This window comes from Thermococcus sp. 21S9 (genome assembly GCF_012027635.1).
Taxonomy (GTDB): Archaea; Methanobacteriota_B; Thermococci; order Thermococcales; family Thermococcaceae; genus Thermococcus.
This window is the reverse complement of sequence record NZ_SNUS01000001.1, coordinates 1-870,132: the sequence shown is the minus strand read 5'-3', so window position 1 is coordinate 870,132 and position 870,132 is coordinate 1. Positions and strand designations below refer to the sequence as shown.

Genomic DNA, 870,132 nt, shown 5'->3' with positions numbered 1-870,132 from the left:
TGGTATGCTCACGTAAGCCTCACAGTCGAGGAAAAACTTGAGGGCGGGGAGTGGATTAAACTCCCAAGAACTCCAAGAGGGAACCTCTTTGCAGGAATTGACTTGGGAGTGAACAATCTCATAGCCGTTTATGTGGAGAATGGAGAAAGCTTCCTCGTGAATGGGAGACCGTTAAAGAGCATTGACTTTTACTGGAGGAAGAAGATTGCCGAGTATCAATCCAAACTCAATAAATCAGGGGCTAAAACGAGTAGGAAGCTCAAGAAAATGCATGAGAAGGCCAAACTTCAGGCTAAACACTATATTAACACGGCGGTAAGGCAAACCGTGAGGAAACTCTACGAGCTTGGTGTTTCTAAGATTATCGTCGGTTATCCAAAGGGCATAGCTCGAAACTCCGATAAAGGCAAGAGGCAGAATTTTCTCCTCTCTCACGTCTGGCGGTTTAATTACGTTATCAAACGCTTAACGGAAGTTGCTGAAGAGTATGGTATCCCTGTCGAAGTCGTGAATGAGGCTTTTACTTCTAAGCTTTGCCTCGTTTGCGGGAAGCCCCACGAGGGGGCTCGTTTTGTTCGTGGGTTATTTAAGTGTCCCACAACGGGGCTCGTCTTTAACGCGGATTTAGTTGGAGCGTTTAACATTTTGAAGAAGGTTGTCAAAACCATAACCCCGAATCTGAGCGGTCTTTACGCTCAGAGGAGGGGTAACTGGCCGAAGGCCCGGCCAGAGGGGTTCGAAGAACCCGTTGTAATGGGTTCTCTGATGAGGACCCCTCGAACCTCCCCGTCATTGGCGAGGGGTTAAGCCGAACCCTCGCCTTGGCAGGGGAGGAGGTCAGTCAGAACGCCTATCGCACCGACCTTCCTCTTGAGTTCGGGGTCTTTGACGAGCTCGCCCATCGCCACACCGGCCTCAACGCCCTCCTTGAGGATTTTCTCTATGACGACTGGTGGATACTCGAAGCCGGGGCTGTGGCCGATTGTTACCAGCCCATCGGGACTCGCCACCGCGCAGACCTGGACGTCGAGGTAGCCGGTCAGCGTTCCGGGGAAGGGGTAGATTCCCGCTTCTATTCCGACGCCGAGGTCGGCGTTGGTCTTCTCCAGTGCCCTCTTCGCCCTGTTTATAGCACCCCTCGCTATCTCCCCGATTCCAATCGGCTGGTCTGGGACGCCACTGTCAACCTCAACCCCTATGACATCAACGTCGCCGTAAATCCTTCTCATAACCCTCTCAACGGCCTTAACCTTCGTCGGATTGGTAGAGCCAACCGCGATTCTCATGCCACCACCGAAAAAACTCGGCAGAAAACCTTATAAGCTAACTTCCCAATTCTGGCCCGATACCCATGAGGGGGGAGTGTTTTATCCTTCGCTCCGCCCGTTTCGAGGCTTGAGCCCTCTTCTGGGTTAGCATTAACTATCACTTCTGGAGGGTTCTGGGATGATTAAGGAGCCGGAGTTTAGGGAATACAACCCAGGCAAGCTGGAGGAGAAGATAGAGGCCTTTTGGAAGGAGAACGACACCTACGAGAAGGTCAAGGCCAGCAGGGCAAACGGCCCGAAGTACTACTTCCTCGACGGACCGCCGTACGTGAGCGGTGCGATACACCTTGGAACGGCCTGGAACAAGATAATCAAGGACATGATAATCCGTTTTAGGACTATGCAGGGCTACAACGTTCGCAGACAGCCGGGCTTCGACATGCACGGCCTGCCGATAGAGGTCAAGGTCGAGCAGGCCCTCGGGCTCAAAACCAAGAAGGACATCGAGACCGAGATAGGCGTTGACAACTTCATCAAGAAGTGTAAGGAGTTCGCCCTCAACAACCTCAAGGTCATGACCGAACAGTTCAAGATGCTCGGAATCTGGATGGACTGGGACAACCCCTACATGACGATAAAGAACGAGTACATCGAATCGGGCTGGTTTACCCTCAAGAAAGCCTGGGAGAAGGGGCTTTTGGAGAAGGACAAGCGCGTTCTCCACTGGTGCCCGCGCTGTGAGACCGCTCTGGCCGAGCACGAGGTTCGCGGTGAGTACAAGGTCAGGAAGGACCCGAGCATCTACGTCAAGTTCCCGGTCGAGGGTAAGGAGAACGAGTACCTCCTCATCTGGACGACAACGCCCTGGACGCTTCCCGCCAACTTAGCCGTTACCGTTCACCCCGAGTACGACTACGCGAAGGTCAGGGTCGAGACAGAGAACGGCGAGGAGTACTGGATAATCGCGAAGGCCCTCGTCGAGCGCGTTCTGAGCGAGGTCGGGGTCAAGGGCGAGGTAGTCGAGGAGTTCAAGGGCGAGGAGCTTGAGGGAGTAAGATACGTTCACGTCCTCATGGACGAGTATCCGAGGCAAAAGGAGTTCCGCGAGAGGTACGAGTGGGCTCACCGCGTAATCCTCGGCGAGCACGTCACGCTTGAGGACGGTACCGGACTGGTTCACACCGCGCCGGGCCACGGTGAGGAGGACTTCGAGGTCGGGCAGAAGTACGGTCTGCCCGTTTACAGCCCGGTGGACGACCAGGGTCGCTACACCGAGGGCAGGTGGAAGGGCGTCTATGTAAAGGACGCTGACCCAGAGATAATAGAGCACCTCAAGGAGAAGGGCTACCTCGTGAAGGCCGGAACAATAGAGCACAAGTATCCGCACTGCTGGCGCTGTAAGACCCCACTCATATTCCGCGCCACAGACCAGTGGTTCCTCAAGGTCAGCAAGGTGAAGGACAAGATAATCAAGGAGAACGACGAGAAGGTCACCTGGTATCCAGACTGGGTGAAGGTGCGCTACGACAACGGCGTTATGAACTCGGGCGACTGGGTCATAAGCAGACAGCGCTACTGGGGAATACCGCTCCCGATATGGCAGAGCGAGGACAGCGAGATATACGTCGTTGGAAGCTTTGAGGAGCTTGTCAAGCTCGCCGTTGCGATAGAGGTTAACGGCGAGAGAATAGAGCTTCCGGAAAACTACGAGGAGAAGCTCAAAGTCATAGAGGAGAAGCTTGGCCCAGAAGATTTGCACAGGCCCTACGTCGATGCCTTCATCATAAAGGTCAACGGCAAGGAGATGCGCCGTGTCAAGGACGTCGTTGACGTCTGGTTTGACAGCGGAATAGCGAGCTGGGCTTCCCTTGATTACCCGCGCAACAAGGAGCTCTTCGAGAAGCTCTGGCCGGCTGACTTCATAGTCGAGGGCGAAGACCAGGTTACGAAGTGGTTCTACTCCCAGCAGGCCGCCAGCGTTATAGCCTTCGACACCGTCCCCTACAGAAAGGTGGCCATGCACGGCTACGTTTTGGATGAGAAGGGCGACAAGATGAGCAAGAGCCTCGGCAACATCATAAGGCCCGAGGAAGTCGTCCAGAGGGAAGGCAGAGACCCCTTCAGGTTCTACATGCTCTGGGCCACCAACCCCTGGGAGAACCTCCGCTTCAGCTGGAAGGGCCTGGCTCAGGTCAAGAGGATGCTCAACATACTCTGGAACGTTTACGTGCTCAGCGCCACCTACATGAGCCTTGACAACTTCGACCCGACGAAGCTCAAGCCCGAGGAGCTTCCGTTCCGCGAAGAGGACAGGTGGATACTCAGCAGGGTGAACGGGCTCATAAAGGACGTGGAGGAGGGAATAGAGACCTTCAGGCTGACGAAAGCGACGAGAGCGATATACAACTTCGTCGTCGAGGACCTGAGCAGGTGGTACGTTCGCCTAATCAGGAAGCGCATGTGGGTTGAAGGCGACGACCCGGACAAGCTGGCCTCGTACTACACCGTCTGGAAGGTCTTCGACGTCCTTCTCAGGTTAATGGCCCCGTTTACCCCGTACATAGCCGAGGAGATATACCAGAACATGCTCAGGCCGTTCCTCGGCGTGGAGAGCGTCCACATGCTCGACTGGCCGAAGCCCGACGAGAATGCCATAGACGAGGAGCTCGAGCGCGAGATGGAGGCTGTTAGGAAGATAGTCGAGGCCGGCTCCTCAGCGAGGCAGAGGGCCAGGATAAAGCTCCGCTACCCGGTCAGGAGGATAATCGTCGAGACCGAGGACGAGACGGTAAAGAAAGCCGTTGAGAGGCTTAACAGAATCCTGCGCGACCAGCTCAACGCCAAAGAAGTGGTCGTCGGGAAGGTCGAGCGCGAGCTCGTCATCAAGCCCAACTTCGCGAAAGTTGGCCCGGAGTTCAAGGGCGACGCAAAGCTCGTGATAGCCTGGATAAACGAGCACGGAAGGGAGCTCTACGAGGCCGGCGAGATGGACGTGGAAATCGATGGCAAGACCTTCCACCTCACGAGGGAGCACCTGACCATCGAGGAGAAACTGCCTGACTTCTTTGTCAGCGAAGAGTTCGAGGGAGGAAGGGTTTTCGTGGACAAGACCCTCACCAGAGAGCTCCTCGCCGAGGGCCTCGCCAGGGAGTTCGTCAGGAGGATACAGGAGATGCGCAAGCGCCTTGACCTCGACGTGAACGACAGAATCGTCGTCACCATAGAGACCACCGACGAGAACCGCGAACTGCTCGAAGAGAACCTCGACTACATAAAGAAGGAAACCAGGGCGACCGAGGTGGTCTTCGGCGAGGCGAAGGGCTACGTCGTCGAGTGGTCAGAGGTTCAGGCGAAGATAGGGATTGAGAAGGTGGAGTGAGAAAGTTTACCTTTTTTTCCAAACTCTTTTTTCAAGTCTAACCGAAAACAATTCTCCATGCAATCCAAAGCTGAAGGACCACGATGACTGTCAGCGCCAGAGCGGTCAGTTTCCGAGATTTCCTCGGAAGATAGAGGCCGGTTATACTGAACAGAAAGTTTAGGCCTGAAAGCTCAAGGAGCAAGCTTACCAGCTCCGTTTTTCTTCCAAAGGCAATCATCTTCCCAATGAAATCATCACCCGCCGGATAGTTTGAATGGAGCGCTATGAGCCTGACAGCGACGAGGATTGCCGTGTAGATGAGGTTCTGCTTTATGGGAATCTCAATCAAAAATCCCCTGTCCGGTTCCCTCCCGGTAAAGAGCCTGTAAAGGGAGTAGGGGAAGATAATAACCCAGATAAACATCGAGATGAGAAAAACGAAGAAGGCGAAGATTACAGCAAACATCGCTATTCCGCTGAGAAGTCCCATTATCGGGTCTCCAGTCGCCAGAAGGGCCCAGGAAAAGATACCCCAGAATATAAGGGCGTCGCCGACGATATTGAAAACCTCCTTCGGAAGGTAGAGCCTGCCGTGGGTTTTCTCGATTATCTCGGGCAATCTTCTGATGTCTTCACGCGAGTAGCCGTAGCGTTCGAGTGCCTTACCGACGAAGTGAAGCGCCACGAGGAGGAAGGGAATGAGAAGGAGGAAAACCGCGAAGAGGTTCACGGCGTTTAGGCCTTCCCTCAGTGGGGGAATGATAAGCCAGAGGGCAACCCAAAAGACGACGATGAACGCCCATGGGAGGAGGTAGTCTCTAACAAAGACCCGCATGGCCGTTAATATTCCCGGGGGTAAATAACCTTTTCGAAGCCCTTACAACCTATGCCCCCGTAAGTCACTTACGCCCCCATAAGTAACAACTCAAAAGAGTAACGAAGGAGAAATTCAGAGCAACGGAATCCTCTCGACCTCAATCCGGTCGAAGGTTGGGTACTCCTCCACGATGAAGAACCTCACGTCGCCTTCGATGGCCTCGGCCAGCTCTAAAGCCACCTCCTCGGGCATCTCAATTCTGCCCCTCTCGCGGTTGATGTGGAGCCACTCCTCCGGAACCTCTGCCTCGCTGACGAGGAACTCGTAAAGCTCGTCGAGGTCGTCGTATTCGGCAATTCCGAAGCGGAGCGTTCCGTCCTCGGTGATTTCCATGTATGGCTTTGCAACGTTCCTCGCCATTCTCCGCAACCGGTTCCTGAGCTGGATGGCGTCCTTGAGCTTCGCGGTGCAGAGGTGGTAGCTCAGCGAAGTATTTTCTTCACCCCACTCGAGGAGTTTGAGTCCAAGTTCGAGCGAACCCTTTATAGCCGAGCTCTCGTCGCTTATTGGCCTGTAACCTCTGTCGAGGAGGTTTCTGAGGTTCGTCTCGCTGAACTCCAGCTCGTTCACGTTGAGGAACTTCGCGCCGAGGTTGTCGAGGAATTCGGCGTACCACTTCATTCTCTCGAACTGACCCGGGACGGAGGGAATCTCCCCGCCGACGTCCCAGTCAAAGTCGAAGGCGTTCTTTATGTTCTCGATTTCTACTTTGAAGAGCTTCGAGTTCGGGTTGAAGATGTCCGGATGAAAGCGTATCTCATCTAAGCCCGCATCGTAGAGCTTCTCAAGGTTCTTCTTGGTCGCTAAAGCACCTGTCGTGTAGAGGTGAACGTGAAAGTCCTCGCCAAAGTTCTCCTTGAGGGCGCGTATGTATTGAACCGTTCTGTCGAGCCTCGCGAGGGGGTCCCCGCCGGTGACGCCCGCGCCTTTTGCCTCCTGAATCATCGCTTCCTCGATGACGTCATCAACGCTCTTAACGGGTCTCTCGTTGGCGTAAACGACATCTTCCCTCCTCCAGGGGCTCAGCGGGCAGTAGAAGCAATCCCTCGGGCACTTCCCAGTGGTGAAGAGGACGAGCTTCTCACCTCTAACGCAGAGCTGACAGCCCTTCGGAAGTTCCCTCACGGCGTACGAGAAGTAAGGGGTCTCCCATACCATAGCCCTCGCCAACCCTAACCTGAGGGCAGGCCTTAAAAACGTTGGCGGGCAAAGTTGTCCGATGCCTATGAGGGAGAAGCCGAAGTACCTGCCCCCGACGCTCCGCGAGAAGCACCGCTACATAGCATTCCAGCTGATTGGGGAGAGGCCCTTCCGGAAGGACGAAGTCAAGAGGGCGATATGGGAGGCGAGCCTCTCAACGCTCGGAGTCCTCGGCTCGGCCAAAGCAAAGCCCTGGTTCATACGCTTCGATGAGAAAAGCCAAACCGGAATCGTTCGGGCTGATAGAAAGCACGTTGAGGAATTGCGCTTTGCTCTAACCCTCGTGACGGAGATAAACGGCTCAAGGGCAATCTTCCGGACGCTCGGAGTTTCAGGGACGATAAAAAGGTTGAAGAGGAAGTTTTTAGCCGAATTCGGCTGGCGTTAGAGCAGGAAGGGCATCGCCTTGTCCACTGCTCCTTTGTAAACGAGCAGGTAGCGCCTGCAGGCCTTCTCCCAGGTGAAGTCCCTTCTCGCGCGCCTTTTGGCGTTCTCGCGGAGCCTCGCGAGGGTTCCCTCGTCGAGCTCTTTAGCCGAAACCATGGCCCTCGCGAGGGCAAAGGCGTCTCTCGGCGGGACGAGGATTCCGGTGGCGTTCTCAGGGTCGGTGTTGATGTCTATTATCGTGTCCTTGAGTCCCCCGACGGCGCTCGCTATTGGAATCGCCCCAAGGCACATCGCCTCAAGCTGAACCAATCCAAAGGGCTCGAAGTAAGAGGGAATCACCACGAAATCAACGGAGCCGTAGAGTTCTCTAACGGTTACCCTCGGCAGGACGTCGGTGATTACCCTGACGTTCTCCGGGAAGCGGTTCTCAACGGCCCTGGCCCAGGCCTCCAATCCCGGGTCGCCCTTGCCGACGATGATGAAGCGCATCTCCTTAAAGGAGGGGTCGCCGGAGAGTATCTCTATCGCCCTGAGGAGCGTGTCAACGCCCTTCTGGGCCCTGTCGAAGCGACCGATGAACATGAAGGCCTTTCCGTCGCTCAAACCAAAGCGCTCAAGGATTAGCCTTCTCCGCTCCTCCCGGGGTTTATCGGCGTTCTCAAGGAGTTCCTCGCTCCAGAAGGAGCAGTCTATGCCGTTGAAGACGTGCGTCACCTTGCCGTCGAAGTTCCTGAAGAAGTCCCATTCCTCGAGGAGGTAGCTTTTGCTAACGGTCGTTACCGCGTCGGCTACGTAGCAGGCGGTGTGCTCGGGGTCTATCTCGGGGTAAGGCGCGAGCTCGCCCAGGTTGGCCTCGTGGAAGTAGCCCGCAGGAATCCTGGCCTTGTTGAGCCTGTGAACTGTGAAAACGGTCCTAAACTCGAAGTACTTCTTCAAAAGCCCGAGGGCAAAGACGGTGTGCCAGTCGTGGGCGTGGATGACGTCGGGCTTGAAACCCTCGATGATGTGGTTAAGCAGACCTGCCGAAGCTTTTCCGAAGAGGACTGCCTTCCTAAGGAGGGTCTCCCAGTCCGGGTAGACGTCGGTGTTGAGAACGTCGCCGGAGAGCGTGTAAACCGTGACCCCGTTCTGCTCCCGCTTTCTGGCGGTTATCTCGACGGTTCTGCCCTCGAAGGAGAGCCTGAATGTGAGAAACGGCTCGCCGAGGGTCCGTCCGTGGTCGGGGGTGAAGACGATTACCTCGTTGCCGAGCTCGACTAGACCTTCAGCTATGCTCGTAACGGCCTCCGCCAGACCGCCAACCTTAACGGGCAGGTACTCGAAGGAGAGTATGAGGACGCGCATAGGCATCACTCAAGGAGTATGAACTTCTCGCCCTCGACGTCCTCGACGTAACTGCTTATTCCGCCGACCTTCCAGCGGTTGCCACCGGCCTCGATTGTGACGTTTGCAACCAGCGGGGTGTACTCGTAGTCAACAATCTTCCCGTGGAGCTCCACCGGCTCCCTCGTATCGACGAGCTTTCCAACGATTTCGGCCTCCCTCGGAAGGCCAACGTGCCTGAGTATCGTGATGAGGGTCCTGACGTTCACGAGCGTCAGGGGCTTTGAGAGGGCCTCGTAGTTGATGGGCTTAACAACCTCGCTGTTGTCGAAGTAAATCGTGTAGAACCAGTGCATGTACTGGAAGACGGCCCTCGGGCTCTTGGCCCAGAAGGAGTAGAACTTCTCCCGCCTCTTGTCCTTGGGAATCGCGCCGAAGAATATCGAGTAGTCCGCGTCGCCGATTATCCAGCTCGCCATGAGCCAGGGGGCACCGCCGGTTCTCGCAAGGAGTATGTTGTCCGCCTTGAGCCAGTTGGGGATTTCATCGGGCAGGTTGGTGATTATCACGAAGATTACGTCCTTTCTGGCCTTTATGTCCCGTCTGAGAAGCTCAAGGAACTCGTAGGGCGTGTTGATTAGAACCTCGTAGCGGGCGGTCCTTATTATGTGCTGAACCCTCTCGAGGGTGTTGTCGAAGCCGAGAATCGTCCATATCTCGGGCAACTCCTGGCCGTGGGTCTGTTTGTAGAGCTCGACGAACGCCTCCTTGAGCTTCTCGATGTCCTCGATGAACTCCTCCTTTATGCGCTCGAGGACGACCTCAGGATTAACCGGACGGTAGAGCCTCGGAGTCCCGTGCATAACGTCAACGAAGCCCTTCCTGTGGAGCGAGCTGAGGACGTCGTAGACCCTCGTGTGTGGAATTCCGCTCTCCTTGGTTATGTCGGTGGCCTTGCTCGGGCCGAGCTTGAGAAGGGTTATGTACGCTAAGCTCTCGTACTTCGTGAGTCCGAGCTTCTGGAGCTTCTCAATGATTTCCTCCTCCCTCATTTTACTTCCCCCTGTCTTTCACTAACGATAGTTTATTCATCTTTAGTGGTATATGGTCACGGTAGGTGTATAAAACTTTTGGCTTCAAACCTTTTTTAAGGAACGTGCAGGAGGTGGAAACGGTGCTAAAACATGCTCGAAACCCTCGCCGATTTCATAGCACAGAACTTCCCGCAGGGAAAGGCGGTTGAGCTTGGCATAGGCTTCCAGACGAAGGTAGCCTTGAGGCTGAGCGAGCTCGGTTACGACGTTCTGGCGATAGACTGGAACGAAAAGGTAGTTGAGAACGCGAGGAGAGCCGGCATAAAAGCGGTCCGCGACGACCTCTTTGAGCCAAGGCTCGAACTTTACAGGGACGCGGTCGTTCTCTACTCCGTGAGGCCAACGCCCGAGATAATGAAGCCAATAGTCGAGCTAAGCAAAAAGACAGGCGTTCCCCTCGTGATTCTGCCCCTGAGCGGTGACTCCGTGCCCAAACAGATGAGGCTCGTGAACTACAAAGGACTGGCGATATACGTTTATAAGCCGTGAGCGAACTAAAGCCGGTGGTGGTATGAGACTCTTCGGCACCGCGGGGATTCGGGGAAGGCTCTGGGAGAAGGTAACTCCCGAGCTCGCATTGAAGGTCGGAATGGCCGTTGGAACCTACAGGAGCGGAAAAGCGGTCGTCGCGAGGGACGGGAGGACCTCAAGCATCATGCTCAAGAACGCTCTGATAAGCGGTCTGCTCGCGAGCGGAATGGAGGTTTTAGATGCCGATTTGATTCCGACTCCGGCTCTGGCGTGGGCAACGAGGGAGCACGGCGACGCGGGAGTTATGATTACCGCGAGCCACAATCCTCCGACCGACAACGGGATAAAGGTCTTCAACGGCGACGGGACCGAGTTCTACGTGGAACAGGAGAGGGAGCTTGAGGAGATAATCTTCTCAGGGAACTTCAAAAAAGCGGAGTGGAACGAGATTAAAACGGTTAAACCCCTTGACGTTATAGACGACTACATTGGAGCTGTTCTCGACTTCGTAAACCACGAGACGGGCCTTAAAGTCCTCTACGACGGGGCCAACGGCTCTGGGAGCGTTTTAGCGCCTTACCTGCTCCGCGAGATGGGGGCGAGAGTGATAAGCGTGAACGCCCACGTCGACGGCCACTTCCCCGGAAGAAAACCGGAGCCTCGCTATGAAAACATCGCCTACCTCGGGGAGCTGGTTAGAGAACTCGGCGTTGATTTGGCAATAGCACAGGACGGCGACGCCGACAGGATAGCGGTCTTCGACGAGAAAGGTAATTACGTTGACGAGGACACGGTAATAGCGCTCTTCGCCAGGCACTACGTCGAAGAAAACGGCGGGGGAACGGTTGTTACGTCGATAAACACCGGGTCAAGAATAGACGAGGTGGTTGAAAAGGCCGGGGGAAAGGTCGTTAGAGTCCCACTCGGCCAGCCCCACGACGGCATAAAGAAATATGGAGCCATCTTCGCCGGCGAACCCTGGAAGCTTGTGCACCCGAGGTTCGGCAACTGGATTGACAGCTTCGTGACGATGGCGCTCCTGATTAAGATGATTGACGAAGCTGGAAGTCTCTCAAAGCTCGTCTCGGAGATTCCGGTCTATTACCTGAGGAAGGAAAACGTCCCGTGCCCGGACGAACTCAAGGGGAAGGTCATCGAGAAGGCCAGAGAAGGGCTTGAGAAGGCCTTAGGGGAGGAAATCAAGGAAATCCTTACGATTTCGGGCTACCGCTTCCAGCTGAGGGACGGCTCGTGGGTTCTTGTCAGGCCGAGCGGGACGGAGCCGAAGATTCGCGTCGTCGTCGAGGGGCCGAGCGAGAAGAGAAGGGACGAGCTCTTCGAGCTGGCCTACAGAACGGTTGCAAAAGAAGTGGAAAAGTTCAAACAAAGCGTGCGGGCCTCAAAGTCCTGACTGCTATTTCCCTTTTGTCTATCATGACCTTGAAGCCCTCCTTGGCGACGTAGGTCTTGACGCCCGTTACCGTTTCGATGTATTTTGCCTCCTTATAGGGGTTGGCGAAGTGCATCTTCATGCCGATGTGGCTCATTACCAGTACTTCGGGCTTTTTCTCCATGCTCTTGAGCATCTCAACGGCATCGTCGGTGCTGAGGTGGTAAGGAATTCCCATGTCCCTCGGTCTCGTTATTGCCGCTATGAGAACCCTCGCCCCGTCGTGCCACTCTATCAGGCCGTCGAAGTAGGCCGTGTCCGGGATGTAGGAGATGTCGCCGTAGGCGGTCTTCATGCGGAAGCCGATGGTTGTGGGGTCCGAGTGCTGGCTCGGGGTTATGAGGAACTCCTCCTCGCCTATCGCTATCTTGTTGCCCGGCTCTGGCGTGTGGACGCTCTCAAGGACCTCAATGTGGTACTTGCTTATCGCGGGTGTATGAGTCTCGTCGCCGTAGACGACGCTCTTCGAAGCTATGAGCACTCCCCTCTTCTTGAGCGCACCGCCGGTCATGGCCTCGACCATAACCTCGAGGTCGTTGCAGTGGTCAACGTGCCTGTGGGAGACGAAGATTGCATCTAATCTTCTCGGGTCGAGCTTGTAGCGCCAGCTCCTGACGAGCGCTCCCGGTCCCGGGTCGACGTAAACGTTCCTGCTCGCCCTTATGTGGAATCCCCCCGTGGAGCGGAACTGGGTTATTGTGATGAACCTCCCGCCCCCGCTCCCGAGGAAGGTTATCTCTATCACTCACTCACCTCCGTATCCTCTGCGGACGGTAGGGTTTGGACGGTGGGGTATATAAGCGCTCCGAAACCGGTTTAAGCTCCGGGGAGAAGTAGTGGCGGTGGTTCTAATGGAATTCGAAGGGGTTCTGAAGGAAGTAGAGAACCTTAGGGACGAGATGGTAGAGACGCTCGTCGAGCTGATTAAGATTCCGGCCATAAGCCCCGACTACGGCTACGAGGGGGAGTACGACAAGGCGCAGAAGCTACTTGAGATAATCAAAGACTGGTCCTTCGATAAGGTCGAGGTCTACAACGCCCCGGACGAGAGGGCCAAGAACAGGGTCAGGCCGAACATATTGGCCTATTACTACGGCGAGAAAGGCGAGGAGAGCGAAAGGCTTTGGATTCTCACGCACATCGACGTCGTTCCGCCTGGAGACCTGAGCAAGTGGACCGTTACAGAGCCCTTCAAACCGGTCGTCAAGGACGGCAAGGTCTACGGGCGCGGAAGCGAGGACAACGGGCAGAGTTTGGTTGCTTCGCTCTACGCGGTGAAGGCCATGATGAACCTCGGAATAAGGCCGAAGAGAACCGTCATTCTGGCCTTCGTCAGCGACGAGGAAACAGGGAGCAAGTACGGAATCGGGTGGCTGATGAAGGAGCACCCAGAGCTGTTCAGAGAAGACGACCTCGTTCTCGTCCCGGACGGCGGAAACGAGGACGGAACGTTCATAGAGGTTGCCGAAAAGGGAATCCTCTGGTTCAAGCTCAGGGTCAAGGGTCAGCAGGTGCACGCGAGCATGCCGGACAAAGGTTTAAACGCGCACCGCGTTGCACTCGATTTGGCCTACAACCTCGACAAAAGGCTTCACGAGAAGTACAGCGAGAGGGACGAACTCTTTGACCCGCCGGAGAGTACCTTCGAGCCCACGAGGGGAGGGAACCCGGTCGACAGCCCCAACATAATTCCCGGCGAGCACGAGGTCGTTTTCGACTGCAGGGTTCTGCCAAGGTACAGCCTCGACGATATCCTCAGGGACGTCGAAGATGTCGCGGAGGAAGTTAAGAAGAGGCACAGGAAGGAGCTTGACGGAAAGGTTCTCCCCGAAATCGAGGTGGAGGTCCTCCAGAGGGGCGACCCGGCACCGCCGACGGACCCAAACAGTGAGATAGTGAAGCTCCTGAAGGAGGCGATAAAGGAGCTACGCGGAAAGGAAGCAAGGGTTGGTGGCATAGGCGGTGGAACCTTCGCGGCGTTCTTCAGGAGAAAGGGAATTCCGGCCGTCGTCTGGGCGACGCTCGACGAAACTGCCCACCAGCCGAATGAATACGCGAAGATTGACAACATGGTCGAGGACGCCAAGGTCATGGCCTACCTCGCCCTGCGCTGAGCGAAAGCCTTTTCTTTTCGGTTTCCACCTCTTTCCATGCCCCTCTGGAAGGACGGAAAACTCGGACTGCCTGTGAGGGAAGCGGTAAAGCTCTTTCCGGAGCTGGAAAACTACGTGGACGAGCGCGGGAGGCTCGACTTCTCGAACAGAAAAGCCAGAATACTCTACAACAGAGCCATAGCAAAGGCCCTCTTCGGGCTGGAGATAGAATACCACCCGCGCGGTCTCGTAACGCCCCCGATATCGCGCTACCTCTTCCTGAAGACGTTTTTGAGGGGCGGAGAAAAGGTTCTGGAGATTGGAACCGGGCACACCGCCATGATGGCGCTTATGGCTGAGAGGCTCTTCAACTGCGAGGTAACGGCCACAGAGCTGGACGATGAGTTCTTCGAGTACGCGGGGAGGAACGTCGAGCGTAACGGCACAAAGGTCAGGCTAATCAAGAGCGACGGGGGAATAATCAGGGGAGTAATTCCCGAGGGAGAGCGCTTCGACGTCATCTTCTCGGCTCCCCCATACTACGAGAGGCCGACGAGGGGCGTTTTAACGGAGAGGGAAGGCGTTGGCGGTGGGAAGTACGGCGAGGCCTTCTCGGTGAAACTTATTGAGGAAGCGAGGGACTACCTACGGCCCGGCGGAAGGGTGGCCCTTTTCCTGCCCGACAAGGAGGAGCTGATAAGGGTTATAGCCGAGAAGGGAGAAAAGCTGGGCTACTCGGTGAGAGACGTCCGCTTTAAAGCTGGGACGCGGTGGAGGCATAGTTTGATACTCGGGCTGTGAAGAAGAAAAGCGAAGGGACTCGGACCGTGGGCGTCTCAGCACTCACGCCGGTCTCAGTGGAGGTGCTTTCTCGTCATCGTCCCCGAGTTTCAGCGCATATCCTCAACGTAGAGGAAGAGACACTTAAGGTATTCGGTGTCCTTCGAGGCCATGAGTATCGGGTGGTCCGGGGCCTGGGTTCTGTAGGGCTCGAGCATCTTGAGGAACTTGCCGGCTTTTGCCCCAGCGGCGATGACCATGTCCTTGAACGTCTGCATGTCAACGTGCTGGGAGCAGGAGCAGGTGACGAGGATTCCGCCTTCCTTAACGAGCTTCAAGCCGGCGTAGTTCACGTTGAAGTACGCTCTAAGCCCGCGCTGGAGGTCCTTTTCGTGCTGGACGAAGGCAGGGGGGTCGAGGATAACTATGTCGAACTTCTCGCCCTTCCTGAGCATCTCCTCCATAACGGGGAATGCGGAACCGGCGATGAACTTCATTTTATCTTCAACACCGTTGAGCCTGGCGTTCTCCTTGGCGGTTTCAATTGCCCGTGGGGACTTGTCAACGGCAACCACTTCCTCGGCCCCGGCAACCGCCGCGTGTATCGCGAAGCCACCGGTGTAGGTGAAGACGTCGAGAACCCTCATTCCCGGCTTGACGTACTTCTCCAGAGCTATCCTGTTCTCGCGCTGGTCGAGGAAGAAGCCCGTCTTCTGACCGCGCATGTCGACGATGAACTTGGCCTTTCCCTCCTCTATTATCGTCCTGTACTTCTCCTTACCGAGGAGAACGCGCTCTATCTCGGGCAGTCCTTCCCTTCTCCTCGAGCGCCCAGTGTTCTTCTCGAAGACGGTCTCTATCTCAGGCTCGACCTCCATTATCACCTCGGCCAAATCGAGCTTAAACTTCTCCATGCCAACGCTCGAAATCTGAAGCGAGGCTATCTCGTTGAAGCGGTCGACTATTAAGCCCGGTAGATAGTCTGCCTCGCCGTAGACCATTCTGTAAGCCTTGTCGTAGCCGAGAACCTTCTTCCTGTACTCGTTAGCCTTCCTAATCCTCTCCTTGAAGAGCTCCTTCGTTATCGGGGTGTCTTTATCTTTGATGAGCAGGCGAACCATTATGTTCGAGTTGGGGTTGACGAAGCCCCTGCCGAGGAACTTCCCTCCCCTTGTGTAGACCTCGACTATGTCTCCGGGCTCGAAGTCACCCTCGGTTCTCACGACACCTTTCTTGAAGACTATCATCGCGCCCTTCCCTATGGCCCTCGCCGCCTGGGCGTCAACGATTACCCTCGCCATTCTCACCACCGGAGGGGTTAGAGAAGGGGGTTTAAAAACCTGCCCGGCGATAGGTATTTAACCCCCGGAGCCCTATATTAGAGCGGTGGTTTCTATGCACTTCGACGTTGTAAAGGAGTTCTTGGAAGAGATTGGCGCCGACTGGATTGAGCTCGACGGCGAAATCCACCTCGAGCCCGAGGTCTTCTACGAGGTTTGGAAATACATCGGCCAGCCCGAGCTGAAGACCTACGTCGTTGAGGACGAGGTCGTCGAGCCAGGCTCCTACGACCCGCCCGAGATGAAGTACACCGACGTCAAGAAGATTAAGGTCAAGAAGGTGTACTTCGAGACCCTCGACGGCAAGAGAATCGTGACGGATTACTCCGAGTTCCAGAGGATTATGAAGGAGAAGTCCGCCTGACGTTTCATCTTAGCAGGACCGGGAGCATCAGGGAGCCCATGCAGTTGGTCCTCTTCACCCCGAGGATAACGGCCAGATAGCCAACAATCGATGAAGCCGTCAGCGCGAGCAGGCCCGGAAGGCCGTCGAAGATGAAGGCCAGGAGAATCAGAAACGCCAGAACGGCGAGGTTGATAAACCGGTACGGGAGCCTCGAAAGGGCCCCCGCCAGAAGCTCAGCAAGGGGCTCGCCGTAAATGAGAACTGCAAGGCCCACAAAGAGCGCAACGATGAAGAACGCCGGGAGGGCTTTGACACCCAAGGGCTCCATCAGCGTCACCACTCCGTTTCTTTCCCTTCCCGTTGTGAGGAAGTTGATGAAGGCGAAGAGGAAGTTGGCGGTGTTAACGGAGTAGACGATTGCCAGGAACGAGCGCTCGTCCCGAGAGATAAACGAGCCAAGCAGAGCCGCCTGCGATGCCGTGAAGGCAGGGAGGAGGGAAGCCAGCATACCGAAGAGCGTCCCCATGAAAGAGAACAGGGCGAGCCTTTTGGGAGTAATCTCAAGCTCAGGACTGCCGGGCTCTACTCTCCTGGTCCCAGCCAGGAGGGAGGAGACTATGACAGGAACGCCGAAGAGTCCTGTGAAGAGCGCATAGAAAGGCTCATTCAGCGGGAGTGAGAGAATAAAAAGGCCAAGAAGCCCGGAGAGGAGAATTATGAAGAGCGCATAAATCTTTTTCACGCCCCTCTCGGTAAAGACGAGGAGAAGGATTAGGAGCAGGACGGTGAGCTTTCCAAAGGCCGGCCTGTAGCGGGGAGCGAGGCGGATGTAGAGGGGAACCAGGGGGAGGAAGAAGAGAACCGCCAGAAAGCTCGCGATGAGCGCTATCCTGACGACTTCAAGGCCCTTACCTCTGAGCACGAGCCTGTGAGCCGGCAAAACGCCGAGGGCCGTTCCTTCGTCTGGAACGCCGAGAAAGGTTGAAGGGATTACATCGAGGAACGTATGCGTTAGTCCCATCGCAAAGAGAGCTACCGCGCTCAGGCCGAAACCGCGGAGCATTGAAGCCAAAGTGTTCACGTGGATTCCGGGAGTTATTCCCGTGAAAGTGCCGAGCAGGAGGCCTAACAGTGCTTCCCGGAGCAAAGGTCCTCACCCGATTGAACTTCAAACGCCGGCTTTCCCCTGTAGGTCGTGAAGAAGCCGTAGGCGGTTACGCTCTCGTTTTCCATCAGGGAAACACCGAGCCTCGATGGGAGCTTAAGGAGAACGGAACAGGTGCCGTTGGTGATGTTGGCTATTCCAAAGCCGTTCCTGTAAACCTTTACCCAGGTGACTTTTCCAGAGATTCTCGCGAAGGAGCCATCTTCAAAGGAGCAGATGCCGTTGGGCAACTCTTCCCGGGGTTTCGTGACGGAACAGTCCAGGCAGAACAGGCTGGATTTTCTTCTCAGGGCCTCGAAACGAACCGTATCGCCGGTTCTCGCGCTGAAGCCGTAGAGCCTTAAGCCCGTGCAGTTGAGCTTCAGGTAGCGGGAGGTACTTTTGATAACGAGACACTCACCGGTGGCTATCTCCCCAGTTTCCGCCAGATTGATGGATTTTTTCTCTGCAGGCCCAAGGACCTTAACGTCGTTGACGGAACCGACGTAGAGGGTAATCGTCGAGTAAAGTCTCGCAACGCCGAGGACTCTGACGCGAAGGCTCGGTCTGAGGGAAAGGTCGTGGGGGAGGTAAACCCTGAACTCCTCGCTCCCGTTCCAGACCGTTGCGGGGTTTCCGCCGTAGATGACAACGCCCTCGAGGGGGTAGGGCATGCCGTTTTTGGGTTCCTTCAAATAGCCGAGCTCTTCAACATTGAGGGGATAGAACTTCGAGCCGTAGGTCAGGCCCTCAAGCCTCACGAGGCTTCCCTTGGAGGCGTTGATTGGATAGGCGAGGCGGACCCTCGAAGGAGTGAGCAGAATCGGACCGTTGGAGTACCGGTAGGCCCCTTCAATAATTTCTAAGGGAAACGTCACGTTTGCAGGGACTACCGTGGAGACGTCCATCCAGAGACCGCGGTTGGTTGTCCTGAGCCTGCCCTCGACGGTGTAGGCCTTTCCAAGTTCGAGGGGCCTTCCGAGTGCTACCGTGACCGTGCCGTTGTAGAGGACGGAGAGGGAGCCGGAAGAATAAACGCAAAGGCCCGTGAAGGAGTCTTTTTCCGGGGAGTAACGGCTAAGCGCAAGGGAAACGAACAGGAGTGATGACAACAAAACAATTATCAATAATCGTTTTTGAACCATCGAAAATAGTAAAAGCGGAGGGCCTTAAAAAATTTTGGGTGTCAGTAGATTTCCCCGCTCGGGTAAACGACTATGCCCTCTTCGGTTATCTCGAAGGGGTACTTTTTCATCGAGTGCCTGGTCTCACGCATCTTCCTGATTAAGAGATAGCGCTTGAGTTCAACCTCCCTCTCGATGAAGTCGAGCAGAATGACGCCCCTGGAGATGTACTCCTCGACGCCGTACCTGCTGATTTTGCCCCTGCTCGGGTCGGGGGCCTCGGTCGTGAGGATTGACGTGACGCCCATCTCAAGGAGTATCGTGTTGAGCTGGAGGAGCATCTCCCGGATTTCCTCTTCCTTCTTGAGGCGGAAGGCTATGGATGGAATCGAGTCTATGACAAGCCTCTTGGCGTTGATTGCCTTAACAACGCGGTAGACGTACCTCAAGAAGTCCTCGGCGTTAAGGTTTCCCTCAAGAACGTACTGCTCCTCCGAGGGAAGCCCCACGACGGCACTGACGCCGTCCACAATGGCTATCTTGCCCTCACGCTCGTACTGCTCTATGTCCCATCCAAAGGTCCTCATCTCCCTCCTGAGGTCCTGCGCTCTCTCCTCGAGGGTGACTATTACTCCGGGTTCATCGTAGAGCTCAACACCCTTGTAAACGAACTGAACCGCGAACGTTGTCTTACCGCTTCCGGTGGGACCGGTTACAAGGACCGTGGTTCCCTCGGGGAATCCTCCCTCAACGAGGTCGTCAAAACCGGGAATCCCGGTCTTGACCCTGCGAACTTGCCACACCTCTCTGGTCATACGAATCACCGTGATGGCTGTTGGGGATAGCCCTTAGTTTACCCGCTATAGCTAATTGATGGTTTGTGGATATAAAACTTTTGGAAGATAACGGAACTAAAGTCCCCTTTGATGGAAGATTTACAACGGTTTACTTATTAAACCTCTAAGGAACACCCCGGGGCGGAAACGTTTTATTGAAAACGGTGAAGTGGGAACAAGGTGAAACCATGCCAGACCCCTTTGGAAGGGAGGCGCAGGAACTAATAAGGCGTGAATTTGGCGATGTTTTAACGCTCCTCGAGAGAATTCCATCAAGCATAGGCCCAGATGAAGCCCTCTCACTTGTCAGGTGGATGCTCAAATCAAAGGAACCCCCCGAGGAACTCCTAACCGTTGACACACTCGAAGAACTCAGAGACCTTTTCAGATTCTACGCCCTCCTCGGGGCGCTGGCTTTCTCTCCCTATGGCATCGAGGCCGAGTTCGTGAAGAAAGCAGCTGCGAAGCTCTACCGCGCGAGAATAGAGAGGAAAGGCTCGCTGGAGGGGAGCCTTCTGAAGATTGAACCGGCCGAGGGAATACCCGACAGGGACAGAAAGATACTGGAAAGGGCGATGGACAAAAGCCTGCCAGAGGAGGAGAGAGAAAAGCTCAAGCTGAAGTACAGAATGCACCTGAGCGAGTTCCTCGAGCTCTGGGAGGGGTCGCTGAAAGAGGTTTACGTAAGGAAAGGATACGCCTACCTCCGCTGGGACGAGGCGTTAAAGCTCTGGGAGATGGCCTTTGAGAGGCGCTTCGATAAAGCCGTCAGCCTTCTTGCTGACGTCAGGGAGGAACTTCCCGAATTCTACGAGGAGCTTAAGGAGAAGCTCGAGGAGCTGGCGAACGAGTACTTTAAGGAGAGGCTCGAGAAACTCGGAAAGGTTGGCGCGAAGCCACTCCGCTTCGACCTCTTCCCACCGTGCGTTAAGGAAGCCCTCAAGGGTGTCCCGGCCGGAATGAGGAACTACGCGATTACAGTTCTCCTAACGAGCTTCCTGAGCTACGCGCGCATCTGTCCAAATCCACCGAGGAAGGACGTCCGCGTTAAGGACTGCGTAAGTGACTTAAGGGTCATCGAGGAGGAGATTCTGCCGGTTATAATCGAGGCAGGCAACCGCTGTAAGCCACCGCTCTTCGAAGACCAGCCCCACGAGATTAAGAACATCTGGTACCACCTTGGCTTCGGCTTAACCGATAAGCCAGCGCTCGAGGACAGTGGGAACTCGACGTGGTACTTCCCGCCGAACTGCGACAAGATAAGGGCCAACGCTCCCCAGTTATGCAAGCCGGACAGGTACTGCAGGGGAGTCAAGAACCCGCTGACGTACTATCTGAGAAGGCTCGCGGGGGAGGAGCGGAGCGAAACCGGTGAAAGGGGTGAGGAAAGTGGCTGAACTGCTCAGAGAGGTCAGCCGGGAGGAGCGGGAGCTCTACTATAAAGGCGAGTGGAAGGCCGAGAGGATTCCGAAGTTCATCATTGATAGCCTCGAAAAGCGCGAGTTCGGCTTTGACCACACCGGAGAGGGGCCGAGCGACAGGAAGAACGTATTCGCCGACGTTAGAGATTTGGAGGACTACGTTAAGGCCACCTCCCCCTACGCAATCTACACCTCCGTTGCTCTCTACCACGAACCGGCCCAGATGGAGGGATGGCTTGGAGCGGAGCTCGTCTTCGACATAGACGCGAAAGATTTGCCTCTCAGGAGGTGCATGGACAGGCACCCGAGCGGGCAGGTGTGTCCAATCTGTCTGGAGGACGCGAAGGAACTCGCGAGGGACACGCTGGTGGTTCTCAAGGAGGACTTCGGCTTCGAGAACGTCCACGTGGTTTACTCTGGCAGGGGCTACCACATAAGGGTTCTCGACGAATGGGCGTTGAGGCTCGACGCCAAGGCCAGGGAGAAAATTTTAGCCTACATCAGCGCCTCGGAGGAAGTAACCTACGAGGACGTGATGAGCAGGAGGATTATGCTGTCGAGTGGCTACTTCAGGGTGTTTAGGCTTCGCTTCGGCTACTTCATAAAGAGGGCCAACGAGAACCACCTGATAAGCGCCGGGATAAAGAAGGGACTGGCTAGGAGAATTCTGAGCGATGAAAACCGGGAGAGAATCGTCAGGAGCTTCGTCGAGAGGGGTTTACTCGCCTCTTTCCCGAGCGGAGTCGGTTACAAAACGCTGATAAGGCTCTTCTCGATATCGAGCACCTTCTCCAAGGCCTACTTCGACGGGCGCGTTACGGTCGATGTAAAGAGAATCCTCCGCCTGCCGTCGAGCCTGCACTCCAAGGTCGGGCTGATAACGACCTACATCGGCCCCGATGAGGGGAAACTTGAAAAGTTCAACCCCTTCAGGGACGCCGTCCCGGAGTTCAGGAAGGAGGAAGTCGAGGAAGCGTACGAGGAGTGGGAGAGCTCGCTATGAACAGGGGAAAGGTCCAGATAGCGCTCGCGATGCTTATATGGGGGAGCGTCGGAATATTCGGCAGGCTCTCGGGGCTTTCGGGTCTAGGGGTAGCCTTCGCGAGGGTCTCGCTTGGAGCCCTCGTCCTCCTCCCAATCCTCAACTTCAGGGGAAAGCTCGGAAACGCTTTGAGAGAGCTTAGAGAGAGGCCATATCACCTGCTCGCGCTCGGGACTGCGTTAGCCTTAAACTGGGTCTTCCTCTTCACGGCCTTCAACTACACCACCATAGCGAACGCGGTTCTCGTTTACTACACCGCCCCTGTTCTGGCGACGCTGATTTCGTGGCGCTTCCTCAACGAAAGGCTCGACGCGGGAAAGGTTCTGAGCCTTGCGATAGCCTTCACAGGACTGCTCCTCATAGCGTCTTCCCAGAGAATCAGCCTCTCCGACAGGGACTTCACAGGAATCGTATTCGCGTTCTTAGGGGCGCTCTTCTACGCCCTGATTCCAAACCTCGGCAGGTTCCTGAGGGGCGTTGACGGCGAAAGCTTGACCTTCCTCCAGCTGGCGATAGCTTCCGTCGTTTTAATCCCTTTTGTGGCCGTTGAAAACGTTGGGAGCCCGGTCTGGTGGGCGATAGCGGTTCTCGTTTTAGTCCACACGGTTTTAGCTCTCTACCTCTACATGGACGGGCTGAAGAAGGTTGAAGTCAAGGACGCCTCTTTGTTGAGCTACCTCGACCCGCTGAGCGCGATAGTCTACGCGTTCCTGGTCTTTGGAGAGGTGCCGGGAGTTAGAACCGTTATAGGTGGCGCCCTAATTCTGCTCGCTTCAGCTATTGATTTGGCGAGGGGGTCGTAGCCCGCCTTCTGTGTCAAGGGGGGCATTCGACTGAGCGGCCTACCACGGGGCTCGCACCGGGAACTCATCGCCCCAGCGTCGGCCTTGCACCCCGCGGGACGGCCGTTTCACCGCATCCCCCGGGATTGTCTGCGGGTTAGCTCGGTGCCCGTCGCCGAGCCCTTCGCGCGCGTCATTCACATCTCCCGGGGGCCGTGTCGTTTCTGCGCCGTTGCCCTCCCTCTCGGGAGGTGCCTTACGGCACCGCGGCCCCGGTGCGGTGGGCGGAACTTCCTCGGGAGTGCCCCGAGAGCCCCCGACCCCCTCGCCGTAAGGAAGTAGAAAAGGGAGAATAAAAAGGTTTGGTCACTTCTTTTTGGGCAGGGAGTCCCTTTCATGGAACTTCGGCGGTTTCGGCCTCTTGAACCTCCCGAGGGGTGAGCGACGCTTCGGAGCTTTCCGGGTTCTCCTCTTCTTGGGCTGGTTCTGATAGTAGAACACCAACGCAACGGCCACTATGATGAGTATCACAACAACGGGCCACCAGGGGAAGCCCCCATTGCCGGTTCCGCCTGTTGTGGATGTGGTGTTCGATTCAGGAACCGTTGTTGCGGATGATGTAGCGGATGGGGACGGCTTAGGCTTTGGCGCCGGAACCCAGAGGCTACCTTCCTTGACGCTGACCCTTCCAAGGGCGTTGAGCTTGAAGGAGTATGTAACGTTTACGCCCTTTGGAACGTTAAACTTGAAGGAGAGCTCCTTTTTACCAGGGGGTATCGTCACATCGAGTACGTCGGAATAGAGAGAAGTCCCGTTGGCGAGAACCCTGTATTCAAGCGTCCCACTAACAGTCTCGGGAGTCGGGTTCAGGAGCAGTGCATTAACCTCAAGCGTCGAGTTCAGTAGCTTTGCACTCAGGGAGCCTATTGAAGGGGGAGCGTAAACGGTGTAGTGAACGGTATCGTTTCCTCCGGAGCGACCGTGAACAGATAGACCAATGACTGCAGATACATTTCCTGGCTCGGAGGTAGGAAGGGATAGCTGAACCACACTTGTGCCAGGGGAGAGTGCTACCTCCTTGGTTTTTGTGGCGAAGGGTTTTGTGCCGTTGACCACCGCAACGCAGGAAATCGTGGCGTTGATTTTCCTTTCAGAAATGAGGGTAACGTACGCCTTCAGGGTATCGTTGAGCAGGACGCTTTCCTTCTCAACCGAGACTCCAACGAGCCTGACGCCAAGGGAAACCGTGAGTTTCTTGGTGTAGGTATACTCCTGGTTGCCGTATGAAACGCGGTATATGAGGGTATAGTTCCCCTCCGGATAGTCCCATCCGACGGGCAGGGAGAGCCTTATCAGGGTGTCCCCCGGGGAAATGGTCACGTTTTTGGAAACAACGGAATAGTCCCTGTCCCCACTGCGAAGGGCTGAGAAAACATTAACAGTAACGTTGAAGTGGCCAATGTTAATCACGTGAGAGTAAACGGTAACGCTCTCCCCGAGGAAGACGTAGGGGACATCCCCTCGGCCGGGAACGTAGGAGTATGCACTCGTAAAGGTCAGGGGAGACGCGAGAACCTCAACGGGAACCTTGGCCTTCAGTATGTAAACGTCTCCGGAGTAGGTCGCTATGAATCGAAGGTAGAGGGTGTAGTTGCCAGGAAGGACGTCGTCTGACACCGTCAGGTTGTATTTTACCGTCTTGTTCTGTCCCCTGCCCCAGTTGGGAAAGACCCTCGGGAACATCGTGAAGTTGAATCCCTCGACGCGGTTTCCATTGGAGTCCTCGACCCAGAAGCTTTGATAACTAACAACGGAATAAACGACGCCGGCGTTGTTCGTTAGCAGAAGGGTACCACTGCTGTAATCGCCTTTCACGACGGTTATCGAGCCCGTCACTGAGATTGTCCCGAACTGGGCGCTGGTAAACGGAAGGAACATCGAAACGAGTATGAGCGCAATGAGCAGGAGTGCCCGTCTCACAATCACCACCCCAGATAATAAGGCGCCCTCGAATTTAAACTTACCCATCAGACGTCAGCTGTGCACGAGGGCGCGATATAACAGAAATAGGCCCGTAACCAGGAGAAACACGGAGAACGCCAAGTAAAGGTGATAGAGTCCCAGGCCGGAGAAGTGCTCCCTAGCGACGAGGGCTATGGCCAGGAGCATCACCCCGTAGAGGAGGGCGAAGACTCCGAGGGCGAGCGACGTCTTTATGCCGAGGAGCACGAGGATTCCAAAGACCGCCCCGGCGAAAACCGTGACGTGGGGAACGGTAAAGGCGAGATAGTTAAGGAAAACCTTCCTGTCGTCGTCCATACCCATCACTCCGCTATGAATGCGTAGGTTGTGGTCGTCGGCAACTCTCTCCTCACCCTGGGGAGCAGGTACCTTGGGTAAAGCCTCTCCTCGGGCTCGTCAAGGGGGTCGTAGGAGCCGAGGAGCCTGTCTATCACCTTGACCGCGACCTTTCCCCTGACTCTGAAGTAGCCCCTGAAGTCGCTCACTATCTCAAGGACTATCGGGAGGAGCAGTTTCTCCTCGTCGCCGGGGTCAAGAAGACCCTTAATCCTCTCGAGCTCTGTTTTTCGGAAGGAGTGCACGCTTCCGTCCCGTAGCTTAACAGACGGCTCGCTGTCAGATATGAGCTGGGCGAGGGTTGGCCTCTTCGCAGGAAGGTGGCTGTTTATGCGATAGATTTCCCTTAGGAGGGCGTTTTCAGGGTTCATACGGGTGTCAATTCGAGCCGGGGCAGATAAACGTTGTTTGGCATTTTAATGTCAAAAGTTCAATTCACCAACCCAAAAATGTCCATTATTATGTCAAGACGATGAAACTCTCCGGCCCGTTTTCGTCAGGCATTCAAAAATTCAAGAGAAAGGGTTAATTAGGTGTATTCGTTCAGTAGTAGCCGGAAATAATTGAACGTTTAAACAATGAGGTGAGGAAAAAATGAACGAAAGTGCAAAGCTCCTCGGCGTCAGCGCAAAGGGCCCGAGGTTCCTCCAGCTCATATTCGTTGACATAAACGGCGTTCCAAAGGGAATGGAAGTCCCGATAGCGAGGTACGAGGAGGCAGTCGAGGAGGGCATAGCCTTCGACGGCTCCTCGATTCCCGGGTTCCAGGGCATAGAGGACAGCGACCTCATATTCAAGGCTGACCCGAGCACCTACGCCGAGGTTCCCTGGGAGGGCATAGCGAGGGTCTACGGCTACATATACAAGGACGGGAAGCCCTACAAGGCCGACCCAAGGGGAGTTCTCAGGAGGGCCCTTGAAAAGCTTGAGAAAGCCGGCTTCAAGGCATACATCGGGCCGGAGCCGGAGTTCTACCTCTTCAAGAAGAACGGAACCTGGGAGCTCCACATACCCGACAGCGGGGGCTACTTCGACCTCGTAACCCTCGACAAGGCCAGAGAGCTGAGGAGGGAGATAGCCCTCTACATGCCGGCCTTTGGCCTCGTTCCGGAGGTGCTCCACCACGAGGTCGGAAAGGCCCAGCACGAGATTGACTTCCGCTACGACGAGGCCCTCAAGACCGCCGACAACATCGTGAGCTTCAAGTACGTCGTCAAGGCCATCGCCGAGATGCGCGGTTTATACGCCACCTTCATGCCGAAGCCCCTCTACGGCTACCCCGGCAACGGAATGCACCTCCACATAAGCCTCTGGAAGGACGGAGAAAATGCCTTCATCGGCGAGGACGGGCTGAGCGAGACCGCTTTGCACTTCATAGCCGGAATACTGGAACACGCGAAGGCACTAACGGCCCTGACCAACCCGACCGTGAACAGCTACAAGCGTCTCGTTCCGGGCTATGAGGCTCCGGTCTACATCAGCTGGGGCTACAGGAACAGGAGCGCGCTAATCCGTGTCCCGGCCTTCTGGGGCAACGGGGCGAGGATAGAGTACCGCTGTCCGGACCCGAGCGCCAACCCGTACCTGGCTTTCTCGGCGATACTCCTGGCTGGACTCGACGGAATCAAGAGGAAACTCGAGCCAGAGGCCTATGTCGAGACCAACGTCTACGAGATGAGCGATGAGGAGAGGACCAAAGCGGGAATCGAGACCCTTCCTGGAAGCCTCGGAGAGGCGCTGGAGGAGCTGAAGAAGGACAGGGTTGTCAGGGAGGCGCTCGGAGAGGCCTACGATAACTTCATCGCCTACAAGGAAAGGGAGTGGAGCGAGTACGTTGCCTACCTCGAAAGCAGGGAACTCCCGCTTGAAACCAAGAAGGTTACCGAGTGGGAGCTCGAGAGGTACTTCTACGTTTGAGCCCTTCTCAGTTCTTTCCCTCCCTCATGTGCACGAGGATTGATGCCCCTATTATGAGCGCCCCACCGAGGAGCTGGAGTGGCGTTAGGGCCTCGCCGAACAGAATGTACGCGAGAACTATCGCCACCACCGGCTCAACGGTCGCAACTATGCTGGCCCTGCTGACCTCGACCTCCTTAAGGGCGTGGTTGTAGAGGGTGTAGCCGAGGAACGTCGGGAAGAAAGCCAGGCCGAGGAGGTAGGGAATCGCCCCCCTCGGAACGGAGAACTTAGAGAAGGGGGCGAGGAAGAACAGGCCGAAGAGCAGGGTCATGAAGAGAACCCTCTCGGGCCTCTCGTTCCTGACGCCGAACTTGGCGAGGACTCCGTAGAGGGCGTAGGTGAAGCCGGTCGCTATGCCGGTCAGCAAGGCCAAGTGGCTCACGTTGAAGTCAACGTTGCCGGCGACGAGGAGAACTCCAGCAAGGACCATCGCCAGGGCTATCGCCTTCTCGGTTATCACCGGCTCCTTGAAGATTAACCTGCCGAGGATTACCGAGAAAGCTGGGGCTGTGTAGACGAGCAGAACCGCGAAGCCAACTGATGAGATTTTAACGGTGTAGAAGTAGAGGGTGTAGAAGGCGAAAACTCCAACGAGACCGTAAACCGCGTAGAACCACAGCTTCTCGCGCGTGAAGGGGTTCTCGCGCAGGAAGAGCGAGATGTAGGTTCCGAGAATTATCAGAGCGAAGAGAACGCGCCAGAAGACCATCGTGAAGGAATCGACGCCGTAGCGGTAGATGTAGGTGGCGAAGATTCCCAGGGTTCCCCACATTGAAGCGGAAAGAAAAACGAGAAGGTAACCGCGCCTCATCGGCTCACCTCAGAAGCTCGGACCCAGTGGCAAACGGCGCTTGTGCTCGCTCCTCTTAACGAGGTTCTCAACGTATTCGACCCGCTCGATTGGTATGCCAAGTTCTTCGGCTATTTCTTCCTTGTCCTTCAGCAGGTCAACGAGGCGCCAGAGGATTTCGTCGAGGAGGCGGTAGCTTATGCCAAGCTCGTCTTCGTCGGTCTGGCCCTCCCAGAGGCCGGCGGTGGGTTTCTTCTCGATTATCCTCTCGGGAACGCCGACGAGCTTCGCTATTTCCCAGACCTCGGTCTTGTAGAGGTTTATGAGGGGTGCGTAGTCGCTCGCCCCGTCGCCCCACTTGGTGAAGTAGCCGGTGAGGAACTCGCTCCTGTTGCTGGTTCCGAGGACGAGGAGGTTCCTCTCGTTGGCGTGGGCGTACAGGAGAACCATCCTCGTTCTCGCCATGATGTTGCCGAGGCTCCTCTTGTCGGGCTGGAAGCCGAGCTGAGAAACGAACGAGTCAACGATGGGCCTTATGTTTATCTCCCTGCACTCGATTCCAAGGGAGGAGCAAACCAGTTTAGCGTCTTCAACGTCCCGGTTCTGGTAGTAGGGCATTATTAGACCGAGAACTTTTTCCTTCCCGAGGGCCCTAACCGCGAGGTAAGCCGTTGTTGCGCTGTCTATGCCCCCGCTTATCCCTATCACGACGCCCTCCGCTCTCGCCTCGTCCACTTTCTCCCGGATAAAGGCCGTGATTATCTCGACGACGGAGTTGTAGTCAAGCTCCCTCATTTCCTCTTCCCCCTGAGGGCGTGGGTGTATCCAACCCACAGGACAACGGTGCCGGCGAAGGCAAGGATTGCCGCGGGTATTGCGAGGTCGGAGTAGGGGTAGCTTATCGCCTTCGCCCTGTATGTGTAGGTGACGGTGCCGTTAATAACCCTTACTTCGGGCCTGTCGGTCGGGACGAAGGTGGCGTTTCCGGTTATGTTATACACGGCCGTGAAGTTGCCCCACGAAACCTGGACTGTTGCGTTCTTCGAGCTGAGGGACAGGCTCCTGTTGTAGTAGAAGTAGTGGCCTTCAAAGGTATCGTTGCCGAGCGTGTGATTACCTGGACCGAGGGTTCCGCTTGAGGAGTAAGAAGGATGTCCGGTCTGGAAGACGGCTATTGCAGACAGAACCATGGCGAGCAGTATCATTATGAAGCCTGCCATAACAAGCCTTGAGTTCAGAAACACTTTGAGGGCTTCGTTCATGGGCATCACCGAGAAAAAAGAAAGGGGTCAGAACTTGCCAACGAGGTGGCACTCTGCCCAGTGGTTGTGCTCGTACTCGATAAGCTTCGGGTGTTCAACGTCACAGAGGCCCTTCTTGGCGTAGATACACCTCGGGTGGAACCTGCATCCCGGCGGAATGTTGACGGCGCTCGGGACCTCACCCTTAATCGGGAGCTCCTTGATGACGTTTCTCCTCTCGGGCTTCGGCTCGGGAACCGCCGCCAGCAACGCCCTGGTGTACGGGTGGAGCGGGTTGTCAATGACCTTCTCAGCAGGGCCCATTTCGACGATTCTACCGAGGTACATGACCGCCATCCAGTCAGCGAAGTACCTTGCCGTTGACATGTCGTGGGTAATGTAGAGGTAGGTAACGCCCATCTTGTCCTTGAGGTTCTTCATGAGCTCGAGAATCTCCGCACGAATCGACACGTCAAGCATCGACACAGGCTCATCCGCAACGATGAACGTCGGGTTCAGGATGAGGGCCCTTGCAATAGCGACACGCTGTCTCTGTCCACCGGAGAGCATGTGCGGGAACCTGCCGACGTACTCTTCCGGAGGCGTTATTTTGACCATCTCAAGGGCCTTGTAGATGAGCTCCTCACGCTCGGCCCTGGTCTCACCGATGCCGTGAATGAGGAGGGGCTCTTCAAGGACGTCGAAAATCCTGAAACGCGGGTTGAGTGAGGCGAACGGGTCCTGGAATATCATCTGAACCTTCCTTCTGTAGGCAAGGATTTCCTCCTTGGTCTTAATCTCGGTGACGTCCTCGCCCTCCAGGTAAATCTTACCGTCGGTCGGTTCGAGGAGCTTGACTATGAGCCTTCCTGTGGTGGACTTACCACAGCCACTCTCACCGACGAGTGCAAAGACCTGCTGTTTGTAGATTTCAAAGCTGACTCCGTCAACCGCGTGAACGAAGCGCTGAGGCTCACCGCGCAGACCGGCGAGGAAGCCCCTCTTGAGCGGGAAGTACTTCTTGAGGTTTTCAACCTTGAGTATCGGCTCGGCCATTCTCAACACCTCACAGCAACCAGCATGCCGCGTAGTGGTCCTTATCAATCTCCTTCAGCTCGGGCTCCTGCTCCTTACAAACGTCCATCGCGTAGGGGCACCTCGGGTGGAAGCGACAGCCCTTCGGCGGGTTGATGAGGTTGGGTGGCTGTCCTGGGATGAATTCGAGCCTCTCAACGTCCTCGTGAAGCCTCGGTATTGCCGCGAGGAGCTTCTGGGTGTACGGGTGGGCCGGCTCGTAGTAAATCTTCTCGCTGTCTCCAATCTCGATTATCTTACCCGCGTACATGATGGCGACCTTGTCGCTAATCTCTGCAAGGATACTGAGGTCGTGGGTGATGAATATCATCGAGAGGTTGAGTTCCTTCTTGAGCCTCTTCATGAGGTTGATAATCTGCGCCTGGACGATAACGTCAAGGGCCGTCGTCGGCTCGTCCGCTATGACGACGCTCGGTTCCATGAGGAGGGCCATGGCAATGACGACACGCTGTTTCATACCACCCGAGAGCTCGTGGGGGTAGCGGTAGACTATCTCCGGGTCAAGACCGACGAGCTCAAGGTACTTCTGGGCCCTGTCAAGGGCCTCCTCCTGCTTCATGCCCTTGTGGTATATGAGGGGCTCGGTCATCTGGAAGCCGATGGTGTAAACCGGGTTGAGGGCGTTCATTGCTCCCTGGAATATCATCGAAATCTTCTGCCAGCGGATTTCCCTTCTGAGGACGTCCTCGGGGAGACCGACTATCTCCCTGCCGTCAATCTTGATGCTTCCGTCGACTATCTTTCCTGGCGGGGTGGGCATACCCAAAAGGGTAAAACCAAGGGAGGACTTGCCACATCCACTTTCTCCGGCAAGTCCAAGCACTTCTCCCTTCTTGAGGTCGAAGCTGATGTTGTCAACGGCCTTGACGACACCCTTGCTGGTGAAGTAATACATCTTGAGGTTCCTAACTTCAAGGACGTTCTTAGTCATCTAAACCACCTCACGCGCGCTTGAGCCTCGGGTTGAGCACGGTGTCGAGCGAGACACCAATCAGGACGAATATCAGTCCGACGAAGGCTATTGCCAGTCCGGGCGGAATGACCTGCCACCAGTAGCCGTTGAGTGTAGCACCGTTGGCGTTGGCGTTGTTGAGCATCTGACCCCAGGTAATCATGTTGTTGCTCGTAAGGCCAAGGAAACTCAGACCGGCCTCACTGAGGATAGCTCCCGGAACGCTGAGGGCTATGCTTGCGAACGCGTACGGGAGGAGCTGTGGAACTATGTGCTTGAAGACTATCCTTCCGGTGCTCGCACCGAGGGCCCTCGCCGCCTCAACGTAGGTCTGCTCCTTAATCTGGAGCGCCATACTCCTCGCGACCTTGGTGGTTCCCATCCATCCGAAGAGCACCAGGATGAAGACAAGCTGTTTGAGCGAAATCCTGCCTCCGAAGTACAGCGAAAGCAGGATGAGCATCGGAAGCACCGGCAGGGTCATCATGAACTCGGTGAACCTCTGTATTGCCTCGTCCGCCCATCCTCCAAGGTATGCGCTCGTAACTCCAACGAGGATTCCGATGAGGACGGTACTGACTGAAACCGATATACCAATCGCAAGGGCAACGCGGATACCCCAGAGGAGGCCTATGGCTATGGGCCTTCCATACTGGTCGGTTCCAAGGAGACCATAAGTTCTACCGACCATTGCAACCTTGAAGTTGCTGAAGTCAACCTTAACGTAACTCGGGGCGGTGATAACTATGGTGAACTTGTAGGTTCCCTTGAGGGGCTCGGGTGAGTTTATTATCTGGTCGAGCGGGCGGAGCTTTCCGTTGTCGGTCATCTTACCGAAGATGACCCTCATCGGGTCCATCGACTGGAAGTAACCGTAGAGGGTGGAGTTCATCTGAATCTGCTGGGTGAGGTACATGAGCTTCATGTCCATCGGGAGGCTGTCCGGGAGTTGCATCGGAATCTTGAAGACACCGTTCTCGTAGAGCCAGTAGAATATGAGGCTCTTAACCTGCTGGGTGTAGGCGAGCTGGATGACACCGCTTGACGGAAGCTGGGTGTTGTGGAGGAGCATCATGGTGTTGTACTTGAGGCCGTCCTCTTTGGGTCTCTCAACGTACATCGTAACGACAGGGTTGTCCTGGGGCTTGGTGGCGGTGGAGTTGAGTCCGGTAATGACTATGTCCTTGGGCGGTACATCATAGTTCATATCGTACGTGAACGTCATCTTGTAAACCGTGTAACTGCCGTTCTCGGTCTTCACTATGTGCAGGTTCTTCTCGGTGTACTCAACCTGAGTGGCCCTCTTCTCGCTTGTGAAGTAGTTCTCCCAGGAGGGAGGCGCGTTCTTTGGGTTGGTAATCCACGCGGTTCCGGTCTGCCACTCCTTGGGTATGTTTGGACTTGTAATGTAAGGAGCGGCGATTGCAAGGACTATGAGGACTATGAGGAAAAATAATCCGAACATTCCACTCTTCTGGTGCTTGAAATCGCTCCAAAACCTCTTGACGCTGTCCTTGAAATCAACCCATCTCATTTACACCACCTCACGAGCGGGCAGCGGCACCAATCCTGACCCTCGGGTCGAGGTACGCGTACAGTATGTCCGCAAGCACCATCGAGAAGACGGTCATCATTGCGAACATGTAGTTCAGTGCCATCATGGTCTTAACTGCGTTGAGCTGGAGTGCTTCGTAGTAGAGACGTCCCATTCCCGGCCAGTTGAAGACTATCTCCGTGATTATAGCACCACCAAGGGAGCCTATGAGACCGAAGATGACCATGGTGATAATCGGCGGAGCGGCTGCCTTGAGGGCGTGGCCGTAGATAATCTTCCTCTCCGGAACACCCTTGGCCCTCGCAACCATGATGAAGTCTTCCTGCATGGTTCCAATCATGATGTTTCTTGTGGTCCAGGCCCAGCCACCGAAGAGGTTTATGACTATGGTGAGAACCGGGAGGCTCATCTTCTTGAGTATGTTGGTCCAGCCTGAGACTTCAACCTGCGAGTACAGGGTTATTGGTAGCCAGCCGAGGTAGACGACGAAGATAAGTATCATGAGCATTCCAAGCCACCACATCGGAAGGCTCGTGGTGACCATTGCCAGGATGGATATCGTTCTGTCGAGCAGGCTTCCTGGACTGCGGGCGCTCTTGATACCGAGTGCAAGACCGATTATGATAACCAGGATTTCAGCCGTCGTGAACAGGAGTATTGTCCTTGCGAGGGCGGTCTTAATCTGGTCAACTATGACCGTCGTTCCAAACACCTTCTGGAACGATTGACCCCAATGGAACGTGAACGTATTTATCGCGTATTCCCACGTCCGCTTCCAGTACGGCTGGTCAAGGTGGTAGTAGTGAATCCTGGACTGCTTGTACTGTTCAATCATCTGTTCGGTGGGCTTCTCGTGGTGGGTCTGGGTGTAGCTTCTAACCCACTGCTGAACCTCGGAGTTTACCTGGTCAGTCAACTGGATTGTCGCGAGTTTCGTGAAGAGGGCGGACATCAGTAGAACCGCCAGGAAGAGGATTATCACAGCGTTTACCAGACGGTACGCCACGTACTTTCCAAAGCTCATCCCCATTCTATCCCCTCCAGCAACGATACTACTGGCTCTCCATGAAGTCAACTTTTACGTGCCAGTTAAAGTTTAAATAGTTTTCCCCAAAACGAGCACAAATGTACACATTTTGAACACGAGAACAGGGGTGTTCATCAAAGGGAACAAGAAAAAGAGGGGAAGGAAATCACTTCCTCCTCCTGAGGAGGAGTGGCAGGACGGCGAGTCCGACTATGAAGGCCGGACCACAGATTCCGCCACCGCTTGAAGTGCTCGAGGTGCTTGAGGTGGGCTGGCTGGTGCTGGTGGTCGGCTGGCTGGTGGTAGTGGTCTGCTGCTGGCTGCTGCTGGTAGTGGTGGTCTGCTGGGTGCTTGAGGTGGTAGTGGTCTGGGTCTGGGCCGGCTCGATTGACCTGGCGGCGATGAAGCTACCGACACCGCTTATCGGGTCAACGAACTCGACCTTTATCTTCTTGCTGGTGAGGAAGAAGTTCCAGGTCTCAGCGGTGTAGACACGCGGAGCGTTGTAGGCGTGGACAGCGTAGGCGAGGGTGTAGAGGTCCCAGAACTGGTTGAGGTCCTGGAGCCTGATGGTGTCGTTGTTCGGTCCGGTCCACTTGGCGTAGGCGAGGAGGCTGGCGAGGTCGTAGCCGGTCCAGTCAAGGAGTGGCTTGAGCTTGTCCGGGGTGTTGTAGTACTTGAGGTTGAGCTCCTGGATGAACTTGTTGAGGTCGCCACCGGCGATGACCTTGACCATGTCACCGACGGTTATCGGGTTGTGGTAGTCGGTACCCCAGTTCGGGTCGACGTAGATGTCGAAGAACCAGTAGTCCCAAGCGAGGCTGGCAACGTCCTGGATTCCACTGCTGACCCAACCCTCAGTGTAGACGCTCCACTGGAGGGTGGCCGGGTCGCTGAGGTAGACGGTCTTGCTGGCCTGGCTCCTCTGCCACTGGAGGAGGTCAACCTTGAAACCAGCCTTCTGAAGAACCTGAGCAACGTACTTACCCTCATCAAGCCTCTCGTCCTCAACACGGGCGATTACCTTGACGGTAACAGGCTCGCCGTTGAAGTACCAGATGCCGTCCTTCTTCTCAAGGGTGTATCCCTTGGCCTTGAGGTTCTGGGCGGCCTTGTTCATGGCGTCGTCAATCATCTTGATTGCGTAGGCCTCGTCACCCTGCGGGGTGAAGCCGAGAGCCTTGGCAACGGTCATTATCCTGGCGTAGGCGTCGACCTGACCGCTGACCTCAGGACCGAACATCGGAGCACCGCTTCCCTGGAGTATCTGGCTGACGATGTACTGCCTGTTGATGAGCCAGTTCATGGCGTACCTAACCTCACGGAGCGCAAACGGGTTGAACTTCTCGGTTCCACTTGAGTTGACGAGACCGGTCTGCGGGTCACCGACGAGGTTGAGGTCAAGGGCCCACCAAACGGCTATGGTCTTAATCGGGTTGAGGTTGTTACCGTACTCCTGGAGGGCCTTGGCGAGCTTGTTGTACGGCCTGGCGTACCAGTAGAGGTCGTACTCGCCCTTGGCAACGGCGAGGATGGCGGTGTCGTCGTTAAGGCTTCCGTAGATGTCGATTTCCTTCCAGTACGGGTCCCACGGAAGCTTCTTACCGTTAACCTCACCCGGATAACCAATCCTCTTGTTGTCGGCGACCTTAAGAACAACGGTCATGGCCTTCGGGTCGTACTTCTCAACGTAGTACGGACCGTCGCCGATTATGGCGTTGTTGTACTTGTCAATCCAGCTGATAACGGCCTCATAACCCTTCTTGGCCATGTCGGTGGTGAGTCCAGCCTGGTCCTCGGTGATGCCCCACTTCTGGAGAACCGGCTTAACGGTCTCGAGCCAGACGGGGATGAGCTTTCCGCTGTTGAGGATGGCCTGAGCCTCGGCCTTGAAGTACTTCATCTGGTCCGGGTCAATCATATCAATCTGGTAACCGTTCTGCGGCTGCTCGCTCCAGGAGAAGGCCTTGTCCTCAACACCGTTGGCAACCATCTCGCTCATAACGTTGTAGAGCTCCCACGGAACGCTCGGCTTGACACCGAAGTTAAGGGCGGTGGCCCACTTGCTGTACGGGACGACGTAGTCCTGGTAGACGGTGTACTCGATGTAGTCGTCGGTGACCTTGTCAACCTTGAGACCCATTATGTTCTTAAGGGTTCCCTGGAGGTTGTTGCCCCACTGCTCGTCGTAGTACTTGTCGTCCTTGCCGTTCTGATAGGCCCACTCCCAGGTCATGGCGTAGTCGAAGAGGTAGTCGGCGAGGGTTATCTTCTGGCCGTCAACCCAGGTTCCGAGACCGCACTTCCAGGTTATGGCACTCTTGGCGGTCTCGCCAGCGTAGGGGCTAACCCACTGCTTCTGGGTTCCGTTCCAGATAACTGCGTCCTCAGGAACCTGAACGTTGTACTTGACGTCAACGAGCTGGCACCTGTAGTCGTGCCTCTGGGCGTCCGGACCCATTACAACCATCGGGTCGTTGAGGAAGTACCAGATGCGGTTGGTGTAGACGTCGGTCATTCCGCTCGGGGACGGGTTGAAGACACCCATGAAGAGACTGCCCTGAGCGGCAAGGTACACGATTTTAAGCTTGTCTCCCTGGACGCTCTGGGCGCTCGCTGGCTTGGCAACCAAGAAAACGCTAAACAACATCAAGCCCATAACGAACAGGCTTAGGGCTTTCCTATTCATACTCCACTGCCTCCTTCACTTTTTGGCAACGTTGCCACATACGGCGTATAATGGCATGAAGCTATACATTCGAGCCCTATTTAAGGGTTACGTTATTGTAAAAGGAACGAGAATGCAACTCAGAGGACAATGGAGCTATCCAAAATCAACCGAAATCTCAGGCACGAACTAAACTATGCGATACAGAACACCCAAGTTTACAGGATTAGGGGATTAATTACGAGCAAATAAAAGTTTGGCCAATTATCAGGACTATAGAAACCCGGAAAAAGTATCTGCACCCGATTTCAGAATCAAAAATCTTAAAACCCCGGTCAGAAAAACCCCGTGCGGGCTTCAATGCACGAGCTCGTTTTGGTCGGCAAGTTAGTAGTGGGTGGAAAGGTCATCACCGGCAGTGTGGGAATCGATGAGGGGCGGATATCCGCCATAAAAACCGGTGAAATCCCCGGTGAAAGGCGAATCAACCTGTCCCAGTACCTCATTCTACCAGGTTTAATAGACACTCACGTTCATCTCAGGGACTTCGAGCAGGGGAACAAAGAAACAATTGAAAGCGGAACGAAATCGGCCATACACGGGGGAATCACGGCCGTTTTTGACATGCCCAACACGAAGCCACCCGTTATGGACTCCAAGACCTTCGAGAAGCGCCTTGAGCTCTTCAGAAGGAAGGCCTACGCCGACTACGCCCTCGGCTTTCTGATAAGGAACAACTGTGAAGAGGCCGAAAAAGCCCGGGCAGACTTCTACAAGGCCTTCATGGGAGCATCGACGGGTGGAATTTACTCGGAGAACTTTGAGAGGGATTATTCCTGCTCACCAGGCATTCTGAGCGTCCACGCGGAAGATGCTGGGCTAATTCAGGAGAAGCCCGAGAGGCCACCCGAGGTCGAAGAAGTTGCCGTAAAGCGGGCCCTTGAAAGCGCCGAGAGACTCAAAAAGCCCCTCAACATCTGCCACGTCTCAACGAAAGGGGGAATTGAAGCCATACTCCGGAAAAACCTCCCCTGGGTGAGCTTCGAGGTCACTCCTCACCACCTGTTCCTAACGAAAAAGGATTACGAGAGGAACCCGCTCCTCAAGGTCTACCCCCCGCTGAGGACGGAGGAGCACGTTAAAGCGCTCTGGGAGAACTTCTCGCGGATTCCGATAATAGCGAGCGACCACGCACCCCACACGCTCGAGGACAAGAGAAACGGCTCGGCAGGAATCCCGGGGCTCGAGACAGAGGTTGCGCTCCTCCTCGATGCGGTGAACAGGGGGATGATTAGCATCTTTGACATCGTGGAGAAGATGCACAACAACCCGGTTAAGGTCTTCGGAATCCTGGGCAGGGACCTCGCCGTCGGAAATGATGCGACCTTTACGGTCGTTGACCTTAAGCGGGAGTGGACGGTCAAACCGGGGGAGTTCTACACCAAAGCTAAATGGAGCCCATGGGAGGGAAAAAAGCTGAAGGGGAAGGTTGTAATGACGATTCTCCGCGGAAGGGTCGTTATGGAGGAAGATGAAATCGTAGGAAAGCCGGAGGGGGTTCGTTTGGATGTACAGCGTGGTTGAGCTGAGGGAAACCTGGGAGGTTGCGAAGGACGTCAGGGCCTTCAGGCTCTCGAAGGGGTTCGACTTCACGCCGGGGCAGTTCGTCATGGTCTGGCTTCCCGGAGTCGGCGAGAAGCCCTTCAGTCTGGCGTGGAAGGACCTGCTCGTCGTCAAGCGCGTCGGGCCCTTCACCTCAAAGCTCTTCGAGCTGGAGGAAGGCCAAAGGCTCTGGGTTCGCGGGCCCTACGGGAGGGGCTTCGAGAGGAAGTGGAGAAGGGTAGCGCTCGTCGCTGGAGGAATCGGGATTCCACCGCTCTACGCACTTGCAAAGGCCTGGAGAAATGAGTTCGAGAGGATAACCCTAATCTACGGCGCCCGCTCGAAGGAAGAGTTGGCGCTACTCGACATTGAAAACTACGTGGACGAAGTTGTAATCACCACAGACGATGGCTCTGCAGGTAGAAAGGGCTTCCCAACGGACGTCTTAGCGGAGAGAAAGGAAGAGTTCGACGGCGTTTACGCCTGCGGTCCGGAGCCGATGCTGAAAGCTGTGCTCAAGGTCATGGACTACGAAAACGTCCAGGTCTCGGCGGAACGCTACATGAAGTGCGGAATCGGCGTCTGCGGTTCCTGCAACCTCGGAAAATACCTGGTGTGCAGGGACGGCCCGGTCTTCGAGGGGGTTCAGCTCAGGGGACTTCTCTGACCAATCACCTTTTTAAGCCCCTTTTCTCCGCTCCGGCCGGTGAGAGGATGAGGTACAGCTGGGAGGAGTTCGCGAGGAAGATGGGCGTCGAGCCCCAGGTTTTGGAGAACGAAGAGGCGAGGCTTCTAAAGAAGTTCGTTGACGATATGCTCCACCCGAGTCACTGTCAATACTGCCAGGGCCTCGATTTGAGCAATCCGAACCCCGTTCACCACCCGAGCTACGAGCTTACTCCAGCGTGCAATCACGACTGCATCTTCTGCTACTCGAACGTCGCGGTGAAGCTCGGAAAGGCGCCAAAACCGGGCTACTATGGCTGGGAGAACCCGAAGGCGATAACCGTTTCGCAGTACGGGGAACCACTGCTGAGCAAACGGATAGTGGAGGTCAACAGAATGCTCCGCGAGAGGTTTCCGGAGGCGAGGCTCGACCTGCAGACGAACGGCTCGCTCCTCACCGAGGAACTGTGGAGCAAGCTGGACTTCGATATGGTGATGATAAGCCTCGACGCCTCGACGCGCGAAAAGCACCTCAAAATTACGAACGCCGACACCTTCGATGCCGTCGTCAACGCGCTGAGGATAGTCGGGAGCGATAAGAGCGTCCGCTCGGTTGTGAGAACAATATTCATGCCCGGGATAAACGACGAGGACATACCGAGGATAGCCGAGCTGGCATCTTCGCTTGGAATAGACGAGATGCACCTACAGCCGTTGACGGTTCACGAGCTCAACGTGGAAAGACTAAAGAAAGCGGGTCTCGACTTCGAGAGGGCGGAGAGCATGCGGGAGCTCCTCAAAACCGCGATGGAGGCGAAGAAGTACATAGACGTCAGAATAAGCGGTTGCCTTTTAGCCCAGCTCAAGAGGATGGACGCGCTCACGCTCTTCAGCGTCAAGAGGGTCGCGAGAGAGGTAGCACCGGTTGTGAAGAGGGAGCGGAAGGATTAAAACCGCAACTTTTTTATTAACTACATTTGTAATTTTGGTGATGAGCCCAAAAATAATCAAGGTTATCCTTCAAGAGTTGGCGATATTCACAACTGTTATTGTGATACTCTCCATCCTCACAGCCTCAGCGGAGGTATCCTGTGGCAACGCGTCCGTGAGCAATGAAATGAACCTCCTCAAGTTCCCAGAGTTGCTAAAGAGTCAGCTGAAGTACTCGCTCGACATCTTCAAGAACGAGGGGAACAGGGTAATCACGATACAGCACGGCAACACTACAAGCACTATAATAATTCCATCTCCCCACGAAACATTCGTATCGGTCGTGGGAACAACGCCCGGTAGGGCCATACTCCTGACCCTGACAATCCTATCGATTTCGCTCCTGCTTATCTTTATCATCGGTGTCGTATGGGGCCTTAGGGCAGGTTACAGGGGAGGGCGCTCCGATAGAATCCTTCAGTTCCTCGGACCCGCGTTCTCCGCAATCCCCGGCTGGTTCTGGGCAGTTGCACTCCTCTGGGTCTTCTGGTGGAAACTCAGCGTTTTTCCCCTGAGCTACATCGACTACATCCACAGGGCAAGTGTCGAGGGCAACGTAACGGTTCTCACCCATCTAAAGGGTCTCGCCCTGCCGATTATCACCTTAACCCTGGTAAACGTCCCGGTTTACGCTATGAACGTCAGGAACCTCGTGGTGAGGGCAAAGAACGAGGACTACATTCTGACAGACGTGCTGAAGGGCCTTCCAGACGACAGGATAGAACGCAAGCTCCTTCGGGTTGTCCTTCCAAGCTTTCTAACCTTCACAAGCTACAGCTTCCTGAATCTGCTCATGAACGACATGGCCGTTGAGGTGCTCTTCAATGTCCCGGGAATCGGAATGACGTTTCTGATTGGCGTTGGCATGCTGATTCATAGTGGATTTGGGGACATGTTCTTCTTCGCGAGTCTCGTCATGTCAGCCATGTACTTCATGAACGCCTCGATATTCGAGAGCCTGTATCTAAAGCTCGACCCGAGGGTGAGGCGGGATGCGTAAGCTCTCAATCGCTATAATCGTTTTCTTCGTGGGTTTCGCTCTGGTGGGGCCCCACATGGTCGTGAGGGAGGGCATCCAGAACTGGAACAACATCACGTATTGGAAATACAACCCAACAGGTGTCCCGCCGGAGTGGTACGGGGAACTAACGGGGCTCCCCAGGACGGAATGGCTCCACGGGACTTACATCAACGGGAGTTTTGTGTATCGCTACGAGTTCCATTACAAGGAAGTACCCCAGGGCATCCTCGTTATCCCCAACCTCACGCGGGACCTCAGGGTAACCATCATTGACCCCAGAGGAAAGGAGTACCCGCTCTGGAACGGGATAATCCCAAATTCACTCAACCTCGGCACCCTCAGCTCATCTATAATGAATATCGCGGAGGAGAAGTGCAATCCGAAGCCCACCTGGTCCCAGCTCCTCTTCCACAACCCGCTCAGGGCCATTTTTGCAGAACCCGGAACCGACTGCGTGTTTCACTTCAAGCCCATGAAGGGCACCTACACGATAGTTATAACAGGAACCTTTGGAAAGCTCGAACCCGGCGATGAGCCGAGGGTCAGAATTCTCGGGATGAGCTACGGCAGGATGGGAACGGACTTCTACGGAAGGGACATCTGGACTGGCTATGCCTACGGTGCACGGGAGACGATAACGATTTCCATAATCGGGGCGAGTATCTTGGCGGTTCTGGCCCTTGCTGTAGGTTCACTAAGCGTCCTCTCCACCCGTTTTGGGTCTGTTATCAACGCCTTCTCAAAGGTTCTGACGTCAGTTCCGTCCCTCTCCCTCGCGGTTCTCCTTGTGGCGATTCTTGGCCGGGTTAAATCCGGTCCAAACCCAATGACCATCATCATACAGGTCAACCCGTACCTGATGGCCCTGATAGTGGCGCTGATATTCATAGGAACGTCCTCAAGGGAAATCCGCTCGATAGTCGAGGAAGAGCTGAGGAAAGACTACATAGAGTCGAGCAGGGCAATGGGGGCAAGCGCCCTCCAAATACTGAGGCTTCACGTTCTTCCGGTTCTGCTTCCCTATGTGATTTACCTGTTCGCAATTTCCGTGCCAGGGATAATAGCCTTCATCACCCTCCTCGGGTTCTTTAACGTCATTCCCGGGTTCAACTGGGGCACCATTATGAGCACGCCCCTGATGGGAGGAATAACGAAGTACGTTCCCTACTGGTGGGAGATAGTCCCTCTCGGCCTGTCCCTCGGATTAATAGCCTACGCCTTCATAGACCTTGGCAGGTTCGTCGAGGCAAGGTTCCTCGAAAGGCCTAAAACCTGAACTGGACAAAATATACAGGGTGGAAACCGTGGAAGCTCAAAGCATAGTATCCTTATTTCTCCTGCTGGCGTTCCTGGGTGTAAACCTATGGCTCTCTTTCACGAGGTTAATGAAAAGGGTAACCGGAAAGCTGTTCCGAAGGGCCCTTCGAGTTGACCTTCCCGAAAACGAAAAGAAAACACTCGAACGGCTCTTCACGCCGATTTGGATTGCGGTTGGACTCTACGGCGCTTGGAAGGTCAGATGGGACTATCTGGCAATGCTCTTCGCGTTTCTGGCGTTCAGGAGCGGAGCCGGAGTTGCGAAGCTTCTCGTTTACAGCCACCACGACGGAAAGCTCCTTGAGGACACTGAGGGCAGGGTGCTGAGAAGCATCGCCAAGGTTACGAGACTCGGTCTGCTCCTCGAGGGGACGTTCATACTCGCCTTTGCACTCGCATACAAGGCACTTTCAGCGGTGTCAACTTCGAAGGGCCCCGCCGGAGCGTTCATACTCAAGCTGTGGTTCCTCGGCCTTGTCTTCGGGTTCGCGTTCTCCTGGTTAATTGCAAGGAACAACAGGGGAATCCTCCTCAGGGACCAGGTTGCCCTCGTGCTGTTCTTCGCTGGCAAGAAGACCGCCAAGAAGACCGGAGAAACGGTGGAACTCGTAAAGTCCAAGAAGGACTCGCTGGCATCGCGCTTCAAAAAATGATTTAAAGGGCCCTTCGTTTCTTTTGCCATGCTGAAGTGCTCACTATGCGTCAACGATGAGAGAACGTCGAGGATAGACATAATCGATGGAAAACCGATATGCCGTGAATGCCAGGTTTATCTAAGGCATCCAGTTGACAGGGAGAAAGTCAGGAAGGAACTTGAGGAGCTCATGAAGGACGTGGACAGGGCGATAGTTGCCTACTCCGGCGGAAAGGACAGCGTGGTGGCGCTCTACTTAGCAAAGGAGGTCTACAAAATCCCGGAACTTGAGGCTGTGATGATAGACCACGGGCTAATGGCGGAAGAGGCCATAGAGAACGCGAAGCGAATAGCCGAGCACCTCGGGGCCCCCTTCAGGGTTCTGCGCTACGATTACTCCGATATATTCAGAAACGCCCTGCTGAAGGGCCAGAGTCCGTGCAGGGCCTGCTCGAAGAGGACTATGGAGAAGCTGAGGAAATACGCGATTAAAAACGGCTATCGATACATCATCACGGGCCATGAACTGCCCTTTGGCCACCACCCGTACAGGCTCATGAGCGGTGGGGTCGTTCAGATAAGGCTACTCTCGATGATGACCGAGGAGGAGCGCTTTGAGATACTGAAAAAGCTCCCCTTCGAGTTTCCAGAGTTGCCCGGTTACACAACCAACTGCCTCGTTCTCGGGCCGGCTTTGGAACTCTACTGGGAGAAGCACGGACACAGCTTCGAGCACAGAAGGATATCTGCCCTCGTCCGCTACGGCCTCATGAGCAGGGAGAGAGCCGAGAGGGAACTCCAAAAGCCAGCTGTACCGAAGGAGCAGTGGGAACTCGTACTGCGGAAACTCGGACTTAAGAAAGACGAGTTCAACTTATAACACAGAAAATTTTTAATCTTTTAGTGGTAGAGGATACGGTGCAAATTATGGGAAGAAAAGGGCAGGCGTGGCGAGTTATACTCAGAAACACAGGTCTGTTCGTCATTGCAACAATCATTTTTCTAACGCTTGTCACCACCGCCCAGTGGAGCGTCACGAAGTACCAGATGAAGGATAGGTTCGTCAGCAACCTCAGATTCATCCAAGAGGAGAAGGCGAGGTTCGAAGCGGAGATGCAGAAGCTTGGGATGAACGAGACGGAGTACGCCTGGTATCTGACCTACAAGCAACTCAATATCAAACCGACATTCACGGGGACCCTTGAGTACTACGCGAGGACGGCCTTCTCGATTTTCGGAAAAAGCGGACGGGGACTGCTTGGAGGCGGTTTCAGCCACTCGATATGGTACTACCTCAGGAACACCGTGGTAATCCTTCTCATCGTCGAGCTCACCGTCATCGGGCTCGGCACCTACCTCGGTCTAAAGGCCGGCTACAACGGGGGAAAGCTTGATACACTCGTTTCCACGCTTGCCCAGCTCTTCTCCGCCGTGCCGGTGTGGTTCATTGGGGCTCTCGTCTTCCTCCTTGCATGGAGGTTCTCAATCGTTCCTGATTTCACGATGAGGGTTCAGCTCGCGGTAACGGACACCATGGGAAAGGCAAGCGCGTACATCGTCGGGTTTCTCCTGCCGGCGATAACGATGGTCCTTGCCTCGATATGGGAGTACGCATACACCCTCAGGAACATCGTCGTTGGTGAGAGGAAGAGCGATTACATAACTTACGACAGGGCGAGGGGCCTTCCAGAAGGCAGAATCCGGAAAAAGCTCCTGCGCGTGGTCTTTCCGAGCTTCCTGACCTACACCACCTACAACTTCATGGACATCCTGATGAGCGTCCTCGTCGTCGAGGTGGTCTTCGACGTCCCCGGCCTCGGCTACGTCCTCCTGAACTCCTTCAAGGCCATTAACAAGCCACCCCATGGCGTCGATTATTACTACTATCCTCAGGCGATATTCGCGGTCGGCTTCTTCATGATACTGCTCTACTACATCAACTCCCTGCTCGCCGACCTGCTCTACGTCTACCTTGACCCGAGGGTGAGAACATGAGCTGGAAGCTAAAAGCGGGGGGCGTAATACTGGTCGCGTACCTGCTCTTGGCAGGGATTTCTCCATTCCTGGTAAACCCGAGAGACATTGAGAACTGGTACTACGCAACGTACTGGGACGGAAACCCGAAGTTCGCCCCGCCCGCGTGGGTTAACCTCTTTGGAAAGAACCTGCCCCCCACTGGAGATATGCCGGGAGATGGCAACAGTTACCATTACTACTTCCACTACTCGCTTCCTCCAAGGGACATCCTAATAGTCCCTCCCGCCAACTGGAGCGGTGATGTGAGCGTTTGGGTAAGAACACCCGACGGAAGGAACCTTCTGCTCTACTCCGGGCTTGTTTCGGGGCCAACATCAATAGGAAGGTCGTCCTACACGATGCTCCAGGTGGCCAGGGAAGTTGGCGTTTCAGAGGGCACGGCGATGAACCTAATAGTGAGAGGGGACAGTTTAAAGCTCGTCTTCGGAAGGTGGGAAAACGGCGAGTGGGTTCCCGTTCACGGGGTCTACACGTTTACCGTGAACTCAAGCGCACGTGTCAAGCTTCGCCTCGTTGGAAGGGTTTACGGCCTCCTCGGAACCGACTCGTACGGGAGAGACCTCAGCGTCGTCTTCTTCGGAGGGCTTCCTGAAACACTCGCCATAGTCTTTGCAACGGCCCTCCTCACGGCCTTCCTTGGCACGGTAACTGGGCTCTTCGGGGCCCTATCGGGAAAGGTGGGCCGGCTCGTGGAGGGGTTCGGTAAAATCTCATCCATGCTCCCCCTCGTTCCGGTGATGATTCTTCTCGTCCCGATACTCGGAGGGGTGAGCTACTACGGAACCCTCGAGGTATCCCTCTGGCCCGTTGTCTTCGCACTCTCATTACTCCTCTTCGGCAAGGTCAGCCAGAACGTCAGGACGCTAACCATAACGGAACTTTCCAAGGAGCATGTACGGGCCTCAAAGGCGCTCGGAGCGAGCGACGCATGGGTTCTCAGGAAACACGTGTTAAGGGCGGTTTTGCCATACGTGAGCTCCCAGTTCGTCCTGACGAGCGCCAAGGTGATAGCGCTAATCTCTATACTGGGCTTCTTCGGCGTAAGCTTCGGCTTCAACTGGGGGGAGCTTTTCACGATGGTGGTAACGCAGAGGGCCATCTACAACGGCGCATGGTGGATGATTCTTCCCGTTGGAGTCGCCATAACCCTGCTCGCGGTCGGCCTGCTACTGATAAAAAGTGAGATTGAGGAGAAGTTCATCAATCCCTGGGAGAACCTATGAGCTCCCCCAGCTTTTCCTTTGCAACGTCGAGGATGTCCTCCGGCTCCGCCTCTATCCTGCCCCTCGCCAGGTTGTCGGTGCCTCCGCCCTTCCCCCCAAGTTCCTCGATGACCTTCGCAAGGAGTTCCTTCATCGAGACCTCAACTTCCTCGTTCCTTGCAAAGAGGACGTATTCCTCGCTCGCCAGGAGGAGTATTGAGCCGGGGTTCTCCTTGACGAAGTTGACGGCGAAGGCTTGGGCGTCCTTCATGGGCCACTTCTCGACGAGGGAGACAACGTTGTAATCCCCTATCTCCTCGGCCTTGTCAATCAAGGCCAGACCCTTCCAGCGCCAGAGCTCGTGTCTGAGCTCATCGAGCTTTTCCTCAAGGGAGTCAATCTCCGCCTTCAGCTCCCTGGCCCTATCAACGAGGGGCCTGTTCTTGTTGGGCATCTCATCGAGGGTCTTCCAGTAGTCCTCAAGGAGCTCGTTGAGCGTCCTTAGAGCCCTGTTTCCCGCAACGAACTCTATCCTCCAGAGGTTCTTGGATTTCTTATAGAAGCGGAGGACCTTGATGAACCCTACCTCGGAGGTGTTCTTAACGTGGGTTCCACCGCAGGGAGTCCTGTCAACGTCACCGATGCTCACTATCCTGACCCTGTCAGTTACCTTGCTCACGTGCTTCCGGAGAGTCTTGACGATGTCGTCTGGGAGGTACTTGAACTCCTCGACCGTTACCGGAATTCCCTCCGACACTATCCTGTTGGCCTCGATTTCGGCCTCGGTAATCATCTCCCAGTCGAGCGGGCCGTTGACCTCAATCTTGTTGTAGTGCTCGAAAATCTGGAAGCCCGTCGTGTCGAGGTCGTAGAGCTTCTTTAGAACGGCCGAGAGGATGTGCTGGCCGGTGTGGTTCTTCATGTTCTCGTATCTCCAGTCCCAGTCAAGCTTCAGCTTAACTTCCTCGCCCTTCTCAGGAAGCCTGCCCTCAATAACGCCCTCGTGCCAGATTTCCTCCCTCTCCTTCACCTTGGTGACCTCTATCGTGAACCCGTCGCCCTCTATAAGACCCCTGTCGGAGGGCTGACCACCGCCTTCGGGATAGAATACCGTCCTGTCGAGGAGAACCTCAACCAGACCGTTTCCCAGGTCTTTAACCTCAAGGACCTTCGCGGTCGCCTCTTTGAGGTAGGGGTCCGAGTAGTAAAGCTTCTCGGTCATTCCCAACACCTCACAACTCACCTTTCTGCTCCTTCGCGTACTCGCTGACCATCATCCTGAGGAGGGAAGCCAGCTCCTTGTTGTACCTGTCCTGCATCTCGGCAAACTTCCTCAAAGCTAAGGCTATTCCCTTGAGCCTCTTGATATCGTTAACTATCTCCTCCTGCTCGCGCGAAATCTCGTCGAGAACGGAGCTAATCTCAACCATCGCCTCGATGTCCCTGCCGAGTATCTCCGTGCCCTCCTTAATTCTGTCCATGACGGCCAAAGCGTCGCGGAGCGTCTCGAGCTGGCCCATGACGCGGGTGTTGAAGTCCTTTATCTCCTTGGCAAGGTTCATCGTTTGAACGGCCATCTTTCGAATCTCATCGGCAACCACTGCGAAACCCCTTCCAGCTTCCCCGGCGCGGGCGGCTTCAATGGAAGCGTTCAGGGCAACGAGGTTCGTCTGCTTTGCCACACTCGCTATCGAGTCGCTTATCCTCGAGACGTACTCAAGGTTCTCGACGAGTGTGTTGAACTCCTGGGCAAAGACCTCAAAGCGCTGGAAGAAGGGTAGAAACTCCTGCTGGAACCTTTCAAGCTCCCTCATGACCTGGGAGAGTTTCTCAATGTTCTCAATAATCACCATGTTGTTCTCAAGAAACTGTCCGCTAATCTGCTCGGCCAGCTCGTCTATGATTTTGCTGGACTCCTTGCTGGACGTCTTTATACGAACCGATTGGGCCAGGGCGTTCGATGCCTTCTCGATGCTCCTGACGTTCATGGTATCACCTCAGCGGTAGAGGTCAATGCCACACTTCAGGTTCTCGAGGAAGTCGTAGAACCTCGGTATAAACTTCTTCGGTATTATCGCCCCGTGCTGGGGCAGTATCGCCTCGACGTCGAGGAACTTCACCCTGTCGAGCCAGGCCTTTATGGCCCTGTTCGTCGGCATGAGCCTCTCGTGAACGGGTCTCATCGCCTGAATGTGCCTCTCAATGTTTTCAACGACGATGTAGGGCTCGTCAAGTAGGGCTATACCTATGTCTCCGGTGAAGAGGAACTTGCTCCTGTGGTCGTAGATGCTGAAGTGTCCCGGGCTGTGGAGGAAATGTGCCGGTATGAACTCGAGCGTAGTGGCACCGAAGGGCATCGTCTCGCCCTCGTCCGGCAACTCGTGGGTCACTGCCTTGGCATCCTCAAAGCCGAAGTGCGGTAAAAACCTCGTCCAGAGCCAGTGGACTATGATTTTCGCGTTGCTCACCTCTCTCCACAGGGGCAAGCTACCTGCAACGTCGGGGTCCTGGTGGCATATGTAGATGTACTCAATATCCCTGGGGTCGATGTACTTTGACGCATTTGCAAGAACCTTCGAGAAAATTTTGTATCCTCCCGGGTCTATGAGGATGCCCTTCCCCCTGCTGACTATGAGGTAGCTGTTGACGTCAACGTCCTCTCCTCCCTCCTGCGTCCCAAGGTAGACAACAAGGTGCTCGTCATCGCGGTAGAGAACGTGGTCTTTTCTCGGGTCGAGTCCGGGCTCAATAAAGTACTCTCCCATCGCTCACCCCCAGCTTAATTACGAGAAGGGTATATTTAAGCGATTTGCCTACACAAACACCTACATAAACGCCGGGCAGAAAAAAGAGAGCTCAGTGGGCTCAGGAACCGCTCCTGGCCTCGATTAACGCCTTAACCCTCTTGAGCCTGAAGAAGTTCTCGCGCTCCATCTCGTCGAGCCTCTGCTTGATGAACTTAACGGTAGCCTCCATGCGCGGGATTATGATGTACTCGAGCGCGTTGACGCGCCTCTTGGTGACCTCGATTTCCCTCGCGAGCCTCTTGAGGGTCTCCTCTACCTCTGCAAGGCGGACCGCCAAATCGAGGACCTCCTCGAACTTCTCGGCCACGAGGTCAACCTTGGCGGAGCTCGAAACGAAGGCGTAACCCCTCTCCCCCGCGTTCCTCTTGAAGCTCTCGGCCTCGATGAGGGGAACCGGAACGCCCATGACGTTCCTTTTCCTAATCTCGACCTCCCTGTTGGGCTTCACGGAAAGGCTTATCTCCTTGAGGCGGAGCGTTCCAACGTCAATCTCGGCCATCTGAAGGGCCTCGAAGGCCTCCTTCATCTTGAGATTGAGCTCGCGCCTCAGCTGGAGCGCCTCGTCGTAGATTGTGAAGAACTCCATGACTAAAGCATCTTGCTTGTCCTTGAGGAGCTTGTGACCCTTCTTGGCCAGCTGGATGCGCCTCTTCAGGTTGAGGAGCTCCATTCGCGTCGGCTTCACGTTGAGCAGTTCTGCCATCTCGACCACCTAAAAAGTTGGTAGGGGCTCACTCGCCCCTCTTCCTGTACTTGGGGTGGTACTTGAGGATGTACTCCTTCCTGACACGCTTGAGCTCGCTCTCTGGCAACTCTGCAAGGAGCTCCCAGCCAAGGTCGAGGGTCTCAAAGATGCTCCTGTCCTCGTCGTAGCGCTGGGCGATGAACTCGCGCTCGAACCTGTCCGCGAACTTGAGGTACTTCCTGTCGGTCTCGCTCAAAGCCTCTTCACCGACAACCGCCACGAGGTCTCTAAGGGAGCGTCCCTCGGCGTAGGCCGCGTAGAGCTGCTGGGCCAGCTGTGGGTGGTCCTCCCTGGTTCTTCCCTTACCGATACCGTCCTTCATCAGACGGCTGAGGCTCGGGAGGACGTCGATTGGCGGGTAAATTCCTTTCCTGTGGAGTTCCCTGCTGAGGACTATCTGACCCTCGGTGATGTAACCGGTCAAATCTGGAATCGGGTGGGTGATGTCATCGTCGGGCATCGTAAGGATTGGCATCTGGGTTATGCTTCCCTTCTTGCCCCTGACACGACCTGCCCTCTCGTAGATGGTGGCGAGGTCAGTGTACATGTAACCCGGATAACCGCGCCTTCCGGGAACCTCTTCTCTCGCTGCCGAAATCTCACGCAGAGCCTCGGCGTAGTTGGTCATGTCCGTGAGGATAACGAGCACCTGCATGTCGTAGTCGAAGGCAAGGTACTCTGCAACGGTCAGGGCCATACGCGGGGTGATGATACGCTCGATTGCCGGGTCGTCGGCGAGGTTGAGGAAGAGCACGGCCCTCTCTATTGCTCCTGTCTCCTCGAAGCTCTTCTTGAAGAAATTAGCTTCTTCGTAGGTGATACCCATAGCCGCGAAGACGACGGCGAACTGCTCCTCCTCACCGAGGACCTTCGCCTGCCTCGCTATCTGGGCCGCGAGCATGTTGTGAGGCAGACCTGAACCGCTGAATATCGGAAGCTTCTGACCGCGAACGAGGGTGTTCATACCGTCTATGGCCGAGATACCGGTCTGGATGAAGTCCCTCGGATAGGCACGGGCAACGGGGTTGAGGGGTGCACCGTGAACGTCTCTCCTGTCCTCGGGTATGATTTCCGGTCCGCCGTCGATGGGCTTACCGATACCGTTGAAGATTCTTCCCAGCATGTCCATCGAAACGGGAACCTTAAGGGTCTCGCCGGTGAAGCGGACGCTGGTGGTCTTGACGTCCAAGTCGCGCGTTCCCTCAAAGACCTGGACTATCGCGAGGTTCTCCCTGGCCTCGAGCACCTGTCCCTTCCTCTTCTCCCCGCTCTCGGTCTCTATCTCGACGACCTCACCGTAGGCGACTCCCTTGACGCCCTCGACAATCATCAGCGGGCCGTAAATCTTGCTAACGGTGGAGTACTCCATTCCCGGCATGAGCATCACGCCCCGTACTTCTTGAAGAGCTCTTCAAACTGCTCGTTCGTCTCATCGATGAGCGCCCTAATCTTCTCAACGTCGGGCTCGAACTTCATACGGCCAATCTTCTCCCTGACCGGGAGCTTGGCTATCTCGTCAACCGGAACTCCCCTGCTGACGGCCTCCATGGTCTTGTTGTAGAAGTTCAGGATAACGCGCATCATTGTGACCTGCTTCTTCGGCGGGCAGTAGGTGTCGACCTCGTCGAAAGCGTCCTGCTGGAGGTAGTCCTCACGGAGCATCCTCGTGACGATGAGTATGGCCTTCTCCCTGTCCGGCAGTGCATCTGGACCGACGATTCTGACAATCTCCTGGAGTTCAGCCTCTTTCTGGAGGAGGGCCATAGCTGTATCGCGCATCTTCCTCCACTCTGGGTCAACGTTCTTGTGCCACCAGTCCTGTATCGAGTCAAGGTAGAGCGAGTAGCTCCTCAGCCAGTTGATTGCCGGGAAGTGCCTCCTTCTCGCGAGGTCGGCATCGAGCGCCCAGAAGACCTTGACGACACGCAGGGTGTTCTGAACGACGGGCTCGCTGAAGTCACCACCCGGCGGTGAAACGGCACCGATGACGGAAACGCTACCGACCCTCGGCTCCTGACCGAGCGTGACGACGCGACCGGCACGCTCGTAGAACTCCGCTATCTTACTCGCGAGGTAAGCGGGGTAACCTTCCTCACCGGGCATCTCCTCGAGACGGCCGGAAATTTCACGGAGCGCCTCGGCCCATCTTGAGGTGGAGTCGGCCATAAGAGCGACGTCGTAGCCCTGGTCGCGGAAGTACTCGGCGATGGTGATTCCGGTGTAGATTGAAGCCTCACGAGCCGCGACCGGCATGTTTGAGGTGTTGGCTATCAAAACCGTTCTCTCCATGAGCGGTTTACCGGTCTTCGGGTCCTTGAGCTTGGGGAACTCCTCAAGAACGTCGGTCATCTCGTTTCCGCGCTCACCGCAACCGATGTAGACGACGACCTGCGCGTCACTCCACTTGGCAAGCTGGTGCTGGGTGACGGTCTTTCCTGAACCGAACGGACCCGGAATGGCAGCGGTTCCACCCTTGGCTATCGAGAAGAAAGTGTCGATGGTCCTCTGTCCGGTGATGAGCGGGACCTCGGGCGGGAGCTTGTTCTTGTAGGGCCTCTTGACACGGACAGGCCACTTGTGGTACATCTTGAGCTCCTCTATGCTCCCGTCGGGCTTCTTGACCTTGGCGATAACTTCCTCAACGGTGTAGTCGCCTTCCTCGGCTATCTCGACTATCTCACCCTCGACCCAAGGCGGAACGAGGATTTTGTGCTCGATGATGCTGGTTTCCGGAACGGTACCGAGGACGTCTCCACCAACCACCTTGTCGCCGACCTTAACGGTTGGCGTGAAGTGCCACTTCTTGTCCCTTGGCAGGGCCGGAGCGGTAAGACCCCTCGCTATGAAGTCACCACTGAGCTCGCGGAGCTTTTCAAGCGGTCTCTGAATTCCGTCGTACATCGAGGTGAGCAGACCGGGACCGAGCTCGACGCTGAGCGACGAACCGGTTCCCTCGACCGGCTCACCGGGCCTTATACCAGCGGTTTCCTCGTAGACCTGAATGACTGCCTTGTCGCCTTCGAGACGGATGATTTCTCCGATGAGACCCATCTCACCGACGCGAACGACCTCGTACATCTTGCTTCCTCTCATGCCGTCCGCAACGACGAGTGGTCCCGTAACACGAATTATCCTTCCCATTTCCCTTCACCTCTTGAGCTCAACACCGATAGCCCTCCTGACTATCTCGCGGAGGGCCTCTTCACCGAACTTAGAGCCGGACCTGTCCGGCACCTGAAGGATGATTGGAATCGTAACGTCCGGAATTTCAATCCTCTGGGCGAACCTCTCGGTTATGAGTATGATTCCCACGTCGCCCCTCTCAATGAGCTCCTTAAGCTTGTTCCTAAGCCTCTCCATCTCAAGGGGGCTATCCTCAAAGGCGTAAACCTCGTGGGCCCCAGCCAACTTGAAGCCCAGAGCGGTGTCCCTGTCGCCGAGCACGGCTATCTTCATGCCACCTCACCCGCGAGCTCCTTTATCCTCTCGGGCTCAACGCCGTTCTCTATCAGCTTGGCTATTGCCCTCAGCTTCCTGATTTCCCTCTCCTTCCTGAGGACGTAGCTCAGTGGCGTTGCTATGCTGAGCGGGTAGAAGCGTTCGAGCTCCGAAATCCTCTCGATTATGTGGTCGTTGAGTGCCTTCTCAAGGACGCTAAGGTCGTTCTCGATTTCCTCCCTGACGTCCCTGATTACCGGGCCGTACTTGGTCGAGTCGAGCTCGGCTAAGGCCATGTCGAAGGAGTCAACGTGCAGGAGCGGGTCGAGCTTGACGGTTCCGCCCGGAATCAGCATCGGCTTTATCTCTTCCGCCGAGAGACCGGCCTTCTTTGCCCTGAGCGCGGTAAGGATGTTGAGCTTGTCTATTGAGAGCCTCACGAACTCCTCTAAGATAACCCTCTCGTCGTCCTTCCTCGAGAGGGCATAGCTCAGGAGTTTTCCGTAGTGCATCTTGTAGAGCTCGGTCTCGAAGCAGGTAACGTCTATCTCGCCGAGCAGGAGCTTCTGATAAACCTCCTCGTATGGGGTTCCCTCGAGGATTACGAGGATTTCTTCGAGGGTCTTCGCCTCGGCCATGGCCTTGACCTTAGGGAGCATCGTTCCGAGCTCTACCATATAGTCGCTCGCTGGCTCGTTGGCGAGCTTGGCCTTGACGACGTTGGCTATGTTCCTGACGTCCCAGCCCTCGAGGAGGAGCTCGAAGAAGCCCCTTGAGCGCTTGGGGAGTATCTTGAACATGAGTCCGTAGGTTCCAGCCAGGGCCTTCTCGAGAGCCTTCTCAACCTCCTCAACGGTGTAGCTTGAAACGTCTCCGAAATAGTCCTTGTAGTCCGTATCCTCAAGGTTCACGACGAAGTTCTGGAGGGTTCTGCTTTCAGCTAACTCGTTGAACTTCTGCTCTGTGAGGAGCTTCGCGTCCATCGCCTTGATTCTGGCGTTTGGATAGGAGTAAGGCGTGTACTTCCAGATTATCTTGGCGGTCTTGTAGCCCACCCAGGTGAAAACCACTGCAATCGTGGTGTTGAGGATTCCCGTTACTGCCTCCATCTCAATCACCCGAAGAGGGCCTTGGCGATGGTAGCCCTCAACTCGCTCTCAAAGCGCTCTATCCTGGCCTCGAAGGTGTTGTCAACCCTAACCGTTCCGTCGGAGCTCTCCACGAGGATTCCGCCGATGGTCTGAATCGGCTCACCGACGGTGACCTCGACGTCCTTCCCAAGGGCTTCCTTGAGCTTCTCCCTGAACTCGGCCAGTCTCTCAACGATGAGCTTGAGGGTCCTCTCGTTGGAGCGGACGACGACCTTATCGGTTCCGAGCTCCTCAACGGCCTTGACGGTGAGTTCAACGAGCATCGGGAAGTACTCGTCCTCGGGGAGGTTCGCGAGCCTCTCCTTGAGGGACTCGATGACCTGCCTTATGAGCTCCTCCTGAACGGCGAGCTTCTTCTTCCTGACCTCGAGCTTGGCGTTGGCTATTATCCTCTGCCTCTCTATCTCGGCCTGGGTCTTGGCCTTTCGGAGTATCCACTCGGCCTTGGCCTCCGCCCTCTTCCTGGCCTCTTCCTTGAGCTTCTCCGCTTCCTTCTGGGCCTCGCTGAGTATGTACTGTATCTTCTGCTCGGCCTCCCTGTTTATCTCCTGAATTATCAGTTCAGCCCCTTCCATCTTCAATCCTCCTCAAGCTGTAAAAAGGAGAGGGTTCAGAGACCGACGCCGGTGGCAATCATGATGAGCGCACCGACGAGACCGAAGATGGCCATGGTCTCGGCCATAGCGGCGAAGATGATGCCCTGGGTGAAGGTCTTCGGGTTCTTGGCAACGGCACCGATTCCAGCGCTCGCGATGATACCCTGCGGTATGGCGGAGAGGCCGGTGAGGCCGACGGTAAGGCCGGCACCGAAGAGTATGGCACTCTTAACTATGTTGTCAGTGGTGGCCTGGGCGAACTTGAAGCCGCCGCCTATGATTCCCGCGCTGAGCAGGATGAGGAACAGGGTAATGAGACCGTAGATACTCTGGGTCATGGGCAGACCTTCGAGTATCAGCGCGTTCTTGAAGTTCTTCTCGTCCTCTGCAACGACTCCTGCAGCTGCGGCACCTGCTATACCAACACCGAAGGCCGAGGCGGCACCCGCTATTCCGCTCGCGAGCGCCGCGCCGAGGGCAACGTAAACTATCGGGTCCATCCTTCATGCACCTCCATCAGCTTTCAACTCGAGTTTCGAAACCTCCCTCTTGGACTTGAACGGGGTGAAGGGTTTTCCATCGCCCGAGTAAAAGGTTCCGAAGAACTCAACGTACTGGAGACGGAGCGAGTGAACGAACGCTCCGAGGGCGTTTATGGCGGTCGAAAACAGCTGACCGCCGACGAAGATAATCAAACCGATGATGATTCCGAGCGGAACGACGCTTATCTTGATTCCCCAGACCATCGCGGCGAGGACGTTGACGACCATCGCTATTCCGCTGGTTGCCAGTGCAAGGGCCATAAGCCTTGCGTAGCTGAGCCAAGTTCCCACGAAGCCGAAGAAGTCCGATATTATCATCAGTGCCGCGAGACCGCCGTTGGACACTATCTCGCCGATTGCAAAGAGGACTATGCCGATTCCGAAGAGTGCCTTGGCCGGGAGCATCAGCGAGGCGTTCTTGGTCGCGAAGAAGACTATGCTGAGTATTATGAGCATCCAGGGGAGCTGTTCCAGCAGAGCACCCTTCTTGTCACCGTTCTTCCACTTGACGATGAAGCCTATGGTGTAGCCGGTGAAGAGGTGCGCGAGACCTATGGCGAGTGCGAGCATTAGGACGAACATCGGGTCCTTCAAGGCGTCCGCTATGCGTGGGAACTGGGCGTTCGGGTTGCCGGTGATGTGCTGGAGGACTATGTCGCCGGCGTTGCCGAAGTAACTGCCGAAGAGGATTCCCATGAGCATCGTGAAGAACGAGCTGACGAGCAGGGTGTAGGCAAACTTGTAGGTTCCGTCGTTGAACTTCTTGTGGCCCTTGACGAGCAGTGCCGCGACGATGCCGACGATGAGACCGTACATGAAGTCGGTGAGCATGAAGCCGAAGAAGAACGAGTACGTGAAGGCTATTATCGGCGTCGGGTCTATCTCGTCATATCTCGGAACGCCGTACATCTCGGTGAGCATCTCGAAGGGTCTCGCCCAGCCGGGGTTCTTGAGCTTAATCGGAATCTCCTCGATTTCATCCTTGCTCGGCTCGCGGACGTTTATGTAGGCCTTTCCTTGGGTGACCTTCTTTATGCCCTCGAGGACCTTCGGAACGTCGACCCTCGGGAGCCAGCCCGTTAAAGCGAACGTCATGTTCGTCCTTGCGAGCATCGGGAGAACGTTGGCCTTGTCGCGCTCGTTCTCCATCAGCTCCTGATAGAAAACGACGTCGTCGTAGTACTTCTCGGCGAGCTTCTCGGCTTCCTTCTTCGTCTCCTTGAGTTCCTCAAGCTTGGCGTCGAGCTTCTTCCTGTACTCCTTGACGAGCTCGTCGGGCGTTCCCTCACCCTCTGGAACCTCAATCCTCTCGAAGGAGTGCTTGGCAAGGACGGAGTTGACCTTGTCGTGGTCCTTCGAGAGGTTGGCTATCGCCAGGAGAACCTTGTCGCCGAGCTCTTTGGTCACGACGGCGACCTTGCCCTCGGTGATTTTCTTGAGGTCCTCAAGGAGGGCCCCGAGCTTGGCCCTATCGACGGAACCGACGGAAACCTCGACGAGACCGCTGTGCCTGAGGTACTGAACGGGGAGCTTGAAGACCGACAGGAGTTCGAGGGTGGCTATGGCCTCTTTAATCCTCTCAATCTCGGTCTGGAGCGAGCTAAGCTTACCCTCAACGGCCTTTATCTCGGGCTCGACCTTCGAGAGGAACTCCTCAACGTCCTTGATGAGCTTCTCAATGCCCTCGTAGCGGTAGGTTCTCTTTGGTTTCTCCTTCGGGAAGAAGAACTCCTTTATTCCTCCACCCTGAGCCTTTTTGTGGGCCTTGAGAAAGTCGGCGAGCCTCGAGATAGTTATGCTGTAGGAAGCGGCCTTTCGATGGTACTCGTTTGGAGTGTCCTTTTGGGCAACCTTAACGTCGAGCTCGCGAATCTCCACGAGCCCGGCCTCGTGAAGGTACGTCAACAGCTCGTCCTTGTAGCGGTTGAGCGTTATGACGTCGAGCTTGACCATCTCCTCGGGCCTGAACATCTCAGCCCCCTCTCACGAGCTCTATTGCCTGGGTTATGGCGCTCTCAAAGTTGGCCTCGGCCTTCGCGCGGAGGGCCTCGATTTCCTTCTCACCCTCCTGGAGGATTTTCTTGGCCTCGGCCTCCCCCGCTTCCCTCGCCTTCTGGACGAGGGAATCGGCCTCAACCTGGGCTTTGGAAAGGATTTCCTCCTCTATGGCCTTGGCCTCTTCCTTGGCCTTGAGGACGATGGCCTTTGCGTCCTCTTTGGCGCGCTCAATACGTTCCTCTGCTTCTTTTTCTGCATCAACAATCCGCTTGATGACGTCCTCCATGAGCCGTCCCTCCGATGACCCTGAAAACAGTTGAGCTTTTCGCCACCTTTGGCTTCCCTAACTGGTTTAAATAGTTTATGGTTTGATGGGACAGAAATGAAAAAATGATTAAAGGTGTGCATTCATTTTCGTCGGATTTTAGGTCTACTCCCCGCCCTCCAAAAGTTCCTTCACTTCCTTGAGGACGGAGTTCTTGGCGAAGACGATGACCTGACCCCTCTCTGGCAACCTTGTATCGCCGGACGGGATGATTAAGTTGCCTTTCTCATCGTAAACCGCTATGATAAGCGCGTCCTTGGGGAGCTTGAGCTCCTTAACGAGTTTTCCGGCAATCTTGCTGTTCTCGTCTATGTTGAAGCGCACTATCTCCGCACCCTCCTTGGGGAAGAGCACCCTATCGAATCCCGGCGTGACTATGTTCCTGCTGATGTACTCCGCCGCTATCTCCTCCGGTGAAATCACGAAGTCGAAGTACTTCTTCAGGTCGCCGACCTCCTCGAAGATTCTCCTGTTCTTGGGGTTGCTTATCCTAAGTGAGGTCTTGACGTTCGGGTTGAGGTTCTTCGCCAGGATGCAGGCCAGTAAATTCGCGTCGTCCTTGCCAGTTAAAGCCGCGAAGGCGTCGGCCTGCTTTATGTTTGCTTCTTCCAGCGTCTTCGGGTCCGTTGCGTCGCCCTCTATCACAAGGCCGTTTATCTGCATTGAGAGCTCCTTTGCCCTGTCCCTGTTCATCTCGATTATCGTAACGTCGTGGCCGTCCTCCTCGAGCATCTTGGCGACGAGGTAACCAACCCTGCCGGCTCCCATTATTATGACGTACATCAGTCCTCACCGACGAGGTACTTGGCTATCTCGGCGTAGGCAGGCCTCGTGACGAAGATTCCGATGAGGACACCGATGATGGTCGTCACTGCGAATCCCTTTAGGGTTCCGACGAAGTAGACCAGTAGGAAGCTCATGGCAGCTATCGTCGTCGCGGCCGAGGCGAATATAATGAAGAACGCCCTTCCAATCCTCTTGAGACTGCTGGCACGCCTCGTTATCTTCGTTGACCTCTCGCCTCCGAGGAGCTCATCGGTGATGACTATCTGCTGGTCAACTCCCGTACCTATTGCCGCGATGATACCTGCAATACTCGGCAGGTCAAGGTTCCACTTGATTAACGCTGCGATGCCGAGGATTATCGTGACCTCGAAGAGGCTCGTGCTGGCAACGGGTATGGCTATCTTCCACCTCCTGTAGTGGAAGTAGACTATCAGCAGGACGGCTATCAACGCCGCTATTCCCGCGTAGAGGGCCTGGGTCTTGAAGCTCTCTCCCAGCTTGGGCGAGATGAACTGCATTCCGATAACCTTGAGCTTGACCGGGAGCGAACCGCTCTTGAGGACGGTGTAGACGGTCTTGGCTTCCTGCTCCGCCTGAAGCCTGTTTGCCGCGTGGCCGGTTATCTGGACATCCGTCTGGGGTTCGCCGTTGGCAAGGCCCTCACCGAGGGAGTACGGGCCGTAGAGACCGAGGACGCTCTTGATGAAGTCGGTGTCGGTAACTCCACTCTGCCTCGGTATGTAGCGGACGCTCACGTTCATTGACTTAAGCGGGTCAACGAGGTTCTCGCCGACGTCAACGAGGACTATCGGCTTACCATCGGCGAGCTTCTTGAGTTCCTCGGCGCTCTGGTTGGCGTAAGCTATCGTGGTTATGTTAAAGGCCTTGTGAATTCTCTCTATCAGGTAAGGAGCCTGGGGTGCCTGGGCGTTGAAGGCAGTGCTGTTCATGAGGTCGTAGAGGCTCTTGGGAACGACGAGGAGCGAGTTGACAGGAGGGTCAAGGAACATGTCAACGGGCCAGCCGGCTTTGCCCTTGGCCAGCTCGGCGAACTTCTCTGCGGCGGCCTTGGAAATCCTGAAAGGAACCGCCCAGCTGTTGTCGGGCTTAATCTGGTAAACACCAACGTAGGTTATGTCCTTACCCGTTCCAAATATCACGCCGTCGAACTCCATGTAGAAGACACCCTGGCTCTCAATGACCTTTTTGAGGGCGTTTGCCTCTTCTGCACTCGTCACGTTCGCGACCTTGACTACAACTATGTCGTTACCCTGTCCCTGAACCTGGACGTCGCGGAGACCGTAGGTGTTCAAACGCTTCTGGAGGGAATCCACGACGAGTTCCATCGTCTTGGAGTCAACGGGGTGCTCGGTCTGCGCTATGAGCGCAACTCCACCCGAGATGTCTATTCCAAAGGTAAGGGGCCGGGTGGCGAGGGTCGCTATGGAACCCGAGAGGAATATGATGAGAAGGATTATCCTCCAGTTGAAGAGCAACTTCTTAAGCTTCCTGTTCATGCCTTAACCCCCCTTGTGGAGAGATACCACCTGAGAACGCCGGCGTTGAAAATCCAGGTGTTCATGAAGTCTGCAAGGAGACCGAAGATGAGGACTATTGCTATGTTGTCTATCGTCGGCGACGTTGAGATGAGCCAGAGCATGAAGAGGGCTCCAAGCGTCGTGGTGCTCATGGTAAAGCCCGTCGATACCGCGCTCAGGTAGGCCTCCTCTATGGTGTCCTCCTTCCTGCGCGTGAGCTTGGTGGTCAGGAGAATGTTACTGTCAACGGTGTAACCTATGAGCATCAGCAACGCGGCTATCGTCGCTGTCGTCAGCTGGATTCCGAAGACGCCCATCATGGCAACCGCTATCGTCATGTCGGAGAGGGCCGAGAATATTATTGCCAGCGATGAGACAGGGTTCCTGAAGAACAGGAAGACCACCACCGCCATCGCGAGGAATGCGAATGCTATTGCTTTGATTCCCTGCTTTTTGGCGAGCTCTCCAAACGTCGGCAGAACCTCACTGTGGGTGTACTCGGCGTTGGGGTACTTCTGCTTGAGGAGGTTGATAATCTTAACCGGGTCAACTCCGGCGGGAGCGTAAACGCGGATTCCCTTCGTTCCCTCAACGCTGGTGAAGCTTTCAACGTTGACGTTGACGCCGAGCTCACTGCTGAGCCACTTCTCCACCTGGTCGGGGTTTGCGTTTATCCCGTAACCGGTAACCACGACACCGCCCTTGAGGTCAATGCCGAGTGGAGGGAAGTGCACCGCCAGCAGGAGCAGTGCGATTATGAAAACCGCGAGCGGGTAGATTATCATCTTCCTTGGTTCCATCTCGGCCAAAAACCTGAGCTTTTCGCGCTTTTTCGCCCGGAACTCGTTGGGTTCTCCGGGCTTTTTAGCCTTCTTCCTGGCCATACGTTCACCCCTGAGAGTTTGTAATCTCGACTTGTGGTTAATTTGAAGGGCGAGTTTTAAAATTAGTGGTTCGCTGGTTTAAGTTGAGCACCGCTCACCATGAAAGTTTAAACGGCTTCGGACGCCTTAAAACCAGTTTTGGCAGAGAATAACAGAATTTTCCAAAAACTACCAGAAACTTTCAGTTTAAATCCATAAAACTCCGTTCCGGTTAGTTCAGAACTGAAACGGCCCGCTTATTCCCGTTCACTTTCGGGATTAACTTTAAAAAGGGAGCGCACTACCCACCCCTCAGGTGAGAAGCCATGAGCGAGATAGAGACCATTGGCTTTCACTACGTTGTGGAAGCGGCCGGGTGCGACCCAGAGATACTCGGTAACGCTGACAAGATAAGACAGATATTCCTTGAGGCGGCTAAGGTCGGCAACATGGAGGTCAAGTCAAGCTACTTCTTCAAGTTCTCACCAACTGGGGTCAGCGGAGTCGTCATCGTTGCGGAGAGCCACATCTCGATTCACACGTGGCCCGAAAAAGGTTATGCGGCTTTGGACGTTTACACCTGCGGAACCAAGGCCGAGCCCGAGAAGGCCGTTGACTACATCCTCGACAAGCTCAAGGCCAAGTACGCCCACGTCTCCGAGATAAAGAGGGGCATCGAGGAGGACGATGAAACGTTCACCCACATGATAATGACCTGGGAAGAGAGCCTCAGGAAAAACGGAAACGGAAGTTAAAGTAGCTTCTCTATTTCCCTTATCCTCTCGAGTGCGTCGTTGAGAACCTTTCTGACGTTCTCAAGCTTCGCCTGGAGCTCGCGGTTCTGAGCTTCAAGCTCCTTGAGTCTCTCCCTGAGTTCGTTGAGCTTCGCCTCAAGCTCCTCCTTCTCACGCTTGAGCTTCTCGTACTCCTCGAGCGCGACGAGCTGACCGCCCTTGGCGAGGACTTCAACGTTCCTGACGAGCTCGTCGAGCTTGCCCTGCTTTATGAGCTCGTAGGTTTCCCTGACGAGCTGACCTGCTTTCGTCTCGCCCTTGAGGTGCTTCCTTATGGTAGCCTCCGTCCTGCCGAGCTCTTCAGCGATTTCCCTGACGGTCATGCCAGCCTTCTCCCTCGCTATCGCTCCAGCCGCTACCGCGAGGCTGTCGACCCAGGTGAGCCTCTCGGCCGGGTCCTTGATGAGCTCTATGACCTCGGGCCTGAAGAGCGTCGCGAAGAGCAGTATGCTCTCGAGCCTGTGTATCTCCTCCCTTCCAATCGGGTTCAACGGGACCTCCATACCTCTCACCCCCTTTCAGTTTTTCACTCAATCTCAACGATGGCCTTTCTCTTCAGCACCTTGTCAGGATAGACCACGATTCCCTTGTCGGTTATCTCGAACGGGTGCCTCCTCATGGAGTGACTGGTTCCGCGCATCTTCCAGACTATCAGCGAGCGCTTGAGCTCGCCGTCAATCTCGTCAAGGTCGAGCCTTATTATGCCGTCAACGCCGTGCTCAACGCCGGGTCCGCCGAATCCGCGCTCGCCGACGCTTATCTGGCTAACGAGTATGCTCGTAACCCCGAGACCCGCTAAAACGCGCTTGAGCTGCATGACGATGCTCCTCGCCATCGCCGGCTTGTTGATGTAGAGCGTCGTAACCGAGTCGATAACGACGCGCTTGGCCCCGAGGTCCTTCACGGCCGTCCTGAGGACGTCTATGAACTCCCTGATGTCGGTCAGGTCGTGGACGATGTACTTCTCGTACTCCTTGCTCTTGCCGATTCCAGCGGTGAAGGCGTCCACCATCGCGAAGAGGCCCTCTTCCTCGTACTTTCTGACGTCCCAGCCGAACTGGGCCATGTTCTGCCTCACCTGAACCGGGTGCTCCTCGAGGGCAACGTAAATGCCAGGCTCACCCATCTGGAGTCCGTTCCATATGAACTGCTGGCTGAATATCGTCTTCCCCGTTCCCGGCCCACCGCTGAGCAGGACGACGTTCCTCTCGGGGATTCCACCGTGAAGGATTTCGTCCATGCCGGGAATGCCGGTCTTGACCTTCTTAATCATGAGCGTCACCCCCTTTAGTAACCTTTAGTTACCATTAGGCTCTACGCAAAAGGTCTTAAAAAGGTTACGTGCGGTTAGAAAATTCAGCGCTTCCGTCTCAGGAACTCCCCGATGTCGGTGACGTTCAGGATAAACTTCCTCCTGCTTTCGGGGTTTATCCTGCCAATGCCGAGGATAATCCCGTTCTCGTCGTAGATTACGAGCTTCTTCGTCCCCTGCCAGACGTATTTCCTCACACCACTCCTCGGGACGTCCTTGCCCGTGGTGAAGAGGAAGCCGGCCTTTGGACTCAGCACCGCGTAGTTCTTCTCGACCTCAACAAAGTAGAAGAACTCGACGTTGGGGTAGAACTTTTCAACGAGGTTGTCAACCTTAATCGTGCCGACGAAGGTTCCGTAGGCGTAGGGTTTGACGGCCAGGCCTTCAAGCTCCCTCCAGACCCTCTCGTTGACGGCGTAAACGTCCCTGAACTTACCCTCGACGACGGCGAAGAAATGGTGCTTCAACTCGCCGTACTTCTCGGCCTCGCGAAGGATTAAGTCGTACTCCCATGCGGAGGCACGGCGGTAGCGGAGTTCCTGGCTCATGTCACTACCCTTGGCACGGAACTTAAAAGCTTAGCCCGTTCCGTTGGGAGGGCTGACGTTTTCTGGGTGGGCAACAATAACGGTCGCGTTCTCGGGAACGCTTTCGTTCATATGAATGTGTGCGTAGTAATCCTCAACAATCCACTGGGCGGTCAGGAAGCTCACCGCGCCCGAGAACAGCAGAATCAGGAGCGCCGAAACGATGAGCAGGGGCGAAACGTCCTCAAGGTTTTCCGTGCGGAGCAGGAGGAACAGGCCGAGGAGCGAGAGGAGTGCCCAGGCAACGAAGAGAACCCGTAGGAGGGGAGTCTCGTCGGTAAACTCAGGGAAAACGGCCAGAGAGCCAATAAGACCAACGGAGAAGTAAACTACCCCAATGAGCCTCCCCCTGCCCGGCTTTGGGGTGAAGCCCATTGAATAGAGGGAGAACGCCCCGAGGGCGAAATACAGGAGAACCAGGAACGGAATGAGCCACGCAACTTCACGAAACACCCGCTGGGGAAGGAGAACGGAGAACATTATCGAAGGAATCCCGTAGAAGACGATGTTGAGAACGCCCTGAACGAGATAAATGCAAGTCAGCAGGAGGCCCTTCATAAGAGATGTTAGGGAGAAGTTGTATATTTACTTTTCGAGCTCGTCGAGTAGCCTTGCAAAGCCGTCCATATCTGTCTTCTCGAACTCCCTCTCGAACTCAAGCCCGAGCTCCGCTATCTCCTCGGGCGTTATCGTCGTTTCCGGGTTTTCGGAGTTTATTCCGGGACAGCTCTCATCGAAGTAGAGCCACAGGGTTTCTCCTTTGTACCGGAAGGGCATCTCCCCCTCGACGCCGAGCGGTTTCTTAGAGACCATGAATGGGTAAATACGGCAGATAATCGGCCTGACCTCGTGAATCCGGCACTTACCGGTTTCAGGGTCGTGGAAGACGCAACCCAAATCCCACTCGCGGACGGCGAGAACGAAGCGTATCTTATCCCCTTCAACCGAGAAAGTCACGAAGTCCTGGGGGTCGTTTCCGGCTTTGGCTATTCGCTCGACGTCCTTCAGAGTCAGGTAGACGTGCCTTCCCCTGCAACAGTCGAGGCAGTAGAGACAGCGGAAGCCAACTGGCTCTGTGAAGGGTTTCGGTTTGAAGCGCATGGGCGGGTGTTGGGTTATCCCTTTATAAAGCTCTCGATATTTTAGTAACTAAATTACAGAAAACTTTTTAAGCGGTTAAAGTTACTTTTCGTGAAAAAATACGGAGGTGGTAGAATGGAGTACGGTGAGCTCAAGAAGAACTGGGCCTGGTTGTTGGGCCTTGGAATAATCTTCGTGACCCTCGGATTCGCTGGGTTGCTCCTCCTGCCACTGGTGACGATAACGAGCGTTGCCATCTTCGGAGCCTTCATGCTCGTCGCCGGAGCGCTTCAGATTGCGCAGGGAATAGCGAAGGCCAGGGACTGGAAGAGCAGGGGCCTGCACATACTCATGGGTGTCATCTACGTCATAGGCGGTATAGCGACCCTTGAGAACCCCGTTCTCGCGACGACCGTACTGACGCTCGTCCTCGGGTTCTCGCTGATTGCAATAGGTGCGATAAGGATTGGAGTTGCCTTCCAGAACAGAGATGTGAGCCAGTGGGCGCTGATGACCCTGTCGGGAGTCCTGACGATATTCCTTGGCGTCCTGATAGTGCTCCAGTGGCCCTGGTCGAGCCTCTGGGCGATTGGACTGTTCGTGTCAGTTGACCTCATAATGAGCGGTGCCAACTTCATCGCGATAGCGCTGGCGGCGAAGGCAGAGGGCGAAAGGACTCCTGCAAGGGGGTGAACAGGGCTGATAGCCCTTGTTTCCCTCATTTTGGTCATAACGCTCTCGCTCATAATCGTCAGGATAGGCGCCACCGCCCTTGAGATGACGGGCCTCTCCAAAGAGGTAGCCTCGTTTCAGGCCCAGTCAGCCTTCTCGGGAACGGGTTTTACCACGAGCGAGAGCGAGTACGTCGTGTCCCACCCCGCGCGGAGGAAGATAATAAGGACCCTCATATTCCTTGGAAGCGCCGGAATAGCCTCCGCGATGGCCACCCTCGTGCTGACATTCGTCGGAAAGAGCAGGGCGGAGGCGACGAGCTACCTGATAATCCTCGCGCTCAGCCTCGGGACCCTCTACGTAATCTTCACCTCCCGGCGGGTGGAGCGGTGGATGAAAAAGTGGATTCGGCGCTTCCTGAACAGGGCATTCCCCCAGCTCAGGGTTTACGACTACACCCAGCTCCTCGGCATAACCCACGGGTACTCAATATCCCAGATTAAGGTAAAACGGAACAGCTGGCTGGCCAACAGGACGTTGAGGGAGCTTGAACTCGACAAGGAAGGAATTCTTGTCCTTGGAATTTACAGGAAAACCGAAAAGGGCGAAATCTACATCGGTGCCCCAAGGGGAGACACGCTGATAAAGCCAGGCGACGTTCTGATATGCTACGGCCCGGAGAACGTCCTCATGAACCTCTCAAAGAGACTTAAGGGCGCGAAGGGAGACAGGGAACACGAAAAGGCGGTTAAAGAGGCAGAACTAAGAAAGATTGAAGAGGAACTCCAGGCCTAAGTGTTCAGGTGCGCGTCGAACTCTTTACTCTTTTTGTAGTCCGCATAGCCCCTATCGAGCCTCTTCGCGACGTAGGGCCCGTTCTTCCGGTAGCCGAACTTCCGGTAGTAGTTCCTGACGCCGACACCGCTGATAACGAGCATCTTCTTGACGTCGAACTCCTCGCGGGCGATTCTTTCAGCCTCGGCCAGAAGCTCCCTTCCGTAACCCCTGTGTTGCCACTCATAGCGTGGCTTTCCTCCAATCGGCACGAGCGGGCCGTAAACGTGGAGCTCCCGGACTATCGCCGAGGGACAGCAGTTTATCTCCTTCCTGTGGGCTTTTTCGCTCGGAATCCTGAGGCGGAGGAAGCCTATCAGTATGTCGTTCTTGGTATCTTCAAAGCTCAGGAAAATTTCCCTTCCGCCAGCTGCCTCGTAGTCCTCGCGGAGGAGCTTTATATGCTCCACCTCCGGCTGGATTCCGAACTTCTCCATCATGTGGCCGACTTCCCTGAAGCGAATCTCCCTCGGCCTTATGCCCCTCTTGATTAGCTCGTTGAAGACGAGCTGGCCGAGGTTTGAGTGCTTGACACCGTCAACGATGAGCTGAACCGGAATGTCGCGCTGGATTCTCATAACGCGAACCCACTTCGGGAAGAGCTTGTAGGCCTCGACGAGGAGCTCTACCGCTTCTTCCGTGCGGTAGGGACGGTATTTACCTTCCCTCCACCAGCGGTAGAGGGGGGCGTCCTTGGTTACGAGCGTCGGGTAAACCTTTAGCATGTCGGGCCTGAAGCGGGAATCCTCGAAAATCGTCCTGAAGGTGTAGAGGTCGCGTTCGAAGTTGCTTCCCGGAAGGCCGGGCATTATGTGGTAGTTGATTTTCAAGCCGGCATCACGGAGAAGCTGTGTGGCCTTAACAATCTCCTCGACGCCGTGACCGCGCTTGGTCCTCTCGTGGATGAAGTTAAAGACCGTCTGAACACCCAGCTCAACGCGCGTCGTTCCGAGCTTGAGCATCCTGTCAATCTGCCTCTCGAAGGCCCAATCCGGGCGGGTCTCTATCGTAAGGCCGACCATCCTGACCTTAGCTTTCTCGTTCTTCCTCTGCTCGTCTTCAAGGTAGTAGTAGGGCTTTGAGTGAGTTTTGAGCCATGCCTCGCGGAACTTCGGGTCTTCCTCAAAAACGGACTCGTCCTTCTTCACTATCAGCCTAATCAGCTTCTCCTCGAGGTTCTCTACGTCTTTAAAGTGCGGGAAGTCGTTCATAGCCTTAAAGGCCTCTTTTATGAACCACTCCTGGTAGTCCAGGTCAACCGCCGGGAAGGTTCCGCCCTGGATTATGACCTCGACCTTGTCAACGTCGTGGCCTATGTCGGTGAGCTGTTTGAGGCGACGCATCATGATGATGTAAGGGTGATAAGCGCTCTGGATTGCCCTCAAAGCTGACGGCTCCCTTCCCGTGTAGCTCTGGGGTGAACCAACGCTCGGCCCGCCGGGACAGTAGATACACCTGCCATGAGGGCAGGGAAACGGCTTCGTCATCATAGCGACAACAGCCACCCCGCTTATCGTCCTCGTCGGCTTTCTCTTCAACAAGTCCCGGAACTCCTCGCGCCTCTCTTCAGGAATGGTCTTCAGGATATCGGAATTGCCCGGAATCTTTGAGAGATGGTACTTTCTCGCCACCTTAATCTTCCAGCGGTTGAGCTCGTCTCGGCTCTTAATCTCGCCATCCATCACGAGTCTCGCCAGCTCTCTAACTGCCCTCTCAAACTCGTCCATGGCAACACCTCTCGCTCGATGTAGGGCGGGGTTTTAAAAGGGTTTGCGGGGCATATTCAGTTAATGAATAATTCACCAGGTGAATAGGTGATAACCATGAACCGCGACGAGCTGGTCGCTTTCCTCGACGAATACCTTCAGGTTTCGGCTTACCCCGACAAGTCGAGCAACGGCCTCCAGGTGGAGGGAAAGGAAGAGGTCGAGAGGGTAGCGTTTGCCGTGGACACGACGCTCAGAACAATCGAGAGGGCCGTTAATGGAAAGGCCGACATGCTGATAGTGCATCACGGGATGATTTGGGGAGGTCTTAACTATATAACAGGTATCCATTACAAGCGGTTGAAGGCGCTAATCGAGAACGGCCTGAACCTCTACGTGGCACATCTACCCCTCGATGCGCACCCTGAAGTCGGAAACAACGTCGGCCTGCTCAGACTTCTCGGTCTGGAGCCCAGGGGGCCCTTCGGCGAGTACAGGGGGCTGAGCATAGGCTTCTACGGCGAGTTCGAGGAGCCACAGCCGATTGAGAAGGTAGCCCAAATAGTGGCGGAGAAGCTCGACACGACCGTTAAGACCTACGAGTTCGGGAAGAGGGAAGTTAAAACCGTCGGCGCGATAAGCGGGGCAGGCGCTTTTGCACTGGAAGAAGCTTACAGAAAGGGAATAGACCTCCTCATCACCGGCGAATTCGGCCACGCCGACTATCTGACGGCCCTCGACCTGCCCCAGAGTGTCTTAGTTGCGGGACACTACAAGACGGAAACGCTCGGGGTTAAAGCACTGATGGAGCTTATCAGGGAGAGGTTCGGGCTGAGCGTCTTCTTCATAGACGAGCCAACCGACCTCTAATTTCGTTTTCCCCGCGTAATCACCTACACAAAAGCGTTAATAACCAGCTGGAACAAAGTTTCTTGGGTGACAGGGATGAACAAGGCCCTCGCTATCATGGCGATTATCACCGTTGCACTCGTCGCGTACGCATTCAAGACAGCCCAGCTACCGCCCGCGACCATCGACTACAAGGAGGTATTCTACATAGACAACCAGAGCGTCACATTCGTGACAAAGGACGGCTACGGACTCTTCACAATGGAAATAAAGCCGAAGATAAGCTCCTTCGAACTGACGATACAGTTCCCAGAGGGGACGAGTTACCTCATCCGCTACGGCGACCGGGAATACCGGGGAAAGGACACCTTCAAGATTACCGTGGAGAAGGACAGCGTGCCCAGTGAAGTCTACGTCCAGTTCCAGCTCTCGCCGGAGCTAACCAAGAAGGTGGTTTACGAAGGGGAGAGCCCGCAGATAAAGATTACCGGTGAAAAGGCCCCGTTCTGGCATGCCGAGGACGTCATTTACATCAAGTACAGGAAGACAGAAAAGTCCTGAGCTCCGGAATAACCTTTTCTTCTCCCATTATCCTGAGCGGAAGGCCGAGTTCTTCCGCGTATTTGAGAACCCAGCCGGGGCTTCCTTTGAAGGGCGTGATTATCCAGAGCTCCGGGAAGCCGGCTCTGTGGGCCTTGACAACGTCGTAGAGGACCCTCTGCGGAAACCACTTGAAAGATGCTTCAAGCTCTATCGCCAAAAGCTTTTTCTCGCCGTCGAGTATCGCCACGTCTATCCTCGTGCCGTCAGGCGTCCGGTATTCTGGAACGGCCTTAAGGCCGAGCTCATCGGCGAGCGCGATTATCTGGCGCGTTAGGGTTTTGACCTTGATTGGGGACACCTCAATCATTATTTGTTAAACTCGCTCTTACTGCGATATTAAACATCACATCGCAAACATGACTATGGTGAGGAATATCACAATTGGTCCTTTCATATTGCCAGTTTTATATGCGTAATAGTACGTTATCCCAGCTTCCATTGATGTGAGAACCGCAACTGCAATTGCCACATAAAGAGGCCTGTTTAGAGCTTGGAGAACATGCATCGCGCCCCAAAAGACTACGGGAATTACTATCGCATTCCTTCTACCTATAAACTTGACACTGCCAAGGTATAGCATGTTGACGGATAATGCTTCTATGAAGTAGTAAACGTACTGAGAAAAGAGAGTGAACAGGGCCAGGGTTCTATCCCCAGCGAGTTTGAGAAAGTACCTATACTCTCCGAGTATCTGGGGGTGATAGGTCTTCATGATAAGCGCTGGAACATCTATTGGAAGCAACAGGAGAGATGCACAAAGAAGGGCTAACCCCAAGTCCCTGAACGACAGCTCTCCCCTCCACAGGTCAGCCCAATCAATGTTTAACCATCTAAGGAAGGTTAGCATGAGGAAAAATCTAAGAATGGTCGTCCCCCATAGGCTTGTAACTTCATACGTTATCCCTGAGCCGAAGAGAACCATGAATATTTTGTCGACGCTTAGTTCAAGACCCCAGCTGATTACGACTGCATAACCAAAGCCGAGGAGAATTGCACTCTTCCAGCCATTCATTCTAAGTCCCCCTCAAGTGGACCCACTTTCGTTACCCGTTTCGGTTCCGATAGTTTGCGAGGCTTTCAAAAGAAAAATGAAAGTCTCCAATGAAGGACGTTAACCGAGCCTCTTCTTGACCTCCCCTATCGCCTCCTCAGCCTTCAGCGGGTTCTTTATCCTGCCCTGGGCGAGTTCTTTCCTTCCGCCACCGCCACCGCCGGCGATGCTCGTTATTATTTTCGCCAGCTCGCCGGCCTTGAGGTCGAGACCGTCTCCGACCGCAACGACGAAGTGGCCCTCCCTGCTGATGAGGACAACGACGCGCTTCTCCTTCCTGAGCCTGTTCGCCGCTTCACGGAGGTCCTCCATCGTGCCCTCAACGACCGCGCCGATGTACTCTACCTCACCGATTTTCTCGACTTTGTTCTCAAGCTCGTAGACGAGGAGCTTTGCCAGCTCTTTCCTGAGCTTCTCGACCTCTTTCCTCGCTTCCTTCCACTCGTTGAAGAAGCGCTCAGCAGTTTCAGGCACCTTCTCCGGCGGGACGCGGAAGATTTCAGCGGTCTTCTTAAGCAGTCTCTCCGTTTCCTGCATCCAGTCGATTGCCGCTTCTCCCGCCGCGAAGATTATCCTCTCAACGCCGTCCTGGATTCTCTCGGTTCTCAGAATCTTAATCGGACCTATAAGCCCGGTGTTCGGCAGGTGAGTTCCACCGCAGGCCTGGACGTCCCAACCCTCTATCTTGAGCACCCTGATGACCCTTCCCGGGACGACTCCACCCTGGTAGAGCCTGAACCCATACTTCATCTCTGCCTCGGTCCTCGGGAGCCACTCCCAGGTCACCTTCCTGTTCTCCATGACGACGCGGTTGGCGAGGCGCTCTATCTCCCTGAGCTCCTCCTCGGTTATGCGCTTGTAGTGGGAGATGTCCAGCCTCGCCCAGTCCTTGTGGAGCTGTGAACCGGCCTGCCAGACATGCTTTCCTAAGACCCTGACGAGCGCGCCCATGAGGACGTGTGTCCCCGTGTGGTGGCGCATGTGCTGGATTCTCCTGTCCCAGTCAAGCTTTCCGTGAACCTTAACGCCCGGCTTGAAGAGCTCCGGTTTATCAACGCGGTGGAGGATTACCTTCCCGACCTTCTGGACGTTGGTGACCTTGACCTCCTCGCCGTTAACCTCGAGCGTTCCGGTGTCGTAGGGCTGACCGCCACCCTCCGGATAGAAGGCCGTCTGGTTGAGCACGACCCAGTCGTCTATGACCTTAACGACTTCCGCATCGAACTCCTTCATGAAGGGGTCCTCGTAGTAGAGCGTCCTCGTGTCGGGCAGGTCTTTAACGAGCTCGAAGTCCACCACGTACTCAGCGGCGGTCTTCTTCTCGGTCTTCTCGGCCTGCTTGGCAACGAGCGTGTAGAAGTTGTCCGGAATCTCGACCTTTATGCCCTCCCTCTGGGCAATCTCGGCCACTATCTCTGGCGTTAGACCGTGGCTCTCGTAGAAGAGAATGAGCTTTTCGAGCGGGAGCTCGTTGATGCCCTTCTTCTTGAGCTTGGCTATCTCGCGCTTCACCAGGTCGCTTCCGCGCCTGAGGGTCTCGTGGTAGCGCTTCTCCTCAACGTTGATTATGTCGAGTATAACGTCCTCCATCTCCTTGAACTCGGGGAACGTCGGCGAGAGTTCCTTTATGTGCATGGCGACGATTTCAGCGAGCGGAATCTCCAGACCGAGCTCGCGGAGGTGCCTTATGCTCTTCCTTATGAGGAGCCTCGCGAGGTAGCCGGCCTTGACGTTGGACGGGATTACGCCGTCGGCGAGCATGAAAGTTAAGGCCTTAGTGTGGTCGGCTATCGCGTAGATTAGCTCATAGGGCCTAACGGCCTTCTCCAGCTCCTCGACGGTTATGCCAACGCGCTTCGCCACCTGCTCGCGGAGATACCTTAAGTCGCCCATGTCCTCGATGTCGAACATTCCGGCGAGGCGGGAGTTCTCCATGAGAATTCTCTCGTCTATCTTTTCAACGCCGGCCATCTTCTTGAGCGGTTCGATTACGTAGCCGAGAACGGCGTCGTAAGCCGTTGGAGTGCCGTGGCTCATCCAGACGAGCCTCTCAAGGCCGTAGCCGGTATCAACGACCCTCGTCTCCATCGGGACGTAGTAGTCGCCCTTTATCTCGACGACCTGGCTCGGGTCGGCGTTTTCGGGGGCTTTCTTGTACTGCATGAAGACGAGCGTTGCCACTTCCAGACCGCGGTAGAGCACCTCGAACGCCGGTCCGGCGTTTCCTCCGCCTGCCCAGGGGTTCTCCTTGAAGGTTATGTCTTCCGGTTTCATATTCAGCTCCTTGGTGAAGAACTCGAAGGCGAGCTCAACCGTCTCGTCCATCCAGTAAATCGGCTTGCCCGGGTAGTTGAAGGCATGGTGGGCCATCATCTCGAAAATCGTGAAGTGCCTGCCGGTTATTCCAACGTTGTCAATGTCAGTGAAGCGAATCGAGGGCTGGCTTATCGTGAGCGGGTTCGCCGGCGGGTCGGCCTCACCGCTGATGACCCAGGGCTGGAAGTCCATGATTGAAGCGCCGACGAGAAGAACGTCGTCCCTCCAGCGCGGAAGAACCGGGTAGCGCTTGACCCTTCCGTGGCCGTGCTTTTCGAAGAAGCTCAGGAACTTCTCGCGCATCTCGTCGAGGGTGTACTTCTTCGGTATGCCGGGCTTTCCTATGAACTGGTACTCGTCACACGGCGGGTCTCCACAGGTTTCCCTGTCAGGGTCGAGCGTCCAGAAGTATTTACCACACTTGGGGCACCGCTTCCTTATCCAGCCTTCCTCTTTAAACATTCTCGTGGTCATGTCCATGCTCATAATTCTCACCTGGGGGTAACTGAAAGGGGATGTAAAAAAGGCTTTCGTTAGGATTTCGGAGAGAAGATGTAGAGAACTCCCCCGTCCACGAAGAAGTAAAGTCCCCTTTCGGAGTCATGGATTACCCTCTTCCCGTGGTCAATGGCAGTTTCAACGAGGTCGCCAAGGCTCGGGAACTCCACCTTGGGCGGTGAGTGGACGTAGCTTTCAGGGAGCTTTCCAGTGCTTATCCACTTGCCGTACCGTCTAAGCTCCGCCATGGCTTTCATCCTCTCCACCTCATCGGGGGAGGGGTTGAAGCGGAACCTCAACACAAGCGCCACAATGGCCAGGACGAGGGCCAAGACAGAGCCCCCGAGGAGCAGTGTGCGCTTTACGCGGTTGACCGGCCTCGTGAAGGTTACGGTTTCAGTGTACGTGCCCGTGCCGTTGACGGCGTCACCGGTGAAGGTGTAGACCGAGCCGTAGGACACCTTAACGTTTCCGTTCAGGGAGCCGCTTCCCGAAACGGGCCTTCCTTCGACGGTTCCAGAGTAGGAGAAGTCCCCCTTCACCTCGATACCGCTCTCAAAGCGGGGCAACTTCAGAAAGGCCACATCGGATTCAATCCTCGAAACGACATCGGAGACGTTGACCGGGATTGAGAGAACGACTCTGTTCCTGCCCGATGCCGAAGAGGCGTTGTAAACCCTCTCAAACAGCCTTTCGCCGTTGTAGGAGACGTAATAGAGAACCTTCATATGGGCGGTGACGTTGACGTTGGCTGATTTGGCGTAAATCTCCCAGGTCAGCGTCGGCTCAAGGACGGGGGTGACGTCGAGGGGGTAAATGGGAAGGCTAACCCTCTCCCCCAAAGACCAGATGGGGTTCTCTTTTGCAACGACGGCGGACGCGTTGAGGACACCACCCCAGCGGTAGAGGGGCTTGGAGACCTTTGAGGTTTCACGGACGACGGAAGGGGTTACAGTGTAGGCGTACGCCAGCGCCCCGGAGAGTAGCAGGGAAACGAGAAGAACGGCCAGCCAGTTCCGCCTAATTTTAAGGAGGGCCTCAAATAAAGCGGGTTCCATGCCTTTTCACCTCCACGTTCGGGAACTTCGACGTCCAGAGGGGATACAGTGTGAGCGTTAAGAGCATGGCCAGAAGAAGGACGAGCGACCAGGGAAAAAGGGGCATCCCGGAGAGAAGGACAAGCCACTGAACCGGGAGGACGGCGTTTACTGCGTGGGTGTAGTTGCAGGCGCAGGAGTCACCGGGATGAAGGTAGACGTATCCGGGAACCCCACCGGAGATTAAGAGCACCGGCAGTTTTCCATTGTTGGAAACCCAGCCGTCATCTGAGCTAAGTTGGGGTGCCATGAGAACCGCAAGGGAGATGAAAGAAACTGCAAAGACTCCAAGGGCTTTCTTTAGCGAGACTGAACGGGTGAACCTTGAGGAAATCAGCCGAAAGCGCTCCTTTCTCCTGGAGACAATAGGGCGCTCAAAGAAATCTCTAACGAGCGAAACAAGCAGGTAAACTCCCGGAAGCAGAATGAAGAATACGTAAACCACAAACAGCGCCCGCCGGTCGGGGTTGTGCCTTGTCATATAACCGAGATAAGGAAGGACGATGGTGACCTTCCCGACGACGCTCTGGGCGGGGACCGGCTGGGGGTCATCTTCTTTGTTGTTGTCTCCCTTCGTAACGAAGTACAGACCGGTCGAGTTTCGAATTACACCGACGACCCGGTGGGTGTACAGTGTATTGCCCGCCTCTTTCCCCTTAGCCCACGTCGGGTGGAAGGCCACCACGTCCCCGATTTGAACACCGGAGGCGTTCACCGGCTCGATTAAGACCATGTCACCGGGATTGAAGTAAGGCTCCATGCTCCCACTCAGAACAACGAGTGGCGTCAGCGTCCTGAGCCTTGAAAAGGCCAAGAGAAGCACGAGGATGACCGCAAAGGAGATAAGCCTTCTCATCTGTGACACCATCCCGGAACTATGGACAAGGGATACTCCTCTCCGTTGATGTAGAGCACGATATACATAACTCCCTCACGGTGATGGCCTGTTTTGTAAAGGATTAAGGAAACGTTGTGGAGCCCGGGGGTAAGGCTGATGTTCAGGGGGATGTAGAAGGTGTTCTCAGCGGAGATTTCAGTATTATCAACGATAAGCCCTCTCAGGACCCAGCCATCACTCTTGAAGTATATCCCTTCGAACGTGACGTTGTCGGTGGCGTTGAGGACCAGGCCGGAGAGGAGGTAGTAACGGCAGTGACAGTGAAGGAGCGTGACGTTGCCACAGCTGATTTGAACCGGGTTCGGCTCGATTTCAAGGGACATGCTTATTGAAGAGGAATCTGAGAAGTAAGCGAGTGAGCCGAAATACGAATAGGCGAAAATTGAAACGATTGCAAGCCAGACCACGAGCGACCTCATCATTTCATCACCAGCTCCGAGATTACGTAGACGGCCATACTGAGGAACACCACGGCGAGACCAACCCTCGCAAGGAACGAAATCGTTCCCAGTGCCATCGTCATCTCCCTGGGGGAAGTTGTCACGTTCTGCGTCATGTTCTCAAGTACCGTGGATGCGTGGGGACTTGTGTTGCCCACCATGTACATCGCCGACAGGTAGAGGGCGAAGGTAACCGCCACAAAGAAAAAGATAGCGTAGAGGACCCGCATGGGGCTCACGGCTCCGACTGCACTAACCTCACATGGACGGTCATTATACAGACGTCACCCTGCCAGTAGTCCTGGCTAACGTTGAGCATCTTTGCCCCGAATCCGTCCATGGACAGCTGGGTATTGGGCTCGTTTAGATACTGGCTATCGTGTATATCGAGGGTACCGTAGAGAGGCTGTGGACCAGGCAGACCCACGAACTTTATCCTAGACAGGTCGTCGAGGGTAATCTCCTGTCCCGGGCTGAACTGGCTTTTCAGCTCGGGTGCGAGATGCTCGTATCCTGTATCGGTCAACTTTGTGTCATAGATTAAGCGAAGGGTGTGGCTGTTCGTGTACTCCATGGTGTTCACGGTTATCTCCTTCAGCATCATATAGGCGCTCTCATTAGTCTGGAGTGTATCCGACTCTGGCCCCGGGTGAAGACCATCGGTGTAGTTACCATCATCGTCCTCGTAGCACTTGAACGTAAACCATACCTCAACCGTCGTGTTTGGATAAGTGCCGTTATTGTAGATGTGTATTCCCCTATCTCCCTCCACGTAGCCACCGTTAACACCGGGAACCCTTCCAGGGGCAATGTAGAAGTATCCCCACTGGGCATTCGCACTGTTGGTATGGTCTGTAAGCACGAGGTCGAGGGTATCCGCAGTTACGTAGTTCCCCGCACTGACCTCAACGTCGCTGAAATAGGCCCAGGTGCCGTAACCGACGGCTACTACAACGAGCCCCGCCAGGAAGAGGGCAAAGAAGGCACTGCGCATCCCTGTCACCCCAATAAAAAGTTAGGGGGAATCACCCCTGCACCTGCTGGAGGTAGAGGTGAACGTCGAAGGTGAGCTTATCACCCTGGATGTCGTTCCCGGCGTTGTTGTAGTCAATTGAAGCCTCGACAGTTATCTTTCCAGTCTTTCCGCCGTCGAGTGGGCCAAGGTCAAGCTTGTTTCCGGAGTTGTCATAATTCCAGTCCTTGAGGTAGCCCTCCCAGACGAGGTTATCGTTGTAGTAAATCTTGACGTAGATAACATCCGCAAGGGTCTGCCCGTTGTCGGTCTCGGATTCGGGGTGTATGTTATCGGCCATTGAGTAGTTCATGTAGAGGTAGAGCTCACCCGGAAGACCGCCTTCGTTCATAACGTAAACGTCATCGCTACCGCTCCAACCGGGGTAAACCTTTCCAAAATCAATGTTCGAGGGAACGTTGGTTCCATCATACCAGGTGCTGTTATCCGGACTGACTTTAAGATTCAGGATGTCAGCCGTTATGTAGTTCCCAGTGCTGGACTCTGTGTCGCTGAAGTAGGCCCAGGTTCCTGCCCCGAGTCCAAACAGTACAACACCAACAACCAACAAAGCCAAGATTCCGCTCTTCATTCCATGCACCTCCGGGCAATATGCCCGTACTATATGTTATCATTTGAGCTTATAATATCCCGAGAAATCGCGTTTAGAACGTAACATTCTGAGATATACTTCGTAACTTTGTTACGGAAAGAAACGACGGGGGCAGGCCCCGGAGGTTTGAAAGAGAAAAAATCAAAAACCATCGAAGGAATCAAAATCACCGAGCTCACGATAAATCGTTGAAAGGCTTCGTAGGAAAGTCCTACCTTTGTCGGTAACGCGATATATACGTCTGTTCCCCTCAATGGCCTCAACGAGGTAACCTTTTCTCAGGAGGTACTTTATGTAGTTCGTGGCGAGCTTAAAGTTCAGGTTCGCCCTGTAAACAATCTGGGTTTTCGTCGCACCTGTGCCATTGGCTGACTCAAGGATGTCCGCAATAATTTCAACCCTTGAACGCCTCATGCCCCAACCCCCAACAGGAAAGATTGCAAAGTCCTATTTTAAAGAACAGATTGTAGCACAACTCGGTTATATCCAACAAGGTAACGTAAAGGTTCTATTTAAACTTTGCGGGTTATATAACTTCCAAAATTTTTGATAGTAATTTGGATAATCTTCAAAAGTCGGAGGCAATAAGCCGAGCTAATGAGGATTACATTGAGAATAAATCAAAAGGATACTAACCAGTATGGCAAAGTTCCAAGAATGCCACAACACACGGGGGTACACTGCCACGTCCGAATCACTCGTCCTCAGGGAGAAAAATTATGGGGAACTTCATCTTCTTCAGCAGTTCGACCATACGCTGGTAGGTCTTCCTCTGCATCTCAAGCTTGTGCCTCAGGCTCGCGTTCTCGATGGCAAGCCTGTTGGCTTCATCAACCTTGAGCTTCAACTGCATCCTCAGCTCTATTATCTCCTCCTCAAGCTCGCGAATCGAGCGCTCGAGCCTCTCAATCTCCTCGATGTACTCACGGCAGAGGCGCCTCTTCATGCCGGTCAGCCCCGCGAAACGTCGTCACCAATCAGGGGGCTCCAGACTCATCATCCCTACGGCACAAAGGGTTTTAACGGTTGCCTCTTATAAACTCTGGTGGTCGAGATGTGCGGGTTCCTGAGGAGGGCATTCCAGAGGTGGCGCGCCCGCTGTCCCTTCGTCCGAAGGCTTGAGGAGTGGAGGATGAAGAGGAAGGCCCGGGAGTTCAGGCTCGAGTGAGGGCACCTGCGCAATCCTTTTAACTTTGATGAGCATTTGCGTGCGGTGGTGTCGTTGCGGAAGCTGGCGGTTTTAATCGCGACGGTTCTTCTGGCCGTCATGGCCCTTCCGGCACAGGCGACGAGCATCTCCACCGACCACCAGGAATTCACCTACGCGGCGACATATTACTTCAACGTTGACTTCTACGGTTACCCCGTCTACTTCCCGAGCTGGGCGCAGGAGCACGTCTGGGACAGGCACGTCCTCGGCTACGAGAGGGACTACAAGGAGAAAACGACCTTCTACCCGCTCGGCCAGTACGTGGCGGGCAGGAAGCTTCCCGAAACCATGGACGGCTATGACGTTGTTTACCTAATCGAGGAGACGATAGAGTACGGCAACCCCGAGTTCGACGGGAACAGGGTGGTGCTCACCTACGACCTGCCGGGTTACGAGGCGTCCTACTATGGAATAGACGAGATGAAGGCGGTAATCCAGGAAGAGGAGTACGATGGATACGTTTACTTCGAGGTCGTGACTGCCTACCCGGTCTACGGCCCGGACGTTGCCGTCTACGAGGACCACCACTGGGTTGATTAAAATCAGAGGCCGAGGAGCCCGAGTAGCTCCTCGACAAGGCCTTCTTTTTTCACAACCCTCTGCTCGCCCGTTTCCATGTCCCTTATCGTGACGTTGCCGTTCTCGAGGTCCCTCTTCCCGATGAGAACCACGTACGGCACGTTGAGCCTGCCCGCGTAGTCGAGGGCCTTTCTCAGCTTCCTTCCGGTCAGCTCGACGTCGGCCCTAACGCCCGCCCTCCTGAGGGAAGATACCACCTCGACGGCCGTCTTCCTGAGCTCGACTTCCTTGCCAATGGGAATCACGTAAACGTCGGGCCTGAGCTTGATTTCCGGAATCAGGCCTTTCCACTCAAGTATTGGAATGAGCCTCTCGACACCGATGGCGAAGCCCGTCGCCGGGGTCGGCTTTCCGCCAAAGACCTCGATGAGGTTGTCGTAACGACCGCCACCGCCAATCGAGCCGATTCCGAGGTCGTTCGGCGCTATCGCCTCAAAGACGACGCTCGTGTAGTAGTCGAAGCCCCTCGCTATTCCGAGGTCAATCCTAATCCATTTCGAGACACCGTAGGCGTCGAGCAAATCAACGAGCTCGTAGAGGCGCTTTATCTCGGCTTTAGCTTCCTCGCTCGTGAACAGCTCCTCCGCCTTCGGGAGAACCTCGTTCGGCTCGCCCTTGATTTCAACCAGCGAGAGAACCTTCTCGACCCCTTCATCGCTCAGCCCGAAGTCCTTCAAAGCATTTACGAACTCCTCCCTGGTAAGCTTGTCCTTCTTGTCTATGAGCCTCATGAGCCCGATGTCGTCTTTGACGCCGAGCATTCTGGCGAACTCGTCGAGCAGAACCCTGTCGCCGATGTTGACGGTGAAGTCCTCCAAACCGGTCGCGAGGTAGCTCTCGGTGAAGAGCGCTATGACTTCGGCATCGGCCTCAACCTTATCGCTCCCGATGAGCTCAACGCCGGCCTGCCAGAACTCGCGGTAGCGACCGCTCTGAGGTTCCTCATAGCGGAACATGTTAGCCATGTAGTACCACTTGATTGGCTTCGGGGCCGTCTGGAAGGCTGAAACGTAGAGCCTCGCGACGCTCGACGTCATGTCCGGGCGGAGCGAGATGTCCCTCCCGCCCTTGTCGAGGAAGGCGTAGAGCTGTTTTACAACCTCCTCACCGCTCCTGAGCTTGAAGAGTTCGGTGTACTCAAAGGTTGGAGTTAGAACCTCGTGGAAGTTGTAGCGCTCAAAGGTTTCGCGAATTCTCTCGAAGACCCATCTCCTCTTCGCCATCTCCTCGGGCAGGAAATCCCTCGTTCCCTTAACGCGCTCAACCTTCATTCCTCTCACCTTTTCGGAAGAGAGGAGGGAGAAGTTAAAAGGTTATCCCGGCAGGTTTTGACGTTTATCCAGCCGAGGTCATGAGGAGGTATATCCCGACGACGCCCTCGACCATCATCTGGGCTCCGATGGCCATTATGAAGAGACCGATTATCCTGATTGTGACGCTCAGCAAAGTTTTGTTCACGGACTTCATCATGTAGAGCGCCACGAACATCGAGAGCGCAACGATTGCTATCGCTATGGCCGTCGCTGAAAGGGAGACGAGGTAGCCGTATTCCGCCGTGAGGGTTATTACAGCGGTTATTGCCGCGGGACCGGCTATAAGAGGCATCGCGACCGGGACTGCCGCTAAAGCGAGAATGTCGCGCTCCCTCTTGAGGGTGAACATTCCACCGCCTTCCAGAGCTTCGAGACCGATTTTGAAGAGAACGAAGCCACCTGCAACCTTCAGAGCGTTTATGTTGATGTGAAAAATCTCCTGGAGGATTATCTGGCCCGCTATCGCGAAAGTCGCCAAGAGAAGGAAGCCTATCAGGTTGGCCCTCACGATAAGGGCTTTGATGTCCTCTATGTGAAAGTCCTCGCGCAGGAAGCTGACAAGGAGTATCTTGTCGCTCGGGTCAATCATGATGAGCATCAGCAACGCTGAACTCAGTATCGTTGATAGCTCGCTCATGGCGAAAGCTGGGGAAAGCGATTTAAAAAGCTACCCCAACCAAGAACGAGCGATGACGAAACCGGCACTGGCTGAGTCGTGATGAGCACTCGGTTGGCCGAGCTACCCCTTTGAGAAAACCACCTTAAGCAATGGAGGCGTCACAAGGGTCGTCACGAGGACCATCGCTATCGCTATTGAGAAACTTTCGGGAGTTAAAACGCCCTCGGCAAGGCCTATGTTGGCCATTATGAGGCCCACCTCCATCCTCGGAATCATCCCAACGCCTATCTGGAGTGCCTCGAGCTTTCTAAAGCCTGTCAGGAGTGCGCCGGCCCCACAGCCGAGAACCTTTCCGATTACCGCAAGGAAGGAGTAGATGAGCGTGAAGGAGCCGGCGACGAGTAGAACACTAACATCGGTCTCGGCCCCAACGCCGACGAGGAACACGGGTATGAAGAGAGAGTAGCCAAGGGTCACAATCTTGTCGGTTATCTTCTTCGCGTCCTCGCTTCCGGCGACGAGAACGCCGGCCAGGTAAGCCCCGGTTATGGCCGCTATCTCGAAGCGCTCCGCTAGGTAGGCGAAGAGAAGCATTATGACGAGGGCGACGCTCGTCACCGTCTCGGGGAGGTTTATCCTGTGGGATGAGCGTAGGACCCGCTTGATAACGCCCCTACCGAGGAGGTAGCTGAGAAGGAAGAACGCCGAGACCTCTGCGAGGATTATTCCGACATCAAAGAATGAGACGCTCCCCTTCGTGCTCATGGCAACGAGAATCGTCAGGATTATTATGCCGAGGACGTCGTCGACGACGGCGGCCGCCAAAATCGTCGAGCCGACCTTCGAGCGGAGGCGCTTCATCTCAAGAAGCACGTTGGCGGTTAAGCTGACGCTCGTGGCCGTCATCACACCGCCGAGGAACAGTGCCTCCATGTTGGGGTAGCCCCACCTCAGGGCGAGAACGTAACCGAAAACGAAGGGCAGGGCAACGCCAAGGCTCGCTATCACGAAGGAGGGAAGTCCAACGCGCTTGAACTCCTCGATGTCCGTTTCAAGACCCGCCAGAAACAGCAACATAACGACACCTATGTCGGATATCAGCCGGACGCCCTCGTCGTAGGCCACGATATCGAGAAAGCTGACACCTATCACTATTCCGCCGAGTATCTGGCCCATCGCCGCCGGGAGGCCGACCTTTGAGCTCAGGTAGCCGGAGAGCTTGGCAGTTATCAGTATCACGGCCAGTTCAAGGAACGGGTCCATCCGAACACCTCACAGGGAGACGAGCCTTATGAGCCGTATGATGTCCTTGACCTCAAGTAATCCGACGACGCGGTTCTCGTCGTCAACGACGGGGAGGTGGTGCTTTCCGCTCTCAAGCATGACACCTATAGCGTGGCCGAGCGTGTCGCTTGCCCTGACCGTTATCGGCCTCGTCACCATCACGTCCTCGACGAGCGTGGCGCGGTTCCTCGCGTAGCGCTTGAGGAGCGAGAGGCCGACGACGGAGTGATGCCTCGGCGGGGCGAAGAGGTGAAGTATGTCCTTCATCGTCACGAAGCCGACGAGCTTTCCGTATTCGTCCACGACGACGGCGGAGCTTTCATCGTCCCGGAAGAGGGCGATGAGGGTCGCGAGGGAATCCGTCGGTCTGACCCGGACGAAATCGCGGTCCATCACTATCTCGACGGGAACCTTCCCGATGTAGCGAACGTTGTGGCTCAGCTCCTCCTTGCGCTTGAGCTTCAGGAGCTTCTTCTTCGTATGAAGGACCCTCGCCTTCTTGGCCCTAACCTTCAGGGGGCGCTCCATAGTATCACATCCCCGTTAGTTCTCCCCAAGGGTATTAAACGCTTCGGTTCCTTGTTGGACTTGAACATGTCAAAATCATCCCAAAACAATCCAAAAATTAACCAAAAACTTGCCAAAAGATTTTTAAGGGAAAAGCCATAGAACTCGGTAAGGGAAATATGGTCTCCGAAAACGGAAGCGGAAGGTTCTACGACGTTGTTATTATCGGAGCAGGCCCGGCTGGACTTTTCTCGGCCTACGAGCTGGCTGAGAAGAGCGACCTGAGCGTTCTCGTCATCGACGAAGGTGGCGACGTCAAGCAGAGGGTCTGTCCGATGTTCGAGCTCGGCTACTGCATAGAGTGCAAGCCCTGCCACATAATGAGCGGTGTTGGAGGAGCCGGCGGATTAAGCGACGGCACGATAAACCTCCGCCCGGACATAGGAGGCGACCTGAGTGAACTGACCAACGATGAGAACTACGCCTGGCAACTCGTCTGGGAGGTCGACCAGATTTTCCTGAGGCACAAGGCACCGAGGAACCTCTACAAGGGCGACCCCGAGCAGGTCAGATACTGGGAGCAGAGGGCGGCGCAGGCCGGCGTCAAGTTCATCCCGATAATCCAGAGGCACATCGGTTCGGACAGGACGCCCGACGTCATAGACGACATCAAGAGACACCTTGAGGACAAAGGTGTGAAGTTCCTCCTCTGGACTAAAGCTCTGGAGTTCGGAAAGGGCTGGGTGAGGGTAAAACGAGGAAAGGACGTCTTCGAGATTAAGGCGAAGTACATAATCGTCGCCCCGGGCAGGGGTGGTGCGGACTGGTTCCACGAGGTGGCTCAGAAGATAGGGCTCAAGGCCCGTCACGGCCCGATTGACGTTGGCGTCCGCGTCGAGGTTCCCGCGATAGTGATGGAGCCCATAACGAGCATAAACCACGACCCCAAGTTCCACATCTACACCGACACCTATGACGACTTCGTGAGGACATTCTGCACCAACCCGAACGGCTTCGTCGTCGAGGAGCGCTACGACGGCTACGTCGGCGTAAACGGCCACTCGATGCACGAGAAGAAGAGCAACAACACCAACTTCGCCTTCCTGAGCAGGATAGAGCTCACCGAGCCGGTGGAGGACACAACGGCCTACGGCAAGAGCATAGCGCAGTTAGCTACCACGATAGGCGGTGGAAAGCCCCTGATTCAGCGCCTCGGGGATTTAAGGAGGGGAAGGAGAAGCACGTGGGCTAGGATAAGGAGGAGCGACGTCGAGCCGACGCTGAAGAACGTAACTCCCGGCGACATAGCGATGGCCTTACCGCACCGCGTCGTGACGAACATCATAGAGGGCCTCGAGAAGCTCGATAAGGTCCTGCCCGGCGTTGCCAGCGACCACACGCTCCTCTATGCTCCCGAAATTAAGTACTACGCCATGAAGGTCGAGGTCGACGAGAACCTCGAAACGAGCATCGAGGGAATCTTTGCCGCCGGCGACGGAGCCGGTTTGAGCAGGGACATCGTCAACGCGGCCGCTACCGGACTTCTGGCGGCGAGGGGGATACTCAAAAAAGAAGGATTATACACGGAGAAGGACTTCAGGAAGCCCGGCAACTGGAAGGAGAGAATCGAGTCCCTTGACTAACCTCCATCTTTTCTCCTTGTGAAAAAGGTATTTATGTGATAACGCACACATCTAAAACGGTGAATGTCATGACTAACGTTGTTGAGTCCCTTCTCAGGGTCACCGACGGCATACTCCTCGTCGAGTACTCCTCGACGGACCATCCAGAGCGGACGTTCTTTAAGATCCTGGACGGCTGGAGAGGGCAGGGAATCACTCCCCTCATAGTGGACATCGGCGACACGCTCCACATCTTCCTCCAGAACCTGAAGTTCGCGGGAATCAGCCCGAACATTGACGATGTTCCCGTAATAAAGGAGAGGGGAATGGTAAAGGTGGGAAAAGTCGTTGGTTCGGTCGAGGTTGTGGAGGACTTCGAGTACCACCTGGCCACGTACAGCCAGCTGGCCAGAAAGGTTCCCAGCGAGGTGAGGAACCACACGATAGTGCTCGGGATGGAGAAGTTTTCCTTCACTTTCATAGACAACCCGCGGAAGCTTGAGATGTACTTCGAGACCGTGACGAGGAGGTATCTGCCCGTTGAAGGCAAAACAACGTTTCTATTCCTCAACACGGACATAGCCTCGGACTACCTGGCAAAGGGGCTTGAACAGGACTCCGACTACGTTCTGCGGGTCAGGGGCAGTGACGTGCGCGTACTGAAGTCACCGGGGGTGGGTAATCATGAACTTTGATGAGTACCTCTCGAAGGTTTCCCCCGGGGAAAGCGTCCTCATCGAGCACACCTCGCTGTCAACGTACGCCCTGGCATTTTATGCTATAGGCGAGCGGTACGGCTGGAACAGGGTTCTCCTCGTGGACGTGATTGATTCAAGCCTACCCGTGATTAGGTGGCTCCGGCTATCAGGGCTGAGCGTTCCCGCGGACGTCATGAGGATTAAGGCAGGTGGCGTCTCAAACTGGGGCAGGGTTCTCCTCGAGGTTGACCCCCACAAGGACCCTGGAATATTCCTCAGCAAGTTCAGCAGAAAGATAAGAGAGGTCTACGCCCAAAACGAATACACCGTTACCGTCATAATGAACCCCGAAAGGCTAATCCCGCTCCAGAACGGCAACAGGTCGTTTATGCTGACCCTGGCCAACATGGCCTCAGCCTTCATAGGGAACCCCAACAGGGTAACCTTTTACTTCGTCAATAGAGACATGGCGGAGGACAGGTACAGGGCGCTTCTGGAGGAGGCCTTTACTCGCGTTCTAACGTTCACTGGACCGGAGGAACTGAGAATTCTCAAGTCCCCCAATACAGAGGAAGAGGGCACCGTACTGAAGTTGGGGAAACGTTAAAAGCCACCCCTCTCTTCTATTTCCGGTGGAAAGAATGCCAATGAGATGCAAGTTCTGTGAGAAACCGGCCTTCATCAAGCTCCATTACCCAAAAATGTACCTCTGTCCGGAGCACTTCAAAGAATACTTCGAGAGAAAGGTCAAGCGGACGATAGAGCGCTACAAGATGCTCAAGCCTGACGAGAGGGTTTTAGTTGTCGTCAGCGGTGGAAAGGACTCGGCCGTTACCGCTTACATCCTCAAGAAGCTCGGCTACAACATAGAGTGCCTCCACATAAACCTCGGCATCGGCGAGTACAGCGAGAAAAGCGAGGGCTACGCCAAAAAGCAGTGCGAAGAGCTCGGAGTTCCGCTTCATATCGTCCGCGTTAAGGAGCTCCTCAGGAAGGGAATCGGCGAGGTTAGGACGAGACGGCCCACGTGCTCCTACTGCGGTCTGACGAAGAGGTACATATTCAACAAGTTCGCCTACGACAACGGCTTCGATGCCGTCGCTACCGGCCACAACCTCGACGACGAGGCGAGCTTCATCTTCTCGAACATGATGCACTGGAACACGCAGTACCTGGCGAAGCAGGGGCCGGTGACGCCGAGTCAGTTCAACGGAAAGCTCGTGAAGAAGGTCAAACCGCTCTACGAGGTCACCGAGAGGGAGGTTGTTGCATACGCCCTCGCCAACGGCATCGACTACATGATGGAGGAGTGCCCGCACGCGGTCGGGGCGACGACGATTGAGTACAAGGAGATACTCAACGAGATGGAGGAGAAGAGGCCCGGAACGAAAATCAACTTCGTCAAGGGCTTCCTGCGGAAGAAGCACCTCTTCGAGGCAGAGCTCCAGGAGGCCGAGCTGAGAGAGTGTAAAGTTTGCGGAATGCCGTCGAGCGGTGAGGTCTGCTCGTTCTGCAGGTTCTGGAGGCTTGAGAAGCCGATAGACTTCAGGCTGAACCGATGAGGAGACTTTCGGGCACTGAGACGTGATGAGGGCCACCCTACCCGAGGTTCACGCAAGGGTTGGGGGCGTGGACCGTTAGAGGGGAGTAACGGCTTGCAAACGGGCTTTCTTTTTCATTTAGCCCCTTGCGGTGGTATTTCGAATCGTTTATATACCTCCAGCAGTATAAAATAACCCAAAGTTATCAAAGGGGTGGTCGCATGCTCGGCGACATCATCACCGGACTCTGGAACTCCCTTAAACCCGGGGAAATAGTTCTGATAGAGAGAACGGACGTTAAAGACCAGTATTTTGGCATGCACCAGCTCATAACGTGGGGCCTCTCCAAGGGATACACAATCCTCGTTGTTGATGTTGTCGATTCCCTCCACCTCCTCAAGGCCAAGGCCAAGCTGGCCGGCTTCGACGGCGAGACGTTTGAGAACGTCAACGTCATTAAGATAGGCGGGAAGATAAAGACAGGCAGGGTAATCGCCTGGATAAGCGACCTCAGCGAGCCGGTTATACTCGTGGGGAAGTTCAGAGAGGCGTATGAGAAGTTTCTGGACGAGCACGCCCCCGTTCTAACGATAGCACTCGGCGTTGAGAAGCTCTTCGTGACGTCCGAGATAATGCCCAAGAACGTCCACATAATCCTCAGTCTCGTGTCCCAGTACGTTGGAAACGAGAAGAGACTCGCGGTCCACTTCATCAAGGCGTCCCTCCTCGACGAGAACAGGAAATTCCTCCTCGGACTGCTGGAGGACATTGCGACCACCGTCATCAGGGTGGAGTCTGACGGAAGAATGACGAGGTTCGACGTCGTCAAGTCAATAAAGAAGGAGATGCAGGGAGTCTCGATACGGGTTTAGGGCTCCACGAAACGGAGTCCGAACCTCAGCTCCCCGCCGAGCGGGAACAGAAAGGTGTAGCTGACGCCCTGCTGGATGAAGTCCCACCCGCTTTCGCTCTTGCTCAGCGTTTTTACCGGGAACTTCCATATCCTTGCTTTTCTATCGAGTTCAAGGGAGAACCTCCCAACGGCGTAGCGGTCGTTCACCTCAATCCTCGAGCCTTCCAGCTCCCCCGGCGTCTCCATCACGCTGTGGACTGCAACGTTAAGCTCGACCGCGAAGGTTCCCCTTCCCGAGACGGCGTAGTCAACGGTGAAGCCCTTCTCATCCGGCCTGAAGACCTTGACGACCGAGAAGTCACCTTCATTCCTCCAGAGCCTCAGCTCGTTTCCGTTGAGCGAATACCCGTAGGGCTTTCCTGAGAAGTCCGCGAGGGGTTCGTAGCGGTTCAGCCTGAAGTCGTCGAGGGTCGTTTCTGGCCTTAAAAACCTGTCCTGGAGGAGCGCCCTCCTGACGGAATCGTAGGCAACCTCTTTCCTAATCTCCTCGGGAACCTCGCCCGAAAGCTCGTGAATGCTCTCGACACCGTCGCCCTCTTCCTCGGGAACCGCACTTCCTGTGGAGTGATAGTGCTCGTAGCGCCTTGTCAAGACGTCGGCGTAGTTAACTGCCCGTTCTTTCGAGCTCAGCTCGACGAGGGAACCGCCAAGGCCGGGCTTGAAGGAGTAGTAGAAGTTCTCTCCCTCGATGAAGACCTCATCCCTTCCGTCGAAGTCGAGGTCGCGGACGAACGTTCCAGTGGAAACGTAGCTGTTCGCCCTTATGATGTTCTCCCAGACGGCCCTGCGGAGATGGGGAAGGTAGATTCCGCCGAAGACACCGTGCCAGTAGGCATCGTTGCACTGGGCCTTGAGAATAAAGCGCCTCGCCTCGGGGTTGTCCCTCACGAGTTTACTGACCATCAGCATCCTCTTGTGGGTGTAGTTACCCTCGGGATACTTGAAGAAGAAGTTCTTCCAGATTCCGCCCCTTACGAAGACGCGGTAGCGGTCAAAGACCCGTTTTTCCTTCAACCACTCAACGAATTCCACAAAAAGCCTCGCCTGCTCCGCTGGAAGGCTCCACTCGCTCATCTCGAAGTAGGAAGCTATCGGCAGGTAGACGAGGCCCCTCGGCCTGAACCGCTCAAGGTACTCGGAGTAGAGAAGGACCTCTATCCTCTCATCGCTTGAAATCCTGTCAAAGAACTCCCCGAGCCAGCCCTTCTCATGAACCCACTCGTAGGTTCCGGGCCAGACGCCGAACTTCTCGCCGTCGTCGTGGAAGACAGCAACCTTGCTCTCGTCGCCGTCGTCGAGGGAGTGGAGGTAGGAAAGCGTTTTCTCAACGGGGCGGAAGGGAATCAGGTAGCGGAGTCTCTCGTCAATCGGGAAGACTACGACCGCTTCACCGTTGTCTTCGGTGTAGTAGGGCCAGTAGAGGCTTTCCTTCGGCAGGCCGGCGCTCATGAAGTGGTAGTCGTCAACGACGACGTACTCTATTCCCGCCCTCCTCAGGGTTCTCACGAGTTCGGGCTCCCAGACCCTCTCTGTCAGCCAGAGACCCCGAGCATCGTAGCCGAGCTTTCTCGCAAAGTCCTTCAGGAGGTTAATCTGCTCGACCCGGTCTTCCTCCGGAATTGACGCCAGAACCGGCTCGTAGAAGCCGGCAACGATAATCTCAACCTGGCCCCTCCTGACGAGGCTTTTGAGGAGGTCAAGGTGCTCCGGCCTGTTGCTGGCTATCCACTCAAGGAGCGGGCCGGAGTAGTGGACGGCGACCTTCATGTTTGGGTACTCTTCCAACGTCTCGAGAAACGGCCCGTAGGCCCTCTCGTAGGCGCTCTCAAACACCCAGCCGAAGTTCCCGAGGGGCTGGTGGTTGTGGATTCCGAATATCAACTTCATACTCCCACCACAAATGATATCACTTCAAGTGATATAATCTTTTCCATCAGAGGGAAAGGACAAGGTAAACCGCAACGGCAACGGCGAGCTGGTTGGAGAAGTTGTCGTCGGGCGGGAGGTTGTAGAACTCCGCTATCGTTCCCGCGAATGAACCAACGAAAGCTGGAATTAGGCCCACAAGAGGAGTGAGTATCGCCATGCCCGTCAGGAAGTATGCAAGGCTTCCCTCAACGCTCTTGCCGTTGGAAAACCTGTGCCTGCCGAAGGTCTTCCCGATTATTGCCGCGAGCGCGTCGCCGAGGGTGGCGAGTGCTATCGCACCTATTGCAACCCCCTCTGGAAAGAAGTACACCACAATGAAGGACGCGGCGGCGAAGTAGATGTGGGCCGCGACCCGATTCCTCTCGTGCTCGCGCGTTATGTCATTGATGTGATTTTCAAGGAGTTCTATCTTCTCCACGACCTCCGGAGAAACGTAGAGGTTCAGCTTCTCCTTTATCCTGTCCCTCCACTCCTCGATTACCCTGAAAGGCTCCAGGACAACGAAGAGGATAAACGCAACTCCAACAAAGGTGAGCGTGTAGGTCTTCCCGAGGAGCAGGTAAACTGCCGGAACCGTCAGGCCGGTGAGGTGGAGGGCCTTACGCTTCAGCTCTCTTTTGATGCTCACGTTTAATCACCTCCAGGGCATCACCAAGGTTTTTAACTACGTAGTCGGCATTTCTGACCTTCCTTCCGCTGAAGTAGCCCCTCCTCACCAGTATCCCGACGGCACCGAGGGCCCTCGCACCGGCCATGTCCGTCTCGTCGCGGTCGCCGACGACGTAGACCTCCCTGTCAGGGAACCTCTCGAGGGCGAGGCGGAAGTTGTAGTCCTCAAACTTGCTGTGGCCGGTTTCACCGCTTATGATTACATCGTCAAAGTAAGCCCCTATCCCAAGCACATCAAGCTTCTTCCTCTGCCAGTTTGTGGAGGAGTCAGTGACGAGAACGACCCTCGCCCCGAGCTCCCTAAGGCCCCGAAGGAACGGTAGGGCATCATCGTAAAGCCTGAGATACCTGAAGAAGTGCCTCTCAACGAAGGATGAAAGCTCCGCGAGCTCGTCACGGGTTATGCTCGGGTATATCCTCCCAAAGAGCTCCTCAACGAGCTCGTGAAGGTCGAGGGTGTGGAGCCTCTCGGAGTCCTCCAAGCCCCTGTACTTGGCTGTCAGGAGGTAGAGAAGGGCCCTGGGCTTGCCCCTGCGCAGGAGGAAGGGAATCGCGTGGAGCATCGTCCTCTTTCCGGCTTCCCACGTGTTGCAGAGGGTATCGTCAAGGTCAACGAGCACGAGCATGTTAGGAGTTGGAGGGAACTCTTTAAATCCTTCCGGTGGGCGGGAAAGTTTAAAAACCGGAACCTCAACTTCACGCCGATGAAGGGAGAAGTTCTCATCGGAGCGGGAATAGTGCTGATATTCATCGGCTTTCTGTTAGTGTTTCTGGGGACGCTGATTTCGGCCCTTGGCGGAGGAAACGTCGAGGGCGGAGGAGTGATAATGATTGGCCCAATCCCGATAGTCTTCGGTACGAGCAGAAGCGCGGTAACCGTTGCCTCAGTAATCGCGCTCGTCCTCATGCTCCTCTGGATAATAGGTGTTCTCCTGGCGAGGAGGGGATGAAGTGTACCTTGGCTACCTCGCCCTTCTCCTGGTCGTTGCAAAGAGCCTCGAGTGGGCCTTCGAGAGGATTGAGATACACCCCATAATAGCCCACGTGGTTACCGGAATACTCCTCGGACCATTCATCCTCGGAATCGTTGAGCCGGGGGAAGAGCTCAGGGTTCTGGCGGAGTTCGGACTCATAATGATGATGCTTTACATGGGCCTGACGAGCAACTTCTCGGCGATAGCCCAGAACACCGGCAAGGCCGTTCTGGTGGCAATCCTCGGCGTTGCGTTTTCCTTCCTCTTCGGCTTCCTCACGGTGTACGCCTTCGGAAAGGGAATAGCCGCGGCCATATTCATAGGCGCGACCCTCGGAAACACCGCGATAGAGGTCACGAGCGGTGTCCTCGTCAAGGAGAGGGTGAAGAGGGAAGTTTCCTCGATTCTCATGGGCGCGGCCTTCGTTGACGACATCGTCGCGGTTTACCTCATCGGTATAATAACCGGCATGACGAAAGGAGGCCTCGACGCCGTATCCTTTGGAATCTTGACGGTCAAGATATTCGCCTTCATAGCCTTCACACTCCTCGTCTCGGAGCTCGTCTTCAAGCGGGCCAGGTGGTTTTACTCCATAGTCAGGAACCTCAACGTCTTCTTCACCTTCACGCTCATCCTCACGTTCACCCTGGCCATAATAGCGGAGTGGGTCGGCCTCAACCAGATAATCGGAGCTTACTTAGCGGGACTCACCATAAGCAGGCTTCGCGAGAGAAAAGACCCGCTCGTCGTCACGAGGATTAAGCTCAACGAGCTGATTGAAGACCTCCAGGTCGTCCTCACCGAGTTCTTCATACCGCTGTTCTTCATCTACGTCGGTCTTGTCTTCAACCCGCCCGTGAAAGCCCTCGACCCGACCCTCATAGGCCTCCTCTACCTCTCGGCAGTCCTCGGAAAGCTCCTCGGGTGCGGTCTCGGCGCGAAGCTCTCGGGTCTCAGCTGGGATGATTCCATCACCGTTGGCATAGGAATGGGAGGAAGGGGAAGCCTTGAGCTCGCGATACTCACCTTCGGGCTCAGCAGTGGGATAATAGACCAGGCCCTCTTTGCAAGCGTTGTAACGGTCTCGATGCTGACGGCGCTGACGACGCCGATATTCTTTAAGAAGTACATCGAAAGGAGGAAAGCTTAAATTCAACGAACCCTACCGCCCCCAGGTGAGAGCATGTTTCCAGAGAGGGGAGCGGACGAGGATGAAGTGCTTGAGGAGCTACGGCGGAAGACTGCCGAAGACCTGACCTTCGACTCCGGAAAGATTCTCGGCTCGATGTGCACGTATCCACATCCCTTCGCTGTTAGAATCATCACGGAGTTCATAGACAGGAACCTTGGCGACCCCGGCCTGCACACGGGGAGCCGTAAAGTCGAGGAAGAGGCCGTCGAGATGCTCTCAAACCTCCTCGGTCTCAAAAGGGGCTACGGACACATAGTCTCGGGCGGAACCGAGGCGAACATCCTGGCTGTGAGGGCCTTCCGCAACCTGGCGGATGTGGAAAAGCCGGAACTGATTCTTCCGAAAAGCGCCCACTTCTCCTTCATCAAGGCCGGCGAGATGCTTGGAGTTAAGCTCGTCTGGGCGGAGCTGAATAAGGACTATTCGGTCAACGTGAGGGACGTTGAGGAGAAGATTACGGACAACACGATTGGAATCGTGGGAATAGCTGGAACGACGGGCCTCGGGGTGGTTGACGACATTCCGGCTTTGAGCGATTTGGCCCTCGACTACGGGCTTCCGCTCCACGTCGATGCAGCGTTTGGCGGTTTCGTCATTCCCTTTGCCAAGGCTTTAGGCTACGATATCCCGGACTTCGACTTCCGGCTTAAAGGCGTGAAGAGCGTAACCATAGACCCCCACAAGATGGGCATGGTACCGATTCCCGCCGGGGGAATAATCTTCCGCGAGAAGAAGTACATCGATGCGATAAGCGTTCTGGCCCCTTACTTAGCCGGAGGGAGGATATGGCAGGCGACGATAACGGGAACGAGGCCCGGGGCAAACGCTCTCGCCGTGTGGGCGATGATTAAGCACCTCGGCTTCGAGGGCTACAAGGAAATCGTGAGAAAGGCGATGGAGCTGAGCCGGTGGTTCGCCTCGGAGCTGAAGAAGATACCGGGCGTTTATCTCATCCGCGAGCCGGTTCTCAACATCGTCTCCTTCGGCACTGAGAACCTTGAAGCGGTGGAAGGGGAGCTGAAGAGGAGGGGCTGGGGAATCAGCGCGCACCGCGGTTACATTAGAATTGTTCTCATGCCCCATGTGAGGAGGGAGCATCTGGAGGAGTTTTTGAGGGATTTGGGGGAGATTGTGCGAAAGGCTTAAATTAATAACGCGATATTAAATATCATGATATTAAAATTCATCGACCGCGAGGATGAACTGAATGCATTGGATGAACTCTACCGGCAGGACAGAGCGCACTTCGTCCTCATCTATGGCAGGAGGAGAATAGGAAAAACAGAGCTCGTCAAACAGTTCATAAAGAATAAGAAAGCCTTCTACTTCCTCGCAAGGAAAGAACCGATGGAGCTCGAACTTGAGAGGCTCGTGAGAAACTTCAACAGGAAGTTTAACGTCTTCATTGAAGCAAAAACTCTTGAGGAGTTTTTTGAGAAGGTTACAACCTTCGGAAGGCTTGTTTTTGTTATAGACGAGTTCCCGTACTGGGTCGAGGAAGACAAGTCCATACCCTCAACCTTTCAGTACATCTGGGATGAGGTTCTCAAGGATTCGAGGATAATGCTGATTCTCCTTGGCTCGTCAATCTCAACGATGGAGAGCCTGATGAGCTACAAAAACCCGCTCTACGGAAGGAGAACCGCCCAGATTAAGCTCTCGACGCTGGGGTTCTTCCACCTGAGGGAGGCGTTTCCCCGCTACTCATGGGAGGAGATGGTCAAGGTCTACGGCACGATAGACGGAATCCCCGCATACCTGCACTACTTCGACGATTCTCTGAGCGTCGAGGAGAACGTGGAGCGCAACTTCTATAGGAGAGTCAGCGTTCTCTACGAGGACGCGGAGAGACTTCTGAAAGACGAGCTGAGGGAGCCAACCGTCTACCTCAACATTCTCAAGGCGATAAACGACGGGAAGACCAAGCTGACTGAAATCGCGAACGAGACCAAGGTTGCCGTTACGAACCTTCCGAAGTATCTGAAGACCCTTGAAACCCTCGATTTGGTTTACAAGGAGTTCCCGGTAACTGTGAGGGAAAGGAAGCGGTTCGGTGTCTACCGGGTCAAGGACTTCTACTACCGCTTCTGGCTCCGGTTTGTTTACCCCTACCGCGACGACATTGAGATTGGGGCGATAAGCTTCGAGGAGTTTAGGGAGGATTTCAATAGATATCTGGGAGAGGTCTTTGAGCGCGTTGGGAAGGAGTTTCTGATAAGACTGAATCAAAAGGGAGTTCTACCATTCAGGTTCACGAAAATCGGAAGGTGGTGGGATAAGGGAGAAGAGATTGACCTAGTAGCATTGAACAGCCTGAGCAGTGATGCAGGTTTCTTCGAAGTCAAATGGAAGGATATGAACGCGAGAGACGCTGAGAATGTTCTCAGACGGCTTGAGAAAAAATCAGCCAACCTTGGCCTAAGGGGAGAAAATCACTACGGCATCATCGCGAAGAGCATCGAGGGAAAAGAGAGACTCAAAGAAAAGGGATATTTGGCCTTTGATTTAAGAGATTTTGAAAAAGCTACTCAGTAACCCCCTTTATATCCACGTGAACGAAGACCCTCTCGACCTCGGGGATTTCCTCTATCCTCTTCTTCACCTCCTCGCTGACGTCGTGGGCTTCTTTCAGGGACAGGTTTGGAGGAACCTCGATGTGGAGCTCGACGTGGAGCCTGTTTCCGACGTAGTGGGCCCTCAAATCGTGGATTCCAAGGACGTTGGGGACGCTCAGAGCGCGCCTCTTGATTTCCTCGCAGATTTCGAAGGACGGGGCCCGTCCGGTCAGGTAACCGACGTTCTCGAGGATTATCTCGAAGGACACCTTCACGAGGAAGACCGCGACGACGAGGCCGGCCAAAGCGTCTCCGTACTGGAAGCCGAACTTCTGGAGGCCGAGGCCGATTAAAACCGCGACACTGCTCAAAACGTCGCTCCTGTGGTGGTAGGCGTCGGCGATAAGGATTTGACTGTTGAGCTTTCTGCCCACGTAAACCGAGTAGCGGAACATCAGCTCCTTCGCGAGGATTGACACTATCGTAACTCCCAGCATTATCGAGTTCACCGTTATGTGCTCCCCGTGGAGGAGCCTCTCGACCGAGTCCCTGCCGATTTCATAGGCAACAACGAGCAGGGCCTCACCGATTAGAAAGGCCACGAGTGGCTCAAAGCGGGAGTGGCCGAAGGGGTGGTCCTTATCGGGGGGTTTTGACGCCACCTTTATGCCGAAGTAGCCGGCGACGCTCGTAACGACGTCGCTGAGGGAGTGAACGCCGTCGGAGATGAGGGCTATACTTGAATAGAGAAAACCGACGATGAGCTTTATGACCGCGAGGAGGACGTTGCCGATTATGCTGACCCATATGGGCTTGTAAATCTCCTCCATGCTACCACCATTTTTGTGCATATGCACACAATATTTAAACCTTTCTAATTCCCTTCAGCTCCCTAAGGTTATTAGGTTTTCGAATTTGATTAGCTTAATTTAAAAAAGGGACGGTCAGTCCGTCACTCCCTCGTCACGGCTCGGACAAGGCTGAACTCATCATCCCGAAAAAAGTTGGAACGGGCGCTTAAAAGGGTTGCTCAGCGATCACCTTTCCTTCCTCACCCTTCGGTTCGCCCATCACTCATCATCGCGGAAAACAGTAGGGAAGGGACTTTAAAAAGGTTTCAAGCCAAAAAGTGAAGGAGGCAGTGACTAAAGGCCGAGCTCGAACTCTTTATCGTGCTCAACGACGACCCTCAGGATTCCGTTCTCAAAGCTCTCGTCCACGATTCTGCCCTCAATCGCCTTCACCTCCTCAACGCCCCTTAACGCGACCTCGCTGGAACCGCTCAGGTGGTTCCTGAAGCGGAGCGTTTTTCCATCCCCGCCGAGGAGTGTGGCCGTTGCGTAGACCACCTCAACGTCTCCGACCCTAACTCCAAAGGGCAGGAAGAGGGCACCGCGCTTCCCCATCTCAATGCCTTCGAGGAGCTGGGGAACCTCTATCCCCCTGTACCGCACTTTTCCGAAGACCCTGTGGCCTCTGGGGTTGAGCAGGACGAGGTAGTTACCGCGCGGAATCGCTATCATGTCCCTGTCCGTGACCTCGAAGTTCCTCTTCACATTCTGCATCTCAAGCAGTTTGTCAACGAACTTCCTGTGGAGGTCGTGGTAGCTGTTGTAGTACTGGAGCCTGAAGCCGAGCACAATTGCGCTTCCCTTCCCCTTCCTGACGAGCGTTCCGACCGGTTTGCCGTAGTGGAAGACGAAAGGCTCACCGCCTTTAACCTCTCTGACGGTGTTCCTGACGAGCATTCTGTCTATTCCCTCGCTCTCGACGCTCGTGAACTGAATCAGCCTTGGGTTGTCCCTCGCCTCGGCCCTCTCAACCTCGACGCCAAGGAACTCGGCGAGGGCGGAGTAGGGCTTCAGGTTCTCGTCGAGATATGGAAGCATCGGGAGAATTACGAGGTTTCCACCCCTCTCAACGAACTCAACTAACTTGTCCTGGACCTCCCTTGAGAGAAAGTCGAGGCTGTAAACCCAGAGCTGGCCATAGCCCAGCATCTCCTCCAGGGAAGCTTCCTCGAGGTCGAGGACGTCGAAGGGGACGTTGCTCATCGCTAAAAGCGTTAATAGGCCCCTCTCGCCGAGGAGGTACTCGTAAATATTTACGCTCTCGGTCAGGCCCTTCCTCAGGCCGAAGGTGGCTATAGCCTCGTAGGGTTCGTAGGTTCCGAAGGCCACCCTCGGCCTCAGCTCCGCCTCCGCAAAGTCCGGGTTGTTGAGCAGGAACTCGCCGAGCCACTTTATCGGCTCAACGTGGGGCCTCTCGCTCCCGTCGAGGCCTATCGGCGAGTAGACGTCCCAGGTCACGCCGTTGTGGGACTCGTATCCCCTCGGATTTTCACCGCCGACGTAGAGGTAGTAGTTGATGTTGTGGATTCCGAGAGAGGCTATCAGCGAGTAGAGGTGCTCGGCCTCGTCCGGCTCAATTGTATGAGCTAAAGAAACCTGAGTCTCTATGCTGAGCGGGGGAGTTCCGAGTCTCCCCTGGTAGAAGCGGTAGACCCCGGTCTTGTAGTAGATGTGGCCGAGTTTATCCTCCTTCAGGTCGAAGGAGCGGTAGAAGGAGTACCAGAACTCGGTCCAGAGGTGAACGTCGAGATTTCTCTCCTTAACGTAGCGGTAGAAGTGCCTCCATGCAGAGAGGAGCAGGTAGGGGTCGAGGATGCTTATCGGGACGTCGATGTAGCGCTTTAGATGCCAGTAGAGGATTTCCACGTAGCGGTTGATGGTCCAGATTTTGAAATGGTGCCAGTCGAGTATCTTCGGCAACGGCTCGTCCTCGCTCGCCGGCGGACGAACCTCGGAGTAGTCGCCTATCCCCGCCCCATAGCGCTTGCCCAGCTCGTCGAGGGAGTAGTTGGAGCGAAGCCACTCCTCCCACAGGCCGCCTGGACGGGTGATGACCTCGTTGTAGTCCGTGAGGAAGGGCTGGAAGATGGTCTCCCAGTAGGACGGCTCGTCGTCTATGGAGACGCTTATTATCGGCCCGCCGTTGGTGTAGAGGTAGTCCCTGATTATCGGGAGAACTTCATCATACCATTCCGAGACGGCCTCAAGGTAAGTGGGATGGAGATATGTAATCGGCGGGTAGTAGATGTCCCTCGGCAGGGGTCCGTTGGGGCCTTTCGCCAGTATTTCCGGGTGTTCCCTTATAAGCCATCCGGGTATTCCACCGTTCCTCCACTCACCGCAGATGTAGGGGCCGGGCCTTACGATGACCTTCAGGCCGACTTCCTCCGCCAGCTCGAGGAAGCCCACCAAGTCCCTCTGGGGGTGCGTCTCGCCGGTGAAGTCGAACTTCCCTTTCTCGGGCTCGTGCCAGTTCCAGGCGACGTAAGTGTCTACCGTGTTGAGGCCGTGCCTCTTCATCTTCTCAAGCCTGTCGCGCCAGCTCCCCCTTGGGACCCTGAAGAACTGGAGCGTTCCACCGTATACCTGAAAGCGCTCCCCGTCGAGGTAATAGACCTTACCGTCGTGACCGACCTTCATCGCAATCACCACGTGACGACCTTGCTGAGGAACCTCGGGTTGTCCGGATTCAAACCGCGCGAGACGGCCTTGTAGTAGGCGAGGAGCTGGATTACCGGGAGGTAGAGAACTGGAACGGCAAGTTCGTCCGGCTCGGGAACCCGGATGAAGTAGTCGGCCCCGGTGTCGCGCTTTCCGACGGTGAGAACCCTCGCCCCCTGGCCCTGGAACTCCCTCGTCAGCTTCTCGTGCCAGTCGAAGGGCTCGCTCACCAGCAGGACGACGAGCGTTCCCTCGTCAGCGATGGACTTGAAGCCGTGCCTGACCTCGAACGTTGGATAAGCCTCGCTCCAGAAGAGGGCCATCTCCTTCATCTTGAGCATTCCCTCGAGGGCTATCGGGTAGAGTATCCCAGAGCCGAGGAAGATGACGTTCCGGAAGTCGAAGCCCTCCACTATCTCCCTCACGTAGTTCTCGTTCTTGAGCACCTCGCCCGCAAGGAAGGAGACGAGCCCGGCATCGAGGGTTTCCCTTCCGTAGGAGTGGAGGAGCAACTGAAGGTAGGCGAAGTAGAAGGCCGGAAAAGAGTGTGTCATTACGACGCTCTCCTCGTGGGCCGGAACTATTAGAGTGTAGTCCGCTTCCCTTGAGAGTGTGCTCTCGTAGGCAGTGAGGGCGAACTTTGGTGTTTTGAGGGAGTTCAGGGCTTTGATTGCCTCCGTCGTTTCCCCGGAGCGCGAGATTGCCACCAGAAGCTCGGGGTTCCCTATGCTGTACCACTCGCGCGAATACAGAAGTTCGGAGCAGGGGAGGGCCACTCCCCTGCCCCCGAGGCGGGTGGTTGCCATGGCCAGCGACTTTGAAAGGAAGTGTGAACTGCCACAGCCAGTGTAAACTATCCCTCTCGGTAACCGGAAGTCGTGAGAGGTTATGAAATCCTCAAAGGCCTTCTGAGCCTTTATTATGCCCTCGGGGGTCTTTCTAATCTCCCTAATCGTCGAGTGCATCTCATTCACCTCCGTAAAGATGGCAGGCAACCCAGTGGTTCTTCTCAACCTCGTGGAGCTCGGGACGGGCTCTGAAGCAGAGTTCCTTGGCCTTCGGGCATCTCGGCGCATAGCGACAGCCCTGAAGAGAATAGACGGTTCCCTCTTCCTTTTCTGGCTCGATTCCCTTGAACTCCCACTTGACGTTCAAATCGGGAACGCTCTCAAGGAGCATCTGGGTGTATGGGTGGAGCGGGTTGTGGAAGACCTTCTCGGTGTCCCCCATCTCCACAATCGTCCCGCGGTACATGATGATGGTCGTGTCGCTGATGTAGTAGCCGAGCGCCAGGTCGTGGGTGACGAAGAGAACGGACGTTCCGTACCTGTCCCTGAAGTCGCCGAGTAGGTTTAGGACGTCAATCCTCGTCGAGGCGTCGAGCATCGACACCGCCTCGTCCGCTATGAGGAGCTTCGGCTTCAGCAGTAAGGCCCTCGCAATGAGAATCCTCTGGAGCTGACCGCCACTGAGCTGATGCGGGAACTTTCCGCGAATCTGGTCCGGATTGAGGCCAACCTGAATGAGGGCCCTGTCAATCATTTCGTCGCGCTCACCCTTGCTGACATCGGAGAGGTAGGAGTCGAATATCAGGTCGAAGGCCCTGTCCACGGGGTGGAGCGGGTTGAAGCTCGCGAATGGGTCCTGAAAAACCGCCTGAACCTGGCGGTAGTAGTTCTTCTTGAGCTCGTTCTTGCTCATCTGGAGGATGTCCTTACCCTCAAAGAGTATCCTTCCGGAGGTAGGCTGGATGAGGCGGAGGATGAGCTTTCCGGTGGTGGTCTTCCCGCTCCCGCTCTCGCCGACGAGGGAAACTATCTCGCCCTTCCGTATAGTGAAGCTGACATCATCAACGGCCCTAATCTCAAAGCCACCTATGAAACCAGAGGTGAAGATTTTGGTCAGATGCTCGACCCTCAAAAGTTCGCTCATTGGCTTTCACCCCCGAGGAGGTGGCAGGCCACATAGTGCTCCTCACCAACCTTCACGGGCTTCGGCTCCTCGTGCGGGCACTTGTCAAGGGCGTAGGGACAGCGCGTGTAGAAGCGACAACCCTTCGGCGGGTTGAGAAGGCTTATCGGATAACCGGGGATTCCCTTGAGCTTCTGCCTCTTGTACTGCACCCCCATTCTCGGCAGGGAGTTGAGGAGAAGCTGGGTGTAGGGATGGCTCGGCTCGTTGATGACTTCGTCGGTCGGGCCAATCTCCGCGACCTTGCCCGCGTACATTATCATTATCCTGTCGGCTATCTTGTCAAGTAGTGCCAAATCATGCGTGACGAAGATGATGGACTTGACAATTCCCTCTTTCATGAAGTGGTGGAGGAGCTCAATGACGACGCGCTGGGTCGTGACGTCGAGGGCAGAGGTGACCTCATCCGCGATGAGAAGGTCGGGGTTGAGAAGGGTCGAGACAACCATCGTCGCCCTCTGTCTCATTCCACCGCTCAGCTCGACGGGGTACATCTCGGCGACCTTGGGGGAGAGCTTGACCATCTCAAGCCTCTCGCGGAGGAGCTTCTCTATCTCGTTTTTATCGGTGTAGCCGTGTTCCATGGCCAAGTCCCACACGATGTCCTTGATTTTCTTCGTTGGATTAAGGGCGTTCATCGCGTACTGGGGGATTATCGAGAGCTCCGTATAGCGGATTTTTCTGGACTCCTTTGGGCTCATCGTCATGAGGTCTTTGCCCTTGAAGATGGCCTTACCTCCCATATGAACCATAGGGGGCTTCCTGAGGATTAGGGAGTGAACGAGCGTTGACTTTCCGCAACCGCTCTCGCCGGCTATTCCAAAGACTTCCCCTTCCCTAACCTCAAAGGAAACCCCATCAACGGCCTTAACGTGGCCGAGGGGCGTTGCGTAGTAGATTCTAAGGTCTTCAACGGTGAGCATTGCCATTTCACTCCCTCCTGAGGCGCGGGTTGAACACTTCCTCAAGGCCGATGTTCACGAAGAACAACGCCGTGATGATGAGGGTTATGATGAGTCCCGGCGGAATGAACCACCACCAGTAACCGAACTGGAGGGCGTTGTAGGCTATGGCCCTCTGGAGGATGTTTCCGAGCGAAACCATTGTGGTTGGTCCAAGGCCGATGAAGTCGAGGGTCGCGCTCGCGAGGATTGCACCGCTGAACTGCAGGATTCCGGCCATGAAGATGTAGGAAATCATGTTGGGCATTACCTCGGTGAAGATAATCCTGAAGTCGCTCAGCCCCGCGAGCTTGGCCAAGTGCACAAACTCCCTGTTCTTGAGCGATAAAGTCTGGCTCCTCACGGCCCTCGCGACCCAGGGCCAGCCGGTGAGTCCTATGATGACCGCCTGAATGCCAGGGGTTCTCGCCGAGAGGTAAGCGGCGACCAGGATGAGGAGCACTATCGAGGGGATGACGAGCATTATGTTGGTGAACATCATGAGAAGCTCGTCGACCCAGCCTCCCTTGTAGCCGGCTACGAGGCCTATCGTTATTCCCAGCGTAGTTCCGATGAGCGCCGCGAGGAAAGCTATCCAAAGGCTCGTTCTCAGACCGTAGACGAGCCTCGCGTAGAGGTCCTGACCGTTTATGTTCGTTCCAAGGATGTGGAGGACTTCAACCTGCTTACCGGAGTACGTGGTTATGACCTCGTGGCTCATTGGAGGCAGGTTTTTCTCGCCGTAGGAGGCTATCTTGATTCCACCGACGTTCTCGTAGTAGAGGCCGTCCCACGCGAAGGGTGTGAAGAGCGGGCCGATTAGGGCGAATATCACGAAAAATGTCAGAAGGCCAAAGCCAAACTGGAACTTCCTGTTTTTAAAGGCGATTCTAACCATCTCAAGCCTGCCACGTCTCGCCATCTTCAACCCTCCGTGTAGCTCGCCCTGACGCGCGGGTCTATGAATGCGTAGACTATGTCAATCAGGAAGTTTGCCGCGAGAACCGAGATTACGACGATGAGAAACGCCCCCTGGAGGAGGAAGTAGTCCTGGTTGAGTGCCGCGTTCATTATGAGCACGCCGATTCCAGGGTAGTTGAAGACTATCTCCGTCGCAATCGCTCCAGCCACCATCATTCCGAGCTGAAGGGCCAGACCGGTCACCTGGGGCAGTATGGCGTTCCTGTAGGCGTGCTTTGTCATGAGCTTCTCGCTCGCGCCGAGGGCCTCAAGGTAGCGGACGTAATCTGCCTCAAGCTCGTAGATTATCATGTTGCGCATTCCAATTGCCCAGCTACCAATCATAACGATGAACAGGCTCAGGAAGGGAAGAATCCAGTGGGAGAGGAAGCTCTTGATGAACGTCCAGGAGAGGCTCGGCACCAAATCCGGGGCGTAGGCACCAGAATAGGGGAGCCAGCCGAGCTTAACGCCGACAACGTAGACGAGAATCATCGCGAACCAGAAGTAGGGCATGCTCGCGAGGAAGTAGAAGAGGGGCATCGTGTACTTATCATACTTCTTGTTCTTACCCGCGAGTGCACCGAGCCAGTTGCCAACGAGCCAGCTGAGGACTATCGCGGGAAGGAGAATCGCTATGTCGTAGGGCAGGGCGTGTTTGATTATACTCGAAACGGGGGCGTTGTAGAGTATGCTGTAGCCCAAATCTCCGTGGAAGAGGCTGACCCAGAAGTTGACGAACTGCTTCCAGAGGGGCTGGTTTAAGCCGTAGAGCTCCTCGTAGAACTTAACAAGGGCGTCGTTGACGGCCCCGCTCTTGGACATCATGGCCTCAATCGGGTTCCCGGGCATAAGCCTCGGGAGCAACCAGTTGAGGGTCACGGCAAATATGAAAGTAATTCCATACACGAAGGTCTTGCGCGCGAGGTACTTCTTGAACCCCATTGCCTACCCTCCAAGCGTTCAATTGGGATTGAAAGGGAAAGGAAAAAGGTATCACCTTCTGCGCCTCAACAGCAACGGCAAAACGGCGAGTCCGACTATGAAGGCCGGACCGCAGATTCCGCCACCGCTTGAAGTGCTCGAAGTCGATGGAGTGTTCGTGGTTGGCTGGCTGGTGCTGGTGGAGGGCTGGCTTGATGTCGTCTGGGTAGCACTGGCCGGCTTAACCCCAAGCAACGCTAAGGCCGTTCCCCAGGTTCCGTACTTGGCCCAGAAAATCGGCACGCCGTAGGGGTTCTTCTCGTTGGGCCAGTTGGTCCAGTACTTGGTGTTGGCCTCGTAGAAGAGCGTTGCCATGTAAACCGGAACTGCCGGGACGTCCTTGAGCCATATCTCACTGAGCTGTTTTATGTACTGGGCTTCCTTGTTCGGGTCGGTGGTCTTGGCGAACTCGTCGAGAATCTGCTGGGCCTGCGGGTTGTAGTAGCCACCGAAGTTCGCGCTACCGTCCTTGCTCATGAGGGCGTTGTAGACCGCGTAGGCCGTTGGCTGGAAGGTTCCGGCCCAGTGGAGGCCAAGGTCGAAGTCACCCTTCTTGTACTTCTCCATCATCGCTCCCCAGTCGTACTTGTCTATGACGACCTTGATTCCAAGCGCTCTAAGCTGGTTCTGGATTATCTCGGCGGTTGAAATCCAGTCAGAACAGCCGGCACAGGTGACGAGGTGGAGCTCTATGACCTTGCCATTGTAGGTTCTCCAGCCGTCGGCGTTCTTCTTCATGCCGAGCTCGTCGAGTATCTTGTTGGCCTCTGCAATGTTGCCGTACTGCCAGCCGTACTCCTTGACGAGGTCGTCAAGTCCTATCTTACCGGCCCACTTCTGGAGGAGACCGGTTCCAAAGGGAATCTCGGCAGGCTTTCCGCTTATCGGACCGTTCTTGGTTATCTGCTCGGGGTTTATTGCCATCGCTATGGCGCGCCTGAACTGCGGGTTGTCCATCGGGGGCTTCTTGGTGTTGAAGTAGAGCAGAACAGGGGCCACCGGCGGGAAGTAGGGTGGCTCCTCAAGCCAGCTGACGAGGTTCGGGTTCTGCTTCTTGGCCTGGACGATGTCTATGTAGTAGGTTCCGACGTCAAGGTCGCCCTTGATGAACATGTTCGCGGCCTGGGAGTTGTCCTTAACGTAGAGCTGGATTATGTACTTCGGGGCGGGCTCGCCAAAGACCTTGTTGCCCCACCAGTTGTCGTTTCTGACAAGGATTGCCTTCTGTTGCTGAACGACCTCCTTGAGCTTGTAGGGGCCAGAACCAACGAGGTACTTCTGCTCGTCACCGAGGAAGGTCATTTTCGGTATCTGCTTGGGGTCGATGTTTTTGAATATGTGCTCCGGGATTATTAAGGCCCCCTGTCCCCATCCATAGAAGAGCTGGAGTTGCCAGAGCTGGTAGTTGGGGGTGCCGTTGAAGATGAAGTCAACGGTTCTGTCGTCAACGACCTTTATCTCCTTGAGGCCAAGCTTGGTCCAGTTTCTCAAACCAATCTCCTGGTAGTACTCGTAGGAGAACTTAACGTCTTCGGCCGTGAGGGGCTGGCCGTCCTGCCACTTGAGCCCGGGCCTGAGTTTAACCTCGAAAACGTTTGGTTTGACCCACTTCCAGCTCTCGGCGAGCCAGGGCTTAAGCTCACCGGTCATGAAGTTCAGCATTGCAAGGGGCTCAAAGATAAGACCGTCGAGACCGATGATGTTACCGCCCTGGAAGGGATTCGCGTTGGTTGGAGGGGCGCTGTTAGCGGTGTAAAGCGTCTCGTTCCTCGGGTACTCCGAAGTGGCGCTAACGGAAGCAAAACCAAAAACGCTTCCGAGCATCAGGGCCATAACGGCCAAGGCCAAGTACCGTTTCATATTTCGTCACCTCATTATAAAGGATGTCAATTTTATAACATTCGAGGATTCTATATAAGCTTTTTGGTGGACGTAGTTGTTCCCGGATGTATAAATTGTGCTCAAATTACAAGAACGGGCCGATGGTCGCCAAGGGCCACTCAAAAACTATAAAAACCATGAAAACCACAAATTAATACAAAGTTATAAAGCAGGGGAGCGGTGAACAGGCATGTCCAATTTCATCTGGGGAGTTGTGCAGTCCGCCTTTCAGTTCGAGATGGGGGACTCTCTCAGGCGAAACATTGACTCGAGGAGCGACTGGTGGCACTGGGTTCGCGACCCCTTCAACATCAAGAACGACCTCGTGAGCGGGGATTTGCCCGAGGAGGGCATAAACAACTACGAGCTCTACGAGATAGACCACCGCCTTGCGAAAGACCTCGGGCTGAACGCCTACCAGCTCACCATCGAGTGGAGCAGAATCTTTCCCTGCCCGACCTGGGGCGTCGAGGTGAAGGTTGAGAGGGACTCCTACGGACTGATAAAGCGCGTGAAGGTTCCGAAGGAGGCGCTTGAGGAACTCGATGGCCTGGCGAACAGGAGGGAGGTTTTCCACTACCTGGCCGTCCTTAAAAACCTGAAGAAGCTCGGCTTCACGACCTTCGTCACGCTGAACCATCAGACGTTGCCGGTATGGGTCCACGACCCGCTCTGGACGAGAAGCGACTTCGAGGGGAGCAGGGCGAGGGGCTGGGTTGACGAGGGGAACATAATCGAGTTCGTCAAGTTTTCAGCCTACTCCGCCTGGAAGTTCGGCGAGCTGGTTGATTTCTGGGCCACCTTCGACGAGCCGATGGTTACGGTCGAGCTCGGTTATCTGGCTCCCTACGTCGGCTGGCCCCCGGGAATCCTTAACCCGAAGGCGGCCAAAAAAGTTATCATCAACCAGATGGTGGCCCACGCGAGGGCCTACGACGCCATAAAGGAGCACACAAAGGCCCCGGTGGGAATAATCCTCAACATAATCCCCGCCTATCCGCTCAACCCCCACGACGCGAGGGACGTTAAAGCTGCCGAGAACTACGACTACTTCCACAACAGGCTCTTCTTAGAGGCCCTCAACAGGGGAAGGGTCGATTTGGAGCTCGACTGGAATCCTGTGAAGATTCCCCACCTCGAGAGGAACGACTGGGTCGGCAACAACTACTACACGAGGGAAGTTGTGAAGTGGACCGAGCCACGCTTCGAGGAGCTTCCGATGGTTACCTTCATCGGCGTCGAGGGCTACGGCTACTCCGGGAACCCGAACAGCGTTTCCCCTGACAACAACCCGACGAGCGACTTCGGCTGGGAGGTCTATCCGAAAGGTTTATACGACTCCACCGCCGAGGGGGCGGAATACGGAAGGCCGGTTTACATAACCGAGAACGGCGTGGCCGATTCCAAGGACGTACTCCGCCCGAGGTACATAATCGAGCACGTTGAGGAAGTGAAGAGACTGCTTGAAAACGGTATAGACGTCAGGGGCTACTTCCACTGGGCTCTAACGGACAACTACGAGTGGGCGATGGGCTTCAAGATTCGCTTCGGCCTTTACGAGGTCGATATGATAACCAAGGAGCGCATACCGAGGAGGAACAGCGTTGAAACCTACCGTAAGGTCGTGAGGGAGGGAGTGGAATGAAGACGATAGCCGTTGACGAGACCACCTGGAAGAAGATTAAGATGCTCAAGGACAAGCTGGAAGCGAGGTCCTACGACGAAGTCCTCCAGAAGCTCATAGAAACCTGGCACCTGGTCGAGCTCGACAAGAAGGTCGACAACGTTGTCGTTGACGAGGAAGAGGCCGAGACTCTGATTAGCATACTCGAAAAGAAGAAGGGGAGTTAGCCATGCCACTGCCACCGGACATAACCTTCGACAGCATAACGCTCCTCAAGATGCATACCGCCAGGAGGAAGAGACAGCTTGAGATAACCCTCGCCAAGTTCAACGTCTCCCTGTCAATCATCACCGTCTACCGCTACCTCTCGGCCAAGGCCTACCTCAAGAGGAACGTCGAGAGGGAACTCGAAATCCTCAAGGATATCTACAACATAGTCCCCCTCGACGACAGGATAATAGCAAAGGGGGCCCAGATTGAGGGCCAGCTCCTCCAGAGGGGCGTCATGCTCGACCTTGAGGACGTGCTGACGGCCTCGACGGCGATAGTGACGAACAGCCTCCTCGTAACGGACAACCCGAAGCGCTACGAGCCGATGAGGCAGTTCGGCCTCGACACGATGCCCCTTGAGAAGTTCCTCGGCGAGCTCGAAAGGATAGTGAAGAAGGAGCTCAAATGAGCTCTGCGAAGGGAGTTATGTGCAGGAACAGGCCGGGCATGAAGCGCAGACCTTCCGCGTACTTCGTTCCCGCTTTTTTCCCGTAATAAAGTGCTATCGTTCTCAAAAACGGTTCCCACTGCTCCCACACATCGTCGGTGAACTGGCTCTTATGAGCCCTAACTGCTTTCAGCTTCAACTCCATGACGTCCGTGATGTCGACGAAGTAGTTGGGCTTGGAGGTGTAGTAGAAGCCGAAGACCTCGACCTGATGTGGTTTTATGCCGAGCTGGACGTCGCTCGGAACTATGTTGGGCAACGGAGAGAAAGATACAGCCTCGAGGGCGAGCCTTCCAGCGACCACGTGGTCCGGATGGGCCTCGTAGGGCAACCAGGGGTCCGGAGCCAGAACGGCCTCTGGTTTCTCCCGCCTGAGAACCTTGATTATCTGGTTCCTCGCCTCGACGGTGTAGGGGAGCTCCGTGTCCTTGTAGTCAAGCCAGATTATCCTGTTCACGCCGAGCATCTTAGCGCTCTCTTCCTCCTCGCGCTTCCTGATTAACGCCAGCTCGTGGGCGCTGACGTTCTCGTCGGTCGTTCCCATCGAGCCGTCCGTGAGGCAGAGGTAGACCACTTCCTTACCAGCCTCAGTCAGCTTCCTTATCGTTCCTCCCAGGCCGATTACGCAGTCGTCGGGATGAGGCTCAATGCAGAGGATTTTATCCACCTCATCGAAGGGGTTGCTCAGGTCGAACTCGAGGACCTCGTCGAGAAGCCTCTTGAACGCCGTCTCAAAGTCGTTAACGTCCTCGAACATTCCACTCACCTCGAATTATAAAGACAGCTGAATTTATAATCAACAGCAGGAATATAAAAAGGTTTCAGTGTGCGGGACAAACCTTTAAAATTAACGCCCGTAGTGGTAACGGTGATGGAAATGGAGGAGTTCGTCGAGGTCAAGATTCCGAAGAGCCTCTACGACAGGATAAAGGAGCGCGTCGAGGAAGCTGGATTCGACAGCGTTGACGAGTACGTTACCTACGTCCTCAGGGAGGTCCTGGCAAGCCTCGAGGAGGAAGAGGAGGAAGTCTTCAGCGAGGAGGAGGAAGAGAAGGTCAAGGAGCGCCTTAGGGCCCTCGGCTACCTTGACTGATTCTCACCATTTTTCAACCCGCAGATGAGGTGGTAGAATGGTTTCAAAGCCCCACGGCGGAAAGCTCGTCAGGCGTATCGTCGCCGAGAGAACCCGCGAGAGGATTTTGAGCGAGCAGAGTGAATACCCCCGCGTTCAGATTGAACACGGTCGCGCTATAGACATCGAGAACATCGCCCACGGCGTTTACTCTCCGCTCAAAGGCTTCCTCACGAGCGACGACTTCGGGAGCGTCCTCGACAACATGCGCCTGAGCAACGATTTGCCCTGGACGATTCCGATTGTCCTCGACGTTGAAAAGCCAAACTTCGACGAGGGGGATGCAATCCTTCTCTACTACGAGGACCTCCCGGTAGCGAGGATGCACGTCGAGGAAATCTACACCTACGACAAGAAGGAGTTCTCCGTGAAGGTCTTCAAGACCGACGACCCGGCTCATCCCGGCGTGGCAAGGGTCATGAACATGGGCGATTACCTGGTCGGCGGTGAGATTGAGCTCCTCAACGAGCTACCAAATCCGTTTGCGAAGTACACCCTGAGGCCAGTTGAAACAAGGGTTCTCTTCAAGGAGCTCGGCTGGAAAACGATAGTGGCCTTCCAGACGAGGAACGTCCCGCACCTCGGCCACGAGTACGTGCAGAAAGCGGCGTTAACCTTCGTGGACGGCCTGTTCATCAACCCCGTCCTCGGGAGGAAGAAGAAAGGTGATTACAAGGACGAGGTCATAATAAAGGCCTACGAGGCCCTGTTCAAGCACTACTACCCGAAGGACAGCGCGACCCTCGCGACGGTTCGCTACGAGATGAGGTATGCAGGCCCAAGGGAAGCCATACACCACGCCATAATGAGGAAGAACATGGGCGCTACGCACTTCATCGTCGGTCGCGACCACGCGGGCGTTGGCGACTACTACGGCCCCTACGAGGCTTGGGACCTCTTTGATGAGTTCCCCGACCTCGGAATAACCCCGATGTTCATCAGGGAGGCCTTCTACTGCAGGAAGTGTGGCGGAATGGTCAACGCGAAGATATGCCCGCACGGCGAGGAATTCCACGTCCACATAAGCGGAACCAAGCTCAGGAAGATGATAATGGCCGGCGAGCAACCGCCGGAGTACATGATGCGCCCGGAAGTTTACGAGGTCGTCAGGAGCTTCGAGAACCCCTTTGTGGAATGACTTTCCATTATTTTTGCGGGGTGAGTTAGGTGAACCTAATCGTCCACCACTGGGACACGGACGGGATAACCTCGACGGCACTTCTCGTGAAGGCGCTTAACCTCGATGACTTTACCAACATGACCTCTGAGATAGGCGAGTTCCGCTTCGACGAGAGAATCTGGGGGGCAATCGAGAGGGCCGAGAGGCTCTACGTTCTGGACTTCAACGTTCCGGGCGAGGTCGAGAGGGTTAAAGTCCCCACGCTCTTCATCGACCACCACAGCCAGCCGAGAATCGAAAACCCGCTCGTGGAGCAGGTGAACCCGTCGCTCGAAGGGAGCTATTATCCTTCGTGCTCCCTCGTGGTTTCCGAGAGATTCAACCTCTTCAACGCGTGGACCGCCCTCGGGGCAATCGGCGACATCGGCGAGAGGGCGTTCGGGCTTGAGTGGGTCAAGAGGCTTTTGGAGGGGGAAGGACTCTCAAAGGAAGAATCACTCAGACTCGTTGAGCTCATGGATTCAAACTACATAGCCATGGACAGGGAGGGCGTTGAGGAAGCCGTGAAGGTTCTCCTGAGCAATCCGCTCAAAGAACTCCTCGACTACGAGCCGTGGGTTAGAAAGGCGGAGGCGATAAGGGAGTCAATCGAGGAAGCCATTTCCGGCGTTGAGGAGAGAAACGGCTTCGCCTTCGTCCGCTTTGAGAGCTCCTACAACATAATCTCCAAAGTCGCCAGAAAACTCGTGTGGGAGATGAACTATAGTGGAGCGGTTGTTATCAACCGGAACTTCCACGGAAAGGCCCAGCTCTACTTCCGCATCTCGCCCGAAACGGTCGAAAAGATTGACATGAAGGCCCTGATAGAGAGGGTTAAGAAAACAGGCGCGAACGCGGGAGGAAAGCGGGAAGTTCTCGGTTGCGTCTGCGAGAGGGGAAAGGTTGATGAGGTTTTGAAGCTGATAGAGGAGCAACTGGGGTGGTGAGATGTTCGAGGAGAAGGTTAAGGAGGGTATGGAAAGGACCAAGAAGCTCTTCGTCATCGGTCTCGACTCGGCTCCGCCTGAGCTACTCTTCGGGAAGTTCTACGACGAACTGCCGAACCTGAGGAAGCTCATAGAGCGCTCGATTCACGGGCCGATGAAGACGGGCATTCCGGCGATAACGATTCCTATGTGGATGGTCATGGTAACGGGCAAAACGCCGGGCGAACTCGGCCTCTACGGCTTCAGGCACAGAAAGGGCCACAGCTACACCGAGTACTGGATTGCCCACAGCAAGAAGGTGAAAGAGCCAACCCTCTGGGACCACCTCGGGGCGAGGGGAAAGAAGTCGATAATCGTCGGAGTCCCGCCAACTTACCCACCGAAGCCGATAAACGGCCACCTCGTCAGCTGTTTCATAACCCCCGATGCGAGCGTGGACTACACCTACCCGAAGGAGCTCAAGGGCGAGATTGAGCGCCTCGTCGGCGAGTACATCTTCGACGTCCCCTTCAGGAAGGAGGCCAAAGACGAAGTCAAGGAAGGCCTCTGGGAGATGACCGAAAAGAGGTTCGAGGTAATCCGCTACCTCCTTCAGGAGAAGGAGTGGGACTACTTCCACTTCGTCGAGATTGGCCTGGACAGGGTTCACCACGCCTTCTGGCGCTACTTCGACCCCAACCACCACCTCTACCCCGGAAAGGGCAACGAGTACGAGAACGTCATCCCCGACTACTGGAAGCTCCTCGATAAGGAAATCGGGAAGACGCTCGAGCTCATAGACCTCGACGAAACCGCTGTAATGATAGTTTCCGACCACGGCATAAAGGCGATGCACGGCAACTTCGCGGTCAACCAGTGGCTGGCTGAAGAGGGCCTCCTCAAGGTCAGAAACCCGAAGGTCCTCCACGACGGGAAAATCAAACGCTTCGAGCAAATTAAGGTTGACTGGAAGGAAACGGTAGCGTGGGGCTGGGGAGGCTACTACTCGCGCGTTTTCCTCAACGTGAAGGGCAGAGAACTTTTCGGCAAGGTTCCAAAGAGCAGGTTCGACGAGGTTAGAGAAGAAGTGGCCGAGCTTATACGCTCCATTAGAGGGCCTAACGGCGAGAAGTGGGACAACCGCGTCTACTTCCCCGAGGACATCTACCCGGTCGCGAGGGGCAACAATCCGGACATAATGGTCTACTTCGACAACCTCAACTGGCGCGCCGCCGGAACAGTTGGACACCCGAGTAACTACCTGCCCGAGAACGACACCGGACCTGACGACGCGAATCACTCGGAAATCGGCGTGTTCTCGCTCTACCTTCCGGGCTTCGACGAGGCAAAGCAGACCCAGCTGACAATCTACGACGTGGCCCCAACGGTGCTTACACTCTTCGGCCTGAGGGAGGAAGCCGAGAAGCTCAGGGGAGAGAGCATTCTCCCGTGAGTCCCTTAATTTTTTAAGTCTCAACGAGGCTTAACACTGGGGGTAAAAATGAAGAACCTCGAGAAGGGCTTTACAATCTGGCTCACCGGGCCGAGCGGTGCCGGGAAGACGACTTTAGCGGTGAAGCTCGCGAGGAAGCTCAGGGAGATGGGCTACCGCGTTGAGATACTCGACGGAGATACCATAAGGAAAACGCTCTATCCTGAGCTGGGGTTCTCGAAGGAAGCGAGGGAGATGCACAACAGGGTTGTAATCCACATGGCGAAGCTACTCAGCAGGAACGGGGTCATTGCAATTGTCTCGCTCATCTCGCCGTACAGAGCCGTCAGGGAGTACGCGAGGAAGGAGATTGGCAATTTTATCGAGGTCTACGTCTACGCTCCCCTTGAGGTCAGGATTCAGCGTGACCCGAAGGGTCTCTACGCCAAAGCCTTGAGGGGCGAGATAAAGGGCCTCACCGGCTACGACGGCGTCTACGAGGAGCCGGAAAATCCCGAGGTGAAGGTGGACAGCTCCAAGATGACGCCGGAGGAAGAGGTGGAAGTGGTAATAGAGAAGGCCAGGGAGCTGGGCTACCTTCCGTGAGGTGATTCCATGAACCCCGCCTTCGTCGGCCTCGGATTCGTTGTGGGGTTTCTCATAGGGCTGACCGGCGTGGGCGGGGGCTCGCTCATGACTCCCTCCCTGATTTTCCTTGGTGTCGAGCCTTTAACGGCAGTAGGAACCGATTTGCTCTACGCAACTGTTACGAGGGTCTTCGGCGTTCTCTTCCACGGAAAGAAGGGCCACGTGAGGAAGGACATAGCGCTCCGCCTTTTGGCTGGAAGCGTTCCAGCGGTTTTGATTGGCGGTTACGCCGTGAGGCACATCCCCAAGGACGTCCTGAACCGGTATTTAACCCTCATTCTCGGCATCATTCTGGTCGTTACGGCCGTTCTGAGCCTGCTCAAAGGGGAGATTAGGCTTTCCCTAAGGCCGAGGTGGGCCTACGTCTACCTGCTCGGCTTCATTGTTGGACTGACGGTTCAGTTCACCTCGGTTGGAGCGGGCGTTATAATCAGCTTCACGCTCATGAACGTTGCCCGGATTAACCCGCGCGAAGTTGTAGGAACGACGATACTCTACGGGCTGGTCCTTTCGGCGATGAGCTTCCTGAGCTACGCCGAGATGGGGAGCGTCGATTACGCCCTAGCCGGGACGCTCATAGCGGGAACCATTCCCGGCGTTTACCTCGGCACTCACGTGAACGCTAAAGTTGATAAGGAGAGGCTTAAGAGGGTCATTAACGTCATAATCCTTATAATAGGGCTTGTTATACTGACACATTCAGGGTGATATCATGCCCATAACCGAGATGGTCTCCAGGATTAAACCACTAAAGCGGATGCTATATCCTCTGTATCGGCTAAAGAAGGAACACCAACACCGACGTGAGTTCGAGCAGAGACTTAGAAAGATTCAAAACATCAACGTGGAGATAAATGACCCCCTTAACGTTATCCTAGTAACTGCAGACTGTCTTCGATTTAAAAACACAAGTCTAAAAGGATACAAAAGAGACACAACACCGTTTTTATCTTCATTAAGGAACTCCGGAAAAGCCATTGCAGGTGCCCCATGGACACATCCCTCAGTGGCATCGATAATGACTGGGATGTACCCTCACAATCACGGAGCATACATCCACTCAAAGGTGAGAAACTTCGACAACCCTCGTGCTATCAAAGGGATACGGAAGCGATTCATCACCCTGACTGAGATAGCCGGGTTGAACGACTATGAAGTTTACTTCGCGACATCGATAGCTGTGGCCACATTCCCAATGAAAGGACGGGCGCCGGTTCGGCTGTATCCCGGAGAGACCATAGGGGAGGTCATTGTATCCGATTTTTTCAAATGGCTCGATAAAATAGGAAACAAGAACTTTTTTGCATACATTCATCTTGGGGATACTCATCAACCATTAAACCCTCCCAGAAGGTTCAGGAACTACTTTGGAAAGGTTGAAAACCTGAAAAATATTGAAATCTGGGCATTCCAAAAACCGCATGAACAGCGTGGAAAAGCATTTGAGAGGTTCAAAGAAAATAAAATTCTACTGTATGACAACACAATTAGATACGTCGACTATCTCTTCGAGAAAATCTACAGGGAGCTTGAGAGAAGGGGTCTCCTCGACAATACAATAATAGTGTTTACTGCAGACCATGGCGAAGAGTTCTGGGAGCATGCGGAACTTGAAGCCAAGAACTTCTACGACCCCAGGGGCGTGTATGGTGTCGGTCACGGCCATAATGTGTTCAATGAAATCATTGAGGTACCCCTAGCAGTGGATGGGGCAGTAAAGGGTAGCTTAAAGCTAAACAACAGGCCCCTAATCGACTTGTTCCCAACAATACTTAAATTATGGAAGACAGAGGTACCATACAAACTCGATGGACATCCTCTTGATGAAAAACCCAGACAATTTATAATAAGCGAAGCCACAGGATATGGATATGAGAAAAAGGCCTTCATAGTAAAAGGATTAAAATTTCTTTATGCTCCAGATGACAGTGTCGAGTGGGTGTTTATCACGAATAAAGACCCCCAGGAAAGCAATCCTTTAAAAGACACAGATATCACTGAGAGCATGCGCAAAAAACTTCTCTCAATACTCGCGAGGGATGAGGTTAGAAACAAACTGGGGCGCTGAGGATATGCCAGACGAGGTAGCAGGGGAACTGGGGAGGGCCGCAAGGGGGGGAGCAATAGCCCTCATCGGGCTCATAGCCTCGGCGATATTTGGTTTTCTGACCAGGGCTATAGTGGGGAGGGTTTACGGGCCCGAACAGTACGGAGTCTATAACCTTGCCTTCACGGTGTTCACCATAACTCTGATTGTCGTCATGATGGGCTTTCCGATGGGAATGCAGAGGCAGGTTTCATATTTCTTGTCAAAAAAACCAGAGAAAGTCAAGGAATTAATCGGAACAGCCTTAACGCTGATTCTCATAACATCAACACTTGGAATGGTTGTGCTTGAGGTTCTTAGGGGGGCATTACCCAAGTACATTGGGGGAGATGGATTATTAAAGGAACTGCTTGAAATCCTCGCCATTTCGCTTCCAATCTCGGCAACACTAAGCGTGCTGATTTCAATAAGTCAGGGGTTCAAGAGGGTCAGGGAGTACACTATTTATGGAAAAATCATCGCACCCCTCCTGTACACGTTACTTATTGCACTAACCGGAGTCATTCTCAACATGCCCATTCACTATATCGTTGGTGCCTACGTTATATCTCAGGGCATAACATTAACACTTGTGATACGCGACCTAAAAGTTGCAGGAATACTCCCTGGAAAGCCATATTTCTCAGGGAGAATGGCAAGGGCAATCGTGCTGTTTTCGATTCCATTAATGATGTCGGGGATAATAAACCTTGTAATGACCTGGACGGACACCTTGATGTTGGGGCATTATCTCAGTAGTGATATAGTTGGAATATACAACGCCGCCGCCCCCCTGGCCAGGTTCATCCCGGTGTTTCTCTCGGCAATGACTGTAATATACAATCCCATCGTTACCCGGTTCTATACTGAAGGCAGGGTACAAGAAATCAGTGAATTTTATAGTGCCATAACAAAATGGATATTGCTCCTAACTTTCCCCCTCTTCCTTCTCTTATTCACATATCCAAAGGCCGTAATAACAGCACTGTTTGGAGTTAAGTACGTTGAGGCCTGGAAACCGTTGATGGTGCTATCTGCAGGGTTCTTAGTGCATTCCATAGTTGGCCCGAATGGGTTAACGTTAATATCCATCGGAAAACCCTCAAAGGAGATGACAGGGAATCTACTTGGAGCTATAATTAACGTTGTTTTAAACACGACATTAATTCCTTTGTATGGCATGATGGGTGCCTCCATAGCAACTGCCTCTGCATACGTTGTTGCGAACGTTTACAAACTGAGTGTGCTGAGAAGGTATGGAATCTCCCCATTTAGCGCCAGTTACACAAAAACACTCATTCTGGGCACGGTCATAACTGCAGTGGCTTTAACAACATCAACTAGCAACATATTCATAGCCTTGGGCTTGACAGGAGTATTTACAATTGGATTCTATGCTCTATGTCTTATTACCGGGACTTTCGAGCAGAGGGATATAGAGATAATTAGAATAGCGTCCGAGAGATTTAATCTTAACCTCGAAAGAGTAATAACTTTAATGGAGAAGTTAGAGAGGAAGTAATGACACGATAGGAGGGATAAATATGAAGGCGCTAATCCTATCCGGAGGCCATGGAACCCGACTTAGACCCTTAACCTACTCCCAGCAAAAGCAACTAATCCCAGTTGCAAACAAACCCGTCTTATTCTACGCAATAGAGGATGTTATCGAGGCGGGCATACACGAAATTGGAATAATAGTCGGTCCAAATGCCGAGCAGGTAAAAGAGACCGTCATGAGCAGGGATTGGGACGCGGAGATAGAGTTCATCTATCAGGGTGACCCGAAGGGTCTGGCCCACGCAATCCTCGTTGCAAGGGACTTTCTGGGCGACGATGACTTTGTCATGTATCTTGGCGACAACATCTTGAGGGAGGGCATAGTCAGACATAGGGAACACTTCGAGAAGGGAAACTACGACGCGAGCATACTCCTAACTGAGGTCCCAGACCCAAGGCAGTTTGGCGTCGCCGAGCTGAGTGAGGATGGAAAAACTATTAAGAGGCTCGTTGAGAAGCCAAAGAACCCGCCGAGCAACCTCGCACTGGTCGGGATATACTTCTTCAAGCCCGTAATCCACGAGGCGGTGAGGAACATAAAGCCCTCATGGAGAAACGAGCTTGAGATTACCGACGCCATCCAGTGGCTCATCGACCACGGCTACAGGGTAGGATGGACCAAGGTCACGGGTTGGTGGAAGGACACGGGGAAGCCAGAGGATTTGCTTGACGCCAACCGGCTCATACTCGACGACTTGAAACCAGACGTGAGAGTCCAAACCAAGGCAAGGATTCATGGAAGGGTCGTCATCGGGGAGGGAAGCGAGATAGACGAGAACACGGTCATAAAGGGTCCCGTAATAATCGGTAGAAACGTCAGAATCAGGAACTCATACATAGGGCCGTACACCAGCATCGGTGACAACGTCATCATCGAGAACACAGAGATAGAAGACTCAATAGTCCTCCCGGACAGTGAAATCCGGAACGCAGGCAGAATCGTCGAAAGCGTCATCGGCAGGGGTGTTAAGATTCTAAAGGGCAACACACACCCCCTTGGAAAGAAACTCGTCGTTGGTGACAATTCAAGGATAATACTGTGAGGTGGAAGGATGAAACTCCTTGTAACCGGCGGAATGGGCTTCATAGGAAGCAACTTCATCCGCTACGTCCTTAAAGAGCATTCTGACTGGGAGATAATCAACCTTGACAAACTCGGCTATGGTTCGAACCCAGCCAACCTAAGAGACCTTGAAGACGACCCTCGCTACACCTTTGTGAAGGGTGATATAGCGGACTTCGAACTCATGAAAGGGCTCGTAAAGCAGGTTGACGCTGTCGTAAACTTTGCCGCTGAAAGCCACGTGGACAGGAGCATCTCAAGTCCCGACCACTTCCTCAGAAGCAATGTGATTGGGGTTTATACAATCCTTGAGGCAATACGAAAGGAGAACCCAGAGGTGAGACTCGTCCATATAAGCACAGATGAGGTCTACGGAGACATACTGAAGGGTTCATTTAGAGAAGAGGACGCGCTGAAGCCCTCATCCCCATACTCAGCGACGAAGGCGGCGGCCGATTCCTTAGTCCTTGGGTGGGCGAGAACTTACAATCTGAACGCATCAATAACCCGCTGTACCAACAACTACGGCCCATACCAGTTTCCAGAGAAGCTCATACCAAAGACGATAATAAGGGCGAGCATGGGGCTCAAAGTTCCAATCTATGGAACTGGCCAGAATGTGAGGGACTGGATTTACGTGGAGGACCATGTGAGAGCCGTCGAGAGAGTTCTACTGAAGGGCGAACCAAGGGAAATCTACAACGTTTCTGCCGGAGAGGAGAAAACGAACCTTGAAGTCGTCAAGACAATTCTCAGGCTTCTCGGCAAGGATGAATCACTCATAGAGTTCGTTGAAGACAGGCCCGGACACGATTTGAGGTACTCCCTTGATTCATGGAAAATAACGAGGGACTTAAAGTGGCGTCCAAAAGTGAGCTTCGAGGAGGGCATACATCTGACGGTTGAGTGGTACTTGAAAAACGAGGAATGGTGGAGACCGCTGGTCAATGAGAGGGTCCTCCACCCGACGCCCTGGAAGCTGGGGTGGTGAGGATGCCCTTCGAGTTCGAGAGGCTTGAAATCCAAGACGTTATACTAATCAAACCGAAAGTCTTTGGTGATGAAAGGGGCTTTTTCATGGAGACATACAAAAAGCCGGACTTTGAGCGGGCAGGTATTCATGAAGAGTTCGTTCAAGATAACCAGTCCCACTCTCGTTACGGCGTGTTAAGAGGTCTCCACTTCCAGCGCGAACCCTACGCTCAAGCGAAAATAGTGCGGGTCGTTAGGGGAGTAATCTACGATGTGGTCGTTGACTTACGAAAGAACTCACCAACGTTTGGAAAGTGGGTGGGAGTTATCTTATCAGAGTTCAACAAATGGCAACTCTATATTCCCCGGGGCTTCGCCCACGGTTTTGTCGTGCTAAGCGATGTTGCAGATGTTGTTTACAAGGTGGACAACGTTTACGCTCCCGACCACGAGGGAGGTATTATCTGGAACGACCCCGAACTTGGCATAGACTGGCCAGTAGATGAACCAATAGTCTCAGAGAAGGACAAAAAATGGCCGACGCTGAAAGAGGCCATCAAGAAGGGCTGGGTGTTCTGAGGTGATGCTATGAGGGTTGCAATCATAGGGGCAAACGGCCAGCTTGGAAGTGACCTTGCAGAAGTTTTCAAGAAGAAAGGCTTTGATGTTATTCCTTTAACCCATAAAGACCTTGATGTTGCCGTTGCTGAGAGCCTGCGAATTTTAAAGGAGGTTAAACCTGACATAATTGTAAACACCGCCGCCTATGTTCGAGTGGACGATGCCGAGGTCTACCCAGAGAAAGCTTTCGCCGTCAACGCGATAGGCGCGCTGAACGTTGCAAGGATTGCGGATGAGATAAACGCAGTAAATGTTTACATTAGCACAGACTATGTCTTCGACGGGAAAAAAGGAAGCCCCTACATCGAAAAAGATGCCCCAAACCCCATAAATGTCTACGGAACGAGTAAGCTTGCAGGCGAAGTTTTCACACGGAACTACTCACACAGACACTACATCATAAGGGTGGCAAGCCTCTATGGTAAAGCGGGGGCAAGAGGAAAAGGCGGGAACTTCGTAAACTGGGTCATCGAAAAGGCAAAGCACGGGGAGAATCTTAGGGTAGTAGTAGACCAGGTTATGAGCCCCACCCATACCCGAGATGTTGCAGAGACCCTTGCGAAACTTTTGGGGCGTGAACCTCCGTATGGAATCTATCACATGGTGAACGAGGGATATTGCTCATGGTATGAGTTCACCAAAACAATATTTGATATTCTCGGCTGGGATGTTGAGATAGAGCCGATAAAGTCGAGCGAGCTGAATAGACTCGCGAAGAGACCAAGGTTCTCAGCACTGGAAAACAGAAGACTCCATGAGCTCGGCCTAAGGATGCCGGACTGGAGGCAGGGATTAATCAGATATCTAAAAACGATAGGCCTACCCTAGCTTCCGTAAACGTTTCACTAACAATTGACGTTTTAAAAATTGAACAACAGCTTTTTTCATTTCGCTCACAATATTGGGAGTTATAGAGATTGAGGGGTCATACGAGATTATGTCTTCAAATTTCCAATTAGTCACATTGAATATTCCTTTAAAAGTCCGATAGTATACCGCAATCCTGTACTTCTCAAGGTGCATGATATTTTTGAGTTCAGTGGTGTTATTGGGGATTACTTTCCCAGCTATTCCATAGGACTCAGAGAATACTACATCAGAAAAGAGGACCTCATCAGATACTCCCTTCTTGTTCATAGCAATATTCACTGTGAGAGATTTTAAAGAATTTAAACTTATCCACTTCCATTCATCATCGATACAGTTGGAGGTGTGGACATCCATAAAGGAAGGATATTTTATGAGTAGAGGAACCCTTAGCAACTCATCATACAGAAAATTACCATGGCCAATCCTACCATGTTCCCCCAATAGTTGTCCGTGGTCACTGGTCACCACTATAAGTGAGTTGTCAAAAATGTCATGACTCTCGAGAACGTGCAATAAAGATGATAACTTGTGAACTAAATATTTGGCTTGAGTATCATATCGAATCCGCCATTTAGTTGCAAATCCTTGGTCGAGGTTACCGGTTTTTAGGTGCTCTGATAGAACACTTAAATTGTCGTTCACGAGATACGGTTCGTGCATCTCAATTGTGTTTATAAAGACGAAGTTGTTATAGTATTTTGAATGCCCCAACCTGTCCAGATAACTATCCAAGTTCTTCGTTATAGAGGTTATTCCTTTTTCAATGGGCCAATGTTTTATCAATGCCATAATATAGGGATAGCTACGATTTAGGGAATATTGAAGGGCGCTTTTAAGGAGCAATTTGTACTTCCTACGTGAAAACAGATACATTGCCACTGAATGAATATCCTGGTACACACTAAACAAATCGGATATAACTTTTCGTTCAGATTGGGAGAGAATCGATGGGACCGTCATTGGAGGAGAATAATACACATAGTCAAATCCTTTAAACCCAAATTCAGGATGTACAAAAAAATTAGCCGTTAAAAGGGCTGTAGTATACCCAGCTCTTCTCAGTTTGAATGTTAAAAGGGAATCACCCTGTACCAACTTAACATGTGGTATCTTCTTGGTGCGAGTTTCATGAGCCCTATGAAATGAGGGATATAAACCTGTCAGCATAGAGGCATGACTTGGAATCGTCCAAGGGGATGGAGCTATAGCATGAGTGTAATTCACAAAACCCATTTTCTCAAGTGTCCGTTCAATATTTTCCGAGTAATCCTTCCGGAGGGTATCCAAAACTATTATGAAAATATTGGGGCGTTTCTTCAAAGTCACGTCCCCCTTTTAAGTTGTCAATTCTCATGAGTGGATTCAAAAAGTTCTTCTCTAACAACATACGTCCATTTACCCCAGAGAGGTCTAATCAGCTCTGGTAGAGGTGGCTGTCCTATATATTTTTCAATCTTGCGATTACCATACCAAGACCAGGTGGTATCAACAATTTCTTTTGCGACAATCTCCCAAAAAGCACTCCAATCTTTAACGAACTTAAGCTTTGAAAGGACCTTGTCATATGGGCTCCAATCGTAGTTCCGGTAGAATTTTTTATGCTCCTCAATACGAGTTATATAGTTACCAGGGAATATAGCATAGTAATGATACACCGGAACGGGGACATAGGCGTAATGTATTGAATTCAAAACACCGTAGGGGTGTCTTAAATTCCTAAGAACCAATTTTGCTATCCCCTTAAATGTAAATTTAAAGCCAGAACTATCACCTCCAAGGAAAACATCTCCTGTGTTTCTCGCAAATGTAGGTGCCCACAATTCTGGTTTTACTATCCAATCACCAACAAAGTACAAGTAGGGAATGAAAAATATATCGACCTGGGGTTTTGCTTTAGCCAGGAACAGTAAAGTTTCAATGGTCGATTTATCAAAAACATGATCGGGGTCAAGTTTTAAGATATAATCCCCCGAACTTTCCTGGATAGCTTCATTAAGAAGCCTCGCAAATAGTTCTCCCATACTACTTTTGGTCGTCCACCTTGTGCGTTTTATTATAAGCTTGTCATTATAATGCTCTTCCAATCTCTTTAAAATTTGGTACGTGCCATCCGTGCTATATCCCTCGCAAACAATGAATTCATCACAATACTCTATTACCGAAAGAATAGCTTCAACAAATGGGTACCCCTGTGAAATCAAATTTCTTGCAAGCATGATACAAGAAAGTTTTAGATTGCCTGTAGCTCCAGTCATTGTTCCTCACCGACCAATGAACTCAAGGACGGTATTGGCAATGGACTCAACTTCTCCATTACTTAGCCAGGGATACATCGGCAAAGAGAGGACTTCTGAACTGATACGCTCTGTAATGGGAAGCCTGACCCTATACCCCAACTCCAAGTACGCTTTTTGGAGGTGAACCGGAACGGGGTAGTGTATTTGAGTTTTTATTCCTTTTTCCGAGAGGTATTGCTGAAGTTTATCCCTGTTCTTATGTCGGATGACGTAGAGATGGTAAACATGCTTTGCCCATTCTTTTTCGGAAGGGGTGATAACATCAGAATTGTCTAAAAGTTCACTATATAACTTTGCAATTTTTCTCCTTTTTTCGTTCCATTGGTCAAGGTACTTCAGTTTTATCCGAAGAACTGCGGCTTGGATTTCATCAAGTCTACTATTAACACCAACGAAATCGTGGTAATACTTTTTAGGGGAACCATAATTTCTCATCATCCTTAACTTATCAGCAAGTTCTGCATCATTCGTCACTATAGCACCTGCATCACCATATGCCCCAAGATTTTTTGTTGGGTAAAAACTAAAGCAAGCCAAGTGCCCAAAGGTACCAACTTTTTTACCCTTATATTCAGCCCCATGAGCCTGACTTGCATCCTCAATAACATACAACCCATACTCTTCAGCGAGTTCCATTATAGGTTCCATATCGGCAGGATGACCATACAGATGAACTGGAATTATAGCTTTTGTCTTAGGAGTTATGGATTTTTCAAGTTGGTCAACATCAATCGTGTACGTCTCAGGGTCGATATCAACAAAAACTACCCGTGCACCGTTTCGAACTATGGCATCAACGGTGGAAATGAAAGTATGAGAAACTGTAATTACTTCATCACCTGAGTGTATACCCAGAGCCTTAACAGCAAGATAAAGTGCATCAGACCCAGAGTTAACACCGATAGCATATTTAACCCCAAGATAATCCGCAAATTCTTTTTCAAATTGGTTGAGTTCATTCCCCAAGATAAACCATCCACTTTCAATGACCCTTTGAATAGCACGTAGTATCTCGTCACCAATCTCTTGGTATTCCCTCTTGAGGTCCACAAAGGGTATCATCTGAGTCTCACCACAATCTCGTTACCATCAGTGTCTTTAATCTTTTTGTATTCTTTACCACAACTACACTTTGCTATGCCGTTCTCATCGAAGTTAAGGTCCTTCCCACATTCACAAACCCATCCTTTAATCCTAGCTGGCACTCCATAAACCAGTGCATAATCTGGGACATCTTTTGTAACAACGGAACCCGCCCCCACCATAGCCCACTTACCGATAGTTACCCCACATATTATAGTGGCGTTAGCCCCGATACTAGCCCCCTCTTTAATGTACGTTTTAGTAAATTCTGGTGGATACTGTTTACTCCTTGGGCGGGGGTCATTAGTAAACGTTGCATTTGGGCCAATGAAAACATTATTATCAATTCTAACTCCATCCCATAACTGAACGCCATTTTTTATGGTAACATTATCCCCAACTACGACATCATTCTCGATGAAAACATTATCGCATATATTACAATTTTTCCCGATTCTTGCGCCAGGGAGAATATGAACAAATGCCCAAACTCGAGTTCCACTTCCAATATTTTCAGTTTCAACCAAAGCATTAGGGTGTATAAACACTCCACGGGATTCAAGAGTCCTATGAATCTGCTTTATTTTTTCCGTATAATCTTGATATTTTTTCTTCAACTCTTCTATCTGACTCATTCCAAAATCCCTCCCTTACCTTCTTTTGAAACTCTTCAAAATCCCGGATATAATCAGATTCATTATAAAACTCAGACGCGAGAACCAAAGCAACAGCATTCGAAGAAAAATCAACAAGCTCCCTCCACATCCCAGGGGGAATATACAAACCATAGTGGGGACGGTTCAAAAAGAAGTCCTTTTGGGAGTATCCATCATGGATAATGACGCGAAAGCTCCCACTCATAGAGATTATTACCTGCTCAAGTGCGATATGAGCATGTCCCCCTCTTATAGCGCCGGTAGGAACATCATAGAGGTAATAAATTCTTTTTATCTCAAAGGGGACATGCCTCATTTGTTCAATGAATGTTAAATTCCCCCTATAATCATGCACAATGGGAAACTCTATAATCCTACATAAATCCAACCGAGACATGGGATTCACCCTAAAATCCTTCTTATTAACATTGGGATTCTAATACAAAAGTCTCTTATAAAAACTACGGTTTAAATTCTAACTTAGCCTATGCAAATGCAATGTTAAATATAACGGAATACAAACATTTTTAACTTGAGTATACGGCAGATAAAACAATGGGAAGACACAGGGTCTCTGTGATAATCCTCAATTGGAACAGCTGGAAGACCACTATTGAAGCCGTTGAGTCAGTTTATACCTCCCATTTCCGTAGCTATGACGTCATAGTAGTAGACAACGCATCCACTGATAATTCAGTCAATAGGATTGAGAAATACGCCCAAGAAAGGAAACCCCCAATTAGCGTCTTTAAGCTCTCAGAGGAGGACGCCAAAAAAGGTAAGTTCAACAAGCATAGATACGAAAAATTAGACCCCAACAGAAGACTTATCCTGATAAAAAACAGAGAAAATTATGGATTTGGCGGAGGAAACAATGTCGGAATAAAGTTTGCTCTAAGTGTTCTGAATGCAGACTACATACTTCTCCTCAATGATGACGCACTCATAACACCTGAAACAATTACGAAGTTGGTCCAAACATCAGAACGCACACACGCAGGTGCAGTTGCCCCCAAAATCCTCTGGGCAAGGAATCCCGAGTTGATTGACAGTGCAGGGGGAGAATATTCAAAGAACGGATACAGCTTTGATAGGGGAAAATTCAGACCCAAAACAGAATTTTCAACAAAAGAAGAAGTCCCAACATTATGTGCGGCCTGCGCCTTGTACTCTTCTAAGGCATTACTTGAAGCAGGGCTGTTCAATGATAGGTTATTCTTCCTATACTACGAAGACACAGACCTTGCATCAAGAATAAGATGGGCGGGATTCCCATTAATCTACGAACCCTCTGCAATAGCTTACCACTATGGAGGAAAAAGCACGGGGGGACTTGAAGTAAGCGACCTTGCCGTTTCCCATTCTCTCAAGGGGCATCTTATTTGCGCATTTCTGAATCTTCCCAGGAGGTATGCCCCCCTATATATCCTCGGTAACGTGCTCTATGCAGTATACAACGTAGTTCTAAGAGGAAAAGTTAAAGCAGTAGTGAAGGGATACACAATGCTATTCCGCATCCTTCCAGAGATGTTCCGAGAAAAAAAGCGAATACAAAAACGCATCACTGAAGAAGAGTTTTCAAAGCTTCTAACTTTGAAATGGAGAGTTTCTTAAGGAATTTTTTATCAAGACACATTTTATCAAGAATATTCGCGAAATTAGCATGTGACACTACCACGCACCGCCCCTTAACTTCCCCCGGTATCTCTGCATCCTCAAAAACGATAACGGGCTTTTCCCTGGCGAGGGCCTCAACAATCGGCAGGCCCCAGCCCTCGTATTTTGACGCATGAACGTAGACATCGAGCGAGTCATAGAACTCAACCAGCTCCTCATCGGGTATGAAACCGAGGAGTTTTATCCGCTCATCGCCTTCGGCCAGCTTTTTAACGCGCTCGAACTCTTCCCCGGTTCCGGCCAAGAGAAGTCTGGCGTTCGGATTGTCCCACTGCTTGAACAGTTCAACTAGAAGGGCGTGCCTCTTGTGGTAGTCCATCCTCGAGATGTATCCCACCATGAACTTCCCCTTCTCCCTGAACTTCCCGGCATGGGGTGGTTCAATGAGAAAGCGCTCGTCTATCGGCTGGTGAACGACCTTTATCTTATCCTCTGAAATACCCGCGAAGCGGACCAAATCGACCTTCGTCAGGTGGGAGACTGCGTAAACCACGTCGCATTTCCTCGCCGAGATAAGACCGAGGCGAATGAAGAGGCGCTCGAAGAGGCCTTTGAATCCCTTCCTCGGGTGCTTCAGGGGGATTAAATCGTGTATCGTGACCCGCTTTTCCGCCTTCGGCTTGAAGAACGGGAGCGTTATACCCTCTATAACGCCGACGGCATGGTAGGCATCGCATTTCGAACGGACGAGCCAGAGGGGAACCCTGAAGAACTGCCAGAGGAAGTACGAAAACCTCTCGCCGGGCGACAGCTCGACCTCGTGCCCCTCCCGCTCGAGGGTCCTGATTAAGTTCCTTGTGTAGACGGCGATTCCTCCAGCTTTGGTGCTCAAGCGCCGGACTATCAGGCAGACCTTCATTCAACCACCCCGTAGACCGTGAGAAGCTCCCTAACAATCTCGTCCCAGTCATAGTGTTCGGCATTCCCCTTCGCGATTCTCCCCAGCCTTGAAGAGTTCTCATGAGCGAGCATCAGCGCCCGGGAGAAGGATTCCTCCTCCAGAGGAACGACGAAGCCCGTTTTGCCGTCCTCAACAAGGTGCATCGAGGCGTTCATAGGGTGCTCAACGGTTACCACAGGGAGACCAGAGGCCATCGCCTCGAGGACGACCATGCCGAAGCCCTCCCTCCGCGAGGGAAACGCGAAGACCTTTGAGGCCTTCATGAGGGCAATAACGTCTTCGTAATCCTTCAAAAAGCCCGTGAAGGTGACGTTATCATCGATTCCAAGTTCCCGGGCGAGGAGTTCAAGCTTTCCCCGTTCGGGGCCGTCACCGGCTATGATTGCCCTGAAGTCTGGGAACTCATTTTTAAGCAGAGCCAGAGAGCGTAGGAGGAAGTCAACGCCCTTCTCGGGTATTAATCTGCCAACGAAGAGGAAATCCGACTCCAGATTCGAGTGCTTTACCGAACGAATAAGATTGAGGTCTATGCCGTTGGGAACGAGGTAAACCGGCTTCCTGAGACCGGCGTTTAAGAGGTCGAGCCTCGTCTTCTGGGAGACGGAAACGTGCCTTTCAAAGGAGAAAAGGCCCCTCTCGAGGGTTTTCCCGAGGAGACCGGCCCGGCCGAGGTAGTCGAGCCAATAATCACCCCAGAACTCGTGCCAGGTTATGAGGACGTTCTCCATGCCAAGGAGCCCGAGGGAGTACGCGGGGAGATAAGGACTCGCCTGGCAGTCAACGACATCAAAGCGCTCGCCCTTGAGCCGGGAGACGAGTGAGAGCGAGTGGAGCAGTGGAGGGAGAATTGAACGTCTTCCACCTGAGTACAGGTTGTCGACACGAACGGTACCGTGGTAGTGAATCCCCTCGCGCTCGATATCATTCGCCCCATCCCAGTGTTTGTAGCCGTAGACGTGGACCTCATGAGAACTGGCCAACCGCCTAGCCAGCTCATAAATCCGCTTCTCAACACCCCCTTTAACCCAGGGGTAGACCACGTCATAGACGAAGGCTATTCTGAGGCTCTCCATCGCCACATGGTTGTCCGCTAACGTTTATAAGACCATCTAATGAAGTTAGCCCAGCGGAAAAAGGGTGTTGAACCATGGTGAGCACCGCGGTCATAGTAGTAGTCGCACTCACGGCATTCTGGCTGGTTCTGTACTCCCTGTTTGGAAAGAAGGAGATAGACCCCGAAACAGGGGAACCGATAGAGAAGGAAGAAGGGCTGAGCGTTGACTTTCTCGTGGCGATGTGGAGGACCAAAAGGCTCCTTGGATTCATAGACAGGATTTCCAGAATAAACCCCCGGTTCTGGAAGGTCTACGGCGACATAGGGGTAGCCCTCGGCTACATGGGCATGGCCTTCGTCTTCTACGCACTTCTCAAGACCGCGGTTGAGACCCTCAAGACCAAAACAAGCCCCTCCGGAGTTCAGCTCGTGATTCCAGGCGTTACAATTCCCCTCTGGTACGGCCTTATCGGCCTCGCGGTCGTTATGGTCGTGCACGAGCTCAGCCACGGCGTCGTCGCGAGGGCAGAGAAGCTCCCGTTAAAGTCCGTCGGTCTGGTTCTCCTCGCTGTGATTCCCGGTGCCTTCGTCGAGCCCGACGAGGAAAAACTATCGAAGGCACCCCTCCGCTCTAGGCTCCGCGTCTACGGTGCCGGTTCAATGGCCAACGTCGTGACGGCAATCATTACGGCACTCATTCTGAGCTACGCAATAACCCCCATCCTCGTGCCAAACGGAATCCAAGTAAGTGATGTGATAAAGGGGGCCCCCGCCGACGGGGTTCTCCACAAGGGAGACGTAATAATCGCGATAAACGGGCAGAGCGTAAAGACCATGGACGAGTTCATATCCCTTATGAACAAGACGAAGCCAGGAGAAACGATAACGCTCACGGTTCTGCGAGACGGGAAGGAGTTGAACCTTAAACTGACCCTCGCCGAAAACCCTGATAACCCCGGTAAGGGATTCATAGGAATACGTCCAACCCAGTACGTGACCTCGAAGGTCGGGCACGACAACATAATCCTGCCACTGTTCTTCTCGCTCTACTGGATTTACATGCTCAACATAGGTATAGGCCTCATGAACCTCTTCCCACTGGTTCCCCTCGACGGTGGAAGGATGCTCGACGACGTGATAAAGGAGTACCTGCCCGAGAAGGTCGCGAGGCCAATAAGATACGCGACGATAGGAATCGGACTGTTCCTCCTGGCCCTGAACGTCCTGCCCGCGATACTCAATCTCGCAAGGTAGGCAGGATTTCCACCCTTCCCTTTTTGAACCTGAAGATTCCAGTTGATGGCTCGAAATCGGGGAGCAGGGACTTGACAACGTGGATGTTCTCGACGCCGGGCCTCTCCGTTGGCCGAAGTTCCACTATGTGTTCGGAGTACTGGGAGAGCCACGAGAGGAACCTTGGCGAAACCCGGTCCCTGTTTATGAGGAATATGTTGAGAACCTCCTCTCCCCCCGCACGCGGATAGCTCTCCTTTATTGCCATGTTCTTCTTTAGAATCCTCATCCCGGTGTCCTCGCCAAAGACCTCAACGAAACCGTCCATAGTCACAGTCAGACCGATTCTCTTGGGCCGGTTCGAAATTAGGGTCTTGTAGAGGGCCAGCATCTTGGGGAGGAACGTGCTACCGTCAACCTGTCCCACAGAGTACACGAAGGGTTCCCTCAGCTGAATCCCGTTGACGGAGCCGAAGACATCAACCACCGCCAGGCGGTCTTCCCTGCCGAGAGTCTGGAAACCGAAGCGAACCGCCATCGCATACTTCCTCAAAAGGCTGTATGGGAGGGAATAGTTTGTCACGACCCCATACCAGCCCCGTGCGAGAAACGCCTTGAACACCTCGACTCCGAGCGCCCATCCATAGGAACCCGTGTTGTAGACGATGAGAAGGATTCCGTCCTCGATTATGCCACCACCGAGCATCTCATCAAGGGCACCGAAACCCGTTCTAAAAACCTTGTATCCCATAACCTTCTCCCAATTGAAGGGGCACCCAACCTTTTTAAAAGCCTTTTCTTAGGGCAACCCATGCCAGCGGTCTGCTCCAAGTGCGGTCGTCCAGCGGTCTACCACGCGCGCTACACTGGTAGATACTACTGCCACAAGCACTTCAACGAGATGGTGGAGAAGAAGTTCAAGGAGACCGTCAAGAAGTACCGCCTCATAGAAAAGGGCGAGAGAATAGCGGTTGGAGTCAGCGGGGGAAAAGACAGCGTCGTTCTTATGCACCTTCTGGCGAAACTCCGCGAGAAGTTTCCGTTTGAACTCGTCGCGATAACCATAGACGAGGGAATAGCCGGTTACAGGCCCCCAAGCGTTGAGATAGCGAAGAGGAACGCGAAGAAGCTCGGAATAGAGCACCGCGTTTATTCCTTCAAGGAGTACATCGGATTCACCCTTGACGAGACGGTTGAGATAATGGGGAGCTTCGAGAAGAAGGAAAGGGTAGGTGCCTGCTCCTACTGCGGTGTCTGGAGGCGCTGGCTCCTCAACTACGCTTCCAAAGACGTCGGCGCCGACAAGCTGGCCGTGGGCCACAACCTCGACGACGAGGTTCAGATGTTCATAATGAACATCCTCAGGGGAGATATAGCAAGACTGGGGAGAACTGGCCCCTACTACGAGGAAATCCATCCAGAGCTCGTCCCGAGGATAAAGCCTCTCCGTGAGATTCCCGAGAAGGAGATTGTCCTCTACGCCGTTCTGAACAACATAGAAGTCGACCTGAGCGAGTGCCCCTACGCGGTCGAGGCTTTCAGAGCGGAAATACGCGACTGGCTCAACGAGATGGAGGAGAAACACCCTGGAACGAAGTACCAGATACTCAGGAGCTACGACAAGCTCTTCCCGCTGATAGCGAAGACCTACACAAAGAGGACGAGCGAGCTGAACCGCTGTAAGATATGTGGCCAGCCGACGACGGGCGAGATATGCAAGGCCTGCCAGTTCCGCCTTCAGGTCGAGAGGAAGGCGAGGGAAAAGGGGCTGACGTTCAGGGTTGAGTAGCAAGGGTTAAATACAATTGTAGTCAGTTTGTATTGGTGATTGCATGGCTGAGAGGGTGGAGTACCCGATTTCCGTCAGACTACCGGGCTACGTTGTCCGGAAGATAGACGAACTCGTCGAGAAAAGGGAATTCCGAAGTCGTTCTGACTTCATAAAGTTCGCCGTCACGTTCACACTCGGCCAGATGATGCTCGAAGAAGCGAAAGAACTGGCAAGGAGTCTCAGGGAAGAAGAAATCGGGGAGGAGAGTGAGGAGGCACGGGAGAGACTGAGAAGGGGAGAATTCAAGGATGAGGAGGAAGAAGTGAAAGAGATTCTCAGGGAGGTCGAGAGGGAGTACAAGAAGCTAATGGGTGCCGAGTAATGAAAGTCGTCATGGACACCAACGTCGTCCTTGGCGCAATGATAAAGTCAGATGGCCTCTCAGCGCTTCTCATAAAGGCACTCGATGGACGTTTCCTCGTGAATTACACGAGCGAAGAAGCCCTAACCGAGCTCAGCCTGAAGATGGGGATTCTGGCCGAGAAGGGAAAGCTATCAAGCGAATGGAAGCGAATTCTCGCCCGGTATCTGAAGGGCTCTGTAATTGTAGCGCCCTCGGTGAGGGTAAACCTCTCCAGAGACCCGGACGATAACAAGTGGCTTGAGATAGCGTACGAAGGAAAGGCCGAGTATATTTTGACATGGGACGACGACCTTCTGGCCCTGAGGGACGAGAACAAGGAATTAACGCTTCAAGACCACAAAATAAAAGTTCTCAAGCCGATAGAGTTCTACCATGAGATTCTAAAGAGATTCTGTTGAGAGGGGTACTATGATTATCGAGACGGCCGTTCCCTTTGATGAGCTTGAGGAGATAAGGGGAAAGAGCGGGGCGGGTGTCAGCTTGACACTCCTCGAAACCATCGAGAGGAACGGAATAACCCTTAGCCGGGTTCTCGTGGAAGGTCCTCCCACGGAAATCGAGCGCTTCATGGAGAAGCTCCGCCTGGCGAGGGCCGGCGGTTAGTTTGGGCCCCAAACTTCCGGGCGGGTATTTAAGGAGTTCATAGAACTTTTCTCGGGTGGGAACATGGAGGGGATAAGTGAAGCGCTAAGAGCCGTTGAGCGGGAGCTGAACCTCGCGAAGAAGGCCTACAACTCGATAGTCTACCTCTACTGGGCGGTAGCGTTCCCGGCCATCTACATTACCTCGGTGATTCTCTCAGCGTACGCCGGGATTTCAATCGAATCCACAACGGTTCTCCTCTCGGCCCTCGCGATACTGCTCTTTGCCGTGGAGGAGGGACGGGCCATAGGCAAGGTGCAGGAGATAGAGAAGGTTCTCGGGAGAAAAACGCCACTCAACCTGAGGTACCTCCTCGCCCAGCTCATCGTCTGGCCCGTAGTCATCGTGGCCGTGGGGTTGAAGGTTAATGAGGCCTGGCTTTCACCACTCCTCGCGATAGGCTCCGGAATGCTCGCCCTCGCAGTTATAGATTACGTTTTCCTCCGAAGGGGCTGGGATAAGGCCGTCATCGGGGCAACGATTCTGCTCCTCAGCGTTCCTTACGGAAGGGTATCCATCGCCAAGGGCGCGTACGCAACGCTCGTACTGTCTCTGGCCTTCGCGCTCGGCGCTTACCTGGTGCTCATGAAGGCTATGAGGGAGTGATATGCTCGAAAAGCTCGCGGGGCTCTCGAAGTCACCCCTCGGCAACCCCACGAGGTTAGCGATAGCCCTCTACCTGCTGTCAAGGGAGAGGGCAACGTTCTCGAGCCTGAGAAAAGCTTTGAACCTCACCGCGGGAAACCTTGAGTTCCACCTGAAGGCGCTTGAAGAGGCCGGAATCGTGAGGACCTACTACGGCTTTGGAAGGCGACCGAGGAAGTTCGTCGAGCTGACTGAGGAGGGGGTAGAAGAGCTGGGCGAGGCCCTCAGGGTCCTGAGGGAGGCAGTTAGGGACTAACCCCGCCTTTATCCTTCACGCTCCAGCCAATCTATCGGGCTTTACTGTTCTGCGCTTCAGAGAAACTTCACGTTATAAATAGACCGAACGCCAAGAAACAATGGGTGAGAAAAATGGAAGAGTTTAGGGAACTCAGAAACGTTCTGGAGAGGGTGGAAAGCAAGCTCCTCGCGAGCAGAAAAATCTACGGGGCGCTGAACTTCGCGGTGTGGCTCGCTGTGATGACGGGCTACTACGTTCTCGTAGTCCCGATGGAGGGAGGTTACGTCGAGTCCCTGCTCTACTGGCTCGTCGGGGCCATTGTAGCCATCTACGTCACGAAACGGGTGTGGGAGAGATACATTGCAGTTCTCGTCTCAGAAACCGGGGAAAAAAGCGGGATTGGTCTTAAAATCCTGCTCTCGTGGGCCGTTGGGAGCACGATTGGCTGGGGAATAATCCCCCGCCTCGGACTGACCACAAACACCAACGAGACCGTTGCCATCTCAATCCTGAGTTTCCTTGCCATCTCCCTCGCGGGTCAGACGCTGGCAACGGGTGACAGGGAGGAGATACCCGCGTTTCTCGTGCCGGCCCTGGGAACAATCCCGGCGGTGAAAATGGGCAACACGGCCCCCCTATGGGCCGGTTTCGTGGTGGCCCTCGGGTTCAGCCTCACGATAATCCTTTACCTCCACTCCGCCTTCAAAGCCATCGAGCGGTGATAGAATGGAATCCCCCAGGGAGCTGACGAAGAACCACGTTCTCGGAAATCCGATAAGGTTAGGAATAATGCTTTACCTACTCCCCCGGCGCAGGGTCCTCTTCAAGGAACTCCTCGAAATACTTGAGGTAACGCCAGGGAACCTTGACTCCCACCTGAGAGCGCTTGAGAAAGCCGGTTACGTAGAGCTCTACAAGGTCTTCGCGGACAGGCCGAGAACGGCCGTGAAACTCACGGAGAAAGGGGCCGAAGAAACGGGAAAGTACTTAAAGGCCCTTAAGGAGGTACTCAGCTCCGTTTAGTCTCCTCCTCGGCCTTCCTCTTGAGCTCTCTGATGCGCTCAATCCTGTACTCCTCCACCAGCTTGAGGAACTTCTCGGTTTCTCTCTCCTCGTCTTCCTTCCTCCAGCGCTCCAGTAGCTCATCGATAGCCCTCTCAAGGGTTTCGCGCTCAACAACCGCGAACTCGTCAACGCGCTTTACGTCAAGTTCTTCACTCGTGAAGAATGGCACGTGGGCCTCGCGGAGAACCTCCCTCACCGGCCCGGGAAGAGGCTTCTCGGTTATCAAAGCTTTAATTCCCTTCTCGACCAGCTCCTCGGCGATGGCCTTTCCGGCCCCGGCTGGATTGATTACAAAGAGAACGTCGCCCCTCCTCAGTCCGACCTCGCGCTCAATCCTCTCAAGTTCCCGCCAGCTGAGGACCCTTAGCACTTTCAGCGGAACCGCGCTACCGCGGATTTCGACCACGTTCATCCTCTTGACCTTGACCAAATCCCTGCTCAGCCTCTCGATTAGGACCTTCGCTTCCCTCAGCTGTTTCTCAAGGACCTCTATGCGCTTAACCTTCGCCTCAAGCTCCCTTTCGCGGAGAACTTTTCTCCTGACCTCCTCGTCGTAGTCCGCTATCCTGCGCTCAAGCCTCTCGATGGTTCTCCTCTGCTCGCGGATAATGCCCCTGAGCTCCTCGTTCTCCCTCTCAAGGAGCGCTATCCTCTCCTCAAGCTCGCGGATTTTCCTCACGTAGGGCCTGACGTCAACGCTCGGTTGCTCCTCGGGTTCTTCCTCTTCCCTCGGCCTCTCGCGCCTCGCAACCTTCTGCATGGCCTCGCCGAGGTTGTAGCCCTGAATCACTAAGGCTTTCACCTCGTCGGCCCTCTTGCTTAGACCAGCATCGCGGAGCTTTGCCTCGACGTGCTCAAGCTTGGGCTTTAGGCGGAGGTATGCCTTGTAGGCGGCTGCTAAGGCGTCGCGCTGGTGGTCGTCGTCAACCTTGATGCCGAGGCTCCTCAACAGCTCGTTCTTCTCCTCAACCCTTAAGCTCTCCCTCGGGACGAAGAGCTGGGCCTTGAAGGAGCGGGCTATCTTTTCGACGAAGCCCGGGGCCGGGGAAACGTCGGTCGCCACGATGACGGGGTGTCCTATCTCGCTTATGAACCTGAAGACCTCGCCGACAGGCATGTTCCTCTCGCTGTAAAGAGCCACCACGTTGCCGTTGAGGTCTATGACCGCTATTCCAACCGTTATGCCCGGGTCTATGCCAACGATGACGCTCCGCCTCTCCCTTACGGCCTCCTCACCCCTAAGCGGGGCGAAGCCAAGCTCTGCTCTCTCGACCGGGTAAATCCTGACCTCGACGTCGCCACCCCGCATAGGCCTCACGATTCCCGCCAGCTCCTCCCTGCTCGCGTAGATTCTGAACTCGCCCCTCGCCAGACCGTAGTCCTTCTCCTCGGTCTCGAGGTCAAAGGGAATGTCCGCTCTCTTCAACCTGTCCTCGATTTCCCTCACCTTGTCGCGGACGAGGTTGTGAACGCGCTTTCTATACCTGTCCTGGCTCCAGCCACCTTTCCCGTGGCTCCTACCCCTGGTTACCTTGACTATGACCTCATCCTCAAAGGCCAGAATCTCGTAGCCGACCCCTTTACTCGCGAGCAGGGCGGAGAGCTTGGCCTCTTCGTAGGGGTCGAACCTGTCGGTTGTTCTTATCCCGTGCTCCCTCGCGAGGCTCTGTAAGCTCCTCTGCTCGCCGGGTCTTCCCGTTACCTGGACAAGCTTCGTGCCCGGCGGGAGGGCGCGGAGAAACTTCCTCAAGTCCTCTCCGAGTTCGGTGACGCTGTCTATTGCAACAATATCAGGCCTCTTCGCCTGGATGAAGCGGATTAGCCTGTAGAGTGTGAACTCACCCTTTCGCTCAAGTTTCCCGTTGTACCAGCTCACGACCGCGAAGCGCTTCGGGTTCTCGCCGATGACGTCAAGGCCGATGATGAGAATGAGCACCACCCTCCACCGGAAGTGACGCGGGGGGCTTTTTAATGGTTTGGCCGACGGAGCTTGAGGTTTCACCAAAACCGTTATTTAGCCCTTGGGTTATATTCAACCCCGGGGTGATAGGGTGAAGATGCGCCTCGTCTTTGACAAAAAGTACGACATCGTGAGCGGGGAGTACATCGTCAGGGTCAGGGAACTCGACCTGGACGATGAGCTAAAGGCCATAGTCGACGGCTTCGACCCCAAGGTCAGGATTAGGGGCGAGGAGCTCGGCCTCAACGAGCTGACCGAGAAGGTCTTCAAGGCAGGCACGAGAGAGGACGCGGAGAAAATAATGAGTGAGATAAGGGGAGCCCTCGTCGAGACCTTCAGCTCACTCATAGCGAGGTTCAAGGAGGCCCAGAGCTTCAACGGCTCCGTCGTCTACGAGATTGACTTCAACGAGCTGTTCAAGGAGTAACGAGCATCTCCAGCGCTTTCCTTATCGCCTCGTTTATCGTCTCCTGCGCCATCGACGGCCTCGGCTTCTCGAGGGCCTGTGCGTGGCTGAAGGGCACGTGGATGAAGCCTGCTTTCGTTTCCATTCCAGCGACCGCTATCGTGTGTAGAGCGGTAAACATCGCGGTGTTGCAGACGTAGGTGCCAGCGGTATTAGAAACCCCCGCTGGAATTCCGGCCTTTCTCAGGGCTTTCACGACCTCTTTTATCGGTATAGTGGCGAAGTAAGCATCGGGAGCGCCCTCGAAGACCGGCTCGTCCTCCGGCTTAAACCCGTCGTTGTCCGGCATCGTCGAGTCCATCACGTTTATCGCGACCCTCTCCACCGTTACGTTCGGTCTTCCACCGGCCTGACCAGTCAGGAGAACAATGTCAGGCCTCTCCTTAGTGATTAGTCTCGGCAGAATCTCCCTGACGCGGTTAAAGGAAACCGGTAGCTGAACCTTCAGGAGCGTTGCACCGTTGAGTTCCTCGGGGAGTGCCTTAACGGCCTCCCACGATGGGTTTATCTCCTCACCACCGAAGGGCTCGAAGCCGGTAACCAGAACCTTCATGGGACCACCGGAAAGGGTAGGTTTTTAGGGTTTAAAAGCTACTCCGGACGAGGGGTGAGGATGAGGTACGACGTCCTAATCATCGGTGCCGGGCCCGTTGGCAATTATCTCGCTAACCTTCTCGCGAGGGACTACAGCGTCGCTGTCGTCGAGAGAAAGAACTCCTTCGGGGGAAAGGCCTGCACCGGCATAATCGGAGCCGAGAACTACGAGAAGCTCGGACTGCCGAAAAAAGCCATCCTGAACGAGCTCTATGGGGCAACTTTCTACTCGCGAATCCAGAGCTTCTCGATTGGGAGGAAGAGTCCTCAAGCGTATCTCGTTGACAGAAAGACGCTTGAGCGGGAGCTCGCGAAGAGGGCTATGAAGAGGGGCGCCGATTACCTGATGAGCACGACCTTTAAGGGCTTCAAAAACGGGAAGGCTGTTCTCCAGCACCTCGGGGAGACGCTCGAGGTAAAGGCTGACTGTTACGTCGGGGCCGACGGCGTGAACAGCACGGTGGCGAAGGCGATGAGAGCGAAGACGAAGGCCGAGTTCCTCAGCGGTTACGAGGTTGAAGTTCTTGGCGAGTTTGAAAGGAAAAACGTCGAGGTCTGGGTGAACAAGGAGATAACGCCCGACTTCTTCGCGTGGGTCGCTCCAATAGACGGCGAAACGGCCAGAGTTGGAACCTTCGGGAGCATAGAGGCCCTGAACAGGTTTCTACGACTCAGAAGGTTAGAACCCACGAGGATTCTCGAGTTTAAGGCCGGAACCGTTGGCTTCGGCTGGAGGAAGCCCTGGGTGAGGGGCAACGTGGCACTCGTCGGTGATTCCGCCCTTCAGATAAAACCGACCACCGCTGGAGGGATAGTCTACGGGATGCTCTGCGCCGAGAGCCTGCGGAAGGCCTTACTCGAGGGCAGGCCCGAGAACTACTGGAGCCACTGCTCGTGGGTGAGGAGGCAGATAAGCTTCGGCCTCAGGTTCAGAAAACTCTTCCTCGGCCTCGACCAAGAGGCGATAGAGAGAATCTTCGAGGTCCTGGGGAGTGAAGAGGCGAGGGAGGTAATAGAAACCCAGGCGGACTTCGACGACCACCTGAGAACGGCCAAGGCTATACTCAAGAGGCCCAAGCTCCTCGCAAAGCTCATAAAGGTCAGCCCGAGCCTGATTAAAGCCCTGCTGTGAGGTGGGAGCATGAGGTGGAAGATGGGCCTTCAGGAGGAGTACTTAAAGGCGATAGCCGAGGGGAAGAAGCGGATTGAAGGCAGATTGTACGACGAGAAGAGGCAGGCCATAAAGCCGGGCGACGAGATAGTCTTCGAGAACAAGCTCGTCTGCGTCGTGAAGGACCTGAGAGTCTACTCATCCTTCAGGGAAATGCTGGAGAAAGAAGGATTGGAGAACGTCCTGCCGGGAGTGAAGAGCATTGAAGAGGGCGTCAAGGTCTACAGGCGCTTTTATTCCGAGGAGAAGGAGAAGAAGTACGGTGTGGTTGCGATAGAGGTCGAGCCAGTAGCGTGGATTGGTGAGCCGTTGGGATAGTAGCACAGTTTTTGATTTTTGAATTACGGGCAAAAAGAGGAAGTTGAGGAAAGACTCAAAGATACCTCTCCTTCACCCAGCGAATGAAGTAGTCCGGGTTCAGCTCCTCGCCGATGGCTTTCCTGAGGAGCTCCTTCGGCGGGTAAATGCTTCCCCAGCGGTGTATCTTCTCCCTCAGCCATGCCTTTATCGGCTCGAACTCCGCTTTAGCCACCTTGTCTTCGAAGTCCGGGATGTCCTTCTTCATGTGGTAGTAGAGCTGGCTCGCGAGGAGCGTTCCGATGCTGTAGGTCGGGAAGTAGCCTATCGTTCCGTGCGCCCAGTGGATGTCCTGGAGGATTCCCTCCGCATAGCTCTTAGGCCTTATTCCAAGGAGCTTCTCCATCTCCTCGTTCCAGAGCTCCGGTAAATCCTTCGCCTTAACGCCCTCGTTGAGCATCATTCTTTCAAGCTTGAAGCGTAGGAGTATGTGGAAGTTGTAGGTGACGACATCTGCTTCAGTCCTGATGAAGTCCGGGCGAACGATGTTGAAGTAGAGGTAGACGTCCTCCGGAGTGTAGCTGGCCATGAAGGGCAGGTTCTCCTTCAGGACGGGGTAGATTAGCCCCGCGAACTCTCTGCTCCTACCGATGATGTTCTCCCAGAACCTACTCTGGCTCTCGTGGATTCCAAGGGAGACGCCACCGGCTATGGGGCTGAACATGAAGCGCTCGTCCTGCTGGAGCTCGTAGAGGGCGTGACCGAACTCGTGGACCGTGCTAAGTATCGTCCTCCTGAAGTCGTAGCCCTCGTATCTGGTGGTTATCCTCACGTCTCTGATTCCGAACTCGGTCGTGAACGGGTGGGCGGAGACGTCCAGGCGGGAGCGGACGCCGAGCGGGAAGCCGAACTTCTGGAGAATCCAGAGGTTGACCTTCTCCATCTGCTCCCTCTCATACTTCTCCTTCTCAAGCGGGTGCTCCCTCGGGACCTTACCTTCTTCCATTATCTTCTCAAGGAGGGGCTTTAGCTCCTTCTCGAGCTTGTCGAACATCCTCTCGACTTCCTTGGTGGTGAGGCCCTCCTCGAACATGTCCAGAAGAGCGTCGTAGGGCTCGTCCTCGTAGCCGAGATAGTCAGCGGCGCGCTTCGCCAAATCGATTATCCTGTCGAGCCAAGGCTCGAACTTGGAGTAGTCGTTGGTCCCCTTAGCCTCCTCCCAGGCCTTCGTTGCCTGGCTCGTGACCTCGCTCATCTCCCTGAGGAACTCTGGCGGGAAGGCCTTGCTGATTCTTATCGAGCGGTCGAGAACCCTGACGACACCGCGCTCATACTCGTTGAGGCCCTCTATGCCCTTGGCCTTCTCGACGAGCTCGACGAAGTCCGGCTTGAGGAGGAACTCCTGGCTGAGAACCGAAAGCTCGCCCTGCGCAACGCTCCTCTCAAGGATTCCCTCTCTGGGCATGTTGACCTCCATGTCCCAGCCGAGCACGCTCTGCGCGTGGCCTATCGCCCAGATTCTCCTGTACTTGGCCAGAATCTCTTTAATCGTCTCGTTCTGGAAGACACTCTCCATAAACATCACCTGAGGATTTTGGAAGCCGAACTTTTTAACCTTTTTCGATGGACATCTAAACGGAGGTTGGAAGGGACTTACTCACCCCATTTCCGCAGTCGTTTGAGGACAACCGCGGTAACGGCGAGGATAACCATAAACCCGGGTCCGCAGATGGTTTTGGCCGTCGTTTTTCCAGGGGTTGTGCTCGTCGCAGTGGTGAAGTTCAAGTCAACCTTTGGAGGAACCGGCTGGGAAGTCACCTTAGCAGGTTTGAACAGAGGGTAGAACTTTCCGTTCACTCCTACAGAGAAGGGGACGTACGGGAGAACCCTTAGAATCTTTCTATTTTGAATCTCCAGGGTGCAGTTACAGCCCCAAGAGTAACCCAGGAATCCCGCTGGATAGCTCACCGTGAGGTTTCCGACTTTCACAGAAGTCCAGTTAATGGATACGTTCGGCACTTCAACGGGACTCACGTTCGGCCTGTTAAGAGACGCAGGGTTAAAGGTCGCGTTCTCAACGCTACCGTTCCAGAGGTGGAGCTTAAACCTCCAGAAGCCGTCTTCGAACTTCACCACTGGCTCTTCGGGATAGTCACCGAGGAAGTAAGGGCCGTCCTTAGAGACGTAGAAGAGGTAGTAGGAAACCAAGTTCGGGACGAGGGTGTTGTTAAGGGGCTTCCACGGGCGCGTTTTCGGACTGAGGACCTCGTAGTTAACAACGAGGATAACACCCCGCCGTCCCCGGTAAACACCGTCCACACGAAGCGCCGTGATGGGAAATTCAACGTTGGCGCTTCTGCAGACCGTCACGTTTGCAATTTCAACGTTCTTTGGGAACCAGTAGGCTTTTGCAGGGCCCGTAAAATCCTCCCGAGTTGTGTTCAAGTTCAGGTAGAGGAGCGTGATGTTCCTGACCTCGTCCCCCTTCCTAAGGGCAAAGTAAATCGGGAAGAGGCTTGAATTGACGACCTCTGTTGGACCCGGCGACCATTTCAGCGCGTCCCTGCTCATCGTTACCCAGACGTCGCTCACGTTAGCGAGGCCCCACTTCTCAAAGCTCGGAGACTGAAGTTCAATCCTCCAGCCGTCTATCTCATCGCTGAGCTTGCCCTCAGGAAGTTCGGACCATGTGATATTCGCGGGCTCCATGCAGAACCTGCGGGGGTCAAAGCGGTAAACGCCCGAAACCTCCTCCATGGGTGGATAGAAGGTTACGTTAAGGTACCAGCTTCCGTTTATGAAGCGTGCATCGTGAAGCGAAAGGTCCAGCAGTGAGCTGTACCTCCAGTAAATCTTAGTGAAGGCAGGCGTGAAGTTGAGAAGGTAAAGCTTAGAGCCGTCGAAGTAGAGGATGTACTCGCTTCCCCCGATGACCTCTCCCATCGTTGCGTTGGCACAGTCTATTCCGGAGAGTGGAGGACAGTAGGGCCAGTAAGAGAGAAACAGTAGGGGTATGAGGGCATCACTTCCATTGGACATCACGGCGTACTTAACCTCATCAACCTCCTGGCCCGAAACGAGTCCAGGGACGACGAGTAACAGCAAAGTGACGACGGCGATATATACTCCCCATCGGGACACTCTACCACCCCCTCAAGATCCTCACCGTTAACAAACCAAGAACTGCCAAGAGGGCTACAAATCCAGGCCCGCAGATGCTCTTTTTGCTCATATTCTCAACCACGGAGTTAGCAGTTGAGCTGGTAGTATTCGCACCACCTTTAGCGCAGACGAACTTTTCCAAATCCACAAATTTAGGTGAGCGGACGGTTTTGTTATCTGCAACAAAAAGTACGGGAATGTCCTCAACACCTTCCCCCGCGGGAACTTTGATTGCTCCCCTGTTAACCAGAACGAGTCCATGTTCTGCCTTAAACGCTTCCAGCTTCAGAACCGAAGCATTGACCCCACCCGGTAGCACGAGGGAGTAACTCCCTCCCAACCTGAAGTGAACCGTTCCGTTCTCAATCCTCACGGGAACGCCGGTTAAAGAACCGCCGGGGATTTTGTAGTCGGAGACGTTCCAGATGAACATATTGCAGGTGTTTATCTTTGTCCCGTTGGGATACGAAACGATTCTACACGTTGAAACGTTTTCAAAACAGGCCCCATTGAACCGGTAGAGCGCCTTCACGGTCACGTTCTTGAGGAGCGTAAAGTTGTGGGGCACGCCTTCAATCGTGATTGTCACATTTTTGTACGGGACGTGGGTTCTTTTGACGGTTAGAACGTAGAGTGTCCCGTTCACGAAACCAGGGAAGGTTTCCCGGCCGATGTCAATGCCCCCAAGAAAGACGGCCTTGTCCCCATCGGTAAGGATGTAATATTCACTCGGCACCCCTATCATCACGGGCGTCCACTCCCCCGCTATCATCTCGCAGGTGTACGTGTTCTCTCCGATTCCAAGGAGAAGCCAGCCGTCGATAATGCTGATTGAATCCACGGAATAAATTTTGTACGGCGAGCAATCGGCTGAGACGGCCGGGAGAAAAAGCAGTGAGAACACAAGGATTACCAAGACCACGTTGGAAATGACTTTTGACATGCCTCCCACCAAATCTCACATGGCTTCCAGGGTTTCACACGAACCATTGACAAGATAATCAAAGCTCCTAAAAAGCTTTTGGTTACACTAAATCCCAACAGACAACTCAATACGTTTTATATTTTGTCCATTTAATTGTGTAGTAACCACTTACCACTGCCAAAACTCCACCGTTTGGCTTAAAACCCAAGGCGACATAACCCTTTCAATCGAATGAAGGTGGTGGTAGAATGGTCGAGCTCGTTGTCCTCGGTCACGTTTCGATAGACACGATAGTCTTCCCGGGCGGAGGGAGAATCGAGATGCCCGGCGGGGCCGCGGCGGCCGTTGCTACCTCAGCCTCTCTCGCCGGCGCTAAAGTTGGCCTCGTCACGAAAGTCGGCGAGGATTTTCCGCGGGAGTGGCTTGAAAAACTGGCTCAATACGTTGACATCAGAGGAGTTCAAATCCTGCCCGGAAAGACCATTCACATCTGGGTTATCTACAAACCCGACGGAAGCGTCGAGTCGCCGGTCGAGATGGGCGTTGCGGAGAGAATGGGTGAGACGCCAATTCCTGGGGACTACCTTAAGGCAAAAATCTTCCACGTGGCCCCGATTCCGCCCGAGGAGCAGTTGAAGGTCCTTGAGAGGCTGGAAGGAAAGAAGGTGAGCCTTGACTTCAACCCGACCTACTACGAGGACTACCGGAGAAAGCCCGGCCTCGTGAGGGAGCTCGTCTCGAGGAGCTACATGGTTTCGCCCAACGAGAAGGAGGCGAAGCTAATCACAGGACTCGATGACGTCAGGAAATCCGCCGAGGAGCTGTACTCCTGGGGGGCGGAGCTGGTTGTGATAACGAGAGGAGAGAAAGGAGTCCTGATTTACGACGGAGATTTCCACGAGTTTCCGGCACTTCCCGTTGAGGGGGAAATTGACCCCACCGGCGCCGGCGATGCCTTCGCAGGGGGCTTTCTGGCAGGGCTCGTAAAGGGGAGGGCCCTGGACGAGTGTGCGCGAATGGGCCTTGAGCGGGCGCGGGAGGTTTTGAAGAAGAGGGGAAGCTGGAGCATCAGCGTCTGACGACTATGTAGAAGAGAACGTAGAGTAGAACCATAAAGATTGCCGCAAGGGTTGTGTTCACAAAGCTCGGTGTGTAGATGGACAGCAGGTAGGCGAAGTAATAAATCGGCACCGCGAGGAGCGTTCCCCCCAGGAGAACCAGGTAATGACTTATGGGCGCGTTCCTCCTGGCAAGGTAGAGGGATTCAACGTACTGGATGGCAAAGATTATGGTCAACAGTCCGATAAAACCACCCAGAGAGCGATAAACCAGGAGAACGCCCAGAGAGGCGAGCGCAAAGTAACCGGCCGGTTCCCAAAGGGGTGCCACCAGGGAAAGGCCGAGTACCAGGAGGAACTCAAAGCCCGGACCGAAGTCCAAGTAGACGAAGAACGCGAACAGTGAAAGTACGCCGGCTGAAAGGAGTTTCCTAATCATTTGCCGAGCACCTCCGCGATTGCAGCTTTGAGTGGCTTTCTCAGGTCCCAGTCAATGATAATCCCGTATCCCGCGAGGCTCCTGAGAATGGCCTTCCTCTTGAGCTGAACGAGTTCCATCGCAAACTTCTCCTCTTCACTTTTTGGCTCGTACAGGGTGTTGGGATTGGGGCTTATCACGACAACGTTGTAGCCGTAGCGGGCGAGGATTTTCAAGGCTTCCCTGCTCTCCTCGGTCAGGAGGGGCGAGAAGTAAACTATCTGGGCCCTCGGCGGGAGGGAGGTCTTCACGAGGTGCTCAACCTGGTAGGCGATGTAGTTGTTCTCGTCCGGCTGGGCGGTGCTGAGAAAATCTATGCACTTGAAGAAGTGCCTCTTGCCGTAGTCAACGCGAACCCACAGGGGAATCCTCTCGGCGAGGAGAAGGCCGAAACTCGTGCCGTCGTTCAGGGCGTTGAGCATGAGCGAAGCGGCCGCCCGGACCATATGGTCAAAGACGGGCTTGTTGAGCTTTGAGCCATCGACGACGAAGACGACATCAACCTTTCTCTCGCTCTCAAACTCGTTCACCATTATCTTGCCGGTTCTCGCGGTGGCTTTCCAGTTGATGACCTTGAGCGGGTCGCCGGGCTGGTATTCTCTAATCGCGTGGAACTCGAGACCACCCCCGATGAGGGGAGACGGGAGCGGTCCTATCGTTATTTTAGTTCCCTTGGTAGAGTAGGGCGTCTGGACATCGTAAAGGATTGGAACTCCGACTATCTCCGTGAAGTGGTCAACGAACCTGTCGGATGAGAAGAAGCCAAAGGGGTCGCGGTACGACACGTGAAAGCCCTCAAACCTGTGGATTCCCCTTTTAATCTTGACCCGATACTTCAGAACCCCCTCCTCACCCGGCTCCAGGGAGAACACCTTTTCTGGCTTTCCAATCACCTCAAGGTCTGGGACGAGGTCACGAACGTAGAGGTAGTCCACCTTGAAGTCGGTCTTCACGTGAACCTCTACCTCAACTTCCTGGCCCTCAAGAAAGCGGTTGTGGGGGACGACACGCCACAGTTCCACGGTTCCAGTCGGCTTGAAGAACAGGTATGAAACAGACAGGAGTGTGAGGTAGGGGAGCACGAGGTAAACGAGGCTCCAGCGGAGGAGAAGGAACGAAACGATTGGGATAACCCAGAGGGCAATCAGGTAAAAGGCGAGCTTTGGAGTGGGGGAAACCTCAGGCTTCTCATCTTCCTCCCCGACGGGAACCACTGACGGCCAATACGGAAATCCCCCGAAGCCTACCATGCCTACCCCTCACTCGAACTTGGGAACCGGAACCTTCTCAAGGAGCTTTTCCATTACCTGCTCCTGCGACACCTTCGTGTACCAGAGCTCGCGCTTGAGAATGAGCCTGTGACTCAAAGCCGGGACGGCGACGGCTTTCACGTCGTCGGGAATCACGTAATCCCTGCCCTCAATCGCGGCGTAGGCTCTGGAAAGCTTCATTAAGGCAAGGCTTCCCCTCGGGGAGGCTCCAATCTCGATGCTCCTCTTGTCTCTCCTCGTCATCTCAACGATGTTGACTATGTACTCGAGTATGGGCTCGCTGACGTAGACGTCCTCGATGGCCCTCTGCATTTCAATGACTTCCTCAGGTGTAACAACCGGCTTTATGTCCACGTCCTCCTTCTTGCGCTCTATTCTCCTCTTGAGGATTTCCTTCTCCTCGTTCTTCGTTGGATAGCCGACGCGGAGGCGAACGAGGAAACGGTCGAGCTGGGCTTCCGGGAGAGGATACGTTCCCTCCTGTTCAATCGGGTTCTGGGTGGCTATGACGACGAAGGGCCTGGGAAGCTCGTAGGTGTTGCCCTCTATTGTCACCTGCCTCTCCTGCATTGCCTCAAGCAGGGCCGACTGCGTCTTCGGTGGGGAACGGTTTATCTCGTCCGCGAGCAGAATGTTGGTGAATACCGGGCCCTTCCTGAACTCGAACTCGAGGGTCTTCTGGTTGAAGACCGAAACTCCGAGTATGTCGCTCGGAAGGAGGTCAGAGGTGAACTGGACGCGCTTGAACTGCAGGCCGAGAGCACTTGCAAAGCTCTTAGCCATCAGTGTTTTCGCGAGTCCCGGGAGGTCCTCCAGGAGAATGTGGCCATCGGCCAAAATCGTCGTGAGTATCATCTTCAGCACGTTTTTCTTTCCGACTATGGCCTTGCCCACCTCAGCCAGGATGAGGTTGGACCTTTCGTGAACCTCTTCAATCTTCATTCAGCTCAGCCTCCAGAATTTTTATGGCCTTTTTAAGGCCCTCATATGGGTTAGGGGATGAGTAAAACGCCTTCAACGCGGGGGGCGGATTGGAGCGGAGCTCCTGGTAGTTGAACTTTCCATCGTAGAGGATGTACAGTATCTCAAGGAGCTCCTCCTCCGCAAGCTTTCCCTTACCGGCTTTGGCCCTGTCCACAATCGTGAGTGCCCTCTCAAACTCGGGCTTGAGCGGACGGGTGTAATCCTCCTCCCGCCGGGAGGAATATTGAATCTTGACGTCGTATTGGAGGAGAATAATCCCGAGGAGCACTGCAAGGGCCAGCACCGCTATCCAGCGGACGTAGTACTCCCCCGGCACTACCGAGAGAAAAACGAGGAGACCCATGAGGATGATTCTGCCCTTGAAACTCTCAATCAATTTCCGCAAGCTCACGGGCCTTCCCCCTTAGCTTGTTGTAAACCTCAAGAGCCCTCTCAGCGTCGTTCCAGCTTAGCCTTTCTGGGGCGTACTTCGCCTTCTCGAAGAGCTTTGTGAGCTCGACGAAGGCCTCGTGCATGTATTTAACGTGCTCGGCGTGCTCCCAGTGGGTCCAGCTCTCCTTGTAGGGTATGCCAAGGCCCTCAAGCCACAGCACGGCGTTCTTGTAAATTTCCACGATTGCCTCCCTGGGGTCGGAGAATTTCTCAAGACCAAGCTCGTCAAGGTTCCTGTCAAACTCGATGGCCTTCTCGATTTTCCTTTTCTTCTCAACTCTCTCCCTTGCCAGTTCCACGTAGTAACCCGCCAGGTAGATGAGCCCGAAAAGGAACGGAAGAAGGAATACTAACCAGAGGTGTGTGGCAACGGGGTTGTGGGCGAACTTCGTTGTATAGTTGCCGTTTCCACTGATGAGTGGGTTGACATCGGGGACGAGGGTACAGTTTGTGAGGTTGGAGGTCACGTTGGTGGAAGCGTTGTTGACAGAAGCGTTAAAGAAAAGCGTGGTATTACTGACAGTAGCGTTCGTAACGTTAGCATTCGTAACGTTCGTAACGTTTGGAACGCATATCCAAGTTGACTTGCCCGACTCACTACTCCACTTGGCTATTGTCCAGAACACCAGCATCGAGAGAATGCTCGCCACGGTGGATGCAATGGCAGTCGATATTGGTGAACTTCCCTTCTCATTTGTCCATCTCGTCCCGGCTCCGGGTAAATCCCTTATGTAGAGAGCAAACACTACGAGAATCAAAAGCCCGACGAAAACTCCAAGGAAAATGAGAAACGTCAGGAAATCGGCCGCTTCGGGGTTCTTCTTGTGCGGTGCCGAAAAAGAATAGCTGTCCATTAACAGCGACATTAGAATTACCGTTATTGTCAGCAACGCAATGAACTTGACTTTAGTGGACATTTTGAGCCACTGGGAATGGTAACGGGGGAGAAGTTTAAAAGGTTTACGGGCCAGTAAAATTTAGGTGAGAGTATGGAGAGGGTTCCAAAACTCTACGTGGAAGGCAGAAAGGAGGAGTGCGTTGAAAACGGACGGGTTACGAGGGACTGCGTGATAATTGACGGCAACATTGAGGTGTGGCTCAGGAAAGAAGACCCAGTTCCAGAATTCATCGGCGAAAAGGCGAAGTTCTTAATCAAGGAGGTCTACGACCGCTTTTACCTCTACGTGGACAGGACGACCAACAGGATGACCGCCGATGCTGTCCTCGTTCTCACGGACGGCAGGACAAGGATTTACCTGAAAAAAGGCGACGAGCTAATGCTTCTCCCCGTTGAGGGCTTCACCAAAACCCTGATAGCGAACGTTGGAAACAGGGTTAGAACCGGAGACGCCTTCGCTGCGGTAACGACGAGAAAGGGGGAAGTCCACTACCTCAAACCGCCGAGAAACGGCACGGTGGTTTTCATAGACGAGATAACGAACAGGCCCCACTACATCTACTACATCCTCCCAGAGGAGTAGTCACTCACCTTTTATTCCCTTTATCATCGCATCAACGCTTGACCTCAGGGCAAGTTTTATGCCGTCGAGGTCATCCATGCCCTTTATCGTGCGCGTATTGTGGGCACTCGTTATGATTAACGACCACTTGTAGATTCCCTCCTTCATGGGAATACTCTGGAACATGGCTATGAACTTCTCGGCCCCGGAACTCACTTCCACTATCTCAACCTCGGTGTCCCCAAGCCTGGAGGAGTATACTTCACGAACCTCCAGGTTACCGTATTCATCCTTAAGGATGTCAGAAAGATATCCCATACCATCCACCAGTATAACATTGGGTAAAGGAGCTTATATACCTACCGCACGAGAAAAACACTCACCAAAAGAGTTATAAAGGGACGAAGTAAGTCCTCAACTGAGGCAATTTTTGGAGTTGAAGGAAATGAAGGTTGAAGCTGGCGATTACGTTCTGTTCAACTACGTTGGAAGGTTTGAGAACGGTGAAGTTTTTGACACGAGCATAGAAGAACTCGCAAAGAAGCACGGAGTTTACGTTGAGGACAGGGAGTACGGTCCCATGTGGGCCAGAATTGGCGTTGGCGAGATTATCCCTGGACTTGACGAGGCCATAATAGGTATGGAGCCGGGGGAGAAGAAAACCGTCACTATTCCGCCGGAGAAGGCGTACGGCATGCCCAACCCGGAGCTCATCATCAAGGTTCCCGTTGAAGAGTTCACGAAGGCCGGCCTCGAGCCCCAGGAAGGGCTCTACGTCATGACCGACTCAGGGATAGCCAAGATACTCAAGGTCGAGGATGGTATGGTTTCACTCGACTTCAACCATCCGCTTGCAGGAAAGACGCTGATTTTTGAGGTCGAGGTAATAGAGGTAAAGAAGTCAGAACCCGATGTTGATGAGGGTAGCGCCCTTGAAGATAACTGAACTCATGGCAACGAGCAACGCCGCGTACTTTAGTCCGGCGTTGTAGCTCCCTTCTCTTATTACTCCTATTCCCAGTCCCGAAACGAGGGCCTGGATTATCACGAAGATGAACAGTATGTTCGTCATCGAAGCAACGGGCAGGTTAACACCTGTTCCCGGACCGCTCATTGACTCCATAACCTTCGTGACTATACCGAGAATCATCGGGCCCACGAAACCACTCGTCACTATGAAGAACATCGCCTGCATTCCCGTTGAGGCTTTCCTCTCCTGCTTTATCCTAAGGATTTCACGAACGTCGTTTCCGACGAAGACCAAGACGTCGCTCATTGGTGCTCCCCTTTCGAGGGCTTCAATGATAATCATCATCGAGCGGTAGATAACCTGCGACTTCCTGTTCCTTATTGCGAAGGCCCTGAGGGCGTCCACCGTTGAACGGCCCTTCTTTATCTCGGCCACGGTCTTCTTGAACTCCTCTGTGAGGGCGCCGAACTTGGCAGTCGTCAGCTCTTCAAGGGCCTCGGAGAAGGAGATACCCGCCCTAAGGGAGCTGGCAAGGTAGAAGAACGCATCCGGAAGGTTCCTCTCCATGTCTTCTATTCTCTTGGAGGTTCTCCAGTAGGGGTATACAAAGGCCATCCCCAGGAAGCCCACAAGGAAGGCCAAGAGACCATAGAGTCCGTTGGTCAGGAGAGAAACAGCGAGTCCCGCTATGACACCAAGGAGGAATGACACCACAAGGTACTCAGTGGCAAGGAAGTTAATACCGGCTGAGTATATATATAGTTCGTAACGCTTCAGGTACCTCTCGGGGATTATTCTCTCGAAGAGTGCAACGAGGAGCGATGATATTCCCTTTCTGGCCAACACTCTCACCTCGGTTCAGCCTTCTTAATCATGTTGATGATAATCAGGGACATCGCCGGGAAGGCGAAGATTAGGATAATCGCGAGGGTCTGGATGTCAAATATCAGTTGCTGGGCCATCACCGAACCGGCCAGAACACCCACGACGAACATCGTCGGCATAACTATGGTCATGAACATGTAGATGAACGCTATACCGTTGACCTTTTGCACGTACTCAACGAGCTTCATCCTGTACTCGAACGAGAAGTCCTCTGCGAGCTTGTAGAGTATCTCCGCAAGGTTTCCACCGAACTTAACGGCCCTCAAAATCTGCTTAACGACCCTGCTTATGTTCTCCGAGGCCATCTTCTCCTCGAACTTGGTGAGGGCGTCTTCGAAGGAGGAACCTGTCCTCATGTCCCTCAAGATTAGCTCGAACTCCTCCGAGAGAACTCCGTAATCCGCCTTCGCGACCGACAGTATTGCCTCGGCTATACCAACGCCGGCGCTGAGGAGGGACGCCATGTGCCTCAGAGCGTAGGGCATCGTCCTCTCAACTTCGGTTACGCGCTTCTTCCACACCATCTTGGGATACTGCCTCATGTAAAAGAACCCGCCTATGAATCCAAGGAGCCCGATGAGGATTGAAGTGTCTATGGGCATGTAGAGGAGGTACGCGAACACGAAGCCAAAGAACCCGGATATCATTGCAACGCCGAGCATGTAGGCTACGTACTTCTCCTTGGGCATGAAAATGCTCGCCCGGTACAGGTCCTGGTCGAGCCCCTTGATGGAGTTCGTGAGTGACTCAACTGGACCCCTGAAGTACTTGAGTATAGTCTCGGCAAGCCTCTCCGAGAAGGGCTTACTTATCTCCTCCTTGCGCCACTCAATCAGCTCTTCGACGAGCTTTTCCTGTTCCGTTTGAACTTTTTCCTGCTCTACCTCCTTCTGGAGTTCCTTGAGGGCGCGGAGTCTTTCCTGAATAGACTTACCCTGTGGAACGCGACGAAGGGGCTTTTCGGTAATCTCTATCGTCTTGCCACCCAACTTCTCAAGGAATTCGATGAGCCCCATGATAACACCTCACATCATCCGTTGAATCTGTTTACTGGTCTCAATACTGCTCGAGGCCTCTATTTTCTTCATGAGCCCCTCTTCGTCGATGTAGAACTGCCTGATGTAGTATCCAACCTTGTCTATGCTCCTGATACCGTTCTCAATCATCCATTCGAGGACTATCTTGCGCTTTTCAATCTCAAGCTCTATCTCCTTTATACTCATTCCGGTATGGTGGGCAAGTGTGTTAAGGGTTCTGCTCGGAACTCCAGTGGGAACGAGTTCATCCTTGGCCGGGTCGTACTTGTAGAGCTTGTTGAGCTGTATGCTCTCACCCTCTATTCCCGAAACCTCCGCTATCTCCGTAACGCGCCTTATGGTTCCCTTCTTCCTGCTGTGGAAGCGAACCTGCATGATGATTATATCAAGGGCAGGAATCATAATCCTCGGGACGTTCATCGGCGGACTTTCAAGCCTGACTATCGTCTCACGGGCGCTGTTTGCGTGGATTGTTCCCATACAGCCATCGTGACCGGTGTTCATAGCTGTGAACATCGTCCTTGCCTCGGGACCACGAACCTCACCGACGATGATTCTGTCGGGACGCATACGGAGGGTGTTCTTGACGAGGTCGTCCATAGTGACCTCTCCCTTGCCCTCGAGGTTCGGTGGCCTCGTCTCAAGCCTTATCCAGTGCTCCACCGGGAGCTGGAGCTCGGCGGTATCCTCTATACTTATAACACGCTCGCTCGGTGGGATGAACATTCCAAGGGAGTTCAGCATTGTGGTCTTTCCGGAACCGGTTCCTCCAGCGACGAGAACGTTGGCCGGTTTAACGCCGAGACCGTCAACGAAAACCCAGAACAAAGCCGCTATCTCCGAATTTATGGTTCCATACTTGATGAGGTCGATTATGGTGAGTGGGTCCTTCTTGAACTTACGGATGGTTATCGTCGGGCCGTCGAGGCTTATCGGCGGAATCGTCGCGTTAACACGGCTTCCATCCGGGAGACGGGCGTCGAGGAGTGGACTCTGCTGGTCAATCCTCCTGCCGACTTCCCTCGCTATCCTCTCGATGATGTTGAGTATCTCCTTCTCCTCGGGAAACGTTATGTTGGTCTTACACATGTTGAAACGCCTGTGCCAGACGTAAACCGGTCTTCCGGTTCCTATGACCATAATTTCCTCAAGGTTGTCGTCCCTGACGAGCGGGTCGAGCTTGCCGTAGCCTATCATCTGCTGGACTATCATGTCGGCCAAGACCTCAATTCTTCCTTCGGAGTAGTGAGGTGCCTCCTCCTTAATCATCTTCTTTACCGCGTTGAGGAAGACCTTCCTGCGCTCCTCCGGGTTTGGTATCGCCGTTGGGTCTATCTGAATTTCGGTGATGGCCCTCTCCTTAATGCGCTTGAAGAGCTGTTGCTCCTCCCGGCTGAGTTTGGGGAAGCGAACCTCGTAAATGGGAACCGGCTCGCCCTTGACCTTGAGGATACGGACGTTTCCATAGGCGTCAAGAACCTCTCCCCTGCCGGCAAAGGATGGCTCCTCAGGCGTTGACGAGCCCAGGATGTCCTGTATGTTGGCCGACGGTTTTCTCCTGGGCCTTGGGAGCGTCTCAGCAGGAACTGGAGCAGGCTCGGGTTTTGAAAGAATCTCGCTCAGGAAATCGGCACCGGTCTCGCTACCCTTCGTTGTGGGGACGGGAGGTGAACGTGAGGCCTTTGATTCAACCGGCTTGGGCTTTGGTTTCGGCTGGGGGGTCGAGGAGCCCCCAAGGAGGGAACTCAACAGGTCAGCGCCGGTCTCGGCACCGGTAACAGGTTCCGGCTTGACCTTGGCCGAATCAGCGGACTGACCACCGAGGATTGAGCTAAGCAGGTCGGCACCGGTTGCGGTCGGAGTCTCGGGAGTTTTCTTTGGAGGTTTGGTGGTGTCCTCTGAAACGCCACCGAGTATCTCCTCAAGGCTTCCACCGGAAGACGAAAACGGGAGGGGAGGTTCCTCTTCCTTCTCCTGCTTCTTGAGGACCTTCTCAAGCGGGTCCTCGTTACCGGAAAGTATTTCATCTATCCAGGAGAACCCCTCCCCCTTCTTCTTTTTCTCGCCGAACACGAACTCTCACCGTCCGGAGTTGTTATTCCAGCTCACGCGGTAGGTTATATCAATTCTGTCACCCATGAAGACTACCCACACCGGGAAGTTCGGGCCGTTATAAGGCTTCCTCTCAACCTTAACGGGGGAGCCAACCTTAACGCCGGAGATGAGGGTGTTGGTTAGTTTAAACAGGCTGTTTTCGGGCATCGTTACGTTAACAGCCTTCCTCTCGGGCCCGCTATTGCCCGAATATTCCAGGACGAACTTATGAAGGTACTCCTGGTAGGTCATGGTGTAGTTGGGCGTGTAACCGTAGGTTCTGCCGTCGAGGAATATGATGGGCTGTGCAACCGCGAAGAAGACGTGGAACAGCTTGTCATCGTTCTCGTAGTTTGGAACGTTGGTAATCCTGAAGTCAACTAAACCCTCGTACTTAAGCACCTTTATGTTCCTGTCGAGGAGCGGGAACATTGAGCGAACGCTCAGGAAGGTGGGCTTGTTTATGAGCTGTGGATACACCGAACCACAGACGAGCTTGTCCAGGCCACCGTTGTCGTTAAGGACAGCGCTCACGAGCGTGCCATTGGAGTATGTGAGCTTGGTCAGCCTACCAACGTCGCCACAGGGCGAGTTGTAGTCGAGGAGTGGAACAGTGTAGGAGGCGTTTTCGGTTATCCTGAAGTTGACCACGACGGTCTCGTAGGGTGCGAGCCAGAAACCGACGAGGTAGTTAACGGACTTGGAGAGAAGCCCCCTCGAAACAACACCCCTAATTTCTCCGTCAGGGGCCCTGTAGTTGTAGAGGTACTCACTACCGTTCCCACGGAGGACCCTGAAGTCATACCTGGGGTTCACGAGAACGTACTTGGGGTAGGGGGCAGTATTAACGAGCGTGACGTTGAAATCTACCATTATTTCACCAAGGAGGCCTATGTTATTGTAACTCATCCCACCCGGAAGCGTGCCGGGAAGGGTGTAATCCTGGGCCAGAGAGAAGGCTGGAAACGAGAGTAACAGGGTGAAAAGCAAAAGAATTGAAAGGAGTCTCCTCATGGGCACCACCTCACGTTGAAACCTTTGCCACGTAGAGGTACTGCTGGTTCTGGAGTATGTCCGGGACGAAGATTGACGGAACCTTAACGATTACGAGGAACTCGGTGTTGGGTGGAAGCACCAGCATGTCCGAGGACTGTTCGAGGTCTATGACCTTCCATCCGTAGCTCTGAAGGGCCTCCTTCGCCTGGTCGCTGGCCTGTATCTTTCCGGCGGCTATTGCCTTCAGTATCTCGGCGAGGTTAACGTTGTATGAGTAGCTGGCAGAGGAGCTCTGGCTGGCGCTCTGGGAGTTGGAGTAGGTGTCTGAGACGGTGGTGCCGTTGGAGTACTGGAAGTCGCCCGGATTGTAGGTCGATGCGTGGTTCTCGTTGTAGGTGGTCGAGGTAGAGGAGCTGGTGGAACTGCTCTGGCTCTGGGATTCACTGACCGAAATCTGGCCGGCGTTGGTCGGGAGGAGGACGAGTTCAACGTAGCCCTGGTTGACTATCTCGCGGTAGGAGCCCTTGGTGCCGTTCTTGGCAAAGAACATCACGGCGTCGCCCGGCTTGAGGAAGCCACCGGTAATCCTGTCCCTTGGCAGGACGAGGGCAATCTCAACGTACTGAACCTTGTAAACCTTGTACTGGAGCAACTCCCGGTAGTCAGTTATAGCGCTGAGGATGGACTTGGCTTCCGCCTTTGAAAGGAGCTCCTTGTTGCCACCCTTCTCAAGGATAACATCGTTGCCGGGTATGTTGTCAATCTTCCAGAAGTAGTAGTCCCTCCAGAGCGAGAGCAGGTATGAGTCGGGGTTTATTGCCTTAACCTGCTCAATGGTCTTGGCACTCATAACCTGGTTCTCAAGGGTCTTCATGGCGGAGACGACCTTGGTTCTCAGGCTGTCTGGCAGGGGCATCGCGAGGAGTGGCTGGAACGCGGTCTGGATTTCCTGAATCTTCTCCTGCTTTGTCTGGTTCAACTGCTTTTCGTAGGCTATCTGCTCCTGCTCTTTGACACACTCCTGATAGGCCTGAACGGCCTTGTCAAAGTACACCTTAACGTTTATCGCCTTTAACTCCTCAACGCTGTTGGCCGTCTGGATTTTCTCAAGGACGGAGTTCCTTATCTGAATTGCCTTTTGGGCACAGTCCTTGTTGGAGAAGTTGTAGTGGGAGAAGTAATAGTTGACTTCATTTACTTTTTGTGTGCGTAAATTCTTGAGCTCATTAGTAGTTCTACTCTGCATATAGGAGTAAACGCCGATTGAGATAATCAGGATGATAATGATTAGAATGGACGCACCAATAAGAATCCTCTTGCGCCTCTCCCTCTCGCGGATGCTACTGATGGAGCGCGGTCTGCGCGGTGGCTTCTTCGCCGAAGCCGTCGGTGGTTTAACCGGGGGAGTCTCGGGCTCGGCCGTTACCTTCCCGAGCTCCCTCAGACGACGTATTTTCGCTTCAATATCCTCTGCCACTTTGAGCACCACCATCATAGTTATCGCTAAGCCATTAAGGTCTCGAATAGTTTTTGAGCATTAATCCTTATTTAAGTTTCGGTGAGAACGTGGAACGGTTGGAAATAGTTGCCAAAGAAGTGAGAGGAAGGTGCCCTGTATTCAAAGAAGGTGACAGAATCGTTGTAGAAGGCCCAACGGTAAAACTGGACGAGACCGACGCGATATGCACCCACGCCTTCGCGTCGCTTCTACCCTACATAGTGGCCCTGCGAAAGGGTATTAAACCGAGCGAGCTAGGCCTCGGAAGGGGAGAGAAAGCCTACGTCCAGTGCCTCGACCCAGGACCGCCTTATACCGACGGGGGAACTGTAATATTCGAGATAACGGTGGTTAGAGATGAAGCAGAGGAAGGCCTGGAAGGTCGTTAGGGAGGTCATAGACGAAGCCGACGTGATAGTCGAGGTAGTCGATGCAAGGGACCCGATAGGGACGCGCAACAGAAAGCTCGAGAAACTCGTTCAGGAAGAGGGCAAACCGCTCCTCATCGTCATGAACAAGGCCGATTTGGTGCCGAAGGAGTGGGCCGAGGAGTACAAGCGGAAGAGCGAAATACCGGTGGTCTTCATATCCGCGAGGGAGAGAAAAGGAACTGGAATCCTGAGGAGGGAACTCAAAAAGCTCGCAAAGCCCCTCCTGGACGAGAAGGAGAAAGTTAAGGTCGCTCTGATAGGCTACCCCAACGTCGGCAAGAGCACGATAATCAACACTTTGAAGGGAAAAAGAGCCGTTGGAACCGCCCCAATACCGGGCTACACGAAAGGGAAACAACTGATAAGGCTCAGCAAGAAGCTCTGGCTCCTCGACAGCCCCGGAGTCGTTCCGATAGACGACTTCGACGAGCTGGTCATTAAAGGAGGCTTCCCGGCGGATAAGATTGAAGAGCCAGTTAAGCCAGCCTTAAAGCTAATCTCCAGAATCCTTGAGACGAGGAGGGAAGCCATAACCGAGAAGTTCGGCATCGAAGCCGAAAACGAGGAGGAAATCCTAAGGCAGATAGGCGAAAAGCGGGGCCTGATAAAGGCCGGCGGAGAGGTCGATTTGGAAGAAACGGCGAGGTGGCTTTTGAGAGAGTGGCAGACAGGTCGCTTCACGCTGTTCGCGAGCGAGGAGGAAAAGAGCCGGGACTTCGTTTGGGACTTCAAAGATGTCCTCGAGGGCGTTGAGAAAGACCTTCTCCTCGACCCAAGGAGAATCCTCTGGAAGTATGGAGACCAGCTAAAGGAGAAACTCGACAACCAGAAGAGGGCAGGAGTAAGGGAGATAGAGGGGGTAACAGTGGGCATAGCGACGGGCTTCAAGAAGTGCGACTCGGCTTTGAAGTTCCTCGAGGAGCTGACCGGAAAGAGCGCAATCGCGAGCGAGTGCTTCGGGAAGAAGTGGAAAGGGGTTGTAGCGATACTGGAGTGATGGGTATGAGGCTAATCCTGACGACATCGCGGGGAATAGAGGACTTCGCGAGGGCCGAGGTTGAGAAGCTCCTCTCCGACCTTGGAGTTTCGTTTCGGGTGGAAGAGAAGCCCCTCGGCGTCGAGGGAAGGGTCTTGGTAGAGGTTGATAAAGCGTTTTACACCGACGAGAAAGGACGGAAGAGGGAGCTGAGCGTTTCGACATACCTGAACGAGCGTTCGAGGCTTCTCCACAGGGTCATAGTCGAGGTAGCGAGCGAGCGCTTCGAGGGGATAACCGAGGAGGAGCCGGAGAGGGCTTTGAAGAGAATTGAGGAGTTCGTGGCTTCGCTTCCGGTGGAGCGCTTTGTTAAGGTAAGCGAGAGCTTCGCGGTGAGGAGTTTCCGCAAGGGCGAGCACAGGATTACGAGCGTAGATATCGCGAAAACCGTTGGAAAGGCCATATTCGAGCGTTTAGAGCGCTTCGGAAGTCCGAAGGTGAACCTCGACCACCCGGCGGTAATCTTCAGGGCCGAGCTGATTGGCGAGGCTTTCTTCCTCGGGATTGACACGACCGGCGACAGCTCTCTTCACAAGAGGCCCTGGCGCGTCTACGACCACCCGGCCCACTTAAAGGCCAGCATAGCGAACGCGCTGATTGAGCTGGCCGAACCGGACGGCGGGTCATTCATAGACCCCTTCTGCGGTAGCGGAACGATTCCGATAGAGCTGGCCCTAAGGGGTTACGAAGGACGGATAATCGGCCTCGAGAAGTTCAGGAAGCACCTGCGTGGGGCCGAGATGAACGCCCTCTCCGCGGGAGTGCTGGATATGATAGAGTTCGTTCTCGGCGATGCGACGAGGCTAAGTGAATACGTCGAGAGCGTGGACTTCGCGGTCAGCAACCTTCCATACGGGCTAAAGATAGGGAGGAAGAGCGCCATTCCGAAGCTCTACATGGACTTTTTCGGGGAGCTTGCGAAGGTTCTGGAGAAGAGGGGGGTCTTCATAACGACGGAGAAGAGGGCGATAGAGAAGGCCATTGAAGAGAACGGCTTCCAAATCAAGCATCACCGCCTCATAGGACACGGCGGGCTGATGGTCCATACCTACGTGATTGAATAAAAGTGATGAACGGAGAAATCAGCACAGAATCGAGTCCTCGCTCAGGACGTCGAACTCGACTCTTCCGATGCCCTCAATCCAGGCATCAACCCTATCGCCGTGCCTCAGCGGGCCTATTCCTGCCGGCGTTCCTGTCGCTATTATGTCCCCGGGCTCGAGCGTCATGACGGAGCTTATGTACTCTATCAGCTCGGGAACCTTGAAGACCATCTCACTGGTTCTTCCAAGCTGTCTGAGTTCGCCGTTCACCTTCAGGCCGATTTCGAGGTCGTCTATTTTCAGCTCGCGCTTATCCACGACCCTCGGGCCGACGGGGGCGAACGTGTCGAAGCCCTTCGCAATCGTCCAGGGAAGGCCCTTTTCCCTCGCCTCGGCCTGGAGGTCTCTCGCTGTAATGTCGAGCAATATCGTGTAGCCAAGGACATAATCCATGGCTTTCTCAGCGGGAACTCTCTTCGCGCGCTTCCCGATTATCACGGCCAGCTCAACCTCGTGGTCAACGCGCCTGCTCATCCTCGGCAGAATTATCGGCTCGCCGGGGCCGATGAGTGCACTCGGAGGCTTGAGGAAGAAGACCGGCTTCTCCGGAACGTCGCTCTCCATCTCCCTCGCGTGCTCGGCGTAGTTTTTGGCGAGGGCCACTATTTTGCTCGGGCGTAGCTCATAGAAGCCGTCCATGTAAGGCAACCGAACCATACCATCACCGTTCGGAGTTCCCGGGAGGCGAATTAAACCTTGCCATACGAGGGACAAAAGTAATAAGGGGAACCGCCAAGGATTGAGCGGTGGTGGGGTTGCAAAAGGTCCTCGTGAAGGAGAGCGGAACGCTCGCGGTCTTCGCGGTTGTGGTGTTTGCGGTCGTTTTCATCTGGATTGCCATCGGAATGCTGAGCTTCGCCCCGACGTGGTTCGCCCTCCTCTTTCTGGCCATGCCTGTTCTGTTCATACTCCTCGCCCTCGCGAAGGGAACGAGCGTCTTCACCGGCAACAAAAGGGCCTCGGCACTCTTTGAGAGTTCCTCCATAGCGGAAAGCGGAGTTACGTTTCCGGAGGAGCTCGAATACGAGACCGGTAGAGTAACCCTCGACGGCTACTGGACGAGCACCGGGCGGAGCAGGAGCTACCACGTCAGGAGGAGCTTTGAGGCCCGGGAGAGAAAAACTGGAATGTTCGTGGAGTTCCTAAACGAACCTTTCAGAGTCCAAGTGCTCCGCGACGGGACGGGTAGAGTTGAGGCCCCGGCTGTTAGAGTCCTCAGCGGGCCCTACAGGGACGCCCTCTTGATTTTCTTCACGGACGAAGGGGAGGTTACAGGCTCGGGAAGCCTTACCCTGAGTAAGGGGAGCGACGTCGCGACGGTGACGTTCCGGGGAGAGGGAAGGGAGCTGAGGGGGAGCGTGCAGGCCGAGCTGTCGAAGGCGAAGAAGGTGAGAATCGAAGTCGGCTCGGGAAAGGTCTGGAAGAGGATAGCCGAAGGGCAGAGCTTCGACTTCACGTTTTCGCCCCTCCCCGGGGAGAAAACTGTAGTCTTCGCCAACTATAAAACGGTAAGTCCCATGTCGCTCGTCAAAACCCTCTGGAAAAACACCACCGTGCTCGGCCACGGAGCGTTTGAGCTCAAGGCGGTGCTGGACGTTCCGCTCGCGAGGGACGTCGTTGAGAAGGCTGAATTTAGGGTTGAACTGAAGAAGGAGGGGAAAGTGGAAAAGAGGGAAAGGAGCGAGTTCGAGGAGGAGTGGGGGTTCTGGGATTAGCGGAGTGGCTCAGGGATAGCCTTCTCCCACTGCTCCCTTGCCAGCTCGCCGGTGTACTTGAACTTCTCCACCTTCTTCTCGGCTTCTTTCCTCTTCTTCTGGTGCTCCTTCAGGAACTCCTGAACCTTCTTGATGAGGTAGCGCTTGCACTCTCCACAGGTCAGTTCGCCGGCTTTACACGCGTGGTATCGCTCCATGAGCTTCTTGTCGTCCTCCTCGAAGAAAATCTCCAGCCACTTGAAGACGACGCACTTCTCAGGGTTTCCGCCCTTCTCCCTCTGCTCTTTGAGCGTCGGCTGACCGCCTGTCAGGGCGAACTTCCAGATTTTCTTTCCAGCTTCCTCCGGGTCATCGGTGAGATAGACGGCGGTTTCAGGCTTGCTGGCGCTCATCTTCCCTTCGAGGCCCGTCAGCGGTGGAACGAACTTCGAGTGCAAAGCGGCGGTCTTGTAGTAGCCGAGGCTCTCGGCGAAGTCCCTCTGGAGCCTCCAGTAGGGGTCCTGGTCAATTGCCGCTGGAATTAGACAGCGCTTCTTCTCGAAGAAGGTCGGTGCGGCCTGTATGGCAGGGTAGAAAATCATTCCAATCTTGCTCTGCTCGTTGAAGCCAAAGACCGCTTTGGCCATCGAGTAGTTTATCTTCTTCGCTATCGGAAGGGCCATCTCGTAAATCTTCGTGAACTCGCTGTCCTGGAAGATGAAGGTCTTGTCGGGGTCGAAGCCGACCGCGATTATATCCAAAATGTTCTCGTAGGCCCAGCGCTTGGTTTCTTCTAAGGTGAGGTTCTTGAAGAGGAACTTCTCGTCGTCGGTTATCTGTATGTAGAGGTTGACGCCGAACTTCTCCTGAAGCCACTTGGTGGCGTAGAAAGGAATTATGTGGCCGATGTGCATCGGCCCGCTCGGGCCCCTGCCGGTGTACAGGAAGAAGCCCTTTCCGCTCTCGTAGTCGGCAAGGATTTTGTCGTAGTCCCTGTGGGAGAAGAAGAAGCGCCTGCGGAAGTAAATCGGCAGTTCGCTCTTCGTAAGCCTTGCCGTCTTCTCAAGCAACTCGTCCGTCAGCGGGCTGGTTCCGAACTGCTCTATCAGCTTGTCGTAGTCGACGAGACCTTCAACGTCCCAGGGGGTAACCTTAAACTCGTCCATTTAAAGCACCTCCATTTCCAGTGGAAACGAAGCTCGTGGCTAAGGCGGTGCAGAAGAGAAGGACCTCACCAAAGCCAAAAGCGACCACCGAGCATGGGAAGAGAAAGGGGAGAGGAGAATTTAAAGTTTTTGGAAAAGAAAAGGTTAAAGTCAAAATGATTGAACTCTGTATGGTGAGAGAATGGAAGTTGTTGAAGCCGTCTATGAGAACGGCGTCCTGAAGCCCAAGAAAAAGCTCAACCTCCCCGAGGGGAGTGAGGTCAGAATTAAGATAGTCCCGACAAGAGTTTCCGAGAGGACCTTTGGGATAGCGAAGATGAGCAAGAGGGAAATCGACGAGATAATCGAGGAGATTGAGCGCGGTGGGTAGAGAAGCCCATAAAAACCCCACCCTCTAACTCCACCCATGGACCGCGAAACCGAGGGGACGCTGTTAGCGTTTGTTGTGCTGGTCCTGCTCGGCCTCGAGCCGGCCGTAATCAAGGCCAATCCAGTTAATCCCTTCGCATTCGCCTCGCTGTCGGCTCTAATAGCTTCGCTAATCCTCTGGTCCCTCCTACTGCTCGGCGGTCGGGCGAGAGAAATCCGGGATAGACCGGCCGAGCTGAGGAAGGCCTTTCTAACGGGCCTTTTCGCGACGGCAATAGCTTATTCTCTCTTCTCCTACGGGACGAGGCTGAGCACTGCTGTAAACTCGGCGATACTCACGCGCTTCGAAGTCTTCTACTCCTTCCTCATCTCGTGGCTCCTCCTGAGGGAGAGGATAACCGGAAGGGCGGTAGTTTCGGCCCTAGCTCTAATCGCGGGCGTCTTCCTCGTGGTCGCGCAGGGAAAGAGACCTGAACTTTTGAAGGGCGACGTTCTACTACTCCTAACTCCCCTCTTCTGGCAGCTCGGGCACGCAATAGCCAAGAGAACCGATTACAGCCCGGTGACGATAGCAACGCTGAGGAACACCTTCGGCGGGCTTCTCCTCCTCGTTCCTGCCTTTATTACCGGCTTCGCCTTCACGAAGCTGGCTCTTGCTGAGGGGCTGATAATAGCGCTCACACAGAGCCTCTGGTATTTGGCGATAGCGCGGATTAACCTCTCGAAGGCGACGGCCATTTTAACGCCCGCGCCCGCTCTGACGGTGCTCGTCTCGATTGCGCTCCTCGGCGAGAGTGTAACACCCTACCACCTCGCGGGCTTAGCCTTAATAACCCTCGGAACCCTAACGGTGAGCAGAGAGGAGAGCGGGGTGAGGGAATGAAGGTCGTGATTCTCGGCTCGGGTTCATACAGCGGGACGCCGAAGCCCCTCTGCACATGCGAGAACTGCTCGCGGGCGAGGATTAATCCGGCCTTAAGGAGAACGCGGTTTTCGCTCTATTTCGAGGAGACGCTCGTTGACCCGAGTCCAGACCTGCACTACCACCTGGAGAGGCTGAACAGGGAGGTGGAGCGGATTCTCATCACCCACGGCCACTTCGACCACGTCTTCGGCTTACCGGACCTTCAGGTCTTCAGACGCGTTGAGTTCTACTCCCACAGGAAAGCACTGGAAGTCGCGAAAAGCTTGGCGAAGCTTGCATTCGGCTCAGAAAGTCCAGAGGGACACGAGTGGAGCTACGACGAGCTTGAGTTCTGGGAGGAGACGAGAATCGGAAAGATGAGGGTAGTTCATTTCCCCGTAACCCACACGGTAACTGCCGGTGGCTTCGTCATCGAGGTGAAGGGGAAGAGGATAGCGATAACCGGTGACACCGGGCCGGAGATTCTGAAGGATGAAAGAGCAATAAAGCTCATGGAAGGGGCCGACCTGCTTATAGCCGAGATGACCCACAGGGAAGCCATTCCCTGCTCGCATCTTGGAGTCCGGGAGGCGATAGAACTGGCGAAGAGGGTCGGGGCAGGCTACACCGTCTTCGCGCACATAAGTCACAGCAACTACCCCCATGAAGTTCTGGAGAAGAAGGTCAGGGAAGCAGGGATTCCGGGCGAGGTCGCGAGGGACTTCACGTGGGTTGAGATTTGAGTTTTAGGTTTCAGGTTGTCCTGTCCGTGGCCTGCTCTTCTTTCAATTCTCCTGGAGGCTTATTGCAACCGTGTAGCCAAAGAGGCCACACCCCCCCGAAAACCCCACTTTCAATTCTCCTAGAGTCTTATTGCAACAAATCATCCCTCCAAAACCTTCTTCAGATTGTCCTCACTTTCAATTCTCCTAGAGTCTTATTGCAACAGCTCGCTTGAGCCGGTCTCTGGGCTCAGGAGATAGAACTTTCAATTCTCCTAGAGTCTTATTGCAACCCAATCCTGCCCTTCTCATCGCTGTTCCCCCCTTCACCTTTCAATTCTCCTAGAGTCTTATTGCAACACTATCTAAAGGGGCTGATGAGCTGGTTTGACGCGACTTTCAATTCTCCTAGAGTCTTATTGCAACACTTATCACTAAGCTACAGCAGTACACTGTAGCGGTCTTTCAATTCTCCTAGAGTCTTATTGCAACCTGAGCCCGCCTCCTCGGGTTTTCTCGCGCGTTTCTTGCTTTCAATTCTCCTAGAGTCTTATTGCAACCCAGAGCCTTTCGCGATGTCGAAGAGGCGTCAGCTCTCTTTCAATTCTCCTAGAGTCTTATTGCAACTGGTTTCCGCTCTTCAAAAGCTATCGCTAAGCTTCTCTTTCAATTCTCCTAGAGTCTTATTGCAACCCATTTTGGTCCTGGGAGGCCTGGGCATGATTTACCTCTTTCAATTCTCCTAGAGTCTTATTGCAACGCGGGAGACCTTGAGCAGTTCGTCGAGGGCCTCAAACTTTCAATTCTCCTAGAGTCTTATTGCAACCCAGGTCGCGGATTGCGAGCTTGTATTTTTTTTCGTTCTTTCAATTCTCCTAGAGTCTTATTGCAACCGGTGGCTACTCGCTCAGATGGGTAGAGAGGGGCTTCAACTTTCAATTCTCCTAGAGTCTTATTGCAACATTTCCGTCGCGCGCTCTTCCGAGAGACCCCAGATGTCTTTCAATTCTCCTAGAGTCTTATTGCAACGTGAAAACTATCGTGTATAGGCCGTCCGATTTAGAAGCTTTCAATTCTCCTAGAGTCTTATTGCAACTGAAGTCCTCTGCAGTTATGTAGAAAGCGAGGTAGTTTCCCTTTCAATTCTCCTAGAGTCTTATTGCAACCGAGATTCACAGAGACGACAACAAGGACCCTCGTGAACACTTTCAATTCTCCTAGAGTCTTATTGCAACTAGAGGAAGAATGCCACGAGCCAACCCCAGATGAGACCTTTCAATTCTCCTAGAGTCTTATTGCAACAGGGCGCGAAATTCATTCTTCCGCCCAACAAAGGAAGAATGGCCCCCAATATTTAAGCCTTTCTGGAAATCCCCTGAAAAGAACGTCTGTAATGCCTTGGAATTGGAGAAGGGAGCCACCCCAAACAGGGCAGTACAAATCAAAAACCTTCCGAAGAACAGAATAGACAACAATGCACGTGAGATTTCCAGGAGTTAATTAGACGAGTGTTTCAAAAATCTAATGTTGAAAAAGCTTTAACGAAAAAACAAAGTGTTTTTAACAGGTTGTAGAGAAATTCGGGATTAAGGAAGTCCCTGTCCAGAATCGCAAGATAAATCCGTTACATTAGTTATCAAAAATAAAACAAAACGTCACGATTTTGAAAAAGCGAAAATCAATTTCCAACGACATAAGAACGCCGTTCCAAGCAAAATCCCCTACAAAAAGCCATTTTCCAAGGAATACAGAAACCTGAAAGTGAGAGAGAAAGAAAAAGGGCTCAGAGCTTTCCGTTCTCCCTGAGCCACTCGCCGTACTTGACGAGGGCATAGACGGCATCGACCGCGTCCTCGGTGGTCTCGTAGACCGGAATGCCCTTCTGCTCGATGTTCCTCGCCATCTTGTGCGGGAAGTCTCCACCGGGGGCGACGAAGACAATCGGCTTGCCGTAGGCCTTCATTCTCTCGACCGCGTCAATGATTCCCTCGTCGAGGGCCGGGCTCTGGAAGAGCGCGATGACGACGAGAACGTCAACGTTCGGGTCTTCGAGGGCGTAGCGCATGGCTATCTCGTACCTGCTCGACGGGGCGTCGCCTATAACGTCAATCGGGTTCTTGTATGACATGTGAGCCGGGAGCTTTCCGGCCTTGACGTCCTCCTCGAACTTCTTAAGCGTCTCCTCGCTAAGCTCCGCCATCTTCAAACCGCGCTCGAGCAGGCCGTCGCTCATCATAACTCCTGCTCCACCGCCGTTGGTGACTATCGCGACGCGGTCGCCTTTGGCCGGCTTCTGCATTGCCAGGACCTTCGCGTAGTTGAAGAGCTGTCTCATCGTGGTCGCTTCCAGAACACCGCTCTGCTCAAAGGCGGCCCTGTAAATCGCGTAGGAACCCGCGAGTGAGCCTGTGTGGCTTGCGGCCGCTTTGGCACCGGCCTCGGTCCTTCCGCTCTTGAGAATCACGACGGGCTTCTTGAGCGTAACGCGCTTTGCCGTCTCGAGGAACTTCCTTCCGTCCTTAACACCCTCAAGGTAGCCGGTTATAACGCCCGTCTTCTCGTCGTCGCCGAGGTAGTCCATGAAGTCGCTCTCGTCGAGGTCCGCCATGTTGCCGAGGCTGATGAACTTGCTCATTCCGATTTTCTCCCTCGCGGCCCAGTCGAGGATTGCCGCTCCGAAGGCTCCGCTCTGACTCATGAAGGCGACCTTTCCGAAGGGCGGTCTGGCCTGCCTCTCTGGCGGGTTGAAGTTACAGTCGAAGCCGTTCTCGAGGTTCGTGACGCCGAGACAGTTCGGACCGACGAGCCTTATTCCCCACTTCCTGGCGCGCTTAACGAGTTCTTCCTCAAGGTCGGCCCTTCCGGCCTCTTTGAAGCCGGCGGAGATAACTATCGCGCCCTTGACGCCCTTCTCACCGCACTCGTCTATAACGTCGGGCACAAACTTGGCAGGAACCGCGATGACCGCGACGTCAATCTCATCGGGAATCTCCTTGATGCTTCTGTAGACCTTGAACTTCTTCCCGTTGACTTCGATTTCACCGCCCTTGACGTTGACGGCATAAACCTTGCCGCTGAAGCGAAGTGTCATCGAGCGCATTATGGCGTTTCCAACCTTCCCGGGCACGTGGGAGGCACCTATGACAGCGACGCTCTTGGGGTAAAACAGGAAGTCGAGGCTCCCCATGCAACCACCTCCGAAGTTTTTTCGGTCGATGTTATTTAAGGCTTCCGAGGGTGGACGTTTTATCCAGGAGACTTTTTAAAGGCGGTTCCCCTTTACATATATAAAGCTACCGGCGGGGAAAAGGTTAAAACACCTGAGCGTTTAAAGAAACGTTGGAGCGTTAAGATTGGGTGGTCATAATGTCTAAGGTGAAGGTGATAACAGATCCAGAAGTCATAAAGCTGATGCTTGAGGACACGAGGAGAAAAATATTAGCCCTACTGCGGAACAGGGAGATGACTATTTCACAGCTCAGCGAAATTCTCGGAAAAACTCCACAGACGGTTTACCACCACATCGAGAAGCTCAAGGAAGCGGGCCTCGTCGAGGTCAAGAGGACCGAGATGAAGGGCAACTTGGTTGAAAAGTACTACGGAAGGACCGCCGACGCGTTCTACATCAACCTCTATCTCGGCGACGAGGAGTTAAGGTACTTCGCCCGCTCGAAGCTCAAGACGAAGCTTGACATCTTCAGGGCCCTCGGCTACGAGTTTGACGAGGGCGAGCTCCTCAACGTTATGGACGAGCTCCTCAAGAAGGAGCACGAGTTCAAGACCGAGATTTCAGAGGAGATTGAGGCCAACGAGGAGAGGCTCAAGGAGTTCTCCAACGAGGACATAATCCACGCCATAGACTGGCTCGCGATGGCCAGGATGGGACGCGACGAGGAGAGCCTCGAACTCCTCAAGAAGCTCGGTGAACTGCTCAAGAAGTGATTGATATGGCGAGGGGAATAAGGCTTCTCGTGCTGGACGTGCTCAAGCCCCACCAGCCGATAGTCACGGAGCTGGCCCTCGGACTGAGCGAGCTCGAGGGAGTCGAGGGAGTCAACATCACGCTCGTCGAGATTGACAAGGAGACGGAGAACGTCAAGATAACGATAATGGGCGACGACCTCGACTACGACGAGATAGTCAGGACGATAGAGGAGTTCGGCGGTGTGGTGCACAGCATCGATATGGTTGCCGCGGGGAGGAGAATCGTCGAGGAGGAGGAAACCCCGCAGGACAAGCTGGAGGAGTACTGAGTGAGGGAAGTTCTAATCATAACCCAGCCCGAGAAGGTTAAGGTCCTGTCGGAGGAGACTAGGTTCAAGATACTCCAGCTCCTCAGGCAGAGGCCGATGACGATATGGGAGCTCAGCATGGCGATAGGCAGGGACAGAACAACCATTTACCGCCACATAAAGGCCCTTGAGAAGGCCGGCTTCGTTGAGGAACTCGGGACTGAGGGCAACGAGAAGCTCTACGGCAGAACCGCGAGGCTCTTCCTCATAAAAGCCGAACCGCACGAGAGCATCGAGAACTTCCGTCAGGCCTACCTTCAGGTAGAGGCGGACAGGCTCGTGAACATACTCGAGAAAGCCGGGATTCACGTGAAGGACAGGGAAAAGCTCAGGATGCTCGTAAAGGAAATTCTGGATGAGATTGAGCTCAACTCACAGCATATAATCCGGAGGATATCCGAGGCCAACGTGGAGATGAGCGAGATAGAGCTCTTCCACTTTCTCAACATGCTCGTCTTCCTCCAGAGTTGCGAACTCTGCGAAATGGCCAAGAAGGTCAAGAAGCTGATAGAGATATAGTCCGGACTCAAAAGCTAAAAACAGGACAGAGGAGGACAAAGTCAAAACTCCTCCACCCATTTTACGGCCTTTGGAATCCGTTTCGCGAGCTCAAGGGCAGTGAAGTTTTCTCCAAGCTCTTCTTTCACCACGTCGCCGGCGAGGCCGTTGAGGAAGGCACCAACCGAGGCCGACCGCAGAGGAGAGTTTCCGAGAGCGAGCAGGGCCCCGACGAGGCCGGCCAAAACGTCACCCGTTCCACCGGTCGTCATTCCCCGGTTGCCTGTTCTGTTGTACTTCCAGGTTTCTCCGTCGCTTATGATATCGTATGCCCCCTTGAGGAGGATTACTCCACCGATTTCCCGGGCCTTCTCCTTGACAAGCCTGGCGCGCTCAATCAGCTCCTCTGGGGGCTTGACGCCGAAGAGGGCTTTGAACTCACCTGCGTGGGGCGTGAGGACGAAGGTCTTACCCTTGAGAACGCTCAAATCCTCGGCTATCGCCTTCAGTCCGTCAGCATCGATTACAATAGGCTTCTCACAGCGCCTCACGAACTCTCTAACGAACTCCTTTGTTTCGTCAGCGAGACCGAGCCCTGGACCGAGAACAACCGCATCTACTTTCTCGGTCAGCTTGAGAAGGTCATCAAGGCGCTCTTTCGAGAAGTCCCCGCCCGGGAAGGGCCTCAGAATCAGGTCCGGGTCGCTTATCCTCTTCGCAGGTTCGGCCGGCATCGCGAGGTAAACGAGGTCGACGAGGTAGCTCGCCCCCCTGGAGGCAAGGTACGGTGCGCCGTAATAGCTTGAACTGCCACCGATGACCAGAAGCCTGCCGTTCTGCCCCTTGTGCTGGCCCCTCTTCCTGAGCGCGAACTTTGCATCCCCCGGCCCGACGAGGTGGTAGAGCTCCCTGGGATAGCCTATCTTAACTACGACCCTCTCAAAGCCCTCGTACTCCTCCTTGTCCCACTGGAAAGTCACTGCGAAGTCAGCTTTAACGCGGACGTCGCTCGGGTAACCGCTCGGCAGGTCGACGCTGACGATTTTTGCCTTCCCACTATATTCGTTGATTTTCTCGATTGCCGAGCGTACCGGCTCTCTCGGCTCGCCCCTCGTGCCCGCTCCGAGGAGGGCATCGACGATGACGTCGTAACCGCTCAGGTCGAGGGACCTTATGTAGGTGGAATCCTTGAGAACTTTGATTTTCACGAAGTCAAGACCCTTCAGGATTTCCCAGTTGTGCCTGGCTTCCTCGCTCCTTATCTTCGCCTCGTCTCCAACCAGAAAAACCGTGACGTCGTTCTCGAAGCTCAAATGCCTCGCAACGACGAAGCCGTCCCCGCCGTTATTCCCGGTTCCCGAGAAGACCGCAATCCTGAGGCCCTTTCCAAAGCGCTCCTCTATCGTCCTCGCTACTCCCGCTCCCGCGTTCTCCATGAGCTGGTGAGGGGTTATGCCGAGCCACTTGGCGTTGATGTCCCAGACGTAAACGTCCTCGATTCTCATGGTATCACCGTTGATTGTTGGGTTCAACGTATTAAATCGTTTTCAGTCGTCGGGAAGGTCAAAATACCGCCAAGGAAACGCCCAAGAAAAAGAGTAACCTCACAACAGAATGGGAAAATGGGATTATGAGAGTTAACGAGTCGTTTAAGATTCCTCCTTCCCCTTTTCGCTCGCCGTGGGAAGGGCGTTGTAGTAGAGCACGGCAGTCAGGAACAGTGTTCCAACGATGAAGACCATCACAAAAAAGTCGAGACCGTAGACCGGGCTCTCAGATGCGTAGGGACCCCAGTACTGACTGCAATCGACGGAGAGGCATATCATCTTCCGTATGGCATCGTAGAGGATTAAAAAGCCCGTCAGGTAGAGAACGACGAGGGCAACACCCACCCTAAGGACGGTTTCCCTACACGATGATGCCATTGTTACCACCAATGAATAGAAAAAGGCCGAGGACTTAATAACGTTTTTGGTGAAGAACCTCGAGCGCCGTCCGGTAGGCATCGTCAGAGTACAGAACGAGATAAACCTTCTCCACGCTCTTAGCTTCCCTCAAGAACTCCTCAACGGTTTCCTTGAAGGCCCTCACAACTTCTTCAAGCGGACAGCCGTAGATTCCGGCGCTTATGGCGGGGAATGCCACGCTCTTAACGCCCAGCTCGTCGGCCTTTCTTAAGGCCCCGAGGATTGCCCTCCTGAGCTTCTCCCGCTTATCCGCATCCCACACTCCCCCGCAGTACGGGCCAACAGTGTGAATGACGTACTTAACCCCGTGACGCTCAAGCCTCATCGGGGGCGTTACAACGACCTCACCGTGCTCTATTGAGCCCTTCCCAAGCTGTTCCAGCATAGCTTCTTTGCTTACCCTGATGTACTCGCGGACGTCTCCAGCGGCGGCTTTGGCTATGGCGTAAGCAACGCCACCACCGTGCTCGAGGTAGCGGTTCGCGGCGTTCACGATGGCCTCGGCCGGAAAGCGGGTAATGTCGCCCTTGACGACCTCAAGCATTGCCCTCACCCAGTATGTTTCTCAGGAGCTTTCTCTCCCTTTCAGAGAGGAAGTTATCGCTTCCAACTATGAAAACCGTCGCGCCGTGGATGAGGGCATAGTCTCTGAGCGCGGAGAGGAACTTTAGCACGCTGGAAAAGCCGTTCTCAAGAACGAGATAGTCAAGGCCGTCAATAACGATGATTGGCTTTTTACCGGCTTCCTCCGCTTCCTTCATGAACTTGACAGCCATATCAAGGATTTTGGGAAGGTTCGTAGGAGAAATTGCCCGCTCATCGTGAACGGTCGTTATCCAGAACCAGTTGGGGACGTCCCGCGGAACCCGCGAGAAAACGAGGGCCGACGAGAGCACGTCCTCGGGGAGAGACTGAACCATGAACAAACCGGGCTTTTCATCGAGGCTCACGTCCTTGATGGAGCATATGGAGAAGTCCCCCACAAAAGACGTTCTCAGGAAGGTTCTAATTGACTCAAAGGCCAGGACAACACCGATGAAAGCTGGAACCAGGCGGAGCCGGAAGAACGGAATCAGACCCGAAAGAGCCACGACGACACCGAGGAACCCCTGAAGGACGGCCATCGGAGTCAATACCCTTCCCCCATACATGGCCAGGAGAACCGCCGAGAGCACAATCCAAAGACCGAGTAGAACAGAGGTTGACGTCTCATGCTCCGGATAGAAGAGGAAAACCATGAGCACCGGGAGTATCGAAAGGTAGAGAAGGCTCCTCGCGGTTTCATCGTTCAGGGTCAGCTCGTCTATCGCCTCAACGTTACCTGCCCACAAGAATGCCGAGAAAAAGGCCAAGCCGACGATGTAAACCCCCCTATCGGCGGAGAAAACGGGAACGGCCAGGCTCAGCCAGGCCAGAGAGTAGTAGAGGAGCGCCTTCCGGCCAGTAAGGTGGTAGTTGTAAAACAGGAGAACGTAGGAGACGAGCAGTGCAATGCCGAGGAACAGGTCAAGATAGTTCACGCGCCACCTCCTCCGCCCTGTTCAGTATTTTCTCCTCATCCAGCGTAAGAACTTCGCGGTCGAGCATTAAAACCTTTCCGTCAACTATCGTCGTCTCAACGTCGTTGCCGTTGGCGGAGTAAACGATGTGGCTCACTATGTCGTGAACCGGCCTCAGGTGGGGCCTGTTGAAGTCGAAGATAACCACATCGGCCAAGTAGCCGGGCTTTATGACGCCGGCGTTGAGGCGCAGAGCTTTTGCGCCGTTCACCGTTGCCATCTTGAAAACCGTCCTTGCATCGGCAACCGTCGGGTCGAGGTTGTGGACCTTGTGGAGTAAAGCGGCAAGCTTCATCTCCTCGACCATGTCGAGGTTGTTGTTGCTGGCACTTCCATCGGTTCCGAGGCCGACGTTGACACCAGCATTGAGGAGTCTCTGGAGGGGCATCACACCGCTGGCGAGCTTCATGTTGGAGCCGGGGTTGTGGGCAACCGTGACGCCGTTCCTCGCGAGGATTGAAACGTCCCTGCTGTCGAGCCAGACGCCGTGAGCTATTATAACATCACTCCCGAAGAAGCCGATTTCGTCGAGGAGCACAACGGGGCTCTTTCCATAGCGCTCCTGAATCTTTCCGAGCTCTGCCATCGTCTCTGCCACGTGAATGGTTATGAGCTTCCCGTGCTCGTCCGCGAGCTTCCTAACTTCTTTCAGCAGTGCCAGGGAGCAGGTGTAGGGCGCGTGGGGCCCGAAGACGAAGTGGACCCTCTCCGAGTTGAGGCTCTCGATGGCATTCATCTCGCGGAGGGCCTCTTTAATCTCCTTCTCTGTCCTCTCGGGGTCACCGAGGTCTATCATGCCATAGGAGAGATACCCGCGAAGGCCCGCCTCAAGGGTTGCCTCGGCCACCGCGTCCATCTGGAAGTACATGTCAAGGAAAGTTGTCGTGCCGGTCTTAATCATCTCGAGTGCTCCAAGGTAAGCTCCCACCTTGATGTGCTCGCGCGTCAGTTTGGCTTCCCTCGGCCAGATGTGCTTCTCCAGCCACTCCATCAGCGGTAAATCATCTGCAAGACCGCGAAGGAGACCCATCGGCGAGTGGGTGTGGAGGTTAACGAAACCGGGCGAAACGACCTTTCCGGTCGCGTCTATGACTGTATCCGCGCTCTCGTTGATTCCCTTCTTAACCTCGACGATTCTGTTGCCCTCGATTAGAACGTCAGCCTTCACAATTTCAGGGTTTTCACCGTAAACAACGTAACCGTTCCTGATGAGAATGCTCACACCAACCACCCCCTTTTAAAGGGGTGTGTTTCCGCTGGAAGTTAAAAAGGTTTCACCCATTAGAACCCCGTTCTTGGACAAGGCGAGAGGAAAGAGAAAGGATAACCGGCTTCACACGAACATCGTCTTCAGCACATCGGCGCAACCGCACTTCCTCTCTTCCGGAATCCTCGGGATGGCCCTCTTGAGAAGCTCCTGAACCTTGTAGTTGTTCTCGGCCATGACCTTGAGGACCTCCTGGGCATCCACAGGCTTGTCGGCCCAGACGTCGTAGTCGGTGACCGTTGCGATGTTGGCGTAGCACATTCCGAGCTCCCTGGCCAGGTTTATCTCGGGAACGAGCGTCATTCCGATGATGTGGGCGTACTGCCTGAACATGAAGCTCTCAGCGCGCGTTGAGAACCTCGGCCCTTCAATGCAGACGTAGGTGCCCTTCTCGTGGACCGGAAAGCCGAGCTCTTTTGCTGTCTCGTAGAAGATTCTCCTCATCTCGGGGCAGAAGGGGTCGGCCATCGAGACGTGGGCCACGCGCGGGCCGTTGTAGAAGGTGTAGTCGCGCTTCTTCGTGAAGTCAATGAACTGGTCGGTTATCACTATGTCGCCGGGCTTATACTCCTCGCGGAGCGAGCCAACTGCCGTAACGCCGATTACGCGCTCGACACCGAGCTCCTTGAGCGCCCAGATGTTCGCACGGTAGGGAACTTCGTGGGGCGGGAACTCGTGGTGCTTGCCGTGCCTGGGTATGAAGGCCACCTCAACGCCCTCGATTTCGCCGATTTCCACCGGAGCAGAGGGCCTGCCGTAGGGCGTGTGAACCTTGAGAGTTTCCTTCGGCTCGAAAACGCCGTAAACCCCGGAACCACCTATGATGCCTATCCTCGGCATGGTCATCACCGTGTTAAATGCTCGCTCCACTCATATAAGGGTTGCCTTTCCAGTGGAAACGAAGGGCGGAAACTTTAATAACCTTTGGGAACTAAATATTCCGGGGGGTGGTGAGATGGAGGAGAAACCCGTCAAGCTCGTCCTGCCGGAGGTAAAGAACCCGATATTCATCGAGGGTTACCCCGGGATAGGATTAGTAGGCCACATAGCGGGCAACTTTTTGGCCAAAGAACTCGGAATGGAGATGATAGGCTACGTCGAGAGTCCGTTCATTCCGCCGATGAGCATAGTCCTCGAGGGGAAGCCCAACCCACCGCTCCGCTTCTACGGCAAGGACAACCTGATAGTGGCCATCGCAGACGTCTACGTCCCCCCGACGCTCGTTAACGAGATAGCGCGGGAACTGGCAAGCTACCTCAGCGAGATGAAGGCCGAGAAGGTAATCTCCATCGGCGGAATCGGCATAGGCTTCTTCAAGGAGAAGATGGAAGTGTGGGGCGTTGGAGCTAGGGAGGAACTCAACAGGGAGCTCGAAGAGGCAGGGGCGAAGATACTCCAGTACGGCTCGATTATGGGGATGAGCGGAAAGCTCCTCTGGGAGGCCGGGAAGAGAGGGTTGAACGCCTACGTGCTCCTCGGCGAGACGTTTGGAGACAGACCCGACCCGAGGGCCGCTGCCAACGTCATCGAGGTCCTCAAGAAGCTCACGCCGATTGACGTCTCGACGGAACCGCTCATCAAGGAGGCCGAAATGATTGAGGAACAGCTCAGGAAGATGCACGAGCAGATGGAGCAGGCGAGGAAGAAGGAGATGAAGCAGTACGAGAGCATTTACCTGTGAGGTGGTAGCATGGAGGCGGTAATTCTAGCCGGAATCGCGAGACGGGTTTTGGACGAGCTCTTGAGGAACCCATACCGAACGATAGAGCTCAGGAGCGCGAGGAACGTTTTGGCCATCGAGGAGGCGATAGACGAGGCCCTCAGGCTGTTCCTCACCTACGACCCCTTTGACGACGTCTCCACTGGAACCGAAGGTCTCCTCGCGGAGCTGATAGAGGCCAAAGAGCTTGAGACGAGGGTCCCCTGGGAGGAGAGCGACGAGAGGGAAATAACGGTCTGCAGGGCAAAGGTTAAGCTGGTCGGCCTCGGGCGGGTTGTGGAGGTCGAGAGAAGGGACGGAATCCTCGTGGCGAGGGTTAGGGAGCTCTTCCCGCACGAGATGAGCATGGGTTAAAACAGCTTGAGCTGTCTTCCCTTCGATTTCCTGCCCCTCTTTGGCGGTTCGAGCTTCCTGAACTCAAGGCCCTCCTTTTCGAGAAGTTTTTTGGCACCGGAGGTGAGCGAAGGGGCAACTAAAATACCCCGGACGTTCTCGTGCTCCTCGCGGAGGGTTTCGACGTAGCGCTTGAGCTGGCTGACCGCGTGCAAATCCGCCCTCCTGCGCTTCAACTCGAGAACGACGAGGTTTCCGTCTTTGTCAACGCCGAGCACGTCAACGATGCCGTGCTTGATGGGCTTTTCGCGGTAGAGGGGCCTAAAGCCGGGCTCTATGACCTCCGGCTTCTCGAAGATGAGCTCGGCCATTTCCGCCTCGCTACCCGTCAAAGCGAGCTCCTCGTAGTCTTCAGCGTGGAAGACCGTGATTAAGTAGACCTCCTCAAGCTCGACCTCCAGCGTTTCCCTCGGCTTCCTCCTGACCGAGACGAGAACCGGCTTTTCGCGGAGCTCCAGCCTAACCACACTCCCCGGCGGCTGCCAGTTAACGGGTTCGCGCTTCTCCTTCTGGTGTATCAGGAAAGAGCCGTCGGGCTTGACGATTATCACCCTGTCTCCGGGGCCGAGTTCGCTTTTGGCCCTGCCATCGTAGTGGACCCGACAGCGGGCGAATATGGTAAGCACTCCTTCGGAGGAAACGGCCGAATCGACGAGGAGTTTTATTTCCTCTGGAGACGGATTCTCCCTGAGCTCGACCTTGGGCATGGAGAAAGGTGGATGGAGGTTATTTATAAAGCTTACAAGAGATAGCACCATCTTTCAGCATCAGAAGATAAGTCCGCAGAGGAACGTCCCCAAAATGGAGAACCAAAGACGGACGGAGTGCAGAAACGACAGAACTATAGCGAGTGCAGTTGGATAAAAACCTTTACAAGCAGGGGGGCGATGGCAAGAGCAATAATCAGGAGCAGTAAGAGGCCAAGTTTTCTCCTCCTGGGTAGGATTAGAATTCCGACAAGGCCGTACAGAGAGTTTAAAGCAGAGAGCAACAGGAGGTTCTTGCACAGATAATTATCCGTACAAACCTTCAAAAGTGGCCGTACTACTGTGATGTTAAAGGCCCAGGGATACCCTGACATTAAACGAACAAGGACAAGAAAAGCGCCGGAGAGTAGCGAGAGCAGTAGGGCCTTCTCAAAGGAATGGGAAAGCCGTCTTCCGGTAAGGAGCTCGTAGAGTATCAAAGCCGTCCCCAAAACAGATATCAGCATGGAAATCATTAGCAAAAGTCCAATAGAGGAAAGTACAAGATAAACAGCAACGGTAAAAATAGTCCCTTTCTTAACCCCGAATGCAAGGACTGCAGTGCTGAAAACGCCCCACATTGCAACGATGTTAAAGATGTCCCTCGTTGAATCACCGATGATTTTAGGGTCGACTTCATTTAAAACCCTTGGTAGCTCTCTGAACTCAAACCGGTATCCAGCTTTTTTCAGCAGTCTTCCAACAAAGAGAGCAACAATAACCAGAGTTATAAAATAGGAAACCACAGTAATCAGCAACCAGGAGGTGTTGAAATTCTCCCGACTAATATCGTGAGGAGGATTAATGTAAAACCACGCCCATATGAAGGCCCATATTACCAAAGGAGCCGTTACAGCCTCCAGCACAAGTCTTTTCCCGATTTTAATTTCATTTTAAATCCCCCTTTACTTATAGATTCAAAAATTGAAATTTAAAAAGTTAAGAAATATCACGAAAATAAAGCCTTAATGATGTAGGGTAAAGCATCACAGAATTGGGGACAAAATATAGGGGCCAAAACCGCCCCACAAGCGTCTGCACAAACGCTTCCCAGTATTCCACAGGGGCTCTTACAGGCCAGTACTAGTCCTTTTGAACATGCAATAGAGCAAGATGCCCCTCCAATTATGCTACTAATGCCTTGTCCACACATATGGCCACAAAAAGCCGAGCATACAATTCCCCCTGCAAAGCAAATCCATGAGAGCACTCCCCCACTACTTCCTGCCGCGGCTATACAGGCAAGGGTAAAAAGCCCAGTACATGACAAGTCGCAGAGATGAACACACGCTGAATAGTCATCAATAACCATAGCATATCCCAAGTTTGCTTTTTCATTGTACTCCGGTAGTTTAAGCTTCACCAAGTGTGAGAGGTGTCTTAACTCGTAAGCACTCCTGTCCCAAATCCAGCTCGTCTCGTCACCCCTGCGAAGCTTCATAAGAACTTTGTTCAGAGTCCAATAGTAATCAGAAAGCGTAAGGTTACCGAGCACCAGTACGGTATCCCCAACAGGAACTGCCCTGTTCTTATCATCAGGAGCAATGTTCATTCCAGTAACAAAAGCCGTGTACTTTCCAGTTTTCGGGTCAGTTAGGATTTTAGTTATCAACGTAAAATTATACTGACTCCTCTCGGCCCTATAAACAAGGTTATATATGGTGTAGTTAAAGGTGGCATTGTAAACAGTAACCTTGATGAACAACAACTGTTCATGCTTCCTTGTCATGTTGTACAGGGCAGTTATTGAAACATTGAGGTGAGCGCTCACGTTGAAAGCACCGCAGGAACTGGCGTTCTGGCAAGCACAGGGAGAATGAGTCAAATTAGTGAGGTTTAATGTTGCATTCACCCACGTGACGTTCATCTGAAGCTTGCCCTTGTCATCGTACCAAGCAACCACAGCCCTCCTGAAGGTCACGCTGGCATTGTTAGTGCTCATGGCCATGGCCTGCGGAGCCGCAATCAACTGCAGGCTCAATACCATGAAGACCAGAACGACTCCAAACGTCGTCTTCCTCCAGTTCATGGCCACCAACCGACCAGTTAGTCAAGGAGAGCCGACAATCGCCATATATAAATTTTTCTTTTTACAAGTTAGATTCAATAACGTTTTTTTCGTAGGATTTTCAATTTTTAACAGTATCAAAACGACGAGAATGAAACGAAAGAAGCCAGAGTAAAAGAGCGAACAAGAGAACACAGAAGTTCATTTCTTCAGATGCGCCTCTGAGTTTTACCACTCGATTACCACCAAGACTCCAAGAAGACGAACGTCAACGAAAACACTCACGATTCCAATGACAAGCAACGCGAGGAGCGACAGATTACCATACCGTGTACCGAGGTAACCCGAGATTCCGGATAGAACACCGAGAGTGGAAAGGAGGAACAAGCCCCTGAAAATAGGGTAATCCTCTACGAGCAGGAGCGGACCGCGAAAAGTACCAAAATCAGAGTATCCCCGAGGAACCGAGGCGTGGAGAGCAACGAACCGCAGGATTCCAAGTAGAACAAGAGAAGCAAGAGAAACCCAGAATATCCACGCGAAAAGACCCATAACTTTGTTCAGTTCGCCCTTAGAGGCAAAATAAAGGAATGCAGGAATACCAACAACTAAAACGAAGAAAGGAAGCATGAGCGGAGATAAAAGAATAACCTTAGCGACAATTGAGATAACAAAAAGTGCTGATTTAACCGGACCGTAAACCGGCGAAACGGTAACGTAGACACCCCAGAAGGTAAAATGGTAATGGACACTCTCTCGAACTGCCTTCAGGAAGTTTACATTTTCAGAGTTCTCGTCAAGGATTTCGGGGAGATGCACAATGTCCTTCTTCGAGTAGCCCCACCGCTCAAGGAGCCTTGCGAGGTTGAAAGCCAGAATGGCCGAGACTATTAGGAAAGAGGCCAGAGCTGACAACAGCCACGTGAAGTTAAAGCTTCTGGAAATCTCAGTATTATCCCCACCGAAATAAGAGAACGAAATCAACCACAGGATGGGCCAGGGGAGGAGAGAAATCAAAAGACTGTTCAGCAGGTAGCGAAAGCCCCGGCGCATAAGACTCCCCAAAAGATTGGAAGTCAGAAAACCTCAGTCCTCAACTCCCTTCTCGGTAATCCTGAAGACGGCCTCGCCCTCGGGCAGGTGCGGGCTGTCTATGAGCCTTGCGACGCGCTTTCCGGCCTTGCCCTTCCTGAGGTAGATTCTGAGCGTCGCGCTGTGGGCCAAGATGTGACCGCCGACGGGCCTCGTGGGGTCGCCGAAGAAGGCATCCGGTTTCGCCTGCACCTGGTTCGTCACGAAGACCGCTATGTCGTAGAGGTCGGCAAGACGGTGTAAGTCGGAGAGGTGCTTCGCCAGCTTCTGCTGTCTCTCGGCTAGAGTTCCCCTGCCGACGTACTCGCTCCTGAAGTGGGCCATGAGGGAATCAACGACGAGCAACTTAACTGGCCTATCGGTTGAGGCCTTCTCCTTGATTATTTCCTCGGCTTTCTCGACGAGAAGCATCTGGTGGTTGCTGTTGAAGGCGCGCGCAACGTAGATGTTCTTGAGCGTCTCGTCGGGGTCCAAACCGCGAGCCTCGGCTATCTGCCTTATCCTCTCGGGCCTGAAGGTGTTCTCGGTGTCAATCCATATCACCGAACCGCCGAGGCCACCTTCCTCAGGTGGCTTCTGGACCATGACGGCGAGGGTGTGCGCGAGCTGGGTCTTTCCGCTTCCGAACTCACCGAAGACCTCGGTTATGGCCTGCGTCTCTATTCCGCCCCCGAGGAGCTTGTCGAGGCTCTTGCTTCCAGTGGAAATTTTGCCGATGGTCTGTCTCTTTTCCATATACTCGTCGGCGCGCATGAAGGTTCCGATGTTTGCCGCTTCCCTCGCGGCCTGGATTATCTTGAGCGCGGCGCCTTCGCTTATGCCCGCTATCTCTTTGAGCTCGAGCGGTGAAGCAACTGCTATGGCCTCAATACTGTCGTAGCCGGCCTCGCGAAGCTTCTCAGCAGTAGCCGGACCAACACCCGGCAAATCCTCAAGGGTTCTGATTTCTTTTTCCTTTTTCTTCTTTGAGGGCGATGACGGTGAGCTTTCGGCTATTTCAAGCTCCTCGAATTCCTCAAGCTCTTTAACCTCTTCAACCTTCTTCTTCGCCATGAGACTCACCCGGGAAATACCCTTAGTAGAGGTAAAGTTCAGGGGTTAAATAACTTTTCCTGGGAAAATCGGAAGGGCAATCTTTTAAGACTTTCGCCAGTTTCGAAAAACGAACCTTAAAAACGCCCAAATTTTACTGAAAAGCCCAGAAAAAAGAGAACTACCGAAGATGGGCCCCCTGCTCAAGATTTTCCAGTGGAAATGGAGCCCCTCAGAACTATCAGTCTGGCACCCTCAGGAATCGGCTCGTCGAGCGGAGGATTGAGAACAGGGCCATCCTTGTAGTAACCCAGGAGAAACAGGTCCTTTGTCTCCTTGAGCTCGCGGAGGGCTTCTATGTACGGCCTGCCCCAGAAGTCCCGCCCGTCCATCACGGTGACGTCGTAGCCCTTGACCGAACTCGTTATGTCGTCTATAACATCAACCACCTCAGGCTCGAAGACGGAACTCGCGAGAAGCCTTCCCGCCAGGCTTCTGCTCACGATGACCCTATCCGCACCGGCACCCCTAAGGAGCTCAACACTCTCCTCGCTCAGAACCTCGACGAGAACCTTTGCACTGGACATTCTCTTCACCATGAGGGTCACAAAAACGGCCTTCGAGTCGTCCTCAAGGGCCAAGATTACGTGGGAAGCCTTTTCAACACGGGCCCGTTCGAGTGTCTCCCTGTTGGTGGGGTCACCTATGAGGACCTCTATTTCCTCTGGAAGCTCAACCTTCTTGCGCTCCTCCTCGCTGGGAAAGACCACGACAATCGGGGCCAGCCGTAGCTCACCGCGCTCGATTGCCCCGATAAGTTCGTTAACGCAGGTTGAAACGCTACTCCCCTGCCCGATTACAAGGTAGTGGTTGGAGTAGTTAACCCGGTGCATGCCCATCATCCTCCTCAGAGACGAAGAGATAAAGTTCTCGGCCAGAAGGGAAACGAGGGCCGTGAAAGTCGAGATTCCGGCAACAGAAGCAATCATCGCAACGATTCTCCCCGCCTCGGTCTTCGGCGTAACGTCGCCGTAGCCTATGGTCGCCATCGTTATGACGGCCCAGTAGAAGGCTGTAAAGAAGTCAACGCCCTCAAAGTAAGCAAAAGCAGTTGCAAACGCGATTGCCAGTAGAAGAACCGCGAGGGCTATCTGGACTAACCGGTTTCTGCTCACCTTGACCCTCACGCGGAGCAGTCGCCTCACAACGGTTACCGGTAGCATGGGCGTCGTTTCCACTCGAACCTTAAAAACATGCCCCATAATCAGAACAATTCAACAATGGTCATCAAGATACCACGAGGTACAGTTTTTCCAGTGGAAACAAAGGTCTTTTTCGATGCTCATCGAAAAGACCCCCCAGAGTTTCATTTCCACTGGAACCCACTTTCGGAAAACGGACGGTTTTGACAGTGTGGTTGAAGGTAAAAGGGAGTCAGCGAAATTGTTTAAGTACGTAGCTGTTAAATCGTTCAATGAATTGCCGAAGATTTTTATTAGATGGTCTAAAATCTCCATGTTTCATTCCCATTGATTTGGTCATTCGTTCATAGAAAGATATAAAAACCGGCACCGATAAGAGAAATGGGAGCTTTTTGTCAACACTAAACCGGTCTTCTATGGGAAGCTCCAAAAGCCCGCTCCACTGGAAACAAAACTCTGGGGGGGATACGTTCTATTTAATTTAGCGGGTTTTGAAAATATGTCCGTTTAACTATCGTGGACTACTATGTTCATCAATGTCCCTGTTTTGGTGTGCACTTTTGGTCATTTCTCTTTCAGTGGAAATCGTAAGACCTAATTAATTTAGTCTTTCCAAATGCAAAATTTTATGTACATTCCTGTGCATTTAGCTTTCCCGTTTCCTTTGGAAGGGCAAACCATTAATTCACCAACGCCGTATTTCAGTTGGTGGTTCCAGTGGAGATTAGGGATGTTGTTCTCGACTGGTTGCGCTCAGGCAAGGACGATGCCAACGACATCGTGGACCTGCCCTGGGAAGTTAAGCAACTTGAACCGGACCTCTACGTTGCGGAGCACCCCAAGATGCCCTTCACCCTGCTTCTCTCGTTCGGGGACGGCTTCATACGGCTGTTGGCCCCGATGGGCCTTGAAACGTTTTCCATGACCAAGGACGAGAAACTTAAAGTCTACCATGCACTCCTCAAGCTGAACGCAGATGTTAACCTTATGAAGTTCATCCTTATGGGCATGAACGACGACGTTTACCTGGCTGTTGACCTCGACACTTCAAATCTCGGCAAGGCCGAGTTCAACGACGCGCTCTCGGCCCTTCTCGTTGGTCTGCTCTCAGCCGTTTCGGCGCTCCACCTTGAGGAAGAGTTCGAGGCCCTGCTCAAGGAGCGTGTGCTCGCGATGGTCTATGAGAGGCTCCGCAAGGGTGCGAGCAGGGAAGAGCTTCTCAACTTTCTCATCTCCCGGGTGGGAATGCCCAAGAACGAGGCTTTGGCCCTTCTCGCCGAGGTTCTCCCCGAAGAGCCGGATAGGGGTTACCTCTAAGGGTAACTCCCTTCTTTATTCTGTATCCCTTTTACATCCACCTGTTCAACAAGGCATATAAACCCAGACCCCACACTTGCTATGCTTTCCACTGTATCCGGTGCTTCCAGTGGAGATTTGGGAATATGTGCAAAGATTGATTGAGATGTTTGAACAAAATGCGAATTCCTATCACACATCTTGCCAAAATGGTGTATCCTATCCGCATGTTTGTGGCGGTAATACGGCGTGAGAGTATGATTTCCGGTGGAGATGGGAGCCATGGGGGACAAGGACGACTACCTGACGTCGATATTCGAGAAGTACCTCCACGCCAAGAAGATTTTCAAGAACAAGGAAGTCCTGAGGCACAGCTACACGCCAAAGGAACTCCCTCACAGGCATGAGCAGATTGACGAGCTGGCACATATTCTCGTTCCGGTTTTAAGGGGTGAAACGCCCTCGAACGTCTTCGTCTACGGCAAGACTGGAACGGGTAAAACCGTGACGGTGAAGTTTGTAACCGAGGAACTCAAGAAGATATCCGAGAAGTACAACATTCCCGTCGAGGTCATCTACATCAACTGCGAGATAGTCGACACCCACTACCGCGTTCTCGCGAGGATAGTCAACCACTTCAAGGCTGAAAGTGGTGTGGAGGTTCCCCTCGTCGGCTGGCCGACCGATGAGGTCTACGCCAAGCTGAAAGAGGTTATAGACGCGAAGGAGCGCTTTGTAATCATCGTTCTGGACGAGATAGACAAGCTCATCAAGAAGAGCGGGGATGACATACTCTACTCCCTCACGAGGATAAACACGGAACTCTCAAAAGCGAAGGTCAGCATAATCGGCATCTCAAACGACCTCAAGTTCAAAGAGTATCTCGACGCCCGCGTTCTGTCAAGTTTGAGTGAGGAGGAAGTCGTTTTCCCGCCCTACGACGCCAACCAGCTTCGGGACATTCTCATGCAACGCGCAAAGGAGGCCTTCTACGAGGGCGTTCTCGACGATGCGGTAGTGCCACTCTGTGCCGCTTTGGCCGCTCGCGAGCACGGCGACGCGAGGAGGGCCCTGGATTTGCTCCGCGTCGCTGGTGAAATAGCGGAGCGCGAGGGGGCGAGCAAAGTAACCGAAAGGCACGTCTGGAAGGCACAGGAGAAGATTGAGCAGGACACGATGGAGGAAGTCATAAAGACCCTCCCGCTCCACTCGAAGGTCCTCCTCTACGCGATAGTCATGCTCGACGAGAACGGTGAGCTACCGGCCAACACCGGCGACGTTTACTCCGTTTACAAGTCCCTCTGCGACCATCTCGACGTCGAGCCGTTAACCCAGAGGCGCGTGAGCGATTTAATCAACGAGCTCGACATGCTCGGCATAATCAACGCCAAGGTCGTGAGCAAGGGGCGCTACGGCAGGACCAAGGAGATAAGGCTAAACGTCACCCCCTACATGGTGAAGAACATTTACCGCCACGACGAGCAGGTTAGGAGCCTGCTCACCCTCACCCTCTCCAAGCAGAGGAGGTTGTTCTGATGCTGATTGAGGATTTAATCAAGAACAACTACCTGATAACTCCTTCTGCCTACTACCTCCTCGAACCCCACTACAAGAGGGACTTCACTCTGGCGGAGCTGATAAAGTTCGCCAAAGCTCGGGGGACCTTCGTCATAGACTCCTCCATAGCCGAGGCCTTTCTCGCTGAGAAGGGTCTCTTTTCCACTGGAGAGCTCACTGAGCAGACCCCCCTTGAGGTCTCTGAGGAAGAGTCTCTTGAGGCTTCTCGTGAGGAAATATTGGAAGAAATCGCCGAATCTGCTAAAACCAAAGTTTCTGAAACTTTTATGGCCTCTCAGCCTGAAGAAATTCCTTCTTCTGAAGACGTTGAATCAGAGGACGCATCGGGTTCTATTTCCACTGGAGATGTTGTGGAAAGCGAAGTTTCTACGACTCCTTCTGAGGAAGAGAGTGTTAAACCTGCCGAAATTGTTGGCGAGACATCGATTTCCACTGGAACTGCCCTCGAATTGGAGCAATCTCCTACCCCCAATTCTGTCGAAGAATCAGTTTCCGGCGAGCTTTCAGAGGAAGAGAGTTTTGTTTCCACTGGAACATCTGAACCTGCGGAACCCGAGGATGGTGCCATCGGCTCTCCAGATGAGTCGCTAACCGGGGTCGTCGAGGACTCACTTCCACTGGAAACCGAGCCCCTGAACGGCAACGGCTACGGAAACTACGCCGATAGCGAGGAGTATTACGAGAACGGCGAGAATGGAAACGGGGTGAAGCCCAAAATCGTTTACGGCGACTACGGGATTCCAATAGCGTACGTCGGAGAAGACGTTGAGGGTGAGAAGAGCTACTCCACCTACAAAGACGTCGTGATAAAGCCCAGGGAGGGCTTCCACTACCGCGCGAAGGAGATTCCGGATGAGTGGGAGCTTACCTTCGACGTCAAGAACGTGAAGTTCGAGGCCCCGAAGGTCAAGAATGCTTCAAGTAAAGAGGGCGAGATAATAATCCAGGCCTATTCGAGCTACTTCAAGTCGAGGCTCAGGAAGATGCGGAGAATCTTCCGCGAGAACCCCGAAATCGGGACGGTCATAGACATCGCGAAGCTGAGCTACGTCCGGGACGACGAGGTCACGATAATCGGCCTCGTCAACGACAAGCGCGAAACGGCGAAGGGCTACATGTTCGAGGTGGAAGATGCAACCGGGCGGGTTAAGGTCTTCCTTGGCAGAGACAGGGAGAACGCTTCACAGGCCTACAACGCGATAATGCCCGATTCGGTCGTTGCCTTCCGCGGTCAGCCGGGTAGGGGAATCTTCTTCGCCAACCGCGTTTTCCTCCCGGATGTGCCAAAGTTCAGGAAGCAGAAGCCTCCACTGGAAGAGAAGGTCTACGCGATTCTGCTGAGCGACATTCACGTCGGCTCGAACAAGTTCTGCGAGAAGGCCTTCGAGAAGTTCCTCGAGTGGCTCAACGGTGAGGTCAACAGCAGGGCCGAGGAGGAGCTCGTGAGCAGGATTAAATACATGATAATCGGCGGTGACGTCGTTGACGGCGTCGGTATCTACCCAGGCCAGTACAACGAGCTGGCCATTCCAGACATCTTCGACCAGTACGAGGCGTTGGCCAATCTCCTCCGCAACGTTCCTGACCATATCACCATGTTCATCGGCCCGGGCAACCACGACGCCGCGAGGACCGCTCTGCCACAGCCGGGCTTCTACGAGGAGTACGCCAAGCCGATATACAAGCTCAAGAACGTCGTCATCATCAGCAATCCCGCGGTGATAAACCTTCACGGCAGAGAGTTCCTCATCGCCCACGGAAGGGGCATAGAGGACGTCGTTGACTTCATCCCCGGGAGAACGCACCACAAACCCGCTGAGGCGATGGTTGACCTCCTCAAGCTCCGCCACCTCGCGCCGACCTTTGGAAACAAGGTTCCCATAGCTCCCGACCCTGAGGACACGCTCGTCATCGAGAGCGTTCCGGACCTCTTCCAGGCCGGCCACGTCCACGTTATGGAGCACAGGGTTTACAACGGAGTCTTCGTCATCAACAGCGGAACCTGGCAGGCCCAGACTGAGTTCCAGAAGATGGTGAACATCATTCCCACTCCAGCGCGTGTGCCGATAATAGACGTTGAGACGGCCCGCTTGAGGGCCGTTGTGAGCTTTGACCAGTTCTGCGAGGGGGTTTGAATGGGAGAGGAGCTCTACTCACCCGAGATGAAGGCTTACTTCGAATCACTTCAGCGAGAAATTGACAGGGCCTATGAGATAGCAAGGAAAGCCCGCTCTCAGGGGAAGGACCCCAGTCTCGACGTTGAGGTTCCCCAGGCAACCGACATGGCCGGCCGTGTTGAGAGCCTCGTAGGCCCGCCGGGCGTTGCCGAGAGGATTAGGGTTCTCGTCAAGGAATACGGAAAGGAGCTCGCCGCGCTGAAGGTCGTTGACGAAATCATCGAGGGCAAGTTTGGTGATTTGGGAAGTAAAGAAAAGTACGCGGAGCAGGCCGTCAGAACCGCCCTCGCGATACTCACGGAGGGTATCGTTTCCGCCCCGCTTGAGGGAATCGCTGACGTCAAAATCAAGCGCAACACCTGGGCCGACAATTCTGAATACCTGGCCCTCTACTACGCCGGCCCGATAAGGAGCTCCGGCGGAACGGCGCAGGCGTTGAGCGTCCTCGTTGGAGACTACGTGAGGAAAAAGCTCGGCCTCGACCGCTTCAAGCCGAGCGAGGAGCACATTGAGAGGATGGTCGAGGAGATAGACCTCTACCACAGGGCCGTTACGAGACTGCAGTATCATCCGGAAGCCGATGAGGTGAGGCTCGCGATGAGGAACATCCCCATCGAGATAACCGGCGAAGAGACAGATAAAGTCGAGGTCTCCCACAGGAACGTTCCCGGCGTTGAGACCAACCACCTGCGCGGTGGAGCGATTCTCGTTTTGGCTGAAGGTGTCCTCCAGAAGGCCAAGAAGCTCGTCAAGTACATAGACAAGATGGGCGTGGAAGGTTGGGACTGGATAAAGGAGTTCGTTGAGGCCAAGGAGAAGGGCAAGAGCTCCGAGGAGTCCAAGGCCGACGAATCCAAGGCCGAGGATTCCGGGGCGAGGGAGGAAGTGGCAGAAAAAGTCGAGAAGGGCTTCTACTACGAGCTCTACGAGAGGTTTAGGGCCAACATCGCCCCGAACAAGAAGTACACGAAGGAGATAATAGGTGGCAGGCCCCTCTTTGCCGAGCCTTCAGAGAACGGTGGCTTCCGCCTGCGCTATGGGAGGAGTCGCGTCAGTGGCTTCGCGACGTGGAGCGTCAATCCAGCGACGATGCTAATCCTCGACGAGTTCATAGCTATCGGCACGCAGATGAAAACCGAGAGGCCCGGAAAGGGTTGTATCGTTACCCCCGCGACCACCGTTGAGGGGCCGATAGTCAAGCTCAAGGACGGAAGTGTTATACGGGTTGATGACTACGAGACGGCTCTAAAGGTCAGAAACGACCTCGATGAGATTCTCTACGTTGGCGACGCGCTCATCAACTTCGGAGACTTCGTTGAGAACAACCAGACGCTTTTGCCGGCCAACTACGCCGAGGAATGGTGGATTCAGGAGCTTGCTAAGGCAATCGAGGAGCTCTACGAGGTCGAGCTCAAGCCGTTCTCCGACAACCCGCGCGAGGCCGTTGAGGAGGTCGCCGAATACCTTGAGATAGACCCCGATTTCCTTGAGGGCCTTTTGATGGACCCGCTCAGGGTTAGGCCGAGCGTTGAGCTGGCGATACACCTTTCAAAGGTTCTGGACATACCCTTCCACCCCTACTACACCCTCTACTGGAACACTCTCAACCCCGAGGAAGTTGAAGAACTCCAGAGGGCCCTTCTCAACGCCCAAATCGAGTGGGGCGAGTTCAGGAAGCTGAAGTTCGCGAGGAGGATAATCCTCGAAAACGGCCCAAAGATTAAGCGCTACCTTGAGCTCCTTGGCCTGCCCCACAGGCTCGAAAGAACTGAGGACAGAAGAAAGGTCATCGTCGTGGACTACCCCTGGAGCTCGGCCCTGCTAACGCCCCTCGGCAACCTTGAGTGGGAGTTCAAGGCCAAGCCCTTCTTCACGGTCATCGACATAATCAACGAGAACAACCCGATAAAGCTTCGTGACAGGGGAATAAGCTGGATTGGCGCGAGAATGGGCAGGCCCGAGAAGGCCAAGGAGAGGAAGATGAAGCCCCCTGTCCAGGTGCTCTTTCCGATTGGCCTGGCTGGAGGCCAGAGCAGGGACATTAAGAAGGCCGCGGAGGAAGGAAAAACCGCCAGAGTCGAGATAGCTTTCTTCAAGTGCCCGAAGTGCGGTCATACCGGCCCGGAGCACCTCTGTCCTGTCTGCGGGACGAGGAAGGAACTCCTCTGGCACTGCCCCAAGTGCAATGTTGACTATCCCGAGAGCGAGGCGAAGGAGTTCGGCTTCCGCTGTCCGCGCTGTGATGTAGAGCTGAAACCATACGCCCAGCGGGAGATAAAGCCCTCCGAACTGCTGAGGCGGGCCATGGACAACGTCAAGGTCTACGGCATCGACAGGCTCAAGGGCGTTAAGGGTATGACCTCCGGCTACAAAATGGCCGAACCCCTCGAAAAGGGCCTCCTGCGGGTTAAGAACGACGTCTACGTTTTCAAGGACGGTACAATCCGTTTCGACGCGACAGATGCTCCAATAACCCACTTCAAGCCGAAGGAAATCGGTGTAAGTGTCGAGAAGCTTCGCGAGCTCGGCTATACGCACGACTTCGAGGGCAAGTCCCTTGAGCGGGACGACCAGATAGTCGAGCTGAAGGTCCAAGACATAATCCTCTCCTACGAGGCAGGAAAATACCTCCTCAAGGTCGCGCGCTTCGTTGACGACCTGCTTGAGAAGTTCTACGGCCTGCCGAGGTTCTACAACGCCGAGAAGATGGAGGATTTGATAGGCCACCTTGTCATCGGTCTTGCCCCCCACACCTCGGCCGGAATCATCGGCAGGATAATCGGCTTCTCCGACGTTCTGGTCGGCTACGCGCACCCGTATTATCACGCGGCCAAAAGACGCAACTGCGACGGCGACGAGGACGCTGTTATGCTTCTCCTCGACGCTCTCTTGAACTTCAGCAAGTACTATCTCCCAGAGAAGCGCGGTGGCAAGATGGACGCACCGCTGGTCGTTACGACGAGGCTCGACCCGCGTGAGGTGGACAGCGAGGTCCACAACATGGACGTCGTCCGCTATTATCCCCTTGAGTTCTACAAGGCCACCTACGAGATGAAATCGCCGAAGGAAATCAAGTTCATCGAGCGCGTTGAAGATAGACTTGGAAAACCTGAGATGTACGAGGGCATAAAGTTCACCCATGACACCGACGACATCGGCCTCGGCCCGAAGATGAGCCTGTACAAACAGCTCGGCGACATGGTCGAGAAGGTCGAGAGACAGCTCGCTTTGGCGGAGCGCATTCGCGCGGTCGATGAGCATCACGTTGCTGAGACAATACTCAACTCCCACCTGATTCCCGATTTGAGAGGTAATTTGAGAAGCTTCACGAGGCAGGAGTTCCGCTGTGTGAAGTGCAACACGAAATATCGGAGGCCCCCGCTCATCGGACGCTGTCCCAAGTGCGGTGGAAAAATCGTCCTGACAGTGAGCAAAGGCGCGGTTGAGAAATACCTGCCGACGGCGAAGATGCTGGTTACCCGCTATAAAGTCAAGGACTACACGAGGCAGAGGATTTGCCTGACGGAGAAGGACATAAAGACGCTCTTCGAGACCGTTTTGCCCGAAAAGCAGAGGACCTTGCTCGGCTTCTCGGCAGACGTGTGCGAGAAGATGATTAAGGAGCGCACCGGCTCTTCGAACGGAAAGAACGGCTACCTCGACGGTTTCAACGGGAAGAACGGGAAGGCGAAGAAAGCGAAGGTAGAGAACGAGGTCAGGAGGGAGAAGAAGCCCAAGACCGAGAAGGCCAAGGACCTCAAGAAGGAAGTCAAGAGGGAGAAGGCGAAGGCAAAGCGGAAGAAGCGCATAAGCCTCGACGAGTTCTTTGGGAGTTAGCTATTTATACTCCCTCCGCCTATTTCTTCCGATGCTCGACCAGTTCAAGCTCCTTCCCAGCGTTGCCTACCTGCGCGTCGAGAGGCAGGCTTTCATCGGCTACTCCATGCCCTTAGCCGGATGGATAGGAGAGTATCTGATTAACTACCAGAAGCTCCCCCGACCGAACTTCCTTGGAAGGGCCATGAGGAAGCTGGGCTTTTCTTTCGCTGGAGAGGAGCGGGACGGGCGCTCAATAACCCAGTTCTTCGTGAAGGGGAGCGTTTCAATAAGCGCGAGCTGGGACGTCGAGCGGGAAAGCCTGTTTCTCCAGATAATTCCGCTTCGTTCAAGGCTGTCGAGGGGTTTAACCGTTAGGACCGAGAACATAGAGTTCTACGACCAGTTCGTCGTTTCCATCGAGCCGGCCGAGAGGCTTCCACCGGGCGTGAGGGGGATAGGGATTAAGGCCCTAATCCTCGAGGACTTCTACCCCATCGAGACTCCCTATTGGGGAATGCTCCACGAGGACTGGGAGAGCGAGCTCAACCTGCTCGTCATGAGGGACGAGGTTTATGACTCTTTGAAGCGAGAGGAGTATCGCTGTCCAGTTTGCTTCTCCCCGCTCGCGGAGGAGAACGGCGTTTTGAAGTGCACCCGCTGTGGCTTCGTCTACGCGCCGGAGAGCGACTTTGAGAGGGTCGTCGAGCAGTTCAGCGTCGAGGAGTTTGCGTTTTGATGTGGTCTCGTGATTCTATGAATACTATCTATAAATCGGCGTAAGATACCGCAAAAAATTTAAATTAAATTCCTTATTTTTATTCGGTGATGGTGTGGGTCAAGAAAATGCAAAAGAGAATATCAATAGAACTCCCCAAGAGGAAAATAGAGACATAACCCTTTTCGGCCTTTTTGCGACAGCAGTCACGTTAATAGCAACTTTGGTTTATCAATATTCAAAAGATGTTTTGACAGCTAAACTACAAATATGTGTGGATATAACCATGTGTGAATCTCTAAGTGTTACTATAATTCAAGAATATAATATGGTTGTACATAAATTCTTATCAGAATATGTGCTTATTGCAGTATTCTCCTTCTTTATGATGGTATCTTTTATGTGGGCATATGTGTATTCAAATTCAAATGAAAATAAATCAAATAATGAAAATGGAATTAAAATAAATAGAGAATTCTTTAGAAATACTGCCGGAGAATTTTTGGACTCGTTTATAATTTTATCAATATCTGTTGTTATCAGTTTGTCTCAAGTTTCAAAAAACAATATAAGCAACATAATGGGTACTATTACAACTATTACTATTACAGTCACTATATGGTTTGTTATCTTTATTACGTTAATATATTGGGCTATGGGAAAGTTTGATCAAATGTCTTCTAATAAAATGGTTATTATAGGACTGGTTATCGGGCTGTTTATTATAGAACTATTCCCATATTTGAGACCTCACTCTTTGCTTTATATTATTTGTATTATTATATTGGGTATTGTTATTTACAAACAAAATGTCAAATTATCGTTAATAATATTCAGTTTAATATCTCTATGCATTGCTAATAAGATCATCGTTACTGGCCCTAGAAATCTACCTAAATTTGTCAGTTTGAACCTATCAGAACTTTATATCCTAGTATTTGTTATAAAGTTTATTGTTGATAATTTTGAAGAAATTAAAAAAATATTTAAAAAATTAAAACCACCCAAGTCGTCTAATTCTGACGATTCTTCCAACAACTCTGCTAGAGGTAGCAAGCCCAACAATAATAACCAACGCAAGCCAGATAATGATAACAAACCAGATAATGGTTGGACATGCTTTGAAATATGTATTCGGCCGAAAGACCCCTAATTATGGTAGATAGGAGAGTGTTTTAGGAAATTGCAGGGCTGTATGGTAGCCCCGCCGGGATTCGAACCCGGGTCGCGGGATCCAAAGTCCCGCATGCTTGGCCGCTACACCACGGGGCTGCCCGATAAAAAAGCAGAGTCTGGGCTTATAAATCTTAAGTCTGACAAAAGTTAGAAAGGCTCAGAGAATCAGCGACACCAGGTCCCTTATCGCCTTCTCCGGGTCCTTGGCTTTGGTAACGCCGCTCGCGAGGAGGACTCCAACGCTTCCAAGCTCCAGAGCCTTCTTCACGTCCTCGCCCGTGCTGATTCCTGCCCCTGTGAGAACCTTAACATCCGGGTTGACCTTCTTGACCAGCTCAACGGTGTTGGTTATGACCTCGGGCTTGGCCTTGCTGACTGGGATTCCCGTTCCTATGAGCTCCGGTGGCTCGACTGCAACGTAGTCCGGGCCTAAAGCTGCCACCGCCGCGGAAACGGCCGGGTTGTTGGAACAGACCATCGTCATGAGTCCAACTTCTTCCGCCCTTCTAATGCTCGCCTCAAGGTCGGCCAGAATCATCCTATTCTCGGAGTGGTTGAGGAGCGTTCCCACCGCGCCAGCCTCCTTCACTGCCTCGGGAAGGACGTGGCCGGTGTGGCTTCCGGGCTTAATCGGGTCGATGTGCTGGGCAAAAACTGGAATCTCAACGCTCTCCGCTACCATTCTCAGGTCCGCAAGCTGGGGCGCGACGACTATGGTTATCCCGGTCTCCTTGTAAACCTTCTCAGCGGCCTTCGCTATTGCTAAAGCCCTCTTTCCGGTCGCCTCTATGTAGGTCTTGAAGTTAATCGCTATAATCGGCTCCTTCAGCTTCGCCATGGGTATCACCGTTGGTGTTAAGTTCTTTCCCCTTAAACGTCTTTCGGGGAGTTTTGTTTCCACTGGAGCGGTCTCCCGAAGGGGTCTATCAAACCGGCCCTTATCAGAGAGGAGCTTATCTTCGGCCCGAGGGAGCTCCTTATTATCGGAATCACGACTATCTCGAGCGGTTTAAGCCCGCGCTCCTCCCGGGCTCTGTTCACTATTAAAGCTCCTTTGTAGGTCTCCTCGCTTACGACGATTGCCTCCAAGCTCTTCATCTCTCCTGCGAAGCCTATCGCGTTGTGGATTTTGATGACGCGGTAGTTCGTGTAGCCGTTGACGTCGAAGAACTTGAGCAAATCTCTTAAGCGGAGCTCGTAGGGCAGTATTTTTTCGGCGTAGGGCTTGTCCCTAATCATCTCGTCTGAAGTTAGGCCGACGTAAACCACCTTCCCGACCTCGAAGGCCTTCCTCAGCAGGGCCTTGTGGCCGAGGTGTAGCCTGTCGAAGGTCCCACCGACGACGACTTTCCTGAACTTGCTCATGGTTTCCATTAGGCTTGGGAACCAATAAGCTTTTTTATCAGCTTCCGGAGTCCCCTTAGGTGGTGACATGAAGGGAAAGCTCTCCGTTCTGCTGGCGGTCATGATTCTTCTCTCGACGATTCCCCTGGGAGCTTCAGCGGGTGAGGATAAATCCATCAACCTCTTCGACGTTAGCATCTTCCTCAGGGTTTCCCAGATGAACATCAACGGCTCCCTCGTCTGGGCTGGCTCCTTCACGATTGAGGCGACCCTCGTGAACCAGACGTTCGTTGACTACCTCAACTCCCTTGCAAAGGTTAACGAGACCAACGCCACCAGGGAGTTCGCGAACCTCGTCTACGGCGTCGTCTACCAGAGCTTCAAGGACTTCATAAACAGTCGCCTCGAGGGGTCCAACCTGAGCGCCGTTATATACGTGCCCCCCGGCGGGCCCGTGCAAGTTACCGGCAAGTGGAGGGCAGTGATACGGTTTACCCTCACACCGTTCTTCGTGAACGAGGACGGCAAGTACCTGACCTGTCCGTACTACGGCTCTATGAGGATGAAGTTCCTGGGCGTCTCGTATCCGTTCAAGTGGCGCAGGTTCACGCTCGTCCTTCCCAAGAACTACGACATATACACGCTCGTTCCTGTTCCAAAGGAGCTCGTTGACAACGTCGCAGTCTGGGAGGACGGGGATTACTTCCCGATGATTAAGCTTTACAACCCCGTCTATCGTCTGGTTCAGTTCCTCAACTCAACAAAGAGATACCTCAGCGTTTCGTTCGACCCCACGGAGGGCCTGGTGTACTTCAACGCGACTTTCGTGGGCGCAAACGCTACGCCCTCCGTTGAGAGCACCCTCCTGGCTTCCTTCCGTGAGACGATGCATCCGCTCAGCATCTCTGCGAAGAAGATACCAAACGGCCTCAAGGTGATAGGCGTCGTTAAGCCTCAGGTTTCCGTCAAGAAGAACTGGCGCTCTGTTCAGTGGCTCGTCGTCGTGAAACTGCCCGGACGCTTCGATAACATAACGGTAATCGGTGGGAAGTACCAGCTTGGCCCGGACAACACCCTGATAATGGAGTTCAAGCAGGAGAGGAACACGTACCTTTACGCAATCGCGGGCGCGGGGGTTATACTCATCGCCGGTATTGTCCTGTTCCTGAGGAGACGCTCCCGGGCCTCTGAAGGGCTGGAAAGTGAGAATGGGGAAAACAGAACAGAGTCTGCAGGAGAAACTCAGAACGACGGGGCTCCAGAGGAGGAAAACCCGGGGGAGGGTGAGGGCGATGAGTCTTGACTTCTTTTTCTATCCCAAGAGTGTAGCCGTCTTCGGCTCCTTCAAGAAAGGCGCGATAGCCTACGAAATCCTCAGGAACATCGTCGAGGGTGGCTTTGAGGGAAAAATAGTTCCGGTCAATCCCAAGGGCGGAACCGTCGAGGTCGCTGGAAGGACCTTCCGAATCCACGAGAGGCTTGAGGAGCCAGTGGATACTGCTATAATAGCGATTCCCGCCAGGTTCGTTCCTGCTCTAATCGACGAAATCGGTTCGCTGGTCAAGGGTGCCGTCGTTATAAGCGCGGGCTTCTCTGAGGTCGGGAACGATGAACTCGAGCGCGAACTCATTGAGAAAGCCAAGAAGCACGGCGTTAGAATCATCGGCCCCAACTGCGCCGGAATCTTCGGCGTCCACGGGAAGTTCTTCGGCTCCTTCGAGGTTCGCGTAAAGCCCGGTGGACTGGCCTTAATCAGTCAGAGCGGGGCCTTCGGCGGTGCGGCGTTGGCTATGGGCAACGACGAGGGAATAGGATTTTCGGCTTTCGTCTCCTACGGAAACGCCTCAGATTTAAACGAGAGCGACTTTTTGGAGTATTTTGCGGACGACGAGAACACCAAGGCGATAGCGCTCTACATCGAGGGCGTTAAGGACGGCAGGCGCTTCCTGAAGGCCCTCCGCTACGCGAGCGAGAGGAAGCCGGTTATAGTCCTCAAGGCCGGAAAGAGCGCGAGTGGAGCTAAAGCCGCCGCTTCCCACACGGGCTCGCTGGCCGGAAGCTATGAAATCTACCGCGCCGCTTTCAAGCAGGCCGGGGCAATAGAGGTTGAGGAGATGGAGGAGCTCTTTGACGCCGCGAAGGCCTTCGAGATGTATCCCAGAGCTGGAAAGAGAATTGCCGTAATCACCAACTCCGGAGGACCGGGTGTTTTGGCCACCGACAAACTGGAAAAGCTCGGCCTTGAGATAGCCAAACTGAGCGATGAGACCGTTGGGGAGCTCCGCTCCTTCCTTCCGCCCCAGTGCTCCACCAGAAACCCGATTGACCTGATAGCGGATGCGGACTACGAGCGCTATAGGAGGACGATTGAGACCGTTTGTAAGGACGAGAACGTTGATGCCCTCTTGGTAATCTGCGTCCCGCCGATTTTCATTCCGAGCGAGGAGATAGCCAAAGCCGTAATCGATGCCGACTGCGACAAGCCGGTTGTGGTTAACTTCATGGCCGGCGAGCTGGTTCGCGGTGGTGTTAGGCTCTTGGAAGAGAACGGAATCAAGAACTTTCCGACGCCTGAGCGCGCTGCGAGGGCTTTGCACTGGCTCTCGCTTCGCTAACCTTTTAAATTTGAAGTTCTCTTCAATTTTTGGTGGTTCTATGGACGTCTACAGGCTCCTATACCCGATGAGGACGTACCTCGTTGTCGCGGGCAGAGGGGACGAGACCAACGTGATGACTGCCGACTGGGTTACGGTTCTCTCCCACGAGCCCACCATGATAGGGGTCGCAATCTCGCCCAAGCGGTTTACATGGAAACTCATCAAGAAGTACCGTGAGTTCGTGGTCAGCGTTCCGAGCGTTGAGATGCTCGACGACGTCTGGGTGGCTGGCACAAAGCACGGGCCTGGGAAGTTGCGCGAGACTTCCTTTGAGCTGGTGCCATCGAAGAGCGTTGAGACCCCGAGCATCGGGAACGCGCTGGCCAACCTCGAGTGCAGGGTCGTTGACGAGAGGGACTACGGCGACCACACGTTTTTTGTGGGAAAGGTCGTCGGGTTCTCGTATTCAAAGGAGGCTTTCCCCGCAGGGAAGCCCAACGTCAAGGCTGGGTTCCTCGCCCATTTGTCGTGGACCGATTTTGTAACTTTTAGTAGTAAAATTTATCGTCCCTCAAGGAGCCGGTAGCCTTTTATATCCCACACTTTCATCTTTGACCGTCATGATAGCTCTCGGTATAGAGGGAACCGCACACACCCTGGGTGTAGGCATCGTAACCGAGAATAAAGTCCTCGCCAACGTATTCGACACGCTCACAACCGAAAAGGGCGGAATCCACCCGAAGGAGGCCGCCGAGCATCACGCGCGCCTTCTCAAGCCCCTTCTTAGAAAGGCCCTTCAGACGGCTGGAATAACGATGGAAGACGTTGACGTCATAGCCTTCTCCCAGGGGCCCGGCCTCGGGCCGGCTCTGAGGGTCGTGGCTACCGCGGCGAGGGCCTTGGCGATAAGGTACGGCAAGCCAATCGTTGGAGTGAACCACTGCATAGCCCACGTCGAGATAACCAAGATGTTTGGGGTTAAGGACCCCGTTGGTTTATACGTGAGCGGTGGAAACACCCAGGTTTTAGCTTTGGAAGGGGGTCGCTACCGCGTCTTCGGCGAGACCCTCGACATCGGAATAGGTAACGCGATAGACACATTCGCCAGGGAGCTCGGCATCGGCTTTCCAGGCGGTCCGAAGATTGAGAAGCTCGCACTTAAAGGTGAGCGCTACATCGAGCTCCCCTACGCGGTTAAGGGAATGGATTTGAGCTTCTCCGGGGTTCTGACCGAGGCGGTGAGGAAGTACCGCACCGGCAAGTACCGCGTCGAGGATTTGGCTTACTCCTTCCAGGAGACGGCCTTCTCTGCCCTCGTTGAAGTCACCGAGAGGGCAGTTGCCCACACTGGAAAAGATGAGGTCGTTCTCGTCGGTGGAGTCGCCGCCAACAACCGTCTCCGCGAGATGCTTAAAATCATGGCCGAGGACAGGGGCGTTGAGTTCTTCGTTCCGCCCTACGACCTCTGCAGGGACAACGGGGCGATGATAGCTTACACCGGCCTGAGGATGTTTAAAGCCGGAATAAGATTCTCGCTCGATGAAACCGTCGTCAAGCAGAAGTTCAGAACGGACGAGGTTGAGGTGACATGGGACTGATAGTTCCCGTCTATATCTTGGTCATAGACATCCTGCTTGCCGTTGCTATCGGTTATGCGTTTCTCTTTATGCTTAGGCGCCTCAACCGCTACGACCCCGAGCTTAACGCGATGGTGAAATACTCCGTTATTTTCCTTGGGATTGCTGAAATCGGTAGAATCGTGGACATAATCGATGACTTTTGCTGTCGGCCTTCTGCCCGCTATTTTGAGATAGTTGCTTACCTCATCTCAATACTTGGAGTCATTTACACGGTTGTTTACTACATCAAGCTTGTTGAAAACCGTTACATCCCAACGCCCCCGAAGGCCGACAGGAAGTCCTCCCTCGGGGCGCATATTGTCTTCTCTAAGAACCGTCTTCTGGATGTTATTGAACTCCTGAAGAACGCGGACTTCCCGGTTCTGGCCGTCACCAGGTCCCCTGGGATGTACGAGGGCTTCGACAACGTCTCAACCGTCTGGGTGACGCAGGTTTCCGGTGGCGTGAACCCAACGGCCCTCCACGTCCTTCACGACGTCATCCTGCGCTTCGTTCAGGAAAATCCCGGTTCGGCGGTTCTAATAGACTGCGTGGAGTACCTGCTCCTCTACAATGACTTCAGAACGGTTTTCAAGTTCCTCACGAACCTCAAGGACCACGTCGTTCTCCAGCACGGCTCGGGTCTCGTAATCTTCGTTGACGACTCCGTTCTGAGCGAGCAGGAGAAAGCCCTCCTCCTGAAGGAGTTCGAGCCCCTTTAAAACCTCTTCTTCAGCCTCAGCGTGTACTTCGGGTAGATTTCCTTCGTAAAGCGCACGAACTTTGCCTTCCTCGGCGAGAGCTTTATGGTTATTTCGGTTTCGGGGGGCAGGTAGGTGTAGAACTGGCCGTCTACGGCGAGCACTATCTCCCTCTTCAGGGCCATGTTGCGAACGTCTATCCTGCTCTCAGCCGGCACTACCATTGGCCTCGAGCTCAGTGCTATCGGCGCGAGGGGGGCTATAACCGTAACGCTGAGCCTCGGGTCTACAAAGGGCCCTCCAGCGCTCATCGCGTAGCCGGTTGAGCCCGTGGGCGTCGAGATTATGAGGCCATCTGCCCGAATCTCGTCGGCGAGTCCACCGTCGATATAGTAGCGGAGGTGGATTATCTTGCCCGGGATTCCCGTGAGTATTGCCACCTCGTTGAGGGCATCGGGGACGCTGGCCTTGCCGTCAAGGTAAGTTCTCAGCTTTATGCGCTCGTCTATGTAGTACTCGCCCTCAATCAGCTTGCTTATCGCGAAGAACGTCTCGTGGGGCTCGACCTCCGTGAGGAAGCCGAGGGTGCCCATGTTGACGCCAAGGATTGGTATGTCCCTCTTCGTCTTGTGCTCGACCCTGAGAATTGTTCCGTCACCGCCTATGACGATTATGAAGTCCACGTCAAAATCTTCAAGCGGGAGAACGTCCGCCTCCTCAAACTCCTTCAGGTGCCTGTATGTGTCCTCGTCAACCACAACATCGTAACCGCTGACCTTGAGAAAATCGTAGACGCGGTAGGCCAGCTTCAGGGCCTCTGGCCGGTCCCTTCGAGCCACGACGCCGAACCTCATGGTAATCCCCCTTACCTACGGCCCCTACCAATTAAACCTTTTCTCCTCAGCTTTGCCCCGAAGTGTGTCGTCACGAGGGCTCCCAGGGCCGTTGGAATCCAGTATGAGATGAGCCTGTCGAGGAGCGTCGCGGTGACGGCTATCTCCTTGTTTATACCCAGGAGGACGTAGATTCCAGAGTTCACGGTCTCGATTATGCCCGCCCCACCGGGGATGACGCTCAGCATTCCAACCACTATTCCGACCATCTGAACGACCATAACGTCCACGAGGGAAACCGGGTAGTTGATGGCCCTGAAAGCGTAGTAAGTCCGTAAAACCGTGAAGAGCCACGAGGCTGTCGAGTAAACCAGCGCGAGCAGGAAAACTCCCTTGTGTCTAATCAGAAACCTGAAGTCGCTCTGGAACCTTGGAACGTCAACTTCAACCGCCTTTTCAAACCTGTCGCGGTACTTCTCGGCCTTTCCAGGCGCGAGCCTTTCGAAGAGCCTGAAAAACCAGTAGAGGGCCCCCTTTGTTTTCCTCTCGCTCAGCAGGATTCCAAGGGTGAACAGGATGAGTCCCGCGAAGACCAAGTCGAGCAGTACAAGGACTGCCGTGAGCGAAAGCGAACCGAGCCTGTAAACGTAGGCGGTGGAAAAGGCCAGCATAACCACGACCGGAATCAGGTCGAGGATTCTGTCCATCATAACCGTCGCGAACACTTGGCCGTAGGGCTTCTCCGTTTCCTTCGCCAGGAAGTACATCCTGACAGGTTCCCCACCGCCCCTCGCTCCAGGGGTGACGTTGTTGACGAATATCCCCGCGAGCAAAGCCAGGAGTATCTTCGTGAAGCTCGCCCGCACTCCAAGGGCGTTGAGGAGAACGCGCCAGCGCAGACCCCACGACAGGAGCCCGAGGACGTACATGAGAACCGCGAGCAGGAAGTAGTCAAGCCTTGCCCCCCTTAGAATTTCCACTACGTCCCTTATCCCGGCCCACCAGAGGAGGAGCGCAATTATCGCTATTCCCACGGCCAGGAGGGAGTACTTCTTCATGCTCACACCTTCCTGAGCTTTGCTATGAAGAAGCCCTGGGTTAAGTGCCTGTTTGGATAGAAGCGCTGAACTCTATCAAGTCCGATTCCTTCGGAGCCTATGAAGACGGCCTGCTCCTCCAGCTTTAAGCCCTTCTCCAGCATGAACTTGACGTTTGCCTCGTTCTCCTCGTAGCTCAGCGTGCAGGTCGAGTAAACCAGAACTCCACCCGGGCGGAGGGACTTTATCGCGGCCCAGATGAAGGCCCGCTGGTATCGAGCCGTCGCGATTATGTCCTTCGGCGTTCTGCTCTCCCAGAGCTTCGGCCTTATTCCCAAAGCCGTGCACGGGGCATCCAAAAGTATCTTATCGGCCTGAAGCCCGAGCTCCGGCAGTTTCCTCGCGTCCATTCTGATGAGCTTGACGTTCTTGACGCCGAGCCTTTGGAGTTCCTCCTCCATTTTCCTAAGTCTGTTTCTGGATTTGTCAATCGCGATGATTTCGCCCCTGTTCTGGAGGAGCTGGGCTATATGGCTCGTCTTTCCGCCGGGAGCGGCCGCCATGTCGATTATTAATTCTTCCTCGCTCGGCTCGAGGACGTGGGCGACCACCATGGACGGCAAGCTCTGGGCGTAGAAGAGGCCCTCCTTAAAGCTCTCCAGCTCGCTCAAACTGGGAAGTTTGAACTTTGGAGTCGTAACCTCAACGGCCAAACCCCTCGTCGAAACTATCATCTCCTTGGCGCTCATTTTGGCAATTCCAATCCCGACGAGAAGTCCCTTAGGGTCCCTAATCTCGACCTCGTCGCCGGGCTTTATGCTCTTGTCCGCCTGAAGAACGCCGGGAGCGTAGAGGTTTGCCCCCTGGTAGACGCTCTCGCTCGCGAACTTGTTGGCCCTGACGACCTTCAGCCCGGGCTCGTAGTCGTCCGGAAAGTTGGGGCCTTCCCTCTCGAAGTAGATGCCCTCCCTGAGGTAGGGGCTTCTTTTCGGCTTCAGTCCCTCCCGCCTGAGGATTCTCATGAGCTTGTCCCTGCTCGTTTTTAGGGTGTTCACGCGGATGTAGTACTTCTCGACCGGCGTTCTGAGCGATGCCATTATCTCCTCTGCCTCTCTACCGAAGAGCTTACGGTAGTACTCTTGAAGCTCCGCCGGAAATGCCTCAAAGGTCGAAGATTTCCCACTCCCTTCCAACGTCAATCAGCCTCTCAAGGCCTTTTTTGAGCGCCTCAACGCTCCCGAAGTTCGCCTCGAACTGGAAGACCTTCTCATCACTCCCCTCAATCCTCTCAAGGACATCCCTTGGCGAGACCCTTCCGTCGCGCCTCCAGTTGTAGACGTCGCTCAGGAAGTTCTCGCTCCCGTAGATGAAGCTCCTCGGGAAGAGTTCAAGGAACAGGCTCAAAAAGCCCTCGCTTATCCTCTCCTTTGGAACGGCAACGACGAAGTAGTAGCTCTCGGGCGTCACGCCTACCTCAATCTGGGGCTTTATTTCGAAGGCCGGGTGCGGATAGTCCATTCTGACCCACTCGCCGTCGAGGAATATGTAGGCCCCGAAGACCTCCTCCACATCCTCCACCTTGAAGCCCTTCTCCGGAAGTTCGGCCTTGAGTTCTTCGTTGAGCGTGAATATGTCGTCCCACAGCCTGTTGAGAAACTCGTGGATTTCCTTAACGTTCATCCCCCTCACCGTAAAGAGAAAGGAGAAGCGAGCCTTTAAAAGCTCATCCCCGCGTGAGCTGGGAGAGCGCTTCGTTGATACCCTCCATTATGTTGGTCCTTACGACCTTCTTCTCGGTTTTGAGCGGTATCTGGACCGTGTTGCCGAGGATTGTCGTCGAAAGCGTTATCTGGACTTCAACGGTGCTCTCCTCGCCGTTCTTCACGTGGAGGGCCCAGACCTTTGGCAGGACGTTCTCGTCGAGCTCTATGACGGCCGTGACGGTCGCGTATCCCTTTGCGGGAATGACCGTGGACTTCGGCAGGTAGCCGGTTCCAATCTTGATTCCGTTCGCGTAGAGGTCAAACGTCAGGTTTGCCACCGGAATCGGGAACGAGTTGGGGTTGTAGAACTCCATATCGGCGATGAGTATTCCCCTGTTTCCCTTCTCCCCACCCCAGCGGACTTTGGTGCTCAGCAGGGCTGGAGTGTACGCGAGGCCTCCAAGGATTGGCTTGCTCTCCGCAGTGAAGTTGAGCTTCCCAAGCAGGTCCATGTGGACGTTGCGCTTCACGCTGAACTTCAGTGGAATCACCTTCAGGAGCCTGCCGTTGAAGGAAATCTTCGCCGTTCCGTTCTGTCCGTTGTTGAGGTAGTCGAAGAGCGCCCTCACGAGGTTGCGGTTGTCTATGCCAAGGACGATGAGCGCGTTTTTCTCTGACAGTTTCACCCTGTCGGTCCATGCAACAGTAAGCCCCATGAAGTTCATCGTGACGTTGTTCATTGAAACCGGGAGGATGATGGGCTTGCTCCACTCGCCCTGGATGATGACCTCTGTGGTCGCCTCGGTTACGTTGCCCCAGCGGGCCGTGAACTTTGGAGGTGAGCTAAGGAGCGCGTAGGCGATGTAGGCCCCCCACAGGAGCAGTGCCAGGAGCACGATTGCAACAAGTTTCTTTATCATGCCGACCACCTTTTTCCACTCTTATCCCTCAATCCTTATAAAAGGTTCCCAGCTTATTCCCTTGGTGGTAGAATGGGGCTGGAGTCCATCTTTTGGGCGTTCTGGTACATCCTTCCCGCTTACGTGGCCAACGCTTCCCCGGTACTCGTTGGAGGGGGAAGGCCGATAGACGGTGGACGGAAATGGCGGGATGGAAAACGGCTTCTCGGTGACGGAAAGACCTGGAGGGGCTTCATCGGTGGCGTCGCTATAGGAACGCTCGTTGGGGTAATCCAGTACTTCCTAACGCCGGACTTCTACGGCTCACTCGGAACCGCGGTCAAGCTGGCATTCCTTCTCTCCTTCGGCGCACTCGTCGGAGACCTCGTGGGTAGCTTCTTCAAGAGGCGCGCAAACCTCCCGCGCGGTGCCCCGGCGATAGGCCTCGACCAGCTCGGCTTCCTGATAAGCGCCCTGGCCTTTGCTTACCCTGTTAAAACTCTCTCCAGCGGGCAGATTATATTCCTCCTCGTCGTCTCGCCCTTTATTCACTGGGGGGCAAACTATTTCGCCTACAAGATGGGCTGGAAGAGCGTCCCCTGGTGACTTACTTTTTGTCAGTTTTTCAAGTATGTTTGCTGTTATGATACGAGTAATCAAAATTTTGGGAGAAAACTTTTTTAGAGATACTTTTTTCCGATGCTTGGTGGTCATATGAAACGAGGGCTTGGAGTGTTGATTATCGGAATAATGTTGGGTGCTCTGGTTTATGGGGCAATGGTATCGACATCGATGGTTCTGGCGAGTGAAGTCAACGAAGACAAAGCGTACGAGGACTTCTGGAGAATCCTCAACGATGAGGCTTACCTTGTCGTCGCCTTCAACGAGAGCCTCTCCAGCGGTAATCCCAACGCAACCCTTGCCCAAAAGCTAATAGACAACTCCCGCCAGGGCGAGCTTAACTCAGCCAACATCTCCGCCCAAATCTGGCTTGCCCTTGAGGAACTTAAGAAATCGGGAGTTAAGCTCTACTATTCGGCCGACGAGCTTAAACAGATGGCCCAGCAAATAAAGAGCAACGGTCTTCCAGCCGAGACGGTAAACGAACTGAAAGCCCAGGGCTGGACAGATGATGAAATCAAGGCGCTTGAGGAGTACATTGCCAAGAACGCAGATAACATAACCTCGGGCTTTGACATGGGAAGTTTCCTCACCAACTTTTCACAGGCCTTCGTGATGGTCGGCTTCAAGTACGCCGACTACGAAACCTGGGCATTGGAGAAATGGAAGTGGTCTACTCCTGCAAAGTCCAAAGCTGATGCTATGAAAACCTACGGAAATGCTCCAAAGAAAATCGTTCCTGACCTTGCAGACCAGTGGTCTAAGTTTTACCACGCCTACCTCTCGGACGATGTGAACGGAATGTCTTCGGCCCTTAGTTCTATGGAGAAGACTATGGACTCACTCCTCCTCAACTCCCGCTGGACGACCGTTGGTGACGGTGGCATTATCATCCAGAATGTTGCTGAAGACGGGATTGTGAACAACCACATTACCCTCTATGGTACAAACTACTACTGGCCCACCGCCGTTGAGGCATACAAGCAACTTCGCAGGGTTTATGTACTCGTCAACGTCATGAAACTCGGAAACGGCAACCCAGAGGTTAAGGCGATGCTCAACAGGGAAGTTGCCGAGCTTAAGGATTCTCTGGTTGCTTACGTCAGGCAGAGCACTTCACCGACTCCTTCCCCGAGTCCATCTCCAACGCCGATTATCTGCCTGCCCGGGAAGTGTGATACAATTACCCCATTAACTTCCGGGGAGCCCCTTCTCTCGTCCCCTCTGACGTCTACTAAAACCAGCACCTCACAGCCAACCGACTTAGCGCTTGATGTTAACAGCAACTACGGCTATATCTACATAGAGAACGTGAGCGTCGTCGTTGATGACGTTACCTCAACAAAGGCCACGTACCATATCGAGGTCTCTTTCAGGGCCGAGCACAACGCCGTTTCCGATGTGAACGTAACGCTCACGGATTCCAGCGGAAGCGACTCCGGCCACTACTCGATGGTTCACCCCTATGATGGCATTAAAGTGTGGAAGAGTAAGGAGTTCACGGTCAACTTCAACGGAAAAACACAGGTTACCGTAAGCGGAACCGTCAAAATCAGCTACCTTTCAACTCCCACACCGACTCCGATGTCAAATCCCTCACAGCCGACCGTTTCGTCAAGCTCGAATTCCGATGTTCAGGTTGCCGTGGAAAGTTACTCAAAAACCATAACCGCAAACCTTGAAATTGACCCCTCTAAGGTGTTCTTTGCGATAGTCCCGTCCAAAACAAGGACAACCGAGGGTTCCTCAGTGTCCTTCACAATCAAAATCAGGAACGAGAACGATGCACCTGTTTCGGGCCAGTGGAGCTTCCACGCCGTCTACAAGGACAGCGGTTACAACACCCACTCCTTTGACAGGAGTGACTCCGTTACAGTTCAGCCCCACGACACAATGCTTATCTCAGTTGGTCCCGTGCCGTATCCTGTCCCCGGAACCTACGGCTATTCAGGAAGCTTTAAGTTTGGGCCCAATCAGATGTATTCAGGGGACGATGGCGGGGATGTAGTGGTTATATCGGGTTCAACCTCCGGCCCGGCTCTGAGAATTCAGAGTGTAACTTTTGACCCTGATTATCCTAAGGAGGGTGATACAATTAAGTTTAACGTTAAGATAGATAGTACTTATCTGAGCACCCAGAGAGCTCTGGTTAAGCTGTACATTGATGATGAGCTTAAGGACTCGAAGAAGGTTAACGTTAGTACCTCTGGCGCTTCAGTGACTCTTCACTGGACTGCACAGGCGGGGGAGCATGATTACACTGTCAAGGTTTACAGGCTCGTTGATGAGCAGGAGCTGTGGGAGGACTCAAAAGGGAGGAACATAAATGTTATCCAAGATGGGATTGAGATTGTAAAGACAGAATGCCCGGAGAGGGCAGGACTTGGGGAAACTGTTACTTGTAAAATATACCTTAAGAACAACCTTGCAGAGAGGGTTAATATTAACACGAAGGATGTATTCCTGTATGGCCATCCTTATGATGAATATCTCCAGCAGTCAAAAACAGTGAAAATTGAGTATCCAATCCAGAATTCAATTAATATTGACCCTAATCAAACGGAGGTTTTACTCGTGGCTCCCATTCACATTCCAGAAAAGAAGAGCATGCTCGATTATAGATACATATACGATTCTGCCCTGGGAGGTTGGGAGTTTGCTTGGATAGAGACAAATTATACACTAGAAATCCAACTTGATATGCCATATCCCCAAAATGACACGAAACTATTAATACCAATAAAACTGTATTATTTTGGTAGTAAGCTAATGCAAGAAAACTCAAGCACTCTTGCAAATGAACTCCTTGGGTCAGTGGTAGCTTCGGGCATAGGGGCTGGAGTTGCATTACTCTTGGGCTTAGGTCCTGTGGGGGGAGCTATTGTTACCGGGATTGTTGTATTCATGGTAGCCTATGCACAAATAGAAGCAAGGGGGTGAAAATTGATGTTTAATGGTCTTTTGTATTATTTTGATTTTTATATAATGCCTGGGATTGTTGTCTTAGGGGTAGTGATGATATACTTACACTTAAAGAGGGGCAATGTTAATTTAGCAAGAAGATCAACATTAGTCCTTCCAATGCTTCTATCTTACTGGGCTTGGATTAAGTTTTTAATACCTTACTCTTTGCAGAATCCCTGGCATTTCTTTGTTATTTTCATTGTTACTGGAGCACTTATTTTTTACTTCCAACTTCTATTTAAATTATATCCAAATGATTTGTAGAATTTTTTATTTTTATTGATGTAATTGATTAATAGTTTGTAGTTTTGCCATTAAGCTGGAGGCTTTCCCGACGGAGCTGGAGGGTGGTGGAACGGTGTTCTTCACAGTGAAGGCGTGGAACTTTGCAAGTGATGCTCTGAACGTTCAGTTCCATGTTGTCAATGAGAGTGGAAAGGTTGTCTATCCAAAGGATGGGGGTGGGTGTCCAAGTATATCCCCAAAGATGCCGAGAATTACACTCTCGCATCTTTTGACAGGGATGTCTTTGGGATTGGAGACCACACTTACACTGTAGTAGCTAAAATCTCTGGAGAAGAAGAGAACGACAGCGTAACGATTAAAGTGACTCCCTCAAACGGGACGCTAAAACAGGTGGGCTTTGAGTGCAGTGATTTATACTTTAAATATGACATGGGTAATTACAAAGCAGCCTTGACCTGCAGGTTATCTATATTTAACGGATATCCTTATCCTGTTTTCATAAATAACTCTGTTGTATCTACTATTAGCATATCCCCTAAAACTTTAGCGAAGTATCTGAGATCTAGAATTTTAATAGATACAGTCTCTAACAGAACTATCCTCCCTAAAAGATACCTAACTATAACATCTACCGCATATTTCTTTGTACCTAAACCAGATTTGCCTCTATTATTATCCAAAATATTTCCTCAGTTGGCAGATGCAGGAGCAGATGTGAAAGTTGAGAACATTGTTATTCATACAACCACTGCAACTGTCAACATGACATATAACCTGACCCTGGATATTCAGGGAGAGCTTAAGATAAAAAGGTATCGTGTAACCTCGATTATCCATGTAAAAGTTGATCAGGTAGCGGTTGTGGCTGATATTCTTGCAGATGTTGGATTAACTTATGGGGCATTTAGGGGAGTAAATGCTGTGGCAGATGTTAGTTTGTTCAAGAAATTCATAACGAAAGTGCCTCCTAAATATAGATACGCTCTTGGATTTTTAGGCCAAATAAGCCTGAATGATATTAAAGAACAGATTATAACTACTGTCTCGGGGTGATAGGCCATGAGTAAAGTCCGTGAAAAACCATGTTTGCGTTCTTTTTTCTTATTTTTAGCCTCCTTCGTTCCTTATACGCTACTGTTGGTAAATACAACTAAGCCTTTGAGCTGGGTTACCACTATGTTCTTTATTCCCGTCCTATTGGCTATATTGTTTTTCTTTATCTTTAGAAAAAAGAATTTGAGATTGGTTTTGTTCTTCTATTATGTTTTGTTGGGAGTTCCTATATTAAGATTTCATAGTTCTTCGTTTTATCTTACTGTCGTTACCTTTTTGATAGCGCCTCCACTGTGGTTGTTTGCTTATAAATACCTATGCAGTTGCCTTGAGTATTATCTTGGAAAATTTGAAATTAAAGCCAGGAAAAACCAACTGATAGGTTTTATTTCGATTGTTGTTTTTCTTGTTGCTATGAACTTTCTAGTATTTCATTCCGACATAGCAGACGCGATAATGTATTCTCTTGCAATGTTCGTCCCAATTCCGATAGGGCTCCTTGCAGGTAATGCCCTATGGGGGCGAAATTTTGTGTATGATGATAATAAATGTAGTAAAATAGCCACTAGCTTGTTTCTTTTTTATGTTGTTCTATCTTTGAGTATATATCATATCAACATGAGAAACCTTCTATCTCCATTGGCCCTGTTTCTTTCTCCAATTCTCTGGCCGACAGCGTTCATATACCTATGTGAATGGTTAAGGGAGTTTAGGAAAAAATAACGATGGGCTTCAACATGAAGGTTAAAGTGACGCCTTCAAACGGAACGCTAAAACAGGTGAGCTTTGAGTGCGGTGATCTGTATTCACCAAGCCAGACATTGCCGTTACGTTGATATTCCTGAAGGGATCAAACAAGGTGATAGTATGGACAAGAAATGCAATTGAATACTCGCGGAAGGTATTTGGTTACCTTGACTATTTCAAGGAGGAGTGAAAAATGGAGCCGGTGTGTATAGTCTCTCTCCTTCCTCTTTTGGGGCTTGTAGCGTATCCTAACTGGAAGAGGGTGCTCCAGCTTTCTTTTGCCTTTTCACTGCTATCTTTGGAATTGCTGACACTTAGCAAGGCCTTTGAGAATCCTGTCATCGGCCTGGGATTTGGATTTCTTTCGTTTGGGATACCATACTCTCTAATCACAAACCGGGCCAAAAAGGATAAAGAGTTTTCAAGTGGGAACAGTATTGTTCTTGTCATATGGGTTGCTGTAGTGGCTTATTTGGTAGTCAACAAAGGTATCCAGAACTCCGTCACCTTCCTTAAAATGGCCTCGATAAGCCTGCTAGATGGGATTGGAATACTCTCATTGAGTCAAAAGCTTGGAAAAACTTATGTGGCGCTAACATTGTTGGCACTTTGGGCATTAATCTGGATAGTCAAAGATTACATAATTGTACTTTTGGGTGTAATAGCTGTAGCGTTATACGTTGCCCAATTATATATTGGGGAGTTGATATGAAACGTCACGCCGTAGTAGATCCGCATAGAAAAACAATAATGATGTCTCTCGGGTGATATCATGAATGAATTCCGGATCCATAACCTACTGACGTTTTATCTTCCCTTTTTGATTTTAATTGTTTTTGTTTATGAATTTTTCAGCCAAAATTCCAAGGCACTGATTTATGTTATAGGAAACTTGATAGCTTATTTGGCAATTAGGCTTGAACTCCACCATTATACTCACAAATGGGGTTTTCACAGAAATAAAAAATTTGTCAAAATCCTTGTAGTCTATGACTTGTTTGCGATGGGGTTTCTATTGCCAACTATTCTTGTATATTCAACAAGAGCAACTCTTGTCAAGAATATTTTGATTTATGTTGTCGTTGTGTTCCTAATTTATGTTCCGATTTCCAAAATGATTGATAAATTAATGGGAATGGGACTGTTAATATTCTCTGGTGGATTTTCGCTTATAATCTTCTTGACTGCACGGACAGTTTTAGTGCCATTAATCTTTATGCTTCTCAGCTTGTGGACATGGTTGCTACTGAAACACAACTTGGTAAGTTACACCCAATATATCACAGTGAATGCTCTCAATACTGGGCATAAAGGCGATGAGAATAAAAACATACAACTTTAGGCAGGGGTGATTAAAATTAGGAAGAGCGTCTATTTTTTAATTTTCCTTTCAGTATTCTTTATTGAGGGTATTCTCTGGAGAAACGTAGTTGATGGTTTAATCCCGGCGTTTTTAAGTATTCTTGTTATTTACTTCCTTGATTCCAAGGGGAAGATTAAACGTCCATTATTGCGGTTTAAGGAACCCTACATCATTGGGAACTCAACTGAAATCGAATATCTGACCTCGGAAGAATTGGGAAGGAGACTACAGAACAGAAAATGGAACAAAAACCATAAGCCGTAGCGGAGACTCTAAATCTAAAGTGGTTACTTAATGTGCACTGCTCAAACTGGGGAGCATTCCTACACCGTCAAGGTTTACAGGCTCATTGATGGTCAGGAGCTGTGGGAGGACTCGTGGAGCGGGAAGATTAGTGTTGATTCTACCGATTTGATGAATAGATGCTCAGATGGGGAATACTGGACTTCATGGCTGGAGGTTACTCCCACGGAAATGGTCGGGGAAGGAAAGGTACATGTTAAAGTCATTGCATCTTATTGTAAGGCTCTTCCGGATGTTGCAGGAGGGGAGATATATCTATTAGAACTTGATGGAAGTGTGTATTTAGATAGAAAAGAAATAAACCATTTTGAGTATTCTAATGGAAAAACTATATCGGTCGGAAAAACCGAAGTTGTAACTGAGTTTGACTGGCCCCTTGATGTTGGACTGCATAATATTACACTCAAAGTCAAGAATGGCAGTGGTCTTCTAGGTTATATCAAAACTAAAACTGACAGCGTTATTGTTAAGATCCTGCCCTTGGAATATCCTCTAAAACTCACCGAAATATCATGTGACAATCTAAACTTTAACTTTGAGACTATGGACATGTACAGCCAAGAGTACTATGCGTCATCACTTAAATGTGCCCTAACGTTCAGAAATGTTGATAATACCCAGATATACATTAAAGAGTTGAATGCTGACATTTCGGTTATTCCCAGGGATTTAGACGAGGCAATTCCCAACCATACAACTATTTCAGTGAACGAGAACGTACAGCCGGGTGAGACTATCACGATTCAAATTCAGGACAAGGTCGTTACGACGGATGGAATAATGCTCCTTAGAGTTGATGGATCAACGGCGACACTGTACATTGATTACACTGTAGAAGGAATGAGCGGTAATACCTTTGAGATAGTGGGGAGGGGAGTTGGTAATGTAGATGTGAAAGTGAGTGTTTATCAGGGAACCGTGTATGCAGATATGACAGGAGATATGATATTGTTCTTATTCGGACCAAAGCTCGAAGAAAAAATTGGGGCAAAGCTTGCTGAAAAGTTTCCAGTGCTTACTGAACTCTCAAACAATCCTAAGGCCAAGACCATATTCGGCTTCTTAACTCTTAAACCCGTTAAGAACTTTATAGTCTCTATTATAGACAAATGGGGGAGGTGAGGTGACATGGGAGTACTGAAACAAGTGTTACAAGCTCTCGTTCAGCGGATAAGCCTGAACCATTTGGTAGTCTTATGGGCTGTGACGTTACTTTCTACTTTTCTCTTTTCCCTTTATACTCTTGCTGATCCCTCGGAGGCAATTTTGACTGCCGTTAAATTTTCTTTTGCTTATTTCCTCCTTTTGGCAATTTATAATCCGTACTCTATCGAAGCAAGTATCAAAAGTTGCATGCTGGGATACAAGTTGTCTGACCAAGAGGTTCAGAAAATCCTTGATGCTATTGATTGGGCTGTTACTCCGAAAAATTTCTACGTGTTGATTTTATTTTACACGTTTTTTGGCGTGTTTATAGCATATAAGAGGCCTTTATTTTGGATGGTTCTAATTTTGTGGAGTGTTTCCGCCTATTTTACCCAGCATGCAGTTAGAAACTGTCTAAATGAGAAACACTCTTGAGAGTGGGAAAGGCGATTAATGTGAGAATTATTTGGAAGTGTTCATGTTGCACTGGTTTGCTCAGGTGGGAGCATTCCTACACCGTCAATATTTACAGGCTCGTGAATGAGCGGGAGCTGTTCGAAGACTCACGGGGCGGGAGTATAAATGTTAACTCAACAACTGATTTACATACTGGAGTTGAAATTACAAAGACAGAGTGTCCAGAGAGGATAGGGCTTGGGGGAACTGCCACTTGTAAAATATATCTCAAGAACAATCTTGCAGAGAGAGTTAATGTTAACACAAAGATTGTACTCCTATACGGCCATCCATACAATGAGTACCTCAAGCAGTCAAAGACCATAAAAATTGAGTACCCAATTCAGAATTCGATTAACATCGACCCTAACCAGACGGAGGTTTTACTCGTGGCTCCCATCCGCATTCCAGAAAACAAGAGCATTCTTGATTACAGATACATATACGATCCTGCTATAGGGGATTGGGGATTTGATTGGACAGAGACAAATTACACACTAGAAATTCAACTTGACATGCCTTATCCTCAAAACGATACTACATTGTCAATTCCAATAAAACTTTATTATTTCGGAAGTCAGTTGATGCAAGAGGAATCTAGGAAGTTGCCCGTGCTTTTGTAGAGGGATTTGGAGCACAGACTGTAAGTGCTTTAGTAGCGCTTTCCTTGGGGTTGGGTCCCCTTGGAACGGCTATTGTAGGTGGATTTGTTTTTGTTGGAGTAGTTTATATAGAATTAAGGAGGTGATAGATATGTCAGGAAGTCTCCTTTATTATCTTGACCTCTATATAGCCCCAGCGGTTTTCGTGTTGGGGGTGTTCATGATGTATTTCCATCTCCGGAGGGTAGGGTAAACTTGGCGAAGAGAATAACCCTGTCCCTCCCAATGTTCTTGGCTTACTGGGCATGGTTCAGGCTTTTGGTACCTCATGCTCTCTATTATGACACTACCTATGTTGTTGTCCTCTTTCTCGTTACTGGAGCTTTTATGTTATATCTCATGTCTTTATTTAAGATATATCCAGAAGACAAATAATTTTTCTTTTTTATAGTTGTCGAAACAACGAAGAAAAGCAATGGGATGAAAAGGCGGTGAGGATGAAACCCGTGGGCAACATAATTGCAAGCATGAATTGTACCCCTGCAGTTGTTCCCTTGGATGGTCGACTACTTGTACTGTGCGTCTTAAATTGGAAGACCCGGAAACAGTTACCCTCAACTTTATAAGAAGTTGATTTCGGGGGTAAGAAAGTGTGGCCCAATGGACCTAATAGTGTTAGGGTTGAAGCTCAGAGAATTACGCTAAGCCCAACCAACATGCAGGGCAACAATGTTATTGGGGGATGAAAGATGAATGTGAGAAAGAAATTCTTCCTCGTTTTAATTTTTATCAATGCTGTGATCCTGATATACACCGCATATTGTGCTCGGGTATTTGATTACGAGTGGTGTGGATACACTTTTGTTGGTGTCTTTCTGTGGACTGTAGGAATTATCATGGTAACACCTCCAGACAGGCCCATAAAATGGTACACCACTGAGAAACTACTGAGCTACCCGCTTCTCTCGTTGATAGTCTTTGTAGTTATCTTCTATACTTCAGGCCTGTTTGACTTCCTTCTCAAGGCCATAGTATTGTTTGTATTGGGGGAGTTGCTGGTGTATGCACTCCAGAAGAAACTCAGCAAAGAAATTGCCTTAGTGTATTACTCAATACTGATGATACTTGCATGGGTACTCCTGTACAAATACCCCCTTATTGCATTATCCTACTCTCTTTTTGCTGTCTACTGTGCTATGAATCTTCTACAGTTAACTAACGGGAACGATGGTGAGAGTATTGAAAGAGCTAGCTAAAACTGCGGAAAGTGCCAAGGCTGTAGTCTCCGAGTTAATAAGGACTAAAAAAGCTCCTAAGGATATACGAGAAGTACTCACTCTCCTTAAAACTCCAGCAAAGATTACAACTAAGACAGGTGCAAAAACCGTTGGGAAAGCGATATGGGGTCCAATAAATCTCATTTTAGGCATTACAGATTTTCATGACCAGTTTTTGGTTCAAGACCTGACACAGATGATGGAAATAACATTGTTGGAGAGTAAGAGCAATGACACGATGTAACAATGTAAGAGCTATAAGAAACTGTTTTATATTCCTATCTATGTTCTTCTCCTTTATCTCCATTTACGAGGGATTTACAAACAACGATAAAACCTTAGCTGGTCTGGGATTGTTTGCTCTTTCATTTTGGGTATCTTGGTTTGATCCAATAACTAGAGATATCTCTGAAAAAACAGGGAACGTTTCAAACACCTTTGAAGAGGTTTTTGTTGATATCTCAGCGACGGCTTTACTGGTTGTTGTTATTTTGTATACTTTCTTTTTCAGTTCTTCAGAAAAAGCATTCTTAGGTGGACTTGTTGTCCTTGTCTTTCTCATAACAACAATTGGCCGTTTTCATGATAAACTTGTTCAACAAGTGAGGAGTGGGCCAAATGAGAAACGGCGTACATTGATTGTATTGCCTGCGCTGGCTGGAAGTGTAGCCTTTCTAATTTTCCGAAACCTTGGAGGAATGGCAGTATTGCTGGGATTCTTGGCTTCTACAGCATTGCTCTTTGAGTTTGAGTGTTCAGAGCAAAAAGACTGGGACTAGTTCGGTGACAAGGGGGGTAACAATATTAAAGACAGCTTAACTTGAGAATTAAACAACAGATGTTGTTAAGGTGATAGTATGAGAGTCAGCATGCGCGTTTCCCTTCCCCTCGTTTTCCCTGCGCTTTTGGTTATCTCAACGTTTCAGATAATAATTGAGGTCTCTGGTAGCGAAGATGGAATAGCCGCGGGAGCACTGTTTTCGGTGGTAATCCTACCCTTCCTATTTGCTGGCTATTACTTGGCAAGGGATGCGGAAGAAATTAAATTGGTGCGTAGTGTGTTGCCCGTTTTAGGGTTCTACCCTTTTATCTATGCCATTAAGAGCCCCTTTTCATGGATTTTGGCCGGTCTGGTCATTTTGATTCCAGTGCTCTCAATGAGATACACAGGATTTGGAGGCGACCGTACCGAGTTCATCGTCTTTGCCCTTTCGGTGCTGGCGTGTTTGGGTATGCCGGATAGGGACTTATCGGCAGTTGGCATAATCTTAGTATCGTTGGTGTTTTATGCCTCTAGAAAACGGCTGGAACTTCAGTATATAGTCTCGTATGGGATTCTCTGGGTGCTTGTAAGCTCGACTCATAAAATCGACCCCTTTGTTTTCGGCATGGGCATCATATTTGGCCTCGCCGTGTTTGTGATTTTTCACTATTCCCTTAGAAAGGCTTTGGAGAGAACTTCGGCGTCACAGCAGAACCCTGCCGGGAGTGATAGGTGATATGCTTGGTGCTCTCGCCTTCATCTTACTGGCCTTTATCTTTGGGGGTTGGTTTCATGGCCAGTGGTTTCCTTGGGGGCATCTCCGGTTTAGTCGCATGGCTCTCTTTCATGGTGTCTCTAAAGTATGGAACCTATTCAGATGTTCGGAGTTGCATATATGTCGATTATCCTCTGGTTGATGGCGTTGGGACTGGCCCTGTGGTACAGACTGTTCCCCGAGAAAAGGATTAACGCTTTAAGCGCACTCCTGCTTTCGTATCTTCCTCCTGTGGGCGTGTTCCTTTTAATGAGTGTCAGTAAGCCCGCCCAGTACCTTGGCCTTCTATACATTTTGGTGATTTTAGCTCTTCCTTACGGGAGGATTTCCCGGAGATTTCCCCTGAACGACTGGAATAAGGCCTTTATGTTGGCGATGGGACTTCAAATTGTGATTGTTGGTGTTGTAGCTCGGTCTCTATACGTGCTCCCCTACGCCCTGGTGCTCTGGTGGTGGTACACTCTAACGATACGGAGCGGGTGAAAGCATGGGAGTAACATACAGGCTAATTTCCTTGGTTTCCTTCCTGGTCTCTCTTTATTTTTTCGTTTACGGGATTAAACGTGGCCAGAGGAGTCTTCAAACGCCCCTGTACATCTTTCCAGCATACTTTTGGATTGCCTACTATTGGATATTCCGGAGGGAGTTTATGAATAAGGCTCTCACAAAAGGGTTCCGGGAAGAGGACATCGTGAGCTTGCACGTGTGGTTTGTCCTGTTGCTGTTCTCGGTGGGATACGCTCTGCTAGTTGTTTCAACGTGGAGAGAATTCATTTTAGCCTTATCTATCCTTGTTTCTTCGTTTCTCGTCTACAAACCGGTTTCGCGGGTATACACTATCTTCTCGCAAAACCAGTTGCTGGAATATTTGATTGGTTTTGGGTTGGGCGCTCTCGTGTTGGTGTTGCTTGGGCTGTCTTTGGGCTTTAACTATCTGTTGTTTATGGTTGGAGTTTGGTCCGCGATAAAAACAGAGTTAAATAATTTGGAGAGAGAACAACTTTAACAACTTAAAATGAAACCCTATAAGGGAGTGTATTATCTATAAACTGCTATAAAGGTGATAAAATGGCTCTCAAAAACCTTGTGAACCACTTAAAATCTCCTTTCATTTCTCTTTCCTTGATACTTCTTGGCTTTATCTTGGTTTATGAATCCTCTGTGGGTAGTGAAGGAGTTTTGTTTTTATTGATTTATGAATCAATGATGCTCTCAATGTTTCTACTGGTCATCATGGGGAAGGAAGGCCTGCCTGGCGATATCGATTTTGTTGCCCTCCTAATCGTTGCAATGCCGACCGTTGTTTTACGTTTAGCGGTACGTTTCTTGGAGTGATTGCTGGTGTCCTCTTAATTGGGGGATTCTTTGGTGTATACCTCGCTCTTAAGAATAGTGTCGTGAAAGGACACCCGAAGGTGAAGAAACTCGTATTGGCTATATTTTTGCTTAGCTTTAGATGTTCCCTCCTGCAGGGAGGCCTTGACTCTTTCCTCCATAGTGTACTCCCGGGACTCTTCATGGTAGGCCTGATACTCCTGCTCGCAATCCTCTGGAAAAGCCTGAAATAGCCCTCCTTTCCAAAACGTTTAAAAGATGCAAAAGTTACGAGTTTATGATGTAATCAAGGGGCGTTGATGGACATGGTCTGGGCGTACCTCCTGCTTTACATTTTCCTTTTCATCTCGCTGGTCAATCTGGTGATGACCAAGTCAATACCGGAGATACTATTACCTACTTAAACTCCATATCCGTTGCTTGCTCCTCTCGCCCTGATGGAGCAGTTTGGTCTCGTGGTGTATCTGGTGCCCCTCATCGTGTTGCATTACCTTATAACTATCCTCTGGTTGAAAATTGAGTTGCCTCAGATGATAAAACCTCCAAGAATAACATGAGGTGGGTGCGAGCATGGGAATCGATACAATCTCATATCTCATCCTTTATTCTTCCCTCTTAGCTGGTATTGTAACAGCTTGGAAAACGAGATTTTACCAAACAGCCCTTTCACTGTTGGTGTTCTCCTCGATTTTTGCCGTGTTCCTCCGCTATGCCGGTGGCCTTTTCGGCACTCTTGTGTACGGTTCGCCTTTGGCGTTTCTTCCCGCTTACCTGTTCTACATGCAGTACGAACGTTCGCCCAGAAAATCTTCCGACGATGACAGAAGCGTCGGCGATGTGATTATTGGTTATCTCTTGGTTTTGTTTATCGTGTTCCTCTTCAAAAGGGCCGGCGCTGGCTGGTTCCTCTCGCTCCTGATGGGCTACTGGGTGCTATACGTCCTCATTATTATAAGCTACAGAGACAGCAGAAGAGTGTTTTATTACGCCAAAGTTCCGTTCGTGCTTCTTTCCACTGGGGCGCTGGTTAAGGAGTTCGGGCTTCAAAGGGGACTTATTCCGTTCGTTATGGCCTATCTGGTTCTTTTTGTCCTGTGGTTGAAGTTTGACCTGCCTGAGCTGACAAAGGAGCCGAGGTTAACTTAGGAGGCGTTGAAGATGAACGGGGTTTATCTCCTCTCCCTGGTGTTGTTAATCCTGCTCGCGGTGGCCTCGGTAAAATCCAGAGGGCTGAGACCGCTGGTCTCCCTCATAACTGTGGTTGTTGTGATGTATGCGGGATTAAAACTGGACTTAAGGAACGTGCTTTTCGTTTGGATAGCGGACGCTAATTTGTTCCTCGCGGCCTCTCTGCTCAACGTTCACAGGAATGTTTTTGGGCTGTCTGAGAGGGACCTCAAGAGCAGGGGAGCCCTTATCTCCCTTCCTTACCTTGTTGTGATAGTCACAGTTTCATTTTTCCAGTGTGCCGTTTGCTATTCGTTGCTTCTCCCCTGGTTGTTCCTCTGGTATTATCTCAAGAACAAATGCCGGAATCTAAATCAGAGGTGCGTAATGCTTCTGTACGTTCCCACCGTGATTCTCGCCGTGGTGTACAGGACACCTCTGGCGTTAAGCTACGCCATAATCACGCACTGGCTTCAGGGCGAGATTGAGGCCATCACCGGAGAGAACATGAGACGGCCTTCAGATGATGAGGATTCCGTTCACGGGGGCTCTGGGTAATTTCCCTCAGGATGCCTGGGGCTGGAAAAGGAATGACTGATTGAGAGGTGTTAAGATGCTTGGTGTAACCTGGTCGCTCGCCATAGTTTATGTCTCCGCAATCTTTTCCATTATCTTTCTCCAGTGCCTCCCAAAATCCCGCCACCTTGCCCTGGCTTTCTTGATTGGGGGTGAGCTACTCGCGGTCACCTTAACAGAGGCTCCCGCTCTGGTTCTGGCGGTGGTTATGGTTGCGTATCAGTTTTTAAGCGACGTAAAAGTGAACCCTGAAGTTTACGAAAGCGCGCTCAAAAATCACCTTTACGTTCTTGGAATCTTGGCACTGGCGGTCCTGATAACTTTTGCGGGCCCGCCTCTTCTCGGCATTGGATACGGCCTTTCTCTGGTCTACGGCCTCGCGGTCGGCTACTACGCGTTGCCTTTCCTCCCGCCGGGATTTGTGGAGAGGGCAATTCCTCTCTGGAAAGCTCTGATTACGGTTGTAGTGCCCCTTGCATTACTGGAATCCTTTGGACTTAGTCTGTGGGTTATCCCGATTGTAACGCTCCACTACCTTATAACTGCGCTGTGGTTGAAGTCCGACCTTTGGAAGATGATTAAAGAGCTGGATGCTGGAGATGACTCACATAATGTCTTACCCAAGCGGATAAAATAGACTTTAGTATTTTCGTTTGAGGTGATGTCCAATGATAATGTCTAAAGGGAAAATTTTCAAACTTATCATAGCCGTATTTTTTGTTTACTTTTTCCCACTGTTTTATATAACGGAGTCTATAATCTGGGCCAGCATTCTGGCAACTATTGCTACATCACCCATAGTAATACTTTGGGGTTTTTTTAACTGGCTGAGAAAAATAAAACAAGGTAATAATCATCGGAGGGAACCATACATCATCGGAAACTCAACCGAAATCGAATACCTGACTCCAGAAGACTTAGAGAGAAAACTACAGAGCAGAAAAAAGATGTAAGAATCATAAGCCGTGATGAGGTTGAATTAGTTACCTCCTGTTGACGATAAAAACGGAAGCACAAATCTTCGAATAGAGGAATTCGTAAGGTTAGAGAAGATTGTCGTCGTTTGCCGGGATTGGGCTTAACTGGGGCTATTTTTTAGTTGTGCTATATGTTGGAGCATAGCTCTGCTTACTTACAAGTCTTTTACCGTTGAGTTTATGAAGTTGGAATATAGTAATCCACACAATTTAGGGGAATAATTTATTAATTGCCATGTGTTAAACTCGCGGGGTGGCGTTGAATGGGCAACATCACGTTCAAGGTACTCCTCGTGCTTCCCCTTTACCTATTATCGATGGAGGCCCTTATTCACATCTATGCCCAAAGCTTTGATTTTTCGTTTGTTGTCATACTCTTGATGCTCCTGCTCTGGAGCGTTGAAGTCTGGTGGATATTTAAGAACGGAAGTAAGGCCATGCCCCTTCCTGTGTTGTTAGTGAGCGCCTTCTCTGTTATATACATCTCATTTGTGGTCGATGAGCCCCTTAAACTCAGTGTTTACGGAAAAAATGCCCTGTGGGCCTTTCTCTATGCCTACACAATCAGGAATGGTTACCTGAGGTCATTGAAAGAATCTGATGAGAACACTTCGATGGCTAAACATGGAGGTGGTATTTCATGAGCAAACACCTTAAGAGGTTTCTTTTCGCGTATATTATTGTGTTTATTCCTCTCCTTTTTGTGACTGAGTCTATAGCATGGAGCGCAGTTTTAGCCCTCCTGCCCTCGTGGCCCTTACTCTTAGTGTGGATTCTATGCGACATTAAACACTTTGAAAACTGTAAAAAGTTCCCAAAAGAGCCGTACATAATCGGGGACTCCACCAAGGTTGAATATCTGTCCCTAGAGGAGCTTGAGAAAAGGTTTGAGCCGGGGACAAACTCTCTGGAGGTTAAGGAATGAGGCGTGTGAGAATTGGTTATGTCTTATCCCTCTATTTTTTGATGCTATTTTTGAAACTGGTGATTGGGTATATTTAGCCCCGCCAAAGGACTGAATGAGAAACTCTAAGGAAATAGACTGTGGGACTGGCGAAAATGAACCTGTGTAATATAACTCCGTGGCTTTGTGAGGTGGTATCATGAATGAATTCCGAGTTCATAATTTCCTGACGTTTTATCTTCCACCTTTGATTTTGGTTTGTCTTAGCTATGCGTTTCTTAATAAGGACTCTAGGGCATTCATTTACCTTTCAGGGTATTTAGTAACGTATTTAGCGATTAGGCTTGAAATCCATCACTATTCCAACAGATGGGGTTATCATAGAGACCCAAAGTTCGTCAAAACCCTCGTGGTTTCTGAATTGGTTGTACTGGGTTTCCTGTTGCCAACTATTTTTACATATTCAACAAGAGCAACTCTTGTCAGGAATATTTTGATTTACTTGATTTTATCCGTTGGTGTGTTTGAACTGATTTCACTGGAATACGCAAGATTAAACTGGCAGGGCTGTTTGATGCTGTCGATTAGCCTTTCTATCGTAATCTTTGCATTGACATACAGTATGCTGATACCATCGATGTTTGTTCCGCTTGCATTGTGGGCTTGTCTGGTTGTAAGGCATGATTTAAAGCTATACGTATGAGAAGGATTAGTAGAGCTGACTCCTTCAGGTTTGGAGGTGGGTTAATGTTGGGGAGTTTCCTCTACTATCTTGACCTTTACCGTAATACCTGGAATTGTTATGTTGGGAGTGGTAACTATGTATCTGCACTTGAAGAGGGGTAATATCAATTTAGCAAGACGCTCTGCCCTGATTCTTCCAATGCTCTTAGCTTACTGGGCCTGGATTAGGTTTTTAGTACCCTACTCTGCGCGTAATCTCCGGTTTTTCGTTATTATTTTTGTTGTATCTGGGGCTCTGGTGTTTTACTTCCAACTGCTATCAAAGCTGTATCCAGATGGATAACTACGCGTAGCATGGGTGCGGGTAATATTATACGGCTTCCAGCAACCCTTTTTAACTCCCCCTCCAACTTTCCCCGGTGGTCGAGATGAGGGTTACCGTTCGTTACTTCGCCCGCTACCGCTCCCTCGTCGGCAAGAGCGAGGAGGAACTCGAGGTCCCCGACGGGATAACGGTGCGGGAGCTTATAGAAATCCTCAAGGAGAGGCACCCTGTTTTGAAGAACGAGGTCTTCGCAGAGGACGACGACTTGGCCGACGTCAACGTCTCGCGGAACGGAAGGTACGTTCGCTTTGATGAGGTCCTGAGGGACGGGGATATAGTTGCGATATTCCCTCCGGTGAGCGGTGGTTGAGATGCTGAGCGAGAGGGAACTGGAAAGGTACGACAGGCAGATAATGATTTTTGGAAAGGAAGGACAGGAGAAGCTGAAGAGAGCCAAGGTGGCGGTTGTAGGCGTCGGCGGTCTTGGAAGTCCGGTAGCTTATTACCTCGCCTCGGCCGGAATCGGGACGCTCCTCCTCATAGACGAGCAGAAGCCCGAGTTAAGCAACCTCAACAGGCAGATACTTCACTGGGAGGAGGATTTAAACAAGAACCCCAAACCCCTCTCGGCAAAGTGGAAGCTGGAGAGGTTTAACTCCGACATAAGGATAGAGACCTTCGTCGGGAAGCTCACGGCGGAGAACATCGAGGAAGTTCTCCAAGGCGTTGACGTTATAGTTGACTGCCTCGACAACTTCGAGACGAGGTTTTTACTCGACGACTACTCGCAGAAAAAGGGGGTTCCTCTCGTCCACGGCGCCGTCGAGGGAACGTTCGGCCAGGTGACGACGATAGTTCCCGGAAAGACGAAGAGCCTGCGCGAGATTTTTCCGAATGTCAGGGAAAAGAAGGGAAAGTTCCCCATAATCGGGGCAACGGCAGGCGTTATCGGCTCAATCCAGGCGATGGAGGCCATAAAGCTCCTCACGGGTCTCGGCGAGCCCTTACTGAACAAGCTCCTCCTCGTGGATCTGGCCTACAACACCTTTGACGTCGTCGAGCTCAGGTAGACGGGGCTTTCACTTCCTCCTTTTTGTTGACCGAGGTTATTCTTATGGTTCCCTTCCAGAGGCCCCTCTCCGTAACCTTGATTTCCCCACCGATGCCGTTCGTGGTCGTCGTCGCGAGGATTCCGTAGGTCAGCTTCATTCCTGTGAAGCCATCCTCCGTGAAGTACAGCTCGGCCGTTGCATCGGTCACCGTGGTGTTCATCTCAGGCGTTGTGAAGTAGAGCTCCGCCAGCGGGAGCACGAGCTCCTCCGGAACGGAATACACCAGGACGAGGGTGCCGTTTTCCGTGTAGTTGCCCACCGGCTTGAGCTTCAGCAGTTCCCTCGCCAGGGAAACCGGATTAATCCTCCAGAAGGCGGTGTTGTTCTCAACCGTCACGTTTCCGAAGTTCTCAACGTAAACCTTCCTTCCGATTACAATCCAGGTCGTGTTAATGGTCACGTTGTCAGGCAACGTGGTCGTTCTCGTCTGAATTCTTGCCTTCATCCCGTCGAGGTCAACGTAACCGCTCTCCACTATGACGAGACTGACGTTGGTCTGCTGGGTTATGTTGCCCGCCGTCATGTTTATCCTGAGCTCAACGCTCGCGTTCTCGGTGTACGTGTACTGTTTTATTGCCTGAAGTTCCTTGAGCGGGTTAATCGATGTTTTCTCGGCAGGTGTGGCCGTTGTGGCCGTCGACGTAACGCTTGAGGTGCTTTGGGTTGCGCCGGTCTGGGATGCGGTTGGGGACTGGGTTTGGGAAGTGTTTCCTCCAATACATCCCGCGGAGATTACGATGAGTACCAGCAGTAGCACGGTGAGTTTCCTCATGCTCTCACCCCTCCCCGCTCAGAGATGAAAACTTTAAACCTTCCGGAGGTACTCCCTAAGGTGGTCGTCGTGAAGGTTAGGCTGACGAAGGAACCCTTCAGTGTTGATGAGGCGATAAAGCTTCTCCGCGTCCCGGAGAGCGGGGCCTACGTTGTCTTCCTTGGCCAGGTCAGGAACGAGAGTCACGAGAAGAAGGTTCACAAGCTCATTTACGAAGCCTACCCCGAGATGGCCGAGGCAGAGATGGCCAGGATAAGGGAGGAGGCACTGTCGCGCTTTCCGATTCTTGACATGCTCATCTGGCACCGCTACGGCGAGTTACCCGTTGGTGAGGACACGATTCTCATAGTGGCCAGCGCGAAGCACCGGAAAGAGGCCTTTGAGGCCTGTTCGTGGGCGATAGACGAGGTCAAGAAACGCGTCCCCGTGTGGAAAAGGGAAGTTACTGACGAGGGAACGTTCTGGATTGAGGGGGATAAGCAGGTTCCCGAATGACCTCTCCGTTTTTTGCATACTCTCTTGAATGGTTAGCAAAATCCGAATAGAAAAAGTATAAATATGGTTTTTCCTACCGTTATATGGTGAGCGGTAATGGAGAGGGCTGTTCATGCAGGTTCGGTGTTTCAGACCGTTCCGGCTCAGTCGGTGGTTAGTGTCGCCAAGCCTCCGTGGTCAAGTAAGAACCACAACGGTAAGCTTGAGAGGCTCATCCTCCAGATTGGCGCCGGTAAGGGGAAGTTCTCAGAGGTTGGAGGAATCCCCAGGTCCATCGGTTGCATTGGTAACAACAGGTTCATCCTCCGCAGGGAGCCGATGAGCCTTGAGAGAATGAAGGAGCTAATCCTTGAGTTCAGAAAACTCGGTGGAAAGGAACTCTGGCTGACCAACTACGACAACGTCGAGACACTTCTGGCCCTTGCGGTGTTTGCGAGTGAGCTTGAGTTCCCGGAGGTCTACGCCGTCGTCCTCATAGACGACCTCGACAAGGTTACTCCGGTTGAAGGCGTCAACTTCATTGCGGAACTCAGCTATCCGGAGCACACCCTCGACGAGCTCTCTGCGTACCCCTGGCTTCACGGTGCCCTTGTCATCGTTCCTCCTGAAGAGCTCCGCGCTGGTTCGTTCCTCGGTAACTTCAACGGTGAGGTCTACCTGGACGTTCTCTTCCCGGGTTCGGCCAGGGGGCTCAACTTCAACGTCATCGAGCTTCGCAGAATCTACAACCCCAGTGCAGAGCGCTACCACGACTGCCTTGCCGGAACCGTCGCCGTCACTGCCGAGGGCTACGTTCTGCCCTGCCCGCTCCTTAGGAACTACGTGGTGGGTGACCTTACCAGGATGACCCTCAAAGAGGCCGTCAGGAAAAAGAGGCTGAGGGCGTTCTGGAAGATGACCAAGGATAAGATAGGCGCCTGCTCCACCTGTCCCTTCAAGTACCTCTGCCACGACTGCAGGGCACTCGAGTACCAGGCAACAGGTGAAATAGACGGCATGGAGTATTGCCCGATGCTCCTCTAAAACTCGAGGATTGAGCGGTACCCGCTTCCGTCCTTCTTTACCATCCTCTGGAACGCGGTTTTCTTATTGTTGTCGTTAAGCTCCTTGAATGACTGTTCAAAGTACTCTATCAGGAGCTGTTCAACGTAGGCGCTGAACTCGAGCACCTTTCCGCCCATGTCCTCCTTCGAGGAGAAGAACCACTCGAGAAGGTAGCCCCTGCCCGGAAGGTAGCCGACCGAAATCTCGTAGTCCTTGAACTTTTCGAGGACTTCCTCCTTGAACTCGCTGGTTATTCCAATCACGCCCCTGTCGTGGACGTTCATGTCCACCATTGGAAAGAACCCTATCAGGAGCTTTTTCTCAAGGAGTCTGTTTATCATGTACCTTATGGTCGGTCTCGTCTTTCCGAGGCGTTCGGCTATCTTCTTCATTGGCGTTCGCGCATCCCACTTCAGGATATCCATCAGGATTGCGTAGTCGTAGCTTAACTCCCAGTCGCCCCACGCCTTGGGCTTCTCTGGTGGAGGGTAGGCCCAGACCTCGTAGTACTCGAAGTCGTCAGAGTACTTGGCGAGCATCTCGTCTATGTCCTTCACCTGGTCCTTCGGGACGTAGAATATTACGGAGAGCCCGTTCTTGAAGCCGAAGGCGGGATTAACGTAACCGATGAAGGGGTTCTGGGTCATTCTGAGGGCGACTTCAACCAGCCTATCCGCTGGAACGCTCAGAAATCCCACGAAGCTCTTCAGGCCGAGGAGCCTTATGTTGTAGGTTGCGCTCACAACCAAATATTTGCCGTAGTACCTGTCGTAAATCCTTTTCAACTTGTAATAATCCAACCCCTCAGCCGACGCTATCTTCCTGAGGCTTTCGAGGGGATACTTGCTCAGAAGCTCAACGAGGAACTCTATTTCATCCTCCTTTACACCGCCCATTATCGGCACCACCGGGGCGGAAAAAGTTATATCATTGGAGTATTAAATTCTTCCGGTGGTGCCCATGGTGAAGATTGAAGTGGTTGACATCGAAAAACCCGAGGGGGTTGAGGTCATAATCGGGCAGGGTAACTTCTCGATATTCACCGTTGACGACCTCGCGAGGGCCCTTCTCACGGCCGTCCCGGGAATAAAGTTCGGCATAGCCATGAACGAGGCGAAACCACAGCTTACCAGATACACCGGAAACGACAAGGAGCTTGAGGAGTTAGCGGCGAAGAACGCCGTGAAAATCGGTGCGGGCCACGTCTTCGTAATCCTCATGAGGAACGCCTTCCCGATAAACGTCCTCAACACCGTCAAGAACCACCCGGCGGTGGCGATGGTTTACGGTGCCAGCGAGAACCCCTTCCAGGTTATCGTTGCCGAGACCGACCTCGGACGGAGCGTCCTTGGAGTGGTTGACGGCAAGGCCGCGAACAAAATAGAGACCGAGGAGCAGAGGAAGGAGCGCAGGGAGCTCGTTCAGAAAATCGGCTACACCATCGACTAAACCTTTTAACCCCTCTTTTCTTCTCTTCTCCGGTGGTCTTATGAGGCTGGCGTTCATAACCTCCAACCCCAGCAAGGTTGAGGAAGCCAGAAAGTACTTCGAGCCCCTTGGAGTTGCGGTCTACCAGCTCCACTTTGAGTATCCGGAGATACAGGCCGACACCCTTGAGGAGGTTGCAGAATACGGCGCGAAATGGCTGGCTGAGAGAATTGAGGGACCCTTCTTCCTTGACGATTCGGGCCTCTTCGTAGAGGCGCTCAAGGGCTTCCCCGGGGTCTACTCGGCCTACGTTTACAAGACCCTTGGCTACAACGGAATCCTCAAGCTCCTTGAGGGGGAAACCAACAGAAAAGCTTACTTCAAGAGCGTCATAGCCTACTGGGACGGCGAGCTTCACATCTTCACAGGTAGGGTTGACGGCGAGATAACGACCGAGCCGAGGGGCAGTGGCGGTTTCGGTTTCGACCCGGTGTTCAAACCCGATGGATTCGATAAGACCTTTGCCGAAATGACAACCGAGGAGAAGAACGAAATCTCCCACAGGGGACGGGCGCTGAAGGCCTTTGCCCAATGGCTAAGGGAAAATCTTTAAATAAGCCTTCTCATCAACCTCATGCGATTGGAGTTGAATAGGTGACGAAGGGGGTCGCGATGACGGGCAACCTTGATGCCATCGACCTTAGGCTTTTGAAGGAACTGCGCGAGAACGCGAGGGAGAACATAGCGAGCCTCAGCAAGAAGCTCGGAATCCCGAGGACGACGGTCCACTACAGGATTAAGCGCCTCCTCGACGAGGGGATAATAGAGAAGTTCACGGTGAAGCCCAACTACAAGAAGCTCAACCTCGGAACCACTGCCTTCATACTCGCCAGATACGACCCCGACTCCGGCCTGACCCAGAGGCAGGTGGCCGAGAGGATAGCTTCCCTTGAAGGGGTCTACGAGGTGCACATCATAGCCGGTGAGTGGGACCTTCTCATAAAGGTCCGCGCCCCCAGCTCGGAGGAAGTCGGTAAAATAGTCGTTGACAAGCTCAGAGAGATTAAGGGAATCGAGCAGACCGTTACGATGGTGTCATTCGTTACGGTTAAGGAGGAACTCTGAGGCTTCTGAGGATTTGGGGCGATGATTGGCGTTCTCCTTTCTGATTTTGTGATGATGCGAGGTTTGATGAGCCCTACATAACACAGCACTCGTAGATTATCTCGACTTCTCTAACAGTTTTTGCCCACTCGATGACCTTCCTCGGTGGATTTGTCAGCCTGTCGACACCAGCCAAAACGGCCCCTCTGTCGAATTCCACGCGCCATCTTCCCATTGGGCGCATGCAACCTATGCTCAGCTCTCCATCAAAGCGGTCGCGCGCGTATTTAACCACCTTCAGGCTCTCCTTAACGCCCGGTTTCGGGACGTTCTCCATCTCCGTCCCCTTCGTCGGGATGAGAACATCCAGCACGAGGACGTCTATCGGGTACTGGGCGAGGAGGTCAATAGCGCGATACTCCCAGTGGATTCTTCCGAAGTCGAGGCCTATCGTTATGTGTGGCGCCACGCGAATTCCGTTTTCGGTGAGAAGTTCAACTATGCGGAGGTAATCCTCGACGGTTTTGTCTATCCTGTAAACGCGCTTTATGACATCGTCATCGCCGACGAAGTCGAGGGAAACCACGTCCACAAACTTGAGCCACTCCAAATCGCTCTCGTCTATGAAGCCGACGTGGGCGTTGAGCTTCAGGCTGGTTTTCCTCTTAATCTCCCTCAGCTCGTCCGCATATTTATCAATCGGCACCTTCAGGTGTGAATCCATTCCACCGCTGAGCAAACAGCCCAGACCGCCGGAGCGCTCGAGGTCGAGGCAGAAGTTCAGTAAATCCCTTCGCGTCGGCTTTTTCATGCCCTCAAGGTAGTGCCTCCCGCAGTGGGCGCAGTTGAGGGCGCAGTAGTTTCCGGTGAGCGAGATTGAGGGGAATTTGATTCCGGGAATGTAGATTTTTAGTTTCTTCATTTAACCCACCCCTGGGGGTTGTAGGGGGCGGAGCCCCCTCCGGTGTTTAAGATAGAAGGAAGGGTTTGGGAAACGTAGTTTCCCGATTTATGTGGGGCGAAGCCCCACCTTCGGGGGGAGGGGGTTAGCAAGGACGTGGGGGGTGAAACCTCCCGGTCCTGCGAGGGGAATTTGATGCCCGGGATGTAGATTTTGAGCTTCCTTTCTCTCTTCATCAAAGCACCCAAACGAAATGAGAAGAGAAGGGTTAAAACTCTAACTGGGCACTTCAGAGGAACGGGTTGTGGAACTTCTTGCCCGGGTAGTAGGCGATTCCCTCGAGCTCCTCCTCTATGCGGATGAGCTGGTTGTACTTGGCGTTTCTATCGCTCCTCGCCGGGGCGCCGGTCTTTATCTGGCCGGCGTTGATGGCAACGGCTATGTCCGCTATCGTTGAGTCCTCCGTTTCTCCGGAGCGGTGTGACACCACAACGCCGTAGCCGGCGCGGTAGGCGGTGTAGGCGGCGTCGATAGCTTCGCTGAGCGTTCCAATCTGGTTGACCTTGAGGAGGAGCGCGTTTGCCGCGCCAAGCTCGATGGCCTTCCTAATTCTCTTGGGATTGGTGACGAAGATGTCGTCGCCGACTATCTGTATCTTTCTTCCGAGCTCCTTCGTTATCTCGACGAAGCCCTCCCAGTCCTCCTCGTGGAACGGGTCCTCTATTGAGACTATCGGGTACTTGCTCACGAGTTCCTTGTAGAGCTCAAGGAGCTCTCCGCGGTCGTACTCCTTTCCACCAACGACGTACTTGCCGAGCTTCTCGTCGTAGAACTCGCTCGATGCGGGGTCAAGGGCGAAGGCTATCTCGTCGCCGACCTTGTAGCCGGTCTCCTCGATGGCCTCGGTGAGGAGGTCGAGGGCTTCGCTTGGCTCCTTGAGGGGCGGGGCGAATCCACCCTCGTCGCCGACGTTGACAGCGTTCTTGCCGTACTTCTCGGCTATGACCTTCTTGAGGGTGTGGTAGGTCTCGGAAACCCACCTTATGCCTTCCCTGAAGGAGTCGGCCCCAACGGGCATTATCATGAACTCCTGAAAGTCCAGCTCGTTGCCGGCATGTACACCTCCGTTGATGACGTTGCTCATCGGAACCGGCATGACGTAGGCGTTGGTTCCGCCGATGTACTGGTAGAGCGGAAGGCCGAGCGCGTTGGCGGCGGCCTTGGCAACGGCCAGAGAAACGCCCAAAATGGCGTTGGCGCCGAGGTTGCTCTTGTTCTCGGTACCGTCGAGCTCAATCATAAGCATGTCGATGTCCCTCTGCCAGGTGACGTCCATTCCGATGATTTCGGGAGCAATTATCTTGTTGACGTTCTCAACAGCCCTCCTGACGCCCTTTCCATGGAAGCGCTTTCCACCGTCGCGGAGCTCGACCGCCTCGTGGGTTCCGGTTGAGGCACCGCTGGGCACCGCGGCACGCCCAACGCTCACCGGGGTGTAGACCTCGACCTCAACCGTCGGGTTTCCCCTGCTGTCGAGGATTTCCCTCGCTATAACCGCCGTAATCTCGAACGGGTTCTCCATGCTAATCACCTCGGGTGATATTTTTCCTTCCCAAATATAAAGTTGGCGATGGGCTTTTAAACTGTCCAGCCGAGACGGGGGCATGGACTGGAAGAGGAAGCTCCGAGAGGATGGTTACATCGAGTTTGACGGCCTCAGAATCGAGCTGAGCCTCGACAACACCTTCATGGACATTGACTACATTCCAAGGGTTCTCGTCTACTCCGAGAAAACCGGGCGCTGGCACGTCCTCAGGAACCCCATCCCTAAGGGTAGAACGCTGGAGGAGGGCTGGGATAACGCGGTTAAGGTTCTTGATGCCATTGCCAAGGGAGAGCTCAAACCTGACCTTGGGGAGCCCGCAGTTGAAGAACTTCTCGTTCGGCTTTTAAAAGCCCTGGAAAGCCGTTAATGGGAGTTTTCCTCCGGGTTTTCTTTTGGGACAAGAGAAAACGCTAAATAGTCCTTTAAATCTACCCGCTTTAGGTGGTTGTTATGAACGCACGTGAGATTGCACGCTACATAGACCACACCAACCTCAAGCCCTACGCGACAAGGGAGGACATCATCAAGCTCTGCGATGAGGCGATTCAGTACGGCTTCTACGCCGTCTGTGTGAACCCTTACCGCGTCAAGCTCGCCAAGGACTACCTGCGCGAGAAGCAGGCAGACGTCAAGGTCGCGAGCGTCATAGGCTTCCCCCTCGGCGCGACGCCGACCGAGGTTAAGGTCTTTGAAGCTAAGAGAGCCCTTGAGGACGGTGCCGATGAGCTGGACATGGTCATCAACATAGGCGCGCTCAAGGATGGGGACTACGACTACGTGAAGCGGGACATAGAGGAGGTCGTCAAGGTCGCCCACGAGAAAGGTGCCAAAGTCAAGGTCATAATCGAGACCTGCTACCTCACCGAGGAGGAGAAGGTGAAGGCCTGCGAGCTGGCCAAGGAGGCCGGGGCCGACTTCGTGAAAACTTCCACGGGCTTCGGAACCGGGGGAGCGACGGTTGAGGACGTCAGGCTGATGAGGAAGGTCGTCGGCCCAGACATGGGCGTTAAAGCGGCCGGCGGAATCAGGACCTACGAGAAGGCCGTTGAGATGATTGAGGCTGGGGCCAACAGGATTGGCACGTCGAGCGGTGTAAAAATCGTCGAGGGTGCCCCGAAATGAGGCGGGCTGAAGAGGTTCGGGAAGTCGTTTTAAGGGCGATTGAAGAGCTCAAAAACGAGGGAATGAACCCCGACCTGATGCTCGCGGGTCCCGGGTTCATAGAGCATTCCCGGGATTTTCTCACCGGCCTCGGGCTCAAGATTTACCGCATAGAAGAGCTTGGCTACGATGCGGTCATAGCCGACTCGGCCTATCTCGGCCAGATAAAGAAGGCCTCCCGCAGGATTTCTGTTGAGCCGTTCCTTGAGGAGACGAGGGTTTGGGAAGAAATAGAGAAGCTCGACGTTTAGAGCAGGTCCATGACCTCTGGATACCTTTTCTTTATTGCGTTGGCCAACCCCGTGCCGACGATTATTCCCGTAACCGCCTGTACCAGGTTGCCCGGGAGCTCCGAATACGCCGCTGTGAAACCGAAGGCGTAGTACTCGAACAGGAAGTATCCCGAGACCATAAGGATTCCGCCTATCGTTCCTGCAACGACGAGACCGGCCGTTCCTTCAAGCTTCTGGGCGATGTAGCCGACTGCAAGACCCTCAATGCCCTTGATAATCAGTGTTATCGGTGCCCATCCGGGGTAGCCGGATATGACGTCCCCAAGCGCCGAGCCGACGCCTCCGGCAAATGCCCCTATAACTGGCCCGAAGAGCATTGCCACGAACATGACCATAGTATCGCCAAAGTTTATGTAGCCGTTAGTTGCCGGCACGGGTATGTTTACCACCTTCGTGGCGACGGCGACAAGGGCCGTTGAAATCCCCGCAACGGCAACGACGTTGACGCTCCTGAACTTCTCACGATTGAGCCAGATGTACAGTCCAAACAGGGCTATCGCCACCGCGAAGGCGTAGGGCGCGTACCTTGAGAGTTCAACGAGTGCCTCGTCCATTCAACCACCGGAATAGAAAAGGGGAAAGGGGTTAAAAACTTCACTTGAGGGCGGCCTTGAGGGCGTCCTCGAATATCTCCATCGCGACGTCGATTTCCTCCTTGGTGACGATGAGTGGCGGGATGAAGCGGATGCTGTTGTCGCCACAGCCGAGGAGAACGAGACCGCGCTTCGCGGCTTCTCCGACGATTCTGTCCCTGAGCTCGGGGTACTTCTCCTTGGTGTCCTTGCTCTTGACAATCTCAACGGCCTGGGCCAGACCGAGACCGCGAGCGTCTCCGATGACCTCGTAGTTCTCCTTGAGCTCCTCGAGTATCTTGTGGAGGTAGTCGCCGACCTCCTGGACGTGCGGTAGGAGCTCCTTGACAATCTCGACGACCTCTATTCCGGCGGCAATGGCAACGGGGTTGCCACCGAAGGTAGTTGCGTGCCTTCCGGGCTTGTCAAAGCTTATATCCTTCCTGTGGACGACACCGGCGAGCGGAAGTCCACCGCCGATGGCCTTACCGAACTGAATGAGGTCGGGCTCGACTCCGAAGTGCTCGATGGCCCAGAACTTTCCGGTCCTGCCTATGCCCATCTGAACCTCGTCGTCGGCGAGGAGGATTCCGTACTCGTCGGCGAACTTCTTGAGCTCCTTGAAGAAGTTCTTCGGCGGGACGACGTAGCCACCTTCACCCTGTATCGGCTCGAAGAATATCGCGCCAACCTCGTGGGGCGGGACGTGCCTGAAGACGTACTCCTCGATGAAGTCGAGAACGCGGTTTATGAGCTCGTCAGGCTCGTCGTAACCGTCGATTCCCCAGGTGTTCCTGTAGGGGTTCGGGTAGGGTATGTGGGTAACGCCCGGCATGGTCGGGAAGAAGCCGTCCTGCTGGACCCACTTGCTGGCGGTAAGGCTCAGAACGGCCTGGGTCCTCCCGTGGAAGGCGTGGTAAAACGCCAGGAACTGCTTCCTTCCGGTTCCGTACTTGACGAGCTTCATAGCGGCCTCGTTGGCCTCGGCACCGCTGTTGCTGTAGACAACTTTCTTCTCAAAGTCGCCCGGGGCGAGGCTCGTGAGCTTCTCGGCCAAAACAACGGCGTTTTCGTAGAAGAAGTCGGTGAGCGAGTAGTGGGTGAACTTCTCGGCCTGCTTCTTTATCGCCTCGACGACGCGCGGGTGGGCGTGGCCGACGTTTATGACTCCAACACCGCTCGCGAAGTCGTAGAAGACGTTTCCGTCAACGTCGTAAACCCTTATGCCCTCACCGCGCTCGATGACTATCGGAAGGTTTTCGGGGTCCTGGGTTGTAGTGGCGAGGTACTTGAAGTTCCTCTCGATTATCTCCTTGGCCTTCGGCCCGGGGAGTTCCTTAACGTTCGGTCTAACCACCATGTTAATCACCGGCCGAAGCTCAACGTTCGGCTATATAACTCTATGCTCAATGATGAACATCTTTGACCGAAAGTTTTTCGGGAACTTCATGGGAAGGCTGAACTCCGGAAGTCCTGGATGGCAGAAAACGGCAAACTTAATAAACTCGGAGAAGTGTGTCATTTCGGTGACTGCGTAGTGAGTTTGGAAGGGCAGAAACGCTTCGATGGCAGGGAGTTTGGCAGGATGTTTCTGGTCCTACTGTTCGTGAACCTTTTCATGTTCACCGTCGTTGAGTCCCTCCTTAAGGGAGAGGGTCTGGTTGAGGGTCTCTGGCTGTTTTTGAAGGTTCTACCCTGGGGAATTTTGATGGTCTTCCTCGTTGCCCTGACACTGGATAAGAGCCTCCTCTTCGAGGACGATGCGGAAAACTCTGAAATGGAGGTGTGGGAATGAGGAAGTGCCTTCTCCTTTTAATTCTGGTTCTGGCAATCACAATCATGGTTGGGGACGTCTCTATCCTGGATTTAATCCTGCTGGCTTTTCTGGGGTACGCATGTGGAGTGAGCGATTCGGTTCAAAACAAGGTTCGCGAGCCCTACATCATCGGCGATTCCAACGAAATCGTTTACCTGACGAAGGAAGAGCTAAAGAAGAAACTGGAGAGCTAATCACTCCCCGTTCTTCTCCCCCCACTTCTCGAGGAACTCCTTGGCGGAGTTCGCCGCAATGGCTCCTTGGCCGACCGCGACCGCTATCTGCTTGAAGACGTTGGTTATGTCGCCGGCCGCGAAGATGCCGGGAACCTTGGTGCGCATGTGCATGTCAACCGGAATGTAGCCGTAGTCGTCGGTTATGCCAAGGTGCTTGACGAAATCCGTTTTAGGCTCGTAGCCGATGAAGATGAAGACTCCATCGACCTTCATCTCCTTCTCCTCGCCGGTCTTGACGTTTTTGAGTTTCACGGCCTCGACCTTGTCCTTTCCGATTATCTCGGTGACGACGGTGTCGAGTATCGCCGGAATCCCACTCTCCTTGAAGCGGTCCTGCAGTATCTTGTCGGCCCTGAACTTGTCGCGCCTGTGGACGAGCGTTACGTCAACGCCGATGCTCTTGAGGTAGAGGGCCTCCTGAAGGGCCGTGTTTCCACCGCCGACGACGATGACCTTCTTGCCCTTGAAGAGCGGGCCGTCGCAGGTGGCACAGTAGGAAACTCCCCTTCCGGTTAGTTCCTCCTCGCCCGGAACCTTGAGCTTCCTTGGCGAGGCTCCGACCGCTATGATTATCGTCTTCCCGCGGTACTCCTTGCCGTTCTTGGTCTTCACGGTGAACTTGCACGGGCCCTCGTAGTAGGCGCATTCAGCGGGGTCAATCCTCTCGACCTCATCGAAGACTATATCGACGCCGAGCCTCTTGACGTGCTCGTGCATTCTGTTGGTCAGCTCCGAACCGCTGATTCCCTCAGGGAAGCCCGGGTAGTTCTCGATGAGGTCGGTCAACGCCATGTTTCCGCCCAGGTCCTTGCTGATAATCAGCGTGTCGAGGCCGAAGCGCTTGGCGTATATCGCCGCCGTAAAGCCCGCTGGCCCCGCTCCGATGATGAGGACGTCCCAGAGCTTCTTCTCATAATCACTACCGCGTGAGAATCCCCCAAGGCTGAACATCTCTCTCACCTCCGCGCTTTCCTAACGTGGGTTATTTAAAAGGATTGTTGCCCAAAAATGGGTAAAATTAAACCAGCTTGACCGAGCGGTCAAGGAGCAGGTGGAGCGTGTAGCCGAGGAAAGCACTTAAACCGACGAAGATTCCCTCGCCGGTTGACATGTTCAGGCCGTAATCGACCAAAAGGAACGCGAGAAGTCCGTAGATTCCCGCGAAGAGTAGCGAGTGGACGATTCCCCTGTGCTTGGGCATGAGCCACGTGAAGGCGTACCACGCGACGAGCCCCCCTATGGCACCCGCGACCCATGAGACAACTGGATTAATCCACGCCGGGTTCATGTGCACAAAACCCCTGGCCCAGAGGAAAACCGCGCTACCAACCGCGACCCCCACTATGGGCTTTGTCCCCCGGTGTATCAGCGCGTCCGGGTGGTCCATGTCGGGTAAATCGCTTCCCAGGACGTAGAACGCGTATCCAAGGATTAGCGCCGTTGAGGTTAACTCAATCGGTAGCTTGGCGTAAACCTTCAGGAGCTCGCCGATGAGCACCGCTATTGGGTAGGTCACTATTCCGCTGAGCACGTGGGTATCGTAGTTCGGCAACTCACTCACCCTTCAGCTTCTCCGCCTGCCCCTCCTCTAAAAACTTTCTGACGTAGTCTGGAACCTTGTAGTTGCCCTTCGGGTCGCCGACGAGGAAGCCCAGCCGTATGAGCTCGTTCAGCTTGTCGTAGACCTGCATTCCCGGCCTTTTGACGACCTTGGCGACCTGTATGTAGCTCACCGGCCCGCCGTTGAACTCAAACACTATCGCCTCAACCAGGTCCTTGTACTCCTTCGGAATCCTCGTCAGGTACTCCTCAAGGCTCTTGGGCTCCTCAAGAATCGTTGTGACCACGTAATCGTCAATCGGGTCGAATTTGTGCTTTGCGGACTCGCTGAGGACGTAGTGGAGGAGCCTTAAAATCTGCCTCGGGTTGCCCTTCCCGAGCTGGTGGATTAGCCTTATCGCCTCCTCCGTAAAGGGATACAGCGGGTCGTCGGTGTCCCTTATGCGAACGCGGTTGAGCCTCTTCTTCACGAGCTCAAACGTCTCGTCGAGGCTCATCGGGCGGAGCTTGAACTCGTAGTGGAGGCGCATGAAGAAGGCCGGGAATATCTTCGTGTACTCCTCGTAGGCCTCTGGGACGCAGGCGAAGGCAACGATACAGCCCTTCGGCATCGTGCTTATGAAGTGCCTCAGCATCTCGAAGAACTGAATCTTCTCGTGCTCCCTCGCGCTCTGCATGTTCTCCAGCTCGTCCAGGAGGAGCGCGCAGTAGGGATACTTGCTCATCTGCTCGACGAGGAGCTCGGCGATGTCCCTGCTCTTGTACTCCTTAGAGTCGCTGAGCATCTTCTCAAGCCTGTCGATGAAGCCGAGCTTTCTCGAAAGGTTCTCAAGGAATATGTTAGTCCTGCTCTTAGGTGGCTTTAGCGCGTAGAAGATGTCGCGCGTGAGCTTGAGGATGTCGTTGGTATCGACTTTGACGTATATCGCCTTGCCTTTGTTCTCCTCTATGGCCTTCGCGAGCGTTTTGAGCCTCTGCGTTTTACCCATTCCAAGAGGCCCAACGATGCTGAGCGCTATCGAGCTTTTGTTGCCGATTACCTCCGAAACAATCATCTGGAGGCGCATGTCTATCTCCTGATAAACGTGAATGCTCTCGACGTCGGCTATTCCCTCGCTGGCGAGCTGTTCAAAGGGGTTGGCCGAGAGGCCGTAAACCTCGTATGACTGGTAAAGCTTAAGACCCTCCATTTCACCCACCGAAGTGTTTAAGGCCTTTCAATATAAAAACCTGTTCATCGGTGAGCGGAAATGATTCTCCTCGTAACGGCACCGCCCGGCAGGGAAGGCGATGCGATACTCGAACTGGAGTGGGCACTCGGAAAGGTGAAGGTTAAAGGAACTGACTGGTGGGGCGTCCTCCTCGCTGAAACTCCCCTACCAAAGGAAGAGGCCCTTGAGAGGCTCAAAAACTTCGAGACGCAGGCGATACAGAGGGTGGTTCCACTCGAAAGGCTCGTTCCGGCCAGGTGGGAGGAGATAGAGACGGCCGTCCTCGAGCTGGGGAAAGCGATAGACGGAACCTTCGCCGTCCGCGCCAGGGTTCGCGGGAACAAACGGCTCTCCCAGAGGGAGCTCGAAGTCAAACTTGGCTCTCTCCTCGTCGAGCGCTATAATCTAAAGGTCAACCTGAGCGAGCCCGATTACACGGTTCTCGTCGAAGTCCTTGGCAAAAGGGCCGGAATCGGCCTCGTCCGGAAGGGCGAGGTTCTCCGCTTCGAGGTGAAGGAATAAATAGTTTGGGCGCCAACTATTCACATGCTCCGGAAGGTTGCCTACCTGACCCTGGCGCTGGCCCTCGTTCTCCCTTTACTGCTAATCTTCAAGCCGGGCCCGAGGTTTGAGACCATTGAGACGGCCTCGGGCGAGGTTGTGCTCCTTCCAGAGCCCTGTTTAAGGGGCGAGATGAGCGTTGAGGAGGCGATAGCGAAGAGGCGGAGCGTCCGCTCCTACCGTGACGAGCCCCTAACCCTTGAAGAGCTCTCCCAGCTCCTCTGGTCGGCTCAGGGAATAACGAGTTCAAAGGGCTACCGCTCGGCTCCCAGTGCGGGCGCTACTTACCCCTTTGAGGTCTACGTCGTCGTTGGTAAGGTTGAGGGCCTTAAACCAGGAATTTACCGCTACATCCCCGGGAAACACGCCCTTGAGCTGGTGAAGCCCGGCGACTACAGAATGGAGCTCCAGAGGGCTTGCCTCGACCAGGAATGGGTCGGTAGCGCCCCCGTTGACATCGTTCTCGTCGCCTTCTACGAAAGAACAACGGACGTCTACGGCGAGAGGGGAATCAGATATGTTCACATGGAGGCCGGCCACATCGGCCAGAACATCTACCTTCAGGCAACTGCTTTAGGCCTCGGAACCGTTGCGGTTGGGGCTTTCAACGACGGGGAAGTAGCCTCGCTCCTCGGAACCGATGGCGCTCCGCTCTACGTCTTTCCGGTGGGGAGGCATGGTTGACCACAACACTCTCGGCTACCTCAGCTTCGCCCTCATGACTCTGACCCTCGTCACCGGCGCCCTCTACTTTCTCTCGCCGAGGTGGAAGCGGGTCTTCCTCTACGTTCACGTTATCCTGGGCCTTCTCGCCTACATCGCGATGTTCCTGGCGATATGGCTCGTTCGCTGAGGAACAAAAGCTTATTAGGCCCGCCGACAAATTATTCCGGGGGTTGGAATGCTGGACGTCGATGATGTCATCGAGAGACTCCAGAAGCTGAGCTATGAGGAGGCCTTGGCCTACTGGATAGCCAGCGAGCTGGAGGAGGCCGAGTTTTATCGCAAGCTGGCCGAGAGAGTTAAGAACCTTGGGCTTCCGGAGAGTCTCGTGGAGACTTTTCTCAAGCTGAGCAGGGACTCCGAGAGACACGCCCTTGAGCTCAGGAAGGAGTTTAAGGCATCCTTTGGCAGGGAACCGTCAACGGAAATCCCTCCTCTTGAGGTTCTTCCCGTTCTCGACCGCTTCGAGAGGGCCGACCAGGTTAAGGAGGTCCTTGAGACCGCGATGGAGAGCGAGCTCATAGCGATGAACGCCTACAAGGCTCTCGCGGAGAAGGTTGAAGACGAGCGTTTGAGGGAACTCTACCTCAGGCTCGCCGATGTTGAGAGGGGCCACTACGAGGCCCTGAAAAGGGAATACGAACGGTTGGGTGGTGGACATGATTGAGGTTCTGGAGGAGATTAAGAAGCTCAACGAGCGCGAACTGCTCAGCTACTGGATTAGGGGCGAATACGAGGAGGCCGAGACCTACCTAAAGCTGGCCGAGAGGGCGAAGGAACTCGGTCTTCCGAAGGAAGTCTACGAGACCTTTGAAAGGCTCGGCAAGGAGTCCAAGGGCCATGGCGACGAGCTCTACAAGATTTACCGCCAGAAGTACGGGGAGGAGCTCGCCGAGGTCAACGTTGCGAGCATTGAGGGAACGCACCTCCTCGGCAAGTTCTACAAGATAGAGGACCTCGAAGACGTCCTCCAGAGTGCAATGGAAGCTGAGAAGCTCGCTGAAACCGTCTACCGGAAGCTTGCTGAGGAAACCGATAACGAGGAGCTCAAAAAGGTCTACCTCTACCTTGCGGACGTTGAGAAGGGCCATTACTCGGCATTAAAGGCCCTCTACGAGTGGAGAAAAAAGAAGGGGTTACTTTGACCCCTTTTTCTCGGTCTTGGCTTTCTCGGCTTTGGCCTTTTCCTTGGCCTTCTTCTGCTCCTCAAGTTTCTTCCGTATCTCCTCGATTTTCTCCTCCTTTAGCGGGATGAATTTCTCGTCGTAGTTGTCGTAGCTCGCCAGGAGGAACTCGTCGCTCATCTGGAGCGCTCCGGTCGGGCAGACGTCGACGCACTGGGCGCAGTAAACGCACCTTCCAGTCCACAGCGCCACCTTTCTGATGTCCGCCAAGTAGACGAAGACCCCCGCCGGACAGACGGTGACGCACATCCTACAGCCAACGCACTTGTCGACGTTGTACTTAAGCTGGCCCCTGAAGTTCTCGGGCACGGGCACGGGTTCGGTCTTCGGAAAGAGGTTGGTCGCTGGCTTCCTGACAAGGTTCCTGAGCACCGTTGGAACTAAGATAGGCGCCCTCACATTATCACCTCCATCGCGAGGAGGAGGGAGCCGACGAGCGAAGCCAGGAAGACGTTCCTCCAGAGGAAGTCCACCGCCTGGGTTATCTTCAGCCTTCCGGTTACGGCCCTGAAGACGCTTCCGACGACGAAGAGCAGGATGAAGACCTTCAGCGTGTGGAAGAGCAGGTTAACGACGTCCGCTGAAAGGCCCGTCAGTCCGAAGTAGCCCGCTATTCCCCAGGGGAAGAATATTGCGACCACCAGGGAAGCCGCTATGTAGGCTTTGAGCGCTTTCGTCAGCTTGAGCAGTGCCAGATACCTTCCGCTGTACTCGACGAGCAGTCCCTCGGCTATCTCCTCCTCGGCGTCGGGTATGTTGAAGAACCCGACCTCTATCTCGCTCGCCAGCCAGACGCAGAAGACGTAGAGGAGTATTATCGCTCCCACGAAGCTCATCGGCGTCCCTATCTCCCAGATGTTGTGCTGGTAGAAGATTCCCATGCTGAAGGGCTTGTCAACGCCGAGCTTTCCGAGGCGCCACATTATGGCGAATATCGCCAGCATCATTGCCGGCTCCCTGGACACCATTATCGTCGCTTCCCTCGCCGCTCCGATTTTCGCGTAGGGACTGCCGGAGCTTATCGCTCCAACTATCTTGAAGAAGCTGATGAGTGCCAATAGGTAGATGAAGACGATGACGTCACCCTTTGAAGCCAGCACTGGAGTGAAGCCCATCGGCGTGTAAGCCAGGAGCGCTATCGCCGTTGCCAGAGCTAAGACCGGGGCCGCTCTGAACATGTAGTTTGCCGTGTTCGGGACTATCGTTTCCTTGCTCATCAGCTTGAGGAAGTCGTAGAACGGCTGTATCAGCGGTGGCCCAACGCGCCTCTGCATTCTAGCAACCAGCTTCCTGTCTATTCCCTCCCAGAGGAGAGAGGCCAGTGAGACGAAGCCGTAGAGCCCGAGCAGGCCCGCAATCGGGTAAACGATGTTTCCCATCACGTCCATGAGCATCACCTCGAACAGCCGAACCCCACCGGGGTCGGGTCTCCCTTTATTTCCGGATTAATCTCGCGCGTCTTCTTTATCGAGGCCTTCAGGAGGTCCTTTTCGGTCAGGATTCTCTTCTTTCCGTCTTCAACGACCGCAACCCTGTCCGTACAGCTCAGGCACGGGTCTATCGAGGCAACGGCAACGACGAAGTCCGCCACCTGGTCTCCCTTGACGCCCTCGGCGACCGCGAACAGGTTCGGGAACGTCGGTTCCCTCGGCTTCCAGCGGAGGGGCTTGTCGCTTCCCTTCTTTCCGCGGACGTAGTGAATCAGCTCACCCCTCGGGGCCTCGTACCTTCCGATTCCCTCTCCGTCCACCATTATCCTGAGCTTGGCGACGAGAACGTTGTCCTTCGGGAAGGTCTTGATTTTTCCGTCCGGCATCTGGTCAAGGGCGTGCTCGATGAGCTCCAAACTCTGCCACAGCTCTCCTATTCTCACCGCCATCCTGTCGAATACATCGCCCCTGGGCCTCTCTCCAGTTACATCCTGGGGCATGACGGGCTTTATTCCCAAATCCGGATAAACGCCGAGCCTCTCGCTCCAGCGCGCGTCGTCGCGGATTCCGCTTCCCCTTCCCGTCGGACCAACCGCTCCCTGCTCCAGCGCCACGCGCTTGCTTATTATTGCCGTGTCCCTGAAACGGGCCTCTATCGTCGGGTCGTGGAGGAAGATGTCCTCAATCTGCGGGAAGACCTCTTTGTAGTACTTTATCATATCGAGAATTATCCGCCTCCTCTTCTCGTCGATGTCCCTCCTGACGCCTCCGATGGTTACCATCGAGTAGTTGACGCGGTTTCCGGCAACCGCCTCAAGTGTGTCCATGACTTTCTCACGGGCGAGCCAGGTGAGGTGGAGCACTGTATCGTAGCCTATGTCGTGAGCTAAAACGCCGAGGTTGAGCAGGTGGCTGTGAATCCTCTCGAGCTCGCCGACGATTACGCGGATGTATTCAGCTCTCTCGGGCACCTCTATTCCGGCCGCCTCTTCAACGGCCCTCGTGTAGGTGTGGTTGTGGGAGAAACTGCATATCCCGCACATTCTCTCGGCTAAGTACATTATCTGGACGTAGTTTCTCCTGAGGGCTATCCACTGGATTCCGCGCAGGTTGTAACCGAGCTTGACGTCAACGTCAACTATCCTCTCGCCGTCGAGGGTGAGTATGAACTTCTCGGGCTCCTCCAGACCGGGGTGAATCGGACCGAAGGGTATCTTGACCCAGTATTCAACCTTTGTCATTTCTTAGCACCTCCCTTGAGGTAATAGGGGTGGCCCGCGTTGTGCACCATCTCCTCGGGAACGCCCTTGTCGTCGAGGCGGAGCGGATAGATGCCCTCGGGGAAGTCCTCCGGCAGGAAGAGCCTCCTCTTGTCCGGTGCATTTTCAAAGTCTATTCCGACCATCTCCATTCCTTCCCTCTCGAACTGGAGCGCTATCGGGAAGATATCGCTTATATCCGGAAGCGTTGGGTCGTCCTTGGGGCAGTGGACGTCTATGAGCAGTGAAACGGCCGGCGAATCTCTGTAGTAAATCACGAGGTGACTGAGGAAGCCCAGGTCGTCTCCCCAGTCCTGCTCGATGCCTATCGAGTAGTGGGCCTCGCCGTCGAGTTCCTTTATGAACTTCATCAGCTCGCGGTAGCTTTCCCGGTCGATTCTCACCCAGACCCTCTCGCGCCCCCACTTGTTGGTCTTGACCTCAACCTGGGCGTTTGGAAAGCGCTCCGCTATCGCTTTGGCGACCTTCTCGGCTTTGGTTGGTTCTTTAACCTCCTCCTGAGCTTTCTCAACGTTAGCATTATCGTTAACCTCGCTCATTCTTTCACCTCCGGAACCTCACCCTTCAGCATCTTGGCCAGCTTCTCAAGCGCGAGAACGACGCCGTGAAGTATGGCTTCTGGCCTCGGCGGACAGCCCGGAACGTAAACATCCACCGGAATCACGTTGCTCAGCGGTGCGTTGGTGAAGGGGCTCTCGTAGAACACGCTTCCGCCCGTTGGGCACGAGCCGACGGCTATTACTATCTTCGGCTCTGGGGTCTGCTCGTAGACGAGCTTGACCCTCTCAAGGCTTTGATTGGTTACGGGCCCGGTTACAAGGAGTATGTCCGCATGTCTCGGACTGCCGACGAGCTTGACTCCGAAGCGCTCCGCGTCGTAGCGTGGCGTTAGAGCGGCTATGATTTCGATGTCGCAGCCGTTGCACGAGCCCGTGTTCACGTGGAAGACCCAGGGGGATTTTCCGATGTAACGGCACAGCTGGGCGATTCTTTTCTCGAGCCTCTCGCGCTCCGATGAGTTTGAACCGCCGTTAGCGGGAACTTTAATGCTCACTTTCTCACCTCCTCAACCCCAAATCAGTATCACGCCCATCACGAAGGCCGTAACGATGACGAGGTAGCCCACGTAATCCGTCAGCAGTCCAGTGTGGTCGGCCTTGAGGACGGTGAAGAAGCGCTTGAGGGCATAGGTCAGCCCCCACATAACGTTTCTTCCCGTGTAGTGGCCCTCCAGGTGCTCGAAGCCCGGAATAACCTTCTCTGGGTCCTCACCGCTGATGAATATCTTCGTCCCGTCGCCGACTTCCTTCGTTCCCATTCCGCTCCTCTTCGCCCACTGGTCGAGGAGGTAAGCCAAGATGAGCCCGACGATGAAGACGAGGACGAAGTAGAGGGCATCCCAGTAGCCGAACATCTTCACGCACCTCCCAGAACCGCGCTTATGTACGCCAGCTGGTTCTCAAGGGATTTAACTGCCGGAATCATGACCTTGTCGCTTATCTGCCAGGGGAAGAGTCCCATGACGACTATCGCGACCGCGAGGATTATTATCGGCCAGAGCATGCTTCCCTCGGGGTCTCTGGCCTTCATGACCCTCTCGTTCGGCCTGCCGAAGAAGGTGTAGAGCACCTTGACGTATGCTGCCGTACAGAATGCCGTTCCGATTATCGCTATCGCACCGAGTATCGGGTTGAATATGGCTGAACTCTCGTAGATGAGCCACTTGCTCGCGAAGCCGTTGAGGGGAGGCATTCCTATTATCGCGGCCGCCCCAATGAGGAAGGCGAAGGTTGTTTTCGGCATGGTCTTAGCTAAGCCGCTCAGCTCGTTGAGGTCCCTCGTGCCGAGCTGGTGAATCACCACACCTGCAATCAGGAAGAGGAGGGCCTTCATGAGTGCGTGGTTGAAGGTGTGGTAAATCGCTCCCGCCATCGCTATCTCGCCGGTCTGGCTTCCATAAGCGGCTAAGCCTATTCCGAGGCCCAGCAGAATGTAGCCTATCTGGCCGACCGAGGAGTAGGCTAAGAGACGCTTCATGTCGTTCTGGACTACCGCCATCGCGTTGCCGACTATGAGGGTTATGCAGGCGAAGATTATGATGACCCAGCCAACGGTTTTCATGCTGACGCTGTGTCCGTAGATGCTGAAGAGTATCCTGGTTAAAGCGTAGATTCCGCCTACCTTTATGACGAGACCCGAGAGCATCGCGCTTATTGAACTCGGCGCGGCCGGGTGCGCGTCTGCCAGCCACATGTGGACCGGAGAGGCACCGCTCTTGAAGAGGAGTCCCGCGATGAAGAGAGCTAACGCGACCTTCGCTGTAACAGTTGGGTTCTGGGCGAGCTTAACTGCCAGATAGCTCATCGTCAGCGTTCCGTACTGGCCGTAGAGGAGTGCTATGCCGAGTAAGATTAACGAACTCGCTATCGAGCCGACGAACATGTACTTTATGCCGGCCTCGATGCCCTCCCAGGTGTCGTTTCTAAAGGCCACCAGCGCGTAGCTGGCGATGCTCATGATTTCGAGGAAGACGTAGAAGTTGAAGAGGTCGCCGGTTATCGCTATGCCCAGCATTCCGAGCTCGAGGATTATGATGAGGGTGTAGTATTTGTCGAGGCCGGTGTCGTGCTTCATGTAGCCGATGGAGTAGACAACCGCGAGGAAGCCCACGAGCGTTACCATGAGCACCATTATCGCGCCGAAGAGGTCGACCTCCCAGACTATCCTTATCGGGAAGTTGACGCCCTGGCCGAGCGGGCTCTTGGCTCCTAGTGTGTAGACTATTATGCTCTTGTTCTCCCAGACGGAGTAGAAGAGCGCCGAGCCCACCGCTAAGGTGGCGCCGGTGATTATGACTGCCCACGCCTCCCTCGCCTTCCTGCCGAGGAGGTTCACTATCGGCATCGAGAACGCTCCGAAGAGCGGGATGATTATGAGGTAGGGTAAGATTGCTTCCCCGTTCATCCCCTCAACCTCCTTAGAGCTCTCACATCAAGGGTTCCGTAGTGGCGGTAGGCGTTTATCGTGAGTGCGACCGCGAGTGAGAGGACACAGACGCCGATGACTATGCTCGTAAGCACTAAGGCCTGTGGAAGCGGGCCGACCATCGGGCTCTTCAGAGTCTCGTAGCCTGTGTAAATCGGCGCGGTCGGGATTTCGTTGAGCTCTATGCGGTAGCCGAGGCTTATGAGGAGCAGGTGTATTCCGGAGTCTATGATGTCCAAGGCAAGAATCAGCTTGATGAGGTTCCTCTTCGCGAGGAAGGCATAAATTCCGAGGACTATGAGCAGGAATGCCGTGATGAACTGGAACTGAATCATGACTTCCACCTCCTGTACATGGCTATGGCCGTAAGCGCGCTGACGAGGCCGGTGAAGACCTTAAGGCCAACCGCCAGGTTCATTATCGGCAGGAATCCGGCGGAGAGAAGCGTTCCGGGCTTTCCGTTGAAGAAGGGGCCGTTGTGCCAGAGCGTGTTGTAGAAGAACGCCACGCTCATGCCGAGCATCGCGACGCCGAGGAAGACGAGACCGCCGATGCCTTCAAGGGCTGAGTACAGGCTCTTGTTGTAGTGCTTCTTCATCTCGTCGAGGCCGAAGGAGACGAGGAACAGTATTCCCGCTCCGGCTATCGTCGCTCCTCCCTGGAAGCCACCTCCCGGTGTCAGGTGACCGTGCATGACGATGTAGGCTCCGAAGATTCCTATGAGAGGGATTATGGCCCTCGCCGAGGTCTTGACGATGAGCCCCATATCGCTACCGCACCTCGGCCTCATTTCTCATCCCTCCTCCAGGGCCTCAGAAGAGCAATCGCGCCGGCTATGGCCGTGAACAGGACGGTGGCCTCTCCAATAGTATCGTAACCACGGTAGTCGAACACTATGTCGGTGACTATGTTCATACCGCCGACTTCCTGAACACCGTGCTGGATGTAGTAGTTGTCCGTGTACCTCAGGGTCAGCCACTCCTTTCCCCCCGGCCCGAAGACGAGGCCGTAGTTGGGGTTGGCTATGTAGAGCAGAACCCCGAGGATGAAGAGCAGTGACAGGTAAGCGATGGTTCTCTTCACGGTTCCACCTCCCATCTCTCTGTCTTGGCTATGCCGTAAACCACAACCGCCGTAACAACTCCCGCTCCAACCGCTGCCTCGGCTATGGCAACGTCAGGGGCGTGAAGCATGTAGAACTCAAGGCTGAGGAGCAGGCTCATCGCCGCGGACATGAGTGCAGCGGCGAGCAAGTCTCTGAAGCGAATCGTAAGGTAAGCCGTGATGAGGACGCCGATGAGTATTATCGCCTGAATCGTCATGTCAATGGTGATGGGCTTCATTCCTCCTCACCCCCGAGCTTCTCCTCGTAGGCGTCAACGACCGCTTTGGCCGGCTTGTAACCGCTCAGGTGCGCGGCTTTCGCTATTGCATGCGCTCCGACGGGGTTCGTGAGAAGGAGCGCCACGAGGGCAACGAGGCTGTGGAGGGCCATCTGGAGGTACTTGGGGTCGCCTGTGACGTGGAGCCTGTAGAGGGCGTGGGTTACAACGGCCAGAACGGCAAATATCGTTCCGAAGGTCGTGCACTTGGTAGCTCCATGAAGTCTGGTATAAACGTCCGGGAAGCGGTGGAGGGCTATGCTCCCGAGCATGTTGAAGGTGACGTTTATCGCGAGGAAGGCGTAAATCAGGTATTCAACCGGGCTCATTCCAATCCCCCCTGCAGGTATCTCGCGATTATGAGCGTTCCGATGTAGCTGAGGAGCGCGTATACTATCGCGATGTCGATGTAAATCGTCCTGTCGTAGGCCGCTCCGAGGAGAACCATACCGGCAACCACGAGCGTGTTCAGTGTATCAACTCCGACGACCCGGTCTGGAACGCTGGGACCGAGGAGAACCCTGAGTATCGCCAGGAACGCTCCAATCGAGATTATCAGCGCCGAGTAGAAGAACACGGGCTCAATCATTTCCCTAACCTCCTGGCCCACTTCTCAAAGGGCCCCGCGACGGGTTCAGAGCTCTCGGGCCTCTCGAGCCCCTCGGGGATGTCAATCCAGTGGACGTAGAGGGCCTTCTCCTTCGGGCAGGCGTCTATGGTAAGGGTTCCCGGGGTGAGGGTTATCGAGTTGGCCAGAATGGTGTACTGGGCGTCCTTTTCGAGCTCAACCGGGACCTTGACGATTCCGGGCCTTATCTTTCCGGTTATGACGAGATAAGCTACGTGGAAGTTGGCCTTGACCATTCCCCAGAACAGGACCGGGACGTAGGCAATCCACTCGAGCCACCTTATCGGGTTCAGGAAGCGGGTTGATTCCTCCCCAACGATGTCCTTCGTCGCGTACGCTACTATTCCCGCGAATATTAAACCGGCTATCAGTTCCTGCGTGCTCCAGAGGAGCCCGTTCGTTCCCGCCGTTAAAACCAGCCAGGTGATGTAGGCGAAGACGAACGCGACTATGAAGGGCAAGCTACCACCTCCGCATTAACGCTTTTGTTTACTCTCGATTGGGACTTCTCTTTCCGGCTTAAAACGGTTTTCCAAAGCTCAGTTTGGCAAAAAAAGGTAGGAAACGCCTTGTTGTAAACCAAAGGTTTAGGAGCCTTCATGTTCTAACCTATGCAACGAAGAACTTTAACGGTTTTCGGTGAATAAAAATTGAGAATTAGAGGTTGCGGGAAATTACCTCCGCCACCTTTGCCCTCTTCCCCTCCCCGCCGTCGGGGCCGTAGTAGATGGCATTGGCGGGACACATCTCGTGGCAGGCCGGCTTCAAGCCCTCGGCCCTTCTCTCGGCGCACATGTCGCACTTGTAAACAACTTTAACGACCGGCTCGTAGCTTATAGCTCCGAACGGGCAGACCGAGAGGCACATCAGGCAACCTATGCATTTCTCCTCGTTGATTATCACGGCCCCGTCTTTATCGCGGGTGATGGCGTTTACGGGACATACCGCCATACAGGGCGCGTCGTCGCAGTGCCGGCAATTAATCGGGACGCCGACGCCGTTGCTCGCGAAAACCACCCTTATGTTGGGTCTTCCGTCGTGAATGAAGTCGCACACTCCTTCACAGGTCTCGCAACCTATGCAGGCGTTAAAGTCCACGAGGAGCTTCATGCTCTCACCTCCATCAGCCAGAGGTGCATGTCTCTTCCGGCGTAGAGGCCGTCTTTCGTTGCCCTGCCGACGAGTGAGGGACCTAAAACAACGTCCCCGGCCGCGAAGATTCCCTCCCTGCTCGTCATGTGCCTCGAATCCACGACGATTCTGCCCTTTCTATCGGTCGCTATTCCGCAGTTCTCGCCGAAGGGTGGCGTCGGCGTCTGCCCTATCGCGAAGACCACGTACTCCACGTCGACCGTGAACTCGCTTCCCTCTATTGGGACGGGTCTTCTCCTTCCGCTCTCGTCCGGCTCGCTGAGCTTTGTTCTAATGAGCTCCACGGCTTTGACCTTTCCGTTCTCGCCGATGATTCTCTTCGGCATCGTTAGTTCAAGCCACTCAACGCCCTTCTCGCGGAGGAGGTTTATCTCGTAGCTTCCCGCCGGGGCTTCCCTTATTGTCCTGCGGTAGCTCATGTAGACCTTCTCTGCCCCCATCAGGAGGCTCTCCAAAGCGGCGTCGCAGGCAGTATGGCCGGCTCCGACGACCATCACTCTCTTCCCCTCTATCTCCGGCACCTCGCTCCAGTCCATGTGGCCGAGCTTGGCGCTCTTTATCCTGAAGAGGTACTCGAGGGCCTTGAAGACGCCTTCAAGCTCTATCCCCGGAATGTCTGCGAGCCAGGAGCGCCACGTTCCCGTTGCTATCAAAACGGCGTCGAAGTTCCTCACAAGCTCCTCAAAGTCAACGGTCTTCTCGACGAACTCGTCGCCCTCGTCCTTCCTCCCACCGGAGACGACCTTGACTCCCGTGTGGAAAACGACGCCCATGCGCTCTGCAAGGTCCCTGTATCCGAGCCTGACCCTGTCCACGGGAATCCTGAACTCGGGAATCCCGAAGAGCATCAAGCCACCCGGCTCGGGCAGTTTGTCGTAGACGTGAACCTCGTGGCCCTTACAGGAGAGGTAGCCGGCCGCCGCCAAACCTGCGGGGCCGGCGCCTATTATCGCCACCCTCTTTCCGGTCGGCTCGGGCCTTTTGAGGCAGTGGAAGGCGAAGTTCATGCCGTTCATTTTTCCACCCCCGGCTTCGCGATTCTCGCCAGGGCGAAGGTTCCGGCTATGTAGTAGATGCTCAGCACGAGCGGGGAGGCGTAGAGGTCGTTCTTAAGGGCGAGCGCTATTCCTGCCGGAATCAGGGTTGCGAGGACCCAGAAGGCCACGAAGACCACGGTGAAGTCCACTATCTCCTTCGCAAGCCTCCTGGCGGTCAGCTCGGGGTGGCTGAGGTACCAGTAGTAGAAGCTGACGAACAGGAAGCCTCCGATGGCGTTTCCAAGCGTAACGGGAATCAGGTTGTGGAAGAAGTTGGCCCAGTTTATAGCCCCGTTGCTGAGGAAGACTCCCATCGGTATGGCCCACATGTTGGCTATGGCGTGCTCGAAGCCTATGGCAACGAAGGCGAATATCGGGAACCATATCGCGAGTATCTTGCCTGCCCCGTCCTGAACCCTCGCCGACTGCCATATCGCGACGTTCACGAGCCAGTTACAGCCGATTCCGAGGAAGAGCAGGGCAATGAAGTCCTTGGAGACCTTGCCGTGCGCTATGGCAACTATCGTCTTTCCGAAGGCGTTGGGGTCTCCGACGTGGCCGAAGAGTCCCGTGAGCTGGACGGCTAAGAGCGCTATAAAGACCGAGCCTATGAAGTTGCCACCATAGCTCCCGAACCAGTTGTAGAGGACGCACCTGAAGTCCGCGTAGCCTTTGGCCTTTGCAGAGCTGAGGAACTGCACGTTGCCGGTCCACAGGTCGGCCCCAGCCAGGATTACCGCGATTAAGCCGACCGGGAAGACCGCTCCGAGGAGGAGTTTGAAGGCTGATGGGTTGTCGTGGAAGCCCGTGGCGGCTATAACAGCTAAAACGAAACCAAAGGCTATGTAAGCTCCGGCCATGAAGCCCGCGAAGAGCAACCTTCCAGGAGTTGTTTTGAACTTCGGGGTTGCCTTCTTCGCAATCCCCTCAAAGGTGGAGTCAACCCCGTACAGGATTTCGCTCATTCCAATCCCTCCCCGATTTTTCTTGCCGATTCAATCCTCCTGCAGGTTGAACAGAGGAAAACGGTGAAATGGTCCATCTTCCGGGCCCATTCAACCTCCTTAACAGTGAAATCCGTCAGCCTCCCGCAGTTCTCACAGCGCGCCAGCTCGAAGGTGGCCGAGCTCTCCCCGCTCTCGTGGTTGGGGAAGCCCTTCACCGCGTTTACCGGGCACACCTCAACGCAGAGCAGGTCACCGTCGCAGAGCCTTGGCTCAAAGGTTATCCTCCTCACTCCATTTTCGTCGCTGTAGCTCAGGGCGCCGGTTTTGCAGGCCCTCACGCAGGCGAGACAGCCTATGCACCTCTCCCAGTCAAAGACCGGGCGCATTCTCAGCCCTCCTGAGGGCGAGCCTCTCGGCGTAGGCCTTCCTTCTTCCCGCGGAGAATTCGTTGGGCTCGACGTAGCTCAAAGCCCCCGTCGGACAGGTCTGGACACAGAGCGGGAGCTTCCCCTCGGCCCTTCTTTCGGGACAGAGGTCGCACTTCACCATGACCTTCCCGGCAATCTCCGGAATACCGAAGGGACAGGCTAAGAGGCACATATCGCAACCTATGCACTTCTTAACGTCCACCATAACGGCCCCATCCTTGTCCCTGAAGAGCGCCCCGGTCGGACAGGCGTCTATGCACGGCGCCTTCTCGCAGTGGCGACAGTTCAGCGGAACGGCCGAGCTTTCAAACTCGAAGACCGTTATGAAGCTCCTCCCGTGCTCCCTCTCGCAGGCAACCTCACAGGCCCGGCAGGCTATGCACTTGCCGGGGTCGATTAGAATCCCGCTCAAGCTACCACCCCCTCGGCCCTCAGCTCCTCCAGAATCCGCCTCGCCTCGGCCTCCCCAACGGGCTTAACGCGGCAGGCGCAGGCTTTCGTATCTGGAATCTTCGAGACCGGGTCGAGGGCGTCGTTGGTCAGGACGTTGGCCCCCCAGTGCCAGGGAATCGCAACAACTCCGGGCTTCACAGCTTTAGTAACCTTCACCCTCGCGACGTATCTCCCGCGCCTCGTCTCTATGAGCACCCAGCCGTTGTCTTCAAGCCCGAAACGTCTTGCATCGCTCGGGTTGACCTCAAGGAACGGCTCCCTCCAGCGCTTCCTCAGGAGCTCGCTCCTCCCCGTCATCGTCAGCGTGTGGAAGTGACCCACGTAGCGCGTCGTCGTTAAGATGAGCGGGTATTCATCGTCGGGCGTTTCGGCCGGGGGTCTGTGCTCGACGCTCGCCAGGTGGGCCCTTCCGTCCGGCGTTAGGAAGCTCTCGGTGTAGAGCAGGGACGTTCCCGGGTGTTCTTCGCTCGGGCACGGCCAGTGGATTCCGGCAAGGTTGCTCTTTAGTCTCTCGGGCGTTATGCCCCTGTACTGGGGCGTGCAGGCGTTTATCTCCCTCAGAACGTCCTCCGCCGAGCGGTAGCCGAAGCCCTTTGGTCCATTCCCGGTGAAACCGAGGGCTTTTCCGACCTCGCTCACTATCCACCAGTCGGGCCTCGCCTCCCCGGGCGGTTTGAGTGCCTTGAAGCTCCACTGCACGCGCCTCTCTGTGTTGGTGAGCGAACCATCGTTTTCGAGCATTGAAGTTGCCGGCAGAAAGATGTCCGCCAACCTCACCGTCTCGGTCGGGAATATGTCCTGAACGACGAGGAACTCGAGCTTTCTAAGGGCCTTTACGACGTTGCGCGAGTTGGCCTCGCTTATCACTGGGTTCTCGCCGACGATGTAGTAGGCCTTCAGCCTGCCCTTCAGGGCCTCGTGCGTCGCCTCGACCGTCGTAAGGCCGACCTCACCGCTCAGCTCAACGCCCCAGAACTCCTCGAAGAACCTCCTCTTTTCCTCGTCCGTAACTGCCTGATAGCCGGGGAAGACGTTCGGGAGAACGCCGAGGTCGCAGGCTCCCTGGACGTTGTTCTGCCCGCGCATTGGAGAGGCTCCGTTTCCGGGCTTCCCTATGTGGCCGGTGATTGCTATGAGAGTTGCAACTGCCCTGACGTTGTCGTAGCCGTGAACCGACTGCGTCAGCCCCATCGCCCAGGTAACCACCGCGTTCTCGGCTTTCGCAAAGGTAACCGCCGCCTCCTCTATCAGCTCCGCGGGGACACCGGTTATCTCCTCCACCCTCTCGGGCGTGTACTTCTCGACGGTCTTCTTGAGCTCCTGGAATCCGACGGTTCTTCTCTCCACGAACTCCTCATCGTAGAGGCCGTGCTTTATGATGACGTGCATAAGGCCGTTGGCGAGCGCTATGTCCGTTCCGGGGTAGGGCTGGAGGAAGATGTCCGAGAACCACGCGGTCCTCGTGTAGCGCGGGTCAACGACGATGACCTTTGCGCCCCTCTCCTTCGCCTTGATGACGTAGCGGAAGCCGACGGGGTGGGTTTCGGCGTAGTTGTGGCCCCAAATCATTATCACGTCCGCCCTCTCGATGTCGCGGTAGGTGTTCGTCATCGCCCCCGCTCCGAAGACGGCCTTCAGGCCTGCGACCGTTGAGGAGTGGCAGAGCCTCGCGCAGTGGTCGATGTTGTTGGTCCCGAGCATTCTGGCCAGCTTTTGAACGAGGTAGTTCGGCTCGTTGTAGGTCTTTGCCGAGCCGAAGAACATAAGCCCGTTGGGGTCGTCTTTAGCTATCTCCCTCAGCCTCTCGGTGACCTCCCGGATGGCTTCATCCCAGCTCACCTCGACGAACTTACCTTCTTCCTTCGCCTTGAGGGGCTTCCTGAGCCTGTCCTTCGAGAGCAAATCGAGGACGGCGTTGCCCTTTGGACAGAGGCTTCCGTTCTCGTTGGGGATGCCCGGTACGTCGTCAGCGTAATCCAGCCTGTAACCGCTCGGCGTCCGCTCGATGTAGAGCCGACAGCCGACGCCACAGTATGGGCACACGACGGGGACCTTCAAGCTCCCACCTCCATGAACATATATGTCCACGTGCACATTTTTGTTCCCTCATTCCGAAGTTCACTGAAGAATTTAAAACGCTTTTCCAAATTCCCGGTTCCAAACAAAAGGTGTTATACGGCCTTCTTTCGCCGAAAAAAGCCCGTAAAAAGCTTTTTTGTATTCCCTTTCCGGGATGGAAAACAAAAGTGTTTAACTATCCTGCCAAAAAATAAAGGCTCAAAAGGTTCAGAGAAGCTGGGCCATGTTCTTCTGAGCCCTCGCGAGCTTTTCGCGGGCACCCTTGAGCACGTCGCCGAGCACGTGGGAGCCGTCGCGGAGTTCAAGGTAGCCCTCCCTCTCGGCTCCCCTGACGAGCTCTTCACCGCGCTGGTTCCTCGTTATCAGCACAGTCCACCCGGGCTCGCTCTCGACGAAGCCCGCCGAAACGTCGCTCCACACTCCGGTGTAGTCAGAGCACACCAGACAGCCGGTCTGGAGGTATGAAAACGCCTCCTTCAGCGGTATCGCGAGAACGCCTGTCTCCCTGTGGATTTCGAGGAAATCACCGGAGAGCTTTATGTCCTCTATCTCCTCTGCCCTGACGCCGTACTTGACGCGCAGGTAGTTCAGGAACGCCTCGAAGGCGAACGTTCCCATGCAGAAAAGGCTGACGATGTACTTAATCCTGTTGCCGAAGTCCGTTTCAAGTATTGGAAAGTCCCTCATCTGGCCGAAGAACTGCGCCTGGCAGGGGAGACAGACAACCGCGACCCTTTTCAGGTCTTCCTCCTCTATCTTCGCCTTAATCCTCGCCGCGAAGGGAACTATGCTCCAGCGGTTTCCTGCCGTCTCGAGGAGCTCCTCCTTCGTCCTTGCAACGACGGCCTCACCTTCAAGGCCCTTCGTCCTCTTCGCGGTAACGACGCCGTCTATTATGTCCTTTTCGAGGGCGTAGGTGAGCATGGCAGTAACAGCGCCGCCGCTCGCGACCTTCCGCTTCAGTATCTCCTCGTCGGTTGCCCTTCCGAGGTAAACGGCCCTAATCTGGCCGAGAAGGGTTTCTCCAACGGGCATCATGTCTTAACACCCCCGAGGCATATAATCTGGCTCGCGCGCGGACAGCGGATGTAGCAGGTTCCACAGCGTATGCACCTCTCCTGGGCCAGGGTCGGCCTCTTGTCTATGAGCTTGATGGCCCCGGTCGGGCAGGAGAGCTCGCAGGCTCCACAGCCTATGCAGAGGCCCGTTAGGACGACGTCGTCGATGAGGTCGAACCCGCTGAGCTTCTTCACTCCCGCGGTGACCTTAAACAGCTTGAGCCTCGTCTCGTTTCCGGCCATGAAGTACTTGAAGAAGGACTGGAGCATCTGGGGCGTCGGTGGACAGCCTGGTATCGAGTAGTCCACCTCTATGACGCTGTTTATCGGCTGGAAGTTCCTGTGGTCCGGCCTCGGCGCCTGACCGCCACGACAGAAGCGCAGTATTCCGCCCAGCGAGGCGCACGAGCCGAATGCAACGACGACCTTGGCCTTCTCCCTTATCTCCTTCAGCTCCTCTCCGATTCTCGGCTCGTTCATACAGACGCCACCGGTTATCAGGGCCACATCGTACTCGTCGTACTTGCATTCCCCGTCGCGGAGGTAGGAGATATCGAGCTCTACGCTATCCATGAGCTTTGGGTAGGCCCTGATGATGCTCACGTTACAGCCCTCACAACCGCCTATGTCAACGTGAAGGACCTTCAGTTTCTCCATAACCATCACCTCATCCTCACGACGTGGGTCGTGCAGGGGATGCACGGGTCGTAGAGCCTCATAACGGCCTCCGCCGTCTTAACGTTCAGGCCCTTCGCCATCTCCTCCATGACCGGGATGTTGAACATCGTCGGGACGACTATTTTCGAGCTGACCACGCGCCCCTCCTCGCCGAGTTCGAGGTAGTGTATCAGCGTCCCCCTCGGCGCCTCGTAAACGCCAACGCCCCTTCCCGGCCCGAAGTTCATGTTCTTGACCCTGAATGCCTCGTTCATGTTAATCTCGTCGAGAATCTCTCCCAGACGGAGTATTGCGAGTTCAACGTCCAGAACCCTCGCGAGGTGGATTCCGTAGAGGGAGTCATCCCTGAACTCGCGATAGGTCTTCATCCTCGCCCTCGGACCGGCCTCGACCTTCTTCCCGTCGTAGAAAGCGACGAGCGTCGTTGATTCCCTCGCGGGTTCCTCCTTCCTGAACTCATAGTAGGGCATCGTCTCCACTTTGTCGGTCCTTATGTTGTAGCGGTCGCCGTAGAAGAAACTGCTCGCGAGGTATGGCATCTCCCTCCTCGCTTCCCTAAGCTCCCCCGCTATCTCTGTCTGGACGTCCTCGTCGAGGAGAACCTCTTTCAGCTCCTCCCAGCTCTTCATGAGGTCCGGAAACCTCGCCTTCAGGTTGTTGAAAACGCTCCACTTTGGGACGCGGAGCATTCCGCCGATTGTCAGGTTCGGCGGGTGCGTTGCCGCGCCACCGAGCTTGAGCAGGTAGTCGCTTACCTTTGCGTGGAAGTCCATGAGCCTGAAGAGCACCTCGTTTCTCTTTTCCTCCTTTATCAGGTCTCCCGCCATCATGAGGAACTGGAGTGTGTGGCTCTGGGCCCTGTTTATCAGCCCCAACGCTTCCCTCATGAGAAGGCCGTTCCTCGGCGGTGCTATTCCTATCGCGTGCTCGACGGCCTCCACCGCCGCTATGCCGTGGGACGCGTGGCAGAGGCCACATATCCTCATGACAGCCTCGACTGCGAAGAGCGGGTTCTTTCCGATAACCATCTTCTCGAAGCCCCTGACCGGTGCGGTTGCGATGAAGAGTGCATCCTGAACGGTTCCGTCCTCCTCGTAGAGTACGAGCTTCGCCTCGCCAGCGACGCGACAGACCCTATCGAGCTTAATCTCGCCCAAAGTACCACCCCCAAATTTGAATTTTATCTCACCCATTATCTGGTAATCGGCTTTTGATAAAAGGGTTTCCTGAACCGAAGGTTTGGAACCGTGGATTTCCCCTAAAACACCACCATATGGCCCCGTTTTGAAAAACAGTTTTGTTTTCCTTTTCAGGAACGGCAAACGAGCGCACCCAAAGCTTTATATACCCTCCGGGCTACTCCCCAACGGGACTCTTCTCGGAGTCTTTCGGGAAGGTTCCAGAAATGTGTAGGTTGTGTTGTGTATGTACGGAGACAGATATGGTGGATATGGAAGGGACTACGGAAGCGAGGCCCCCGTTAAGGTTGGAGAGCGCTACAAGGTCAAGATTGAGAGCCTTGGAAAGGGTGGCGATGGAATCGCCAAGATTCAGGGCTTCGTGATATTCGTCCCGAACACCCAGGTTGGAGACGAGGTTGAGATTGTGATTAACTCCGTCAAGAGGAAGTTCGCCTTCGCCTCGGTCATCGAGTGATTCTTTTCCCTTTCCTACTCTTATTCCCAATTCTGAACCATACATTTTTTAAGGCCGTTCTTAGAGCGCCCACCGATGGTTAAAGTTCACGTCGAGAGCTACGGTTGCTCAAGGAACAAGGCAGACGGCGAGATAATGGAGGCCCTTCTTCTGAAAGCGGGCCACGAGTTAGTTGAGACTCCGGAGCGGGCCGACTACGTCGTCGTCAACACCTGCGCGGTTAAGGACCCCACTGAGTTCAAGATGGCGAAAAGGATTAGGGAGCTCCTCGATTCCGGGAAGAGGGTAATCGTTACCGGCTGTCTCGTCCACGTCAACCCCGATGTGATAGACCCGCGCGTCTCGGGGATTCTGGGAGTTAAGAGCATAGACAGAATCGCCGAGGCGATTGACGTTGCCGAGCGCGGTGGAAAGCTCGTCAGCGTGGAAGGCTGGCGCGAGAGGAACCCTGACAAGCTCGAACTCCCGCGCCTCTGGAAGCCCGGCGTCGCCTTCGTGGTTCCCATAAGCGAGGGTTGCCTCAACGCCTGCACCTACTGCGCGACGCGCTTTGCTCGAGGAGTTCTCAAGAGTTACAAGCCGGAACTCGTCGTCAAATGGGTGAAGGAAGCCCTGGCGAGAGGATACAAGGAGATTATCCTGTCGAGCGAGGACACCGGTTGCTACGGTTTTGATATCGGGACGAACTTGGCTGAGCTTCTCGATGAGATAACGGCCATTGAAGGGGAGTTCAGGATAAGGGTCGGCATGATGAACCCCAACCACGTCCTCAAGTTCCTCGACGAGCTGATTGAGGCCTATCTGGACGAGAAGGTTTACCGCTTCCTCCATCTGCCGGTTCAGAGTGGTGACAACGAGGTTCTCAGGAGAATGGGGAGAACCTACACCGTTGAGGAGTTCGAGGAGATAGTTTATGCCTTCCGGAGGAAGATTCCGGACCTGAACCTCAACACCGACATCATAGTTGGCTTTCCCGGGGAAACTGATGAGGCCTTCAGGAACACGGTCGAGCTTGTTAAGCGGATTAAGCCGGACAAGATTAACGTCTCCCGTTACTCCGCCCGGCCGGGAACGATAGCTTCCCGCTGGAAGCAGTTACCTGGCTGGCTCGTCAAGGAGCGCTCGAGGCTTTTGCACCGCCTGAGGCTTCAGATAGCCTACGAGATAAACAGGGTTTATCTCGGAAGAACCGTCGAGGTTCTCGTCCACGGGCCGGGTAAGAAGGGTGGAGTCGAGGGGAGAACCTTCAACTACAAGGATATAATCCTTGACTCTGGCGAGGCCGGTGAACTCCTCAAGGCAAGGGTTACCTGGGTCGGGTCTACCTACCTGCGGGGTGTCCCTGTGGAGGATTGAGTTTACGGGCCTTCTCTTTGGAGATTCCTCAAGTACTTCCGGTTTTAATTGTGTTCAATCTAATGCAGAAATCGAACCATTAGGGTTCATTTTAGAAAACTATTTATACCACCGCTTCCAGCTTTGTTGAGAGTTTAAACGGAGGTGGCTTGAATGAGGAGGAACGCCAGGAAGAGGTTGCTTCCGCTTGTTTTCGCGCTCGTGCTTACCGTCGTAGGTGCGGCTCTGGCCGTTCCGCAGATTACCGTCAAGCTCCAGCCCCTCGGCCAGGGTCAGGCCTCGTATCCCAGCCAGTACAACATCACCGCTGCCGTTAACTTCCAGCTCAGCAGTAACGGTTCCGTCGTGACCGGGGTTAAGGTCTACCTTGACGACACCAACAACGCGTTCCAGGTCCAGGCTGGCGACACCGTTTATGTCCAGCTCCTTGACTACAATGACCAGGTCATTGCCTACGGTAGCGGAACCGTCCAGCAGGACACCACCACTGGAGCCCTTTACGTCTCTGTGACTACATTCACCTACGAGAACGGCTACAGTTCGATTCCGATTGACCAGCTCAGCTCGGTTAAGGTCATCTACCAGGGTCAGGAGATAACCAGCTGATTTACCAGCCCCAACCCCCTTCTTTTTTCCAGGTTTCGGAATTCGAACTGCGTTCGGGGACGGTTTTGAGCGGAAGAGTTATAGGGCGTTGCGGTCAAATTATACACCGTTACCCGCCGGGGATTAAATAGGGTGGTAAAATGGGGAGGCGCGTTGACTGGTTTTCAGTGCTCTCGTATGCGGTCGTGATATTCGTCGCGGTCGTGTTAGTCCTCCACTTCGTCTTCGGCTTCCAGTACGTCGTTATCTTGACGGACTCAATGAAGCCCCACATAAACCCCGGCGACCTCGTCGTCACCAAGCCGGTTCCTCCCTCCGAGCTTCACGTCGGCGACGTAATACTCTATGAGATTCACCTTGGAAACGCCACTTACCGGATAACCCACAGGATAGTGGCAATCAAACGGGACGATTCTGGTCGAATCTACTTCGTGACGAAGGGCGACAACCGAAAGTACACCGACCCCTGGCGCGTTTATCCGGACCAGGTTATCGGGAAGGTAATCCTCGTGATTCCAAAGGTTGGCCTGGTCTGGTACTACACTCCTCTGATAGTCCTCCTGATTTTCCTGTTCATAATCGGTAGTCTGGCCTATGAGATTGCCCTCATACTCCTCGAAGAAGAACCACCGAGGCCCAAGTGGGCCAAACCTTCACTGCTCGCAATCAAAAGGAAAAAGCTGAAGAGGTACTACCGCCGTTAAGCCCACTCCTCCTTGGGAATGGCCTCTTTCTTCGCTGGAATGAGGCAGAGGAACTCGAAGGTGTCGCTCAGGGCCTTGTAGCCGTGGGGCTCGTTGGGCGGGACGTAGAGGAAGTTTCCAGCTTTAACGTGGTGCTCCTCCTTTCCGTTGGTTATTATCCCTTCTCCCTTCATGATGAAAATCTCGTGCTCCCAGTCGTGCTGGTGTATCGGAATCTCGGCGCCCTTCTTCATGACGAAGTAGCGCATGGCGAAATTCTTGGCGCCAAGCTTCGGAGAAACGAGCCACCTTATGGTCACGCCCTCAAAACCGGTGTCCTTCTCCGGGACATCTTGGTAGTGCCCGACGAACATGGTATCACCGGATACCCTTAGAGGGATTCATATTTAAACCTTCACGCTTTTAAGGTTAACACAGACTTTCCACGGGTGGTTGCATGAGGCGTTTGATTGCACTTGTTTTGGTTCTGGTCGTTCTGGCCGGTGGATGCATAGGTTCAACCCAGACGCAGAGCTCAACAACATCAACCCCCCAGCCCACTGGAATTAACTTCGCCAAGTATCCCACAGGAAAGGTCATCGGAAGCTGGTGGGAGCTCTTCAACGAGACGTTCTACGTCAGCGACGGCTACGAGGGTCTGGTTAAGCACTACTTCCCGAACGCAAAGGTCGAGCCCTTCTCCCAGTTCAAGGGAAGCGGTATAGTCGTTCTCTCGCCGGGAGACGAGGTCAGTTCAAGGATACTCTTCGGAAAACCGGTTCAGGTTCAGAAACTTGAACCCTTCGGTTACATCGCCTACAAGTATGGAACCCACCTTCCGGGCCCCTGGCTTGGCGCCATAGCGATTCTCAACTCCGATAAGGGTCCCCTCATGGTCGTCACTGGAACGAGCAAGGCCGGCGTCGGTGCTTCGCTCTACTTCCTCAAGGAGCTCAAGGACAGGAAGATTTCGGTCGACCCCAACGCTGTCGTTCGCTCCGGTTCCTTTGAGGGAATCCTCCTCAAGGAGTTCGGTGACGTTAACTTCAACGGAATCCCAGATAGCGATGAGCACTACGAGCTCTACCAGCTCCTCTACGACGAGCCCTTCAACTACTACTGGAGGGTTGTGAAAGGCGAAAACGTCACCGTCAGCGGTGGCTTCATAAGGCTCGTCAACGGCACGACGGTCTACATACGGGCCCTCGGCTTCAACGTCACCGTGAAGGTTGAGAACCCGAAGAACGTCCAGCTGACCTACGTCATCGAGAACGTCAACCCAGAACTCATGGTTCTTCCGGAGGGAACCAAAATCCTCGACAACACCACGATAGAGTTCACCACGAGTGAGCCGAGCTTTTCAATAGTTGCCAAGAACGTTAGCGAATACCGCGTCCTCGCTTTCGGCGACCACAGGCCGGCAAGCGGTGACAAGCCCCCAGAGGTCTTCCTCAAGATAATGGCGGACGTCAACAACGAGAGCGGGGCCTTCGTCATAGACGGTGGCGACCTCGTTTACTCCGGCACAATCTACCAGTGGGCCAACCTCATGAAGGTCTGGCACTGGAACAAGCCGGTCTTCATAGCGGTCGGAAACCACGAGTACCAGGGCGAGGGAGTGAGCATCTTCCACTACTACTTCGGCCCGACTGATTACGCCTTCAGCCTCGGAAACTACCGCTACATCTTCGCCAACGACATAAGCAACGACTACAGTCTGACCGACGAGCAGTTCGCCTGGCTCAAGAAGCAGTTTGAAATAGCCAAGGAGCGCGGTGAGAGGCCTGTCGTCGTTATGCACGCACCGCCCTACGACCCGAGGCCCGGCGGAGACGACCACGCTATGAGCGAGGAGAGCGCGAAGGAACTCCTAAAGCTCATGAAGGAGTACAACGCCTTCGGAATCTTCAGCCACATTCACATATACTGGAACGGAACCTACGACGGCGTTCACTTCATCATAACCGGCGGAGGAGGTGCGCCCCTCTACGCGAAGCCCGACGAGGGTGGCTTCTATCACTACACCATCTTGACGATGGAACCCGATGGAAAGGTTGACATAAAGGTGGTCAAGGTCTCCACCTGAGCTTTTCTCTTTATTCTATTTGTGTCTATATAGAGACCTTTAGCGAGCTATATTTTATTGCGACAAGATATTTATTTGGGTCCATTTAGTTCCGCCCGGTGGTGTGGATGGACCCGTGGCTAATAGCTACGATACTCCTTGGTTTCTGGATGGCGTGGAACATCGGTGCAAACGACGTGGCCAACTCGATGGGAACTGCAGTCGGTGCGAAGGCCATAACGCCGAAGCAGGCCGCGGTCATAGCCGGAGTTATGAACTTCACGGGCGCTTATTTCTTCGGTAAGAGCGTGACCGAGACGATAAGGAAGGGAATCCTTGACCCCAGCAAGATTACAGACCCGTGGGTAATCGTTTACGGCTCCCTTGCGGCCCTTCTCGCGGCGAGCATCTGGCTCATCTTCGCCACGTACAACGGCCTGCCCGTCTCGACAACCCACTCAATCATCGGCGGTGTCGTTGGCTACGGACTCGTATACGCGGGAACCGGAATAGTGGACTGGGGCAAGCTTGCCCAGGTCGTCCTGAGCTGGATTCTCTCGCCGATATTCGGCGCGATAGTTGCGTTCTTCGTGTTCAAGGCCGTTAGGAGGAGCATCCTTGTGAGGGCCGACCCTGTCAAAAGTGCACGCCACTGGGCTCCTTTCTGGATTGGCCTCGCCTTCGTGGTCATCGGGACGATGTTCTACATAAAGGTCATCCACGGGAAAAACCTCGTCCACGGTGTCCTGTTCTACGGAATCCCCGCGGGCATCGTCGTGTTTGTCCTCAGTTACCTTCTTATTAGAGTCCACTTCAAGCCCAGCGACCCCTACATAGGAGTCGAGAGCATATTCCGAAAGGTTCAGGTGGTTACTTCAGCTTACGTGGCCCTTGCTCATGGCTCAAACGATGTTGCCAACGCCGTCGGCCCAATAGCGGCCGCTTATGCTGTCATAACGATGGGTCTCGCGGGTATGAAGGTTCCCGTTCCCAGATGGATTCTTGCGATGGGCGGTCTGGGAATAGCTGTCGGCATATTCATGTACGGCTACAAGGTCATGGAGACCGTCGGGAAGAAGATTACCGAGCTCACGAACACAAGGGGCTTCTCCATCGACTTCTCCGCCGCCACCGTCATACTCGTGGCCAGCTGGCTGGGAATGCCAATCTCGACGACTCACACGGTCGTTGGGGCCGTCGTCGGCGTTGGCCTCGCCAGGGGAATCAAGGCGATAAACACTTCAATCCTGAAGGACATAGTGATTTCATGGTTCGTGACGGTTCCGGTTGCGGCCGCGATAAGCGCCGTCATATTCAAGGTCTTAATGCTCGTGGGGTGATACCATGCAGGTTTGGACCAAGCTCTTCGCGAAGAGCCCCTTCAAACCCCTGATAAAGCACGCGGAAGTGGTCATCCAGACGGTTGAAACCCTTGAGAAGGCCCTCCAGGCCTGGCACGAGGGAAACGTTGAGGAGATGGAGAGGCTCGCCATCGAGGTTGACAGGCTTGAGGACGTTGCCGACAGGATAAAGGAAGAAATCCGCGATTCGCTCAGCTCTAAGCTCATGATGGCGGTCTCGCGCGAGGACGTACTCATATACCTCCACATGCAGGACAAGGTCGCCGACTCCGCCGAGGACACCGCCAAGTGGTTGCTTGTGAAGAGTCCCTGCGACATTCCCGAGGAGATAAAGGACGTAATCCTCCAGATGGGAACCGAGAGCATAAAAGCTGCAAAGCTCGTTTACGAGGCGATAGTGCAAATGGACAGGGTTATAGAGAGTGGCTTCGCTGAGAACGAGATAGCAAGGGAATACGAACTGATTCGGACCATAGAGGAAGTGGAGAGCAAGATTGACGGCCTCGACACCAGGCTGATGAAGCTCGTCTTCGAGAACGCCGATAAGCTCGACTGGGGAACAGGCTTCTGCATCCTGAACATAGCGAGGACAATCAGCAACATCTCGGACAAGGCCAAGGACGCCGCCGAGAGGATAAGGCTGATGATGAACAAGTAAAATTCCCACTGTTTCCTCTTTTCATTCTAAGAATGCTTTGCGGAGAATAATGCGAGAGAAGAACGAGAAAATCAGATGGCTATCATCGTCGAGGTCATCTGGATTTCCGGCATGCGCCTTATCTTCTCCGTTATGAACTGGTCGAGGTCCTTGAGCGTGTCTGTCTCAACCTTAACGACAAGGTCGTACTCGCCGTAAACGACGTAGGCCTCCTTAACTTCTGGCATGGCGAGAAGCTTCTCCATAACTTCCCTTTCCTTTCCAGCGGCCGTAACCATCAAAATAAAAGCCGTCACCATGGGCTATCACCAAAAATATTTAACCCGCGACCTATTTAAGCTTATCGAGATGACGTTTGAAAACATCATCGGTCGTAAGAAACTGGGGCGGTTTCTGAACCATCTTGAAGGTCTTGGTTTAGCTGAGGTCAGGCCGTTCTCCAAAGGAACCACGAGCCTCGTCTTCCTCGGCGAGTTGAACGGAAAAAAGGTCGTCGTGAAGCTTCAGAGGCCGGATTCGCCGAGGAACAACTTTGAAAGGGAGGCTAGGATACTAAAAACTATAGAGCCCTTTGGAATAACTCCTCCGCTCCTCTTCACTGGGGTCTTTGAGGGTCTTCCGTATCTCGTCAGGGAGTTCGCCGAGGGTGAGCCCGTTCTCTACGCCGATATTGAAAAGCGCCACCTCTTCGGGATAGCCGAGAAAACGGCCCTGCTCGACAGGCTCTACCTCGACCACGGCCAGATTCAGGGTGGCAAGCACATCATCGTCGGCGAGGACGTTTACATCATAGACTTCGAGAAAGCCGGCTGGAGGAAGCCGAACAACCTAACCTCGGCCTTTTCGATGCTCTTCGTCGGCAGAAACGCGATTTCCGAAAGACTTTACCTGAAGTTCGGTCTCGACGAGGGTTTCAGGGAGGAGGTAAAAGAAGCGCTGAGGGAGTACAAGAGAACCGGAAAGCTTTCACGCCTTCTGGGCCTTCTTTCCGGCCTTTAGCCTGTCGGCGTAGAGGGCCAGGAGCGGAACGACGATTGCGAGGGCTATGAGTCCAATCCTCGGGTCAAGGAAGTAGTTGAAGACGAGGATTACCACTACCGCGACCCCAATCATGAGGAACAGGTCCCTGTCGTAGAGCCTCGACTTCGCGAGTATGTTCTGTTCGCGGGCGGTGTAGGCGAGGTACGCCGGTATTCCGAAGGCCGCTATGGCTATCCCGATGTAGTTCTTCAGGAGCAATGAAACGCCTATTCCCACGGCGAGGATTATCGCTATGGCGCTCGTTTCCTTCATTCTCCCACCTGTCCCGGCACTATCGGCGGGCTCCTTTTAAAGGTTCCCGTGTTCATTACTGGCCATCGGAGTTAAGCTTATATACCTCGACGCTTATCATAACTCGGTGATAGCGTTATGAGCGGTATCGAATGGAACGAGAAGACCTTTTCTCGGTTCGCCTACGTGAACGACCCGCGGATTGAAGGGAGCAGAATAGCGTACACCCTGACCAAGGTCAACATGAAGGACAACAGGTACGAGAGCACGATAGTCGTTGAGGACCTCGAGACCGGTTCAAGGCGCTTCATTGAAAACGCCTCCATGCCGAGACTCTCGCCGGACGGGAGTAAACTTGCCTTCGCGAGGCCCAACGAGGAGAAGAAGGAAACCGAGGTCTGGGTTGCCGAGCTTGAGACGATGAGCGCCAAGAAGGTTCTCTCGGCCAAGAACATTCGCTCCCTCCAGTGGAACGACGACTCAAGGAGGCTTTTGGTGGTCGGCTTCAAGAGGCACGACGATGACGACTTCGTCTTTGACGACGACGTTCCCTTCTGGTTCGACAGTATGGGCTTCCTTGATGGGGAGAAGACAACCTTCTGGGTCCTCGACACCGAGGCGGAGGAAATCATAGAGGAGTTCGAGAAGCCCCGCTTCAGTTCAGGCCTATGGCACGGGGATGGAATACTCATCAACGTCCCGCACCGCGAGGACGGCAAGCCGGCCCTCTTCAAGTTCTACGACGTAATCCTCTGGAAGGACGGAAACGAGGAGAAGCTCTTCGAGCGCGTTTCCTTCGAGGCGGTTGACTCCGACGGGAAGGCGATTCTCCTTAGGGGCAAGAAGGAAAAGCGGTTCATCAGCGAGCACGACTGGCTCTACCTCTACGACGGCGAGCTTAAGCCTATCTATGAGGGTCCGCTCGACGTCTGGGGTGCGAAGCTCACCGAGGGCAAGGTCTACTTCCTAACGCCAGATGCGGGCAGTGTTCACCTCTGGCTCTGGGACGGTAAAGCCGAGAGGGTCGTCGTTGGAAACCACTGGATTTACGGCTTGGATGCCAGCAACGGAAAGGCCCTGCTCCTCATAATGACGGCAACGAGGATAGGCGAGCTCTACCTCTACGACGGCGAGCTCAAGCAGGTAACCGACTACAACGGGCCAATCTTCAAGAAATTGAAAACCTTCGAGCCGAGGCACTTCCGCTTCAAGAGCAAGGATTTGGAGATAGACGGCTGGTACCTCAAACCGGAGCTCAAGGAGGACGAGAAGGCCCCGGTGATAGTCTTCGTTCACGGCGGGCCGAAGGGAATGTACGGCCACCGCTTCGTCTACGAGATGCAGTTGATGGCGAACAAGGGCTACTATGTTGTCTACGTCAACCCGCGCGGTAGCGACGGTTACGACGAGGACTTCGCGCTCCGCGTTCTTGAGAGGACCGGCCTGGAGGACTTCGAGGACATAATGACCGGAATAGAGGAGTTCTTCAAGCTCGAGCCCCAGGCCGACAGGGAGAGGGTTGGCATAACGGGCATAAGCTACGGTGGCTTCATGACCAACTGGGCGTTAACGCAGAGCGACCTCTTCAAGGCCGGAATCAGCGAGAACGGCATAAGCTACTGGCTGACGAGTTACGCTTTCTCGGACATAGGCCTCTGGTTCGACGTCGAGGTCATCGGCCCGAATCCGCTCGAAAACGAGAACTACAGGAAATTAAGCCCGCTGTTCTACGCGAAGAACGTGAAGGCCCCGATACTGCTCATACACTCGCTCGAGGACTACCGCTGTCCGCTCGACCAGAGCCTGATGTTCTACAACGTTCTGAAGGACCTCGGTAAGGAGGCCTACATAGCCGTCTTCAAGAGGGGCCCGCACGGCCACAGCATCCGCGGAAGCCCGAAGCACCGCTCGAAGCGCTACAAGCTCTTCGTGGAGTTCTTCGAGAGGAAGCTTAGGAAGTACGAGGAGGGCTTCGACGTTGAGAAGATACTGAAGGAGAAACCTTAATATACACCTCTGGACATCCCCCTTTTCGGGGGGTGTCCTTAAATGTTGTTTGATGTTCGTCCCAAGACATCAATCCGCGAGCTCTTCGGCAGGAAGGCGGAGTATTTGATTTTTAGAGACGCCGTGAGAAAGGGTAGGAACTTCATTCTAATTACCGGACCGAGGAGGATAGGCAAGACCAGCTTCCTCTACGCTTCCCTCAACGAATTCGCCGATGATGGAATTCCACACATAGTAATAGATACCCGTGCGGCAACTTCTCTGAACTCAAGGTACCCTCAGAAGGTCATAGCCGAGCAGGTCTACAGGGCCCTCCTCGGACGCAACGTCATAGGTAGCGTGCTCTCAAAGGTAAGGGGCGTTAAGCTCGGTCCCGTTGAGTTCGACATTGGCGATAAGCCGGACCTCGTTGAGGTTTTCTCCCTCCTGAACAGGGTGGGAAATCCTGTTATAGTCGCCTTCGACGAGGCCCAGTACCTCAGGTTTTCAAACGAAGACATGACTCGGTTCTTTGCATGGGTTCTCGATGCCCTTCAGAACATTGTCCTCGTCTTCACGGGCTCGCAGGTTGGCGTTCTTGAGAACTTTTTGAAGCTCTACGACGGCTCTTCACCGTTGTTCGGAAGGTATGAGGTCAGGATTCGTCTTCCCCGTTTTAACCCCTCGGAAAGCCTTGAGTTCCTTGAACGGGGCTTTGAGGAGGTTAGTAAGCCCGTTGATGACGAGGAATTGCTCTCCGCTATTCAAACCCTCGACGGGGTTCCCGGTTGGCTCGTTCACTACGGGGCTTCAAGGGTTGATGGCCTGACACACGATGAGGCCGTTGAGAGGGTTCTTGAGAAGGCGATGGCATACGTGACCTCTGAGTTTAGAGAACTCACCAAGCTGTCCCCGAGGTACGAGCTCGTAATGAAAGCAGTCGCGGAGCTTAGCGAGGGGTTTGGCTATGCAAGGTTCGAAGAGATTAAAAGAAAAGTTGGCGTTGACGACAAATCCCTAAGGAACTACATCAACCGGCTGATTGACTACGGTTTCCTTGAGTCTGTTGGGCATGGGAAGTACAGGATTCCCGACCCCGTAATGTACCGCGTTTTCCAAAGGCTATGACTTCTCCTTCTTTTCCGGTTTTCTCGCCACGACTCCAAGTGCCTCTTCAACGCGCTTAACGCCGACGAAGCCCGCCCTCCTCAACCGTTCCATCACGCCCTTCTGGAGGTCCTTTCTGCGGTATCTCTTCCCCGGATTTCCAACGTAGTGGAAGAGCCTTCCGCCGGGCTTCAAAACCCTGAAAAGCTCGCGGTAGAACTCCTCCGAGTAGAGCTGGCCGGCTAAGGAAAAGCGCGGTGGGTCGTGGATGACTACATCGAAGCTCTCGTCCTTGAACTTCTTCACGACTTCAAAGGCGTCGCCGTGAATCACCTGGATTTTACCGCCCGTGAAGAGCTCCCTGCTCCAGGGGTTTATCTTCGCGAGCTCGATGACGTTCTTATCCTTCTCGATTGTTATGACGTAGGCTCCGCGCTTTGAGGCCTCTATGGCGGTGTAGCCGAGCCCCATGCAGGTATCTAAGACCGTCTCGCCTTCCTTTGGCCTAACCGTGTTCACCTTGTTCCTCGTGTCCTGAAGCGGGTTTATCTCCTTCGTCCTGTGCATCCTGATGCCGTTTATCTCAATCGTCGGCGGAATCGTCGGGACGAGCTTGTAGAAGCCCTCTCCGGCTATAGCTGCCTTATAAACTCCTCCGTCCTTAACGAAGTAAACGCTACCCTCGTCCCTCGCTATCCTCTCGATGACGTCCTTCGAGACGCGCGTTCCATCGGGGAAGATGAACTCATCGCCCTCTCGCGTTATCTCCCAAGTTCTGTTGGTCCTCCTTAGGTCGAGGTTGAGCCTGACGGTTTCCCTTGAAAGGAGCATTCTCCTCGCGTCCCGAGCCGTTAAAAAGTAAGCGTTCATGGCCTTTCCCTCTTCCAGGATGGGACACCTTTTTATATAGTTTTACCTCATTTATTAATAACCTGGAGGCTGATATGATGAGGGCCGGCGAGCGGGTTCGCACCGGAATCCCTGGCTTTGATGAACTTATCGAGGGTGGCTTCGTTCCTGGAAAGGCTTACCTCGTCACAGGTCCTCCCGGGAGCGGGAAGACCACATTCGCCATGCAGTTCCTCGTTGAAGGGGCCAAGAACGGTGAGAGGGTCGCGTACATTTCTCTCGTCCACAACCCCGAGGAAGTTTTGAAGGACTTCGAGCGCTTTGACCCCGACGTCAGGGACCACATCGCCCACGGAAACCTAATCCTCTACGATTTGGGGCGGGAACTCTGGGGTTCCACCGCCAAACCGCCCCAGTGGAGTAGCGTTATGTTCCGTATCAAAGACCTCGCGAGGGAAGCGAAGATTTCACGCCTTGCCATAGACCCACTGACCGCCATAGACTTCCCAACAACAGACCCCGCCGAGAAGAGGGCCGAGCTGGCGACGTTCCTCCGAACCATTGAGGACCTCGGCATAACGAGCGTTCTCGTTGCCGAACTGACTGAGCTCGACCGCTACACCGAGGAGCACTACCTCGTCGATGGTGTCATAATGCTTCACTACTACCTTGACGGGGTTAAGATGGTCCGCGCCATTCAGGTTCTCAAGATGCGCAGGACGAACCACGAGACGAGGATGTACCGCGTCGAGTTCGGTCCTCGCGGGCTCTCGGTGAGGGGGCCACTCATATGAAGCGTTTTCGTGGAAAGCCGGTGACCATGGCGGAGATACTCGCTGAGGAGAACCCCGTTAGAAGGGCTTACCTCCTCGGTTACTACCTTGGCTACTCCGGCCACCTCGCCTGGAGTGGATGGGCGCGTGACCTCAAAGAAAGGACTTTCAGGGAGGCCGAGGCGAGGGACGCCCTGGGCTCTGCGGTGAACGCCTTCAAAAGGGGAAGGAGGGAGGGTATCTCGGACAGGGAACTTGACACGGCCTTTGGCATGTATCGCCCGCCCGTCTTTGAGACCGAGCTCGGCAAGGAGTCCGTTCGCTCCGCTGTGGAGCGGTCGCGGATTCTTGGCATGCTCTCATTGAAGGTGACTGGGGAAGCCAGGTTCCTCGGGTTCGTGCGCTTTTCCAGCACCAGAGAGCACCTAGGCATACCGTCTTTTCTCAGGAGGCCTTAGGTTACCCTCTCAAACACCCTCTCAAAGTTCCTGAAAGCTATCGCTTCCACCTCTTTCTCGCTGAAGTTCTCCCTCAGCTTTTCAATGAGCGCGGGAATCTTCGACTCGTTCTCAAATCCCTCAACGCTCTTTCCGCTCCATCCGCTAAGGTAGTAGACGAAGTCAAAGCCGAGTCCCACGTGTTTGTATCCGATGAGGTCGGCCATGTAAGCTATGTGCTCGACGTACTTTTCCAGCGTCGGCTTCTCCCTATCCACGAAGCCCGGTATGGCGACGGCACCAACAACGCCGTCCCTCTCGGCTATCGCCTTCAACTGCTCATCGGTTAGGTTCCTCGGGTGGTCGCAGAGCTTTTTCGCGTTGGAGTGCGACGCTATGACCGGGAACGAGGTAACGCTCAGCGCGTCCCAGAATCCGGCCTCGTTTATGTGGCTGAGGTCTATGACTATTCCAAGCTCCTCGGCCTTGCCGACGACTTCAACACCGAAGTTGGTGAGGCCTCCGTTCGTTCTCTCAAAGACGCCGTCGCCTATCGCGTTTCTGAGGCTCCAGGTAAGCGTCAGAACGCGGAGCCCTAGGCGGTGGAAGACCTCCAGCAGGTCGAGGCTCTCGCCTATCGGCTCTCCCCCTTCGAGGCCGAGCCAGAGGGCGACCCTTCCGTCCTCTATGGTTTTTCTCATCTCCTCAACGTTCCTCACGAGCTCGAAGCGCTCGCTCTCCTCGACATCCTTGAGAAAAGCGTTCAGGACCTCGAAACCGTAAGTGGTCGCGTCCTTTCGCCTGTCGGGCCTCGTCCATATGGCCATAACCCTGGAACTAATCCATCCGTTGAAGAAGTGCCAGTTCTCCTCGAGGACGCGCGTTTTCCCGGCCTTTCTCTCGTCGTAAACGTAGGTTGGCAAATCCGAGTGTGCATCGAAAATCATGGGCTCACCCAAGGGACATCGTCTCGACGTCCCTTAAGGTTTCCGCCCTGACATCGGGCAGGGGTATTGACTCGGCAACCTTTCTCGCCTCGTCGTACTCCTCCCTTTCCGCGAGGGCAATCGCTATTCCCCTGAGGGCACTACTCCTCCGTCCGGGGTCGTCTATCATCTCCGCAAAGGTCAGTGCATCCCTGAGGCTTCCGAGCTGGGTCAGGAGCATTGCAACGCGCTGGGCGCTCGCTGGGGAGAGCTCGACGCTTCCGGCCTCTCTCAGGGCCTCGTCTATGACATCCACGTACGTCGGTTCGTTTACACGCTTCATCCAGAGGGCCGACTCCAGTTCACCTATGAGCCTTGACGCGCCCTTGAACTTCCGCCTTATCAAGGCTAACGCGTAGTGGTAGCGTCCCTCGAGGAGGGCGCGCCTTATCTCCGGCAGGCCGGTTTCGCTCATTATCTCCGCGAGCTGGAGCTTCTTCTCGGTTACGCCCGCCCTCTGGTTCACGTGGAGCTTGTCAAATATATCGAAGGCAGTCCGGTAGAACTCTACGGCGCTCTTGGAGAACAGCTCGTCGCCTGCGTTCTCCATGAGTTCGGCTATCTTGAGGAGACCGTCCACCTTCGACCGGTACTCCACCTCTGCCCGTGCTATCACGTCGAAAGCAACGTCGAAGAGCCTCATGGCGGTCTCGGCGTCGCCGGTTGTGGCAACGTAGTAGGCTATGGTCGCTATGGCAACGCCCTTCAGGAGGGGGTCCTTAATCTTGCCCGCCTCTTCAATGGCGGTCTCAAAGGTCTCGGATGCCTCCCGGTAGTAGCCGAGGGCGTGGAAGGCAAAGGCTATCATGCCGTATCCTATCGCCCTCACGTAGGGGTCCTTGGAGTGCTCGGCTATGTACTCTGCATCCTCGAGGATTCCCGGAATCCAGTCCTCGGGCCCACCCTTTCGCCTTATGGCGAGGGCAACGTTGACGAGAGCCTCTATCTGGTCGAGCCCATCCTTCAGGTCCCAAACCCGCTCGAGCGCGTCCTCAAACTGCCCCCTCTCAGCCAGAGCCCTAATCTCGTCGATGTCGGTCATGGCAACTTTTAATTAACGTCCAAATCCTTATAAACCTTCTCGGGCCTCATACAACCATGCCGATGCTGACTCTGGCCCTTTACAACACCTATGACGTTAGAAAGCTCCACGAAGCTCACCTGCGCGCAATAGCCCGTTCAGCTCCGATAGCGTACGCCTACGGCTTTCATCTGGCCCTAATCGGATTCCCTCTCGATGGAAAGCCCCTCGACGTTGCCGGGGAGGTCAGCGAGCACACGACGATAGGGGAGGGGGGCAGGTACCTCATCGAACTCGCCAGGGGGAACCGCTTCCACCTCCTTGACTTTCCGAAGAAAGGCTTTCCCCCGCAGTTCGGTGTTCCAGTTGCCACGACGAGAAAGCCCTCGGAGGAAAAAGAAATCACGCCCCTTGAACTTGCTGAACGGGCCCTCAACGGCGAACGTTTTCTTCTCCTTATAGGACTCGGCCGGCACGGACTGCCGAAGGAAACCTTTAAGTTGGCCCGACATCATATGGACGTCACGGGAAAGAGGGTCAGCCTCGAAACCTGTACCGCTATAGGTGCGATAGCCGTTAGAGTTGCCACCTACATGGAGGCCTTGAAATGGAGGAGTGGAAGAAGGAAGTAGCGTGGTTTTTGGTGGCAATCGTCGTCGTCTTTGGAATACAGGCAGGTCTCAAAGTGGCCCTTCACACGAGTTCCCCGCTCGTCATCGTCGTCAGCGGTTCGATGGAGCCCGTCTTTTACAGGGGAGACGTAGTTCTCCTCAAGGGGGTTACCAACCCCGACCAGATAAAGGTCGGCGACGTGATAGTCTACAAGCGTCCCGGCTACGAGTACCCGATAATTCACCGCGTCCGCTACATATACACCGTTAAAATCGATGGGAAGCAGGAGAAATGCTTCGTGACCTGGGGGGACAACAATCCCGTTCCGGACCCACCTTACCCAACCCCCGACGGCCTGCTCGAGGTTCAGCTTCCTGACGGTTACGTGGCCGGCTGTGCTCCGGCTTATGCTGTCGAGGCCAAAGCCGAGCTCGTCATCCCCAAGATTGGCCTAATCCCTCTCTGGATTCGCGACGCAATCGGTCTGGGGGGATGATGTGAGGGTAGGTGGCTGAGCCGTGATGAGCTAATCGGCCCCTGACCTCTTTTTGTAAATTTTCTTTTCTGACGAAAGGACTTTTAACTTCCTCCTGCTAATCTCTCTGGTGGTCGAATGGACGCGAATGATTTTCACAGGGGCAACTTCATCGGCAATGGCAAAATAGAGGTAATCCCGAAGGTTCCGCTCACGAGGGAAACCCTTCCCTTAGCCTACACCCCTGGCGTCGCCGAGGTCTCGCGCGAGATATCTGAGAAGCCCGGGAAAGTCTTTGAATACACCAACAGGGGCAACACGATAGCGGTCGTAAGCGACGGAACGAGGGTTTTAGGTCTCGGAGACATCGGGCCCCTTAGTGCGCTTCCTGTGATGGAGGGCAAGGCCCTGCTCTTCAAGGCCTTCGGTGGCGTTGACGCCTTTCCGCTCGTTTTAGCAGAGAAGGACCCTGAAAGGTTCATCGATGTCGTTAAAGCCGTCTCCCCGTCCTTCGGTGGGATAAACCTTGAGGACATAGCCTCGCCGAAGTGCTTCTACATCCTCGACAGGCTGAGGAAGGAACTCGATATCCCGGTCTTCCACGACGACCAGCAGGGAACCGCGAGCGTCGTTCTGGCGGGCTTAATCAACGCCCTCAAGGTAGTCGGCAAGAAGCTTGACGAGATAAGCGTTGCGCTCTTTGGGGCCGGTTCTGCCGGCTTCGCGACGCTCAGATTAATCGTCAAAGCCGGCGTCAAGCCTGAAAACGTCCGCGTCGTCGAGCTGATTGACGGGGAGCCGAGGATTCTAACACAGGATTTGCCCCTTGAGGAGCTGTTCCCGTACAGGGGCGAACTCCTCGCGAAGACCAACGGCGATGGGATTGAGGGAGGCCCGGCAGAGGCGCTCAGGGGAGCTGACGTTTTAATCTCATTCACGAGGCCGGGGCCGGGCGTCATAAAGCCCGAGTGGATAAGGCTGATGGCCGACGACGCGATAGTCTTTCCCCTCGCCAATCCCGTTCCGGAGATACTGCCGGAAGATGCTAAAAAGGCCGGCGCGAGGATTGTGGCAACGGGGAGGAGCGACTATCCCAACCAGATAAACAACCTCCTCGGCTTTCCGGCGATTTTCAGGGGTGCTTTGGACGTCAGGGCCAGGACGATAACGGACGGCATGATAATAGAGGCCTCAAAGGCCATGGCCTCGGTTATAGAGCCGAGCGAGGAGGAGATAATCCCGTCACCCTTCCACCCTGACGTTCACCCCGCTGTGGCTAAGGCTGTGGCGGAAGAAGCGATGAAAGAGGGCGTTGCGAGGGTTCACGTTAATCCGGAGGAGGTCGCGGAGAGGCTAAGGAAGTGGCGGGAGTTCTACTCCCGGTTCGTAGTCCCAATGAACGAGGAACGGAGGGCCTACCGGTAGAGCGAGTTCCCGTGCGCATCTATGGCAACAATCAAAGGGAAATCCTCCACCTCAAGGACCCAGAGGGCCTCTGGCGTTCCAAGGTCGAGCCAGTGGACGGCCTTAACGTGCTTTACGCTCTTTGCCCCGAGCGAGCCAGCTCCCCCTGTGAAGGCGAAGTAAACCCCTCTGCCCCTGAACGGTTCAGCTTTCATTCCTCCCTTCCCGATTATCCCCCTGATGCCCAGGTCAAGAACCCCGTCGAGGTAGGGGTTCATTCTCGCGCTTGTCGTCGGCCCGGCCGAGACTACCTCGTAGCCCTCCCCGGTTTTTCTCACAACGGGCCCGCAGTGGTAGATTACGGCCCCCTCGGGCTCGAAGGGCAGTTCCTCCCTCTGCAGGCTCAGAATCCGCCTGTGGGCCGAGTCCCTCGCGGTTATGATTTCCCCTGACAGGTAAACGACGTCTCCGGCCTTTAGTCTAAGGACGTCCTCCATGCTCAGCGGGGTCCTCAGCTTCACTGCCACACCTCGACCCTCCCGTCGGGCTTTATCCTCACGAAGGCCCGCCTGTCCGCCCAGCACTGGACGACTAAACCGACGGGAAAGCTCGCCGGGTGCCTGTGAGCGACCTCTATCTTTACGTCCAGAGCGGTCGTTCTCCCGCCCATTCCCATCGGGCCGATTCCGAGGGCGTTAACTTCCTCCAAAAGCTCCCCCTCGATTTCCGCAATCCTTTCATCGGGGTTCCTCTCGCCGACCCTCATGAGGAGTGCTTTCTTCGCCAGCAGGAGGGAGTAATCGGCGCCACCGCCGACGCCTATGCCAAGAATTACGGGCGGACAGGGCTTTCCACCGCAGGCCTTGACCCTCTCGACCACGAAGCGCTTAACGCCCTCCCAGCCCTCGCCCGGGGTGAGCATCGCCAGGGCGGAGCAGTTCTCGCTTCCTCCGCCCTTTGGAAGAACCGCCATCTCGATTTCATCGCCCTCAACAAGCTCCCAGTGGATTACAGGGACGCCCCTGCCCGTGTTGTCGCCCGAGTTCTTTCCCGTGAGAACGTTCACCGCGTTGGGCCTGAGCGGGACCTCCTTCGTCGCGAGCCTCGTGGCTTCCACTATTGCACCCTCGATTTCTCCCAGAAACGGGCTGTTCAGGCCGGCTTTCACGAAGAAGGTGAGCGTTCCCGTGTCCTGACAGACTGGTATTGCTTCTGCCTTTCCAATCTCTATCGCCCTCAGGATGTTCTCAAGGTTGAAGCGCGCCACCCCGTTTTCCTCGCGCTCGTAGGCTTTCTTCAGAGCGGAAACGACGTCATCTGGAATTCTCGTCACAGCGAGCCTTATCGCCTCGACGATTGCCTCTATCAATAGGCACTCACCTGTCTAAGACTGGGTGTGAGAGTTAAAAAGATTGACGCGAGAATGACCTGCGAACTCCCAATGTTTACCACCATACCGGTAAACTTTTCCCAAAACTCTACCACCATACTGGTAAACATTTCACTCGAACGCACACACCATACCGGTAGTTTCCGCTCCCAAGAACCTGCTTCAGCGGGCGTTAGGAGTAAGAAGGGAAAGGGAGCCTCAGCCCTTCAGAATCTCGACTATCTGCTCCGCGACCTGGACTCCAGCGCGCATCTGGGCCTCCTCGGTGGAGGCACCGATGTGTGGGGTTAGAACGACGTTGTCGAGCTTGGTGAGCGGATGGTCCTTCGGAAGGGGCTCCTCTTCGAAGACGTCCAGACCGGCTCCGTAAATCCAGCCCTCCTGAAGGGCCTTTGCGAGGGCGCTGTTGTCAACGACAGCACCCCTTGCCGCGTTGATGAGTATCGCGGTCGGCTTCATGAGCTTAAGGCGCTCCTCGTTTATGAGGTGGTAGGTGGCGTCGATGAGCGGGACGTGGAGCGTTACCACGTCGCTCTCCTTCAGAAGGGTCTCAAGGTCGACGAACTTTCCTCCGACCTCCTTTGCGCGCTCCTCGTTCGGTCTCGGGTCGTAGAGGAGAACGTTCATTCCGAAGGCCTTCGCTATCTTGGCCACCTCGTAGCCTATCCTTCCGAAGCCGATTATACCCATCGTCTTGCCCTCGAGCTCGATTCCAAGGCACTGCTTCTTGGCCCAGACGCCTTCCCTCATCTTCCTGTCAGCGAAGGCTATCTTCCTCGCGACGGCGAAGAGAAGTCCGAAGACGAGCTCGGCGACGCTCCTTGAGCTCGCTCCGGGGCTGTTGACGACCTTAATGCCCCTCTCCTTCGCGGCCTCAAGGTCTATGTTGTCCAGGCCGACGCCGGCCCTTCCGATGACCTTGAGCTTGGGAGCGTTTTCGATGACCTTTCTCGTCACCTTCGGCTTGCTCCTAACGATAATCGCGTCAACATCGCGGACGAGCTCTACCAGCCTCTCCTCGTCCGGATACTCCTCGTAAAGAACCTCAAAACCGGCGTTCTTCAAAACATCCAAGGCTTTCTCGTGCAGTGGCGCCGCAACGAGAACCTTCATGCTTTCACCCCCTCCGTTTTATTGCCATCAGCATTACCTGGTCGGAAGCGTCTTCCGCGCGGTCGGCTATGTCGCCAACCTTCGTGATTGCCTGGTTCCATATTAGTTTTGCGTATGTTGTTATCGTCTCGCTGTCAAACACCATCGCCTTGAGCTTGTACTCAACCTTGTCAGCGTTCTCCTCAAGGTCTTCCGTCTCCTTTGCGAGCTCTAAAGCCCTGTCAACGTCCTCGTTGAGAGCCTTTACCGCCTCCATGAGCTTCTCGTAGGTTTTTACCGCCTCCCTCACGAGGGCCATTATCTCGTCTTTGAGCTCCTCAGGGACCCTTGGCTTGGCGAGAATCAACGTGTGGGCCGCGCTCTCGGCCGCGTCTGCCACCTGGTCTATTAACTCGCTCAGCCTCACGTAGTCACCCCTGCTCGCCGGCAGAAAGGCCCCCTCGTAGAGCATGAGTTCGATGCTTCTCCTGAGCTTGTCGGCCTCACTCTCGAGCAGGGTTACCCTCTCCTCGAGTTCCTTCGCGCCCTCAAAATCACCGTTCAGGTACGCCTCGATGAGATTCTCAAAGGCCTTGACGGTTTCGTAAACGATGTTTAGGTGCCTGTCTATGGCGTCAAAAACGTTGCTTTCCTTACCGCCGAAGATGGCCATCTTTACACCTCCGCTTCAAACTTTGCCACTACCCCTATTTAGGTTTTCCTTCCCCTTGATGAGTGCCCACAGGAGTTCGTTCCTCGGGGCTTCGAGGCCAACGGAATGAGCATATTCCACGATTTTGCCGTGAATGTAGTCCACCTCCGTCCTTCTTCCGCGCATTATGTCCTGGAGCGTTGAGTTGTAGTTCTCCCGCGTTCTCTCTATCGTGTCCCAGAGCAGTTCGAGGGGGTGAATTTCGAACTCAATTCCGAGTTGCTGTGCAACCATACACCCTTCCCGCGCTATCTCTATCGAGATTCCCTCCAGCTCTGGGACGTCGCGCAGGGCCCCGTTCTTAACCTCCAGAACCGTCCCGAGTCCGTTTATGACGGAATTTACTATCGCCTTCGCCCACTTCCAGCCGATTGCGTTCTCGGTTACGCTCGTCTCTATCCCTGCCTCGTTGAAGACCTTCGCGACCTCCTCGACGAACTCCGCCTTCCCAGTCGGATACTTCCCGATGACGGTTATCCCTTTCCCCGTCCACCTGACGACGCCCCAGTCAACGAGCATCGCGCCGTTGGTCGTTATTCCCCCGATGACGTTGGGCGTCAGCTTTAAGGCTAACTCCTCGTTTCCGAGACCGTTCTGGACGCTCAGAACCCACGTTTCCGGCCCTATGCAGTTTCTCGCGCACTCCAAGGCGGTCTTCGTTGAGTAGGACTTGGTAGTGAGGAGGAGCAGGTCTGGCGGTTCTTTAGGTGCGTACAGCGAGGCGTTAACCTTAACCTCGAACTCTTCTATCCCGGTAACCTTCAGTCCGTTCTCGTTTACGGCTTTAACCTGCTCCTCTCGCCCTATGAGCAGGACGTCGTTTCCGGCCCTCGCCAGGAGCGCGCCGAGAAGTGAACCTATGCTTCCAGCTCCGAGCACGTAAATCCTCATCCTCTCACCTCAGGAGCTTTCTCAGGTGGTTGAGCGAGTAAACGTAAACCAGCGCGAAGAGGGCCAGCTTAACCCTCTCAGGAACCTGGTAATCCCCGATTAGGTAGAGCGCCGACGCCGGGAGGAGTCCGAAGGAAGATAGAACCCTGTTCCTCAGGAGGAGGAACGGAACGGCAACCCCGAGAACCGCCCCTGTGCTCCCGAGGTTGTAGAGGCCGAGCGCTATGGCGAGACCAGTTCCCCCGATTACCGCGTTGACGAAGCGCTCCCAGAACTTCACCGGCTGTTTCTCGTAGGGATAGCCAAGGGCCAGAAGGATGACCGAGAGAGCTATTAGCGCGTACCTCTCCTCTTCCCCGAGCGGGTAGGTCAGCGCGAAGGCGAGAAGTGCGCCGGCCGAGAAGGGTCTGGCCTTTTTCTTCACCGCCGGACCGATGAGCGGAAGGTACAGGTAAGGAATCCACTCCATGCTCCCACCGCAAGCGTTTAAAGAGTCCCCCTTAAATGCATACCGATGCTCTCGGTCGTTCTCGTCGAACCTGAGGGGCCGGCGAACATAGGCATGGTAGCGCGGACGATGAAGAACTTCGGCTTCTCGCGGTTAGTCCTCGTGAACCCGAACCTGACGGAGGAGAGCTACAGCTACGCGGTCCACGCTACCGACGTCCTTGAAAACGCGGTCATAGCGGATACCTTTGAGGAGGCCCTGGAGCTATTCGATTTGACCGTCGGAACCACTGGAAAGCCAGGAAAGAAGTTCATACCCTACCGCGCACCGCTCTACCCCTGGGAGCTGAGGGAAACCTTGAAGGGCTACACCGGCGAGGTCGGTCTCTTCTTTGGCAGGGAGAGCATCGGTTTGAAGAACGAGGAGCTTGAGAGGCTCGACATAATTGTCACGATTCCGACGAGCGAGGATTATCCCGTTATGAACTTAGCTCAGGCGGTCGCGGTTATCCTCTACGAGCTCTCGAAGGCTAAACCGGAACCTTCGGTCGAAGCCTTGAAACCTGCGACGAGAGAGGAGAAGGAGGCGCTCGTTAGGGTGTGGGCTGAGCTTTTAAATGTTCTCAACTATCCGAAGGATGGGGAGAGGCGAGCTGTCTTCGTTAAGGTCTTTAGGAAAGCTATTGGCAAGGCTTTCCTCTACGGGAGAGAGGTGCACACCCTCATAGGCCCGCTGAGAAGGGCCGTTAAGAGGCTGGAGGAATGCTGAATGCTCGCGGTGGAGAGGTTCAGGGTCAACGGCCGGGACGTCTGGATTGGGGTAATCTTTCACGGTAGGATTCAGGGAATAAGCTTCGCCTTCACGAGGGGCGAGCTCTTGGAGAGAATCAGAAACCTCGCCGAGTTCCTCCGGAAACGAGGTGTTGGAGTTTCCCTCGACGTTCAGCCGAGCAATTACACAGAGCTCGTTTATCGCGTCATGGTCGGGGAGCTCGACAACGAGAAAGCCCTTTCCGAGCTCTCCTTAGAGGGCGTAACGCCCTTTGAGAGGCGCGTTTACGAATGGCTCACGAAAAACGTTAAAAGAGGCACCGTTATAACCTACGGTAGCCTTGCGAAGGCCCTCGAAACGTCGCCGAGAGCCATCGGCGGGGCGATGAAGAGGAACCCGTATCCGATAATCGTTCCCTGTCATCGGGTGGTGGCGAGCGACGGCATCGGCTACTACAGCTCTGGGATTGAAGAGAAGAGGTTCCTGCTTGAACTTGAGGGGGTGAAGGAATGGACAAGCTGAAGGCCTATATAATCGGCTTCCTCGTTGCTGTCCTTGCGGTGGCCGGTTTCATAGTTTACAACTGGGGCTTCTGGAAGCTGGTCCAGGTAATCCTCGCGATAGGCTTCGTCGGGTTCACGCTCGCACTGCTGTTCTTCACGGCGCTGACCCTCTACGCCGAGAGCTGGAAGTACGGGGCAGTTCTGGCCGTTTTGACGGCAATAGCGGGCTACGGCTCCTACCTCGTGCTCACCTGGCAGAAGCTCGAAATCGTCGGGGGAATCATAGCGTTCTTCATCCTGCTCTTCGCCTTCGGAATATGGTACATAAGCGAGCCCGATTTGAGCATAGCGGACCGCTTCCGCTCTGCTGAAAAGCTCGAGAGGATGGGACGCTACAAGCAGGCCGCGAGGAAGTACGAGAAGGCCGGAAACTACGAGAAGGCGGCTGAGATGTACCTCAAGCTCGGCTGGCTTGAGAGCGCGGCGTGGGCCTACGAGAAGGCCGGGAAGTACGAGAAGGCCGCCGAGCTCTACGAGAAGCTCTACGAGAAGGAGAAGGACACCTACTACCTGAAGGAGGCCCACGAGTACTGGAAGAAAGCTGGAAACATGGAGAGGGCCGTTAAGGCGCTGGAGAAGTACGCCGAGGAGGAACCCTGGTTCTGGGAGGACGTTGCCAAGCTCTACGAGGAACTCGGAAACGAGGAGAAAGCCAGGGAAGCCTGGGAGAAGGCCCTTGAGTATTACACCAAGGAGGCTCAGGAGGAGGGCGTCTTCTGGGAGGACGTCGGCAACATAGCGAGGAAGCTCGGCAAGGAGGAGCTGGCCCGTGAGGCCTACCAGAAGTTCCTCGAGTACTGCCTCAAGGAAGCTGAAAAGGACCCGATGTGGTGGAAGCACGTTGCAGAAGCCTATGAGTACCTCGGCGAGGCGGAGAATGCCGAAGAAGCCAGGAAGAAGTACGAGGAGTACCGGCAGAGAATCCTCAAGGCCAACGAAGAAACCTCTCACTTCCCCGGGAATTAACCTTTTAAGCTCTCCCTCCCTACCTTTTCTTCGGGGATTGCCTTGGACGAGGAAAAGCCGAAGCTGAACATAGCGAAGCTCTCCAAGATGCCGATAAGGCTCGCGATGGAGGAGAAGTTCCTTCGCCTGAGCCCGGACGACAGGGTCGAGGACCTAATCAAGGGGCTCGAGCACAGAACCTGTGCTGTAGTGACCGACGAATCCGGAAAACTGCTCGGCTTCATCTCAGTTGACGAGATAATAAACCTCCTCCTTCCGCCGTCCGATTACGTTCTCGTTGGCCTCGACGCCCTCAGGGAGGCCCACTTCGACTGGGACAGGCCCGTGAAGGAGATAATGAATACCCGGCCCATAACGCTCTCCCCGAACGATACGCTCGGCTACGCCCTGAGTATGATGATGGAAACCGGCGTGAGGCAGTTCCCGGTTGTCGAGAAGAAGAAAGTCGTCGGAACCTTCTCGGCTCAGAGCGTTATACGCTTGCTCAGGGTCTTCGCGCGGTGAGGGAAGTTGATTGAGCTAATCCTCTACCTCGCGCTCATGCTTTTAACGGCGGAAACCTTTGGCTGGCTGTTCTCAAGGATTGGACAGCCCGTGGTTCTCGGCCAGATAGTGGGTGGAATCCTCCTCGGGTTGGCGTTCCCGCCGACGGAGGAAGTGAAGGACATCTCCATAATAGGCGTCCTGATGCTCCTCTTCTTGGCCGGCCTTGAGAGTAGCGTCGAAGAGCTCAAGAGCGCCGGCAAGAGCGGTTTTTCCGTCGCTTTCGTCGGGGTTGTTGTGGCCTTCGCAATGGGCTTTGGTATCGCTTATCCCTTCAAGGGCTTTGACCAGGCCCTCCTCTACGGCGCTCTGACCACTCCAACGAGCGTTAGCCTTACCGTCAGGGTTCTGATGGAGATGGACCGGCTGAAGAGCCGTGAGGGAACCACAATCCTCACCGCGGCGATAGTCGACGACATACTCGGCATAATCGTTCTGACGGTCGTTATTTCCTCCCTCGTCTCCGGGGGCGTCAGCGTCGTCAGTCTCGTTGAAATCCTCGCCAAGGTTGGCGTTTTCATAGCCCTGATGGTCTTCGCGATGCCGAGGGTTCTCGACTACGCCCTCAGGAAGGTCGTGAGGATAGGCTTCGCGGATTCGACGGTTACCCTCTCGATGGCCGCCCTCTTCGCCTTCGCCTACCTTGCGGAGCACATGAACCTTGCATCTATCCTGGGTGCCTATCTGCTCGGCCTCGCGCTGAGCGAAACCGAGTTCAGGAAGCCGATTTTCGAGCACTCGAGGATAATAGCCCACTCCGTCTTCGTCCCGCTGTTCTTCGTCGACGTGGGAATGAACATACCTGTTAAAGACCTCAAGAGCGCCGGGCTCTTTGCCATTCTCTTCAGCCTCGTGGCGATAGTGAGCAAGGTAATCGGCTGTGGAATCGGGGCGCTAATCGGCGGTATGAGCCCGAGGGAAGCCCTGCGCGTCGGCGTTGGAATGATTCCGAGAATGGGCGTCGAGCTCGCGATGCTGGCGATAGCGATGAAGGCCGGCATAGTCGGGAGCGATGCCTACCTCGTGATAGTCCTGATGATATTCCTGAGCACCCTCGTTACACCACCGCTCCTCAAGCTTGCCTTCAGGGGTCAGTAAACGTCTCCGGAGTCTTCGAGCTCCTTCAGTTCCTCTTCAATTTCCTTTTCTTTCCGCTGGGCGTAGCGCTCCATCAGGTCGCCCGCGAAGTATATCAGAACCCCCGAAATCACCGCGACCACGAACATCAGAACGACCTTTGTCCAGCTCAGGTCTGACTGTGGTGAGGAACCATCGGGAAGTGGGGCGGGAGCCACTTTAACTCGCCGGCGTTTCCTTGGTGGAACCCTAATTAAACGTTGCCCTGCCAACCTTTTTAAGAGTCGCAACGAACCTTAGCCGGTGGTTGAGATGATGGGAATGAACCCCAGGCAGATGAAGAAGCTCATGCGCCAGTTCGGAATAAAGATGGAGGAGATGGAGGGCGTTAAGGAGGTCGTTCTTAAGCTTGAGGGCAAGGAAATCGTCCTTAAGGACCCCGTCGTCACGGTCATGGTCGTTCAGGGCGAGAAGACCTACCAGATTGTCCCCGGGAGCGAGGAGGTAAGGGAGGTCATTGAGATTCCAGAGGAGGACATCGAGCTCGTCATGGAGCAGGCCGGCGTTGACAGGGAAACCGCGCTCAAAGCGCTGAAAGAAACGAAAGGGGACATAGCGGAGGCAATCCTCAAGCTGAGCGGGGAGTAATCACTCCTTCTTGAACTTCTCTATTGCCTTCATGAGCGGTATGAGGTGCATCAGAGCCGGGCCTCCGGCCATAAGAACCGCGACCAAACCGGCCTCTATGAGCTCCTCCGGCTTCGCTCCGGCATCCAAAGCCTTCTGGGTGTGGAGGTAGATGCACCACTCACAGCCCTGGGCGATGCCGAGGGCGAGCGCTATGAGCTCCTTCTCCCTGGTTGTAAGGGCCTTGTTGTCGAGGGTCTCGCGGAGGAACCTTGAGAAGGCCGAAATCTCCTTCGGGTGCTCCTTCCCGAGCCTGTCGAGGAGCTCCTCAATCTCCTTAAGTTTGACTTCAACTTCCCCGTTCTCCATGGGAACCACCGATATTTGTTGGAAGGAAGAATCTTAAAGGCTTTCCTGAACGAAACGTTCCCAACTACTCGTTGACCATGATTCCCTGCCTGCGCATCTTCAGGATGTCGTCTATAACGTCTATGAGCCCTGCGATTATGTGGTCGTACTTTCCGTTGTCCTTTCCGTAGATTTCCTTCAGCTTGTCCTTCATTGCGAAGAGGTCTTCCGTGTCGAGGTCAAGGAGTTTCTGGGCTTCCCTTGCAATCACGCGGAGCGTGACTCCCCTGGTTCTGTCGTCGTCGAGCAGTTTCAGAACGAGTTTGAGCATACCCGAGAGCATCTCCCTTGAGGGAAGCCTGTCCGAGAGCCGGGCCATGAGCTCGAGTGCCCCCTCGACGTCCCTCTCCTTGCCCGATTTGAGGAGCGTGTCAAGTAAACTGCTGAAGAACTTGGCCGTTCCAGGGTAGAGGGCGTATATGTCTGCGAGAACCCTCGACGCGGTTTCCCTCGCCCAGGGGTTCTTGCTCTTAAGGAAGTCCCCGAGGACCGGGAGAATCCTGTAGGCGTCGCTCGGGGTTAGATGACTCGTCAGCCTCGCCACAATCCAGAGCGCGTCCATTCTCCTGCTGTAGTCGTCGCTCTCCAGCATGCTGAGAATCCTGTCCATCACATCGGGGTCGAGCTTCGCCATCTCGGCCACTATCTCGGTTTTCCCGGCATCCAAGAGCCTCTCTATGTCGTCTATGCTGTACTGACTTATTTCGAGCCTCTTCTTGGCTTCGGTCTCGCTTATCAGGTCTTCGCTCGTCACGCTGATTTTTTCGAGCTTCTCGAGAACCTGCGACGCTTTAATCCCAAGTTTGACGTCGCCCTTGAGCTCTTTTATCCTCGTTATTGCCTTCAGCTTGTTCCTCGTGCTTATATCTTTCTCGCGGGAGAGCATCCTCTCAATGGAGTACAGTGCCCTCTCAACGACGTATGGGTCGGGATGGGCAAGTAAATCGGCTATCCCGTCGAAAACTTCGTTCAGGACCTTTCTATCGTCGGTCTTCATCGCCATCTCTGTAAGGGCCGTTATAGCCGCGCTCTGAACTTCCCTCTTCTTACTTGACCCTATGAGCGAGAACAGCCAGCGGATAATCTTGTAGGCTATCTTCGCCACCTTTGCGCCGAGTTTTCCAAGTCCCTCCGCCGCGTACTCGCCGAGGACAGGCATTCCGGACTTCACCACGTCCTTTAGGGCCTCGGTGACCTTCTCGTACTCCTCTTCGCTGAGCTCGCCGGTTTCGAGGAGTGCGTTTATGAACTCCAGCGCCTTCAACGCCACCCGCTCATCATCGTTCTTCACGAGCTCAAGAACCGCGTCCAGGGCGAGTCTCTTCCTCTCACCTTCGAGCTTTCCTTCGGCGAGCATATCTATGAGCACCTGAACCACGTTGGCACGCACGTGGGGGTTCTCGTCGTTCAACAGCTCGAGCAGAACCTTGAAGACCTTGTCGTATTCCTCGGCCAGCGTTCGAACCTCCTTCAGGCGCCATGCGAGTAAATCCTTTCTCATGCCCTCCTTGTCAACTATGATATCGCCACCTTTTAGCACGGCAAGAAGCGCCAAACCCAGCATAGTCTCCCCCCTCTCTATTACGGTGCGTTAGGATTTAAGCTTAGCCCAAAGGTTATTAAGGGCCCATCCGATGGGTGGACGATGAGGGCAGTAGGCGTCATAAGGTACTCGCGAAAGGAGAGGCTCAGCAGGGAGGAGTTCGAGGAGCTCTTGAGAAGCGCCGGTTACGAGGTTCTGGCGGTTCTCGAGCAGAACAGGGAGGAGCACCCGCGCTACAACATCGGAAAGGGGAAGCTGGAGGAGCTTAAGGAGCTCGTCAGAGAGCTCAAACCGGACAAGGTGGTTTTTGCGAACCGCTTAACGCCTTCTCAGGCCTACAACCTCTGGAAAGAACTTAAAGTTGAGGTCATCGACCGCTGGCAACTCGTCCTTGAGATTTTTGAAAAGCGGGCCCACTCAAAGGAGGCCAAACTTCAGGTGGAACTCGCGAGCCTCCAGTACGAGGTTCCGCTCGTGAAGGAAGCGATAAGGCGGATAAAGCTCGGCGACAGGGCCGGTTTCAAGGGAATGGGTGAGTATCAAACCCAGCAGTACCTCAAGCACATCAGATACAGAATGGGCAAGATAAGGAAGGAACTTGAGCGGGTCAAGGCCGAGCGGGAAATCAGGAGGAAGAAGCGCGAGGAGGTCGGATTTATCCTCGTCTCCCTTGCTGGATACACGAACGCCGGCAAGTCAACGCTCCTCAACGCCTTGGCCGGGGAGAGCGTGGAAGCGAGGAACCAGATGTTCACGACCCTCGACACGACGACGAGGCGCTTCAAGCTCGGGAGCAAGAGGGTTCTCGTCACTGACACGGTCGGCTTCATAGACGGACTGCCACCTTTCATAGTCGAAGCCTTCCACTCGACGCTGGAGGAGATTGTCAAGGCTGACATAGTTCTCCTCGTCCTCGATTCGAGCGAGCCCTGGCGCGAGATAGCGAGGAAGTTCCGGGCGTCGATAAACGTTCTCCGCGAGCTCAAGGCCCTTGACAAGCCCCTGGTCGTTGTCCTCAACAAGGTTGACCTGATTGAGCGGGAAGATGCCGAGGAGAAGGCGAGGCTCCTGACTGAGCTGAGCGAGAACCTCGGGGTCTCGATTGAGGGAGTGGCGAAAGTTTCGGCCAAGGAGAGGCAACTTGACGAGCTTTACTCTCTCCTCGAACGGGTTCTCCTCAAGCTCCCCAAGTACGGGGCCTTTGAGTTAGTGGTTGAAGACCCCTCAAGGGTTCCGGCGGTGATGGCCTTCCTGAGCTCGGTTGGTGAGGTCCTGTCGGTTGAGTACGGCGACGTAACGAGGATTAGGGCCTACGTCCAGACCGGCATGCTGAAGGAGCTCACGAGAATGGGGGTAAAAATAGAGCGGTTAAAGCATCCCGGCGAAGCTGAAGAGCTTGACGAGGACGAAGGAAATCACGATGGCCGTTAAAGGCGTCGCGACCCAGCCGAAGAGTATGTCCCTGATTACCCTTCTGTCAACGCCCTGACCGACGACGAGGCCGACTCCGACAACGCCACCGACTATTGACTGACTTGAGCTGACCGGCAGTCCGAGGAAGTTGGCGAGGCTAACTGATATCGCCGAGCCGAACTGGGCCGCGAAGGCTGAAATCGGACCGAGGGCCGTTATCTTCTTTCCAACGGTGTGCATCACCGCGTAGCTGAAGGTCAGGGAACCGATGGCCAGGCTTATAGCGACGAGAACGCCCGCCGTCTTGGGCTCCATGAAGCCTGCCCCGACTATCGGACCCGAGGCGTTGGCAACTTCGTTGGTTCCGAAGTTGAAGGCCATGTAAGAACCGCCTAAAATCGCGAGGGCCTTGTAGAGGGCTTCAATTGTCGAGACGCTCTTGATTTCCGAAATCACCTTCGAATAGAACTTGTAGAGAACCATCGCAAGGATTCCCGAGAGTATCGGTGAGATAACCCAAGCGGCCGCTATCTTCCCGAGGGTGAACCAGTTCACCGGGGCCTTCATCGCGAGACCGACGCCTATAACGCCACCGACTATCGACTGGGTCGTGGAGACCGGAAGGCCCCTCACGGTTGCTATCGTGACCCAGATTCCGGCGGCGAGGAGCGCTATCAATGCCATCTCCATCGTGAGAAAACCCTCGGGAACTATGCCCTCTCCGACCGTCTTCATGACCTTGTAGCCCTTCAGGTATGCCCCGAGGACCACGAATATCGCTATCGTGAGCGTCGCCTGGCGAAAGCTCAGTATTCCCGAACCGACGGCGGTTCCCATAGCGTTCGCCGAATCATTTGAGCCTATGTTCCAGGCTATATAGAAAGCCACTGCGATTATAGCTACCGCGAGCCCCTCCATACCCATCACTGGCTATATAGTCTATATAGTGAATTAAAAAAGTTTTCGAGAAACGATGAGCGGAAAAAACCATCGGAGGAATTCAAAGTTCACCCTTACCCAGAAAATCCCGTTTAGGGTTCCTTAACACGATACCGAAACCTAAATAAATGTTTCGGACTAACTACCGGTGAAAAACCCACAGGAGGCAGGGAAGATGATTGAGATACGTTTTCACGGTAGGGGTGGACAGGGTGCCGTTACGGCCGCCAACATCTTAGCCTCTGCAGCGTTCAAGCAGGGCAAATACGTCCAGGCGTTCCCCTTCTTCGGTGTTGAGAGGCGTGGAGCCCCTGTTACGGCCTTCACCAGAATTGACGACAAGCCGATAAGGATTAAGACCCAGATTTACGAACCTGATATAGTCGTCGTCCTTGACCCGAGCCTTCTCGACACCGTTGACGTTACCGCCGGTCTCAAGGACGGTGGAACCGTCATCGTCAACACCGAGAAGAGCAAGGACGAGGTTCTCGCCAAGCTCAAGAAGAAGCCGGCCAAGCTTGCCCTCGTCGACGCCACCACGATAGCTCTTGACATACTCGGTCTCCCGATTACCAACACGGCCATACTCGGTGCCGTCGCCAAAGCCACCGGCGTCGTCGAGCTCAAGTACGTCCAGGAGGCCATTAAGGAGACCTTCTCAGGAACCCTCGGTGAGAAGAACGCCAAGGCCGCCGAAGAGGCCTTCAACAAGACCGTTGTCTACGAGCTCTAATCTTCTCTTCCCTTCCTTAACCGAGGCGGGTGGTGGTAAAGTTGAACACCTTGTTTGGAGAAAAGAAAGCCCAGGCTGAGAAGCTCACCTTCACCTCAGTGGAGCAGTACCCCGAGGCCCCGGTGAGCCTTGGCACAACGCTCAGCAACTTCACCGGCGACTGGAGAACCTTCATTCCCGTTGTGGATGACAACAAGTGCGTCAAGTGCTACATCTGCTGGAAGTTCTGCCCCGAGCCTGCAATCTACATCCGCGAGGACGGCTACGTCGGGATAGACTACGACTACTGTAAGGGATGCGGTATTTGTGCGAACGAGTGCCCGACGAACGCGATAACGATGGAGAAGGAGGAGAAGTGATATGGCGGAGTACAAGCCGATTAGGAAGGTTGTGAGCGGTAACTACGCGGCCGCTTACGCCGTTAAGCACGCCCGCGTCCAGGTCGTTGCCGCTTACCCAATCACCCCCCAGACGAGCATCATCGAGAAGATAGCCGAGTTCATAGCCAACGGAGAGGCCGACATCCAGTACGTCCCCGTCGAGAGCGAGCACTCCGCCATGGCCGCGAGCATTGGCGCTTCCGCCGCTGGGGCGAGAGCTTTCACCGCAACCTCTGCCCAGGGTCTGGCTTTGATGCACGAGATGCTCCACTGGGCGAGCGGTGCGAGGCTTCCGGTTGTGATGGTCGACGTTAACAGGGCCATGGCTCCCCCGTGGAGCGTCTGGGACGACCAGACCGACAGCCTGTCCCAGAGGGACACCGGCTGGATGCAGTTCTACGCCGAGAACAACCAGGAGGTTTACGACGGCGTTCTGATGGCCTTCAAGATAGCCGAGACCGTCAACCTTCCGGCAATGGTCATCGAGAGCGCCTTCATACTGAGCCACACCTACGACGTCGTCGAAATGATTCCGCAGGAGCTCGTTGACGAGTTCCTTCCGCCGAGGAAGCCCCTCTATGACCTCGCCGATTTCAGCCAGCCGTTCTCGGTTGGTGCCCTCGGTGGGCCGAACGACTACTACGAGTTCAGGTACAAGATAGCCAAGGCCATGGAGGACGCAGTCAAGGTCATCAAGGACGTTGGCAAGGAGTTCGGCGAGAGGTTTGGCAGGGACTACAGCGAGATGATTGAGAAGGGCTACGTTGACGATGCCGACTTCGTCTTCATGGGCATGGGTTCTCTCATGGGAACCGTTAAGGAGGCCGTCGAGCTCCTCAGGAAGGAGGGCTACAAGGTCGGCTACGCGAAAGTTAGATGGTTCCGCCCGTTCCCGAAGGAAGAACTGAGGGAGATAGCCGAGAGCGTCAAGGGCATAGCTGTCCTCGACAGGAACTACTCCTTCGGCCAGGAGGGCATACTCTTCAACGAGTCCAAGGGCGTTCTCTACAACACCGATGCCAGGCCGATAATCAAGAACTACATCGTCGGACTCGGTGGCAGGGACTTCACCGTTCCCGATGTAAAGGCCATAGCGGAGAACATGAAGAAGGTTATCGAGGCAGGAAAGCTCGATAGAGAGGTTGAGTGGTACCACCTCAAGAGGTGAGAACGATGGAGATTCCCGAGAACGTTAGGAAAAGGCTGAGCATTCCCGCCGAGGAGCACTTCTTTGCCGGTCACACGGCCTGTCAGGGCTGTGGCGCCTCGCTCGGAATAAGGTACGTCCTCAAGGCCTACGGCAGGAAGACCATCTTCGTCATCCCGGCGTGCTGTTCGACCATCATAGCCGGTCCCTGGCCCTACACCGCGCTTGACGCTAACCTCTTCCACACAGCTTTCGAGACCACAGGTGCTGTCATAAGCGGTATTGAAGCTGCCTTAAAGGCGAGGGGAATAAAGGTCAAGGGCGACGACGGGGTTATGGTCGTCGGCTGGGCCGGCGACGGTGGTACAGCGGACATAGGCCTTCAGGCTTTGAGTGGCTTCCTCGAGAGGGGCCACGACGCGGTCTACATAATGTACGACAACGAGGCTTACATGAACACCGGAATTCAGAGGTCGAGCTCAACTCCCTACGGAGCTTGGACCACTAACACTCCAGGAGGAAAGAGGCACTTCCTTGAGAAGAGGCACAAGAAGAAGGTCATCGACATCGTCATCGCCCACGAGGTTCCCTACGCCGCGACCGCGAGCGTCGCCTTCCCGGAGGACTTCATAAGGAAGCTCAAGAAGGCCAGGAAGGTTGAGGGTCCGGCCTTCATACAGCTCTTCGCTCCCTGTCCGACCGGCTGGCGCTCACCGACCGACAAGAGCATCGAGATAGCCCGCCTGGCAGTTCAGACCGCATACTTCCCGCTCTTCGAGTACGAGAACGGCAAGTACAAGATAAACATGCCATCGCCCAAGAAGGAGCCGAAGCCGATTGAGGAGTTCCTCAAGCTCCAGGGCAGGTTCAAGTACATGACCAAGGAGGACATCGAGAACCTCCAGAGCTGGGTGCTTCGCGAGTGGGAGAAGCTCAAGAAGCTCGCCGAGGTCTTCGGCTGACCTTTCCTTTTCCACAAGGTTTAAGTTTCCCTCTGATAACTCACCAGGGGTGATATAAATGGCTGAGAGCCCGTTTAAGGCCGACATAGAGAGGGTTCAGAAGGAGTATAGCGAAAAGATGACGCCGGGAGCGATTGCCTACATCCCGGGGAGTAGCGTAATCAACAAGACCGGTTCCTGGCGTGTCTTCATGCCGGAGTTCAACAGGGACAAGTGCGTTAGGTGCTACCTCTGCTACATCTACTGCCCGGAGCCGGCCATCTACCTCGACGAGGAGAACTACCCGGTCTTCGACTACGACTACTGTAAGGGTTGTGGAATCTGCGCGAACGAGTGCCCGACCGACGCGATAATAATGGTTAGGGAGACCAAGTGAGGTGGTGAAAGATGCCGATTAGGACGGTTATGAAAGCCAACGAGGCGGCCGCCTGGGCCGCGAAGCTTGCCAAGCCGAAGGTCATAGCGGCCTTCCCGATTACTCCCTCGACGCTCGTCCCCGAGAAAATCAGCGAGTTCGTCGCCAACGGCGAGCTCGATGCGGAGTTCATCAAGGTCGAGAGCGAGCACTCGGCCATCTCGGCCTGTGTCGGTGCCTCAGCGGCCGGTGTTAGGACATTCACCGCGACAGCTTCCCAGGGTCTTGCCTTGATGCACGAGATACTCTTCATAGCAGCAGGAATGCGCCTTCCGATAGTCATAGCCGTTGGAAACAGGGCTCTCTCAGCTCCGATTAACATCTGGAACGACTGGCAGGACACCATCAGCGAGCGCGACACCGGATGGCTCCAGTTCTACGCCGAGAACAACCAGGAAGCTTTGGACCTCATCCTGATAGCCTACAAGGTCGCCGAGGACGAGAGGGTCCTTCTCCCGGCGATGGTCGGCTTCGACGCGTTCATCCTCACCCACACCGTCGAGCCCGTCGAGATTCCGGACCAGGAGCTCGTTGACGAGTTCCTCGGTGAGTACGAGCCGAAGCACGCTTACCTTGACCCGAAGAGGCCGATAACTCAGGGTACCCTTGCCTTCCCGGCCCACTACATGGAGGCCCGCTACAAGGTCTGGGAGGCCAACGAGAACGCGAGGAAGGTCATCGACGAGGTCTTTGCCGAGTTCGAGAAGAAGTTCGGCAGGAAGTACCAGAAGATTGAGGAGTACAGGACTGACGACGCCGAGATAATCTTCGTCACCATGGGCTCACTCGCCGGAACCGTCAAGGAGTACGTCGACCACCTCCGCGAGAAGGGGGTAAAGGCCGGAGCCGCGAAGATGACCGTTTACAGGCCGTTCCCGATTGAAGAGGTTCGCGAGCTGGCCAAGAAGGCTAAGGTTCTCGCTCTCCTCGAGAAGAACGTCACCTTCAGCGTCGGTGGAGCCCTCTTCCAGGACTTCAGCAGGACCCTCGTGAACGAGAAGGAGAAGCCGGTCATAGTGGACTTCATCCTTGGACTCGGTGGCAGGGACGTCACCTTCAAGGACCTTGACGAGGCCCTCGCGATTGCGCAGAAGGCCCTCAACGGAGAGGAGTTTGACGAGGTCAACTGGATAGGCCTTAGGAAGGAGATTCTGTGAGGTGATGAAGATGGCCGTTAGGAAGCCCCCCGTTACCACTCGCGAGTACTGGGCACCGGGCCACGCCGCCTGTGCCGGCTGTGGCTGTGCCACCGCTCTCAGGCTTGCCACCAAGGCCTTTAGCGAGGCTATGGAGGAGAAGTACGGCGACCCCGATGCCTTCGCCATAGCCCAGGCCACCGGATGTATGGAAGTTGTTAGCGCCGTCTTCCCGTACACCGCCTGGAAGGCCCCGTGGGTTCACGTCGCCTTCGAGAACGCCGCGGCAGTGGCGAGCGGTGTTGAAGCAGCTTGGAAGAAGAAGGGACTCAAGGGCAAGATACTTGCCATAGGCGGTGACGGTGGAACCGCTGACATCGGTATGCAAGCTTTGAGCGGTATGCTCGAGCGCTGGCACAACGTCGTTTACCTGATGTACGATAACGAGGCTTACATGAACACCGGAATCCAGAGGAGTTCCTCAACCCCCTACGGAGCCTGGACCACCACCTCACCGCCCGGCAAGTACTCCATCGGTGAGGACAAGCCCAAGAAGTGGGTCGCCCTTATAGCTGCAGCCCACCAGATACCCTACGTCGCCACCGCGAGCATAGGCAACCCCTTCGACTTCGTCAGGAAGATGAAGAAGGCAGCAAAGGTCGACGGCCCGGCCTTCGTCCAGGTTCACTGTACCTGCCCGACCGGCTGGAAGAGCCCGCTCGAGAAGGGAGTTGAGATAGCTCGTCTCGCCATCGAGACCGGTGTCTGGCCACTCTTCGAGATTGAGAACGGCGACTTCCACAACATCAAGATACAGAGCCCCGGAGGAGGCGCGAAGGTCAAGCGCGAGGGAGGCAAAATCGTTGCCATCGAGTTCAAGAAGCCCATCGAGGAGTACCTCAAGCTCCAGGGCAGGTTCAAGCACCTCTTCAAGCAGCCAGAGGCAATCGACCAGCTCCGCGAGCAGATAAAGGCCATGTGGAAGGTCCTCGGCGTCGAGGTCACCCTCCCGAAGCCGGAGGAGTGATTGGCCTCTTTCTTTTCTCACATTTGCATTTGGCCTTTAGATTCCCAACTCGTTTCTCTTCCGGTCTATATGGTCCGTTATTGCCCTTGCAGCTTTCCTCATGTCACTCTCGATTATGAAAGACGCCCTCACTATTTCCTGGAGCTTCTGCGTGAGGATTTTCACGACTTCCCGTCCTCCAAGAACGGGAGGGGTTAGTCCAAGGTGAGTTGTTATTCCACTGGAAACGAAGTACATACCTATCGAGAGCGACTTTTCAGCCATCGGCTCCGGTGCTGATGCCACTATGGGGAGCGAGGCTATGGGAACGTCGAAATCCTCAGCTAAACGGCTTGCAGTGACGAGTATTCTTGTACTGTCAACGCAGGAGCCCATAAGGAGTGCCGGGGGAATATTCCATTCTTTTACGAACTTCCTCAGGCCGGGGCCAACGTTGTCCGTGTCAGCGTACTCCGGTAAGAATATGCCGTGTTTAATTGCCGCCGTTGCCCAGCAACCGGTTCCAAGTAGGAGAATGTCCCTTTTCATCAGCTCGTTGGCGAGGGTGATGTGGTTCATATCATGTGCAACCTTGGGGTTGTTGCATCCCACCATCGCCGTTATGCCCCTTAATTTTCCCTCCACGATTGCTTCCTTCAGGGGTTCAAGCGAGCCTCCGAAGCGTTCAATCAGTGTCTCAACACTGAATCCAACTATTCCGGCTTGTTTGACCTTGGGTATCCTGACCCTGTGGGCGGAGCGGTTCCGGAAGTTCTCCACGGCCATCCTGACTATCTTCCGGGCTATCTCGTCGGCTTTTTCGGGGTTGAACTTCACATGAATGGCGCCTGGGAAAGTCGCGATTGGACTCGTGTCTATCACAAGAGTATGGAAGCACCTGGCGACGTCCACGGTTCCGGGCATTATGCACTGAACGTCAACTACCATTGCCTCAACTGCTCCGGTTATGATGGCCGCCTCCTGCTGAAGGAAGTTGCCTGCGATTGGGATGCCCCTTCTCATGAGGACTTCCAGACCGGTACAGCACATCCCGACTATGTTTATGCCCTTTGCCCCGTACTTCTCCGCGAGTTCTATCAGTTCTGGGTCGCCCGCGGCCTCGACGATTTTCTCGGATAAAACCGGTTCATGGCCGTGAACTATTATGTTGACGTATTCTTCCCTGAGTGTTCCCAAGTTCGCCTCCGTTCTTGTGATTTCGGGTGTTCCAAACAGTACGTCCTGAAGTTCTGTGGCTATTAGCGAACCTCCCCACGCATCCGCAAGTGACGTCCTTATCGAGTGGAGGATTAGGCTCATAGGGTCATGGTCTGTTCCAACGTGGGTTCTATGGAGGGCCTCCGTGATTTCCCGGTCTATTCCCCTGGGCAGAACACCAGCCTCCCAGCCCGGGACTTTGGCAAGGAGTCCGGCCTTTTCAAGATGTTCAAGTGTCTTGGTGTTGAGGTAGGCCCGGAGAAACCTTAGTGGGTTACTGTCCTGTTTCCCGAAGTCTTCCAGGGCAATTTTGGCCACTGCCCGGGCTATTTCTGCCTCAGATTTGCCTTCTGTGGGAATCCCGAGGCGTTGGGCAATTGCTTTAAGCTTTTTGGTGTCTCTGATTTGATACGGTGAACTTTGGACGACCAGGCCATCCGCTCCCAGGAACATTTTCCTGCCCTCGGGGGAGTCCGTGCCTCCGTTTTCTTTAACTGCGAGTAGAAGGGTAAGCGCAACGTGCCTGCCGTGGTCACTGTGCGCTGCGGCACCCGCCGCTACCATCCTGAGGAAGTTTCTCGCGACTATTGTATCAGCGGTCGCACCGCAGACACCTTTTTTCGGTTCTCCACCAAAGGGATTAATCCTGCACGGCCCCATCATACAATTCTGACAGCAGAGTCCGAGAAGACCATACCCGCACTGGGGTTGTTGCTTTTCAAGTCTATCCCACACCGTCTCGATGCGGAGTTCCCTCGCCCTGCGAAACATCTCTTCAGTGGCTTTGTCCATTGAAATCTTCTCACGCCCGCTCATCGCCCACACCATCACGTGCCCTACTCCAGCCGGTGCTTGTTAGCAACTCCTCGATACTGCCAAACTGCAGTGCACCTGTTTTACACGCCTCAACACATGCGGGAAGTTTTCCCTCTGCCCTCCTATCGGGACACAAGTCGCATTTAACCATTACCCCCCTGAGAACATCGAACTCGGGTATGCCGAAGGGGCATGCCGTGGCGCAGGCCATACACCCTGTGCACTCATTGGAATCAACGAGAACCGCTCCGTCCCGGTCCCGGAAGAGGGCCCCCGCTAAGCAGGCCTCCATACAGAGGGCTTCCTCACAGTGGTAACAGTGAACGGGGAGGTTTTGTGTGCCCACTGAGATTATTCTTATCCTTGGCAGTGGGATTGGGTCCTCCGTTATTGCGGACAGTATGCTACCGCTTTTGGAATGCTCCACTGCGCAGGCTATCTCGCAGTGATGGCAACCGATACAGCGTGACGGGTTGATGAAGATAGTTAACCTTGAACCCTCTGACAAGGCATATCCCCCGTTGGGTATTTGGGTTTCGCTTTGTGATTCTTTTAGCCTTTCCCTCCGGGGGATAATTTAAGATTTGCCGTAATGCGGGGGCTCAATGCTCCCTCCCAAAAACTTATATCTGGCTATTGATGTGGGTACTGTTATGAATGTGGACTACAACCCCGGTGTGAAAACACAAGAGCGGAGAAAAAGGTTGTTCACGGTGGCGGAGGAGCTGAACAGACGCGCTTCCAGGAGAACCGGTGAGGACGGCTTTCGAGTTGTCGTGACAGGGAAGGGCGGGGTTGGAAAAACAACGATAACAGCTCTGCTCGCCAGGCTTCTTGCACGGGACGGTTATCGGGTTTTGGCGGTTGACGAAGACCCCCAGATGAACCTGGCCCACGCTCTCGGGATTCCAAAGGAGGTCAGGGCCAAGATAGTGCCCCTCAACAGGAACCTTGACTACATCGAAGAGAAGACGGGAGCACGGCCCGGAACCGGATGGGGCCTCTACTTCTCGCTAACTCCAGACGTTAGGGATGTCGTCGAGCGCTTCGGGGTTATTGGCCCTGATGGGGTCATGCTCATAGTGATGGGGAGTGTCGTTCAAGCCGCTGCTGGATGCCTCTGTCCGGAAAACGCGCTTCTAAGTGCTGTTGTGAGGTACATAACCGTTCGGAAAGGTGAGGTAATCTTAATGGACACCCAGGCCGGTCTGGAGCACTTTGGACGGGCACTCGCCAGGGGTTTCAAGCAGGCAGTTGTGCTTACTGAGCCGACATACAACTCCGTTCAGGTCGCTGTCAGTGCCACCCGGCTCGCAAGACAGCTTGGCATTAAGCACGTCCACCTCGTGATAAACAAAGTGAAGAGGGAAAGCCAGGTTGAGAAAGTCGAGAGGATACTCAATGAACTTGGCTTTAACGATTTCACGACCAAGACGGTAATCCCTTATGACGAACTCGTGGAGGAGTACGACCCCGAAATCGAGGCCATCTTGGGAAATCCGGAATCACCCACTTACAGAAAGGTCCTGGAACTGAAGGATATACTGTTGAAGTACGCCGAGTGAATATTGCACAATTCTGACCAATCTTACCCTTTTTGGGACAAAGGTTTTTAAGTTCACCGAACTATTCTCGTCGGTGGTGTACGATGACGATTAAGGCTCCGACCCTCAACATAGGCGGTCTGGGCGCTGACCCGCTCACGGAGAGGATAAAGGAGAAGCAGAAGAAGTGGAAGTACAAGATAGCGGTTCTCAGCGGTAAGGGTGGCGTTGGAAAGAGCACCGTCGCGGTGAACCTCGCGACCGCGCTTGCTAAGAAGGGCTACTACGTCGGCCTGCTCGACGCGGACATACATGGGCCGAACGTTGCAAAGATGCTCGGCGTGGACAAGGCCGACGTTCTGGCGGAGAGGCTGGAAGACGGTCGCTTTGAGATGCTCCCGCCGATGGCCGACTTCATGGGCCAGATAACGCCCATCAAGGTCATGAGCATGGGCTTCCTCGTTCCGGAGGACCAGCCGATAATCTGGCGCGGTGCCCTCGTCACCAAGGCCATCAAACAGCTCCTCGGCGACGTCAAGTGGGGCGAGCTTGACTTCATGATAATCGACTTCCCGCCCGGAACCGGTGACGAAATCCTCACCGTCGTCCAGAACGTCCAGCTCGACGCCGCTGTCATCGTCACGACCCCCCAGGAGGTTGCTTTACTTGACACCGGCAAGGCAGTGAACATGATGAAGAAGATGGAGGTTCCCTACATAGCCGTCGTCGAGAACATGAGCTACCTCATCTGCCCGCACTGTGGCAACGAGATTGACCTCTTCGGAAAGGGCGGAGGCAAGAAGCTGGCCGAGAAGGAGGGCGTTGACTTCCTCGGTGAGGTTCCGATAGACCTCAAGGCGAGGGAGGCAAGTGACGCCGGAATCCCGATAGTCCTCTACGACGACACCCCCGCCGCGAGAGCCTTCATGGAGCTCGCCGACAGGCTCGTGAAGAAGCTTGAAGAGCTGAAGGGCGAGGGTGAAGAAGGGAAGCAGGAGAAGACCGAGTGATTTTTAACTTCTTTTTGCCAATTCTTCTCCGGGCGCGACTCAGGCCGGCGGGAGCCGTTGCGATGGGGTCGCGCTGGACCAGGCTACGTTAAGCTTTTTAACCCCTGCCCCTACCTATCCCGGGGAGAGGATGAGAAGGGCTTTGGCTGTGCTTTTGCTCCTCCTGCTCGTTTCACCGCTCGTTTCGGCCGGTGGGGTTAGCTATTATCCCGATAAGGCCAGTTTTACACGCTTCATACACTCCAACGCAACCTACCGTGTCGTTCCGGGCAGGGATTACTGGGCAAAGGGCTGGGCACGCTACGTTGACGCCAAACTCGGTGAAGTCCTTGAGCACGGGAACGGCACGCTCGTTCTCGTCGGAAACGTCTACGAGAACCCCGAGATGAAGAGGCTCTGGAACCTGACGGGCCTTCCTGAGAGCGCCTCGCTTTCCCCCATGGTAATCGTCGTCAATAACACCCTTTTCGTCACCGGAAGCGAGGACAACATTTACCTCACCCACGACGCCTTCTCGGAGATTTGGGTTCCGCCAAAGACTTCCCTGGCCCTGTTTGCCCTTCTTGCGTTTGCTATCGTCCTGCTCTTTGGCCTTAGCCTCCGGGCGGACAGGAGCTACTCCGCGAGGTTCTTCCTTCTCGGTGCGTCCCTCATTTTCGTCTGGTTCACCCTCTCGGAAACGCCCGTTCTGCCGAGCAACTTCCTTGAGTTCTTCTCACGGGCCCTGTCCGTTTCCGCGGGTGCAGTTCCATCCTCCCCGCTACTGGCCCTCATCGGTCACATACTCTCCGCTGTTCCCCCAACTGACGAGACCCTCTGGTTGGCCCACTGGCTTTTCCTTTTAACCCTCACCGGGCTCTTCTTCTACGTCGCCCCCAAGCGTGAGAGGGCGCTCGGCTTTATAGCCTTCGGGCTCGTTTTCTCGGCACCGCTCTTCCGCTCACAGGTTGCCACCGTTGGCATCGCCCTTCCCGGTCTCGTGCTTATGCTCCTCGCGATAGCCGTGGCAACGAACTCTTCCTTTGTTCCAGGTTCGAGGAGAACCCTGGAGATACTGGCCCTGGCAGGTGCCACGCTCCTTGCGTCCATTTTCAACCCGTACCTTCTGCTCTTTCCACTGTTCTTTGCCCTAACGTACCCTGGAAGGAAGCTCAGGAACTCCTCCTACCTCGTCCTCGTGTGGGCCGGCTTCTGGGCCCTGTGCAGGGTTTACGGCTTCGACTGGCTGTCGAAGTGGACGAGCTTTCAGCCCCATCCTGGCTTCGTCGAGAACCTCATCCTCCAGTCTCTCCTGGGACTCGTCATAGTGGTCTATGCCCTGTTAACAGGGCTGAGAAGAATAAGGTGGAGGGGCCCGACGGCCTTCATAACCCTGTCAACGCTGGCGTTCCTTCTGATTGCTCCTTTCGTGGGCGGTTTCTTCCCCTACGCGCTGACACTCGTTTCGATACTCGCCGTCAGGCTCGTTCACTCTGTCATTCAAACTTGATTGCGCCGAAGACGGCCCCCTTAAGGTGCGGGCCGATTGCCTTGATGATTCCCGGGGCCTGGGTTCCCTTCTTGAGGACGAGTAGAGTTTCCATTAAACCGAGCTCCTCCATTCTCCTGACGTCCCTGCCGTGGCCGGTTTTGATGAGCGCCTCCTCAACCTTCTCGCTTATCGTCCCCGTTATGAAGAGCTTGTCGTAACCGTCGCTCAGCCATTCCTTAATCCTCTTCAGCTGGGCGTCGCTGAAGGCCAGCTCGACTTCCCTGGCGCCGAACTCGACGTTCGTCACCTCGACCTCGACGGGCAGGTTGTCCACCCATCCGAACTCGCGAATCATCTGCCTTACCGGCATGTCCCCGAAGGTTTTCTTGAGGTAGTATAGCGGAATCAGCGCGTCCTTGGGCTTTGGCTTGAAGATTCCAATGTCAACGTAGGCGCCGTAGCCGACTTTGCCGAGGTCTATAAAGCGTCCCCTGTAGGTCTTTCCGGTTTCGACGTTCTTGAGGCTGTAGGGAACCTCGCCGAACTCGTCCCTAACGAGGTTCGCGCTTATCTCTTCGTCCTCACCGCTGAGGCTGACCTTGACCCAGTTCTTGGTCGTTGCCGATAGCTTCCACTCGACTTCCAAATCCCCCAGAAGGGAGCGGAGCTTCCTGTGGAGCTTGTCAAAACCGCTCCTGTCCCCGTAAACCTTCTCAAGAATAACCACTTCTTCCATCTTCACCATCCCCGAAGTTCATTAAGAGTCCATTCCGCTTATTTAACCGCTCTTTTTCTTCCTTGGCTTCTTCCTCAGGCCGAGCTCGATTTCGAGTTCCTCTATGCGCTTCTTGAGCTCCTCGACAATTCGACTGTTGTCGTACTGCATGAGCATCTTACCGCATATCGGGCACTGGAACTCGTACTCCATCGCCTCGTCGAAGGTGAGCCTCGGATGACCTTCCTCGCCACACCAGTAGTAAATCTCGCTGGTTTCCTCCTCGAGCATCTCCTTGAGCCTCTTCAGCTCGGCCATCTTTCGGGCCTTTATTATCTCGGGCAGTCTCTTGGTCTCAAGGCGCCAGTAGTAGTAATACCACCCGGTCTCGGGGTCGCGGATTCTCTTGAAGTCCGCCAGACCCTGGTCGTTGAGCTGGTAGAGAATCCTCCTGACGGTATTAACCCTGATTCCAGTCTTCTCAGCAAGCTCTTCATCGGTCGCCTCTTTCATCTTTTCGAGGGCTTTGACTACCTCAACGGCCTCCTCACCGCCTATGTCCATTGCGATTTCGATGAGCTCCTTGTTCTTCCGTCTTGCCACTGGGACGACCTCCACACGATTTGATTAACGGTCACCTAAACGGATAGACCCCAATAGAAATATTGGGCGCGGGGATATATATAAGTTTCCTGTCAAAATGACAACCATAATGAACAGAAAAGGACGTCAGTCGTTGAAGTACTCGTTGAGGAGTTCCTTCGCGGACGGCTTGTAGAGCTCGAGAACCTCGATATCCTCGATGACGTTTCCCTCACGGAGCTTGAGCTTCACCTTGCCCCCGTAAACCTGAAGGTCGTCGAGCATGCCGTAAATCGCGTCTTCCGCCTCGAGGGGGCTCTTGAACTTCATTATGTACTCCTCTCCCTCGGGGAGGATGAGCTTGACCCAGTACTCGTTCTTCCTCTTGAAGGGCCTTGTTATCTTTGGCTTAAAGTTGTCAATCACTATTTCCAAAGGGCTCACCTCCGCTCTTCCGGCTCCCTAACCTTTTTTGAAACCCGAATTTTTAAGGTTTTCCAACTCGAAAACTTTCGTTACCACGGCAAATCGAGGTTCAGCTCCTTTGACAGTTTGACCACCTCATCGAGCGGAACTATCGCACTCCTCGCGCCCACCTTCTGGACGGTGAGATACGCTAGGAGCATGCCGAGTTTCGCCGAATCCCTGAGCGACCAGCCGTTGAGAATCCCGTAGATTACGCCTGCATCGAAGGAATCGCCGGCACCGGTGCTGTCAACAACTTTCGCGCTCAGCCCGCGAACCTCGAATGTTTCATCCCCCTCGCGGACGATTGCACCGCCTCCGTTGAGCGTTATTATCAGGTTCTTGGCGTTGCTGAGGGAGGTGTCGAGCGAGCCGTACTTCCTCCTGTACTCGTCCTCGTTCATGAGGAGGTAGTCAATCATGCCCTCCACTTCCCTGGGTAGCGTTGCCTCTCCGATATCGACTGAAATCGGAATCCCACTGGCGTTGGCGAAGCGAACGGCTTCCTCGATGAGCTCCGGTGGGTTGGACGAGAGGTGCAGGAACCTGGCTTTCCTCGCGTAGTCCGGCTTAAACTTTCTGAGGGAGTTGGCTCCAAGGTGCTTGACTATCCTCTTGTCGTCCCCGTGAACCATCGAGACGGCCACTCCTGAAGGCAAATCAACGACGTCTATTCCCGATGTGTCGACGCCGAGCCTCTCGAAGTATCTCAGATGAGCCTCGCCCATCTCGTCCCTTCCAACCGCTCCGATGAAGCCTGCCTTCAGTCCAAAGGTTGCGAGCCAGCTTATCGTGTTTCCAGCCGCACCGCCGAGGCCGAAGTGGGCCTCCCTGGAAACTACCTTCTCGTGGAACTCGGGAAAGCGGTCGAGCAGGAAGATTATGTCGTAGTTGAGGTTTCCCATGCCTATCACGTCGAGCATTCCACCACCTCCGGAATCCCGAATACGGCGTTTGGAGTTATAACCTTTGTCCGGGGAAAGATTTAAATATCCATTTCTACCCATGTATGAGTAAGAGGTGAACAAAGATGATGCTCATACTTGAGGCCTACTTCAAGAACTATCCGGCCAGGAGGAAGGTCGCCGAGTTCCTCTTTGAGAACGGCCTGAGCGTGCGGAACGGTAAAATCTACCTCAAGAACGTTGAGGTGCCGATAAGCGAGCTCGCTCGAGCCATAGGCGTCAACAGGAAGATAATCTACCACACAATCGAGTACATCGAGAAGACCTACCCACTGAAGCTCATTTTCGAGCGTCTCAACCCCCTGCCGAGCTTGATAGACGTCGCCCCGCTGATGGGCTGGGAAGTGCTCGAGATTGACGTTGAAAAGGAGAACTACCAGAGGGCCTTTGCAGAGGTCATGCGGATTCTCGCGGAGAACGAGGTTCCGGTCATGGAGGTCTTTGGCAGGAACCTCAGGGAAGAGACGAGCAAGATATTCATCGTCATAGACGGAACGCTCCCGGTTGAGACCTTCGCGAAGATAAAGGACATCCACGGCTTCCAGAGGCTCATACTCCACACGCCGGAGAAGGAGAAGGAAAAGCTCGTCTGCAACTACTGTGAGGTCAAGTACTGCCCCAAGAGGGTTCTCCTGGAGGCAATCACCCAACGACTTTGAAGCCTTCGAGCCCCTCCGGTTCTTCCCATTTCACCTCGACGCGCGTTACCCTCGCCAGCGGTGGCCCCTGGTGGGCCCAGCCTATCAACGCCTCGACCCTCTCCTCGTCTCCCTCAACGACGGCCTCAACGCTACCATCCGGCAGGTTCCTGACCCAGCCCGCTAATCCGAGTTTTCTGGCTTCCCTCTGCATGCTCCAGCGGAAGCCGACCCCTTGAACGCGCCCGTATATCCTAAGGTGCGCCCTAACCTTTCTCATACACCATCCCGTTTCGATTTCTCCACAAGGGATTTAAGCTTTACTTGCCTACTCTCTCAGGGGTGTCCAATGGAGGCGATATTCGTTTACACGACCTTCCCGGACTGGGAGAGCGCCAGAAAGGTCGTCAGGGAGCTCCTCGAGAGGAAGCTCATAGTCTGCGCCAACATGAGGGAGCACGAGGCGATGTACTGGTGGGAGGGAAAGATAGAGGAGGGCAAAGAAATCGGCGTTCTCCTCAAGACCGAGGTGAGCAGGTGGAAGGCCTTGAGGGATGCGCTGAGGGAGCTCCACCCCTACGAGGTCCCGCTGATAGCGAGGGTTGACCTCGACAAGCTCAACAGGGAGTACTCGGAGTGGATGGCAAGGGTGCTGTTCGGATGATTCGCAAGGTGAAGCCCGAGATAAGGGTTGTCGGCTTTGACGACGGGACGTTCTCCTTTTCTTCCAAGCTCGAAAGGAGAAAGACGGTTCTCTTCGGTGTCGTCATGAAGGGCTCGAAGGAGGTCGTCGGGGCCGTTTCGAGGTGGATAACCGTTGACGGAACCGATGCAACCGAGAAGCTGATTGACGCCGTAAATAACTCCCGCTTCAGGGATTTAAGGGTAATCCTCCTCAAGGGAATAACCTACGGGGGCTTCAACGTCGTTGACCTTGAGAGGCTTCACCGCGAGACCGGCCTCCCGGTAATCGTCGTTGTGAGGAAGAGACCCGATTTAAACGCCATGGAGCTCGCGCTGAGGAAGCACTTCCCGGACTGGGAGGAGAGGGTTGAACTCCTGAGGAAGGCTCCCCCGCTCCTCGAGATGATTCCTGGGAAGCTCTACGTCCAGGCACTCGGCGTTTCTCCTGATGTGGCCTTCGAGGTCGTCAGGGTAACCACGAAGACCGGACTGATTCCTGAACCACTCCGCCTGGCGCACATAATGGCGAGCGCCTTCATGACCGGAGAAAGCACGAAGGAGTAGCTTTATAAGGCCGGAAAAATAGGGAAGGACAGCCGATGATGGCAACAGGGTAGCTACCGAGTTGATGAGGAAGCCGTTCCAGTCTGAGGCTATTCGCACGGGACGAGGAGGACTGGGAGCTTCGAGTCCCGCATGACCCTCTCCGCCGTGCTACCGAGTATCAAATCCTTGAGAACGCTCCTGCCCTTCTTGCCGATGACTATGAGCGTTGCGCCCTTTGCAAGTGCCGTTCCTATTATCGCCTGGCTCGCGGTTCCGACCATGACTTCGAGCTCGAAGTCGGCTTTGACACCCTTCGCCGTCTTCTCGAGGTTCTTCTTGGCTATCTCGATGTTGTGCTCCAGCTCGTCAACTTTGCCGTAGTCGACCGAGTGCAGAAGTATTCCCCGCTCTATGAGCTCCTCGAACTTCCGGACGGTCTTGACTATCCTGATTGAGCACTTCGAGAAGTCCACCGCTACCAGAGGCCTTTTGAAGAGTTCGGAGCAGTCAACGGCCAGTTCGTAGGAGTCGTCTTTTTTGACGTACTTGAGCAGGAGGACCGGCCTCTTGGTGGCCCTCGCGAGGTTCGAGGCGGTGCTCCCCATGAACATCTGTCTCCATATGTTCTCGCCGACGCTCGGCGTCACGACGAGGTCAACCTTTGCCTCTTCGCTCGCCTCCGCTATCTCAAGCGACGGTATTCCCACCCTCACATCGGCCTTGGCGTTGATTCCCTCCTTTCTCAGCTCCTCGGCGAGCTTCTCAAGCTTCTCGCGGTAGATTTCTTCAAGCTCGAACGCCTCAAGCTCCGCAACGGTTATGTCGATGACGTGGAGGAGGTAGAGTTCCTTGGCACCGAGCTCGAAGAGCCTGGGGATACAGTGTTTGAGGGCGTGGAGCGATACGTCGGAGAAGTCTGTCGGGTAGAGGATTCTCTCAAACATGACATCACCTTATATTGTATTGGGCGTCATCGTATTTAGAACTTCCGAGGCTTCGAGGATAAAGTTAATATCCTCCCGGCTGAGTTTCCACCATGGGTGAAAAAATCGTTTTAAAAGCGGTTGAGCTCTACAAGAGCTACCGGCTCGGCAAGGTAACGGTTCCGGCCCTCAGGGGGGCGAGCCTTGAGATTACTGCTGGTGAGTTCGTGGCAATCATCGGGCCGAGCGGTAGCGGTAAGACGACGCTCCTCAACATTCTCGGCCTTCTGGACACGCCCGACTCGGGCGAGCTCTACATAGACGGCAGGTCCGTTATCGGGCTCGACGATGACGAGCTCTCCGAGATGAGGCTCTGGAAAATAGGCTTCGTCTTCCAGCACTACAACCTGATACCAATCCTCACCGCCCTCGAGAACGTCGAGGTCCCGATGATTCTTGCGGGAGTTCCGCCGAAAAAGCGGATTGAGCGCGCAAAACGTCTCCTTGAACTCGTTGGAATTCCCCACATGGCGGAGCACAAGCCGACCGAGATGAGCGGTGGCCAGCAACAGCGCGTCGCCATAGCGAGGGCCCTCGCCAACGAGCCGAGCATAATCCTTGCCGACGAGCCAACGGGAAATCTTGACACGAAGTCCTCGGAGGAGATAGTTTCTCTCATGAAAACCCTCAACCGCGAGAAGGGAACGACCTTCGTCGTCGTCACCCACGACCTCGACGTGGCCAGAAAGGCCGACAGGATTTTGAGGATTAGGGATGGAAAACTCTACGAGGTGGAGAACCTATGAAGAAAGCCCTCACGGGATTTCTGGCCATCATGCTCATCGCGGTTGCCTTTGGACAGGTTGGGCCCGTTTCCTCCGCGACCTTCCAGGAGCCCGCGTATATGCAGGTCTTTTCGGGTTACCTCGGACTCGGTGAGTCCCTTACCTTCGGAAACTACACGCTGACGGTCGTTAACTTCCTCTACGGCACCCAGACTGGTTCAACGCCCCTGGTACTGTTCAAGCTCCGGGACAACCGGAACTTTACGTCTGTTGAGTTTGCCCTCGGCGAGGGCCAGAGCTACACCTACGGGGACGTCAAAGTTTACCTAAACTACGTGAAGAACCCAACGGACAATCCCTCGGCGCTCGTCGCCGTTTTCTCGAAGCCAACAACTGTCTTCTACGGGACGACGAAGGCCAATTCAACCTTTTCCTACGGCCCGGTTCAGCTGTCCCTCATAAACGTGAGCAACAAAACAGTCTTCATGCGCTACTACCGCGATGGCTTCACGGACTACGCCTACTTCGGTATTGGGGGCCACTACTGGCACGGCGTTGACATCGTGATTTACAACATAACGAACGGGAGCGTCACCATGAAGATTCTGGCCCCGAAGTACATTCGCTATTCCATCGTTCAAGGAGCAGTTGTTGTAATCCAAAACGTCAGCTTCACGCCCGTTGAAGTCGGTGGCGTATTCAACCTGAGCGTTACCATAAAGAACGTTGGAGACCAGGTTGCGAGGTTCGTGAGGGTCTACCTCTACTCCCAGCCGGTTGTTCAGGGGAGCGAGGAGAGTCAGAAAACGCTACTCCCAACGGTAACCGTTCCGACTTTTCAGCAGGAGATTCCCTTCGCTGCATATATGGAGGGGCCGATAAAGTACACCGACGAACTCGCGCCCGGCCAGGTGAAAACGCTCCATTTCAGGTTAATCTCTTCCAAGGCCCTCAAACCGGACGTCTATCCCCTCTACATCCAGCTCCAGTACGGCGACCAGAACGGGGTCCTCAAGAGGGAGGAGGTTCAGGTTGGGGTGCCGGTGAACGATGTCACCCGGCCGAAGGTGAGCGTTGAGAGCTTTAAGGTTCAGCCGAACCCCGTTCAGCCGGCTTCAAACTTCACCGTGACCGTAACCCTAAGGAACACTGGAAACGAAGAAGCCTACAACGTCAGGGTCGAGGTCCTGACGACCAAACCGCAGGAGGGAACTCAGACGTACAGCCTCTTTCCAACTGCTCAGGAACAGCCTCAGGAGAGCAGTCTGTACCCTATTGGGAGACAGAGCGTCCTTTACTTCGGCGAGATACCTGCCAATGGGACGGCAAGAGGAAAGCTCTATTTTGCCGTTAAGGATGTCTCCAACGGCATCTATCCCCTCTACGTCGTCATAACATACTACGACAAGAACGGAGTTGAGTACAAGTCCCAGGGGACCTTTGGAGTTCGGGTGGAGGGGCGTCCCAAGCTTAAGGCCTACGTGGGCAACGTCTGGGTGAGCGACGGTAAGTACAACTTCGAGGTTGACATAGCCAACGACGGAAACGCCCCTGCAAGGGGGGTCACGGTCTCGATTAGCTCGCCTGCTCTGAGCCTCTTCCCCCTCGGCGAGCGTTACGTTGGAAGCATCGAGCCCATGGACTACGACAGCGTGAACTTCGTGGTTCTGAACGGCACGCTGAAGGCGGGAAGGTATCCAATTACCGTCAGGGTGACTTACATGCTCCCCAGCGGAGACTTCACGAGCTTCAACGAGACCCTTGAGGTTCAGATACCGGCCAACATAGCCCCGTCGAGGGACAGGCGCTACTATTATCTCGGCGGTGCCGTTCTCGTTCTGGTGGCAATACTGCTCTGGAGGAGGGGCCGTGGATAGGGAGATACTGAAGATAGCCTTCAGGAACCTTCACAGGAGAAAGCTGAGAACTTTCTTCACGATGCTCGGCATAATAATCGCCATAGCCTCGATAACCGCCCTTGTGTCCATCGCGGAGGGCTTTCAGCTATCGATAAGCGAGACCCTCCAGAGCACGAGCAACGTCATAATAGTCCTTCCTGGCATGGGTGCCTCGATATGGACGATAGGAACCAACACCCTCAACCAGAGCGTCGTTGACGACATCTCTCGGATAAACCACGTCGAGGCCGTCAACCCTGTCCTTGTCAAGTTCACGGTGATGGAGTACCGGGGCTGGGAGGTTCCCGTGACGGTCATGGGTGTAATCCCCAGGGACGCCCAGAAGTTCTACGCCCTGACCGGCCCCCAGCTCCAGAGGGGTCAGTTCATCCCCCAGGGCTCGCGCTTCAAAGCTCTGCTCGGCTACTCCATAGCCAACGGGAAGATTCAGAAGCAGGGTGGTGGAACGCTCAACTGGGAGATACTGCCCGGCCAGACGATAAAGCTCTACGACTCCAGCGGTAGGGCTTGGGAGTTTAAGGTTTCCGGAAACTTCCAGGAGAGCGGTCAGAGCTTTATAGGGGGCTTCATAGACACGAGCGTCTTCGTTCCCCTCGGAACGCTCCAGGAGATGTACAACGAGCCGGGAAAGATAAGCTTCATCGAGGTCTGGGTTGATGATGTGAACTTTGTGGACTACGTGAAGGCGAGGATTCAGAAACTGCTCCCGAGTGCAACGGTCATAACCGAGAGGCAGGGTATAGAGGTGGTCGTTCAGATTGAGAACATGCTCAACAACCTCCTCCTTGGAATCGGAAGCATCGCGCTTATCGTTGGTGCACTGGGGGTTGTGAACACTCTCCTTACCTCCGTTATGGAGAGGACGAGGGAGATAGGGACCTACAGGGCCCTTGGCGCCAAGAAGCGCTTCATACTCGAGATGATTCTCATCGAGGGCATAATGCTGACGATAATCGGCGGTGTCATCGGCTTTGGCTCCGGTATAGTCATGGCGAACGTGGTTGTCCAGATTCTCCGCGCCAAAACTCCTGGTCTTCCGAACCCCGTCGTTGACCTTAGGGTCGTCGCGGTGGCCTTCGGCATAACCTTCCTCATCGGCATCGTTGCGAGCGTCTATCCGGCCAAGAAGGCGGCCGAGCTGAACCCGGCGGAGGCGATAAGGCACGTCGAGTGAGAAAGTGTTATAACGCTATGACCATAGTTTGAACGGTGATGGCTATGGTCAAGAGGGTTCACCTTTTCGACTGGCATAAGGAGCACGCCAAGAAGGTTGAAGAATTTGCAGGCTGGGAGATGCCCATCTGGTACTCCAGCATAAAGGAGGAGCATCTGGCTGTTAGAAACGGTGTGGGCATCTTCGACGTATCGCACATGGGCGAGTTCATCTTCCGCGGAAAAGACGCGCTGGAGTTCCTCCAGTACGTAACAACGAACGACATAAGCAAGCCTCCAGCCATAAGTGGAACCTACACGTTGGTTCTCAACGAGCGTGGAGCGGTTAAGGACGAGACCCTCGTCTTCAATATGGGAAACGACACCTACATGATGGTCTGCGATTCAGATGCCTTCGAGAAGCTTGAAGCCTGGTTCAACGCCATAAAGCGTGGAATAGAGAAGTTCGGTGAGCTTGACCTCGAGATTGAGAACAAGACCTATGACATGGTCATGTTCTCCGTTCAGGGGCCGAAGGCAAGGGACTTAGCTAAAGACCTCTTCGGAATAGACATCAACGACCTCTGGTGGTTCCAGGCCAAGGAGGTTGAACTCGACGGAATCAAGATGCTCCTCTCGAGGAGCGGTTACACTGGCGAGAACGGCTGGGAGGTCTACTTCGAGGACGCCAATCCCTACCACCCGAACCCGGAGAAGAGGGGCAAGCCCGAAAAAGCTTTGCACGTCTGGGAGAGAATCCTCGAGGCCGGCGAGAAGTACGGCATAAGGCCCGCTGGTCTCGGTGCTCGCGACACTCTCCGTCTCGAGGCCGGCTACACGCTCTACGGTAACGAGACGAAGGAGTTACAGCTCCTCAGCACCGATATAGACGAGGTCACCCCGCTCCAGGCCAACCTCGACTTCGCGATATTCTGGGACAAGGAGTTCATAGGCAAAGACGCCCTCCTCAAGCAGAAGGAGCGCGGTTTGGGAAGGAAGCTCGTCCACTTCAAGATGGTCGACAAGGGAATCCCGAGGGAAGGTTACAGGGTTCTGGCCAACGGAGAGGTCATCGGCGAGGTGACCAGCGGAACTCTCTCACCGCTCCTTGGCATAGGAATCGGAATAGCCTTCGTCAAGGAGGAGTACGCCAAGCCGGGCGTCGAGCTGGAGGTAGAGATAAGGGGCAAGCCCAAGAAGGCCGTAACGGTCACCCCACCGTTCTACGACCCCAAGAAGTACGGCGCCTTCAGGGAGGAGTGATTTTCCCTTTTCTCTTATCGTTTTCCGAGTATTATGCCCGCAACTATGAGTGCCAGTCCGATGAGTGTCGAGACCTCTATTCTCTCCCCGAGAACCGTTGAGATGAACAGCAGGCTGAGGAAGGGAACGAGGTAGGCTAAGTTCGAGGCGAAGGCAACGTCTCCCTCAATAGCCCTGTACCAGAGCAGGTAGGTAACTCCCATCTCGAACAGTCCGACGTAGACCGCCCCGGCGATACCGACTGGGAGAACTGAGAACCCCGAAGAGAATGCCAGCGGAAATGCGTAGATGAGTGCAAAGGCGAAGTTCCAGAACATCTTCTCCTCAAGCCTCCTGTTGTCTCTAACGTTGAGGAGCCAGTAGGTGGCCCAGATGAAGGCGCTCCCGAGGCCGAGGGCGTCCCCTATGGGATTCGAGAAGTCCAGCGAGAGGACGTTGCCCCTCGTTGCAACTATCAGCGCACCGGAAAATCCGAGAAGAAGGCCCGTGAGGGTCCTTGCGGTGAGCCTTTCATCGAGCAGGGGGACCGAGAGGAGAACCAGAACGAGGGGCCAGGTGTAGTTGAGGGCCTGCGCCTCCTGGGCCGGCAGAAGGTCGTAAGCCGAGAACAGCACGGAGTAGTAGAGCAGGAGGACGAAGCCGAGGTATGCCGAGCGGAGGTTTTCCCTTGAAATCCGGAAATTTTTGCGGTACAAAAAACCGTAGAACAGGAAAGACGTTAGAAACGCCCAGAAGAGGAGCTGAAACGGACTCATGTAGCGGAGGGAGAGCTTGAAGGCAGAGGCCACCGTTGACCATAGCAGAACCGCCCCGACGGCGTGCTTCCGCGACATGATTGGGATAATGGCTGAGACAATAAAGGTTTTTCTAAAGAAACTTTGCCCGGCAAAGTTTCTGTGGTGGGGGCGCGGGGATTTGAACCCCGGTCCGCGGGTTTCTCCGGGTCAGAGCTCCAAAGGCTCATCCCCAATCAGCAAACCCGCAAGTCCTCATACCTCTGGAGCCCGCGATGATGGACCAGGCTACACCACGCCCCCATCCGTCTCAACCTTAACCGCCCCGGGTTTATAAACTTTGCTCCCGGAAGTTTTATTAACTTTGACACACAAAAATACTATGAGGTGGTGGTGATGGAGGAGCCAATCGTTATCGGAAAGGACAAGTTCAAGATTGGGGAGGACGAGACCGCGAGGAGGGAGCTCAGGGTTGTCAAGGTCCATGACGACGTCATACAGCTCCAGGAGGAAGTCCACGGTATCATAGCCCTCGTCGGTGCGAGTTCGAGCGTCAACCTCAAGAAGGACGAGCTCAAGAACCTCATCAAGGTCGTCAAGGAGCAGTTCGGCTGGACCGACATCTGCGAGTGACCTTTCCCCTTTTAGGCCCGCCGTATCATTTATGGTGATATTAACGTTTTATAAGTATAAAACTCCCTATTCTCGTCGGGTGGTTTGCCATGGCCGTTGGAGAAAAGATAACGATTAGCGTAATCAAGGCCGACATAGGTGGCTGGCCGGGGCACTCCAGGGTGCACCCACAGCTGATAGAAACCGCGGAGGAAGTCCTTGCCAAGGCCAAGGAGGAAGGCACGATAATCGACTTCTACGTGGCCTACGCGGGCGACGACCTCCAGCTCATCATGACCCACAAGAAGGGCGTTGACAGCCCCGACGTTCACGGACTCGCCTGGAAGGCCTTCGAGGAGGCAACCAAGGTCGCCAAGGAGCTCGGCCTCTACGGCGCCGGACAGGACCTCCTCAAGGACGCCTTCAGCGGAAACGTCCGCGGAATGGGGCCCGGTGTGGCAGAGATGGAGATTACCCTCAGGAAGAGCGAGCCGATAGTGACCTTCCACATGGACAAGACCGAGCCCGGCGCGTTTAACCTGCCGATATTCAGGATGTTCGCCGACCCGTTCAACACTGCCGGTCTGGTCATTGACCCCAAGATGCACGCCGGCTTCCGCTTCGAGGTCTGGGACATCCTCAAGCACAAGCGCGTCATACTCAACACCCCTGAGGAAGTCTACGACCTTCTCGCACTCATTGGAGCTAAGAGCAGGTACGTCATCAAGCGCGTTTACCCGAAGGAGGGCCACCCGCTCCCGAAGGACGAGCCGGTAGCTGTTGTCAGCACCGAGAAGCTCTACGAGATTGCCGGCGAGTACGTTGGCAAGGACGACCCGGTCGCCATAGTCAGGGCCCAGAGCGGACTTCCGGCCCTTGGTGAGGTCCTCGAGCCCTTCGCGTTCCCGCACCTCGTCAGCGGATGGATGAGGGGCTCCCACAACGGCCCGATAATGCCCGTTCCGATGAACTACGCCAACCCGACCAGGTTCGACGGACCCCCGCGCGTCGTCGCGCTCGGCTGGCAGATAAGCCCCGAAGGAAAGCTCGTCGGCCCGGTTGACCTCTTCGACGACCCGGCCTACGACTACGCCAGGCAGAAGGCCCTCGAGATTACCGAGTACATGCGCAGGCACGGCCCGTTCGAGCCCCACAGGCTCCCGCTCGAGGACATGGAGTACACCACCCTGCCGGGCGTGCTGAAGAGGCTTGAGGAGCGCTTTGAGGACATCGAGTGATTCCCCCGATTCTCTTCCTTCTTCGATTTCCTTTCAATCTCATTCAATGCTCAGTTCTGTTCATCTTCTCCGTGCCCTCAGCGCAACAGGAAAAACTTAAATACGTTCGAACCTTAGCTAACACTTAGAGTGATACAAAGGGGTGGGACCATGAAGTTCACGGTTCTCCGGCTCAAGCTGGACGAGAGAAGGGTTGAAAGCGAGGAATACGAGAAGGATAACGTTTACGGCGTCATAGATTACGGTCTTGAGCTTCACGAGGCACTCGGGACTCATTCCATTGACCCCTATGACCCGAAGAACGTCGTCGTGATGGGAATGGGGCCGTTCTCGGGTTCGGCCCTTCCTGGAGCACACAGGCTCATGTTCTTCTTCCGCTCACCCCTCTACGGCACGCTGTTCCCCTCGGCAATGGGCGGTGCCGCCTACGCCTTCAAGAACGTTGGCGTTGACTTCGTGACCTTCGAGGGCAGGGCCGAGAAGCCAGTTGTTGTTCTCCTCTACAACGACGGCGAGAACATTAAAGTTGAGCTCCACGAGATTGAGCTCGAGAAGGTCATCGAGGTCTGGAGAGACTACAAGGGCGAGGAGGGTGTCTATGCTCTCACCCAGTACCTCATAGAGGCCTTTGGAGGGCGCTTTGACTTCGAGTACCGGATAGCGGTCGTTGGTCCAGCTTCCCTCAACACCAACTACGGTGCGATATTCTCTCAGGCCCTCAGGAAGGGCCAGCGCCTCGTCGGTAGCGAGGACTGGGCCGCAAGGGGTGGCTCTGGAAGCGTTCTGCTGAGGGCTCACAACGTTGTGGGCATAATCTTCGGCGGAAAGCCGAGGAAGAGGGAATTCCCGGGCGAGGACATCTCTAACTTCAGGACGGCGAAAGGCATAGTCGAGGGCGTCCACAAGAAGCCCTACAACGAGGTCGTAAGCGAGAAGACCACCAAGTATCGCTTCAATCCAAAGCTCAACACCGGCGGAACCTTCGGCGGAAACTATCCGGCCGAAGGGGACTTCGTTCCGATACTCAACTGGCAGATGCCCTACATTCCGAAGGAGGAGCGCATAAAAATCCACGAGAACATAATGAAGCACTACTGGGAGCCCTTCAACGAGGAAGCAATAAAGCCCAAGAACTGGACGACCTGTGGCGAACCTTGTCCTGTGGTCTGCAAGAAGTACCGCAACGGCCACCACGTCGAGTACGAGCCCTACGAGGCCAACGGACCGCTCAGCGGAAGCATAAGCCTCCGCGCCAGCGACATAAGCGTCCACGCCGTCGATGCTATGGGTTTCGACGCGATAGAGTTCGGAGGAACCGCCGCGTGGGTTCTTGAGCTTATCCACCGCGGGCTCCTCAAGCCAGAGGAGGTCGGCCTAAGCGGAAATCCGGAGTTCACGAAGGAAGCCCTAATCGAGCGTCCTGTCGAGGCGAGCGAGGTCAACGCCAGGCTCGTGGCTGAACTGGCACACCGCGTAGCCTTCGGCGAGAACGAGATAGCGAGGATAATCGGTCTCGGCAAGAGGAAGGCGAGCGTAATCTTCGACGAGCGCTTCAAGGACAGGCTCAAGTACGGCGAGAGCTTCAAGGACTACGCGGTCTTCACTCCGCTCGGCGAGGACGGCGAGATGACGCCCACGATGTACTGGGCGATAGGCAACTACATACCGCTCCCGATTCAGGGTCGCTACTGGACCTTCTACCAGTTCGGCGTCTTCCTCGAGCCGGAGGAGCTGGCGCAGAGAATAATCGCTTCAGCCCTATGGGAGTTCTGGTACGACAACGTCGGCTGGTGTCGCTTCCACAGGGGCTGGATGAAGCCGGTCTTGAAGGCGCTCTTCATGGACGCCTACGGCCAGAACATCGACATGGAGGAGCACGCGAAGAGACAGCTCAAGAGGCTCATCGAGTACGCGAGGAAGGCCGGCTACACCCCGGTCTTCTGGGACAGCATGCGTGTCATAGACCTCGTTTCGGCCGGCAGTGAGGAGTTCGGAAACGAGAAGTGGGCCGAGAAGTTCAGGCTTGACAAGGTTGGCACGGCAAAGGAGTATTTGAGCAGGGTTTTAGAGACCTACAGCGAGATTCTTGGAGTTGAGTGGAGGCTCTGACGACACCCTTTTATATTTCCCCTCTCTTCTCTTCCCGGTGGTAGAATGAGGGCTGTGGTCATAGGGTCGGGCATCGGCGGGCTCTTAACCGCTTCATTTCTCGCCAAGAACGGCTATGATGTTACCGTTCTCGAAAAGTCACCAAAAATCGGCGGACGCTTCGCGAACCTTCCGTACATGGGCTTTGGTCTCTCCACCGGTGCCTTCCACATGCTCCCCCACGGCGAGGACGGGCCATTAGCTTATCTCCTCAAGCTCCTCAACGCAAACGTTCAAATCGTCAACTCCAACCCGAAGGGCATGATTTTCTATGGGGGCAGAACGTTCCACTACCGCGAGGGCTGGAAGTACTTGAGCTTCACCGAGAAGGCCAAAGCGACGAAGTTGCTCCTCGACGTGAAGAGGAACAAACTCCCAGAGGGAGAAGAGGCCGAGATGAGCGGGCGCGAGTGGATTCGGGAGAAGATAGGCGACAACGAGTTCGTTGACCTCTTCATCAGGAGCTTCCTTGGCTGGGCCGACAGCGTCCTCGACGTCCCGGCCGGAGAGCTGGCGAGGGAAATCAAGGCCGCGCTTAAATGGGGCGGACCGGGACTTATCAGGGGCGGTTGTAGCGCCGTAACTAACGAACTCGCGAGAATCGTCGAGCGGAACGGGGGCAGGGTTCTAACGCGGAAGAGAGTTGTTGAAGTCGATGTTGAGGAGAAGAAGGCAATCACCGCCGAAGGCGAGGAGTTCCCCTATGACGTTCTCGTTTCCAACATTGGGATAAATGAGACCGTCGAGCTGATTGGGAGGGACAACTTCGACAGCGATTACCTGAAGCGCGTTGACTCGCTGAAGCCGAGCGAGGGCATTAAATACAACGTCGCCCTGAAAGGGAAGCCGAGGATAGGTAACACCGTCGTGTTTACCCTCGACACAGAGAGGATAAACGGCTACAACGAGCCCTCCTCGCTCAGTCCCGAGCTTGCCAGGGAAGGTTACACCCTGATAATGCTCCACCACGCCTTGCAGAGTAAAAACGTCAAGGCCGAGCGGAGGAAGGGCATTGAGGACATCTACAGAATCTTCCCGAACCTCGATAGCGAGGGCGAAATCCTTCTCGTTCAGACCTACCTCGACGGAAACCCCGTGAACAGGGTCGCCAGCGGTCAGGTTGTCGAGGACTTTCCGGTAAAGGATGTTTACGTCGTCGGCGATGCCTACAAGCCCCCCGGCGGGATAGAGGTTGAGGGGATAGCGCTGGGCGTGATGAGGACGCTTGAGAGACTCGGTCTCGGAAGCTTTTCGGAATGGTATTTGTGAAGGAAAGCCCTTCCGCTATTTTTCTTTACGTTTGCCAATTAAGTTCACCACTCACCGAACCTTTTTCAAATGAACACCGTTGGGGCCTAACGAACGTTTTTATGCTCGGGCACAGAATCCTTCATCCCAGGAGGTGATGCTCATGAAGAGAGTCGTCATAGCCCTTGGCGGTAATGCAATCCTCCAGCGAGGTCAAAAAGGCACTTACGAGGAGCAGATGGAGAACGTGAGAAAGACGGCCAGACAGATAGCGGATATAATCGAGAAGGGCTACGAGGTCGTTATAACACACGGAAACGGCCCGCAGGTCGGTGCTCTGCTCCTCCACATGGACGCGGGCCAGCAGGTCTACGGCATTCCAGCTCAACCGATGGACGTGGCCGGAGCAATGACGCAGGGGCAGATTGGCTACATGATACAGCAGGCCCTAATCAACGAGCTCCGCGCGCGCGGGATTGAGAGGCCAGTCGCAACGATAGTGACCCAGACGCTGGTGGATAAGAACGACCCTGCCTTCCAGAACCCGAGCAAGCCCGTCGGGCCCTTCTACGACGAGGAGACCGCCAAAAAGCTCGCGAAGGAGAAGGGCTGGGTTGTCGTTGAGGACTCCGGAAGGGGCTGGAGAAGGGTGGTGCCGAGCCCTGACCCCAAGGGGCACGTCGAGGCCCCCGTAATTCAGGACCTGGTGGAGAAGGGCTTCATAGTCATCGCGAGCGGTGGCGGTGGCGTTCCCGTTGTGGAGGAGGACGGAAGGCTGAAGGGCGTCGAGGCTGTCATAGACAAGGATTTGGCCGGGGAGAAGCTGGCGGAGGAAGTCAAGGCCGATATCTTCATGATTCTCACCGACGTCAACGGCGCGGCAATAAACTTCGGTAAGCCGGACGAGAGGTGGCTTGAGAGGGTTACCGTCGGGGAGCTGAGGAAGTACTACGAGGAAGGCCACTTCAAGAAGGGAAGCATGGGGCCGAAGGTTCTGGCGGTGATAAGGTTCGTCGAGTGGGGAGGTGAGAGGGGAATAATAGCCTCGCTCGATAAAGCAGTGGAGGCCCTCGATGGGAAGACGGGAACCCAGGTTGTAAAGGACTGAACCAAAGCCTATAAATACTCCTCCATCTTTTTCTATTAGGTGATAACATGAGCGACGCGGCAAGCGGGTTCTTTGGCTCGCTTATATGGTGGCTTTTCTTCCTGTACCTGCTCCTATGGCCTCAGATGCAGTACAGGAGCCTTCAGATAGCTAGGGCAAGAATCCTCCAACGGCTTTCCCGCAACAGGGGCTCGACGGTAATAACGATGATTCACAGGCAGGAGAGCATAGGACTCTTTGGCATACCCTTCTACCGCTTCATCAGCATGGAAGACAGCGAGGAAATCCTCAGGGCTATCAGAATGGCCCCCAAGGACAAGCCCATTGACCTGATAATCCACACGCCAGGGGGACTCGTCCTCGCGGCGACCCAGATAGCCAAGGCCCTTAAGGACCACCCTGCTGAGACCCGCGTGATAGTCCCGCACTACGCCATGAGCGGTGGAACGCTTATAGCCCTCGCGGCGGACAAGATAATAATGGACCCGCACGCGGTTCTCGGCCCGGTCGACCCACAGCTCGGCCAGTACCCGGGACCGAGCATAGTCAGGGCCGTCGAGAAGAAGGGCGTTGAAAAGGTGGACGACCAGACGCTAATCCTTGCCGACGTGGCTGAGAAGGCCATAAAGCAGGTTCGCGACTTCGTCTACCACCTCCTCAAGGACAGGTACGGCGAGGAGAAAGCGAGAGAGCTGGCACAGATACTCACCGAGGGCAGGTGGACGCACGACTACCCGATTACCTACGAGCACGCCAAAGAGCTCGGCCTCCACGTGAGCACCGACGTTCCCGAGGAAGTTTACGCCCTCATGGAGCTCTACAAGCAACCGATGAGACAGAGGGGAACGGTGGAGTTCATGCCCTACCCCCAGAAGGCCGAGAACTCGAAGTGAGTTACTTTCCTTTTACTCCTTTTCGATTTCGGCCAAAAAGTTTTTATTGGGTCTTGCATTTTTCAGTCCAGATGTTTGGAGTGAACAGAGCTGTTCTAAAAATGGGAGAGGGGTAAGAGAGATGCCAACGGTTAAAGTGGACCCAGAGGAGATTAAGAGAATCAAGAGAGAATTGGAGGCCCTTGAAAAGGAGAGAAACGAGATAAGGGCCAAACTTGATGAGCTCGAGAAGGAGCTCCAGACCTGGATTCAGAAGAGGGACGAGAAGAACAAGGAAGTCCAGCAGTTGAGGCAGAAGGGCAGGGAGTACAAGGCGAAGAGGGACGAGATAAACCAGAAGATAAAGGAGCTCAAGAAGAACAGGGAGGAAATCAACGCCAAGCTCGACCTCCTCTACCAGGAAATCCTTGAGTACAGGACGAAGAGGGACGAGTACAACCAGCTCAGAAGGCTCCGCATGCCTCCGGAGAAGATACAGGAGAGGATAGAGAAGCTCGAGTGGGAGCTCCAGACCAACCCGAACATCACCCCCGAGAGGGAGAAGCAGATAGTCGACCAGATACAGGTTCTCGCGACCGAGCTTGAGATAATCCAGCAGGCCGACAGGTTCCACAAGAAGCTCGTCGAGACGAGGAAGAAGGTTGACCAGCTCAAGAAGGCCAGGAAGGCCATAAGCCTTGAGATACAGAAGCTCGCCAACCAGAGCCAGCAGTACCACGAGCAGATGATTCAGGCCTTCAACAAGGCCGACGAGGTCAAGAAGGAGGCCGACGAGTACCACGCCAAGGTCGTCGAGCTCCGCGAGAAGGTTAGGGAGGTCAGGAGGGAGCTCCGCGCCATCGAGAAGAAGATTCGCGAGTACGACGAGAAGCACAAGGAGCTCATAGCTTACAGGCTCGTCGCAAGGATGCGCTCCAAGAAGGACGCAAGCTTCGAGAGGGCAGTTGAGGCCCTTGAGAAGTTCAAGCGCGGTGAGAAGCTCACCCTCGACGAACTGTTGCTCCTCCAGCGCTACAACCTCGTGTGATGCCCATGGAAGTCATCAAACACGAAGGTCCCGGCAGGCTTGGGTTAGTTCGCTTAGGGGATTACTCCTTCAGGACCCCCGCCTTGGCAGAGGTAGACTTCACGCTCTCCCCCTTCAACTCCTTCTTCCACCCTGACGAGCCCGGCGACTACGACTTCAACCTTGCCCCCTCAATTCCGCTTGGCTTCTACACTCCCGCTGAAGTTATCGAGAAGGCCCTTGGAAGGCTCTGGAGCGTTAATTATGAAGGCTTCAACGCCTTCTATTTGCCAGCCCTGAGGAGAACCGAGTACCTCGAGGAGTTCTTCAAAATAATCGAGCGCCACAACTTCGATGCCGTCTACCTCGGCAACTCCAAAATCCTCGTCAAGGAGTACCGCTACTTCGTTAAAATCCTCCGCGCGCTCCGCGAGAGGTTCCCCAACCTGATGATTATAGCGGATTTGGAGCCGTTCTTCTATCCGTTAGCAGTTTACCTGGGTGTTGACGCCTTTGACACGCGCTCGCTCAAGCTCTACGACTTCGAGGGCAAGGGCTTCACCCAGTACAGCCCGTTCCTCTGGGGCAAGGAACCCAACTCCCTCGACTTCGCGAGAGAGACGATACTCCTTGTGAGAAAGGCCCTTGAGAACGGTAAGCTCCGCTACCTCGTGGAGAACCTGTTCTACACCCAGTACCACGCGGGAATTCTCCGCATAGCGGATTTGGAGCACGCCGATTACCTTGAGAAGTACACGCCGATTCAGAAGGAGACGGTCTATTTCATCAGCGACGCCTCGATTAGGAGGCCCGAGGTCAAGCGCTGGCACTCCCGCGTCCTCGAGCGCTTCACTCCTCCGAAGAACACCGAGCTGGTTCTTCTCTTCCCATGCTCGGCCAAGAAGCCCTACTCCTTCTCCCGCTCGCACACCCTCTACAGGCGCGCCGTGAAGGAAGCTTTAGGCTCAGGAACGGCCAGGGTTCACGAGCTAATCCTCACTTCACCCTTCGGCGTCGTTCCGAGGGAGTGGGAGTGGCTGGCAAAGTACGACATAGTCGTCACCGGCCACTGGAGCGAGGAGGAGATTAAGCCGGCCGCCGAACTCCTCGCGAAGACCCTCGAGAAGTACCCGAAGGACGTTCCGATAGTAGCGCACCTCGACGAGGCCTACGTCGAGATAGCGAGGCTCGCGGGAGAGCTCTCGGGTAGGGAGATAATATTCACCCGTGTCGAGGGTGGAACGACGAGCAGGGAAAGCCTGAAGTCCCTCACCGAGACCCTGAGGGAGTTCCACCTTGAGGGGACGAAGGAGGACAGGACCTACCGCTATTTCGAGAACATAAGGAAGGTCTTCGACTTCTACTTTGGCGCTGGAGCAGGAGAGGCCGTCCTTCCCGATAACGGCCACGTTAAAGGCTCTAAAATGCTCCGCCTCTTCGTTGAGAACCAGCAGACGGGAACCTTTAGAGAAGGTGTCATAAGCGTCACGCCCTTTGGAATGCAGAGGATTTACGACTCCCTCAAAGCCTATTGGGTGAAGATTGACTTCGACCTGCGCGGTGACGTCTTCGCGGTCGGCGTGAACGAGGCCGACGAGAGGATTCGCCCCGACGACATAGTCGGCGTCGTGAGGGACGAGAAGGTCGTCGGCGTCGGCAAGGCCGTTCTCGCTGGAGAGGAGATGATTAGGGCAAAGAAGGGCGTTGCCGTCAAGGTGAGGAAGCGGGCATAACTTCTTCAAGTCTTTTCACGGGAGAGTAGAAGCCTGTTTCAATCATTTTCTCCAGCAACTCATTGCCTTCTTCCAACGTCAGAATGCCTTTCTTGACTCCAAGCACGAGAACTCCTATCGTCCCCGACACTTTGACCCCAAGCAGTCTCGCCTTCTTTCGCGCGTCGTAGTCATCGCTGAGCAAAATTAACCCCCTGTGTTTTGCGACAGCTATGCAAGATGATTCTCCCTTTCCCAGCTTCGCGCGAAGGAGCTGGTATAATCTTTCTTCCTCAGGAGTGAGCTCTGCGATATGTAGGGTGATTTCAACTGGAGGATACCTGCCTCGCTTAACTCCCACCATAAATTCCTCAACAACGTGGGGAGTTGTTAGCGCTGTTTCACTGAGAATTTTCCCAAGAACGTCCATCGAATTCGTCTTTGCAAAATTGGACAACACCGTTGTGTCCACTACAAACACGTTATAACCTCCACCTCTGAGAGAACGTCTTCTCTGTCGGGAGTTCTGATGGGGATTCCCCGTTTTTTAAACTCCTCCATAAGCTCCTCCCTCGTTACCCCGAGGACCTCTGCGGCTTTTCCGAGGCTTATGATTTCATCAAGATACGCTGAGATTACTATTTCCTTTAAGAGGTCGGGGTCCTTCTTTATAAGGCGGAGGGCTTTCTCTGGCATTAACTCCGCCACTTTTTCAAACTCTTTAACAATCCACAGGTCCTCCATTCTCCCACCGATGTAGTTTGACATCGAGGATAACTTAAGCCTTGCGCAAGAGCTAAAAGTCCCGGGTTGAATCTACGTCCATGCCCAAGTACTTCCGCAAAGGCGTCAAGAGGGAGCACCACTTCCTCAAGGGCCTTGAGAAACCGCTCGAGGAGATAGCCTCGATTCCCGGCGTCAAGAAGGTAATCCCGGGCAGGATTTACGCAAGCGATTCCCGGGGATTTGAGATTAAGGTGACGCGGGAAACGCAGACCGGCCTTAAGCTCGTCGCCAAGAGCGATGGAAGTGTTCAGGAGGTGTTTCTCGTCGTTGACAAGGCCGACCGGGCCAGGGTCCGCGAAGAAATAATCCTTCTCTCAGAGGATTGGACGAAATAATTTTAAACCCACACTTTAACTATGTCTGATGGTGAAACTTGAATTTAAAATTCAGTTATCCCCTTACGATATCACCGCGGTTCTCATTGCATCAGTTTATTCGCTCGTTATGGTTCGTTTAAGTTTCCTGAAGTTCGAGTACTTCAAATACACGAGCCTTGACCTCGGAATCTTCACCCAGTCCCTATCGAGTTTCCTCACCGGGAGACCCCTTTTCAACACCGTCGAGTGGCAACTCTACGGTGTCACCAATCACTTTGGCGTTCACTTCCAGCCGATTCTCCTGCTCCTCGTTCCCGTTTTCAAACTCTTTCCGTCCACGAAGACCCTCCTGGCAATTCAGAGCCTTGCCCTTGGTTTTTCAGTCCTAATCGCCTACCTGCTTGCCAAAAAGGTCCTGAATAAGAGAACGGCGATTGCGCTGACGGCGCTCTACGCCTTCAACTCGTCTCTCATTGGAATAAATCTCTTCGAGTTCCACCCCGTATCTCTGGCCGTTCCGCTCTTTCTCCTCGCCGTTTACTTCCTCATCGACGGGAACGTCATCGGCTTCTACGCCACGACGGCTCTGATACTATTGACCAAGGAGGACGCGTTCATCGGTGTTTTATCGCTCTCGCTGTGGTGGGCCCTCCGCCACGGCTTTTCCGTCGAAAACCTCCGGAAAAACCTCCGCTTTGTATTCCTTGCGGGGCTGGCGGTCATCTACGGCCTCATCGTCATCAAACTCGTTATCCCTCACTTCGGAAACGGCTACCTATACGGTCACCTGTACAGGCACTTTCACCTGACCGGAAAGAAGCTCGCCTACTTCCTCCTCTTCAACCTGAGTTTTGGCCTTCTCCCGCTCTTCCTTCCCCGGAACTGGGTTCTCCTGACTCTTCCGTGGCTTGAGAACCTCTTAGCTTCAAGACCGAGCCAGTACACCTTCGGCTTCCATTACCCGTACATGCTCCTTCCACTCTCGTTCGTTGGCGCGGTATTCGCCCTGAAGGAGCTCGAACTGAGAAAGGTCCTTCCCGTTCTGCTCGCCGTTGGTCTTCTAGCTTCCTGGGCTACGATGCCCATTGCAAGGGAAATCCCTGAGGAACCGCTTTCAATCGTCCACTATTCCGTTCTTGAACCCATGCCGGGTTATAAAACCGCCTGGACAGTTGTTGATGCACTCTTGAAGACCAATCTCTCGGTTTACACCCAGCCGGCTTTTTATCCGGCCCTGGCGGTTAAGGAAAACGTCTACGTCTATCCCGCGGGGATTAAGCCGGATTTGGTGTTCGTGGACGTGAGGACGTATCACGGAAGGCTCTACCTGAAGAGACTGAGGGAGATGGTCGGTGGGAGGTACGTGCTCGTTTACTCAAAGAATGGAATTGAGGTTTATGAGATGGCGGGTTTAAAGCTCCCTCTTCCCCTCGAAGAACTTGATTAGTTCCTCGTCGCTTATTTCCCCGTCCGCCTCGATGTAGCCGAGCTCCCTCTTCTGCAACTCAATGAGGCCCGGCGTGAGCAAAAGCCTCCCGTCCAGCTTCGGAACAGCGTAGTGGAGCGTTATCTCGCTGAACTCGTCGAGCCTTATCGTCGGGTTCTCCTCGTACTCAATCTCCTCAAGCCTTTTGCCGTCCGCGATTAGCCTGGCCACTATGCTTGCCCCGTCAATCGAGAACTGGGGCTTTCCGATGTGCCTGACCTTAACGCCTTCCATCTTCGACGTTATGAACTCCCTGGTTCTTCCCCTTGGAACGGCATCGCCGAGGATTCCGCCGACGACTATTATTGTGTCCTCCTCGATGTCTTCTGGCTTCAGCTCTTCCTCCGCCTGAAGGTCGAGGACTATGATTTTTGAGCGGTCAAAGGGGAACTTCGTGACACTTTCACCTATGACGCTCCCGAGCTTCGCGAGTTTCTCCCTCTCCTCGGGCAGAACGTTGGTGAAAATCAGCTTATCCTTCCACCACTTGGCCACGTGCCTGTATTCAAGCCAGAGCCAGTCGCTTATCTCCTCGAGGTGCTCTATGACGAGGTACGGCATGCTCTCTCACCGCCCGGCTTTGAGTTCAACTTTTTAAAAGCTCTTCCCAAGTTAGACCATGTCGTTCAGGGAGAAGTATTCCCGCATAGCGAGACACTACGAGACCCTTGAGAAACCCCTCGACAGGTTTTTCTGTCCGCTAAGGAAGAGGGCGGTTTCCTTTGTGGCGGGGAGAACCCTTGAGGTCGGCGTTGGCGTCGGGAAAACGTTGCGCTATTATCCAAAAGACGTTGAGCTCTGTGGAATAGATGCCGTTCCCGAGGCCCTTGAAATTGCCCGGGAGAAAGCCAGAAAGCTTAACCTGAATGCCTGTTTTGAGGTTGCCGACGTTGAGAAACTTCCCTTCCCGGACAACAGTTTTGACACCGTTCTGAGCTCCTTCGTCTTCTGCACCGTTCCGAGCCCGGAGAAGGGAATGAAGGAAATCCTCCGCGTTTTAAAGCCAGGTGGAAGGGCGGTTTTCCTCGAGCACACGAAGAGCGACTCGGTTCTGCTCAACTACCTGTTTCTCCTTCCCCTGAAGTTGCCGTTGAGGTTACTCCTCGATGACGACCCTCTCAGGGAGACGCATAAACTGGTCTCGAAGCACTTTGAAATCGAGCGCGAGGAGCGCTATTACCGCGGAATCGTCCGTTTAATCGTCGCGCGGAAGCCTGCTGAGAGTAAAACTTTTAAAGCTCCCTCCCCTTAAGAATAACGGGCGTGCGGTGGTAGTCTAGCCTGGTCCAGGACACCGGCCTCCCAAGCCGGTAACCCGGGTTCAAATCCCGGCCACCGCACCACACAAACTTCGCCTGCGCGAAGTTTGACCAAGGTTCGTGATTCTCCTCTAAGAATGCAATTCTAAGGAGTTTGCGCTTTCAAACGGCCATTTTCTTGAGAGAATTCCCTTTAAGAAGGCCCTCATAATGGGAGGTTCTCTAAAAAGCACTCCTCCGGAGCGCGGGAAAATGTAACCCGCGTGAGAAAGCTTCCAAAATCGAGGAATTCGCATTCTACAAGAGCCCATTAAAAGCGCAAACACTCATAATAGAGCACTTGTTAAAAGAACCACAAACTTTTGGTCAAGCTTTTTCCAAAAGCTTGCTTGATGAGTGTTTCGCTCTAAGGAGGCGCCTTTTGGACGCTAGTGTCAAACTCGCACTGAGTTCTTCAATTAGAGAGTGCACGACTGACTTTTTGCTTCTCTGGGGAGAAAGGGCGCTCTTTTTGCCAGCCTTTCTTAAAGGCTGTTGGCCAAGCTTTCTCAAAGCTTGTTTGCCGACCTTGTCAGAGGCCGAGCAAAAAAACTTTTAACCTTCTATGTTCTGTTAAGCTTTGGTGTTTACAATGAAGAGCTTTTTGACCGAACAGCAGATTAAGATTCTCCGTCTCCGCGCGAGAGGCCTTAAACAGAGCGAGATTGCCGAGCTCCTCGGCACGAGCAGGGCCAACGTTAGTATACTGGAGAGAAGGGCCCTGGAAAAGGTTGAAAAGGCTAGGAACACCCTTCTTCTCTGGGAGCAGATTAACTCAAAGGTCAGCGTTGAGGTGAAGCGGGGCGACGACATATTCGAGGTTCCGGACAGGCTCTTCAGGAAGGCCGACGAGCTCGGGGTTAAGGTGCCATACAGCACGGCGGAGATAATAGCATTTCTCGTCGAGCACGCCCCCGTTGAGGACAGGCTGGCGAAGAGGGACTTCACTCTCTTCCTCGACGCCAACGACAGGCTTCGCGTCAGCGAGTGCATCTTAGATGACTTTGATGAGATACGGAAGAAGGATGGCGGTAAAGACCCCGTTCAGGGCCATGGCTAACCCGCTCACGGCTCCGGCCAGTTCATCCTCGGTTATTATCCTCGCCGTTCCAAGGCCGTGTGAGGAAACCCCCGTTGCCAGACCCCTCGCTATTCTGTCCCTAATTCCGAAGAGGTCCAATAACTCTGGCGCGAAAGCGTTGCCGAGCAGTCCGGTCGTTATCACCAGAACCGCCGTCAGCGATGGGATTCCACCTATCTTCGCGCTCACGCCTATGGCTATGGCAGTCGTCACGCTTTTGGGGGCTATGCTCCGAAGGACGGTTTCGCTCGCGCCGAGTACCTGGGCCGTCCAGTAGGCGCTCAGTATTGCGGTGGTGCCACCAATTAGAATTCCCAGCGAGATTTCTTTTGCGTACCTGGCTATAAGCGCCCTGTTCTTGTAGACCGGGATTGCCAGGCTCACGACGGCAGGCCCGAGCAGGAACTTGAGGAAGACCGCGCTTTCCATGTACGATTCGTAGGAAACGTTTCCAAGCTTGAGGATTACTGCGATTGTGATTATCGAGAGCAGGACCGGGTTCGTGTAGAACGCCTTTCTCCTCGCGTGGAGCTCCGAGAAGACGTAGAACACCGCGAGCGTCAGGGCTATTCCGTAGGGGTTCATCTCCGAACGACCTCCACGGTTTTTGCGGTCACGAAGAGCGTAACGATGAAGCTGAGAACCAGAGCGACCGATATCGGAACGAGCTGGGCCTTTATCAGGCCGAGGTAGGTGACTATCCCGACTCCCGGCGGGATGAAGAGGACGCTCATGTTCTTCACGAAGAGCTCGGCCTCGTTTTCAACCCATTCGAGCTTCACGGCACCGCTCAGAAGCGCCGAGAGCAGGAACAGCATCCCGAGAACGCTACCCGGGACAGGAAGGTTAAGGCCAGAACTGACCATCTCGCCGAGCGCGTAGAAACCGAATATTATCGCCAGTCCTCGATATGGCTTCATGGTTTAAGGGTGCGCACTTCCCCAAAAAGACCTTTCGGAAGGGGTCTGGAGAAAGGGAAAATATGGAGAAGCCGTCAGAGTTTAAATTTGCTGATGATGTTTCTGAGCTGTTCAACGATGTTTTTGAGGTCTTTCGCAGCCCTTTCGAGTTCTTCCGTTGCCGCAGTCTGCTCCTCCACGGCAGAACTAACCTCCTCCGCACTGGCGGTCGTTTCCTCAGCACTCGCAGCCAAATTCTCCAAAGCACGCAACGCCTTATCAACCTCCTCCTGCGTCCTGAGGACCTGTTCTTTCACTTCGCCCATTCTGCCACTGGCCTCCTGGAGGAGGTCTGCAATGTTTGTGAGGTAAGTAACGGTCTCCCTGAGGGTCTCGGCACTCTCACCTACAACTCTGACACCTTTCTCGGTTCTCTCCGCAGCGTCCCGAATTTCACTCGTAATCTGGTCGATGATGTTCTTGATGTTGTCAGCGGCCTGCTTGCTCTCTTCAGCAAGCTTCCTAATCTCCTGGGCAACTACCGCAAAGCCCCTGCCTGCCTCTCCAGCCCTTGCCGCCTCAATAGCCGCGTTGAGGGCAAGTAAGTTAGTCTGCTCAGCAATGTTCGTAATCACATCCGTAATCTCCTCAATACTCCTGCTCATCTCCGCTATCTTGCTGACGGCGCCTTCAATGTCGTTCATCATCTCCTGTATGCTCTCTATCTGCTGGGCTGAGATTTCACCCTTCTCCCTGCCCTCCGTGGCGATGTTGACGACTTCGTTAACCGCCCCCTCAAACTCTTCTATGGCCCTGACGCTTTCGGCGCTGGTTTCTGCAACGAAGCGCATTCCCTCGGTTATCTCGTTGATGCTCTCCTGCTGTCTCTGCGCCTCGATGCTGACCTGCTGGACGGCTTCGTTAACCTGATTAATCGCATCGGTAACATCACTCGATATCTGTGCCAGAATGTTTGCCTTCTTTTCGAGTTCGTCGGTGACCGCCACTATTTCCCCTATCAAGCCCTTGAGCTTGTGGGTGGTATCGCGGAGGTCCTCAAGGATTTCCTTGAGTTCACCCTTGGCCTCCATGCTAAGGCCGTTGCTTAAATCACCCTCTGCGAGACGTTCGAGTTTTGTTGCTATTGCGTTCAGCGTTCCCACGAGGTCTTTTCCTACCGCCTCAAAGGCCTTGATAAGCGCGCCAATCTCGTCGTCCTCCAGATAGCGAATCTGCTTGAGCTTCCTGTTTACCTCACTCAGCCGGCCTTCGGCAAGGGCCTGGGCAACGTCCCTGAGCTTCTCGAGCGGTTTGAGGGTGTCGTTGAGAATCTTGTAGGCCACGAGTATCATGACCAATCCCACCGCGGCGGCGAGCAGTGAGCCGAGCATTGAATCCCTGATGGCGTTGTCAAGGGTCGTGGTAATCTGTGCCGTTATCTTCTCGGTGCTCTGCTTGAGAACGGCCTCGATGGAGTTGGTGAGCGGGTCCGTTAGCTCGTGGAGGGGAACAATGGCCAGCACTATCCATCCGGTCGTTTTCATCCTCTGGTAGCCTGCGACCTTGATAACTCCCTGGAACTCGTAGACAACCCACCCGGAGTCGTTTCCGGACTTGAGGATGTTTGCCAGGGGCTTCAGGGAATCAACGTCGTTGATGTTCAACTTCTGGACAAGGCTCTCGTTAGGATGGACTATGACGGTTCCCTGCTGGTTGATTATCGCTATGTAACCGCTCTGGCCAATCTTTATCTCCTTGGCCTGCTCGATGAGCGTGGATACAAAAACGTCAACGCCTATGACTCCTACGAGCTTTCCGTTAACGTAAACGGGCTCGGAATACGTGACAATCCACTTCCCCGTTGAGGCGTCCTTGTAGGGTTCAGTCCAGACGGGACCGTTCTTCGCCACCGCTTCCTGGTACCAGGGCCTCTTCCTCGGGTCGTATCCCTCTGGGAGCTGGACGACTGGATATATGAACATGTCTCCAGTGGCCGAGCCGAAGTAGACGTTGGCGACGTTGGGGTCAAGCTCTTTGATAGCTTTGAACCTGTTCAGCAGGAACTCCCTGAACTCGGGACTGCCGTAAGGGTACTCGGAGTAGGCCACCTGAACCGCCTGGGTGGCAACGGTTCCCATTATCTTCATCTTCTCGAAGTAGTCATCGAAGAGTTTCGCTCCGAGCTTTGCGGCGCCAACTGAGATGGTGCCCGCCTCTTCCTCGATGGGCTTTTGAATGCCCTGGTCCATCATCTTGGGCAATTGGTCGTTGAGCTGGTCGTTCAGGACCGTGTGAATCTGCCCCTTCATCTTCATCGTTGAGTACCCAACAATCGTTGCCCCAAGGAGGAGCGTGACAAGAACCGCTGCTACCATAGTTAGGAGTATCTTTTTGCGGAATTGCATCTCGCCCACCCCCTAACCTCAGCTACAGCTGGGAAAGTTACGGCGTTAAAAGTTAAATCGGTTTTGTGTAGGAGGTTATGTAGGCTATTACGTTTCGGAGAAAATTAAGAATGGAAAAATCGGCCGTTTGGTTCCTGGGAGAAAATGTTACGCGACGATTATCATGGAGTAAAAGAGAACGAATGGAAAAGGCAGTTAGACCCTTCCGAGTATGTTGTTCCAGGAGTAGCTGGACTCTATGAGCTCTTCGACGGTCAGCTTCCTTTCCCCGCGGACCCTGGCGTTGAGGTCCTTAAGTGACTCGAGGATTTCGTCCCGTGAAAGGGCCTCCTCATCGAAGACCACGAAGCCCCTGCCGGTGTAGCTGTTGAGGAAGGCCCGCCATACCTCAGCCTTCGTCAGGAGCTCGTACTGCTTGGCCGTTGCGAGTTCCCAGTTCCCCTTATCGAACTCAAGCTCAAGCCTGGTGAGCTTCTTATCGGGATTGACGACCATTTAATCACCCCCTCAGTTCCTCAGCCCGAAGTAGTCCTCTATGTCGATGTACGTCTTCCTGTAAACCTCGCTCTTCTTCATCTTCTCGACGAACTCCTTGGTTCTCCTATACTTGTCGCTCCAGTAGTCCCAGTCGGGGTGAAGGGCTTTCCACTCGTCCCAGGTGTAGCTGAACTGGGCCTGCACCTTGTCGCGGTAGAGCTCTGGAATCACGTTGAAGGTACAGAAGGGCACGACCCTTCCGTCGGGCAGGGCGTAGTGGATGACACAGCGTTCAACCCTCTCCACGTCGTAGTTGTACTCGTCCATGAAGTGCATCATACCGAGGAACAGGGCGTTTTCGTGGAACTTTCCGAGGGCGTCGTAGTTGCCGTGGACGAAAGCGTTCTTTATGAGGTCGAGCACCTTGAGACCCTTCGGGGCGTACTTGTCGTCGTAGAACGAGCGGAACTTGAGGAATATCTCGGTTCCAAGCTTGAGCTTCTGGAGCTTGCCGAGCTTCTTCCACTTCTCTATCTCCTCCGCCTTCTCCTCGAGGTACTCGACGAAGCCCTCAACGTCGAGGAACTTGCTTATCGGAACGACGCGCTTGTTCTCGCGGTCGAGGAAGATGTACGTCGCGGCACCACAGCAGTAGTGGCTCGTCATGTAGTAGCGCGAACCGGAGAACGCCTCGAAGAACCTCGCTATGTGCCCTGCTATCGGAATCGGGTACCAGTCGTCCATCTCGATTACGCCGTTGGTCTGTTCCTCTATGCGCTTTATCGCTCCCGGAATCGTTATCCTGAACCTCTGGCGCTCCTTCTTGGGAACCCTTCCGACGAGGGAAATCGGCTGGAAGTTAACACCCCTCACTATGTCGAGGTGGTTGAGACCGAAGTTGATTATGGCCCCAAGCTCGTGGTCGTTGACGTTCCTAATCGTTGTCGGCACGAGGACTATTCCCGGCCCTCCAGCCTTCCTCACGTTCTCGAAGATGAGCGGAATCTCCCAATGGTTCTTCCAGTTGGTCTGGGGCGTCATTCCATCGTAGCTCAGGTAGAGGGTGTTGGTTCCCGCCTGGCGTATTTTCTTCACGAGTTCGGGCTCGAAGGCGAGCTTTATTCCGTCGGTGTTGAGCTGGACGTGGTCGTAACCTTCTTCCTTCGCAATCTTGATAATCTCGATGAGGTCGTCGCGGAGGGTCGGCTCACCGCCGGTGAACTGGACGGCGTTCGCTCCAACAGGATACTGCTTCTTGGCGTTGCGGAGCATCATTCTAATCTGCTCGAGAGTCGGCTCGTAAATCGGCTGGCCCTCCTTGGCGTAGAAGAAGCAGTACCAGCACGACAGGTTGCACCGGTTTGTTAGAACGATGTTGAGCAGGTTCGTATGGGAGCGATGCCTGGCGCACATACCACAATCAAAGGGACAGTTAACACCGGAGTTCTCAACGTTGACGCTCTTGAGCTTGAAGTCGTACTTCCAGCGCTGGAAGCGGTAGTACTGCTCAACGCTCTCGTAGTAGAGGTCGGTTATCATTCCCTCGGGACAGCGCTTGGTTATCCACACCCTGCCGTCCTTCTCCCACACAAGGGCTGGAACCACACGTCTCGTCTCAGGGCAGAGAGAATACGTCCTATGGGGCAACGGGCCACCATAAACCCTGCTCGCGGTTTTGAGCATCTCCTCAAACTCTTCCTCGCTTATTTCAGGGAACTCGACTATATCCCTGAGCCTTCTGGTGAGCTGTTCAAACTCTTTTTCACCGCTCGGTACCTCACCGATGTTCTCGGCCATCTTTCATCACCGCTACCCCTAATCCAACGGGGAGGTATAAAAGCTTTTGCGTAAATATGAAGATTTTCCTTCATAGGTATGACCCAGATGTGGGAAATCGGGCTAAGGTTAAAAGCCCTTCCGATGAAGCCAGTGGGGTGGTAGAATGCCGGCTCGAGAGATGAGGATGGAAATGTTCGTGAGGGCCCTCCTCAGAAGGGACTTCAGCAGGGCCAAGGGTCACATGGAGAAGTTAATGAAGATAGCGGGCAACGATGAGTGGGGCAGGGGCTATTCAAAGGCCGTTGAGGGGATAATGAACGCCCTCAAGGACAACGACGCAGATTCGCTCGTTGTTCAGCTGATATCGGCCAACGACAGGGAGAGGGCCGAGGAGTTGCTTGAGAACTACTCGAAGCTTGCAAACCAGGACTTCCGTGACGACTATGAGAGAGGCTTTTACACGGCCTGGAGCGAGTTCCTGAAGGCATTCCTCAGTCAGAAAACGCTGACGTGATGCCTATGGGAAAGGAAGAGCTCATGAGAAAGCTCGAAGAGAAAATCAGGAACTGTCAGAAGTGCCCCCTTGGCCAGCTCAGGACGAACGCCGTTCCCGGCTCTGGAAGCTACGACGCCAAAGTTATGTTCGTCGGTGAGGCGCCGGGCTACTGGGAAGACCAGAAAGGGCTACCTTTCGTGGGCAGGGCAGGAAAGGTCCTTGACGAACTCCTCGCAGGGATAGGCCTGAGCAGGGACGAGGTTTACATCACCAACATTGTCAAATGTCGCCCACCGGAAAACCGCGACCCGACGGAGGAGGAGATTAAAGCCTGTGCCCCTTACCTCGACAGGCAGATTGACATAATAATGCCGAAGGTCATAGTCCCCCTCGGCAGGCACTCGATGCGCTACATACTGGAGAAGTTCGGGTTCAAACCCGAGCCGATAAGCAAAATTCACGGAAAAACCTTCGAAGCGAGGACCATCTTCGGGAAGATAATCATAATGCCCATGTATCATCCGGCCGCGGCACTGTACCGGCCTCCAATCCGGGAGGAGCTTGAGAAGGACTTCGTCAAACTGGCGAAAATACTCGAGGAAATTGTCTGAGGTCCCCTTCACGTTTCTGCAAATTTTACGGTTGCAAATGTTACGATTTTTGGTTTTATCCATATTGCACGTCCCGTGCTGGAACACTTTTGGGAAAGGTTTTTATTGGTTCAATGCTCTATAATATACTTAGGTATCCCTACATGCACGTTAGAGCTTTGGACTGGCTACCAACGTTCGCGGATTTTTGAGGGTACTTCGGTGGAATTCCAACAATTGACAAAAAAGTTCGAGAAAGACTTATATATATCGAAGAAACTTCGGGGTTGAATTTCCGGAGGTGAAAAATCGTGACGGACTTTGGAGTGTTGTCCCTGCTTCCACCGCTGGTTGCGATTGTTCTGGCAATATGGACGAAGAGGGTTATTCTCGCACTGTTCGCAGGTGTATGGATTGGAGGAGTCATGGCCTCGGGATGGAACCCAATAGCGGGAACAACTCAGACCCTGGACTGGATTGTTGGAAACGCCACCGACGATTGGAACGTTAAGATACTGCTATTCGACTTCCTGATTGGTGCGGGCGTTGGGCTGATATACAAGTCCGGCGGTGCTTTTGCCGTTGGACGCGCCCTGGCGAGTAAGGTAAGGACGAGCAGGGGAGCTTCGGTCATGGGCTGGCTCCTTGGCGTGCTGATATTCTTCGACGACTACACCAACACCATCATCGTCGGAAACACCATGAGGCCCATAACCGACAGGACGCGCGTTTCCAGGGAGATGCTGGCGTACATAGACGACTCAACAGCCGCGCCGGTCGCGGGAATAGCGGTCGTCTCAACGTGGATTGGTTACGAGGTCGGCCTCATAGGGGACTCTTTCAACAAGCTCAACGTTGATTTGACCTCGGTCGGAGGAGCTTACGGCGCATGGATGCACAGCGTTCCCTTCAGGTTCTACTCGATTCTGGCGATAATCCTCGTGTTCCTCGTGGCCTTCTTCCACAGGCACTACGGTGCCATGCTCAAGGCCGAAATGCGCGCCAGGACCACCGGGAAGGTTCTCCGCGACGGTGCAAAGCCGTTGATGACAACCGAGGTTGACCTTGGACAGCCCAAGGAGGGCGGAAGCGTACACATTTTCATATGGCCGATACTCACGCTGATATTCGTTACCCTGTACGGAATGTGGTACACCGGAGGAGGAAGCGAGGCCTACACCGAAGGCGGGCTCATGAACGTCCTTGGAAACTCCGATTCAGCCCTCGCACTGCTCTGGGGCAGTTTCTCAATGGTCGTCGTCGCGTTCGCCCTCGTCCTCGCGACTAGGCAGATGACGATTGAAGAAGCTGAGGACGCCATAATCCGCGGTATGAAGCAGATGGTCATAGCCAACACGATACTGCTCCTCGCCTGGAGTATCAAGAGCGCCACCGACGCCGTCGGAACCGCGCCGTACATCGTTGACCTGGCCAAGAGCGCCGGAGTCAGCGGAGGCTGGGTTCCGCTGATAGTGTTCCTCATCTCGATGTTCATTTCCTTCACAACGGGAACCAGCTGGGGAACCTTCAGCATAATGCTCCCGATAGCGATACCCCTCGCCTATGGAGTCACCGGAAACGTCGGTCCGGAGGTCTTCGCCAGCATCGGTGCCGTCTTTGCCGGTGGTATCTTCGGCGACCACTGCTCCCCGATAAGCGATACAACAATCATGAGTTCGATGTTCAGCGGTTCCGACCACATAGACCACGTTACGACCCAGATACCCTACGCCGTAACCGCTTCCAGCGTCGGCCTCGTGCTCTACGTGCTCTTCGGCCTTGGCCTCAGGAACGCCCTCATCCTGCTTGGCATAGGCTTCGTACTGCTCATAATAGCCTGGTACGTCCTCAGCGAGTGGTACGGCAAGAAGTACGGCGTTCCGCACGGCAAAGTCCCAATATACGTGGTCGAAGAGTGACTCTTTCTTTCTTTGCCCCTTCTAAACCCTTTTAAAAGCCCGGCTCAACTCCTTCTGGAGGTGTCGTGATGCTCATCAGGGCATTCGTTCCCGCCCACATAACGGCTTTCTTCGTCCCCGTCTTTCACGAGGACCCGCTCAAGGCTGGCTCCCTCGGCGCTGGAATCAACCTTGACAAGGGAACAAACGTCCTCGCGAGCATAGAGACCGGAACGCTGGAGAGACATATCCACATCGCCTTTAACGGCGAGCCCGTGAAGAGGGAAGATGCGGTAATCAGCTACTCCGTCGCCGAAAGGCTCGTTCCTTCCGATTTCCTCGGCGAGGTCGAGATATGGCAGTACTTCGACTTCCCCAACGGCCACGGCTTCGGCAACAGCGCCGGCGGTGCCCTCGGCACGGCTTTAGCGCTGAGCTACGCCTTCGGGGGAACGTGGCTTAAGGCATCTCAGATAGCGCATGAAGCCGAGGTGACCCACAGGGGAGGTCTCGGCGACGTCATTGCCCAGCTCGCCGGGGGAATTGAAGTCCGCCTTAGAGCCGGCGGGCCGGGAATCGGCGTCGTTGACAACCTCTTCTTCGAGGACTACCGCGTTCTTGTAGTTCCCCTCGGGAAGCTCTCGACTAAAGAGGTTCTCGACGGCGACATGGTGAGGGCGATAGAAATCGAGGGAAGGAAGGCTCTGGAGGAACTCCTGAAGGAGCCAACGCCCGAGAGGCTCATGGTCTTGGCGAGGGCTTTCGCCGAGAGGACGGGTCTGCTCACCGGCGAGCTCCTTGAACTGGCGGGGGAGCTCGACAGGGTCCTGAAGAACCCGAGCTCAATGATAATGCTCGGGAAGGGCCTCTTTGCGCTCGTTCAGGAGAAGGAGCTTGAAAACGCGAAGGCCCTTCTGGCTGACCTTGATGTTCCGTACGACGTTGCCGAAATCCACGAGGGGAAGCCGAAGGTCGGGAGGTGGGTGGGCTAACCTTTTATCCCCCTCGCCGTATTGGTTTCGGTGGTGAGAGTGGGTGACATGAGGTACTCCGAGCTGGCCGAACTCTACCGGAGGCTGGAGAAGACCACGCTCAAAACGCTCAAGACCAAATTCGTCGCGGACTTCCTCAAGAAAACGCCCGATGATTTGCTCGAGATAGTTCCCTACCTGATTCTCGGCAAGGTCTTCCCCGATTGGGACGAACGCGAGCTTGGCGTCGGGGAAAAACTTCTCATAAGGGCCGTTTCGATGGCAACCGGCGTCCCCGAGAAGGAAATCGAGAACTCGATTAAGGACACCGGAGATTTAGGCGAGAGCGTGGCCTTGGCCCTCAAGAAGAGGAAGCAGAAGAGCTTCTTCAGCCAGCCCCTCACGATAAAGCGCGTCTACAGCACCTTTGTCAAGGTCGCCGAGGCGAGCGGAGAGGGAAGCCAGGACAGGAAGATGAAGTACCTGGCCAACCTCTTCATGGACGCGACGCCCGAGGAGGGGAAGTACCTGGCAAGAACCGTCCTCGGGACGATGAGAACCGGCGTCGCCGAGGGAATCCTGCGCGATGCCATAGCAGAAGCTTTCAAGGTGAAGCCAGAGCTCGTCGAGAGGGCCTACATGCTCACGAGCGACTTCGGCTACGTGACTAAAATAGCGAAGCTCGAGGGGAACGAGGGGCTCTCAAAGGTCAGCATACAGATTGGGAAGCCGATAAGGCCGATGCTCGCCCAAAACGCCACCAGCGTCAAGGAAGCCCTGATAGAGATGGGCGGTGAAGCGGCCTTCGAGATTAAGTACGACGGGGCGAGAGTTCAGATCCATCGCGACGGGGATAAGGTGATAATCTACTCGAGGAGGCTTGAGAACGTCACACGCTCGATTCCCGAGATAGTTGAAGCTGTAAAGGCCTCGCTGAAGCCTTCTAAGGTCATAGTCGAGGGCGAGCTTGTTGCGGTCGGAGAGAACGGTAGACCGAGGCCATTCCAGTACGTCCTGAGACGCTTTAGGCGGAAGTACAACATCGAGGAGATGATTGAGAAGATTCCGCTCGAGCTCAACCTCTTCGACATCCTCTACGTTGATGGGGAGAGCCTCATCGACACGAAGTTCGCCGAGAGGAGGAGGAAGCTCGAGGAGAACGTCGAGGAGGGCGATAAGATAAAGCTCGCCGAACAGCTCGTTACGAAGAAGGTCGACGAGGCCGAGGAGTTCTACAAGAGGGCCCTCGAGCTCGGTCACGAAGGTCTGATGGCGAAGAGGCTAGATTCAGTCTACGAGCCAGGAAACCGTGGTAAGAAGTGGCTGAAGATTAAGCCCACGATGGAGAACCTCGACCTCGTCATTATCGGAGCGGAGTGGGGCGAGGGAAGGCGCGCGCACCTGCTCGGCTCGTTCCTCGTGGGGGCGTACGACCCCGAGAGCGGTGAGTTCGTCCCTGTGGGCAAGGTTGGAAGCGGTTTCACCGATGAAGATTTGGTCGAGTTCACCAAGATGCTCAAGCCCCTGATTGTCCGTGAAGAGGGCAAGTTCGTCGAGATTGAGCCCAAGGTCGTCATCGAAGTAACGTATCAGGAGATACAGAAGAGCCCCAAGTACAAGAGCGGTTTCGCGCTTCGCTTCCCACGCTACGTTGCTTTGAGGGAAGATAAAAGCCCGGAGGAGGCCGATACCATAGAGAGGGTTGCCCAGCTCTACGAGCTCCAGGAGAGGTTCAAGGCGAAGAGGTGAGTTCCCAAGAGTCCTCCTCTTCTTTATTTTCCGCCCTCTCACCGTTTTCCATCGGCGTTTCTTCCGAGTACTCCTCGGCGTTATCAACGTCAGACCTCCGAGCAACGGCTTTCCTCGCGTAGCTCACCGCGAATTCGAAGGCACCATCAACGGAGTTGTGGAGGTACACGAGAACAACAACGCTTACGAGGGCAACGACGCCCGCAAGGGCTCCGCTGGTGTACAACAGCAGGAGGGGTGCATCATAGAGGCTGTGGATGATGGACGCCTTGAGGTAGCCCCTCGCGAGGGACCCCCTGAGAGCCTCTTCCAGTGCTATCGCTGTCCAGGCAACGTGGAACATGATGACTATCGTCCTGAAGAGGGCGCCGATTAGGTTCCCCATCGAGACGAGGAGTATGAAGTACATGACCGCCTCTATGAAGCCGAAGGCCAGGGCCGTCTTTATGGTGAGGTGCCACCTGGTCAGTACGCTCTCGTCCTTTTTGGCGATGAATGGAATTAGCTTTGCCCCTTCCTCGATGGGACCCACCACGAGGGCGAGGATTAGGAGGGCCGTGGGAGTACCCCAAAACGGGTATAATGCGAGGCCCTCAAGGGTGAGGGCAACCAAGAACGCCAGAATTCCCCATCCCACGACCGAGCGGAGTGGTAAGGGGAATATTGCCCTGTCCGTCTCCGAGAGCCAGGACAGTGTTTTGAGAAACACGCTAACCCCAACCGCGAGCGCGATGAGTACGTAGCCGACAACGAGCAGTTCACCAATCATTCGACCACCGGCTAACTTTTGATAGTGGTAACTTAAGGTTTTCGGTTGATTGTTTCGTGTCAATTTGGCCTTTAATTCCATCACATTTTTAAGAGACTCTGCCAAAACCCACCGGTGGTTTCAATGGGAAAGAAAGACGAGCTCATCGAGGCCTTCTTCAGGGAGGGGGCGATTCTCTTCGGTCGCTTCGTTCTGACCTCCGGAAAGGAGAGCGACTACTACATCAACGTCAAGAAGCTCATCACGAATCCCCAAGCTCTGAAACTCATCGCCGAACTCATGAAGGAGAAAGCCGAGGAACTTGGAGTTGAATTCGACCGCGTTGCCGGTCCGGAGCTCGGCGCGGTTCCAATAGCAACTGCCCTCTCGCTCGAAACTGGAAAACCCCTCGTGATAGTCAGGAAAAAGCCGAAGGGACACGGCACGGGCAGTCAGATTGAGGGTGAGGTGAAGCCTGGAGAGAGAGTTCTCCTCGTCGAGGACGTGACAACGACGGGAGGAAGCGTCCTCCGCTCGGCGAAGGTTCTTGAGAGCCAGGGGGCGAAAGTATCGGCTATCCTCGTTGTCGTGGACAGGGAGGAAGGTGCTAAGGAAAACCTCAGCGGTTACCTTTTTGAGCCCCTCGTTAACGTCTCAGAACTTTTTGCCAGAAGGAATTCCATGAAAGATTGAGAAGAACGCCTCCTTTATCCTCTCCCAGAAGCCCTTCTTTTCCCTTCTTCCGAAGACCCACTCGTTCAGGACTTTCCCCGCGGTCGTTATATCCTTTGACGCCCTTGCGTGCGGTGAAAACGCTATAACGGGGATTCCCTCGTTCTGGCTCGCGGGAACCGCCGGGTCGTGTGCAACTATACCCACCACAGGGACGTCAAAGCTACCCTCCAGGAAGTTCACTATGCCGTCTATCACGGGCTCGGCCTCGCGAACCTTGTTTATCAGCACGCCGACCTTTAGGCCGTAGGCCTCGCCGAGGGCCTTGAGCTTCTCGACCTCGTTCTCCACCATCCTGTGAAAGGAGTGGATTGGCCCCCTCTCCACCTCGATTATGATTAGCTGATACTGGGCCAGCCTAAAGGTGGAGATTGTGTCGAAGGGAATTCCTACCGGGGAGTCAATGAGGGTGACGTCATACCTCGCCTGCACGTCCATGACTATCTGTCTGAGCCGTCGCTGGTCTATGTCGAGGATGTCGTAGAGCTTTGAGCTCCCCGGGAGAACGTCAACGCCCGTTCTTACATCCCGGTATATGGACTCCTCAAGTTTTGAGTCCTCATTCTTCAGAAGGGTGTGGAGGTTCGTTATCGGGTTGTATATCCCGAAGTGAAAGGCGAGCTTCGGAAGGTAAAGGTCGCCGTCTATCGCGAGGGTTTGAAGCCCCATGCCGGAGAAGTACGTCGATAAGTTCGCCGTCATCGTCGTCTTCCCGGCCCCGCCTCGCCCAGTAACAACTATCGCAACCATAAAGCATTTCTCCAGTCCCGTTGATTCAAAGAAAATGATTGAAGGTCAAATATAGTCCTCAAGCGTCTTGGCTTTCACCATGATGGCCGCCTTATCACGGCCGTAGAAGACCTCAACGAGGCCCTCGGACTCCAGCTCCCGAACGGTCTTGAGCAGGGCCGGAGCGGGCGTTTCAAGCTCCGCGCTGAGGTTCTGCAGGGCAACGGCCCTCTTCTTGGTTGCCAAAACCTTATAGACTATATCCTTACGGCGCCCGAACATGAACCCGGCACCGATAATAGTACGCTCTCGAACTAAATAAACCTTCCGTGGACAGTTTTGGCGAACGTACAAACGGCCATAAATGGGCAGGTTTATAAGCAATCTCGAGCATCGCCGGCCATGAGGGGAGTTATCGAAAGGCTTAGCGACGATGGGCTTGGCGTTCTTCGGGCGGGAAAGCGGGAAATCCTCGTCCCGCACACGGCACCCGGGGACCTCGTGGAAGTCAGGAAGTGGAGGAGAAAAAAGAGAAAGCTCATAGCGACTGAATTTGAGCTAGTCGAGCCATCTGAAATCAGAATCAAACCGAAATGTCCCTACTTCGGGAGATGCGGTGGCTGTCTGCTCCAGCACCTGCCCTATGATGAACAGCTCCGCTTTAAGGCATCAAAACTCTCAAAGTATCTCGGTCTTGACGTCGAGGTTATTCCCTCACCAAAGATATACAGCCATAGAAACAGAATTGATGTTGTCATTTCGACAACTGGGATAGGGTTCAGGCGATACGGGACGTGGTGGGAGGCGGTTGATATAGACGAGTGCCCCGTCTTCGGCGAGGCGAGCGGAAAAGTTTTGAAAGCCCTGCGGGAGTTCATCGAAGACGAGAAGCTTTCGCTCTATGACATACGGAAGAACGAGGGCTTTCTGCGCTACGTCGTCATTCGCGAGGGGAAATTTACCGGCGAGCTCATGGTGAACCTCGTGACGAAGGAGGGAACCCTCCCGGAGTCCTTTCCTGACTACTTCCCCTTCGCCACATCGCTCTACTGGAGCGTCAACAGGAGCGAGAGCGACGTTTCCTACGGCGACGTCGAGCGCTTCTGGGGCGAGCCATTCATGCGGGAAAAACTCGACGACGTGGTTTACCTCATACATCCCAACAGCTTCTTCCAGACCAACAGCTATCAGGCCGTCAACCTCGTCCGGAAAGTGGCGGAGCTTGCAGACGGTGAGAAAGTCCTTGACCTCTACTCGGGCGTCGGCACATTCGGCGTTTACCTCGCCAGAAGGGGCTTTGCCGTTGAGGGAATTGAAGTTAACCCCTTCGCGGTTGAGATGGCCAACAAAAACGCCGAGCTGAACGGGGTAAACGCCCAGTTCAGGGTGGGGAGCGATAGGGACGTGGAGGACCTCTCAAACTACGACACCGTGATAGTCGACCCGCCGAGGGCGGGCCTCCATCCGAAGCTAATCCGGAAAATCTTAAAAGACGAACCTGAGAGGCTAATCTACGTATCCTGCAACCCGAAAACGCTATCCGAAAACCTTTCCGCGCTGGAGGAGAAATACCGCGTCGAAAGCGCCGTCGGTCTCGACATGTTCCCGCACACGCCCCACGTCGAGGCCGTCGTTGAATTAAAGAAGTTCGATAGTTGAACCAAAAAGACCGATACCTTAATAAGGGATGGGTGCGTAATTAGAACTTAGGTGGTGGATTATGCTGGACGAGAGGGATAGGATTATACTTGATATGCTCACCAAGGACGCAAGGACGCCCTTCACCGAGATAGCGAAGGTGCTCGGTATAAGCGAGACCGCTGTTAGGAAACGAGTCAAGGCACTTGAAGAAGCAGGGGTAATCAAGCAGTACACGATAGTGGTTGACCCCTCCAAGCTTGGCTACAACCTCGTGAGCATAACCGGGATAGACACCAAGCCGGAGAAGATTTTTGAGGTCGCGAGCAAGCTCAAGGAGTTCGACTTCGTGAGGCACGTCTACCTCACGAGCGGTGACCACATGATAATGGCCGAGGTCTGGGCCAAGGACGGCGAGGACCTCTCCGACATAATCTCCAACAAAATCGGCAGGATTGAGGGCGTCACCAAGGTCTGCCCCGCGATAATCCTTGAGAGGATGAAGTGAACCGAGGGGATTTTTCTTTCCACTTTTGGACCGTTAGGCAGTTTTTAAACGCCCTTTTATATGTTTCTCAGAGAACGACGAATTAAAACGCCATTCAGCGATTTTTGTTGTTAAGACTTCAAGAAGCGCTTAGAATTCTGGTGGTCCCGCGGCCCGGATTTGAACCGGGGACCTGCGGATCTACAGTCCGCCGCCACTCCCAGGCTAGGCTACCGCGGGACCCTACTGCTTGGCCCGAACCATTATCCCCGGGGCAGGTTTATAAATTTTTCCCCCGAACTTCAGCGGTGGGGGAGATAATGGAGCCGATAACCGTCGCGGTTCCACTCGCGAAGAAGATGATGGACGTCATGGTCACGGAAAAGCGCCTTCCAAGCGGAGACGAGGTCAGGGAATTTCTGAAGGAGCTCGGCCTTGAAGAGCTCTACACTGGAAAGGGCCTGGCACTCTTCAGGAGCAGGGACGTCGTAGTACTGCTCTTCCCGAGGGAAAGTTTGGTCGTTGACGTAATCCCAGCGAGCGGAGAGGTTAGCGACGCGCTTGAGGTCATAGCGTACCACGACAGAAAGCTCAACTCGCTAATCCTTGAGATACTGCCCGCGAACGATTTGGAGTACGAGGGCAACATCGGCCTTGAGCCGGTGATAGTGAACCTTGAGACGGAAGAGCTCGAAAGCAATCCAGTTCTGGGTGACTTCGAGGAGGAAAAGGACGGGGTTTACCTCGTCATTGATAGCGAAACCTTCGAGCGCTGGAAAGATGCCGGAAACCTTGACACGTGCCCCCTCTGTGGCGGTGAGCTCGCGTGGCGCGGTAAGAAGGCTCTCTGTCTGGACTGCGGTTACGGGGTTAAGGTCAAAGATTAAGTACCGTGCCAACGAAAAACAGACGGTGAGAGCATGATAGTCAAGTTCGAGGTATATTTCGACGGTGAGTACTGGTGCGCCAAGGGCATAGACGATGACATCTTCACCCAGGGAAAGACTCTCGATGAACTCATGGAAAACATAAGGGAGGCCGTTGAGGTACACTTCGAAGACGAAATCGAAAGGGGAGAGGAAATCGTTGTTCTAACGCTATCCCAATTCGAGGTGTCCCGCGTTGAGCAGACTGCCAGTAGTTAGTGGGGAAAAGCTGATAAAGCTCCTCGAAAAGCTTGGATATCGCGTTGTGAGACAGCGGGGTAGTCACGTTAGGCTCGAAAAGCAAACCCCAGTGGGGACCCATAAGATAACGGTCCCGTATCACCGAGAAATCGCAAAGGGTACATTGAACGACATTTTAAACAAGGTTGCCCTTTGGAATGGAATACCCAAGGAGGAACTCATTGATATGCTGAAAGAGATATGAGGTGATTCCCATGAGCCGAATAGCAAAACGCCAGCTCGTCCTCTACTCGAGGAAGGCCCACGAGCGCGGTTTAACCGCCGCTTTCGGCGGGAACCTGAGCGTCCGCGTCGGGAATTTGGTGTTCATCAAGGCGACCGGGGCGGTGATGGACGAGATGACGGAGGAGCAGGTGGCCGTGATAGACCTCGGCGGGAACCAGCGCTCTGGCGTTAGGCCCTCCTCCGAGTACAGGCTCCACCTTGCGATTTACAGAATCAGGCCGGACGTTAGGGCAATAGCCCACCTTCACCCGCCTTACTCGATAGTTGCCTCGACCCTCCTCGAAGGCGAACTGCCGATAATAACGCCCGAGGCGGAAATCTACCTCAGGAGAATTCCGATAGCGCCCTTCAGACCCGCTGGAACTGAGGAGCTGGCAGAAGTCACGGCAGAGGCGTTGAAGAAAGCGGACGCGGTGTTAATGGCGAAGCACGGAATCGTGACCGTCGGAAAAAGCCTGAGGGAAGCTTTTTACAAGGCGGAGCTGGTCGAGGAGAGCGCCAAGCTCTGGTACCTGAGCAGGAAATGAGCGGAAAAATCAAAGGCTCACTTAACCTGCTCAAGTGCTCCAAGAACCTCCCAGATTATGGTCCTGGTGTGCATGGGCATGTTTGGGTCCTCACTAATCTCCTCGAGAATGGCTATGGCATCGGCCGCCCTAACCGCGGGCTCCTTGCTCTCGTCGAGGAGAACCTCTATTGCCTGCTCGGCGGCGCGCCTTATGTTCCTGGGAACGACGGTGTCCTGAACGACCTGCTCCTTGAGAACCTGAACAATCTGCTGAATCAGCTCGCTCATTCTATCACCCCCTTTCGATTATCCTAAAAAATTGTTACTAAAATCTCCCCGGCTTATCTTAAGCTTTCCTAACTAAAAAGCTTTTCGGTTCTTGAAGTGGACTTCAGTATTCAACGCCTCTCCTCGCGACGATTCCCTTCTGGTACGGGTGCTTTACATCCCTCATCTCCGTGACGTAGTCGGCCAGCTCGAACAGCTCCTCCGGACAGTAGCGACCAGTTAGGACGAGCTCGGTTTTCGGGGCTTTGCTCTTTATGAGTCCCTTGACTTCCTCCACGTCCAGCATGTTGAAGCCGAGGGCAACGCAGATTTCGTCGAGTATCACCAAATCCCATTCACCGCTTGAAACGAGCTCCTTCGCCCTCGCGAGGGCTCTCTTAACGGCCTCTATGTCCTCTGGCTCCGGCTTCCCGTGAACGAACTTTGGCAGGCCGAAGGACTCTATCAAGGCCCCACACTCCTCAATCTTCTTCTGCTCACCGTAGACCTTCGGGGCCTTCATGAACTGAACTATCGCGACCTTTCCGCCGGAGCCGAGCATTCTAACGGCCAGACCGAACGCGGCGGTTGTCTTACCCTTTCCGTTTCCGGTGTAAATATGGACTAAACCAAGCTTCTCCTTCCATGACATCGGAACCACCATGGATAAATCCTCCAACCCTTTAAAAATCCCACGAAACCGTTAAAAACCTGTGCATCAACGTACATACATGCTTCACGTGCTCTCGCTGGGTTACTTCCTCAGGGACCTCACTGTCTTACTGCTCTCCCTTGCCATAGTCATAATGTTGCTCACCGTCGAGAAGAGCGTCAAACAGAACCTTCGGGTTAAGTACTTCACCCGTGTCTTCAACCTCCTCATCGGTGCCTTCGTTCTCGTCGTCGTTGCCGAGTTTATAGGGGTGCTCCTTCGGACTTCGGTTCTCTACGGCAACGAGACGTACGTAATCGTCAGGTCGATTCTCCTGACCATCGGGGCCCTCCTGCTGTTCCTCTCCTCCGTGATGCTGTACCTGCCATTTGCAAGGGGTCAGTACATCATCGTGCCAATAGCAACGGAGCCGAGCCAGGAGATAGCATACGGGGCCTACTGGGGAAGCAGTGAGAAAGCGGAGCAACTCTTCGTAGAGCTGACCAAGCACAGGCACCTCCCTGGAATAGCGGTCACCCGTGACCCTCCGGAGGTCTTCCGCTCGAGGCTCGGCTTGAAAATAGTCCCTGTTCTATGGGTCTCAAAGGTCAAACACGACGAGGCTGTCGACCCGACGAGGCTTCCCTACCTCCTTGAGAACCTCAAGACGTTCCTCGAATCAACGAACCTGGATAAGGTCATACTCATTGACTGTGTGGAGTACCTTCTCCTTGAGAACAAGCCCGAGAGCGTTTTGAAGTTTATAGCCAGCCTGCGGGACCTTGCGACTCTCAACAGGGGAATCCTGCTCGTCTCAATAGAGAGGGAAGCCCTCGATGAGAAGACGTTCAACATGCTGGTCTCCGAGCTAAAACCCATCGAAGAGCTTGAGAAGATGCTCAGCAAGGGATGAGTGAAACATTATCCGTCAGCTCGAAAATTAGAAGCAAACCCCTTTACGGAGACGAACCCTCTCAGAAAGCATGCCTAATTTTGATGAAACTTTTCACAAGAAAAGTTTCTCCGCCAGCGCTGAAGCTTTTGGAAAAAGCTTCACCAAAAGTTAGTAGCTCTTTACCCAACGGCCCAAGTAGAGCAGATTTTGCCTGTAAAATCGAGCTTTACAATAGAGAACCAACCAAAACAACCCTCTCAAAGGGGTTTACCTTCCCTGACGCCCTCCGGGCGTCGGTTTAAAGTTAAACCAACAACAGAAGAGCAAGTTGATAAAGTTCTCATGCTCCAAACAGCCATTAGATAAGAAAATCTCCCAAAACGTAGCCTCTAAAAAGGAGCTACAAACCTTGGTCAAACTTTGCTAAGTAAAGTTTGTTCGCCTGCGCAAAGTTTGACCAAAGAGTGCCCTTTTCACCAACGAGCAAAAAACCAGTCGTGCACTCTCGAATTGGAGAGTTCAACGCAAGTTTAACATTAAAGGGACCCAGTGAAACAGTTTCAACTCATTTTTGGCGTCCGAAGGACGCCGTTTGGGAAATGAAACACTCTTGAAAAAGCAAGTCAAAAAGAAACTCCTTGCAACCTGTTGAATTTCAAAAAAGCACCCAATTTTCCGCCAGCGCTTTCGTCAGAAAGGGCTGTTATGGGGCCGGGGCCGGGATTTGAACCCGGGCTAGGGGATCCACAGTCCCCTGTGCTGACCAGGCTACACCACCCCGGCCACGTCCAGCTTAAGCTTTTGGGTTAGCTTTATAAAGTTTTCGTCAGATGGCGGGAGCAGAGGTGGCAAATCCCGCCTTCACCCGAGATTAGGGCGCGCGTGCAGTTAAACACCGATTGAAAACCTCACCGGGGGCCGGGGAATGAAGGCAAAGCGGGAAGCGCTGGTCAGCCTCTTCACGGCGATGAGAGAGGGTAAGGTTGACGAGGACATAATAGACCTCCTCCTGCTCATCAACTCCATCAGGGGAATCTACACGACGAGCTCTTGCTCCGGCAGAATAGGAATCATCGAGGAGCCCGCTTTAGGAGCAAAACCCCTGAGCAGGTGGCTGATTAAGGTTCATCGCGAGATGACGTTTCCCGAGGCCAAGAAGGCCCTGGAGAATGCCAAGGAGGGACTGATATTCCTCAAGAGCCAGCCCCCGATTTTCCACGTTGTCGCTGAGGACCTTGAAAAAGCAAAGAGGCTCCACGAGCTGGGCCTTGCCAGCGGTTTCAAGTACACGACCTTCAAGGTAATCTCCAACCGCTACCTCGTCGAGATAAACGCCACCGAGTATCTAACCGCCCCACTCGGCAGGGACGGGAGGGTAATGGCCAGCGACGACTACCTGCGCTTCGCCCTCGAAATCGGCAACTCGATGTTGAGACGCTCGAAGGGCAGGCTTCCGAGGCTTATGAAGAACTTTGAGAAGCTCAGAGAGGAGCTCGGCGAGGACGAACTCTTCTACGAGCTGGCGAGGGAGTTTGGAATAAGTGAGAAATGGGAGCTCCCTTAACGCATCTCGTTCCACTCTGGATTTCCGTAGCGCTTCTCGATGAGTTCTTCCGCCAGCTCAAGCTCGTAATCGGTCAGCTCGCCCTCCTCAAGCTCGAAGGCGTTGAAAAAGCTCTCCCTCAACAGCTCGTAGGCCTCCCAGCGGTTCAGCTTTATTCCCTCGCGCTCCAGGGTTGTAACGCGCTCCCAGATACTCGAAACGCCCTTGTCAGCGAGTTTCGCCTTAGAAACCCTTAACACCTTCCCAAGGATTTCAAGCCTCGTTGCATACATGAACGTCCCGTGCTGAAGGATTACCCCCTTCCTCCTCGTCTGCGCCGAACCGCTTATCTTCTTCCCGTTGGCGACGATGTCGTTCAGCCCGGAGAAGCCCGCTTTAAGGCCAAGGTTCTCTAAAGCGTCCACAAGCGGGCCAGCCAGATAGCGGTAGCTCGTCTCGACGTTCCTCAAAGCCGGGTGAAGGTCTTCACCAACGACGACCGAATAGGTTATCTCGCCGAACTCATCGTGGAAGACGCTTCCTCCGCCGGTTATCCTGCGCACGACGGGAATGCCGAGCTTTCTGGCTTCTTCAAGGTTGACATCATGCCTTACACTCTGGAAGCGACCTATCGTTACGGAGCTCGGCGAGAAGGCGTAGAGCCTTACCGTGTCGGGAACCCTTCCCTCGATTCTGGCAATCATTATCGCCTCGTCTATCGCCATCTGAACCTCCGGCCTTGCGACGATGAGCGGGATGAAGCGCATCTCAACCACCAGGGTTAAAAGGTCCGGCGAGTTTTTAAGCCCAGCGATGATGACGCCCAAGCCCTCCTGAGGGGGTGATGAGAGCGGTCACCCCTGAGCGATGGACATACCAAAACTTTTTAAAACCCCGGGCACTCCACTATAACCGGGAGTGGGCCGGTAGCTCAGCCTGGTACGAGCGCCGCCCTCGCAAGGCGGAGGCCGCGGGTTCAAATCCCGCCCGGTCCACCAACAAAACGTTTTTACGCACCTTCTCCAACTCTCTATGGTGATGCCATGGGCTCCCGTGAGGAGTTTTTTGAGTCCGACGACCCGATGGAGTTGCTGAGGATTGTGTCCCGTCTTCCCCCGGAAGATGTCATGGGTTACCTAATCTCCACATCAAGGCGGGTTCTGGCGGTGTACGCAACGATGCGTGAGTCCCTTCCAAAGGGATACGGGCGTATAAAGTTCTCCCGGTTCGTTGAGACCAAGGGCCGTCAGGTTGAAGAACTCTGCAGGATTGCCCTCAAGCTGTATCCTGAGGCCATATCCTCTGAAACCTCCGGGGAGCCCGTTGACATGCCTCTCGAGACGGTTGAGGATTATATTACAGCGCTCACAGAGGCTATAAAACTGGAGGAGCTTCAGCTAAGGGCCTCAAGGTACCTCGCCCAGAAGGTTGAAGACTCCGATATGCGGGCCCTTCTGGAGGACCTGTCAGCTGAAATCGAAGGCAACCTATCTGTTCTACGCAGTGAGCTGGAAAAAGCCAAGCGTTTTGAGCGAAAGGCAAGGTTTTCAGAGTTTGTTAAGGAACTGGTTGGTGATAGGGATGGACGAGTTTGAACTCCTCAAAAAGCTCGTTGCCATCGAGTCTCCCTTCGGCAGGGAAGGGGAAATCTCGCGTTTCATAGCGTCCCTGCTGGAGGAGCATGGCTTCGATGTTGAAACACTTCCTGTTGAGGGCTTTGGCGACGACGTGCTGGCATATCTCCCCGGCAGGGGCCTAACGGTAGTGCTCAACGGCCACATGGACACAGTGAACCTCTCGCCGGGCTGGACGAGGAACCCGAAGGGCGAGCTTGACGGTGACCGCTTCTACGGCCTTGGAAGCGCGGACATGAAAGCCGGATTGGCTGTTCTGCTGAGCCTCTTCATTGAGATGGGCGAGCTTTCAAAGCGGGAGAGGCCGAACCTAATCTTCACCGCCGTCAGCGACGAGGAAGGTTACTCGCGCGGAACGTGGGGGCTGATAAAGAGCGGAAAGCTTGAGAACGCCGATTTGGTTCTCGTGGCGGAGCCGACACGTGAGAGGCTGATGCTCGGCGCGAGGGGGCGCTTCGTAATCACAGTTAGGGCCAAGGGAAAGAAGGCCCACGCCGCAAGGCCCGGGCTGGGAGTAAACGCCATCGAGGAGCTGGCGAAGCTCGTTTCGAACCTTGGGCGGATAAAAACGAAGAGCCACATAAAGCTCGGCAGGGGCTCGTACTGCACGCTCTACATGAACGGCGAAGCCGACGGACTGAGCGTTCCTGACTATGCGGAGGCGATAATCGACAGGCACACCGTCGTGGGCGAGGACTGGGAGCGCGTTGAGGCCGAGCTGAGAAAGCTTGCGGACAGGGTTGGCGTTAAAGCTGAGCTCGAAATCGAGAAGTTCCCGAGGCCAACGCCGGACATGCTCCCCTACGTGATTAGGGAGAACCTCCACGAGGTTCGACTGTTCAAGAGGGCGTATTTCTCTGTAACGGGCCTCGACCCGGAGGTGACCTACGGCAGGAGCGTCGGCGACTTCAACTACTTCGCGACCTACCTCGGCAAGCCCACTTTCGTCTTCGGGCCGGAAGGGGGCAACTGGCACGCAAGCGACGAGTGGGTGAGCGTTTCGTCGATGAGAAGGGTGAAGGAGGTTTACAGAGCGTTCCTCGCGTCGCTGGTGTAGCCTCGGTAAAGCCGGTCTCATCACGGCTCAGGGCAGGGAGTTTTCCTCATCGGCGCGAAGACTTTTAAGCTTCCCCCTTTTAACCCCTTCCATGTTCGCGCTCATAGCCCGGGCCAGAAAGGACGCGAAGGCTCTAAGCTACATAAACGAGAGAAACTACGGGGGCTTTCTGAGGGTTGAGAGCCTCGGCGGGGGCAGAACCAAGGAGGACGTCATTGAGAACCTTGAGAGGGTTCTTGAAGGGCCTTACATCCCGGTTCTCCTCCTCGGCGAGAAGGAGAAAGACCTCATGGAGGAGCTTTTGCCGGTTCTAAGGGAGTCCGGAAAGCCCTTCTACGCGAGGGTTCTGAGGACGAAGCGCGTTAGGAACATGCGCGTTGACGAGCTTTACTCTCACATCGAGGAGATAAAGGCCCGCTTTCGCCTCGGCATCGAGTGGAATGGCACTTACGCCCTCAACCCCGAGAACCCCTTCGGCATCGAAATTAACCCGGACTACGACATTTACTTAGCCATTGGCGACGGCTTCAGAAAGGCCATGCGCTCTCTCCTCGACGTCGAGCTCGGCGAGAACTCGCTCGTTCTGAGGAAGACTATGAACCAGGAGGTCTATTACTCCGGCCCGAACAAGGTTGCCGAGGTGAGCAAGAAGCTCGGCTTTCCGACGGAGGTCCTCTGGAGGTGTCCCTGCACCGAGGACGTTTCCCTTGACTCGCTCATCTCTGCCAACAGGGAATACATAGAGGCCTTTGCCAGCGCATCGAAGGCTTTCCTCAGGGCTTTTGAGGACTACGACATCGTCGTTCCGTGGAGCGGGGGGAAGGACTCGACGGCCACACTTATTTTAGCGAAGGAAGTTTTCGACGAGGTTACGGCGGTCTACGTCAGAATGGAGTACGAGATGCCCGGGACGGACGAATATGTCGAGGAGCTCGCGAAAAGGCTCGGGATAAACCTTATTCGCGTCGACGTCCCGATGCCCATCGAAAAATACGGCATGCCGACCCATCGGAACCGCTGGTGCACCAAAAAGAAGGTTGAGGCCCTCTATTCGGTCGTTTCGGAGTTTGAAAACCCGGTTCTCCTCGTTGGGGACAGGGACGGGGAGAGCGCGAGGAGACGGCTTAAACCACCGGTTGTTGAAAGGAAGACGGACTTCGGAAGAATCCTTGAGGCCATGCCGATAAAGTTCTGGAGCGGGTTCATGGTTCAGCTCTTCATACTCATGAGGGGCTTTAAGCTTCATCCGCTCTACTACGAGGGTTTCTACCGTCTCGGCTGTACCGTCTGCCCGAGCCTTGCCGAGTGGGAGGTCGAGCTGTTAAAGAAGAGGGGAGTGAAGGCCCTTCCGGGCTAAAGCTTCCTTCCAACCGCCAGACCGACGACGAAGGCAACTATCGCGAAGAGGCCGATGAGCCCGTAGTCTGCCTCGCCCGTTGCAGAGCCGGTGGAACTCTGGGCTGGGGAGCTGGTTGCAGTCGGGACGCTTACCTCAGGAATCGTTGAGTTCCCGGCTGGCACCTTTGGAACCGGATTGAGAGGCGTTGAGAGGAACAGGTTCGCGGTTTCCTTGGCGTACATGTAGAAGGTCATCGCCGTCTGGAGGTCGTCGATGCTCTGGTTCTTTTTCGCGAGCTCCTCAAAGCTCTGGGCGAACTCGTAGTAGGCTATGGCAAGTATCGGAGTTACTCCCTTCTCCTCTGCGATTCCTATCGCGGTCTTGGCATCGCCCTTGACCATGTTGAGCTTGTCCATGAGCACGGTCCAGTTGGTTATCGCGAGTGTGTCAAGGAAGACCTCGCCCTGAACGCGCGCCTGCATGGCCGTGAACAGCGCCGCCGAGTACTTGCCGTCGTCGTAGTACTGCTGGGCCTTCTCTATTGTATCGGTGAGGCTGTTGCCGAGGACGTCGCCGTACATGGACTCGATGTAGGCAACTATCAGGTCGGACTCGTCTATGTAGTCCCTTGCCGTTGTCCGGATGAGGTCCTTTTTGATTGGTTCGCCTTTGGCGAAGCGCTTTCCAAGGTCCGTCCACAGGATTGCGGTTTTTGCCCTTTCGTAGGCGTAGGCCGCCTTTCCTATCGCGTCCCAGTAGTCGCCTGAGTAGTAGGACTTCCACGCTTGGTCGAGACTGCTCTTCGCGTCCTCAACCCTCTGCTCGGCTGCCGCCACTGCCTGGAGCATGGTGATTCCCCGTATGCTCTGGTTCTCGACGTAGGCTTCGGCACTCTTAATTGTCTTGCTCGTGTTCTTCAGGAGCTCTTCAACCTGCTGGGGCGTGTTCGTCTTGAGGTACCAGTCAACGTGCCTTATCACTATCCTCGCCTGGAAGTCCTTGCTCAGGGCGGTGTAGTACATGCCCTCGTTTATGTATTCCTTTGACTGGTTCAGTAGCTGACCCGCGTTGGTGAGGGCCGTCAGGAGCGTCATGTATGTGTCATAGCCGACGTTGCTCTCCTTCAGTTCCTTCATAACCCTCTGGTAGTACTCGGTTGTGTTCTTGTAGTCGCTCAGGGCGTCGTTCTTGAGGAACGAGGTGTCAATCTTAACGTTCTCGGGAGCCTTGGGCCTCGGCAGTTTGTGGCCGGTGAAGTAGTAGACGGCCTGGTATATGTCCTTGACCTCAACGACCTTGAGACCCCAGCGCTCCTCCGCGTACTTGACGACGTCAACCGGCTTGGTCTCGGTGTTTATCTCAATGACACCGCCGACCTCCTTCTTCTGGGTCTCCTGGACGTACTGAATCCTCTGGCCCTCTGGAATCAGGAAGAGCTTGACGCCCGCTTCGTGAGCTGCAGCGGCTTTCTCAAGGATTCCACCAACTGGACCGATACTGCCGTCCGGGTTAATCATTCCCGTCATCATGACATTGGGGTTAATCTTCCATCCCATAAGGGCGGCGATGATGCCGACGGTCATAGTTCCTCCTGCTGAGGGACCGCCGATGATTGATGTGTTCGCGCGAACCTGAATAAAAACGTCGTAGTGGCTCATGTTGACCCCTAGAACCCTTCCCGCGACTTGAGCCGCGAGTCTCGCGCTGGCCTGCATGTCAACCTGTGCCAGTGGCCACGTCTCTATGTACACGTGTCCGTGTCCCGGCGTCACTGTAATCACGAACTCGGTGACAACTCCTGTCAGCTCGCCGGTTGAGGTCTTGGCAACCGCGGGAGCGTGCATTATCACAGTGTGTCCCTCGCTCGGACACTGGGCCATCACTGGCGTTGCTAACGGGAGCAGAAGGAGCACTGCCAGAACTAAAACGACCGCTCTCTTCATCCTTTCACCCGTTTGGAGAATTAGAGAAGCCAAATAAAGCGTTTTTGGTTCAAGGGTTTAACGCCTCCACAGGGCCAGGAAGAACAGCAGGAGGACGAGCACCTCAAGGGAATCGACGATTAAGCCGATATCCCTTCCCAGCGCCTTGCTCTCCGCTGAAATCTCGACGACCTTCTTGAATGCAAAGAGCAGGAAGGCCAGCGTCAGGTACAGGGTGGCCCTTAGGTGGCTCTTGCGGTACGCTAAATAGCTCACCACGACCAGCGCCAGTGCCAGCATGATTGTCGCTATGTCCAGTAGCATCTCCATCATTCACCCTCACCCATTCCAGCGAGGAGGTCTATAAGGCTATCTGCCAGCCTCTCCCACAGTCCCGGCCTGTAGTCCCTAATCAGTCTCACCAGGGTTTCCGGGTCGTAGTTAATCGTGTATATCACGCTCTTTCCGGTCCTTTCGGCCTTCACGACGCCGAGCTTCTCGAGTTCACGCATATGGTAGCTCACCGTTGGCTGGCTGACCCCAATCTTTTCTGCCAGCTCGCCCTGACTCATTGGGCCCTCCATCAGCAGGAGCAGTATCTTCCTCCTCGTCTCCGTTGATATCGCCATCAGCAGTCTCTGAGCCTCTTCCTCGAAGCCGGCCGGAAAGATGTAGCGCCTCCTGCCAACCTTCCGTGAAAACACCTTACCATCTTTTTCGAGCTTTCCGAGGTGGTACTGAAGGTCGCCGATGCCCAGTCCCAGCTCCCTTGCCAGCTCTCTGAACGTCACGCCGGGCCTGTTTCGGATGTAGTTCAGTATCTCGTTTCTCCGCTCCATCTTTCAACCCTTAAACCCTGTGGTTCATCCCTCTATGGCAAGTGATATAAGGCCTTCCCCTTTTATGCCCTGCGGTGAGAGTATGGAGTGGCTGATTAAAAAGGCTGAGGAGCTCGCGAGAAAACACGGCCTCGATTACTATGAAATCAGGCTCGTTAAGGTCACATCAAGGAGGCTCGTCATGAGCAACGGCCAGCTGAGGGAGCTCTCGAGCAATTCCGAGCTCGGCATCGGCGCGAGGGCCTTCAACGGGACGTGGGGCTTTTCGAGCGCCAACGACCGCGAGCGCTTTGAGAAGGCAATAGAAACGGCGATGAAGATAGCCAAGCTCTCCCGGGGGGACGCGAAGATTTACCTCGGCGAGCCCGTGAGAGACAAGGTCGAACTTAAGGTCAAGAAGCCCTTCACGGAAATCGACATCGAGGAGAAGCTCTCGCTCGTCAAGGAAATCGACGGCCTCCTCAGGGGCGAGAAAATCGTCAGCAGGAGCGTTAACTACGGCGACTCAATCGTCGAGACCTTCTACTTCAACTCCCTCGGGAGCGAGATAAGAACCGTCGTGCCCAGGATAAGGCTCGGCTTCTCGGTAACGGCCAGGGAAAACGGCGAGATGCAGGACTTCTGGAAGAGCTTCGGAGGAACCCTTGGCTGGGAGTTAATCGAGGGGATTAATCTTGACCACTGGACGGCCCACGTAAAGGAGAAGGCCCTTGAGCTTCTGAGGGCATCTTCACCACCCTCCGGAGAGATGGACGTCATAGCCGACCCGGAGCTGACGGGGGTTTTCATCCACGAAGCCCTCGGCCACGCCGTCGAGGCGGACTCCGTCAAGAACGGCGACAGCATCTTGGCTGGAAGGCTGGGAGAGAGGATAGCGGTCGAGGGTTTGAACGTCGTTGACGACCCCACTTTACCTGGCAAGTTCGGGAGCTACCCCTACGACGACGAGGGGATTAAAGCCAAACGCGTTGAGATTATCAAGGACGGCGTTCTCGTCAGCTACCTCAACGACAGGGAGACGGCTGAGTATTTCGGCCTCGAACCCAATGGCCACGCGAGGGCCGAAAGCTACTCCCATCAGCCCCTCGTGAGGATGGGCAACACCTATGTTGAGCCCGGCGACTGGTCCTTCGAGGAAATCCTTGAGGAGGTTAAGAACGGCCTCTACATGCTCGGCGACAAGGGTGGTGAAGTTGACACCGCCAACGGGACGTTCACCTTCGGGGCGAAGCTCGGCTACATCGTGGAGAACGGTGAGATTAAGGAACCTGTCCGCGACGTCGCGCTCTCGGGCAAAATCCTCGACGTTTTGAAGAACATAAGGGCCATCGGAAACGACACGCGCGTTGAGTTTCCGGGCTACTGCGGAAAGGGCCAGTGGGTTCCGGTTGACGACGGCGGGCCACATATACTCACGAGGGCCCTCGTGGGGGGATTGAGATGATTGAGGCCGTTGAGAGGCTCGTGAAGCTCCTTGAAAGCGAAAACGTCGAGTGGGAGGTATTTTACCAGTTCGGGCGCTCGGGCTCGTTCAGAATCGAGAGGGAAACCCTTGAGCGCTCCCAGCGGAAGTTCTACTCTGGAATAGGCCTCAGGGTCGGGTTAAAGGGCAGGCTCGGCTTTTCCTATATCACTGGGCTTCATCCAAGCGAGGAGGAGCTTAAGAAGCTGGTTGAGAGGGCGGTAAAGCTGGCGAAGATAAGCGAGGTTCCCTTCAGGGGCTTTCCGGCCAGTGGAAGGGTGAACCGCGTCAGGGGAATCTACGACAGAACAATAGACGAGATTCCCTTTGAGGAGGCTCATAGGCTCGCCCTCGAATACGCTGAGCTGATGCAGGAGAAGAAGGGGGAGGAGACGCTCTCGGGTTCGCTCTCCCTCGCTGTCGGGACGAGCGGGGTCGTCAACTCCAACGGAATCGAGCTTGAGGAGCGTTCGACTTACATGGGCGTTTCTGCCTACGCGGTCATCAGCGAACCGCCCGGAACCGGTTCCTACAGGCAGAGTTTCACCTCACTCCAGCCGGTTGAGGAGCTCGAGCGCGCAGTTGAGAAAGCGGTTGACGAGGCGAGGCTGAGCGCCAGAGCAAAAAAGCTCGAATCCTACTCGGGAGAGCTCGTTCTGGAGCCCAACGCTCTGGCTTCGCTCATAGAGGTCTTCCTGAGCAACCTCTACGGCGACGAGGTTTACCACGGCAGGAGCAGGTTCTCGAAGCCCGGCGACGAGATAGGTTCCTTCACGCTCGTGGACGACTCGACCCTACCGGCTCTCCCTGGGAGCTACTCCTTCGACGGGGAAGGCGTTCCGGGCCAGAGGACGGTTCTCGTCGGGGACGGAATAGTTAGGAACTTCCTCCTCGACCACACCTACGCCTCTTTCCTCGGCATGGAGAGCACGGGAAACGCGCTGAGGACCTTCAGGAGCGTTCCTTACATCGGTACTAGCAACCTGATTCTCGAGCCCGGCGATGAGAGCCTCGAGGACTACGAGGGGGTCATCGTCAGGAAGGTCTTCGGCGAGCACACGGCCAATCCTGTAAGCGGTGACTTCTCGCTGACGGTCGAGCTTGGCTACGTGATTGAGAACGGCGAGTTGAAGCCCTTCAAGGACAACATGCTCGTCGGCAACGTCTTCGAGCTTCTCAGAACGCTGAAACCGGGTAGAAAAGTTGAGAGGATTTCGAGCTTCGTCTCGCCAAGGGGCCTCGTCGAGGGAAGGCTCGTTTGATAATGTTTTTATATTTTCGGGCTAACCTTATCCTTAGGGGATGCCCCATGACCAACAATGAACTCGATGAGATTCTATCCCTTCTCAAGCCCGGTGAAACCGTGCTCATTGAATACACGCAGGATTCTCCCTACGAGCTCCTCCTGTGGTTGCTCGTCAGGTGGGCACTGGACAGGGGACGGGCAGTTCTGGTTGATGACGTTCTCGACACTTTCCCAGAGGTTCTGGCGAGGCTCGACGTTCTTGGCTTTGACCTATCTGGCTTCGAGGACATTCCAGTGGTGAAAATAGGCGGTTCCAGAAGTGCCGGTAGGGTCATAGGCACCATCGACGTTGACAGGCACTCAATCGACTTCCGCTACTACGAGAGGATATACTCCAAGGTTTCCAACGACCTTATGCTGAACCCGGTTCTTGGCTTCCACAAGCTCTTTCTCGTTCTGACCGACAAGGAGCTCCTCAGGTTAATCCGCAACGTCGCGGGCTTCGTTGGGAAGAAGGACAGGATAGCCCTGTACCTCGTCAACTCCGACGTCATGGCATCTAAGTCCGGTGGCTTTGGGGCGCTGTTCAGGGAAATCGCAACGACAGTCTTGGCACTTTACCCCACGGAAAGGGGCTATGTTCTCGGCGTTGTAAAAACATCGAGAAGAGAGCTCCTCGGGAAGGAGGTCGTAATCCTCTAAATCTCTTCCAGCAGTTTCTTCCGCTTTTCCTCGTACTCTTCCTGGCTTATGACGCCCATGTCGTAGAGTTCCTTCAGCTTCTTCAGCCTGTCCATCGGGTCTTCCTTCTTCTCCTGAACCGGTGCAGTGTGAGAGATTGGGGCCGTTCTCGTGACGAGCTCCTTAGGCTTGTTGAGAACCCATTCCTCGCTGGTGAGGCCCTTCTTGACCGATATACTCACGGGCTCGACCGCTATCGCGTTGAGGGCCTCCTTGATGGCGTTTATTGTCTTTCTGGCCTCCTCCTTGTCCATCCAGCCGAGCTTCAGCGTTATGCTCTCCTCGCCCTCTATTATGAACTCTGAGCTCATTATGCCGAGCTTGACCGTGACCCTCTCGAGCTTCTGATAGGGCAACGCCCTGACGTCGTACCTCCCGAGAATCTTCTCATCGAGGTAGATAATCCTCCTGTCCGTAACGAGAAGCCACTTGGGCTTTTCGAGGCTTACCTTCTTCTTGACCGAGTAAAGAACTCGCTCCCCGGGGTCAATAACCTTCCCGAGGGCCTTTGGAAGTTCGGGCTCTCCCATGGATAACACCTAACCTAATTTGGCGGTTGAATATATTAACCTGCCGGAAACCGTTTAAGGAGAAGCCCCCTACGGTTTGGGAGGTGTTGGTATGGACTTCGAGAGGAAACCGCTCATCGGCATGGTTCACCTCAAGCCCCTTCCCGGCTCGTACCTCTACGACGGTAACCTTGAGACCGTCATCGAACTCGCCCTGAGGGACGCCAGGACCCTTGAAGAGGCTGGCTTCGACGCGATAATGATTGAGAACTTCGGCGACGTTCCGTTCCCAAAGACCGTTGACAAGGTGACGGTTGCTTCATTCACAGCTGTGGCCAAGGCCATTCGCGACGAGGTGAGCGTTCCGGTCGGGATTAACGTCCTCAGGAACGACGGGATATCGGCCTATTCAATAGCCTACGCCATTAAAGCGGACTTCATAAGGGTTAACGTGCTGAGTGGCGTCGCCTACACCGACCAGGGAATCATCGAGGGCATTGCCCACGAGCTTGCGAGGCTGAGGAAACTCCTTCCAAGCGGAATCAAGGTTTTCGCAGACGTCCACGTCAAGCACGCGGTCCACTTCTTCGACTTTGAAGACGCGATAAGGGACACCGTCGAGCGCGGTCTGGCCGATGCGGTAGTGGTGAGCGGAAAGGCAACCGGAAAGCCCGTGGATTTGGAAAAGCTCGCCCTCGCGAAGAGAATCTCGCCCATTCCGGTCGTCGTCGGCTCGGGAACGACCTACGACAACCTGCCCGAGCTGTGGAAGCACGCGGATGCCTTCATCGTCGGCACATGGCTCAAGCGCGACGGAAAGGTTGAGAACGAGGTTTCCCTTGAGAGGGCCAGAAAGCTCGTCGAGCTGGCGGAGAAGTTGAGGGCCGGTTCGTAGCTTTCCTTTGGAATTCTTCGAATTTTCTTCTCCGAAAGTCTTATTACGATTGGGCGCGTAACTCTTAGAAACGGCCCTGTCCCGCTTTTCTCTTCCGCGAGATGGGTTGTTTGGGAAGTGGAAAAATGAGAAGGCTTTTCGCGTTGTTCGTTCTCCTAATCAGCACTGGCCTTGTCCTGGCCACCCCGGAGTTTCCCAGTGTAACGCCGGAGGAAGCTTCCTCCCTGGGGCTCAGAATAAGCTACGCAGGGGGTGGTAGCACTACCGACGGGGGCTCCAACTCGTACCAGGACTTTATATGCCTCAACGACCACGAGCCGTACACCGTGATAACGCTGATGGCGACGTATTATCCGGACGGCCGTGCGGGGGAGGAGTTTAAGGCGTATTACCAAGACTTTATGGGGCGCAAGGATAAGGACGTGGAAACCTACCGCCTTCACTACGAGGTTTCGGGTGATGATGACTACTTCGTCGTCCTCCAGGTCGAGGAGTACGACTACGAGGACTCCAATCAAGACCAGACGGTTTACTGGTACTCCTATTATGCCCTTGTTGGAGACTACATCGTCACGCTGAACACCCACTACTCGACCAGATACTACCAGACAAGCTACTCGCCCCCGTGCGATATAAGCTCACTGCTTCCAAGGCTCTTCAATCTCTACCTGAGCAAGTTCGAGGGAAACACCGTCCGCGTTCCCGAGAACGTTTCGAGTGGCCAGGGAAACGTTTCAGAGGGGAGCGGTCACTCGGTTGGGAATCCGGTTGGCGGTCTCAGCCCGGAGGCGCGGGAGAGAATGGACAAGACTACCGCGAGGATAGCTTCGCTCGGGGATTCGATAGAGGTCCAAACCCCCAGCGGAAAACTGGTGAAGCTCGGCTCCGGAAAGGCCAGCACCGCCCTCGGCTGGAAGGCCAAGTACTACGGCAACAAAGCCCTGGATTCCCTAATCGACGGCGCCTCATCGCTCCTGCCCAGCCCGCTCGGCCTCTTCAAGGACTACGTTAAGGGCTACAAGGACTCGCTCGTCTTCAACGAAAGCGAATCGGTCAGGAAGACGGCCAAAGACCTCCACGTGGACGGGAAGAGCGCGTCGCTCTACAACAAGATGAACTCGATTGAGGCGAGGGAAAAGGCCCTCTCACCCTACAAAAACGCGGTTCCGACTTCTGTGGCCACCAAACCAATCGAGACGGTTCTATCGTCGATGGGTCTGGCGATAAAGAAGACCCTCGCGCAGGATTACGAGTGGGAGTTCAGGAAGACCGCGGAAACGGCACTCCGCTACCGGAAGATGGGATTGAAGTACAGCGAGGTCATACGGAACACCGTTGACGAGGTCATGGACACGACGCAGGGCATGAACAGAGTTCATATGCTCAACAGGAACTCCGGTGGGAAGTACTCCGACCAGGAGGCGAGGATAAGGTTCTACATCAACCAGCTCTTCGAGGAGGGGAGGATATGAAGGGAAAGGCCCTCCTCTTAATCCTGCTCCTCCTTGGGGCCTACGCCTACGTCAACGGCTACATCTCCCCGGACGACGTCCGCTCGGCCGTGAATGACCTCACCGGGGAGAAGAGCAACAGGACTTCAACCTCAACGCCCGCCCCAGAGATACCGGGCAACGTCAGCGTTTCGACATTAAATGGGGGCACCTACGTCAGGCTGGACGTTCCGGCCGTCAACGAAAACCTCACGGGTCTGCTTTACAGGGTTGCGGTCGAGAGGAACGCGACGAGGGTGGACGCTTACTACCTCGGGGAGCCGGTTTTGAGGCTCGAAAGGACCAACGGAAGCTACGCCTTCGAGGACATCAGGACGCCGGAGTTCAGGATACGGACAGACCTCGGCGTCTTCGACGTGAACGTGATTGACGTAACGGTAACCAACGAGACCGCCAGCGTTTCGCTCGAATACCTCGCGGACGCGGATTCCTTCTGGAAGGACTACTTCAAGATGGCCTTCGCCGTTCTCGAGGACGCGCCCTGGGTCGAGAGAGTCAGCATCACCTACGTCGGCGAGAGGAATGCCACCTTCTCAATATCGAGCGAGAACCTGCTCCTCGCGTGGGAGGGAAATCTTACCTCAGATGAACTCGCCGGCGCGGTGAGCGAGGAACCGACCGAAAGGGGGTGAGAAAAATGGGAATCCTGAAGAAACTGGTGGTTGGATTTTTCCTGCTCATCTTCCTCGGCGTCGCGGTAATCTTCGGAATGCAGTACTACTACGAAACCGCTTACGACAAGGTCCCGGTCGAGGTCAAGACCGAGACGGTAAGCGGAGACGTCTTTTACCTCAGCCACGTTCTCGAGCCGGGAAAGTACAAGATAACGGCCGAGAGCGAGGGGACTGTCGAGAAGATAACGATACTCGACGAGAACGGCAACGTCCTGACCGAATCTGAGACGGACAGCCTGATATACGGCTCCAGCGTGCCGTTTCAGGTGCGGGTTGACTACAAGGCGCCCGTTAACGTGGAGGGCTACACGGTCTCGGTCGGCATATACCGGCTCGTGAAGAAGTGATTAGCCGGAGTTTTCCTTTTTCCGGCCTTCATTTTCTATCCCCTCATCCTGCGCCAAAGCCCTTACAAGGCGCTCCATTCTCTCCTCTTCAGTTTCCCGTCCGCGGTAGCCGAAGTAGAAGCCTATTATCGTTGAGATGACGCCCAGAAAGTAGTTCCTCAGCTCCGGGGATAAGCTGACGTATCCGCTCCCGAGGACGAGGACTATGAAAGTGGCCACGAGAGTTCCCGCTATCGCCCGCCTCATCTCGCCCCTGTTCAGCTGTTTGTTGGCGCTCCAGCCGAGGTAGACGACGGTGAGGAAGACCAAGAGGGGCAGGGCGATGAGCGTTATCCTGACGTCAAAGTAGAGGCCGACGAACATAAGCACCGCTACGGCAGAGATAGAAAACGCGAGCACGCCCCGAGCGTAGGCAGAGTCCTCCATACTACCACCCAAAAGGGTTATATCGGGCCATCGTATATACGCCTTTGGTCGGGTGATGCTCATGGGCAGGTACTTCGGCACGAGCGGAATCAGGGGACTCTTCAATGAGTGCGTTACCCCCGAGCTGGCCCTGAAGGTCGGAAAGGCCCTTGGAACGTACCTCGAGGGGGGAAAAGTCGTCGTCGGAATGGACACGAGAACGAGCAGTGAGACCCTCAAGTCGGCTCTAATCAGCGGGCTTCTAAGCACGGGCGTCGAGGTGATAGACATAGGTCTGTCCCCAACACCGCTCACTGGCTTTGCAATAAAGCTCTACGAAGCCGATGCGGGCGTTACGATAACCGCCTCACACAATCCTCCGGAATACAACGGGATAAAGGTGTGGCAGTCCAACGGAATGGCCTACACTCCGGACATGGAGGCTGAACTCGAGAGAATCCTCGAATCCGGGAACTTTAGAAAGGTTCCCTGGAACGAGATTGGGACGCTCAGGAGGGCCGACCCCAGAAAGGAGTACATAATGAAGGCCCTCGAAATGGTAAAGCTCAACGATTCCTATACCGTTGTTGTCGATTCCGGCAACGGCGCCGGCTCAATCCTCAGCCCATACCTCCAGCGCGAGCTTGGAAACAGGGTTATTTCGCTCAACTCCCACCCGAGCGGTTTCTTCGTTCGTGAACTTGAGCCGAACGCGAAGAGCCTCTCAGGGCTGGCGAAAACCGTTAGGGTCATGAAAGCGGACGTTGGGATAGCGCACGACGGCGATGCCGACAGAATCGGCGTGGTGGACGACGAGGGTGACTTCGTTGAGTACGAGGTCATGCTCTCGCTTATAGCGGGCTACATGCTCAGGAAGTTCGGGAGGGGCAAAATAGTCACCACCGTCGATGCAGGCTTCGCTCTGGACGACTACGTCAGGCCCCTGGGCGGGGAAGTGATAAGGACGCGCGTTGGCGATGTAGCGGTGGCCGATGAACTGGCTAAACACGGGGGAGTCTTTGGTGGCGAGCCGAGTGGGACGTGGATAATCCCCCAGTGGAACCTGACGCCGGACGGGATATTCGCGGGGGCGCTCGTCCTCGAGATGATTGACAGGCTCGGGCCGATAAGCGAGCTCGCAAAGGAGGTCCCGCGCTACGTAACTCTAAGGGCGAAGATACCCTGCCCCAACGAGAAGAAAGCTAAGGCGATGGAAATCATAGCGAAGGAAGCTTTGAAGAGCTTCGACTACGAGAGGCTGATTGATATTGACGGGGTAAGGATTGAGAACTCCGACTGGTGGATTCTGTTCAGGCCGAGCGGAACCGAGCCGATAATGCGCATAACCCTCGAGGCCCACACGGAGGAGAAGGCGAAGGAGCTGATGGAGAAGGCGGAGAGGCTCGTCAGGAGCGCGGTGGAGCGGGCTTGAGATGAAAACCTACCTCATCTACGCCCTCCTCTCTGCCTTCTTCGCCTCCCTCGTTCCAATCTTCGGAAAAATAGGCCTCAGGGATGTCAACCCAACGCTCGCGACCGCCGTGAGGGCCGTCATAATGGCTGTCTTCCTCGTCGGCGTTGCCCTCGTGAGCGGTGTAACGCGGGAACCGTTGGGGGGAAGGGCGCTATTATTCATAGCGCTTTCAGGGATAGCAGGCGCGCTATCGTGGCTCTTCTACTTCATGGCCGTTAAAGCCGGCCGTGTTCCGGCGGTTGTTGCAATAGACAAGACGAGCGTCGCGCTGGCAATCTTCCTTTCGTGGCTCATCCTCGGGAGCAGGATGGACGTGAAAACAGCGGTCGGCGCGCTCCTCATAGTTCTCGGCGCGATTCTGGTGGCCCTTTAGGACTTCAGGGCCTTTCTGAGCCTTTCAACGCTCTCCTCAACGTCGTCCTTGTCGAACTCTAAAAACTCCGCCTCCGGGAAGCGCTCCATGAGCTCCTCGAAGAGCAGTCCCGGCCCTTCCTTAACCTCGAAGGAAAAGCGCTCGATGATTTTCCTGCTCTCCTCAAGCCTCTTCTCCTTGTCCATGTAGAAGAACGCCGGAATCAAGCCGTAGTCGAAGGAATCAGGGTCGTTCGAAGTTGTGTGGAAGACACCGCAGGTTGGGGAGCCTTTAACGCCGATAAAAATTACCCGCTCCGGCTTCTCTTCAGTCAGAATTCTTCCTATGAAGTCCGCTACGACCTGAACCCTCTCGCGCATGCCGAGTCTCTCAAAGCTCTCCCTTCCCATCGGAGGCCTCGGCCAGCCAATCAGCTCGAACTCGGGGCAGGGGTAGGCAAGAACCTGCCATTCCTCGCCGAGCTCTCCAATCAGCTTTCTCAGCTCTCTTGCCGTGAGGTATTCCTTCTCCTTCGGCCCGCGGTAGACGTAGAAGGGACTCAACAAGCAGGGGGCTACTATTAGGAGGTTCATCTTACTCACCCAGCACGATTTTTTTGGGAGGTATTTGGACATGAGGACTTTAAAGCTAAGAACGGCCTTCATCTAAAACTACCTCACCTACTTTCCAACCGGTTCCCCTTACTCCCAACTCCCTTTAAGCCTTGCTCAGCTCCTCAATAATCCGCTCCACATTCTCCCTCAGCTCCTCAAGGGTTCCCTCGTTGACTATGACGCAGTCAGCCAGGCCCTTCAGTTCGCTCGTGTGGTAGAGCCTCTCCTCGGCGTCGTCCATCTCCTTGAAGTCCTCGAATGTCTTGATTCCCCTGTCTTTGCTGGCTTTGCGTTTCATCAGGCGCTCGAACCTTATCTCCGGCCTTGCCTCGACGTAGATGACCCTTCCGCCGAGCCTCTTTATTGCCTCGATTTCCTCCCGCGAGCGGACGCCATCTATGACGATATTCTGGCAGTTCCTCTTCTTGTCAACGGCGAGGCGAATCAGTATGTCCCCACCGTATTTGTCCTTCAGGTACTTCCCGAACTCTATGAGTTTCTCACGCGTTGGCTCGGCCTTCTCTGGCAGTTCCGGAATCCAGGAGTAGTCGGAAACTTTGTGGGTCAGCAGGTCAATCAGAGGTTCACTGCAGGAAACCCTGCAGAAGCCCTTCTCTTCGAAGAATTTAGCGATTGTCGTTTTTCCGGCGGCAATCTTTCCAACGACCCCGATTATCATCTCCTCCGCCTCCAGTAGCGCCATACAACCTTGGCCCCATCTGTCGACTCCATGAGGCCGTCGTAGGTGAGTTTAGCGACGAACTCAAGGAGGGTCTCCTCATCGACCATCGTGGGGAACTCGAATCCAAAAAGGTATTTCAGCTCGAAGAAGCCGATGTGGAGAAGCCTGAAGGGGTTGAGGAGGTAAACTCCACCCTTCTCGCTCAGCGGGAATGGAAAATCCGCTAAGACAAGCCTTGCGCCCCTTTCCCTGGCAATTCTCGCGAGTTTGTCCTCGTCGGGAAAGAACAGCTCCCTGAGGTCCCCCTCAACGGCCTCGTACTCGAGCCTTGGAAAACTATACTTCAGCCCGATTGCCCCATACGGAAGATAGAGGGCTTTGACAAAGCCGAGGAGCGGTTTAGCGGAGAAGCTCAGGAAGACGAGCGTTTTCAGGTTTCCCCTAACTTCAGGCCACGCCCTGGGCGGGAACTTCCGCTCCGCCTCGATTATCGGCGTTAGGAACTCAAGCTCTTTGGGAAGGAGCCTTTCAGCCTCGTCCAGCTTTCTCCGCTTTATCTCAAGGTCGAGGTTTGAATAGACGGTAACCTGCCTGACCCCGAGCCTCTCGCGGAGCTTCCCGATAACGAGGCTGTTGCCGATGACGACGCTTTTATCGGTTCTGTCGTGGGCTATTATGAAGAGCTTGTCCCCCTTCGGGTCGTAGCGGACCTCGTCTATCCTGAAGGGGCTCTCCGGAAGGCCGTGCTCAAGCCTTATCTCTCGAACGAGCTTAGATATTGCTTCCGGTGTGAACATCGGGCTCCCTTATCCTGGGAGCTTTTAAGAAGATTGTTCCTTTTTTGGAACAAAGATTTTAAAATTGTGGAACAAACTTGGGTCGGTGGTGGGGATGAAAATCGGGCCCAAGGAGATAGCGATTTCAGGTGTGATGCTCGGCCTCGCGCTCCTTCTCGATGTCGCCCCGATAGACTTCCCGACGGTCTGGGGCATGAAGATTGACATCGTCGCCGTGCCGATAGTAATCGTTTACTTCATCCTTGGCTTCTGGGGAAGCCTCTTCGCCCTCGGCCTGCTCTTCATAGGCCTCAGCGTGGTTTCATCTGCGAGCTGGCTCGGGGCGATGATGAAGGTAACGGCAACCTTCGCCGTCATACTCGGCCTTGAGTTCGCGAGGAGAACGGTCGGTCTGGACTTCCGGAACCCGCGCAGGTTGCTCCTCTTCGGTGCCGTCGCGTACATCGTCGGCGTTGCCATACGGGTTCCGCTTATGCTCCTGTTGAACTACTACGTGGCCCTTCCTATATGGCTCGGTCTTCCGAAGGAGCAGGTCGTTCAGGCCGTCGAGAACTGGACTCACGTTCCCTTCTGGGTGGCTATAGGCCTGCCAAACGCGGTTCAGAGTGCCATAGACGTCTTCCTAAGCCTTGCGGTTGCGGTTCCGGTTCTCAAAAGGCTCCCCCACCTCGGCGTTGAGGGCGCGGTTGTGGAGGAGGGGGAAGCCTTCTAAGCTCTCTTCTCTTTATTAGCCTTTCAACCGTCCGCCCTTAACAGCTCTGTAATGTTCTCCGGCTCGAGTCCCCTCTGCTCAAGGTAGCCGTTCCACCTCTCGGCGTACCCCAAGAAAATCCCGTCGCCCGTTCTGACGTATAGCCAGACAAGGAGCCTCACGTGAAGCCTGTGGTAGTCCTCCCTCGCCGGCGGTCCGTTCACCGCGTAGAGGCTCCAGTTATTTGCCTCGCAGTGGGGAAGAGCCCGCTTGACGCTTTCGACACCCCTCTGGAAGAGCTCCACCGCCCTCCCGTCTCCAGTGAAGCGGTAATACAGCCAGAGTCCCTTCATCGTGATGATGTGGCCGTTCAGGACGAGGAAATCCGGCCTGAATGGATACTCCAGGAACCAGAGGCCGTAGCTCGTGTTCTCGACGAAGCCACCTTCCCCGAGCGGTAGGTAGAAGGAGTTGAAGAGCTCCCGCGCGACGGTGAGGTACGTCTCGTTGCCGGTTTCGTTGTAGAGCCACGCGTAGAGGCCCGCGAGCATTCCCTGCGAGAAGGACGAAACCCAGGGTGGCGTTACGTTGGTATCCGGCGGGGCGAAGTAGACGTTGAAGAGCGCGACGGGCCTTCCGTTGAACCTCCGCGTTTCCCTCAGCGGGAGCATGGCGTTCAGTATCGCCTCGGCTTCCCTCACCTTTTCCCCTTTGAGGTAGTGGTAGGCCCAATTTGAGGCGGTGACAGGGTAGTACTGGAAGCCCCTGCCCCGGTAGTAGACGAAGGGGAGCGGGCTCGTGAAATTGGGGCAGTCGAGGTGGGGGACGCCACGAGGGTGGAGGTCTGAGAATGAAACGACGTAGTAGCTCTCCCGTGGCGTTCCGTTCAGGGAGAAGTAGCAGAGGTCGGCATGGAGGGTGAGGTTGAGAATGGAAAGCTCCGCCCCGGTCAGGTTTCTCCTCTCCGCGATGCTCGCGAATACCCTTACCGGATAGTTCACGTCAGGAAACTTCTCGGAGACGTTACGGGCCCTCTCAAGGACGTTCCTGAGGGAAGGATAGCGCTCAATGAGGAGTTCATAGCCGGAGTAATTGTTGGCCATTGTGTTGGTATTGTTTATGCCCTTTCCTTCCTCTGAGGTGTTTGTGTAATGGTTCTCGGCCGTGTGATTGAGACTTCCCGGAACGGCGCTTTCTCCGGGGTTGGTCTGGTTTTCAACGTTGGAGTTTTCGAAGTGGTGAACGCCGTAGGTGGTGATGAGGAGAATGATGATTAACGGAACTATCCAGGCCTGCCAGCGCTTCATAGTGGTGGATTGAAGTGAAAGTTATTAAAAGTTGTGGAAAAAATTTGCAATCAAAGGTTCCCCAGGATTTCATCTCCCTCAATCGTTCTCTCGCAGTAGTGGCAACGGAGCTTGAGCGGGTCCCTGCTCTCGACCTTGAAGCGCGGTTTAACGTACTCGTGGTTGCTGACGCAGTTTGGATTCGGGCAGGTGAGAATTCCGACTATCTCGTCCGGAATCGAGACCTTGAACTTCTCCACTATCTTGTAGTCCCTGACGATGTTGACGGTAGCGTCCGGCGCGATGAGTGCAATCTTGTTCACCTCTTCCTCGCTGAGGTAGCGTCCCTCGACCTTCACGATGTCCTTCCTGCCGAGCTTCCTGCTCGGAACGTTCGAGGCTATGAGGAGGGTCCCCCCGTTCGGCTTCGTCAGGCCGAGGATTTCGATGACCTTGAGCCACTTTCCTGCCGGAATGTGGTCTATTACCGTTCCCTCGGGAATTACCTCAACCTTCAGCTCGGGCATTTAAAATCCCTCCAGAACGCCCAATGTCAGACCAAGGAGCGCCATTCTAACCGGCACGCCGGAGAAGACCTGACGGAAGTAGAGCGCGTGCTCGCTCTTGTCAACCTCTGGGTGAATTTCGTCAACCCTCGGGAGCGGGTGCATGACCTTCAGCGTTTCCTTGGCGTTCTTCAAAAGCTTACAGTTCACCTGGTAGCTACCCTTGACCTTCAGGTACTCCTCCTCGTCCGGGAAGCGCTCGCGCTGGATTCTCGTTACGTAGAGCACATCAAGCTCTGGAATCGCGCCCTCAAGGTCGGTCGTCTCGTAAACCCTAACCCCCCTCTCCTTCAGCTCCTCGACGATGTGCCTCGGCATCCTCAAGAGCTCGGGTGAAATCAAATAGAGCTCGACGTCGTAGAACGCTAAGGCCTCCGCGAGGCTGTGAACGGTTCTCCCGTACTTGAGGTCGCCGAGCAGGCCAATCTTGAGGTCGTCAATCCTTCCGAAGGCGCGCTTTATCGTGTAGAGGTCGAGGAGGGTTTGAGTTGGGTGCTGGTTGCTCCCGTCGCCGGCGTTGATGACCGGAACCTCTGCAACCTCCGCCGCCAGCCGGGCGGCACCTTCCATCGGGTGCCTGATAACTATAACGTCGCTGTACTGCTCGACGGTTCTTATCGTGTCGGCAAGGCTTTCCCCCTTCTTGACGCTCGTGCTCGAGGCCGAGGAGAAGCCTATAACCGAACCGCCGAGCCTGTGCATCGCGCTCTCGAAACTCAAGCGGGTTCTCGTCGAAGGCTCGAAGAACAGAGTCGCCAGAATTTTCCCGCGCGCGTAGTCGAGCGAGCCCTTCTCCTTAAGTTCTCCCTCAAGCCTCTCTGCAACCTTCAAAACGAACTCGATGTCCTCCTTCGAGAAATCCCTAATGCTCACAACGTCCCTTCCTTTCCAGTCCATAAGAGCCCTTCCGGTGTAAAAAACGATGGGTTTTTAAGTCTTTTTTGACATCTATGTGTTGAGTCAATGATTTAAACCCTGGTTAGAACATCCAATAACCTGGTTTTAGGGTGATGGTATGAAGACGCCGAGCGTTTACATTGCCGAAGAGCTTATGCCGTATCTGCGCGCGCGGATAGCGGGAATCCTCTACCGTGAGGGGTTCAGACAGTCGAGGATAGCGAGTTACCTTGGCATAACGCAGGCGATGGTGAGCAAGTACCTTGGGGGCACGTACAAGCGTCCTCCAGAGGAGGTCGCATCGCTTCTCGACGGTATCGCCGAGGAAATCGCGAGTTTAATCCTTTCAGGCGCATCGAAGGATGAAATAATAACTTTCACCTCAAGGAGGCTCTTTGAGCTCTTCTCCTCCGGCGACCTGTGCAGGCACTACGCCCTGTACTCGGGAGTGAGCGAAGAAACCTGCAGGTCCCTGTTCGCTCCCCGGGAGTCGATGGCCCTCGAGGAGATGAGGCTGGCCCTCCGCGAGCTTATCTCCCTGCCGGGACTTTCGAAGCTTATCCCGGAGGTCAGGAGCAACTTGGCCTACGCGCCCCCCGGAGCGAAGAGTCCAGCCGACGTAATCGCGATTCCCGGGAGGATAACCCTCGTCAAGGGCCGGCCTTATGCCCTCCCCCCTGAACCCGGAGCGAGTAAGTTTACCGCTTCCCTAATCCTTTCGGTCTCAGGGAAGGCCCCGGAAGTGCGGAGCGTCATGAACGTCAGGCTTGATGAAAACGTGGCCAAAGCCATTAGGAAACTGCCGTTCCGTTATGCAGAGGTTAGAACCGGTGGTCTGAGCGACGAGGAGGCAATAAAACGAATAGCCGGTCTCTTCGAGAACGATTCCCCCGATTTCGTCCTCGACTGGGGTGGGGAGGGCGTTGAACCACTCGCCTACGTCTTCGGTAGGAATCCCCTCGACGTCGTCGGGAAGGTTAAAGCCCTGTTGGAGGTGATGAAATGATTTACAGCAAGGAGCTCTGGTTTTCAACGAGGGGCGAGATTGACCTCGTGGACATAACTGCCGAGGTTGAGAGGGTTGTCGAAGAGTCCGGAATCCAGAACGGGCACGTTCTGGTCTTCGTGCCTGGGGCAACGGGCGCGATAGTTACGATAGAGCACGAGTCGGGCCTTCTGGAGGACTTTAAGAGGGCGTTGATGGAGCTGATACCAAAAGGCGCCGGCTACCTCCATGACCGGATAGACGACAACGCCCACAGTCACCTGCGCGCGACCCTTCTCGGTGCGAGCGAGTGCTTTTCCGTCATAGACGGCCGGCTCGTTCGCGGAACCTGGCAACAGATTTTCTTCGTCGAGCTTGATGTGAGGCCAAGGCACAGGCGCGTTATAGTGCAGGTCGTTGGAGAGTGAGGACTTCTGGTTCTCACACCTTTATAAATCTTGAAAATTTGCGCTTCTCAGGAATTATAACATCATTACAAAGGTGCCTTTTCTGCCATGCATTGAAACCTCAAACACCGTGAAAAGGGGGTAATAACCCGCCCGAGTTCATTGACTCCGCCTTCGGCGGTGCTCCCCGGGCGATTTAGGTTGGGCCTTTCACCATAAAAGGCTTTCTACCACACTTTGACCTCTTCGTTTTCGTTCTCCTCGAGCTCGACCTCCTCGTACTTCCCGCTCAGCTTAATTGAGATGGCGTAGACGAGGGCGATGAGCGAACCGAACAGAAACGCCATGAAAATCCAGACGAGCCTCTCTGATTCTGGCATAAGTTTCTGATTCTTAACGACGTCGTAGGTAACCCACGCGAAGCCCGCGATGTTGAGAGCCCAAATCACACCCCAGATTCCGATGACCACGTCGAACATGAAGAAAAATTAGGAGTGGAGGTTAAAAACTTCACTCCTTCTTGAGCTTCTCGCAGTTCTTGACCCAGTTCTCGAGGACGTCCTTGAGCTTGGGCTGGCCGATTTCCTCGAGCTCGTACTTGACGCGGACGGCCGGCTTGTTGAGGTTCATGAACCTGCGCAGGTCAACGGGGGTACCCATGATGACCACGTCCGCATCTGCCCTGTTGATGGTCTCCTCGAGCTCCTTAATCTGCTTCTTGCCGTAGCCCATGGCCGGCAGAATGAGGTCGAGGTGCGGGTACTTCTTGTAGGTCTCGACGATTGAGCCGACGGCGTAGGGCCTCGGGTCGATGATTTCCTTCGCTCCGAACTTCTTCGCTGCAACGTAGCCGGCTCCGTACTTCATACCGCCGTGGGTGAGGGTCGGACCGTCCTCGACGACGAGAACGCGCTTGCCCTTGATGAGCTCGGGGTTGTCAACGAATATCGGCGAGGCAGCCTCGATGACGGTGGCGTTCGGGTTAATCTTCTCGATGTTCTCGCGGACGGTCTGGATGTCGTCCCTGTTGGCGGTGTCAATCTTGTTGATGATTATGACGTCAGCGGCCCTGAAGTTGGTCTCACCGGGGTGGTACTTGAGCTCGTGGCCGGGCCTGTGCGGGTCAACGACCGTAATCCAGAGGTCGGGCTCGTAGAACGGGAAGTCGTTGTTTCCGCCGTCCCAGAGGATTATGTCGGCCTCCTTCTCGGCCTCGCGGAGAATCTTCTCGTAGTCAACGCCCGCGTAGACAACCATACCGCGCTCGATGTAGGGCTCGTACTCCTCGCGCTCCTCGATGGTGCACTCGTACTTGTCGAGGTCCTCGAAGGTGGCGAACCTCTGAACGACCTGCTTCCTCAGGTCACCGTATGGCATCGGGTGCCTTATGGCAACGACCTTGTAGCCCATCTCCTGGAGGAGCTGGGCGACCTTTCTGCTGGTCTGGCTCTTTCCACAGCCGGTTCTTATGGCAGTAACGGCAACGACGGGCTTGGTGCTCTTGAGCATGGTACTCTTGGGTCCAAGGAGCCAGAAGTCGGCGCCGGCCGAGTGGGCCCTGCTCGCGAGGTGCATGACGTGCTCGTGCGGAACGTCTGAGTAGGCGAAGACGACGATGTCGATGTCGTGCTCCTTGATTATCTTCTCCATGTCGTCCTCGCTCCATATCGGAATGCCGTTCGGGTAGAGCTCACCGGCGAGCTCGGGCGGGTAAATCCTGCCCTCGATGTCCGGAATCTGGGTTGCGGTGAAGGCCACGACCTCGTAGTCGGGGTTGTCCCTGAAGAACACGTTGAAGTTGTGGAAGTCCCTTCCGGCCGCTCCAAGAATAAGAACTCTCTTCTTTTTCTTCTCGGCCATTTTCGTTCACCTCTAAAACTTTGTCCGCTGGTGTATTGCCCTTTACACTTATAACGGTTTTCGTTTAGTGATGAAAGACTTTTACGTAACTCCTTCGAAATCATCTGACGTTTCCTGAAAAACCTTCAAAAAACGCTGAATCTCCGCCGTTTCCAGATTACCCGATTGGTTAATAAACGATTGCCGAAGACGCTTTCGGGGATTGTCATGGAAGGGAATATTGAGGTTAGAACTCACACGGCACTCCACGTGGTCAAGGGTGCGGTTGTGAAGGTTCTCGGCGAAAAGGCCAAGTGGACGGCCTCGACCTACGTTAAAGGCAACCGCGGGGTTCTGGCAGTTAAGTTCGACCGGAAGCCAACGCCCGAGGAAATCGCTGAAATAGAACGCCTCGCCAACGAGAAAGTTAAGGAGAACGTTCCGGTTAAAGTTTACGAGCTTCCGCGTGAGGAAGCGGAGAAGCGCTTTGGAGAGGACATGTACGACCTGTTTCCGGTTCCCGAGGAAGTTAGAACCCTCAAGGTGGTCGTCATCGAGGGCTGGAACGTCAACGCGTGCAATAAGGAGCACACGAAGACGACGGGCGAAATTGGGAAAATAAGAATCAGGAAGGTCCGCTTCAGGAGGAGCAGGGAGCTTTTGGAGATTAGTTTTGAGGTGCTTTAATCTATGGGGCCATGACGAAGCCGTGAACCGCGAAGTCGCTGTCGAAGGTGAACGCCTTCCTGATTCCAAGCCTCTCCATTATTGCGAAAGCTAAGCTGTCGAATAAGTCTATTCCCTGCTGGTCGCGGTACTTGAAGAAAAGCTCCCAGGCCCGTTCCCAGTCCGCTTCGGTTTCCTTCTCGATGAAGATGAACCTGCTCGCGGTGTAGAGGCGGTACTGCTCCTCGGCAACGTCCTTTCCAACGTGCTTTGCAACGCCGTTCAGGAACTCCATCAGCGTGGGCCTACCGATTACGAAAACCGACCCCTCCCTAACGGCGTCCCTAAAGAAGCTCAAGGCCCGCTCGTGCTCCGGGTCGTCCCTGACGAGGAGAGCTATCATGGCGCTCGTGTCCATGTAGAACAGCTCTGGCCTCAGTGGCTTCGCCATTCGACCACTCCCCAGTCCTCATCGTGGCTCGTCTTCCTGCCCTTAAGCTCCACCGCGCCGAATGCCTTCCAGATTGGGTCTTTTTCCACTTCCTCCTCTGTTATTCCCGCGTTTCTCTTGAGGTACTCCTCTATGGCCTCCCGGAGTATCTCCTTTATGGGCTTCCCCTCCCTGAGTGAGAGAGCCTTGAGCATTGAGTACAGGCTCTCATCAATCTCGGTCTGCACATGTTTTGTAGATGACATGGAATCACCATAAACATGAAGAGAAGTGGAGCATTTAAACCTTCACTTCCGCACCCACAGCGCCCCGGCCATTCCGAAGTAAGTTGGACAGGCGTATGCGCTCGCCTTCAGCTCGAACTCTGCCTTTCTCATGGCTCCAAGCATTATCAGCATCTGCCAGTAGCTGTCCACGAGGGCCTTCCTAACGAGTTCCTCGGGGATGCTGAGAAGCTCTTCAAGGCGGTTCTCGTTAATCAGCTCCATTATCAGCCTATCATAGATTTCGCTCTCCTTCACCTTCCCGTAGGGGCCGTTTTCATCGTGCCCGTGCCCGTGGTCCGCGCTGATTATCAGCGCAACCCTCTTCCCCTCCCGCTCAAGGACCTCGCCGAGGATTTCGCCAAAGCGGACGAGCGTTTCCCTGCCAACTCCCCTCGATGGCGCCATCAGGACGAGCGGTTTCCTTTCGAGGAACTGGAGCGGAATCAGCTCACCCCAGCTCAGGGGCCAGCGCGAGTATTCACCGCGTAGCGATGCAAAGTTCAGGTCAACGACTGGCATTCCCGCCTCCTTCTCGGCTCTGTAAATCTTCTCCGCCAGCTCCCTATCGGTTTTCCACTCGCCGGGCAGTTCCTTCCCCTCAAAGCCGAGCCACGAGACGAGGTTTTCAGCGAGAATGACGCCGAGATGGTCGCTCATTCTGACGTTGTGCGGGCTTATCAGGACGTAGGAGTCCACACCCCTGAACTCCTCTCCGATTCTCCTCAGGACTTCCGCGAGCCTCTCGGTTTTCTCGTCTGGGGGCTCAAGAACGGGGTTTCCGTGGGGCATCAGGCCTATTCCGACGAGCATCTCAATCACCTCAGACAGTTTTCAAGCCCCTCGAGCGGGCACTCCGTTATCTCCCCTGCCGGGGCATCTTTCAGCGTTCTCAATCCAGAACCGGTGAGAATCGAGACGACCTTGGCTCCTTCTGGAAGGTCGAGCTTTTCCAGAGTTGCTATTCCCGTCGCGCTCGCCGGCTGGACGAAGAGGCCTTCGAGGGCGAGCCTTTCCTGGGCTTTTCTGATTTCATCGTCCGAAACTGAAACGCAACCCCAGCCGAACTCCCTCAGGAGTTTCAGAACCGCATTCCCGCTCGGCGGGTAGGGGTTCGCTATTGCCTTCGCTATCGTTCTCGGGTTCTCGAAGCGCTCCACCTTTTCCTTCCCCTCGCGGAAGGCCCGGCATATCGGAGAACAGCCCTCGGCCTGAACCGCTATCAGCTTTGGGAGTTTTTCAATAAGCCCATTCTCGTAAAGCTCGATGAAGCCTTTGGCTATTCCCCTGAAAAGACCGCCCGAGCTGGTTGGAATTAGCACGTAGTCAGGGGTCAGCTCCTCGGCTATCTCAAACGCGATACTCTTGTAACCCTCGATTCTGAAGGGGTTGTCGGAGTTCATGAAGTAGACCCCGAGCCGTTCGCCGAGTTCTAGGCTTTCAAAGTAGAGCCTCCCGTAGTCCCCGAGGACCCTTATCACTTCCCCGCCGTAGACCGAGACGGCCTTTAGTTTCTCGTCGCTTGCGCTCTCGGAGACGAGAATTTTAGCTTTCAACCCGAAGCGTGAAGCGTAAGCCGAGACGCTCGCCGCCATGTTTCCGGTCGAGACAGTCCCAACGGTCTCGTAGCCTGCTTTGAGGGCGTAGCTCATCGCGAGGAAGGTGCCCCTGTCCTTGAAGCTCCAGGTCGGGTTGACGGTCTCGTTCTTGAGGTATAGCTTAACGCCGAACTCCTCGCCGAGCTTCGACTTCACAAGCGGGGTGTCGCCCTCGCCGAGCGAAAGCTCAAGGACCGGCTCAACCGGCCAGAAGTCCCAAAAGCGTTCCCAGACGCTCTTTCCGATGTAGGGTTCTCCCTCAAAGAGCTCGAACTCGACAGGTTCACCGCACTCGCACCTCTGGACGGGCTTCTCATAGGTCTTACCGCAGATTGGACACCTAAGCTTCAACTCTGACCCTCCTCACGGCTTTTAGGGTGACGGTCTTTCCGTCGAGGGTGATTGTGACCTTCGCGTAGGTGTCCTTTTCGGCGAGGCTCTTGAGGGTTTCGGCGAAGGTTTTCGCGGATTTTGCGCTGGAGAACTCAACCTTCCAGAGGAGGACGTAGTCGGTTCCGTTGGTCGCGAGGATTAGGTGGTCGCCGAGCCACGCGCTCGAAACGTTCCACGCGGTCCCGTTGTCGAGCTTGGCAACGTCCCTGAGGAGGACATAGACGTAGAACTCACCCATCCTGTCGTCCCTCATGACGCTCCAGTTGGCCGGAACGCTCAGCGAAACGTTTACCGGAGTCACGTTCTCCAGATAGAGCTCGGGGTGCATTATCTGGGCCGTTGAGACGGGATAGTGCCTGTAGGCCTCGTTTACAAGTTCCCAGCCACCTTTTTCGTAGAGGTAGCGGACGAATGGGTCGCCGAAGACGTAGGGGAAGATGCCGATGTCCGTTAGCGGGTTCCCGCTGAGGGAGCGTATCTTGTATATGGGAATCCCGTTCCGCTCGCAGTAAAGGTCCGCAACCAAATCTGCATCGCCTTCAACCAGTGCCCTCACCGCGAGAGTCCCGTCGAAGGTGCTGGCACCGTACTTTGCGTCGAACCACTGCTTTTGCAACACGTGCGTAAGCTCATGCGCCAAAGCCCTCTTCGCCATCGCTGGGTTTCCCTCGAAGTTCTCCTCGATGACGTAGATTGTGTTTCCAACCGTGAGGGCAATCCAGCCGGCGCTTTGCTCCTCCTTCGCCTTGATGAAAGAGTAGTTCCCCGGCAGAAGGAGGGTCATCTTGTATGTGAGCTCCTGAACCTTCAGCTCCTCCTCGTTCTGGCTTTCGGGCCCGAAGAGCCTTATCGCCTCGGCCCTGCTGATGACGATTACCTTCGGCTTCTCCTTGAAGTGTAATCCCCTGATTTCCTGAACCTGCTCGATGATATCGTTAATCTGGTTGAGAATCGCGTCGGTGGAGTATGCTAGGTCAACCGCCGAGTAGAGCGACAGAACGACCGTCGCGACGAGAAGAACCGCGAGCGCTTTCTCCTTCATTCCCATCGGAGAAGGTTGGAAGGGGAGTTAAAAAGGGATTTGGTGCAAATCTAAAACTCGACGAACTCCTCCTTCATGCCGTCCTTCGTGATGACGACGACCTGAACCTTCCTGTCCCCGGTGTATACGTCGCGCTTTCCGGCGGTTCTGACGGCCCTAACCGCGAGCTCCTTGGCTTCTTCGACGCTCATGTCCTTCCGGAAGCCCTCTTCGAGGACGGCTATCGCGAACGGACTTCCCGAGCCGGTGGCCGTGTAGTCGTCGAAGATGAGACCTCCGAGCGGGTCGAGGTTGGCTAAGGTGGGCTCCTTGACGTAGCCACCTATGATAATCTGCACCATATACGGAAACCACTTGTTCTCGTTGAGGATGTTGCTGAGCAGATGGGCCATCGCCTTGGCCGTCATCGGCCTTCCCCAAGTGAACTGGTAGTAGCGCGCCTCTGCCTCCAGCATTCTCGCCAGAGCCTGGACGTCGCCGACGCTTCCCGCGGTGGTTATGGCTATCCTCTCGGTTATCGGGATTATCTTCCTGATGTTCAGGGTCTCAACCATGTGGTCGAGCGAGGCCTGAGTGTCAGCCGCGAGAACCACCCCGTCCTTGGCCTTTATTCCCACCGTTGTTGTTCCGGTCTTCTTCTCCACCTTCTCTCACCTGAAGTAAGAAACGCGCCGAAGTTTTAAACCTTAGCCCTTCAGCCCCGGCACGAGAAGGCGCTTCCCCTCGGCCTCGATTATCTTCGCCTTTATCCCGTAGGTGGTCTCTATCACCGCTGGCTCCAGCTTCCTCGAAGGCCCTTCCCAGACCTTTTCGCCGTCCTTCAGGACGAGAACCCTGTCTGCGTAGCTTAACGCGAGGTTGAGGTCGTGGAGGACCGCAACGATAATCTTCTCCCCTTTGAGCTTGTTAAGCAACTCCATCACCATGAGTGCGTGGTTCACGTCGAGGTGGCTCGTGGGCTCGTCGAGGAGGATTGATTTACTCCCCTGTGCCAAAGCCCTCGCTATGAGCGCGAGCTGGAATTCCCCACCGCTGAGGCTCGTTACTCTTTCCTTTCTCCTCTCCCAGAGGCCGACCCTCTCGAGCGCTTCCCTGACGCTTCCCCGCGTTATGTAGGCGCCCATCTCGACGAACTCCTCAACTGTGAAAGCGAACTGGGGAAGGGAACTCTGGGGAACGTAGGTTATGAACTTCGCCCTTTCAGCCGGCCTGAGCGATGTCAGCTCAACGCCATCGAGCCTGGCCGTTCCCATCGGCTTTAGAATTCCGACGAGGCACTTGAGGAGCGTGCTCTTCCCGGCCCCGTTGGGCCCGATTACCGCGAGAAGTTCGCCCCTCTCGGCTTTGAGCTCTACGTTTTTCAAAACCTCCCTCTCGCCGTATGCGAAAGAGATTCTCGCCTCAAGCAACGAGCTCACCCCTCTTGTGCCTCATCAGGAGGTAGAGGAAGAAGGGCGCGCCCATGAGGGCCGTTACTATGCCGACCGGGATTACGGTGGGCTTCGCCACTGTTCTCGCGAGCAAATCCGCAACGACGAGCAGAACACCGCCGAAGAGGGCCGTTGCTGGCGTTAACTCCCTGTGGTTCGGCCCGAGGAGGAGGCGCATTATGTGGGGACTTACCAGTCCGATGAAGCCGATTATTCCGGCGGTGTAAACGGCGAAAGCAGTAAGCGTCGCTATGACGCCGAGGAAGATTTTTCTGTACAGGTGAAGGTCGAGGCCGAGGGCTATGCTCTCCTCGCCGAGGAGTATTAGGTTCAGCTCGCGCCAGCGCCAGCTGAGGAAGCCAACGCCGAGAAGCGAAACGATGAGCATTATCCCGACGTCCCGCCAGGTGCTCCCGTTGAAGCTCCCGAGAAGCCACATCCAGCTCAGATGGCTCTCCTGGGGGTGGGTAACGTAGATATACCACGTTATCGCGTTTGCAAGGAAGCCGTAGGCTATTCCCGCCAGGAGGAGGGTGTCAACGGGAACCGCACCGTTCGTTCTCGCTATCGTGTAGACGATGAAGACCGAGAGGAAGGAAAAGAGGAGCGCGAGGGGGGCCATGTAGGCCGGGTTAATCAGCGTTCCGATGGCTGAGCCGAGCGCGGCGCCGGAGCTTATCCCTATTATGTATGGGTCGGCGAGGGGGTTTCGAAAGAGGGCCTGGCTCGCGACTCCGGCACTCGCCAGCGCGAGGCCGACGAAGTAAGCGAGAAGGACCTCAGGTAAGCGGAGTTGCCATACGATGACGAAGTAGTCCGGCGCCTTTCCGGGGTTTACCTCCGTGAAGTGCGAGAGGGTGAGCTTTATTCCATAGGATAAGCTTTGAGTGACATCTGAAACGCTCAAGCTAACCGGGCCGAAGTAAACACCGAGGAAAATCGAGAGGGCTGAAAGGAGGAGCAGGGCGGGGAGCCACTTTCGCATGTGCTGGAGTTTTTGTCCAGCCTTTTAAAGTTGATGCATCAGCCAGGAATCCGGTCATCATCCCGGGGTCAGGTTCGAGAGTGCTCATCACGTCGGGGTGGCCACCCCATAGAGAGTCCCCTCAAGCCTTAAAAGCCTTGGGGGATAGTTACTACCATGAGCGTCTCAGCGAGGGAAGTGAGGGCCAGAATACCGCTGGCACTCGTCACGATACGGCCGGCGAAGCTCTTCGACATAAGCGACGTGATGAGAATCGAGAGGGAGTCCTTCCGCGAGGCCTACCCGAGGGGAATCTTCCTCGTCTTCCTTGAGAACAACCCGGACACTTTTCTCGTTGCCGAGTACAACGGCAGGGTAATCGGCTATGTCATGGCCTACCTCCGCCCGGACCTTGAGGGGCACATAATGAGCATAGCCGTTGAGGAGCGCTACCGTGGAAACGGCATAGGCTCGGCCCTGCTCACAGAGGCGATAGACAGGCTCATTGCGCGGGGAGCTCGTTACATCGGCCTCGAAGTTCGCGTGAGCAACGAAAAGGCCATAAAGCTCTACGAGCGCTTCGGCTTCCGGAAGGTGAAGCGGATTATCGGCTACTACTCGGACGGCGAAGATGCATACTACATGCTCCTGCCTGCAGAGGAATGGAGGGGAAGCTGATGATAGTCTTTTACCTGAGCGGGGATAGAGTATTCTCGACAGACCAGAACGCGATAAACGGCCTTTACAACAAGCGCCACTTCGGAAAGCTGGTGGAGGGCAAGCTCTTCCTCTCGCTACTTGAAGCTACATATCTCGTCGAGAGGGGCAAGATAGAGGTCAGGGACGGGAAGAGAAAACTAACCGTCGAGGAACTCATGAACCTCGGGAGGAAGAGGGACGAGCTGTTCGACGCCAAGTACCTCGTCTACAAGGACCTGCGCGACAGGGGCTACACCGTCAAGTCCGGCCTCAAGTTCGGCTCGCACTTCCGGGTTTACAGGCGTGGAATGGACGAGCACTCCCAGTGGCTCGTGTGGGTCCTGCCCGAGAACTCCCGCCTGAGCCCGAACGACATAACAGCGCGCGTTAGGGTCGCCCACGGCGTCAGGAAGAACATGGTGATGGCGATAGTTGATGAGGACGCGGACGTTACATATTACAAGGTCGAGTGGACGAAGTTCTGATGGTGTATCGCCATGAGAACATTGGCGCTTGTACTTCTTCTGTGGCCCTTTCTCTGGCTCATTATCCGTCTCATGTATCCCCGCTTGTTCTTGAGTTCTTGGCCGGGTAAGGAGCTAATCGCGCGGTTCCTTTTGGTGTCATTACTCTCCGCAGTCCTTGGCACTATCCACTTTTTAACACTCTTCAGCGGTGTTTTGTCCATTGCATTAATCTCGCTGGTGCTCTGGGCGGTTACAATTGGCTGGATTGTGCCGAAATGGGATAACAGACGCATGATTAAAATGGGCTTTTATGATGAAGAGGTATCCTCCGGAAAATTCGAGGAGCTCGCGGGAGTTGGACTGCTTACGCTCTTTATCTCCTACTTCTTGGGGTTTTTGATTTCAGGATTGTTTTTTGCAGGAGTATAAAGAGAGAAGAGGGGGTTCACTTCAAGAACCCTGTCTTCTTTCCAAGGTCCTCGAACGCATCTATGACGTACTGGAGGTCCTCCTTGCTGTGGGCCGCTGAGGGTTCGAGCCTTATCCTCGCAGTTCCAAGCGGGACGGTCGGGTAGACGATGGCCTGGGCGAAGATGTTGTACTCGTCGTATAAGCGTCTGCTGAACTCCTGGGCGAGCTTCTCGTCGTAGAGCATAACTGGAGTAATCGGGTGCTTGGTGTTTCCGAGGTCGTAGCCGAGGTCTCTCAGCCCGTTCTGGAGGAAGTGGGTGTTGTCCCAGAGCTTTCTAACCAGCTCGTCGCTCCTCTGGAGAATCTCGACGGACGCTATGGCCGCCGCGACGTCCGGTGGGTTCGGCGCGCTGGAGAAGAGGAACGGCCTCGCCCTCTGGCGGAGGTACTCGATGGCCTCCTCGGGACCGGCGACGTAACCGCCGATGACACCGAAGGCCTTGCTCAGGGTTCCCATCTCGAAGTCAACCCTGTCGTGGAGCTTGAAGTGGTCAACGATACCCCTTCCGCTGTCTCCTAAAACTCCTTCACCGTGGGCGTCATCTATGTAGAGTATGGCATCGTACTGCTCCGCAAGCTCGGCCATCTCCGGGAGCGGGGCGAGGTCGCCGTCCATCGAGAAGACACCGTCGCTGACGATGATTTTCTTCTTCTTGTCCTTGTTCTCCTTGAGCCTCCTCTCAAGGTCCTCCATGTCGATGTGCTTGTAGATAACCTTCGGCGCACCGCTGAGGCGCATTCCGTCTATTATGCTCGCGTGGTTGAGCTCCTCGCTGATGAAGACTCCGTCTTCCCCTTTCTTGAGGAGGGCGCTTATCGCTCCGAGGTTCGCGTTGTAACCGCTCTGGAAGAGTATGGCCGCTTCGCGCTTCTTGAACTTCGCCAGCTTCTCCTCGAGCTCAACGTGAAGCTCCATCGTTCCAGCTATCGTTCTCACGGCTCCGGCACCAACACCGTAGTCGAGAATGGCCCTAATCGCTGCGTATCTAATTTCCGGGTGCGCGGCGAGACCGAGGTAGTTGTTGGAGCACATGTTGAGAACCTTCTTGCCGTCGACGACGACCCACGGGCCCTGGGCGCTCTCAAGCTTCCTTATGGTCACGTAGAGGCCCTTATCCTTGAGCTCCTGGAGCTCTTCCCTAATCCAGTCAAGCTTCCCCATGAGAACCACCGGTCCTAGTTGAACATCGAGGTATAAAAGTTTTGCACTGAACCGGTTAGTGCAGTCTAATTATTGCCGTGAGGATTGCCAAAAGGGCGAGTGCGAAGCTTCCGCCGATTTCCAGCCTGTAATCGTGCTTTCTGTCCGGATACCTTTCGATTAGTCTGAGCTCAACTCCAAAATTTCTCGGCCCAGTTACTATGATTGACAACCCCCAGCCCCTCCGCGAGAGCGGGTAAGCAACGGGCACGACGCCGGTGAAGAAGTCGAGAAAGAGATGGCTCCCCCAGCCGAGGGCGAAGAGCAGGAACGGACCGCCGAGGTTCAGGCCGAGGAGAAGGGCCGGGAGAAAGGGCAGGAGGGAGTGGAGGTATGAGCGGTGCTCCTCAGCCAAAGCATCGAGGTCGGGGAAGACCGCGCCGAGGACGAGGGCGGTGAGTCCAGCTATCGTCGGCTCGCCGGAGAGTGCGAGATAGACGAGGCTCGGAATCGAGGCGTGCTCAAGCGGGTCCATGGCAAAGCCCTTAAACTCTTGGCTCTCATAAAGGTTTAGGTGGAATACATGACCGAGGAGATTAGAGAGGTTAAGGTTCTCGAGAAGCCCTGGGTTGAAAAGTACCGCCCTCAGAGGCTCGATGACATCGTTGGTCAGGAGCACATAGTCAAGAGGCTCAAACACTACGCTAAAACCGGTTCGATGCCCCACCTGCTCTTCGCTGGACCGCCCGGCGTTGGAAAGACGACCGCCGCTTTAGCCCTTGCCCGCGAGCTGTTCGGCGAGAACTGGAGGCACAACTTTCTCGAGCTCAACGCGAGCGACGAGCGCGGAATAAACGTAATTAGGGAGAAGGTTAAGGAGTTTGCAAGGACGAAGCCGATAGGCGGGGCGAGCTTCAAGATAATCTTCCTTGATGAGGCAGACGCTCTAACGCAGGACGCCCAGCAGGCTTTGAGGAGAACGATGGAGATGTTCTCCAACAACGTTCGCTTTATCCTCAGCTGTAACTACTCCTCAAAGATAATCGAGCCGATACAGTCGAGGTGTGCAATCTTCCGCTTCAGGCCCCTCAACGACGAGGACATAGCGAAGCGCATAAAATACATTGCCGAGCAGGAGGGGCTTGAGCTCACTGAGGAGGGCCTGCAGGCGATTCTCTACGTTGCGGAAGGCGATTTGAGGAGGGCAATTAACGTCCTCCAGGCGGCAGCGGCTCTCGACAAGAAGATAACCGACGAGAACGTCTTCCTCGTTGCCAGCAGGGCCCGCCCCGAGGACGTTCGCGAGATGATGACCCTGGCTCTGGAGGGCAACTTCCTGAAGGCGAGGGAGAAGCTGAGGGAGGTTCTCCTCAAGCAGGGCCTCAGCGGTGAGGACGTGCTGATTCAGATGCACAAGGAGGTCTTCAACCTACCGATTCCCGAGGACAAGAAGGTCGCTCTGGCGGACAAAATAGGCGAGTACAACTTCAGGCTCGTTGAAGGGGCCAACGAGATGATACAGCTCGAGGCGTTGCTCGCTCAGTTCACGATTATGGGCGACAAGAAGGGCAAGTGATTGCTATGACCGTGCCGTGGGTTGAGAAGTACCGGCCGAGGAAACTGAGCGAGATAGTGAACCAGGAGAAGGCAATAGAGCAGGTGAGGGCCTGGGTCGAGGCTTGGCTTCACGGCAACCCACCGAAGAAGAAGGCGCTAATACTCGCCGGACCGCCGGGCGTCGGCAAGACGACGACCGTCTACGCTTTGGCCAACGAGTACGGCTTCGAGGTCATCGAGCTGAACGCGAGCGACGAGAGGACCTACGAGAAGATAGAGCGCTACGTTCAGGCCGCTTATACGATGGACATTTTGGGAAAGAGGCGGAAGCTAATCTTCCTCGACGAGGCGGACAACATAGAACCGAGCGGTGCCCGCGAGATAGCGAAGCTCATCGATAGGGCCAAGAACCCGATAATCATGAGCGCTAACCACTACTGGGAGGTTCCCAAGGAGATTCGCAACAGGGCCCTTATCGTTCAGTACAAGCGGTTAACGCAGAGGGACATCATAAAGGCCCTCGTGAGGATTCTCAAGCGTGAAGGAAAGACCGTTCCGAAGGAGATACTCTACGAGATAGCCAAGCGCGCGAACGGCGATTTGAGAGCGGCGATAAACGACCTCCAGACGGTGGTTACCGGTGGCGTTGAGGACGCTAAGGAGGTTCTCGCTTACCGCGACGTTGAGAAGAGCGTCTTCCAGGCTTTAGCTCAGGTTTTCGCGACCGACAACGCCAAGAAGGCCAAGCTGGCGACGCTCGGAGTGGACATGTTTCCGAACGAGCTCCTCCTCTGGATTGACGAGAACGTGCCCTACGTCTACTACAGGCCCGAGGACATAGCGCGGGCATACGAAGCCCTCAGCCGGGCCGACATATACCTCGCCAGGGCCCAGAGGACGGGCAACTACTCGCTCTGGAAATATGCAACGGACATGATGACCGCTGGAGTGGCCGTTGCAGGAGTCAAGAAGAAGGGCTTCGTGAGGATTTACCCGCCGAAGACCATCAAGCTCCTCACCGAGAGCAAGACCGAGAGAACGCTCAGGGACTCGATAGTCAAGAAGGTCATGAAGGAGATGCACATGGCCAAGCTTGAAGCCCTGGAGACCCTCCACTACCTCCGCGTCATCTTTGAGAACAACCAGGATTTAGCGGCACACTTCACGGTTTTCCTCGACCTCAGCGAGAAGGAGGTTGAATTCCTCGCTGGAGATTCGGAGAAGGCCAAGACCATCTGGGGCAAGGCCATGAACATCGAGAAGAAGCTCAAGGAGCGGGGCAGGCTGGAGACAAGTGTCCGCGAGGGTCTCAGGAAGGCTAAGGAGAAGGAAGAGGCTGGGGAAACCGAAGAATTTGAAGAAACTGAAGAGCCTGAAGGGGAAGGAACCCCCGAAGAAAAGCCCGAGGAAGAAGAGGAGCTCACAGAGGAGGAGCTTGAGGAGGCAGAGAGGGAGATAGAAGCGGTCGGTAAGAAGGAGAAGAAGCCCGAAAAGAAGAAGGGCAAGCAGGCGACGCTGTTTGATTTCCTGAAGAAGTGAATGTGCTAAGTCCTCTTTTCTTCTACTTTGATATCTGCACACACCTTAAACACGTGGGGCTTGAAGTCGCTCACCTTCTTCACTCTCACGGAGCAATTCTTTCCAAGCTTACGGCACTCCTTGAGAATTCTTGCCCTGAAGGTTTCAATCTCGTTTTCGTGAACGAAGTCGTAGTAGTGAAGCCAGCGCTCGGCCTTTAAGAGCGTTAAAGCCAACGCGTCAACGCCCCTCGGCGTCGGGCTTATGACCCGGTCGTAGCTCGGAAGCTCGGGCAGGATTTTGAACGCATCGCCGTGTATGAACTCTATCTCGCCCTTCAGCCTCTTCCTGTTGCGCTCTATGTTCTCCAGTCCGAGCTCGTAGGCTTCCCTGTTCAGCTCGACGGCCGTTATCCTGACCTTTCTATACCTCGCTATCACGAGGGCATACGGTAAAACGCCGGCGAAGGGAATCAAAATCCTCTCACCGTCTTTCACCAGCTGGGCCAGCCGATAGCGTTCTCCCTTCATTCGCGGGTTGAAGAAGGCTTTGCTCAAATCAACCTTAATCTCGACGCCGTTTTCTTTATGGACGGTTTCGAGCCTGTTTTCGCCCCAGATTATCGAGTAGTCCCTGATTCGGAAGGCCCCCTCGTGGAAGCCCTTCCTCGCTATCACCTTCAGAAAGGGGTGAACCTTCCTCAACGCAAAAACGATGTCCTCAACTCGGTGCTCCAGCTCGGGCGGAATCTGGATAACAGCTATGTCGCCGATCACGTCGTAGCGCCTGAGGTATCTCAGCTCCTCCCCGCTCAGTCTCTCCGCCAAAACGCTCTCGAGGTTCTTGTATATCTGCCTCTCGGGTCGAAACGGGAGCTCAACGGGCAGGACCTCGTAGCCGAGAGTATAGATTCTCCCGTCCTCGATGACGGGTAAGAGAACGAATTCACCCTCCCTCTTCGGTCTTCTCTTCCCGTCGTAGAGGCCGAGCTTCTTCAGCCTTCTCTTCACCGGCTCCGCTTCCCTCTTCGGAACTCTCAGCGCTGGCATTGAAATCCCTCCGCTTCCTGCTCGGAATAGCCCCGAACAACGCGGGTCCCATGAGCTTTTCAAGGATTTTCTCGACGTCTATTTCTTCGAACTCCTTTTTCAGTATTGCCATCTGTTCAGGCGTTAGCGTGTCCTCGTTGGCGAGAACGAGCACGTGGGCGCTCTCTATCATCGCCGCGTCCCTTATGGCGAAGAGGAACTTTGCAACGGCCTTGAAATCCGAGTAGAATAGCATATACTCGATTCCCTCGATGTAGACGACCCCTCCCGGGTTGTCTCTAATGAAGCCGATTACCTTTCCGCTGAGAACGTGCAGGCTACTCGGGCTTACCGCTTTCTTGTGTTCGACCCTCGTCAGCCAGATGTAATCATCCGGTTCTATGCCTGTTTTGTTAGTCCATTCGTCCGGGTGCTCCCTGCCTATTACGAGCAGGGGAAGGTCCGCGTAGTTGTCCACCGCCTTAAGCAGGGTTACGGCTTCTTCCCGGGATTTGACGATTCCCGCAACGGGAAGAGCACATTTGACCTTTTTCCTCTCGTGTTTCTTCTCCGGCCTTCTCAGCTTTTCAAGCATACTCAGGGACTCGTGGGCGAGGATTAGGTACCCCGTTGTGACAACTATAGCCTGAAGGGCCCAGAATTCCGGGTCGACCAGTATCGTTAGGAATACTGTTATACCCCCTATGATTCCGAACAGGGCAAAGGAGACCATGAGGGTAAACGCAAGCCTCTTAATAGGTTCGTCGTGGCTCTTCCATTCCCAGTATGATTTGACTATGCCGTAGACGCCTATGATAATCAGCATTACCCCGGAGAAGTAGGGGGCGAAGTTACCGAGTCCCACAGTCCCACCGTTCAAAACTGCGCGCTAATCCACAAAAACCTTTCTACCGCCAGTAGGGCTCGCGTTTTAACACGGCTTTCCTGAAAATATCGACGAGTTCCGCGTCGCTCGCGCCGTTTCTCATGGCCGTCAAAAAGTCTATCAAATCGTCGTTCCTCAGCAGGCAGGTCTTGAACTTCCCGTTCGAGGTGACCCTCAGCCGAGTGCAGTTGGCGCAGAAAACCGTGTTGTGCATCGCCCGTACCACTTCAACCTCGGCTATTCCGTAGTCCGTCGGGATGAAGTACTTCTTCCTTCTGTGCATCCTCCTCTCGCGGATTTCGACGGCTCTCTTTTCGAGCTCCCTCTCCACCGGCCTGAGGGGGTAGAAGTACTTCCTGAAAAAGGCCGTCTCCGTCATCTCCCTCGGCGCTTCGAGCTCTATGAGCTGGAGTATCGCGCCAGTCTTTGCCGAGAAGTCTATCATGTCCCAGATTTCACCATCGTTGAGGCCCTTCATTACCGTCATGTTGAGCTTGACCGGGGAGAGATACTTTACCGCCTCCTCGATGCCTTCAAGAACGGTTTCGAGCATGTCAACGCCCGTGATTTTTTTGTAGACCTCCGGCTTGAGGCTGTGGAGCGAGACGTTCACCCTATCAAGGCCGGCCTTCGCGAGCGGTTCTGCGAGCTCCTTAAGCCTGCTCCCGTTGGTCGTCATGCTCAGGTCTCTAACGTAGGGCTTAATCCTCCGGACGATTTCAATAATGTCCTCCCGAACGGTTGGCTCACCGCCCGTGAGCTTGACCTTCCTTATTCCGAGGCGCGATGCTATTCTAACGAGCCTTTCTATCTCCTCCGGCGTCATCTCGTTTTTGGCCAAAAACCGCTGGCCCTCGCGGTGGCAGAAGAAACAGCGGAAGTTGCACTCCTGCGTGAGCGAAATCCTGAGGTTCGTCACTGGTCTTCCGAAGCGGTCGTAGAGGGTCATGGCAACACCTTAACCCGATACACGAGCTTTTAAAAAAGGCTTTCGGGTAAGCGGTTTCGTTTAACTCCGCCAATCGAAAAGTAAAAGTAGGCCTACGGCCAAGTCCTACCTTAGGGGGTTTCGGGTATGGACGTTGACGAGCTCAGGTCACTTCTCGGGGAGCTTGAGAAGCTTCACTCCCGTTTTGAATCAAGGTTCTCCGAGCTCTACGGTGAGAAGAGCGTTGAGGAACTTGAGGCGGTTCTCAGGTCACTGCACGAGCTCTCGGCCGAGAAGCTTGAGAGGGCCTCGTCGCTCTACCGTGAGCTGGCGAAGTTCGGTGGAAGGCTGGAGGAGCTCTCGAAGGAGCTCTACAAGAACGAGCACCAGATGAAGTTCCGCATTGAGGAGGTCCTCTCGCTCCTCCGCGGTGACGACTTCAACTCCAGGGCGAGGCTGAAGGCTTCCTTCGACAGGCTGGTTCAGTTCCACAGGCTCTACGACTACGCCGTCAGGAAGGCTATAGGCGAGCTCTCGGCCGAGGTTGAGGGGCTGGCCTTCCTGGGCGAAAACCACAAAAAGGTTCCCGTTGGCATACTGGAGGAAATCCACAGAACGAGGTATCTTGAGGAAAGGCTTGACTCACTCGTTCGCTTCGTCTACAGGCTCTACGCTCATCCTTCCGACGTTCACCGCGTCGAGAGGGCCCTGCTCGAGTGGCACTCCAAGGGCCTGCTCTGGGTTGAGGCGAGAAACGTGGAGAAGCTCAGCGGAGTGAGAGACGCTGAGGAAATCCTTGAAGGATTGGCGCTCATTGGAGTGGTGGAGAAGAAGATGAGGGGTGGTGAAGGTGTCTACAGACACAGGGCTTACGGTTAGGATTCGGGGCATCTACTCAACGGCCCTAACGAAGCTCTTCCTCGACAGGGGCTTCGGCATAAGCCAGCCGAGCAACAAAATAGTCGAGCGCTTCGGCCTTGAGAAGACCTACGACGAGTTCGACGTTGACATCTACGACAAGAAGGACAGGCACGGCGTCGTTCTCGTTGGAAACGCCGTTGAAGAGGCCAAAGCCGTTCTCGAAGACGAGCTCATCGACGTGTTCTTCAGGAGGCTCTCCTACCAGCTTTACGGCATCTACAAGGGTCTCGTTGTTAAGGTTGATGACAGGTACGTTTACGTTGACCTCGGGAGCGCGATAGGAACACTTCCCAAGAACGAGCTCCCGGGGGCGAACGAAGGGGATGAAGTTCTCGTTCAGGTGAAGAAGCACAACCTCCTGCCACACCTCAGCACTACCCTCACGATTCCCGGCGACTACGCCGTCTTGATTCCCAAGCCGATAGGAGCGCAGAGGCACGTGAAGATTTCAAGGAAGATACGGGACAACCAGGAGCGCGAGAGGCTCAGAATCCTCGGCCTGAGCATAGACCTCGGCGAGTGGGGAATCCTCTGGAGAACTGCTGCGGCCTACAAGGACTGGAACACCCTGAGGGACGAGATAGTCAGGCTTTCAAAGCTCGCTGACAGGTTAGCCAAGGCTGACACCTACTTCGCGCCGTCTCTCATCATCGAGGGCAGGAACATCTACGAGGTCGAGTTCGGTGGAGGGGCAAAGAAGAAGCTCGACGAGATAAGGAACAAGGTCGTCCCGACGGTTGAGGGCCACCACCAGCTCAAGGCAAAGGACCCGGAGCTCGGCTTCGCGGTTGAGATAGCGGAGGGAATCCTCGCCAAGGTTCCCGGCCAGAGGATGAAGGTGAACCAGGGCTTCTGGGAGGCTCTGATAGAGAACAAGGGGCCGAGGAGGGGCTGGCTCTTCAGCCTCGACCACGTCAAGCCCGACGGCCAGAGGATAAGGATTGGGCCCGGTGAAGTTCTGGAGGTCAGCCACAACCCGCTCAAGGTCACGATAAAGAGGCACCTCAAGCCAGGCAAGTTCTACGACGGCCTCGACCTTCCGATAGAGTTCGGCGACTACGCGATAACTGAAATCGAGGCCGGCAAGTGGTGGTTCGTGCACAGGTATTACGACAAGAACGGCAACCTGAAGGGCGAGTACTACAACATCAACACGCCGGTGGAGATTTACCCCGATGGAGCGCGCTACGTTGACCTTGAGGTTGACATCGTCAGGTGGCCCGACGGAACGAAGGAGATAATCGACAAGGAAAAGCTGGCTGAGCACTACGAGGAAGGGGTAATAAGCGAGAAGCTCTACAAGGCCGTGCTGAGGATTACGCAGGAGGTCTACGAGAGGATTTGAAGCGCGCTTTCTTTCTTGTTTATCCTATGTGCTTTTATTGATATTACGGCTTCAGTAATATACCAAATCGGTAATATCTCACTCGCCCACGTCCTCTATTCCCTTCTCTGTAATCCTAAAGTAGACCATCGTCCCCTCGGGGCGGAAGCGGTGCCTTTCGAGAATGGCCAGCCTTAAGCCCGGCTTCGGAAGCTTGTCGAGCCGGAGTATGTCCTTACAGCGGTAGCCGAGGGTTTGTTCCGCCACCGGCCTCGTCCTTTCGAGCCTGCTGTCGTAGTGCACCTGGTTGATGACAAGAACCGGAATGTTCTGCTTCCTTGCAATCCAGAGGAGGACCTGCAGTTGTCTGCTAAGGTCAGTTAGGAGGCCCATCCTGTTCTCCTCGGCCCTGTAATGGGCGGTTATGGAATCCACCACTACGAGCGAGAACGAGTCATCAACGACCTTCTTGAGCGAGCCTATAATCCTCCTCTGCTCCTTGAAATCAGCGGGAGTGAAGAGGATGAAGCGCGACAAAGCTTCCTCTGGGTCGAGGTTCCTCGCCTCTGCCATCTGCTTCAGTCGTTCGGGAGAAAAACCCCCCTCCGTGTCCACGTAGGCGACCTTCTTACCGCTCAGAATTCCGGTTTGGACCGCTAATGTCGTCTTCCCGGTCGCGTAGGGGCCGTAAATCTGGGTGAGCACGCCCGGGGCGAAGCCTCCCCCGAGCAGTTCGTCGAGCTTCCGCGAGCCTGTTGAGAGCATGCCTTTCCCTCAGAAGGACATCTCCTCGTAGAGCTGGGGTTCTTTGACGAGCGTCCAGATACGTCTCTTCCTGAGCTCCTCGGCCAGCTTCGACGGGTCGGCGTCGTTGTAAACGCCGTAGTGCATCGGGATTACAACCCTCGGTCTCACGTCCTCGACTATCTGAGTTGCTTCCCTCGCGTTCGCGGTTGAGCGACCGCTTATCGGGACGAGCAGGATGTCCACCTTACCGCGAAGCCTCTGGAACACTGGACCGGCGTAGGTGTCTCCGGGATGGAGGAGCCTCTTGTCGCCCTCTATCAGGTAGCCGAGCGGGTACTGGCTCGACGGGTGCTCGACGTAGATGGCCGTAACCTTCACGCCGTTTTCGAGTTCTATCGTCTGTCCCGCCTCGATTTCCCTGACCTTCGTAACGCCATCTGCCACCGCCATCAGGTAGACCTGCTTGGGGCCTATTACCGTGGCGTCGCGGAGCCTCGAGAGGAGCTCGACCTTTCCGTAGTGGTCCGTGTGCTCGTGGGTTATCAGGATGTAGTCAACCTCGCCAATTCGGTCGTCGTCAACCTCCGGGTAGGGGTCTATCAGTATCTTCACCCCGTTCGTCTCAATCCAGAAGCATGCGTGACCGTACCAGATGACCTTCATCGGTTCGACCTCCTCAAGTGCCTTCGATAAAGCGGACTTAAAGTTTTCCCAGCGTTGGTTTTATTAAGCTCGAAACCTACTAAGGGCGATGGCGATGGAGAAGAAAAAGGGCCTCATCGTGAGGGAACCCTACGCGAGCCTAATCGTCGAGGGCAAGAAGGTGTGGGAGATTCGGAAGACGAGAACGAAAATCAGAGGGGAGATTCTGATAATCAGCAACGGGAAGGCCATCGGGAAGGCGGAGCTCGTCGACGTTCTCGGGCCGTTCACGCCGGAGGAGTTAGCCGAGCACGAGGACAAGCACCGCGCGAGCGTTTCTTTCCTGCGCGAGTACTCCAACGGGAAGCCACTCTACGCGTGGGTGCTCAGGAACGCCGAGAAGTTCGACCGCCCCAAGGAGGTGGAGATGGCCAAAGGGGTCCAGATATGGGCCAACGTGGTGGTTAAAGATGAATAAGGTCCGGCGTTTCCTGTTTCCTCCCCTCAACTGGCCGTTTCTGATTCTCATAGCGGTTGCCTTCGTCCTCGTCTTCGTTTTCTTCTCCGGTGCGGTTCTCATGGCCTTCGACAGGCTCGGCCTTCCTCCTGGTGTGGCCGTTACACTCTTCGTCTTCGCGCTCGTCGGGAGCTTCATAAACATACCCATAGCGGAGGAGGTAACCTACGAGCCCGTGATTAGGGTTAGGGAAGTCGGCTTCTTCGGGATTCTCTACCCGATGCCCTACTTCGACTGGGAGGAGCGGAAGACTGTCATAGCGGTCAACGTCGGCGGTGCCCTGGTCCCTCTGAGCATAGTTCTCTACGAGCTCTTCCGCCTCGTCCACCTCGGTGAGTACGGCCTCCTTCTCAACACCCTCCTCGCGGTTTTCATCGCCTCGCTCCTCAGCAACGCCGTTGCGAGACCGGTTCGTGGTCTTGGAATCGCGATGCCGACACTCTTTCCCCCGCTCATAGCGGTTCTCCTTGGCTGGCTCCTCGGGGACGGGAACCCGACGCTGGTTGCCTACGTCAGCGGAACGCTTGGGGTTCTCATAGGGGCCGACCTCATGAACTGGGAGAAAATCAAGCGCCTCGGGGCGCCGATGGTCAGCATAGGTGGCGCCGGAACCTTCGATGGAATCTTCCTCGCGGGGGTTATTGCCGTTCTCTTGGTATGACGGTGGGTTTATAAGGCGGTAATTCAACAGGAAACCGTCAAAGGAGGTGGCGCTCATGTTCGTTATCGGGAGCGGTGGGAAGCACCTTGAGGGGGAGCTCAGGGAACTCGGGGGAGAAATCATCGAGGTCGAGCTGAGGAAGTTCCCCGATGGGGAGAAGTACGTTCGGGTTCTCGGTTCCGGCAACGAGGCAACGGTCGTCAGCTCTACCTTCGCACCTCAGGACGAGAAAATCGTTGAGTTGCTTCTCATCGGGGACGCGCTCAGGGAGAGGGGCTTCAAGAAACTCCGCGCTGTAGTTCCCTACTTCGCCTACAGCAGGCAGGACAGGGTCACGAAGGAGGGTGAGCCGGTAAGCGTGAGAGCGATAATGAAAGCCCTTGGCATCTACTACGATGAACTCTACATCTTCGACCTCCACAACCCCGAGACGCTGAAGTACTTCCCGGGTAAAGGCGTCAATGTCTCCCCTGCGAGGGTCATAGCGGACTACTTCCGCGAGAAGCTCGGCGACGGTATAGTTCTCGCCCCCGATAAAGGCGCCCATGAGAGAGCTAGGGCAGTCGCCCAAGAGCTTGGTCTTGAATACAGCCACTTCGAGAAGAAGCGGGTTTCCCCAACTGAGGTTGAGATGAGGCCGGTTGATATAGATGTCAGGGGCAAGAACGTTCTGATAGTTGATGACATCATAAGCACCGGGGGGACCATGGTCAAGGCGTCCGAGATTCTGAGGAAGCTCGGTGCGGGGAAAATATTCGTTGGGGTCACCCACGGCGTCTTTGCGGAGGGTGCCATCGAGAGGGTTAGTAAGGCTGTTGATGAGCTCGCCGTCACGAACACGATACCCACTCCCGTCTCGAAGATAAGCATTGTGCCGGAAATACTCCGCCTTTGATTGCAAAAATTTTTAACATTTTCATGTCTATTTTTGTGCATTTTTGTTCTCCTTTTTGACGGGTTCTTTTTCAAAAATCTCACCGCTGGTGGGTTTTGCAAAAATTTTTCACTGTGGGGGTTCGTCCCTATTGGGTGGAGCCCCCGAACAGGGGGCGACGAAGACCCGGACGCCAAGACGGCGGCGTCGGGGGGAACGGGTGCAAAGCACCCAACGATGAACCCCGCCCTCCAGTCCGGGTCACACCAGGTGCGCTCCCGAGGAAACGCCGAAAGGCGGACCCCTCGGGGGTAAGGCAGGCCCGGCACCCCGACCAAACCCCCGGACGGGAATCGGTACTCCCCCATTTGAGGGGAGTTCCACCGGCCGTACTCCTTGCTCAATTCCGGTTGATCCTGCCGGAGGCCACTGCTATGGGGGTCCGACTAAGCCATGCGAGTCATGGGGCGCGCTCTGCGCGCACCGGCGGACGGCTCAGTAACACGTCGGTAACCTACCCTCGGGAGGGGGATAACCCCGGGAAACTGGGGCTAATCCCCCATAGGCCTGGGGTACTGGAAGGTCCCCAGGCCGAAAGGGGCTCTGCCCGCCCGAGGATGGGCCGGCGGCCGATTAGGTAGTTGGTGGGGTAACGGCCCACCAAGCCGAAGATCGGTACGGGCCATGAGAGTGGGAGCCCGGAGATGGACACTGAGACACGGGTCCAGGCCCTACGGGGCGCAGCAGGCGCGAAACCTCCGCAATGCGGGCAACCGCGACGGGGGGACCCCCAGTGCCGTGGCACAGCCACGGCTTTTCCGGAGTGTAAAAAGCTCCGGGAATAAGGGCTGGGCAAGGCCGGTGGCAGCCGCCGCGGTAATACCGGCGGCCCAAGTGGTGGCCGCTATTATTGGGCCTAAAGCGTCCGTAGCCGGGCCCGTAAGTCCCTGGCGAAATCCCACGGCTCAACCGTGGGGCTTGCTGGGGATACTGCGGGCCTTGGGACCGGGAGAGGCCGGGGGTACCCCTGGGGTAGGGGTGAAATCCTATAATCCCAGGGGGACCGCCAGTGGCGAAGGCGCCCGGCTGGAACGGGTCCGACGGTGAGGGACGAAGGCCAGGGGAGCGAACCGGATTAGATACCCGGGTAGTCCTGGCTGTAAAGGATGCGGGCTAGGTGTCGGGCGAGCTTCGAGCTCGCCCGGTGCCGGAGGGAAGCCGTTAAGCCCGCCGCCTGGGGAGTACGGCCGCAAGGCTGAAACTTAAAGGAATTGGCGGGGGAGCACTACAAGGGGTGGAGCGTGCGGTTTAATTGGATTCAACGCCGGGAACCTCACCGGGGGCGACGGCAGGATGAAGGCCAGGCTGAAGGTCTTGCCGGACGCGCCGAGAGGAGGTGCATGGCCGCCGTCAGCTCGTACCGTGAGGCGTCCACTTAAGTGTGGTAACGAGCGAGACCCGCGCCCCCAGTTGCCAGTCCTCCCCGCTGGGGAGGAGGCACTCTGGGGGGACCGCCGGCGATAAGCCGGAGGAAGGAGCGGGCGACGGTAGGTCAGTATGCCCCGAAACCCCCGGGCTACACGCGCGCTACAATGGGCGGGACAATGGGAACCGACCCCGAAAGGGGAAGGGAATCCCCTAAACCCGCCCTCAGTTCGGATCGCGGGCTGCAACTCGCCCGCGTGAAGCTGGAATCCCTAGTACCCGCGTGTCATCATCGCGCGGCGAATACGTCCCTGCTCCTTGCACACACCGCCCGTCACTCCACCCGAGCGGGGTCCGGGTGAGGCCTGGTCTCCCTTCGGGGAGGCCGGGTCGAGCCTGGGCTCCGTGAGGGGGGAGAAGTCGTAACAAGGTAGCCGTAGGGGAACCTACGGCTCGATCACCTCCTATCGCCGGAAACCCGTCCGGGGGGGTTTAAGGGGTGCCGGGCCTGCCAACGTGGGCCGGTAGCTCAGCCTGGGAGAGCGCCGGCTTTGCAAGCCGGAGGCCCCGGGTTCGAATCCCGGCCGGTCCACCACGAAGAGGTGCACATCCCGAGCTCGGCTCGGGGTGGAAGGGCCTGAGACCCCGAACAGGGGTCACGATGAGGGCCGTGCATAGGCGAGCTGGTCCAGAAAACGCCCCGCCCGGTGGCAACTAAGCCGCCTGGTGGATGGCTCGGCTCGGGGCGCCGACGAAGGGCGTGGCAAGCTGCGATAAGCCCCGGCGAGGCGCAGGCAGCCGTCGAACCGGGGATGCCCGAATGGGACCTCCCGCGGCTTTGCCGCACTCCCAGTCGGGAGGGGGAACGCGGGGAATTGAAACATCTTAGTACCCGCAGGAAAAGAAAGCAAAAGCGATGCCGTGAGTAGGGGCGACCGAAAGCGGCACAGGGCAAACTGAACCCCGGGCCGAAAGGTTCGGGGGATGTGGTGTTGTAGGGCCCCCGAAGGAGCCCTGGGGGCGAAGCCGAAGTCCGCTGGAACGCGGCGCCGTAGAGGGTGAAAGCCCCGTAGGCGTAAGCCCCCGAGCTCCTGGGGTGTCCCTGAGTACCGTCGGTCGGATATCCGGCGGGAAGCTGGGAGGCATCGGCTCCCAACCCTAAATACGTCCCGAGACCGATAGCGAACTAGTACCGTGAGGGAAAGCTGAAAAGCACCCCTGGCGGGGGGTGAAAAGAGCCTGAAACCAGGCGGCGATAGGAGGGTGCGGCCCGAAAGGGTTGACCCTCCCCGAAGGAAACACGGGCGACCGTGGAGTACGAGGGGAGGTGACCGGGGTTGCACCGTCCGTCTTGGATCACGGGGCAGGGAGTTCACCCGAGCGGCGAGGTTAAGGGGGTCAGCCCCGAAGCCGCAGGGAAACCGACAGGTCCGCAGCCCGTAAGGGCGAGGGACGGGGTGTGAAAGCGCCCGGAGTCGCTCGGGTGAGACCCGAAGCCGGTCGATCTAGCCCGGGGCAGGGTGAAGTCCCTCAACAGAGGGATGGAGGCCCGATAGGGGTGCTGACGTGCAATTCGCTCCCGTGACCCCGGGCTAGGGGTGAAAGGCCAATCGAGGCCGGCGATAGCTGGTTCCCGCCGAATTATCCCCCAGGATAGCCCGGCCGGAGGTAGGCGGTGGGGTAGAGCACTGATTGGGGGTTTAGGGGGAGAAATCCCCCGGCCCCCTGTCAAACTCCGAACCCACCGCCGCCGTAGATGGCCGGAGTAGGGGGGCGGTGTAAGCCGTCACCCGAGAGGGGAACAACCCAGACCGGGGTTAAGGCCCCAAAGTGCCGGCTAAGTGTTACTCCAAAGGGTGTCCCTGGCCTTAGACAGCGGGGAGGTAGGCTTAGAAGCAGCCATCCTTTAAAGAGTGCGTAACAGCTCACCCGTCGAGGTCAGGGGCCCCGAAAATGGACGGGGCTCAAGCCGGCCGCCGAGACCCCGGCGCACGGACCGATTGGTCCGTGATCGGGTAGGCGGGCGTGCCGATGGGGTGGAAGCCGGGCCGTAAGGTCCGGTGGACCCGTCGGTATTGCGGATCCTGCCGGGAGTAGCAGCATAGCCGGGTGAGAATCCCGGCCGCCGTAGGGGCCAGGGTTCCACGGCAATGTTCGTCAGCCGTGGGTTAGTCGGTCCTAACCCGACCCGTAACTCGGCGTCGGGGAAAGGGAAACGGGTTTATATTCCCGTACCGCGGTGGTAGGCGCGGCAACGCAAGCCCGAGGGGTGACGCCTCGGGGTAGGCGGACCGGCCCACAAGGCCGGCTAAGCGTATAAGTCCGGGGAGTGCCGTAATGGCGAGAACCGGATGAAAGCGCGAATGGCCCCCCGTAAGGGGGGTTCCGCCGATCCCTGGGGCCCGTGAAAAGCCCCTCGGGAACGATCCACCGCGACCGTACCGAGAACCGACACTGGTGCCCCTGGGTGAGAAGCCTAAGGCGTGTCGGGGGAAACCCAGCCGAGGGAACTCGGCAAATTGGCCCCGTAACTTCGGGAGAAGGGGTGCCTGCGGGTGCGTAACCCGCAGGTCGCAGTGACTAGGGGGGCCCGACTGTTTAGTAAAAACACAGGTCCCAGCTAGCCCGAAAGGGTTTGTACTGGGGCCGACGCCTGCCCAGTGCCGGTATGTGAAGCCCGGGTACAACCGGGTGAAGCACCGGTAAACGGCGGGGGTAACTATAACCCTCTTAAGGTAGCGAAATTCCTTGTCGGTTAAATGCCGACCTGCATGAATGGCGTAACGAGGTCCCCACTGTCCCCGGCTGGGGCCCGGCGAAACCTCTGCCAGGCGCATATGCCTGGGACCCCCGGTGGGAAGCGAAGACCCCATGGAGCTTTACTGCAGCCTGCCGTTGCCGTACGGCGGGGGGTGCGCAGCGTAGGCGGGAGGCGTCGAAGCCCGCCCTCCGGGGCGGGTGGAGCCGTCCATGAGACACCGCCCACCCTCTGCCGTACGGCTAACCCCCGGAAGGGGGGACAGCGGTAGGTGGGCAGTTTGGCTGGGGCGGCACACCCTCGAAAAGGTATCGAGGGTGCCCTAAGGTCGGCTCAGGCGGGTCAGGAATCCGCCGTAGAGTGCAAGGGCAAAAGCCGGCCTGACTGGACCCGTAACAGAGGCGGGTCCAGCCGCGAAAGCGTGGCCTAGCGAACCCCTGTGCCTCCCCGGTGGGGGCCAGGGATGACAGAAAAGCTACCCTGGGGATAACAGAGTCGTCTCGGGCGAGAGCCCATATCGACCCCGAGGCTTGCTACCTCGCTGTCGGCTCTTCCCATCCTGGCCCTGCAGCAGGGGCCAAGGGTGGGGGTGTTCACCCATTAAAGGGGAACGTGAGCTGGGTTTAGACCGTCGTGAGACAGGTCGGATGCTATCTACCGGGGGTGCTGGCCGCCTGAGGGGAAGGCTCCCCCAGTACGAGAGGAACAGGGAGCCGCGGCCTCTGGTCTACCGGTTGTCCTACAGGGCATAGCCGGGCAGCTACGCCGCGTCCGATAAGGCCTGAAAGCATCTAAGGCCGAAGCGGTCCCCGAAAATAGGCGGCCATTCCTGGGCGTTTGGGCCTGGGCGACCGGTCCGTTGCCCAGGACGAGGGCTCGGGAAGAAGACCCGTTTGATGGGGCGGGGATGTAAGCGGGAAGGGAAACCGACCCGTTCAGTCTGCCGCTCCCAACAGCCCGAGTGCCCCGGGCGGGGCGTCTGAGAGACCAGCTCGCCTATGCACGGCCCTCATCATGACTTAACTCAACTCTTCTGTGAGATCCTATCCGCAAAAATTAAAATTCTCTGTGATACCTTCTCCCGGTGATTCCGATGAGACTGCTCGTTCTTGATTTGGACGGCACCCTCTGGGACCATGAGGACGCTTCTGCTTTGGTTCCGCCTTACGAGTTCAACGGCGATTGTTTAACAGATTCCCTCGGCCAGAAACTCTGCCTCTTTCCAGGCGTTCGTGAGTTCATCGAATGGGCGAGCGAAAGGTTCATTCTAAGCATTGCGAGCTGGAACATTGAGGAGAGGGTAAGGCCGATTCTCGAGGGCTTTGGTCTATGGGACTACGTTATCTTTCCGAAAATCGAGGGCCATCCTGACAAGGGTGATATGATTCGGAGAACCATCGAGGAGCTCCGCTCCATCGGCTACGACATCGATGACGTTATCTACGTTGACGACCGAGTGATTCACATCGATGGTGTCAAAATGGCCGTTCCAGGTGTGGATTTCATCCACATGTGGGTGGACGTAAAGAGTTTTGAGGAGCTTAAACAACTCCTTCAAAAGTTGGGGTGATAGGATGGAGTTGCTCGTCATTAAAGACAAACGCATAGACTACGACGGTTCCGCGATAGGAAGCCACTGGGCCTATAGGAACTTCGGAATCCTCGGAAACTCGCTCGTCGTCTTTCGCGGAAAGTGCGACGTCAAGGTCGAAGAGATGATTGACATAGAGGACCTTCGCGCGAGCAAGGAAATCAAGAGTGATGACATGGTGCACTACATCATCGAGGTCTTTGATTTGGTCAACACTCTCTTCGCCTCGACGCTCCAGAAGCTCTTCATAGCCAAGCTCTGTGAGGTTTTGGCTGAATACGGCGTGAAGACCGAGAGAAAGGGCGACGACATCTACGTTGACGGAAAGAAACTAAGCATCTCGATAGCAACAGTTTCGCCTGTTAGCGTCAAAATCCACATCGGGATAAATGTCGAGGCGAAAGGGATTCCTGAGGGTGTGAATGCAATAGGCCTCAAGGAAGTTGGCATCACCGACGTTGAGGAGTTCATGGAGAGAACCGGAAGGGCCCTCGTTGAGGAGTTCAAAAAGGTGAAGAAGGACAGCCTGAAGGTCAGGTGGGCTCAGTAGAGAAGGAACAGCAAACTTCCCACCAGCGGAACGGCCAAGTTATCGTCAAGCCAGGGCTGGTACTCCGCTAAGGCCAGTATCACTGCCCACATCACTTTTCTTATTGTATCCGCGTCGAGGTAAATGAGTGCTATTACAACGGCCGTTGCTAAGTATGCCACGCTCCCAGTCCAGTGCTTCTTGAGCTTCACGTTGAAGCCGTGCCGTCTGAAGTAGTAGTGCCTTACCACTCCGGTTACCCCATCGCTGATTGCCATCGCGAGCAAAAGGGCAGTCGCGTATTCCCTCGGCAAAACAATAGGTATTACCGATGCTGAAAACGCGAAGAAGACCTCCCCGTAGTTGTGCTCTATCTGGTACCACGAGAACTCCCGCTTTTTGATGTGTGGCCACAGCTGGAACAGGGCAAAGGCGAAAGCAGAAGCACTGAAAACATCCGCGGGAATTTTTCCGTGGTAGAACATCAGAACCGCTGGAACGATGCTGAAGTGAATTATCTTTCTGTTTATCCACGCCCATTCCTCGCCTAACTTCCTCGTGAAGCCGATTGCAAGCAGTATGAGCAGGGCCGCTAAACCCGCGTAGGGCAACCACTCGAACATCCATTCCACCAAAAATGAAAGGGGGTTGGGGCTAATAACTTTATCCGAACGTCCTTCCAACGGTTTCAAGGGCAGTGATGAAGTCGGAAGCGTGAACCACGATGTACCAGTCGTCCGTTCTCGTCAGTTCTCCCCTCGACTTCCCAACCAGCTCGCCGTAGAGGCCCTGAATTCTGACCCTCGGTTCAGTCGTCGAGAGCTTGAGGGTAACCTCGACCGGCTTTCCGTTCTCCCAGACTATTCCGACCCTGAGGCCGGCCTTGGTTTCCTTCCTCTTCCTCAGACCAAGCTTGAGGTAGCGGAGCCTCCCCTCAGGGACGCCGTTTTCTTCGGCCTTTTCCTCCAGATACCCCTCCGCCAGGGTTAGGCCGTGGAGTCCAATGGAGTAGCCGAAAACAGGAATTCCGAGGTCCTTCCTCGTCCTCCCCTTGTAGGCATAGACCTCAATTCTGCCTCTTGAACCCTTTGAAGCGGTATAAAAGCCCCGGTTCTCTCCTCTAAACTCTTCCAGCTCTGAGAGTAGCGTATCGTAAGCTGAGAACGGCAGTGAGAAGCTCGCCCACGTTCTCCAGAGTCTCGGCGGAACCGAGAGAAAGCCAAGCTCCTCCAGGTGGTATTCGATGGGTTTCGGTCTTATCACTAGGAAGCCCTTCTCTGTAACCTCGAACTCGATGAGGGCCCTCTCCTCGGGAATCACCGCGAACTTATCTTTCATTTCAACATCCTTGGCCTTCAGCAGTCTTCCCCGTCTCAGCTTTCGTCCTTCCATTGAGCTTGAAACCACCGGAACCGGAGTTTTCTTCCCTGTTTCCTTGTCGTAGGGCACCTTAAAGCCTGCCTTGAGAAGCTCCTCCTGAATCTCCAGCGACGCCGGGAAGAATACGTTCATTCTCATTAGTTCAAACTCCATGGCGTTCACCTTTTACATTGTTCGGTAGTTTTTACTTTTTGTACTTATAAATGTTTCTTTCTGAAAGTTGTTCAACTGGAGGCTAACCTTAAAAGCCCTTTCGAGGAGCTAAGCGCGGTGGTAAGAATGGTTCACTGGGCTGACTACATGGCCGAAAAGATAATCCGTGAAAGGGGTGACAAGGAAGAGTACGTGGTCGAGAGCGGAATCACGCCGAGCGGTTACGTTCACATAGGCAACTTTAGGGAGTTCTTTACGGCCTACATAGTGGGCCACGCCCTGAGGGACAGGGGAAAGAAGGTCAGGCACATCCACATGTGGGACGACTACGACAGGTTTAGGAAGGTCCCCAAGAACGTCCCGCAGGAGTGGAGGGAGCACCTCACGAAGCCGGTCAGGGAAGTTCCCGACCCGTGGGGCTGTCACAACAGCTACGCGGAGCACTTTATGGAGAAGTTCGAGGAGGAAGTGAGAAAGCTCGGCATCGAGGCCGACTTCCTCTACGCGAGCAAGCTCTACAAGTCCGGCGAGTACGCCGACGAGATAAGACTCGCCCTCGAAAAGCGCGACGAAATCAAAGCGATTCTCGACAAGTACCGCGAGAGGGCCAAGCAACCGCCCCTTGAGGACGACTGGCAACCGGTTATGGTCTACTGTCCGAAGTGCAGGCGTGAGGCAAAGTTCGTCTCGTGGGACGGCGGGTGGAAGGTTAAATACCTCTGTGAGCACTGCGGAAGCGAGGGTGAAACCGACATAAGGGAGGGCAACGTGAAGCTCCGCTGGCGCGTCGACTGGCCGATGCGCTGGGCTCACTTCAGGGTGGACTTCGAGCCTGCAGGCAAAGACCACCTCGCCGCCGGAAGCTCCTACGACACAGGGAAGGAGATTTCCGAGAAGGTCTTCGGCTGGAAGGCGCCGATGACGCTCATGTACGAGTTCGTCGGAATCAAGGGACAGAAGGGCAAGATGAGTGGCTCAAAGGGCAACGTTATCCTGCTTTCAGACCTCTACGAGGTGCTCGAGCCGGGAATAATCCGCTTCATCTACGCCAAAGCCAGACCGAACAAGGAACTCAAGATAGACCTCGGCCTCGGTCTGCTCAACCTCTACGACGAGTTCGACAAGGTTGAGAGGATTTACTTCGGCCTTGAGCACGCAAAGAACCCTGAGGAAGAAGAGGAACTGAAGAGAACCTACGAGCTCTCGATGCCGAAGGTTCCAGAGAGGCTCATCGCCCAGGCACCCTTCAGGTTTTTGGTCACGCTCGTCCAGATGCCCCACCTTGACGAGGAGGGAATAATCAGGGTTCTCCAGGAGCAGGGTCACGTTCCCGAGAACCTGAGCGAAGAGGACCTCGAGAGGATAAGACTCCGCATCAGGCTCGCCAGGAACTGGGTCGAGAAGTACGCTCCTGAGAACGTCAAGTTCAGCCTCCTCGAAGAGCTCCCCGGGCTCGAACTCAGGCCAGAAATCAGGGAGGCGATGAGAGAGCTGGCGGACTGGATTGAGAGCAACGCATTCACGGTGGATGAGCTCAACAACGCAATCTTCGACGTTGCCAAGAAGCACGGAATCCCGAGCAGGGAGTGGTTTAAGGCACTCTACAACCTATTCATAGGAAAGGACCGTGGGCCGAGGCTTGCACCGTTCTTGGCTTCCCTCGACAAGGAGTTCGTGGTCAAAAGGCTTCGCTTAGAGGCCTGATTCATTTTTTCGGTGTGTAAACCTGAAGGTATGTGTGCTCGTTTATCTTTTCTTCCCCGACCTTCCGGAAGTATAGCTTCGCGAGTAGTTCCACTGCCGTCTTTCCCCAGACGTTGAAGCGAACCCTGAAGGACTTCTCCTCGCTCTGGAACTCTATCAGGACGGTTTTCTCGTCCTTATCCGGCAAGACCTTGCTAATCCAGTATTCAGCGCCGATTACCTGCCCGTTCATGAGAACAGGAAGGAGCGCCCTCAGGTCGGTGAACTGGAGGATTAGCTTTCCTCCCGGATTCAGAACCCTCGCCATCTCGCGGAAGGCCTTTCCGAGGTCGAGGGGTTCAAAGTGAACGAGGTTGTCGATGAAGAGAACGTAGTCAAAGGTGCTGTCTTCGAAGGGTAACTCCCTTGCGTCTGCCTTTACAAACTCCACCCTCGAGCCCTTCTCCTTGGCAAAACCCCTCGCGAGGGAGAGCATGTAGTCGCTGTTGTCAACGCCAACGACGGTGAAGCCCAAATCCTCGAGCAGGAATGAGAAGCCACCCGCCCCACAGCCGAGGTCGAGTACTTTCCCCTTTTCCTTCATGAACTTCATCAGGAGCGGTTCAAGGTTCTCAATCCTCTTCCTGTACTCGTCGGAATAGATGTCGCTGTAGGCTTTGAAGGCCGAGTAGTACTCCTCGAACGTCATGTTTTTGAGTCCTCGCGGGTCCTTAAATAGGTATCCGAAGTTTCCGGTGATGGACATGGTGGTGAGGATTAGCGCGCCGGCTCATCTGCACACTGGAAACCCCGACCTGAGCGGGGACATGGGGAGGCTCTACGGAACGGTTGGCTTCGCCATAGAAAAGCCACGCCTCGAAATAGAGGTCAGAGAAGCTGAAAAGGACCGCTCCAACGACGAAGACGCGTTGAAGTTCCTTTCGAGACTCCGCGAGCGCTACGACTTCCCGCCCGTTGAGGTTACGGTGAGGAGCTACATCCCGAAGTGGGTTGGAATCGGCTTCCACACCACCCTCGCCCTGAGCACAGGAATGGCCGTGAGCAAGCTCTATGGCCTTAACCTCTCGCTTGAGGAAGTGGCGTTGGCTGTAAGGCGCGGTCTCATAACGGCCCTCGGCTTCTACGCCCTTAAGGTCGGCGGTTTCATCTACGAGGGTGGCTTCCCTGTGGACAAGCGTGAGAAGGTCGTTCCCCCGCTGATTTTCAGGGGCGACTTTCCGAGTGACTGGCTCTTTGTCGTGGCAATTCCGGAGACCCCGAGGAAGGCCCTCGCCGAAATCAGGAAGCGCGAGGACGAGATACTCGGAAACCTCAAGAAGATGCCGCCCGAGCTGGCCGACAGGCTGTCGAGGATAGTGCTCATGAAAATCCTGCCAGCGTTCGTCGAGCGGGACATAAAGACCTTCGGGGAGGGCCTCTACCAGTTCAACCACCTCCTCGGAGAGTTCTGGAGCGACTACCAGGAGAACGTTTACTGTTGCGACATCGTGAACGAGGGGATAAGGCTGATGCTGAACGAGGCCTACTGCGCCTGCCAGACGAGCTGGGGACCGACCTTCTACGGCCTCGTTAGGGGTCAAGCTCAAGCGGAAAGGCTAAAATCCATCGTGGAGGATTTTCTCCGCGAGAACGGCGACGGCGGAGAGGTCTTCGTTACGGGCGTTGACAACCGAGGGATGGTGGTGGAGCGTGGTTAAGGCGATAGGTATAGACTCCGGGACGAAGAGCATGGATTTGTTCGGCTTCGACGACGAGACCGGGGAGGTAATAGTCGACGTCTCCGTGGACAGGAACAGGGTAACCGAGAACCCGGCTGTAATCGTTGAACTCCTCCGCGAGGTTCAGGATGAGCACGGAAAGATTGACGCCATCGTCGGCCCGTGTGGTTATGGGATACCGCTCAAACCCGCGAGAGAAGCCACCGATGCCGAGATAGCTTTAGCTACGTTCATAACCGAGGCCGATGTGAGGAGAAGGCTCAAGATAGTCGGTTTGAGGGAGCTCATGCTCCTCCTCAGAGAAGCCGAGGATTTGAACGTCTACTTCACCCCCGGCGTCATACACCTCCCGACCGTCCCGGAGTGGCGGAAGGCCAACAGGATAGACCTCGGAACGGCCGACAAGGTCTTCACCGTTGCCCTCGCGATGGTGAGGGAAGCCGAGAGAAAGGGAATCCCCTACTCTGAGACGAACCTCATAGCGGTTGAGGTCGGCTTCGCCTACACCTCCGCGATGGCCGTCAAGAACGGTCAAATCGTTGACGCCATGGCCGGAACGGCCGGCTTCCCGGGCTACCTCGGAATGGGCTTCATGGACGGCGAATTGGCTTACGCCTTAGCTAACGCCCTCGACGACTTCGGAAAGCTCGTCCTCTTCCAGGGTGGCGCGTCCTATGTTGCCGGGATAGACCCGTTCTCGGTTTCGCCCGAGGAGTTCGTAAAGCTCGCGAAGGAGGACGAGATGGTCGCGAAGGGCTACAGTGCGATGATAGAGGCCATCGTCAAGGACGTCTTCTCACTGCTTCCCTCCGTCAGGCCCGAGAGCATCTACATCAGCGGTCGCTTCTCGCGGATTCCGGAGTTCTTCAGCGACGTCAAGGAAGCCCTTGAGGATGCCTTTGGGCGCTACGGCTTCTCGGTCGAGGTTCTCAAGCTCCAGAGCAGGGCGAAGGCCAAGGAGGCGGCCGAGGGAAGCGCGATAATAGCCAACGGCATAGCCGGTGGAATCTACAAAGAACTCGTTGAGAGCCTCAGGCTGAGGGAGAGCGGTGGCTCAATCTTTGACTGGGTAAACCTGAAGGGCCGTGAAAAGCTCAGAATTTTCGAGGAGCTAATCCTCTGAGCGAATTTTTTTGAGCTTAGCTTTTTATTCTCCCCCTCCAACTCCCCAAGGTGGTGCTCATGGAGTTCAACCTCATCATTACCGGAGTCGGCGGTCAGGGCGGTCTTACCCTCTCGAGAATCGTTGGAAACTCTGCTATGGTCGAGGGCTACAACGTCCGCATCGGCGAGACCCTTGGAATGAGCCAGCGATACGGTAGCGTTCTCAGCTACCTCCGCTTTGGGGAGGAAGTTTATTCGCCCCTCATCGAGGAGGGCAAAGCCAACCTCATGCTCGCCCTTGAGCCGGCCGAGGCGTTAAGGAACGCGCGCTTTCTCGGAAAGGATAGCGTTGCCATAGTGAACGCCTATCCCATCCACACGGCGACGACCCTCGTCGGGAAGGAGCGCTATCCTGAGCTCGATGAAATCGAAAAAGCCCTCGGAAGAATCTGTCCCGTCCACATGATGAACTTCCAGCGCGAAGCCGATAAGATAAACCCGAGAACTTTGGGCGTCCTGATGCTCGGCTACGCCTACAGGAAGGGCCTGATACCGCTCAAGCGCGAGAGCCTTCTTGAGGGAATAAGGCTGACCCTCCGCGAGAAGCTCTGGGAGATGAACTTCAGGGCCTTTGAGCGCGGTGAGGAACTCGCGAAGGCCTAATCTCTGTTTTTTCGTCCGGTTTTCTCATTCTTCGTTGTGCTTTATGAAGAAGGCGTAGAACAGACCGGTCGCGAGGGCGTAGAGGAGCGCGGTGGCGTAGAAAGGATAGGCCAATGAAACCGCGAAGAGGGTTCCGCCGATGGAGTTGCCCACTCCTCGCATGAAGGTCGAGAAGGCCTGCTGTATCCCGTTGGCCGTTGCCTTCTCCTCGGTTTTGAAGAAGCCCATCATGAATGAGCTGTATATCGGCCAGATGATGTTCATCAGTATCGCCCTGAGGACGTAAACCGCTCCCGCGAGTGCAAACGTCTCTATCGAGGGGAATATCGCGAAAAGGAACGTTGCCGTCCCCTGGAAGGACGTTATGACCTTTACCGGCCCCCATCTCCTCACGAGTTCCGGCAGGCCAAAGGAGCCGAGGCCCATCGCCAGTTGCTGGAAGAAGAAAATCCAGCTTATCGCCTGGAGCGTTTCCCCGAACTTGAGCTTGAAGTAGATGCTCATGAATGGTATCGTTATCCCCGCGCCGAGGCCTATGAGCGCGCTCGGGAGCGAGAACTTGAGGATTTTGAGGACTAAGCTTCTCTCCCACTTTATCCTCTTCTCCCTGACCTCAACGTCCCTCACGAGGAGCAAAGCCGGAACGACGAAGACGAACTGGAGTATCGAGAGTGAGAATGTTATCCTGTAGGCGGTCTCCTCCGCCAGCGACAGCCCCATGAGGTAGCCCGGCAGAAAGCCCGCCAAGAGAACGCCGAGGGAGTTGAAGAGCGTCCCCAGCCCGAAGCTCTTGGAAAACGCCTCGTGCCTCATCTCGTCAGGAACCAGCTCGCTCAGGTAGGCGTTGTAGTTTGGCTGTCTCAGCCCCATGTTGATTCCCACCAGGACGAAGCCGAGGAAGAGGACCGTTGTGTTTAACGCGAGCACCTGGAGGAGCCTCCCGATGAGTCCGATGAGCGCGCTCAGGAGCAGGGTCTTTCGGTAGCCGAGGCGGAGTGAGATGTGACCGGCTAAGAGAAAGAAGAGACCGCCGACTATCGTCTGGGCCGAGAAAAATGCCCCCATCGCCTTCATGTCGTAGCCGAGGGCCTTGAGGTAGAAGGGCATTATGAAGAACGAGAACCAGAGGAACGTCTGGCCCAGTGCATTGGCGCCTATGAGTATCTTCGCGTCCCTGCCGTACTCCGAGAGCATGATGAAACGTCCCTCATAGCGTTTATAAGTCTATCGAAGTGAAACCTTTAACGCCTACCACTATATAGCGTTCGGTGCGGGCTATGGAGTTCAGAAAGATACAGTTTACCGGGCGAAGCTCATACATAATTTCCCTCCCAAAGAAGTGGGTCACGGAGCACAACCTCAAGCAGGGGGATACTATACCGCTGACTATAAACCCCGACGGCAGTATAACCATCTTCCCCAGCGAGCCGAGGGACGTCAGCGAGAAGAAGATACTGCGACTCTCCAAGGAGTTCTCGCCGGACATGGCCATAAGGCTCGTGATTTCCGCCTACATTCAGGGCTACGACGTCCTTGAGATTCACTTCACTGAGGAGATGCCGATTTACAAGGTCAAGATAAGGAAGGTCCTCCAGAGCCTTCCGGGCGTTGAGATAATCCTCGACGAGCCCAGCAGGATAGTGGCGAAGAGCCTCCTCGACGAGGACGAGGTGAACCTCGTTGAGCTCCTCAGGCGGATTCGCTCCCTCGTGGTCTCGATGCTCGGCGACCTCGAACTGCTCATCCAGGGCGAGGACGGCGAGATAAGGCGCGACATAAACGACCTCGAGAACGAGCTCGACCGCTTTTACTTCCTCATCGTCAGGACCGTTAACAGGCTCCTCAGCAAGCACACGGTTACCGAGGAGAGCGGAATCGTCAAGAGGACCTTTGACCTCATGGGAATCCTCTTCATAGCGAGGGAAATCGAGAGGATAGGCGACCACATCATCAGGATAGCCGAGAATCCCGGCGAGGTTGACGTGCCCTACCTGCGGGAGAAGTTCGAGGCGATGGTGGCCCAGATAGAGAAGCGCGACCTCAAGGCGATAGACAAGCTCATGCTCGAACTCCGCGCCACGATTAAGGCCACCGATTACAGGCAGTCCATAGCAAAGGAGAGCTTCCGGAGAATCCTCGAGTACATCGAGAACATCGGCGAGACGATAATCAACATGGCCCTCAGCTGATTTCTCTTCGTTTCCACAACTCTTTTAACCCTTCGAGGGAACTTTTTCCGGTGGTTTTCATGGTGGCGATAATAGTTCACGGGGGAGCGGGCACGATACGGAAGGAGGAGAGGATTCCAAAGGTCATAGAGGGCGTTAGGGAGGCTGTTTTAGCCGGCTGGCGCGAGCTGAAGAGGGGTTCCGCTCTCGATGCCGTTGAAGAGGCCGTCAAAGTCCTTGAGGACAACCCGATTTTCAACGCCGGAACCGGGAGCGTTTTAACCCTCGACGGCAGGGTCGAGATGGATGCCGCCATAATGCGCGGGAAGACCCTTGAAGCGGGAGCCGTTGCCGGAATCTGGGGCGTTAAGAACCCGATAAGCGTCGCGAGGAAGGTCATGGAGAAGACCGACCACGTCCTTTTAATCGGCGAGGGTGCCGTGAAGTTCGCTCGCCTTCTCGGCTTCGAGGAGTACGACCCGGTAACCGAGGAGAGACTCAAGCAGTGGGAGGAGCTGAGGAAGAAGCTCATCGAGAAGGGCGAAACGAGGCACTGGAAGAAGCTCAACGAGCTCATCAAGGAGTACCCCGAGGTTCTAAGGAGCACCGTTGGAGCGGTCGCCTTCGACGGCGAAGAGGTCGTTGCCGGGACTTCAACCGGTGGGGTCTTCCTCAAGATGTTCGGCAGGGTTGGTGACACACCGATAATCGGTGGCGGGACCTACGCCAACGAGGTTGCCGGCGCTTCCTGCACCGGCCTCGGCGAGGTTGCCATAAAGCTCGCTCTGGCGAAGAGTGCCACCGACCTCGTCAGGCTCGGTCTCGACGCCCAGTCGGCGAGCGACGCCGTGATAAGCCTCGCCACGAAGTACTTTGGCAAAGACACCATGGGCATCATCATGGTTGATGCAAGGGGCAACGTGGGCTTCGCCAAGAACACCAAGCACATGAGCTACGCCTTCATGAAGGACGGCATGGAGAAACCGGAGGCTGGTGTTTAGTGGCCTCGATGAGGAACGTCTGGCTCCTCAACATCTCGACCTTCTTTTTCTTCCTCGGGATAAGCGTTGTAACACCAGTAGTTTCCCCCTTCCTCGTGAGCCTCCACGCCGAGCCCTTTCTCGTTGGCCTCGTCGCTGGCGTCACCTCTTTCCTCGCCCTCGTCTCCAAGCCGATAGGAGGTGCCGTCGGCGATAGGGGTTATCGCTTTCACGCCCTCGTCGGCGGAAATTTACTAGGCCTCCTCGCTGGAATCCTCTACGTGGTCTCGGCGGTAAGCGCCAACGTTTACCTCTTCGCTTTCGCAAGGGCAATCCACGGCTTCTCGATGGGCCTCTTCTTCCCCTCAAGCCTCTCAACGGCCGTTGATTTGGCCCCACCAGGTAGGGTTGGCGAGACCCTCGGCTGGCGTGGCATGATGTTCTCCCTCGGCAACATAATCGGGCCGGCTATCGGTGGCTACGCCTCCGACGTGATAGGTTTCGCCGGAGCCTTCGCTCTAACGGCAATCTTCTCCGGGGTTGGAGCACTCTTCGCGCTTATCGCGTGGCGCGAGGCAGGTGAAGTCGTCAGGCCGAGGGAGCACGAGAAGGCCAGCTACCGGGAGCTGTTGAGGGTAACCTTCGTTTCCGCCTCGCTAACGCTCTTCATGTTCTCCGTTAGTTACGCGGGTGTTACAACGTATCTGCCGGCCCTTTACAAGTCCCTCTCCCTGCCCCAGAGCCTCTTCGGCTACTACATGATGGTCATCGGAATATTCTCCTTCATGACGCGCGTTGTTGGCGGTAAAAGCGCCGACAGGCGCGGACCCCTCCCCGTGATAACCCTCGGCCTCACCCTGCTCCTACTCGGCTATGTCCTGCTCAACCTTTACACCCTCCCGCCCCGCTCCTACGTCAGCGCCGCCCTAATCGGGGCCGGCTTTGGCTTAGCGGTTCCGGCTATGCAGTTGATGGCCCTCGGCAACCTTCCGAGGAGAATCAGGACGATGGGCTCGGGAATCTACACGATGTTCTTCGACCTCGGAACGCTCGCCGGTCAGGTCAGCCTCGGCTACGTCGCCCAGCTCTACGGTTACGCCGGCGTCTTCCCGCTCCTCCCGCTCATCCTGGGGGTCGGGTTTATAACCCTCTACGTGCCCGTCATCTGGGGGAAGGTCAATGCTCGTTAGGGTTTCCTACGGAACGGCGATAGCGATGGGCCTAATCAGGGCGAAGCTCCTGGCCAGGCCTACTACTGCATACCTGATGACATACTGGCCCGGCAAGTGCGCCAACGACTGCGCCTTCTGCGCCCAGGCGCGCTCCAGCAGGGCAAACCTCGACAGGCTCTCCCGCGTCACCTGGCCGGCCTTTGAGCTCGAAAAAGTCATCAAAGCCCTTCCCAACGGCCGTTTCGGGAGGATATGCCTCCAGACGATAGACTACCCCGGAATGCTCGACGACGTTCTGGCACTTCTGAGGGCGTTCAAGCCCCTCGACTTGCCGGTCTCGGTCTCGATAACGCCCGTTTCGAGGGAAACGCTTGGGGAGTTTAAGGAGCTCGGCGTTGACTACGTCGGTGTAGGCCTCGACGTTGCGAGCGAGAGACTCTTTAGCGAGATAAAACCCGACTTTGAGTGGGACGAGATGTGGAACTTTGCAGGGAGGGTAGTTGACGTCCTCGGCCCGGGAAAAGCTTTAATCCACGTCATAGTCGGCCTCGGCGAAACGGACAGGGAGCTTGTGGAGGTCTTCGAGAGAGCCTACGCGATTGGGGCTGATGTTTCGCTCTTCGCCTTCACCCCCCTGAGGGGAACGGGGCTTGAGAACCTCGAACCGCCGAGCATCGAGCGTTACAGGAAGGTCCAGCTGGCGAGGTGGCTAATCGAGCATGGCCTGGGCAACAGGATAATCTTCGACGGGGACTCGATTGATAGTTTTGATTTGGAGGGCATTGAGGTTCCGCCGGCGGTTTTCGCAACGCACGGCTGTCCTGCCTGCAACAGACCCTACTACAACGAGAGACCAAAGAAAGAGCCCTACAACTTCCCGTTTCCGCCGGAAAAAGAGTACGTAAGGGGGTTCCTCACTCGATTAGGCTCTCGAAGACCTCGTTGAACTCGGGCAGGATGAACTTCTCCCTCACCCTTTCTCCCCTCGCGAGCTTTACGAGGGCGAGCGTGAAGCGGTGTAGCTCCTCGTCCTCCTCAATGAGCCTGAGCGTCGCGTCCATGTTCTCGGCGAGCTCGTTTAGACGGTTCTCCTTCTTGATTATCGCGAGTATGTCCCCAAGCCTCTTCACGCCGAGCCTGTAATGGTCTTCGCTCGGTGCCCTCAGGATGGCCCGCAGGGCGCACTTGACCGCTCCCCGGTAGTTGTCCTCCTGGAGGAAGATGTCTGCCAGGCGGAAGCAGGCCTCGAAGTAGAACTCCGGCTCAACGTCGAGGCTCTCGTGGAGTATCTCATCGAGCTTTTTCTTCGCGGTTTCGAGGTCCTTCCTGTTCTCGGCCTCGATTGCCTCGCGGAAGAGCTTAACAATCCTCTCGCGCCTGTTAAGGGGCTCGTACTTAATCGTCATACCCCTCCCCCCTGCTCTCGTGCCAGGCCCTCTCGAAGGCCGGCCAGATTTCATCAAAGCTCCTCTCAACCCGCCACCTCCGCCTGAAGGCGTTGATTATGACCGTTAAATCCCTCTTCAACAGCTCGTAGCTCTCCGGGTGGGCGGTGGTCAGGTGCTGGGCCCAGTCTATTATCAGGATATCATCTTCAGTCAGGACAACGTTGAACTCGCTTAAATCCGAGTGGACTATACCAAAGCGCACTATCTTGAGGTACTCCTCGAGGATTCTGTCGAGGACTTCCGCTGCTTCCTCTCTCGTCAGCTCGTCATCCCTTAGCTCCGCCAGCTCGGTTCCCTCAACGAACTCCATGACGAGGACGTGCCTGTTCCAGGCTATCGGCTTAGGAACCCTCGCAATCGGACTGAGCAGAACCAGCGCGTCGTATTCCTTCTTTGCGATGAGCCTTGAGACGTAGAGCCAGCTCGTGTGGTGTTTATCGGCGAAGACGTGGGAGTGATAGCCTGCCCTCCGTGAAGCCGTTCTGCCCCCTATCCTGTTGAACTTAACGGCAACTTTCTCTCCGGCTGGCGTTATTCCGACGTAAACGTCCGCGTCCTTTCCAACGCCAATCTGCGTCGTGCTTATCGCCTCTACGATTCCCTTCCTCGCGAGGGCCCTTATGGCCAGTACGTCGTAGCCGTGTATTGTGAGCTGGTAGCCGATGTAGCCTATGTCGCTCCTCCGCCTGACGAGGGACATGTCGTCGAGCTTGCCGAGCCTGAACGATGCCGTCTCAACGTCCACCCTGGCGAAGCGCGCTATGTCCTCTAACGGCACCCACTTGTGGTGCCTCATGTTGAGCTCTACTCCCCTGAGGATTCTGAAGTCCAGGTCCCTGAGTGAAGGATAAGCTTCGAGCGCCAACAGCTTGCTGACCATTCGCTCTCTCCTCCCCCGTTACTACCGCCCGGATTCTTATAAACTTTCGTCGGCCACCTCTGTCCAACAAACTTTTAAGCGCTCAATTCCTCATCGAATCCATGCTCGTTTCGCTTATCCTGATAACCCTCGGCTGGATATTCAACTACGCCCACAGGATGGCCGTTTCCCCGCTCCTTCCGATGATAAAGGCAGAGTTCCATCTGAGCAACGCTCAGGCGGGACTTCTCATGACTGCCCTTCTCCTCCCCTACGCGCTCATTCAGGTTCCAGCAGGTTACCTCGGCGACCGCTTCGGGAGGAAGAGGCTCCTCGCGTTGAGCATATTCGGCTACTCCATCTCCTCCGCGATGCTCTTCTTCGCTTCCCAGTATTGGGAAGTTCTGGCCTTCAGAGCGCTCTACGGCTTCTTCTCCGGCCTCTACTATGCCCCTGCGACAGCACTGATAGCGGAAACCTACGGGGCGAGGAAGGGCTCCGCCCTCGGCGTCTTCATGCTCGGCCCTCCCGTCGGTTCCGGGATAGTCCCGCTACTCGTCGTGCCTGTGGCTTTGAACCTCGGCTGGCGCTATGCCTTCCCGATTCTGGCCGTTATGAGCTCGGTCGTTGGAGTCCTGCTCGTTGTCTCCCTCAGAACTCTTAAGGAGAAAAAAAGTAAGGCGAGGCTCTCAATCGAGGTCGGCTCGGTGAACTTAGCGGTGGCGAACTTCCTCGCCCTGATGGCCTTCTTCGGCGTTCTAACCTTTCTCGTCGCCTTCCTGACCTCGACGGGAATGGGTGTTGAAAGGGCCTCCTACCTCTTCTCCCTCCTCTCGCTGGTCGGCATCGCAGGTTCCCTCGCTGGAGGGGTCCTCTACGACCGGCTTGGAAGAAAGGCCCTTGAACTCGCCTTCCTCTCCAACGCGCTCCTAATCGTTCTCCTCGTCGTGAAACCCGGTTTCTTCTCTGCACTCGCCCTCGGCCTGACCTTCTATTCGGTCGGCCCGATGGTTACGGCTTTCACCGCCGAAACCGCCGGAAAGGACAACCTCGGGCCGGTTATGGGCTTCGTGAACATGGTGGGCTTCTTCGGGGCAACCGTCGGGCCCTACTTCACTGGCTGGCTTATAGACAGGCTCGGTTATAGGGAGGCATTCTTCGCCATAGCGGTTCTCTACGCCCTGGCGTGGGCGGTAATAAAGGGGACAAAGGGGGCAGAAAAGGTCAGCCGTACATGACCTCGTGCATCGCTATCGCCTGGGCGAGCCTCTTCTCCGCTCCAAGAACCTTCTCCACGGCCCTGAGGAAGTCGTCCTGAGTGACGTACTCGCGCCTGTCCCTGATGGCGAACATTCCAGCCTCGGTCGCTATGGCCTTCAAGTCCGCTCCGCTCGCGCCCTCGGTGAGTTCCGCTATGATGCGCAGGTCAACGTCCTTGAGGTTCATCTTCCTCGTGTGGACCTTGAGTATCTCGAGCCTTCCGCGGAAGTCGGGGAGCGGGACTTCAATCAGCCTGTCGAATCTCCCTGGCCTTAGCAGGGCTGGGTCGAGTATGTCGGGCCTGTTCGTTGCCGCTATGACCTTGACGTTCCCGCGCGGGTCGAAGCCGTCCATCTCAGCGAGGAGTTGCATCAGGGTCCTGTTGACTTCCCTCTCACCACCGGTCGTCTCGTCCATTCTTTTCGCGCCTATCGCATCAATCTCGTCGATGAAGATTATCGTTGGGGCCTTCTCCTTGGCAAGCTCGAAGAGCTCATGGACCAATCTTGCTCCCTCTCCGATGAACTTCCTGACCAGCTCGCTTCCAACGACGCGAATGAAGGTGGCGTTCACCTCTCTCGCGAGGGCCTTCGCCATGAGGGTTTTTCCACAGCCCGGCGGGCCGTAGAGGAGGACTCCCTTCGGGGGCTCGATTCCAACCTTCTCGAAGAGCTCGGGGTGCTTGAGGGGGAGCTCTATGGCCTCGCGGAGCTCCTGCAACTGCTTGTCGAGACCGCCGATGTCCTTGTACGTGACCCTGGGCCTCTCTATGACCTCGAAGCCGAGGACGCTCGGGTCTTTCTCCGTCGGGAGGAGCTCGACTATCGCCATAGTCCTCTGGTCTAACGCCACCCTTGAGCCGGGCTTCAGTTTGTCCCTCTCTATCCACGGGGCGATTCTAACGACGAAGCGCGGTCCGTTGTAATTCTGGACTATGGCCCTCTCGTCGTCGAGAACCTCGATGACGTTGCCCGCGAAGGCCGGGGGCTGGCGAAGCCTTGACATCTCCATTCTGAGCCTCGAGAGTTCCCTCTCAAGTCTCTCCTTATCTGCCTCGAGCGTCCTCACCTGAAGCTCGAGTTGCCTTATGCGTCTCTTCAAGAAGGTGATGTAATCATCGTAACCTTCGTGTATGTTCGTATCCTCAATGCTCATGCTCTCTCACCTCTCCACTGTGTCATTATCGCCGGAGTCCTTTTTAACCTTGTTGGGTCGCCTATCGTTTCGTGTGGTGTTACCTCCCATCCAACATCCATTGCTGACTCTTCAGAGTTGTAACTATGTCGACGTTTGATATGCGAAATTCTTATTAACCTTGAGTTCCAATTCTTGCTGGTTGAAACCGGGGTGGGGTGGAATGAGAATCGAAATCAAACTGAGACCCGCGGAGGAAGGAACGATACTGCCCTTCAACTACAACTATGAGGTCTACACCCAGATTCTCGAAAAGATATACCTCGTTTCTCCAGAGCTGGCCCATGAGGCGGAGACGAGTCACGCGGACCACTTCACGTTTTCACGTATTATGGTTCGGAAGAGAGAGCTTCTCCCGGAGGCGGGCATTAAGGTTCTCTCGGACGATGTTTCCCTATACGTCTCGTCCCACTCCGGAGAGCTTATCAAAGCCATCGCCGAGGGCTTCCTCGACGACCCTCTCCTTAAGATTGGGGACGCGACGTTCATAGCGGACAACGTTAAGGTCCTCAAGGAGCCCGAGCTCAAGGACGAGGTTCTGTTCTCCACACTCAGCCCGATAATGGTCAGGACTGTCAAGTTCGTCAACGGCAGGATGAAGATATGGGACCTGTATCCCGGAGACGAGATGTTCTTTGACAAGCTCCGCAAGGTAATGCTGATGCGCTACTCGGCCATCTATGGCCACATGCCAGAGGATAAGGAGTTCAAGCTTGAAGTCCTCAAGTTCAAGCCCGTGAGGATTCTCGTGAGGGACACCTACTTCAGGAGCTCCCTCATGGTGTTCCGCTACACCGGCTCGCGGGAGCTCGCGAAGTTCGGCTATGAGACCGGCTTTGGAGAAAAAACGAGGTATGGCTTTGGAATGGTCAAAGTAATTGACTCAGAGCCCAGGCGAGAAGACCGAGTGTGAACTCGATTCCCCACACGATGGCCACGAGCTTTGGCTCCGTCACCCTGACCCTTCTCATTATTGTCCCCAGGAAGCTTGGGTAGGGTGGGGCCTTCAGCGTCCCGTCTGGCATTACCTCCGTTCTCCCGTGCCTTCTCACACCAAAGCGGACGCTCAGAGCCTTTATCGTGAAGTCAAGGAAGTGAGGAATAAGCAGAATTGCAGTGTAGACCTCGACCTTGCCGAGGATTCCGACGAGGCCTATCAAAGCTCCGAGGCTGAGAGTCCCAGTGTCGCCTGGGAAGACCCTGGCTGGATACCTGTTCCACCAGAGGAAGCCGAGGGAAGCTCCGAGACCTATCAACGAGAGCTCCCTCGCCGTTCCGTCCGTCATCAGCGCGAGGAAGCCGAGCGCGATGGCGCTCGTGCCCACCTCAAGTCCGTTGAACCCGGCCAGCATGTTCACGAGGTTCGCCGAGCCGGTAATGAACAGAACCGCGAAAACCGGATATAGGATTCCAAGGTTTATTATGTGGCCGAACAGGTCAACGCTCCTGCCCACGTCCAGGAACGCCACCGGAATCGAGACGAGGAGTGAGAGGATTACCTTGTGGGACTGCTTGAGGGCCGTTAGGTCATCTACGGCGCCGACGAGGCCGAAGAGCAGAAAAACCGGAAGGACCTCGGGCTTAACCAGCGCCCCGAGGATTCCAACGGTCAGGATTATGGCAATTCCCCCCATCTCGGGGACTTCCGGCCTTTCCGGCTTGTGTATGTCCCTGCCAACGATTCCCGCTTTCCCCATGAGCTCCCTGACGTATCCGGTGAGGACGAGCGAAAGGATTAAAGCTATAAGCGCGAGGAACGTTATCATCTCTGACACCGGCTTCCCTACGCGGGAGCGAAAATAAACCCTTCGGTGGTAGCATGGACATCAGGGCGGTCCTTTTCGACCTCGATGGAACCCTCGTTGGTGCGGAAAAACCCTTCAGCGAGATAAAGTCCGAGCTCAGGGAGGGGCCAATCTCCCTCGGAATCCCAGAGGAGCTCATAGGCGACCTTACGCCGATGTACGAGGGCCTTATCGAGCTCTCCAAAAAGACGGGGGGGCCCTTCGAGGAGCTCTACTCGATTCTCGTCGAGCTCGAAACCGAGAGAATGAACGAGAGCTTCGTCTTTGATGGTGCTCTGGAGCTCCTTGACTTCCTCAGGAGCAGGGGAATAAAGCTCGCCCTGATGACGAGAAGTTCCCGGAAGGCCACGATGAAGGCCCTTGAGCTTCACGGCCTCAAAGACTACTTCGACCTAATCTCAACGCGGGACGACGTTCCTCCGGAGGAACTGAAGCCCAACCCCGGCCAGCTTAAGAGACTCCTTAAGGAGCTCAACGTCCCGCCGGAGAAAGCGGTTGTCGTTGGAGACCACGGCTACGACATCATACCTGCCAGGGAGCTCGGCGCACTCAGCGTCCTCGTCACCGGCCACGACGCGGGCAGGATGAGCTTCCAGGTGAAGGCCGAGCCCAACTTCGAGGTTGAGAACCTCCTTCACCTTAAGGAGCTCTTCGAAAGGCTGTTCTCGAGCTACGTCGTCGTTCCGGCCTACAATGAGGAAAAGACAATCGGCGCGGTCATTGAGGATCTCCTCCGCTACTTCAGGCGGGACGAGATAATCGTCGTGAACGACGGCTCCAGGGATAGAACGAAGGAGATAGCACGTTCCTACGGCGTTCACGTTTTAACGCACCTCGTCAACAGGGGACTCGGCGGTGCCCTCGGAACTGGCTTCGCCTACGCCGTCAGGAGGAACGCGAAGCTCGTCCTGACCTTTGACGCCGACGGCCAGCATCTCCTCAGTGACGCGCTCCGCGTAATGAAGCCGGTCGCTGAGGGGAGGGCGGACTTCGCCGTCGGCTCGAGGCTTAAGGGAGACACGAGCGAGATGCCCTTCGTGAAGAAGTTCGGCAACTTCGTCCTCGATGCGGTGACCGCTGTTTTTGCCCGGAAGTACGTCAGCGACAGCCAGAGCGGGCTGAGGTGCCTCAGTGGAGACTGCGTGAAGAAGATAAGGATAACCTGCGACCGCTACGCCGTGTCGAGCGAGATTATAATCGAGGCATCTAAGAACGGATGTAGAATCGTAGAGGTTCCAATTAAGGCCGTCTACACCGAGTACTCGATGAGGAAAGGAACCAACGTTTTGGAGGGCGTTAAGATAGCGCTCAATCTTCTCTTCGACAAGCTGAGGTGATGGGAATGTACGTCGTTCAGATGATTACACTCGCAATCGTGCTTGCCCTCGTGCTCTACGTCATCGGCAAGTACAGGCGTGGGGATTTGGAGTGGGGGGACTTCCTGTTCTGGGAGGTTATCCTCATCGGCCTGCTCCTTGTTGCGATATTCCCGATTAAGGTTGCGAACGAGGTTAAAAACCTGCTCGGCCTCGGCAGGGGACTCGATGCACTCTTCGTCGTGGCCATCGGGGTCGCGTACCTGATAATCTTCAAGGTCTACCTCGCGGTGGACAAGACCGAGCGCGAGATAACCGAGCTGACGAGGAAGGTGGCCATAGAACTTGAGGAAATGAACAGAAGGCTGGAAGAGATTGAGAAAAAGCTCAAATGAACTCCCCAAAGAGCTCCTCGAGGAACGCTCTAACGCGCTCCTTCGGCAGTTTGAACTGCCTTATCTTCACTATCCCCTTCTCCTGCGCCTCCTTTAGCAGTACCTCGGTGGCCTCGTTGGGGTACATCTCCTCGTAGACTATCTCCTTGATTCCCGCGTTTATGACGAGCTTGAAGCAGGTGTCGCAGGGGAAGTGCGTGACGTAAAGCGTTGCCCCTTCGAGGCTTATCCCCTTCCTAGCGGCCATCGCTATGACATTCTGCTCCGCGTGAACCGCCCTGTGGCAGTGGCCGTCAACTATGAGACAGCCAACGTCTATGCAGTGGTCCATTCCCCTCGGCGCGCCGTTGTAGCCGGTGGCAAGGATGTAGCCGTCCTTTACCGCGACGGCTCCAACCCTAAGCCTAGGACAGGTCGCCCTGAGCGAGACGAGCTTCGCTATCAGCATGAAATACTCGTCCTTAGTGGGTCTGATGGCCCGTATCCTCTCGGCTTTCTCCCTGTCAAGGAAAATCTCGACTGTCATATCACTGCACCTGCTTCATTCTCATCAGATTGTTCATCTCAACGGTTATCCTGAATATCCTCTCCTCGTAACTTGGGTGGGTTTCGGTGAAGAACGCGAAGCGCTTTTCCCTCTCTATGCCCGGCTCGATGCTCGGAACCGCGTTGACCTTGACGTTCATTCTCAGGTCCTCGTAGTATTTGAGTTCCTCCAGGGCTTTCTTGAGGCTCATCGGTATCGCGAGCAACCTCAGCGCGGTCTCGTCCGCAAGGAACTCCCTCTTCTTCATGAAGTCGCTTCTTGCGAGCTCGTATGCGACGTAGAGCACTACTGATGCTCCCTTTACTGGAACACTGCCGGCGAGGAGGAGTATGAGGGTTGTCGTTATCATTAGGCACCTGCCGTAGGTTACCAGCGGGAACCATCTGGTGTCGCGGTTCTTTATGTGACCGAGTTCGTGGGCGGCGACGGCGATTATCTCATCCTCGTCGAGGACTTCAAAGAGACCCAGAGAGAGGACTATCGTATTGCCGAAGGAGTATGCGTTGGGTATGTAGTCGTCGAGCAGATAGACCTTGGGCATTGGGACGTTGGCTTTTCTCGCGAGTTCGGCTATGCCGTCGTAGAGCCAGGGCATCTCTTCCCTCTCAAGGGGAATCAGGTTCTCGCCAAACTTGTGTCTCGTTGCCCAGATGTAGAGGGCTCCCAGGAATGCCATTGCTCCGCCGGCCATTGCAACCCCGAGGTCTCCGAAGGCTTCAAGAACGAGGAGAACCTCGAGGGCGATTATAACGTAGAGCATCGCCCATCACTTCTTTATCCTTGACAGGTATGCGTAGGTTGCTTCCCTGAAATTCGTCATCAGAGCGTCGAGGATGCTCTGGACGACCTTCTGCTCGAACTCCTCTCTCGTTGTCGTTATTGAGTAGACGTACCTCATACCACCCCTGCCTTTCTCAACGCTTCTCTGAAGGAGCCCTTTCTCGCAGAGGCGGTTCATCAGGATGCTTATCGTGGAGCGCCTTATCTCGGGGTGTTTCTGTTTCATGTGCTCGTAAACCTGGCCGGCCGTTGCCACGCGAACCTTCCACATGTGTTCCATTATCTCGGCCTCGAGGGGCGGGAGAACGGCCTTGATGCCCTCCTCGGTGAGCTTGAATTCGTGGGGCTCCATGACGTTCACCTATTTTACTCTTCTCATGAACTCTAAAAAGCTTTATCCCGGGTTAAGATTTTTAAGCCCCTGCCGGTATTTACTCCGGGGTGGGCCGGTGGCTTAGCCTGGATAGAGCGTCGGCCTCCGGAGCCGAAGGTCGCGGGTTCAAATCCCGCCCGGCCCGCCATCAGCCCTTGCTTCGCAAGCGCTGGCGGAAGAGGATGTGCCTTTTTGAAATTCAACAATTGTGGGGAGTTTCTTTTGATTTGCTCTTTGGTGAGTGTTTCACTCTGAGAAGGCGTCCGAAGGACGCCAAAAATGAGTTGAAACTAGTTCAAGAGGCTCCTTTAATGCTAAACTCGTGTTGAATTTCCCAATTCGAGAGTGCACGACTGACTTCTTGCTCTTTGGGGGGGAAGGGCACTTGTTTGGTCAAGCTTTCTTAAAGCTTGTTCGCCTGCGCGAAGTTTGACCAAGGTTCGTGATTTTTCTCTAAGAACGCAATCCTAAGAAGTTTGCATCCTCAAAAGGTGGCATTCTAAAAGGAATTCTCTCCAAAAGGAGCCAGCAGAGAGGGTTTCTCTAAGAAGCGCTCCTCTGGAGCGCGAGAAAAAGTAAACCCATGTGAGAGAGCTATCAAAATCCGGAGAATTCACAACCTGCAAAAGCCGTTAAAAGCGCAAACACTCTCAACGGAGCTCCAGCTAAAAGAATCACAAACTTTGATGAAACTTTTGCTTGGCAAAGTTTCTTTGGTGAAGCCTTTCTCAAAAGCTTCCTTCGCAAGCGCTGACGGAAAAGAGGTGCCTTTTTTAAGAGTGCAAGTTTTGAAGGGGGTTTCTACTGGATTTGCTCCATCTTTGAGTGTTTCACTTGGAGAAGGCGCCCGAAGGGCGCCGATAAAAAATGTGAAACTGTGTGAAAATGTCTGTTTAATGTGTTAAACCCCTTCAAAGTTGTACTTGGTTAGTGCACGACTGACTTTTTGCCTAAGTGAGAAGGGTTGCTTTTGGCGAAGCTTTCTCAAAGGCCGTTGTGAGTCTTGCCCGGGGGAAAAGCTTATAAATCGGCCGGGCAACGCTCACCAGAGATTTAAAAACCACCTTTCTTGGAGGTGTTCGCAGTGGAGATGAAGTTCGAGATACCCGTATGCACCTCATGCGGAAAGGAGATAACCCCAAGGGAGCACGCCACTCATTTCGTCTGCCCGAACTGTGGGGAGGCGATAATCTGGCGTTGCGAATCCTGCAGGGTCCTCAGCGTTCCCTACAAGTGCCCCAAGTGCGGATGGGAGGGGCCGTGAATTAGGAGGTGAAGAAGATGAGCGACTACAATATGGTTGCGGTTGTTAAGGTCATGCCGACCGACCCTGAAGTAAACCTCGACGAGCTCGAGGCCAAGCTTAAGGAGGCTCTTCCTGGGAAGTTCGGCCTCGCCAAGGTCGAGCGCGAGCCCATAGCGTTCGGTCTCGTCGCCCTCAAGTTCTACGTCCTCGCTAAGGACGAGGAGGGCTATGACCTCGACCAGGTTCTCGAGGCCTTTAGGAACGTCGAGAACGTCGAGAGTGCCGAGGTCGAGACCGTTTCGAGGATTTGAGGGCTTTGCCCTCTCCATCTGCTTCTTAAACATTCTTGCCCTTCTATTGGTGTACCAAACATAACATCTCAAATCAGATTCTATGGATTCTGAACTCGTATGCAACGGAAGATTTAGAGAAGAACAGGGGGCTCAAAGCCCCAAACTCAAACTCAGCTTCGGCCTCTTCCACTCGTCGAGTATCGAGCGGAGCTCCTCGTTTTCCACCTTCGCGTAAAGCTCGTCGAAGCGCTTCTTTGCTTCCTCGTCCCCGGCGCGCCAGCGCGCCAGCTCTCCAATAGCTCTGAAGAAGTAAGCCGTATCGTCCTCGAAGAGCCCGGCAAAGGCTTCCATGTTCTTCGCTATCGTGTCGTATTCCCCCTCATTGAACAGCCCCTCGATGAAGTCGACCAGTGTGTCGAAGACGACGCCGAATATATCATCGCTCACGTTGATTGCCTTGAGCAGGGCCTCGCGGAGGGCCTTGAAGGCCTTATCGTAGTCTTCTCTACCCGCGTGAATCTCGGCCTCGACAAGCTTGGCGTTTATCTCAATCTCGTCGTCGCGCGGGTTCCTTAAGACTTCCTTAATCAGCGCCTCCGCTGTATCGTAGTCCCCGAGTTCGTAGTGGAAATGGGCCAAGTCGAGCAGGCTTATGAGCCTGTTCTTTTCGTCGTTTATGCGCTCGAATATCTCTCTCGCACGCTCCATGAGCTCTATGGCCTTCTCGGTCTCGCCGAGCTCGTCGTAGTTTACCGCGAGGTTCGCCAATGTCAGCGCTATTTCCTTGTCGTTCTTCAGGACGTTCTCCTCGTGCTCGAGGAGTTTCTGGTAAGTTTCTATCGCCTTCTTTGGCATTCCGAAGTGCTCGTAGGCATCGGCAAGGTAGTAGAGCGCCGTCGCGTACTCCTCCGGGTCGTCCTTCTTCCTCTCAACGACCCGCTTGTAGAGCTCTATCGCGCTCTCGACGTCGTCAAGGTGAGCGTAAACGTGCCCAATCTCGTGGAGCAGGTCGTAGGGGTCGTCGCACTGAACGGCAACTTCTCCAAGCCTCTTGAGCTCTTCCCTGAGCTCCTCCTCGGTCTCTATCGAGTCGATGTAATCGTCAAAGAGCTCGAGCAGTTTCTCGCAGTCCCTCTCGCTCAAAGCCCTTTCCCACTCTTCCTTGATGTTCATTTCACATCACCGCCCTCCGGTTGGCAGAACGGGTTAAAAACGTATGGTATCTCAATACGGGAATCTAGAACTTGGAGGAATTTCGCTAAAATTGTCAATAATCTTTTGAACAAGCGACGATTCGTCGTCGAATTTGTTTAGATAGATAACTGTTTCCGTCATCTTGTTCGTCGTTCTTCTCTGGATTTTTTATCCAGTTGCCGTTTGTCCACAAGTTTCGCAAGTCATCGGTCAATACGTCCACGTATCCAACGGGAACCGTTATAGGGACTTAACGGCTCTCACAGACTTGGACAATTTATCCAGGTGGTCGGTATGGAGACTGTAAAGCGAGACATCATTCAGGAGTACGCTGGCTGGAGCAGTCTGGACGTTCTTGAGAATGCGAACCGCTACCCCGGTCCGACAGGTTTCTTCGCCTACGTGATGGAGGAGGCATTGAAAGAGAGCATCTCGCTCGTCCCGAAGGAGGGTCGGGACGCGCACTTCTCTGGAGACATTTACATCCACAAACTCCCATACAGCCTCTACATCCCCTACTGCACAGGCCACAGCACCGCGAGACTCCTCGAAAAGGGCCTCAAGACGCCTACGATTGTTTCCCGGCCGGCTAGGCACTTCGACACCTACGTCGACCACATAGCGAACTACCTCATAACGATGCAGCACTACTTCAGCGGTGCCCAGGCTTTGAGCTCGGTCGAGTGGTACGCGGGGCCCTTCGTAAGGAAAGAGGACTTGGACAGGCGTAAAATCAGGCAACAGATTCAGAGGCTGGTTTACAACCTCAACTATCCGAGCAGGGTTGGAATGCAGACTCCCTTCACCAACTTCACCGTAACGCTCGACGCTCCCAAAAAGATGCTCGAGGGCGACCACGCGGTTTACGCTGGAGAGAAAGTCGAACCGCTCGGCGAGTACGAGAGGGAAGCCAAAGAGTTCTTCATAGCTCTGACGGAGGTTCTCCGCGAGGGGGACGCGCTCGGCCAGCCCTTCACCTTTCCGATTCCGACGCTGATGGTCACTGCCAAAATGCTCTGGGACGACCCCGAGGTATTTGAGGCGGTCTTTGGAACGGCGTCGAAGCGCGGGAGCTTCTACTGGCTGAACACAAACGTCGTTGACCCGGACGCGAGCTACGCAATGTGCTGCAGGATTGCCATCGACAAGACAGAGATGGCCTTTGCCTTCGGAGTCTCAGGAAAGAGCGCCGAGGAGGAAGCGCTGGAGAGGCTTGAAAGGGGGCGCTTCGGCGGGCTATGGGCGATGCCCGACGTCACCGGCTCGGTTAACGTGACAACGGTAAACCTCCCGAGGCTCGCCCTTAAGGCCGGAGGAGACGACGACAGGTTCTGGGAGGAATACGAGAGGGTTCTCGAGGTCGTGAGGAGAACAACGGACTGGTTCAGGGAGCGCTACGTGAGGCTTATCACGGCCTACCGGCACATGTACAGCATGATTCACCTCTACCTCGAGGAGTTTCCGAGCAGTCACTTCAACACCGTCGGAATCCTCGGTCTTCCGGAAGCGGCCGCGATTTACCTCAACGAGCCGAAGCTCTGGGAGGAGGGAACGAGGAAGGACTGGCTGAGAGCGGCCGAGCTGATGAAGGAGATGGTGGAATTTGCAACTGCAAAGGCGAGGGAGTGGATGAAGGAAACCGGAACACCCTGGAACGTGGAGGAAGTTCCAGGTGAGAGCGCCGCGGCGAAGCTCGCCATAAAGGACCTCCGCGAGTTCCCGGAGCTTAAAGAGTATCTCAGCGACCCTGAGAACCCGATTTACTCGACGAGCATAGCGCCATACTACGGCTCTCTGGAGCTGGCCGACAGAATACGGATTGAGGAGAAGGTTCAGAGAAGCTTCACCGGCGGGGTGATGATGCACATCTTCCTCGGCGAAGAGCCGGACCCCGAAGCCCTGGCAAAGCTCACGAAGAGGCTCATGAGAACGGAACTCGTCTACTGGAGCTACACTCCCGCAATAACCGTCTGCAACGCCTGCGGGTACTCAACTACCGGCCTGCACACCCACTGTCCGCGTTGCGGAAGCGAGAACGTCGAGGTGTGGAGCAGAATAATCGGCTATTACAGGCCCCTCAAGAACTGGAACCCCTTCAGGAAGAAGGAGTTCTGGACGAGGAGGCACTACTCCTCCTGATTCCTTCTTGGAGGTGTTTTCATGCTCACGAGCGGGTGGAAGAGCGTCAGCATGGTCGACGTTCACGGGAAGGTTACCTTCACGCTCTGGCTCTGCGGATGTAACCTGAGGTGCCCCTTCTGCCACAACTGGCGCATAGCGGAGGGCCTCGACTGCTTCTCCCTCGACAGAAAAGCCCTCCTCGACGAGCTTGAGGCGAGCGCGTTTCTCATTGACTACTTCCACGTCACCGGGGGCGAACCGCTGATGCAGTGGAGAGCGCTAAGCTCCCTCTTCGCGGAGGTTAAGCTTCTTGGTGTTCCGATAAGCCTCAACACGAACCTAACCCTCGTCGGACCCCTTGAGAAGCTCCTGAAGGCTGACCTGGTGGACCATATAGCGACCGACCTCAAGGCTCCTCCTGCACTGTACGGTCTCCCCGAAAAGCCCGTGGAAAAGCTTTGGAGGCTCTTTCTGATGGGCCTTGAAGTTGTTTCGGACCACGGAATCCCCCTCGAACTCAGAATTCCCGTGGCAAAGGGCTTTGACGCGTGGCCGTACATAGAGGAGGGTCTGAAGAGAGTTGAAACGGACTTCTACGTCGTCCTGAACCCGCTCGTAGGAAGGCCCTTAACGAACCCCCGGGACGAGAGCTGGTGCTCGGAACACTGCTGGCCAGAGGGTGAGGTTGAAGCACTCAGGGAAAGGCTTGAGGGGCTCGGAATTGAGGTTTACGTCAATCACTTCGCGGAGGGTTTGCCCGAACAGGCCATCAGCAGTTCCGTGTAGCGCTTTAGAACCCGCGCTTTCAGCTTTTCGTAATCTTTTTCTCCCCGATACACGATTTTTATATCAACCCTTACGGTGCCCGCGGTGAGGTTGAAGTAGTCCGGGTACCTTGCGACTATTACCGCCTTCCTTAGCCTGTCGTCTGAGACCGTTAGATTTGCCCTAATCCAGTCGTTTATTGGAATTCTCAGCGTTTGGGGGCCGTATTCGGTGTCGTTTACGGTGACGTTCTCGTAAGGAGGAACTCCGGGTTTTCTGACGAGCGTGACCTCAATAGGGCTCCCACAGGTAACCTTCCTCTCGTAGAGTGGACTTCCGTTGAGAACCGGCAGTAGGTAGTCCATAAAGACAACGGGCCCCGAAATCTCCTGGGTTCCGTTGTTCCCTCCACCCTGCCAGCACGTTTTCCACTCAACCCTCTTTCCGGTACCGTTGAACAGACTCCACGCCCTTAGCTCATTTGACTCCTCGACCACGAGGTAGTGGTCTCCTTCATTGAGAACCAACGTCGTGGAGTTGTCGGCCGTGACGACCGCCACGTAATCGAGGCCTCCGTTTAGGTCTGTGAGGTATCCTCCCAGGTCACAGGTTTGAACTCCCCCGTTCATCACACCTGCCATCAGCAGAACGAGTACCAGAATCGGGGCGAGCCTCCTCATATTTACTCCCTTTAGTGGGGGATTTATAAATGTTGCCGAACATAACCGAAAACTTTATAAATAGGCCAAAGGAATGATAACGCGGAAGCACTTAAGGTTACTAAAAAACCTCATCCCGTAAAAAAAAGAAAAAGGGAGGGGGTGAGGGGAGATGGCCCAGCTCGCTGGACAGCCGGTCGTTATTCTGCCTGAGGGGACCCAGAGGTACGTTGGAAGGGACGCCCAGAGGCTTAACATCCTCGCCGCTAGAATCGTTGCTGAGACCATAAGGACCACCCTCGGTCCGAAGGGCATGGACAAGATGCTCGTTGACAGCCTCGGTGACATCGTCATCACCAACGATGGTGCCACCATACTCGACGAGATGGACATCCAGCACCCCGCTGCCAAGATGATGGTTGAGGTTGCGAAGACCCAGGACAAGGAGGCTGGTGATGGAACCACCACCGCCGTTGTCATCGCTGGCGAGCTCCTTAAGAAGGCTGAGGAGCTCCTTGATCAGAACATTCACCCGAGCATAATCATCAAGGGTTACGCTCTCGCCGCCGAGAAGGCCCAGGAGATTCTTGAGGGCATCGCCAAGGAGGTCAGCCCGGACGACGTTGAGACCCTCAAGAAGGCCGCTGTGACCTCAATCACCGGAAAGGCCGCCGAGGAGGAGCGCGAGTACCTCGCCGAGATTGCCGTTGAGGCCGTCAGGCAGGTCGCCGAGAAAGTCGGCGACAAGTACAAGGTCGACCTCGACAACATCAAGTTCGAGAAGAAGGAGGGAGCGAGCGTTAGGGAGACCCAGCTCATCAAGGGTGTCGTCATCGACAAGGAGGTCGTCCACCCCGGCATGCCGAAGAGAGTTGAGAACGCCAAGATTGCCCTCATCAACGACGCCCTCGAGGTCAAGGAAACCGAGACCGACGCCGAGATAAGGATTACCAGCCCGGAGCAGCTCCAGGCCTTCCTCGAGCAGGAGGAGCGCATGCTCAAGGAGATGGTCGACAAGATTAAGGAGGTCGGCGCTAACGTCGTCTTCGTCCAGAAGGGTATCGACGACCTCGCCCAGCACTACCTCGCCAAGTACGGCATAATGGCCGTCAGGCGCGTCAAGAAGAGCGATATGGAGAAGCTCGCCAAGGCCACCGGTGCCAAGATAGTCACCAACGTCCGCGACCTCACCCCGGAGGACCTCGGTGAGGCTGAGCTTGTCGAGCAGAGGAAGGTCGCCGGCGAGAACATGATATTCGTTGAAGGCTGCAAGAACCCGAAGGCCGTCACCATACTCATTCGCGGTGGAACCGAGCACGTCGTTGACGAGGTCGAGAGAGCTTTGGAGGACGCAGTCAAGGTCGTCAAGGACATCGTCGAGGACGGCAAGATACTCCCGGCCGGCGGTGCCCCGGAGATTGAGCTCGCCATCAAGCTCGACGAGTACGCCAAGGAGGTCGGCGGTAAGGAGCAGCTCGCCATCGAGGCCTTCGCCGAGGCCCTCAAGGTCATCCCGAGGACCCTCGCCGAGAACGCCGGACTCGACCCGGTCGAGACCCTCGTCAAGGTCATCGCCGCCCACAAGGAGAAGGGTCCGACCATCGGTGTCGACGTCTTCGAGGGCGAGCCGGCCGACATGCTCGAGAAGGGCGTCATCGCCCCGCTCAGGGTCACTAGGCAGGCCATCAAGAGCGCCAGCGAAGCCGCCATAATGATACTCAGAATCGACGACGTCATCGCTGCCAGCAAGCTCGAGAAGGACAAGGGTGGCGAGGGCGGAGGCAACGACTTCGGTAGCGACCTCGACTGAAGGCTTTGATTCTTCTTCCCTTTAACTTCCAAAACCCTTTTTAGTTCCGCGGGAACTCTTCTTGTATGTTGGTGTTCTCATCAATTGAGTTTGTTTAGATTTTGCTTACTAATATATGAGAAAAAGTTTTTAATCCAATCGCACTTACTACAGTTCCGGTATCAGGCTCCATTGGTGGTCTCGATGAGGAGGAAAAAAATTATTTTTGAGATTTTCGTTTTTCCTGTAGTGCTCTTCTCGATGCTGTTTGGCTTTGTCTGGGTGAAACTCGGCGTCATAACCCGCGAATGGATTTTTAGTACACTCCTTCTTTTTGTCCTTATGGTAGCTTCAATGGTCTTTTTCCTCGCCCGCATTTTAGAGAAGCATGGATACAGGAAAAGTGACATCAAGAGAATTGACGAGATTCTTGAGGAGCACTGGAAGGAACCGTGGGATTCAGGGTACCTGAAGTACGACGTTCAGGAATGCATAGCCCATCACCTCATTCTCTGGGGAATTTTCAGCACGTTTCTCCTGGGATTTCACGATGTTTTTCTTGCCATCATGGCGTTTGTTGGCCTGGCTTTTCTTATGGTGGTGATATATCCAGTCTTCACCACGATGGTAGTTTGGATTGTAGCCCTCCCGTTGTACTTTCTCAAGAGTATGAGAGCAGAGCACGCCTTTGAGTTCATCGGTAAAACGTCCCTTGCCTCGACCCTTGCGATTCCTGTTATCTGGGCCGTTTCCTCTTACGTTTCAACCAAAAACTACCCAGAAGATGTTCTGAGAATGTTCAATGCCGTGGTTGTGAACTCTGAAAAGTTATCGGTTCTCTCAGTTTTGAATACTATGTTCGGCTTTTTTGGGTTGTACCTCTCGCGCAGGGTTGGAAGAAGAATCCTCACATTTGTTCTGCTTTCACTTGCAGTGGCCATGCTCTTCGTTATCTGGAGCATCTTCAACCTTTAAATTCTGCCGGAGGTGTCTAAGATGAAGCCCGAACGGAAGCTGGTGCTGGAAGCTGTACTGGTCCCGATGGCTATCTGGGTGGCCCTGTGGGGACTGTTTTACTTTCGTCCGCGTGTCCCTTCTCAGAAGATGACTATTACAATCTCCGGACTGATAACGGCGGTCGTTTCCTTCTTCATCGCGCTTGCGATAGCCCTCTTTATACTCAAAAGGCGTCTTGAGAAGGAACACGATTCCAAATTTGGATTTTGGGAGCTTCCCCGGGTTATTGACGAGACGGACATTAGGGTTATACGGGATTCGACAAATGATGTCGCTTTCGTAATTCTACTGTGGGGTCTCCTCGGCACGGCCGTTATGGATATGGGATTTGAGAAGGGCGTTGTTTACGTCATCAATCTCGCTGTTATGTGTGTTATGCTTTGCCTTCCCCTGTTTCTGGCAGTTGGAGTGCTGTTTATAGACTTCCCAATCTTTCTCTACGCGCGTTTCGTTGGAAAAGACTCCTCCCCGGGTTCCCGAGAAGTTCTCATTGGTTCCCTCGTCTCGCTTTCATTTCTGGTCGCGGTGGGTTTGGTTGCGAACTACTCTGATGTTCGCGTTGATATGATACGCCCGATTCTGAACTTCTACAGCAAAGACCCCATCGGGTATCGGTACGTCCTGTTGCTTTCAGGTTCAGAGGCGCTTTACTGCCTTCTGGGAATGCTAATCTATCCAAAGAAGAGAAAACTCGGAATTCTTCTCGTACTGCCCATCGTTCTCCTCATCGCCTATACCCTGCTGAAGACGTTTATATGGATGCATTCCCATTAAGAGCAAGGCGTCCTTATAGCTTTCCAACCTCTTCTTCCAGCCTCTTCAGCTTCCCCTTGAACCTTCTCAGCTGGTCGTTCGCTATGGCAACGATTCTTTCAATGTAGTCCTCGCTCACCCACAACTCGCCGTCCGCGCCGAGTGGGACGTCCATTCTTTCGGTGGAGCGAATCTCGACGAGGAGCTTCCTGTGGCTCACGCTCTTGATGTTGCTATACTTAAAGCCCAGCCCTATCGCGAGGTTGAGCAGCCTAACGGCATCATCAAGCGTTCTCGCTCCGACGTGAAGGATAGGACTCCGAACAAGAAACCAGAGCTGACCGATCGAGTGCCTTCCAACCGCCTCAAGAACTTCCTCGACGGTAACCTCCCTGTGCCACTTGCCGAGCCAGACGGAATTGACCTTGTCGCCGAAGTGGGGCATCTCCATGACCGAAATCCTGCCCGAGCACGAGCTCGTTGTGAAGTAGTTCTCAAGCGCGTTGATTTTCTCGAGCAGGGTTATTATGTCCTCGTCAACCTTGTCCTCTGCCAAGGCCTTGCTCAGACCTTCCATCGCCTTCGCCTTCTGCTCTTCGAAGTTCTTGGTGTAGAGGAACATCTCTCACACCTCCAGTTTTTCGGCATCAACCACCGTCTCCCTCTCACCCACAAACTCCACCAGTCTCTTGTAGGTCGGGTGCGAACTCAGCGTCGAGGAGTCGCCTATCAGAATCAGCTTCCTCTTCGCCCTCGTCAGCGAGACGTTTAAACGCCTCAAATCCTTCAAAAAGCCCAGCTCACCCTTCCTGTTCGAGCGGACGAAAGAGAGGATGATTACCTCCTTCTCCCTTCCCTGATAGCCGTCCACGGTCTTGACCTCCACTTCCTCAGGCAAAAGCGAGCTTATCAAATCGCGCTGGTCATCGTAGGGCGTTATGACACCAATCCATTCAGGCTTAACCCCGAGGCTTAAGAGACCCTCAACGGTTTCCTTCACGAGTCTCGCCTCGAGCGGGTTCTCACGGCTCTCGCTTCCATACCTCTGCCTCTCGAAGCGGTCTTCTCTTCTGGCAGTATCTATGAAGATGAGCACGTTCTCCGGTTTAAGCACTTCGGCCCATGAATCTCCATCTTCCGGCGATTTTACCCCCAAATCTGCCAGCGTTATGTGTCTTACGCTCTCGTCGGCTTTAATTCTACCGTCGTAGAATTCCCTGCTCGGGAACTCCATGAGCCTTTCGTTCATCCTGTACTGAACTGTAAGCATCTCGCTCTTCCCTGGGTAGCGCTCGATTAGGCCCTCAAAGAGGGTCTTGCTCAGCTCTTTCGCCTTCTCGCTCAGTATCGTGGGGGGCAACTGCTTGTGGTCACCTGTCAAAACGAAGCGCCCCGCGCGGTTTATCGGAATGAGTACGCTCGGTATCGTCGCCTGCGTGGCCTCGTCTATTACCGCCACGTCATAGGAGCCGTAATCAACCACCTCCAGCCCGGCCGAGGAGTTCGTCGTCAGAACGACGTCGGCTTCCCGTATTATCTCCCTCGCTATTCTCTCCTCCAACTTCCTCGCGTCGTCGAAGGTCTTCTGCACCTGCTGGTTAATTTTCAGCCACTGGGCCATCTCACGGATTACTCTTGCCGAAACGCCTCTTGCCCCTATACCCTTTTCAGCCAGGCGAAGAATCTGCCTGTCGGTCAGCCCGCGCCTGTACTTCGGAGCGGGTTTGGTAAAGGTGTCGCGCTTCTCCTTCAGGTTCTCTCCGATTACGCGAAGCTCCCTCAGCTCGCCGTAAAGCTCGTGCTGGGTCATGAGGTAGGCTAAAGTCGTCTCGTGCAGGCCTCTTGAGACCCTACTCGGGTGTCCGACGCGGACGACCTTCAGACCGGAATCTACAAGCCTCTCAACGAGGTTGTCAACGGCCACGTTGCTTTCTGCCGTTGCCAGAACCCTGTTGCCCCTCGCCACCTCCTGCCGTATCAGCTCGACGAGTGTCCTCGTCTTTCCAGTTCCAAAAGGTCCGTGAATCAGGAAGAAGTCCGGGCTTCCAAGGGCCTTCGCTATTGCCCTCCTCTGGCTCGCGTTCAAACTCTTGTCAAAGGGAGTGAACTTAACCTCTTCGCCCTCCTCAGGCTCCCGCAGGCCGAGGTAGAACTCTAAAGCCTTCCTCCCGCTTTCCCGGAGGTTTTCAAGGTTCTCGAGCCAGCGCTTGAAGGTTATGTCGTTGGCGTAGAGGTCTATCCTAACGCTCTTCAGCGCCCACTCCGGGACTGTTTCCAGAGCCACCGTTATGAACCGCTTCCCCTTCTCGATGACTGTCCCGACTAAATCGCTCTTCAGGGGGTCCCTCTTGCTAATCACAACCAAATCGCCGACGCTTATCTCCGTCTTGATTTCCCTCTCGCGCCCGTATTTGACGAGAAAGTAGCCGAGCTCCTCGCCGATTACCTTTCCATTGAGGCCAAGAACGGCCCTCCCAACTTTCTCCCTCTCGCGACCGCTGAGCCGTCTCATCTCTGCTCTCATCGCCTCTATCTCGGCCTTCCGCTCCATCTCGATGAGAACCTTAAGCCTGGCGATGAACTTCGAAAGCTTCTCGTTTTCGCTCATTTTTCTTCCCGAAGGGCGAAGAGAAGAGCCGTTTAAAAGGTTGAGGGTGGTCAGCCCATGCGAGTTTCCTCACCGCTCGGACGAAACTTCCCTCATCATCCCGGAAGGGGTAGAGAGAAGGGGTTAAAAAGCTAAGCCCCGTCCGTCTCTATCACCGAGACGATGTCCCTGTGGAAGGACTTAACTGCCCTGACGTGCTTTTCTTCGACCCTGCCACAGCAGGCGACGCGCTTGTAAAATTCCTCGAGCTCGTCGAGGAGCCACTCGAGCTGTCTCTTTGATTTCTCGTTCAGGCCGTTGCCCAGAAGCTTCCCCCTCAGAAACGGCATGACCTCCGAAGGCCGTCCCCAGGCGGCCCAGAAGAGACCTTCCTTCAGGATTTCCTCCAGTATCTCCTCAAAACCAAACGCCAACTCAGCGGAGGGTTTGGCCCTCCCCCCTTACCTTCTCTGAAGCCCTCCTCTGGATTTCGTAACCCTTCTTCATGGCAATCACCATAAACCGGACTGCGATGTCCTATATTGGCTTTTCGGGCATGTTTTTGGACATTGGACGGATTTTCCCGAAAAAACGCGTCCCTCTTTGTTGGAACGTCATATTCTCATTGGGTAATATGACAGATGTACAACTCCAATCCTCCTCGAAATCCTTAAAAACCCTTGACAGGTTCACGTTAAAAAGGACGTGGAGGTCCGAGAAGAATGGGGAAGTTTGAACACAAACTTGTTAATGCCCTTAAGGGCTACACCTTCGACGACGTTCTTCTCATACCCCAGCCAACCGAGGTCGAGCCGAAGGACGTTGACGTCTCGACGAGAATCACGCCGAGGATAAGGCTTAATATTCCAATTCTCAGCGCCGCAATGGACACTGTGACGGAGTGGGAGATGGCCGTCGCGATGGCCCGGGAAGGTGGGCTGGGGGTAATCCACAGGAACATGAGCATAAGCGAACAGGTCGAGCAGGTCAGGAAGGTCAAGAGAGCTGAGCGCTTCATCGTTGAGGACGTCATCTCGATTTCACCCGACGAGACGATTGACTACGCCCTCTTCCTGATGGAGAAGAACGACATCGACGGCCTGCCCGTCGTCGAGGACGGAAGGGTCGTGGGAGTAATCAGCAAGAAGGACATAGCCGTCAAGCCTGGAAAGCTCGTGAAGGATGTTATGACCGATGAGCCGATAACAGTTCCTGAGGATATAACGGCCGAGGAAGCCCTTAACCTTATGTTCGAGCACAGGATTGACAGGCTTCCTGTTGTGAACCCTGAAGGAAAGCTCGTTGGTATAATCACGATGAGCGACTTGGCGAAGAGGAAGAAATGGAAAAACGCCGTCAGGGACGAGAACGGCGATTTGGTGGTTGCCGCGGCCGTTGGTCCATTTGACCTTGAAAGGGCCAAGGCCCTCGACAGGGCTGGGGCTGACGTCATCGTCATCGATACAGCTCACGCTCACAACCTCAAGGCCATCAGGGCCATGAAGGAGATTAGGAAAGCGGTTGATGCAGACCTCATCGTCGGAAACATCGCCAACCCGAAGGCCGTCGATGATTTGACCTTCGCCGACGCTGTCAAGGTTGGAATCGGGCCCGGAAGTATATGCACCACCCGCGTCGTCGCTGGCGTCGGCGTCCCGCAGGTTACAGCGATAGCGCTCGTCGCCGACAAAGCGAGCGAGTACGGGCTTCACGTGATAGCTGACGGCGGAATCCGCTACTCCGGCGACATCGTCAAGGCCATAGCGGCCGGGGCAGACGCGGTCATGCTCGGCTCTCTCCTTGCCGGGACGAAGGAGGCGCCGGGCAAGGAGGTCGTCATTAACGGACGGCGCTACAAGCAGTACCGCGGAATGGGCTCGCTCGGGGCGATGATGAAGGGTGGGGCTGAAAGGTATTACCAGAAGGGCCACATGAAGACGAGGAAGTTCGTTCCGGAGGGTGTTGAGGGCGTCGTTCCCTACAAGGGAAGCGTTAGCGACGTTCTCTACCAGCTCGTGGGTGGCCTGCGCTCGGGAATGGGCTACGTTGGCGCCAAAAACATTGAGGAGCTGAAGGAGAAGGGCGAGTTCGTCATCATAACGCAGGCCGGCGTCAGGGAGAGCCACCCGCACGACATACTCATAACAAACGAGGCCCCGAACTATCCGCTCGGGAAGTGATTTTTGGATTCTGGATTCAGCAACGCGCTGGTGTCCTTTGTTTTTCTACAATTGTTTGATGTTCTGGAATCTATTTCCCTGTTGAGAAATTTTATATATGAATCTGCGTTTATATTAATCTGGATGCAACCATAGTGGATGGGATGGAAAATGAGGCTGTTCAGAGGAATGGCCTTAGTGCTGGTCGTTCTTATCCTCCTTGGAACCTCGCCTCAGGTGTTCTCGGTGAGTGAGAATTCGACCCAAAACAAGTGCGGGATTAAAGTTGAAGTTAACCCCAACCTTGAGCTCTTCGCCGTCCTTTACATTCTCGCCTTCAACGGAAGCGACTACTTCATAACGGCGCCAAAAGGCTACATCAGCGATGTTTTGACGTACTTCGCGCCTTACCGGGACGATCCGGCCGTTAAGTACATCCGCGAAGTCTTCAACAGCTCCTTACCACTCTATGTCAGGGATAATGGAATCATAGGATTCAGTAGCAGGCTGGCCCTGCTGGGTTACCTGCCGAACGAGACCAACCTTGGTGAACTGGAACTGCTGGCTAATTTTGCCCGGAAAAGCGATTTCATGGCCTTTTACAGCGCCCACAGGAGCGAGTATGAGAAAATAACCCGCCCCCTGGTGGGATACCTGGAATGTGTCCCAGAGGAATACGAAAGGCTCTTTGGCCACACCTACGAATCCTTTAGGGTTGAGGCCTCGTACTCGCTTCACATACATCTTCACGTCGTCTTTGAGAACGGGACGGTGTACTACGTTGGATTGCTGTACTACAGGAACAACGTCTCGATGCTTTCGTATGTCATGACGACACTCCACGAGTTCACCCATCCGTTTGTTCGAGAATTTCTCGACCGGAACTTCAGGACCTTTGAGAACATGAGCTACTACCTCCAGGAAGTGAGGAACGAACTCCCGACCACCACGACCTACGACACAGGTCATTACGGTTCCTTCTACACGTACCTCAACGAGCTCTTCACCGAGAGCATTGCGGAGTACGTTGCCCTGAGGTGTGGGGTGCCAAGGGATTACGTTCTTTTTAGAGCTAAGGCAATGTCGGCCATGTTCCTGCCCTTCTGGAACCTGTTTGATGAGTACCGGAAGGCAGAGGAACTCAATGAGACCCTCTACCGGTACGCACCAACTCTGGCCCGGCACATGGGTAAGTGGGCAACTCCCGGGAACGTGAGCGTATTTTACAGGAAGGTTGCTCCCGTTGTGGAGCCCAACGTACTGAACAGGGCAAGTTACCTGGGAAAGCTTGTCATTGTTTACGGGACGCAGAATCCCGACGAGAGCGGGAACGAGTACGACAGGGAGACGGCTTACCTGCTCGCCGACCGCCTTAGGGAGACCTACATGAGGCTCTACGGTGGAGCCCCTTCAATCGTGGTCAAGGCGGACGGGAATTTGACCGATGAGGATTTGAGGGGCAACCTTATACTCATCGGCGGTCCCGTTGCCAACGCCATAACCGCCCGGCTCAACGAAAACCTACCCGTGCGCTTCGCCCTCAACGGCTCCTGGGTGCTGGAGAGGAACCCGAACGCGGTGGAGAACTTCACGGTCTTTCGGGTAACCGAGAACAACATAAGCGTAATCCCGCCCAACTCGCCGGTTCCTTCTGGGGTCTTTGGAGTTGTTGAGACGATTCGGAACCCCTGGAACTCGAAGGAATACGTACTCATTATTGCGGGCCTCGACCGCTATGGAACCAGAGAGATGAGCAAGTGGATACAATGGCAAAGCTATGTGATTAGAGGGGAAACTTATTGGGAAGTTGGGTTCTACTCGATGGGCTGAGTCCTGGCCGTTCCTCCCGAGAATCAGAAAACCGTTTAAGTCCTCCCTCTCTTCTTTTCCCTGGTGGTGGGATGAAAATTGGAATCGTCGGTGATGGAATAGCTGGCTTAACCTCCGCCATAGCGCTCACCAAGAGGGGTTTTGAAGTTACGCTCATCGGCCCCGGAATCAGGAAGAGCAACTCCTACCTCGCTCAGGCTGGGATAGCGTTTCCGGTTCTCGAAGGCGATTCGATTGAGGCTCACGTTCTCGACACTATCAAGGCCGGAAAGTATATCAACGACCGCGAGGTCGTTTGGAACGTAATCTCAAAGGGGAGCGAGGCCTACGACTTCCTGCTCTCCCTCGGCCTGAAGTTCGAGGCGAGCGAGACCGAAGGCGGGCACTCGTTCCACAGGGTTTTCACTATCAAGAACGAGACCGGCAAGCACGTCACGAGGCTCCTCTACCTCCGCGCCAGGGAGCTGGGTGTTCACTTCATCAGGGGAAATGCAGACGAGCTCGCGATAAAGAGGGGGAAGGCCTATGGCGTCTTTGTTAACGGCGAGTTCCTCCGCTTCGACGCGACTGTTATCGCTTCCGGTGGATTCTCGGGACTCTTCAAGTTCACTGCCGGCTCCCCCGAGAACACAGGTCTTCTCATCGGCGACGCGATAATGAAAGGCGCTCCCGCCCGCGATTTGGAGTTCGTCCAGTTCCACCCAACCGGGTACATCGGAAAGAACGGCGTCTTCCTGATAAGCGAGGCCGTTAGGGGAGCAGGTGCTAAGCTCGTAACGGAGGACGGAGAGCGCTTCGTGAACGAATTGGCGACGAGGGACATCGTGGCGAGGGCAATCTACCGCCAGATGCAGGAGGGAAAGAAAGTTTTCCTCGACGCGACGGGAATAGCGAACTTCAAGAAACGCTTCCCGCAGATATACGCCTTCCTGCGGAAGGACGGGATAGACCCCTCTAAGGACCCAATCCCCGTCTCTCCGATAGCCCACTACACTATGGGGGGAATAGCGGTTGACCTCTGGTACAGAACGCCCGTGAGGAACCTCTACGCGATAGGCGAGGCCATGAGCAACGGCTTCCACGGGGCGAACCGGCTGGCGAGCAACTCCCTCCTCGAGTGCCTTGTTTCCGGCCTTGAAGTTGCGAGGACGATAGCGAGGGAAAGGCCGAGGTGCAGGGAGGTTAAGGAGCCTGCTCATCGCTCCTACGGGCAGGGGGACGTTGATGCACTGAGGGAGCTTCTCTGGAATCACGCCGGAATCGTCAGGAGCGCGAAAACCCTCAGGGAGGGCCTCAGGGAGCTTGAGGGAATCGAGGCCGACCCGAGGCTGAAACTGCTCGCGAGGGGTGTTCTCGAGTGCGCACTCGCGAGGGAAGAAAGCAGGGGAAGCCACTACCGCGAGGACTTTCCGGTCATGAGAAAGGCCTTCGAGAGGCCGAGCTTCTTCGATGGGAAGTGCAGGCTCTGACCATTCACCTTTTAAATTCTCAAGTTGAAGTTTCAATGGTGAGAAAATGCCTAAGGTGATTGAGGCCGTTTATGAGAACGGTGTTATAAAGCCCCTCAAACCCCTCTCGCTTCCATCAAAGCGAATAGTGATTTACATCGAGGAGAAAAAGTTCTCTGAGCTCATTGAGGAGCTGAAGCTTGAGGCTAAGGAGAACGTTGATGAAACCCTTGATTCTGTGAGGGGTAGAGATGAGGGTGATTCTTGACACCAGTGTCTTGGCAAAGGCCCTGTTACTCCCTCGGAAGGGTCTGCCTGAGGATATTTATCAAAGAGAGCTGGAAACACACAGAAAGGCAAAACTCGTTGTTAAACTGTGCGATAATCACGAGGTCTCTCTTCCGAGAGCCGGGCTCGTTGAAATTGCCAGCGTGCTCAGGAGAAACGGCCACAGAGACGTCATTCCTCAAGTTGTTGAATCCCTTTCGATTTCCTACTCGATAATTGAAGAAGACGAGATTTTTGAGGAAGCCCTCGATGTTGCGTCCCTCACCGGAGCTTCTGGATTCGATACATATTTCATTGCACTGGCAAAGCTAATGGGTGGCCTTCTGATAACCGATGACGTTAAGATGGCAAGACACGCGGAAAGCATTGGGGTCACCCCACTGCTCCTGAGGGAGACCACAGAAGAACATCTCAGGGATGTCCTGAGTCCCCCATAACCAAAGGTGTCCAAAAACCCTTTTAATTCCCCTCTTCTACCCCCGCTGAGGGGTGTGAAATGGACAAGGAGAGGCTGATTGCCGAGATTGAGAGGCTTAAGGAGGAGCGCAACGCGATAATCATGGCCCACAACTACCAGCTTCCCGAGGTTCAGGATGTAGCCGATTTCCTCGGGGACAGCCTCGAACTCGCGAGAAAAGCTGTGAAAACCGACGCCGACGTCATAGTCTTCGCGGGCGTTGACTTCATGGCCGAGACCGCTAAAATCCTCAACCCCGAAAAGACCGTCCTTCTACCCGAGAGAAGGGCCACCTGCGCGATGGCCAACATGCTCAAAGTTGAGCACATACTTGAAGCTAAGAGGAGGTATCCTAACGCGCCGGTCGTCCTCTACGTGAACACAACCGCCGAGGCGAAGGCCTACGCCGACGTAACCGTTACCTCAGCCAACGCGGTCAAAATCGTCGAAAAGCTCGATTCCGACGTCGTTATCTTCGGCCCGGACAAGAACTTAGGAAGCTACGTGGCGAGGATGACCGGGAAGAAGGTAATCCCAGTGCCTCCCAACGGCCACTGCTACGTCCACAGGAAGTTCACCGTTGAAGACGTCGAGCGCGCGAGGAAGCTTCACCCGGAGGCAAAGCTCATGGTTCACCCCGAGTGCGAGCCGGAAGTTCAGGAGAAGGCCGACATAATCGTCTCCACCGGCGGAATGATACGGCACGCGCCGGAATGGAGTGAGTGGGTCGTCTTCACCGAGAGGGAGATGGTATATCGTTTGAGCAAGCTCTATCCGGACATAAAGTTCTATCCCGCTCGAGAAGATGCAGTCTGCGTTGGAATGAAGGCGATAACGCTCCAGAGCGTCTACGAGTCTCTCCGGGACATGAAATACCGGGTAGAGGTGCCAGATGAGATAGCCGAGAAGGCCAGAAAGGCCATCGAGAGGATGCTGGAGATGAGCTGATATGGTGCCCCTCAACTACCTCCTCCAGTTCATCGAGGAAGATGCCCCCTTTGGAGACGTCACGAGCGAGGCTGTGATTCCTGAGGGAACTAAAGCCAGGGCCGTAATCGTGGCCAAGCAGGATGGGATTATAGCGGGCGTTGAAGAAGCTAAAGCCCTCTTCGAGCACTTTGGCGTCAAGGTTTCTGTCAAAAAGCGCGACGGGGAGGAAGTGAGGAGAGGAGACATAATCCTCGAGCTTGAGGGGGACGCAAGGGCCATTCTGCTCGTCGAGAGAACAGCGTTAAACGTTATGGGCAGGATGAGCGGTATTGCGACCGAGGTTAGAAACCTCGTCGAGAAAGTTAAAGCGGTAAACCCGAAGGTCCGTGTAGCCGGCACGAGGAAGAGCCTCCTCAGGCCGATAGACAAGAAGGCGATACTCATCGGCGGTGGAGAGCCCCATCGCTTCTCCCTCAGCGACGCGATACTTATCAAGGACAACCATCTGGCTTTAGTTCCGCTGGAGGAAGCAATAAGGCGCGCTAAAGCCTTCAGCGTTTACAAGGTCGTCGAGGTTGAAGTGGAGAGCCTTGAGGACGCCCTCAGGGCGGTAAGGGTGGGGGCCGACGTTGTGATGCTCGACAACATGAGTCCGAAAGAGATAGCGGAGACGATTGAGGCTTTAAAGCGCGAGGGTCTGCGCGAGAGGGTGAAAATTGAGGTCTCCGGAGGCATAACGCCGGAGAACATCGAGGAGTATGCAAAGCTCGACATCGACGTCATAAGCCTCGGCTACCTCACCCACTCGGTCAGAAACTTCGACGTGAGCCTTGAGGTTCTGTCAAAACTTGAGTGAACCTTTTCGGCTTTTCGTGCCATTTTTTGAACATTTTTTACGAAAATCCGTCATTGCTGGTGGCAAGGCTTATAATTCACTAAAACGTTCATCTGAATGAGGTGGTGAGGATGGACAAGCTGAAGGTTATCGAAGCCAAGGGAACGGAGAGGCTCAAGAGGGGCTTCGCCAAGATGGTCAAGGGCGGAGTTATCATGGACGTTACCAACGCCGAGCAGGCGAGGATTGCAGAGGAGGCCGGAGCCGTTTCCGTTATGGCCCTCCACCGCGTCCCGGCCGACATTAGAAAGGCCGGCGGAGTCGCGAGGATGGCGCCTATTGAGAAGATTCAGGAGATAATGGACGCGGTTACGATTCCTGTCATGGCAAAGGTCAGAATCGGCCACGTCGCCGAGGCGAAGATACTCGAAGCCCTTGGCGTTGACATGATTGACGAGAGCGAGGTTCTAACGCCATCGGACCCGTTCTTCCACATAGACAAGCGTGAGTTCAAGGTCCCCTTCGTCTGCGGTGCCAGGAACCTTGGCGAGGCCGTGAGGAGGATATGGGAAGGCTCGGCCATGATTAGAACCAAGGGTGAGGCAGGAACCGGCAACATCGTCGAGGCCGTCAGGCACGTCCGCCTCGTCGCCGAGGGAATACGGCAGATTCAGGCCATGACCGACGAGCAGGTCTACGGCGTTGCCGAAAAGTTCGCTGAGCCCTACCTCAGGCTCGCCCTCAACGTCAAGGAGATAGCAGGGCTTCCGGCGAGGGTTCTTGAGAACGAGCCAGTTTACGGCCACTACACCTACCGCGAAATCGTTGACGGCCTCTACAAGGTTCTCCTCGAGATAAAGAAGCTCGGAAGGTTGCCAGTCGTCAACTTCGCGGCCGGCGGAGTTGCAACTCCAGCTGACGCGGCTCTGATGATGCAGATGGGCATGGACGGCGTCTTCGTCGGCTCGGGAATCTTCAAGAGCTCCAACCCGGAGAAGATGGCCAGGGCCATTGTCGAGGCCGTCAACCACTGGGACGAGCCGGACGTTCTCGTCGAGATAAGCAAGGAAATCGGCGAGCCGATGCGCGGTCAGGACATCGAGGAGCTCGAGGTTCGTCTCGAGGAGAGGGGCGTCTGACTCTTCTCTTTTTCACATTGGGGGGATTGAAATGGTCAAGGTAGGCGTTATAGGCCTTCAGGGAGACGTCAGCGAGCACATCGAGGCGAGCAAAAGAGCCCTTGAGAACCTCGGCGTCTCCGGCGAGGTAATCTGGCTCAGGAAGCCGGAACAGCTCGAGGGAATCTCGGCAATCATAATCCCCGGTGGGGAGAGCACGACGATATCGAGGCTCATGGTCAAGACCGGGCTTATTGAGCCCGTTAAAAAGCTCGGCGAAGAAGGTCTGCCTATAATGGGAACGTGCGCCGGTTTGATAATGCTCTCCAAAGACGTCATCGGGGCAACGCCGGAGCAGAGGTTCCTTGAGCTCCTCGACGTTAAGGTGAACAGAAACGCCTACGGCAGGCAGGTGGACAGCTTCGAGGCGCCGATAAAGCTTGCCTTCAGCGACGAGCCGTTTCCGGGAGTTTTCATACGCGCCCCGAGGATAGTGGAGCTCCTAAGCGACAAGGTGAAGCCCATCGCGTGGCTCGGCGACAGGGTTGTTGGCGTCGAGCAGGACAACCTAATCGGCCTCGAGTTCCACCCCGAGCTGACGGACGACACGCGGGTTCACGAGTACTTCCTGCGGAAGGCCCTGTAAGCCGGTATCAGGGTCAGCACCACTAAGCTCGCAGGACCACATATCCCGGAGTTTCCCTTTTCCGGCCTTTTCTCTTCCGGCTTCTCTGAGCAAACGATTCCCGGGGCAAAGCCCGAGCTGTTCTGAAACTTTTCAAGCTTGAAAACCGTGAGCTTCCCGCCGTTGGTTGGATAGTAGAAGAGGCTGAGTTCGTCATCCCTCATGGGGGAACCGTTGACATGATAGTTGTAAGGATAGTACATGATAACCCCGTCCTTCAGAATGGCTGATGCGAAACCTCTGATGTCCTCTTTAGCCTTTAGAGACGATACGATTTCCCTGACGACGTTCAACGGAACGAGAACAACCTTACTCCCGTTGTATGCATAGCCGTTCCCGCTGACGTAGAATCCACCCAAGGGGACGCCCTTTTCCATCGCGTAGTAAACAGGCGTCCCCTCCGGAAAACCGGAGAAGTTAACCGGTGTAAGAGAATTTCGAATCAGGAATTTCCTCGAGATGATTTCGCTCCCGTTTTCAAAATACACCCCAAAGGCCTTCCTCTGATAGTAAACCACAATCCTTGGCTCCGTTTCTGGGGGCAGAACCAAGGAAACCCTCCCGATGAGGGTGCAGTCCTTTCCCTGAACGCGGTAGGCTTCAACAACCCGCGTATCGTTTTTTGGAACGTAGAAGCTCCGCAGGAATATCCACGAACTCCCGTTCGGAATGAGCCGGGCCCAGTCGTTTATAACTTCGTTGCCGTTGCAGAGGAGGCAGGTGCGGTAAAAGGGCTGAATTGTTCCGTTGATGAAGTGGTAAAAGTCCATTCCGAGTTCCCCGTTTTCGCCGGCCCACCAGTGCACGACGAAGGCATCGTCCTTTCCAGGAATCACGACGAGGTTAGCTGAGGAATATGGAACGAACAGAAGGGATAACAGCAAAAGGAATATCATCGTTCTCGCTGTCATTTGGTTGCGCCCCCACAGGTCTCGTGGAGAGGGTAGTTGACACCTAAATTAAAACTTGCACCCTCTAATTATTGACAAAGTCATTTCAAAAATTATGCGCAAAATTTTTTAATTTTAGCTTTTTCTTGCCAAAAGGTGGTAGCGTGAAGACGGTCGTGTGCCCCTTCTGCGGTTTTGGGTGCAGGCTCCTTGTTGACGAGAAGAGCATGAGGGTCAAGCCCTACCCCGGCGAGCCGAACAGGGGAAAGCTCTGCCCCAAGGGTCTCTACTCGCTCGAGTTCGTCCGCTCCCCCGGAAGGCTGAAGAGGCCCCTCAAGAGGGCCGGTTCGGCGATGGTCCCAATCAGCTGGGGGGTCGCGATAGAGGAGATAGCCAACAGACTGCTCGAGATAAGGGAGCTTTACGGCCCCGACGCGGTGGCGTTCCTCTCGTCCTCGAAGGTGAGCAACGAGGAGAACTACCTCCTCCAGAAGATTGCCCGCCTCTTCGGCACGAACAACATAGACAACTGCGCGAGGCTGTGCCACGAGGCGAGCGTTCACGCGCTCAAGCTGACCGTTGGAACCGGGGCGCAGACGAACCCCTACGAGGACATCGAGCGCTTCAACGCCGTCCTGATATGGGGCTACAATCCCGCTGAAACGCACCCCGTCGTCATGGACTACATCCTGAAGGCCAAGAGGAGAGGGGCCAAGGTAATCGTCGTGGACGTCAGGGAAACGCGGACGATGGCCTTTGCGGATTACAGGCTCGTCATAAAGCCTGGGACGGACATAGTTCTGGCCAACGCGATTGCCCACGTTATAATCAAGGAGGGCCTCTACAACGAGGAGTTCATCAGGATGAGGACGAGCGGGTTCTCAGAGGTCAGGATGGGGGTTACGAAGTACACCCCAGAGTACGCGGAGGGCGTGACTGGAGTTCCCGCGGAGACGATAAGGGAAGTTGCGAGGGCCTTCGCACTGGCCGGAAGCGGGGCGATAATGTGGGGGATGGGCCTAACCCAGCACGTCTCTGGCGTTGAGAACGTTCTGGCCGTGATAAACCTCGCACTGCTCCTCGGCTACATCGGCGAGCGCGGTGGCTTCTATCCGATGCGCGGGCAGAACAACGTCCAGGGAGCCGCTTACATGGGCGCGCTGAGCGAGTTCCTGCCGGGCTACGTCCCGCTGACCGACGAGCGCTTCCGGAAGCGCGTTGCCGACGTGTGGGGAGTCGAGGACATACCGACGGACAGGGGACTCTACCTCACCGAGCTGTGGGAGGCAATAGAAGAGGGCGACGTGAAGGCCCTCTACATCGTCGGCGAGAATCCGGCTGTGAGCGAGGCGAACTTTGACCACGTAAGAAAAGCCCTCAGAAAGCTCGACCTACTCGTGGTTCAGGACATCTTCATGACGAGAACGGCGCGCTACGCCCACTACATCCTTCCGGCATCGGCCTTCTGCGAAAAGGCCGGCAGTTACATGAACAGCGAGCGGAGAATCCAGTGGAGCCACAAGGTCTGCGAGCCCTACGCCGACTCAAAGCCTGACTGGGAGATTCTGGCGATGCTCGGCCGGGCGCTCGGGCTTCCGGGCTTCAACTATGCTGGGGTTGAGGAGATAACGGCAGAGTACTTCCGCCTTTTCCCGGAGCTTGAGGAGAGGGACGTTGAGGAACTCAAGAACGGCGATGGAATCTTTCTGCCGAGGAAGAGGCTTCACACCTGGGAGTTCGCAACGCCCGACGGAAAGGCCCGCTTCATGGCCGTCGAGAGAATCTCACCCTGGGAGGAGCCGAACGGGGAGTTCCCGATGGTTCTAACGACCATTCGCTTGATAAGCCACTACAACACCGGTGAGATGACGCGGAGGAGTCCCTCGCTCGTGAAGCTCATGGGCGAGCCGAGGGCGTTGATGAGTAAGCGCGACGCGGAAAGGCTCGGAATCCGCGATAACGATTGGGTGGAGATTGAAACCCGGCGCGGGAGGATAAGGATGCGCGCGAAGGTCGGAAATGTTCAGGAGGGCCTCGTCGTGGTTCCCTTCCACTTCAAGGCGAACAGGCTCACGAGTCCAGCACTCAACAAGGCCGGAACTCCGGCGTTCAAGTTCTCGGCGTGTCGGGTTAAGAGGGTTAAGCCTAACCCTTAAAAGTTCCTTTCCCAATTTTCAATCATGTCCAAGGTGATAGTTGCGGTTTACAGGGGCGACGTTATCGTGCCCCTCGAAAAGCTGAACCTGCCCCCCGGCGCCAAGCTGAGGATAAGGATTGAGGGGATAGAAACGAAGGACGAACTCAAGGAACTCGGTTATCTAAAGCTCCTTCAGGAGGGAGAAGACGCTGAGGAGCTCTTTGAAATTTGAGCAGGGAGACGTTGTTCTCCTTGAACTCCCCTTTACAAACTACATCGGGAGCAAGCTTCGACCCGTTCTGGTAGTCAGTTCCAACGAGCTTAACTCCCTTGGAGATGACTTAATAGTTCTCAAGATAACAAGCAAAACCCACTTCAGGGAGTTTCAGGTCGAGCTGACTCAAGAGGACCTGCTTGAAGGGAAGCTGAAAAAGAAGAGTTACATCGATTGCTCCTCAGTTTTTACGGTTGAGAAGTCCCTTGTAATCAAAAGAATAGCCAAACTAACACCCGAAAAGCTCCAAGAGGTTAAAAGCACCCTCAAGCGAACCTTTGACATCGATTAAAACCTGAACGCCCACTCGGGATACTCGCCGGTTAGACAGGCCGTGCAGAGGTCTTCCCTGCCGACGGCCCTCTTCAGGCCCTCAACGCTGAGGTAAGCCAGGCTGTCGGCCCCTATCGCTTCCCTCACCTTTTCAACTCCCCCGAAGGCCGCTATGAGCTCGTGCCTTGTGGGAATGTCGACACCCATGTAGCAGGGGTACCTTATCGGAGGTGAGGCTATTCTGACATGGACCTCCCTCGCGCCGGCCTTCCTGAGCATTGCGACGATTCTCTTCATCGTCGTGCCCCTGACTATAGAATCGTCCACCAGAACGACACTCTTTCCGGCTATAACTTCTCTAACAGGCGAGAGCTTGAGCTTAACCTTCAGCTCTCTGTTGAACTGGCCCGGGGTTATGAAGGTCCTTCCGATGTAGCGGTTCTTTATCAGCCCCTCCGCATAGGGAATCCCGCTCTCCTGCGAGAAACCTAAGGCGGAAGCCCTTCCGGAGTCGGGAACCGCTATGACGATGTCTCCCTCAGCCGGACTCTCGCGAGCCAGCTCCCGGCCCATCCTGACCCTCGCACCGTAAACGCTCGTCCCGTCCAGAACGCTGTCCGGCCTCGCGAAGTAGATGTACTCGAAAACGCAGTGGTGGTGACTTTCTCTCGCGAGAACCCTGCTCTCAACGCCGTTTTCCGAGAGAAGGAAGACCTCCCCCGGCTTCACGTCCCTCGTTTCCTCCACGAAGAGCTTCAACGCCGAATCCTCGCTCGCGAAGTAGTGGCCATCTCCTGTTCCGTAGCTCAGGGGCCTGAAACCAACGGGGTCCCTTGCCACGAGGATTTTGCCATCGAAGAGAAAGGCAACGGAGTATGCACCTTTTACCTCATTAAAGACGGCCTTCATTGCCTCGAACTCGTCTTCCGTCTCGCGAAGATGCCAGAGGAAGGAAATTCCGAGCAGTTCGGAGTCAACCGAATGGCGGAACCTGACGCCGAGCCCTTCATACCTCTCGCGAAGGGGTCTGAAGTTGGTGAGCGTCCCGTTGTGCGCCACCGCGATTCTCATTCCACAGCACTCCGTCTCAAGGGGCTGGGTCTCGTTGAGCGAGCCTGACGTCGAGTAGCGGACGTGGGCTATGGCGAGGTTCGAGCGGAGCTTTGCAAGTTCTTTTCCCCTGAAAACGTCGGTGACGAGACCGAGACCGGAAACCGTTCTTATCCTGCCCCGCCAGACGCTTATTCCCGCGCTCTCCTGCCCGCGATGCTGTAAAGCTAAAAGGGCGTAGTAGGCCTTCTTTGCTGAGTTCTCTGAGAGCGTTGCGAAGATTCCGCACTTCTCCCGCATCCCCACCACCGGTTGCCATTGAAAAGTTAATGGCCTTCAAGTACTCTGGCCTGGTTTAAATCCTTGTGTTTAAAAACTTTGCCCAGTTTTTGACAATAATAAGGCAAAACAACCCTTAAAAACGAGCAAGTTTTACACAAAAATGGTGATTCCAATGGAGGTTTACGAGGGCAAGGCCAAGAAGATAATCCCGCTTGACGATGGAAAGGTGATAATGGAGTTCAAGGACGATGCAACAGCCTTCGACGGCAAAAAGAGGGCCCAGTTCCGGGGCAAGGGCTGGCTCAACGCCCAGATTAGCGCCCTCCTCTTCAAGGTTCTTGAGGAGAACGGAATCAAGACCCACTTCATAGGCGTTGCCGGCGACAACAGGCTCATCGTTGAGAGGCTCAAGATGTACCCCCTTGAGGTTGTCGTCAGAAACGTCGTTGCAGGAAGTTTGAAGAAGCGCCTCCCTCTCAAGGAAGGAACCGAACTTCCAGAGCCGATAGTTGAGCTCTACTACAAGGACGACAGCCTCGGCGACCCGATGATTAACCGCTACCACGCCAAGGTTCTGGGCATAGGGAAGGACGAGGTTCGGGAGATGGAGAGAATTGCCCTCAAGGTGAACGAGGTTCTCAGGAAGTACTTCGCCGAGCGCGGGATAATTCTCGTGGACTTCAAGCTCGAGTTCGGAAAGAACGAGAGGGGCGAGATAGTCCTTGGGGACGAGATTAGCCCCGACACCTGCCGCTTCTGGGACGCCGAAACGAGGGAGAGCCTCGACAAGGACGTCTTCCGCTTTGACCGAGGCGACCTGATTTCAGCCTATGAGAAGCTCTATGAAAGGCTCACGGGCGAAACTCCGAATCGTAGGTGATTAACACCGTGTAGCAACCTTTCTCGTCTTCCTTTATTTCTACCTTCCTCAACCGGGTTCCGTAGGTTTTAACGACCTCCTCAACGACAGCCGGGAGTTCCTCCAGAAAGGCTTTCCTTCTTACTGTTAGCATCATTTGCCATCACCGACGTTGAGAACCTGCCTGAGGGTTTTTAGCTGTCTCTCTTCGAGACTCTTCTCGTCGAGGGTTAGGAGGAGCATTCCGCTGTAGAGCGCAATGTAATCCGCGAGCGTTGCAAGGAACTTCAGCACCGAGCGGAAGTCGTTGTACATCATCAGGTACTCCAACCCCTCTATAACGACGACTCCGGTCACGTTCTCTCTGTGGGCCTCGGCCAGGTATGAGCGGGTTCTCTCGATTATTCTGTGGAGTTGCGTCGGCCCTATGTTGCCCGGCCCCTCGACTGTTGTAAGCAGGTGAACCTCCCACCTCTCCGGGAAGTCGCTCCTCCTTGCGAAGGCCAGAACCGGGAAGTCAGAGAGGGCCTCCGTGTATGACTTGAACCTTTCGGGGGGTAGAATGTAGACGCCCTTTTTCAGGATTTCGGGACTCGTAGCGCTTTCGATGTTTCTGAACCTTTCAGAGAGTACTATATGGATGAAGGCGATGACCTCCAGGGCGTTTAAAACAGCACCGAGGGTGAATCCTATGGGCGCGAACCACTCAACGGGCCGGAGAAACGGGTAGTCCATCTTATGAAGCCCGTGTATCGTGATGACCGCGCTTAAGAACGTTCCAGACCGGGGATAAAACCTCCGAACTCCCCAAAGAACTACACCGGCGAAGGCGTAGAAAATTCCCGCGACACCGTAGGAGAGGTATATTGGCTTTGGGTTTGGGGCTATCTTGGCGTAGAGAACTATGTACGCGGAGACCAGGGATGGCAACGTCAGCGCGGCTATCCGTAGTGAGTGTATCGGAAAACCAACAGCCTCTTCATCGAGGAGGGACACCACACCGCCGGCCAAGAAAGATACCCCAAGGGCCTGAAAGAGAGGAACGCCGAAGTTGAACCCGGTGAGCTCCGAAACTATTGAGAGAGATGAACTCAGGAAGAAGAACGACCAGAACAGGAGTGAATTTCTTCTGTACCTCCTCCAGCTAACCAGGAGGGCTAACCCTGCCGTTACCTTCAGTGAAAAACTGAACAGCTGGCTCATGAGGAGGTTCATTCGACCACCGCGTCCCTCTATGTCGCTCCCAATTAAAGCCTTACGCCAAAATTCACAACGTGTATTCCCCGCTCCTCCGTAACAACTCCGAGCTCGAAGCTCTCGTAATGCTTGTTGAGGATTTCCAGGGCATCCTCCTTTTCCTCCGGAGGGACAATCGCGACGAAGCCGACACCCATGTTGAAGACCCGGAACATCTCCTCCAACGGAACGCCGTTCTCATGGATTAGCTTGAATATTCCCTCAATCGAGGGCATCTCGATGGAGAAACCGTAATCTGTGAGGCGCTTGAGGTTCGCCAGCCCACCGCCGGTTATGTGGGCCAGGCCGTGAACCTCAACGCCCTCTATAAGCTCAAGAACCGCCCCCACGTAAATTCTCGTTGGTTCCAAAAGCCACTCCCATAGCTTTCTGCCCTCGTACTCGTAGTCGAGACCATACTTCGGAATGAGGAGCTTCCTCGCGAGGGTCATGCCGTTTGAGTGGATTCCCGAGCTTGAAATTCCTATTACGGCATCCCCGGGCTTTATCTTTTCTCCCGTGATTACCTTCCCCTTCTCGACGATTCCGATGGCAGTTCCGGCCAAATCGAAGCCGTTTATCAGGTCGGGCATCACGGCAGTTTCCCCGCCGACTATCGCTATTCCAGCCTGCTCCGCTCCAGCGTAGAGGCCCTTCGCTATCTCCCCAAAGACCCTCTCGTCCGGCTCGCGGACGGCGAGGTAGTCAACTAACGCGACCGGCTTAGCCCCAACGCAGAGCAGGTCGTTCACGTTCATCGCTATCATGTCTATCCCTATCGTGTCGAACTTTCCAACCGCTTCCGCGACGAGAACCTTTGTTCCAACCCCGTCTGTCGTCATGGCGAGGTAAAAGCTCCCAAAGTCGAGCAGAGCGGAGTAGTGGCCGAGGTTTTCCGCGGGCTTCCCCGGCTTTCCCCTCCTGAACCTGAACGTCTCCCTCGCGAGGTTTATTATGCTTCTCAAAGCCCTGGCAGTTTTTTCGTCGTCAACTCCGGCCTGGGCGTAGGTCAGCATGAGCACCACCGGTGGGAGTTCCGTAGGGGGCTTAAAAAGTTTGCCATTTTCTTGCCAAAAAATGCTTAAATATCTGGAATTTTTAACATTAAAACGTCAAAACCTGCCCAGGGGTGGTGGCTGTGATTAAGCCCCGCGATGAACTTGGAACTGCCATGACGGACTCCGCTCAGAAGATACTCCTCCTCGGGAGTGGAGAGCTCGGAAAGGAGATAGCGATTGAGGCTCAGAGGCTCGGTGTGGAGGTTGTAGCCGTTGACCGCTACGCAAGCGCTCCGGCCATGCAGGTCGCCCACCGCTCCTACGTGGGCGACATGAGGAACGCGGACTTCCTCTTCTCGGTCGTAGAGAGGGAAAAGCCAGACGCTATAATCCCCGAGATAGAGGCCATAAACCTCGATGCCCTCTTCGAGCTTGAGAAGGACGGCTACTTCGTGGTTCCTAACGCGAGAGCGACCTGGATTGCCATGCACCGCGAGAGGACGAGGGAAACGCTCGCAAAGGAAGCTAAGGTTCCAACTTCACGCTACGCCTACGCGACTACTCTCGACGAACTCTACGAGGCCTGCGAAAAGATAGGCTACCCCTGCCACACCAAGGCGATAATGAGCTCCTCGGGCAAGGGCTCCTACTTCGTTAGAGGTCCCGAGGACATACCCAAGGCCTGGGAAGTCGCTAAAAATAAAGCCCGCGGTAGCGCCGACAAGATAATCGTTGAGGAGCACATAGACTTCGACGTAGAGATTACCGAGCTCGCGGTGAGGCACTACGACGAGAACGGGGAGATAGTTACCACCTTCCCGAAGCCCGTCGGCCACTACCAGATTGACGGCGACTACCACTCCAGCTGGCAACCGGCTGAAATCTCGGAGAAGGCGGAGCGCGAGGTTTACAGGATAGCGAAGCGCATCACCGACGTCCTCGGCGGTCTCGGACTGTTTGGCGTCGAGATGTTCGTGAAGGGCGATAAGGTCTGGGCCAACGAGGTCTCGCCGAGGCCCCACGACACCGGAATGGTAACTCTGGCTTCCCACCCGACCGGCTTCTCCGAGTTCGGGCTTCACCTGAGGGCCGTCCTTGGCCTTCCGATTCCGGGCGAGTGGGTCGACGGTTATCGTCTGTTCCCGCTCCTGACTCCCGCTGCCACTCACGTCATCAAGGCCAACGTCTCTGGCTACTCGCCAAGGTTCCGCGGGTTAGCTAAGGCCCTAAGCGTCCCGAACGCGACGGTAAGGCTCTTCGGCAAGCCCGAGGCCTATCCGGGAAGGAGGCTTGGAGTGGCTATAGCCTGGGACAAGAACGTTGAGGAGGCCAAGAGGAAGGCCGAGATGGTTGCCCACTCCATAGAACTCAGAACGCGCTCCTCTGAGTGGCACGGACAGGATTACGAGAGAAGAAAGCACCTACTTTAACCCCTGTTTCTATTTGTTTATCGTGTTAAATTCTGTTCATTGGACACATGTACGTAGTTGTTCCAATTGGTTGGATAAAATCCGAAAAATTTAAAATACCTTACGACCATCTATATGTCGTAAGCCCTTGGGGTGAAATCAGGTCTGAGGGTTGAAAATAAGTGAGTTGTAATCGAGCAGACGGCTCGAATAAAAGAAGGGATGAAATTAAGAATCGGGGGTTCCCCTTCATCCCCCCGTTTGAATCAGGACCGTTCGTGAAATCAGAAAAAGGCGATGGAATCAGCCTCTCATTTTATCTCTGTATTCTTCCAGCTTAGTTCTAAGGTTCCCGTCCTTGAGGGCGAGGATTTCCACCGCGAGCAAAGCCGCGTTTTTGCCGTTGTCTATTCCGACCGTTGCAACTGGAACACCCGGTGGGAGCTGGGCTATGCTAAGGAGGGCATCAATTCCTCCGAGCTTCGCTGACACTGGGACACCAATCACGGGCTTAACCGTGTGGGACGCTATAACTCCAGGCAACGCCGCGCTGAGGCCAGCTATTGCTATGAAGACGTCGTAGTCCTTCTTTGCCAGCTCCTCAACCTTCTTGGGGTTTCTGTGGGCAGATGCGACCTCTACATCGTATTCAATTCCAAACTCGTCCAGAACTGCCCTAACTTTCTCCGCTACGTGTTCGTCGCTTTTGCTACCCATTACAACCAGAACCTTCATGACCACCACCCTTAACAAAGAAAAGTCAAAACTTTAAAAATTTTCCTTCAAAATTTCAAAAATCTTGTTAAATCCTTTCGAGGACTGGAACTCTATCGTCGAAGTGGTACCTGAATCTAATCACTTCGTTCCCCATCTCCGGTGCCTTGAGAACCTCGAGATACCTCACAACGTTGCCGTCATTGAACTCACTCTTCACACGCAGAACGTACGATGCCCGCCTGTACACGGATGCCATCACCGCCGGGCTCCCCTTCCGTCCCCAAAGCCAGAAGTTGGTGCCCTTGGGATAATCCCTGTATGCCCGCGCGTTGACCCGGAGCTCCGCTGAAATCTCAAGGTACCTCAAGGTTTCTAACTCCCCTCCGAGCATGTCGATGTAGTCCGAGACGTCCATCGTGAAGCCGTAGAGTTCCCTACCCTCGAACATGCCCTGCTCTGCCCATCTCTTCTTGTGTGCCTCCACGACCTCCACGTATTTTGCGGGAAGAACGTCGGCGGAGAGGGAACCCTTTAGGTACCATATCCCCTTTATATTGCTCGCTATATCATAAAAGCTTCCGAAGGTGTCTATTATTGCGAGGTTTCCCTTATCAAGGTACTTCCTGGCATCGATGCCCGATACGTCAAATGCCTTCATAAGGACGTGGATTGGGTAGGATATGTTGAAATACCCGACGAGATGACCTTGCTTGAGTTTTTCCCTAAGGATGTGGAAGAGAATTTCCTTGCCCCGTGCCCGGGGGTCTGCTTCATGAACCAGGACGAAGGAGTGTTCCCTTAGGCCCCCCAGTGCTTCGTCGAGTGCCGGGATTTCCCAGGATGGCATTCACTCACCCCCAAAGAGCTCAAGTAGAGTCCCCTCGCTTGGCCCCTTTGTCACGATGCCAACCCTTCTGCCGTTGAGGACGTGCGTTTCGATAACCACGTCCGAAGTGACGTACGCGAGGTCGCTTATCTCGGGGCACTCTGGTTCTGAGAGGGTTAGCACAGTTCCTCTCGTGTCCGTGCTTTCGAGGAGTAACTCCCGCATAGCCCAAATCATCCTGTAAACGAGGTAGGGCCTCCTGAACAGTTTGCAGACCCCCGTTGAAGTGTACGTGAAAATCCAGAGGTTCCGCCATTCCCTGGACTCAAGGGTTCTCACGGCCCACTCCCTTAGCTTTATGATGAATACGGAGTCGTCGAGATAGCCTGACAGCTGGTGGATTCCTTTTTCGCTCCTTGGCAGGTGATACACGCTCCCAAAGGCGTCAAAAATGTGGAGGTTTTTCCCGAGGTGTTCTCTAACGTTGAGTCCCACGTTCATGGCGTTGTTCTCGAACACCCTGAACGGTTCGTACAGGAAAAGGAACACGGTTTCTCCCCTTTCAAGGAGGTTTTTGAGGGTTAGAAGTGAGAATAGCTCCCCGTTTGATTCTAATTCTACCTGAATCAGAGATAGTACGCCCCCGGTAGGGAGCATCTGAAGTACCCTGTCGATACTGCGCATGGTAACCCCCAGATGAGTATACACCTTTGGATTATAAATGCCTTTCCAGTCAACTACAATGTCCACACATGGTCGTTTAATTGTTGACATAAATTCGTAGAAACAAACCTTAAAAATCCAAATTTTTGACAGATAAATGGTGAAGCTAATGAGGGTTCTGCTCGTTGGTGGAGGTGGAAGGGAGCACGCGATTGGTGAGACCCTCGTAAGGGGTGGTGCCGAGCTCTACGTCGTCTCGAAGCACAGAAATCCCGGCCTCGCGAGGCTAGCGAAGGGCTACGGTCTGGCAAAGGAGACGGACATCGAAAAGGTCCTCGAGTACGCCAAAAAGTTCGACGTTGAGCTGGCGTTCATCGGCCCAGAGGCACCGCTTGAGAAGGGCATCGTTGATACCCTTGAGGAAAATGGCATCCCTGCAGTCGGACCGAGCAAAGAAGCCTCTAAACTCGAAACCGACAAGGCCTTCGCGAGGGCCTTCATGGAGCGCAACGAAATCCCCGGAAGAAAGGTCTTCCGCGTTTTTACCGACGTTTCGGAGATGCGCTCGTGGGTTGACGACTTTGGAAGGCCCGTCGTTGTTAAGCCCATCGGCCTGACCGGTGGGAAGGGTGTTAAGGTCGTCGGCTACCAGCTGCGGGACAACGAGGAAGCCAAAGCCTACGCTGGGGAGCTAATCAGGCGCGACGGAAGGGTTCTCATCGAGGAGAGGACAGACGGCGTCGAGTTCACGTTGCAGGTCTTCAGCGACGGGAAGCACGTTATCCCGATGCCACTCGTCCAGGACTACCCCCACGCCTACGAGAACGATGAAGGCCCGATAACCGGCGGAATGGGGAGCTACTCCTGTTCCAACGGCCTGCTTCCCTTTGTGACGCGTGAGGACTACGAGAAGGCCCTTGAAACGCTTAAAGCCACCGTCGAGGCCATGAGGAAGGAGGGAGCGCCCTACAAGGGAATCCTCTACGGCCAGTTCATGCTCAGCAAGAACGGGCCTGTTCTCATAGAGTACAACGCCCGCTTCGGCGACCCCGAGGCGATAAACGTCCTCCCGCTCCTCAGGACGAGCCTCCTCGAAATAGCCGAGGGAATAGTCGACGGCAACCTCCGGAGGGCGGAGTTCGAGGGCAAAGCGACGGTCGTCAAGTACCTCGCGCCGAAGGGTTATCCAACGAACCCAGTCAGGGGCGTTAAGGTGGAGGTCGACGAGGAGACAGTTGCGAAGGCCGGTGCGACGCTCTACTATGCCTCAATTGATGAGAACTTCACGCTACTCGGCTCGAGGGCCATAGCGGTCGTTGGAATCGCCGATAGCCTTGAAGAAGCAGAGAGGATAGCGGAGAGCGCGGTTCCCCACATAAGGGGTGAGCTGTTCTACAGGCGCGACGTTGGAACCCGGGAGAGTGTTGAGAGGAGGATTGAGCTGATGCGGAAGCTTGGAAGGGACTTTGAGCCGAATCCCTGCTGAGGTGATGGGGATGATAAGCCGGGACGAGATTCTGGAAATCCTCGAGAGGTACGACCCCGAGAAGATAACAGTCGGCGTTCTCGGGAGCCACTCCGCCCTGGACATAGCCGACGGTGCTAAGGAGGAAGGTTTGCCCGTTCTGGTCGTGGCGCAGAGGGGCAGGCACAGGACTTACGCCGAATACTTCAAGCTGAGGAGGACCAAGGACGGCCTGACCAAGGGCTTCATCGACGAGGTCATCGTCCTTGAAAAGTTTGCCGGGATAATAGACGTTCAGGACGAGCTCGTTAGGAGGAACGTTATCTTCGTCCCCAACCGCTCCTTCGTGGTCTACACCGGCATAGGCAGGGTTGAGAACGAGTTCAGGGTTCCGCTCTTCGGGAGCAGGAACCTGCTGAGGAGCGAGGAGAGGAGCGAGGAGAAGAGCTACTACTGGCTCCTTGAGAAGGCTGGACTTCCCTATCCGGAGCCCGTCAAGCCTGAGGAGATTGACGAGGTTGGCCTCGTCATAGTCAAGCTCCCGCACGCCAAGAAGAGGCTCGAGCGTGGATTCTTCACGGCCGCGAGCTATAAAGAGTTCCGCGAGAAGGCTGAGAGGCTGAAAAAGCTCGGCGTAATTACCGAGGAGGACCTCGCGAGGGCCAGAATTGAGCGCTACATCATCGGGCCTGTGTTCAACTTCGACTTCTTCTACTCCCCGATTGACGGGGAGATTGAGCTTCTGGGAATAGATTGGCGCTTCGAAACGAGCCTTGACGGCCACGTAAGGCTTCCCGCTCCCCAGCAGTTGACCCTTCCTGAGTGGCAGTTCGAGCCGGAATACACCGTAACGGGCCACGCGTCCTCAACCCTCCGCGAGTCGCTTTTGGAGAAGGTCTTCGACATGGCCGAGAAGTACGTTAAGGCGACGCAGAAGTATTACGAGCCTGGAATAATCGGGCCGTTCACGCTCCAGACGGCGGTGGACAAAGACCTCAACTTCTACATCTACGACGTCGCCCCGAGAACCGGCGGTGGAACTAACATCCACATGGCGATGGGGCACCCCTACGGCAACGCCCTCTGGAGGAAGCCCATGAGCACCGGACGGAGGGTCGCCCTCGAGATAAAGCGCGCAATCGAGCTCGACGAGCTTGAGAAGGTGGTAACCTGATGGTCCAGATAGCCGTTGCCGGTTCCGGCGACTTGGAGCTCATCCCAGAGGCCGAGAGGAAGGCGAGGGCCTTCGCCAGAGCCCTTCCCCTCGACGTCGTCCTTTTAACGGGCGGAAAGGGTGGAATAATGGAAGTCGTCTCCGAGGAGTTCAGGAGGCGCGGTGGAACCGTCGTCGGAGTCCTTCCGGGGGACGAGGAGGGGAACCCGTACAGCTCGGTAAGGATAAAGACGGGCTTCAATCCGGTGGGCAGAAGCGTCGTCCTCGTTACCTCGGCCGACGTCCTCGTTGTTCTTGGTGGTGGCTCGGGAACGATGGTCGAGGCTCTTATGGCTTACAACCTCGGGATTCCCGTGGTCGTTCTCACGGGGACAGGTTACAGGAGCGACGAGCTTAAGGCCCTCGCGAAGGACGGCTTCTTTGACCACAGGAAACGGGCGAAGGTTGCCTTCACAGAGAGTCCCGGAGAGGCCGTTGAGCTGGCGCTGAGGCTCGCACGTTCTTAACATTTTTCTGTCAAAATAAGCCTTAAAAACTCCCAATTTTTACACATTTCTGGCAAGGTGGTGGAGATGAAGTGGAGGGTTACCGTTACCGTTCGCCTCAAGGAGGGACTCAACGACCCCGAAGGGAGGGTCATAGGGAAGGCCCTCAGAAACCTCGGCTACGCCGTTGAAGGCCTGCGCGTTCCGAAGTGCTTCGAGTTCGAGCTTGAGAGTGAAAACCCTGAGGAAGAAGTCGAGGAGATGTGCAGGAAGCTCCTCGCCAACCCACTCATCCACACCTGGGAGTACAGGATAGAGCCGGTGAGCTGAGATGGTGAAGTTCGCGGTCATCGTTTTTCCGGGAACAAACTGCGACTTCGAGACGGAGCGGGCCATAAGAAAGGCCGGAGCCGAGGCGGAGCGCGTCTGGTATAAAGGGACCCTCAAGAACTTCGACGGCGTCGTCCTCCCAGGGGGCTTCAGCTACGCCGACTACCTAAGGGCAGGGGCGATAGCGGCAAGGCAGGAGATAATGGAGGAAGTGAAGGAGTTCGCCGAGGAGGGGCGACCGGTCCTCGGAATCTGCAACGGCTTTCAAATTCTCACCGAAGCTGGTCTTCTTCCCGGGGCTTTGAGGCCCAACAGGGTTCCGCGCTTCCTCTGCAGGTGGGTTCACCTCCGCGTAAACGACACAGAAACTCCTTTCACTTCCCTCTACGAGCCGGGAGAGGTCATAAGGATGCCGATTGCCCACGCGGAGGGCAACTATTACATTGACAACCCCTCAAAGGTCAGAATCGTCTTCCAGTACAGCGACGAAAGGGGGAACGTGAGCGAAGAAGCCAACCCCAACGGCTCGGTTCTGAACATAGCGGCGATAGCCAACGAGAAGGGAAACGTTCTCGGAACGATGCCTCACCCGGAGCGTGCGAGCGACCGCTTTCTGGGGAGTGAGGACGGCCTGAGGCTCTTCAGGAGCATGGTGGAGTGGGTGAGGAGGTGATTCCGTGTTCCCGCACGAGGAGAAGCTCATCCGCGAGCGCCTGAAGAGGGAACCGAACGAACTTGAGTGGGCGATGCTCGAAGTCATGTGGAGCGAGCACGCCTCGTATAAGTCGAGCAGACCCTGGCTCAAGCTCCTCCCGACGGAGAACGAGCACGTGATTTTAGGCCCCGGCGAGGACGCCGGAATAGTGAAGTTCGACGACGAGACGTGGATAGCCGTTGGAATCGAGAGCCACAATCATCCGAGCGCGGTCGAACCCTACGGCGGTTCTGCAACTGGAGTCGGCGGGATAGTGAGGGACATACTCTGCATGGGCGCGAGGCCAATTGCTTTGCTTGACCCCATACGCTTCGGTCCGCTGGAGAAAGAGAGAAACCGCTACCTCTTCGAGGGGGTTGTTAAGGGAATAGCCGACTACGGGAACAGGATAGGCGTTCCGACCGTTGGGGGAGAGACCGAATTTGACGAGAGCCTTGATAACTACACGCTCGTCAACGTCGCCTGCGTTGGCATCATGAGGCCCGAGCACCTCGTCCACAGCTACGTGAGCGAGGCAGGCCTCAAGCTCATCCTCGTCGGCAACAGGACGGGGAGAGACGGGATTCACGGCGTAACCTTCGCGAGCGAAGAGCTGGGCGAGAACACCGAAGAGGACCGCTCGGCCGTTCAGATTCCAGACCCCTTCACAGAGAAGCTCCTCATCGAGGCCACCCTCGAGGCCGTTTACTCTGGCAAGGTTAAGGCGCTCAAGGATTTGGGGGGCGGGGGACTGACCTGCGCCGCCTCCGAAATGGCTGGCAAGAAGGGCTTCGGGGCAATAATATACGCCGACAGGGTTCCTCTCCGCGAGCCGGGCATGACTCCGACCGAAGTTATGATTTCCGAGAGCCAGGAGAGGATGCTCTTCGCGGTTAAGCCGGAGGACGTCGAGGAGATAGGCAGGATTTTCGAGGAGTACGAGCTTGAGTGGACCGTCGTCGGCGAGACGATTGAGGAGCCACGCTTCGTCGTCTACTGGGGGGGCGAGAAGGTCGCGGATTTGCCGATAGAGCTCTTGGCTGACGTTCCAACGATAGAGTGGGAGCTGAGGCCCTACAGCGCCGAGAGACCGGTCGAGACGCCGAGCATTTCGTTTGGAGAAGCCTTCGACTTCGTCTGGGGCAGTCCGAACATCTTGAGCAAGCGCTGGGTCTGGGAGCAGTACGACCATGAGGTTCAGGGGAGGACTGTTCTTAAACCGGGCAGGGACGCGGCGGTTCTTAAGATAAACGATGAGTACGGTCTGGCTTTCGTCGCCGACGGGAATCCGAACCACAGCTACCTGAACCCCTACCACGGGGCTATGGGGGCCGTTGCAGAGGTTGTGAGAAACCTCGTCAGCGTTGGGGCCGAGCCTCTGGCGCTGGTTGACAACCTCAACTTCGCCTCGCCCGAGAGACCCGAGGTCTACTGGAGCTTCGCTGAAACCGTCAGGGGACTGGCGGACGCGGCGAGGGCCTTCGGCCTAGCGTACGTCAGCGGGAACGTGAGCTTCTACAACGAGGTCGTTGACAGGCCGATAAAGCCGACTCCCGTTGTAGCTGGCCTCGGGAAGGTGAAGCTTGAGGATATCCCGTCCGGGGCTTTTGAGGAGAACCTCCTTATCGGGGTAGTTGGCCTCACGAAGCCCGAACTCGGCGGTTCTGAGCTCTTCGCGAGGCTCGGCGTCGAGGGTGGCCTCGCGCCTCGCGTGGATCTTGAGGAGGAAAAAGCCAACGCAAGCGGAGTCCTTGAGGCGATAAGGAGGGGCCTCGTCAAAGCCGTCCACGACGTGAGCAGGGGTGGCTTGGCTGTTACCCTGGCCGAGATGGCCGTTGCAGGGAACACTGGCTTCACCGCAGACCTCTCGAAGGTCCCCTCCGAAACCTCAAACCCTATTGAGGTCGCCTTCAGCGAGAGCCACTCAAGATACATCGTGGCGTTCCCAGAGGAAAACCTTGAGGAGCTTAAGGGTCTCTTCAAGCACTTTGCCATCATTGGGAAGGCAGAGGGGAGCGACGCGGTCTTCCTCTGGAACAGGCGGGAACTCCTCAGAAAACCCGTTTCGGAGCTCAGAGCCGTTCACGAATCCCTACCAAGGCTTTTGGGTGAGGAGGAATGAGGGTAGCAACGTACGCCTCACACTCGGCCCTTCAGATTTTGAATGGGGCGAAGCAGGAGGGCTTTGAGACTATAGCCTTCGGAAAAGCCCGGGTTAGACCGCTCTACACGAAGTACTTCCCGGTTGCCGATTACTTTATCGAGGGAAGCTATCCCGAGGAAGAACTCCTCGAGCTTGATGCGGTGGTTATTCCCACCGGTTCATTTGTGGCTCACCTCGGCGTTGAGCTCGTCGAGAAGATGCGCGTCCCCTACTACGGCAACAAAGAGGTGCTGAGGTGGGAGAGCGACCGCTCGCTTGAGAGGAAGTGGCTCGAAGAGGCGAAGCTACGCCTTCCGAGGGTCTACGACGACCCCGACGATATAGACGGCCCTGTGATAGTCAAGCCCTTCGGGGCGAAGGGAGGGAGGGGCTACTTTTTGGCCAAGAATCCAGAGGACTTCTGGAGGAAGGCCGAGAGGCTCGGCATCAGGGACAAGGAAGACCTGAGCAGAATCCAGATTCAGGAGTACGTAATCGGAGTTCCAGTCTATCCGCACTACTTCTACTCAAAGCTGAACCGCGAGCTTGAGCTGATGAGCATCGACCGTCGTTATGAGTCGAACGCCGACGCGATAGGCAGGATTCCAGCGAAAGAACAGCTGGACATCGAGGTAAACACGAACTACACTGTTATCGGCAACATTCCAATCGTCCTGCGCGAGAGCCTGCTCATGGACGTCATCGAGGCCGGTGAAAGGGTAGTGAAGACGGCTGAAAAGCTCATGGGCGGTCTCTGGGGGCCGTTCTGCCTTGAAGGCGTCTACACCGAGGAGCTGGAGTTTGTGGTCTTCGAGATTTCGGCGAGGATAGTTGCCGGAACGAACCCCTTCGTCCACGGCTCCCCCTACAGCTGGCTCCGCTATGATTTCCCTGTGAGCACCGGCAGGAGGATAGCGATGGAGCTGAGGCAGGGGCTTGGGGAGGACAGGCTCGATGAGGTTTTGACGTGAAAGTGTTTAAGCGGGTTAGGTTTATAAAGCGGATTCCAAAGCGGGTGTAAAAGGTGGTGCTCATGTGGGAGGACTTCATCAGGGAGAAGGTTGAGGAGATAAGGGAAACCGTCGGCGACGGAAAGGCGATAATAGCGCTCAGCGGTGGCGTTGACAGCTCAACCGCCGCGATACTTGCTCACAAGGCTATAGGCGACAGACTTCACGCCGTCTTTGTCAACACCGGCTTCATGCGCAAGGGCGAGCCCGAGTTCGTGGTGAAGACCTTCCGCGACGAGTTCGGCCTCAACCTGCACTACGTTGACGCGAGCGAGCGCTTTTTCAGGGCTTTGAAGGGCGTTACCGACCCCGAGGAGAAGAGGAAGATAATAGGCAGAGTTTTCATCGAGGTCTTCGAAGAGGTCGCGAAGGAAATCAACGCCGACTTCCTGATTCAGGGAACAATCGCCCCGGACTGGATTGAGAGCAAGGGGAAAATCAAGAGCCACCACAACGTTGGAGGCCTGCCGGAGAGGCTAAACCTCAAGCTCATAGAACCGCTCCGCGACCTCTACAAGGACGAGGTTCGGGAGCTGGCGAAGGAGCTCGGCCTTCCTGAGAAGATTTACAACAGAATGCCCTTCCCGGGGCCGGGTCTTGCCGTAAGGGTTCTCGGGGAGGTCACGCCGGAGAAGATAGCGATAGTCAGGGAAGCCAACGCGATAGTTGAGGAGGAAATCGAAAAAGCCGGGCTTAGACCCTGGCAGGCCTTCGCGGTTCTGCTCGGCGTTAAAACCGTCGGCGTTCAGGGCGACATAAGGGCCTACAAGGAAACGATAGCGGTTAGGGTCGTCGAGAGCCTCGACGGAATGACGGCAAACGCCATGAACGTCCCCTTCGACGTCCTTCAGAGGATAGCATTCCGCATAACCAGCGAGATTCCCGAGGTCGGAAGGGTTCTCTACGACATCACCAACAAGCCTCCGGCAACGATTGAGTTCGAGTGAAGGCTTATTTACCTTCGTTTCCAACTTTATGCGGTGGGAGCATGGGCGAGATTATCGAGGTGATTTACGAGAACGGCGTGCTGAAGCCCCTCAGACCCCTCAAGCTGAAGGAGGGGCAGAGGCTCAGGGTGAGGATTTTGAGCACTGGACTATCCGAATTCATCAAGAGCGTTGAGGAAAAACTTGAACGACCAGAGAAAGACCCCTTGGAAATCCTGACAACGGTGAGGGAGTAAGCATGAGGTTCGTCGTTGACACGTCCCTGCTCATCGATGCTTTTTCAAAATTTAACGAGGAACGGCGGAGGCTCGCGCTGGAGGTCTTTGAAGCAATTGATGGCCACGAAATCTACGTTCCAAAAATATGCATGGTTGAGTTCGTTAACGTCCTGTCAAAGTTTACCCCCGAGGAGAAAGTCAGGGAGTTCTTAGGAGTTTTTGATTTCTTTAACCTCGTCGGAGAAAGTGAGTTCTTTGATGAGGCCGTTGAGCTGGCCTTTAGACTTCATTCAAGGGCGGCTGATACCTACTACATTTCAACCGCCATGGTTGTTGGAGGCGTTCTGCTTACCAACGATAAGAGAATGGCCGAGAACGCAAGACGTTCGGGTGTTGATGTTTACTACATTCTCGAAGAGCACGATGCCTTCTTCAAACTCCTGGAGGTGGGTTCATGATAGTTATAATGGACAACGGAGGGCAGTACGTCCACAGGATTTGGAGGACTCTGAGATACCTCGGTGTCGAGGCCAAGATAATCCCAAACACGACACCGCTTGAGGAGATAAAGGCCATGAAGCCAAAAGGCATAATCTTCTCAGGTGGTCCAGACATAAACAAAACGGGCAACTGCGAGGCCGTTTTGGAGCACTACGACGAGTTCAACGTCCCAATCCTCGGAATCTGCCTCGGCCACCAGCTCATAGCGAGGCACTTCGGCGGGAAGGTCGGCAGGGGTGAGAAGGCCGAGTACAGCCTTGTCGAGATTGAAATAATAGAGGAAAACGACATCTTTGCAGGCTTTCCAAGGAAACTGAAGGTGTGGGAGAGCCACATGGACGAGGTGAAGGAGCTCCCGCCGGGCTTCAAACTGCTCGCGAGGAGCGAGACCTGCCCTGTTGAAGCTATGAAGCACGAGAGCCTTCCAATCTACGGCGTCCAGTTCCACCCGGAGGTTGCGCACACCGAGCGCGGGGCCGAGGTTTACAGGAACTTCGCGAGGCTCTGCGGGGAGCTCTAGCTCAGCTAGTCGGTCCTCTCTTCACCTTTCCGCAACGGATTTACTCATCATCGCCCCGCACTATCTCAAGGGAGTAAGTCAGCTCGGCACCGCTCAGCTTGACCTGGGCAGAGGCGGAGCAGTACTTGTCCTGACTCAGCTCTATGGCCCTTCTCGCCTTTTCCTCCTTAACGTTTCCATAAATCCTGTAGTGAACGTGAACCCTAGTGTAGACCTTCGGGTATTCCTCCCTTCTCTCGCCGGAAATCTCGACTTCAAGGCCTTCAATCGGCTCGCGCATCTTCTTGAGAATCATAACCACGTCGTAGGCGGTACAGCCGGCAACGCTTAGGAGGAGAAGCCTCATCGGGCTTATTCCACCGTCCCCGAGGATTATCGAGCACCCACCGTCCTCCATCGAGCCGACGAACTGCATCCCCTCAACCCACTTGACGCGACCCTTCACGCTCATGCAATCACCGTAGTTCCTACCGCGTGAGTTTTAAAGCCCTTTCCTCAAGGTCCTGCATGTACATTCGACCCTTTGACCCCTGGAAGGCGAAACTCTGCACGTGTCCCTTCAAGTACACGCTGAACGTCTACACCGGTTGCGACCACGCGTGCGTTTACTGCTACATAACGAGCTATATCCCCTATGCCTTCCGCGTGAGGACGAAGGAGAACCTCTTACCCAAGCTGGAGCGGGAACTCAGGAAGTTTGACCGGCGCTACATTATAGCCCTCTCCTACTCCTCCGACCCCTATCCGACGGTAGAGCGCGAGCTCGGGATAACGCGGAAGGTCCTTGAGCTCTTCAGGCGCTACGACGTCCGCTGTCTGCTCCTCACCAAGTCAGACATCTTCGAGCGCGACATAGACCTTCTGAGCGAGCTTCGCTGTGCCGTTGGAATCACCGTGACGACGGTTGACGAGCGGAAAGCCAAACTTCTCGAGCCGAACGCCCCATCTCCTAAGGCACGGATACGAGCCCTTATGAAGGCCAAGAAAGCCGGAATCCCTGTTTACGCGAGGATAGACCCGATAATCCCCTTCTACACCTGGGAGGACTTCGACGAGACGCTCGACGCTCTAAGCTTTGTGAGCCACATCACAGTTTCAACCCTCAAGCTGAGGCCCGACTCCAAGAAGAGGATGTTCGCGAAGTTTCCGGAGCTTATGGAAAAGCTGTGGCCACTCTACGAGAGGGGAGAGCGGATTGGTGGCTACTATTACCTCCCAAAGGAGCTACGCTTCCAGATTTTGCGCGAGGCCGAGAAAAAGATAACCGAGAGGGGCATCACGTTTGGTTCGTGTCGGGAGGGTTATCGCTCGTTTCCGAGCTGTGATGGCTCTCATCTTGTTCCTTAGCGAGCTCCTCACGGATTTCGGCTTCGATGGCCCTTCTCCTCATCTCATCGCTTTCCTCATGCCTTTTTAATGAGGCTTCAACCAGGGCCCTGTACAGGGGAAGCATCTCGGGCAGGTGCTCCGGTTGCCACTGGACGCCGAGAATGAAGCCCTCCTTACCCTCAATGGCCTCTATCAGGCCGTCAACGGCGAAGGCAACCTGCCGGATTCCCTCCCCGACCCTCTTCACGGCCTGGTGGTGGAAGCTGTTGACCCACGTCCACGCCTCGTTGGTGCCCTCGATGTTCAGGCTCTCGCGCAGGATGGAGTATAGCCTTGAGTCCGCCTTTATTCTGATGGTGTGGAGCCTCTGCTCCGGCCTCGTGCTTCCAAAGCTCCAGTCGTGCTTTATCGCCTTGGGAATGTCGTAGATGTCCTGATAGAGCGTTCCGCCGAGGGCGACGTTGATTACGTGCATTCCCCTTCCTACCCCGAGGATTGGAACCCCTGCTTCGACGGCGAGCTTTACCAGCTCAATTTCGAACTCGTCTCGAAGAACGTCGACTTCCCTGAGGCTCGGCGAGGGGTCCTCCCCGTAGAAGCGCGGGTGGACGTCGGGTCCCTCGATGAGCAGTATCCCGTCGGCGACTTCTATGACGTCCTCGGGCTCGATTTCGGGACTGAAAACTGCTGGAAGCCCACCGGCCTCTATCACGCGCTTTATATGTGCCCTGCCGGCTGAAAGGGACTCGCTCCAGGGAGAACCTATGATTGCTATCAGGGGTTTCATGCCACCACCGATGGAAATCTGGGAAAGAAAAGGGTAAAAAGCTTTTCCTCACTTCTTGAGGGCCTTGATTTCTTCCTCAATGACCTCCGCCAGGCGCTTAACGCCCTCCCTGATGGTGTCCTCCGGGACGTAGGTGAAGTTCAGCCTGAGGGTGTTCTTGACGTCGCGGTGGGCGAAGAAGGCCTCACCGGGGACGTAGGCGACGCCCTTGGCGACGGCCTTCTCCATCATGAGCTTGGTGTCTATGCCTTCGGGCAGGGTGACCCAGACGAACATTCCTCCGTCGGGCTTGGTCCACTCAACTCCCTCGGGCATGAACTCCTCAAGGGCCTCGAGCATGGCATCGCGCCTCGGCTTGTAGAACTCGATTATCTTCGGGATGTGCTCGTCAAGGTAGCCGGCCTCTACATACTTCCAGGCTATAACCTGGGCGAGGGTGTTGGCGCAGAGGTCAACGGCCTGCTTTGCTATCTCCATCTTCCTAATGAAGTGCGGGTGTGCCGAAACCCATCCGAGGCGGAAGCCGGGGGCGAGTATCTTCGAGAACGTCCCGAGGTAGATGACCCTGCCCTCGTCGTCGAAGTGCTTTATCGGCGGAATGGGCTCGCCCGAGTAGCGGAGCTCGCTGTAGGGGCTGTCCTCAACGATGAGGAAGTCGTACTCCTTGGCGAGCTCTATGAGCCTCTTCCTCCTGTCGAGGCTCATCGTAACTCCCATCGGGTTCTGGAATGTCGAGACGGTGTAGACGAACTTAACGCGCTTTCCCTCCCTCTTCAGCTCCTCAAGCTTCTCCTCAAGGAGGTCAATCCTCATTCCATCGTGGTCCATCGGAATGCTCACGAACTCGGGCTCGTAGTACTTGAACGCATTGAGCGCCGCGAGATAAGTCGGAGCCTCAACGACGACAACATCCCCGGGGTTTATGAAGACCCTGCCGATGAGGTCTAGGGCCTGCTGACTGCCCGCAACCATCATTATCTCGACCTTGCTCATCGGGATGCCGTAGCGGTTCTCCATCCACTTCGCGAGGGCAAGGCGGAGCGGGGTGAATCCTTTGGTCGTTCCGTACTGCAGGGCCTTGTCGGCGTGCTCCGTGAGGACTTCTTGGGCAATCTTCTTGATAATCTCAACCGGGAAGGTCTCGGGAGCGGGTAAACCGCCGGCGAGGCTTATAACATCGCTCGTCTCGACGAGCTTAAGGAGCTCCCTAATCTCCGAAGCCTTCATCTGAAGGGCCTTCTCGGAGAAGAATGACTCGAAGTTGAGGGGCTCGGATGCGAGTTTCCTTTCGAGTTTTTCCTGCATAGCCACCACCTCAATGAACATGCCTGAGCACGTCACCAAATCTATACACTAAGAACTTCGGGTCTTTCGTTATAAACCTTTCCCAACGCCCAGATTTAGGCTTTACAAAGGTAAACACGGCTTTCCTCGGTAATTTAAGGGCACTGAAGGACTTTTGAGGACATTAATGCACGGGAAACACCTATAAACCCTCTCCCCCAAACCTGAGTTTACCCGGAGGTGATAGCGATGCCAGTGGTGAAGGAGGTCCTTGAGATAGCGGAGAAGATAAGGAACATGGAGATACGCGGTGCAGGGAAGATAGCCCGTTCAGCGGCTTACGCACTTCAGATACAGGCCGAGAAGAGCCAGGCCAAGACCGTTGACGAGTTCTGGGAGGAGATGAAGCAGGCCGCGAAGATACTCTACGAGACGAGGCCCACAGCCGTTTCCCTGCCCAACGCCCTCCGTTACGTCATGCACAGGGGTAAAATTGCCTACTCAAGCGGTGCCGACCTTGAACAGCTCCGCTTCATCGTCATCAACGCCGCCAAGGAGTTCATACACAACTCCGAGAACGCGGTCAAGAGGATAGGGGAGATAGGGGCGAAGCGCATAGAGGACGGCGACGTCATAATGACCCACTGCCACAGCAAGGCCGCGATAAGCGTCATGAAGACCGCCTGGGAGCAGGGCAAGGACATCAAGGTCATCGTAACCGAGACGAGGCCCAAGTGGCAGGGCAAGATTACCGCCAAGGAGCTGGCTTCCTATGGAATTCCAGTCATATACGTCGTAGATTCAGCGGCGAGGCACTACATGAAGATGACTGATAAGGTCGTCATGGGAGCCGACAGCATAACTGTCAACGGCGCGGTGATAAACAAGATTGGAACTGCCCTGATAGCGCTTACCGCCAAGGAGCACAGGGTCTGGACTATGATTGCCGCTGAAACCTACAAGTTCCACCCCGAGACGATGCTCGGTCAGCTCGTCGAGATTGAGATGCGCGACCCGACGGAAGTGATTCCCGAGGAAGAACTCAAGACCTGGCCGAAGAACATCGAGGTCTGGAATCCGGCCTTCGACGTCACTCCGCCTGAGTACGTTGACGTCATCATAACCGAGCGCGGGGTCATTCCGCCGAGCGCTGCCATAGACATTCTCAAGGAGGAGTTCGGCTGGGCGCTCAAGTACCGCGAGCCCTGGGAGGACTGACTTTTCCCTCTTTTTTCCACCGATACCGTTTAAAACTCCTCGCCCTTCTATACCTGAGGAAAGAAAGGAAGGTGATGCTCATGAAGGTTTACATTGCCGAGAACGTCAGGGGCGTTTACGCCTTCGACGAGAGCGGGAAGCTCATCGCGAGCAAACCCTTCAGCGGGAAGCCGGAGGTAAGCCTCGACAGGCTTTTGAAAGGCGAACCGAGCGACGAGCTTTTAGTTCTCCTCGACGAGCTGGGCGGAGAGGGCTACGAGGAATTCGTCGTCGAGGACACCGAGCTGAGCAGGAAGCTCAAGGAGCTCGGCTACAACGCCACCGCCGAGTTCCCTAACTTGGCAGGAGAAAAGCTCCGCTCAAGCCCGGAGGAGTTCCTCGGCGAGAACTGGTTCGACGAGTACTACACCGTCGGCGTCGCTCTGACGAGGCTCCGCATACAGGAGCAGAGCGGTGCGCGCGACAAGATGATTATACAGGCCATCGAAGCTCTGGACGACATTGACAAGGTCATTAACCTGCTCGTTTCACGCCTTAGGGAGTGGTACGGCCTTCACTTCCCCGAGCTGGACGAAATCCTGCCCAAGCACCCGCAGTACGTTGCCTTCGTCAAGGAAATCGGCCCGAGGGAGAACGTGAGCAGGGAGAAGCTTGAAAAGCTCGGCTTCTCCGAGGGCAAGGTTGAGAAGATTCTCAAGGCGGCCGAGAAGTCCATGGGAGCACCGCTCGGCAAGTTCGACAGCGAAATCATAAGGAAGCTCGCCAGCGAGATTTCCGACCTCTACAAGCTGAGGGAGCAGATTGAGGACTACCTTGAGACCGCTGTTGGTGAAGTTGCTCCGAACCTGAAGGCTCTCGTCGGTGCAAAGCTCGCCGCAAGGCTCATGAGCCTTGCTGGAGGCCTTAAGGAACTCGCCATGATGCCGGCATCGACGATACAGGTTCTTGGCGCTGAAAAGGCCCTCTTCAGGCACTTAAGAACCGGTGCCAAGCCACCCAAGCACGGAGTCATCTTCCAGTACCCTGCAATAAACCGCTCGCCCTGGTGGCAGAGGGGTAAGATTGCGAGGGCATTAGCTGGAAAGCTGGCCATAGCGGCGAGGGTTGACTACTTCTCGGGTGAATACATCGGCGAGGAGCTCAAGAAGGAGCTCGAGCAGAGAATCAAGGAAATCAAGGAGAAGTATCCGAACCCGCCCAAGAGGAAGGCCAAGCCCGAGAAGAAGAAAAAGAAGAAGTTCAAGGGCAAGGACAAGAAGGGCAAGAAGCACGAGAAGGGCAGGAAGGAGAAGAAGGGTAAGGGCAAGCCCGATAAGAGGGGTAAGAAGAAAAAGAAGGGCAAGAGGTGAGGTAGATGAAGGTTAAGAAGCACAGGTTCCCGGGCGTTTACATCGTCATCGATGACGACGGGAGCGAGAAGATAGCCACCAAGAACCTCGTCCCCGGCCAGAGGGTTTACGGGGAGAGGGTCATCAAGTTCGAGGGCGAGGAGTACAGGATTTGGAACCCGAGCCGTTCAAAGCTCGGCGCGGCAATACTCAACGGCCTCAAGAACTTCCCGATTAAGCCCGGCTCAACGGTGCTCTACCTCGGAATAGCGAGCGGAACCACCGCTTCCCACGTCAGCGACATCGTCGGCTGGGAGGGCAAGATATTCGGCGTCGAGTTCTCACCGAGGGTTCTGAGGGAGCTCGTTCCGATAGTCGAGGAGAGGAGGAACATCGTGCCCATACTCGGCGATGCAACGAAACCCGAGGGCTACCGCGCCCTCGTCCCGAAGGTAGACGTAATCTTTGAAGACGTCGCCCAGCCGACGCAGGCGAAAATCCTCATCGACAACGCAAAGGTCTTCCTGAAGAGCGGCGGCTACGGCATGATTTCGGTCAAGAGCAGGAGCATCGACGTCACCAAGGAGCCGGAGGAGGTCTTCAAGGAGGTCGAGAGGGAGCTTTCCGAGTACTTCGAGGTCGTTGAGAGGCTTTCGCTCGAGCCCTACGAGAAGGACCACGCGCTCTTCGTCGTGAGGAAGCCTTGAGCTTTCCTCGTCAATCGTCTAAACTCTTTTTCACTTTTACCGAAAGGCTTTTATAAGGCCCGTTCCAACCCCCGGCAGTCAGTTCTCAAGGTGATGCCCATGAGGAAGCTACTGAAGCCGAAGAGGGAAGTGGGCATCGTCGGCTACGGTGCCTACGTTCCGAGGTATAGAATCAAAGCCGAGGAGATAGGAAGGGTCTGGGGCGTTTCGAGCTTTCCAATCGAGGAAAAGGCCGTTCCAGGTCTCGACGAGGACGCGCTCACCATAGGACTTGAAGCGGCAAGGAACGCGCTCAAGAGGGCTGGAATTGACCCCAAGCTCATAAGGGCGGTCTGGTTTGGCAGTGAGAGCAAGCCCTACGCGGTTAAACCCACAGGAACGGTCATAGCCGAGGCAATCGGAGCAACGCCTGACGTCAGCACGGCCGACTTCGAGTTCGCCTGTAAGGCCGGAACCGAGGCTCTGCAGACAGCTATTGGCTTCGTTGGCTCCGAGATGGCCGACTACGCGATGGCAATCGGAGCCGATACCGCCCAGGGAAGGCCCGGCGACCACCTCGAGTTCACTGCCGGAGCCGGTGGAGCTGCCTTCATAGTTGGCCCCAAGAGCTCCGAGACGGTTGCCTACTTTGAGGGAAGCTACTCCTACGTTACGGACACGCCGGACTTCTGGAGGCGCCAGCACGAGCACTATCCGAGGCACGGAAACCGCTTTACCGGTGAGCCGGCCTACTTCCACCACATAATCAACGCGGCAAAAACGCTGATGGAAGAGCTGGGTCTTACCGTCAACGACTTCGACTACGCGGTCTTCCACCAGCCCAACGTCAAGTTCCCTCTCACCGCTGCCAAAATCCTCGGAATCCCGAAGGAGAAGGTTCTTCCGGGACTTCTCACAGGCAAGATTGGAAACACATACAGCGGTGCAACGATGGTCGGCGTTTCAGCGGTTCTCGATATAGCCAAGCCCGGCGACAGGATTCTGTGGGTTTCCTTTGGTTCTGGAGCCGGAAGCGACGCCTTCAGCATCGTCGTTCAGGACGCCATAGAGGAGAAGAGAGACCTCGCGCCGAAGGTTAGGGACTACGTCGAGAGGAAGAAGTACATAGACTACGCCCTCTACGCCAAGGCGAGGAGGAAGTTCATACTGTGAGGTGATGGAGATGAAGAAGGCGGTCATAATCGGAGCGGGCATGACGCCCGTTGGCGAGCACTGGAAGCTCTCCCTCAGGGATTTGGCTGTTGAGGCCCTCCTCAAGGCGATGGACGATGCCGGCGTCGATAAGGTTGACTCCCTCTACGTTGGCAATATGGTTTCGGGCCCCTTCGTCGAGCAGGAGAACCTTGGCGCGCTCATAGCGGACTGGGCAGGTCTCGGGAACATTCCCGCCGTTAAAATCGAGGCGGCGTGTGCCTCCGGAGGAGCGGCGGTTCAGGAGGGTGTTAAGGCCGTTCTCAGCGGACTGGAGGATGTGGTTGCCGTCGTCGGCGTCGAGAAGATGACGGATGCATGGCCGAGCGACGCGACGCGCTACCTGGCTTACGCGGCAGACGCCGAGTGGGAGCTCTTCCACGGGGCCAGCTTCGTGGCTTTGAACGCGCTCATCATGAGGCACTACATGAAGACCTACGGCTACACCGAGGAGGATTTGGCCCTCTTCGCCGTCAACGCCCACGCCAACGGCGCTAAGAACCCCTACGCGATGTTCAAGAGGCCCATCAAGGTTGAGACCGTCTTAAAGAGTCCCTACATAGCCGACCCGCTCAAGCTCTTCGACGCCTCGCCGGTCTGCGACGGTGCCGCTGCCGTGATAATAACCACCCCAGAGAAGGCCGAGGAACTCGGCGTTCCGAAGGAGAAGTGGGTTGAGGTCGCTGGAATGGCGCGCGCCATAGACACCATAAACCTCGCCAACAGGGAAGATTTGCTCACCCTCAAGGCGGCAAAGATAGCAGCAGAGAAAGCCTACAAGATGGCGGGAGTTGAACCTAAGGACATCGACTTCTTCGAGGTTCACGACGCCTTCACAGTCATGGCCGCGCTGAGCTTGGAAGCCCTCGGCGTCGCGAAGAAAGGAGAAGGAGCGAAGCTCGCTAAGGAAGGCCAGATAGCGATTGACGCAGACTACCCGATACAGACGATGGGAGGACTCAAAGCTCGCGGTCATCCCGTTGGAGCTACCGGCGTCTACCAGACGGTCGAGGCGGTTCTCCAGCTCCGCGGTGAAGCGCCGAACCAGGTTCCAGATGCGGAGGTCGGCCTGACCCAAAACATCGGTGGAACCGGTTCGAACATAACCGTTAGCATCTTCAGGAGGGTGTGATATGAGCAGGCCGATGCAGGTTTCCCGCTACTGGCGGCACTTCCGCGAGAAGTACAGGCTCATAGGCGGAAAGTGTGAGAACGGCCACGTATTCTTCCCCTACAGGGGAGTTTGCCCCGTCTGCGGTTCGAAGAACGTCGAGGAGTACGAGTTCAGCGGAAGGGGCAAGGTGCTCACCTGGACGATAGTGAGGAACCCGCCGAGCGGGTTTGAGTACTACAAGCCCTATCCTTTGGCTCTTGTCCAGCTCGAGGAAGGACCCGTCGTTCTGGCCCAGCTGACGGACGTTGACCCGGAGGAAATCCACGAGGGCATGGAAGTTGAAGCCGTAACGAGGAAGGTCAGGGAGTTCGAGGAGGACGGTATAATCCTCTACGCCTACAAGTTCAGGCCCGTTTTGAAGTGATTTCCTTTTCCTTACCCTGCTTTTTAACCTGTTTTGGCTTCAGAAAAGAATTGGGCATTGAATGCCGTTAGGCCTTCTCAATCCTCATCTTGTCCCCACTCTCGAACTCAAGCTCGAGCTTGCCCTTCTCCATTCTGACCTTAACTCCGTCAACCACAGCCTCTATCTTCCCGTCCTTGGCCTCGACGCCGAGCATCTCGGCCACTTCCTCGACGCTCTTCAGCCTTCCGCTCATCGTAGTTTCGAGGGTCTCGCTCCCCTCTATCGTGACCTTGAGCTTTCCCTTTCCTTCCCTTATGAAGCTCTCCTCTTTCATTTCCTTCACCCTGTCTGCGCCCGGTGGATGAATGCACGGCATTGCAACCACCAATGAAACTACTTCTCGTCCGCGCTTATCACCTTTTCCCCTCTAACCATTCTCACCCAGATGCCGTGCTTTCCAGCTTCTCTGAAACCGTACTCCTCGTAGAACCTCTTCGCCCGCTCGTTCTTCTCGCCGACCCAGAGCTCTATCCTTTTTTCCTTCAGGTACTCGAGGCACTTCTCCATGAGCTTCCGCCCTATTCCATGCCCCTGATACCTCCTGTCCACTGCGAACTCGTGTATGGCCCCGACGGTTTTTCCCTCGTACTTGCTGTACCAGTCGTCGTCGCAGACGATGAAGCCGACTATCTCGTCGCCGATTTTGGCAACGAAGAAGCCGTCTTTGGCCTTGCTCCAGCACCATCGCAGGTAGCGCTTCGCGTAGCTCTCTCCTTCCCCGCCGTACTCGCGCATTCCCTCGTAGGCGTTCATGTAAATCTCTATCAGCCTTTCAAGCGTTTCCTGGTCGAGCTTTTGGAGTTTCTCTATTTTCACTTCCGTCATCATTGATACCCTCATCGTCGGGTTTAAAAAGCCTGACTCCGAGCTTTGAGCGGTAGAGAAGGTGGTAGCTATGAGCAAGGCCAAGCCACGCTACTGCGAGATTTGTGGTGCGCCCATTAGGGGCCCGGGCCACAGGATAAGGCTCGAAGGCGCCGAGGTCCTCGTCTGCGACCGCTGTTACGAGAAGTACGGCCGAAAGAAGTCCGGTTTCAGCATAATGCCCACAGGAAGGGAGCCGAGGAGAAGGCCCGTCTCAGCTCCAAGGCCGAAGAGGGAGCCGAAGCCCTACCGCGAGAGACCGCTTTACACCGAGGAAATCGTTGAGGACTTCGCCGAGAGGGTTTACAAGGCCATACAGAGGAGCGGTAAAAGCTACGAGGAGCTGTCCCACGAGATTGGGCTTTCGGTGAACGATTTGAGGGCCATAGCGCACGGTTACCGCGAGCCAACCATCAAGGAAGCCAAGAAGCTCGAACGCTACTTCAAGATTACGCTCATCGAGCGCGTCGAGGAGGAGGTAAAGGAGAAGAAGACGATTCCGAAGGACTACGAGCCGACCCTTGGCGACATCGCGAACATCAGGATACGGAAGAGGAAGAAGTGAACTAAACCTCCTCGAACTCCCACTCTTCCTTCTCCCTCCTCTTCTCGGCTTTCCGCCGGGCTTCTTCGGCCCGTGTTCTCTTGGGCGGGTGGAAGCCCTTGAGCTTCTCAAAGCTTCCCCAGAGGCGCATAAGTTCCTCCCAGACTTCCGAATCCGGCGGAATTACGAGGACATGGGCTGGCGGGTGAATGTCCATCAGCCTTCCTATGGCCTTCCTCGGCGGAAGGTCAATCTGGGCAACGACGTGGGCCTTAAAGCGCTTTCTCGGCTTCTCGCCACTTATCTTTTCAAAGGCCCAGTCCGAGAGGGCCGGGGGAATTATCCTCGGGTCACCGCGAATCCTCATGCCCCCGTATCTCACGAGGTCGGCCAGGGCCACGCTCGCCTTCTGGAAGTTGTCGGTTCTAACCAATACAATCGTGTTTCGCATATTCTCACCACCCCCCACTCAACGGGTTGCCTTTTAAACCTTAGCCGATTTTAGTTACCGAAAGTTTTAAAAACTTTGCGTTTCTAAAAATGCCGGAGCCTTTTTAAGAGTCGATGAGGAGAGAGGAGGGGTGATAGCATGTATCTGAAGAAGAGGCACCTTGAGATACTCAGGGAAATGAAGAAAACCGAGAGCCAGGCCGAGATTGAGGCCAAACTGCCGGAGGAGTTCCAGATAAGGGCAATCGAGCTCTACATTCTCGGGTTTGCCGAGCTTGAAGGCGGAAAGATTAAGCTCACCGAGGCCGGAAGGAAGCTCCTCGAGATAAGCGACTCCCTGAACCTCGACGAGCTTCCCGAGGTCATAGCCGATACTGAGATAATGAAGATGCTTGAGCTCCTCGAGGAGACCGGAAAGGTCCCCGAGAGCTGGCTCGAGAAGCTGAAGGAGAGGAAGCTGGCCGATGAGAACGGCCTCACCGAGTTTGGAAAGGCGCTCCTCGAGCTCTACCGCGAGACCCACCCCGTCGTTTACCTGACCCCGGAGATAGTCTCGTTCCTCAGGGGAATGCCGAAAATCGGAACCCTCGACGAGCTGGTCACGTTCAAGAACTCCAAGCTCTACGGTGACAACATCGTGAACGCCCTTCAGGCCATGCGTCTGCTCCTGATTTCACCGCCGACCGAGAAGGGAAGGGCCTTCGCAACCACGCCAGCGGCGAAGCTCGCCCTCAAAGCCGTCAGTATGATTCCGGTATTTGCAAGGGCGATAGTCCTCAGGAAGGAGGACTTCGAGGCCCTGAAGGCCGGAAGGAGCAACGCCGAGCTGGAGAGCATGGGACTCAGCGACGAGAAAGGAACCACCGAGTTCGGAAAGGCAATGATGGAGACCTACGAGGCGATGGGTAAGGTTGAGGAGAAGGTCCTCCCGATTTACCTGCTCGACGATGGGCTGGCCGTTCTCAAGGCCATCAAGGAAATCGAGAAGAAGTACGAGACCAACCCCGATATACTCCCGACCGAGAAGGAAATCGCCAAGCGCGTTGAGGTTGAGGACCTTGGAGCGATTCTGCACCTCCTTGAGAGCAAGGAACTCATCGAGAGGAAGCTCGTCAAGAACAAGGACACCTACTGGCTCACCGAGTGGGGTAAAGAGGCCATAAACTTCGGAACCGTGAGCCCAGATGCCATGAAGGCGATAACCTACGCCGAGAGCGGTGACGTGCCAATAGCCGAGTGGGTCATCAAGGCTCAAGAAGAGGGCGTTGTGAAGGCCGGCGTCACCGACAAGGGCAGGTTCTACCTCAAGCTCAGTCGCTCGATTAAGAGGAAGCCGTTCCTCACCAGGTACGACTCGGCAATACTCGCCAAGACCCCGAGGAAGAAGTACATCCACAGGGATGAGCTCGTCGAACTCGTCAAGGACTACGTCGGCGGAGACGAGAAGGAAATCATCAGGGCAATCGGCGAGGCGGAAGCGAAGGGCTTCGTCGTTGAGCTCCAGAACGGCATGGTCAAGCTGACCGAGCTCGGAGATAAGGTTAAGACCGCCCTCGAGAACGCCAAGCTCCAGGAGATAGTCAAGGTCAAGTTCAGCGTCACGCCGACCCTCTACAACGTGCTCAAGGTAATCTACGACAACATCGAGACCTTCAACAGGATATGGAAGGAGAAGGGCGAGGTCAAGGGCTACAAGATGGAGGAGGTTGACGTCATCAGGAAGCACCTCAGCCTCAGCGACGACGAGATAAAGAAGGCCCTGACGATGCTCCGCCAGCTCGGCTTCCTCGGAAGCAAGAGCCTGACGGAGGCAGGTAAGGTCCTCGTTGAGGCCTACCTTTGAACTTTTTCTTCTTCAATGTCTCCTTTTGAGCATAAAGCTTTAAAAAGCGACGGCCCCCATTTATAAAGGGGTTTTTAAACCCACCATCCGGAGGTGTAAACCTTGGTGGACATGAGCAATGTAAAGCTCAGGATTGAAAACATCGTCGCTTCTGTTGACCTCTTTACGGAGCTGAACCTTGAGAAGGTTATTGAAATATGCCCCAACTCGAAGTACAACCCCGAGGAGTTCCCCGGAATCATCTGTCGCTTCGATGAGCCGAAGGTTGCCCTGCTTATATTCAGCTCCGGGAAGCTCGTCGTTACCGGCGCAAAAAGCGTCGAGGACATCGAGAGGGCCGTCAACAAGCTCATCCAGATGCTCAAGAAGATTGGAGCTAAATTCCACCGCGCGCCCCAGATTGACATACAGAACATGGTCTTCAGCGGTGACATCGGCATGGAGTTCAACCTCGACGCCGTTGCTTTAAGCCTTCCCAACTGTGAGTACGAACCCGAGCAGTTCCCCGGCGTCATCTACCGCGTCAAGGAGCCGAGGGCTGTCATACTGCTCTTCTCCTCCGGTAAAATCGTCTGCTCCGGCGCCAAGAGCGAGCACGACGCCTGGGAGGCCGTTAGAAAACTCCTCCGCGAGCTGGAGAAGTACGGTCTAATCGAGGAAGAGGAGGAGTGGTGAGGCCGCTTGGCCTTCTCCGTTATCTATTCTCCTGTTTTTCTCGAGCACAGACCAGAGAACTATCACCCTGAAAACCCAGACCGGCTGTTACGGGCGGTAAACTCCTTAAAGCGGTTGAACCTGTGGAAGCCCATCGAGCCGGTTCCCGTCCCGGAAGAGGAGCTCCTGAAGGTCCACTCGGAGGACTACGTCGAGCTCGTCCGCGAGAAGAGTAGGACCTTTTCATACCTCGACCCGGACACTTACGTCTCCCCCGGCACGTGGGAAGCCTCGCTTCTCGCCTTCGGGGCATCTAGACTCGCCGTCGAGCTGGCCCTGAAATTCGGGGGCCTTCACCTTGCCCTCGTTAGGCCACCAGGCCACCACGCCGGAAAAGCAGGGAGGGCCTTCAACGCTTCAACGCTCGGCTTCTGCATCTTCAACAACGCGGCTTACGCGGCGAAATCTGCTGAGGAGCTCGCTGGGAAGGTGCTGGTCATAGACTTCGACGCTCACCACGGCAACGGGACGCAGGAGATACTCTGGAACGACCGCAACGCGGTGCATGTGGACCTTCACGAGAGGGACATCTACCCCTGGAGTGGCTACGAACACGACGTCGGCGGGAAAAATGCCGAGGGAACGAAAATCAACCTGCCGATGCCCCACTATTCCGGTGACGACGACTTCATCTACGCCTGGGACGAGGTCCTTCTCCCGGTTCTTGCCCAGTTCAGGCCGAAGCTCGTAGTGATTTCGGCGGGCTTCGACGGATTCCTCGGTGAGAATCTGACGACGCTTCGCCTCAGTGAACTCTTCTTCGCCTACGCGGGCTCAACGCTCTCGCGCTATCCTCTCGCGGTGATTTTCGAGGGTGGCTACTCGGTCGGCCTCGACAAAGGCCTTCCAGCCTTTATTAGGGGCTACCTCAGCGGGGAAATCCGTGAGGTTCCGGTCAGTCCATCGTACGAGGCCCTTAGAACGGTGGCGAGGGTCAAAGAGGTGCAGTCCGAGTGGTGGGATTTCTGACTTACGGGAGGGTAAGTGGCTTACCCAGGGGTAAGTTGGTTTACGCCAAAAAGAAGTTACAGATTCCGGGAAACAAATAAGCTGAAGCTCTCAAAGTGTGATAAAAATTGTGGGGCATCAAAGCCCCAGCATCTCCTTCGCGGCCTTGACGCCTAAATCGAAGGCCTTCATGTTGACATCGACGGCCTTCTTCGGCACGCTGACCTTGATGACCTCCCTGACGTGCTCCGCCGAGAGCGGGAAGCCCGGCGTCTGAGTCAGCGCTCCGATGAGGACGACGTTGGTGGTTATGATGTTGCCGGCTTCCATAGCGAGCTTCTCGGCGTCGAAGGCCATGAACTTGGCTTCAAAGTCCTCCTCGACGACCTTTCTAATCTCCTCCAGGCTCGGGTACTTGGCGAGGCCCATCGAGACCTGAACCGGCGGAATCGGCCTCGCGTTGGTGAAGACGAGGCCACCTTTCTTGAGGTAGTTGATGTAGCGGAGAGCCTCGACAGGCTCGAAGCTCAGAATGACGTCCGCCTTGCCCTCGGGAACCATCGCGCCGTAGACGTCCTCTCCAAAGCGGACGTAGGCGATAACGCTTCCAAAGCGCTGGCTCATGCCGTGAACCTCACCAACGCGCACCTTGTAGCCGGCCCTCAAAGCGGCCCAGCCGAGCAGGTTCGCCGCGGTAAGGATTCCCTGACCGCCAACTCCGGTGATAACGATGTTGTACTCCCTCATCTCGCTCATAGCTCTCCCTCCCTCACCTTCTCGAAGGCGTCGAATGGACAGACCTGGGCACAGCCGCCGCAACCCCAGCACATCGTCGGGTCAATCTTGGCCTTCTTCTTCTCGGCGTCCCAGTAGATTGCCGGACAGCCGTAGGCGTTGATACAAATCTTACAGCCGGTACACTTGTCCTCGTTGACCTGGTAGAGTGGCCACTGCTTGCCCTCGCGCCTGAGCTGGCCTATCCTGTAGAGCGCACAGACGCGCCTCGCGACGACGACGCTCACACCTTCAACGGCGAGAGCTTCCTTTATGGTCCTCTCGACGGCCTTTATGTCGTAGGGGTCAACGACTGCTACATAATCCGCTCCCATCGCCTTGGCGACCTCTTCAATCTTAATCTGCTTGCCCGGTCCGTGCGGGGTCTCGCCGGTTCCCGGGTTGGGCTGGTCACCGGTCATTGCAGTAACGAGGTTGTCGAGGACGACTATGACTACGTTGGAGCGGTTGTAGATTGCGTTGGCCAGAGCCGGAAGTCCGGTGTGGAAGAACGTCGAGTCGCCTATCGTGGCAACGATTACCTTCTTCTCCTTGACCGTCTTGTGCTCTTCCTCGGCAACGCTTCCGTTGAGCGCCACGCTGAGGCCGTGGGCAACGCCGATTGAACCGCCCATCGCTACGGTTGTGTCAACGGTCTTGAGCGGTGGCAGGACGCCGAGGGTGTAACAGCCTATGTCGCTCGGAAAGATTGCCCTCGGAGTCGCGGCCCTTCTAATCGCGTAGAAGGTGTTCCTGTGCGGACAGGCCGGGCACAGTGAGGGAGGCCTCGGCGGGACCATGCCCTTTACCTTCTCGTACTTCTGGTCGAGCTCCTCGAAGTTCACCGGGGTTTCGAGGCCGAGGAACTTCGCTATGGCCGTTACCGCCCTCCTCGTGGTCATCTCGTAAACCCTCGGCACGAGGTCCTTCCCGTGAATCGGGATGGTTAATCCTCTGTCGTAGGCCCAGGTCTTTACCTGCTCCTCAACTACCGGCTCGAGCTCCTCGACGATGAGAACCTTCTCAAGCCCGTCGAGGAACTTCTCGAGCAGGCCGTAGGGGACGGGGAAGGGCGTTCCGAGCTTGAGTATCTTGACGTTCTCGACACCAAGCCAGGCCAGGGCTTCCTTGACGTAGGCGTAGCTCAGGCCCGGAGCGATTATACCGACCTTCGCGTTCTCGTCGCCCTCAATCCAGTTGAAGGGGCAGTTGTTGAGCTCCTCGCGAATCTTCTCAATCTTCTCGAGAATCTGCGGGTGGAACTTCCTCGCGTGGGCCGGGATGTCAACGAACCTCTCGGGGTTCTTCTTGAAGTTTCCGAACTTCCTCTTGCCGGTCTTTATCTCCTCGGGAAGCTCTCCGAGAACGACGTCGCCCCTCGCGTGGGAGCTCCTCGTGGTCGTCCTCAGGATGACGAAGTGCTTGAACTTCTCGCTGAGCTCGAAGGCGTACTTCGTCATCTCCTTGGCCTCGTGGGGTGAAATCGGCTCGAGAACCGGAACGTTGGCGAACTTGGCGTAAACCCTCGTGTCCTGCTCGTTCTGACTGCTCCACATGCTCGGGTCATCGGCAACCATTATGACGAAACCGCCCTCGACGCCCATGCCGACGGCACTCATGAAGGTGTCGGCCGCGACGTTCAGTCCGACGTGCTTCATGGCCGTCATGGCCCTGAGACCGCTCCAGGCAGCTGAAAGCGCGGTTTCAAAGGCGACCTTCTCGTTGGTGGAGTACTCCATGTAAACTCCTGCCTTCTTGGCCACCATAGCCATCGTATCGGTCAGTTCCGAACTCGGGGTTCCGGGATAAGCTGCGAAAACCGCTATGTTGGCCTCCAAAGCTCCGCGCGCTATGGCCTGGTTTCCGAGGAGGAGAACCCTCTCCCCGGGCTTATCCCACAGCACTATGTCCGTTACCTTCGCCATCAAACAACACCTCCGAAATTAAGTTGATGAAAAATGAAAGTCACTCATCCTCCAAAACCCCTGCGTTCCTCGCCTGCTGGACGAGCGCGTAGGCACCGGCGGCAACGTCCTCCGGCCTCTCATAGCTCGGGATTCCATTCTCTTCGAGGAGCTCCTTAGCCTTCTCGCTGACGTAGCCGGCCATGAAGAGGCCTAAAACCGGCTTCCCGTTGTTGACCTCCTTGACGGCCCTTATGACGCCCTCGGCGTGCTCCGTTGGAGTCATTCCCGCGAAGGTCGGGACGACGCATATCGCTATGAGCATGTCGACGTTCGGGTCCTGGAGGAGTAGCTTCGCGGTCCTGTAGTAGTCCTCGCCCCTCGCGGAAGCTATCATGTCGACGGGGTTCTTCACTGCCGCCATCGGCGGAAGGAACGAGCGGAGCTCCTCGATGGTTTTCTCCTCGAGGTCGGCCAGCTTAAGGCCCCTCTTGTCAATCTGGTCGGCCGTCAAAACGCCCGGTCCGCCGGCGTTGGTCATTATCGCAACGCGCTTGCCTTTCGGCAACGGCTGGGTGAAGGCCCTCGCCATGCTGAGCATATCGTCGATTGTCTCGGCTATGAGAACTCCGCTCTGCTTGAATGCCGCCTCGTAAATCTTCCAGCTTCCGGCCAGGGAACCCGTGTGGCTTGATGCTGCCCTGGCTCCGCTCTCGCTCTTTCCGGCCTTGAGGGCTATGACGGGCTTCTTCCTGGTGGCCTTCTTGGCGACCTCGATGAACTTCCTTCCGTCCTTGATTCCCTCGATGTAAAGCGCGATTGCCCTGTCCTCCTCGGTGTCGGCCAGGTACTCCATGAGCTCCGCGAAATCCAAATCGGCCATGTTGCCGACGCTGATGAACTTCGAGAAGCCGATTCCCTCCTTGACGGTCTTGTAGACGATTCCCGCTCCCAAAGCTCCACTCTGGCTCACGAAGGCTATGCTCCCCTTCTTGGCGTCCATTATGAAGGTCGCGTTCATGTCGTTGTGGGTGTTCATGACGCCGACACAGTTCGGGCCTATCAGGCGCATTCCGTACTTGTGGGCAATCTCGACGAGTTCCCTCTCCTCCTTCTTGCCCTCTTCACCCGTCTCGCCGAAGCCGGCCGTTATGATGACCGCTCCCTTAACTCCCTTCTCACCGCAGTCTATTATCGCCTGCTTCACGAAGCGCTTGGGGACGACGATTATCGCGAGGTCAACCTCGTCGGGGATGTCCTTGACGTTCTTGTAGGCCTTAACACCCTGAACGACCTCGTCCTTGACGTTGACAGGGTAAACCTTGCCGTCCTTGTACTTCTTGAGGTTCTTGAAAACTTCGTAGCCGAGCTTCATCGGGTCGTTCGATGCACCGATGACGGCTATACCCTTCGGTTTGAAGAAGTAGTCCAGGTTCATACGCCCCACCGTTTAAATCTCCGTTGAATCGTATATAAGCTTTCCCAAAAGGGGCATTGGAGAATTTTAGGGCATCGTTGAGACTTTTACGTCCATCAGTGGGCTTTTTCAGTCATCGAAAGATTTAAGTAAGCTCTGGTTATTTTATCCTCGGAGGTGATGGCGATGGTGAAGGTGAAGTTCCTCGGCCACGCGGCTTTTCTGATTGAGGGGAGCAAGAGAATCCTGATAGACCCCTTCCTCACCGGCAACCCGCAGGCCGCGGTGAAGCCGGAGGAGGTTGAAGCGGACCTGATACTTGTTACCCACGCCCACGGGGACCACATCGGAGACGCGGTCGAGATAGCCAAGAGGACAGGCGCGAAGATAGTTGCAATGTTCGACGTCGCCAACTACATCAGCGAGCAGGCTGAGGGGGTTGAAGTCATCGGTATGAACTATGGTCCGACCGAGGTTGACGGCGTCGGAATCGTCCAGGTTCCTGCCTGGCACTCAAGCAGCGACGGCAAGTACGGAATCGGCAACCCGTGTGGTTACATCGTCAAGCTCGACGGGAAGACGGTTTACCACGCCGGCGACACCTTCGTGTTCCTTGACATGGGTCTGTTCAGCGAGCTCTACGGCCCGATTGACGTTGCCCTGCTCCCGATAGGTGGACACTTCACAATGGGTCCGAGGGAAGCTGCAAAGGCCGTTGAACTGCTCAAGCCGAAGAAGGTCGTCCCGATGCACTACAACACCTGGCCCCCGATTTCGGCCGACCCCGGGGAGTTCAAGAAGCTTGTTGGGGACAAGGCCGAGGTCGTTATCCTCAAGCCCGGCGAGGAGCTTGAGCTTTGAAAAACCTTTTAAGAGCCTCCCTTTATCTCCTTTTCAGGTGGTGAAATGGGCAGAAGGGCTGGGTTTCTTATCTTTGCACTGGTTTTGATGTTCATAACTCCGCTCGTTCATCCCGTTGGGGCCCAGGTTCCGGGGGAAAGTCCTCCTTACGACCTGATAATCGTGAGAAACGACAACCTGATTGATTATATAGTCGCTCTCCCCTATTCACGGCTTCTGGGGATACCGATTCTCCCCGTTAATCCGAATGAGCTCGACACAACAACCCTCGCCCAGCTCCAGAGCTATGAACAGTTCGGCTGGTACAAGGTGCTCGTTATAGGTGATTACAAGGCAATCAGCCAGAAGGTGCAGGAACAGCTTATCGGCCTTGGCTTTCAGGTCACGAGGATAGGAGGGGCTACGCGGGTTGACACCTCCGTCAAGCTCGCCGAGGAGTTCTACCCAAACGGCGCCAACACTGTAATCCTTGCCAGTGCCAGCGACTACGGTTCGGCCTTAGCAGCTGCGAGATGGGCGATGACTTACGAGAACCCGCTCCTCTTGACTGACCCCAACAACCTCTCCAAGTCGGTCGTCACGGCCCTCAAGAGGCTCCACCCGAACCTTGTGGTTCTCATTGGGGCGGGTATGTCCAAGAACATCCAGGCCCAGCTCCAGGAACTCGGGTACCAGACTTACTGGGTGAAGGAGAGCATAACGATAACCGTCTCATCCTCCACACCCCCGGCGAGAACCAACTGGACCCTCGTCATCGGTGCGGTAATTCTCACCCTCGCGGTTGCGATTCCGGCTTCGCTCTACTATGCAAAGAAGAAGTGGTCCGCCAACAAGGTTCCAATCGAGGTTTTAACCGAGAAGGAGCGCATAGTCGTCAAGGCAATCCTTGACAAGGGCGGAACGGTAAAGCAGGAGGAACTGCCGGAGCTTACCGGTTATTCGAGGCCGACGATAAGCAGAATCATTCAGGAGCTCGAGAAGAAACAGCTCGTCGAGAGGGAGAAGGTCGGGAAAACCTTCATAGTCCGCCTCACGAAGGAAATCGTCATGCGCGAGTAGCGGTCGGCCAAGCCCTCCGCTCATCACTTTTCAGGGTCCTGGCTGTTTCTTCATCCCGCAAGAAAAGAAGGAAATCACCTGCGGAAGAGATGGCCGTGAGCCCTGTTCACGTGCCTCGTGAAGGCCTTCGCATCCTTGAAGACCATTCCGCACCTCGGACAGCGGAAGAGTATCTCCCCGTCCCTGTCCTTAATCTTGATGGCCTTCAACACCGCCATCTCCTCCACCCCCGAGCGGAGTTTTGATTCGGGCTTTTAAACTTTGCTAAATCCATATCCTGTTGCCCTTGACCTTGAGGTAGCCGAGTGTTTGAAGAACCTTCAGGAAGTCCTCTATCGCGTCCTCGTCGTAGTAGATGTTTATCCTCTCGTTATTGCCCTCGACGGTTATTGGCTCGAGCTCCATGATTGCCTCGATGAGCTCGTTCTTCCTTCTGTACTTCTCGGCCAGCTCAAGGATTCTCTCTGCCAAAACGGAGCGGGCTATTCCGTCGAACATCGCCTCGACGTAGCTCTCCTCGGTCGCATAATCTTCAGCCACCTCAAGGGCCGTCTCTATTAGCTCCCTCTCGACCTCCAAGACCTCAACGTAGTAGCGCTTCTCAAGGGTGTATTCGGTTACGAGCGTTGCCCTTAACCTTTCCTCAAGCTCCTCAAGCTCGTCGCCGATTTCCTCAATCGGGAAGCGTAGCTCAAGGCTCAGCGCGTCGAGGGGAACTCTTTCCCTCAGCAGGAAGCCCCCGTCGGTTTCCTCTATCGCCCCGGATTCAATAAGCGCGCTCACAACCGAGAGCTTTGGAAGGTCTGGCTCTTCAAAGAGGGTTCCGAGCTCCTTAACCTCCCCTGGCTCCCAGTTTTCAAGGAGTTCGTCGTAGGCCAGCTTTACAGCCTCGAGTTCCTCACCTATGGCCGGAACCTCTGAGGCCACCTCGACGAGCTGGGCGTATGTGCCCCGGATTACAACGTAGTGCTCAATCTCGGCCCTGGTTTCTTCCTTCGTCCTGTTCATTATTCCCGCCCTGCTGAGCTCGCGCGAGAGGGCGTTCATATCGTCCTTGGTGAGAACTTCAAACCTCATTGCCTTCCCCCTCTATCGAGCGTTCTTCACCGTTATAACCTTTCGGCTCGAGCAGGGACTGGAGGAGGGCCTTTACGGGCTTGTTGTGAACCCTTTCCGCGGTTTCCGCAACTTCGTCTTCAAGGCCGTCCCTGAAGTTTGCGTAGAGGAGCAGGGCGTAGGCGATGACCTTCGGGTCGCCCTCACCGAGCCTCTCGATTGCGTTCGCGAGTGCTGGATTCCTCAGGAGCTCATCCGCGAGGGTTTCGAGGGCCTTCCTGTCGTCCCTTTCCACGGCCCTTCTCAGGGGCTCGTAGAAGGCCTTGAGAACCAGCCTTGCCATCCTCTCCCTTTCGAGAAGGTCTTTTCCGGGCTCCTCCTTCCGCTCCCGGGTCAGGAGGTAGTAGGCAAGGGGCACACTGAAGGCGACAATCATCAGCGCGTAGAGCCCGGTGGGTATCTTAACGCCTGAGGGGGCCCTCTTCGAGATGACCACGAGGAGAACGAGGCCTATTGCGAACCAGAGGAGCATTCCCGCGAGGTAATATGGGGAGTAGTCCTTCACCTCCGGCCCCTTTGCCCTGGCCCCGATCTCCTCAATTCTCCTTAATCCCGTTTCGGCTATCTCTATCTCTGCCTGAAGGCGCTTTATTCGCCTGTCGATCTCCTCAAGAACCCTTTCCCTCTTCATCCGCTTCCACCAGGAGTTCGGCTATCCTTTCGCTGACCCTTCCGAGTATCGCCTCGCCCTTTTCGGCGCTCGCATTCCTCGGGTCGTCGTTGACCCCGTCCGGGAAGAGTTCGAAGCCGATGTCCCTCCTTATGACCCGGACTTTCCTCGTTCTCCTCTCTCCTCTGGCCTCTTTCATCTTCACGAGTTCTGGCCTTATCGCGAGGATTACCGACGTCTCGTCCTCGCCTGCGTGCCCCTGGCTCGAGCAGACCTCAAGGATTTCCTCCCTGAAGTCGAGCCACCAGTTTATTAGCCATATCTCTACGTCGAACTCCTCCGCAACTTCCTCCGATGCCAGAACCAGCGGGGAGTGGTTTCCGCCGTGTCCGTTGAGTAGAACGAGCCTTCTAAAGCCTTCCCTCGCGAACTCGCGCAGGATTTCGGCCACGTAGGCCTTCAGCGCGTCGGCCGAGATGTTTATCGTCCCCGGATAGACGTTGAGAACGAACGTGTGCCCGTACCACACCGGCGGGGCCACGATGACGTCAACGCCTTTCTCCTTCAGCTTCTCGTCAACGCGATTCGCTATCTCCACCGGCGCGAAGACGTCAGTACCGAGGGGCAGGTGCCTCCCGTGGGCCTCAACGCTTCCGACCGGGATTATAACGGCCTTCACCTTCTTCCTGACCCGCTCAAACTCGGGCCACGTGAGTTCCTCAAGCCTCATACGACCACCGCGGATAATAGGAAGTGGGGCTTAATTAGCTTTAACCTCGCCCGCCACGAGGCGATAAAACGCGACCGCCCCGACGATGGCGTAGGCGTACTGGGTTATGAACTTGTACAGGAACGCCACAACGATTGCAGTTGGACTGTCGCCGATGGCGAGCGTTACTCCAAGCTCGTTCGCCCCAATCCCGCCGGGAGTTCCGAGGACTCCCCCGAGGAAATTCGAGTATATTATCGCCTCAAGGAACTTCAGGTAGCCCGCTCCGACGCCGAAGGTCTTGGCGGTGAGGTAAAGGGTCGTCGCGTTGGCGAGTGTCAGGAGGATTCCAACGGAAACCGCGAGCAGGACGGTTCTTGTGTTTCCCCTCGCCCTGTGCCAGCCGGAGTACATCCGTTCCAGCGTTTCGAGCTTCTTTAGTGCCCTGAAAACTGGGTACAGGGTATAATAGGCAACCCTGTCGAAGACCATCGCCGTGAGGATGGCACCGGCAAGTACAAGCGCCACCACGTTCTTCCCGACCACTGTGATTAGGAGCAGGCCCGCGAGGAATTCCGTCGCTATCGCGAGCAAACCGACGCCCATCGTGTACCAGTAGTCGGTTCCGAGCAGTTTGACCTTCACGAGAACCCCGACTGCGGTGTTAAGGGAGAATCCAAGGTACGTCCCGGTGAGCGTCGCCAGCAGGGTTCTCCTGAACGAAACCCCCGAGGCGTGGTGAACGTAGACGTACCAGAGTGCGGTGTAGAGGAGGTACGCCACGAAACCCGTCAGAATTGCTGTCAGGAAATAGGGGGATAACAGCGAGGAAGCGCTCAGGTTCACCCTTGAAGCTTCGGCGTAGACCTTATGGAGCAGATAGGCGGTTATGGCAACGGTTAGGAGTAGCGTTGCCGGTTTTCTCCAGTTCACACCCTTCACTCCTTCTCAAGGAGTTCCCTGACGTACTTCGGCATCTGGAAGAGCGTCTCGTGCCTCTCGGGGTCGTAGTAGTAGAGCTTCTCCGGGGCCCTGCTCACGTCCACCTTCCTGAAGTCCACGTCGCCCTTAACACCCACGAGGAAGCTCCAGGGTGAGGCGTAGCCTATCACGGGGAAGCTGAAGTAGTAAACCTTATCGAACACCCTCTTCATCGCTTTGTAGGCATCTATGAGCTCGTTGGTGAAGAGGTAGACGCTCCCGGCCTGTGTGATGTAGAGGCCCTTCTCGTTGAGCTTCTCGTAGGCCGTCCTGTAGAACTCCTCCGAGAACAGGAGCTTCGCAGGGCCGACGGGGTCGGTTGAGTCCACGATTATGACGTCGAAGCGCTCCTCCGTGTTCTTCAGGTACTCCACGCCGTCGCCGATTATCAGCTCGGCCCTCGGGTCGTCGAAGGCGCCCCTGTCTATGCCGAGGTAAATCCTCGAGACCTCGACGACCATCTCGTCAATCTCGACCATCGTGGCCTTCTCCACGCTCTCGTGCCTGAGAACTTCCCTCAGCGTTCCTCCGTCACCGCCACCTATTACGAGAACCCTTCTTGGGTTCGGGTGCGCGAGCATGACCGGGTGAACGAGAACCTCGTGGTAGCTCTCCTCGCCTATCTCGACGAGCTGGACCGTCCCGTCGAGGACGAGCAGTTTGCCGAACCCCTCGGTTTCGTAAAGCTCCAGCCGCTGGTATTTCGTCTGCGTCTCGAAGAGCCTCTCCTTAACCTTGAAACCGACGCCGTAGCCCCTCGGATACCACTCGATAAAGGCCCTCTCCTCCTCGCTGTAGCCCATGAACCTCACCTGAGCTTAGCTCACCGTTCGGGTTTTAAACCTATGGGTTTTCACGGGGCAAAGTTATTAAGGCCCTTCCGAGAGTTAGTAGCGATGGCCGAGGCAGAGCTCAGACGGAAACTCGCCCAGGGGATAGCGGATTTATGGGCTGAAATCACGGGAGGAATCGGCGAGGGCATCCCCCATCTCGTGGGGGAGGTTAGTGCGAACCCCGGCCTAACCGTTGAACTCGACGTGGCTTTCTTTGACGATTACCGCCTTGAGCGCTTCCTTGATGATGGGATTCTCTTCTTCGTTTTCCCCGCCGATGAAGGCAGTCCACGGGCCCTCTTCGTGTCCCTCTGGCGCTTTCTCCAGGGTAAAGGTGTTCCGAAGCTTCTGATTCCCGGGGTGAAGCTTGAGGGACCGCTGAGTGAAGCCCTGAGAAAGCTCGGCTTCGAGGTTCTGTGGATGACCGGCGATTCGGTTGTTGAGGTGTGGGCTGTTAAGGGAAGAGCCCGCTACGAGATGGTCTTTCAGAGAACTGGCGACAGGGAGTTCACCCTGGTCGAAAAGAAAAGGGTTCAGTAGGGGAACATCACGACAACCGCTATTGCCGCGGCGGGCTTGTCCTTGACGGTTATCTCGGCGCTCGCAACCTTGAACTCGGCCAGCTCCCAGCCCCTGTTGGCGAAGCCCTCCTCGACCATCTTTTTCACGATTCTCTCGGCCTCTTCCTTCGTGCAGTAACCGGCGTACTCGTAGATTAGGCCACCCTCGTTGTTCTTGCTTATCCCAACTCCCAGCGCCGCGCTGATGGTCATTCCCGGCTCGTCGCTCTCGATGTGCGCGTAGACCGTCGGCAGGAGCATTCCAATCGGAACGTCGTGGACCTTATCCATCCACTCGATGTGCGCGGGAATGACACTGCTGAGCTTGACGAGGTTGACGTTTCCTATGCCAAGCTTGAGGAGTGCGTTATCGAAGGCGTTTAGCTTCGTTCCGCCCTCGGCGGTAGCCGCTCCCATAAAAGCCCTCTTAGGCGTCGTCCAGCTCATTCTCACCACCCTTACAACCCTTCAATCACTCCACCGCTTAACGCCGAGCTTATAAACCTTGCCCAAAAATTTTTAGGCCTTTTGCACGGCCGTTAAAACCCTCCCAATCGTTGCCGAGAGGAATATTCCCGCGACCGAGGTGAACGCGGTTATTGAGTACAGCTCTCCAGTCAGGACGCCGTAGCTGTTACCGAGGTCTGCCACGAGAAGGCCGAGGATTCCGAAGCTCACAAGTCCTGTTGCCTTGGCCAGCGAGCTGAGGGGCTTTCCATCCCATTCAAGGATTACCGTCAGCAGGAAGCGGACAGAGTACACCACGAGGAACCCGTAGAGCACCATGAGGGTTATCTCGGCCCTGAAGTTCATCCCACGCCAGGCGAAGAATATCGGCGCGAAGATTCCGCTCGTCACACCGCTCAATATTGTTTCCAGCCTTTCATACTGCTTCGTGCCGACCAAATCGCTGTGGAGGAGCAGTCCAGCCAGGAAACCGCCTATGGTGAAGTGCATTCCAACTTCCTCGCTTATGAACCCAAGCGTCGCCGCGAAGACCATAAAGAGGCCAAAAACCGCCTCGTCACTCTTAAGTTTCCTGAGCTGGGTTATTAACCAGACCTTGTGCTGGATTCCTATCTTGTAGTTTATGTAGAGCACTCCTCCTATGAACAGGGCCTGCTTGGCTATAGTAGTTATGAGGTTTAAAGTGCTCTCCGCGCCCTTGAAGTTCGCGAGGACGTACACAAGTATGAGTATCGACACCTCGCTTATTATCGCGTAGGAGAGGGCAACGTGGAGGTAGTCGTCGCCAAAGAAGCGTTTCAGCTTGACGACGATTGGGGCACTGGCCACTGCCAGTATCGCCGCGGCGAGGATGTTCCCGGTACCTATCCGGTATCCAGTGAAGGGGAGTGTCACGAGCATCATTACCCCCAGGGTTGCCAGGTACACGGGCAACGCCTTCTTTCCTCCAATGTGGAGCTCCTCCGGCGTTATCTCAAGACCTGCCGAAATCATGAGGAAGAATATCCCGAACTCCGCGAGGAGGTTCATCTCGTCCGCTGGAACCCCGGTCAGGACGTAGCCGAGTATCAAACCGGCTGTTATCTCGCCGACTATCCCGGGGTAGCCGAGCCTCTCGAAGAGCTCCGCGAGGAACCTGCCCAGGGCTATGATGATGAGAACGTAGCCTATAATCTGCATCTCCCCACCCCGCTTTAGAGTCCCCTAAATTCTGCTCCGGCGGAGATATAAGCGTTTCCATTTCGAGAAAGGTTTAAATGCTCAAACCTGTTACCCTGAGCGGTGATGTTCATGATTGAAGTCGGAGACTACAAGGTTAAGGAAGGCCTCTACTACACGAAGGACCACGAGTGGGTTCAGGTCCTCGACGACGGAACCGTTCTCGTTGGCATAAGCGACTACGCCCAGAAGGAGCTGGGCGATTTGGCCTACGTCGAGCTTCCCGAGGTCGGAACCGAGGTCAACAAGGGCGACGTTCTCTGTGAGCTGGAGAGCGTCAAGGCCGTCAGCGAGGTTTACGCCCCGGTCAGCGGTGAAATCGTCGAGGTCAACGAGGAACTTGAAGACAGCCCTGAGGTTCTCAACGAGGACCCCTACGAGCACTGGATTGCCAAGATAAAGCCCAGCAACCTCGACGAGGAGCTCAAGGAGCTCATGGACGCTGAGGCCTACGCGAAGTACCTGGAGAGCCTCTGAGCCTTTGAACGCAACCGTTAAGTATTTTCTTGCTTATTCTTTCCGGTGATTGCCATGAAGGTTCTGAAGGAATGGGACGTTAAGGTGAAGCTTGTCAGGACGAAGAGGGGAGCAATTCTCCACATGATTGAGCTTGAGCCGGGGCACTTCTACCTCGAACAGAACCCACTCAAGGATTCAAAGTACGGCGTCGCCTACAGGAAGATAAAGGAGAACTTCCCCGAGTTCTACATGTTCTGGGAGATTAAGAACAACCGCTACACCGGAAAGCTCTTAGCTGGAGCGTTCCTTGAGAAGAAGGAGATAGACGACTTCATAACGCTCCTCGCCCAAACCGAGGACTTCAAGAAGTTCGAGGAAATCCTCGAGGAAATCGAGGAGATGGAGGAGTGAGCTCGGCCCTTGGCTCTCATCATTTTTGCCGTGTGAAAACACGGACTCAGATACCCTAGAGGTCGTCATCGCTCGGTTTCTTTCAAGAAGGGAAGGATAAAAGCCTAACGGCTCGGTCAGTATACCCCTCATCACGTTTCAGCTACCGTGAGGCTCGTCATCGCCACCAAGACTGGGAACTTTGACTGAAAAACATAGCGCCAACTTCTGGGGCGGAAGTTAACTACTGGGGCAGTAGTTTGGGACTGGAACGTAAAAAGGTGGGGAAGAAAACCCTCACGCGTTTTCGTTTCTCTTCTTCGTGAGGTACTCGTGGATTGCCTTCGCGGCCCTTCTTCCGTCGCCCATCGCGAGGATAACCGTTGCCTCTCCCCTTATCGCGTCTCCGCCAGCGAAGACTCCCGGAATGCTCGTCATGAGGTTCTCGTCAACGACGATTCTTCCGCGCTCGACCTTCAGGCCGGGCGTGTTGATGATGAGCCTGTTGGGGTGCTTTCCGATGGCTATGATTACGGTGTCGGCTTCAATCGTAACGTATTCGCCAGTTCCGACTATCTTCCTCTTGCCCCTGCTGTCGCGCTCCTCGAGCGGTTTCATCTTCTCGAACTTAACAGCTTTGACGTTGCCGTTCTCGTCGCCTATGAACTCGACCGGGTTGATGAAGTACTCGAACTTTATGCCCTCTTCCTTGGCGTGCTCAACCTCTTCCTCCCTGGCGGAAACGTCCTCCTCACCGCGCCTGTACGCGATGATTACCTCGGCACCGAAGCGCCTCGCGCTCCTCGCGGCGTCCATAGCAGTGTTTCCGGCTCCGATGACGATTACCCTCTTCCCGACCTTTACAGGAGTGTCGTACTCGGGGAACAGGTAGGCCTTCATGAGGTTAACGCGCGTGAGGAACTCGTTCGCCGTGTAGATTCCGTTGAGGTTTATGCCGGGAGCGTTGATGAGCCTTGGCGTTCCGGCGCCCGAGCCTATGAAGACGGCGTCGTACTCTTCGAGGAGTTCCTCGATGGTAACGGTCTTTCCAACGATGTGGTCGGTGAGTATCTTAACTCCAAGCTTCCTGAGCTTGTCAATCTCGCTCTTGACGATGCTCTTTGGCAGTCTGAACTCGGGAATGCCGTACATCAGAACTCCTCCGGGCTCGTGAAGGGCCTCGTAGATTGTAACGTCGTAGCCAAGCTTCGCCAGCTCTCCCGCTGCCGTAAGTCCGGCCGGACCGGCCCCTATGATTGCAACCTTCTGGCCCTTCTTCTCTATCTTCGGCACCATCTCGAAGAGGAGCTCCTCGTCTATGCCCTTCTCGCGGGCGTAGTCGGCAACGAAGCGCTCAAGCTTGCCGATGTTGACCTTGTCTCCGACTTTACCCATGACACAGTTCATCTCACACTGGTCCTCCTGCGGGCAGACGCGACCGGTCGTGGCCGGAAGGGAGTTGCAGGCCCAGATGACCTGAAGGGCCTCCTTCACGGCCTTATCCGGGTCGTCGCGGTACTGGACGAGCTTGCCGATGAAGCCCGGAATGTCTATGTGGACGGGACAGCCTTTTATACAGGGCGCGTAGTTGGCTGGACACTGTAAACAGCGCTCGGCTTCCTTAACGGCAAGCTCGAAGGTGTAGCCGAGGTTGACCTCCTTGAAGTCCCTAATCCTCTCCTCCGCCGGCCTCTCCGGCGTCGGAACGCGCTCCTTGATGAGCTTCCTCTTGACGGCCATCACTGCTCACCTCCCTGGACGGCCTGCTCGAAGAGTTTCATGTACTCCTGAAACGCCCTCATCTCCATGTCCGTGTAGTAACCGGTCCTCGCTATGAGGACGTCCCAGTCGACCTGGTAGGCATCAAACTCGGGGCCGTCTATGCAGGCGAACTTGACCTCACCGCCGACTGTAACACGGCAGGCACCGCACATACCGGTTCCGTCTACCATAATCGGGTGCAGGTCGGCCTTCATCGGGATTCCAAACTCCTTGACGACCTCGAAGACGGCCTTCTGGTCGCCGGCCGGGCCGACCATGAAGACGAGGTCGTAGTTCTCCTTCTCAAGCATCTCGCGAACCTTCTCGACGAGCCTCTTGGTGACGTTCTTCATGTTGGTCGGGAAGTCCAGGTTCGGGTCAATGGGAACGGTCTCGAGGACGTGCCTTCCAACGGCCTTCTCAAGCTCGTCTTTGAGAACGACCATTGGCTCAAAGGTTACGTGGAGTGTCGTGACGTCGTTTCCAAGTTCCTGCCAGGCCTTGGCTATCGGATAGACCTCGACTATTCCAGTGTAAGCTCCAATCGCGAGAATCTTACCGAACTTTTCCATCTCGGCCGGGTTTCCGAGGGGGCCGGCTATGTTTAGGATTGAATCACCTGGCTTGAGCTCGTTGGCCATTCTCATGGTCGTCTTTCCGCGGATGAAGGTTATCAGAACAATCCAGCCCTCCTCGCGGTCCCACATCACCGGCGTGAGCGGAATCCTTTCGCCGTTCGGAAAGGCCCTCACGATGACGAACTGGCCGGGCTGAACCTTCTTGGCCACGTGGGGGGCCTCAATCTTATACCAGATGTTCCTCATGGAGAGTTCCTTCTTCTCGAGTATCCGGTACACGATGAACACCTCCGTGCATGAGCCCAAAGATGGACATCTAAAGGTTCAGAACCTTTAGTGTTTATAAAGATGTGCTCAACCTTTGGTTAAGAACTCCGAAGGGATTTCGAGGGAGGACTTTGAAACCTGAAGGAAACGCTTTTTAACCGGGACATCGAGGTGAGAACGGTGCCGAAAATGGAGTGGAAGCGACTGCTGTATCACGTTGCCGTCATCGTGACTGCACTCGGAATGTTCCTGCCCCTATTGTACGGGTACCTCCCCTGGGTTAGAAAGCTCCTTGGAACCCAGCCACTCCTGAGCTCCCTTGCCATAATAGTTATCGGCTGGGTCGTTGCGTACTTCACGTTCGAGGAAGAGAAAAGAGAAGAGCTCACAGCTTCCTGAGGAAGGTTATATAGCCTGTATGGGCCAGCATCGTCGTTTTCGGCCTCATACAGTCCCTCTTTACCTCCTGTTCTCTGACGAGGACCTCGACGACCCTCGGCCTCATGAAGTGCTCCCTGTACTCCTCCAGCGCCCTGAAGAAGCGGTGAACCTGGTTCATACAGGGCGTGTAGGCCACGAAGTAGCCACCGGGCCTTAAAACATCAACCGCGTGCGGGAGGACGTTCTCCGGTTGCGGTAAATCCAGAACGATGTGGTCGGCGGTTTCCTCCTCTATGCCGTCGTAGATGCTCCTGTTCTTCAGAACAACCCTGTCCGAGAAGCCGGCAAGCTCAATGTTCCTCTTCGCTATCTCGTAGAAGTCCTTCCTGACCTCATAACTTATCACTTTTCCCTCCGGCCCTACGGCGTTGGCGAGGAAGATTGTCAAGGCCCCGCTCCCGGCGCCCGCCTCTATGACGGTGTCGCCGGGTGAAATGCCGGCGTAGGCTATTATTATGCCCGCGTCCTTGGGGTGGACTATCTGGGGGCCCCGTTTCATCTTCGCTATTATGTCGTTGATGTCCGGCTTGAGCGCCACGAAGGTTTCACCCTTGTGGCTCTCTATTCTGCTCCCGTAGGGCTTTCCTATGAGCTCGCCAAGTTTGAGGATTCCAAGGTCGGTGTGGAATTCCCGGTCCTCAACCTTCACGAGGTAGCGCTTTCCCCTCTTATCGACGAGAAGAACCCTGCTTCCCTCCTCAATCACCAATCCCACCGTCCTTGTAGACTTTGAACTCCCCTCCCGAGACCTCCACTATCGCCGTGCTGAGTTCCTCAAGTATCGCGAGGTGGGCGCGCTTTATGACGTCGGAGTTCACGAAGTTGATTGTAACGAGGTCCTCCGCTGGAATCGTGCTCACCGCCGTGAGTATCGACTTGATGGCGTTCTCGGGGTTGAAGTGGATGTAGTGGCCGAGTCCAAAGGTCACCATGTACTTCGGCTTCTGGGGAAGCCGTGATATCTTGCTCATGATAGAGTGATAGCTCCTCAGGAACGTGTGCGGGTCGTAGCTCGGCACAACGTCCTCAAGGATTTCGCCGTAGGTTACCGTTCCCGGCCCGACCCTCACGACCCTCAGGTCCTTCAGGAGCTCCAGAACACCGGAGTAATCAACGTCGTTTCTCCTCATGAACTTCCTGAGAAGAATCTCGCCCATTCCAAAGAAGTCAACAACGACTACCCCGCCGGCGTTTATGGCAGGTAACAGCTCTCCCCACGCGAGGCTCTCTATTGGTTCTCGCGACTGATACTCGATTAAAACAACATCTCCGGGAGTCATGAGGCCGAGCACGTCAGTCTCAAGGTTTTTGATGGCCATGACCTTCACCAAAAGGGTTTTTAACGGCCGGTCTTTTAAATCTTGCCGGGTGGGAAGATGAAGTTCGCGGTGTGGCCGAGCGAGCTCGACGCGAGACTCAGCAGGAAGTACGGGAGAACGGTTCCCAAGAACGTCGCGGTTGACGCTCCAAAGCTCTCCGAGATAGAGGACGCCGTTCTAATCCTTGGGATGAAGGTTATTGAGAAAGACCACAGCAAGCTCAATCCCCGTCTCTCGGGCCTCGACGAGGAGCTCAGAACCTACGGTTTTCTAAGGATTGAGAGCCCCTACGGAAAGGGGAAGAGCCTCAAAATGATTGCGGAGAAGATTAGAGAACTCCGTTCGAGGGCAAAGTCCAAGAAGAAGCCCAAGAGGAAGAGAAGGTAATCACTCCTCCTCCATCTCGACGACGATGGCGGTAGTGGTGTCGATAACGCCGTCGATGTTGTGGATGTCGTGGAGGATTCTCCTCGTCAGCTCACCGAGGTCCTTGGCCTCGATGTGGACGATGGCATCGTAGGGACCGGTGACGGCGTCGGCCTTGGTAACGCCCGGTATCTGCTTGAGGGCCTCGATAACGCTCTCAACTTTTCCAATTTCCACAGTCAACAAAACATACGACCTAACCATTGGCATCACCGCCGAAATTTTCTTCGCTCTTTAGTTGGAGCCCCGCTCATTTAAGCTTTTCGTAGCTTGGGCAATCCGCCAGATGCTGGCCTATCGTGTCGTTAGTTCGTCATCGCTATGTCAAAATAATCATCGAAAGATTTATACGTTCCCCTAAAGATATAGTAGTGCTTTAATCCCCAGAGGTGAACATTTATGAGGGGAAAAACTGCAGCAACTCTCTTGATGGTCTTTTTGGTGGCTTTTTCTGTAGTGGCCAGTGGCTGTATCAGCGGTGGTAGCACCGGCCAGACAACTACTATCAGTCCCGCTGGGTCAAGCACCCAGAGCTCCTCAAGCACTTCTTCTACAACGTCCTCAAGCTCAGCCACTACCGTTCAGCCCTCCAAGGCTGTAACGTACATTGAACAGCACCTCTCGAAAGCTACCGTAGTTGAAACGCCCAAGTACGTCGTTGTCGTTGGTCCCGAGGGAAGCGGTGCCAAGGTCTCAAACCTTCCGGACAAGCCTGTTATAGTCGTCTCCTACAAGGTCAACGAGCAGAAGACTCCAAGCATTGAGGAGTTAATGAAGAACCAGCAGGGATTCGGTCAGATAAACCCCGCCTTCCTCCGTGACCCGAACATGGATGCTCTAATTCAGCTCGCGAGGCAGGTTACCGACCTTGAGCTTAGAGAGGCCCTCTACAACGCCCTCTACATCCTCGCCAACAAGGAGGTTCCCGAGATAATCCTTGGTGACACCAAGGCCACCCGTGTCTATTGGAACTGGGTGCACAACTGGTACTACAACCCGGTTCTTGCCCCGCGCTGGGACCTCGTCATGGAGGACAAGAACGCCCCGAGCGTCAGCATAGGAATCGGTGATTACAAGAACGAGCCCGGAACCATTGTCGAAACCACCATCGGATGGCCGAGCTCCTTCGACCCAGCCTTCGACTACGAGACCTTCGGATGGGCCCTCTACCACAACGTCGGTGACACACTCGTTACCTACTGGGAGAACGAGACCAAGAAGGTCTCACCCGACCTCGCGGTTGCCTGGGCCCACAACAAGGACGGAACCGTCTGGTACTTCGTCATCCGCGGTGGAGTAAAGGCCTACGACCCCAAGACCGGCAAGCTCTACCCGATTAATGCCACCGACGTCGAGTTCGAGTTCTGGCGCATCCTCAGGGCCGGCTACTCGGTCAACTGGATGCTGGCAACCTACACCGACCTCAAGAAGAGCTACGCCATGAGCGACCAGGAGTTCGAGAAGGAGCTCCAGAACGGAGGCATCATAGCGGACTTCAACGGCAAGACCAAGGAAGTTAAGAGCCTCGATGAGCTCCTCCAGTTCTTCGGCTACAGCGGGCCAACCGCTGGAGTTTACAAGCTCGTCCTTCCGCACCCATACGGTGGTATACTCAGCGTCCTCGCCGACCCGTACCTCATGGTCATCCCGGCCAAGTACATGCTCGGTGACAAGTACGAGGAGGCAATGAAGGCCGCCAAGTGGGGCAGGGACCCCGAGGCCTGGAACAACTACATCCAGGAGGGTTCAAAGGACCCGATACACATGATGCTCCAGAACAACTACATCGGAGTCTTCACCGGACCGTTCTACATCAAGGACGCCAAGCAGAACAGCTACATAATCCTCGAGAGGAACCCGTACTACTGGAACTCCAGCGTCTGGAGCAAGCTTGAGGAGAAGAACCCGAACTACGTCACCACCAAGCGCGTCATCTACGTCCTCTCTGACGACGCAACGACCAGAATAAGCCTCTTCCAGAAGGGCGTTGCCGACATCGCGGCGGTTCCGGTTGACAGGCTTGACGCCGTCAAGGGACTCAAGCTCGGCAACTTCGAGTCCAAGATTGACTCGTTCGTCACCCCGACCATGGTCTTCATAGTCCTCAATGCCGCCAAGAAGCCCTTCGACAACCAGCTGGTCAGGGAAGCCCTCGCGTGGGCTACCCCGTACGAGCAGATTTACCAGGCGGTTTACAAGGGCTATATGGTGCCCAACTACGGACCGATTCCGATTGGATGGCTTGGCTACACCGAGTGCTGTGTCAACAAGTACAAGTACAACATCGCCAAGGCCCTCCAGCTCATCAGGCAGTCCGGCATTAACCCGAGCGACTACACGATAAGCATCTACTACAACACCGGAAACACCCAGCGTGAGAAGATAGCCACCCTCCTCCAGAACACCTGGGGACAGCTCGGCTTCAAGATTTCGGTAACTCCACTCTCCTGGCCGACCCTCCTCAGCAAGACCTCCAGCGGTGACTTCGACGTCTACATCGTCGGATGGGCGCCGGACTTCCTTGACCCGGACGACTACGTCGGCCCGTTCCTCCAGAGCGCGGTCGTCTTCGACAGCCTCAACTACGAGATTATAAACGGCTGAATGCCCTTTTCTTTTCTTTACGTCCTTTCTAACATTCCAAGGGGGGAAGAAACGTGGCAGGGCTTGGAAAGTTCCTCGTTAGAAGGGCTCTGACATTCATCCCAACGCTTATCGGAGTTACGCTCATCGTTTTTGTTATCGCCTACGTCATCCCGGCCAATCCCGTTCGCGCGTGGGCCGGTGGCGAGAAGGCTTCTCAAGCCGCGATAGAGATGATTAAGAAGGAGTACCACCTTGACCAGCCCTGGTATGACCAGTACATCTTTCTTGTTAAGGGTCTCTTCACGAACTCGCTTCTCGACCCCTTGAATCAGGAGCCGGTTTTTGACAACATAGGTAATCGTTTCATTGTGACGTTCCAACTGGCGTTGTTTGCGTTCTTCTTCGTGGTGTTGATAGGCCTCCCCCTCGGTATAATCTCGGCCCTCAAAAGGAACTCCGCGACCGATATGGTGCTCAGGATACTCGCCCTTGTGTTCATCTCAACGCCAATCTACGTCATAGCCTACCTATTCATATGGCTGTTCTTCATCCACTGGAACATGACGACACTGGCGGGAATTCCACCGGGACCACCCCACACGATAACCCACATCCCGGTCATCGATGACATCCTGACGCTCAACTGGGGCAATTTCGTCCAGCAGGTGAAGCGCTTCTGGTTACCGGGCTTCACCCTCGGAATAGCTGCGGCCGGTGTTCTCATGAGGTTCACGAGGAACTCCTTCCTCGAGGCCTACAGCAGGGACAGCACGCTCTTCCTCAAGGCCAAGGGAGTTCCTAAGAGCAGACTCTACAGGCACGTCCTCAAGAACGCCCTCGTCCCCGTCATAACAATCCTCGCCCTCCAGTTCGGCGGACTGCTCGCCGGAACGCCGATTACCGAGACCGTCTTCAACCTCCCCGGAATCGGTCGCTACGCGCTCCAGGCGATAATGTACCTTGACTTCCCTGCCTTGATAGGCGTGACCTTCCTCTACGCCATAGTCTTCGTCACCGCCAACCTGATTGCAGACATACTCTACGCGATAATCGACCCGAGGGTGAGGTTCTGAGGTGGTAGCAATGGCCGAGAACAGGATTAACGATTACGAGGAGAAAGAAGAGTACGAGATGAGCATCCTCGACAGGCTCAGCGACAAGCTCATCGACGGCTTCGCGTCCTTCATAACGCTCTTCAAGAAGGACTGGAAGAGGCGGAACCAGTCAAGGATTAAGGAATGGAAGCTGATGGCCTATGCCATAAACCGCTCTCCCCCGACGCTCTTGGGGTTGTTCATAGTCATCGTCTACATCTTCATCGGAATCTTCGGTCCTTACTTGGCTCCCTGGCCCTACGACTTCTTCCCGGTCAACTACAACTACTCAACCCAGCTCGCACCGCCAGGCTCGACCTACTTCCTCAACGTCACTGAACTCCAGAACGGCTACATAATCCATTACACGACCTACATCCACTATCCGCTCGGTTCGGACACCTACGGTAGGGACATCCTCAGCATACTCCTCGCGGGAGCGAGGACGGCGCTCGTGCTGGACATCTTCATCATCCTCATAGGTCCAACGATAGGAATAATCCTCGGCCTGATTTCGGGCTACTACGGCGGAAAGGTCGACGAGGTAATAATGCGTGTGACCGACATGTTCCTCGCCTTCCCCGGTCTAATCCTCGCGATAGCGCTCTCCGCCGTCCTGCCGGGCAGGATTCAGAGTTTCCTCAACACGCACGCGTGGGCTCAAACCTTCGTGCTCAAGCTGTTCGCGTTGCATCCAAGGGACGTCAACAACCTTGGAAAGCTCCTCGCGGTCTTCGTTGCCCTCGTCATCGTCTGGTGGCCGGGCTACGCGAGGGTGACGCGCGGTTCAACGCTCACCGAGAAGGAGAACCTCTACGTCGAGGCCGCGAGGGCGATAGGCCTGCCGACGAGGACGATACTCTTCAGGCACATACTCCCCAACATCATCGGTCCACTGCTCGTCATGATTACGATGGACTTCGGTGGAATCATCCTCACCGAGGCCGGCCTGAGCTTCCTTGGACTTGGAGCGGTTCCGCCGATACCGGACTGGGGTAACCTCATCAACCAGGGCTCGCAACAGTTCCCGCAGGCCTGGTGGCTGGTCGCCTTTCCGGGAATAGTGATAGTCACCGTCGTCCTCGGCTGGAACCTGCTTGGCGATGGTCTGAGGGACGTCCTTGACCCGAGGACGAGGAGGAGCCTTGAGTTCAAGCTCAAGAAGAAGTCCAAGGGAGGTGAGGCCAGTGCCTGAGCCGATAATTGAAATCAGGAACCTCAGCGTCCACTTTTACACCTACGCCGGAGTGGTCAAGGCCATCGAGGACGTGTCCTTTGATATCTACCGCGGTGAAACCCTGGCACTGGTCGGCGAGACCGGCTGTGGAAAGAGCGTCACCTCAAGGGCAATAACCAAGCTCATCGAGAGCCCGGGTAAGATAGTGAACGGGGAGATAATCTACCACCGCGACGACGGCTCGACCGTTGATTTGCTCAAGCTGAGTGACGAGGAAATCAGGGAAATCCGCGGTAACGAGATAGCCTACATCTTTCAGGACCCGCATTCATCGCTCGACCCGCTCTACACCGTCGGCTACCAGATTGGAGAGGCGATGGAGGTTCACGGGAAGGTCAAGAACATCAAGGAGGGCATAGCGAAGGCCGTCAACATACTCCGCGAGGTCCTCATTCCGGATCCCGAGAACAGGGTGAAGAACTACCCGCACGAGCTCAGCGGTGGTATGAAGCAGAGGGTCGTCATAGGAATTGGAATCGCCAACAACCCGCGCCTCCTCATAGCGGACGAGCCCACAACGGCTCTGGACGTCACGGTTCAGGCCCAGATACTCGAGCTACTCAACGAACTGAAGAGGAAGTACAATGCCACAGTCCTTCTCATAACCCACAACCTCGGTGTCGTCGCGGAAACCGCCCAGCGCGTTGTCGTCATGTACGCCGGAAAGGTCGTTGAGATAGGAACCGTTGACCAGATATTCCACAACCCGCTTCACCCCTACACCGCGGCGCTCCTCAGGGCCGTCCCGAACCCGCTCGGAAAGATAGAGAGGCTGGAGAGCATTCCAGGAACTGTGCCGAACCTCATAACGCCACCGAAGGGCTGTCGCTTTCACCCGAGGTGCCCGCTGGCAGAGGAGAGGTGCAGGAGAGAGGTTCCAGAGCTCAAGGAGATAGAGCCGGGCCACTTCGTGGCCTGCCACAGGTACTGAGGTGATGATGATGGAGCCAGTGCTCAAGGTTGAAAACCTCAAGAAGCACTTCCCGGTTAGGAGCCTCCTGAGAACGGTGGCGTGGGTCAAGGCCGTTGACGGCGTCAGCTTCGAGATTCAGCCCGGAGAAACGTTCGGACTCGTCGGCGAGAGCGGTTGTGGAAAGACCACCACGGGGAGGACAATCCTCAGGCTAATCGAGCCGACCGACGGAAAGATAACCTTCAAGGGCAAGGACGTGACCAAGCTCAAGGGCAAGGAGCTCCTCTGGTTCAGGAGGCACGCCCAGATAATGTTCCAGGACCCATACTCGTCGCTCGACCCGAGGCAGACGGTCTTCAACATCATAATGGAGCCGGTCAAGTTCCACGGCATCGAGGTTGACGACCCGGAGGAGTTCGTGATAAGGTTACTCGAGAGCGTCGGCCTCAACGAGATGCACCTCTACCGCTACCCCCACGAGTTTTCCGGAGGACAGAGGCAGAGGATAGCGCTGGCGAAGATACTCGCCCTCCAGCCGGATTTCGTCGTCCTCGACGAGCCGACATCAGCCCTGGACGTTTCGGTGCAGGCGAACATACTCAACACCCTCAAGGACCTCCAGAAGAAGCATGGCTTCTCCTACCTCTTCATAAGCCACGACCTCGGTGTCGTCAAGTACATGAGCCACAGAATGGGTGTCATGTACCTCGGGAAGCTCGTCGAGGTCGGCCCGGCCGAGAGAATCTTCGAGAACCCGCTCCACCCGTACACGCAGATGCTCCTCTCGGCCATACCGATTCCCGACCCGGAGCTGGCGAGAAAGAAGAAGAAAATGGAAATCAAGGGCGAACCGCCAAGTCCGATTAACCCGCCGAAGGGCTGTCGCTTCCACCCGAGGTGCCCGCTCGCCAAAGCTGGCCTCTGCGACAAGCAGGAGCCACCGCTTGTTGAGGTCGAGAAGGACCACTACGTCGCCTGCTGGCTCTACGAGAAGGCCTGAGCCTTCTTCCTTATTTCTTCCGTCAGCGCTGTTTCTCTGAGCAGGGCGGAGTAAAAGGCCGTTCTGAAAACAGGGTCGATTTTGAGGAGGTTCGTGTAGACCTTGTCGGTTCCCTTCTCATCTCTGACCTCTCCGTTTTCAAGCCACAGCCTCCGGTAGAGGAGCTTAACCTCGCGGATTTCCACCGATTCAACGTCGTCCTTAACTCCGAGAACCTTCTTGAGGAGCGCCAGTCCGAGGGCGTTCTCGCGCTCGACCTTGGCGAGTTGCTCGTCAACCGCTATGTGCCTGCTGTGACCCGTTGGTATTCCCAGGATTCTCCAGACGTTCCAGCGCCTCATGTGGCTGACCCTCTTCTCCCTGGTCTCCTGGGACGCGCTGAGGAGCTCACGGTAGAGGTCCTTCAGAAAACGCTCCAGATTTGCCCCGAGAAGCCTTGGCAACGGCTTTTCGGCGTTCTCCGAGAGGCTTATTGAGCCGGGTCCCTTTATCAGAACGGCCTTTCTCGGCTCAAGCGCCAGGAACTCAACGAAGTAAGCGTCAATCGCGTAGGTTCCAATTGTCTTGCCTTTCCTGTGAACCTCGAAGAGAACGTAGGGAACTTCCATGGCCATCCCAAACCTATTTAACCGCTCCCTCAATAAGGATTGCGGTCGAAATGAAGGTTGACGAACTTCCCGTTGACGAGAGGCTCAAGGCCGTCATCAAGGAGAGGGGAATAGAGGAGCTCTACCCACCGCAGGCGGAAGCTTTGAAAAGCGGTGTATTAGAAGGTAAAAACCTCGTTCTGGCAATCCCAACGGCGAGCGGAAAAACCCTTGTTAGTGAGATAGTTATGGTGAACAAGCTCCTCCGCGAGGGAGGCAAGGCAGTCTACCTCGTCCCCCTCAAGGCCCTCGCCGAGGAGAAGTACCGCGAGTTCAAGGAGTGGGAGAAGCTGGGCCTGAAGGTTGCCGCTACAACCGGCGACTACGACTCAACCGACGACTGGCTCGGGAGGTACGACATAATAGTCGCCACAGCGGAGAAGTTCGACTCGCTATTGAGGCACGGCACGAGGTGGATTGACGACGTTAAGCTCGTGGTTGCCGACGAGGTTCACCTAATCGGCTCGTACGACAGGGGAGCGACGCTCGAGATGATTCTAACCCACATGCTCGACAGGGCGCAGATTTTAGCTTTGAGCGCGACCGTCGGCAACGCGGAGGAGCTGGCTGAATGGCTCGACGCATCGCTCGTCGTCAGCGACTGGAGGCCAGTTCAGCTAAGAAAAGGGGTTTTCCACCTCGGGACGCTCATATGGGAGGACGGGAAGGTTCAGAGCTACCCCGAGAACTGGTACTCCCTCGTTACCGATGCCGTGAAGAGGGGCAAGGGCGCGCTCGTCTTCGTTAACACGAGGCGCTCGGCCGAGAAGGAAGCCCTAGCCCTCTCGAAGCTCGTATCGTCTCACCTGACCAAGCCCGAGAAGCGGGCGTTGGAAAGCCTCGCCAGCCAGCTCGAGGACAATCCCACGAGCGAGAAGTTAAAGAGGGCCATCAAAGGTGGAGTCGCCTTCCACCACGCCGGGCTGAGCAGGGTTGAGAGAACCCTCATCGAGGACGCCTTCCGGGAGGGTTTAATCAAGGTAATCACCGCGACGCCGACCCTCTCGGCGGGTGTCAATCTCCCCTCATTCAGAGTAATAATTCGCGATACCAAGCGCTACGCCGGTTTCGGCTGGACCGACATTCCCGTTTTGGAAATCCAGCAGATGATGGGGCGCGCTGGAAGGCCGAGGTACGACAAGTACGGCGAGGCGATAATAGTTGCCAGAACCGACGAGCCGGGCAAGCTGATGGAGCGCTACATTCGGGGAAAACCGGAGAAGCTCTTCTCGATGCTCGCCAACGAGCAGGCCTTCAGGAGTCAGGTTTTGGCCTTAATCACCAACTTCGGAATCAAAAGCTTCCCCGAGCTCGTCCGCTTCCTTGAGAGGACCTTCTACGCCCACCAGAGGAAGGATTTGAGCTCGCTCGAGTATAAAGCCAAAGACGTGGTCTACTTCCTCATAGAGAACGAGTTCATTGACCTTGACCTCGATGATAGCTTCATGCCGTTGCCCTTCGGCAAGAGAACGTCTCAGCTCTACATAGACCCGCTCACGGCCAAGAAGTTCAAGGACGCCTTTCCGGCAATCGAGCGGAATCCGAACCCCTTCGGAATCTTCCAGCTCATAGCCTCAACGCCGGACATGGCGACTTTAACAGCGAGGAGGCGCGAGATGGAGGACTATCTCGATTTAGCTTACGAGCTCGAGGACAAGCTCTACGCGAGCATACCCTACTACGAGGACTCGCGCTTCCAGGGCTTCCTCGGGCAGGTGAAGACGGCAAAGGTTCTCCTCGACTGGATTAACGAGGTTCCTGAGGCGAGGATTTACGAGACCTATCTAATAGACCCCGGCGACCTCTACAGGCTCCTTGAGCTTGCCGACTGGCTCATGTATTCCCTCATCGAGCTCTACAAGCTCTTCGAGCCGAAGGAGGAAATCCTTAACTACCTCCGCGACCTGCACCTTCGCCTGAGACACGGCGTTAGGGAGGAGCTCCTCGAACTCGTCAGGTTGCCAAACATTGGAAGGAAGAGGGCGAGAGCTCTCTACAACGCCGGTTTTACGAGCGTTGAGGCGATAGCGAACGCAAAACCCGCTGAACTCCTCGAAGTCGAGGGGATAGGTGCCAAAATCCTCGACGGAATCTACCGCTACCTCGGAATCGAGAAGAGAGTGACCGAAGAAAAGCCGAAGAGAAAGGGAACGCTGGAGGACTTCCTCAGATAGCCTCCCCTTCTCCCCTTCCGCTTCCACTCCAGAGGACGAAAACGTTTCTGCCCGGATTCAGACCGCTCTCATGGGCCCTCTGGTAAAGCTTTCCGCCCGTCCTCTGGCCGAGGAAGTAGGCCAGGACGAAGACGAGTATCAGGGGTGCCCCTTCAAGGTTCCAGCTGAGGCCTGCTAAATAGCGCATCAGCACGACCAGCGGGACAGGAAGGTGAACCGCCAGGGCCCACTCGAGCTTGTCCCCGGTTCTCTTGGCGTGGGCTCTCCAGAAGCCGAACGGTATGTTTACAAGGAACGTTACTATGAGGCCGATGATGAACCAGCTCACGTTCATCTTTCTCACCATAACGGTTTTCAGGTTGAACCTTAAAAAGTTTTGCGACCCTAACAAAACTCAACCTTTTTAAATCCCCTCCGAGCTACTCGGGGTGGGCTCAATGATAGTAATAGTCACTGGAATGCCCGGTTCAGGTAAGAGCAAAATCGTCAAGGCCTTCGAGAAGAGGGGATTTCCAAGCGTTTCTCTCGGCGACATCGTCCGCGAGGAGACGGTAAAGCGGGGCCTCGAGCTCACGAAGGAAAACGTCGCCAAGGTGAGTATACGGCTGAGGCAGGAACTCGGTCAGAACGCCGTTGCCAAGCTTGCGGTCGAGAAGGTGAGGACCCTTCTGGAGAAGAGCCCGCTCGTGGTCATAGACGGCGTTCGCTCTCTTGACGAGGTGGGAACCTTCAGGGGAGCCTTTCCGGAGGAGAAAATCGTTATCGTCGCGGTCCACACACCGCCGAAGCTCCGCTTCGAGAGGCTCAAGGCCAGGGGAAGGCACGACGACCCCCAGAGCTGGGAGGACTTCGAAGAGAGAGACTGGAAGGAGCTCCGCTTTGGAATCGGTGGCGTTATAGCGATGGCAGACTACATGCTGATAAACGATGGGAGCAAGGAGGAATACGAGGAGAATGTAGAGGCCCTCGTCGAGGAAATCATCCGAGGGCTGAATCGAGGAGGAGCATGACGTAGAAGCCCGCGAAGAAGCCCAGCGTGACGAGGGTCTCGCTCTTCTCTCCCCTGTATATTTCTGGAATCATCTCCTTCACTGTGACGTAGAGCATTGCCCCTCCGGCGAGGCCGAGGCCATACGGTAGCGTCCAGGCGAAGGAAGTGAAGAAGACCGCGCCGAGGATTACCATGACCATCTCGGCCAAACCGCTCAACACTCCAATTAGAACCGGGCCGAGGCTCTTCTTCTGTATGACCGCGAGCGGGAGCGAGACGACGGTTCCCTCGGGGAAGTCCTGAATGCCTATCGCTATGGCCGTGATGAGGCCGACCTCGAGGTTGTAGACGAGGGACGTTCCAACCGCCAGCCCCTCGGGCAGGTTGTGGATTATGAGCGCGAAAACGAGGAGCCAGACCTTTCTGAGGCGTTCCTTCATCCCCTTCGGTCCCTCGTAGCCCTTAACGAGGTGCTCGTGGGGCAGAAGCCTGTCAACGGCGTAAATCAGCAGGACGCCGAGGGCTATTCCAAGGGCCACGGGCGGAAACCCGGCGCTCTCTATTCCAGGCAGGATGAGCGAGGTGAACGAGGCGACAATCATAACCCCTGCCGCGAAGCTGAGCGAGAAGTCAACGCCACCCTCGGGAATCCGTTTGGCGAAGATGGCCACCATGGCTCCGAGCGACGTCATGAGCGCGACGAAAAGGCCGGCGTAGAAGGACACCCAGATTAGGCTTCCCCCGCTGAGTTCGAGGAGGTACCTCGCGAGCCCCTCGATGAAACCTTCTAACATATTTAGGTCACCCTAATTATCTGGGCGGTTGGGTTTATAAGCCTTCTTTCGACCTTAGCCCGGTGAGAGCATGGAGGAGCTGTTTGAGGAAGTCGAGCTCGAGGCGTACGTTTACCCGACCGAGGACCTCGAGAAGGTAAAGAGGTCGATGCTGAACCTCGTGCCGGATTTGGAGTTCGAGGTCTTTGACCGGGGCGATTACGTAATCCTCACCGGGAAGACGAGGAGCAGGAAAGCTCTTAGCAGGCTCTACGAGCTGTTCCGCGGGCAGGCGATACTCGACACCGCGCGCTCTTTCCTCGAGGAGGGCTACTTCGGCGAGGAGATAATCGTCAAGGTGAACAAGCAGGCCGCTTACGCGGGAGTGGTGAACTTCAACGAGGAGAGCCCGCTCGGCCCCATAACGATAATAATCCGCACGAAGAACCCTCGGAAGCTCATGAAGTGGCTCGCCCCGAGGACAAAGGACGGCGTGCCGATTGAGTGACACCTCGACGAGTGCTGTTCTCCATAATTTTTCGGCTCGCTTTGACCTTCCTTTGGGGGATGCCCTTACAGGTCCGCCCCGGAAATCGATTTTTGTGGTTATGTAGACGTAACTTATTGGAATGATTTTGTTGGTCTATGTAACGAGATATTTTCAGACAGTCTTAATGATGCATTCTCGCGCCTAAACGACCGTAAAACCTGTTTAAATCGAATTGTTTTTGAGAGAAACGCAGGATAGCCGTTAGACGACCCAACAGAGGCCAGTGACACCACAGGAAATCGTGGCAAGTTCTCTACCTGACTGTGGGAAGCGTTCATCAAGTTGCTCGCGCTCGTGGGAGTGCCCATCGAGCGGTTCGGATAAACCACAAAAGGTCCGGGTTAAAGCCCGATTTCCAGAAAGGCTTAAATATTGGGAGGTTATTCCTCCTTTGTTGGGTGAAAGAGCGGGTTTTGCGCCCTGTTGCAATAAGACTCGAAGAGAATTGAAAGTCTTTGGCCTCCACAAAGACCAGCTTAATGAAATCGCGTTGCAATAAGACTCGAAGAGAATTGAAAGATGCTTTCACGACTTCTCTAATACGCTTGACAGAATATCGTTGCAATAAGACTCGAAGAGAATTGAAAGGCATAAACCACCAAAGAAGCGAGGAAAGAGGCCCCAGTTGCAATAAGACTCGAAGAGAATTGAAAGGGGCGAGGAAAAAGCCCCAGTGGAGCCACTTCCGAACGTTGCAATAAGACTCGAAGAGAATTGAAAGGCATTAGGAGGCCAATAATAGCCACCCAGTCCCCAGGTTGCAATAAGACTCGAAGAGAATTGAAAGACCTTAAGAAGTATTTTGAGGAGGAGAATCAGGTTCGTTGCAATAAGACTCGAAGAGAATTGAAAGTGAACGCCTTTTCAGCCCACCAATCATAAGAGTTGTCGTTGCAATAAGACTCGAAGAGAATTGAAAGAGATAAATCTCCTTCCCCATCGTTAAACCCTCCTCCAGTTGCAATAAGACTCGAAGAGAATTGAAAGAATCCCGGCTTTAAGGACGGTGTTAACGCTGTCGAACGTTGCAATAAGACTCGAAGAGAATTGAAAGGGCGTTCATGGAAGTCTTAAAAGCCCTGGTAGAGTTGTTGCAATAAGACTCGAAGAGAATTGAAAGGGTCCTCCGCTGAGGCTCCAGAAATCAGGGCGAACCCGTTGCAATAAGACTCGAAGAGAATTGAAAGATGAGCAGGCCAACCTCACCCACGCCCCAGGCCGAAGTTGCAATAAGACTCGAAGAGAATTGAAAGTTATCGTCTATTACTCCTATTCTGTCAGCATTTGCCCCAGTTGCAATAAGACTCGAAGAGAATTGAAAGTTCGGCTGCCTTCCGCAAAATTTCACCTAGGCCCATGCGTTGCAATAAGACTCGAAGAGAATTGAAAGGAGTTTGTTTGCCCACCGACGACTACATGATTATTCAAAGTTGCAATAAGACTCGAAGAGAATTGAAAGAGCAATCTGAAGAGCAATGCGCTCAAACGGAATAACCGTTGCAATAAGACTCGAAGAGAATTGAAAGTTAATTCGGCCCTGGAGAGAACCCTCCAGAGCTCCGTGTTGCAATAAGACTCGAAGAGAATTGAAAGTCTAACTATAAAAGTAGAAGAAACAAGGTGAGCCTCGTTGCAATAAGACTCGAAGAGAATTGAAAGGTTATGAAGCACAAAGTAAAGACCCACCAGGAAGGCGGTTGCAATAAGACTCGAAGAGAATTGAAAGGAGGTCTTTTCGCTATCGCGGAGGCGTCAGCTCTTGGAGTTGCAATAAGACTCGAAGAGAATTGAAACTACTTCCTCGCAAGGCAGTCTTCCTTCGTGAGAACCTGTTGCAATAAGACTCAAAGAGAATTAGAAAAGAAAACCCCCGCTCACTCTCTCCCCTTCCGTCTCCCCCATCCGAGCCTTGCGGTCAGGATTTTCTCGCTGGCGAAGACCCTCGCTGTTACGTAGAGCGTTGCACCGGCGACGATGGCGAGGTAAGCTATGCTCGCGCCGAGGGCCGTGTAGTCCTTCGCTATCACGTAGCGGTAGTCCACGACAGGGTGAGTGAAGGGGCTGGCGAGGAGCAGGTACTTCCAGAGAGCCGGGAGCTGGCTGATGTCAACGAACATCAGGACGAACGACGGGAAGGCGAGGGGCAGTATGACCGAGCTGACCACCGTGTTGGCGCTCTGAACGTCCTCGGCGAAAACCGCGAGGAGCATCGCAAGGCTCAGCGAAAAGGCTATCGTCAGGAAGACGACGATGCCGAAGAGTGCCATGCCTGTTGGTGTTATCGAGAGGCCGAGTTCACTCAGCGAAACGCCCGTCTGGGTTCCGAAACCCGCCATGTACTGCTTGAGGCCAATCATATAAGCTAATGCCGCTATGACGCCCATAACTGCCGTTCCAGTTATCTTCGATGCCACAATCGTCGTCCTTCTCACAGGGAGCGTCAGGAGCGTCTCGAGGGTTTTGTTCTCCTTTTCGCTCGCCACAGCCCCCGCCGACATCTGGGACGTTATCATGACCATTAGAAAGACTATGAGGGGCAGTCCGTAGGATTGGGAAGCCAGGACCTGCGAGACAACCGTTGGGGGAACGTCAACGATTCTGCCGAGCAGGTACGACTTGCTCTCCGCCCTTATCGGATGCAGAACCGCGTCCGGGTTCTTCGCGCCGAGTTCCTGAACCTTGAGCTTCGCTATCTCCTCCGAGAGAACGTTTATCACGGCGTTAATCCTGCCCTCGCTCACGCTCTCCCTCATTCCCGAGCCAATCTCCTTGAAGACCCCGTATATCTGGACCGTCGCCACTTCATCGGACTCAATGCTCTCGCTGAAGTTATGAGGAATCACGACCAGAACGTTTTGGTTCTCCTGGAGTGCCTTTCTCAGGGCGTCGTCAACCGAACCGGCGCTTATGACGGTTACAGTGACGTTTGGAGTAACGTTTAGGGCCTTTATTAGCAACTCGCCGTACTTTCCATCGTCGAAGTTGACTATCGCCACGTGCGTCGTCTTTGTTGCGCTTTCAAAACCGAACTGCATCATCTTTCCAAGGGCGGGGTAGACGATAAGGGGTACGATTATGAGGCCGAAAATCAGCTTTCTGTCCCGCATCAGGTTCTTTATCTCCTTCTTGGCCATGACAATGAAATCGCTCATGAGCCCTCACCCCCGACCGGCTCCGGAATGCTCACGCCGATGGCCCTCATGAAGACCTCCTCAAGGTTCTCGGCTTTGTATTTCTCTTTCAGCTCCTCCGGCGTACCAATCTCGACGATTCTTCCGCCGGCAATCATGGCAACGCGGTCGCAGAGGAACTCGACTTCGAGCATGTTGTGGCTCGAAATAAGGAACGTCGTTCCTTCACTCCTCGCGAAGCGCCTTATTGTCTTCCTAATCTCGTAGGCGTTCACTATGTCGAGCCCGCTCGCCGGCTCGTCGAGGATGGCCAGCTTTGGCCTTACCATGAGGGCCCTCGCTATCAACAGCTTGCGCGTCATTCCCTTGGAGTAAGTTGAAACCTTGTCGTCGAGCCTCTCCTCGAGGCCGGAGAGCTCAACACCCAGCGTAAGCATCTCCCGGGCTTTCCGCTCGTCTTTGGCGTAAAGCCTTGCCATGAACTCCAGGTACTCCCTCCCGGTGAGGTTCTTGTACGCTCCGGCCTCCTCCGGCAGGTAGCTGATTAGTGCCCTGACCCTGTCGGCTTCCTTGACGACGTCATAGCCCGCTATTTTCGCCGTTCCTCCCGTTGGCTTCAGGAGCGTTGCGAGGATTTTGAGGGTCGTGCTCTTTCCCGCTCCGTTCGGCCCGATGAGGCCGAATATCTCGCCCTCCCGGATGGAGAAGCTTACACCCTTCAGGGCCTTGACCTTTCCGTAATCCTTCTCAAGGTTCTCAACATCAACGAGCATTTTAATCACCCTCGTAGATGAAGATGTCCTCGATTTTAACGCCGAAGAACCGCGCTATTTTGAAGGCCAGCCTTAGAGAGGGGTCGTATCTCCCCTTCTCAATCGCTATAATCGTCTGCCTCGTAACGCCCAAGGCCTTTGCGAGCTCCTCCTGGGTTAATCCCATCGCCTCCCTCAGCTCGCGCAGGCGGTTCTTCATCTTAAAGCCTCCTCGCGTAGTAAGCCTTGAATGCCCAGTTCCCGAGCAATATCGTGGCGAATATCATGGTCGCGAGGTTGATGCAGGTCTGGCTTTTCATCACGAGCCACGCGTAGTAGAGCGCTATAACATCCACAAGAAAAACCAGCTCCAAGGTTCTCACTGCTGAGAGCTTGGCTATCTCCTTCGCTCTCTCGTCCGGAGGGATGCCGATGTCCTTAAGCATCGTTCTCGTCATGAAGTAGCCCATCAGCATACCGCCGATAATTCCGATTATGGCCACGACAGTGAGCTCGTTCACTCACATCACCCGCGAGTAGTAGTGCCTGAGCGCTAGGTGTAACAGGGAGATTCCAGCCAGAACTGCGCTTAGACTTTCGAAGGCTCCCTTTATTTCGGGGTTTGAAGTGCCCTGGGACAGGATTAGTACTGAGACTCCGAGTGCTATCACCGTGACTTGGAGGGTCCTGCGGGATGCGACCTCGTTTATCCTGATAGTTCTCTCGTCCTGAAGAATGACTCCACGTTCTCTGAGCCAGGAGGAGTACCAGTTGGCAAAGATTAGTGCGAATGCAAAAATTACAAGGCCAATTTCGCTCCTTCCGGAGTGTGTGGAGTAGAATATACCCATTCCAGTCAGGACTCCCACGATGAGAACTGGAACGTTGCGAAGTTCTCCCATGTTGTCCACCATGTAAAGTTTCCTTTACGTAAAGCTTCCTTTACATCCTTATAAGACTTTTCCCTCAAAGCTTTTAAAGGTGGAGTGAAAACTCCCTTCCGCGCGGGGGTAGCCGAGCCTGGCCAAAGGCGCGGGATTTAGGGTCCCGTCCCGCAGGGGTTCCCGGGTTCAAATCCCGGCCCCCGCACCAGAAACTTTTGCCAAGCAAAAGTTTCATCAAAGTTTGTGATTCCCTTTTGAGGAACAGTTTTTAAGTGGATTTCTTTTTGAGTTGCTCTTTTTGGAGAGTGAATTCATTTAAAAGCACCTTTTAAAGGGGTTTAAGCCTTTTTGCGCTCCTTTGGAGCGCGGTTTTAGTAGAACCAGCGTGAAGGGGGTGTATTTTGAAAAATTCAACCTTTAAGAGCCGGTTTAGAGTTTAAAATCCCTTGATGAAGAGGCATTAAATAGGAATCACAAGCTTTTGGTGAAGCTTTTTCCAAAAGCTTCAGCGCTGGCGGAAGGTTAAGTGCATTTTTTAAAATGCAAGTTTTAGGGGGGTTTCTACTAGATTTGTTCCATCTTTGAGTGTTTCACTTGGAGAAAGGCGCCCGAAGGGCGCCGATATGAAGTTGAAACAATCTCTCGAGGAGTTTTGTTGTAGTGTTAAACCCCTGATGGTTGCTCTTTTGTTAGTGCACGACTGTTTTTTGCCCTTTGGGGAGAAAGGGCGCTCTTTTCGCCAGCCTTTCTTAACGGCTGTGGGCAAAGTTTCATCAAAGTTGGCATGCCTTTTGAATAGTTTGTTCTTAGGGGGTTTACTTCCAAACCTGCCAGTTTTGAATGTGTTTTCCTCCTGTTAGCGCCCGAAGGGCGCTGGTTTGTAGTGAAGCACGCTCAAATTACCAAAAGTTGCCCGTCAACCTTCCTTAAAGACTGAAAGAACGCTTCTCAGTCCCCAATGAGCCTCGCGTGCTCCTGCTTTATGCATCGGTGGGCGACGGCGATAAGGCCCGCTTCCCTTGCTCTTCTGAAGGCTTCTCTGTCGTAGGTTCCGAACTGGAACCAGACAACCTTTGCGCCCTTCTTTATCGCCTGCTCGACGTAGTCCCTTGCAAACTCCGGGCGAACGAAGAGGTCAACTATCTCAACCTCGTCGGGAATGTCGAGGACGCTTGGGTAGCACTTCCGCCCGAGAACCTCTGAGTAGCGGGGATTGACCGGATAGACCTCGTACCCCTTCTCGAGGAGGTAGCGCATGACCTCGTTTGAATCCCTTTCTGGCTTCGGGGAGGCTCCAACGAGGGCTATCTTCCGGTATTTCGTCAGAATCTCCCTCACGTCATCGTCGGTCAGCCTGTCAACGGGCATTATCCTAACCATCGTATCACCACCATAGGTTTGGGAAGGGGTTTAAAGCCCTAACGAGAACCCACCACGATGGCCATGCTCTACGAGGAAACGCTTTACTCCAAGTGGATAATAGCTCTCCTCGTTCCACCGCTGGTAGCTATGAGCATTGGCCTTTACATGAGCCTCTCAACGGGTCAGGCGGTAACGGTTATGGTCGTCGCGATGGGCGTTACCGTTGCCGTCGTCCTTGAATCCATGGCGATTAGAATACGAGTTTACGAGGATAGGATTCTTATAACCGGCTATATGGGTTTCATGATTCGGAAGGGGGTTAAGCTCGACGAAATCGAGTGGTTCGCGGTCAGGGAAGGCTGGACGAGCTGTCCGGCGAAGATTCACTTCACCCTGCCTGCGAGGGCCTGCGTCTACCTCAAGAGGCGGAAGGGCTGGGACGTCTCGTTCTCGACCAACCGCCCGGAGGAAATCACCGAGGTTCTCCGCTCGCTGGGGGTTCAACGAGGAGCTTAGTCCCATCAACCCCCACGACCCTCACTTTCTCGCCCCTCCTCGCCGTCCCGTGAAGGCATTTCGCGCGCCAGAGCTCACCGTCGAGCTTCACGAGGCCCTCGGGCGAGAGGTCCTCAACGACTACGGCAGTTCTGCCGACGAGCGATTCTGGCCCCGTCTGGGGCCGTTTTTCGAGTCCTCCACCGAGCACGTACGGAGCTATCAGAACGTCCTTGACGAGGAGGATTCCCAGAATCAGCCCCGTGACGAGGGCCGGCACCTCTATTCCAAGGGCTGGAAGAACGGCGAGCAGAACTATGGCAACGATTATCTCGTCCGCCATCAGCGCGATGAATTTAAGGATTCTTCCAATCACTCCCTTCCCTCCAGCCATCTCCATCCCTCGTTGACTTCAATTATCCCCCACCAGCGCTTCAGTTTCCGTCTCGCCGGTCTGTAGTCCGGATAAAATCTCTCCACGAACCTCCAGAAAGCTTTGGAGTGGTCGAGGTAGCGCAGGTGGGCGAGCTCGTGGATTACGACGTATTCAATCAGCCTCTCGGGTAAAGCCACGAGGCGGAGGTTGAAGCTCAGGTTTCCCCTGTTCGAACAGCTCGCCCACTTCGTTTTCTGATTCCTGATGTAGATTTTGCCGGGGGAAACTCCCATGAGGACGGAGTAGAGGGCGACGAGCGCCGTTATCCTGTCCCGCAGTAGTGCCTTCAGGACCTTCCGCGCCCGCTCGCGCTCGACAGGGAGGATTAGCCTATCGTCCCTGCGCTCAACTCCCCGAACGTTCCCCAGCTCGAGCCGGTAGAACTCGCCGAAGAACGGGAAGCCCCTCGCGGATTCCCTCCGGACTTCTTCAAGCTCCCTCAGCCGATTGCTCAGCCACCTCTCGTGTTTTTTGATAAACGTCTCCACGTCAAAGCCCTTCGGCGCCGTCACGACGATTCTCCCGTCGGGCTTGATTTCGAGCCTCGCATAGCGGACGGGCCTGTGGCGAACCTCGACTTCCATGCGACCACCTTTTAAGAATTAGTTCCTACCCGTGCTTATGAAGGTTGAGGTAATAAAGAGGAAGGCCAACTCCCTCTACACGCGCTCGCGGATTCCCGGCGTTTCCTGGAGCGTCAACCAGTACGTCGGCTGTTCCTTCGCCTGCCCCTACTGCTATGCCAAGGGCGTCGTTCGGGAGTTCAGAGAGAGGGAATGGGGGAGCTGGGTGATAGCCAAAATCAACGCGCCTGAACTCGCGAGGAAGCGCGTGAAGGGAAATGTTGTGATGTCCACGGTGAGCGACCCATATCAGCCGGTTGAAGCCGGGCTGAAGCTCACCCGCTCGACGCTCCGCTTCATGGACAAGAGGAACGAGCTCTCGATACTCACCAAATCGCCCCTTGTGACGAGGGATATCGACCTCTTCAAGCTCTTCCGCTCGATTGAGGCGGGTTTGACGCTCAACTCCTTCGAGGGTCATGAAAAGACCTTACTCGAACCGCTGACACCAACCATGAAGGCCCGCTTCAACGCCCTCCAGAGGCTCCACGAGGAGGGAATACGGACATACGCCTTCGTCAGCCCGATAATACCGGGCGTCACTGACGTTTCGAGGATTGTTGAGGAAACGAAAGGTTTTGTCGATTACTGCTTCTTCGAGATGCTAAACCTCCGAAAGGCCGGAAACGAATTTCGGGAAACGCTCCACTCCGAGTTTCCAGAGAGCTACAGCGTTCTAACCAGTGAGGAGCTCTTCAAGGCTTTTCTTTCGGAGCTCCGCGACGAGGTTCGCTCGCTGGGGGTAAAAACAGGGGCATAGAGACGCACTTCGGGGACTGGGGGTTTGTGCGGGTTTAATCACCAGGTCGGTGACAGCAGAGGTCCTCCGTAGGCGAGCCACAGGAGGAGAGCTGTCGCGAAGGGAACCGTGAACTCGTCGTAGGCCGAGCGAAGTGGAAGGCTTTCAAGCAAAGTGGCGACGAGGGCGATGCCGGCGATGAGGCTCCAGTTCGGGTCGAGCGAGAGAACCCTGTGGGCGCCCCAGAGGGCCAGAACTGAAACGGCAAACATAGTTGCGCTTCCGATTAAGGTCTTCCTCCGGTTCCATGGAATCCTCGGTCCACCGAGGGCCTGTCCGGCTATGGCGTTGAAGCAGTCACCGAAGGTCGAGACCCAGAGCGCTCCCAGGGCAGAAACCTTGGGAAAGACCGTGCAGATAATCCCCATCGTCACCCAGAAGAGGAAGCTCCCGAGAAAGTTGTCGCGCTCGTCTTCCCGCGCCATCGTTTTGTAGCTTAAATCTGCCACTGGAACGGTGAACTTCCAGCCCCTAAGGAGTTTGAGGTGCTGGAGCGTGTAGAGGAAAGCCAGCGACCAGACGACGAGTAAAGTGACCCATCTCGGGGTGAAGAGTATTATCGGCGCCCCGAGGATTCCCGGTGAAACGTGCCAGAGCTTTCGTATCAGCTCCCTTCTGCTCAAGCCCATTGATTGCACCCAATCTAATTGGAAACACCGGTATTTATCGGTTTTTCCTGCCAGGCGTTAACTATAAAAAGGAATAATCAAACGACACACATGAGAGTAACATTTGAGCGCGTAGTGGTCGTTGAGGGAAGCCCCGAAAAGCTCGAAAAGTTCCTTGGGGAGAACACATTCGTTTACTGGGTTAAAGGTACTAACCGGGAAATATGGAGCCTTGCGCCGGACTTTATCCTGGAGCGCTATGAGAGACATTTTTATCTTGTGGATTTCGATGGGGAGAGCTTCCTTCTCGCCTCCACAGTCCCCCTGAAGCTTCCCGTTCTCGGCAACCTCGTCGCCCGGTTTGAAGGAAAGAGAAAGGCCGTGGCGAGAAGGGTCAGGCTTCACCTCCTCGACCCGTTGAGGAAGTTCCTTTCACTTCAGCGGAGCAGTGACATAAACCTTGCGCGGGTGCTTTACCTGGTCTTTTTGTACCTCATTCTCTTGTGGTTTCTTCCCTACCTTTTGCTGGCGGTTGTTCCGATAACCCTGCTGGAGTTCGTGCCCGGTGACGAGCGGATTGTCCTGAGGGAAGGTTCCGAGGTAAGGGTTCTCTCAAGGGGACGGCGCGCATTCCTAATGAGAGAGATTCTCGTAGGGATGTGGTTCCTCGTGGTCGGTGTTGGGCTGATCCTCTACAGAGCATACAAGGGTCAGGAAAACCCAGGAAAGGCAGTGTTTATGAGCGTTCTGCTCATAGGGGCCCTTATGGAGGAATACCTCCGTCTCAAAGGGCGTCGCCACGGTCTCCAACAACCGCTATGACCATCGAGTTCACGTTCGTTCCGGTTGGGCCGGTCTTGAGAAGCGCGCCGACCCTTTCGAGGGCGTGATAACTGTCATGGTCACTGAGGGCTTCCTCCACATCTATTCCAGCCTCTTTAAGCCTCTTCAACGTCTCCCCGTCCACGATTCCTCCCGCTACATCTGTCGGCCCGTCGGTTCCGTCGGTGTCGAAGGCAACAACGGTAACGTTGAGACCCGCTATCTTTCGGGCGATGCTCAGCGCGAACTCCTGATTGGGCCCGCCGAGGCCCTCCGCGTCCCCGACGGTCACCGTCCATTCACCCCCGAAGACGAGGACGGCGGGCTTTTTGAGCGGTCTGTCGCGCTTCGCCACCTCCTCTATTATCGAGCCGACCGCCAAAGCGACCTCCTTAGCTTCGCCTTCGAGCGTCGTCGTCATCACCGCCGAATTGAAGTCGAGCTCTCCAGCTTTCCTCGCCACGGCCTCGCACGCCTTTGAGTTGCCGGCTATTATGAAGTTGTGGACGTTGTCGAGTTCCTTCGGCGTCTCCTCGATTTCCCCGCGCATGCCCCGCTCAATGACTCTTCTCACGCTCTCCGGGACTCTGTCCCAGATTCCGCGCCTCACGGGGACTTCGTAGGCGTCGCGGTAAGTTGTCGGGTCAGGGGATGTTATCCCCGACGCTATCGAGCTGAGGTCGTCGCCAACGACGTCCGAGACGATTAAGCTTATTACAGTACCTCTCACAGCCTTTGCCAGCCTTCCGCCCTTGACTTTAGATAGGTGCTTTCTGACGGTGTTGATTTCCCTTATCGTTGCCCCGCTCCTGAGGAGGAGCTCGTTCGTCCTGATGAGGTCTTCGAGGCTTATTCCTTCTGCCGGATAAACGAAGAGCGCGCTTCCGCCTCCTGAGATGAGGGTCAGAAGGATATCGTCTCTGCCGACCTTTTTCGCGAGCTCAAGGCCCAGCTTTCCGGCCAACAGAGAGTTCTCATCCGGAATCGGGTGGCCCGCTTCGATTACCTTCGCTTCAATTCCATCGCAGTCCATAGCATAGCCGTGCTTCGTAACTATCAGCGCGTCTCCAACCAGCTCACCCGGAATGGTCTCAAAGACCGCCCTCGCCATTCTGCAGGAGGCCTTTCCGATGGCCAAAATGTGGATTCGGCCCTTAACATTGAATTCCCGGTCAAGAACTTTGAGCGTTCTTCCATCAAAATTGAGGCTCCGCTTTACCGAGAAGTGAGGGTCGGCCGAGCGTATGGCAGTTCGAACGAGTTCAAGGACAACCTCCATCATGGAATAAAATTGAAGGGAAGCCTTAAAAATCAGTCGAGCATCGCGAGGACCTTGTCGACTTCGTTCGAGACCTCGACGTCGAAGAGGTGTATCGTCGGCAGGAGCCACCAGAGGCGGTAGTTGTGGGTCTTGTCCTCCTCGCCGTAGTACTGGAAGACGAACCTTCCGAAGCCGGTCAGGTCGCGGTGGACGTCTCTGACCTCCCTCAGAACCCTCCTCACCTTCGGCGGGTACTCCTCGAAGGGCAGTGGAAGGCTCTTCACGAAGACGTTGTCCTTGAAGAAGTCCGTGGTTAAACCAACGCTTCCGACGTGCTTCTCGAGCTGGTTGAACTTCTTGGCCGTCCAGAAGCGGTGCAGGATTAGCCTCGGGTCCTCCTTGGCGAGCGGGTAGTTGGCCTCCTCCGTATCGAGCCAGAACTCAAGGTAGGGCTGACCGCGCTCTATGACGATTCTCGCCAAAAGCCTTGCGTTCTTCGGTATCTCCCTCTGAGTTTCGCTGATGTGGTACTCCCTGCCGTCCTGCGTGTAGGTCTCGCCCTCCTCGTGGGTTCCAGTCCTTGAGACGAAGTAGGCCTCCTTTCCGTCTATCGTTCCGAGGTGCAGGTCGTAGCCCCACGCCTTCAGGTCCTTGAACTTGAACCTCCTCTCGGCCGGAACGACTCCGGTGTTCTCGACTATGTAGTAGCCCTCGAGCATTTTCTTCACCTCAAGTAAATAAAAGAGTCGGGACTTTTAAGCTTTTTCCTCGATTATGAGCTCGACCGTGACAATGGTTTCAGGGTTCCTGAGGAGTTCAACCAGCTCCCGCTTTATGTCCCTCGCGGACTTATCTGCCCTTATCGCGAGGGTTCTTCCATCTATGTATTCGCTCTTCCTTATCACCATCGAAACCGGGCTTTCGAGCTTCAGCTCCGGACTTCCGTATGCGGTGAGCTCATCGGAAAGGTTTCCGGCGCGTATGACCACGCGGAGCCTCGCGCCCCTCTTGAGGGCATTCTTGAGCTCCTCGCTGAGGTCTCTGAGAGCCTTATCGGCGGAAACGCAGATTATGCAGTCACCTCTCGGCGTTAGAAAGTCCTCGGTCGTTATCTCGAGCGTCGAGCGGTGCGTTGCTTTTACGTTCTCGTGTCCCCTGCAGTGGATTACTTCCCTCAGCATGGGTTGAGCTTTTCACGGCACTATAAAACCCTTGGGTTTCTGGCGGTGTGGGAAAACTTTTAAAAGATGCCCTTGATTTGAGATACGGCCACAGGGTCAGGTTAGAGGTGATGGAAATGGGGAACATAAAGCAGACCTTCATCAAGAGGACCGCTCGCGAGCTCTTTGACAGGTATCCGGACAAGTTCACCAGGGACTTCGAGCACAACAAGAAGATGGTTCAGGAGCTCACCAACGTCACGAGCAAGACCATCAGAAACAGGATTGCCGGTTACATAACCAGGCTCGTCAGGATGAAGGAAGAGGGCAAGATACTTTAACGGCCCTCTTTATTCTCTATCCGCTTCCTAAAAGTCGTTCAGGTCTTCCACTATCTTCCTCGGAAGCCTCGGACCGAACTCGCGCATGAGCCTCTCGAATTCCCTCTCGTTCTCCTGGGCTATCCTCCTGAGGAGGCTCTCGATGTAGGTCTCTATGAGCAGTCTGACCTCTTCGAGCTCCTGCTTGGTTCTCATAACCTCGTCAACGCGCCTCTCTATCTCGCCGAGGAACTGGAGGAGCTCGTTTATCTTCGTCTCAACGGGCTCGGTTGACTTTATGAGCTGTCTCGCCTGGGCGTATTCAGCGGTTTGCCTCGGCTTCTTCGGCTCGTACATCTCGGTGCCGAACGTGTAGGGGGTAAGCAGAACCTCAAGCCTGAAACCGCGCTTTATGGTGTAGTACTTCCTCGGCCTTCCGCGGGGTATCTTTTCCGTTCGGCCCTCTATGAGTCCGGCCTTTTCGAGGATTCTCAGGTGCTCAAGGACCGCCTTCTGCCCGACGCCGAGTTCCTGACTCAGCTCGCTGACGAAGTACGGTCTCTTGGTGAGAAGGATGAGAATCCTTCGTCTGGTTTCATTTCCGAGTATGTCAAGCAGTTTTCCCATCTCGCCCGATTCCATGCTCTCACCCCCTTTCCCTAACCTAAAGTTAGAAAATAGCCTTTAAACCTTTTTCGGTTTAAAAGCTGAATTTAAAAACCCACCTTATCCTATGTAAACCAGGGTGGTTGAGATGTTCGAGGCGAAACTCGTCTGCACCCACTGCGGTGCCGAATACTCGCTCGCGTCCGGAATATACAAATGCCCCAAGTGTGGCGCCCCGCTCGATGTTACCTACCACTACGACGACATAGCGAACCTAATCGAAGACGACGACCCCTGGTTCCGGGAGAGCCCGCACGTATGGAAGTACTGGATGTTCCTTCCGGTTTCGAACCTCAAGAGAATCGTCACGCTCAACGAGGGCGGGACGAGGCTTTACAGGCTCAAACGCCTTGAGGAGAAGCTCGGCTTTGGAAAGCTCTACGTCAAGTACGAGGGCGAGAACCCGACGGGAGCCTTCAAGGACAGGGGTTCGAGCGTCGAGATAACCAAGGCCCTGGAATTCCACGCGAGGAAGGTTATAGTCGCCTCGACCGGCAACATGGCGGCGAGCGTTTCCGCCTACGGCGCCAAAGCCGGACTCGAGGTTACCATCGTCGTCCCCGAGGGAACTCCTGAGGAGAAGCTCACTCAGGCGAGAATGTACGGGGCGAAGGTAGAGGTCTTCGGGAAGACCTACGATGAAGCTTTGGCGGAGGCCGAGCGGAAGGCTATGGAGGAGGACTATTACCTCACGGGCAACTACCACTACCGCGTTGAGGGGCAGAAGACGACGGGCTTCGAAATCCTCGACCAGCTTCGCTACAACGTTCCGGACTGGATTATCGTTCCGATAGGGGCCGGAACCCACTTGAGGGCAATCTGGAAGGGCGTTAAGGAGTTCTACAAAGTCGGCCTCGTTGAGGACCTGCCGAGGATTGCCGGGGCCCAGATAGAGGGCTACGACGCGATAGTGAGGGCCTGGAAGACGGGCAAGCCGATTGAGAAGGTCCAGAAGAAGGTTCCGACGATAGCGAGTGCCATAGCGGTTAAGAAGCCGGTCGACGGCGAGAACGTTATAAAAGCGGTGAAGGAGAGCAACGGCCACCTCGACACGGTCACAAACAGGGAGACGGCGGAGGCGGGAATGCTCCTTGGAAGGGAGGGAATCTTCGTAGAGCCGTCCTCGGCAACGGCCCTCGCACTCGCCAAGAAGATGCGTGAGGAAGGGGTAATAGACAGAGATGAGACCGTTGTGGTCGTTGCGACCGGTCACGGCCTCAAGGACGTGAAGACGTGGGAGAAAGTTCTCTCAGGGGACTTCGTGATGTAACCTGCACCTCGCCTCGTAGCTTTCCTTTCCTCCCACCATTATTACCGGCGAGTCCCTCGGGGCCGGCTTTCCGTCTATCAGCCTCTGACTTCTCGTTGCAGGTCTTCCGCAGACCGTGCAAACGGCGGTAAGGTAAACTATGTTGTCGGCCCTGACGAGGAGCTCCTTCATGACGGGAAACGGTTCGGCCTTGAAGTCGAGGTTCAGACCGCTCGCTATGACGTAAACGCCATCATCGGCGAGTTCGTTGAGAGCATCGACTATACCCATCGGGAAGAACTGAACCTCATCAATCCCAATTACATCAAAACCCTCCTTTCTCGTCAGCTCAACTATTCTCTCAACCCCTTCCTCGCTCGTGGGGACGACGTAGGCCCTGTACCTGAGACCGTTGTGGGCAACCACGTCGCTCCTCGAATAGCGGTCGTCTATGCTCGGTTTGAAGAGGGCGACCTTTCGCTTGGCGTAGGCCTGCCTCTCGATTCTCTTTATCAGCTCGCTCGTCTTTCCGGCGAACATCGGGCCGGTTATGACCTCAAGGAATCCCTCCGGATGCATGGAACCACCGGGGCAACTACGGAAGGATGCATTAAATCACCTTTGGAGAAAAGTTTGAACGGAAGACGAAAAGAAAAGCGGAGGCCGGACAAGTCATCAGACCGGCGTGACGTGGCCCCACTTCTCGAGGGCGCGGGCGAGCTCTTTGTGGGTCTTGGCGTACTCGTCGAGCGGGATTCCCTGCATTATGGCGTCGATGGCCTGCCTTACCGCCCTCGCTCCCGCTCCCGGTCCGTCCGGGTGGCCGAGGGTTCCGCCACCGAGCTGTAGGACTATGTCCTTTCCGAGGGCCTCTATGACCGGCTCGATGTTGCCCGGGTGGAGACCGCCTGAACTGGTCGGGAAGGCCGGCTTCATGCCGTAGAACTTCTGCTCGAGGTGGAAGACGTCGTTCTCGTCCGGGGTGTAGGTTTCCTCCCTGAGAATCCTCGCGTTCTGCACTACTTCCCACTTTCCGCCCTCGAGCTTACCTGCTCCGGCGGTTCCAACGTGGAGCTGGTCAATTCCTATGAGCCTGTAGAGCTTCGCCAGGACAAACATCGAGATGCCGTGGTACTTGTTCCTTGTGAAGGCCGCGTGCATCGCCCTGTGGCCGTGAATGGCGAGACCGTAGTCGGCCGCCAAGTCGCGAATGTACTCGAGCGCTCCCCAGCCTGTTATGACGACGTCGACCATCGCGTGCTTGAGCCCGAGGTCGGCCAGGATTTCAAGCCTTCTCTCCATCTCGCGGACATCGGCTGTGATATTGGCGAACCATGTCTTCTTCTCGCCGGTCTCGTTCTCGACTTTGTCGATAACCCTCGCTACTATCTCCGCCCTCTCGTCGAAGCGGTTGTACCAGGGGCTCGTGAGGTTCTCGTCGTCCTTCATGTAGTCGGCGCCGTTGGAAAGGAGCTCGTAGGCGAGCTTTTCGAACTCCTCGGGTGAATAGCCGACCTTGGGCTTGGGGACGACGCCGTAGAGCGGTCTGTCGTATATTTCGAGCATCTTCCTGACGCCCTCGATACCGAAGGCCGGGCCGTTGAAGTTCCTGAGGACTATCTCTGGGATGTAGAGGTCCTCAAGGCGGAGGCCCTTAACGCGCTTCATTCCGAAGACGTTGCCCGCTATGCTCGCGAGAAGACCCGGTAAATTCCACTCCTCAAAGGCGTGGAACGGGTAGGCAATCCTAACAATCCAGCTTCCGTCGCCCATGTCGATGAAGTCGTAGGCCTTAGCTGAAAGGTCGGCCCAGCGCTCCTGCTCGTACCAGGGGTAAAGGGTCGTCCAGGTTCCGGTCGAGCTCTCAGCGGCCACAGCTCCCGCGGCCTGCTCAATGGTGTACCCCTCCGCAGGGGTAACGCGGAAAACCGCTATTATGTCCCTCTTCTTGTTCGGCTCGTAGCCCTTGTCCACGTAGTAGTCGTATATCTTGTCGAATTTCTCCACCATCTCTAACACCTCCTTAGTAAACACTCTATTGCATCCCTGACTATAAAAACCCTACTGGCAAATTTTGAGGAGCAATGCACTTGTTTTTACATAAGTGAAGCTTTTTTTGAAGGATTTTCGACCGACCTCCGGCTTCACGGGGCAATCTCCTTTCTTCTCCCAATCTTCCCTGGTGGGTTGTCATTCTCGTGTAAAATAGTGATGGGCCCGACGGAGTGGGAATTCTCGACGATTAACTGAAATCCCGCCGATAGGCCCACCCAGAGGGCTCCGTTTCCGAAAGGTTTATATAGGCCTTCGCTCCTAAAATAAAACGCAGAAACCTGCAAAAAGAAAGTAGGAGGTGTTGTGAATGGCCGAGCTTCCAATTGCCCCGGTTGACAGGCTTATAAGGAAGGCCGGCGCCGCCCGCGTCAGCGAGGAGGCCGCCAAGGTCCTCGCCGAGCACCTTGAGGAGAAGGCCCTTGAGATTGCCAAGAAGGCCGTCGCCCTCGCCCAGCACGCCGGCAGGAAGACCGTCAAGGCCGAGGACATCAAGCTTGCCATCAAGAGCTGATGTCCTTTTCCCGTTCTCTTTTCCGTTTACCAGAGCTTGACCCTTCTAACGGTCGGCTCTTTTCCGGGCTTTAGAACCGCGAAACCTGCCTCGTCCCACCTCGGGAACGTCGGCGAACCCGGATTCAGGAGGTAAACCCTTCTTCCGTAGACGCTGAAAGAATCGAAGTAGAAGCGGTGGGTGTGGCCGAAGACGAGCAGGTCAACCTCCATGTCGAGGGCTTTAAGGCCCAAAAACTGCGCGTTGAGGCTTAGAAGCTGATGCCCGTGAATCACGCCGATTCTCATTCCTTCGACTTCAACGGTTTCCTCCTCCGGAAGGCTGAGGTGGTCAACGTTTCCCCGGACCGCTATCACGGGCGCTATCTCATCAAGGGTCTCAAGGACCTCCGGTGACGTCACATCGCCGGCGTGGATAATGAGCTCTGGGCTGACCTCTTTAAGCTTCTCCAAAAGGGGAATGGGAAGGGCCTTTGCCTTGTCCCCCACGTGGGTGTCGCTTAAAACCGCTATCATCGTCACATCGGCACGTTTATACCGAGCTTCTCTACGAGCTCCTTGTACCTGTTCCTGACGGTCACCTCGGTGACGTGCGCGACCTCAGCCACTTCCCGCTGGGTCTTCTTCTCGCCCTCAAGAAGCGAGGCAACGTAGAGCGCCGCCGCCGCGAGTCCGGTCGGACCTTTTCCGCTGGTTATACCGCGCTTTATGGCCTCGCGGAGGATTTCCTTCGCCCTTTCCTTGGTCCTCGAGCTGACACCGAGGGCGTCCCCAAAGCGGTCAACGTACTCTATCGGGCTCGTAGGGCGGAGGTTCAGGTTGAGACCCCTTGCAAGGAAGCGGTAGCTCCTCCCGATTTCCTTCTTCGTAACCTTTGAAACCGCCGCAATCTCGTCAAGGGTCCTTGGAATGCCTTCCATTCTGCAGGCCGCGTAGAGAGCTGCGGAAACCATGCCCTCTATCGAGCGACCGCGGATGAGCTTCTTCATGACCGCCTTTCTGTATAGGGACGCCGCTACTTCCTTGACGCGCCTCGGGAGGCGCATCTGTGCCGCCATCCTGTCGAGCTCGCTCAGCGCGAAGGCGAGGTTTCTTTCCGCGGCGTCGTTTATGCGCATCCTTCTCTGCCACATGCGGAGCCTTCTCATCTTGCTCCTGTACATTCCCGTTATCTGGTTGCCGTGTATGTCCTTGTCGCGCCAGTCTATATCGGTCGAGAGGCCCTTGTCGTGTATCATCAGCGTCATCGGCGCGCCGGTCCTTGCGCGCTTGGCCCTCTGATCCGGGTCGAAGGCCCTCCACTCCGGCCCCTCATCGACGACGTTCTCCTCGATGACGTAGCCACAGACCTTGCAGACTATCTCACCCCTCCTGGGGTCGTATATAAACTCGGTTGACCCGCACACGGGACAAACCCTTTTCGGAGTAATCGCTCTCACCCCCTTCTCCTGGGGGCGGGGCGAGAACGCTTGGGCCTCTTAGAACCCTTAGAGCCTCTGACTTTAGCCTTTTTACCCGGCTTTTTATCCTTCCTCCTCTTGTCCACGTACAGAAGAGCACCGACGTACCTCTCGGGGTCCTTAACACGGGGTTTAACGGCAACATAGGGGTAATTAACGGGACCAAAAACATCCTTAACAATGCCTACCGGCTTCAAATCCTTGTCAACGACGGGCTCGTTGAGCGATGGAACCCAGTTCGTTCTGACTATGAGGAAGCCCTGCTTCGCGTAGTGAGAAACCTTCCCTAAGCGCTTCATAGCCCCACCCCAAAACGACATCTCCTTTTAAACTTTTCGCTTTTCCCCCTTAAAAGCCTTTCGGTAATTTGGGAAAGGTTTTTAATATGCACTCACAAACAGTATAAGATTGGGACTGGTAAAAATGAAGTGCCTCGTCGTCGGCCACGTCGTCAGGGATGTAATAAGGCGCGGTTCGAAAATCGAGGAGAGACTCGGTGGCGGTGCCTACTACTCCGCCCTGGCACTTTCGCGCTTCTGCGACGTTGAGATTCTCACGAGCTTTTCCCAGCTTCCGGAGGAATGGATTGACGAGCTCCGCTCCCTGGGCAAACTGAGCGTTCTACCCTCCGATGAAACAACGTCCTACGAGCTGAAATACCTGGACTCCAACAGGAGGGAGCTGAGGCTGATTTCACGCGCCTCCCCCATTAAAGAGCTCCCGGCCCGGAAGTACGATGCCATACTCCTCAACCCCGTTGCCAACGAGATTCCAGAGGGCATCGTGAGGGAAGCTCTAAACCAGGCAGGGCTCGTCTCGGCCGACCTTCAGGGTTTCATACGCTCCCCTGAGAAGGGCCCGGTAAGGCTCATCGAGCGCGACGGGTCGTTCCTTCGCGGGGTTGATGTTCTGCACGCCGACGTCGCGGAGTTTCCCCACGTGAACCTTGACCCCGGCTCAGTTGGTGTTCTCCTCCTCTCGGACGGTCCGAACCCGGGAACGGCTTACCTCCACGGGAGGCCCTACCGCTTCATTCCGCTGAAGGTTGACATCGGCGAATCAACGGGTGCGGGAGACGTCTTTCTCGGAGCTTTCACCGGTTTCTACCTGACATGCCCCTTCCTTCAATCCCTGAAGCGGGCCGTCGCCTTCACGGCGCTGTTTCTCCGGTATCGCTCGGTGGATTTCAGCATCAACGATGTGAGCGAGCTCGCAAGGGGTGTAACCGTTGAGGCTTTAAGCGATTGAACCCAACTTTAAGCGACCGATGATGAAACGTCAGCACGCTGAAAGCTGATGAGAAGGGACTTCCCTGAGGTGAAAAAGATGGACCGTTACGTTCTGCTCGTTAAAGCCCCAAAGGAGGCCGATGTAAGCGAATTCCGGGAGGAGGTTAAGGCTCTCGCAGAAAAATACGGCCTCACGGCTGAGCTCCACAGGTGCATAGGCTTAACTGTCGATGGTGTCATACTCTATCGGGGCGGTGTCGTTCTCATAAAGCGGAAGCATGAGCCATTCAAGGGCTCTTATGCTCTCCCCGGTGGTTTCGTTGAGTACGGCGAGACCGTTGAGGAAGCCCTGAAGAGGGAGATGAAGGAAGAGACAGGCTTGGACGTTAGAATACTCAGACTGGTGGGTGTTTACTCCGACCCGGGCAGAGACCCGAGGGGACACACCGTTTCGGTCGCCTTTCTCTGCATTGGGGAAGGCGAGCTGAAGGCCGGTGACGATGCGAAGGAAGTCCACGTCATCCCGATTGATAAGGTTGAGAAGCTTCCGCTGGCCTTTGACCACGCGAAGATTTTGAGGGACGCACTGCACCCAAAGGACTGCTGGTGAGTGCCATGAAGCTCGAATATCCCTCCTTCGGGAGGATAGTGGTTGACGGAAAAACATATGAGCACGACATCGTGGTTTATCCGAGCGGAAGGGTTGAGAAGAGGAAGAAGTGGCTGAGCAAGGCGAAGCACGGAACGAGCCACAGACTCGACCCCGACGAGCTCAGGGAGTACCTGACTGAGGACTTCGAGGTTCTAATCGTCGGCACCGGCTACTACGGCTACCTCTCGCTACTCCCCGAGAGCAGAGAGCTTCTCAAGGACAGGGAAGTCTATGAGCTCCCCACCGGGGAAGCGGTGGAGCTATTCAACGAGCTTCACGAAAAGAAAAGAGTTCTTGGAATCTTCCACGTCACCTGCTGAGGTGCCAGAGCAACAGCGCATCGACGAGGAGCACGAAGGGGAGCGAGAGGAACCACTCAACGTACCACAGCCCAGCTGTAGCTCCAATTATCAGCCCGTTCGCGAGCAGAGCCAGGAGCATCTTTTTCCATGTCGTCTGGGGTAGCGCCACTTCCTTGATTCCCCAGTAAAAGATTGTCAGCGTTGTTCCAGCTGTCGCTACTGGCAGGAGGAGCGCGAGGGGGAAGACCTTCAGGGAGCCCAGGTTCCTGAGCGAGAGACCCAGAACCGCCAGCAGGCCTGCCGTTACCGGAACTGCGGTCATCGTTATGAGTTTGCCCCGCAGGAACGTCCGGAGGCTCAGCGGGAGCGAGTGAAGGACTTCAAAGGCCCTACCGTCTATTTTCAAAACGGCGTCTATTGCTATCGCTGAAGTCCAACCAATCGCCAAAACGAAGCCGAGGGCCGAGTCCTCGCTTCCAGACTTCAACGCACCGGCGAGAGATGGGATTATGACCACAACAGGCATCAGCAGGCCCGTTAGAAGGGACGTGTTCCTCGTTGCTACCTTGAAGTCCTTGAGCGCGAGCGCTAAGGCCGGGCTGTGGAGCGAGAGCCTCGCCCTTCCACCCCTCCTCTCGGTTGCCGTTCCCTCGCTTACCCTCCTCCAGAGCCTTCTAACCGTTGAAACGTAGACCGCTCCAATCACAAGGCCGTAAACGGCCAGGAGGCCCAGCGAGAGGAGGGGCTTCTCGACGGTCGCTACCGAGAAGGGATACGCCATGGAATACTTCTCGAAAACGCCCTTGAGCGCTTCGTAGTGGCTTGCAACGTAGCGCTGGAGGTAGTTCAGGCCGTAGAAGAGGGACATCACGAGGAGTATTCCAAAGGCCTTGAAGGCTGTTTTGAGGCCGGAGAACTTCCCGCCAGAGGCCTTTCCAAAGCGGTCGTAGATGAGCAGACCGAGGGTGTGGCCTATAAAGGCTCCCATAAGAGCCCACGCGAGGCCAAGGATTCCAGCAACGGGCCCGAGCTTGAGGGATAGGGCCACTGCCGGGGGGAGGAGGAAGAGAACCGACGGGAGCTGTGTAATCAAAAGCATTACGCTGAGGTACTCCCCGCCGACGCGAACCGGGAGCGAGAGTAAGGGTTCAAAGAGGCCGAGCGAGACGGCATACTGCGCCGTAACGGCCGTTCCGTAGAGGGCCATTATCAGCGGGAGCATGCAGTAGCTCGCGTAGATTACCGCCGAGCCGTCTGTTTTCGCGTAGTAGACACCCGGTACGAGGGTGAAGCTCAGGAAAAAGAAGAGGGCTGACTGGCTCAGCAGGGTTCTCTTGAGGCTCCCGCTCCGCTTGAAGGCCTTGATGAACTTCTTCCAGTCCGTCGAGAGCTGGGGATTGGCCTTCAGCCGTTTATAGGTCATCTCGCGGTAGAGGACGTTTACTATCTCCCACTCCATCAGAAGGCCTCCCTTAGGGCCCTGACGAGAGAGCTTACCTCCTCCTGACTCTCGGTCAGCTTGAGGAAGACGTCCTCAAGGCTCTCCTCGTGGGCGAAGCTCTTGAGTTCCTCGGGAGTTCCCTCTGCTATCAGCTCGCCGTTGTAGATTATGCCTATCCTGTCGCACAACGCCTCGGCAACCGCGAGAATGTGTGTCGAGAAGACTATGCTCTTTCCCTCTTCCTTGAAGCCGTTGAGGAGCTCCTTCATTATGCGCGCGCTCTTGGGGTCGAGACCGTTGATGGCCTCGTCGAGGATTAGAGCCTTTGGGTCGTGGAGCAAACCGGCTATTATCGAAACCTTCTGCTGGGTCCCGAAGCTGAGCGTTCCTATCAGCTCGCCGAGGTATTCCTCGATTCCGAAGGCCTTGACAAGCCTTTCAACGCGCTCCTCAAGCTCCCCCTTTGGAATTCCCCTAATGCTCCCCACGAAGGAGAAGAACTCCATCGGGGTCAGGCTCTCGTAGAGAACCGGCGTCTCTGGTATGTAGCCGGTTATTTTCTTCGCCTCAATCGGGTTCTCGGCGACGTTTATTCCCTCGACCAGGACTTTCCCTTCGCTCGGGGGAATAATCCCCGCCAGAATCCTCATCGTGGTGCTCTTACCGCTCCCGTTTGGGCCCAAGAGGCCGTAGATTTCGCCGTCGCGGACGGTGAAGGAGATTCCCTTGAGCGCAACCTTCCCGCCGAAGCGCTTGACGAGGTTCTCAACCTCTATCACACCACCACCCGGGGTAAGTTCTCGGCTTGATTAATAACCCTTTCCGTGTGAATACGGATTCAAGGAAACCCCTAAATAGAATGAGCGCATACTGTCTATAATCCAGACCGGTGTGGCTTTCTTTTCTTGCCGAGGTTTGGACTGGGGGTGTATCTATGGGAAAATTCTCACGGGTTTTGCTCCCTCTTCTCCTGGTCGGGTTAGTGCTGGCTGGCGGTTGTCTCGGGGGGAACGGCATCGGTGTTCCGACCGGAACTGGAGAAGACGATACCGGAAGCTCACCTCCTGAAGATGCCGGAGCGCACTCTGACACCGGTTCTTCGACTGACACTACACCGGAAACCCAGACTTCAACCATAACCGAAACGCCGACTGAAACGCAAACCGACACCGGAACCCAAACCGAGACACCAACACAAACCGAGACGCCCACATCGAACGTGAGCCTTCAGTACGACGAGGACGGGGAGGTTCTCTGTGATGAAAGCTCGGACCCTGATTCCGGCTGTGAGGCCGGGGAGACCAACGGGAACGGAACCGGGCCGGGCTTCTCGATAGGACTTCTTAACGTCACGCTCGAGCCTGTGATAATTCCCGTTTACAGGCTCACCGCCAACCTAACCTACGCCGGGCCAATCTGGAGCGACGCCTTCGAGCCGAACGGGAAGGGTATAGAGCGGGTCTCGCTCCTGACGTCCTCGACCGACCCCGGAAGGAGCGTTAAATTCACGATAACCTTCGAGAACGAGAGCCTGGCCAACGCCTACGTTCACATCCCGGTTTTCATAGACCTCTCGGGCAGGAAGTACACCTACCCGCCAACGGTTCTCCGCTTTGATGAAGGCGACGAGTTCGGGAGAATCTGGGAGCTCCACCTTTACTCCACGGGCTTCACCCTCTACGAGCTGACAGGAGAGGGGCCGGTTGAAGTGGGGGCCGGAAACGTCCAGCTCGACGGAAGGCGCGTTAGCTTCACCGTTGAGAACTTCTCGGAAATTTTCCCCGAGGGGGTTTACCTCAGAATCTACGGGAGCACGATGGCCGACAAGAGCCCGAGCTTCGTCTATCCCTACACCGGGAGCTTCGTAATCGAGGCAGGGAAGGGCTGGATTGACTACTACTCGCCGGCCAGCTTCTTTACTGGGGAAGGCAAGCTCTACATGGAGGCGAGGGGCTACGACCTGATGATAAGGCTCTACCTTGATGACCGGAAGTATCGCGACATGATGCCGATGAAGGTCTTCTTCGACAGCACCGACAACGGTAAAGCTGACTGGATTGCCTACGTAGACGAGGACTCCTTTAAGTTGAGGGACGCGCACGGGAGCGTCTACCGCGAGGGGGAGGTTAAAACTTACATCGAAAACGACCGGCACGTCGTCGAGTTCACCATCGAGAACTTCTTCTCCCTCGTCCCCTGGCGCTACTTCCGCCTCTGGTTCTCGGGTCAGGTCTATGCTCCCTCGATGAAGCCCCGCTTCCCGTCCCATAGCAACCTGTGGGTGAACGCCACCAACGGGCTCAGCATAGAGAAAGACGTCGACCGCTACCTCGTCATCGTCGTCGAGGACGTCTACATAAAGGGCAACAAGGACAGCGCGGAGGGTGAAATACAGCTCGTCTCGTGGGCCTTCCCTGTTTACTGGGAGCACGAGAACGACCTGAACTGGAAGTACGGGCCGATTTACGCCGTCGGTTATCCAGCAAAGCGCTGGGTCGAGGCGGGCGACCACAGCCGGCTTTTATACCACGATGATAGGGCGATAAGCGTGGATTACCCTTTCATCAACGGCTACCCGATTTTCGCGATGCCCCTTGACGAGGTTAGGGAATACCGGAAAATCTACGTCCACACGGCTGGCTGGGACATCGACAGCCCCGGAAAGTATGTAACGCTCGGGGCTGGCTTCCTCGTTGATACGGCCCTGGGCCTCGCCACCGGCGAAATCGGAACCGCGATGAAGTACGGCTACAACGGGGTCATGTTCATCAACCAGCTCGTCACCGGAGAAAGCGCGAGCGAGTTCTACGGCTCAAGGATTCTGGCCGTTTTCGGGACCGAACCTGATATGGTCGGCTACTCCGGCTACGCGATAGACGCGAGGGCCGATTACAGCGACGGAGTTCTCATTGAGGTCTGGTCAACGGACGGCAACATGAGGGTTACCTACCTCGTCCAAACCGTTGAAGTCCCGAGGACGCTCCGCTACAACACCCTTCAGGCCTACCTCGACACCGTTCAGTTCACGAAGGACACGGAGCTCGGCGACGACGAGTACTACCTCTACGCGAGCGGGTTCATCTCCTTCAAGCCAGAGGATGTGGACGTTCCCGATATAACTGCCGAGAGGACTACGGGAATGGCGCCGGTTCAGCCCGTCAACCGCTATCCGAAGTCGGGCGTGCTCTCGGGCAACAGGTTCACAGTAAGGCCGGAGATGCTTATTATCGGCCACACGAGGGCGGACGTGCCTTTCCTCTACCTCGAATACGACGGCTGGGAAGAGGATGCAGGAAACTGGGGCAACGACGACGACCCGATGGGGCAGGTTTCCATAACACTCCTCTTCGACGATGACTACTTCGACTGGGAGCCGGATTCGGCGATTCCGACCAGGGAGTGGAGCCTCGAGTTCCCGAGCTGTGGCGTTTCGGGCGGTTGCTCAAAGGCGTGGTTCTGGGTCAGGGTGAAGCCCTGAAGTCCTTATTCCCAATTTTTGGTATTTCAAGAATAGACAGTGGCAAGTGGTTTACCTCACGAGAACTTCCCTTAGGTCTTCATCTACGTCCTCGAACTCCTTCTCAAGTTCCGAGATAACTTCGTAGAGCGACCTCTTGAGGACTATGCGAACTTTCTCGCCTTCCTTTAGGTCCACCTTCTTCAGGGGTCTCAGAACCCCGTGGTCGTAGACGGCTTCAATAACCTCCATGCTCCCACCGATAAAACTTCGCGGAAGGAAAATTAAAGGTTGTCCTTTCTCTCAAGGTGCGCCCTCTTGACCTCAAGCACTCCCGAATAGTTGCACTCGTTCCACCGTTTTTCTACCTCGTCGAAGACTATTCTGGCCTTGAAGAAGGGTGCATCCCTGACGAAGGTCTCGAACTCCCCGCCCTCTCCAGCCACGTGGATTTTGTACCTCTCGTGGAGCTTTACTAACTCCTCCAGGGCCTTTTCGTCAATCCTCCGCCCGAGCCAGCGCTCGTCCAACCCGTAGGCCGAAACTCCGACCATTACGATGTCGAAGATTCCAATCAGCTCGCGCATGTAGTCAACGGGGTCCCTGTGCCACGCCGGGGCGAAGCTCTCAATGCCGAGCTCCTTCGCGACCCTGTCAACCCTCTGCTTCTGGTACTCGCTTGCCAGAGCCCCGGCAACGACGCCGTCAATCTTCAGGCCCTCGAGGACGGCCTTCATGTCCTCAACTTCCTTCTCCTTCTCGCCACTCGTGAAGCCCTTGACGAGCGGAATCCCAATGGCTCTCGCCTGCAGTTCCGTGAGGTGAATGTTGGGCACGTGGTACATGTAGCTGTCATCGCGTTCGCTCACCATCGAGATGAGGTACTTTACCTCGAATCCCTGCTTGAGCGCCCAGTAGAGGGCGTAGTTCGAGTCCTTCCCGCCGGAATACAGCACTGCCACGCGCATTTCCACCACCGAAAGCTTTAAATTACCTGCGGTTAATTTAATCTCGGTTCTCTTGATGAGGCCTTATCAAGGGCCTTAAAAAGGTGATGCCGATGACTCCAAAAACTGCAGTGATTCTCGCGGCCGGCCTTGGGACGAGGATGGGCGGAAGGCCAAAGGGACTCGTTAGAGTCGCCGGAAGGGAGATTCTGTACCGAACGATGCACCTCCTCCAGAGGAACGGCGTTGAGAGGTTCGTAATCGTCACCAACGAGCGGTACGCGCCCCTTTACCGCGAGTTCGTTGAGAAGAACGAATTCAACGCCGAGCTCGTGATAAACCCCGAGCCCGAGAAGGGCAACGGTCACTCACTCCACCTCACCAAGGGCCACCTCTCCGGGCGGTTCGTCCTCGTCATGAGCGACCACGTCTACAGCGAGGCCTTCGTCGCTGAGGCTATAAAGGGAAACGGCCTCATAGCGGACCGAAGGCCGAAGTGGATTGACGTTGACGAGGCGACGAAGGTTAGGGTGAAGGACGGCAGGGTCGAGCGAATCGGAAAGGGCCTTAAAGACTGGGACGCGGTTGATACCGGCTTCTTCGTCCTCGATGAAGGGATTTTCAGGGTAACGGAAGGGCTTGAAAACGAGAAAAACGGTGACTACTCCCTCAGCGAGGTCGTCGGGCGGGCTAAGCTTCCCGTTACCTTCGTCGACGGCCTCGGCTGGACCGATGTGGACACGCCGGAGGAGCTCAAGAGGGCCCGAAAGATGCTCGTCTTCACGGCCGTCAAGGGGACCGGTGACGGGTTCATCAGCCGACACCTTAACAGAAAAATCTCGACGAGAATCAGCTATCTCCTCGTTGAGAATGTCACTCCAAACCAGATGACGGTCGTTACCTTCGCCCTTGGCGTGCTCTCGGCCTTCCTGACGCTCGTCAGCCTGCCCCTGGCTGGAATCCTGTACCAGGTGAGCTCAATCCTCGATGGGGTTGACGGCGAGCTCGCGAGGGCCCAGCTGAGGACGAGCAGGCTCGGTGGCTACGTGGATTCAATCCTCGACCGCTACGTTGACGGCTCTTTCCTCGCGCTCCTGGCTTACTCGGCTCTGAAAGAACCTCCCTGGTATCTGGTCGCGCTCCTGGCTCTGCTCGGTTCGGTCATGGTGAGTTACTCGACCGAGCGCTTTAAGGGGGCCTTCTGCAGGGACGCCTACCGGGAAGTCCCGGCACTCAGAAAGCTCCCCGGAAAGAGGGACGAGAGGGTCTTCCTGACGATGCTGTTCCTGCTCGTTCCTTCGGGCCTCGCCGTCAGGGCGCTCTTCGCGCTCCTCGCAGTCCTTACGAACCTTCGCGTCGGGGCGACGGTTTACCTTATATCCAGAAAGGTTTCGCGACCAAAAACTATTTAACCACTGTAAAATATTTGAGAACAACGAAAAGGAGGTGGGTGAAATGGTCAGGGTTGTTATACTCGGCCAGGGTTACGTTGCAAGCATATTCGCGAGCGGTCTTGAGAAGATAAAGGCAGGAAAGCTCGAGCCCTACGGCGTCCCGCTGGCGGACGAGCTCCCGATTAAGATTAAAGACATAGAAATCGTCGGTTCCTACGACGTTGACAAGGCTAAGGTCGGCAAGGACCTCCACGAGGTCGTCAAGGCCTACGACCCGGAGGCCCCGGAGAGCCTCAGGGGTATCACCATCAGGAAGGGTGTCCACCTCGGAAGCCTCAGGAACCTCCCGCTCGAGGCTACCGGTCTCGACGACGAGATGACCCTCAGCGAAGCGGTAGAGCACCTCGTCAACGAGTGGAAGGAGCTCAAGCCCGACGTTTTCGTCAACGTCTGCACCACCGAGGCCTTCGTCCCGTTCGAGAAGAAGGAGGAGCTTGAGAAGGCCATCGCGGAGGACAGGAAGGACAGGCTCACAGCCACCCAGGTCTACGCCTATGCAGTGGCGAAGTACGCGAAGGAGGTCGGCGGTGCGGCTTTCGTCAACGCGATTCCAACGCTTATAGCCAACGACCCGGCCTTCGTCGAACTCGCGAAGGAGAGCAACCTCGTCATCTTCGGCGACGACGGAGCCACCGGCGCCACCCCGCTGACGGCTGACGTCCTCGCGCACCTCGCCCAGAGGAACCGCTACGTCCTCGATATAGCTCAGTTCAACATCGGCGGAAACAACGACTTCCTTGCCCTGACCGACAAGGAGCGCAACAAGAGCAAGGAGTTCACCAAGAGCTCCATCGTCAAGGACCTCCTCGGCTACGATGCACCGCACTACATCAAGCCGACCGGCTTCCTCGAGCCCCTCGGCGACAAGAAGTTCATCGCCATGCACATCGAGTACGTCAGCTTCAACGGCGCCCACGACGAGCTCGTTATAACCGGAAGGATAAACGACAGCCCGGCCCTCGCTGGTCTGCTCGTCGACCTCGTCAGGCTCGGAAAGATTGCCGTCGAGAAGAAGGCCTTCGGAACTGTTTACGAGGTCAACGCATTCTATATGAAGAACCCGGGACCGAAGGAGATGCACAACATCCCGCGCATCATCGCCCACGAGAAGATGCGCATGTGGGCTGGACTCCAGCCCAAGTGGCTCTGACGGCAAGCTTTTAACTCCCTTTTCCTACTTTTCTCGGTGGGTGAGAATGAGCTGGAAGAGGGGAGCGTATCCTGAGTTCACGATTGAAGACGCGGTTGCGGTTCTGTTCCTGATGAAGAATCCTGTCGGGAGGAAGACGATTTCAGAGCTCCTTGACCTCGGCGAGGGAAGCGTTAGAACGCTTTTGAGAAAGCTCTCGAGGATGGAGCTCATAGAGTCCTCTCAGAGGGGCCACGTCCTCAGTGGGAAAGGCAGGGAGCTCGTTGAGAGGCTTTCCCGGGCCTTTTCTGAGGTTCACGCGGTAGGGAAGGTCGAGGGCTTCCCTGCCTACGCCCTAATCGTAAAGGACCCTCCCGAGTTCAAGAGCATCGAGCTTCGCGATGAGGCAATAAGGTTCTTCGCCAAGGGTGCGATGATTCTCGTCGTTAAAAACGGGGAGGTAGTTTTTCCGGAGGACGGCAGGCCCCTGAGGGAGACCATGCCTGAGCTGGCGGAGAAGCTCTCCGTTCTTGGACCTGATGATGGAGACATGGTCGTCGTTACCTGGGCCGAGAACCCTGCCGACGCCATGAAGAGCGCCTACCACGTGGCGGTTTTCCTCAAGGACGTGCCGGAAGAGATAAAGTCCCTCGTGAGGTGAGAGCTTGAGTAGGCTTATACTTGCCCTTGACGTCTACGAGCGTGAGAGAGCCCTTGAGATCGCCCGCGAAACGGCGGACTACCTCTGGGCGATTAAGGTGAACTGGCCCCTCATCATCGGTTCCGGGCTGGGCATAATCCCTGAACTCAAGGAGGAGACCGGCCTTCCGGTCATAGCCGACCTCAAGCTCGCGGACATTCCCAACACCAATCGGCTGATAGCGGAGAAGGTTTTCGAGGCAGGGGCGGATTACATCATAGCGCATGGCTTCGTCGGGAGCGACAGCGTTAAAGCGGTTATGGAGCTCGGAAAGACGATAATCGTCGTCGAGATGAGCCACCCCGGAGCAAAGGAGTTCATCCAGCCCGTGGCGGATAGGCTAATAGAGCTCGCCAACCGGCTCGAGCCCTTTGGGGTCATAGCCCCGGCCACGAGGCCCGAGCGTGTCAATTACATCCGCTCGAAGCTCAAGCCGAGAATCAAAATCCTGACCCCCGGAGTTGGCGCCCAGGGTGGAAATGCGGGCGAGGTTTTAAAGGCCGGTGCCGACTACATCATCGTGGGCCGTTCCATATACGCGAGCGATAACCCGAGGGAAAGCGCGAGACGGATTTACGAGGAGGTGAGAGCGTGGAGCTGAAGGTCAAGCACCCCCTCAGCAAGAAGGAGGTAAAGGCCATAATCCGCGAAATGGCCGAGATTTTCGGCGAAGAGATAGCCGAGAAGATGCTGAGTAAGAAGGACCGCGTTGAAGTAGCTGAGTTCGACAAGACCACCGAAATCCTTCTCGTCAACGGAAAGCCCTTCTTCATACGGAGAAAGGGCCTGATTTTCCCGCTCGTCATAGCGCTCTACGAGCTGTCCAACGAGGAGGACTTGAGGAAGTGGCCGAGGCGCGTTGTCGTTGACGAGGGGGCGGTTCCATACATCATCAACGGTGCAGATGTAATGGCCGCGGGCATAGTTGATGCCGATGAGAACATCAGGGAAGGCGACTTCGTATTCGTGGTTGAAGAGCAGTACGGAAGGCCACTCGCGATAGGCATAGCCCTCATGAGCGGTAAGGCGATGAAGGAGAAGCCCAAGGGGAAGGCAGTGAAGAACATTCACCACGCCAAGGATAAAATCTGGAACGTCACGGTGGGATGAGATGGGGGAATCTAAAGGCCGGAGAATCCGCGTTTTAGCCGGTGGAGTCTTTGACATCCTCCACGTCGGTCATATACACTTTTTGAAGCAGGCGAAAGAGCTGGGTGACGAGCTTATAGTCATAGTCGCACACGATGAAACCGTTAGGAGGAACAAGCGGAGGAATCCAATCAACCCGGCCGAGGACAGGGCGGAACTGCTGAGGGCGATAAAATATGTGGACGAGGTTTACATCGGCTCACCTGGCGGGATAGACTTCGAGCTCGTGAAGCGCATAAACCCAGACGTGATAGCCATCGGCCCGGACCAGAACTTCAACTGCGAGAAGCTCAAGGAGGAGCTGAGGAGGCACGGAATAGAGGCAGAGGTGATAAGGGTTCCCTACCTCTACAAGAGCGACCGGGCGAAGACGAGCAAGATAATAAGGAGAATAGTTGAAGAGTTCTGCGAATGATTTGACGGCTTATTTTATTCGCCCTGATTTGACCTCACCCGGGGTGGGGCCCTGAATTCAGGGTCTCAGTTTTGAGATGTAATCGCGAAGGAACTCGGGGTCCTCCCTCTTCACGGCGCTTAAAAGCTCCTCGAACTTCTTCTCCCCGAGGGCGAGGCGGAGGTAGTAGTAGAGGTTGACGGCATCTTCAACGATGGCGCTCTGCCTTCTCCCCTCCTCGGCGTAGAGCTGGATGAGCTTCATGTTCATGTCCCTGCTGATGTAGAGGGTCTTCTGCATCTTCTCCTTCTTCAGGTCGGGCTTTTTCTTGGGCTTCGGCTTCGTCGGCTTCGTGAGCTCGTCTATCGAGCCGTCAAAGAGCTTTGGAATTTTATCCCTCGGCAATCTCAACCACCTCTTTCGCGAGCTTTAGGAAGGCCTTCGCGGCGCGACTCTTGCCGTCGAACTCGAATATGCTCTTACCCTCGCTCTGGGCCTTCTCAAGGGCTATCGCCTTCGGAATCGTCGTTAGTATCGGCGCGTCCGGGTAGGTCTCCTTAAGCTCCTTGAGGCGGAGCTTCGGGACCTTCGTCTGCCTGGTGAACTTGTTGGGAACCAGTCCGAGCAGTTTTAGGTTCTCGTTAGTTTCTTCGCGAATCATCCTCATGAGGTTGAACATGAGTTGCATTCCTATGACGCCGAAGTAGCTGAGCTCGAGTGGGATGAGCACGTAGTCGGAAGCGGTGAGCGAGTTGACGAGGAAGATTCCCATGCTCGGCGGGTTGTCTATGAGGACGTAGTCGTAGTCCGGCAGAACCGGTAGCAGGGCCTTCTCAAGCCTCCTCTCGCGGTTGTAGGCGTTGATTATCTCGATTTCTTTGGCCGAGAGGTTCAGGTGGCTTGGGATAAGGTCGAGGTTTTCCCGGACGCTTATCAGGCTCTCCTCAATTTCGCTCTCCCTTGTCATGAGCGTTCCGACGTGCCTTTCAGCATAATCAAGGACTTTCATACCGATTAAACCGAAGGTCAGGTTGAACTGCGGGTCGACGTCAACGAGTAGGACTCTCTTGCCCATATCGGCCAGGGCGTAGCCGAGGTTCATCGTCAGGGTTGTCTTCCCAACTCCCCCCTTCTGATTGGCAACGCTGATTACCACTGCCATGGTTTTCACCCAGTAATAAAAGTCAGGAAAGGTCCTCAAAGTCATCAAGGACCCTGCTCACGTAGGACGGAAGTCCTTCCTTCGGTTCTTCCCTCCTGGCTATCGTCTTGTAGAGCTTGTCCTCGAAGGACTCGAAGGTCTTCTTGGGCTTTGCGGGCAGGAGGGACTCCTTCGGGGCGAGCTGAAGTGCGGTTTCGCCTCCTATGATGTGCGGGCTTTTGACGCCGGTCATTATCACCATGGCCCTGACCATCTTGCCCATGTCCTCGTCAATCCTTGCACCCCACTTGATTTCGCTCTTCTCACCGAGCTTCTCGTAGACGACGTTCATTGCCTCGTTAATCTCGCCGAGGCTGACGTCCGGGCCGACGGTGAAGTGGACGAGGGCCTTCTCACCGCTCCCGTACTCGACGTCGAGGAGCTTGTTCTGGAGGGCGTTCTTGACGGCATCGACGGCCCTGTTGCTCGAATCGCTCTCGCCTATTCCAATCAAAGCCGCTCCACCGTTCTTCATGACACTGTAAACGTCCGCGAAGTCGATGTTCACCATCGACGGGAGCTTAATAGTCTCGGTTATCCCCTTGACCATTCTGGCTATTATCTCGTCCGCGAAGCGGAATGCTGCATTTATTGGGAGTTTCGGAACGAGCTGGAGGAGCTTGTCGTTCTCGATTATTACAACGGTGTCCGAGTAGTAGAGGAGCGCCTTTATTCCCGCCTTGGCCTTCTCAATCCTCAGCTTACCCTCGTTCTTGAACGGGAAGGTTACAACGCTCACAACGAGGGGCTCTCTAAACCTACCGTTGTGCCTGGCGCGCTCCTTGATGACCCTCGCCACAACAGGTGCTGCACCGGTTCCGGTTCCGTTGCCCATTCCGGCGGTTATGAAGACGAGGTCAGCGTCGCCGATGGTCTCGGCAATCTCGTGGGCGCTCGCCTCGGCGGCGCGGTAGCCTATCTCTGGGTCTCCACCAGAGCCCTTACCCTGGGTTATCTCCTTACCGAGGAGGAGTTTTTTATGGGCCTTCGCGTGCTTCAGCGCCTGCGCGTCGGTGTTCATCGCTATCAACTCGGCACCCTGGACACCGAGCTCGTACAGGCGCGTTATGGTATTGTTACCGGAGCCACCAACACCAACAATGACAATCTTTATCAGGTCGTCGTCATCCTCCATGAGGTTCTCTTCCATCTTTGGCTTCTTTGGCTCGTCGTCGAGGTCTATCTTTATTCCCGCCTGCTCAAGCAGTTTAAACACCATCGCCCCAACCCCCAGCGTTGAGTGTGAGCTGATTTTATTCCTTATTTTAGGCCTTATTCAAGCGGCTTATTTTATGATGTAGTCGGGCGTTGAGCGATTCTCCGTCTCAAGGCGGTAAAGCTCCTTTTTCAGAAGCTCGCGTATGGCCTCGCGAATGATTTCACTTCTGTTTGGGTAAACACCCTTCTTAACAAGCTGGTCCATCGCGTTTATGAGGCCCTGCGGGAGCTGAACACTTATGATTCTCATCCTGCTCATTCCTGCACCACCACGTCCATTGAGCCGCTGGGATAGGTAGTGATTAATTAGTTAAATACTTTGTGCTTCTGTTTTAATATTTACATAATATCTTTCCCAAAAAATTTTTGAAAAACTCTTTTAAGGTGGAAGTCTTAACGAAAAGATGGTGATTCAGCGGTGATTAGCGTAACAAATGGAGTCTTCATAACGCGAGTCTCGGTTCGAAACGTTGAAGATGTTCTGCCTTACCTCGGGAAAAGCGTTCAGCTGGTCAACACGGACTGTTGGAAGGCCGTTGCCTTTGCCTCAATACTCGTCCTGAGGGCCTTTGAGCGGGGAACCAACCACGCGAAGACCCCTGGTGGGGAACTGCTACTCCGTCTTGCCGGAACGCTTCAGATTAAGGATGCAATTAGGCAGGTCGGTGCAAAGCCGGGAGAGAACTTCCTGGTGGTCTTCGGGAGTGAGGATGATGCGAGAAGGGTCCTTGATGAACTTGGGTTGGAAGAGCTTCCCATCGGTGAATGTCCCGAGGAGATTGCGAAAACTTTTTTTGAAAAATCCGCACTTGTCGAAGTTTTGTAGGAAAAATCACCTTTTTTCCAGCTTGGTTTAAGGATAAATTTATATATGGGCCCCTTCAGACCCCCGCAGTGCCCGGGGGGATGAGGAATGCGCTACAAGAAAAGAAAATACTTCCTGGCAGGAAGGATAAACATAATCCAGCGCTCGAAGATTAGGGAGCTCTTCGAGAAGGCCTCGAAGATGGAAAACGTTATCTCCCTTGGAATCGGCGAGCCCGATTTCGACACGCCCGAGGTGATTAAGGACGCCGCGAAGAGGGCCCTCGACGAGGGCTACACGCACTACACGCCCAACGCTGGCATTCCCGAGTTTAGGGAAGCCATAGCGGAATACTACAAGGACTTCTACAAGGTTGATGTTGATATTGACAACATCCTCGTCACCGCTGGCGCTTACGAGGCTACTTACCTGGCATTCCAGAGCATCCTCGAGCAGGGTGATGACGTTATTATCCCGGACCCGGCCTTCGTCTGTTACGTTGAAGACGCCAAGATAGCCGAGGCCGGAATCATCAGGATTCCCCTCCGCGAGGAGTACAAGTTCCGCCTCAACCCTGATGAGCTCGTCGAGGCGATAACGAAGAGGACGAGGATGATTGTCATCAACTACCCAAACAACCCGACCGGAGCCGTTATGAAGAAGTCCGTCGTCAAGGCCATAGCAGATATAGCCCAGGACTACAACATCTACATTCTCAGCGACGAGCCCTACGAGCACTTCCTCTACGAGGGGGCGAAGCACTACCCGATGATTAAGTACGCCCCTGACAACACGATTCTGGCCAACTCCTTCTCGAAGACCTTCGCCATGACCGGCTGGCGCCTTGGCTTCGCCATCGCTCCCAAGCAGGTCATCAGGGATATGATTAAGCTCCATGCCTACGTCGTCGGCAACGTTACGTCCTTCGTCCAGATTGCGGGCATAACTGCTCTCCGCGACAAGAGGAGCTGGGAAGCCGTTGAGAGGATGAGGCAGGTCTACGACGAGAGAAGGAAGCTCGTCCTCAAGTACCTCAACGACATGCCCCACATTCAGCCCTTCAAGCCCAAAGGAGCATTCTACGTCTGGGTCAAGATTGACCCCGAGCTTGACATGACGAGCGAGGACTTCGCGGACTGGCTCCTTGACAACGCGCGCGTCGTCGTCATTCCTGGAACGGCGTTCGGAAAGCAGGGGGAGGGCTGGGTCAGGATAAGCTATGCGACCGAGAAGGACAAGCTCATCGAGGCTATGGAGCGGATGAAGTCCGCGCTCTCCAAGCTGTGAGGTGGTTTGATGGAGAACATCCTCACCGTCTTCCTTGCAATCTTTTTGGCCGAGCTCGGGGACAAGACACAGCTGACCACTATAGCCTTCGCCTCGAAGTACGGCTGGAAAACGGCTTTTATCGGTGCAATCCTCGGGCTCGCGGCCGTTAATCTCATCGGTGCCCTACTGGGCGATGCCATCGGGGACGTTCTCCCGATGGACCTTATACAAAGGGGCGCCGGGGTCCTCTTCATCGTCTTCGGCGTCCTGATGTTGCTTGGAAAGCTTTAGGGGTGGTTGCCATGGACAAGAGGTGGTCAACGGTATTGATTAACACCGCTCTCCTTGCTTCAGGTTTTGGAACGATGCACATGCTCGAGAAGTTCAAGGGTGCTGTTTTGGCCCACTATGGAATCACGGAGGCAATGATGAGCTATCAGCAGACCGCTTACGTTGTCGGTCTCTTCGTTGCGTTCCTCCTCGGCGGAACAAGTCTGTTCAAGGGCTCTTTCAAGAGGAGCGTGGCTTTAATCGTCAGCTTCGCCGCGATTCCGCAGTTCCTGATTCCATTCATGCCCAACTGGTGGGGGGTCGTTGCGCTCCGCTTCTTCCAGGGCTTCATCGTCGCTCTCATAGCGGTCTTCAGCAACCAGATTGGAAGACTCTTCGTGGCCGAGAGGCCATTCGCCAAGGGTGTAATCCTCTCTGGAATCTTCTGGGGTGGAATCTACGGCATAAACCTGGCCAAGTGGGCTTCAAGCGCTTACTCGGGCTGGGAAGCTGTAAAGGTCGCGTTTATAGTTTCCGCAGTTGTAATGTATGTCATGCTTGCAATCTGGTGGCTCTTCATCGAGGACTTTGAGATTCCCAAGGAGAAGCGCTCGTCCAAGACCAACGTCTGGAAGATGCCCTTCACATGGGTCTTCGGTTTCACCTTCTTCCCGGCCCTGTGGATTATCTTCACCCTCGGTTCGTTTACGCTCCACAACGTTAAGTTCAGCGACGCCCAGGTGGCTAACCTCGTCATGACCCTTGAGGTCTCGATGGGCCTCTGGTCGATAATCATGGGTTACCTTGGCTACCGCCTCTCGGTTAAGAACACCAGCAACCGCGGTCTCTTCAAGGCCATCGTCAGCGTCATGACGCTCTCCTACGCCGTGACCTTCCTTGGAATCTTCATCGTCTGGAAGGCGATAAGCGCAAACGACTACACGCTGGCACTCCTTGGAATAGCGATAACCGGAATCGTCCAGGGAACGGGTCCGGCCTTCTGGACCACAGCCCCAGCCGCTTACCCCAAGGAAATCTACCCCGAGGCCAGCTTTGCTCTGGGACTCATCTCGAACTCAGCGAACGCGGTCGCTCCGAACGTCATGTTCGTCCTCGTGCACAGCGTCACGACGGGTATGATAATATACCTCGGCATGGCCCTGCTCGGAATAGTACTCCTGCTAGTCTCAAGCAGGATGAAGCTCCCCGTCGAGGAGCTCTCTTAACCTCTTTTTCTTATTACGTGAATGTCTCTGACGAGTCTGTGCCTCTCCTCGTAGTCAAGGTACCTCCCCAGAACCTCGAAGCCGAGTTTGGTTAACCATCTCCTCTCCTTCCGGTAGATGCTCCCGTCCCTCAGCCTGTAGGCGGGGAAGACGAAGACGACCCTCCCGTTCCTCTTGAGCACATCGCTAAAGCTCTCGAAGACCGAAAAGTAGAGCCTGTCCAGCTCGTTGGCGAGCTTTATCGCCTCGCCCCTGCCAGGGTTCCTCTTTAAGGGCTTCCCGAGGTAGGGCTCGGTAACTATCGCGTCAAAACGCTCGCGGAAACAGCGCTTCAGCTTCCTCGCGTCGCAGACCTCTATCCTCGCCGAGTTCTTGAGCCTGAACTCTCGCCTGAGCCACTCGATGTTCCGCCTCGCTTCCCTCACCCTTTCAGGGTCTCTGTCGCTCCCGTAAGCGGGCAACCCCTGGAGGACGAACTCCTGAAGGACCGTTCCGATGCCGCAGAAGGGGTCGAGGAAGAGGCCCTTCCTTACCTCCGTGAGGTTCACCATTATCCTTGCCAGCCTCGGCGGAATCGAGAGGATTGGCCTCTGAACGGGTCTCTCGACGTCGAGCTTCTTCAGCTCAAAGGGGTCGGTGATTTTAATCGTCTCGCCCACCAAAAAGCTCCCGTCGTCGCGAAAGAGAAAGACAAAGTCCTTGACATCGGGAAATCCCTTCAGAATCAGCTCGGCCGGCATGGAGTAGACTTTAGCGGGCTTGAAGAACTTGGCAGGGCCTTCCCTCTTGAACTCCCTCTTTATCGCGCTCCCCAGCTTTCTCCAGAGCCTCCAGTCGTTCTTTCCGTAGAGGCTGACAGTGAAGAGCCTGGCGTATTCGAGGTCCTTTATCGCTTCCTCTCCTTCTCCAACGATTCTCACAAGCTTGAGCGACCCTCCAAGCCAGCGGAAGTGCCTCTCTATTGAAGGTTTTGACTCGAAAACAATCCAGTTTTCTCCTTCCTCAATAGGTTTGACCTTTAGACCAAAACGTCTCGCGAACGAGAAGAACTCAGCCCTTCCCAGCTCTGGATTCTTGCCTAATATTACTCCATACATGGATTGCGCTTTGGGTAAGCTTTTAAAAAGCTTCCGAGTAAGTCAAACAAGCCTGAGCCGGTGGTTGCAATGCTCGTCGTCGAGGTGCTCGAATCAGCGGGGGAGATTCCGGACCCCTACGTCAAGGCCGTCACCTATGCAAGAATAGGCGAGGAGCTCGCGAGAAAGGGCCATCCCCTCTACAAGCGCGCCTTTCTCAGCGCCTTTGAGTCGCTGACTTCGATAGAGGACCCCTTCAAAATGCTCAAGGCCCTGCTCTCAATCGGTGTCTCCCTGGGCAGGGCGAGGATTAAGGCATATCGGAAGGTATTCGCAAGGGTCTTCTCGGAGTCCCGGGATTTAAGCCCTCCCCAGCGGGACGAACTCCTTAAAACGGCCTCCCTGGCACTCCTAAGCCTCGGTGATGTTGGGGAAGCGATAACCTTCGCCCTCGATATATCCAACGATAAGCTCAGGCAGTCAACGCTCGTTTCCCTCGTCAGGGGAATCTCGCGCTCCCTTGAGGTGAACCCGATTAAGACTGCCTACAGGCTCAGGAAGATACGGCTGGCCCTTGAGTACATCACCGACGAGCCCTATCGCTCGAAGGCACTCCTTGAGCTCTCAAAGGCGCTCGTTGCCCTTGGCAGTTACGAGGGGGCCTTTTCAGCCATCAGGGAGATGGGTTCCCGCGAGTGGGCCAGGCAGGCCTTCAAGGAGCTTGCCTTCAGGTTGAGCGAGCTCGGCGTCATAGAGCGGTACGTTGACTCCTTTACCGCCCTCACGGAGGAGCTATCCGAGAAGTTCGGTGAAAACTTCATAGCTGAGCTTTCAACGGCCCTCGCCCTCGCCGGCAGGGGAGAGCTTGCCGTTCACCTGCTCCGGAAGCTCGGCGATGAAAGCCTCTTTGAGCGCGTTGCCCTCGACCTCCTCGACAAGAACCCCTCTGCCATTGGGGATTTCCTGAGCGCCCTGAACGAGGGTGAATCCTCAAGGGTTGGCAAGGTCTTGATGAACCGCATCCTTGAGGAGCCGACGCCGGAAAAGAGGGAGATAGTGAACACGATAGCCCGCTTCGCCCGCTCCGAGGAGGTCTGGGCGAAGGTGGCGCGCTTTTACATCCTCACGGGCGACGTTGAGTCTGCGAGGAGGATAGGCCTCGCCCTCCAGAGTCCGAGGCTCCGCTCCGTTGTGATGGCCGACGTTGCCCACCACTACCTCAAGCGCGGTGACGTTGAGAGGGCGATAGACACGGCCCTTGAGGTCAGGGATAGGCGTTTTGCCTCACTCCTTATGTCAGAAATCCTCATAAAGGCCCTTCACGAAGAGCTAAAGGGGTTGGAGAATGGAAAGGCTCAGGTCGCTGGTGGGAAGGCGGGAAAACCGGCTTGACTTCCTCAGGGATTTGGTATCGCTCCTCCTTTCGAGGGAAGACCTCTACTCAAACGAGGCCCTCTTCAAAGACGCCATCGAGGAAGTTTATTCCCTTTTAAAATCGGAGGTTCGCGCCGGTAAATTCGAGCTCCTCAACGCCTACGAGACGGCGGTGGTTTTAAGGGCCGTTGCATTCAACGAGAACCTTGATGTTCAATCCCTGCTGAGGAAACTCCTCGCCGAGCTGGGGTGATTGTTATGCTGTACGAGATAAGTATCGAGACGAAGGAGCGCTGTCAGGTTGTTGACATAACCGAGGAAGTTCAGAGGCTCGTTTATCGCTCCAAGGTGAAGCACGGAGTAGCGGTTGTCTTCACCCACCACACGACGACGGGCCTCTTCATAAACGAGTACGAGCCGGGCTTAATCGAGGACATCAAGGCCAAGATGGCCGAGCTCGTGCCGAGGGAAGGTTCCTACGCCCACGACAGGATTGACAGGAACGCGCACGCGCACATAAAGGCGAGCATCTTCCTCAACCCCGAGGTTGTCGTTCCCATAGACCAGGCTGAGCTCCACCTCGGAACCTGGCAGAGGATTCTCTTCGTCGAGCTCGACGGGCCGAGGCACAGGAAGGTCTACGTTATGATATGCCCCTGCCCCGAGATGCCGGAGGAGTGATTAGACGTACATCGCCATGTGGGCAATCCTTTCAAGGAGCTCGTTGAAGCCCTCGTAGGTAACCAGCGATAACGCCAGTGGCTCCTGCTCCAGCCTCTTCTTTATGATTTCTCTCAACTCCTCCACTCGCTCCCTCGGAACGAGGTCAATCTTGTTGATGACAACGATTATCGGCTTGTCGTAGCGCATCTTGAGCATGTGGTGGAGCTTCTCCATTCCCCTGTGCAGGCCGACGGTTGCGTCGACCATGTGAATTATTATGTCCGCCGAGACTATCTCGTCTATGAGCTCTTTGAACTTCTCCTCGCTGAGAACCTTCCCGCGGAGCTCGAGCCTCGGGTCGAAGAGCCCTGCCGTGTCTATGAGCACGAACTCATCTGCTCCTCCGAAGGGGTTCTTCATGCCCTTGGGTATCTTCAGCTTTCCAAAGCGCTTCCTCACGAGCCCCTTCGTCGTTCCGGGTAAATCCTCCACCTCGCTCACCTTTCCGCCCACGAGTGCGTTCATGAGGGTTGATTTGCCGACGTTTTCGGCACCGATTATCGCAACCTTTATCATCTCTTCACCCCCTAATTCAACTCAGCGGTTGAATTTAAAGGTGATTGGCATGAGGCGCGTCAAGCTCGGTCATCACTATTACTACGTTGTCACGCCCGATGACCTTAACGGGAAGCTGAGAGGCAAAAACGTCGTCCTCGAAGGCGAGATAGAGGACAAGCCCGTCATCGAGTTCCTGCCGATGGAACTGCCGAGCTGGAGGACGACCTTTAAAATCCACGGGATAAGGGTTGACTTCGCGGGAAGTCCCTGCATAGGCAAGGGCGACACCGTTAAGGTCTACGGTCGCTTCCTCGGCGATGCAATCATCGCAACCGCCATCGAGACAGAGAGGGCCCTCTTCACGACGGAGGAGTGAGCATGCTCGACCTCCTAATCGAACTTGGCAACCTCAAGAGGCTCCCGAGGACGGGCTGGCTACTCAGGGGTGTTCCAAACCCGGAGAGCGTGGCCGAGCACAGCTATCGCGTGGCACTAATAACGCTTTTCCTCGCGGACGAGCTGAAGGCAAAAGGGGTCGAAATCGACGTCGAGAAAGCCCTGAAGATAGCGCTCCTCCACGACGTCGGAGAGGCGAGGATAACTGACATACCGAAGACGGCCCAGTACTACCTCGACAAGGGCAAGGCCGAGAAGAAAGCTGTCATGGAGCTTCTGCTTTCATCGCCAAAGCCGAAGGAGTACTTCAGGCTCTGGCGCGAGTATGAAGAGGAGACGAGCACAGAAGGGAGACTCGTGAAGTTCGCCGACAGGCTGGAGATGCTGATTCAAGCTTATGAGTACGAGAAGGCCGGCTTCAGGAACCTCGACGAGTTCTGGGGAACCCTCGAAAAGCTCCGCGAGAGCGAGTTCTACTCCCATTTCCGGGAGCTCGTTGAGGGACTCGTTGAGATGCGGGAGAAGTTGTATCGTGGTTAGTCTAATCGCGGTGCAACAATTGGACCTACGAGAGCTCCCGCAGGAACTCCTCGGCCCTTTCGAAGTCCCTCCTCTCGAGGAGCCTCTGGAAGCCGAGGTAGAGACCGAGGAGCTCAAGGTTTTTCTTCCCCATAAGCTCTTCAACCCTGGCGTCGAGCTCTCTGAGGGCCCTTCCGACGGCCTTCTCGGAGTAGTCCGCGAACTTAAGGCCATTCAAAATCCCGAGGAGCTTATGGGTCTCTAGGGTGAGGTCCGCGGTATTCACTCCTCTAAACCTCGGCCTCTCCTCTACCCTCTTCCCGCTTATCTCCGCCAGGAATTGCCTGAACTCCTCAAGTTCTGGCTCTACATCAATGCCTGCATTCCGGAGAACAACAAAGGGGTCGTCTGTGTTCATGTGTATTGCCCTTCCGAGTACTTCGAGGTTTTCTTCGTTCACTTCTGGGAGTAGTTTATCTATGATTTTGAACGTCTTCTCGAATGCCTTTTCCATAACCTTCGCAGTTTTCTCCGGATCTGTGGTTAGATTGTCATAGTGAGCTTGCTTCGCAATTGCTTTTGCAAGTCTCTTGTAGTTTTCCTTTATGTACGCATAATCTCTTTTGTTGTAATATAACGCGTTCATTACCTCTTCTACGGTTTTGGCCGATTGAACGTTGTGCACGCCGGTATGGTATGCCATTGCGAGCGCGAGGAGTGTGTGGATAAGTGGGTAGTGCACGGCTATGATTTTTTCCTCTGGCGTTGCTTCATACGCGTATCTTTTTTGTATCCCGCCTTTTGTGTTGCATCTGGCTTCCCTATTGCTTTGTTGTGTGCGAGTATATTCCTCACAATTTCTTCATCACCCTCTGGCGTTGCCCTCGCAAGAATTCTGTACAAACCTTTCCCATGTTGGTGAACCACGACAAACACTTTATCTCTCAGGCTCTCCGGCACCGTTGATTCCTCTTCTCTTTTGAGGCTCTGTTTCACTTCCTTCTTCCTGAAGAGCATCACACCACCTAATGAACTACGGCATCGGAAAGAAAAGGCTTTCCCTCAGAGGAAGTCCTCCAAGTCCCAGACGAGATAGTCTTCCTCCCTCAGCTCCTCCTTTCCCTCAACGTCCCTCGCGATGAGGCCGTAAAGCTCCTCCCAACTTTCGAATCCCGCGACCTTGGCTTTTCTCTCAAGGTCCTTCAGGATTCCCCTCGCTTCCCGTTCACTCAAATCTTTCCATTTAACCTCGACAAACAGGGCCTTCCTCTCCCGCTCGTTCAAGGCAACCAAATCGATTTCCTCGCCCCTGTGCCACCACCTTCCGATTTTCGTAAACTTAAACGGCAACTGTCCAATCCTGTTCAGCTCGATTAAAAACTGCTTGGCAATATCCTCAAACGCAAAGCCGAGGTAGCGGTTGAAGTCCCGCTTGAAATCTTCAAGGGCCCCGTCAGGAAAACCGCTCTCGATTTCCTCGAAGTACGGTGCGACAAACCTGAACCAGAAGGCGAAGTAGAGGTCTTTAAAACGGTAAATCCCCCTCTTCGCCTTCCTCCCGACGGGCAGTTCCCTCTTTAGAATCCCGAGGTCTTCGAGAATCCGCAGGTAGCGCGCCGTGTTCTTAGGCTCGATGAACGAATACCCGGCGATTTCATTGACGCGCGTCTTCCCTCTCGCAACGGCCTCGAGTATCGTGTAGTACGTCTCCGGTTCTCGAAATTCCTCCTCAAGCAGTTCCTTCGCCTCGCGGAATAGGAAGGCGTTCGGGTCAAAGAAGTTCCGCGTTATCTCTTCCTCGACGTTCCTTCCGCTGAAGAGCTCAAGGTACCTCGGAACACCAGAGGTCACCGCGTAAAGCTCTACCGCGTCCTCTGGAGCCAGGTCCGAAAACCATTCGAAGAGGTGCCTGAAACGAAGGGGCTGAAGGTTGAGCGTCGCGTCGCTCCTGCCGTAGAGCGGACTTGAGTAGTCGAAGAAGCTTCTCTTCAGCAGTCCGACTGAGGAAGCCGAGAGGATTAGCATGACGTCGCTTTCAGGAAGAACTTCATCAACGATGCTCTGAAACTCCGCCTCAACCTCTGAGTAGCGGAGTAAGTAGGAGAACTCGTCGAGGAATACTATGAGTCTGCCATCAGCTTGGGACGCGATGAAGCGGAATGCGTCTGTGAACGTTGCGAAGTTTGGGACTGGGATGTTAAAGTGCTCCCCGATGGCCCGATTGAGCTTTGCGAGGTTGTACTCCCACACCCTCTTCTCAAACTGAACCGCTATAGCCTCCTTGTCCTTCAGGAACTCGCGAACGAGGCGACTTTTCCCGATTCTTCTCCTCCCCGTGACGAGAACGAGCGTGAAGCCCGTTTTCTCGTAAAGTTCGTTGAGCGTTTTGAGTTCCCGCTCCCTGTCTACAAATTTTCGAATCTTCATAATATAATTACAGGTCGAAACTTGATAAAAAGGTTTTGTTGGGGCGTTAATTCACGAAAACACTTTCATTTACGTTAACGCATCTGTTTGCTCAAAATGTTTAAATACCCGTTTCTGTCCCTTATACCGGTGGTCTCTATGAGGAAGGCGATTTTCCCGTTGATAGGGCTCCTTATACTCTCGGTTCTCGCGGCGGGGTGTATATCATCGTCAAGTAGCTCCGGCTCCGCCTCAACTGGGACTTCAAAGCCCCTCAAGGAGGAGACCCTGATAATCTTCCACGCCGGTTCGCTGAGCGTCCCGCTCCAGCAACTGGAGTCCGAGTTCGCCAAGTACGCCGAGGAAAACCTCGGGGTTAAGGTGAAGTTCCAGGACGAGGCTAGCGGTAGCGTTATGGCCGTCAGGAAGGTCACCGATTTGGGCAAGCAGGCCGACATAGTCGCGACGGCGGATTACACGCTTATCCCGCAGATGCTCGTCCCCAACTACACGGACTTCTACGTCCTCTTCGCGACCAACCAGATAGTCATAGCCTTCACCAACAAGAGCAAGTACGCGAACGAGATTAACTCGACGAACTGGTACGAGATTCTGGCGAAACCCGGCGTCCGCTTCGGCTTCAGCAATCCAAACGACGATCCCTGTGGCTACCGCTCTGTCATGGTCATGAAGCTGGCCGACCTCTACTACGGCAAGCCAATCTTCGAGACCCTCGTCGAGAAGAACACCAACATCTACGCCAATGGAACGCACATCTACGCTCCCAAGGAGATTCAGCTCAAGACCGACAAGGTCGTCATAAGGCCGAAGGAGACTGACCTGGTCGGCCTCGTCGAGAGTGGGGCGATTGACTACTTCTTCATCTACAAGAGCGTCGCCGAGCAACACGGCCTCCGCTACATCACGTTGCCGGACAAGATTAACTTGGCCGACTTCAAGCTCGCGGACTACTACGGCCAGGTCGAGATAACCCTCGGCTCCACCGGCAAGACCATCAAGGCCAAGCCCATCGTCTACGGCGTCACCGTGCTGAAGAACGCCCCCCACAGGGAGCTCGCCCTCGAGTTCCTCAAGTTCTGGCTCGGCCAGCAGGGCAGGGAGGTCTTCAAGAAGAACTACCAGGACTTCCTCAACCCGCCGATAGCGTTCGGCAACGTTCCAGACCAAATCAAGGACGAGGTGAAGGTCGAGGGGTGAGCTTTTTATTCCCCTCTCCCAATTCAGGGGGAGAGCGATGAGGCGCGACTACACCCTCTACTTTTTCACGGCACTGGGGAGCTTCCTAATCGTCTACATACTCCTGCCCCTGGCCATGATTTACCTCAAGCAGGTCCAGGATTTTCAGGCCTTCGTCAGGACCCTTCACGACCCGATAGTCGTTTCCGCCCTCAAGCGCTCCCTCTTAACCGCCACGGCGACCGCCTTGATAGCGCTCCTCTTCGGCGTCCCCCTCGGCTACGTTCTGGCCAGAAAGGACTTTCCCGGGAAGAGCTTCGTTCAGGCGGTTGTCGATGTCCCGATAGTGATTCCCCACTCCGTCGTGGGTATAATGCTCCTAGTCACTTACTCCACTTACATCCTCGACAACTACAAGGGCATAATCGGGGCCATGCTCTTCGTCTCGGCCTCCTTCACGATAAACTCCGCCAGGGACGGCTTCTTGGCCGTTGACGAGAAGCTTGAGGCGGTTGCGAGAACCCTTGGAGCTTCCCGATTGAGGGCCTTCTTCTCGATTTCCCTTCCGATGGCCTTCCCGAGCATAGCGAGCGGGGCCATAATGACGTGGGCTCGCGCCATAAGCGAGGTCGGTTCAATCCTGATAGTTGCCTACTACCCGATGACTGCCCAGGTTCTAATCCTCGAGTACTTCAACAACTACGGTCTGAGGGCTTCCCGGCCGATAGCGGTCCTCATGGTCACGATAAGCCTCGGCATCTTCGTCCTCCTCAGGTGGCTGATAGGGAGGAAGGCAAGATAAACAAAGATTTAAGGGGAATTTGTAAAAATGGATTGGTGAACAGACCATGATAACGTCCCTTCACATTAGGAACTTCAGAGGCATCTCTAATTTACGTCTCAACGATTTGAGTAGAATTAACGTTGTCGTTGGCAGAAACAACGTGGGGAAGTCCTCAGTTCTCGAAGCCATTGCAATCGCCGTCGGTGCAGTGAACCAAGACTCGTCCGTGCTGAAGAGGGTTCTAACCCAAGTATTGAAGTGGAGGGGCTGGCTGGGACGCACCTCAATAAACTTCCTCTTTATGGCCCCGTCTACTCCTATTGAACTCACTTTTACAGCTAATAATGTTCCCTATACAATTACACTCAGACATCCAGGTGAAGTTGCGAATCTTTTGGCAAGGGCACATAATCTTGAATTTGATATCGAGACTCTCAAGAATATGATGACGGAATCAATTGATGTCATTAACTTCGAGATCAAGGCCGGGCCTCTCAAACGCAGTGCCATGACGTTGGTTTCTGAAAAAGGTAACGTAACGGTGATGGCGTCTGGCGATGAACCCTATCCCGTTGAACTCCCCATTGAGTTCGTAACCCCCTACGACATGAACGCACCGGGGTTCATCGAAGCCTCTTTCTCAAAGGCATTCAAAGCCAAGTCTTATTACAGGGCGCTTAAGTTAATTCGCAGGGCGTATCCAGAAGTTGAAAACCTGAGCCCTGTCCCCGAGGGCAATGGCGTTTTGATGTACGTCGATATAAGGCACTCCCCCCAGAGCGTTCCCTACTATGTCATGGGAGATGGATTTAAGTTCCTCTCGGCAATCGCTTTCTTAGTTTCATCTGTAACAGGAGGGCACTTCCTCATTGACTCTGCCGAGGCGTTCCACCACCCGAAATCCCTCAGAACCATGGTCAGAACTCTCATAAAGGGCTCTTTAGAGAACGACGTCCAGGTGTTCTTAACAACCCACAGCCTTGAACTGTTGGACATGCTCATCGAAGAGGGTATCGAGGCCGGGATAGACGGCAGGGTTGTTTACATGAAGCGTGAAAAGGGCAGGGTAGTCACGGACACCAAGACGTTTGAGGAAGCAAGGGAGATACGAGAAGTTATAAACCTCGACTTGAGGGGGTAACCATGGAACTGAGGGAAACGAGGATTCTCCTTCTTGAAGGGTCGATGGACGTTAGTTTTTTTGTTCCAGTTCTTAAGGGACTTTATGACTTCAATGAGAACCGAAAATACTGGGAACTTATTCCAATCAAACGTGTTGGGAGGGACGTTCTTTCGTCTCCAATTCCGCTTATTAAAGATGACCTTCTTCTCGTCATTCATCACGCCGGCGGAAGGAATAACCTGCCAAAAGCCCTTGGACTCATCATAGCAACATTAGCTTACTGGGAAAATCTACCATCGCCTTCCGTCGTTGGAATCGTCCGCGATGTCGATACAAATAGGGACGTATTGGAATGGACGAAAAGCATCCTCAGGAAGTTTTCTCCAGTGAGTGACGAGGATTCCCTCTTAGTGACTCTCTCAGGATGGAGGGTTAGGGTACTCCCCTTCGCTATTGGCAACGTGAAGTTAGCACATCCAAACATTGAGGAGAAGCGCGAACTGGAACTCCTTCTGGCGAGATTAGCAAAGGAAGAAAGCACACTCACAAGATTCTCCCGCTCAATAAAGGTGTTGAATGAGGACAAGGGCTCAAAACTCACACCAAAGGACATCATGCACGTCCTCGCAATCGCCAAAAACTTTAGCGGAGATAGCCTTTCGGGACTTTACAGGAAGTTTGTCGAAGAGCTCATTCGAACTCAAAGGGATGTTTTCGTGGACGTTCTCAACGAAAGTGGTGTTGTGGACTTCCTTGAAAAATTAACTAGGTGATGCCATGCTCAGGGCTGAGGGAATCTCCAAGGACTGGAAGGAGTTCCACCTCAGGGATATAACCCTCGAGGTTAAAGAGGGCGAGCACTTCATAATCCTCGGCCCGAGCGGTGCGGGAAAGACGGTTCTCCTTGAGATAATCGCTGGGATAATAGAGCCGGACTCGGGGAGGGTTTACCTCAGAGGCAGAGACGTTACAGATTTGCCACCCGAGAAGCGCGGTTTAGCCTACGTCCCCCAGAACTACGCCCTCTTTCCCAACATGAGCGTCTACGACAACATAGCCTTCGGCCTGAAGGTCAGGAAGGTGCCAAAGCCCGAAATAGAGCGAAAGGTCAGGGAAATCTCCAAGGTTCTCGGGATAGAACACCTCCTCCACAGGAAGCCGAGGACGCTGAGCGGTGGGGAGCAACAGAGGGTAGCACTCGCGAGGGCGCTCGTCGTCGAGCCACCGTTAATCCTCCTCGACGAGCCCTTTGCCAACCTCGACGTCGGAACGAGGGCGAAGCTGTTAACCGAGATGAAGCGCTGGAGGCGAGAGCTGGGCTTTACGGCCCTGCACGTAACGCATTCCTTTGAAGAAGCGATAAGCCTCGGCGACCGCGTTGGGGTGATGCTCGACGGCAGACTCGTTCAGGTTGGTAAGGTCAGGGACGTCTTCTCAAGGCCGGTGAGTGAGGAAGTCGCTCGCTTCCTCGGCTTCGAGAACATAATCGAGGGAATCGCCGAGGGGAGAAAGCTCAGGGTCAACGGGGTCGAGATTGAGCTTCCGGTCGAGGCTAAAGGAAGGGTCAGGGTCGGCTTAAGACCGGAGGACATAATAATCTCGACCGAGCCGATAAGGAGCTCCGCCAGAAACGAGTTCAAAGCTGTCGTTGAGTCAATCGAGGAGCTCGGCCCGCTCGTGAGGGTAAGGCTTTCCCTCGGTGACCTGAGCCTCACGGCCTTCATAACCCGCTCATCGATGCTCGAACTCGGGATAGAGAAGGGAAAAGAGGTCTACGTCAGCTTCAAGGCGAGCGCGCTTCACGTGTTCTGAGCTTGTCCTTTATCTCCACCGGCAGGCTCTCGTAGACCTCATTGAGGGCATCGATGAGCTCGACAAGTTCTTTGGCCGTCAGCGTCGTCGTCTTCGGGCCGATTTCGAGTATCAGCGCGTCGTATTCCTCCGGCGAAACCTCCTCAAGCTCGTCTAAATGCTCGGCTTTCCTCGGGATTATGTTCACCTCTCCAATCATTCTACCTGCCCTTATCTCGGCTTCCCGCTCCTCTATCGGAACCTCCTTGGGGCAGTCGTAGCGCTCGACGAAAATCTTGATGTCAACCACCGGCGTTCCGTCGAGGGCGTCAATCTCGTCGATGTAGAGTCTGCCCTCCTCGATGCGGTGAATTCTGACGGTGTAAAGAGCTATTGGATTCGGCCTGTAGGGCGAGCGCGTGGCAAAAACGCCGGTGAGCGGGTTCTTCGGGTTCCCGTAGGGGTGCACCTTGAGGATTCTTCTCCTTGCGGGCGTGTCGCTCCCGTGGAACCAGAGGACGAGCTTGACCCAGTCGCCTTCCCTGAGGCCCTCCGTTGCCTCCCAGAACTCGGGCAGGATTTCTATGTGCGTTTCCTTGCTTTTCCTCACGAAGCCGACGGGGGTTATTTTGAAGGGTTCGAAGTTCATGGGCATCACACTTTGTGCTCTCTAACAGGACTTATAAATCCAAATCCTCCGTAACTTTTAAAAATGGCTGTTGTTTTCAAGCGTCAATGGTAAACTGAAAATGCACGCGAGGTGTATAGTGTGGAGCCCGGTGAATTCAGGAGCATTGTGGACGAAATAGTGTCGGAGATTTCCACAGTTTACATTGGAAACACTGAGCCCATTCGGAAGACTCTCACAGCTCTCCTCGTGAACGGAAACGTTCTCTTTGAGGATTATCCCGGTCTCGGAAAGACACTGCTCGCGAAGGCGTTTGGCAAAACGCTGGGACTCAGTTACACGAGGATTCAGTTCACTCCTGACCTTCTACCCGCGGACATAACCGGAACTAAGGTGTGGCGCCACGATAAGGGTGTTTTTGAGCTCGTTAAGGGGCCCATCTTCACCAACGTTCTGCTCGCGGATGAAATAAACCGTGCCCCTCCTAAGACCCAGTCGGCACTACTTGAGGCCATGGAGGAGAGACAGGTAACGATAGAGGGCGAAACCCACCGGCTCAACAGGCCGTTCTTCGTCATAGCCACCCAGAACCCAATAGAGTTCGAGGGAACGTATCCCCTTCCTGAGGCCCAACTCGACCGCTTCCTTCTCCGCCTGAGCGTTGGTTACCCCCGGAGCCTTGAGGATGAGATAGCCATTATGGAAGCCCGCCTGCGCTGGGGCAAGGACGACCCGACGGAGGACTTGGAACCCGTGATTGACAGGAAGACTCTACTGGAGATGCAGGACCTCGTCGAGAAGGCCGTCTTCGTGGGAAGGGAAATCCTGACCTACATCGCGATGCTCGTGAGAACGGCACGTTCTGACAGCAGGGTTGAGGCCGGGCCGAGCCCGAGGGGTGCGCTCGCCCTAATGAAGATTGCCAAGGCCAATGCCCTGATGGAGGGCAGGGATTACGTGATTCCCGACGACGTGAAGGCCTTCGCCGTTGATGCTCTGGCCCACAGGATAGTTGTGAAACCCGAGCACGCCTTTGAAGGCGTTACCGGCCGGGACGTGGTCCTGAGCGCCCTCCAGAAAACTCCTGTGCCGAAGGGAGACGACGATGAGGCGTGAAAGATACGCACTGCTGTTGCTCCTCCTCATTCTCCTCGCGACCCTGACCCTTGGATACAGGGGCTCCTCTGCCGGTGGAGGGGGTAAAACAAGAAACGCCCTTAGCGGGCTCTTCATGGAAACCTCCAAGAGCATTACAAAGGCCAGTTCAAGGCCAACCCAGATGGGCTCGTTTAATTCGTTTAATCCGAACTCCTTTGGAGGGGGCAACTACCGCCCGGGCGTTCCGACGTCAGACTTCAGTTTCAAACCCACCGACAAGAAAACTCGCTGTCCCGTTGCAATCCTCCCGAAGGACCCAATGCTGGTCTGCGTTGAAAGACCCGCGAGAAGTGTTCCCATACTGTCGTGGAGCCTTCCCAGGGATTTTGACATGATAGTCTGGTACCGGGGAACCTACTACCTCCCCTACGTCGAAAGCCCGTCCGGCCCGGTTCCCCTTAAGGGAGTCAACCGCCAGCCCAGATACCGCCTCGACACGGAAACTCCAATCGTCATGACGACCTACGGGGTCTCGACTGAGTTCACGTTCTATACCAACTTCACGGGCCCGCTCAACTACACCTCAGGCCTGCCTCTGAGGGTTATTTCCAGGACTGAAAACGGCTCGGTAATAACCTACACCTTTGAGGTCCCTCCAGTTGGTAAAAACTACACCCCCGGCTACTACCCGGTCTTCATTTTCACATCGAACAAAACAGGCAGGACCGCCCTCCTCATGTGGGTGGCGCTCCTTGAAAAGCCCGTTGTTGAGATAACGAAATACCCCGATGTCCTCTCCGGTAACGGCAACCTCCGAATGCCCATCGAAGGAACCGTTATGTATCCGAACGGAAGCCCCGTGCGCGACGGCCTTGTTACCGTAACCCTCAACAGGACGAAGAACACAACGGGCACTATAGTCGGCGTTGTCCGGGTCAGCAACGGCACGTTTAACCTGACGGCGGTAGTCCCCGAGGGAGAGATGCCGGGAAGCTACCACGTCGTCGCCCACTACCGGGGTTACCTTGCCTATCCCTCCAACAGCGACCCTGTAATTACAATAAAGCGGGTTCCCGAGGTTGAACTTAAGCGCCTGAACGGAACCCTTGCGATTTTCCTCAACTGGAACGGCAATCCCCTGCCCAACAGGACGATAACGGTTACCGTAGGAAACATGAGTCTGAATCTGACGACGGATGAGAGGGGTTACGCCTATCTGAGAATCGGTAACGCCACGAGGACGGTTAGGATAGTGTATCCAGGTGATGACCTGTATCTGCCCCTCAACGAAACCCTTGAGATTCCTCCTCTGGAGAACGGAAAGGAAACGACATCCTCACCGGGGTTCGGGGCGAAACATCCCCTTAACATCTCCCGCCTAATAAAGCTGGTATCCGGTCTATTCCTTGTTGTGGGTATTGCCTACGCTGTGATGAAGCGTAAAAGCCTCCCCGAGTTGCCCCTACCGTCCCGTCAACTTTACATTGAGCCTTTGAAGGTTCTCAGCCCGGTCAGAAGGGTTTTCCTGCCCGACGAGCCGGTGAGGGTCGTGTTGAACAGGCCCGCGGAGGCTTTCCTTGACGGTGAGCCTCTCGGAAAAGGGGATGTATTTGAGCTTCGGCCGGGCGTCGGGACTCACGTTTTCTCGGCGGAGGACGTTAGCTTTGGGTTCCACGTTCTTCCCCCGCGCGAGGCCGTGATTAAGGCCTACAACCTGCATTTTCTCCCCTACGTGGAGTCCCTGGGAGTGCCCACCGAGCGGAGGACGCCCTTTGAGATAGTCCGCGCCCTCAGGAGAAAGGGGTTCGATGACCCTGCCCTTGAGACAATTGCGTCCCTATTCGTTTTAGCTGACTACGCGGAGCGTCCCCTCAAGAGTCGCGACTTCATGGAGTTCGTGGAAGCCCTTGAGAGGCTGGGGGTGTTCGGTGATGGAGAAGAGTAAGATTAATTCAATCCTCTCGACGGCCTTTACCTGGACCGTGCTTAGCCTGATGTTCATGAAGGAACCCGTCCCGTCCGTACTCCTTGGTATAGGTGCGGGAGTTGCAATGTTCGCCAGATACGCAAGAAGGTATCACGACCTCCTCATTCGGGGCGCGGGGTGGGGTATAGCTTCCCTTGCGTTCCTCCTCTATACCGGCTCACATTGGTACAAATGGTTTTTCGTTGGAATCACCGCTTGGGTCGCTGTTTCCTACGTCTTGGCCTACCTCCTTAGGGTGATGTTCGATAACGATTTCATTGAGCGGAAATTCCTCGCGTTCCTCCTCGTCGGAGCCGTCTTCTCGTTCCTGCTTGCGTACCCAAACCTCAGGGGAGCACTGCGTTTCCTTATCCTATTGACTATGAGCGGGTTAATCCTCTACTTGACCTACGCCGTCTCCACCTACGTCTCCACGCACCTGAGCAAGAAATCCCGTATTGAACCCCTCCCCCTGCCGTCCGGAAGCGTTCGCGAGGACTACTATTCAAGGGAGCTTAGAAGGGTCATTGAGTCGTTCGTTGAAAAAGGCGACAAGGTTCCTCTGACTGTCTTTTTAATCCGAAACGCTCCTGAAGGCCTCGCCGAGGCCCAGCTCCGTGAAATCGTGAGACCGATAGTGGAGTACGCTCCGCCGAGGCATTCACCCCTCCTTCCTCCCTGGGTGGTTGAGAAGAAGCTTGATTACGAGAGGCTCAGACGGCGTGAGATTCTCAGAAAAACCCTTGGAAAACTCGGCTTCTCGGGGGTTGACTCATGAAGCGGATGGACGTCCTGCTGTTCGCGACCCTTGCGCCGTTCTCTCTCGCGCTCTTCACCGGAGTTCTTGGTCTGGCATACGCAAGCTTAATCCCTGCGTCACTTCTCGCGTACTCCCTCCTCTCCGACCCGCCATCGGGTTTTCACGTTGAAAGAACAGTGGAGGCACAAAACATCGCCGTGGGCCGGCGGGCCCGGGTTCGGGTTAGACTTACCGTCGAGAGGGGTTCGGGCTTGGTGTTCGTAGGGGATGTTGTTTCCCCGGGGCTTAAGGTTCACGGCCGAAACCGCAGAGTTTTCATAAAGCTACCCGGCGAGGTTCTTCAGGTCGAGTATTCCTATGAAGTCTCCCCTGGAAAGCGGGGCGTTCACTCAATCTCCCCCGTTGAGGTTATAGGCAGGGATTTCCTCGGAATCCTTGAGACGAACTACGAGATATTTGGAGACGAGGTAACGATAGAAGCCAAGCCCGTTGTTGGTAGCCTCAGAACAAGTTCCCTGAGGAGTATTCGGGCCAGAAGACGCGGTCTACCGGCGGTTCTCTCTCGCAAGGGGATATCCTCGCGGGACTTCAAGGAGATTAGGGAGTATCGGCCAGGGGACCCCCTCAATGCAATCAACTGGAAGGCCACCGCCCGCTTCGGTGTTCCCCTCGTCAACGAGTACGAGCCCGAGGGCATGGCCACCGTCATGGTGTACGCTGACACAACGACCGAGATGGGAACTGGGGACGTCTTCAGCGGGGCCCTCGAAAGCGCCCTAAGCCTGTCGCTTTCCCTCGTGCATACCTTACTCAAGGCAAACCTGAGGGTTGGTCTGTATCTCGCGGGCTCCAAAAGATTCGTAACACCCAGAACGGGAATGCAGGCGTTTTCGAGCTTTATGCGGGCTGTCCTTTCCGCCGGCCCGTCTCCTGACCCCGAACCGATACCCCTGGCAGTGGAGCGTTCCAAGAGGGCAGGAAAGGTTGACCTTGCAGTAATCGTAACCAACGTTACTCCCTACAACGTCTCGGAGCTGAGGGATGCCGTTGGAAAGCTCAGGAAAACCTTTAACTGCAGGGTTCTTCTCGTGGACATCAATCCCTACGGGGCAATTGATGAAGACGTTGCGCAACTCTCCCGTCTCCACAAGCGAAAGCTGACCGAGAAACTCGGCGTGCCCGTGGTGGAGTGGGTTCCCTCCCAGGAGGGTCCAAGCACGGCCCTGAAAAAGGTTCTTGGAGGTGTCTCCCTTGCGCTTTAGGGTCTCAACGAATTCACTAAAGCTCGCCGTTCTGGTCTTACTGCTCCCGCTGGCGTGGCTGGCTTCGCTGACGGACGTCGTCAGGTTCCTCGCCGGCAACATTGGGACCCGATTGGGAATTCCCGCCCCTTCCCTGCTTCTGGGACTCGTTTTCGTCATCGTTCCCGCGCTCATTTACGTTTACCTGACTGGAGACCTCCTGAGGCCGTTCCTTCTGGCGCTGGTTCTGTACCTTCTGCCCGCAATCTTCGGGATTGACATTAACCTGCTCGACAGGTACGTTCCCGGGGCAATTGTCCTGTTCATGGGTTTCCTGCTGGCGCTCTTTATAACGTGGCTCGAGGGGGACGTTAAGTCTGTTGAGGGTGAGGAAGGTGAAAGGCTCTTCGTTTCGTCCCTCCGTGAAGTTCTCGTTCCCCTGCCCCTTGGAATAATGCTGATAGTCCTGCTCCTATGGCGCAGTTCCCTTGGAAAAACCCCTCGGAACGTCCTTCCTCTGGCATTCCTGCTACCACTTCTGCTCTTCGCCACAGTGGCCTTTGCGCTTCACTTTAGAGAGGACCGGAATGAGAAGGTACAACCCGCTAAAAAGTCATACCTAATCCTCCGCACAACCATGAAGGCCGGTGATTCCTTCATTCTCGATGTCTCGGAGAGGATGGAGAGGAGCGTTACCTTCACCCTGTCCGGTGGGTTTCCGGTTGAGAGACCGATACTCCTCAAACTTGAGTGGGACGACGAGGCCCCAGAGGTCATCGTTCTAATGTCCCCCTGGGATACGAGAACTCTACTAAAGGCAGAGGAGTTAAGAAAGGGGGAAGAAGTGTATTTCCTGTACCTCCCTACGTCCCGTGCTCCCAGCTCTCAAGGTATTCCCTCTGCTCCTCTGTGAGCTCTTCAATCTTTATTCCCATGGCTGAGAGCTTAATCCTCGCGACCATCTCGTCAATCTCCCTTGGCAGGACGTAGACCTTTGGCTCAAGCCTCTCGTGGTTCTCCTTGATGTACTGCGCCGCCTTCGCCTGCAGGGCAAAGCTCATGTCCATAATCTCCGCCGGGTGGCCGTCGGCCGCCGCTAAATTGACCAGCCTTCCGTCTGCGAGAAGGTAGAGCCTCCTTCCGTCCTTAAGCTTGTACTCCCTGATGTTGGGCCTCGGCTCGCTTATCTCAACGGCGAGCTCCTCAAGGTCGGGCTTCCATATCTCAACGTCGAAGTGGCCGGCGTTGGCCATTATGACGCCGTCCTTCATGAGTTCGAAGTGCTCTTTGCGAATGCACTTGATGTTGCCCGTCGAGGTGACGAAGATGTCGCCTACCTTTGCCGCCTCCTTCATGTCCATGACGAGGAAGCCGTCCATCCTTGCCTCCAAAGCCCTAATCGGGTCAACCTCGACGACTATAACCGTGGCACCGAGGCCCCTTGCCCTCATCGCTATTCCCCTTCCGCACCAGCCGTAGCCGACAACGACGACGTTCTTTCCGGCGACGAGCAGGTTTGTGGTCCTTATTATGCCGTCCCACGTGGACTGGCCGGTTCCGTAGCGGTTGTCGAAGAGGTATTTGGTATAGCTGTCGTTGACCGCTATGATTGGGAACCTCAGAACCCCGTCCTTTTCCATCGCCCTCAATCTGATAACGCCGGTCGTTGTTTCCTCGCTCGCGCCCCATATCTCGTCTATCAACTCCTGCCTCTCGCGGTGGACGGTGCTTATCATGTCCGCGCCGTCGTCTATGATGATGTTGGGCCTTATGTCCAAAGCCCTGTGCATGTTTTCGTAGTATTCCTCCCTGCTCTCGCCTCTAATCGCGTAAACCTTGACGCCAGCTTTAGCCAATGCGGCGACGACATCATCTTGGGTGCTCAGCGGGTTGCTCGCTGCCGCTGAAACCTCCGCTCCGCCGGCCTTGAGAGTAAGGAGCAGGAAGGCCGTCTTCATCTCAAGGTGGAGTGTCGTGGCGATTCTGACCCCCTTGAAGGGCTTCTCCCTCTCGAACTCCCTCCTTATCGTCTGGAGAACGGGCATGAAGCGCGAGACCCAGTCAATCTTCTTCTCCCCGCTCGGAGCGAGCGAGATGTCCTTAACGCAGTAATCCTTCGTGCAGTCCATACCAATCACCGGTGGGTTTTTAATTTCCTGGGTTAAAAAGGGTTGGTGTTGTTATGATAGTCGACCTCTCGCTCCCCCTGGGAGAGGACACGCCGGTTTACCCCGGCGACCCGGAGGTAAAGGTCAGGCCCTGGGCCTTCATCGAGCGCGACGGCTACTATATGAACGCCCTCAAGCTTGGCGAGCACTCGGGGACGCATGTTGATGCTCCGGCCCACTTCATTCCCGGCGGAAAGACGGTGGACGAGATGCCCCTCGAGAAGTTCATCGGCGAGGCCTTCGTTATTGACGTTCGCAATGGCGAGGGAACCGTTAAACTCGACGAACTGCCAGATTCTGGCTATTATGGGAAAATCGTCCTCTTCCTAACCGGCGGGAGGGAGCTTTCGCCGGAGGTCGCGCTATTCCTCGTGGCGGAGGGTGTTAAAGCCGTTGGCACCGACGCGATGAGCATTGGTGACGAGACGGTTCACACGGTTCTCCTCAGCGAAGAGGTGCCAATATTTGAGAACCTCACCAACCTCGAGGCCATCCTCGGAAGAACCTTCACATTCATAGGTCTTCCCCTGAGAATCGAGGGTGGCTCTGGAAGCCCGGTAAGGGCGGTAGCGATAGTCGAAGATTAACGTTCCCTTTGGTTTCTTCTCTGGCATTATGGCTTTTTTCGGGCAACTGCTGGATAGTTTTGCCCCTGGAACGATTTGGAACGATGAGGTTCTTTCTGGTTCGTTGTGGGAAGTATGAGAACGAACGAAATGCCCTGGATTTTTTAGAAACCGTCTATCTGACCTTAATTTCGTGAAAAAAGCTTAAATAGGGCTTTTTCATAGTTGATAATGGTGATGAGCCATGATGGGTAAGAAGTTGGTGGCAGTCCTGTTCGGACTGCTTATGATTGGAATGGCATTTGGAGCGGGAAGTGCATACGCAGGGGAAGCGACGGTTACAGTAATCCTCGTCAGTGACAACGCCGCGGACAACGCGATAGCTCAGTACCTCGCCAACCTGACCGGTGCGGTCGTCGTGACGACCACCTGGGGCACCTACGACCCGAACGTTACGGCGGAGATACTGAGCTACGCCCCGGACCAGGTTATAATAATAGGTGGTCCCGATGCGGTTGTGAGCGAGTACGTTACCGACCTTGAGGAGTACAACATAACCGTTTACCGCTGGTGGGGAGCCAACAGGTATGAGACTGACCTCGCAGTTATGGGCAACGCCAGCAAGCTCTTTGGAATCAAGTTCAACGCCAGCGTCGTTGTTGCCGGCAACGACAGCCTTGCAGTCCAGACCGCCCTCAGGCTCGCTGTCCAGAACCGCGCGATGATAATATACGTCAACCAGTCGACCAACGTCACCAAGCTCATGGAGAGGTTCCAGGTCAGGGAGATGGTAATGGTCCAGAGCAAGGCCTCTGAGAAGGTCATGGAAAAGGTCTCCAGGGAGCTCAAGGCCTGCAACTGCACCGCCAAGCAGGTCCAGGCCAACGTTACGGCCGAGCAGGTTAAGATGATTATGGAGCAGGTCCGCGAGAGGCTCATGGCCATTGAACAGATAGCAAACACCACGAACTCAACCCAGCTTAGGGAACAGGTCAGGGAGATGCTCCAGCTCATGGAGCAGGCTAACGCAAGCCTTCAGGCCGGAAACGTCACCGAGGCTTACGGGCTTGCCCTCAAGCTTCAGGTGAAGACCGAGTTCGCCCTCAAGGAGGCTAACAAGGAGCTCCACAGGGCCATGGAAAAGAACGGAAAGCTCGCCCTTGAGATGGAGCTTGAGAAGATTGAGGCCCAGCTTGAGGTCCTTGAGAAGGCAGGAGTTAACGTCAGCTCCGTTCAGACAATCCTTGACAAGGTCAAGGAGGCAATTGACGCGGGGAACTACAGCGTTGCCAGGGTGCTCCTCAAGGATGCCAAGAAGGCCCTCCACGAGCTCTACATGACGAACAGGGAAACCGTTAAGATGAACCCGGGAATGGGTTCAAAGCCCGAGAAGAGCGGAAGGCACTGATTAGGTTTCCTCCCCTTTTCTCCTCGCTTTTTTCTCCCGCAGATACGGGTAGCGCATTATGTGTCCGCAGTTGAGGCACTTTATGACGACGTGGGGATAGGGTTTGCTCCTCAGCCTCACGCGCGCGTTCTTTCCCGGGACGAGGAAGGAGTGACAGCGCTTGCAGTAGCGACGCTTCCACGTCCTCGGGAGTCTTATCTTGGCCTTCTGCTGGACGGCAAGGGCTATCTCAACGTATCTGTTCGCCAACTCCGGGCTGTACGGAAAAACCCTTTCCGCGAGGGTGAAGAGCGTCTCAACGCGCTCCCTCGCTATCCGTTTCTTCTCCCTCTGCTCCTTCTTCCTCAGGAACTTCTTTCCCACGCTACCACCTCACCAGCTTCAGCTTTCCGGGAAACGGTTCGTAGAGGTAACCCTCGCGGAGCAACTTTTCAAGGGTCTCCCCCGCGTGCTCCCTCCTAAAACCGGCCTCGATGAGGGCCTTTAAGAACTCCTCCCTCGTGACCGTTCCGTCAATGGATGTCGCCTCGAGGTCTTCAAAGATTCTAACGCCAATCTCCGCCACCCGGGAGTTCCCTATGTAGCGCTCGTATTCCTTCAGGAGCCTCAGCTTTTCCCTGTCTGGAAGTTCGTTTATCCACGTGTCGGTTATCTCCTGGTACAGACCGAGCAGGTCGCTTATGAGACCCCTTCCGAGTTTTCCTTCAAAGCGTCCCATCGCACCGAGAAGCCTCGCCCCGAGCCTGTACCTAAGCCCGACGTTAAAGACCTTGCCCGAGAGCGTCAGGGCATCGAAGAGCTCCCCGTACTCGTTTCGGTTTCTCATCAGGAACGCCTCAAAGCGGTAGCGGTAGTCCTCCATCTCACCGAGGTTTAAAACTCCAACGCGCCTTCTGGCGACCATGATTGTGGCGACGACGTTAGGAATAAGCTCCTCAAGCTCGCGGTTTCGCTCGTAGGCAACGTCCTCGGTTATTACGAGCGGGGCCTCCCCGAGAGTTGCGGTCTCGTCTTCGGGCTTCATCACGAGCCTCGGGCTGAGAAAGCCTGCGCTCTTTTCCCGGAAGTGCTCCTCCGCCCACTTGGGCACCGGTCTGGGCCTCTTCAGCATGGTCCTCGTGTGGGGGACGTAGTAGGCCAACTTCGCCCTCGGCCTCGCGAACCTGAAGTCGAGGCCCAAGAAATCGTCGTCGAACTCCGTCCATCTGTCCCGCCTAAGCTTCAGCTCCTCCGGAAGGAGCGAGTGGAGGTATTTCAACGCTTCCCAGAGTGAGAGAACCGAGCGCTCGCGCTCCCCCTTGAAGGCCGAGAATGTAACACCCTCCCCCCAGTTTTCTGCCCCTACGACGGTCGGCGCGCTCAAGAGGGAGTATATTATCGCCCTCTCCGTCTCGTAGTTCGCGTAGACCGTGCTTGAAATGAGCTCCTCAAGTTCGCCCCGGCTCAGCGCGTAGTTGGGATAGTTGAGCCAGTGGTTCTCGTAGGGGACCTCCTTCAGCTCGATGACGCGGAGAAGCTTGAGGTTTCCGTAGGGGTAGGCGTCGAGTATTCCCCTGACCCTCACGTAGGCGCCCGAGTAAACGCTTTTCCCAATCGCGCTCGCCTCGTCTATCCTCAGAACGAGGTATGCTCTGAGCCTGCTCTTCTTCAGCTCTTCCGGCGAGAGTGGAGTTAGGAGGTAGTAAACCGCGTCCCTTGGTGCGTTCGGCGGTTGCCTGAGGAGCAGAAAGCCCTCAACCTCAACTTCCTCCCCGTTCCTCCTTTGGATTTCGCGAAGGAAATCCCTAACCCGGGTCTCTGGTGTTAGGGGCTCCTTTCGCTCCTTCCTGATTAACGCGAGTAGCTCTTCCATCAAAGCCTGAAGAACCGCAAAGTTTATAAAGTCATCTCTGAAGGTGTTATCGGCACGGCGGCCATAGCGGCGGGGTTACACCCGGTCTCGTTTCGACCCCGGAAGTTAAGCCCGCCTGCGTTCCCGGGTGTACTGCCCTCCGGGAGGGGGCGGGAAACCGGGAACGCCGCCGGCCACTAACCTTCTCTCGTAACCACCTACACAAAAGCTATTTAAGAATCGGGGACTACTTTTTTACGGTCGGTAGTTATGCTCAAGAAGTCAGCGAGGGGCAGGTTGACCTGGGACTACATACGTGACAGGCACTCAGAGGTTATTGAGGAGTTCAAGACCTTGAGGAACTGGGACGAGGTCAAGTCGGCTATTCCTGAGTCTGAAACTCTTGGTGACTACTCACTCCTTGCGCTCGAGGCCATTGCCGCCGTCATTCGAGAACTCCGCATCGAACGCTCCTTTCTGAGTGAGAGAATAGAGAACATCAGCCGTAAGCTTGAGGAGCTTGGTACTTCTCACAGGGAACTCAGCTACTCCGTTGACAAACGGCTCAAGGAGCTTGAGGCCCGGATTTCAGAGCTGGAGCAGAGGACGCTTTTCCTTGAGGGTGTTGAGGCGATAGTCCCAAGGATGAACGAGCTCGAGGAGAAACTCGACCGCCTCCCCGCAGAGCTGTTCAGGCGCGTTGAGGAAACCTACGGAAAGAAGGCCGATGAGCACCTCAGGAAGCTCGTTGAGGAACGGGTTGAAGAGCTCAGGGAGGAACTCAAGCGTGAGGTGCTCGGCATAAGCGTTGACCTCGCCAAGGCACTCAGGGAGCTCCAGGACCACTACGAGAAACTCGTCGAGGAGAACCTTCGGCTCAAATCGCTCGCCAGTGAAAACGAGAAGCTGAGGAAGAAGCTCGTTGAGAAGGAGCGCGAGCTGGAGGAGCTGAAGAAGAGGCTCGCAATGTTCCAGGAGATGGCCAAGCGCGTTGATGCCCTGAGCGAGAAGATTGGCAAGTATGAGGAGAGGCTTAAGGAGATTCGGGTAATTGAGAAGGAGCTTGTATCCCTGACCGGTGCAAAGGACGCCCTTTCGGCGATTGAGGTCATAAAAAGCGAGTTCATACCCAAGTCAAAGTTCGAGAAGACTCTCAACGAGATAAAGTCCCTCCTGGCCGAGGCCGAGTCGCTGAAGGAGGAGAACGAACGCCTCAGGCGGGAGAACGAGAAACTTAAGGAGGCGCTCAAGACCCTTCTCCAGGAGAGGTTGAACGAGGCCAGCGAATCACCTGTCGAGGATAATGAGCTTTGAAAGCCCCTCCTTGAGCTTCTTCTGTACGAGTTCGCTTCTGTCGTTCTTTATCTCTTCGAGCTTTGACATCACGACCTTCCTTAGCTTTTCGTTTGTTTCCCCAAGTGCAACGAGTGTTTCAACGGCACTCGCGCGCACGAGCTCGTTCTTGTCGTGGAGGAGCGCGAAGAGCTTGGGCAGGAAAGGCGTGACGTACCTCATCCCGTTCTCGCTCAGCGCGAGTATGAAGTTGAGCGCCGCGAGCTTGTCTGATGCTTCCTTTGAGGTCAGCATGAAGCCTATGTCGCGGAAGACGTTGCCGAGCAGGCTGGGCCTGACGCGCATTATCTCCTCAAGGACGTAGGTTGCGTTCACCTTTATCTTCGGGTCTCCAACGCGGTAGTTGGCGAAGATAACGGGCACTATTCTTGCAACCTTCTCGGGAGCAACCTCCGCGAGGACACCGAAGGCCCGGGCTATCTCCTGGGTCAGGGGTATCGCCTCACTCTTCCTTAGCATGACCATGAGCTTGGTTATCAGCGAGTCGTGGAGTTCAGGCATGTCCCTCAGAACTTCGACGACGACTCGGAGGGCGTTCTTTTGAACGGTCCAAAGGTCGTCATCGAGGAGTTCAATGACCTCCTTGAGAAACTCCTTGTTGACGGTTGCTCGCGCTATGACCTCCTGAAGGCCCTCCCCCGTTGCCAGTGCCTCCCTAAGGTCGAACTCCTCGTCCATTGCTTCCACCATAGGGGATACTGCAAAGGTTTATATAAGCTTTTCACCACTCCTTTTGGGGGATTGGCCATGAAGCGAAGCGTTCCAGTGATTTTGGTGGCTTTGCTGGCGTTTCTTCTGCTCGGAAGCGTTTCAGCGTCCCAGAGTCCAGTGCTGTGGAAGGGGACGGTCTGTGATAACGTGAAGTATCAGAAGAGCATAGAGGCCGTTGCGATGACCAACGACACGGTATACGTGGCCTGTTCCTACAAGCAGGTCATGAAGTCAACCGGTCTCGTCGAGGTCTACTACCTCGGCACGCTCTCGGCCTTCTCAACGAACGGTACAAAGCTGTGGCAGAATAACTCGGGATACACGGTCAAGCTATACCCAATCGATGACGGCGTTCTTGCAGGTAGCTTCGGCGCCCTCCTGAAGGTTGATACCAAGGGACACATCGTGTCTCTCTACGACGTTAGGAACAAGCTCTACGACTTCGTTGTCTCGGGCAATACCGTTTACATTGCCGATGGAGACTTCTACTACTCCAACAACACCCCCTACTACCTTGGCCATGTTTACGCCGTGAGGCTCGGTGAGAACTTTACGGGCCTATGGAACGTAACCTTCAACGACATGATTACCCGTGTTCGGGTTGGGAATGGCGTCATATACGCGAGCTCGGGCTTCCCGTCGGGATACGTGGGGAGCTTTCAGTTCGGTTCCCTCTACGGGATATCCCCCGATGGAAGGCTTCTCTGGAACGTGAGCTTTGGCCACTGGGTCAGGGACCTTGAGACCTGGAAGGGCGATGCACTCCTCGGAACTGGCTGGAACAACTCCAAGGGGCGCCTCTACTTGGTTTCTCCTGCCGGGAAAGTACTCTTCAATGAGAGCCTCTTTTACACCGAGGACATTCTGGTTCTCAACGACACGGCCTACATCGGTGGCTACGATGGCAAGAACGGAACTCTGATAGCCATCGAACTGCCCTCAGGAAAGACCCTCTGGGAGCGGAAGTTCCCCTACCGCGTTAAGGCGCTTGCCTATACCGACGGCATTCTCCTGGCCGGAACGGGTAAGTTCCAGAGCAAGACCGAGAACGGGACAACGTACGTTTACAGCGTTGGAAACCTCTACGCCATAAGTCCGAAGGACGGGAAGGTCCTCGGTGAGCTTCCGAATACGGGCTACGTGAGGAGCATAGCCGTGAAGGGCAACGAGGCGGTAATCGGAACTGCGAGCTCAACGTTCTACGTGGTCGACGTGGATGCAATGAAAGGAAGCCAGAAGAGTTCCATATGCGGGCCTGGGTTCATAGTTCTCCTCGCTGTCTTTGCCCTGCTCTTAAGAAGGTTCACATAGAGACGAGGCCGTATTCGATGAGTTTGTTTACTATTTTTCTTCCTTCCCTTGTGAGGTCGACGACCTTCCTTATCATGACTATCTTGAGGAGCCCCTTGTCTATCATCCTGTCGTAGATTTCCTCGATTTCCCTCTCGCTGAGGCCGAGGAACTGGTGTATCTCGAGCGGGTTGAGGCCGGAGTAGAGCGCCATGAGTATCTGCTTCTCCGTCTCGTCGAGGCTCTCAAGCTCTTTGAGTTCTTTCTCCATGACCTCCTTGAACTCCGCCTGGAGCGTCGGGAACTCCTTCGAGACCTTCATGATGAACTCAAAGTAGCCTGGTATGTACTTGAGCAGGTAGCGCAGGATGAAGAGCCTCGTCTTCTTCTCAGGGATGTAGAGGTATGACGTTACCGTCTCGCTGATGTAGAAGTGCTTTATCTTCCACGCCTGAACTTTCTTGCCGTCCATGTCTACTTCCTCGACGTCCATATCCTCAACGTCCGAGAATATCGGGATGGGCCTCATGTCGGGGTCGAGAACCACGATGTTTCTCTCAGTTCTCCCCTTCTTGGCGGACTTTACTGAGACTATCCTCAGCGAACCGTCCTGCCACTTGGACTCCATGTTTATCGCTCCGCCCTTTATCCTGGCGAGCTGTATCCTAACGGCCTTTCCGTTTATCAGGGTTTCAAAAATCGTGTGGACGAACTCCTTGAACTTCTTCTCATCGTATATGAGGAGGTTGTCTCCAATCGTCAGGATGAGCGTGAGGTCGCCCCTTCCGGGAACGTAAAACTTCAATCCGAAGTGCTCCTTCTCAGGGTTGAGCTTGTAGTTGTCGGGAACGTTAACGGCCAAATCGCTGAGCGTTGAGAACGGAAAGTTGTCCTCGCCGACGACCTCGCCCATGCGAAGATACTTTAGAATAAGCCTGTCGTGTTGAATAACCCCGAGGGCATCGCGCCAGTTCACACGGCCCGAGCCCTTCCAGGACGATATGATGGCTACTTTGACTCTGGTTTCCGTTACCGCCATGGCTCATCCCTTCCGCCCTCAGGTGAGGGCCTGGCACTCCTCCAGTTGCCTCTCAAGCTTTTCAACCTTCGCGCGGAGCTTCTCGCATTCCTGCGAGAGCTTTACCTCAAGGGGCGTTACGGCCGGGTTTCCACCGCGCGAGGATATCATCTCGTCGAGTATGCTCACGGCACTGTTGATGCTACTTGTCATCCTTATAAGTGCTTCCTCGGGCGGGAGCGTTATGACGTTCTTGCCATCCTTGCTCTTGACGGTAATCGGGAGCTTGGTCCTCGCGACGTACGCTATCACCTGGTTGAGCTTCTCCTTGTCCTTCTGGCTCGGGAAGCGCGCAAGCCAGAGCTTCTTGAACTCGTCGAGCTCGGCGAGGACCTTCATGAGGAACGCGTTGTACTCGTCCTCGCTTATGTAGCCAAGGGTGTAGCCCCTCGCGACGTCAAGGAGCATAAGGAGCCTCTCCTTCTTGTGCCTGGCCTCGTCGAGGACGCGCTGGACCTTCTCGTCGATTACTTGGCGGAGCTTCTTGATGAGTTCGTCCTCGTTAACCCCCGAGACACTCATCTGCTTCTTCTCTTCCCTGGGGGCGGTCTTGGGCTCGGTTCTCTTGGGGGACGGGCTCTCGCTCTTCAGTTCTCTCTCAAGCAACGCCGCGTAGAGTTCGCCCATCTGGTTGCTAATGGCGTTGGTGATGATGTACGCTGTAACCACCATGCCGAGCAACACCACGACCGCGATGACTGCAATCATTACCCAGTCCACTTTCTCACCCCCATAAAGTGGAAAAGGAAATAACGAAAGTCACAGCTTGAATTTGCTGATGATGTCCCTGAGCCTCTCCACGATTTCCTTGAGCTCCGAGGCTGCCCTTTCGAGTTCTTCCGTTGCCGCAGTCTGCTCTTCCACGGCAGAACTAACCTCCTCCGCACTGGCGGTCGTTTCCTCAGCACTCGCAGCCAAATTCTCCAAAGCACGCAACGCCTTATCAACCTCCTCCTGAGTGCGGATAATCTGCTCCTTAACCTCACCCATGTGGCTACTTGCCTCCTGGAGGAGGTCCGCGATGTTCGCGAGGTAGGTTATGGTCTCCCTGAGGGTCTCGGCACTCTCTCCAACGACTTGGACACCCTTCTCGGTGCTCTCCACTGCGTCCTTGATTTCGGTGGTTATCTGGTCGATGATGTTCTTGATGTTGTCAGCGGCCTGCTTGCTCTCTTCAGCAAGCTTCCTAATCTCCTGGGCAACTACCGCAAAGCCCCTGCCTGCCTCTCCAGCCCTTGCCGCCTCAATAGCCGCGTTGAGGGCAAGTAAGTTAGTCTGCTCAGCAATGTTCGTAATCACATCCGTAATCTCCTCAATACTCCTGCTCATCTCCGCGACCTTTGTAACGGCGTGCTCAATCTTGCTCATGGTCTCCTGTATGCTCTCTATCTGCTGGGCCGAGATTTCGCTCTTCTCCCTGCCCTCCGTGGCGATGTTAACGACCTCCCTAACGGCTCCCTCAAAGTCTTCCATTGCCCTGACGCTTTCGGCGCTGGTTTCTGCAACGAAGCGCATTCCCTCGGTAATCTCGTTGATGCTCTCCTGCTGTCTCTGCGCCTCGATGCTCACCTGCTGAACCGCCTCGTTAACCTGGTTGATTGCCTCCGTAACGTCGCTTGCTATTTGGGCGAGGATGTTTGCCCTCTTCTCGAGCTTGTCGGTGACCTCAACTATGTCGCCGATGAGGCCCTTGAGCTTGTGAGTGGTGTTGCGGAGGTCTTCAAGGATTTCCCTGAGTTCACCCTTGGCTTCCGCTGTCAGGCCGTTGCTGAGGTCGCCCTCGGCCAGACGCTCCAGCTTCTCGCCTATCACCGTTAGCGTTCCCACGAGGTCCTTTCCTACTGACTCGAAGGCCTTGATGAGAGCACCAATCTCGTCGTCTTCGAGGTACCGTATGTCCCTGAGCTTCCTGCTGACCTCACTCAGCCTGCCCTCCGCGAGGTCTCTCGCGACTTCACTGAGCTTCTCGAGCGGTTTGAGGGAGTTGGACACGAGCTTGTAGGAGATTCCTGCCAGGACGGCGGACATGCCGAGGATGATTACCGTGAGGAGTATGGTGGATGATTCTGTGGCTTTTCTTGTATCGTTGACTGCCTTGATTATTCCCGCGCTTATCTCATCAACCGGAACCTTTGCGAAGACGTACCAGCCTGTTTCTGGAATCTTAACTCCAGCTGCAACTGCGCGGACTCCTTCCCAGGTGTATATAGTTGTGGCCTCATCGACACCGCTCTTGATGATGTCGGCGACGGGCTTGAGGGTTGAGACGTTGAAGACGTTGAGCTTCATCTCGATGTTGGGGTCGGGGTGCATTATGACGAGACCCTGCTGGTTGACAACGTATGCATAACCGGTCTCACCAATCTTGACCTTCTTTATCTCTTGGGCGAGCGTATCGATGAAAACGTCCAGACCAACGACACCGATGAGCTTACCGTTGAGATAGACTGGAATCGCGTAGGTTATGACCCACTTTCCACTGGAGGCGTCCCTATACGGCTGGCTCCAGACAGGTCCGCCCTTCTCGACTGCCTCCTGGTACCAGGGCCTCTTCCTTGGGTCGTAGCCCGCGGGAAGCTCCTGCTTCGGGTAGATGTACATGTTGCCGTTGACGTCACCGAAATAAACACCACTCAGCTGTGGTTCTGCCTTTGCTATCGCCTCGAAGTGGTCGAGGAGAATCGGCCTCAGCTTGTCGGCGTAGCCAGGGTCTCCGAAGTTGATGCCCTCGTTCTGCATTTCCTGGATGGACTTAACTACCATAAACTGGGTTGCGGTTCCAAGGGCCTCGACTTCCTTGAAGAACCCGCTGAACTGGTTGGCGAGGGCCTCTGCCTTCGCGAGGGTCATGGCCCTTGCTTCACTGTCAATCTCTGGGGCCAGCTTCTCCTGGATTATGTCGCTGGTGTGGTTTCCAGTGTACAGCATCATTGCACTCGCGACCACCGTTACGAGTAGCAACGCCACGACGACGATGCCCACCATCTTCGTCTTGAAGTTCATCGAACCACCCCCGTGAGTTCCTGATTTAATAAATCTTCTCGATGACCTTTCCGTTTGAAACGCGCCTCATCTTGACTTTACCCGTGGAAAGGTCAAGGTAAATCGTCCTTCCGCCCTTCCCGCCTGTGTCCTCTGCCACCAGCCGTATGCCGTACTTCTTGAGCTCCCTCTTTGCCACCTCGACGTTCCTCTTGCCTATCATCAGCTTCTCGTTGGTTACGTTGGTGAACATATGCGCCCCTCCGAAGAGCTTTGCCTCAGCCCTCCGCGGGTTTCCCCCGAGTTTCTTTATGTCCCTGATGAGCAACTGCAGGCCGGTATCGACGTACTTCGCTGGGTTCCCCTTGTTGCCGTAGTAGCTTGCCTCCGGCAGGAGGGCGTGGAGCAGGCCACCAACCTTTGTGAGGCGGTCGTAGAGGGTTATGCCTACACAGCTACCTAACCCATAGGTGCTGATTATGCCCTCCTTCTTGCCGACCGCGTAGTCGCCGATACCGACCTTTATCTCCATCGGCAAGGTTCAACCCTCTGTCTGCTCGTTGATTGTAGGCTCGGAACCTTCTGTGGGGCTTTCCTGAGCTTCCTCCTGGGCGCTTTCGGTGGGTTCCTCAACCCTGCTCTCACTTACCTCTTCGCCGGGCTCTATGGTCTCTTCCGGCGGTATCTCGGGCTCGACGTCCTTCACCTGGGCCTCAAGCTTGCCAACGAGCTTGTCAAAGGCGTCTTTGGTTGGCACGAGGTAGAACAGGCTCTCTATCCCCGTGTCCTTCTGGTAAAAGCGCGTCTTGAACATTATGACCTCGGTAACGTCCCTGAGGTCGGGCCTCGATAGCTCCTTCTCAACGTCGTAGAGGCTCTCGGCCGGCTTTGGCGGGCTCAGCGACACAGGCTCCTCGATGAGCTTTGCGAGTATGTCCGTGTAGACGGAAATCAGTATGTTGCCTATCTCCATTATCGCCGAGCGTCCCATCTCGTCTATTCCCTCGTCGCCGGGGTCCATTCCGAGGAGCGTCATGACGAGCGCTTTGGCGCTCTCCTTGGGGAACTGTAGTATCGTCAAACCGCTCAGCCCCTCGGTTATGTCGAACATGACGACGAAGCTGTCCTTTATGCCCTTGCTCGCGAGCTCGTGGAGGAACTTTGCCCTCGGAAGGACCTTGACCGACGGGGGCTCCATCTCTATCTCGCCTATCATGTTCGAGAGGGCCGTGAGCGCGTGGCTCATCGCTATGTTCGACGCTTCCCTAAATATGTCCTGATACCACTCCGAAAACCAGTTCTTGTGTCCGCTCATACGAATCCCCCCAGCAGGGTCTCAACAATCTTTTTCATCGAGGCCGGGTGCGGAATAATCGTGAAGTGCTCCCTGAACTCGACGCCCTCGATTTTCATCTCTGTCTGGAGGAGCATTGTGTAATCGCAGTGCTGGCCCACGTCGGCGAGGGCGAAGTCGAGTATCGCAGGGGTAAAGTCAATCGCGATGTCCGGCGGTGTCTGGTTGATTTCCGTCCCGAGGAACTCGCTGAGGGCATTGGCGAAGGCCGAGATTAGGATGTTCCCCATTTCCATGACTGCCGATGCGACCATGTCGTCGAATTCTCGTGTTGTTCCCGGCTCCTGGCCCATCATGAGGTCGAATATCCTGAGGGCATCCTCAAAGTCAAGGAAAAAGAACGCGTGACCGTCAAAGCCCCCGCTGAGCTGTATGTAAACTGCGACCTTGACGTCTTCTCCGACCTTCTCAGGAACGGCTTTGATTGACGTTATCTCTATCTCCGGGACCGTGATGTTTACTGTCAAACCTGTCATCTCGCTGAGCGCATCCGCTGCCCTTGAGGCACCTATGTTGAACGTCTCGACTAACGCACTCTTGGCGACCTCGTCAAGGTTCTTTATGTACTCCTCGTAGTTCTCAGATTCCACCACGTCCACCTCCGAGGAGACCGTTAATCTCGATAATCAGCACGACGCTACCGTCACCGAGAATCGTTGCTCCTGCGAAGCCACTGATGTGTGAGAGCATCTTGCCAAGGCTCTTGATGACGATGTCCTTCTTGTGGAGTAGCTCGTCAACTCCTATGGCAACCTTCTGGGCACCGAGGTCAACGACCAAGGCCGGGAACTCCTCAAGCTCCGGCATCGGCAGGCCGAAGAGCTCGTGGAGCATTATGACCGGTATAATCTCGCCACGGAGAACTATGACCTCCTTTCCGCCGATGCTCTTGAGGTTCTCGCGCTTTATCTCGATGCTCTCAAGGATGTTGTTTATCGGAACCGCGTAGACCTCGTCCTGCACCTTGATGAGGAGCGCCTGGATGATGGCCATGCTCACTGGCAACTTGAGCACGAAGGTCGTTCCCTTTCCGACCTCGCTGTAAACGGCTATGCTTCCATTGAGGCTCTTGACGACCTCCTTGACGACGTCCATACCGACTCCTCTTCCGGAAACGTCCGTGACCTGGTCCTTGGTGCTGAAGCCCGGCAGGAAGATTAGGTTGATTGCCTCCTCGTCGCTCATCTCGGCTGCCTGCTCCGGCGTAATGAGACCCTTCTCTATCGCTTTCTTCTTAATCTTCTCAGGGTCTATACCCCTTCCATCGTCCCTGACGATTATTTCGACGTGGCTCCTCTCACGCCGTGCTATGAGCTCAAGCCTTCCTGCCCTCGGCTTGCCGAGCTTCTCACGCTCCTCCGGTGGCTCAATACCGTGGTCTATGGCGTTCCTGAGGAGGTGGACGAGAACGTCGCCGAGCTTGTCAAGTATCGTCCTGTCAACCTCGATGTCAGCTCCTTCGATGATGAACTCGACTTCCTTGCCCATCTTCCTCGCGAGCTCGCGGACCATCCTCGGGAACTTGTTGAAGACCTCGGCGACCGGTGTGAGGCGCATCTCCATTATCTCGTCCTGTAACTCTGTGAGAAGCCTTGAGAGCGTTGAGAGGGTCTCCAAAAGCTCCCTGTCGCCGAGTCTCTCGGCTATTTGCTCAAGCCTTCCCTTGGTTATGACGAGCTCACCGACGAGGTTCATCAGCCTGTCGAGGTGGCTGACGTCGACCTTGATTATCTTGGAAATCTTGACCTTCGGCGTTTTTACTGGGGCCTTCGAGGTCTTCTTGGTCTTTTTCTCCTCCTTCGTCTCTTTCTTGGTCTCCTTCTTTTCCTCTTTGGGCTGAGCCTGTGCTGGAGCGCCCTCCCCTACTTCCCTAACGTCAACGCTTTCGACGTCCGGATGCTTGGTGACTATCTTAACTATGTCTTCCTTGCTTAGGTTCGTCTTGAGGATGACCTTGAAGTAGTACCCATCAATAAGCTCCCCGTTCTGGATGTCAATCGCGTTTGGCTCGGTCTTCTCAACGAGCCCTACCTTCTGGAGGTCCTGGAGAACGAGATAGGAGCGAACGCCCTTGAGGGGTGCGTCCTTCTGGAGGTAAACGATGACTTCGTACTTCTTCTCCCCGCCCTCAACCTTTGCGCCCTCTCCACTCGCTACGGTCTCACCGCCGAGCGTCTGAACCTCAACCTTCTCAACCTCGGGATGCCTGGAAACGACGGTTTTAATCTTCTCGGGGTCTTCATCGGTCTCGATGACGAACTCGAGAACGTCAACGTCGGCCTTTCCGTCTTCTATTACTTTTCTCTCAGGGTTTGTTTCGATGACGACTCCAAGTTCCTCAAGGTCGGAGAGAATGAGAAAAGCCCTGACCCCGCGCAGGGGTGCGTCCTTCTGGAAGTAGACCTTAACGAGGTAGCGGTTTCCCGCCTCCGCTGGGGGCCCCTCGGATTCCCTGGTCTCCGAGCCTTCGGCACCCCCTCCGCTTTCCTCGCTTCTTCCCCCGGCTTCGCCCTTCTCCTCTTTTTCACCCCCTGCTCCCGCTTGGTCGAAGAACTTCTGGGCCTTTTCGAAGAGCTCGTCAACGTCAAAGTCTCCCTCCTCTCCGGTCTCTTCGATGTTGTCAACCATCGCCTCGATTATGTCGAGGAATTCGAGGAGGACGTCTATGAGCTCGGGAGTGGGTTCAACCTTACCGCTTCTCACGAGGTCGAACAGGTTCTCCATCTTGTGGGCGACCTTGCTGAGCTTCATGAAGCCCATCGTCGCGGCCGTTCCCTTGAGAGTGTGAGCATCACGGAAAATCTGGTCTATCATTGCCTTCTTCTCTTCCTCACTGCCACCTTCCTTGACTATCTTCTCCAGCGTGAGTATGGCGTTGCTGAGGCTGTCTATCCTATCCCTCGCGTCGGCGAGGAACTCATCAAGGTACTGTGAAAGGTCCTCCACCGCCACCACCCCGCTTTATCTTGTTCACTGCCATCACAACGGTGTCGGCGATTTTATCCAGTGGCACGATGTAGTCAACCATGCCCGTCTCGGCGGCCGCCTTTGGCATTCCGTAGATTATCGAGGTCTCCTTGTCCTGCGCGATGGTGATTCCGCCCTTCTTCTTGATGGCAACGATTCCCTGAGCTCCGTCGCGTCCCATTCCAGTCATGACGACTCCAACGGTCCTCCTGCCGAAGACCTCCGCGGCGGTAATCATCATCGGGTCGGCGGCAGGCCTTACGCCGTGTATCTTCGGTTTCTTGTTGAGGGTTATCACGGGCTTTCCGCGCCTCAGCTCGACCTCCATGTGGTAGTCACCGGGCGCAACGTAGGCCCAGTCCTCCTCTATTGGTTCTCCGTCTTCCGCTTCCTTCACGTTGAGCTTGCTGACGCTGTCGAGCCTCTTGGCGAAGGACTTCGTGAAGCCTGGGGGCATGTGCTGGACGAGCAGGATTGAGGCCCCGAGGTGCTCGGGGAACTTGGGGAAAACCTTGAGGAGTGACTGCGGTCCACCGGTTGAGGCCGCCATTGCAACTGCAATCCTTGCGGGAACGCCTTTCCTCTTTACCTTGCTCTTCTGGGCCCTCAGCAGTCTCGTTCTCTTGAGCTCAAGGAACCTTCTCGGAACCTTCGCCGCTTCCTTGATTTTCGCGATTATCTCGTCTCTCATCTCCTTCATGCTGAGGGAGATTGAAGAGCTGGGCTTTGGAATGAAGTCAATCGCTCCGTACTCGAGGGCCTTTATCGTCGCCTCGGCACCTTCCTGTGTCAGTGCACTGACCATGATTACGGGCGTTGGGCTCTGCTTCATTATCACCCTGAGGGCGTCGAGGCCGTTCATTCGTGGCATTTCGATGTCGAGCGTTACCACGTCGGGCTTGTGGAGCTTGACCATGTTTATGGCCTCGATTCCATCCCTGGCCTCACAGCAGACCTCAAGCTCGGGGTCGGAGTTGATTATATCCCTGAGTATCTTGCGCATGAACGCCGAGTCGTCAACGACGAGTACCCTAATCTTTTTCCTGGGTGAGCTCAGGGGCATCATCACTCACCCTAACTCGACAGTACGCGGTTGATTTCCTCAAGCACCTTCGGGGCCTGGAAGGGCTTGACGATGTATCCAGAGGCGCCGGCTTTGAGGGCTTCCATGACCTTGCTCTCCTGTCCGACGGCGGTAATCATGATTATCTTGGCGTTGGGGTCAATCTTCTTTATCTCGCGAACGGCGGTTATTCCGTCCATTTCTGGCATGACTATGTCCATCGTTACCACGTCTGGCTTGAGTTCCTTGTACTTCTCGACGGCTTCCTTTCCGTTGCTTGCCTCCCCAACTACCTGATGGCCACCCTGGGTCAGTATCTTCTTCAGGAGCATGCGCATAAAGGCGGCGTCATCTACGACCAAAACCCGAGCCATGCTTCTTCACCTCCAGGTTCTTGCGATAAATCCTTGCGACGAGGTCGTACAATTTGAACAGCTTTGCCGCGTTTCCGAGTATCGTCTCGGTTTTACCAAGAATAAGGAATCCGTGGTCTTCGAGCGAATCGTACAGCTTGGCAAATATCTCCTCCTGCGCCTCCCTCTTAATGTAAATCAGCACGTTGCGGATGAATATGACGTCGAAGCCCGTGGGATACCTTGGACTGAAGAGGTTGAACTGCTGGAACTTCACGAGCCTCTTAATCTTCGGGGAGACGCGGTAGCGTTCGTCGCTTACCTTTGTGAAGTACTTGGGTATCATATGCCTGGGAACCTGCTTCTCAACGACATCAACCGGATACTCCCCGCGCATTGCAACGGCCAGCGCTTCCCTGTCTATGTCTGTCGCGAGTATCTGAACCCTGAAACCGCCGAGGTTTTCCCCAAGGGCCTCGTAGAGGGTCATCGCTATCGAGTAGGGTTCCTGACCGGTTGAGCAGGCTGCACTCCATATCTTCAACGATGAACTGCGCTGTTCTTTCTTTATCTTCACGAGCTCGGGGATGACCTTTTTCTCGAAGGTTTTCCACACGATTGGGTCGCGGAAGAACTCGGTGACGTTTATAGCAACCGTTAGGAGCAGTTCGTCAAGCTCCTTTTTGTTGGTCTTTATCATGCGGTAGTACTCCATGAAGTTGGTAATCCCCAGCTTCCTCATCCTCGCGCGGATTCTCCTCATGAGGTAGGAATCCTTGTAGGCATCACTGCTAACCTTGAGGTGCCTGAAGAGTTCCTCCTTAATCTTCAGGTAGCCCGGGTCCTTATAGTCCATCATACGTCTCACGCACCTTGGTGAATGTCCGGGATGAAGGCGAGCCCGTTGGGGGCTCAACGAAATTCCCTACAAGTTTATGGGCCTTTTCTCATAAAAAGCCTTTAGTGTAGATGGTTGTGTAGGTGCATACGCAGGTCGTTACGAATCGAAGAGTTATTATAGTGACTCGTAGCTTTGGTTATTACATACATACGAAAGTCTTTTATCCCCGAAGTGACAATAAGTACCAGTCAGGGGGTGCGCCCATGGGCAGGTCAGTGGCTATCGCCTCGGTGCTATCGGTTCCAGTGGTCACGCTGGCGGGCTCTGCGGTTTCCCTAACGGTTGGTGCTGTAGTTGGCATTGGCACAGCTTTGGCCGTTGGACTGTACCTCTCATCCGGAACCCGTAGGGAGAACCTCCTTGACCTTCTTGAAAAGCTCATCGAGGGGGAGAACGTTCCCCTCGAAGGTGTTGACCAGGAAACCGCTTCTCGGTTGCTCCGCATAGCGGAGAAAGCCAGGTCCAAACGCGAGGTCAGGATTGAGAGGGTGGGTGTCCCAGAGGAGGTTCACGAGGCCCTTGAGGAACTCCGGAACGCCGACGAGAAGGCAACGTCACTTCTTGAGAGTGCGGACTTCGAGGTTTCCCTTGATTCGAACGGCCTGCTCGCCCTAATCCAGGACGAGCGTTCCCGCGTGGCCGAGCTCGGGGACTACATACAGACCCTCACCGCCGGCATAGAAGAGATGAACACTCAGGCTCAGGCGCTAACAGATTACGCCCTTGAAACGGCGAACATGGCAGAGAAGGGCAAGCAGATTTCCGATAACGTGGCTTTGAACGTCGCGAGCATTAACGAGGTCAACCAGGACATGGAAAAGGCCCTCTCGCTCCTCGTCGAGCACTCCAAGCGGGTTGGAGAAATCGTCGAGGTCATTGGTAACATCGCGGAACAGACGAACCTTTTGGCCCTCAACGCCGCAATAGAGGCCGCGAGAAGTGGCGAACATGGAAGGGGCTTTGCGGTGGTCGCTGAAAACATCCGCGAGCTGGCAGACCAGTCCAAGAAGTCAACCGACCAGATTGCGGAACTGATTAGAAACATGCAGGAGAGCATTGACAAGGTCGTCGGCTCGATAAAGAAGGAGTTCGCGGTCACCGAGGAGATAAAAGACGCTGTTCAGGAACTTATCGCTGCCTTCGATGATATAGCGAGACGCGCCAACGAGACGGCCAGCATGATAAAGGAGCTTTCCGACAGCATCGAGGGCCAGGCCCAGTCGGTTCAGATGCTTATGGACACCTTGGACAGCGTTTACAAGGTTCAGGAAGACCTTTCGACGGAGGTTGATACCTTCACGGCCTTCCTGTCTGACGTCCAGGTGAGGCTGGAGGAGATTAGAAAGGGTCTTAAGGAGCTTGCCGAATCGGTTTCACGTTCACGTGAACTCCTTGAAAGGGTTGGGGGGTGATACCTTGGGGGAGATTCAAGTTGTGGCTTTCATGGTTGGCAACGAGGAGTTCTGCCTCGACATATCCAAGGTCCGGGAAATCAAGGAGATGATGCCCATAACCCGCGTTCCCAACGCGCCGGACTTTGTTGAGGGCGTCATAAACCTGCGCGGTCAGATTACCACCGTCGTCAACCTCAAAAAGCTCCTCGGCTACTACGACCCGGACGAGGACCTCTCCAAGAAGAAGATTATCATCGCAGAGGTCAAGGACGAGGTCGTTGGCATAATCGTTGATGCCGTTTCGGACGTCATAACCCTCACCGACGAGCAGATAGAACAGCCTCCAAAGACCCTCGCCAGCAGGGTGGACATACGCTACATAAAGGGCATTGCCAAGATAAACGACGGCGAAAGGCTTCTCATAATGATTGACCTCGACAAGCTCCTCGGCGACGAGTTTTAGAGGAGGTTGAGGTCCTTTAGAATTTCCTCTATGTCGTCTTTCTTCTCTTCGGGCTCCTTCTCAACGGCTCCGAGCTTGAGCATTAACTTCTGCACCTGCTCCTCCAGCCTTCTCAGCTCCTCGAACTGGTAGCGCAGTTTCTCATAGAACTCCTTCTCTACCGGCGTCACGGGGACGGGCTCTCCGAGCATCTCGGCAATCCTGTCAATCTCACCTGCCAGCTCGTAGGTTATCCTGTGTATCTCGATGAAGCTTTTCTCGGGTGAGAGCTCCCTGTCACCGCGCTTCATGGGCAGTTCGAGTCTCTTCGTCTTAACTATGACCTCGTTGAACTTGGAGTAAACGTTCTCGTCCGGGACGGAGACGATTGCCAGCTTCCTCAGGTTCTTGAGGAGTTCGACGAGGTTCTCTTTGAGCTCCTGGAACTCCTTCTGCCCCTTTCCGGTCAGGACGTAAACCTTCGCTATGTCCCTGAGCGAGAGGAGCGCGCGCTTGGCTTCGAGAAGGCCCTCGCGGAGCTTCTCCGGTTGCAGTGTAATAGCTGCTTTGATGACTTCAAGGAACTCCTCAACTTCCTCGTTCTTCCTCCTCTCGATGACCTCTTCGAGGTGCTCTATCTCCTCCTCAAGCTCCCGGATGATTTCTTCCTTGAGCTCTTCCTTTATCAGCTCCCTGCTCTCCTCAACTTCCCTTTTAAGTCTGTCAACTCTGCCCTCAAGTCTCTCAAGGCCGTTCTTAACGCTTCCAATCTCGAACTCGAACTTCGTTTCGAATTTCTTGAACTCCTTCAAGGACTTTTCAAGAGAGGCCAGCTTTTCCCGTATCTCCCTGAGCTCCGGGAGCTGGGTTGGGCCCCTGTCCGTGCTCCTCAGTTCAGAGAGCCTTTTCTCGATGGCAGAGCGGAACCCGGTGAAGTTCTCTTCGAGCTCCATTAGGTCGTCTTTGAGTTCGAAATATCTCGCGAGAACCTTGTTCGTAACGTCTCTAACGTAGAGAACGAGCGCCACTGCAACCACTGCGGTTACTGCTATAGCTTCCCACATGATTACCACCCGGAGCCCGTGGAACTAATATGGGCACCAATGCTTTAAAGGTTTTGTGAAACCTGTTTGGATTTTATCCAAAATCATAGAGGAAAACACCAACCTTCCACGAGTATCGAAAGGTTGTGATAATTCCCCAATTCGATGAGATTTTCGTTGTATCAGGGACATTATCCATGCGAAAACGTTATATATTTTCTAATCACAGATACTAACACGATGCACCTGCACATTCATCTACATAAAGTTCAGAGGGGTACAATCAGTTCAGAAAAAGCCCGGGGTGGTGGAAGAATGAACTCGGTGGTAATAGACCCGCAGGTGCTCCGCTCATTGCACCGCAGTGAGCTCAGAAAGAAGATACTGATGTACCTGAACGAGATATATCCGTCCGCAACGTACCTGTCGGAGATTGCAAGGGTCGTTGGTTCTGACCCGTCGAACGTGAGGGGGGCTCTTGTTGGTCTTGGTAACCGCTACAACGGTGAGAGCTCCCTGGTTTACCTCGGTCTCGTTGAGGAGATAGCGAGCAACGGCTTCAAGTACTACCGCCTTACAGAATACGGCAAGAAGGTCGTGGATTACCTGAAGGAATACTACCGCTACTACAGGCGGTTCCTGTGAGGTGGGGAGATGACCTCCCCAAGGGTCGTTGACACCAACATAGACCACATGGTCAGGATTGCCATACTCCAGATTGTTTCCCTCGGTACGAAACACGGTATCTTTTCCCTCCTTGCGAAGGAACCCACCCTCCAGGAGCTACTCGACAAAGTCGGTCTTCCAAACAGGGCCCTACTCGTGAAGTTTGTCTCAACTCTACAGGACCTCAAGATAGTTGAGGTTCGCAGGGGCAGGTTGCACCTCAACGGTTTTTCTTACACACTCGAGATTCCGCCCGATAAGTACGACCTCCTTCTCCCCGACTGGGTGTCCATCCACGAGGAAATATACAGGATGGTTGACTATGCTTTCATAACCCCAACACATCCTCACATTCTCATGGATTTCGACAAGGACGCTGACTTCTGGGACATGAGGATGAACACTGCCTTCGCGAGGGCATACCGTGAGGTGATGGCGGACGTCGCGGGTCTGAAGCCCGGCTCGGCGGTTCTTGATATAGGCTGTGGTTCAGTATCGCCGGAGTTCTTCGGCAGAATCGTCGGCTATGACGGTATCTACCTCGGTCTCGACTACTCGCCCGCGCTCCTTGAGATAGCCCGCTCTCGGGCTGAGGAAAAGAACCTTCCGGTTTCCCTTAAAGAGCTCGACGCCAGGCTCATACGGCCGGTCAACGAGTACGATGCCGTTCTAATGAGTTTCGTCCTTGAGTACATTCCAGATAGGGCCAAGGTCCTTAAGAACGCCTTCGAGACCCTGAAGAGTGGGGGCAAGCTGGTGATAGTCGAGCCCTTCAGGGACACCTTTGAGAACGTCTCGGCCCTGGAGTTCTTCGAGGCGTTGAACAAGGACTTCACGGGCTTCCCGACTGTTAAGGAGATAACGAGGACACTTCATAAGTGGGGATTCTCCTTCAATGTGGAGCGTCCGGGAAACAGCGTGCTCGTCGTGGAAAAAATTTAAGGGAGAGGTCAGGCCTCAAGGGCCTTCTCCAGGATTTCTATCGCCTTCTTGAGTTCGGAGTATGCTCTTCTCAGGTACGGGTAGAGGCGGATGTTGCCGATGTTGCTGAGAATTGGCCCGTACTTCGAGGCCTCCTTGTAGTATTTCTCAGCCAGCTCCTTGTGCTTAAGGGCCTCCTGGAGAGTTGCATTGGAGACGTTGGCCTTTACGGCCTCCTGGTAGAGCTTTTCGAAGGTCTGAATGTTTCTGGTGTAGTACAGGTAGTAGAGGTAGTCCACCCTCATCAGCGTCAGAACGAGCCCGCTCGCGCTTACCGTGCCTCCCTTGACGACCTCACCGAGAACGGTAAGCTCGTTGTTGCTCTCGTTGCTCTCCTGAATCCTGTTGTCGGGGTCAATGACGGCCTTTATCGTGTAGTTGCCCTCTTTCTCAGGCGTCCACTTGAACGGCAGTGAGAACTCCGCCCCCTCCGAAACCTCGCTAACCGTAACCCTTCCAACCTCGGTTCCGTTGACGTAGAGGACGACGTCAAATGGCTTATCGACTGGTCCGCCAAGGTTCTGTATCGTGACGTTTATCGTCTGCGGAATACCGACGTAGAACTTGGTCGGACCGATGGCGTCAACCTTGAGGTCCGGCAACTTCACGCCTAGGGCGTACTCGCTCAGGTGGCTGACGTTGGCCCAGACGTAGTTGTGGACAGGGTCCCTTCCGAAGCCATAGATTGTTATGTTGCCGTAAGGTGAGTTGTCGGGGATTGTCTGCCCAACGTGTTTGCTGAGGTCAATCCACTCGGTTCCGTTCCAGTAGAGGAGTGTTACCGCGTTCTCGCTTATGCCGAGTTTCTTGAGTACCTCGTCGTTGTAAGTCAGGTTGAGGATTACCCAGGAGTACTTTACCGTTTCGTTGGTCTCAACTTTAACGTATTTGAGGTCCTCATAACCCTTGGCCGTCATCTTCACCCTGGCACTCTCGTTCTCGACGGTCGACGCTACGGTGACGTTCATCGTGACGCTCTGGTTCTCGGCGGGTGCAACGACTATCTGGATCTGGTTGGCAACGTTAAGCTCGTGGGTTCCGTTGGCTGTGAGGTTGAGCTTCTCCGTCTCCACGGCCTTGCCGTAGAAGTTTACGAGCTTTGTTGTGACGTGGCCGGCCTCATCCACCGCGGTGACGTTCAGGATGTAGTCTTCGAGGCCCCTGATGGTGAAGTTGAACCTGACCGAATAGCCGTTTATTGGATAGGTGAAGTTCAGGCTGTTCCTCTCTATTACGTTCGTTACGTTTGTAATTGTGTAGTTCAACTGCTTAATTCCTCCGTCGTCCCAGACGCTTATGTTAATCATCACGCTCTTACCGACCTCCTGAACCTGGGGAGTCACCGTTGCAGTTACTGCCGGTGGGAGGGTGTCAACCGTGTTGTGCACCCACAGGTCCCAGTTTATGTCGAAGAGAGCCCCCTTATCGCTCACGAAGCCGAAGCGTATGAAGTACAGGTGCCAGCTTCCGGCGGGGATGTTCTCGACATTTATCTTGGCCACACCGTTTCCGTTTTCGTCGGTGAAGCCGATTTCATTGTGCTCCTGCCCGTTGGAGTAGTAGGAGTAGTAGAAGACGCCTTTTCCTGGGAGCTTAATCGGGACCTCCAGCTCACCGCCGGTGTATTCGACGTCCTTGGGAAGTTCAAGCCCCCTGGTTACGTAGTAAATTCTCTCGGTGGTCTGACTTCCCGCACTGCAACCAACGCCACCCTCCGGGTCCCGGTAGCAGAGCCAGTTGTTTGGGAGAATCTTGAACAGGTAAACCCCGGGGCTTACATTGCCCGGAACTGTCGCGTTTGATGTAACGTAGAGGGAAGTCACGTTCCCGATGTATTTCCAGTCAAAGTACTGGCCGAATTCAACAACGGTCGGGGTCTTGAGGCCCCAGTCAATTCCCCTGTCGTCCGCCGGCTCGATGTTTATCCTGACCCCGTCGGAGGTCATGTTAACGAAGACCCTCGCCCTCGGTGTGTCAACGGTCGTGCCCTCGTACGCTCCCGACCTGTGGAGGAAGAGAACCTCCGGATGTCTGTCCCATACCATGTCGGGCAGTCTCTCCGAAGGAACTGAAACGTTGACGTTGAACCTGCCGTCTTCGTCGGTCTTCACAGTTTTAACGCCCCAGGGGGTGAAGATGTACACGGTCTCGTTGGCGAGTCCCCTGTAGAACTTCTCCCAGTCGTAGAACCAGTCCTTGGTTCTGTTCTCGAGGCCACCGCTAATCATGAGGGTGTCTCCAGTCTTAAGTCCTGCCTCTGGGCTGTACGTCAGGTTAATCCAAGCACTGCCCCATAGGTTCGGCCTCAGGGTGTAAACTCTCGCCATTGCGTTTCCTATCCTGACCTCGCCGTAGTATGCCCACTCCGGAACAGTTATCCTCTTGATGACGCTCTTGGTACCGTTGAAGGTCACGAGGGTTGTGTTGGTTTCTCCGTTCCAGTCCCACCCACCGAAGTTCCACCTGTACCATGTGATGGTCATGTTGTAGGTTCCTTCCCTTGTCGTGTTGACGACAAAGGCGATGCTCTGGCCCGGCTCTGCCAGAACCCTGTCGGGTGTTATCGTGAAGATTAACGGCGTCTCATTGGAGGTTTCGTTGGTTGACGGCTGGGGTGATGGGGTGGACTTTTCAATCCATATGGTGCGTGACCCAACACCCGCGATGATATCGAGGCTGTCGCAGTCCGGGATGGTCAGGGTGAAGTTGGTGTAGCCGTTCCTCACGTCAACCGTTAAGTTGTCCGGTATGACGGTCCCGTTGCTGTAGTACCACCGCCTAAGCTCGACGGTGAGGTTTCCGTTGTAGGGTGCGTTTGCTCCGGCGTCCCAGGCAAGAAGGTGAATCGTCACGTTCTGACCGACGTATGCTCTATCCGGACCTATGAGCTTGACGAGGATTATCTTCTTCCGAACCTCGAAGTGCGACGCTGTTCTGCCGTCGAAGAGAACCTCGCCGGTTCCGGTCTCGTTGAATCTGAGGATGAGCTTTAGCTTTCCGTCGGTGACGTTCATTATCTCTCTCCTGACTTCCCGCCCGTTGAAGAACACCGTCACGTTGACGGCTCCGCTGTATGGCGTGAGGATGTAGGGCGTGAGAAGCGTCCACTCGACGCTGTAGCTCTTGTTGGCCTGGAGCGTTAGGTCTTTCTCGATGAAGAGATACGGCGGGACTTTTTCGACGTTGACCCATGTCTCCGTTGAAATGTTTCCGTATGTGGCCTTTATCCAGTGGTTCCCCTCCTCCGCGAAGGTCAGGTTCAGACTGGCGTAGCCGTCCTTGTTGGTGGTGACGTTGTAGAGCCCGTTCTCTGTCATTATGGTTACCGTCGCGTTCGCTATTCCACCCTCGCCGGGCTTCCACAGAACAATTGCGACGGTGACTGTCTGGTTTGGTGCTACAAGCTGGCTGGAAGGCCAGAGAAACAGCTGTACGTTGCTGTTCTCGTCGTAGGTGTAGCTCACCCATGCCAGTCCTGGAACACCACTACCGAGAAGCATTACGATTAACGCCAGCACTATTGCCCAATCCCTTCGTTGCATAGGAATCACCGTAACTTTCTGTGTTCGTCGGGTTTATATATCTTAGTGATGGTTTCGCTTGGGCCATTGTGGTTAGTACCTACATATGCACCTACATAACCACCTACACTACTAAGAACAAAAAAGGGCTTTATATTTTCCGGGCGTAAACCCTAACGCAGAAAACCCTACGGGGGTGCGTGGTGAATGAAGGCCAGGACCAGAAGAGGTGCCGTCGGTATCGGTACCCTGATTGTGTTCATTGCCATGGTGTTAGTGGCGGCAGTGGCTGCGGCAGTTCTCATTAACACGAGTGGTTACCTCCAGCAGAAGGCTTCCAGTACCGGTAGGCAGACCACCCAGGAAGTCGCCAGCGGAATACAGGTCGAGAGGGTCGTTGGATACACCCCGGACACGACCCAGCCGATAACCAGGCTCGCGGTTTACATAACTCCGAACGCCGGAAGCACGGGAATTGACCTCACCAAGACCAGGGTCATTCTCAGCAACGGACAGAAGGAGGTCTCCCTTAAGTACGCCTACGTCTACAACAGCGTTTCTAAGACCCAGACCTATGTTGCTCTTCCGCAGGGCAACATCTTCAACGAGACTGTTACTGGCGTTAACGGTACTCTCTCAACCACCGCTGCTACCTTCAACTGGAGCCTCCTTACCAGCTCGACCTTCGGTCTCATAGTCCTCCAGGACGCTGACGGTAGCGTCAAGCCGACTACCCCAACCCTCAACCAGGGTGACCTTGTCATCATAGCCATCGACGCCAACCAGACCCTCGGTGGAATTGCCCCGAGGACCACCATTACTGGTGAGGTTATTCCGGAGCAGGGTGCTCCTGGTGTTATCCAGTTCACCACCCCGAGCACCTACACCACCGACGTTATAGAGCTTCAGTGATTTTCGTTTCCCTCTAACTTATTTGGGAGGTGATGGGGAATGAACGTGAGAAAGAGGAAAGGTGCGGTTGGTATTGGAACCCTCATAGTGTTCATTGCCATGGTGTTAGTGGCGGCAGTGGCTGCGGCAGTTCTCATTAACACGAGTGGTTACCTCCAGCAGAAGGCTTCCAGTACCGGTAGGCAGACCACCCAGGAAGTCGCCAGCGGAATACAGGTTAGCAGTGTCATAGGCCACGTTAACACCACCAGCAATGTCATCGACAAGCTCGCCGTCTACATCAAGCCCAACGCTGGAAGCAGTGGTATCGACCTCAAGTACACCAAGGTCGTCCTCAGGAGCAAGACCGCTGAGGTTGCCCTCTACTACAACAGCAACTACTACTACAACGGACCCGTTAACGACATATTCAGTGTCTCAGGCGCTTGGCCGACCACCGGCTACAACTTCGGTATCGTCGTCATCCAGGACGCAGACAACTCAGTCCAGCAGAACTACCCGACCATCAACCAGGGTGACCTTGTCGCCCTTACCATAAACGCTACCGCTGCCCTTGGTGGCATTGGACCAGGAACCACCATTACTGGTGAGGTTATTCCGGAGCAGGGTGCTCCTGGTGTTATCCAGTTCACCACCCCGAGCACCTACACTACGGATGTTATCGAGCTCCAGTGAGGGGGTGATGTGAGATGTTCGTTAGGAAACTGAAGAAGAGGGGTGCGGTTGGTATTGGAACCCTCATAGTGTTCATCGCAATGGTCCTCGTTGCGGCAGTGGCCGCGGCAGTGCTCATCAACACGAGTGGTTACCTCCAGCAGAAGGCCCAGTCCACCGGTAAGCAGACCACCCAGGAGGTTGCAAGCGGAATACAGGTCATGAGGATTGTTGGTAAGGCCGACAGCGCCACCAACCCGACCTACATCCAGGAGCTCGCGGTTTACATAACCCCGAACGCCGGAAGCAACGGAATCGACCTCACTAAGACCAGGATTACCCTCAGCGACGGCAACAAGCAGGCCATATTCAGCTACCGCTTCGGTGACAACGCCAACGAGCTCTACTTCCTCGACCAGGCCGTTAAGAGTCTGGTTTACTTCAACGTTACTAACGGAACCAAGACCGTCATATTCGACCCTGCCAAGTGGTCAAGCGTTCCGGAGGTCAAGATTGATGCAACCGCCAAGACCATAACCATCGTCGGTGCTAACCTCACGAACTACACCACCGGTGGGCCGTACTACATCCTTCCGGACTCAACCAAGAACGTCACCATAACCTTCGGTACCCCGACTAGCGTCTATGCGTACCAGACCAACGTTAGCGACGTCTTTGGCAACTACGCGTTCACCAACCTTACCCTGCCGACTGACTTCGGTATTGCCGTCGTTCAGGACAGCGACGACAGTGTCAAGGAGAACTTCCCAACCCTTACCTCCGGTGACATAGTCGTCCTCGCCCTCAGGGTTGGCGGTACTCAGGTCTTCCAGTACACCTCAGGAATCACCAGCGTAAGTGACGGTACCACCACTGTGTCCTTCACTGGAACCGTTACCACCACCCTTAAGTGGACCGGTGTCTTCGGCGACGGATTCAAGACCAGCACCACCGTCCTTGGAAAGGTCATCCCCGAGTTCGGTGCTCCCGGCGTTATCCAGTTCACCACCCCGAGCACCTATACCCAGCAAATCATCGACCTCCAGTGAGGCCTTTCTCTTTCCTTTCGTTGTTTTGAGAATTTTTCGGAGGTGATGCTATGAGGAGGGGAGCAATAGGCATTGGTACGCTGATAGTCTTCATAGCAATGGTCCTCGTGGCAGCGGTGGCAGCGGGTGTCATAATAGGCACCGCAGGGTACCTTCAGCAGAAGGCTCAGGCCACGGGCAGGCAGACCACCCAGGAGGTTGCCAGCGGAATAAAGGTCGTTAACATTTACGGCTACACCCCCGCCAATCCTCCGAGCAGTGGTGTCATAACGAGAATGGCCATATTCATCACGCCCAACGCCGGCAGTGAGGGTATTGACCTTAGCAACGTGAAGATAGTCCTCAGCGATGGTATCAAGCTCGTCGTGTATAACTACTCTGGAAGCTTCATGAACCCGGGGAACATTAAGGACCTGTTTGACGTTAACAACATAACCGTGTGGAAGGACATCAACGGAACCGCCAGCTTTGGAATCGTGGTCATCAACGACATCGGTACCCAGATGCAGGAGAGCCACCCGACCCTTGAGTTCGGGGACATGGTGGCGCTGTGTGTGTGGACCACCATGTTTGACTACGAGGGTAAGGCTGGTATCGGTCCGAGCACCAAGATTACCGGTAAGGTCATACCCGAGAGAGGCGCCGCGGGAGTCATTGACTTCACAACGCCCGCAACGTTCAGCGAGAACGTGATGCTCCTGCAGTGAGGTGGTAACCATGAGGAGAGGTGCGATAGGTATCGGAACGCTGATTGTGTTCATCGCAATGGTCCTCGTTGCGGCAGTGGCAGCTGGAGTGCTCATCAGCACATCCGGCTACCTCCAGCAGAAGGCAATGGCGACTGGCAGGGAAACCACCCAGGAGGTTGCCAGCGGAATAAAGGTCATGAACGTGTACGGCTACACCCCGGCCAACCCGCCGGGAAGCGGAAACATAACCAGGATGGTTATCTACGTTACACCGAACGCCGGAAGCAACGGAATCGACCTGTCCCACGTGAAGGTCGTGCTCAGCGACGGTAGGATTATGGCGGTTTACAGGTACTACAACCCCAACGATGACACCGACTTCAACGCGACTGACTTCATATACTCCGGTGACGTCAGGAACGTGTTTGCCGACGTGGGTGAGAACTCGACCGGTGCCGTGGACATAGCCAACTACACCCCGAGCAACGCCACCACCCTTGAGATACTCTGGAAGAACCTGTACTACGCCATGACCCAGAAGAACAAAACGATGTTCGGCATCATAGTCGTTAGTGATTCCGACGGAAGCCTCAGCAACAGCCCGAAGCACCCCACCCTCAGCTGGGGTGACATAGCCGGCATCGCCCTGTGGACGATACCCTTCGACGGCGACAACAACGTCACCGACGGATACGGCCTGCCTCCATCAACCAAGGTTACGGGTAAGGTTATACCTGAGAACGGTGCGGCAGGAGTCATAGACTTCACGACCCCGAGCACCTACACAACGAGCCTGATGGAGCTCCAGTGAGGGGGTGGGAAAGATGGCCCTTGACTTCCTTTCATCTTTATTCAAAAAGAAACCCAAGGAAGAGCCCACCCCCGCACCGGAGCCGATGGAAGTTGAGGAGCTCGAGGAGGAAGTAGAGAGCAGGCAGGAGAACGAGCAGATTACGCAGATACTCGAGAGGATAAACGAGATTGAGAACGACATCCCGAGGATAAAGATAAGCATTGACACCCTCAAGAAGCAGATACAGGAGCTCCGCGACGACATCGACAGGCTCGACAAGACCATCAAGGACGTCATGATGCTCTACGAGGTCATCAGCCAGGAGATAAACCCCTTCAAAGAGCAGATGGGGCAGGAGAACCCGCTCACCAGTGAGATACAGGAGCTCAGGAAGGAACTGGAAGACTTAAAGCTTGAGATTGCCCAGATAAAGAATGACATAAAGGTGCTCGCCGGCTACGGCGTTGACCTCGACTCGATAATCTATGAGGTGCTCGCGGAGGTGTGAAGCATGGAGATGACAAGGCTCGTCACCGAGGCTGACATCAACGCAAAGCTGGCCGAGCTCAAGGGCAAGGTTCCCAGCGTCATTATCAACGACCTCAGGGAGAAGCTGATAGCCAGAAAGGAGAACCTCACCTACGAACAGCTTGAGAAGATAATCCAGAAGGTCCTCGAGACCTACGGCAACCAGGTGACCAAGTACGAACAGCTCAGCAAGCGCGTTGACGAGCTGGGCAAACGGCTCACTGACCTCAGTATGCAGTTGAGCAGGCTCGTTGAGACCCTTGAAACGGCCAAGTTCGACGTTCACGAGAAGAAGGCCGAATCCGTCTCGAAGAAGGTTGAGGAAGTCCACGAGAAGATTGGAAAGCTTGAGGAACTCCTCGAGGAAGAGGAAGAGAAGGAAGAGGCTCCCTCCGAACTCGTGGAGAAACTTGATGAGCTCCACAAGAAAGTTGAGGAGCTTGCGGAGAAGGTCGAGGAAAAAACCGCCAGCGAGAAGCTTGAAGAGGCACAGGAGAGGCTTGAGGAGCTCCAGGCCAAAATTGAGGCCGGGGAGGAGGTCAGCGAAGAGGAACTCGCCGCGGCGGAGCAGGCCGTTGCCGAGGCCCAGGCGGAACTCGCACAGACGGAGGCCGGTGCTGAGGAAGCCATCGAGGAAGTTCCCGAGGTTGGCGAGGAGGTTCAGGAGATTCCAGAAGCTCCCGGTGAAGAGGTCTCAGAGGTAGAGGTGGTTGAAGAGGTTCCCAGCGAGGAGGAAGTGGAAACCGTCGAGGAAGTTGAGGAGATTCCGTCGGAAGCTCCTTCCGAAGAGGCTGAAGAGGTGCAGGAAATCCCTGAAGAGGTTCCCGAGGTTCCTGAGGCAGAAGAGGTTGGGGGAGTTGAGACCCCCGAGGAGTTTGAAGTAGTTGAAGCCCCAGAGGAAGGGGCTGAGGAAGTCGCGGAAGCCCTTCCTGAGGAAGTTGGTGAAGTTTCGATTGAAGAGGTTCCCGCTCATGAAGTTGTTGAAGAAAAGAAGGAGGAAGGTGGTGTTGACATGGCTGAAAAGCTCCAGATTCCCGAGGACATCGCGAGCCTTCTCTTCGAGGAGGAGCCAAGGAAGGCCAGGCTTGAGAAACTACCCGAGGACATCGTTTCCACCATGATAGCGCTCAAGTGGCTCGGATTCCTCATTGACAGGGTCGGCATACAGAACCTCGAGCGTGTCCTTGAGTTCTACTACGAAATCGGCTGGATAAGCGAGGAGGTGCTCAACCAGTTGCTCCGCTACGCCAAGGGCACCAGACCGCACCACAGGGACCCAGAGTGGAAGCCCGCTGAAAAGCTCACCGTTCAGGACCACCTCATAAGCCTGCTCTTCATCGAGCGCCTCAGGGGACTCAGGATTAACAGGAACGTCCTCGACAAGCTTGAGAGAGAAATCAAGATGCTGGAGAAGACGCTCGATGAGTTCTACGGCATCTAAAGGAGCAATCCGGGGGGCGGCCTATGGGATTCAGCGTCTCAGCGAGTGCAGCGATAATTTTCATTTCATTTTTAATGGTGGCTGGGACGCTCTACACTGCTTGGGACAATGCGTATTCCAATGTGCAGGCCGCCCAGGAATATTGGTATAACCTCCGTCTTAACCAATTGAACACTCTCTCCGCACTTAACGGTGGTCTTAGTAGCTTTCGCAACACGAGCACTTACTACAACCTCACACTGGCTATCGACAACCAGGGAGTCACGATGTATGCCCCTCATTGGACTGGTATTTATGATGGCAAATATGTGACCCTGTACAATATCAAAGATGACAATGTTAGCTTCCTGGATGATTATACCTATGTGCTCCCAGGTCAGCATGTCCTCCTTAACGTGACGTATATTCCCCTGAACTCCGATGTTCACAACCTCTCAGTGATATTTGGTGATGGATGCTGGATTCGGTTTACCTGGCATTACGACAGCGCCAATCACGCTGTCTATGTCTCTGAATCGAGAGGCTGTCCAACGGAGGTGAGCTGATGGCAGCAGGCGGGCCAGCGAGTGAACTCATAATGTTCATCGTGGCGATACTCGTCGCCGGAAGCGTGGCAGGTGCCCTGGCCTACGTCACCAACGACATAGCCCAGGGTATCAGCGACAACGGGGCGATGCTCGCCAACAAGCTGAGGACTGACTTTGCGATAATAAACGACCCCAACAACATTCCCCACTCCAACCTCTCAAAGACCCCAGTTAACTATACGTTTTATATCAAAAACATTGGGGACACTGTAATACCGTTCACCTCCAACGCGGTGCAGGTTATGATAAATGGCGTCCTGATACCCCCCAGCAACCTGACGTTCCTTGACCCGTACGCGACTACCGAAATAACCAAGCTTCCCCCCTATGCGGTCGGTGCCATAAACGTCACCCTTGGAACGCCCCTGACGTCGAACGACACCTACACCCTTACAGTGGTCCTTGAGAACGGTAAGAAGCGCACGTTCATCTTCAAGGCTCCGTGAGATTGATGGGCTAAAATAAAGCGAGACGGTGGTGGTCACATTGGTCGAGGAACTGCTCAAGATAGAGCTGAAGGGCGATGAGCTCCACAGGCGTCTCGGCGGTGGAATCCCCGCCGGAACCATAATGCTCGTTGAAGGTGACAGGGGTAGCGGTAAGTCCATCTTCGTCCAGAGGCTCCTCTACGGGTTCCTCATGAACGGCTACACCGCAAGCTACATCTCCAGCCAGTACACCACCGTTGAGTACATAAAGCAGATGGAGTCCCTCGGTTACGGTATAATCCCCTTTCTAATCAGAAAGAAGCTCATATTCGTCTCCCTTTATCCCCTCCTGAGCGGTGTGAGCGAGAAGAGAAAGTTCCTGAGCAGGCTCTTTGGCGAGCCCCGTCTCTGGGAGCCGGACATAATGATAATCGATTCATTCTCATCCCTCCTCTCTCGCGAGCAGGACCCGTCTGCCGTTAGGGACTTCCTCCTCTACGTGAAGAAGATGGCCTCCCTTGACAAGGTGATTATACTCACCGCGAACACCGAGGAAATTGACCGCGACTCGCTCTTCGTCCTTGAAGAGGCCTCGACGATGCTCATAAGGCTGAGCGTGAAGGTCTTCGGTGGCGACCTGAAGAATTCCGCAACCATAGTCAAGTACAACAACGCCAAGGGCGTCTTCCAGAAGATTATACCCTTCCGCGTTGAGCCGAAGGTGGGGCTGATAGTAGAGATAGCGGCGGTGGTGTGATATGGCGCAGGTTGTCAGTGACACCCTTGAGGAGGCAATGGCGAGGAACCCCCACCTTCGCAAGTACGTTGACCAGTTTAGGAAGAAGTACGGCAAGATGCCAGAGTTCCACGCCCAGCTCAGCAGGGACATGAAGGAGATAATGTACCCCAACATCATCTACCCAGTGGGAGACCCCATCTTCATTCACATCTACGCCGACCCTGCCACTGCTGAGAAGCGCTACATCGTCATTGAGCCAAGGATTGAGAGCAGGGAAGAGGAGGAGAAGTACAACAAAATCCGCGACAAAATCCTTGAGCTTGCGCCCACGAGGGACATCCCCGAGGAGCAGGAGGAGTTCGAGAGGTTCCTCGATGCGCTCTTCGATGAGGCAGTGCTGGGCCTCGTCAAATCTGGAAAAGGTGGTCCCCTCGGCAAGGGTCAGCGCTTCGTTATAACCAAGGACGAAATGGAGAAGTTCCGCTATCTCATCAAGAGGGACATCATAGGTATCGGACCCCTTGAGCCCCTCGCCAGGGACCCGTACATTGAGGATATCCACATCATCGGTGCCAACAACGTCTCCCTTGTCCACAAGATATTCGAGATGATGCAGACCAACATAACCTTCGGCGACGACGTTAAGCTCGCTGACTACTTCAAGAACATATCGGAGCGCATTGGAAGGCCCGTCAGCGACAGGAACCCGATAGTTGACGGTGCCCTACCAGACGGCTCCCGTATAAACATCATCTACTCACCGGACATCTCCATTAAGGGTCCGAGCGCGACAATCCGTAAGTTCTCGGCGACGCCGATAAGCATCACCCAGCTGATAGCTTGGGGAACGCTCAGTGCGGAGGTTGCCGCCTACCTCTGGATAGCCCTTGAGTACGGTATGAGTGTCTTCGTCTGTGGTGAGACCGCTTCCGGTAAGACTACCCTCCTCAACTCCATTATTCCCTTCATCAAGCCGGGTTCGAAGATATTCACCGCAGAGGATACGCCTGAGGTTCAGGTTCCCCACCCCGTCTGGCAGAGGCTCATCACACGTGAGCGCGGTCCCGAGGAGAGCAGGGTCACGCTCTTCGACCTACTCAAAGCGGCTTTGCGTTCAAGGCCGAACTACATCATCGTCGGTGAGATTCGTGGTGCCGAGGGTGCTATAGCTTTCCAGGCAATGCAAACCGGTCACCCGGTTATGAGTACCTTCCACGCCGGTGACGTTAAGAAGATGATACAGCGTTTCACGGGTCATCCGATAAACGTTCCGATAACGTTCATAGACAACCTCAACATAGCCGTGTTCCAGCAGGCGGTCTACGTCAGGGGCAAGTTCCTGAGGAGAACGGTGAGCGTCGTCGAGATTGAAGGTTATTACGAGGAGCTCGGCGGTGTCGCTACGAGGAACGTCTTTGAGTGGGACCCCGTGGCCGACAGGCACATCTTCCGTGGTTTCAACAACTCGTACATCCTCGAGAGAAAGATAGCGGAGATTGCCGGTTACGAAGACCCCAAGGACATCTACAACGAGCTGTTCCTCCGTGCGAGAATCCTCCAGAGAATGGTTGAGCTTGGCATAACCAACTACTGGGACGTTTACAAGGAAATCAAGGCCTTCTACCTCAGGGGGCTTGAGGGCTTGAGCTTCAGGGTCTGAGGTGATGCCCATGGCCAGCGAGAAAATCAGCATCTTCACCAAGGCCGACCTAAACATGGAAACATACCTTAGGAAGGTTCTACTGCCCTACATGGCAATCTCGGCAGTCCTGTTTATAGTCGTCGGTCTAATGGCGAGGATTTTCCCGATTCCCACGGGGATAAAGGTTCTCCTCTTCATGATTCCTCTAATCCTCCTTATCTACGCGGCAGTTTACCCCTACATCGTAGCCGACTCGAAGAAGATATCAATCAACTCGAAGATGCCGTACTTCATAACCTATTTCGCCGTGCTCTCAACGAGCGAGATGGGACGTTCCGACCTCATCAAGATTCTCGCCAGTGACCCGAAGCTCGGTGCAATAGCGAGCGAGCTCAAAAAGGTTCACACCATAGTCAACAGGCTCCACCTCTCGATGCCAGAAGCCTTCCGCTTTCTCGCGAGGAGGACCCCAAGCCAGATGTTCGCCGACTTCCTTGACAGGCTGGCTTACTCCCTTGACAGCGGTGTTGACCTGAAGGAGTACCTCTTCCAGGAACAGCAGACCGTCATGGACGACTACCAGACCTTCTATGAGGGCGCCCTCTACGACCTCGACATCTTCAAGGAGATTTACGAGTCAATCATCATCTCTGTTGTCTTCATAGCCTCGTTCGTCATCATAGGTCCGATAATCACCGGTATGGACATCGGCAGGATGGGCCTCTACGCCGTTGCCATGACCCTCGCGGCAGAGCTGGGAATACTCCTCGTCGTCAAGTTCAGGATGCCGGAAGACCCGATATGGGCCGACAGCAGGGGAATACGGGACCCGCGCAGGGAGCGTATAAAGCGCGCCGCGATTTACTCGTTCATGGGCATGATTATTACGGCCCTCGTCTACGTGCTTATCGTGAAGCCACGCTTTGCCCTCCCCACGCCCTTTGCGGTCGCCCTGGTGCTTACTCCATTCTACTACCTCGGGCGTGTTGTGGACAAGGAGGAGAAGTCCATATTCAGAAAGGACGAGAACTTCCCAGCATTCATAAGGAGTCTCAGCTCATCCCTTGCCGCGAGCGGTGCCTCGCTCGTGCTCGTTCTCAAGTACCTGAGCGCCCACGACTTCGGTTCGCTCACCGACGACATCAAGGCCCTTTACAGGAGACTCGCCATCCGTGTCGATAGGGACAGGGCCTGGGACTTCTTCATAGCGGGAACGGGGAGCTGGTTAATCGGTATATTCTCAGAGATATTCCGCGAGAGCCTCAGGATGGGTGCGGAGCCGGATTACGTTGGCCTTATCATCAGCAGGAACTTTGAGAGGCTCGTCCGCCTCAGGAGGAAGAGACAGCAGAGCATAGCGAGCTTCATAGGCATAATCTACGGTCTGACAGGTGCCTTCGCGTTCTCCCTAGCCGCATCGTTCCAGGTTGCGGTCTCGATAAGCCAGATGTTCTCCCAGATGAACATCAACTCCGTCAACAACTACATAGGAGACCTCATCCACGTGATTCCGCCCTCGGGAATGACGTTCCTGACCTACATAATGCTCGCCCTTATGATTCTCCACTCCCTCCTCGCTGCAATGGTCATTAAGCTCGCTGACGGTGGCCACATCCTTGGCTCCGCGAGGTACTTCGTCATACTCGCGTGGATATTCGCTGTCGGGATGTACCTCGGCCAGAGCCTCATGGAGAAGATGATGGGCATGGGTGGAGGAACGACCCAGCTCGTTGCTCCTCTACTGACCATGCTGGGGGTGATTCCATGAAAAAACTGATTGCGCTCCTGTTCATCCTTCTCCTGCCTTTCGTCGGGGCGTCAACGTTCACGGGCTACTTGGAAGTGCCATCCACCGTGGGCGTTGGGAACTACACTGTCACCATCACGGACGTTTCGCCTGAGGACGGTTCACTCCTTCTTGACGTTTCGACCCCCAACTGGACTGGAATGACGAAGCTCCCGCTCGGAGGCAACCTTACCCTTGGCCCGATGAACCTGACATTTAGGAGGGTTTTCCTCGGTTCGCGGTCCCTTGTCTTCCTCTCAACGGAGTTCTCCTACGTTCTACCCGGTCAGAACGTTACCCTCGGCCCTTACAGGATAGAGGTTCTCTCCGTCAGCAAGGATGGTGTTGAGCTGAGGGTTAGCTACGGGAACGAAAGTGAGACTTTTAAGTCATCCTTCAAGTTCAAGAACCTTATAGCGAACGTTTCCGGCTTTCTCCCGGTTTATTCGGGCTATTTAAAGCTCAACGAAAGCTTCTCGTTTGCCGGCAGGACAGTGACTTTCACCGGCGCGAAGGTTGAGAACACGACCAGCGGTTTCGTTGAAACCGTGTTCTTCTCCTATGACAACGTGACGTACCCAATATCAGTTGGAAACGAGAGTGTCATCGGCCCGTTCCTTGTAAAGGTTGAAGACCTGGTCGGCCTCAACTACACGAAGGTCGATGTGCACTTCCTCGGCGTTGCAATGAACCTCACAATAGCTCCAAACGATGTGTTCTCCCTTTCCCCAGGCCAGACCAAGACCCTTGGGCCCTACGTGTTCCGCTATGACTACCACATTGGGAACAAGCTCCACGTGTCCCTGCTCAATCCCTGTCAGGCCGTCATAACCTCGGCTTCCCTCGTGGTTTCCAACGTATCAACCCTCCTGTACCACCAGGGACTCACCGTTGTTCCCCTCTCCATAGAGGCCAACGGAACCGTCCAGTTCGCGAGCTTCATTAACCCCGACGAGCTACCCTCACCTGAGAAAGTCGCCAACGTCCTCGTGTCTCTTAAGGGGGGAACGGCGAGGCAGTACCTCCCGGTGATGCTCACCGCCGAGGTTGAAAACACCGGCAACGTCGCACTGTCCAACCTGACCGTCAGGTTCATTCCCGGCGATGTTAAGGTGCTCTCTGGCACGGAGTTCTTCCTCAGGGCCCTGGCGCCCGGGGAAAAGAAGGAGTTTAAGTTCGTAGTCCTTCCCATGAAGTCCGGCAACGTCTCGGTCGGCAGGGTTACCGTTTCCGCCATGGCGCCCTATGAGCTTGCCTGTGGAGGATACACCCTTCTCAGGTTCTCCTCCAACGAGCTAACGCTGAAGGTTGAGCCAACCACGGTAGCGTACTCCCTCAACGTCTCAGCGCCTTCCAGTGCTCCCCTGTACCGGCCCGTTAACCTCACTGTGCTCGTTAGGAACCTCGGTGACGAGACCCTTCCGGCGAATCTGACGTTGACCGTCCCACCCGGGGTTGCTATGGCATCCTCCGGCAACGTCTTCGCCAGTGGAAGCAGAATTTCAATCCCGCTGTACATCAAACCGGGCAACGAGAGTACCCTGAGCTTCATAGTCATCCCTTACACTCCGGGAGAGAAATCATTCAAGATAGCGGTGGTCTCGGTTCCGGGTGTCGTGAACGAAACCAGTTTTGCCATAACCGTTGCAAGCAGTCAGGCAGAGGAGAACAAGACGACAGTTACCCCAACTCCCAGCACGGTTACCAAGACTATGAACTCCACAATCACGATGACCACCACCAAAACTCAGACCCATACGAGCATAAAGACCATCACCACGACTACAACGACCAGCGTCCCGTACACTCCCCTCAAAACCAAGCTAATATGGCTGTTCATCGGTGTTGTGCTGGGTGCTGGCATAATAATAGGAATCGCATGGTATCAGGCCAGGTCGTCGTGACCCTTTTATTCTCTTCTTCCTAACCTTTGCGGGGGTTTCCATGAACCTTGACGGGCTCTGGAGGAGAACCGTTGAGAACCTCGTTCGCGAGGGAATCATACGGAGCGAAGCGGTTAAACGGGCCTTTCTAAAGTACCCCCGCTACCTCTTCGTGGAGGATAAATACCGGAAGTACGCCCACCTTGACGAGCCGTTGCCGATTCCGGCCGGACAGACGATAAGCGCTCCCCACATGGTCGCGATAATGCTCGAGCTGGCCGAACTCAAACCCGGCATGAACGTCCTGGAAATAGGAACAGGGAGCGGGTGGAACGCTTCTCTTATAGCCGAGCTCGTCAAGACCGACGTCTACACCATAGAGAGAATTCCCGAGCTGGTTGAGTTCGCGAGGCGAAACCTGGAGCGCGCCGGTGTAAAAAACGTCCACGTTATTCCCGGCGACGGGACGCTCGGCTTCCCGCCGAAGGCTCCCTACGACAGGATTATCGTAACGGCCGGAGCACCGGACATACCAAAGCCCCTTGTGGAACAGCTCAAGCCCGGGGGAAAGCTCATAATCCCCGTCGGAAGCTACCACCTCTGGCAGGATTTGCTCGAGGTAATCAAGCTCGAAGATGGCTCAATTAAGGTGAAGAACCACGGGGGCGTTGCCTTCGTGCCCCTCATCGGAGAACACGGCTGGAGGGAGTAGGCTTTTAAGCTCCTTTCCTCTCCATAACCCGGTGATAGAATGAGGCTTATCGCGTTCGACGTTGAGGGGACCCTTGTAAAGGCGCGCTCGAGCTGGGTCGAGCTCCACAAGAAGTTCGGCACGTGGGAGAAGGGGAAGGAGTACGCGGAGCTCTTCTTCGCAGGAAAGATTGACTACGCGAAGTGGGCCGAGTTAGACGCCTCGCTCTGGATTGGCCGGAGGAAAGAGGAAATCCTCGAGTGGGCAGACTCGGTCGAGTACAACGACTACGCCTTTGAGCTGATGGAGTTCCTGCGCGAGAACGGCTTCAAAATAGCCCTCCTCTCGAGCGGACTGATGTGTTTGGCTGGAAGGGTCGTGAGGGAGCTTAAAGCCGACTACGTTTTCGCCAACGAGCTAATCTTTGAGGACGGGAAAGTCGCAGGCGTCATTCCAAGGGTTGACTTCGAGGGGAAGGGCGCGATACTCAGAAGGCTCAAGGAGGAGCTTAAGCCGGAACTGACAATAGCGGTCGGCGACGGCTTCAACGACCTCAGCATGTTCCGCGAGGCGGACGTTGCGATAGCGATAAACCCGCATGAGGGAGTCGAAGGCGACCACGTCGTCGAGAGCCTGAGGGAAGTCAGGGAGATAGTCGAGGGACTGATAAGGGGTCGGTGAAGGGCGTGCTCCTCACCGCTCGGCAAAGCAAAAGCTCGTCATCCCCCTGTCGGCCCGACCGGAACCCCCGGTTCACGATTCCCCAGGGAGGGCGGGCGCCGGGCCAGGAGAGAATTGGGAGAAGGCCTTAAAACTTTAAAGGCCCATCAGCTTGAGCTCAAGCCACCAAAAGATGTCGCCGATGAAGTAGCTTATCAGGAAGCCGAGGAATATCGCCGGGGCAAAGGGCATCGCCTTCTTTCTAAGGAACCTGTTCTCCAGCTTCCCCTCCTCCACGAGCCGTTTGAGTTTCTCAATCTGCTCCTTCGTTAGTCCCTCCGCCGTTGGTGATGCTATGACCTTTCCGTGGTCCGGCTTTAGGAGCGAAAGGTCCGCCTTCAGGAGCGCGACCTTGAGCCTCTCGAAGGGGTCCGTCCTGTCGCGTCCGATTTCCCCGTCCTTCTCGAAGACGGTCTCCCCAAGAATGTCCCATTCCCTTAGCTCCTCAACCGGCACTTCCTCCACGAGAACCTCCCACCTTATGAACTTGACGAGTGCCAGGAACACCTTGAAGGCGTAGAGGAACGCGAGGAGCCTCAGGAACGCCAGTAGTGTGTTTTCGGGGGAGAGGTAGAGGAGATACACCAGGACAAGCGCTCCGGCGACATCACCGATTCTCCTGAGCTTGCCGAAGATTGTTATGAGGACTATCGCGAGGAGCCAGCCAAGGATGAGGTTCAATGATACGCCGAGTCCCTCCTCAAGGATGACCTTTACTCCCAGGGCACCCATAATCCAGAGGGACAGCTCTACGGTGAGGCCGGCGCCGGAAACGAATATCTCCCTGAGTTCGGAGAAGCGCTTTCTTGCTATTATTACACCGAAAGCGTAGATGAAAATGAACGGGAACACAGCTATGAGACCGTTGAGGAGAATCGCTATCGGATAAAGCGGGTAGTGGATGTAGTACGGGGCGACTATCCTTGCCGTGTCAGGGGGGTAAGGCAGGAGCGCGGAGAAACCTGCCAAGATGATGGCGTCACCGCTTGCCCAGGCTCCAATGTAGAAGAGGAGCAGGCCGAGAATCAGCCCCACGAACAGGGCTATTATTCCCGAGAGCGCGACCAGAACGCTACCCTCACTCAGTCCCTTGTAGAGGTAGTAGATTATGCCAACTTCCACGGCCGGGACCGGCAGTTTGACGAGCCACTTCGGGAGGGAAATCTCTTCCTCGCCCTCATCCCAGCCGAGAAGCTTCCCGACGAGTGCTAAAAGAACGGAAACGTGGTTGTCGAAGATAAAACCGGTCTTCAGGTCGGTGTAGGAGGTCACCAAACCCATGACTAACCCTGCTAAAAGTGGAATCGTTTCCATACTTTCACCTCACAGGTTTTCAAGGAGTTGCTTCCTTACGGAGTCAACGTAGTTGTTAACGTTCCTGTTGAGGTCCTGCATGGAGTTTAGAATAACCCTTGCAGCCACCAGTACGAGCACGAGAACCGCCGCGAGCATGAAGAGGTATTCCAGTGCCGTCTGAGCCCTTCTCATGGTCCCTCCCAATAAAGTTACGCCCCAAAGCCTTTAAAAGTTTCCCCGAACTTTTTTCGGGAGCGAAGATGAAGGTTTACAGACTGTTCGTCAGGGACGAGTACCTGGACTTCATAAAGTCCGGCCAGAAGAGGATAGAGGTTCGCGTCGCTTACCCTCAGCTGAGAAAGATTCAGCCCGGGGACAAGCTCATCTTCAACGACTCGATTCCGGCCGTTGTTACCGAGGTCAAGCGCTACGAGACCTTCCGACAGGTCCTCCGGCAGGAGCCGATAAAGAAAATCTTTCCCGACGAGCCGAGCTTCGAGAGGGCCGTGAAGAGGTTCCACAACCTCTACCCCAAGTGGAAGGAGAACCGCTACGGTGTCATAGCCATAAAGTTCAAGCTCATCGGTGAGGGGCGATGAAGCACCTCGAGTTCGATGGTCGCTATGCCGATGCGATACTGAAGGGGAAGAAGAGGGCAACCGTCAGGCTGGGCAGAAAACCGAACCTCAGGGAGGGCGACACCGTCCTAATCCACGCCGGCGGTTACGCCCTCGGAAAGGCCGTAATCGAGAGGGTCGAGAGCAAAACGGTGAAGGAGCTCACCGACGAAGATGCATTCCTCGACGGCTTTTCCAGCAGGGAGGAGCTGATTAGGGCTTTGAAAGAGCACTACAAGTACGTGAACGACGACTCCAAGGCCCACGTGATAGTCTTCCGCCTCGTGGAGAAGTTTGACAAACCGGTTATGAGCTCGGACTACGCCTATGAGGGCAACCTGCCGGTCGAGATAGCCGAGAAAGCCCTGAAATACCTCGACCTTCCGAAGGAGGACAGGACGCTGATAGAGCTTTTCCTCAAAACCGGGAGCCTTAGGAAAGCCGCCTACAGACTCGGTGGTCTGAACAAGCGCTACCTTATAAGGGACGCCCTCAGGAGGGCCTACGAGGAGCTGAAGAAGAAAGGAATCATGGGGCCGAAGCTTTGACGCTCTCAAGGAGCGCTATCGTCTCTTCCCCGTCGACTTCCCTCTTAACGGCTGAAAGCTTGACAGGCATGAGCTTGAAGGTGTTGCCGTTGATTAACCGCCTCAGGGCTTTTTCAAACTCTTCCATCTCACTCTCGCTCGCGAAGTCCACCCTGGCTATGAAGTCGTACTCCCCGTAGAGCCAGAAGCCCTCCACGGGTATTTGCTCCAAAACCTCGTCCCTAACGCCCCAGACGAGGAGTATCGCCTCGATTTTCTTCACCTCCAGCCATAGGAAGTCGTCCCCGGATAAAAGCCTTTCTCAACTTTTTCCGTCATAACTACAATTTGTCGAAAAATTTTCGGCAGAGATTCGTCTTCCCGGCGGGAAGCGTTTTAACGCCGGCCGAGAACCTAAACCGGTGGTGGGAATGAAGGCGGTATTCTTCGACTTCGTCGGGACGCTCATAACCAAAGAGGGAGAAAACGTAACGCACCTCAACATAATCCGCGAGGTCCTCAGGAGGGCGAACGCCGACCTTGACGCCGAAACCGTCTGGAGGGCCTACGAGGAGGAGAGCTCAAAGCTCTTCAGCGAGCTGGCAGGCAAGGAAGCGAGGAAAATCCGCGAGGTCGATACGAAAGCTTTAAGGCGCGTCGCTGAAAAATACGGCTTCCCCGTCCCCGAGGACTTCTGGGAAATCAGCCTTGAGATGCACGCTCGCTATGGGGAACTCTTCCCCGATGCCGTTGAGACGATTAAGGCCCTCAAGACGCTCGGCCTCCACGTGGGAATCATAACCGACTCGGACAACGACTACATCGAGAGCCACTTAAAAGCACTCGGAATCTACGACCTCTTCGACTCGATAACCACCAGCGAGGAAGCTGGCTACTTCAAGCCCCACCCGAGGCCCTTCAGGCTGGCCCTCGAAAAGGCGGGTGTAAAGCCGGAGGAGGCTCTCTACGTCGGCGACAACCCGGGGAAGGACTGCGTTGGGGCCAAGAACGTTGGAATGCTCAGCGTCCTCCTCGACCCGAAGGGTGAGAAGAGAGAACTCTGGGGCAACTGCGACTTCGTCGTTTCGAAACTCAGCGACGTCGTTGAAATAGTGAAGGGCCTGATGGAAAAATGATAGGGGTCAGTAACGGCAGGGCTCTTCATCGGCGGAGCCTCGTGTAGCGAAATTTTCGTCATTCCCCTCTTCTTCACTTCAGCCTCTGGTAGGCGACGTAAAACCTCTGGACGACGGTTATCCACGCGAGTATTCCAACGATGTAGACGCCGTACCTGACGTATTCCGCCCCGAGGAACGAGAAAACCATCAGGATTATCAGTCTCTCCGCCCTTTCGGCTATACCCACTGCGAGCTTCCCTGAACCGGCCAGCTCGGCCCTGCAACGCTCGTAGCTGACGAGGTAGCTCCCCATGAACGTCAGGAAGGCAATGCGCCAGTCGGCGAGAGAGCCGAGTGCTATCCCAAAGAGCACCGCGCCGTCGCTTATCCTGTCGAAGGTCGAGTCGAGGAACGCCCCGAAGCGACTCGTCTTTCCGGTCAGTCTCGCCAGCGTTCCGTCGAGGGCATCGACGAGCGAGCCTACGAGGAGGGTTAAAGCTGCCAGCCTCGGCTCGCGGAGGTAGTAGAGGTAGGCCGCGAGGAGGCTTATGAGGAGACCTATCACAGTTACCGCGTTCGGCGTCAGTCCGGCCTTTGCGAGGGGTTTGACTATCGCCTCAAGGTAACCCCTGACGTTCTCTCGATACTTGTTGAGGACCATTTCCTTCACCCGTCGAGCTGGATTACCTTCTTCCCCCTCTCCTGCGGGATTATTTTGAGCTTCGCTCCCTCGAACTCCTTTCTCAGGCCCTCGCCGTCGAGAAGCCTGTCGAGGAAAACCGCTAAAGCCGCCACCTCGCTGTGGGGCTGGTTGCCGACTGCCACGTTGTAGTGGGCCAGCTCGTAAACATCTCTCGGAACCTTCTCGGCACCGACGACGATTAGGAAGTCCTTTCCGGCCTTCAGCTCCTTCTTCAGCTTCGGCATCGCGTCGTCTATGTGGATTCCGTACATCGTCAGGTGGACTATAATACCTTTCTCGCGCCACTCCCTCAGGATTTTCTTCCAGCTGGGGTTGAACTCTATCTCGAACGGCCCGCCCCAGCGCCTCACGACGTCCTCGACGCTCTCCCGAACGTGCTCGTCTTCCTCCGCCGAGATTATGATTTTATCGGCTCCGAATGCCCTCGCCGTCAAAGCCACGTGGGTTGTTATTCTCTTGTCCCGTTCCGGCCTGTGACCGAGTCTCAGCACGACTATCATCACACCTCACCCGTGAAGACCCTCCAGTAGTAGGTGAAATCATCGCGCCAGGGTATGTCCCTGTAGAACTCGTACATGACTTTTATGTTTTTCTGGATTTTGTCGACGCTCCACTCCGCCAGAACCTCGTTAAGCTCGGCGTCGTTTGGCGCGGAAGCGAAGAGGAACAGTGCGTAGAGCCTTTCCTGTTCGTTCAGGCCGTTGAGAACAAGGTCCAGCTTGGAGCGCAGGGATGGCTTTACACGGTTCATGATTACGTTCATGAGCCGGTCTTCGAGGTCGTTCGTGAACTGGTCTGTGACGTCAACGTGGTCGTGAAGTCCCGTGCCGTACTTAAGGGCCACGAGGCGGTAACCTTTCATCGTCACGAGCTGGTAAACCCTCGGGAAGTACGGGCTGGCGAGGTACTCGTCGAGCGTTCCTATGAAGTTGTGGCGGAAGTCAATCACGTACCAGCCGTCTCCTGTGTAGAACTCGGTGATGGGATGGAGCGTGCAGTCAACCCCGTTGTACAGGCTCACAACCCTTGCGGGGATGTTTATGGAGCGGAGCATTGCGGTTATTAAAATCTGGGCTTCCTTCGGGCTTATCTGCTCCATCCTCAGAAGTTCCTTTGGATTGAGGGTCGTGGTGTTGCCAGTGAAGTTGTACACCGCGTTAATCCACTTGTAAAGCTCAAGCGCTGCCTGGTACTCCGAACTCGCGTTCCCGATTATCGCAAGGGTCGCTGGCTTGAAGGCCGTCGCGTTGAAGTATGAACTGGAGTTGTACTTCTCCTCCCAGTACCTATCAACTATGTGTCCGCTGGCCGTCCAGGCGTAGTTCTTCCCGTACGCTTCCCTCAGCTGTTCTTCAGTTGCCCTCCAGGGTTGCCATATGACCTTAATCTTGAAGCTCTTTGCCATGCTTTTCTCGGCCGTTCCAACCCTGTACTGGACGAGAACCGAGACGAAGCCATCGCGGTAGGCGTAGGGTGCCTTGAAGGTATACCTCAGCGTCACGTTACCCCCGGGCGGGAGTATCTTTGGGGGTGTCGGTGCACCCAGAACGCTCATTCCCTGGAGGGGCACGAAGCTGACCTTCAGAAGCTCGACTTCCTCATCGTACTCGTTCGTTATCCTGACCGTTACCGGTACGTCCTCCCCCCCAAAGACCGTCTTGGGTGCGCTCACGTTCAGCGCGAGCTTTACCGGGACGTTTTCTTCAGTGGAGACGGTTATCCTGAAGTGGCCGTAGAAACCAGTCCAGGTTCTCTTGAGCTCGTCCCTCAGTTCAAGGGACACCTGCAGTGTGTATATCCCCGGCTTCGATGGGGCGCGGATTATCCAGACGAGCTGGGTTGATTGACCGACCTTCAGAATAGGTGGGAACCTCGGCTCCTGGACTATCTGGAAGTTGTCGTTGCCCAGGATTAGCGTGGCCCCGACGAGTCCAACCTTCCCCGTGTTATTAACGGTGACTATTATGTGGAACGTCCCCCCGGGCGGTACGGTTGTCTTGTCAATCGAGAATGTAACCTTTGCCGGTGGCTTGACGAGGCAACCTGAAGCGACCACGATAAGTGCGAGAGCCAGAAGGACGGCCGTTCTCTTCACCTTCATCTCCAAACCCTTTAAAGTCAAGGCTGTTAATTAAACTTTGGGTGGTGTGAATGATAACGCTGACGACGGACTTTGGCCTTAGGGGCCCATACGTCGGCGAGATGAAGGTAGCGATGCTCCGCGTCAACCCGAAGGCTAAACTCGTCGACGTCACCCACGCGGTGACGAGGCACTCGATAATCGAGGGTTCCTTCGTCATGGAGCAGGTCGTCAAGTACTCCCCCGAGGGAACGGTTCACGTCGGCGTCATAGACCCCGGCGTCGGAACCGAGAGGAAGGCGGTAATCATCGAGGGCGACCAGTGGTTGGTCGTCCCGGACAACGGGCTGGCAACGCTTCCGCTCAAGCACATAACCCCGAAACGCGCCTGGGAGATAGACTTCGAGAGGATTAAGCGCTTCACCGGCTGGAGGATTAGCTCTACCTTCCACGGGAGGGATGTGTTCGGTCCCGCCGGCGCGCTCATCGAGAAAGGAGTTCCTCCAGAGAAGTTCGCGGAGGAGATTCCGCTCGATTCCCTCGTCAAGCTCGACGTTGAACCAAAGAAGGAAGGCGACCTCTGGATTCTGAAGGTAATCTACGTGGACGACTTCGGCAACGTTATACTCAACCTTGAGAACTACGGAAGGCCGGAGGCGGTTGAGCTCCCCGACTTCGGGCTGAGGATTCCTTACAGAGAGGCCTACGGCTACGTAAAGCCCGGAGAACTGCTCGCCCTTCCTGGAAGCCACGACTACCTTGAGATTGCCGTCAACCAGGGGAATGCGAGTGAGAGGCTCGGCCTGAAGGTTGGGGATAGGGTGAGGGTGAAGCTCATCGGAGGTGATTGAATGAAGCGCGGTCTCTTCGTCGGTCGTTTTCAGCCCGTCCACAACGGGCACATGAAGGCGCTCGAATTTGTCTTCTCGCAGGTGGACGAGGTCATCATCGGAATCGGAAGTGCACAGGCAAGCCATACCCTAAAGAACCCCTTCACGACGAGCGAGAGGATGGAGATGCTGATAAGGGCCCTCGACGAGGCGAAGTTCCCAAAGAAGCGCTACTACCTGATTCCGCTCCCGGACATAAACTTCAACGCCATCTGGGCAACCTACGTGGTGAGCATGGTGCCTCGCTTCGACGTCGTTTTCACCGGGAACTCGCTCGTCGCCCAGCTCTTCCGCGAGAAGGGCTACGAGGTCATCGTTCAGCCGATGTTCAGGAAGGACATCCTCTCGGCGACGGAGATAAGGAAGCGCATGGTCGAGGGCAAACCCTGGGAAGATTTGGTGCCGAGGAGCGTCGCCGAGTTCATTCGGGAAATCAAGGGTTGCGAGAGAATCAGAATGCTTGCGACCAACCTCGAGAAGAACGAGAAGGAGCTCCAGGCGCCGATAAGGATTCCTGAGTTCTGACAGGCTCTTATCTCTGTTTTATCCCTCGCTTGGGTTAATCTTTTAACTCTTCTCTAACAAAATACAGTTGGCAAACGTGAAATTCAGGACATCTTTTCGGGTCGGTGGGACTATGGCTTTGACACTCACCCAGCTCCGCGAGGAGGTCAAGTACACCGCGAAGCAGGTAGGGCTTAACCTGATTTCCATTCCCTGGGTAACGGCGACAATCTACTGGCTGTCCAGCTGGTTCCCCGTTTCGAGCGGGACAATCGTCGGCCTTGCAAGCGTTTCACTCGCCATAATGTTCCCACTCTTCTTCAGCGGGACGGTTTTCCGGGAGAAGCTCCTTGGCATTCACGAGCTCCTTCTCTCGCTCCCGTTTCCTCCCACGCGCCTCCTCATACTCAAAACGCTTGCCGGGTTCGTCATTGAAGTAACGGGGATTCTTCTGGGTGGTGTTGCTGGCCTGTTTTTGGCGGAATACAGCGGAACTCACATTCCACTAACGGTTATGCTCTCCGGACTGCTGATTTCAATGCCCTTGCTCTTCACTTTCACGTTCCTCGTGATTCTAACAACGCTCCTCTTCCAGTCTGCGTGGTTCAGCGTCCTGAAGGTTGCCGTGGGTTTCGTGGCGTTCATCGTTCCCCTCTACGTCCCGAAATACTTTGGAAACGTTCTGTCCCTGAAGCTCGCCCTCGTATTATCCCTTGCCATCTCGGCTGGGGTTTCAATTCCATCACTCTCAATCGTGAGGTCCCTGGGCGACCGCCTCGCCGAGAGGATGGTGCTCGTCTGAGGTGGTTTCATGATGGTCCTTGAGAACGTTCGGAAGGCCATAAGGGGAAGGGAAGTCCTCCGCGGAGTAAGCTTAACAGTAAAGCCGGGCGAAATCCACGCCTACCTCGGCCACAACGGGGCCGGCAAGACAACAACCTTTCGCCTTATTCTCGGTCTCCTCGTCCCCGACTCCGGCAGGGTTGAGGTGCTCGGAGTCAACCCGCTCAAGAACCCGGAGGTGAGGGCTAAAATCGGCTACCTCCAGGAGTACGACCTCCTCTATCCAAACCTCACTGTCCTCGACAACCTCAGGCGCTACGCCCTGCTGAAGGGAGTTTACGACGAGGATGAGCTTAGAGAGCTCCTCGACTTCTTCGAGCTTGAAGAATACGCCAAAAAGAAGGTTTCGGCTTTATCAAGCGGGACGCGGAGGAGGGTTGCGATAGCGCGAGCCTTTCTTGGACGCCCAGAGGTTCTAATCCTCGACGAGCCGACGAGGGGCCTCGACCCTGAGTGGAGGCTGAGGTTCAAGCGGTTCCTGAGGGAGTACGCGAGGAAGAACAACGCCTCCATCGTTTTCTCAACGCATATCCTCAGCGACGTCGATGAGGTCTGCGACACCGTGACGGTAATCCGCGAGGGCCGGGTTCTCTTCTCCGGAAACCTTGAGGAGTTCAGGAGAAGTGCCCCGACGGAAGAGGCCGTCCTCGTGAAGGTGGCCGACGTTGAGAGGGCCATAGCGGTTCTCCGGGAGAAGGGTTATTCCCCGGAGGTCGTGAAGGGTTACATAGCCCTGAGGAACGCCGAGCCGTCGGAGGTGAACGCCCTCCTCGTGAAAGCTGGCCTGAGGGTTGAGGAGATTAAAAGGGCAGAGCCGAGCCTTGAGGAGGTCTACGCGATGCTTTACGGGGGGTGATTTGCGGTGCGTCCCTGGGAAGTTGCCCTCAGAAAGTTCCTCAAGTCCTGGGAAGAGAGCGAGGTCGTTGAGGCCGCTATCCTCACAGGGAGCTACGCTCTCGGCCTTCAAACTCCCCGCTCGGACATGGACGTTTACATAATCCTATCCGACGACGCGGACTGGCGAGAGAGGGGAAACGTCCTCATAGACGGCGTTTTAATTGAGTATTTTGCGAACCCAGTGCGGGCCGTTAGGAGGTACTTTGAGGAGGAGCTGGTCCATAACAGCAGAGCCACCGCCAGAATAATCCTCACAGGGAAAGTCCTCTTCGACAAGACGGGTATCATAGAGGCCCTCCAAGCCGAGGTCGAGGAGTACATGAGGAAGCCGTTTCCAAAGCCCGAGCCGGTGAAAGTTGAACTGGCCAAGTACGTTCTCTGGGACGCCATTGACAGCCTGAAGGATGCTGAGGAACGGGGAGACCCGAGCTACCCCTATCTGTATCACCTTGCCCTGAAGAGGGCGCTTGAGTCCTACGCCCGGTTTTTGCGGGTCGAGGCACCGCCGGCTAGTAAGGTGCATCGTCTCTTCAGTGACGAGGCCTTTAGAAGGGCTTACCTCTTCCCTGACTTCCCGGATGATGATTTCGTCGCCCTCTTCCTCAGGGCCATGGAAGACGTTAAAACTGAGAACGTCGAGGCGCTGGTAAATCACGTCCTTGAGAGGATGGGCGGTTTCAGTATAGACGGGTGGAAGTTTAGAACCCCGGTTAAGGTTTAGCTATGAGAACTTCTGGCTTTGTAAAGCCACCAGAACATCGCCCCTGCCAAAAGGAACAGCCCGAAGCTCACAGCGTAGGGCAGTGTGGGGTGGAGGCTCGCCAGCGCTCCCGCAACGAAGGGTGTAAAGAGACCTAGGAGCTTCCGGTAGCTCGATATCGCCGAGTGGAACTCACTGGCCTTCTCCTTTGGAATCAGCTTGAACATCCAGGAGCGGTAGAATGGGAACCAGAAGGTGCCTCCGAAGTCGCCAACCGCGTAGACGAGGAGGGCGAACCAAAAGGGTGGTGAGAGGGCCATCACAAGCGCGTAGAATGCGTTAATTAGCATGCCGGCCCCTATCGCCTGGAATCCCTTCCCCTTAGGAACCCTCTCGCTCGCGTAGGTTCCCATTATTGAAGCCAAACTGCTCGCGCAGGCTATCAGCGTCACCTCGAAAACCGTTTTGTGGAGCACGAAGACGACGTAGTTTATCAGCACGATTTCGGGAGCGAGCTCCCAGGCGAGTGTCAGCAACGCCTCGAAGGCGAGGAGGACCTTGAACTCGCCGGCCTTGAAGCTGAAGCCTCTCGGCGTTATTCGCTCCTCCCGACCAATGGAGGGTAGAAACTTCCAGATGTAAGCCACAGTGACGGCAGAGAAGAGGCCGAAGAACAGGAAAGCCCAGCGGTAGCTCTCCGGCCCAGGATAGACGTAGCCGAGGATGTAGCCCATAACTGGGAATGTGATAAGCCTCGATAGCTCGGGCAGGCGGAGGTGCCAGGCGAAGATTTCCTCGTACTTGTCCTCCGGATAGATTACCTGCTCGTAGGCTCGGTAGAGCGGATAGAGAACCGTCGAGAGCTTTTCAATCGTTCTGCCTGCGAAGAGCATGATGGGAGCTATCGCTCCCTTCGCGAGGCCATAGGAAACGTAGGCGATGCCGTCTAAAACGTCTATCGCGATAAGGCCCTTCTTGATGTCCCAGCGGTTGAAGAGCCGGCCGAAGAGATAAGTTAGGGGAATCGCGATTATGTTTACAGCGGTGAAGAACGCCCCGACTTCGAGGATTGAGTAGCCGGTCTCCATGAGGTAGAGCGGGAAGAGTATCCAGACTATCAGGCCGGGAGCGATGAGCGTGTGGTAGAGCATGTAGGCCTTAGCGTCGCGGGGAATCTCGCTCCAGCGCATTTGAAGTCCCGTTCAGATTACAACCGGGATTTTAAAACGTTTCCGAGACACTTCGCGTAAATCAGCGCCGGCTCGCCCCACTCGGGATACGGCTCTATCAGCGCGATTTTCACGAAACCCCTCCGCTCATAGAAGCGCCTCGTCTCGTCGTAGGGCTTGTAGCTCAAATCTCCCGACGTCTTGACGACGAGTAGCTCAAAGTCTCTCTCCTTCGCCCACTTCTCAACGAAATGGAGCAGTTCCGTCCCAATACCTTTGCCCCTTAATTCTCTCCTAACTGCCATCCAGAGGATTTTGAGTGCTTTCCTGTTGGCGGGCTTGACTGTCACGAAGCCGAGGACGTCGCTTCCCTCAACGGCGACAAAGGTAGTTTCCTCTCTCAGGTCGCGTTCAATCGCCTTTAGGCCCGCCTCGTTGAACCACTCTGGTAGATTGCGGGCTATCCAGAGGCAACTTCCCTTTCGGCTTCCGTCTTAGCCTCACGAACCCTCACTCCAGCCACCCTTCCAGAGCACGGTTAACGAGCCTTAGGAACTCCTCCTTCGTCCCACCCTTCTGGTAGAACTCCTCCAGCAGCTCCATGAAGCGCTTCTCCTCCTCCGTGAACTTCTCGCCTTTCCAGCGGAAGATTTTGAAGGGCCCGCCGAGGAGCTCGACCGTGTGGAAGGACGGCCTCTCCGAGTGCTCCAAGTCCTTCACGAGCTCCACGGTGTTGATAACGTCGTAGCCGAGCTTTTTCCAGAAGGCTATCGCATCTTTGTCCTGCGGGAGAACGAAGAGGTAGAGCGCGTCGTCGTGCTTCCTGACTTCCTCCTCGGCCCGCTCGACGAGGACCCGCCCGATTCCCCGCCCCCTGAACTCGGGCCTTACGAAGAGCTCTTCAACCCAGAAACTGCCCTCCCTGCTTGAAACCCTGATGAAGCCAAGAGGCTCTTCCTCGATGGCGAGAAATATCAGGTCGCCTCGTCTGAAGTAGTGCGTTGCCTCTGCTCTGTACTCTGCCTCAGCGTGCGGACTCCAGCCCTGCTTTCCCCTGAGCTCGCGGAAGAACTCGATGTAAAGCTCTTGGAAGTCTGGAAGGTGTTTCTCGGTCAGGCGAATTATTTCCATACTCTCACCCCTTCACGAGCCTCTTCCTGAAAACCAGAACGTTCGGCTCCTCAGTCTCGTCCCAGAGGTGAAGGCCGAGCCTCTTGAGCCCGGGCAGGAGGGGTTTGACCCCGCTCGGAAGCATAACGTCGAAGCCCTCTCTTCCGCGCTCCTTGGCGACCCACGCCATCGCCGGAAGCATCGCCTTGAGAGTTGCCAGGCCAACATCGAGGGGCGTGAACGTTGCCCCTTTCTTTGAAACCAGAAAGCGGAAGCCGTTGAAGTCGTAAATGTAGGCGTTTTCTCGAATCCAGTTTAAAGCCTCCTCACTCCTCCTCACGAAGCGCCAGCCGACGGGAATCAGGCCGAGGGTCAGGTCGCTCAGCTCAGGCTCGATTTTCTCGGGCTCCTCCGGTTGAAAATCCCCGACCTTGGCGCTGAAGACGAAGAACTTCGCCTTAACTCTAAAGCCCGTCCTCTCTGCCATCGAGATGCTCTCGCGGTTGAGGAAGTATGTCGCGAACTCGAGGACTTCGATTTTCCCTTCCTTCGCGAGTCTCTCGCCGAGCCCGAGCAGGAAGTCGTGGAGCTTCCTCCCGTAGCCTCTTCCGCGATAGTCGGGATGAACCCTCAGTCCTTCAAGCCAGCCGACCTTTCCGGGCAGAATGGTTAGCTTCGCCGTGCCGACGACCTTTCCGTCCACTTCAAGGACATAGAAATTGTCCCCGAGCCACTCGTCGAAGACCCGCGCGAGGTAATCCCCGCCGTCCCAGGTCAGCCTCGCTATCTCCTCGATGAAGGGCCTATCTTCCGGCCTTGCCTCGCGTATGAGCATTAACCCCACCGCCCCGAGTTGGAGAAACCTTTTAAGGCCCTTTCCCAATTACGCATGGTGGTGTTAATGAGGCGCCTCCTTGCAGTCATCGTCGTTCTCCTCATAGTTTCTGGCTTCCTTGGCTACGCATACCATGAGAAGAACGCGGAGGTTGGTAACGCCAGGGAGGGCTTAATAGCCGTCTCCACCACCACCCTCTTCTGTCTGAGCGACATGGGCGCGCTCAAGACGATGATTGAGCACAACGCGAGCGCGGATTTGCTGAGGGAGCGCGCCGGGAGGTACGCCTACTGCGCGCAGGTTCTCAGCGATGCCTCTGAGTCGCTCTATGAGCTCACTGGAAAGGAAACCTACTGGAATCTTCACGTTGCCTCATCGAACCTCGCAGTTTTCTTTAACCACGTGAGGAACAGCGGAGAGCCAAAAGGACTCCTCCTCAAGAACGTCGATGTCCTCTTTGCCATCGGTGATGCCATCTCAGAGGTTTACAAAGCGGAGCTGAGGGGAAGTTTGGGAGAAAACCAGACTGGCCAGCTGGTTAATCTAACTGAAGGCCTCTCGTGGTGAGCGCGAGGATTCCAAGCGCGAGGACCCCCAGGAGGAAGGCACCGACCGGAAGGTTCAGCCATGTTCCCCTTTCAATCAGCCACGCAAAGGTCAGCTGGGACAGGGGAATTACCAGCGTTGCGAGGGCGTCAAATAGGCCCCTCGCTGTTCCAAGGCGCTCAAGCGGGATAAACCTCTGCATTAAGCTGTCGAACGAGACGTTGAGAAGCTCCCCTCCGAATCCCAGAATCAGAACTGCGGGAAACAGCATCAAAACCGTGGTGAATCCAGTGAGGAGAAGGGCGACGCTCTGGAGGAGCATTCCAATCATCAGCGGTCTCCGGAGGCCGATTCCCTTCCTTTTTGCGAGAAGGGCAATAATCACGACGGCTGCAAGACTCCCGACGGTTGTGAGAGACTGCAGAACCCCGTAAACGAACTCCCCCGCGCTCAGCTTCCTCAGCGAGGCGAAGACGAAGATCCTGAACGAGCCGAGGGCGAAGTTGAAGAGGAGCACGGAGGTAAGGACTCCTATGACGAGCCATCTGTCAATGATTATCCCTTTGTCCGATTCCTCTAGTTGGGGTTCCTCGCTCTTTTCTCTCCTCATCTCGACGTCCAAATACGGAATTAGTGTGAGCGCTCCAACCAGAAGGAGAACCGCGTCGAGGAGCATGGCCTTTATCCCGAAGCGGTAAGAAAGAAAGCCGGCCAGCGGAAAAGCCACCAGCGAAACGGTGTTCCCAACCGTGGCGAGCTTTGCGTTGAGGCATTGGAGCTCCGACGGGTCAAGGGTCATCGAGGCAACCAGCGAGAATCCGTAGTAGCGGTGAAGGATGTCCAGAGCGGAGATTCCGGAGACGATGAGGTAGAAAGCCCATACATTCGACGAGAACGGGACTATGAGCATAGCAAGAGCCGATTGAAGGAGGAGCGCGAGGAAGGCCAGCCTTACCTTCCTGGCCGTTCTGTCGAGCGTCCTTCCGAGGAGGGGCGGGAGGACGACCCATGGCAGGTGGGAGAAAAGGGCGAAGCCGCCGATGCTCAGGAGCGAGCCGGTGCTCTGGAGGATGCCCCAGGGCAGGGCAACACTCTCGATAGCGTCTCCCGCTGTTCTGAGGGCTGATGTGAGGAGCTGAAGGCGGTAGAGGGTTTGCTTCATGGCGAGAGTTGAGAGGAGGGTTTTAAAAGAATTGTGAAACTTCATTCATAGGTGAGTTTATGGAGCGCTGGGACTTTGACGACTGGGCCGAAAGCTACGATGAGGACGTTGAAATAGACGACTGGATACACCGCGACTACTGGAACGTTCTGAAACTCGTTGCGGAGCGGGCTAAAGGGCTCGTCCTTGACGTCGGCTGCGGAACGGGTGATATTTTGCGCTTTCTCGACCCGGAAAACTACATCGGCCTCGAACCTTCCCCGGGGATGCGCGAGAGGTTCAGGGAAAAGTACGGGTTCGAGCCCCTCGGCGGGCACTTCCTGAGGATTCCCCTCCCCGACGGGAGTGTCGATACCGTGGTAACGACCTACGCCTTCCATCACGTGCCGGACGAGGAAAAGCAGGACGCGATTAGAGAGATGCTCCGCGTCCTGAGGCCCGGAGGCAAAATCATAATAGCGGACGTGATGTTTAAGTCGGAGGAGGCGAAGATGTGCATCGGCGGGGAAGACGGACTCACCGAGGAGATAGAGGACGAGTACTTCGCCACCGTCGAGGGCCTGAGGAAAATCTGCGAAAAGCTCGGGTTGGAGTGCCAGTTTGAGAGGGTGAATAGATACGTCTGGCTCGCCGAGATAGTCAGCTCACATTAATCCCGAGGAGTGGTCGAGGAGCTTGTCGAGCATTTAACTCCACGGCGTCCGTCTCTTTTCAAACAGTAACCTCAATGCCCGCGATCTCTTTCACGATTCTCCGGAATTTCTCAAAGTCCACACTTTCCTCTTCCACGAGCTCCCGCAGGATGTCATAAAATGTATCCCCTGCCCTCTGGTGGAGCTCGTACAGAATCAGCGCGCCCTTCGTGTAGGAGAGCTCCCAGAGGCCGAGCCTTCCCCACTCCGACGGTCTGAGCTTCTCCGCCTCCGGAAAGCGCTTAACGATGGTCTCATAGTCCCTTTTCAAACCTTTAATGAAGCGGTTGAACGCTTCTTCGCCGTGTATCTCTCTAATCGCAAGCGCCGTCAGGTAGTTGGCAAAAGCCTCGTCGAAGAACCTGCTCAGGTGCGCCTCGGGCGTTGCCCTCGGGTTCCAGAGGTGGGCGAGCTCGTGGTAGAGATTTGCCGGTATCTCAGCCCTGAGCGAGCTTCCCGAAACGAGCGCGTAGCCCTTCCCGGCCTGCCCACCGTAGTTCTCCGGCGTCTCGATGACGGTGAACTTATCAGCTTTGCGACCCAAGATGGACGAATAAAACCGGTATGCCTTCTCAAGCAGTTCGAGCGTCCTTTCAATTCCTTCCCCGCCCAGAACGAAGAGCCTGAAGGGCTCCTCCTCAATCACTGTGAAGGGCGCTATGGCAATGTCGAGCCGGTTCGTTTCCTCAATCTTCAGCCGATTCCCGCGTATTTCTCCGCCAGACGCCACCACCAGCCCTTCCGGAGCACCCTCGACCGTTATTTCCGCGTTAAATTCGGAGCCCACGACCGACTTGATGAGGCTTTCAAAGTCCGGCTCCGACGGGATTGGATAAAAGAGCGAGTCCGTTCTGAGCAGGGTGTACTCCCGGCTTATGGAGTCCTTGAGATAGGGGAGGACGTTTTCATAGCTCTCAAGCATTCCCAAATAGCTAAGCTCAACTTCCTCGAGAGGATTCTCAAGCCGAACGACACTGGCCTCGAAGGCCTCAAAGCCCCTCAGACCCTCCAAGCGCCATGAAAACGGGGCGCTCGCGGAGTCCGCTTTCAGCCCCCTGTTGAGGAGGAAGGTTCCCGCTTTTCCGGCCAGCTTTAACTTTGCCCCTCCTTCCAGCGCTCCCTTTTTGAAGTCGAAGTTTAAGTGAAGGTTTAGGCGGTTAATCATCGCACTCCCCCCGGTTATCGTTTCACAGGGCCATCGTAGCCAGCCATATGAAAATCGGAACCTTAAGGCTCCTCGTTTTTAGGGCTAGTCCGTAGGTCAGCAGGGCGAAGAGCATCATGTACACTCCAAGCAGGAAGGCCTGAACAGGCGGGACGATTATGATGTTGAGAACGTGGGCAAAGCCCCAGAGAAACGTTGGTAGTAAAACCGCTGGCCTTTTACCGCCCAGCTTCAATGCCCCAACGTAGAGAAGGTTCACCATCAGGATTTCAATGACGTAATAGACATACTCCGAGGCAAACGACAGGACGGCAAGCCATTCGTTTGGGGAGATGCTAAGGTGATAGCGGAACTCACGGATAATCTGAGGGAAGTAGTTTCCTCCAAAATACGCTATCTCAACGGCGAGGAATAGCAGGACAACCGCGGTCGAGTATGAGAGTTCTTTTCTTCCGAATTTTCCCCTTATTAAGTCTCTGAAATTCAGGCCCAGCCATTTGAGTGTTAGAATTCCCGCCAAAAGCTTCAGAAGGTTTATTATCCATACCTTGGCGAGGTAAACGTAGGCGGTTTTTGAAATCCACGAGCCTGTTGCACATTTAAAAGCCATGCCGATTACAATTTCAAGCCCCCAGTTGATGCAGAGGAACCAGACGAGCGCGAAGAGAGTCAGCTGTTTGGTCTTTTCTCTTAACATCCCACTCCCCAAAACCTAATAAAAATAAAAACCCTTTATAAGCGTTTACTCCATGGGGGAGTTTTAAGCGTTTTCCATGACGTTGGTTTCAGTGATACTTGTGAACCCGCTCTCGGTCTTCACTTTGGCTTTGTCTATGCTGGAACAAAGGCCATTAGGAGGAGAAGCGGGCGATGACCATCTCCCAATCCTTCGTCACGCCCGCTATAATTCCCTCTCCCAAAACCTCGACCCAGCCGTTCTCCCAGAGCTCCCGAACTTTAGGTTCTCTCCCCTCTGCGATTTCAACGACGACGGCGTTTCCTTCGAGCTCGCCTCCGGCGAGGAGATTGTCCCTTAGGGGCAGAAGCGAGGTCGCGCTTCCCTCTCCGAGCTCAACATCTCTTTCACCAATCCTGAGCCAGAAGTTCTCCCCGCGGTAGCCGGCCAGGACGAGTTCTCCGTTCCAGAGGCCGGCTGTGAGGGTTATCCCCTCCGCGAGGGCCTCCTCCCAACGAAGCTCGCCGTTCTCGTCGAAGTCAAAGCTCCTAACCGTCCAGCTCCCGTCGCGGACGCTCCCGATGAACTTTAGGCCGTTCTCCGATGGAAGCAGGGCAGTATATACCGCGTCCTCCCAGCTCCCAAACTCCTTCAGCCAGAGGAGCTCGCCTTCCGGGGAGACCTTGCCAATGAAGAAGCCCTTATCTCCGGGCCTTCCGGTTTCGCCGGCGATGAAAAAGCCGTCCTTTGCAGGAAGGATTGAGTAAACGGCGCCGTTGTTCCTAACGTTGAGTTTCAGCTCCCAGAGAACGTTTAAGTTCCCATCGAGTCTCGCGAGGTAGGGTTTCCAGCCCTTCCCGCCGTCAGGCGTTGCGGTCCCCTCGACAGACCCGCCAATGAGGTAGCCGTCGTTGAGCTTAACCCCACTGTGCCCCTCCCAGTCGTTCTCTCCCGCCAAAAAGCGCGTTTTGACTATCTCCTCCCCGTCGAGCCTTGCGAGCATTATCCTGTAGTTCCTTCCGTCGTGAACGCTCCCAACGAGCAGGTCACCAGCCAAAGCGACTGGAACGGTCTCGGTGCCGAAGGAGTACGTTCTCATTTTACAAGCCTCCCATTCCTTCAATGTTCCCGTTTAATGTGTCTCACTTTAAGAACATCCCCCAAAGGTCCCATAACTTCAAGCGCCTTCACGAGGAGGCTGAGCGCGAGGAGCGCGAGTGCAAAGACCAGCCTCGCCGTCGCAAGCCCGAGGGCGTTCACGGCGAAGCCGTAAACTGTGTAGAAGCTTCCCATGGTCAGAGCCGAGACCATTGAATCGGCCGAGAGTATCGTCGCCCTCTTCTCGCTCGGGAGCCTGTGTTGAAGCTCTATCGCGATGTTGAACTGAAAAGCCGTTGAGACGACCGTCGCGACGACGCCGAGGAGCACAATCCAGAGCGGGTTTTTATAGAGGACGGAGAGAACCGTCAGGATTGGGACGAGAACGGGGGCGACCGAATAGAACCTGAGGCTCCACGAGTCCCTTATTCTAATCCCGATGAACTTCGGGAGGGTTCTTACCGTAACCTCAGCTATTCCAAGGAGTCCAAGGGTTCCGGTAATGGTCGTGCCGAGGTAGATGGCTAAAACTTTCCCGAGATATGGCTCGAAGAACTTCCTGAACTGGTTGGTCTCAAGCGAGACGAGGATTGAAACGGCAACGAGCGGGAAGATTCTTCCGCTGAAAAGCTCCCTGAAGGCTCCAAGGGTGTGCTTTCCGTAGCTCTCCTTAACCGGCTCGAAGTCGTACTCCGGAATTGAGAGCGCGAGAATTATCATCGCAACCTCGACTATGAAAGAGAGAACCAGCGGAAGGGTGAAGCCGTAAAACTGGGCGAGGAAGGCGCCTATTACAAGCGTCAGCGCAGAGACGGGAATCGTCAGGCTCTTGGTGCCCTTCATGAACTCCCGGAACTCCCTCTCCCTGCCGAGGTGCCTCATTGTGTCGAAGAGCCACGCCTGCAGGCTCCCGCTGACGAAGGCAACGCTCAGGGCCATCAGAAGGGCGTAGAGGAGGAGCATCGGGAAGCCGTTGAGGAATACCAGGACGAGAGTGGCGATGGCGTTCAGCGTCAGCCCGATGAGAACGCTCAGCTTCCTGCTCACCCTGTCGCCGACCACTCCGGTGGGCACTTCAAGGAGGACTATGCCCCACGCGGTAAGGGCCGTGGCGAGTCCTATCTGGGCGTAGCTCAGCCCCTTGGAGAGGTAGTAGATGACCACAAGGTTCCCGAGGAAGCCCGTGTGCATCAGCACCATCAGGAGCCGGTAGCGGTTGAGCAGTTCCATGGTTACCTAACATCCAACACCTTCGGTTCTCAAAAACTTTATGTCGGTAAAAGACTACAACCTGCGGTGGGAGAATGAAAATCGCGCTAATCCCGATGCACGTTGAGGTCGGAAACTTCGAGGCCAACTGGGTGGAGTTCGAAAGGCGCTTTAACGAGGCTCTGAAGTACGGGCCGGACTTCCTCGTCTTCCCCGAGTACTGCCTGACCGGCTTTGAAGAGTGGGACTTCAGCGGGGCGGAACTTTACGGTGAGATAGTCGAGAGGGTGAGCGCATTGGCTCGGGAGGCCGGGGTTTACGTCGTCTTCGGCCTCCTTGAGCCATACAAAAACTGCATCTACAACTCCGCCCTCCTCATTGGGCGCAACGGTGAGGTTCTCCTCAAGCACAGGAAGTTCCAGGAGCCGATGAAGTTCTGCACAGGGAACACCGTCAGAACCGCCAGAACGGAGTTTGGAAGGGTGGCGGTAATTATCTGTGGCGACCTCTACAACAAGAGGATAGCGAAGTGGGTTAGGCGGAAGAGGCCGGACTACCTGTTCGTGCCGATGGAGTACTCACCTGACTACGGGGAGCTTAACGATGACGATGTTAAGGCGATGGCGGAGCGGGTGAAGTTGCTCGGCGTTAAAGCGTTTATCGTCAACAGCTACCCTCCGGGAGGCGCGTGGGTCTTCGATGAGAACGGTGGGCTCCTGGCCTCATCCCGGCGGGAAAAGATTCTCCTCCAGGACTTTTGAGGAAAAGTGAGAAGAACAGAAAGAGGGAGTCAGGCGTCCACGTAGGTCGCCTCGGCCCACTCGTAGGCGTCGAGACCGGTCTTCTCGGCCTCCTCCGGAACGCGGACGGGGGTTATCCTGTCGGTTATCCATATCAGGATGTAGGTCACCACGAAGGCGTAGATAGCGCAGAAGACCGCCGCGGCGACCTGCTTGACGAAGAAGGTGGCGTTCCCGTGGATTAGGCCGTTGCTTCCGAGTATCGCCGAGCTTCCAAAGATTCCGAGGAGGATTATTCCGGAGAAACCTCCGATGCCGTGAACGCCCCAGACGTCGAGGGCGTCGTCCCAGCCCCTCCTGTTCTTGAAGTCGACCGCCAGGTGGCAGATTATGGCCGAGAGAACGCCGACAATCATCGCGGCCTGTGGGCTTATGAATCCCGCCGTCGGGGTAACGGTCGCGAGACCCGCTATCGAGCCCGTCATGAAGCCGAGGGCACTCCACTTTCCGGTTCTCCAGTAGTCAAGGAACATCCACGTAACCGCGGCGAAGGCGGCCGCCTCCATCGTGTTGACGAAGGCAACGTTAGTGTCGACGTTGACCCTCAAAGCAGAGCCCGCGTTGAAACCGAACCAGCCGAACCAGAGCAGGGCCGTTCCGATGAGTATCAGCGGGAGGCTGTGGTTTCCTTCCTTCACGTGCTTCCTCATGCCGAGGTAGAACACGACCGCGAGGGCACCGAAACCGGCGCTCGTGTGGACGACTATTCCACCGGCGAAGTCCTCAACGCCCCACTTCTGCAGGAAGCCACCGCCCCAGAGCCAGTGGGCGAAGGGGAAGTACACGAGGAACAGCCAGAGGGTCATGAAGACGATGAAGGCCTTGAAGCGCATCCTGTCGGCGAAGGCTCCCGTCATGAGAACCGGGGTGATTATGGCGAACATGAGCTGGTAGACCATGAAGGTGTACATGCTGATTACATGGTTCCCCGGGTAGAGGGTGCTGGGGGTTATGTTGTTCAGGAAGAAGTAGTGGGCGTTTCCGATTATGCCCTTGACGTCAGGTCCAAAGGCGAGGCTGAAACCGAAGAGAACCCAGATTACGGTCGTCCATCCGGCAGAGAAGAAGTTCTGCATCATCATCGTTACCGCGTTCTTCTTGTTGACCATACCCCCGTAGAACAAAGCCAAACCGGGGGTCATTATAAACACCAGCGCCGCCGCTATCAGCATAAAACCGTCGCTACCTGGGCTGAACATCTTTGCCACCACCGTGCGATTTGTTCCAGCGGAATCTTCGAAAAATGTTCGTAACTGTGTGTTATACTACTTTTGGTTCATTTGTCTATATGGCGGTTGAATTTGGTATTTTATGTTATATTGTTGCCCTTAATTCCCCGTATCTAACTGTAGAGAAATTTTTCACCTATTTTTCTGACGGTGCGTTATACTCTTAGACCCACTTAACGGCGTATCGGGCCGGAACAATCTAACATATTGCCATTGCACAATAGAAAGATATCATCGAAAAATATTCAGAACGTTATGAAACGCATCTTAATGAAGAAACGGATAATGAAGAAAAGAGATTCAAAGGTCAGTGCCCGTTGCCGTTTCCACCGGTTTCCATCGGGCTGTTTATAATTTCCTCGAACTCGTCCTTGGGCAGAACCTGCGGTTCGTAGGTAACTCCCCTGCTCTCAAGCTGGCTCACGAAGGAGCGGAGGTGGTTCCTGCTTCCCTTCATCAGGTTCTCGTAAACGGTTATGATGTCCAGTTTGTCTGTCAGCGCAAGCCACTCCTCCAGGTCCTTTATGTCCGTCTCCTCTATCAGTGCTCCGACCTTCAGCGCGTCGATTTCGCTCTTTGAGCCCATCTCGATGAGCTGGTTGTAGAGGTTCTGAAGGTCCTTGTTCTGGAACTCGCCGATGCCCTCGTTCTGGGTCGGGTCTGTCAGGTTGTACTTCTCAAGGAGTAGCCTGACTGCGTTAACGTGGGTGCTCTCGCTCTCGGCGATGTTCTTGAATATCGGCAGACCCCACTTTTCATAGAGCTTTGTGTAAACGTCGTGCGCGAGCTTTTCCTCCTCAACCATGTAAAGAAGGCCCTGCTTCTCCTCCGGTGTCAGCTGTCCGGCGGGCAGGGAGTCTATGTACGTCTTGAGGTCGGCGGTGTTGATGTTGCCGTTATCGTTGACCGCCAGGGGTATCTGGTCGGACTCCGTTGGCGATGCTGTAGGGGACGAGGACGTTGAAGTGTTGCTGGTGGTTTCACTGCTTATACATCCGGCGCCGAGGACGCTCATGGCCACTATGCCCAGCAGTAGCAGGGCGAGAATTCTCCTCATGGTTCGTTCACCTCTCCATATGCAATCTTATTATTACATATGTCTCACTATTTAAAAACCTTGTGGTTTCTCGATTCCACCCAGAATATTTCGACATTCGAATTTTTAACTGTTTTCCAAAAGCTTATCTACTCTTCTGCATAGTTTTCAGCGGTGGTTTCCGTGGGGTATCCCGCAACTTTTATTGACGAAAACGTCGCATTCGGCCCTCTGCCCCCGGAGGGAAGCTTAAATGAGTTATCGCAGGCCTTTAACTCGGTTGTAGTTCTCGTTGAAGACTTCGAGCTCCCGTATTCGCTTGAGGGGTGGAAAAAGAGGGGTGTTGAGGTTCTCCACTTCCCAATTCCGGATTTCTCGGCACCCTCGCTCGAAGAATTGCTCACCGTCCTCCAGTGGATTGAAGCCAAGGTTCAGGAAGGGAAGAGAGTTCTGATTCACTGCATCGGCGGTTGCGGGCGGAGCGGTACGGTATCGGTCGCGTGGCTTATGTACTCCCGGCGTTTGCCCCTCAGACAGGCCCTCTCAGAGGTCAGGAGGCTGAGGCACTGTGCCGTCGAGACCGAGTCCCAGATTGAGCTTTTGAAGGGGCTGGAAAGAACCATTAAAACTCGTTGAAACTTACGACCTCCTCAAGCTTCTTCCTCTTGTACTTCGGCTTCGGGTCGGCGGGATACCCAACGGGCAGAATCGTCTGGAGTTTGTATTCCGATGGGACGTTCAGGAGCTCCTCGACCGGCTTTGGATTTGGTGGAGTGTAGGTTACGGTTCCGAGGCCGAGCTCTTCGAGAGCGAGGAGAAGGTATCCGATGGCAATCCAGGTCGATTGGAGCCAGTACGGCGCTTTGGTGTGGCCGAAGACAAGAATCAGATAGGGTGCCTCGCTGAGGAACGGCTTCTCCGGTTTGAAGCCCTTGGCGTTGAGCCACGCCATCAGGTCGCCCTTCGTTCCGGAGTAGAACTTCTCCTCTTCCCTCTCGCAGAGCTCCCGTATTTTCCCCTTCAGCCAGTCGTCGTCAATAACAACAAACCTCCAGGGCTGTTGATTGGCCCCGCTCGGCGCTTCCTTCGCCACCTTCAGGGCCTTTAGGATGTCCTCCCTCGGCGGTTTGTCCGGGAGAAAACCCCTCACGGTCTTCCTTCGCCTCGCCAGCTCAAGGACTCGCATGGCATCACCGTAATAAATAGGCGCGGGGAGTTTTAGGGGTTTTGGGTGCCCTGACGGAATTCAATTTGAGGTGCCTTCCCCTCGGCCTCATCGGGGTTTTAATCGGCCTTTACTACCCGAACTCCCCACCTCCCGGCGATACTCCTCAGCCGCAGGTAGAGCACCGCTAGGGGATAGAGGGGTTTTGGAACGGCGTAAAAGATAACACCCTCCGGAATCCTTCGAGAGATGAGCTTGTAAAACCTCGGGTCGAGCCCCTTCGCTCGCAGGAGCTCCTTTTCGTACTTCAGGTGAACCTCGATGACGGTATCGAGAGCCCTCCCCGAGGCCTCGAGGCGTTTCCTCAGGGTCTCAACGAACTCCTCACATGTTTCCGCGTTCTCGTCTTCGAAGAGAAAGTCCTCGAATACGAGTCGCCTCTCCCGCCACCTTATCCTTCTGCAGAGCTCTAGCATCAGGTCGTAGTATTCGAGGTCGTGAACCCTGTAGAGAACCTCTGAAAGAGTGTACGTTCTCCAGGAGCGTCCCCTAACTCGAAGGGCCCATCCGAACGCTTCAGCGAGAACCTTCCTCCTCTCTTCTTCGCCATCCAGACAGTCCAAAACTCTCAGCAGAATCTCGACCTTCCTTCTAGGCTCGGGAATAATGTAAGCCCTTCTCCACACTCTGCGGGCGCGCTCGGGTGTGCACTCCACCAGGTATTCCTCAAAAATCCGCTCGAGTCCCCATGAAATGTCATCGGGGGCATCGATGAGTGATAGAACCGTATTGACGGCCCTTTCAAGCCCATCCCTCTGAAGGAAAGCGAGTGCAAGCTCCACAACGTTATGGGTGTAGTTGAGCAGCTTCATTTCGTCAAGCCCCTCTCGGTTCACGCTCCGGAGCATTGTCTCCGCATCTTCGAGCCTTCCTGCGGTTATAAGCTCCCCAACCCCCATCCCCGTCACCCGGATTTTGTGGATTCCCCGCAGTACTTTAAAAAGTGTTATTCACACATAGTTCTGCGGTAGTTAATAATCTTTTGGTCGCGGTGTAAAGTCAGCGACCGCAAGCCCTTTATTCTCCACCCCAAGTGCCTTTGATGGCCCGGAAGCTTGCTCTGCTCGCGCTTTTATTCATCCTCCTCGTTGCCATCCCCCTAATCGAGCCCCCGGCCCGAGCTCCCACTCCCGATGCCTCCGCGATGAGGGCCTTCCTCCAGTCCCAGTACGTCCTCGAAGCGGGTCTTCTGAGGGCTTCAGTAACCTCCTATCCGGACAACGAGACGATATGGCTCGCCAACGACAACATTCTGGCCGTTGGGGCGTTGAAACTCCTCAACTCAAGCCTCTGGAGGAACGTGAGCCGTTCACTCGCGGCCTACGGCGTCTCCTACAACGGCAGGGTTGACCCTCTCCTCGGCAGACCGCTCGACGGCTTTTACTGCCCCGAGGTCAAAACGCTCGGCAGGATTAACTCGAAGAGGTTCAACGCGACCTTCACGTTGAAGCTTGAAACCGCGAACCGCTCGTGCGTTATGCGCGACTGGCGCTCCTACGCCGATTTGGTCGTTTACGGTGCCTTGAGCGACCTCCTTCGGGGGAAGAGGGATGAAGCGTTTCGTCTCTACTCCCATCTGCTCTCTATGTGGGACGGCAACGGTTTCAGGGACAAGGCCTTCTCCGGCGTCTACCAGTCCTACAAGTGCGCCCTCTTCGTCTACCTCTACCGGGCACTCGAAGAACCGGAGGAGGGAAGAAGTGTTTACCTCTCCTGCTCCCGGATTCTGACGGCGCTTCAGTCGAGTGGGGGAGGAATTGTGACGGGTTACGAGGTCAAAGATGGGAGGGTAATTCCCGTCGGAGACCCGAACACCGAGACGACTTCCATGACAGCGATAGCCTTTCTCGGATTTCCGGAGAATGGCTAAACGTAGAAAACCATGCCGTCGTAGGCAACTAAAACCCTGTTCCCCCATCTCTTCCGCACGTAGTCCGTCAGCTCAAGGAACGGCAGGTTCTTGTGGGAGATGTGACTTAGAACTGTTCTCTCCGCCAATCTAAGGCCGAGTTCGGCCGCTTCGTCAACGTTGTTGTGGTAGGTGTCGTCGAAGCCGGGCGGGTAGGTGGCATCGACAATCGCCAGCCGAAGCGGGGCTTTCTTTTCTAAGAACTCCCGCGTCTCCTCTGGAAGACCCTTGGTGTCGTAGAGCAAGGCCACACTCTTCCCGTCCTCCTCAATGAGGTAGCCGAGCGTCTCAACGCCGTGGTTCAGCCTTAGTGCCGTAATCCTCAGCGTGTCGAGCTCGACCGTTTCGAAGGGCCTTAACGTCCTCGGGCGGAGGTTCTTGGGGTCCTGCAAGATTAGCGCGTCGGCGCTCCCCTCAGGCGCGTAGAGAACAGTTTCCCTCGCCATCCAGCGGAGCTTGTAGAGGCCGTAGATGTGGTCGTGGTGCCAGTGGGTCAGGAAGATGGCCTCCAGCGGGACGTTGAGAAAGTCCCTTATATCGGTCCCGACGTCGAAGAGAACGGCTTTCCTGTTGTCAGTAATGACGGCGAGCGTTGAGGGCCTTCTCTGGGCGAAGCCAAACTTTCTCGCCTCGTTGCAGGTCGAGCAGGTGCAGAGATGGGCCGGAATCCCCTCGCTCCCGCCGGTGCCGATGAAGTAGACGAGCATGAGGACCACCGGTTTTATTTTATGGTCGTGAAATAGAGGCTTAGTTTATAAGGGTTCTCCCGTAACCCCTTCCGATGAGGTTCATCGCCGACATGATGCTCGGAAGACTCGCCCGCTGGCTCAGGCTCTACGGCTACGACACGCTCTACGGAATCGAGGACGACGATGAGATAATCGAGGTTGCCCGGAAAGAGGGCAGGGTAATCCTCACCAAGGACGTAGCCCTCGCAAAGAAAGCTGAAAGGCTCGGCGTCAAAGCTTTCCTGCTACGCTCCAACTCGCTTGAGGGGCAGGTTGAAGAACTGAAGTGCCTCGGCGTCCAGTTTGAGGAGCTCTTTCCAGCTAACGCGCGCTGTCCGAAGTGTAACGGACCCATAAAAGCGGTTCCAAGGGAAGCCGTTAAGGGCAAGGTCCCGCCGGGGGTCTATGAGAGCTACGACGAGTTCTACGTCTGCCAGAACTGCGGACAAATCTACTGGCCGGGAAAGCAGTGGCGAGAGATGCTGAAAATGGATAAAAAGCTGAGGGGATTAAAATGAGGTGGGAGGACTGGGAACCCTTCTACCTTCGCATCGTGAGGGAGATGGGCTACTCAATCGAGGAAGACCGGAAGTCAGCCGAGCTACTCCGCTCGCTCCTCCTTGAGAGTGATGAGTACATCCTCCGCGAGGAGCTTGAGGCAGTAACCGGCCGGAAGGTTTACGTCTTCGGCGCGGGTCCAAGCCTTGAAAACGCATTAAAAGAGTTCGACTTTTCCGACAGGACGCTCATATCTGCCGACGGCGCGACGACTGCCCTGCTCGACTTTGACCTCATTCCCGATGTAATCGTCACGGACCTCGACGGAAGGATTTCGGACATAAAGCTCGCCAACGACCGGGGCGCTTTCCTTGTGGTCCACGCTCACGGGGACAACAGAGATAAGCTCGTCTCCTACGTCCCGTTTCTGTCGAGAATCCTTGGCACCTGCCAGACCGAGCCTCTGGACATCATCTACAACTTCGGCGGTTTTACCGACGGCGACAGAGCGGTCTTTCTTGCTGAAGAACTTGGGGCCAGGGAGATAACGCTGGTCGGCTTCGACTTCGGCGAGACCGTCGGGAGGTGGAGTAAGCCCTCACTTAAGGAGCACTCGCCGGTCTGGGAGAGCAAGCGCAAGAAGTTCGAGTTCGCGAAGGAACTGCTGGAGTGGCTGGAGAAAAACAGAAGGGCGAGGATTGAGTATTTGAAGCCGGAAACTGACTGATTAAGTGGTCATTCGAGTGAACGATTGGGTGCCGTTTTTGGTCATTTCGTTGACCAAAAAAGAAACTGAAATCAGCTCAACTCCTTGAGCTTCCTGACCTTTCCGCCCTTTATCTCGACGTAGCCGAGCCTCTTTAGAAGCCTGAGAGTCTCCTCGAAGGAGTCGCGCGAGTAGTTAATGACGAGCGTCCCCTTCGGCGTTGGCACTGCTATCGGCGAGGCCCTTAGGAAGCCCCTGACGAGCTCCTCCTCCGGGATTTTCTTGTCGCCGAGGGCCTTCAGGATTTCCTCCGCGAGGATTGCCCTGCCGACGAGGGCGAAGTAGACCTTCAGCAGGTAGTCCTCGGGGAAGTACTTGCTCGCTATCTTTCCGAGGGCGTTCACCTTGGCGATGTTCAGCTCAAGGATTTCGAACTCATGCTCTATGACCAAATCAACGAAGGCGAACTGCTTCACCTGCTTTTCCACCGCCTCTGGATTGTGGACGAGGTTGAAGGGGAACTTGAACTCGAACTTCAGTTCATCGACATTGATTCCCTCCTTGAGCCTGACGTTGACGCCGTCGTACTCTATCGCCCCGTTGCGGTAAAGCTGGTCGAGAAGCTCAGCCACCCAGAGGCCTTCTTTGAGTAGCTCGTCGGCCTTTTCGCCGGCCTTGAGGTGTTCGAGAACGTGGTTGAGGCTCTCCCTGAACGAGAGGAAGCCCTCCTTTATCGCCTCGACGTCGGCCCCCTCAAGGTTCTCAATCTTCTCCTCGATTTCCTTCAGCGTTCCCTCGATGAGGTAGCCGACGAAGGCTTCATAGCCCTCCCTTGAGCGGACCTCGAAGCGTATTCCCGCCTTCCTGAGCTCCTCGATAAGCGCGCGCTTAACGGCTTCGTTCTTCGTGACGAGTCTCATACCACCACCTGAAGGAGGAACGGTGGCCCGCTTATAGGCTTTGTGATGCGGGAAAGTATTAAAAGAGGAGCGCATAGCAACGGCGGGGGTGGCTATGAGCGAGAAGCAGTACCTGCTCGACAAGACGCTGGAGCGCTGGAAGGGTAAGAGAGTAGCGGTCGGCGTTGGAAGCGAGACCAGCTTTTCGGGAATCCTTGAGGACTTCGACGAGGAGGTAATCCTGCTCAGGGACGTTAACGACTACGCCGGCAACAGGGCAAAGGAGCTGATAGTCAAAATAGACGACCTCAACTGGATAACCCTGCTGTGAGGTGGTAGCATGAGGGGAGTTGCCTTCGTCGGCTTCAAGAAGAGCGGGAAGACGACGACGGTTGAGGCCGTCGCGAGGGTTTTGAAGGAGAGAAACTACCGCGTTGCGATAGCGAAGAGCATGCACGCGGACTTCGACAGGGAAGGGAGCGACACCTGGCGGTTCTCGAAGGTTGCAGATGAGGTTATAGTTCACGCCCACGACACCGACGCGCTCCTGTTTAAGGCCAAGGACGTAAACGCGCTCTTCTCAATGGTTTCGGCAGACTTCCTCCTGATTGAGGGGTTCAAATCGATAGGGCACGTCCCCAAGGTGATATGTGCGAGGAGCGAGGAAGACGTTAAGGAGCTCAACGATGGACTCGCCATAGCGGTGAGCGGGGTCATAGCTTCGACGGGTGTTGAGGAGATTGGCGGTCTCCCCGTCATTGACGCCACCAAAGAGCCTGAAAAGCTCGCCGACCTCGTCGAGAAGAGGGCTTTTATGCTTCCCAACATAGACTGTGGCCTCTGTGGCTTCAAGTGCGCCGAGATGGCGAAGATGATAGTTAAGGGCGAGAAAACGCTCAAGGACTGCGTTGTGCTGAGCTCGAAGCCCAAAGTCACCGTCAAGATAGACGGACAGGTTCTTCCGATGAAGGACTGGGTTCAGGAGCTCGTCGAGAAGACTATAAAGGGCATGCTCTCGGCGATGAAGGGCTACCGCGAGGGCAGGAGGATAGAGATAGTGATTAGGGATGAGTGAGCTCGATTCATGATTCTAAGTGACCTCAATCTTAACTTCCTCTATCCCTCCATCACCCAAAACCCACGCCCTAACTTCCCTTTCCGGCGTGATGATGAGCCAAACAATCGGCCAGTTCCTCATTCCCTCCAAATCGCGCTCGCTCGGCACTGGAGGACACTTGAGGTGGGAGTGGAAGATTCCGACGACTTCGAGGCCCTTCGCTTCGGCCTCGTCGAGAATTTTAACCATCTCCTCCGGTTCCATCTCGAAGGCGCTCGGTGAGTCGAGCCGGTTCCTCACCTGCTTGGCCTCAAGGACCAAAAAGTTTATTTTCTCTGGTCCCTCCTTTCGTCCAAGCAGAAAGCCACAGACCTCAACGTTGGCGTTTTTGGCCATCTCGATGAGCATTTTGATAATCTCACGCCTTATGATGAGCCTCATGTGACAAATCTGGCCCCAATAAACTTATAAAGTTTGGCAATATGACAACCTTCGCGGTGATAACATGAAGTGGGCCCTCACCCTCCACGGCGGAGAGGAGAGCGGGAAGACGATAGTGTTCGAGGCCGAAACGGCCGACGAGGCCAGAAGGATAGCGGTTCAGGAGCTCAGGCGGAAGGACGCTGTCGTTTACGAGCTTGAGAAGCTCGAGTGACTCTTCTTCCATAATTCTTCAGCTGACCACATACGTTCTCGTGTTCTTAATTGGTTATCAATGCCTATTTATGTCCGAACCTTTCTGTTCATTGGTGTCACTTTAGAGACAATAATGTTTTTAAAATTGGGACAAAATTTCCTCACCACGGGTGATACACTGGGGGTGATAACGATGCTCGTGAGGATTGTCTACTACCTGAACAATGCCCTTCCCAAAGAGAAGATAGTCGTTACAAACGACATAAAGAAGGCGGAAAGGATAGCGATGGAAGAAATGGCGAAGCTCCGCGCGAGGAGCTACGAGCTTGAATGGGTGGCTTGAGTTCACATCTTGTTGAACCAGTTGTCCTTTATACTCACGGTGGCCTCGCGCTGGAATCTCTCCCTCGTTCTCTTTTCCTCCTTGATTACCGGCAGGAGAAGGCGGATTCCTGCGAAGAACATCACGAAGCTCACTATCACCATGAGGGAGGTCCCAACGTAGTTTCTGACGGACACAAAGTAATCGAAGAACGCGTGGACCAGGTACGGGGAGACCGCGATAACCGCCCCTTCAAGTTTTCTGCCCTTCGTTATGAGGAGAATTCCTGCCATCAGTGTGGCCGTTAAAATCGCGTGATGCAGTCTCGTGGCGAACAGAATCAGGGTTCCCACGGGAGTGTAGTTGTAGTTGAAGACGTACCCCAGCCCCTCCACGATGCCGAACACGATTCCAGCGATGAGCGCGAGTGTAAGCTTCGTGTCCGTCCACGTTGATTCCTCCCGCGCTATAAAAATCCCCAGAAAGACGATTAGTATCTTCATCGTTTCCTCTGTGATGGATATCTTGAACATGTAGCCCAGAGAGGCGTCAACGCCACCAGTCAGCGGTGCCATTGCGAACTCGAGGATTAGGTCTATGAACAGAACGACCATCACACCAAAGAACACGACGATGACCGTTGCCAGCACCGAGGGGAACTTCGGGCGGACCTTGACCAGAAACCAGAGCACCATTCCAATACTTCCAACCGCGTACAAGAACAGATAGAGTGCAAACAAAGTATCCATGAAATCACCAATGGGAGTGGGCAACAGGTTTTTATTAATTTTTGGTACAAAAATATAAAGAACGATGGAAACTCAGCTCTCGCCCTCAATCTCAATGACCTTGACATTTATCGGCAGTTCCTTGAGCTCGTTTACGACCCTCTCCGCGGCCCTGTTGGAGCGGGCGAGCATCACGAAGGCGACGTCGCCCTTGTAGCGGGCCTCTGTGAAGCTTATTATGTCGCCCCTTGCTATGCCGTAGCCGATGGTCTTCCTGACCTCGTCCTCGTACTTGGTCACGAACTTCGCGGGTATGCTCAAGAGCACTCCGTAAATCATCCTATCACCTCCTTCCTCTTTTCAAGACCGAGCAGGAAGAGGAGCAACCCGGTCCACGTGAGGATGAAGTAGAGCTTGAGGCTGAGCAGGTGGAGCGGGACGGCAATCAGCATTACGAGCCCACCGGTTCTCGCGTAGTCGCCCAGCCCCTTTCCGACGCGGTAGACGTAGTAAACCGCCAGCGTTTGGAGTGCCGTGAAGGCCAGATAAACCGCCCACCAGACCGCCGACGAAACGTGAACCGGCGTTATTCCAAGGGTCTTGGCCCAGCCTGAGATGCCGAGGGCAATCTTCGCCCCGTAGAGCGGTATCGAGAGCCCTATGAAAAGGGCCGACTTCTTCCACTCCTCCCGGAATTCCTCCCACTCCCTCGCGAGGAGCAGGAGCGGGACTATCGAGAGTGGATAGAGGTACATCATCAGAACTACCGCCAGAAAAACCAAAACCTCAAGCTTCCTCCTCATCGAACCACCTCAGAGGATAGAACGGAAGAAGTTAAAAATGTGAAGGTGCTACGCGGTCAACCGCGGGACTGCTTGAACTGCTCCTGTATCTTCCTGTAGTACTCCATCGTCTCCTTGCTGACGCTCGGTCCAATCTTCTTGAGGGCCTCCTCGAAGTCCTTCATGGTGACCTTGACCCTCCTCCTGATTTCGTCGGCCTTCATGCCGGGCTTGATGATGCCCTCCTGGAGTGCCCTCCTCATGGCGAGCATCGCGGCCTCTCTGACGACGGCCTCGATGTCGGCACCGGTGTAGCCCTCGGTCTTCTTGGCGAGCTCCTCGAGGTTGACATCCTCGGCCAGCGGGACCTTCCTGGTGTGCACCTTGAATATCTCCAGCCTGGCCTTCTCGTCCGGAGCTGGCACGAGTATCAGCCTGTCGAACCTTCCTGGCCTCAGCAGGGCCGGGTCGATGATGTCCGGCCTGTTGGTGGCACCGATGACGACGACACCGCTGTTCTCCTGGATTCCGTCCATCTCGGTGAGGAGCTGGTTGATGAGCCTGTCGGTGACGCGGTTGACGTCGGTTCCCCTGCGCGGAGCTATTGCGTCAATCTCGTCGATGAATATCACCGTCGGAGCCGCCTGGCGAGCCTTCCTGAATATCTCCCTGATGTTCTTCTCGCTCTCGCCGACCCACTTGCTGAGCACCTCTGGGCCCTTGATGGCGATGAAGTTGGCCTCGCTCTCGTTCGCTACTGCCTTGGCGAGGAGGGTCTTACCGGTTCCCGGCGGACCGTAGAGCAGGATTCCCTTCGGCGGGGTGATTCCGAGTCCCATGAAGGCCTCCGGGTACTTGAGTGGCCACTCCACTGCCTCCCTGAGCTCCTGCTTGACGTCCTCGAGGCCTCCGATGTCCTCCCAGCGGACGTTCGGCACCTCGAGGAGGACCTCCCTGAGCGCTGACGGCTCGACCATCTTGAGGGCCTCGTAGAAGTCCTTCCTCGTGACCTTGAGTTCCTCGAGGACTTCCCTGGGTATGTGCTCGGCCTCGAAGTCAATCTTGCCCTCCTTGATGAGCCTCCTGAGTGCGGCCATCGCTGCCTCTCTCGCCAGAGCCGCGAGGTCGGCACCGACGAATCCGTGGGTGACCTCGGCCAGCTCCTCGAGGAGCGCGTCGATGAGCCTCGCCTTGACCTCGTCGTAGAGCCTCTCGTCGAGCTCCCTGAGGGCCCTCTTTATCTCCTCCTCGTCCTTCGCCTTCTCTACCTTCTCGATGGCCCTGTCTATAACGTCCCTGAACCTCTCGTCACCGCGGAGCTTCTCGAGTATCTCCAGCACCTTGTCCCTCCTGAAGTCAGGCTCGATGGGCATTCCTCTGGTGTGTATCTGGAGTATCTCCTTTCTGCCCTGCTTGTCGGGAACGCCGACCTCAAGCTCCCTGTCAAACCTTCCGGGCCTCCTGAGGGCCGGGTCGATGGCATCTGGCCTGTTGGTGGCACCTATGACTATGACCTTGCCCCTGCTCTTGAGACCGTCCATCAGCGTCAGGAGCTGGCTGACGACGCGCTTCTCAACCTCGCCGTGGGTCTCCTCTCTCTTGGGAGCGATGGCGTCAATCTCATCGATGAAGATTATCGCCGGCGCGTTCTCTTCGGCTTCCTTGAAGACCTCCCTGAGGCGCTCCTCACTCTCACCGTAGTACTTGCTCATTATTTCGGGTCCGTTGATTGCTATGAAGTGGGCGTTTGCCTCGTTCGCGACGGCCTTGGCGAGTAGAGTCTTACCGGTTCCCGGCGGACCGTAGAGCAGGACACCCTTCGGGGGCTCGATGCCGAGCTTCTCGAATATCTCCGGGTGCTTGAGCGGGAGCTCAATCATCTCCCTGACCTTCTGGATGACGTCCTTCAGGCCACCGATGTCCTCGTAGGTAACGCCGAGCGTGGCGGTCTTGCTTACCTCCTTGACGGGCTTCTCGCTGACCTGGAAGTCGGTGAACTCGGTTATCTGGACTATTCCGGCTGGAGTCGTGGCGGTGACGACGAAGGTGAGCTCCTGACCGAGGATTCCTATCTTGATGTAGTCTCCCCTGACGACGGGCCTGCCGACGAGCCTGCTGTGGAGCCACTCGACGAAGTCCCTTCCAAACCTAATTGGCTCGGTCGGAGCAACGATGACCTTTTTAGCTTCCTTGACGTCGGCCTTTCTGACCGTAACCTCGTCGCCGAGTCCGACGCCGGCGTTCTTCCTGATGGTTCCGTCCATTCTGATGATGTTGAGTCCCTCGTCCTCTGGATAGGCGGGCCAGACGACCGCGGCGGTGTTCTTGGTTCCGATAATCTCGACTATGTCGCCGGGCTGGACGCCAAGCTCGCGCATGGCAGTCCTGTCAATCCTGACGATTCCCCTTCCAACGTCCCTCTGATAAGCGGACGCGACCTTAAGCTTGATTTCCTTCTTCTCGCTCATATACACCACCTCCGTTTTGTGAGCGATGATTGTGATGGGCTTTATTTTACCTGAAGGGCAGAGCCCGTTCAAATGGAAACAACGAAAGAGCTGACTTCACTCAATCTTGACCTCGAAGCCCTCTCCCTCGGGCTTCTTCGGGGCCTTCTTGGGAAGCTCGATTTCGAGGACGCCGTTGTTGTAGCGGGCCTTGGCTTTCTCGGGAATGACCTCCTCCGGAAGCCTGATGACCCTCCTGTAACCGCTGTAGTAGCGCTCGATTCTTATCGCGCCCTCCTCCTCGAGCTCTTTCTCGCGCTTTATCTGGGCCTCGATGTAGACGGTGTCCTCCGTAACGCGGAGCTTGATGTCCTCCTTCCTGACCCCTGGGAGCTCGACGGTGATGACGAACCTGTCTCCCCTGTCGAAGATGTCCACGAAGGGCTCGCGCCAGGTCTCGCTGATGGCAATGCTCTCCCTGGGCTCGGTTCTCCAGAGCCTTGGGCCCCTCATGAAGTCGCGGAAGATTGCGTCAATCTCCTCCTGGATTTCCCTCATTATGTCGAACGGGTCCCAGTAGCGGTCCCTTCTCCAGACCATCGGGCATCACCTCCCGACGGCCTTTATTTTGGTTACCAGTAGTTACTAAAAAGGAACCCTTTATAAACTTTTCGATTTACTATACAAAAGGTGACTAAAAGTGCATACATACCGCGCAGAGGGATAGAAAAGGCATTAGAAGTCGCCGGGGCGGGGCGTTAGAAAAATAGGGGGTCCCTACGGGGTATCACCCCCTTTGGTTTTTTCTGATTTGAGCACTCACTCCGTCAGGCCACGGGAGTCCCTGCCACGTGCCCGCAACTTTTTCTATAAATATTTCCTGTGCACGAATATGTTTCTATTCTTACTTTTCACTTTCGAATATATTAAGGTTGCGGTTTGATTTTCGTCCCCTGCTCAAAAGTTAGTCGGATTAATTCAAGAAATCTTGGTAATCATTCATAAATCTATTATATCCTTTGGCATAATGTCAATAGCGTTATAGCCCAAACCCCTGAGAATCTCGGCGAACTCCCGGGCAAAGCCGTAGACCGTAAAAATTTTCTCCGGATTCACCCTCTCGACTATCCTCACCAGCTCCCAGAAGTCGGCGTGGTTGCTCAGTTTAAGCCTTCCGAAGCCGGAAACGGTTAGCTCCCAGGGGCTCAGGGAGTTCTCGACCCTCGGCGAGCGGTAGGAACGGAGGATTACCTCTCCATCGCTCTCGATGTTGCCAAAGCGAACCCCGAACTTGGAGTAAACCCTCGCCACTTTCAGCATCTCGCGCGAGGGCTTAACCGTTATCCCGTGGACGTCGAGTATCTTCATGACCTCCTGCGCCTTTCCGGTCTGGTTCACGTAAAGGACGGGCCTCTTCCCCCTGTCGAGCGCTTCCTCAACGAAGGCGACCAGTTTCTTCTCCGCTTCCCTCGGCGAGGGGAACGTGAAGGCCGGAACGCCGAAGGTGGCCTCGATTATCAGGAAGTCTGCCCTCGGGAAGCGACTCTTTTCGGCCGTTCTCAGCTTGAACCACTTGGTGTCGCCGGTGTAGAAGAGCGTTCCGGCCTCGAGCCAGAGCTTTATTCCGGCCGAACCGAGCATATGTCCAGCTGGATAGAGCTTCGCCTTAACGTCGCCGATGTAGAACCTCTTCCCGAACCTAACCTCGCGGTAGAAACCGCCCTTGCGCAGGTGGCTGAGGAACTTCGTCGCCCTGGTCGCGAAGATAACTTCTCCGCTAACGAAGTGGTCGCTGTGGGCGTGGCTCTGGAAGGCCAGCTTTGCCGAGCTGTCGAGGCCGATACCTTTGACGAGCATCAGAAAAACTTGGGGAGGAAGCTTAAAGCTTTAGACCCTGTTGAGCATGCCCATCAGGGGATAGTAAACGTCGTCAAGGCTCTCCCCCTTCTCCACGGGGAACTTGAACGTCACGATTCTACCCGAGACCTCGAAGGACGGCCCCTCGGGCTTTCCGGGGACGAGCTTTATCTCAACGACCTCCAGCATGTCGAGCCCCTTGAGCTCGGCCTTGCCAAAGAGGGTCCCCTCGAAGGCCCCGCGCGAAAAGGCTTCCTCCAGTTTGGGCCTCAATCCCGTGACCCACTTGGAGCGCGCCCTCCTGGCTACGCTCTGCACGCCATCACCTCCGCAAAGTTTTTCGAAATTTGAGATAGTACTCGAAGATTATTAGAATTTCGGGCGGGTTTTTGTAAAATGTTCAAGAGGGGAAGCGCCCTCGGCTGGCTCTTCGTCAAAATGCTAAGCAAACCCATTAATTTTGTCGGGACGTCGGCACAAAGCTTATTAGCACCGCTTCGATTTCAATTTAGGTGTTAAGATGGTCGACTACGCCATTGAGACCCTCAGGCTCACCAAGTTCTTTGGAAAGCGCAACGTCGTCTACAACCTCGACCTCAGGGTTCCTAAGGGGGTCGTTTACGGCTTTCTCGGGCCGAATGGAGCCGGAAAGACGACGACAATCAAAATGCTCACCGGCGCGCTGAAGCCGACCTACGGCGAGATTAAGATTCTGGGCCTCGAGATGTCCCGCGAGAGGGTTGAAATCATGAGGAAAGTCGGCTACATGCCCGAGAAGCCCCTGGCCTACGAGGACATGACGGTTTTTGAGTTTCTGGTTTATATGGGCAGGCTCTCCGGCCTCGGACGGGAGGAAGCGATTAAGCGGGCGAGGGAGCTGATGGCCTACACCGGCGTCGGAAGGCTCGCCTTCAACAGGGTGAGGGAGCTCTCGAGCGGGCAGAGGCAGAGGGTTTCCTTCGCGTCCGCCCTAATCGGCGACCCCGAACTGCTCATCCTCGACGAGCCGACCAGCAACCTCGACCCCATCGGCAGGATAGAGTTCATAGGAAAGGTCCTCGAGCTGGCGAAGGCCGGGAAGACGGTCTTCCTGTCGAGCCACATAGTCAGCGAAATCGAGAGGACGTGCAACTACGTGGGCATAATCAAGGACGGCCAGATGATAGAGCAGGGGCGCGTCAAAGACCTGACGAGGTTCGAGAGCAACGACTACGACGTGGTCGTCTCGGACAACGCCCGGCTGATGGAGTTCCTGCGCGACAAGGTTTACGTGCGCGAGGTCTGGGAGGAAGAGGGAATCCTGCGGGTTCGCCTCGACGGGCGCTTTGCAGAGAGGTTCTTCACGGAGGTTCCGCGGTTCATAGGTGAGAACGGCCTCGCGCTGAAGCTCTTCAAGCCCCACACGAGCCCGCTGGAGAGAATCCTCATGAAGCGCTTCAACGCGGGGTGGGAGGAATGACGCCGGTTTTCGAGACCGAGTTTCTAAGGCTAATCCGCTCGCGGAAGTTCAAGCTACTCTTCCTCGTTACGATTTTCCCGGCGGTAATCTACCTGCTTAACCCCAACGCGAGCGGGACGGGGGTTGAGGAACTTAAGAGGGGATTTGAGGGCCTCTTCTCCGACCTGCTTCCAAACTACTGGCTTGGGATAATCGGCCAGCTAATAGCGGTCATAATAATGAGTGACCTAATCGCAGGAGAGATTGACAGGGGCACGATAAGGCTAATCCTCGCGAGGCCCATCGGAATCGGCGAGTTCCTTGCCGGGAAGTTCCTCGCGGGTTTATCGGCGCTCCTCGTGCTCTTTGGAGTTCCTTACGCAGTAATCTGGCTCTACGCCCCCCTTCCTTACCACGCGGGCTTGGCTGGGGTTAAGGCCCTCGCCGTTGACTTTGGGGCGGTCCTCGCTTCGACCGCCGTAATCCTGGCCTTCCTCGGGGCGCTCTCGATGTTTTTGGCGGTCCTCGTCAGGAGGCCCCTCTACGCAACCCTCGCCACGTTCGGAATACTCTTCCTCGGCCAGTTCCTCCTTCCCCAGGTTCCCTACTTCGAGCACCCTGAGAGGCTGACCCTCGGCTACCAGGCCCTCGTGATGTTGAAGGCGGGCTTTGAAAACCTGAGCGTGGCCGGAACGCCCTGGAAGACTGTGGTGACCTTTGCAGTTGCCTCCGCCGGCCTGCTCTCTGCCACGTGGCTCCTCCTCGTTAAAGGGGAGTTCCCGGACTGATGGACTTTTTATCCAATGCCAAATGCTTCCTTTCGCTATGTAAAAGGTTTTTATAGTTCCCCGCCCTACCCTAAGCGGTGGTTGATATGACCTTCGATAAGGAGAAGCTCGCCAAGATTCGCGAGGAGGAGAAGCGCTGGGAGGAGACCACCGTCAAGAAGTTCATTGAGAAGAGGCCCGAGAGAAAGGAAAAGTTCATGACGGATGACGGTTTCGAGATTAAGAGGCTCTACACTCCCGCTGACCTCGGCGAGGACTGGGACTACCTTGAGAAGCTCGGCTTTCCGGGTGAGTATCCATTCACGCGCGGTGTCTACGCAACGATGTACCGTGGCAGATTCTGGACGATGAGGCAGTACGCGGGCTACGCCACCGCCGAGGAGAGCAACAAGCGCTACAAGTACCTCCTCGAGCAGGGGCAGACCGGTTTGAGCGTCGCCTTTGACCTGCCGACCCAGCTGGGCTACGACTCCGACCACCCGATGGCCGAAGGTGAAGTCGGAAAGGTCGGCGTTGCCATTGATTCGCTCTGGGACATGAGGATTCTCTTTGACGGTATTCCACTCGACAAGGTCTCAACGAGCATGACGATTAACTCGACCGCCGCCAATTTGCTCGCGATGTACATCCTTGTTGCCGAGGAGCAGGGCGTTGCCCAGAACCAGCTCCGCGGAACGGTTCAGAACGACATCCTGAAGGAGTACATAGCGAGGGGAACCTACATCTTCCCGCCCCAGCCGAGCATGCGCCTTACAACGGACATAATAATGTACTGCGCCGAGAACATTCCCAAGTGGAACTCGATAAGCATAAGTGGATACCACATCAGAGAGGCCGGAGCCAACGCGGTCCAGGAGGTTGCATTCACCCTGGCCGACGGTATAGAGTACGTCAAGGCCGTCATCGAGCGCGGTATGGACGTTGATAAATTCGCCGGGAGGCTGAGCTTCTTCTTCAACGCCCACAACAACTTCCTTGAGGAGATTGCGAAGTTTAGGGCCGCGAGGAGGCTCTGGGCATACATCATGAAGGAGTGGTTCAACGCCAAGAACCCGCGCTCCATGATGCTCCGCTTCCACACCCAGACGGCAGGTTCAACGCTCACCGCTCAACAGCCCGAGAACAACATCATCCGCGTTGCCATTCAGGCCCTCGCGGCGGTTCTCGGTGGAACCCAGAGTTTACACACCAACTCCTACGATGAGGCCCTTTCACTCCCGACCGAGAAGAGCGTGAGAATAGCTTTGAGAACCCAGCAGATTATCGCCTACGAGAGCGGTGTCGTTGACACCGTTGACCCGCTCGGAGGTGCCTACTACATCGAGTGGCTCACCGACCACATCTACGAGGAGGCCCTGAAGTACATCGAGAAGATTCAGAAGATGGGCGGAATGATGAGGGCCATAGAGCGCGGTTACATACAGAAGGAGATTGCCGATGCCGCCTACAAGTACCAGAAGGAAATCGAGGAAGGCAAGAGGATAATCGTCGGCGTCAACAAGTTCCAGACCGACGAGCCCCTTGAGGTCGAGATACTCAAGGTCGACCCGAGCATTCGCGAGAAGCAGATTGAGCGTCTCAAGAAGCTCCGCTCCGAGAGGGACAACAAGAAGGTCGAAGAAGCCCTCGACAAGCTCAGGAACGCGGCCGAAACAGACGACGAGAACCTCATGCCCTACATCATCGAGGCCCACAGGCACCTCGCGACCCTCGGCGAGGTCACCGACGTCCTTCGCGAGGTCTGGGGCGAGTACAGGGCGCCGTTGATATTCTGAGGTTCTCCCCCCTATCTTTATTTTCAGAAAAATCAAACCCGTATGGCCTTTCCAAACCCCGCCGTTTTCTTGATTTTTCTCGAAAAACCTTCGGAAGGGATAGCTTTCACCCGACCGGCATGGAAGGGTTTTTAAACCGTAGCTTTGAGCGTCCCTTGGTGATGGGGGTGAAGTTCAAAGGCAAGGCCTTCGGAAACGTCGTGAGGATTGAGTTCGATATACTCACCCTCGGCGAGCTTAAGATTGATGATTTGAGAGACTTTGACGTTGATTCCCTCAAGATTGAGCTCAAGCCGACCTCATCCGGTATAAAGGTCATCGGCATATGGGAGGGGCCCGTTGAGAGGGCTGGAGAGGGCATAAAGAAGGCCCTTGAGGAGAGCTACAAGCTCCGCGAGAGAATCCTTAACAGGATTAGGAGCAAGACCGAGGCGATACGCTCGACGATGCTCCAGCTCGGCTTTAAGGAGGCCGTTGAAGGCTACGGAAGCGTCCTCCGCTTCGTCAAGAAGGTCGGCCCCTACGAGATTGTCGTGGTAGCTTCAACGACCGACGATGTGGTTCGCGTCGAAGTCTACGGCAACGAGGGCAAAATCCTCAGTCCGGAACTCGAAAGCATCTTCGAGGACGTTGAGGTTGAGGAGCTTGAGATTTACGACTTCGACGACGGCAAGGAGGAGAGGCTGGTAATAAACCTCGAGATACCGCGCAACGAGGACAAACCGGAGAAAAAGATAGTGGAAGCAATAAAGATGATAGAGAACATGCTGATGGCGTAGTCACTTGTACTTGCTCTCCAGCTGGAGCTGTTTGAGCTTCGCCGTCAGGCCCTTCGCCGGGGCCCTGTCCTCGCTTATTATCTTCCCGGTTCTCGTGTCAATCCTCGCGTAGTAGAGGTGGTCCTTTCCGGCGACCTTTATGTGGACGTAGTTCTGCTCCTTGTAGTGGGTCAGCCTCTCGGTCCTCAGCTCGGTTTCGCCGTAAATCTTCCGTATGTGCTCGTGGAAGCTGTTCTCGAGGGCAACTTCCGTGAAGCGGACGTCTTCCTCCTTGACCTCGCCGGTCTTCCTGTCGAGGATTAGCTTTCCGACCTTCGTTCCGCCCTGGAACTCCGCGACCCAGTCGTTTTCAAGCCTTAACGACTTGAGCTCCGCCGTCTCGTCGATTCCCTTTATCCTCTCAACCGCTATCTCCCTCGCAACGTCCTCGAGCAGAACGCGGTCGGTTTCCTCTATCAGCTTGCCGTCCTTGCTGACCTTGACCTTTATCGCGTGCCTCCCGTTCTCTGCGGTGACGAGGTATGAAGCCTCTTTCTCCTCAACGCTCTTTACCTCGAAGTCGGGATACTTCTCCTTCACCAGCTCTTTAGCCTTCTCAGGGGTTATCTCGACGATGTAATCCAGAACGTCCCTCGTCGCGCCGTCGACCTTTACGAGAGCTTTTCCTCCCTCGCCCTCAAGTTCCAGTTCAAGGAACTTGTGCTCTATTACCCTGCTTCCCTTCATCTCAAGGTTTCTCAGCGGGAAGTTCTCCTCTATAATCCTCTTCGCGTTGTCGAGGGCCTCCTCGGGCGAGGGGAGCTTTCTGACTTCCTTCAGGCTTCCGTTCTCGAGGTTGACCTCAACGACCGCTATCCCGTCCTTGAGCTTGACGTCAGCGATGGCCACCTTCTTGCCCTTCTCAAGGCTCAGGATTTCACCTTCCGGATATGTCCTTTCGAGGAGCTCTCTGAGGGCCTCGTCGGTCATTACAGTCTCGGCCATCAGGGCCTTTCCTGTGTAGGCGTTGAACTTGAACTCGAAGGTGAAGCGCCTGGTTCTTCCTGTTACCTTTACCTTCCAGCCGTCGCGGGTGAGGTTTATCTCCTCTGGCCTCTCTCCGAGGCGCTTTTCCACGATTTCCCGTACCTTTTCTCTGAAGAACTCCTCCGGCAGGGGCTCCATCTCGAACTCCACTTCACCCGTTACCGGGTTCACCCTCGCTTTCCCCTCATTCTCCCCAATCTGAAGCTCTACCTCAACGCTCTCCGGGACGTAGACCTTCTTCCTCTCCTGTATCCTGATGTCCCCCTCTGGAACGCCGAGTTCCTTCGCGAGCCTCTCCTTGAGGACTATCACGGATTCGCTCGGGCTTATCCTGTTGATTACCTCCCGCTCGGTGGCCTTTATCCTTGAGCTATCGTTGAGAAGGGCCTTCTTAACCGGAGTTGCGAGCTCGCTTGAGAGTGCCTTTGGAACGACCTTTTCCTTCGAGAACACCACGGCTTTGTCGCGCTCGTTCTTCTCGTCAACGCTCCAGGAGAGTATGTAAGCGCTCGTGAGGACGACCTTCATCGATTTTATCCTCATCTCGGCCGGCTTAACGGGGTACTCCGCGCTGGCCTTCTTGGCTATGAGCTTCGTTATCTCCTCGGGCGAGAACTCGTAGAGAAGCGGTGCGTCAAGGTCGAACTCTTCGAGCGGGCTCTTTTCTTCTTCCTCGTCCTTTTCCTCCTCAATCTTCGGCGCCTCTATGCCGTAGTTGGAGAACGTCTGGGCCAGTTTGTCGGCGTCCCACATAACTATTCTTCCGCGGTATTCCTTGGCGACGGTGCTCCTCGCGTCCTTAGTAAAGCCTATCGGAGCCACAAGGATTCCCCTGTCGGCCTTGTACTTGTCGAGCAGGTCGCCGAAGACGTTGATGTCCTTGGCGGATGCAAGTGAATCCGTGTGAACCTTTATGATGAGCTTTTCCATCCCGGCTATCGGGTCATCTCTGATTGCAACTATGTCTATGCCCCACTTTCCCCTGTCGCTGACGCGCTCGTAGTTCTTAAACCCCATTCTTCCGAGAACCTCGATGATGTAGTCGATGAGCGTCTCGCGGGGGAGCTTTCTCACCAGTTGGGCCGTCCAGGTCATGCCGTTCACCTTCCGAAAGGAATAATACGTTCCCCTTAAGAACTTACTTGAGCTCCGTTATTCACCGAGAGTGTCCAAATAAGCTTTATTAATGGCCATATTTAACATTTTCCCGGTGATGCAATGTTCAGGCTCACCGACTTCAACTTTCACGGCAAAACGGTGTTTCTGAGGGTGGATTTGAACTCTCCGGTTGAGAACGGCAGGATTACGAGCGACGCGCGCTTCAGGGCGGTTCTACCGACGGTGAAGCACCTCGTGGAGGACGGTGCCAGGGTCGTAATCGGAACCCACCAGAGCAGGCCCTACAAGGGCGACTACATAACGACAGAGCAACACGCCCAAATCCTCGGCGAGCTTCTCGGGCAGGAGGTTGAGTACGTCGAGGACATCTTTGGAAGGCTCGCGAGGGATAGAATAAAGTCCCTGAAACCTGGCGAAGTTCTCATGCTCGAAAACCTCCGCTTCTCTGCGGAGGAGGTCTTCTACCGGCCCCTCGAGGAGTGCGAGAGGACCTTCTTCGTGAGAAAGCTCGCCCCGCTCGTAGACTACGTCGTCAACGACGCCTTCGCTTCTTCACACAGGAGCCAGCCCTCGCTCGTCGGTTTCGCCCGGCTGAAGCCTATGGTGATGGGCAACCTTATGGAGAGGGAGATAGACGCCCTTAGCAGGGCCTACGAGAGCGACGAAAGGCCGAGGGTTTACGTGCTCGGCGGTGCGAAGGTTGACGACTCGCTCAGGGTTGCCGAAAACGTCCTTAGGAAGGACAAGGCAGACCTAATCCTAACAGGCGGTCTCGTCGGCCACGTTTTCACCCTCGCGAAGGGCTTCAACCTCGGCGATGCCAACCTTGAGTTCATGGAAAAGAAGGGCCTCCTTGAGCTTGTTGACTGGGCCGAGAGAATACTCGACGAGTTCTACCCCTATGTGAGAACCCCTGTTGATTTCGCCGTTGACCGCGATGGTGAGCGCGTTGAGGTTGACCTGCTGAGCGACGAGAAGTGGCTCTTCGACCGCTACCCAATCCTTGACATCGGCTCCCGGACGGTGGAGAAATACCGCGAGATTCTCCAGAAGGCGAAAATCATAGTTGCCAACGGTCCGATGGGTGTCTTCGAGAGGGAAGAGTTCGCTGTCGGAACTGTCGGCGTCTTCAGGGCGATAGCGGAGAGTCCTGCTTTCAGCGTCGTCGGCGGTGGCCACTCGATAGCGAGCATCTACAAGTACAACATAACGGGCATAAGCCACGTCTCGACCGGCGGAGGGGCCATGCTCAGCTTCTTTGCCGGGGAGAAGCTCCCGGTTCTTGAAGCCTTCAGGATAAGCTATGAGCTCTTCTCCTGACCCTTTGTTTCCCCGAGGAGAATCAGTCTGACCCGCTTGGTGAAGTCCATAAACTCCTCGGCGAGGGCCCTCTTCTGCTCCTCGCTCAGCTCGTTAACCGAGTTGAAAACGTCCTTCAGCGCCCTGGCGAGCTCGAAACCTCCAATCTTCCGGAACTCTATGAACTTCTCGGCGAGGCTCAGGACGTTCTGGAGTTCCTCCTCGTGCTCCCGCAGGTATTCACTTCCCTTCTCCGTGGTCCTGTAAAGCTTCTTCTCCCTCTTGCCCGAGCCGACGGTCTCGATTAACCCCGCCCTCCGGAGCGATGCCAGAATCGGATAAACGGTTCCCGGGCTGGGGTGAGGGACGCCATAGCGCTTCTCGAGCTCGGCCATTATCCCGTAACCGTGCATCGGCTTCTCCTCGAGCATCTTGAGGATTAGGAGCTTGAGCTGACCCCTGAAGTTCGGCCTCTCCATTTAATTCACCGATATATCGTTCGACATGTTGGTTTAAAAGCTTTCAGTTGTTCTTCCTGAACTTCTCAGCATGTTCCTTCCGGAACACGAACTTAATTCCGTACTTCTTCTTGAAGGGCAGTTTTAGGGTGTTGTACAGCAGGACGAGGGTTGGATGCTTGACAGGTTTTTCAACGGGCCTCAGAGCGCCGGTCGGGCATGCCTGGACGCAGATGTAGCACTTCCTGCAGTTCTCGGGGTGGCTCATGAAGGGCCTTAGCCTGACCTTGTACTTGAAGCCGAAGAGGCTCACCTTCATCGGGATGACTTCCCAGATTTTATCGCTGAACGGGCACACGAAGATGCATTCCTCCCCTCCACCGCAGATGGGGTAGTGTATCACGAGCGGGGCGGTTTCTTTCATTCTCTCGTAGTACTCCTTCCAGTCCGGCACTTCCTCCGCTCCCATGTCCAACACCTATTAAGTTTTCAGACATGTCCTGTTTCGACATATCGAATGATATATTTCTTAAAAGCGTTGCGGTTCGGGCGACATCGTTTTATCCTCCTTGCCGTATCTTCAGGAGTGGTTCCCGTGCGGTCGAGGTCGGTCCTTTCCTCAACCCTGGTGCTCGCGGTGCTCCTGCTGACGGCGGTGCCAGCCGGGGCTTCGTTCACGGTGAGCGTTTACTATCCCTCCTGGGCACTCTACGACGGCTTCAGCCCTTCGGAGATTCCGCTCGATAACGTCAGCATCGTCGTCTACGCCTTCCTCCGGCCCCTCGCGAACGGAACGGTCGTTTATGGCGACCCCTACGCGGACGGGATTAACCTTGAAAAGCTCAGGGAACTCAAAAGAACCCACCCGAGCGTTAGGTTCCTCGTGAGCGTCGGTGGCTGGACCTTCAGCGAGAACTTCTCGAAGTTCGCCTCCTCAAAAGCAGGAAGGCGGGCCTTCGCGGAGAGCGTTCTTGCAATCCTCAGGGAATACGAGCTCGACGGCGTTGACGTCGACTGGGAGTTCCCCTGCTGGGTTCCAAACGGCGGTGAGGAGTTTCTGGCGCTCGTCCAGACGCTCAGGGAGACACTCGGGGATAGCTACATCATAACCGTAACCGCGCCGGCCGACGCGGATACAGCATCGTGCGTTGACTGGAGCAACGTGAGCCGTTTCGTGGACTACATCGGCTTGATGACCTACGATTACGCCGGCCCCTGGCTGAACTTCACATACTTCAACGCCCCGCTCTACTATCCCGGCGTCGGGCCGGGAAGCGTGAACGAGACGGTTAGCTGGTACCTCAAGATTGTTCCCGCGAAGAAGCTCCTCCTCGGGATTCCCTTCTACGGGAGGGCCTTCACCGGCGTTCCCGCGAGGAACTTCGGCCTCTACCAGAGCTTTGAAAACGCAACCGACGAGGTTCCTTACTCTTCAGTTGTGAAGCTCGTTGAAAACTGCTCCGTCCTCTGGAGCGAAAGGGCAGAGGTTCCCTGGGCGTACTGCCCCAACGGAACTTTCCTGACCTACGACGACCCGAAGAGCGTCGCGGAGAAGACCCGCTACGCCCTCGCAAAGGGCCTCGGCGGAGTTATGGTCTGGCAGATAACCGAGGACGTTGTAAACGGTAGGCATGTTTTGCTTGGGGCGATAGTGAAGGAAATAGGCGCACACACTGAACAGAACATGAGGGCTGAGCACCAAGAGAAATGCCGTCCTCACGTCGTTTTCTGGGTTCTCGCCCGCTTTCGGAGGGAGGTTCTCTAACGTTAACCTTTTCTTCTCCCGCTCCAACTTCCTTCGGTGGTTCCATGAAGGTCGTTTTGAAACCGCTATTCGAGGCTGAGCTTCCCGCTGGATTCGAGGAGATAGTGAGGGAGAAGCTCCGGGGCAGGGAGCTGAAGACTGGAGAGACCGTCGAGGTGGAGCTCCTCGGAAAACCTTTGCCCTTCAAGGTTCTCCTGGCCGAACCGAGCCCCCTGAAGGTGGACAAGAGCACAAAAATCGAGTTCTCCGCTGGAGAAGTTGAGGAGTTCACGCTTGAGTTCGAAGGGGAAGTAGATGATGCAATTCCATTCGAGAAGGGGTTTGTCGTCGTTCTCGGGAGCGAGGTTCGAATCTACAACTGGAGCGGGCAAAAGATTTATAGCAGAGAGTTCGAGAACCTGAAAAGAGTTAGAGTGGCCGAGGGAAAGGTGGTGGTAGTGCATGGCAGGGAAGTCACGGTCGTTGAGCCTTGAGGGCTTTACCTTCGAGGAGAGCTGGGATGAGAAGAGGAAAAGGGCCGAAAAAATCGTTGGAATCCTCATGAAAACTCACCCGAGGGAGAAGCTCCTAATCGGCGACCCCTACAGGACGCTGGTTCACTGCATAATCTCGCAGAGAATGCGCGACGAAGTTACCTACCGCGTCTGGGAGGAGCTTTTTGAGAAATACAGGGACATCGAGACGATAGCCAACACGTCGGTTGATGAGATGCGCGAGTTTCTCAGGAAGAGGGGCGTCGGCCTCTGGAAGACGAAGGGCGAATGGATTGTCAAGGCCTCGCGGATAATCCTTGAGAAGTACGGCGGGAAGGTTCCGGACGACATCAACGAGCTGATGAAACTTCCCGGAATCGGGAGGAAGTGCGCCAACATCGTCTTAGCTTATGGCTTCGGGAGGCAGGCCATTCCTGTGGATACGCACGTGAACAGGATAAGCAAGCGCCTTGGCCTCGCTCCGCCGAGGGTTCCTCCGGAGAAGGTCGAGGAGTACCTGATGGAGCTGATTCCGAAAGAGAAGTGGATTTACGTGAACCACGCGATGGTCGACCACGGGAGGAGCATATGCAAGCCGATAAGGCCGAAGTGCGAAAGCTGTCCGCTGAAGGAGCTGTGCCCCTACGCGAAGGGGCTCGTCAGGGACGAGGATATAAAATGAGAAACTGGAGTCACTCCTCCTCTTCCACTTCCTCCCCTGCGAGCTTCCTCAGCTTGTCCATGTCCGAGCTGACCGCTATGAGGACGTCACCTTCTTCAATCGTGTCCTTCCTTCCGGGGTTGTAGATGTAGCGCTCACCGCGCTTTATTGCCAGAATCCTCGTGCCTATCTTGCTCGGTAGCTTGAGCTGTTCGAGGGTCTTGCCGATGAGAACCGAGCCGGCCCTTACAGTGACGCGACCGAGCTCCTCCTCGGTATCCTCCATTATTTTCTGAATAATCGGGTGTGGCTCGATGTCGCGGAGGATTATGTCCGCTATCCCGTAGGCGGCATCGCTTATGCGCTCGTTGATATCGGCCAAATCTATGACGCTCAGTAGGCTTTCGGGGTCTTCCTCCTTCTTCGCCGCGCGGAGGGCGAGCTTTTTGACCTTCAGTGTCAGGTCGTCCATCTTCTCCTCTAGGAGGTAGACCTCCTCCGCTATGTCCTCGCTGTTGTACATGACCGATGAAAAGGCCAGGTCAATCATGAGGGCCGATAAATCCTTCATCTCGACGAGGCAGTTCCTAATCTCATCGAACTCACTCATTGGGCATCACCTTGATGTTGCCCCTCGCTATCTCCTTCAGGTAGTCCAGGGCAGTCCTCGTTCCCCTGCCGATGAGTATATCGTTGGGGAATATCTTGGTGTCCTCGTCGGGGTCGAAAATCCACCTTTTACCGCGCCTTATCGCGATTATCCTCACCCCTGTGTTCGTCGCGAGGTCGAGCTCTTCGAGCGTTTTTCCGACAAGGATTGACTCCGGAGAGACGACTATCTTGCCGATGGTTTCCTCGCTCTCGAGGATTACCTCGGTAATCAGCGGGTGGAGCTTCTCCTCGAGGACCATCTTTGCCAAATCTCCCGCCGCGTTGGAGATGTCGTCTATCGACCTGGCCATCTGGAGGATTGACGTTATCTGCTCGGCCTCCTTCATGTTCCTCGCCGCCAGAACCGCCCTGACGGTGAGGTTGTAGTTGAGTATGTCGAGGTATTCCTCGAGTTCAAGAACTTCCTCCGCCATCTCCTTCTCCTTGAAGAGAACCGCCGAATAGGCCAAATCAACCATGAGCTCGGCCGTGTTCTTCATTTCGATGAAGATGTCCTTAACGTTCTTGGGAACCTCAACCTCGTCCCATTCCTCCACTCCCGATTCACCGGTCTAAGTTGGGCCGGGCGACTATTTAACTTTTCGGCACAAACGTTTAAATGCCACCCCGCGAGTTTCCCTCGATGTCGTTTGGTAACAAGGTTCGAAACGCCTTCAGGGTATCGCTTCCATCTCTCATCGTCTCGTTAGTCATAGGTTTCTTCGGTGGAACGTTCCTCGGCAAGTACCTCGATAGGATTCGGAAGAGCTATCCGGGCCTGCTCGTAATTCTCCCCGGAATGATGGGCCTCCGCGGAAACGTCTTCAGCTCGATGGCGTCAAGATTTTCCACGATGCTCTACCTCGGTGAGCTCGAGCCCTCGATGAAGGACAGAAAGGTCCTCGAGAACGTCGTCATCGCCATGCTCCTCTCGCTGATTCCCGTAACGCTCCTCTGGGCGATAGGCGTCATAAGGGGAATCCGATATCACGCGTTCGAGATTCTCTTCATAGTCATCGGTTCGACGATACTCGTCTCACTAATCCTCGGCTACTTCACGGCTGGAATCACAATTCTGGCCTTCAAGCGGGACGTTGACCCCGACAGCCTCGCGGCACCGCTGGTTGCCTCAATGGGTGATTTGCTGACGATTCCAACCCTCATCGGGTTCATTCTCCTCCTTGAGGCGAGCGGTAAAGCCTTCTGGACCCTCAACGGGGCATCAATCCTCCTCCTGCTCGTCCTCTGGTTCCTCTCCCGCGTCAGGCTTGCCGAGTTCCTGAAGTACAAGCAACTCTTCACCACCGTAACAGCCCTCGCGATGCTCAGCCTAATCTCGGGCTTCACCCTCGAGCGCTTCAGCGGGCTTATAGCCTCGACGATAATCCTCGGCTTCGCTTATCCCTCAATCCTCAGCTCCTTCGGCAACTACGGCTCCATAATCGCCGCGAAAACGTCGACCAAACTCAACCTCGGTGAAATTGAGAGCTACTTCTCGCGGGAGCCCTTCGAGGAAATCCTCGCGCTCCTCCTGACGGCCCCGATAATAGGGGTCCTCATAAACCTGCTGAGCGCCGGGATAGCCTACCTCCTCCTTCGGGCGGAGCCAAGGCTCGTCTTCGAGCTCGCGGTCACGTACCCCCTGATGGCCCTCTTCATAATGCTCTACGCCTACTCGCTCTCCTACATCCTCTTCAAGCATAACATAGACCCGGACAGCGTTGCCATTCCGCTGATAGCGAACAACAGCGACATATTTGGAACCCTTTACGTCGTCGCGATAGCCAAGCTGATGGTGGGAGCATGATAGGGCTCTCGATGACGTCTTACACGGGCAGGACTCCTGGGGAGTTCGAACGCTGGCTTGAGGAAGCGGAAGGGCTCGGCTTCGACTTCGTCGAGCTGGTAAGCGAGTGGCCCAACTTCCTAACGAGGGAGACGTGGAAGACCTACGCCAACGTTCTCGGGAGCTTCGGGCTTGGGGTCACCGTCCACGCCCCGTTCAGCGACGTCAACATCGGCTCGCTCAACGAGAGGCTCAGGATGGCTTCCATCGAAGTCCTGCGGGAGACGCTTGACGTTGCCTCCCGTCTGAACGCGCTCGTGGTTACGGTTCACCCCGGCCACTGCTCGCCGGCGAGCAGGAAGTTCAGGGAGGACTACAACAGAGTTCACCGCGGTTCCCTTCGCGAGCTTGAAAAACTCTCCTGGGAGTTCGGCGTTAAGGTTGGCGTTGAGAACATGCCGAGCTTTCCAATACTCGACGCCCAAACGCCTGAGAGGCTGGCCGAGCTTTTAGAGGGGACGGAACTGGGTGTTACCCTCGACGTCGGTCACCTCAACACCGTCGGCTTCCCCTTCGAGCGCTTTACGGAGCTCCTCGGAGACCGAATCGTTCACGTCCACCTCCACGACAACTCCGGGAAGAGCGACGAGCACCTGCCCCTCGGAAAGGGAACCGTTCCCTGGCGGAAGGTTCTGCCCCGGATTATGAAGTTCAGCTGTGCCCTTGAGGTCTCGAGCCTCGACGACGCCCGGGTTAGTCTGGCCTTTCTCAGAGACATTGGTGAGCTTTGAAGTTCATTGAGGCCCACTTTTACAAAACGCAACCCTTTTATACATCCCCACCTAAAGAACTCTCGGATAACTTCTGGAGGGACGAGCATGGCTGAGAAGATAGTGGAGGAACTTAAACCCTTCTTCGACCCGAAGGCGGTCGCTATCATCGGTGCAACCAACAAGAAGGGAAAGGTTGGTAACGTCATCTTCGAGAACTTCAAGATGAACAAGGAGAGGGGCATTTTCAAGGGTAACATCTACCCCGTGAACCCCAAGCTCGATGAGATTGACGGATACAAGGTTTACCACACTGTCAAGGAGCTTCCCGATGACACTGATTTGGCCGTCATATCGATTCCAGCCCCCTACGTCCCGGCCACGATGAGGGACATAGCGGAGAAGGGCATAAAGGCAGTCATCATCATTACCGGCGGTTTTGGAGAGCTCGGCGAGGAAGGAAAGAAGCTCGAAAGGGAAATCTACGAGATAGCCAAGGCCAACGGCATACGCGTCATCGGCCCGAACTGTGTCGGCGTCTACGTTCCAGACACCGGCGTTGACACCGTCTTCCTGCCCGAGAGCAAGATGGACAGGCCCGAGAGCGGGCCGATAGCGTTCGTCAGCCAGAGCGGTGCCTTCGCGGCAGCTATGCTCGACTGGGCGGCAGGAGCGGGCATAGGAATCGGCAAGATGGTCAGCTACGGAAACAAGCTCGACGTCGACGACGCCGATTTGATGGACTACTTCATCCACGATGACGAGATAAACGTCGTCACCTTCTACATCGAGGGCGTCAAGGACGGAAGGAAGTTCATGGAGAGCGCCAAGCGCATTACAAAGGTCAAGCCCGTCATTGCCCTCAAGAGCGGAAGAACCGAATACGGAGCCAAAGCGGCATCGAGCCACACCGGTTCTCTGGCTGGAGCTGACACGATTTACGACGCCGTCTTCAAGCAGACCGGCATAATAAGGGCCGAGGACTTCGAGCACATGTTTGACCTGGCCAAGGCCTTCGCCCAGCTCGTTCACAAGCTCCCGAAGGGCGACAGGATAGGCATCATCACCGACGGCGGTGGGGCCGGAGTCATGGCCAGCGACGCGGTGGCGAAGTTCGGCCTCAAGATGGCCGAGCTGAGCGAGGAAACCGTCAAGTTCCTCAAGGAGAAGTTCCCACCGCACGCGGTCGTTGGCAATCCCACTGATGTCGTTGGAGACACCGACGCGGAGCGCTACAGGCTTGCCCTCGAAGCCTTTACCAAGGACCCGAACGTTGACGCGATACTCGTCATAGTGCTCTTCCAGGTTCCGCTCCTCGAGGAGGAGAAGGTCATCGACATCATAGCGGACTACCAGAAGAAGAGCGACAAGCCGATTGTGGCAGTAGCTATGGGCGGTAAGAAGACCGACCGCTACGCGAGAATGCTGGAGGAGAAGGGCGTTCCCGTTTACCCGACTCCCGAGAGAGGTGTGCGCGCCTTAGCGGGCCTCGTTAGGTACGCCCAGTACCGGGAGAAGGTGAAGGAGTAACGCTTACGGTGGTGGTAGCATGAAGGAGGAAGCCCTCAAAGTTATTGAGTCCGTCCTGTCCCAGGGCAGGACGGCCATGGTTGAGTACGAGGCCAAGCAGGTTTTAAAGGCTTACGGCCTCCCCGTTCCGAACGAGAAGCTCGCCAAGACCCTCGATGAGGCTCTCAAGTACGCGGAGGAGATAGGCTACCCCGTTGCCCTGAAGTTGATGTCGCCCCAGATACTCCACAAGAGCGACGCGAAGGTCGTCATGCTGAACATAAAGAGCCCCGAGGAGCTCAAGCAGAAGTGGGAGGAGATACACGAGAACGCGAAGAAATACCGCCCAGATGCAGAAATCCTCGGCGTCCTCGTCGCCCCAATGCTCAGGCCCGGCAGGGAGATAATCATAGGCGTCACCGAGGACCCGCAGTTCGGCCACGCGATAATGTTCGGTCTCGGCGGAATCTTCGTCGAGGTCCTCAAGGACGTGACCTTCCGCATTATCCCGATTACTGAGCGCGACGCGAGAAAGATGATTAGGGAAATCAAGAGCTACCCGATTTTGGCAGGAGCGCGTGGAGAGGAGCCAGCTGATATAGACGCCATCGTTGACCTGCTCCTCAAGGTCAGCCAGCTGGTTGATGAGCTCAGGGACTACATCAAGGAAATGGACCTCAACCCCGTCTTCGTCTACGAGAAGGGCAAGGGCGCGGTCATAGTCGACGCGAGGATTATCCTCAAGGAACCTAAGGAGAAGAAACCCGAGATAAGCTCGGAGTACAAGGAGAGGTGCGCTTAATCGCCTTCTGGCCTCTCTTCTCTTTCCTCGGCCTCTTTTTCCTCCTTGTAGACGAGCTCGATGTAGCTCAAAAGGTCGTGCATTATGAAGAAGCTTATGCCTGCATCGATGGCGGAGTAGATGTTCCCCGAGATTAGGTAGAGTAACGCGAAGAAGAACTCTATCGCTATGTAGACCAGCGCGACCTTTATCGCTCTCCTGTTCTCCCGCCCGACGCCGTAGGCCAGGATGAGGTTGAGCAGGCCGAAGAACAGGTAGATGACGGAGCTCCAGTAGTAGGCGTAGCCGAGGAGGAGTATTCCGTTTATCGTGAGCAGGTACGTGGCGAGCCTCGGTGGCTTGAGGTTGAGCATGGAAAAAGTTGGAGGGGGCCTTTAAAGCCTTTCCTCCGTCAGGAGAACTTCTCAAAAATCTCGACGTACTTGAAGCCGTCGTCCGGGAAGATTAGGACTGTCGTTCCTTCCGGTTTCAGCTCCTTCATCGCCCGGTAAACGGCGCCGGAACTCAGCCCCACGAGGATTCCGTTGAGCCTCGCCACTTCCCGGACCCCTGCAACCGCTTCCTCGAGGGTGACCTCGACGACCTCATCAACGTAGTCCACCCATTTCGGCCCGGTGTCAAGGCCCTTTATCCCGGGAATCCTCTCTCCCCGCGCCGGAACGACACCCACAACCCTCGTTCCGTAGCGCTCCTTCAGGTAGCTCCCAATCCCGGCGATGTGTCCGGAAGTGCCAATCCCCGCTATTAGCAATTCTGGCCTCTTTCCTATGCTCTCCAGTTGCTCTGCTATTTCCCTTCCCGTTCCCCTGTGGGCCAGGAAGTTGTTCTCGTTCTCGTACTGGTTCAGGTTCAAGGCCCCGCTCCTCCCGGCCTCTTCCCTGACGAACTCCACCATTTCCCGGTCTATCGTCTCGAAGTCCGTTAGAACGACCTCTGCCCCAAGAATACTGAGCAGAACACGTGTAGATTTTGGCGTTGGCCTCGGCAGGTAGGCCCTGAACTTTACACCGAGCACGTTGCTCAGCGAGGCGAGTGCTATTGCCGTGTTGCCGGAACTGGCTTCAAAAACGCTCCCAACGTTTCCGTTTTCAAGGGCCGAGAAGAGCAGTGTATAGGCCGTTCTGTCCTTTATGCTCCTGCTGAACGGGTTAAAGAACTCCAGCTTGGCAAAAGACATCCCCCCTCGTCCTCAGCCTGAGGAGGGGCGTCGGCTTGTACCTCTCGAACAGTTCGATACTGTTCTCGAACACGTTCATGGCCGTCACCGGTGGGAGTTTGGGGGTTTTCCTTAAAAACCTTCCTAAAACGTTCAGTTGTGGACAAAAATGGGTAATCACAGCAGGCCCTTAATCCTTTCGAACTCGCCCGGTGAGCCCCTCACTATCGGATACCTCGGCGTGAAGGGACAGCTCGGCTCCTCGCGGGCGCTTATCTCGAAGGTCCCTATCTTCTTGGCTATTCTGACGATTTCCTCCTTGTCGAGTCCGATTAAAGGCCTCAGAACCGGCAAATCACTCGCCCGGCTGACGATTAGGAGGTTGTCGAGCGTCTGTGAAGCGACCTGTCCGAGGGAGTCGCCGGTTATTATCGCGCTCGCCCCGACCTCGTGCCCAATCCTGCAGGCCCTTCTAAGCATCAGCCACTTGCAGAAGACGCAGGTCCAGCGCTCCTTCTTGAGCTCCTTCAGCCTCTCAAACACCGGCACGTGCTCCTCCGCGAAGTCCACCGTGATTAACTCGTCGAGCTTCCCGTATTTACTCAGAACCTCCCAGAGCTCGTGAACCTTCTCCTCCTTGATGGAATCCTGCCTGAAGTGAACCGGAACTACCTCGACACCCTTTCGGAGCATCAGGTAGATTGCCACGGGTGAGTCGATGCCCGAGCTGAGCAGTGCGACGGCCTTCATGACCGGAACTTCGGGCGGGCTTTTATGAGGCTTTCTTCAACTCAGGGTTTCAAACCTTTAAGGAGAAGGCCGATGTAGACGAACCACGCGAGGATTAGCGATGCCCCTATCAACTCCGGAATCGCCAGCCCCTTGAAGACCTTCGCCCTAATCAAGTAGAGCATCGTGAGGAACACGACAACCGCAAGAACGCCCCAGACGTAGTTAACTGGACTCTTCCGCCCGAGCTTTATCCCGACGAGCGCTATATCGGCTAAAGCCAGAACGTAGAACAGAACCGCCGAGGGGGTGTGGTAAGGGAGTTCCTCCGGGAAAACCCCGACAAGGAACAGGAAGACCAGCGCGAGGGGCATCAGGTAGGATAGGCCGTGCTTGAAGGCGACCACAGCGGGTATCATTGCCACAACCGCAAAGAACATCACGAAGCCGTTGAAGAGCCATCTATTGGGGTTCTTGAGCGAGCCCATGTCGCTCAGCGCGTTGTTCGTGAAGGAAAACCACGGGTTGGCGTGGATAACTATTGCAAGGCCCACGATGAAGATTATTGGGAGTGAAAGGGCCACGTAGGAAGCGAAGCGTTCAAGTTCCACCGCGACCACCTCAGCACTCCCTCTTCCTTGGCTCCTCTCCAAAGACCGCCTTGTAGAGCTTTCTGAACTCTTCCCACGAGCCCCTGATTATCGGGTGCTTCGGGATGAAGGGTATCTCATCCTCAGGGAGCGTTGAAAGCTCGAAGGTGCCGATTCTCTTCGCTATGCTAACTATCTCCTCCTTGTCCATGCCTATCAGCGGTCTGTAAATCGGTAAATCGCTCGCCTGGCTGACGATGTACATGTTCTCAAGCGTCTGACTCGCCACCTGCCCGAGGGAGTCACCCATCACGATGCCCTTCGCGCCGAAGTCCTTGGCTATCTTATCGGCGTGCCTCACCATCATGAACTTGCAGAAGACACACGTGTACTTCTCCTTCTTAAGTTCCTTCAGCTTCTCAAGGATTCTCTCGCGCTCCTTCGGCTTAACAACGATTAGCTCTGCCTTTCCGCCGTAGTGGTACTTCTTCAGCTGGTTCCAGATTTTCCTGACCTTTTCGAGGGTCTTCTCGCCCATGTAGATGTGAACCGGAACCACCTCGACACCGCGCTTCATCATAAGGAAAGCGGCAACCGGTGAGTCTATGCCCCCGCTTAGCAAAGCGACGACCTTGCCCTGCGTGCCTATCGGCAGTCCTCCCCAGGCTCTAACCTTGTCGACGAAGACGTACGCTCTGCCCTCCATCAGCTCGACGCCGACCTCGATATCGTAGTCGTGCAGATTAACCTCGCTCTCCTCGTTCTCGAGTATGTACTCCCCGACTTTGGCCTGAACCTCGGGGCTCTTCAGCGGGAACTCCTTGGTGATTCTCCTTGCCGTGACGCGGAATTTCGGCTTCTCAAGGTTTAGTTCCCTCTTCTTCCGCCTGAAGAGCTTTAGCGCGGTTTTGTTTATTTTCTCAAGGTTCGCCTCGACCTCCATCGCAGGTGAGAGCGAGACTATGCCAAAAACCCTCGTTAGGACCTCAACGGCCTCTTTGGCTTTGTTCGTTCTCACGAGAATCCTCCCGTGCTTGGCCTCGACCTTCTTGAAGTCGATTCCTTCGCTCACCAGAGCCTCGCGTATGTTGTTCATGAGTATGTTCTCGAACCATCTCCTCGTCTGCCTCGACTTCGTTCCAATCTCACCGTAGCGGACTATGACGACGTTCATGGAATCACCTCGCCACCGGGAACTTGACAACAATTTCTATGTACTTCTGGATAACCGTGTAGAGCACGAGGGACATCAGGTAAGACGAGAGCAGGATAAGCTCGTTCATCTCAAATATGTGCCTCGCCAGTTCCTTCGCCCTCGGGGTGGCGTCAACTATTGCGCGCATGTAGCGGACCTTCCAGTTCTGGTTCATAATGATAAACCCGACCAGGAAGAGCACCCCGACTAAGCCCATCATCTTGCCGAAGGCGAGCATGAGGAAGAGCGTTGACGTCATCACAAGCCAGCCACCGATGACCCCGAGGAGGATTACGAACTCTATCATGGCTATCATCCTTGCTTGGATAAAGGGGATAAAAAAGTTTAGATGAACCTCGTCACGTCATCAACGCCCTTCTTCCTCTTCCTCGGCTTGGGCTCGTTCCTCGGGTAGCCGACGGGAATGACCCCCACGAGGTAGTGGTTCTCGTCGAGACCCGCGAGCTCTCTAACCCTCTCCTCGATGCCCTTGAAGCTCGTCACGCCGATGTAGACCGTGCCGAGGCCGAGCTCCACCGCTTTGAGCATGAGGTTCTGAATGGCCATCGATGCGCTCTCGACGCTCCAGATGAACTCAACCTCGTCGAACTCCTTCCCCGGCAGGAAGCGAACGCGCCTGTCTATGAAGACCGCTATGTAAACCGGCGCCCTGAACATGCCCTCCTCGTACATCCTCTTCCTGAGCTTCTCTATCTTCTCCTCCGGCAGGTTGACCGCTCGGTAATAAACCTCCATGCCCTCGGCGATGAGCTCGTAGAGCTTCTCCCTCGCCTCATCGCTCCTGAAGACCACGAAAATCCAGTTCTCAAGCCCGCTGGCATTTGGAGCCCTTATTGCGCTCTCGATGAGCTTTCTTACATCTTCCTCCGGCACGGGCTTTTCGAGGAAGTAGCGCACGGAAGTCCTTTTCATTATCGCCTCGTCCAGTTCCATGTTCCCACCGGTCACCGTTGGGGATTCCTTTATTAATCCCTTTTCGAAACCAAAGGTTTAATAGAAGCGCCGAGAAACCCCGGAGGGTGAAAGCATGTACGGATGGAGAGGAAGGCTTGGCCTTATAGTTCCCTCCTCGAACACCACGATGGAGATGGAGCTTCACGATTACCTGCCGGAGGGCGTTTCGCTTCACACCGCCAGGGTTCCGCTCAGGAACGTCAATGAAGAAGAACTCGTGAAGATGAACACTTTAGCAGTCGAGAGCGCCAGACTGCTCAGGGACGCGGGCGTTGAGCTAATCCTTTACGGGTGCACGAGCGGTTCCTTCATCGGCGGAAAGGACTACGAGAAAAAGCTTGAGATTGAAATCGAGGACGAGGTGAACGTTCCGGTGATAAGCACGAGCACCGCAGTGATAGAGGCCCTAAAGATGCTCGACGCGAGAGAAATACTCGTGGTAACGCCCTACACCGACGAGATTAACCAGCGCGAGAAGGAGTTCCTTGAGGCCAACGAGTTCACGGTTCTCGATATCAGGGGCCTCGGCCTCGAGGACAACCAAGCAATCGGCAAGCTTGAACCTTACACCGCATACCGCCTCGCGAAGGCGAGCTTCACCGACGAGGCGGAGGCGATTTTCATAAGCTGTACCAACTGGAGAACCTTCGAAATCATCGAGACCCTCGAGAAGGACCTCGGCGTTCCGGTGGTTACCAGCAACCAGGCCTCCCTCTGGCTGGCTTTGAGGGAGATGGACGTCATGGAGCGGATTCCGAGCCTCGGAAGGCTCTTCACCGAGTACTGACTTGGCAAGTCCCTAACTCTTTTTTGCTTCCCTAATTTAAAACGAAATCCTTTTAAGAGCCCTCCATCAACTTCTCCATAGTTAGTCACTGTGGGTGATACAAAATGATGGAGCTCCTCGACGAGGCAAGGAAGCTGTCGATTTTCACGGCCTACAACGCGAACGTTGACGCGATAGTCTACCTCAAGGGCGAGACCGTTCAGAGGCTCATAGATGAGTTCGGTACCGATGCGGTCAGGAAAAGAATGGAAGAGTTCCCCAGGCAGATTGAGGAGCCGATTGACTTCGTCGCGAGGCTCGTTCACGCCCTCAAGACAGGAAAGCCGATGGCCGTTCCGCTCGTCAACGAGGAGCTCCAGAGCTGGTTTGACACCCACTTCAAGTACGACGTTGAGAGAATCGGCGGTCAGGCGGGAATAATAGCGAACCTCTTGGCCAACCTCGACTTCAGGAAGGTAATCGTTTACATCCCACACCTCGCAAAGAGGCAGGCCGAGATGTTCGTTTCAAAGAAGAACCTCTTCTACCCCGTCGTTGAGAACGGAAAGCTCGTTCTGAAGCACCCCCGCGAGGCCTACCGTGAGAACGACCCGGTCAAGGTGAACAGGATTTTTGAGTTCCGCGCCGGAACGACCTTCAGGCTGGGCGACGAGACGATTACCGTTCCCTACTCCGGTCGCTTCATCGTTTCGGCCCGCTTCGAGAGCATAAGGATTTACACGGAGGAGAAGCTCAAACCGTTCCTTCCCGAGATTGGCCTCCAGGTTGACGGCGCTATTCTTTCAGGCTACCAGGGGATAAGGCTCCGCTATTCCGACGGGAAGGACGCGAACTACTACCTCAGGGAGGCCAAGAAGGACATTCTCCTCCTCAAGCGCGAGAAGGACGTCAAGGTTCACCTGGAGTTCGCCTCGATACAGAGCAGAGAATTGAGAAAGAAGGTCATCTACAACCTCTTCCCGCTCGTTGACAGCGTCGGCATGGACGAGTCTGAGATAGCCTACGTCCTGAGCGCCCTCGGCTACTCCAAGCTCGCCGACAGGATATTCACCTACAACCGCATCGAGGACACTGTCTTAGGCGGAAAAATCCTCATAGACGAGATGAACCTCGAAGTTTTGCAAATCCACACGATTTACTACCTCATGTACATCACCCACGCCGACAATCCATTGAGCGAGGACGAGCTCAGAAGGAGCCTTGAGCTGGCGACGACTTTAGCGGCCGCGAGGGCCTCGCTCGGCGACGTCCGCTCGCCAGAGGACTTTAAAGTCGGCCTGAGCGTTCCCTACAACGAGCGCGGGGAGTACGTAAAACTACGCTTTGAGGAGGCCAAGAGGAGGCTCCGCACCAGGGAATATAAAGTCGTGATAATCCCCACGAGGCTCGTTAAGAACCCGGTTTCGACGGTTGGCCTCGGCGACACAATCTCAACCGGAGCCTTCACGAGCTACCTCGCGTTGCTGAGGGAGAAGGGTGTGCTCTGATGTTTTCTCGTTCTCTCCGGGACAGTTAGGCTTGTTTTTGGTTGGTACGGTATGCCGTACCAGTCTTCAAAAAGGGTCGGTACGGCACGGTGTACCCCTACTCAACTAGCCCCTCCATGAGCCTCGCCTTTTCCTGGGCTTTCCTGAGGTGCTCGACGGTGACCTTCGTGTAAATCTGGGTCGTCGAGAGGTTGGAGTGACCGAGAAGTTCCTGAATGGCCCTTATATCCACTCCCCGCTCAAGCATGTGCGTCGCGAAGCTGTGGCGGAGTCTGTGGGGCGTGACTTCAACGCCCGCCCTCTTCCCGTACTTCTTCAGGAGGTACCAGACGGTCTTCGTCGAGAGCCTGTCCTTGCTCTTCCTCCGCTCCTCGACGAGTAAATACTCGCTCGAATCGGAGCGCGTTTCAAGATATGAACGGATTTCCTCAACCAAAAACTCTGGAATCGGCACGACCCTGTCCTTGGCCCCTTTTCCACCGCGAACCACTATTATGCCCCGCTCCAAATCAACTTCGCTCTTCTTCAGGTTGCAGAGCTCGCTGACACGAAGACCCGCCCCGTAGAGCAGGAGAACTATCAGCCTGTCCCTCTTCCGCGTCGGTGGAATAACCGATAGAAGCCTCTTTACCTCTTCGCGCGTAAGAGCTTTTGGCAGGCTCCTCGGCACCTTCGGCGGTTTCAGCTTCTCCGCTTCCTCATCGTAGCCCTCGAAGCGGAAGTAGGCCCTCAATGCCTGAACAACGAGGTTTAAGCTCCTGTTGGAGTAGCCTTCCCTCCTGAGCCTCGCCAGGAAGCGGAGGGCGGAGCGCGCGTTCAAAGCCCCGCCCCATTCAAGGTATCGCCGAACGTAGTAGGAGTACATCCTAATCGTGTTCGGGCTCTTGCCCTCGAGGTCGAGGTAGGTCTCGAACTCCTCTACAACTTCGGTGTCCATCGCTCAGCCCTTAGAGCAGTTCGTCCGGTTTGAGCTCGGCCTCGATGATTTCTATTTCTTCTCCAGCTTTCTCTGGGGTTTCGGGCTTCTCCTCCTTCTGCTCAACGGTTTCCTCGCTCTCGGCTTTCTCTTCAAGGCCCTCCTTTATGGCAAGGCTCAGGTAAACGGTCTTCATGAGCTCCTCCACGAGCTCCTTTTCCTCGGCGAAGACGTAGCCCTGGCCGACGACAACCTTTCCGGCAAGGCCGAGCTTCTCAACCGCTATGGCGAAAATCCTTTCGTCCGGAACGGGCTCGGCCGGGAAGAGGTTCGTCCACGCTTCCTCAATCTTGACCGGCCTGCTCTTCTTGTCGAGGAGCTCCCTCAGGCCCTCGTTCTCGTTCCTCAGCCTGACGTACTCGGCGTGAAGCTCTTCATACTTCTTCTGGAGCTCCTCGTGCTCCTTGTAGAGGCTCTCGTACTCGTTCGCGAGCTGGTCGTACTTGCCCTTCACATCGAGGAGCTGTTTCCTGAGCTCCATGTACTCCGGAAGGACCTGCAGGCTCTTCAGCCCGGCCCTGACGAGGGTGTTCTTCAGTTCCTTCCTGACGAGCTCAACATCCACGTGCTCAAGGTCGTGGCCGAGGGGAAGCTTCATCCTCTCGATGTGCCCGACCATCTCGCCGAGCTCGTTGAAGAGCCTCTCCGCGAGCTCCCTTCCAACCCTGTCGGCGTCGGTCGCTATGATGAGAAGGTCCGCTCCTGCCGCGGCGCTCTTGGCTATCTCGATGTTCGTCGTCGGGATTATGGCGGAGATTGTGATGTTGTACTCGCTCCCCAACGCGAGCCCCTGGAGGGCCTTGCTGACGACCTCAACGTCGCTCGCCCCTTCAACGAGAATCCTAACGTCAACTATCGCCATGCTCACCACCGTCAATAATTCTCGCCCCGGTTTAAAACCGTTCTCATAGCTCGACCTTCAGCTCGGGCCTCTCGAGGATTACCCTTCCGTCGGGCAGGAGCGAAATCGAGAGACCCTCGATTCTAACCCCCGCCCTCTTTGCCTCCCTCAAAAGTCTCGCGAGTTCGAGGTCACCTTTTTCGTAGGGCTTGAACTTTTCAACGCCGGGCATCGCCCCGATGAAGAAGATTATCGCGTCCTTTCCGGCTTTGACAAGCTCGATTAGCTCCCTAACGTGCCTCTGCCCGCGAAGCGTCGGGCAGTCGGGGTACATCGCGTATTCACCTTTCTCGCCTCCCCTCAGGACGGCGCTCTTCATCTCGCCGTAGAGTTCTCCGCCGGGGCACTCGAAGAGGTAGTCGAGGCGGGAGTTGCCGATGCGAACTTCTTTCCGCTTTATCGAGCAGTCCTTCAGCCAGGGAACGAGGCCGAGCTCAACCGCCCTTTCAAAGGCCTTGGCCTGAGTCCTCGTGTCCACTATCGCTCCCTTTCCGTCTAAATCCTCGAAGGCTATAAGAACGAAGTCGGTCTTTCCCCCGCTCTTATGCGTGCAGAAGACCTTTCGTTCCGGAATCATAAACTCCTCCAGGCGACCGGTGTTGGTGAGAAGGGCCCTTCTAATTTCGCCGTTCACCTCGACCAGGGCGACGAAGCGGTTGAGCCTCTCCATGAACTTACAAGGAACCACGTTGAGCTTCAGGAGGACTTCCTTCATGATTCACCCTTTGAGGGGTGGGATATAAAGCTTGACGCCGTCTGTGTTATCCAGTTCTTGGATAATCCATTTGGTGGATAACCTTTCACCCACCTAAACCCTTAAAAGCTCATTACGATGACTATCTAAACGGTGGTGCCGATGGTGGACTTCGAACTGCTCAAGAAGATTGTTGAAGCCCCTGGAGTTTCGGGCTTTGAGTTTCTCGGCGTCAGGGACGTTGTAATCGAGGCCTTCAAGCCCTACGTCGACGAGATTAAGGTTGACAAGCTCGGAAACGTCATAGCGCACAAGGAAGGAAAGGGCCCGAAGGTCATGCTCGCCGGGCATATGGACCAGATTGGCCTCATGGTGACCCACATTGAGAAGAACGGTTTCCTCCGCGTTGCACCGGTCGGCGGTGTTGACCCGAGGACGCTGATAGCCCAGCGCTTCAAGGTCTGGATTGGCCCGAACGAGTTCATCTACGGCGTCGGTGGAAGCGTTCCGCCCCACATCCAGAAGCCGGAGCAGAGGAACAAGGCTCCGACCTGGGACCAGATTTTCATAGACATAGGCGCCGAGAGCAAGGAAGAGGCCGAGGAGATGGGTGTAAAGATAGGCACCGTCATCACCTGGGACGGCAGGCTCGAGAGACTCGGGAAGCACAGGCTCGTCAGCATCGCCCACGACGACAGGATAGCCGTCTACACCCTCGTTGAAGCCGCGAGGCAGTTGAGCGAGACCGATGCGGACGTTTACTTCGTCGCGACCGTTCAGGAGGAGGTCGGCCTCAGGGGAGCAAAGGTTTCGGCGTTCGGCATTGACCCGGACTACGGCTTCGCCCTCGACGTCACCATAGCGGCCGACGTTCCGGGAACCCCGGAGCACAAGCAGATAAGCCAGCTCGGAAAGGGCGTCGCGATTAAGATAATGGACCGCTCCGTCATCTGCCACCCGACGATTGTCAGGTGGATGGAAGACCTTGCGAAGAAGTACGAGATACCCTACCAGTGGGACATCCTCACCGGCGGAGGAACCGACGCAGGAGCCATACACCTCAACAAGGCCGGCGTCCCGAGCGGTGGCATAAGCATCCCGGCGCGCTACATACACTCCAACACCGAGGTCGTTGACGAGCGCGACGTCGATGCCGCGGTCAAGCTGACGACCAAGGTCATCGAGGAGATTCCGAACCTGAAGCTCTGATTCTCCCTTAAATTTTATAAGCTTCCCTTCAAATTTTCTCCAGCACTGCTCAAGGGTGTCCAGCGATGGAATCAAGGACGGCAGAGATGCCTTTCTCGGCGGACTGGGAGGCCGTTAGGTGGGTGACATCGAAGCCGAGGGAACTCTTCAAGTCCCTGCCCTTTGAGGCCGAGGCCTCCGGGGAGGAGACCCTCGACGTCCGAATACGAATCCGGAGAAAGCTTTTCAAATTCGAGTTCACGGGGAGAATGGAGGTTGCCTTTGCAGATTCGACGGCCACCTACATCATGAAGGGTCCAAAGGGGCTCCTGATTCTCTCCGCTTCCGTTGACGACGATGTCCTCCTGTCGAGGGCCTCCGCCGACCTCGTCGAGCGCTTTCTCGGCCGAAAGCTGGAAGCCCTTGTCAACGGCTTCGCCCTGGCGGTCTGCCGTTTCTCGGAAAGCTACCGGAGAATCGTCGGAAAAATCCTTCCAACGGGGGAGGGGGAGTTTTACGTGAGGAATATGGCCCAGGATGACCTTCCCCACCTTCTCAGGTACCTCCGCTTCAGCCTTGGGAATGGGACGTTCTCCCTCCACGGAAAGGGCAACGGCGAGGAGTTCAGGATAACCGTCGAGAACGACGTGGTGAAAAGCATCGAGCACGAGAGCTCGGGTGGAAGCGCGATAGTCGAAGTTAACAAGCCCCTGCTTGGCGTCGGTGAAGATGACTTTTCAGGCCTCGAGCTCGGGGGAGAGTACTTCCTCAGTGTTCTCCGTCGGTGACCTCTTTTCAAGCTTCCACAGCTCGTAGAGCAGGAAAGCTAGCCCCATAAGAACTCCCGCAACGAGGAAGGGCCACTTGCTCGGCAGTGGGAGACCGCGGTGCCACTCGTGGAGCAGGTAGTTCTGGTAGAGGAACAGGTAGCCGAGCCACGCTATAATAACCGCCTCGATGCTGTATTCGACCAGCTTCTTCTCTCGCTCCTCCATCTTCACCACGGGAAAGGTTAAAAGCGACCCGTTAAAAACTCTTCCCATGCAGGAACCAGACCTCCAGTACTTTCCCTACGACACCCTCAGGCTCAATCAGGCGGAGTTCATCGAGCTCGTGCGCGAGACAGCCGAGAGGGGAGAGAACGCCATAATTGAAGCCCCAACAGGCTTCGGTAAGACCGTGAGCGTTCTGGCCGGCGTTCTTCCAGTTGCCGAGGACCTCGGCCTCAAGGTTCTCTACTTAGCCCGAACGCACAGGCAGATGGACCGCGTTATAGAGGAGCTCAAGGCGATAAACCGGAAGGCGAGGGTTTCTGGGGTTGAGCTCAGGAGCAGGAAGGAGCTGTGCCTCCACAACTACCTCACCCAGTTCACGAGCGACGCCTACACCGCCATGGTCGTCTGCAAGAACCTAAAGAAGCTCGGAAAGTGCCCCTTCTACGAGAACGAGAAGAAGAAAAAGGCCGAGTTCAACGAGCTCGTGAATTTTTTCCTTGAAAGCCCTTCCCACCCGTCCGAAATCCTGAGCTACGCGGAGACGCTCGAGCTCTGCCCCTACGACCTGACGAGGAAGATAGCCGAGAAGGCAGACGTCATCGTCGCCAGCTACCTCTACGCGATAAGCCCCAGCATAAGGGAGAGCCTGATAAGCTCGCTCGGCGTGGATTATTCGGACCTTATAATCGTCTTCGACGAGGCCCACAATCTGCCTGACCAGGCCATCTCTGCTTTGAGCGACAGGCTGAGCATTCATACAATCAACAGGGCCATTAAGGAGGCCGACGAGTACAGGGAGAACGAGATAGCCAATTTCCTTAGCATACTCGGCAAAGGTTTGGAGTTGCTCTTCCGCGAGAAGCTCGCCGACAGGGAAATCCAGGAAACGCCGATTCAGCCCGAGCTGGTCTTCGTTCACCTGATGAGAACCCTCGGGATAAGCGAGCGCTGGCTCGTGAAAACGCTGAACGAGATGGTCTCAATCGGCGAGGCGATAAGGGAGGACAGAATAGAGAAGGGCAAACCTCCAAGGAGCTACATTGGTCGCGTCGGCGAGTTCCTGCTCCTCTGGTTCTCGCTCATCGGAAGGGAGGACTACCTCTTCCTGCTCAGCAGGGAGAAGGGTTTGAGCCTTGAGCTCGTGGCCTTGGACCCGTCGAAGGCCCTAACCTTTCTCAAGGAAGTCCACAGCGCCTTCTTCATCTCCGGAACGCTCACCCCGCTTGAGGCCTTCCGCGACGTCATGGGCATCGAGAAGGCCAGGCTGAAGAAGTTTCCAAGGATGGTGAAACGCGAAAACGCGCAGGTTCTGGTCGCCAAAGACGTCTCGACGCGCGGTGAGGAGCGCTCGCTCCAGGTTTACAGGAAGATGGTCGATTATATCATCGAGGCCGTTAAGCTGATTCCCAAGAACGTTGGCGTTTTTACGGCCTCCTATGAAGTCCTTCAGGGCCTCCTTTCGGCCAACCTTGAGGTCAGACTTGAGGAAACGGGAAAGGCGGTATTCATCGAGAGGCAGGGGGTAAGCTCGGCCGAGAATGATGCGATGGTGGCTTCGTTTAAAGCCCACGCGAGGGGCAACGGGGCGGTTCTGCTCGGCGTCATGGGTGGGAGGAACAGCGAGGGACAGGACTACAGCGGGGATGAGATGAACGGGGTCATACTGGTCGGGATTCCCTACGCGAGGCCCACTCCGCGCGTGCAGGCTCAGATAAGGTACTTCGAGCGGAAGTTCCCGGGAAAGGGCCGTTACTACGGCTATTACTTGCCCGCCCACAGGAAGCTGGTTCAGGCAGCCGGAAGGGTCCACCGCTCGGCGGAGGAGAAGGGCTCGATAATAATCCTCGACTACCGCGTCCTCTGGAGAAACGTCAGGAAGGACTTCCCGGACTGGATGGTTGAAACTATGAGGCCCGTTGACCTGGCGAGGATGAGGCTCTATCTGAAACGCTTCTGGTTCAGCGGACCGTGAACTCCTTTTCGACCCTGACCTTGGCACCGTTCACGTAGGCCACCTTGATGACCTTGTATCTCCCCGGTGGGAGCTCCACAGGCAACTTCTGCTCTATAGTTTCACCGGGGATTAGGACGATTCTTCGGTTCAGGAACACTATCCCCGGGTCAAGCCTCTGCCAGAAACCGACGTACTCGTAGAGCTCAATCTCGTTGTCCGTCTCGACCTTGAAGGTGTTTGGGTTCGTTATCCAGACGACGAGTTCTCCCTTCCGGGGTTTGACGTCGATGTCGAGCTCGACCTCCGGTGGTGCGCCGACGTTTATGACCCCGACTTTGTCATCGGAGGGTACTTTAACAATCTTCATCAGGGTCTACATTGACATCTTTTTAGATAAACTTTCCGGAGGAAGCTTTGCACATCCTTTAAGGAAGGCCGGTAAAAAGCACTTCCCTCTTCGGGAAGCAGAAAAACGGTCGTGCACTAACAAAAAGGCGAAATTCGGGGGGTTTAACTTCAAACCAAGCCCCTTCTAATGGTTTCAACTTATCATCGGCGCCCTCTGGGCGCCTTCTTAGAGAGAAACCCTCACCAAACAAGCTTTTTGGAAAAGCTTGACCAAAAGTGTCAAACCCTCAAAGAGGGTAAAGATAGAGCGCATGCTCTCCAGACTAATCCGTTGGAGTTGGGTTTGCTTTAATAATGGCTCTTGGGAATGGTGTTTAACTTGTAACGCGCCCGGAGGGCGCTAATGGGAGAAAACACGCTCGAGAACGGCGAGTTTGGGAGCAAACCCCCTGTTAGACCAAGCCATTCAAAAAGCATGCCTACTTTTGATGAAACTTTTCACCAGAAAAGTTTCTCCGCCAGCGCTTTCGTCAGAAAGGGCTGTTGTGGTGCCGGGGCGGGGCTTTGAACCCCGGACCTCTCGGTTTCTCAGGCTCCCCCGAGGGGGAGTGGCCCTATGAGCCGAGCGCTCTGACCAGGCTAAGCTACCCCGGCACTGCCCGAGCGCTCGACCTATACCTTCCGGCGGGCGTTTTTAAATCTTTCGCTAATAGTAGTCGTACGCGTAGGCCCACGTTAGCTTCCTCTTTATGACCTTGCCGTAGTAGTAGCCTATGAGGATTCCGGCGAGAAGTCCGCCGAGGTGGGCGTAGGCGTTGACTCCTGGCAGGAAGCTGTTGATTAGGAACAGCACGAAGGCATTAATAAGGGCCCCCTGCATGTTCCCCCCGACGACGCCGGTGATTGTTATCAGCGCCCCCGCGATACCGAAGAGCGCCCCGCTCGCGCCCGCACTGACGACGTTGGGAGGCATGAGGAACAGCGTCAGGAGGTTCCCTGCTAAGCCAGAGACTACGTAAATCATCACGACCCGCTTGGGCCCGAGTATTCTCTCAAGCTGGCTTCCCATGACGAGGAGGAAGTACATGTTGAAGAAGATGTGGATTATGTTCACGTGGACGAACATCGCCGTGAATGGTTGCCACCAGGCCCCGAGGTGCAGAACCGCGTAGTTCCACTGGCCGAGCGTGGCCAAGACGTTCCCGCTGATGCTTATCGGGTTCCTGCTCAGTATTGCCTCGACGGCGTAGACGGCGACGTTTATGAGGAAGAGCGTGAAGGTTGCCTTTCCGTAGCGATTGAAGTAGCGCTCAAGGCTCATTCCCCAGCTCCTCCAGGATTATTTTGAGGATTCTCTCGTTCGCGACTGCGATAACGTTGGTGTTCACCTCAGCCTTCAGCTCGAACTCAAGGGGCTTTCCGTTCTCATCTGTTACCAGTCCACCGGCTTCCCTCACGAGCATAACACCTGCCGCTATGTCCGTCGGCCTCACGTAGTTCCTTATGTCGAAGACCCCGTCGAGCGAGCCCTTGGCGGTGTAGGCCATCTCTACCGCTATCGCCCCAAGAACGCGGACTCTCTTAACCCTCTTCACGAGTCCGAGGCATCTTCCGCGCGTGTAGAAGCTTATCGCCTCCTTCCCCGGCGCGGGCTCGTTGACGTGAATCGGCCTTCCGTTGAGGTAAGCCCCCTCACCCGGAATGGCCTCGTAGAAGGCCTTCGGGAAGAACTCGTAGATTGCCCCGTAAACGGGTTCCCTTCCCTTGAAGACGGCGAAGCTGAAAGCGAATATCGGGATTCCCATCGAGAAGTTATAGGAGCCGTCGAGGGGGTCAACGACAACTGTGTAGTCGCTCCCGACGTCTATCTCCCCGACTTCCTCGCTCACTATGTTGACGTCGAGCGGTTTGAGGTGCCTTATAATCAGGTCCTCCGCGACCTTGTCAACGTATTTCGTTACGTCACCGCTCACGTTCGTTCCAACGTTTTCACCGGCCTTCTTGGTGCCGAAGAGGGGCATTATCGTTTTCTCCAAATCCTTTGCCATGTTAAGTGCAATCTCGTTCCAGGCGAACTCCATACAAATCACCTCAACAACGTTATGAGCAGGTTCCTCGTTCCTGGGCCGAAGCCGAGTATGAAGACCGTAAGCTTGACGAAGTTTATAAGCTCGGGGTCCTCATCCGTCATCAGCCTGTCGAGAACGTAAACCACGAGCGTGATTATAACGAGCTTCTCAAGGTACATGACGGCTGGCGTTCCAAACAGGTTCATCAGCGTCCTCGCGAGAACGTGCTGTTCCCAGAAGCCGAAGAACTGGATTCCAACGAAAGTGGTCGTCGCGTCGTAGAAGTGGGTGTAGAAGAGTATCCTGTTGTTCCTCACGAGCTCGAACTTCCTTGAGAGGAGCCAGATGAAAGATTCAGCAACGAGAAGGCTTGGAATGAAGTACTTGAAGTAGTCCCACCTGACGGACACCCTGTCCCAGTTAATCACCATTATGAAGAGCAGGCCCGCGACGAGAACCCACCCGAAGTCACGGTATATTGGATAGAGCCTGTCGTCCGGCCCGAGATGCCTCCAGACAGCGAAGAGGGACGCTATCGCGAAGCCGGCTATGACGAAGTAGCCACCGGGGCTGACGGTCAGATAAGTCCTCGGGAGCAGGCCTATGTCGGTCATGCTCCTCATCAGCGGGCCGAGGATGATGTAGGGCATAAGAGCCACGAAGAAGCGCTCGTCCACCTTTATCCTCATCTTTTTGAGCATCTTATACAGGAGCAGAACGGCGACGCCGAGGATTAGGGCGTAGACGAGGGTGTTCACGACGTTGTAACCCTGATTGTACTTTATGGGTTCGACGAAATAGCGGTAAAAAAACTCGTAGAGTCCCATTCGACCACCATAGACGGTTGTTCCGATAGCCTTAAAGCTTTTCCTTCCGAGAGGTTAGGGGTGGGAGAATGAAGGGAGTTCACCTGATGCAACTTCCCCGCGAGGTCCTGCTGGGCGAGGACCTTAAAGGGGAAGTTGTGAACGTCGCGAGACGGTTGGGCCTCGGCGAGAAGGCCATCATACTCTACGGGCCGAGAACGAAGGAGATAGCCGGTAAGGACGTTGAGGAAAGTCTTAAATCCGAGTACGAAGTCGTTCCGCTCACCGTTAGAAAGGGCGCGACGATGGAGGAAGTTGAGAGGACGATAGGCCTGATAAAGGACGAGAGCGCCGACTGGGTCATCGCGGTTGGAGGGGGAAGCATAATAGACGTCGCCAAGCTCGCCTCCTTCAAAACGGGCGTTCCCTTCATCAGCTTCCCCACGACCGCTTCTCACGACGGCATAGCGAGCGCCAACGCCTCGATAAGGGATTTGGGCGCCAAAACTTCAGTCAAGGCCGTCCCGCCGATAGCAGTCATAGCGGACGTTAAAGTTATTAAAACCGCACCCTACCGCTACCTCGCGGCGGGGGTTGGAGATACGATAAGCAACCTGACGGCCGTAAAGGACTGGCAGTTGGCCCACAGGATTCGTGGCGAATACTACAGCGAGTACGCGGCCTCACTCAGTCTAATGAGTGCCAAGATGGTCATGAGGAACGCCGACATAATACGGCTCGGCAACGAGGAGAGCGTAAGGAAGGTCATAAAGGCCCTGATTTCCACGGGCGTTGCCATGAGCATAGCAGGCTCTTCAAGACCCGCGAGCGGTGCGGAGCACCTCTTCAGCCACGCCCTTGACATGCTCCTCGACAAACCGGCTCTGCACGGCGAGCAGACGGGGCTCGGGACGATTATAATGGCCTACCTTCACGGCATGAAGTGGGAGCGCGTTAGGGAAACCTTAAAGAGGGTCGGCGCACCAACTACAGCATACGAGCTCGAAATCGAGCCGGAGATTATAATCGAGGCCCTAACTATCGCCCACACGATAAGGCCCGAGCGCTACACAATCCTTGGAAAGGACGGCCTCACCCGCGAAGCGGCCGAAAAAGCCGCTAAAATCACAGGAGTTATTTGACTATCATCTCTCACAACTTCCGGAGGTGTTTGGAATGGCCATAATCACGTTAGTCGGTGAAAAGCTTGCGAAACCGGGTGTTGAGTTCATATTCTATGGACCAGCCGAGCCGTGCAAAACCTGCAAGCTGGCAGGAGTCTGCGTCGGAAACCTCGAACCGGGCAGGAGGTACAAGATTCTGCGCGTGAGGAGCATGCCGTCGCACTCCTGTCCACTGCACGAGGGCAAGGTTAGGGTTGTTGAAGTCGTCGAGCCGAGCGTCGAGGTGGCGATAGAGCCGAGATTAGCTATAGTCGGCTCGATAATCCAGCTGAAGTTCGAGGAGTGCAGTGACCCCAAGAAGAGGGACCTCTTCAAGCCGGAGGGCCTCTTTGAAGGCGACCACGTGAAAATCATCGAGATAACGGGAGAAATCGAGTGCGACGGAAAGACCTACAAGATTGCCAAGGTAATGCGCAAGAAGGAGTGATTACTCCCCCGCGAATGCTATCGTCTCTGCTTTTTCGGTTTTTATCCTGTATGCCCTCATTCTCCCGGCAAGGAAACGCCTTATCGCCTCAAGCGTCTTCTCTTTCTTCAAGAGCTCGTTTCTGGTCTCTTCAACGCTTGTCTCCCTAAAGCGCACCTTAAAACCAGGCCTCAGTTGGGCAAGTCGGTGCAGATGCGCACTCGCAACGACGCCAATCCTCGCGTAACCGCCGGTGGTTTGAGCGTCGCGCATCATCACGATGGGCTTTCCGTTGGCTGGAACCTGAACCGTCCCGGGGACGAGCGGACCGGTGACTATTCCAGCGCCTTTCTCGGAGTGCTCTATCGCTTTTCCGTCGAGGCGGTAGCCCATCCTGTCTGATTCCGGCGTTACGGTGTAGGCCTCGCTCAGGAACGTCCTCACACCCTCCTTGGTGAAGTGTTCCAAATCCGGGCCGAGAACGACACCGACGGTTATTTCCTCTGCCGAGTAGTCCGGTCTCAGCTCCTCGGGAAGTCTGCGCCCCTCTTTGCCGGTCAATATTGCATAGCCGAGAATAAGTTTATCTCCAACTTCCAAAGGCCGTCCAAGACCCGCTTTGGCGTAGGTCGAACAACTGCCTAAGAGCTTCTCGCACTTTATTCCGCCGGCGAAAGCGATGTAGCCGTAGAGACCGCTCCTCAGCGTCCCAACTTCGAGGATATCTCCCCTCTTTGCCCAGTGGCTCGTCCAGGGTTCGATGGGAACGCCGTTGAGCCTGACGTCAACGTCTCCGGCAACGGCGAAGACGGCGGAGGTGTTGAACCTCAGCGTCGGCCCGGTCAGGAGGAACTCGAGAAGGGGAGCATCGCCGGGGTTTCCAACGAGGTAGTTGGCTATCCTCGCGGAGTAGTCGTCCATGTAGCCTGAAACCGGGACGCCGAGCTTTCTGTATCCTTTCCGGCCGGAGTCCTGAACCGTCAAAAGGGATGGGGCCTTGAGGAGTTCAATCATTTTCGCGCCCCCATTCAGCCCTGTAGAGCTCTTCGAACTCTCCTTCATCAATCGGTACGAACTTTACCCTGTCGCCGGGCTGAAGGAGTGTCGGCGGTTCCTTCGATGGGTCAAAGAGCCTCAGTGGTGTTCTCCCGATGAGCCTCCAGCCTCCGGGGCTTTCGAGGGGGTAGATGCCGGTCTGCTTTCCGGCTATCCCGACCGAGCCTGCTGGCACCTTCAGTCTGGGCTTTTCGAGGCGGGGCGTCGCTATGCGCTCGTCCATGCCACCCAGATAGGCGAAGCCGGGCAGAAAGCCGAGGAAATAGACGCGGTAGACAGGTTTTGAGTGGATTTCGATGACCTCCTCAGGGGTTAGGCCGTTGTACTGGGCGACGAACTCCAAATCCGGGCCATACTTGCCTCCGTAGAGAACTGGAATCTCAACAAGCCTCCCCTTGAACTTCTCAGCCGAGAACTCAAGCCCCTGGATTGCCCGCTTGACCCCTTCAAAGTCTATGAGCTCCGGCTCGTAGATTACCGCGAGGGAAGAGTAAGCGGGAACGACTTCGACGAGCCACTCGAAATCCGCTTTCTCTATCGCCCTCGCGAGGGCGTGAACGCGGTCGTTGGTCTCTTCGTCGATGACCTCTCCGAAGGAGACGAGTAACGCCGAGTCACCGAGGGGTTTGAAGTTCATGGTCTCACCTATACGGCGGTTTGATTACTGGAAGCCCTTCAACCTTCCCGAAGTGTTTCAGGTTGCCGGTTACAACGGTTAGGCCGTGGATTATTGCAGTTGCCGAGATAATTGCGTCTCCAAGATGAAGGCCGTAGTCCCTCCGAATTTCTCCCGCGAGAACGGCTATTTCGTTATCAATGGGGATTACTTCAAAGTGCCTCAGGAGTTTAAGGACTTTTTCCCTCTTAACAGGGTCTTTTGTGTCCCTGCCGGAGAAAAGCTCGGCGACGGTTATTACGGAGACCGCAAGCCCTTCCCCTGCCAGTTCCGTTAGGTATTGCTTTGCCTCATTGACTCCCCTCAGTACGTCTATCAGGACATCAGTGTCCACCAGATACATCCCTGTCCCACTCCTCGCGAAGTTTTCTGACGTCAATGTCCTCTTCAAAGATTCCAAATGCATCCTCCAGGTCTTTCAGAAACTCATCAATTACTATTAGCTTCACTCTCCTTTTATCTGGAATGTTGGGCTTTTTGGTTGGCTTGAAAACACCGTTTTCGTAAACGGCATCTATAACTTCCATTTCTCTCCCCCGGTTTGTTATACTCGTTAAGGCATGATAAACCTAACGGACGACCTCTTTCATCGGCACTATCCTAACCCCTTCCCGCTCAAGGACCTCCCGGATGTGCTTTGCTATCTCAACGGCCTTCGGGTTGTCGCCGTGAACGCAGATTGTATCGGCCTTAAGCTCAATCCATTCGCCGTTGGTTGCTCTAACCCCGCCGTCCTTGACCATAGAGATAACGCGCTCCGCTATCTCCTCCTTGTCGTGAATAACCGCTCCGGGCTTCGAACGCGGAACGAGGGTCCCGTCGGGGTTGTAGGCCCTGTCAGCGAAGACCTCGTGGGCAACCTTGACGCCTATCTCCTCGGCTATTTCTGCTGGTTTCGAGCCTGAGAGCGTTACAAAAATTAGCTTTTTATCGAAGTCCGCTATCCCCTCTATAACTGCCCTCGCGAGCTCTTCCTCTTTAACGAGGGCGTTGTAAAGTGCCCCGTGCGGTTTGACGTGCTGGAGTTCGAGGCCTTCAGCCCTCGTGAACGCGTAGAGCGCCCCAATCTGGTAGAGGACGTAGTTCCTTGCCTCTTCCGGCGTGAGCTTCATGTACCTCCTTCCGAAGCCCATCAAATCAGGATAGCCAGGATGCGCGCCGACTGCGACTCCTTTCTCCTTCGCGAGCCTGACTGTCTTTCTCATTACCAGCGGGTCGCCGGCGTGCCAGCCGGTGGCGACGTTGGCGCTCGTGATGTAGTTCATGACCTCCTCGTCGAGACCCAACTTGTACCTCCCAAAGCTCTCCCCGAGGTCGGAGTTCAAATCGACCCTCATGCTCCCACCGGCCTCATTTCGACGGAAGTCTAAAAAAGGCTTTCCCGGAGCTTGAACCATGCAGGTGATAGACATCGCGATATTCATTCAGGGGATAGACGTCGAGGGCTTCACGACGCCGAAGGTCGTTGAAGAGGTCAAGGACCCGGAGTCGAGGCTCTTCTTAGAGGGCCTGATAAGCGCGGGAAAGGTTAAGGTTCTCGTTCCCTCAAAGGAGAGCGTTGAGGCCGTTAAGGAATCCGCGAGAAGAACCGGAGAACTGGAAGAGCTCAGCGAGGCAGATTTGGAAATTCTGGCATTGGCTTACGAACTCAAGGCAACGCTCCTCACCGACGATTACAATCTCCAGAACATAGCGAAAACCCTCGGAATTCCCTTCAAGACCCTCAAGCGAGGAATAAAGCGAGTGATGCGTTGGAACTACGTCTGTATCGGCTGTGGGAAGCGCTTTTCCGAGATGCCCCCTGAAGGTATCTGTCCCGATTGTGGCAGTCCCGTTAAGCTTGTACCGAAAAAGAGAAGGCGTCAGAGGCGCAGGTAGGGAATCACCTCGTCGTAGACCTCGCTCCAGTCAACTACACCGACCCTTCTCCTAACACCTTTCTCAATCAGCTCTAAAATTTCGTTTACAACTTCTTCCGGCGTCTTTCCGGTTGTGTCAACCTCTATGACGTTCTCGTTTTCCTCGAGCGCTTCCACGAGGATGACATCAACCAACTCGGCCTCGACGTTTTCTCCAACTTTCTCCCGCGGATAGCTCCTCTCGGTTAGCCTCTCGCCGATTAGCCTCGGGTGCGCCCTCAGCACAACCACGATGTCGGCGTTGAGGAAATGGCTCAGATGCCCGTCAACGACGACGTTCTTTCCCTTGAAGTCCCGCTCGAAGTTGTAGGCCAGCTCGTCAACCTCGACCTCAAGCTCATCGCCCTTCATCTCGCCGATGCCTTTCTCCATCGCGTAGTCCCTCAGGCTGACGTACTCGTAGCCGAGCTTTTGAGCCAAAAGCTTCGAAACCGTCGTCTTTCCGACCCCGGGCGTTCCGGTTACAGCTATTATCATGCCACCACCGTACCGGGTTCACCTTAAGCTTTTAAAAACCCAGCTCGAGTTTCGAGCATGTACGAGTTCACCGAGGACTTCAAGCTGAGGAGAATCACCAAGTACGAGCTGGACGGCGTCGATGAGCGGGACGATTTGGTAGTCATCCCCCCATCGAGCAAAGCCGGTCCGTGCGGGAGTTACTGCCTCTTCTGCTACCTCCGGCAGAATCCGCCCGAGATGATTTACCGCGTTTCCTTCCACGACACCCTGAACGACCCGGAGCTCGAGAGAAGGATTGCCTACGTGAGCGAGCACTATCCCGAGCTATGGATTCGAGTTACAGATACAGCTGGAAACGTCGGGCTCGACGAGAAGAGGGTTGAGAGCCTTCAAAAAGCCGGTCTCGACGAGATGCAGATTTCGGTTCACACGACCAAGAAGGAAAGGCGAATCGCCCTCATGAGAAGCCCGCTCGCCGGTAAACTTATAGACCTCCTTCCCCTTGTGGCCCAAACTTTCCGCGTTATAGCGGACATAATCCTCACTCCGGGCTACAACGTCGACGACATCGGGGAGATAATCCGGGATTTGGCCTCGATGGGCGTTGCCGAGGTTAGACTCTTTCCAGTCGGCGTGACGAAATACAACCGGGACGTTAGGCCCTTAACGAGGGACGAGCTAATCTTCGTCAAGGAGACGGCTCTCGATGCAGGGAGGGAGACCGGAATAAAGGTCGTGATTCCGCCGATTTTCAAGGCCCTTCTCGGCGAGTTCCGGCTCGATGTTGGTCCCTTTGAAATCGAGCCTGAGATGCCAACCTACATACTGACCGGGGAGCTGGCTTATCCAGAGCTGAGGCGAATCTTCCCGAGGATTCCCGTCGTGGCGGTTAAAAACGAGTTCTTCGGCGGGAACATAGGGACAGCGGGCCTGCTCACGGGCAGGGACGTGCTCAGAACCGTTGAAAAGCTTCCAGAGGTTGACCTCGGCCTGCTTCTTCTGCCGGAGCTGATGTTCTACGGCGACAGAACCCTTGACGGCCTCACGCGGGAGGAACTCGTTTCGAGAATCCTCGTGGAGAAGGGCTACATCGTCGAGAGCGCCCTCGAGCCGGTCGAGATACCAAAAATATTGGAGAGAGCAGGGGCGGTTTAGCTGTAGACGTCCACCACGATTCTATACGGGTCGCTCAGGGTGAAGGCGCTGTATTTGGCGTACGGTGTGTTGAGTTCGAGGACCACGTAAACGGTTCCGTTGTACTCGGTGGCGTAGATGTAGGGGACGGTTGATGAGCCGGTCGAGGTGTACTGCCAGTCGCCGTCGGTGCTCCAGCCGAGGTCGGCCAGCTTGGCGTTTGGAACCTCAACAACTACGTAGTAGCCGTAGTAGTAATAGAACGTCTCGTAGCTCGTGTTCTGGCTCACGTCAAGGACGACGCGGAAGTAACCGTCGTGCTGGGCGAACCTGATGCCTGTAACCGTCGGAACCGGGTCGTGGACCGGAACGCCGAAGTAGCGCTGAACGCCGTGAAGAATCGCGTAGGCGTACTTCCACTGGTAGTTCTCGTCGGTGATGATGCTCACGTCGTAGGTGTTGGTGACGAAGCCGGTTTCGATGAGTATCGCCGGCATGGTGGTGTACTTGATGACGTAGAAGCCGGCCTCCTTGACGCCCCTGTTCTTGAGCGGGATTTCCTTGGCTATTTCCTCGTCAACGTACGTTGCGAGCAGGTTACCCTTGGTCGAGCCGTAGTAGTGGTAGACCTCGAATCCGCTCGCAGAGGTGTCGCTCGCGGCGTTGGCGTGTATGCTGATGAAGATGTCACAGCCGGCGGAGTTGGCTATGCTCACCCTGTCGGAGAGGGAAACGTAGTAGTCGCCGTCCCTTGTTAGAACGACCTTCGCACCGTCCTCCTCAAGGAGCTTGGCAACCTTGAGGGCTATCGCGAGGTTGATGTCCTTTTCCTCGACGCCGTTCGCAACCGCTCCCGGGTCGGTTCCGCCGTGGCCAGCATCGACGCAGATGGTGTACCCGCTAAGGTCCGTCTGGGTGGCCCCAACCGGGTGGAAGGCCGGAACCATGGCCAGAAGGAAAACCACGATAACCAGTGCACTTAACCTCTTCATGCTGTACACCCCCGTGCAGTAGGGCAAGAAACGGTTCAATGGTTTATAAATTTTGCTTTGTCCAGAAAATTGGAATTTATCCAACGCCCCGGACCGGCTCGGCGCTCATAGGGTATATCATCGCCTTCGCTCATCCCGTCTTGGATTCCTCACGGCCGGCCCGGGACGGCGTCAGGGCCAGTCCTCGTCATCACAGCGTTCGGTGCAATTCGCTGTCATCATCCGCGCTTCAACCTTGAAGGTAGTAGGATATAAGCTTTCTCAGCTCAAGGTTCCTGTTCGGGGGGAGCCTCAAGAAGCGCCTTAACTGGTTGTTCTCCGCTATCAGGCCCGATAGCTCGATTGCAAGAATTTTGTTGTCCTCGCTAAGGCCGTAGGCCTTGTAGCGAAGCGGGGCGTACTCCTTTTCGAGCCTCCAGACCTTCTTTTCAAGCTCCTCAGATTTCTTTTCGAGTTGCTCAAGCTCTCCCTTTGACTTCTTGAACTCCCCGGTGAGTGCGATTTCAATAATCCTCTCAGGGGGAACGCCGTAGCGCTCCGCGAGCTTCTCAATCTCGGCCGAGAGCTCGCCGAGCTCGACCTCAACCTTCCCGAAGCCCCTATCGGGTTTGATTGTGAGCTTCATCTTCGTTCACGCTCCGTGAACGAATTGTTCACGTCTTGTGAACTTCTCCTCTCTTCGAGCCTTTTCCTCAGCTCTTCGTTCTCCTTTCTCAGCTTATCGCGCTCGGTCATCATGAGTTCCTTGTCATTCAAGGCCTTCTCGTAGAACGCCCTCAGCTCGTCGAGCTGGTTCTCCATTTCCCGGAGCTTCTCCTCGAGCTTCCCAATTTTCTCCCGAAGGAACTCCTCCCTCTCGGCTCTGAGGGTTTCCTCAACTTTAGGGAGGTTCTCCTTGATTAGGGCTTTAACGTCCCTTCCCTTCAGGGATTTGAACTTCTCGCGGGGCAGAACAACCGTTACTTTCATGGTTCATCACGCATGGAAATCCATTCAATAAATTCCTCCGGACTAAGTGTTGTTATCTGCTCCCGTACCTTCTTTCTGAATGACTCATCCCTTGTTACCAGAACATCACACCTCGATGCCAGTGCAGAAGCCAGCGCAACGGAGTCATAGGGGTCGGTTCCAAGCTTTAGTTGGAAGGAGAAAGCGTCAATTAAAACGAGTTCGTTGGGAATGTAAACCTCTATACCAACGTCTTCAATCTCCCTGACTCTCTCGGGGTTCAGTCCGTTCCTTTTGAAGACGTGGGCGCTTTCCATAAGTGTGAATATTGAGACCACACCTTCAATTTTGCCTTCTTCAATGAGCTCTAAAATCCGAAGTGGGGCCTCCCACAGCTTGGCTCCTGTTTTTGGGTCCTCTTCCTTAAACCATACGTTCAGAAGGACATTTGTGTCGAGATATGCTCTAATCATACTCCTCCTCCCTTATCTTCCTAATCAGTTCCACACTGGTCATGCCCTCGGGCAGTTTTCCTTCGAGTATGCCCAGCATTCTCTCGGCGGAGCCCTTCTTTACCCTCCTTTTGCTTCGCATCTCCATTAGAACGGAGAGGGTCTTCATATCAACTAGCATTGTCCCACCGCCTAATGTTCTTCAACTCCGTATTTTAACCTTCCTCTCCATCTCGGTCTTCCTGTCGTAGCAGAGGATGTAGAAGGCCAAAAGCCCCTTCCACCTTCCGTAGGGCTCGATGAGCTCCCTAACGTCCCTCTCCTTAACCTCCTTCGGCCTTTTGCCGAAAATCTTCGCTATTCCCCTCCTCAGGCCGAGGTCTCCCGCCGGATAGACGTTCTTCCTAAGTCCGTAAGCAAGGAACAGCTCCGCGCTCCACTTCCCTATCCCGCGGAACCTCGTGAGGTATTTGATAGCATCATCGACTTCCCGGTCCCAGAGTTCGAGGTTCAGCTCACCCTTTAAATAGAGCTCCGTGAGGGACTTTATGTAGCCCGCCCTATAACCGAGTCTGGCCTTCTTCAGCTCCTCCTCGCTCAGCCCTGCAATCCGCTCGGCAGTCGGAAAAGCGTAGAGTTCGCCAACTGACTCTCCTGCGAGTTCCACGAGGTTCCTAATCGTCCGCTGGGCGAACTCGTAGTTAACCTGTTGTTGAGCTATCACCTCGACGAGGGCCTGGTAGGGGCCCGGCGATGCGGGAATCGTTAGACCGTAGAACTCCTCGATGAGGAACGCGAAGGGCGAATCGCCTATCTCTGCGTAGAAGGAATCCAAATCCGTGTCGAGGCCGAGAATGAAGGTTAGCTTTTCCCTCGCCTCTCTTCTCTCCCCTCTCCCCCAGTTCTCGGGGAAGAGGAAGTCCCCGTCGTAGGCGACCACTCCAGTTTTCCCGTTGCTCAGCCTCAGGGCCTGGTAGAACGTGCCGTCCCTGAAGGCCCAGGTGCCGTTGCGTATCATTTCCTTTGCGGTTTTTTCAACGCTAACCATCGGTCGAGCTTTACGGGATTGCGCCTTATATCCCTTAGGGTCAGGACCCATAGCCTCTTTCCGTCGGAGGAGCGCCTTATCTCGATTTCCCCGTTCTCCTCAAGGAAGAGCATTACCTCCTTGACGTGGTCAGGCCTCAGTCCGAGCTCTCGAACGGTTTCCCAGAAGGGCTCTCTGTGTGAGTACCTTGCGAGTTCCATCACAAGCTTTCTCGCAAGTTGCCGTTTCAGTTCACCTTCCGTAAGGCGGTCCGCAAGGCGGTACTTCCGGTATGTTCCGGTCAGCATGTTCCCCATTGGGGTCCGGCATATAAATGGCTTTCCTAACTCTTGCCTGCAGGCAAAAGTTTTAAACGTTTAAGTGGTATTCCCTCTGATGAGAGCCATGAAGCGTGCCCTGCTCGTAATACTGTTCGTTTCAATACTGCTCCTCCCTGGGGTTTCCGCTGATAAGAAAGTGGTCTACGTGGGCAAGATAGACGGCACGATAACACAGTACACCGCCGACCAGTTCGCGAGCTACATAAAGACCGCCGAGGAAAACAACGCCGAGGCTCTGATTATAGAGCTCAACACGCCCGGTGGTCAGGGCGACGCGATGATGCGCATCGTTTCTCTCATCCAGAACTCGACGGTTCCCGTGATAATCTACGTTTACCCAAGGGGCGCAATAGCGGCTTCCGCCGGAACTTACATCGCGATGAGCGCCCATCTAATAGCAATGGCCCCCGGAACGAGCATAGGGGCGTGCGAGCCAATACTCGGCTACGCCGCCAACGGGAGTATAATACGCGCTCCAGCAAAGATTAGGAACTTCTACACCGCCTACATGCGCTCTCTCGCAGAGGAAAGCGGTAGAAACGTAACAGCCGCCGAGAAGTTCGTGCTGGAAGACCTGAGCCTGACACCCGAAGAGGCTCTGAACGCCCACGTGATTGAGGTGGTAGCGGACGACGTTCCCGACCTCCTTAAGAAGGCCAATGGAATGAGAACGAAGGTTCCCGTGGCCGGAAAGGGCTACGTCACCTTAAATTTCACGAACGTTGAAGTTAAGGAATTGAATCCATCAATCAGCTATCGCATAGTCACGTTCCTTGCTAACCCCGCTGTGTCCTACCTTCTCTTCGTGGTAGGGATGCTCGGCCTTGTCTTCGGCTTTCTAACGCCCGGCTGGCACGTTCCGGAAACCCTCGGGGCGATACTGCTCGTTCTCGGTGTCATTGGAATGGGATACTTTGGCTACAACGAGGCCGGCCTTGTGCTAATAATCCTCGGCATGATTTTCTTCATTGCGGAGGCGCTGACACCAACGTTTGGACTATTCACCGTCGCGGGGCTCATTAGCTTCATCCTCGGCGGTCTGATACTCTTCGGCAAAGGTGGTGGAGGTGTTTACCTCGTGAGCGCTTCAACCTTCGAGACCCTCAGGGTGGCGATAATCGTTACTGGAGTCCTGCTTGCCCTGTTCTTCCTCTTCGGAATGGCCGCTGTTGTCAAGGCCCACCGTAGAAAACCCGAGACGGGCAGGGAAGAACTCGTTGGGGAGGTCGGCAAGGTTGTTGAGGACCTTAACCCCGAGGGCATAATTAAAGTCCGCGGAGAGCTATGGAAGGCAGTCTCCAAGGACGGCTCGATGATTAGGGTCGGGGAGAGGGTTAAGGTTCTTGAGGTCAGGGGGCTGACTCTTATAGTTGAAAAAGTTAGGGGTGATAGCTGATGGCGATTGGGACCATCGTTTTGGGAATCGTTTTGCTTTTTGTTTTGATTATACTGGCAAGCGCCATAAAAATCGTCAAGGAGTACGAGAGGGCTGTTATATTCCGTCTCGGTAGGGTCGTCGGTGCCAGGGGTCCGGGACTGTTCTTCATAATCCCGATTTTCGAAAAGGCAGTCATAGTTGACCTCCGTACGAGGGTTCTCGACGTTCCGGTTCAGGAGACCATAACCAAGGACAACGTTCCGGTCAGGGTCAACGCGGTCGTCTACTTCCGCGTCGTCGACCCTGTTAAGGCCGTCACTCAGGTCAGCAACTACATAATGGCCACCAGCCAGATTGCCCAGACGACGTTGAGGAGTGTCATTGGACAGGCGCACCTCGACGAGCTGTTGAGTGAGAGGGAGAAGCTCAACCTCCAGCTCCAGAAGATTATCGACGAGGCAACGGACCCGTGGGGTATCAAGGTAACCACCGTTGAGATAAAGGACGTTGAGCTCCCCAGCGGAATGCAGAGGGCAATGGCCAAGCAGGCAGAGGCCGAAAGGGAGAGGAGGGCAAGGATTCTCCTTGCCGAGGCCGAGAGGCAGGCTGCCGAGAAGCTCCGTGAAGCCGCGCAGATAATCAGCGAGCACCCGATGGCCCTTCAGCTCAGGACGCTTCAGACGATAAGCGACGTTGCCAGCGATAAGAGCAACGTCATAGTTCTACCGCTCCCGATGGAGATGCTGAAGCTGTTCCAGGCAGTTGGTGATGCTGCGAAAGCATACACCGCCAAGACAAAGGAAGAAAAGGACGAGAACGCCGAATGAACATTTCTGGCGATTACTTCTTTTTATTTCCACCGCAAAAGCTAAAAGCACTTCTCCATAAGCGATATTCGCAGTGCACCATAGGCCTTAAATTAGTACATGCCTATCATGATTTTACCGGAGGTGTCGGCTTTGGAAGGGCGTTCAATAGTTTTTGCATCCGGAAAGGGTGGAACCGGTAAAACTACAACCGTGGCAAACCTGGGTGTTGCTTTAGCCCAGTTCGGCAAGGAAGTGATTCTCCTCGACGCTGACCTGACCATGGCAAACCTTAGCCTCGTCCTTGGAATGGAGGACATACCAATCACGCTCCACGACGTTCTCGCGAGGGAGGCTGACCTCAAGGACGCAATCTACGAGGGACCGGCTGGAGTCAAGGTCATACCAGGTGGACTTAGCCTTGAAAAGGTCAAGAAGGCCAAGCCCGAGAGGCTCAGGGAGCTCATGAGGGAAATCGGTCAGATGGCGGACTTCGTCCTCATCGACGCGCCAGCGGGACTTGAGATGACCTCCGTAACAGCTCTCCTCATCGGTAAGGAGCTCATCATCGTCACCAACCCGGAAATTTCTGCCATAACTGACTCGCTCAAGACCAAGCTCATCGCCGAGAAGCTTGGAACCCTCCCGCTCGGCGTTGTTCTCAATAGGGTCACCAACGAGAAGACCGAACTCACCAAGGAAGAAATAGAGGCTATCCTCGAGGTCCCGGTCCTGGCCATGATTCCGGAAGACCCCGAGGTCAAGAGGGCCAGCGCCTACGGTGTCCCGCTCGTCATCAAGAACCCCACGAGCCCCGCTGCCATAGCCATCAAACAGCTCGCGGCCAAGCTTGCCGGAATCAAGTGGCAGCCGCCCGAGCCCGAGAGCCCGATTAAGAGGGTCTTCAAAGCCATATTCGGAGGGAAGAAGTGATGGCGGAGGTCATCCTCTACGGGCTGGTCATAATACTCTTCATCCTCGTCATAATACTGGCAATCCTCTACCTCTCAGCGAAGAACAACCCGTACTACGTTGTCTACGACGAGGAGACCAAGACTGCCCTCAAGAGGCGTGTCATGAGCCTCAAAGAGGAACTTGAAGGCGAGCTGGAGCAGTTCGACGTCGACGACTGGGAGAGGACCCTTGAGGAATCAATAGACGAGGAAGTCAGAAACCTCTGACCTTCTTTTACCCTCTGTTATTAAACTTTTCTGGGCCGTTAAATTTTAAAACCTCTGTTGTGCTTCCTATTCTGGGGGTGGGGGGCGATGAGAACCAAGCTGGGGTATAACGACAAACTTGTGGAGATAAACGAAGGTGAGGTTTTTGTCTTCAACGGAAAGCTTTACACCGCCCCCCTGGAGGAGGTCGTCAAGTACTACTTGTCCGGCTCAGGTGTGCTTCCTCCCGCAATCAGGGACGTGACGGGGGACGTTATCAAACTGCTACTGAGAACCGGTGAGCTCGAAACTATAATACAATCCAAGGTTCAGTACGGTGAGAGCCTCTCCGATTGAAGACTTCTACAAGTCTCTGACTATTGAGATTTTTCATGTCTTTCCTTTTGGCGCACGCTTCTCGAAAACATTTAAGTACGCTTTGACAGAGAAGATAAATTCACAGGGGGTGAAAGAATGAGGGCAAAGGTCAGGATTCTCGACTTCTACAGCGGTCGGTATTCGGTTCTCATAAACGAAGAGGACGCCAAGGAGGCCAAACTCCACCCGGATGACCTTGTGAAGCTCGAAGCCGGGAAGAAGACGGTCTACGGAAGCGTTGTCATAAGCAACCTCGTGGAGAGGGGGGAGGTTGGAGTTAGCAGGGACGTCCTTGAACTCCACAGCTTCTCCGAAGGGGAGACCGTTGCGGTTATTCCTGCTGGAACCCCTGAGAGTGTCCGCTACATAAAGAAGAAGATGAACGGAGAGAAGCTCAGAAAGGTCGAGATTGAAGCAATAATCAGGGACATCGTCGACAGGAAGCTCAGGGACATCGAAATAAGTGCCTTTGTCACCTCACTCGAGATAAACGGCCTCGATATGGACGAGATTGCGGCCCTAACCATAGCAATGGCCGAAACCGGTGACATGCTCGACATCGACAGGAAGCCGATAATGGACGTCCACAGCATCGGTGGCGTTCCGGGCAACAAGACCAACATACTCGTCGTGCCCATCGTTGCCGCTGCTGGGTTAACAATCCCGAAGACCAGCTCAAGGGCCATAACCAGCGCCGCTGGAACTGCAGACGTCGTCGAGGTCTTCGCAAACGTCAGCTTCTCCCTCGACGAAATCAAGAGGATAGTCGAGAAGGTCGGCGCGTGCCTCGTCTGGGGAGGAGCCTTGAACCTCGCTCCCGCAGATGACATCACAATCAAGGCCGAGCGCGCCCTCAGCATCGACCCGACTGGGCTCATGCTCGCGAGCATAATGTCCAAGAAGTACGCCATGGGAAGCCAGTACGTCCTCATAGACATTCCAACAGGAAAGGGCGTCAAGGTTGAGACCGTCGAGCAGGCGAGGGCCCTCGCGAGGGACTTCATAGAGCTCGGCAAGAGGCTCGGCCAGTACGTTGAGGTGGCCATAACCTACGGTGGCCAGCCTATAGGACACACCGTCGGCCCGGCGCTCGAGGCGAGGGAAGCCCTTATGACGCTCATGACCGGAAAGGGGCCGGGAAGCCTGATAGAGAAGGCCACCGGGCTGGCCGGAATCCTGCTCGAGATGGGCGGAGTTGCGCCCCAGGGAATGGGCAAGAAGATGGCCAGGGAAATTCTCGAGAGTGGAAAGGCTTGGGAGAAGATGAAGGAAATCATCGAGGCCCAGGGAGGAGACCCCAACATCAAGCCCGAAGAGATTCCGATAGGCGACAAGACCTACACCTTCACGGCCCCAACGAGCGGTTACGTCACCGCGATAGACAACAGGGCGATAACTGCCATCGCGAGGGCCGCCGGAGCTCCCGAGGACAAGGGTGCCGGACTGGAGCTCTACGTCAAGGTCGGCGAGAAGGTCAAAGAAGGCGACCCGCTCTTCACGATTCACGCCGAGCACGAGGCGAGGCTCGACCAGGCGATAGTTCTCGCGAGGAGGGCCGAGCCGATAAGAATAGAGGGAATGGTCCTCCAGCGAATCGGAAATATCTGAGCCTTTCATTCTTTCAGCTTTTCCAGCTCTTTTCTGAACTCCTCCCTGCTCATGCAGGGCTGGTTCCTCTTCAGCCTGACCGCGGCAATCTTGTAGTTGCCCTTTCCGACGAACCTGCAGACTTTGTCCGGCTCGTCCACGAGTCTCGCGACAGCGTAAGTTACCCCGTCGCGCTCAACGTAGTCTATCACCGTATCCTGAAAGCCGGTGAAGATTACGACGCACTTCCTGTTCGGGTTGAAGGGCTTCAAATCCTCGTCTATGGGTGGCAGTCTCTTTACCACGCACTCGCTCGGAAAATCGTGGGCCTTGAGTTTCTTTATCAGTTCGGGCATCTCGCCGGTTTCCTCGAAGCGCTCGAGTTCCTCCCTCGAAACCTCGACGGGCTTCGGCGAGTAGCAGAGGAACTCCTCGTCGTGGAACATCATGTAGGTTCCGTCCTTCAGGAACATGAAGGCTATCCTTTCCCTCGGAAGGTCGAAGACGTAACCGGACTTGCTCTTCTTGACCTCGTACATCTCCCTCACCGAGCGCACGTGGTAGGTGTCAGTTATAACCCTTACTGGTCATTTCTGTTTAATCTTCTCCACGACCCTAACGTTTTCGATTCTGGTCACCGGATACTGGCCGTTCTCGTCCTTCTCGACGGCCTTCACCATGTCCCATATCGTGAGCAGTGCGACCGTTACGCCGGTTAAGGCCTCCATCTCGACGCCGGTCTTGTAGTACGCCCTAACCTCGCAGGTGGCCTCGATGTAGTCCTCGCCGAACTCGAAGGAGATGTCAACGCCGGTCAGCGGTATCGGGTGGCAGAGGGGGATTAACTCGGGCGTCTTCTTTACCGCCAGAATGCCGGCAATCTGGGCCGTCGCTATCACGTTGCCCTTCTTTGTCTTGCCTGCCTTGATAAGCTCTATCGTTTCCGGTTTGAGCTTAATCCTGCCCTTTGCAACAGCCTTTCGAAAAACCACATCTTTGTGCCCGACCTCGACCATCTTCACGCCCTTTTCATCAACGTGGGTCAGCTCCATGGGACCACCTCAGGAGAATAGTTTTTTGGGCTTATAAGGGTAAGTTGAAAGGAAAAGACGGGTCAGCCCTTCGCGACGCCCATCGGGCGCATTCTCGCGACAAGCTTCGCTATACCCGCCTGGTGGACGACGCTGACGACGTTGTCGACGCTCTTGTAGGCACCCGGCGCCTCCTCCGCAACGACCCTGAGCGAGGCCGCGCGGACGTAGATTCCCCTCTTCATGAGCTCGTTCCTGAGCCTGTCACCGCGGTACTGCCTCGTTGCGGCCTTCCTGCTGAGAAGCCTTCCTGCGCCGTGGCAGGAGCTTCCGAAGGTTTCCTTCATCGAGCCCTCGGCTCCGGCTAAGACGTAGCTCGCGGTTCCCATCGAGCCCGGAATGAGAACCGGCTGTCCTACGTCGCGGTAAGCTCTCGGCACGTCCGGGTGGCCGGCAGGGAAAGCCCTCGTCGCTCCCTTCCTGTGGACGACGACCTTGACCTTTCTTTCGTCAACCTCGTGCTCCTCCACCTTCGCTATGTTGTGGGCGACGTCGTAAACGATGTGCATCTCCATATCTTCCGCTTTCCTCTTGAAGACCTCCTCGAAGCTCTCCCTGACCCAGTGGGTTATCATCTGCCTGTTGGCCCAGGCGAAGTTCGCGGCCGCTTTCATCGCGCTGAAGTACCTCTGACCTTCTTCGCTCTGGAAGGGAACGCTGACAAGCTCGCGGTCGGGCCAGGGGATTCCGTACTTCCTGTTGGCCTTCTCCATTATCCTGAGGTAGTCGCTCGCCACTTGGTGGCCGAGACCGCGCGAACCGGTGTGGACCATCACGACGACCTGCCCCTCGAAGAGGCCGTACGCTTTGGCTATCTCCTCGTCGTAGATTTTGTCAACGACCTGAACCTCAAGGAAGTGGTTTCCTGAGCCGAGGGAACCGAGCTGTGGCGCACCCCTCTGCTTTGCCTTCTGGCTTACCGCACTTGGGTCTGCTCCCTCCATTCTCCCGCCTTCCTCAAGGTGCTCCAGGTCCTCCTTCCAGCCGTAGCCGTTGTCAACGGCCCACTTGGCGCCGTCAGCCAACACGTCGTCGAGCTGGCTCCAGTGAAGCCTTACCCTTCCCTTGCTTCCAAGTCCGCTCGGGACGTTCTTGAAGAGCGTGTCAACGAGCTCCTTGATGCGTGGTCTTACCTCCTTCTCGGTGAGGTTGGTTCTGATGAGCCTGACACCACAGTTGATGTCGTATCCGACGCCTCCGGGGCTTATCACGCCCTCCTTCACGTCGAACGCCGCGACACCTCCAATCGGGAAGCCATAGCCCTGATGACCGTCGGGCATAACGATTGAGTACTTGTATATGCCGGGAAGCATGGCAACGTTGGCGGCCTGCTCCAGCGTCCTGTCTTGGCGCATCTTCTCGATGAGCTGGTCGTCAGCGTAAACCCTGCCCGGAACGCGCATCCGCCTGTCGAACTTGGGAATCTCCCAGCGGATTTTGTCTATTCTCTTCAACGGCACCATGGTTCTCACCCTTAGGGTATTCTAACGCCGGAACTTTAAAACCTTAGCACCGAATTTCCAACCGCTACTCCTTTATACGGGTCATCCGAAAATCCTTCGATGGCCAGGAACCTGCTCAAGAACATCGGACACCTGATGGCGGGTAGCTTCGCGAGGAGTATAATAATGGTCATCTTCACGATTTACATAATCAGGGTTATCAGCGTTCAGGACTTTGGAATCTACTCGACAGTTCTCGCTTTCTCGGCCATAACGACGGCCTTCGTCAACTTCGGTCTCGATACCTACCTCACCCGCGAGGCCAGCAGGGACAAGGAGATTTTCATTCCCCTCCTCAAAACGGTGACGAAGGCCCGCTTCCTGCTCTTCGCCCTCTCAGAGGTTATCCTCTACGCGCTCCTCAAGGTCCTCGGCTATCCAGAAGAGGTCATCTTCCTCACCCTCGTCTTCGCCTTCGACCCTCTCCTCTGCTTCCTCCTCGATTCCATCTACTCAATCCTTTACATCGAGGGCAGAACGCATCCGGTCGCGCTGGCCGAGTTTGGAAAAAGGGCCCTTCTCCTCCTCTTCGTGCTCTTCACTGCCCGCTACGGCCTCCCCTGGATTGTTGTTTCCTACATCGTGGCCGACCTAATAGTCCTCGCCTTCCTTTACGCTGACTACAGGAAGCTTGTGAGGGACTTCCCTCGGGGGAGCAGTGTGTCTATGAGGGAGGTTCTCAGGAAGAGTCTTCCATTCTCCCTCCAGACTTTAACCGGCCTCTTCTTCTGGAACGTTGACATAATGATGGTTTCAAAGCTCCTCGGAGCTGTCGCGACGGGATTCTACAACGTCGGCGCGACGATTTTCAAGGCGATATACTTCATTCCCCAGTCCTTCGGCTCGGTGCTATTCCCCAAGATGAGCGAGGCCCACCACGAGGGCAACCTCGAGAGGCTCCGCGGGCCAATCCTCGAGTCCACCAAGAGCCTTCTCTTAATAGCGATTGGCATCGTGCTCTACTCCCAGACGAGCCTTCCCTACTACATTCCCCTGCTCTTCGGCGACAAGTATGCTCCTGCGATGAAGCTCATGGGGCCGATGTCGCTAATAGTGCTCTTCTACTTCCCGGCCTTCATCGGTCAGAACCTCCTCATGGCAATCGGGCGCGAGAAGGAAGCCGTCAACACGCTGGTCTTCGCGAACATCGCCAACTTCATCCTGAACCTGATTTTCATAAGGCTCTTCGGACTCCTCGGTGCCGTCTACGGAACGGTGGTCAGCCAGGCCCTCTTCCTTGGGGCGACGGTTTACTACCTCCGCGACGTCCTCCCGAAGGTTCTCCCACCAATGGAGCTCGCGAGGGGTCTCGTCTGGGGAACCCTTGCGTGGGTTCTCACCGCTCTGGCCGTCCTCTGGCTGGAGAACTACGTAAAGCCTGACTGGGCCGATAACCTGTACTTCCTGACGCTCTACCTGCTCTACAAAACGGGGATAATAAAGGTGGAAGGCTTCAGAATCTAATCCAGCCTCAGCCTCCTCTCCTTCGGGACGTAGTTGAGTAATCTCCCGTTCTTGGCCTTGGCCGAGCCGAGGTAGTAGGAGCGCCATTTGAGGAGCACCCAGCCGTCCGGCACGTCAACTTCCACGCTCTCCCCAGCCAGGTAGCGCCTTGCCCGCTCGTCGTCCAGCTCGATGACGTTCTTCGTCGCCTTCGGTCCGACGAGGAAGGCACCCTCAATCGTCAGCCTTATTCCGTCGCTCTCTATCCTGCCGAAGTAGATTCCCCTCCTGCCGGTGTCGCTTATCTTCAACTGACAGGGCTTGTAGGCGTAGACCTTGCTGTGGTTGCCCCTTATCTCGTAGATTAGCTCCGGAGCATAACCGTAGTTCTCGATAAGGAGCCTTTTGACGAGCTCGGCATCGCCGGTTTTCCCAATCTCATCCCTCGGGTTGCTCATTCCCCATCACCCGGTTTGACTATCTTTGCAATGAAAAACGCCTCTGTGTCGTTGTCGTTCGGGTGTATGCGCAGGGCCTTCTTCAGCTCGTCCGAGTATGTCTTCCCCTCCCACTCGAGGACTGGCTCGCTCGTCTTCACGGGCAGGTCTATCTTTTCAAGCCTCGCGTCGGTCTTCCTCAGGAGGTAGTCAACGACCTCCTCGTTCTCAAGCGGGTCTATCGTGCATGTGGAGTATACGAGAGTTCCGCCGGGCTTTAACGCTTTGTAGCCCGCCAAGATGAGCCTCTTCTGAATGTTCATGTACTTGACGACGGCCTTCTCACGCCACTCCCTCAGGAAGCGCCAGCTCTTTCGTATCATTCCGACCGAGGAGCACGGTGCATCCAATAGAACCCTGTCGAAGGTATTCTCGAAGCGCGCAAATCTGGCCCCGTCCCTCGTCGTTACCCTCGCTATCAGAACACCCATCCTGTTGAGGTTCGCTGTCAGGACGTTGGCCCTATCCCTGTTGGGGTCGTTTGCTATTATACAGCCTTCATTCTCCATGTACTGGGCTATTTGCCCGGTCTTCGAGCCCGGCGCAGCGGCCATGTCGAGAACCAGCTCCCCCGGCCTCGGCTCAAGAACCACCGGCGGAATCATCGAGCTCGCTTCCTGGCCGAAGATTAGGCCCAGGCCGTGCTCCGGAACCTTCGCGAGGTTGTCAACGTTGATGAAGAACCCCTCCCTGACCCAGGGAATCGGTTCAAGCTCGAACTCCTCTCTGAGTCTCTCAACAACAACCTCGAGCGGTGCCTTGAGGGTGTTCACCCTTATGCTCTGCCTGAGTGGCCTAACCATGAACTCCCAGAACTCGTCCGAATCGTCGAGCTTTGAGTAGCGCTCGTAAAATGGGGGATTGGTTTCCTTGATAACGTCCCTCGCGCTCATCCAATCACCTCACAGGTCGGGGACGAACTGCGCCATCCAGCGCCCGTCCGGCAGTTTCTCAATCCTCATGTCATGGTAGGTTATCGCCTTAACTTCCTCCTTTGGTTCGTGCTTCTCGCTTAAAGGTTCGCCACAGGCCTTTGCTTTGAGGCGGTAGCCGTTCTCTGTCTTCTCTATCTTGACCCTGACGTCGCCGAAGACTAACCCTTCCATGTCGTGGAGCACCAGGAGTTCCTCAAGGAAGCTGTACAGGAGCGCCTCCAGGTCCTCTTCCTCCACCTCAACCTCGCGACACTCCCTCGGCTCGACCTTCCTCACGTTCACCATAACATCAAAGAGACCTAATGCAACAGCCTCGAAGGCCTCCTCCAGCGTTGAGCCGTAACCGCGAACGCCTATGTCTGCCGTGTGCTCGTAGTGCTCCCAGGTTCTCATTCTCTCACCCCCACGAGAATTGAGTTCAGGCCCTCTTTAAGGGCCACCTCGTGAAGCCTCCTGTCGACGGTGTAAAAGGCATCGGCCTTTACGTACTTCGCCGAAACTATTTGCAAGGCGTCTGCCTGATAAATGTGATACCTCTCAATCAGCTCCCACGCATCGGCGAGGAGCAGGGAATGAACGGGAACGACCTCAAGGACACCCAGCCTCGTGAACCGCTTTACCTCCGCCAGGAAGCCCCTCTTCAGGAAGTTGAACTCCTCCTCTGTGAGCTGGCCCCTCCTCAGCTTTTTGTCGAATATTCCGATTACCTCGCCTATGTTCCAGAAGCTGAAGGCCAGCTTTACCTCACCTCTGTAGGCGTCCCTGAAGGCTTTCTTCACGAGGTCGCTTCCGTTTTCGTTCAGATACCTCTTCAAGATTGCGCTACTGTCCAAGTAAACGCTCCTCGCGGTCATCCCTCATCTCCCTCAGGAGCTTTTCACTGCTCTCGCCACCCACGTCGAGTGGCTCGAACCACAGGGGAACCTCGGAGTCGTCAACGTCCTTCAAGACCTCGTTTATGAGGTAGTTCATCAGCGCCTCCTCCAGCAGTCTGCTGACCTCGCTTCCCTCCCGAAGGGCCAGCTCTTTAAACTCCCTCCACAGTTCCTCATCGACGTAAACGCTCGTCTTAACCTTGCCCATGCCACCACCTGTAGGTAATTACCGACGTTGGTATATAACCCTATCGAAACCGTTAATTAGACCGCCGTCGAAACGAAGGCAGGTGGTTGCATGAGGGAGGTAACGCCCAAGAGAATCCGCGAGATGAAGGGGAAGGAGAAAATCACGATGGTGACGGCCTACGATTATCCCTCGGCGCTCCTGGCGGATACAGCGGGAATTGACATCGTCTTCGTTGGCGATTCCCTCGGAATGGTCGTTTACGGCGATAACAATACGCTCAACGTGACGATGGAGCAGATGGTCTTCCACACAAGGGCCGTTGCAAGGGCCGTTAAGCGGGCGCTCGTTTTAGCGGATATGCCCTTCTCCAGCTACGAGGTTAGCGTCGAGGAGGGCGTTAAGAACGCCGTTCGATTGATTCAGGCCGGTGCCGATGCTGTGAAGATTGAAGGCGGTGCCGACTACGAGAAGCTCGTCAGAAAGCTCGTTAGAATGGGAATTCCGGTTATGGGCCACACCGGTTTAACTCCCCAGCGCTATCTAAGGCTCGGTGGCTACAGAATCACCGGCGAGACGGAGGAGGAAATAGAGGAAATCCTGCGCGACGCGAAAGCCCTTGAGCGGGCCGGGGCCTTTGCCGTTGTGCTTGAGTTCGTCTTGGCCGATGTTGCGAAGCTCGTAACTGAGGAGGTCTCGATTCCAACGATAGGAATCGGGGCGGGCCCGTACGTTGATGGCCAAGTTCTGGTCTGGCACGACCTCCTTGGAATTTACGAGAGCTCGCCTCCCTTCGCCAAGCGCTACGCCGAGCTTGGGAAGATTATCCGGGATGCCCTGGGTCAGTACAACCGCGAGGTCAAGGCTGGAGAATTTCCAAGTTCCGAACACTACTGGGAGTACCAGGACAAGGAGGACTTCGAGAGGAAGGCGAAAAACGCCCTCAGAAGGCTCGACCTTTAAGTTCTTTCGGCGACTTTTTGGATTCCTTCCAATTTCGTGGGTTTCCAGTCCTTCTTTGTAACTACTCCGTGGTTTTGGATTGTTTAAACTTCAAGGTTTATAAGGGGTTATTGTGGAATATTCAATGGTGGCAGTGGAATGTTCAACGTGACGAGGAGTGCAAGGGGCAACAAGCGGCTCTTAGCGATGGTCTTCGCGTTCTCAGTGGTGGCAGTGGTATTCATCGGTTTCGTAGTGGCTACCGGCTCGAGCGCCACCTACCACGTAACCCTGAGCCCCAACTCCCCTTACTACTTTTCCATTTCGGGTAGCTTCCTGACCCTTTCCGTGCACGTTTCTTCTTCCGAGCCTGTTACTGTTTGCATAACAGACTCTACCGGTCTTGCAAAGCTAAAGGCGGGTGGAAGGGCCCTGTGCTACCTCTATGCCCAGGACGTCACTGACATGAGTAGGGTTTGGAGAAGTCCCAACGACGGCCAGTTCTACCTCGTGATAATATCGGACAAGCCCGCAGAAGCGACGGTTACCATAGAGCGCGGAATCCTTGTAAAATGATGGAGCCGGGACCGGGATTTGAACCCGGGACCTGGGGATTACGAGTCCCCCGCCCTGCCGAGCTAGGCTACCCCGGCACCGTTCTAAGGAACAGGCCAGGCATTTATAAGCTTTTCTCAGGGCTGGCTGAGGATGCTCCGGATTACCATCAGCCACTTCTGGGGGTCGAGGGCTATGAGGAGCATCAGTGTTGCCAGGACGAAGTTGAACATGGTAAGGGCGCCAAGTGATTTGAGCTCAAGGCGGTAGAGGCTCCGGGGAATCCTTACCGCCCATCCGTCCGTTACGCGGGAAACCGCCCATGCAAGGAGGAAACCCGTGAGGACGTCGTATATCCAGTGGTGCCCGAGGAGCACGGTGGCGAAGGGGATTATCGTGTTGATTGCTATGAGAACTTTTCCCCCAAGACGCTTTCTGTACTTCCAGATTGTTATGATGTTTATCGCAGCGAAGGTGTTGTGCAGTGACGGTAATACGAACTCCTGCCTCGTCAGCAGGGTGTTATCAACGGAGTATCCGGGGATGTGGTAAACGTAGTGCGGGGCGTGGATGTGGAATATTAGGTAGACGGTTCCCGCTCCCGCGTACGCCATCAGGTACCTTGCGAGGAGCTCGTCCGAGGTTTTAAGGTCACGCAGGTACAGCAGGATGTAGAGAACCATGAACGCTATTGAACCCGCGAATCCGAAGTAGTAGACTCCCCTTAGGGTTGCATAGAGCGGAGGTATCGAGCGGGTGTAGTGGAGGAGTCCAAGAACAAGAGACCTTGACGTAAGGGGAAGTTTTAAGAATTCTCTGGTGACATCAACGCTCCACCTGCCGATGTAGCCGTAAAGGACGCCGAAGGCTATCCACCCAAAATAACTGAGGATGAACGCGTTGAGCCTGACGAGGACCTCCCTGTCACGAAGCCTCGCAAGGAGTGGGTTCATTTCTTATCCCCCGGAGTTATGGCCTAACTCGCCCATTATGTATCCCGGAACATTTTGGAAGCCAATCCTTTAAAAACTTTGCACTTAACCCCGGAAGGGTGGTACTGTGGAAATACCTGGTTACGGAAAGCTTGAGTTTGGGACGGTCCTTTTTGACCTGAATGGAACGCTCGGTGTCGATGGAAAGGTCCCAGAAGACGTCAAGGAGCTCCTCGCAAAGCTCGCCGACCGCTACACAGTGGTCGTTCTCAGCGCTGACACGTTCGGAACCCTTGAGGAGGAGTTCAAAGGGTTGCCCGTTAGAATCGAGAGGGTCTCAAGCGGTGCCGAGAAGGCCGAGATTGCCGAGGGTTACGCTCCTTATGTGGCCGTTGGCAACGGGAACAACGACGTTGCTATGCTTGAGAAGGCTGAGCTGGCCTTCTGCGTGATTGGGCAGGAAGGGGCGACCGTTGATGCACTCCTCGCGAGTGACATAGTCGTCACGGACGTTAGGGACGCGATAGAGATGCTCCTCAACGAGAAGAAACTCGTAGCGACTCTGAGGAGGTAGTATGAGGACTCTAAAAGGCGTCGGGACGGCCAGACTCGTTGTGAAGAAGTCGGTCTTCATCGGCTACGCCTCGCCCGTTAAAAACGAGGAGGAAGCCAAGGCATTTATCGCAAAAATTAAGGCCCACCACGGCGACGCAAACCACAACGTCTCTGCCTACGTTATAAACGACGGTCGGAACTTCGCGGTCCGCTACGATGACGACGGCGAGCCGAAGGGGAGCGCCGGAAAGCCCGTCCTGAAAGTGATTCAGAACAAAGGCCTGAGCAACGTGGTCGTCGTGGTCACGCGCTACTTCGGCGGGATAAAGCTCGGCTACGGAGGACTCGTTAAGGCCTACGGCGAGACCGCTAGCAGGGCCATAGAGAACGCGGGAATCGTTGAGGTTTACGAAACGGAGCGTTTTCAGGTTACCTTTCCTTACAGCCTGTTCCACACGGTTAGGGAAACCATAGAGAAGGCCGGTGCGAGGGTCGTTGGCGAGGACTACTCCGGGAGCGTTACCTTCACCGTTGAGGTAAGAAAGGGCGAGGCCGAGGAACTAATGGAGTTTTTGATGGAGAAAACGAGGGGTAAGGTGAAGGTAAGAGGCTCCCCATAAGGATGTTTGGGTGGAAGCGGATACGAGGTCATCACGTGCTCGATAAGTTTTTTATCTTAGAGTAGTGACTTTGTAATTAGGTGGGTTAATATTTCAATTGCTTTTAGGATGAAAAGCTTATAAGCTCCACTAAAGTACATATGTATGGTGGTGACCATGGACTTCGCTCTTTTCATGGAGAGGTACGGGTACAAGTTGCTCTTGGTAGTGGGCGTTGTCGTGGCGTTTGCTATCATCCTGGGCCCGTTTATTGTGTCCCTCTACAAGTTCAAAAGCCTGGGCATCCTCGTTGGGGTTGTACTCCTCATAGGGCTTGCTATCAGGGGGCTGGGCATAGGATTCGGAAAGTTCGTCTCCGACGCCATTTATGCCCACAGGCAGTCCCCCATGAAGAAGAACGTCCGCAGACTTGATGACAAGCCGTGACTCCCGCTTTGAACGATGGGTATCGCTTGGTTTATGACTTTTTCACCCTCTTCCATATACTGAAGACCCTCTGCGGTGTTCCCTTTACGTTGCCCATGTTGTTAATCGCCTTTTTGTTGTCTGACAGTGACGTGAGGATGTGGACGCTTCTTGCCCGCAACCCTTTAAAATCCTCGTCCTCAGCTTAGCCCGGTGGTTACAGATGGCGAGGATAGCGGTCATCGACTACGAGAAGTGTAACCCCGACAAGTGCGGTCACTTCCTCTGCGAGAGAGTCTGCCCGGTCAACCGAATGGGCGGTGAGGCGATAATCATAGACGAGGAAAACTACAGGCCCGTCATACAGGAGGCCAGCTGTACCGGCTGTGGAATCTGCGTTCACAAGTGCCCCTTCAACGCGATAACGATAGTCAACCTGCCGGAGCAACTCGACGAGGACTGCGTCCACCGCTACGGAATAAACGGCTTCGTCCTCTACCGCCTCCCCGTCGTCAAGGAGGGTATGGTCGTCGGAATCCTCGGTCCCAACGGAACCGGTAAGACGACGGCCGTCAAAATCCTCTCCGGCCAGCTTCTGCCGAATCTCTGCGGTGACAACGACTCCTGGGACAACGTGATTAAGGCCTTCCGCGGAAACGAGCTCCAGACGTACTTCGAGAGGCTGAAGAACGGGGAGATTCGACCGGTCGTGAAACCCCAGTACGTTGACCTGATTCCAAAGGCCGTTAGGGGAAAGGTCCGGGACCTGCTTAAGAAGGCCGACGAGGGCGGAAGGTTCGAGGAAGTCGTTAGGGAGCTTGAGCTCGAGGGAATCCTCGACAGGGACATAAGACAGCTCTCCGGCGGTGAGCTCCAGCGCGTTGCCATAGCCGCGGCCCTCCTGAGAAACGCGGAGTTCTACTTCTTCGATGAGCCGTCGAGCTACCTCGACATAAGGCAGAGGCTCAAGGTCGCCAAAATCATCAGGAACCTCGCCGACTCAGGAAAGAACGTCCTGGCGGTCGAGCACGACCTTGCTATCCTCGACTACATGAGCGATATAATTCACGTCGTTTACGGTAAGCCCGGAGCCTATGGTATCTTCTCTCAGCCCAAATCAACCAGAAACGGCATAAACGAGTTCCTCCGGGGCTACCTCCGCGATGAGAACGTCCGCTTCAGGCCCTACGAGATAAACTTCAGCAAGAAGAGCGAGAGGAAAAGCCAGGAGGGCGAAATCCTCGTCGAATATCCGAGGCTCGTGAAGGACTACGGCTCCTTCAGGCTCGAGGCCGAGGGTGGCGAGCTCTACATCGGCGAGGTCGTCGGAATCGTCGGTCCAAATGGAATCGGTAAGACGACCTTCGTGAAGATGCTCGCGGGAGTCGAGAAGCCAACGGAGGGCGAGATAGACTGGTCCCTTACCGTCTCGTACAAGCCCCAGTACATAAAGACCGACTACGACGGAACGGTTTATGAACTCCTCAGCAAGATTGACGCGAGCAAGCTCATGAGCAGTTTCTACAAGAGCGAGCTCCTGAACCCGCTCGGAATTCCAGAGCTCTACGACAAGAACGTCAACGACCTTTCCGGCGGTGAGCTCCAGCGCGTTGCCATAGTGGCCTGCCTGATAAGGGACGCCGACCTGTACCTCCTCGACGAGCCCTCAGCGCATCTCGACGTCGAGCAGAGGCTGGCGGTTTCGAAGGCAATCCGCTCGCTCATGGCCAAGAACGAGAAGACGGCACTTATAGTCGAGCACGACGTCATGATGGTTGACTACCTGAGCGACAGGCTGATTGTGTTTGAGGGCCAGCCCGGCAGGTTCGGTAAGGCGAGCAAGCCGATGGGCATGCGCGAGGGAATGAACCGCTTCCTGGCATCGGTCGGTATAACCTTCAGGCGCGACCCCGATACCGGCAGACCGAGGGCCAACAAGGAAGGCTCGGTGAAGGACAGGGAGCAGAAGGAGAGGGGCGAGTACTACTACACCTAAAGGCTTTTCTTTTCCTCCTCCAACTTCCCTTGGTGGTTGGATGAAGCCCGGAAAACTTCCTCCGGAACTCCTTGAGAAGCTCGTTCTCTCAAGGCTTCCATCAAAGGGTAAAGGTGTCATCGTCGGCCCGGGAACGGGGATAGACGGGACGGCATTGAAGGTTGAGGGGACTCTCGTTGCCTCCAGTGACCCCATAACAGGGGCAACGAAGAGAATCGGCTTTTATGCAGTCCACGTTAACGCGAACGACGTGGCAGTTATGGGCGCGGAGCCGAGGTGGTTTCTAACGACTATACTCCTCCCGGAGAACGCGGACGAGGGACTTTTGAGCGAAATAATCGACGAAATCTCGCGCGAGGCCGAAAAGCTTGGAGTTGCGGTCGTCGGCGGACACACGGAGGTAACCCCCGGCCTCGACAGGCCCATAGTGGTTGGAACGATGCTCGGCGAGGCCAAGAGGCTCGTCAGGCCCGATGGTGCGAAGCCAGGGGATGCAATAATCATGACGAAGTGGGCCGGAATCGAGGGAACCGCCATAATCGCGGAGGAGCTCTGGGAGAGGCTCGCGCCGATACTCGGAGAGGAGTTCCTTGAGCGTGCATCGTCCCTTATCGAGTACCTGAGTGTCCTTCCCGAGGCAAGGATTCTCAGGAAGGTTGCCAACGCGATGCACGACCCGACGGAGGGCGGAGTGCTCAACGGCATTCACGAAATGGCCGATGCCTCGGGTCTTGGCTTCAGGGTCTACGCCGAGAGGATTCCAATCCGCGAGGAGACGAAAACCCTCTGCAACTACCTCCACCTGAACCCGCTCGGTCTGATAAGCTCGGGCGTCCTTCTCGCCTCGGTTCCGAGGGATTACGCGAAAAAAGCCGTCGAGGAGCTTTTGAGCCACGGGGTAACCGCGAGCATCATAGGGGAGTTTTTAGCCGAGGAGAAGCGCGTTATAGTCGAGGAGAACGAAGAGAGGCCCGCGTGGAGACCCGAGAGCGACGAGCTGTGGAAAGTAGTATAGAGGATGCTTTAAAAATATACGAACACATGGATTTCAAGGTGTCAACGATGGAGAGAACCCTCGATAACTACATCAAACTCCCTCAGAATAAGTATGAGAAAGTCTCCTTCAGAAAGCTAATGGGTTATGTTATCCCTTCAACTACCTACGCTACCCATGGACTTTATATGTATCCTGCCAAGTTCATACCCCATGTTGTTCGCTTTGCGATTGAGAGATACTTGCCTGAAAAACGGGACTCGTGGGTCTTTGACCCCTTCGCCGGCTCTGGAACAGTTGCCATAGAGGCTACCCTTGCGGGTGTTAACTATCTGCTCTGGGATTTGAATCCCATAACTTCTCTCTTTGTCAAGGCTTCGACATATCAAGAGGAAGTTTCTGTTGATGATTTAGAAATCGATTTTGAGTATCCCGGAGAATTCGTACCAAAATGGCGTAACTTGGACTACTGGCATCCTCCCGAATTCCTCGAAGTTCTTAAGAGAGTCTGGGCTTATTATCATGAAGTTGTGCCGGATAACATAAAACCTCTTGTTGCCATACCCCTCCTCAAAGTCACGCGCTATTTTTCATATAGTGATGAGAAGATTGCAAAACTCTATAAATCCAAATACGCCAAGAAAAAGGTTGCCGAGTTACTCAATGGGGATTATCGCAAGAAAATGGAAGAAATGTATGCCAAAGAGGCAATGAGAGTTATTGAAAAAGTAACTGACTTTCAAAGCAGGGGGCCGAAAAAGGTGGAAGGGATAGTCCGAGCAGGGGTTGATAGCATTGAGATGAACCTTGAGAGAGAAGTGCACCTCTTGCTAACATCTCCCCCATACCTCCAAGCTCAGGAATATATCAGAAGCTTCAAACTTGAACTATTCTGGCTTGGATACTCCGAGGAATATATTCGTTCTCTCTCACGTCTGGAGATTCCTTACAGAAAACCCCCAGACGAGGAAGTTTTGAGTAATCTCTACTGGGAATACCGCGAGAGTGTGGAAGGCCTAAATCACCCAAAGCTGCTACAGATTTACGACTGCTACTTCAAGTCACTGGCCAGGTTTCTTAACAATGTCCATGATGACGTAAGGGAGCGAATGGCAATATTTGTGGGTCCAGTCAAAATTAGGGGAATACGTGTTCCTATTGATGAAATACTCAGAGAACATCTTGAGAACCTCGGATGGACTCACGAGAAGACTTACATTGATGAAATTGTTGCGAGAAGACTCTTTAAGTCGAGAACAAATCCCGCTACTGGTCTTCCCGATGAACGGACTCCCACGGAGCACCTGCTAGTCATGAGGAGGTGAAGGTGCATGTATCTGTTGCTTTATCTCGTTCCCGATAAGTTGATTTCAGAAAACGCCACATTAAGGGCTCAAAAGCAGTACCTCCGCTCGTATTTCGAGGAAACTGTTGTTCCAATGCTCCTTGGAAACGGAAACTTTGGAGAGGTCCCTCTTTTTGAGCGTGTTCTCTCGGGCCTAATTAACCTTGAAAATGAAGGTCATCGAGATGCCCTGGAAGAGATAGCTCCAAAATGGTATGTTTTCATGAAACGAACTTACGCTTCCATAGGACCTCGAATCGGCAATTTCACAGAGTCTCTCATTGGGCTTTGGATTGGGGCGAATCACATCAACTACAATCTTGATAAATTCATTGAGGAGCACTTTGGAGTCAAAATAAAAAAGAAGAAACGCTCACAAATTGACTTTATACGGGTTAAAAACAATACACTAGACCTCATTGAGCTTAGAACGAGCGAGCACACAGGAGGAAGAACGGGTCAGGAATCGCTGACCGATAAGTTTGTGAGATTCTTGGGGCTACTTGAGGATTCTAATGTCAAACTCAGGAATGCCCTACTTAAGAAAGGCATTAAAAATGTAAATCTACTAGTCGTGACGCTCTTCAACGAATCTGGAGAGCTTTTAACCCCCAATAACCTGAACAAGGGGAGATACACATCCCTGGTTGGTTACCTGAGCGAGGAACGACATCTGGGGGGAAAGATAAAGGAACTGCTCTCTAAGGGGTACATCCTTCACGCTGGCGAGAGACAGTTCACGAAACCTCCAGATGATATCGAGGAAATTTTAAGGAATGTATTTCTTGAGAAGCGCCGGGTCCTATTGAGGAAAGATGACTTCACAGTTGAAATCGGAATCCTTTGGGGTGACGAGTTTTTCCAAAGGTTCACGGGAAAAGGGCTTGAAGAGCTTTTGAGAAACGATATTAAGGATAGAGTCGGCGATGACTTGTGGATGTTTCTTGTTCTGACGTTAAACGAGCTCAGGCTCAGAGCAAATGAAGGAAAATCAACTATAGACATGCTTAGGGATTACCTTCTAAGATGTTACGAATTTGAGAAGTTCATCGAACTCCGCAAGAAGGCAAACTCTTTAGATGAGTTCCTTGACGACCTTGGGAACCTCGTTGACTCAATAATTTCTGGGTTCCTTAGAGAACTCGGTAAGGACGGGAAGAAACTCCGTCCACTTGGCACTGACGACATCGTTGCCCAGTACAACTACCTTAGGGGAGCGGTTCTAATTGCACTCGCACTTGAGCTCTACACTAGAAAAACCTAAACCTCTACCCCAATCTTTATTCCCTCGTCCTTCTCTATCTCGCGGAGGAGGAGAACGACCTTCTCGGGCGGAAGCTCCATCCTGGAGAGCAGTTTTTTAGCTTTTCTAACCTCTTCCCGCTTTTCCCCGCTTGACCTTCCCTCAAGGTAGTCGAGAACCGCCAGGAGGGCCCCTTTAAGGCTCCTGTCGCCGAGGGGCAGGGGTCTCCAGCCGTTTTCGTGAACGTAGACTGCCTTCGGAACCTCAACGCCCGACAGCTTGTCCACGGGCACTATGGAGGGTTTGCCCCTCGCGCGGAGGTAATTAAGGAGGACTTCCTCCCCAAACCCCTCGTTGAGCAGGCTCTTGTAGGCTATCTCAAAGGCGTTGAGAAGCGTGGCAAGGCGCTCCAATTTTCCTATCCTGTCCTTGGAGAGCAGGGAGAGCTTTACGAGCACCCGTTCAAGGGGTTCCTCCTCCAAATCAACGGTGAAGAGAACCCTGTCCCTAAGGGAAGTTCCCTCGGCAAATGCTTTAACAACGACCCACTTGGCGCCGTTGGTGAGGATTCCGTAGCGGACGCCCCTGCTGAAGCAGTAGCGGGCGAGCTGGCGGAGCGGTTCGTCGCGCTTTATTACGTTCACCGAAAGGTTCTTCGCCTCAAGGAAAGCCACAATCTCGCCGTTGAGGAGGAGCGCGTAGTCGGCCCTCCCGTCCTCGGTCCTCTCCTCGGGCCTGACCTCCTCCGGGTTGTTCCAGTCCCAGCCGAGGGCCGTCATTATCTCGCCTATCAGGTGTTGCTTAACAGCTTCCTCGTTCCTCTCGTAGAGCTTCCTGTGGAGGCCAATCCGCGACATAACGTTGAGAACCGCGCGCTCCATCCCCTCACCTTTTCCCCGTTGGTAAGGTCACCTAAAAGCTTTTGGGGTTTGGAGACGTAGATGAGTGAGGTGGAAACAGTGTGCAGGATACTCTTTGCCATGGGGCCGGGGGAGGGGATTGAGTCCCTCGCCAGGGCCTTCATGAAGTCTGCCGAGAACGACCCCTACCGTGCGAGGAGGGGCGGAAAGAGCCAGCATCGCGACGGCTGGGGCTACGTCCTCCTGAGCGATGGAAGCGTTCACCACTACCGCTCGGCAAGGGCAGTCTTTGAGGATGGGAAGGGATTTTCGAGGCTCGTTGAGCTCCTTCGGGAAAGCGATAATGCCGTTCTCCTCGCCCACGCGAGGGCGTCGTCCCAGGGTTCGCTCGGGCTCTTCAACGTCCAGCCCTTCGCATTCTCCACGAGGCGCGGTTTTTCCTTCTGGTTCCTCCACAACGGCGACCTCGAGAAGGAAAAGATTATCGCGCTGGCGGGGTTCGAGGGGGAGGACCTGAGGGACGCCTCGGACAGCTACGCCTTCTCTGCCTATCTGTGCAGGGTCCTTCAGAGGCCTGAAAAGGAAGAACTCCTGAAGCACTACTCACTCGGGGCGTCGCTGGCGAAGACAACCTTCAACACGGCCACGCTGTTCCTCCTACCCGACGGGCACTGGAGGGCTTTTGTAACTGCCTACATGACCAACGAGTACTGGAAGAACGACCTTCACCGGGACTACGCGAGGCTGATTGAGCTCGACGGCGATGTTCTCGCGGTTGCGAGCTCGACCCTTGAGCTCTACCACAAAGCGGATTGGAAGAACATCCCAAATGGCACCGCGCTTCTAATAACGCCCGGTGGAATCGAACGCCTTCCGCTGGGGTGATACTATGGACGAGAACGCCCCGATTAGGGTTTACATGACGCGGAAACTCATCGGCGTTTCGCCGGAGGATACGGTAAAGCAGGCCTGCGAGGTCATGATGGAGTTCGACATAGGCTCGCTCGTCGTTGTGGAGAACAACGAGGTCGTCGGCTTCTTCACGAAAACTGACGTTATAAGGCGAGTTGTGATTCCGGGCAAGCCCAACACGACCCCGGTCAGGGAGATAATGACGCGGGAGCTCGTTACGGTGGACGCCAACACCCCGCTTCGCGAGGTTCTTGACATAATGGCCAAGAAGGGCATAAAGCACATGCTCGTGAGTGAGAACCGGAAAATCGTCGGGATATTCAGCCTCAGCGATTTGCTCTCGGCCAGCAGGAGAAAGCTTGAAACCGCCATCGCGGCGGAGTGATGTGCCATGATAAGGATTGCCCACATAAGCGACACCCATATCACCGGCGAGAGCGCCTACAAGGGCTACGCCTACGACCTGATAGCCAACGAGGTGAACAGGCTGAACTTTGACTTCGTCGTCCACACTGGCGACGTCACCAACAACGGTCTCCGCGAGGAGTACGAGAGGGCCGAGTACGAGCTCAAGAAGATTCAGAAATCCCTCGTCGTCGTTCCGGGCAACCACGACGTCAGGAACGTCGGCTACGACCTCTTTGAGGACTTCATCGGCCCGCTAAACGGCGTCTACGAGTTCAGGGACGGCGTTCTCATTTGGGTGGACTCGACGATTCCTGATTTGAGCGACGGCAGAATCGGAAAGCACAAGTTCCGCTGGCTGAAGGAGAGGCTCGAGGAATACTCAGACAGGAGAATCAAGATAGTGGCTTCCCATCATCACCTCGTCCCACTCCCGAACACCGGGCGCGAGAGAAACGTTCTCTTCAACGCTGGGGACGTCCTCGATTTGCTCCTCAGAAACGACGTCACGCTCTACCTCTGCGGTCACAAGCACGTCCCCAACGTCTACCGCGTCGAGGACCTGGTTGTTGACAACGCCGGCTGTACCTCCTGCCGGAAGACGAGGCGCGGTGACGTCAACAGCTACAACATCGTTACGATACACGACGATGGCAAAGTGGAAGTCACGATACGGCGCGTCACCGGCGAGGAGGTTAAAGCTCAGCACAGGCCCGTTAAGCCAAAGCTCTTCGTCCCCAGGGGAAAACGACTTCTCAGGATAGTCCAGCTCAGCGAGAGCAAGGTCTCGGACAGGGTTTACTTCAGGAGGAAGGTGCTCGAGAACGTGGTGAACCTGATAAACAACCGCCTCAAGCCCGACATCATCGTCCACAACGGCGACGTCGTCGACATGGGCATTGAGCGGAACTTCCAGCGGGCCAGGGAGCTCTGGGATAGGATTGAGAGGCCGAAGCTCGTCGTCCCGGGCCACAGCGACATGACATACCTCGGCTACGAACTCTTCCCCGAGTACTTCGGAGAACCTGAACCGCTCTCCTTCGACGGATTCACGTTCATTCCGGTCTCAACACCGCAGTACGAGACCGAGATAGGCGTCGTGGGGAGGTTCGGCCAGAGGAAGCTGGCGGAGGAACTGGACAACGCCGAGAACTTTCGGGTTGTCTTCATGCACCACAACGTCGTTCCGATACCAAGGAGCAGGGAGCGCGGGTTCCTTGAGGACGCGGGCGACGTGCTGAAGCTCCTGACAGAGAGGGGCGTTGAGCTCGTCCTGACCGGGCACGGGGGCAACGCCTTTGCAGTTCGCGTAGAAAACACAATCGTCATAAACGCCGGCTCGGTCAGCTGGGAGCTCCACAGAAACCCCTTCGGCAACAGCTTCAACGTGATAGACGTCTACCCGTGCATGGTGATAGCCTTCGAGGTCCAGGCCACGTGGGGGAGCAGGAGGCTCCTCGGGGTGTGGAAGCTCAAAGGCTCTCGCGGAGGCGCTCCATGAGGTCTTCCATTATTTCGTTCACGGTCTTTTCGAGCTCGACGTTCTCTATGACCTTTACTCCGTGCTCCCTGGCCTTCCTGACTATGTACTCCTGAAGCCAGAGAATCTCGTCGAGGTGTTCGAGGTAGTATTCTGCCGGCCTCTTGCTGTAGCGCGAGCGCTCGTAGAAGTGGGCCTCCAAAGCCTTCCTGTCGCTCACCGTCAGGATGTACATGAAGGCGTTCTCGTTGGTCTCGATGAAGCCAGGAATTAGGTGTATCCCCTCGATTATCGCGTTCATTCCCTCGCGCTGAACCCTGTCGAGGACGGCCCTAACGCCAACGGAAACGTGCCTGACCTGGCTCTCGAAGCCCTCAATCAGACTGCTCGCCCCCTTGAGCTCGCGCCACGCTAAAAACGATGAGGCGTGCAAATCGGGCAGAAGCTCCCTCGCTATTATTTTCCTCATGACCTCTCGAACGGTGTCGGTGCCGATTATCGTCCTTATCGAGAGCCTGAAGGCCAGCTCCGTCGCTATCGTGGACTTTCCGACGCCGGTAACGCCCCCGAGGAGGACGACGAGCGGAACCTTTTTCCTCCTGAACTCGCGCCAGAAGAGGTAGCGCTCTGCTTCCTTCCTGAGCCCGTGCTCGATGAGCTTCCGGTAGGTGAGCTCCCTTATCTCGTCAGTGCTCACAACGCGCTTCCTCTTCTCCACGAGCTCCCGCTGAACCTCGCTCGCGATTATGTAAGCTATACCAACATCCACCCCGGCCAGGGTTATAGAACGAGTTAGGATTCCGCGCGAAAACGGCAACTGCACCCTCCTCTCGGGGTCCGTGACGATTATCATCTCCCCACCACCCTCCTGGCGAGCTCCAGAACTGCCTTCCTTAAGTCCTTGCCGTCCACGTTGACCGGCTCGTTGGCGAGGTAAACCACCTCGATGCCCCTCTCAAGGGCCCACCTCGTCACGACGTCAACCGCCGCGGCTTTCAGCTCAACGAGGACTGCATCAACCCCCGTTTTTCTCCCGAGTTTCCCGAGGTCACCCTCAAGTGAGGGCCTCTTCGAGAGGTTTCCACTGGCGAAGACAACCTCGGCACCGAGTCCCTCGATATCTCCAACGGCCCTCTTAATTGCTCTCTCGGAAGTCATGAAGAGCGCAACCCTCTTCCCCGAGACCTCGCCGAGCGGTTTCGGCGTGAACCGGACCAAGTGGACGTCAGCGTTGGGATTAATCCTCCTCACGAAGTCCCGGAACTCCTCGGCCTTCCGGGGCTCAACGTCCGTCATGGTGATTACCGCTATATCCGCTAGACCAATCCTGAAGGGTCCGAAGAAGCCCTCAACGGTTTCCCTCGGCTGGAGGGTGCTGAGGACGGTGATGTAGCCGTCCGCCAAAACCGGCGGAATCGTTGCCCCGCTTCCCTCGGCTATGATGATATCGTGTGGAAGCCCCTCGGCGAGCTTTATCCCCTCGTGGACGACGTGGAAGAACGGAAAGCCCGCCATTCCTCCCCCACAGCGCCGGCACCCGATGGTCGTCACTCCAGCGACGAGGGCATCTTCGTAGTGGTCCGAAGCGGCGTGCTTGCCCATCTCCGCGAGTTTTAGGAGGTTCTCTGGCGTCAGCTCTTCCCTCTCGCCCTCTATGAGCTCCGGCCTCTCCGGCCCGCCCCTGCCCATCGTGACAACGACGGGGCGGTATCTCTCTTTCAGAACCCTCGCGACGAAGCTCCCTACTGCCGTCTTCCCGACGCGCTTTCCGAGGCCGAGGACGCTTATGGTCGGCTTTGACGGCTTTATCAGCTCCCCGGGCCTGAACTCGAAGTCGGCTCCCCTGTATGTAACTCCATTGCGCAGGCAGATTGACGCTATCCGGAACCTTGCGCTGTAATCGACAACGGGCTCATCGCTCAGGTCAACGACCTCATCAACATCGTTCTCCGAAAGTGCAAGTTCAAGAGCTTTCAAAGGGTCCTCGTCAACGTAAAGCCTTACCCCGAGTTCTTCCGCAAGCTTCTCGGGCGAGCCTATCTTTTCACCACCACCGAGGAAGACCGCACAGCACACGTCGCCGAGTTTTTCAATGGCCCATTTGGTCACCGGAGGATAGTGCTCGCCGTCGATTAGGGCGAGCCTCCTCATTACCTCACCTCATACTCGATTACCTCGGGTTAATTTAACCTTTTCCGTTTTTCCAGGCACTCTCGGAGGAGAAAAGTTATAAAGGGGAACGATGAACTAAGGACGGCCTCAAAGGCCAGATAAGGAGGTGTGTAAAATGGCCGAGTTGATTGTTAAGTCCAAGGTTAAGGAGCTCGTTAAGAACATCGACCCCGAGATGAGGGTCAGCCCGGAGTTCTACGACGCCCTTGAGGAGGAGCTCAAGGCCCTCGTCGAGAAGGCCGTCAAGAGGGCCAAGGCCGAGGGAAGGAAGACCCTCTACGCCAGGCACGTTTGATGCCCCTTTTCTTTCCTTCCAAAGCCTTTTATTGATTGGTTCCTAACTTCTCCGGTGGTAGTATGGCGTTGAGAAAGCTCGGCGATTCTGCTTACCTTTACCCCGGAAGTCCCTCCACGCTCCTTCGGGTCGTCGATGAAGGGGCCGTTCTCGTTGACCCCGGCCACGGGAGCGGGAGGCACAAGGACCTCAGGCGAGAATTGCGTAAGCTCGACCTTCCCCTCAAAGCCCAGCTCGCGACGCACGGACATGCCGACCACGTGGCCGTTTCTCCGAAGCTTGACGCCCCTCTTTTCGTTCATCGATTCGAGTTCTCCATAGCAGAGAGCCCCCTCAACAGGGAAATCCTGACCTTCGGTTCGAGGGCACCGAGGGGTTTTCTGGCGTACTCTGCCGATGAAGTGAAGGTTCACGCGGTCTTCGAGTGGGGCGATGAGCTTTTCGGACTGAAGGCCTTAAAGCTAAACGGCCACTCCCCTGGAATGACTGGGGTCCTCGATGGTGAGAACGGCCTGCTCTACGCGGGCGACTCCTTCTTCGGCGAAAAGCTCATAGGCGCGGTCGGCGTTCCATACCTCGTGGACTGGGCCCTTTTCAGGGAGTCCCTCACGACGCTCAGGGACTTCGCCGAGAGGGGCTATCTGCTCATTCCCTCACACGGAAGGTCCGTGGAGGGCGACGAAGCCGTTGAAACGCTCGAATTCAACCTCAACCGCCTGGATGAGGTTGAAAAGCTCGCCCTTGAGTTCCTCCGGAAGCCGATGACCGTTGAAGAGCTCGCGCTCGGGATAATGAACCACTATCGCGTCGAGGTTACCCCTCAAAAGCTCGCCCTGAACCTCGTGCCCCTTCGGGCCCTCGTGGCCGAACTCTACAACCGCGGGCTCGTTGAGGCAGTGGTCGATAACGGGCTCAGGTGGGTTGTGAAAAAGGAGTAGCTTTGTGGTCACCAACCCCAAAGATTGGCAGGAACTTTGTGATTACCAACCACAAAATTCACTCGTCCCCAGGATAGCAGAGGTAGCGGTAGGGACAGAACTTGCAGGCATAGCTCCTCCAGCCCTCGGGGGGTTTCCCTTTCTCGTAGGCCTTTTTGACCGAGTAGAAGTGCCTGAGCGTCTCCTTGAAGAGCTTGCCGTCGTAGGGAATCTCAAAGGCCCTGAAGTTCGGGCCCTTTATCACGGGAAAGTTCGACATGTCGAGCTTGCCGATTATCCTCGTCGGCTCGTCGTGGAGTTTAATATAGTATAGGTATCCGTATTCCGCCTCGGCCCACCGCAGGTAGACGTTGAGCTGAGCCAGGTGGTAGTCGTAGGGCACCTTCGGCAGACTCGTCTTCCCCTTAATCTCGATTGGAAACTCGCGAAACGCATCTATTCTCCCGTGAATCTCGAAACCGAGCTTCCTTGAGCGCAGGACGAGGTGTCTCTCGAGCTCGAAGCCGAAACGTTTGCTGAGAATCTGTCCGAGGACCTCGTGGGTTTTAACGCCCTGATTAAGCCTAACCTTGACGTTCTCGGGCCACCTTGGAGGGTAGCCCTTCAGGCGGAAGTATATCCGCCTCGGACAGGTCAGGGCTTCGCTCGCGTAGAACTCTATTAGCCCGTCGTTTTCAGCGTTTCCGTTGTTCCCCACTTCTCTTCCCTCCGGTGGGCGGTTCATCGGCCCGCGAACCTCCCCGCCCCTGCGTCAGCTAATACCGACGTCATCACAGTTCAGACTGGGCAAGGGTCGTCATCCGCGAAGAGAGGTAGAAGGGAAGAATTTAAAGCTTCTGGTCCGTTAGAGAATCATTCTCTTCTTTTTCTTAATCGAGTAGCTGAGCCCGTAGGCCGGCCAGATGCTCGGGGGTTGCTCGTAGTGGTGAAGGTTCCTCAAAATCTTCTCGGCCGACCTTTTATCTTTGGCCTTAACCCTCAGGACGCCTTTGTCGAGCTCAACGACCCCGTCCGCGAGGCGAACCGTCAGTTTCGAGCCGTCCACCTCGGGCCTGGCCCGCATGAGAAGCCTGCGGTAGTCTTCATACGCCTCTTCGCTCAGCCTCTGCTCAAGAAGTGCCTCCTCCTTACGGCCAAACAGCCTCGAAAACAGCCCACTATTCGGGGGCTCGTCCTCCATACCGTTCATCGACCTCCGATGGTTCTCACCCTAAATCCGTCCTTTAAGTTTTTAAGGCTTTCCTATCGCTTTTTGACGAAGGGACCAAGATGAGAGCGAAGCGAACCCAGGTCATAAAACCCCGCATACGGGAGATACTCTCGAAGGAACTTCCGCCTGAGCTGGTTAGATTGCTCCCCAAGCACTGGGTCCAGATTGGCGACGTTCTGATTCTGCCCCTCCGGCCGGAGCTTGAGCCCTACAAACACAGGATAGCAGAGGTTTACGCGGAAGTTCTGGGCGTTAAAACCGTCCTCAGGAAAGGCCACATACACGGCGAAACCCGGAAGCCGGACTACGAGGTTCTCTACGGTGGGGACACCGTTACCGTTCACGTTGAAAACGGCGTCAAATACAAGCTCGACGTTGCCAAAATCATGTTCTCGCCGGCCAACGTCAAGGAGCGCGTCAGAATGGCGGAAGTGGCGAGGCCGGGCGAGCTGGTCGTTGACATGTTCGCGGGAATAGGCCATCTGAGCCTCCCGATGGCCGTCCACAAGGGGGCGAGGGTTATAGCGATTGAGAAGGACCCATACACCTTCCGCTTTTTAGTGGAGAGCATCTGGCTGAACAACGTCCAAGACCTGATGACGCCCTACAATATCGACAACCGCGACTTTCCCGCTGAAAACATAGCCGACAGGGTTCTGATGGGCTACGTTGTGAAGACCGCCGAGTTCATACCGAAGGCCCTGAGCATAGCGAAGGACGAGGCGATTATTCATTACCACAACACCGTGCCCGAGAGGCTGATGCCCGAGGAACCCTTCGCAACCTTCCGGAGGATGGCGAGAGAATATGGCTACGAGGCCGAGAAGCTCAACGAGCTGATTATCAAGCGCTACGCCCCCGGCGTCTGGCACGTGGTCGTTGACGTTAGGGTGTTCAAGCGTTAGGCTTTTAAGAATAGGGAAAATTAGTATAATGGTGGTTATACTAATGGCCATTATAGAAAGGCCCGAACTCGACGTTGCCCTCAAAGCGAAGTGGTTGCTTCTCTACGGGCGCAGAAAGACGGGAAAGACTTTCTACGTCCGCGAAAGGGGAAACTATGCGAGATACTTCATCGTTACGAGGGGCTCGGAGCTCATCGATGTGGAGAACGGGGAGAGAATGGCCCTTGACGAGTTCATGAAGTTTCTCCCGCTTCTCCTCCAAACAGGTAGAATAGTCGTTGACGAGTTTCATCGCCTCGGAGAGCCGTTTTTCTCGCTTCTCCAGGGCCTGTCGGGAAAGGGTGAACTGACCCTCATAACCTCGACGAGGCATTACTTCAGGAGGTTCCTCGGGAGGAGCAGTCCGTTGCTGGGCCTCTTCCACGCCCATGAGGTTGGCCTCGTCAGGCCTTCTGACGCCCTAAAGTTCGTTCACTCCATTGGTTTTGAAGGCAGGTCCCTCGTAGAGCTCGCCGTTCTCGTTCAGGAACCGTGGCTCGCTCCTACGGTGGAATCCTACGGCGTCGAAACCTTTGACGTCATCGGTACCGTTCTCAAGGACTACGTTCCCGGCCTCGTGGGGGAGATATTTACCGAGGAAGAGCGCGAGCTTACCCGGAGATACTGGGCAATCCTTGAGGCCGTTGCCGGGGGAAAGGTAAGCACTGGGGAAATAGCGGGGGAGCTATCTTCTCGGGGATTGCTGGAGAACGCTTCCCCGGGAGCCGTAGCGCCATACCTCGAAACCCTCGCGGGAATGGGCCTGCTTGAGAGAATCCCCGTCTTCGGAAAGAAAAGGAAGGTCTACCGCTACCGCCATGTATCGCCCCTCGTGGACTTCGCGTACTACCTGAACACAAAGTATGGTTTCTTCGAGACAGGTCTTCCCCAGAAAACCGTCCGCAGATTGCTGGAGGAAAAACTGCCCCACTACGTAGAGGTGTTCTTTGAACGTCTCTTCGCCCAGCACTACGGCCTTCAGCCCGTCAGGATTGAGAAGCCGGAGCTTGAGCTCGACGTTGCCCTTGTGAAGAACAGGAGGCTCTACTTGGTCGCCGAGGTCAAGTGGAAGGAGAAACTTAGAGAGCGGGACATTAGAAAGGCTGAAAACAAGTTTGAGAGCGCGGGAGCTGAGGTTAACCTCCTCGTCGTCCTGGACAGGAGCGTCCTCCCACGGGAGCCCGAGAATGCAGGGGTCTTTGACTGGAGGGACGCTTTAGCGCTCGCCCCATAACGGCTCCCAATCCCCACATACGAAGTTCATGTGGACAGTCTTCATGTGCTTCCTGCACATCCCGTAGGTCAGGAAGTAGGAGTCAATCGGCCCGAACCATCGGCAGTTCTTGCAGGCCTTTAGCTTCTCGTCCATTTCCTCCACCGGAGAGAATAAGAGGGAAGGGGATAAAAGGGTAAAGGTTGATTAAAAAATACTTATCCGACCATCCTCAAGATAGCCGTTAATAGACCACTACTAATAACTAACACACAAATATATTTTAGCCATTTGCAATCTTGTTTTGCTTTATATATCTCAAAACGACTCTCAGCTTCTGTGAGAATGGTGTTAAATTTACTTTCTAGAAATTTGAGCTCGGCGAGGTGGTCCATGTTACCTGCCAAATATATGTTAGAATGTGCAAATGTTTTGAGCGTCATGAACTCTATTCTAATTCTTTCACTCTTTTTTGGGTCTAAGCCATATTCTGATTTCGTTGCAATGTCTTCAACATAGTCAACGAATTCTCTTAGTTTCTGGAGATAAGTACTCAATGTTAATATTCCCCCTTTAGTAGAGTAGAGATAAAAAGGCAAAGGATGTCTAAATCCCTGCTCCAATGTCGTCTGCGATGTCCGGCAGGTCGAGGGCCATGAGCTTGGCCTTGGTCGGGATTCCGTCCCTGCTCCATCCGCGGGCCTGGTAGTACTCGTCGAGCATCCTGTCGAGCTCCCACGGCGGGACGTGCAAGCCCTTGCTCGGCCCCTCTGGAATCGGCTCCCACATAATCCTGTACGGGAGCGTGTCGTCCTTCCTGGTGAAGCCCTCGCGGACGTTGAAAGCCCTGGCGATGTTCATTATCCTCTCGCCGATGACCATCAGCTCGGCCTCGCCGATGTTCATGCCGGTAACCGCTTCGACGAGCTCGGGGAAGCCCTCAAGGAAGTACATGTGCCTTGAGAACTTACAGACACCGGTGGCGTCGTAGATGGCCATGAGGTTCTCGTGGAAGGCAATCTCGAAGCCCTTGTTCTCGGCCTTGGTCCTGTCAACGCCCTCGAACTTCCACCACTTGCCGACGAGCTCGGTTCCGTAGGCACCGCTCGTGAGGTGGTCGGCACCGCGAACGTTGACTGCAAATGCCAAAGCCATTCCCTTTATACCGCGGACGTCATAAGCTGGGGGCTCCATGCCCTTAACGTGGAGCGCGAACTTCTCGCTTCCCCTGCCGAGCCTCTCGCTGGCCCTCTTGACACCATCGGCCAAGAGCTTTCCGAGGTTGCCCTCGCGGTAGGCCATCTTCTTGAGGGCCTCAACAGCAGCTTCGCCGTTGCCGAAGGTCAGCTCAAGGCCGTCGGCCTCTTCCTTGGTGAGAAGGCCCCTCTCATAGGCCTCCATGGCCCAGGCGATTGTTACACCGGCGGAGATGGTATCAAGACCGAGCTCGTCCGCAAGGTAGTTGAGATACGCGACGGTCTCGAAGTCGTCGAGCTCAAGGGCTCCACCGAAGGAGTAGAGGGTCTCGTACTCCGGACCGTCGGTCATGAAGGTGCCCCACTTCTCGCTCTCGACCTTGATGTACTGACTGCAGGGCTTGTTGCACATCGGGCAGGGTCTCCTCCCGACGCGGTACTTGGGCGCCCAGTAGTAGGGGTCAATCTCGATGTGAACCCTGAACTGCAAACCTTTCTCCTGCATCTCCTTGAGCCTCTCGTAGGCCTTCTTGAAGAAGCCCATCTGCCAGTTCCTAACCGGGAAGGTTCCCCTCTCGCGGTTCATCCAGTCGAGGAACTCACCGCTTCCGTAGTCCATGTCGGCTTTAGTGGCTGGGTGGTCCTTGAATATCATTGCCCACTTCTTGATGAGCTCGCGGAGCTTCTCGGGCTCGGCAATCGGTATCTTCTTGGTGCCCTTGACGACGATTCCCTTGAGCTTCTTGCTTCCGAGGACTGCTCCGGGGCCACCCCTACCGGCCTGCCTCTCGTCGGTGTCTATCGTTGCAATAAGGCTAAGGTTCTCGCCGGCCGGGCCGATGAAAGCGGTCGCAAAGCCAGGGTACTCCTCCTTGGCCTTCTTTCTCGCCTCGCCCGTGGTGAGGCCCCAGTACTCGTTTGCCGGAACGAGCTTGACCTCATCGTCCTTGATGTAGAGAAGAACCGGCTCCTCACTCTGGCCCTCAATGATAAGGACGTCGTAACCGGCCTTCTTGAGCTCCTCACCCATCTTGGCGCCAGCCATCGAACGGCCGTAGGCACCGGTGAGCGGGCTCTTGAAGTTGAAGGCCGTCTTGGAACCCGTTCCGATTCCGGTTCCGACGAAGAGACCGGGGGTGATAATCATCTTGTTCTCGGGTCCGAGCGGGTCGGCTCCGGCCGGAACCTCGTCGTAGAGGAGTCTCGTTCCAAAGCCGACGCCACCGAGGTACTTCCTCGGGAAGTTCTCGGGGAGGGGCTCGACCTTAATCTCTCCCGTCGTCAGGTTGACCCTCAGAATCTTACCCCAGTAACCACCTTTGACTTCCATACGGTATCACCTCGAAGATTTTTCGGGCAGGGGAATATAAGGGCTTCGAAAAGGGGTACATTTGACAAAACTGGGGGAGTTAAGTCCATTCGTTAACTTGAGCGGACTTTCATGTACACTAAGTTAATCATGAAGTTTCTCAATGGCTAAAAACTAACCCATAACGACAAAAAGTGTTTTTCCGGTCACTCAAGTTCCACCGGAGTGAGCGTGAAAACTGTGCCCCCGGGGAGCGAAGGGGACTCACGGCTCGCCGAGGCGCTCATCCCCCGCGGTTTCCCGGGGGCGATTTGAGTTATGGACTTCCGCTTAAATCGTTAGCGGTTCACTATCGAGTTAACACCGGCGGAAGCCAGAACGAGAACTTCAAAGGTCCTGTAGGCATCTTCAACGCTTTCCGCCTCGAAGCGGACGGTCTTTCCGTCAAGCCTCTCGACGAAGGGCAACAGCTCGGCGACTTCCGCGTAGGCGCTGTTGAGGAAGCGGAGCTTGACCTCGACCGGCCTCTCGGTTTTCAGTGGCTTGACCTCACCGCGCTCAACGCGCCTGAAGGCCTCAAGGGTTCCTTCGCGGAGGAGCTCCTTTATTCCTTCCATTCCCGGGCTCATTGCCGAATACCTGCCGAAGCTCTCCTTCAGCGGAACGCCGACCGCCCAGGGGAGGTGAGTCTTCACGTCCGTTTCTATCAGCGCTTTGTCTCCGGCGACCATTGCAACCGGAACGTTCCACTCGCCGAGCAGGTAGGCGTTCAAAAGGGTCTCGCTGACCTCAACGCCGTTTATCTCAAGCCTGTCAACGGTCGCACCGCTGTAGGTGTGATCAAAGGTTGCCCCGCCGGTTCCGGCCTTGGCGTGGTAGCCGAGGAAGATTGCGAAGTCCGACCCCTTCGCCCCGGCGACCATGCTCAACGGCCTCGGAAAGCCCCTGACGAGCCTGACGTAGTCCGGCGTTTCGTCCACGAGGATGTTTACCATCGGGCCGTGGCTGTCCGCTATGACAGCCTCATCAACCCCGAGCTCGTGGTGGAGCGTCTCGGCGACGACCCTTACAACCTCGGTCGCTATCTTCCTCGCTTCCGCGTAGAGGGCGCCCTTCACGAAGAGGTGCTCCCTGCTGACGATATGGGGTAAACCCTCAAGGTCGAGAGAAATGAAGGCCCTCATGGCAATCACCAGAGGGATATAGAAGCGCTGAGATAAAAATCTACCGGACCCGTAATAACTCTTGGGAATATTCTCCTCAGAAACCGATAATCCCCGCTCATGAAAAAGGTTTTATAGGTCTTTTTTCAAAGAATAAAGCGGTGATGGGTATGCAAATCCTTGAAGTTAACATGAGACTCCCCTACAAGGAAAGGGGGAGCATCCTTGGTCGTCTTCTCTCGAAGGTTGGTGGCAGGATTAAGGACATACACTTCCTTCCGCCCGACGCGACCGGTATGTCCGAAGTCAGAATGGAGCTCGTTGGCGATAGGAGACTCATTCAGGAGCTCAGAAAAATTGTGAAGGACGGAAAGCTTTCCTTTAAGGTGCTCTCCGAGGCTTGACTTTTTTTCATATTGCACTCAGCGCCACCCAGACGAGGAACATCGTTCCTATGACGTCGCTGAGCGTCGTGACTACTGGGATAGCCACGTTGTCGGGGTCCCAGTTGTACTTGTCCGCCAGTATCGCCACGACGAGCCCGATGAGCATCGCCACGAGTATTATCAGCGGGAAGCCGAGCACGAAGTTCCAGAGGATTCTCGCGGGCCTGTGGATGTAGTGGACCACAACCCACATCGAGATGAGGTTCGTCAGATAGCCGATTATCGGTGCGAGGATTAGGAGCGAGAGGAAATCGTAGAGCGTCTCCCTGCTCTTGACGGCCTCAACGCCCTCGAGGTGAATCTTGGTGGAAACCTTCGCCGCTATTATCGAGCCGAAGTTGCCCATGCTGTCGTTCACGCTCGGCCACATGACGCTGACGATGATTACCGCGTTGATGATTTTCTCGTATGTTACGAGCAAGCCACCGGTTACGGTCTCGATGAGCGCCATCGCGCCGATTATCGCTGCCAGCTCTCCGAAGGCGCGCCTGTGCTCCTGCTTAAACCTGGCTTTTAGTGCCAAGAGCACAAGCAGGGCGAGCATCGTGAAAGACAGCGCGTAGAACGCCCGCTCGTGGTGTAGGTAGAGGAGTGCGAAGTAGACCATCGTAGGCATCGTTATCAGGTCCGCTATTGAGCTTATGAGCGGTGCCGCGATTAAATCCGGGTCGTAGCCTTTCTTGAAGGGGATTATCGTAATCAGGGCGGTTCCATAGCCAAGGATAACTCCAATGAATATCGCCGACGCGACAACCATGAGCAGGACTATGACGTCCTGAACAAAGTTATGGACGAGGAACAGGCCGACAACCCAGAGTACAACGAGGGGAATTTTACTGCTGAGGATTGCCATGACTATTTGAGTGGTCACCTCCGGGTCGCGGACGCTATCGATGAGACCGAGGTTGAGCTTGGTCGTGAAGCGGGACGCGAGGGCCGAGAAGATGTTGCCCCTCAAATCCATGAGGCCGGGCATTATGAAGACCAGAATCGGGAAGTAGCTCATTATGGTGTCCCAGTTCTTACCGAGAACAGCACCGCCGACGAAGTCAAATATCAGGCACAGGAACAGGGCTGGGAACGACAGCAGAAACGCGTCCCTGAGCTTGCCCCTGAACGTCCTTGAGGTCCCCACTGCACTCCTTACCACCGTCATCGTCCTCACCTCTCACCGCTATCATCTCTATCACCTCCCTGGGCCCCTCTGGACCTATGTCAACCCATGTGGTTTCAGCCCTATAAAAAGAGTTGTGGTTCAACCCTCAAATGAAACGGAAGGAAAGAGTGCAAAAGTCACTTTCCTTTAATCCCTGCGTTGAGCTCTTCCAGCTTTTCTCTGGCTTCCTCAATGGTTTTCGCTTTGTCTATCGCCGTTCCGGTAACGATGATGTCGGCCCCCGCTTCAACCGCTCTCCTCGCCTGCTCCCCGGTTCTTATGCCCCCTCCAACGATGAGGGGAACGTCTATGGCCTTCCTCACGAGGGCAATCATCTCGGGCGGAACCGGCTGTGGCGCTCCACTGCCCGCTTCGAGGTAAACGAGGCGCATACCGAGGTACTGTCCGGCCAAAGCGTAAGCGGCGGCAATCTTCGGCTTGTGCCTCGGTATCGGCTTCGCATCTCCAACCCAGCCCACCGTTTCACCGGGCTCGACTATTAAATAAGCCATCGGAATCGGCTCTATTCCGTAGCGCTTGACGGTGAAGGCTCCCAAAGCTTGAGAGCCGGTTATGAAGAAGGGGTTCCGCGAGTTGAGGAGGCTCATAAAGAATATCGCGTCGGCGTACCTGCTTATCCCGCCGTGCGAGCCGGGGAAGAGGATTACCGGCAGGCTGGAGGAATCTTTTATCGCCTTAACAACGTTGTCGAGAACGTCTCCCTCGGCCCCGGTCGAGCCTCCGACCATTATCGCGTCAACGCCAATGCTTTCGCTCATCTCCGCTATCTTCCCGGCGGTTTCCGGTGAAACGTCGTCCGGGTCGAGGAGAACGAAGTGGAGCTTCTCCTTCTCCAGCTTCTTGTGAATGTAGCGCTCGACTTTGCCTATTTCGAGCATGTTCACACCCCCAAGAATTCTTTAATCATTTTGTCATCGGTAGATTCATCAATGAGAAGACAAGGAACGTTTAAATCCTTTGAATGCGAACAAAGGGCTTTATCACGCGTTATCAGACTGTATCCCTTCATTAGTGCCAGGGCAAGGAAATAAGTATCGAATCCAGAAGGCGCAACTAATGAAGCAGTTTCCTTGGCGATTCCGTATATTTCCTCCTCGGACACTACCTCAAATGATGCCTCGACGGCGTTTCCAAGCCTGATGGCGAGACTTGTATCCCCGCTTATCCTTTTTACAACGCTTATGACCTCAACAACTGCCACTCGGGGGATTGCGACGTTTTTCCCTTTCACCAAGTCGAGTATCAATCTGCATTTTCTGAGCACCGCTTGTTTGTTTCTAATCTGGGGGTAGTTCCTTTCGTAAAAGAACGCTCCGACTATGACGTTAGTGTCAATAACGAACCCTCTTTCGTCCCCTGACATCTTCGAGCACTTCCTCGACGTTTGCATCAACGGGAATTCCCTCAATCTCCTCAAGTAGGTCCCATATCGTCTCGCCGACGATTACCTTGACCCTCGCCCCCTTCGGGAGGTTTACCTTTTTTAGGGGCCTGAAAGTCTCGCCGTCGTAGACGGCCTCGATGACTGTCATATCACCACCGTATTTTCCCTATGTCATCTTCGCTTTTAACGATTTTCCAGCCCAGTCCGAGCTTATCGAGGATTCCCTTCAGGGCTTCGTCCGGCTCGTCATCAAAGCGGTAGAGGTTCGTGCTTACCCTAACGTCGCCGGCCCCGAAGCCCGGAACCGGCTCACCGAAGCGAGAAACCTCGCGCGAGAGGTTCTCCTCCAGCTTCACCTCGCTCGCGATGAGGTAAGCCCTGAGGAGCTCGGCCTCTTTGAGGAGGTAGTCAATGTGCCAGTGTAACCTTTTCTCCCGCCTGAAATGTCTCGCGACGCGCTTTTCGAGGGAGTTCATGGCCGAGCCGACGTAAACGTAGTAACCCGGCTTGAGCTCGAAGGTTTTCCCCTTCGTGCGAATCCTCTTCCCTTCATTGAGCCTGATAACGAGGAAGTACGAGCCCTTCATGCTCTCCCCTTCGGGGTGGGGTTTATAAGCCCACTGCCGTAACCCAATCGGTGTGCCTATGGACGGCAAGAAAAAGAAACCGGTTGACGACTTCGCGTGGCAGGAGTACGATAAAGAGGAGTTTGAGAAGCGCTTCCCTGCCCTCGCGAAGGAGCTTGAGGAAGGTGGGGTTCCGATAGAGGCCTTCCGGGCCGACGAGGAGGAGGGTGAGCAGGAGGCCGAGCCGAGGAGCTTTGCCGGCTACGAGCCGACGGTCATAGACTTCCTCCGGAGATGCGAGACCGACGAAGAGGCTTTGGAGATAATCAACTGGATGGAAAGCAGGGGCGAGATAACGCCCGAGATTGCGAAAGAACTGAGGATAACGCTCGCGAAGAAGGGAGTAAGGGCCTTCGGGCCGAAGAAGGAGTGGGGCTGGTACGAGAGGCACGGGAGGGGGTGAGTTGAGAACCTTCATAATCAAGGCCAACAAGGCCAGAACGAGCCCCGACTTCAAGCTGAGCGATTTACCTGGCACGAGCGGGAGGATAGACGTCCTCTGCCGGTTTCTAAACTCCGCTTTTCTGCTCTCTCACGGCTTCCGAAAAAATGTCCGCGTCTGGCTCCTCCTCTACGGCCCGCCAAACCCGCCGAAGGCCATACGCTTTGATGGGCCGAAGCTGAAGGTTCGCCTCAATCCCGACGAGAGGAGCACGGCGAAGCTGATAATGAAAGCGCTCAAGGCCGGTGAGGGGCTGAAAGAGCCCGGGAAGGATGTTGAGGTTTACCCCGGCCTCTACGTGAGCAACAGGACCTTTGAAGACGTCATCAGGCTGACGCTCAAGAACTCAAGGCTCTACTACCTTCACGAGGAGGGCAGGCCGATAGAGAGGGTTTCCTTCGGAGGAAACGTTGCTTTCGTCCTCGGCGACCACGAGGGGCTGAGCCGGGAGGACGAGGCATTCTTGGAGGGAATAGCGGAAAAAGTAAGCGTCGGGAAAAAGAGCTACCTCGCTTCCCACGTCGTTGCCTACGTCAACATCTTCCTTGACTCTATAGCTCTTCCCTGAGCTTGAGTGAGGTGTGCTCCTGCTTGAGTTCTTCAATCCTCTCGATTAGCTCGTCGCTGAGCTTCTTGAGGTTGAGGGCGACTTCTTCGATGGCCCTAATCTTCTCCTCGAGTTCCCTCTCGCGCTCTTCCACTTCCTCCATCGCCTTCGCGAGTCTCTCTTCCTCGCCTTTCCTGTAGACCTCAATCCTGAGTGAGTCGTAGTCCCAGACTATCGAGCCGTCCTTGATTTGGAACTCGACGGTAATCCTCACAACGTCCTCCTTCGAGACGTTGAGCCTCTGGAACTCCTCGAAAATCCTCTGGTTGAGTTCGGCCGAGGCACGGATAATCTCCTTGGGCTCGACTTTTTTCCTCGCCAGAGCGAATAGAACGCGCCTTACCTTGTGGGCGTAACCGCTCGCGCGGACGTAACCAGTGCTCAGCTTCACGGCCACCACCAAAAGTTTATTCAACTCGTGTGCATAAATGTTTAATGGTGGTGCGCGGTGAACATTCTGATTTTCGGCCCTCCAGGGAGCGGAAAGAGCACGCATTCCCACAGGATAGTGGAGCGCTACGGTCTGACGTATATTTCCTCGGGCGACCTGATACGAAAGGAGATAGAGCGCGGAACGCCGATAGGGAAGGAGATGGAGGCCTACCTGAGCAGAGGTGAACTGATTCCTGACACGATTGTGAACACGCTCATAATCTCCAAGTTGAGGCGCCAGAGGGAGAACTTCATCCTTGACGGCTATCCGAGGACTCCGGAGCAGGTTTTGGCCCTTGAGAGCTACCTATACGACCACGGGATAAGGCTTGACCTGGCCCTTGAGATTTTCATAGACCTCGAAACCAGCGTCGAGAGGATAAGCGGGAGGAGAATCTGTCCGAACTGTGGCGCGGTTTACCACGTCAAGCACAACCCGCCCAAAAAGCCCGGAATATGCGACGTCTGTGGCTCGGAGCTGATTCAGAGGAGGGACGACAGGCGCGAGGTCGTGGAGCGGAGGTACAGAATCTACACGAAGAACATGGAGCCGATAATAAAGTTCTACCGCAACAAGGGGATATACGTGAGGGTTGACGGCGATGGGAGCGTTGAGGAGGTTTGGAAGAGAATCCACCCGTTGCTCGACTACATCAGGGCGAGGGAGACTTACCTAAGGCCTCCATGAGCTTTCTGATTTCCTCATCCTTGGTGAGCATTTCAACTTCCTTCTCTATCTCCCTGGCCCTTCTCATCACCTGGGCAATGTTCCTGTCGCTCGGGTCGAGAACCTTGACGTGAACCTCAAGGCTTTTGGGGAGCAGGGCTTTTGCGTAGTTTTTGGCTTTGGCCTCCACCGCTTCCCGAAGCGTATTTTTCTCCGCTTCGCTCATCCTCTTCGTCAGCCGGAGGACTATTGAGACCGTCTTTGGCGAGATTGGGTCGTCGGTCGTTACGGTCACGGATGCCAGGGGAATTCCCCAGTCTTTCAGGGTTATCATAAGCCCCCTCCCGAGGCGCCTCAGAGCGTCTTCCATTTCCGGAGGCCCACTGACAATTAGTTTGATCTCCGCCTTCTTTCCTTCCTTTGGAACGTTCTCCCTCACCTTAAGACCATCCAGTGCGAAGGTGACCCCGTAAAGCCGTCCAAATGACGCGTTGGCATCCTGGATGAGCTTTTCAAGGATTCCCTGAATGATGGTTTCGAGGTCAACTATGCCCGCGAGACTGTGCTGGACGACGTCAATCTCAAACGTTAGAAAAAGCACCCTCCCATCGGGCCTTATTTTAACGTCAATCCTCTCAACGCTTGCACCAAGGGGCTCAACGGCCTCAACTATCCTTGATGCAAACAGCTTATCAATGATGGAGTAATACTCGCCAGGTTCAACGTTTAGCACTTTCTCGCCACCTTAAGATAGTAAGAGGAAATTGCTTTAAGGGTTTCCATCCATTAACAATGGGTGCCTCTGATGAGGGTGAAGTTTTACGCGACGTTCCGCGAACTAATCGGAAGGAAGGAGATTGAGGTTCACGGTGTGAAGACCGTGAGAGAACTCATAGACTACCTCGCCGAACACTACAGCCCTGAAATCAAGAAGGAACTTCTTGAGAGTCCCCGCGTCGGACCGAACAAGCCGATAGACGGTATGATTCTCGTGAACGGACACAACATCCTCCACCTGAAAGGCCTTGACACCGAACTCAAGGACGACGACGAGGTGCACATATTCCCGCCCGCCGGTGGTGGCTGATGGCCGTCGCGGAACTCTGCATCTTTCCCCTCGGGACGGGGAGCCCGAGCGTCGGCGAGTATCTGAAGCCCGTAATCAGGATAATCGAGGAGAGTGGCCTAAAATACCAGCTCTGTCCCATGGGAACCGTCGTCGAGGGCTCGGTGGACGAAATCCTCCAGCTGGTTAAGAAGTGCCACGAGGCGATTTTGAAGGCTGGGGCGAAGCGCGTGGTCATAAGTCTCAGGATAGACGACAGAACCGACAAGGAGCTCACCATCGAGGGCAAGGTGAAGCTCTGATGGAGTACTTCGATAGGATAGCCCACCGCTACGACGACTGGTACAGGACGAAGACCGGTCGGTACGTTGACAGAATCGAGAAATGGCTCGTCTTCTCCATGCTTAAAACCGGGTCCGGCAAAGCCCTCGACCTCGGCTGTGGAACCGGCAACTACACGCTCGAGCTCAAAAGGCGGGGCTTCGACGTAATCGGCCTCGACGCGAGCGAGGAGATGCTCAAAATAGCACGCTCGAAGGGTCTCGACTGCGTCAAAGGAGACGCCTACTCGCTCCCATTTCCGGACGAGAGCTTTGACCTCGTTCTCAGCGTCACGATGTTCGAGTTCATCCACGAGCCGGAGAGGGTTTTAAGGGAAATCCATCGCGTTTTAAAGCCTGGAGGAGAGGTTCTAATCGGAACGATGAACGGGAGAAGCCTCTGGTTCCTGTTCAAACGCCTAAAAAGCCTCTTCGTCGAGACTGCATACCGATACGCGCGCTTCTACACGCCGGGTGAGCTGGAGGAGCTCCTCAGAAACGCCGGCTTTACCAACGTCGAGAGCGCCGGGGTGATATTCTTCCCCTCGTTCTGGCCGTTCCTCGGCCTCGCGGAGAAGGTGGATAGAAAATGTTACAAAAAATGTAAGGGGCTCGGAGCGTTCATAGCGGTTAGAGGGGAGAAAGCTCAGCTCCCCTCCCAGAGGACGTAGGTCTTCTTCGCGATGAATATCGGCTCAATCCTCTTGCTGACGATGACGACCTTGTCGCCGTACTTCTTCTTGAGCTCGTTTATGTAGCTATCAATGAAGTCCGCGGGAACGCTGGCCTTTCCGGTGATTACGTTGTCGCCCTTCTTGACGCTCGGGATGGTCTTCACCGGAATGTAGCCCACGATGTCCATGTGCGGTTCGAGATAGAAGTCCGGCTTGTAGATGTCCGGCCCGTTGGGGGCTATGTAGTAGTAGACGACGCCCCTGAGGGTGAACTTGACGTCGGTGTAGTTCCTGTCGAAGGCCTCGGTGAGCTTAATCGTTCCGCTCTGACCGGGAGCAATGACCCAGCTCGGGTTTCCAAGCTTTCCATCAACGTAGACAGGGCCGTTCGTAACGCCGACCGGGCCGTCCTGGATGAGGAGGAAGCGGTACTTGGTGGCGTTGGGCACGTAGAGGTGAACCTCGACCGGCGTCTCGTTGAGGTGGTTAACGTAGACGTTCTCCGCAACCACTTTTCTCTCGATGAGCTTGGTTCCGTTGTAGGCTTCGAAGATTATGGTGCCGTTCTTGACGTCCCGTCCAAAGGCCGAAATCCAGAGCCTGAGCGTCTGGTTGCCGAGGGGAAGCTTTCCACCGGCCATGGTGCTGTAGAATGGCTTCCATGTTCCATTCTGGAGGAAGTCCATCCTGTATATCGCGAAGGGAGTGAACTCGTAGACCCTGACACTCGGGTCGTAGATTCCCTGCTTCTTGAGGTAGCCGTTGTAGCCGGTGTAGACGAGCTTGAAGTTGGCGAAGAGCTTCTGGGCGTCCCACTCCTTAATTGAGTACGGAAGGTGGAGTGCAAGCCTCACGTAGTTGCTGAAGGCTATCTTCTCATAGGCGAGTATTCCAACGGGGTAAACCTGGTTGTTTGATGTCTTGTACGGGACGATGTAGAGCACGTACGGTGAGTAACTTCCGTTGGCCTTGTAGAAGTGCCCGTTGACGAGGTCAACCGTCATCTTGGGCTTTATGTACTGGTTGTTGCCGAGGTTGACGTAGACCGTGTTGTTCTGGATTACAATGTTCTGGGCTGGGACGTAGCCGAACATTCCATAGTTCTCGCCGTGAGTGATGGCGCCTCCAAGGTAGGCTATTGCCCCGAACTTGCCGAAGTCGCTCTGGCCGTCGAACGGGTCAAGGAAGGTTATAACGTACCTGTCCTCCCAGGCCTCAAGGTCGACCTCGCCCTTCGCGTCATAGTGCGAGAAGAACTTCGCTATTATGTACCTCCTGTCGTAACCGTGACCACCATCGCTGACGGCCCTCCTGTGGCTGAGCAGGCTGGACTCCTCCCAGTAACCGTAGTCCCACCAGCTGAGGACGGTCGCGTAGGGGTCGCTGTGGTTCTTGAGCCAGAACAGGGCGTCAGTCCACGCCTCCGGAACGCTACCGGGCATCTTGGGGTTTATGAGCTTGTAGGAGTTCATCATGAGCTTCTGGTTGTTGTAGGAGTAGCTCGCGCTGATGTAGGGCATCGGGAAGAGAATCATCACGAGGAAGAGTGCATAGAGTGCCTTTGTGGTGGTCGTGTCCTTCATGTTCTCAACGAAGAGGAACGCCTCACCGAGGGCGATGCCCGCGAGGAGTATGACCGCCCCCGATGCCTGGAACGAGAACCTGATGGCCTGCACGTAGAGGTAGAGGACGCCGAAGTAGTAGAAAATTGGCATGAAGTCCTTGTAAAGTTCGTAGCTTCCCTCCTTGACGTGCCTGTAGAACCTCCATATTAGAACCGCGAGTCCCGCGACGGAGAGGAGGAAGATTATGCTGTCGCCCTTAACGACGACTCCACCCTGGTATACGGGCTTGAGGCTGAAGGTCTTTATGACCTGGCTGAAGCTGAGGCCCTGGAGCTCGGCAACGGTCTGGTAGAGGGGGGTTGAGCGCGTCGCGGCTTTGAGGAAGTTGAAGAGGTCCTTTCCGAAGTAGGCGTATATGGCAACGAATCCCGCTATCGAGACGCCGATGACGGTTCCGAGCCTGTGGGCCATGTCGGAGTAGTTGAGGCCGACCCTCTCACCGTAGAGCATGACCACCGCAAGGGCCACCATCGCGAGGAGAACCTCGAGGGCGAAGACAAGGAAGTGCCCGATTCCAACGAACCTGACGTGGGCCCCGATGAGTCCGAGCACTATGGAAACGCCGAGTATCGGGTAGTACTCGAAGACGAAGCGCTTGAGCTCCTCCATCCTTCCGAGGGCGAAGAACACGACCGGGACAACTGCGCCGGTTGCGAGGAAAATCATGACACCGAGCGGGCTACCCGTCCAGACTCCCATGTAAATCGGGCTGAGTATCAGGAACGCCACCGCGCCGGCTATCTTCTTCCAGTTCCACTCCTTTTCGTCGAGGTAAACCAGCAGGAAGTAGAAGGCGAAGAGGAAGAACATCATGAAGGGTCCTTCACCACGGTTGTTTCCGGAGTAGGTCTTTGTTATCGCCCCGTAGAAGCCCATCATTAAGCCTGCTCCCCAGAAGCCGGCCCAGTTTGAGTGGAGCTTCCTGCCGACGAGGAAGACGGCTATGACTATCATCGCGCCGACGAACGGTGGCCAGACCTTGAAGGCCTGGAGTTCGCTCCAGCCGAAGAGCGCGTGGGTTATCTTGTAGAAGAGTGCCTGCATCGTGTAGAGCGCCAGGTAACCGCTGGCCTTTATGCCCATCGGGGGCTCGGCGTAGGCGTAATACTTGGGAATCCACTCGTGGATTGCCAGCTTGTACATCTCGAAGTGGAAGAAGGTGTCCGGGTCAAGGAACGTCTTGTAGCTCGACGTGACTGCCCTTATCTTGTAGCCAACGTACGCGAAGAGGAGCACTATAATCGGCAACCCGTACTCCCTGAAATATACGTAAAACTTGGAGAGCTCGGTTTTGGCCCCCTTACGTTTCCTTTTTTCTTTAACGTCTGTCTTCATTCACACCACCTCATTCAACCGTAACGGATTTGGCAAGGTTCCTCGGCTTGTCGGGGTCGTTGCCCCTCAGCACGGCAAGGTGATAAGCCAGAAGCTGGAGCGGGACGATGTAGGGAATCGGGGTAAGGGTCTCGTCAAGGTCGGGCATTTCAATGAACGCATCCGAGACCTCGCGCAACCTTTCGGAGGAGCCAAGGGCTATTATGTGCGCTCCCCTCGCCTTTGCTTCCTCTATGTTGCCCAGCATCTTGTCGAAGGTCTTGCCGTTCGGCGCTACCGCCACAATCGGAACGCCGTCCTCAATCAGGGCCAAAGGCCCGTGCTTGAGCTCGCCCGCGCTCAGTCCCTCGGCGTGGATGTAGCTTATCTCCTTGAGCTTTAGGGCACCTTCAAGGGCTGTCGGAACGCCTATGCCCCTGCCTATGTAGAAGAAGTTCTCCCTGTCCTTCAGACCCTCTGCGAGCTCCCTGAGCGGTTCGTTCAGGTTAAGAACCTCCTCAACGACCTCGGGAACCTTTCTTAGGCCATCTTCAAGCTCTTTAAGATACTCTTCATCGGCCGTTCCGAGGGTTCTGGCCAGCTCTATGGCGAGCATCGTGAGAACCGCGAGCTGGGTTGTGTATGTCTTCGTCGCTGCAACGCCTATCTCGGGCCCTGCGTGGGTGTAGAGCGTTAAATCTGCTATCCTCGTCGCCATACTGCCGACCACGTTGACTATAGCTAAAACCTTCGCCCCCTTCCTCTTCGCGAGCTTCATAGCGGCAAGCGTGTCCGCCGTTTCACCGCTCTGGGTTATCGCTATGACGAGGGAGTTCTCATCAATCAGGTCCTCGAACTCGTAGCGGAACTCGCTTGCGTCCTCAACGATTGGAACCCTCTTCGCCAGCCTCTGGAGAAGGTATTTGCCGACGAGGCCCGCGTGATAGGAAGTCCCCATCGCGACGATGAAGATTTTCTCGTAATCCGCTATCGCCCTCGCAACGTCGCGTATTACCTTCGCGTTCCCGTGAATGGCATCTCTGAGAACCCTCGGCTGTTCGAATATCTCCTTGAGCATGAAGTGCGGAAAACCTGCCTTCTCGGCCATTTCAAGCGTCCAGTCTATCGTTTTGACCTCCTTCTCGACTTCCTCACCGGTTTCGAGCCTCTTCACGACCCACGAGTCCTTCGTAACGACCGCGTATTCCATGTCGTCGAGGAAAACCACCTTGTTCGTGTACTCAAGGAAGGCCGGGACGTCGCTGGCTCCAAAGTTCTCGCCCTCGCCGATTCCGAGCACGAGGGGGCTCTCGTTCCTGACGAAGTAGAGCCTGTCGGGTTCTTCAGTGTAGATGACACCGAGAGCAAAGGAGCCTTTAAGCTTCAGGAGAGCCTTTCTCAGGGCTTCCTCAAAGTTCTCGCTCGATTTCAGCTCCTCTTCTATGAGGTGGGCGATAACCTCGGTATCGGTGTCGCTCTCGAAGGTGTGACCCTTCTCGACAAGCTCCTTCTTCAGTTCCGCGAAGTTCTCGATTATGCCGTTGTGAACGAGAGCTATCTTCCCGGTGCAGTCCTTCTGGGGGTGAGCGTTAATATCGTTCGGGACGCCGTGCGTTGCCCAGCGGGTGTGGCCGACGCCCCTCTTACCGGGCATATCGAGGAGGTTGAGCTTTTCAACGACCTCATCAACGCTCCCGACGCCCTTCTTTATGTACAGCTTCCCGTTTTCCTCCGTTACAACACCAACAGAATCGTAACCGCGATACTCGAGCCTCTTGAGCCCCTTGACGATTACCTCGCAGGCCCGTCGCTCGCCGATGTAGCCGATGATTCCACACATTATCATCACCCCTTACTCTCTCCCCTGATAAACCCCGGAAGTTAAAAGCTTTCCTAAGAAGGTTGAACCAGGGAAAAAGCCTTTATACGACGGCTTCAATCTTCACCGGGTGGGCGAATGAACAGGAAGCTCGATGAATTCCTAGCGGGGGCAAGGCCGAAGGCAAATCCGGAAGAAAAGCCGAAGAAGAGAAAGAAGCGCCTCAAATCAACGAGCCTTGAGGCTTTTCTGCCCGAGGAACACGTCAACTACTTCAAACAGCTTAGAATAGGCTCGAAGAAGATTAGAAACGCGAGGATAGAGGAGCTATAGCGCCTCAGCTACAACCGCTTTCTCCCCGACCTTGAAAACGAAGGCCCTTCTCTCGCCCTTCAGGCCGGCCTCTATCTTCCGCCTTATCTTCCAGTACTCCCCTTGGGGAACGCTCATCTTCAGCGTCGCCCTTCCGAAGCCTTCCCTCTTCAGGAGGTCGTTAATCCTGACCGGATGGAAGGGCAGGACGGCAACGACTGAGTAGGTCCTCTTGAGGTAGGGACTCTTAATCGGCTCGTTGCCCGTAGCCAGAACGCGCCTCTTCTCGCGGAGGAGCATCTTCGCGTTCCCGCTGAGAACGTGGAACAGCTCGTTGAGCAAATCGGCGTAATCAACGGCCTGTGGAATCTCGTAGAGGTACTGGCCGGGCGTTTCAGTCCACTCGACGATGTCCTCAAGGTTCGGGTCGCTCTCGAGCCTGACTCCAGCCGGAAGGATTACGGCGCTCCTATCGGCTTTGGCGAGTGGTTCGGTGTAGAAGGTCAGCCTGTTCAGGTGGCCGTGCAAATCAATGTACTCGAACTCGCCCTTCCAAGGAACCCTCTCGCGCCTCATCTGGGGCGGGAGGTCGAATATGAACGCATCGGTCTTGCCTTTGTAGGCGTTGTAGATTGCCAGCGGGCTGGGGAGCAAATCCTCAAGCCTCCTCTCGGGCATCTCCGGCGGTCTGGCCGGGTCTGAGAAGATTACCTCAGCATCGATTTTCTCGATGGTCTCAGGCGCGAGTGAATCTGCATTTATGAACTCGATGTTGGTAACGCCGTAGCGCTCGGCGTTCCTCCTTGCGAGCTCTATCTTGAGCGGGTCTATGTCGATTCCATAGGCTTTCTCGACTTTCATCGCGTAAAAGATGAGCTGGATTCCGATTCCACAGGAGACGTCGGCGATGCTCCTGACTCCGAACTCCCTCAGGCGCTCGGCGCGGTACTTTGCGACCACCTCGTGGGTGGCGTAGCGAAGTCCTTCAAGGTCCATCCACAGGTCGTCGCGCGAGAACTTGTCTTTAGCCCTAATCCTTGCCCTCGCTATCTCGGCTATCAGCTCCCAATCCTTTCCAAGCCTCGCGCGGAGCTTCTTCTCGTCGAAACCGCGCCGTATGAGCTCCATTGCCTCCCTGACTTTCTCTTCGATGATTCCCTCGAGCATGTTCTCGGCTAAGGGGGGAGGCTTAAAAACGTTGCCCGCTTAGTTCCAGCGGTGTTAATAATGGACTGGAAGCGGGTTGCCTTCGTTCTAATCGTCGCCCTCACGATGGCCGGGACGGTCTGGTTCGAGTATCACTTCGCTTCTCAGCCGAGCCTCGACGACTACATCGGCGACGAGGTCTGGTACGTGCCCGCGAGCAGAAACGTCCTTCACATTCTCGGAGTGAACGTTACCTACGAGTTCAACGGTACCTACGGCGTCAACGTCATCTTCGCAAACGAGAGCGACAAGTTCAAGTACCTGAGCACGGCCGATGCCATCGCGGCCTTCAGCGGTGTAAGGTTCAGGCTTGAATACTACAACTTTCCCGGCGTTTACTACGAGATTCCGAAGGACAGGTACCGGGGTTTTCTGACCAACCTCTCCGCGGAGCTCCCTCCAGGAAGCTATTACGTCGTCCCTGGCTTTAGGTATCCCGACAAGGAGAACATACAGAACTACCTCAACACGGAGCACCCCTTCCTCGGAAAGGACTTCATAATGCTGAGCATGGTTCTGCTCGGGGACAAACCAATCAACTGGCGTCTGCCCGGCATAATCGAGTTCGCCCTCATAGAGCTCCTTGTGGTCCTCACCACTTACAGGATAAGCAAAAGCTACCTTGCGTCGCTCATAGCGCTTGCATTCGTAGTTGCGGACCCGACGCTCCAAGCGACTTCAATCACCGCCATGCTCGACATTCACGTTGCCTTCTTCGTCGCGCTCTTCGTCTTTGCCCTCGCCTACGAGAGCGAGCTGGGCTCGGCCGTGGCGATAGGTTTGGCGGGGGCAACGAAGCTCAGCGGTGCCTTTGGCTGGCCTGTTCTGCTCTTCAGGGCCCTCAAGAGGGAGAAGTCGTTCATAAGGTTCTTCTCAATCGTCGTCATAATCCCCGGAATAGCGTTCCTGATTCCCGAAATCACGATAATAAAGGCTATAGGATTCGTTCCCTGGCTGGAGCAGTTCCTTGGGAGCTTCAGATGGCACCTTAGCTACAAGGGCCCGAACCCGAACACCTCGCCTTTCTGGCAGTGGTTTGTCAACTACAAAGCGTTTCCCTTCCACTTCAACCCCAACGTCTTCGCGAGCACCGACCCGGTTCTCCTCCTCGGCATGGTCGTTCTAATCTTTGCAATGCCCTGGCTTCACCGGAGAAAGCCCGGAATCCTCGCACCATTCATGGTCTTCTGGAGCACCATCGGTCTCTTCGCCCTCCAGTACGCCCTCGGCGGGAAGACGCAGTTCAGCTTCTACGCAACGGTTCTCGTTCCACCGGCCTCGGTCGTCATAGGTGTCGCGCTGAACGAGCTCCTCAGGTGGGAGGCCTTCAGAAGCTCCCTGGACTTCTACTGGGAGAGGCTGAATGGATTCAAGGAATGGGTCTCAGAAAAGTTCAACCGGGGGAAAAGCTAACTCCCTAGGAAGTCCTCGAGACTGAGCTGGCTCCTCTTTGATTTTTTGATTTCCATTTCCGCCCTGAGCTTTTCCTCAATCTTTTTCAGCGTCTTCCAGCCGGTTCTCACAATCGGAGGAAACGTTCCGTGCTCCCTGTAATAATTCTCAAGAAACGCCCTCGTCCTTGGGTCACTCGGATAACCGCTCCCTATTTCTCCGTATTTCTCTTTCAGCCTCTCGATTTCCCTGTCCCTTGTAACCTTTGCAACTATGGAAGAGGCAGAAACCACCGGAAAGAGAGCGTCGGCGCGGTGTTTCGCTATAATTTCAGCCTCAAAGTCCAGCTTTTCCTTCAGCTCCCTTCCAAAGCGCTCCTCGTCAACGTCGGCGGCATCGGCGTAAATCACGTCGGGCTTCACCTTCAGGGAGTTCAACGCTTTCGCGAAGTTCTTGACCTCGAACTCGTTGAGCGTTCCCTCGCGGGAGCTTATCTCCTCCGGCGAGAGGATTAGAACGGCGTAATCATCAGCGAGGCTTAGAATCTCGTCAAACAGTTTCTCGCGCCTCTTCGGTGTCAATTTTTTTGAGTCCTTAACCCCAAGGGCTTCGAGCTCCTCGAGTTTATCCTCGTCAACGACTATGGCCGTGATGATCATCGGACCTATCACCGGCCCCCTGCCGGCCTCGTCGATGCCCGCTATCTTCCGCCCCACGGTTTCACCTCCGGAAGAGGAGCGCGCCGTAGATTACGCCCAGCATTATGGTCGCTATACCGCTCGGCGGGATTGCCGTGAAGTATGCCAGAACAACCGACGAGAGCTGGACGGTGAGGGTTAAAAGCAGGCTAACCGCGAGGACCTTCCTCAAATCCGAGCTCACCATGAGCGCTATCGCGCCGGGCAGAACTGCAACGACCTGGAGGGTTATTAGTCCAACCGTCTGGACGATTAAAGCGCCAATCGCCCCCACGAGGACGTAGAGAATCATGAGGTAGGCCCTCGCGTTCCCGCCGTAGCTCTCAAGCCCCTCCGGGTCGAAGCTGAGGTAGAGGAAGTCGCGGTAGAGGAAGAGGAGGACAAAGAAGATGAGCGCACCGCCGAGGATTAGAACCGTCAGGTTGTTGAGGGTTATGAGGAATATGTCGCCCGTAAGGTAGGAAACGATGTTCTCGGTAAGCGGGAAGTAGGGCCTGCTCGCCATGACCTTGTAGAGGATTCCGAAGCCGAGAACCGTTAGGCCTGCAACGAAGCTCGCCACTATTCCTACGGCCGAATCGGGGGTGAAACCGAGCTTTTCGAGCTGGGCTATGATTAGGACGATTGCAATCGTGACTATGAGCGCGACGAGGGTTACGAGGGCGTAGTTGTTGAACAGCAAAGCCAGAATCATTCCGAGGACGGCTCCAAGGAGGAGGGCGTGAAAGAGCGCGTGAGTGAGGAAAGCCAAACCCTTGGTGTTTATCAGCGGGCTCAGCAGGCCGAGGAGGACGCTGACCATTACACTCGCGAGGATTGCCCTCAGTATGAACTCGGGAATCACAGCCCACCACCCCTGTCCCTGTGGAGGTGGAAGTCGCCGGTTATGCAGTAGAGCTTTCCGCCGACAGGGATTACCTTCGCCAGCGGGCCGTAGACGGACTTGATGACTCCATCCGTTAGGACTTCCTCCGGTTTTCCAAAGGCTATCAGCCTCTTGTTAATCAGCATCACGAGGTCGCCTATCTCAAGGAGCGGGTTTATGTCGTGGGTTGTTATTATCATCGTGACGTTCTTCTCGGATTTTATCTTGCTGAGGACGTTCGTTACCTCTGCCCTCGCGCTCGGGTCCAACGCTGAGAGGGGCTCGTCGAGGAGGAGAAGCTTGGGGTCGCTCATTAAAGCCCTCGCGAGCAGGACCCTCTGCTTCTGTCCCTCTGAAAGCTCGCGGAAGAGTTTGTCCTTAACGTGGCCGAGGCCCACGAAGGTTAGAACCTCCTCGGCCTTCTTCAGAACCTCCTCCGGAATCTTGAAGTGAACGAAGCCCCTCCTGTAGAGCCCGCCCATCGCGACAACTTCGAGGGCCGTTAAGGGAACGCGCTCGTTGAGGGAACTGCTCTGGGGGACGTAGCCTATCAGATGCCTCGCGTCGCAGGGGTTCCTTCCAAAGACGAGGAGATTTCCCCTGTACTCGCGGTGGAAGCAGGCTATCGTTTTCAAAAGCGTCGTTTTTCCCGCACCGTTCGGGCCGAGGAGGAGCAGGGTTTTACCTTCATCTAACCTGAACGTCACGTCGCTCAAAGCAGGTTTGCCCTCGTAGAGTATCGTAAGGTTCTCTGCCTCCACCGCGGTCATGCCAATCCCACCTCAAGTATTTCGGTTCGTTTTTAAACTTTGATGTTCCCATACTGGACAGGAGTGTGTAATCACGTTGCAAAAATTTTAAAAGTCTGGGGCCAAAGGGCAGTTGGAGAATTTTTGCATGGGTAAGCTTATAAGGGCTCAAACAAAGCGGTTGGAGGTGATGCTCATGGCGTACAGGAAAGGTAGGGGCGGTAAAAAGAAGAACAGGCAGGTGGAGGGCGACGAGGTTATTCGCGTTCCCCTCCCGGACAGGAGCCAGGGACAGCTCTTCGGAGTCATAGAGCAGGCCCTCGGTGCCGGATGGATGGACGTCCGCTGTGAGGACGGCAAGATAAGGAGATGCAGGATTCCGGGCAAGCTCAGGAGAAGGATGTGGATGCGCGTTGGCGACGTCGTCATCGTCCAGCCCTGGCCGGTTCAGACCGACGAGCGCGGGGACATCGTCTACCGCTACACGAGGACCCAGGTGGACTGGCTCCTCAGGAAGGGCAAGATAAGCCAGGACTTCCTCTCCGGCGGGGAGCTGTTGTTCTGAGCCCGTGAGTGGTGGCGATGCGCGAGGAAGCCCTTGAAAGGGAAGTCGAGGAGATACTGGGCCTCAGGGATAGGCGGGAGAAGGACAGCGAGCTCTACAAGATAGCCAACGAGGTCTTCGACAGAACGACCAAGGAAACCCTGGCCTACCTCCACCGTCGCGGTAAAATCGAGGAGCTCTACGGCGTAATAAGCACGGGTAAGGAAGCAAACGTCTTCGCTGGGGTTGATTCGGAGGGCAACAGGATAGCGGTGAAGATTTACAGAACTTACACCACCGAGTTCAGGAGGATATGGGAGTACCTCGCGGCGGACCCGCGCATCGGCTACCTGCCGAAGGACATGCGGAAGCTCGTCTTCCAGTGGACCCGGAGGGAGTTCAAGAACCTCCAGAGGGCGATAAAGTACGCCGTCCGCGTTCCCGAGCCGATAATCTTTCGCAACAACGTCCTGGTAATGGAGTTCATCGGCGACGAGATGCCGGCTCCACGGCTGAAGGACGTTGAGAGAGAGCTTGAGAGAAGCGACTTTGAGGAGCTCTACGATTACCTAATCGGCGTCATCGAGAGGCTTTGGAAGCGCGGTGACATGGTTCACGGCGATTTGAGCGAGTACAACGTCCTGCTCTGGGACGGGCCGGTGGTCATAGACTGGTCGCAGGCCACCGTCAGGAGAAACCGCATGAGCGTCGAGCTTTTAAAGCGCGACCTGAGGAACGTTACCAACTACTTCGCGAGGAAGGGGGTTGACGTTGAGGATTACGAGGTTAAGCTCCGCGAGCTGATTGAGAGGTGAGAGCATGGACGAGTTTGAGAGACTCCTGAAGAAGTACGAGCGCGTTGATAAGGATGGAAAACCGATTGAAGAGCCCGAGTTCGGCGAGATTGATTACGTGGCCGAGGGCGAGCAGGAGGAGTTCGTCAGGATTCCGAAGGAGAGGATAGCCGTCCTCATAGGTAGAAAGGGCAAGACCAAGAAGGAAATCGAGGAGCGCACAGGCACGAAAATAGAGGTGGACAGCGAGACCGGGGAGGTCTTCATCACCTCCACGAAGGAAACCAGGGACCCGCTCGCGGTCTGGAAGGCGAGGGATGTTGTTCTTGCAATCGGAAGGGGCTTCTCGCCGGAGAGGGCATTCAGGCTCTTCAACGAGGGTGAAATCCTCGAGGTCGTGAACCTAACCGACATAGTCGTCGGAAACGAGAAGAACGCCCTGCCGAGGGTCAGAGGCAGGATAATCGGACGGAAAGGAAGGACGCGGGAGATTATCGAGGAGATGAGCGGTGCAGACGTGAGCGTTTACGGAAAGACCGTCGCGATTATCGGTAATCCGATTCAGGTCGAGGTGGCCAGGACGGCCATCGAGAAGCTCGCCAAGGGCTCGCCCCACGGCGTCGTTTACCGCTACCTCGAAAGGCGCAAGAAGGACCTCGAGCTTGAGAGTTCTGCCTACTACGAGGCCCTTGAGGGCGGGCCCGAGAACGAACTGGAGGAATGAGCATGGCCGAGGCGAATCAGCTCTTTAAGGAGTTCAAAATCCAGAGCGTCAGCGAGTTCTTCAGGCGAAACGCGGCAATGCTCGGCTACACCGGAAAAGTCCGCTCGCTTACAACGCTCGTCCACGAGGCAGTGACGAACTCGCTCGACGCCTGTGAGGAGGCCGGGATTTCCCCCTACATAAGGGTCGAGATTGAGGAACTCGGAAGGGAGCACTACAAGGTGGTTGTGGAGGACAACGGCCCGGGAATCCCGGAGAAGTACATAACCCACGTCTTTGGAAAGATGCTGGCCGGAACGAAGGCCCACAGGAACATACAGAGCAGGGGCCAGCAGGGTATCGGTATAAGCGGTGCGGTGATGTTCGCCCAGATAACGAGCGGAAAGGCCACGCGCGTCGTGACCTCGACGGGCAACGAGATAATAGAGGCCTGGGTAAAGATTGACGTTGACAGAAACGAGGGTAAAATCGTAAAGAAGGAGAAGCACCCGAACCCGGACGGCTGGCACGGGACGAGGATAGAGCTCGAAGTCAAGAACGTCAAGTACATGCGCTCCAAGCAGGGTGTCTACTGGTACCTCAAGCTCACCGCGATAGCGAATCCACACGCACACATCGAGCTCATTGAGCCCGACGGAAGGCTAATCGTCTTCCCGCGCTCGAGCGACGAGATTCCGGAACCGCCGGTTGAGATGAAGCCCCACCCGAAGGGCGTTCTCACGGACGACGTTTATAGAATGGCCAAGAAGACGAGAAGGACGAGCGTGAGGCGCTTCCTCGTCGGCGAGTTTTCGAGGATAAGCGACAAGAAGGTTGACGAGCTCGTCGAGTACATAGCGGCACTGAGGCTCATCAAGACGGTCGAGGACAAGAAGGTTCAGGAACAGCTCTACGAGAGGCTCATGAAGGGGGAGGTTAAAGCCGTTCTCCGCTCCTTCAAGGGCTACACCAAGGTCGTCAAGCAGGTCGCGAGGATGATGGAGAAACCGCCCGAAAAACTCACCTGGCACGAGGCAGAGGAGATAGTCGAGGCCTTCAAGTACATGAAGTTCCTCGCTCCACCGACACACGGCCTCAGGCCCATAGGCGAGGAGAACATCGAGAAGGGTTTGAAGGGAATCCTCAAGCCTGAATTCGTAACGGCCGTAACGAGGCCCCCGAAGGTATACTCCGGCGGAATCCCCTTCCAGGTCGAGGTCGGCCTGGCCTATGGTGGTGAGATACCGAGCGGTTTCGAGCTTTTAAGATACGCGAACCGCGTTCCACTCCTCTTCGATGCTGGCTCGTGTGTGACCACTCAAGCGGCCCGCTCGATAGACTGGAAGCGCTACCGCGTTGACGACCTCGACAGAACCCCGCTCGTGCTCATGATTAACGTCGTTTCAGTCCACGTCCCCTACACCGGAACCGGAAAGCAGAGCATAGCGAGCGTTGACGAGATTTACAACGAGATTCGCCTGGCCATAATGGACGCGGCGAGAAGGCTCCAAACCTACCTCAGCGGAAAGCACAGACGCCTCTACCAGGTCAAGAGGAAGAAAACCTTTGAGAAGTACGTGCCCGAGATAGCGAGGGCTTTAAGCGTTCTCACGGGCGAGCCTGAGGAGAAGATTAGGGAGTACTTCATCAGGTTTATAGAGAGTCACTTTGCCTCCAAGGGGCAGGAGGTGAGCGAGAATGCCTAAATCCAAGGCAATAAAGCGCGAGAGGCCCAAGGAGAAGTTCTCCTACGACCCGAGAAAAGTGCTCAGCAAGCTTGAGGAGTACGGCAGGAGCGTCCTCGAGGCCATTAAGTCGGGCAAGAACCCCTACTTTGACATACCAACGCGCGGTTTAAACAACGTCTACTTCGACGAGAAGGCCAAGCTCATCAGAATGGGCGATAAGCTTTCGAGGCGTTACTTCCTCAACGTTGCTCATGCCAGAAAGTTCATGCAAACCCTGCTCATAATGGCCTACGTGAAAAGGCTCGTCGCCGAGGGCAAGCACGCGAGCCTTCGTGAAGCCTACTACGCCAACAAGCACACGATTCCCGGAACGAAGGAGAACACCTTCGAGGACCAGCGCGAGAGCGACCCGATTATCGAGGATTTGGAGAGGATGCTCGGAGTCCTGCGTGAGGAGATGCACATCACAGCGGACAGGCGCGGTTACATCTACGGTGACATAGTCATCCGCGACGGTGAGGACGAGTTCAACGCGAGCAAGCTCGGAAGCGGTGGCTGGGCCGTCCCGGGAACGGTCGAGCACATTCAGTTCCCGGAGATAAACGTTGACTACGCCCTCGTTGTCGAGACCGCCGCTATGGCCGACCGTCTCATCGAGGAAAAGTTCCCGAAGAAGGAGAAAGCTTTAATCATAGCGACCCAGGGACAGGCCTCGCGTGGCGTCAGGCGTTTAATCCACAGGCTTCACTACGAGGAAGGCCTGCCAATCATCGTCTTCACCGATGGCGACCCCTACGGTTGGTACATCTACTCCACCATAAAGCAGGGCTCGATAAACCTCGCCTACCTCAGCGACAAGCTTGCAACGCCCGAGGCGAGGTTCGTGGGCATGACGATGGACGACATAAAGCGCTATGGTTTAGAGAACGTCACCGAGAAGCTCAAGGGAATCCCGCCCAACAAGAAAGGTGGTCCGACGGGCGACTACAAGAGAATCCTTGAGGAAATGGAGTACCCCTGGTTCCAGAACAAGGAGTGGCAGAGACAGCTCAAGATGGCCCTCAAGTGGGGCGTCAGGATTGAACAGCAGGCTCTGGCTAATAAGTCCCTCGAGTTCGTCGCCAAGGAGTATTTACCGGAAAAGATAAACAACGGTGATTTGCTACCATGACGACGACTGAAGAGCTCGTCGCCCAGGTCAACAAGATACTCGACGATATAGGCATAGACCTGGGTGAGCTCTTCGAAAACTTCGAGCCCGCTAAGTTAGCCTACACCCTCCAGCGCAACGTTTCCCTTTTGAACGACCTCCAGGACGAGCTCGAGAGGCGCGTTGGGGAAACGGCTCCCTCCGTCCGCTTCATGGACAAGAAGAACAAGGACCCCCACCTCCAGTGGATTTACAGGAAGAAGCACAACAGGGCTTTGGCCCTTGAGAGGCTCCGCTCCGCTATAACCGCCCACAAGATGGCCTTGGCGTTGCTCTCGGCCAACTATACCTTCAAGCTCGGCAGGAAGGAGATTCCGATAGATGCCATAACGAAGGAGAACTTCGAGAAGGTCAGGGCCGTTGAGAAGCCCGTGAAGCTCGGCAGGCTCGAAGTCCTTCCGCACCTCGCCTATTCCGGCGACGTGTTGCGCCTTCTGGCCAAGGAGAGCATCGAGGTCAGAGAGACTTTCAAGTTCATAAAGGGCAAGCTCCGCGAGAAGGGAACCGTCAGGACGAAGAGCATAAGGATTGAGGTTGAATACTTCGAGAACAACAGGCTGAAGAAAGCAAGACTCGACCTTCCGGCCGATGCAGACATCGAGATGGAGCTCAGGAAGCGCTTCGGGAGAAGGTTCCGCTGGCGCGTTCTGACGTTCGTGAAGACGAGGGGAGTTCTCATAAACAACCACTACACCGTTGACAACCTCGCACTTGCCTACGCCTCCCTCGACCCCGAGAACGGCGCCGAAAAGCTCGGCCTGGACATCTTCCGCTACTACTTCCTCACCTCCTCGACGGAGCGCGAGACCCTGGGTATCTTCCCCGGGATAAAGCTCTGCGTCGACTGCCACTACTCAATCCTTGATTTGCCCTTCAGGCACGAGAAGGACTTCAAGACCGGTCAGGGGAGCATCTACGTCATAAGGAAGTGCGAGATGGAGGAACAGCTGACCGGGAAGAGGAAGGACATAACAACGATTCCCAACTACCTCCTCGGAGGGGTTCTGCTCTACGGCATGAGTCCATACGACGAAGGAAAAGTCGCAGAGGTCCTCGGGATTGACGAGGCCGAGTTGGAGGAGGCCATAAAGAAGTTCGTGATTTCCGGCCTGCACAAGGTTCTGTTCAGCGAGAGCGAGCTGAAGAAGTTCGAGAAGTTCATGCCGAAGAGCGACAAGGCCAAGCGCTTCCTCGACCTCCTGCAGGGGTGAGGGCATGAAGGTTCGGGTGAGCGCCAAAACCTACGATGAACTCCTGCGGAAGCTTTCCGAGCTCAATGAGGACGTCACCGAGGTTTACGTTAGTTTAAGGCCGACCAAGGAGGTCGTAGTCAAAATCCTCGAGAACGCGCCCAACGTGAAGAGGATAAGCTGTCCGCCGAGTCTCTATCCAAAGGTCTCCAAGAGGGTTATCTATGCCCTCAGCCAGCTCGGTATAGAGCTCGTCCCCGAGAACAGGCCAAGAGGGAGGCCGAGGAAGTACGACGAAAAAACGGTGAAGCTCGTCCGCGAGCTGGCCAGGAAGGGCGTTCCGATGCGGGAAATCAGCGAGCGCCTCGGTATTCCCCTGAGGACCGTTTACTACATGGTGAACGAGCTCCGGGCTTAACTTTAAAAGACCTTTTCTCAAGCCAACCCCGGGTGAGAGAAGTGATTGAGACTCAGGAAGAAGTTCCGGAGATTAGAGAACCCCTCAGGCGCGTCGGCATAACTAACCTCAGGAGCGTCGCCAAGATTAACTGGAAGGGAAAGGTCTACACGTTCCTCCCGCTCTTCGAGGTCACGATAGACGTCCCTGCCGAGAAAAAGGGAATCCACATGAGCAGGCTCGTGGAGAGCATAACCGAGGCCATGAGCGAGGCCGTGGAGGAAGAGGTTAGGGAAGCCCACAGCTCGCTTGAGGAGCTTGGAAGGGCTGTCATAAGGCGCCTTGAGGGCAAGCATCCGCATAGAAGGGCGGAAGTCTGGATTAAGACCCACCTCATAATCCCCAGGGAAACGCCGGCGAGCGGGAAGACGAGCTACGAGCCCTACGACGTCGAGGTCGGCGTCATCAAGAACGAGGACGGCACATTCGAGAAGGTTCTCCGCGTCAGGGTTATAGGCAACACCGCCTGCCCGCACGCGATGGCCAACAACAACGGCAAGACCCACATACAGAGGGCCATCGGCGAGCTCGAGGTCAGGACGGCCTTCGACGAGGAGATAGCGCTCGAAGACATGATTGACGTCGTGGAGAGCTCCTTCAGCCACCCGACGTATACACTCCTGAAGACGGTTGACGAGAACGCGGTCGTTCAGGGCATGTTCGCGAACCCGAAGTTCGTTGAAGATGTCGCGCGCGAGATTTTCGTCAAGGCCCGAGAGAAGTTTAGGGGCAAACTCCACGTGAAAGTCATCAGCAACGAGAGCATCCACAAGCACGATGTTATAGCCGAGACGTGGAGCTGAAGGTTCGAAATTCGATACTCGTTCATCATTTTTAGTCTTCGAAATTTTTCCGTTAGGAGTATAACATTTTTGTTAAACAACTTCGCCAATCTTGGTATAATCCAGTTATTAACGTGAAGTAATTCGCTTCATTATTTGCACTGTGTCCATTCCATCTCCATTATGGTCGATTTTTTTTTTGGAATTTATATCTCAATTTCGAAGTAAAAGTTAAATACCAAGTCAAGGATAGTATCAATCGCCCGGTCGAGCGTATTAATTGCCCCCGGGCAGGAGGGTCGGAACTATGAAGAAGCTGGTTGCCGTGCTGTTTGGACTCTTGGTAGTAGCTACTGGACTCGTGGCAGCGACGACTTGGGCTGTTACTTCAGTTAGGAGATACAACAGTGACTCGTATGGATACTCTTGGACGGAGATTGGAGTCAAGTACGATGTTCAGCACCCCTACCTAAACTACTACATCACGTATAGGACTGGAGGCGGGGGTGCTTACGGAGCTCACGTCCTTACAGGAGTTACAATAATACCTGATCCGAATGGGGCTGAGACCATAGTAACCATAGACGGGTATCACAAGGTAGTTTCATCTGCTGGGTGGCCATACGTTTGAACACTATCTGCTTGTTTTTAAACTTCTTTTTTAATCTCTGGAGGGGGCAATATGAGGAGATACTTATTAATATGTTCTCTCATGTTAATGATAATAGTAATTCCATCCTTTGCAAGCGCTTCGTCAGGGGTTGGGGGCTATGTGTCACTAACGTATATTTCCTCAAGATACAACCCATACATTCACTACCGCGTCTCCCACGGGGACAAACCTGACTGGATAACCACTTCGTTGATGATTTACAACTACTCTGGGGTTCTTTACATTATAAAAACGTACAACGACACCGTGATACGGTTCAACTTCTCCGATGAAAACAATGGATACATTCTTTCGCACGTTCAAATAGAGCTCAGCAACGTCACTGTAATGACGGTTCTTCCTAAAGGAGTTCGTCCTCCAGTCTTTTGGAATGAGTCTGAAGTTCTGTCGGCGAAAACCGAGAAGAGCCATGACCCGGATTTCAAGGACTGGACCTGGTACGTGTTCAGACTTCGGAAAGTTACGATAACCGGCTCGTATCTCATCAGAGAAGCCGACATGCAGGTTGTAAAGAACGGAAAAGCCTACGGCCACACGATGCTCTTTGACAACCTGTTGCACCCGCTCGAAAAGGGCAGTACGTTTTCCAAGTACCCTTTCAGCACAGTTGTCGGCAGGGTTATGGTAGACAACAAGAATCCGAAGAGATGGAAGAATATCACCTATTATCCGCCCCTCAAGACCGTGGTTACCGACAGGTACTCGTTTAACCTGACCCAGCCGTTTGGGAAGGGGTATCCCATCGAGATCGTTCAGATGGCAACCCTGATTTACACGTTCGACGCATCGGATGGAAAGCTCGTGTTCACGCCGAACGGCGGGTCCGACCTCTGGGCCGTTGGTGTTCTAAGCACGTCCTTCTCCGATGAATACGCCTTGTATCAAGTGGAAGTTAAACACGATGACTTCTACGCGGTGGGGCTTGTACTGAAGTCGTTTAAAACGGGCGTTAAAAAATCCAACACCGTCAGCTTTCACAGACCGGACGTTAAAACGGCCTACGTCTTTTACGGAGCCCTCGTGGTTCTCTTGGTAACGGCTGGAATTAGCAAGGTAAAGAAACCGGGGAGGTAGTCATATGGGAAGGCTTTACAAACTCTTCCGCTGGGAAATGAACGACGTAATAAAGAACGTTCTTCTATTTTTTGGAATACTCCTCGTTGGAATGGCCATGAAGAGGTTTCTGATGGGGGTTAGCTCGAGCGTTGGATTCGCATCGGGAATGGATGTTCAACTCTTTGGCGCGTCAAAGGCCTCCGGGGTTTCGACGTCAATACTGGGTCTGCTCTCCCTCAACGATGTCTGGACCCTGATGGGCTTCCTAATCCTGCTTCTTGGGGCCTTGACCTTCCGCTATGACAGGGACAGTGGGATTGCACTCTCAGTTTACTCGCTTCCATATTCAAACACGGAGATATTTGGAGTTAAACTTCTCTCACTCTTCATCTACGGATTTATAATGATACTTTTACCCTTTACTTACATCACTGTAACAACATATGCAAGCATAGCCGGTTATCTTCCCGCGATAACCTCCAGTTTCATTGGAGACGCGTTAGTTCTAGTGGTCTTCATGGTGCTCTACCTAATAGCTGTTGGCACCCTGACTTCTCTCATCTCTCCAAACGCGTTCCTCGCATTCATGGTCGGCTTCGCGGTGATATACGCGCCCCGCGTGACCGGGGTCTCTAACCTGCCCCCTCAACTCTTCATCAACGCTATCTCCAGGAGCGGAAGTACTGACTTCACGCCTTTCACGGCTCAGTACGTCAGCTGGGGCCTTCTCGTCCCGCTGGCCCTCTTTGCCCTCTCATGGGTTCTCATCAAAAGGAGGGATGTGGTATGAGGTTCTGGGCGGCCCTTCTCTCCGCGATGCTCCTGCTCACCATCGGTTCCCTGTGGGTCTATGATTCCTATGAGAACGAGGTCGGCTCAATAGGTCCCCTCTTTCTCCAGCCGGTGGGACACCAGGGAAACGTCACCAGCCTCAGCACCGTAACGGTGCACACCCCAACGAGCTCCCTCATCGGGGCTTCCTGCAGTGGTAACGGGGTCGTTGAGGTCTACGACATCATAACCGGGGAGCTGGTGGATAAACATACCGTTTACGGTCATGCCGGATATCAGTTTGTCCTCCCCCATGAGGGGGACTATCTGATAATCAACAACGGCACGGACAAACTAACCTGCTCCCTCCGATTTATTAAAAACTACCCGACCAAGGAGGTTCAAAACTCTCTATACATCAGCGGCTCCGCCTTTGCACTCCTTCTAGCACTCGTGGTCTGGAGGTGGAAGAGATGATAATCGAAGCTAGAAACCTTAAGAAACACTTCGGGAGCATTCACGCCCTTGATGGAGTCACGGTTAGCATTCCAGAGGGAGTCACGCTAATCCTCGGCCCCAACGGTGGCGGAAAGAGCACTTTCCTAAAGCTCGCCACAGGGGTTTACAGGCCGACCTCCGGAGAAATTAGGGTGTTCGGCGAAACCCCATGGAACAACTGGAAAGTCAAGGCCCGCTTCGGCGTCGCCTACGACCCGCCGGCCTTTCCACAGTTCACAACGGGACGGGAATGGCTCACTCTTTTTGCAGAGAGCAAAGGAGCATGTGAAGATGAAGTTGGGCGTGTAGCGGAGCTCTTTGAGGTGAAGACCTTCATTGATAAGCGCATAAGCGGTTATTCTTCGGGAATGCTAAAGAGATTGAGCCTCGCGCAGGCCTTCATAGGAAGTCCAGAGCTGATATTCCTCGACGAGCCTCTCGCCAATATAGACTTTGACAGCATGGAGAAAGTCATTGAAATCATCGAGGATATGAGGGGGAAAACCAACTTCGTAATCATAAGCCACATCTGGGAGCCTCTGATGCCCATCGTTGACTGGGTCGTCGTGATAGGCAACGGAAAGCTCGTTCTGAGCGGAAAAGCCGAGGAAGTTCAAGAAGAGGTCGAGAAGCTGTTCAAGCCACGCATCAGAAGGAAGGAGAGAGGGGGCAAAGACGTCCCCCTCTCCCCCGGGCAGGAGGGTCCACACCCTGCCAACGGTTAGGTCTCGGGCGGTTAGGTTTATTAGCTTTTTTCTTACCCCCTCATGGCGATTGACATGAAGCTCGTCCACGACCCGATACATGGCGGGATAGAGCTCGACGACTTCGCGGTAAAGCTGGTTGACACACCTGAGTTCCAGAGGCTCAGGAGGATTACCCAGCTTGGTCTGGCTTTCCTCGTCTACCCTTCTGCCAGACACACGCGCTTCGAGCACTCCCTCGGGACCTTCCACATAGCGAGGCTCATACGGGAGAGAAACCCGGAAATTGACGAGGAAGCGGTTTACTCGGCCCTGCTCCACGACCTCGGGCACTACCCCTTCAGCCACACCCTTGAATGCCTCTTCCCGAGGCACGAGGACAACACGAGGTGGCTGATAAAGCACGGGGAAATCGGCGACGTTTTACGGGAGCGGTTCTCGCTCGGGGAGTTCCTCGGCCTTCTCAAGCACCCCCTCGTGAGCGGTGACATAGACGCCGATAGAATGGACTACCTCGTGCGAGATGCGTACTACACCGGCGTTGCCTACGGGCTGGTCGACCTCGAGAGGCTCATACGAAACCTCCGCTGGGACGGAGGGAGACTAATCCTCGGAGAGAAGGGGATAATGGCCGGCCAGAATCTCCTGATATCGAGGAGCATGATGTATCCAACGGTCTACCAGCACCACACGGTCAGGATAGCGGGCGCGATGCTGTGCAAGGCCGTTGAGCTCGAAGGGATTGAGCTTGAGGAGCTCCGGAAAATGGACGAGGTTGACCTCGTTGCTCGGCTGAGGGCGAGCGAGAGAAAAGAAGTCCGCGAGCTCATCGGTGCAATCGAGAATAGAAAACTCTACAAGCGCGTCGTCTGGAGCGGAGAGGAGCTTGATGAAGGAACCATCAGGGAGCTAAAACGGGAGCTGGAAAGCGAGTTCGGCCACCTGGCGTTGCTTGATTACCCACCAAAACCGAGGTTCGAGGAGAGGAATGCCTTTGTGGAGTTCAACGGAGAAATTAAACGCCTGAGCGAGGTCTCGCCGGTCGTCAGGGCGCTCGTCGAGGCCAAGGAAAGCAACTGGCGCTGGGGAATCTACGCGAGGGAGGACCTCGTGGGGGAAGTCCGGGAGTTCATCTCCAAAAGGCTTAAGTAGTTTGACCGCCCAGAGTCCGGCTCCGTTCTCGACCGGGAAAAGCTTTATAACCGAGCCTTTTAAGTTAAGCCGACAAGCTCATCCAAAGGTGGTGCGTTATGGGAAGAAGGGAAGAGATGATTGCGAAGATTAAGGAACTCATGACCCAGCCTGAGAGAATCAGGAACATGGGTATCGCCGCTCACATTGACCACGGTAAGACCACGCTGAGCGATAACCTGCTCGCCGGTGCTGGAATGATAAGCGAGGAGCTCGCCGGAAAGCAGCTCGTCCTCGATTTCGACGAGCAGGAGCAGGCGAGGGGTATTACAATCAACGCGGCCAACGTTTCGATGGTTCACAACTACGAAGGCCAGGACTACCTCATTAACCTCATCGACACCCCGGGTCACGTTGACTTCGGTGGTGACGTTACCAGGGCCATGCGTGCCATAGACGGTGCGATTATCGTCGTCGACGCCGTTGAGGGAGTCATGCCCCAGACCGAGACCGTTCTCAGGCAGGCCCTTCGCGAGTACGTCAAGCCGGTTCTCTTCATCAACAAGGTTGACCGTCTCATCAAGGAGCTCAAGCTCGGCCCGAACGAGATACTCAACCGCTTCGCCAAGATAATCACCGACGTCAACAGACTCATCAAGCGCTACGCTCCTGAAGAGTTCAAGAGCGAGTGGATGGTCAAGGTCGAGGACGGTAGCGTCGCCTTCGGAAGCGCTTACTACAACTGGGCCCTCAGCGTTCCGTACATGAAGAAGACTGGCGTTTCCTTCAAGGACATCGTCGAGCTCACCAACGCCGGTGACCTCAAGACCCTCAGGCAGAAGGCCCCGCTCCACGTCGTCGTCCTTGATATGGTCGTCAGGCACCTCCCGAACCCGCTTGAGGCCCAGAAGTACAGGATTCCGCACCTCTGGCAGGGCGACATAAACAGCGAGGTCGGCCAGGCCATGCTCAAGTGCGACCCGAAGGGCAAGATGGTCATGGTCGTCACCAAGATAATCATCGACAAGCACGCCGGTGAGGTTGCTACCGGCCGTGTCTGGAGCGGTACGGTTAAGAGCGGTAAGGAAGTCTACCTCATCAACAGCAAGAGAAAGGCCAGAATCCAGCAGGTCGGTATCTACATGGGTCCCGAGAGGATTAACATGGAGGCCGTCCCCGCTGGAAACATCGTCGCCGTTACCGGTCTGAGGGACGCTATGGCCGGTGAGACCGTCGCCGAGGAGCCGATTGAGCCGTTCGAAGCCCTCCACTACGTTAGTGAGCCGGTCGTTACCGTCGCCATCGAGGCCAAGAACGTTAAGGACCTCCCGAGGCTCATCGAGGCCCTTAGACAGCTCGCCAAGGAGGACCCGACCCTTCACGTCAAGATTGACGAAGAAACCGGCCAGCACCTCCTCAGCGGTATGGGTGAGCTCCACCTTGAGGTCAAGCTCGTCAAGCTCAAGGAAGACTGGAAGATTGACGTCGACGTTTCCCCGCCGATAGTCGTCTACCGCGAGAGCGTCACCAAGAAGAGCCCGATAGTCGAAGGAAAGTCCCCGAACAAGCACAACAGGTTCTACATCACCGTCGAGCCGATGCCCGACGAGATTTACGAGGCAATAAGGGAGGGCATAATCCCAGAGGGCAGGCCCAAGAACCCGAAGGAGGTCGCCAAGAAGCTCGCCGAGCTCGGCATGGACTACGAGATGGCCAAGGGCATCGTCGACGTCTACAACGGCAACATGTTCTTCGACAACACCAAGGGTATTCAGTACCTCAACGAGGTCATGGACCTCCTTGTTGACGGATTCCACATGGCGATGGACGAGGGACCGCTCGCCAAGGAGCCGGTCATGAAGGTCATCGTCAGGCTCCACGATGCCAAGATACACGAGGACAACGTCCACCGCGGTCCGGCCCAGATTTACCCGGCCATCAGGACTGCAATCCACTGCGCCATGATGAAGGCCGGTCCGGTCCTCTACGAGCCGTACCAGAAGGTCATCATCAACGTTCCCTACGAGTACATGGGTGCCGTCAGCAGGGAAATCAACCAGAGGCGCGGTCAGCTCATCGACATGAGGCAGGAAGGCGAGGTCATGATTATCATTGCCGAGGCTCCAGTTGCGGAGATGTTTGGATTCGCTGGAGCCATCCGTGGAGCCACCAGCGGAAGGGCCCTCTGGAGCACCGAGCACGCCGGATTCAAGCGCGTTCCGAGCGAGCTCGCCGTAAACATCATCAGACAGATACGCCAGAGGAAGGGCCTCGACCCGAACCCGCCGACCGAGAAGGACGTCTGCCCGCAGCAGTGAAGCCGTCCCGGCTTTCCGTTTCTTCACCTTTCTTGAATTTTGACTTTGGTTCACATTTCGGTTCGTTCTTCAGTCCAATCCTCTCGCTCCGAGAGTAGGAGGCCTGATTTTGACAGATACGCGTTTAAGGGCGATTAGTTAACTTTTTAAACTCGCCCCTCAAGTTAGGGTCGGAACTCATGAGGTCCCCCCGTAAACGGCGGGTTCCCCGCCCGAGGGGGCCGAGGTTCGAAAGATTTAAAAAGCCGTCCTAGTCAACGAGACTAGACCAAAAACTGGAGGTGTTTGAAAATGCCGAAGGAGAAGCCGCACGTTAACATCGTCTTTATAGGCCACGTAGACCACGGAAAGAGCACCACCATCGGAAGGCTGCTCTTTGACACCGCCAACATACCGGAGAACATCATCAAGAAGTTCGAGGAGATGGGTGAGAAGGGTAAGTCCTTCAAGTTCGCTTGGGTCATGGACAGGCTCAAGGAGGAGCGCGAGAGGGGTATCACCATCGACGTCGCCCACACCAAGTTCGAGACCCCGCACAGGTACATCACCATCATCGACGCTCCGGGCCACAGGGACTTCGTTAAGAACATGATTACCGGTGCCAGCCAGGCTGACGCCGCCGTTCTCATCGTCGCCGCCACCGACGGTGTCATGCCCCAGACCAAGGAGCACGCCTTCCTTGCCAGGACCCTTGGTATCGGCCACATCATAGTCGCCATCAACAAGATGGACATGGTCAACTACGACCAGAAGGCCTTCGAGAAGGTCAAGGCCCAGGTCGAGAAGCTCCTCAAGATGCTCGGCTACAAGGACTTCCCGGTCATCCCGATTAGCGCCTGGGAGGGCGACAACGTCGTCAAGAAGAGCGACAAGATGCCCTGGTACAACGGTCCGACCCTCATCGAGGCCCTTGACCAGATACCCGAGCCGCCGAAGCCGACCGACAAGCCGCTCCGCATTCCGATTCAGGACGTCTACTCCATCAAGGGTGTCGGTACCGTTCCGGTCGGCCGTGTCGAGACCGGTATCCTCCGCGTTGGCGACGTCGTCATCTTCGAGCCGGCCAGCACCATCTTCCACAAGCCCATCCAGGGTGAGGTTAAGTCCATCGAGATGCACCACGAGCCCATGCAGGAAGCTTACCCGGGTGACAACATCGGATTCAACGTCCGTGGCGTTGGTAAGAACGACATAAAGCGCGGTGACGTTGCCGGACACACCAACAACCCGCCGACTGTCGTCAGGCCGAAGGACACCTTCAAGGCCCAGATAATCGTCCTCAACCACCCGACCGCCATCACCGTCGGATACACCCCGGTCCTCCACGCCCACACCACCCAGGTCGCCGTTAGGTTCGAGCAGCTCCTCGCCAAGCTCGACCCGAGGACCGGTAACGTCCTCGAGGAGAACCCGCAGTTCATCAAGACCGGTGACTCCGCCATCGTCATCCTCAGGCCGACCAAGGCCATGGTCATCGAGCCGGTCAAGGAGATACCGCAGCTCGGCAGGTTCGCCATCCGTGACATGGGCCAGACCGTCGCTGCAGGTATGGTTATCTCCATCCAGAAGGCCGAGTGATTTCTTCGGCCTTTCCTTTACTTCCTAAACTTTAGGAGGGACGGAAATGCAGAAGGCGAGGATTAAGCTTGCAAGTACGAACATCAAGGCCCTCAACGAGGTCACCGACCAGATTAAGCAGATTGCCGAGAGGACCGGTGTCAGAATGAGCGGTCCCATACCGCTCCCGACCAAGAGGATAAGGATTACCACCAGGAAGAGCCCCGACGGAGAGGGTACCGCCACCTTCGACCGCTTCGAGCTTCGCGTTCACAAGAGGCTCGTCGACATCGAGGCCGACGAAAGGGCCATGCGCCAGATTATGCGCATCCGCGTTCCTGAGGACGTCACCATCGAGATTGAGCTCATCTCCTGATTTCCTTTATGCGCCGGGGTAGCCTAGCCTGGGAAGGCGCGGGCCTGGAGAGTCCGTGGGCGCATGCCCGCCAGGGTTCAAATCCCTGCCCCGGCGCCAAACTCCTTTTGTCATCTCATTCTCCTTGGAACTCTCGTGCAATAGTTTTGGGCAAACCAAACACAGAAAAGCACGTTCTCGGATTCAACCTTCTAAAACATTCCCCAGAAGGTTTAACAGGTAGGAATATAAAAGAACAAAACCAGAGGCTCAGTAGCGTCTTCTCCTCTGCCTCGGCCTCTTCTTGCCCCACCTGTGCCTGTACTCGTTCTCAAGCTCGTCGCGCCGAACCATTTCCCTGTACCCCTTCGGAAGTTCCTCGCTCAGCTCCGACTTCCTGACGTCAACCCCTGCCTGTCTCGCTATGTACCTGAGTCTCCTGAGCTCACCGGGCGCAATGAAGGTTATGGCTTTTCCTTTCTTCCCCATTCTGCCGGTTCTGCCAATCCTGTGGATGTACTGCTCGGCGTTCATGGGGATTGAGTAATTGACGACGTGAGTAATTTCAGGAACGTCAAGCCCCCTCGCGGCAACGTCCGTCGCCACAAGAATCTCGGTCTTCCCGCGCTTGAACCTTCCGAAGGTTCTCTCCCTTGAGGGCTGACTCATGTCCCCGTTGAGGGCCTCTGCCTTAAACCCGTCCCTCCTGAGCCTCTCCGCCAGCTCCCGCGTTTCCACCTTCGTCTGGCAGAAGATTATGCCGTAGAAGTCCTCGCTCAGGATTTTCTTGAGGATTCCGTAGCGCCTCGCCGGGACGGCCTCTATGAACTCCTGCTCGACCTCGCCGGGAACCAGTTCGTCCCTGCTCACGATGACAACCTCGGGGTTCTTCATATACTTCTTGGCGAGCAACAGAACGTCCATCGGCATCGTCGCCGAGAACATCATGACGCGCTTTTCCCTTGGGGTGGCTCGGAGGATTGCTTCAATGTCCTCCTGAAAGCCCATGTCAAGCATTCTGTCTGCCTCGTCGAGGACGAAGAAGCGGAGCGAGTCGAGCCTGAGCGTTCCGCGCCTTATGTGGTCGAGCACCCTGCCGGGCGTTCCAACGACGATTTGAGCCCTCTCAAGGGCCCTTATCTGGGGCCCTATCGGCTGGCCTCCATAGACGGCGTAAATGTCTATCTTCCGCTTCCCGCGTAGCGAGCGAAGCTCCTCACTCACCTGTATTGCCAGCTCTCTCGTCGGCGTTAGAATGAGCGCCTGGACTTCCTTCCTGCCCTCATCTATCAGGTCGAGAATTGGAAGGCCAAATGCCGCCGTTTTTCCACTCCCGGTCTTTGACTGACCAACGACATCGCTCTTTCCATCGAGGATGAGCGGTATAACTTCCCTCTGAACGTCAGTGGGTTCCGAGAAACCCTTTCTCTCAACGGCCTCAACGGAGGCCTTCGATAAGCCAAGCTCCTTAAAACTCATTTTTCAAGTCTCCTTAACACTGAAGTCTCAAACGCGCTCCCTCTCAGAACGCGCCGAGGAGAAACGCGTTTTGGCGGGCCGGGGGGGATTCGAACCCCCGACCTGCGGATTAAGAGTCCGCCGCTCTAACCAGGCTAAGCTACCGGCCCACGACCCGAAACCATAGAGGGGAAGTGTATTTATAAATTTTTCGGTTTGACCCTTCGCAACTGTTATTAGGCCCGAGAACCAAAATACTATGGGGGCGCGGGAGTTGGCCGGAGAGTTTCAGACGATAAAGCTTCTTGCGGAGATAATTGCGTTCGCCACCCTAACTTCTGCGTTTGTGGTGGCGTATTCACTTCGTGACGTTCTTGCTGGGTACGTTGATAAACGAACCCTCCGGGGCGTTTTTTTGGGCGTGTTCATATTCTGGCTCGGGTACCTTGAGAACGTCTTCAACGAGTTGTATAAGACCGAGCTGACGAAGGTGCTTGATGACGTTCTTGTGGCGATAGGGATGACAATCATCGTAATAACCGGCTTTCAGATGAAGAGGGAAATTCGCGCAGTTAAGCCAAAGGTTGTGACAAAGGGGCCAACTTTTCTGGAACCTGGGGCGTATATAACTTATAACGTGTCCCCATCAGTGATATTGCCACTATTACAAGGGCGTCAGCTTCTTGCAATCACGAGGCATCCTCAACCCTATGAGGAACACGGCATCCCCTACATATGGATTAGCAACGTCCCTTCTGAAAACACTGTGAGGCCCACTGGTTTGGCCCAGCTCCTTCACAAGGTTCTCTCAAACGTTGATGACAACACATTCATAATCGTGGATGGACTCGAGTATTTAATCCTAAACAACGGCTTTGAGCCGGTTATGAAGTTTCTCATGAACCTGAAGGATAACCTCCTTACAAGGAACGCCGGAATGGTGGTAATAGTTGACCCAAAGACCCTCGATGGCCGGCAGATGAACATGCTGATGAGGGAGTTCGAGAGGTTACCTCTCCAGAAACCGTAAAATTTATAAAGGCCCCAACGCCCTTATATCTGGCAACGCGGGGGTTGCCGAGCCTGGTCAAAGGCGCGGGATTGAGGGTCCCGTCCCGTAGGGGTTCCGGGGTTCAAATCCCCGCCCCCGCACCAGAAACTTTTCTGGTGAAAAGTTTCATCAAAGTTTGTGATTCCCTTTTGAGGAACAGTTTTTAAGTGGATTTCTTTTTGAGTTGCTCTTTTTGGAGAGTGAATTCATTTAAAAGCACCTTTTAAAGGGGTTCAAGTGTTTTTGCGCTCCTTTGGAGCGCGGTTTTAGTAGAACCAGCGTGAAAGGGGGTGTATTTTAAAAAATTCAACCTTTAAGAGCCGGTTTAGAATTTAAAATCCCTTGATGAAGAGGCATTAAATAGGAATCACAAGCTTTTGGTGAAGCTTTTTCCAAAAGCTTCAGCGCTGGCGGAAGATAATGTGCCTTTCTAAAAATTGCAGGTTTTAGAAGGTGGGTTTCTATTGGATTCACTCCATCTGTAAGTGTTTCATTTGGAGAAGGCGCCCGAAGGGCGCCGATATTGAAATCGAAACTATCTCAAAGGGGTTTTGTCGTAGTGGTAAACCCTGTATGAACTTGCTTTTCTATTAGTGCACGGTTAACTTCTTGCTCTTTGGTAAGAAGGGCGTTCCTTTCGCCAGCCTTTCTTAACGGCTGGGTGAAAAGTCTCATCAAAGCGTCATGGATTTAGACCCAAACCATTTTGGTTAGAGGTTTAACTTTTGGCCAGGCTTCCCATGCTTGCTGAGAACGTTGAACCAAAAGGCTTAACGTTCTAAAAGGAATTCCTGCCTCCATGAAGAAGCTCGGCGTTGCGTTCATACTTCTTATCCTCCTCGCGTTCTTGTGGAGCATACACGCCCGGGTCGTCGAGAACCGGACTCATACTCACACTATTACCCCTGCTACTAACCCGTCCCTCCAATCCCCTGGAAAAGAACCCATAACGGCCCGGCAGTACGAGAAGCTCCTCGGCGTTGGAATCGACGTTGACTGGATGAGCTTCCCTCGGGTTCACCGCTACTACTTCTACTGGCGCTCGAAGGGTGTGAACGTGCCAGAATACTTCAAGAAAGCCGGTTTCTCCAACGTCAGGATAAGGGTAGGAGCAGACGTCGTGAACAATATGACCGCGCTAATTCAGCTCGGCGAGATAGTCAACGACACACTCAAAGCCGGCCTTATCCCAATTATCACATACACGGCACCGAAGCTGAGGAACGACCCGACGAGCGAGAAAGCCCAGGAGCATTTCGTCCTCTGGTGGAAGACCGTCGCCGAGTACTTCAAGGGGACCTCATACCTCCTCTCCTACGACCTACTCATCGAGTCGAGCGGGCCGATTAAAGCATACCCCGACGTTCTTAACAAGGTCTACGGTCAGACGATAGCCGAAATCAGAAAAATTGACTCCCCCCGGCTCGTCTTCGTGACCCCTGCGCGGGTTTCAAGTCCCTTCTACCTCACGTACCTCAACGTTACCAACGACGGCTACATCCTCGCCGAGTGGCACATCTACGCAGGTGGTCCTAAGCACTGCACCCACAACATGACCTTAATAGAGAGCGCGATAAACGCTTCTCTTGCCTGGTCAAAGGAGACCGGAATTCCCACGTGGGTCGGTGCGTGGAGGCCCTTCTGGTTTTCAAAGAAGGATAAAAGCGTTCAGTGCCCGCTTCAGGCCGACGTTGATTTTGGAAAGGTCATGGCCTCGGCCCTCTGGAACGCCGGAATCCCCTATGACATCAACGCTGACGTCTGGTTCTTCAACATCGAGAACCTGACGTGGTATCAGGACAGGCTCCCGGTTCTGAAGGCCGTCCTTCACCCCTCGTCCTCCACGTAGGGAGCAGTTATGACTTTCCTTATCTCGCGCGCCTTCTTTGGCCCTATCCCCTCGACCTCCTTGAGCTCCTCTTCCGTTGCAGTAAAGACCCGCTCGACGTTGCCAAAATGTTTGAGCAGGCGCTTGGCAAGGGTCGAGGAGACGTTTGGAAGGCCCTCAACGATTAGGCGCTGTCTCTCAGCTAAGGTTAAGGCCTTCTTCTCGCTCCTCAGCCTTACCTCCTTCTTCCGCTCCTCCTGCTCGCGTTTAGCTAAGAGGTAAATGAACTGGGCCGTTTCCTCCTTCCCTGAGGAGAAGAGTACCGGAACACCCCAGTCAACGGTTACAGAGGCTATTGCTCCCCTAATCGCGTTGGGGTGGACGTTCCTGATGCCGTAGAGCTCGCCCTCGATGATTATCACAGGCTTCTCGTAGGCCCTCTTAAGCCTCTCAACCTGGTCAAAAAGGCGACCATCTATGATTGACTGTATGAAGTCGTTGGCGCTCTTTCTCTCGATTCCAACCTCCTCGCTGACGACGTAATCGGCGACGTCAAGGGTTCTAACCTCAATCTCGGCCCCAAGCTCCTTCAGAATCTTCGGCACTCCGCTCCTGAGCTCGCGCGAGTCAACGTAGACGACTATCCCCTTTGGCTTCCTAACGAATATCGGCTTAACCGGAATTTCCCCGCTCTGGCTTTCCGCTTTTCTCTCCTCTTGAACCCGCGGAGCTTTTGATTCGGCCTTTTTCTCCGATTCTTTTGCCTTCTCCTCTCTTCCGGCCTTCTTGCTCTTACCAACCTTCAGGAACGCATCAAGGGAAGTTATTCTACCCTTCCCCACCTCTACCCTCTCCCGGCCTTTTGATTCCCTCTCAAGCTTTGATTCAAGCTCCCTCGCGACTTTCCTTATCGCCTCGAACATGCCCTTTTCCTTCCTCCGGGAGCTCCAGTAGTAGGCCTCGTCGCGCGTCCCCTTGGCCATGAGGATTACTACCTTTCCGGGCCTGTGTCTTCCGGTCCTGCCACGACGCTGTATGCTCCTTATGGCTGAGGGCACGGGCTCATAGAAGACGACCAAATCAACCTCGGGAACGTCAAGGCCCTCCTCACCGACGCTCGTTGCCACCAAAACGTTGAACTCACCTCGCGAGAACCTGTCCAGGACTTCCTTCTGCTCCCTCTGGGTCATTCCCCTATCTCTTCCCCTGCTCGCCTGCCCTATGAAGCGCTCCGCCGAGATGCCCATTTCCCTGAGCTCCTCGACTATCTTCCTGCCCGTGTCGCGGTAGTTCGTGAAAACGATTATCTTCGAGTCCGGCTTTTTCTGAAGCTGTTTCCGGATAAGCTCCTTCAGCTTCTCCATCTTCGGGTGGTCGAGACCAAGTTCCTTCGCCTGAACGAGGAGGTAGGTGACCTTCCTCATACGCGGGTCTTCCATGAGCTCTCTACCGGACTTTGAGCGGTCCTCGCGGAGCTTCTTGAGATAGCTCCTGAGGGCAGTTAGCCCCTGAGTTTCGAGGAGCTCAATCGCGTGGTGGAGCTTCATAGCCTTCGCCTGATGCTTCTTGAGGTAGCCGATGGAGTAGTCTCCCTTGGCCATCGCCTGGTTTATCTTTGAGCCCGCCTGAAGGACCTCCCTCTTCGAGATGTCCGGCGAAGAAGAGCTCACGAGCCCGGCATCGGCAAGGGGCTTCAATGAGTCTTTGAGCATCTCGCGCAGGATTTTCCTAACGTCCTTGTAGATTCCCGGCAGTTCGACCTTAACCCAGTCGAAGGCTATCCTCTGGACGTAGGGCTTGACGTCCGGAGAGCTCTCGGTTCTAATCTCTATGCGCTCTATCCCGAGGTTCTCCACTATCTCGCGAATCTTCTCCTCGTCGCTACCGGGCGATGCAGTTAATCCGAGAACGAGCGGGTGCTTTGCAGTTTTGAGATATTCCTTCGCTATGAAGACATAGGCATAGTTGCCAACCGCCCTGTGGGCCTCATCAACGACGAGCAGGACAACGTCTTCCAGCGAAATCCTGCCCGTTAGAATGTCGTTTTCAACGGTCTGGGGTGTCGCGGTAATGACGACACTCTTCCTCCACAGCTCGGCACGCTTCTCCGGGGAAAGCTCGCCCGTGAGGACGTTAATCTTCTCAGGCGGAAGGTTGAAGAGTTTTCTAAAGCTCTCCGTGTGTTGCATCGCCAGCGGTTTTGTCGGGGCCAAAAAGAGGACCTTCCCCCCGTACTTCGAGAGCCTGTAATCCGCTATGAGCATCGCTATGAGCGTCTTCCCTAAGCCCGTCGGCAGGACGACGAGGCAGTTCCGCTCCTTACAGCGGGCGTAGATGACCTCCTGGTAAACGCGGGGCTCGATTAAATCCCTGCGAAGGTACTGCATATTTCACAGCTCGCATCATCCAATAAAAAGGTTCTCCAACACCGCTCCCACGGTGGAATTGATGATTCCTGAAACCGGGATACCTGCGAGAAGAAGGATGTTATTGACGGCAGGAATCGCCTTGAGGATTACCATTCCAATTGCCACGGCCCTGAACGCGGGGCTGAACTTCTCCAGCCGGAGTGAGACGGCGATAACGCCAGCGCCAACCGCAGTATACAGGCCGTAGCTCCCAAAGAATCCCGTCCCGCTGGATATCCTGCCCGCAAGAAGGGGATTCGACTCTTCAAAGCCCATTTTAACCCCAAACCACGTTGTAAGTGCGTCAGCTATCGCAAAGAGCACGAACATGATTACGTAAAATTTGCTTTTCATAACGCCATCGTTGATAACTTGGTTCCAATACTTAAATACCTTTTTCAATGGTTCGAACCTGCATATGTATGTGCATGTGTAGGTGCAGGGAAGAATTTTTCAAGGCTCCGGGGGATGAGCCAACATGCTCCTGACGAGGCACGCCGAGGAAAGGCTCGTGAAGAGGCTGGCAAAGAGAAGGAAGCTTGGGCGGGTCTATTCAGAGCTCTGGGCGTTCTTCGACCGCTCGCGGAGAATTGACGTCAACGAACGCGTTGTAATCTTCACCGACGGGAGGAAGAGCCTCGTCTGTGCCAGGCTCGACTGTGAGAGGCTTTCGCTGGAGGAGATTAAAGAGCGCGTTGAGGGCCTGAAAGGGACGTACAGGTGCATCTTTCCGGATAAGAAGCTCGCGAGGGAAACGTCCCCGGTCAAGTTCCTTTCTGAGATTCCTGACGGCGTTTACTGCTTCTACCTCAACAGGGAAAAGCGAAGCCTCTACATAGGGAGCGAGGAGCCTTTACTCGCGATAACTCTGAGGCCGGCGAAAAGGCGGGAGCGGGAAAATATTGGAGAAACCTAATTGGCCTCATCAACCATCGGCACGACCAGTATCTCCCCGAAGGGCTCCTCCTGAACGAGGTCGACCTTGCCCATGTTCGCCAGGAAGAGTAAGTAGAGGAAGGTCCTCGCGATGACCTTGGGCGTGTTGTCGAAGACCAAATCCCAGAACTTTATGGGCTTCTTTGTCTCCTCGTAGAGCTTTCTGACTATCTCGTAGAGCCTGTTGACGTGCTTCTCGATGTCAACGCGGAAGTCGTCAACTACGAAGACTTCCTCATCAATTTCCTCGCGCTTTCTCTTCCTCGGCTTCCTCCGCTCGGCTTCCTCAAGCGCGTCCATCAGCGCCTCAAGGAGGTCATCGAAGGTGTAGTAGCGTTCCACCCTCCTGAGTGGAGGCGCTAAGGGCTCGACCTCGACGCGAATCCTTTCTTCCTTCTCTTCCTCCTCGCTCTCCTCTTCCTCGTAGAGCAGAGCCTCGCTCTTCATTCTGACGAGGATTGAAGCCGCCAAGATTGCCCTCGCCGAAACGCGGAGGTCGAGCTCCTTCATCTCCCTGAGCCTTTGAATGTACTTCTCGGTCAAATCAACGATGTCGATGTTCCAGGGGTCAACGCGCCCCATCTGGACGAGCTGGAGCAGTATGTCAATCGGGGTGATTTCCTCTTCTCTTCTCGATTCCATCGTCAGCCCTCCAGACGGCCAAACATCTCCCTGTGCTCCTCGTCGCTTCTCCGCCTGATTTCTTCAAGGATTTTCCTGGCCTTCTCGAGGCTGAGCGAGACGACCTTTGATACGCCGTTCCTCATCGTTACGCCGATAATCCTGTCCGCGTTGGCCATCATGACGTCGCGGTGGGTAATGACTATGAACTGGCTCTCCTGTGAGGCTTCCTTAATCAAATCAGCGACGCGCTTGACGTTGGCGTCGTCGAGGTGAGCATCTATCTCGTCGAGGAGGTAGAATGGAGCTGGCTTGTAGCGCTGTATCGCGAAGACGAAGGCGAGCGCTATTATCGCCTTCTCGCCACCACTCATTGCCTCAATCCTCTTCACGTCCTTGCCGGCCGGCTTCGCCTCAATCTCAAGACCACCCGCGAACGGGTCTTCTGGATTCTCGAGGATTAGCTTGGCCTCTCCTCCCGGAGAGAGCTTGGCGAAGAGCTCCGAGAAGTTCTTCGCTATGGCTTCAAGAGTCTGGAGGAACACCTGCTTCTTCTGGCCTTCTATCTCCTCGATGAACTCCTCTATACTCTCCTTCTCGGCCAGAACCTGCTCGCGCTTGCTCTTGAGCTCGAGGTAGCGACGCTCAACGACCTCGAAGTCCTCGATGGCCTTCATGTTGACCGGCTCGAGGGCGCGTATCTCCTCCTCCATGCGCTCAATCTCTTCCCTCAGGGCCTCAAGCTCCAGCGGGATTTCCTTTATCGACTTAATCAGCTTCGCGTCGAAGTGCTTGAGCTCGGCTTTCTTTTCCTTGAGCGTTGTTTCGGCCTGCGCGAGCTTTATCTTGAGGGTATTGGCCTCTATGCGAAGCTCCTGGAGCTTCGAGCTCAGCTCGTCCTTCTCCTTCCTCAGCTCGGCTATCTCCTTCTTCAGCCTCTCGCGCCTCTCGCGGAGCTCCTTTAGTTCGTCCTTTACGTTCTCCTCGGCCTTCTTCAGCTCCTCGAGCTCGGCCTCGAACTTCTTTATGGCCTCCTCATTCTCCTTTATGTTGGCCTGGAGGGCGTTTATCCTGTTGATTAAGCCATCGATTTCCTCCTCGAGGTCTGCCTTCCTCGGGAGGAGTTCCTCGTTTATCCTACTCTCAAGGCTTTCGAGCTTGCTCTCGACCCTGCTGAGCTCCTCTTTGAGCTTCGCAATCTGCCCTTCCACTTCTCTAATCCGCGCGTTCAGCTCCCTCGCCTCGGGGTTGTCGAGGGCCTTCCTGAGCTTCTCCCTCTTCCGCTCGAGCCTCTCAATCCTTCCGCGGAGCTTCGCCATCTCGCCCTTTGCCTCTTCGATTTTCGCGGTGAGGGTCTCTATGAGCTTCTCGCTCTCCTCGATTTCCTCCCTGAGCGATTTGTCCTCGGCCAAAAGCCTCTCAAGGTCGCGCTGGAGAACCTGAAGGTCCTTCGACAGCTCGCTCTTCCTCATGCGGAGCTCGAAGAGTGTGTTCTCGATGCCTTTCCTCTCGGCCTTCAGCGAGTTTACCTCCGCCTCAAGTGCCTCCTTCTCGCGCTCAAGCCTCTCGACCTTCGCCTTAATCTCGTCAACGTTAACCCCGAGCCTGCCCCTCGGCCTGTAGTGACCTCCGGTTATTGCACCGCTCCTCTCGAGCAACTCACCGCCAAGGGTTACCATCCTGACCTTTCCTATGCCGACGCTCCTCGCCTCGTCCATGTCCTCAACGATGAGAGTATCTCCGAGGGCGTAAGCTACCGCGTTCCTGAAGCGCGGGTCGTAGCTCACGACGTCCATGGCGAGGATTCCGAGGGACGGCCTCTCACGCATCGAGCGGGGCTTTATCTTGTTGAGCGGGAGGAAGGTTAGCCTTCCGAGCTTTTTCTCCTTGAGGAGCTTTATGGCCTTTTCAGCAACGCGGTCGTCCTCCACAACCACGTTATCGTAGTTCCCTCCGAGGGCCACCTCGACGGCTAACGCGTATCTTCCGTCCTTAACGGTTATCAGCTCGCCGAGCGTGCCGTACAAACCGGGAATGTTGCTCCTTTTTAGGAACTCCACGGCGCGGTTTCCACGGACTTCCCTCTGCGCCTCCGCCTTTATGAGCTCCTCCTTGGCCTTTGCAAGCTCGGGCTCGAGCTTCCTGAGCTTCTTTGTCTTATCCTCGAGCTCCTTCTCAAGCTTCCTGAGCCTCGCTTCCGCCTTCGAGAGCTTTCCTTCGACTTCCGAGAGCTCGGAGCGTTTCTCTTCGAGGGCCTTCTTCGTTTCTTCAATCCTCTCGCGGAGGGCGTTTCTCTTAAGGTTGGCCTGCGTTATCCTTGCTTTCGCCCTTTCGATTTCCTCTGTGAACTTCTCAATCTCGCTCTCCTTCATGTAGAGGCCTTTCTTAGCCTCCTCGAGCTCCTCAACGACCTTGTCAAACTCCTCCCTGGCTAAAGAATAGCGCCTGTCAATCTCGCCGAGCTTCACGACGAGCTCGTTCCTGCTCGCCTCGAGGGTTTTTATATCAGCCAGGAGCTTCTCTCTCCTCTTGGACCAGCGCTTTATCGCGTTCCTGCTCTTTTCTATTTCCTCGCCGATTCTCTTGAGTTCGTCCTTGGCCTTCTTCAGCCTCCGCTGGCTCTCCTCGATTTCCCGGTTGGCGTTCTCGATGTTCCTCCTCGCCATCTCAATCTTCGACTTTACCTCGCTTATCCGCCTCGTGACCTCGAGGATTCCGTCCTCACTCTTCTCCTCGAGTTCCCTTTCGACTTCGGCGAGCTCTTTCTCCTTTGCGACTATCTCCTTGGCGATTTCCTTCAGCTTCGCGTTGAGGGCATTTACCTCGGCCTCTATCTCCTTATCTCTCGCGCTCTCGTCCTCTATAAGCCGTTCAAGCTTCTTTATCTCGCCGAGGAGGAGCGTGACCCTGGCCCTCTCAACGCGTTCCTTCAGGTCGAGGTACCTCAGAGCGTCGTTTCTCTCCTTTTCGAGTTTGTCAAGCTGGGCCTTAACTTCCCTTATGAGCAAATCAACGCGTGCGAGGTTTTCTTCGGCCTGTTTGAGCTCCTTCAGGGCCCTCTCCTTCTTGGCGTCGTACTCCGCTATGCCTGAGATGTCGTCTATGATGAGCCTCCTCTCGGTGGGAGACATCTTGATGAACTTCGTAATGTCTCCCTGGAGGACGATGTTGTAGCCCTCGGGCGAAATCATCGCCGCGCTCAGGAGGTCTATTATCTCGCTCCTCGTTGCCCTCTTTCCGTTGAGCCAGTAGGTGCTCCTGCCGTCCTTGTAGACACGCCTCTTTATTACAACTTCATCTTCATCAATTGGAAAGCCCCTGTCCTGGTTGTTGAAGTACATGGCGACCTCTGCGTATTTTGCAGGAGGTTCGCCCTTCGAGCCTGCGAAGATTAGGTCGCTTATCCTGCTGGCTCGCATTGCCTTGGCCGAGAGACCGCCGAGAACGAAGAGAACCGCGTCACCGATGTTGCTCTTTCCAGAACCGTTGGCACCGACTATGGCGGTAAACCCCCTTGCGAGCGGAACGACGACTTTTTTGTTACCGTAGGATTTGAAGCCCTTCATTTCTATCTTCTCAATGTAAGGCATAGCTCACACCTAAGTGGAGAAGAGGAACGGGTGATATATAAACCTCACTCAACGATTCTCTTCAGCATCGCGAGAACCCGTTCATCAACGCCATCACTGACGGTAACGTAGAAGTTTGAGTCCGAAAGCAACGCCATGTCCCGGAGCTTGCCGACGAAGCGAAGGGTTCTCTCAAGTCCGTTTTCGAGTAGAAGGTACTCGAAAGCATCGAGAATTACGTTCTTGGCACCCTTGGAGAGAGAATCCCAGACCCTTTGCTCGATGACGTAAAGGTTGGTGGGGTCAACCGCCTGGGGATGCCTAACCCGGGTGACCCAGATGTGGATTATGTTTGAATCTGGAACCTCCTCCGGCATTTTTCTGGTTATCAAAACTTTCCTGTCTGGAAGCGCCTTTAACACGGAGGGAAGCACTCGGTAATCCAAAACCTTCTGCGGTCCCCTGCGAATCTTCCCCTTCAGGAGCATATGTCATCACTTCTCTGTGAACAATGGAACACATTGGAACAGTTAGGTTGATTCAATGGCACTTATGACGGTCTCCTTATAAATTTTACTGATAACTCAAATAAGCTTTAAGTTTTAAATGAGAGGAAAAAAGGTGCAATTGGGCACTTTCGAAAAATTGTAAAACTTCACTCTTTCCGCTCGCAGAGTTCGAGAAGCACACCGGTTACGGCCTTCGGGTGGACGAAGGCTATCTTGGCCCCGCCGGCTCCAATCCTCGGCTCTTCGTCTATGAGTCTGTAGCCCTTCTCCTTGAGCTCCTTCAGGTGCTCTTCGATGTTCGTAACGCCGAGGGCGATGTGGTGTATTCCCTCACCGCGCTTGGCTATGAACTTCGCTATCGGCGAGTCCTCGGCCGTCGGCTCAAGGAGCTCAATCCTGCTCTCGCCGATGTGGATTATCGCGGTTCTAACCTTCTGGTCCGGCACTTCCTCGATTTCCTCAACTTTCAGGCCGAGGCCCTCCCAGACCTTTATGGCCTCCTCAAGGTTCTTAACGGCTATACCAACGTGGTCTATCTTCTTGAACATGCAATCACCTCCAGAGGTCCTCCTTAAGCTTCTCCATCACGATTTGAGATGCCGAATATGGGTCAAGCTTCCTCTCAACGACTTCCTCGATGAGCTCCTTCGCCTCTCCCTTCGCAAGCCTCTCCTCCACCTTGCTCGCTATCGTTGAGGCGATGATGGTCTTCACTTCCTCCCTCGCGCGGAAGGCCCTCCTCTCCCTCAACCTTCCGCTCTCCTCCATGTGCTTCCTGTGCCTCTTTATCGCCTCCCAGAGGGGCCTGACGCCCTTGAGGGTGAAAGCTGTGGTCTCGACTATCGGAGGCTCCCAGCCGATTTGCCTCCACTTGTCCCTCTCGAACTCGAGGGCCATCTTGAGCTCGAGGTACACCATCTCCGTTCCTTCCCTGTCCGCCTTGTTGATGGCGAAGATGTCTGCCACTTCCATGAGTCCTGCCTTGATGGCCTGAACCTCGTCGCCGAGGCCCGGAACGGTTACGAGAACGACGGTATCCGCAGTTTTGACGATGTCAACCTCAATCTGGCCGACTCCAACGGTCTCGACGAATATCAGGTCGTAGCCTGAAGCGTCCAGAACCTTAACCGCGTCGTTAGTAGCTTTCGCCAGACCGCCGAGGGAACCGCGCGTCGCCATGCTCCTGATGAAGACCCCGGGGTCGGTCGAGTGCCTCTGCATCCTCAGCCTGTCGCCGAGCAGTGCGCCTCCAGTGAATGGCGACGTCGGGTCTATCGCTATGACCCCGACCCTATGCCCCTCGTCCCTGGCAAGCTTGATGAGCTTGTCGAGAAGGGTTGACTTTCCCGAGCCAGGGGGTCCGGTTATACCAACGACGTAGGCCTTCCCCGTGTGGGGATAAATCCTCCGAATTATCTCCCTGGCTTTTTCCTCGTCGTTTTCAACGAGGGTTATCAACCTTGCTATGGCCTTTTTATCGCCCGATAGTGCCGACTGAATGAGAGGCTCGAGCGTCATTTTCATCACTGGAGAAATTATCCAGAGGGGGAATATAAAGTTAAGCCCTAAACCTCTTGAGGTTCTCGACGGCCCTGTCAACGAACTCTATCACCGTTCTCAGGGGCGTTCCCGGGCCGAAGACCTCGGCGACGCCCATCTTCTTCAGCTCCTCCGCGTCGTCGGGCGGGATTATTCCGCCGGCGAAGATTACGATGTCCTCGTTCGGCTTTATGCCCCTCTCCTCAAGGAGCTTGATAATCTTCGGAATAAGGACCATGTGGGCACCGGAGAGAATGCTTATCCCCAGGACGGCGGCATCTTCCTGAATCACCGTCTCGACTATCTGCTCCGGGGTTTGCCTGATTCCCGTGTAGATGACTTCATAGCCAGCCTCCTTCAGGGCTCTCGCCACAACCTTGGCTCCCCTGTCGTGACCGTCAAGTCCGGGCTTCGCTATGACGACGCGAACCTTTGAGCGCTCGACCATTGACACCACCGGCTAAGGTTTCTTTCTTGTCGTATTTAAAGGTTGTCAAAACTCAAGGTTTAGCTTTACGTTGGATTTTTTGTCCACAAGCTTTTTTAAAGCCCCAGAATAGCCCTGAACATGCTCCACGATTCGCACACCCACACGCTCCACTCTGACGGCCTCGGAGAGGTCTTCGAGAACATCGCGGAGGCCGAGCGGAAGGGTCTCTCGCTCGTTGCGATAACGGACCACAGCCACTACCTCCTGAGGGGCAACTTCAACGCTTACCTGAGCGAGATAAGGCGCTGGGGCGAGGATAGCGAGATAACGGTTTTAGCGGGAATCGAGGGCAACATAACTCCCAACGGCGTTGACGTGCCGGACTGGATGGCTAAAAAGCTCGACTTCGTGATAGCGAGCGTTCACGAGTGGGTTGACCGGCCGGAGCAGTACGTCGAGCTCGTGAAGACAGCTCTCCTCGATGAGAACGTCGACGTCATCGGCCACTTCGGCGCGAGCTTTCCCTACATTGGCTACCCCCCATGGGGGGACCTCCTCGAACTCATTGCCCTCGCCGAGGAGACAGGGAAGGCATTCGAGATAAGCTCCCGCTACCGCGTTCCGGATTTGGAGTTCGTGAGGGAGTGTATAAGGAGGGGGGTTAAGCTGACCTTCGCCAGCGACGCCCACCGGCCGGAGAAGGTTGGGAACGTCGGCTGGAGCGTGGCGGTCTTCCGAAAAGCCGGCGGAGAGATTGAGGATTTGCTCTTTGCTCCCTACCTGTGATTTCGGCCAATGGGGAGAGCCCAGCGGACCGATTGGTGAGAGCCTGGGAGGATTCCAAGGCTTTATATACTCCCTTTCTTACCCCCTCTGCCCGATGACGAGCTACTCCCGGCTGAGCGGTGATGAGCCACCTACCGGCCGAGGGCTTTTAAGGCCAACCCCGAAGTTTCAACCATGAGAATCCTCCTCGTCACCGGTAAACTCGCCGAACCGCTCGTGAGGAAGTACGGGAAAGGCTGTGACGTTCTCGTTACGCCGGTCAGCGTCGCGGCGTTCTTAACTCCCGAACTGATAGTCCACTACCTGAGGAGGGCCGGTGTGAGGAGTGAGGACTACGATTTAATTCTGATTCCCGGCCTCGTCAGGGGTTCCGCTCAACCCATCGAGGATGAAATAGGGATTCCAACCTTTAAGGGGCCGAGGAACGCGATGGATTTACCTGCCGTGTTGGGGGCATTGGAAAAGGGTTTCAGACTGAGCAAAGAAAAGCCCGCGGACGAGCTCTTCTCCCTCGACGGGTTGAAGAAAGTCGAGGACATCAGGAACAAGACCAAGGACAGACACTACATCGAGAACGCCCTTAAGAAGCCCTGGAACGTCCTCATCGGCAACCTTCCCGCGGGAAGGGACTTCCCGACGAGGATTCTTGGCGAGGTCGTTGACGCCCCGAAACTCGGCGTAGATGGGACCGTTGAGAAGGCCCTCTACTACCTCCGCGAGGGGGCAGATATAATCGACATCGGGATGGTTGCTGGAGAAACGAACCTCGATTTCGTTGAGCTGATTCCCGAAATCCGCGAGAGGCTCAAAGAGAGGGGCTTCGACGTTCCGATTAGCTTCGACTCCCTTAATGCGGTTGAAATCGAGAAAGCTTTGGACTACGCAGACCTCTTCCTGAGCGTCGACGAGGGCAACCTTGAGGAACTCGTTACTGAAAAGCCCGTCGTTCTAATCCCGACGAACCAGAGGAAGGGCTTTTTCCCGGCTAAACCCGCGGAGAGGATAGAGTTTCTCGAGAATCTCAAGGAGAGAGCCCTTGAGCTTGGTTACAAAACCCTAATCCCGGATTTAATCCTTGAGCACGTTCCCCACCTGGCGCGCTCGATAACGGCCTTCCAGCTCTACCGCGAGAGGAACCCGGACGACGTTCTCCTCGCTGGAGTCGGCAACGTGGTTGAGCTCTGCGACGCCGACAGCGTGGGGATGAACGCCCTACTGGCCGGAATCGCGAAGGAGCTTTCGATAAGCCTTCTCCTCACGACGGAGACGAGCGCAAAAGCCAGGGGTTCCGTCAGGGAGCTGAGGAGGGCAGTAGACATGAACCTCTTCGACATGCCCAAGGATTTGGGCTTCGACCTGCTCATCCTGAAGGAGAAGAGAGCCAAGGAGTGGCGCTTCGAGCCGGCGGAAGAAATAATCGAGGCTGAAGAAAAGCCGGTCCAGCTCGAGCCGGTTTACTTCCGCATCTGGGTTGAAGGCGGAAGAATCTGGGTGAACGCCCACCGGGGAACGGAGGTCGTTCTAACTGTCGTCGGCGACGACCCAAACGCGATAATAGACACGATTCTTGAGCGCTTCGGGATAAGTCCGAGACACGCCTTCTACCTCGGCCGTGAGCTGGAGAGGGCTTACACGGCCTTAAAATTGAGGAGGAGCTACGTTCAGGAGGTTGAGCTGTTTCCGGAGTTTTATTCTCAGGGTTCTCACTGAAGGTTCTGCATCGCCGGCTTCCTGAAGAGTTTATCAAGCTCCGACCTCTTGGCCCTGATTTCCTCGTAAAGCTCTACAACCTCCCCGTTTTCCGGGTACTTCATCTTCAGCGTCATCAGGAGTCCCTCAAGGAAGCCCAGAATCGAGAGCCTTATGTAGTCCTCGCCCTTCTTGGTTTCAAGCCCCTCGTTTAAAGCGATGAACGAGTCCAGCCTCGCGATTAAGGCCTCTTCACCGAGCTCCTTCAAGAGTTCCCTCACCCTTTCGGCCTCTTCGACCTTCATGCTTTCACCTCCAGAGCAAAGAACTCGACTGTGTTTTTCTCAGTTTTCCTCTCGACATCTTCAAACTCCAGCCCCTGAAGCTTGGCTATCCACTCAACCGCAACGCGGACGTTGCACGGGACATTGCGCTGTCCCTTGAAGGGGCTCATGTATGGACTGTCCGTCTCGGCCAAAAGGTAATCCACATCGATTGCTTCCGCAACCGCCGTAACCTCCGGAATGAAGACTATTCCGGTGTTTATCCCTATGACGTGGCCGTTCTCGACTATCTCTTTTGCAAGCTCAACGCTCCCGGCGTAGGAGTGGAAGTAAGCCCTGACGCCTGCCCTCTGAACCAGCTTGTAGGCTTCTCCCTCGGCTTCCCTCGCGTGAATAACCACCGGAAGGTCGAGCTCAACGGCCAGCTCAAGGAAGTGCCTGAAGATTTCGCGCTGGTTCTCCCTCTGCCTTTCGTTCTCGGCGTAGTGGTAGTCGAGGCCTATCTCCCCGATGGCGACTATCTCCCCCGAGTGCTCGCGTATGAAGTCCTCGACCTTCCTCACCTTCTCCCAGTTGCCCCTCCTGGCCTCGTTGGGGTGGTAGCCGAGGGTCGGGAAGATGAAGCCGAAGTACGGCCTGAGTAGCTCCCAGCTCTTCCAGACGTGGGCCTTCCTGTACTCGGTGATTGAATCGACCACTGCCCTGAGCTCTCCCCTGCACTCCTCTATTATCTTGGGCGCTTCCCTCTTGTAGAACTCGAAGTGAGCGTGCGCGTCAATCATGGGTTGGGCTTCATTTGGGAGTAGAAAAGCTTTTTCGTGTAACTATCTTAGTACTTCCCGGGCGTTGGCAATGAATAGGGACCCGAGTGAGATAATGAAGGAAATCGTCAATCGCTTGAAAAATCTTTCAGTCAAGGAGTTGCTGAGCTATGCGATTTTCAGCGAAAGGGACGAGGCCAAATACTACGCTGAACTGGCAGAAAAGGCGAAGAGAAAGAGTGTTAAGGTCTTATTCCGGAAGATGAGCGAGGAGAGCAAGAACCATGAGAAGATACTAATGGAGCTGTTCGAACGGCTCTTCCCAGGGGAGGAGCCCGTTGAAGTTGACGCCCCACCCGTTGAGGTGTATCCCTTTTACCCCAATTTTGATGACGCGGGGGATTATACCTCGGCCCTTAAGTACTGCATGGAGAGTGAACTTTTTGCAAAACAGACCTATGAACTGCTCGCCAGCGTGACGAGAGACGATGAAGTGCGAAAGCTTGCCCTCGACCTCGCGGCGATGGAGCAGGGGCACTACGAGGAGATAAAACGGGTCTATGACCTTATGAAGGCCCTCGAGCGGAGGCACGCTTCTCCCTGGGAGCTTGATTCGGGGGCATACCTGCTCACGGACGACGTGAAGGCGAGATACTTCCTTCTGGACTTCCTTGATGAACCCAAGACCCTCCTTGCACTCGTCCGCGAAAACCCGCGCAAGTTTTCCGAGTTCATAGAGGGGCACGGAAAGGTAATATGGGTCACCAAAACCGACGTCGAGGGCGCAATCCCGCCGGAACTCCTACCTGATATGCGGAACGAACTGTCCAGATTCTTCCGCGACAGTACTGCTAAGGGCCAGCGGGGTGCAGTTTTCCTCCAGAACCTGAGTTACCTCGTGAGCCAGCTCGGCTTTAGAGAGACCCTCGACTTTGTCCTCTACCTCAAGGACCTTGCGATAGTTAACGACGGTTATCTCATAGTGACGGCAGTTCCTGAGGCCTTCGAGAAGAAGGAGTGGGCGATTCTCACGTCGGAGCTCGAGCTAATCTCTTGAGCGCCTTTCCCACACCACCTTTCCGTCTTTTCTGACCACCTGGATTATTCTGTGATACGGAATCTGCGTCTCTCCGATGAAGAAATAACCGTAACCCAGCTCAATCATCTCGACGGGGATTCTCTTCTCGTTCCCGTAAGCTCCCCTGTGCTCTATGACGATATAGTAGTCCCGCTCGTCCTCCCTCGGGTCGTGCTTAATCTTCGCCAGAACTTCCTTCAGCGAACCCTTCCTCATAGGAACCTCCTCACAGCTTTAATGTTCCCGCGCCAGTCCTTTATGAGCCAGCCGTGCCCGGGCAGGCCGAAGTCAACATCAAGCTCCGCCAGTTTCTCAATGCTATTCCTCAGCTCCTCCCGGTTCCCGGTTGGCAAATCCGTTCTCCCGACGGTTCCGTTGAATATAGTGTCGCCGGTGAATATTAACTTAACTTCGCCGTCGAGGTAGAGGCAGGAGCTCCCAGCGGTGTGGCCCGGTGTGTGGAGGAGGAGTAGTTTTCTCCTGCCAACCCTTAGGTAGTCGCCGTCATCGAGCTTGATGTCAACATTATGCCCCGGAAACCTCTTCCCGTAGGCGTAGTCGAGGATTATCCTTCCATCGGCGCGCTCAAGGACTTCGGCGGTTTTCCTGTGCGAAGCGAAGAGAACCTCGACGCCGAGCCTCTCGAAGAGCTCCTTCATCGCGAGGTTCCCACCGACGTGGTCGAAGTGCTCGTGTGTGTTGAATATCACGACCTTCTTCAGGCCGTCAAGATAGCCCTCACCGAGCCAGAGTGAGAAGTAGCGCTCGGCGTTCTCGCCCGTGCCCGTGTCGATGATTAAAGCTTCTTTTCCGGAGCGGAAGAGGTAGACGTTAGAGTCCCAGTTAAGTCCCTTCAGCATCACCGTGTTGGGCGGAATCTCGATTGGGAACAGGTCCGGATAGATTACCTCAAGGTTCTCCAAGCTCCCACCTCCAAAAGGGCTCGAGGGGGGACCGCGTCTTCATCTCGGGGGGAGCGAGTCCCCGTCAGGAGGGATGAATCTCTTCATCGCCCGGGGTAGTTTAGGGCGGTGGTTTATAAGGTATTGGTATGAGGGGGTGAGGGTTTTATAAGCTCCCAATCCAAAACCCATTAGGTGAACCAAATGAAGACCGAGAGAGCGAAGGAGATACTCCTCCAGCTTTTGAAGATACCCTCGCCTTCGGGCCAGGAAGACAGGCTCATGCTCCACATCATGGAGTTCCTGCACAGGCTCGACTACGACGTCAAGATAGAGAGCGATGGCGAGATAATAGACCTCGTCGTGAACCCCGAGGCGGAGCTCTTCTACGAAGTCCACGTCGATACCATACCGATTCGCGCAGAGCCCTTCGTCAGGGGCAACATAATCTACGGCACAGGAGCGAGCGACATCAAGGGCGGAGCCGCCGCGATTCTTCTCATGCTCGAGGAGCTTAGGAAAGAGGGCAAAGACCTCAACGTCGGTATCGTCTTCGTCAGCGACGAGGAGCTCGGCGGTCGCGGAAGCGCGCTCTTCATGGAGAGGTATAGACCCAAGATGGCCGTTGTCCTTGAGCCGACTGACCTTGAGGTTCACATCGCCCACGCAGGCAACATCGAGGCCTACTTTGAGGTGGACGGCAAAGAGGCTCACGGTGCCTGCCCCGAGAGCGGTGTAAATGCCATAGAGGAAACCTACAAAATGCTGGAAGAACTCAAGAAGCTCGAACCCTTCAAGGCCAAGGGCGAGTTCTTCGACCCGCACATAGGGGTTCAGGAGCTCGTCTGCGAGAATCCGGTCTACTTAATCCCGGCCCTGTGCAAGGGAAGGCTCGAGGCGAGGCTCCTGCCTGAGCAGGAGGTTGAGGACGTTCTGGATTTAATGGACCCGATACTCGACGAGTACACCAAGAGCTACGAGTACACCGAGATATGGGACGGCTACAGACTTGAGCCAGACGAGGAGATAGTCCAGCTGGCCAAAAAGGCGATGGACAGGACGGGCCTCGACGAGTTCGGCGGGATGAGGAGCTGGACGGACGCGATAAACTTCATGTACAACGGAACGAGGACGATAGTCTTCGGCCCCGGCAACCTCGACATCTCTCACACCAGGTTCGAGCGCATAGACGTCAGGGACGTGGTTACCGCCAGCGAGTTTTTGAAGGCCCTCAACGAGATTTACGGCGGGAACGAGCCGAAGGAGTGAGCCCTCACAACAGTGTGTCAGTTCCCTTCAGTCTTTTCCTTCTCTTTCCTATCGACCCAGAATCGCCTCGTCCTTATGAACTGCCTTTCCCTTTCCATGAGCGCGAGGATTAGTGCGTCCCCTTTGTACTGCGCGAGCAACCGTGAGGCGGTATCCGGTCCAGTTCCGTAGCTCGCCAGCGCTAAGACAGCCTCGAAGCCGTAGGTATCGACCAAATCAGACGCCTTTAACAGCTTCCTATAGGCTCTCTCCTCCTTTTTCTCCAGCAGTTTTCCGTACCTCACTTTCTCAAGCACCGCGAGAAACTCCTCGGCGTCAATCGGGTGCGCCACCGCTAACATCTTCGAGCCACAGCGAGGGCACTGCCTCAGCTTGATGTTTTGAAGTCTCGCTACCTTCGTCTTCGAGTGCCACCCGCAGTTGGTGCAGACTAAAACAACTTCGTGCTCAAGCAACCTCTTCCTGAACAGCTCAATCAGCTCGTCCCTCTCCAGAACGCCCGACAGCAGGAACTCCCCGCTCACCGTCATGTTGAGCCTCGCCAGGGTTGAAGGCTCCTTCCTCAGGACAGTCTTCACCCTCAGCGAACCGGCCTTGAGCAACTCCATTATTAGCTCGGCCTTCCTGACGTCAACCTTGTCGTGGTAGAGCTCGTTGAGCGTTTCCTTCTCAATCACCGTCCCCTCGAAGAGCCTCTCGATTCTCCGTATCTTTGCATCCCGCCTCAAGGCACCGAACCGCTTGGCCACGTTCAGCATTCTCCAGCGGTAGGCGTGGGAGTCCCTTAGAGCGCGGGAAACTATGAACTCGACGCTCTCGGGTTCCTGGTAGAGGTAGCGCTTGACCTCCTCCGGATTGAGCTGGAACGGGGTCTTGAAGACTATCGCGTGCCCCTGGCTCCTTACCGAGAAGACCCGGCCGTAGCGGAGGATTAGAAGCGAGTGAACTATCCTCCCTATCGCTTCGTTCGCCCTGCTTCCGAAATCGGCGTGGATTATGGTTGCCTTCGGCGTGCTCTCGACGATAATATCTCTATCCGTTGGAAACGGCTCGTCCCTGATTTCCTCGAAGGCCCTCCTGAGTTCCTCTTCACTGAACTCGACGCCCTCCAGAAGGTTCAACGCCTTTCTGAAGTCGAAGGCTAACTCCCTCCTCAGCCTGCCGACGTCGAAGGCAACCCCGAACGGAACCGGAATCATCTCACCCTCCCAGCTCGGTATCGCGCTCTCGAGGCTCTTGCTCTCGCGAACCTTCAAAAGCCTTGCCTCGTCGTCTATCTTGAGCACTATCCAGCTCCGCCCGTTCATGACGAACTCCATGCCCTCCTCAAGGTCCATAACGAAGCTCTCGTCAAGTCTTCCTATGACGTGCCCGCTTTTGGCGTCAAAAACGCGCCACGAGACCTCGTCCGGAATAGTTGAGAGGTTCTCGTAGTAGTACTGGAACGCTCCTCGCCTGAGGTAGAGGAGGTTGCTCTCCTCATCGTAGCCGACAAGGCGAGCGTCTTCTAAAACGCGGAGAACGTCGAGGTAATCGCTCCAGCTCAAATCGCGGTAAACGTAAGCCCTTTTCGCTATCTCGTAGGGTCTCTCACGGGGGAGCTTCTTGTATTCAATCAGCAGACCGACAACGAAGTGAGCCAGAACGTCCAGCCCGCCTATCGGCTCGACCGCCTCGAAGCGCCCCTCTAAGGCCCTCTTCGCTATGACGAGGCTCTGGAGGTAGTCCTCGACGTTCGTGGCTATTACGTAACCTTCGCTCACTTCTCCAATCCTGTGCTTCGCCCTGCCGACGCGCTGAACCAGCCTGTTGACCTGCCTCGGACTCATATACTGTATTACAACGTCAACGTCGCCGATGTCTATGCCGAGCTCCATTGAGGAGGTGCAGATTAGGGCCCTGATTTTCCCCTCCTTGAGGGCCTTCTCAGCCCTAACGCGCGCCTCCTTCGAGAGCGAGCCGTGGTGAACCTCGACGGGCTTCCCCCAGGCCTTGAGGCGGTGCGCGAGGACCTCGGCGAACTGGCGGGTGTTGGTAAAGATGAGGGCCTTTCCGTGCCTCTCAACGATTTCCCACAGCGTCCTAAGCCTCGACGCTATCTCCGACGAGACGCTCAGCTTCTCAGCAAGCTTCATGTCTTCCTCTTTCGGCTTCGGGTAGAGCACGTGGAAGCGGTAGGCTTTCCTCCAGTTCGGCTTTACTATCGCCTCGGCCCTGAGCCAGTCCCTCACCTCTTCCTCGTTGCCAACCGTCGCCGTCATGCCTATCCGCTTGAACTCGGCAATCTCGGCGAGTCTCTCAAGGTTCAGAAGGAGCTGAGAACCGCGCTTATTATCTACGAGCTCGGCTATCTCGTCAACGATGACGAACTTCACGTTTTCAAGATGTTTTCGAAGTGATTTGACCGTCAAAATCACGCCGAGGGTTTCGGGGGTGATGATTAACATTTGAGGCGGGTTCTTAGTCTGCTTCGCCTTCCTGTAGGCTGACGTATCACCGTGCCTGACCTCGACGGTTATTCCGAGCTTCCTCCCCCACCATTCGAGCCTCTCGAGCAAATCCCTGTTGAGGGCCTTGAGCGGGGCTATGTAGAGAGCTGAGATGGGTTTTAGTCCTTCCTCAAGGATTTTGTTGAAAACCGGCAGAACAGCGGCTTCCGTCTTCCCCGAGCCGGTTGGGGCAATGATTAGAACGCTCTTCCCCGAGCTAACCTCCCTGAATGAGTCCTGCTGGAGCCGGTTGAGCTTCCCAAAGCGCTCCCTGATGGCCTTTCTGAGGAGTGGGTGCATGATTCAAGGGAGAACCTTTAGTTCTTGAACTTTACTGTAGTCCCCGTCGAATGTGGCAATTGCGTCCATTCTCCTTTCAAGAGCTGTTGCGAGAATTGTGCCGTCGTTTGGTAACAATGAATACTTGAACATCAGGGACTTAATAGCCTCCCAATCGGTTGAATCGGGAATTCTCTCGATGCCTAGGGCCTCTAAAACAAGCTCCATCCTCTTAAGAGGCTCTTCAAATGGTTTGTAACCCTCCTTCTTCAGTATCTCTTTGACCTTATGGTAGGAGCGAGCCCCGAACTTTAACTCCGCGGTTTTTCGAATAACTGCATAAGTTAGCTCGTTAAGAATCAGGTTGCTGATGTAGAACTGACACTCCTCCGAGAGAATAGCCTCTGCCTTTGGTGTCAACTCCGTCCGGTACAGGTAGTTGTAGAGAACGTTGGTGTCAAGGAGCACCCTCATCGTGGAGCTCCTCCAGGTATTTCTCTACCTCTGTGCTTTTTCCTTCCCCAAGAATCCCCGCCAGCTTTTTTACTAGCTCTTTTCTCGTGAGTATCTTTACTGTTACTGTTTCGCCCTCTCGTGGTTTTTTGTCGTCGAGGAGGATTAGCCCCCCCTTTCTATAGACTCCGGAGATGACTTCTGACACTACTCCCACCAGACACTTATTGTCGGTGATGCTTTATAACCCCTACCGCTAACTTTATAAGACGATATATCGTTCGACATATCGGTGAAGAGATATGAACGTCACGAGGAACGGTGAAACGTACGACCTCAGCTATGCGAAGAAGGCCACGCTCGTCGTGGTTCTCCTTCCGCTCCTCGTCATGTACACTGAGGCGATGCTAACTCCAGCGTTGCCAACGATTCAGAAAGAGTTCGCGATAAACCCCAACGACGTCAGCTGGGTTCTCACGATTTATCTCCTCGTCGGAACGGTCAGCGTCGCGCTCTTCGGAAAGCTCGGCGATATGTACGGCAAGAAGAAGATGTTCCTCGTTGCCCTCGGCTTCTACACCCTCGGCGTCATACTCAACGGCTTTGCGCCAAGTTTCCGCTGGTTGCTCTTCAGCAGGGCAATCCAGGGCTTTGGAATGGCCATATTCCCGCTCGCCTTCAGCCTCGTCCGTGAGGAGTTCCCGCCCGAGATGGTCCCGCAGGTTCAGGGAATGATAAGCGCGATGTTCGGCGTCGGTATGGTTATCGCGCTACCGCTCGGAGCTTACGTTACCCAGCACTGGGGCTGGCGCTGGACCTACCACACCGCCGCTCCCTTCGCGGTTCTGATGTTCATCCTCGCGTGGAAGATACTCCGTGAGAGTCGCTACATCAACCCTGGAAAGCTCGACTGGCAGGGAGCGTTGCTCCTCGTCTGGGCCGTCGTTCCGGCACTCGTCGCGGTAACGCGCGCCCCGAACGTCGGCTGGACCGCAAGGGAAACCCTCGTCCTCTTCGCTGTCTCGATAGTCGGCGCGGTCCTGCTCGTCCTCTGGGAAAAACGCGCGGAGAACCCGATAATTCCCCTCGACATCGTGGCATCTCGCAATCCTGCCATAGTGAACCTCGGAATCATGTTCGCGGCCTTTGGAATCTCGATGATGAGCCAGGCGAACACCTACATCTTCCAGATGAAGCCACCGTACGGCTTCGGCAAGAGCATACTCGAGAGCGGTCTGCTAATGACTCCAATGGCGGGCGTCATGCTCGTAATAGCTCCCCTGGCAGGTAAGCTGATGCCCAAAATCGGCGCCAAGCCCCTCGCGATAACAGGAGCGCTCATCGCGAGCTCGGGCCTCGCCATTCTGGCGAAGTACGCCCCCGAATTCCCGCCGAACCACCTCTGGGCTTTCGTGGCGATGATAACCTACGTTGGCGCGGGAATAACGCTGATGAACATCTCCTTCATCAACGTTCTCGTCTTCAGCGTCCCGCAGAGGGTCATGGGCGTCGCGACCGGTGCCAACAGCCTCTTCAGGAACTTCGGCTCGACGTGGGGGCCAGCTATCGCAGGAACCGTCATGAGCACCTACTACACCCTCTTCCATCCGCCCGGTGCCCCTTCGTGGGTCAAGATAAAGATACCTACGACGAAGGCCTACGAGGTGCTCTTTGGAACCTCCGCCGGAATCTACCTCTTTCTGGCGATACTAAGCCTGGCCATCGTCGAGGTCATGAAGGGCGGAAAGATTCGCGGAACCGAGAACGGGGGAGAAAAGGAAGTAGAGGTTGGCTGAAACCCAGCTTTTCTTCCCCTTTTACTCTCCCCTGAAGACCGTTAAATACAGCTCTCTTATCTCCTCGGGCTTTGCCTCGACCGGATTGAAGGCCAAGAGGCCGTCCCGGTAGGCCTTCTCGGCCATCTCGTCGAGCCTCGCCATGAATGTTTCTTCATCGACGAGCTCGCTCAGCTTTGGAACGCCCGTCCGCTCGTTGAGCTCTCTAACGGCATCAACCAGCGCCCTCCAGTCTCTAAGTCCAAGTTCCCTCGCTATCTCGTCGTAGCGCCTCCTCGCGTAGTCGCTTCTCTCGGCATTGAACTCCATGACGTAGGGCAGGAATATAGCATTGAGAAGTCCGTGCGGACCGAGCCAAGCGGCCTTGTGGCTCATCGCGTGGCAGAGGCCGAGGCGCGCGTTGAGGAAGGCTATCCCAGCTATCGTCGAAGCGTAGTGCATCTTTTCGCGCGCTTCCTCGTCGCCTTCAAGGCTCTTCTCAAGGTAGCCGAAGACGGTCTTTATTGCCCTAATCGCCATCGCGTCGCTGAAGTCGTTGGCGACTTTGGTTGTGTAAGCCTCTATTCCGTGGACGAGCACATCCAACCCGGAGTTTCGCGCCACTTCCCTCGGCATCGTCATCGGCAGGCGAGGGTCAAGTATCGCAACCTCGGGCGCTATCTCCGGCGTAACGATGTTGTACTTGATTCCGCCCTTCTTCAGAACGCTCGCTCCGGAGACCTCGCTTCCTGCACCGCTCGTTGAGGGAATCGCTATGAGCTTCGTCTTCAGCTTTGGGACAGGTTTGGGCTTTGAAAAGCGGTCTATGAAGGCTATCTCCTCGAAGTTCAGCTCTGGAGCATCGTAGAAGACCTTCAGCGCTTTCGTCGTGTCTATCACGCTTCCACCGCCGAGCGCTATCAGCAGGTCCGGCTTAAACTCCCTCACCTTCGGCAGGAACTCTTCTATCGTCTCCACGCTTGGCTCCGCCGGGAGGCCGGCTATGGACAGAACCTCCGCTCCCGCTTCCCTAACGTAATCCTCAGCCTCGCTCAGGAAGCCGTGCTTTTTCATCGAGTTGCTGGCCAGGATAAGAACCCTCTCATGCCCGCTCACCTCTTTCCTGAGCTTCTCAAGGGAACCTTTGCCCTCGATGATTCTCGTCTTGAGCCAGAACATCGCCACCACCGGTTTGAAATAGACTCAAACCTTTAAACGCTTCACTCTCCCAAGGTTTTCAACCCTCCGTTCAAAAAAGGCCTTTAAATTCCTCGTCTGCACTACCCCCGATGTTTGTCAGGGGAAAGGTTGTCGGAAAGAAAGGCATCGTCCGCTTTGAGGTCAAGAAGGCGAAAGGGGGTCTAACGCTCAGGGCGGAGTTTCCTGACGGAGAACCGCTCGACTACTCCGTTGACTGCCCCTGTCTCGAACCCATCGAGCTGGTTGGCCTTCTCCTGCCGGCCTTCGAGGAGCGCCTCGGCGAGATAGAGGGTGTTTTTGTAGAAGAGGTGGTCGAGGGGAAAAGGTCTGTTCTGGGGAGGATTAGGGAGTTGCTTGGGAAGATAAAGGGAAAGAAATAACTCATTCCTGCCCCTTGAACAACTTCTTCAGGTTCCTCTCAAACGGCGGGTAGACGACGCCCCTGTCGGTTATTATTCCTGTGAGGTACCTGTGCGGTGTGACGTCGAAGGCCGGATTGTAGACGTCCACATCGGGGGCGATTCTGCAGCCGCCGCAGGTCAGAACTTCCTCCGGCTTCCGCTCCTCAATCGGTATCTCCTTCCCGCTCTTCAGGCTCATGTCAATCGTCGAGAGCGGTGCAACCGTGAAGAAAGGTATCCCGTGCTCCTTCGCGAGAACCGCCAGGGTGTAGGTGCCTATCTTGTTGGCGAAGTCGCCGTTGGCCACTATCCTGTCGGCGCCGACTATTATCGCGTCAACCTTTCCCTGCTGCATCACGAAGCCGGCCATGTTGTCGGTTATCAGCTTGAGCGGAATGCCGTCGTAGTTGTACTCCCACGCGCTCAAGCGAGCTCCCTGAAGGACTGGCCTCGTCTCGTCCACCCAGAGGAGCTTCAGCGTTCCGTCCTTGTTCATCACGCGCAGAACGGCTCCAACGGTTCCGAGCTGGACCGTTGCCAAGCTTCCGGCGTTGCAGTGCGTTAAAACGTTGCCCTCGGGTAAGGCCTCCGCCCCGTAGTGGCCCATCCTGAGGTTCGCCTCAACGTCCTCGTCCGCTATCCTCTGCGCTTCCGCAACTATGAGCTTCCTGATTTCCTCCAGCGGGCTCTCGGCGTTCTCCTCGACGAGCTTCTTAATCCTGTTGAGCGCCCAGAAGAGGTTTACAGCTGTGGGGCGCGTGTTCCTCAGCCTGTCGTAGGCCCTGTAAAAGCCGTCCATGAACTCGTCTTTGGTCTTCGCTTTACTCGTGTCCGCGTAGAGGGCCAGACCAAAAGCAGCAGCCGCTCCAATGGCCGGGGCACCGCGGACCTTCATCGTGATGATTGCCTCGGCGACCTCATCAACAGTTCTCAGCTCGATGGTCTTGAACTCCCTCGGCAAAAGCGTCTGGTCAATCATGATGACCTTTCCGGTCTCGTAGCGAACGCTCCTCGGGAGCCTCGTGAGTTCTTCAGGCTTATACCTTATCTCCACCGCGACCACCCCAAAGGGTTTAAGGGAGGAACTTAAAGCTCCTTCGGTGATGAAAAATGGTCAGGGTTTTCGTGACCGGCCCGGCAGGGGTTGGGAAGACGACGCTCGTAGAGAGGGTCGCAAGGGAAGTTGAGAGATGGGGCTACATCGTTGGGGGCATGATAACGAAGGAAGTCAGGCGAAACGGAAGGAGAATAGGCTTCAAAATAATCGCCCTCGACACCGGTGAGGAAGGAACGCTCGCGAGCCTGCGCGGAACGTCTCACTTGCCCGGGGTTCCCTTCGGGAAGTACGTCGTTCACGTTGACGAGCTTGAGCGGGTCGGAGTTTCGGCGATAAGGCGGGCCCTAATTGAGGCGGATTTGGTTGTAATAGACGAAATCGGCCCGATGGAGTACAAGAGCGACGAGTTCGTAAAAGCTATTGGCGAGGTGCTGAACTCGGACAAACCCCTTCTGGCGGTCGTCCACAGGAGGATGATTGACAAGTTCAGGCCCCTCGGAAAGACCCACGTTCTAAGCGTTAAGAACAGGAACAGGGAGTTCGGAATAATATTGGATGAGATAATGAGAGAGCTGAGGGGCTAAAGGTTGAGGCTGTCCTTACAGCTCTCGCAAATCCACCTTTCCTGGCCCTCTATGTAGACCTTGTAGAGCGGGCCGTACTGACCGCAGAGCTCGCAGATTCCATAAACCTCGGTCTCCTCAACGGTTTCCTCTTCCTCCTCGCTGTTCATGCTGTTGAGCGCGGCGAGCAGGTCGGCCGCGGTGACGAAACCGAGGGGCTTTCCAAGGCGCGTTACGAGGAGCCTCCTTATACCTTTCTCCATCATCTTGTCTATTGCATCGCTTATGTCGTAGTCGTCCTCAATCGTTATCGGGTTCCTCGTCATGACTTCGCGAACCCTGACGGTCTTCGGGTCGCGTCCCTTCGCAACTACCTTGTCGAGGATGTCGCGGTCGGTGATGACCCCAACTATCTCATCGTCGTCCACGACAACGGCGCTCCCAACCTTGTGTCTTGATAGTATCCTTGCAACCCTCTCTATGGTGTCGTCGGGCTTCACAATCACTGCTTTTCTCTTGACTACCTGTCCCACGGTCATCATTGGAATCTCACCCCACGAGTTGGGGTTGATTTGAGTTTCTTAAAAACGTTTCTTAAGAAACCACCCTGCGGAAATTACGATGACAAACGTCATTATCGCGAGGAGTACGGGAATGTAACTCCCCGATGACCCGGCCTGTTTGCCCGTCTCCGCGGACAACACACGTATCGTTTCCGTCTGTGATGCTGTTGAGCCTGAGTTTTCGTAGTACCTGCCCGCCACCCAGTAAACGAGTGCGGAAAGCCCCGTTGCAACTGAAAGGGTTATGACGCGCAGTTTGTCCAACGGTGACGTTCTCCGCTCGGTTGGGCGTGGGAGCAGAAGAATCGGCCGGCTCGATGCCCGGTAGAGCTTTACCTCCTGCAACCTTTTGCCGTACTTTTTCCCGGCCACCTCAACGAGGCCCACTCGGAGAAGTTTATCGAGATGGTAGGAGACCGTTGATATGGGCATGTCGAGCTCCTTCGCAATCTCGCTCATCGAGAGCTCACGCTCGCGGAGAAGCCTCAGAATGGCCATCGACCTCTCGCTGGCGAGAACCTGGGCGAGTTCTCGAACCCGCTCATCGGTAACGTCTATGGTCTCGTACTCCAACGGGCCCACCAGAAGAAGTGCACCCTGGGACTATTAAACTTTGCCGAAGAAACCCGAAGGAAAAGGAAAGGGGTCAAATTCACGGCTTTTCGAGGATAATCTCGATGGTCGAGGTGTTGGCGGTCCTGCCGTCGGCAGTCGGGAGCTCCTCAGTGCCTATCTTGATTTCCTTGACCCTGACCTCGGGGAGGAACCTGTTCCTGACAATCTCGGCGACGTCAACGGCCCTGCTGATAGCCCTACCGCGAGCCTTGATGCTGACCTCCTTAGCACCCTCGTTGAACTGGGTTATCACGGCGAGGACGTAGTTCATAACCGGCTTCTTTCCGATGTAGACGACGTGCTCCTCAGCCATTTCTGGCACCTCCGGAAGTTTTGTCGTTAGGCTATCGCGGGCATAGGGTTAAATACTTTTCGGTTCTATCTGTGGGAAGAGCTTTTTAAGTTGCGAGCGCATCTCAAAAACGCTCATTTGCCCGGCTGATATTGACGTATGGTTGTCAAAAGAAAACGTTTTAACATCCAAAATAATCACGAGAATGGTGATTGAAATGGCTGTTCACCCCATAGACTACCGCTACGGGAGCGAGGAAATGAGGCGCATCTGGGACGAGGAGAACAAGCTTCAAAAGCTTCTCGACGTTGAGGCCGCTCTGGCGAGGGCCCACGCGAAGCTCGGCAACATTCCCGAGGAAAGCGCCCGCGTGATTTCCGAGAGGGCCAGCACGGAGTGGGTGAAACTTGAGCGCGTCAAGGAGATAGAAGCGGAGATACACCACGATATAATGGCCGTCGTCAAGGCCTTGAGCGAGGTCTGCGGGGAGCACGGGAAGTACGTCCATCTCGGCGCGACCTCCAACGACATAATCGACACCGCCAACGCGCTCCTCATAAAGGAGAGCCTCGAGCTCATCGAGCGCTACCTTAGGGAGCTCCGCGACGTTCTGGCAAAGCTCGCCGAGGAGCACAAGTACACCGTCTGTATCGGCAGAACCCACGGACAGCACGCGGTTCCAACGACCTACGGCATGAAGTTCGCCCTCTGGCTCGACGAGGTTCAGAGACACCTTGAGAGGCTTGGGGAGCTCAAGAAGCGCGTTCTCGTTGGCAAGATGCGCGGTGCCGTTGGAACCGCCGCTTCATTTGGGGAGAGGGCCCTTGAGATTGAGAGGCTCGTCATGGAGGACCTTGACCTTAAGCCCGCGCTGATAACCAACCAGCTCGTTCCGAGGGACTTATACGCCGAGCTGATGATGTTTCTGGCCCTGGTTGCTTCTACTCTTGACAAAATAGGCCTTGAGATTAGGAACCTCCAGAGGACGGAAATCCTTGAGGTCAGCGAGCCCTTTGGAAAGAAGCAGGTTGGTTCTTCGACGATGCCCCACAAGAGGAACCCCATAAGGACAGAGAAGGTCTGCGGTCTGGCGAGGGTTCTCTACTCAAACGTTATCCCCGCGCTTCTCAACAACCCGCTGTGGCACGAGAGAGACCTTACGAATTCCTCCGTCGAGCGCGTTATTCTGCCCGAGAGCTTCGTTCTCCTCGACGAGATGCTCCGCGTCACAATCCGCGTTCTCAAGGGCCTTGAGTTCTTCCCCAAGAACATCGAGCGCAACCTCTACCTGACGAAGAACCTCATCATGGCCGAACCGCTGATGCTCAAGCTCGCCGAGAAAGGCATGGGCAGACAGGAGGCGCACGAGCTCGTCAGGCAATTGGCCATGAAGGCTTTTGAGGAAGGAAGGGACTTCCTTGAGGTCGTGAAGGAGAGTGGGGAAGTTAGGGAGTATCTAACCGATGAGGATTTGGCCTCGCTGAAGCCTGAGAACTACATTGGGATTGCTCCCCAGATAGTTGACAACGTGCTTCGCTACGTCCGTGAGCATTCCCTTTAATTTTTCTTTTACCTTACCACTAACTCTCTGGATTTTTGGGTGTGAATTTACTTCTTAATTTAGTCTTTTTATTCTCTTTCGATTTAAATTAATATCTTAACATAATATTAAAGTTATTAATAACTAAGAATTTAAGCTTAATATCATGTTTTTAATTAGTGTTTAAATTATAATAACTAATGTTAAATTTTCCAGAAAATATACTGTTTTTAATAGTAATAACTGGATTCTCCAGCACACTTGAGATGTATCTGTCTTCATGGTGTTATCCACAGAGCAAAATTTGCCATGGAAGCCCCAGCATCCAGCACTATTTTTTTGCTTACAATTCACTGTGGTTATAAATACTACAAGTATATCTCCCGGCGCTCTATAGTGGGGGTACGCGTGTTGTGGAAGTTTTCTTCAGATATTCCCTTCTCTTAATGTATTTGTGTGTGCATAAATTTTGGATATAAGATACATTATATCCCAAACTTATGGGCAGACATGTTCATTATTATGGGAGTACCCATCAATTCAAATCCAAATGGCAGTTCCAATAGTTACATTATGGGGGTAGGCCTCGGAACGATAGATATTAGCCCATCGGCCACCAAACGAGGACCTCTTTGGTAGACATTAAGGGATATCCTGTTATGCCACTTATATGCGCACTACTTTGTGGTGGGTCTTCTTTGCCAGTGGTGTGCTGAATAAATGTAGTGGTGATATAATGTTTTGCAGTTTCTGGCTTGTGCAGTGGAGCCAGTACCTTCTAAATGAATGGATTCTGTAGATAGATTCCCAGAAGCTCTAAAGGTGCTAATGTTTTCACTACTGAGAATAAACGAAAACACATTCCTTTTTCCTTGTAGTTACACATGTTAAACTTGTGCCTGTTTTATTCTAAGTTTGCTACAAACCCGCGTGGTGTATGTTCATTTTTCGCATCTACCGCTCGTGTGATAGTATGTCTCTTTGGATTAATCGACTCTCATACCCTTTTATCTGTCATCTGCTGAGTTCTTTGTATCTCTCTTTCGCATATGTATTTTTGTTTATGCTAAACTATGGTAAACTTTGGAGAAAATTTACAATTTTTTGCGTATCTTAATTTTTCTTTTTGTTATTTAACTAATTTTTATTAATATCAGTTAAACTTTTACTTTATAATTAATACTTAAAATCTTATTTAAAATTTTAATATAGTACTATTAAATTCAATAATTTTATATAGCTTATATAAAGTAAAGACACTCTGAAAAAATTTGGCAGGACATGAGAATTAGGATATCCTAATAAATTTTGAGGTTAGAAAAGATTTCGGAAAATAACGCCTCAGAGGTCCTCTTCCATACCCTTGGGCACTTCGTTCCCTTGGGGCAGAATTATGAGCTCCCTTCCCTCAACGAGCATCTGGGCAACCTTCTTTCGGGCGGAGTTTAGCGCCCTCCAGACGGTGCCACGGGAGACGCCCATTCTCTTTCCTGCCTCCTCCTGAGTTAGCCCCTCGTAATCCACCAGCCTGAGGGCTTCGAACTCCTCATATGTCATGAAAATCGGCGGTTTCGGCTGGCTGACCGGGGGCAACGCAGGATAGAAGTGCCTAACCTGGGGAATGAACCCAATCATCCTCATCTTCCGTCTTCTTCCCCTACCGCGTCCCCATCCAGGTCCTCTCATTGGCATTCTCCGGCCTCCTCCCCTCAGGTTTGTCCAGTTAGAGTTATAACCTTAACGGGGAAGCCCAATCGGTGGGAGCATGTTCAGGCTCGTGGAGAGAAAAATTGGCTGGCATAAGGATTTCGACAGCTCGCATTTCCTCGCATTGCCCTACGACAGCAAGTGCCTCAGGATTCACGGACACACCTACAACGTGGACGTGGAGATATGGGGCGAGCTGAACGAGAACGGCATGATTTTCGACTTTAACCACCTCAGCAACCTCATAAAAAGGCTCGACCACAGGATTCTCGTCAGCGAGGATTGGGTCCTCGAGAGGGAGGACAGTAGAGTCGTGGTCGAGAAGAACGGCAAGAGGCTCGAACTGCCCGAGGACGAGGTGGTAATCCTCGACAAGCCCAACGTCACCGCCGAGTACATAGCCGAGTGGTTCGCGGAGAGAATAGCGGAGAAGGCCGGGGAGAACGTGAAGCGAATCCTCGTTAAAGTCTGGGAGGACCCGAGGAGCTACGCGCAGGTACTCCTCGAGCGTTAGCTTTCCTCAACCTTTTTCCTCAGCTCCACGGCCCGCTCAAGAAGCTCATCGTAGTACTCGTCGTTGAACTTTTCGGAAGCTTCCCTTGCGAGGTCTTCGATAAGCTTTGCATACGCCAGAGCGGTTTCCTTATCTTCGTGCTCTACTATCATGGGCACCATACTCACGAGGTAGCCTATGAACGAGCTGAGAACCCTGTTCCAGTCTTCCCTGAAGCCGTTCTCGTTGAGCCAGCCCTTGAGCGTCAGGAACACCTTTACCGCAGGTTTAACAACGGCGTACTCGTTGAAACGGCGGTAGCGTATGAGCAGGTACTGGAGGAGTGAGAGGAGCACCTGACCAACGGCTTCCTTGCCGACGGCTCTTTCCGCAAACCGCTGAAAGGCGGGAAGGCCTTTCTCTCCACTCTCGAGGAAAGCTGTGAGTAAGTTTGGATAAGGTGGCGCGTACTGGCTGAAGTCAACCGCCTTCAGCTCCTCAAGCTCCGGCAGGATTGCGAGAAGTGCTTCCTTGGTTTTCATCGAATCACCCAAAGCGTTAAAGCGTGGCGGTCTTATTAGTTTTGAGGTGAGAGCATGGAGTTCAAGCCGGGGCGAATTTTCCTGCTTAGGGTTCCCGAGGGAGAGGACCTCCTTGAGTTCGTTAACAGATTCGCAGAGGAGAAGGGGATAAAGACGGCGATTGTCAAGGGCATAGGTTCGCTCAGGAATCCTGTTGTGGGCTATTACTCAGAGGAGATTAAGAACTACAAGAGGATTGAGCTCCTCGGGACGTTTGAGATGCTAACCCTGCTCGGTAACGTTAGCCTTAAAGATGGAAAGCCCTTCGCGCACCTTCACGTCACGCTGGGCAACGCCAACGGCGACGTCTTCGGCGGTCATCTGATGAAGGGGGAGGTTTTCGTCGCAGAGCTGTATGTGCAGGAACTCCTGGGAGAACCGCTGGTGAGAAAAGAGAGGGGAAACAACCTCAGCCTCTGGGACGAGGAGCCCCTCTGAACTTTTTCCATATTATCGTGTAGTGCCACGCAATCACTCCGAAGACGCCGACGAACTCCGCAGGAGCTATTCCTGAGAAGTGGCTCTTCGCCCAGAGGGCCAGCGCCCAGCCGACTGCAAAGAGGGCCATGCTGAAGACCGCCAGCCCCTTCTCTCCTGAGAGACCCATTCCAATACCTGTAATCAGGAAACCGAGACTCGCAAAGATGAAAAAGCCCCAGCTGACGTAGTAGTGGGGACTTGTTCCTTCGGGGAAGAGGCCGATTAATGCGAGGAAGGTCAGCCCAACGATGAAAACTCCAATCCCAAGCTTTTCTATGGTGTTTTCGACTTCTCCGATGAGTCCAATAACGTAGTAAATCGCCAGGACTGCAGAGACAATGAGCGAGACGTTGAGGACCCAGTTGTGGGGTAAGCCGAGCCTTCCGAGGTCGCTTATCGCGTTGTCGGTGAGCCTCCACCACGAGCGGTTTATGAGAATTGCCGTTCCTATGCCTGTGAGGGCCACTATGGGGGCAAGAATCCCGGCGAGGAGCTGAATCTTTTTCATCGCCACCACATCAACATAGGGTGAAAGAATAGAAAAGGGTTGTGTCGATTATTTCTCGTAGAAAACCCGGTAGTGCTGGACGTATTTTTCTTTTTCAAGAAAGAATTCGTCGTCTTCGGGGTAATACTTTGCCCGCTCGGGGTTTTCGCCGGCGAAGCGCTTTATGGCCTTCATCGAGTCCCAGACCGTTATGAGGAGAAAGTGGGCAACGTCTCCTTCATCTTTTCTCGTGAAGTAGAGTTTCAAAAGACCCTCAACGGAGCCGTAGTCCGGAACCGCCCTCTCGATGAGAAACTTCTCGTACTCATCGGCCTTCTCAATCGGGACCTTCCCGTGCCAGAGTCTGACAATCGCCATAAGCAATCACGGAATACATAAGAGAAAGGGATATAAAAGGGTTCAGTACCAGCCTCCGCCACGTCCGCGACCCATACCGCGACCTCTTCCCATTCCTCCACCGCGACCCATGCCCCTACCCATGCCACCGCCCGGACCCATTCCTGCTCCTCCCTGGATTCCGGGCTGGAGTTCACCGCGGAGGAGCGCCTCAACGGCCTCTCTGACGGTCATGGTCGGGGGAGCTGAGTACATCCTTATGCCAGCGGCCTGGAGGACACCGTAGGAGTTCGGACCGAACTGGCCCGCTATTACTGCATCAGCTCCCTGGTCAATGGCGAACTGCGCCGCGGTAACTCCTGCTCCCCTCGGCTGGGAATAGCCTGGGTTCGGGACGACCTGGACGTTGACTATCTCCCCGTTCTCGATATCAACAATCGTGAAGGTTGGGGTCCTTCCAAAGGCCTGGTTAACGCGGTCGTCGAGTCCGCCGTTTATCGTGGACACGATAATCCTCATTCACATCACCTCCGATTGATTTAGGTAACCCGAATTTAAAAAATTTTGCATAGGCTCAAAAAGGCCCGTAGAACCAGAAGCGATTTCCCCTCAGGAACGAGCGGAGGAGCAACAACACGACGAGTCCGAGGGCGTACGGGAGAGCTACTATGAAGAGCTTGAACAGGAAGTAGAGTATTCCGAGCAGGATTAGAAGGTCAAGGATTCCGTAGAAGCCCCCAAACGGGTAAAATGCTCCGCCGTTGCCTCTCCTCCCGTAGCCCCTGCCCATACCGCGTGGCATCGTCTGGCCTCCAAAGGGTTAAGAAAGAAAGGGCTCACCACCAGCCGTAGAGCCAGCGGAGGGCCCTTCTGCTTGGCTGTCCGGTCCAGGGGCAGTAGCCGAGCCTCGCGCCCCAGCCTCTTCCTCTACCCCTTCCGAAACCGCGTCCGAAGCCTCTACCGCGTCCCCAGCCTCTTCCCCAGCCCCTTCCCGGGCCGAAGCCGTAGCCGTAGGGCGGGTAGGCCGGGTACGCTGGAGCGGTCGGGGTCGCCGGAGTCGCGGGCGCGACCGGATACGGTCCGTAGGCCGGCGCTGGAACTGTAGTGCTCGCACTCGGGGCGCTTCCGCTGGTTACGGCCCTGATGGCCTCCTCGACCGGGGTTCCCGGGGCAACCTGGTAGAGCCTTATGCCCGCGGCCTGGATGGCTCCAAGGGCGTTCGGGCCGACCTGAGGTGCAACTATCGCCTCAACACCCTCGTTGATGAGGGTCTGAACAGCGAGCGGTCCCGCACCGCCGGTAGCGTTCATTGCAGGGTTCTGAATGACCTTCTCGTTCACGACGTTTCCGTTCTCGTCAATGTCAACTATAAGGAACGCGGGTGCCCTCGCGAAGACGGGAGCAACGGTATCGTTCAGTCCTCCTCCGTTGGTAGGTATCGCAATCTTCATTCACACCACCTCCTTCGTCCTGTTATTTTGTGCATATGCACAAACTTATAAACTTTTCGGTTCCCCTAACGGATTGGTTAATAAGGCCGGGCCATATGAATGGGTTAGGTGGTTGCATGCTGTTGAGGAGGATTAAGCGGGAGGCGTTGAAGCTCGTTGATGGGCTTGAGCTGGTTGATTTCGGCTTCGCTCTGCCATACACGTGGGTTCTCGTTGGAGGAGAAAACGGAAAGGCCCTTGGAGTAGCGATGACCCTTCCCGAGGAGGTCCAGCGCTACACGAACTCGATAAGTGAACCGTCGCTTGAGGCTTTCATCGAAAAGGCCGACAGTTTGAACGTCATTGAAAGAACCCTCGGACTCGCGACGATAAACGCGGTTTCGCAGTACTACATAGACCTAAGCGACGCCACCAACGTTGACGTTCTGGAGCTCCTGCCTGAGAAGGCCGGGAAAGTTGCGCTAATCGGCAACATGCCCCCTCTCGCCCGTGAACTCCGTGAGAGGGGTTATGCACTCTACGTCTTCGAGAGAAACCCCAAGCTGTGGGACAGGGAGACGCTTAGCGACACCCTCGAGTACCATCTGCTCCCGGAGATGGACATTGTGATAGCGAGCGCGAGCTGTCTCGTAAACGGGACGGTGGACATGCTCATCGACAGGGCTGAGAATGCGGAACTCTTCGTCCTGACAGGACCGACGGGACAGCTTTTGCCGGAGTTCCTCAGCGGAACGCGCGTTACCCATCTGGCCTCGATGAAGGTGGTCGATATTGAAAAGGCACTCCTCGGCCTCAAGCTCGGTTCCTTCAGGGGCTTTGAAAAGGGGAACCAAAAGTACGTGATTCCAGTGCCGTGAGTGCGTTGATGCCCTCATGGTCCTGTGCCGTTGGGAACTCCGCTGTTCATTATTTGCCTGAACCGTGCCCGTTAGATTTATATTTTCGGGTGAATGTATACATTTTGGGGTGAGACCATGAGAAAGGTAGCCCTTGCAATACTCGGAGTGCTCCTCCTCGGAATGGCAGTACCACAGGCCGGTGCGGTTTCATTGACGACGACGAGCGGGGTTTCCCCAACGACAATAATGATGCTGACGTACTTCTACTACAGGAACTACAACGCCCTCCTTCCTGAGTTCAACGCCACCTACCAGAAGGCTGTTGAGCTTGGAGTGGACAACGCCACGCTCTCTGAGGCACTGGCTCTCTACAACAACGCGACCGTGCTTATGCAGAAGGCTACCCAGATTTCTGCAGGGGGCAATATCCTTGCGAGCCTTGGAAGCTATCGCGTCATGATACTCGTCAGGAACGCTTATTTCACTCTCAGGGACGCCTACGAAGTCCTCACCACTGCGATTCAGAACGTCACCGTTGCGAACGTTACCCGCTCCTGATGTCTGTTCCCTTTTATTGGAGGAACTCCCACAGCCTCTTGAAGAACTCCGTTTTTCTGCCCTTTTCCGTAACGAAGCGCAGGATTTTGAGTTCCTCGATGGTTTCTTCGCTGATTTGAACTCTTCCACCCGCTTCCCTCACGTCCCTGCTTTCTGCAAGGGCATTAGCAACCTTCCAGCCATCGGGAAAGAGGCCGTTGAAATACCGCTTAAGCCACCTTTCGTCAATCGAGCGGACGAAGAGCTCGCCCTCGCGGGAGAGGCGGTAGTAGGTGTGGTGCTTGTGAACCTCGAAGGCCTTCTTGAAGCGCGCCCTGCTCCTCTTTATCGCGCTCCCTGAGTCGCGTTCAATCAAGCGAAGCTCGAGGAGGTCGTTTATCGCATCTTCGATGAGCGCAAGGGGTAGACCGCTCACCTTCGCCATCATCTTGGCGTAGTCAACACCGGCCTTCCTGAGGTGGACCAGAACGTAGAGGTGAACCGGCAGGAGCTCAAAGCCTCGGTAGGAACCGGGGCGTTCTCTCTGCATATTCCCGCCACCCATCGCCGAACCGCTCCTCCAAAGCCTTCTCTTCCTCGCCTATAAACTTCACCACGGCGAGCCAGTAAACCAGGGGCAGGCCGAGCATGAAGCCCCCGACGACAAGGGAGAAGCCGGAAATTATCAGGAGGCCCCAGATTGAGTATATCGGGTGCCTGACGCGGGAGTAACAGCCGTCCGTCAGCAGTTTTCCTTCCCTGTAAGCTTTTGAAACCTGGAGGTAGCAGATGAGCCACAGTGCAACTCCGACGATGACGAAAATCGCTCCGACTTCCAGGAATCTCGGAGTTCGGAGTCCGAGGGCGGAGTTCAGGTAGAGGGCGAGGAGCGCGTAGGGAAAAGTGAAAAGCGCCACTTTGGGCTCTATGCCCCAGAAGCGCATGGTTCACTCCTCGATGGGTGGCTTTTCGGCCTTCTTCGCCTGCACCTGCTCCCAGAGGTCGTTGAAGTTCTCAATGAGCCTCTGCAGGGCGAGCTTCAAATCCCTCGTCCTCGTGAAAAATGCAACCTTGTTGGTCTTGTCGCGAATCCTCAGGAAGTTCGGCCCCATTCTGAAGGCAGCTAAGACGTCAACATCGAGGAGCTGGCTCACCACTGCTTTAAACTTCCTCGGGTCGCCGTGGCCTTCGTCGTGCTCCTCTTCAAAATCTTTAGCTTTGTTCGGCCTCTTCTCGATGAGCCTCACGCTTCCGTCTTCGCAAACCTCATAGATTGCGAAGAACTCTGAATCTCCGTAGTGGGCATCAATAAGGTGTTCATCATCCTCCATTCCGAACGCGACCTTGAGGCACCTCATGAGCATCACCAGTGAAAGCTCGAAAGGCCCTTTAAAAAGATTTAGGGGAGCCTAATCACAGGTCGATGTCCTCGAACCACTGCTCGATTAAATCCTCTGGAATCTCCTCCTCTTCAACGTTCTCCTGCATGAACTCCCACATCTCGAGGTGTCTCCTGAGGATTTCGGCGTGCTCCCTGCTTATCTCCGCCAGCCAGCGGAAGAGCCTCCTTGTCTTTTCTGATTTAGCCCTCATGCTCAGCTCCGAGTAAAGCCTTGCCGTCGCTTCCTCGGCGTCGATGGCGTAGCGGTAGTAGTCCTCAACGGTCGCTTCTGGGTCGGCGAGTGCCTTCTCGAGGAACTCGAGGGCAACCTCGACCTCCCGTAGGCCCTTCGTGTCAGCAGGTACCTCAACGCCCTCGAGGAGCTTCGCGTTCCTCTCGGCGTGGCTCGCGAGCAGTTTAAGGTCATCCTTGAAGTCCCTCGGGACGAGCGGAATCAATGCCCTGTAAACTTCGGCCTTCTTCTTCTCTATCCTAACGACGCTCTCCATTCGCATCACCGGGTTTTAATAACGCTTTGTGAATAAAAACCTTTCGCGACTTTTCGTGATTATGCACAAAGCTTAAAAGGAATTCGGCTCCCCTAATTCCTGGAGGTGAGAGCTTGCAGATAGCCGTGAGCGGTGGAAAGGGAGGAACTGGAAAGTCAACCGTCGCGATTAACCTTGCGGTCGAGCTTGCGAGGCGCTTCAAACTCGTCCTGGCGGATTTGGACGTAGAGGCGCCGAACGACCACCTGCTCCTCGGCGTTGAGCTGGCCGGGGAAGAGCCGGTGAACCAGTTCATGCCGAAGTTTGACTACTCGAAGTGCACCAAGTGCAGGAAGTGTGCGGAAGTCTGCGAGGAGCACGCGATAATCACCCTCAAGGACGGAACGCCCTTCCTCATGCCGAACCTCTGTTCCGGCTGTCGGGCCTGTGAGATAGTCTGCCCCGTTCCCGGCGCTATTCAGGAAGCCTTCCGCGTCATCGGGCACACCTACGTAACGGAAACGCCCTACGGCTTCACCCTCGTCACCGGGAAGCTTAGGGAAGGCGAGGAGCGCTCGATGCCCCTCGTCGTTGAGGCCAAGAAGAGGGCCAGAAACCTCAACTACGAGCTCCTGATGGTTGATACCGCCGCTGGAACCGGCAACACAGTCTCGAAGGCGATTGAGGGGTCAAGGCTCCTCATAGCGGTCACCGAACCGACCCCGCTCGGAATCCACGACACCGAGCTGATTCTAAAGCTCGGAAAGCTGATGGGCCTCAAGACATGGGTCGTGGTCAACCGCTCGGACCTCGGCGACGTTGAGAAGGTCAGGGAGATAACGGAGAAGTACGGCGCTGAGGTCGTCGCTGAAATCCCCTACAGCGAAAACATCGTGAGGAGCTACGTAAGCGGAAGGCCTATCGTCCTTGAGGACGTTCCCGAGGCGAAAATCTTCCGCGAGCTGGCCGAGAAGGTTGCCGACTTCCTTGGAGGTGATGAGTGATGCAGGTAGCGATTGCGAGCGGTAAGGGTGGCGTCGGGAAGAGCACGATAACGGCCTCGCTCCTCTACTTCCTGAAGGATAAATACAGGCTCATAGCGGTTGATGCGGATGCCGAAGCGCCGAACCTCGGCCTTCTCCTCGGCGTTGAGGAATGGGATAAGGAGCGCGAGCACATCGGGGCTAAGGTTGCTAGGATAAACACCGAGACCTGCGTCCGCTGTGGAATCTGCTATGAAAGATGTCCATACGAGAGCATCTACATCGACGAGGACGGCAACTACGTCGTCAACGAGCTCACCTGCGAGGGTTGCAACGTCTGTGGCCTTGTCTGCCCAGTTCCGGGCACTATAACCCTTGAGCAGGCCCGCTCCGGCGTCATCAGAAAGGCAACCACCAAGTACGGATTCCCGATAATCTCGGCCCAGCTCGACGTCGGCAGGCCCGAGAGCGGTAAGCTCGTCACCGAGGAGAAGGAGTGGGCAAAGAAGCTGATGGACGAGCTCAACCTGGAGCACATGATAGTTGACTCCGCTGCTGGAATTGGCTGTCAGGTGATAGCGAGCATAGGCGGGGCCGATTTGACGATACTGATTGCTGAGCCTACTCCCGCCTCGCTCAGCGACGTTCAGAGGGCTTACAAGGTCGTCCAGCACTTCAGGCAACCTGCTTACCTGATAGTCAACAAGGCCGACCTGAACCCGGGCTTTACCGCCCTTAGGGAGTGGGCCGAGGCCGAGGGGATTCCCATTATCGGCGAGGTCCCCTACGACAGGGCCATTCCAAAGAGCATGGCGATGCTTAAGCCGGTTGTCGAGGCCTTCCCCGACAGCCCGGCGAGCAAAGCGCTCAAGGAGATTGCCGAGAGAATCGCTGAGGAAATCCTCGGTTGATTCCCCTTTTCTTTTAACCCAAACCTTAAAAGCCTCCCTCCGTAGTTTCTCCGGTGGTAGCGATGGTTGAGAAGGAGATGGAGAAGCTCGCTTACGAGTATCAGCTCCTGCAGGCGCAGGCTCAGTTGCTGGCCCAGAACCTTGAGCTCCTCACCCTTGGAAGGGACGAGTTCAAGGCCGTCAAGGAGACGCTGGAGGAGCTCAAGAAGACCGAGGGAGAGGTTGAAATCCTCGTTCCGATTGGGGCCGGTTCCTTCCTCAAGGGCAGGATAACCGACAAGGAGAACGCGATTGTGAGCGTTGGCGCCGGCTACGCCGTCGAGAAGAACCTCGATAGCGCCATCGAATACCTCGAGGAGCGCATAAAGGAGTACGATGAGGCAATCGCGAAGACCCAGGAAGCGCTTAAGAAGCTTGAGGCCCAGCTCGGGGAGCTGGCTAAGAGGGCGCAGGAGTTGCAGGCCAAGAAGGCTTGATTCCCTTCCCGTTTTTGGATTCCTTTGGAAAAAGGTTTTATACGTTAATCCCCAAGGGGTTACACGATTAATCCCAGAGGTGGCGGAGATGGTCAAGATAATGGCATCCAAGCTTAGGGATGTTGAGCTCATAACTGACACTGGAATAAGACTCGGGTGGGTCTACGACCTCAGTTTCGACGAGGAGACCGGTGAAATCCTTGTAATCGTCGCCGAGCCCGACGAGGACCTCGACACGAGCGAGTTCGTTACAGACCACGAGGGGCTTCTCCTCATCCCCGTGAGCGCGGTGAAGAGCATAGGCGAGGTCATAATAATAGACACCAACAAGCTCGCCGTCCGCTCCAAGCTCAAACGCCTTCCGAAGGCAACCTCCCCGAGACCGAGGGGAACACTCGAAGGCGGTCTGAAGAAAAAGGACTAAAGGCCCTCGAAGAGCCTGTCCGCTAAAAACCTTGGCAATCCTGCCTCTATTATCTTCCTCGCGCTCTCTTCAACGTCGTATTCGACGCGATGGAAGGTCACTTCTCCCGTTTCCGTGTCTATCAGCGCGTAGCTCGCCCTCCAGTCCCCGTCCCTTGGCTGGCCCACCGAGCCCGGGTTTATTATCCGTCTCCCCTCAATCACCTTCAGCATCGGCACGTGTGTGTGGCCGAGAAGCAGGTCGTCCTGGCGGACGTAGCTCAGAACCGCTCTAAACTCGCTCTCGGGAAGCCAGGGGAAGAGGTACTCGTCGAGGGGGGCCCTCGGCGAGCCGTGGATGAGAAGGTAGCTTCTGCCCGTGTCGTCCGTGAAGAGTTGCCTTACCGGAAGTCGTCTGAGGAACTCAAGGTTCTCGACAGTAATGACGCGCTGGTGCCACCTTACAGCCTGCCTCGCGTAGGGGTTGAAGCTCCAGTCCGCGCCGAAGGCTATGGCGTTGTCGTGGTTCCCGCGGATGCAGAGAAAGGTTCTCCTCTCCATTTGCTTCCGCACAAATTCAACGACCTCGTTCGGGGAAGCGCCGTAGCCAACGAGGTCACCCATGCAGAGGAAAGTGTCTGCTTCCTTAATCTCGTCCCACACGGCTTCAAGGGCCTCAAGGTTCGAATGAATATCGCTTATGAGTGCTATGAGCACGCTTACACCCCCTTATCTCTTGAACAGTGCCACGAGCACGAGGACAGAACCTGAAATCGCCAGAATTAAGGGCCAGCTGAGGCCTCCCCTGGAGCTGTTGGATGGGCAGGAAATCCCGAAATACGCTTTCATATACGTGGTGTAATTGTGGAGCACCAGAAGGGTTGTGAACCTGAAACCGGGGGCAAAGGTTACTTTGGTTGGGGTTGTCGTTTCGGGGGTTTTAATGATGCCGTTGTACACATTTGAGCCACCGGGAGTGGATACCATTACGATGTAGCCAATTCCCTTACCAGCGCAGGGGGCATACGAAAGGAGGAGCTGAACGGGTGTTCCGGGGAACGTTCTGTTTCCGACCCGGAAGGAGTCGTTTGAGAAAACCATGGCAGGCGTACTGCCAACGTAAATGGCCCCTCTGGGTTCGGTGACGTTGACCTTGAAGCCGTCGGAGTCGAGGAGCAGGTGAATTCCTCCTGACCCGGGGCTCACAGTGATGTGGTCTGCTTCAACCCGTAGAATGCCTGCATAATCTCCCGACGCATAGTAGACCGTGACGTTCTCCCGTGGGGGGAGGTTCTCCACGTAGATGTTCTTGAAGTAAACCGGTTGTTCCGGATAGTAGAGGTCACCGCGCCTGACGAAAACGTACCTTCCCCCGTCGGGGTTGTTTACAACGGTGATGGAGCTCCAGTTCACGGGCACGCGAACTGCCAGGATGTGGGCATCGACGGAACCACCGTTCTGAACAACCCTGATTCCAGCCCACGAGAAGTGAATATCCGCACTGTTCACGGAGCCCGAATTTCCAGAGCTGGAATAAACGAAGAGAACCGCCCCCACAAGTATCAGGGCAACTCCGAGTACTGCAAGCTTCTTTTTCATGGTTTCACCTCCCTTTCAATCCCAGCAGGAGCAGGACGAGACCGGCGAAGGCCATGACGATTCCAATGGGGAACTGGTATTCTGGAGAACCGCTGGCCCGGCAGGCCTCAACAATCTCCCTGTAGTGCTCGGTGCAGTTTCTTGCCCGGAGGTACTCCCGTGGGTTGTCGTAAACCACGAGTTCCGAGACCCGGGTCCCCCGGCGTATCTCAATCCCCGAAAGGTTCCTTTCGTAGAGGACGTCGCCCACGCGGAGGGTCCCGTTCTCGTAAATGGCCTTCAGCCGGTGGAAATCGGGGCTGTAGAAAATGCTGAACCGATCACCGACTTTGAAGCCGATGAGCCCGGACGCGGTCACGTAGAACTCGCTCAGGTTCAGCCGGTAATCGGAGCGGAAGACGAAGTGGCCATCATAGGTAACGTTTGGGGGAGCCAGACCTGAGAAGTACGTGCTGACCGCGTAGAGCGTCAGGTTTCCCCTGCATCCAGGAACGTAGAAGACCTCGAAGTGGCGGATTTCATCCGTTGCGTAGAGGTAGCCCCTCCTTTGGAACCAGATGTGGCCGTTATCGGAGATTACCTCGTAGGACTCATCGCTACAGTTCCCCTCGAAGGCGAGAACGTAGGCGTTTACGTTTCCCCCGTTTTCAATGTGGACACTCGAGAGTTCGAGGGCAGGGAATACCACAGGACAGGCTATTCCGGAGCAGTCCGGCCGGTTGTACGTTGCAGTGAGAACGAGACCTGTGACAAGGAGAACGACCCCTAAAATTCTCAACCAGAGCTTCATACCGCCCCGGTCGAATTACGCAGTAAAAGTATAAAAGAGTTTGGGAAGGCTTCACTCCTGCTTGGCCTTCCACCTGCTCCAGCGGTAAAGCGCCGCGAGGGCCTTGATAGCGCGCTCGGGCTCCGGATAGGCTGGGATTCCCTCCTCGTTGAGCCTGTCGATGGCTTCCTTGGCCTCGATTCCGCCGACGATGGCAACGACGAGGGGCTTCTTTCTTCCGCTGGCGTTGTACTCGCGGATGACTATGTCGGCCAAATCCCTCGGGTCAAGTACAGCGGTCTGACAGTAGAGAACCGCTATGCTGTGCATCTCCGGGTGCTCAAGGGCGGCCTTGATGGCTCCCTCGTAGCCCTCGGCGCCGGCCATACCGGTCAGGTCAACGGGGTTCTTGTAGGAACCGAAGGGTGGCATGTAGTTGGCGAAGACCTTGAGCTGTTCGAGGTCGTCGTAGAGGTGCAGGCCGGCTTCCTCGGCCGCATCTGTGGCCATGACGCCTATTCCACCGCCGTTGGTGATTATGACGAGGTTCTCTCCAGGGGGCTCGGGGAGGTTGCTGAGGGTCCTCGCGTAGTCGAAGGCCTCGCCGATGGTGTAGGCCCTTATTATTCCCGCCTGCTTGAACGCCGCATCGTAAATCTTGTCGCTTCCCGCGAGAGAGCCTGTGTGGGAAGCGGCGGCCTTGGCACCGCGCTCGCTCCTTCCGGCTTTTATGACGACTATCGGCTTGACCTTGCTGACGTCCTTCGCGGTCTCCATGAAGCGCCTTCCGTCCTTAACTCCCTCCATGTAGATGAGTATGGCCTTGGTGTTCTCGTCCTCCTTGAAGAACTCGAGCAGGTCAGCGTCGTCTATGTCGCTCTTGTTTCCAACGCTGACGACCGCTGAGAGGCCGACCTTCTCGAGGATAGTCCAGCCCATGAGGGCTATTCCAAGTGCACCGCTCTGGCTGATGAGCGCGAGCGGACCCGGAAGGACGTCGGTCGGGCCGAAGGTGGCGTTGAGCTTGTCTGGAGTGTAAACGACACCGAAGATGTTCGGGCCGAGGATTCTCATGCCGTACTTTCTGGCGGTCTCAACGAGCTGTTCCTCGACCTTCTTGCCTTCTGGACCGAGCTCACCGAAACCTGAGCTGATAATCGGGAGAACCTTAACGCCCTTCTTTCCGCAGTCCTCGACGACCTGCGGGACGAACTTGGCGGGAACAACGATGACGGCCATGTCGACCTCATCGGGAACCTCAAGAATGCTCTTGTAGGACTTGAAAACGCGGTTGCCAATCTTAATCTCAACGCCCTTGATGTTGACGGGGTATATTTTGCCCTCGTAGCCGTACTCCACGAGGTTCTTCATAATCGCGTACCCTATCTTGCCCGGCTTCTCGGAGGCACCTATCACGGCGATGCTCTTCGGCCTGAAAAGGGCTTCGATGTTCGGGTCAACCATTTTTATCACCTCGGATGACATTTACACTTTTACGTCTGTAAAAGCCAGTTAAAACCTTTCCCTTCTCTTTTTGCCGATATCGGACTCGACGGACGTTAAAACACCTGAAGTTCCCAACTGATGTTTCAAAATTCTCAGCGAGGATTTCTTAGGCTTTCGAAGAACCCTTAGGTTTGCCGAAAAGTTTTTAGCGAATGGGCCAAGGATTGGTTGGGTGTGTAAATGGGAAGGAAGCACCATGACGTTGGAATCATTGAGAACCTCCTCCTGAAGTGGCTCAGCTTGCTCTTCGACATAGTTGTCATAGGCCTCGCCACGATAACTATGGGCTACGTCGTTTACCTGATGTTCAACCTAATCACCGAGAGCTTCCACGCCTTCAACATCGAGGAGGTCCTGCACCAGATAGTCCTCGTCATAATCTTCCTCGAAATCTTTGAACTGCTCACCATGTACGTCAAGGAGCACCACGTCAGCATGAGGAACGTCGTCGAGCTCGGCGTTCTGGCGATGGTGAGGAAGATTATAATCACCCTTGACTACAACCAGCTCGGCTGGCAGACCCTCATTGGCATGGCATCGCTCATCTTCGTTATGGGCTGGATTTACGTGCAGGAGAGGCAGAGGAGGACGAAGCACGAGGAGTTCCTCCTAACGCACGGCATCAAGAAGCTTTAGCCGATGACGACCCTTCCCCTCCCTGAACGGTGATGAGCAACCCGGTAGGCCGAGGCAAACCCTAAATACTCCTTTCCCTACTTTTCTTGGGTGGTGAAGATGGGAGTCCAAATCGGCGAGCTGATTCCGCGGAAGGAAATCGAGCTGGAGAGGCTTTATGGAAAGAAAGTGGCGATTGATGCCTTCAACGCCATGTACCAGTTCCTCTCGACCATAAGACAGCGCGATGGGACCCCCCTCATGGATTCGAAGGGCAGGATAACCTCTCACCTGAGCGGGTTCTTCTACAGGACGATTAACCTGATGGAGGCTGGCATAAAGCCCGCCTATGTTTTCGACGGCGAACCACCGGCGTTCAAGAGGCGGGAGCTTGAGAAGAGGCGTGAAGCCAGAGAGGAAGCCGAGGAAAAGTGGCACGAGGCCCTTGAGAGGGGTGACATAGAGGAGGCCAAGAAGTACGCGATGAGGGCGACTAAACTAAACGAGACCCTCATAGAGGACGCCAAGAAACTGCTCCAGTTAATGGGTGTTCCGGTGGTTCAGGCCCCGAGCGAGGGTGAGGCTCAAGCCGCCTATATGGCCTCAAAGAAGGACGTCTACGCCTCCGCGAGCCAGGACTACGACAGCCTCCTCTTCGGGGCGCCGAGACTCGTCAGGAACCTCACGATAACCGGGAGGAGAAAGCTCCCCGGGAAGAACGTCTACGTCGAGGTTAAGCCCGAGCTCATAATCCTTGAGGAGGTTCTCAAGGAGCTCGGCATAGACAGGGAGAAGCTAATCGAGCTGGCCATTCTCGTCGGGACGGACTACAACCCCGGTGGAATCAAGGGAATCGGGCCCAAGAAGGCCCTGACGATAGTCAAGCGCTCGAAGGACCCGCTGGCGAAGTACCAGAAGATGAGCGACGTTGATTTGTACGCGATAAAGGAATTCTTCCTAAACCCGCCAGTCACGGACGACTACGAGCTCAAGTGGCGCGAGCCCGACGAGGAGGGAATCCTCAGGTTCCTCTGCGATGAGCACGACTTCAGCGAGGAGCGCGTTAAGAACGGCCTTGAGAGGCTAAAGAAAGCAGTGAAGGCGGGAAAACAGAGAACGCTCGAGAGCTGGTTCCGCTAAAGCGGTATCTTGAGGTTCAGCTTGTCAACGAGCTCCTTGTAGCGGTTCCGAACTGTGACCTCAGTGACGCGCGCGACCTCGGCCACTTCCCTCTGCGTTCTTTTCTCTCCCTCGAGCAGTCCCGCTATGTAGAGCGCCGCCGCAACCAGACCGGCCGGGCTCTTTCCGCTCGTGAGGCCCTTCTCGTAGGCTTCCTCAAGTATCTGGATTGCCCTTCTCCGCACCTTCTCGCTCAGGCCGAGCTCGTCGGCGAACTTGTTCACGTAGTCCGTCGGTTTAACGAAGAGCTTCTTCGGGGTGAGGTTGAGGTGCCTCGCTATGAAGCGAAAGCTCCTTCCGATTTCCTTTTTATCAACGCGCGAGATGTCGGCTATCTCGTCGAGCGTTCTGGGGACCTTCAAAAGCCGGCAGGCTGCATAAACGCAGGCCGCTATAACCGCTTCAATTGAGCGACCCCTTATGAGGCCCTTTCTGACCGCCTCCCTGTAGAGCCTTGCTGCCTCCTCCTCAACGTGCCTCGGGAGCTTGAGCTGGCTCGCTATCCTGTCGAGCTCACTGAGCGCGAACGCCAGATTCCTCTCAGCGGCATCGCTGACCCTCAAACGGCTCTGCCACTTCCTGAGGCGGTACATCTTCTCCCTCATCAGGCCGGTGAGGGAGCGGTCTATCCCTATGTCGGTCGAGAGACCCTTATCGTGGAGGAGTATGCTCTCCGGCGCTCCAACGCGCGCCCTCTTCTCCCTCTGGCTGGGGTCGAAGGCTCTCCACTCCGGCCCCTCATCGACGACGTTCTCCTCGATGACGTAACCGCAAACCTTACAGACTATTTCACCCCTGCTGGGGTCGTAAATGAACTCGGTAGAGCCACAGACGGGACACACTCTCTTCCCGCTCACTCAAACACCCCCGGCCGGCGGGCTATTTTGCAAGCCCCTTATAAACCTTAACTTTCGGAAAGACGAACTTCAACAGCCAGAGCAGGTCCTCCTTCTGGAAGGTTATCCTCTCCAAAACCCGAACGTCCCAGTCGTCTTCAACTATGTTGGCGTAAATCCAGAGGAAAACGGGGTTCTCCTCACTACCCACGTGCCGGTTCTTGTAGAGGACGTCAGCCGTGCCGTCCTCGTTCTTCCTCACGGAGACAACCTTCCAGGTGTCGAGACTGACCTCTCCCTTTTCGTCGAGAATCTTCACTATCTCCCGCGCGTCCATTAATGCACCGTCCGCTACCACTTAATCCTGAACTCCCTTCTCGTCCTCGCGTCAATTTGGGCCAGTATTTTCTTCAGCTTGGCGTCGTCTATCGGCTCCCTTATCTGGCCTGCCTGATAGAGCTGAACGAGGACGAGCTCAACCTGTCTCGCGAGTTCCGGCTTGACGAGCTTAACGCGACCGAGCCTCTCCCTCGCGTCCGGCGTCAGGATTTTCCTCATTATCGCGTCAATCTGGGCCTGGAGTTCCATCTCCTGCTTTATTGCCTCCTCCTGGGCCTTCTGCTGTTCGAGGTACTTCTTCTGAAGCTCCATGAGCTTGCGCTTCCTAATCTCCTCAATGTCCTCGGCCATGCCCCTCACCTCCGGTTCAGGCTCAGAAGCGGGAGTTAAAAAGGTATTGGGTGGGATGTGAGAAAAGGGGAGCTCAGTACTTCTTGAGCTCCGGAATCTGCTCCTCAAGCTCCTTCTTGAGCTCGGTGGCAATCTTGTCAAGGAAGCTCTGGCCCTTCGGGGTTATGACCCTTCCCTCTCCTGGAACCTTCTGGACGAAACCGGCCGCTTCAAGCTGCTGGAGGGCCTTCCTGATTATGCTTCCTCCGGCCTTGTAGAAGTGCTCCGGGGCGTGTCCGCGGTTCTTCCTGCCCCCGTACCAGGTCCTGAGCCTCTCGATTCCGACGGGGCCGTCGATGTAGACCTTTCTGAGTATGCTGGCAACGCGGTAGTACCACCAGTCGTCCTGCTCTGGAAGTCTCTCCTTGTGCCTTCCGGTCTTAACGAAGGGCGCCCACTCGGGGGGCTTTATCTCCTCAACCTCTTTGAGTGCCTGCGCGACCCTCTCGACGAGCAGGTCACCGGGAACGTCATAGACAGTCGCCATCTTTCAATCCCTCCCCTTTCTAAACTTCTTCCTGAAGTTAGCGATGTCGAGCCTGACTTTACGGACGGGCTTCTCCCGCCTCTCAGCCGACGCCTTTCTTTCAAGGCGCCTTAAATACCTTTCCCAGCCTTCCCTCGGTTTGAACAATATAAACCTTTTGCCCCTGACGTCTATCAGCTCGCTGTCGGTGAGCTCAGCTACCTTCTCCGCTATGGCCTTCCTGTCCATTCCGGTCGAGATGAGCGCTCCCTTCCTTATCTCGACCTTAAGGACACCGTCCTTCTCAAGCTGTGTCTCAATCTCCTCAATCACGCTCTCGGCGAGACCCTTCTTACCAATCCACGCTCGCGGTTCGATGTCGTAGTATCTCGCGCGCAGAGCTCTCCTCACTTTACCGGGTAAGCGTTTCTCCATCTCTCTCACCTCTTAACCTCTCGCCCGGAAGGGCCTTAAAAAGGTTGGCCTTTTAAGGCTATTTGCCGAACCTCTCCATGACATCCTCAGGCGTTAGAACCTCGGGAAGCCAGCTGAAGTGCTTCTTGTTGTAGGTAACCAGCGGAGCGTTGAGCTTCAGAGCCAATGAGCCTATCATGTAGTCCCTCGCGTTCTTCGAGAAGTCCCAGCGACCGAGGGCAGATTCCACCGCAAGCTCTGCACATTCCCAATCAAAGTCCATAACCTCAATTGCCAGCGAGTTGAAAACGGCCATTAACTTGCTCCTAGCTTCGGCGAGACCCTTTCGTCTGGCATATTTGTAGAGCAGTTCCATATAAACCACCGAACTCGTTACTGGCTCAAGGTCTGAGTGCCTCAACCATTCGAGAAAGGTCCTGTTGTTGAAGACGTTGGTATCAAGCACAACGTTCATTCCTCTCCCTCCAGCTCGCGCAGAGAGCGTTCTATACCCCTCGCCAGTCCCTGCCTAACTTCTTCAACTGTCTCGTCTATGTCGCTTGTTATCTCGCTAAGCTCCTTGAGGAGGTCAGTAAGCTTCATCAAAACGTAACGATTTCCCTCCCTAACGAAAACCACCTCATCTCCTGCCTTTATTCCAAGCGCCTCCCGAACCTCCTTGGGTATCGTGACCTGGTATTTCTTCGTGACGACTGGCATTACCTTCACCGATATGGTATTACACTCAACCCTTAATAACCCCTGCGGTCGCTAATAAGCCCGGGACGGTGATGACGATGAAGGTTCACCACCTCTACTCCGGCGGGAAGGATTCAAGTCTGTCGGCGTGGATTCTAAGCCAGCTCGGCTACGAGGTTGAGCTCGTAACGGTCACCTTCGGCCTGCTCGACAACTGGAGGTACGCGAGGGAGACCGCTGAAAGGCTCGGCTTCAAGCATAGAGTTCTGGAGCTTCCCCGTGAAATCCTTGAAACAGCAGGGGAGATGGCAATAAGCGACGGCCACCCGAACAACGCGATACAGTTCATTCACGAAAGGGCTCTGGAGGCTCTGGCTTCTCTTCCCGAGGTGGAAAAGGTGAGTGATGGGACGCGGAGAGACGACAGGGTTCCGCTCCTCGATTTGCCTAAAGCGAGGTCGCTGGAGGACCGCTTCGGCGTTGCCTACATTCGGCCCCTCCTCGGCCTCGGCTACAAGACGATACGCGAGCTGACCGAGAGGCTCTTTGTAGTCGAAATCCGGGAGAGCGAGGAGCTTGAAAAGGCAGACTACGAGGTCGAGCTGAGGTATCTCCTCAGGGAGAATGGCATAGACCCGCTCAAAATCTTCCCCAAGAGGCACTATCAGTCAAGGGTTCTGGGGTGGAAAAGAGAAATCAGAGCTCGAGGCTGAGCCTCCTGACTATCGGGTTCTCGGCCTCTTCCGGCTTTATCTCCTCGATGCTCTCAATCCATATCTTGGTCCTTGGAACGCGGTGCTTGCTCCCTATCTCCGAATAAACCAGCTCAACGACGTGCTCCGGCTTGAGAGCGCGGTACTCCTTGGTGAAGGGCTGTTTGAGCTTACCCCTCTGGAAGATTCCCTTAACGCGGTAGACCTTGACCTCCATTTCCATCCCTCCTTCAGCGGGCCTTTGAAGGTGAACTTTTAAGCTTTATCCGAGGAAGCCTAAAGCCTCTTCAATCTTCACTATCTCAGGACCCGTCGTCAGGTGTCCGACGACGACGCCGTGCGAGTTGGCTATCATGCACGAGCCAACGAAGGGAACGCCCATGTTGGCGGTTCCAACGTATATATCGACCTTGAAGAGGTCGCTCAGCCACTCAAGCTCCTCGTCGGTCGCCTCGGGGTGCACGAGACCGCCCTTGTTGGTAACGACGCCGACGCTTCCAACCGCGGTGTAATCGGCTATGACTCCCCGCTCAACCGGAACGCCGAGTATGTCCTCAATCTTCCTCGCTTCCTCCATCGTGAAGTCCTTGCTAACTAAAGCACCCTTGTCGTTGGCGAGAATCAGGTTTCCGAAGGCGGTGAGCCTGCTCTGGAAGGGGACGACCTCCATGTCAATACCGTACTCCCTGAGCTGGTCGTTTATGAAGTCGAGCTCGGCGTCCCAGATGTACCAGGGGACTATCAGGGCGTTGGAGTTGCCGGCAACGAATATGCCGACGATGCGCGACTTCATGACGCTCGTCTCGATGAGCGGGACCTTCAGAACTTCTCTGAGGGTCTCTAACTTCTTCTCGCCGAGGCCCTCTCTAATGATGGCTACCCTGTCGGTGGCGAAGCCGTAAACGCCGATATATGGAGAGTTTTCAAAATCGAGCCTCTCGATGTGCATCTCTTCACCTCTAAAAAGTGGTTAAAATCAGGCCAGGGAGACCTTCGCAACCCTCTTGCCGTCAACTTCCTCGACGACGACCTTAACGCGGAGCTTGTTGGGTGGCTTCTCCGCTCCGCGCTCCCAGAGCTTCTCGTTGACGGCCGGGTCGAGCTTGACCTCCTCGGCCTTGGCGTGCCTCGCTATCCACTCGCGGACGAAGCGAGCCGCTCTCGGGGCCCTCTTCCAGCGCGGAACGCGCTTCTTTATCTTCCTGATGGGAACGACGAATATGACTTCCTGACCGGGCTTAATCGGCATCTACATCACCTCACTCCTTGAGCTTGGTTCTCCTCCAGTGCCTCCTCTTCGGGTGGGTGAGAACCTTTCTGTTCGTCTTAACGATAACCCAGACGGGAACGCGCCTGTTCTGCTTGTTAGCCTTCGCGAGCCTGAGCTTCTTGGCGAGTGGCTTGTACCTTGACATGGTCACACCTCCCCTCACAATGCCTGTTGATGCTTTGGGAATGCGTTTTTAAGCTTTTTCGTGGGGGAAAGAAAAGAGGGTCAGCGCCTCCTCCTGAGGAGGAGTGGCAGAACGGCGAGGCCAACTATAAGGGCCGGTCCGCAGATGCCGTTTCCTTCTTCGGCTTTGACAACGTATTTGAACTCGACGTTGTCTGGGACCTGCGCCATAAGAGCCTTGTAAGCATCGGCTGGGACGCCGTAGCGGATGTACACGTTGCTCTCTATGAGGACTTCTCTGTCGTTGAGCTTGGTTACCTTCATCACAACGCTACCTGCCTTTGTTTTGACGTCTATGCTCTGTGGGAGTGAAACGAACTCGTAGCCTTCCGGAAGCTTAATCCTGGTAACTTTCGTCTCGTTGATGGCAGCGTTGAGCCTGTAGGGAAAGCTCATGTTTCCGAGTTCAAGCTTCGGGTCGTAGTCGTAGATGTACGTGTTGTTGACCTTGCTCACGAATCCCTGGAGAACCCAGTGGTATTTCACCACCAACGGCCCAGTTGAGTTGACGTTGAGTATCGAGACGTTGCCGGAGATGACCTTTATGCCCTTGCTCTGGAACATCTGGGCGTACTTCTGGTAAATGCTCTGCTCGGCCTGCTGGAGTCCCTGGTATGCGAACTGGACTTTTATGTAATTAATGTATGCCTCCGGCTTAACGTACTCCTCAACGGTGTCGAGGATTGTTTTGTCGCCTTCGACGGTTATGTTGTTGTAAATTCTCATCTCCCAGGTGGTGTAGTTCTCCACGCCGGCTTTTCCCGTGTACTTAATCATCACGGGCTCAAGCTTGGCGTACAGAACCTTCAGGTCGTCCTTTGTAATACCCTTCTTGAGGTAGATAATCGAGTGAGCCCTAACGGTGTCCCCGGTCACGTTGACGTCCAGCTGGATGTAACTGCCGTTGGACTCAACTTTGAAGCCCTTGGTGACGTTCTCAATCTTGGCCCCGGGTGGAAGGTGCACGGTGAAGTAGTTTTCAAGGTACATCGAGCCGTTAACTGCCGTCGGGTCAATCCTTGAGAGGTCAACTATGCGTAGGGCGTCAAGTGAAATCTCCCAGGCGTTATCGTAGGAGTAGTAGCGCGCGAAGTTGGGAATGGTGCCGTTTATTACGGTCACGAGGGGTCCCGTTGTGTTGTAGCCGAGGATTTGGGCTGTTGCGTTCTCCAGGCTGAGACCGAGCTGTGAAAGAACCTGCTGTTCCTGGCTTATGAACAACTGCGTCGCGTTTTTGAGTCCCATCTGAAGTATGCTCTGCTTCGTCTTGTTGACCATGTCCTCAGGACTGTAAAATATTGTCTTTAGGGATACGTTGGCGCTTCCGTCCCATGAAACCCAGTACTCGTTCTTCTGAACCTCTTTGTAGTCGCTCGATGCTGAAACTCCTCCCGCGATAATTCCGACGAGCAGAAGAGCGACTACCAAAAATCCAAGCTTCCTCATGTAACTTTACCTCCAGTTGTCCTGGCCTTAAAAACGGGAGAGGGTATATTAAGTTTGCCCAAATTGCCCAAAATTAAAGGAAAGGGTCAGTCGCGCCACTTGCTCTCGTCGAGCTCTCCCTCAGTCTTGGCAACTATCGTCGTTCCAGTCAGGTCTCCGGTAACGTTGACCATCGTTCTGCCCATGTCGAGTATCGCGTCAATGCCAAGAATCATTGCGTAGGCGAGTGCAACGGGGCTTCCGGGGCTGAGGTCGAGGCCGACGCTCTGGAGGACCATCGCGAGCATTATCGCTCCGGCACCGGGAACGCCCGCTGTTCCTATCGAGGCAAGAACGGCCGTGAGGACTACTATCAACTGCTGGCTCAGCGTGAGCGGGTGGCCGATGGCGTTGGCAACGAAGAGCACCGTGACACCCTGGTAGAGCGCGGTTCCGTCCATGTTTATCGTGGCGCCGAGTGGAAGCGTGAAGGAGTAGATTCCCCTGTCAACGCCCATCTCCTCCTCCGCGACGCGCATGGTCACTGGCAGGGTTCCACTTGAGCTCCTCGTGACGAAAGCGGTGAGCATCGCGTCCTTCGCCTTCTTAATGAACTTTATCGGGTCGATGCCGAAGAGCTTGAGGAGGGCAAAGTACGTCACGACAATCTGGAGGAAGAGACCGAGGTAAACGGCGACGACGACCTTGGTGAGGGGCCCGACGACCTTCAATCCTTCCTTGGCCATGACGTAGGCGATAAGGGCAAAGACACCTATCGGCGCGTACTGCATGACACCACCGACGATGAGGTACATCGCCTCGGCCAGGCCGTCAAAGACCCTCAGCAGGGTTTCTGCGGACTTTCTAACGCGCTCCTCCTGCCTGTTCATAAGGTAGGTTATCGCTATTCCCAGAATTATGGCGAAGAATATCGTCTGGAGAACGGCGCCGTTTGAAAGCGAGGCGAAGGGGTTGGTCGGCACTATGTTGAGGAGGGTCTGGACGAGGGAGGGGCTTTTGGCCTCGATGGCCTTACCGGTTCCCGAACCAAGGTGGACGTTCGCCCCGACGTTGAAGAGCCTGCCGACGATGAGGCCAAAGAACACCGCCATAGCGGACGTAGCAAGGTAATAGAGTATTATCTTGACACCGACGCGACTGAGGCGAGCGGGGCTTATGCTCGCCGCACCGACGACCAGCGACGCGAGGATAATCGGCATCACGAGCATCTTCAGCAGTCTGACGAACAGGTCACCGAAGGGTTTAATGTACGTCGCCACGAAGTCAGTCCAGCCAAAATGACCCGCCACGAGTCCGAAAATCGCACCCAAAATTAAACCGTAGAGTATCTTCCATAGAACCGGGTAGTCGAGGTACTTTCTCAGTAGGCCCATCTTTTCACCCCCTGCTATTCAAGCAATATACAAAAAGTTAACCGGCGGGGTTAATATTTATGACACCATGATTTTAACTTTTTCGCAGAATTTTTGATAAAATGACAAAATATGAGCATAGGTTCACGGGAAGCGCAGAGAAACGTCGCCGTATAGTACCCTCTCCACGGATTCGCCGGTATCCACCAGGAGGGCCCCGGAATCGTCTATCCCAACGGCGCGCCCTCTAATCACAATTTCCCCGTCTTCGAGTATCACAACGTCCTTTCCTATAACCGCGCTCCGGGTTCGCACCGACCGCAATATCTCCCCGTGGCGACCGCTCTTGAAGAGACTGTACCAGTAGGAAAGCGACCTGAGCAGTGCGTCGAGAACTCTCTCCACTTCCGGTTCTCCCCCGAGCAACTCCGCCATTGAAACGGCACTGTCCCTTAGCTCTTCTGGAACCCTGTTGTTGACGTTTAGGCCTATGCCGAGAAGGGCGAAGGAGTTGAGCTTGCACTCACTCAGGATTCCGGCTATCTTCCTTCCATCAACGAGGACGTCGTTTGGCCACTTTATCTCGGCCGGAATGCCGTACCTTGCGAGTGTGTCAACGACAGCAAGAGCCCCGATGAAGACCAGCTTCGGGACGTGTTCCGGGCTCGACCTTGGCTTTAGAATGGCCGTCATCCAGAGGCCCCCTTCTGGGGAGGCCCAGTTCCGGCCCTTTCGGCCCCGTCCCGAGGTCTGTCTTTTGGCAACCACAACGGTCCCCTCGGGAACGTCCTCCGCTATCTCTCTCGCGTAATCATTGGTTGAGCTTACCTCTGTGAGCCTGATTATCCGCCACTCCATAATTGAACACCACTTCATCGTTCGTCGAAAGGGATTTAAACGATTGCGGAAAACCATTGGGGGTGGTAATAATCACAGGGAAAACCTTAAATCCCCCTTGAATATATCACTCACGGTGATGTAAATGGACGCATACCAGAGCGTTGGTATCCGGAGGAGACTCCGGCGGTTTTTTAGAAGGGACGGAAGGGCGTTAATCTTCGCGATGGACCACGGCTTCGAGCACGGGCCGACCGATTTTGAGGAGCACTGGGAGCACGTTAACCCGAGGATAATCCTCCGCAAGGTCGTCAGGGCGGGAATAGACGGCGTGATGATGCTCCCCGGAATCGCGAGGATTGCCGGCGACGAGGTCAAGCCCAACGTCGGTTTGATGATAAAGCTCACCAGCAAGACCACCCTCCGCCCCAAGGAGGAACAGCTCCTCCAGAGCCAGCTCGGCTTCGTTGAGGATGCCGTCAAGCTCGGCGCCGACGCGATAGCGGCGACCGTCTACTGGGGCTCACCTCAGGAGGACGTTATGATGCGTCAGTTCGCGGAGATAGCGAGCTACGCCCACGACCTCGGCTTCCCGGTCGTGCAGTTCGCCTATCCACGCGGACCATACATAAACGAAAAGTATGGCCGGAAAGAGGACTACCGCGTCGTCATGTACGGGGCGAGGGCTGCGGCAGAGAGTGGCGCGGACATGATAAAGACCTACTGGACCGGCTCAAAGGAGACTTTCGCCAAGGTCGTCGATGCAGCAGCCGGTGTTCCCGTTCTCCTCAGCGGAGGGGCAAAGACGGAAAACCCAGTTGATTTCCTCAAGCTCGTATGGGAGGTCATAGAGGCCGGTGGTTCTGGAGCTGTCGTCGGGAGGAACATCTTCCAGCGCGAGAACCCGGAGCCCTTCATAAAGGCCCTTCTCAGGGTAATCCACAGGAACGAGGACCCTGAGGAAGCAGCTAAGGCCGAGGGATTGCTCTGATTTCGACAGCTGTCTAATTCTTCTTCTTTTCCCGTCGTAAGACTTTTAAAGCTACGTACTCTTCTGCGCACCGGAGGTGATGGAATTGGCGAGGGTCGAGATTATAGACACGACTTTCCGTGACGCTCACCAGTCGCTGATAGCGACGAGAATGACGACTGAGGACATGCTGAAAATCGCCGAAACGATGGACAAAATAGGCTTCTACTCGATGGAAGTCTGGGGTGGGGCGACCTTCGACGTCTGCATACGCTATCTTAAGGAGGACCCCTGGGAGAGGCTCCACCTCCTTAGGGAGCACATAAGGAAGACGAAGCTCCAGATGCTCCTTCGCGGTCAGAACGTCGTCGGCTACAGGCATTATCCCGATGATGTCGTTGAGAAGTTCGTGGAGCTTGCCCATAAGAACGGAATAGACATCTTCCGCGTCTTCGACGCCCTCAACGACGTCAGGAACATGGAAGTGGCCATAAAAAAGGCCAAGGAAGTCGGAGCGGAGGTTCAGGGGGCGATAGCTTACACCACAGGCAAAATCTTCACGCTGGAGTACTACATGAAGAAGGTCGAGGAGCTCTTAAGGCTCGACGTTGACGTCATAACGATTAAGGACATGGCCGGCCTGCTTACCCCCTGGAAGGCCTACGAGCTGGTCAGTGAGATAAAGGAGACCTATGGCGTCCCCGTTAACGTCCACACCCATTCGACGACGGGAATGGCGGTGGCGACCTATCTGAAGGCGGTGGAAGCAGGGGCAGATTACATCGACACTGCCATAAGCCCGCTCGCCTTCGGAACGGCCCAGCCGGGAATACAGACCATATGGCACGCCCTTCCCGAGGCCGTAGGTTCTCACCTCGACAGGGAGCTAATCCACAGGATTTCCCGATACCTGAAGAAACTCCTCGAGGAGAAGTACTGGGGGTTACTTCACAAGGAGACGCTCATGGTCAACCCATACGTCCTCAAGTACCAGGTTCCCGGCGGAATGTTCTCCAACCTCATCGCCCAGCTCAAGGAGATGAACGCCCTCGACAGGCTCGATGAGGTTCTCGAGGAGATTCCGCGCGTTAGAGAAGACCTCGGCTGGCCTCCTTTGGTTACCCCGACGAGCCAGATAGTTGGAACGCAGGCCGTTCTCAACGTCCTCTTTGGTCGTTACAAGCAGATAACCCAGCAGGTCAAGGACTACATTAGGGGCCTCTACGGAAGGCCTCCGGCGGAGATAAACCCGGAACTCAAAAGGCTCGTCCTCGGCGACGAGGAGCCGATAACCGAGAGGCCGGGAAGCCTGCTCAAGCCTCAACTCGAGGAGTGCAGGAAGAAGCTTGAGGAGCTCGGCTACCTCCACAAGGAGGAGGACGTTCTAACCTACTGCCTCTTCCCCGAGGTCGCCCTCGAGTTCTTCAGGGCGAGGGCTGAGGGACGGGTGAAGGTCGAACCGCCCAAAAAGGCCTCGAAGGTGAAGATATACGTCAACGGCGTCGAGTTCGAGGTCGGCATCGAGGGTGTTGATTTGAAGGCGCTTGGATACCTGTCGGGGGTTGGAGGAGCCGTTCCGGCTCATGTCAGCGCTCCCTCGGCGGGTTCTGCTCCAGCCCCTGCATCAGTTTCTGCTCCTGCTCCGGTTAGTGCTCCGGCTCCTTCGCCGGTTCCCGCGGGTGCTTCGCCCAACACTGTTACTGCTCCAATGCCGGGTAAGATTCTCAGGGTCCTCGTGAGCGAGGGGCAGGAGGTTAAGACTGGCCAGGGGTTGGTTGTGCTTGAGGCCATGAAGATGGAGAACGAGATTCCCGCTCCGAAAGACGGCGTTGTGAAGAAGCTTTACGTGAAGGAAGGCGACACCGTAAACACCGGCGACCCGCTCGTAGAACTCGGGTAACGAGGAGTCGTGTTAAGCCCGCTTCATTGAAAATCTCTTTTTTCCTCCTCCTTTCCGTGAAAAGTCGAAATATTTTCGGCTTTTTGCCGAAAGGCATTTAAGTACACAATATGTACATTGTAGTGCAAAACCCCAGTGGAGGTGCAACCATGAACTCGGCTGTAATAATCTTGATAGCGGCGGCCATTTACGTCGGTTTGTATTTTAGCTACGGTAAGGCCCTGCAGAATAAGGTTGTCAGGGCAGACCCCAACAGGCCAACACCCGCCCACAAGCTCTACGATGGCGTTGACTACGTCCCAGCGAACCCAGTAGTGCTTTACGGCCACCACTTCGCCAGTATCGCTGGAGCGGGACCAATCGTCGGTCCTGCTGTTGCAATGGCCTGGGGATGGCTTCCGGGACTCCTGTGGGTCTGGTTCGGAAACGTCTTCATCGGTGCCGTTCATGACTATCTGGCACTGATGTCATCTGTGCGCTACGATGGTAAGTCTGTCCAGTGGATTGCAGGAAAGCTCATGAGCAAGAGGACTAGCATGGCCTTCGAGCTCTACGTCTGGTTCTCGCTCGTGCTCGTCGTCGCGGCCTTCGGAGCGGTCATCAGCGGTATCTTCTACAGCACTCCTGGAGCGGCAACGGCCTCATGGCTCTTCATGCTCGTTGCGGTAATCCTCGGCCTGCTCCTCTACAAGTGGCAGATTGACTTCAAGCTTGGTACTGTAATAGGAATCCTGATGCTCATCGGTGCAATATACGTCGGCTTCAAGTACCCGATACACGCCAGCACCCACACCTGGCTCATCGCCCTCGGTCTGTACGTCATCATAGCCTCCTCACTGCCCGTCTGGATTCTGCTCCAGCCCAGGGACTACCTCAACGCCTACATACTCTGGTTTGGACTGATTCTCGGTGGCCTTGCCTTCATAATCGTCGGAATTAAGGGTGTCGGAACCTTCACGGCACCGGCCTTCACCAGCTGGAGCGCCAACGTCGTCGGTGGCAAGCCCTCACCGTTCTGGCCAACGATTCCACTGGTCATCGCCTGTGGAGCGCTGAGCGGATTCCACTCCATCGTCGGCTCGGGAACAACCAGCAAACAGCTTGACAACGAGCTTCACGGCCTCATGGTCGGCTACGGTGGAATGTTCACCGAGGGCTTCCTCTCAACGCTCGTTATATCGTCCATAGCCGTCTACGGACTCCAGGTCTTCCAGACCCTCAAGATACCGGTTACCTACGACAACTGGGGAAGCCAGTACGCCATTCAGGTCGTCTCCCACAAGCTCAAGGTCGGAATCTTCGCCAAGAGCTACGCCCTCGGTGTCCACAACGCCTTTGGAGTCTCCGCGGAGGGTGCGGCGCTCTTCGCGAGCCTCTGGGTCGCGGCGTTCGCCCTGACCACGCTCGACACTGCGACGAGGCTCGGTCGCTTTGCCTGGCAGGAAATCATGGAGATGGCCATTGGTGGAATCCAGGCGAAGATAAAAGAGGAAGAACAGAAGTTAAGAGAGTCAAAGGAGAAGAAAGAATCCAAACTACTAGGAATCCTGAAGACCCTAAACAACATATTAGAGGCTCTCAAGAACAAGTGGGTCGCGTCACTAATCCTCGTGTTCTTCGGAATCTACATGGCCTGGGGAGGCAACTGGCTCATCATCTGGCCGGCCTTCAGCGGTATGAACCAGATGCTCGCCAGCATTGCCCTCATGACGGCATCTCTCTGGGTTGCAAAGGTCCAGAATCCAAAGGGCACCTGGAAGTGGGCGGTGATAATCCCAGCGCTCTTCCTTTGGATTACAGTGACCGCGGCACTGATATGGTTCCTCGTCTACGTCTCGATACCCAAGGGGCAGACTTGGGTCAGCATTATAACCATCGTGGGCCTGCTCCTGAACCTGATGCTGGTCATCGACTGGTACGTGGCATGGAAGAAGCCGGCCGAGGAGTACGCCGCGATGGCCAGCTGAGGCTTTCGTTCTTTCCTTTTTCCTTCTGGAGGTGAGAGCTTGCAGAAGATTCGTGACTTCTTGAAGGGATTCGGCGAGGCCTTCAAGCATCAATCGACGGAGTACATAGAGTTCGAGTTGAGGGAACTCGAGAACGTCTTCGCGCTCATCCTGATGGGTTCGTTCGTGGGAATCCCAAGTCCACCAACCACGCTCGTCATGAGGCTCATGCCCCACATGGTCAAGGAAATCCGCGTTATGGAGAGTCGCGCCGTGAACCTCGACGACGTCTTCGCTGAAGTCGCCGGAATGTTCGATATAGACTGAGGTGGTAGCATGAGGGAGTACCTCGTTCCCAAGGAGGGCTTCAGGGTCCTTTTTGTCATAGGAAAGGGTGGGGTCGGCAAAACCACGACGAGCGCTTCAATAGCCGTTGGATTGGCCGAGAGGGGATACAAAACGCTGATAGTGTCCCTCGACCCCGCCCACAACCTCGGCGACGTCCTCATGGAGAAGCTGAACGACAAGCCTAAGAGAATCCTCGACAACCTCTACGCGAGCGAACTCGACATGGAGAAGCTGATTAAGGCCTATCTCAAGCACCTCGAGAAGAACCTCAAGAACATGTACCGCTATCTGACAGTCATAAACCTCGAGAAGTACTTCGAGGTCCTCAGCTACTCCCCGGGAATCGAGGAGTACGCGACGCTTGAGGCCATAAGGGAAATCCTGAGCGAAGGTGACAAGTGGGACGTTATCGTCTTCGATACTCCTCCCACGGGCCTAACGCTCCGCGTTCTCGCCCTTCCGAGGATTTCCCTGATATGGGCAGACAAGCTGATTGACATAAGGCGCAAGATACTCCAGAGGAGGAAGGCGATAGCCAAAATCAAGGGGGAGGAAGAGTACGAGATAGACGGGGAGAAGTTCAAGCTCCCGAAAGACGAGGCGGAAGACCCCGTTATGAGGGAGCTCCTCCAGTACAGGAGGGAAGTTGAATTCGTCGAGAAGGTGATAACCAACCCCGAGAAAACGAGCGTCGTTGCCGTTATGAACCCCGAGATGCTCCCGCTCTACGAGACCGAGAGGGCCTACGGGAGCCTGAAGAAGTTCAACGTCCCGCTGAGGCTCATAGTGGTGAACAAGGTAATCCAGCTCAAGGAAGAGGTTCCGGAGCTGAAGGTCAAGATGGAGGCCCAGAAGAGGGTTCTCGAAGAGGTCGAGCGGAAGTTCAGGGGCATAGACGTCATAAAGCTCCCGATGTTCGCGGAGGAGCCGAGGGGCCTCGACTGGCTCAGAAGGCTCGGGGGAATGATTCTTGAAGGAGGAGGTTCTTGAGTTGCTGAAATCAGTTAAGAACCCCTTCACCGGGGTTGACATCGTGAGCGAGGGGCTCGTTTCGACGATTATTGAAGATGAGGAGGGGATACAGATATACCTCGCCTTCGCCCGGAACACTCCTCCAGGTCCGGTTTCAAGCGCCCTCGCCTGGCCGGTTCAGGCGAGGATAATCAAGGACATCGTGAAGGTACTCGAGGAAGCGGGAATAGGAAAGTTTGAAATACTCGACGACACTACACTCCAGAGGTATTACCCGGGTGATGTATGATGGAAATAAGTCCAACCCTGCTGTTCGCGCTCATGGTTGTTGCCGCGCTGACATCGATTCAGTTCTACAAGGGCCGGAAGCTCAATCTCCAGCTGATGCAACACTACCTCCGCTCAATCGAGGAGGTTGTAAAGCCCGAGGACAAGGACTACGTGTGGCTCGGTGGCTACATCGGCTTCCGGGCGGTGTATAAGGTCAACCGCGACAACATCAGGAAGTTCGAGTACACGCTAACGCTCCTCCCGAGGCACAGCCTCCTCTACTTCCCGGTTGCTCTCCTCACGAGCAGGCACGACAAGATTTACTTTGTCATCAGACCCTTCGCAGAGATTAAGCGCGAGGCCCACCTAATCCAGAAGGGCTACTACCGGCTCAGCCCGAACATCGAGAACGAGGACTTTCTCCAGAGAGAGACAATTGAGATAGCCGGCAAGGAATACGAGGCACTCTACGAGAAGAAGCGGGACGTAATCAAACTTAAGGAGCTCGTCGAGAGCCTTTCAAACCCCCACAACGTCAAGCACGTCTCCCTGACGCCTAAAACAAACGTCTTCTACGTCCTCATGAAACCCGAGCCCGATACCATTGAACGGGACGTTGAGAAGCTCGTCCGATTTGTCAACGAGAAGCTCAGGGAGAGCGCGTTTTCCTCTTGACTTTTCTCGAAAGCTTTATTTTGTTGAACCGCGAGTTATACAGGGTGATACCTTTGGTTAGCATACGCTTGAAGGTAGGCCCCAAGGGACAGATTGTCATCCCCAAGGTTTTTCGCGAGGCCTACGGCATAAAGGAGGGCGGGGAAGTCATAGTTGAGCCTACGGAGGAAGGTCTCGTCATCAAAAAACCACCGAGCAAAGAGGAACTCCTTAGAAAGCTCAAGGAGTATCACGAGAAGCGAAGAGGCACTAAGCCGGCAAAACTGGGAGAGCTGAAGGGGATAAGCCTTGAAGACGAGTTTGACGAGGTCTGGGGGATTGAGGAATGAAGCTCTTCATCGATACAAACCTTTTCGTTTATCTCAACTCGCGGATTCCAGATGATATCGCCGACGAGCTCGATGAATTCTACGCTGACCTTACTCAGAAGCATGAACTCTACACGGACGTGCTGGTTCTTGATGAACTAATCCACGTCTCAAAGCGCAAGTACGGAATAGCTTACAAGGATACACTCGAGTTCATAGACGACATCGTTCTGCCCGCGGTTAGAGTTCTTCCACTAACGTTTCAGGACTATTTAACAGCCAAGGGGGTTATCTTCCAGTACAACCTCCGCCCCTCCGATGCCCTCCACGTTGCGGTTATAGAGAACAACGGTCTCCAAGCGATAGTTAGTGAAGATGAAGATTTTGACGTTCTCCCCCTTAAACGGGTCTGGCTAGGTGATTGAGATGGAGGTTTACAGGGAAAAGTTCGGCGAACCGGAGCTCGGTTGGGTCGTCCTCGTTCACGGCCTTGGGGAGCACAGCGGAAGGTACGAACGACTGATTAGGGAGCTCAACGAGGCCGGCTTCGCGGTTTACACCTTCGACTGGCCCGGACACGGCAAGAGTCCTGGCAAGAGAGGGCACACGAGCGTCGAGGAAGCTATGGAAATAATTGATTACATAATTGAGGAATTAGGTGAGAAGCCTTTTCTCTTCGGCCACAGTCTCGGCGGTTTGACCGTTATCCGATACGCTGAGACGAGACCCGACAAGATTAGGGGAGTAATAGCTTCGTCTCCAGCCCTCGCTAAGAGTCCGGAAACGCCGGGCTTTATGGTGGCCCTCGCGAAGTTCCTCGGAAAGGTCGCCCCCGGCCTTGTTCTCTCCAACGGCATAAAACCTGAACTTCTCTCAAGGAACAAAGATGCCGTGAGGAGGTACGTTGAGGACCCGCTCGTCCACGACAGGATTTCGGCGAAGCTCGGAAGGAGCATCTTCGTTAACATGGAGCTGGCGCACCTTGAAGTGGAGAGAATAGAAGTCCCGGTTCTCCTGCTCGTTGGAACCGGGGACGTGATAACGCCCCCTGAAGGCTCAAGAAGGCTCTTTGAAAGGCTTAAGGTGAAAGACAAAACGCTCCGGGAATTTGAGGGAGCCTACCACGAGATATTCGATGACCCCGAGTGGGCGGATGACTTTCACAGGACAATCGTTAGATGGCTCGTGGATAGGGCTTACTCGAAGTGATTATTAACCCCTTTTTACGTGCCATAAACTATTTATCCCTCCCCACCGAATTCTTACGGGGAGTCACTATGCCCTGGGAACCTTCGATAATACTGCTTGCACCCGAGGATTTCATAGTGGAAGGCCTTGCCGAGCTCCTTAACAGGGCCGGCTTTAATGAAACCGGGAGGGAGTACAAGAGAAGAGGTAAATCGCGCCTCGTGATAGTCACCGGCGAGAGGGAGGACCCGTTCCACGGAAAGGAAACGCTTGCCGTTGCATTATTGCGCGGAAAACCCCGGAGGGACTGGCTTGAAAAGGCACTGTCCGGGCACGGGAGGGTTGTCCTGATAACCCTTGACGGGCTTGACTACGGTCTCGACGGTGTTACCGTGCTCGGACCCGAATGGCTTGCCGAGGCTTTCAACCGCTACGAGATTGAACCGCCGAAAACCCTTCTTGAGAAGTTCCTTCCCGAGCGCGAGAGGCCGGAGAAGCTGAAAGAGTTTGTCCTCGACGGCCCACTTGTGGAGCCGGTCTCGTCCCAAAAGCTCGTGGACGAGGCAAAGCGGGTCGTGTCCTACAAGTTCAGCGTTCGGCCGGAGGAAATCAAGCTTGAGGGTCTAAAACTGAAGTTCAAACCCGTCTACGTCGTCTCGTGGTCGAGGGAAAACGAGAGCGGTAAGGCGTTTTATGATGGGAAAAAGGTCGTACTGAACGTTGACGGTGAGCTCAAGGGCCTTGCGATGAAGGTTCTCCTGGAGGACGTTGCAACCGTTCTGGCGACGGAAGTGGAGGTCGGGGAGGAAACGGACCCAACGAAGCCCGTCGTTGAGGAGGCCGTTAGAAAGGGATGGCTCGACCTGCGGGTTCTTCACTCAAGGAAAGCCTACGTGCCCGAGGGCGCGGTAATCCTCTTCTCCATTGGGCCCAGAACTGTTAGGGTTTCCTTCGACTTCACGGTCGGTCGCGTGAGTGCTGAGGGAGAGCCCCTCGGCGAGGAAGAGCTCGTTAAGCTGGCGAGGGAGCGCGTCAGGGCTGAACTCGGTGAAGAGCCCCTTACCCTGGAAATCGTCCGCAGGGGACGCTTTACCCTGATGAGGGGCAAGGCCAGGAGGTATCTCTTCGAGATAGAGCTGAACTCTTACAGCGGAAGCGTCAGGAGGTTCCAGCCCGTCCTCACCGAGGAGGCAATGCTCGAGGTCGTTCTTTCAAAGTACAGCGATGGGCATGTCATAGGCGTTGAGAGGCGCCCCAGTGCTGTCTTCGTTGACATTCTGGCCAACGGAAGGGTTCTCGTCCTGAAACTCGACCAGAAGACGGGTGAAATCGTTGACACAAGGAACCTGGGTTCTCCCGAGGAGTTCCTTAGGAAGACCGCGGGTGAAATTTTGGATGTCGTCAAAGACCTTGAGCTGAAGTCCTGTCAGGTTATGGACCACGAGGTCGTCAGGGCCGAGTTTGAAGGCAACGGCCTCAGGGCGTACTTAGCATACGACGGTGAGACCGGGGAAATCCTTGAGACGGCCCTTGAAATAGGTTCCAGTGTGGCGGTTGAACTCGCGGTCAGGAAGTACCGCCGTTACAGTGTCCTCTTCACCGAGGAGGTTGAGAAAGGGTTTACACTCACCCTTGAGGGCGACAGGGACGTCGTTAAGGTCTTCGTCTCCCGCTCCGGCGAAATTCAGGAACTCGACCGCTTCCTCAAAAAGGAGGTCGTTGAGGAAATTGCGCTCTCCAAAATCCGCGAAGTCGAGCCGAGCCCCTCAATTGAAGGCCTCAAGCTGTCCGACCACTGGGAGGTTGAATTTACCGGTGTGAAGGCCTTTGGACGGCTGACGGTTCACAGGACGAGCGGAGAGGTCCTCGACTTTGACTACCAGTACATCGAGAGCGTCATAACCAAGGCCTTCACGGAGTTCGTGAAGAAGAGCTACGGGGACACCATAGAGGTTGAGTGGATAGCGCACAACCTTGAGGAGGGCTACGCGGGAATAAAAGGAGTCGGAAGGAGGGGAATCTACTTCGGCAAGTACAACACCCTCACAGGGGAGCTAATCGAGCATGATTTCGTTCCGGGAAGTGGCATCACCTCAAAGCTCAAGCTGGCCCAGGTCGAGGGCAAGTACGCCGTCAAATGACGTCTCGCCTGTCGATGATGTGCTCCAGCTCGGGCCCGGTCTTTATGAGTCCAACCGGAACTCCAACTCTCTCCTCTATTTCCTCCACGAACTCCTTCGCCCTCTTCGGCAGTTTATCGTAATCGGTTACGCCGAAGGCTTCCCTATCGTATTTGTCGAGCATCGTCAAAGCGAGCATCGTCGCTCCGTTGATTCTTGCGGAGTAGCGGGCGAACTCGAAATCGAACCAGCCGACGCGCCTTCTCCTGCCGGTTACGGTTCCGTACTCGACGAGACCGAGCTTTTCCGCTTCCTCCTGGCTCATCTCCGTCGGGAATGGTCCGGCTCCAACCCTTGTCGGAAAGCTCTTGAAGACCACTATGACGTCGTCAACCCTCGTCGGGCCTATTCCGACGTCGCTCGCTATTGCTGAGGCTGTGGTGTCCTTGGAGGTCACGTAGGGGTAGGTGCCGTAGTAGAGGCTCAGCCCGAACCCCTGGGTTCCCTCGATGAGGACAAGCTTCCCCTCGTCGAGCGCATCGTTCACTTCCTGGGCGACGTCTGTCAGGTAGGGCTTGAGCTCCGGAATATCTCTCGCGAGCTTCGCCTTCCTCATGACCCTATCAGCGTTAGCGGGCCCACAACCACTCCCCGTCGTTCCTATCTTCTCATGTAGGTGGCTGTTGGAGCGGTCGAGTTGCTTGTGCTTCTCCTCGATTATCGCGCAACGGTGGTCTATTCCAACCCTCTCGGCGACGTTGAAGTCACTGAGGTGTTTAAGCTCGTGGAAGAAAACCTCCGGGTCAACGAGAACGCCGGCACCGACGAGAAGCCTCGCCTTTGTTTGCATGAAACCCGTGGGAAGCTGTCTCACCGCGTACTTCTTCCCGTTGATAAAAACGCTGTGTCCCGCGTTCGTCCCAACGCCGCCGCGTGCTATGACTTCGGGCTCGTCCTTCAGGGCAAGGTATGCTATGATTGAACCTTTTCCCTCGTCTCCCCATTGACCGCCAACAACGATGTAGCTCGGCATGGCTCCTTACCAACGTTTAAGTCAATAAGGGCCTTATAATGGTTTCGAAGTTGACATTACAATGTCAATTTAGTGTTCCCCTGGCCCCGAAGTTTCAACGCTACGGAGCACAACCTTAAAGTACGTTGGTGCCCAATGTAGTAATGTGATGCCCAATGGTGAAGGCCCCCAAGGTTGACGTTAAGGTTGTCCTGGAAAACGGCAAGTTGCTTCTCGTTGAGTGTCCCAGCGAGAAGGTAATCTGCGAGTTCACCTTGGACGACCTTGCGGAGATTATCGAGTTCCGCTACGCAACGCCCTGGAACAAGAGCAAGGACATCCTTGAAAAACTAATCATTATCATAAACGACCTCGTTAATGCTTATTCAAACGTTCCCGAGAGGCCCCCTACGAAGGAGGACCTGATGAAGGCCGTGAAGCTCAGGATGAGTTACTCGGAGAAAGAAACTTAAGGGGCCCTGTTCTACTTCCCTGGGGTTGAACATGAGGAACAAGCTAATCGTCGTCACCGGGGGAGCCGGCTTCATAGGTTCGCACATAGCCTGGGAGCTGGTCAAGGATAACGATGTCATCGTTATTGACAACCTCTACACCGGAAAAGCCGAGAACATCCCGCCTGGTGCAAAGCTGGTTAAGGCCGACATAAGGGACTACGAGGCGATAGCCGAGCTGATAAGCAACGCCGACTACGTCTTCCACGAGGCGGCACAGGTGAGCGTCGTCGAGAGCATACGCGACCCGATTTTCACAGAGGAAGTCAACGTCCTTGGAACCCTCAACATCCTCAGGGCTCTTCTTGATGGGCACGGAAAGCTGATATTCGCATCCTCGGCTGCGGTCTACGGTGACAACCCCAACCTTCCGCTGAAGGAAACGGAACGGCCGAGACCGCTCTCACCCTATGGCGTGACTAAGGCGACGGTAGAGGAGTACCTTCGCGTTTATCACAAGCTCTACGGTTTACCTGTGGTTTCTCTCCGCTACTTCAACGTCTTCGGGCCGAGGCAGGGCTTTAACCAGTACGCGGGAGTGATAAGCATTTTCATCAACAGGGCCCTGGCCGGAGAGCCCCTTGTAATCTTCGGTGACGGCAAGCAGACGCGCGACTTCATCTACGTGAAGGACGTCGTTAGGGCGAACATTCTCGTGGCCGAGAGCAAGAAAGCGAATGGAAGGGTCTTCAACGTCGCAACCGGAAAGCAGACGAGCATTCTCGAACTCGCGATGAAAATTATCGAGATAACCGGGACGACGAGCTCGATAGTCTTTGACAAACCAAGGCCCGGCGACATAAGGCACAGTCTCGCTGACATAACGGAAATCAAGAAGCTCGGCTTCGAGCCCGAGTGGAGCCTCGAAGGGGGACTTAAGAAGACGGTGGAGTGGTATCAAGGCCGGAAGTAGATAGTGAAAGTGTATTCTCCACCACCTATACTTGCTCCACAGTCAGATGGGATTGTAACTTTTGGGGAGGGATTTGCTATGGGTCTTAACCCAATCCAGTCGTATATGCTTGGTCCTCCATAACGTTGTCCAAGGATAAGGTATTGGCTTAAACTTAGACTGCTATCCCAGTAACCATTAATGAACCCGAACATTTCAAAATACACTTTAGTGTGCACACTGCCATTATAGAGGTAGTTAACTATTGAATAAATTCCCGGTCCCCAGGAGGGTAGGGTTCCCACCGGTGAACCTCCATTGTTAACACTGTCTGGGGTGCTTCCCTGGACTACATATATTGAATCATTTCCAGTGGCCCCCAATCCGTAGTAGTATCCAGTATTATTATCTACGACGGGGATGAAGTATGGGCCAAGCCATGTAGGTAAAACTATACTTCCCAAAGAGGGCTTTCCTAATGTGGCATTGGTATCCATTGCGTATCCGGGGTATCCCGATTGTATGAAGTTATACGTATTGTAATTTACAAGATACGTTTGTCCTCTAATGAACCTCCCCCTCAATGATATTTGGGTGTCATTAAAGTACCAGAACACGCGATATGGGTCAAAATATTGACTAATGCCTGTTCCGTTTATGTGAACGACTAACTGTTCAATGGAGTTTGCGGGGACTGTGTAGTTTACCCAAAACCAAATTTTTCCATTTGTTGAATCGTTGAAGGCCCAGAAATACAGAGGGTTGCCTGAGGAATCCGTTATGTACACCTTAGAGATATTGGGTATACACAGGGGGGATAGTGTGAAGTTCACTACGTAATCCTTCAGCCCCGGGTTGTTGGTATTGTTCACGGTTACATTGATTTGGGTTATGTTCACGGGAGGAGGCACATAGCTTGAGGAACCTACTCCAATGCCCGAAATAACAACCCCAATCTTTCCAACACATGATGTTTCTCCACCGAGAATTATTCCCGTGGCATTTCTCACTTGAGGGGCTGGAATGCGAAAGAGTGCAGATACTATGTACGAAGGGGTTGAGTTTAAGGAGAGCTCATACACCGTCCCTGAATTAACCCCTGTTTTTGAAGTGAAAGTTGCAAGTATTGTATCGTTAGAAAAACCCCCTGTATTTATGTTGTACCCATAGATTACAAGCTTGACTGTGAGATTGACAGTTCCAACGACATTATTCGAGAATATAACTGTGGCACCCGCTAACGTCCAGGTTTGTATTATACTTCCCGTTTTGTTCCATTCCAGTGAAATCGTTGCCCAAGAAATTGGGCTTTGTAAGTAACAGTTCCCGTAACCGATGGGTTGTGTGTGGACGGTAATATCCGGGACAGCAAACCCTAACCCAAGGGTGATAGCGACTATAATGGCAATTGAAGCAATCCCTCGAAGCAGTTTGATTTCATCCATCATTGTTATTTGTTGAGATTTGCTTAAATCGTTAACCTTTTTTAATCCAAAGGAATCCTGCAAAAATTATAATAAGTAAAAACATTTAGCTGAGATACTCAGAACGTATAGTAGTCCACACCCCCGCGCTCCCTCTCGGGCTTCCTCTTTCTGCCCTCCTCGAAGTTCTTGTAGTAATCAATCATGTAGGGTGTTATGCTGGGCTTGACCTTCTTCATGGCCTCCTCGAAGTCCCTCCTCGAGACCTTGAGCTTCTCGAGGAACTCCTCGCTCTCGCTCTCAACGAGCTCGCTCGGCAGTTCGCGCATGACCCTGCGCATCGCTATGAGCGCCGCTTCCCTGACAAGGGCTTCAATGTCAGCTCCGGAGTAACCTTCGGTCTTCTTGGCGAGCTCGGCAAGGTTGACGTCCTTCGCGAGCGGAACGCGCCTCGTGTGAACCTTCAGTATCTCCAGCCTGGCCTTTTCGTCGGGCGCTGGAACGAGCACGAGCCTGTCGAAGCGTCCGGGCCTCAGCAGGGCTGGGTCGAGTATGTCGGGCCTGTTCGTTGCCGCTATAACAACGACGCCACTGTTCCTCTCTATGCCGTCCATCTCAGTTAACAGCTGGTTGATGAGCCTGTCCGTAACGCGGTCGCCTTCGGCACCTCTCGCGGGCGCTATCGCGTCAATCTCGTCGATGAATATCACCGTTGGAGCCGCCTGGCGGGCCTTCCTGAATATCTCCCTTATTCTCTTCTCGCTCTCGCCGACCCACTTGCTCAGAACTTCCGGCCCGCGGATTCCGATGAAGTTGGCCTCGCTCTCGTTCGCTACTGCCTTGGCGAGTAGCGTTTTACCAGTTCCAGGCGGGCCGTAGAGGAGTATGCCCCTTGGGGGGGTTATGCCAAGTCTTTCGAACGCCTTCGGGTACTTGAGGGGCCATTCTACTGCCTCCCTGAGCTCCTGCTTAACGTCTTCGAGACCTCCAATGTCGTCCCAGCGGACGTTGGGAACCTCTATGAGAACCTCCCTGAGTGCCGACGGCTCGACCATCTTGAGGGCCTCGTAGAAGTCCTCCTTCCTGACGCGGAGCTCCTGAAGGACCTCCGGCGGTATCTTCTCCTGCTCGGGACTTATCTTGCCCTCGTTTATCAGTCTCCTCAGGACGACCATCGCGGCTTCTCTGGCCAACGCCGCGAGGTCCGCTCCAACGAACCCGTGGGTCTTGTCGGCAATCTCCTCGAGCATCTTGTCGATGAGTCTGCTCCGCACTTCAGCGTAGACTTCACCCTCGCTCTTGAGGGCCTCCTTGACCTCTCTTTCATCCTTTGCATCCTCAACCCTGCGAATCAGAGACTCGAGCTTCTTTCCATCAAAGGACGCCTTGGATTTCATCTCCCGTAGAATCCTGAGGACAGTGGCCTTGTCGTAGTCCGGCTCAAGGGGCATTCCTCTGGTGTGTATCTGGAGTATCTCCTTTCTGCCCTGCTTGTCCGGGACGCCAACCTCTATTTCCCTGTCGAAGCGCCCGGGTCTCCTCAGTGCGGGGTCAATCGCGTCCGGCCTGTTGGTTGCTGCGATGACGATTACCTTGCCCCTGCTCTTCAGACCGTCCATCAGCGTCAGCAACTGGGAAACAACCCTCTTCTCTACCTCCCCAACAACCTCCTCCCTCTTCGGTGCTATCGCGTCAATCTCATCGATGAAGATTATGCTCGGAGCGTTTTCTTCGGCCTCCTTGAAAATCTCCCTCAACCTCTCCTCGCTCTCGCCGTAGAACTTGCTCATTATCTCCGGCCCATTGATAGCTATGAAGTGGGCGTTTGCCTCGTTGGCGACGGCCTTGGCGAGTAGGGTCTTACCGGTTCCTGGCGGGCCGTAGAGGAGGACCCCCTTCGGCGGTTCTATGCCAAGACGCTCGAAGAGCTCCGGGTGTTTGAGCGGAAGCTCGACCATCTCGCGAATCTTCTGAATCGCGTCGCTCAGGCCACCGATGTCCTCATAGGTGACCTCAGGAATGCTCTCCTCGCGGACCTCAACGGCCTGGGGGAGAACCTCCACTTCGGTGTTGTAGGTTATCTGGACGATTCCCTTTGGGACGGTGCTGACCACAACGAACTTAAGTTCGCCGAAGCCGAGTGGCATCGCCTCAAATATACCGCGCAGTAGGTCGTCAAAGGGAGAACCGCCGTAGTAGGTCTCGCTCCTGTTGCTCGCGACGAGGAGGTCACCCTTGACGACGGGCCTGCCGAGGAGGTTCTGTTTGACCAAATCCCCTGGAATCTGGATGAAAACCCCCTTCTGGGCCGGTGCAAGCACTACTTTCTTCGCTTCCTGCACCTCAGCTCTTCTCACCGTCACGTAGTCGCCTATGCTCACGCCGGCATTCCTTCTGATGTAACCGTCCATCCTGATTATGTCGAGTCCCCTGTCGTCCGGGTGCGGATTCGCCACTATCGCCGCTGTCGTCTTCTCGCCGACCAGCTCAACGATGTCACCTGGCTCGACGTCAAGCTGTTTCTGATACTTCCTGTCAAAGCGAACTATGCCCCTGCCGACGTCCCTCTTCAGGGCCTCGGCAACCCGGAGCTTAACCTCATCAACTTTCTCCGGTTCCTTTCCGAATATCATCTTGAACGCCTCCTGTGAAGCTCAATCGCCTCCTCAAGGGTCAGGTTCCCAAGGGCAACCTCCCTCGCGAGGCTTGAGGGAATTGTTATGTTACCGCTCAGCTCTCTACTCCTCCTTTTAATGTCCTCGATTTCCCTTTTCGTGGGTTCTTTTACCTCGAGGAGCTCCCCTATTGTCGTCTCCCTTCCGCCCCTCAGGCCGATGTTGATTGAGGCAACTATATCGACGACCGAAGAGCTTTCGATTCCGCCGACTTTTGGCGTCGTTCTGAACTCGTTGACGACGATTATAGGGTAATCGTAGCCGAGCATCTCGCCGAGGGCTTTTAGGGTCATCGTCCTGTGTCTTTTAGCGCCGTGGCCGATTTTTATTCTCGCACCGGGATACTTCTCAAGCAGGTCAACAACGATTTCAACGTCCCTCGGGCTTCCGAGGCGGTGAACCTCTATAACCCTTCCATCCGCCACGACGCTCAAACCCGGTCTCGCTCCGGGGTCTATTGCGATGAAGACGTTCTTAAACCTCTCCCTGCCTTCGAGCTTCGCGAGGAGCTCATCTATAAAGTTCTCATCGTGAACGATGACCTTGACGGGGAAATCCACCTTGTCTCTCTCACCCGTCAGGACGACCTCAACATCGTAGGGAATCCTCTCGCCAACGCGCAGGCTCAGGAAGGGGATATGGTACTCCCTCAGGACCTTCGTGGCGGTGTAGTAAACCCTCGCGTCCCCTGTGACAATCGCAACCCTCATGGTTCTCACTTCTCCCGGAGGATATAAACCTTTTTCGAAGTGCCCTCGGGAGCATCCGAACCTTTTAAATTTTTGGAATAAAGTTTATAGGCCATTGAACCAAATTCCAGGCGAGGGGAGAGTATGGACCCACCCAAGAAGAAGAAAGTGGTGGATGAGGAAGAGGAGTTCCTCGACGAGGAGTTCGAGCTGGAGGAGTGGGAGGACGAGGACTGGGAGGAAGAGTGGGAGGACGAAGACTGGGAAGATGAGGACGAGTGGTGAGTTTTTCTTTTCCCGTTAAACACTCCCGCTTACGCAACCCATTTATACGTCAGCGTTTTCTTTTCTCCCGGTGATATAATGGCGTTCCTGAAGGTTGTGCCCCTTGAAAAGGCCCTTGAGGTCATAGACTCCTTTCCGCTCGAGCCTGAGGTCGAGAGGGTTCCTCTGGGCGAGGCCCTCGGCAGGGTTCTTGCAGAAGATATCGTTTCGCCGATAAACGTGCCACCCTTTGACAGGGCCACCGTTGACGGCTACGCGGTTAGAGCGGAGGACACCTTCATGGCGAGCGAGAGCGAGCCCGTCAGGCTCAAGGTAATCGGCGAGGTGAACGCGGGTGACTCTCCAGACTTCGAGCTGAAGCCCGGCGAGAGCGTCTACATCTCCACCGGAGCGCCCCTACCAAAGGGCGCCGATGCTGTGATACAGTTCGAGGACGTTGACCGGGACGGCGACGAGGTAATCATCTACAAGCCCGCCTACCCAGGGCTGGGCGTCATGAAGGCGGGGGCAGACATACCCAAGGGCAAACTCCTCCTCAAGAAAGGCACGAGGCTCGGCTTCAAGGAGACCGCCCTGCTCTCTGCCGTTGGATTTGCCGAGGTTCCGGTCTTCAGGAAACCGAAGGTTGCTGTCATAAGCACCGGGAACGAGCTCGTTCTTCCGGGCGAGGAGTTGAAACCGGGCCAGATTTACGACATCAACGGGAGGGCCATAGCCGATGCCGTCAGGGAACTTGGAGGTGAAGCGGTTTTCCTCGGCATAGCGAAGGACGACCGCGAGAGCCTGAAGGCCCTGATAGAGAAGGGCGTTGAGTGCTGTGACATCGTAATCCTCAGCGGTGGTGCGAGCGGTGGGATAAGGGATTTGACCAGCTCGATAATTGAGGAACTCGGCGAGGTTAAGATACACGGCATAGCGATTCAGCCTGGAAAACCGACGATAATCGGCCTGATAGACGGAAAACCCGTCTTCGGCCTCCCCGGCTACCCGACGAGCTGTCTGACGAACTTCACCCTGCTCGTCGCCCCGCTCCTGAGAAGGCTCATCGGAAGGGAGAGCGAGGTCAGGAAGGTGAAAAAGAGGCTCGCCCACAAGGTCTTCTCGGTGAAGGGCAGGAGGCAGTTCCTCCCGGTGAGGATTGAGGGCGAGAAAGCCGTTCCGATACTCAAGGGGAGCGGTGCCGTCACGAGCTTCATTGATGCGGACGGCTTCATCGAGGTTCCTGAGAACGTGGAGATACTTGAGGCCGGGGAAGAGGTTGAGGTTACCTTCTTCGGCTAAACGCCGTACTCCTTTGCCCACCTTTCGTATTTCTTCAGCAGTTCCCTCTTGACGGGGCTCTTGACCCTTTTGAAGGCGTAGCGGAAGTCCTTGGCCTCAAGAGGCCTTATCGTGAGTTCCTTTCCCGCTATCGAGCCCACCTTTAGGGGGTCGCTCAGTTCGGGGTTCATTTCCTCCAGCATGTGGAGAACCGCGAAGGTGCAGGCGTTCGCTATCTCCCTTCCCGAGTAGAGCTTTTTCACCGCCACTCTCGCCAGGGATTCCAGCGTTACCCGAAGAGGAAGCCCCCTCAGGTGAATTGCAAAGATTTCTCGCGCGCCTTCCTCATCCGGCAGTGGCACGTAAATCCTGAGCGGGAAGCGGGAGAGCATGGCCTCGTCGAGGTCCCAGGGTGCGTTGGTCGAGGCGAGCGTGATTACTCCCCCTGAGTCCTGAAAGCCGTCCATCTCGGCCAAAATTGTTCCCAGGAGCCTCCGCCCGGCGTCCTCCATTGAGGAGCGCTTCATTGCGAGTGCATCGAACTCGTCTATGAAAACGACGCTTGGAGCCTTCTGCCTCGCGAGGGCGTAGATTGACGACGCTATCTTGCTCGACTCTCCGAAGTACTTGCTGAGGACGTCGCTGACCTTGACGCCTATGAAGGTGGCCTTCATACTGCCGGCGAGGGCCTTTGCAAGGAGCGTCTTTCCCGTCCCCGGTGGGCCGAAGAGTAAAACTCCCCTCCAGGGCTTGAAGCCTCCTGGAACCTTCGCCATAGTCATTCCGACGGCCTGGGCGAGGAGCTTTTTGGCTTCTTTCAGCCCGCCGACGTCCTCCCAGGTTACGTTGGAGGTAGTGATTAGCCTCTCCACACCGTTCGAGCGCTTTTTAACATCAACCTCGACGTTCTCTGCCTTCTTCTCCCAGTCCTCGGCCAGCTTGAGGTAGTAGTGCGAGAACTGCAACTCCTCGGATGCGAGCTTTCTCAAGAGGCCGGCGCACTGGAGGGCGAAGAAACGCGCCTTTCCCGCGTTGCCCTCCTCAAGGGCCCTCTCGTAGAGGCGCTCGTACCTGTGGAGAAGCGACGAGTAAGCCACCTTCATCGCGCCGGCCCCTCCGAGGACTTCGGCGCGCGCTCTTATAGCGCTTTTGTGTAGGTGGTTGTGTAGCTTAGGAAACCTTTTTTAAAGGCCTCCCCGTTCTTTGGTTAGGTGTTGGCTATGCTCGACATAAAGCTCATCCGCGAAAAGCCCGAGGTCGTCAAAAAGGACCTCATCAAGAGGGGCGAAACCGAGAAGGTCAAATGGATTGACGAAATCCTTGAACTCGACAGGAAGTGGCGCGAGAACCTGAAGAAAATTAACCAGCTCAGAAAGGAGCGCAACCAGCTTGCCATACAGATAGGCAAGCGCAAGAAGGCTGGAGAGCCGATAGACGACCTCCTCGCGAGGAGCAACGAGATAGTGAAGCAGATTGAGGAGCTTGAGAAGGAAGTTGAAGAGCTGAGAAAGAAAATAGACTACTACCTCTGGCGCCTGCCCAACATCACCCATGAGAGCGTTCCCGTCGGTGAAAGCGACGAGGACAACGTGCCAATAAGGTTCTGGGGCAAGGCCAAGGTCTGGGAGGGCTTCCTTGAGACCTTCAAGGAGCAGAGCCTCGGAAAGATGGAGTACGAGGTTTTGAGCTGGAGGCCGAGGCTCCACGTTGACATGCTTGAGCTCCTCCGCGGTGCGGACCTTGAAAGGGCCGCGAAGGTGAGCGGTTCGCGCTTCTACTACCTCCTCAACGAGCTGGTAATACTGGATTTGGCTTTAATCCGCTTCGCCCTCGACAAGCTCATCGAGAAAGGTTTCACCCCCGTCGTTCCGCCCTACATGGTGCGTCGCTTCGTCGAGGAAGGTGCCACCACCTTCGAGGACTTCGAGGACGTTATCTACAAAGTTGAGGGCGAGGACCTCTACCTGATTCCGACGGCAGAGCACCCGCTCGCCGGAATGCATGCCAACGAAATCCTCGACGGAAAAGATTTGCCCATCCTCTACGTCGGCGTTTCACCGTGCTTCAGGAAAGAGGCCGGAACGGCTGGAAAAGACACCAAGGGAATCTTCAGGGTGCACCAGTTCCACAAGGTCGAGCAGTTCGTCTATTCGAGGCCCGAGGAGAGCTGGGAGTGGCACGAGAAGCTCATAGCCAACGCCGAGGAGATATTCCAGGAGCTTGAGATTCCCTACCGCGTCGTCAACATCTGTACCGGCGATTTGGGTTACGTTGCAGCTAAGAAGTACGACATCGAGGCCTGGATGGCGGGCCAGGGCAAGTTCAGGGAGGTCGTTTCGGCGAGCAACTGTACCGACTGGCAGGCGAGGAGGCTTAACATACGCTTCCGCGACAAGACCCACGAGAAGCCGAAGTTCGTCCACACGCTCAACTCGACGGCGATAGCGACTTCGAGGGCAATCGTCGCTATACTCGAGAACCACCAGACGGAGGAAGGCGTTGTAAAGCTCCCGAAGGCCCTCTGGAAGTACACGGGCTTCAAGGAGATTCTGCCCGCGAGCATGAAGGAGAAGTGCTGTCAGGATTGAATCCCTTTTCTCCTTTTGTCTGCTAATAGTCTCTTACTTTTTGAACGGCGTGGGGTATAAGGGTTCATAAAGGGCTGTACTGTATGTAGTCCACGACTATTATTTGGCACACTCCCGAATGGCTTCTGCGCTAACCTAAGAGACCCAAAAGTTCCTCTTTCGAGGATACGATGTGGAGGTTCTCTTTTCGGCCAAGCTCCGTGAAATCCTCATCAAGGGTTATTATCCCGTCAAGTTTGTAGAAGAGCGCTGTTGCACCGATAAGGGCGTCGTTGGGCAAAAGGCCATACTTCTCAATGAGCTCTTTTGATATGTTGAAGATAAACTCGTTAGTTTCGAGGAACCGAAACAGCGAGAGAAGCTCATAAACTGGCTCTTTTCTAACTGCTTTAACGAGTTCTGGCCTTTTCTTTAGCGTTCTAAAACTCCTGCCCGTTGTGAACTTTAGGTAGATAAAAATGACTTCAGACGCTACAGTTTCGTTGATGTATCCAGCCACGTTCTCCTCAACAATCGCTTCGAGTATTTCTGTTGCCTCTGGGTTTCCCTTCAGGTGCTCTACGAGAATCGTCGAGTCAACCATAAAGCTCTTCATACAGCTCCACCTTGAGCTCCTTGGCTGGCTTTGGGGTTTTCAGAATTCCTGCCGTCTTTTTCAGAATCTCCCGCCTCTTTTCAAGTTCCTGGAGGTACAGGCGAACCTTCCTCTCAAGCTCTTTCGGAACCTTCAAATCAACAGTCTCCACGTTCCCACCATTCTTGATTTCTCGGAGAAGAATATAAGGGTTGCTAAATCCCTCCCCGCTCCCGCACCTTCCTCCGGACGTTCGGGTCGCGGTCGGCGATTATCTTCAAGGCCTCCTCAAAGGTCATCCAGTCCGGAACCTCCTCGTTGAGGTAGATGCCTGTCCTTCCAATCGCGTCCCTCCTCGTGAGGACGTGGACGCGCTCGGTAACGATGTCAACGCTCACGCCGAGGGTTTTCGCCACCTCGCTCTCCCTTCCAACGACTTCGCGCTCGATGTGTCCCCTTTCGGTGGGGATTATCAGAATCAGCTTCTTATTTACTCCCGGAACGCGCTCCTTTGTCTTGACGCCCCACAAATCAACGGCCCCTCCCCAGCGGTAGAAGTCCAGCTCCCTGTCGGTCGGCTCGATTAGAGGAAAGGTAACCGTCGTTTCCTCGTCAATCTCAATCACGCCCTTTATCAGGTGCCAGGGGGTCGCCATGACTATCTTCCTTCTCCTCACGAGGCCTTCCAGGGCCAGCTCTATGAGGTAGCTCGGAACTCTAATCGGGATGAAGATGTCTATGTCGCTGTCCCTCCTCACGTCACCCCTTGCGACGCTTCCGTAGAGCAGGGGGTCGAACTGGGACAGGCGCTCCATTATTTTCAAAGCCTTCTCGCGCTTCTCCCAGAGGTAGCGCCATCTCTTTGGGGTGTAGATGATTTCCCTCTCGTCCCAGACGCGGACTACCTTTTCCCTCGGCATCGGCGGAACTTCGGCGGGAACTTTTAAAGGCCTACCGATAGCGTTTTATACAACCCTGTTGACTTCGGGGTGGTGAAAGAAGATGCCGGTGTTGGGATACAACATAACGAAAGTTGAGATGGAAAAGCTGACGTCGAACATCCCCCCTGGACAGATTGAGGTCAAGCTCTCCCCGAAAATCGAGGAACTCCGCCTCGGTGAAATAAGGACCCCAACCGGGAAGATGAACGGAATTGAGGTTCTCTTCGATTACCAGATTGAGTACAACCCCCAGATAGCCAGGGCTTCCGTAAAGGGCTCGATACTGTACATGCCCCCCCAGAAGGACAGGGTTGACGATATCCTTACTGCGTGGGAAGACGAGAAGAAGCTGGACTCCGTCCTTCTCGTTGAGGTCGTTAACTTCCTATCAATGGAACTCACGCCGATGCTGATAGTAATAGCAAAGGAGATGCGCCTCCCCTACCACGTTCCGATTCCGAGGGCCGAGCTCAGAACTCAGTGATGCCCTCTGCTTCAAGTATTTTCCTTCTTATCTCCGTCAGCTCGTCCCTGCTCTCGAGTATCTTGTCCGCGACCTCGAAGGCCTTCGGAAGGTTGTTTTTCTTAAGGTGGAACTCCACCACGTCAACCTCATTGAGAACCTCCACTGAGCCTTTCTGAGAGGCGTAGACCTTCGCAACCGCGAGCCTTACCCGGGTTCTGTGGTGAAGTCCGCTCATCAACTCGAGGGCACTCTTGTAGGCGTTCATCGCTTCCTCGACCTTTCCAACACCTATCAGTGCCTCTGTGACCTCCATGAGCTTCTGGGAGGCCATCTTATCGTCCCCGGACGCGCGGTGGGCGCTGACGACCTGGTTGAGCATCCTGATGGTGTTGATGCCTATCAGCTTTGCCCTCCCGCTGTTCCCAGCGAGCAGGTAAGCGTACTGGGCCTTAACGAGGTAGCTCGTGGTTCCGTCGAGGTCTCCTTCGGAGTAGGCCAGCTTGCTGGCCCTCTCGTAGTTCTTCGCGGCGGTGTCCATCATCTCCTTGAAGTGGGCGTCGTAACCGAATATGACCTTCGTGTAGCGTGCCAGTTCGTAAAACGCATCTGCCGCCGCGCCTGCGTCCCCTTCTCCAAGCTTTGCCTCAGCAATCTGGCCGTAGAGGCTTATGAGCTTCTCCGCGACCTTTCTTGCTTCTTCCTCAGAGCCCGCCAGCCGGTAATAGCGGAACGCCGACTCGTAGGCCCTTATCGCGAGAGGTATGTCACTCGCCTCCTCGTAGGAGTTTCCGAGGTCCTCGTATATGCTGGCGAACTCCAGTGCGTACTTGCCAAGCAAGCGGGTGTCGTTGAGGGTAGCGAAGACCTCAAGAACGCTGAAGCAGTAATCGTCGAGAACGTCTATGTCAACCTCGGGCTTGGAAATCTCTTCCTCGATGAGGTCTATGTAGAGGTAAGCGCTTTTGAGGAGTGAAGGTCTCGCCTTCTCGATTCCAGCCCGCTTGGCCAGGAAGTAGCCCAGATAACGGTACAGTCTCGCGGCGTTCTCCTTATCACCTCTCGCCTCGTAGCCCTTGGCTGCCCTAAGGATTAGTTTGAGCCCATCCTTGGCTTTACCATTGTCTATGTATTTGAACCCGAGCTCCTCAAGTTCCTCAGGTGAAGAGTCAATACCCGGCGAAATCAAAGTCCTCACCCCGCCCACTCGAATCGGGTTGATTTAATCGAAAGCAATATTTAAGCGTTGCCTAAGCGCGAATTATTCGGTAACCCGAAGCCTTCCTTAGCCTGTTCATAACCGCGAGCCCGAGTCTCCGCTCTTCAACTCCCTCGGCGATTATAACGTCCACTCCGCGCCTGTCGAGCTCCCTAAGGGCTCTGAACAGGTTTCTGGCAACGTCTTCAAGGGTTTTTCCAAGGTGGAAGAACTCGTCGGCCTCGAACTCCTCGGTGGCCATAACGCCGACGCGGTAGCCCTTTGAGCGGTACTCCGCAACGAGTTCCTCAATCTTCTCTCTAACCTTTTCCCTCGGCCCCTCGACAACTATAACCGGAGCGTTCGGCGAGTAGTGCCTGTACTTCATTCCCGGCGCCCTCGCGAGGTCAACGGCCTTCCCCTTAACTGCAGGGTGAATCTCGACCGGGCCGATGACCTTCTCAATCTCCTCCAGCGGTAAGCCACCGGGTCTGAGGAGCGTCGGCCTCTCGGAGCTTAGGTCTATCACCGTCGACTCGACACCTACCCACGTTGGTCCGCCGTCGATTATCGCCTCTATCCTGCCGTAGAAGTCATCGACCACGTGCTCCGCCAGGGTTGGACTCGGCTTTCCGCTTATGTTGGCGGAAGGAGCAGATATAGGCTTGCTGGCCCTAATAAGTGCGAGCGCTATCGGGTGGGCCGGCATTCTCACGGCAACGGTGTCGAGTCCGCCGGTAGTAACGAGCGGAACCTCTTCCCTCTTCGGCAGGACCATCGTTAGGGGCCCCGGCCAGAACCTCTCCGCCAGGAGCTTGGCCTCCTCTGGAATCTCCCTCGCGAGCTTCTTAAGGTCGTTGAAATCTGCGATGTGAACTATGAGCGGATTATCTGCTGGCCTACCCTTGGCCTCAAAAATCCTCCTCACGGCGTTTTCGTTCAGCGCATCTGCACCGAGACCGTAAACCGTCTCCGTTGGAAACGCGACCAGCTTTCCCTCTATGATGAGCCTCCCGGCGACCTTAATCTTCCTCTCATCCAGACCGTCTCGCATGTTTATCACAATCGTCATGCTCTCACCCGTGGAAATCCCTAAAAAAGCCGTTAAAAACCTATCCCGTGAGGGACTCGTAAAGGGCTTCAACCTCAATCGCGACCTTCTTCCATGAGTAGAACCGGGCGACGCGCCTTCCAATTGTCCCGACCTTCCGGTTCACCTTCGGCTCGAGGAGCGTTCTCACGGCCTCAACGAGCTCGTCAAAGCTCTCAAAGGTCAGTCCGCTCTTTCCCTCCCGTATCAGCTCTGGAATCGCGCTTACCCTTCTTCCGATGGCCGGAAGACCGAGGAAGTTGGCCTCCAAAATCACGAGGCCGAAGCCTTCCCTCTTCGAGGGGAGGACGAGAAGCTTGCTTTCCGACAGGATTCTGTCCACGTCTTTCCTGTATCCGAGGAAACGGACGTTGCCCGGGGCGTTCTCTTCAAGCTCCTTCCTCAGCGGACCGTCACCGACGACGAGGAACTCCTCCCCCGGAAAGTGCCTCGCGAGCTCGATGAAGGTTTCGGGCGACTTGTACTCCCTGAATGCCCCGATAAAGGTGATGTACCTCCTCTCCGCCGGGATTTCCTCCAGCCTTTCAACGCCGTTGGGGATTACCCTGACGTTTTCTGCTCCAAGTCTCTGGGCGAGCTTGGCGAGGTAGTGGCTGACCGCTATAACGGCGTCCGCCATCTCAAGGCTCTTCCGGACATAGAGCCGGCCGAGGGTTAGCTTTGCAGTGTGCTCCAAATCGCTTCCGTGGGCAGTGACCACGAGCGGAAGGCTGAGCCTCTCCTTCGCCAGAACGCCGGCGAAGCTGGTCGTTCCAACGAAGTGGGCGTGAATTATATCGAACCCGAAGCGCCGGTGGAGTTCCACTATCTTCCCCGCGCCGAGGAATGCGAAGCTCGTCCCCCTCAGCCCGTAAACCGGCGGAACCCTGACCTGATGAACTAAGTCCTTCTCGAAGTCCCTCGGCTTGACCGGGCCGTAGGTGAGAACATGAACCTCGTGCCTCTTTCTCAACTCCCGGACGAGGTTGTCGAGGTGCCTCGCGACGCCCCCGCCGTGAGGTGGATAGTGGCCGACCATGAGGATTCTCATGTGTCCGGATTGGAAAAAGGGTTAAAAAGCGTTTGGAAAGGTCTCGCGGAAGAGCTTTTCGGCAAATTCTCTCAGCGAGAGTCCTTCCCTCTTCGCGAGCTTTTCAAGGAGCTTCTGCGCCCTGCTACCGTACTGCATGGCCTTCTTCTCCCGGTTCGCTATCCACTCCGGGACTCCGAGCCTTAAAGCAAGCCTCCGGAGGATTACCTTCCTCTCCCCTCCTGCTATCTTGAGCTCGCCCGGAGTCCTTAGGGCTATGCCGACGACCGGGAGCGAGAGGAACGGGAAGCGCCCTTCGACCTCGTTGAGCATCGCTATCTTGTCATCGCGCGCGAGGTTCCGCTCGGCTATGTTGAGCAGGTCTTCCCACATGAGCTCGGGCCTCTCGATGTACTTCGCGTAGCCCCCGAAGAGCTCGTCCGCCCCCTGCCCGCTCAGAAGAACCTTTACGCCGTCCCTTTTAGCGAGTCCGGTGGCGAAGTAGAGGGGAATCCCTATGGCGAGGTTCATCGGGTTCGGTTCCTCTATGGCGAAGATGACCTTTTTGATGGCCTCTTCAACGTCGTCCAAGTCGAAAACCCTCTCCCTCAGCTCCCAGCCGAAGTGGTCGGAAACCTTCCTCGCCCACTCCAAATCCGGACTGTCCTCGGTTCCTGCCGTGTAGAGAACAACGTCCGAGTGCCTCGACGCAAGATAGGCGATGAGCGTGCTGTCAAGCCCGCCGGAGAAGAGTATCCCCGTCCTTTGGGAGCTCCTAAGCTTTACCGCGTAGTCAAGGACGTTTTCAAGTCCCTTTAGAACGCTCTCACCCGAGAGAGTCTTTCCCTTCAGGCACTCCAGTGAGAACAGTCTCGCGCGCCGGATTCCTTCTCCCAGAACGACGAGTTCACCGGGTTCGACTGGAATTGCCCTCTCTCCAATCGCCCAGAGAACCTTCTTCTCGCTGGCGAAGAAGCCGTTGGGCGAGAAGTAGAGGGGCCTTATCCCCACCGGGTCCCTGAACAGATAAATCCTCTCTCCGTCGGAGAAGGCCACCGCGTAGTCGCCCTCAAGCCAGCGCATCGCCTCCTTGACTGAGTGGGGGAAGCTCAAACCCCTTTCCTTCAAAAACTCGATTAGGCGAAGTATCACCTCCGTGTCAACGTCGCTCTCGAAGGAAACACCCCTCCCCTCAAGGAAATTCCGAATCTGGATGTGATTGTAGATTTCGCCGTTGTGGACGAGGGCTAACTCGTTAACAAAGGGCTGTGTGAAGGTTTTTGAACCGGTCATAGCTAATCTGCACTGAAGGATGCCTATTTTTCCGTCTGGAACCTCGCCCAGCCTCGAGAAGTCGTTCGACTTGAGAACTCCCCCGTCCGTCCAGACGCCGAAGCTGTCTGGCCCGCGGTGCTTTCCGGCTAAGGCCATCCTTATGAGCCTCTCCCTGACCTCACCGATTCCACCGGCGATAAGGCACATGCTCTCACCCATCTTCCTTCGAGAGGGAGGAGAAAAGCCTTCGCCCTTTCCACTTGGGAGAGTTTGCAGGGAAAAGAGCGTTTCCTGAACGCTCGTTCACGTCAGGTCTCCGCAGGTGCAGTAATGCTCATAAGCCACTGTCTCAAGCTCGTCGAAGCCTTCCCTCGTTTTGGCCGAGAGGTAGAGAACCCTCGTCGGTGGGGCCAGCTCCGGAAGCGTTGAGCAGAGCTTGTAGGCGAGCAGTCCTTGGGTGGAAGGCTCGAGCTTGAGCCTCGCCGTGAGGTATTCAACGTCGTCGAGGTACTTCCTCAGCTCGTCAACGCTGGCCGTGTCTATTTTGCTCAGCGCCGGAACGGTCGTTATGCCGAGCCTGAGGTCTATCATGAGGCCGAAGAAGAGCGCGAAGCAGAAGTCGGTCGGCTTCCTCAGTATCTCCGGGGAGAAGAGGTAGACGCCGAGGGCGTCGGGAAAGGCCTCCATGAGCTTTACCCCGAACTCGTGGAAGAGGAAGGTCTCCATCTGGCCGGGAGTGTCTATAAGAACGTAGTCGCTTCTCCCGTCGAGCTCCCGGATTCTTTCGGCGTAGTCATTGACCTTCGGAACGAGGAGGTCGTAGCTCCTGACTATCGCCCCGTTCGGGCCCAAACCTTCTTCCATGAGCTTCCAGGCGGTAACGTCGTCGCGCACATCGATGTCCGGCCGGTAGGGGAGCTTTCTAACGCCCGTGTCGAGGTTGACGTACGAGACCGAGTAGCCGTTCTCCTCGAGGTACTTTCCAAACTCGGCCGTTAGGGTTGTCTTCCCGCTCCCGGCGGTGCCTATGAAGGCCAGAATCATCCCATCACCCTCGCCTTGAAACCCGCTATCCTCACGACCGTCTCGGCCAGCTCGTAGAAGGCCTTCGCGCCGTCTGACTCGGGGGCGTACTCGACGACGGGGACTCCCTCAAGCGTCGCCTCCCTGACCTTCGGGTCCTCCGGAACGACAACCAAAAGCGGAACCTCCATGACCTCCTCGGCAACGTCCGGCGGAATGTCGTTGTCGCTCCTGCCGTAGCGGTTGAGGACGAAGCCGAGGACGGCCAGACCGGCCTTCTTGAGGACGATTCCAACCTTCATGGTGTCGGTTATGCACGAGATTTCCGGGTTCGTGACGAGGATTACCTCCTCCCCGCTCATCATCGCGTTCATCGCGTCCATCTGAAGCCCCGCCGGGCAATCGATGATAATGAAGTCGTAGTGGGGCTTGAGGGGCTTTATCGTGCCCGGCAAACGCCTTGGGTCGGCCCTTATGACGTGTTCCCAGTCAACGGCCGCGGGAACGAGGTAAACGTTATCGTAGCTCGTCGCGTAGATTGCATCGTTAATCTGGGCCGTTCCGGCCAGAACGTCGTGAATCGTCGTCTCGGCATCGTCTATTCCCATAACAAGGCTCAGGTTCGCCATCGTTAGGTCAGCGTCAATCGCTAGAACCTTGTAGCCCATCTTGCCGAGTGCTATAGAAAGGTTCGCGGTGGTGGTCGTTTTCCCGGTTCCACCCTTCCCGCTCGCAATCGAGATTAATCGGCCCATCATCCCACCCCTTTAAGGTTGGCCTAAACCTTTATGAACCTTTAGCCTCAGCGAAGAGCGGTGAGAGAGATGAGGGTGTTCGTTCCAGACACGAGCGTGATAGTTGATGGAAGACTAACGCAGTTCCTCTCAACCCTCGACGAGAAGGTCAAGGTCGTCGTTCCGGAAGCGGTCATAGCTGAGATAGAGCATCAGGCCAACGAGGGGAAGGCGATAGGCCATACGGGCCTTGAGGAACTCAAGAAGCTCCGCGACATGGCAGACAGGGGAGAGATACTCCTCGAGTTCTACGGCGACAGACCGGAGCTCTGGCAGATTAGACGAGCCAAAGCCGGCGAGATAGATCACATGGTCCGCGAGACGGCAAAGCAACTCAACGCGACGCTCATCACCGGCGACCAGGTGCAGAGGGACATAGCCATAGCCAAGGGCATCGATGTGATTTATTTAACCGCCAAGAAGGAGGTTCGCCACCGCCTTGAGGACTTCTTCGATGAAACAACGATGAGCGTCCACCTTAAGGCCGGGGTTAAGCCCCTCGCCAAGAAGGGGAAACCCGGCGAGTGGAGGCTCGTCCCAATCCGCGAAGAACCGCTGAGCGATGAGGAGCTTGAGGAGATAGCGGACGACATCGTTGAGAGGGCGAAGAGAGAACCCGACAGCTTCATAGAGCTCGACGAGCCAGGAGCCACCGTCGTCCAGCTCAGGAACTACCGTATCGTCATAGCCAGGCCACCCTTCGCCGACAGGATTGAGATTACCGCGGTCAGGCCCGTCAAGAAGCTGAGCATAGAGGACTACGAGCTGAGCGAGAAGCTCCTTGAGAGGCTCAAGGACAAGGCCGAGGGAATACTCATCGCCGGTGCACCCGGTGAAGGAAAGACGACCTTCGCTCAGGCTTTGGCGGAGTGGTACGCGAGCATGGGCAAGATAGTGAAGACGATGGAGAAGCCGAGGGACCTGCAGGTGAACGAGGAGATAACGCAGTACACCGCTCTAAACGGCAAGATGGAACTCACCGGTGACATACTGCTCCTCGTCAGGCCGGACTACACGATATTCGACGAGATGAGGAAGACGAGCGACTTCAAGATTTACTCCGACCTCCGCCTGGCTGGCGTTGGAATGGTCGGAGTGGTTCACGCGACGAAGCCGATAGACGCCATTCAGCGCTTCATCGGAAGGGTCGAGCTCGGAATGATACCGCAGATAGTCGACACAGTGATATTCATCAAGGCCGGAAGGGTCGCGAAGGTTCTGACGCTCGAGTACCTCGTCAAGGTGCCGAGCGGAATGAAGGAAGAGGACCTCGCGAGGCCCGTCATAGAGGTTCGCGACTTCGAGACTGGAGAGCTCGAGTACGAAATCTACACCTACGGCGAGGAGATAAGCGTCGTCCCCGTCAAGAAGGAGGAGAAGGCCCCTGCCCTGAGGCTCGCCGAGAAGAGGCTCAAGCAGGAAATTAAGAAGTTCCTGCCCGATGTTTACACCGAGGTCGAGATAGTCAGCCCGCACAAGGCCGTGATTTATGCCGACGAGTTCGACATTCCGGCAATCATCGGCAAGAAGGGCAAGAGGATAACCGAGCTGGAGAGGAAGATAGGTATAAGCATAGACGTCAAGAGCTTCGCCGAGAGGGAGGCGCAGAAGCCCAAGGAGAAGATACCCGTCGAGGTCGAGGAGAAGAAGAAAACGATAGTCCTTCGCGTTTCGCCCGACTATGCGAAGAAACCGCTCAAGTTCTACGGCGGCGAGCAGTACGTCTTCACCGCGACGCCGAGCAAGAAGGGCCTCGTCAAGGTGAGCAAGAGCACGCCGATAGGCAAGGAACTCAAGAGGCTCATTCAGGCCGGCATACCAATCTGGGCCAGCACGTGAAGTCCAAAGCTTTTTTAATGCCCCTCCCAATTCTTTTTGGTGGTGTCCATGAAGTACGACGTCGTTATCATTCCGGAGAGCTTCCACAAGTTCGACAAGCACAATATGGAGCACATCTGCCCCCCGATGGTCATCGGGGACAGGAGCTACGACATAGCGATGGAGATAGTGAACGGCGTTGACAGGGTCATAAGGGCTAACTTCAACGCGAGCGTCGAGGAGCTTGAGGGCGAGGACTGCGACGTTCTTTACAGAAAGTACACGCTCGAGAAGGACGGCAGGAAGGGCATCGTCCACGTCAAGCTGAGGAGAATAGCCGAGAACTGCCCGCCGGTGGACGGGAACCGCTGTTCGGTTCTCGAGTTCGAGAGGGACGTTGAGTGCATAGTTGAGGCAATAGAGGAGTGCCTCGAGTAGGCTCGGTTGCGAGGGTACTCATCACGGTTCAGCTAGCGAAATTGTCGTCATCGCCCGTTCAACTTGGGCGCTTTCCTTTTAACGTTTGGGGGTGGGCGAATGCTCGTTCTGGCGTCGGCTTCACCGAGGAGACGGGAGATACTGTCGCGCTTCATCGCTGACTTTCACGTAATCCCGAGCAACGCCGAGGAGAGGTGTTCCAGCACTGTTCCAGAGGAGTGCGCCGTCGAGCTTGCGGGGCTGAAGGCGCGGGAGGTTTACTCCCGGACCGGCGGAACGGTCATCGGCGCTGACACAGTCGTTAGCATCGACGGAAAGATTCTTGGAAAGCCGAAGGATGAGAGAGAAGCCTACGAGATGCTCAAGCTCCTCAGCGGAAGGGTTCATCGCGTTACTACCGGCTACTGCATAATCCACGAGGGAAGAGAGATAACCGGCTCCGTGACGACGGAAGTCAAGTTCAGAGACCTTGATGACGAGCTAATCTGGGCCTACATAAGAACCGGCGAACCGATGGACAAGGCCGGGGCCTATGGAATCCAGGGAAAGGCGGGCCTCTTCGTCGAGTGGATTAAAGGCGACTACTACAACGTCGTCGGCTTCCCGATGGAGATAATATGGAAGCTCCGGGAGCTCGGTTTTGATGTGTTATCACGCTGAAGCGGGTGGGTTTTTGAAGTGTGGGCATATCTTGCTCCCATTTCAGTTTTAATCTGTCCTGTGGAGTTTGGGAATTGATTTTTGCTTTTTCATTGGTGTTGCCTCTTGTAATACTTTATGCCATTTAATGTAACTAATTTTCTTCGAAATGCTGAACAAAGCCCCGGGAGTCTATGGATTTGGCCAAAACCTGACGAAATCATGTTTCTCTGGGTTTGGCCTTCTTAGTTGGGTTTGTCTTAAATTTGCTGGCTTATTCTGGCTCTGAAAAACTAATTATTCTCAATGGGGGAGAAGTTTTTGAGTGCCCGTTGAACCTCTACACGCTCCTATTTCCCTTACGGGAGTTTTAATTCACGGGCTCAGGTGGCTCCTTTTTGGGAAATCTCCAGAAAGTCTTAAATATCCGGTAATCCTTCTTTCTTCGTTGGGCGAAAGAATGAATTTCGCGCCCTGTTGCAATAAGACTCGAAGAGAATTGAAAGAGGATAGCAACCAGCAGAGGCGTTAAGACCTGCAGGGGTTGCAATAAGACTCGAAGAGAATTGAAAGACATGGCGTTTAGCAATGGTGTAGTAGTCCTTACTCTGTTGCAATAAGACTCGAAGAGAATTGAAAGAAAACTAACAACAAGTCCCGCATCGGTGAGCTTCTTCATGTTGCAATAAGACTCGAAGAGAATTGAAAGTCTTCTTGAAGACATCAGTAAGAACCTTCACAATGTCGTTGCAATAAGACTCGAAGAGAATTGAAAGCTCCTCCTCCTGGGAGCTGGGACGGTTCTTATTGACTGTTGCAATAAGACTCGAAGAGAATTGAAAGCTAAGGAAAAAGTGTAGAACGTAGCGGGGCATTTATGTGTTGCAATAAGACTCGAAGAGAATTGAAAGACAGAGACCATCTCACCAGCGTTCAAGCTCTCCGACAAGTTGCAATAAGACTCGAAGAGAATTGAAAGTCAATCGTCTAAGCACCAACAACATCAATGCGGAGTGTTGCAATAAGACTCGAAGAGAATTGAAAGTCAATCGTCTAAGCACCAACAACATCAATGCGGAGTGTTGCAATAAGACTCGAAGAGAATTGAAAGGAGTGGTCCGAGGACGGCGGAGGCTAAGGCGGCTTATGTTGCAATAAGACTCTAGGAGAATTGAAAGTTTCTATGAGCTCAGCCGGCAGGTAAAGCGTCGTTACTGTTGCAATAAGACTCTAGGAGAATTGAAAGCGAAAGGCGACTGAACAGCCAAAGCCCGTCGCGGTTAGTTGCAATAAGACTCTAGGAGAATTGAAAGCCTGGTGGGTCCGCACGCGAAGTTTAAGTTTAAGCGTTGCAATAAGACTCTAGGAGAATTGAAAGTCTATATTTGGTTTCAGTCTCTTTATTGTCTATTTTTGTTGCAATAAGACTCGAAGAGAATTGGACGCCACCTGGGAAACCCTTATCAGCCGTGGAGGTTTTCTTATCTCGGTGGTTTGAATGAAGGCTAGGGTGATTGAACGCTTCCGGTTTGAATCCGCTCACGCGGTTCTCATCGACGGAAAGCCGGAGGAGATTCACGGGCACACCTTCCGGCTTGAGATTGCGGTTGAGGGGCCCCTCAGAAACGGCTACGTGATTGATTTCGTCGAGCTGAGGCGCATTGTGGAGGAAATCATCGGAAGGCTCGACCACAGGAACCTCAACTCCCTCTTCGAGAACCCAACGACGGAGAACGTCGCGCTCTGGATTGCTGAGCAGGTTAACGCGAAGCTCCCGGAGGGCGTTTCCCTAAAGCGGTTGACACTCTGGGAGGGAGACGAGAACGGGGTCGAACTGGAGTTCTGAGAATTCTTCTGGCAAAAACTCACTGCACGGAACTAATTCCTCTTGGCTTTCATTTCCTTAACGCTCTCCGCCATGGCGAAGCCGTTGGCCTTGTCAAAGGAGACCTTACCGGGGAGCGAGACCCTGACGGGAACGCTCTTCCCCTTCTCCTCGCTGACCTGCCAGCTTATTAAATCCCCTTCTTCCACGTCAAGGGCCCTGATGAGGCCGACGGGTCCCTCTATGATGTACTTGGCCGGTTTCTTCGGAGCGTAAACGCGCCACTTCTTTGCCCTCTTGAAGTCAACCACCCTCCTCGTTGAGTCGAGCCAGATTACGTCGATGTCGCTCAGCATGAAGAGCATGTGAATTGAAGCGTTGAGCCGGCTTTCCACGGGGAGTACAAAAACGAGGGCATAACTTACATTGCCCACAAGCATTAATCCCCTGAAGCGCTTGAAGAAGGTATCCGCGAGCTCAACACGCCCGTGCCAGACCCTGCCCTTCGTCTCGTTGATTATCATGTTCGATGCTTGGGGCTCATCTTAATAAGCCTGCCGGCGAAAAACTTTTAAACACAAAAGGTAACTAAAATATGGAAAACGGGAAGGGGGTGGTGGGAATGGCCGAGGAGAAGAAGGTTAGGACCCTTGAGCAGATTCAGGACGAGATTAGGAGCTACCTCGGTGAAATCGAGTACCTCAGGAGCCAGGTTGGAGCGATAGACGCTACCATTGCCGACCTCAGAACCGTTGACGCCACCCTTGCCTACATCAAGGACAAGGGTGAGGGCAAGGCAATCTACATCCCTCTCGGAAGTGGCATAGCGATAAAGGGCAAGATTGAGAACCCCGACGACGTCATCATGGACGTTGGAGCTGGAATCCTCGTCGGGGCCACAATCGACGAGGCCAGGGAGAACATCGAGAAGAGGATTAACGCCCTCATGAACCTCCGCCTGGCCCTGCTGAGGAAGATTGAGGAGGACACCAGGAAGGTCAACGAGCTCCTCAAGGAGCTCCAGGAGATGAGCCCCAAGAAGGAGTGACCCTCCTCGGCCATTCTTTTTTAGGGGGTGAGAGCGTGGAGGCAGTGAAGGCTTACGAGCTCGAACTTGAGCTCAGACAGGTTAGGGAGCTCAGGAAGGCGATAGAGCTCAAGATGAAGGAACTTGAATACGCCGAGGGAATCATAACGGCAACCAAGGCCGAGAGGAAGCTCTACAGGGCCTTCGCCGACCTGCTCGTCGAGGTGACGAAGGACGAGGCAATCGAGCACATCGAGAGAATGCGCCTGGCCTACAAGAGGGAACTCGAAAGGCTCAAGGAGAAAGAGAAGGAGATAATGGAGAAGCTCTCAAAGCTCAGCTCCTGAGTTCCTCCGCTATCTCAAAGCCCTTCTTGAGGGCCCTGACGTTTATTTCCTCTGTTCCCCGCGGAACGGCGTCGCGGACGGCCTTCTCTATCGCTTCCCTGCTCACTATCCCTGTCACGCCGACGAGTATGCCAAGTGTTAGAATGTTCATCGTCAGGCTTAATCCGGTGGTTTCCTCGGCTATCTCCGTCAGGGGCAAAGCGATGACGTTGAGCTTCTTCTCGAACTCCTCGTCGCGGTGGGGAACGAGGTCCTTCTCGACTATTACGGTGGCGCCTTCCTTCACGGTGTGGAGGTACTTGCTGTAGGCTTCCTGCGAGAAGAAGACCGCGTAGTCGGGGTGGATTGTTTTAGGGTAGTCAATCGGCTCGTCGCTTATAACCACTTCGGCCCTGCTCGCACCGCCCCTTGACTCCGGTCCATAGCTCTGGGTCTGGACGGCGTAGAGGTTCTCGTAGACAGCGGCGGCCCTTCCGAGGATGACGCTCGCCAGAATGACACCCTGACCGCCGAAACCGCTGAAGAGCACCTCCTTCCTCATTGCTCCCACCCCATCATCTTCTTCGCCCTCTTTATGTACTCCTGATACTCCCTCACGAGGCCGGGTCTGTCCCTGTCCGCGAACTCGCCGATTACTATCTTGCCCTCAAGCTCCTCCTCGCTCATCTTCTTAGCTTTGGCGAGCGGAACAGTTATCTTCTGGTACCAGCGGATTAGCTCTGGTGCCGTCTTCATCCGGTTCCTCCTTCCGAAGCTTATCGGACACGGGCTTAAGAACTCAACGAGCGTGAAGCCCTCCTTCTGGAGAGCCTTCTTTATGCTGTTGATTCCCTGGAGGTAGTTGAAGACAGTCCACCTTGCCACGTAGTTGGCTCCGGCGGAAACCGCCAGGTTGGCTATGTCGAATGGGTTCTCGAACTGGCCGTAGGGAGCGGTCGTTCCGCGCAGGCCCTTTAGAGCGGTCGGAGCGACCTGTCCGCCGGTCATTCCGTAGGTGAAGTTGTTGATGAGGATTACCGTAACGTCAAGGTTCCTCCTGATGGCGTGGATGAAGTGGTTTCCGCCTATTGCCGCGGCATCACCATCGCCCATGAAGGCGATTATCTTGAGGTCTGGATTAGTGAGCTTAATACCGGTGGCAAATGCTAAGGCCCTTCCATGCGTTGTGTGGAGGCCGTCGAAGTTCACAAATCCGGGAACGCGGGAGGAACAGCCTATTCCGCTCACCCAGACTATCTCGTCCTGGTTGAGACCGAGGTCGTCTATGGCCCTTAGGGTGAACTGGAGAACGCTACCGATTCCACAGCCCGGACAGAATATCGTGGGTAGCATGTCCTTTCTCAGGTATTTATCGCGGATTTCGTAAGCGGACTTCAGGTACATCATCCCACCACCCTTTCGACTATCTCCATCGGCGTGTGCACCTCACCGCCTATCTTGGCTATGAGCTCGACCTCCGCCTTTCCGTTGGCGCCTTCTTTGACGAGGTGGTAGAGCTGTCCGAGGTTCATCTCCGGCACGTATATCTTCCGCACGCGCTCTGCCAGCTCCTCAATGTACTCGAAGTCGAAGGGCCATATCGTGTTGAGCTTCAGCAGGCCGGCTTTAATTCCCTTCTCGCGGAGTATCTTAACTGCCCTCACTGCTGAGCGCGAAACTATTCCGGTCGTGACTATTGCGATTTCTGCGTCTTCGAGCATGAACTCCTCTCTGCTGATTATCTCGTCCTTGTGGTCGAGTATCTTCCTGAAAATCCTCTTTATGAGCCTCTCGTGGATTTCGGCATCGACGGTCTTCGGGTGGCCGTACTCGTCGTGCGTTAGGCCGGTAACGTAGGTTCTGTAACCCTTCCCGAAAATCGGCATCGGTGGTACTCCGTCTCCGTGCGGGTCGCCGAAGGGGAGCTTCGCTTCCTCCTCATTCTGAGGAAGCTTGCGGTAGATGGTCTCAATCTCCTCCGGCTTCGGAATGTAAACGCGCTCGCGCATGTGGGCTATCTCCGCATCGGTGAGCAGAACGACCGGCGTCCTGTACTTTTCAGCCAGGTTGAAGGCCCTAATCGTGAAATCAAACGCTTCCTGAACGGTTGACGGGGAGAGGACTATCAGCATGTGGTCGCCGTGCGTTCCCCAGATGGACTGCATTATGTCGCCCTGGGCCGGTAAAGTGGGCTGGCCCGTCGAAGGACCTCCACGCTGGACGTCAACGACCACAATCGGCGTTTCAGTCATCACGGCGTAGCCGAGGTTTTCCTGCATCAGAGAGAAACCGGGACCGCTCGTGGCAGTCATCGCCTTCGCTCCAGCCCAGGAAGCGCCTATTATCGCCGCTATGCTCGCTATCTCGTCCTCCATCTGTATGCTAACCCCATCGACGAGGGGCATGTAGAGGGCCATCGCCTCGAATATCTCGCTCGCCGGGGTTATCGGGTAGCCGGCGTAGAACCTGCAACCTGCTAAAATTGCCGCCCTCGCTATGGCCTCATCACCCTGAATGAAGTCGGACTTGCCGACCGGAAACGGGTACCTCATTTCAATCCCTCCTCATAACCGGCCCTGAAGGCCTTGATGTTTATCTCCTCGGTTCCTTTAGGAACGCGCCTTCTAATGGCTTCCTCAACGCTCTCCTTCTTCACGACATTGGTTTTCGCAACAAGGTAGCCGAGCGCGACCATGTTGACCGTCAGGGCGAGTCCGGTTGTCTCTTCGGCGATTCTTGTGAAGGGCGCACCGACGTAGTCCCTATCGGGCTTTACAAGGTCGGTCTCGATGATTAAAAGCCCGTCCTCCTTCAGCGAGTTCTTAACCGTGTCGTAGCCGAGCTGGTGAAGCGCGACGAGAACGTCCGCCTTTGTGACCATAACGTCGTAAATCGGCTCCTTCGAGATGATGACGTCCGCTATGGAGTGGCCTCCCCTGCTCGCGGAGCTGTAGTCCTGGGTCTGAAGAACGTTCAAACCCTCAATCGCGGCGGCCTCGCCGAGGATTACCCCAGCGAGAACAACTCCCTGACCGCCGATTCCGGCGAGCCTAATCTGCATGTTCACACCTCCTTAAGCCCGAAGTGCTCCTGAACTTCGTCAATCAGCTTGTTGAGTTCGCTCACGAACTCCGGCCTCTGCCTGTTGACGAACTCGCCGATGACGAACTTGCCCTCAAGCTCCTCCGGCGACATCTTCTTCGCCTTGCTTATTGGGACGCTGTTCTTCAGGAACCAGCGGAGCATCTCTGCCGGCTCTTTCATCTTGTTCCTCCTTCCGAACTGGACGGGGCACTGCGAGATGACCTCGACGAGGGAGAAGCCCTTAACCTGCAAAGCCTTCTTGATGCTCTCGATGAGCTGGTAAACGTGGGCTGTGGTCCAGCGGGCAACGTATGAGGCTCCAGCGGCCGCTATCGTCTCGGAAATCTGGAGCGGGTGCTCGATGTTCCTGTAGGGCGTGGTGGTAGTTTTGGCCCCGAAGGGCGTCGTCGGGGCGACCTGTCCGCCTGTCATTCCGTAGATGAAGTTGTTGACGAGAATCACCGTTATGTCGATGTTCCTCCTCGCGGCGTGGAGCAGGTGGTTTCCGCCTATGCTCGCCAAATCGCCGTCACCGCTTATAACGACGACCTTCTTGTCCGGCAAACCGACTTTCACGCCGGTCGCAAAGGCTATCGCCCTTCCGTGCGTCGTGTGGAGCGTGTCCGCGAGGAAGTAGGGGGAGGCTATCCACGCGGAACAGCCTATTCCGCTCACGACCACCAAATCCCTCGGGTCGAGCTTGAGCTGGTCAATCGCGTTGGCGAAGGCGTTCAGCACAGTTCCACCGCCACAGCCGGGACATAGAGCTGTCGGCAGGGCCTCCTTGCGGAGGTACTTAACCATCGGGTACTTGGAATAAATCTCGGGCATCAGGCAACACCCCTTATCTCGCGCAGGATTTCCTCAACGGTTAAGGGAACGCCACCAATCTTGTTCACGCCCTTGAGCAGAACGTCGTCGTTTACGAAGCGCTGAACTTCAAGAATCATCTGGCCGAGGTTCATCTCCGGGACGAGTATTGCCCTAACGCGCTTTCCGAGCTCCTTCATTCTCTCTCCAGGGAACGGGTGAACAGTTTTCGGCACGAAGAGGCCGACCTTTATTCCCTCTTCCCTTGCCTTCAAGGCAGCTCCGAGAGCAGGTCTTGCCGTAACGCCCCAGCTGACGACGAGTATTTCGGCATCATCTGTAAAGTGCTCCTCGTACTTCTCGTAAACGTGCCTGTTCTTCTCTATCTTCCTGTGGAGCCTCCTCACGAGTCTGTCGTGGACTTCCGGCGTGTAAACATCGCGCAGGCCGTTCTCCTTGTGGGTCGAGCCGGTCACGTGGGTGAAGTATCCGTGACCGAAGAGGGGCATCGGTGGTACTCCGTCTCCGTGTGGGTCGCCGAAGGGGAGCTTCGCTTCCTCCTCATTCTGAGGAAGCTTGCGGTAGGTTATTTCCACTTCATCAACGTCGGGAATCTTCACAAGCTCGCGCGTGTGGGCTAAAACACCGTCGAAGAGGAACACCACCGGCGTTCTGAGCCTCTCGGCGATGTTAAATGCCCTGATGATTTCCCAGAAGGCGTCCTGCCCGCTCGTCGGTGAAACCGCAACAATCGGGTGGTCGCCGTGCGTTCCCCACCTGGCCTGGAAGAAGTCACCTTGAGCACCTTTCGTGGCCTGACCCGTTGAAGGCCCGCTCCTCTGGACGTCAACAAGGACGAGGGGCGTTTCAGTCATCACCGCATAGCCAAGGTTCTCCTGCATCAGCGAGAAGCCCGGGCCAGCCGTTGCGGTCATGACCTTGAAGCCCGTCCAAGATGCTCCAACCATCGCGGCGATGCTTCCAATCTCGTCCTCCATCTGGAGGTAGTAGCCACCGAGCTTGGGAAGCTCCCTCGCCATTGTCTCCGCTATCTCGCTCGACGGGGTTATCGGGTAGCCAGCGTAGAATCGACAGCCCGCAAACAGGGCGCCGTAAGCTACGGCCTCGTTGCCCTGCATGAAGTAGTTGCCGGGCTTGTAGAGCTTCCTGAGGAGCCTAATCTGCTCCGGCTCGTCACCGCGGATTATCATGGTCACCACCTTACCGCGATGGCGAAGTCCGGGCAGAGCAGTTCACAGAGCTTGCACTTGACGCACTTCTCCGCGTGGACCGGAACCGGATAATGGACACCCTTCTCGCTCAGCTCCTTGCTCCACTCGAAGACCTTTCTCGGGCACATCTCGACACAAATTCCACAGCCCTTGCAGAGAAATGTATCAACGTCAATCTCAACGATTCCTTCCGCCTTTCCGACGACAAGATAGCCGTTTTTTTCAACAACGGTGTTCGCGTTTTCGGCCATCGGGACCACCTCTCGACGTGGCCTTTTACGTTTGTCAACATTTAAAGCTTTCGCGGGGGGACATTGATGTCCAAAAAAGGTTCATTCGAGGGCAAACGTGCATCGGGGTAAAAGTTTTGGAGAAGGCAGGGGGCTTTCGAAGAATCACCACGTAATCAACTGCCAGTCCAAAAGCCCGTTCTCGACGATGTAGCTCCACCTCTCCCTGCACTCCGGCTTGAGGTTTTCGATGTATCTCAAATCCTGCGTCGCCGAGAACTTCTTTATAGCCCTGCCGATGACCCTGTCGTAGTCGGTCAGGCAGTTGTGAGGGCCTCTCTTCGAGCCCGCTCCAACGGGGTCGCTCAGGATTCTCTTGTCCGGGAACTTTTTCTTTGCCCAGATAAGAACCTCAACCGCGCTCCAGAGCCACGGTGGGCGATACTCGTTCTTCTCCCAGAGCCTCTCGTAGAGCGTCCCCTTTTGGATGTCGGTGATGTTTATCGAGAAGGTGTCCGTGTAGGGCTCGGCCTTGATTATGCTCTCCTTGACGTCCTCGATGGCCGTTTTCTCGCTCAGGAAAATCGGCTTCAGCAGGAGGTAAGTTTTGACCTTCGCTCCAGCCTTCCTCGTTATCTCCGAGGCCCTCACGAAGTCCTCGAAGGTGTTGCCCTTGTTTATCGAGACGTCGGCGACGTCGTCGTTGGCGGTTTCCAGCCCTATGGCAACCTCGAAGTGCTTATCCGGGACTATCTCGGCCAGCTCTTTAACCGCGTCGTAGCGAACCAGCTCGCTCCTGCTCTCAATGACGATTTCCTCAACGTTCTCCATCTCCGCCAGAAGCTCGAAGATTTTTCTCCTCGTCTCGGGCTTCAGCTCGCCGTTGTCGAGGAAAGAGCCGGAGGTGAACATTCTGACCGCGAAAGGACCTTTTTTACCTCTGATTTTCTTTAGCGCTTCCCTCACGTAGTCAACTATGGCATCTTGACTCCACTTGACTTTGGGGGCCGAGGTGGGGTAGGCACACATGTAGCAGGCCTTCCCTATTCTGAAGCGGTAGCAACCTATCGTGGGCAGGATTATGAAGAGCGCCGTTCCCGGCTCTCCGGCAACGTTGTCCTCGCTCGTCCAGTAGGTCATGCTCTCACCTGAGGGGCGTTGGGACAGGGGTTTTTAAAGGTAGGCCATGTCAAAACGTATTTAAGGGTGGTAGTGAATCCAAAAAATGGTGAGGATATGGAAATAGTGGTGAAACGTCTCGACTCCCAGGGCAGGCTTCTCATTCCCCGCGAGATTAGGGAGAGGCTCGGCGATGAGGTGATAATAGTCGACCTTGGGGACAGGGTGGAGCTCCTTCCGAGGAAAAGGGTGGACCTGAAGAGGTTCTTCGACAGTGTTGAGATTGATGAGCTGAAGGAGTGGGAGGAGCTCAAGAAGGAGCTGTGGATGGAATGAGGTTCATTGATGCCAACGTCTTCATATACGCGTTTCTAAGGCCGAAGAAGGAGCCTCCGGAGAACGTTAAGGAAATCAAGGAGCGGGCCAAGGCGATACTTGCAAGGGTGAGCGATGGCGAGCGTGTTGTAACTACGGTCGTCCACCTGAGCGAGGTTGCCAACGTCGTCGAGAGCAGGGGAGGAAAGAAGAAGGCCGTTGAGGTCACTCTGGCGGTTTTAACGAGTGAGAACATTGAAGTTCTTCCGGTTTCTCCCAGTGATTACTTGAAGGCAACTCTCATAGCCGAGGAGAAAAACCTCGGCGTGAACGACGCTTTGGCCTACGTTAAGATGAAAGAGTTCGACATAGAGGAGATTTATACGTTCGACAGGGACTTTGAAAAGCTCGATGTTAGGGTGGTGAACGAATGAGAATCCTCCTCACCAACGACGATGGAATATACTCCAATGGACTTCGTTCGGCGGTGAAAGCGCTGGGCGAGCTCGGCGAAGTTTACGTCGTTGCCCCGCTCTTCCAGAGGAGCGCGAGCGGTAGGGCCATGACGCTCCACAGGCCGATAAGGGCCAAGCGTCTCAATGTTCCCGGTGCGAAAGTGGCTTACGGAATAGATGGAACCCCAACAGACTGTGTGATTTTCGCCTTGGCCCGCTTCGGTGGCTTCGACTTAGCTGTGAGCGGGATTAACCTCGGTGAGAACCTGAGCACCGAGATAACCGTCTCCGGAACGGCTTCAGCCGCTATAGAGGCTTCCACCCACGGGATTCCGAGTATAGCGATTAGCCTCGAGGTGGAGTGGAAGAAGACCCTCGGAGAGGGTGAAGGGGTTGACTTCTCGGTCTCGGCGCACTTCCTCAGGAGAATAGCCGGTGCTGTCCTCGAGAGGGGCCTTCCCGAGGGCGTTGACATGCTCAACGTCAACGTTCCGAGCGACGCGACCGAAAGGACCAAGATAGCAATCACCAGACTCGCGAGAAAGCGCTACTCGCCAACGATTGAGGAAAGAATTGACCCCAAGGGCAACCCCTACTACTGGATTGTCGGCAGGCTCGTTCAGGACTTCGAGCCGGGGACAGACGCCCATGCCCTGAAGGTCGAGAGGAAGGTCAGCGTCACGCCTATAAACATCGACATGACAGCGAGGGTAGATTTTGAAGAGTTGGCGAGGCTACTGGGGAGCACATTGAAAAGTTGAGGGCACAATGAAACGACTGCTTCCTATCTTCATTCCCTCCGTCGAGTTCGCGCTCGCTTTTGTCGTCCCGTGGGAAGACTGCATAAAGGCCGTCTGCTGGTCGAGGAATCCTCCAGCCTGCTCCTTTGAGTTTTCTCCATCACCAATCTTTTTCCTTGCCGTTGCGCTTCCATTCCTCATTCTTACAGTTTACGCCCTTTGGAGGAAGCAGGGAGAAACCGCCCTGCTCTCGGGTTTCGCGGGAGTTGCCGTGCTTGCCGGAACAGTACTTCTAACCGTTGACGAGGGAATCGCCCTGCTTGCCGTTCTGCTCCTTACTCCCCTACTCCAGTGGGCTGGAGAGAAGGTTTTGGAGGTACAACCCGGTAGAAACGAGGAACTTATATGGGCCATCTCGACCGTCCTGAGCTTCCTCGCGGTCTGGAGTGTGGTTCGCATGAAACTTGCGGTCAGCGTGTAAGAAAAGAGAGAAGTCAATCCTCCCCGAAAATCCTGTCCACGAACCACTTTTCGTCGAAGGGCTTTAGGTCGTCGTAGCCCTGGCCGACGCCGGCGAAGAGTATCGGCGCGCCAATCGCGTGGCTTATGCTCAAAGCCGCTCCACCCCTCGCGTCCGCATCGAGCTTGGTGAGGATTACGCCGTCTATCCTGACGGCCTCGTTGAACTGCTTGGCCTGCTCCACAACGGCGTTTCCGCTCAGGCTGTCGCCAACGAAGATTACTAGGTCGGGCTTGGTGACGCGGACTATCTTCTTCATCTCGTCCATGAGGTTCCTGTTGAGCTCGTTCCTCCCGGCGGTGTCCACGAGAACTACATCAACTCCCCTTGCCTTGGCGTGCTGGATTGCGTCGTATGCAACGGCAGCTGGGTCCGCTCCGTAGTCGTGCTTTATCACCTTAACCCCAACGCGCTTCGCGTGCTCCTCTATCTGCTCTATCGCTCCAGCCCTAAACGTGTCGCTCGCCGCTATGACGACGCTTAGCCCGTTCTTCTTGAGCCAGCTGGCGAGCTTGGCTATAGTTGTCGTCTTCCCCGAGCCGTTGAAGCCGACGAAGACTATCACGAAGGGCTTCTCCTCCTTGGAGCGAATCATCTCGAGGAGGTCAATCTTCTTCTCCGGAGTGAGGATTTCGAGGATTGCCTCGCGGAGCGCTTCCTCTATCAGCTTGCCCTTGTTTGTTCCGATGCGGACCTTCTTTCCGACCAGCTTCTCCTTAATCTTCTCCCTCAGGGCCTCGACGGTCTCGAGGGCAACGTCCGCCTCGAGGAGTTCAAGCTCCAGTTCGTCCAGAGCTTCCTCAACGTCCTTCTCCTTAATCTCGACCTGGAGAAGTCTCTCCATGAGGCCGGGCTTCTTTTCCGGCTCGGTCTTTTCGACCTTCTTCTCTTCCTCCTCAATCTTCTCCTCGACCTGCCTGGTGAACTTCTTGAGCTTCTCCCTGAGCTTTCCGAACATGCTCTCACCCGGAGAAAAGAGGGGGAAGGCCTATAAAAAGCCCTCGGCGATAGCTGGTGTCATCACCGCTCAGACCCGAAGCCACTCGTCATCGGGCGCCTTACGTAGGTCTTCCTCTCAACGACGCGACCGTCTTCGAGCTTATAAACCTTCAATAGCTCGGCTCCCATAGTCTCCCTTTTGTAAGCTATGAGGTAGTCGAGGTGGTTTCTGATTTTGTATCGGGTTATCGAATCTCCAACGTAGCGCTCCTCGTAGAGGAGGACGAGCTTATCTTCTCTCCTCTTCTCATCGAGCCAGCGGAGTAGTTTCTCGCGCTCTGCTCCCTTTCGAGAGAGGGGGTTGACGACGAGGTAAACGGGAAAGTCCGCCTTGAAGGGGTTGCCGACGTAGATTTCTCCCTCGACAGGGAACGGAAGTTCTTCCGCCAGTGCTCTTCCCTTTCTTTTAGCCCACGATTGGAAGTAGAGCCTTGCGAGCCTCTTACCTCCGCCAGAAATCATCACCGTTCCGGATTCGAGCGTAAGTATCTCCCTCAGCATATGCCTCCCTTTAACTTTTACATCACAGTTAAATCTTTTTCGGGATTTTTCACACTAAAGCTCACCGCAAAGTATTTATCGGGCCCAAAAGAATAAGCTTTTACAAACTAAGACGGGGTGTGTTAGGCGATGCGAAAGCTGTTCGGTTTGTTGTTGGTGGGCCTGATGGCCCTTAGCATCGTGGCCAGCGGCTGTATAAGTAGTAGCTCCAGCAGCAGCACTGAGACCCAAACTAAAATAAACATCCTCTACACCTACACGGGGTCATTCGGCGACCCTGCCAAGGGTAAGCAGGCCGCTCAGGCCCAGCTTCAGCAGGGTGCCTGGGTTATCTACCAGGTTGCCGGCGGTACCGGTCTCGGTGTCTTCGAGGCCGTTGGTGACTATCTGAAGGCCAACAACAAGAAGATGGGTCCGCCGTTCGCTATAGGCGTTGACTCAGCCCAGGACTGGATTAAGCCCGGTGTTATAATCGCGAGCATGATGAAGCGCGTTGACGTCGGTGTTTACAACGCCGTCAAGGAGGCCGAGGAGAACCAGTTCAAGGGCGGTGTTGTTGAGCTCGGTCTCAAGGAGGGCGGTGTCAAGCTCTCAACCATAGATGACGTTAAGGCAATGTTCGACTCCCTCCCCGCTGACGTCAGGGAGAAGAAGCTCAAGGACCTTGGATTTGAGAATGAAGACCAGCTCATCCAGTTCCTCGAGCAGACCAGGAAGCAGGTTCCCGACTGGATTTGGCAGGCCGTTGATGACCTTCAGAAGCAGATAATCAGCGGTCAGATAATCGTCCCGAAGGCCACCTCGAAGGACCAGATTGAGCTCCTCAGGAAGGCCCAGAACTGGACTGTTATGGAGCAGTACGCCAAGGAGTGGGCGGCCAAGGAGCCCAAGCCCGAGACCTACTTCAACAAGACCCTCAACGAGAGGAAGAACACCAAGAAGATAGCCATCGTTTACGATGTCGGTGGTAGGGGTGACCTCAGCTTTAACGATATGGCTTACATGGGTGCCGAGAGGGCCGCGAAGGAGTTCGGCCTCCAGCTTACCGAACTTCAGAGCAACAGCGAGAACGACTACCTCCCGAACCTCAGGAGCCTTGCCAAGAGCGGTGAGTACGACATAATCATCGCCGTCGGTTTCATGATGACCAACGCCGTCAAGCAGGTCGCCAAGGAGTACCCGAACCAGAGGTTCGTCATCATCGACGGTTACGACCCGGAGATGCCACACAACGTTCAGATGGTTCTCTTTAAGGAGAACGAGGGTTCAGCCCTGGCCGGAGCGCTCGCCGCTCTGATAGCCCTCAACGACCACAAGGACACCATCGGTATCGTCCTCGGTATGGAGATTCCGGTTCTCTACAAGTTCGAGGGCGGTTACCGCTTCGGTGCCTACTGGGCCCTCGACTACTACAAGAACCACAAGCAGTGATTTCCTTCCCTTTGTTCTTCTTCCTTTTAGGAGGTGAAAGCAATGGAAGAGAGGACTCCAGTGCTCGAGATGCGTGATATCGTGAAGATTTACCCGGACGGCACAAAGGCCCTGAAAGGCGTCACGATTAAGGTCTACGAGGGCGAAATCCTTGGCCTCCTCGGTGAGAACGGTGCCGGAAAAACGACGCTGATGAAGATTCTCTTTGGAATGCTCAAGCCCACGAAGGGCAAGATTTTTCTCAGGGGCAAAGAAGTCCGCTTCAAGAGCCCCGCTGATGCAATAGCGAACGGAATCGGAATGGTTCACCAGCACTTCACGCTCGTTGAGGTCTTCAACGCCCTCGAGAACATCATCCTCGGAATGGAGGGGCACAGCCTGCTGTCCAAGATTGACGTCGAGAACGCGAGAAAGAAGCTCCAGAAGCTGATGGACGAGCTCAACTTCCAGGTTCCCCTTGACGTCCCCGTCGAAAACCTCCCAGTCGGCGTCCAGCAGAGGATTGAAATCCTCAAGATGCTATACCGCGACGTCGACATACTCATCCTGGACGAGCCTACCGCTGTTCTTACCCCTATAGAGGTCAAAGAGCTCTTCGCGGTTCTCAGAAAGCTCAAGGAGCAAGGGAAGACGATAATCTTCATCAGCCACAAGCTCAACGAGGTAATGGAGATAACCGACCGCGTCACGGTCATAAGGAAAGGTGAGGTCGTCGGAACCGTCAAGACGAGTGAGGCAACGCCCCAGCTCCTCGCGAGGATGATGGTGGGCAGGGACGTCGTTCTCAGGATTGAGAAGCCTCCGAAGGAGCCCGGTGACGTCGTCTTCCGCGTCGAAGACCTATGGGTGAAGGGAGACAGGGGCGAGGACGCCGTCAGAGGGCTTACCTTCGAGGTTCGCGCGGGTGAGATTTTTGGCATAGCCGGTGTTGAGGGCAACGGCCAGAGCGAGCTGATAGAGGCCATAGCCGGCCTGAGGAAGGTCGAGAAGGGCAAAGTTTACCTCAAGGGCGTTGACATCACCGGTAAAAAGCCGAGGGAGCTCTACGACATGGGGATGGCACACATTCCCGAGGACAGGACTCACATGGGCTTAATCCTTGAGATGAGCGTGATGGAAAACTCCATTCTGGGAATGCACTGGAGGAAGGAGTTCTCGAAGGGCTTCCTACTCGACTGGGACAAAGTTGAGGAGCACGCGAAGAGGCTCATAGAGGAATTTGAGGTCAGCGCGCCGGGAACAAAATCACCTGTGAAGAGCCTGAGCGGTGGAAACCAGCAGAAGCTCATCGTGGCTAGGGAAGTCAGCAAGAAGCCCGAGTTCATCATAGCGGCACAGCCAACGCGCGGTGTTGACGTCGCTTCGACCGAGTACATCAGGAACTACCTCGTCAAGCTGAGGAACGAGGACAAGGCCGTCCTGCTCGTCTCTGCCGACCTGGATGAGGTTCTCCAGCTCAGCGATAGAATGGCGATAATGTACGAAGGCCAGTTCATGGGAATAGTCAAGCCCGACGAGGTTACCGAGGAGCAGATTGGACTCATGATGGGAGGTGTTAAGGGTGAACCTCAAAAATGAGCTCAGGGGATACGCCAAACCCGTGGCCGAGAGCGTTTTGGCGATACTCATTGGAGCGTTCATAGGTGCCCTCGTCCTCTGGTTCAGCGGGTACAGTCCGTTTGAGGCCTACTACTGGCTTATCAGGGGTTCACTGGGCTCCACAGACGGCATCGCCGAGACCCTCGCAAAGTCCGCTCCGCTAATCCTCACGGCCATAACCTTCGCCATAGGTGCGAGAACGGGCCTCTTCAACATCGGCGCCGAGGGAACCGTCTACTTCGGCGCTATAGCGGCGATAATAGTGACCCAGTACCTCCAGAACCCGATAGCGGGCCTCCTCGCTGGCCTTCTCATCGGAGCCCTGTGGGCCCTTCCAGCGGCAGTTCTCAAGGTTTACAGGGGAGTCCACGAGGTCATATCCACGATAATGTTCAACTGGATAGCATTCTTCCTCGTCAGCTGGCTCGCGGTCAGCGTCTACTACAACCCAAAGGACCCCAACAGCACCCTCCCCGTTCCACCATCGGCCAGACTTCCGCTCCTTGTTAAGAACACGAGCCTTTCCTGGGCGTTCATAGTGGCAATCCTCTCGGCGATAATCGTCTTCATAGTGATGTGGCACACCAAGCTCGGCTACGAGCTTAGAACCAGCGGACAGAACCCGCGGGCGGCTGAGTACGGAGGAATTAACCCCAAGCGCTCGGCCATATGGTCGTTCGTCATCGGTGGAATGACCGCCGGACTGGCCGGGGCAGGCATCGTCATGGGGACCCCGCCGAGTTACGCTATAACCCAGGGGTTGGCAAACGTCTACGGCTACGGTTTCGACGGAATAGGTGTCTCCCTCGTCGGCAGGAACCACCCGCTCGGAATAATCTTCGCGGGAATCCTCTTCGGAGCTCTGAGTGCCGGAGCGACCGCGATGCAGCAGCACGCCCACGTTCCGCTGGAGATGATTAAGGTCATTGAAGGAATAATCATCATAGCCGTCGCCGTTCCGGGACTGCTAGACCTCTTCGCCAAGCTCTTCAGGAGGGGGGAGGCATGAACGAGGCAATGGTAATCAGTCTGCTCCTCGGTTCACTCGCGGCGATGGTTCCGATAGCGCTGACGAGCATAGGTGCGGTGATAAGCGAGAGAGCCGGTGTCGTCAACATCGGCTACGAGGGAATCCTAATGTTCGCGGCGTTCTTCGGGGCGATGTTTGCAGAGCTGGCAGGAAACGGCTGGGTCGGCATTCTCGGTGGGGCATTCGTAGGACTGCTGTTCGGCGTCCTTCACGGCGTTCTAACGGTTTACCTCAAGGGAGACCACGTCATTCCAGGTATAGGCCTCAACCTCCTCGGCTACGGTGCAGTCGCCTTCGGAATAAGGGCCTACTGGGGAACCGCCGGCCAGCACCAGGTTCCAAGCAACGCCCAGATTAGCCCGCTGTGGATGGACGCCTTTGGTAACTCCCTCAGTCCGATGGTGCCGATAACCATAGCGGTCGCCATAATAGCCTGGTGGGTGCTCTTCAAGACGCCATTCGGGCTGAGAATTCGCGCCGTCGGTGAGAACCCCGAAGCTGCAGATGCCCTTGGAATAAACGTCGAGCTCTACCGCTTCACGGCGGTCCTCATAGCGAGCGCCTTAGCGGGTGTCGCGGGTGCCTACCTCAGCGTCGACTGGCTCGGAACCGTAACGAAGACGATAGCGGCCGGAAGGGGTTTCATCGCCCTGGCGAACATGGTCTTCAGTGGCTGGAACCCGCTGATAGCCCTCGGCGGAGCGTTCCTCTTCGGATTCTTCGACAACTTCGCCATCTACATCCAGAACAACCCGTGGCTCGCGGGAACGATACCCTGGCAGTTCATAGCGACCCTGCCGTACGTCGTGACCCTCATAGTGGTCGCGGGAATAATAGGAAGGGCAAGGCCACCCAAGTGGGACGGCAGGCCCTACAAGCGCGAGTGACCCTTTCATTTTTTCAATATTACTCCCAGCGCGGTTCCCAGAACGATTCCGGTAACGAGCGCCAGGAAAGCGTACGTAACGGCTGTGTTCTCTGCATTGCTCGGCTTCTCAGGCTTCTCGGGGGTCAAGAGTGCCTTCATTATCGAGGCGGTGTTTTTGATTAGCCAGTTGGTGTAGTTCCCCGAGGCCCAGAAAACGGTTATCTCCGCAAGGGGCTTCCCGCTCTTCTGGGCGAGCTCAATTGAGGCCTTCTTGAGCTGTTCCGGGCTGTCGGAGCCGTAAACTACCAGCGAGCTCTTCTTTGCGGTCGGGACGAGCTGGTCAACTCCTATGGCAGGAACCTCTTCCTCCGGCTTTATCGAGGCCACCGCCTTAATCCCGAGCCAGTCGAGGGCGTACTCGTCGGGGGGCATCTGGATTACTGCGGTCGCGTTCTTCGGAGCCAGGGCTTTGTAGGCCTCGACTATCGCAAGAACCCTCTCGCGGAACCTCTCAAAGTCCCTCTCGTAGGTCACCGCGTTCGCCGGGTCCTCCTCGATTAGGGCCTTCTCGGTGGCTTTCGCTATGGCTATGGCGTTGTATGGGTCAAGCCAGACGCCGTGAGGGTTGTCCTTGCCGTTGTACCAGTATTCCTTGGCGTAGTGGAAGCCGTATTTCATGTAGTCGTCCACGAAGAGGGCCTTTCCCGTTACGGTGCCTTCCTGCTCAAGTTCCGCAATCCTCTTCTCAACGGGCAGGTGCCCTCCGGTTGTCACTATGACCCGGGCCTTCGAGAGCAGTTCGACCTGCTGGGCCGTCAGCTGATAGTCGTGCGGGTCAACCCCGGGCGGAACTATCACCTCAACCTTAACTCCCGGGAATGCCTCCTGAACTATTGACGCTATCGGCGCTATCGTCGCCACCACCGTGACGTTCTCCTGAGCCGAGACGCCGTTGAGCGGAACCAGCGCGAGCGTTAGCAGGATTATGAGCGCGAGCCTCTTCATCTTAGGTCACCCTAATTCTCCTTAGCCTTTGCCTTTTAAAGCTCTCCCGCAACCCTTATAACCCATTCCCCTGACTACTACGGGGTGATGTTATGAAGCGCCTCCTTGCGTGGGTAACACTTGCAGGCATCCTGCTGGCTTCATCGGTTCCCGGGGCGTCGGCGGTTAAAATCGACTCCCACGTGAGTGTGGAGATAAGCCCCAACGCCGAGCTCATTGGAATCGTTTACTACCTTGCCTTCGGGAAGGACCCATTCGTCATCGACCGGGGAAGTTACCTGGATGACGTTGAGGCCCATTTCGGAAGGTTCAGAAACTCGACCGCGGTGCTCCTGCTGAAGTCGTACATGTCCCAGGGGAGGAGCGTTCCGGAGAAGGATTACCTGCTCCTCAACCTCGAGTACTACACGCTCCTCTGCTCAAATCCACCGGAGCTCGAGCCCCTGACTAACCTTGACTACCCCTGGTTTGAGAACGAGTTCCTGCCGGCACTACGGGAGTTCGCGAGAGAGAGCGACTTCATGGACTTCTACGAGAGCCACATGAGCTACTACGACGAAGACCTTAGAATATACGAGAACGCCCTCAAAATGCTCCCTCCCGACGAGTTCATGGCCGAGAACGCTGGGATTCAGAACATCACCTACGAGTTCCTCCACCCATACCTCGTCGCGATACACGGTCACAGCTTCAGCCCGACCCTTAACGGCACGGAAATCTGGGGCGCCGGTGGAATGCTCCCCCTCGTCAGGAGGACGCCCCAGAGAACGCTGTGGAGCTACAAAACCGCAAGGGACACGATGTTTGGGCTCCCACTGAACAGGGACTACATAGTGAGCATGAACCTTGACGAGCTCCTCTACCTCGGCTTCATTTACCATGAGCTCGGCCACGACATTACGGTTCCGTCAATTTATTCCTACAGTGGCCTCTACAACCTCACCTACTTCGTTGACGCCATAAGGAGCGACATGCCCTACCTGGCGCGCTACGATATGCACTTCTGGAGCAAAACCGGAATGCTCTACGAGGGCTTCGCCGACGCGTGGGAGGACTACGCGATAAGCCGGATAAACGAGAACTACACGCTCCTGGCAATCAATATGCAGAAGGCCTGGGGCGAGTTCTGGATTGGGTGGCTCCTCAACAGGACCATCTACTATTCAGAGCTGAGCAGGCAAACGGGCAAACCCTTCTCGGACTACGTCTGGAGCATCCTCGATGAAATGAGGAACTTTGCCTCGCCGGAAAACGTCAGTGAGGTTTACTCCCGCGAGGTTCCTGTCACCCCGCTGAGGGCCTTTGATAGGGGTGCGGAGCTGGGAAGGGTTGTCATCGTCTACGGGACGGCAAACCCGGACCCGACCGGGACGGAGAAGGATAAGGAGACGGCCGAGGAGATAGCGGAGAACCTGAGGCGGTTCTACTCCCAGTGGGTCGAGCCTGTGGACGTCGTGGTGAAAGCGGACGTTAACGTCACGGACGCTGACCTTGAAGGGGTCGTCGTCCTCGTCGGTGGTCCCGTCTCGAACCGGCTCGTGAGGGAGCTCGATGGTAGGTTCCCGCTCCGCTTCAAAAAGGTCAATGGAACGTGGGTGTTAACTCACGCCGAGAACGTCACGAGCTTCGTCCTCCTCGACGAGAAAAGCCCCTGGAGGAGGATTTACGGAAACGTGAGCGTCGCCCTCGGAAACCTCGGAAACGTTGCCAACGCGAGCGTCCTCATGGCGATTAGGAACCCCTACAACGAGAGCAACTACCTCGTCTGGGTTGCCGGTGAGAACAGGAATTTAACGGCGCTCTTCACGAACCCGACGTACTACCTCAGCAGTTACGAAATCTACACGGGAAAAGAAGTGGAGATGGGGTTCTACGTTCAGTCGGCCTCTTCCTGACTTTCCTTTTCCCTGAGTCCGTTGCTCTTTATGTGGGGCTTGCCGATGGCTATGGTGAAGCCCTTGAAGCTGTCGTCCTTTCTGTTGAACTCAATGGCCAGGGGAAGGCCGTTGTCCTCGTTGAAGACGATGCGGACGATTCTCGCCCGCGAGTGGTCGCTGAGGTAGTCCTCCTTCAGGCTCTCGTAGTCGTCGATAACCCTATCGATGCTCTCGCTGTGCATGTTGTAAATTTCCTGCGCGTAGACGCTGTGGTTTTTGATTTCCCTGACCTTCTTTTCCCTATCCAAGCTACCACACCCTCAGGCTTTGCGCCACTTCCCGTCGCGGAACTTAAAAACCTTCCTGCGCTCGGCCATCCTGAGGGCTTCCTCGAGCTTGCCCTTGGGAACCTCCATGCCGTGGAGCTCCTTGAATAGTTCAACTATCTCGTCTGTGCTCACCGCTTCTTTCTCCTCAAGGATGTTGCCGACGAGGTTAATCATGTCCTCCACGAAGTTCCAGGGGAAGACTATCCACGCCCAGTCGATTTCCTCGCCGAAGTAGTCGGGCTTGAAGCGCGAGCCCTTGATTGTCAGGAGCGTGGCGGTTCTTATCTCGGCCGGCTTCTGGCTCTCGACGTAGTTCTTGGCCAAAGTTAAACTCTCGCCGGTGTCGCTGATGTCGTCGACGATGAGGATCTTCTTGCCCTCAAGGTTGTAGTTGCTACCGTACTTGAGCCTGGCCTTGCCGTCCGGGGTTGCAGTTACTCCCCAGTGCTCGACCTTCAGGCTTACCAGGTCCTTGACGCCGAGGTAGTCGCAGTAGAGCCTCGCCGGAACCCAGCCACCGCGGGCGAGTCCGACTATCACGTCCGGTCTCCAGCCGTCTTCCAGAACCTTCCAGGCCCCTTCCTTGGCCCACCTTTCAATGTCCTCCCAAGAAGCGAGATACGCCGGAAACTTCTTCATTGGATTTCCCTTAACGGAGCAAAAACAACCTTTTATTTAAGGTTTTTGGCGGGGATTTTGACGGGCGCGTGTTTAAAGCCCGAGATGACGCGTGGCAAGCAACTTCAGTCCTCAGCACGCCAAAACACCTTTATTGCTGAAATTCTGTATTATCCAGCCAGATTTTGTGGAGCTCTGGTCTGAGAGGGGTTTTGAAATTGAAAATTGGGCTTCAAAAATCATGACAATTTGTGCCAATGAACCACTAACAATGTGACGAAATTTTTTCGAACGAATGCAATAGACCTTTCAAAGGGCTTTATCTGGCTGAAATCCTATCAAAGTCGGATTAATTTTCAAAAGGCCGTCATGATTGCCTTTAAACTTATATTCCGGGATTCCGAGTGCCCGGGAGATGGCCGAGGCTCTAAGGCATTAACGGGGTTCTCCAGAAAGGCTTAAATATTGGGAGGTTCTCTTTCCTTTGTTGGGCGAAAGAATGAATTTCGCGCCCTGTTGCAATAAGACTCGAGGAGAATTGAAAGCGTCTCACTCTACGCGGCCACTCACAGTTACTCGGAGTTGCAATAAGACTCGAGGAGAATTGAAAGACGCAACCATCTATGGCCTTGAGGTTCCTGAAGAGCTGTTGCAATAAGACTCGAGGAGAATTGAAAGCTTATCACCATTACGGTCGGCTCCTCCGGCGCGTCCTGTTGCAATAAGACTCGAGGAGAATTGAAAGTAAACACCAGGCCGTCCGTAGAGTGGAGAGTAGAGGCCAGTTGCAATAAGACTCGAGGAGAATTGAAAGCAGGGACGTAGATAAGATAATTCCCCAGCACCAGAGCGTTGCAATAAGACTCGAGGAGAATTGAAAGCTCAGGCTTCTTCTCCTTCTTTTTCCTGCTTGACATGGTTGCAATAAGACTCGAGGAGAATTGAAAGGAAACCGGGTGGTTAGGGTCAGGAATAAGGTCATCGTGTTGCAATAAGACTCGAGGAGAATTGAAAGATGAACGCTTCGTTTAGGTCTACTGCGCCTTCTAAGGTTGCAATAAGACTCGAGGAGAATTGAAAGCTTAACCGGAAAGGCCTCAGGCCTAAGGCCATGCCGTTGCAATAAGACTCGAGGAGAATTGAAAG

Annotated in this window: 974 protein-coding genes, 14 tRNA genes, 3 rRNA genes, 1 other RNA gene, 4 pseudogenes and 3 CRISPR repeat arrays (1 of these 999 only partly in view); of the genes and pseudogenes, 507 read left to right on the top strand and 489 right to left on the bottom strand. The window is 54.9% G+C overall.

Going from position 1 to position 870,132, the window contains the following annotated elements:
* A protein-coding gene (locus E3E28_RS04965) for an RNA-guided endonuclease TnpB family protein (RefSeq protein ID WP_167914273.1) crosses the window boundary here: on the top strand, positions 1-807 show its 3' portion. 507 nt of this gene lie to the left of the window's left edge; the window shows 807 of its 1,314 coding nt (coding positions 508-1,314); its start codon lies off the left edge, out of view; it ends in the stop codon at positions 805-807.
* Here E3E28_RS04965 and yjjX read toward each other — a convergent pair.
* Positions 804-1,286, bottom strand: coding sequence for an inosine/xanthosine triphosphatase (gene yjjX, locus E3E28_RS04960; protein WP_167914272.1), 483 nt, complete (start codon positions 1,284-1,286; stop codon positions 804-806). The two genes, E3E28_RS04965 and yjjX, sit on opposite strands and share 4 nt — an antisense overlap.
* Before the next feature lie 160 nt (positions 1,287-1,446).
* On the opposite strand from yjjX, the gene ileS reads away from it, so the two are divergent.
* A complete protein-coding gene (gene ileS, locus E3E28_RS04955; RefSeq protein WP_167914271.1) occupies positions 1,447-4,647 on the top strand; it encodes an isoleucine--tRNA ligase in 3,201 nt (1,066 codons plus the stop codon).
* Positions 4,648-4,684: 37 nt separating this feature from the next.
* On the opposite strand, the gene E3E28_RS04950 is transcribed toward ileS, so the two are convergent.
* Together E3E28_RS04950 and E3E28_RS04945 are read right to left on the bottom strand one after the other, a co-directional pair.
* Complete coding sequence (locus E3E28_RS04950) at positions 4,685-5,464, bottom strand: hypothetical protein (protein WP_167914270.1); 780 nt, start codon at positions 5,462-5,464, stop codon at positions 4,685-4,687.
* A 114-nt stretch (positions 5,465-5,578) separates the two neighbouring features.
* The gene (locus E3E28_RS04945; RefSeq protein ID WP_167915218.1) at positions 5,579-6,664 is read right to left on the bottom strand and encodes a radical SAM protein; all 1,086 of its coding nucleotides are present in this window, start codon (positions 6,662-6,664) and stop codon (positions 5,579-5,581) included.
* A 67-nt stretch (positions 6,665-6,731) separates the two neighbouring features.
* On the opposite strand from E3E28_RS04945, the gene E3E28_RS04940 reads away from it, so the two are divergent.
* On the top strand, positions 6,732-7,094 hold the full coding sequence (locus E3E28_RS04940; RefSeq protein ID WP_167915217.1) for a ribonuclease P protein component 2: 363 nt from the start codon (positions 6,732-6,734) through the stop codon (positions 7,092-7,094).
* On the opposite strand, the gene E3E28_RS04935 is transcribed toward E3E28_RS04940, so the two are convergent.
* Both E3E28_RS04935 and E3E28_RS04930 read right to left on the bottom strand, forming a co-directional pair.
* On the bottom strand, positions 7,091-8,437 hold the full coding sequence (locus E3E28_RS04935; protein ID WP_167915216.1) for a glycogen synthase: 1,347 nt from the start codon (positions 8,435-8,437) through the stop codon (positions 7,091-7,093). The two genes, E3E28_RS04940 and E3E28_RS04935, sit on opposite strands and share 4 nt — an antisense overlap.
* 5 nt (positions 8,438-8,442) lie before the next feature.
* Positions 8,443-9,468, bottom strand: coding sequence for a TrmB family transcriptional regulator (locus E3E28_RS04930; RefSeq protein ID WP_167914269.1), 1,026 nt, complete (start codon positions 9,466-9,468; stop codon positions 8,443-8,445).
* A 132-nt stretch (positions 9,469-9,600) separates the two neighbouring features.
* Here E3E28_RS04930 and E3E28_RS04925 point away from each other — a divergent pair, with 132 nt between their 5' ends.
* On the top strand, positions 9,601-9,999 hold the full coding sequence (locus tag E3E28_RS04925) for a UPF0146 family protein (protein ID WP_167914268.1): 399 nt from the start codon (positions 9,601-9,603) through the stop codon (positions 9,997-9,999).
* A gap of 22 nt (positions 10,000-10,021) precedes the next feature.
* Entirely contained in the window at positions 10,022-11,392 is a 1,371-nt protein-coding gene (gene glmM / locus E3E28_RS04920) for a phosphoglucosamine mutase (RefSeq protein WP_167914267.1), read from the top strand.
* Here the strand turns inward: glmM (E3E28_RS04920) and E3E28_RS04915 are convergent.
* Positions 11,361-12,176, bottom strand: a complete 816-nt coding sequence (locus E3E28_RS04915; protein ID WP_167914266.1) for an MBL fold metallo-hydrolase — start codon at positions 12,174-12,176, stop codon at positions 11,361-11,363. The two genes, glmM (E3E28_RS04920) and E3E28_RS04915, sit on opposite strands and share 32 nt — an antisense overlap.
* A 106-nt stretch (positions 12,177-12,282) precedes the next feature.
* On the opposite strand from E3E28_RS04915, the gene E3E28_RS04910 reads away from it, so the two are divergent.
* The gene (locus E3E28_RS04910) at positions 12,283-13,545 is read left to right on the top strand and encodes a M20 family metallo-hydrolase (protein WP_167915215.1); all 1,263 of its coding nucleotides are present in this window, start codon (positions 12,283-12,285) and stop codon (positions 13,543-13,545) included.
* Between the two features lie 36 nt (positions 13,546-13,581).
* Positions 13,582-14,325 (top strand): RlmF-related methyltransferase, encoded by a 744-nt coding sequence (locus tag E3E28_RS04905; RefSeq protein WP_167914265.1) that lies wholly within the window; start codon positions 13,582-13,584, stop codon positions 14,323-14,325.
* Positions 14,326-14,414: 89 nt separating this feature from the next.
* On the opposite strand, the gene E3E28_RS04900 is transcribed toward E3E28_RS04905, so the two are convergent.
* Complete coding sequence (locus tag E3E28_RS04900; RefSeq protein ID WP_167915213.1) at positions 14,415-15,605, bottom strand: class I SAM-dependent rRNA methyltransferase; 1,191 nt, start codon at positions 15,603-15,605, stop codon at positions 14,415-14,417.
* Positions 15,606-15,699: 94 nt separating this feature from the next.
* On the opposite strand from E3E28_RS04900, the gene E3E28_RS04895 reads away from it, so the two are divergent.
* Complete coding sequence (locus tag E3E28_RS04895) at positions 15,700-16,008, top strand: DUF5748 family protein (RefSeq protein WP_167915214.1); 309 nt, start codon at positions 15,700-15,702, stop codon at positions 16,006-16,008.
* 4 nt (positions 16,009-16,012) lie between these two features.
* Here E3E28_RS04895 and E3E28_RS04890 read toward each other — a convergent pair whose 3' ends face one another.
* The 3 genes from E3E28_RS04890 to E3E28_RS04880 form a co-directional block, all read right to left on the bottom strand.
* Positions 16,013-17,137, bottom strand: coding sequence for a tripartite tricarboxylate transporter permease (locus E3E28_RS04890; protein ID WP_167914264.1), 1,125 nt, complete (start codon positions 17,135-17,137; stop codon positions 16,013-16,015).
* Positions 17,116-18,246, bottom strand: coding sequence for a hypothetical protein (locus tag E3E28_RS04885; RefSeq protein ID WP_240921653.1), 1,131 nt, complete (start codon positions 18,244-18,246; stop codon positions 17,116-17,118). The genes E3E28_RS04890 and E3E28_RS04885 overlap by 22 nt, the downstream gene beginning before the upstream one ends.
* A gap of 74 nt (positions 18,247-18,320) precedes the next feature.
* Positions 18,321-19,073 carry an ATPase domain-containing protein gene (locus E3E28_RS04880; protein WP_167914262.1) on the bottom strand — a complete coding sequence of 251 codons (753 nt, stop codon included), beginning with the start codon at positions 19,071-19,073 and terminating at the stop codon, positions 18,321-18,323.
* Positions 19,074-19,282: 209 nt separating this feature from the next.
* On the opposite strand from E3E28_RS04880, the gene priL reads away from it, so the two are divergent.
* Genes priL through E3E28_RS04865 form a run of 3 tightly spaced genes read left to right on the top strand, consistent with a single transcriptional unit; the run spans position 19,283 to position 22,360 of the window.
* Positions 19,283-20,491, top strand: a complete 1,209-nt coding sequence (priL, locus tag E3E28_RS04875; protein ID WP_167914261.1) for a DNA primase large subunit PriL — start codon at positions 19,283-19,285, stop codon at positions 20,489-20,491.
* Positions 20,484-21,518 carry a DNA primase catalytic subunit PriS gene (gene priS / locus E3E28_RS04870; RefSeq protein WP_167914260.1) on the top strand — a complete coding sequence of 345 codons (1,035 nt, stop codon included), beginning with the start codon at positions 20,484-20,486 and terminating at the stop codon, positions 21,516-21,518. The genes priL and priS overlap by 8 nt, the downstream gene beginning before the upstream one ends.
* On the top strand, positions 21,515-22,360 hold the full coding sequence (locus E3E28_RS04865) for a DMT family transporter (RefSeq protein WP_167914259.1): 846 nt from the start codon (positions 21,515-21,517) through the stop codon (positions 22,358-22,360). The genes priS and E3E28_RS04865 overlap by 4 nt, the downstream gene beginning before the upstream one ends.
* Here the strand turns inward: E3E28_RS04865 and rnpB are convergent.
* From rnpB to E3E28_RS04845, 4 genes are all read right to left on the bottom strand, one after another.
* An RNA gene (gene rnpB / locus E3E28_RS04860) (RNase P RNA component) lies at positions 22,346-22,668 on the bottom strand. The genes E3E28_RS04865 and rnpB overlap by 15 nt on opposite strands.
* A gap of 37 nt (positions 22,669-22,705) precedes the next feature.
* Complete coding sequence (locus E3E28_RS04855) at positions 22,706-24,325, bottom strand: hypothetical protein (protein ID WP_167914258.1); 1,620 nt, start codon at positions 24,323-24,325, stop codon at positions 22,706-22,708.
* Between the two features lie 48 nt (positions 24,326-24,373).
* Positions 24,374-24,664: a hypothetical protein gene (locus E3E28_RS04850; protein WP_342764472.1), complete on the bottom strand. Its 291-nt coding sequence runs from the start codon at positions 24,662-24,664 to the stop codon at positions 24,374-24,376.
* The gene (locus tag E3E28_RS04845) at positions 24,664-25,068 is read right to left on the bottom strand and encodes a DUF61 family protein (protein ID WP_167914257.1); all 405 of its coding nucleotides are present in this window, start codon (positions 25,066-25,068) and stop codon (positions 24,664-24,666) included. Before E3E28_RS04845 ends, E3E28_RS04850 begins: the two co-directional genes overlap by 1 nt.
* Before the next feature lie 223 nt (positions 25,069-25,291).
* On the opposite strand from E3E28_RS04845, the gene glnA reads away from it, so the two are divergent.
* Complete coding sequence (gene glnA / locus E3E28_RS04840; RefSeq protein ID WP_167914256.1) at positions 25,292-26,614, top strand: type I glutamate--ammonia ligase; 1,323 nt, start codon at positions 25,292-25,294, stop codon at positions 26,612-26,614.
* 7 nt (positions 26,615-26,621) lie between these two features.
* Here the strand turns inward: glnA and E3E28_RS04835 are convergent, their stop codons facing one another.
* From E3E28_RS04835 to E3E28_RS04800, 8 genes are all read right to left on the bottom strand, one after another.
* On the bottom strand, positions 26,622-27,467 hold the full coding sequence (locus tag E3E28_RS04835; RefSeq protein WP_167914255.1) for an EamA family transporter: 846 nt from the start codon (positions 27,465-27,467) through the stop codon (positions 26,622-26,624).
* Positions 27,468-27,476: 9 nt separating this feature from the next.
* The gene (locus E3E28_RS04830) at positions 27,477-28,241 is read right to left on the bottom strand and encodes an NAD+ synthase (RefSeq protein WP_167914254.1); all 765 of its coding nucleotides are present in this window, start codon (positions 28,239-28,241) and stop codon (positions 27,477-27,479) included.
* Positions 28,238-28,714, bottom strand: coding sequence for a hypothetical protein (locus E3E28_RS04825; RefSeq protein ID WP_167914253.1), 477 nt, complete (start codon positions 28,712-28,714; stop codon positions 28,238-28,240). The genes E3E28_RS04830 and E3E28_RS04825 overlap by 4 nt, the downstream gene beginning before the upstream one ends.
* A gap of 21 nt (positions 28,715-28,735) precedes the next feature.
* A complete protein-coding gene (locus E3E28_RS04820; protein ID WP_167914252.1) occupies positions 28,736-29,743 on the bottom strand; it encodes an ABC transporter ATP-binding protein in 1,008 nt (335 codons plus the stop codon).
* A 10-nt stretch (positions 29,744-29,753) separates the two neighbouring features.
* Entirely contained in the window at positions 29,754-30,713 is a 960-nt protein-coding gene (locus E3E28_RS04815) for an ABC transporter ATP-binding protein (RefSeq protein ID WP_167914251.1), read from the bottom strand.
* 10 nt (positions 30,714-30,723) lie between these two features.
* Positions 30,724-32,268 (bottom strand): ABC transporter permease, encoded by a 1,545-nt coding sequence (locus E3E28_RS04810; protein WP_167914250.1) that lies wholly within the window; start codon positions 32,266-32,268, stop codon positions 30,724-30,726.
* Between the two features lie 10 nt (positions 32,269-32,278).
* On the bottom strand, positions 32,279-33,319 hold the full coding sequence (locus E3E28_RS04805; protein ID WP_342764471.1) for an ABC transporter permease: 1,041 nt from the start codon (positions 33,317-33,319) through the stop codon (positions 32,279-32,281).
* A 163-nt stretch (positions 33,320-33,482) separates the two neighbouring features.
* The gene (locus E3E28_RS04800; protein WP_167914249.1) at positions 33,483-36,005 is read right to left on the bottom strand and encodes an ABC transporter substrate-binding protein; all 2,523 of its coding nucleotides are present in this window, start codon (positions 36,003-36,005) and stop codon (positions 33,483-33,485) included.
* A gap of 339 nt (positions 36,006-36,344) precedes the next feature.
* On the opposite strand from E3E28_RS04800, the gene E3E28_RS04795 reads away from it, so the two are divergent.
* From E3E28_RS04795 to E3E28_RS04755, 9 genes are all read left to right on the top strand, one after another.
* Entirely contained in the window at positions 36,345-37,568 is a 1,224-nt protein-coding gene (locus E3E28_RS04795) for a dihydroorotase (RefSeq protein WP_167915210.1), read from the top strand.
* On the top strand, positions 37,552-38,253 hold the full coding sequence (locus E3E28_RS04790) for a dihydroorotate dehydrogenase electron transfer subunit (protein WP_167914248.1): 702 nt from the start codon (positions 37,552-37,554) through the stop codon (positions 38,251-38,253). Before E3E28_RS04795 ends, E3E28_RS04790 begins: the two co-directional genes overlap by 17 nt.
* A 47-nt stretch (positions 38,254-38,300) precedes the next feature.
* Positions 38,301-39,203: a radical SAM protein gene (locus E3E28_RS04785; protein ID WP_167914247.1), complete on the top strand. Its 903-nt coding sequence runs from the start codon at positions 38,301-38,303 to the stop codon at positions 39,201-39,203.
* Positions 39,204-39,243: 40 nt separating this feature from the next.
* The gene (locus E3E28_RS04780; protein ID WP_167914246.1) at positions 39,244-40,242 is read left to right on the top strand and encodes an ABC transporter permease; all 999 of its coding nucleotides are present in this window, start codon (positions 39,244-39,246) and stop codon (positions 40,240-40,242) included.
* Entirely contained in the window at positions 40,235-41,539 is a 1,305-nt protein-coding gene (locus E3E28_RS04775) for an ABC transporter permease (RefSeq protein ID WP_167914245.1), read from the top strand. The genes E3E28_RS04780 and E3E28_RS04775 overlap by 8 nt, the downstream gene beginning before the upstream one ends.
* A gap of 109 nt (positions 41,540-41,648) precedes the next feature.
* Positions 41,649-42,233, top strand: a complete 585-nt coding sequence (locus E3E28_RS04770) for a hypothetical protein (RefSeq protein ID WP_240921651.1) — start codon at positions 41,649-41,651, stop codon at positions 42,231-42,233.
* 27 nt (positions 42,234-42,260) lie between these two features.
* A complete protein-coding gene (locus E3E28_RS04765) occupies positions 42,261-43,094 on the top strand; it encodes a 7-cyano-7-deazaguanine synthase (RefSeq protein ID WP_167914244.1) in 834 nt (277 codons plus the stop codon).
* A gap of 47 nt (positions 43,095-43,141) precedes the next feature.
* On the top strand, positions 43,142-44,209 hold the full coding sequence (locus tag E3E28_RS04760) for an ABC transporter permease (protein WP_240921705.1): 1,068 nt from the start codon (positions 43,142-43,144) through the stop codon (positions 44,207-44,209).
* On the top strand, positions 44,206-45,474 hold the full coding sequence (locus tag E3E28_RS04755) for an ABC transporter permease (protein WP_167914242.1): 1,269 nt from the start codon (positions 44,206-44,208) through the stop codon (positions 45,472-45,474). Before E3E28_RS04760 ends, E3E28_RS04755 begins: the two co-directional genes overlap by 4 nt.
* Here the strand turns inward: E3E28_RS04755 and E3E28_RS04750 are convergent.
* The 15 genes from E3E28_RS04750 to E3E28_RS04680 form a co-directional block, all read right to left on the bottom strand.
* Positions 45,452-46,675 carry a DHHA1 domain-containing protein gene (locus tag E3E28_RS04750; RefSeq protein WP_167914241.1) on the bottom strand — a complete coding sequence of 408 codons (1,224 nt, stop codon included), beginning with the start codon at positions 46,673-46,675 and terminating at the stop codon, positions 45,452-45,454. The genes E3E28_RS04755 and E3E28_RS04750 overlap by 23 nt on opposite strands.
* Before the next feature lie 10 nt (positions 46,676-46,685).
* Positions 46,686-47,441, bottom strand: a complete 756-nt coding sequence (locus E3E28_RS04745) for a methyl-accepting chemotaxis protein (protein ID WP_167914240.1) — start codon at positions 47,439-47,441, stop codon at positions 46,686-46,688.
* 9 nt (positions 47,442-47,450) lie between these two features.
* Positions 47,451-48,218, bottom strand: a complete 768-nt coding sequence (locus tag E3E28_RS04740; RefSeq protein WP_167914239.1) for an MBL fold metallo-hydrolase — start codon at positions 48,216-48,218, stop codon at positions 47,451-47,453.
* Between the two features lie 100 nt (positions 48,219-48,318).
* Entirely contained in the window at positions 48,319-48,963 is a 645-nt protein-coding gene (locus tag E3E28_RS04735; RefSeq protein ID WP_167914238.1) for a V-type ATP synthase subunit D, read from the bottom strand.
* A gap of 28 nt (positions 48,964-48,991) precedes the next feature.
* A complete protein-coding gene (locus E3E28_RS04730) occupies positions 48,992-50,383 on the bottom strand; it encodes an ATP synthase subunit B (RefSeq protein ID WP_099209545.1) in 1,392 nt (463 codons plus the stop codon).
* Positions 50,384-50,388: 5 nt separating this feature from the next.
* A complete protein-coding gene (locus E3E28_RS04725; protein ID WP_167914237.1) occupies positions 50,389-52,146 on the bottom strand; it encodes an ATP synthase subunit A in 1,758 nt (585 codons plus the stop codon).
* Between the two features lie 6 nt (positions 52,147-52,152).
* Positions 52,153-52,461, bottom strand: a complete 309-nt coding sequence (locus E3E28_RS04720) for a V-type ATP synthase subunit F (protein WP_167914236.1) — start codon at positions 52,459-52,461, stop codon at positions 52,153-52,155.
* Positions 52,458-53,558, bottom strand: coding sequence for a V-type ATP synthase subunit C (locus E3E28_RS04715; RefSeq protein ID WP_167915208.1), 1,101 nt, complete (start codon positions 53,556-53,558; stop codon positions 52,458-52,460). Before E3E28_RS04715 ends, E3E28_RS04720 begins: the two co-directional genes overlap by 4 nt.
* Positions 53,558-54,169: a V-type ATP synthase subunit E gene (locus E3E28_RS04710; protein ID WP_167914235.1), complete on the bottom strand. Its 612-nt coding sequence runs from the start codon at positions 54,167-54,169 to the stop codon at positions 53,558-53,560. Before E3E28_RS04710 ends, E3E28_RS04715 begins: the two co-directional genes overlap by 1 nt.
* A 35-nt stretch (positions 54,170-54,204) precedes the next feature.
* Positions 54,205-54,690, bottom strand: coding sequence for an ATP synthase subunit K (locus tag E3E28_RS04705; protein ID WP_042691179.1), 486 nt, complete (start codon positions 54,688-54,690; stop codon positions 54,205-54,207).
* A 3-nt stretch (positions 54,691-54,693) separates the two neighbouring features.
* Entirely contained in the window at positions 54,694-56,703 is a 2,010-nt protein-coding gene (locus E3E28_RS04700; RefSeq protein WP_167914234.1) for a V-type ATP synthase subunit I, read from the bottom strand.
* 1 nt (position 56,704) lies between these two features.
* On the bottom strand, positions 56,705-57,016 hold the full coding sequence (locus tag E3E28_RS04695; RefSeq protein ID WP_167914233.1) for a V-type ATP synthase subunit H: 312 nt from the start codon (positions 57,014-57,016) through the stop codon (positions 56,705-56,707).
* Positions 57,017-57,160: 144 nt separating this feature from the next.
* The gene (locus E3E28_RS04690) at positions 57,161-57,838 is read right to left on the bottom strand and encodes a TrkA family potassium uptake protein (protein WP_167914232.1); all 678 of its coding nucleotides are present in this window, start codon (positions 57,836-57,838) and stop codon (positions 57,161-57,163) included.
* Positions 57,838-59,358 (bottom strand): preprotein translocase subunit SecD, encoded by a 1,521-nt coding sequence (locus E3E28_RS04685; RefSeq protein WP_167914231.1) that lies wholly within the window; start codon positions 59,356-59,358, stop codon positions 57,838-57,840. The genes E3E28_RS04690 and E3E28_RS04685 overlap by 1 nt, the downstream gene beginning before the upstream one ends.
* On the bottom strand, positions 59,355-60,263 hold the full coding sequence (locus tag E3E28_RS04680; protein ID WP_167914230.1) for a protein translocase subunit SecF: 909 nt from the start codon (positions 60,261-60,263) through the stop codon (positions 59,355-59,357). Before E3E28_RS04680 ends, E3E28_RS04685 begins: the two co-directional genes overlap by 4 nt.
* A gap of 314 nt (positions 60,264-60,577) precedes the next feature.
* Between E3E28_RS04680 and speD the strand changes: the two genes are divergently transcribed.
* On the top strand, positions 60,578-60,997 hold the full coding sequence (speD, locus tag E3E28_RS04675; protein WP_167915207.1) for an adenosylmethionine decarboxylase: 420 nt from the start codon (positions 60,578-60,580) through the stop codon (positions 60,995-60,997).
* Here speD and E3E28_RS04670 read toward each other — a convergent pair.
* The 5 genes from E3E28_RS04670 to E3E28_RS04650 form a co-directional block, all read right to left on the bottom strand.
* Entirely contained in the window at positions 60,994-61,539 is a 546-nt protein-coding gene (locus E3E28_RS04670) for a hypothetical protein (RefSeq protein WP_167914229.1), read from the bottom strand. The two genes, speD and E3E28_RS04670, sit on opposite strands and share 4 nt — an antisense overlap.
* Before the next feature lie 23 nt (positions 61,540-61,562).
* Entirely contained in the window at positions 61,563-62,309 is a 747-nt protein-coding gene (locus E3E28_RS04665) for a KaiC domain-containing protein (RefSeq protein ID WP_167914228.1), read from the bottom strand.
* Positions 62,310-62,392: 83 nt separating this feature from the next.
* Positions 62,393-62,896, bottom strand: coding sequence for a PUA domain-containing protein (locus E3E28_RS04660; RefSeq protein WP_167914227.1), 504 nt, complete (start codon positions 62,894-62,896; stop codon positions 62,393-62,395).
* A 30-nt stretch (positions 62,897-62,926) separates the two neighbouring features.
* Positions 62,927-63,493 (bottom strand): hypothetical protein, encoded by a 567-nt coding sequence (locus E3E28_RS04655; RefSeq protein ID WP_167914226.1) that lies wholly within the window; start codon positions 63,491-63,493, stop codon positions 62,927-62,929.
* A 27-nt stretch (positions 63,494-63,520) separates the two neighbouring features.
* Complete coding sequence (locus tag E3E28_RS04650) at positions 63,521-64,036, bottom strand: YkgJ family cysteine cluster protein (protein ID WP_167914225.1); 516 nt, start codon at positions 64,034-64,036, stop codon at positions 63,521-63,523.
* 114 nt (positions 64,037-64,150) lie between these two features.
* Here E3E28_RS04650 and E3E28_RS04645 point away from each other — a divergent pair, with 114 nt between their 5' ends.
* Positions 64,151-64,708, top strand: coding sequence for an HdeD family acid-resistance protein (locus tag E3E28_RS04645; protein WP_167914224.1), 558 nt, complete (start codon positions 64,151-64,153; stop codon positions 64,706-64,708).
* Positions 64,709-64,714: 6 nt separating this feature from the next.
* Complete coding sequence (locus E3E28_RS04640) at positions 64,715-65,482, top strand: potassium channel family protein (protein ID WP_167915206.1); 768 nt, start codon at positions 64,715-64,717, stop codon at positions 65,480-65,482.
* Here E3E28_RS04640 and E3E28_RS04635 read toward each other — a convergent pair.
* Entirely contained in the window at positions 65,479-67,248 is a 1,770-nt protein-coding gene (locus tag E3E28_RS04635; protein ID WP_167914223.1) for a tRNA uridine(34) 5-carboxymethylaminomethyl modification radical SAM/GNAT enzyme Elp3, read from the bottom strand. The genes E3E28_RS04640 and E3E28_RS04635 overlap by 4 nt on opposite strands.
* Positions 67,249-67,344: 96 nt before the next feature.
* On the opposite strand from E3E28_RS04635, the gene E3E28_RS04630 reads away from it, so the two are divergent.
* Complete coding sequence (locus E3E28_RS04630) at positions 67,345-68,097, top strand: Nif3-like dinuclear metal center hexameric protein (protein WP_167915205.1); 753 nt, start codon at positions 67,345-67,347, stop codon at positions 68,095-68,097.
* A 75-nt stretch (positions 68,098-68,172) separates the two neighbouring features.
* Positions 68,173-68,637, top strand: coding sequence for a hypothetical protein (locus E3E28_RS04625; RefSeq protein ID WP_167915204.1), 465 nt, complete (start codon positions 68,173-68,175; stop codon positions 68,635-68,637).
* Here the strand turns inward: E3E28_RS04625 and E3E28_RS04620 are convergent.
* The 11 genes from E3E28_RS04620 to E3E28_RS04570 all read right to left on the bottom strand — a co-directional run bounded on the left by E3E28_RS04620 (position 68,609) and on the right by E3E28_RS04570 (position 77,550).
* The gene (locus E3E28_RS04620; RefSeq protein ID WP_206203800.1) at positions 68,609-68,986 is read right to left on the bottom strand and encodes a hypothetical protein; all 378 of its coding nucleotides are present in this window, start codon (positions 68,984-68,986) and stop codon (positions 68,609-68,611) included. The genes E3E28_RS04625 and E3E28_RS04620 overlap by 29 nt on opposite strands.
* Positions 68,987-69,022: 36 nt before the next feature.
* Positions 69,023-69,691 (bottom strand): hypothetical protein, encoded by a 669-nt coding sequence (locus tag E3E28_RS04615; RefSeq protein WP_167914222.1) that lies wholly within the window; start codon positions 69,689-69,691, stop codon positions 69,023-69,025.
* A 99-nt stretch (positions 69,692-69,790) separates the two neighbouring features.
* Positions 69,791-72,532, bottom strand: a complete 2,742-nt coding sequence (gene alaS, locus E3E28_RS04610; RefSeq protein WP_167915202.1) for an alanine--tRNA ligase — start codon at positions 72,530-72,532, stop codon at positions 69,791-69,793.
* A gap of 47 nt (positions 72,533-72,579) precedes the next feature.
* A complete protein-coding gene (locus tag E3E28_RS04605) occupies positions 72,580-73,602 on the bottom strand; it encodes a DUF5305 family protein (protein ID WP_167914221.1) in 1,023 nt (340 codons plus the stop codon).
* The gene (locus E3E28_RS04600) at positions 73,583-74,497 is read right to left on the bottom strand and encodes a signal peptidase I (RefSeq protein WP_167914220.1); all 915 of its coding nucleotides are present in this window, start codon (positions 74,495-74,497) and stop codon (positions 73,583-73,585) included. Before E3E28_RS04600 ends, E3E28_RS04605 begins: the two co-directional genes overlap by 20 nt.
* The gene (locus E3E28_RS04595) at positions 74,494-74,961 is read right to left on the bottom strand and encodes a hypothetical protein (RefSeq protein ID WP_167914219.1); all 468 of its coding nucleotides are present in this window, start codon (positions 74,959-74,961) and stop codon (positions 74,494-74,496) included. The genes E3E28_RS04600 and E3E28_RS04595 overlap by 4 nt, the downstream gene beginning before the upstream one ends.
* Positions 74,958-75,218, bottom strand: a complete 261-nt coding sequence (locus tag E3E28_RS04590) for a hypothetical protein (RefSeq protein ID WP_167914218.1) — start codon at positions 75,216-75,218, stop codon at positions 74,958-74,960. Before E3E28_RS04590 ends, E3E28_RS04595 begins: the two co-directional genes overlap by 4 nt.
* A complete protein-coding gene (locus E3E28_RS04585) occupies positions 75,215-75,973 on the bottom strand; it encodes a SipW-dependent-type signal peptide-containing protein (RefSeq protein ID WP_240921704.1) in 759 nt (252 codons plus the stop codon). Before E3E28_RS04585 ends, E3E28_RS04590 begins: the two co-directional genes overlap by 4 nt.
* Before the next feature lie 31 nt (positions 75,974-76,004).
* Positions 76,005-76,583 (bottom strand): TasA family protein, encoded by a 579-nt coding sequence (locus E3E28_RS04580; protein WP_167914216.1) that lies wholly within the window; start codon positions 76,581-76,583, stop codon positions 76,005-76,007.
* A gap of 162 nt (positions 76,584-76,745) precedes the next feature.
* A complete protein-coding gene (locus E3E28_RS04575) occupies positions 76,746-77,018 on the bottom strand; it encodes a winged helix-turn-helix domain-containing protein (RefSeq protein WP_167914215.1) in 273 nt (90 codons plus the stop codon).
* Positions 77,019-77,298: 280 nt separating this feature from the next.
* The gene (locus E3E28_RS04570) at positions 77,299-77,550 is read right to left on the bottom strand and encodes a hypothetical protein (protein WP_167914214.1); all 252 of its coding nucleotides are present in this window, start codon (positions 77,548-77,550) and stop codon (positions 77,299-77,301) included.
* A 99-nt stretch (positions 77,551-77,649) separates the two neighbouring features.
* Between E3E28_RS04570 and E3E28_RS11230 the strand changes: the two genes are divergently transcribed.
* Positions 77,650-77,772, top strand: coding sequence for a hypothetical protein (locus E3E28_RS11230; RefSeq protein ID WP_277346788.1), 123 nt, complete (start codon positions 77,650-77,652; stop codon positions 77,770-77,772).
* A gap of 45 nt (positions 77,773-77,817) precedes the next feature.
* On the top strand, positions 77,818-78,354 hold the full coding sequence (locus E3E28_RS04565; protein WP_167914213.1) for a hypothetical protein: 537 nt from the start codon (positions 77,818-77,820) through the stop codon (positions 78,352-78,354).
* 2 nt (positions 78,355-78,356) lie between these two features.
* Here E3E28_RS04565 and hisS read toward each other — a convergent pair whose 3' ends face one another.
* From hisS to E3E28_RS04545, 4 genes are all read right to left on the bottom strand, one after another.
* Positions 78,357-79,664: a histidine--tRNA ligase gene (hisS, locus tag E3E28_RS04560; RefSeq protein WP_167915201.1), complete on the bottom strand. Its 1,308-nt coding sequence runs from the start codon at positions 79,662-79,664 to the stop codon at positions 78,357-78,359.
* A 64-nt stretch (positions 79,665-79,728) separates the two neighbouring features.
* On the bottom strand, positions 79,729-80,343 hold the full coding sequence (locus E3E28_RS04555; RefSeq protein WP_167914212.1) for a MarC family protein: 615 nt from the start codon (positions 80,341-80,343) through the stop codon (positions 79,729-79,731).
* Positions 80,344-80,445: 102 nt separating this feature from the next.
* Positions 80,446-81,588, bottom strand: coding sequence for a cation:proton antiporter (locus tag E3E28_RS04550; protein ID WP_167914211.1), 1,143 nt, complete (start codon positions 81,586-81,588; stop codon positions 80,446-80,448).
* A gap of 9 nt (positions 81,589-81,597) precedes the next feature.
* Positions 81,598-82,137 carry an HPP family protein gene (locus E3E28_RS04545; protein ID WP_167914210.1) on the bottom strand — a complete coding sequence of 180 codons (540 nt, stop codon included), beginning with the start codon at positions 82,135-82,137 and terminating at the stop codon, positions 81,598-81,600.
* A gap of 158 nt (positions 82,138-82,295) precedes the next feature.
* On the opposite strand from E3E28_RS04545, the gene E3E28_RS04540 reads away from it, so the two are divergent.
* From E3E28_RS04540 to E3E28_RS04520, 5 genes are all read left to right on the top strand, one after another.
* Entirely contained in the window at positions 82,296-83,759 is a 1,464-nt protein-coding gene (locus E3E28_RS04540) for an NAD(P)/FAD-dependent oxidoreductase (protein ID WP_167914209.1), read from the top strand.
* Between the two features lie 68 nt (positions 83,760-83,827).
* Positions 83,828-84,433 (top strand): DUF257 family protein, encoded by a 606-nt coding sequence (locus tag E3E28_RS04535; protein WP_240921703.1) that lies wholly within the window; start codon positions 83,828-83,830, stop codon positions 84,431-84,433.
* Complete coding sequence (locus E3E28_RS04530; protein WP_167914207.1) at positions 84,423-85,043, top strand: DUF257 family protein; 621 nt, start codon at positions 84,423-84,425, stop codon at positions 85,041-85,043. Before E3E28_RS04535 ends, E3E28_RS04530 begins: the two co-directional genes overlap by 11 nt.
* 34 nt (positions 85,044-85,077) lie before the next feature.
* A complete protein-coding gene (locus E3E28_RS04525) occupies positions 85,078-85,998 on the top strand; it encodes a TIGR00269 family protein (protein ID WP_240921702.1) in 921 nt (306 codons plus the stop codon).
* Between the two features lie 200 nt (positions 85,999-86,198).
* Positions 86,199-86,849 carry a DUF257 family protein gene (locus E3E28_RS04520; protein WP_167914206.1) on the top strand — a complete coding sequence of 217 codons (651 nt, stop codon included), beginning with the start codon at positions 86,199-86,201 and terminating at the stop codon, positions 86,847-86,849.
* On the opposite strand, the gene E3E28_RS04515 is transcribed toward E3E28_RS04520, so the two are convergent.
* Genes E3E28_RS04515 through E3E28_RS04505 form a run of 3 tightly spaced genes read right to left on the bottom strand, consistent with a single transcriptional unit; the run spans position 86,846 to position 90,114 of the window.
* Complete coding sequence (locus E3E28_RS04515) at positions 86,846-88,777, bottom strand: alpha-amylase/4-alpha-glucanotransferase domain-containing protein (protein WP_167914205.1); 1,932 nt, start codon at positions 88,775-88,777, stop codon at positions 86,846-86,848. The two genes, E3E28_RS04520 and E3E28_RS04515, sit on opposite strands and share 4 nt — an antisense overlap.
* Before the next feature lie 46 nt (positions 88,778-88,823).
* The gene (locus tag E3E28_RS04510) at positions 88,824-89,447 is read right to left on the bottom strand and encodes a diacylglycerol/polyprenol kinase family protein (protein WP_167914204.1); all 624 of its coding nucleotides are present in this window, start codon (positions 89,445-89,447) and stop codon (positions 88,824-88,826) included.
* Positions 89,419-90,114 (bottom strand): HAD family hydrolase, encoded by a 696-nt coding sequence (locus E3E28_RS04505; RefSeq protein WP_167914203.1) that lies wholly within the window; start codon positions 90,112-90,114, stop codon positions 89,419-89,421. The genes E3E28_RS04510 and E3E28_RS04505 overlap by 29 nt, the downstream gene beginning before the upstream one ends.
* A 78-nt stretch (positions 90,115-90,192) precedes the next feature.
* Between E3E28_RS04505 and E3E28_RS04500 the strand changes: the two genes are divergently transcribed.
* Genes E3E28_RS04500 through E3E28_RS04485 form a run of 4 tightly spaced genes read left to right on the top strand, consistent with a single transcriptional unit; the run spans position 90,193 to position 94,189 of the window.
* Positions 90,193-90,438 carry a DUF131 domain-containing protein gene (locus E3E28_RS04500; protein ID WP_167914202.1) on the top strand — a complete coding sequence of 82 codons (246 nt, stop codon included), beginning with the start codon at positions 90,193-90,195 and terminating at the stop codon, positions 90,436-90,438.
* A gap of 1 nt (position 90,439) precedes the next feature.
* A complete protein-coding gene (locus tag E3E28_RS04495) occupies positions 90,440-91,612 on the top strand; it encodes a cation:proton antiporter (RefSeq protein WP_167914201.1) in 1,173 nt (390 codons plus the stop codon).
* A gap of 33 nt (positions 91,613-91,645) precedes the next feature.
* Complete coding sequence (gene mfnA / locus E3E28_RS04490; protein ID WP_167914200.1) at positions 91,646-92,800, top strand: tyrosine decarboxylase MfnA; 1,155 nt, start codon at positions 91,646-91,648, stop codon at positions 92,798-92,800.
* Between the two features lie 24 nt (positions 92,801-92,824).
* On the top strand, positions 92,825-94,189 hold the full coding sequence (locus tag E3E28_RS04485; protein WP_167914199.1) for an ATP-binding protein: 1,365 nt from the start codon (positions 92,825-92,827) through the stop codon (positions 94,187-94,189).
* Here E3E28_RS04485 and E3E28_RS04480 read toward each other — a convergent pair.
* The 8 genes from E3E28_RS04480 to E3E28_RS04445 form a co-directional block, all read right to left on the bottom strand.
* On the bottom strand, positions 94,179-95,039 hold the full coding sequence (locus E3E28_RS04480; protein ID WP_167914198.1) for a cation diffusion facilitator family transporter: 861 nt from the start codon (positions 95,037-95,039) through the stop codon (positions 94,179-94,181). The two genes, E3E28_RS04485 and E3E28_RS04480, sit on opposite strands and share 11 nt — an antisense overlap.
* A gap of 315 nt (positions 95,040-95,354) precedes the next feature.
* Positions 95,355-97,700, bottom strand: a complete 2,346-nt coding sequence (gene glmA / locus E3E28_RS04475; protein ID WP_167914197.1) for an exo-beta-D-glucosaminidase — start codon at positions 97,698-97,700, stop codon at positions 95,355-95,357.
* A 5-nt stretch (positions 97,701-97,705) separates the two neighbouring features.
* Positions 97,706-98,686: a glucosamine-6-phosphate deaminase gene (glmD, locus tag E3E28_RS04470; RefSeq protein WP_167914196.1), complete on the bottom strand. Its 981-nt coding sequence runs from the start codon at positions 98,684-98,686 to the stop codon at positions 97,706-97,708.
* Between the two features lies 1 nt (position 98,687).
* Positions 98,688-99,653: an ABC transporter ATP-binding protein gene (locus E3E28_RS04465; protein ID WP_167914195.1), complete on the bottom strand. Its 966-nt coding sequence runs from the start codon at positions 99,651-99,653 to the stop codon at positions 98,688-98,690.
* Complete coding sequence (locus tag E3E28_RS04460; RefSeq protein WP_167914194.1) at positions 99,650-100,621, bottom strand: ABC transporter ATP-binding protein; 972 nt, start codon at positions 100,619-100,621, stop codon at positions 99,650-99,652. The genes E3E28_RS04465 and E3E28_RS04460 overlap by 4 nt, the downstream gene beginning before the upstream one ends.
* Position 100,622: 1 nt before the next feature.
* The gene (locus tag E3E28_RS04455; RefSeq protein WP_167914193.1) at positions 100,623-101,555 is read right to left on the bottom strand and encodes an ABC transporter permease; all 933 of its coding nucleotides are present in this window, start codon (positions 101,553-101,555) and stop codon (positions 100,623-100,625) included.
* Between the two features lie 2 nt (positions 101,556-101,557).
* A complete protein-coding gene (locus tag E3E28_RS04450) occupies positions 101,558-102,538 on the bottom strand; it encodes an ABC transporter permease (RefSeq protein WP_167914192.1) in 981 nt (326 codons plus the stop codon).
* A gap of 51 nt (positions 102,539-102,589) precedes the next feature.
* Entirely contained in the window at positions 102,590-104,437 is a 1,848-nt protein-coding gene (locus E3E28_RS04445) for an ABC transporter substrate-binding protein (RefSeq protein ID WP_167914191.1), read from the bottom strand.
* A 211-nt stretch (positions 104,438-104,648) separates the two neighbouring features.
* Here E3E28_RS04445 and bgaS point away from each other — a divergent pair, with 211 nt between their 5' ends.
* The 3 genes from bgaS to E3E28_RS04430 are packed head-to-tail and all read left to right on the top strand — an operon-like array spanning position 104,649 to position 106,761.
* Positions 104,649-106,103, top strand: coding sequence for a beta-galactosidase BgaS (gene bgaS / locus E3E28_RS04440; protein ID WP_167914190.1), 1,455 nt, complete (start codon positions 104,649-104,651; stop codon positions 106,101-106,103).
* Positions 106,100-106,309, top strand: coding sequence for a hypothetical protein (locus E3E28_RS04435; RefSeq protein ID WP_042691091.1), 210 nt, complete (start codon positions 106,100-106,102; stop codon positions 106,307-106,309). Before bgaS ends, E3E28_RS04435 begins: the two co-directional genes overlap by 4 nt.
* A gap of 2 nt (positions 106,310-106,311) precedes the next feature.
* The gene (locus E3E28_RS04430; protein ID WP_167914189.1) at positions 106,312-106,761 is read left to right on the top strand and encodes a type II toxin-antitoxin system VapC family toxin; all 450 of its coding nucleotides are present in this window, start codon (positions 106,312-106,314) and stop codon (positions 106,759-106,761) included.
* Here the strand turns inward: E3E28_RS04430 and E3E28_RS04425 are convergent.
* Complete coding sequence (locus E3E28_RS04425; protein ID WP_167914188.1) at positions 106,754-107,557, bottom strand: PIG-L deacetylase family protein; 804 nt, start codon at positions 107,555-107,557, stop codon at positions 106,754-106,756. The two genes, E3E28_RS04430 and E3E28_RS04425, sit on opposite strands and share 8 nt — an antisense overlap.
* A 111-nt stretch (positions 107,558-107,668) precedes the next feature.
* Here E3E28_RS04425 and E3E28_RS04420 point away from each other — a divergent pair, with 111 nt between their 5' ends.
* Genes E3E28_RS04420 through rfbD form a run of 12 tightly spaced genes read left to right on the top strand, consistent with a single transcriptional unit; the run spans position 107,669 to position 119,227 of the window.
* The gene (locus E3E28_RS04420) at positions 107,669-107,893 is read left to right on the top strand and encodes a CopG family transcriptional regulator (protein ID WP_167914187.1); all 225 of its coding nucleotides are present in this window, start codon (positions 107,669-107,671) and stop codon (positions 107,891-107,893) included.
* Positions 107,894-107,930: 37 nt separating this feature from the next.
* A complete protein-coding gene (gene sat, locus E3E28_RS04415) occupies positions 107,931-109,070 on the top strand; it encodes a sulfate adenylyltransferase (protein ID WP_167914186.1) in 1,140 nt (379 codons plus the stop codon).
* 29 nt (positions 109,071-109,099) lie between these two features.
* Positions 109,100-110,038: a DHH family phosphoesterase gene (locus E3E28_RS04410; protein ID WP_167914185.1), complete on the top strand. Its 939-nt coding sequence runs from the start codon at positions 109,100-109,102 to the stop codon at positions 110,036-110,038.
* A gap of 1 nt (position 110,039) precedes the next feature.
* Positions 110,040-111,470: an alkaline phosphatase family protein gene (locus E3E28_RS04405; RefSeq protein WP_167914184.1), complete on the top strand. Its 1,431-nt coding sequence runs from the start codon at positions 110,040-110,042 to the stop codon at positions 111,468-111,470.
* A 48-nt stretch (positions 111,471-111,518) separates the two neighbouring features.
* Entirely contained in the window at positions 111,519-112,055 is a 537-nt protein-coding gene (gene cysC / locus E3E28_RS04400; protein WP_167914183.1) for an adenylyl-sulfate kinase, read from the top strand.
* A 9-nt stretch (positions 112,056-112,064) separates the two neighbouring features.
* A complete protein-coding gene (locus E3E28_RS04395; RefSeq protein WP_167914182.1) occupies positions 112,065-112,805 on the top strand; it encodes a sulfite exporter TauE/SafE family protein in 741 nt (246 codons plus the stop codon).
* Positions 112,806-112,809: 4 nt separating this feature from the next.
* Positions 112,810-114,165 (top strand): sulfatase, encoded by a 1,356-nt coding sequence (locus E3E28_RS04390; protein WP_167914181.1) that lies wholly within the window; start codon positions 112,810-112,812, stop codon positions 114,163-114,165.
* A gap of 4 nt (positions 114,166-114,169) precedes the next feature.
* Positions 114,170-115,705: a flippase gene (locus tag E3E28_RS04385; protein ID WP_167914180.1), complete on the top strand. Its 1,536-nt coding sequence runs from the start codon at positions 114,170-114,172 to the stop codon at positions 115,703-115,705.
* Positions 115,706-115,727: 22 nt separating this feature from the next.
* The gene (locus E3E28_RS04380; protein ID WP_167914179.1) at positions 115,728-116,786 is read left to right on the top strand and encodes a glucose-1-phosphate thymidylyltransferase; all 1,059 of its coding nucleotides are present in this window, start codon (positions 115,728-115,730) and stop codon (positions 116,784-116,786) included.
* 9 nt (positions 116,787-116,795) lie between these two features.
* Positions 116,796-117,797: a dTDP-glucose 4,6-dehydratase gene (rfbB, locus tag E3E28_RS04375; RefSeq protein ID WP_167914178.1), complete on the top strand. Its 1,002-nt coding sequence runs from the start codon at positions 116,796-116,798 to the stop codon at positions 117,795-117,797.
* Positions 117,798-117,799: 2 nt separating this feature from the next.
* Positions 117,800-118,357, top strand: coding sequence for a dTDP-4-dehydrorhamnose 3,5-epimerase (gene rfbC / locus E3E28_RS04370; RefSeq protein WP_167915199.1), 558 nt, complete (start codon positions 117,800-117,802; stop codon positions 118,355-118,357).
* Positions 118,358-118,366: 9 nt separating this feature from the next.
* Positions 118,367-119,227: a dTDP-4-dehydrorhamnose reductase gene (rfbD, locus tag E3E28_RS04365; RefSeq protein ID WP_167914177.1), complete on the top strand. Its 861-nt coding sequence runs from the start codon at positions 118,367-118,369 to the stop codon at positions 119,225-119,227.
* Here rfbD and E3E28_RS04360 read toward each other — a convergent pair.
* Genes E3E28_RS04360 through E3E28_RS04340 form a run of 5 tightly spaced genes read right to left on the bottom strand, consistent with a single transcriptional unit; the run spans position 119,219 to position 123,702 of the window.
* Entirely contained in the window at positions 119,219-120,589 is a 1,371-nt protein-coding gene (locus E3E28_RS04360) for a sulfatase-like hydrolase/transferase (RefSeq protein WP_167914176.1), read from the bottom strand. The two genes, rfbD and E3E28_RS04360, sit on opposite strands and share 9 nt — an antisense overlap.
* 23 nt (positions 120,590-120,612) lie before the next feature.
* Positions 120,613-121,524 carry a glycosyltransferase family A protein gene (locus E3E28_RS04355; protein WP_167914175.1) on the bottom strand — a complete coding sequence of 304 codons (912 nt, stop codon included), beginning with the start codon at positions 121,522-121,524 and terminating at the stop codon, positions 120,613-120,615.
* A gap of 6 nt (positions 121,525-121,530) precedes the next feature.
* Positions 121,531-122,628, bottom strand: a complete 1,098-nt coding sequence (locus tag E3E28_RS04350; protein WP_167914174.1) for a DegT/DnrJ/EryC1/StrS aminotransferase family protein — start codon at positions 122,626-122,628, stop codon at positions 121,531-121,533.
* Complete coding sequence (locus E3E28_RS04345) at positions 122,625-123,284, bottom strand: acyltransferase (RefSeq protein WP_167914173.1); 660 nt, start codon at positions 123,282-123,284, stop codon at positions 122,625-122,627. The genes E3E28_RS04350 and E3E28_RS04345 overlap by 4 nt, the downstream gene beginning before the upstream one ends.
* Entirely contained in the window at positions 123,217-123,702 is a 486-nt protein-coding gene (locus tag E3E28_RS04340) for an FdtA/QdtA family cupin domain-containing protein (protein WP_167914172.1), read from the bottom strand. The genes E3E28_RS04345 and E3E28_RS04340 overlap by 68 nt, the downstream gene beginning before the upstream one ends.
* A gap of 158 nt (positions 123,703-123,860) precedes the next feature.
* Here E3E28_RS04340 and E3E28_RS04335 point away from each other — a divergent pair, with 158 nt between their 5' ends.
* The gene (locus E3E28_RS04335) at positions 123,861-124,919 is read left to right on the top strand and encodes a glycosyltransferase family 2 protein (protein WP_167914171.1); all 1,059 of its coding nucleotides are present in this window, start codon (positions 123,861-123,863) and stop codon (positions 124,917-124,919) included.
* Here E3E28_RS04335 and E3E28_RS04330 read toward each other — a convergent pair.
* On the bottom strand, positions 124,867-125,841 hold the full coding sequence (locus E3E28_RS04330) for a glycosyltransferase (RefSeq protein WP_167914170.1): 975 nt from the start codon (positions 125,839-125,841) through the stop codon (positions 124,867-124,869). The two genes, E3E28_RS04335 and E3E28_RS04330, sit on opposite strands and share 53 nt — an antisense overlap.
* Positions 125,838-126,956 carry a glycosyltransferase family 4 protein gene (locus E3E28_RS04325; protein WP_167914169.1) on the bottom strand — a complete coding sequence of 373 codons (1,119 nt, stop codon included), beginning with the start codon at positions 126,954-126,956 and terminating at the stop codon, positions 125,838-125,840. The genes E3E28_RS04330 and E3E28_RS04325 overlap by 4 nt, the downstream gene beginning before the upstream one ends.
* A gap of 74 nt (positions 126,957-127,030) precedes the next feature.
* Between E3E28_RS04325 and E3E28_RS04320 the strand changes: the two genes are divergently transcribed.
* Positions 127,031-128,191, top strand: a complete 1,161-nt coding sequence (locus E3E28_RS04320) for a site-2 protease family protein (RefSeq protein ID WP_167914168.1) — start codon at positions 127,031-127,033, stop codon at positions 128,189-128,191.
* Here E3E28_RS04320 and E3E28_RS04315 read toward each other — a convergent pair.
* Positions 128,175-128,921: a hypothetical protein gene (locus tag E3E28_RS04315; protein ID WP_167914167.1), complete on the bottom strand. Its 747-nt coding sequence runs from the start codon at positions 128,919-128,921 to the stop codon at positions 128,175-128,177. The genes E3E28_RS04320 and E3E28_RS04315 overlap by 17 nt on opposite strands.
* Before the next feature lie 60 nt (positions 128,922-128,981).
* On the opposite strand from E3E28_RS04315, the gene E3E28_RS04310 reads away from it, so the two are divergent.
* From E3E28_RS04310 to E3E28_RS04275, 8 genes are all read left to right on the top strand, one after another.
* Positions 128,982-129,959, top strand: a complete 978-nt coding sequence (locus tag E3E28_RS04310) for a TIGR00269 family protein (RefSeq protein WP_167914166.1) — start codon at positions 128,982-128,984, stop codon at positions 129,957-129,959.
* A gap of 43 nt (positions 129,960-130,002) precedes the next feature.
* Entirely contained in the window at positions 130,003-130,323 is a 321-nt protein-coding gene (locus E3E28_RS04305) for a ribbon-helix-helix protein, CopG family (RefSeq protein WP_167914165.1), read from the top strand.
* A complete protein-coding gene (locus E3E28_RS04300) occupies positions 130,323-130,763 on the top strand; it encodes a putative toxin-antitoxin system toxin component, PIN family (RefSeq protein WP_167914164.1) in 441 nt (146 codons plus the stop codon). Before E3E28_RS04305 ends, E3E28_RS04300 begins: the two co-directional genes overlap by 1 nt.
* Positions 130,764-130,773: 10 nt before the next feature.
* Complete coding sequence (locus E3E28_RS04295) at positions 130,774-130,968, top strand: TIGR04140 family protein (protein WP_167914163.1); 195 nt, start codon at positions 130,774-130,776, stop codon at positions 130,966-130,968.
* Positions 130,969-131,031: 63 nt separating this feature from the next.
* Positions 131,032-131,613 (top strand): hypothetical protein, encoded by a 582-nt coding sequence (locus tag E3E28_RS04290; protein WP_167914162.1) that lies wholly within the window; start codon positions 131,032-131,034, stop codon positions 131,611-131,613.
* Position 131,614: 1 nt separating this feature from the next.
* Complete coding sequence (locus E3E28_RS04285; protein ID WP_167914161.1) at positions 131,615-131,908, top strand: transcriptional regulator; 294 nt, start codon at positions 131,615-131,617, stop codon at positions 131,906-131,908.
* Positions 131,909-132,021: 113 nt separating this feature from the next.
* On the top strand, positions 132,022-132,612 hold the full coding sequence (locus E3E28_RS04280) for a hypothetical protein (protein WP_167914160.1): 591 nt from the start codon (positions 132,022-132,024) through the stop codon (positions 132,610-132,612).
* Between the two features lie 4 nt (positions 132,613-132,616).
* A complete protein-coding gene (locus tag E3E28_RS04275; RefSeq protein WP_167914159.1) occupies positions 132,617-132,913 on the top strand; it encodes a transcriptional regulator in 297 nt (98 codons plus the stop codon).
* Here the strand turns inward: E3E28_RS04275 and E3E28_RS04270 are convergent.
* Positions 132,900-134,891, bottom strand: a complete 1,992-nt coding sequence (locus tag E3E28_RS04270; protein WP_167914158.1) for a DUF460 domain-containing protein — start codon at positions 134,889-134,891, stop codon at positions 132,900-132,902. The two genes, E3E28_RS04275 and E3E28_RS04270, sit on opposite strands and share 14 nt — an antisense overlap.
* A 121-nt stretch (positions 134,892-135,012) precedes the next feature.
* Between E3E28_RS04270 and E3E28_RS04265 the strand changes: the two genes are divergently transcribed.
* Positions 135,013-135,342: a hypothetical protein gene (locus tag E3E28_RS04265; protein WP_206203857.1), complete on the top strand. Its 330-nt coding sequence runs from the start codon at positions 135,013-135,015 to the stop codon at positions 135,340-135,342.
* Here the strand turns inward: E3E28_RS04265 and pcp are convergent.
* Positions 135,332-135,934, bottom strand: coding sequence for a pyroglutamyl-peptidase I (pcp, locus tag E3E28_RS04260; protein ID WP_167914156.1), 603 nt, complete (start codon positions 135,932-135,934; stop codon positions 135,332-135,334). The genes E3E28_RS04265 and pcp overlap by 11 nt on opposite strands.
* Before the next feature lie 60 nt (positions 135,935-135,994).
* Between pcp and E3E28_RS04255 the strand changes: the two genes are divergently transcribed.
* Positions 135,995-137,107, top strand: a complete 1,113-nt coding sequence (locus E3E28_RS04255) for an NAD(P)/FAD-dependent oxidoreductase (protein WP_167914155.1) — start codon at positions 135,995-135,997, stop codon at positions 137,105-137,107.
* Between the two features lie 9 nt (positions 137,108-137,116).
* Positions 137,117-137,464: an ASCH domain-containing protein gene (locus E3E28_RS04250; protein WP_167914154.1), complete on the top strand. Its 348-nt coding sequence runs from the start codon at positions 137,117-137,119 to the stop codon at positions 137,462-137,464.
* Positions 137,465-137,519: 55 nt separating this feature from the next.
* Here the strand turns inward: E3E28_RS04250 and E3E28_RS04245 are convergent, their stop codons facing one another.
* The 3 genes from E3E28_RS04245 to E3E28_RS04235 all read right to left on the bottom strand — a co-directional run bounded on the left by E3E28_RS04245 (position 137,520) and on the right by E3E28_RS04235 (position 141,548).
* Positions 137,520-139,019 carry a carboxypeptidase M32 gene (locus E3E28_RS04245; protein WP_167915198.1) on the bottom strand — a complete coding sequence of 500 codons (1,500 nt, stop codon included), beginning with the start codon at positions 139,017-139,019 and terminating at the stop codon, positions 137,520-137,522.
* 77 nt (positions 139,020-139,096) lie between these two features.
* Entirely contained in the window at positions 139,097-140,584 is a 1,488-nt protein-coding gene (locus E3E28_RS11275; protein ID WP_167914153.1) for a CGP-CTERM sorting domain-containing protein, read from the bottom strand.
* A gap of 1 nt (position 140,585) precedes the next feature.
* Positions 140,586-141,548, bottom strand: coding sequence for a hypothetical protein (locus E3E28_RS04235; protein WP_167914152.1), 963 nt, complete (start codon positions 141,546-141,548; stop codon positions 140,586-140,588).
* Between the two features lie 230 nt (positions 141,549-141,778).
* Here E3E28_RS04235 and E3E28_RS04230 point away from each other — a divergent pair, with 230 nt between their 5' ends.
* Positions 141,779-142,609, top strand: a complete 831-nt coding sequence (locus E3E28_RS04230; protein ID WP_167914151.1) for a carbohydrate kinase family protein — start codon at positions 141,779-141,781, stop codon at positions 142,607-142,609.
* Here the strand turns inward: E3E28_RS04230 and E3E28_RS04225 are convergent.
* The 5 genes from E3E28_RS04225 to E3E28_RS04205 are packed head-to-tail and all read right to left on the bottom strand — an operon-like array spanning position 142,599 to position 146,670.
* Entirely contained in the window at positions 142,599-143,027 is a 429-nt protein-coding gene (locus tag E3E28_RS04225) for a hypothetical protein (protein ID WP_167914150.1), read from the bottom strand. The genes E3E28_RS04230 and E3E28_RS04225 overlap by 11 nt on opposite strands.
* The gene (locus E3E28_RS04220) at positions 143,024-144,316 is read right to left on the bottom strand and encodes a DUF58 domain-containing protein (protein ID WP_167914149.1); all 1,293 of its coding nucleotides are present in this window, start codon (positions 144,314-144,316) and stop codon (positions 143,024-143,026) included. Before E3E28_RS04220 ends, E3E28_RS04225 begins: the two co-directional genes overlap by 4 nt.
* Before the next feature lie 9 nt (positions 144,317-144,325).
* Positions 144,326-145,279, bottom strand: coding sequence for a MoxR family ATPase (locus E3E28_RS04215; protein WP_167914148.1), 954 nt, complete (start codon positions 145,277-145,279; stop codon positions 144,326-144,328).
* A complete protein-coding gene (locus tag E3E28_RS04210; protein WP_167914147.1) occupies positions 145,269-145,697 on the bottom strand; it encodes a hypothetical protein in 429 nt (142 codons plus the stop codon). The genes E3E28_RS04215 and E3E28_RS04210 overlap by 11 nt, the downstream gene beginning before the upstream one ends.
* Complete coding sequence (locus tag E3E28_RS04205) at positions 145,690-146,670, bottom strand: DUF4129 domain-containing protein (RefSeq protein WP_240921649.1); 981 nt, start codon at positions 146,668-146,670, stop codon at positions 145,690-145,692. The genes E3E28_RS04210 and E3E28_RS04205 overlap by 8 nt, the downstream gene beginning before the upstream one ends.
* A gap of 72 nt (positions 146,671-146,742) precedes the next feature.
* Here E3E28_RS04205 and E3E28_RS04200 point away from each other — a divergent pair, with 72 nt between their 5' ends.
* The gene (locus E3E28_RS04200; RefSeq protein ID WP_167914146.1) at positions 146,743-147,234 is read left to right on the top strand and encodes a DUF2118 family protein; all 492 of its coding nucleotides are present in this window, start codon (positions 146,743-146,745) and stop codon (positions 147,232-147,234) included.
* Here E3E28_RS04200 and E3E28_RS04195 read toward each other — a convergent pair whose 3' ends face one another.
* The gene (locus E3E28_RS04195; RefSeq protein WP_167915196.1) at positions 147,235-147,531 is read right to left on the bottom strand and encodes a hypothetical protein; all 297 of its coding nucleotides are present in this window, start codon (positions 147,529-147,531) and stop codon (positions 147,235-147,237) included.
* 127 nt (positions 147,532-147,658) lie between these two features.
* Here E3E28_RS04195 and E3E28_RS04190 point away from each other — a divergent pair, with 127 nt between their 5' ends.
* Positions 147,659-148,159: a peptidylprolyl isomerase gene (locus tag E3E28_RS04190; protein WP_167914145.1), complete on the top strand. Its 501-nt coding sequence runs from the start codon at positions 147,659-147,661 to the stop codon at positions 148,157-148,159.
* On the opposite strand, the gene E3E28_RS04185 is transcribed toward E3E28_RS04190, so the two are convergent.
* From E3E28_RS04185 to E3E28_RS04165, 5 genes are read right to left on the bottom strand one after another with little or no spacing between them, the layout of a single operon-like run.
* Positions 148,115-149,026: a type II secretion system F family protein gene (locus tag E3E28_RS04185; RefSeq protein ID WP_167914144.1), complete on the bottom strand. Its 912-nt coding sequence runs from the start codon at positions 149,024-149,026 to the stop codon at positions 148,115-148,117. The genes E3E28_RS04190 and E3E28_RS04185 overlap by 45 nt on opposite strands.
* Before the next feature lie 5 nt (positions 149,027-149,031).
* The gene (locus E3E28_RS04180; RefSeq protein ID WP_167914143.1) at positions 149,032-150,084 is read right to left on the bottom strand and encodes a type II secretion system F family protein; all 1,053 of its coding nucleotides are present in this window, start codon (positions 150,082-150,084) and stop codon (positions 149,032-149,034) included.
* 9 nt (positions 150,085-150,093) lie between these two features.
* Positions 150,094-152,178, bottom strand: a complete 2,085-nt coding sequence (locus E3E28_RS04175; protein WP_167914142.1) for a CpaF family protein — start codon at positions 152,176-152,178, stop codon at positions 150,094-150,096.
* Positions 152,179-152,184: 6 nt separating this feature from the next.
* Positions 152,185-153,213, bottom strand: coding sequence for a hypothetical protein (locus E3E28_RS04170; protein WP_167915195.1), 1,029 nt, complete (start codon positions 153,211-153,213; stop codon positions 152,185-152,187).
* Between the two features lie 10 nt (positions 153,214-153,223).
* Entirely contained in the window at positions 153,224-154,672 is a 1,449-nt protein-coding gene (locus E3E28_RS04165) for a DUF515 domain-containing protein (protein WP_167914141.1), read from the bottom strand.
* Positions 154,673-154,761: 89 nt separating this feature from the next.
* Between E3E28_RS04165 and E3E28_RS04160 the strand changes: the two genes are divergently transcribed.
* From E3E28_RS04160 to trm14, 3 genes are read left to right on the top strand one after another with little or no spacing between them, the layout of a single operon-like run.
* Positions 154,762-155,082 carry a TIGR04076 family protein gene (locus E3E28_RS04160; protein WP_167914140.1) on the top strand — a complete coding sequence of 107 codons (321 nt, stop codon included), beginning with the start codon at positions 154,762-154,764 and terminating at the stop codon, positions 155,080-155,082.
* A complete protein-coding gene (locus E3E28_RS04155) occupies positions 155,051-156,121 on the top strand; it encodes a GTPase (RefSeq protein WP_167914139.1) in 1,071 nt (356 codons plus the stop codon). The genes E3E28_RS04160 and E3E28_RS04155 overlap by 32 nt, the downstream gene beginning before the upstream one ends.
* Before the next feature lie 5 nt (positions 156,122-156,126).
* A complete protein-coding gene (trm14, locus tag E3E28_RS04150) occupies positions 156,127-157,224 on the top strand; it encodes a tRNA (guanine(6)-N2)-methyltransferase (protein ID WP_167915194.1) in 1,098 nt (365 codons plus the stop codon).
* 18 nt (positions 157,225-157,242) lie between these two features.
* Here trm14 and E3E28_RS04145 read toward each other — a convergent pair whose 3' ends face one another.
* A complete protein-coding gene (locus E3E28_RS04145) occupies positions 157,243-157,920 on the bottom strand; it encodes a fumarylacetoacetate hydrolase family protein (protein ID WP_167914138.1) in 678 nt (225 codons plus the stop codon).
* A gap of 92 nt (positions 157,921-158,012) precedes the next feature.
* On the opposite strand from E3E28_RS04145, the gene E3E28_RS04140 reads away from it, so the two are divergent.
* The gene (locus E3E28_RS04140) at positions 158,013-158,978 is read left to right on the top strand and encodes a hypothetical protein (RefSeq protein WP_342764469.1); all 966 of its coding nucleotides are present in this window, start codon (positions 158,013-158,015) and stop codon (positions 158,976-158,978) included.
* Here E3E28_RS04140 and E3E28_RS04135 read toward each other — a convergent pair.
* Positions 158,975-160,123 (bottom strand): tryptophan--tRNA ligase, encoded by a 1,149-nt coding sequence (locus tag E3E28_RS04135; RefSeq protein ID WP_167914136.1) that lies wholly within the window; start codon positions 160,121-160,123, stop codon positions 158,975-158,977. The two genes, E3E28_RS04140 and E3E28_RS04135, sit on opposite strands and share 4 nt — an antisense overlap.
* 181 nt (positions 160,124-160,304) lie before the next feature.
* Between E3E28_RS04135 and E3E28_RS04130 the strand changes: the two genes are divergently transcribed.
* The 3 genes from E3E28_RS04130 to E3E28_RS04120 are packed head-to-tail and all read left to right on the top strand — an operon-like array spanning position 160,305 to position 162,139.
* Positions 160,305-160,493 (top strand): antitoxin family protein, encoded by a 189-nt coding sequence (locus tag E3E28_RS04130; protein WP_167914135.1) that lies wholly within the window; start codon positions 160,305-160,307, stop codon positions 160,491-160,493.
* A 36-nt stretch (positions 160,494-160,529) separates the two neighbouring features.
* Complete coding sequence (locus tag E3E28_RS04125; protein ID WP_167914134.1) at positions 160,530-161,375, top strand: DMT family transporter; 846 nt, start codon at positions 160,530-160,532, stop codon at positions 161,373-161,375.
* Positions 161,372-162,139 carry an MBL fold metallo-hydrolase gene (locus E3E28_RS04120; protein ID WP_167914133.1) on the top strand — a complete coding sequence of 256 codons (768 nt, stop codon included), beginning with the start codon at positions 161,372-161,374 and terminating at the stop codon, positions 162,137-162,139. The genes E3E28_RS04125 and E3E28_RS04120 overlap by 4 nt, the downstream gene beginning before the upstream one ends.
* Positions 162,140-162,178: 39 nt before the next feature.
* A CRISPR array of direct repeats spans positions 162,179-163,420; the repeat unit is 30 nt; unit sequence CTTTCAATTCTCCTAGAGTCTTATTGCAAC.
* Positions 163,421-163,901: 481 nt separating this feature from the next.
* On the opposite strand, the gene E3E28_RS04115 is transcribed toward E3E28_RS04120, so the two are convergent.
* Positions 163,902-165,305 carry an acetate--CoA ligase family protein gene (locus E3E28_RS04115; RefSeq protein ID WP_167914132.1) on the bottom strand — a complete coding sequence of 468 codons (1,404 nt, stop codon included), beginning with the start codon at positions 165,303-165,305 and terminating at the stop codon, positions 163,902-163,904.
* A gap of 179 nt (positions 165,306-165,484) precedes the next feature.
* Between E3E28_RS04115 and E3E28_RS04110 the strand changes: the two genes are divergently transcribed.
* The 3 genes from E3E28_RS04110 to E3E28_RS04100 are packed head-to-tail and all read left to right on the top strand — an operon-like array spanning position 165,485 to position 166,929.
* Positions 165,485-166,060: a winged helix-turn-helix domain-containing protein gene (locus tag E3E28_RS04110; protein WP_167914131.1), complete on the top strand. Its 576-nt coding sequence runs from the start codon at positions 165,485-165,487 to the stop codon at positions 166,058-166,060.
* Between the two features lie 5 nt (positions 166,061-166,065).
* Complete coding sequence (locus E3E28_RS04105; RefSeq protein ID WP_042692064.1) at positions 166,066-166,371, top strand: DUF211 domain-containing protein; 306 nt, start codon at positions 166,066-166,068, stop codon at positions 166,369-166,371.
* Positions 166,372-166,929 carry a transcriptional regulator gene (locus E3E28_RS04100; RefSeq protein WP_167914130.1) on the top strand — a complete coding sequence of 186 codons (558 nt, stop codon included), beginning with the start codon at positions 166,372-166,374 and terminating at the stop codon, positions 166,927-166,929.
* A 41-nt stretch (positions 166,930-166,970) separates the two neighbouring features.
* Here E3E28_RS04100 and E3E28_RS04095 read toward each other — a convergent pair whose 3' ends face one another.
* The 6 genes from E3E28_RS04095 to E3E28_RS04070 form a co-directional block, all read right to left on the bottom strand.
* A complete protein-coding gene (locus E3E28_RS04095; RefSeq protein WP_167914129.1) occupies positions 166,971-168,413 on the bottom strand; it encodes an NAD(P)H-hydrate dehydratase in 1,443 nt (480 codons plus the stop codon).
* Between the two features lie 144 nt (positions 168,414-168,557).
* The gene (locus tag E3E28_RS04090; RefSeq protein WP_167914128.1) at positions 168,558-168,842 is read right to left on the bottom strand and encodes a hypothetical protein; all 285 of its coding nucleotides are present in this window, start codon (positions 168,840-168,842) and stop codon (positions 168,558-168,560) included.
* 25 nt (positions 168,843-168,867) lie between these two features.
* Positions 168,868-169,419 carry a [protein ADP-ribosylglutamate] hydrolase gene (locus E3E28_RS04085; RefSeq protein WP_167914127.1) on the bottom strand — a complete coding sequence of 184 codons (552 nt, stop codon included), beginning with the start codon at positions 169,417-169,419 and terminating at the stop codon, positions 168,868-168,870.
* Complete coding sequence (locus E3E28_RS11270; protein ID WP_167914126.1) at positions 169,412-170,395, bottom strand: DUF835 domain-containing protein; 984 nt, start codon at positions 170,393-170,395, stop codon at positions 169,412-169,414. Before E3E28_RS11270 ends, E3E28_RS04085 begins: the two co-directional genes overlap by 8 nt.
* The gene (locus E3E28_RS04075; protein WP_167914125.1) at positions 170,382-171,656 is read right to left on the bottom strand and encodes an amidohydrolase family protein; all 1,275 of its coding nucleotides are present in this window, start codon (positions 171,654-171,656) and stop codon (positions 170,382-170,384) included. Before E3E28_RS04075 ends, E3E28_RS11270 begins: the two co-directional genes overlap by 14 nt.
* Before the next feature lie 111 nt (positions 171,657-171,767).
* The gene (locus E3E28_RS04070; RefSeq protein WP_167915193.1) at positions 171,768-172,541 is read right to left on the bottom strand and encodes an S-methyl-5'-thioadenosine phosphorylase; all 774 of its coding nucleotides are present in this window, start codon (positions 172,539-172,541) and stop codon (positions 171,768-171,770) included.
* A 115-nt stretch (positions 172,542-172,656) separates the two neighbouring features.
* Here E3E28_RS04070 and E3E28_RS04065 point away from each other — a divergent pair, with 115 nt between their 5' ends.
* Positions 172,657-173,382 (top strand): proteasome assembly chaperone family protein, encoded by a 726-nt coding sequence (locus tag E3E28_RS04065; protein WP_167914124.1) that lies wholly within the window; start codon positions 172,657-172,659, stop codon positions 173,380-173,382.
* Between the two features lie 9 nt (positions 173,383-173,391).
* Positions 173,392-173,775: a DUF473 domain-containing protein gene (locus E3E28_RS04060; protein ID WP_014122819.1), complete on the top strand. Its 384-nt coding sequence runs from the start codon at positions 173,392-173,394 to the stop codon at positions 173,773-173,775.
* Here E3E28_RS04060 and nucS read toward each other — a convergent pair.
* From nucS to E3E28_RS04030, 6 genes are all read right to left on the bottom strand, one after another.
* A complete protein-coding gene (gene nucS / locus E3E28_RS04055) occupies positions 173,772-174,521 on the bottom strand; it encodes an endonuclease NucS (protein ID WP_167914123.1) in 750 nt (249 codons plus the stop codon). The genes E3E28_RS04060 and nucS overlap by 4 nt on opposite strands.
* A 134-nt stretch (positions 174,522-174,655) precedes the next feature.
* The gene (locus E3E28_RS04050; RefSeq protein WP_342764468.1) at positions 174,656-175,426 is read right to left on the bottom strand and encodes a hypothetical protein; all 771 of its coding nucleotides are present in this window, start codon (positions 175,424-175,426) and stop codon (positions 174,656-174,658) included.
* Between the two features lie 83 nt (positions 175,427-175,509).
* Positions 175,510-176,589, bottom strand: a complete 1,080-nt coding sequence (locus E3E28_RS04045) for a hypothetical protein (protein ID WP_167914122.1) — start codon at positions 176,587-176,589, stop codon at positions 175,510-175,512.
* A gap of 207 nt (positions 176,590-176,796) precedes the next feature.
* Positions 176,797-177,483 carry a hypothetical protein gene (locus E3E28_RS04040; RefSeq protein WP_167914121.1) on the bottom strand — a complete coding sequence of 229 codons (687 nt, stop codon included), beginning with the start codon at positions 177,481-177,483 and terminating at the stop codon, positions 176,797-176,799.
* Between the two features lie 171 nt (positions 177,484-177,654).
* The gene (gene radA / locus E3E28_RS04035; RefSeq protein ID WP_167914120.1) at positions 177,655-178,713 is read right to left on the bottom strand and encodes a DNA repair and recombination protein RadA; all 1,059 of its coding nucleotides are present in this window, start codon (positions 178,711-178,713) and stop codon (positions 177,655-177,657) included.
* Positions 178,714-178,895: 182 nt separating this feature from the next.
* Positions 178,896-179,915, bottom strand: a complete 1,020-nt coding sequence (locus tag E3E28_RS04030) for a TrkA family potassium uptake protein (RefSeq protein WP_167914119.1) — start codon at positions 179,913-179,915, stop codon at positions 178,896-178,898.
* Between the two features lie 687 nt (positions 179,916-180,602).
* On the opposite strand from E3E28_RS04030, the gene E3E28_RS04025 reads away from it, so the two are divergent.
* The 6 genes from E3E28_RS04025 (at position 180,603) to E3E28_RS04000 (ending at position 190,632) form a co-directional block, all read left to right on the top strand.
* Complete coding sequence (locus tag E3E28_RS04025; RefSeq protein ID WP_167914118.1) at positions 180,603-181,211, top strand: DNA-binding protein; 609 nt, start codon at positions 180,603-180,605, stop codon at positions 181,209-181,211.
* A gap of 261 nt (positions 181,212-181,472) precedes the next feature.
* Complete coding sequence (locus E3E28_RS04020; protein WP_167915191.1) at positions 181,473-182,726, top strand: ORC1-type DNA replication protein; 1,254 nt, start codon at positions 181,473-181,475, stop codon at positions 182,724-182,726.
* On the top strand, positions 182,726-184,903 hold the full coding sequence (locus tag E3E28_RS04015; protein WP_167914117.1) for a DNA-directed DNA polymerase II small subunit: 2,178 nt from the start codon (positions 182,726-182,728) through the stop codon (positions 184,901-184,903). The genes E3E28_RS04020 and E3E28_RS04015 overlap by 1 nt, the downstream gene beginning before the upstream one ends.
* Positions 184,904-188,782, top strand: a complete 3,879-nt coding sequence (locus tag E3E28_RS04010) for a DNA-directed DNA polymerase II large subunit (RefSeq protein WP_167914116.1) — start codon at positions 184,904-184,906, stop codon at positions 188,780-188,782.
* A gap of 31 nt (positions 188,783-188,813) precedes the next feature.
* The gene (locus E3E28_RS04005; RefSeq protein WP_167914115.1) at positions 188,814-189,500 is read left to right on the top strand and encodes a hypothetical protein; all 687 of its coding nucleotides are present in this window, start codon (positions 188,814-188,816) and stop codon (positions 189,498-189,500) included.
* Between the two features lie 94 nt (positions 189,501-189,594).
* A complete protein-coding gene (locus tag E3E28_RS04000) occupies positions 189,595-190,632 on the top strand; it encodes a hypothetical protein (protein WP_167914114.1) in 1,038 nt (345 codons plus the stop codon).
* 43 nt (positions 190,633-190,675) lie between these two features.
* On the opposite strand, the gene E3E28_RS03995 is transcribed toward E3E28_RS04000, so the two are convergent.
* From E3E28_RS03995 to coaD, 3 genes are all read right to left on the bottom strand, one after another.
* A tRNA-Gln gene (locus E3E28_RS03995) sits at positions 190,676-190,751 on the bottom strand.
* A 61-nt stretch (positions 190,752-190,812) separates the two neighbouring features.
* Complete coding sequence (tpiA, locus tag E3E28_RS03990) at positions 190,813-191,493, bottom strand: triose-phosphate isomerase (RefSeq protein ID WP_167915189.1); 681 nt, start codon at positions 191,491-191,493, stop codon at positions 190,813-190,815.
* Positions 191,494-191,525: 32 nt separating this feature from the next.
* A complete protein-coding gene (coaD, locus tag E3E28_RS03985) occupies positions 191,526-192,020 on the bottom strand; it encodes a phosphopantetheine adenylyltransferase (protein WP_167915190.1) in 495 nt (164 codons plus the stop codon).
* Between the two features lie 67 nt (positions 192,021-192,087).
* On the opposite strand from coaD, the gene E3E28_RS03980 reads away from it, so the two are divergent.
* From E3E28_RS03980 to E3E28_RS03960, 5 genes are read left to right on the top strand one after another with little or no spacing between them, the layout of a single operon-like run.
* Entirely contained in the window at positions 192,088-193,302 is a 1,215-nt protein-coding gene (locus E3E28_RS03980; protein WP_167914113.1) for a hypothetical protein, read from the top strand.
* A complete protein-coding gene (locus tag E3E28_RS03975) occupies positions 193,292-194,614 on the top strand; it encodes an acetate--CoA ligase family protein (protein ID WP_167914112.1) in 1,323 nt (440 codons plus the stop codon). The genes E3E28_RS03980 and E3E28_RS03975 overlap by 11 nt, the downstream gene beginning before the upstream one ends.
* A gap of 40 nt (positions 194,615-194,654) precedes the next feature.
* Positions 194,655-195,182: a flavin reductase family protein gene (locus E3E28_RS03970; RefSeq protein ID WP_167914111.1), complete on the top strand. Its 528-nt coding sequence runs from the start codon at positions 194,655-194,657 to the stop codon at positions 195,180-195,182.
* A 34-nt stretch (positions 195,183-195,216) separates the two neighbouring features.
* Entirely contained in the window at positions 195,217-196,194 is a 978-nt protein-coding gene (locus tag E3E28_RS03965; RefSeq protein ID WP_167914110.1) for a bifunctional N(6)-L-threonylcarbamoyladenine synthase/serine/threonine protein kinase, read from the top strand.
* Positions 196,185-196,937: a DUF835 domain-containing protein gene (locus E3E28_RS03960; protein WP_167914109.1), complete on the top strand. Its 753-nt coding sequence runs from the start codon at positions 196,185-196,187 to the stop codon at positions 196,935-196,937. The genes E3E28_RS03965 and E3E28_RS03960 overlap by 10 nt, the downstream gene beginning before the upstream one ends.
* Here the strand turns inward: E3E28_RS03960 and E3E28_RS03955 are convergent.
* From E3E28_RS03955 to E3E28_RS03935, 5 genes are read right to left on the bottom strand one after another with little or no spacing between them, the layout of a single operon-like run.
* Positions 196,934-197,770 (bottom strand): NAD(+) kinase, encoded by an 837-nt coding sequence (locus E3E28_RS03955; RefSeq protein WP_167914108.1) that lies wholly within the window; start codon positions 197,768-197,770, stop codon positions 196,934-196,936. The genes E3E28_RS03960 and E3E28_RS03955 overlap by 4 nt on opposite strands.
* A gap of 11 nt (positions 197,771-197,781) precedes the next feature.
* Complete coding sequence (locus tag E3E28_RS03950; protein ID WP_206203797.1) at positions 197,782-198,807, bottom strand: flippase-like domain-containing protein; 1,026 nt, start codon at positions 198,805-198,807, stop codon at positions 197,782-197,784.
* A 2-nt stretch (positions 198,808-198,809) separates the two neighbouring features.
* A complete protein-coding gene (locus E3E28_RS03945) occupies positions 198,810-199,979 on the bottom strand; it encodes an RsmB/NOP family class I SAM-dependent RNA methyltransferase (RefSeq protein ID WP_167914106.1) in 1,170 nt (389 codons plus the stop codon).
* On the bottom strand, positions 199,948-200,466 hold the full coding sequence (locus E3E28_RS03940) for a DUF3201 domain-containing protein (protein ID WP_167915188.1): 519 nt from the start codon (positions 200,464-200,466) through the stop codon (positions 199,948-199,950). Before E3E28_RS03940 ends, E3E28_RS03945 begins: the two co-directional genes overlap by 32 nt.
* A 43-nt stretch (positions 200,467-200,509) precedes the next feature.
* Entirely contained in the window at positions 200,510-201,409 is a 900-nt protein-coding gene (locus E3E28_RS03935) for an LEA type 2 family protein (RefSeq protein ID WP_167914105.1), read from the bottom strand.
* 72 nt (positions 201,410-201,481) lie between these two features.
* Here E3E28_RS03935 and E3E28_RS03930 point away from each other — a divergent pair, with 72 nt between their 5' ends.
* The 25 genes from E3E28_RS03930 to E3E28_RS03810 all read left to right on the top strand — a co-directional run bounded on the left by E3E28_RS03930 (position 201,482) and on the right by E3E28_RS03810 (position 220,742).
* A complete protein-coding gene (locus E3E28_RS03930) occupies positions 201,482-201,994 on the top strand; it encodes a CDP-2,3-bis-(O-geranylgeranyl)-sn-glycerol synthase (RefSeq protein WP_167914104.1) in 513 nt (170 codons plus the stop codon).
* 93 nt (positions 201,995-202,087) lie between these two features.
* Positions 202,088-204,949 carry a hypothetical protein gene (locus tag E3E28_RS03925; RefSeq protein WP_167914103.1) on the top strand — a complete coding sequence of 954 codons (2,862 nt, stop codon included), beginning with the start codon at positions 202,088-202,090 and terminating at the stop codon, positions 204,947-204,949.
* Between the two features lie 489 nt (positions 204,950-205,438).
* A complete protein-coding gene (locus E3E28_RS03920; RefSeq protein ID WP_167914102.1) occupies positions 205,439-206,272 on the top strand; it encodes a hypothetical protein in 834 nt (277 codons plus the stop codon).
* Between the two features lie 940 nt (positions 206,273-207,212).
* A complete protein-coding gene (locus E3E28_RS03915; RefSeq protein WP_167914101.1) occupies positions 207,213-207,731 on the top strand; it encodes a hypothetical protein in 519 nt (172 codons plus the stop codon).
* Between the two features lie 60 nt (positions 207,732-207,791).
* The gene (locus tag E3E28_RS03910; protein WP_167914100.1) at positions 207,792-208,361 is read left to right on the top strand and encodes a hypothetical protein; all 570 of its coding nucleotides are present in this window, start codon (positions 207,792-207,794) and stop codon (positions 208,359-208,361) included.
* Between the two features lie 6 nt (positions 208,362-208,367).
* Entirely contained in the window at positions 208,368-208,646 is a 279-nt protein-coding gene (locus E3E28_RS03905; protein ID WP_167914099.1) for a hypothetical protein, read from the top strand.
* A gap of 30 nt (positions 208,647-208,676) precedes the next feature.
* Positions 208,677-209,807, top strand: a complete 1,131-nt coding sequence (locus tag E3E28_RS03900) for a hypothetical protein (protein WP_167914098.1) — start codon at positions 208,677-208,679, stop codon at positions 209,805-209,807.
* A 6-nt stretch (positions 209,808-209,813) separates the two neighbouring features.
* Entirely contained in the window at positions 209,814-210,266 is a 453-nt protein-coding gene (locus E3E28_RS03895; protein WP_167914097.1) for a hypothetical protein, read from the top strand.
* Positions 210,267-210,268: 2 nt separating this feature from the next.
* Complete coding sequence (locus tag E3E28_RS03890) at positions 210,269-210,910, top strand: hypothetical protein (protein WP_167914096.1); 642 nt, start codon at positions 210,269-210,271, stop codon at positions 210,908-210,910.
* Between the two features lie 728 nt (positions 210,911-211,638).
* Positions 211,639-212,145, top strand: coding sequence for a hypothetical protein (locus tag E3E28_RS03885; protein ID WP_167914095.1), 507 nt, complete (start codon positions 211,639-211,641; stop codon positions 212,143-212,145).
* On the top strand, positions 212,129-212,410 hold the full coding sequence (locus E3E28_RS03880; protein ID WP_167914094.1) for a hypothetical protein: 282 nt from the start codon (positions 212,129-212,131) through the stop codon (positions 212,408-212,410). Before E3E28_RS03885 ends, E3E28_RS03880 begins: the two co-directional genes overlap by 17 nt.
* A 40-nt stretch (positions 212,411-212,450) precedes the next feature.
* Positions 212,451-212,945 (top strand): hypothetical protein, encoded by a 495-nt coding sequence (locus E3E28_RS03875; RefSeq protein ID WP_167914093.1) that lies wholly within the window; start codon positions 212,451-212,453, stop codon positions 212,943-212,945.
* 78 nt (positions 212,946-213,023) lie between these two features.
* Positions 213,024-213,665 (top strand): hypothetical protein, encoded by a 642-nt coding sequence (locus E3E28_RS03870; RefSeq protein ID WP_167914092.1) that lies wholly within the window; start codon positions 213,024-213,026, stop codon positions 213,663-213,665.
* Between the two features lie 159 nt (positions 213,666-213,824).
* The gene (locus E3E28_RS03865) at positions 213,825-214,187 is read left to right on the top strand and encodes a hypothetical protein (RefSeq protein ID WP_167914091.1); all 363 of its coding nucleotides are present in this window, start codon (positions 213,825-213,827) and stop codon (positions 214,185-214,187) included.
* Between the two features lie 4 nt (positions 214,188-214,191).
* Positions 214,192-214,710, top strand: a complete 519-nt coding sequence (locus E3E28_RS03860; protein ID WP_167914090.1) for a hypothetical protein — start codon at positions 214,192-214,194, stop codon at positions 214,708-214,710.
* A 62-nt stretch (positions 214,711-214,772) separates the two neighbouring features.
* Positions 214,773-215,039 carry a hypothetical protein gene (locus E3E28_RS03855; protein WP_167914089.1) on the top strand — a complete coding sequence of 89 codons (267 nt, stop codon included), beginning with the start codon at positions 214,773-214,775 and terminating at the stop codon, positions 215,037-215,039.
* Positions 215,036-215,272 carry a hypothetical protein gene (locus E3E28_RS03850; protein WP_167914088.1) on the top strand — a complete coding sequence of 79 codons (237 nt, stop codon included), beginning with the start codon at positions 215,036-215,038 and terminating at the stop codon, positions 215,270-215,272. The genes E3E28_RS03855 and E3E28_RS03850 overlap by 4 nt, the downstream gene beginning before the upstream one ends.
* Before the next feature lie 337 nt (positions 215,273-215,609).
* On the top strand, positions 215,610-216,185 hold the full coding sequence (locus E3E28_RS03845; RefSeq protein ID WP_167914087.1) for a hypothetical protein: 576 nt from the start codon (positions 215,610-215,612) through the stop codon (positions 216,183-216,185).
* 12 nt (positions 216,186-216,197) lie between these two features.
* A complete protein-coding gene (locus E3E28_RS03840; RefSeq protein ID WP_167914086.1) occupies positions 216,198-216,764 on the top strand; it encodes a hypothetical protein in 567 nt (188 codons plus the stop codon).
* A 55-nt stretch (positions 216,765-216,819) separates the two neighbouring features.
* Positions 216,820-217,419 carry a hypothetical protein gene (locus E3E28_RS03835; RefSeq protein ID WP_167914085.1) on the top strand — a complete coding sequence of 200 codons (600 nt, stop codon included), beginning with the start codon at positions 216,820-216,822 and terminating at the stop codon, positions 217,417-217,419.
* A 31-nt stretch (positions 217,420-217,450) separates the two neighbouring features.
* Complete coding sequence (locus tag E3E28_RS03830; RefSeq protein ID WP_167914084.1) at positions 217,451-217,735, top strand: hypothetical protein; 285 nt, start codon at positions 217,451-217,453, stop codon at positions 217,733-217,735.
* A 287-nt stretch (positions 217,736-218,022) separates the two neighbouring features.
* Positions 218,023-218,403, top strand: a complete 381-nt coding sequence (locus E3E28_RS03825) for a hypothetical protein (protein ID WP_167914083.1) — start codon at positions 218,023-218,025, stop codon at positions 218,401-218,403.
* Entirely contained in the window at positions 218,400-218,684 is a 285-nt protein-coding gene (locus E3E28_RS03820) for a hypothetical protein (protein WP_167914082.1), read from the top strand. The genes E3E28_RS03825 and E3E28_RS03820 overlap by 4 nt, the downstream gene beginning before the upstream one ends.
* Before the next feature lie 1,091 nt (positions 218,685-219,775).
* Positions 219,776-220,042: a ubiquitin-like small modifier protein 1 gene (locus E3E28_RS03815; RefSeq protein WP_167729401.1), complete on the top strand. Its 267-nt coding sequence runs from the start codon at positions 219,776-219,778 to the stop codon at positions 220,040-220,042.
* A gap of 1 nt (position 220,043) precedes the next feature.
* A complete protein-coding gene (locus E3E28_RS03810) occupies positions 220,044-220,742 on the top strand; it encodes a ThiF family adenylyltransferase (protein WP_167914081.1) in 699 nt (232 codons plus the stop codon).
* Here E3E28_RS03810 and E3E28_RS03805 read toward each other — a convergent pair.
* Positions 220,735-221,556, bottom strand: a complete 822-nt coding sequence (locus E3E28_RS03805; RefSeq protein ID WP_167914080.1) for a hypothetical protein — start codon at positions 221,554-221,556, stop codon at positions 220,735-220,737. The genes E3E28_RS03810 and E3E28_RS03805 overlap by 8 nt on opposite strands.
* A 69-nt stretch (positions 221,557-221,625) precedes the next feature.
* Between E3E28_RS03805 and E3E28_RS03800 the strand changes: the two genes are divergently transcribed.
* Together E3E28_RS03800 and E3E28_RS03795 are read left to right on the top strand one after the other, a co-directional pair.
* Positions 221,626-222,051, top strand: coding sequence for a molybdenum cofactor biosynthesis protein MoaE (locus E3E28_RS03800; protein ID WP_342764501.1), 426 nt, complete (start codon positions 221,626-221,628; stop codon positions 222,049-222,051).
* Between the two features lie 96 nt (positions 222,052-222,147).
* The gene (locus E3E28_RS03795; RefSeq protein ID WP_167914078.1) at positions 222,148-223,074 is read left to right on the top strand and encodes an SPASM domain-containing protein; all 927 of its coding nucleotides are present in this window, start codon (positions 222,148-222,150) and stop codon (positions 223,072-223,074) included.
* On the opposite strand, the gene E3E28_RS03790 is transcribed toward E3E28_RS03795, so the two are convergent.
* On the bottom strand, positions 223,071-223,991 hold the full coding sequence (locus tag E3E28_RS03790; RefSeq protein ID WP_167915187.1) for an Lrp/AsnC family transcriptional regulator: 921 nt from the start codon (positions 223,989-223,991) through the stop codon (positions 223,071-223,073). The two genes, E3E28_RS03795 and E3E28_RS03790, sit on opposite strands and share 4 nt — an antisense overlap.
* A gap of 64 nt (positions 223,992-224,055) precedes the next feature.
* On the opposite strand from E3E28_RS03790, the gene E3E28_RS03785 reads away from it, so the two are divergent.
* The 3 genes from E3E28_RS03785 to E3E28_RS03775 are packed head-to-tail and all read left to right on the top strand — an operon-like array spanning position 224,056 to position 225,648.
* Positions 224,056-224,544 carry an adenosine-specific kinase gene (locus E3E28_RS03785; protein WP_042692162.1) on the top strand — a complete coding sequence of 163 codons (489 nt, stop codon included), beginning with the start codon at positions 224,056-224,058 and terminating at the stop codon, positions 224,542-224,544.
* A gap of 40 nt (positions 224,545-224,584) precedes the next feature.
* Positions 224,585-225,136: an XTP/dITP diphosphatase gene (locus E3E28_RS03780; RefSeq protein WP_167914077.1), complete on the top strand. Its 552-nt coding sequence runs from the start codon at positions 224,585-224,587 to the stop codon at positions 225,134-225,136.
* A gap of 59 nt (positions 225,137-225,195) precedes the next feature.
* Entirely contained in the window at positions 225,196-225,648 is a 453-nt protein-coding gene (locus E3E28_RS03775) for an Lrp/AsnC family transcriptional regulator (RefSeq protein WP_167915186.1), read from the top strand.
* A gap of 73 nt (positions 225,649-225,721) precedes the next feature.
* On the opposite strand, the gene E3E28_RS03770 is transcribed toward E3E28_RS03775, so the two are convergent.
* Together E3E28_RS03770 and eno are read right to left on the bottom strand one after the other, a co-directional pair.
* Positions 225,722-226,549, bottom strand: coding sequence for a radical SAM protein (locus tag E3E28_RS03770; protein ID WP_167914076.1), 828 nt, complete (start codon positions 226,547-226,549; stop codon positions 225,722-225,724).
* A gap of 268 nt (positions 226,550-226,817) precedes the next feature.
* A complete protein-coding gene (gene eno / locus E3E28_RS03765) occupies positions 226,818-228,110 on the bottom strand; it encodes a phosphopyruvate hydratase (RefSeq protein ID WP_167914075.1) in 1,293 nt (430 codons plus the stop codon).
* 82 nt (positions 228,111-228,192) lie between these two features.
* On the opposite strand from eno, the gene E3E28_RS03760 reads away from it, so the two are divergent.
* The 3 genes from E3E28_RS03760 to E3E28_RS03750 all read left to right on the top strand — a co-directional run bounded on the left by E3E28_RS03760 (position 228,193) and on the right by E3E28_RS03750 (position 229,546).
* Positions 228,193-228,501: a hypothetical protein gene (locus tag E3E28_RS03760; protein WP_167914074.1), complete on the top strand. Its 309-nt coding sequence runs from the start codon at positions 228,193-228,195 to the stop codon at positions 228,499-228,501.
* Between the two features lie 83 nt (positions 228,502-228,584).
* The gene (deoC, locus tag E3E28_RS03755; RefSeq protein WP_167915185.1) at positions 228,585-229,256 is read left to right on the top strand and encodes a deoxyribose-phosphate aldolase; all 672 of its coding nucleotides are present in this window, start codon (positions 228,585-228,587) and stop codon (positions 229,254-229,256) included.
* Positions 229,253-229,546, top strand: coding sequence for a family 4B encapsulin nanocompartment shell protein (locus E3E28_RS03750; RefSeq protein ID WP_167914073.1), 294 nt, complete (start codon positions 229,253-229,255; stop codon positions 229,544-229,546). Before deoC ends, E3E28_RS03750 begins: the two co-directional genes overlap by 4 nt.
* Here E3E28_RS03750 and E3E28_RS03745 read toward each other — a convergent pair.
* The gene (locus E3E28_RS03745) at positions 229,543-230,142 is read right to left on the bottom strand and encodes an ECF transporter S component (protein ID WP_167914072.1); all 600 of its coding nucleotides are present in this window, start codon (positions 230,140-230,142) and stop codon (positions 229,543-229,545) included. The genes E3E28_RS03750 and E3E28_RS03745 overlap by 4 nt on opposite strands.
* Positions 230,143-230,182: 40 nt before the next feature.
* The gene (locus E3E28_RS03740) at positions 230,183-231,520 is read right to left on the bottom strand and encodes an ornithine aminotransferase (protein ID WP_167915184.1); all 1,338 of its coding nucleotides are present in this window, start codon (positions 231,518-231,520) and stop codon (positions 230,183-230,185) included.
* 183 nt (positions 231,521-231,703) lie between these two features.
* On the opposite strand from E3E28_RS03740, the gene E3E28_RS03735 reads away from it, so the two are divergent.
* Positions 231,704-231,955: a hypothetical protein gene (locus tag E3E28_RS03735; RefSeq protein WP_167914071.1), complete on the top strand. Its 252-nt coding sequence runs from the start codon at positions 231,704-231,706 to the stop codon at positions 231,953-231,955.
* The gene (locus E3E28_RS03730) at positions 231,952-232,170 is read left to right on the top strand and encodes a hypothetical protein (RefSeq protein WP_167914070.1); all 219 of its coding nucleotides are present in this window, start codon (positions 231,952-231,954) and stop codon (positions 232,168-232,170) included. The genes E3E28_RS03735 and E3E28_RS03730 overlap by 4 nt, the downstream gene beginning before the upstream one ends.
* Here E3E28_RS03730 and trxB read toward each other — a convergent pair whose 3' ends face one another.
* From trxB to E3E28_RS03715, 3 genes are all read right to left on the bottom strand, one after another.
* On the bottom strand, positions 232,171-233,163 hold the full coding sequence (gene trxB / locus E3E28_RS03725; RefSeq protein WP_167915183.1) for a thioredoxin-disulfide reductase: 993 nt from the start codon (positions 233,161-233,163) through the stop codon (positions 232,171-232,173). It lies immediately after the preceding gene.
* Between the two features lie 67 nt (positions 233,164-233,230).
* Positions 233,231-233,764: a metal-dependent hydrolase gene (locus E3E28_RS03720; protein WP_167915182.1), complete on the bottom strand. Its 534-nt coding sequence runs from the start codon at positions 233,762-233,764 to the stop codon at positions 233,231-233,233.
* A gap of 1 nt (position 233,765) precedes the next feature.
* Positions 233,766-234,962, bottom strand: a complete 1,197-nt coding sequence (locus E3E28_RS03715) for an ATP-binding protein (protein WP_167915181.1) — start codon at positions 234,960-234,962, stop codon at positions 233,766-233,768.
* A 60-nt stretch (positions 234,963-235,022) separates the two neighbouring features.
* On the opposite strand from E3E28_RS03715, the gene E3E28_RS03710 reads away from it, so the two are divergent.
* Genes E3E28_RS03710 through E3E28_RS03690 form a run of 5 tightly spaced genes read left to right on the top strand, consistent with a single transcriptional unit; the run spans position 235,023 to position 237,412 of the window.
* Entirely contained in the window at positions 235,023-235,505 is a 483-nt protein-coding gene (locus E3E28_RS03710; RefSeq protein WP_167914069.1) for a THUMP domain-containing protein, read from the top strand.
* A 24-nt stretch (positions 235,506-235,529) separates the two neighbouring features.
* Positions 235,530-236,228 (top strand): SagB/ThcOx family dehydrogenase, encoded by a 699-nt coding sequence (locus tag E3E28_RS03705; RefSeq protein WP_167914068.1) that lies wholly within the window; start codon positions 235,530-235,532, stop codon positions 236,226-236,228.
* Positions 236,221-236,397, top strand: coding sequence for a hypothetical protein (locus E3E28_RS03700; RefSeq protein WP_167914067.1), 177 nt, complete (start codon positions 236,221-236,223; stop codon positions 236,395-236,397). Before E3E28_RS03705 ends, E3E28_RS03700 begins: the two co-directional genes overlap by 8 nt.
* 48 nt (positions 236,398-236,445) lie before the next feature.
* The gene (locus E3E28_RS03695; RefSeq protein ID WP_167914066.1) at positions 236,446-236,934 is read left to right on the top strand and encodes a ferritin family protein; all 489 of its coding nucleotides are present in this window, start codon (positions 236,446-236,448) and stop codon (positions 236,932-236,934) included.
* Positions 236,927-237,412, top strand: a complete 486-nt coding sequence (locus tag E3E28_RS03690; protein ID WP_167915180.1) for a ferritin family protein — start codon at positions 236,927-236,929, stop codon at positions 237,410-237,412. The genes E3E28_RS03695 and E3E28_RS03690 overlap by 8 nt, the downstream gene beginning before the upstream one ends.
* Here E3E28_RS03690 and E3E28_RS03685 read toward each other — a convergent pair.
* From E3E28_RS03685 to E3E28_RS03575, 23 genes are all read right to left on the bottom strand, one after another.
* Positions 237,404-237,850 (bottom strand): 4Fe-4S binding protein, encoded by a 447-nt coding sequence (locus E3E28_RS03685; RefSeq protein WP_167914065.1) that lies wholly within the window; start codon positions 237,848-237,850, stop codon positions 237,404-237,406. The genes E3E28_RS03690 and E3E28_RS03685 overlap by 9 nt on opposite strands.
* Entirely contained in the window at positions 237,847-238,839 is a 993-nt protein-coding gene (locus E3E28_RS03680) for a respiratory chain complex I subunit 1 family protein (protein WP_167915179.1), read from the bottom strand. The genes E3E28_RS03685 and E3E28_RS03680 overlap by 4 nt, the downstream gene beginning before the upstream one ends.
* A gap of 5 nt (positions 238,840-238,844) precedes the next feature.
* The gene (locus E3E28_RS03675) at positions 238,845-240,122 is read right to left on the bottom strand and encodes a nickel-dependent hydrogenase large subunit (protein WP_167914064.1); all 1,278 of its coding nucleotides are present in this window, start codon (positions 240,120-240,122) and stop codon (positions 238,845-238,847) included.
* Positions 240,119-240,700, bottom strand: coding sequence for an NADH-quinone oxidoreductase subunit C (locus tag E3E28_RS03670; protein ID WP_167914063.1), 582 nt, complete (start codon positions 240,698-240,700; stop codon positions 240,119-240,121). The genes E3E28_RS03675 and E3E28_RS03670 overlap by 4 nt, the downstream gene beginning before the upstream one ends.
* Positions 240,697-241,215, bottom strand: a complete 519-nt coding sequence (locus E3E28_RS03665) for an NADH-quinone oxidoreductase subunit B family protein (RefSeq protein ID WP_167914062.1) — start codon at positions 241,213-241,215, stop codon at positions 240,697-240,699. Before E3E28_RS03665 ends, E3E28_RS03670 begins: the two co-directional genes overlap by 4 nt.
* A 12-nt stretch (positions 241,216-241,227) precedes the next feature.
* Positions 241,228-241,575, bottom strand: a complete 348-nt coding sequence (locus tag E3E28_RS03660; RefSeq protein ID WP_167914061.1) for a hydrogenase — start codon at positions 241,573-241,575, stop codon at positions 241,228-241,230.
* Between the two features lie 2 nt (positions 241,576-241,577).
* Positions 241,578-243,125: a proton-conducting transporter membrane subunit gene (locus E3E28_RS03655; RefSeq protein WP_167914060.1), complete on the bottom strand. Its 1,548-nt coding sequence runs from the start codon at positions 243,123-243,125 to the stop codon at positions 241,578-241,580.
* Positions 243,122-243,481 carry an NADH-quinone oxidoreductase subunit K gene (locus E3E28_RS03650; RefSeq protein WP_042692213.1) on the bottom strand — a complete coding sequence of 120 codons (360 nt, stop codon included), beginning with the start codon at positions 243,479-243,481 and terminating at the stop codon, positions 243,122-243,124. Before E3E28_RS03650 ends, E3E28_RS03655 begins: the two co-directional genes overlap by 4 nt.
* Positions 243,478-243,936, bottom strand: coding sequence for a Na(+)/H(+) antiporter subunit B (locus E3E28_RS03645; RefSeq protein ID WP_223211907.1), 459 nt, complete (start codon positions 243,934-243,936; stop codon positions 243,478-243,480). The genes E3E28_RS03650 and E3E28_RS03645 overlap by 4 nt, the downstream gene beginning before the upstream one ends.
* Positions 243,933-244,229 carry a hydrogen gas-evolving membrane-bound hydrogenase subunit E gene (gene mbhE / locus E3E28_RS03640; RefSeq protein ID WP_099209347.1) on the bottom strand — a complete coding sequence of 99 codons (297 nt, stop codon included), beginning with the start codon at positions 244,227-244,229 and terminating at the stop codon, positions 243,933-243,935. Before mbhE ends, E3E28_RS03645 begins: the two co-directional genes overlap by 4 nt.
* On the bottom strand, positions 244,226-244,489 hold the full coding sequence (locus E3E28_RS03635; protein ID WP_167914059.1) for a hydrogenase subunit MbhD domain-containing protein: 264 nt from the start codon (positions 244,487-244,489) through the stop codon (positions 244,226-244,228). Before E3E28_RS03635 ends, mbhE begins: the two co-directional genes overlap by 4 nt.
* On the bottom strand, positions 244,486-244,857 hold the full coding sequence (gene mnhG / locus E3E28_RS03630; protein ID WP_167914058.1) for a monovalent cation/H(+) antiporter subunit G: 372 nt from the start codon (positions 244,855-244,857) through the stop codon (positions 244,486-244,488). The genes E3E28_RS03635 and mnhG overlap by 4 nt, the downstream gene beginning before the upstream one ends.
* The gene (locus tag E3E28_RS03625; protein WP_042692218.1) at positions 244,854-245,117 is read right to left on the bottom strand and encodes a cation:proton antiporter; all 264 of its coding nucleotides are present in this window, start codon (positions 245,115-245,117) and stop codon (positions 244,854-244,856) included. The genes mnhG and E3E28_RS03625 overlap by 4 nt, the downstream gene beginning before the upstream one ends.
* Complete coding sequence (locus E3E28_RS03620; protein ID WP_042692220.1) at positions 245,114-245,617, bottom strand: monovalent cation/H+ antiporter subunit E; 504 nt, start codon at positions 245,615-245,617, stop codon at positions 245,114-245,116. The genes E3E28_RS03625 and E3E28_RS03620 overlap by 4 nt, the downstream gene beginning before the upstream one ends.
* Before the next feature lie 196 nt (positions 245,618-245,813).
* On the bottom strand, positions 245,814-246,266 hold the full coding sequence (locus tag E3E28_RS03615; RefSeq protein ID WP_167914057.1) for a 4Fe-4S dicluster domain-containing protein: 453 nt from the start codon (positions 246,264-246,266) through the stop codon (positions 245,814-245,816).
* On the bottom strand, positions 246,263-247,324 hold the full coding sequence (locus E3E28_RS03610) for an FAD-dependent oxidoreductase (protein ID WP_167914056.1): 1,062 nt from the start codon (positions 247,322-247,324) through the stop codon (positions 246,263-246,265). The genes E3E28_RS03615 and E3E28_RS03610 overlap by 4 nt, the downstream gene beginning before the upstream one ends.
* Entirely contained in the window at positions 247,321-248,310 is a 990-nt protein-coding gene (locus E3E28_RS03605; protein WP_167914055.1) for a formate/nitrite transporter family protein, read from the bottom strand. The genes E3E28_RS03610 and E3E28_RS03605 overlap by 4 nt, the downstream gene beginning before the upstream one ends.
* Entirely contained in the window at positions 248,307-248,678 is a 372-nt protein-coding gene (locus E3E28_RS03600) for a 4Fe-4S dicluster domain-containing protein (protein ID WP_167914054.1), read from the bottom strand. Before E3E28_RS03600 ends, E3E28_RS03605 begins: the two co-directional genes overlap by 4 nt.
* Positions 248,662-249,132: a 4Fe-4S dicluster domain-containing protein gene (locus tag E3E28_RS03595; protein WP_167914053.1), complete on the bottom strand. Its 471-nt coding sequence runs from the start codon at positions 249,130-249,132 to the stop codon at positions 248,662-248,664. The genes E3E28_RS03600 and E3E28_RS03595 overlap by 17 nt, the downstream gene beginning before the upstream one ends.
* On the bottom strand, positions 249,129-251,231 hold the full coding sequence (fdhF, locus tag E3E28_RS03590; protein ID WP_206203795.1) for a formate dehydrogenase subunit alpha: 2,103 nt from the start codon (positions 251,229-251,231) through the stop codon (positions 249,129-249,131). Before fdhF (E3E28_RS03590) ends, E3E28_RS03595 begins: the two co-directional genes overlap by 4 nt.
* Positions 251,232-251,459: 228 nt before the next feature.
* Complete coding sequence (locus E3E28_RS03585; RefSeq protein WP_167914051.1) at positions 251,460-252,290, bottom strand: Coenzyme F420 hydrogenase/dehydrogenase, beta subunit C-terminal domain; 831 nt, start codon at positions 252,288-252,290, stop codon at positions 251,460-251,462.
* Positions 252,287-252,973 (bottom strand): 4Fe-4S binding protein, encoded by a 687-nt coding sequence (locus E3E28_RS03580; RefSeq protein WP_240921647.1) that lies wholly within the window; start codon positions 252,971-252,973, stop codon positions 252,287-252,289. The genes E3E28_RS03585 and E3E28_RS03580 overlap by 4 nt, the downstream gene beginning before the upstream one ends.
* Positions 252,973-254,145: a nickel-dependent hydrogenase large subunit gene (locus tag E3E28_RS03575; protein WP_167914050.1), complete on the bottom strand. Its 1,173-nt coding sequence runs from the start codon at positions 254,143-254,145 to the stop codon at positions 252,973-252,975. The genes E3E28_RS03580 and E3E28_RS03575 overlap by 1 nt, the downstream gene beginning before the upstream one ends.
* 268 nt (positions 254,146-254,413) lie before the next feature.
* Here E3E28_RS03575 and E3E28_RS03570 point away from each other — a divergent pair, with 268 nt between their 5' ends.
* From E3E28_RS03570 to E3E28_RS03555, 4 genes are all read left to right on the top strand, one after another.
* Positions 254,414-254,644 (top strand): TRAM domain-containing protein, encoded by a 231-nt coding sequence (locus tag E3E28_RS03570; protein ID WP_167914049.1) that lies wholly within the window; start codon positions 254,414-254,416, stop codon positions 254,642-254,644.
* Between the two features lie 75 nt (positions 254,645-254,719).
* The gene (locus tag E3E28_RS03565) at positions 254,720-256,000 is read left to right on the top strand and encodes a tRNA (N(6)-L-threonylcarbamoyladenosine(37)-C(2))-methylthiotransferase (protein ID WP_167914048.1); all 1,281 of its coding nucleotides are present in this window, start codon (positions 254,720-254,722) and stop codon (positions 255,998-256,000) included.
* 153 nt (positions 256,001-256,153) lie between these two features.
* Complete coding sequence (locus tag E3E28_RS03560; RefSeq protein WP_167914047.1) at positions 256,154-256,606, top strand: hypothetical protein; 453 nt, start codon at positions 256,154-256,156, stop codon at positions 256,604-256,606.
* Positions 256,607-256,746: 140 nt separating this feature from the next.
* Positions 256,747-257,310, top strand: a complete 564-nt coding sequence (locus E3E28_RS03555; RefSeq protein WP_167914046.1) for a signal peptidase I — start codon at positions 256,747-256,749, stop codon at positions 257,308-257,310.
* On the opposite strand, the gene E3E28_RS03550 is transcribed toward E3E28_RS03555, so the two are convergent.
* The gene (locus E3E28_RS03550; RefSeq protein WP_167914045.1) at positions 257,307-257,663 is read right to left on the bottom strand and encodes a cupin domain-containing protein; all 357 of its coding nucleotides are present in this window, start codon (positions 257,661-257,663) and stop codon (positions 257,307-257,309) included. The two genes, E3E28_RS03555 and E3E28_RS03550, sit on opposite strands and share 4 nt — an antisense overlap.
* Before the next feature lie 83 nt (positions 257,664-257,746).
* On the opposite strand from E3E28_RS03550, the gene E3E28_RS03545 reads away from it, so the two are divergent.
* The 3 genes from E3E28_RS03545 (at position 257,747) to E3E28_RS03535 (ending at position 261,373) form a co-directional block, all read left to right on the top strand.
* Entirely contained in the window at positions 257,747-259,375 is a 1,629-nt protein-coding gene (locus E3E28_RS03545) for a metallophosphoesterase (RefSeq protein WP_167914044.1), read from the top strand.
* A 107-nt stretch (positions 259,376-259,482) separates the two neighbouring features.
* The gene (locus E3E28_RS03540) at positions 259,483-260,694 is read left to right on the top strand and encodes an inorganic phosphate transporter (RefSeq protein ID WP_167915177.1); all 1,212 of its coding nucleotides are present in this window, start codon (positions 259,483-259,485) and stop codon (positions 260,692-260,694) included.
* Positions 260,695-260,698: 4 nt separating this feature from the next.
* Entirely contained in the window at positions 260,699-261,373 is a 675-nt protein-coding gene (locus tag E3E28_RS03535) for a TIGR00153 family protein (RefSeq protein ID WP_167914043.1), read from the top strand.
* A gap of 71 nt (positions 261,374-261,444) precedes the next feature.
* Here the strand turns inward: E3E28_RS03535 and E3E28_RS03530 are convergent, their stop codons facing one another.
* A complete protein-coding gene (locus E3E28_RS03530) occupies positions 261,445-261,672 on the bottom strand; it encodes an Lrp/AsnC family transcriptional regulator (protein ID WP_014122803.1) in 228 nt (75 codons plus the stop codon).
* A gap of 49 nt (positions 261,673-261,721) precedes the next feature.
* On the opposite strand from E3E28_RS03530, the gene E3E28_RS03525 reads away from it, so the two are divergent.
* Positions 261,722-262,372 carry a serine/threonine protein kinase gene (locus tag E3E28_RS03525; protein ID WP_167914042.1) on the top strand — a complete coding sequence of 217 codons (651 nt, stop codon included), beginning with the start codon at positions 261,722-261,724 and terminating at the stop codon, positions 262,370-262,372.
* Here E3E28_RS03525 and E3E28_RS03520 read toward each other — a convergent pair.
* Positions 262,340-262,666 carry a hypothetical protein gene (locus tag E3E28_RS03520; RefSeq protein ID WP_167914041.1) on the bottom strand — a complete coding sequence of 109 codons (327 nt, stop codon included), beginning with the start codon at positions 262,664-262,666 and terminating at the stop codon, positions 262,340-262,342. The genes E3E28_RS03525 and E3E28_RS03520 overlap by 33 nt on opposite strands.
* Before the next feature lie 117 nt (positions 262,667-262,783).
* Between E3E28_RS03520 and E3E28_RS03515 the strand changes: the two genes are divergently transcribed.
* Positions 262,784-264,652, top strand: coding sequence for a S9 family peptidase (locus tag E3E28_RS03515; RefSeq protein ID WP_167914040.1), 1,869 nt, complete (start codon positions 262,784-262,786; stop codon positions 264,650-264,652).
* Positions 264,653-264,694: 42 nt separating this feature from the next.
* Positions 264,695-265,759: an ATP-binding protein gene (locus tag E3E28_RS03510; RefSeq protein WP_167914039.1), complete on the top strand. Its 1,065-nt coding sequence runs from the start codon at positions 264,695-264,697 to the stop codon at positions 265,757-265,759.
* Here the strand turns inward: E3E28_RS03510 and E3E28_RS03505 are convergent.
* Positions 265,754-266,608 carry a methyltransferase domain-containing protein gene (locus E3E28_RS03505; RefSeq protein ID WP_167914038.1) on the bottom strand — a complete coding sequence of 285 codons (855 nt, stop codon included), beginning with the start codon at positions 266,606-266,608 and terminating at the stop codon, positions 265,754-265,756. The genes E3E28_RS03510 and E3E28_RS03505 overlap by 6 nt on opposite strands.
* A gap of 77 nt (positions 266,609-266,685) precedes the next feature.
* Here E3E28_RS03505 and E3E28_RS03500 point away from each other — a divergent pair, with 77 nt between their 5' ends.
* Positions 266,686-267,381 carry an RAD55 family ATPase gene (locus E3E28_RS03500; protein ID WP_167914037.1) on the top strand — a complete coding sequence of 232 codons (696 nt, stop codon included), beginning with the start codon at positions 266,686-266,688 and terminating at the stop codon, positions 267,379-267,381.
* Positions 267,378-267,818, top strand: coding sequence for a hypothetical protein (locus E3E28_RS03495; protein WP_167914036.1), 441 nt, complete (start codon positions 267,378-267,380; stop codon positions 267,816-267,818). The genes E3E28_RS03500 and E3E28_RS03495 overlap by 4 nt, the downstream gene beginning before the upstream one ends.
* Here the strand turns inward: E3E28_RS03495 and E3E28_RS03490 are convergent.
* Both E3E28_RS03490 and E3E28_RS03485 read right to left on the bottom strand, forming a co-directional pair.
* Complete coding sequence (locus tag E3E28_RS03490; protein ID WP_167914035.1) at positions 267,815-268,744, bottom strand: dipeptidase; 930 nt, start codon at positions 268,742-268,744, stop codon at positions 267,815-267,817. The two genes, E3E28_RS03495 and E3E28_RS03490, sit on opposite strands and share 4 nt — an antisense overlap.
* Positions 268,745-268,748: 4 nt before the next feature.
* Positions 268,749-269,825, bottom strand: coding sequence for a hypothetical protein (locus E3E28_RS03485; protein ID WP_167914034.1), 1,077 nt, complete (start codon positions 269,823-269,825; stop codon positions 268,749-268,751).
* A 62-nt stretch (positions 269,826-269,887) separates the two neighbouring features.
* On the opposite strand from E3E28_RS03485, the gene E3E28_RS03480 reads away from it, so the two are divergent.
* The 3 genes from E3E28_RS03480 (at position 269,888) to E3E28_RS03470 (ending at position 272,316) form a co-directional block, all read left to right on the top strand.
* Positions 269,888-270,436: a DUF531 domain-containing protein gene (locus tag E3E28_RS03480; RefSeq protein WP_167915176.1), complete on the top strand. Its 549-nt coding sequence runs from the start codon at positions 269,888-269,890 to the stop codon at positions 270,434-270,436.
* On the top strand, positions 270,412-270,912 hold the full coding sequence (locus E3E28_RS03475; RefSeq protein ID WP_167914033.1) for a signal peptidase I: 501 nt from the start codon (positions 270,412-270,414) through the stop codon (positions 270,910-270,912). Before E3E28_RS03480 ends, E3E28_RS03475 begins: the two co-directional genes overlap by 25 nt.
* A gap of 117 nt (positions 270,913-271,029) precedes the next feature.
* Positions 271,030-272,316 carry an NADP-dependent malic enzyme gene (locus tag E3E28_RS03470; RefSeq protein WP_167914032.1) on the top strand — a complete coding sequence of 429 codons (1,287 nt, stop codon included), beginning with the start codon at positions 271,030-271,032 and terminating at the stop codon, positions 272,314-272,316.
* Here the strand turns inward: E3E28_RS03470 and E3E28_RS03465 are convergent.
* From E3E28_RS03465 to E3E28_RS03440, 6 genes are all read right to left on the bottom strand, one after another.
* Positions 272,307-272,822: a FumA C-terminus/TtdB family hydratase beta subunit gene (locus E3E28_RS03465; RefSeq protein WP_342764467.1), complete on the bottom strand. Its 516-nt coding sequence runs from the start codon at positions 272,820-272,822 to the stop codon at positions 272,307-272,309. The genes E3E28_RS03470 and E3E28_RS03465 overlap by 10 nt on opposite strands.
* Complete coding sequence (locus E3E28_RS03460) at positions 272,813-273,664, bottom strand: fumarate hydratase (protein WP_167914031.1); 852 nt, start codon at positions 273,662-273,664, stop codon at positions 272,813-272,815. Before E3E28_RS03460 ends, E3E28_RS03465 begins: the two co-directional genes overlap by 10 nt.
* 219 nt (positions 273,665-273,883) lie before the next feature.
* Positions 273,884-274,798, bottom strand: coding sequence for a hydroxyacid dehydrogenase (locus E3E28_RS03455; protein ID WP_167914030.1), 915 nt, complete (start codon positions 274,796-274,798; stop codon positions 273,884-273,886).
* A 4-nt stretch (positions 274,799-274,802) separates the two neighbouring features.
* Positions 274,803-275,450, bottom strand: coding sequence for a TIGR00153 family protein (locus E3E28_RS03450; RefSeq protein WP_167914029.1), 648 nt, complete (start codon positions 275,448-275,450; stop codon positions 274,803-274,805).
* 15 nt (positions 275,451-275,465) lie between these two features.
* A complete protein-coding gene (locus E3E28_RS03445) occupies positions 275,466-276,380 on the bottom strand; it encodes a 2-dehydropantoate 2-reductase (protein ID WP_167914028.1) in 915 nt (304 codons plus the stop codon).
* A 4-nt stretch (positions 276,381-276,384) separates the two neighbouring features.
* Entirely contained in the window at positions 276,385-276,849 is a 465-nt protein-coding gene (locus E3E28_RS03440) for a hypothetical protein (RefSeq protein WP_167914027.1), read from the bottom strand.
* A gap of 45 nt (positions 276,850-276,894) precedes the next feature.
* Between E3E28_RS03440 and E3E28_RS03435 the strand changes: the two genes are divergently transcribed.
* Genes E3E28_RS03435 through E3E28_RS03415 form a run of 5 tightly spaced genes read left to right on the top strand, consistent with a single transcriptional unit; the run spans position 276,895 to position 280,769 of the window.
* Complete coding sequence (locus E3E28_RS03435; RefSeq protein ID WP_167914026.1) at positions 276,895-277,596, top strand: RNA methyltransferase; 702 nt, start codon at positions 276,895-276,897, stop codon at positions 277,594-277,596.
* Positions 277,597-278,121 (top strand): methylated-DNA--protein-cysteine methyltransferase, encoded by a 525-nt coding sequence (gene otg / locus E3E28_RS03430; protein WP_167914025.1) that lies wholly within the window; start codon positions 277,597-277,599, stop codon positions 278,119-278,121. It abuts the gene before it with no gap.
* The gene (locus E3E28_RS03425; protein ID WP_167914024.1) at positions 278,109-279,128 is read left to right on the top strand and encodes a lipopolysaccharide assembly protein LapB; all 1,020 of its coding nucleotides are present in this window, start codon (positions 278,109-278,111) and stop codon (positions 279,126-279,128) included. The genes otg and E3E28_RS03425 overlap by 13 nt, the downstream gene beginning before the upstream one ends.
* A gap of 42 nt (positions 279,129-279,170) precedes the next feature.
* Complete coding sequence (locus tag E3E28_RS03420; protein ID WP_167914023.1) at positions 279,171-279,632, top strand: cyclic nucleotide-binding/CBS domain-containing protein; 462 nt, start codon at positions 279,171-279,173, stop codon at positions 279,630-279,632.
* 9 nt (positions 279,633-279,641) lie between these two features.
* Positions 279,642-280,769 carry a cation:proton antiporter gene (locus E3E28_RS03415; protein ID WP_167915174.1) on the top strand — a complete coding sequence of 376 codons (1,128 nt, stop codon included), beginning with the start codon at positions 279,642-279,644 and terminating at the stop codon, positions 280,767-280,769.
* Here the strand turns inward: E3E28_RS03415 and E3E28_RS03410 are convergent.
* Positions 280,763-280,966 carry a hypothetical protein gene (locus E3E28_RS03410; protein WP_167913539.1) on the bottom strand — a complete coding sequence of 68 codons (204 nt, stop codon included), beginning with the start codon at positions 280,964-280,966 and terminating at the stop codon, positions 280,763-280,765. The genes E3E28_RS03415 and E3E28_RS03410 overlap by 7 nt on opposite strands.
* A 94-nt stretch (positions 280,967-281,060) precedes the next feature.
* Between E3E28_RS03410 and E3E28_RS03405 the strand changes: the two genes are divergently transcribed.
* Positions 281,061-281,396, top strand: coding sequence for a nascent polypeptide-associated complex protein (locus E3E28_RS03405; RefSeq protein ID WP_167915173.1), 336 nt, complete (start codon positions 281,061-281,063; stop codon positions 281,394-281,396).
* Here E3E28_RS03405 and E3E28_RS03400 read toward each other — a convergent pair whose 3' ends face one another.
* Together E3E28_RS03400 and E3E28_RS03395 are read right to left on the bottom strand one after the other, a co-directional pair.
* A complete protein-coding gene (locus E3E28_RS03400) occupies positions 281,397-281,744 on the bottom strand; it encodes a carboxymuconolactone decarboxylase family protein (protein WP_167915172.1) in 348 nt (115 codons plus the stop codon).
* A gap of 64 nt (positions 281,745-281,808) precedes the next feature.
* Positions 281,809-283,347, bottom strand: coding sequence for a hypothetical protein (locus E3E28_RS03395; protein ID WP_167914022.1), 1,539 nt, complete (start codon positions 283,345-283,347; stop codon positions 281,809-281,811).
* Between the two features lie 81 nt (positions 283,348-283,428).
* Here E3E28_RS03395 and hflX point away from each other — a divergent pair, with 81 nt between their 5' ends.
* Positions 283,429-284,757: a GTPase HflX gene (hflX, locus tag E3E28_RS03390; protein WP_167914021.1), complete on the top strand. Its 1,329-nt coding sequence runs from the start codon at positions 283,429-283,431 to the stop codon at positions 284,755-284,757.
* Here hflX and E3E28_RS03385 read toward each other — a convergent pair.
* The gene (locus E3E28_RS03385) at positions 284,695-285,657 is read right to left on the bottom strand and encodes an inorganic phosphate transporter (protein ID WP_167915171.1); all 963 of its coding nucleotides are present in this window, start codon (positions 285,655-285,657) and stop codon (positions 284,695-284,697) included. The two genes, hflX and E3E28_RS03385, sit on opposite strands and share 63 nt — an antisense overlap.
* Before the next feature lie 196 nt (positions 285,658-285,853).
* On the opposite strand from E3E28_RS03385, the gene E3E28_RS03380 reads away from it, so the two are divergent.
* Genes E3E28_RS03380 through porB form a run of 7 tightly spaced genes read left to right on the top strand, consistent with a single transcriptional unit; the run spans position 285,854 to position 291,478 of the window.
* Positions 285,854-286,411, top strand: coding sequence for a pyruvate/ketoisovalerate ferredoxin oxidoreductase subunit gamma (locus E3E28_RS03380; protein ID WP_167915170.1), 558 nt, complete (start codon positions 285,854-285,856; stop codon positions 286,409-286,411).
* A 41-nt stretch (positions 286,412-286,452) separates the two neighbouring features.
* Entirely contained in the window at positions 286,453-286,770 is a 318-nt protein-coding gene (locus E3E28_RS03375; RefSeq protein ID WP_167914020.1) for a 3-methyl-2-oxobutanoate dehydrogenase subunit delta, read from the top strand.
* A 1-nt stretch (position 286,771) separates the two neighbouring features.
* Positions 286,772-287,959 (top strand): pyruvate ferredoxin oxidoreductase, encoded by a 1,188-nt coding sequence (gene porA, locus E3E28_RS03370; RefSeq protein WP_167914019.1) that lies wholly within the window; start codon positions 286,772-286,774, stop codon positions 287,957-287,959.
* Positions 287,960-287,964: 5 nt separating this feature from the next.
* Positions 287,965-288,900, top strand: coding sequence for a 3-methyl-2-oxobutanoate dehydrogenase subunit beta (locus tag E3E28_RS03365; protein WP_167914018.1), 936 nt, complete (start codon positions 287,965-287,967; stop codon positions 288,898-288,900).
* Between the two features lie 58 nt (positions 288,901-288,958).
* Positions 288,959-289,276 carry a pyruvate synthase subunit PorD gene (gene porD, locus E3E28_RS03360; protein ID WP_014122958.1) on the top strand — a complete coding sequence of 106 codons (318 nt, stop codon included), beginning with the start codon at positions 288,959-288,961 and terminating at the stop codon, positions 289,274-289,276.
* 11 nt (positions 289,277-289,287) lie between these two features.
* Positions 289,288-290,472: a pyruvate synthase subunit PorA gene (gene porA / locus E3E28_RS03355; RefSeq protein ID WP_167914017.1), complete on the top strand. Its 1,185-nt coding sequence runs from the start codon at positions 289,288-289,290 to the stop codon at positions 290,470-290,472.
* Between the two features lie 10 nt (positions 290,473-290,482).
* Entirely contained in the window at positions 290,483-291,478 is a 996-nt protein-coding gene (gene porB, locus E3E28_RS03350) for a pyruvate synthase subunit PorB (protein ID WP_167915169.1), read from the top strand.
* Positions 291,479-291,514: 36 nt separating this feature from the next.
* Here the strand turns inward: porB and cooS are convergent, their stop codons facing one another.
* Complete coding sequence (gene cooS, locus E3E28_RS03345; protein WP_240921645.1) at positions 291,515-293,503, bottom strand: anaerobic carbon-monoxide dehydrogenase catalytic subunit; 1,989 nt, start codon at positions 293,501-293,503, stop codon at positions 291,515-291,517.
* Positions 293,478-293,999, bottom strand: coding sequence for a 4Fe-4S dicluster domain-containing protein (locus E3E28_RS03340; RefSeq protein WP_206203794.1), 522 nt, complete (start codon positions 293,997-293,999; stop codon positions 293,478-293,480). Before E3E28_RS03340 ends, cooS begins: the two co-directional genes overlap by 26 nt.
* 145 nt (positions 294,000-294,144) lie before the next feature.
* On the opposite strand from E3E28_RS03340, the gene E3E28_RS03335 reads away from it, so the two are divergent.
* The 3 genes from E3E28_RS03335 (at position 294,145) to E3E28_RS03325 (ending at position 297,534) form a co-directional block, all read left to right on the top strand.
* Positions 294,145-295,056 carry an AAA family ATPase gene (locus E3E28_RS03335; protein ID WP_167914016.1) on the top strand — a complete coding sequence of 304 codons (912 nt, stop codon included), beginning with the start codon at positions 294,145-294,147 and terminating at the stop codon, positions 295,054-295,056.
* 83 nt (positions 295,057-295,139) lie between these two features.
* Positions 295,140-296,045: an Mrp/NBP35 family ATP-binding protein gene (locus tag E3E28_RS03330; protein WP_167914015.1), complete on the top strand. Its 906-nt coding sequence runs from the start codon at positions 295,140-295,142 to the stop codon at positions 296,043-296,045.
* A 130-nt stretch (positions 296,046-296,175) separates the two neighbouring features.
* Complete coding sequence (locus E3E28_RS03325) at positions 296,176-297,534, top strand: hypothetical protein (protein WP_167914014.1); 1,359 nt, start codon at positions 296,176-296,178, stop codon at positions 297,532-297,534.
* Here the strand turns inward: E3E28_RS03325 and E3E28_RS03320 are convergent.
* The 4 genes from E3E28_RS03320 to E3E28_RS03305 all read right to left on the bottom strand — a co-directional run bounded on the left by E3E28_RS03320 (position 297,521) and on the right by E3E28_RS03305 (position 300,201).
* Complete coding sequence (locus E3E28_RS03320; protein WP_167915166.1) at positions 297,521-298,252, bottom strand: DUF2110 family protein; 732 nt, start codon at positions 298,250-298,252, stop codon at positions 297,521-297,523. The genes E3E28_RS03325 and E3E28_RS03320 overlap by 14 nt on opposite strands.
* Before the next feature lie 42 nt (positions 298,253-298,294).
* Complete coding sequence (gene tfe / locus E3E28_RS03315) at positions 298,295-298,834, bottom strand: transcription factor E (protein ID WP_042692355.1); 540 nt, start codon at positions 298,832-298,834, stop codon at positions 298,295-298,297.
* A 126-nt stretch (positions 298,835-298,960) separates the two neighbouring features.
* On the bottom strand, positions 298,961-299,248 hold the full coding sequence (locus E3E28_RS03310) for a hypothetical protein (RefSeq protein ID WP_042692357.1): 288 nt from the start codon (positions 299,246-299,248) through the stop codon (positions 298,961-298,963).
* Between the two features lie 80 nt (positions 299,249-299,328).
* Complete coding sequence (locus tag E3E28_RS03305) at positions 299,329-300,201, bottom strand: ADP-dependent ribose-1-phosphate kinase (RefSeq protein ID WP_167914013.1); 873 nt, start codon at positions 300,199-300,201, stop codon at positions 299,329-299,331.
* A 107-nt stretch (positions 300,202-300,308) separates the two neighbouring features.
* Here E3E28_RS03305 and E3E28_RS03300 point away from each other — a divergent pair, with 107 nt between their 5' ends.
* A complete protein-coding gene (locus E3E28_RS03300) occupies positions 300,309-300,902 on the top strand; it encodes a regulator of amino acid metabolism, contains ACT domain protein (protein WP_167914012.1) in 594 nt (197 codons plus the stop codon).
* Here the strand turns inward: E3E28_RS03300 and E3E28_RS03295 are convergent.
* The gene (locus E3E28_RS03295) at positions 300,886-301,161 is read right to left on the bottom strand and encodes an acylphosphatase (protein ID WP_014123048.1); all 276 of its coding nucleotides are present in this window, start codon (positions 301,159-301,161) and stop codon (positions 300,886-300,888) included. The two genes, E3E28_RS03300 and E3E28_RS03295, sit on opposite strands and share 17 nt — an antisense overlap.
* Positions 301,162-301,230: 69 nt before the next feature.
* Between E3E28_RS03295 and cutA the strand changes: the two genes are divergently transcribed.
* Positions 301,231-301,545: a divalent-cation tolerance protein CutA gene (gene cutA / locus E3E28_RS03290; protein WP_167914011.1), complete on the top strand. Its 315-nt coding sequence runs from the start codon at positions 301,231-301,233 to the stop codon at positions 301,543-301,545.
* A complete protein-coding gene (locus E3E28_RS03285) occupies positions 301,542-302,129 on the top strand; it encodes a DUF99 family protein (RefSeq protein WP_167914010.1) in 588 nt (195 codons plus the stop codon). The genes cutA and E3E28_RS03285 overlap by 4 nt, the downstream gene beginning before the upstream one ends.
* Positions 302,130-302,218: 89 nt before the next feature.
* On the opposite strand, the gene E3E28_RS03280 is transcribed toward E3E28_RS03285, so the two are convergent.
* Positions 302,219-303,055 carry a universal stress protein gene (locus tag E3E28_RS03280; RefSeq protein ID WP_167914009.1) on the bottom strand — a complete coding sequence of 279 codons (837 nt, stop codon included), beginning with the start codon at positions 303,053-303,055 and terminating at the stop codon, positions 302,219-302,221.
* Between the two features lie 92 nt (positions 303,056-303,147).
* Here E3E28_RS03280 and E3E28_RS03275 point away from each other — a divergent pair, with 92 nt between their 5' ends.
* The 4 genes from E3E28_RS03275 to gcvT are packed head-to-tail and all read left to right on the top strand — an operon-like array spanning position 303,148 to position 308,153.
* Positions 303,148-303,840: an ABC transporter ATP-binding protein gene (locus tag E3E28_RS03275; RefSeq protein ID WP_167914008.1), complete on the top strand. Its 693-nt coding sequence runs from the start codon at positions 303,148-303,150 to the stop codon at positions 303,838-303,840.
* Complete coding sequence (locus tag E3E28_RS03270) at positions 303,837-305,696, top strand: COG1361 S-layer family protein (protein WP_167914007.1); 1,860 nt, start codon at positions 303,837-303,839, stop codon at positions 305,694-305,696. The genes E3E28_RS03275 and E3E28_RS03270 overlap by 4 nt, the downstream gene beginning before the upstream one ends.
* Positions 305,689-306,912, top strand: coding sequence for an ABC transporter permease (locus tag E3E28_RS03265; RefSeq protein WP_167914006.1), 1,224 nt, complete (start codon positions 305,689-305,691; stop codon positions 306,910-306,912). Before E3E28_RS03270 ends, E3E28_RS03265 begins: the two co-directional genes overlap by 8 nt.
* Before the next feature lie 44 nt (positions 306,913-306,956).
* Positions 306,957-308,153: a glycine cleavage system aminomethyltransferase GcvT gene (gcvT, locus tag E3E28_RS03260; protein WP_167915165.1), complete on the top strand. Its 1,197-nt coding sequence runs from the start codon at positions 306,957-306,959 to the stop codon at positions 308,151-308,153.
* A gap of 14 nt (positions 308,154-308,167) precedes the next feature.
* Here gcvT and E3E28_RS03255 read toward each other — a convergent pair whose 3' ends face one another.
* Positions 308,168-308,986 (bottom strand): DMT family transporter, encoded by an 819-nt coding sequence (locus tag E3E28_RS03255; RefSeq protein WP_167914005.1) that lies wholly within the window; start codon positions 308,984-308,986, stop codon positions 308,168-308,170.
* A gap of 64 nt (positions 308,987-309,050) precedes the next feature.
* Positions 309,051-309,190 (bottom strand) — tRNA-Trp (locus tag E3E28_RS03250).
* A 93-nt stretch (positions 309,191-309,283) separates the two neighbouring features.
* Here E3E28_RS03250 and E3E28_RS03245 point away from each other — a divergent pair.
* From E3E28_RS03245 to arcS, 8 genes are all read left to right on the top strand, one after another.
* On the top strand, positions 309,284-309,520 hold the full coding sequence (locus E3E28_RS03245; RefSeq protein ID WP_167914004.1) for a hypothetical protein: 237 nt from the start codon (positions 309,284-309,286) through the stop codon (positions 309,518-309,520).
* A gap of 89 nt (positions 309,521-309,609) precedes the next feature.
* Positions 309,610-310,737, top strand: coding sequence for a fructose-1,6-bisphosphate aldolase/phosphatase (gene fbp, locus E3E28_RS03240; protein ID WP_167914003.1), 1,128 nt, complete (start codon positions 309,610-309,612; stop codon positions 310,735-310,737).
* Between the two features lie 150 nt (positions 310,738-310,887).
* The gene (gor, locus tag E3E28_RS03235) at positions 310,888-312,846 is read left to right on the top strand and encodes a glyceraldehyde-3-phosphate:ferredoxin oxidoreductase (protein ID WP_167914002.1); all 1,959 of its coding nucleotides are present in this window, start codon (positions 310,888-310,890) and stop codon (positions 312,844-312,846) included.
* Positions 312,847-312,891: 45 nt separating this feature from the next.
* Positions 312,892-314,154 carry an NAD(P)/FAD-dependent oxidoreductase gene (locus E3E28_RS03230; protein ID WP_167914001.1) on the top strand — a complete coding sequence of 421 codons (1,263 nt, stop codon included), beginning with the start codon at positions 312,892-312,894 and terminating at the stop codon, positions 314,152-314,154.
* Positions 314,155-314,296: 142 nt separating this feature from the next.
* A complete protein-coding gene (gene arcC / locus E3E28_RS03225; RefSeq protein ID WP_167915164.1) occupies positions 314,297-315,241 on the top strand; it encodes a carbamate kinase in 945 nt (314 codons plus the stop codon).
* Positions 315,242-315,288: 47 nt separating this feature from the next.
* Positions 315,289-316,134: an ATP-dependent Clp protease proteolytic subunit gene (locus tag E3E28_RS03220; RefSeq protein WP_167914000.1), complete on the top strand. Its 846-nt coding sequence runs from the start codon at positions 315,289-315,291 to the stop codon at positions 316,132-316,134.
* Positions 316,135-316,255: 121 nt separating this feature from the next.
* Complete coding sequence (locus tag E3E28_RS03215; RefSeq protein ID WP_167913999.1) at positions 316,256-317,161, top strand: coiled-coil protein; 906 nt, start codon at positions 316,256-316,258, stop codon at positions 317,159-317,161.
* A gap of 5 nt (positions 317,162-317,166) precedes the next feature.
* Complete coding sequence (gene arcS / locus E3E28_RS03210; RefSeq protein WP_167915163.1) at positions 317,167-318,873, top strand: archaeosine synthase subunit alpha; 1,707 nt, start codon at positions 317,167-317,169, stop codon at positions 318,871-318,873.
* On the opposite strand, the gene E3E28_RS03205 is transcribed toward arcS, so the two are convergent.
* Together E3E28_RS03205 and E3E28_RS03200 are read right to left on the bottom strand one after the other, a co-directional pair.
* Complete coding sequence (locus tag E3E28_RS03205) at positions 318,851-319,333, bottom strand: DUF3368 domain-containing protein (RefSeq protein WP_167913998.1); 483 nt, start codon at positions 319,331-319,333, stop codon at positions 318,851-318,853. The genes arcS and E3E28_RS03205 overlap by 23 nt on opposite strands.
* On the bottom strand, positions 319,324-319,596 hold the full coding sequence (locus E3E28_RS03200) for a UPF0175 family protein (RefSeq protein WP_167729346.1): 273 nt from the start codon (positions 319,594-319,596) through the stop codon (positions 319,324-319,326). Before E3E28_RS03200 ends, E3E28_RS03205 begins: the two co-directional genes overlap by 10 nt.
* Before the next feature lie 80 nt (positions 319,597-319,676).
* On the opposite strand from E3E28_RS03200, the gene E3E28_RS03195 reads away from it, so the two are divergent.
* Positions 319,677-319,973: a DUF2103 domain-containing protein gene (locus tag E3E28_RS03195; protein WP_167913997.1), complete on the top strand. Its 297-nt coding sequence runs from the start codon at positions 319,677-319,679 to the stop codon at positions 319,971-319,973.
* 28 nt (positions 319,974-320,001) lie between these two features.
* The gene (locus E3E28_RS03190; protein ID WP_167913996.1) at positions 320,002-321,402 is read left to right on the top strand and encodes a DUF2079 domain-containing protein; all 1,401 of its coding nucleotides are present in this window, start codon (positions 320,002-320,004) and stop codon (positions 321,400-321,402) included.
* Here E3E28_RS03190 and E3E28_RS03185 read toward each other — a convergent pair.
* Positions 321,367-322,002: a hypothetical protein gene (locus tag E3E28_RS03185; protein ID WP_167913995.1), complete on the bottom strand. Its 636-nt coding sequence runs from the start codon at positions 322,000-322,002 to the stop codon at positions 321,367-321,369. The genes E3E28_RS03190 and E3E28_RS03185 overlap by 36 nt on opposite strands.
* Before the next feature lie 58 nt (positions 322,003-322,060).
* Here E3E28_RS03185 and E3E28_RS03180 point away from each other — a divergent pair, with 58 nt between their 5' ends.
* The 3 genes from E3E28_RS03180 (at position 322,061) to E3E28_RS03170 (ending at position 323,799) form a co-directional block, all read left to right on the top strand.
* Entirely contained in the window at positions 322,061-322,693 is a 633-nt protein-coding gene (locus E3E28_RS03180) for a class I SAM-dependent methyltransferase (RefSeq protein WP_167913994.1), read from the top strand.
* 13 nt (positions 322,694-322,706) lie between these two features.
* Positions 322,707-322,784 (top strand) — tRNA-Gly (locus E3E28_RS03175).
* 547 nt (positions 322,785-323,331) lie between these two features.
* Entirely contained in the window at positions 323,332-323,799 is a 468-nt protein-coding gene (locus E3E28_RS03170; RefSeq protein WP_167915162.1) for a Tfx family DNA-binding protein, read from the top strand.
* Here E3E28_RS03170 and E3E28_RS03165 read toward each other — a convergent pair.
* From E3E28_RS03165 to tes, 5 genes are all read right to left on the bottom strand, one after another.
* Entirely contained in the window at positions 323,734-324,405 is a 672-nt protein-coding gene (locus E3E28_RS03165; RefSeq protein WP_167913993.1) for a CidB/LrgB family autolysis modulator, read from the bottom strand. The genes E3E28_RS03170 and E3E28_RS03165 overlap by 66 nt on opposite strands.
* Positions 324,402-324,740, bottom strand: a complete 339-nt coding sequence (locus E3E28_RS03160; RefSeq protein ID WP_167913992.1) for a CidA/LrgA family protein — start codon at positions 324,738-324,740, stop codon at positions 324,402-324,404. Before E3E28_RS03160 ends, E3E28_RS03165 begins: the two co-directional genes overlap by 4 nt.
* Before the next feature lie 74 nt (positions 324,741-324,814).
* A complete protein-coding gene (locus E3E28_RS03155; RefSeq protein WP_167913991.1) occupies positions 324,815-327,124 on the bottom strand; it encodes a methyl-accepting chemotaxis protein in 2,310 nt (769 codons plus the stop codon).
* A 195-nt stretch (positions 327,125-327,319) separates the two neighbouring features.
* On the bottom strand, positions 327,320-327,619 hold the full coding sequence (locus tag E3E28_RS03150) for a DUF3213 domain-containing protein (protein ID WP_167913990.1): 300 nt from the start codon (positions 327,617-327,619) through the stop codon (positions 327,320-327,322).
* Positions 327,620-327,631: 12 nt separating this feature from the next.
* Positions 327,632-329,398, bottom strand: a complete 1,767-nt coding sequence (tes, locus tag E3E28_RS03145; RefSeq protein WP_167913989.1) for a tetraether lipid synthase Tes — start codon at positions 329,396-329,398, stop codon at positions 327,632-327,634.
* A gap of 145 nt (positions 329,399-329,543) precedes the next feature.
* Here tes and E3E28_RS03140 point away from each other — a divergent pair, with 145 nt between their 5' ends.
* From E3E28_RS03140 to E3E28_RS03120, 5 genes are all read left to right on the top strand, one after another.
* Positions 329,544-329,894 carry a hypothetical protein gene (locus tag E3E28_RS03140; RefSeq protein WP_167913988.1) on the top strand — a complete coding sequence of 117 codons (351 nt, stop codon included), beginning with the start codon at positions 329,544-329,546 and terminating at the stop codon, positions 329,892-329,894.
* Positions 329,895-329,899: 5 nt separating this feature from the next.
* Positions 329,900-330,487 (top strand): type-4 uracil-DNA glycosylase, encoded by a 588-nt coding sequence (gene udg, locus E3E28_RS03135; RefSeq protein WP_167915161.1) that lies wholly within the window; start codon positions 329,900-329,902, stop codon positions 330,485-330,487.
* A 290-nt stretch (positions 330,488-330,777) separates the two neighbouring features.
* A complete protein-coding gene (locus E3E28_RS03130; protein ID WP_167913987.1) occupies positions 330,778-332,385 on the top strand; it encodes a Na+/H+ antiporter NhaC family protein in 1,608 nt (535 codons plus the stop codon).
* A gap of 68 nt (positions 332,386-332,453) precedes the next feature.
* On the top strand, positions 332,454-333,356 hold the full coding sequence (locus tag E3E28_RS03125; protein WP_167913986.1) for a pantoate kinase: 903 nt from the start codon (positions 332,454-332,456) through the stop codon (positions 333,354-333,356).
* A 48-nt stretch (positions 333,357-333,404) separates the two neighbouring features.
* Positions 333,405-335,084 carry an ATP-dependent DNA ligase gene (locus E3E28_RS03120; RefSeq protein WP_167915160.1) on the top strand — a complete coding sequence of 560 codons (1,680 nt, stop codon included), beginning with the start codon at positions 333,405-333,407 and terminating at the stop codon, positions 335,082-335,084.
* On the opposite strand, the gene E3E28_RS03115 is transcribed toward E3E28_RS03120, so the two are convergent.
* On the bottom strand, positions 335,068-335,853 hold the full coding sequence (locus E3E28_RS03115) for a PrsW family glutamic-type intramembrane protease (RefSeq protein WP_167913985.1): 786 nt from the start codon (positions 335,851-335,853) through the stop codon (positions 335,068-335,070). The two genes, E3E28_RS03120 and E3E28_RS03115, sit on opposite strands and share 17 nt — an antisense overlap.
* A 123-nt stretch (positions 335,854-335,976) precedes the next feature.
* Between E3E28_RS03115 and pyrE the strand changes: the two genes are divergently transcribed.
* Positions 335,977-336,525 carry an orotate phosphoribosyltransferase gene (pyrE, locus tag E3E28_RS03110; RefSeq protein WP_167915159.1) on the top strand — a complete coding sequence of 183 codons (549 nt, stop codon included), beginning with the start codon at positions 335,977-335,979 and terminating at the stop codon, positions 336,523-336,525.
* On the opposite strand, the gene E3E28_RS03105 is transcribed toward pyrE, so the two are convergent.
* Together E3E28_RS03105 and E3E28_RS03100 are read right to left on the bottom strand one after the other, a co-directional pair.
* A complete protein-coding gene (locus E3E28_RS03105) occupies positions 336,487-337,314 on the bottom strand; it encodes a MinD/ParA family protein (RefSeq protein WP_167913984.1) in 828 nt (275 codons plus the stop codon). The two genes, pyrE and E3E28_RS03105, sit on opposite strands and share 39 nt — an antisense overlap.
* 45 nt (positions 337,315-337,359) lie before the next feature.
* Positions 337,360-337,575: an ArsR family transcriptional regulator gene (locus E3E28_RS03100; protein WP_167913983.1), complete on the bottom strand. Its 216-nt coding sequence runs from the start codon at positions 337,573-337,575 to the stop codon at positions 337,360-337,362.
* A gap of 120 nt (positions 337,576-337,695) precedes the next feature.
* On the opposite strand from E3E28_RS03100, the gene rlmD reads away from it, so the two are divergent.
* Together rlmD and lrpA are read left to right on the top strand one after the other, a co-directional pair.
* A complete protein-coding gene (gene rlmD / locus E3E28_RS03095) occupies positions 337,696-338,952 on the top strand; it encodes a 23S rRNA (uracil(1939)-C(5))-methyltransferase RlmD (protein ID WP_167913982.1) in 1,257 nt (418 codons plus the stop codon).
* Between the two features lie 61 nt (positions 338,953-339,013).
* Positions 339,014-339,439, top strand: coding sequence for an HTH-type transcriptional regulator LrpA (lrpA, locus tag E3E28_RS03090; protein WP_167913981.1), 426 nt, complete (start codon positions 339,014-339,016; stop codon positions 339,437-339,439).
* 141 nt (positions 339,440-339,580) lie between these two features.
* On the opposite strand, the gene E3E28_RS03085 is transcribed toward lrpA, so the two are convergent.
* Positions 339,581-339,658, bottom strand: a tRNA-Tyr gene (locus E3E28_RS03085).
* 77 nt (positions 339,659-339,735) lie between these two features.
* Between E3E28_RS03085 and E3E28_RS03080 the strand changes: the two genes are divergently transcribed.
* Genes E3E28_RS03080 through E3E28_RS03065 form a run of 4 tightly spaced genes read left to right on the top strand, consistent with a single transcriptional unit; the run spans position 339,736 to position 341,357 of the window.
* Positions 339,736-340,305 carry a hypothetical protein gene (locus tag E3E28_RS03080; protein WP_342764499.1) on the top strand — a complete coding sequence of 190 codons (570 nt, stop codon included), beginning with the start codon at positions 339,736-339,738 and terminating at the stop codon, positions 340,303-340,305.
* A gap of 33 nt (positions 340,306-340,338) precedes the next feature.
* Entirely contained in the window at positions 340,339-340,563 is a 225-nt protein-coding gene (locus E3E28_RS03075) for a type II toxin-antitoxin system HicB family antitoxin (protein WP_167913980.1), read from the top strand.
* Positions 340,541-340,789, top strand: a complete 249-nt coding sequence (locus E3E28_RS03070; protein ID WP_167913979.1) for a type II toxin-antitoxin system HicA family toxin — start codon at positions 340,541-340,543, stop codon at positions 340,787-340,789. Before E3E28_RS03075 ends, E3E28_RS03070 begins: the two co-directional genes overlap by 23 nt.
* 10 nt (positions 340,790-340,799) lie before the next feature.
* The gene (locus tag E3E28_RS03065) at positions 340,800-341,357 is read left to right on the top strand and encodes an aldolase (RefSeq protein ID WP_167913978.1); all 558 of its coding nucleotides are present in this window, start codon (positions 340,800-340,802) and stop codon (positions 341,355-341,357) included.
* 17 nt (positions 341,358-341,374) lie between these two features.
* Here E3E28_RS03065 and E3E28_RS03060 read toward each other — a convergent pair whose 3' ends face one another.
* The gene (locus tag E3E28_RS03060) at positions 341,375-341,626 is read right to left on the bottom strand and encodes a UPF0147 family protein (protein WP_014122777.1); all 252 of its coding nucleotides are present in this window, start codon (positions 341,624-341,626) and stop codon (positions 341,375-341,377) included.
* A 103-nt stretch (positions 341,627-341,729) separates the two neighbouring features.
* The gene (cobO, locus tag E3E28_RS03055; protein WP_167913977.1) at positions 341,730-342,257 is read right to left on the bottom strand and encodes a cob(I)yrinic acid a,c-diamide adenosyltransferase; all 528 of its coding nucleotides are present in this window, start codon (positions 342,255-342,257) and stop codon (positions 341,730-341,732) included.
* A 79-nt stretch (positions 342,258-342,336) separates the two neighbouring features.
* Between cobO and E3E28_RS03050 the strand changes: the two genes are divergently transcribed.
* Complete coding sequence (locus E3E28_RS03050) at positions 342,337-343,170, top strand: DUF835 domain-containing protein (RefSeq protein WP_167913976.1); 834 nt, start codon at positions 342,337-342,339, stop codon at positions 343,168-343,170.
* A gap of 688 nt (positions 343,171-343,858) precedes the next feature.
* Here E3E28_RS03050 and E3E28_RS03045 read toward each other — a convergent pair.
* A tRNA-His gene (locus E3E28_RS03045) sits at positions 343,859-343,935 on the bottom strand.
* Between the two features lie 142 nt (positions 343,936-344,077).
* On the opposite strand from E3E28_RS03045, the gene E3E28_RS03040 reads away from it, so the two are divergent.
* Positions 344,078-344,716: a hypothetical protein gene (locus E3E28_RS03040; RefSeq protein WP_167913975.1), complete on the top strand. Its 639-nt coding sequence runs from the start codon at positions 344,078-344,080 to the stop codon at positions 344,714-344,716.
* Here E3E28_RS03040 and E3E28_RS03035 read toward each other — a convergent pair.
* On the bottom strand, positions 344,713-345,462 hold the full coding sequence (locus E3E28_RS03035) for a biotin/lipoate A/B protein ligase family protein (protein ID WP_167915157.1): 750 nt from the start codon (positions 345,460-345,462) through the stop codon (positions 344,713-344,715). The genes E3E28_RS03040 and E3E28_RS03035 overlap by 4 nt on opposite strands.
* A gap of 153 nt (positions 345,463-345,615) precedes the next feature.
* On the opposite strand from E3E28_RS03035, the gene E3E28_RS03030 reads away from it, so the two are divergent.
* From E3E28_RS03030 to E3E28_RS03015, 4 genes are all read left to right on the top strand, one after another.
* Positions 345,616-345,693: transfer RNA gene (locus E3E28_RS03030), tRNA-Ala, on the top strand.
* Positions 345,694-345,738: 45 nt separating this feature from the next.
* Entirely contained in the window at positions 345,739-346,290 is a 552-nt protein-coding gene (locus E3E28_RS03025; RefSeq protein ID WP_167913974.1) for a hypothetical protein, read from the top strand.
* Positions 346,277-347,386, top strand: a complete 1,110-nt coding sequence (locus E3E28_RS03020; RefSeq protein WP_167915156.1) for a M20 family metallopeptidase — start codon at positions 346,277-346,279, stop codon at positions 347,384-347,386. The genes E3E28_RS03025 and E3E28_RS03020 overlap by 14 nt, the downstream gene beginning before the upstream one ends.
* 91 nt (positions 347,387-347,477) lie before the next feature.
* Positions 347,478-348,743, top strand: coding sequence for a phosphoadenosine phosphosulfate reductase family protein (locus E3E28_RS03015; RefSeq protein ID WP_167913973.1), 1,266 nt, complete (start codon positions 347,478-347,480; stop codon positions 348,741-348,743).
* Here E3E28_RS03015 and E3E28_RS03010 read toward each other — a convergent pair.
* Genes E3E28_RS03010 through E3E28_RS03000 form a run of 3 tightly spaced genes read right to left on the bottom strand, consistent with a single transcriptional unit; the run spans position 348,740 to position 351,486 of the window.
* Positions 348,740-350,668, bottom strand: coding sequence for a S16 family serine protease (locus E3E28_RS03010; protein ID WP_167913972.1), 1,929 nt, complete (start codon positions 350,666-350,668; stop codon positions 348,740-348,742). The two genes, E3E28_RS03015 and E3E28_RS03010, sit on opposite strands and share 4 nt — an antisense overlap.
* Positions 350,669-350,725: 57 nt before the next feature.
* The gene (locus E3E28_RS03005; RefSeq protein WP_167913971.1) at positions 350,726-350,980 is read right to left on the bottom strand and encodes a hypothetical protein; all 255 of its coding nucleotides are present in this window, start codon (positions 350,978-350,980) and stop codon (positions 350,726-350,728) included.
* Positions 350,977-351,486: a metalloregulator ArsR/SmtB family transcription factor gene (locus E3E28_RS03000; RefSeq protein ID WP_167913970.1), complete on the bottom strand. Its 510-nt coding sequence runs from the start codon at positions 351,484-351,486 to the stop codon at positions 350,977-350,979. The genes E3E28_RS03005 and E3E28_RS03000 overlap by 4 nt, the downstream gene beginning before the upstream one ends.
* An 82-nt stretch (positions 351,487-351,568) precedes the next feature.
* Between E3E28_RS03000 and E3E28_RS02995 the strand changes: the two genes are divergently transcribed.
* From E3E28_RS02995 to E3E28_RS02985, 3 genes are read left to right on the top strand one after another with little or no spacing between them, the layout of a single operon-like run.
* Positions 351,569-352,930, top strand: coding sequence for a TldD/PmbA family protein (locus E3E28_RS02995; protein WP_167913969.1), 1,362 nt, complete (start codon positions 351,569-351,571; stop codon positions 352,928-352,930).
* Positions 352,927-354,210: a TldD/PmbA family protein gene (locus tag E3E28_RS02990; protein WP_167913968.1), complete on the top strand. Its 1,284-nt coding sequence runs from the start codon at positions 352,927-352,929 to the stop codon at positions 354,208-354,210. The genes E3E28_RS02995 and E3E28_RS02990 overlap by 4 nt, the downstream gene beginning before the upstream one ends.
* A 47-nt stretch (positions 354,211-354,257) precedes the next feature.
* Positions 354,258-354,896, top strand: coding sequence for a DUF257 family protein (locus E3E28_RS02985; protein ID WP_167913967.1), 639 nt, complete (start codon positions 354,258-354,260; stop codon positions 354,894-354,896).
* Here the strand turns inward: E3E28_RS02985 and E3E28_RS02980 are convergent.
* The gene (locus E3E28_RS02980; protein WP_167913966.1) at positions 354,893-355,465 is read right to left on the bottom strand and encodes a PH domain-containing protein; all 573 of its coding nucleotides are present in this window, start codon (positions 355,463-355,465) and stop codon (positions 354,893-354,895) included. The two genes, E3E28_RS02985 and E3E28_RS02980, sit on opposite strands and share 4 nt — an antisense overlap.
* Before the next feature lie 91 nt (positions 355,466-355,556).
* On the opposite strand from E3E28_RS02980, the gene E3E28_RS02975 reads away from it, so the two are divergent.
* From E3E28_RS02975 to E3E28_RS02960, 4 genes are all read left to right on the top strand, one after another.
* Entirely contained in the window at positions 355,557-356,339 is a 783-nt protein-coding gene (locus tag E3E28_RS02975; RefSeq protein ID WP_167913965.1) for a BtpA/SgcQ family protein, read from the top strand.
* A gap of 125 nt (positions 356,340-356,464) precedes the next feature.
* On the top strand, positions 356,465-357,811 hold the full coding sequence (locus E3E28_RS02970; protein ID WP_167913964.1) for a hypothetical protein: 1,347 nt from the start codon (positions 356,465-356,467) through the stop codon (positions 357,809-357,811).
* The gene (locus E3E28_RS02965) at positions 357,808-358,482 is read left to right on the top strand and encodes a hypothetical protein (RefSeq protein ID WP_167913963.1); all 675 of its coding nucleotides are present in this window, start codon (positions 357,808-357,810) and stop codon (positions 358,480-358,482) included. Before E3E28_RS02970 ends, E3E28_RS02965 begins: the two co-directional genes overlap by 4 nt.
* Before the next feature lie 5 nt (positions 358,483-358,487).
* Positions 358,488-358,871 (top strand): hypothetical protein, encoded by a 384-nt coding sequence (locus E3E28_RS02960; protein WP_167913962.1) that lies wholly within the window; start codon positions 358,488-358,490, stop codon positions 358,869-358,871.
* Here E3E28_RS02960 and E3E28_RS02955 read toward each other — a convergent pair whose 3' ends face one another.
* A complete protein-coding gene (locus E3E28_RS02955; RefSeq protein ID WP_167913961.1) occupies positions 358,872-359,297 on the bottom strand; it encodes a hypothetical protein in 426 nt (141 codons plus the stop codon).
* 61 nt (positions 359,298-359,358) lie between these two features.
* Here E3E28_RS02955 and glmM (E3E28_RS02950) point away from each other — a divergent pair, with 61 nt between their 5' ends.
* The gene (gene glmM / locus E3E28_RS02950) at positions 359,359-360,708 is read left to right on the top strand and encodes a phosphoglucosamine mutase (RefSeq protein ID WP_167915155.1); all 1,350 of its coding nucleotides are present in this window, start codon (positions 359,359-359,361) and stop codon (positions 360,706-360,708) included.
* 1 nt (position 360,709) lies between these two features.
* On the top strand, positions 360,710-361,123 hold the full coding sequence (locus E3E28_RS02945) for an EamA family transporter (protein WP_167913960.1): 414 nt from the start codon (positions 360,710-360,712) through the stop codon (positions 361,121-361,123).
* Here E3E28_RS02945 and E3E28_RS02940 read toward each other — a convergent pair.
* The 3 genes from E3E28_RS02940 to E3E28_RS02930 all read right to left on the bottom strand — a co-directional run bounded on the left by E3E28_RS02940 (position 361,120) and on the right by E3E28_RS02930 (position 363,195).
* A complete protein-coding gene (locus tag E3E28_RS02940) occupies positions 361,120-361,695 on the bottom strand; it encodes a hypothetical protein (protein ID WP_167913959.1) in 576 nt (191 codons plus the stop codon). The two genes, E3E28_RS02945 and E3E28_RS02940, sit on opposite strands and share 4 nt — an antisense overlap.
* Before the next feature lie 124 nt (positions 361,696-361,819).
* The gene (locus E3E28_RS02935; RefSeq protein WP_167915154.1) at positions 361,820-362,395 is read right to left on the bottom strand and encodes an AAA family ATPase; all 576 of its coding nucleotides are present in this window, start codon (positions 362,393-362,395) and stop codon (positions 361,820-361,822) included.
* Positions 362,392-363,195 (bottom strand): hypothetical protein, encoded by an 804-nt coding sequence (locus tag E3E28_RS02930; protein ID WP_167913958.1) that lies wholly within the window; start codon positions 363,193-363,195, stop codon positions 362,392-362,394. The genes E3E28_RS02935 and E3E28_RS02930 overlap by 4 nt, the downstream gene beginning before the upstream one ends.
* A 94-nt stretch (positions 363,196-363,289) precedes the next feature.
* On the opposite strand from E3E28_RS02930, the gene E3E28_RS02925 reads away from it, so the two are divergent.
* Positions 363,290-363,907 (top strand): hypothetical protein, encoded by a 618-nt coding sequence (locus E3E28_RS02925; RefSeq protein WP_167915153.1) that lies wholly within the window; start codon positions 363,290-363,292, stop codon positions 363,905-363,907.
* A 23-nt stretch (positions 363,908-363,930) separates the two neighbouring features.
* On the opposite strand, the gene E3E28_RS02920 is transcribed toward E3E28_RS02925, so the two are convergent.
* From E3E28_RS02920 to pyrB, 3 genes are read right to left on the bottom strand one after another with little or no spacing between them, the layout of a single operon-like run.
* Positions 363,931-365,193, bottom strand: coding sequence for a D-glucuronyl C5-epimerase family protein (locus tag E3E28_RS02920; RefSeq protein WP_167913957.1), 1,263 nt, complete (start codon positions 365,191-365,193; stop codon positions 363,931-363,933).
* A gap of 50 nt (positions 365,194-365,243) precedes the next feature.
* Positions 365,244-365,699 (bottom strand): aspartate carbamoyltransferase regulatory subunit, encoded by a 456-nt coding sequence (pyrI, locus tag E3E28_RS02915; RefSeq protein ID WP_167913956.1) that lies wholly within the window; start codon positions 365,697-365,699, stop codon positions 365,244-365,246.
* Positions 365,700-366,635: an aspartate carbamoyltransferase gene (gene pyrB / locus E3E28_RS02910; RefSeq protein ID WP_167913955.1), complete on the bottom strand. Its 936-nt coding sequence runs from the start codon at positions 366,633-366,635 to the stop codon at positions 365,700-365,702.
* 118 nt (positions 366,636-366,753) lie between these two features.
* Here pyrB and E3E28_RS02905 point away from each other — a divergent pair, with 118 nt between their 5' ends.
* Both E3E28_RS02905 and E3E28_RS02900 read left to right on the top strand, forming a co-directional pair.
* A complete protein-coding gene (locus tag E3E28_RS02905) occupies positions 366,754-367,641 on the top strand; it encodes a thiamine-phosphate synthase family protein (protein WP_167913954.1) in 888 nt (295 codons plus the stop codon).
* A complete protein-coding gene (locus E3E28_RS02900) occupies positions 367,638-368,048 on the top strand; it encodes a secondary thiamine-phosphate synthase enzyme YjbQ (RefSeq protein WP_167913953.1) in 411 nt (136 codons plus the stop codon). Before E3E28_RS02905 ends, E3E28_RS02900 begins: the two co-directional genes overlap by 4 nt.
* A gap of 206 nt (positions 368,049-368,254) precedes the next feature.
* Here E3E28_RS02900 and E3E28_RS02895 read toward each other — a convergent pair whose 3' ends face one another.
* Both E3E28_RS02895 and E3E28_RS02890 read right to left on the bottom strand, forming a co-directional pair.
* Positions 368,255-368,506, bottom strand: a complete 252-nt coding sequence (locus E3E28_RS02895; protein ID WP_167913952.1) for a hypothetical protein — start codon at positions 368,504-368,506, stop codon at positions 368,255-368,257.
* 31 nt (positions 368,507-368,537) lie between these two features.
* Positions 368,538-369,887, bottom strand: coding sequence for a cyclic 2,3-diphosphoglycerate synthase (locus E3E28_RS02890; RefSeq protein WP_167913951.1), 1,350 nt, complete (start codon positions 369,885-369,887; stop codon positions 368,538-368,540).
* Between the two features lie 207 nt (positions 369,888-370,094).
* On the opposite strand from E3E28_RS02890, the gene E3E28_RS02885 reads away from it, so the two are divergent.
* Positions 370,095-370,553: an alanyl-tRNA editing protein gene (locus tag E3E28_RS02885; protein ID WP_167913950.1), complete on the top strand. Its 459-nt coding sequence runs from the start codon at positions 370,095-370,097 to the stop codon at positions 370,551-370,553.
* Position 370,554: 1 nt separating this feature from the next.
* Here the strand turns inward: E3E28_RS02885 and E3E28_RS02880 are convergent, their stop codons facing one another.
* From E3E28_RS02880 to E3E28_RS02845, 8 genes are read right to left on the bottom strand one after another with little or no spacing between them, the layout of a single operon-like run.
* Complete coding sequence (locus tag E3E28_RS02880; RefSeq protein ID WP_167913949.1) at positions 370,555-370,983, bottom strand: type II toxin-antitoxin system VapC family toxin; 429 nt, start codon at positions 370,981-370,983, stop codon at positions 370,555-370,557.
* Positions 370,968-371,228 (bottom strand): ribbon-helix-helix domain-containing protein, encoded by a 261-nt coding sequence (locus E3E28_RS02875; RefSeq protein WP_167913948.1) that lies wholly within the window; start codon positions 371,226-371,228, stop codon positions 370,968-370,970. The genes E3E28_RS02880 and E3E28_RS02875 overlap by 16 nt, the downstream gene beginning before the upstream one ends.
* Positions 371,229-371,270: 42 nt before the next feature.
* Positions 371,271-372,059: an extradiol dioxygenase gene (locus E3E28_RS02870; protein ID WP_167913947.1), complete on the bottom strand. Its 789-nt coding sequence runs from the start codon at positions 372,057-372,059 to the stop codon at positions 371,271-371,273.
* Positions 372,060-372,064: 5 nt separating this feature from the next.
* On the bottom strand, positions 372,065-373,195 hold the full coding sequence (thrC, locus tag E3E28_RS02865; RefSeq protein WP_167913946.1) for a threonine synthase: 1,131 nt from the start codon (positions 373,193-373,195) through the stop codon (positions 372,065-372,067).
* Positions 373,185-374,285 carry a DUF4157 domain-containing protein gene (locus E3E28_RS02860; RefSeq protein WP_240921643.1) on the bottom strand — a complete coding sequence of 367 codons (1,101 nt, stop codon included), beginning with the start codon at positions 374,283-374,285 and terminating at the stop codon, positions 373,185-373,187. Before E3E28_RS02860 ends, thrC (E3E28_RS02865) begins: the two co-directional genes overlap by 11 nt.
* Positions 374,286-374,329: 44 nt before the next feature.
* A complete protein-coding gene (psmB, locus tag E3E28_RS02855) occupies positions 374,330-374,923 on the bottom strand; it encodes an archaeal proteasome endopeptidase complex subunit beta (protein ID WP_167913945.1) in 594 nt (197 codons plus the stop codon).
* A 42-nt stretch (positions 374,924-374,965) separates the two neighbouring features.
* Positions 374,966-375,697, bottom strand: a complete 732-nt coding sequence (locus tag E3E28_RS02850; protein WP_167913944.1) for an ABC transporter ATP-binding protein — start codon at positions 375,695-375,697, stop codon at positions 374,966-374,968.
* Positions 375,681-376,694 carry an iron ABC transporter permease gene (locus E3E28_RS02845; RefSeq protein ID WP_167913943.1) on the bottom strand — a complete coding sequence of 338 codons (1,014 nt, stop codon included), beginning with the start codon at positions 376,692-376,694 and terminating at the stop codon, positions 375,681-375,683. Before E3E28_RS02845 ends, E3E28_RS02850 begins: the two co-directional genes overlap by 17 nt.
* A 156-nt stretch (positions 376,695-376,850) precedes the next feature.
* Here E3E28_RS02845 and rimI point away from each other — a divergent pair, with 156 nt between their 5' ends.
* The 3 genes from rimI (at position 376,851) to E3E28_RS02830 (ending at position 378,268) form a co-directional block, all read left to right on the top strand.
* The gene (rimI, locus tag E3E28_RS02840) at positions 376,851-377,351 is read left to right on the top strand and encodes a ribosomal protein S18-alanine N-acetyltransferase (protein WP_167913942.1); all 501 of its coding nucleotides are present in this window, start codon (positions 376,851-376,853) and stop codon (positions 377,349-377,351) included.
* Positions 377,351-377,857, top strand: coding sequence for a tRNA-intron lyase (gene endA / locus E3E28_RS02835; protein ID WP_014122621.1), 507 nt, complete (start codon positions 377,351-377,353; stop codon positions 377,855-377,857). Before rimI ends, endA begins: the two co-directional genes overlap by 1 nt.
* 135 nt (positions 377,858-377,992) lie before the next feature.
* A complete protein-coding gene (locus E3E28_RS02830; RefSeq protein ID WP_167913941.1) occupies positions 377,993-378,268 on the top strand; it encodes a hypothetical protein in 276 nt (91 codons plus the stop codon).
* 16 nt (positions 378,269-378,284) lie between these two features.
* Here the strand turns inward: E3E28_RS02830 and E3E28_RS02825 are convergent, their stop codons facing one another.
* Positions 378,285-379,472: a glycine C-acetyltransferase gene (locus E3E28_RS02825; protein ID WP_167915151.1), complete on the bottom strand. Its 1,188-nt coding sequence runs from the start codon at positions 379,470-379,472 to the stop codon at positions 378,285-378,287.
* Between the two features lie 55 nt (positions 379,473-379,527).
* Positions 379,528-379,986, bottom strand: coding sequence for a metal-dependent hydrolase (locus tag E3E28_RS02820; RefSeq protein WP_167913940.1), 459 nt, complete (start codon positions 379,984-379,986; stop codon positions 379,528-379,530).
* A gap of 48 nt (positions 379,987-380,034) precedes the next feature.
* On the opposite strand from E3E28_RS02820, the gene E3E28_RS02815 reads away from it, so the two are divergent.
* On the top strand, positions 380,035-381,027 hold the full coding sequence (locus tag E3E28_RS02815; RefSeq protein WP_167915150.1) for a replication factor C small subunit: 993 nt from the start codon (positions 380,035-380,037) through the stop codon (positions 381,025-381,027).
* A 5-nt stretch (positions 381,028-381,032) separates the two neighbouring features.
* On the top strand, positions 381,033-382,547 hold the full coding sequence (locus tag E3E28_RS02810) for a replication factor C large subunit (protein WP_167913939.1): 1,515 nt from the start codon (positions 381,033-381,035) through the stop codon (positions 382,545-382,547).
* A 5-nt stretch (positions 382,548-382,552) separates the two neighbouring features.
* On the opposite strand, the gene E3E28_RS02805 is transcribed toward E3E28_RS02810, so the two are convergent.
* The 3 genes from E3E28_RS02805 to moaA are packed head-to-tail and all read right to left on the bottom strand — an operon-like array spanning position 382,553 to position 385,389.
* The gene (locus tag E3E28_RS02805; RefSeq protein WP_167913938.1) at positions 382,553-383,575 is read right to left on the bottom strand and encodes a class I SAM-dependent methyltransferase family protein; all 1,023 of its coding nucleotides are present in this window, start codon (positions 383,573-383,575) and stop codon (positions 382,553-382,555) included.
* On the bottom strand, positions 383,472-384,419 hold the full coding sequence (locus tag E3E28_RS02800; protein WP_167913937.1) for a DUF835 domain-containing protein: 948 nt from the start codon (positions 384,417-384,419) through the stop codon (positions 383,472-383,474). Before E3E28_RS02800 ends, E3E28_RS02805 begins: the two co-directional genes overlap by 104 nt.
* A 43-nt stretch (positions 384,420-384,462) precedes the next feature.
* Entirely contained in the window at positions 384,463-385,389 is a 927-nt protein-coding gene (moaA, locus tag E3E28_RS02795) for a GTP 3',8-cyclase MoaA (RefSeq protein ID WP_167913936.1), read from the bottom strand.
* Positions 385,390-385,515: 126 nt separating this feature from the next.
* Here moaA and E3E28_RS02790 point away from each other — a divergent pair, with 126 nt between their 5' ends.
* Both E3E28_RS02790 and E3E28_RS02785 read left to right on the top strand, forming a co-directional pair.
* Positions 385,516-386,247: a hypothetical protein gene (locus tag E3E28_RS02790; RefSeq protein WP_167913935.1), complete on the top strand. Its 732-nt coding sequence runs from the start codon at positions 385,516-385,518 to the stop codon at positions 386,245-386,247.
* On the top strand, positions 386,219-387,634 hold the full coding sequence (locus E3E28_RS02785) for a DUF402 domain-containing protein (RefSeq protein WP_167915149.1): 1,416 nt from the start codon (positions 386,219-386,221) through the stop codon (positions 387,632-387,634). The genes E3E28_RS02790 and E3E28_RS02785 overlap by 29 nt, the downstream gene beginning before the upstream one ends.
* A gap of 78 nt (positions 387,635-387,712) precedes the next feature.
* On the opposite strand, the gene radB is transcribed toward E3E28_RS02785, so the two are convergent.
* Together radB and E3E28_RS02775 are read right to left on the bottom strand one after the other, a co-directional pair.
* Positions 387,713-388,378 carry a DNA repair and recombination protein RadB gene (gene radB, locus E3E28_RS02780; RefSeq protein ID WP_167913934.1) on the bottom strand — a complete coding sequence of 222 codons (666 nt, stop codon included), beginning with the start codon at positions 388,376-388,378 and terminating at the stop codon, positions 387,713-387,715.
* A 9-nt stretch (positions 388,379-388,387) separates the two neighbouring features.
* Positions 388,388-389,023: an MBL fold metallo-hydrolase gene (locus tag E3E28_RS02775; protein ID WP_167913933.1), complete on the bottom strand. Its 636-nt coding sequence runs from the start codon at positions 389,021-389,023 to the stop codon at positions 388,388-388,390.
* Between the two features lie 88 nt (positions 389,024-389,111).
* Here E3E28_RS02775 and E3E28_RS02770 point away from each other — a divergent pair, with 88 nt between their 5' ends.
* The 8 genes from E3E28_RS02770 to E3E28_RS02735 all read left to right on the top strand — a co-directional run bounded on the left by E3E28_RS02770 (position 389,112) and on the right by E3E28_RS02735 (position 397,378).
* Positions 389,112-389,480 (top strand): ASCH domain-containing protein, encoded by a 369-nt coding sequence (locus E3E28_RS02770; protein WP_167729581.1) that lies wholly within the window; start codon positions 389,112-389,114, stop codon positions 389,478-389,480.
* Positions 389,473-390,180 carry a DUF1614 domain-containing protein gene (locus E3E28_RS02765; protein WP_042690986.1) on the top strand — a complete coding sequence of 236 codons (708 nt, stop codon included), beginning with the start codon at positions 389,473-389,475 and terminating at the stop codon, positions 390,178-390,180. The genes E3E28_RS02770 and E3E28_RS02765 overlap by 8 nt, the downstream gene beginning before the upstream one ends.
* A 55-nt stretch (positions 390,181-390,235) precedes the next feature.
* Positions 390,236-391,075: a ribose-phosphate diphosphokinase gene (locus tag E3E28_RS02760; protein ID WP_167915148.1), complete on the top strand. Its 840-nt coding sequence runs from the start codon at positions 390,236-390,238 to the stop codon at positions 391,073-391,075.
* A 382-nt stretch (positions 391,076-391,457) separates the two neighbouring features.
* Positions 391,458-392,945 (top strand): 16S ribosomal RNA (locus E3E28_RS02755).
* A gap of 52 nt (positions 392,946-392,997) precedes the next feature.
* A tRNA-Ala gene (locus tag E3E28_RS02750) sits at positions 392,998-393,074 on the top strand.
* 107 nt (positions 393,075-393,181) lie between these two features.
* Positions 393,182-396,210: ribosomal RNA gene (locus tag E3E28_RS02745) — 23S ribosomal RNA — on the top strand.
* The 16S and 23S rRNA genes sit together here with 1 tRNA gene alongside, the layout of an rRNA operon.
* A gap of 120 nt (positions 396,211-396,330) precedes the next feature.
* Positions 396,331-396,807 carry a magnesium-dependent phosphatase-1 gene (locus tag E3E28_RS02740; RefSeq protein WP_167913932.1) on the top strand — a complete coding sequence of 159 codons (477 nt, stop codon included), beginning with the start codon at positions 396,331-396,333 and terminating at the stop codon, positions 396,805-396,807.
* 4 nt (positions 396,808-396,811) lie between these two features.
* Positions 396,812-397,378: a DUF366 family protein gene (locus E3E28_RS02735; protein WP_167913931.1), complete on the top strand. Its 567-nt coding sequence runs from the start codon at positions 396,812-396,814 to the stop codon at positions 397,376-397,378.
* On the opposite strand, the gene E3E28_RS02730 is transcribed toward E3E28_RS02735, so the two are convergent.
* The gene (locus E3E28_RS02730; protein WP_167915147.1) at positions 397,372-397,980 is read right to left on the bottom strand and encodes a hypothetical protein; all 609 of its coding nucleotides are present in this window, start codon (positions 397,978-397,980) and stop codon (positions 397,372-397,374) included. The two genes, E3E28_RS02735 and E3E28_RS02730, sit on opposite strands and share 7 nt — an antisense overlap.
* Before the next feature lie 40 nt (positions 397,981-398,020).
* Positions 398,021-398,890 carry a PhoI gene (locus tag E3E28_RS02725; RefSeq protein ID WP_167913930.1) on the bottom strand — a complete coding sequence of 290 codons (870 nt, stop codon included), beginning with the start codon at positions 398,888-398,890 and terminating at the stop codon, positions 398,021-398,023.
* Positions 398,891-399,016: 126 nt separating this feature from the next.
* Here E3E28_RS02725 and lysS point away from each other — a divergent pair, with 126 nt between their 5' ends.
* On the top strand, positions 399,017-400,594 hold the full coding sequence (lysS, locus tag E3E28_RS02720; protein WP_167915146.1) for a lysine--tRNA ligase: 1,578 nt from the start codon (positions 399,017-399,019) through the stop codon (positions 400,592-400,594).
* A 1-nt stretch (position 400,595) separates the two neighbouring features.
* On the opposite strand, the gene E3E28_RS02715 is transcribed toward lysS, so the two are convergent.
* Complete coding sequence (locus E3E28_RS02715) at positions 400,596-401,282, bottom strand: class I SAM-dependent methyltransferase (RefSeq protein WP_167913929.1); 687 nt, start codon at positions 401,280-401,282, stop codon at positions 400,596-400,598.
* A 49-nt stretch (positions 401,283-401,331) separates the two neighbouring features.
* Between E3E28_RS02715 and E3E28_RS02710 the strand changes: the two genes are divergently transcribed.
* The 3 genes from E3E28_RS02710 to E3E28_RS02700 are packed head-to-tail and all read left to right on the top strand — an operon-like array spanning position 401,332 to position 404,079.
* Positions 401,332-402,291 (top strand): beta-ribofuranosylaminobenzene 5'-phosphate synthase family protein, encoded by a 960-nt coding sequence (locus E3E28_RS02710; protein WP_167913928.1) that lies wholly within the window; start codon positions 401,332-401,334, stop codon positions 402,289-402,291.
* Positions 402,284-403,435 carry a DUF1464 family protein gene (locus E3E28_RS02705; protein ID WP_167913927.1) on the top strand — a complete coding sequence of 384 codons (1,152 nt, stop codon included), beginning with the start codon at positions 402,284-402,286 and terminating at the stop codon, positions 403,433-403,435. The genes E3E28_RS02710 and E3E28_RS02705 overlap by 8 nt, the downstream gene beginning before the upstream one ends.
* Before the next feature lie 59 nt (positions 403,436-403,494).
* A complete protein-coding gene (locus tag E3E28_RS02700) occupies positions 403,495-404,079 on the top strand; it encodes an indolepyruvate oxidoreductase subunit beta (RefSeq protein WP_167915145.1) in 585 nt (194 codons plus the stop codon).
* 24 nt (positions 404,080-404,103) lie between these two features.
* Here the strand turns inward: E3E28_RS02700 and E3E28_RS02695 are convergent, their stop codons facing one another.
* Entirely contained in the window at positions 404,104-405,273 is a 1,170-nt protein-coding gene (locus E3E28_RS02695; protein ID WP_167913926.1) for an MFS transporter, read from the bottom strand.
* An 83-nt stretch (positions 405,274-405,356) separates the two neighbouring features.
* On the opposite strand from E3E28_RS02695, the gene E3E28_RS02690 reads away from it, so the two are divergent.
* From E3E28_RS02690 to E3E28_RS02675, 4 genes are read left to right on the top strand one after another with little or no spacing between them, the layout of a single operon-like run.
* Positions 405,357-406,268 (top strand): phosphate uptake regulator PhoU, encoded by a 912-nt coding sequence (locus E3E28_RS02690; RefSeq protein ID WP_167915144.1) that lies wholly within the window; start codon positions 405,357-405,359, stop codon positions 406,266-406,268.
* A gap of 59 nt (positions 406,269-406,327) precedes the next feature.
* Positions 406,328-407,248, top strand: coding sequence for an isoaspartyl peptidase/L-asparaginase family protein (locus tag E3E28_RS02685; RefSeq protein WP_167915143.1), 921 nt, complete (start codon positions 406,328-406,330; stop codon positions 407,246-407,248).
* An 8-nt stretch (positions 407,249-407,256) separates the two neighbouring features.
* The gene (locus E3E28_RS02680) at positions 407,257-408,417 is read left to right on the top strand and encodes an MFS transporter (protein ID WP_167915142.1); all 1,161 of its coding nucleotides are present in this window, start codon (positions 407,257-407,259) and stop codon (positions 408,415-408,417) included.
* A complete protein-coding gene (locus tag E3E28_RS02675) occupies positions 408,407-409,345 on the top strand; it encodes a radical SAM protein (protein ID WP_167913925.1) in 939 nt (312 codons plus the stop codon). Before E3E28_RS02680 ends, E3E28_RS02675 begins: the two co-directional genes overlap by 11 nt.
* Here the strand turns inward: E3E28_RS02675 and E3E28_RS02670 are convergent.
* Complete coding sequence (locus tag E3E28_RS02670; protein WP_167913924.1) at positions 409,314-409,805, bottom strand: hypothetical protein; 492 nt, start codon at positions 409,803-409,805, stop codon at positions 409,314-409,316. The genes E3E28_RS02675 and E3E28_RS02670 overlap by 32 nt on opposite strands.
* The gene (locus E3E28_RS02665) at positions 409,795-410,727 is read right to left on the bottom strand and encodes a serine/threonine-protein kinase RIO2 (protein ID WP_167913923.1); all 933 of its coding nucleotides are present in this window, start codon (positions 410,725-410,727) and stop codon (positions 409,795-409,797) included. Before E3E28_RS02665 ends, E3E28_RS02670 begins: the two co-directional genes overlap by 11 nt.
* Positions 410,728-410,828: 101 nt before the next feature.
* Here E3E28_RS02665 and E3E28_RS02660 point away from each other — a divergent pair, with 101 nt between their 5' ends.
* Positions 410,829-411,944: an MFS transporter gene (locus E3E28_RS02660; RefSeq protein WP_167913922.1), complete on the top strand. Its 1,116-nt coding sequence runs from the start codon at positions 410,829-410,831 to the stop codon at positions 411,942-411,944.
* Here E3E28_RS02660 and E3E28_RS02655 read toward each other — a convergent pair.
* Positions 411,931-413,121: a proteasome-activating nucleotidase gene (locus tag E3E28_RS02655; protein WP_167913921.1), complete on the bottom strand. Its 1,191-nt coding sequence runs from the start codon at positions 413,119-413,121 to the stop codon at positions 411,931-411,933. The two genes, E3E28_RS02660 and E3E28_RS02655, sit on opposite strands and share 14 nt — an antisense overlap.
* A 202-nt stretch (positions 413,122-413,323) precedes the next feature.
* On the opposite strand from E3E28_RS02655, the gene cas6 reads away from it, so the two are divergent.
* Positions 413,324-414,073: a CRISPR-associated endoribonuclease Cas6 gene (gene cas6, locus E3E28_RS02650; protein ID WP_167913920.1), complete on the top strand. Its 750-nt coding sequence runs from the start codon at positions 413,324-413,326 to the stop codon at positions 414,071-414,073.
* On the opposite strand, the gene E3E28_RS02645 is transcribed toward cas6, so the two are convergent.
* Entirely contained in the window at positions 414,030-414,926 is an 897-nt protein-coding gene (locus E3E28_RS02645; RefSeq protein WP_167915141.1) for a glycosyltransferase 4 family protein, read from the bottom strand. The two genes, cas6 and E3E28_RS02645, sit on opposite strands and share 44 nt — an antisense overlap.
* A gap of 53 nt (positions 414,927-414,979) precedes the next feature.
* Here E3E28_RS02645 and E3E28_RS02640 point away from each other — a divergent pair, with 53 nt between their 5' ends.
* Together E3E28_RS02640 and E3E28_RS02635 are read left to right on the top strand one after the other, a co-directional pair.
* Positions 414,980-416,302 carry an HAD-IA family hydrolase gene (locus tag E3E28_RS02640; RefSeq protein ID WP_167913919.1) on the top strand — a complete coding sequence of 441 codons (1,323 nt, stop codon included), beginning with the start codon at positions 414,980-414,982 and terminating at the stop codon, positions 416,300-416,302.
* 5 nt (positions 416,303-416,307) lie between these two features.
* On the top strand, positions 416,308-416,676 hold the full coding sequence (locus E3E28_RS02635) for a DUF2304 domain-containing protein (protein WP_167915140.1): 369 nt from the start codon (positions 416,308-416,310) through the stop codon (positions 416,674-416,676).
* Here the strand turns inward: E3E28_RS02635 and E3E28_RS02630 are convergent.
* The 3 genes from E3E28_RS02630 to E3E28_RS02620 are packed head-to-tail and all read right to left on the bottom strand — an operon-like array spanning position 416,669 to position 418,355.
* On the bottom strand, positions 416,669-417,202 hold the full coding sequence (locus E3E28_RS02630; protein WP_167913918.1) for a cytidine/deoxycytidylate deaminase family protein: 534 nt from the start codon (positions 417,200-417,202) through the stop codon (positions 416,669-416,671). The genes E3E28_RS02635 and E3E28_RS02630 overlap by 8 nt on opposite strands.
* A gap of 1 nt (position 417,203) precedes the next feature.
* Positions 417,204-417,983, bottom strand: a complete 780-nt coding sequence (locus E3E28_RS02625) for a M48 family metallopeptidase (RefSeq protein ID WP_167913917.1) — start codon at positions 417,981-417,983, stop codon at positions 417,204-417,206.
* Between the two features lie 6 nt (positions 417,984-417,989).
* The gene (locus E3E28_RS02620) at positions 417,990-418,355 is read right to left on the bottom strand and encodes a BlaI/MecI/CopY family transcriptional regulator (RefSeq protein ID WP_167915139.1); all 366 of its coding nucleotides are present in this window, start codon (positions 418,353-418,355) and stop codon (positions 417,990-417,992) included.
* Between the two features lie 91 nt (positions 418,356-418,446).
* Between E3E28_RS02620 and E3E28_RS02615 the strand changes: the two genes are divergently transcribed.
* The 3 genes from E3E28_RS02615 (at position 418,447) to E3E28_RS02605 (ending at position 419,933) form a co-directional block, all read left to right on the top strand.
* Positions 418,447-418,524, top strand: a tRNA-Arg gene (locus tag E3E28_RS02615).
* A gap of 942 nt (positions 418,525-419,466) precedes the next feature.
* Complete coding sequence (locus tag E3E28_RS02610) at positions 419,467-419,640, top strand: zinc finger domain-containing protein (protein WP_050003902.1); 174 nt, start codon at positions 419,467-419,469, stop codon at positions 419,638-419,640.
* A 17-nt stretch (positions 419,641-419,657) separates the two neighbouring features.
* Positions 419,658-419,933 (top strand): elongation factor 1-beta, encoded by a 276-nt coding sequence (locus E3E28_RS02605; RefSeq protein ID WP_167913916.1) that lies wholly within the window; start codon positions 419,658-419,660, stop codon positions 419,931-419,933.
* 132 nt (positions 419,934-420,065) lie between these two features.
* Here E3E28_RS02605 and E3E28_RS02600 read toward each other — a convergent pair whose 3' ends face one another.
* The gene (locus E3E28_RS02600; RefSeq protein WP_167913915.1) at positions 420,066-421,088 is read right to left on the bottom strand and encodes a lipopolysaccharide assembly protein LapB; all 1,023 of its coding nucleotides are present in this window, start codon (positions 421,086-421,088) and stop codon (positions 420,066-420,068) included.
* Between the two features lie 315 nt (positions 421,089-421,403).
* Between E3E28_RS02600 and E3E28_RS02595 the strand changes: the two genes are divergently transcribed.
* Complete coding sequence (locus E3E28_RS02595; protein ID WP_167913914.1) at positions 421,404-423,248, top strand: anaerobic ribonucleoside triphosphate reductase; 1,845 nt, start codon at positions 421,404-421,406, stop codon at positions 423,246-423,248.
* A 21-nt stretch (positions 423,249-423,269) separates the two neighbouring features.
* On the top strand, positions 423,270-424,016 hold the full coding sequence (locus E3E28_RS02590) for an anaerobic ribonucleoside-triphosphate reductase activating protein (RefSeq protein ID WP_167913913.1): 747 nt from the start codon (positions 423,270-423,272) through the stop codon (positions 424,014-424,016).
* Here E3E28_RS02590 and E3E28_RS02585 read toward each other — a convergent pair.
* Positions 423,968-424,675: a hypothetical protein gene (locus tag E3E28_RS02585; protein ID WP_167913912.1), complete on the bottom strand. Its 708-nt coding sequence runs from the start codon at positions 424,673-424,675 to the stop codon at positions 423,968-423,970. The two genes, E3E28_RS02590 and E3E28_RS02585, sit on opposite strands and share 49 nt — an antisense overlap.
* A 151-nt stretch (positions 424,676-424,826) precedes the next feature.
* On the opposite strand from E3E28_RS02585, the gene thsB reads away from it, so the two are divergent.
* From thsB to E3E28_RS02570, 3 genes are all read left to right on the top strand, one after another.
* A complete protein-coding gene (thsB, locus tag E3E28_RS02580) occupies positions 424,827-426,464 on the top strand; it encodes a thermosome subunit beta (RefSeq protein WP_167913911.1) in 1,638 nt (545 codons plus the stop codon).
* 183 nt (positions 426,465-426,647) lie between these two features.
* Positions 426,648-427,418, top strand: a complete 771-nt coding sequence (locus E3E28_RS02575) for a hypothetical protein (RefSeq protein ID WP_167913910.1) — start codon at positions 426,648-426,650, stop codon at positions 427,416-427,418.
* A gap of 21 nt (positions 427,419-427,439) precedes the next feature.
* Positions 427,440-428,234: a hypothetical protein gene (locus E3E28_RS02570; RefSeq protein WP_167913909.1), complete on the top strand. Its 795-nt coding sequence runs from the start codon at positions 427,440-427,442 to the stop codon at positions 428,232-428,234.
* Positions 428,235-428,247: 13 nt separating this feature from the next.
* On the opposite strand, the gene E3E28_RS02565 is transcribed toward E3E28_RS02570, so the two are convergent.
* From E3E28_RS02565 to E3E28_RS02555, 3 genes are all read right to left on the bottom strand, one after another.
* Positions 428,248-428,835, bottom strand: coding sequence for a hypothetical protein (locus E3E28_RS02565; protein WP_167913908.1), 588 nt, complete (start codon positions 428,833-428,835; stop codon positions 428,248-428,250).
* 3 nt (positions 428,836-428,838) lie between these two features.
* Positions 428,839-430,821, bottom strand: coding sequence for an IGHMBP2 family helicase (locus E3E28_RS02560; protein ID WP_167913907.1), 1,983 nt, complete (start codon positions 430,819-430,821; stop codon positions 428,839-428,841).
* A gap of 131 nt (positions 430,822-430,952) precedes the next feature.
* Positions 430,953-431,234, bottom strand: coding sequence for a hypothetical protein (locus tag E3E28_RS02555; RefSeq protein WP_167913906.1), 282 nt, complete (start codon positions 431,232-431,234; stop codon positions 430,953-430,955).
* A gap of 288 nt (positions 431,235-431,522) precedes the next feature.
* On the opposite strand from E3E28_RS02555, the gene guaB reads away from it, so the two are divergent.
* The 9 genes from guaB (at position 431,523) to pdxT (ending at position 440,511) form a co-directional block, all read left to right on the top strand.
* Positions 431,523-432,980, top strand: coding sequence for an IMP dehydrogenase (gene guaB / locus E3E28_RS02550; protein WP_167913905.1), 1,458 nt, complete (start codon positions 431,523-431,525; stop codon positions 432,978-432,980).
* Between the two features lie 138 nt (positions 432,981-433,118).
* Positions 433,119-434,789, top strand: a complete 1,671-nt coding sequence (locus E3E28_RS02545; protein WP_167913904.1) for a DUF4932 domain-containing protein — start codon at positions 433,119-433,121, stop codon at positions 434,787-434,789.
* 71 nt (positions 434,790-434,860) lie between these two features.
* Entirely contained in the window at positions 434,861-436,258 is a 1,398-nt protein-coding gene (locus E3E28_RS02540; protein ID WP_167913903.1) for an L-aspartate oxidase, read from the top strand.
* Positions 436,259-436,304: 46 nt separating this feature from the next.
* Positions 436,305-436,505: an antitoxin family protein gene (locus E3E28_RS02535; protein WP_167913902.1), complete on the top strand. Its 201-nt coding sequence runs from the start codon at positions 436,305-436,307 to the stop codon at positions 436,503-436,505.
* Positions 436,489-436,962, top strand: a complete 474-nt coding sequence (locus E3E28_RS02530) for a type II toxin-antitoxin system VapC family toxin (RefSeq protein ID WP_167913901.1) — start codon at positions 436,489-436,491, stop codon at positions 436,960-436,962. The genes E3E28_RS02535 and E3E28_RS02530 overlap by 17 nt, the downstream gene beginning before the upstream one ends.
* A 59-nt stretch (positions 436,963-437,021) precedes the next feature.
* Entirely contained in the window at positions 437,022-437,930 is a 909-nt protein-coding gene (gene nadA, locus E3E28_RS02525) for a quinolinate synthase NadA (RefSeq protein WP_167913900.1), read from the top strand.
* A 1-nt stretch (position 437,931) separates the two neighbouring features.
* Positions 437,932-438,768, top strand: coding sequence for a carboxylating nicotinate-nucleotide diphosphorylase (gene nadC, locus E3E28_RS02520; RefSeq protein ID WP_167913899.1), 837 nt, complete (start codon positions 437,932-437,934; stop codon positions 438,766-438,768).
* 110 nt (positions 438,769-438,878) lie between these two features.
* Complete coding sequence (gene pdxS / locus E3E28_RS02515; RefSeq protein ID WP_167915138.1) at positions 438,879-439,886, top strand: pyridoxal 5'-phosphate synthase lyase subunit PdxS; 1,008 nt, start codon at positions 438,879-438,881, stop codon at positions 439,884-439,886.
* 31 nt (positions 439,887-439,917) lie between these two features.
* Positions 439,918-440,511, top strand: coding sequence for a pyridoxal 5'-phosphate synthase glutaminase subunit PdxT (gene pdxT, locus E3E28_RS02510; protein ID WP_167913898.1), 594 nt, complete (start codon positions 439,918-439,920; stop codon positions 440,509-440,511).
* On the opposite strand, the gene E3E28_RS02505 is transcribed toward pdxT, so the two are convergent.
* A complete protein-coding gene (locus tag E3E28_RS02505; protein WP_167913897.1) occupies positions 440,481-441,461 on the bottom strand; it encodes a CGP-CTERM sorting domain-containing protein in 981 nt (326 codons plus the stop codon). The genes pdxT and E3E28_RS02505 overlap by 31 nt on opposite strands.
* A gap of 143 nt (positions 441,462-441,604) precedes the next feature.
* On the opposite strand from E3E28_RS02505, the gene fdhF (E3E28_RS02500) reads away from it, so the two are divergent.
* Genes fdhF (E3E28_RS02500) through E3E28_RS02490 form a run of 3 tightly spaced genes read left to right on the top strand, consistent with a single transcriptional unit; the run spans position 441,605 to position 444,143 of the window.
* A complete protein-coding gene (gene fdhF, locus E3E28_RS02500; protein ID WP_167913896.1) occupies positions 441,605-443,596 on the top strand; it encodes a formate dehydrogenase subunit alpha in 1,992 nt (663 codons plus the stop codon).
* Positions 443,597-443,620: 24 nt separating this feature from the next.
* Positions 443,621-443,809, top strand: a complete 189-nt coding sequence (locus E3E28_RS02495) for an antitoxin family protein (RefSeq protein WP_014123377.1) — start codon at positions 443,621-443,623, stop codon at positions 443,807-443,809.
* Positions 443,799-444,143 (top strand): type II toxin-antitoxin system PemK/MazF family toxin, encoded by a 345-nt coding sequence (locus E3E28_RS02490; protein ID WP_206203790.1) that lies wholly within the window; start codon positions 443,799-443,801, stop codon positions 444,141-444,143. Before E3E28_RS02495 ends, E3E28_RS02490 begins: the two co-directional genes overlap by 11 nt.
* Here E3E28_RS02490 and purF read toward each other — a convergent pair.
* Positions 444,140-445,474 (bottom strand): amidophosphoribosyltransferase, encoded by a 1,335-nt coding sequence (gene purF / locus E3E28_RS02485; RefSeq protein WP_167915136.1) that lies wholly within the window; start codon positions 445,472-445,474, stop codon positions 444,140-444,142. The genes E3E28_RS02490 and purF overlap by 4 nt on opposite strands.
* Before the next feature lie 154 nt (positions 445,475-445,628).
* On the opposite strand from purF, the gene purC reads away from it, so the two are divergent.
* Positions 445,629-446,336, top strand: coding sequence for a phosphoribosylaminoimidazolesuccinocarboxamide synthase (gene purC / locus E3E28_RS02480; protein ID WP_167915135.1), 708 nt, complete (start codon positions 445,629-445,631; stop codon positions 446,334-446,336).
* Here the strand turns inward: purC and E3E28_RS02475 are convergent.
* From E3E28_RS02475 to purM, 3 genes are read right to left on the bottom strand one after another with little or no spacing between them, the layout of a single operon-like run.
* The gene (locus E3E28_RS02475; protein ID WP_167913895.1) at positions 446,308-446,472 is read right to left on the bottom strand and encodes a hypothetical protein; all 165 of its coding nucleotides are present in this window, start codon (positions 446,470-446,472) and stop codon (positions 446,308-446,310) included. The genes purC and E3E28_RS02475 overlap by 29 nt on opposite strands.
* Entirely contained in the window at positions 446,469-447,530 is a 1,062-nt protein-coding gene (locus E3E28_RS02470; RefSeq protein WP_167913894.1) for a DUF835 domain-containing protein, read from the bottom strand. Before E3E28_RS02470 ends, E3E28_RS02475 begins: the two co-directional genes overlap by 4 nt.
* Before the next feature lie 32 nt (positions 447,531-447,562).
* Entirely contained in the window at positions 447,563-448,567 is a 1,005-nt protein-coding gene (gene purM / locus E3E28_RS02465; RefSeq protein WP_167915134.1) for a phosphoribosylformylglycinamidine cyclo-ligase, read from the bottom strand.
* Between the two features lie 122 nt (positions 448,568-448,689).
* Between purM and purT the strand changes: the two genes are divergently transcribed.
* Positions 448,690-449,979 carry a phosphoribosylglycinamide formyltransferase 2 gene (purT, locus tag E3E28_RS02460; RefSeq protein ID WP_167915133.1) on the top strand — a complete coding sequence of 430 codons (1,290 nt, stop codon included), beginning with the start codon at positions 448,690-448,692 and terminating at the stop codon, positions 449,977-449,979.
* A 282-nt stretch (positions 449,980-450,261) separates the two neighbouring features.
* Here the strand turns inward: purT and purE are convergent, their stop codons facing one another.
* The 3 genes from purE to E3E28_RS02445 all read right to left on the bottom strand — a co-directional run bounded on the left by purE (position 450,262) and on the right by E3E28_RS02445 (position 452,251).
* On the bottom strand, positions 450,262-450,693 hold the full coding sequence (purE, locus tag E3E28_RS02455) for a 5-(carboxyamino)imidazole ribonucleotide mutase (RefSeq protein WP_167915132.1): 432 nt from the start codon (positions 450,691-450,693) through the stop codon (positions 450,262-450,264).
* A 67-nt stretch (positions 450,694-450,760) separates the two neighbouring features.
* Positions 450,761-451,522: a hypothetical protein gene (locus E3E28_RS02450; RefSeq protein WP_167913893.1), complete on the bottom strand. Its 762-nt coding sequence runs from the start codon at positions 451,520-451,522 to the stop codon at positions 450,761-450,763.
* Complete coding sequence (locus tag E3E28_RS02445; protein WP_342764465.1) at positions 451,523-452,251, bottom strand: hypothetical protein; 729 nt, start codon at positions 452,249-452,251, stop codon at positions 451,523-451,525.
* Positions 452,252-452,333: 82 nt separating this feature from the next.
* On the opposite strand from E3E28_RS02445, the gene purD reads away from it, so the two are divergent.
* From purD to E3E28_RS02390, 11 genes are all read left to right on the top strand, one after another.
* Positions 452,334-453,650: a phosphoribosylamine--glycine ligase gene (gene purD / locus E3E28_RS02440; RefSeq protein WP_167915130.1), complete on the top strand. Its 1,317-nt coding sequence runs from the start codon at positions 452,334-452,336 to the stop codon at positions 453,648-453,650.
* A gap of 10 nt (positions 453,651-453,660) precedes the next feature.
* The gene (locus E3E28_RS02435) at positions 453,661-454,803 is read left to right on the top strand and encodes a formate--phosphoribosylaminoimidazolecarboxamide ligase family protein (RefSeq protein ID WP_167915129.1); all 1,143 of its coding nucleotides are present in this window, start codon (positions 453,661-453,663) and stop codon (positions 454,801-454,803) included.
* Entirely contained in the window at positions 454,803-455,309 is a 507-nt protein-coding gene (locus E3E28_RS02430; protein ID WP_167913892.1) for a TIGR00725 family protein, read from the top strand. Before E3E28_RS02435 ends, E3E28_RS02430 begins: the two co-directional genes overlap by 1 nt.
* Before the next feature lie 66 nt (positions 455,310-455,375).
* The gene (gene purS / locus E3E28_RS02425; protein ID WP_167915128.1) at positions 455,376-455,618 is read left to right on the top strand and encodes a phosphoribosylformylglycinamidine synthase subunit PurS; all 243 of its coding nucleotides are present in this window, start codon (positions 455,376-455,378) and stop codon (positions 455,616-455,618) included.
* A gap of 1 nt (position 455,619) precedes the next feature.
* Entirely contained in the window at positions 455,620-456,291 is a 672-nt protein-coding gene (purQ, locus tag E3E28_RS02420) for a phosphoribosylformylglycinamidine synthase I (RefSeq protein ID WP_167913891.1), read from the top strand.
* A 4-nt stretch (positions 456,292-456,295) separates the two neighbouring features.
* Positions 456,296-458,434 (top strand): phosphoribosylformylglycinamidine synthase subunit PurL, encoded by a 2,139-nt coding sequence (purL, locus tag E3E28_RS02415; RefSeq protein ID WP_167913890.1) that lies wholly within the window; start codon positions 456,296-456,298, stop codon positions 458,432-458,434.
* Positions 458,431-459,426 carry a formate--phosphoribosylaminoimidazolecarboxamide ligase gene (locus E3E28_RS02410; RefSeq protein WP_167913889.1) on the top strand — a complete coding sequence of 332 codons (996 nt, stop codon included), beginning with the start codon at positions 458,431-458,433 and terminating at the stop codon, positions 459,424-459,426. Before purL ends, E3E28_RS02410 begins: the two co-directional genes overlap by 4 nt.
* A gap of 62 nt (positions 459,427-459,488) precedes the next feature.
* Positions 459,489-460,412, top strand: coding sequence for a glutamine-hydrolyzing GMP synthase (gene guaA, locus E3E28_RS02405; RefSeq protein WP_167915127.1), 924 nt, complete (start codon positions 459,489-459,491; stop codon positions 460,410-460,412).
* A gap of 41 nt (positions 460,413-460,453) precedes the next feature.
* On the top strand, positions 460,454-460,648 hold the full coding sequence (locus E3E28_RS02400; RefSeq protein WP_167913888.1) for an antitoxin family protein: 195 nt from the start codon (positions 460,454-460,456) through the stop codon (positions 460,646-460,648).
* Between the two features lie 2 nt (positions 460,649-460,650).
* Positions 460,651-461,088: a type II toxin-antitoxin system VapC family toxin gene (locus E3E28_RS02395; protein WP_167913887.1), complete on the top strand. Its 438-nt coding sequence runs from the start codon at positions 460,651-460,653 to the stop codon at positions 461,086-461,088.
* A complete protein-coding gene (locus E3E28_RS02390) occupies positions 461,085-461,651 on the top strand; it encodes a GMP synthase subunit A (RefSeq protein ID WP_167913886.1) in 567 nt (188 codons plus the stop codon). The genes E3E28_RS02395 and E3E28_RS02390 overlap by 4 nt, the downstream gene beginning before the upstream one ends.
* Before the next feature lie 40 nt (positions 461,652-461,691).
* Here E3E28_RS02390 and E3E28_RS02385 read toward each other — a convergent pair whose 3' ends face one another.
* Positions 461,692-462,102, bottom strand: coding sequence for an OsmC family protein (locus E3E28_RS02385; RefSeq protein WP_167913885.1), 411 nt, complete (start codon positions 462,100-462,102; stop codon positions 461,692-461,694).
* A 56-nt stretch (positions 462,103-462,158) separates the two neighbouring features.
* Between E3E28_RS02385 and E3E28_RS02380 the strand changes: the two genes are divergently transcribed.
* Entirely contained in the window at positions 462,159-462,998 is an 840-nt protein-coding gene (locus E3E28_RS02380; protein WP_167913884.1) for a radical SAM protein, read from the top strand.
* Here E3E28_RS02380 and E3E28_RS02375 read toward each other — a convergent pair.
* A complete protein-coding gene (locus tag E3E28_RS02375; protein ID WP_167913883.1) occupies positions 462,928-463,767 on the bottom strand; it encodes a gamma-glutamyl-gamma-aminobutyrate hydrolase family protein in 840 nt (279 codons plus the stop codon). The genes E3E28_RS02380 and E3E28_RS02375 overlap by 71 nt on opposite strands.
* A 48-nt stretch (positions 463,768-463,815) precedes the next feature.
* Complete coding sequence (locus tag E3E28_RS02370) at positions 463,816-465,072, bottom strand: PLP-dependent aminotransferase family protein (protein WP_167915126.1); 1,257 nt, start codon at positions 465,070-465,072, stop codon at positions 463,816-463,818.
* A gap of 228 nt (positions 465,073-465,300) precedes the next feature.
* Between E3E28_RS02370 and E3E28_RS02365 the strand changes: the two genes are divergently transcribed.
* The 6 genes from E3E28_RS02365 to E3E28_RS02340 all read left to right on the top strand — a co-directional run bounded on the left by E3E28_RS02365 (position 465,301) and on the right by E3E28_RS02340 (position 471,033).
* The gene (locus E3E28_RS02365) at positions 465,301-466,269 is read left to right on the top strand and encodes a ribose 1,5-bisphosphate isomerase (protein WP_167913882.1); all 969 of its coding nucleotides are present in this window, start codon (positions 465,301-465,303) and stop codon (positions 466,267-466,269) included.
* Between the two features lie 80 nt (positions 466,270-466,349).
* Positions 466,350-467,618, top strand: coding sequence for a C/D box methylation guide ribonucleoprotein complex aNOP56 subunit (locus E3E28_RS02360; RefSeq protein ID WP_167915125.1), 1,269 nt, complete (start codon positions 466,350-466,352; stop codon positions 467,616-467,618).
* Positions 467,619-467,623: 5 nt separating this feature from the next.
* On the top strand, positions 467,624-468,304 hold the full coding sequence (locus E3E28_RS02355) for a fibrillarin-like rRNA/tRNA 2'-O-methyltransferase (protein ID WP_014123188.1): 681 nt from the start codon (positions 467,624-467,626) through the stop codon (positions 468,302-468,304).
* A gap of 99 nt (positions 468,305-468,403) precedes the next feature.
* Positions 468,404-469,456: a hydroxymethylglutaryl-CoA synthase gene (locus E3E28_RS02350; protein ID WP_167915124.1), complete on the top strand. Its 1,053-nt coding sequence runs from the start codon at positions 468,404-468,406 to the stop codon at positions 469,454-469,456.
* Positions 469,457-469,466: 10 nt separating this feature from the next.
* The gene (locus E3E28_RS02345; RefSeq protein ID WP_167915123.1) at positions 469,467-470,627 is read left to right on the top strand and encodes a thiolase domain-containing protein; all 1,161 of its coding nucleotides are present in this window, start codon (positions 469,467-469,469) and stop codon (positions 470,625-470,627) included.
* A gap of 1 nt (position 470,628) precedes the next feature.
* Positions 470,629-471,033, top strand: coding sequence for a Zn-ribbon domain-containing OB-fold protein (locus E3E28_RS02340; protein ID WP_167913881.1), 405 nt, complete (start codon positions 470,629-470,631; stop codon positions 471,031-471,033).
* Between the two features lie 67 nt (positions 471,034-471,100).
* On the opposite strand, the gene E3E28_RS02335 is transcribed toward E3E28_RS02340, so the two are convergent.
* Both E3E28_RS02335 and E3E28_RS02330 read right to left on the bottom strand, forming a co-directional pair.
* Positions 471,101-471,391, bottom strand: coding sequence for a hypothetical protein (locus E3E28_RS02335; protein ID WP_167915122.1), 291 nt, complete (start codon positions 471,389-471,391; stop codon positions 471,101-471,103).
* 17 nt (positions 471,392-471,408) lie between these two features.
* Positions 471,409-471,903, bottom strand: a complete 495-nt coding sequence (locus E3E28_RS02330) for a GNAT family N-acetyltransferase (RefSeq protein ID WP_167915121.1) — start codon at positions 471,901-471,903, stop codon at positions 471,409-471,411.
* A 67-nt stretch (positions 471,904-471,970) separates the two neighbouring features.
* On the opposite strand from E3E28_RS02330, the gene E3E28_RS02325 reads away from it, so the two are divergent.
* Positions 471,971-472,504 carry a multiprotein bridging factor aMBF1 gene (locus tag E3E28_RS02325; RefSeq protein ID WP_042691882.1) on the top strand — a complete coding sequence of 178 codons (534 nt, stop codon included), beginning with the start codon at positions 471,971-471,973 and terminating at the stop codon, positions 472,502-472,504.
* Between the two features lies 1 nt (position 472,505).
* On the opposite strand, the gene E3E28_RS02320 is transcribed toward E3E28_RS02325, so the two are convergent.
* On the bottom strand, positions 472,506-472,934 hold the full coding sequence (locus E3E28_RS02320) for a DUF356 domain-containing protein (RefSeq protein ID WP_167913880.1): 429 nt from the start codon (positions 472,932-472,934) through the stop codon (positions 472,506-472,508).
* Between the two features lie 138 nt (positions 472,935-473,072).
* Here E3E28_RS02320 and E3E28_RS02315 point away from each other — a divergent pair, with 138 nt between their 5' ends.
* The 3 genes from E3E28_RS02315 (at position 473,073) to E3E28_RS02305 (ending at position 476,459) form a co-directional block, all read left to right on the top strand.
* On the top strand, positions 473,073-474,776 hold the full coding sequence (locus tag E3E28_RS02315) for a DUF505 family protein (protein ID WP_167913879.1): 1,704 nt from the start codon (positions 473,073-473,075) through the stop codon (positions 474,774-474,776).
* 102 nt (positions 474,777-474,878) lie between these two features.
* Positions 474,879-475,451 (top strand): TATA-box-binding protein, encoded by a 573-nt coding sequence (locus tag E3E28_RS02310; protein ID WP_042691874.1) that lies wholly within the window; start codon positions 474,879-474,881, stop codon positions 475,449-475,451.
* A gap of 6 nt (positions 475,452-475,457) precedes the next feature.
* On the top strand, positions 475,458-476,459 hold the full coding sequence (locus E3E28_RS02305; RefSeq protein ID WP_167913878.1) for a histone deacetylase family protein: 1,002 nt from the start codon (positions 475,458-475,460) through the stop codon (positions 476,457-476,459).
* 117 nt (positions 476,460-476,576) lie between these two features.
* On the opposite strand, the gene E3E28_RS02300 is transcribed toward E3E28_RS02305, so the two are convergent.
* From E3E28_RS02300 to E3E28_RS02290, 3 genes are read right to left on the bottom strand one after another with little or no spacing between them, the layout of a single operon-like run.
* A complete protein-coding gene (locus E3E28_RS02300; RefSeq protein WP_167915120.1) occupies positions 476,577-477,185 on the bottom strand; it encodes an indolepyruvate oxidoreductase subunit beta in 609 nt (202 codons plus the stop codon).
* A 5-nt stretch (positions 477,186-477,190) separates the two neighbouring features.
* Positions 477,191-479,137, bottom strand: coding sequence for an indolepyruvate ferredoxin oxidoreductase subunit alpha (gene iorA, locus E3E28_RS02295; RefSeq protein ID WP_167913877.1), 1,947 nt, complete (start codon positions 479,135-479,137; stop codon positions 477,191-477,193).
* 40 nt (positions 479,138-479,177) lie between these two features.
* A complete protein-coding gene (locus E3E28_RS02290; RefSeq protein WP_167915119.1) occupies positions 479,178-480,554 on the bottom strand; it encodes an acetate--CoA ligase family protein in 1,377 nt (458 codons plus the stop codon).
* Between the two features lie 165 nt (positions 480,555-480,719).
* Here E3E28_RS02290 and E3E28_RS02285 point away from each other — a divergent pair, with 165 nt between their 5' ends.
* Together E3E28_RS02285 and E3E28_RS02280 are read left to right on the top strand one after the other, a co-directional pair.
* A complete protein-coding gene (locus E3E28_RS02285; protein ID WP_167915118.1) occupies positions 480,720-481,394 on the top strand; it encodes a metal-dependent hydrolase in 675 nt (224 codons plus the stop codon).
* 45 nt (positions 481,395-481,439) lie between these two features.
* Positions 481,440-482,453 carry a cell wall-binding repeat-containing protein gene (locus E3E28_RS02280; protein ID WP_167913876.1) on the top strand — a complete coding sequence of 338 codons (1,014 nt, stop codon included), beginning with the start codon at positions 481,440-481,442 and terminating at the stop codon, positions 482,451-482,453.
* 74 nt (positions 482,454-482,527) lie between these two features.
* Here the strand turns inward: E3E28_RS02280 and E3E28_RS02275 are convergent, their stop codons facing one another.
* From E3E28_RS02275 to speE, 6 genes are read right to left on the bottom strand one after another with little or no spacing between them, the layout of a single operon-like run.
* Complete coding sequence (locus E3E28_RS02275; RefSeq protein WP_167915117.1) at positions 482,528-482,671, bottom strand: C2H2-type zinc finger protein; 144 nt, start codon at positions 482,669-482,671, stop codon at positions 482,528-482,530.
* Between the two features lie 46 nt (positions 482,672-482,717).
* Entirely contained in the window at positions 482,718-483,530 is an 813-nt protein-coding gene (locus E3E28_RS02270) for a hypothetical protein (protein ID WP_167913875.1), read from the bottom strand.
* Positions 483,520-484,200, bottom strand: coding sequence for a hypothetical protein (locus E3E28_RS02265; RefSeq protein WP_167913874.1), 681 nt, complete (start codon positions 484,198-484,200; stop codon positions 483,520-483,522). Before E3E28_RS02265 ends, E3E28_RS02270 begins: the two co-directional genes overlap by 11 nt.
* Positions 484,178-484,909 carry a creatininase family protein gene (locus E3E28_RS02260; RefSeq protein WP_167913873.1) on the bottom strand — a complete coding sequence of 244 codons (732 nt, stop codon included), beginning with the start codon at positions 484,907-484,909 and terminating at the stop codon, positions 484,178-484,180. The genes E3E28_RS02265 and E3E28_RS02260 overlap by 23 nt, the downstream gene beginning before the upstream one ends.
* Positions 484,910-484,939: 30 nt before the next feature.
* Entirely contained in the window at positions 484,940-485,821 is an 882-nt protein-coding gene (locus tag E3E28_RS02255; protein ID WP_167913872.1) for a lysylphosphatidylglycerol synthase domain-containing protein, read from the bottom strand.
* Positions 485,822-485,826: 5 nt separating this feature from the next.
* Positions 485,827-486,672, bottom strand: coding sequence for a polyamine aminopropyltransferase (speE, locus tag E3E28_RS02250; protein ID WP_167915116.1), 846 nt, complete (start codon positions 486,670-486,672; stop codon positions 485,827-485,829).
* A 93-nt stretch (positions 486,673-486,765) separates the two neighbouring features.
* Between speE and E3E28_RS02245 the strand changes: the two genes are divergently transcribed.
* The gene (locus E3E28_RS02245; protein WP_167913871.1) at positions 486,766-487,242 is read left to right on the top strand and encodes a hypothetical protein; all 477 of its coding nucleotides are present in this window, start codon (positions 486,766-486,768) and stop codon (positions 487,240-487,242) included.
* Here the strand turns inward: E3E28_RS02245 and E3E28_RS02240 are convergent.
* Positions 487,236-487,709 carry a pyruvoyl-dependent arginine decarboxylase gene (locus E3E28_RS02240; RefSeq protein WP_167915115.1) on the bottom strand — a complete coding sequence of 158 codons (474 nt, stop codon included), beginning with the start codon at positions 487,707-487,709 and terminating at the stop codon, positions 487,236-487,238. The two genes, E3E28_RS02245 and E3E28_RS02240, sit on opposite strands and share 7 nt — an antisense overlap.
* A gap of 72 nt (positions 487,710-487,781) precedes the next feature.
* Positions 487,782-488,909, bottom strand: a complete 1,128-nt coding sequence (locus E3E28_RS02235; RefSeq protein WP_167913870.1) for a cation:proton antiporter — start codon at positions 488,907-488,909, stop codon at positions 487,782-487,784.
* A gap of 111 nt (positions 488,910-489,020) precedes the next feature.
* Here E3E28_RS02235 and gcvH point away from each other — a divergent pair, with 111 nt between their 5' ends.
* Positions 489,021-489,425: a glycine cleavage system protein GcvH gene (gene gcvH, locus E3E28_RS02230; RefSeq protein ID WP_167915114.1), complete on the top strand. Its 405-nt coding sequence runs from the start codon at positions 489,021-489,023 to the stop codon at positions 489,423-489,425.
* Positions 489,426-489,479: 54 nt separating this feature from the next.
* Positions 489,480-489,818: a hypothetical protein gene (locus E3E28_RS02225; RefSeq protein WP_167915113.1), complete on the top strand. Its 339-nt coding sequence runs from the start codon at positions 489,480-489,482 to the stop codon at positions 489,816-489,818.
* A gap of 276 nt (positions 489,819-490,094) precedes the next feature.
* Here E3E28_RS02225 and gltA read toward each other — a convergent pair whose 3' ends face one another.
* Together gltA and E3E28_RS02215 are read right to left on the bottom strand one after the other, a co-directional pair.
* Positions 490,095-491,537 carry an NADPH-dependent glutamate synthase gene (gltA, locus tag E3E28_RS02220; protein ID WP_167913869.1) on the bottom strand — a complete coding sequence of 481 codons (1,443 nt, stop codon included), beginning with the start codon at positions 491,535-491,537 and terminating at the stop codon, positions 490,095-490,097.
* Positions 491,537-492,415 (bottom strand): sulfide/dihydroorotate dehydrogenase-like FAD/NAD-binding protein, encoded by an 879-nt coding sequence (locus E3E28_RS02215; protein ID WP_167913868.1) that lies wholly within the window; start codon positions 492,413-492,415, stop codon positions 491,537-491,539. The genes gltA and E3E28_RS02215 overlap by 1 nt, the downstream gene beginning before the upstream one ends.
* A gap of 168 nt (positions 492,416-492,583) precedes the next feature.
* Here E3E28_RS02215 and E3E28_RS02210 point away from each other — a divergent pair, with 168 nt between their 5' ends.
* A complete protein-coding gene (locus tag E3E28_RS02210; RefSeq protein WP_167913867.1) occupies positions 492,584-492,802 on the top strand; it encodes a hypothetical protein in 219 nt (72 codons plus the stop codon).
* Here the strand turns inward: E3E28_RS02210 and E3E28_RS02205 are convergent.
* Positions 492,789-493,550: a tRNA (adenine-N1)-methyltransferase gene (locus E3E28_RS02205; RefSeq protein ID WP_167913866.1), complete on the bottom strand. Its 762-nt coding sequence runs from the start codon at positions 493,548-493,550 to the stop codon at positions 492,789-492,791. The two genes, E3E28_RS02210 and E3E28_RS02205, sit on opposite strands and share 14 nt — an antisense overlap.
* Complete coding sequence (locus E3E28_RS02200) at positions 493,543-494,163, bottom strand: DUF257 family protein (RefSeq protein ID WP_167915112.1); 621 nt, start codon at positions 494,161-494,163, stop codon at positions 493,543-493,545. Before E3E28_RS02200 ends, E3E28_RS02205 begins: the two co-directional genes overlap by 8 nt.
* 57 nt (positions 494,164-494,220) lie before the next feature.
* On the opposite strand from E3E28_RS02200, the gene E3E28_RS02195 reads away from it, so the two are divergent.
* On the top strand, positions 494,221-494,550 hold the full coding sequence (locus E3E28_RS02195; RefSeq protein WP_167913865.1) for a signal recognition particle protein Srp19: 330 nt from the start codon (positions 494,221-494,223) through the stop codon (positions 494,548-494,550).
* On the opposite strand, the gene E3E28_RS02190 is transcribed toward E3E28_RS02195, so the two are convergent.
* Positions 494,551-494,793, bottom strand: a complete 243-nt coding sequence (locus E3E28_RS02190) for an Lrp/AsnC family transcriptional regulator (protein WP_042691796.1) — start codon at positions 494,791-494,793, stop codon at positions 494,551-494,553. It abuts the gene before it with no gap.
* 195 nt (positions 494,794-494,988) lie between these two features.
* Between E3E28_RS02190 and E3E28_RS02185 the strand changes: the two genes are divergently transcribed.
* Genes E3E28_RS02185 through E3E28_RS02165 form a run of 5 tightly spaced genes read left to right on the top strand, consistent with a single transcriptional unit; the run spans position 494,989 to position 501,419 of the window.
* Positions 494,989-497,193, top strand: a complete 2,205-nt coding sequence (locus E3E28_RS02185; protein ID WP_167913864.1) for an ABC transporter substrate-binding protein — start codon at positions 494,989-494,991, stop codon at positions 497,191-497,193.
* Between the two features lie 53 nt (positions 497,194-497,246).
* Positions 497,247-498,248, top strand: coding sequence for an ABC transporter permease (locus E3E28_RS02180; RefSeq protein ID WP_167913863.1), 1,002 nt, complete (start codon positions 497,247-497,249; stop codon positions 498,246-498,248).
* A 10-nt stretch (positions 498,249-498,258) separates the two neighbouring features.
* Complete coding sequence (locus tag E3E28_RS02175) at positions 498,259-499,464, top strand: ABC transporter permease (RefSeq protein ID WP_167915111.1); 1,206 nt, start codon at positions 498,259-498,261, stop codon at positions 499,462-499,464.
* Entirely contained in the window at positions 499,457-500,437 is a 981-nt protein-coding gene (locus tag E3E28_RS02170) for an ABC transporter ATP-binding protein (RefSeq protein ID WP_167913862.1), read from the top strand. Before E3E28_RS02175 ends, E3E28_RS02170 begins: the two co-directional genes overlap by 8 nt.
* Before the next feature lie 7 nt (positions 500,438-500,444).
* On the top strand, positions 500,445-501,419 hold the full coding sequence (locus E3E28_RS02165) for an ABC transporter ATP-binding protein (protein ID WP_167915110.1): 975 nt from the start codon (positions 500,445-500,447) through the stop codon (positions 501,417-501,419).
* Here the strand turns inward: E3E28_RS02165 and E3E28_RS02160 are convergent.
* On the bottom strand, positions 501,404-502,033 hold the full coding sequence (locus E3E28_RS02160; protein ID WP_167913861.1) for a hypothetical protein: 630 nt from the start codon (positions 502,031-502,033) through the stop codon (positions 501,404-501,406). The two genes, E3E28_RS02165 and E3E28_RS02160, sit on opposite strands and share 16 nt — an antisense overlap.
* Before the next feature lie 44 nt (positions 502,034-502,077).
* Here E3E28_RS02160 and E3E28_RS02155 point away from each other — a divergent pair, with 44 nt between their 5' ends.
* The gene (locus E3E28_RS02155) at positions 502,078-504,240 is read left to right on the top strand and encodes an ATP-dependent DNA helicase (protein ID WP_167913860.1); all 2,163 of its coding nucleotides are present in this window, start codon (positions 502,078-502,080) and stop codon (positions 504,238-504,240) included.
* On the opposite strand, the gene E3E28_RS02150 is transcribed toward E3E28_RS02155, so the two are convergent.
* Positions 504,233-504,586, bottom strand: coding sequence for a hypothetical protein (locus tag E3E28_RS02150; RefSeq protein ID WP_240921641.1), 354 nt, complete (start codon positions 504,584-504,586; stop codon positions 504,233-504,235). The genes E3E28_RS02155 and E3E28_RS02150 overlap by 8 nt on opposite strands.
* Before the next feature lie 91 nt (positions 504,587-504,677).
* On the opposite strand from E3E28_RS02150, the gene E3E28_RS02145 reads away from it, so the two are divergent.
* Entirely contained in the window at positions 504,678-505,250 is a 573-nt protein-coding gene (locus E3E28_RS02145; protein WP_167915108.1) for a dephospho-CoA kinase, read from the top strand.
* On the opposite strand, the gene E3E28_RS02140 is transcribed toward E3E28_RS02145, so the two are convergent.
* Complete coding sequence (locus E3E28_RS02140) at positions 505,219-506,025, bottom strand: ZIP family metal transporter (RefSeq protein ID WP_167913859.1); 807 nt, start codon at positions 506,023-506,025, stop codon at positions 505,219-505,221. The two genes, E3E28_RS02145 and E3E28_RS02140, sit on opposite strands and share 32 nt — an antisense overlap.
* Before the next feature lie 70 nt (positions 506,026-506,095).
* Between E3E28_RS02140 and E3E28_RS02135 the strand changes: the two genes are divergently transcribed.
* Entirely contained in the window at positions 506,096-506,512 is a 417-nt protein-coding gene (locus tag E3E28_RS02135; protein ID WP_167913858.1) for an RNA-binding domain-containing protein, read from the top strand.
* Positions 506,513-506,976: 464 nt separating this feature from the next.
* Positions 506,977-508,415: a CRISPR direct-repeat array (repeat unit 30 nt; unit sequence GTTGCAATAAGACTCGAAGAGAATTGAAAG).
* A gap of 13 nt (positions 508,416-508,428) precedes the next feature.
* Here E3E28_RS02135 and E3E28_RS02130 read toward each other — a convergent pair.
* Genes E3E28_RS02130 through E3E28_RS02110 form a run of 5 tightly spaced genes read right to left on the bottom strand, consistent with a single transcriptional unit; the run spans position 508,429 to position 511,339 of the window.
* Positions 508,429-509,706, bottom strand: coding sequence for an ABC transporter permease (locus E3E28_RS02130; protein ID WP_167913857.1), 1,278 nt, complete (start codon positions 509,704-509,706; stop codon positions 508,429-508,431).
* Positions 509,703-510,458, bottom strand: a complete 756-nt coding sequence (locus E3E28_RS02125) for an ABC transporter ATP-binding protein (protein ID WP_167913856.1) — start codon at positions 510,456-510,458, stop codon at positions 509,703-509,705. Before E3E28_RS02125 ends, E3E28_RS02130 begins: the two co-directional genes overlap by 4 nt.
* 1 nt (position 510,459) lies before the next feature.
* Positions 510,460-510,657 (bottom strand): helix-turn-helix transcriptional regulator, encoded by a 198-nt coding sequence (locus E3E28_RS02120; protein WP_167913855.1) that lies wholly within the window; start codon positions 510,655-510,657, stop codon positions 510,460-510,462.
* A 1-nt stretch (position 510,658) separates the two neighbouring features.
* Positions 510,659-510,958: a DUF2178 domain-containing protein gene (locus tag E3E28_RS02115; protein ID WP_167913854.1), complete on the bottom strand. Its 300-nt coding sequence runs from the start codon at positions 510,956-510,958 to the stop codon at positions 510,659-510,661.
* Positions 510,959-511,339: a DUF2178 domain-containing protein gene (locus E3E28_RS02110; RefSeq protein ID WP_240921640.1), complete on the bottom strand. Its 381-nt coding sequence runs from the start codon at positions 511,337-511,339 to the stop codon at positions 510,959-510,961.
* Between the two features lie 102 nt (positions 511,340-511,441).
* Here E3E28_RS02110 and E3E28_RS02105 point away from each other — a divergent pair.
* Positions 511,442-511,529 (top strand) — tRNA-Leu (locus E3E28_RS02105).
* A 740-nt stretch (positions 511,530-512,269) separates the two neighbouring features.
* Here E3E28_RS02105 and E3E28_RS02100 read toward each other — a convergent pair.
* Positions 512,270-512,701 carry a CoA-binding protein gene (locus E3E28_RS02100; RefSeq protein WP_167913852.1) on the bottom strand — a complete coding sequence of 144 codons (432 nt, stop codon included), beginning with the start codon at positions 512,699-512,701 and terminating at the stop codon, positions 512,270-512,272.
* A gap of 57 nt (positions 512,702-512,758) precedes the next feature.
* Here E3E28_RS02100 and E3E28_RS02095 point away from each other — a divergent pair, with 57 nt between their 5' ends.
* A complete protein-coding gene (locus tag E3E28_RS02095; protein WP_240921639.1) occupies positions 512,759-513,199 on the top strand; it encodes a hypothetical protein in 441 nt (146 codons plus the stop codon).
* Here E3E28_RS02095 and E3E28_RS02090 read toward each other — a convergent pair.
* Together E3E28_RS02090 and E3E28_RS02085 are read right to left on the bottom strand one after the other, a co-directional pair.
* On the bottom strand, positions 513,156-513,572 hold the full coding sequence (locus tag E3E28_RS02090; protein ID WP_240921637.1) for an NfeD family protein: 417 nt from the start codon (positions 513,570-513,572) through the stop codon (positions 513,156-513,158). The genes E3E28_RS02095 and E3E28_RS02090 overlap by 44 nt on opposite strands.
* On the bottom strand, positions 513,551-514,198 hold the full coding sequence (locus E3E28_RS02085) for a M48 family metallopeptidase (protein WP_167913850.1): 648 nt from the start codon (positions 514,196-514,198) through the stop codon (positions 513,551-513,553). Before E3E28_RS02085 ends, E3E28_RS02090 begins: the two co-directional genes overlap by 22 nt.
* 37 nt (positions 514,199-514,235) lie before the next feature.
* On the opposite strand from E3E28_RS02085, the pseudogene E3E28_RS02080 reads away from it, so the two are divergent.
* Positions 514,236-515,035 (top strand): annotated as a pseudogene (locus tag E3E28_RS02080) (radical SAM protein).
* Here the strand turns inward: E3E28_RS02080 and E3E28_RS02075 are convergent.
* A complete protein-coding gene (locus E3E28_RS02075) occupies positions 515,036-515,665 on the bottom strand; it encodes a diacylglycerol/polyprenol kinase family protein (RefSeq protein WP_167915106.1) in 630 nt (209 codons plus the stop codon).
* A 90-nt stretch (positions 515,666-515,755) separates the two neighbouring features.
* On the opposite strand from E3E28_RS02075, the gene E3E28_RS02070 reads away from it, so the two are divergent.
* Positions 515,756-516,466 carry a hypothetical protein gene (locus tag E3E28_RS02070; protein WP_167913849.1) on the top strand — a complete coding sequence of 237 codons (711 nt, stop codon included), beginning with the start codon at positions 515,756-515,758 and terminating at the stop codon, positions 516,464-516,466.
* On the opposite strand, the gene E3E28_RS02065 is transcribed toward E3E28_RS02070, so the two are convergent.
* Genes E3E28_RS02065 through E3E28_RS02055 form a run of 3 tightly spaced genes read right to left on the bottom strand, consistent with a single transcriptional unit; the run spans position 516,429 to position 518,908 of the window.
* Complete coding sequence (locus E3E28_RS02065) at positions 516,429-517,748, bottom strand: glycerate kinase (protein WP_167913848.1); 1,320 nt, start codon at positions 517,746-517,748, stop codon at positions 516,429-516,431. The genes E3E28_RS02070 and E3E28_RS02065 overlap by 38 nt on opposite strands.
* A gap of 29 nt (positions 517,749-517,777) precedes the next feature.
* Entirely contained in the window at positions 517,778-518,446 is a 669-nt protein-coding gene (locus E3E28_RS02060) for a TIGR00703 family protein (protein WP_167915105.1), read from the bottom strand.
* A gap of 36 nt (positions 518,447-518,482) precedes the next feature.
* Positions 518,483-518,908: a DUF371 domain-containing protein gene (locus tag E3E28_RS02055; protein WP_167913847.1), complete on the bottom strand. Its 426-nt coding sequence runs from the start codon at positions 518,906-518,908 to the stop codon at positions 518,483-518,485.
* 116 nt (positions 518,909-519,024) lie between these two features.
* On the opposite strand from E3E28_RS02055, the gene E3E28_RS02050 reads away from it, so the two are divergent.
* Complete coding sequence (locus E3E28_RS02050) at positions 519,025-519,228, top strand: 30S ribosomal protein S17e (RefSeq protein WP_042691737.1); 204 nt, start codon at positions 519,025-519,027, stop codon at positions 519,226-519,228.
* Between the two features lie 27 nt (positions 519,229-519,255).
* Here E3E28_RS02050 and E3E28_RS02045 read toward each other — a convergent pair whose 3' ends face one another.
* Complete coding sequence (locus tag E3E28_RS02045; protein ID WP_167913846.1) at positions 519,256-519,849, bottom strand: ArsR family transcriptional regulator; 594 nt, start codon at positions 519,847-519,849, stop codon at positions 519,256-519,258.
* 112 nt (positions 519,850-519,961) lie between these two features.
* Between E3E28_RS02045 and thrC (E3E28_RS02040) the strand changes: the two genes are divergently transcribed.
* On the top strand, positions 519,962-521,143 hold the full coding sequence (thrC, locus tag E3E28_RS02040) for a threonine synthase (RefSeq protein ID WP_167913845.1): 1,182 nt from the start codon (positions 519,962-519,964) through the stop codon (positions 521,141-521,143).
* On the opposite strand, the gene E3E28_RS02035 is transcribed toward thrC (E3E28_RS02040), so the two are convergent.
* Together E3E28_RS02035 and rbcL are read right to left on the bottom strand one after the other, a co-directional pair.
* Positions 521,123-521,701 (bottom strand): thymidine kinase, encoded by a 579-nt coding sequence (locus tag E3E28_RS02035; protein WP_167729511.1) that lies wholly within the window; start codon positions 521,699-521,701, stop codon positions 521,123-521,125. The genes thrC (E3E28_RS02040) and E3E28_RS02035 overlap by 21 nt on opposite strands.
* A 96-nt stretch (positions 521,702-521,797) precedes the next feature.
* Positions 521,798-523,132, bottom strand: a complete 1,335-nt coding sequence (gene rbcL / locus E3E28_RS02030; protein ID WP_167913844.1) for a type III ribulose-bisphosphate carboxylase — start codon at positions 523,130-523,132, stop codon at positions 521,798-521,800.
* Positions 523,133-523,484: 352 nt separating this feature from the next.
* Between rbcL and hpkB the strand changes: the two genes are divergently transcribed.
* Positions 523,485-523,688, top strand: coding sequence for an archaeal histone HpkB (gene hpkB / locus E3E28_RS02025; protein ID WP_011251239.1), 204 nt, complete (start codon positions 523,485-523,487; stop codon positions 523,686-523,688).
* Between the two features lie 26 nt (positions 523,689-523,714).
* Here the strand turns inward: hpkB and E3E28_RS02020 are convergent, their stop codons facing one another.
* From E3E28_RS02020 to E3E28_RS02010, 3 genes are read right to left on the bottom strand one after another with little or no spacing between them, the layout of a single operon-like run.
* Positions 523,715-524,203: a metallophosphoesterase gene (locus E3E28_RS02020; RefSeq protein WP_167915104.1), complete on the bottom strand. Its 489-nt coding sequence runs from the start codon at positions 524,201-524,203 to the stop codon at positions 523,715-523,717.
* Positions 524,204-524,205: 2 nt separating this feature from the next.
* Entirely contained in the window at positions 524,206-525,117 is a 912-nt protein-coding gene (locus E3E28_RS02015; RefSeq protein ID WP_042693272.1) for a transcription initiation factor IIB, read from the bottom strand.
* A gap of 5 nt (positions 525,118-525,122) precedes the next feature.
* A complete protein-coding gene (locus tag E3E28_RS02010) occupies positions 525,123-525,446 on the bottom strand; it encodes a Gar1/Naf1 family protein (protein WP_167913843.1) in 324 nt (107 codons plus the stop codon).
* Between the two features lie 109 nt (positions 525,447-525,555).
* Between E3E28_RS02010 and E3E28_RS02005 the strand changes: the two genes are divergently transcribed.
* From E3E28_RS02005 to E3E28_RS01995, 3 genes are all read left to right on the top strand, one after another.
* Positions 525,556-526,395, top strand: coding sequence for a carbohydrate kinase (locus tag E3E28_RS02005; protein WP_342764464.1), 840 nt, complete (start codon positions 525,556-525,558; stop codon positions 526,393-526,395).
* 78 nt (positions 526,396-526,473) lie between these two features.
* Positions 526,474-526,986 carry an NUDIX hydrolase gene (locus tag E3E28_RS02000; RefSeq protein ID WP_167913842.1) on the top strand — a complete coding sequence of 171 codons (513 nt, stop codon included), beginning with the start codon at positions 526,474-526,476 and terminating at the stop codon, positions 526,984-526,986.
* Positions 526,987-526,991: 5 nt separating this feature from the next.
* Positions 526,992-527,348, top strand: coding sequence for an Mth938-like domain-containing protein (locus tag E3E28_RS01995; protein ID WP_167913841.1), 357 nt, complete (start codon positions 526,992-526,994; stop codon positions 527,346-527,348).
* Here the strand turns inward: E3E28_RS01995 and E3E28_RS01990 are convergent.
* Both E3E28_RS01990 and E3E28_RS01985 read right to left on the bottom strand, forming a co-directional pair.
* Entirely contained in the window at positions 527,338-528,789 is a 1,452-nt protein-coding gene (locus E3E28_RS01990; protein ID WP_167913840.1) for a hypothetical protein, read from the bottom strand. The two genes, E3E28_RS01995 and E3E28_RS01990, sit on opposite strands and share 11 nt — an antisense overlap.
* Positions 528,789-529,550: an ABC transporter ATP-binding protein gene (locus E3E28_RS01985; RefSeq protein WP_167913839.1), complete on the bottom strand. Its 762-nt coding sequence runs from the start codon at positions 529,548-529,550 to the stop codon at positions 528,789-528,791. The genes E3E28_RS01990 and E3E28_RS01985 overlap by 1 nt, the downstream gene beginning before the upstream one ends.
* 155 nt (positions 529,551-529,705) lie before the next feature.
* Between E3E28_RS01985 and E3E28_RS01980 the strand changes: the two genes are divergently transcribed.
* Entirely contained in the window at positions 529,706-532,249 is a 2,544-nt protein-coding gene (locus tag E3E28_RS01980) for a hypothetical protein (RefSeq protein WP_167913838.1), read from the top strand.
* A gap of 51 nt (positions 532,250-532,300) precedes the next feature.
* On the opposite strand, the gene E3E28_RS01975 is transcribed toward E3E28_RS01980, so the two are convergent.
* Together E3E28_RS01975 and E3E28_RS01970 are read right to left on the bottom strand one after the other, a co-directional pair.
* Positions 532,301-532,480 (bottom strand): antitoxin family protein, encoded by a 180-nt coding sequence (locus tag E3E28_RS01975; RefSeq protein WP_167913837.1) that lies wholly within the window; start codon positions 532,478-532,480, stop codon positions 532,301-532,303.
* A 32-nt stretch (positions 532,481-532,512) separates the two neighbouring features.
* Positions 532,513-533,196, bottom strand: a complete 684-nt coding sequence (locus E3E28_RS01970; RefSeq protein ID WP_167915102.1) for a TIGR00289 family protein — start codon at positions 533,194-533,196, stop codon at positions 532,513-532,515.
* A 92-nt stretch (positions 533,197-533,288) separates the two neighbouring features.
* On the opposite strand from E3E28_RS01970, the gene E3E28_RS01965 reads away from it, so the two are divergent.
* From E3E28_RS01965 to E3E28_RS01940, 6 genes are read left to right on the top strand one after another with little or no spacing between them, the layout of a single operon-like run.
* Positions 533,289-534,587, top strand: a complete 1,299-nt coding sequence (locus E3E28_RS01965; protein ID WP_167915101.1) for a bifunctional L-myo-inositol-1-phosphate cytidylyltransferase/CDP-L-myo-inositol myo-inositolphosphotransferase — start codon at positions 533,289-533,291, stop codon at positions 534,585-534,587.
* Between the two features lie 43 nt (positions 534,588-534,630).
* Positions 534,631-535,779, top strand: a complete 1,149-nt coding sequence (locus E3E28_RS01960; protein WP_167913836.1) for an inositol-3-phosphate synthase — start codon at positions 534,631-534,633, stop codon at positions 535,777-535,779.
* 46 nt (positions 535,780-535,825) lie between these two features.
* Positions 535,826-536,419, top strand: a complete 594-nt coding sequence (locus E3E28_RS01955) for a DUF4443 domain-containing protein (RefSeq protein WP_167915100.1) — start codon at positions 535,826-535,828, stop codon at positions 536,417-536,419.
* A 4-nt stretch (positions 536,420-536,423) separates the two neighbouring features.
* Complete coding sequence (pyrF, locus tag E3E28_RS01950) at positions 536,424-537,059, top strand: orotidine-5'-phosphate decarboxylase (protein WP_167913835.1); 636 nt, start codon at positions 536,424-536,426, stop codon at positions 537,057-537,059.
* Positions 537,050-537,568 carry an RNA-binding protein gene (locus tag E3E28_RS01945; protein WP_042691685.1) on the top strand — a complete coding sequence of 173 codons (519 nt, stop codon included), beginning with the start codon at positions 537,050-537,052 and terminating at the stop codon, positions 537,566-537,568. The genes pyrF and E3E28_RS01945 overlap by 10 nt, the downstream gene beginning before the upstream one ends.
* 1 nt (position 537,569) lies before the next feature.
* Positions 537,570-538,022, top strand: a complete 453-nt coding sequence (locus E3E28_RS01940) for an adenylyltransferase/cytidyltransferase family protein (RefSeq protein ID WP_167913834.1) — start codon at positions 537,570-537,572, stop codon at positions 538,020-538,022.
* A gap of 57 nt (positions 538,023-538,079) precedes the next feature.
* Here E3E28_RS01940 and E3E28_RS01935 read toward each other — a convergent pair whose 3' ends face one another.
* The 4 genes from E3E28_RS01935 to E3E28_RS01920 all read right to left on the bottom strand — a co-directional run bounded on the left by E3E28_RS01935 (position 538,080) and on the right by E3E28_RS01920 (position 540,679).
* Entirely contained in the window at positions 538,080-538,406 is a 327-nt protein-coding gene (locus tag E3E28_RS01935) for a CopG family transcriptional regulator (protein WP_167913833.1), read from the bottom strand.
* Positions 538,393-539,163, bottom strand: coding sequence for a ParA family protein (locus E3E28_RS01930; protein WP_167913832.1), 771 nt, complete (start codon positions 539,161-539,163; stop codon positions 538,393-538,395). The genes E3E28_RS01935 and E3E28_RS01930 overlap by 14 nt, the downstream gene beginning before the upstream one ends.
* Positions 539,164-539,185: 22 nt before the next feature.
* Positions 539,186-540,421: a cell division protein FtsZ gene (gene ftsZ / locus E3E28_RS01925; protein ID WP_167913831.1), complete on the bottom strand. Its 1,236-nt coding sequence runs from the start codon at positions 540,419-540,421 to the stop codon at positions 539,186-539,188.
* Positions 540,422-540,487: 66 nt separating this feature from the next.
* The gene (locus E3E28_RS01920; RefSeq protein WP_042691673.1) at positions 540,488-540,679 is read right to left on the bottom strand and encodes a ribbon-helix-helix domain-containing protein; all 192 of its coding nucleotides are present in this window, start codon (positions 540,677-540,679) and stop codon (positions 540,488-540,490) included.
* 159 nt (positions 540,680-540,838) lie between these two features.
* On the opposite strand from E3E28_RS01920, the gene cgi121 reads away from it, so the two are divergent.
* The 4 genes from cgi121 (at position 540,839) to E3E28_RS01900 (ending at position 543,990) form a co-directional block, all read left to right on the top strand.
* Positions 540,839-541,246: a KEOPS complex subunit Cgi121 gene (cgi121, locus tag E3E28_RS01915; protein WP_167913830.1), complete on the top strand. Its 408-nt coding sequence runs from the start codon at positions 540,839-540,841 to the stop codon at positions 541,244-541,246.
* 87 nt (positions 541,247-541,333) lie between these two features.
* Entirely contained in the window at positions 541,334-542,512 is a 1,179-nt protein-coding gene (locus tag E3E28_RS01910; RefSeq protein WP_167913829.1) for a pyridoxal phosphate-dependent aminotransferase, read from the top strand.
* A gap of 9 nt (positions 542,513-542,521) precedes the next feature.
* Positions 542,522-542,785: a TMEM165/GDT1 family protein gene (locus E3E28_RS01905; protein WP_167913828.1), complete on the top strand. Its 264-nt coding sequence runs from the start codon at positions 542,522-542,524 to the stop codon at positions 542,783-542,785.
* An 11-nt stretch (positions 542,786-542,796) separates the two neighbouring features.
* Positions 542,797-543,990, top strand: coding sequence for an MFS transporter (locus E3E28_RS01900; protein ID WP_167913827.1), 1,194 nt, complete (start codon positions 542,797-542,799; stop codon positions 543,988-543,990).
* Here E3E28_RS01900 and E3E28_RS01895 read toward each other — a convergent pair.
* Positions 543,987-545,087, bottom strand: coding sequence for a TRM11 family methyltransferase (locus tag E3E28_RS01895; RefSeq protein WP_167913826.1), 1,101 nt, complete (start codon positions 545,085-545,087; stop codon positions 543,987-543,989). The two genes, E3E28_RS01900 and E3E28_RS01895, sit on opposite strands and share 4 nt — an antisense overlap.
* Positions 545,088-545,156: 69 nt before the next feature.
* Here E3E28_RS01895 and E3E28_RS01890 point away from each other — a divergent pair, with 69 nt between their 5' ends.
* From E3E28_RS01890 to E3E28_RS01880, 3 genes are read left to right on the top strand one after another with little or no spacing between them, the layout of a single operon-like run.
* Complete coding sequence (locus E3E28_RS01890) at positions 545,157-546,458, top strand: prenyltransferase (protein ID WP_167913825.1); 1,302 nt, start codon at positions 545,157-545,159, stop codon at positions 546,456-546,458.
* Positions 546,412-546,693, top strand: a complete 282-nt coding sequence (locus E3E28_RS01885) for a hypothetical protein (RefSeq protein WP_167913824.1) — start codon at positions 546,412-546,414, stop codon at positions 546,691-546,693. Before E3E28_RS01890 ends, E3E28_RS01885 begins: the two co-directional genes overlap by 47 nt.
* Positions 546,694-546,698: 5 nt before the next feature.
* Positions 546,699-547,121 (top strand): secondary thiamine-phosphate synthase enzyme YjbQ, encoded by a 423-nt coding sequence (locus tag E3E28_RS01880; RefSeq protein WP_167913823.1) that lies wholly within the window; start codon positions 546,699-546,701, stop codon positions 547,119-547,121.
* Here the strand turns inward: E3E28_RS01880 and E3E28_RS01875 are convergent, their stop codons facing one another.
* On the bottom strand, positions 547,122-547,679 hold the full coding sequence (locus tag E3E28_RS01875) for an Era-like GTP-binding protein (protein WP_167913822.1): 558 nt from the start codon (positions 547,677-547,679) through the stop codon (positions 547,122-547,124). It lies immediately after the preceding gene.
* 49 nt (positions 547,680-547,728) lie between these two features.
* Here E3E28_RS01875 and E3E28_RS01870 point away from each other — a divergent pair, with 49 nt between their 5' ends.
* Positions 547,729-548,037: a GTP-binding protein gene (locus tag E3E28_RS01870; protein ID WP_167913821.1), complete on the top strand. Its 309-nt coding sequence runs from the start codon at positions 547,729-547,731 to the stop codon at positions 548,035-548,037.
* 2 nt (positions 548,038-548,039) lie between these two features.
* The gene (locus tag E3E28_RS01865) at positions 548,040-548,597 is read left to right on the top strand and encodes an HD family hydrolase (RefSeq protein WP_167913820.1); all 558 of its coding nucleotides are present in this window, start codon (positions 548,040-548,042) and stop codon (positions 548,595-548,597) included.
* A 25-nt stretch (positions 548,598-548,622) separates the two neighbouring features.
* On the opposite strand, the gene E3E28_RS01860 is transcribed toward E3E28_RS01865, so the two are convergent.
* The 3 genes from E3E28_RS01860 to E3E28_RS01850 are packed head-to-tail and all read right to left on the bottom strand — an operon-like array spanning position 548,623 to position 551,003.
* Positions 548,623-549,279 carry a hypothetical protein gene (locus E3E28_RS01860; protein ID WP_167913819.1) on the bottom strand — a complete coding sequence of 219 codons (657 nt, stop codon included), beginning with the start codon at positions 549,277-549,279 and terminating at the stop codon, positions 548,623-548,625.
* A gap of 41 nt (positions 549,280-549,320) precedes the next feature.
* Positions 549,321-549,593: a hypothetical protein gene (locus E3E28_RS01855; protein WP_167913818.1), complete on the bottom strand. Its 273-nt coding sequence runs from the start codon at positions 549,591-549,593 to the stop codon at positions 549,321-549,323.
* A gap of 45 nt (positions 549,594-549,638) precedes the next feature.
* Complete coding sequence (locus E3E28_RS01850; protein ID WP_167913817.1) at positions 549,639-551,003, bottom strand: ATP-binding protein; 1,365 nt, start codon at positions 551,001-551,003, stop codon at positions 549,639-549,641.
* Positions 551,004-551,141: 138 nt separating this feature from the next.
* Between E3E28_RS01850 and wtpA the strand changes: the two genes are divergently transcribed.
* The 5 genes from wtpA to wtpC are packed head-to-tail and all read left to right on the top strand — an operon-like array spanning position 551,142 to position 555,898.
* Positions 551,142-552,200: a tungstate ABC transporter substrate-binding protein WtpA gene (gene wtpA / locus E3E28_RS01845; RefSeq protein ID WP_167915099.1), complete on the top strand. Its 1,059-nt coding sequence runs from the start codon at positions 551,142-551,144 to the stop codon at positions 552,198-552,200.
* A gap of 37 nt (positions 552,201-552,237) precedes the next feature.
* Positions 552,238-552,981 (top strand): tungstate ABC transporter permease WtpB, encoded by a 744-nt coding sequence (gene wtpB, locus E3E28_RS01840; RefSeq protein WP_167913816.1) that lies wholly within the window; start codon positions 552,238-552,240, stop codon positions 552,979-552,981.
* A 46-nt stretch (positions 552,982-553,027) separates the two neighbouring features.
* Complete coding sequence (locus E3E28_RS01835) at positions 553,028-554,104, top strand: ATP/GTP-binding protein (protein ID WP_167913815.1); 1,077 nt, start codon at positions 553,028-553,030, stop codon at positions 554,102-554,104.
* A gap of 2 nt (positions 554,105-554,106) precedes the next feature.
* Positions 554,107-554,859, top strand: coding sequence for a DUF3226 domain-containing protein (locus E3E28_RS01830; RefSeq protein WP_167913814.1), 753 nt, complete (start codon positions 554,107-554,109; stop codon positions 554,857-554,859).
* Positions 554,860-554,863: 4 nt separating this feature from the next.
* Positions 554,864-555,898 (top strand): tungstate ABC transporter ATP-binding protein WtpC, encoded by a 1,035-nt coding sequence (gene wtpC / locus E3E28_RS01825; RefSeq protein ID WP_167913813.1) that lies wholly within the window; start codon positions 554,864-554,866, stop codon positions 555,896-555,898.
* Here wtpC and tsaA read toward each other — a convergent pair.
* The gene (gene tsaA / locus E3E28_RS01820; protein WP_167915098.1) at positions 555,870-556,526 is read right to left on the bottom strand and encodes a tRNA (N6-threonylcarbamoyladenosine(37)-N6)-methyltransferase TrmO; all 657 of its coding nucleotides are present in this window, start codon (positions 556,524-556,526) and stop codon (positions 555,870-555,872) included. The two genes, wtpC and tsaA, sit on opposite strands and share 29 nt — an antisense overlap.
* Positions 556,527-556,646: 120 nt before the next feature.
* Here tsaA and E3E28_RS01815 point away from each other — a divergent pair, with 120 nt between their 5' ends.
* The 5 genes from E3E28_RS01815 to E3E28_RS01795 are packed head-to-tail and all read left to right on the top strand — an operon-like array spanning position 556,647 to position 562,483.
* Complete coding sequence (locus E3E28_RS01815) at positions 556,647-557,621, top strand: MoxR family ATPase (protein ID WP_167913812.1); 975 nt, start codon at positions 556,647-556,649, stop codon at positions 557,619-557,621.
* Entirely contained in the window at positions 557,611-559,548 is a 1,938-nt protein-coding gene (locus tag E3E28_RS01810) for a hypothetical protein (RefSeq protein ID WP_167913811.1), read from the top strand. Before E3E28_RS01815 ends, E3E28_RS01810 begins: the two co-directional genes overlap by 11 nt.
* Positions 559,535-560,347, top strand: coding sequence for a hypothetical protein (locus E3E28_RS01805; RefSeq protein WP_167913810.1), 813 nt, complete (start codon positions 559,535-559,537; stop codon positions 560,345-560,347). Before E3E28_RS01810 ends, E3E28_RS01805 begins: the two co-directional genes overlap by 14 nt.
* Positions 560,344-561,591, top strand: coding sequence for a DUF58 domain-containing protein (locus E3E28_RS01800; protein ID WP_167913809.1), 1,248 nt, complete (start codon positions 560,344-560,346; stop codon positions 561,589-561,591). The genes E3E28_RS01805 and E3E28_RS01800 overlap by 4 nt, the downstream gene beginning before the upstream one ends.
* Positions 561,572-562,483 (top strand): hypothetical protein, encoded by a 912-nt coding sequence (locus E3E28_RS01795; RefSeq protein ID WP_167913808.1) that lies wholly within the window; start codon positions 561,572-561,574, stop codon positions 562,481-562,483. Before E3E28_RS01800 ends, E3E28_RS01795 begins: the two co-directional genes overlap by 20 nt.
* Here the strand turns inward: E3E28_RS01795 and E3E28_RS01790 are convergent.
* Positions 562,434-563,699: an adenosylhomocysteinase gene (locus E3E28_RS01790; protein WP_167915097.1), complete on the bottom strand. Its 1,266-nt coding sequence runs from the start codon at positions 563,697-563,699 to the stop codon at positions 562,434-562,436. The genes E3E28_RS01795 and E3E28_RS01790 overlap by 50 nt on opposite strands.
* Before the next feature lie 53 nt (positions 563,700-563,752).
* On the opposite strand from E3E28_RS01790, the gene E3E28_RS01785 reads away from it, so the two are divergent.
* Both E3E28_RS01785 and E3E28_RS01780 read left to right on the top strand, forming a co-directional pair.
* Positions 563,753-564,325: a cyclase family protein gene (locus tag E3E28_RS01785; protein WP_167913807.1), complete on the top strand. Its 573-nt coding sequence runs from the start codon at positions 563,753-563,755 to the stop codon at positions 564,323-564,325.
* Between the two features lie 223 nt (positions 564,326-564,548).
* The gene (locus tag E3E28_RS01780) at positions 564,549-565,712 is read left to right on the top strand and encodes a cell wall-binding repeat 2 family protein (RefSeq protein ID WP_167913806.1); all 1,164 of its coding nucleotides are present in this window, start codon (positions 564,549-564,551) and stop codon (positions 565,710-565,712) included.
* Here the strand turns inward: E3E28_RS01780 and E3E28_RS01775 are convergent, their stop codons facing one another.
* Complete coding sequence (locus E3E28_RS01775; RefSeq protein ID WP_167913805.1) at positions 565,713-566,075, bottom strand: ribonuclease P protein component 4; 363 nt, start codon at positions 566,073-566,075, stop codon at positions 565,713-565,715.
* 1 nt (position 566,076) lies between these two features.
* The gene (locus E3E28_RS01770) at positions 566,077-567,564 is read right to left on the bottom strand and encodes a hypothetical protein (protein WP_167913804.1); all 1,488 of its coding nucleotides are present in this window, start codon (positions 567,562-567,564) and stop codon (positions 566,077-566,079) included.
* Positions 567,565-567,617: 53 nt separating this feature from the next.
* Here E3E28_RS01770 and rrf point away from each other — a divergent pair.
* Together rrf and E3E28_RS01760 are read left to right on the top strand one after the other, a co-directional pair.
* Positions 567,618-567,739: ribosomal RNA gene (rrf, locus tag E3E28_RS01765) — 5S ribosomal RNA — on the top strand.
* A gap of 74 nt (positions 567,740-567,813) precedes the next feature.
* Positions 567,814-568,857, top strand: coding sequence for a hypothetical protein (locus E3E28_RS01760; RefSeq protein ID WP_167913803.1), 1,044 nt, complete (start codon positions 567,814-567,816; stop codon positions 568,855-568,857).
* Here the strand turns inward: E3E28_RS01760 and E3E28_RS01755 are convergent.
* Positions 568,831-569,574 (bottom strand): PH0542 domain-containing protein, encoded by a 744-nt coding sequence (locus tag E3E28_RS01755; RefSeq protein ID WP_167915096.1) that lies wholly within the window; start codon positions 569,572-569,574, stop codon positions 568,831-568,833. The two genes, E3E28_RS01760 and E3E28_RS01755, sit on opposite strands and share 27 nt — an antisense overlap.
* Before the next feature lie 69 nt (positions 569,575-569,643).
* Here E3E28_RS01755 and E3E28_RS01750 point away from each other — a divergent pair, with 69 nt between their 5' ends.
* Entirely contained in the window at positions 569,644-570,918 is a 1,275-nt protein-coding gene (locus E3E28_RS01750) for a PQQ-binding-like beta-propeller repeat protein (protein ID WP_167915095.1), read from the top strand.
* Here the strand turns inward: E3E28_RS01750 and E3E28_RS01745 are convergent.
* From E3E28_RS01745 to E3E28_RS01700, 10 genes are read right to left on the bottom strand one after another with little or no spacing between them, the layout of a single operon-like run.
* A complete protein-coding gene (locus tag E3E28_RS01745; protein WP_167913802.1) occupies positions 570,911-571,936 on the bottom strand; it encodes a CheF family chemotaxis protein in 1,026 nt (341 codons plus the stop codon). The two genes, E3E28_RS01750 and E3E28_RS01745, sit on opposite strands and share 8 nt — an antisense overlap.
* An 18-nt stretch (positions 571,937-571,954) precedes the next feature.
* Positions 571,955-572,695, bottom strand: a complete 741-nt coding sequence (locus tag E3E28_RS01740; RefSeq protein ID WP_167913801.1) for a hypothetical protein — start codon at positions 572,693-572,695, stop codon at positions 571,955-571,957.
* A gap of 39 nt (positions 572,696-572,734) precedes the next feature.
* A complete protein-coding gene (locus E3E28_RS01735; protein WP_167913800.1) occupies positions 572,735-574,978 on the bottom strand; it encodes a methyl-accepting chemotaxis protein in 2,244 nt (747 codons plus the stop codon).
* A gap of 25 nt (positions 574,979-575,003) precedes the next feature.
* Positions 575,004-575,489, bottom strand: coding sequence for a chemotaxis protein CheD (locus E3E28_RS01730; protein ID WP_167915094.1), 486 nt, complete (start codon positions 575,487-575,489; stop codon positions 575,004-575,006).
* 9 nt (positions 575,490-575,498) lie between these two features.
* Complete coding sequence (locus E3E28_RS01725; protein ID WP_167913799.1) at positions 575,499-576,272, bottom strand: chemotaxis protein CheC; 774 nt, start codon at positions 576,270-576,272, stop codon at positions 575,499-575,501.
* Positions 576,269-576,901 (bottom strand): chemotaxis protein CheC, encoded by a 633-nt coding sequence (locus tag E3E28_RS01720; protein WP_167913798.1) that lies wholly within the window; start codon positions 576,899-576,901, stop codon positions 576,269-576,271. Before E3E28_RS01720 ends, E3E28_RS01725 begins: the two co-directional genes overlap by 4 nt.
* On the bottom strand, positions 576,891-579,257 hold the full coding sequence (locus E3E28_RS01715; protein ID WP_167913797.1) for a chemotaxis protein CheW: 2,367 nt from the start codon (positions 579,255-579,257) through the stop codon (positions 576,891-576,893). The genes E3E28_RS01720 and E3E28_RS01715 overlap by 11 nt, the downstream gene beginning before the upstream one ends.
* On the bottom strand, positions 579,232-580,341 hold the full coding sequence (locus tag E3E28_RS01710) for a chemotaxis response regulator protein-glutamate methylesterase (RefSeq protein WP_167913796.1): 1,110 nt from the start codon (positions 580,339-580,341) through the stop codon (positions 579,232-579,234). Before E3E28_RS01710 ends, E3E28_RS01715 begins: the two co-directional genes overlap by 26 nt.
* An 11-nt stretch (positions 580,342-580,352) precedes the next feature.
* Positions 580,353-580,715, bottom strand: a complete 363-nt coding sequence (locus E3E28_RS01705; RefSeq protein ID WP_167913795.1) for a response regulator — start codon at positions 580,713-580,715, stop codon at positions 580,353-580,355.
* Positions 580,690-581,550: a protein-glutamate O-methyltransferase CheR gene (locus E3E28_RS01700; protein WP_167913794.1), complete on the bottom strand. Its 861-nt coding sequence runs from the start codon at positions 581,548-581,550 to the stop codon at positions 580,690-580,692. The genes E3E28_RS01705 and E3E28_RS01700 overlap by 26 nt, the downstream gene beginning before the upstream one ends.
* 248 nt (positions 581,551-581,798) lie before the next feature.
* On the opposite strand from E3E28_RS01700, the gene E3E28_RS01695 reads away from it, so the two are divergent.
* Both E3E28_RS01695 and E3E28_RS01690 read left to right on the top strand, forming a co-directional pair.
* The gene (locus E3E28_RS01695) at positions 581,799-583,007 is read left to right on the top strand and encodes a methyl-accepting chemotaxis protein (protein WP_167913793.1); all 1,209 of its coding nucleotides are present in this window, start codon (positions 581,799-581,801) and stop codon (positions 583,005-583,007) included.
* 4 nt (positions 583,008-583,011) lie between these two features.
* Positions 583,012-583,452: a chemotaxis protein CheW gene (locus E3E28_RS01690; RefSeq protein WP_042690870.1), complete on the top strand. Its 441-nt coding sequence runs from the start codon at positions 583,012-583,014 to the stop codon at positions 583,450-583,452.
* Here the strand turns inward: E3E28_RS01690 and E3E28_RS01685 are convergent.
* Positions 583,449-584,495 carry a hypothetical protein gene (locus E3E28_RS01685; protein WP_167913792.1) on the bottom strand — a complete coding sequence of 349 codons (1,047 nt, stop codon included), beginning with the start codon at positions 584,493-584,495 and terminating at the stop codon, positions 583,449-583,451. The genes E3E28_RS01690 and E3E28_RS01685 overlap by 4 nt on opposite strands.
* Before the next feature lie 294 nt (positions 584,496-584,789).
* Here E3E28_RS01685 and E3E28_RS01680 point away from each other — a divergent pair, with 294 nt between their 5' ends.
* Together E3E28_RS01680 and E3E28_RS01675 are read left to right on the top strand one after the other, a co-directional pair.
* Complete coding sequence (locus tag E3E28_RS01680) at positions 584,790-585,119, top strand: helix-turn-helix domain-containing protein (RefSeq protein WP_042690868.1); 330 nt, start codon at positions 584,790-584,792, stop codon at positions 585,117-585,119.
* Positions 585,120-585,128: 9 nt separating this feature from the next.
* Complete coding sequence (locus tag E3E28_RS01675) at positions 585,129-586,082, top strand: class I SAM-dependent methyltransferase (protein WP_167913791.1); 954 nt, start codon at positions 585,129-585,131, stop codon at positions 586,080-586,082.
* Between the two features lie 8 nt (positions 586,083-586,090).
* Here E3E28_RS01675 and E3E28_RS01670 read toward each other — a convergent pair whose 3' ends face one another.
* Positions 586,091-589,663, bottom strand: coding sequence for a CARDB domain-containing protein (locus E3E28_RS01670; protein ID WP_240921677.1), 3,573 nt, complete (start codon positions 589,661-589,663; stop codon positions 586,091-586,093).
* Between the two features lie 186 nt (positions 589,664-589,849).
* Here E3E28_RS01670 and E3E28_RS01665 point away from each other — a divergent pair, with 186 nt between their 5' ends.
* The 16 genes and pseudogenes from E3E28_RS01665 to E3E28_RS01595 all read left to right on the top strand — a co-directional run bounded on the left by E3E28_RS01665 (position 589,850) and on the right by E3E28_RS01595 (position 604,145).
* Positions 589,850-590,554: a flagellin gene (locus E3E28_RS01665; protein ID WP_167913789.1), complete on the top strand. Its 705-nt coding sequence runs from the start codon at positions 589,850-589,852 to the stop codon at positions 590,552-590,554.
* Between the two features lie 39 nt (positions 590,555-590,593).
* Positions 590,594-591,229 carry a flagellin gene (locus E3E28_RS01660; RefSeq protein ID WP_167913788.1) on the top strand — a complete coding sequence of 212 codons (636 nt, stop codon included), beginning with the start codon at positions 590,594-590,596 and terminating at the stop codon, positions 591,227-591,229.
* A gap of 14 nt (positions 591,230-591,243) precedes the next feature.
* A pseudogene (locus E3E28_RS11150) lies at positions 591,244-591,585 on the top strand (archaellin/type IV pilin N-terminal domain-containing protein); the annotation flags it as partial.
* On the top strand, positions 591,574-592,257 hold the full coding sequence (locus E3E28_RS11145) for a hypothetical protein (RefSeq protein ID WP_342764498.1): 684 nt from the start codon (positions 591,574-591,576) through the stop codon (positions 592,255-592,257). The pseudogene E3E28_RS11150 and the gene E3E28_RS11145, both read left to right, overlap by 12 nt.
* 50 nt (positions 592,258-592,307) lie before the next feature.
* The gene (locus tag E3E28_RS01650) at positions 592,308-592,964 is read left to right on the top strand and encodes a flagellin (RefSeq protein WP_167913786.1); all 657 of its coding nucleotides are present in this window, start codon (positions 592,308-592,310) and stop codon (positions 592,962-592,964) included.
* Between the two features lie 10 nt (positions 592,965-592,974).
* Complete coding sequence (locus tag E3E28_RS01645) at positions 592,975-593,757, top strand: flagellin (RefSeq protein WP_167913785.1); 783 nt, start codon at positions 592,975-592,977, stop codon at positions 593,755-593,757.
* A 13-nt stretch (positions 593,758-593,770) separates the two neighbouring features.
* Positions 593,771-594,247, top strand: coding sequence for a flagella accessory protein C (locus E3E28_RS01640; protein WP_167915093.1), 477 nt, complete (start codon positions 593,771-593,773; stop codon positions 594,245-594,247).
* A 3-nt stretch (positions 594,248-594,250) separates the two neighbouring features.
* A complete protein-coding gene (locus E3E28_RS01635) occupies positions 594,251-595,708 on the top strand; it encodes a FlaD/FlaE family flagellar protein (protein WP_167913784.1) in 1,458 nt (485 codons plus the stop codon).
* Positions 595,709-595,731: 23 nt separating this feature from the next.
* On the top strand, positions 595,732-596,253 hold the full coding sequence (locus E3E28_RS01630) for a flagella (RefSeq protein WP_167913783.1): 522 nt from the start codon (positions 595,732-595,734) through the stop codon (positions 596,251-596,253).
* Positions 596,253-596,741: a flagellar protein G gene (locus E3E28_RS01625; RefSeq protein ID WP_167913782.1), complete on the top strand. Its 489-nt coding sequence runs from the start codon at positions 596,253-596,255 to the stop codon at positions 596,739-596,741. The genes E3E28_RS01630 and E3E28_RS01625 overlap by 1 nt, the downstream gene beginning before the upstream one ends.
* 40 nt (positions 596,742-596,781) lie before the next feature.
* Positions 596,782-597,480 carry an ATPase domain-containing protein gene (locus E3E28_RS01620; protein WP_167915092.1) on the top strand — a complete coding sequence of 233 codons (699 nt, stop codon included), beginning with the start codon at positions 596,782-596,784 and terminating at the stop codon, positions 597,478-597,480.
* A 1-nt stretch (position 597,481) separates the two neighbouring features.
* The gene (locus E3E28_RS01615) at positions 597,482-599,122 is read left to right on the top strand and encodes a type II/IV secretion system ATPase subunit (RefSeq protein WP_167913781.1); all 1,641 of its coding nucleotides are present in this window, start codon (positions 597,482-597,484) and stop codon (positions 599,120-599,122) included.
* Between the two features lie 10 nt (positions 599,123-599,132).
* Positions 599,133-600,872 carry an archaellar assembly protein FlaJ gene (gene flaJ / locus E3E28_RS01610; RefSeq protein WP_167915091.1) on the top strand — a complete coding sequence of 580 codons (1,740 nt, stop codon included), beginning with the start codon at positions 599,133-599,135 and terminating at the stop codon, positions 600,870-600,872.
* Positions 600,869-602,794, top strand: coding sequence for a hypothetical protein (locus tag E3E28_RS01605; protein ID WP_167913780.1), 1,926 nt, complete (start codon positions 600,869-600,871; stop codon positions 602,792-602,794). The genes flaJ and E3E28_RS01605 overlap by 4 nt, the downstream gene beginning before the upstream one ends.
* Before the next feature lie 40 nt (positions 602,795-602,834).
* Positions 602,835-603,485 (top strand): protein-L-isoaspartate(D-aspartate) O-methyltransferase, encoded by a 651-nt coding sequence (locus E3E28_RS01600; protein WP_167913779.1) that lies wholly within the window; start codon positions 602,835-602,837, stop codon positions 603,483-603,485.
* 39 nt (positions 603,486-603,524) lie between these two features.
* Complete coding sequence (locus E3E28_RS01595; RefSeq protein ID WP_167913778.1) at positions 603,525-604,145, top strand: HAD-IB family phosphatase; 621 nt, start codon at positions 603,525-603,527, stop codon at positions 604,143-604,145.
* 135 nt (positions 604,146-604,280) lie between these two features.
* Here the strand turns inward: E3E28_RS01595 and E3E28_RS01590 are convergent, their stop codons facing one another.
* Complete coding sequence (locus E3E28_RS01590) at positions 604,281-605,498, bottom strand: A24 family peptidase C-terminal domain-containing protein (RefSeq protein WP_167913777.1); 1,218 nt, start codon at positions 605,496-605,498, stop codon at positions 604,281-604,283.
* A gap of 9 nt (positions 605,499-605,507) precedes the next feature.
* Positions 605,508-605,672: a class III signal peptide-containing protein gene (locus E3E28_RS01585; protein ID WP_167913776.1), complete on the bottom strand. Its 165-nt coding sequence runs from the start codon at positions 605,670-605,672 to the stop codon at positions 605,508-605,510.
* A 68-nt stretch (positions 605,673-605,740) separates the two neighbouring features.
* On the opposite strand from E3E28_RS01585, the gene E3E28_RS01580 reads away from it, so the two are divergent.
* Positions 605,741-606,079, top strand: coding sequence for an ASCH domain-containing protein (locus tag E3E28_RS01580; RefSeq protein ID WP_167913775.1), 339 nt, complete (start codon positions 605,741-605,743; stop codon positions 606,077-606,079).
* Positions 606,076-606,645: an ASCH domain-containing protein gene (locus E3E28_RS01575; protein WP_167913774.1), complete on the top strand. Its 570-nt coding sequence runs from the start codon at positions 606,076-606,078 to the stop codon at positions 606,643-606,645. Before E3E28_RS01580 ends, E3E28_RS01575 begins: the two co-directional genes overlap by 4 nt.
* Here E3E28_RS01575 and E3E28_RS01570 read toward each other — a convergent pair.
* Complete coding sequence (locus E3E28_RS01570) at positions 606,626-606,907, bottom strand: hypothetical protein (RefSeq protein WP_167913773.1); 282 nt, start codon at positions 606,905-606,907, stop codon at positions 606,626-606,628. The genes E3E28_RS01575 and E3E28_RS01570 overlap by 20 nt on opposite strands.
* A 148-nt stretch (positions 606,908-607,055) precedes the next feature.
* Here E3E28_RS01570 and E3E28_RS01565 point away from each other — a divergent pair, with 148 nt between their 5' ends.
* Positions 607,056-607,760, top strand: coding sequence for a TIGR02253 family HAD-type hydrolase (locus tag E3E28_RS01565; protein WP_167915090.1), 705 nt, complete (start codon positions 607,056-607,058; stop codon positions 607,758-607,760).
* A gap of 73 nt (positions 607,761-607,833) precedes the next feature.
* Here the strand turns inward: E3E28_RS01565 and pgsA are convergent, their stop codons facing one another.
* From pgsA to E3E28_RS01550, 3 genes are read right to left on the bottom strand one after another with little or no spacing between them, the layout of a single operon-like run.
* A complete protein-coding gene (gene pgsA, locus E3E28_RS01560) occupies positions 607,834-608,403 on the bottom strand; it encodes an archaetidylinositol phosphate synthase (RefSeq protein ID WP_167913772.1) in 570 nt (189 codons plus the stop codon).
* Positions 608,404-608,408: 5 nt separating this feature from the next.
* Entirely contained in the window at positions 608,409-608,945 is a 537-nt protein-coding gene (locus E3E28_RS01555; RefSeq protein WP_167913771.1) for a tRNA (cytidine(56)-2'-O)-methyltransferase, read from the bottom strand.
* Positions 608,945-610,546, bottom strand: a complete 1,602-nt coding sequence (locus tag E3E28_RS01550) for a transglutaminase domain-containing protein (RefSeq protein ID WP_167915089.1) — start codon at positions 610,544-610,546, stop codon at positions 608,945-608,947. Before E3E28_RS01550 ends, E3E28_RS01555 begins: the two co-directional genes overlap by 1 nt.
* 50 nt (positions 610,547-610,596) lie before the next feature.
* Here E3E28_RS01550 and E3E28_RS01545 point away from each other — a divergent pair, with 50 nt between their 5' ends.
* The 5 genes from E3E28_RS01545 (at position 610,597) to E3E28_RS01525 (ending at position 614,380) form a co-directional block, all read left to right on the top strand.
* Positions 610,597-611,376 (top strand): S-adenosyl-l-methionine hydroxide adenosyltransferase family protein, encoded by a 780-nt coding sequence (locus tag E3E28_RS01545; protein ID WP_167913770.1) that lies wholly within the window; start codon positions 610,597-610,599, stop codon positions 611,374-611,376.
* Positions 611,377-611,940: a nicotinamide-nucleotide adenylyltransferase gene (locus E3E28_RS01540; RefSeq protein WP_167913769.1), complete on the top strand. Its 564-nt coding sequence runs from the start codon at positions 611,377-611,379 to the stop codon at positions 611,938-611,940.
* 112 nt (positions 611,941-612,052) lie between these two features.
* Positions 612,053-612,721, top strand: coding sequence for a hypothetical protein (locus E3E28_RS01535; RefSeq protein ID WP_167913768.1), 669 nt, complete (start codon positions 612,053-612,055; stop codon positions 612,719-612,721).
* Between the two features lie 9 nt (positions 612,722-612,730).
* Positions 612,731-613,618 (top strand): ABC transporter ATP-binding protein, encoded by an 888-nt coding sequence (locus tag E3E28_RS01530; protein ID WP_240921636.1) that lies wholly within the window; start codon positions 612,731-612,733, stop codon positions 613,616-613,618.
* A 6-nt stretch (positions 613,619-613,624) separates the two neighbouring features.
* Entirely contained in the window at positions 613,625-614,380 is a 756-nt protein-coding gene (locus E3E28_RS01525) for a nucleotidyltransferase domain-containing protein (RefSeq protein ID WP_167913767.1), read from the top strand.
* Here E3E28_RS01525 and E3E28_RS01520 read toward each other — a convergent pair.
* The 4 genes from E3E28_RS01520 to E3E28_RS01505 form a co-directional block, all read right to left on the bottom strand.
* Positions 614,377-615,549 (bottom strand): MFS transporter, encoded by a 1,173-nt coding sequence (locus E3E28_RS01520; RefSeq protein WP_167913766.1) that lies wholly within the window; start codon positions 615,547-615,549, stop codon positions 614,377-614,379. The two genes, E3E28_RS01525 and E3E28_RS01520, sit on opposite strands and share 4 nt — an antisense overlap.
* Before the next feature lie 17 nt (positions 615,550-615,566).
* On the bottom strand, positions 615,567-615,932 hold the full coding sequence (locus E3E28_RS01515) for a GNAT family N-acetyltransferase (protein WP_206203837.1): 366 nt from the start codon (positions 615,930-615,932) through the stop codon (positions 615,567-615,569).
* 106 nt (positions 615,933-616,038) lie between these two features.
* Complete coding sequence (locus E3E28_RS01510) at positions 616,039-616,659, bottom strand: GNAT family N-acetyltransferase (RefSeq protein WP_167913765.1); 621 nt, start codon at positions 616,657-616,659, stop codon at positions 616,039-616,041.
* 4 nt (positions 616,660-616,663) lie between these two features.
* Complete coding sequence (locus E3E28_RS01505) at positions 616,664-617,473, bottom strand: GNAT family N-acetyltransferase (protein WP_167913764.1); 810 nt, start codon at positions 617,471-617,473, stop codon at positions 616,664-616,666.
* A 66-nt stretch (positions 617,474-617,539) separates the two neighbouring features.
* Between E3E28_RS01505 and E3E28_RS01500 the strand changes: the two genes are divergently transcribed.
* A complete protein-coding gene (locus E3E28_RS01500; protein ID WP_167915087.1) occupies positions 617,540-618,040 on the top strand; it encodes a hypothetical protein in 501 nt (166 codons plus the stop codon).
* Here E3E28_RS01500 and E3E28_RS01495 read toward each other — a convergent pair.
* Positions 618,012-619,181, bottom strand: a complete 1,170-nt coding sequence (locus E3E28_RS01495) for an MFS transporter (protein ID WP_167913763.1) — start codon at positions 619,179-619,181, stop codon at positions 618,012-618,014. The genes E3E28_RS01500 and E3E28_RS01495 overlap by 29 nt on opposite strands.
* 59 nt (positions 619,182-619,240) lie before the next feature.
* Between E3E28_RS01495 and E3E28_RS01490 the strand changes: the two genes are divergently transcribed.
* The gene (locus E3E28_RS01490) at positions 619,241-619,834 is read left to right on the top strand and encodes a class I SAM-dependent methyltransferase (RefSeq protein WP_167913762.1); all 594 of its coding nucleotides are present in this window, start codon (positions 619,241-619,243) and stop codon (positions 619,832-619,834) included.
* A gap of 58 nt (positions 619,835-619,892) precedes the next feature.
* Here the strand turns inward: E3E28_RS01490 and E3E28_RS01485 are convergent, their stop codons facing one another.
* The 4 genes from E3E28_RS01485 to E3E28_RS01470 all read right to left on the bottom strand — a co-directional run bounded on the left by E3E28_RS01485 (position 619,893) and on the right by E3E28_RS01470 (position 624,042).
* Positions 619,893-621,038 (bottom strand): M1 family metallopeptidase, encoded by a 1,146-nt coding sequence (locus tag E3E28_RS01485; RefSeq protein ID WP_167913761.1) that lies wholly within the window; start codon positions 621,036-621,038, stop codon positions 619,893-619,895.
* 22 nt (positions 621,039-621,060) lie between these two features.
* Positions 621,061-621,735, bottom strand: coding sequence for a hypothetical protein (locus E3E28_RS01480; protein WP_167913760.1), 675 nt, complete (start codon positions 621,733-621,735; stop codon positions 621,061-621,063).
* A gap of 154 nt (positions 621,736-621,889) precedes the next feature.
* A complete protein-coding gene (locus tag E3E28_RS01475; protein WP_167913759.1) occupies positions 621,890-622,813 on the bottom strand; it encodes a hypothetical protein in 924 nt (307 codons plus the stop codon).
* Positions 622,814-622,833: 20 nt separating this feature from the next.
* Positions 622,834-624,042 carry an MFS transporter gene (locus E3E28_RS01470; RefSeq protein WP_167913758.1) on the bottom strand — a complete coding sequence of 403 codons (1,209 nt, stop codon included), beginning with the start codon at positions 624,040-624,042 and terminating at the stop codon, positions 622,834-622,836.
* A gap of 74 nt (positions 624,043-624,116) precedes the next feature.
* Here E3E28_RS01470 and E3E28_RS01465 point away from each other — a divergent pair, with 74 nt between their 5' ends.
* A complete protein-coding gene (locus tag E3E28_RS01465; protein ID WP_167913757.1) occupies positions 624,117-624,782 on the top strand; it encodes a carbon-nitrogen hydrolase family protein in 666 nt (221 codons plus the stop codon).
* Positions 624,783-624,811: 29 nt separating this feature from the next.
* Here the strand turns inward: E3E28_RS01465 and E3E28_RS01460 are convergent, their stop codons facing one another.
* Together E3E28_RS01460 and E3E28_RS01455 are read right to left on the bottom strand one after the other, a co-directional pair.
* Positions 624,812-626,020 carry an ammonium transporter gene (locus E3E28_RS01460; protein ID WP_167915086.1) on the bottom strand — a complete coding sequence of 403 codons (1,209 nt, stop codon included), beginning with the start codon at positions 626,018-626,020 and terminating at the stop codon, positions 624,812-624,814.
* Between the two features lie 337 nt (positions 626,021-626,357).
* Positions 626,358-627,107, bottom strand: coding sequence for a DUF2202 domain-containing protein (locus E3E28_RS01455; RefSeq protein WP_167913756.1), 750 nt, complete (start codon positions 627,105-627,107; stop codon positions 626,358-626,360).
* Positions 627,108-627,269: 162 nt separating this feature from the next.
* Here E3E28_RS01455 and E3E28_RS01450 point away from each other — a divergent pair, with 162 nt between their 5' ends.
* Positions 627,270-627,722, top strand: a complete 453-nt coding sequence (locus E3E28_RS01450) for a dual specificity protein phosphatase family protein (protein WP_167915085.1) — start codon at positions 627,270-627,272, stop codon at positions 627,720-627,722.
* On the opposite strand, the gene E3E28_RS01445 is transcribed toward E3E28_RS01450, so the two are convergent.
* Positions 627,709-628,272, bottom strand: coding sequence for a nitroreductase family protein (locus tag E3E28_RS01445; RefSeq protein WP_167913755.1), 564 nt, complete (start codon positions 628,270-628,272; stop codon positions 627,709-627,711). The genes E3E28_RS01450 and E3E28_RS01445 overlap by 14 nt on opposite strands.
* A 98-nt stretch (positions 628,273-628,370) precedes the next feature.
* The gene (locus tag E3E28_RS01440; RefSeq protein ID WP_167913754.1) at positions 628,371-629,210 is read right to left on the bottom strand and encodes a hypothetical protein; all 840 of its coding nucleotides are present in this window, start codon (positions 629,208-629,210) and stop codon (positions 628,371-628,373) included.
* A gap of 143 nt (positions 629,211-629,353) precedes the next feature.
* On the opposite strand from E3E28_RS01440, the gene E3E28_RS01435 reads away from it, so the two are divergent.
* Entirely contained in the window at positions 629,354-630,181 is an 828-nt protein-coding gene (locus E3E28_RS01435) for a hypothetical protein (protein WP_206203784.1), read from the top strand.
* Here the strand turns inward: E3E28_RS01435 and E3E28_RS01430 are convergent.
* On the bottom strand, positions 630,178-630,927 hold the full coding sequence (locus E3E28_RS01430) for an MBL fold metallo-hydrolase (RefSeq protein WP_167915083.1): 750 nt from the start codon (positions 630,925-630,927) through the stop codon (positions 630,178-630,180). The two genes, E3E28_RS01435 and E3E28_RS01430, sit on opposite strands and share 4 nt — an antisense overlap.
* Positions 630,928-631,001: 74 nt before the next feature.
* Here E3E28_RS01430 and E3E28_RS01425 point away from each other — a divergent pair, with 74 nt between their 5' ends.
* A complete protein-coding gene (locus tag E3E28_RS01425; RefSeq protein ID WP_167913753.1) occupies positions 631,002-631,466 on the top strand; it encodes a Mut7-C RNAse domain-containing protein in 465 nt (154 codons plus the stop codon).
* On the top strand, positions 631,463-632,173 hold the full coding sequence (locus E3E28_RS01420) for a 6-hydroxymethylpterin diphosphokinase MptE-like protein (RefSeq protein WP_167913752.1): 711 nt from the start codon (positions 631,463-631,465) through the stop codon (positions 632,171-632,173). The genes E3E28_RS01425 and E3E28_RS01420 overlap by 4 nt, the downstream gene beginning before the upstream one ends.
* A 71-nt stretch (positions 632,174-632,244) precedes the next feature.
* Here E3E28_RS01420 and E3E28_RS01415 read toward each other — a convergent pair whose 3' ends face one another.
* On the bottom strand, positions 632,245-633,072 hold the full coding sequence (locus E3E28_RS01415) for a hypothetical protein (RefSeq protein ID WP_167913751.1): 828 nt from the start codon (positions 633,070-633,072) through the stop codon (positions 632,245-632,247).
* A gap of 94 nt (positions 633,073-633,166) precedes the next feature.
* Here E3E28_RS01415 and E3E28_RS01410 point away from each other — a divergent pair, with 94 nt between their 5' ends.
* Together E3E28_RS01410 and mobB are read left to right on the top strand one after the other, a co-directional pair.
* On the top strand, positions 633,167-633,382 hold the full coding sequence (locus E3E28_RS01410) for an LSm family protein (RefSeq protein ID WP_099211901.1): 216 nt from the start codon (positions 633,167-633,169) through the stop codon (positions 633,380-633,382).
* Positions 633,383-633,391: 9 nt separating this feature from the next.
* Entirely contained in the window at positions 633,392-634,126 is a 735-nt protein-coding gene (mobB, locus tag E3E28_RS01405) for a molybdopterin-guanine dinucleotide biosynthesis protein B (RefSeq protein WP_167913750.1), read from the top strand.
* A gap of 15 nt (positions 634,127-634,141) precedes the next feature.
* Here the strand turns inward: mobB and E3E28_RS01400 are convergent, their stop codons facing one another.
* Positions 634,142-634,549 carry a M67 family metallopeptidase gene (locus E3E28_RS01400; protein WP_167913749.1) on the bottom strand — a complete coding sequence of 136 codons (408 nt, stop codon included), beginning with the start codon at positions 634,547-634,549 and terminating at the stop codon, positions 634,142-634,144.
* Between the two features lie 64 nt (positions 634,550-634,613).
* Here E3E28_RS01400 and E3E28_RS01395 point away from each other — a divergent pair, with 64 nt between their 5' ends.
* On the top strand, positions 634,614-634,763 hold the full coding sequence (locus E3E28_RS01395) for a hypothetical protein (RefSeq protein ID WP_167913748.1): 150 nt from the start codon (positions 634,614-634,616) through the stop codon (positions 634,761-634,763).
* Positions 634,764-634,937: 174 nt separating this feature from the next.
* Positions 634,938-635,087 carry a hypothetical protein gene (locus E3E28_RS01390; protein ID WP_167913747.1) on the top strand — a complete coding sequence of 50 codons (150 nt, stop codon included), beginning with the start codon at positions 634,938-634,940 and terminating at the stop codon, positions 635,085-635,087.
* 2 nt (positions 635,088-635,089) lie between these two features.
* Here the strand turns inward: E3E28_RS01390 and E3E28_RS01385 are convergent, their stop codons facing one another.
* The 7 genes from E3E28_RS01385 to E3E28_RS01355 all read right to left on the bottom strand — a co-directional run bounded on the left by E3E28_RS01385 (position 635,090) and on the right by E3E28_RS01355 (position 641,198).
* Positions 635,090-635,815, bottom strand: coding sequence for a PrsW family glutamic-type intramembrane protease (locus E3E28_RS01385; RefSeq protein WP_167913746.1), 726 nt, complete (start codon positions 635,813-635,815; stop codon positions 635,090-635,092).
* A gap of 72 nt (positions 635,816-635,887) precedes the next feature.
* Entirely contained in the window at positions 635,888-636,133 is a 246-nt protein-coding gene (locus E3E28_RS01380; RefSeq protein ID WP_167913745.1) for a hypothetical protein, read from the bottom strand.
* A complete protein-coding gene (locus tag E3E28_RS01375; RefSeq protein ID WP_167913744.1) occupies positions 636,130-636,597 on the bottom strand; it encodes a transposase in 468 nt (155 codons plus the stop codon). Before E3E28_RS01375 ends, E3E28_RS01380 begins: the two co-directional genes overlap by 4 nt.
* Before the next feature lie 56 nt (positions 636,598-636,653).
* A complete protein-coding gene (locus tag E3E28_RS01370; RefSeq protein WP_167913743.1) occupies positions 636,654-639,044 on the bottom strand; it encodes a CDC48 family AAA ATPase in 2,391 nt (796 codons plus the stop codon).
* A gap of 96 nt (positions 639,045-639,140) precedes the next feature.
* The gene (locus E3E28_RS01365) at positions 639,141-639,623 is read right to left on the bottom strand and encodes an Hsp20/alpha crystallin family protein (RefSeq protein WP_167913742.1); all 483 of its coding nucleotides are present in this window, start codon (positions 639,621-639,623) and stop codon (positions 639,141-639,143) included.
* A gap of 399 nt (positions 639,624-640,022) precedes the next feature.
* Positions 640,023-640,880 (bottom strand): MBL fold metallo-hydrolase, encoded by an 858-nt coding sequence (locus E3E28_RS01360; RefSeq protein ID WP_167913741.1) that lies wholly within the window; start codon positions 640,878-640,880, stop codon positions 640,023-640,025.
* A gap of 30 nt (positions 640,881-640,910) precedes the next feature.
* On the bottom strand, positions 640,911-641,198 hold the full coding sequence (locus tag E3E28_RS01355; protein WP_167913740.1) for a hypothetical protein: 288 nt from the start codon (positions 641,196-641,198) through the stop codon (positions 640,911-640,913).
* A 202-nt stretch (positions 641,199-641,400) separates the two neighbouring features.
* Here E3E28_RS01355 and E3E28_RS01350 point away from each other — a divergent pair, with 202 nt between their 5' ends.
* From E3E28_RS01350 to E3E28_RS01335, 4 genes are all read left to right on the top strand, one after another.
* A complete protein-coding gene (locus tag E3E28_RS01350) occupies positions 641,401-642,339 on the top strand; it encodes an ABC transporter ATP-binding protein (RefSeq protein ID WP_167913739.1) in 939 nt (312 codons plus the stop codon).
* Positions 642,336-643,106, top strand: coding sequence for an ABC transporter permease (locus E3E28_RS01345; RefSeq protein ID WP_167913738.1), 771 nt, complete (start codon positions 642,336-642,338; stop codon positions 643,104-643,106). Before E3E28_RS01350 ends, E3E28_RS01345 begins: the two co-directional genes overlap by 4 nt.
* A gap of 86 nt (positions 643,107-643,192) precedes the next feature.
* Positions 643,193-644,881: a methylmalonyl-CoA mutase gene (locus E3E28_RS01340; protein ID WP_167915082.1), complete on the top strand. Its 1,689-nt coding sequence runs from the start codon at positions 643,193-643,195 to the stop codon at positions 644,879-644,881.
* 167 nt (positions 644,882-645,048) lie between these two features.
* Positions 645,049-645,660, top strand: a complete 612-nt coding sequence (locus E3E28_RS01335) for a hypothetical protein (RefSeq protein ID WP_099211877.1) — start codon at positions 645,049-645,051, stop codon at positions 645,658-645,660.
* Here E3E28_RS01335 and E3E28_RS01330 read toward each other — a convergent pair whose 3' ends face one another.
* On the bottom strand, positions 645,661-647,781 hold the full coding sequence (locus tag E3E28_RS01330) for a restriction endonuclease (RefSeq protein ID WP_167915081.1): 2,121 nt from the start codon (positions 647,779-647,781) through the stop codon (positions 645,661-645,663).
* Between the two features lie 123 nt (positions 647,782-647,904).
* Here E3E28_RS01330 and E3E28_RS01325 point away from each other — a divergent pair, with 123 nt between their 5' ends.
* Positions 647,905-649,125, top strand: a complete 1,221-nt coding sequence (locus tag E3E28_RS01325) for a phosphoglycerate kinase (RefSeq protein ID WP_167913737.1) — start codon at positions 647,905-647,907, stop codon at positions 649,123-649,125.
* On the opposite strand, the gene E3E28_RS01320 is transcribed toward E3E28_RS01325, so the two are convergent.
* Entirely contained in the window at positions 649,107-649,583 is a 477-nt protein-coding gene (locus tag E3E28_RS01320) for a PadR family transcriptional regulator (RefSeq protein ID WP_167913736.1), read from the bottom strand. The genes E3E28_RS01325 and E3E28_RS01320 overlap by 19 nt on opposite strands.
* A 43-nt stretch (positions 649,584-649,626) precedes the next feature.
* The gene (locus E3E28_RS01315) at positions 649,627-650,031 is read right to left on the bottom strand and encodes a ferredoxin family protein (RefSeq protein WP_167915080.1); all 405 of its coding nucleotides are present in this window, start codon (positions 650,029-650,031) and stop codon (positions 649,627-649,629) included.
* A 117-nt stretch (positions 650,032-650,148) separates the two neighbouring features.
* Between E3E28_RS01315 and E3E28_RS01310 the strand changes: the two genes are divergently transcribed.
* From E3E28_RS01310 to nth, 3 genes are read left to right on the top strand one after another with little or no spacing between them, the layout of a single operon-like run.
* Positions 650,149-651,327, top strand: a complete 1,179-nt coding sequence (locus E3E28_RS01310) for a glycoside hydrolase family 18 protein (RefSeq protein WP_167913735.1) — start codon at positions 650,149-650,151, stop codon at positions 651,325-651,327.
* A gap of 44 nt (positions 651,328-651,371) precedes the next feature.
* Positions 651,372-651,800, top strand: a complete 429-nt coding sequence (locus tag E3E28_RS01305; protein WP_167913734.1) for an ATPase — start codon at positions 651,372-651,374, stop codon at positions 651,798-651,800.
* Positions 651,769-652,482: an endonuclease III gene (nth, locus tag E3E28_RS01300; protein ID WP_167913733.1), complete on the top strand. Its 714-nt coding sequence runs from the start codon at positions 651,769-651,771 to the stop codon at positions 652,480-652,482. Before E3E28_RS01305 ends, nth begins: the two co-directional genes overlap by 32 nt.
* A gap of 10 nt (positions 652,483-652,492) precedes the next feature.
* Here nth and E3E28_RS01295 read toward each other — a convergent pair whose 3' ends face one another.
* Both E3E28_RS01295 and E3E28_RS01290 read right to left on the bottom strand, forming a co-directional pair.
* The gene (locus tag E3E28_RS01295) at positions 652,493-653,071 is read right to left on the bottom strand and encodes a potassium channel family protein (RefSeq protein ID WP_167913732.1); all 579 of its coding nucleotides are present in this window, start codon (positions 653,069-653,071) and stop codon (positions 652,493-652,495) included.
* Positions 653,064-653,669, bottom strand: a complete 606-nt coding sequence (locus tag E3E28_RS01290) for a potassium channel family protein (protein WP_167913731.1) — start codon at positions 653,667-653,669, stop codon at positions 653,064-653,066. Before E3E28_RS01290 ends, E3E28_RS01295 begins: the two co-directional genes overlap by 8 nt.
* A gap of 86 nt (positions 653,670-653,755) precedes the next feature.
* Here E3E28_RS01290 and E3E28_RS01285 point away from each other — a divergent pair, with 86 nt between their 5' ends.
* From E3E28_RS01285 to E3E28_RS01270, 4 genes are all read left to right on the top strand, one after another.
* Positions 653,756-654,919, top strand: coding sequence for a magnesium transporter (locus E3E28_RS01285; RefSeq protein ID WP_167913730.1), 1,164 nt, complete (start codon positions 653,756-653,758; stop codon positions 654,917-654,919).
* A complete protein-coding gene (locus E3E28_RS01280; RefSeq protein WP_167913729.1) occupies positions 654,916-655,689 on the top strand; it encodes a sugar phosphate isomerase/epimerase in 774 nt (257 codons plus the stop codon). Before E3E28_RS01285 ends, E3E28_RS01280 begins: the two co-directional genes overlap by 4 nt.
* Before the next feature lie 87 nt (positions 655,690-655,776).
* Positions 655,777-657,198 (top strand): acetate--CoA ligase family protein, encoded by a 1,422-nt coding sequence (locus tag E3E28_RS01275; RefSeq protein ID WP_167913728.1) that lies wholly within the window; start codon positions 655,777-655,779, stop codon positions 657,196-657,198.
* A 19-nt stretch (positions 657,199-657,217) separates the two neighbouring features.
* The gene (locus E3E28_RS01270) at positions 657,218-657,979 is read left to right on the top strand and encodes an acetate--CoA ligase family protein (RefSeq protein WP_167913727.1); all 762 of its coding nucleotides are present in this window, start codon (positions 657,218-657,220) and stop codon (positions 657,977-657,979) included.
* On the opposite strand, the gene E3E28_RS01265 is transcribed toward E3E28_RS01270, so the two are convergent.
* The 7 genes from E3E28_RS01265 to E3E28_RS01235 form a co-directional block, all read right to left on the bottom strand.
* Entirely contained in the window at positions 657,976-658,332 is a 357-nt protein-coding gene (locus E3E28_RS01265; RefSeq protein WP_167913726.1) for a hypothetical protein, read from the bottom strand. The two genes, E3E28_RS01270 and E3E28_RS01265, sit on opposite strands and share 4 nt — an antisense overlap.
* Positions 658,333-658,370: 38 nt before the next feature.
* The gene (locus E3E28_RS01260; RefSeq protein WP_167913725.1) at positions 658,371-659,156 is read right to left on the bottom strand and encodes a PLP-dependent cysteine synthase family protein; all 786 of its coding nucleotides are present in this window, start codon (positions 659,154-659,156) and stop codon (positions 658,371-658,373) included.
* Positions 659,157-659,312: 156 nt separating this feature from the next.
* Positions 659,313-659,885 carry a hypothetical protein gene (locus E3E28_RS01255; RefSeq protein ID WP_167913724.1) on the bottom strand — a complete coding sequence of 191 codons (573 nt, stop codon included), beginning with the start codon at positions 659,883-659,885 and terminating at the stop codon, positions 659,313-659,315.
* Between the two features lie 41 nt (positions 659,886-659,926).
* On the bottom strand, positions 659,927-660,475 hold the full coding sequence (locus E3E28_RS01250) for a DUF998 domain-containing protein (protein ID WP_167913723.1): 549 nt from the start codon (positions 660,473-660,475) through the stop codon (positions 659,927-659,929).
* 10 nt (positions 660,476-660,485) lie between these two features.
* Entirely contained in the window at positions 660,486-661,628 is a 1,143-nt protein-coding gene (thiI, locus tag E3E28_RS01245) for a tRNA uracil 4-sulfurtransferase ThiI (protein WP_167913722.1), read from the bottom strand.
* Positions 661,629-661,632: 4 nt separating this feature from the next.
* Complete coding sequence (locus tag E3E28_RS01240) at positions 661,633-661,956, bottom strand: hypothetical protein (RefSeq protein ID WP_167915079.1); 324 nt, start codon at positions 661,954-661,956, stop codon at positions 661,633-661,635.
* A gap of 38 nt (positions 661,957-661,994) precedes the next feature.
* On the bottom strand, positions 661,995-662,603 hold the full coding sequence (locus E3E28_RS01235) for a nitroreductase family protein (protein WP_167913721.1): 609 nt from the start codon (positions 662,601-662,603) through the stop codon (positions 661,995-661,997).
* Positions 662,604-662,697: 94 nt separating this feature from the next.
* Between E3E28_RS01235 and E3E28_RS01230 the strand changes: the two genes are divergently transcribed.
* Positions 662,698-663,411, top strand: coding sequence for an aspartate/glutamate racemase family protein (locus E3E28_RS01230; protein WP_167913720.1), 714 nt, complete (start codon positions 662,698-662,700; stop codon positions 663,409-663,411).
* 104 nt (positions 663,412-663,515) lie between these two features.
* On the top strand, positions 663,516-664,898 hold the full coding sequence (pfkC, locus tag E3E28_RS01225; RefSeq protein WP_167913719.1) for an ADP-specific phosphofructokinase: 1,383 nt from the start codon (positions 663,516-663,518) through the stop codon (positions 664,896-664,898).
* Between the two features lie 97 nt (positions 664,899-664,995).
* Here pfkC and xerA read toward each other — a convergent pair whose 3' ends face one another.
* Genes xerA through sfsA form a run of 3 tightly spaced genes read right to left on the bottom strand, consistent with a single transcriptional unit; the run spans position 664,996 to position 667,490 of the window.
* On the bottom strand, positions 664,996-665,835 hold the full coding sequence (gene xerA, locus E3E28_RS01220) for a site-specific tyrosine recombinase/integron integrase (protein WP_167913718.1): 840 nt from the start codon (positions 665,833-665,835) through the stop codon (positions 664,996-664,998).
* Between the two features lie 10 nt (positions 665,836-665,845).
* On the bottom strand, positions 665,846-666,736 hold the full coding sequence (locus E3E28_RS01215) for a toprim domain-containing protein (RefSeq protein WP_167915078.1): 891 nt from the start codon (positions 666,734-666,736) through the stop codon (positions 665,846-665,848).
* 43 nt (positions 666,737-666,779) lie between these two features.
* A complete protein-coding gene (gene sfsA, locus E3E28_RS01210; protein ID WP_167913717.1) occupies positions 666,780-667,490 on the bottom strand; it encodes a DNA/RNA nuclease SfsA in 711 nt (236 codons plus the stop codon).
* Positions 667,491-667,631: 141 nt separating this feature from the next.
* Between sfsA and E3E28_RS01205 the strand changes: the two genes are divergently transcribed.
* Positions 667,632-668,678 carry a M42 family metallopeptidase gene (locus tag E3E28_RS01205; RefSeq protein ID WP_167915077.1) on the top strand — a complete coding sequence of 349 codons (1,047 nt, stop codon included), beginning with the start codon at positions 667,632-667,634 and terminating at the stop codon, positions 668,676-668,678.
* 65 nt (positions 668,679-668,743) lie between these two features.
* Positions 668,744-669,445 carry a hypothetical protein gene (locus tag E3E28_RS01200; protein WP_167913716.1) on the top strand — a complete coding sequence of 234 codons (702 nt, stop codon included), beginning with the start codon at positions 668,744-668,746 and terminating at the stop codon, positions 669,443-669,445.
* Here E3E28_RS01200 and E3E28_RS01195 read toward each other — a convergent pair.
* Positions 669,395-669,652 carry a hypothetical protein gene (locus E3E28_RS01195; protein ID WP_167915076.1) on the bottom strand — a complete coding sequence of 86 codons (258 nt, stop codon included), beginning with the start codon at positions 669,650-669,652 and terminating at the stop codon, positions 669,395-669,397. The genes E3E28_RS01200 and E3E28_RS01195 overlap by 51 nt on opposite strands.
* Before the next feature lie 46 nt (positions 669,653-669,698).
* Between E3E28_RS01195 and E3E28_RS01190 the strand changes: the two genes are divergently transcribed.
* Positions 669,699-671,624 carry a helicase C-terminal domain-containing protein gene (locus E3E28_RS01190; RefSeq protein WP_240921634.1) on the top strand — a complete coding sequence of 642 codons (1,926 nt, stop codon included), beginning with the start codon at positions 669,699-669,701 and terminating at the stop codon, positions 671,622-671,624.
* Here E3E28_RS01190 and E3E28_RS01185 read toward each other — a convergent pair.
* The 5 genes from E3E28_RS01185 to E3E28_RS01165 form a co-directional block, all read right to left on the bottom strand.
* On the bottom strand, positions 671,611-671,973 hold the full coding sequence (locus tag E3E28_RS01185) for a hypothetical protein (protein ID WP_167913714.1): 363 nt from the start codon (positions 671,971-671,973) through the stop codon (positions 671,611-671,613). The genes E3E28_RS01190 and E3E28_RS01185 overlap by 14 nt on opposite strands.
* Positions 671,974-672,500: 527 nt before the next feature.
* Positions 672,501-672,608, bottom strand: a tRNA-Met gene (locus tag E3E28_RS01180).
* A 52-nt stretch (positions 672,609-672,660) separates the two neighbouring features.
* A complete protein-coding gene (locus tag E3E28_RS01175) occupies positions 672,661-673,275 on the bottom strand; it encodes a rhomboid family intramembrane serine protease (RefSeq protein ID WP_167913713.1) in 615 nt (204 codons plus the stop codon).
* Positions 673,265-674,035: a bifunctional fructose-bisphosphatase/inositol-phosphate phosphatase gene (locus E3E28_RS01170; RefSeq protein ID WP_167913712.1), complete on the bottom strand. Its 771-nt coding sequence runs from the start codon at positions 674,033-674,035 to the stop codon at positions 673,265-673,267. Before E3E28_RS01170 ends, E3E28_RS01175 begins: the two co-directional genes overlap by 11 nt.
* A gap of 5 nt (positions 674,036-674,040) precedes the next feature.
* Positions 674,041-674,850 (bottom strand): DUF63 family protein, encoded by an 810-nt coding sequence (locus E3E28_RS01165; protein ID WP_167913711.1) that lies wholly within the window; start codon positions 674,848-674,850, stop codon positions 674,041-674,043.
* 68 nt (positions 674,851-674,918) lie between these two features.
* Here E3E28_RS01165 and E3E28_RS01160 point away from each other — a divergent pair, with 68 nt between their 5' ends.
* The gene (locus E3E28_RS01160; RefSeq protein WP_167913710.1) at positions 674,919-675,971 is read left to right on the top strand and encodes an NAD(P)-dependent glycerol-1-phosphate dehydrogenase; all 1,053 of its coding nucleotides are present in this window, start codon (positions 674,919-674,921) and stop codon (positions 675,969-675,971) included.
* A 34-nt stretch (positions 675,972-676,005) separates the two neighbouring features.
* Positions 676,006-676,440, top strand: a complete 435-nt coding sequence (locus E3E28_RS01155; protein WP_042690696.1) for a UPF0179 family protein — start codon at positions 676,006-676,008, stop codon at positions 676,438-676,440.
* Here E3E28_RS01155 and E3E28_RS01150 read toward each other — a convergent pair whose 3' ends face one another.
* From E3E28_RS01150 to E3E28_RS01130, 5 genes are read right to left on the bottom strand one after another with little or no spacing between them, the layout of a single operon-like run.
* Positions 676,441-677,433: a biotin-dependent carboxyltransferase family protein gene (locus E3E28_RS01150; RefSeq protein WP_167913709.1), complete on the bottom strand. Its 993-nt coding sequence runs from the start codon at positions 677,431-677,433 to the stop codon at positions 676,441-676,443.
* Positions 677,426-678,112: a 5-oxoprolinase subunit PxpB gene (gene pxpB, locus E3E28_RS01145; RefSeq protein ID WP_167913708.1), complete on the bottom strand. Its 687-nt coding sequence runs from the start codon at positions 678,110-678,112 to the stop codon at positions 677,426-677,428. Before pxpB ends, E3E28_RS01150 begins: the two co-directional genes overlap by 8 nt.
* 4 nt (positions 678,113-678,116) lie before the next feature.
* On the bottom strand, positions 678,117-678,494 hold the full coding sequence (locus E3E28_RS01140) for a type II toxin-antitoxin system VapC family toxin (protein ID WP_167913707.1): 378 nt from the start codon (positions 678,492-678,494) through the stop codon (positions 678,117-678,119).
* Positions 678,475-678,678, bottom strand: coding sequence for an antitoxin family protein (locus E3E28_RS01135; protein ID WP_167913706.1), 204 nt, complete (start codon positions 678,676-678,678; stop codon positions 678,475-678,477). Before E3E28_RS01135 ends, E3E28_RS01140 begins: the two co-directional genes overlap by 20 nt.
* Before the next feature lie 42 nt (positions 678,679-678,720).
* Positions 678,721-679,488, bottom strand: coding sequence for a LamB/YcsF family protein (locus tag E3E28_RS01130; RefSeq protein WP_167913705.1), 768 nt, complete (start codon positions 679,486-679,488; stop codon positions 678,721-678,723).
* Between the two features lie 58 nt (positions 679,489-679,546).
* Here E3E28_RS01130 and E3E28_RS01125 point away from each other — a divergent pair, with 58 nt between their 5' ends.
* Positions 679,547-680,029 (top strand): type II toxin-antitoxin system VapC family toxin, encoded by a 483-nt coding sequence (locus E3E28_RS01125; RefSeq protein WP_167913704.1) that lies wholly within the window; start codon positions 679,547-679,549, stop codon positions 680,027-680,029.
* Here E3E28_RS01125 and E3E28_RS01120 read toward each other — a convergent pair.
* Positions 680,014-680,547 (bottom strand): adenylate kinase family protein, encoded by a 534-nt coding sequence (locus E3E28_RS01120; protein ID WP_167913703.1) that lies wholly within the window; start codon positions 680,545-680,547, stop codon positions 680,014-680,016. The two genes, E3E28_RS01125 and E3E28_RS01120, sit on opposite strands and share 16 nt — an antisense overlap.
* A gap of 57 nt (positions 680,548-680,604) precedes the next feature.
* Between E3E28_RS01120 and E3E28_RS01115 the strand changes: the two genes are divergently transcribed.
* Entirely contained in the window at positions 680,605-681,684 is a 1,080-nt protein-coding gene (locus E3E28_RS01115; RefSeq protein ID WP_167913702.1) for a DUF512 domain-containing protein, read from the top strand.
* On the opposite strand, the gene E3E28_RS01110 is transcribed toward E3E28_RS01115, so the two are convergent.
* The 7 genes from E3E28_RS01110 to E3E28_RS01080 all read right to left on the bottom strand — a co-directional run bounded on the left by E3E28_RS01110 (position 681,681) and on the right by E3E28_RS01080 (position 685,390).
* Positions 681,681-682,655, bottom strand: coding sequence for an N-acetylmuramoyl-L-alanine amidase (locus E3E28_RS01110; RefSeq protein WP_167913701.1), 975 nt, complete (start codon positions 682,653-682,655; stop codon positions 681,681-681,683). The two genes, E3E28_RS01115 and E3E28_RS01110, sit on opposite strands and share 4 nt — an antisense overlap.
* A gap of 229 nt (positions 682,656-682,884) precedes the next feature.
* Complete coding sequence (locus E3E28_RS01105) at positions 682,885-683,280, bottom strand: hypothetical protein (RefSeq protein WP_167913700.1); 396 nt, start codon at positions 683,278-683,280, stop codon at positions 682,885-682,887.
* Positions 683,277-683,624 (bottom strand): hypothetical protein, encoded by a 348-nt coding sequence (locus tag E3E28_RS01100; RefSeq protein ID WP_167913699.1) that lies wholly within the window; start codon positions 683,622-683,624, stop codon positions 683,277-683,279. The genes E3E28_RS01105 and E3E28_RS01100 overlap by 4 nt, the downstream gene beginning before the upstream one ends.
* Positions 683,621-684,076, bottom strand: coding sequence for a PIN domain-containing protein (locus E3E28_RS01095; protein ID WP_167913698.1), 456 nt, complete (start codon positions 684,074-684,076; stop codon positions 683,621-683,623). The genes E3E28_RS01100 and E3E28_RS01095 overlap by 4 nt, the downstream gene beginning before the upstream one ends.
* On the bottom strand, positions 684,069-684,236 hold the full coding sequence (locus tag E3E28_RS01090; protein WP_167913697.1) for a hypothetical protein: 168 nt from the start codon (positions 684,234-684,236) through the stop codon (positions 684,069-684,071). The genes E3E28_RS01095 and E3E28_RS01090 overlap by 8 nt, the downstream gene beginning before the upstream one ends.
* A 21-nt stretch (positions 684,237-684,257) precedes the next feature.
* Entirely contained in the window at positions 684,258-685,103 is an 846-nt protein-coding gene (locus tag E3E28_RS01085; protein WP_167913696.1) for a DNA-3-methyladenine glycosylase, read from the bottom strand.
* Positions 685,070-685,390, bottom strand: a complete 321-nt coding sequence (locus E3E28_RS01080) for a hypothetical protein (RefSeq protein WP_167913695.1) — start codon at positions 685,388-685,390, stop codon at positions 685,070-685,072. The genes E3E28_RS01085 and E3E28_RS01080 overlap by 34 nt, the downstream gene beginning before the upstream one ends.
* An 88-nt stretch (positions 685,391-685,478) precedes the next feature.
* Here E3E28_RS01080 and E3E28_RS01075 point away from each other — a divergent pair, with 88 nt between their 5' ends.
* The 6 genes from E3E28_RS01075 to E3E28_RS01050 all read left to right on the top strand — a co-directional run bounded on the left by E3E28_RS01075 (position 685,479) and on the right by E3E28_RS01050 (position 690,753).
* The gene (locus E3E28_RS01075) at positions 685,479-686,819 is read left to right on the top strand and encodes a nodulation protein NfeD (protein ID WP_167913694.1); all 1,341 of its coding nucleotides are present in this window, start codon (positions 685,479-685,481) and stop codon (positions 686,817-686,819) included.
* Complete coding sequence (locus E3E28_RS01070) at positions 686,819-687,628, top strand: slipin family protein (protein ID WP_167913693.1); 810 nt, start codon at positions 686,819-686,821, stop codon at positions 687,626-687,628. The genes E3E28_RS01075 and E3E28_RS01070 overlap by 1 nt, the downstream gene beginning before the upstream one ends.
* A gap of 132 nt (positions 687,629-687,760) precedes the next feature.
* Positions 687,761-688,540, top strand: a complete 780-nt coding sequence (gene minD, locus E3E28_RS01065) for a cell division ATPase MinD (protein ID WP_167913692.1) — start codon at positions 687,761-687,763, stop codon at positions 688,538-688,540.
* A complete protein-coding gene (locus E3E28_RS01060; RefSeq protein WP_206203782.1) occupies positions 688,540-688,788 on the top strand; it encodes a hypothetical protein in 249 nt (82 codons plus the stop codon). The genes minD (E3E28_RS01065) and E3E28_RS01060 overlap by 1 nt, the downstream gene beginning before the upstream one ends.
* A gap of 87 nt (positions 688,789-688,875) precedes the next feature.
* A complete protein-coding gene (locus tag E3E28_RS01055; protein WP_167913690.1) occupies positions 688,876-689,124 on the top strand; it encodes a hypothetical protein in 249 nt (82 codons plus the stop codon).
* A 117-nt stretch (positions 689,125-689,241) separates the two neighbouring features.
* Complete coding sequence (locus E3E28_RS01050; RefSeq protein ID WP_167913689.1) at positions 689,242-690,753, top strand: AMP phosphorylase; 1,512 nt, start codon at positions 689,242-689,244, stop codon at positions 690,751-690,753.
* Positions 690,754-690,758: 5 nt separating this feature from the next.
* Here E3E28_RS01050 and E3E28_RS01045 read toward each other — a convergent pair whose 3' ends face one another.
* The 3 genes from E3E28_RS01045 to E3E28_RS01035 all read right to left on the bottom strand — a co-directional run bounded on the left by E3E28_RS01045 (position 690,759) and on the right by E3E28_RS01035 (position 693,286).
* The gene (locus E3E28_RS01045) at positions 690,759-691,271 is read right to left on the bottom strand and encodes a hypothetical protein (RefSeq protein WP_167915075.1); all 513 of its coding nucleotides are present in this window, start codon (positions 691,269-691,271) and stop codon (positions 690,759-690,761) included.
* Positions 691,272-691,319: 48 nt separating this feature from the next.
* Complete coding sequence (gene moaC / locus E3E28_RS01040; RefSeq protein ID WP_167913688.1) at positions 691,320-691,784, bottom strand: cyclic pyranopterin monophosphate synthase MoaC; 465 nt, start codon at positions 691,782-691,784, stop codon at positions 691,320-691,322.
* Positions 691,785-691,846: 62 nt separating this feature from the next.
* Positions 691,847-693,286 carry an RtcB family protein gene (locus tag E3E28_RS01035; RefSeq protein ID WP_167915074.1) on the bottom strand — a complete coding sequence of 480 codons (1,440 nt, stop codon included), beginning with the start codon at positions 693,284-693,286 and terminating at the stop codon, positions 691,847-691,849.
* Between the two features lie 99 nt (positions 693,287-693,385).
* On the opposite strand from E3E28_RS01035, the gene E3E28_RS01030 reads away from it, so the two are divergent.
* On the top strand, positions 693,386-694,789 hold the full coding sequence (locus E3E28_RS01030; RefSeq protein ID WP_167913687.1) for a flippase: 1,404 nt from the start codon (positions 693,386-693,388) through the stop codon (positions 694,787-694,789).
* Here E3E28_RS01030 and E3E28_RS01025 read toward each other — a convergent pair.
* The 5 genes from E3E28_RS01025 to E3E28_RS01005 are packed head-to-tail and all read right to left on the bottom strand — an operon-like array spanning position 694,786 to position 697,283.
* Positions 694,786-695,226: a hypothetical protein gene (locus E3E28_RS01025; RefSeq protein ID WP_167913686.1), complete on the bottom strand. Its 441-nt coding sequence runs from the start codon at positions 695,224-695,226 to the stop codon at positions 694,786-694,788. The genes E3E28_RS01030 and E3E28_RS01025 overlap by 4 nt on opposite strands.
* Positions 695,223-696,158, bottom strand: coding sequence for a tRNA (cytosine(49)-C(5))-methyltransferase (locus tag E3E28_RS01020; protein WP_167913685.1), 936 nt, complete (start codon positions 696,156-696,158; stop codon positions 695,223-695,225). Before E3E28_RS01020 ends, E3E28_RS01025 begins: the two co-directional genes overlap by 4 nt.
* A gap of 9 nt (positions 696,159-696,167) precedes the next feature.
* On the bottom strand, positions 696,168-696,593 hold the full coding sequence (locus E3E28_RS01015) for an archease (protein ID WP_167913684.1): 426 nt from the start codon (positions 696,591-696,593) through the stop codon (positions 696,168-696,170).
* Positions 696,590-697,054, bottom strand: a complete 465-nt coding sequence (locus E3E28_RS01010) for a type II toxin-antitoxin system VapC family toxin (protein ID WP_167913683.1) — start codon at positions 697,052-697,054, stop codon at positions 696,590-696,592. Before E3E28_RS01010 ends, E3E28_RS01015 begins: the two co-directional genes overlap by 4 nt.
* Entirely contained in the window at positions 697,023-697,283 is a 261-nt protein-coding gene (locus E3E28_RS01005) for a ribbon-helix-helix protein, CopG family (protein ID WP_167913682.1), read from the bottom strand. Before E3E28_RS01005 ends, E3E28_RS01010 begins: the two co-directional genes overlap by 32 nt.
* A gap of 90 nt (positions 697,284-697,373) precedes the next feature.
* On the opposite strand from E3E28_RS01005, the gene panB reads away from it, so the two are divergent.
* Both panB and E3E28_RS00995 read left to right on the top strand, forming a co-directional pair.
* Positions 697,374-698,225 carry a 3-methyl-2-oxobutanoate hydroxymethyltransferase gene (panB, locus tag E3E28_RS01000; protein ID WP_167913681.1) on the top strand — a complete coding sequence of 284 codons (852 nt, stop codon included), beginning with the start codon at positions 697,374-697,376 and terminating at the stop codon, positions 698,223-698,225.
* Between the two features lie 138 nt (positions 698,226-698,363).
* Positions 698,364-698,780, top strand: coding sequence for a hypothetical protein (locus E3E28_RS00995; protein WP_167913680.1), 417 nt, complete (start codon positions 698,364-698,366; stop codon positions 698,778-698,780).
* Here the strand turns inward: E3E28_RS00995 and E3E28_RS00990 are convergent.
* Positions 698,781-698,857 (bottom strand) — tRNA-Thr (locus E3E28_RS00990).
* 39 nt (positions 698,858-698,896) lie between these two features.
* Positions 698,897-699,712, bottom strand: a complete 816-nt coding sequence (locus E3E28_RS00985; RefSeq protein ID WP_167913679.1) for a phosphatase PAP2 family protein — start codon at positions 699,710-699,712, stop codon at positions 698,897-698,899.
* A 106-nt stretch (positions 699,713-699,818) separates the two neighbouring features.
* Here E3E28_RS00985 and E3E28_RS00980 point away from each other — a divergent pair, with 106 nt between their 5' ends.
* From E3E28_RS00980 to E3E28_RS00950, 7 genes are all read left to right on the top strand, one after another.
* Positions 699,819-700,265: an HAD family hydrolase gene (locus E3E28_RS00980; protein WP_167913678.1), complete on the top strand. Its 447-nt coding sequence runs from the start codon at positions 699,819-699,821 to the stop codon at positions 700,263-700,265.
* A 1-nt stretch (position 700,266) separates the two neighbouring features.
* A complete protein-coding gene (locus tag E3E28_RS00975) occupies positions 700,267-700,866 on the top strand; it encodes a YigZ family protein (protein WP_167913677.1) in 600 nt (199 codons plus the stop codon).
* A gap of 147 nt (positions 700,867-701,013) precedes the next feature.
* Positions 701,014-701,292, top strand: a complete 279-nt coding sequence (locus tag E3E28_RS00970; RefSeq protein WP_167913676.1) for a hypothetical protein — start codon at positions 701,014-701,016, stop codon at positions 701,290-701,292.
* 202 nt (positions 701,293-701,494) lie between these two features.
* Complete coding sequence (locus E3E28_RS00965; protein WP_167913675.1) at positions 701,495-703,267, top strand: ribosome biogenesis/translation initiation ATPase RLI; 1,773 nt, start codon at positions 701,495-701,497, stop codon at positions 703,265-703,267.
* Between the two features lie 40 nt (positions 703,268-703,307).
* Positions 703,308-704,282 carry an AIR synthase family protein gene (locus tag E3E28_RS00960; RefSeq protein ID WP_167913674.1) on the top strand — a complete coding sequence of 325 codons (975 nt, stop codon included), beginning with the start codon at positions 703,308-703,310 and terminating at the stop codon, positions 704,280-704,282.
* A gap of 38 nt (positions 704,283-704,320) precedes the next feature.
* Entirely contained in the window at positions 704,321-705,586 is a 1,266-nt protein-coding gene (locus E3E28_RS00955; protein WP_206203781.1) for a hypothetical protein, read from the top strand.
* A 6-nt stretch (positions 705,587-705,592) separates the two neighbouring features.
* Positions 705,593-706,870, top strand: a complete 1,278-nt coding sequence (locus E3E28_RS00950; RefSeq protein ID WP_167913673.1) for a hypothetical protein — start codon at positions 705,593-705,595, stop codon at positions 706,868-706,870.
* Here E3E28_RS00950 and E3E28_RS00945 read toward each other — a convergent pair.
* The gene (locus E3E28_RS00945) at positions 706,867-707,730 is read right to left on the bottom strand and encodes a type I restriction endonuclease (RefSeq protein ID WP_167913672.1); all 864 of its coding nucleotides are present in this window, start codon (positions 707,728-707,730) and stop codon (positions 706,867-706,869) included. The two genes, E3E28_RS00950 and E3E28_RS00945, sit on opposite strands and share 4 nt — an antisense overlap.
* 60 nt (positions 707,731-707,790) lie before the next feature.
* Here E3E28_RS00945 and E3E28_RS00940 point away from each other — a divergent pair, with 60 nt between their 5' ends.
* The 3 genes from E3E28_RS00940 to E3E28_RS00930 are packed head-to-tail and all read left to right on the top strand — an operon-like array spanning position 707,791 to position 710,527.
* A complete protein-coding gene (locus E3E28_RS00940; RefSeq protein ID WP_206203780.1) occupies positions 707,791-708,594 on the top strand; it encodes a class II glutamine amidotransferase in 804 nt (267 codons plus the stop codon).
* A 4-nt stretch (positions 708,595-708,598) separates the two neighbouring features.
* The gene (locus E3E28_RS00935) at positions 708,599-709,006 is read left to right on the top strand and encodes a cyclic nucleotide-binding/CBS domain-containing protein (protein ID WP_167913671.1); all 408 of its coding nucleotides are present in this window, start codon (positions 708,599-708,601) and stop codon (positions 709,004-709,006) included.
* Positions 709,007-709,012: 6 nt separating this feature from the next.
* Positions 709,013-710,527, top strand: a complete 1,515-nt coding sequence (locus E3E28_RS00930; protein WP_206203779.1) for a metallophosphoesterase — start codon at positions 709,013-709,015, stop codon at positions 710,525-710,527.
* Here the strand turns inward: E3E28_RS00930 and E3E28_RS00925 are convergent.
* Entirely contained in the window at positions 710,499-711,359 is an 861-nt protein-coding gene (locus E3E28_RS00925) for a 2-phosphoglycerate kinase (protein ID WP_167913670.1), read from the bottom strand. The two genes, E3E28_RS00930 and E3E28_RS00925, sit on opposite strands and share 29 nt — an antisense overlap.
* The gene (locus E3E28_RS00920; RefSeq protein WP_167913669.1) at positions 711,356-712,657 is read right to left on the bottom strand and encodes a 2,3-diphosphoglycerate synthetase; all 1,302 of its coding nucleotides are present in this window, start codon (positions 712,655-712,657) and stop codon (positions 711,356-711,358) included. The genes E3E28_RS00925 and E3E28_RS00920 overlap by 4 nt, the downstream gene beginning before the upstream one ends.
* Positions 712,658-712,793: 136 nt before the next feature.
* Here E3E28_RS00920 and E3E28_RS00915 point away from each other — a divergent pair, with 136 nt between their 5' ends.
* A complete protein-coding gene (locus E3E28_RS00915) occupies positions 712,794-712,973 on the top strand; it encodes a hypothetical protein (protein WP_167913668.1) in 180 nt (59 codons plus the stop codon).
* A 62-nt stretch (positions 712,974-713,035) separates the two neighbouring features.
* Entirely contained in the window at positions 713,036-713,911 is an 876-nt protein-coding gene (locus E3E28_RS00910; RefSeq protein WP_167913667.1) for an MBL fold metallo-hydrolase, read from the top strand.
* 58 nt (positions 713,912-713,969) lie between these two features.
* Here E3E28_RS00910 and cas4 read toward each other — a convergent pair whose 3' ends face one another.
* On the bottom strand, positions 713,970-714,635 hold the full coding sequence (gene cas4, locus E3E28_RS00905; protein ID WP_167913666.1) for a CRISPR-associated protein Cas4: 666 nt from the start codon (positions 714,633-714,635) through the stop codon (positions 713,970-713,972).
* Between the two features lie 120 nt (positions 714,636-714,755).
* Positions 714,756-715,091: a hypothetical protein gene (locus tag E3E28_RS00900; RefSeq protein ID WP_167915070.1), complete on the bottom strand. Its 336-nt coding sequence runs from the start codon at positions 715,089-715,091 to the stop codon at positions 714,756-714,758.
* Between the two features lie 89 nt (positions 715,092-715,180).
* Between E3E28_RS00900 and E3E28_RS00895 the strand changes: the two genes are divergently transcribed.
* Together E3E28_RS00895 and E3E28_RS00890 are read left to right on the top strand one after the other, a co-directional pair.
* Positions 715,181-716,026 carry a class I SAM-dependent methyltransferase family protein gene (locus E3E28_RS00895; protein WP_167913665.1) on the top strand — a complete coding sequence of 282 codons (846 nt, stop codon included), beginning with the start codon at positions 715,181-715,183 and terminating at the stop codon, positions 716,024-716,026.
* Positions 716,027-716,054: 28 nt separating this feature from the next.
* Entirely contained in the window at positions 716,055-717,299 is a 1,245-nt protein-coding gene (locus E3E28_RS00890) for an ATP-binding protein (protein ID WP_240921633.1), read from the top strand.
* Here E3E28_RS00890 and E3E28_RS00885 read toward each other — a convergent pair.
* From E3E28_RS00885 to E3E28_RS00875, 3 genes are all read right to left on the bottom strand, one after another.
* Positions 717,282-717,443 (bottom strand): hypothetical protein, encoded by a 162-nt coding sequence (locus E3E28_RS00885; protein ID WP_167913538.1) that lies wholly within the window; start codon positions 717,441-717,443, stop codon positions 717,282-717,284. The genes E3E28_RS00890 and E3E28_RS00885 overlap by 18 nt on opposite strands.
* Positions 717,444-717,884: 441 nt before the next feature.
* Positions 717,885-719,804 carry an aldehyde ferredoxin oxidoreductase family protein gene (locus E3E28_RS00880; protein ID WP_167913664.1) on the bottom strand — a complete coding sequence of 640 codons (1,920 nt, stop codon included), beginning with the start codon at positions 719,802-719,804 and terminating at the stop codon, positions 717,885-717,887.
* A gap of 317 nt (positions 719,805-720,121) precedes the next feature.
* Entirely contained in the window at positions 720,122-720,967 is an 846-nt protein-coding gene (locus E3E28_RS00875; protein WP_167915068.1) for a M55 family metallopeptidase, read from the bottom strand.
* A gap of 149 nt (positions 720,968-721,116) precedes the next feature.
* Between E3E28_RS00875 and E3E28_RS00870 the strand changes: the two genes are divergently transcribed.
* On the top strand, positions 721,117-721,350 hold the full coding sequence (locus E3E28_RS00870) for a hypothetical protein (RefSeq protein WP_167915067.1): 234 nt from the start codon (positions 721,117-721,119) through the stop codon (positions 721,348-721,350).
* A 7-nt stretch (positions 721,351-721,357) separates the two neighbouring features.
* Here the strand turns inward: E3E28_RS00870 and E3E28_RS00865 are convergent, their stop codons facing one another.
* The 5 genes from E3E28_RS00865 to E3E28_RS00845 form a co-directional block, all read right to left on the bottom strand.
* A complete protein-coding gene (locus E3E28_RS00865) occupies positions 721,358-722,548 on the bottom strand; it encodes a magnesium transporter (RefSeq protein WP_167913663.1) in 1,191 nt (396 codons plus the stop codon).
* A 137-nt stretch (positions 722,549-722,685) separates the two neighbouring features.
* Positions 722,686-723,447: a geranylgeranylglyceryl/heptaprenylglyceryl phosphate synthase gene (locus tag E3E28_RS00860; RefSeq protein WP_167913662.1), complete on the bottom strand. Its 762-nt coding sequence runs from the start codon at positions 723,445-723,447 to the stop codon at positions 722,686-722,688.
* Positions 723,448-723,449: 2 nt separating this feature from the next.
* Positions 723,450-723,932, bottom strand: a complete 483-nt coding sequence (locus E3E28_RS00855; RefSeq protein WP_167913661.1) for a PIN domain-containing protein — start codon at positions 723,930-723,932, stop codon at positions 723,450-723,452.
* Positions 723,901-724,101 (bottom strand): antitoxin family protein, encoded by a 201-nt coding sequence (locus E3E28_RS00850; protein WP_014121815.1) that lies wholly within the window; start codon positions 724,099-724,101, stop codon positions 723,901-723,903. The genes E3E28_RS00855 and E3E28_RS00850 overlap by 32 nt, the downstream gene beginning before the upstream one ends.
* A 1-nt stretch (position 724,102) precedes the next feature.
* The gene (locus E3E28_RS00845; protein WP_167913660.1) at positions 724,103-724,540 is read right to left on the bottom strand and encodes a DUF123 domain-containing protein; all 438 of its coding nucleotides are present in this window, start codon (positions 724,538-724,540) and stop codon (positions 724,103-724,105) included.
* Positions 724,541-724,598: 58 nt separating this feature from the next.
* Between E3E28_RS00845 and E3E28_RS00840 the strand changes: the two genes are divergently transcribed.
* The gene (locus E3E28_RS00840; RefSeq protein WP_167913659.1) at positions 724,599-724,982 is read left to right on the top strand and encodes a DUF2095 family protein; all 384 of its coding nucleotides are present in this window, start codon (positions 724,599-724,601) and stop codon (positions 724,980-724,982) included.
* A 1-nt stretch (position 724,983) separates the two neighbouring features.
* Positions 724,984-725,589 carry a tRNA (pseudouridine(54)-N(1))-methyltransferase TrmY gene (gene trmY / locus E3E28_RS00835; protein ID WP_167913658.1) on the top strand — a complete coding sequence of 202 codons (606 nt, stop codon included), beginning with the start codon at positions 724,984-724,986 and terminating at the stop codon, positions 725,587-725,589.
* Here trmY and E3E28_RS00830 read toward each other — a convergent pair.
* On the bottom strand, positions 725,573-726,019 hold the full coding sequence (locus tag E3E28_RS00830) for a single- stranded DNA-binding family protein (RefSeq protein WP_342764497.1): 447 nt from the start codon (positions 726,017-726,019) through the stop codon (positions 725,573-725,575). The genes trmY and E3E28_RS00830 overlap by 17 nt on opposite strands.
* Positions 726,020-726,076: 57 nt before the next feature.
* Between E3E28_RS00830 and E3E28_RS00825 the strand changes: the two genes are divergently transcribed.
* Positions 726,077-726,748: an adenylate kinase gene (locus E3E28_RS00825; RefSeq protein ID WP_167913656.1), complete on the top strand. Its 672-nt coding sequence runs from the start codon at positions 726,077-726,079 to the stop codon at positions 726,746-726,748.
* Here E3E28_RS00825 and E3E28_RS00820 read toward each other — a convergent pair.
* Positions 726,714-727,460, bottom strand: a complete 747-nt coding sequence (locus tag E3E28_RS00820; protein ID WP_167913655.1) for a hypothetical protein — start codon at positions 727,458-727,460, stop codon at positions 726,714-726,716. The genes E3E28_RS00825 and E3E28_RS00820 overlap by 35 nt on opposite strands.
* A 72-nt stretch (positions 727,461-727,532) precedes the next feature.
* On the opposite strand from E3E28_RS00820, the gene E3E28_RS00815 reads away from it, so the two are divergent.
* Genes E3E28_RS00815 through E3E28_RS00805 form a run of 3 tightly spaced genes read left to right on the top strand, consistent with a single transcriptional unit; the run spans position 727,533 to position 728,784 of the window.
* Entirely contained in the window at positions 727,533-727,814 is a 282-nt protein-coding gene (locus E3E28_RS00815) for a ubiquitin-like small modifier protein 1 (RefSeq protein ID WP_167913654.1), read from the top strand.
* A complete protein-coding gene (locus tag E3E28_RS00810; protein ID WP_167913653.1) occupies positions 727,814-728,095 on the top strand; it encodes an MTH1187 family thiamine-binding protein in 282 nt (93 codons plus the stop codon). Before E3E28_RS00815 ends, E3E28_RS00810 begins: the two co-directional genes overlap by 1 nt.
* The gene (locus E3E28_RS00805) at positions 728,095-728,784 is read left to right on the top strand and encodes a class I SAM-dependent methyltransferase (protein ID WP_167913652.1); all 690 of its coding nucleotides are present in this window, start codon (positions 728,095-728,097) and stop codon (positions 728,782-728,784) included. Before E3E28_RS00810 ends, E3E28_RS00805 begins: the two co-directional genes overlap by 1 nt.
* Here E3E28_RS00805 and E3E28_RS00800 read toward each other — a convergent pair.
* The gene (locus tag E3E28_RS00800; protein ID WP_167913651.1) at positions 728,760-731,747 is read right to left on the bottom strand and encodes a peptide transporter; all 2,988 of its coding nucleotides are present in this window, start codon (positions 731,745-731,747) and stop codon (positions 728,760-728,762) included. The two genes, E3E28_RS00805 and E3E28_RS00800, sit on opposite strands and share 25 nt — an antisense overlap.
* 10 nt (positions 731,748-731,757) lie before the next feature.
* A complete protein-coding gene (gene glmS, locus E3E28_RS00795; RefSeq protein ID WP_167915066.1) occupies positions 731,758-733,566 on the bottom strand; it encodes a glutamine--fructose-6-phosphate transaminase (isomerizing) in 1,809 nt (602 codons plus the stop codon).
* Positions 733,567-733,683: 117 nt separating this feature from the next.
* Here glmS and E3E28_RS00790 point away from each other — a divergent pair, with 117 nt between their 5' ends.
* Positions 733,684-733,878 carry a PCNA-inhibitor gene (locus E3E28_RS00790; protein ID WP_167913650.1) on the top strand — a complete coding sequence of 65 codons (195 nt, stop codon included), beginning with the start codon at positions 733,684-733,686 and terminating at the stop codon, positions 733,876-733,878.
* Here E3E28_RS00790 and E3E28_RS00785 read toward each other — a convergent pair.
* On the bottom strand, positions 733,873-735,024 hold the full coding sequence (locus E3E28_RS00785; RefSeq protein ID WP_167913649.1) for a methyltransferase domain-containing protein: 1,152 nt from the start codon (positions 735,022-735,024) through the stop codon (positions 733,873-733,875). The two genes, E3E28_RS00790 and E3E28_RS00785, sit on opposite strands and share 6 nt — an antisense overlap.
* 60 nt (positions 735,025-735,084) lie before the next feature.
* Here E3E28_RS00785 and E3E28_RS00780 point away from each other — a divergent pair, with 60 nt between their 5' ends.
* Positions 735,085-736,476, top strand: coding sequence for a dolichyl-phosphate-mannose--protein mannosyltransferase (locus tag E3E28_RS00780; protein WP_167913648.1), 1,392 nt, complete (start codon positions 735,085-735,087; stop codon positions 736,474-736,476).
* Here the strand turns inward: E3E28_RS00780 and rnhB are convergent.
* The 3 genes from rnhB to E3E28_RS00765 are packed head-to-tail and all read right to left on the bottom strand — an operon-like array spanning position 736,473 to position 738,788.
* Positions 736,473-737,171: a ribonuclease HII gene (gene rnhB, locus E3E28_RS00775; protein ID WP_167913647.1), complete on the bottom strand. Its 699-nt coding sequence runs from the start codon at positions 737,169-737,171 to the stop codon at positions 736,473-736,475. The genes E3E28_RS00780 and rnhB overlap by 4 nt on opposite strands.
* A 4-nt stretch (positions 737,172-737,175) precedes the next feature.
* Complete coding sequence (locus tag E3E28_RS00770) at positions 737,176-737,997, bottom strand: metal ABC transporter permease (protein WP_167913646.1); 822 nt, start codon at positions 737,995-737,997, stop codon at positions 737,176-737,178.
* On the bottom strand, positions 737,994-738,788 hold the full coding sequence (locus E3E28_RS00765) for a metal ABC transporter ATP-binding protein (RefSeq protein WP_167913645.1): 795 nt from the start codon (positions 738,786-738,788) through the stop codon (positions 737,994-737,996). The genes E3E28_RS00770 and E3E28_RS00765 overlap by 4 nt, the downstream gene beginning before the upstream one ends.
* A gap of 175 nt (positions 738,789-738,963) precedes the next feature.
* On the opposite strand from E3E28_RS00765, the gene eif1A reads away from it, so the two are divergent.
* The 18 genes from eif1A to E3E28_RS00675 all read left to right on the top strand — a co-directional run bounded on the left by eif1A (position 738,964) and on the right by E3E28_RS00675 (position 755,318).
* Positions 738,964-739,332 (top strand): translation initiation factor eIF-1A, encoded by a 369-nt coding sequence (eif1A, locus tag E3E28_RS00760; RefSeq protein WP_167915065.1) that lies wholly within the window; start codon positions 738,964-738,966, stop codon positions 739,330-739,332.
* Between the two features lie 17 nt (positions 739,333-739,349).
* Positions 739,350-740,126 (top strand): serine protein kinase RIO, encoded by a 777-nt coding sequence (locus E3E28_RS00755; RefSeq protein WP_167915064.1) that lies wholly within the window; start codon positions 739,350-739,352, stop codon positions 740,124-740,126.
* Between the two features lie 4 nt (positions 740,127-740,130).
* Complete coding sequence (locus E3E28_RS00750) at positions 740,131-740,829, top strand: KH domain-containing protein (protein ID WP_167913644.1); 699 nt, start codon at positions 740,131-740,133, stop codon at positions 740,827-740,829.
* 2 nt (positions 740,830-740,831) lie between these two features.
* A complete protein-coding gene (gene top6B, locus E3E28_RS00745) occupies positions 740,832-742,514 on the top strand; it encodes a DNA topoisomerase VI subunit B (RefSeq protein WP_167915063.1) in 1,683 nt (560 codons plus the stop codon).
* A complete protein-coding gene (locus tag E3E28_RS00740; protein ID WP_167913643.1) occupies positions 742,507-743,667 on the top strand; it encodes a DNA topoisomerase IV subunit A in 1,161 nt (386 codons plus the stop codon). The genes top6B and E3E28_RS00740 overlap by 8 nt, the downstream gene beginning before the upstream one ends.
* Entirely contained in the window at positions 743,664-744,917 is a 1,254-nt protein-coding gene (locus tag E3E28_RS00735) for a DUF530 family protein (protein WP_167913642.1), read from the top strand. The genes E3E28_RS00740 and E3E28_RS00735 overlap by 4 nt, the downstream gene beginning before the upstream one ends.
* Before the next feature lie 4 nt (positions 744,918-744,921).
* On the top strand, positions 744,922-745,314 hold the full coding sequence (locus E3E28_RS00730; protein ID WP_167913641.1) for a DUF1699 family protein: 393 nt from the start codon (positions 744,922-744,924) through the stop codon (positions 745,312-745,314).
* A 41-nt stretch (positions 745,315-745,355) separates the two neighbouring features.
* Entirely contained in the window at positions 745,356-746,156 is an 801-nt protein-coding gene (locus E3E28_RS00725) for a GTP cyclohydrolase IV (RefSeq protein WP_167915062.1), read from the top strand.
* A gap of 286 nt (positions 746,157-746,442) precedes the next feature.
* A complete protein-coding gene (locus tag E3E28_RS00720) occupies positions 746,443-746,766 on the top strand; it encodes a hypothetical protein (protein ID WP_167913640.1) in 324 nt (107 codons plus the stop codon).
* A 141-nt stretch (positions 746,767-746,907) separates the two neighbouring features.
* Positions 746,908-747,882 (top strand): hypothetical protein, encoded by a 975-nt coding sequence (locus tag E3E28_RS00715; RefSeq protein ID WP_342764463.1) that lies wholly within the window; start codon positions 746,908-746,910, stop codon positions 747,880-747,882.
* A gap of 4 nt (positions 747,883-747,886) precedes the next feature.
* On the top strand, positions 747,887-748,654 hold the full coding sequence (locus E3E28_RS00710; protein WP_167913638.1) for a hypothetical protein: 768 nt from the start codon (positions 747,887-747,889) through the stop codon (positions 748,652-748,654).
* A complete protein-coding gene (locus tag E3E28_RS00705) occupies positions 748,651-749,112 on the top strand; it encodes a hypothetical protein (RefSeq protein ID WP_167913637.1) in 462 nt (153 codons plus the stop codon). The genes E3E28_RS00710 and E3E28_RS00705 overlap by 4 nt, the downstream gene beginning before the upstream one ends.
* Complete coding sequence (locus tag E3E28_RS00700) at positions 749,109-749,858, top strand: ABC transporter ATP-binding protein (RefSeq protein WP_206203778.1); 750 nt, start codon at positions 749,109-749,111, stop codon at positions 749,856-749,858. The genes E3E28_RS00705 and E3E28_RS00700 overlap by 4 nt, the downstream gene beginning before the upstream one ends.
* Before the next feature lie 54 nt (positions 749,859-749,912).
* Entirely contained in the window at positions 749,913-750,989 is a 1,077-nt protein-coding gene (locus tag E3E28_RS00695) for an HD domain-containing protein (protein WP_167915060.1), read from the top strand.
* Positions 750,990-751,087: 98 nt separating this feature from the next.
* Positions 751,088-753,286 carry an elongation factor EF-2 gene (locus tag E3E28_RS00690; RefSeq protein ID WP_167913636.1) on the top strand — a complete coding sequence of 733 codons (2,199 nt, stop codon included), beginning with the start codon at positions 751,088-751,090 and terminating at the stop codon, positions 753,284-753,286.
* Positions 753,287-753,577: 291 nt separating this feature from the next.
* On the top strand, positions 753,578-754,864 hold the full coding sequence (tuf, locus tag E3E28_RS00685) for a translation elongation factor EF-1 subunit alpha (protein WP_167913635.1): 1,287 nt from the start codon (positions 753,578-753,580) through the stop codon (positions 754,862-754,864).
* Positions 754,865-754,910: 46 nt separating this feature from the next.
* Positions 754,911-755,219 (top strand): 30S ribosomal protein S10, encoded by a 309-nt coding sequence (gene rpsJ / locus E3E28_RS00680; RefSeq protein WP_012571711.1) that lies wholly within the window; start codon positions 754,911-754,913, stop codon positions 755,217-755,219.
* A gap of 12 nt (positions 755,220-755,231) precedes the next feature.
* Positions 755,232-755,318, top strand: a tRNA-Ser gene (locus tag E3E28_RS00675).
* Positions 755,319-755,468: 150 nt separating this feature from the next.
* On the opposite strand, the gene E3E28_RS00670 is transcribed toward E3E28_RS00675, so the two are convergent.
* Both E3E28_RS00670 and E3E28_RS00665 read right to left on the bottom strand, forming a co-directional pair.
* Positions 755,469-756,677, bottom strand: coding sequence for a DEAD/DEAH box helicase (locus tag E3E28_RS00670; protein ID WP_167913634.1), 1,209 nt, complete (start codon positions 756,675-756,677; stop codon positions 755,469-755,471).
* A gap of 71 nt (positions 756,678-756,748) precedes the next feature.
* A tRNA-Lys gene (locus tag E3E28_RS00665) sits at positions 756,749-756,826 on the bottom strand.
* Between the two features lie 89 nt (positions 756,827-756,915).
* Here E3E28_RS00665 and E3E28_RS00660 point away from each other — a divergent pair.
* The 3 genes from E3E28_RS00660 to E3E28_RS00650 all read left to right on the top strand — a co-directional run bounded on the left by E3E28_RS00660 (position 756,916) and on the right by E3E28_RS00650 (position 759,556).
* Complete coding sequence (locus E3E28_RS00660) at positions 756,916-757,686, top strand: DUF835 domain-containing protein (protein ID WP_167913633.1); 771 nt, start codon at positions 756,916-756,918, stop codon at positions 757,684-757,686.
* 37 nt (positions 757,687-757,723) lie between these two features.
* A tRNA-Leu gene (locus E3E28_RS00655) sits at positions 757,724-757,811 on the top strand.
* Positions 757,812-758,506: 695 nt separating this feature from the next.
* Positions 758,507-759,556, top strand: a complete 1,050-nt coding sequence (locus E3E28_RS00650) for a glycoside hydrolase family 5 protein (protein WP_167913632.1) — start codon at positions 758,507-758,509, stop codon at positions 759,554-759,556.
* Here the strand turns inward: E3E28_RS00650 and E3E28_RS00645 are convergent.
* Positions 759,535-761,922: a DEAD/DEAH box helicase gene (locus E3E28_RS00645; RefSeq protein WP_167913631.1), complete on the bottom strand. Its 2,388-nt coding sequence runs from the start codon at positions 761,920-761,922 to the stop codon at positions 759,535-759,537. The two genes, E3E28_RS00650 and E3E28_RS00645, sit on opposite strands and share 22 nt — an antisense overlap.
* 15 nt (positions 761,923-761,937) lie before the next feature.
* A complete protein-coding gene (locus E3E28_RS00640) occupies positions 761,938-762,273 on the bottom strand; it encodes a DUF5658 family protein (protein WP_240921631.1) in 336 nt (111 codons plus the stop codon).
* Between the two features lie 148 nt (positions 762,274-762,421).
* Here E3E28_RS00640 and E3E28_RS00635 point away from each other — a divergent pair, with 148 nt between their 5' ends.
* Positions 762,422-762,859 (top strand): hypothetical protein, encoded by a 438-nt coding sequence (locus tag E3E28_RS00635; protein ID WP_167913630.1) that lies wholly within the window; start codon positions 762,422-762,424, stop codon positions 762,857-762,859.
* On the opposite strand, the gene E3E28_RS00630 is transcribed toward E3E28_RS00635, so the two are convergent.
* From E3E28_RS00630 to E3E28_RS00605, 6 genes are all read right to left on the bottom strand, one after another.
* Entirely contained in the window at positions 762,856-763,521 is a 666-nt protein-coding gene (locus tag E3E28_RS00630; RefSeq protein ID WP_167913629.1) for a ScpA family protein, read from the bottom strand. The genes E3E28_RS00635 and E3E28_RS00630 overlap by 4 nt on opposite strands.
* A 2-nt stretch (positions 763,522-763,523) precedes the next feature.
* Positions 763,524-767,090 carry a chromosome segregation protein SMC gene (gene smc / locus E3E28_RS00625; RefSeq protein WP_167913628.1) on the bottom strand — a complete coding sequence of 1,189 codons (3,567 nt, stop codon included), beginning with the start codon at positions 767,088-767,090 and terminating at the stop codon, positions 763,524-763,526.
* 44 nt (positions 767,091-767,134) lie between these two features.
* Positions 767,135-767,557 (bottom strand): DUF835 domain-containing protein, encoded by a 423-nt coding sequence (locus E3E28_RS00620; protein WP_167913627.1) that lies wholly within the window; start codon positions 767,555-767,557, stop codon positions 767,135-767,137.
* Between the two features lie 167 nt (positions 767,558-767,724).
* Positions 767,725-768,126, bottom strand: a complete 402-nt coding sequence (gene mce, locus E3E28_RS00615) for a methylmalonyl-CoA epimerase (protein ID WP_015859537.1) — start codon at positions 768,124-768,126, stop codon at positions 767,725-767,727.
* A 4-nt stretch (positions 768,127-768,130) separates the two neighbouring features.
* Positions 768,131-769,096, bottom strand: a complete 966-nt coding sequence (gene meaB, locus E3E28_RS00610) for a methylmalonyl Co-A mutase-associated GTPase MeaB (RefSeq protein ID WP_167915058.1) — start codon at positions 769,094-769,096, stop codon at positions 768,131-768,133.
* A 40-nt stretch (positions 769,097-769,136) separates the two neighbouring features.
* Positions 769,137-769,565 carry a cobalamin B12-binding domain-containing protein gene (locus E3E28_RS00605; protein ID WP_167915057.1) on the bottom strand — a complete coding sequence of 143 codons (429 nt, stop codon included), beginning with the start codon at positions 769,563-769,565 and terminating at the stop codon, positions 769,137-769,139.
* A gap of 120 nt (positions 769,566-769,685) precedes the next feature.
* Here E3E28_RS00605 and E3E28_RS00600 point away from each other — a divergent pair, with 120 nt between their 5' ends.
* Both E3E28_RS00600 and E3E28_RS00595 read left to right on the top strand, forming a co-directional pair.
* Positions 769,686-770,333, top strand: a complete 648-nt coding sequence (locus tag E3E28_RS00600; RefSeq protein WP_167913626.1) for a PHP domain-containing protein — start codon at positions 769,686-769,688, stop codon at positions 770,331-770,333.
* A 174-nt stretch (positions 770,334-770,507) separates the two neighbouring features.
* Positions 770,508-772,043, top strand: coding sequence for a dihydropteroate synthase-like protein (locus E3E28_RS00595; protein WP_167913625.1), 1,536 nt, complete (start codon positions 770,508-770,510; stop codon positions 772,041-772,043).
* Here the strand turns inward: E3E28_RS00595 and E3E28_RS00590 are convergent.
* Together E3E28_RS00590 and E3E28_RS00585 are read right to left on the bottom strand one after the other, a co-directional pair.
* Complete coding sequence (locus E3E28_RS00590) at positions 772,037-772,327, bottom strand: DUF3216 domain-containing protein (RefSeq protein WP_167913624.1); 291 nt, start codon at positions 772,325-772,327, stop codon at positions 772,037-772,039. The two genes, E3E28_RS00595 and E3E28_RS00590, sit on opposite strands and share 7 nt — an antisense overlap.
* Complete coding sequence (locus tag E3E28_RS00585; RefSeq protein ID WP_167913623.1) at positions 772,324-773,088, bottom strand: YchF/TatD family DNA exonuclease; 765 nt, start codon at positions 773,086-773,088, stop codon at positions 772,324-772,326. Before E3E28_RS00585 ends, E3E28_RS00590 begins: the two co-directional genes overlap by 4 nt.
* Positions 773,089-773,158: 70 nt before the next feature.
* Between E3E28_RS00585 and E3E28_RS00580 the strand changes: the two genes are divergently transcribed.
* A complete protein-coding gene (locus E3E28_RS00580) occupies positions 773,159-774,124 on the top strand; it encodes a DUF835 domain-containing protein (protein WP_167915056.1) in 966 nt (321 codons plus the stop codon).
* Here the strand turns inward: E3E28_RS00580 and E3E28_RS00575 are convergent.
* Together E3E28_RS00575 and E3E28_RS00570 are read right to left on the bottom strand one after the other, a co-directional pair.
* Complete coding sequence (locus E3E28_RS00575; protein WP_167913622.1) at positions 774,113-774,361, bottom strand: DUF504 domain-containing protein; 249 nt, start codon at positions 774,359-774,361, stop codon at positions 774,113-774,115. The genes E3E28_RS00580 and E3E28_RS00575 overlap by 12 nt on opposite strands.
* On the bottom strand, positions 774,358-775,005 hold the full coding sequence (locus tag E3E28_RS00570) for an MBL fold metallo-hydrolase (RefSeq protein WP_167915055.1): 648 nt from the start codon (positions 775,003-775,005) through the stop codon (positions 774,358-774,360). The genes E3E28_RS00575 and E3E28_RS00570 overlap by 4 nt, the downstream gene beginning before the upstream one ends.
* A 246-nt stretch (positions 775,006-775,251) precedes the next feature.
* Here E3E28_RS00570 and E3E28_RS00565 point away from each other — a divergent pair, with 246 nt between their 5' ends.
* Complete coding sequence (locus E3E28_RS00565; protein ID WP_167915054.1) at positions 775,252-776,316, top strand: M20/M25/M40 family metallo-hydrolase; 1,065 nt, start codon at positions 775,252-775,254, stop codon at positions 776,314-776,316.
* Positions 776,317-776,333: 17 nt separating this feature from the next.
* Here the strand turns inward: E3E28_RS00565 and E3E28_RS00560 are convergent, their stop codons facing one another.
* Genes E3E28_RS00560 through E3E28_RS00550 form a run of 3 tightly spaced genes read right to left on the bottom strand, consistent with a single transcriptional unit; the run spans position 776,334 to position 779,754 of the window.
* On the bottom strand, positions 776,334-779,105 hold the full coding sequence (locus E3E28_RS00560; RefSeq protein WP_167913621.1) for a DEAD/DEAH box helicase: 2,772 nt from the start codon (positions 779,103-779,105) through the stop codon (positions 776,334-776,336).
* Positions 779,106-779,108: 3 nt separating this feature from the next.
* Positions 779,109-779,558, bottom strand: a complete 450-nt coding sequence (locus E3E28_RS00555) for a PIN domain-containing protein (protein WP_167913620.1) — start codon at positions 779,556-779,558, stop codon at positions 779,109-779,111.
* Positions 779,542-779,754, bottom strand: coding sequence for an antitoxin family protein (locus tag E3E28_RS00550; RefSeq protein ID WP_342764460.1), 213 nt, complete (start codon positions 779,752-779,754; stop codon positions 779,542-779,544). The genes E3E28_RS00555 and E3E28_RS00550 overlap by 17 nt, the downstream gene beginning before the upstream one ends.
* 85 nt (positions 779,755-779,839) lie before the next feature.
* On the opposite strand from E3E28_RS00550, the gene E3E28_RS00545 reads away from it, so the two are divergent.
* The gene (locus E3E28_RS00545; RefSeq protein WP_167913619.1) at positions 779,840-781,333 is read left to right on the top strand and encodes an MFS transporter; all 1,494 of its coding nucleotides are present in this window, start codon (positions 779,840-779,842) and stop codon (positions 781,331-781,333) included.
* 21 nt (positions 781,334-781,354) lie between these two features.
* Here the strand turns inward: E3E28_RS00545 and E3E28_RS00540 are convergent, their stop codons facing one another.
* Positions 781,355-782,491, bottom strand: coding sequence for an iron-containing alcohol dehydrogenase (locus E3E28_RS00540; RefSeq protein ID WP_167915052.1), 1,137 nt, complete (start codon positions 782,489-782,491; stop codon positions 781,355-781,357).
* Between the two features lie 110 nt (positions 782,492-782,601).
* Here E3E28_RS00540 and E3E28_RS00535 point away from each other — a divergent pair, with 110 nt between their 5' ends.
* Entirely contained in the window at positions 782,602-782,892 is a 291-nt protein-coding gene (locus E3E28_RS00535; protein ID WP_167913618.1) for a hypothetical protein, read from the top strand.
* Position 782,893: 1 nt separating this feature from the next.
* Here E3E28_RS00535 and mtnA read toward each other — a convergent pair whose 3' ends face one another.
* On the bottom strand, positions 782,894-783,967 hold the full coding sequence (gene mtnA, locus E3E28_RS00530) for an S-methyl-5-thioribose-1-phosphate isomerase (protein ID WP_167913617.1): 1,074 nt from the start codon (positions 783,965-783,967) through the stop codon (positions 782,894-782,896).
* 56 nt (positions 783,968-784,023) lie between these two features.
* On the opposite strand from mtnA, the gene E3E28_RS00525 reads away from it, so the two are divergent.
* Positions 784,024-784,554 carry an NTPase gene (locus E3E28_RS00525; protein WP_167913616.1) on the top strand — a complete coding sequence of 177 codons (531 nt, stop codon included), beginning with the start codon at positions 784,024-784,026 and terminating at the stop codon, positions 784,552-784,554.
* On the opposite strand, the gene E3E28_RS00520 is transcribed toward E3E28_RS00525, so the two are convergent.
* The 3 genes from E3E28_RS00520 to albA form a co-directional block, all read right to left on the bottom strand.
* The gene (locus tag E3E28_RS00520; protein ID WP_167913615.1) at positions 784,551-785,075 is read right to left on the bottom strand and encodes a cyclic nucleotide-binding/CBS domain-containing protein; all 525 of its coding nucleotides are present in this window, start codon (positions 785,073-785,075) and stop codon (positions 784,551-784,553) included. The two genes, E3E28_RS00525 and E3E28_RS00520, sit on opposite strands and share 4 nt — an antisense overlap.
* 39 nt (positions 785,076-785,114) lie before the next feature.
* Positions 785,115-785,678, bottom strand: a complete 564-nt coding sequence (locus tag E3E28_RS00515; protein WP_342764459.1) for a helix-turn-helix domain-containing protein — start codon at positions 785,676-785,678, stop codon at positions 785,115-785,117.
* Between the two features lie 70 nt (positions 785,679-785,748).
* A complete protein-coding gene (gene albA / locus E3E28_RS00510; RefSeq protein ID WP_013467275.1) occupies positions 785,749-786,024 on the bottom strand; it encodes a DNA-binding protein Alba in 276 nt (91 codons plus the stop codon).
* Positions 786,025-786,220: 196 nt separating this feature from the next.
* Between albA and purB the strand changes: the two genes are divergently transcribed.
* Entirely contained in the window at positions 786,221-787,564 is a 1,344-nt protein-coding gene (purB, locus tag E3E28_RS00505; RefSeq protein ID WP_167915050.1) for an adenylosuccinate lyase, read from the top strand.
* 1,320 nt (positions 787,565-788,884) lie between these two features.
* Here purB and E3E28_RS00500 read toward each other — a convergent pair.
* A complete protein-coding gene (locus E3E28_RS00500) occupies positions 788,885-789,235 on the bottom strand; it encodes a DUF134 domain-containing protein (protein WP_167913614.1) in 351 nt (116 codons plus the stop codon).
* A gap of 73 nt (positions 789,236-789,308) precedes the next feature.
* Here E3E28_RS00500 and E3E28_RS00495 point away from each other — a divergent pair, with 73 nt between their 5' ends.
* Positions 789,309-789,764, top strand: a complete 456-nt coding sequence (locus tag E3E28_RS00495) for a 6-carboxytetrahydropterin synthase (protein WP_167913613.1) — start codon at positions 789,309-789,311, stop codon at positions 789,762-789,764.
* On the opposite strand, the gene E3E28_RS00490 is transcribed toward E3E28_RS00495, so the two are convergent.
* Entirely contained in the window at positions 789,761-790,285 is a 525-nt protein-coding gene (locus E3E28_RS00490; RefSeq protein ID WP_167913612.1) for a hypothetical protein, read from the bottom strand. The two genes, E3E28_RS00495 and E3E28_RS00490, sit on opposite strands and share 4 nt — an antisense overlap.
* 54 nt (positions 790,286-790,339) lie before the next feature.
* On the opposite strand from E3E28_RS00490, the gene E3E28_RS00485 reads away from it, so the two are divergent.
* A complete protein-coding gene (locus tag E3E28_RS00485; RefSeq protein ID WP_167913611.1) occupies positions 790,340-790,762 on the top strand; it encodes a PPC domain-containing DNA-binding protein in 423 nt (140 codons plus the stop codon).
* Here E3E28_RS00485 and E3E28_RS00480 read toward each other — a convergent pair.
* The 5 genes from E3E28_RS00480 to E3E28_RS00460 are packed head-to-tail and all read right to left on the bottom strand — an operon-like array spanning position 790,734 to position 793,099.
* The gene (locus tag E3E28_RS00480) at positions 790,734-791,312 is read right to left on the bottom strand and encodes a DUF998 domain-containing protein (protein WP_167915049.1); all 579 of its coding nucleotides are present in this window, start codon (positions 791,310-791,312) and stop codon (positions 790,734-790,736) included. The genes E3E28_RS00485 and E3E28_RS00480 overlap by 29 nt on opposite strands.
* Before the next feature lie 48 nt (positions 791,313-791,360).
* Entirely contained in the window at positions 791,361-791,669 is a 309-nt protein-coding gene (locus E3E28_RS00475; protein ID WP_167915048.1) for an antibiotic biosynthesis monooxygenase, read from the bottom strand.
* Between the two features lie 42 nt (positions 791,670-791,711).
* On the bottom strand, positions 791,712-792,167 hold the full coding sequence (locus E3E28_RS00470; protein ID WP_167913610.1) for a NifB/NifX family molybdenum-iron cluster-binding protein: 456 nt from the start codon (positions 792,165-792,167) through the stop codon (positions 791,712-791,714).
* 55 nt (positions 792,168-792,222) lie between these two features.
* Entirely contained in the window at positions 792,223-792,450 is a 228-nt protein-coding gene (locus E3E28_RS00465) for a hypothetical protein (protein ID WP_167913609.1), read from the bottom strand.
* Positions 792,451-792,484: 34 nt separating this feature from the next.
* A complete protein-coding gene (locus E3E28_RS00460) occupies positions 792,485-793,099 on the bottom strand; it encodes a NifB/NifX family molybdenum-iron cluster-binding protein (protein ID WP_167913608.1) in 615 nt (204 codons plus the stop codon).
* Positions 793,100-793,215: 116 nt separating this feature from the next.
* On the opposite strand from E3E28_RS00460, the gene E3E28_RS00455 reads away from it, so the two are divergent.
* Both E3E28_RS00455 and E3E28_RS00450 read left to right on the top strand, forming a co-directional pair.
* Positions 793,216-793,956: a DUF364 domain-containing protein gene (locus E3E28_RS00455; RefSeq protein ID WP_167913607.1), complete on the top strand. Its 741-nt coding sequence runs from the start codon at positions 793,216-793,218 to the stop codon at positions 793,954-793,956.
* A 117-nt stretch (positions 793,957-794,073) separates the two neighbouring features.
* A complete protein-coding gene (locus E3E28_RS00450) occupies positions 794,074-794,496 on the top strand; it encodes a hypothetical protein (RefSeq protein ID WP_167913606.1) in 423 nt (140 codons plus the stop codon).
* A 13-nt stretch (positions 794,497-794,509) separates the two neighbouring features.
* On the opposite strand, the gene E3E28_RS00445 is transcribed toward E3E28_RS00450, so the two are convergent.
* Genes E3E28_RS00445 through E3E28_RS00430 form a run of 4 tightly spaced genes read right to left on the bottom strand, consistent with a single transcriptional unit; the run spans position 794,510 to position 796,371 of the window.
* Positions 794,510-795,025, bottom strand: coding sequence for a DUF2250 domain-containing protein (locus E3E28_RS00445; RefSeq protein ID WP_342764458.1), 516 nt, complete (start codon positions 795,023-795,025; stop codon positions 794,510-794,512).
* Positions 794,988-795,419 (bottom strand): isoprenylcysteine carboxylmethyltransferase family protein, encoded by a 432-nt coding sequence (locus E3E28_RS00440; protein ID WP_167913604.1) that lies wholly within the window; start codon positions 795,417-795,419, stop codon positions 794,988-794,990. The genes E3E28_RS00445 and E3E28_RS00440 overlap by 38 nt, the downstream gene beginning before the upstream one ends.
* A 3-nt stretch (positions 795,420-795,422) precedes the next feature.
* Positions 795,423-795,833 (bottom strand): NifB/NifX family molybdenum-iron cluster-binding protein, encoded by a 411-nt coding sequence (locus E3E28_RS00435; RefSeq protein WP_167915047.1) that lies wholly within the window; start codon positions 795,831-795,833, stop codon positions 795,423-795,425.
* A gap of 55 nt (positions 795,834-795,888) precedes the next feature.
* The gene (locus E3E28_RS00430; protein ID WP_240921673.1) at positions 795,889-796,371 is read right to left on the bottom strand and encodes a ferritin family protein; all 483 of its coding nucleotides are present in this window, start codon (positions 796,369-796,371) and stop codon (positions 795,889-795,891) included.
* 107 nt (positions 796,372-796,478) lie between these two features.
* Here E3E28_RS00430 and E3E28_RS00425 point away from each other — a divergent pair, with 107 nt between their 5' ends.
* From E3E28_RS00425 to E3E28_RS00410, 4 genes are all read left to right on the top strand, one after another.
* Positions 796,479-797,348 (top strand): P-loop NTPase, encoded by an 870-nt coding sequence (locus E3E28_RS00425; RefSeq protein ID WP_167913603.1) that lies wholly within the window; start codon positions 796,479-796,481, stop codon positions 797,346-797,348.
* Entirely contained in the window at positions 797,348-798,238 is an 891-nt protein-coding gene (locus E3E28_RS00420; protein WP_167913602.1) for a P-loop NTPase, read from the top strand. Before E3E28_RS00425 ends, E3E28_RS00420 begins: the two co-directional genes overlap by 1 nt.
* A gap of 62 nt (positions 798,239-798,300) precedes the next feature.
* Positions 798,301-798,714, top strand: a complete 414-nt coding sequence (gene pfdA / locus E3E28_RS00415) for a prefoldin subunit alpha (protein WP_167915045.1) — start codon at positions 798,301-798,303, stop codon at positions 798,712-798,714.
* 88 nt (positions 798,715-798,802) lie between these two features.
* Positions 798,803-799,138: a PRC-barrel domain-containing protein gene (locus E3E28_RS00410; protein ID WP_042690390.1), complete on the top strand. Its 336-nt coding sequence runs from the start codon at positions 798,803-798,805 to the stop codon at positions 799,136-799,138.
* Here E3E28_RS00410 and E3E28_RS00405 read toward each other — a convergent pair.
* The 4 genes from E3E28_RS00405 to acs are packed head-to-tail and all read right to left on the bottom strand — an operon-like array spanning position 799,135 to position 802,948.
* Positions 799,135-799,833 carry a metallophosphoesterase family protein gene (locus E3E28_RS00405; protein ID WP_167913601.1) on the bottom strand — a complete coding sequence of 233 codons (699 nt, stop codon included), beginning with the start codon at positions 799,831-799,833 and terminating at the stop codon, positions 799,135-799,137. The two genes, E3E28_RS00410 and E3E28_RS00405, sit on opposite strands and share 4 nt — an antisense overlap.
* A gap of 12 nt (positions 799,834-799,845) precedes the next feature.
* A complete protein-coding gene (locus E3E28_RS00400; RefSeq protein ID WP_167913600.1) occupies positions 799,846-800,715 on the bottom strand; it encodes a hypothetical protein in 870 nt (289 codons plus the stop codon).
* 4 nt (positions 800,716-800,719) lie between these two features.
* Positions 800,720-801,505: a hypothetical protein gene (locus E3E28_RS00395; protein WP_167913599.1), complete on the bottom strand. Its 786-nt coding sequence runs from the start codon at positions 801,503-801,505 to the stop codon at positions 800,720-800,722.
* A gap of 51 nt (positions 801,506-801,556) precedes the next feature.
* Entirely contained in the window at positions 801,557-802,948 is a 1,392-nt protein-coding gene (gene acs, locus E3E28_RS00390; RefSeq protein WP_167913598.1) for an acetate--CoA ligase alpha subunit, read from the bottom strand.
* A gap of 222 nt (positions 802,949-803,170) precedes the next feature.
* On the opposite strand from acs, the gene E3E28_RS00385 reads away from it, so the two are divergent.
* Positions 803,171-803,626, top strand: coding sequence for a phosphate-starvation-inducible PsiE family protein (locus E3E28_RS00385; protein ID WP_167913597.1), 456 nt, complete (start codon positions 803,171-803,173; stop codon positions 803,624-803,626).
* 99 nt (positions 803,627-803,725) lie between these two features.
* Complete coding sequence (fen, locus tag E3E28_RS00380) at positions 803,726-804,745, top strand: flap endonuclease-1 (protein WP_167915044.1); 1,020 nt, start codon at positions 803,726-803,728, stop codon at positions 804,743-804,745.
* Here the strand turns inward: fen and E3E28_RS00375 are convergent.
* The 7 genes from E3E28_RS00375 to E3E28_RS00345 all read right to left on the bottom strand — a co-directional run bounded on the left by E3E28_RS00375 (position 804,742) and on the right by E3E28_RS00345 (position 807,949).
* Positions 804,742-805,641, bottom strand: coding sequence for a transcription initiation factor IIB (locus tag E3E28_RS00375; RefSeq protein WP_042690374.1), 900 nt, complete (start codon positions 805,639-805,641; stop codon positions 804,742-804,744). The genes fen and E3E28_RS00375 overlap by 4 nt on opposite strands.
* Before the next feature lie 22 nt (positions 805,642-805,663).
* Complete coding sequence (locus E3E28_RS00370) at positions 805,664-805,957, bottom strand: hypothetical protein (protein WP_042690371.1); 294 nt, start codon at positions 805,955-805,957, stop codon at positions 805,664-805,666.
* A 14-nt stretch (positions 805,958-805,971) separates the two neighbouring features.
* Complete coding sequence (locus tag E3E28_RS00365; RefSeq protein ID WP_167913596.1) at positions 805,972-806,310, bottom strand: DNA-binding protein; 339 nt, start codon at positions 806,308-806,310, stop codon at positions 805,972-805,974.
* A gap of 73 nt (positions 806,311-806,383) precedes the next feature.
* Positions 806,384-806,836, bottom strand: coding sequence for a 30S ribosomal protein S19e (locus E3E28_RS00360; protein WP_042690366.1), 453 nt, complete (start codon positions 806,834-806,836; stop codon positions 806,384-806,386).
* 3 nt (positions 806,837-806,839) lie between these two features.
* Positions 806,840-807,250 carry a YhbY family RNA-binding protein gene (locus tag E3E28_RS00355; RefSeq protein WP_014121791.1) on the bottom strand — a complete coding sequence of 137 codons (411 nt, stop codon included), beginning with the start codon at positions 807,248-807,250 and terminating at the stop codon, positions 806,840-806,842.
* A 58-nt stretch (positions 807,251-807,308) separates the two neighbouring features.
* Positions 807,309-807,704, bottom strand: coding sequence for a type II toxin-antitoxin system VapC family toxin (locus E3E28_RS00350; protein WP_167913595.1), 396 nt, complete (start codon positions 807,702-807,704; stop codon positions 807,309-807,311).
* Positions 807,701-807,949: an AbrB/MazE/SpoVT family DNA-binding domain-containing protein gene (locus tag E3E28_RS00345; RefSeq protein ID WP_014121793.1), complete on the bottom strand. Its 249-nt coding sequence runs from the start codon at positions 807,947-807,949 to the stop codon at positions 807,701-807,703. The genes E3E28_RS00350 and E3E28_RS00345 overlap by 4 nt, the downstream gene beginning before the upstream one ends.
* A 77-nt stretch (positions 807,950-808,026) precedes the next feature.
* On the opposite strand from E3E28_RS00345, the gene E3E28_RS00340 reads away from it, so the two are divergent.
* Complete coding sequence (locus E3E28_RS00340; protein WP_167915043.1) at positions 808,027-808,641, top strand: hypothetical protein; 615 nt, start codon at positions 808,027-808,029, stop codon at positions 808,639-808,641.
* Here E3E28_RS00340 and rpl18a read toward each other — a convergent pair.
* The 7 genes from rpl18a to E3E28_RS00305 all read right to left on the bottom strand — a co-directional run bounded on the left by rpl18a (position 808,625) and on the right by E3E28_RS00305 (position 813,750).
* Positions 808,625-808,858, bottom strand: a complete 234-nt coding sequence (gene rpl18a / locus E3E28_RS00335; RefSeq protein ID WP_042690358.1) for a 50S ribosomal protein L18Ae — start codon at positions 808,856-808,858, stop codon at positions 808,625-808,627. The genes E3E28_RS00340 and rpl18a overlap by 17 nt on opposite strands.
* Positions 808,859-808,903: 45 nt before the next feature.
* Entirely contained in the window at positions 808,904-809,590 is a 687-nt protein-coding gene (locus tag E3E28_RS00330; RefSeq protein WP_167913594.1) for a translation initiation factor IF-6, read from the bottom strand.
* A 27-nt stretch (positions 809,591-809,617) separates the two neighbouring features.
* The gene (locus E3E28_RS00325; RefSeq protein ID WP_167913593.1) at positions 809,618-809,890 is read right to left on the bottom strand and encodes a 50S ribosomal protein L31e; all 273 of its coding nucleotides are present in this window, start codon (positions 809,888-809,890) and stop codon (positions 809,618-809,620) included.
* Between the two features lie 10 nt (positions 809,891-809,900).
* Positions 809,901-810,056 carry a 50S ribosomal protein L39e gene (locus E3E28_RS00320; RefSeq protein ID WP_167913592.1) on the bottom strand — a complete coding sequence of 52 codons (156 nt, stop codon included), beginning with the start codon at positions 810,054-810,056 and terminating at the stop codon, positions 809,901-809,903.
* Between the two features lie 80 nt (positions 810,057-810,136).
* Complete coding sequence (locus tag E3E28_RS00315; protein WP_167913591.1) at positions 810,137-811,540, bottom strand: CGP-CTERM sorting domain-containing protein; 1,404 nt, start codon at positions 811,538-811,540, stop codon at positions 810,137-810,139.
* Between the two features lie 86 nt (positions 811,541-811,626).
* Positions 811,627-812,913, bottom strand: a complete 1,287-nt coding sequence (locus tag E3E28_RS00310) for a dicarboxylate/amino acid:cation symporter (protein WP_167913590.1) — start codon at positions 812,911-812,913, stop codon at positions 811,627-811,629.
* 123 nt (positions 812,914-813,036) lie between these two features.
* Positions 813,037-813,750: a biotin--[acetyl-CoA-carboxylase] ligase gene (locus tag E3E28_RS00305; RefSeq protein WP_167913589.1), complete on the bottom strand. Its 714-nt coding sequence runs from the start codon at positions 813,748-813,750 to the stop codon at positions 813,037-813,039.
* A 124-nt stretch (positions 813,751-813,874) separates the two neighbouring features.
* Here E3E28_RS00305 and fba point away from each other — a divergent pair, with 124 nt between their 5' ends.
* The 11 genes from fba to E3E28_RS00250 all read left to right on the top strand — a co-directional run bounded on the left by fba (position 813,875) and on the right by E3E28_RS00250 (position 824,447).
* Complete coding sequence (gene fba, locus E3E28_RS00300) at positions 813,875-814,720, top strand: class I fructose-bisphosphate aldolase (protein WP_167913588.1); 846 nt, start codon at positions 813,875-813,877, stop codon at positions 814,718-814,720.
* Between the two features lie 85 nt (positions 814,721-814,805).
* Positions 814,806-816,599 carry a pyruvate/oxaloacetate carboxyltransferase gene (locus tag E3E28_RS00295; RefSeq protein WP_167915042.1) on the top strand — a complete coding sequence of 598 codons (1,794 nt, stop codon included), beginning with the start codon at positions 814,806-814,808 and terminating at the stop codon, positions 816,597-816,599.
* A gap of 149 nt (positions 816,600-816,748) precedes the next feature.
* Positions 816,749-818,566 carry a carbon starvation protein A gene (locus E3E28_RS00290; RefSeq protein ID WP_167913587.1) on the top strand — a complete coding sequence of 606 codons (1,818 nt, stop codon included), beginning with the start codon at positions 816,749-816,751 and terminating at the stop codon, positions 818,564-818,566.
* A gap of 39 nt (positions 818,567-818,605) precedes the next feature.
* Positions 818,606-818,872, top strand: coding sequence for a hypothetical protein (locus E3E28_RS00285; protein ID WP_167913586.1), 267 nt, complete (start codon positions 818,606-818,608; stop codon positions 818,870-818,872).
* Between the two features lie 9 nt (positions 818,873-818,881).
* Positions 818,882-819,883: an ArsA family ATPase gene (locus tag E3E28_RS00280; RefSeq protein WP_167913585.1), complete on the top strand. Its 1,002-nt coding sequence runs from the start codon at positions 818,882-818,884 to the stop codon at positions 819,881-819,883.
* On the top strand, positions 819,864-820,154 hold the full coding sequence (locus tag E3E28_RS00275; RefSeq protein WP_167913584.1) for an iron-sulfur cluster assembly protein: 291 nt from the start codon (positions 819,864-819,866) through the stop codon (positions 820,152-820,154). The genes E3E28_RS00280 and E3E28_RS00275 overlap by 20 nt, the downstream gene beginning before the upstream one ends.
* The gene (locus E3E28_RS00270; RefSeq protein WP_167913583.1) at positions 820,154-820,810 is read left to right on the top strand and encodes a hypothetical protein; all 657 of its coding nucleotides are present in this window, start codon (positions 820,154-820,156) and stop codon (positions 820,808-820,810) included. Before E3E28_RS00275 ends, E3E28_RS00270 begins: the two co-directional genes overlap by 1 nt.
* Before the next feature lie 44 nt (positions 820,811-820,854).
* Positions 820,855-821,139 carry an AbrB/MazE/SpoVT family DNA-binding domain-containing protein gene (locus E3E28_RS00265; protein WP_342764454.1) on the top strand — a complete coding sequence of 95 codons (285 nt, stop codon included), beginning with the start codon at positions 820,855-820,857 and terminating at the stop codon, positions 821,137-821,139.
* Entirely contained in the window at positions 821,136-821,543 is a 408-nt protein-coding gene (locus E3E28_RS00260; RefSeq protein WP_167913582.1) for a type II toxin-antitoxin system VapC family toxin, read from the top strand. Before E3E28_RS00265 ends, E3E28_RS00260 begins: the two co-directional genes overlap by 4 nt.
* Before the next feature lies 1 nt (position 821,544).
* A complete protein-coding gene (locus tag E3E28_RS00255; protein ID WP_167915040.1) occupies positions 821,545-822,327 on the top strand; it encodes an alpha/beta hydrolase in 783 nt (260 codons plus the stop codon).
* 68 nt (positions 822,328-822,395) lie between these two features.
* A complete protein-coding gene (locus tag E3E28_RS00250; RefSeq protein ID WP_167913581.1) occupies positions 822,396-824,447 on the top strand; it encodes a hypothetical protein in 2,052 nt (683 codons plus the stop codon).
* On the opposite strand, the gene E3E28_RS00245 is transcribed toward E3E28_RS00250, so the two are convergent.
* Positions 824,440-825,459: an adenylosuccinate synthetase gene (locus E3E28_RS00245; RefSeq protein ID WP_167913580.1), complete on the bottom strand. Its 1,020-nt coding sequence runs from the start codon at positions 825,457-825,459 to the stop codon at positions 824,440-824,442. The genes E3E28_RS00250 and E3E28_RS00245 overlap by 8 nt on opposite strands.
* 158 nt (positions 825,460-825,617) lie before the next feature.
* On the opposite strand from E3E28_RS00245, the gene E3E28_RS00240 reads away from it, so the two are divergent.
* Positions 825,618-825,911, top strand: coding sequence for a hypothetical protein (locus E3E28_RS00240; RefSeq protein ID WP_167913579.1), 294 nt, complete (start codon positions 825,618-825,620; stop codon positions 825,909-825,911).
* A gap of 31 nt (positions 825,912-825,942) precedes the next feature.
* Positions 825,943-826,863, top strand: a complete 921-nt coding sequence (locus tag E3E28_RS00235) for an SDR family oxidoreductase (RefSeq protein ID WP_167913578.1) — start codon at positions 825,943-825,945, stop codon at positions 826,861-826,863.
* Here E3E28_RS00235 and E3E28_RS00230 read toward each other — a convergent pair.
* From E3E28_RS00230 to E3E28_RS00220, 3 genes are all read right to left on the bottom strand, one after another.
* Positions 826,848-828,287: a hypothetical protein gene (locus tag E3E28_RS00230; protein ID WP_167913577.1), complete on the bottom strand. Its 1,440-nt coding sequence runs from the start codon at positions 828,285-828,287 to the stop codon at positions 826,848-826,850. The genes E3E28_RS00235 and E3E28_RS00230 overlap by 16 nt on opposite strands.
* A gap of 98 nt (positions 828,288-828,385) precedes the next feature.
* Positions 828,386-830,899: a CDC48 family AAA ATPase gene (locus E3E28_RS00225; protein WP_167913576.1), complete on the bottom strand. Its 2,514-nt coding sequence runs from the start codon at positions 830,897-830,899 to the stop codon at positions 828,386-828,388.
* Positions 830,896-831,651 carry a hypothetical protein gene (locus E3E28_RS00220; RefSeq protein ID WP_167913575.1) on the bottom strand — a complete coding sequence of 252 codons (756 nt, stop codon included), beginning with the start codon at positions 831,649-831,651 and terminating at the stop codon, positions 830,896-830,898. Before E3E28_RS00220 ends, E3E28_RS00225 begins: the two co-directional genes overlap by 4 nt.
* A gap of 123 nt (positions 831,652-831,774) precedes the next feature.
* Here E3E28_RS00220 and E3E28_RS00215 point away from each other — a divergent pair, with 123 nt between their 5' ends.
* Positions 831,775-831,915, top strand: a complete 141-nt coding sequence (locus E3E28_RS00215; RefSeq protein ID WP_156927381.1) for a hypothetical protein — start codon at positions 831,775-831,777, stop codon at positions 831,913-831,915.
* 78 nt (positions 831,916-831,993) lie between these two features.
* The gene (glp, locus tag E3E28_RS00210; RefSeq protein WP_167913574.1) at positions 831,994-833,196 is read left to right on the top strand and encodes a gephyrin-like molybdotransferase Glp; all 1,203 of its coding nucleotides are present in this window, start codon (positions 831,994-831,996) and stop codon (positions 833,194-833,196) included.
* Here the strand turns inward: glp and E3E28_RS00205 are convergent.
* A complete protein-coding gene (locus tag E3E28_RS00205; protein WP_167913573.1) occupies positions 833,193-834,278 on the bottom strand; it encodes a 26S protease regulatory subunit in 1,086 nt (361 codons plus the stop codon). The two genes, glp and E3E28_RS00205, sit on opposite strands and share 4 nt — an antisense overlap.
* A gap of 117 nt (positions 834,279-834,395) precedes the next feature.
* Here E3E28_RS00205 and serS point away from each other — a divergent pair, with 117 nt between their 5' ends.
* Positions 834,396-835,763, top strand: a complete 1,368-nt coding sequence (serS, locus tag E3E28_RS00200; protein WP_167915039.1) for a serine--tRNA ligase — start codon at positions 834,396-834,398, stop codon at positions 835,761-835,763.
* A 130-nt stretch (positions 835,764-835,893) separates the two neighbouring features.
* Here the strand turns inward: serS and E3E28_RS00195 are convergent, their stop codons facing one another.
* From E3E28_RS00195 to E3E28_RS00185, 3 genes are read right to left on the bottom strand one after another with little or no spacing between them, the layout of a single operon-like run.
* A complete protein-coding gene (locus E3E28_RS00195; protein WP_167913572.1) occupies positions 835,894-836,358 on the bottom strand; it encodes a type II toxin-antitoxin system VapC family toxin in 465 nt (154 codons plus the stop codon).
* Positions 836,339-836,509 (bottom strand): hypothetical protein, encoded by a 171-nt coding sequence (locus E3E28_RS00190; protein WP_014122469.1) that lies wholly within the window; start codon positions 836,507-836,509, stop codon positions 836,339-836,341. Before E3E28_RS00190 ends, E3E28_RS00195 begins: the two co-directional genes overlap by 20 nt.
* A gap of 43 nt (positions 836,510-836,552) precedes the next feature.
* Complete coding sequence (locus E3E28_RS00185) at positions 836,553-837,257, bottom strand: nucleotidyltransferase domain-containing protein (protein WP_167913571.1); 705 nt, start codon at positions 837,255-837,257, stop codon at positions 836,553-836,555.
* 82 nt (positions 837,258-837,339) lie between these two features.
* Between E3E28_RS00185 and E3E28_RS00180 the strand changes: the two genes are divergently transcribed.
* Positions 837,340-837,762: a hypothetical protein gene (locus E3E28_RS00180; RefSeq protein ID WP_167913570.1), complete on the top strand. Its 423-nt coding sequence runs from the start codon at positions 837,340-837,342 to the stop codon at positions 837,760-837,762.
* On the opposite strand, the gene E3E28_RS00175 is transcribed toward E3E28_RS00180, so the two are convergent.
* The 6 genes from E3E28_RS00175 to minD (E3E28_RS00150) all read right to left on the bottom strand — a co-directional run bounded on the left by E3E28_RS00175 (position 837,749) and on the right by minD (E3E28_RS00150) (position 844,112).
* Positions 837,749-838,930, bottom strand: coding sequence for a hypothetical protein (locus E3E28_RS00175; protein ID WP_167913569.1), 1,182 nt, complete (start codon positions 838,928-838,930; stop codon positions 837,749-837,751). The genes E3E28_RS00180 and E3E28_RS00175 overlap by 14 nt on opposite strands.
* Positions 838,931-838,991: 61 nt before the next feature.
* On the bottom strand, positions 838,992-840,011 hold the full coding sequence (locus E3E28_RS00170) for an L-threonylcarbamoyladenylate synthase (RefSeq protein ID WP_167913568.1): 1,020 nt from the start codon (positions 840,009-840,011) through the stop codon (positions 838,992-838,994).
* A 40-nt stretch (positions 840,012-840,051) separates the two neighbouring features.
* Positions 840,052-841,080, bottom strand: coding sequence for a glycosyltransferase family 4 protein (locus E3E28_RS00165; protein WP_167913567.1), 1,029 nt, complete (start codon positions 841,078-841,080; stop codon positions 840,052-840,054).
* Positions 841,081-841,101: 21 nt separating this feature from the next.
* On the bottom strand, positions 841,102-842,541 hold the full coding sequence (gene asnB, locus E3E28_RS00160) for an asparagine synthase (glutamine-hydrolyzing) (protein ID WP_167913566.1): 1,440 nt from the start codon (positions 842,539-842,541) through the stop codon (positions 841,102-841,104).
* A 96-nt stretch (positions 842,542-842,637) separates the two neighbouring features.
* A complete protein-coding gene (locus E3E28_RS00155; RefSeq protein WP_167913565.1) occupies positions 842,638-843,378 on the bottom strand; it encodes an ATP/GTP-binding protein in 741 nt (246 codons plus the stop codon).
* Positions 843,375-844,112: a cell division ATPase MinD gene (minD, locus tag E3E28_RS00150; protein ID WP_167913564.1), complete on the bottom strand. Its 738-nt coding sequence runs from the start codon at positions 844,110-844,112 to the stop codon at positions 843,375-843,377. Before minD (E3E28_RS00150) ends, E3E28_RS00155 begins: the two co-directional genes overlap by 4 nt.
* Positions 844,113-844,181: 69 nt before the next feature.
* On the opposite strand from minD (E3E28_RS00150), the gene E3E28_RS00145 reads away from it, so the two are divergent.
* The 4 genes from E3E28_RS00145 (at position 844,182) to E3E28_RS00130 (ending at position 848,892) form a co-directional block, all read left to right on the top strand.
* The gene (locus E3E28_RS00145) at positions 844,182-845,990 is read left to right on the top strand and encodes a PINc/VapC family ATPase (protein ID WP_167915038.1); all 1,809 of its coding nucleotides are present in this window, start codon (positions 844,182-844,184) and stop codon (positions 845,988-845,990) included.
* A 48-nt stretch (positions 845,991-846,038) separates the two neighbouring features.
* Positions 846,039-846,407 (top strand): hypothetical protein, encoded by a 369-nt coding sequence (locus E3E28_RS00140; RefSeq protein WP_167915037.1) that lies wholly within the window; start codon positions 846,039-846,041, stop codon positions 846,405-846,407.
* 99 nt (positions 846,408-846,506) lie between these two features.
* Positions 846,507-847,067 carry a Maf-like protein gene (locus E3E28_RS00135; protein WP_167913563.1) on the top strand — a complete coding sequence of 187 codons (561 nt, stop codon included), beginning with the start codon at positions 846,507-846,509 and terminating at the stop codon, positions 847,065-847,067.
* A gap of 1,477 nt (positions 847,068-848,544) precedes the next feature.
* A complete protein-coding gene (locus E3E28_RS00130) occupies positions 848,545-848,892 on the top strand; it encodes a 6-carboxytetrahydropterin synthase (RefSeq protein WP_167913562.1) in 348 nt (115 codons plus the stop codon).
* Positions 848,893-848,924: 32 nt separating this feature from the next.
* Here the strand turns inward: E3E28_RS00130 and E3E28_RS00125 are convergent, their stop codons facing one another.
* Entirely contained in the window at positions 848,925-849,395 is a 471-nt protein-coding gene (locus E3E28_RS00125) for a DUF192 domain-containing protein (RefSeq protein WP_167913561.1), read from the bottom strand.
* Positions 849,396-849,493: 98 nt separating this feature from the next.
* On the opposite strand from E3E28_RS00125, the gene pfdA (E3E28_RS00120) reads away from it, so the two are divergent.
* Positions 849,494-849,919, top strand: a complete 426-nt coding sequence (gene pfdA, locus E3E28_RS00120) for a prefoldin subunit alpha (RefSeq protein ID WP_099211341.1) — start codon at positions 849,494-849,496, stop codon at positions 849,917-849,919.
* Between the two features lie 35 nt (positions 849,920-849,954).
* Complete coding sequence (locus tag E3E28_RS00115; protein ID WP_099211343.1) at positions 849,955-850,245, top strand: prefoldin subunit; 291 nt, start codon at positions 849,955-849,957, stop codon at positions 850,243-850,245.
* Here the strand turns inward: E3E28_RS00115 and E3E28_RS00110 are convergent.
* From E3E28_RS00110 to E3E28_RS00075, 8 genes are all read right to left on the bottom strand, one after another.
* Positions 850,235-850,786 carry a 2-oxoacid:ferredoxin oxidoreductase subunit gamma gene (locus E3E28_RS00110; protein WP_167913560.1) on the bottom strand — a complete coding sequence of 184 codons (552 nt, stop codon included), beginning with the start codon at positions 850,784-850,786 and terminating at the stop codon, positions 850,235-850,237. The two genes, E3E28_RS00115 and E3E28_RS00110, sit on opposite strands and share 11 nt — an antisense overlap.
* Positions 850,783-851,628 (bottom strand): 2-oxoacid:ferredoxin oxidoreductase subunit beta, encoded by an 846-nt coding sequence (locus E3E28_RS00105; RefSeq protein WP_167915036.1) that lies wholly within the window; start codon positions 851,626-851,628, stop codon positions 850,783-850,785. Before E3E28_RS00105 ends, E3E28_RS00110 begins: the two co-directional genes overlap by 4 nt.
* On the bottom strand, positions 851,628-852,776 hold the full coding sequence (locus E3E28_RS00100; protein WP_167913559.1) for a 2-oxoacid:acceptor oxidoreductase subunit alpha: 1,149 nt from the start codon (positions 852,774-852,776) through the stop codon (positions 851,628-851,630). The genes E3E28_RS00105 and E3E28_RS00100 overlap by 1 nt, the downstream gene beginning before the upstream one ends.
* A complete protein-coding gene (locus E3E28_RS00095; protein ID WP_167913558.1) occupies positions 852,773-853,285 on the bottom strand; it encodes a 2-oxoacid:ferredoxin oxidoreductase subunit gamma in 513 nt (170 codons plus the stop codon). The genes E3E28_RS00100 and E3E28_RS00095 overlap by 4 nt, the downstream gene beginning before the upstream one ends.
* 2 nt (positions 853,286-853,287) lie before the next feature.
* On the bottom strand, positions 853,288-854,142 hold the full coding sequence (locus tag E3E28_RS00090; protein WP_206203827.1) for a 2-oxoacid:ferredoxin oxidoreductase subunit beta: 855 nt from the start codon (positions 854,140-854,142) through the stop codon (positions 853,288-853,290).
* Positions 854,139-855,329: a 2-oxoacid:acceptor oxidoreductase subunit alpha gene (locus E3E28_RS00085; RefSeq protein ID WP_167915035.1), complete on the bottom strand. Its 1,191-nt coding sequence runs from the start codon at positions 855,327-855,329 to the stop codon at positions 854,139-854,141. The genes E3E28_RS00090 and E3E28_RS00085 overlap by 4 nt, the downstream gene beginning before the upstream one ends.
* Positions 855,330-855,331: 2 nt before the next feature.
* A complete protein-coding gene (locus E3E28_RS00080) occupies positions 855,332-855,601 on the bottom strand; it encodes a 2-oxoglutarate ferredoxin oxidoreductase subunit delta (protein ID WP_014121915.1) in 270 nt (89 codons plus the stop codon).
* A gap of 144 nt (positions 855,602-855,745) precedes the next feature.
* Complete coding sequence (locus E3E28_RS00075; RefSeq protein WP_167913556.1) at positions 855,746-856,720, bottom strand: archaeosine biosynthesis radical SAM protein RaSEA; 975 nt, start codon at positions 856,718-856,720, stop codon at positions 855,746-855,748.
* A 96-nt stretch (positions 856,721-856,816) separates the two neighbouring features.
* Between E3E28_RS00075 and E3E28_RS00070 the strand changes: the two genes are divergently transcribed.
* Genes E3E28_RS00070 through E3E28_RS00055 form a run of 4 tightly spaced genes read left to right on the top strand, consistent with a single transcriptional unit; the run spans position 856,817 to position 858,690 of the window.
* Complete coding sequence (locus tag E3E28_RS00070) at positions 856,817-857,035, top strand: AbrB family transcriptional regulator (protein ID WP_167913555.1); 219 nt, start codon at positions 856,817-856,819, stop codon at positions 857,033-857,035.
* Positions 857,032-857,448 (top strand): type II toxin-antitoxin system VapC family toxin, encoded by a 417-nt coding sequence (locus E3E28_RS00065; protein WP_167913554.1) that lies wholly within the window; start codon positions 857,032-857,034, stop codon positions 857,446-857,448. Before E3E28_RS00070 ends, E3E28_RS00065 begins: the two co-directional genes overlap by 4 nt.
* Positions 857,445-858,230 (top strand): 5'/3'-nucleotidase SurE, encoded by a 786-nt coding sequence (gene surE, locus E3E28_RS00060; RefSeq protein ID WP_167913553.1) that lies wholly within the window; start codon positions 857,445-857,447, stop codon positions 858,228-858,230. The genes E3E28_RS00065 and surE overlap by 4 nt, the downstream gene beginning before the upstream one ends.
* 7 nt (positions 858,231-858,237) lie before the next feature.
* The gene (locus tag E3E28_RS00055; protein ID WP_167913552.1) at positions 858,238-858,690 is read left to right on the top strand and encodes a hypothetical protein; all 453 of its coding nucleotides are present in this window, start codon (positions 858,238-858,240) and stop codon (positions 858,688-858,690) included.
* Between the two features lie 13 nt (positions 858,691-858,703).
* Here the strand turns inward: E3E28_RS00055 and ftsY are convergent, their stop codons facing one another.
* Together ftsY and E3E28_RS00045 are read right to left on the bottom strand one after the other, a co-directional pair.
* Positions 858,704-859,687, bottom strand: a complete 984-nt coding sequence (gene ftsY, locus E3E28_RS00050; RefSeq protein WP_167913551.1) for a signal recognition particle-docking protein FtsY — start codon at positions 859,685-859,687, stop codon at positions 858,704-858,706.
* Between the two features lie 62 nt (positions 859,688-859,749).
* Positions 859,750-860,229, bottom strand: coding sequence for a hypothetical protein (locus E3E28_RS00045; RefSeq protein WP_167913550.1), 480 nt, complete (start codon positions 860,227-860,229; stop codon positions 859,750-859,752).
* 129 nt (positions 860,230-860,358) lie between these two features.
* Between E3E28_RS00045 and E3E28_RS11265 the strand changes: the two are divergent.
* From E3E28_RS11265 to E3E28_RS00025, 5 genes and pseudogenes are all read left to right on the top strand, one after another.
* Positions 860,359-860,850, top strand: a pseudogene (locus E3E28_RS11265) (BMP family protein); the annotation flags it as partial.
* A gap of 321 nt (positions 860,851-861,171) precedes the next feature.
* Positions 861,172-861,645: pseudogene (locus E3E28_RS11135) on the top strand (BMP family protein); the annotation flags it as partial.
* Positions 861,646-861,702: 57 nt separating this feature from the next.
* Positions 861,703-863,238, top strand: a complete 1,536-nt coding sequence (locus E3E28_RS00035; protein WP_167913548.1) for an ABC transporter ATP-binding protein — start codon at positions 861,703-861,705, stop codon at positions 863,236-863,238.
* A complete protein-coding gene (locus tag E3E28_RS00030; RefSeq protein ID WP_167913547.1) occupies positions 863,222-864,268 on the top strand; it encodes an ABC transporter permease in 1,047 nt (348 codons plus the stop codon). Before E3E28_RS00035 ends, E3E28_RS00030 begins: the two co-directional genes overlap by 17 nt.
* Positions 864,265-865,176: an ABC transporter permease gene (locus tag E3E28_RS00025; RefSeq protein WP_167913546.1), complete on the top strand. Its 912-nt coding sequence runs from the start codon at positions 864,265-864,267 to the stop codon at positions 865,174-865,176. Before E3E28_RS00030 ends, E3E28_RS00025 begins: the two co-directional genes overlap by 4 nt.
* Positions 865,177-865,181: 5 nt before the next feature.
* Here E3E28_RS00025 and E3E28_RS00020 read toward each other — a convergent pair whose 3' ends face one another.
* Positions 865,182-866,162, bottom strand: a complete 981-nt coding sequence (locus E3E28_RS00020) for a metal ABC transporter solute-binding protein, Zn/Mn family (protein WP_167913545.1) — start codon at positions 866,160-866,162, stop codon at positions 865,182-865,184.
* A 92-nt stretch (positions 866,163-866,254) separates the two neighbouring features.
* On the opposite strand from E3E28_RS00020, the gene E3E28_RS00015 reads away from it, so the two are divergent.
* Complete coding sequence (locus E3E28_RS00015; protein WP_167913544.1) at positions 866,255-868,057, top strand: DUF4932 domain-containing protein; 1,803 nt, start codon at positions 866,255-866,257, stop codon at positions 868,055-868,057.
* Here E3E28_RS00015 and E3E28_RS00010 read toward each other — a convergent pair.
* Positions 868,039-868,347, bottom strand: a complete 309-nt coding sequence (locus E3E28_RS00010; protein ID WP_167913543.1) for a hypothetical protein — start codon at positions 868,345-868,347, stop codon at positions 868,039-868,041. The two genes, E3E28_RS00015 and E3E28_RS00010, sit on opposite strands and share 19 nt — an antisense overlap.
* A gap of 12 nt (positions 868,348-868,359) precedes the next feature.
* Positions 868,360-869,007, bottom strand: a complete 648-nt coding sequence (locus tag E3E28_RS00005) for a phosphoribosyltransferase (RefSeq protein ID WP_167913542.1) — start codon at positions 869,005-869,007, stop codon at positions 868,360-868,362.
* A gap of 494 nt (positions 869,008-869,501) precedes the next feature.
* Positions 869,502-870,132: direct repeats of the CRISPR family, unit length 30 nt; unit sequence GTTGCAATAAGACTCGAGGAGAATTGAAAG.

Excerpts from the sequence above, each read along its gene's own strand:
- yjjX (WP_167914272.1), bottom strand. The coding sequence starts at position 1,286 with ATGAGAATCGCGGTTGGCTCTACCAATCCGACGAAGGTTAAGGCCGTT.
- ileS (WP_167914271.1), top strand. The coding sequence starts at position 1,447 with ATGATTAAGGAGCCGGAGTTTAGGGAATACAACCCAGGCAAGCTGGAG.
- E3E28_RS04950 (WP_167914270.1), bottom strand. The coding sequence starts at position 5,464 with ATGCGGGTCTTTGTTAGAGACTACCTCCTCCCATGGGCGTTCATCGTC.
- E3E28_RS04945 (WP_167915218.1), bottom strand. The coding sequence starts at position 6,664 with ATGGTATGGGAGACCCCTTACTTCTCGTACGCCGTGAGGGAACTTCCG.
- E3E28_RS04940 (WP_167915217.1), top strand. The coding sequence starts at position 6,732 with ATGAGGGAGAAGCCGAAGTACCTGCCCCCGACGCTCCGCGAGAAGCAC.
- E3E28_RS04935 (WP_167915216.1), bottom strand. The coding sequence starts at position 8,437 with ATGCGCGTCCTCATACTCTCCTTCGAGTACCTGCCCGTTAAGGTTGGC.
- E3E28_RS04930 (WP_167914269.1), bottom strand. The coding sequence starts at position 9,468 with ATGAGGGAGGAGGAAATCATTGAGAAGCTCCAGAAGCTCGGACTCACG.
- E3E28_RS04925 (WP_167914268.1), top strand. The coding sequence starts at position 9,601 with ATGCTCGAAACCCTCGCCGATTTCATAGCACAGAACTTCCCGCAGGGA.
- glmM (WP_167914267.1), top strand. The coding sequence starts at position 10,022 with ATGAGACTCTTCGGCACCGCGGGGATTCGGGGAAGGCTCTGGGAGAAG.
- E3E28_RS04910 (WP_167915215.1), top strand. The coding sequence starts at position 12,283 with ATGGAATTCGAAGGGGTTCTGAAGGAAGTAGAGAACCTTAGGGACGAG.
- E3E28_RS04905 (WP_167914265.1), top strand. The coding sequence starts at position 13,582 with ATGCCCCTCTGGAAGGACGGAAAACTCGGACTGCCTGTGAGGGAAGCG.
- E3E28_RS04900 (WP_167915213.1), bottom strand. The coding sequence starts at position 15,605 with ATGGCGAGGGTAATCGTTGACGCCCAGGCGGCGAGGGCCATAGGGAAG.
- E3E28_RS04895 (WP_167915214.1), top strand. The coding sequence starts at position 15,700 with ATGCACTTCGACGTTGTAAAGGAGTTCTTGGAAGAGATTGGCGCCGAC.
- E3E28_RS04880 (WP_167914262.1), bottom strand. The coding sequence starts at position 19,073 with ATGACCAGAGAGGTGTGGCAAGTTCGCAGGGTCAAGACCGGGATTCCC.
- priL (WP_167914261.1), top strand. The coding sequence starts at position 19,283 with ATGCCAGACCCCTTTGGAAGGGAGGCGCAGGAACTAATAAGGCGTGAA.
- E3E28_RS04865 (WP_167914259.1), top strand. The coding sequence starts at position 21,515 with ATGAACAGGGGAAAGGTCCAGATAGCGCTCGCGATGCTTATATGGGGG.
- E3E28_RS04850 (WP_342764472.1), bottom strand. The coding sequence starts at position 24,664 with ATGGGTATGGACGACGACAGGAAGGTTTTCCTTAACTATCTCGCCTTT.
- E3E28_RS04845 (WP_167914257.1), bottom strand. The coding sequence starts at position 25,068 with ATGAACCCTGAAAACGCCCTCCTAAGGGAAATCTATCGCATAAACAGC.
- glnA (WP_167914256.1), top strand. The coding sequence starts at position 25,292 with ATGAACGAAAGTGCAAAGCTCCTCGGCGTCAGCGCAAAGGGCCCGAGG.
- E3E28_RS04835 (WP_167914255.1), bottom strand. The coding sequence starts at position 27,467 with ATGAGGCGCGGTTACCTTCTCGTTTTTCTTTCCGCTTCAATGTGGGGA.
- E3E28_RS04830 (WP_167914254.1), bottom strand. The coding sequence starts at position 28,241 with ATGAGGGAGCTTGACTACAACTCCGTCGTCGAGATAATCACGGCCTTT.
- E3E28_RS04825 (WP_167914253.1), bottom strand. The coding sequence starts at position 28,714 with ATGCCCATGAACGAAGCCCTCAAAGTGTTTCTGAACTCAAGGCTTGTT.
- E3E28_RS04820 (WP_167914252.1), bottom strand. The coding sequence starts at position 29,743 with ATGGCCGAGCCGATACTCAAGGTTGAAAACCTCAAGAAGTACTTCCCG.
- E3E28_RS04815 (WP_167914251.1), bottom strand. The coding sequence starts at position 30,713 with ATGACTAAGAACGTCCTTGAAGTTAGGAACCTCAAGATGTATTACTTC.
- E3E28_RS04810 (WP_167914250.1), bottom strand. The coding sequence starts at position 32,268 with ATGAGATGGGTTGATTTCAAGGACAGCGTCAAGAGGTTTTGGAGCGAT.
- E3E28_RS04805 (WP_342764471.1), bottom strand. The coding sequence starts at position 33,319 with ATGGGGATGAGCTTTGGAAAGTACGTGGCGTACCGTCTGGTAAACGCT.
- E3E28_RS04800 (WP_167914249.1), bottom strand. The coding sequence starts at position 36,005 with ATGAATAGGAAAGCCCTAAGCCTGTTCGTTATGGGCTTGATGTTGTTT.
- E3E28_RS04795 (WP_167915210.1), top strand. The coding sequence starts at position 36,345 with ATGCACGAGCTCGTTTTGGTCGGCAAGTTAGTAGTGGGTGGAAAGGTC.
- E3E28_RS04790 (WP_167914248.1), top strand. The coding sequence starts at position 37,552 with ATGTACAGCGTGGTTGAGCTGAGGGAAACCTGGGAGGTTGCGAAGGAC.
- E3E28_RS04785 (WP_167914247.1), top strand. The coding sequence starts at position 38,301 with ATGAGGTACAGCTGGGAGGAGTTCGCGAGGAAGATGGGCGTCGAGCCC.
- E3E28_RS04780 (WP_167914246.1), top strand. The coding sequence starts at position 39,244 with ATGAGCCCAAAAATAATCAAGGTTATCCTTCAAGAGTTGGCGATATTC.
- E3E28_RS04775 (WP_167914245.1), top strand. The coding sequence starts at position 40,235 with ATGCGTAAGCTCTCAATCGCTATAATCGTTTTCTTCGTGGGTTTCGCT.
- E3E28_RS04770 (WP_240921651.1), top strand. The coding sequence starts at position 41,649 with ATGAAAAGGGTAACCGGAAAGCTGTTCCGAAGGGCCCTTCGAGTTGAC.
- E3E28_RS04765 (WP_167914244.1), top strand. The coding sequence starts at position 42,261 with ATGCTGAAGTGCTCACTATGCGTCAACGATGAGAGAACGTCGAGGATA.
- E3E28_RS04760 (WP_240921705.1), top strand. The coding sequence starts at position 43,142 with ATGGGAAGAAAAGGGCAGGCGTGGCGAGTTATACTCAGAAACACAGGT.
- E3E28_RS04755 (WP_167914242.1), top strand. The coding sequence starts at position 44,206 with ATGAGCTGGAAGCTAAAAGCGGGGGGCGTAATACTGGTCGCGTACCTG.
- E3E28_RS04750 (WP_167914241.1), bottom strand. The coding sequence starts at position 46,675 with ATGACCGAGAAGCTTTACTACTCGGACCCCTACCTCAAAGAGGCGACC.
- E3E28_RS04745 (WP_167914240.1), bottom strand. The coding sequence starts at position 47,441 with ATGAACGTCAGGAGCATCGAGAAGGCATCGAACGCCCTGGCCCAATCG.
- E3E28_RS04740 (WP_167914239.1), bottom strand. The coding sequence starts at position 48,218 with ATGGGAGAGTACTTTATTGAGCCCGGACTCGACCCGAGAAAAGACCAC.
- E3E28_RS04735 (WP_167914238.1), bottom strand. The coding sequence starts at position 48,963 with ATGGCAGAACTGCTCAACGTGAAGCCGACGCGAATGGAGCTCCTCAAC.
- E3E28_RS04730 (WP_099209545.1), bottom strand. The coding sequence starts at position 50,383 with ATGCCGGGAATGGAGTACTCCACCGTTAGCAAGATTTACGGCCCGCTG.
- E3E28_RS04725 (WP_167914237.1), bottom strand. The coding sequence starts at position 52,146 with ATGGGAAGGATAATTCGTGTTACGGGACCACTCGTCGTTGCGGACGGC.
- E3E28_RS04720 (WP_167914236.1), bottom strand. The coding sequence starts at position 52,461 with ATGAAGATAGCCGTGCTCGGCGACAGGGACACCGCTCTGGGCTTCAAG.
- E3E28_RS04710 (WP_167914235.1), bottom strand. The coding sequence starts at position 54,169 with ATGGAAGGGGCTGAACTGATAATTCAGGAGATAAACAGGGAGGCCGAG.
- E3E28_RS04705 (WP_042691179.1), bottom strand. The coding sequence starts at position 54,690 with ATGGACCCGATAGTTTACGTTGCCCTCGGCGCGGCGCTCGCGAGCGGA.
- E3E28_RS04700 (WP_167914234.1), bottom strand. The coding sequence starts at position 56,703 with ATGTTCAGGCCCGAGGAGATGGTCAAGCTCGACGTCATAACGCTCAAC.
- E3E28_RS04695 (WP_167914233.1), bottom strand. The coding sequence starts at position 57,016 with ATGGAGGACGTCATCAAGCGGATTGTTGATGCAGAAAAAGAAGCAGAG.
- E3E28_RS04690 (WP_167914232.1), bottom strand. The coding sequence starts at position 57,838 with ATGTACGTCATAATAATGGGAGCCGGCAGGGTTGGTTACCTCGTCGCC.
- E3E28_RS04685 (WP_167914231.1), bottom strand. The coding sequence starts at position 59,358 with ATGAACAGGAAGCTTAAGAAGTTGCTCTTCAACTGGAGGATAATCCTT.
- E3E28_RS04680 (WP_167914230.1), bottom strand. The coding sequence starts at position 60,263 with ATGGCCAGGAAGAAGGCTAAAAAGCCCGGAGAACCCAACGAGTTCCGG.
- E3E28_RS04670 (WP_167914229.1), bottom strand. The coding sequence starts at position 61,539 with ATGGAGGTCCCGTTGAACCCGATTGGAAGGGAGGAGATACACAGGCTC.
- E3E28_RS04665 (WP_167914228.1), bottom strand. The coding sequence starts at position 62,309 with ATGATTAAGAAGGTCAAGACCGGCATTCCCGGCATGGACGAAATCCTT.
- E3E28_RS04660 (WP_167914227.1), bottom strand. The coding sequence starts at position 62,896 with ATGAGCCAGGAACTCCGCTACCGCCGTGCCTCCGCATGGGAGTACGAC.
- E3E28_RS04655 (WP_167914226.1), bottom strand. The coding sequence starts at position 63,493 with ATGAAGGGCCTCCTGCTGACTTGCATTTATCTCGTTCAGGGCGTTCTC.
- E3E28_RS04650 (WP_167914225.1), bottom strand. The coding sequence starts at position 64,036 with ATGCGCTTCAAACCGAAACCCTTCACAGAGCCAGTTGGCTTCCGCTGT.
- E3E28_RS04645 (WP_167914224.1), top strand. The coding sequence starts at position 64,151 with ATGGAGTACGGTGAGCTCAAGAAGAACTGGGCCTGGTTGTTGGGCCTT.
- E3E28_RS04635 (WP_167914223.1), bottom strand. The coding sequence starts at position 67,248 with ATGGACGAGTTTGAGAGGGCAGTTAGAGAGCTGGCGAGACTCGTGATG.
- E3E28_RS04630 (WP_167915205.1), top strand. The coding sequence starts at position 67,345 with ATGAACCGCGACGAGCTGGTCGCTTTCCTCGACGAATACCTTCAGGTT.
- E3E28_RS04625 (WP_167915204.1), top strand. The coding sequence starts at position 68,173 with ATGAACAAGGCCCTCGCTATCATGGCGATTATCACCGTTGCACTCGTC.
- E3E28_RS04620 (WP_206203800.1), bottom strand. The coding sequence starts at position 68,986 with ATGATTGAGGTGTCCCCAATCAAGGTCAAAACCCTAACGCGCCAGATA.
- E3E28_RS04615 (WP_167914222.1), bottom strand. The coding sequence starts at position 69,691 with ATGAATGGCTGGAAGAGTGCAATTCTCCTCGGCTTTGGTTATGCAGTC.
- alaS (WP_167915202.1), bottom strand. The coding sequence starts at position 72,532 with ATGAGCATGGACATGACCACGAGAATGTTTAAAGAGGAAGGCTGGATA.
- E3E28_RS04605 (WP_167914221.1), bottom strand. The coding sequence starts at position 73,602 with ATGGAACCCGCTTTATTTGAGGCCCTCCTTAAAATTAGGCGGAACTGG.
- E3E28_RS04600 (WP_167914220.1), bottom strand. The coding sequence starts at position 74,497 with ATGAGAAGGCTTATCTCCTTTGCGGTCATCCTCGTGCTTCTCTTGGCC.
- E3E28_RS04595 (WP_167914219.1), bottom strand. The coding sequence starts at position 74,961 with ATGATGAGGTCGCTCGTGGTCTGGCTTGCAATCGTTTCAATTTTCGCC.
- E3E28_RS04585 (WP_240921704.1), bottom strand. The coding sequence starts at position 75,973 with ATGCGCAGTGCCTTCTTTGCCCTCTTCCTGGCGGGGCTCGTTGTAGTA.
- E3E28_RS04580 (WP_167914216.1), bottom strand. The coding sequence starts at position 76,583 with ATGAAGAGCGGAATCTTGGCTTTGTTGGTTGTTGGTGTTGTACTGTTT.
- E3E28_RS04575 (WP_167914215.1), bottom strand. The coding sequence starts at position 77,018 with ATGAGGCGTTCAAGGGTTGAAATTATTGCGGACATCCTTGAGTCAGCC.
- E3E28_RS04570 (WP_167914214.1), bottom strand. The coding sequence starts at position 77,550 with ATGAAGAGGCGCCTCTGCCGTGAGTACATCGAGGAGATTGAGAGGCTC.
- hisS (WP_167915201.1), bottom strand. The coding sequence starts at position 79,664 with ATGAAGGTTGAGCGCGTTAAGGGAACGAGGGATTTCCTGCCCGAGGAG.
- E3E28_RS04555 (WP_167914212.1), bottom strand. The coding sequence starts at position 80,343 with ATGAGCGAGCTATCAACGATACTGAGTTCAGCGTTGCTGATGCTCATC.
- E3E28_RS04550 (WP_167914211.1), bottom strand. The coding sequence starts at position 81,588 with ATGGACCCGTTCCTTGAACTGGCCGTGATACTGATAACTGCCAAGCTC.
- E3E28_RS04545 (WP_167914210.1), bottom strand. The coding sequence starts at position 82,137 with ATGGAGCGCCCCCTGAAGGTTAGGGCCAAGAAGGCGAGGGTCCTTCAT.
- E3E28_RS04540 (WP_167914209.1), top strand. The coding sequence starts at position 82,296 with ATGGTCTCCGAAAACGGAAGCGGAAGGTTCTACGACGTTGTTATTATC.
- E3E28_RS04535 (WP_240921703.1), top strand. The coding sequence starts at position 83,828 with ATGACTAACGTTGTTGAGTCCCTTCTCAGGGTCACCGACGGCATACTC.
- E3E28_RS04530 (WP_167914207.1), top strand. The coding sequence starts at position 84,423 with ATGAACTTTGATGAGTACCTCTCGAAGGTTTCCCCCGGGGAAAGCGTC.
- E3E28_RS04525 (WP_240921702.1), top strand. The coding sequence starts at position 85,078 with ATGCCAATGAGATGCAAGTTCTGTGAGAAACCGGCCTTCATCAAGCTC.
- E3E28_RS04520 (WP_167914206.1), top strand. The coding sequence starts at position 86,199 with ATGCTCGGCGACATCATCACCGGACTCTGGAACTCCCTTAAACCCGGG.
- E3E28_RS04515 (WP_167914205.1), bottom strand. The coding sequence starts at position 88,777 with ATGAAGTTGATATTCGGAATCCACAACCACCAGCCCCTCGGGAACTTC.
- E3E28_RS04505 (WP_167914203.1), bottom strand. The coding sequence starts at position 90,114 with ATGCTCGTGCTCGTTGACCTTGACGATACCCTCTGCAACACGTGGGAA.
- E3E28_RS04500 (WP_167914202.1), top strand. The coding sequence starts at position 90,193 with ATGAAGGGAGAAGTTCTCATCGGAGCGGGAATAGTGCTGATATTCATC.
- mfnA (WP_167914200.1), top strand. The coding sequence starts at position 91,646 with ATGTTTCCAGAGAGGGGAGCGGACGAGGATGAAGTGCTTGAGGAGCTA.
- E3E28_RS04485 (WP_167914199.1), top strand. The coding sequence starts at position 92,825 with ATGATATTAAAATTCATCGACCGCGAGGATGAACTGAATGCATTGGAT.
- E3E28_RS04480 (WP_167914198.1), bottom strand. The coding sequence starts at position 95,039 with ATGGAGGAGATTTACAAGCCCATATGGGTCAGCATAATCGGCAACGTC.
- glmA (WP_167914197.1), bottom strand. The coding sequence starts at position 97,700 with ATGAAGGTCGGTCACGACGGTAAGGTCTATTACCTCGACGGGGAGCGC.
- glmD (WP_167914196.1), bottom strand. The coding sequence starts at position 98,686 with ATGCACTCGACGATTAGGGAGATTAGAAAGACCCCCGAGGGCATAATA.
- E3E28_RS04465 (WP_167914195.1), bottom strand. The coding sequence starts at position 99,653 with ATGAGCGAACTTTTGAGGGTCGAGCATCTGACCAAAATCTTCACCTCT.
- E3E28_RS04460 (WP_167914194.1), bottom strand. The coding sequence starts at position 100,621 with ATGGCAATGCTCACCGTTGAAGACCTTAGAATCTACTACGCAACGCCC.
- E3E28_RS04455 (WP_167914193.1), bottom strand. The coding sequence starts at position 101,555 with ATGGCGAGACGTGGCAGGCTTGAGATGGTTAGAATCGCCTTTAAAAAC.
- E3E28_RS04450 (WP_167914192.1), bottom strand. The coding sequence starts at position 102,538 with ATGGGGTTCAAGAAGTACCTCGCGCGCAAGACCTTCGTGTATGGAATT.
- E3E28_RS04445 (WP_167914191.1), bottom strand. The coding sequence starts at position 104,437 with ATGAAACGGTACTTGGCCTTGGCCGTTATGGCCCTGATGCTCGGAAGC.
- bgaS (WP_167914190.1), top strand. The coding sequence starts at position 104,649 with ATGTCCAATTTCATCTGGGGAGTTGTGCAGTCCGCCTTTCAGTTCGAG.
- E3E28_RS04435 (WP_042691091.1), top strand. The coding sequence starts at position 106,100 with ATGAAGACGATAGCCGTTGACGAGACCACCTGGAAGAAGATTAAGATG.
- E3E28_RS04430 (WP_167914189.1), top strand. The coding sequence starts at position 106,312 with ATGCCACTGCCACCGGACATAACCTTCGACAGCATAACGCTCCTCAAG.
- E3E28_RS04425 (WP_167914188.1), bottom strand. The coding sequence starts at position 107,557 with ATGTTCGAGGACGTTAACGACTTTGAGACGGCGTTCAAGAGGCTTCTC.
- sat (WP_167914186.1), top strand. The coding sequence starts at position 107,931 with ATGGTTTCAAAGCCCCACGGCGGAAAGCTCGTCAGGCGTATCGTCGCC.
- E3E28_RS04405 (WP_167914184.1), top strand. The coding sequence starts at position 110,040 with ATGTTCGAGGAGAAGGTTAAGGAGGGTATGGAAAGGACCAAGAAGCTC.
- cysC (WP_167914183.1), top strand. The coding sequence starts at position 111,519 with ATGAAGAACCTCGAGAAGGGCTTTACAATCTGGCTCACCGGGCCGAGC.
- E3E28_RS04395 (WP_167914182.1), top strand. The coding sequence starts at position 112,065 with ATGAACCCCGCCTTCGTCGGCCTCGGATTCGTTGTGGGGTTTCTCATA.
- E3E28_RS04390 (WP_167914181.1), top strand. The coding sequence starts at position 112,810 with ATGCCCATAACCGAGATGGTCTCCAGGATTAAACCACTAAAGCGGATG.
- E3E28_RS04385 (WP_167914180.1), top strand. The coding sequence starts at position 114,170 with ATGCCAGACGAGGTAGCAGGGGAACTGGGGAGGGCCGCAAGGGGGGGA.
- E3E28_RS04380 (WP_167914179.1), top strand. The coding sequence starts at position 115,728 with ATGAAGGCGCTAATCCTATCCGGAGGCCATGGAACCCGACTTAGACCC.
- rfbB (WP_167914178.1), top strand. The coding sequence starts at position 116,796 with ATGAAACTCCTTGTAACCGGCGGAATGGGCTTCATAGGAAGCAACTTC.
- rfbC (WP_167915199.1), top strand. The coding sequence starts at position 117,800 with ATGCCCTTCGAGTTCGAGAGGCTTGAAATCCAAGACGTTATACTAATC.
- rfbD (WP_167914177.1), top strand. The coding sequence starts at position 118,367 with ATGAGGGTTGCAATCATAGGGGCAAACGGCCAGCTTGGAAGTGACCTT.
- E3E28_RS04355 (WP_167914175.1), bottom strand. The coding sequence starts at position 121,524 with ATGACTGGAGCTACAGGCAATCTAAAACTTTCTTGTATCATGCTTGCA.
- E3E28_RS04350 (WP_167914174.1), bottom strand. The coding sequence starts at position 122,628 with ATGATACCCTTTGTGGACCTCAAGAGGGAATACCAAGAGATTGGTGAC.
- E3E28_RS04345 (WP_167914173.1), bottom strand. The coding sequence starts at position 123,284 with ATGAGTCAGATAGAAGAGTTGAAGAAAAAATATCAAGATTATACGGAA.
- E3E28_RS04340 (WP_167914172.1), bottom strand. The coding sequence starts at position 123,702 with ATGTCTCGGTTGGATTTATGTAGGATTATAGAGTTTCCCATTGTGCAT.
- E3E28_RS04335 (WP_167914171.1), top strand. The coding sequence starts at position 123,861 with ATGGGAAGACACAGGGTCTCTGTGATAATCCTCAATTGGAACAGCTGG.
- E3E28_RS04330 (WP_167914170.1), bottom strand. The coding sequence starts at position 125,841 with ATGAAGGTCTGCCTGATAGTCCGGCGCTTGAGCACCAAAGCTGGAGGA.
- E3E28_RS04325 (WP_167914169.1), bottom strand. The coding sequence starts at position 126,956 with ATGGAGAGCCTCAGAATAGCCTTCGTCTATGACGTGGTCTACCCCTGG.
- E3E28_RS04320 (WP_167914168.1), top strand. The coding sequence starts at position 127,031 with ATGGTGAGCACCGCGGTCATAGTAGTAGTCGCACTCACGGCATTCTGG.
- E3E28_RS04315 (WP_167914167.1), bottom strand. The coding sequence starts at position 128,921 with ATGGGATACAAGGTTTTTAGAACGGGTTTCGGTGCCCTTGATGAGATG.
- E3E28_RS04310 (WP_167914166.1), top strand. The coding sequence starts at position 128,982 with ATGCCAGCGGTCTGCTCCAAGTGCGGTCGTCCAGCGGTCTACCACGCG.
- E3E28_RS04305 (WP_167914165.1), top strand. The coding sequence starts at position 130,003 with ATGGCTGAGAGGGTGGAGTACCCGATTTCCGTCAGACTACCGGGCTAC.
- E3E28_RS04300 (WP_167914164.1), top strand. The coding sequence starts at position 130,323 with ATGAAAGTCGTCATGGACACCAACGTCGTCCTTGGCGCAATGATAAAG.
- E3E28_RS04295 (WP_167914163.1), top strand. The coding sequence starts at position 130,774 with ATGATTATCGAGACGGCCGTTCCCTTTGATGAGCTTGAGGAGATAAGG.
- E3E28_RS04290 (WP_167914162.1), top strand. The coding sequence starts at position 131,032 with ATGGAGGGGATAAGTGAAGCGCTAAGAGCCGTTGAGCGGGAGCTGAAC.
- E3E28_RS04285 (WP_167914161.1), top strand. The coding sequence starts at position 131,615 with ATGCTCGAAAAGCTCGCGGGGCTCTCGAAGTCACCCCTCGGCAACCCC.
- E3E28_RS04280 (WP_167914160.1), top strand. The coding sequence starts at position 132,022 with ATGGAAGAGTTTAGGGAACTCAGAAACGTTCTGGAGAGGGTGGAAAGC.
- E3E28_RS04275 (WP_167914159.1), top strand. The coding sequence starts at position 132,617 with ATGGAATCCCCCAGGGAGCTGACGAAGAACCACGTTCTCGGAAATCCG.
- E3E28_RS04265 (WP_206203857.1), top strand. The coding sequence starts at position 135,013 with ATGCGCCTCGTCTTTGACAAAAAGTACGACATCGTGAGCGGGGAGTAC.
- pcp (WP_167914156.1), bottom strand. The coding sequence starts at position 135,934 with ATGAAGGTTCTGGTTACCGGCTTCGAGCCCTTCGGTGGTGAGGAGATA.
- E3E28_RS04255 (WP_167914155.1), top strand. The coding sequence starts at position 135,995 with ATGAGGTACGACGTCCTAATCATCGGTGCCGGGCCCGTTGGCAATTAT.
- E3E28_RS04250 (WP_167914154.1), top strand. The coding sequence starts at position 137,117 with ATGAGGTGGAAGATGGGCCTTCAGGAGGAGTACTTAAAGGCGATAGCC.
- E3E28_RS04245 (WP_167915198.1), bottom strand. The coding sequence starts at position 139,019 with ATGGAGAGTGTCTTCCAGAACGAGACGATTAAAGAGATTCTGGCCAAG.
- E3E28_RS04235 (WP_167914152.1), bottom strand. The coding sequence starts at position 141,548 with ATGTCAAAAGTCATTTCCAACGTGGTCTTGGTAATCCTTGTGTTCTCA.
- E3E28_RS04230 (WP_167914151.1), top strand. The coding sequence starts at position 141,779 with ATGGTCGAGCTCGTTGTCCTCGGTCACGTTTCGATAGACACGATAGTC.
- E3E28_RS04225 (WP_167914150.1), bottom strand. The coding sequence starts at position 143,027 with ATGATTAGGAAACTCCTTTCAGCCGGCGTACTTTCACTGTTCGCGTTC.
- E3E28_RS04220 (WP_167914149.1), bottom strand. The coding sequence starts at position 144,316 with ATGGTAGGCTTCGGGGGATTTCCGTATTGGCCGTCAGTGGTTCCCGTC.
- E3E28_RS04215 (WP_167914148.1), bottom strand. The coding sequence starts at position 145,279 with ATGAAGATTGAAGAGGTTCACGAAAGGTCCAACCTCATCCTGGCTGAG.
- E3E28_RS04205 (WP_240921649.1), bottom strand. The coding sequence starts at position 146,670 with ATGTCCACTAAAGTCAAGTTCATTGCGTTGCTGACAATAACGGTAATT.
- E3E28_RS04200 (WP_167914146.1), top strand. The coding sequence starts at position 146,743 with ATGGAGAGGGTTCCAAAACTCTACGTGGAAGGCAGAAAGGAGGAGTGC.
- E3E28_RS04195 (WP_167915196.1), bottom strand. The coding sequence starts at position 147,531 with ATGGGATATCTTTCTGACATCCTTAAGGATGAATACGGTAACCTGGAG.
- E3E28_RS04190 (WP_167914145.1), top strand. The coding sequence starts at position 147,659 with ATGAAGGTTGAAGCTGGCGATTACGTTCTGTTCAACTACGTTGGAAGG.
- E3E28_RS04180 (WP_167914143.1), bottom strand. The coding sequence starts at position 150,084 with ATGGGGCTCATCGAATTCCTTGAGAAGTTGGGTGGCAAGACGATAGAG.
- E3E28_RS04170 (WP_167915195.1), bottom strand. The coding sequence starts at position 153,213 with ATGAGGAGACTCCTTTCAATTCTTTTGCTTTTCACCCTGTTACTCTCG.
- E3E28_RS04155 (WP_167914139.1), top strand. The coding sequence starts at position 155,051 with ATGAAGCAGAGGAAGGCCTGGAAGGTCGTTAGGGAGGTCATAGACGAA.
- trm14 (WP_167915194.1), top strand. The coding sequence starts at position 156,127 with ATGAGGCTAATCCTGACGACATCGCGGGGAATAGAGGACTTCGCGAGG.
- E3E28_RS04145 (WP_167914138.1), bottom strand. The coding sequence starts at position 157,920 with ATGGTTCGGTTGCCTTACATGGACGGCTTCTATGAGCTACGCCCGAGC.
- E3E28_RS04135 (WP_167914136.1), bottom strand. The coding sequence starts at position 160,123 with ATGGACGAGTTTAAGGTTACCCCCTGGGACGTTGAAGGTCTCGTCGAC.
- E3E28_RS04130 (WP_167914135.1), top strand. The coding sequence starts at position 160,305 with ATGGAAGTTGTTGAAGCCGTCTATGAGAACGGCGTCCTGAAGCCCAAG.
- E3E28_RS04125 (WP_167914134.1), top strand. The coding sequence starts at position 160,530 with ATGGACCGCGAAACCGAGGGGACGCTGTTAGCGTTTGTTGTGCTGGTC.
- E3E28_RS04120 (WP_167914133.1), top strand. The coding sequence starts at position 161,372 with ATGAAGGTCGTGATTCTCGGCTCGGGTTCATACAGCGGGACGCCGAAG.
- E3E28_RS04115 (WP_167914132.1), bottom strand. The coding sequence starts at position 165,305 with ATGGGGAGCCTCGACTTCCTGTTTTACCCCAAGAGCGTCGCTGTCATA.
- E3E28_RS04110 (WP_167914131.1), top strand. The coding sequence starts at position 165,485 with ATGTCTAAGGTGAAGGTGATAACAGATCCAGAAGTCATAAAGCTGATG.
- E3E28_RS04105 (WP_042692064.1), top strand. The coding sequence starts at position 166,066 with ATGGCGAGGGGAATAAGGCTTCTCGTGCTGGACGTGCTCAAGCCCCAC.
- E3E28_RS04095 (WP_167914129.1), bottom strand. The coding sequence starts at position 168,413 with ATGAGAATCGAGGACGTTTACGTCTGGGACATCAACGCCAAGTGGCTC.
- E3E28_RS04085 (WP_167914127.1), bottom strand. The coding sequence starts at position 169,419 with ATGCTTGAGGTCGTCAAGGGCGACATTACCCGCTTTCCGGCCGAGGCC.
- E3E28_RS04070 (WP_167915193.1), bottom strand. The coding sequence starts at position 172,541 with ATGCCGAGGATAGGCATCATAGGTGGTTCCGGGGTTTACGGCGTTTTC.
- E3E28_RS04065 (WP_167914124.1), top strand. The coding sequence starts at position 172,657 with ATGGAGGAGAAACCCGTCAAGCTCGTCCTGCCGGAGGTAAAGAACCCG.
- E3E28_RS04060 (WP_014122819.1), top strand. The coding sequence starts at position 173,392 with ATGGAGGCGGTAATTCTAGCCGGAATCGCGAGACGGGTTTTGGACGAG.
- nucS (WP_167914123.1), bottom strand. The coding sequence starts at position 174,521 with ATGCCCAAGGTCGAGCTCAGGGAGAATCCGTCTCCAGAGGAAATAAAA.
- E3E28_RS04045 (WP_167914122.1), bottom strand. The coding sequence starts at position 176,589 with ATGAACTGGAGGAAGACGACGTTTGGAGTCGTTCTGGTCTTCATGGTA.
- radA (WP_167914120.1), bottom strand. The coding sequence starts at position 178,713 with ATGGCGAAGAAGAAGGTTGAAGAGGTTAAAGAGCTTGAGGAATTCGAG.
- E3E28_RS04030 (WP_167914119.1), bottom strand. The coding sequence starts at position 179,915 with ATGCTACCGGTAACCGTTGTGAGGCGACTGCTCCGCGTGAGGGTCAAG.
- E3E28_RS04020 (WP_167915191.1), top strand. The coding sequence starts at position 181,473 with ATGGGGGACAAGGACGACTACCTGACGTCGATATTCGAGAAGTACCTC.
- E3E28_RS04015 (WP_167914117.1), top strand. The coding sequence starts at position 182,726 with ATGCTGATTGAGGATTTAATCAAGAACAACTACCTGATAACTCCTTCT.
- E3E28_RS04010 (WP_167914116.1), top strand. The coding sequence starts at position 184,904 with ATGGGAGAGGAGCTCTACTCACCCGAGATGAAGGCTTACTTCGAATCA.
- E3E28_RS04005 (WP_167914115.1), top strand. The coding sequence starts at position 188,814 with ATGCTCGACCAGTTCAAGCTCCTTCCCAGCGTTGCCTACCTGCGCGTC.
- tpiA (WP_167915189.1), bottom strand. The coding sequence starts at position 191,493 with ATGGCGAAGCTGAAGGAGCCGATTATAGCGATTAACTTCAAGACCTAC.
- coaD (WP_167915190.1), bottom strand. The coding sequence starts at position 192,020 with ATGAGCAAGTTCAGGAAAGTCGTCGTCGGTGGGACCTTCGACAGGCTA.
- E3E28_RS03980 (WP_167914113.1), top strand. The coding sequence starts at position 192,088 with ATGAAGGGAAAGCTCTCCGTTCTGCTGGCGGTCATGATTCTTCTCTCG.
- E3E28_RS03975 (WP_167914112.1), top strand. The coding sequence starts at position 193,292 with ATGAGTCTTGACTTCTTTTTCTATCCCAAGAGTGTAGCCGTCTTCGGC.
- E3E28_RS03970 (WP_167914111.1), top strand. The coding sequence starts at position 194,655 with ATGGACGTCTACAGGCTCCTATACCCGATGAGGACGTACCTCGTTGTC.
- E3E28_RS03965 (WP_167914110.1), top strand. The coding sequence starts at position 195,217 with ATGATAGCTCTCGGTATAGAGGGAACCGCACACACCCTGGGTGTAGGC.
- E3E28_RS03960 (WP_167914109.1), top strand. The coding sequence starts at position 196,185 with ATGGGACTGATAGTTCCCGTCTATATCTTGGTCATAGACATCCTGCTT.
- E3E28_RS03955 (WP_167914108.1), bottom strand. The coding sequence starts at position 197,770 with ATGAGGTTCGGCGTCGTGGCTCGAAGGGACCGGCCAGAGGCCCTGAAG.
- E3E28_RS03950 (WP_206203797.1), bottom strand. The coding sequence starts at position 198,807 with ATGAAGAAGTACTCCCTCCTGGCCGTGGGAATAGCGATAATTGCGCTC.
- E3E28_RS03940 (WP_167915188.1), bottom strand. The coding sequence starts at position 200,466 with ATGAACGTTAAGGAAATCCACGAGTTTCTCAACAGGCTGTGGGACGAC.
- E3E28_RS03935 (WP_167914105.1), bottom strand. The coding sequence starts at position 201,409 with ATGATAAAGAAACTTGTTGCAATCGTGCTCCTGGCACTGCTCCTGTGG.
- E3E28_RS03930 (WP_167914104.1), top strand. The coding sequence starts at position 201,482 with ATGGGGCTGGAGTCCATCTTTTGGGCGTTCTGGTACATCCTTCCCGCT.
- E3E28_RS03925 (WP_167914103.1), top strand. The coding sequence starts at position 202,088 with ATGCTTGGTGGTCATATGAAACGAGGGCTTGGAGTGTTGATTATCGGA.
- E3E28_RS03915 (WP_167914101.1), top strand. The coding sequence starts at position 207,213 with ATGGAGCCGGTGTGTATAGTCTCTCTCCTTCCTCTTTTGGGGCTTGTA.
- E3E28_RS03910 (WP_167914100.1), top strand. The coding sequence starts at position 207,792 with ATGAATGAATTCCGGATCCATAACCTACTGACGTTTTATCTTCCCTTT.
- E3E28_RS03900 (WP_167914098.1), top strand. The coding sequence starts at position 208,677 with ATGTGCACTGCTCAAACTGGGGAGCATTCCTACACCGTCAAGGTTTAC.
- E3E28_RS03895 (WP_167914097.1), top strand. The coding sequence starts at position 209,814 with ATGGGAGTACTGAAACAAGTGTTACAAGCTCTCGTTCAGCGGATAAGC.
- E3E28_RS03885 (WP_167914095.1), top strand. The coding sequence starts at position 211,639 with ATGAATGTGAGAAAGAAATTCTTCCTCGTTTTAATTTTTATCAATGCT.
- E3E28_RS03875 (WP_167914093.1), top strand. The coding sequence starts at position 212,451 with ATGTTCTTCTCCTTTATCTCCATTTACGAGGGATTTACAAACAACGAT.
- E3E28_RS03870 (WP_167914092.1), top strand. The coding sequence starts at position 213,024 with ATGAGAGTCAGCATGCGCGTTTCCCTTCCCCTCGTTTTCCCTGCGCTT.
- E3E28_RS03865 (WP_167914091.1), top strand. The coding sequence starts at position 213,825 with ATGTCGATTATCCTCTGGTTGATGGCGTTGGGACTGGCCCTGTGGTAC.
- E3E28_RS03860 (WP_167914090.1), top strand. The coding sequence starts at position 214,192 with ATGGGAGTAACATACAGGCTAATTTCCTTGGTTTCCTTCCTGGTCTCT.
- E3E28_RS03855 (WP_167914089.1), top strand. The coding sequence starts at position 214,773 with ATGGCTCTCAAAAACCTTGTGAACCACTTAAAATCTCCTTTCATTTCT.
- E3E28_RS03845 (WP_167914087.1), top strand. The coding sequence starts at position 215,610 with ATGGGAATCGATACAATCTCATATCTCATCCTTTATTCTTCCCTCTTA.
- E3E28_RS03840 (WP_167914086.1), top strand. The coding sequence starts at position 216,198 with ATGAACGGGGTTTATCTCCTCTCCCTGGTGTTGTTAATCCTGCTCGCG.
- E3E28_RS03835 (WP_167914085.1), top strand. The coding sequence starts at position 216,820 with ATGCTTGGTGTAACCTGGTCGCTCGCCATAGTTTATGTCTCCGCAATC.
- E3E28_RS03830 (WP_167914084.1), top strand. The coding sequence starts at position 217,451 with ATGATAATGTCTAAAGGGAAAATTTTCAAACTTATCATAGCCGTATTT.
- E3E28_RS03825 (WP_167914083.1), top strand. The coding sequence starts at position 218,023 with ATGGGCAACATCACGTTCAAGGTACTCCTCGTGCTTCCCCTTTACCTA.
- E3E28_RS03820 (WP_167914082.1), top strand. The coding sequence starts at position 218,400 with ATGAGCAAACACCTTAAGAGGTTTCTTTTCGCGTATATTATTGTGTTT.
- E3E28_RS03815 (WP_167729401.1), top strand. The coding sequence starts at position 219,776 with ATGAGGGTTACCGTTCGTTACTTCGCCCGCTACCGCTCCCTCGTCGGC.
- E3E28_RS03810 (WP_167914081.1), top strand. The coding sequence starts at position 220,044 with ATGCTGAGCGAGAGGGAACTGGAAAGGTACGACAGGCAGATAATGATT.
- E3E28_RS03805 (WP_167914080.1), bottom strand. The coding sequence starts at position 221,556 with ATGAGGAAACTCACCGTGCTACTGCTGGTACTCATCGTAATCTCCGCG.
- E3E28_RS03795 (WP_167914078.1), top strand. The coding sequence starts at position 222,148 with ATGGAGAGGGCTGTTCATGCAGGTTCGGTGTTTCAGACCGTTCCGGCT.
- E3E28_RS03790 (WP_167915187.1), bottom strand. The coding sequence starts at position 223,991 with ATGGGCGGTGTAAAGGAGGATGAAATAGAGTTCCTCGTTGAGCTTCTG.
- E3E28_RS03785 (WP_042692162.1), top strand. The coding sequence starts at position 224,056 with ATGGTGAAGATTGAAGTGGTTGACATCGAAAAACCCGAGGGGGTTGAG.
- E3E28_RS03780 (WP_167914077.1), top strand. The coding sequence starts at position 224,585 with ATGAGGCTGGCGTTCATAACCTCCAACCCCAGCAAGGTTGAGGAAGCC.
- E3E28_RS03775 (WP_167915186.1), top strand. The coding sequence starts at position 225,196 with ATGACGGGCAACCTTGATGCCATCGACCTTAGGCTTTTGAAGGAACTG.
- E3E28_RS03770 (WP_167914076.1), bottom strand. The coding sequence starts at position 226,549 with ATGAAGAAACTAAAAATCTACATTCCCGGAATCAAATTCCCCTCAATC.
- eno (WP_167914075.1), bottom strand. The coding sequence starts at position 228,110 with ATGGAGAACCCGTTCGAGATTACGGCGGTTATAGCGAGGGAAATCCTC.
- E3E28_RS03760 (WP_167914074.1), top strand. The coding sequence starts at position 228,193 with ATGGACTGGAAGAGGAAGCTCCGAGAGGATGGTTACATCGAGTTTGAC.
- deoC (WP_167915185.1), top strand. The coding sequence starts at position 228,585 with ATGAACGCACGTGAGATTGCACGCTACATAGACCACACCAACCTCAAG.
- E3E28_RS03750 (WP_167914073.1), top strand. The coding sequence starts at position 229,253 with ATGAGGCGGGCTGAAGAGGTTCGGGAAGTCGTTTTAAGGGCGATTGAA.
- E3E28_RS03745 (WP_167914072.1), bottom strand. The coding sequence starts at position 230,142 with ATGGACGAGGCACTCGTTGAACTCTCAAGGTACGCGCCCTACGCCTTC.
- E3E28_RS03740 (WP_167915184.1), bottom strand. The coding sequence starts at position 231,520 with ATGGTGGTTAGACCGAACGTTAAGGAACTCCCCGGGCCGAAGGCCAAG.
- E3E28_RS03730 (WP_167914070.1), top strand. The coding sequence starts at position 231,952 with ATGAGGAAGTGCCTTCTCCTTTTAATTCTGGTTCTGGCAATCACAATC.
- trxB (WP_167915183.1), bottom strand. The coding sequence starts at position 233,163 with ATGTTCAGCCTTGGGGGATTCTCACGCGGTAGTGATTATGAGAAGAAG.
- E3E28_RS03715 (WP_167915181.1), bottom strand. The coding sequence starts at position 234,962 with ATGGAGGGTCTTAAGCTTTACCAGTCATACGAGGTTTACGGCCTCTCG.
- E3E28_RS03710 (WP_167914069.1), top strand. The coding sequence starts at position 235,023 with ATGATTCTCCTCGTAACGGCACCGCCCGGCAGGGAAGGCGATGCGATA.
- E3E28_RS03705 (WP_167914068.1), top strand. The coding sequence starts at position 235,530 with ATGCTCCGGAAGGTTGCCTACCTGACCCTGGCGCTGGCCCTCGTTCTC.
- E3E28_RS03700 (WP_167914067.1), top strand. The coding sequence starts at position 236,221 with ATGGTTGACCACAACACTCTCGGCTACCTCAGCTTCGCCCTCATGACT.
- E3E28_RS03695 (WP_167914066.1), top strand. The coding sequence starts at position 236,446 with ATGCTGGACGTCGATGATGTCATCGAGAGACTCCAGAAGCTGAGCTAT.
- E3E28_RS03690 (WP_167915180.1), top strand. The coding sequence starts at position 236,927 with ATGATTGAGGTTCTGGAGGAGATTAAGAAGCTCAACGAGCGCGAACTG.
- E3E28_RS03680 (WP_167915179.1), bottom strand. The coding sequence starts at position 238,839 with ATGGACGTGATGGGAAACATCGTTTACCCGATTGCGGGCCTGCTCGGG.
- E3E28_RS03675 (WP_167914064.1), bottom strand. The coding sequence starts at position 240,122 with ATGACAAAGGTTGAATACTGGGTCAAGATACCCTTCGGTCCGATTCAC.
- E3E28_RS03670 (WP_167914063.1), bottom strand. The coding sequence starts at position 240,700 with ATGAGCGAGGTTAACGATAATGCTAACGTTGAGAAAGCTCAGGAGGAG.
- E3E28_RS03660 (WP_167914061.1), bottom strand. The coding sequence starts at position 241,575 with ATGTTCGGCTACTGGGATGCCCTCTACTTCGTCCTCGTCTTCATCGTC.
- E3E28_RS03655 (WP_167914060.1), bottom strand. The coding sequence starts at position 243,125 with ATGAACGGGGAAGCAATCTTACCCTACCTCATAATCATCCCGCTCTTC.
- E3E28_RS03650 (WP_042692213.1), bottom strand. The coding sequence starts at position 243,481 with ATGATTCAGTTCCAGTTCATCACGGCATTCCTGCTCATAGTCCTCGGA.
- E3E28_RS03645 (WP_223211907.1), bottom strand. The coding sequence starts at position 243,936 with ATGAGGCCGAGGTGCGGTAGCGATATGGGGCTCATCGTCAAGACCTCG.
- E3E28_RS03635 (WP_167914059.1), bottom strand. The coding sequence starts at position 244,489 with ATGAAGCCCATCACCATTGACATGACGATTCAGGCGATAATACTCATC.
- mnhG (WP_167914058.1), bottom strand. The coding sequence starts at position 244,857 with ATGAGCCCGGTTGAATACCTGATTTACGCCTTCCTCGCGATAAACGTC.
- E3E28_RS03625 (WP_042692218.1), bottom strand. The coding sequence starts at position 245,117 with ATGATTGAGCCCGTGTTCTTCTACTCGGCGCTGATAATCTCGATTGGA.
- E3E28_RS03615 (WP_167914057.1), bottom strand. The coding sequence starts at position 246,266 with ATGAAGCTCCTCGTGGACTTTAACGCCTGCATAGGTTGCGAGACCTGT.
- E3E28_RS03610 (WP_167914056.1), bottom strand. The coding sequence starts at position 247,324 with ATGAACGGCATGAACTTCGCCTTCCACTGCCTCAAAAGGCCCGAGCCG.
- E3E28_RS03605 (WP_167914055.1), bottom strand. The coding sequence starts at position 248,310 with ATGAGCGAAATCCTGTACGGGGTTGACTCCACCTTTGAGGGGATTGCG.
- E3E28_RS03600 (WP_167914054.1), bottom strand. The coding sequence starts at position 248,678 with ATGCGCCCGGTCTTTGACTGGGAGAGGTGCATAGGCTGTCTCGCCTGC.
- E3E28_RS03585 (WP_167914051.1), bottom strand. The coding sequence starts at position 252,290 with ATGATGCCCGTTGGAGAAACCCTTCTCGGCCAGATTAGGGCCGTTTAC.
- E3E28_RS03580 (WP_240921647.1), bottom strand. The coding sequence starts at position 252,973 with ATGGTTATGGAGAAACTGAAGGTCCTTCACGTTGACATAGGCGGTTGT.
- E3E28_RS03570 (WP_167914049.1), top strand. The coding sequence starts at position 254,414 with ATGTACGGAGACAGATATGGTGGATATGGAAGGGACTACGGAAGCGAG.
- E3E28_RS03565 (WP_167914048.1), top strand. The coding sequence starts at position 254,720 with ATGGTTAAAGTTCACGTCGAGAGCTACGGTTGCTCAAGGAACAAGGCA.
- E3E28_RS03560 (WP_167914047.1), top strand. The coding sequence starts at position 256,154 with ATGAGGAGGAACGCCAGGAAGAGGTTGCTTCCGCTTGTTTTCGCGCTC.
- E3E28_RS03555 (WP_167914046.1), top strand. The coding sequence starts at position 256,747 with ATGGGGAGGCGCGTTGACTGGTTTTCAGTGCTCTCGTATGCGGTCGTG.
- E3E28_RS03550 (WP_167914045.1), bottom strand. The coding sequence starts at position 257,663 with ATGTTCGTCGGGCACTACCAAGATGTCCCGGAGAAGGACACCGGTTTT.
- E3E28_RS03545 (WP_167914044.1), top strand. The coding sequence starts at position 257,747 with ATGAGGCGTTTGATTGCACTTGTTTTGGTTCTGGTCGTTCTGGCCGGT.
- E3E28_RS03540 (WP_167915177.1), top strand. The coding sequence starts at position 259,483 with ATGGACCCGTGGCTAATAGCTACGATACTCCTTGGTTTCTGGATGGCG.
- E3E28_RS03535 (WP_167914043.1), top strand. The coding sequence starts at position 260,699 with ATGCAGGTTTGGACCAAGCTCTTCGCGAAGAGCCCCTTCAAACCCCTG.
- E3E28_RS03530 (WP_014122803.1), bottom strand. The coding sequence starts at position 261,672 with ATGGTGACGGCTTTTATTTTGATGGTTACGGCCGCTGGAAAGGAAAGG.
- E3E28_RS03525 (WP_167914042.1), top strand. The coding sequence starts at position 261,722 with ATGACGTTTGAAAACATCATCGGTCGTAAGAAACTGGGGCGGTTTCTG.
- E3E28_RS03520 (WP_167914041.1), bottom strand. The coding sequence starts at position 262,666 with ATGAAGGAAACGAGCGCCATAGCGATAATCCTCGCCGTGGGAATAGGC.
- E3E28_RS03515 (WP_167914040.1), top strand. The coding sequence starts at position 262,784 with ATGAGCGGTATCGAATGGAACGAGAAGACCTTTTCTCGGTTCGCCTAC.
- E3E28_RS03510 (WP_167914039.1), top strand. The coding sequence starts at position 264,695 with ATGTTGTTTGATGTTCGTCCCAAGACATCAATCCGCGAGCTCTTCGGC.
- E3E28_RS03505 (WP_167914038.1), bottom strand. The coding sequence starts at position 266,608 with ATGAACGCTTACTTTTTAACGGCTCGGGACGCGAGGAGAATGCTCCTT.
- E3E28_RS03500 (WP_167914037.1), top strand. The coding sequence starts at position 266,686 with ATGAGGGCCGGCGAGCGGGTTCGCACCGGAATCCCTGGCTTTGATGAA.
- E3E28_RS03495 (WP_167914036.1), top strand. The coding sequence starts at position 267,378 with ATGAAGCGTTTTCGTGGAAAGCCGGTGACCATGGCGGAGATACTCGCT.
- E3E28_RS03490 (WP_167914035.1), bottom strand. The coding sequence starts at position 268,744 with ATGATTTTCGATGCACACTCGGATTTGCCAACCTACGTTTACGACGAG.
- E3E28_RS03485 (WP_167914034.1), bottom strand. The coding sequence starts at position 269,825 with ATGACCGACATCGACGAGATTAGGGCTCTGGCTGAGAGGGGGCAGTTT.
- E3E28_RS03480 (WP_167915176.1), top strand. The coding sequence starts at position 269,888 with ATGCTGACTCTGGCCCTTTACAACACCTATGACGTTAGAAAGCTCCAC.
- E3E28_RS03475 (WP_167914033.1), top strand. The coding sequence starts at position 270,412 with ATGGAGGAGTGGAAGAAGGAAGTAGCGTGGTTTTTGGTGGCAATCGTC.
- E3E28_RS03470 (WP_167914032.1), top strand. The coding sequence starts at position 271,030 with ATGGACGCGAATGATTTTCACAGGGGCAACTTCATCGGCAATGGCAAA.
- E3E28_RS03455 (WP_167914030.1), bottom strand. The coding sequence starts at position 274,798 with ATGAAGGTTCTCGTTGCGGCGCCACTGCACGAGAAAGCCTTGGATGTT.
- E3E28_RS03450 (WP_167914029.1), bottom strand. The coding sequence starts at position 275,450 with ATGGCCATCTTCGGCGGTAAGGAAAGCAACGTTTTTGACGCCATAGAC.
- E3E28_RS03445 (WP_167914028.1), bottom strand. The coding sequence starts at position 276,380 with ATGAGGATTTACGTGCTCGGAGCTGGAAGCATAGGTTCACTTCTCGGC.
- E3E28_RS03440 (WP_167914027.1), bottom strand. The coding sequence starts at position 276,849 with ATGGAGTGGATTCCTTACCTGTACCTTCCGCTCATCGGTCCGGCGGTG.
- E3E28_RS03435 (WP_167914026.1), top strand. The coding sequence starts at position 276,895 with ATGCTCTCGGTCGTTCTCGTCGAACCTGAGGGGCCGGCGAACATAGGC.
- otg (WP_167914025.1), top strand. The coding sequence starts at position 277,597 with ATGCTCGCGGTGGAGAGGTTCAGGGTCAACGGCCGGGACGTCTGGATT.
- E3E28_RS03425 (WP_167914024.1), top strand. The coding sequence starts at position 278,109 with ATGGACAAGCTGAAGGCCTATATAATCGGCTTCCTCGTTGCTGTCCTT.
- E3E28_RS03405 (WP_167915173.1), top strand. The coding sequence starts at position 281,061 with ATGATGGGAATGAACCCCAGGCAGATGAAGAAGCTCATGCGCCAGTTC.
- E3E28_RS03400 (WP_167915172.1), bottom strand. The coding sequence starts at position 281,744 with ATGGAGAACGGGGAAGTTGAAGTCAAACTTAAGGAGATTGAGGAGCTC.
- E3E28_RS03395 (WP_167914022.1), bottom strand. The coding sequence starts at position 283,347 with ATGCTGGGTTTGGCGCTTCTTGCCGTGCTAAAAGGTGGCGATATCATA.
- hflX (WP_167914021.1), top strand. The coding sequence starts at position 283,429 with ATGAGGGCAGTAGGCGTCATAAGGTACTCGCGAAAGGAGAGGCTCAGC.
- E3E28_RS03385 (WP_167915171.1), bottom strand. The coding sequence starts at position 285,657 with ATGGAGGGGCTCGCGGTAGCTATAATCGCAGTGGCTTTCTATATAGCC.
- E3E28_RS03380 (WP_167915170.1), top strand. The coding sequence starts at position 285,854 with ATGATTGAGATACGTTTTCACGGTAGGGGTGGACAGGGTGCCGTTACG.
- porA (WP_167914019.1), top strand. The coding sequence starts at position 286,772 with ATGGCGGAGTACAAGCCGATTAGGAAGGTTGTGAGCGGTAACTACGCG.
- E3E28_RS03365 (WP_167914018.1), top strand. The coding sequence starts at position 287,965 with ATGGAGATTCCCGAGAACGTTAGGAAAAGGCTGAGCATTCCCGCCGAG.
- porD (WP_014122958.1), top strand. The coding sequence starts at position 288,959 with ATGGCTGAGAGCCCGTTTAAGGCCGACATAGAGAGGGTTCAGAAGGAG.
- porA (WP_167914017.1), top strand. The coding sequence starts at position 289,288 with ATGCCGATTAGGACGGTTATGAAAGCCAACGAGGCGGCCGCCTGGGCC.
- porB (WP_167915169.1), top strand. The coding sequence starts at position 290,483 with ATGGCCGTTAGGAAGCCCCCCGTTACCACTCGCGAGTACTGGGCACCG.
- cooS (WP_240921645.1), bottom strand. The coding sequence starts at position 293,503 with ATGGTGTGGGCGATGAGCGGGCGTGAGAAGATTTCAATGGACAAAGCC.
- E3E28_RS03335 (WP_167914016.1), top strand. The coding sequence starts at position 294,145 with ATGAATGTGGACTACAACCCCGGTGTGAAAACACAAGAGCGGAGAAAA.
- E3E28_RS03330 (WP_167914015.1), top strand. The coding sequence starts at position 295,140 with ATGACGATTAAGGCTCCGACCCTCAACATAGGCGGTCTGGGCGCTGAC.
- E3E28_RS03325 (WP_167914014.1), top strand. The coding sequence starts at position 296,176 with ATGAGAAGGGCTTTGGCTGTGCTTTTGCTCCTCCTGCTCGTTTCACCG.
- E3E28_RS03320 (WP_167915166.1), bottom strand. The coding sequence starts at position 298,252 with ATGGAAGAAGTGGTTATTCTTGAGAAGGTTTACGGGGACAGGAGCGGT.
- E3E28_RS03305 (WP_167914013.1), bottom strand. The coding sequence starts at position 300,201 with ATGCTCGACGTGATAGGCATGGGAAACCTCAACTACGACATAATCTTC.
- E3E28_RS03300 (WP_167914012.1), top strand. The coding sequence starts at position 300,309 with ATGATGCTCATACTTGAGGCCTACTTCAAGAACTATCCGGCCAGGAGG.
- E3E28_RS03295 (WP_014123048.1), bottom strand. The coding sequence starts at position 301,161 with ATGAGAAAGGTTAGGGCGCACCTTAGGATATACGGGCGCGTTCAAGGG.
- cutA (WP_167914011.1), top strand. The coding sequence starts at position 301,231 with ATGGAGGCGATATTCGTTTACACGACCTTCCCGGACTGGGAGAGCGCC.
- E3E28_RS03285 (WP_167914010.1), top strand. The coding sequence starts at position 301,542 with ATGATTCGCAAGGTGAAGCCCGAGATAAGGGTTGTCGGCTTTGACGAC.
- E3E28_RS03280 (WP_167914009.1), bottom strand. The coding sequence starts at position 303,055 with ATGTTTGAGAGAATCCTCTACCCGACAGACTTCTCCGACGTATCGCTC.
- E3E28_RS03275 (WP_167914008.1), top strand. The coding sequence starts at position 303,148 with ATGGGTGAAAAAATCGTTTTAAAAGCGGTTGAGCTCTACAAGAGCTAC.
- E3E28_RS03270 (WP_167914007.1), top strand. The coding sequence starts at position 303,837 with ATGAAGAAAGCCCTCACGGGATTTCTGGCCATCATGCTCATCGCGGTT.
- gcvT (WP_167915165.1), top strand. The coding sequence starts at position 306,957 with ATGGTCAAGAGGGTTCACCTTTTCGACTGGCATAAGGAGCACGCCAAG.
- E3E28_RS03255 (WP_167914005.1), bottom strand. The coding sequence starts at position 308,986 with ATGTCGCGGAAGCACGCCGTCGGGGCGGTTCTGCTATGGTCAACGGTG.
- E3E28_RS03245 (WP_167914004.1), top strand. The coding sequence starts at position 309,284 with ATGGAGGAGCCAATCGTTATCGGAAAGGACAAGTTCAAGATTGGGGAG.
- fbp (WP_167914003.1), top strand. The coding sequence starts at position 309,610 with ATGGCCGTTGGAGAAAAGATAACGATTAGCGTAATCAAGGCCGACATA.
- gor (WP_167914002.1), top strand. The coding sequence starts at position 310,888 with ATGAAGTTCACGGTTCTCCGGCTCAAGCTGGACGAGAGAAGGGTTGAA.
- E3E28_RS03230 (WP_167914001.1), top strand. The coding sequence starts at position 312,892 with ATGAGGGCTGTGGTCATAGGGTCGGGCATCGGCGGGCTCTTAACCGCT.
- arcC (WP_167915164.1), top strand. The coding sequence starts at position 314,297 with ATGAAGAGAGTCGTCATAGCCCTTGGCGGTAATGCAATCCTCCAGCGA.
- E3E28_RS03220 (WP_167914000.1), top strand. The coding sequence starts at position 315,289 with ATGAGCGACGCGGCAAGCGGGTTCTTTGGCTCGCTTATATGGTGGCTT.
- E3E28_RS03215 (WP_167913999.1), top strand. The coding sequence starts at position 316,256 with ATGCCAACGGTTAAAGTGGACCCAGAGGAGATTAAGAGAATCAAGAGA.
- arcS (WP_167915163.1), top strand. The coding sequence starts at position 317,167 with ATGGAAGTCATCAAACACGAAGGTCCCGGCAGGCTTGGGTTAGTTCGC.
- E3E28_RS03200 (WP_167729346.1), bottom strand. The coding sequence starts at position 319,596 with ATGGAGGACCTGTGGATTGTTAAAGAGTTTGAAAAAGTGGCGGAGTTA.
- E3E28_RS03195 (WP_167913997.1), top strand. The coding sequence starts at position 319,677 with ATGCCCAAGTACTTCCGCAAAGGCGTCAAGAGGGAGCACCACTTCCTC.
- E3E28_RS03190 (WP_167913996.1), top strand. The coding sequence starts at position 320,002 with ATGGTGAAACTTGAATTTAAAATTCAGTTATCCCCTTACGATATCACC.
- E3E28_RS03185 (WP_167913995.1), bottom strand. The coding sequence starts at position 322,002 with ATGCCGTACCTCGTCATAGAGCACCTCGAGGAGATAAGCGACTGGCTC.
- E3E28_RS03180 (WP_167913994.1), top strand. The coding sequence starts at position 322,061 with ATGTCGTTCAGGGAGAAGTATTCCCGCATAGCGAGACACTACGAGACC.
- E3E28_RS03170 (WP_167915162.1), top strand. The coding sequence starts at position 323,332 with ATGAAGAGCTTTTTGACCGAACAGCAGATTAAGATTCTCCGTCTCCGC.
- E3E28_RS03165 (WP_167913993.1), bottom strand. The coding sequence starts at position 324,405 with ATGAACCCCTACGGAATAGCCCTGACGCTCGCGGTGTTCTACGTCTTC.
- E3E28_RS03160 (WP_167913992.1), bottom strand. The coding sequence starts at position 324,740 with ATGAAGCCATATCGAGGACTGGCGATAATATTCGGTTTCTACGCGCTC.
- E3E28_RS03155 (WP_167913991.1), bottom strand. The coding sequence starts at position 327,124 with ATGCAATTCCGCAAAAAGATACTCCTAACTATGGTAGCAGCGGTTCTT.
- E3E28_RS03150 (WP_167913990.1), bottom strand. The coding sequence starts at position 327,619 with ATGGTCGTCAATCCCGATAAGAAGCTCACCAGGCTTGAGCTTGAGTTC.
- tes (WP_167913989.1), bottom strand. The coding sequence starts at position 329,398 with ATGGCCGAGAACATCGGTGAGGTACCGAGCGGTGAAAAAGAGTTTGAA.
- E3E28_RS03140 (WP_167913988.1), top strand. The coding sequence starts at position 329,544 with ATGCCGGCTCGAGAGATGAGGATGGAAATGTTCGTGAGGGCCCTCCTC.
- udg (WP_167915161.1), top strand. The coding sequence starts at position 329,900 with ATGGGAAAGGAAGAGCTCATGAGAAAGCTCGAAGAGAAAATCAGGAAC.
- E3E28_RS03125 (WP_167913986.1), top strand. The coding sequence starts at position 332,454 with ATGCTCATCAGGGCATTCGTTCCCGCCCACATAACGGCTTTCTTCGTC.
- E3E28_RS03120 (WP_167915160.1), top strand. The coding sequence starts at position 333,405 with ATGAGGTACTCCGAGCTGGCCGAACTCTACCGGAGGCTGGAGAAGACC.
- E3E28_RS03115 (WP_167913985.1), bottom strand. The coding sequence starts at position 335,853 with ATGATTGGTGAACTGCTCGTTGTCGGCTACGTACTCATCGCGCTCGCG.
- pyrE (WP_167915159.1), top strand. The coding sequence starts at position 335,977 with ATGGGAAAGAAAGACGAGCTCATCGAGGCCTTCTTCAGGGAGGGGGCG.
- E3E28_RS03105 (WP_167913984.1), bottom strand. The coding sequence starts at position 337,314 with ATGGTTGCGATAGTTGTTACTGGGCGAGGCGGGGCCGGGAAGACGACG.
- E3E28_RS03100 (WP_167913983.1), bottom strand. The coding sequence starts at position 337,575 with ATGTTCGGGCGCCGTAAGGATATAGTCTATAAGGTTTTGGCAACCAAG.
- rlmD (WP_167913982.1), top strand. The coding sequence starts at position 337,696 with ATGAGGGGAGTTATCGAAAGGCTTAGCGACGATGGGCTTGGCGTTCTT.
- lrpA (WP_167913981.1), top strand. The coding sequence starts at position 339,014 with ATGCTGGACGAGAGGGATAGGATTATACTTGATATGCTCACCAAGGAC.
- E3E28_RS03075 (WP_167913980.1), top strand. The coding sequence starts at position 340,339 with ATGATAGTCAAGTTCGAGGTATATTTCGACGGTGAGTACTGGTGCGCC.
- E3E28_RS03065 (WP_167913978.1), top strand. The coding sequence starts at position 340,800 with ATGAGCCGAATAGCAAAACGCCAGCTCGTCCTCTACTCGAGGAAGGCC.
- E3E28_RS03060 (WP_014122777.1), bottom strand. The coding sequence starts at position 341,626 with ATGAGCGAGCTGATTCAGCAGATTGTTCAGGTTCTCAAGGAGCAGGTC.
- cobO (WP_167913977.1), bottom strand. The coding sequence starts at position 342,257 with ATGTCATGGAAGGAGAAGCTTGGTTTAGTCCATATTTACACCGGAAAC.
- E3E28_RS03050 (WP_167913976.1), top strand. The coding sequence starts at position 342,337 with ATGCTTCACGTGCTCTCGCTGGGTTACTTCCTCAGGGACCTCACTGTC.
- E3E28_RS03040 (WP_167913975.1), top strand. The coding sequence starts at position 344,078 with ATGAAGGCAAAGCGGGAAGCGCTGGTCAGCCTCTTCACGGCGATGAGA.
- E3E28_RS03035 (WP_167915157.1), bottom strand. The coding sequence starts at position 345,462 with ATGCGCTTCATCCCGCTCATCGTCGCAAGGCCGGAGGTTCAGATGGCG.
- E3E28_RS03025 (WP_167913974.1), top strand. The coding sequence starts at position 345,739 with ATGGGCTCCCGTGAGGAGTTTTTTGAGTCCGACGACCCGATGGAGTTG.
- E3E28_RS03020 (WP_167915156.1), top strand. The coding sequence starts at position 346,277 with ATGGACGAGTTTGAACTCCTCAAAAAGCTCGTTGCCATCGAGTCTCCC.
- E3E28_RS03015 (WP_167913973.1), top strand. The coding sequence starts at position 347,478 with ATGTTCGCGCTCATAGCCCGGGCCAGAAAGGACGCGAAGGCTCTAAGC.
- E3E28_RS03010 (WP_167913972.1), bottom strand. The coding sequence starts at position 350,668 with ATGAAGAGAGCGGTCGTTTTAGTTCTGGCAGTGCTCCTTCTGCTCCCG.
- E3E28_RS03005 (WP_167913971.1), bottom strand. The coding sequence starts at position 350,980 with ATGATGGAGATGCTACTGGACATAGCGACAATCATGCTGGCACTGGCG.
- E3E28_RS03000 (WP_167913970.1), bottom strand. The coding sequence starts at position 351,486 with ATGGAGCGGAGAAACGAGATACTGAACTACATCCGAAACAGGCCCGGC.
- E3E28_RS02995 (WP_167913969.1), top strand. The coding sequence starts at position 351,569 with ATGGAGTGGCTGATTAAAAAGGCTGAGGAGCTCGCGAGAAAACACGGC.
- E3E28_RS02990 (WP_167913968.1), top strand. The coding sequence starts at position 352,927 with ATGATTGAGGCCGTTGAGAGGCTCGTGAAGCTCCTTGAAAGCGAAAAC.
- E3E28_RS02985 (WP_167913967.1), top strand. The coding sequence starts at position 354,258 with ATGACCAACAATGAACTCGATGAGATTCTATCCCTTCTCAAGCCCGGT.
- E3E28_RS02980 (WP_167913966.1), bottom strand. The coding sequence starts at position 355,465 with ATGGGAGAGCCCGAACTTCCAAAGGCCCTCGGGAAGGTTATTGACCCC.
- E3E28_RS02975 (WP_167913965.1), top strand. The coding sequence starts at position 355,557 with ATGGACTTCGAGAGGAAACCGCTCATCGGCATGGTTCACCTCAAGCCC.
- E3E28_RS02970 (WP_167913964.1), top strand. The coding sequence starts at position 356,465 with ATGAGAAGGCTTTTCGCGTTGTTCGTTCTCCTAATCAGCACTGGCCTT.
- E3E28_RS02965 (WP_167913963.1), top strand. The coding sequence starts at position 357,808 with ATGAAGGGAAAGGCCCTCCTCTTAATCCTGCTCCTCCTTGGGGCCTAC.
- E3E28_RS02960 (WP_167913962.1), top strand. The coding sequence starts at position 358,488 with ATGGGAATCCTGAAGAAACTGGTGGTTGGATTTTTCCTGCTCATCTTC.
- E3E28_RS02955 (WP_167913961.1), bottom strand. The coding sequence starts at position 359,297 with ATGGAGGACTCTGCCTACGCTCGGGGCGTGCTCGCGTTTTCTATCTCT.
- glmM (WP_167915155.1), top strand. The coding sequence starts at position 359,359 with ATGGGCAGGTACTTCGGCACGAGCGGAATCAGGGGACTCTTCAATGAG.
- E3E28_RS02945 (WP_167913960.1), top strand. The coding sequence starts at position 360,710 with ATGAAAACCTACCTCATCTACGCCCTCCTCTCTGCCTTCTTCGCCTCC.
- E3E28_RS02940 (WP_167913959.1), bottom strand. The coding sequence starts at position 361,695 with ATGAACCTCCTAATAGTAGCCCCCTGCTTGTTGAGTCCCTTCTACGTC.
- E3E28_RS02935 (WP_167915154.1), bottom strand. The coding sequence starts at position 362,395 with ATGATAATCGGGGTCGTTGGAAAGATTGCCGCCGGAAAAACGACAATC.
- E3E28_RS02930 (WP_167913958.1), bottom strand. The coding sequence starts at position 363,195 with ATGTTCACACCGGAAGCAATATCTAAGCTCGTTCGAGAGATAAGGCTT.
- E3E28_RS02925 (WP_167915153.1), top strand. The coding sequence starts at position 363,290 with ATGAAAATCGGGCCCAAGGAGATAGCGATTTCAGGTGTGATGCTCGGC.
- E3E28_RS02920 (WP_167913957.1), bottom strand. The coding sequence starts at position 365,193 with ATGAAGCGCTGGCAGGCCTGGATAGTTCCGTTAATCATCATTCTCCTC.
- pyrI (WP_167913956.1), bottom strand. The coding sequence starts at position 365,699 with ATGCCCGAGCTGAAGGTTGAGGTAATTCCCGAGGGAACGGTAATAGAC.
- pyrB (WP_167913955.1), bottom strand. The coding sequence starts at position 366,635 with ATGGACTGGAAAGGAAGGGACGTTGTGAGCATTAGGGATTTCTCGAAG.
- E3E28_RS02905 (WP_167913954.1), top strand. The coding sequence starts at position 366,754 with ATGAAGACGCCGAGCGTTTACATTGCCGAAGAGCTTATGCCGTATCTG.
- E3E28_RS02900 (WP_167913953.1), top strand. The coding sequence starts at position 367,638 with ATGATTTACAGCAAGGAGCTCTGGTTTTCAACGAGGGGCGAGATTGAC.
- E3E28_RS02895 (WP_167913952.1), bottom strand. The coding sequence starts at position 368,506 with ATGTTCGACGTGGTCATCGGAATCTGGGGTGTGATTTGGGCTCTCAAC.
- E3E28_RS02890 (WP_167913951.1), bottom strand. The coding sequence starts at position 369,887 with ATGGCCGAGAAGAAAAAGAAGAGAGTTCTTATTCTTGGAGCGGCCGGA.
- E3E28_RS02885 (WP_167913950.1), top strand. The coding sequence starts at position 370,095 with ATGGAAGGGAATATTGAGGTTAGAACTCACACGGCACTCCACGTGGTC.
- E3E28_RS02880 (WP_167913949.1), bottom strand. The coding sequence starts at position 370,983 with ATGGCGAAGCCACTGAGGCCAGAGCTGTTCTACATGGACACGAGCGCC.
- E3E28_RS02875 (WP_167913948.1), bottom strand. The coding sequence starts at position 371,228 with ATGTCATCTACAAAACATGTGCAGACCGAGATTGATGAGAGCCTGTAC.
- E3E28_RS02870 (WP_167913947.1), bottom strand. The coding sequence starts at position 372,059 with ATGCTCGTCGGAATAGGCCTGATGCCCCACGGAAACCCCGTTCTTGAG.
- E3E28_RS02860 (WP_240921643.1), bottom strand. The coding sequence starts at position 374,285 with ATGGGAATGAAGGAGAAAGCGCTCGCGGTTCTTCTCGTCGCGACGGTC.
- E3E28_RS02845 (WP_167913943.1), bottom strand. The coding sequence starts at position 376,694 with ATGCGAAAGTGGCTCCCCGCCCTGCTCCTCCTTTCAGCCCTCTCGATT.
- rimI (WP_167913942.1), top strand. The coding sequence starts at position 376,851 with ATGAGCGTCTCAGCGAGGGAAGTGAGGGCCAGAATACCGCTGGCACTC.
- endA (WP_014122621.1), top strand. The coding sequence starts at position 377,351 with ATGATAGTCTTTTACCTGAGCGGGGATAGAGTATTCTCGACAGACCAG.
- E3E28_RS02825 (WP_167915151.1), bottom strand. The coding sequence starts at position 379,472 with ATGGGGAAGCTTGACTGGATTAGGGAAGAGCTCCAGGAGCTCAAGGAT.
- E3E28_RS02820 (WP_167913940.1), bottom strand. The coding sequence starts at position 379,986 with ATGGACCCGCTTGAGCACGCCTCGATTCCGAGCCTCGTCTATCTCGCA.
- E3E28_RS02815 (WP_167915150.1), top strand. The coding sequence starts at position 380,035 with ATGACCGAGGAGATTAGAGAGGTTAAGGTTCTCGAGAAGCCCTGGGTT.
- E3E28_RS02810 (WP_167913939.1), top strand. The coding sequence starts at position 381,033 with ATGACCGTGCCGTGGGTTGAGAAGTACCGGCCGAGGAAACTGAGCGAG.
- E3E28_RS02805 (WP_167913938.1), bottom strand. The coding sequence starts at position 383,575 with ATGCCAGCGCTGAGAGTTCCGAAGAGGGAAGCGGAGCCGGTGAAGAGA.
- moaA (WP_167913936.1), bottom strand. The coding sequence starts at position 385,389 with ATGACCCTCTACGACCGCTTCGGAAGACCAGTGACGAACCTCAGGATT.
- E3E28_RS02790 (WP_167913935.1), top strand. The coding sequence starts at position 385,516 with ATGGACGTTGACGAGCTCAGGTCACTTCTCGGGGAGCTTGAGAAGCTT.
- radB (WP_167913934.1), bottom strand. The coding sequence starts at position 388,378 with ATGCTCTCAACAGGCTCGCGGAAGCTCGACGAACTGCTCGGGGGAGGC.
- E3E28_RS02775 (WP_167913933.1), bottom strand. The coding sequence starts at position 389,023 with ATGAAGGTCATCTGGTACGGTCACGCATGCTTCTGGATTGAGACGAAC.
- E3E28_RS02770 (WP_167729581.1), top strand. The coding sequence starts at position 389,112 with ATGGCGATGGAGAAGAAAAAGGGCCTCATCGTGAGGGAACCCTACGCG.
- E3E28_RS02765 (WP_042690986.1), top strand. The coding sequence starts at position 389,473 with ATGAATAAGGTCCGGCGTTTCCTGTTTCCTCCCCTCAACTGGCCGTTT.
- E3E28_RS02760 (WP_167915148.1), top strand. The coding sequence starts at position 390,236 with ATGTTCGTTATCGGGAGCGGTGGGAAGCACCTTGAGGGGGAGCTCAGG.
- E3E28_RS02740 (WP_167913932.1), top strand. The coding sequence starts at position 396,331 with ATGAGACTGCTCGTTCTTGATTTGGACGGCACCCTCTGGGACCATGAG.
- E3E28_RS02735 (WP_167913931.1), top strand. The coding sequence starts at position 396,812 with ATGGAGTTGCTCGTCATTAAAGACAAACGCATAGACTACGACGGTTCC.
- E3E28_RS02730 (WP_167915147.1), bottom strand. The coding sequence starts at position 397,980 with ATGTTCGAGTGGTTGCCCTACGCGGGTTTAGCGGCCCTGCTCATACTG.
- E3E28_RS02725 (WP_167913930.1), bottom strand. The coding sequence starts at position 398,890 with ATGGAGTTTGAACTAATGAGAATGAACGTATTCTTCCCGGCGTCGCTG.
- lysS (WP_167915146.1), top strand. The coding sequence starts at position 399,017 with ATGGTTCACTGGGCTGACTACATGGCCGAAAAGATAATCCGTGAAAGG.
- E3E28_RS02715 (WP_167913929.1), bottom strand. The coding sequence starts at position 401,282 with ATGACGTTCGAGGAGTACTACTCGGCCTTCAAAGCCTACAGCGACATC.
- E3E28_RS02710 (WP_167913928.1), top strand. The coding sequence starts at position 401,332 with ATGGACATGGTGGTGAGGATTAGCGCGCCGGCTCATCTGCACACTGGA.
- E3E28_RS02700 (WP_167915145.1), top strand. The coding sequence starts at position 403,495 with ATGGAGTTCAACCTCATCATTACCGGAGTCGGCGGTCAGGGCGGTCTT.
- E3E28_RS02695 (WP_167913926.1), bottom strand. The coding sequence starts at position 405,273 with ATGCTCTCGGAGTACGGCAGGGACGCGAAGATACTCATAGGCGCCAAT.
- E3E28_RS02690 (WP_167915144.1), top strand. The coding sequence starts at position 405,357 with ATGGAGTTCAGAAAGATACAGTTTACCGGGCGAAGCTCATACATAATT.
- E3E28_RS02685 (WP_167915143.1), top strand. The coding sequence starts at position 406,328 with ATGGTGGCGATAATAGTTCACGGGGGAGCGGGCACGATACGGAAGGAG.
- E3E28_RS02680 (WP_167915142.1), top strand. The coding sequence starts at position 407,257 with ATGAGGAACGTCTGGCTCCTCAACATCTCGACCTTCTTTTTCTTCCTC.
- E3E28_RS02675 (WP_167913925.1), top strand. The coding sequence starts at position 408,407 with ATGCTCGTTAGGGTTTCCTACGGAACGGCGATAGCGATGGGCCTAATC.
- E3E28_RS02670 (WP_167913924.1), bottom strand. The coding sequence starts at position 409,805 with ATGACGATTAAGTACGAGCCCCTTAACAGGCGCGAGAGGATTGTTAAG.
- E3E28_RS02665 (WP_167913923.1), bottom strand. The coding sequence starts at position 410,727 with ATGGTCAGCAAGCTGTTGGCGCTCGAAGCTTATCCTTCACTCAGGGAC.
- E3E28_RS02660 (WP_167913922.1), top strand. The coding sequence starts at position 410,829 with ATGCTCGTTTCGCTTATCCTGATAACCCTCGGCTGGATATTCAACTAC.
- E3E28_RS02655 (WP_167913921.1), bottom strand. The coding sequence starts at position 413,121 with ATGAGCATTGAGGATACGAACATACACGAAGGTTACGATGATTACATC.
- cas6 (WP_167913920.1), top strand. The coding sequence starts at position 413,324 with ATGAGAATCGAAATCAAACTGAGACCCGCGGAGGAAGGAACGATACTG.
- E3E28_RS02645 (WP_167915141.1), bottom strand. The coding sequence starts at position 414,926 with ATGATAACGTTCCTCGCGCTTATAGCTTTAATCCTTTCGCTCGTCCTC.
- E3E28_RS02640 (WP_167913919.1), top strand. The coding sequence starts at position 414,980 with ATGGACATCAGGGCGGTCCTTTTCGACCTCGATGGAACCCTCGTTGGT.
- E3E28_RS02635 (WP_167915140.1), top strand. The coding sequence starts at position 416,308 with ATGTACGTCGTTCAGATGATTACACTCGCAATCGTGCTTGCCCTCGTG.
- E3E28_RS02630 (WP_167913918.1), bottom strand. The coding sequence starts at position 417,202 with ATGACAGTCGAGATTTTCCTTGACAGGGAGAAAGCCGAGAGGATACGG.
- E3E28_RS02625 (WP_167913917.1), bottom strand. The coding sequence starts at position 417,983 with ATGCTCTACGTTATAATCGCCCTCGAGGTTCTCCTCGTTCTTGAAGCC.
- E3E28_RS02620 (WP_167915139.1), bottom strand. The coding sequence starts at position 418,355 with ATGGAGCCCCACGAATTCAAGCTCACCGAGGAGGGCATCAAGGCCGTT.
- E3E28_RS02610 (WP_050003902.1), top strand. The coding sequence starts at position 419,467 with ATGAAGTTCGAGATACCCGTATGCACCTCATGCGGAAAGGAGATAACC.
- E3E28_RS02605 (WP_167913916.1), top strand. The coding sequence starts at position 419,658 with ATGAGCGACTACAATATGGTTGCGGTTGTTAAGGTCATGCCGACCGAC.
- E3E28_RS02600 (WP_167913915.1), bottom strand. The coding sequence starts at position 421,088 with ATGAACATCAAGGAAGAGTGGGAAAGGGCTTTGAGCGAGAGGGACTGC.
- E3E28_RS02595 (WP_167913914.1), top strand. The coding sequence starts at position 421,404 with ATGGAGACTGTAAAGCGAGACATCATTCAGGAGTACGCTGGCTGGAGC.
- E3E28_RS02590 (WP_167913913.1), top strand. The coding sequence starts at position 423,270 with ATGCTCACGAGCGGGTGGAAGAGCGTCAGCATGGTCGACGTTCACGGG.
- E3E28_RS02585 (WP_167913912.1), bottom strand. The coding sequence starts at position 424,675 with ATGAGGAGGCTCGCCCCGATTCTGGTACTCGTTCTGCTGATGGCAGGT.
- thsB (WP_167913911.1), top strand. The coding sequence starts at position 424,827 with ATGGCCCAGCTCGCTGGACAGCCGGTCGTTATTCTGCCTGAGGGGACC.
- E3E28_RS02575 (WP_167913910.1), top strand. The coding sequence starts at position 426,648 with ATGAGGAGGAAAAAAATTATTTTTGAGATTTTCGTTTTTCCTGTAGTG.
- E3E28_RS02570 (WP_167913909.1), top strand. The coding sequence starts at position 427,440 with ATGAAGCCCGAACGGAAGCTGGTGCTGGAAGCTGTACTGGTCCCGATG.
- E3E28_RS02565 (WP_167913908.1), bottom strand. The coding sequence starts at position 428,835 with ATGTTCCTCTACACCAAGAACTTCGAAGAGCAGAAGGCGAAGGCGATG.
- E3E28_RS02560 (WP_167913907.1), bottom strand. The coding sequence starts at position 430,821 with ATGAGCGAAAACGAGAAGCTTTCGAAGTTCATCGCCAGGCTTAAGGTT.
- guaB (WP_167913905.1), top strand. The coding sequence starts at position 431,523 with ATGGGGAAGTTTGAACACAAACTTGTTAATGCCCTTAAGGGCTACACC.
- E3E28_RS02545 (WP_167913904.1), top strand. The coding sequence starts at position 433,119 with ATGGGATGGAAAATGAGGCTGTTCAGAGGAATGGCCTTAGTGCTGGTC.
- E3E28_RS02540 (WP_167913903.1), top strand. The coding sequence starts at position 434,861 with ATGAAAATTGGAATCGTCGGTGATGGAATAGCTGGCTTAACCTCCGCC.
- E3E28_RS02535 (WP_167913902.1), top strand. The coding sequence starts at position 436,305 with ATGCCTAAGGTGATTGAGGCCGTTTATGAGAACGGTGTTATAAAGCCC.
- E3E28_RS02530 (WP_167913901.1), top strand. The coding sequence starts at position 436,489 with ATGAGGGTGATTCTTGACACCAGTGTCTTGGCAAAGGCCCTGTTACTC.
- nadA (WP_167913900.1), top strand. The coding sequence starts at position 437,022 with ATGGACAAGGAGAGGCTGATTGCCGAGATTGAGAGGCTTAAGGAGGAG.
- nadC (WP_167913899.1), top strand. The coding sequence starts at position 437,932 with ATGGTGCCCCTCAACTACCTCCTCCAGTTCATCGAGGAAGATGCCCCC.
- pdxS (WP_167915138.1), top strand. The coding sequence starts at position 438,879 with ATGGACAAGCTGAAGGTTATCGAAGCCAAGGGAACGGAGAGGCTCAAG.
- pdxT (WP_167913898.1), top strand. The coding sequence starts at position 439,918 with ATGGTCAAGGTAGGCGTTATAGGCCTTCAGGGAGACGTCAGCGAGCAC.
- E3E28_RS02505 (WP_167913897.1), bottom strand. The coding sequence starts at position 441,461 with ATGACAGCGAGAACGATGATATTCCTTTTGCTGTTATCCCTTCTGTTC.
- E3E28_RS02495 (WP_014123377.1), top strand. The coding sequence starts at position 443,621 with ATGTCCAAGGTGATAGTTGCGGTTTACAGGGGCGACGTTATCGTGCCC.
- purF (WP_167915136.1), bottom strand. The coding sequence starts at position 445,474 with ATGCGGGAGAAGTGCGGAATCTTCGCAACGCTCTCAGAGAACTCAGCA.
- purC (WP_167915135.1), top strand. The coding sequence starts at position 445,629 with ATGGAGGTTTACGAGGGCAAGGCCAAGAAGATAATCCCGCTTGACGAT.
- E3E28_RS02475 (WP_167913895.1), bottom strand. The coding sequence starts at position 446,472 with ATGATGCTAACAGTAAGAAGGAAAGCCTTTCTGGAGGAACTCCCGGCT.
- E3E28_RS02470 (WP_167913894.1), bottom strand. The coding sequence starts at position 447,530 with ATGAACCTCCTCATGAGCCAGCTGTTCAGTTTTTCACTGAAGGTAACG.
- purM (WP_167915134.1), bottom strand. The coding sequence starts at position 448,567 with ATGCTGACCTACGCCCAGGCCGGAGTTGACGACGAAAAAACTGCCAGG.
- purE (WP_167915132.1), bottom strand. The coding sequence starts at position 450,693 with ATGAAGGTTCTGGTTGTAATGGGTAGCAAAAGCGACGAACACGTAGCG.
- E3E28_RS02450 (WP_167913893.1), bottom strand. The coding sequence starts at position 451,522 with ATGCCATCCTGGGAAATCCCGGCACTCGACGAAGCACTGGGGGGCCTA.
- purD (WP_167915130.1), top strand. The coding sequence starts at position 452,334 with ATGAGGGTTCTGCTCGTTGGTGGAGGTGGAAGGGAGCACGCGATTGGT.
- E3E28_RS02435 (WP_167915129.1), top strand. The coding sequence starts at position 453,661 with ATGATAAGCCGGGACGAGATTCTGGAAATCCTCGAGAGGTACGACCCC.
- E3E28_RS02430 (WP_167913892.1), top strand. The coding sequence starts at position 454,803 with ATGGTCCAGATAGCCGTTGCCGGTTCCGGCGACTTGGAGCTCATCCCA.
- purS (WP_167915128.1), top strand. The coding sequence starts at position 455,376 with ATGAAGTGGAGGGTTACCGTTACCGTTCGCCTCAAGGAGGGACTCAAC.
- purQ (WP_167913891.1), top strand. The coding sequence starts at position 455,620 with ATGGTGAAGTTCGCGGTCATCGTTTTTCCGGGAACAAACTGCGACTTC.
- E3E28_RS02410 (WP_167913889.1), top strand. The coding sequence starts at position 458,431 with ATGAGGGTAGCAACGTACGCCTCACACTCGGCCCTTCAGATTTTGAAT.
- guaA (WP_167915127.1), top strand. The coding sequence starts at position 459,489 with ATGTGGGAGGACTTCATCAGGGAGAAGGTTGAGGAGATAAGGGAAACC.
- E3E28_RS02400 (WP_167913888.1), top strand. The coding sequence starts at position 460,454 with ATGGGCGAGATTATCGAGGTGATTTACGAGAACGGCGTGCTGAAGCCC.
- E3E28_RS02395 (WP_167913887.1), top strand. The coding sequence starts at position 460,651 with ATGAGGTTCGTCGTTGACACGTCCCTGCTCATCGATGCTTTTTCAAAA.
- E3E28_RS02390 (WP_167913886.1), top strand. The coding sequence starts at position 461,085 with ATGATAGTTATAATGGACAACGGAGGGCAGTACGTCCACAGGATTTGG.
- E3E28_RS02385 (WP_167913885.1), bottom strand. The coding sequence starts at position 462,102 with ATGAGCGTGAAGGGTCGCGTCAAGTGGGTTGAGGGGATGCAGTTCGTC.
- E3E28_RS02380 (WP_167913884.1), top strand. The coding sequence starts at position 462,159 with ATGTACATTCGACCCTTTGACCCCTGGAAGGCGAAACTCTGCACGTGT.
- E3E28_RS02375 (WP_167913883.1), bottom strand. The coding sequence starts at position 463,767 with ATGAAACCCCTGATAGCAATCATAGGTTCTCCCTGGAGCGAGTCCCTT.
- E3E28_RS02370 (WP_167915126.1), bottom strand. The coding sequence starts at position 465,072 with ATGCAGGAAAAACTCGAAAGGAAACTCGCATCCGAGCCCCTCAACTTC.
- E3E28_RS02365 (WP_167913882.1), top strand. The coding sequence starts at position 465,301 with ATGCCAGTGGTGAAGGAGGTCCTTGAGATAGCGGAGAAGATAAGGAAC.
- E3E28_RS02360 (WP_167915125.1), top strand. The coding sequence starts at position 466,350 with ATGAAGGTTTACATTGCCGAGAACGTCAGGGGCGTTTACGCCTTCGAC.
- E3E28_RS02355 (WP_014123188.1), top strand. The coding sequence starts at position 467,624 with ATGAAGGTTAAGAAGCACAGGTTCCCGGGCGTTTACATCGTCATCGAT.
- E3E28_RS02350 (WP_167915124.1), top strand. The coding sequence starts at position 468,404 with ATGAGGAAGCTACTGAAGCCGAAGAGGGAAGTGGGCATCGTCGGCTAC.
- E3E28_RS02345 (WP_167915123.1), top strand. The coding sequence starts at position 469,467 with ATGAAGAAGGCGGTCATAATCGGAGCGGGCATGACGCCCGTTGGCGAG.
- E3E28_RS02340 (WP_167913881.1), top strand. The coding sequence starts at position 470,629 with ATGAGCAGGCCGATGCAGGTTTCCCGCTACTGGCGGCACTTCCGCGAG.
- E3E28_RS02335 (WP_167915122.1), bottom strand. The coding sequence starts at position 471,391 with ATGCCGTGCATTCATCCACCGGGCGCAGACAGGGTGAAGGAAATGAAA.
- E3E28_RS02330 (WP_167915121.1), bottom strand. The coding sequence starts at position 471,903 with ATGATGACGGAAGTGAAAATAGAGAAACTCCAAAAGCTCGACCAGGAA.
- E3E28_RS02325 (WP_042691882.1), top strand. The coding sequence starts at position 471,971 with ATGAGCAAGGCCAAGCCACGCTACTGCGAGATTTGTGGTGCGCCCATT.
- E3E28_RS02320 (WP_167913880.1), bottom strand. The coding sequence starts at position 472,934 with ATGCGAAACACGATTGTATTGGTTAGAACCGACAACTTCCAGAAGGCG.
- E3E28_RS02315 (WP_167913879.1), top strand. The coding sequence starts at position 473,073 with ATGTATCTGAAGAAGAGGCACCTTGAGATACTCAGGGAAATGAAGAAA.
- E3E28_RS02300 (WP_167915120.1), bottom strand. The coding sequence starts at position 477,185 with ATGAGGGAGTACAACATCGTTATCACCGGAGTTGGCGGTCAGGGAATC.
- iorA (WP_167913877.1), bottom strand. The coding sequence starts at position 479,137 with ATGGCGAAGGTAACGGACATAGTGCTGTGGGATAAGCCCGGGGAGAGG.
- E3E28_RS02290 (WP_167915119.1), bottom strand. The coding sequence starts at position 480,554 with ATGAACCTGGACTACTTCTTCAAACCGAAGGGTATAGCCGTCATCGGT.
- E3E28_RS02285 (WP_167915118.1), top strand. The coding sequence starts at position 480,720 with ATGGTGAAGGTGAAGTTCCTCGGCCACGCGGCTTTTCTGATTGAGGGG.
- E3E28_RS02280 (WP_167913876.1), top strand. The coding sequence starts at position 481,440 with ATGGGCAGAAGGGCTGGGTTTCTTATCTTTGCACTGGTTTTGATGTTC.
- E3E28_RS02275 (WP_167915117.1), bottom strand. The coding sequence starts at position 482,671 with ATGGCGGTGTTGAAGGCCATCAAGATTAAGGACAGGGACGGGGAGATA.
- E3E28_RS02270 (WP_167913875.1), bottom strand. The coding sequence starts at position 483,530 with ATGAGGTTTGAAGTTCTCACCAAGGACGATATGAACGCCCTCTCGCGC.
- E3E28_RS02265 (WP_167913874.1), bottom strand. The coding sequence starts at position 484,200 with ATGAAGAGGGAAAGGGTTCTTGAGGAGATCGACAGGCGAATAAAGCGC.
- E3E28_RS02260 (WP_167913873.1), bottom strand. The coding sequence starts at position 484,909 with ATGAGGCTTGAGGAACTCACGTGGCCCGAGTTTGAGCGGGTCAGGAAG.
- speE (WP_167915116.1), bottom strand. The coding sequence starts at position 486,672 with ATGGGCTACAGCGAGGAGGAGAGGGCCTTTATCGAGTGGTATCCGAGG.
- E3E28_RS02245 (WP_167913871.1), top strand. The coding sequence starts at position 486,766 with ATGGCCGAGGCAGAGCTCAGACGGAAACTCGCCCAGGGGATAGCGGAT.
- E3E28_RS02240 (WP_167915115.1), bottom strand. The coding sequence starts at position 487,709 with ATGAGCTGGACGACGCCTAAGAGGGCTTTTATGGGAGCGGCTACCGCC.
- E3E28_RS02235 (WP_167913870.1), bottom strand. The coding sequence starts at position 488,909 with ATGCAGATTATAGGCTACGTTCTCATCATCATAGCCCTGGGCAGGTTC.
- gcvH (WP_167915114.1), top strand. The coding sequence starts at position 489,021 with ATGATTGAAGTCGGAGACTACAAGGTTAAGGAAGGCCTCTACTACACG.
- E3E28_RS02225 (WP_167915113.1), top strand. The coding sequence starts at position 489,480 with ATGAAGGTTCTGAAGGAATGGGACGTTAAGGTGAAGCTTGTCAGGACG.
- gltA (WP_167913869.1), bottom strand. The coding sequence starts at position 491,537 with ATGGCCGTCAAGAGGAAGCTCATCAAGGAGCGCGTTCCGACGCCGGAG.
- E3E28_RS02200 (WP_167915112.1), bottom strand. The coding sequence starts at position 494,163 with ATGGCCATCAAAAACCTTGAGACTGACGTGCTCGGCCTCATGACTCCC.
- E3E28_RS02195 (WP_167913865.1), top strand. The coding sequence starts at position 494,221 with ATGAAGTTCGCGGTGTGGCCGAGCGAGCTCGACGCGAGACTCAGCAGG.
- E3E28_RS02190 (WP_042691796.1), bottom strand. The coding sequence starts at position 494,793 with ATGGTTAGGTCGTATGTTTTGTTGACTGTGGAAATTGGAAAAGTTGAG.
- E3E28_RS02185 (WP_167913864.1), top strand. The coding sequence starts at position 494,989 with ATGAGGGGAAAAACTGCAGCAACTCTCTTGATGGTCTTTTTGGTGGCT.
- E3E28_RS02175 (WP_167915111.1), top strand. The coding sequence starts at position 498,259 with ATGGCCGAGAACAGGATTAACGATTACGAGGAGAAAGAAGAGTACGAG.
- E3E28_RS02165 (WP_167915110.1), top strand. The coding sequence starts at position 500,445 with ATGATGGAGCCAGTGCTCAAGGTTGAAAACCTCAAGAAGCACTTCCCG.
- E3E28_RS02160 (WP_167913861.1), bottom strand. The coding sequence starts at position 502,033 with ATGGCCATGGAAGTTCCCTACGTTCTCTTCGAGGTTCACAGGAAAGGC.
- E3E28_RS02155 (WP_167913860.1), top strand. The coding sequence starts at position 502,078 with ATGAAGGTTGACGAACTTCCCGTTGACGAGAGGCTCAAGGCCGTCATC.
- E3E28_RS02150 (WP_240921641.1), bottom strand. The coding sequence starts at position 504,586 with ATGGTGAGAAAGATGAACGTGAGCTGGTTCATCATCGGCCTCATAGTA.
- E3E28_RS02145 (WP_167915108.1), top strand. The coding sequence starts at position 504,678 with ATGATAGTAATAGTCACTGGAATGCCCGGTTCAGGTAAGAGCAAAATC.
- E3E28_RS02140 (WP_167913859.1), bottom strand. The coding sequence starts at position 506,025 with ATGTTAGAAGGTTTCATCGAGGGGCTCGCGAGGTACCTCCTCGAACTC.
- E3E28_RS02135 (WP_167913858.1), top strand. The coding sequence starts at position 506,096 with ATGGAGGAGCTGTTTGAGGAAGTCGAGCTCGAGGCGTACGTTTACCCG.
- E3E28_RS02130 (WP_167913857.1), bottom strand. The coding sequence starts at position 509,706 with ATGAGCGATTTCATTGTCATGGCCAAGAAGGAGATAAAGAACCTGATG.
- E3E28_RS02125 (WP_167913856.1), bottom strand. The coding sequence starts at position 510,458 with ATGCTCGTTGATGTTGAGAACCTTGAGAAGGATTACGGAAAGGTCAAG.
- E3E28_RS02120 (WP_167913855.1), bottom strand. The coding sequence starts at position 510,657 with ATGAAGAACCGCCTGCGCGAGCTGAGGGAGGCGATGGGATTAACCCAG.
- E3E28_RS02110 (WP_240921640.1), bottom strand. The coding sequence starts at position 511,339 with ATGGGAGAACTTCGCAACGTTCCAGTTCTCATCGTGGGAGTCCTGACT.
- E3E28_RS02100 (WP_167913852.1), bottom strand. The coding sequence starts at position 512,701 with ATGGTTAGGATAATGCCCGTTGACAGGCTGACCGACGATGACGTGAGG.
- E3E28_RS02095 (WP_240921639.1), top strand. The coding sequence starts at position 512,759 with ATGGCCATGCTCTACGAGGAAACGCTTTACTCCAAGTGGATAATAGCT.
- E3E28_RS02090 (WP_240921637.1), bottom strand. The coding sequence starts at position 513,572 with ATGGCTGGAGGGAAGGGAGTGATTGGAAGAATCCTTAAATTCATCGCG.
- E3E28_RS02085 (WP_167913850.1), bottom strand. The coding sequence starts at position 514,198 with ATGGAAGTCGAGGTTCGCCACAGGCCCGTCCGCTATGCGAGGCTCGAA.
- E3E28_RS02075 (WP_167915106.1), bottom strand. The coding sequence starts at position 515,665 with ATGGGCTTGAGCAGAAGGGAGCTGATACGAAAGCTCTGGCACGTTTCA.
- E3E28_RS02070 (WP_167913849.1), top strand. The coding sequence starts at position 515,756 with ATGAGAGTAACATTTGAGCGCGTAGTGGTCGTTGAGGGAAGCCCCGAA.
- E3E28_RS02065 (WP_167913848.1), bottom strand. The coding sequence starts at position 517,748 with ATGATGGAGGTTGTCCTTGAACTCGTTCGAACTGCCATACGCTCGGCC.
- E3E28_RS02060 (WP_167915105.1), bottom strand. The coding sequence starts at position 518,446 with ATGCTCGAGGGCTACTACATAGTCGAGAACACCGGAGTCGTTCCGGCC.
- E3E28_RS02055 (WP_167913847.1), bottom strand. The coding sequence starts at position 518,908 with ATGCTGAGGGAAGTAATCCACTGCAGGGGACACGAGAACGTAAAAGCA.
- E3E28_RS02050 (WP_042691737.1), top strand. The coding sequence starts at position 519,025 with ATGGGGAACATAAAGCAGACCTTCATCAAGAGGACCGCTCGCGAGCTC.
- E3E28_RS02045 (WP_167913846.1), bottom strand. The coding sequence starts at position 519,849 with ATGGAATCGGGCGAGATGGGAAAACTGCTTGACATACTCGGAAATGAA.
- thrC (WP_167913845.1), top strand. The coding sequence starts at position 519,962 with ATGTTCGAGGCGAAACTCGTCTGCACCCACTGCGGTGCCGAATACTCG.
- E3E28_RS02035 (WP_167729511.1), bottom strand. The coding sequence starts at position 521,701 with ATGCATCCGGAGGGATTCCTTGAGGTCATAACCGGCCCGATGTTCGCC.
- rbcL (WP_167913844.1), bottom strand. The coding sequence starts at position 523,132 with ATGGTGGAGAAATTCGACAAGATATACGACTACTACGTGGACAAGGGC.
- hpkB (WP_011251239.1), top strand. The coding sequence starts at position 523,485 with ATGGCCGAGCTTCCAATTGCCCCGGTTGACAGGCTTATAAGGAAGGCC.
- E3E28_RS02020 (WP_167915104.1), bottom strand. The coding sequence starts at position 524,203 with ATGATAGCGGTTTTAAGCGACACCCACGTGGGGGACAAGGCAAAGGCC.
- E3E28_RS02010 (WP_167913843.1), bottom strand. The coding sequence starts at position 525,446 with ATGAAGCGCTTAGGGAAGGTTTCTCACTACGCGAAGCAGGGCTTCCTC.
- E3E28_RS02000 (WP_167913842.1), top strand. The coding sequence starts at position 526,474 with ATGGACCGTTACGTTCTGCTCGTTAAAGCCCCAAAGGAGGCCGATGTA.
- E3E28_RS01995 (WP_167913841.1), top strand. The coding sequence starts at position 526,992 with ATGAAGCTCGAATATCCCTCCTTCGGGAGGATAGTGGTTGACGGAAAA.
- E3E28_RS01990 (WP_167913840.1), bottom strand. The coding sequence starts at position 528,789 with ATGGAGTGGGAGATAGTAAACGTCCTCTACCGCGAGATGACCTATAAA.
- E3E28_RS01980 (WP_167913838.1), top strand. The coding sequence starts at position 529,706 with ATGGGAAAATTCTCACGGGTTTTGCTCCCTCTTCTCCTGGTCGGGTTA.
- E3E28_RS01975 (WP_167913837.1), bottom strand. The coding sequence starts at position 532,480 with ATGGAGGTTATTGAAGCCGTCTACGACCACGGGGTTCTGAGACCCCTG.
- E3E28_RS01970 (WP_167915102.1), bottom strand. The coding sequence starts at position 533,196 with ATGCGCGTGGCAGTGCTGTATTCCGGCGGGAAGGACTCGAACTACGCC.
- E3E28_RS01965 (WP_167915101.1), top strand. The coding sequence starts at position 533,289 with ATGACTCCAAAAACTGCAGTGATTCTCGCGGCCGGCCTTGGGACGAGG.
- E3E28_RS01960 (WP_167913836.1), top strand. The coding sequence starts at position 534,631 with ATGGTCAGGGTTGTTATACTCGGCCAGGGTTACGTTGCAAGCATATTC.
- E3E28_RS01955 (WP_167915100.1), top strand. The coding sequence starts at position 535,826 with ATGAGCTGGAAGAGGGGAGCGTATCCTGAGTTCACGATTGAAGACGCG.
- E3E28_RS01940 (WP_167913834.1), top strand. The coding sequence starts at position 537,570 with ATGGGGGAATCTAAAGGCCGGAGAATCCGCGTTTTAGCCGGTGGAGTC.
- E3E28_RS01930 (WP_167913832.1), bottom strand. The coding sequence starts at position 539,163 with ATGGCAGTGGTAATCAGCGTTGCCAATCAGAAGGGGGGAGTTGGGAAG.
- ftsZ (WP_167913831.1), bottom strand. The coding sequence starts at position 540,421 with ATGGTGTTTAAACTGCTTGAGCAGGCGGGAATAAAGATAGACCTCGAC.
- E3E28_RS01920 (WP_042691673.1), bottom strand. The coding sequence starts at position 540,679 with ATGAGCAGGATGAGAATCATAAGTGTTCAGCTCCCGCAGGGCCTCATA.
- E3E28_RS01910 (WP_167913829.1), top strand. The coding sequence starts at position 541,334 with ATGCGCTACAAGAAAAGAAAATACTTCCTGGCAGGAAGGATAAACATA.
- E3E28_RS01905 (WP_167913828.1), top strand. The coding sequence starts at position 542,522 with ATGGAGAACATCCTCACCGTCTTCCTTGCAATCTTTTTGGCCGAGCTC.
- E3E28_RS01900 (WP_167913827.1), top strand. The coding sequence starts at position 542,797 with ATGGACAAGAGGTGGTCAACGGTATTGATTAACACCGCTCTCCTTGCT.
- E3E28_RS01895 (WP_167913826.1), bottom strand. The coding sequence starts at position 545,087 with ATGTATGGAGTAATATTAGGCAAGAATCCAGAGCTGGGAAGGGCTGAG.
- E3E28_RS01890 (WP_167913825.1), top strand. The coding sequence starts at position 545,157 with ATGCTCGTCGTCGAGGTGCTCGAATCAGCGGGGGAGATTCCGGACCCC.
- E3E28_RS01885 (WP_167913824.1), top strand. The coding sequence starts at position 546,412 with ATGGAAAGGCTCAGGTCGCTGGTGGGAAGGCGGGAAAACCGGCTTGAC.
- E3E28_RS01880 (WP_167913823.1), top strand. The coding sequence starts at position 546,699 with ATGCTGTACGAGATAAGTATCGAGACGAAGGAGCGCTGTCAGGTTGTT.
- E3E28_RS01875 (WP_167913822.1), bottom strand. The coding sequence starts at position 547,679 with ATGATAAAGGTTGCGATAATCGGTGCCGAAAACGTCGGCAAATCAACC.
- E3E28_RS01870 (WP_167913821.1), top strand. The coding sequence starts at position 547,729 with ATGAGGCGCGTCAAGCTCGGTCATCACTATTACTACGTTGTCACGCCC.
- E3E28_RS01865 (WP_167913820.1), top strand. The coding sequence starts at position 548,040 with ATGCTCGACCTCCTAATCGAACTTGGCAACCTCAAGAGGCTCCCGAGG.
- E3E28_RS01860 (WP_167913819.1), bottom strand. The coding sequence starts at position 549,279 with ATGGCATACCATACCGGCGTGCACAACGTTCAATCGGCCAAAACCGTA.
- E3E28_RS01855 (WP_167913818.1), bottom strand. The coding sequence starts at position 549,593 with ATGCTCTTCAGGAAGAAGGAAGTGAAACAGAGCCTCAAAAGAGAAGAG.
- E3E28_RS01850 (WP_167913817.1), bottom strand. The coding sequence starts at position 551,003 with ATGAAGATTCGAAAATTTGTAGACAGGGAGCGGGAACTCAAAACGCTC.
- wtpA (WP_167915099.1), top strand. The coding sequence starts at position 551,142 with ATGAGGAAGGCGATTTTCCCGTTGATAGGGCTCCTTATACTCTCGGTT.
- wtpB (WP_167913816.1), top strand. The coding sequence starts at position 552,238 with ATGAGGCGCGACTACACCCTCTACTTTTTCACGGCACTGGGGAGCTTC.
- E3E28_RS01835 (WP_167913815.1), top strand. The coding sequence starts at position 553,028 with ATGATAACGTCCCTTCACATTAGGAACTTCAGAGGCATCTCTAATTTA.
- E3E28_RS01830 (WP_167913814.1), top strand. The coding sequence starts at position 554,107 with ATGGAACTGAGGGAAACGAGGATTCTCCTTCTTGAAGGGTCGATGGAC.
- wtpC (WP_167913813.1), top strand. The coding sequence starts at position 554,864 with ATGCTCAGGGCTGAGGGAATCTCCAAGGACTGGAAGGAGTTCCACCTC.
- tsaA (WP_167915098.1), bottom strand. The coding sequence starts at position 556,526 with ATGAACTTCGAACCCTTCAAAATAACCCCCGTCGGCTTCGTGAGGAAA.
- E3E28_RS01810 (WP_167913811.1), top strand. The coding sequence starts at position 557,611 with ATGAGGCGTGAAAGATACGCACTGCTGTTGCTCCTCCTCATTCTCCTC.
- E3E28_RS01805 (WP_167913810.1), top strand. The coding sequence starts at position 559,535 with ATGGAGAAGAGTAAGATTAATTCAATCCTCTCGACGGCCTTTACCTGG.
- E3E28_RS01800 (WP_167913809.1), top strand. The coding sequence starts at position 560,344 with ATGAAGCGGATGGACGTCCTGCTGTTCGCGACCCTTGCGCCGTTCTCT.
- E3E28_RS01790 (WP_167915097.1), bottom strand. The coding sequence starts at position 563,699 with ATGGACTGCACGAAGGATTACTGCGTTAAGGACATCTCGCTCGCTCCG.
- E3E28_RS01785 (WP_167913807.1), top strand. The coding sequence starts at position 563,753 with ATGATAGTCGACCTCTCGCTCCCCCTGGGAGAGGACACGCCGGTTTAC.
- E3E28_RS01780 (WP_167913806.1), top strand. The coding sequence starts at position 564,549 with ATGATGGGTAAGAAGTTGGTGGCAGTCCTGTTCGGACTGCTTATGATT.
- E3E28_RS01770 (WP_167913804.1), bottom strand. The coding sequence starts at position 567,564 with ATGGAAGAGCTACTCGCGTTAATCAGGAAGGAGCGAAAGGAGCCCCTA.
- E3E28_RS01760 (WP_167913803.1), top strand. The coding sequence starts at position 567,814 with ATGCTCAAGAAGTCAGCGAGGGGCAGGTTGACCTGGGACTACATACGT.
- E3E28_RS01755 (WP_167915096.1), bottom strand. The coding sequence starts at position 569,574 with ATGGACGAGGAGTTCGACCTTAGGGAGGCACTGGCAACGGGGGAGGGC.
- E3E28_RS01750 (WP_167915095.1), top strand. The coding sequence starts at position 569,644 with ATGAAGCGAAGCGTTCCAGTGATTTTGGTGGCTTTGCTGGCGTTTCTT.
- E3E28_RS01745 (WP_167913802.1), bottom strand. The coding sequence starts at position 571,936 with ATGGCGGTAACGGAAACCAGAGTCAAAGTAGCCATCATATCGTCCTGG.
- E3E28_RS01735 (WP_167913800.1), bottom strand. The coding sequence starts at position 574,978 with ATGAACTTCAAGACGAAGATGGTGGGCATCGTCGTCGTGGCGTTGCTA.
- E3E28_RS01730 (WP_167915094.1), bottom strand. The coding sequence starts at position 575,489 with ATGGAGATAAAGGTCGGTATCGGCGACTACGCGGTCGGCAAGAAGGAG.
- E3E28_RS01725 (WP_167913799.1), bottom strand. The coding sequence starts at position 576,272 with ATGAGCGGACACAAGAACTGGTTTTCGGAGTGGTATCAGGACATATTT.
- E3E28_RS01710 (WP_167913796.1), bottom strand. The coding sequence starts at position 580,341 with ATGCCCCTGAGCTCACCCAGGAAAAAGATTAGGGTACTCGTCGTTGAC.
- E3E28_RS01705 (WP_167913795.1), bottom strand. The coding sequence starts at position 580,715 with ATGGCTCGGGTTTTGGTCGTAGATGACGCCGCCTTTATGCGCATGCTC.
- E3E28_RS01700 (WP_167913794.1), bottom strand. The coding sequence starts at position 581,550 with ATGGACTATAAGGACCCGGGCTACCTGAAGATTAAGGAGGAACTCTTC.
- E3E28_RS01695 (WP_167913793.1), top strand. The coding sequence starts at position 581,799 with ATGGGCAGGTCAGTGGCTATCGCCTCGGTGCTATCGGTTCCAGTGGTC.
- E3E28_RS01685 (WP_167913792.1), bottom strand. The coding sequence starts at position 584,495 with ATGTGGGAAGCTATAGCAGTAACCGCAGTGGTTGCAGTGGCGCTCGTT.
- E3E28_RS01680 (WP_042690868.1), top strand. The coding sequence starts at position 584,790 with ATGAACTCGGTGGTAATAGACCCGCAGGTGCTCCGCTCATTGCACCGC.
- E3E28_RS01675 (WP_167913791.1), top strand. The coding sequence starts at position 585,129 with ATGACCTCCCCAAGGGTCGTTGACACCAACATAGACCACATGGTCAGG.
- E3E28_RS01670 (WP_240921677.1), bottom strand. The coding sequence starts at position 589,663 with ATGCAACGAAGGGATTGGGCAATAGTGCTGGCGTTAATCGTAATGCTT.
- E3E28_RS01665 (WP_167913789.1), top strand. The coding sequence starts at position 589,850 with ATGAAGGCCAGGACCAGAAGAGGTGCCGTCGGTATCGGTACCCTGATT.
- E3E28_RS01660 (WP_167913788.1), top strand. The coding sequence starts at position 590,594 with ATGAACGTGAGAAAGAGGAAAGGTGCGGTTGGTATTGGAACCCTCATA.
- E3E28_RS01650 (WP_167913786.1), top strand. The coding sequence starts at position 592,308 with ATGAGGAGGGGAGCAATAGGCATTGGTACGCTGATAGTCTTCATAGCA.
- E3E28_RS01645 (WP_167913785.1), top strand. The coding sequence starts at position 592,975 with ATGAGGAGAGGTGCGATAGGTATCGGAACGCTGATTGTGTTCATCGCA.
- E3E28_RS01640 (WP_167915093.1), top strand. The coding sequence starts at position 593,771 with ATGGCCCTTGACTTCCTTTCATCTTTATTCAAAAAGAAACCCAAGGAA.
- E3E28_RS01635 (WP_167913784.1), top strand. The coding sequence starts at position 594,251 with ATGGAGATGACAAGGCTCGTCACCGAGGCTGACATCAACGCAAAGCTG.
- E3E28_RS01630 (WP_167913783.1), top strand. The coding sequence starts at position 595,732 with ATGGGATTCAGCGTCTCAGCGAGTGCAGCGATAATTTTCATTTCATTT.
- E3E28_RS01625 (WP_167913782.1), top strand. The coding sequence starts at position 596,253 with ATGGCAGCAGGCGGGCCAGCGAGTGAACTCATAATGTTCATCGTGGCG.
- E3E28_RS01615 (WP_167913781.1), top strand. The coding sequence starts at position 597,482 with ATGGCGCAGGTTGTCAGTGACACCCTTGAGGAGGCAATGGCGAGGAAC.
- flaJ (WP_167915091.1), top strand. The coding sequence starts at position 599,133 with ATGGCCAGCGAGAAAATCAGCATCTTCACCAAGGCCGACCTAAACATG.
- E3E28_RS01605 (WP_167913780.1), top strand. The coding sequence starts at position 600,869 with ATGAAAAAACTGATTGCGCTCCTGTTCATCCTTCTCCTGCCTTTCGTC.
- E3E28_RS01600 (WP_167913779.1), top strand. The coding sequence starts at position 602,835 with ATGAACCTTGACGGGCTCTGGAGGAGAACCGTTGAGAACCTCGTTCGC.
- E3E28_RS01595 (WP_167913778.1), top strand. The coding sequence starts at position 603,525 with ATGAGGCTTATCGCGTTCGACGTTGAGGGGACCCTTGTAAAGGCGCGC.
- E3E28_RS01590 (WP_167913777.1), bottom strand. The coding sequence starts at position 605,498 with ATGGAAACGATTCCACTTTTAGCAGGGTTAGTCATGGGTTTGGTGACC.
- E3E28_RS01585 (WP_167913776.1), bottom strand. The coding sequence starts at position 605,672 with ATGAGAAGGGCTCAGACGGCACTGGAATACCTCTTCATGCTCGCGGCG.
- E3E28_RS01580 (WP_167913775.1), top strand. The coding sequence starts at position 605,741 with ATGAAGGTTTACAGACTGTTCGTCAGGGACGAGTACCTGGACTTCATA.
- E3E28_RS01575 (WP_167913774.1), top strand. The coding sequence starts at position 606,076 with ATGAAGCACCTCGAGTTCGATGGTCGCTATGCCGATGCGATACTGAAG.
- E3E28_RS01565 (WP_167915090.1), top strand. The coding sequence starts at position 607,056 with ATGAAGGCGGTATTCTTCGACTTCGTCGGGACGCTCATAACCAAAGAG.
- pgsA (WP_167913772.1), bottom strand. The coding sequence starts at position 608,403 with ATGGTCCTCAACAAGTATCGAGAGAACGTCAGGGGTTACCTTGAGGCG.
- E3E28_RS01555 (WP_167913771.1), bottom strand. The coding sequence starts at position 608,945 with ATGATAGTCGTGCTGAGACTCGGTCACAGGCCGGAACGGGACAAGAGA.
- E3E28_RS01550 (WP_167915089.1), bottom strand. The coding sequence starts at position 610,546 with ATGAAGGTGAAGAGAACGGCCGTCCTTCTGGCTCTCGCACTTATCGTG.
- E3E28_RS01545 (WP_167913770.1), top strand. The coding sequence starts at position 610,597 with ATGATAACGCTGACGACGGACTTTGGCCTTAGGGGCCCATACGTCGGC.
- E3E28_RS01540 (WP_167913769.1), top strand. The coding sequence starts at position 611,377 with ATGAAGCGCGGTCTCTTCGTCGGTCGTTTTCAGCCCGTCCACAACGGG.
- E3E28_RS01535 (WP_167913768.1), top strand. The coding sequence starts at position 612,053 with ATGGCTTTGACACTCACCCAGCTCCGCGAGGAGGTCAAGTACACCGCG.
- E3E28_RS01530 (WP_240921636.1), top strand. The coding sequence starts at position 612,731 with ATGATGGTCCTTGAGAACGTTCGGAAGGCCATAAGGGGAAGGGAAGTC.
- E3E28_RS01520 (WP_167913766.1), bottom strand. The coding sequence starts at position 615,549 with ATGCGCTGGAGCGAGATTCCCCGCGACGCTAAGGCCTACATGCTCTAC.
- E3E28_RS01510 (WP_167913765.1), bottom strand. The coding sequence starts at position 616,659 with ATGGAAATAATTCGCCTGACCGAGAAACACCTTCCAGACTTCCAAGAG.
- E3E28_RS01505 (WP_167913764.1), bottom strand. The coding sequence starts at position 617,473 with ATGCTCATACGCGAGGCAAGGCCGGAAGATAGGCCCTTCATCGAGGAG.
- E3E28_RS01500 (WP_167915087.1), top strand. The coding sequence starts at position 617,540 with ATGAGGCGCCTCCTTGCAGTCATCGTCGTTCTCCTCATAGTTTCTGGC.
- E3E28_RS01495 (WP_167913763.1), bottom strand. The coding sequence starts at position 619,181 with ATGAAGCAAACCCTCTACCGCCTTCAGCTCCTCACATCAGCCCTCAGA.
- E3E28_RS01490 (WP_167913762.1), top strand. The coding sequence starts at position 619,241 with ATGGAGCGCTGGGACTTTGACGACTGGGCCGAAAGCTACGATGAGGAC.
- E3E28_RS01485 (WP_167913761.1), bottom strand. The coding sequence starts at position 621,038 with ATGATTAACCGCCTAAACCTTCACTTAAACTTCGACTTCAAAAAGGGA.
- E3E28_RS01480 (WP_167913760.1), bottom strand. The coding sequence starts at position 621,735 with ATGTTAAGAGAAAAGACCAAACAGCTGACTCTCTTCGCGCTCGTCTGG.
- E3E28_RS01475 (WP_167913759.1), bottom strand. The coding sequence starts at position 622,813 with ATGAGAACGTACTCCTTCGGCACCGAGACCGTTCCAGTCGCTTTGGCT.
- E3E28_RS01470 (WP_167913758.1), bottom strand. The coding sequence starts at position 624,042 with ATGGAACTGCTCAACCGCTACCGGCTCCTGATGGTGCTGATGCACACG.
- E3E28_RS01465 (WP_167913757.1), top strand. The coding sequence starts at position 624,117 with ATGAAAATCGCGCTAATCCCGATGCACGTTGAGGTCGGAAACTTCGAG.
- E3E28_RS01460 (WP_167915086.1), bottom strand. The coding sequence starts at position 626,020 with ATGTTCAGCCCAGGTAGCGACGGTTTTATGCTGATAGCGGCGGCGCTG.
- E3E28_RS01455 (WP_167913756.1), bottom strand. The coding sequence starts at position 627,107 with ATGAGGAGAATTCTCGCCCTGCTACTGCTGGGCATAGTGGCCATGAGC.
- E3E28_RS01445 (WP_167913755.1), bottom strand. The coding sequence starts at position 628,272 with ATGCGAGTCCTTGAGCTGGCGAGGCGAAGGAAGACCGTGAGGGGTTTT.
- E3E28_RS01440 (WP_167913754.1), bottom strand. The coding sequence starts at position 629,210 with ATGGGGGTTGGGGAGCTTATAACCGCAGGAAGGCTCGAAGATGCGGAG.
- E3E28_RS01435 (WP_206203784.1), top strand. The coding sequence starts at position 629,354 with ATGGCCCGGAAGCTTGCTCTGCTCGCGCTTTTATTCATCCTCCTCGTT.
- E3E28_RS01430 (WP_167915083.1), bottom strand. The coding sequence starts at position 630,927 with ATGCTCGTCTACTTCATCGGCACCGGCGGGAGCGAGGGGATTCCGGCC.
- E3E28_RS01425 (WP_167913753.1), top strand. The coding sequence starts at position 631,002 with ATGAGGTTCATCGCCGACATGATGCTCGGAAGACTCGCCCGCTGGCTC.
- E3E28_RS01420 (WP_167913752.1), top strand. The coding sequence starts at position 631,463 with ATGAGGTGGGAGGACTGGGAACCCTTCTACCTTCGCATCGTGAGGGAG.
- E3E28_RS01415 (WP_167913751.1), bottom strand. The coding sequence starts at position 633,072 with ATGAGACTCGTCACGAAGAACGAAGCCGTTAAGCGCGCGCTTATCGAG.
- E3E28_RS01410 (WP_099211901.1), top strand. The coding sequence starts at position 633,167 with ATGAGCGAGAAGCAGTACCTGCTCGACAAGACGCTGGAGCGCTGGAAG.
- mobB (WP_167913750.1), top strand. The coding sequence starts at position 633,392 with ATGAGGGGAGTTGCCTTCGTCGGCTTCAAGAAGAGCGGGAAGACGACG.
- E3E28_RS01400 (WP_167913749.1), bottom strand. The coding sequence starts at position 634,549 with ATGAGGCTCATCATAAGGCGTGAGATTATCAAAATGCTCATCGAGATG.
- E3E28_RS01395 (WP_167913748.1), top strand. The coding sequence starts at position 634,614 with ATGAAGTGGGCCCTCACCCTCCACGGCGGAGAGGAGAGCGGGAAGACG.
- E3E28_RS01390 (WP_167913747.1), top strand. The coding sequence starts at position 634,938 with ATGCTCGTGAGGATTGTCTACTACCTGAACAATGCCCTTCCCAAAGAG.
- E3E28_RS01385 (WP_167913746.1), bottom strand. The coding sequence starts at position 635,815 with ATGGATACTTTGTTTGCACTCTATCTGTTCTTGTACGCGGTTGGAAGT.
- E3E28_RS01380 (WP_167913745.1), bottom strand. The coding sequence starts at position 636,133 with ATGATTTACGGAGTGCTCTTGAGCATACCCGCGAAGTTCGTGACCAAG.
- E3E28_RS01375 (WP_167913744.1), bottom strand. The coding sequence starts at position 636,597 with ATGAGGAGGAAGCTTGAGGTTTTGGTTTTTCTGGCGGTAGTTCTGATG.
- E3E28_RS01370 (WP_167913743.1), bottom strand. The coding sequence starts at position 639,044 with ATGAGCGAGAAGAAGGAAATCAAGCTTAAGGTCGCGTCCGCTTATCAG.
- E3E28_RS01365 (WP_167913742.1), bottom strand. The coding sequence starts at position 639,623 with ATGGTCTGGAGAAGGGACCGCTACTGGGACCCGTTCGACATAATGAGG.
- E3E28_RS01360 (WP_167913741.1), bottom strand. The coding sequence starts at position 640,880 with ATGCTCGTCAAAGGTATCGGCCTCGACAGCTCGGCAAAGCTGGCCTTC.
- E3E28_RS01350 (WP_167913739.1), top strand. The coding sequence starts at position 641,401 with ATGGTCGACTACGCCATTGAGACCCTCAGGCTCACCAAGTTCTTTGGA.
- E3E28_RS01345 (WP_167913738.1), top strand. The coding sequence starts at position 642,336 with ATGACGCCGGTTTTCGAGACCGAGTTTCTAAGGCTAATCCGCTCGCGG.
- E3E28_RS01340 (WP_167915082.1), top strand. The coding sequence starts at position 643,193 with ATGACCTTCGATAAGGAGAAGCTCGCCAAGATTCGCGAGGAGGAGAAG.
- E3E28_RS01330 (WP_167915081.1), bottom strand. The coding sequence starts at position 647,781 with ATGACCTGGACGGCCCAACTGGTGAGAAAGCTCCCCCGCGAGACGCTC.
- E3E28_RS01325 (WP_167913737.1), top strand. The coding sequence starts at position 647,905 with ATGTTCAGGCTCACCGACTTCAACTTTCACGGCAAAACGGTGTTTCTG.
- E3E28_RS01320 (WP_167913736.1), bottom strand. The coding sequence starts at position 649,583 with ATGGAGAGGCCGAACTTCAGGGGTCAGCTCAAGCTCCTAATCCTCAAG.
- E3E28_RS01315 (WP_167915080.1), bottom strand. The coding sequence starts at position 650,031 with ATGGGAGCGGAGGAAGTGCCGGACTGGAAGGAGTACTACGAGAGAATG.
- E3E28_RS01305 (WP_167913734.1), top strand. The coding sequence starts at position 651,372 with ATGAAGGTCGTTTTGAAACCGCTATTCGAGGCTGAGCTTCCCGCTGGA.
- nth (WP_167913733.1), top strand. The coding sequence starts at position 651,769 with ATGGCAGGGAAGTCACGGTCGTTGAGCCTTGAGGGCTTTACCTTCGAG.
- E3E28_RS01295 (WP_167913732.1), bottom strand. The coding sequence starts at position 653,071 with ATGAGTGAGTTCGATGAGATTAGGAACTGCCTCGTCGAGATGAAGGAT.
- E3E28_RS01285 (WP_167913730.1), top strand. The coding sequence starts at position 653,756 with ATGTCGTTTGGTAACAAGGTTCGAAACGCCTTCAGGGTATCGCTTCCA.
- E3E28_RS01280 (WP_167913729.1), top strand. The coding sequence starts at position 654,916 with ATGATAGGGCTCTCGATGACGTCTTACACGGGCAGGACTCCTGGGGAG.
- E3E28_RS01275 (WP_167913728.1), top strand. The coding sequence starts at position 655,777 with ATGGCTGAGAAGATAGTGGAGGAACTTAAACCCTTCTTCGACCCGAAG.
- E3E28_RS01270 (WP_167913727.1), top strand. The coding sequence starts at position 657,218 with ATGAAGGAGGAAGCCCTCAAAGTTATTGAGTCCGTCCTGTCCCAGGGC.
- E3E28_RS01265 (WP_167913726.1), bottom strand. The coding sequence starts at position 658,332 with ATGCTCAACCTCAAGCCACCGAGGCTCGCCACGTACCTGCTCACGATA.
- E3E28_RS01260 (WP_167913725.1), bottom strand. The coding sequence starts at position 659,156 with ATGTCTTTTGCCAAGCTGGAGTTCTTTAACCCGTTCAGCAGGAGCATA.
- E3E28_RS01255 (WP_167913724.1), bottom strand. The coding sequence starts at position 659,885 with ATGAAGGCCGTCGCACTGCTCAGCTCGGGCATCGACTCACCCGTGGCA.
- thiI (WP_167913722.1), bottom strand. The coding sequence starts at position 661,628 with ATGAACGTCGTCATAGTCCGCTACGGTGAGATTGGAACGAAGTCGAGG.
- E3E28_RS01240 (WP_167915079.1), bottom strand. The coding sequence starts at position 661,956 with ATGATAGAGTTCGTAATCCTCCTCGGGGTCATCGGTGGCTGGCTTGTG.
- E3E28_RS01235 (WP_167913721.1), bottom strand. The coding sequence starts at position 662,603 with ATGGAACTGGACGAGGCGATAATGAAAAGGACTTCCGTGCGCTACTTC.
- E3E28_RS01230 (WP_167913720.1), top strand. The coding sequence starts at position 662,698 with ATGTACGGATGGAGAGGAAGGCTTGGCCTTATAGTTCCCTCCTCGAAC.
- pfkC (WP_167913719.1), top strand. The coding sequence starts at position 663,516 with ATGATGGAGCTCCTCGACGAGGCAAGGAAGCTGTCGATTTTCACGGCC.
- xerA (WP_167913718.1), bottom strand. The coding sequence starts at position 665,835 with ATGGACACCGAAGTTGTAGAGGAGTTCGAGACCTACCTCGACCTCGAG.
- E3E28_RS01215 (WP_167915078.1), bottom strand. The coding sequence starts at position 666,736 with ATGGCGATAGTTGACGTTAGGATTCTCGTTGAAGGGGCGAGCGACGTT.
- sfsA (WP_167913717.1), bottom strand. The coding sequence starts at position 667,490 with ATGAAGGAAGTCCTCCTGAAGCTCAACGTGGTTCCTTGTAAGTTCATG.
- E3E28_RS01205 (WP_167915077.1), top strand. The coding sequence starts at position 667,632 with ATGGTGGACTTCGAACTGCTCAAGAAGATTGTTGAAGCCCCTGGAGTT.
- E3E28_RS01200 (WP_167913716.1), top strand. The coding sequence starts at position 668,744 with ATGGAATCAAGGACGGCAGAGATGCCTTTCTCGGCGGACTGGGAGGCC.
- E3E28_RS01195 (WP_167915076.1), bottom strand. The coding sequence starts at position 669,652 with ATGGAGGAGCGAGAGAAGAAGCTGGTCGAATACAGCATCGAGGCGGTT.
- E3E28_RS01190 (WP_240921634.1), top strand. The coding sequence starts at position 669,699 with ATGCAGGAACCAGACCTCCAGTACTTTCCCTACGACACCCTCAGGCTC.
- E3E28_RS01185 (WP_167913714.1), bottom strand. The coding sequence starts at position 671,973 with ATGAAGATTGTTAAAGTACCCTCCGATGACAAAGTCGGGGTCATAAAC.
- E3E28_RS01175 (WP_167913713.1), bottom strand. The coding sequence starts at position 673,275 with ATGAGCCTTGAGCGCTACTTCAATCGCTACGGAAAGGCAACCTTCACG.
- E3E28_RS01170 (WP_167913712.1), bottom strand. The coding sequence starts at position 674,035 with ATGGAGTTCGCCTGGAACGAGATTGCACTTAACATGGCAAAGGATTTG.
- E3E28_RS01165 (WP_167913711.1), bottom strand. The coding sequence starts at position 674,850 with ATGGGACTCTACGAGTTTTTTTACCGCTATTTCGTCGAACCCATAAAG.
- E3E28_RS01160 (WP_167913710.1), top strand. The coding sequence starts at position 674,919 with ATGAAGGGAGTTCACCTGATGCAACTTCCCCGCGAGGTCCTGCTGGGC.
- E3E28_RS01155 (WP_042690696.1), top strand. The coding sequence starts at position 676,006 with ATGGCCATAATCACGTTAGTCGGTGAAAAGCTTGCGAAACCGGGTGTT.
- E3E28_RS01150 (WP_167913709.1), bottom strand. The coding sequence starts at position 677,433 with ATGATTGAACTCCTCAAGGCCCCATCCCTTTTGACGGTTCAGGACTCC.
- pxpB (WP_167913708.1), bottom strand. The coding sequence starts at position 678,112 with ATGAACTTCAAACCCCTCGGTGACTCGGCGTTACTCGTCTCCTTCGGA.
- E3E28_RS01140 (WP_167913707.1), bottom strand. The coding sequence starts at position 678,494 with ATGTATCTGGTGGACACTGATGTCCTGATAGACGTACTGAGGGGAGTC.
- E3E28_RS01135 (WP_167913706.1), bottom strand. The coding sequence starts at position 678,678 with ATGGAAGTTATAGATGCCGTTTACGAAAACGGTGTTTTCAAGCCAACC.
- E3E28_RS01130 (WP_167913705.1), bottom strand. The coding sequence starts at position 679,488 with ATGAGGGTCGATTTGAACTCCGACCTCGGGGAGAGCTTTGGGAGGTAC.
- E3E28_RS01125 (WP_167913704.1), top strand. The coding sequence starts at position 679,547 with ATGCAGGTGATAGACATCGCGATATTCATTCAGGGGATAGACGTCGAG.
- E3E28_RS01120 (WP_167913703.1), bottom strand. The coding sequence starts at position 680,547 with ATGATAATAGCTGTAACCGGAACGCCCGGGGTCGGAAAGACGACGGTT.
- E3E28_RS01115 (WP_167913702.1), top strand. The coding sequence starts at position 680,605 with ATGTACGAGTTCACCGAGGACTTCAAGCTGAGGAGAATCACCAAGTAC.
- E3E28_RS01110 (WP_167913701.1), bottom strand. The coding sequence starts at position 682,655 with ATGAAGAGGTTAAGTGCACTGGTTATCGTGGTTTTCCTTCTGGCCATG.
- E3E28_RS01105 (WP_167913700.1), bottom strand. The coding sequence starts at position 683,280 with ATGAAGCTCACAATCAAACCCGATAGGGGCTTCGGGAAGGTTGAGGTC.
- E3E28_RS01100 (WP_167913699.1), bottom strand. The coding sequence starts at position 683,624 with ATGAAAGTAACGGTTGTTCTGCCCCGCGAGAAGTTCAAATCCCTGAAG.
- E3E28_RS01095 (WP_167913698.1), bottom strand. The coding sequence starts at position 684,076 with ATGATTAGAGCATATCTCGACACAAATGTCCTTCTGAACGTATGGTTT.
- E3E28_RS01090 (WP_167913697.1), bottom strand. The coding sequence starts at position 684,236 with ATGCTAGTTGATATGAAGACCCTCTCCGTTCTAATGGAGATGCGAAGC.
- E3E28_RS01085 (WP_167913696.1), bottom strand. The coding sequence starts at position 685,103 with ATGGTTAGCGTTGAAAAAACCGCAAAGGAAATGATACGCAACGGCACC.
- E3E28_RS01080 (WP_167913695.1), bottom strand. The coding sequence starts at position 685,390 with ATGCTGACCGGAACATACCGGAAGTACCGCCTTGCGGACCGCCTTACG.
- E3E28_RS01075 (WP_167913694.1), top strand. The coding sequence starts at position 685,479 with ATGAGAGCCATGAAGCGTGCCCTGCTCGTAATACTGTTCGTTTCAATA.
- E3E28_RS01070 (WP_167913693.1), top strand. The coding sequence starts at position 686,819 with ATGGCGATTGGGACCATCGTTTTGGGAATCGTTTTGCTTTTTGTTTTG.
- E3E28_RS01060 (WP_206203782.1), top strand. The coding sequence starts at position 688,540 with ATGGCGGAGGTCATCCTCTACGGGCTGGTCATAATACTCTTCATCCTC.
- E3E28_RS01055 (WP_167913690.1), top strand. The coding sequence starts at position 688,876 with ATGAGAACCAAGCTGGGGTATAACGACAAACTTGTGGAGATAAACGAA.
- E3E28_RS01050 (WP_167913689.1), top strand. The coding sequence starts at position 689,242 with ATGAGGGCAAAGGTCAGGATTCTCGACTTCTACAGCGGTCGGTATTCG.
- E3E28_RS01045 (WP_167915075.1), bottom strand. The coding sequence starts at position 691,271 with ATGTACGAGGTCAAGAAGAGCAAGTCCGGTTACGTCTTCGACCTTCCG.
- moaC (WP_167913688.1), bottom strand. The coding sequence starts at position 691,784 with ATGGAGCTGACCCACGTTGATGAAAAGGGCGTGAAGATGGTCGAGGTC.
- E3E28_RS01035 (WP_167915074.1), bottom strand. The coding sequence starts at position 693,286 with ATGGTGCCGTTGAAGAGAATAGACAAAATCCGCTGGGAGATTCCCAAG.
- E3E28_RS01030 (WP_167913687.1), top strand. The coding sequence starts at position 693,386 with ATGGCCAGGAACCTGCTCAAGAACATCGGACACCTGATGGCGGGTAGC.
- E3E28_RS01025 (WP_167913686.1), bottom strand. The coding sequence starts at position 695,226 with ATGAGCAACCCGAGGGATGAGATTGGGAAAACCGGCGATGCCGAGCTC.
- E3E28_RS01020 (WP_167913685.1), bottom strand. The coding sequence starts at position 696,158 with ATGAGCGCGAGGGACGTTATCAAGGAAACCAATCCCCCATTTTACGAG.
- E3E28_RS01015 (WP_167913684.1), bottom strand. The coding sequence starts at position 696,593 with ATGAGAACCTGGGAGCACTACGAGCACACGGCAGACATAGGCGTTCGC.
- E3E28_RS01010 (WP_167913683.1), bottom strand. The coding sequence starts at position 697,054 with ATGACCGCGAGGAGCGTTTACTTGGACAGTAGCGCAATCTTGAAGAGG.
- E3E28_RS01005 (WP_167913682.1), bottom strand. The coding sequence starts at position 697,283 with ATGGGCAAGGTTAAGACGAGCGTTTACGTCGATGAGGAACTGTGGAGG.
- panB (WP_167913681.1), top strand. The coding sequence starts at position 697,374 with ATGAGGGAGGTAACGCCCAAGAGAATCCGCGAGATGAAGGGGAAGGAG.
- E3E28_RS00995 (WP_167913680.1), top strand. The coding sequence starts at position 698,364 with ATGTTCAACGTGACGAGGAGTGCAAGGGGCAACAAGCGGCTCTTAGCG.
- E3E28_RS00985 (WP_167913679.1), bottom strand. The coding sequence starts at position 699,712 with ATGAACCCACTCCTTGCGAGGCTTCGTGACAGGGAGGTCCTCGTCAGG.
- E3E28_RS00975 (WP_167913677.1), top strand. The coding sequence starts at position 700,267 with ATGAGGACTCTAAAAGGCGTCGGGACGGCCAGACTCGTTGTGAAGAAG.
- E3E28_RS00965 (WP_167913675.1), top strand. The coding sequence starts at position 701,495 with ATGGCGAGGATAGCGGTCATCGACTACGAGAAGTGTAACCCCGACAAG.
- E3E28_RS00960 (WP_167913674.1), top strand. The coding sequence starts at position 703,308 with ATGAAGCCCGGAAAACTTCCTCCGGAACTCCTTGAGAAGCTCGTTCTC.
- E3E28_RS00950 (WP_167913673.1), top strand. The coding sequence starts at position 705,593 with ATGTATCTGTTGCTTTATCTCGTTCCCGATAAGTTGATTTCAGAAAAC.
- E3E28_RS00945 (WP_167913672.1), bottom strand. The coding sequence starts at position 707,730 with ATGGAGCGCGCGGTTCTCAACGTTATGTCGCGGATTGGCCTCCACAGG.
- E3E28_RS00940 (WP_206203780.1), top strand. The coding sequence starts at position 707,791 with ATGAGTGAGGTGGAAACAGTGTGCAGGATACTCTTTGCCATGGGGCCG.
- E3E28_RS00935 (WP_167913671.1), top strand. The coding sequence starts at position 708,599 with ATGGACGAGAACGCCCCGATTAGGGTTTACATGACGCGGAAACTCATC.
- E3E28_RS00930 (WP_206203779.1), top strand. The coding sequence starts at position 709,013 with ATGATAAGGATTGCCCACATAAGCGACACCCATATCACCGGCGAGAGC.
- E3E28_RS00925 (WP_167913670.1), bottom strand. The coding sequence starts at position 711,359 with ATGATAATCGTCACGGACCCCGAGAGGAGGGTGCAGTTGCCGTTTTCG.
- E3E28_RS00920 (WP_167913669.1), bottom strand. The coding sequence starts at position 712,657 with ATGAGGAGGCTCGCCCTAATCGACGGCGAGCACTATCCTCCGGTGACC.
- E3E28_RS00915 (WP_167913668.1), top strand. The coding sequence starts at position 712,794 with ATGGCCGAGTTGATTGTTAAGTCCAAGGTTAAGGAGCTCGTTAAGAAC.
- E3E28_RS00910 (WP_167913667.1), top strand. The coding sequence starts at position 713,036 with ATGGCGTTGAGAAAGCTCGGCGATTCTGCTTACCTTTACCCCGGAAGT.
- cas4 (WP_167913666.1), bottom strand. The coding sequence starts at position 714,635 with ATGAACCGCCCACCGGAGGGAAGAGAAGTGGGGAACAACGGAAACGCT.
- E3E28_RS00900 (WP_167915070.1), bottom strand. The coding sequence starts at position 715,091 with ATGGAGGACGAGCCCCCGAATAGTGGGCTGTTTTCGAGGCTGTTTGGC.
- E3E28_RS00895 (WP_167913665.1), top strand. The coding sequence starts at position 715,181 with ATGAGAGCGAAGCGAACCCAGGTCATAAAACCCCGCATACGGGAGATA.
- E3E28_RS00890 (WP_240921633.1), top strand. The coding sequence starts at position 716,055 with ATGGTGGTTATACTAATGGCCATTATAGAAAGGCCCGAACTCGACGTT.
- E3E28_RS00880 (WP_167913664.1), bottom strand. The coding sequence starts at position 719,804 with ATGGAAGTCAAAGGTGGTTACTGGGGTAAGATTCTGAGGGTCAACCTG.
- E3E28_RS00875 (WP_167915068.1), bottom strand. The coding sequence starts at position 720,967 with ATGAGGGCCTTCATTTCTCTCGACCTTGAGGGTTTACCCCATATCGTC.
- E3E28_RS00870 (WP_167915067.1), top strand. The coding sequence starts at position 721,117 with ATGCAAATCCTTGAAGTTAACATGAGACTCCCCTACAAGGAAAGGGGG.
- E3E28_RS00865 (WP_167913663.1), bottom strand. The coding sequence starts at position 722,548 with ATGACGGTGGTAAGGAGTGCAGTGGGGACCTCAAGGACGTTCAGGGGC.
- E3E28_RS00860 (WP_167913662.1), bottom strand. The coding sequence starts at position 723,447 with ATGCTCGAAATAGGCAAAGTCGAGCGCTACATTCACAAGAAGCTGGAG.
- E3E28_RS00855 (WP_167913661.1), bottom strand. The coding sequence starts at position 723,932 with ATGTCAGGGGACGAAAGAGGGTTCGTTATTGACACTAACGTCATAGTC.
- E3E28_RS00850 (WP_014121815.1), bottom strand. The coding sequence starts at position 724,101 with ATGACAGTCATCGAGGCCGTCTACGACGGCGAGACTTTCAGGCCCCTA.
- E3E28_RS00845 (WP_167913660.1), bottom strand. The coding sequence starts at position 724,540 with ATGAAGGGCTCGTACTTCCTCGTTATCAGGCTCAATGAAGGGAAGAGG.
- E3E28_RS00840 (WP_167913659.1), top strand. The coding sequence starts at position 724,599 with ATGGACGGCAAGAAAAAGAAACCGGTTGACGACTTCGCGTGGCAGGAG.
- E3E28_RS00815 (WP_167913654.1), top strand. The coding sequence starts at position 727,533 with ATGAGGGTGAAGTTTTACGCGACGTTCCGCGAACTAATCGGAAGGAAG.
- E3E28_RS00810 (WP_167913653.1), top strand. The coding sequence starts at position 727,814 with ATGGCCGTCGCGGAACTCTGCATCTTTCCCCTCGGGACGGGGAGCCCG.
- E3E28_RS00805 (WP_167913652.1), top strand. The coding sequence starts at position 728,095 with ATGGAGTACTTCGATAGGATAGCCCACCGCTACGACGACTGGTACAGG.
- E3E28_RS00800 (WP_167913651.1), bottom strand. The coding sequence starts at position 731,747 with ATGAAGACAGACGTTAAAGAAAAAAGGAAACGTAAGGGGGCCAAAACC.
- glmS (WP_167915066.1), bottom strand. The coding sequence starts at position 733,566 with ATGTGTGGAATCATCGGCTACATCGGCGAGCGACGGGCCTGCGAGGTA.
- E3E28_RS00790 (WP_167913650.1), top strand. The coding sequence starts at position 733,684 with ATGAACAGGAAGCTCGATGAATTCCTAGCGGGGGCAAGGCCGAAGGCA.
- E3E28_RS00785 (WP_167913649.1), bottom strand. The coding sequence starts at position 735,024 with ATGCTCGAGGGAATCATCGAAGAGAAAGTCAGGGAGGCAATGGAGCTC.
- E3E28_RS00780 (WP_167913648.1), top strand. The coding sequence starts at position 735,085 with ATGGACTGGAAGCGGGTTGCCTTCGTTCTAATCGTCGCCCTCACGATG.
- E3E28_RS00765 (WP_167913645.1), bottom strand. The coding sequence starts at position 738,788 with ATGACCGCGGTGGAGGCAGAGAACCTTACGATACTCTACGAGGGCAAA.
- eif1A (WP_167915065.1), top strand. The coding sequence starts at position 738,964 with ATGGCGTACAGGAAAGGTAGGGGCGGTAAAAAGAAGAACAGGCAGGTG.
- E3E28_RS00755 (WP_167915064.1), top strand. The coding sequence starts at position 739,350 with ATGCGCGAGGAAGCCCTTGAAAGGGAAGTCGAGGAGATACTGGGCCTC.
- E3E28_RS00750 (WP_167913644.1), top strand. The coding sequence starts at position 740,131 with ATGGACGAGTTTGAGAGACTCCTGAAGAAGTACGAGCGCGTTGATAAG.
- top6B (WP_167915063.1), top strand. The coding sequence starts at position 740,832 with ATGGCCGAGGCGAATCAGCTCTTTAAGGAGTTCAAAATCCAGAGCGTC.
- E3E28_RS00740 (WP_167913643.1), top strand. The coding sequence starts at position 742,507 with ATGCCTAAATCCAAGGCAATAAAGCGCGAGAGGCCCAAGGAGAAGTTC.
- E3E28_RS00735 (WP_167913642.1), top strand. The coding sequence starts at position 743,664 with ATGACGACGACTGAAGAGCTCGTCGCCCAGGTCAACAAGATACTCGAC.
- E3E28_RS00730 (WP_167913641.1), top strand. The coding sequence starts at position 744,922 with ATGAAGGTTCGGGTGAGCGCCAAAACCTACGATGAACTCCTGCGGAAG.
- E3E28_RS00720 (WP_167913640.1), top strand. The coding sequence starts at position 746,443 with ATGAAGAAGCTGGTTGCCGTGCTGTTTGGACTCTTGGTAGTAGCTACT.
- E3E28_RS00710 (WP_167913638.1), top strand. The coding sequence starts at position 747,887 with ATGGGAAGGCTTTACAAACTCTTCCGCTGGGAAATGAACGACGTAATA.
- E3E28_RS00705 (WP_167913637.1), top strand. The coding sequence starts at position 748,651 with ATGAGGTTCTGGGCGGCCCTTCTCTCCGCGATGCTCCTGCTCACCATC.
- E3E28_RS00700 (WP_206203778.1), top strand. The coding sequence starts at position 749,109 with ATGATAATCGAAGCTAGAAACCTTAAGAAACACTTCGGGAGCATTCAC.
- E3E28_RS00695 (WP_167915060.1), top strand. The coding sequence starts at position 749,913 with ATGAAGCTCGTCCACGACCCGATACATGGCGGGATAGAGCTCGACGAC.
- E3E28_RS00690 (WP_167913636.1), top strand. The coding sequence starts at position 751,088 with ATGGGAAGAAGGGAAGAGATGATTGCGAAGATTAAGGAACTCATGACC.
- tuf (WP_167913635.1), top strand. The coding sequence starts at position 753,578 with ATGCCGAAGGAGAAGCCGCACGTTAACATCGTCTTTATAGGCCACGTA.
- rpsJ (WP_012571711.1), top strand. The coding sequence starts at position 754,911 with ATGCAGAAGGCGAGGATTAAGCTTGCAAGTACGAACATCAAGGCCCTC.
- E3E28_RS00670 (WP_167913634.1), bottom strand. The coding sequence starts at position 756,677 with ATGAGTTTTAAGGAGCTTGGCTTATCGAAGGCCTCCGTTGAGGCCGTT.
- E3E28_RS00660 (WP_167913633.1), top strand. The coding sequence starts at position 756,916 with ATGGGGGCGCGGGAGTTGGCCGGAGAGTTTCAGACGATAAAGCTTCTT.
- E3E28_RS00650 (WP_167913632.1), top strand. The coding sequence starts at position 758,507 with ATGAAGAAGCTCGGCGTTGCGTTCATACTTCTTATCCTCCTCGCGTTC.
- E3E28_RS00645 (WP_167913631.1), bottom strand. The coding sequence starts at position 761,922 with ATGCAGTACCTTCGCAGGGATTTAATCGAGCCCCGCGTTTACCAGGAG.
- E3E28_RS00640 (WP_240921631.1), bottom strand. The coding sequence starts at position 762,273 with ATGTTCGTGCTCTTTGCGATAGCTGACGCACTTACAACGTGGTTTGGG.
- E3E28_RS00635 (WP_167913630.1), top strand. The coding sequence starts at position 762,422 with ATGCTCCTGACGAGGCACGCCGAGGAAAGGCTCGTGAAGAGGCTGGCA.
- E3E28_RS00630 (WP_167913629.1), bottom strand. The coding sequence starts at position 763,521 with ATGGAATCGAGAAGAGAAGAGGAAATCACCCCGATTGACATACTGCTC.
- smc (WP_167913628.1), bottom strand. The coding sequence starts at position 767,090 with ATGCCTTACATTGAGAAGATAGAAATGAAGGGCTTCAAATCCTACGGT.
- E3E28_RS00620 (WP_167913627.1), bottom strand. The coding sequence starts at position 767,557 with ATGCTCCTGAAGGGGAAGATTCGCAGGGGACCGCAGAAGGTTTTGGAT.
- mce (WP_015859537.1), bottom strand. The coding sequence starts at position 768,126 with ATGTTCAAGAAGATAGACCACGTTGGTATAGCCGTTAAGAACCTTGAG.
- meaB (WP_167915058.1), bottom strand. The coding sequence starts at position 769,096 with ATGACGCTCGAGCCTCTCATTCAGTCGGCACTATCGGGCGATAAAAAG.
- E3E28_RS00605 (WP_167915057.1), bottom strand. The coding sequence starts at position 769,565 with ATGGTCGAGCGCTCAAAGGTTCGCGTCGTCATAGCGAAGCCCGGACTT.
- E3E28_RS00600 (WP_167913626.1), top strand. The coding sequence starts at position 769,686 with ATGCTCCACGATTCGCACACCCACACGCTCCACTCTGACGGCCTCGGA.
- E3E28_RS00595 (WP_167913625.1), top strand. The coding sequence starts at position 770,508 with ATGAGAATCCTCCTCGTCACCGGTAAACTCGCCGAACCGCTCGTGAGG.
- E3E28_RS00590 (WP_167913624.1), bottom strand. The coding sequence starts at position 772,327 with ATGAAGGTCGAAGAGGCCGAAAGGGTGAGGGAACTCTTGAAGGAGCTC.
- E3E28_RS00585 (WP_167913623.1), bottom strand. The coding sequence starts at position 773,088 with ATGATTGACGCGCACGCTCACTTCGAGTTCTACAAGAGGGAAGCGCCC.
- E3E28_RS00580 (WP_167915056.1), top strand. The coding sequence starts at position 773,159 with ATGAATAGGGACCCGAGTGAGATAATGAAGGAAATCGTCAATCGCTTG.
- E3E28_RS00575 (WP_167913622.1), bottom strand. The coding sequence starts at position 774,361 with ATGAGGAAGGGTTCGCTGAAGGAAGTTCTGGCGAAGATTAAGCACGAC.
- E3E28_RS00570 (WP_167915055.1), bottom strand. The coding sequence starts at position 775,005 with ATGCTGAAGGGACTTAACTGGGACTCTAACGTCTACCTCTTCCGCTCC.
- E3E28_RS00565 (WP_167915054.1), top strand. The coding sequence starts at position 775,252 with ATGAAGACCGAGAGAGCGAAGGAGATACTCCTCCAGCTTTTGAAGATA.
- E3E28_RS00560 (WP_167913621.1), bottom strand. The coding sequence starts at position 779,105 with ATGCACCCACTCCTCAGAAAGGCCATCAGGGAGCGCTTTGGGAAGCTC.
- E3E28_RS00555 (WP_167913620.1), bottom strand. The coding sequence starts at position 779,558 with ATGAGGGTGCTCCTTGACACCAACGTTCTCTACAACTACCTGTACCGG.
- E3E28_RS00545 (WP_167913619.1), top strand. The coding sequence starts at position 779,840 with ATGAACGTCACGAGGAACGGTGAAACGTACGACCTCAGCTATGCGAAG.
- E3E28_RS00540 (WP_167915052.1), bottom strand. The coding sequence starts at position 782,491 with ATGTTCTGGCTCAAGACGAGAATCATCGAGGGCAAAGGTTCCCTTGAG.
- E3E28_RS00535 (WP_167913618.1), top strand. The coding sequence starts at position 782,602 with ATGTTTGTCAGGGGAAAGGTTGTCGGAAAGAAAGGCATCGTCCGCTTT.
- E3E28_RS00525 (WP_167913616.1), top strand. The coding sequence starts at position 784,024 with ATGGTCAGGGTTTTCGTGACCGGCCCGGCAGGGGTTGGGAAGACGACG.
- E3E28_RS00520 (WP_167913615.1), bottom strand. The coding sequence starts at position 785,075 with ATGATGACCGTGGGACAGGTAGTCAAGAGAAAAGCAGTGATTGTGAAG.
- albA (WP_013467275.1), bottom strand. The coding sequence starts at position 786,024 with ATGGCTGAGGAGCACGTCGTCTACATCGGAAAGAAGCCGGTTATGAAC.
- purB (WP_167915050.1), top strand. The coding sequence starts at position 786,221 with ATGGCTGTTCACCCCATAGACTACCGCTACGGGAGCGAGGAAATGAGG.
- E3E28_RS00500 (WP_167913614.1), bottom strand. The coding sequence starts at position 789,235 with ATGCCAATGAGAGGACCTGGATGGGGACGCGGTAGGGGAAGAAGACGG.
- E3E28_RS00495 (WP_167913613.1), top strand. The coding sequence starts at position 789,309 with ATGTTCAGGCTCGTGGAGAGAAAAATTGGCTGGCATAAGGATTTCGAC.
- E3E28_RS00490 (WP_167913612.1), bottom strand. The coding sequence starts at position 790,285 with ATGAAAACCAAGGAAGCACTTCTCGCAATCCTGCCGGAGCTTGAGGAG.
- E3E28_RS00485 (WP_167913611.1), top strand. The coding sequence starts at position 790,340 with ATGGAGTTCAAGCCGGGGCGAATTTTCCTGCTTAGGGTTCCCGAGGGA.
- E3E28_RS00480 (WP_167915049.1), bottom strand. The coding sequence starts at position 791,312 with ATGAAAAAGATTCAGCTCCTCGCCGGGATTCTTGCCCCCATAGTGGCC.
- E3E28_RS00475 (WP_167915048.1), bottom strand. The coding sequence starts at position 791,669 with ATGGCGATTGTCAGACTCTGGCACGGGAAGGTCCCGATTGAGAAGGCC.
- E3E28_RS00470 (WP_167913610.1), bottom strand. The coding sequence starts at position 792,167 with ATGAGGATTATCGTGTCCACGATAAACGGCGGACTCGACGACCGCGTT.
- E3E28_RS00465 (WP_167913609.1), bottom strand. The coding sequence starts at position 792,450 with ATGCCACGCGGTATGGGCAGGGGCTACGGGAGGAGAGGCAACGGCGGA.
- E3E28_RS00460 (WP_167913608.1), bottom strand. The coding sequence starts at position 793,099 with ATGAAGATTGCGATACCTACCAACGGAGGAGGACTGAACGATACCGTT.
- E3E28_RS00455 (WP_167913607.1), top strand. The coding sequence starts at position 793,216 with ATGCTGTTGAGGAGGATTAAGCGGGAGGCGTTGAAGCTCGTTGATGGG.
- E3E28_RS00450 (WP_167913606.1), top strand. The coding sequence starts at position 794,074 with ATGAGAAAGGTAGCCCTTGCAATACTCGGAGTGCTCCTCCTCGGAATG.
- E3E28_RS00445 (WP_342764458.1), bottom strand. The coding sequence starts at position 795,025 with ATGCAGAGAGAACGCCCCGGTTCCTACCGAGGCTTTGAGCTCCTGCCG.
- E3E28_RS00440 (WP_167913604.1), bottom strand. The coding sequence starts at position 795,419 with ATGCGCTTCTGGGGCATAGAGCCCAAAGTGGCGCTTTTCACTTTTCCC.
- E3E28_RS00435 (WP_167915047.1), bottom strand. The coding sequence starts at position 795,833 with ATGAGGTGCCTCAAGGTCGCGTTCGGAATGGAGGATGATGAACACCTT.
- E3E28_RS00430 (WP_240921673.1), bottom strand. The coding sequence starts at position 796,371 with ATGCGAATGGAGAGCGTCGTTAGGATAGAGAAGAAGAAGGCCGAAGTT.
- E3E28_RS00420 (WP_167913602.1), top strand. The coding sequence starts at position 797,348 with ATGCAGGTAGCGATTGCGAGCGGTAAGGGTGGCGTCGGGAAGAGCACG.
- pfdA (WP_167915045.1), top strand. The coding sequence starts at position 798,301 with ATGGTTGAGAAGGAGATGGAGAAGCTCGCTTACGAGTATCAGCTCCTG.
- E3E28_RS00410 (WP_042690390.1), top strand. The coding sequence starts at position 798,803 with ATGGTCAAGATAATGGCATCCAAGCTTAGGGATGTTGAGCTCATAACT.
- E3E28_RS00400 (WP_167913600.1), bottom strand. The coding sequence starts at position 800,715 with ATGAAAAAGAAGCTTGCAGTACTCGGAGTTGCCCTGATACTTGTGGGG.
- E3E28_RS00395 (WP_167913599.1), bottom strand. The coding sequence starts at position 801,505 with ATGAAGCTCTGGTTGAGAATTTTAGGGGTCGTTCTCCTTGTCACAGGT.
- acs (WP_167913598.1), bottom strand. The coding sequence starts at position 802,948 with ATGGTTGACCCGAACATCGAAGCCCTTTTCAGGCCGAAGAGCATCGCC.
- E3E28_RS00385 (WP_167913597.1), top strand. The coding sequence starts at position 803,171 with ATGGGAAGGAAGCACCATGACGTTGGAATCATTGAGAACCTCCTCCTG.
- fen (WP_167915044.1), top strand. The coding sequence starts at position 803,726 with ATGGGAGTCCAAATCGGCGAGCTGATTCCGCGGAAGGAAATCGAGCTG.
- E3E28_RS00370 (WP_042690371.1), bottom strand. The coding sequence starts at position 805,957 with ATGGACGCGCGGGAGATAGTGAAGATTCTCGACGAAAAGGGAGAGGTC.
- E3E28_RS00365 (WP_167913596.1), bottom strand. The coding sequence starts at position 806,310 with ATGGCCGAGGACATTGAGGAGATTAGGAAGCGCAAGCTCATGGAGCTT.
- E3E28_RS00360 (WP_042690366.1), bottom strand. The coding sequence starts at position 806,836 with ATGGCGACTGTCTATGACGTTCCCGGTGACCTGCTCGTCGAGAGGGTC.
- E3E28_RS00355 (WP_014121791.1), bottom strand. The coding sequence starts at position 807,250 with ATGGAGAAACGCTTACCCGGTAAAGTGAGGAGAGCTCTGCGCGCGAGA.
- E3E28_RS00350 (WP_167913595.1), bottom strand. The coding sequence starts at position 807,704 with ATGAACGTTGTGCTTGATACCAACGTCTTCAACAACAGGACCTTTCTC.
- E3E28_RS00345 (WP_014121793.1), bottom strand. The coding sequence starts at position 807,949 with ATGCCAGTCGTCACGAAGAAATACCAGGTCACGATACCCAAGGAGGTT.
- E3E28_RS00340 (WP_167915043.1), top strand. The coding sequence starts at position 808,027 with ATGAAGGTTCACCACCTCTACTCCGGCGGGAAGGATTCAAGTCTGTCG.
- rpl18a (WP_042690358.1), bottom strand. The coding sequence starts at position 808,858 with ATGGAGGTCAAGGTCTACCGCGTTAAGGGAATCTTCCAGAGGGGTAAG.
- E3E28_RS00330 (WP_167913594.1), bottom strand. The coding sequence starts at position 809,590 with ATGCACATCGAGAGGCTCGATTTTGAAAACTCTCCATATATCGGCGTT.
- E3E28_RS00325 (WP_167913593.1), bottom strand. The coding sequence starts at position 809,890 with ATGCCGATTAAGCCCGGTCAGGAAGTCATATTCGTCGTTCCCATCAGG.
- E3E28_RS00320 (WP_167913592.1), bottom strand. The coding sequence starts at position 810,056 with ATGTCAAGGTACAAGCCACTCGCCAAGAAGCTCAGGCTCGCGAAGGCT.
- E3E28_RS00315 (WP_167913591.1), bottom strand. The coding sequence starts at position 811,540 with ATGAGGAAGCTTGGATTTTTGGTAGTCGCTCTTCTGCTCGTCGGAATT.
- E3E28_RS00310 (WP_167913590.1), bottom strand. The coding sequence starts at position 812,913 with ATGGGCCTACTGAGAAAGTACCTCGACTACCCGGTTCTATGGAAGATA.
- E3E28_RS00305 (WP_167913589.1), bottom strand. The coding sequence starts at position 813,750 with ATGGAGTGGCGGATAATCAGGCTCACAGAGGTAAGCTCAACCAATGAT.
- fba (WP_167913588.1), top strand. The coding sequence starts at position 813,875 with ATGGACGCATACCAGAGCGTTGGTATCCGGAGGAGACTCCGGCGGTTT.
- E3E28_RS00290 (WP_167913587.1), top strand. The coding sequence starts at position 816,749 with ATGAACTCGGCTGTAATAATCTTGATAGCGGCGGCCATTTACGTCGGT.
- E3E28_RS00280 (WP_167913585.1), top strand. The coding sequence starts at position 818,882 with ATGAGGGAGTACCTCGTTCCCAAGGAGGGCTTCAGGGTCCTTTTTGTC.
- E3E28_RS00270 (WP_167913583.1), top strand. The coding sequence starts at position 820,154 with ATGGAAATAAGTCCAACCCTGCTGTTCGCGCTCATGGTTGTTGCCGCG.
- E3E28_RS00260 (WP_167913582.1), top strand. The coding sequence starts at position 821,136 with ATGAAGCTCTTCATCGATACAAACCTTTTCGTTTATCTCAACTCGCGG.
- E3E28_RS00255 (WP_167915040.1), top strand. The coding sequence starts at position 821,545 with ATGGAGGTTTACAGGGAAAAGTTCGGCGAACCGGAGCTCGGTTGGGTC.
- E3E28_RS00250 (WP_167913581.1), top strand. The coding sequence starts at position 822,396 with ATGCCCTGGGAACCTTCGATAATACTGCTTGCACCCGAGGATTTCATA.
- E3E28_RS00245 (WP_167913580.1), bottom strand. The coding sequence starts at position 825,459 with ATGCCGAGCTACATCGTTGTTGGCGGTCAATGGGGAGACGAGGGAAAA.
- E3E28_RS00235 (WP_167913578.1), top strand. The coding sequence starts at position 825,943 with ATGAGGAACAAGCTAATCGTCGTCACCGGGGGAGCCGGCTTCATAGGT.
- E3E28_RS00230 (WP_167913577.1), bottom strand. The coding sequence starts at position 828,287 with ATGGATGAAATCAAACTGCTTCGAGGGATTGCTTCAATTGCCATTATA.
- E3E28_RS00225 (WP_167913576.1), bottom strand. The coding sequence starts at position 830,899 with ATGATATTCGGAAAGGAACCGGAGAAAGTTGATGAGGTTAAGCTCCGG.
- E3E28_RS00220 (WP_167913575.1), bottom strand. The coding sequence starts at position 831,651 with ATGAGGGTTGCGATTGTCACAGGGGACGCGAGGGTTTACTACACCGCC.
- E3E28_RS00215 (WP_156927381.1), top strand. The coding sequence starts at position 831,775 with ATGGACCCACCCAAGAAGAAGAAAGTGGTGGATGAGGAAGAGGAGTTC.
- glp (WP_167913574.1), top strand. The coding sequence starts at position 831,994 with ATGGCGTTCCTGAAGGTTGTGCCCCTTGAAAAGGCCCTTGAGGTCATA.
- E3E28_RS00205 (WP_167913573.1), bottom strand. The coding sequence starts at position 834,278 with ATGAAGGTGGCTTACTCGTCGCTTCTCCACAGGTACGAGCGCCTCTAC.
- serS (WP_167915039.1), top strand. The coding sequence starts at position 834,396 with ATGCTCGACATAAAGCTCATCCGCGAAAAGCCCGAGGTCGTCAAAAAG.
- E3E28_RS00195 (WP_167913572.1), bottom strand. The coding sequence starts at position 836,358 with ATGAAGAGCTTTATGGTTGACTCGACGATTCTCGTAGAGCACCTGAAG.
- E3E28_RS00185 (WP_167913571.1), bottom strand. The coding sequence starts at position 837,257 with ATGCCGAGGGAAAAGGTAGTCCGCGTCTGGGACGAGAGGGAAATCATC.
- E3E28_RS00180 (WP_167913570.1), top strand. The coding sequence starts at position 837,340 with ATGCCGGTGTTGGGATACAACATAACGAAAGTTGAGATGGAAAAGCTG.
- E3E28_RS00170 (WP_167913568.1), bottom strand. The coding sequence starts at position 840,011 with ATGACGATTGTGATAAACATGCGAGACGGTCTGGATGAGAGGAAGATT.
- E3E28_RS00165 (WP_167913567.1), bottom strand. The coding sequence starts at position 841,080 with ATGAGAATCCTCATGGTCGGCCACTATCCACCTCACGGCGGGGGCGTC.
- asnB (WP_167913566.1), bottom strand. The coding sequence starts at position 842,541 with ATGTGCCTTATCGCCGGTGGAATCGGTGAGGTCAGGGAGAGGCTCATA.
- E3E28_RS00155 (WP_167913565.1), bottom strand. The coding sequence starts at position 843,378 with ATGATTCTGGCCTTCATAGGCACCGCCGGGAGCGGGAAGACAACCCTA.
- minD (WP_167913564.1), bottom strand. The coding sequence starts at position 844,112 with ATGGGCCGATTAATCTCGATTGCGAGCGGGAAGGGTGGAACCGGGAAA.
- E3E28_RS00145 (WP_167915038.1), top strand. The coding sequence starts at position 844,182 with ATGAGGGTGTTCGTTCCAGACACGAGCGTGATAGTTGATGGAAGACTA.
- E3E28_RS00140 (WP_167915037.1), top strand. The coding sequence starts at position 846,039 with ATGAAGTACGACGTCGTTATCATTCCGGAGAGCTTCCACAAGTTCGAC.
- E3E28_RS00135 (WP_167913563.1), top strand. The coding sequence starts at position 846,507 with ATGCTCGTTCTGGCGTCGGCTTCACCGAGGAGACGGGAGATACTGTCG.
- E3E28_RS00130 (WP_167913562.1), top strand. The coding sequence starts at position 848,545 with ATGAAGGCTAGGGTGATTGAACGCTTCCGGTTTGAATCCGCTCACGCG.
- E3E28_RS00125 (WP_167913561.1), bottom strand. The coding sequence starts at position 849,395 with ATGATAATCAACGAGACGAAGGGCAGGGTCTGGCACGGGCGTGTTGAG.
- pfdA (WP_099211341.1), top strand. The coding sequence starts at position 849,494 with ATGGCCGAGGAGAAGAAGGTTAGGACCCTTGAGCAGATTCAGGACGAG.
- E3E28_RS00110 (WP_167913560.1), bottom strand. The coding sequence starts at position 850,786 with ATGAGGAAGGAGGTGCTCTTCAGCGGTTTCGGCGGTCAGGGTGTCATT.
- E3E28_RS00105 (WP_167915036.1), bottom strand. The coding sequence starts at position 851,628 with ATGTACCTGAAGTCCGCTTACGAAATCCGCGATAAATACCTGAGAAAG.
- E3E28_RS00100 (WP_167913559.1), bottom strand. The coding sequence starts at position 852,776 with ATGAGGTACCCGTTTCCGGTCGGCAAGTCCGACTTCATTCAGGGTGAT.
- E3E28_RS00095 (WP_167913558.1), bottom strand. The coding sequence starts at position 853,285 with ATGCAGATTAGGCTCGCCGGAATCGGCGGTCAGGGAGTTGTTCTCGCT.
- E3E28_RS00085 (WP_167915035.1), bottom strand. The coding sequence starts at position 855,329 with ATGATAATCCGCGGTGACGAGCCGGAGCAGATTAGGCTCCTCAGGAAG.
- E3E28_RS00080 (WP_014121915.1), bottom strand. The coding sequence starts at position 855,601 with ATGGCCGAAAACGCGAACACCGTTGTTGAAAAAAACGGCTATCTTGTC.
- E3E28_RS00075 (WP_167913556.1), bottom strand. The coding sequence starts at position 856,720 with ATGACCTACTGGACGAGCGAGGACAACGTTGCCGGAGAGCCGGGAACG.
- E3E28_RS00070 (WP_167913555.1), top strand. The coding sequence starts at position 856,817 with ATGGAAATAGTGGTGAAACGTCTCGACTCCCAGGGCAGGCTTCTCATT.
- E3E28_RS00065 (WP_167913554.1), top strand. The coding sequence starts at position 857,032 with ATGAGGTTCATTGATGCCAACGTCTTCATATACGCGTTTCTAAGGCCG.
- surE (WP_167913553.1), top strand. The coding sequence starts at position 857,445 with ATGAGAATCCTCCTCACCAACGACGATGGAATATACTCCAATGGACTT.
- E3E28_RS00055 (WP_167913552.1), top strand. The coding sequence starts at position 858,238 with ATGAAACGACTGCTTCCTATCTTCATTCCCTCCGTCGAGTTCGCGCTC.
- ftsY (WP_167913551.1), bottom strand. The coding sequence starts at position 859,687 with ATGTTCGGAAAGCTCAGGGAGAAGCTCAAGAAGTTCACCAGGCAGGTC.
- E3E28_RS00045 (WP_167913550.1), bottom strand. The coding sequence starts at position 860,229 with ATGCTGAGGGAGATACTTACGCTCGAATCCGGAACGGTGATGATTTCT.
- E3E28_RS00035 (WP_167913548.1), top strand. The coding sequence starts at position 861,703 with ATGGAAGAGAGGACTCCAGTGCTCGAGATGCGTGATATCGTGAAGATT.
- E3E28_RS00025 (WP_167913546.1), top strand. The coding sequence starts at position 864,265 with ATGAACGAGGCAATGGTAATCAGTCTGCTCCTCGGTTCACTCGCGGCG.
- E3E28_RS00020 (WP_167913545.1), bottom strand. The coding sequence starts at position 866,162 with ATGAAGAGGCTCGCGCTCATAATCCTGCTAACGCTCGCGCTGGTTCCG.
- E3E28_RS00015 (WP_167913544.1), top strand. The coding sequence starts at position 866,255 with ATGAAGCGCCTCCTTGCGTGGGTAACACTTGCAGGCATCCTGCTGGCT.
- E3E28_RS00005 (WP_167913542.1), bottom strand. The coding sequence starts at position 869,007 with ATGAAGAAGTTTCCGGCGTATCTCGCTTCTTGGGAGGACATTGAAAGG.